Here is a 922746-nt window from a genome sequence, read left to right on the forward strand (position 1 = left end):
GTAAGGCCGCGAATCGCGCAGGATCAGCGGGATGTCGTTGCACAGCACGTCGCGGATGATCCCGCCGACCACGCCGGTGATCACGCCCATCATCACCGCGATGAAGCGCGGCATTTCGGCGTCGAGTGCGATCGACGTGCCCGAGATGCTGAAGATGCCGAGCCCGATCGCGTCGGCGACCAGCAGCAGCCGCTCGGCCGACAGTCGCGACAGCATCCGCAGCACGAACGGCGCGAACAGCGCGAGCACGAAGATCGCGATCACGTAGTCGTCGTGCACGACCCAGTAGAACGGCCGGCGTTCGAGCAGGATGTCGCGCAGCGTGCCGCCGCCGAACGCGGTGGCGAGCGCGACGACGAACGTGCCGACCGAGTCGAGGCGGTTCTTGCGTGCCTCGATGAAACCCGAAATCGCAAACGCCAGCGTGGCGATCGCCTCCAGTACGGCGATCGCGAGCGTCAGCCTAGGATGCGGCACGCGGCCCCCGGTCGGCCGGCGCCGCGAGTGGCTGCAGCAGCACGAGCACCGCGCCCGCGCCGCCGTCGATGCCGCGCGCCTCGCAGAACGCGATCACTTCTTCCTTCTGCACGAGCCACGCGCGCACCTTGCCCTTCAGCACGGGTTCCTTGCCGATCGAGCCGAGCCCCTTGCCGTGGATCACGCGCAGGCAGCGCAGCCCCTTCTTGCCGGCTTCGCGGATGAATTCGGCAAGCGCGTCGCGCGCCTCGTCGCGGCGCATCCCGTGCAGGTCGAGCTGCGCCTGCACGATCCACGCACCGCTCCTCAACTTGCGCACCACGTCGCGGCTGATGCCGGGGCGGTGGTAATACAGCGAGTCGTCGCTGTCGAGCAGCGTTTCGGGATCGAATTCGTCGGACAGCGTCGCGTTCAGCACGGCTTCCTCGTCGCGCTGCGTCTGCTTCGGCACCGGGTCGGGCGGCATGCGGCCGGACGCCGCGCGCGGCGGCGTGTTCAGCGGCCGGATCGCGCCGATTTCGTTGCGGAACAGGTTCGCGTCGGCTTCCGCCTTGCGCTCGGCCTTCGCGGTTTCGACGCGCTCGCGTTCGCGGCGATCGGCTTCGCCTTGCAGCGACTTGCGCAGCGCGCCGAGGCCGGCGAGGCCCTGGCCGCGCAATGCGGCCGGATCGGGCGCGGGCGGCGCGGCGGCCGGCGCGGGGTTCGCGGGACGGGCGGCGATCTGCCGCTTCGCGGGATCGCTCGGATGGGGCTGGTTCTTCGCCATGATTCGATAGCAGGGCAGGCGCGTTCGGGCGCGCGGGCAAAAAAAAGCCGCTGCGCGTCGGCAGCGGCTTTCCGTTCGGGCCCGCTTCGCGGCAGCGGACGCCATTGTAGCGCCCGGCGCGGCAGGGCTCGCGGCTTACTTCTTGTCGTGCAGGCTTTCGAGGTAGCGCTGCGCGTCGAGCGCGGCCATGCAGCCCGTGCCCGCGCTCGTGATCGCCTGGCGGTACACGTTGTCCTGCACGTCGCCCGCGGCGAACACGCCCGGCACGCTCGTCGACGTCGCGTTGCCGTGCAGGCCGCTCTTCGTCAGGATGTAGCCGTCCTTCATCTCGAGCTGGCCCTGGAACAGGTCGGTGTTCGGCTTGTGGCCGATCGCGACGAACACGCCCTGCACGTTCAGGTCTTCCGTCGCGCCGGTCTTCACGTTCTTGATGCGCAGGCCCGTGACGCCCGAATCCTCGCCCGTCACTTCGTCGAGCACGTGATCCCACTTGATCACGACGGCGCCTTCCTTTTCCTTCTCCAGCAGGCGGTCGATCAGGATCGGCTCCGCGCGGAACTTGTCGCGGCGGTGGATCACCGTGACCTTCTTCGCGATGCCCGTCAGGTAGAGCGCTTCCTCGACGGCCGTGTTGCCGCCGCCGATCACCGCGACTTCCTGGCCGCGATAGAAGAAGCCGTCGCAGGTCGCGCAGGCCGACACGCCCTTGCCCATGAAGTGTTCTTCGGACGGCAGGCCGAGATACTGCGCGGACGCGCCGGTCGCGATGATCAGCGAGTCGCACGTGTATTCGCCCGAGTCGCCGATCAGGCGGATCGGCTGCTCGTGCAGTTTCGCGGTGTGGATGTGGTCGAAGACGATTTCGGTATTGAAGCGCTCGGCGTGCTCGAGGAAGCGCGCCATCAGCTCCGGACCCTGCACGCCTTTCGCATCTGCCGGCCAGTTTTCGACATCGGTCGTGGTCATCAGCTGGCCGCCCTGCGCGATGCCGGTGATCAGCACCGGGGACAGGTTGGCGCGTGCTGCATAGACGGCAGCCGTGTAGCCGGCGGGGCCGGAACCGAGAATCAGGACTTTGGCGTGTTTGGGCGTGGACATGTGCGAATCCGTAAAAGGCGGCCGCGGCGGGCGGGATAGGGCTCGCCGTACGATCCGGGGTTGACCGGGATGCCGTCATAGATGGGTATCAGTCGCGCATTATAAAGGCCCCGTTGCTGCGCTGCCGAACGAGAGTTTCAATCGTGCCGATAGCGTTTGGCGGCGAGCCTCCCGCGCCGGCGCGGCGGGCCGGGCAGGCGGCCGGCTTGCAGCGGTGCGTTGTCGCAGGTCCGGTCAAGGGAGCGGTCGTCCGGCCGGCTTGCGGTCGCCGGCGGCGCCCGGTTCGGCACCCCGTCCCCGTTATGTAACCGTCATTTACACTTGGCGGCCCGGTGCAGCGTTTACAATAAGCGCGATCGAACGACAGGCGGGCGCACGGCCCGTCCTCTTTATACGGATTCATGGCAAAAGCTCCTTATTCCGCCCAGGCACAGGCGTTGCCGCACCGGATGTCGAAGCTCCTCACGGAGATCCGCTGGATTCTCCAGGTCGCGCTCTGCGCATTTCTGGTGATGGCCCTGCTGAGCTACAGCCGGCGCGATCCGAGCTGGACGCACGCCGCGCAGGTGGACCACATCTCGAACTGGGCCGGCCGCGTCGGCGCGTGGACGGCCGACATCATCCTGCTGCTGTTCGGCCTGTCGGCTTACTGGCTGATCGTGCCGCTCGGGCGGCGCATCGCCGTCAACTACCGCCGCATCACGCGCCACGAGGCGATTCCCGACGAACCTGAGCGGCCGATCGGCTGGCTCACGGAGATCTTCGCGTTCGTGCTCGTCGTGCTGGCGTGCGACGGCATCGAGGCGCTGCGCATGTGGTCGCTGAAGGTGCAGTTGCCGCGTGCGCCGGGCGGCGTCGTCGGCGAGGCCGTCGCCGGTGCGATGTCGCATGCGTTCGGCTTCACGGGCGGCACGCTGCTGCTGCTGATCGCGCTCGCGATCGGCCTGTCGCTGTATTTCCGCTTCTCGTGGCTGTCGGTCGCCGAGCGCGTCGGCGGCGCGATCCTGTCCGCCGTCAACGTCGCGAAGCTGCGCCGCGAGGCCGAGCGCGACCGCAAGCTCGGCGAGGCCGCGGCCGTGCGCCGCGAAGGCAAGGTCGAAGAGGAGCGCGTACGCATCGAGGATCACGAGCCCGTGACGATCGTGCCGCCGGTCGTCACGCCGGCGAAGTCCGAACGCGTCGAGCGCGAGCGTCAGGTGCCGCTGTTCACCGACCTGCCGGGCGATTCGACGCTGCCGCCGGTGTCGCTGCTCGATCCCGCGCCGAAGACGCAGGAAGCGATTTCGGCCGATACGCTCGAATTCACGTCGCGCCTGATCGAGAAGAAGCTGAAGGATTTCGGTGTCGAGGCGAGTGTGGTCGCCGCGTATCCGGGCCCGGTCGTCACGCGCTACGAGATCGAGCCGGCCACCGGCGTGAAGGGCAGCCAGATCGTCAACCTCGCGAAGGATCTCGCGCGCTCGCTGTCGCTCGTGTCGATCCGCGTCGTCGAGACGATCCCCGGCAAGAACTACATGGCGCTCGAACTGCCGAACCAGCGCCGCCAGACCGTGCACCTGTCCGAGATCATCGGCTCCGAGGTGTATGCGGCCGCATCGTCGGCGCTGACGCTGAGCCTCGGCAAGGACATCGGCGGCAAGCCCGTGTGCGCGGATCTCGCGAAGATGCCGCACCTGCTCGTCGCCGGCACGACCGGTTCGGGCAAGTCGGTCGGGATCAACGCGATGATCCTGTCGCTGCTGTACAAGGCGACCGCCGAGCAGGTGCGCCTGATCCTGATCGATCCGAAGATGCTCGAAATGAGCGTCTACGAAGGCATCCCGCACCTGCTGTGCCCGGTCGTCACCGACATGCGCCAGGCCGGCCACGCGCTGAACTGGACGGTCGCGGAGATGGAGCGCCGCTACAAGCTGATGAGCAAGCTCGGCGTGCGCAACCTCGCGGGCTACAACAACAAGATCGACGACGCGGCCAAGCGCGAGGAAAAGCTGCCGAACCCGTTCAGCCTGACGCCGGAAGATCCCGAGCCGCTTGGCCGCCTGCCGAACATCGTCGTCGTGATCGACGAGCTGGCCGACCTGATGATGGTCGTCGGCAAGAAGGTCGAGGAACTGATCGCGCGGATCGCGCAGAAGGCGCGCGCGGCCGGCATCCACCTGATCCTCGCGACGCAGCGTCCGTCGGTCGACGTGATCACGGGCCTCATCAAGGCGAACGTGCCGACGCGGATCGCATTCCAGGTGTCGTCCAAGATCGACTCGCGCACGATCCTCGATCAGATGGGCGCCGAATCGCTGCTCGGGATGGGCGACATGCTGTACCTGCCGCCGGGCAGCGGGCTGCCCGTGCGCGTGCACGGCGCGTTCGTCGGCGACGACGAAGTGCATCGCGTCGTCGAGAAGCTCAAGGAGCAGGGTGAGCCGAACTACGTCGAGGGCCTGCTCGAAGGCGGCACCGCCGACGGCGACGAGGGCTCGGCCGGCGCGGGAACCGGCGAAGGCGGCGGCGAGTCTGATCCGCTGTACGACCAGGCGGTCGAGATCGTCATCAAGAACCGCCGCGCGTCGATCTCGCTCGTGCAGCGGCATCTGCGGATCGGCTATAACCGCGCGGCACGGCTGCTCGAGCAGATGGAGCAGTCGGGGCTCGTATCGGCGATGTCGTCGAGCGGCAACCGCGAAATTCTTGTGCCGGCGCGCGACGCGGAATGAGTCCGCGGCGCCCGCAGCGCCGGCCACCCACGGAGAAAACCGCAATATGCAGCAACATTCGTTCGCAATGTCTCTTCGTTCGACGCGGCGCTGGCTCGGTGCGGCGCTCGCCGGCGCATCGCTGATGCTCGCGGCGACGCACGCGTTCGCGGGCGGCACCGAGCAACTGAAGGCCTTCGTGTCGCAGGTGCGTTCGGCGAAGGGCGACTTCACGCAACAGATCGTCAAGGCGCCGGCCAAGGGCGCGAGCGCCGTGCAGGCCGCGCCGAAGCCCACCGACAATTCGAGCGGCACGTTCGTATTCGCGCGGCCGGGCAAGTTCATCTGGACGTACCAGAAGCCGTACCAGCAGGTGCTGCAGGCCGACGGCGACAAGCTCTATGTGTACGACCGCGACCTGAACCAGGTCACCGAGCGCAAGCTGAACGGCGCGCTGGGCGCGAGCCCCGCCGCGATCCTGTTCGGCAGCAACGATCTCGACAAGAACTACACGCTGCGCGATGCCGGCGAGAAGGGCGGCATCGAATGGCTCGAGATGCTGCCGAAGGCGCAGGACACGCAGTTCCAGCGGATCGGCATCGGCTTCCGGAACGGCACGCTCGCCGCGATGGAGCTGCATGACGTGTTCGGCAACGTCACGCTGCTGACGTTTACGAACATTCAGACGAATCCGCCGCTGAAGGGCGATACGTTCAAGTTCGTCGTGCCGAAGGGCGCCGACGTGATCAACGGCTGACCGGCGCCGCGCGCCGCTTTTCCGCAACGGGCCTGCCGGCGACGGCAGGCCCGTGTCGTTTCGGGAGCTGGCCGCAGGCGCGGGCCACCGGGCACCGGGCGCGGCGGCGCCGTTGCGCGGCTGTCATAATGTCGGGTCCGGCGGCCGGTTCGGCCGCCATCGTTTGATGTGGAGCGAGGGTTCATGTCCGACCTGTTTCAAGTCGAGCCGCGCCGGCCGCTCGCCGAGGCGCTGCGGCCGAAGACGCTCGCCGAGGTGATCGGCCAGACGCATTTGCTGGGCGAAGGCAAGCCGCTGCGGCTCGCGTTCGAATCGGGCAAGCCGCATTCGATGATCCTTTGGGGGCCGCCCGGCGTCGGCAAGACGACGCTCGCGCGGCTCACCGCGCTCGCGTTCGACTGCGAGTTCATTGCGCTGTCCGCGGTACTCGGCGGCGTGAAGGACATCCGCGAATCGATGGAGCAGGCGAAGGACACGCTGAACCGCACCGGTCGCCACACCATCCTGTTCGTCGACGAGATCCACCGCTTCAACAAGGGGCAGCAGGATGCATTGCTGCCGTTCGTCGAGTCGGGGCTTGTGACCTTCATTGGAGCTACGACCGAGAACCCGAGCTTCGAGGTCAACTCGGCCTTGCTGTCGCGTGCGCAGGTGTACGTGCTGAAGTCGCTGGACGACGACGAGATGCGCCAGTTGCTGAAGCGCGCGCAGGAAATCGCGCTCGACGGCCTCGCGTTCGACGACAAGGCGATCGATACGCTGGTCGGTTATGCGGACGGCGACGCGCGGCGCTTCCTGAACCTGCTCGAACAGGCGCAGACAGCAGCATCGTCGGCCGGCGTCGCGACGATCGACGCCGATTTCGTCAGCAGCGCGATGACGCTGAACGCGCGTCGCTTCGACAAGGGCGGCGACAACTTCTACGACCAGATCTCGGCGCTGCACAAGTCGGTGCGCGGTTCGAGCCCCGACGGCGCGCTGTACTGGTTCTGCCGGATGATCGACGGCGGCGCGGATCCGAAGTATCTCGCGCGGCGCATCGTGCGGATGGCGTGGGAAGACATCGGCCTCGCCGATCCGCGCGCGCTGCAGATGGCGAACGACGCGGCAGAGACCTACGAGCGGCTCGGCTCGCCGGAAGGCGAACTCGCGCTCGGGCAGGCGGTGATCTATCTCGCGTGCGCGGCGAAGAGCAACGCGGGCTACAACGCGTTCAACCAGGCGATGGCGTTCGTGAAGCAGGACAAGTCGCGCGAGGTGCCCGTGCATCTGCGCAACGCGCCGACCAAGCTGATGAAGGAACTCGGCTACGGCCACGCGTACCGTTACGCGCACGACGAACCGAACGCGTATGCGGCCGGCGAGACGTACCTGCCGGACGGGGTGCGCGAGCCGCACTGGTACAAGCCGGTGCCGCGCGGGCTCGAATCGAAGATCGCCGACAAGCTCGCGTGGCTGCGCGAGCTCGACCGCGAGGCCGGCAAGAAGGGTTGACGGGCGACGCGCGGCCCGGCCGGCGCCGTTCCGGATGCGTCAGCGCTTGCGGCCCGGCTGTTGTTTCTTCCAGTACTCGAACGGCTCTTCGTGGCAGTCGATGTCGAGCTCGGCGACTCGCGCGTGCAGGCGTTCCTGCGCGTCGGCGATCGCGAGGTTGTAGATCGCTGGCGCGATCTCCTCGACGAAGAAGTGCAGCAGCGCGCCAGCCTGGATGTTGCCGATCGGCTCGTCCATGTTTTCTGTGAAATAGCGTTGCAGCGACGCGATTGCGCGGTCGCGTACTTCCTTGTCCAGTTCGATGGCCATCGGGTTCCTTTGAAGGGCGGTGATGCGGAGGCGGGGGCGTCGTACGGCGCGTTGCGTGCGGCCGGTGCAGGCGGTTCGCTGTCCGCAATGGTTTGGCACAATGTGACGCCCCGGCCGCTTAGGCGAGCCGGCATGGCGATACTGCCACGACCGGCCGTTTTCGGGCATCGTCCATCAGGCCGGTGCCGTGGCGGTCGCGCGGTGCGTTAGAATTCCCGTCTCATACAACGATTTTCCAAGTCCTCCCATGCTCGACATCCAGTTGCTGCGCAAAGACCTCGACGGCGTCGCGAAGCGCCTCGCCGATCGCGGCTACACTCTCGACATCGCCGCGTTCTCCGCACTCGAAGCGGAACGCCGCGCGATCCAGACCCGCACCGAAGAGCTCCAGGCGCGCCGCAACAGCCTGTCGAAGCAGATCGGCGCGATGAAGGGGAAGGGCGAGGACACGTCGGCCGTGATGGCCGAGGTCGGCGGGATCGGCGACGAGATGAAGGCGGGAGAAGCCAAGCTCGGCGACATCCAGGCGCGCTTGTCCGACCTGATGCTGGGCATGCCGAACGTCGCGCACGAAAGCGTGCCGGTCGGCAACGACGAAGCCGACAACGTCGAGGCGCGCCGCTGGGGCACGCCGCGCCAGTTCGATTTCGAGGTGAAGGATCACGTCGATGTCGGCACGCCGCTCGGCCTCGATTTCGAGACGGGCGCGAAGCTCGCCGGCGCGCGCTTCACGATGCTGCGCGGCCCGATCGCGCGCCTGCACCGCGCACTCGCGCAGTTCATGATCGACACGCACACGCAGCAGCACGGCTATACCGAGACGTACACGCCGTACATCGTGAACCCGGAGATCCTCTACGGCACGGGCCAGCTGCCGAAGTTCGCGGACGACATGTTCCGGGTCGAAAAGGGTGGCGCGGAGAACACGGTCACGCAATACCTGATCTCCACGTCCGAGATCTCGCTGACGAACACCGTGCGCGAGTCGATCGTCGACGCGTCCGCGTTGCCGATCAAGTTGACCGCGCATTCCCCGTGCTTCCGCTCGGAAGCCGGTTCGTACGGCCGCGACACGCGCGGGATGATCCGCCAGCACCAGTTCGACAAGGTCGAGATGGTGCAGGTCGTCGCACCGGAAACGTCGTACGCGGCGCTCGACGAGATGGTCGGGCATGCGGAAGCGATCCTGCAGAAGCTCGGCCTGCCGTACCGCGTGATCACGCTGTGCACGGGCGATATGGGCTTCTCAGCCGCGAAGACGTTCGACCTCGAGGTGTGGCTGCCCGCGCAGAACACCTATCGCGAGATCTCGAGCTGCTCGAACACCGAGGCGTTCCAGGCGCGCCGGATGCAGGCGCGTTTCCGCAACGCGCAGGGCAAGCCCGAGCTCGTGCATACGCTGAACGGTTCGGGTCTCGCGGTTGGCCGTACGCTCGTCGCGGTGCTGGAGAACTACCAGAATGCGGACGGCTCGGTCACGGTGCCGGAAGTGCTGCGTCCGTACATGGGCGGCATGGAGCGGATCGACGCGCCTGCACAGGCGTCGTGAAATCGGCTGCCTAAGCCCTCGCAAAAAAATTTGCGGAAGGGGCTTGTCAGCTCAGAAAAGATCGTTTTATAATCTTTTCTTTCCCGGATATGACCAACCGGGAAATGCAGTAAAACGGAGAGGTGGCAGAGTGGTCGAATGTACCTGACTCGAAATCAGGCGTACGGTTTCCCCGTACCGTGGGTTCGAATCCCACCCTCTCCGCCAGAACACGAAACCCCTTGATCCGGAAGGATCAAGGGGTTTTTCGTTTTGGGGCTGCGGCGCGATGTGTCGATTGCCGTTGCAGTGGCAACGGTTTTGGCCATCGGCACATCGGACGTGCTGATGCGATGACGACGAACTGCGCGACACGAGCGTGTCGCGTCTTCGATGCAACTGCGCCGCATGGCAAGCACCGCGACCCAATGACGAACCAGCTGTCGAAAGCCCTGAAGGTTTTGCACAGCTGACTGCCATCATCGCAGTCGTGGACATCCGCGGCGCGCATCGTGCCGGCATGGCGCTGACGCTCGGCAATGCGGCGCCGGTCTTCGCCACTTTCCTCAGTTTTAAGCCTTCTCGTCCCGCGCCGTTAACACGGTGCGGCGGCCGGCGCTCGTGCCGAGCCGCGACGTTCCCCGTCGATTCAAGGCCCCATGAAGCTGAGCTACAAGATTCCCCTCGCATTTGCCATCGCGCTGCTGCTGATGTTCGGTGGTGCGCTGTACGGCATCCACATCCTCAACCGGTCGATCGATACGTTCGCCGAAGACGTGCAGACGAACGTCGGCAACGAACGGCTCGTATCGGCCACGCTCGCGCAGTTCAAGCTGCAGGTGCAGGAATGGAAGGACACGCTGCTGCGCGGCAAGCAGCCCGACAAGCTCGACCGCTACTGGCAGGCGTTCCAGACGCGCGAGCGCACGGTCGATTCGCTCGCTGCTCAGCTCGTCCGTCAGTTGCCGCCCGGCGAGAGCCGCTCGCTCGTCGAGCAGTTCATGCGTGCGCACACGGCGATGGGCGACGGCTACCGGCGCGGCTTCGACGCGTTCAAGGCGGCCGGCTTCGAGCCGTCGGCCGGCGATGCCGCCGTCGCGGGCGTCGACCGCGAACCGGCGGCGCTGCTGGAGCGGGCCGCGAAGTCGATCGCCGACGAGAGCGCCGCCGTGTCGGCGCAAGCGAGCCGCGACGCGCAGCGCGCGACCACCGCGAGCCTCGCGCTGATGCTGGTCGTGCTCGGTGTCGCGATGGTCGGCGCGTACCTGTTCAGCCGCGCGATCCTGCGTCCGCTCGACCGTGCGGTTGCGTGTGCGCAGGCCGTCGCCGGCGGCGACCTGACGCGCAACGTCGACACGTCCGGCCGCGACGAGATCGCCGATCTGCTGCGTGCATTGCAGACGATGCAGACGAGCCTGTCGGGCGTCGTGCTCGAAGTGCGGACGCATGCCGAAGCCGTCGCGACGGCGAGCGCGCAGATCGCGTCGGGCAATCACGATCTGTCGTCGCGCACCGAGTCGCAGGCCGCGTCGCTCGCGGAGACGACGGCCAGCATGACCGAACTGACGGGCATCGTGCGCCAGTCGGCCGAGCACGCGCAGCACGCGGCGCAGCTTGCGCGCGACGCGTCGAATATCGCGTCCGCGGGCGGCGGCGTGATGACGGACGCCGTCCACACGATGAACGGCATCGCCGACAGTGCGGCAAAGGTCGGCGAAATCATTGCGGTGATCGACGGCATTGCATTCCAGACCAACATCCTCGCGCTGAACGCGGCCGTCGAAGCGGCCCGTGCGGGCGAGCAGGGGCGCGGCTTCGCGGTCGTCGCGGCCGAGGTGCGCACGCTCGCGCAGCGCAGCGCGTCGGCTGCGAAGGAGATCAAGGGGCTCATCGAGCAATCGACGCAGCGGGTCGACGAGGGTGCCGTGCTGATCGGCCGCGCGGGCGAATCGATTCACGAGATCGTCGGCGCGGTGCAGCGCGTCACGACGATCGTCGGCGAGATCTCGTCGGCGTCGCAGGAGCAGAGCGGCGGCATCCAGCAGGTGAACGTCGCGGTCACGCAGATGGACGAAGCGACGCAGCGCAACGCGGCACTCGTCGAGCAGGCCACGGCCGCGACGCAGGCGCTGGCCGAGCAGGCGAGCGCGCTGCGGCACGCGGTGGCCGTGTTCAGGCTGCCGGAAATGGCGTGACGGCGTGGCCGTTGCGCCGGGTTCCGAAGGAACCGGATGCCTGCGCGGCGGCAGCGTTCAGCGGTGCGCGCCATGGCGAGCGCGTGCCGACTCCCGCCGGCCCGCCATCCGCAATCACGCCGCGGCCGGATACTGCGCGAGCACCCTGTCGCGAATCGACGGCTTGATGTTCGATTGCGCCATGTCGCCGCCGTAGTGCGCGACGACGCGCGGATTCATCACGCGATACCAGAGCGGCGGCACGTACGCGAACAGGATCATCGTCGCGTAGCCGGCCGGCAGTTGCGGCGAATCGTCGAAGTGGCGCAGCGCCTGGTACGAGCGCGTCGGATTCGCGTGATGGTCGGCATGCCGCTGCAACTGGTACAGGAACAGGTTGGTGACGACGTGATTGCTGTTCCACGAATGCTGCGGCGTGCAGCGCTCGTAGCGGCCGCTCGGCAGCTTGCGGCGGCCGAGCCCGTAGTGCTCGACGTAGTTCACGACTTCGAGCAGCGACGCGCCGTAGACAGCCTGGATCACGAGGAACGGGATCACCACTTTGCCGGCCATCGCGATTGCGATGCCCCACACGACGACGGTCATCGCCCATGCGTGCAGCACCTCGTTGCGCCAGGTCCACGGCGAATGGCCAAGCCGCTCGAGGCGTGCTTTTTCGAGCCGCCACGCCGAGCGGATGCTGCCGGTCACGGTGCGTGGCAGGAACGCCCAGAACGACTCGCCGTAGCGCGCGCTCGCCGGGTCCTCGGCCGTCGCGACGCGTACGTGGTGGCCGCGGTTGTGCTCGACGTAGAAGTGACCGTACGCGACCGGCGCGAGCGTGATCTTCGCGAGCCAGCGTTCGAAGCGGTTCGTCTTGTGCCCGAGCTCGTGCGCGGTATTGATCGAGATGCCCGTCGCGGCGCCGAGCGACAGCGCGAAGCCGACGTAGTCGTACCACGCGAGCGTGTGCGTGCCGACGATCCATACGCACATGAAGAACGCGACGTACTCGACGAGCGTCGCGAGATAGACGATGAACCGGTAATAACGCTCCCGTTCGAGGTGCGGCACGACGGCTTCGGGCGGATTGTCGCGATCGTCGCCGATCAGCGTGTCGAGGATCGGGATCACGCCGAACGCGAACAGCGGGCCGAACCACCAGAACACGTGAAAGCCCGTCGAAAGCGCGAGCTGGGCGGAGAGGATCGGCAGCGTGATCGTCAGCGCGCCGAGCAGCCACAGATATCGCTTGCCATCCGACCAGCCCGAAGCCGATCCGTCGGTCATTGCCATTGTCTCCCTCCAGTCGGCCGGCCCGGTAGGCGACCGCATGCACGGTTGTTCGAATCCTCGTTGGCCCGCGACACGCGCGGTGGCACCGGATCGTCGTCCGGTTCTGCCTGTTATACGACCCGTGCGCACGCTTTCCAAACCCCGGCGCTAGGCGCGACGCTCCAAACGAAGGGGCGCGTGCGACGCATGTCGGGAAGGGCCGGCGCGCGCCGATTGAAACATGCCGGGGAGGCCGGATCGGCTCGCGTGATCCGCGTGTTTATCAGATGATTGGCGCGTGTGGCGCGCGCGGGTATCGCCTCGCGGGCTCGCAACGAATGTTGCGGCGCAATAAGCGAAATGGGGCTGGTATCGGCGGGGCACCTGTTTCGGCTACATATGTTACGGAACATTACGGCCTTCGGGACGAGATGCAAAGCGCCCGAAACGCGTCTGCCGCGTATCGCAAGGCGAACGAAGCGAGGCGTCGAACGAAGAGGCCGCGGCTGCCGTCCATCGACACGCGTCGATACGCCGATGCTGCACCTGCACACCGGTTGGTACACGCCGCCGGCGGCGACGCCTGTCGCCTTTCGATTCGCGCCGCCGTTTGAAAATTACGATTTGACTCATGCCCCGCTTTCGGTTGAAGCTACTAGCTTGCTGTCCGAAGGGGGCTGTGCCTGCATGAGTTCGACCTTGACCGTTCGTCGTATCGTTGCCGACCAGGGCGGCGTGTATCGCGAACTCCGCGCCGCGTCGCTGCGTGAGCCCTACGCACCCGGCGAAGCGCCGGAGGCCGAATTGCTGAACGTCGAAACGGACGCCGCGTCGGCAATTGCCGCGCAACGTGCCGTGTCCGACGAGTCGACGACTTTCCTGCTGTACACCGAAGGCCATCCGGCCGGCATGATCGGCGCGTATTTCGACAACACGCCCGATCGGCGTGCGTTCGTCAGCGAGCTGTGGGTCGCGCACGCGGTGCGTCACCTGCGCGGCGGCGTGCTGCTGCTGGAAACGGCCACCGCGTGGCTCGCCGAGCGCGGCGCTCAGGAGGTCTATGCATGGATCGCCGATGCGAACCGCAACGCGATCCGTTTCTACGAGCGCGCGGGTTTCGGCAACACCGGCGAACACGCGCCGATCGCGCGGATGCCCGGCGCGATGAAGTCGCTGTTCGTGTCGCAAGTGAAGCACTGAAGTGACGCCCGCGCGGCGCGATGAAGGTCTGGTCGCCCGCTTGCCTGCCCGCCTGCCGGTTGCGCGCCCGCCAGGGCCATCGCAACCCGGTGTCCCAAAAATAATGGCCGCGCGCGTGGACGCCTGTAAAATACGCAAAAAATTTTTGCAGAGTGTCCATGTCGCTTAAAAAATCGCCATTCTTCGAGCTGCGCAGCGGATCGGTCGATACGTTGCTGTTCACCGTGAAGACGACCGATCTCGACGCGTTGCGTGCCGAACTGGTCAAGCGCTTCGAAGCGACTCCCGAGTTTTTTGCCGACGATGTCGTCGCGATCGACGTCCGCCGCCTGGCGGAGGGCGAGCGCGTCGCGCTGGCCGATATCCGCCAGATGCTGAACGATGTGCGGATGCGTCCGGTGGGCGTGGTCGCATCGGCAACGCAGGGCTGGGCGGGGGAAGCCGGCCTGCCGTTGCTCGAGGCGCGCGATCGCCGCGCGCCGAAGCCGGCCGAGGGCTCGGAAGCGTCGCCGGTCGCCGAGGCCGTCGTCGCTGCAGCCGCCGCGGCGGCGCCCGAGCAGGCGTCCGAGCCGGCGCCGGCGTCGAACCAGACGGGCGGCCAGACGCTCGTGATCGACCGGCCGTTGCGTTCGGGGCAGCAGATTTACGCGAAAGGAGACCTCGTGGTGCTCGCGCCGGTCAGTCACGGCGCGGAGATCATCGCGGAAGGCAATATCCACATCTACGCGCCGTTGCGCGGCCGCGCACTCGCGGGCGTGCACGGCAATCACGACGCGCGCATTTTCTGCACGTGTCTCGAACCGGAACTGATTTCGATCGCGGGTATCTATCGAACAACCGAGAACCCGTTGCCCGCCGAAGTACTGGGCAAGGCGGTGCAGATCCGGCTCGAAGAGGAAAAACTGATGATCGAACCGCTGCGCCTGACGTAATTCACGCGGTGCGCGCCGGATCGATCGGCTCTCATTGACGAACACAGGGTATTGGGTAAATGGCAAAAATCATCGTGGTGACCTCGGGCAAGGGCGGCGTGGGCAAGACGACGACGAGCGCGAGCTTTGCGTCCGGTATCGCGCTGCGCGGCCACAAGACGGCCGTGATCGACTTCGACGTCGGCCTGCGCAACCTCGATCTCATCATGGGCTGCGAGCGCCGCGTGGTGTACGACCTCGTGAACGTGATCCAGGGCGAAGCGAACCTGAACCAGGCGCTGATCAAGGACAAGAAGTGCGAGAACCTGTTCATCCTGCCGGCGTCGCAGACGCGCGACAAGGATGCGCTGACGCGCGACGGCGTCGAGAAGGTGCTCAACGACCTGGTCGCGATGGACTTCGAATACATCGTCTGCGATTCGCCGGCCGGCATCGAGGCCGGCGCGCTGCACGCGATGTACTTCGCGGACGAAGCGCTGATCGTCACGAACCCGGAAGTGTCGTCGGTGCGCGACTCGGACCGCATTCTCGGCATCCTGTCGTCGAAGACGAAGCGCGCGACCGAAGGCAAGGATCCGATCAAGGAACACCTGCTGATCACGCGCTACAGCCCGAAGCGCGTGAGCGAAGGCGAGATGCTGTCGCTCGAGGACATCAGCGAGATCCTGCGCATCAAGCTGATCGGCGTGGTGCCAGAGTCGGAAGCCGTGCTGCACGCGTCGAACCAGGGCCTGCCGGCCGTGCACATCGACGGCACCGACGTCGCCGAAGCGTACAAGGACGTCGTCGCGCGCTTCCTCGGCGAGGACAAGCCGCTGCGCTTCACCGATTACCAGAAGCCGGGCCTGCTGCAGCGCCTCTTCGGCAGCAAGTAACGGAGGCCGCCCATGTCCATCCTTTCGTTTCTCCTCGGCGAGAAGAAGAAGTCCGCATCGGTCGCGAAGGAGCGCCTGCAGCTCATCATCGCGCACGAGCGGGTCGGCGGCCGGCCGCCGGCCGATTACCTGCCGGCGCTGCAGAAGGAGCTCGTCGCGGTCATCTCGAAGTACGTCCATATTTCGGACGATGACATCCGCGTGAGCCTCGAGCGCCAGGACGATCTCGAAGTCCTCGAAGTGAAGATCGAGATCCCGCAAGCCTGACCCTTGCCTGTCCCTCCGCACGGCGGCATCCGCCGCCGTGCGCGTCTTACGCCCTGTTGCACTTTCGGGCACGCCGTAACAACGCGTCTGTCGGCCGTTATCGGTCCTCCCGCATTGAACGAATACGCTTTGCGTTACTTGTTCAACCAGGAGGTTGTGATGGCTGTCTCTACCGTTCACCGTCGTATCGTTTCGCTCGCGCTGTTTGCCGCGGGCCTGTCAGCCGTCGTCGCGCCGTTTGCCGCGCATGCGGACGAGATTCTCGTCGGCGCACCCGTGATCGCGCCGCAGGGCCGCGTGGTCGTCGCCGAGCCGGTCGCCGTGCGTACCGAGGAAATCGTCGTCGTCGCGCCGAATGCGCCGCCGCCCGTGCGCTACGAGGTCCTGCCGACGGTGCGGGTGGGCTATGTGTGGGAGCGCGGTCACTGGCACTGGGACCATGGGCGCTACGTGTGGATCGGTGGTCACTGGGAAGCCGAGCGCGTCGGCATGCAATGGGTGCCGGGCCACTGGGATCAGCGCGGTCCGAACTGGTTCTGGACCCGCGGCCACTGGGCGTGACGGAGGCGCGTGATGAAAAGAACCGCAATCGCCATCGCGCTCGTCGCGATCACGCTGGCCGGGTGCATCGTCGTGCCGGCGCGGCCCGTCTACTACCGGCCGGCACCCGTCGTGATTTACTGAGCGTCGCGCGGGCCGGGCTGCGCCGGGGCGTGCGTGCCGGGCGCCGCCGGCCCAGCGTCGTGCGTCGCCGCCGCGTGCGTAGCGTGTTCGCCCGGCGCAGCGGCGGTCGGCGCGTCGGTGCCTTCGTCGCGCAGCGTGTCGAGCGGATCGGCGGGCGCGGCGGTCGCATCCTGCGGCTCGGTGACGCCGGCCGCACCCGCCGCACCCATCGAGGCGGCCGCGGCCGGTTCCGCGGCCGCAGCGGGCGGCGCGAGATAGCGCTGCGCGAGCGTTTCGTAGAGCGGCGGCGCGAAAAAGCGCGACACGCGGCTCGACACCAGCGCGGTGGCCATCAGCGAAATCACGAGCGCGTGGCCGTTGATCATCTCCATCACGATCACGAACGACGTGATCGGCGACTGCGTGACGGCCGCAAGATAGCCGACCATCGCGAGCGCGATCAGCATCGGCAGGCTCATGTTGCCGAACACGATGTGCAGCAGGTTGCCGAACCCGGCGCCGATCGACAGCGACGGCGCGAAGATCCCGCCCGGGATGCCCGGCAGGTACGACGCGACCATCGACACCATTTTCAGGAACGGGTAGAACACCGACAACTGCTCGCGGCCGTCGAGCAGGCCGCGCGCCTCGGCATAGCCGCTGCCGAACGTCGTGCCGCCCGACACGAGGCCGACGACGGCGATCACGAAGCCGCATAGCGCGGCGAACGCGATCGGCCGCTCGCGATACAGGCCGAGCAGTTGCGCGGGCAGCCAGCGCCCCGTGTTGAGCAGCAGCCAGCAGAACAGGCCGCCCGCGATGCCCGTCACGATCGCGGTGACCAGCACCGCGAGCGCCAGCAGCTTCGGAAAATGGAGGCCGGCATCGATCGTGCCGAAATACGTGTAGTTGCCGTTCAGGCCGAGCGCGACGACGCCGGCGAGGATGATCGCGGTGATCAGCACGCCGCTCGCGCGCGCGGAGAAGCTGCGCGTCAGCTCCTCGATCGCGAACACGATCCCGGCGAGCGGCGTATTGAATGCGGCCGACAGCCCGGCCGCCGCGCCGGCCAGCACCAGCTGGCGTTCGATCTGCGCGTTCGAGCGCGGGTAGAAGCGCCGCAGGTTGAACATCAGCGCTGCGCCGACCTGCACGGTCGGCCCTTCGCGGCCGATCGTGAAGCCGCCCAGAATGCCCAGGAACGAGACCAGCACCTTGCCGAACAGGATGCGCAGCGTCAGCAGCCGGGCGCCGAACGCACTCGGGCGCGCATGCAGCGTCGCGATTACCTGCGGGATGCCGCTGCCCTCGGCGCCGCGGAAGAAGCGGCGTGTGATCCATACCGACAGGGCGGCGATCGCCGGCGTCAGCAGCAGCGGCAGCCACGTGGCATGATCGCGCATCGTGCGGAACGTCTCGTAGCCCCAGTCGATCAGCCGCGCATAGAGCACGGCCGCGAGGCCGACGACGATCGCGCCGAGCCAGAAAACGCCGTACTGGCGCCAGATTCGCAGCGAGCGGCGGGTGAGAGCAGGAAACAGCGCGGGAAGGGCGGGGCGTGGCATCGGCGCGGGCCGGAAGGCAAAGACCGCATTATAAGAACGAACCGCAGCCACGCCGTGTGCGACAGCGTTTCGCAAGCTTGATGCATTTTGTTACAAACGTAATGTCGAAGTAATGTTCGCGCACGGCAACCGTCGCTAGCATGCCGAAATGGTCGTCAATCCCCACATATCGTGAAACGCATCCTCATCGTAAAAGTGACGTCGCTCGGCGACGTCGTCCAGACGCTACCCGTCGTCGCGGACCTGCATCGCGCCTTTCCCGGCGTGACGGTCGACTGGGCCGTCGACGAATCGTGCGCCGAGGTCGTGCGCTGGCACCCGGGCGTGAGCGCCGTCCTGTGCGCACCGCTGCGACGCTTCAAGAAGCTCCGGAATGTCGGCGACCTGAAGGCGATCTCGGCGTCGATCGGCGCGTTGCGCGCGCACCGCTACGATGCCGTCATCGACCTGCACGGCGTCTACAAGAGCGCGATCATTTCCGCGCTGGCGCGCGCCGCGCGCCGCTTCGGCTACCAGACGCAGGATCTCGGCGAAACGGGCGCACGCTTCGCGTATTCGCATCGCTTCGGCCCGCGGCCGGACTGCGACGCATGGCACGGGATGCGCGTGAGCGCCGGCGAGGCGTTCGGCTACGTGCCCGAAGGCGTCGCCACGTACGGCATCGTCGCGCCGCAGGACGCGAGCCTGCCGGCCGCCGTGACCGACGGCGCGCCGTTCATGCTGCTGTTCCATGCGACGTCCAATCCCGACAAGAAATGGCCGGCTGACCACTGGGCCGCGCTCGCCACGCAGATGATGGCGCGTGGCGTGCGCGTGCTGGTGCCGTGGGGATCGGCTGCCGAGCATGACGATGCGCAGGACATCGCCGCGCGCGCGCCGGGCGCGATCGTGCTGCCCGCGATGACCGTGCGCGAACTCGGTGCGGCGCTCGGCCGGGCCGCGCTCGTGGTGGGGGTCGATACGGGGTTCGTGCATATGGCGCACGCGCTGCAGCGGCCGACCGTGATGATTTTCGTCGCGACGTCGCGTCACCATTGCGGCATCGGCGGCGCACCGAATGCACTGTCGATCGGCGAGCCGGGCACGATCCCGTCCGTCGAGCAGGCGCTCGACGCGATCGATACGGTCGACCCTGCGTATGGCGCGCTGCGCGCGCGGCTGACCGCCTGACGCAGCGGGCCGGGCCGGTTCAGGCCAGCAGCGCCTCGACCGTGATGACGGCGGCGATGGCCGCCAGATTCGCCAGCAGCGCCTCGAACACGAGGCCGCGCCATGTCTTCGGCCGGAAGCGCAGCGCGAGCAGCAGCGCGCCACCCAGCGCGAGCGCGAGGATCAGGACGAGATCGGCATTGCCGAGGCGGATGTTCATGGCGGCGGCTCCTTCGGGGTGGGATCCGGGGGGCGCGCAGCGGCGCGCCCAGGATCGAGTATAGGTAGCGCCGGTCGCCACACAACCCGGGCCGCCCCGGAGTCTCAGACGAGCGACGCGTCGCGCGTTTCGCGCATCAGCAGCACGCCGACCAGGCTGATCGCCGCCGCGACCGAGACGTAGCCGCCAACCCACGACAGCCCGCCGCGCGCAGCCAGCAGTTGCGCGATATACGGCGCGATCGATGCGCCGAGAATCCCGCCGAGGTTGTACGCGACGCCCGCGCCCGTGTAGCGGACGTTGGTCGGGAACAGTTCCGGCAGCAACGCGCCCATCGGCGCGAACGTCACGCCCATCAGGAACAGTTCGATCGTCAGGAACAGCGCGACGAGCGGCATCGAGCCGCTGCCGAGCAGCGGTTCCATTGCAAAACCCGACAGCAGCGCGGCGATTGCGCCGACCACGAGCACCGGCTTGCGGCCGAAACGGTCCGATGCCCACGCGGAAAGCGGCGTCGCGAGCCCCATGAACACGACCGCGAAACACAGCAGGCCGAGGAAGCTCTGGCGCGGAATATGCAGCGCCGACACGCCGTACGACAGCGAGAACACCGTCGAGATATAGAACAGCGTGTAGCAGACGACCATCGCGAGCGCGCCGAGCAGCGTCGGCTGCCAGTGTTGCGTGACGAGCGTCGCGACCGGCACGCGCACGCGCTCGTTGCGGTCGAGCGCCGCCTGGAACGCGGGCGTTTCGGTGATCTTGAGCCGCACGTACAGGCCGACCGCGACGAGCACTGCGCTGACCAGGAACGGGATGCGCCAGCCCCAGCTGCGGAACTGCTCGTCGGACAGCGATAGCGCGAGCGCGAAGAACAGCCCGTTCGACATCAGGAAGCCGACCGAGGGCCCGAGCTGCGGGAACATCCCGAACCAGCCGCGCTTGCCCTGCGGCGCGTGCTCGGTCGCGAGCAGCGCTGCGCCGCCCCATTCGCCGCCGAGGCCGATCCCCTGGCCGAAGCGCAGCACGCACAGCAGCACCGGCGCGAGCGTGCCGATCGCGTCGTAGCCGGGCACGAAGCCGATCGCGGTGGTGGACACGCCCATCACGAGCAGCGACGCGACGAGCGTCGATTTGCGGCCGATGCGGTCGCCGAAATGCCCGAACAGGAACGAGCCGATCGGGCGCGCAATGAACGCGATGCCGAACGTGACGAATGCGGACAGCGCCTGCGCGGTCGCGGAGCCGTGCGGGAAGAAGACGGGGCCGATGACGAGCGCGGCGGCCGTCGCGTACACATAGAAATCGTAGAACTCGATCGCGGTGCCGATGAAGCTCGCGAACACGATGCGCCGGTGGCTGACGGCGCCGGCCGAGCCGGTTGCGTGTGCAACGGCCGGGGGAGATGCGGACATGGATGTCTCCGTTTTGTCGTTGGGGCGGTCGGCTGTGCGTGCGCTCGGGCAGGCGGACGCCTGCCGGGGGCAGCCGAGCGGATGATGCGGTGGCGCCGTGGACGCGCGCCGTGGCGCGAACGTCACCCGCCGGTCGACGATGGAGACGGGTACGTCGCCGCCGCCCGGTGCCGGCGTGGTCGGCTCGCATGCCGGATGGGGCGCGCGAACGCGCGCGCGGCGTGATGGCCGCGCGATTGCGGAAAATTATAGCCAGCGCCGCCGCACACCGGCAATCGCGGCGCGGCGGGCGGTCAGTCGAGCGATTGCGCCTGCGCGGACGCAGTGCTTTGCAACTGGAAGTGACCGTCGTCGTTGAAGAGCCAGCCTTCCATCATTTCGATCTGACCGTTGCCGTCGAGCAGTCGCGACGGCGGCGCCGGCAGCGGCGCCGAGCGGCGCAGCGACGCGAGCGCGAGCGCTTCCGCTTCGCTGTCGCCGTTGCTGCGATAGACGGAGGCGTTGACGAGGCGGCCGTTGCGATCGACGGTGAATGCGACGACGACGAGCGAGCGGAGCATCGCCTGCGGTGTGCCGTGCAGTACGCCGGACGGATTGCGTTCGGCAACGCGTTGCGCGATCTCGACGCGATACTGGGCGCGGCTCGCGCTGCGCGTGATCGACGGAATCGTCAGGACCGGGTGCAGCGACGGCGGCGGCGTGATCGTGCATGCGGCAAGCATGGTGGCGACGGCCAGCGCAGCAACACGCAGCCGGTCGACGCGCGGATGGAGAACGGGGCGCATGGGAGATAGCCAGAAGTGACTATAAAAAAATGATAGGCGTGCGCACGCAAGCCGATATCGGGAGAAACGCATAACGCGCGATGCGAGACGTTGCGATCGCTGATGATGACGGTCGGGCGCCGCATCGCACGTCGCGATGTGACGTGACATGTGACAGCGCGCTCGACTCGCTCGCGTTACGGCAGCGCACGCGCATGCCGGCGCGCCATGTTGCAAGTTTGAAAGCTTGAATGGCGCGGCGCGCGAGTCTCGCGCAGGCTCGCGTCGATCGTCCGGCTGCGCGTAGCGGTCGCCGAATGCGGCACTGCGACCGACGTCCGCACAATCACATGCGATGTCCTTCGTCCGGTTCAGAAGCCGTGCGTGACGAGCGACAGCACCGACAGGTCCGGATGCGTGCCGTCGATGATGCTCTTGCCGATGTGCACGGCTTCGTGGACTGCTTCATCGATGCTCGCGAAGCTTTCCTCGCCGTCCGCGTGGAACGGCACTGCGTGGCCGGGCAGTGCGGGATTCGCGCCCGGATGGCACACGTAGCCGGTGTACGTGTAGCGCGTGTCGCTGCCGGGCGCGGTGGCCGGCACGACATGGATCTCGAAGCCTTCGTAATCGACGTGATCCGTCGGTGTCGACAGTTCGGTCATGGCGATCTCCGTGTGCCGCGCGCAGGGGTGGCGTGTGCGGCATCGAGTACGCGGCGGCGGTCGTGTCGCCGTGTTGAACGAATTCTAGGTGATCGCGGGGCGGGCCGGGAGGCTTCCGGCGGGGCGCGACAGCGGCCGTTGCGCGGATTCGGTTGTGCGCTGCCGCGAGCGCGAGTTCCGCCTCGACGGACGCGCTCGCGCGCATGGCTGCGTCACTGTTTGCAGCGCGCGTCCTTTCGCTGCACGACCACGATCACCGGGTACTTCTGGCCGTGGTCGAGCTCCACGCGCGCCACGACGGTCAGCGTTGCCGGATCGGAATCGTCGTATACGCTGACCTGTTCGTTCCGGAGGTAGGTCACGCCGGTGCAGTTCGACGTGCGCCCGTCGTCCGACACCTTGCACTGGAGATCGTTGTCCTTCAGGTAGTTGTAGGGCGACGGGCTCGCGAGGTATTCGCTCAGGCCGCGCGGCGAGCCGCCGACGCCGGTCACGTAAGCGATCGCGCACGACGCCTGCGCGCCGCTGCCGGAGGCGGTGTCGGCCGCCGCGTGCGTGCTGACGGCAGCCAGCATGGCGACGAGCGACGAGACGATGAAGGGTTTCATGACGTGGGTTTCCCGTTTTCGCGAATCGGAGCGCGGGATTGTAACGGCAACCGGTGCGATGCGTCGGAACGTTGGGGCAGGGGCGTGCGGACAAACAAAAACCCCGTCATTCAGCGAATGGACGGGGTTTGGCGAATTTCCTGGCGGAAGCGGTGAGATTCGAACTCACGGACAGTTTCCCGTCGCTGGTTTTCAAGACCAGTGCCTTAAACCGCTCGGCCACGCTTCCACGCGAGGCGGCATTGTAACCGAAATGCCGCCGCTGTCGACCGGAGTCGGCATCGCTTCAATCGTCGCGCAGGAACAATTCCTGCAGGTCGTTGAGGAAACGCTGGCCGAGCGGCGTCGGCGCGATCTGCGTGAAATCGCGCGTGATCAGCCCGCGCCGTTCCGCTTCCTTCAGCGCCGGCTCGATCGTGCTCATCGGCAGGCCCGTGCGTTCGGCGAAGCTGTGCACGGGGAAGCCCTCGACGAGCCGCAGCGTGTTCAGCATGAACTCGAACGGCAGGTCGCGCGCGCCGACTTCACGCTCTTCCTGCACGGCCGCGCCGGCCATCGCCTGCTCGATGAAGGTCGCCGGATGCTTGTAGCGTGCCTGCCGCAGGATCCGGTTCGGGAACGACAGCTTCGTGTGCGCGCCCGCGCCGATCCCGAGATAGTCGCCGAAGCGCCAGTAGTTCAGGTTGTGCTTGCACTGATGATTCGGCTTCGCGTAAGCGGAAACTTCGTAGCGCCCGTAGCCGGCCTCGGCCGTGCGCGCGTGGATCCATTCCTGCATGTCGGCCGACGCGTCGTCGTCGGGGACGACCGGCGGGAACTTCGCGAACAGCGTATTCGGCTCGAGCGTCAGGTGATACAGCGACAGATGCGGCGGCGCGAACGACAGCGCGGTCTCGATGTCCGTGCGGCATTCGTCGAGCGTCTGGTTCGGCAGCGCGAACATCAGGTCGAGGTTGAAGTTGTCGAAGTTCTTCGCGGCGATCTCGACGGCCGCGCGCGCCTGCGCGGTGTCGTGAATCCGGCCGAGCGCCTTCAGGTGCGCCTCGTTGAAGCTCTGGATGCCGACCGACAGCCGGTTCACGCCGCTTGCGCGGAACTGCGCGAACTTCGCGGCCTCGAACGTGCCCGGATTCGCCTCGAGCGTGATCTCGGCATCGGCGTCGAGCGGCAGCAGCGCGCGCACGTCGGACAGCATCCGGTCGAGACCGGCCGCCGACAGCAGGCTCGGCGTGCCGCCGCCGATGAACACGGTATGCACCTGCCGTCCCCACACGAGCGGCAGCGCCTGTTCGAGATCGGCGCGCAGCGCGTCGAGATACTCGGTTTCAGGGAATCGTTCGCCTTTCCACTCGTGCGAGTTGAAATCGCAGTACGGGCACTTGCGCACGCACCACGGAAAATGCACGTACAGCGCGAGCGGCGGCAGCGACGTGAGCCGCACCTGTCCGGGCGACGTGAACGTCGCCACGACGCGCGCGCCGGTTTCCGCAGCCTGGCTCATGCGACCTCCCGCAGCGGATAGGTATCGGGCACGGTCATGCTTCCTCCGCGAGCCGCGCAAGCAGCGCCTTCAGCGCAAGCGCGCGATGGCTGTGCGTGTTCTTCACGGCCGGCTCGAGTTCGGCTGCCGTCGCGCCGAGCGACGGCAGGTAGAAATACGGGTCGTAGCCGAATCCGTGCTCGCCGCGCGGCGCGTCGACGATCTCGCCGGCCCAGCGCCCTTCGGCGAACAGCGGCTCTGGATCGTCCGCATGGCGCACGAGCGCGAGCACGCAGCAATAGTATGCGCGCCGGTCGTCGACGCCGCGCAACTGCTCGACGAGATACGCGTTGTTCGCCGCGTCGCCGTTGTCGCGGCCCGCGCGCTGCGCGTAGCGCGCCGAATAGACGCCCGGCGCGCCGCGCAGCACGCGCACGCACAGGCCCGAATCGTCAGCGATCGCCGGCAGCCCGGTGAGCCGCGACGCGTGCCGCGCCTTCGTCAGCGCGTTCTCGATGAACGTGCCGAAAGGTTCGTCCGCCTCGGGCACCGCAAGGTCGCCCTGCGGGACGATCTCGATGCCGACCGTCGAGAACAGCGCGGTGAATTCGCGCAGCTTGCCGGGGTTGTTCGACGCGAGAACGATGCGCGACAGCGGCGCGATGGTGCGATCGTCAGGCATGGCCGGCGCCCAGGACGTCTTTCTGCAGTTGCACGAGCTCGGCGATCCCGCCCTGCGCGAGGTCGAGCAGCGCGTTCATCTCGGCGCGCGAGAACGGCACGCCTTCGGCCGTGCCCTGGACTTCGACGAAACCGCCGGCGCCCGTCATCACGACGTTCATGTCGGTGTCGCAGCGCGAATCTTCCGCGTAGTCGAGGTCGAGCACCGGTGCGCCTTCGTACACGCCGACCGAGATCGCGGCGACGTGGTCGGTGAGCGGCGAGCGCGTGAGCTTGCCGGCCGCCATCAGCTTCGACACGGCGTCGTGCGCGGCGACGAATGCGCCGGTGATGCTCGCCGTGCGCGTGCCGCCGTCAGCCTGGATCACGTCGCAGTCGATGTGGATCGTGCGCGGGCCGAGTGCCTCGAGATCGAACACCGCGCGCAGCGCGCGGCCGATCAGGCGCTGAATTTCCTGCGTGCGGCCCGTCTGCTTGCCGCGCGCGGCTTCGCGGTCGCTGCGCGTGTGCGTCGCGCGCGGCAGCATCCCGTATTCGGCGGTCAGCCAGCCTTGCCCGCGATCACGCAGGAATTCGGGCACGCGCTCGGCGACGCTCGCGGTGCAGAGCACCTTGGTGTCGCCGAATTCGACCAGCACGGAGCCTTCCGCATGTTTCGTGTAGTGGCGCGTGAGGGCGACCTTGCGCAGTTCGTCGGCGCGGCGGCCGCTCGGGCGGGAAAGGGAGGACGTCATGTGGGAATCGCGGAAGGAGAGGAAACCCCGATTTTAGCGCCGAACGGCGGGCTTGCCCGGCGGGGTGGTCCGCAAAAATGGGATAATGCGCGCTTCCCGCCCCGCGCTGGTCCGATGCGCCGGGCGCCTCGACATATCCCCGCCCGCGAGGGCAACCAGACGGCGAGACGAACCATGATCTACAGCATGACGGGCTACGCGAGCGCGACGCGCGAACTCGCAACGGCCACCGGCAACGGCGGCACCAGCGTGTCGGTCGAACTGCGCACCGTGAACTCGCGCTTCCTCGACCTGAATTTCCGGATGCCGGACGACGTGCGCGCGTGCGAACCCGCGCTGCGCGAAATGCTGATGAACAAGCTGTCGCGCGGCAAGGTCGACGTGCGCATCAACCTGCAGCGCGGCGAACAGAGCATCGGCGCGGGCGCGCTGAACCAGTCGGCGCTCGGCCAGCTTGCCGATCTCGAGCGCGCGGTGCTCGACTCGTTCCCGGGCGTCGGCCGCCTGCGCGCGGGCGAGATCCTGCGCTGGCCCGGCGTGATCGCCGAAAGCGGCGTGTCGGCCGACGCGATCCGCGACGCGGTGCTCGCATGCGGCAAGGAAGCGATCGGCGAACTCGTCGTCGTGCGTTCGCGCGAAGGCGCGCAACTGGCGACGATGCTGCTGTCGAACGTCGCCGAGATGGAAGCGATCGTCGCGCGCATCACGCCGCTCGTGCCGGAGCTGATCGCGAAGCATCAGCAGAAGATCGTCGAGCGGCTGCAGGAAGCGCTCGGCATCGCGGCGCCCGAAGGCAGCGCGCCGATCGTGACGCGCGAGGAAGCCGCGGAACGCATTCGTCAGGAAGTGACGATGTACGGGATCCGGATCGACATCGCGGAAGAGCTGTCGCGGCTCACCGCGCACCTGAACGAAACGCGTCATGTGATCGAGAAGGGCGGCCGCGTCGGCAAGCGTCTCGACTTCATGATGCAGGAGCTGAATCGCGAAGCGAACACGCTCGGCTCGAAGGCGGCGGCGAAGGAACTGGCCGACGCGTCGATGGCGCTCAAGCTGTTGATCGAGCAGATGCGCGAGCAAGTGCAAAACCTGGAGTAACGCAACATGATCGAATCCACTCACGACGGCCACGCCGCGCATTCGCTGCACGGCGGCGTCTATCCCGGCAACCTGTTCATGGTCGTCGCACCGTCGGGCGCCGGCAAGTCGACGCTCGTGAATGCGCTGCTGTCGAAGGACAGCGACATCTGCCTGTCGATCTCGTACACGACGCGCAAGCCGCGCCCGGGCGAACAGGACGGCCAGCATTACCACTTCACGACCGTCGACGATTTCCGCACGCGTCACGCGGCGCACGAATTCCTCGAGAGCGCGGAAGTGCACGGCAACTATTACGGCACGTCGCGCGTCTGGATCGAAGAACAGATGAAGAACGGCCACGACGTGCTGCTCGAGATCGACTGGCAGGGCGCGCTGCAGGTGAAGAAGCAGTTTCGCAACGCGGTCGGCATCTTCATCCTGCCGCCGTCGCTCGACGCGCTCGAGGAGCGTTTGAAGAAGCGCGGCCAGGACGAGCCGAACGTGATCACGCGGCGTCTGCTTGCCGCCGGCAGCGAGATCGCGCACGCGTCGGAAGCGGAATACGTGGTGATCAACGAGAATTTCGAGCGTGCGCTCGCGGAGCTCGAATGCATCGTCGCGGCGACGCGCCTGCGCTTTGCTTCGCAGTACGCGCGACACGCCGAGCTGTTCATCGAGCTCGGCATCCATCTGCCCCACGCGGAATGACGCGGGGCACGAGGGACATAAGGTAGAATAAGCACTATATTCAGAAGGAATTACCAACATGGCTCGCATTACCGTCGAAGACTGCCTGAAGCAAATCCCGAATCGCTTCGAACTGGCGCTCGCCGCCACCTATCGCGCGCGGCAGCTCGCGCAAGGCCATACGCCGAAGATCGAAAGCCGCGACAAGCCGACCGTCGTCGCGCTGCGCGAGATCGCCGCCGGCCAGGTCGGTGTCGAGATGCTGAAGAAGGTGCCGGTGTAACGCGCATCCGGCCCGTTCCAGCCATGTAGTCCACGCGCGCAACGACTCGACCTGGAGGCGAATATGAGCACCACCCCATCGTCCGCCTCCGCGGATTCGACCACCGAAGCCACGGCCCAGTCGCCTGCGCGCCAGTACATCGACGCGGTCCTCGAACAGTCCTTCCGGCATCTGTTCGGGCCGACCGCCACTCCGGAGCAGCCGCGCAAGCACGGCGTCGTTTCGATCGCGAAACTGACGGCCGCGCTTGCCGAGTATCTCGCCCCGGACGAAATCAAAGAGGTCAAGGCGGCGTTCCACTTCAGCGACGAAGCCCACCTCGGTCAATATCGCCAGAGCGGCGAACCCTACATCACCCATCCCGTCGCCGTCGCGGAAATCTGCGCCGGCTGGAAGCTCGACGCGCAGGCCGTGATGGCCGCGCTGCTGCACGACGTGATGGAAGACCAGGGCGTGACCAAGAACGAGCTGGCCGAACGGTTCGGCCCGAAGGTCGCCGAACTGGTCGATGGCTTGTCGAAGCTCGACAAGATGGAATTCCGCAGCCGCGAGGAAGCGCAGGCGGAAAACTTCCGCAAGATGCTGCTGGCGATGGCGCGCGACGTGCGGGTCATCCTCGTCAAGCTCGCCGACCGCCTGCACAACATGCGCACGCTCGGCGCGGTGCCGATGGAAAAGCGCCGCCGCGTCGCGCGGGAAACGCTCGACATCTATGCGCCGATCGCGCACCGGCTCGGGTTGAACAACACGTATCGCGAGCTGCAGGACATGAGCTTCGCGAACTTCAACCCGCATCGCTACGCGACGCTCGAGAAGGCCGTGAAGGCCGCGCGCGGCAACCGCCGCGAAGTGATCAGCAAGATCCTCGAGGCCGCGCAGCGCGCGATGGCCGACGCGAAGATCGACGCCGAGATCACCGGCCGCGAAAAAACCATCTACAGCGTCTACCGCAAGATGCGCGACAAGCAGCTGTCGTTCTCGCAGGTACTCGACGTGTACGGCTTTCGCGTCGTCGTAGACAGCCCGCTCGACTGCTACACGTGCATCGGCGCGCTGCACTCGCTGTACAAGCCGGTGCCCGGCAAGTTCAAGGACTACATCGCGATCCCGAAGATCAACGGCTATCAGTCGCTGCACACGACGCTCGTCGGCCCGTTCGGCGCGCCGATCGAGTTCCAGGTGCGTACGCGCAAGATGCACGAGATTGCCGAGGCGGGGGTCGCCGCGCACTGGCTGTACAAGAACGGCAGTGCGGATCTCAGCGACGTGCAGAAGCGCGCGCACCAGTGGCTGAAGTCGTTGCTCGACATCCAGAGCGAAGCCGGCGATTCGAGCGAATTCCTCGAGCACGTGAAGATCGACCTGTTCCCCGACGCGGTCTACGTGTTCACGCCGAAGTCGAAGATCATGGCGCTGCCGCGCGGCGCGACGGCGCTCGATTTCGCCTATTCGATCCACAGCGATCTCGGCAACCAGTGCGTGGCCGTGAAGATCAACAACGAACTGCTGCCGCTGCGCACCGAGCTGAAGAGCGGCGACATCGTCGAGGTGATCACCGCGCCGTACTCGAAGCCGAACCCCGCGTGGCTCGGCTTCGTGCGTACCGGCAAGGCGCGCTCGGCGATTCGTCACTACCTGAAGACGATGCGCCTGAACGAATCCGTGCAGCTTGGCGAGCGGCTCGTCGACCAGAGCCTGAAGGGCTATGGTCTCGCGCTGGCCGACGTTGCGCCGGAGGTGTGGGAAAAGCTCGTGCAGTGGACGGGCAACAAGAGCCGTCAGGAAATTTTCGCGGATATCGGCCTCGGCCGCCGCGTCGCCGCGGTGATGGCCAAGCGCATCGAGGTGCTGATGAGCGGCCGCGACGCGGACGACGACCTGCCGAAGTCCGAGCGGCATCCGGCGCATCATGCGCCGCCGGTCGTGATTACCGGTACCGAAGGGATGTCCGTGCAGTTGTCGGCATGCTGCCGGCCGATTCCGGGCGATGCGATCATGGGCTACATCGGCATCGGCCTGGGGATGGCGATTCATACGACCGATTGCCGCGTCGCGCAGCGCATCCATCGCCGCGATCCGGGCCGCTGGATCGACGTCGAATGGGCGCCGCAGCCGGGCCGACTGTTCGATGTCGCGGTGAAGGCGCTCGTGAAGAACACGAAGGGCATCTTTGCGCGCGTCGCGGCGGACATCACGTCGGCCGACGCGAACATCGTCCATATCGCGATGGACGAGGATCTGACGCACGAATCGACGGTGCTGCGTTTCGTGATCCAGGTCAGCGATCGCGTGCATCTCGCGAACGTGATGCGGCGCGTGCGAACCAATCCGGACGTGATGCGGATCATGCGCGAGCGCTCGACCGACGACGGCGCGCATGCGCGCCACGACGGCGGCATGCGCATCGAGCGCGAACGGCAGGATTATTGACGCGTAACCTTCTTGAGTGCGATCGTTCAACGGCGGCCGATGGCCGCCGTTTTCATGTGTGTTGTGGAGCGAAGGTGCGGCCTTGCCGGCGCTCTTCCGAAGCGCATCGGGCGCTCGCAAATCGGGGCGTGAATGACGGGGGAGGGGCAGAAAAGAAAAAGGGCCTTCCCGGAGGAAAGCCCTTTTAAGGTGGCGCGGCTGGCAGGATTCGAACCCACGACCCCTTGGTTCGTAGCCAAGTACTCTATCCAACTGAGCTACAGCCGCACGCAAAACGGTACTGCTTCAACTGTCGGAACCTTCTGCGATGGGAAGGCCCCCAAAAAGGTGGCGCGGCTGGCAGGATTCGAACCCACGACCCCTTGGTTCGTAGCCAAGTACTCTATCCAACTGAGCTACAGCCGCACGCAAAACAAAACACTACTACTTCGAACTGAAAGGGCCTTCGGTTTGGAAGGCCCTCGAAAAGGTGGCGCGGCTGGCAGGATTCGAACCCACGACCCCTTGGTTCGTAGCCAAGTACTCTATCCAACTGAGCTACAGCCGCACGCAGAAGCGAAATTATAGCAGGGTTGTATAAAAAGGGAAGCCTTATTCGCGAATTACGCGGCGCGACCTTGGCGGGGCGCCCTTCGTGTACCCTTGGAGCATCAGTCATCCACGTGTTGAATCTGCATCATGAACAAGGCGTTTGTCAAAGAGTCGGACGGTGACGACGACGATCTCGACCAGGCTCAACCCGCGATTCCCGCGGGCGCGAAGAACTACATCACGCCGGCCGGCCACAAGCGGCTGCGGGACGAGCTGCTGAACCTGATCGACGTCGAGCGCCCCGAGGTCGTGCGGCTCGTGTCGTGGGCCGCGTCGAACGGCGACCGGTCGGAGAACGGCGACTACATCTACGGCAAGCGGCGGCTTCGCGAGATCGATCGCCGCATCCGCTTCCTGACGAAGCGGCTCGATCTCGCCGAAGTCGTCGACGCGAGTCGTCAGGAGAATGTCGACCAGGTGTTCTTCGGCGCAACGGTCGATTACGAGACGCCGGACGGCGAGGACCACACGGTCACGATCGTCGGGATCGACGAGGTCGATCTCGACCACGGCTGCGTCAGCTGGATTTCGCCGGTCGCGCGTGCGCTGATCAAGGCGAAGATCGGCGATACCGTTACGCTGATGACGCCGGCCGGCCCGCAGCCGATCGACATACTCGACGTCCGCTATCCGGCACCGGGCGCCTGAGCGGCGGCCCACGTATTCCGGCAAAGAAAAAGCGCCCCGGCGGGGCGCTTCGTCATCCGGCGTGAAGCGGATGCGCCGGTCGCTCAGAAGCGATGGCGCAGGCCGGTCGTGACCGCGATCTGCTTGTTGGTCGACGATGCGGCGCCCAGCCCGTTGATGTTGGCGCCGATCGGCAGGCCGTCCGCCAGCACCCGCTGATATTCGCCCTGCAGGTATACGTCGGTGCGCTTCGACAGCGCATAGTCGGCCTGCAGGTTGAACTGGTGCCAGCTCGGCTTCTGGCCGTCGAGACGGCCGTCGGTGTACGTGTACGAGCCCGCGAGCGACAGCGCCGGCGTGAGCGCATAGCGGCCGTTCAGTTCGTAGTTGTTGAAGCGGGTGCCGCCCGCCAGCGGAATGCCGCCCGACACGCCGGATTGGCCCGCGCTGATGCCGGCCGAATTGGTCAGGCGCGTCTGCGTGAACACGAAGCCCGCGGTCGCTGGCCCGAACGTGTAGTTGAGGCCCCCGCCCCAGGTGCGCTGACGGCTGGCCGCGAAGGTCCAGTCGCCGGCGACCGCGCCAGGATCGGTTGCCGCGAGCGCCAGCGAATTGATGTTGTTGTTCAGCTGCATGTACGCGGCCGCGACGTTGAAGCCCATGAAGCTGTACGACGCGCCGACGCTGTACGCGCGGTTGTTCGAGAAGCTGGACGAATTCGAGAAGCCGTACAACGCGCCGAACTTCAGCCCGTTGTAGTTCGCGCTCTGGTACTTGACCGAGTTGTTGATCCGGAACGAGTTGTTCAGGTTGTCGTTGTCGAACGGGTGCGCGAACTGGGTGCCGCCGTACTGCGTACCGGTCAGCGACAGCGGGCCGAGATAGTCGACGACGCTGTCGTATTGCCGGCCCAAGGTCAGCGAACCGTAGCTGTCGTGCGCGAGGCCGACGAACGCTTGCCGGCCGAATTCGCGGCCGTTCTGCTTCAGCGTGCCGTTGTTGATGCCGAAGCCGTTTTCCAACGTGAAGATCGCTTTCAGGCCGCCGCCGAGATCCTCGGTGCCGCGCAGGCCCCAGCGACTGCCGTTGATCGAGCCGCTCGTTTCCTGCCACGCGCTGTGGCCGTGCTGGTTGTTCGTGTAGGTAATGCCGGCGTCGATCAGTCCGTATAGCGTGACGCTGCTTTGCGCATGGGCGACGGTCGCGAACGCGCCCGACAAGGCGGCGACAATCAGGGTCTTTTTCATGGATCTGTCTCCAAACAGGATGATATCGATCGAACCTGCTGCCGAACCGGCATGTTTGGGTGACGCTGTGACCGGCCGGCAGAGCGGCGGTGCGCGTATCAGAAAGCCATTTGCAGTGTACGGAGTGCTCGGAGCGGACGAGGGTCACGCTTTAAGCAATAGTGTATTTTGGAATCCGCAAAGATAGACAAACACGTGGAAACCGTTATCCATCAAGGGTTTGCGGCAGTGCAGCGAATGGAAATTGTGATCAGGACTGCGTAACGGGCGTTGCGTGATCGCGACAGGCGATCAGAAGGAGGGGGCGGCAGCCCTAGCGCGATTATTGACGCATCGGCAATAGAGGTTTGTGTGGAGCATGGCTAATGAAAGGTTGTTCTCTCGCTATACTGCGATCTCTGCTTTCCGAAGCAGACTTTTTCGTTGACGGAAAAGATCTCCAAACCTTTGTCGGCGCGACTTCCCAGTCGCGCTTTTTTTTTGCCCGCTTTCCGTGTGCTATTGCGCGTACGAGCGCCGCTTCTTGCGCTTGCCCGCCGGCGCAGCTTCCTCGGTCTCGGTGTGCGGCGGCGTATAGGTCCAGTCTTCCATCACGTAGTGGCGTGCGTCCAGCGGCGATGCGAGCAGGTTCTGCCAGTGATCGCCGTGCCACGTCGTATCGAACTCGGTGTCGCACGGCGCTTCGCGAGCGGACTCGGCCAAGGCGCGGGACTTGCGACGTACGCGTCCGAGCCGGCTCGCGAAGCGCTTGATTCCGTCCAGCCACATGACCTTCTCCTTCCTTTCGGCGTTACACCAGCATCGCAACGTCTCCGGATTTCCGCAACCCGGAAAAAACCCGAGGATTTTACCGAGTCGATTTGTCCCCGGTAGGATTTTCATGGCCGAGATTATTGTTGATCCGATCCCGGTAATATTGACAGGTTTTTGATGGGAATCAATTAATCAAAGGCGATGGGGTACCGATTCCAATGGCATTAGCGCTTTTTTGATAAAGAGGTCGTCAAAAATTTTCTTGACGCACCCGGATTGTCCAATTTATAAAGTCAGCACTCCGTCCTCGGGCGGCGTGCTGGTGCGGGTGCTGGCGCAATGTTTCGGGATTTCGGGAAACGGCTATAAAAATAGCTTTTTTGATCTAAACGAGTGGGGAACGAAGACATGGATACCGGTATCGTGAAATGGTTTAACGATGCTAAAGGTTTTGGCTTTATTACGTCGGACAATGGTGGCGAAGATTTGTTTGCGCACTTTTCCGAAATCCGGATGGACGGCTTCAAGACGTTGAAGGAAAACCAGCGTGTTTCATTCGACGTGAAAGTCGGGCCGAAAGGCAAGCAGGCAGCGAATATCCAGGCGGTCTGACGCGCCACGCATTGCCGATCACGTCCGGCCCCCGCATGGCGGGGGCTTTTTGTTTTCCGGGGGCGGATCGTTCCCGTCCGTGCTGGCGGCGAACACGCGTGCCGGTGCATACTCACGGAAGCATCGTTTCCGTGTCTTTTCATGTCCGATTCCCGCCTGTCCGATCCCGCCAGCGAACAACCGCTCGTCTTCGTCGACCTTGAAACCACCGGTGGCTCGTCCGCCGAGCATCGCATCACCGAAATCGGCGTGGTCGAAATCGGCCCGCTCGGCGTGTCGACGTGGACGACGCTCGTCAATCCGGGCCAGTCGATTCCGCCGTTCATCCAGCAACTGACGGGCATTTCGGACGAGATGGTGCGCGACGCGCCGTCGTTCGCGTCGCTTGCGCCGGCGCTGTTCGAGCGGCTCGACGGCAAGCTGTTCGTTGCGCACAACGCGAGTTTCGACCGCGGTTTCCTGCGCGCCGAGTTCGAGCGTGCCGGCTTCGCGTTCAATCCCGATGTGCTGTGTACGGTGCGGCTGTCACGCGCGCTGTTCCCGCGCGAATCGCGGCACGGGCTCGACGCGTTGATCGAACGGCATGGTCTCGTTCCGGCTGCGCGCCACCGGGCGCTCGCGGATGCCGACCTGCTCTGGCAGTTCTGGCGTCAGCTGCACGACATCGTGCCGCTCGAGCGGCTGCGCGACCAGATCGCGCGTACGACGCGCCATTTCCGTCTGGCCGGCGATCTGACCGAAGCCTGGCTCGACACCGCGCCGGCCGGGTGTGGCGCATACGCTTTGTTCGGGGAGGGTGACGCAGCGCTGTATGTCGGTCGCAGCGTGCGCGTGCGGCAGCGGCTGCGTGCGCTGCTGACGGGCGAGCGGCGCTCGTCGAAGGAAATGCGGCTCGCGCAGCAGGTGCGGCGTGTCGAATGGCACGAGACCGGTAATGAACTGGGCGCGATGCTGGCCGAAGCGCAATGGATCGCCCGGCTGCGTCCGTCGTACAACCGGCGCCCGGCGGCCGATACGGCTCGTGCGGGCGATGCGCCCTGGCCGTTCGACGGGGCCGTTGCGTTCGAGGCGAACGGCGAGCGCCGCCTGTTCCATGTGATCGACGGCTGGCGCTACCTCGGTTCGGCCGAATCGCTCGATGCGGCCGCGCGGCTCGTGGCCGACGCGGCGGACGGCACGTTCGAACCCTTTACTCATCGCCTGCTGCAGACGCATCTCGCGCGCGGGCTTCAACTGATCCCGCTTGCTGCGCTGACGCCCGCAGGTTGAGCGCAGCGGCGCAATCCGCGCCTGCGGTGCCTGCCTGCCGCGTCAGCCGATCGCGCTTGCGCCGCCGGCCGAACAGACATGCGACAGCGCAGTGTCGAGCGCCCGCGTCTGCGTCGAGTCGTAGCGTGTGAGCGTCTTCCAGTTCGCGATGCTGCGAGCAAGCCGCGCCTGGCAATCGGGCGCATCGCGCAGCGGCGCGACTTGCGCGAGGCCCGCGAGCATTTTCTGCGTCAGCCGGTCGAGCGCCGGGCGCGTGCTGGTCGCGAGATCGGGCGGTGTGCCCTCGGGCGGCCGCGTCGCGCGCCAGGTCGCGAACAGTGCGTTCTGTATGTCCTTGCTCGCAGCGATCTGATCCTCGAAGAACGTCCGTGCGAACGCAGGATCGACGCCGGCCTCCACCGCGCGCTTCTCGACCGACGTGAGCAGTGCCGCTTCGCGCGGCTGGTCCTCGATCGCCTTGTGATTCGCCCATTTCCATCGCGCGACCGGTTCGGCGAGCGCGAGGCGCTGTGACGCGAGCGCGACGACGTTGGTGAGGGCGGTGTCATCGCCGTCTGCGCTGGCGATGCGCGGCGACGAAAAGAGGGCGACGCCGAGCGCGGCGACAGCGACGCTGGCACGAATGGCTTGCTTCATCGGAATGATCGGGAGAGCCGGGCGGGCCGGACGTGGAAAACCAGAAGAATAGACGAAGACAGTCGCGCGGCGTAGCGACGCGACAGGAGAATCAGCAGGCGAACTGATCCGGCACCGTCAGGCTGTTGCAGCCCGGGCGCGACGCGAATTGCGCGCGATGCGCAGCGATGAACCGCACGATAGCGATGATCGACACGCGGCGGTTACAGAACCGAACAGGCGTTCACTTCGGCGAATACAGCTTGTGCTGCTCGTCGAAGAATGCCCGGACGTGCTCGGGCAATTCGGCGAGGAATTCCACGCCGACGGGTTCCGGATCCGGGCTCATCACTTGCTCGGGCGGTGGCATGCGAGTTGGTCTTTCGTCCATGGTTGTTTCTCCAGCAGGTTCGATGATTATCAACCTCGTGCTTGGATTTGTGCCAGAGACGAATCGTTAGATTTTGTCTCTGTTGTATTAACGGCACATGCGCTGCGATGCCGACTATTGCGTCCTGAGCGATCGGTAACGATCGGGCCGCTTGTTATACTTGCGCGCACTTTTTCCTGGACCGCGATGAAACGAACGACGCGATGGATCGGCCTTGTATGGCTGGCGCTGGTACTGAACGTACTGTCGCCCGTCATCGGCTATGCGCGTCTTGCGTCGAGCGGCTCCGGCGAGCTCACGCTCGAGTTGTGCAGTGCAGCGGGCGCCCGCCAGGTCGTGCTCGCGCAGTCGGGCGACGACCGCGACACATCGTCGTTCGATCATGCCGGCGTGCCGCACTGCGTGTACTGCCCGGGCTTCGCGGCGAACGTCGCACTCGGCGCGAGCCTGCCCGCTATGCCGGGCTTCGTACGGACGTTCGCCTACCGCGCGGCCACCCCGGCCGTTCCCGATTTCCCCCGCAAGGGCATTCGTCTCGCGCAGCCGCGCGCCCCGCCTGAAAACGCCCCGATCTGATTGATGTCGTTCGCGCGCCCCGGTGGCGCGCGTGCTGCCCGCGGCCGGGCCCGCGCGCCGCGCCGTTCGTGCGCGGCGTGTCCGCTCGTGTCCGGCGGCGTCCGATCACGTTTTCAGGAATTCACTCATGTCGTCTACCTTCGCCGCGCGGTCGTCGCGCGGTCGGCTCGCGCTCGCGTGCGCGGCCGCTTTCGCGTGGCCAGCCGCCCACGCGGCCTCGCCCGATGATGCACGCAACGATCCGGCCCGCAGCGGTATCGATCGTTCTGCCGGTGCCGCGCCGGCCTCTGCAGTCGCAGCCGCGTCGGCTGCACCGGCCGGCGATACGCTGTCCGCCGTTAGCGTGACCGCGCAGCGGCAACCCGTCGATCCGGATACGCCGGCCGTCGTCGAGTCGATCACGCGCGAGCAGATCGATACGCATACCAACGTCACCACCGAGGACGCGCTGAAATACGCACCGAACCTGATGGTTCGCAAGCGCTATATCGGCGACCGCAACAGCGTGTTCGCGGGCCGCGACTTCAACGAACTGCAGAGCGCACGCGGGCTCGTCTATGCCGACGGCGTGCTGCTGTCGAACCTGCTCGGCTCGAGCTACGCGTACCCGCCGCGCTGGTCGCTGATTCCGCCTGACGACATCGCGCGCGTCGACGTGCTTTATGGCCCCTTTTCCGCGCTGTATCCCGGCAACTCGATCGGCTCGACCGTGCTGCTCACGACGCGCCGCCCGGAAAAACTAGAGGCGTCGCTGTCGACGCAGTTCTTTACGCAGCGCTACCACGACGGCTACGGGTTCGCGGACAGCTTCGGCGGCAATCACCAGACCGCGCGGGTCGCGAACCGCATCGGCCGGTTCTGGTTCGCGCTGTCGCTCGACCGGCTGGAGAACAACGGGCAGCCGATGCAGTACGCGAGCCCCAATCCGGCCTACAACCCGAAGCTGGGCGCTGCCGTGCCCGTGACCGGCGCCGCGACCGACATCGGGCCCAACGGCAAGCCGCGGACGATCGTCGGCGCGCAGACGATCGAGCGGACCGAGCAGCTCAACGAGACGGTCCGGATGGGCTATGCGTTCACCGACCACGTCGACGCGACGCTCACGCTCGGCCATTGGGAGAACCATTACCGGCAGCACGGCGAGACCTTCCTGCGCGATGCGGCCGGCAATCCGGTCTACGGCGGCAACGTGTCGATCGGCGGCCGGAACATGACCATCGCGCCGAATGCGTTCGCGCCGCAGCGCGGCGACCAGGAGAACTGGCTGTATGCGCTCGGCCTGAACGGCCGGCTCGATTCCGGCTGGCGGCTGTCGGGCGTCGTGTCCGCGTACGACGTGTCGCGCGACGTGCTGCGCGCGGCGTCGACCGTGCAGGGCGGCGCGGGCACGCTGTTCCAGGGCGACGGCACGGGCTGGCGCACGCTCGACCTGAAGGCCGAGGCGCCGGAAGTGAAGGGCCACGCGTTCACGTTCGGCTACCACTACGACAATTACTTCCTGCGCAACGTCACGTACAACACGGCCGATTGGCTGGCCGGGCCGACCACGTCGCTGTCGAGCGTCTATCGCGGCGATACGCGCACGCAGGCGCTGTTCGGGCAGGATGCGTGGCGCTTCGCGCCGGGCTGGCTCGCGACGCTTGGGCTGCGCTACGAGCGCTGGGATGCGTACGGCGGCGCGCTCGGCAACGCGACCGGCACGCTCGGCTATGCGGACCGCGGCGCGAACGCGCTGTCGCCGAAAGTCGCGCTGCAATGGGACGCGACGGACGTCTGGCGTTTCCGGCTGTCGTTCGCGACCGGCACGCGATTCCCGACGGTCGGCGAGCTGTTCCAGGGCACGATCTCGAACAACGCGATCGTCAACAACAACCCGAACCTGCGGCTGGAAAAGGCGATCGACTGGGATTTCACGGCCGAACGCGACGTGGGCGTCGGCGTCGTGCGCGCCAGCGTGTTCCAGAGCGACCTGCGCGATTCGATCTACAGCCAGACCACCGTGTCGGGTGCGTCGACCGTCACCAACATCTCGAACGTCGACCGCGTGCGCGTGCGCGGCGTCGAGCTCGCGTTCGGCGGCGAGAACGTCGGGCTGAAGGGGCTCGCGATCGACGCGAACGTATCGGCGAGCAATGCGCAGATCCTCGCCGATGCCGCGAATCCCGCGTATGTCGGCTCGCGCTTTCCACGTATTCCGCGCATGCGCGCGAACCTGCTCGCGTCGTATCGCTTCGACGAGCACTGGCTTGCGAGCGTCGGCGTGCGCTATTCGGGCCGCCAGTTCAACACGCTCGACAACAGCGACGTGAATCCGGACGTCTACGGCGGCACGAGCTCGTTCACGGTCGTCGACCTGAAGGCGCGCTACCGTTTCGACCGTCACTGGACCGCGTCGGTCGGCATCGACAACCTGACGGACCGCCGCTACTACGTGTTCCATCCGTATCCGGGCCGAACGTTCTATGGAGAACTGAAGTGGTCGCTGTGAAATCGTTCGCGGCCGGCGGTGCGCAGTGGTTCGCGGCGCTCGATGCGGGATGGAGAGGGGAAATGCCGCGCACCGTGTGGGTCGAGCGCGATGGCGCACGCGCAGCGCGCAGCGGATTGCTGGCGGCCGACGTGCCCGGCGGCTGGTCGCGGCGCGTGAAGCGCTGAACGAGCCGGTGGCGCGCGGCGAACGGACCGCGCGCCGGCCTGATGCGAAAACGCGCCCGAAGGCGCGTGGAGAGAAGCGTCAGGCCGCTCGCTTGAATAGCCGGATCACGAACAGCAGGATCACCGCGCCGATGACCGCGACGATCACCGAGCCGATGAAGCCGCTGCCGATGCTGATGCCGAGGAGCCCGGCGAGCCAGCCGCCGATCACCGCGCCGACGATCCCGACGATGATGTCGACGATCAGCCCGAAGCCGCCGCCCTTGACGAGCACGCCGGCAAGCCAGCCGGCGATCGCGCCGATGATGAGCCACATAATCAAGCCATGAGTCATGGTGGTCCTCTCCTTGTGTTGAGTCGAAATGACCGGACTTCGGCTGTCGCGCCGCAAGCTGGGTGAAGGCGGCATTGCGACCCGCCGCGCCGCCCACGCAATGTAACGCGATAGACGGGTCAGAATCGTTAAGTAATGTTATGCACCCTTATGCGGATTTTCCAGGGAATTCGTCTGCGTACGGTGCGGCTCGTGCGCGGACGATGCGTGGCGCAATGAATCCGTAAGAAATGGTCGTCGATAAAGTCCGTCAGTCAGGAACCATGCCCTTCGCGCGTCGACGCTTGCATGCCCGCATCGGGCAGTCCGTTGCCTGCGTCGACGATCAGCCGCGCGACGGTCGCGGTATCGCCGATCGCCTCGATCGACAGCAGTGCGAAACGGGCGAGAAAGAGCGATGCGTCGGCTTCGCCGAGATGGGGCATCATGCGGAACAGGTCGGTATAGGGCGTGTCGCGTTCGGCGTCGGGCATCATGCGGTCTCCTAAGGATCGGTCGATGCGTGCGGACGGAGCGCGCGTTCGAGCGCGGCGGCCGTGTCGTCGGTGCGAGCGTCTTGCCAGCGGTCGAGTACTTGTTCGTCAGTGCGCCCCAGGTTGACGGTGCCGTCGCGCGCACCGTACATGTCGAACAGCCGGCTGTCGTCGTCATGGCCGACACAGGCCGGTTGCCGCAGCGCCGCGTGCCGTGCGAGCGTGACGAGTGCGAACGGTATCCGCGCATTGTGCAGGCGTCGGTCGAGATCGGCCAGCGCCCGGATCGGACACGCCATCGAGCGTGAGCAGAACGCGGTGAAGCGCGGTGCGACGAGATCGGTCAGGTTGGTGCGCGGAGTGTGGTTGCCGTGTTGCGGGAGAGGGCAGAGCGGTCCGGCGATTTCAATCGCCGGAGCGCGACGCGGGAGATGCCGCGCAAGCGGACGTGGCGCGGGAGAGGGCGGGCGTACGATTTCGGCGCCGGAAAAGAGAAAAGGTCTGACAAGCGATGCTTGTCAGACCTTTATGTCTTGGTGCCGGAGATAGGAGTCGAACCTACGACCTTCGCATTACGAATGCGCTGCTCTACCAACTGAGCTACACCGGCAGCAGAGAAATGAAATTATATGGTCAAATCCGAGATCTTGGCAATAGGTTTTGCGAACTTTTTTTCAGCTTGCTACTGCTGTTGCTTCGCGAAACCATCGATCCGGCGGACTTCCCGCTTTCACTTCACTGCGATGCGGCCGGTCAGGGCCACATCGCGAGGCGCGATTGTACTTGCGTCGCGCATCTCCGTCCAGTGCTGCAGTGCAAATTATTCGGCTTCGTCGTGATAGCCGGTGACGCGCTCGACTTCGTTCTTCGAACCGAGGAACACGGGCACGCGCTGGTGCAGGCCCGTCGGCTGCACTTCCATGATGCGCTGCGTGCCGGTCGTCGCGGCGCCGCCCGCCTGTTCGACGATGAACGACATCGGATTCGCTTCGTACATCAGGCGCAGCTTGCCCGGGCGATCGGGCGTGCGCTTGTCGGCCGGGTACATGAAGATGCCGCCGCGGTTCAGGATCCGGTGCACGTCGGCGACCATCGATGCGATCCAGCGCATGTTGAAGTTGTCGCCGCGCGGGCCGTCCTTGCCGGCGTTCAGCTCGTCGACATAGCGCTTGACCGGGTCGTACCAGTGGCGCGCGTTCGATGCGTTGATCGCGTATTCGCGCGTGTCGGCCGGGATCTGCATGTTGCTCTGCGTGAGCACCCACGAGCCGACTTCGCGGTCGAGCGTGAAGCAGTTCACGCCGTTGCCGGTCGTCAGCACGAATACCGTTTGCGGGCCGTAGACCGCGTAGCCGGCCGCGACCTGCTCGGTGCCGGGCTGCAGGAACGATTCCTCGGTGGCCTGCTTGCCGTCCGGGCAGCGCAGCACCGAGAAGATCGTGCCGATCGACACGTTCACGTCGATGTTCGACGAGCCGTCGAGCGGATCGAACACGAGCAGGTATTCGCCGCGCGGGTAGTTCGCGGGGATCGGGAAGAACGTTTCCATTTCTTCCGACGCCATCGCGGCGAGGTTGCCGCCCCATTCGTTCGCGTCGAGCAGGATCTCGTTCGACAGGATGTCGAGCTTCTTCTGCACTTCGCCCTGGACGTTCTCGCTGCCGGCGGTACCGAGCGCTTCGCCGAGCGCGCCCTTCGACACGTTGTAGCTGATCGCCTTGCACGCGCGGGCGACGACTTCGATCAGCAGGCGCAGGTCGGCGGGGAGGTTGTTGGTCTCACGTTGCTGTTCGATCAGGAACTTCGACAGCGTGGTGCGGCGGGCAATGGACATGACAGACTCCGAAAGGCCAAAGAATCCTTGAATTGCCGCAATTTTACCCGTCGCGCCTCGCGTGCCGCCGGCTTTTTTCGTCCGGTTACAAGGCCGGGCGGCCGGATCGGCCCGGTTTCCGGCGTTGGCGACGGGCGAGGTGCGCATCGCAGCGGCGGCAAATTGCGCGATCGGACCCCGCGATTCCGCCCGGTTCCAATCGCACTCGCGCAAAATAAAAAAGCCGGCGCCGCGTCACGCGGCACCGGCTTTATCGCGCAGGCGCGATGCGGTCGCTTGCGTCAGGCGAGTGCCTTCTCGACGATCTCGCGCACGTCGCGCGATTTCGCGCCGGCGGCAACCTGCTCGAGCGCTGCGCGCATCCGGTCGCGCAGTGCGGGCGTGAAGCGACGCCACAGTTCGAGCGAGCGTGCGAGGCGCGCCGCGACCTGCGGGTTGATCGCGTCGAGCGCGAGCACCTGTTCGGCCCAGAACGCGTAACCCGAGCCGTCCGCCGCATGGAACTGCGCGGGGTTGGCCGCGCAGAAGCTGAAGATCAGCGAGCGCGCGCGGTTCGGATTCTTCAGGTTGAACGCGGGGTGCGCGAGCAGCTTGCGAACCTTCGCGAGCGTCGGCTGCGCGGGCGTGCCGCGTTGCGCCGCCTGCATCGCGAACCACTTGTCGATCACGAGCGCTTCCTTCTCGAAGCGACGGTAGAAATCGTCGAGCGCATGCTCGGCCGGTTTGTCCGCACCCGCGGCCGCGGCGGACAGCAGCGCGCCGAGCGCGGCCGCGCGATCGGTCATGTTGTTCGCCGCGTCGTACTGTGCGGTTGCAAGGCGCACGGCGTCGGCCGGGTCGTCGAGTTCGGCCAGATACGCGAGCGCGAGGTTCTTCAGCGAGCGGCGGCCGGAGGCCTCCGGCGTCGGCTCGTATGCGCCGGGCGTCTGGTGCTGCTGGTACGCGGCGAGCCAGTCGGCGCGCAGCGCGGTCGCGAGCTGGCGGCGCACGAACAGGCGCGCGCGATGCACGGCGGCCGGGTCGGCCTCGGCCATCTGGTCGGCGAGATAGGTTTCCGACGGCAGCGTCAGCGCGAGTTCGCGGAACGCCGGCGACAGCGTCGCATCGGTCAGCACGCGGCGGAACGCGGCGACGAAGTTCTCGCCGAGCGTGAGCGGCTCGTTTGCGGCGGCACGTGCGGCAAGCGTCAGCAGCGCGCGCGTCGCGAAGCGCTGGCCGGCTTCCCAGCGGTTGAACGGATCGCTGTCGTGCGCGAGCAGGAAGGCAAGGTCGTCGTCGCTGTAGTCGTACTCGACGATCACCGGCGACGAGAAATTGCGCAGCAGCGACGGCAGCGGTGCTTCGGGCACGTCGACGAACGTGAAGGTCTGCTCGGTGCCGGTGAAGTCGAGCACGCGCGTCGTGCCCGATGCGGCGGCTTCGCCGTCGAGGCGCAGCGGCAGGTCGCGCCCGTCGCGGCCGATCAGGCCGATCGCGAACGGAATCAGCAGCGGCCCCTGCTGCGTTTCGCGCGCGGCCGGCGACGCGTCGCCGTAGCCCTGCGCGAGTGTGACCGTATAGCGGCGCGCGGCTGCATCGTACGCGGTGCGCACCGACACGCGCGGCGTGCCGGCCTGGCTGTACCAGCGCTCGAACTGCGCGAGGTCGCGCCCGTTCGCGTCGGCCATCGCGTGACGGAAGTCGTCGCAGGTCACCGCATGGCCGTCGTGGCGCTTGAAGTACAGGTCCATCCCCTTGCGGAAGCCGTCGCGGCCGAACAGCGTCTGGTACATCCGCACGACTTCCGAGCCTTTCTCGTAGACGGTCATCGTGTAGAAGTTGTTGATCTCGACGTAGCTCTCCGGGCGCACCGGGTGCGCCATCGGGCCCGCATCCTCGGCGAACTGCAGCTGGCGCAGCACGCGCACGTCCTCGATGCGCTTGACCGCGCGGGCCGCCGATTCGACTTCGTCGCCCGCGGCCATGTCGGCCGAGAATTCCTGGTCACGGAACACCGTCAGGCCTTCCTTCAGGCTCAGCTGGAACCAGTCGCGGCAGGTCACGCGGTTGCCCGTCCAGTTGTGGAAGTACTCGTGGCCGACCACCGATTCGATGTTCGCGAAGTCGGTGTCGGTCGCGGTCTCGGGGTTCGCCAGCACGTACTTCGTGTTGAAGATGTTGAGCCCCTTGTTTTCCATCGCGCCCATGTTGAAGTCGCCGACCGCGACGATCATGAAGCGGTCGAGATCGAGCTCGAGGCCGAAGCGCTTTTCGTCCCAGCGGATCGAGTGGATCAGCGAATCCATCGCGTGACGCGTCTTGTCGAGATCGGCCGGCTCGACCCACACCTGCAGCAGTTTCTCCTTGCCCGAGCCGGTCGTGATCTTTTCCTCGATCGCGACGAGCTTGCCCGCGACGAGCGCGAACAGGTAGCTGGGCTTGCGGAACGGGTCTTCCCATTGCGCGAAGTGGCGGCCGTCGGGCAGGTCGCCCGAATCGACGAGGTTGCCGTTCGACAGCAGCACCGGGTACGCGGCCTTGTCGGCGCGCAGCGTGACCGTGTACGAGGCCATCACATCGGGGCGGTCGAGGAAGTAGGTGATGCGGCGGAAGCCTTCGGCTTCGCATTGCGTGAAGAAGTTGCCGCTCGACACGTACAGGCCCGACAACGTCGTATTCTGGTCGGGCGCGCATGCGCTTTCGAGCGTCAGCTCGAATGCGTCGGGGACGTTCTCGACGGTCAGCCCGTGCTCGTGCGCACGAACGGCGCCAAACGGCGCACCATCCAGCCGTGCGTCGAGGAATTCGAGCGCTTCGCCCATCAACTCCAGGTGCGGCGCGGGCGCGGCGTCCGGATTGCGGCGCACGCGCATCGTATTCCTGACGATCGTGCGGGCCGGCGCGAGATCGAATTCGAGCGCGACGGAATCGATGAGGAAGGCCGGCGGCGTGTAGTCGGCGCGGCGGATCACGGTGGAGGAGGCGTTGTCGGACATGGTCGTCGAGATCGGTGGAGTGGGGGACGGGCCCGCGGCACGGGCCGGGCGAACCGGGCCATTGTACAAAGGCTTGCGGCTGCGTGCCGCGCGAACTTTTTACCGCTTTCGGCAGTCCGCGTATTATCGGCATCCCGTCCGGTTCGCGCGGTGCGACGAACGGGTGACGGATCGACGAGGATCAACATGAAACGCGAATGGATTTTTCGCGGTGCGGGCTGGGCGGCGGCGCTGTGCGTGGCGCTGCTGACAGGCTGTACCAGCTATGTGACGACCCAGGTCACGGCCTTCTCCGACTGGAGCGGCAGCGACGCGACACGCACCTATGCGTTTACGCGCACCGAGGCGCAGAAGAACAGCATCGAGCAGTCGACCTACGAGCCGATCGTCGCGAGCGAGCTGTCCGCGTATGCGTTCCGGCAGGTGCCGCAGGGGCAGGCGCGGTATCTCGTCGGGCTGACCTATGCGGTCGGCAGCGATCTCGTGACGGTGCCGCAACCCGTCTACTACGACCCCTGGTTCGTCGGGCCGGGGCCGTACTGGCGGCACGGGCCGTGGGGCCCGTGGGGGCCCTGGGGGCCGATGCCGGCCGGCTATGTCGCGCAGACGTACCAGGTGTTCGACTACACGCTCGGCATCCGCATTACCGAGCGCGCGACGGGCAAGGAGGTCTACAACGTGTCCGCGCGCACGACCGGCGACAACGGCACGCTGCTGTACGCGATGCCGTTCCTTGCGCGCAGCGCGCTCGCCGATTTCCCGCTGTCGAACGGCGCGGTCCGCTCGGTCCGGCTGCCGGTCGACAAGCGCGGCGGCCCGGCGGCGCCGGCCGCCAACGAACGTGCGGTGCCGGCTGCGCCGGCTTCGGGCGCGGCGCTCGCGAAGTAACGCTGCGTCAGCAACGGCGCGGCCGCCCGGCCGCGCCGGCCACCTTCTGCCGTCAGGCCCCGACGCCCAGCAGCGCCAGCGCGCCGAGCACGACGAACAGCACGGCCGCGATGCCGTGCACGAGCTTCGTCGGCAAACGGTGCGCGAAGCGGTCTCCTAGCAGGATCGCCGGCACGTTCGCGAGCATCATCCCGAACGTCGTGCCGGCCACGACACCGATGTAGTCCTGGAAGCGCGCGGCCAGCGCGACGGTCGCGATCTGCGTCTTGTCGCCCATTTCCGCGAGGAAGAACGCGACGAGGGTCGCGCCGAACACGCCGAGCCGCGAACGGTTGGCATTGGCTTCGTCGGCATCGAGCTTGTCCGGCACGAGGATCCACAACCCCATCGCGATGAACGAGAACGCAAGCGCCCAGCGCATGATCGACGGTGTGACGAGCGCGCCGAGCCATTCGCCGAGCGCGCCGGCGAAACCGTGGTTCACGAGCGTCGCGACGAGCACGCCGAGGATGATCGGCACCGGCTTGCGATAGCGCGCGGCCAGTACGAGGGAAAGCAGCTGGGTTTTGTCGCCGATTTCAGCGAGGGCGACGGCGCCGGTGGAAATCAGGAAGGCTTGAGACACGTATGGGGTTCCGCGGGCCGATGTTGTGCGTGCGAGCGACGATCCACAGCGCGCCGGGCCCTGATGCGGCGCACTGTGAACCATCGGTCTCGCCAGGCCTAGGTGGCTGCGCCCGCCATGGCCGAACGGCCAAGTCTGTTGACGGACGCCTCCGTCACGATGCGCGCCGGGGGCGCGGGACATCGAGCGGAGCGGCTACTCCCCAATGAGCGGCGAATTCTAGCACGGTGTGTCGCGCGGGGGAATGCGGCCGGGTAGGGTTGCGAGGCGCACGGGACACGATCGGCGCGTGGCGCCTTCGGCTACCCGGCATGCGCGGTGGTGGATGCGTCGCCGCGCATGCCGGGACGGAAGCCCGGTAAGCCGTTACGCTGCGGCCGCGCGGCGGGCCGCGCCGCGTTCGTGGACGAGCTTGCCGGCCGCATAGGTGCGGTACACCGCGCGGTCGTCGCCGAGCAGCGCGAACGCGAACAGCAGCTCCTCGAGCGAATCCGCGCGCTTCGTGCGGCGCGCGAGCAGCGGCGTGGCCTGCGGATCGAGCACGACGAAATCGGCCTCGGTGCGCGGCGCGAGCGTGCCGACCGTGTCGGCGAGGTCGAGCGCCTGCGCGGCGCCGGCCGTCGCGAGCCAGAACATCCGCGTCGCGGTCAGGTGGTGGCCCGACAGCCGCGCGACCTTGTGCGCCTCGTTCATCGTCTGCAGCATCGAGAACGACGTGCCGCCGCCGACGTCGGTGGCGAGCGTGACGGGCACGTCGTATTCGCCGGCCTTGTCGAAATCGAACAGCCCGCTGCCGAGGAAGAAGTTCGACGTCGGGCAGTGCGCGACGACGGTGCGTGTCTCGGCCATCCGGCGGCGGTCCTCGTCGTCGAGGTGGATGCAGTGGCCGTACACCGCGCGCGGTCGCAGCAGCCCGTAGCGGTCGTAGATGTCGAGATAGCTGCGATGGCCGGGGAACAGCTCGGCCACCCATTTCACTTCATCGACGTTTTCCGCGACGTGGCTCTGCACGAACACGTCCGGATGGCGGCGCGCGAGTTCGCCGCACGCTTCGAGCTGCGCCTCGGTCGACGTCGGCGCGAAGCGCGGCGTGAGCGCATACATCTGGCGGCCCTTGCCGTGCCAGCGGCCGATCAGCTCGGCGCTGTCGTCATAACCCGATTGCGCGGTGTCGCGCAGGAATTCGGGGCAGTTGCGGTCCATCAGCACCTTGCCCGCGATCATCCGCAGGTCGCGCGCATCGCTCGCCGCGAACAGCGCGTCGGCCGACTGCTTGTGCACCGTGCAGTAGACGAGCGCGCTCGTCGTGCCGCAGGCGAGCAGTTCGTCGACGAAGAAGTCGGCGACTTCGCGCGCATGCTCGGGATCGCCGAACTGGCGCTCGGTCGGGAACGTGTACTTGTCGAGCCACGGCAGCAGGCCCGGCGCCGGCGACGCGATCATGTCCGTCTGCGGATAGTGGATGTGCGTGTCGATGAAGCCGGGCACGATCAGCTTGTCGCGCAGGTCATGGACGATCGCGTCGCGCGCGAGCGTCGCGGCGAGCTGCGCATACGGACCGGCCGCGACGACCTTGCCGTCGTCGACGATCAGGAGGCCGTCGGTCTCGTAGTTCGCGGCCTGGCTCGATTTGGCCGGGTCGCCGTTGAAGGTCAGCAGTTGGGAACGAAAAGCGGTTTGCGTCATGACGAATGGTCCTGCATCAAGGTAAGGCGAACAGAAGAAAGCGATCGACGCCGCGCGGGCGACGGCATGGACGGCACCGCCCGCGCGACTGCTGGGCGGCGCTTCGCGAGTCGCCGCGACACACTGCGTGCGGCGTGTCCGGATGCGATTGCGCAGGCGTTCGTGGCGGCCGCGGCCGCCAGCGCGTGATTGCCCGCGAATCTCGCAGCGTTGGCGATCGCGACCGATGCGGCGGCGAACGGGACGGCAAGCCGCGACCGCACGCGCCGGCGGGCGGCGACGGACTGCGTCGCCGCCACGCGGGCAGCGAACGCGTTGAACGCGTTCGCGCCGGGCGCATGCATGCGTTCGGCTCGACGCAGGGCCGGACCGGGAGTCGCGAAGCGGATGCCGTTACCGTTACCGTGTTTCATCTGTCTGGCGCACCTCGATGCGGGCCGTCACGCGGCCTGCCAGTACGCGTCGAGGCGCGCGATCAGTGCGTCGCGCTGCGCCGGGTCGATGAACGACGCCTCGAAGCCGTTGCGGATCACCGCATGGACTTCGGCATCGGTGAGGCGCAGCCCTTCGGCCGTCGCGAAGTAGTTTTCATTGACGTAGCCGCCGAAATAGGCCGGATCGTCGGAGTTGATCGTCACCGCGACGCCGCGGTCGAGCAGTGCTTTCAGCGTGTGCTTCGCCATGTCGTCGAACACGCACAGTTTCAGGTTCGACAGCGGGCAGACGGTGAGCGCCGTGCGCGTGCGCGCGAGGCGTTCGACGAGCGCCGCGTCCTCGATGCTGCGCACGCCGTGGTCGATCCGGTCGACCTTCAGCACGTCGAGCGCTTCGTAGATATAGGCCGGCGGGCCTTCCTCGCCCGCGTGCGCGACGAGCTTCAGCCCGAGCGCGCGTGCCTTGTCGAACACGCGTGCAAACTTCGTCGGCGGATGGCCGAGCTCGGACGAGTCGAGGCCCACGCCGATCAGGCGATGGCGATAGCGCTCGAACAGCGGCAATGCGGATTCGAACGTCGCGAGCGCGTCCTCTTCGGACAGGTGGCGCAGGAAGCACAGAATCAGCTTGCTCGACAGCCCGCGCTGTTCGGCATCGGCGAGTGCGCGCTCGATGCCCGCGACGACCGTCTCGATCGGCACGCCGCGTTCGGTGTGCGTCTGCGGGTCGAAGAACAGTTCGGTATGGACGACGTTGTCGGCGAGCGCGCGTTCGCAATACGCGGCCGTCATGTCGTAGAAATCCTGCTCGGTCAGCAGCACGCTCGCGCCTGCGTAATAGATATCGAGGAACGACTGCAGGTCGGTGAACGCGTACGCGGCGCGCAGCGCGTCGATCGAGTCGTACGCGAGCTTCACGCCGTTGCGCTGCGCGAGCGCGAAAATCAGTTCGGGCTCGAGCGAGCCTTCGATATGGATGTGCAGCTCCGCTTTCGGCGCACGGGCAATCTTGTCCTTGAATGTCGGGGTCATGGCGTCGTTCTTGGTCGGTCAGTAGGTAGGGGAAGCCTGCGCGTTCGCGTTCGCCTCGACGGCCTGCAGCAACTGCGCGGCCACCGAGATCGCGATCACTTCGGGGGCCTTGTCGATGATGCCTTCGACACCGATCGGGCAGCGCATCCGTGCGACCTGGGACGGGTCGATGCCGATGGCCGCAAGGCGATGATCGAACTGCACGCGTTTCGCGTGCGAGCCGGTCATCCCGAAGTACGCATAGTCGCCGCGTCGCAGGATGCGCTCGGCCAGCACGAAATCGAGTGCGTGGTCGTGCGTCATCACGACGAAGTAGGACTGCGGCGGTGCCGTGTCGACGGCGTCCGCCGGCGCGGCGGCCGCCTCGATCGCGAGATTGCCGATGCCGGCGAGCACGTCGGCCGGCGGGAACATCGCATCGGGCCCGTCGATCCAGCGCACCTGGCACGGCAGCGTCGCCAGCACCTTCACGAGCGCGGTGCCGATGTGCCCGGCGCCGAACAGCATGACGGGGAACGCATACGGCGCGATCGTTTCGGTCATCAGCGACACACCGCCGGTTTCCCACAGCAGGCAGTTGGCCCGCGCGGCTTCCGATTCGGGCTCGCTCAACAGCGGCGCGCCCGGCGAGGGGCCGAATGATACGCTACGCACGGTCGCGGCGCCGGCCGCGACGCGCTTCGATAGCGACATGATCCAGCCGAGATCGCCGACGTCGAGCCGCTCGAACGCGAGCACGACCGCACCGCCGCAGCACTGGCCGAGGCTCGGGCCGAGCGCGAGCCGTTCGAGCCTGCGCGCGTGGGGCACGTGCGCGCCATCCTTCAGCAGATGCCGCGCGATCTCGATCGCTTTCCATTCCAGATGACCGCCGCCGATCGTATGGCGGGCCGTGTCGCGCGTGACGAGCATCTTGGTGCCGGCTTCGCGCGGCGCAGAGCCGTCGGTGTGCGCAACCGTCACGAGTACGGCCGCTTCGCCGTGCGCGAGCAGTTGCTGCAGATCGCCGAGCCAGGCTTCCATCAGCACGCTCCGTTCGGGACGACGCGGCACGACACGCCGCGCGGGCTGGCGGACGCGGCGGCAGCGAGGACGGACGGGAGCGGAGCAGGCCGGCCGCACCGCCGATGCAGTGCGGCGGCAGCGCGCTGAATGCGCGTGCGAACGGCGGCGCCGCCGGACACGCGGACGCCATGAGGGTGACGGATGCGGATGGTTTGCGTTGTCATGATGAATCCAGTCGACATTGCGGATCGGGCGCGCGTTACGCAGGGGGCGGTGAGACCGCCTGGCCTCGCGCACGTAGATCGCCATCCAGTCAGGAAGATAGCACCGCAAGGCGACGGGAACATTGCCGGGCGGTGATCCGGGCTATCAGGCGGCGATCATGTCGATCATAGGCCCGCCGCGCGGTATCGGGGCACCGGTGCGTGCACATCGGGCCGAAACGCAGGCGTGACGGGGCGCGGATGCGGCAGTCGCGCGACGCGCGTTCGCCCGGAAATCCGGGCAGCGGCGGGGTAGGGGTTTACGTGTGGCTGGCCGGATGCGGCTTGCGAAGGCGTCCGGCACGGCCGGGCGACGACGGGCCGGCGGCGGCGCGGCCCGACTGAGCGGGCCGCGCGCGCAGGGAGTCGCTAAAGCGGCCGGCCGGTCAGGCCGCGAGCTTGCGGCGATGGCGCCAGAGGCTCGCGACGACCGCAATCAGGATCGCGGCGAAGCCGATCAGCGCCCAGCCGGGCAGCAGGATGCCGAGGATCGGCGGGTAGACGGTCTCGCACAGCCCGGCGACCTTGAACATGCCGGGGAACCACTGCGCGGGCGGCAGGCTGTCGACGATCGGCTGCAGCGTGTCGAAGCCGCAGCTGAAGCCCGGATTCATCTGGATCGACAGGTGCCGCGCGGCGGTGCCGACGCCGCCGGCCGCGGCGATCGCGATCAGCAGCTCGAGCACCCAGACGCCGCGCCAGTTGCGGATCCCGGCGGCCAGGAACGCGAAGATCCCGATCGCGGCGAAGAAGTAGCGCTGGATGATGCACAGCGGGCACGGATCTTCGTTCTTCACGTACTGCAGGTACAGCGCACCGGCCAGCAGGGCGATGCACACCCATCCGAGCAGCATCAGCAGGCGGCGTTCGCGGCGTAGCGCAAGCGTGTAGTCGTTCATGTCGGCGGGGTTCCTCGTGGGTCGGTCCGGAAAAACAATCGCGCGATTTTAGCGCGAACGGTCTGGCACGAAACTGACAGCGCGCGTGCGGCACCCTGCCGCACCGCGCACATCGCCGCCGTCGATCGGCTGGCGCGGTCAGCGGATCGTGTTCAGCACGGCTTCGACCGACTGGCCGATCGCGAGCAGCGCGTCGTCGCGATGCGGTGCCGCCGCGAGCATCAGGCCGACCGGCGCCGCGTCGCGCGGATGGCACGGCAGCGACAACGCGCACGCGTCGAGGAAGTTGAACGCGCTCGGGTTGCGCAGGATCAGCGCATTGGTGCGCGTGAACGCGGCGTCGTCCGCTTCGAGTTCGGCGATGCGAGGCGGCACGACCGGCACCGTCGGCGCGACGAGCGCGTCGAAGCGCGACCAGACCGTGTGCGCGGCTTCGTCGAGCATCGCGGCGCGCGCGGCGAGCAGGTCGAGATAGTCGGCCGCGCTCGCGGGTTCGCCCTTCAGGATCCGCGTCAGCACGCGCGGGTCGTACCGGTCGCGGTGCTGAGCGAGCAGCGGGCGATGCCACGCGTACGCCTCGATCGGAGAGAAGCCGAAGCGGTTGATGTCCGGCAGCCGGTCGAGTGCGGAGAAGCGCACTTCCGTGACGATCGCGCCAGCGGCTTCGAGATGCTTGAGCGCGGCGTCGAGCGCGGCCGCGACGTCGGCATCGACGCCGTCCGTTACATAGTTCGTCAGCACGCCGAGCCGCACGCCTTCGAGCGGCCGCGCGGCCGGCACGTGCGGTTCGAGGCCCGCGAGCATCCGGTCGACGAGCGCGCAGCAGGCGACCGTCAGGCCGATCGGGCCGAACGAGTCGAGCGTCGTCGACAGCGGCACGCCGCCTTGCGTCGGGATCCGGCTCGCGGTCGGCTTGAAGCCCGTCAGCCCGCACAGGGCGGCCGGAATGCGGATCGAGCCGCCCGTGTCGGTGCCGAGCGCGACGGCGGCCATCCCGTCGGCGACGGACGCGGCCGCGCCCGACGATGAGCCGCCGGAAATCCGCGCATCGCCCGGCACGTCGCGATGGTACGGCGAGCGCGGATTGCCGAAGTGCGGATTCAGCCCGAGCCCGGAGAACGCGAATTCGCTCATGTTGGTGCGGCCGACCAGCACGGCGCCCGCGCGCTTGAGCCGCGCGACGGCGACCGCATCGGTGCGCGCGGCCGGCGCGCCATCGAGCACGCGCGAGCCCGCGCGCGTCACCTGGCCCGCGACGTCGAACAGGTCCTTCACCGACACGGGAATGCCCGCGAGCGGCGACAGCACGGTGCCCGCGGCGCGCAGCCGGTCGTGCGCGTCGGCAGCCGCGCGCGCGTTGTCGGCATCGACTTCGGTGAAGACGACGGCGCCCTGGCCCGACGGATCGGCGATCCGGTCGAGCGCGGCGTCGACGAGCGCGCGGCTCGTGGTCCGGCCGGCGGCGAGGTCGGCGGCGAGCTGGGCGAGCGGGGGGAAGGGCGTGAACGTGGTCATGGGCGGCTCAGGGGCGAAGATGTTGAAGAAGCGTGGAGCGGAACGAATCGATATGGCGTTCGACGGCCGCGCGCGCTCCGGCGGCGTCGCGCGCGGACAGCCGTTCGAACAGTTCGCGATGCTCGTGCTGGACGTCGGCGAGATGGTGAGGTTCGGACAGCGTGACGAACCAGAAGCGCAGCGAGCGCTCGTGCAGCGCGCGCAGGATCTCGGCGAGGACCGCATTGCGCGCGGCCGCCGCGATCGCCTGATGAAACGCGCGGTCGAGTTCCATCATGCCCTCGACGTCGTGCGTGCCGACGCAGGCCTGCCCGTCGTCGAGCAGCGCGGCCATGCGCGCGAGATCGTCGGGCGTCGCATGGCGCGCGGCGAGTTCGGCGCAGTGCGCTTCGTTGATGCGCCGCACGTCGATTACCGCGACGATGTCGTCGAGCGACAGCGGCTGCACCATCAGCCCCTTGCGCGGCATCACGGACAGCAGCCCTTCGAGCACGAGCCGGTGCACGGCCTGGTGCACGGGCGTGCGGCCGATCCCCGTGCGCGCGACGAGGTCGGCCTCGTTGAGCGCGGCGCCCGGCTTAAGGCGCATCGTGATGATGTCGCGCTGGATCAGCGCGTAGGCGCGGTCGGCGAGACTGATCGCCGACGCGGCGGGTCGGTCGCGGATGACGTCGGTCAGGGCATTCATGCGGGTTGCGGCGCGGCGGCCGGACGGGGCGCGATCATGGCGCGGGCGATCGGGAAGCATGGACAATCCGTGGATATTATTGTGATATATCACTGGTGTCCAGTGCCCGCGGCGACGGGGTGGCGTCGCCGGCACGCGAACGCGGGCGCTCCCCGGCGCGGCGTGCCACCGACTTGCAACAATGTCGACAGGATGTTGCAGGTTTACCGCGCGATCGTGCACTGAAGCATAATGAATCCTCGTTTATCCATACGCGTGAGCGACGTACCAGACCATCGTCATGAGCGAAAACACGCTTTCCCCGGCCGGTCTGCCCGGCACGTCTTCCGCTTCTTCCGATTCTCCCCGTCCCGATCCGGCGAAAACGCCCGATGCGCCGGCAGCGCAGGCTGCCGCGCAAAACGTCGCCGTGGACGGCGCGTCGCCGGTCACGGCCGCATCCGAGCCGGGTGCGGCGGGCGCGACGGGTGCCACGGGCGATGGTGCTGCCGCGCCGCCGAAACCCGGCTCGCCGCCGCCCGGGTTCGGCGCGCCGCCCGATTTCGATACGCCGCGGCCGCCGCCCGCGAGCGCGCAGAATGCGCCGCCGGCCTACCTGAAGCAGAGCGACACGCCGTGGTCGGTGTTCGGCCGGATCATCGCGGCGCGCGCGCGCCGGCTGTTCGACCGCGCCGGCCAGCGCATCACGCAGCGCACGCTGCGCATCGGCGTGTCGGCGCGGATCTTCCATCCGGAACCGGGCGCGAAGGGGCTGCGGGGCAAGACGCTGCAGTATCTCGAGGAATCGATCGCACACTGGGTGATGTCGCGCGACGTGCTCGTGTTCATGATTCCGACCGTCGGCCACCAGGGCATGATTCACCCGAGCAATATCCGCCTGCGCGACTACGCGAAGCATCTCGACGGCCTGCTGCTGCAAGGCGGCGCCGACGTGTCGCCGCAAACCTATGCGGCGTCGGACGCCCGCCCCGAATGGCCGGGCGACCGCGTGCGCGACATGTACGAACTCGAGCTGCTGCACGAGTTCGTCGAATCCGGCAAACCCGTGCTCGGCGTCTGTCGCGGCTGCCAGTTGATCAACGTCGCGTTCGGAGGCTCGCTGTACCAGGACATCGCCACCGATGTACCGACCGCGAATGCGCACGTGAGCGAGCATTACGACCAGCATCGCCACGCCATCCGCTTCCCCGACTCGTCGACGCTCGCGAGCATGTTCCCCGGGCGCAGCGAAGCGATCGTCAACTCGATCCACCACCAGGCGATCCGCGATCTCGGCCGCGATTTGAACATCGAGGCGGTGTCGGCCGGCGACGGGATCATCGAGGGCATTCGCCATCGCCGTTCGCCGTTCGTCGTCGGCGTGCAATGGCATCCCGAGTTCCATCGCGCGGGCGGCTCGGAGCTGCTCGACTGCACGCCGCTGCTCGATGCGTTCCTGCGCGCGGCGCGCGAAACCCGTCTGTAGCAAGCCGCATTCTTCGTGTCGCACGCAGGCCGGCCGCATTCCGATAAATTCGAGATGCGGCCGTTTCGTTTTGAACGATAATCGCGAGTTCCGATTCGTTCGCCGGAGTCTGACGTTGGCTTTCCGAAACTTTTCCCCTGCACGATGCGCAACGTGGATCGTTGCACTGGCCGCCTGCGCGCAAGCGGGCGCGGCCTGGTCCGCCGACGCGACCGCGCCGGTCGCCGGTACGCGTCCGGCGGTCACGAGCCTGAGCGGCGATGCGGTGCCGGCGGCATCCGCGTCGGACGCAAGCGCGCAAGGCAACGTCGCCGAATTGACGCAGATGCTGCACGACGGCCGGATCGTCGAGATGCGCACGACGTACAACGGCAGCTACGGCGCGAGCCTGATGTTCGATCCGCGCGAGATGACGTACTACGTCGCGCTGTTCCAGGACAAGCATCTGTGGCGCGTGATCCGGTCGCAGGAGAAAAGTCGCGCGGAGATGGTGTATGCGAACTTCGTCCAGCAGACCGTGCAGCTCGCGGATATCGAGATCCGCCGTACCGAGCTGCAGGCGCAGAAGACGTTTCTCGAACGCGTGATCGCGCTGCAGGCGAATCGTGCGCAGCAGTTGCAGGCCGATCTGAGCGTCGCGCGCAGCCAGCAGGCCGAAGTCGCGCAGCGGCAGAAGTCGGCCCAGGAGCAGACGCACGCACTGCAGGTCGAGAAGCGGGCCGCGCAGATGCAGTTGCGTGATCTGCAGGAGCAGGTGCGGCAACTCGAGAAGCAGACCGAGACGGGGCTGCCCTCGCACAAGTAACGAGTCGTCCGACGGACGGAGAGAGACAAGCAAAACCCGGCGAAGCGATCTTCGCCGGGTTTTTTATTGCAGGGTGTCAGTGTGCGAACGCGTCCGGTGCGTCGGTCACTCGGCGGTGGGACAGTTGCGACGTCCAGTCGAAGCCGGCGGCCGGCACAGGCGCCGGACGGGCAGGCTGCGCGCCGCGCAGCGCGTTTGCCATCGCGATCAGCGTGAGCGGATCGTCGAGCGTGTCGCGCGCATCGCGTGCGTCCGGTGCGTGCGGCGGCGAGGCGAGCCGATCGCGTGTGCGGGCGTCGGCTGTATCGCTCAGGGCTGGCGGCCGTGCAGCCAGATGCGGCACGGTCGGTGACCGGGTCGGTGCTGCCGTCGTGCGCATGATGCTTGTTCGACGTGGCGATGCAGTGGCGGTGCGCTGCACGTCGGACGTTGCCTTCGGGCGAAGCGACGCCGGACGAGGCGCGGCGTGGTACGTGGCCGGTGGAGATTCTGCAGTTTTCGCGACAGGTGTCGCCACCGTGCGCTGCGATGCAGGGTATGTCGGCGTATCGGGCTGAACCGCGGCAACCCGTATGGTAGCGGTCGATGACGTGGCGTGATCCGGCGCAATGCCGCCCATCTGGATCGTGTGCGCAGGCTCGAAGCCCGTGAACGGTTCGTGCGCGGCGATCAGCCAGCCGATGATGCCGAACGCGCCGACGCTCCAGCAGATTGCGTACATCGCGCGTCGGTCGCGAGCGCCTCGGACGGTACGTCGGGAGCGCGTGTCGGCAACGGCAGCCGGCGTGACCGGCAGCCCTGCCGATTGCGGCGCTGACGCCGCCGTGGGCCACGGCTGCCAGCGGCACGCGCGGTGCGGCCGGTCGACGTCGATGCAGGATGTCGTCAGTGTGGCGAGGCAATGCTTGCCGGGCCGTGCACCGGGCGCGCCGCGAAAGGTCCATTCGCGGCCGAACGGCGGTACGTGATCGAGCGGAGCGATGCGAGGGCGGGCGAGCGCGCCTTCGACGGGGACGAGGGGCGATGGAGTCATGAGGGCGGTGCGCCGTGCGACACAGGCAACCGTGCCGGCCGCGGCGCGGAAATCTCGTCGCAAATCGTGACATTGTGGTCGGCCGGCGAGAGCCGGTCGATCAGATCAATCTGATTTTCGCGCCCGTTTCGGGGCGACTCGTACGAGTCGAATGCCGCGACGGCGGCAGCAGGGGCGACACAAGGCAAATGTCGGCTTGGCGTGGCATCATTCGCGGACCATGCCGGTGCGCGCGTCGTCGTGCGGCGCGCCGCCGGCGGGCAGCGATGCCCGTGCGCGCCGGACGGCGCCGCGGGCGTCGTCTGATCCATGCGGCGCGGATTCGCGCCATCCGAGCTGAGCGAGAAAAACATGTCCACAGCGTCACACGCCATCGTGCAGGAATCGAAATTCCGCACCGTATTCCGGGTCGTCAGCGGCAACTTCCTGGAAATGTACGACTTCATGGTCTACGGGTATTACGCATCGGCCATCGCGAAAACCTACTTCCCGAGCGGCAACGCATTCGCGTCGCTGATGCTGGCGCTGTCGGTATTCGGCGCGGGCTTCCTGATGCGGCCGGTCGGCGCGATCGTGCTCGGCGCGTACATCGACCACCACGGCCGCCGCAAGGGGCTGATCCTGACGCTCGGGCTGATGGCGCTCGGCACGCTCACGGTGGCCTCGATACCCGGCTACGCGACGATCGGCGTGCTCGCGCCGGTGCTCGTGCTGCTCGGCCGGCTGCTGCAGGGTTTCTCGGCGGGCGTCGAACTCGGCGGCGTGTCGGTCTACCTGTCGGAGATCGCGACGAAGGGCCACAAGGGGTTCTATACGTCATGGCAGTCGGGCAGCCAGCAGGTGGCCGTCGTGTTCGCCGCGTTCGTCGGCGTGCTGCTGAACCGCGCGCTGCCGGTCGAGGAAATGACCGCATGGGGCTGGCGCATTCCGTTCCTGATCGGCTGCCTGATCGTGCCGTTCCTGTTCCTGATCCGTCGTTCGCTGAAGGAAACGGACGAGTTTCTCGCGAAGCGCCACCGCCCGTCGATGGGCGAGATCATGCGCTCGATGCTCGACAACTGGGGCATCGTGGTTGCCGGCATGGGGATGGTGATCATGACGACGGTGTCGTTCTACATGATCACCGCGTACACGCCGACCTTCGGCAAGGAAGTGCTGCACCTGTCGTCGCTCGACGCGCTCGTCGTAACCGTCTGCGTCGGCATTTCCAACCTCGTGTGGCTGCCGCTGTCCGGCGCGCTGTCCGATCGCATCGGCCGCCGCCCGGTGCTGATCGCGTTCACGGTGCTGACGCTGCTGTCGGCTTACCCGGCCGTGCTGTGGCTCGTCGGCGATCCGTCGTTCCTGCGGCTGCTCGCGGTCGAGTTGTGGCTGTCGTTCCTGTACGCGTCGTACAACGGCGCGATGGTCGTCGCGCTGACCGAAGTGATGCCGGCCGACGTGCGCACGGCCGGCTTCTCGCTTGCGTACAGCCTGGCGACGACGATCGGCGGCTTCACGCCGGCGATCTCGACGCTGCTGATCCACCAGACGGGCAACAAGGCGGCGCCGGGGCTGTGGCTGAGCGTGGCGGCAATTTGCGGGCTGATTGCGACGCTCGTGCTGTACCGCACGCCCGACGCGCGGAATCAGTACAAGGCGGCCTGACAGGCGCCCGCACATCGTGCGGCGCCGGCCGCATGCATCGCATTGAAAAAGGGAGCGCGCTGCGCTCCCTTTTTCGTCTGCGTTCAGGCTTCACGCAGCTTGTCGGCGACCATGGCCGCCACGTCGAGCCACGCGCCCGGCGCGGGCTGGCGGGCGATCCTGGCCTGCGGATACCACGGGCAGTCGTCGCCGGTGAACCAGCGCCAGTCGGGTGCGAACGGCAGCATGACCCACAGCGGCTTGCCGAGCGCGCCCGCGAGGTGCGCGACAGCCGTATCGATCGTGACGACGCCGTCGAGCCGCTCGATCAGCGCGGCCGTATCGGCGAAGTCGTTCAGCCGACCGTCGAGGCGATGCACGCGCGGATGCGCGTCGACGCGCGCACGTTCGTCGTCGTCGAGTGCGGGCTGCAGCACGATCCAGTCGATGTCCGGCAGCGCGAGCAGCGGCGCGAGCGCGTCGAACGGCATCGAACGGTTTTCCTGCGCCTGGCGGCGCCCCGACCACGCGAGGCCGAACTTGCGTTTCGACTGCCCGCCGAGCGAGCCGCGAAAGCGCCGGCGAGCGCCTTCGGGCGCGTCGAGGTAGCGCGAGCCGCCGACGATGTCCGCCGGCTGAAGCCCGAGCAGGAACGGCAGGCTCATCAGCGTGCAGGCGACGTCCGCCGCAGGCGGTTTTCCGGCGCCTTGCGCAACGAGCGTCACGCGCCAGCGCGATGCGGCGGGCGCCAGCAGCGACACGAGTTCCGGCTGGACTTCGAGCACGACGCGCGCGCAGCGTGCGCGGGCAAGCGGCACGAAGCGGACGAACTGCAGCGTGTCGCCGAACCCCTGTTCCGCGCGGATCAGCAGCGTGCGCGACGCAATCGGCTCACCCTGCCAGCGCGGCAGCGTGCCGAGCGGTATCGCGCCCGGCGTCTCGTGGCGCGCTTCGTACGCGGGCAGGCCGCGCGTGAAGTCGCCGAGCGTCAGCAGCGTGACCGCGCGGTGCAGCCGCGCGAGCGTGAGATCGGGTTCGACGCGCAATGCCTGGTCGAATGCGCGCAGCGCCATCTCGTGCGCGCAGAGCGCGTGATGTGCGTTGCCGAGGTTCAGCCACGCCAGGCTGAACGACGGATCGAGACCGACGGCGCGCTCGTAGTAGGGCAGCGCGTCGCGGTGACGCGCCTGCGCGCACAGTGCGTTCGCGAGCCCGAACAGCGCAAGCGGGAACGGCGGATGCAGCGCGAGCGCGGCTTCGAACGAGGCGGCCGCCTCGGCATGCCGGCCGACCGCATCGAACGTATTGCCGAGATTGAAATGCGCGGCGACGAAGCGCGGCTGCGCGGCGATCGCGGCCTGGAAGTGTGCGATCGCGTCGTCGGCGCGGCCCATCGCGTTCAGCGCCATCGCGAGGTTGTTGTGCGCGCCCGCATGCCCGGGCCGCAGTTCGAGCGCGCGTCGGAACGCTGCGAGCGCGTCGTCGTGGCGGCCGAGCGCGTTCAGCGCGTTGCCGAGATTGTTGTGGATCGATGCGTCGTCGGGCGTGAGCCGAAGCGCGCGGCCGAACGCGTCGATCGCATCCTCATGGCGCTGCAGCGCCGCATACGCGTTGCCGAGGTTGTAGTGCGCGAGCGGAAATTCGGGCGCGAGCGTCAGCGCGTTGCGAAAGCGGTCGATCGCGTCGTCGAGCCGGCCGAGCGCTTTCAGCGCGTTGCCGAGATTGAGCTGCAGCGCGGCATCGTCCGGACGCAGCGCGACGGCGCGGCCGACGAGATCGGCCGCCTCGGCATGCTGGCCCTGCTGGTGCCGCAGCACGCCGAACAGATGCAGCGCATCTGCGTCGGCGGGGTTGGTGGCGAGCGCGGCGCGATAGCCGTGCTCAGCCTCGGCGAGGCGGCCCGCGCGGTGTGCTGCATACGCTCGGTCGAATGCGGAATCCATGACGCGAAAACTGGCGGAAAGCGCGTATTTTCCCACACCGCGCATGGGTGCCGCGCATCGGCCGGTCGGCATATGGCCCCGTCACGCGGAGCGGCGTAGACTTGCAGGGTCGCGTGTCATCGAGGTTCTCATGGCTGACACACTGCCCGATATCCCGCCCGTGCTGATCGTCGGCGCGGGGCCGACCGGCCTTGCCGCGGCGATGAGCCTCGCGCGGGCCCGCGTGCCGGTGCGCATCATCGACCGCCTCGCCGCGCCCGCGCCGTATTCGCGCGCGATCGGCATCCAGGCGCGCACGCTCGAACTGCTGGAGCAGCATCGCGCGGTCGAGCCGTTTCTCGCGCTCGGCCATCGCGCGCATGCGGCCGCGCTGCATGCCGACGGCCGCGTGATCGCGCGGCTCGATTTCGATCCACTGCAAACGCGCTACCCGTATCTGCTGTTTCTCGACCAGAGCATTACCGAGCGGCTGCTCGCCGAGCACCTGGCCGGGTTCGGCGTGACGGTCGAGCGCGGCGCGACGCTGACCGCGTGCGATGCAGGCGGCACGTCGCTCGACGTGACGATCCGCTGCGCCGACGGCCGCGACGAATCGTTCGCGCCGTCGTACCTGATCGCTGCCGACGGTGCGCACAGCACGGTCAGGCATCTGCTCGGCCTGGGTTTCGCCGGGCAGGCGTTCGAACAGACTTTCCTGCTCGCCGATTTCGCGGCGATACCCGACTGGCCGGACGAAGAGATCCACCTGTTCACGACGCCCGAAGGCATGGCGGGCCTGTTTCCGATGGGCGGTGGCCGTTACCGGCTCGTTGCCGACCGGCCGCCCGGCAGCGATGCGTCGCCCGATGCGCCGCCCCCGTCGCTCGCGGAATGCGAGGCGATTCTGCGCGCACGCGTTGGCGCGTCGATCTCGCCGAGCGATCTCGCGTGGTCGTCCTATTTCCACCTGCATAGCCGGATGATCGACCGACTGCGTCACGGCCGCGTATTCTTCGCGGGCGACGCCGCGCACGTCCACAGCCCGGCCGGTGCGCAGGGCATGAACACCGGCATCCAGGAAGCGTTCAATCTGGGCTGGAAGCTTGCGCGCGTGCTCGGTGCGGGCACGCCAGAACGGCTGCTCGACACGTATCACGCCGAGCGTCATCCGATCGAGCGCGACGTGTTGCGGCAGACCGGTTTCATTACGCAGATCGTCGAGGCGGATCGCGGCGCGATGAAGCTGCTGCGCGATCATGTCGTGCCGCTGCTGGTGTCGTTCGGGCCGATGCGCGACGCGGTGCGGCGCACGGTCAGCGAGCTCGGCGTGCAGTACCGGAAGAGTCCGCTCACGCTGGAGCGTGTGCTCGACGGCGGCCCGCGTGCGGGCGAGCGGGCGCCCGACGCATTCGTGCACGTGCTCGACGGCCCGCTCGGTCAGGCGCCCGGAACGGCGCGGCTATACGATCTGCACGATCCGGCGAGCTTCACGCTGCTGCTGCTCGAAGAGCCGGTGAATGCAGACACCGGCGCTGCGCCGCCGATGGCGGCCGATGCGCAGGCGCTCGTGCAGGGGCTCGAACGGATCATGCCGGGCGCCGTGCGCGTGTGGCGGGTCACCGATATCGAAGGCGACGGTGCCGCCGGGCTGGCACAGGAGTACGGCCGCTCGCGGCCGTCGTTCTACCTGCTGCGGCCCGACGGGTATGTCGCCGCGCGCGGGCGCACGGCGACCGATGCGAACGGGTTGCTGCGCCATTGCGAAAACTGGTTCGCGGGCATGTCGGTGCCCGGGTAGCGGTGCGTTCAGGCGGTCGCGGGAGCAGGAACGAGCGACGCGCGGTGCGTGGCGATCGCATCGCGCACGATCGGTGCCGCGCGTTGCGCGCCTTCGCCCGACGGATCGTCGAGCGCGGCGAGCAATGCGCGGCGCATCCGCGGCTCCCAGAAGCGCCGGATATGCTCGGCGATACCGGTCAGCGCTTCGTCGCGATCGGGCATCGATTCGAAGAATGCGCCGATCTGGTTGGCCATGTCGATCAGGTGGTCGTTGTCCATCGCAGCCTCACTTGCCTGTCGTCACGGTGTCGGGCGTGCTCGCGCGGCGCTCGAGCAGGTCGATCTGCTCCGCGTTGAAGCGCGCGTATGCGCGCTGCCATTCGGACGGCTGCGCAACCGGCAGCACCTGCACGGCCGTCACCTTGTATTCAGGGCAGTTCGTCGCCCAGTCGGAGCTTTCCGTCGTGATCACGTTCGCGCCCGATTCGGGGAAGTGGAACGTCGTGTACACGACGCCCGGCTGCATGCGCTCCGTCACGAGCGCGCGCAGCACCGTCTGCCCGGCACGCGATTCGATGCCGACCCAGTCGCCGGTCCGGATGCCGCGATCCTGCGCGTCGTGCGGATGGATCTCGAGGCGATCCTCTTCATGCCACCGGACGTTTTCGGTGCGGCGCGTCTGCGCGCCGACGTTGTATTGCGACAGGATGCGGCCCGTCGTCAGGATCAGCGGATAGCGCTGCGTGACCTTTTCCGGCGTCGGAATGAACTTGGTGATCACGAACCGGCCCTTGCCGCGCACGAACTCGTCTATGTGCATCGTCGGCGTGCCTTCCGGTGCGTGCTCGTTGCACGGCCACTGGATGCTGCCGAGCGCGTCGAGCTTCTCGTACGACACGCCGGAGAAGGTCGGCGTGAGCCGCGCGATCTCGTCCATGATTTCCGACGGATGCGTGTAGTGCATGTCGTAGCCGAGCGCCTGCGACAGCAGCAGCGTCACTTCCCAGTCAGCGTAGCCCGCGAGCGGCGGCATCACCTTGCGCACGCGCGAGATGCGGCGCTCCGCGTTCGTGAACGTGCCGTCCTTCTCGAGGAACGTCGAGCCCGGCAGCAGCACGTGCGCATATTTCGCGGTCTCGTTCAGGAAGATGTCCTGTACGACGATGCACTCCATCGCCGACAGCGCGGCCGACACGTGCTGCGTGTTCGGGTCCGACTGGACGATGTCCTCGCCCTGGCAGTAGAGCCCCTTGAAACTGCCGTCGAGCGCCGCGTCGAACATGTTCGGGATGCGCAGCCCCGGTTCCGGCTGCAGCTTGGCCGACCACGCCTGTTCGAACTGCGCGCGCACGATCTCGTCACTGATGTGCCGGTAGCCGGGCAGTTCGTGCGGGAACGAGCCCATGTCGCACGAACCCTGCACGTTGTTCTGGCCGCGCAGCGGATTGACGCCGACGCCTTCGCGGCCGATGTTGCCGGTCGCCATCGCGAGATTCGCGATGCCCATCACCGTCGTCGAGCCCTGCGCGTGTTCGGTCACGCCCAGCCCGTAATAGATCGCGGCATTGCCGCCCGTTGCGTACAGGCGCGCGGCGGCGCGTACCAGCTCGGCCGGCACGCCCGTCACGTCGGCGGTGGCCTCGGGCGAATTGTCGGCGCGCGACACGAAGTCGCGCCATTGCTCGAACGCGCGCGTCTCGCAGCGCTCGGCGACGAACGCGTCGGCAACGAGCCCTTCGGTGACGATCACGTGCGCGAGCGCGTTGACGATCGCGACGTTGGTGCCGGGGCGCAGTTGCAGATGATGCGTGGCCTTCACGTGCGGGCCGTCGACGACATCGATGCGGCGCGGGTCGATCACGATCAGCTTCGCGCCTTCGCGAACGCGCCGCTTCAGCCGCGAGCCGAACACCGGGTGCCCGTCGGTCGGGTTCGCACCCATCACGACGATCACGTCGGCCTGGTCGACCGATGCGAACGTCTGCGTGCCGGCCGATTCGCCGAGCGTCGTCTTGAGGCCATAACCGGTCGGCGAATGGCACACGCGCGCGCAGGTGTCGACGTTGTTGTTGCCGAACGCGGCACGCACGAGCTTCTGCACGAGGTAGGTTTCCTCGTTCGTGCAGCGCGACGACGTGATGCCGCCGATCGAATCGCGGCCGTACTTCTGCTGCAGCTTGCGGAATTGCGTCGCCGCGTAGGTGAGTGCTTCGTCCCAGCTCACTTCGCGCCACGGGTCGGTGATCTTCTCGCGGATCATCGGCTTCGTGATGCGGTCCTTGTGCGTCGCGTAGCCCCACGCGAAGCGTCCCTTCACGCACGCGTGCCCCTCGTTCGCGAGGCCGTTCTTGTTCGGCGTCATGCGCACGACCTGCGTGCCCTTCATCTCGGCCTTGAACGAGCAGCCGACGCCGCAGTACGCGCAGGTCGTGACGACCGAGTGTTCGGCCTGCCCGAGCTGCACGACGGATTTTTCCTGCAGCGTGGCCGTCGGGCATGCGGCGACGCAGGCGCCGCACGACACGCATTCCGACGCCATGAACGATTCGCTTTCGCCTGCGGCGACGCGCGATTCGAAGCCGCGCGCGGCGATCGTCAGCGCGAACGTGCCCTGGGTTTCCTCGCACGCGCGCACGCAGCGGTTGCAGACGATGCACTTCGACGGGTCGTACGTGAAGTACGGGTTCGATTCGTCCTTGCGGTCGTTGAGGTGATTCGCGCCATCGAAGCCGTAGCGCACTTCGCGCAGCCCGACGACACCCGCCATGTCCTGCAGCTCGCAGTTGCCGTTGGCGGGGCAGGTGAGGCAGTCGAGCGGATGGTCGGAGATGTACAGCTCCATCACGTTGCGGCGCAGCGACTGCAGCCGGTCCGACTGCGTGCGCACCTTCATGCCCGCTTCGGCCGGCGTCGTGCACGACGCCGGATAACCGCGCCGGCCTTCGATCTCGACGAGGCACAGCCGGCACGAGCCGAACGGCTCGAGCGAGTCGGTCGCGCAGAGCTTCGGGACGTTGACGCCGGCTTCGATCGCCGCGCGCATCACCGACGTGCCGGCAGGTACCGTCACCGGCTGGCCGTCGATTTCGAGCGTGACGTCGGTATCGGCATGCCGTTGCGGCGTGCCGTAGTCGGTATCGTCGAACGGGTCGCGGGCGCGTGCCTGTGCGGCGCTCTTGCACGCGCATTGGCCCGAGCCGCAGCCGCCTTGGCGGACGTTGTTCGTGTCGAGGGACATGCAGGGCTCCTTCTGGGTCAGGCCGCAGCCTTGACCGGGCCCGACGCGGCATCCTTGCCGCCAGCGAGCCCGAAATCTTCGGGGAAATGGTCGAGCGCGGACAGCACCGGGTAGGGCGTCATCCCGCCCATCGCGCACAGCGAACCGGCCAGCATCGTGTCGCACAGGTCGCGCAGCAGCGTGACCTGCCGCTCCGACGTGTCGCCGTGGCGGATGTGCGCGATCGTCTCGACGCCGCGCGTCGAACCGATCCGGCACGGCGTGCACTTGCCGCACGATTCGATCGCACAGAACTTCATCGCATATTCGGCAAGCTCGGCGAGGTTCGACGTGTCGTCGTGCAGCACGATGCCGCCGTGGCCGACCACCGCACCGATCGCCGTGTACGCCTCGTAGTCGAGCGGCACATCCCACTGATGGTCGGGCAGGTAGGTGCCGAGCGGGCCGCCGACCTGTGCGGCGCGTGCGGGCCGGCCGCTTGCCGTGCCATCGCCGAAGTCGAACAGCAGCTCGCGCAGCGTGACCCCGAACGCGAGTTCGACGAGGCCGCCGTGACGGATGTTGCCGGCCAGCTGGAACGGCAGCGTGCCGCGCGAGCGGCCCATCCCGTAGTCGCGATAGAACGCGGCGCCGCGCGCGAAGATCACGGGTGCCGTCGCGAGCGTGATCACGTTGTTGATCACGGTCGGCTGGCCGAACAGGCCGGCGAGCGCGGGCAGCGGCGGCTTCGCGCGCACGACGCCGCGCTTGCCCTCGAGCGATTCGAGCAGCGCCGTTTCCTCGCCGCACACGTACGAGCCCGCGCCTTTCGCGACGTGCAGCTCGAATGCATGCGCGGAGCCGAGCACGTGTTCGCCGAGCCAGCCGGCCTCGCGCGCGCGGACGATCGCGGCTTCGAGCGTCGCGATCGCGTGCGGGTATTCGCTGCGCACGTAGATGTAGCCGACCGTCGCGCCCGTTGCGATGCCCGCGATGATCATCCCTTCGATCAGGCAGTACGGATCGCATTCCATCATCAGGCGGTCGGAGAACGTGCCCGAATCGCCTTCGTCCGCATTGCAGACGATGTACTTCTGCGTGGCGCTCGCGTGCCGGACCGTGCGCCACTTGATGCCGGCCGGGAACGCCGCGCCGCCGCGGCCGCGCAGCCCCGATTCGATCAGCATTTCGCACGCGGCATCGCCGTCGAGCGCGAGTGCGTTCTTCAGGCCGGCGAGGCCTTCATGCTGCAGGTAGTCGTCGATCGACAGCGGATCGGTCAGGCCGATGCGCGCGAACGTGAGGCGCTGCTGGCGCGCGAGATAGGGGTGCGCGTCGACGACGCCGACGCCGCTCGGATGCGCACCGCCTTCGAGCCAGTTGGCATCGAACAGGGCCGGCACGTCGGCGGCCGACAGGTTCGCATAACCGACGCGCCCTGCGGCCGTACCGACTTCGACGAGCGGCTCGAGCCACAGCAGCCCGCGCGAGCCGTTGCGGACCAGTTCGATCGCGACGCCGCGCCGTTCGGCTTCCGCGACGATCGCGGCGGCGAGCGCGTCGGCGCCGAGGGCCAGCGCGGACGAATCGCGGGGGACGTAGATGCGGGTCGTCATGCGGCCTCCGGCGTGTGGGCGAGAGCATCGGCCAGCAGCGCGTCGAATTTCTCCGGCGTGACCTTCGCATGCAGCACGCCGTTGACCGTCAGCGACGGCGACTGCGCGCACAGTCCGAGACAGTAGACCGATTCGAGCGCGACGGCGTCCGGCGCGTGCGCATTCGCGGCATCGCCGTGCGCTGCGTCGAACCGGCAGCCCGTGCGGGCTTCAGCGTGCGCGGCGAGCGTTTCGCAGCCCATGCTGCGGCACGCTTCGGCGCGGCACATCTGGATCGTCACGCGCGCGGGCGGCGCGGTGCGGAAGTGGTGATAGTAGGTCAGTACGCCGTGCACTTCCGCGCGCGACAGATTCAGCGCCCTGGCGAGCGGCGCGACGCAGCCCGGCGGCACGTAGCCCGCGTCGTCCTGGATCGCATGAAGGATCGCGACCAGCGACCGGCCGGCGCGCGCATGGCGCTCGACGAGCGCGTCGGGCGCATGGGAATTCGGGGACATCGGTTATGCTCCTCCAAAGTCTCATATGCGCTCACTATTCATATAGTGTGCATCGCGACTTCGTTCAGATTGATTTTCATCAACGATAAGCGGAAGATTTCGCAGTCGCAATAGGAAATCGGAGTACATAATTGGTTCGAATCGAATGCGACGCGTATCTGACCGTACGCGACACGGAAGGTCGCACGGCCAGCCTGTCGGACGTCGCGCCGTTGCTGGAACTCGTGGCCGACACGGGTAGCATCGCGCAGGCTGCCCAGGCAAAAGGGCTGTCGTACCGGCACGCGTGGGGCATGCTGCGCGCGCTGGAAGCGTGCATCGGCGCAGAGTTGATCGAAACCGCGCGGGGCAAGGGATCGACGCTGTCGGAGCTCGGGCAGGCGGTCGTCGACGCGCAGCGCCTCGCGCGCAGCCGGCTCGACGGGAACCTGCGCACGCTGGCGGCCGAGGTGGCCAGCGACCTGAACCGGCGGCTTGCGCAGCGCGACGGCGCCGTGCGTATCCACGCGTCGCACGGTTACGCGGTCGCGACGCTCGTGTCCGCGCTCGTCGATGCGCAGGCAGCCGTCGACATCAAGTATCGCGAGAGCGTCGAGGCCGTGCAGGCGCTCGCGCGCGGCGAATGCGACCTGGCCGGCTTCCATCTGCCGCGCGGCGCGTTTCGCGCTCAGTGCGCGCAGATCTACCGGCCGTGGCTCGACGACGCGCGCCACGTCCTGATTCACCTGACGCGCCGCCAGCAGGGGCTGTTCGTGCCGCGCGGCAACCCGAAGCAGGTCTGCGGGCTCGCGGACCTCGCGCGCAACGACATCCGCTTCGTCAACCGGCAGCCGGGGTCGGGTACGCGCATGCTGCTGGATCTCGCGCTGCGCGCGATCGGCATCGATCCCGAGCGCATCGACGGTTATGCGTCGGCCGAACTCACGCATTCTGCGATCGCCGCGTTCGTCGCGAGCGGGATGGCCGATCTCGGCTTCGGGGTCGAGCCGGCCGCCCGTCATTTCGGGCTCGATTTCATCCCGGTCGTCGACGAGGACTATTACTTCGCGTGCGAACGCGCGCGGCTCGACGCGCGGCCGCTCGACGGCGTGCTGGCGCTGCTGCGCGACGCGCGCTTCGTCGAGCGCGTCGCCCATCTCGACGGCTACGATCCGGCCGCATGCGGGACGCTGACGAGCATTGCGACGGGGCTGGCCGGCAGTGACGGTACGAGCGCGCCGGACGGCCATTCCCGGTGACGGGCACGCGGTCGGACTGCGCTGCAGGAGCGGGAGATTTGCGCTACGCTTGGCGCTTGATCAACGTTCCAACAAGCACGCCGTTCAGGCGTCATCCCGCCATGAAATTTTCCGTTTCCCTCGCCGCGGCAGCGTTGACCGCGGGGCTTCTGGTCGCTGCTTCGCCGTTCGCGCTTGCGCAGAATTCCCCGGGCGTGCCCGGCGGCATCCTGAGCGAACAGTTTCGCTTGAACGAGCATCCGCAGATGCCGTTCGCGGCGTCGGCGCCGTCGCAGAAATACCAGGGCAGCAAGAAATCGGCCTTGCGTCGCAAGGGCGACCTGGGCGACCCGAACGGCTGCAATCTGAAGTGCCCGATGGATACTCAGTAACACCTGGACAGGCGTGTTTGCACCGTCGTCGTGCGGTGTCGAATCGGCAGACGGGTGATGGGCACACGCATATCGGCTTGACCGTCTGACCGGCGCGACTGCACGAATCCCGTGCAATACCATTCGAGCCCCGCGAAGCGTTGTCGCTTCGCGGGGCTCGTGCTTTCAGGCGAGTCGTCATGCGACGCGATGTCGGGCGAAGCAGCGTTCGCGAATCGCCGGCCCGGCGAGTGATCTAGGGTTAACCCGTAAATCAGGAAGGATGTCTTCCTGAAACCTGCCTTATTCTTAAGCATCCGCCTACATAAACTTCAGTTTGTCGGCGCTGAACAAGGTGTTCACCGCGAAAACAGACAAATCTGGAGGTAGGTCATCATGAAGTCGCTCGTTCAAGCTGTTGTCGTTGCTGCCGCTCTCGTTGCCCCGGTCGTGTCGTTTGCCCAGTCGGGTTCGACGATCACCCGCGCGCAGGTCCGTGCCGAGCTGGTCCAGCTCCAGCAAGCCGGTTACAACTCCGCCCGCGGCGAAGATCCGCACTATCCGGAAGCGGTCCAGGCCGCAACGGCCCGTGTTGCGGAACAGCAGCGCAGCGCACTGGCGCAAGCGCAAGGCGCTGACGCCAGCGGGTACGGCGCGCAGGCACAGGGCGCATCGGCATCGGGTTCGCATGCCATGGGCGTGCGCCCGGCCAGCGCTGAAGAAATGAAGTCGCTGTATCGCGGCAGCTGAGTCTTGTATTGCCTGGTGTGCTCGAGCGCAGGGTGCGGCGGACACGTCGCGCCCTGCGCAGCGGCAACCGGGCTGGCCGCAGCCCGTTGCGACCGACGCTTGCGCGGGCGCGGCGGAATATCCGTCACCTCCTGTCGCCGGAATACCGGCGGCATTCCGCCCGGCCCGTCCGTGGCTGGGCGCTTTTTCGAAGGAGAGGGGACGCATGCGTTTCGCCGGCAACAAAAAACCCCGCAGACTTGCGTCATGCGGGGTTCGTGCGGCGAGCGCGGAATTTGGTGGAGGCGGCGGGAATCGAACCCGCGTCCAGAAGCGCTCCACGACTAGTTCTACATGTTTAGTTCAGTCATTTGATTTAACCGCAGCGACGCGGACGAACACGCTGCACTACGGCGATTCGCTAGGTTTTCGACCCTGGCGTCGCGACGCCGACAGGGCTTAACTGACGTAAATGACCTCTGGCGGTATTGCTACCGGTCTTGCGACACTAGCCCGTCAGTGAACTAGGCAGAGGACGGCGGCCGTTAGGCTGCCAGTGCGAACGTATCGTCGTTTGCAGTTACGATTTTCCCATTGATTAACGAGGTGACGGGTCCTCGACATGCCCTAGCCGCTTCACAACCCCTGTCGAAACCAGGTCGCCCCCGCGGATCAGATCGATCATTATAGCCCAACATCGCGCAGCAGTTCGCGCAGTTCCTGCGTCGTGTCGACGAGATGCTGGGCCTGCCAGTCGGCCGGCGCGGCGCCGTCGCCGCAGTAACCGTACGCGGCCGCGACCGTCGCCATGCCGGCCGCGCTGCCGGCCTGAATGTCGCGCAGATCGTCGCCGACATAGACGATGCGCGCCGGCGCGAGCGTCAGCTGGTCGGCCGCGTGCAGCAGCGGAGCAGGGTGCGGCTTCGAGTGCGGCGTTGTGTCGCCCCCGACGACGCAGGCCGCGCGCGGTGCAAGACCGAGCAGGTCGACGAGCGGCGCCGTGAGCCGCATCGCCTTGTTCGTGACGATGCCCCAGCGCACGCTGCGCGCATCGAGTTCGTCGAGCACGTCGCCGATGCCGGGGAACAGCGTCGTTTGCACGCAGATATCCGTCGCGTAGTTGGCCAGGAACTCGTCGCGCATCGCTTCGTAGCCGGGCGTGTGCGGATCGATGCCGAACGCGCCGCCGAGCAGGCCGCGCGCGCCGGCCGAGGCCAGCGGCCGCAGCACGTCGAGCGGCGTTTCGGCCAGGCCGCGCGCGCGCTGCATCTTGTTGACGGCGGCGGCGAGATCGGGCGCCGTGTCGGCAAGCGTGCCGTCGAGGTCGAACAGCACGGCAGCGCAGTGCAGCAGGCGCGGTTCGTCGAGTGCGGCCCGCGCGGTCGAAAGGGGAGTCGTCATGCCGGTCGGAGGGTCACGCGCCGCGGCGGCACGCGACGAGGTAGTTGATGTCGGTGTCGTTCGACAGCGCGAAGCGCTTGCCGATCGGGTGATACGTGATGCCCTTGATCTCCACGATGTGCAGATCCGTCGCGCGCACGAAGCCGGCCAGTTCCGACGGGCGGATGAAGCGCGCGTAGTCGTGCGTGCCCTTCGGCAGCATTTGCGCGATGTACTCTGCGCCGATCACCGCGAACAGGTAGGACTTCAGATTCCGGTTCAGCGTCGAGAAGAACACCCAGCCGCCCGGCTTCACGAGCGTCGCGCACGCGGCGACGATATCGCCGGGCGACGGCACGTGCTCGAGCATCTCCATGCACGTGACGACGTCGTAGGTGCCCGGCTCGCGCGCGGCGATCGCTTCGGCGGCGATCGCCTCGTAGTCGACCGCGATGCCGCTTTCGAGGCTGTGCAGGTCGGCGACGCCAAGCGCTTCGGTCGACAGGTCGATGCCTTTCACCTGGGCGCCAAGCCCGGCCATCGATTCGGACAGGATGCCGCCGCCGCAGCCGATGTCGAGTGCGCGCTTGCCGGCCAGGTGCGCATGTGCGTCGATCCAGCCGAGCCGGACCGGGTTCAGGTCGTGCAGCGGCTTGAATTCGGCATTCGGATCCCACCACCGATGGGCGAGGTCGCTGAATTTCTGGAGTTCGTGCGGATCGGCGTTGGTCATGGCGGCAAACGGGCTACGGAAGGAGGGCGGTGCTGCGGTTCGTCAGCCCCGAGTATATAAGCGGGCGGACGACGAGGCCAGCGAGCGCCCGGACGGGCGTCAATGAAAAAGCCCCGCCGGAGCGGGGCTTTGAAGCAGTCGAAAACCGCGGCTTACTGCGCCGGAACGGTCGTCTTCTGGACTTCTTGCGTACCAACCACTTCGACTTCCACGCGGCGGTCCGGTGCGAGGCAGGCGATCAGCTGCTTGCGGTTCTTCTGGTTGCAGCCAGTCGTAACCGGGTTGCGCTTGCCCTTGCCTTCCGTGTAGATCTTGTTGGCCGGCACACCCTTGCTGACCAGGTACGACTTCACGGCCTGCGCACGGCGCAGCGACAGACGGTCGTTGTACTTGTCCGAACCGATGCGGTCCGTGTAGCCCGTTGCGACGACCACTTCCGTGTTCATGCCCTGGATCTTCGAAGCCAGTTCGTCCAGCTTCTGCTTGCCCAGCGGCTTGAGCGTTGCCTTGTCGAAGTCGAACAGGGCGTCAGCTTGATACGTGATCTTCTGGCTCGTGATGGCCGGAGCGACCGGAGCGACCGGCGGCTGCGGTGCCTGGGCGACCAGTGCGCCATCGCACTTCGCGTTGGCGGTGGCCGGCGTCCAGAACGCATCGCGCCAGCAGAGCTCGTTCGTGCCGTTCATCCACACCCATTCGCCCGTGCCGTTCACCCAGTTGTCATTGACGGCTTGACGCGACGCCGGCACCGACTGTGCCGAAGCGGATGCAGCCATAACTGCGGTAGCTGCAATGAACGCGAGCTTTGAAAGTTTATTCATATTTCTCCTCTCGAAATTGAGATTACCGCAGGTTTACTGCGAGCCTGTTGACGGTGACAAGTCATACATTGCTCGAAGTATAACATTGGTGCGGCACAAAAAACGCGGCACCGCTCTGTGTAGACTTCGAGCAGCGTCTAACTTTCAGTGCGTTGGCATTTTGCCATATCGTTCCCTTCCTACGAAAAAAAATCCTCCCCACCCTAAGATCCCCTCAACTTTGTGGTGCATGCGCAACACCGGCCTGCCGCAACTTTTAGAGATTGTCAAGAGTGCGCCGGCGAAATTGCGCGGGTGCGGGCAACTGTTTACTCGTGCGCGTGAAACAAACCGGGTGGGATCGCCGGTAAACCGGGCGCGATCAACGGTGGCGTCGAGTCGCGTGCGGTTCCGGCCGGTCCGCCGCCGCCGCGATTTTCGCTATTTATATATAGAGGGGGAGGCGAATTTGCGGCTGATGGGCGCATGTTAGAATCTCGCGTTGCGTTGCGCATGCAGCGCCCACGCGAAAGGCGTTCGCCGTCTTCGCTCCGAAACGATACGGATACATGGATCAATTCGCCAAAGAGACCCTGCCCACCTCCCTAGAGGAGGAAATGCGCCGTTCGTATCTCGATTACGCGATGAGCGTGATCGTCGGACGTGCCCTCCCGGATGTCCGCGATGGCCTGAAGCCCGTGCACCGGCGCGTGTTGTTCGCGATGCACGAACTGAACAACGACTGGAACCGCGCGTACAAGAAGTCGGCGCGTATCGTCGGTGACGTGATCGGTAAGTACCACCCTCACGGCGACACCGCGGTCTACGACACGATCGTGCGGATGGCGCAGGACTTCTCGCTGCGCTACATGCTGATCGACGGGCAGGGCAACTTCGGCTCGATCGACGGCGACAATGCCGCGGCGATGCGTTACACCGAAATTCGCATGGCGAAGATCGGTCACGAGCTGCTCGCCGACATCGACAAGGAAACGGTCGATTTCGAGCCGAACTACGACGGCAACGAAATGCAGCCGTCGGTCCTGCCGTCGCGCATCCCGAACCTGCTGATCAATGGCTCGTCGGGCATCGCGGTCGGCATGGCGACCAACATCCCGCCGCACAACCTGAACGAAGTCGTCGACGCGTGCCAGCACCTGCTGAACACCCCGGAAGCGACGATCGACGAGCTGATCGAGATCATCCCGGCGCCGGACTTCCCGACCGCCGGCATCATCTACGGCGTCGCCGGCGTGCGCGACGGCTACCGCACGGGGCGCGGCCGCGTCGTGATGCGCGCGGCCACGCACTTCGAGGAGATCGACCGCGGCCAGCGGATGGCGATCATCGTCGACGAGCTGCCGTACCAGGTGAACAAGCGCTCGCTGCTCGAGCGGATCGCCGAGCTCGTCAACGAGAAGAAGCTCGAAGGCATCTCCGATATCCGCGACGAGTCCGACAAGAGCGGCATGCGTGTCGTGATCGAGCTCAAGCGCGGCGAAGTGCCCGAAGTGGTGCTGAACAACCTGTATAAGGCGACGCAGCTCCAGGACACGTTCGGCATGAACATGGTCGCGCTCGTCGACGGCCAGCCGAAGCTGCTGAACCTGAAGGAAATCCTGCAGTGCTTCCTGTCGCATCGACGCGAAGTGCTGACGCGCCGCACGATCTACGAACTGCGCAAGGCCCGTGAACGCGGCCACGTGCTCGAAGGTCTCGCGGTCGCGCTCGCGAACATCGACGAGTTCATCGCGATCATCAAGGCCGCGCCGACGCCGCCGATCGCGAAGCAGGAACTGATGGCGAAGCCGTGGGATTCGTCGCTCGTGCGCGAGATGCTGACGCGCGCCGAGAGCGAGAACGCGGCGGCCGGCGGCCGCTCCGCGTACCGCCCGGAAGGCCTGAACCCGGCGTTCGGCATGCAGGTCGACGGGCTGTACCGTCTGTCCGACACGCAGGCCCAGGAAATCCTGCAGATGCGCCTGCAGCGCCTGACCGGCCTCGAGCAGGACAAGATCATCGGCGAGTACCGCGAAGTGATGGCGCAGATCGCCGACCTGCTGGACATCCTCGCGCGCCCCGAGCGGATCACGACGATGATCGGCGAGGAACTCACGTCGGTGAAGGCCGAATTCGGCGATGCGCGCCGCTCGAAGATCGAGCTGAACGCGACCGAGCTGAACACCGAGGATCTGATCACGCCGCAGGACATGGTCGTCACGATGTCGCACGCGGGCTACGTGAAGTCGCAGCCGCTGTCCGAGTACCGCGCGCAGAAGCGCGGCGGTCGCGGCAAGCAGGCGACGCAGATGAAGGAAGACGACTGGATCGAGACGCTGTTCATCGCGAACACGCACGATTACATCCTGTGCTTCTCGAACCGCGGCCGCGTGTACTGGGTCAAGGTCTATGAGGTGCCGCAGGGCTCGCGCAACTCGCGCGGCCGCCCGATCGTCAACATGTTCCCGCTGCAGGAAGGCGAGAAGATCAACGTCGTGCTGCCGGTGAAGGAATTCTCGGCCGACAAGTTCATCTTCATGGCGACGTCGCTCGGCACCGTGAAGAAGACGCCGCTCGAAGCGTTCAGCCGCCCGATGAAGAAGGGCATCATCGCGGTCGGCCTCGACGACGGCGACTTCCTGATCGGTGCGTCGATCACCGACGGCGCGCACGACGTGATGCTGTTCTCCGACGCCGGCAAGGCCGTGCGCTTCGACGAGAACGACGTGCGTCCGATGGGGCGCGAGGCGCGCGGCGTGCGCGGCATGCAGCTCGAGGACGGGCAGCAGGTCATCGCGATGCTGGTTGCGGGCAGCGAGGAGCAGACCGTGCTCACCGCGACCGAGAACGGCTACGGCAAGCGCACGCCGATCACCGAGTACACGCGTCACGGTCGCGGTACGAAGGGTATGATCGCGATCCAGACGTCCGAGCGCAACGGCAAGGTCGTGGCCGCGACGCTCGTCGACGCCGAGGATCAGATCATGCTGATCACGACGGCCGGCGTGTTGATTCGCACCCGTGTTTCCGAGATTCGCGAGATGGGGCGCGCCACGCAAGGTGTTACACTCATCAGTCTCGATGAGGGTACCAAGCTCTCCGGCCTGCAGCAGATTGCGGAGGCCGAGGAGGGCGATGGCGAGGCCGACGAGGCGTCGGACGGCGAAGCCTGAAGAACGGATGAGACTCTGGCCGCCGCGGGCGTGAAGCGCCGCGGCCGGCGAGCAACCATTCATATTTCCAAAAGGGAGTGATGATGCAAAAGCAATTCAAGCAACTGGTCCTGCTGGCTGCACTGGTGCCGACGTTCGCGATGGCGCAAGCGCTGTCGAATTCCGCACCGGCGCCCGCCGCGGCAGCTGCGCCGATCGACGCCGACAAGAAGGCAGCGATCAAGGATCTGCTCGACGCGATCGACGCGCCGAAGCTCGTGTCGGCAATCGGCAACAGCGCCGAAATGCAGGCCAAGCAGCTCGTGCCGGCGATCCTGTCGGACGCGCTGTCGGAAAACAAGACGCTGAACGACAAGCAGAAGCAGGCTGCCGTTCCGACGCTGCAGAAGAACGCGGTGCCGAAGCTGGTCGACGGCGCGGGCAAGGTGTTCGGCACGCAGCAGTTCCAGAACGACGCAATGTCGGCTCAGTACGACGCATACGCGAAGTACTACAGCACGTCGGAGATCAAGGATCTGACGACGTTCTACAAGAGCCCGACGGGCCGCAAGTTCATCCAGGTTCAGGATCAGGTCGGTCGCGACGTGGTCAACGGTCTGATGCAGAAGTACATGCCGCAAGCGATCCAGGCAACGCGCACGCAGGCTGACAAGGAAGTCGCAGCAGTCAAGCCGGGCAAGTAAGCCGTCCGGGCACGCCCCCCCGGCCGTTCGGCCGGGTTTGGCGGGAGCCTGACGACAGTGCGATAATGGCCGTTTGCGCGCGAGCGCAAGCGGCCATTCTTTTTCTGGCGCGGCTCATTTGCAACTGACATGCGGCGGCAAGCCGCCGGTCGCGTCCCTCCCGAGGTTTTCACGATGCGCGTCTTTAATTTCTCCGCCGGTCCTGCGGCGATGCCCGAGGAAGTGCTGCGGCAGGCCGCCGACGAAATGCTCGACTGGCACGGCAGCGGCATGAGCGTGATGGAGATGAGCCATCGCGGCAAGGAATTCATGTCGATTCACGAGGCCGCGCTGACCGACCTGCGCGACCTGCTCGGCGTGCCGGCAAGCCACCGGATCCTGTTCCTGCAGGGCGGCGGCATCGCGGAAAACGCGATCGTGCCGATGAACCTGCTCGGGTCGCGCAACACCGCCGACTTCGTCGTGACGGGCTCGTGGTCGCAGAAATCGTTCGGCGAGGCGAAGAAGTTCTGCACGCCGCATCTCGCCGCAACCGGCAAGACGGAAGACGGCTTCACGCGCGCGCCGGCGCGCGCCGAATGGCAACTGTCGGACGATCCGGCCTACGTGCATCTGTGCACCAACGAGACGATCGACGGCGTCGAGACGTTCGAGATTCCCGATCTCGGCGACGTGCCGCTGGTCGCGGATGTCTCGTCGCACATCCTGTCGCGCCCGATGGACGTCGCGAAATACGGCGTGCTGTTCGGCGGTGCGCAGAAGAATATCGGGATGGCCGGCGTGACGGTCGTGATCGTGCGCGAGGATCTGCTCGATCGCGCGCTGTCGATCTGCCCGTCCGCGTTCGAATGGAAGACTGTCGCCGAGAACAACTCGCTGTACAACACGCCGCCCACCTATGCGATCTACATCGCGGGTCTCGTGTTCCAGTGGCTGAAGCGGCAGGGTGGCCTCGAAGCGATCGAGGCCCGCAATATCGAAAAATCGAAGCTGCTCTACGACACGATCGATGCGAGCGGCTTCTATCTGAACAAGGTCGAGCCGGCAGCGCGTTCGCGGATGAACGTGCCGTTTTTCCTGGCCGACGAAACGCGCAACGAAGACTTCCTTGCCGGCGCAAAGGCGCGCGGGCTGCTGCAGCTGAAGGGCCACAAGTCCGTCGGCGGCATGCGGGCGTCGATCTACAACGCGGTGCCGCTCGAGGGCGTGAAGGCGCTCGTCGAGTACATGAAGGACTTCGAGCAGCGCGGCGCCTGACGGCGGCGCTGCTCAAACAGCACGGCAAAACGCATGGACGACGAACTGAATTCCCGCCTGAAACCGCTGCGTGATCGCATCGACGCGATCGACGCGCAGCTGATTGCGCTCCTGAACCAGCGCGCCGCGGTGGCGCTGGAGGTGGGCGAGGTCAAGAAGCATTTCAACGCGCCGGTGTTCCGGCCGGAGCGCGAGCTGCAGGTGATCGCGCGGCTGCAGGACATGAGCGCGGGGCCGCTCGAGAGCGAGCACATCAGCGCAATCTGGCGCGAGATCATGGCGGCGAGCCGCGCGCTCGAGCAGACGATCCACGTCGCGTTCCTCGGGCCGGTCGGCACGTATAGCGAACAGGCGATGTTCGAGTATTTCGGCCAGTCGATCGAAGGGCTGCCGTGCCCGTCGATCGACGAGGTGTTCCGTTCGGTCGAGGCTGGTGCGTCCGCGTTCGGCGTCGCGCCGGTCGAGAATTCGACCGAAGGGGCCGTGTCGCGCACGCTCGACCTGCTGCTGCAGACGCAACTGCTGATCAGCGGCGAGCTCGCGCTGCCCATCCACCACAACCTGCTCACGCAGAGCGGCACGCTCGACGGCGTGAAGCGCGTCTGCGCGCATGCGCAGGCGCTCGCGCAATGCCAGCAGTGGCTCGCCGCGAATGCGCCGCAGCTCGAGCGGCAGGCCGTGGCGAGCAACGCGGAGGCCGCGCGCCTCGCGGCAGCCGATCCGACCGTCGCGGCGATCGCGGGCGACCGCGCGGCCGCGCATTACGGCTTGCAGATCGCGTTCTCGCAGATCCAGGACGACCCGCACAACCGTACGCGCTTCGTGATCGTCGGCAAGCAGCCGGCCGGGCAAAGCGGTCATGACCAGACGTCGCTGATCGTGTCGGTGAAGAACGAGCCGGGCGCCGTGTTCAAGCTGCTCGAACCGCTCGCGCGGCACGGTGTGTCGATGACGCGCTTCGAGTCGCGTCCGGCACGCGTCGGCACGTGGGAGTACTACTTCTACATCGACATCGAAGGGCACCGCGACGATGCGTCGGTCGCGGCCGCGCTTGCGGAACTTGGCCAGAAGGCTGCGTTCCTGAAGATACTCGGTTCGTATCCGCGCGCACGCTGACGCGCGGCGGTCCGGCGCCTGCTCGCGCAGGCGCGGCGGCCAGGCGGGCAGGGCAGGCCGATCGGCGCTGCCGAAGGCGGGTTCGGGCGGCATCCGGTGCAGGTCGCGCCGGGTGCGGGCCCGTTGCCCGGAATCTGGAATTCCGTGTGCGGGGCGTCGTTCCGCACGCGTAACTTGGCTCTTGTCGTGTCAGGCTTTGCATTCAACAAACTGGTCATTTTCGGTGTCGGCCTGATCGGCGGATCGCTGGCCCGCGCGCTGCGCGAGCGCGCGCCGGGCGGCGCGGGCGAGATCGTCGGCGTGGGCCGTTCGCGCGCATCGGTCGAGCGTGCGCTGTCGCTCGGCGTGATCGACCGCGCGGCGGCGCTCGACGACGACGCGCAGTTGCGCGACGCACTGGCGGGCGCCGATCTCGTGCTGCTGGCCGCACCCGTCGCGCAGACGGGCCCGTTGCTCGCGCGCATCGCGCCGTGGCTCGCCGATGCGACGATCGTCACCGATGCGGGCAGCACCAAATCCGACGTCGTCGCCGCCGCGCGCGAAGCGCTCGGCGCGCGGATCGCGCAGTTCGTGCCGGGGCATCCGATTGCCGGCCGCGAGTCGAGCGGCGTCGAGGCCGCGTTGCCGGACCTGTACGTCGGCCGCAACGTCGTGCTGTGCCCGCTGCCGGAGAACGCGCCCGAATCGGTCGCGCGGATCGACGCGATGTGGCGCGCGACCGGCGCCGACGTGCGCACGATGAGCACCGGGCAGCACGACCGCGTGTTTGCGTCGATCAGCCATCTGCCGCACGTGCTGTCGTTTGCGCTCGTCGAACAGATCCTCGGCGAGACGGACGCGGAACTCAAATTCTCGTACGCGGCGGGCGGCTTCCGCGATTTCACGCGCATCGCGGCGTCGAGCCCGGAGATGTGGCGCGACGTGTGCGTCGCGAACCGCGCGGCGCTGCTCGACGAACTCGACGGCTACACGCGCGTGCTCGCGCGGCTGCGCGAGGCAATCGACGCCGGCGACGGCGCGGCGCTCGAAGCCGTGTTCACGCGCTCGCGCGCCGCACGCAAGGCATGGCAGGAGCGTGGCGGCACGCCCGCTGCCGAACCGGTCAAGAAATAACAGGACGATTCCCATGGACTATCTCGATCTCGGCCCGTACTCCAGCGCATCGGGCACCGTGCGCCTGCCCGGCTCGAAGAGCATCTCGAACCGCGTGCTGCTGCTCGCGGCGCTTGCCGAAGGCGAAACGACGATCACCAACCTGCTCGACTCCGACGATACGCGCGTGATGCTCGATGCACTCGGCAAGCTCGGCGTGAAGCTCACGCGCGACGGCGACACCTGCGTCGTCACGGGCACGCGCGGCGCGTTCACCGCGAAGACGGCCGACCTGTTCCTCGGCAACGCGGGCACGGCCGTGCGGCCGCTGACCGCGGCGCTCGCGGTGAACGGCGGCGACTATCGCGTGCACGGCGTGCCGCGCATGCACGAGCGGCCGATCGGCGATCTCGTCGACGGCCTGCGGCAGATCGGCGCGCGGATCGATTACGAACTGAACGAAGGCTACCCGCCGCTGCGGATCAGGCCCGCGACGATCTCGGTCGATGCGCCGATCCGCGTGCGCGGCGACGTGTCGAGCCAGTTCCTCACGGCGCTGCTGATGACGCTGCCGCTCGTGAAGGCGAAGGACGGCAAGATCGTCGTCGAGGTCGACGGCGAACTGATCTCGAAGCCGTACATCGACATCACGATCCGGCTGATGGAGCGTTTCGGCGTGGTCGTCGAGCGTGACGGCTGGCAGCGCTTCGTCGTGCCGGCCGGCGTCCGCTACCGCTCGCCGGGGCGGATCATGGTCGAGGGCGATGCGTCGTCCGCATCGTACTTCCTCGCGGCCGGCGCGCTTGGCGGCGGCCCGCTGCGCGTCGAGGGCGTGGGGCGGGCGAGCATCCAGGGCGACGTCGGCTTCGCGAACGCGCTGATGCAGATGGGCGCGAACGTGACGATGGGCGACGACTGGATCGATGTGCGAGGCATCGGTCACGACCACGGCAAGCTCGAGCCGATCGACATGGATTTCAACCTGATCCCCGATGCGGCGATGACCATCGCGGTTGCGGCGCTGTTCGCGAGCGGCACGAGCACGCTGCGCAACATCGCGAGCTGGCGCGTGAAGGAGACCGACCGCATCGCCGCGATGGCGACCGAACTGCGCAAGGTCGGCGCGATCGTCGAGGAAGGTCCCGACTATCTCGTTGTCACGCCGCCGGAAAAGCTCACGCCGAACGCGGCGATCGACACGTACGACGATCACCGGATGGCGATGTGCTTCTCGCTCGTCAGCCTGGGCGGCGTGCCCGTGCGGATCAACGATCCGAAGTGCGTCGGCAAGACGTTCCCCGACTATTTCGACCGCTTCGCTGCGCTCGCCAAAGCCTGACCCGACTGTTCCGATGAAATCGACCCGACCCTTTCACCCGACTCCCGTCATCACGATCGACGGCCCGACCGCTTCCGGCAAGGGCACCGTCGCGGCGCTCGTCGCCGCGCACCTTGGCTTCCACCTGCTCGACAGCGGTGCGCTGTACCGTCTCGCGGCGCTCGCAAGCGTACGCTACGGCATTGAGGCGGAGGACATCGACGCGCTGGTGAAACTGATCGACGATCTCCACATCACGTTCCGCGAAGGCTGCGCGCAGCTCGACGGCGTCGACGTGTCGAACGACATCCGCGCCGAAGCGGTCGGCAACCGCGCGTCGGCCATTGCCGTGCACGGGCCCGTGCGCACCGCGCTGGTCGCGCGCCAGCGCGCGTTCCGCAAGACGCCGGGCCTGGTTGCCGACGGCCGCGACATGGGTACGGTGATCTTCCCGGACGCCGTGCTGAAGGTGTTCCTGACGGCCAGCGCCGAGGCGCGCGCGGCCAGACGGCATAAGCAATTGATGCAAAAAGGTTTTTCTGCTAATATAGATGACTTGCTCCGGGATCTTCGTGAACGTGACGCGCGCGACAGCAATCGCGCGGCCGCACCGCTGAAGCCCGCGGCAGATGCCGAGCTGCTGGATACGTCGGCACTTTCGGTCGATGAAGCAGTCGACCAGGTGCTGCAGTGGTACCGGGCGCTCGGCCAGCCCGCCTGAGAAGGCGGGCAGCGGTAGGTGCTCCGCGTCGCAAGCGCGGAGCGTGTTTCGAACCCTTAACCCCGTGTGGTCTTCGATCTGGCCCTTTCAGCCTGCCATTCCGGCCGGCGTGGCACAGCGAGCCATGCACAATCAGATTTTTATGTCCGACCTGCAAACCTCCACCCCGAATACCGAATCCTTTGCGGCTCTGTTCGAAGAGTCGCTGACCCGCCAAGACATGCGCGCCGGCGAAGTGATTTCCGCCGAAGTCGTGCGCGTCGACCACAACTTCGTGGTCGTCAATGCAGGCCTGAAGTCCGAGGCTTACATTCCGATCGAGGAATTCCTGAACGATCAGGGCGAGGTTGAGGTGCAGTCGGGCGATTTCGTGTCCGTCGCGATCGACGCACTCGAAAACGGCTACGGCGACACGATCCTGTCGCGCGACAAGGCGAAGCGCCTTGCATCGTGGCTGTCGCTGGAAAAGGCCCTCGACAACAACGAACTCGTCACCGGCACGATCACCGGCAAGGTGAAGGGCGGCATGACCGTGATGGTCAACGGCATCCGCGCGTTCCTGCCGGGTTCGCTGGTCGACACGCGTCCGGTCAAGGACACGACCCCGTACGAAGGCAAGACGCTCGAGTTCCGCGTGATCAAGCTCGATCGCAAGCGTAACAACGTCGTGCTGTCGCGTCGTGCAGTGATCGAAGCGACGCAAGGCGAAGAGCGCGCGAAGCTGCTCGAGACGCTGAAGGAAGGCGCGATCGTCAACGGCGTGGTCAAGAACATCACCGACTACGGTGCGTTCGTCGACCTCGGCGGCATCGACGGCCTGCTGCACATCACCGACATCGCATGGCGTCGTGTGCGTCACCCGAGCGAAGTCCTGTCGGTTGGCCAGGAAGTCACCGCGAAGATCCTCAAGTTCGACCAGGAGAAGAACCGCGTCTCGCTGGGCATCAAGCAACTGGGCGACGATCCGTGGGAAGGCATCTCGCGCCGTTACCCGTCGGGCACGCGCCTGTTCGGCAAGGTCACGAACATCACCGACTACGGCGCATTCGTCGAAGTGGAATCGGGCATCGAAGGCCTCGTCCACGTGTCGGAAATGGACTGGACCAACAAGAACGTTGCTCCGTCGAAGGTTGTCCAGCTCGGCGACGAAGTCGAAGTCATGGTTCTCGAGATCGACGAAGACCGTCGTCGTATCAGCCTCGGCATGAAGCAGTGCAAGCCGAATCCGTGGGATGACTTCAGCCGCAACTTCAAGAAGGGCGACAAGATCACGGGCGCAATCAAGTCGATCACCGACTTCGGCGTGTTCATCGGTCTGCCGGGCGGCATCGACGGCCTGGTCCACCTGTCGGACCTGTCGTGGAGCGAAGCTGGCGAAGAAGCCGTTCGCAAGTACAAGAAGGGCGACGAAGTCGAAGCAATCGTGCTCGGTATCGACGTCGAGAAGGAGCGTATTTCGCTCGGCATCAAGCAACTCGAAGGCGACCCGTTCAGCAACTACGTTGCAATGAACGACAAGGGCTCGATCGTCGACGGCGTCGTGAAGACGGTCGATGCGAAGGGTGCGGTCATCACGCTGACGGGCGACATCGAAGGCTACCTGCGCGCATCGGAAATCTCGCAGGATCGCGTCGAAGATGCACGCAACGTGCTGAAGGAAGGCGACAAGGTCAACGCGATGGTGATCAACATCGATCGCAAGTCGCGTGGCATCAACCTGTCGATCAAGGCGAAGGATTCGGCCGAGCAACAGGAAGCGATCCGCGGCCTGCAATCGGACTCGAGCGCTGCTGCGACCGGTACGACCAACCTCGGCGCGCTGCTGAAGGCGAAGCTCGACGGCCAGAACCAGTAAGCCTCACGAGGTCTGCTGAAGTATGACCAAATCCGAGTTGGTCGCGCAGCTGGCATCGCGATTTCCGCAACTTGTCCTCAAGGATGCGGATTTCGCGGTGAAAACGATGCTCGATGCGATGTCCGATGCCCTGGCGAAAGGGCATCGCATCGAAATTCGGGGTTTCGGCAGCTTCGGCCTCAACCGTCGCCCGGCGCGCGTCGGACGCAACCCGAAGTCGGGGGAGAAAGTGCAGGTGCCCGAGAAGTTCGTGCCGCACTTCAAGCCTGGCAAGGAATTGCGTGAACGCGTCGACGGCCGCGCCGGTGAGCCGCTGAAGGCTGATGATCCGGACGACGAGCGTTGAGCGTCGTTCGGTTTGCCCGGAACCTGTCCGGCGAAGGCTGAAGAAAAAAGCGCCCCTTGCGGGCGCTTTTTTCGTTTCCGGCAACCGCAGCGCAATGGGGCGAGCAGGATCTGCGCAGCCGCGGAAACGCTTCCTTTACAATACGGGTCGATTCGGTGCGACGAAGGGGAGTCGCGCGCCGCGGCAAACCTCAACAAAGAGAGGGCTTCATGAAGTTTATCGTCTGGCTGATCCGGGTATTGGTGTTCGTGCTGCTGCTGGTGCTCGCGCTGGCCAATACGCAAACCGCGACGCTGAATTTTGTTGCCGGCTATGCATGGCAAGCGCCGCTGATCCTGATCGGCCTCGCGTTCTTCGTCGTGGGGCTGCTGGCCGGCCTGCTGTCCGCGCTGCCTTCGATCTTCCGTCTGCGTCTCGAGAACGGGCGCCTGAAGCGCGATCTGCGCGCGGCGCGCGAAACGCCTGCCGTCATCGACCAGCCGCCGATGCCGCCCGTCATTTAACACGGACGCCGCGCGATAATCGCGCGGTTTTCGTCTCTGCTTCGATATTTCGCATGGATCTGGATTTCTGGTGGTTGCTCGCGATTCCGGTTGCGTTCGCGCTCGGTTGGGCGGCGTCACGCTATGACCTGAAGAATCTCCTGTCGGAGAGTGCCAACCTGCCGCGATCGTATTTTCGCGGCCTGAATTTTCTGTTGAACGAACAACCGGACAAGGCGATCGACGCGTTCATCGAGGTCGCCAAGCTCGACCCCGAGACGGTCGAGCTGCACTTCGCGCTCGGCAACCTGTTCCGCCGTCGCGGTGAAACCGACCGTGCAATCCGCGTGCACCAGAACCTGCTGAGCCGTACGGACCTGCCGGTCAACGAGCGCGACCATGCGCTGTACGAGCTCGGCCAGGATTTCCTCAAGGCCGGCCTGCTCGATCGCGCCGAGGAGGCGTTCCACAAGCTCGCCGACGGCGACTACGCGCTTGGCGCACAGCGGGCGCTGCTGACGATCTACGAGATCGAGAAGGACTGGAACAAGTCGATCGATACCGCGAAGCGCATCGAGTCGATGAGCGACAAACCGCTCGGCACCGAAATCGCGCAGTTTCACTGCGAACTCGCGCAGGACGCGTTGCAGCGCAAGAACGCGGCTGCGGCCGCAGAGCAACTGCGGCTCGCGCTGACCGTGAACCCGCAGAACGTTCGCGCGACGATCCTGTCCGGCGATGCCGCGGAGGCGGAGGGCAATCACGCGGCTGCGATCGAGCACTGGAAGCGTGTCGAAGCGCAGAACCCGGCGTATCTGCCGCTCGTCGCCGACAAGCTGATGAAGGCCTATGTCGCGCTCGGCAAGAACGTCGACGGCGCGGAGCTGCTGATGGGGTATGTCGACCGCTATCCGTCGAACGACCTGCTCGACATCGCCTATCAGCATATCGCGGGGTTGCGCGGCCAGGATGCAGCGCACACGCTCGCGCGCGCGCAGATGGAGAAGTCGCCGAACCTGTCGGGGATGCTGCACCTGCTCGATGCGCAGATCGCGGCGGCCGACGAACCGCGTCGTAAGGAACTTGAAATGATGCGTGCGCTGATCAAGCAGCGCACGAAAAATCTGCCACGGTATACGTGCCAGAATTGCGGTTTCCGGGCGCGGCTCTTCTACTGGCAGTGCCCCGGATGCAGCGGCTGGGAAACCTATGCGCCGCGCCGCGTCGAACCTGCGATGTCGAGCTGATCCCGGCACGCGGAACCAACGCGCAGCGGTTGTCGCCGGGCTCGGCCCGGCGGCCAAGTTAGTCAATTACCGGGAAGTACCGGAACATCTATGAAAATCACCATCATCGGCACCGGCTATGTCGGCCTCGTCACGGGCTCATGCCTCGCGGAGATCGGTCACGACGTCTTCTGTCTCGACGTCGATCCGCGCAAGATCGACATCCTGAATAACGGCGGGATGCCGATTCACGAACCGGGGCTGCTGGACATCATCGCGCGCAACCGCGCGGCGGGGCGCCTGCGCTTTTCGACCGACCTCGAGGCGAGCGTCGCGCACGGCGAGATCCAGTTCATTGCGGTCGGCACGCCGCCCGACGAGGACGGCTCGGCCGACCTGCAATACGTGCTCGAGGCCGCGCGCAACATCGGCCGCCACATGACGGGCTTCAAGGTGATCGTCGACAAGTCGACGGTGCCGGTCGGTACCGCGCAGCGCGTGCGCGGCGTGGTCGACGAGGCGCTTGCCGCACGCGGGCTCGGCGGCAGCGTCGCGCATCGCTTCTCGGTCGTGTCGAACCCGGAATTCCTGAAGGAAGGCGCCGCGGTCGAGGACTTCATGCGCCCTGACCGGATCATCATCGGTGTCGACGGCGACGAGACGGGCACGATCGCGCGCGAGAAGATGAAGAAGCTTTACGCGCCGTTCAACCGCAACCACGAGCGGACGATCTACATGGACGTGCGTTCGGCCGAATTCGCGAAATATGCGGCGAATGCGATGCTCGCGACGCGTATCTCGTTCATGAACGAGATGTCGAATCTCGCCGACAAGGTCGGTGCCGACATCGAGGCCGTGCGCCGCGGGATCGGCTCCGATCCGCGCATCGGCTACCACTTCCTGTACGCGGGCGTCGGCTACGGCGGCTCGTGCTTCCCGAAGGACGTCCAGGCGCTGATTCGCACCGCGGGCGAGAACGGCCAGCCGCTGCGCATCCTGGAAGCCGTCGAGGCGGCCAACCATGCGCAGAAGGACGTGCTGATCGGCAAGATCGAGCAGCGCTTCGGCGCCGACTTGACCGGCCGCGAGTTCGCGGTCTGGGGCCTGGCGTTCAAGCCGAACACCGACGACATGCGCGAGGCGCCGAGCCGCCGCTTGATCGCCGCGCTGCTCGAGCGCGGCGCGATCGTGCGCGCGTACGATCCGGTCGCGGTCGACGAGGCGCGGCGCGTGTTCGCGCTGGATTTCGGCGACGATGCGGATGCGCTTGCACGGCTGCAGCTCGTCGATACGCAGGACGTCGCCGTGACGGGTGCGGACGCGCTCGTGATCGTGACCGAATGGAAGGAATTCCGGAGCCCCGATTTCACGCGCCTGAAGGCCGAACTGAAGGCGCCGGTGATTTTCGACGGGCGCAACCTGTACGAGCCGGACGCGATGGCCGAACTGGGCATCGACTACTATGCGATCGGCCGGCCGTATGTCGATCCCCAGTCGTTCTCCCGTGGCTGATCACACGATGAATACTCTCCGCGAAGTCGTTCCGGTGCCGCGCGCGCAGCTCGCGCGCTCGCGTGTGCTTGTCGTCGGCGACGTGATGCTCGACCGTTACTGGTTCGGCAACGTCGATCGAATTTCGCCGGAAGCGCCGGTGCCGGTCGTGCACGTGCAGCGTCAGGAAGAGCGGCTCGGGGGTGCGGCCAACGTCGCGCGCAATGCCGTGACGCTCGGCGGCCAGGCCGGATTGCTGTGCGTCGTCGGTTGCGACGAACCCGGCGAGCGGATCGTCGAGATGCTCGGCAGCAGCGGCGTGACGCCGTATCTCGAGCGCGACCCGACGCTGCCGACCACGATCAAGCTGCGCGTGCTCGCACGCCAGCAGCAACTGCTGCGCGTCGACTTCGAGGCGATGCCTACGCACGAGGTGCTGCTCGCGGGGCTCGCGCGCTTCGACGCGCTGCTGCCGCAGCACGACGTCGTGCTGATGTCGGATTACGCGAAGGGCGGCCTGACGCACGTCACGACGATGATCGAGAAAGCGCGGGCGGCCGGCAAGGCCGTCCTCGTCGACCCGAAGGGCGACGACTGGGCGCGCTACCGCGGCGCCTCGCTGATCACGCCGAATCGCGCGGAGTTGCGCGAAGTGGTCGGGCAGTGGAAATCGGAAGATGATCTGCGCGCGCGCGTTGCGAATCTGCGTGCGGAACTCGGCATCGACGCGCTGCTGCTCACGCGTTCCGAAGAGGGCATGACGCTCTTTTCCGCCACCGGCGAACTGCACGCACCGGCGCTTGCGCGCGAGGTGTACGACGTGTCGGGCGCGGGCGATACCGTGATCGCGACGGTCGCGACGATGCTCGGCGCAGGCGTGCCGCTCGTCGACGCGGTCGTGCTCGCGAATCGCGCGGCAGGCATCGTGGTCGGCAAGCTCGGCACGGCCACGGTGGACTACGACGAACTGTTTCACTGAGCGCATTCGGCGGCGCGACGAGCGCGTCGCACGAGTGGCTCGCACTTTTCAGGCAGGACGATCATGACCCTCATCGTCACCGGCGCAGCCGGTTTTATCGGCGCGAACATCGTCAAGGCGCTCAACGAGCGCGGCGAGACGCGCATCATCGCGGTCGACAACCTGACGCGCGCGGACAAGTTCCGCAATCTCGTCGATTGCGAGATCGACGACTATCTCGACAAGACGGAATTCGTCGAACGCTTCGCGCGCGGCGACTTCGGCAAGGTGCGCGCGGTGTTCCACGAAGGCGCCTGTTCGGACACGATGGAAACCGACGGCCGCTACATGATGGACAACAACTTCCGCTACAGCCGCGCGGTGCTCGACGCGTGCCTCGCGCAAGGCGCGCAGTTCCTGTACGCGTCGTCGGCCGCGATCTACGGCGGCTCGACGCGTTTCGTCGAGGAGCGCGACGTCGAGGCGCCGCTGAACGTGTACGGCTATTCGAAGTTCCTGTTCGACCAGGTGATCCGTCGCGTGCTGCCGACCGCGAAGAGCCAGATCGCCGGCTTCCGCTATTTCAACGTGTACGGCGCGCGCGAAACGCACAAGGGCCGCATGGCGTCGGTTGCGTTCCACAACTTCAACCAGTTCCGCGCGGAAGGCAAGGTGAAGCTGTTCGGCGAGTACAACGGCTATGCACCGGGCGAGCAGACGCGCGATTTCGTGTCGGTCGAGGACGTCGCGAAGGTGAACCTGTTCTTCTTCGATCATCCGGAGAAGTCGGGCATCTTCAACCTCGGCACGGGCCGTGCGCAGCCGTTCAACGATATCGCGTCGACGGTCGTGAACACGCTGCGTGCGCTCGACAACCTGCCGCCGCTGACACTCGCGCAGCAGGTCGAGCAGGGGCTGATCGAATACGTGCCGTTCCCCGATGCGTTGCGCGGCAAGTACCAGTGCTTCACGCAGGCCGACCAGACGAAACTGCGCGCCGCCGGCTACGATGCACCGTTCCTGACCGTGCAGGAAGGCGTCGACCGCTACGTTCGTTGGCTGTCCGGCCAGGTTTAAGCGGAAGCGTTGTATCGATAGACTGGGTCTCACGGTCGGCAGCCGCCGGCCGTTTTCAACGGAGATCCAGCACATGATCAGAAAATGGTTTGCCGCAGCGGTCATGCTCGGCGCAGTCGCGTCGGCCTGGGCGGCCGTCGACGTCAACACCGCGAACGAGGATGCGCTCGTCGGCATCAAGGGCATCGGCCCGGCGCGGGCGAAGGCGATTCTGGACGAACGCGGCGCGCGCGGTCCGTTCAGGAGTGCGGAAGATCTCGCGTCACGCGTGAAAGGCATGGGCGGCCATACCGTCGAGCGACTTCAGCAGGAAGGGCTGACGGTAGGCGCGGCCGGCGCGGGCGCGACCGGCTCGGGCACTGCAGCCGCGCCGGTCGCGGGCAAGGCGGCAGCAGCAAAGCCCGCCGCGGCACCTGCCCGCACCGCGCAGAAGTAACGCGTCGCGCGCGACCGACAAAGAGCTCCTTCAGTCGCCGTCATTGCGACGGCTTCCCGCGGCATGCCGCGGGTTTTTTGCGTGCGCACTGCGTGCGCAGCGATCGCGAATCGCGCGGCATGCGTATTCCATCGTCGCAAAGGGGTTGCCGGCGCGAGCGGCGGCGCTGGTTTACAATCGACCGATTGATCGGCCTCGTACTCACGGCATACCCATGGCTTACAAAACTATCGAAGACACGATCGGCAATACGCCGCTCGTGCAACTGGTCCGCTTGCCGGACGACGAGATTCGCGCGCGCAACAACGTGGTGCTCGCGAAGCTCGAAGGCAACAATCCGGCCGGTTCCGTGAAGGATCGCCCGGCGCTGTCGATGATCAGCAAGGCCGAGGCGCGCGGGCGCATCAAGCCGGGCGATACGCTGATCGAGGCGACGAGCGGCAACACGGGCATCGCGCTCGCGATGGCAGCGGCGATCCGCGGCTACAAGATGGTGCTGATCATGCCGGAGGACCTGTCGGTCGAGCGCCGCCAGAGCATGGCGGCCTATGGCGCCGAGATCATCCTCACGCCGGTGAAGGGCGGGATGGAGCTGGCGCGTGACCTGGCGGACCAGATGCAGCGCGAAGGCAAGGGCGTGATCCTCGATCAGTTCGCCAACCCCGACAACCCGGTCGCGCACTACGAAGCGACCGGCCCGGAGATCTGGCGCGACACCGACGGGCGCGTGACGCACTTCGTGTCGGCGATGGGCACGACCGGCACGATCATGGGCGTGTCGCAGTATCTGAAGGAACGGAATCCCGCGATCGAGATCGTCGGTGCGCAGCCGGAAGAAGGTTCGCGCATTCCCGGCATCCGCAAATGGCCGGAAGCCTATTTGCCGACGATCTTCGATCGCAGCCGCGTCGACCGCGTCGAGAACGTGAGCCAGGCCGCCTCCGAAACGATGGCGCGCCGGCTGGCGGCTGTCGAAGGCATCTTCGCGGGCATTTCGTCGGGCGGCGCGTGCGAAGTCGCGATGCGCATCGCGCGTCAGGTCGAGAACGCGACGATCGTGTTCATCGTTTGCGATCGCGGCGACCGCTATTTGTCCACGGGCGTGTTCCCGGCCTGAGCCCGTCCCGCACGCGATAAAAAAAACGCCGCAGTTGCGGCGTTTTTTTGTTTGGGCGGGTGCGTTGCCTACTGCGCTTGCTCGTCCGCGTTGCCCGGCGTCAGCGCGCCGCTCGCTTCCATCTGCGCCTTCACGGCCTCGCCGAGCTGATACACGGTGAGTGCGTAGAAGAAGCTGCGGTTGTAGCGCGTCAGCACGTAGAAATTCTTCAGCCCGAGCATGTATTCGGTCGCGCGCCCCGGCGACGGCAGATCGACCACGGTCACCGGCGTGGCGGCTTCGGTGGTGATGTTGACCGCCGGTTCGTTCAGCGTCATGCCCGCGCGCATCAGTTGCGACAGCGCCCAGTGCGGTTCGGGCTGGCCGTCGGCGGCGGCCTGTGCGATCCCCAGGCTGCCCGTATCGGGCGTGATCTGCCAGACCACCGGGCGGTCGGTTTCCCAGCCGTGCTGCTTCAGGTAGTTAGCGACGCTGCCGATCGCGTCGACAGGACTGCTGCGCAGATCGACATGGCCCGTGCCGTCGAAGTCGACTGCATATTCGCGGATGCTGCTCGGCAGAAACTGCGGAATCCCGATCGCACCCGTATACGAGCCGAGCACGGTGGTCGGGTCGAGCTGGTTGTCACGGGTCCAGACCAGGAAATCCTCGAGGTTCTTGCGGAACGTTGCCTGGCGGCTGTCGCGATTCGGCGTGTCCGGATAGTCGAACGTGAGCGTCGTCAGCGCGTCGAGCACGCGGAAACTGCCCATGTAGCGGCCATAGATCGTCTCGACGCCGATGATGCCGACGATCACCTCGGGCGGCACGCCGAACTCCCGGGATGCGCGCTGCAGCGTTGCCTGGTTGGCCTTCCAGAACTTCACGCCCGCGTTGATGCGGATCGGCTCGATGAAGCGCGAGCGATAGACGCGCCAGTTCTTGACCGTCGGCGACGCGGCGGGCTTCACGAGCTTGACTGCCGTCGCCGAATAGCTGATGCGCGAGAACAGCGCATGCAGGCTCGCGGAGTCGAAGCCGTTGCGGCTCACCATCTCGTCGATGAACGCGTCGACCTTCGCGTTGCTCGCGTAACGCTGCGGAACGATTTCCTCTTCGAAGGTCTGGCCTTGCGGCGCCGGCTGCTGGGGCTGGGCCTGTGCGACGCGCGTACCGGCAGGCTTCGCAGGCTGCGTCTGCGCGCCGGCAGGCGCGGCGCCGAGGGCTGCGGCGACGGCGGCAACGACGAGCGGAGCGCGAACACGGCGCAGCGCGGAGAGAAGGGCGGCAGGCTTGCTGGAATTCATGTCGAAGCGGGCGGACGGGGGCGATTGGGTTCGGCGCAGTATACCCGACGCATCCGGCGCGCCGGGGCGAAACCGGGCCCCGTTGTGGTAAGTTAGCGGCGAATTCGCGGCAGACGATGGACATCATTGATGGAGACCTGCGGCGCACCGCGCGCTGCGGATGACAGCTTATGGCAACCGCTTTCTATACGCACCCCGACTGCATGTTGCACGAGATGGGGGAATGGCATCCGGAATGCCCGGCCCGATTGTCGGCGATCCAGGATCAACTGATCGCGAGCCGCATCGACGACCTGATCGTGCACGAAACCGCGCCGTTCGCGAGCGAGGTGGCGTTGGGCCGTGTGCATACGCAGGCGCACATCGACTACATCCGGAGCATGACGCCGGTCGACGGCTACGTCGAGATCGATCCCGATACGCTGATGAACCGCGACACGTGGCGCGCGGCGCTGCGTGCAGCCGGTGCCGCGATCGCGGCGACCGACGCGGTGATCGAAGGCCGCTACGCGAATGCGTTCTGCGGCGTCCGGCCGCCCGGCCACCACGCGGAGCCGGCGCGCGCGATGGGTTTCTGCTTCTTCAACAACGTCGCGATCGCCGCGCGGCATGCGCTCGACGTGCACGGTCTCGAACGTGTCGCGATCATCGATTTCGACGTGCACCACGGCAACGGCACCGAGGCTGCATTCGCCAACGACGAGCGCGTGCTGATGTGCAGTTTCTTCCAGCATCCGCTGTACCCGTTCTCGGGCGTCGATCACCAGGCGCCGAACATGGTCAACCTGCCGATGCCCGCGCGCAGCAACGGGATGGCGATCCGCGAAGCCGTCGACATGTTCTGGCTGCCGCGTCTCGACGCGTTCAAGCCGCAGATGCTGTTCGTGTCGGCGGGCTTCGATGCGCATCGCGAGGACGACATCGGCAACCTCGGCCTCGTCGAGACCGACTTCGAATGGCTGACCGCGCAGATCGTCGACGTCGCGCGTCGTCATGCGCAGGGCCGCATCGTGAGCTGTCTCGAAGGCGGCTACAACCTGTCCGCACTCGGGCGCAGCGTCGTCGCGCACCTGCGCGTGCTGGCCGGTATCTGACCGTCCGTCCGCCGCCAGCATGTGCGCTTGATCAGCGCGCCGGCACGCGCGCGTGAATCCACGCGATCAGCGCATCGATCACGCGGTCGCGTTCGAGATCGTTCATCGTTTCGTGGAAACCACCTTCGTATAGCGTCAGCGTGCGATCGGGCGAGCCGACGCGCGCGCCGAACGCACGGCTGCCGTCGGGTTCGGTCAGCTTGTCGTCGGTGCCGTGATAGACGAGCACCGGGACGCGCAGCGCGCCGCGGCCGCGTTCGATGCGCGCCATCGCGTCGAGAATCTCCGCGCCGGTGCGCGCGGGCACCGCGCCGTGATGCACGAGCGGGTCGGCGCGATTGGCCGCGACGATGGCCGGATCGCGCGACAGCAGCGCCGCGTCGATCCGGATCGCGGGAAAGGTCGGCCACGCGCGGCTGATGACGCGGCTTACCGCGAGCATCCAGCGCGGCACGTCGCGCCCCGGTGCGAGCGCCGGGCTCGACAGCACGAGGCCCGTGAGCGCATGGCCGCTGGCCGGCGCGCGTTCTATCGCGTACAGCGCGGCGACCGCGCCGCCCATGCTGTGTCCCATCAGGAACAGCGGCGTATTGCCGCGCGCGGCTTCGGCGACCAGCGCATCCGCATCGTTCAGGTAATCGTCGAAACGCTCGACCCAGGCTCGCTTGCCGGGCGACTGGCCGTGCCCGCGCAGATCGATCGCGAGCACGTCGATGCCGGCCGCGTTCAGCCGGCCGGCGAGCGCGGCATAACGGCCCGCGTGTTCGGCGAGGCCATGCACGAGCGCGATCGTCGCGCGCGGCGGCGCGGTGCCGCTGCCGGCCGGCCAGCGGTACGATGCCAGTTCGAGCCCGTCCGCAGCGCGTAGCCGGCCCATTTTCGGCGCGGGCGGCGACGAAGGCGCCGATCCGGCAGTGGCGGGCGCGGCGGCCGGCGTGGTGGTGGCGGTCATCTGGCGTGTCCCTGTTCGTTGGTCGGTGTTCCGGATCATAGTCGCGGCATTGTCGCGACGGGCCAGCGGCGCTCCTCTAATTTCGTGAGGTTATGAAAAGATCGAAATCGATTATTAAGGGGAATGAGGGGTTTGCGGTAAAATCGCCGACTATTCCAGATGCATCGGTGGCCGACTGGCGGGCCTGCGCGCCGGCCGGCCACCGTTTTGTTTACATGATCGAATTACGCAATCTTTCGCAGCGTTTCCCCGGGCCGAGCGGCTGGGTCGAGGCGCTGCACAACGTCAACCTGACGATTCCGCAGGGCGAGGTGTTCGGCATCATCGGCCGAAGCGGCGCCGGCAAGAGCACGCTCGTGCGCACCATCAACCTGCTCACGCGGCCGACCGAAGGCAATGTCGTCGTCGGCGGGCGCGATCTCACGCTGCTGCCGGCCGGCGCGCTGCGCGAGGCGCGCCGCGAGATCGGCATGATCTTCCAGCACTTCAACCTGCTGTCGTCGCGCACGGTGTTCGACAACGTCGCACTGCCGCTGGAGCTGGCCGGCGCAAGCCGTGCCGACATCGAGGCCGCCGTGCTGCCGCTGCTCGACCTCGTCGGGCTGTCCGCGCAGAAGGATCGTTACCCGGCGCAGATCAGCGGCGGACAGAAGCAGCGCGTCGGCATCGCACGCGCGCTCGCGAGCCAGCCGAAGGTGCTGTTGTCGGACGAAGCGACGTCCGCGCTCGATCCCGAGACCACACGTTCGATCCTCGACCTGCTGAAGCGCATCAACCGCGAACTCGGCCTGACGATCGTGCTGATCACGCACCAGATGGAAGTGATCAAGCAGGTGTGCGATCGCGTCGCGGTGCTCGATGCGGGGCGGGTGGTCGAGGAGGGCCGCGTGATCGACGTGTTCCTGCAGCCGCATCACGAAGTGACGCGCGCGCTGATCGGCGACGTGATCGCGCAGGAACTGCCGCCCGCGCTGAAGGTGCGCGTGGCCGAGCGGCTGAAGACAGGTAGCGGGCATCTGCTGCGGCTCGCGTTCACGGGCTCGGGTGTCGACCAGCCGATCCTGTCGGAGACGATCCGCCGATACGAACTCGATTTCAACATCCTGCACGGCCAGATCGACGAGATTCAGGGGCAGGCATTCGGTTCGCTCGCGGTGCTCGCGGGCGGCGAGCCGGGCAAGGTCGGGCAGGCGCTCGCGTTCCTGCGCGAGCAAGGTGTGGTGGTAGAGGAGCTTTCGTATGTTGAGTGAGATGTTCGATATGTTCGTGCAGTCGTTCTGGGAGACGCTGATCATGGTCGGCATCTCCGGGGCGGTCGGCGCGCTCGTCGGTCTGCCGCTCGGCGTGCTGCTCTACTTGACCGATCGCCAGGGCGTGCTGCAGAACCTCGCGGTGAATCGCGTGCTCGGCGGCATCGTGAACGCCGTCCGCTCGACGCCGTTCATCATCCTGCTGGTCGCGGTGATTCCGTTTACGCGGCTCGTCACGGGGTCGTCGATCGGCACGGCCGCGGCGGTCGTGCCGCTGACGCTGGCGGCCGCGCCGTTCATCGCGCGTCTCGTCGAGACGGCGCTGCGCGAAGTCGACCGCGGGCTGATCGAAGCCGCGCAATCGATGGGCGCGACCACGTCGCAGATCGTATTCAAGGTGTTGCTGCCCGAATCGCTGCCGGGCGTGGTGGCGGGCCTGACGATCACGTTCGTGTCGTTGGTCGGCTATTCGGCGATGGCCGGTGCGATCGGCGGCGGCGGGCTCGGCGATCTCGGGATTCGCTACGGCTACCAGCGCTATCTGCCGGAAGTGATGTGGACGGTCGTCGCGATCCTGATCGTGTTCGTGCAGATCGTGCAGTCGTTCGGCGACTGGCTCGTCCGCCGGCTGAGCCACAAATAAGACGAAATTGATCCGTTAGTTAGGGGGAAGAGACGATGCAACGACGCTTCATGCTGAAGTTCGCGGCGGCACTCGGCGCAGCCGCGCTGTTCGCGGGTGCGCACGCACAGGCCGAAACCATCAAGGTGGGCGTGACGGGCGGGCCGCACGCGCAGATCATGGAAGCGGTGAAGAAGGTCGCGGCGAAGAGCGGCCTCGAGATCCGCATCGTCGAATTCTCCGATTACGTGCAGCCGAACGCGGCGCTCGCGTCGGGCGACCTCGACGCGAACAGCTACCAGCACGATCCGTATCTGCAGGCGCAGGTGAAGGATCGCGGCTACAAGCTGATCAAGGTCGCGGAGACCGTCACGTTCCCGATGGGCATCTATTCGAAGCGCGTGAAGTCGCTGGCCGAACTGAAGCCCGGCGCGCGCATCGCGGTCCCGAACGACCCGACCAACGGCGGCCGTGCGCTGCTGCTGCTGCAAAAGCAGGGCCTCCTGAAATTGCGCGCGGATGCGGGGCTGAAGGCGACGCCGCTCGATATCGTCGACAATCCGCGCAAGCTGAAGATCGTCGAACTCGATGCGGCGCAGATTCCGCGCTCGCTCGGCGACGTCGACGCGGCCGCGATCAATACCAACTACGCGATGGAAGCAGGGTTGAAACCGAAACAGGACGCGATCGCGATCGAGGGTCCGAACGGCCCGTACGCGAACATCCTCGCGATTCGCGACGCGGACCGGAACAAGCCGTGGGTCGCGAAACTGATCGCGGCCTATCATTCGGCCGACGTGAAGCAGTTCATCGAAGGCAAGTTCGGCGGCGCGGTCATCGCCGCCTGGTAACGGGCAGAGCACGGGACGCCCGGCGGGATTAGAGTCGATGATCGAAAACCCGGGCTTTGCGTCCGGGTTTTTTCTCTTTTAAAATAGAACGACCGTTCGCTATCATTGGCGCGTCGCCAAGAAGCGGTATCCTCGACAGCCACGATGGATGGGTCCGCTTGGCCGCGCAGTCATGAGGCCTCGCTATAGAATGGCCTCTGGTCGTATTCGTAACTTTGGAGCGTGTGCATGAAAATCCTGGTGCCAGTGAAAAGAGTGGTCGATTACAACGTGAAGGTCCGCGTGAAGTCGGACAACACGGGCGTCGACATCGCGAACGTGAAGATGTCGATGAACCCGTTCGACGAGATCGCCGTTGAAGAGGCCGTGCGCCTGAAGGAAGCGGGCGTCGCGACCGAAGTGATCGCGGTGTCGGTGGGCGTCACGCAGGCGCAGGAAACGCTGCGCACGGCGCTGGCGATCGGTGCGGATCGCGCGATCCTGGTCGAGTCGACCGACAGCGTCGAGCCGCTGGCCGTCGCGAAGATCCTGAAGGCGCTGGTCGACAAGGAACAGCCGCAACTGGTGATCCTCGGCAAGCAGGCGATCGACGACGATTCGAACCAGACGGGCCAGATGCTGGCCGCGCTGGCCGGCCTGCCGCAAGCGACGTTCGCGTCGAAGGTGACGGTTGCCGACGGCAAGGCGACGGTTGCGCGTGAAGTCGACGGCGGCGCGGAAACGCTGTCGCTGACGCTGCCGGCGGTGATCACGACCGACCTGCGCCTGAACGAGCCGCGCTACGTGACGCTGCCGAACATCATGAAGGCGAAGAAGAAGCCGCTGGAAACCGTGAAGCCGGAAGACCTGGGCGTGGACGTCGCGCCGCGTCTGAAGACGCTGAAGGTGGTCGAGCCGCCGAAGCGTGCGGCCGGCGTGAAGGTGCCGGACGTGAAGACGCTGGTCGAGAAGCTGAAGACCGAAGCCAAGGTGCTGTAAGAGGGAGCGGAAAGAAATGACGATTCTGGTGATTGCAGAACACGACAACGCGTCGATCAAGGCCGCGACGCTGAACACGGTGGCAGCGGCGGCGAAGATCGGCGGTGACATTCACGTGCTGGTCGCGGGCCACAACGCGCAAGCGGCTGCAGACGCAGCAGCGAAGATTGCAGGTGTGTCGAAGGTGCTGCTGGCCGACGCGCCGCAGCTCGAAGCGGGCCTCGCGGAAAACGTCGAAGCGACCGCGCTGAACATCGCGAAGGACTACTCGCACATCCTCGCGCCGGCGACGGCGTACGGCAAGAACATCGCGCCGCGTATCGCGGCGAAGCTGGACGTCGCGCAGATTTCGGACATCACGGCGGTCGATTCGGCCGATACGTTCGAGCGTCCGATCTACGCAGGCAACGCAATCGCGACGGTGCAGTCGAGCGACCCGATCAAGGTCATCACGGTGCGCGCGACGGGTTTCGATCCGGTTGCAGCGGAAGGCGGCAGCGCTTCGGTCGAGAAGATCGAAGCGGCAGCCGACGCAGGCAAGTCGCAGTTCGTGAGCCGTGAAGTGACGAAGCTGGACCGTCCGGAACTGACGTCGGCAAGCATCATCGTGTCGGGTGGCCGCGGTCTGGGCAGCGGCGAGAACTACACGAAGGTGCTCGAGCCGCTGGCGGACAAGCTGTCGGCCGCACTCGGCGCATCGCGCGCGGCAGTCGACGCGGGCTACGTACCGAACGACTACCAGGTCGGCCAGACCGGCAAGATCGTCGCACCGCAGCTGTACATCGCGGTCGGCATCTCGGGTGCGATCCAGCATCTGGCCGGCATGAAGGATTCGAAGGTGATCGTCGCGATCAACAAGGATCCGGAAGCGCCGATCTTCAGCGTGGCCGACTACGGCCTCGTCGGCGATCTGTTCACGCTCGTGCCGGAACTCGTGGCCGAGCTCGGCTGACGCGGCGTGCCGCTTCAGCGGTAAGCACACGGAAAAAGGGGGCGCTACGAGCGCCCCTTTTTTTTCGATGCCGGCCGACCCGCATTGCTGCGGGCCGCCGCGGCTTATGCGTATGCCGGGCGCGTCTGGCCGGTCACTTCCTTCAGGTAGCGATGCACCGACAGGTCGTCGGCCTGGATCGCCGGCTTCTTGCCCGAGATCAGGTCTGCGAGCAGTTGGCCCGAACCGCACGACATCGTCCAGCCGAGCGTGCCGTGGCCGGTGTTCAGGAACAGGTTCGACACCGGCGTGCGGCCGACGATCGGTGTGCCGTCCGGCGTCATCGGGCGCAGGCCCGTCCAGAACGTCGCCTTCGACGTATCGCCGCCGCCCGGGAACAGGTCGTTCACGCACATCTCGAGCGTTTCGCGGCGCGCGGCGCGCAGGTTCTTGTCGAAGCCGACGATTTCCGCCATGCCGCCGACGCGGATGCGCTGGTCGAAGCGCGTGATCGCGATCTTGTAGGTCTCGTCGAGCACGGTCGACACGGGCGCGGCCGCTTCGTTGACGATCGGCGCGGTGATCGAATAGCCCTTCAGCGGATAGACCGGGATCTTCATCAGGTTCGAGATGAAGCTGGTCGAGTACGAACCGAGCGCGACGACGTACGCGTCCGCGCGCACCATCTCGCTGCCGCATTGCACGCCGGCGATCTTGCCGCCGGCAATCGCGAGCGCGTCGATCGGCGTGTTGTAGCGGAACTTGACGCCGAGCGATTCGGCGAGCGCCGCGAGGCGCGTCGTGAACAGCTGGCAATCGCCCGTTTCGTCGCCCGGCAGGCGCAGGCCGCCCGTCAGCTTGTGCGATACCGCGGCGAGTGCCGGTTCGGCATTCTTCAGGTCGTCCGGCGACAGCAGTTCGAACGGCACGTTCGCTTCCTGCAGCACGGCGATGTCCTTCGCCGCGCCGTCGAGTTGCTGCTGCGTGCGGAACAGCTGCAGCGTGCCGCCCGTGCGCCCTTCGTACTGGATGCCGGTGTCGGCGCGTAGCGCCTGCAGGCAGTCGCGGCTGTATTCGGCGAGGCGGACCATGCGGCCCTTGTTGACTGCATAGCGCTCGGTCGTGCAGTTGCGCAGCATCTGCCACATCCACTGGAGCTGGAAGCGCGTGCCGTCGAGACGGATCGCGAGCGGCGCATGCTTTTCGAACATCCACTTGACGGCCTTCAGCGGCACGCCGGGCGCGGCCCAGGGCGCCGCATAGCCGGGGGAGATCTGGCCTGCGTTCGCGAAGCTCGTCTCGAGCGCCGGGCCGGCTTCCCGGTCGATCACCGTGACTTCATGACCGGCGCGCGCGAGGTAATACGCGCTTGCCACGCCCACCACACCGCTGCCCAGAATGACGACTCGCATAGCTGCTCCAGATCGAAGGGATCAGATCGAGGCCGGACGCACCCGCGGCTCCGTGTAACCTCTAGCTGATCTAGTTTTTTGAGCTATGGTATTGTCGAATGTGCAGGTTTTGTTATCGTATTTTTCAGGTTTTCAGCATAAACAAATGAGAACGCAACGTCAGCCCGTACGCTCGCTCGACAAGCTCGACCGGCGCATCCTCAAACTGCTCCAGGACGACGGCCGGATGGCGATGAAGGACCTCGCGGAACAGGTCGGATTGACCGTCACGCCGTGCATCGAGCGCGTGCGGCGCATGGAGCGGGACGGCGTGATCACCGGCTATCACGCACGGGTCGACCCGGGCCAGCTGGGTGCCGCGCTGCTGGTGTTCGTCGAGATCACGCTCGGCCACAAGGGCGGCAACATGTTCGAGCAATTTCGTCGGGAAGTGATGAAGATCGACGAGGTACTCGAATGCCACCTCGTATCCGGCGATTTCGACTATCTGATCAAGGCGCGGATCGGCGAGATGGCCGACTACCGTAAGCTGCTCGGCGACATCCTGCTGCAGTTGCCCGGCGCCGTGCAGTCGAAGAGCTATGTCGTGATGGAGGAAATCAAGGAGACGCTGACGATCGCGGTCGGCGAGTGACGACGCGCCGGCGGCCCGTTAACGGGCCCCTTATCCCGCCCTTGGCATGCTGCGCCCAATACTGTATAAATGTACAGTATTGGGCGCAGGCGAATGGGTGGGCACATGGACGATCGGTCCGACAACGAATTTCCGGTAGCGCCGCCCGTGCCCCGCAAGGGGCGCGGTGCGGTCGACAACTTGCAGGGGCGGTACGAGCTCGCGCAGCGCGAAGCGGTCGACGACGGCTGGACGCACGAGTCGGACGACGCCGACTTCCCCGCGCCGCTGCGCACGCAGGTGTTCGAGGAGCGTGCGAAGAGCATCCTGACGCATAACCAGTCGCCAGATATTCCGTTCAGCGTATCGCTCAATCCGTATCGCGGTTGCGAGCACGGCTGCATCTACTGCTTCGCGCGGCCGACGCACAGCTATCTCGGCCTGTCGCCGGGGCTCGATTTCGAAAGCCGCATCTACGCGAAGGTCAATGCGGCCGAACTGCTCGAGCGCGAGATTTCGCGCAAGCGCTACGTGCCTGAGCCGATCGCGCTCGGCGTCAACACCGACGCCTACCAGCCGGTCGAGCGCGACCTGCGCATCACGCGCAGCGTGATCCAGGTGATGCACGATCGCGGGTTGCCGTTCGCCGCGATCACGAAATCGTCGCTGATCGAGCGCGATCTCGACCTGCTTGCACCGATGGCGGAGCGTAGGCAGGTGATGGCGGCAGTCACGATCACGACGCTCGATGCCGATCTCTCGCGCACGCTCGAGCCGCGGGCGGCGACGCCGGCGCGCCGGTTGCGCACGATCCGCGCGCTGCGCGATGCGGGCGTGCCGGTCGGCGTGAGCATTGCACCGGTGATTCCGTTCGTCACCGAGCCCGACATGGAGCGCGTGCTCGAAGCGTGCGCGGAAGCGGGCGCGACGCACGCGAGCTACATCATCCTGCGGTTGCCGTGGGAGGTCGCGCCGCTGTTCAAGAACTGGCTCGCCGCGCATTTTCCCGATCGCGCGGAACGCGTGATGAACCGCGTGCGCGACATGCGCGGCGGGAAAGACTACGACTCGGATTTCTCGAAACGGATGAAGGGCGAGGGGATCTGGGCCGACCTGTTGCGGCAGCGTTTCCGCCAGGCCGTCAAGCGGCTCGGGCTGAACGAGCGCACGAACGGCATCCTCGATCTGTCGCAGTTTCGCGGCGCGCCGGCCGCCGCAGTGCCGGCGCCGCGCGTAGCAGTGCGCACCGCCGGCGCGAAGTTGCGCGACGACATGCAGTTGAACCTGTTCTGACTGGCGCGCAATACCGGTGCTCGTCGGCGCCGGTGCGTCGCGCTCGTTGCGCTTACTGCGAAATCTGCTTCGCTGCTTCGACCTGCGATTCGAAATACGTCTGGAACGACAGCGCGAGCGCGGTCATCAGCAGGAACGCACCGATCAGCAGCGAGAAGATCACGACAAAGATCACGGTCCAGCCCGACCGGCTGTGCTTGCCTGTCTCCGCATTGAATTGCGCGTCCCACTTTTCGTCGGGGCGCAGCCCGTAGACGAGTGCGGCGAGGAACGCCGCCAGCAGCGAGATTGCGCCGGGTACCGCGAGCCACCAGCCGAGGCCGGCGCTGCGCTGGGTCGCCGCGAGCAGCAGGAAGCCAGGGATGCCGACGATCGTCGCGAGCAGGTGTGCCCAGCCGTACACGTCGCGAAAGCCGTACAGATAGAAGCGGTGCGCGCCGAGCGATCCGAACAGGAATGCGAGGGCGGCGGTGAGCGTCTTGGAACGGAAGCGGCGGGACGGTGCGGTGCTGCTGGACATGGATGGCGGCGTATTGTCGTTGGCATGGGCGGCCGGCGGGCCGGCGCGGGCGCGCGGCCCGGCACGCATTCTACGATGCCCGGTCGGGCCCGGTCACCCCCGGCCTGCGTCAAGGTGCCGCATAGGTCACGCGATAGATTGCACCTGCGTAGTCGTCGCTGACGAGCAGCGAACCGTCCGGCAGCGGCAGCACGTCGGCCGGGCGTCCCCACACTGTGCCGTCGGGCCGCAGCCAGCCCGTGACGAACGGGGTCTGGCGCGCCTGGCTGCCGTTTGCCGATACGACGACGCGCATTACGCGGTAGCCGACCTTCGTGCTGCGGTTCCACGAACCGTGTTCGGCAATGAACATGTTATTGCGATACGACGCGGGAAACATCGGCCCGGTATAGAAGCGCATGCCGAGCGCCGCGACGTGTGCGCCGAGTTTCAATACGGGCGGCACATAACGGCGGCATACGTCGGCGCTGCCGAATTCGGGGTCGGGCGTATCGCCGCCATGGCAGTACGGAAAACCGAAGTCGAGGCCGGCGCGCGGCGCGCGGTTCAGCTTGTCATCGGGCACGTCGTCGCCCATCATGTCGCGCCCGTTGTCGGTAAACCAGAGCTCGCCCGAATCGGGGTGCCATGCGAAGCCGGCCGTATTGCGCACGCCGCGGGCGACGACCTCGCTTCCGCTGCCGTCGGCCTTCATGCGTGCGATGATCGCGTAGCGGCTGCGATCGGCGAGGCAGACGTTGCACGGTGCGCCGGTCGGCACGTAAAGCTTGCCGTCGGGGCCGAACGCGATGAATTTCCAGCCGTGATGGTGGTCGGTCGGCAGCGCGTCGGTCACGACGACAGGGGGCGGTGGCTTGGCGAGCCGGTCGTCGATGCGATCGAGGCGCAGGATGCGCGACACGGCTGATATATAGAGCGCACCGTCGCGGTAGGCTACGCCGACGGGCATGTCGAGTCCGGACGCGATCACGTGGCGCGCGCTGATCCGGCCCTCGTGCATCTCGAACGCATGCACGCGGCCTTCCCGCGTGCCGACATACAGGATGCCGCGCGGCGACCACGCCATTTCGCGTGCGGTCGGTACTGCGTCGGTCAGCACTTGCACGTGGAAGCCGGGCGGCACGACCAGTTCATCGACCGGCAACGTTGCGGCGAACGCCGTAGCGGACGCGAGGCAGGCAAGGCCGGCGAGCAGCGTGATGAAACGGTGCTGAGCGCGGCGCGTCGGGGCGGCGCGAAGGAGCGGCATGACGGTCGGGAGCGTCCTGGACACGACGATTGTATGCCCGGCTGGCAGGCCGTCCGCGGATTTTTTGCGCGTAAGTGTTTGTTGTGCCTCTGGTTTCCGGCTATAATCGCGTGTTTCAGTAGTTTCGAACCCGGTTTTCCGAAGGACATCATATGGTTATCATCCGTCTGGCTCGTGGCGGCTCGAAGAAGCGCCCGTTCTACAACATCGTTGCTACCGATTCGCGTAACCGTCGTGACGGCCGCTTCATCGAGCGCGTCGGCTTCTACAACCCGGTCGCTACGAAGGGCGAATCGCTGCGTATCGCTCAGGACCGCCTGACGTACTGGCAAGGTGTTGGCGCGCAACTGTCGCCGACCGTCCAGCGTCTCGTGAAGGAAGCGCAAAAGGCGCAACCGGCTGCCTAACATGGCACGGTGTGCCGGTCGTGCCGGCTGTGAGGTGCATTGATGGCGGGTCACGATTCCGGTAATGCAAGGCGCGGGCGTGCGTCATTCGGCGCATTCGTCCGCAAGCCGGTCGAGCGCGACGTTGTCGCGAACGCCGGTCAGGCTGCCGAACAGGGTAGCCTCGAAGCGACGCAGGCCTGGCCCGACGATGCCGTCGAGGTCGGGGCGGTGGTCGACGCCTACGGCCTGAAGGGCTGGATCAAGGTGGCGACGCATGCCGATGCCGGTCGCGGCGGCGACGCGTTGCTCAACGCGCGCCGCTGGTGGCTGGAACGCGGTGCGGAGCGGCTTTCCGTCCGCATCATGCAGTCGAAGACGCACAGCGACACGGTCGTTGCGCAACCCGCGGGCGTCAGCGACCGCGATGCCGCGCTGGCCATGCGCGGCTTTCGCGTGTTCGTGCGCCGGGAAGATTTCCCGGCATTGGCCGCGGACGAATTCTATTGGGTCGACCTGATCGGTCTCGAAGTCGTCAACGAGCAATCGGTGGCGCTCGGGAAGGTGAGCGGGATGATCGACAACGGCGTGCATTCGATCATGCGTGTCGAGTATCCGGCGACCGGCAAAGACGGTCAGCCGACCACCGATGAACGGTTGATTCCGTTTGTCGGCGTATACGTCAAAACGGTGGACCAGGCGGCGCGTCGCATCGTCGTCGACTGGGAAGCCGATTACTGAAATGAACCAGGTTACCGAGAGCGCGGTGCAGTTCGACGTCGTCACGCTCTTTCCCGAGATGTTCCGCGCACTGACCGACTGGGGAATCACCAGCCGGGCCGTCAAGCAAGGGCGCTTCGGGCTGCGCACCTGGAACCCGCGTGATTTCACGACGGACAACTACCGCACGGTCGACGATCGTCCGTACGGCGGCGGTCCGGGCATGGTAATGCTGGCCAGGCCGCTCGAAGCTGCGATCGGCGCCGCGAAAGCAGCGCAGGCGGAGCAGGGCATCGCGAGCACGCGCGTCGTGATGATGTCGCCGCAGGGCGCGCCGCTCACGCACGAGCGAGCGGTGCGGATGGCACAGGAGCCGGGTGTCGTCGTGCTGTGCGGCCGCTATGAAGCGATCGACCAGCGCCTGCTCGACCGTTGCGTCGACGAGGAAATCAGCCTCGGCGATTTCGTGCTGTCCGGCGGGGAACTGCCGGCGATGGCGATGATGGATGCGGTCGTGCGGTTGCTGCCTGGTGTGCTGAACGATTCGCAGTCGGCCGTGCAGGACAGTTTCGTCGACGGCCTGCTCGATTGTCCGCACTACACGCGCCCCGAGGAATACGACGGCGTGCGCGTGCCGGACGTGCTGCTCGGCGGGCATCATGCCGAGATCGAGCGGTGGCGTCGCCAGGAAGCATTGCGGAATACGTTGCGGAAGCGGCCGGACCTGATCGTCCGGGCGCGTCGCGAAAAGTTGTTGAGCCGTGCTGACGAGGCATGGCTCGCGAACCTCGCACGCGAAGCGAAGGACGCCTCCTGAGGCGGCGTCGCGGGCGGGAATTGGCGGTGCCGTGCATGCGTGCGCGGTGCCTGATGTGAATCCATCCTCTATCGGGGCCGGCCTGGGAGCAGGCAGGTGCAAACGCCGACACGATGGCAATAGGAGTCAGTGATGAACCTCATCGCAAAACTTGAGCAGGAAGAAATCGAGCGCGCGCTCGCCGGCAAGACGATCCCCGAATTCGCCCCGGGCGACACGGTGATCGTGAACGTGAACGTGGTTGAAGGTAACCGCAAGCGCGTTCAGGCTTACGAAGGCGTCGTGATCGCAATTCGCAACCGTGGCCTGAACTCGAACTTCATCGTCCGCAAGATCTCGTCGGGCGAAGGCGTCGAGCGTACGTTCCAGACGTACTCGCCGCTGCTGGCAAGCATCGTCGTGAAGCGCCGCGGTGATGTGCGTCGCGCGAAGCTGTACTACCTGCGCGAGCGTTCGGGCAAGTCGGCTCGTATCAAGGAAAAGCTGGTGTCGAAGGATCGCACCGCAGCAGCTTCCCAAGAGTAAGAGCTGTAAGGAAAAAGCACCCGACCGGGTGCTTTTTTCATTCTGGCGCGACAATATGCTCGATACGACACGAACCAGAGAGCCCCATTGAACCGCCGCCCCATCATCGATCCCGAAGTATTGCCGGTCGAAGGCACCGGCGCCGGCCTGCCCGCCATCGATCCCCGCCTGATGACGCCGTCCGGCTTGCGCGATCGTTTCGCGCGCACGCTCGACTGGAACGTCGAGCCCGGAGAGGCGAGGCTGCAGGAAGGCGTCGATCCGCGCAGCGCGGCCGTTCTCGTGCCGCTCGTCACCCGCGAGTCGGGCCTCACCGTGCTGCTGACCCAGCGCGCCGATCACCTGAACGACCACGCCGGGCAGATCAGCTTTCCCGGCGGCCGTCGCGAACCGTTCGATCGCGACGCGACCGCCACCGCGTTGCGCGAAGCGAAGGAAGAGATCGGGCTGGCCGCCGAACGCGTCGAGATCCTCGGCGCGTTGCCCGACTACCTGACCGGCACCGGCTTCTGCGTGGCGCCGGTGGTTGGCCTCGTGCATCCGCCGTTCACCGTGCAGGCCGACACGTTCGAAGTCGCCGAGATCTTCGAGGTGCCGCTCGCGTTCCTGATGAATCCCGCGAACCATCAGGTCCGCGTGTTTCGCTGGGAAGGCGGCGAGCGTCGTTTTTTTGCGATGCCCTATCCGAACGGCGAACCGGGCGGGCATTACTTCATCTGGGGCGCAACTGCCGCCATGTTTCGCAATCTGTACCGCTTCTTGGCCGCTGCATAGACGCGCATACCGGCACATGCGCGCGGCCGGCCGCCGGGCGGCTGCGTCGGCAGCCATGCTCGGCTTACGCTGTGCTATCGTTATGCAAAAAATGACATAACTCCGAAGACGGCGCCACGCATGACTTTCTTTTCGGTTCTCCTTGCCCTCATCATCGAACAGGTCCGCGCGTTGTCGCCGAACAATCCGGTGTTCGCGCTGTTCCAGTTTCATGCGGAAACCGTCGCGCATGGCCTCGACGCCGGCAAGCAGAAGCACGGCATCCTCGCGTGGCTCGCGGTCGTGCTGCCCTGGGTGCTGGTCGTCGCACTGATCTATTTCCTGCTGTACAAGGTGAGCTTCGTGCTCGCGTTCCTGTGGAACGTGGTCGTCGTGTATTTCACGCTTGGCTTCCGACAGTTCAGCCATTACTTCACCGACATCCATCTCGCGCTCAACAACGACGACGTGCCGCGCGCGCGCGAAATCCTGCGCGAGTGGACGGGCATCGACACGGTCGACATGCCGGTCGGCGAAATCGTCCGCCATACGCTGATTCACGCGGTTGTCGCATCGCATCGCCACGTGTTCGGCGTGTTCTTCTGGTATGTGCTGCCGATCGGGCCGGCCGGCGCCGTGCTGTACCGGATTTCCGAATACCTCGCGCGCAGCTGGTCGACGCCGGGCGACGAGCGCACGGCCGCTTTCTCGACGTTCGCGCAACGCGCGTTCTTCGTGATCGACTGGATTCCCGCGCGACTGACCGCACTCGGCTTCGCGATCGTCGGCAATTTCGAGGATGCGATCTACGCGTGGCGCAACCACACGCGCCAGTGGCCCGACCCGAACGACGGCGTGCTGCTGGCAGCCGGCAGCGGGGCGCTCGGTGCGCGTCTCGCGGGGCCGCTCGCGGAACCGTCGAGCCTCGACGCGCTGGCGGTCGGCGACAGCGGTCCGTTGACGGTCGGTGACGATTGCACGCCGCGTACGCTGCAGTCGGCGGTCGGTCTCGTCTGGCGTGCGGTGATCCTGTGGATGATCCTGCTGCTGATGCTGACGCTTGCCGTCTGGGTGTCGTGACGGGGCCGCGCAGCGCCCGATGAAAGGCAAAGGCCGGCTTGATGCCGGCCTTTTTGCTGTGGGTCAGTCGTCGAGCGGATCGCGCACGGCACCGCATTGCCAGCACGCCGTGAACTGGGCCTCGAGCGCTTCGCCGCACTGTCGGCAGCGCCACGGCGCGGCGCCGGCCGACGGGCCGTGCGACGCGGCATCGAGCAGCCGGCGAGCGAGCGCGTCGTCGCGTTCGTCGTCGAGCCACAGCTCGGGCGTGCACGCGTCGGCGGGCAGGCCGCCGAGTGCGCCGGTCGCGTAGCAGTTATGCAGCTCGCAACCGACGCCGGCCACCTGGAGCACGTTGGCCCAATGCTGCGCCGTCGCAAGATCGGGTGCCTTGAAACGCATGGCGGCTCCTGTCGATGAAGGCCGGCCCGAACGGCATTGGCCGCCGCGCGCCTGTCGCGCGATCAGCGGACGATCTGGCTCGCCTCGTGCACGAGCTGCGCATACAGCGCGTGCCGCGACGGCGCGATGCGGCCGTCGTCGACCGCTTCGAGAATCGCGCAGCCGGGCTCGTGCAGATGATGACAATTATAGAAACGGCAGTCCGCGAGCAGAGGCCGGAACTCCGGAAATGCGCGCTCGAGACGGCCTTCCGTCAGATGGTAGAGGCCGAACTCCTGGAAGCCCGGCGAATCGATCAGCGCGCCGCCGCCCTCCAGCGGGTAGAGGCGCGTGAACGTCGTCGTGTGGCGGCCGCTGTTGAGCGCGGCCGAGATCTCGCGCGTCGCGGCTTCGGCGTCGGGAACCAGCAGGTTCACGAGCGTCGACTTGCCCATCCCGGACTGGCCGAGCAGGATCGTCGAATGGCCGGCGAGGTGCGGCATCAGTTGCGCGCGCGCGTCGTCGGGCGAGCCCTTTACCGACAGTTCGAGCACGTCGTAGCCGAGTGCGCGGTACGGCGCGAGGCGCTCGCGCGCGACCGGCAGCGCAGCTTCGACGTCGATCTTGTTCAGCACGACGAGCGGTTTCAGCTCGTTCGCCTCGGCGGCGATCAGCGCGCGGCCGAGCAGGTCTTCGCTGAAATAGGGTTCGGTCGCGAGCACGATCAGCAACTGGTCGAGGTTGGCCGCGAAGAGCTTCGACTTGAACTGGTCGGAACGGTACAGCAGGTTGCGCCGCTCGCCGATCTCGACGATCACGCCCTGGTCGGCCGACGCGTGTTCGTACACGACGCGGTCGCCGACCGCGATGTCGCTCTTCTTGCCGCGCGGGAAGCACTGCAGCATCGGGCCGCCGTCGTCGGGCGCGACGATGTAGTGGCGGCCGTGCGCCGCGATCACGCGGCCTTCGACACGTTGCGCGCCCGACGCGCGCGGGGCCGGCTTGCGGGAAGGCGGCCGGCTCATGCGAGCTGCAGCAGGCGGTCGATCCGCTGCGATGCGGGCGGATGCGAGTAGTAGAAGGCCGTGTAGACGGGGTCGGGCGTCAGCGTCGACGCGTTGTCCTCGTAGAGTTTCACGAGCGCGCTGACGAGATCCTGCGCGTCGGTCTGGCTGGCCGCGAACGCGTCGGCCTCGAATTCGTGCTTGCGCGACGTGAGGCTGCTGAACGGCGTCGCGAAGAACAGGAACACCGGAATGGCGAGGAAGAACAGCACGAGCGCGGCGCCTGCATTGCTCGTGTCGAGCGACGGCGTGACGCCGAGCCCCGTATAGAACCAGGTGCGCTGCGCCAGCCAGCCGAGCAGTGCGAGCAGCACGAGGCTCAGCACGAACGACACGAGCATCCGCTTCATCACGTGGCGGCGCTTGAAATGGCCGAGTTCGTGCGCGAGCACGGCTTCGATTTCCTGGCCGGACAGGCGCGCGAGCAGCGTGTCGAAGAACACGATCCGCTTCGATGCGCCAAAGCCCGTGAAGTACGCGTTGCCGTGCGCGGAGCGGCGGCTGCCGTCCATCACGAACAGCCCCTTCGCCGCGAAGCCGCAGCGCTTCATCAGCGACTCGATGCGCAAGCGCAGCGCGTCGTCCTTCAGCGGCTCGAACTTGTTGAAGAGCGGTGCGATGAAGGTCGGGTAGATCAGCAGCACGAGCATCTGGAACGCGACCCAGACGATCCAGGTCCACAGCCACCACAGGCTGCCGGCCTGGTTCATCAGCCACAGCACGGCGAACAGCAGCGGCAGGCCGAGCGCGGCGCCGAGCAGCGTGTTCTTCAGCATGTCGGTGAAGAACAGCCGCTTCGTCATCCGGTTGAAGCCGAAACGCTGCTCGATCCCGAACTGGCGGTAATACTCGAACGGGACGTCGATCACGCTCGTGATCACGAGCACCGCGGCGACGAGCGCGACCTGCTGCCCGTAACCGCGGCCGAGCCAGCCGGTCAGCAGCGTGTCGAGCGCGCCGACGCCGCCGAGCAGCGTGAGGCCGACCAGCACGGCCGCGCTGACGACGATCTCGAGCATCGTCAGCCGGGTGCGCTCGACCGTATAGTCGGCCGCGCGCTGGTGGGCGGTCAGCGGGATGGTTGCGCTGAACTGCGCCGGCACGCCGTTGCGGTGCGCGGCGACGAAGCGAATCTGCCGCGACGCGAGCCACAGCTTGGTGACGACCATCGCGAGCACGGCGAGCGCGAACAACAGGGTGAACGAAAAGGGTGACATCGAAGGCGCCAAAGGGGTTCTATGCGAGAATTATATGTTCTTGCGGACCGGGCCCGCTGATGCGTTGCCGGCCGCCCGGGCGGCGCCGCGCGCCGTCCGCCATTTTCCAGGATGACTCATGACCGATACCGCCGCTTCCGCCAGCCAGCCCGCGCTCGTGCGCAACGAGTTGAACCTCGTCTGGCTCGACATGGAGATGACGGGCCTCGACCCGGATAACGACCGCATCATCGAGATCGCGGTCGTCGTGACCAATTCCACGCTCGACGTTGCCGTCGAAGGCCCCGTGTTCGCGATCCACCAGAGCGACGAAACGCTCGCGAAGATGGACGACTGGAACAAGTCGACGCACGGCCGCTCGGGCCTGATCGACCGCGTGCGCGCATCGACCGTGACCGAGGCGGAAGCCGCCGCGCAGCTGCAGGCGTTCCTCGCGCAGTACGTGTCGCCCGGCAAGTCGCCGATGTGCGGCAACTCGATCTGCCAGGACCGCCGTTTCATGGCGCGCTGGATGCCCGAATTCGAGAAATTCTTCCACTACCGCAATCTCGACGTCAGCACGCTCAAGGAGCTGTGCCGCCGCTGGCAGCCCGCGATCTACAAGGGCTTCCAGAAGCGCGCGATGCACACGGCGCTCGCGGACATCCACGAGTCGATCGACGAGCTGAAGTACTACCGCGAGCATTTCCTGATTCCGGCCGCGCCGGCGTCGGCAGGCGAGTCCGCGCCGGCCGCCTGAGCGGGCCGGCACGCGCTCAGCGCTCGGTACACGCTCAGCGCTGCGCGCTTTTCGGCCGGAACGCCGCGACCACCGCGGCGTCGGTCTCGATGTACGGGCCGCCGATCAGGTCGATGCAGTAGGGCACCGCGGCGAAGATGCCGGGCACGGTCGACTTGCCGTCGGCGTCGCGCAGCCCTTCGAGCGTTTCCCGGATCGACTTCGGCTGGCCGGGCAGGTTGATGATCAGCGCCGCATGGTCGGCCGTCTCGCGAATCACCGCGACCTGCCGCGACAGGATCGCGGTCGGCACGAAATTCAGGCTGATCTGCCGCATCTGTTCGCCGAATCCCGGCATTTCCTTCGTCGCCACGGCCAGCGTGGCCTCGGGCGTCACGTCGCGGCGCGCGGGGCCCGTGCCGCCCGTCGTCAGCACGAGGTCGCAGCCTGCGACGTCGACGAGCTCGGCGAGCGTGGCGGAGATCGTCGGCGCGTCGTCCTGGATCAGCCGGGTTTCGGCGCGCCACGGCGAGACCAGCGCGCCGGCGAGCCACTCCTGCAGCGCCGGAATACCCTTGTCTTCATAGACACCCGTGCTGGCACGGTCGCTGATCGATACGAGACCGACGACGAGCTCGTCCGGGTGGTTACGCTTCGTCGTCATGGTCGTCTCCGGCGTCGTCGGCCGCTTCGTCATCCCCGCCGGGCGTGCCGCTCGCGGTCTTGACCCACTGGAACAGCTCGCGGAAATAGCGCGGCGGCTTGCCTTGCTGCGCTTCCTTGCGCGCGTTGCGGATCAGCGTGCGGCCTTCCTGGATGTCGGCGTCGGGGTGCTGGCGCAGGAATTCGGTCAACGCGTCGTCGCTGGCGAGCAACTGTTCGCGGGTGCGTTCGATCCAGTGCAGGCGGGCCGTCGCGGCCTTGTTCACGCCGCGCTGCGCGTCGAGCGCGGTGCGCAGCGCGGCCGTCTCGTCGTCGGCCAGCGAGCGCATCACGCGGCCGACGTACTGGAGCTGGCGGCGCTTGCCTTCGTGATCGGTGATCCGGCGCGCCTCGCGAACGGCGTCCGCGAGGGCTTCCGGCATCGGCATGCGCTTGAGCGCGTCCTTCGGCAGGTCGACGAGCGCCTGGCCGAGCTCCTGCAGCGCGTGCATCTCGCGCTTCAACTGGGATTTGCTGGGGCGATCGTAGCCGTTGTCGTCGTCTTCGACGGCATGCTCGATCGGCTGAATTCGGGTTTTGCGTGTCATGGGCGGCATTGTATCGCGGCGCGGACACCCCAAGCTTGTCTGTGTCCGTCCCCGGACCTTGCTATGATCGCGGGATACGCAACATTTTGAACATGCGGGCGCCCGCCCGCCACCGGATACCAAGACGATGGCAGCCAATCTCGACGTACAAGCGCGCTATTTCCCGCACACGCAGGACCAGCTCAAAGAAATCGCATCGGACATCCTTCGCCATGCGAAGGCACTCGGCGCGACGGACGCCGCGACCGAAATCTCCGAGGGCGACGGCCTGTCGGTGTCGGTGCGCCGCGGCGAAGTCGAAACGATCGAGCACAACCGCGACAAGATGGTCGGCGTGACCGTGTTCATCGGCAAGAAGCGCGGCAACGCGAGCACGTCCGATTTTTCGCCGGCCGCGATCAAGGATACCGTCGCTGCCGCCTACAACATCGCACGTTTCACGGCCGAGGACGAAGCGGCCGGCCTGGCCGAGGCCGAGCTGCTCGAAACCGACCCGCGCGACCTCGATCTCTATCATCCGTGGGCGCTGACGGCCGACGAGGCCGTCGAGCTCGCCCGCCGCGCGGAAGATGCCGCATTCGCGGTCAGCGCGCAGATCCGCAATTCGGAAGGCGCGAGCGTGTCGGCGCAGCATTCGCAGTTCGTGCTCGCGACGTCGCGCGGCTTCCTGTCCGGCTATCCGTACTCGCGCCACTACATCGCATGCGCGCCGATCGCGGGCAGCGGCCGTCAAATGCAGCGCGACGACTGGTATTCGTCGAAGCGCAGCGCGATCGATCTCGCGGCACCCGAAGCGGTGGGCCGTTACGCGGCCGAGCGTGCGCTCGCGCGGATGGGCGCGCGCCGTCTCGACACCCGCAAGGTGCCCGTGCTGTTCGAGGCGCCGCTCGCGGCCGGCCTGCTCGGCGCATTCGTGCAGGCCGTGAGCGGCGGCGCGCTGTACCGCAAGACGTCGTTCCTCGTCGACAGCCTCGGCAAGCCGGTGTTTGCGCCGCATATCCAGGTCGTCGAGGATCCGCACGTGCCGCGCGCGATGGGCAGCGCGCCGTTCGACGAGGAAGGCGTGCGTACGCGCGCGCGCAGCGTCGTCAAGGACGGCGTCGTCGAAGGCTACTTCCTGTCGACCTATTCGGCACGCAAGCTCGGCACGCAGACCACCGGCAACGCGGGCGGCTCGCACAACCTCGCGCTACGCAGCTCGAACACGCAGCCGGGCGACGATTTCGACGCGATGCTGAAGAAGCTCGGTACGGGCCTGCTGCTGACCGAGCTGATGGGGCAGGGCGTGAACTACGTGACGGGCGACTATTCGCGCGGCGCGGCGGGTTTCTGGGTCGAGAACGGCGTGATCCAGTACCCGGTCGAGGAAATCACCGTCGCGAGCACGCTGCAGGAGATGTTCCGCCATATCGTCGCGATCGGCGCCGATTCGATCGTCCGCGGCACGAAGGAAACGGGCTCGGTGCTGATCGAGCAGATGACGATCGCAGGGCAGTAAGCCGCGCGCGGCGCAGGCCGCCACGAAACGAAAAAGCCCGACCGGCGCGAGCCGGTCGGGCTTTGCTCATTGTGCGCGACGCGTCAGATGCGCTTGCGCTCGTAGACGACGAACGCATAACCGAACGTGTTCGGCGCGGCAGCCTGGTGTGCATCGCGCGAGACTTCCTGCCAGTGCGCGGCGTCGGGCGCAGGGAACGATGCATCGCCGTCGAAGTCGGCATCGATCTCGGTGACGACCAGTTTATCCGCGAGCACGAGGCCTTCCGCGTAGAGTTGCGCACCGCCGATCAGGAATGCTTCGGGCACGCCGTCACGTGCGGCGAGCGCCAGCGCGTCGGCGAGCGACGTGACCGTATCGCAGCCATCGAAGCGGCGCGTTGCGTCGCGCGTGACGACGATGTTGCGGCGGCCCGGCAGCGGCCGGCCGATCGACTCGTGGGTCTTGCGGCCCATCACGATCGGCGCGCCCATCGTCGTGCGCTTGAAGAACGCGAGATCCTCGGGAAGTTTCCAGGGCAACTGGTTGTCGCGGCCAATGATGCCGTTGCGGGCACGCGCGACGATCAGGGTCAACGTCGTCATGAAGGTCGGAGAAGAGGAAAGCCGGAATGGCGCCGATTCTACCGGAACGGCGGTGCATGCCGGATTCCTCGCACCTGCATCGGCTTTCCGGTGTTGCGCGCCGCGATGCGCGATGCAGTGGCGGCGCGGCGACGGACTGAGTAAAAAGAGTGCCCGCCGGGGGACGGAGCACAAAAAAACGTTTCGTGTCGCGGGGGCGGTGAGGGTGGTCGCGATCGATGCTGTCGGCCGATTCGGATAACTACGGAATCCTCATCGAATGGATTGGTGCATGCTCACTGGTGCGTGGTGCCTTGGGTGTTTTTTTCCATCGCATGCTGCACGTCGCGTGGCTGCGGTACCGGGAGCGGTGTCGGCAACTGGGGCGGAGGCGGGATCTCGTCCCACAGCGTCACCGAAGCCTTGCCGGCCGGCAGTGGTTGCGGTGCCGACACGGTCACGATGCCGAACCCGTTGCCGGGCTGCATGCCTGGCGCGTTTTCCGCAAGCAGCATCGCGCGATCCAGCTTCACGTTTTCATCCGCGTGCGCCGGCGCGGGCGGGCCGGCGGCCGAGAGCGAAATCGCCATCGGCACGAAAGAAAGTAACAGATGTTTTCGCATGGTCGCTGTCTCCGATATATTCTTATTCAGCGAAATACATGCCATCGCGCCGGAACCCTTGCCACGACTGCGATTCACGCACACGCGTCGACACTTGCGGCGAAAAACGCCTGAAAATGTTTCAGGCCTGAAACGAGGGGGCTTGGGAATACTGCGGATTCAATCAATACGCGTCAAGGATGAAAATCGACGCGTGTGTCGATGAAAGCACACTTCGCTGCGCAAGTGTTATGTGCAGATGATTGACATACGTCGACCTCCCGAGCGATTCGACCGCATCGCTTGAGGCGCTGAAATCGATTTGTCGCATTCAGTGCCTATAACTAAGCTGTCTTGATCAAAAAACGGACGCGAGATAAGCGCCATCATGCGAGGCATTGTCGTTGCCGCGCATCGGCATGGCGAATCGAGCCACCTTGGGCTGACCCGATTCGATCCTTTCGCACGCGACCTGGCGTGCGCGGCAATCGTTAGATGGTTGATGAACGGGGTGGGCATATGGGAGCCGATCAGCGGCACGTGATCTATTACTCGCGCGAACCGAACGATGCGTTGCGCGGCCATTTCGACGAATGCGGTTGGCGCGTCGATCTCGCGGAGACCGTACGCGACGTACGACGCGTCGTGCAGCACGGTGTTGCAACGGCCGGCCTGCTCGATTTCTCGCCGGGCTTCAAGCCCTCGGACCTGCGCGAACTCGAATCCTGCCTGAGCATCCAGCACATCGGCTGGATCGCGGCGACGCGGCGCGGCCAGTTGCAGGACGCCACGCTGCGCCATCTCATTCGCGACTATTGCTTCGACTACGTGACGATGCCGTACGAGATGTCGCGGATCGTCGAGACCGTCGGTCATGCACATGGCATGGTCGCGCTGACCGAGCCCGTTGTGCCGCTCGCCGGTGCGGGTCGCAGCGAAGGCGAGATGGTCGGCACCTGCGATGCGATGCTCGGACTCTTCAGGACAATCCGTCGCGTCGCATCGACCGACGCGCCGGTGTTCATCTCCGGCGAATCGGGCACGGGCAAGGAACTGACGGCGGTCGCGATTCACGAGCGTTCGTCGCGTGCGCAGGCGCCGTTCATCGCGATCAATTGCGGTGCGATCCCGTCGACGCTGCTGCAGGCCGAGTTGTTCGGTTATGAGCGCGGCGCGTTCACCGGTGCGAACCAGCGCAAGATCGGCCGCGTCGAGGCCGCCAACAGCGGCACGCTGTTTCTCGACGAGATCGGCGACCTGCCGCTCGAAAGCCAGGCAAGCCTGTTGCGTTTCCTGCAGGAAGGCAAGATCGAGCGGCTCGGTGCGCACGTATCGGTGCCGGTCGATGTGCGCGTGATCTGCGCGACGCACGTGGACATGGAAACGGCGTTGCGCGAAGGGCGGTTCCGCGAGGACCTGTTCCATCGCCTGTGCGTGCTGAAGATCGAGGAGCCGCCGCTGCGCGCGCGGGGCAAGGACATCGAGGTGCTCGCGCGCCACATGCTCGAGCGTTTCAAGGGCGACGCGCATCGGCGCCTGCGCGGCTTTTCCCCCGATGCGGTGGCCTCGCTGTACGGCTATTCGTGGCCGGGCAACGTGCGTGAGCTGATCAATCGCGTGCGCCGAGCGATCGTGATGTCGGAGGGCCGGATGATCACCGCGGCCGATCTCGAGCTGAACGACTACGCGACGCTTGCGCCCGTGTCGCTGCTGGAGGCGCGCGAGGCGGCCGAACGGCAGGCGATCGAGCAGGCGCTGCTGCGCCATCGCGGCCGTTTCGCGGACGCCGCGCGCGAACTCGGCGTGTCGCGCGTCACGCTCTACCGGCTGATGTGCGCGCACGGAATGCGCGATCGCGGCGACGCGCTGGCAGGGTTTCCGGCGTCGTTGCCGGAGCTTCCGCATCACGCTTGCTAAAATTGGCGGGTACGGCCGCCCTCGCGGCCGAAGGAACCCGCATGAAACAGTATCTCGACCTCGTTCGTACCATTCTCGATACCGGCACCTGGCAGGAGAACCGCACGGGGATCCGCACCATCAGCATGCCGGGCGCGATGCTGCGCTTCGACCTGCAGCAAGGCTTCCCGGCGGTCACGACCAAGAAGCTCGCGTTCAAATCCGCGGTCGGAGAACTGGTCGGCTTCCTGCGCGCGTCGCGCAGCGCGGCCGATTTCCGCGCGCTAGGCTGCAAGGTGTGGGACGCGAACGCGAACGAGAACGCGCAGTGGCTCGCGAACCCGTATCGCCAGGGCGTCGACGATCTCGGCGACGTGTACGGCGTGCAATGGCGCCAGTGGCCGGGCTACAAGGTGCTCGATGCGGGCGCCGATGCGCAGATCGGCGACGCGACGCGCCGCGGCTTCCGGGTCGTCACGCGTTTCGACGAAGACGGCGCACCGAAGGTGCTGCTGTACAAGGCGATCGACCAGCTACGCCAGTGCCTGGACACGATCATGGAGAATCCGGCCGACCGTCGTATCCTGTTTCACGCGTGGAATCCGGCCGTGCTCGACCAGATCGCGCTGCCCGCATGCCATCTGCTGTACCAGTTCCTGCCGAATGCGACGAAGCGCGAGATCTCGCTGTGCCTGTACATCCGCAGCAACGACGTCGGGCTCGGCACGCCGTTCAACCTGACGGAAGGGGCCGCACTGCTGTCGCTCGTCGGCCGGCTGACGGGCTATACGCCGCGCTGGTTCACGTATTTCATCGGCGACGCGCACATCTACGAGAATCAGCTCGACATGCTGCAGCAGCAGCTCACACGTGAGCCGTACGAAAGCCCGCGGCTCGAGATCGCCGAGCGCGTGCCCGAATACGCGAAGACGGGTGTCTATGCGCCCGAGTGGCTCGAGCAGATCGAGCCGTCCGATTTCTCGCTCGTCGGCTATCGCCACCACGAGCCGCTGACCGCGCCGATGGCGGTCTGATCGCGCAGCCCCCTCAGAATGAAGGCCTGACCGCCATCAGCCGGTCGGGCCTTTTTGCTGCACGTTTGCGGCACTTACTGGCGGTGCCGCTCTTCGTGACCGCCTTGCGGCGGCGGGTTGCTCGGGCGCGGCGCCTCGACGTGCGGCGCCGGTTGCGGCCGCGGTTCCATCCGGGGCGCGGGCATCGACGGGCGCGGCTCCGCGTGCGGCGCGGGCATCGACGGCCGTGGCTCCATGCGCGGCGCCTGCGGCTGTGGGCGCGGCATTTCATGTGCGGCGGGGGCCGGCGGACGGTACTCGTTCACGCGCGGCGGTGCGACTTCGCGGTGTGGCGCCGGTTGCGCGAATTCGGGGCGCGGTTGCGGCGCGGGGGCGGCCCGTTCCGGTTGCGGCTGCGGCTGCCCATGCTGGGCCGGCGTCGGGAATTCGGGGCGCGGACGCGGCTGCGGGATTTGCGCCGTACTGTCGAACCTCGGTTGCGGCAGCGCGCGCGGCGCTTCGTTCCGGCCGCCGGGCTGCGCGCCCTGCGGAGCCGGCGCGCCGTCCGGATGCGGCGCCGGCACCGCGCTGCGCACGGGCGGCAGCGCATTCTGTCCTGCCGCGTGCAGCGCGGCCGGCGGGGTGGGGCGTTGACGCTCCATCGGCGTGTGCGGCTGCATCCACGCAGGTGACGGCGCCTCGGCTGCGTGCGCGTTGCCGTTGCCCGACGGGAAATTGCCGGCCACCGGCGGATGCGGGACGCCGTTTCCGGGCACGAACGCCTGGCGCGGCGCCGGGTTGCCCGGTGCCTGCGGCATGCCGCCGTTGGCGAAGCGCGGCGCATTGGGGTTCTCGCCGTTCGCCGGCCGCGCGATAGTCGGCGCGCCCGGCACCGGTGCGCCCGGACGTCCGGCCTGCGCGGCTGGCGGCTGGCCTTCGCGCGGCGCGCGTGACGGCTGCACGACGGGGCCGTGCGGATTCACGAGCTGCACGTTGTGCATCGCCCATGCGCCGCCGTTCGGGTTGCCCGGAACGCGAACCGGGCGAGCCGTGTAGTCGGCCGGCACGTTCGTCTTCACGACGGGGGCGCCGGCGCCCGGTACGCGTCCGCCTTGCTGCGCAAGGTGGGCGGCGGCCTGGTCGCGATACGCGGCCGGCACGGCAGGATTGCGCGTCGCGACGTACGGGTGCTGCGCGATCGCCACCGGCGGACGGTAGCCGGCATTGCGCAGCCCGCCGGTAAAGCTCTGGCGCACGGGCGCGATACCGGGCGTACCCGGTGTCACGTGCGCATTGCGCCATTGCTGCGGATCGACATGCTGCGAGAAGTGCGCAACAGGCTGACCGTGCACGAACGCGGAGGCCGGCACGGCCGTGATCGCGTGCGGCGCGTGGAAGTTCACGTACGTCTTGTTGATGTTGGTGATATTGGTGATGTTCGTCACGTTCACCGTCTTGTTCACGTTCACGTTGTTCACCACGATGTTGCGGTTCACGCGATCGTAGTAGTGCGGGCTCCAGCCGCCCCAGCCGGGGTGCCACGGCTCACCAGGGCCGAGCGCGAACCATGCGCAGCCGGCCGCGGCGACGCCGCCGACGGTGAGCGCGACGCTCCAGTCGGGACCGCCGCCGCCGCCGCCACCGACGAACGCGACCAGCGCCGGCGCATAGACGGGCGGCTGGCTGACGACCATCGGGCCGGGCACCCATGCCCAGCTATCGTCCACGTACGCCCAGCGGCCGTAGTGATACGGCGCGAAGCCCCACGGTGCATCGTCGACCCACGTCCAGCCCCATGGTGCCTGCCAGATCCAGTGGCCGTCGTGATACGGCGCCCAGTCGGCAGGCGTGTCGTTCGGCACCCATACCGAGCCGTAATTCGGGGTTTCGCGCCACGTGCCGTTCGCGTCGAGATCCTGGTAGCCGGGAACGTCGCGGGACACATAGCGGGCCGACACCGAGCGCTCCTCGGCCGCGTCGCGGCTGGCGGCCCACTGGTCGAGCGCATCGGGGCCCGGCGCGGGCGATTGCTGCGCAACCTGCAGGTCGGTGCCCGTGAACACGACCTGCTGTCCGGGCGACAGCGGGTATTGTCCGTTGCTGCCGTACACGGTCGCGCTGCCGCTGCGCACCGTGACCGTCGTGCTTGCGCCGTCCGGCGCGACATCGACGCGATAGTCGCCGGGGCCCGTGATGCCGAGCGCGAGGTTCGGCGTGTCGATTTCGTACGATCCGCCGGCCGGCAGCTGGCGCACGTGCGTCGATACGGTGCCGAGGCCGACCTTCAGTTGCGTCGTCGTGTCGTCGAGGTTCAGCACCGACAGGCTCGTCGAATTGCCGAGCCGCACCGCGGTCGAGCCGATGTGCAGTTCCGAGCGCGCGCCGGCATCGTTCCAGAGCTGGTCGCCGGTCGTCAGCGGCCGGTTCACGGCGGCGTACGACCACGTATCGGTGCCGGCCGGTTCGGTCGTCACGGCGCCCGACAGGTAATTGAGCCGCGCGACGCGCCCCGGCGGATCGCCGCCCGGTTGCCGGGCCGCGGCCGTATACGGCGGGGCATCGGCCGATTGTGCGAATGCGGGGGGCAGCGTCGCAAGCGCGACGAACGCGAGCAGCGTATAGCGGGCGGATCGCTTGAGCGTGAACAGGGGGGCCATGGTGAGCGTCTTCGTCGTTATCGCGGCGCGTCGATTCGTGCCGTTGAGTTCACGATATCCGCTCGGTCTGTTTCAGTGCTCGGTGTTTTGTAAGCCGGATGGCACGCGATGTAACAAAACCTGTCCATCGCGCGCCGTTGTCGTGCAGCTGCAATGCAGGCGTCAAGCGGACGTAAGCCACCCGTCGAAAACCTGCTGCCCGGGCACGGTGACGCGCAGCACGCGCGGTCGCGCGGAGCGCTCGATCCAGCCGTGCGCACAGAAGCTCTCGAGCAGTGCGGCGCCGAGCGCGCCGCCGAGATGCGAGCGCCGCTCGCTCCAGTCGAGACAGCCGCACGCGAAGCGGCGCCGGCGCGCGTGCTGCTGGGCGACGTCGATGCCCCATCGCGCGAGCGCCCGGGTGCCGAGTTCGGTGGTCTCGATCTCATCACCGTTGGCAAGCAGCCAGCCGCGCGCGGTGAGCCCGTCGAAGATGCGCACTGCGAGTTCGCCGGCCATGTGGTCGTAGCAGGTGCGTGCGTAGCGCAGTTCGGCCGGCACCGTGCGCGACGGCGGTGGAACCGGGCGGTGCGGCGCGGCCGCGCGGGCGACGTTCGCGAGCGCCTCGAGCGATGCCGCGATGTCGGACGATGCGATCCGGTAATAGCGGTGCCGGCCGCGCACGTCGAGCGCGAGCAGGCCGCCTTCGGTCAGCCGCGCGAGATGCGCGCTTGCCGCGGACGGCGACAGCCCCGCGATCATCGTCAGTTCGCCGGCCGGTCGCGCGCTGCCGTCCATCAGCACCCACAGCATCGCGGCGCGTCCCGGGTCGGCGATCAGCGCGCCGATGCGGCTCAGGCCCGGAAAGTGGTGGTCGTCTTGATCGGTCATCGTCGTGTCTCGTCAGGCGGGATGACTTGCAGTGTAGTGGGTGCGAGCATTCGATGTTTCGGATCCGGCTGAAATGTCGAATGCAGCGATGCCGGCGCGGGCACCGACCCTGCGGAAGACCGGACTGCGGCCCCCGTGCGGGGCACGCGTAGAATGGCCGGACGCGGCGGCAGCGGGCCGCCGCACGTGACACGATGCAACGATGAAGACGATTTTCTGCCTGTTGGCGGCCGTGCTCGTCTGCGCGGCCTGTGCGCAGGGCGGCGCGGGCGCTGCCGGCGAGCGGGGCGGCAGCCTCGAGATGTACGGGACGATCGACCAGGGCATCACGATACGCCGCTGACGGGCGCCGATCCGCGTACGTTTCAGGCGCGTCGGCGCCGCCGCGCGACATGGGGCGCCCCGCGGCGCGTTGCCGCAGTGCAACGTATAATGGCCCGATTACAGCGCCCCTGCCGCCTGGAGCCAACAAGATGCCCCAACCGTCCCCCGTACCGGCCGCCCTCGACCGCACCGAAACCGTATTCCGCTTCCTCGCCGAGCCGTCGTCCGTGAACTTCGGCGGCAAGGTGCATGGCGGTGCGCTGATGAAGTGGATCGACGAGGTCGCGTATGCGTGCGCGGCCGTCTGGTCGAGCCGCTATTGCGTGACGGTCAGCGTCGGCAACATCCGTTTCCAGCGTCCGATCCTGGTCGGCAATCTCGTCGAGCTGAAGGCGCGCGTCGTCGCGACGGGGCGCACCAGCATGCACATCCATGTATCCGTGCACGCCGGCGATCCGAAGGGCGGCGTGTTGCGCCAGACCACCGATTGCCTGGTCGTGTTCGTCGCGGTCGACGAGAACGGCAACCCGGTGCCGGTGCCGCCGTTCGTGCCCGAGACCGACGAGCAGAAGGTGCTCGCGAAATATGCGGCCGACGTGCGGGCCGCGCTCGACAAGATCGTCGAGATGAAGCCGGAAGAGGTCGCGAAGGGCACGGTCTGACCGGCGCGGGCGCCGCGCCGTTTGCGCAGCGCCCGTCGTTCCGCCGTTACCGCGACCCGATCATCTGCTCGGGACGCACCCACGCATCGAATTCCGCCTCGGTCAGATAGCCGAGCGCGAGCGCGGCGGCCTTCAGCGTCGTGCCTTCCTTGTGCGCCTTCTTCGCGATCTGCGCGGACTTGTCGTAGCCGATATGCGGATTGAGCGCCGTCACGAGCATCAGCGATTCGTTCAGCAGCAGGTCGATGCGCGCGCGATTCGGCTCGATGCCCACCGCGCAGTGGTCGTTGAAGCTCCGCGCGCCGTCGGCGAGCAGCCGCACCGATTGCAGCACGTTGTGCGCGATCATCGGCCGGAACACGTTCAGCTCGAAATTGCCGCTCGCGCCGCCGACGTTGACCGCGACGTCGTTGCCGAACACCTGGCAGCACAGCATCGTCACGGCCTCCGACTGCGTCGGGTTCACCTTGCCCGGCATGATCGAGCTGCCCGGTTCGTTCTCCGGAATCGACAGCTCGCCGAGCCCGCAGCGCGGCCCGCTCGCGAGCCAGCGGACGTCGTTCGCGATCTTCATCAGGCCGGCCGCGACGGTCTTCAGCGCGCCGTGCGCGAACACCAGCGCGTCGGCCGCCGCCATCACCTCGAACTTGCTCGGCGCCGTCACGAACGGCAGCTTCGCCAGCCGGCCGATTTCGTCGGCGACGCGCACCGCGAACTCCGGATGCGCGTTCAGCCCGGTGCCGACCGCGGTGCCGCCGAGCGCGAGTTCGTACAGGTGCGGCAGCGCCGATTCGACGTGACGGATGCCCTGGTCGAGCTGCGCGACATAGCCGGAAAACTCCTGGCCGAGCGTGAGCGGTGTCGCGTCCTGCAGGTGCGTGCGGCCGATCTTCACGATGTCGGCAAACGCCTTCGATTTTGCGTCGAGCGTCGTGCGCAGCGTGCGCAGCGCCGGCAGCAGGTGATTGACGATCGCGTACGCGGCCGCGACGTGCATCGCGGTCGGGAACACGTCGTTCGACGACTGGCCGCGGTTCACGTCGTCGTTCGGATGAACCTTGCGCGCTTCGCCGCGCTCGCCGCCCATCAGCTCGCTCGCGCGATTCGCGATCACCTCGTTGAGGTTCATGTTGGTCTGCGTGCCGGAGCCCGTCTGCCAGACCGCGAGCGGGAATTCGCGCGGATGCTTGCCGGCGATGATCTCGTCGGCCGCGTCGATGATCGCGCGCGCCTTGTCGTCGGCCAGCACGCCGAGCGACTGGTTCACGGCCGCCGCGGCGCGCTTGACGATCGCCAGCGCGTGGATCAGCTCGGGCGACTGCTTCTCGGTCGAGATCCGGAAATTCTGCAGCGAGCGCTCGGTCTGTGCGCCCCAGAGCCGGTCGGCCGGCACGGCGATCTCGCCGAACGTGTCGCGTTCCATCCGAACTGCTTCGTTCATGATGCACTCCTCTTGGAAAGGGGAAAGGCCGCGCAATGCGCGGCGTCGGGCGTATCGTGAGGCAGTCGCGCCGCTCGCGCGGCGTCTTCGGGACTTCGGGCCTTCAGCCGACAAGCATAGCGTCGGCCGCGATTTCGTGTCGTGTCGCGCTCAATGCCGCGCCGCGATGAGCGACGCGGTCTTCAGATGAAAGCGCCATGCCATCAGCGCCGCGACGCTCGCGAGGCCGGCCGCGAGCCCCCACCACAGGCCGCGCGCGCCGAGGCCCGCATGGAACGCGAACCAGTAGCCGGTCGGGAAGCCGATGCCCCAGTAGCCGAAGGTCGCGGCGAGCATCGGGATGCGCGTGTCCTTCAGGCCGCGCAGCGCGCCCGACGCGACGGTCTGCATCCCGTCGACGATCTGGAACACCGCGGCGATGCCGAGCAGCGACGCCGCGAGCGACACCGTGGCCGCATTGGCCGGGTCGTCGAGATGAAGATACAGGCCGACGATCGTGTGCGGCGCGACGATCATCACGATGCCCGACAGTGACATGAACGCGACGCCGAGCGCGAGCGCGACGAAGCCCGCATGCCGCGCGGCGACGGGCGAACCCGCGCCGACCCAGTAGCCGACCCGGACGTTGGCGGCCTGGCCGATCGCGAGCGGCACCATGAACGACACCGACGCGACGTTCAGCGCGATCTGGTGCGCGGCCAGCGACGTCGCGCCGAGCACGCCGACCGTGAGGCCGGTGCCGAGGAACAGCGTCGATTCGACGCCGTACGTGATCGCGACGGGCCAGCCGATGCCGATCAGCTCGCCCATCACGGGCAGCTTCGGGCGTGCCGCGGTCACGAAATGGCGGAAGCGCTGCCGGCCGTGCAGCAGCCAGATCAGCGCGAGCGCGGTGAGCCAGATCGTGATCGTCGTCGCGACCGCCGATCCGAGAAAGCCGAGGCGCGGCAGCCCGAATGCGCCGTGGATCAGCCCGTAGTTCAGCACGCCGTTGACGCCGACACCGCCGATCGACACCCACAGCAGCCGCCGTGCGGCGCCGATCGCCGGCAGGAACGCGCGCATCAGCCCGACGCCGATCAGGCTGCCGAGCGCCGCGAAGCGCAGGATGCCCGTGTATTCGCCGACGTGATGCGCGAGCAGCGGTGGCTCGTGGAACATCAGCAGGATCGGTTCGGCCAGCGACAGCGCGACGATCGCCGGAATCGCGAGCAGCACGGACAGCGCGAACCCGGTCCAGTAGATGTGCGGCACGCGGTCCTCGGCCTGGGCGCCGCGCGCATGCGCGACGCTCACGCTGACCGACGACAGCACGCCTTGCAGAATGGTGACGATGACGAAGAAGAAGTTCGCGCCGAGACCGCCGGCCGCGAGCGAATCGGGGCCGAGCGAACCGAGCAGCACCGTGTCGGTGACGCTCATCGCCATCTGTGAAAGTTGCGCGATCGCGAGCGGTGCGGCGAGGCGCGCGGTATCGGCGGCGTGACTGGACAGGGACGGCGGCGCGGCGGCCGTCCGCGTGAGACCGGAATGCGACATGGAATGGGCGCTCGCGCGGGTGCGGGCCCGCGCTGTCTGTATTTATTTTGAGAGACGGCTAGCTTACGGCTTTATTCGTACGGTGTCGAACGCGCGCGCCGATGGCCATGTCGCGGACAGGGGGAACAGGCGCTAGGCTTCGCGCACCGCGATGCGCGTGTCGCCGAGCAGCACGACCTGGCCCGCGCGGATCTTGCAGGTCTTGCGAAGCTCGACCGCGCCGTCGACTTTCACCGCGCCGGACGCGACGATCAGCTTCGCGGTGCCGCCGCTGTCCGCGAGGCCGGTGATCTTCAGAAGGTTGTGCAGCTCGACGTATTCGCCGGTCAGCGTGAAATCCAGGTTGGGCATGACGAAGAAGGTGCGCAATGCGCGGAAGGAATCGCCTCGCATCATACGGCACCGCGGGCCGGCGTGCGAGCGCGGGCGGTCGCGGCACGCAGTTGTTAAGGACTGTGAGCGATTCGTCAGCAAATGAAACGGTGGGTAACAGTCTGAGAGATTCGAGAACCTGCCGTGCGGGCCGCGGGTCTTTTGTCGTACCTGCTGCGTGTTGCGGCGGGGGACGCGACGGACCGCATCGCTGCGGTTCGCGCCCACAACTTCTTGAGGAGGATTGTCATGTCCAAGATTCGTACGATGCTGATCGGTGCCGCGCTGACGGCGTTCGCCACTTCGGCCGCGTTTGCCCAGACGGGCACGGCGGCGCAGGGCGCGGCAGGTGCCGGCGTGCAGGCGCAGACCCCGGCAGCGGGTGTCGGCGCGGGCGTGCAGGGCAGCGCCGGCGCGAACGCGTCGGGCAACGCGGTCGGCGGCGCAACCGATGCGGTCGGCGCGGCAGCCGACGGCGCGAAGGATACGGCGTCGTCGGCCGTCCACTCGGCCAAGAAGCACACGAAGCACGCCGCGAAGTCGGCCAAGAGCCATGTCGGCTCGGCCAAGGCGAAGGCTGGCGAAGCGACCGAAGGCGGTGCATCGGTCGGCGCGGAGGGTGGTGCATCGGCTCAGGGCGCCACGCAGTAAGCGATGCCTGGCGCCGCGCGACGCTCGCCCCGGACGGCGCGTCGCGACGGCGGCCGTCCGGCGGCCCGGTTCGCTTTGCGCGAACCGGGCCGTTTTCATGTGTTCATGCTTTCGGCAGCGCGGGCGCGCGGTTACGGCCGACGCTGTCCTTGGCCTTGTCCCTGCGCGGGGCGCGCGGCAGCCGGCGTGAATACGCTGCGCAGCCACGCGGCGAGCCGCGCGAAGACGTCGTACGGCTCTTCGACGAAGATCTCCGGTTTCAGCAGCCGCAGGTATTCCATGATCTGCTGCGCTTCCTGTTTCTGGAACGAGCCATGTGCGAGCCCGAGCCGCAGCAACCCGCGCAGTTCGCCGAGCTTGTCGCGCGCGGTGCTGCCGACGCTCATCTCGCATGCGAGCTTGGCTTCGTAAACCCGTTGCCGCAGCGATTCCGCAAGCCGCCACGCGGGCGTCTGCATCAGTTCCTCGAGCGCCTGGATGTCCTGAGCCGCGCCCTTGATCTGCGACGCGAGCGGGTCGATTTGCGCCGGGTCGCCCTGCGCCTCGGCGACGATCGCCTTCGCCCAGTCGCGGCACGCCTTCGCGAGCTCGTCGGGCGTCCATTCGGAGCGCGACGCGAAGCCGAAGCCGAATTCGGCGGCCTGCCGCATCAGGATCGCGACGACGTCCGGAAATTCCTTGTCGAGCGTGCGCTTGGCCCACGCGTACTGGCCGCCCTGCAGCATCCGCTGCACCGCGTGCTCGGTCAGCGGAACCATGTTGTCGAGCAGCTTCGCGCGCAGGAAATCCTCGAACGACGGCGTCGCGAACTGCGGGTCGAGTTTCAGCGACACGCGGACGAACGCGTCGTAGTCCTTGCGCAGGGACTCGAGCGTGTCGTCCTTGAGGGAAAGGGTGATCTGGCCCATGAATCGTCTCGATGGCGGCCCGCGCAGGCCGGCGGTCGGCACGGCGCACCGGTGCGGGCGCAGCGTCGACTGACCGGTGCGCGCCGAGGCCGGTGGCGGGTTTTCACTTCCTATATCGGCGCGCCGCGCGGAAACTTGAGCGCGCGTGGTGGAGTGTCCGCTCAGGCGGGCAGCCAGTGCGGCAGCACGATCCCTTGCCAGAAAAAGAACACCGCGAGGCCCGCCGCGATCGTCACGAGCGGGCGACGGGTCGCCGCCGACACGAGCACGGCGGCGAGCGCGCCGACGAGCTGCGGATTGCGCCAGGTCAGTTCGGCCGTGCCGCCATGGGGCGAGACGGTCATCGGCACGATGATCGCGGTCAGCACGGTGACGGGCACGAAGCCGAGCGCGGTCCGCACGAGCGGCGGAAAGGTCAGCCGCTCGCCGAACAGGAACAGCGTCGTGCGGATTGCGTAGGTGATGACGGCCATCCCGAGGATCAGCAGCGCGTAGCTCACGATGCGGCCTCCGTGCGTGATCGTGCGCGCGAGCGCTCGTGCCGCAGTGTCAGCGCGACGCCGATCGCGACGCCGGCGGCAACCGCGCCGAGCAGCCCGAGCTTGTACGGCCAGCCCTGCCAGAAGTACGCGAGCGTGCCGGCCGTCGCGGCCGCCGCGAAATAGCGCAGCGTGCCGAGCTGCGGGACGACGATCGCGATGAAGGTCGCCGCCATCGCGAAATCGAGGCCGAGCGACTGCAGGCCCGGGAATGCCGCGCCGAAGCCGATGCCCGCGAGCGTCCAGACCTGCCAGTTCAGGTACATCGCGAGCCCGGAGCCGAAAAAGTAGTGGGGGCCGATCGTGCCGGGCGGGAAGTGCCGGTAGTGCCCATAGGCGACCGCGAACACTTCGTCGGTCATCAGCGCGCCGAGCGTGGCGCGCCAGCGCAGCGGCAGGTGCGCGACATAGGGCGCGAGCGTCGCGCTGTACAGCAGGTGGCGCAGGTTCACGATCAGCGTCGTCGCGAGTACGACGACGAAGCTCGCGCTGCCCGCGATCAGGCCGAGCGCGATGAACTGCGCGGAGCCTGCGAACACGGCGAGCGACATCAGCACGCCGTGCCACGCGGCGAGCGGGCCGCCGCCGACGAGCGTGCCGAAAATCACGCCGAACGGCGCCGCGCCGATCATCATCGGGATCGTGTCGCGCGCGCCGTCGAGCCATTCGTTGAGCGGCCGGCGAGGGGGTGATGCGGGTGTCGGGTTCAAAGCGCGCTCCTCCATGCGTTGGAGGATAGCGGGCCGGTGGTTTGCCGGCTTGTATGTTCTTGCGGTCGCGGGCGGGTTGGCTGCCCGGGCGTTTGCCGGCGCGGCGGCAAGCGAGCGGCCGGATGCGGGAAGCCGCGCGTCAGCTCGCCTGCCAGCGCCCGGGCGGCACGCCGAACATCCGTTTGAAATGCCGCGTGAAGTGACTCTGGTCGACGAAGCCGCTGGCCGCCGCGACGTCGGCGACGGGCACGCCTGCCCGCAGCGGTGCCAGCGCGCGCTGCAATCGCAGCTGGTTGCGCCAGGCATGCGGCGGCATGCCGGTCGTACGCGTGAACAGGCGCGCCGCGTGGAACGGCGACAGGCCGGCCGCCTGCGCGACTTCGTCCAGCGTCACCGTGCACGTGAGATCGGCGGCGAGCCGCTCGCGCATCGCGTCGACGCGCGGTTCGTCCGCTGCGAGCGGCGCCGGTCGCGGCTGCGCGTCGGCGTGGCGCACGATCAGCGTCGACAGCGCGTCGAGCATCGCCGTTTCGGCGGCGAGCGGATCATAGATGCGCGGTGCGCCGGAGGCCGGATCGCCGGCCGCCGCATCGTCGGCCGGCTGCCCGTGCGCATGGGACGACAGCGCGCGCTCGCTGCCGGCTTCCATCATCCGGTGCGCCAGCGCGAGCCGGGCCGCGAGGTCGGTGTCGCGAATCACGTCGGGGGCAAACCACGGTGCGTCCTGCGGGCGGCCGGCGATCGCGCTCGTGAGTTCGCGGATGAATTCGATCGGCATGTAGCTGACGCGATAGCACCAGCCTTCGTCCGCCGCGCGCGAGCCCGTATGCACCTCGCCGGGATTGATCACGGGCACGGTACCCGTTTCGGCGACATGGCCGCTGCCGCGATAGGTGAAGCGTTCCGCGCCTTCGAGAATCACGGGGATCGTGTACGCGTCGTGCCAGTGGGGCGCGAACGTGTGGTCGCGATAGGTGGCCGTGACCAGATCCGTGTCCGGCAGCAGCGGCGTGCGCCAGTAGCGTGCGGAGTCTGGAAGGCGGGTGGCGGACATGATCGGGCGCGGGAGCGGTCGAACCGACAGTGTATCGCTCGCGCGCCCGCCAGGTGCGGGCCTTACTTGACCGGAATCGTCGTGCCGGCCGGCATCGGCACCGCGGTGACGGCGTTCTTCGGGCTGCCGCTGACGATGCGGTCACTGTAGGTCAGGTAGACGATCGTGTTGCGCTTCCTGTCGACCACGCGCACGACGTGCAGCGTCTTGAAAATGAACGACATGCGTTCGCTGAACACGTCGGTCTGCTGCTTGAGCGGTTCCTTGAAGCTGATCGGGCCGACCTGCCGGCACGCGATCGATGCCTCGCTCGGATCCTCGGCGACGCCGAGCGTGCCCTTGATGCCGCCCGTGCGGGCGCGCGACACGTAGCAGGTCACGCCGTTCACGACCGGATCGTCGTACGCCTCGACGACGACGCGGTCGGAGCCCGTTACGCGGAAATGGGTGTTGACGCTGCCGACCTCCTCCGCGTGCGCGAGCGGCGCAGCGGCGAATGCGGAGAGCAGGAGGGCGAAGGGTGCGGCGCGCAGGAGGCGGTGCTTCATCGACGGAACCGGATGCGAATGCGGGACATAGACTCTAGCATGCGCGGGACCGGGCCACGAAAACGCGAAAGGGCGGCCGGAAAAACAAAAGGCCCGTCGAATGACGGGCCTTTCGCTGTCTGGCTCCCCGACCTGGGCTCGAACCAGGGACCTACGGATTAACAGTCCGGCGCTCTACCGACTGAGCTATCGGGGAATAAATCGGTACATCTGCGTTTGCGTCACCAACAAAAAACCCGTTCACCTTCAACGGGCCTTTGCGTTTTTGGCTCCCCGACCTGGGCTCGAACCAGGGACCTACGGATTAACAGTCCGGCGCTCTACCGACTGAGCTATCGGGGAACAAACAGCAGAGAAACGAGATTGTATGGAGTGTCGGCTAACCTGTCAATACTTTTGGGCCGCAGCGCACAAAAAATTTCTGCGGCCGCCGCGCGATCAGCGCTCGAGCAGGTGCAGCTTGTCCTGCACGTCCTTCCACTCGTCCGCGTCGGCCGGTGCCGGCTTGGTCTTCGTGATCGACGGCCAGCCCTTTGCCAGCTCGGCATTCAGCTCGGTGAACTGCTGCTGGTCGCCCGGAACGTCTTCTTCGGCATAGATCGCATTGGTCGGGCACTCGGCAACGCACACGGCGCAGTCGATGCACTCGTCCGGATCGATGGCGAGAAAGTTGGGACCTTCACGGAAGCAATCCACCGGGCACACATCCACGCAATCCGTGTATTTGCACTTGATGCAGCCTTCGGTCACAACGTGAGTCATTAAAACGCTCCTGCTTGGCGGTATATATGGGGTGGCGTTGGCGCCAAAAGCGGCATTGTAACTGAAGCGCAAAACCCGCATGGCGTGGTCGGCTTTCCGGCTTATATCGTTTCGTGATTAGTTTATGGGGCCCGCCGAGGGGCGCGCAAAGAGGAACCCGGATACGGGCGTCGGCGCGACGGAGCGGGGCGGCAGGCGGTTTCGCGATGGTCGGGCCCGCATTCGGGTAACATGGCCGACAGACCGGGCGGCGCGCTGTGCGCCGGGGCCCTGTCACGATATTGGCGGTGCCGCAAATCATGATCATCACTTCGCTGCTCGACACGGATCTCTACAAGTTCACGATGATGCAGGTCGTCCTGCATCACTTCCCGGCGGCAAACGTCGAATACCGTTTCAAGTGCCGCACGCAAGGCGTCGATCTCGTGCCGTACATCGACGAGATCCGCGACGAGGTGCGCGGCTTGTGCTCGCTGCGTTTTTCCGACGTCGAACTCGACTACCTGCGGCGGATGCGCTTCATCAAGAGCGATTTCGTCGACTTCCTCGCGCTGTTCCACCTGAACGAGAAGTACATCTCGATCACGCCTTCGCCGAAGGGCAACGGCGAGATCGACATCGAGATCAAGGGGCCGTGGCTGCATACGATCCTGTTCGAGATCCCGGTGCTCGCGATCGTCAACGAAGTCTATTTCCGCAACACGCAGCGCGAGCCCGACTATCGCGAAGGCCGCGAGCGGCTGCGCGAGAAGATCAAGCTGCTCGGCGCGAAGCCCGAGTTCGCCGACTGCAAGATCGCCGACTACGGCACGCGCCGGCGCTTCTCGAAGGTCTGGCACGAGGAAGTCGCGCTCACGCTGCGCGACGGCCTCGGCCCGCAGTTCGCGGGCACGAGCAACGTGCTGTACGCGATGAAGCACGACATCACGCCGCTCGGCACGATGGCTCACGAGTACCTGCAGGCGTGCCAGGCGCTCGGCCCGCGGCTGCGCGACTCGCAGATCTACGGCTTCGAGATGTGGGCGAAGGAATATCGAGGCGACCTCGGGATCGCGCTGTCTGACGTCTACGGGATGGATGCGTTCCTGAACGACTTCGACATGTACTTCTGCAAGCTGTTCGACGGCGCGCGCCACGATTCGGGCGATCCGTTCGACTGGGGCGAGCGGATGCTGCGCCATTACGAGGCGAACCGGTGCGACCCCCGCACGAAGGTGCTCGTGTTCTCGGACGCGCTCGACATCCCGAAGGTCATGCAGTTGTACGAACGGTTCCGCGGCCGCTGCAAGCTCGCGTTCGGCGTCGGCACGAACCTCACCAACGACCTCGGCTACGTGCCGCTGCAGATCGTGATCAAGATGGTGCGCTGCAATGGCCAGCCGGTCGCGAAGCTGTCGGATTCGCCGGGCAAGAGCATGTGCGACGACAAGGCCTATCTCGCGTACCTGCGCCAGGTGTTCGGCATCGCGCAGCCGGTCGATGAAGACGCGTCGAAGTGAGCGTCGGCCGTTCGGTCGAAGGTGCGTGGCGGCAGGGGCGGCCGGTATAATCCGACGTATTGCACGCCAACGTCACGAGGACCGTTCATGGACACTTCTGCTGCCCGTCGCCAGATCCTCGCGCGCATTCGCGCGGCGCAGGGGCGCGCGGCCGAGCCCGATGCAGCGGAGCGCGACGGCGTCGCCGATTATCTCGCCCGCCATCCGCAGGGCCCGCGCCCGCCGATGCCGGCCGATCTCGTCGCCGCATTCGTCGACGAAGCGGCACGCCTGTCGACGACGGTCGACGAAGTCGCGACGCTCGCCGACGCACCGGCCGCCGCTGCCCGCTATCTTTCCGCTCACGGCCTGCCGACGCAGGCCGTCGCATGGCGCACGCTGGCCGATCTCGACTGGGCCGGCGCAGGCCTGTCGGTCGAGTGCCGCAAGCCGCGCGACGGCGATCTCGTCGGCCTTACGGGCTGCTTTTGCGCGACCGCCGAAACGGGTTCGCTGGTGCTGCTGTCCGGTCCCGATACCTATGCATCGGCCGGCCTGCTGCCGGAGACGCACATCGCGATCGTGCCCGCGTCGCGGATCGTCGCCGGTCATGAAGACGCGTTCGCGCTGATCCGTGCGGAGCGCGGCGAGTTGCCGCGCGCGGTCAATTTCGTATCGGGCCCGTCGCGCACGGGCGACATCGAGCAGACCATCGTACTGGGCGCGCACGGCCCGTATCGCGTGCATGCGATCGTCGTCCGGGGCGCATGACGCGCCCGCCGCATCCACTACCACTCGAACAAGGAAGTTCTGCATGAAACGACATGCCGCCTGGGCGGGCATGGCGTCGGGAGTCGCGCTTGGCGCCGTTCCCGCGCTTGCATCGGCCGCAACGCTCGACGGTGCCACGCTGTCCGCACTCTGGGGCATCCCGTTTGCCGGGATCCTGCTGTCCATCGCACTGTTCCCGCTCGTTGCCCCGGTGTTCTGGCATCACCACTTCGGCAAGATTGCGGCCGGGTGGGCGGTCGTATTCCTGATCCCGTTCGCGTTCGCGTTCGGCGCGGGCACCGCGTTCGGCACGCTCGTGCATGCGCTGCTCGAGGAATACATTCCGTTCATCGTGCTGCTCACCGCACTCTATACGGTGGCAGGCGGCATCTACGTGAACGGCAACCTGCACGGATCGCCGAAGCTGAACACCGCGATCCTCGCGCTCGGCACGCTGCTCGCGAGCGTGATGGGCACGACCGGCGCCGCGATGCTGCTGATCCGGCCGCTGCTGCGCGCGAACGACAACCGCAAGCATGTCGTGCACGTCGTGATTTTCTTCATCTTCCTCGTCGCGAACGCGGGCGGCTCGCTGTCGCCGCTCGGCGATCCGCCGCTGTTCCTCGGTTTCCTGAACGGCGTGAGCTTCTTCTGGACGACGACCCATCTCGCGCTGCCGATGCTGTTCATCTGCGTCGTGCTGCTGGCGCTGTTCTTCGTGCTCGACACGTATTTCTACCGGAAGGGCGGCGAGGAGCGGCCGGCCGCGCTCGACCCGACGCCCGACGGCGCGGCGCTGTCGATCGACGGCAAGATCAACTTCGTGCTGCTCGCGGCCGTGGTCGCGCTCGTGCTGATGAGCGGCATCTGGAAGCCGGACATCGCGTTCGACGTGTGGGGCACGCACGTCGCGCTGCAGAACCTCGCGCGCGACGTCGCGCTGGTGGTCGTGACGCTCGCGTCGCTCGCGCTGACGCCGCGTTCCGCGCGTGAAGGCAACGCGTTCAACTGGGCGCCGATCGAGGAGGTCGCGAAGCTGTTCGCGGGAATCTTCGTGACGATCGCGCCGGTGATCGTGATCCTGCGCGCGGGCGCGGACGGCGCGTTCGCGCAGATCGTCCATCTCGTCACGGGGCCGGACGGCAAGCCGATCGACGCGATGTATTTCTGGGCGACGGGCCTGCTTTCGTCGTTCCTCGACAATGCGCCGACCTATCTGGTGTTCTTCAATCTCGCGGGCGGCGATGCGCAGACGTTGATGACGACGGGCGCGTCGACGCTCGCCGCGATCTCCGCAGGCGCGGTGTTCATGGGCGCGAACAGCTATATCGGCAACGCGCCGAACTTCATGGTGAAGGCGATCGCGGAGTCGCGCGGCGTGAAGATGCCGAGCTTCTTCGCGTACCTCGGCTGGGCGCTCGTGATCCTGGTGCCCGTGTTCCTGCTGACGTCGCTGATTTTCTTCCCGGCGTAACCTGACAACTTTCAACCAAGCGCGGGCAGTCCCGGCGGCGCGATGCGCGCCCTGATCGGCCCGCGGCATACGGAGATGGCGATGCAGAAGATTCTGGTCGCGCGTCCGATCTTTCCGGACGTGATCGAACGCCTCAAGCAGTATTTCGAAGTCGACTGGAACGACGGCGACGCGCTCGCACCCGATGCGCTCGCCGCGCGTCTGGCCGACAAGGACGGCGCGCTGACGGCCGGCGATCCGGTCGGCGCGGCGGCGCTCGCGGCGGCGCCGCGCCTGCGTGTCGTGTCGAACATGGCGGTCGGCTACAACAACTTCGACATGGCCGCGTTCAACGCGGCGAACGTGCTCGGCACCAACACGCCGGACGTGCTGAACGAGTCGACCGCCGATTTCGGCTGGGCGCTGATGATGGCCGCCGCGCGCCGGATCGCCGAATCCGAACACTGGCTGCGCGCCGGTCACTGGCAGAAGTGGGCGTACGACGGGTTCCTCGGCACCGACATTTACGGCTCGACGCTCGGCGTCATCGGGATGGGCCGCATCGGCCAGGCGCTCGCGCGCCGCGCGCGCGGTTTCGGGATGCAGGTGATCTATCACAACCGGTCGCGGGTCGCGCCCGAGATCGAGGCCGAGCTGAACGCCGAATACGTGTCGAAGGATGCGCTGCTCGCGCGCGCCGATCACGTCGTGCTCGTGCTGCCGTACACGAAGGAAAACCATCACACGATCGGCGCGGCCGAACTCGCGAAGATGAAGCCCACCGCGACGCTGACCAACATCGCGCGCGGCGGGATCGTCGACGACGCGGCGTTGGCCGCCGCGCTGCGCGACGGGACGATCGCCGCGGCCGGCCTCGACGTATACGAAGGCGAACCGGCCGTGCATCCGGCGCTGCTCGAGGTGCCGAACGTCGTGTTGACGCCGCATATCGCGAGCGCGACCGAAAAGACGCGCCGTGCGATGGCGAACCTCGCCGCCGACAACCTGATCGCCGCACTGGGCGAGGGGCCGCGCGCGGGACAGCCGCCGAATCCGATCAACCCTGACGTGATCGGGAAGCCGCGCGCATGACGATGACGTTGTTGCTTGCGGCGGTCGTCGTGCTGGCCGTCGCGCTTGCGGTGGCGATCGTCGCGATCGTGCGCGGCGGCGGCCGTCACGACGATGCGGCGGTGCTCGGCGACCAGATCGAGGATGCCGCGCATGCGCAGGCGCGCGCGGTCGAGCGGCTCGAACGCGAATTGCGCGGCGAGATCGTCGAGAACGCGCGCGGTTCGCGCACCGAGCTGGCCGGCAGTTTCTCGCAGCTTCAGCAGACGCTCGCCGCGCAATTGACGAGCGTGGCGACCGTGCAGAACAACCAGATCGAGGGTTTCGCTCAGCAGCTCGGCAAGCTCGTCGCCGGCAATGCTCAGCAGTTCGACGCGATGCGCGAGAGCGTGCAGCGTCAGGCGCAGCAGGCGCGCGAGGAGCAGACGGCCGCGCTCAGGCTGTTCGGCGATACGTTGAACCGGCAGCTCACGCAACTGACCGAAGCGAACGATCGTCGGATCGGCGAAGTGCGCGCGACGCTCGAACAGCGGCTGAAGGAAATCGAGACGAACAACGCGGCGAAGCTCGAGGAGATGCGCCGCACCGTCGACGAGAAACTGCACGCGACGCTCGAACAGCGGCTCGGCGAATCGTTCAAGCTCGTGTCGGACCGGCTCGAGCAGGTCCATCGCGGGCTCGGCGAGATGCAGACGCTCGCGGCGGGCGTCGGCGATCTGAAAAAGGTGCTGACCAACGTGAAGACGCGCGGCACCTGGGGCGAGGTGCAGCTCGAGGCGCTGCTCGAACAGATGCTGACGCCCGACCAGTACGCGAAGAACGTCGCGACGGTGCCGAAAAGTACCGAGCGCGTCGAATTTGCGATCCGGCTGCCGGGCCGCGATGCGGGCACGCGCGACGCACCGCCGGTGTGGCTGCCGATCGACGCGAAATTCCCGCGCGAAGACTACGAGCGGCTGATCGACGCGCAGGAGCGCGCCGATGCGGCGGCGGTCGAGGAAGCGGCACGTGCGCTCGAAGCGCGCGTGCGGCTGGAGGCGCGCACGATCGCCGAGAAGTACGTCGCGCCGCCGCACACGACCGATTTCGCGCTGCTGTTCCTGCCGACCGAAGGGCTTTATGCGGAAATTCTGCGCCGCCCGGGGCTGACCGACCTGCTGCAGCGTGACTACCGCGTGACGGTCGCGGGGCCGACGACGCTCACCGCGTTGCTGAACAGCCTGCAGATGGGGTTCCGTACGCTCGCGATCGAGCAGCGCTCGAGCGAAGTATGGCAAGTGCTCGGCGCGGTGAAGACGGAGTTCGGCAAGTTCGGCGACGTGCTCGCGCGCACGAAGGCGCAGCTCGAAACGGTCACGCGCTCGATCGAGTCCGCCGAGCAGCGTACGCGTGTGATGAGCCGCAAGCTGAAGCAGGTCGAGGCGTTGCCGGGCGATACGGCGGCCGGCTTGCTCGGTTCGGACGGCGCGGACGGCGCCGATGCCGACGACGCTTGATCGAGTGCGGATCGCAATGAAAACGGGCGCCGTCGGCGCCCGTTTCCTTTTGCAGCAGGGTAGTTCGGCCGCGGCTCGCGCGGGCCGACGCTCAGCGGCCTGCGAGCGTATCCAGCGCGTCGCCCGTTACGCGAACGATGCGCCATTCGGGCAGCACGGTCGCGCCCATCTTTTCGTAGAAATCGATCGCGGGCTGGTTCCAGTCGAGGACCGACCATTCGAAACGCCCGCAACGACGCTCGACGGCCAGTGCCGCGAGGTGGCGCAGCATCGCGGTGCCGAGGCCGGTGCCGCGCTGCGACGGCTGCACGTACAGATCCTCGAGATAGAGGCCGCGACGGCCGAGGAACGTCGAATAGTTGTGGAAGAACAGCGCATACGCGACGATCGCGCCGTTGCGCTCGGCCACGAGCGCTTCGGCGGCAGGCCGCTCGCCGAACAGCGCGTCGGCGAGATCCGCTTCGGTCGCGACGAACAGATGCGTGAGCTTCTCGAATTCGGCCAGCTCGCGCATCAGCGCGAGGATCGCGCCGACGTCGCGCGCTTCGGCCGCGCGGATCAGCGGCGCGTCGCTCACGCTTCCTCCGGCGGATCGGACAGCACGATCTCGATGCCGCCGAAGCGCGATGCGACCCAGTTGTATGCGTGACATGCGATCCACAGCAGCACGAAGCCGAGGATGGCGTTCAGCAGCAGCGCGCTCAGGATCGTGCTCAACTCGACCATCCCGTAACGGATGTACGCGACGAGAATGCCGAGCAGCACGATCGGCACGCTGAACGTCAGGTAGACGAGGATCAGCGCCTTCGCGGTCTGCCCCGCGGCGATCGACGAAATTTGTTTCTTCATGTGCGGATTGCCCCCGTAGAGATATATCGATAGTGGAATTCAGATCAGGCCGTCGAGCGGCAGGATGTCGACCGGGGTGCCCGCGTCGATTGCCGCGGTATCGTGACCCAGGACGATGAAACAGTTGGCGGCCGCGAGGCCGCTCAGCGACGCAGAACTCTGCGAACCGGCCGGCGCGACGTGCCAGCGGCCGTCGACGGCGCGCGTCGCGATGCCGCGCAGGTATTCGGTGCGGCCCGGACGCGTCTTCAGCGCATGCGTGCTGAGCGCCGTGTACATCGCCGGCGGCGGCGTCTGCGCGCCGGCCAGCGTCAGCAGTGCGGGGCGCACGATCGCGTAGAACGTCACGGCGGACGCGACCGGATTGCCGGGCAGCCCGAAGAACAGCGCGTGACCGGCGCCGCCGGGCGCACGTGCGAGCGTGCCGCACGCGAGCGGCCGGCCGGGCCGCAGCGCGAGGCTGGCGAACGTGACGTCGCCGAGCCGCGCCATCACGTCGTGCGTGAAGTCGGCTTCGCCGACGGATACGCCGCCCGACGTGATCACCGCGTCGGCCTGCGCGGCGACGGCGTCGCGCAGTGCGGCTTCGAGCGCGGCCGGGTCGTCGCGGACAATCCCGAGATCGATCGCGTCGACGTGCAGCCTTTCGAGCATCGCGATCAGCATCCCGCGATTGCTGTCATACAGTGCGCCGCGACCGAGCGGTTCGCCGGGCTCGCGCAGTTCGTCGCCGGTCGAGAACACGGCGACGCGCACGCGCCGGCGCACCGTGACGTCGATGAAGCCGAATGACGCGAGCAGGCCGAGATCGGACGGCCGCAGGATGCGGCCCGCGGCGAGCGCGCAGGCGCCGCGCGCGAGATCCTCGCCGGCCTTGCGGCAGTTCGCGCCGCGCGCGATGTCGTGCGCGGCGAAGCGGATCGTGTCGCCGTCGACGTGCACGCGTTCCTGCGGAATCACCGTATCGCATCCGGCCGGCATCGGCGCGCCCGTCATGATGCGCACGCATGAACCGGCCGCCACGGCGCCGTCGAACGGATGGCCCGCGAACGCGGTGCCGGCGACCGTCAGCGCGACGTCCCCCTGCGGCGACGGGGGCGCGCCGGTGCTGCCGTCGAACGCATAACCGTCCATCGCCGAGTTGTCGTACGCGGGAATGTCGAACGGTGCGTTCACGTCGGCCGCAAGCACGCGGTCGAGCGCGTCGCGCAGCGTCACCGTGTCGCACGCGTCGACGGGCACCGCGAAGCGGCACGCGAGCGCCTGCGCGTCGGCAAGCGACAGCGGGGCATCGGAATCGGGTGCGGTTCGGGAGGCGGGCGAGGATTGCGTGATCATCAGTCGGACTGCGCCGCGAGGCGTATCGGGTTCGTGGCCGGTGGCGCGAGGAGGGTGCCTGGGCGCGGGTTTCGCGTGCGGCGGGCGCCGGGCGGGAACGGCGCGGGCGCCGTCAGCGACGGGCCAGCGCGGCGAGTTCCTGCCAGGAGTTGGCATTGTAAAACGCACGCTCGTCGCGAAACTCGACTTCGACCGTCTTGTGGCGTGCGTACCACGCACGCACCTTGCGGTCGCCGGCTGCAAGCCGCGCGGCGAGATCGTCGGCCAGCGCCGTGCGCAGCAGCGCGAACGTCGGCTGCGGCGAGCGCGCCTGCTGCGCGTCGACGGTTACCGCCATCGCGATGTCGGCCTGCTGCGCGTCGAGCGCCGCATGCAGCCGCGCGACCAGGTCGGCGGGCAGAAACGGCGTATCGCACGGCGAGCACGCGACGAGCGGTGCGCGCGCCGCCCGCATGCCGGCGAGCAGGCCCGCTAGCGGGCCGGGGAAATCGGGCGTTTCGTCCGCGACGATGCGCGCGTCGAACGGCGCACCGAGCTCCGCATAACGATCGGCATGGCGATTCGCACTGATCAGCGTCTCGCCGACCTGTGGCGACAGCCGGCGCAGCACGTGCAGCGCGAGCGGCGTTCCGTCGAGCAGTTGCAGGCCCTTGTCGACGCCGTCCATGCGCGTGGCGCGCCCGCCTGCGAGCAGCAGGCCGGCGATCGAGGGAGAGGCGGAAACGGGCATCGTGCGAGGGTGGAAAGGGCGGCGTGCGTCAGCCGCCGATATACGACATTTCGACGCGCTTGCCGGCGCCGTCGGGCGAGGCTTCGGCCGACGCGCTGCCGCGCAGTTGCGAATAGCGGTCGGTGCGCGCCTGCCAGATGCGGGCGATCGCGGTCCCGATCTCGGCGTCGCTTGCGCCGCCGCGCACGAGCGCGCGCAGGTCGTGGCCCGTCGACGCGAACAGGCACAGGTACAGCTTGCCTTCGGTCGACAGCCGCGCGCGCGTACAGTCGCCGCAGAAGGCTTGCGTGACGCTCGAGATCACGCCGATCTCGCCGCTGCCGTCCGCATAGCCCCAGCGCTGCGCGGTTTCGGCCGCCGTGTGCGCGTCGAGCGGCACGAGCGGGAAATGTTCGGCGATCCGTGCAACGACGTCTGCCGACGGCAGTACCTCGGTCATGTTCCAGCCGTTCGACGTGCCGACGTCCATGTATTCGATGAAGCGCAGGATCACGCCGGTGCCGCGGAAACGCTCGGCCATCGGCAGGATCTCGCCGTCGTTGGTACCGCGCTTCACGACCATGTTGACCTTGACCGGCGCGAGGCCGGCGGCCTGGGCCGCGAAGATGCCGTCGAGCACGTCGGCGCTCGCGAACTCGGCGTCGTTCATGCGCTTGAACAGCGTATCGTCGAGCGCGTCGAGGCTGACCGTCACGCGCGTGAGCCCGGCGTCCTTCAGCGCGCGCGCCTTGCGTGCGAGCAGCGAGCCGTTGGTCGTCAGCGTCAGGTCGAGCGGGCGGCCGTCAGGCGTCGTCAGGCGCGCGAGGCGCTCGATCAGGAATTCGAGGTTCTTGCGCAGCAGCGGCTCGCCGCCCGTGATGCGGATCTTCTCGACGCCGTGTGCGACAAAGAGTCGCGCCACGCGTTCGATTTCCTCGTGTGTGAGCAGCGCGCTGTGCGGCAGGAACGGGTAGTCCTTGTCGAAGACCGCGCGCGGCATGCAGTACACGCAGCGGAAATTGCAGCGGTCCGTCACCGAAATGCGCAGGTCGCGCAGCGGCCTGGCGAACGTGTCGGCCAGCGTGCCGTCGGGGGCATGCGCGACGCCGGAGACGTCCGGCACCCCGCTGACGTCGGCGAGAGGAATGATGCGTCGGGACATGTTGAAAGAAGTGCGAGCCAGACTTGTATTTTAGCCGCAAGCGGCCGACCGGGCCGGTGGGCGGAAACCCGCGGTGCGGACGTGAAAAAGCCCGCCGGAGGCGGGCTTTTCCTGGTCGGGCGATGCGCCGATTAGTGGTGCGTCGTTTCGACCTGCTGCATCGGGGCCGTATCGACCGGCGGCAGCACCTTGCGTTCGCGCGGCACGCGCGCCGGACGCGGGAGGCGCGACGCGGCTTCCTGTGCAGCGGCGAACTTGTCTGCGTCCGTGTTCACCCAGACGAGACCGGCCTGCTCCAGCACGACATCCAGGCTCGCCGAAGCGGGCGCGGCTGCCGGTTGGACGGGCGCAGGAGCCGGTGCCGGTGCTGCAACGGCCTCGACCGGTGCCGCTTCGACACGTGCCGGCTCGATAGCCACCGGAGCGGCTTCGGTCGTCACGGCCGGTGCGGCCTGCTCGACGGGCGCGGACTGCGGCGCCTCGACAGCGGCCGGGGCCGCTGCCGGTACTGCCGGCACTTCGAACGCGTCGGTCGGCGAAACCGCGACCGGAGCCGGACCGGCTTCCGTGTCGACGGCCGGTGCGACCGGTGCCGGTTCTGCTGCTGCCGCGACGGCGACCGCGGGCTCGACCGGAGCGGCCGGAGCCGCTTCGGCGTGTGCCGGTGCCGATTGAGCTTCGACAGCGGCCGGCGCAGCATGCTGCTCGACGGATGCCTCGACGGCGACGGCGCTTGCCGCGGCGACGGCCGCGACGACTGCCGGTGCGGCCGTGTGGGCCGGTTCGACAGCGGCCGGTGCTTCCGGCGTCACGGTTTGCGCTGCGGCTTCGCCATTCGGGCCTTGCTCGGCCTGGTCGACGACTGCGCCGTCTTCGTCGCGCTCGCGACGACCGCCGCGGCGGCCGCGACGGCGGCGGCGACGTTCCTCGCCGTCACGCGCGCCGGCTTCCGCATCGGCTGCCAGCTCGGCGCCCGGCAGGGCTTCTGCAACGGCCTTGTCGGTTTCCGGTTCCGGATGGTTTTCGCCACGGGTGACGGTCTCGAGCGTGGCCGCATGCTGGGTCGGCTTGCGGCGTTCGCCGCGCTCGCGACGCTCGCCGCGTTCCTGGCGTTCGCCACGACTTGCTGCGTCGACGCCTTCCGGCTGCTCGGCACGCTCGCGCGGTTCGCGGTTCTCGCGCGGTTCGCGCGGCTCACGGCTTTCACGCGGCTCGCGCGGTTCGCGACCTTCGCGCTGGCCACGGCCCTCGCGACCTTCGCGGCCCTCACGACCTTCGCGGATTTCGCGACCTTCACGCGGCTCGCGACCCTCGCGCGGCTCACGGCCTTCACGCGGTTCGCGCGCTTCCTTGCCTTCGCGCTCCAGGCGTTGCGGCTGACCACGGCCTGCTGCTGCCTGGTCGCGGCCGCCTTGCGCCTGCTGGGCGCCGCCGCGACGGTTGCGGTTGCGATCGCCGCCGCGCTGCTCGGTCTTCTCGGTACGCTCGCGAGCCGGGCGGGCCGCCTGTTCCTTCGCCGGTGCCGGAGCAACCGGTGCGGGCGCCGGAGCCGGCGACATGCCGAACAGGCCCTTCAGCCAGCCGATGAAGCCGCCGCTTGCCGCGGCGACCGGTGCGGGGGCCGGAACGGGCTCGACCGGGCGCTGCGGCGCCGGGCTCGGGGCCGGGCGCTCGGGCGTGATGCCCTTGACCGCGGCTTCCTGCTTCGGCTTCACTTCTGCGGTGCGCTTGCTGTAGCCGGTTTCCGACTCGAGTTCGCGGGCAGCTTCCTCGGCCATCTTCCAGGACGCGCGCGGATCGTCGAGGCGCGCGTCGTCGTGGCGCAGGCGCTCGAGCTTGTAGTGCGGCGTATCGAGGTGCTTGTTCGGGATCAGCACGATGCCGACCTTGAAGCGCGACTCGATCTTGTTGATTTCCTGACGCTTTTCGTTGAGCAGGAAGGCGGTCACCTCGACCGGCACCTGGCAGTGGATCGCCGCGGTGTTTTCCTTCATCGCTTCTTCCTGAATGATCCGCAGGACCTGCAGCGCGGACGATTCGGTGTCGCGGATGTGGCCGGTGCCGTTACAGCGCGGGCAGGTCACGTGGCTGCCTTCCGACAGGGCCGGGCGCAGGCGCTGGCGCGACAGTTCCATCAGGCCGAAGCGGGAGATCTTGCCCATCTGCACGCGTGCACGGTCGTGCTTGAGCGCGTCTTTCAGGCGCTGCTCGACTTCGCGCTGGCTCTTCGCCGATTCCATGTCGATGAAATCGATCACGATCAGGCCGCCGAGGTCGCGCAGGCGGAGCTGACGGGCGACTTCGTCGGCCGCTTCGAGGTTCGTGCGGGTCGCCGTTTCCTCGATGTCCGCGCCCTTGGTTGCGCGCGCCGAGTTCACGTCGATCGCGACGAGCGCTTCGGTGTGGTCGATCACGATCGCGCCGCCGGACGGCAGCGGCACCGTGCGCGAGTAGGCCGTTTCGATCTGGTGCTCGATCTGGAAGCGGGAGAACAGCGGCACGTCGTCGTGGTAGCGCTTCACCTTCGACACGTTGTCCGGCATCACGATGTCCATGAACGCACGGGCCTGATCGTGGATCTCGGTCGTGTCGATCAGGATTTCGCCGATATCGGGCTGGAAATAGTCCCGGATCGCGCGGATCACGAGGCTCGATTCCAGGTAGATCAGCATCGGCTGGCCGGAGTTGCCGCTTTGCGACGCCGCTTCGATCGCGCGCCACAGCTGCAGCAGGTAGTTCAGGTCCCATTGCAGTTCCTCGGCGCTGCGGCCGATGCCCGCGGTACGGGCGATCATGCTCATGCCGTCCGGAATCTGCAGCTGCGACATCGTTTCGCGCAGTTCCTGGCGCTCGTCGCCCTCGATCCGACGCGACACACCGCCGCCGCGCGGATTGTTCGGCATCAGCACCAGGTAGCGGCCGGCGAGCGAGATGAAGGTCGTGAGGGCGGCACCCTTGTTGCCACGCTCTTCCTTCTCGACCTGGACGATCAGCTCCTGGCCTTCGCGCAGGGCATCCTGGATGCGCGCGGAGCGCATGTCGATGCCTTCCTTGAAGTACTGGCGGGCGACTTCCTTGAACGGCAGGAAGCCGTGGCGGTCTTCGCCGTAGTTGACGAAGCACGCTTCGAGCGACGGCTCGATGCGGGTGATGACACCCTTGTAGATATTGCCTTTGCGCTGTTCGCGCCCGGCTGTCTCGATGTCGATGTCGATGAGCTTTTGCCCATCGACGATGGCGACGCGCAGCTCCTCCTGCTGCGTCGCATTGAACAGCATGCGTTTCATGAACGACTCCAGGCGGCTCCGCGCCGGCGCTTCGCGGTTGTCAGTCGCGAGAGCGGGAACGACGGCAGGCCGCGCCTTGTTGTGTTGTCACGAGCACGCTGGAGCGGGAACGATGGCGGGGAGAATTGCCTGAAGAGGCGCTTGGGCCCGATAGACGGGGCCGGCGGCCGTAGGGCACCTGCGAATACGGCTTCAAAGCACGGCGTTCACACACCGCACGCTGCACAAAAGCGCGCTAAGCCTGAGTCCGGGCATTGCCACGGGCGCGCGCAATGCGTCGCGCGCGCCGACGGGCGGCAGATGCTGCGGCTTGGGCCGCAGCGGGGAGTATCGAATCCAGCCCGACTTTCCCGCTTGGGGTGTACTTCCCTGGTTTGACGTCGCCAAGCCCCGCACGCTTCGCGGGGCCAAATCGGGCGCAACGCCGTAATTTTCGCAACCGGCAGCCTGCGGACGCACTTCGCGCCGTCGGGCTGCCGATCAAATTCTTTTCAACCAACTTTCCGTTACCGCGGCGCCTTGCCGACCGAATCCGCCTGTGGGCGCGATCCTTGCCGACGGGCGGCGCCGTGCGTGCAACTTGCTGCATCTCTTTGATTAGGGGCGAGCAGCGGACCCCCGGCGCAAGTAAAATAATGGTTTCCGCTTGCACCTTGCCCGACTCGGTCGGGGCCGGCCGGTCAGGCCACCCTCAACGTCAGGCTGGGCAAAATTATATTCAGTATGAATGAGTTAGGCAAAATATCCCAGAATTCGGTCGCAAGCGGCCAGGTATCGATGATCGAGATCGACGAAAACTCGGCCGGTCAGCGGATCGACAACTTCCTGTTGCGCGTCTGTAAAGGCGTGCCGAAAAGCCATATTTACCGGATCCTCCGCAGCGGCGAAGTGCGCGTGAACAAGGGCCGGATCGATGCGCAGTACCGTCTCGCCCTCGGCGACGTCGTCCGCGTGCCGCCCGTGCGCGTGGCGGCGGCGGACCTCGCGCGCGCCGACACGCCCATCGTGCCGTCCGCGAAGTTCGACGTGCTGTACGAGGATGACGCGATGCTCGTCATCGACAAGCCGGCCGGGGTCGCCGTGCACGGCGGCAGCGGCGTCGCGTTCGGCGTGATCGAGCAGATGCGCCAGGCGCACCCGCGCGCGAAATTCCTCGAACTCGTGCACCGGCTCGACCGCGAGACGTCCGGGATCCTGATGCTCGCGAAGAAACGCACGGCGCTCGTGGGCCTGCACGAACAGATCCGCGAGAACCGGATGGACAAACGTTACTTCGCATGCGTCCACGGCGAATGGCAGCCCGACTGGGGGCGCCGCCGCGCGGTGAAGGCACCGCTGTTCAAGTATTCGACCCCGGAAGGGGAGCGCCGCGTGCGCGTACAGGACGACGGGCTGCCGTCGCATACGGTGTTCAACCTCGTCGACCGCTGGCCCGACTACGCGCTCGTCGAAGCGGAACTCAAAACGGGTCGGACCCATCAGATCCGCGTGCACCTCGCGCATCTCGGCCTGCCGATCGCCGGCGACGCCAAGTATGGCGATTTCGCACTGAACAAGGCGCTGGCGCGCGCGAATGCGCAGCCGTCGTTGAAACGGATGTTCCTGCATGCGCACCGGCTGCGGCTCAACCATCCGCTGACCGGCGAGGCGCTGCAGTTCGATGCGCCGCTGCCGGACGAATGCCGGCGCTTCCTCGACCAACTCAGCGCACTGCGCGATACCGCCTGAACCGCATGGCTCGACAGCAATTTGACCTGATCGTCTTCGACTGGGACGGCACGCTGATGGATTCGACTGCGCACATCGCGCACAGCATCCAGGCCGCATGCCGCGATCTCGGCCTGCCCACGCCATCCGACGAGGCGTCGCGCTACGTGATCGGCCTCGGCCTGCGCGATGCGCTGCAGGTTACCGCTCCGACCCTCGATCCGTCCGACTATCCGCGGCTGGCCGAGCGCTACCGTTATCACTATCTGCTCGACGACCAGCGCATCGAACTGTTCGCCGGCGTGCGCGAGCTGCTCGCCGAGTTGCGCGATACGGGCTACCTGCTCGCCGTTGCAACCGGCAAGGGGCGGGTCGGGCTGAATCGCGTGCTTGACCAGTCGAAGCTGACGAGTGTGTTCGACGCGACGCGCTGCGCGGACGAGACGTTCTCGAAGCCGCATCCGGCGATGCTGCACGAGCTGTCCCGGGAATTGGGGCAGGACCTCGCGCGCACCGTGATGATCGGCGACACGACGCATGACCTGCAGATGGCCGCGAGCGCCGGAGCGGCCGGCGTCGGTGTCGCATACGGCGCGCACACGGCCGACGCGCTGGCTGCGCTCGCGCCGCGCTTCGTCGCGCCGGACGTCGACGCGCTGGCCGCGTGGCTGCGGGAGCACGCATGAGCGCGGCGCCGGACGCCGTGCGCGTGTGCGCATCGGACGCGCTGGCCGACGGCGGCGCCGGCGTGCGCGTCGACGCGACGCTGCGCGGCGAGCAGGCCGTCGTGTTCTTCGTGCGCTACGACGGTCGCGCATACGGTTACCTGAATCGCTGCGCACACGTGCCGATGGAGCTCGACTGGTCCGAAGGGCAGTTCTTCGAGTCGTCGGGCCTGTACCTGATGTGCGCGACGCACGGCGCGATCTACGCGCCGGATACCGGCAAGTGCGTCGGCGGCCCGTGCCGCGGCGGCCGCCTGCGGCCGGTCGAGGTCGACGAACGCGACACGCCCGACGGGCGTGCGGTATTCTGGGTGCCCGACGCCGACCTGCGTCCTGCCGCTCCCGCCACGACCGACTGACGACAACACTGCATGGCCGACCAACCGAATTCCCCCGATTCCTCCCCCCGTCCCGACAGCCGTGAACCGAACTGGGAGCGCGCGGCGCTCGAGCGGATCGCGCTCGCGGCCGTGAAGGAACAGCGCGCGGCGCGGCGCTGGAAGATTTTCTTCCGCTTCGCGTTCCTGGGCGTGTTCGTGCTGCTCGCGTTCGCGCTGATCGATTTCTCGAGCGATTCGAAATTATCGTCGAGCGGGCGGCATACGGCGCTCGTGACGATCGACGGCGAGATCGCGGCCGGCGTCAATGCGAATGCCGAGGACATCAACACGGCGCTCGGCTCCGCGTTCGACGACGACGGTACGGTCGGCGTCGTGCTGCGGATCAACAGCCCGGGCGGCAGCCCCGTGCAGGCCGGCATGGTCTACGACGAGATCCGGCGGCTGCGCGCGAAGCATCCGGACAAGCCGCTGTACGTCGTCGTGACCGACATGTGCGCATCGGGCGGCTATTACATCGCGGCCGCGGCCGACAAGATCTTCGTCGACAAGGCAAGCATTGTCGGGTCGATCGGCGTGCTGATGGACGGTTTCGGCTTCACCGGGCTGATGGGCAAGCTCGGTGTCGATCGGCGCCTGCACACGTCAGGCGAAAACAAGGGCTTCTACGATCCGTTCTCGCCGGAGACGCCGAAGATGGACGCGCATGCGCAGGCGCTGCTCGACCAGGTGCACGCGCAGTTCATCAAGGCCGTGAAGGAGGGCCGCGGCAAGCGTCTGCATGAGACGCCCGACATGTTCTCCGGCCTGTTCTGGACCGGCGAGAAGAGCGTCGAACTCGGGCTTGCCGACGGCTACGGCACGACCGACACGGTCGCGCGCGACGTGCTGAAGGCGCCCGATCTCGTCGACTATACGGTGAAGGAAAGCCTGACGAACCGCGTCGCACGCAAGTTCGGCGCGGCCGTCGGCGGCGCCGCGATGAAGGCGCTGACGGCCGGCGGCGCGTCGTTCAGCCTGCGCTGACCGGCGACGGGCAAGGGGCGTCCGGCGGGCCATGATGGCCCGCTGGCCGGCCGCGGCTTCAGTTCGCGAGCAGCAGGAAGATCGCAGGACGCTTGTGCAGATTCGGCGCAGGCGCCTTTTTCCAGTCCGCCACGGTGCGGCTCGCGATCGTCTCGGTCGCGAGGGTCAGGTCGGCCGCGACGCAGATCTGCGTCGACGGCGCGCAGGTCGCAATCAGCGTATCGAGCATCGCGTGATTCCGGTACGGCGTCTCGATGAAGATCTGTGTCTGGCGCGCCTTGCGCGACAGCTGCTCAAGTTCGCGCAGGCGTTTCGCGCGCGCGGCCGCATCGACCGGCAGGTAGCCGTTGAACGCGAAGCTCTGGCCGTTCAGGCCCGACGCCATCAGTGCGAGCAGGATCGAACTCGGTCCGACGAGCGGCACGACCTTCACGCCGCGCTCGTGCGCGCGGCGTACCAGCAATGCGCCGGGATCGGCGACGGCCGGGCAGCCGGCCTCGGACACGAGGCCGGCGTCCGCGCCGGCCAGCACGGGCGCGAGCAGCCGGTCGATTTCGCCGGCCGGCGTATTGACGTTCAGCTCGCGGATCTCGATTTCCTGGATCGGACGCGTCGTGCCGATCTTCTTCAGAAAGACGCGCGTCGTTTTCGCGTTCTCGCCGATGTAATAGCCGAGCGTGCCGGCGCGTGCCTGCACGGCCGCGGGCAGCACGGCGGCGAGCATCGATTCGTCGCCGTCGCCAAGCGTGTTCGGGACGAGATAAAGCGTGCCGGCCGTCATGTGCGGTCTCCACAGGTGGTTGCAAACAGCGGATATTCGGCGGCGCGCAGCATCCGCGTGAGCGCGATCAGCGGCAGGCCGACGAGCGCGGTCGGGTCGTCCGAGTCGATCGCGTCGAGCAGCGCGATGCCGAGCCCTTCGGATTTAGCGCTGCCGGCGACGTCGTACGGCGTTTCCGCGCGCAGGTACGCGTCGAGTTCGGCCTCGGGCAGCGAGCGGAAGCGCACGCGCGTGACGATGTCCTCGACCTGCGCCTCGCCCGTGCGGCTGTCGTACAGGCAGAGTGCGCTGTGGAATTCGACTTCGCGGCCCTGCATCGACACGAGCTGCGCGAGCGCGCGCTCGTGCGTGCCGGGCTTGCCGATCTGGAGCCCGTCGAAGGTCGCGACCTGGTCCGACCCGATCACGAGCACGCCGTCCGGCGCGTCGATCGTCGCGGCGACGGCGCGCGCTTTCGCGCCGGCGAGGCGCAGGGCGGTCGCGGCCGGAGTTTCGCCGTCGAGCGGGGTTTCGTCGAGGTCGGGCGACACGACGTCGAACGGCACGCCGAGGCGCTCGAGGAGCGTGCGGCGGTAGCGGGAACTGGAGGCAAGAATCAGCCGCGGCGGGCGGCAAACGGTATCCGGCATGGTCGGTTGGATCGGTGAGTCGTCGGGTGTTGTGCGGACGCAAGCTTAAGTGATTGACCGCAAAAGGTAAAACAGGTATGCTTTCCCGCTTTTCGTCGGCAGGCTTACGTGGTGGCGCCTGCCGGGTCTTCGGAAGTAAAGTACGTACCCGTACGTGAGTGAGCGGCGCCAAGCCGGATCCCGCAAGTCAGCCTGTAGGCAGGAGCGCACATGAACACTTCTTCTGGCAAACCTGCGGCGCCGCTTGATCCGCACGCGGTCGATCTGTTCGAGTTCGCCCGCAGCGGGCGACAGGCAGCAGGGGCGGTGCGCCTCTCGCAACTGCCGCGCATGTTAAACGAAGTGCCGGCGGACGCGCCAGATCGCGACACGGTCTTCACGTGGCAGGCGGAAGGGTTCACGCAGAAGGAATTGCAGGACGACGGCGCCGATGGGCAGCAGCCGTATCTGCGCCTCGCGGTGCATGGCCAGGCATGGCTCACGTGCCAGCGCTGCATGACCCCGTACGACCAGGCGTTCGGCGTCGACATGGTGTACCGCGTCGTCGCGACCGAAGAAGAAGCTGAAGAATTTCCGCTCGACGACGATGAAGCCGATGTGATCGTGGGCTCACGCCAGTTCGATCTCGTCGACTTGATCGAAGAGGAGTTGCTGCTTTCGTTGCCGCTCGTGCCCAAGCACGAGGTTTGCCCGGCAGTTCACGAAAGCCTCGTGTCGGGTGCGAGCGGTCCTGAGGAAGAGGCGGGCGAAGAGTCCGACGAAGCCGCGGACGAAGGCAAACGGCCGAATCCGTTCGCAGCGCTGCAAGCGCTGAAGAAGGACGGTGACGGCGCCAAGAAACACTAAGCAGTTGTGGCGCGGGAAGGCGTAAGGGCTTTGGGCCAGGGTAGTTAAGCGCCGGATCGGGCTGTGTTAGAATCCGGAAAATTATTTAGGAGTTAGTCATGGCAGTCCAGCAAAACAAGAAGTCGCCGTCGAAGCGCGGCATGCATCGTTCGCACGATTTCCTGACGGCAACGCCGCTGGCAGTCGAGCCGAGCACGGGTGAAGTGCACCTGCGTCACCACGTCAGCCCGAACGGCTACTATCGCGGCAAGAAAGTCGTCAAGACGAAGAACGACTAAGCGTCAAGTCACGCGTTGCGCGCTACGTTCGCCGTTCGCGTGACAACTGGTTCGCTTGACACTTTCCTGGCGCAACAAAAAGGCGGCATTCAACTGCCGCTTTTTTGTGCCTGAAATTCGTCGCATTCCATGACCGTAAAGCTCACAATCGATTGCATGGGAGGCGACCACGGCCCGTCCGTGACCGTTCCCGCGGCAGTCAAGTTCGTCCGCGCGCATCCCGATGCGCACCTGATGCTCGTCGGCATCGAAAGCGCGATCCGCGCTCAGCTCAAGAAGCTGAAAGCCCTCGACGATCCCGCGCTGACCATCGTGCCCGCCACCGAAGTCGTGGCGATGGACGACCCTGTCGAGGTGGCGCTGCGCAAGAAGAAAGATTCTTCGATGCGCGTCGCGCTCAACCACGTCAAGGAAGGCGCCGCGCAGGCCTGCATCTCCGCCGGCAATACCGGCGCGCTGATGGCCGTCTCCCGTTACGTACTCAAGACGCTGCCCGGCATCGAGCGGCCCGCGATCGCGTCGGCGCTGCCGAACCCGACCGGCTACACGATGATGCTGGACCTCGGCGCGAACGTCGACTGCGAGCCGCAGCACCTGCTGCAGTTCGCGGAGATGGGGCACGCGCTGGTGGCCGCGCTCGAAGGCAAGGAGCGGCCGACGATCGGCCTGCTGAACATCGGCGAAGAAGTCATCAAGGGCAACGACACGATCAAGCGCGCAGGCGAGTTGCTGCGCGCCAGCACGCTGAATTTCCGCGGCAACGTGGAAGGCAACGACATCTACAAGGGCACCGTCGACGTGATCGTGTGCGACGGCTTCGTCGGCAACGTCGCGCTGAAGACGTCCGAGGGGCTCGCGCAGATGCTGTCCAACATCATCCGCGAGGAGTTCGGCCGTTCGCTGATGTCGAGGTTGATGGCGCTGCTCGCGCTGCCTGTCCTGATGCGTTTCAAGAAGCGCGTCGACCACCGCCAGTACAACGGCGCGGCGCTGCTGGGGCTGAAGAGCCTCGTGATCAAGAGCCACGGTTCGGCCGATGCCTACGCGTTTGAGTGGGCGATCAAACGCGGGTATGATGCGGTCAAAAACGGCGTGCTGGAGCGCCTCGCGCGCGCGATGGCGGACAATTCGGCGTCGCTCGGCGACGGCGAGCACGACGCGGGCGGCGCGGGCCATGCAAGCCCGGCCGCAGGCCCTCACGCCGAACCCTCCGCTGCGCAATCCTCTAAAGCATAAATGGCCCAATCGACTCTCTATTCCCGCGTGCTCGGCACGGGCAGCTATCTGCCGCCCGACCGCGTCACGAACCAGCAGTTGACCGATCGTCTCGCGAAGGAAGGTATCGAGACGAGCGATGAATGGATCGTTGCGCGCACGGGTATCCATGCGCGCCATTTCGCCGCACCGGACGTCACGACGAGCGATCTCGCGCTCGAGGCGTCGCGTCGTGCGATCGAAATGGCCGGTATCGATCCGCAGTCGATCGACCTGATCATCGTCGCGACTTCGACCCCCGATTTCGTGTTCCCGAGCACCGCGTGCCTGCTGCAGAACAAGCTCGGCATCAAGAACGGCGGCGCGGCATTCGACGTGCAGGCCGTGTGTTCGGGCTTTGCGTACGCGATGGCGACGGCCGACAGCTTCATCCGCAGCGGCCAGCACCGCACGGCGTTGATCGTCGGCGCGGAGACGTTCTCGCGCATCCTCGACTTCAAGGACCGTACGACCTGCGTGCTGTTCGGCGACGGCGCGGGCGCGGTGATCCTGTCCGCGTCGGAAGAGCCGGGCGTGCTCGGCAGCGCGCTGCACGCGGACGGCAGCTATTCGCATATCCTCTGCACGCCGGGCAACGTGAATCGCGGCGTGATCGAGGGCAGCGCGTTCCTGTACATGGACGGGCAGGCCGTGTTCAAGCTCGCGGTCAACGTGCTCGAGAAGGTTGCGATCGAGGCGCTTGCAAAGGCGAATCTCGCGCCCGAACAAATCGACTGGCTGATTCCGCACCAGGCCAACATCCGCATCATGACCAGCACCTGCCGCAAGCTCGGCCTGCCGCAGGAACGCATGGTCGTGACGGTCGACCAGCACGGCAACACGTCGGCCGCGTCGATCCCGCTGGCGTTCGACACCGCGGTACGCGACGGCCGCATCCAGCGTGGCCAGCACGTGCTGATCGAAGGTGTCGGCGGCGGCTTCACTTGGGGCGCGTCGGTCTTCCGCTTCTGATCCGCGGCGCGCGATTGCTGCGCGCGGATCCCATCGGTGCGCCGTTCGTGCGCGCCGTCCGAATCGATTCAATTGGGGACGATATGAAATTTGCATTCGTTTTTCCGGGGCAGGGCTCGCAGGCAGTCGGCATGCTCAACGCATTCGCCGATCTGGCCGTCGTGCGCGAGACGCTCCAGGAGGCGTCTGACGCACTCAATCAGGACCTCGGCAAGCTGATCGCCGAAGGCCCGGCCGAAGAGCTAAATCTGACCACCAACACGCAGCCCGTGATGCTGACCGCCGCTTACGCCTGCTACCGCGCGTGGCAGCAGGCAGGCGGCCCGGCGCCGTCGATCGTCGCCGGCCACAGCCTCGGTGAATACACGGCGCTCGTCGCGGCGGGCGCGCTCGCGTTCAAGGACGCGGTGCCGCTCGTGCGCTTTCGCGCGCAGGCGATGCAGACGGCCGTGCCGGTCGGTCAGGGCGGCATGGCCGCGATCCTGGGCCTCGACGACGACACGGTGCGCGCGGTGTGCGCCGAAGCCGCGGAAGCGGGCGTCGTCGAAGCGGTGAACTTCAATGCGCCCGCGCAGGTCGTGATTGCAGGCAACAAGGCCGCCGTCGAGAAGGCGTGCGAGATCGCGAAGGCGAAGGGCGCGAAGCGCGCGCTGCCGCTGCCGGTGTCGGCGCCGTTCCATTCGTCGCTGCTCAAGCCGGCATCGGACCAGTTGCGCGACTTTCTCGCGAACGTCGACGTGAAGGCGCCGCAGATTCCGGTCGTCAACAATATCGACGTCGCCGTGGTCAGCGATCCGGCCGCGATCAAGGACGCGCTGGTGCGCCAGGCGGCAGGCCCGGTGCGCTGGGTCGAGTGCGTGCAGCACATTGCCGGCACGGGCGTCACGCACGTGATCGAATGCGGTCCGGGCAAGGTGCTCGCCGGCCTGACGAAGCGCATCGACGGCAACCTGACGGGTGCGTCGGTGTTCGATCCGGCGTCGCTCGACGAAGCGCTCAAGCTGGTGACCGCCTGACGCGGCGCCTTTTCTCAAGAGACGGATATTCGATTCATGGAAAAGACTCTCGATAAACAGGTTGCGATCGTGACCGGTGCGTCGCGCGGCATCGGCCGGTCGATCGCGCTCGAACTCGCGCGCCTGGGCGCGACGGTGATCGGCACCGCAACGAGCGAATCGGGCGCTGCCGCGATCACCGCGGCGTTCGCGGAAGCGGGCGTCACGGGCCGCGGCGCGGTGCTGAACGTCAACGACGCGGCGGCCGCCGAGGCGCTGATCGACGCGACCGTGAAGGAATTCGGCGCGCTGAACGTGCTCGTCAACAATGCGGGCATCACGCAGGACCAGCTCGCGATGCGGATGAAGGACGAGGACTGGGACGCGGTGATCGACACCAACCTGAAGTCGGTGTTCCGCCTGTCGCGCGCGGTGCTGCGCCCGATGATGAAGGCGCGCGGCGGCCGTATCATCAACATCACGTCGGTGGTCGGCTCGGCCGGCAACCCGGGTCAGGTCAACTATGCTGCCGCGAAGGCCGGCGTCGCGGGCATGACGCGTGCGCTTGCGCGCGAGATCGGCAGCCGCGGCATCACCGTGAACTGCGTCGCGCCGGGCTTCATCGACACCGACATGACGAAGACGCTGCCGGAAGAACAGCAGGCGGCGCTCAAGACCCAGATTCCGCTCGGCCGCCTCGGCAGCCCGGAGGACATCGCCCATGCCGTCGCGTTCCTCGCATCGCCGCAGGCCGGTTACATCACCGGCACGACGCTGCACGTGAACGGCGGCATGTACATGTCGTAACGATTTTCGTTTACTATCCGCGCCGTATCCCGTTTTTCAGGCGGATCGGCGCTTGATCGGCCATCAAGCCAACGCGCGTTTTGGCGTCAGCAAACCTGATAAAATGCGCGCACTTGTAAATCTGAACTTTCCCTCGGAGGGGTAATGGACAACATCGAACAACGTGTCAAGAAGATCGTCGCTGAACAACTGGGCGTCGCGGAAGCCGAGATCAAGAACGAAGCTTCGTTCGTGAACGATCTGGGCGCCGACTCGCTCGACACGGTCGAGCTGGTGATGGCTCTCGAAGACGAGTTCGGCATGGAAATCCCGGACGAAGAAGCAGAGAAGATCACGACCGTTCAGCAAGCGATCGACTACGCTCGCGCAAACGTCAAGGCGTAAGCGCCTTTCGCGCTTGTTCGCCACGTCGCCGCGATCTTCGCGATTGACGCGCCATCCTGCCGGCTTCGCGCCGGACGGACTAACAGCCACAGGGCTCGCAGGGCTGGTTCCTGTGGCCACTGTGGCTTTTGTTTTTGTCATCCAATAATGGAAAAGAGGTTACCGTGAGCCGCCGTCGTGTTGTTGTTACAGGCCTGGGGCTGATTTCGCCTGTTGGCAATAATGTTGCCGACGGTTGGGCCAATCTCGTCGCCGGCAAGTCCGGTATCGCCACCGTCACGAAGTTCGATCCGTCGAACCTCGCCGTGCATTTCGCGGGAGAGGTGAAGGGTTTCAGCGCCGAGGAGTACATCCCGGCGAAGGAAGCCCGCAGCATGGATACCTTCATCCATTACGGCATCGCCGCCGGCGTGCAGGCCGTCAAGGACAGCGGGCTGGAAGTGACCGAAGCCAATGCGGAACGCATCGGCGTGCTGGTCGGTTCCGGCATCGGCGGCCTGCCGATGATCGAAGATACGCACCAGACCTACGTCGATCGCGGCGCGCGCCGGATTTCGCCGTTCTTCGTGCCTGGTTCGATCATCAACATGATCTCGGGTCACCTGAGCATCATGTTCGGCCTGAAGGGCCCGAACCTCGCGGCCGTGACGGCCTGCACGACCGGCCTGCACAGCATCGGCCTCGCGGCACGCCTGATCCAGGCCGGCGACGCGGACGTGATGGTCGCGGGCGGTGCCGAGTCGACGGTGTCGCCGCTCGGTATCGGCGGTTTCGCGGCCGCGCGTGCGCTGTCGACCCGCAACGATGATCCGGCCACCGCGTCCCGTCCGTGGGACAAGGATCGCGACGGCTTCGTGCTGGGCGAGGGCGCAGGCGTGATGGTGCTGGAAGAGTACGAGTCGGCGAAGGCGCGTGGCGCGAAGATCTACGCGGAAGTCTCGGGCTTCGGCATGACCGGCGACGCGTACCACATGACCGCGCCGAACATGGACGGCCCGCGCCGCTGCATGGTCGCGGCGCTGCGCGACGCCGGCGTGAACGCGGACGAGGTCCAGTACCTGAACGCGCACGGCACGTCGACGCCGCTGGGCGACAAGAACGAGTCCGACGCGGTGAAGGCTGCCTTCGGCGAGCATGCGTACAAGCTCGTCGTGAACTCGACGAAGTCGATGACGGGCCACCTGCTGGGCGGCGCGGGCGGCCTCGAGTCGGTGTTCACGGTGCTGGCGCTGCACAACAACGTGTCGCCGCCGACCATCAACATCTTCAACCAGGACCCCGAGTGCGATCTCGATTACTGCGCGAACACCGCGCGTGACATGAAGATCGACGTGGCCGTGAAGAACAACTTCGGCTTCGGCGGTACCAACGGCACGCTGGTGTTCAAGCGCGTCTGACGCTGAAATCGCTTGACGAGTCCATTCGATGCTCCGGCCGGGCGTCCGCAGCGCTTTGCGTTGCGGGCCTCGGCCGTGTCGTATGTCGTGCTGGCCGCGTTCGTCGCGTCGGCTGCCGCGTCGGCGTACCTGTTCTGGACGCCGCGCGCGGGCGCTGCGGCCGGCGCATGCGTGTCGGCCGCGACGGCCGCGCTGCTGGCCGTGTGCGCCGCGCGGGCCTGCGCCCGCCGGCTGCCGGCCGAGTTGCAGATCGACGCATTCGGGGAGGTTGCGGCGTTTGGCCGCACCGGGCGGCTGCTGGCCCGCGGCCGTGTGACGGGCCATGCGCACTGGAGCAGCCTGCTGCTCGTGCTGTCGGTCGGGCAGGGCGCCCGGCGGGCCCGGCCGCTGCTGATTCCGGCCGATGCGCTCGACGCCGCGTCGTTCAGCGCGCTGTCCGTGCTGGCGAGAACCGCGGGCGCGGCGGGGCGGGCATGACGGCGGCGCGGTTACCGACCGTAACCAGCGGCCGGTGCGGGAACGCTACAATAGCGCTCCACGTTGCATCCCTAGTTAATGGATTTGTCAGGTGAGTGAAAAAGAAATTGATCAGGTTCTGGTCGAGCGCGTACAGAAGGGCGACAAGGCAGCGTTCGAACTCCTGGTCTCCAAATACCACCGCAAGATCATTCGGCTGATCTCGCGCCTCGTGCGGGATCCCGCCGAGGTCGAGGATGTAGCCCAGGACGCGTTCATCAAGGCGTACCGTGCGTTGCCGCAATTTCGCGGCGAATCGGCGTTCTACACGTGGTTGTACCGGATTGCCGTCAATACGGCGAAGAACTACCTTGCGACGCAAGGCCGCCGCGCACCGACCTCGACCGAGGCCGATGCGGAGGAAGCGGAAACTTTCTCCGACGCAGACCAACTAAGGGATATCAACACGCCTGAGTCGATGTTGATGAGCAAGCAGATTGCCGAGACGGTCAACGCTGCAATGGCCGCCTTGCCCGAAGAATTGCGCCAGGCGATTACGCTGCGCGAGATCGAGGGCCTGAGCTACGAAGAGATCGCGGAAATGATGGGCTGTCCGATCGGAACGGTCCGGTCGCGGATTTTCCGTGCTCGCGAGGCAATCGCTGCCAAATTGCGTCCGCTGCTCGATACGCCCGAAGGCAAGCGCTGGTAAGCGCGATGGGCGGAACGACGCGGGTCGGGGTCTAGTAACGGATAGAGTCGTGAAGTCACGACGGGGTGTGCAAGATGGGGAGCATCATGGGGTCGGTCAATACGCAGTCGCAGGCGTGCTCGCGCGGCGAGCGCCTTTCCGCGCTGGTCGACGGCGAAATGTTCGATGGCCCGGATCACGGGCAGTTTCTGGCTGAGCTCGACCGCGCGGATCGCGCTGCGTGGGCCCATTACCACCTGATCGGCGATGCGCTGCGCTCGGACGAGCTCGCGTTGTCGCCCGCGCTGAGCGTCGCGTTCACTGCGCGCATGTCGGCCGCGCTCGAGAGCGAGCCGCACCTGCTCGCGCCGGCGGCTGCGCCGGTCGCGCGCAAGCTGCTGTCGCTGCGCCGGCGCGTCGTGCCCGCGTTCGCGGTGGCCGCCGCGGCGGCCACGCTGACGTGGATCGTCGTTCCGCAGCTGCAGACGGCCGGCACGCCGGGCGCCGTCCAGGTCGCGTCGGTCGGTGCGCCGCAAGGCGGCAACCTGCAGCGCGTGACGGTCGCGCAGGCGTCGGCCCAACCGGGGCTGCAGGACGTCAACATCATTCGCGACGCCAGTCTCGACCAGTACCTTGAAGCGCACCAGCAATTCGCGCAGCAGCCCGTCGTCACGGGTTCGATGCCGCTGATCCGCGCTGCCGTGACCACCACGCCAGGCCAATAAACCCGATGCGGACATTGCAGTTGAATCACGCCATCTCCGGATGGAAGCGGCTGCCGGCCCTCCTGCTTTGCGCAGCCGCCCTGTTGTCCGTTCAATCCCTTCCTGCCAGCGCCCAGCAACCGGACGATCCCGTCGCGACCCGCAAGGGCGCCGCGGACTGGCTCGACCGTGTCCAGCAGGCGGCGCAGCAGCAGAGCTACGAGGGCACGTTCGTCTACCAGCGCGGCGGGTATGTCCAGTCGTCGCGCATTGCGCACGTCGCGTCCCGCGACGGCGAGTTCGAGCGGATCGAGACGCTCGACGGCAAGCCGCGCAAGCTGCTGCGGCATAACGACGAGCTGTACACGTTCGTACCCGAACGCAAGCTGTGCGTGGTCGAGCGCCGTCAGACGCGCGATTCGTTCCCCGCGCTGCTCGGCGCGAGCGGCGAACACGTGATGTCCGTCTACGACGCGAAGTTGCTCGGCAAGGACCGCGTGGCCGGGATCGACGCGCAGGTCGTCGAGCTGGTGCCGAAGGATGCCTACCGCTTCACGTACAAGCTTTGGGCCGACACGCGCACGGGGCTGCTGCTGCGTTCGCAGACGCTGGATGCGAACGATCACGTGCTCGAACAGATTGCGTTCTCGCAATTGCAGACGGGCGGTGCGAGCGGCGACAAGGCCGCGATCGCGGCCGGCATGCGCAACCTGAGCGGCTGGACCGTCGTGCGCCCGCCGGTCGCGACGGTCGACATGGAGGCGCAGGGCTGGCAGCTCGCGCCGAGCGTCGCCGGTTTCAAGAAGATCCGCGAAGTGCGCCGGCCGATGGCTGCGCGCGATGCGGGCGATCCGCCGATTCCGGTCGATCAGGCCGTCTTCACCGACGGTCTCGCGACGATCTCGGTTTTCATCGAGCCGGCCGAAAAGAATACGCGCAAGGAAGGCGCGGGCAGCACCGGTGCGACGCACGTCCTCGTGAAGCGTCGCGGCGACTACTGGATCACCGTGCTCGGCGAAGTGCCGCCGGCTACGTTGCAGCAGTTCGCGTCTGCCATAGAATACAAGGCTTCCAAGTAACGCTACGGCTTCCGACATGATGAAACACACGCTGCGCAAATGGTTCGCGGCGGCGGCGCTGTCTGCCTGCCTGCCGCTCGTGCCGCATACCGCGATCGCGGTGCCGGCTCCCGCTGCCAGCCTGCCCGACTTCGCCGATCTGGTAGAAAGGGTCGGGCCGGCCGTCGTGAACATCAGGACCACCGCCAACGTGCCGACGAGCAGCGGCCCGCGCGGGGTGCTCCCGCCGGGCTTCGACAACGGCGACATGTCGGAATTCTTCCGGCGCTTCTTCGGCATTCCGCTGCCGCAGGCGCCCGGCAACGGTGGCGGCAGCGGCAACCCGAAGAATGCGCCGGCACCGGACAATCCGCCCGACACCGAGCAGAATCGCGGCGTCGGCTCGGGCTTCATCGTGTCGGCCGACGGTTACGTGATGACCAATGCGCACGTCGTCGACGATGCGGACACCATCTACGTGACGCTGACCGACAAGCGCGAATTCAAGGCGAAGCTGATCGGCGTCGACGATCGCACGGACGTCGCGGTCGTCAAGATCCAGGCGTCGAACCTGCCTGTCGTCGCGATCGGCGACTCGAACAAGGTGCGCGTCGGCGAGTGGGTCGTCGCGATCGGTTCGCCGTTCGGTCTCGACAACACGGTGACGGCCGGCATCGTCAGCTCGAAGAGCCGCAACACGGGCGACTATCTGCCGTTCATCCAGACCGACGTCGCCGTGAACCCCGGCAACTCGGGCGGGCCGCTGATCAACATGCAGGGCGAGGTGATCGGCATCAACTCGCAGATCTACAGCCGTACCGGCGGCTTCATGGGCATCTCGTTCGCGATTCCGATCGACGAGGCGATGCGCGTGGCCGATCAGCTGAAGGCGACGGGCAAGGTCACGCGTGGCCGGATCGCGGTGGCGATCGGCGAGGTGACGAAGGACGTGGCCGACTCGATCGGGTTGCCGAAGGCCGAAGGCGCGCTCGTCAGCAGCGTCGAGCCGGGCGGCCCGGCCGACAAGGCAGGCATCCAGCCGGGCGACATTATCCTGAAGTTCAACGGCCGTCCGGTCGACGCGGCGTCGGACCTGCCGCGCATGGTCGGCGACACGAAGCCCGGCACGAAGGCGACCGTCAGCGTGTGGCGCAAGGGTCAGGCGCGCGATTTGCCGATCACGATCGCGGAGACGCCGGTCGAGTCGACGGCCAAGGCCGAACAGCGCAAGAACGCGCCGCAGAAGCCGCGCCAGACCAATTCGCTCGGTCTGACGGTCAGCGACCTGACGGCGGAGCAGTTGAAGACGCTGAAGCTGAAGAACGGCGTGCAGATCGACGGCGTCGACGGCCCGGCCGCCCGTGCGGGCCTGCAGCGCGGCGACATCGTGCTGCGCGTCGGCGATACCGACGTCACGAGCGCGAAGCAGTTCGCCGAAGTGACCGCGCAGCTCGATCCGCAAAAGGCGGTCGCGGTGCTGGTGCGGCGCGGCGACAATACGCAGTTCGTGCCGGTGCGGCCGCGCCAGAAGTAACGCGCCGATGTTCACGCTCTACGGCCGCGGCTGGTGCCACCTGTGCGACGACATGCGCGACGCACTGGCGCCGGTGGCGGCCGAATTCGGCGTCGCGGTCGACTATGTCGACATCGACACCGATGCGGCGCTCGTCGCCCGCTACGACGAGGACGTGCCGGTGCTGCTGCTGGACGGCGCGGAAGTGTGCCGCCACCGGTTCGACGACGCGAGGGTGCGCGACGCGCTCATGGCCCGGCGCTGAGCCTGGCCGGTCGCCGGCCGGCGTCGCTTCGCACGGGACTTGGCCCGGCAGGCGCTTCCGGCCGGGCGCCGCGCGGCCCGGCGTCCGAAATACCGCCCGGCGAAGGCCTTTTCGGCTAAAATAAGCCGTTTTTTCACCGACTTACACAAGGCGTGCTCCGCAGTCGTCGAGCGCGCCTTTTTCGCTTGATCGGCACTGAATGGATCATATTCGCAATTTCTCGATCATCGCGCACATCGACCATGGCAAGTCGACGCTCGCGGATCGCATCATCCAGGTCTGCGGCGGCCTCGCCGACCGTGAAATGGAAGCGCAGGTGCTCGACTCGATGGATATCGAGCGCGAGCGCGGCATCACGATCAAGGCGCAGACGGCCGCGCTGTCCTATCGCGCGCGCGACGGCAAGGTCTACAACCTGAACCTGATCGACACGCCGGGGCACGTCGACTTCTCGTACGAAGTCAGCCGTTCGCTGTCCGCGTGCGAAGGCGCGCTGCTGGTCGTCGACGCGAGCCAGGGCGTCGAGGCGCAGACGGTCGCGAACTGCTACACGGCGATCGAGCTCGGCGTCGAGGTCGTGCCGGTGCTGAACAAGATCGACCTGCCGGCCGCGAACCCCGAGAACGCGATCGAGGAGATCGAGGACGTGATCGGCATCGACGCGACCGATGCGACGCGCTGCAGCGCGAAGACGGGCCTCGGCGTCGAGGACGTGCTCGAAGCGCTGATCGCGAAGGTGCCGCCGCCGAAGGGCGATCCGGACGCGCCGCTGCAGGCGCTCATCATCGATTCGTGGTTCGACAACTACGTCGGCGTCGTGATGCTGGTGCGCATCGTCAACGGCACGCTGCGCCCGAAGGACAAGATCAAGATGATGGCGACCGGCGCGCAGTATCCGGTCGAGCACATCGGCGTGTTCACGCCGAAGTCGCGCAATCTCGATTCGCTGTCGGCGGGGCAGGTGGGCTTCATCATCGCCGGCATCAAGGAACTGACGGCCGCGAAGGTCGGCGATACCGTCACGCATGCGGCCAAGCAGGCGGCGGAAGCGCTGCCGGGCTTCAAGGAAGTGAAGCCGCAGGTGTTCGCCGGCCTCTATCCGGTGGAAGCGAACCAGTACGACGCGCTGCGCGAATCGCTCGAGAAGCTGAAGCTCAACGACGCGTCGCTGCAGTACGAGCCGGAAGTGTCGCAGGCGCTCGGCTTCGGGTTCCGGTGCGGCTTCCTGGGTCTCCTGCATATGGAGATCGTGCAGGAGCGGCTGGAGCGCGAATTCGACATGGACCTCATCACCACGGCACCGACCGTGGTCTACGAGGTCCTGATGAGCGACGGCTCGATCGTGATGGTCGAGAATCCCGCGAAGATGCCGGAGCCGCCGAAGATCGAGGAGATCCGCGAGCCGATCGTCACGGTGAATCTCTACATGCCGCAGGACTACGTCGGCTCGGTGATCACGCTGTGCACGCAGAAGCGCGGCTCGCAGATCAACATGCAGTATCACGGCCGCCAGGTGCAGCTCACCTACGAAATCCCGATGGCCGAGATCGTGCTCGATTTCTTCGACCGCCTGAAGTCGGTGTCGCGCGGCTACGCGTCGATGGACTACGAGTTCAAGGAATACCGGTCGGCGGACGTCGTGAAGGTCGACATGCTGATCAACGGCGACAAGGTCGACGCGCTGTCGGTGATCGTCCACCGGTCGCAATCGCAGTATCGCGGCCGCGAAGTGGCGGCGAAGATGCGTGAGATCATTCCGCGCCAGATGTACGACGTGGCGATCCAGGCCACGATCGGTGCGCACATCATCGCCCGCGAGAACATCAAGGCGCTGCGCAAGAACGTGCTGGCGAAGTGTTATGGCGGCGACATCACGCGCAAGAAAAAACTGCTCGAAAAGCAGAAAGCAGGCAAGAAACGCATGAAGCAGGTGGGTTCGGTCGAGATCCCGCAGGAAGCGTTCCTTGCGATCTTGCGCGTCGAAGACAAATAACAGGACTGTTCCTTTTATGAATTTTGCGCTGATTCTTTTTGTGCTCGTCGCCGTGACGGGCGTAGCGTGGGTGCTGGACAAACTGGTGTTCCTGCCGCGGCGACGCATGGCGGCCGACTCGGCGATCGAGGAGTTCGATCGCCAGCAGTCGCGCATCGACAAGCGTTTCGCGGACGAAAACGCCGTGCAGACGCGTTCGAAGCTGCGCGACGAGAAGCTGCGCCAGCCGTGGTGGCTCGAGTACACCGCGAGCTTCTTCCCGGTGATCCTGGCGGTGTTCGTCGTGCGTTCGTTCATCGTCGAGCCGTTCAAGATTCCGTCGGGCTCGATGGTGCCGACGCTGCTCGTCGGCGACTTCATCCTCGTCAACAAGTTCGAGTACGGGCTGCGCCTGCCGGTCACGAACACGAAGATCACGCAGGGCAGCCCGCTGTCGCGCGGCGACGTCGTCGTGTTCCGTTATCCGAAGGACGAGTCGGTCGACTACATCAAGCGCGTGATCGGCCTGCCGGGCGACACGGTCGCGTACCAGGACAAGCAGCTCACGATCAACGGCCAGCCGGTGCCCGAAACGCCGCTGCCCGATTTCTTCGACGACGAGCGCCAGAATTACGCAAAGCAGTTCGAGGAGACGATCGGCAACAAGAAGAACGCGATCCTCAACAACCCGGCGGTGCCGCCGTTCGTGATGGGCGCATACGACTATCCGTATCGCGACAACTGTACGTACAACAGCCGCGGCGTGATCTGCAAGGTGCCGCCCGGTCACTACTTCATGATGGGCGACAACCGCGACAACAGCGCGGACAGCCGCTACTGGGGTTTCGTGCCGGACCGGAACATCGTCGGTCGCGCGTTCTTCATCTGGATGAACTTCAGCGACCTGAAGCGCATCGGTTCCTTCAACTGATCGCATTCGACTCACGCGCAATACGCGATGCACGGGCCGCGTCGCGTATTGCCGAACTACTTTAAGAACCGGCGGTAACACCGCCTCGTCACGCCTTTTCGTGTCCGGCCGTGCCGTTTCGGCCCGACCGGCGCCCGCGTTATACTCCTGCACATGCCCTTATCCCAGTTGGAAAGCCGGCTGCGCTACGAATTTCGCAATGCGGAATTGTTGCGCCAGGCTTTGACCCATCGCAGTCACAGTGCCACGCACAACGAACGGCTCGAGTTTCTCGGCGACTCCGTTCTGAATTGCGCGGTGGCCGCCCTTTTGTTCCAGCGTTTCAGCAAGCTGGACGAAGGTGACCTGTCGCGCGTACGCGCCAACCTCGTCAAACAGCAGTCGCTGTACGAAATTGCTCAGGCCCTGAATATTTCGGACGGGTTGCGGCTGGGCGAGGGCGAACTGCGCAGCGGCGGTTTCCGCCGCCCGTCGATCCTCGCGGACGCGTTCGAAGCCATCATCGGGGCCGTGTTCCTCGATGGCGGCTTCGAAGCCGCCCAAGGGGTCATCAAGCGCCTCTACATCCCGATTCTCGACCACATCGATCCGCGCACGCTCGGCAAGGACGCGAAGACGCTGCTGCAGGAATACCTGCAGGGGCACAAGATCGCGCTGCCGACCTACACGGTCGTCGCGACGCATGGTGCGGCGCACAATCAGCAATTCGAAGTCGAATGCACGGTGCCGAAGCTGGACGTGAAGGTGTCGGGCTCCGGTGCGAGCCGGCGCGCGGCCGAGCAGGCAGCGGCGAAGAAGGCGCTCGACGAGGTGATCGCGGCCGCGCCGATGCTGGCCTCGAAGCCGAAGCGCTCGAAAAACGCGCGCGGGTCGAAGCATGTCGAACCCGAAATCGTGCCGGGCGTGAAGGGCGTGCAGGAAGCGCTCGACCTGCGCTCGCCGGAGCGGAAGGAACGTGCGGCGGCGCGCGAGGCCAAGGCGGCCGGTGCGGTGCCTGCGGCAACCGCTGCGACCGGCGCCGGCGTAGAGCCGGCTGCGGCGCCGATGGCCGCGATTCGAGCGGCGCATGTCGAGTCGGCTGCCGACAAGGGCGAACGGGCGACGAAGCCGGCGACCGACAAGGTTGCCGAAAAGCCGGCCGAGCGCACCGACAAGGTTGCGGAAAAACCCGCGGAAGCCGCGCCGCGCACAGCCGACAAACCGGCCGGCCACGCAGCCGATCCGGCATCGTCGTCCGCCGACAAGCCTTCCGCCGGCTCCGACCCCGCTTCGCGCGCGACCGTGCGCGCACGCGATGCCGCGACGCCCGATTCCGATACGCCGCCGGGCGGTGCGAGCCTTGCTGCCACGCAGGCGCGCGTCGCCGATGCCGACCACTGAATTGCCCATCGATCGCGCCGCGCGCCGCGCGGCCGTTTCCGAACCTGTCTCCCAAACGATATGAACACTCCCGCTCCTACCGGTTTCCGTTGCGGCATGATCGCGATCGTGGGCCGCCCGAACGTCGGCAAGTCGACGTTGATGAACGCACTCGTCGGCCAGAAGATCAGCATCACGTCGCGCAAGGCGCAGACGACCCGCCATCGCATCACCGGCATCAACACGTTCGACGACGCGCAGTTCGTGTTCGTCGACACGCCGGGCTTCCAGACCCGTCACAGCACCGCGCTGAACCGTTCGCTGAACCGCGCGGTCACGTCGACGCTGACGTCGGTCGACGTGATCCTGTTCGTGATCGAAGCGGGCCGCTTCGGGCCCGACGACCAGAAGGTGCTCGACCTGATCCCGCCCGGCATGCCGACGCTGCTGATCGCGAACAAGATCGACCGCGTGACCGACAAGGCGACGCTGTTCCCGTTCATGCAGCAGATGAGCGCGCTGCGCGAATTCACCGAACTCGTGCCGCTGTCGGCGCAGCGGCCGGAAGACATCAAGCGCCTGCTGGAGACGATCAAGCCGTACCTGCCGGAAGGCGAGCCGATCTACGGCGAGGATGAACTCACCGATCGCAGCTCGCGCTTCCTCGCGGCCGAGATCCTGCGCGAAAAGGTGTTCCGCTGGACCGGCGACGAACTGCCGTACACGAGCACCGTCATCATCGACAAGTTCGAGGAGGAAGGGCGCCTGAAGCGCATCTTCGCGACGATCCTCGTCGAGCGCGATTCGCACAAGGCGATGGTGATCGGCAAGAAGGGCGAGAAGCTCAAGCAGATCAGCACCGAGGCGCGGATGGACATGGAGAAGCTGTTCGACGGCCCCGTGTACCTCGAGACCTTCGTGAAGGTGAGGAGCGGCTGGGCCGACAACGAGGCGGGGCTGCGCGCCTATGGGTACGAATGACGCGCTGACGTCGACTGAAGACGCGGTGACGGCCGGCGCGAACGACGCGCCGCTGCCGGCACCGCCCGAACCGCCGCGCAAGGCGCGGCGCGCGACGTCTCGCACGTCCGATTTCCGCGTCGCCGAGCAGCCGGCGTTCGTGCTGCACAGCTATCCGTACCGGGAAACGAGCCTGATCGTCGACGTGCTGACGCGCGATCATGGCCGGCTCGCGCTCGTCGCGAAGGGCGCGAAGCGCCCGCACTCCGCACTGCGCGGCGTGCTGCAGACATTCCAGCCGCTGCTGCTGTCCTGGTCGGGCAAATCCGAGGTGCGCACGCTGACGGGCGCCGAGTGGGTCGGCGGGATGCTGCCGCTCGCCGGCGACGGGCTGCTGTGCGGCTTCTATGCGAACGAGCTGCTCGTGAAATTCTGCGCGCGCGAAGATCCGCAGCCGCCGTTGTTCAATCATTACGTGCTGACCCTCACGCGCCTCGCGCACGGCGAACCCGCGGTGCAGGTGCTGCGCTCGTTCGAGCGTGTGCTGCTGCGCGAGACCGGCTACGCGATGGCGCTGAACCGCACGGTCGCGCGTCGTGCGGTCGAACCCGAGCGCCGGTACGTGTTCGATCCCGAGCGCGGCGTGCGCAATGCGGACGACGATGTGCCGTCGCACTGGCCGGTCATCGCCGGACAGACGTTGCTCGACATGGAGCAGGACGATTACCATCGAGCCCAGACGGTTGCGCAAAGCAAGACGCTGATGCGCTTCCTGCTGAACACCTATCTCGGCGGTACGCCGCTTGCCACGCGCCAGATCCTGATCGACCTGCAAAACCTATGAGCTTCTTCCTGACAACGCCCACCGCCATCGACCTCGGCGTGAACATCGACCACGTCGCGACGCTGCGCAATGCACGTGGCACGGCCTATCCCGATCCGATCCGCGCGGCGCTCGCTGCCGAAGAGGCCGGCGCGGACGCGATCACGCTGCACCTGCGCGAGGATCGCCGTCACATCGTCGACGCGGACGTGCGCAAGCTGCGTCCGCTGCTGAAGACGCGCATGAACCTCGAGTGCGCGGTGACGGCCGAGATGCTCGATATCGCGTGCGAAGTGCGTCCGCACGACGCGTGCCTCGTGCCCGAGAAGCGGGAGGAACTGACGACCGAAGGCGGCCTCGACGTCGCCGGCCACTTCGAGGCCGTGCGCGCGGCGTGCAAGCAGCTTGCCGACGTGGGCGTGCGCGTGTCGCTGTTCATCGACCCGGACGAAACGCAGATCCGCGCCGCGCACGAAGCGGGTGCGCCGGTGATCGAACTGCATACGGGCCGCTACGCCGAGGCGCACGACGAAGCCGAGCAGCAGCGCGAATACGAGCGCATCGTCGCGGGCGTGCAGGCCGGCGCGAAGCTCGGCCTGAAGGTCAACGCGGGTCACGGCCTGCATTACACGAACGTGCAGCAGATCGCCGCGATCGACGGCATCGTCGAACTGAACATTGGCCACGCAATCGTCGCGCACGCGATCTTCGCGGGCTGGGACAACGCGGTGCGCGAGATGAAGGCAATCATGGTTGCCGCACGCGTCGCCGCGCTGCATGGCGGCGCGCGTTGAAGATGACATTCCATCGCGCCGCGGGCGTCGTTTGCAACCCGGCCCCGCCGGGACGCTCCGGCGCGTACTGACATGGCGATCTACGGTATCGGTACCGACATTGCCCAGGTGAGCCGCGTCGCGGCCGTGCTCGAGCGCACGGGCGGCCGGTTTGCCGAGAAGGTGCTTGGCCCCGACGAGCTGCGCGTGTTCCATGCGCGTCGCGCACGTTCCGAGGCGCGCGGCATCGCATTTCTCGCGACGCGCTTTTCCGCGAAGGAAGCGTTCTCGAAGGCGATCGGGCTCGGCATGCATTGGCCGATGACGTGGCGTGCATTGCAGACCCTCAACCACCCGAGCGGCGAGCCGTACGTGGTCGCGTCGGGCGAACTGGCCGACTGGCTTGCCGCACGCGGCATCACGGCGCGCGTGACGGTCAGCGACGAACGCGACTATGCGGTGTCGTTCGTGATCGCCGAGACGGACGCCGCGCCTGCACCTGTTTCCCGAACCTCCTCCTGACGGAATTCCCGATTCGATGAAAACGACTCCCGGCCCGGTCATGCTCGACGTCGTCGGCACGGCCCTGTCGCGCGACGATGCGCGGCGCCTCGCGCATCCGAACACCGGCGGCGTGATCCTGTTCGCGCGGCACTTCCAGAATCGTGCGCAACTGACCGCGCTGACCGACTCGATCCGCGCGGTGCGCGAAGACATCCTGATCGCCGTCGATCACGAAGGCGGGCGCGTGCAGCGTTTCCGCACCGACGGCTTCACGGTGCTGCCCGCGATGCGCCGCCTCGGCGAGCTGTGGGATCGCGACGTGCTGCTCGCGACGAAGGTCGCGACCGCCGTCGGCTACATCCTGGCCGCCGAGCTGCGCGCGTGCGGGATCGACATGAGCTTCACGCCCGTGCTCGATCTCGACTACGGGCACTCGAAAGTGATCGGCGATCGCGCGTTCCATCGCGACCCGCGCGTCGTCACGCTGCTCGCGAAGAGCCTGAACCACGGGTTGTCGCTTGCCGGCATGGCGAACTGCGGCAAGCATTTTCCGGGGCACGGCTTCGCGGAGGCCGATTCGCACGTCGCGCTGCCGACCGACGATCGCACGCTCGACGCGATCCTCAAGCAGGACGTCGCGCCGTACGACTGGCTCGGCTTGTCGCTGTCCGCGGTGATTCCCGCGCACGTGATCTACACGCAGGTCGACCAACGGCCGGCCGGTTTCTCGCGCGTGTGGCTGCAGGACATCCTGCGCGGCCGGCTCGGCTTCACGGGCGCGATCTTCAGCGACGACCTGTCGATGGAGGCCGCCCGCGAAGGCGGCACGCTCACGCAGGCGGCCGAAGCCGCGCTCGCCGCCGGTTGCGACATGGTGCTCGTCTGCAACCAGCCGGACGCAGCCGAGGTCGTGCTGAACGGGCTGAAGGCGCACGCATCGGCCGAGTCGGTGCGACGTCTCAAGCGGATGCGCGCGCGCGGCAAGGCGCTCAAGTGGGACAAGCTGATCGTGCAGCCCGAGTATCTGCAGGCGCAGGCGCTGTTGAGCAGCGCACTGGCGTAAGCGGGGAGGGGCTGGCGCGGTACCGCGCCATTCCGGTCGCTGAAACAAAAAGCCGCGCAACAGCGCGGCTTTTTACATGGGGTGCGGCAGGCGTGAACAGGACTGCGGCGGAAATCGGGCATGCCCGCGCGGCGACCTCGTGACGCAACTAACGGTCAGATCCTGCCAGCGCCCGCATGCATCGCCGCGCGCTCAGTTCACCTTCATCCGCTGCAGCTTGTTGTACAGCGTCTTGGGGCTGATGCCGAGCAGCGTCGCCGCGCGGTGGCGCGTGCCGCCGACCGCGTCGAGCGTCGCGCGGATCAGCAGATCCTCGACGTCGGCCAGCGGCGTACCGACCTTGATCTGCACGCTGCTGCCGTTCAGCGCGGCGCCGGCGGCGAAGCTGGTCTCGCCGGCGCGCAGCGTCTCGATGAAGTCGCCCGATGCGTCGTACGCGAAGCGCACGCGCTCCTGCAACTCACGCACGTTGCCAGGCCATTCGTAGGACACGCATTCGCGCACGAAGCCCGGCGCCGCGCGCTTGTCGGTCGTGCTGCGGCCGGTCGCGCGCGCTTCGCGGTTCAGTTCGTCGATCAGCGCGTCCGCGATCGCGAGTGCGTCGCCGTCGCGCTCGCGCAGCGGCGGCATCGTGACCGATGCCGCATCGAGGCGCAGCCACAGATCCTCGCGCAGCGTGCCGTTCGCGACCGCTTCGCGCGCCGGGCGGCGCGTGGTCGCGATCAACCGGAAATCGCTCGTGATCGCGCTCGTGCCGCCGATCCGCATGAAGTTCTGCGAATCGAGCGCTTGCAGCAGCGCTTCCTGCAGCACGAGCGGCAGCGCGGTGATCTCGTCGAGGAACAGCGTGCCGCCGCCGGCCTGTTCGAACAGGCCCGATTCGCGGCGCTCGGCGCCGTCGAACGCGCCGCGCTCATGGCCGAACAGCACGCTGTCGAGCGATGCGCCGTGCCGGCCGGCCTGCGTGATCGTCCGGCAGTCGAACGACACGAACGGCCCTTTGCGGCGGCGGCTCAGTTCATGCAGCGTGCGTGCGGCCAGCTTCTTGCCGGTGCCGGCTTCGCCCGCGAACAGCACGGCCGTTTCGGTGCGCGCGTTGTGCTCGATCATGTCGTACACGTGCTGCATCGCGTCGCTGCGGCCGACCAGTGCGCCGAAGCGGCCGAGATGGCGCAGCGATGCGCGCAGCGACTGCACTTCGTCGATCAGTTCGTACGGGCGGGGGATTCGCGCGAGCAGGCTGCGCAGGCGAGGAATGTTGATCGGCTTCAGCAGGTAGTCCCAAATACCGTGACGCAGGCCCTCGATTGCGCTTTCGACCGTCGCGTTGCCCGTCAGCACGATGACGGGCAGCGAACCGTTCGGTTGTTGCTGCGGCAGGTGCTGGAGCAGGTCGAAGCCGCTGCCGTCCGGCAGGTTCAGGTCGACGAGGACGACATCGGGAATCGAGCGACCGAGCGCCGTGCGCGCTTCGGCGAGCGACGTGGCCGTGTCGACCGAGAAGCCGTCTGCGGCGAGCAGCGCGGTGAGGCCGGAGAGACTGTTGGGATCGTCTTCGACAATCAGGGCGTGTGGCATGGTGGACGCGGGTCGAGTCAAGAGAGGCGGGCTGTCGGCCATCGGAGCCGCAGCCGCATGTCAGATTAAAAACTGATTTTATGCCCCGCCGAACGCGTAACGCGCATTATTTCTCCGGCGCTATAAAACAGTTACCGATGATACAAATTGAATATCTTTACCGGTGGATTTTGTGCTTGATATGGCACTGGTTTGCGGTCGCTGTTGGCGACAGGCAAACAAAAAGCGCCCCGAAGGGCGCTTTGTTCGACGCGGGAATCGCTGGCGATTACGCGCGGCTGCGGTATTCGTTCGTGCGCGTATCGATTTCGATCTTGTCGCCGGTGTTGCAGAAGAGCGGAACCTGCAGTTCGAAGCCGGTTGCGAGCTTGGCGTTCTTCAGCACCTTGCCCGACGACGTGTCGCCCTTGACGGCCGGCTCGGTGTAGGTGATCTCGCGAACGAGGATCGTCGGCAGTTCGACCGAGATCGCCTTCTCGTTGTAGAACACGACTTCGCACGCCATGCCGTCTTCGAGGTAGTTCAGCGCTTCGCCCATCATTTCGGCTTCGACTTCGTACTGGTTGTAGTCGGCGTCCATGAACACGTACATCGGATCGGCGAAGTACGAGTACGTCACTTCCTTGCGGTCGAGCATGACGACTTCGAACTTGTCGTCGGCCTTGTAGACCGATTCCTGGCCTGCGTTCGACAGCAGGTTCTTCATCTTCATCTTGACGACGGCGGCGTTACGGCCCGACTTGTTGTATTCCGTCTTTGCGATGACCCATGCGTCGCTGCCGATCTGCACGACGTTGCCTACGCGGAGTTCCTGAGCGGTTTTCATAAAAAACTGTCCTGATCAAATCAAATAAATAGGTGCCTGAGCGTTGCACAACGGCTGACGGCGCAAGCAGACGCGTTCCGGTGGGCGCCAAAAGCGAGCGCTTGCGTGGTCGGCCGTCGGATAACCGCTTATTTTAACTGAGATTTTGCGTATTCCGCCAGCTTTCCGGCGAGATCGCCGACCGCCGCGAGCGCGTCGGCCCAGCGGGCCGCGTTGGCGTCCAGTGCCGCACGGTGTTGCCAGAAATCGGCCCAGTCGGGCGTGCCGACGCCGTTCCACGCATGCCAGAACCGCTCGAGCGCCGTGCGCGGCGCGGCGGCGAGGCCGGCCGACAAGTGCGCGAGCGCGGCGTCGAGCTTCGGCAGGTGTACATCGTCGGCCTGCGGGTAGATATGCCACACGAACGGCTTGCGTGCCCACTGCGCACGGACGAACGAATCCTCGCCGCGCACGAAATTGATGTCGGCCACCCACAACAGCGGGTCGTAGTCGGCCTGCGGAACGAACGCGAGCCCGTGAGCGACCAGGTTGCCGCTGCTCGCATGCGCGCCCGCGCCGAACGACTCGACCCCGAAAAAGCGCGCGACGGCAGGCGATACGCGGCCGGCCGGCACGAGCGCGACGACCGGCGACGGGCCGTCGCGCCACTGCGCGAGCAGCGCGTCGACGGCCGGATTCTCGTATGCGAACAGGCTGACGACCGTCGTGCCGGGCGCCGGCGGTGCGCCGCCGGTCGCGCGCTGCCACCACGCGGCGCGCGCGGCCGCGTCGGTTTCGAACGCGGTGCGGCGCGCATCGAGGTCGTGTTCCTTCAGGACGCCGCCCGTGCCGGCCGACAGGCCCGGGAAGAAGAACGTCTTCAGCAGCGGGTAGCGCGGATGCGGCGACGGCCGCAAATGGAAATCGGCGACCCACTCCTCGGCGCTCAGGTATTCGAGGTTGATCCACACCGGGCGACGTGCACGGCGCGCCATCGCGGCGAGATACGCGCCGGGCAGCTCGCATGCGAATGCCTCGATCACGACATCGGCGATCTCGAGCGCGTCGCCGGCTTCCGCATGCCAGTGCTCGATCGCGATGCCGTCGACCGTCTGCCGTCCCGCGTCGGGATCGACCCCCGGCAGCAGGCGCGCGAACGTGCGCAGGTCGTCGACGAACAGGCGAACCTGCCAGCCGTGCTCGTGTGCGAGCTGGCGCGCGACGCGCCAGCACACGCCGATGTCGCCGAAATTGTCGATTACCGTGCAGAAGAGGTCGCAGGCGATCGGTTCGCCCGGCGCGAGCAGCGCGGCGGATTGGGGGGCAGCGGTGGTGCGTGGCATCGAAGCGGGCCGGTGAATGCTCTAAACTGGCGATTCTAATAGACCCGTCCCGCGTTACAAGGCGCCCGGATCACGCATGACAGCCCCAGAAGCCTCCGATACTCCGTTCGAACCGAAGAAGATCCTTGCGCAGTTGCCGCACATGCCGGGTGTCTATCGCTATTACGACACGGCGGGCGCCGTCCTCTACGTCGGCAAGGCGCGCGACCTGAAGAAGCGCGTGTCGAGCTATTTCACGAAGACGCAGCTGTCGCCGCGCATCGCGATGATGGTCACGCGCATCGCGCGCATCGAGACGACCGTCACGCGCTCGGAAGCCGAGGCGCTGCTGCTCGAGAACAACCTGATCAAGGCGCTCGCGCCGCGCTACAACATCCTGTTTCGCGACGACAAGTCGTATCCGTACCTGAAGCTCACCGCGCACCGTTTTCCGCGGATGGCCTACTACCGCGGCTCGGTCGACAAGCAGAACCAGTATTTCGGGCCGTTCCCGAGTGCGTGGGCCGTGCGCGAGAGCATCCAGATCCTGCAGCGCGTGTTCCAGTTGCGGACCTGCGAGGATTCGGTCTTCAACAACCGCACGCGGCCGTGCCTGCTGCACCAGATCGGACGCTGCACGGCGCCGTGCGTCGGTGCGATTTCCGACGAGGATTACGCGGTCGACGTGTCGAACGCCGCGCGTTTCCTGCTCGGCCGGCAGTCCGAGGTGATGAACGAGCTCGAGCAGAAGATGCACGCGTTCGCGGCCGAGCTGAAATTCGAGCAGGCGGCTGCGGTGCGCAACCAGATGAGCTCGCTCGCGACGGTGCTGCACCAGCAGGCGATCGAGGTCGGCGGCGACAGCGACGTCGACATCCTGGCGGTCGTCGCGCTGGGCGGGCGCGTGTGCGTGAACCTTGCGATGGTGCGCGGCGGCCGCCATCTCGGCGACAAGGCGTATTTCCCGACGCACGTCGAAAGCGCGCTGACGCTCGCCGAGGGCGGTCTCGGCGACGAGGCCGAGGTGGCCGAGGTTGCCGGCGCGGCCGACGCGGCCGACGCGACCAACGGCGTACTGCCCGATCAGCCCGCGGAAGACGGCGGCAGCGCGCGCGGCGACGCGGTGGCGTCGGTCGAGGCCGAAGTGCTCGACGCGTTCATCTCTCAGCACTATCTCGGCAACCGCGTACCGCCGGTGCTCGTCGTGAGTCATGCGCCCGCGAGCCGCGACCTGCTCGAGCTGCTGTCCGAGCAGGCCGGCCACAAGGTGTCGCTGGTGCGGCAGCCGCAGGGGCAGCGGCGCGCGTGGCTGTCGATGGCCGAGCAGAACGCGCGGCTCGCGCTCGCGCGGCTGCTGTCCGAGCAGGGCTCGCAGCAGGCGCGTACGCGCGCGCTCGCGGAGACGCTCGGCTACGAATGCGACGATCTCGCGACGCTGCGGATCGAATGCTTCGACATCAGCCATACGATGGGCGAGGCGACGCAGGCGTCGTGCGTCGTCTATCACCATCACAAGATGCAGTCGGGCGAGTATCGTCGCTACAACATCACGGGCATCACGCCGGGCGACGATTATGCGGCGATGCGGCAGGTGCTCACGCGCCGCTACGAGAAGATGGTCGAGCAGGCCGCGCAGGCGGCCGCCGCGGATGATGCGGCCGGCATCGACGGCGAGTCGACGCGCCAGGCCGAGGCGTCGAGCCTGCTGCCGAACATCGTGCTGATCGACGGCGGCAAGGGTCAGGTCGAAATCGCACGCCAGGTGTTCACCGAGCTCGGGCTCGACACGTCGATGCTGGTCGGCGTCGCGAAAGGCGAGGGGCGCAAGGTGGGCCTCGAGACGCTCGTGTTCGCGGACGGCCGCACGCCGCTCGAACTCGGCAAGGAAAGCGCGGCACTGATGCTCGTCGCGCAGATTCGCGACGAGGCGCACCGCTTCGCGATCACGGGCATGCGTGCGAAGCGGGCGAAGGCGCGCCAGACGTCGCGGCTCGAGGAACTCGAGGGCGTCGGCGCGAAGCGCCGGCAGCGGCTGCTCGCGCGCTTCGGAGGGTTGCGCGGCGTCGTTGCCGCGAGTGTCGAGGAACTCGCGAGCGTCGAGGGCATCTCGCACGCGCTTGCCGAGCAGATCTACAAGCAGCTTCACTGACGCGGCCCGTGCGGCCGGCTGCCTTGCCCGCGATTTCGCGTTCTTGTGGCAGGCCGGTCGACACGGCACAATTGCGAATCCTTTACTGTCCCGGATGCCATGCCGTTCAATTTCCCGATTTTCCTGACGTGGGTACGGATCGTGCTGATTCCGCTCGTCGTCGGCGTGTTCTATCTGCCGGACACGGTGATGGGCGGCGCGCACCGCAATCTCGCGGCGGCGGCGATCTTCATCCTCGCCGCGCTGACCGACTGGTTCGACGGGTTTCTCGCGCGCAAGTGGAACCAGACGTCGTCGTTCGGCGCGTTTCTCGATCCGGTGGCGGACAAGCTGATGGTGACGGCCGCGCTGCTGATCCTCGTGCAGATTTCGCGGGTCGACGCGGCGATCGCGCTCGTGATCGTCGGCCGCGAGATCGCGATCTCGGCGCTGCGCGAGTGGATGGCGCAGATCGGCGCGTCGAAGAGCGTCGCGGTGAACCAGCTCGGCAAGTTCAAGACCGCGTGCCAGATGGTCGCGATCCCGATGCTGCTGTTCTACGGGCCGCTGCCGCTCGGCGTCGCGACGATCGACACGCGCGTGTGGGGCGAGTGGCTGATGTATCTCGCGGCGGTGCTGACGATCTGGTCGATGCTGTACTACATGAAGCTCGCGTGGCCGCAGATTCGCGAGCGCGGCGGCGCGTGACCCGCGCCACGTACTCGTCGGCGCAGGTTTTTGGAAAAAGGGCAGGAAAAGCCCTTGACACACGAATGTGCCTTCGACATAATCTCGCTTCTCCGCTGCACGGCGAAGTAAGTGCGACGGGGAAGCAGTAGCGCAGCAATACGCGGGAGTAGCTCAGTTGGTAGAGCGCAACCTTGCCAAGGTTGAGGTCGCGAGTTCGAGACTCGTCTCCCGCTCCAGATTTTTCTGGCAGCGTGTTGGTCGGCAAAGCGCTGCAGATGCAGGACAAATGCGGGAGTAGCTCAGTTGGTAGAGCGCAACCTTGCCAAGGTTGAGGTCGCGAGTTCGAGACTCGTCTCCCGCTCCAGGATTTTTCGGCAGCGTGTTGGTCGGCAAAGCGCTGCACATGCAGGACAATGCGGGAGTAGCTCAGTTGGTAGAGCGCAACCTTGCCAAGGTTGAGGTCGCGAGTTCGAGACTCGTCTCCCGCTCCAAGTAATGGGGAAGCCACGCTTCCCTTTTTATTTGATGGACTTACGGTCCTCGAATAAAAATCTGTCGCCTGCCTTCACGGCATCCGGACAGTCCGCTTTTGGCGCGATAGCAAAGCGGTTATGCAGCGGCCTGCAAAGCCGTTTAGGCCGGTTCGACTCCGGCTCGCGCCTCCAAGTAAGAAGAGAAAAAGCCCTGAGAAATCAGGGCTTTTTCTTTTTCCGGCCCCGCTTTCATCCTTGTAAGAAAGTCGCCGAGAGTGGTACAAAGTCGCCTCTAACCACTCAAGAAACACGCGTAACCACGCCTAAGTCGGCTCTTTGGCCGTATAGGCTAGTTCGCATCAGCGTATGGCGACCAAGCGACTACGACCCTCCGGAACGTGGGAATACATCATCCGACGTTCGAAGCTTCTCCCAAAGCCACTTTCCCTTACGTTCCAGTCCGAAGAAGAGGGCGATGCGTACGTCGCCCGCCTGGAGCAACTGCTGGATGCCGGCATCGTGCCGGCGGACGTCGTCGAGCAACGTGAAGCGATCGCGACGACGCTGGACGCTGTTCGAGAGTATCTGCGTCGCGTGTCGGTGCCTGATTCCGACGTCCAGGTACTAAATACATTGCTCGGCGGCCGGCTTCCATCTAAGGCTCTATCTACCGTGGACTACGATTGGGCAGAACGGTGGGTGGCAGCTATGAAGCGCGAGCACTATTTGTCGCCGTCGACGATTCGCCACAATGTCGGGGCACTCGCTCGCTGCTTCGACTGGGTTGTGAAGTCCGGCAGTCCAATGCTTGCCGTCAATCCGCTGCGCCTTCTACCTAAGCGCTACGCGACATACACCGATGATGATCGATTGGCTGTCGAGGCGCAGGACCGCGTGCCGAAGGACGACGTGCATCGTGATCGGCGGCTGAGCGCCGAAGAGGAGGCCGAGATCCGCCGGATCATGGCGGGTGGAAAGCCCGAAGGTAAGGAGCGTGCTTTTGCGCTTCCGTACCGGCCGGCGCTGGTGTTTCTGTTCGAGTTGGCGATCGAGTCTGCGATGCGGATGCGCGAGATGTACACGCTGGACGTTGTACAGTTTGATGTAGGTCGGCGAACGGCCGCGTTGGAAAGGACAAAGAACGGCAGCAAGCGCTCGGTGCCGCTTACAACGGTAGCGATTGCTGCGTTTCAGCAATACGTCGCGGCAGTTACCGGTCAAGACTCGGAAATGTGCGGGTTCTCGTTTGAGCACGGCAGGCTCTTCCCGTGGGTCGGTGAGATCGAGGCCAGTATGCGGGCTACCAATCTGCCTGCCCTCCGGCGGAAGGTCCTTGAACGCGTTACGGTGCGACTGTCGGGCCAGTTCGGTCGTATCTTCGATGCGGCCGGGTGCCCGGATCTCGTTTTCCATGATCTCCGGCATGAGGCTACATCGCGACTGTACGAGAGAACTACATTGAGCGACATTCAGATCGCAAAGATCACGGGTCACAGCGATCCGAAGGTATTGATGCGCTACGCAAATCTGCGCGGGAGCGACCTAGCCACACGCCTTTGGTAATTGGTAATGGTCAAGTGCACCCATTAACTTGTCGAAGTATTGATGGTACGGAGCATAAATTGATGAAGCAAGAGGCCGCTGCTTGCCCGGTTTGTGGCGATATTACCGATTTAGTGCGTGTGCATTTGTCGCCAGCACGCAGACTCCGGGTTGGTGTAGATCGGATTGATCGCTCGAACGATTTCGGATTTGTGTGCAAAAACTGTCAAATGACATTGGGGTTGCCTCCCACTGAAGCAGAATTCGTTGCGTTTTTGGCTTACCTGCTTCGTGAGGCCCCAAGATATTCTGACGTGGTGCAAGAGTCGGTGATTGGGACGGGAGTGCGCTATCGTGCGGATATACTAGCAACTCGCAGAGACGGTGCAGTGACGGAAAGATTGCTGATCGAATGCAAATCATCTAGATATTTTGCTGTCGGAGTAATCGAGGATGCTATCGCTCAGTTGAGGCGGTATAAAGAAATCTACGGAGAGTGCCGCCTTGTTTTGGCAATTCCTGTAACTCTCAATGATGGGGAAAAAGCGAAGTTACTGGATGCGGATGTGGAGCTGTGGGATCTTGAATATCTCTCGTCGACATTTTTTGATCAAATTAACTCGTCCTTTCACGGATATTATAGAACGCTCCTGCTTTCAAAAGCATGGCGAGGATCTGTCAAGACGCGTGAAAGTGCTTTGCGGGATGAGCTTAAAGCATGTCCCCCCGGCATAAAGGACTGGAACGTATATCAAAGTCTCGTCGGAGATATTCTTGAGCATCTTTTTTGCCCGGCGTTGGGTAAGCCAATATCTGAGCATTCCGATTGGACAAAAACAAATAGGCGAGATTTTATTTTGCCGAATTATTCGGAGGCTGGATTTTGGTCATTTATGCGGGATAAATATATGGCCGATTATCTAGTCGTAGATGCAAAAAATTCCGGAAAGAAAATTAAAAAGGAAGCGGTTTTGCAGGTGGCAAATTACCTTAAGCCACATGGAGCCGGGCTATTTGGGGTAATTGTGTCGAGAACGGGTGAGGATGCCTCTGGTTGCAAGCATACATTGCGGGAGCAGTGGCTTGTGCATAAGAAGCTGATACTGGTGTTTGATGACATCGAGATTGACGCCATGTTGAGTGCTAAAGAGGATCGCCGTGCACCGGAAGAAGTGATCGGAAAAAAGATTGAACAGTTCCGGTTGTCGATGTGAGGGGCTGATAATCGAGATTCGGATCGCGGGGCGCCGCCGCATTTCATCGCGGCTGTTCCGTTTTGATGCCGTTTCCCGCCGCGTGACGGCCACGTAGCTAGGCTCATGCAGCAGGTCGCACGCAAGCCACTATGGGTAAATCGCGTGCTTATCCACGGATGCCCGCCGGCTCGGCGGGCATCCGTTGGGTCACGCGGCGTGCTTAACCGCTGTATCGAGCGGTGGATCTGGGAGGCGCGGCAATGCACGGGCAGTGCGGCCAGGCTTGCGGGCGGCCACTTGCTGCAATTGACGCTGGATCGCGGCGTGCGTGCGGCGATCCGTTTCTGTGTGATTCGGCTTTATGCGACCTTCGAGCCGTTCCTGCGTCTGCTGTTGCGCCTGCTCGCGGAGGAACGCGACGACATCGTCTTCGAGAAACACCCATGCGCGCCCAATCCGAGCGCCGACGATGTCACCTTGCTGCGCGAGCTTCATCGCCGTGGTGCGGTCGACCTTGAGGAAGTCGGCGCATTCTTGTAGATCGAACGTCCTCACGCAATACCTCGCACGGTTCGGTCTCCATTCATTGATTCCGGCAACGCGCGGCAGAGTTGCATCAAGCCGGTTTCAAGTGTGATGCCGGCAGTCGCGGCCCAAGTGCGCGCATCTTGCGCCGCTTTGTGGCGGGCGTACGATCCGACTTCATCCGCCATGAGGTCTAGCAACTCGACGTCGGCCGCCTGCGAGATCTTAACGACCAGAGTTCGGATTTCGAGATGGAGGGCGTCGAGCCGCGCGAGCGTGCCTTGGCGGGTATCCGCCAAGTCATCGTTCGTCTGGATAGGTTTGCGCCGCGCGAGCGGCGCTTCGTCTTTCTTCTTCGTTGTTGCGGGCGTCAGCCCGTCGTTGTCCGACTGCATCGAAGTGCCGTTGACGCTTGCCAGCGCGATAGCCGGGCGCTTCTTCGCGTGTTCCCGCTTTCGCGGCAGCGGACGTGGGGTAGAAAGGGCCGGGCGAGGCATCACAAATCCTCCTTCGCGGCCGCATACTTGGCTGCCAGCTCGGGTGTCCATTCGGGATCAGGCATTCCATACAATTTGTCGAGCCACGCATGGACAATCGGTGCCTCCTTCGATTTCGCGTAACTGGACGACTGCATGACGCGCGTCATGTCTGACACTGCGCCACGGATCGCTTGCCCACGTGTCGGATACGTTTCCGTGAAGCTGCGCAGTGAGGGCAAGCCGGTCATGCCGCTCGAGCCCACCTCCAAGGTGAAGGAGGAGATCCATACTCCCGGTTCAACATGAGCGAGATGGATTGCGGCCGGAGTTTTACGAGTGCGCTTGCTTGCCGGGGACTTTATCGTCTCGCAGGAATCGAAAACGCCGTGTTTGTTCGGGACGTGGATCGGATGTTCAGTTGGTGTCGGCCCAACGCCGCCGACGAACAGGTGGGCGATACCGTGCAGGCCCGCGTGTACGGCATGCATCGTTCCCGGCGAGAGCTGGTCGAAGGCGGGGTCGTGCAGGACCGATTGCAGCGCCTGCAAAAGTTGCTTTGCGCGCGCGTCGCTAATCTTCGCTGGAGCGCTTTGAGGCGGCATTGTCGGTGCCGGTCCCTGCGCCTCGACAGTGTCGTCCGCGGCCGGCGATGCGGAGTGAGGTTCGGCGTCTGCGGTAGCCGCTTCGGTCGTTGTGTGCTTGCCCGACGATGCCAGGGCCAGTAGCGCATCGAGCGGGGGCGTGGGTTCGAGATACTTCTTCGTCACCTTCGACTTGCCGGCTTCTGCCGCTTTGGACAACCCGACGACGATGCGTTCGAGTGCCTTGTCGCCGCCGTGCTGGCGGATCTGTTCGATCGCCAGTGTGCCGGTACATTGGCCCGTCCGGACGAGCTGGTGCAGTTCAGCCGGTGCGCGTTCAAGCAGGCCGACGTCGCGGATCGTTTGATCGGTGACATTCAGGCGCTTGCAGATGGCCGCAAGCGTCATGCCGTGAACGTCGCGCAGCTCTGCGACTGCAGCGGCCAGATCAAGCGGCGACGACGGTTTGCCATTGTTGCTGAGGTAGCCGTCGATCACCATTTCGGCACGGTTGACCGTCTTGGCGTCACGGACGACGACTGGGATCTTGCCGATGTCCTTGCCTGCTTCGATTGCCTTGCCGGCCGCGAGGTAGCGGTGCTGCCCCTTGTACACGTACAGCAGGTCCTTGCCCTCGACCTTTCGCGCGTAGCAATGGAGCGGTGAGCCCTTGTCGTACCCGTTCTCCATCATGAGTGCAGTGAGGTGCGTCACCCATGCGGAATCGACCGGTCGGATGTTGTCGGACGGGTCGTAGTGAAGCTGTTCGTACGGGACCATCCACAAGTCCGCTGACGTTGCGCCGGCCGCTGCGGCTGCTGCCTTGATGTTGCCGGTCGGGATCGGGGTGGTCAGGTCGAGCTGTTGCGTGCGGTCGTCCATTACACAACCTCCTGCGGGGTCGCCGTCCGCGTCTTGCCACGCTTCTTCGCTTTATCGATCGCGTTCGACGCCTCGACACCTGCTGCGCGCTTGGCGTCGCGCAGGCGTTTGATTGCGTCGGCGCAGTTGCCTTCGTCCGGAATTGAGATCTGTCTGCGGGCAATCTCAGTGCCGTCGAGGATCAAATACTCTGTATGCACGCTGTCCGGCAGTGGGCGGCGTCCGACTACGTACTTGCCGATCAGAATCGGGGTCGACGGACGACGTGCGTTCCGGTCGTATCGCGTGATGGTGTGAAGTGAGAGGGTGTCTCGACGTTCAACATCGAAGAGAGGTTCGGCTTTGACTTTAATGCGCGGCATGACGGTCTCCATGACGCCGGGGCCGCTCGCCCCGGCAATGTCGGGGCGATTTAGACGGTGACATGGTAGGCAGTCGTCGGAGCGACGACGGGATCGTCCTGAAACACGTTCACGACGACAAACAGCAGGGCGGCGACGATCGTCCAGCGGAAGATCTTCGATTTTTCAAAGTTGCTTTGGCGGGCGGGTTCGGACGGCGTGATGCGGGGCGTGCTTTCCTCACGAAGCCATTCGTGGCGGTCGGTGGACTGATGGTCGAGCATTTTCATGAGCTTCTCCGAAGGCTGCACAAGCGGCAGCGATGAAGCCGAATGTTAGGCATTCCTTTATCGTCATGCAATAGGAGTGCCTAACTATTTTTTCGTAGCGTTGCCCTTTGTTCGCGAGTGGTCCCGGGAGAATGCGGTGAACCTTGGTGAAAGGTGTTGTATTCTTCCGACCAAATACTGTATGTTTATACAGTGTTTAGGGGAAAATATTGCCGAGGGGAGGTTGTTGCGGGGATATGTCAACAGGGGAATTGCGCTGCAAACCGGGCGATGTGGCGATCGTCAGTCGATGCCGAAACCGGTCGCGTATCGGCATGCTGGTACGGATCATCGGCCCGCATGGCAGCGATGACTTCGACTGGGATGTTGAGATTCTGGGTGGCCCCATCAGAGGGCGCGGGATACGTTCGGGGTGCGTCGGAACGCACCGCAGAGCTGCTGTATTCGACTGGAACCTTACCCCTCTTGGGGGTCAGGTGCATTCAGATCGAGAAGGTCACCGGACTGCTGTCCGCGTAGATCTTCAAATACCTTGAGGGTTTCGAGCAGCGCGATAAATGCGGTCGACGGCAATCCAAGCTTGTCTGCTTTGGCGAGTGCATCAACTAGCGCTTGAGCATGCGTGCCGAGCATCTCCTGTCTCTGTGGGGCGGGCGCATTGGCTCGGCGCACCATCTGACCTTCGCCAGTGGCGAGCCACCACGGATCGACGTTCAGGAATTCGGCCGCGAGCAGCAAGTTCGCGCCCTCCATCTTTTTTGTTTTCCCGCTTAACCAGTCGCTGACCGAGGGCGCTCGCACTCGGCACGCTCGCGCCAGATCTGCAGCCTTTTTCTCAGGCGGCAACTTCATTGCCTGTTCCAGGCGTTCGGCTAGTGTCGTCATTAGGAAAGCCTAACTGAATGAGCGTAAGGAATGCCTTGCTTTTAGTGTAAGGAGCGCCTAACATGGCGGCATGAATACGCTCCTGAATCGAGACCCGTACGCGTGTGCCGTGATCGATGCATTCGGCGGAACGGCCGCCACTGCCCAACTGTGCGAAGTCCGGATGCCGTCCGTGTCCGAATGGCGTCGAAACGGCATTCCGCGAGCGCGTCTGTTGTTCTTGAAGCTCGCGCGTCCTGACCTGTTTGCTTCTCTGGACGAGCACGACAAGTCGTTGTCAACCCCCATCGACGCGCGACAGCCGTAGTTGCGCACCTCGTGAGCTGAATCTTAGTTGCGACCCCGTGCGCGCGACAGGATGAAAGTCACTCTCTACCAATCTCCCGCTATGACCTGCCGATACGACAGTACCGAATGGCTGGACGTCCTCTATACGTCCGTTCGCAACACGCCCGGCGGCGTCGCCGACGCGGCGAACCACCTCACGATCCGGCGCGGTAAGAACATCACGCCGGAATCGCTTCGCCTTCGCTTGCGTGGTGTTGGCGACAGTCGCTTGTCGATGGAAATGTTCGAGTTGCTGATCGAGTGGATGCAGGAAAAGGCAGAGGGCGAGGCGTACGCGCTCGACGCGCTGCATGCACTGAATTCGCGATTCGGTTTGGTGGCCGAGCACGTCGACGACCACGCCGCTGACGACGTCAGCGAACCCGGCACGCTGCGTCTCGTTTCGACGGCCCTGCACCTGCAGGCGCATGTCGGTCTTGTGGCTGACGACGTGACACGCGCGCTGGCGGATCAGCGGATCGACGACCACGATGCGGAGAAGATCATCGCGACTGGCCGCAAGGGCCAGCGTCTGTTCCAGCGCTTGATCCATGCTGCTCGCAACCTTGCCGCACGTCGCCGTCGTCGTCATGGAGCGGTTTAAGCCCGGCATGGGGTGCTGCCGGCCCGAGCGTGAACAGATCGGCCTCTGTTGCTCAACCGAGCAGCAATTGGCGTGCGCTGTCACGACGCTCGCATCCCGATTCGAGTATGCCCCCGCCGAAGCGGGGCGCTTGCTGTCCGAACTGCTCGCCACGTTCCCCGATCGCCTTGCTCCGATTCTTGCGGAGGCGAACGCAAATGGGCGCGTGCGCTTGTTCATCGAGCGAGCTGCGCGCGCATGCGCCGCGCTCGCAACCAAGGCGGAACGTCACGCGTTCCGCGACCAGCTTACCGATCGCCTCTGCGCGCTGGACGTTGCCGCGTTCGACGATCTCATGTCGGCGGAATGGCGTCGACTGCGCGGCAAATAACCGGAGACCCCTGTGAACGTGAACGGAATCAGTAGCGCATTGCGACGCGGCGCATCGCAGTACAGCCGCTCGTCGAGCGGACGTCAGTGTTATGCGGCAGGACGTGCAGCGTGGCGAAGCTTTGCTCACAAGGTTGAGCGCGACCGCCGTCTCGTCGAGCTGGAGGCGGCTCGGCGTGCGAGCTAACAGCGCGCAACTCAACGAATTGTGATCTGGCCGCGACATGCGGCCAAAGTAACTTTGATCGAGGGAATTTTTGTATGGCGACACTGGACCAGATTATTCAGCAATTGCGTGGTGCGGGTCATCCCGACCTGCCCGCCGGGCATCCGATCGCGGACGGCAAACATCACCGGTACGGGCCGCGCAAGAAATACTGGTATCAGCTTCGCGAAGTCATCAGCAAGGGCGCGGTAATCGGCTATGGCGGCACGTTCGGCCATTTCTCGGGCGACGATCCGGGCACCGAGCGATTCGAGTGGAGCGGCGCACCGATGAGCGAGGAAGTGCTCGCGGAGACGCGTCGTCGGCAGGAAGCCGCCGACCGTGAGCAGGCCGAGCGCGATGCGCGTCAGGCGAAGCTCGCCGCGAACCGCGCGCGAGATCAGTGGAACCGCGCGGCAGAGCATGGCGAGTCCACCTATCTTGAACGCAAGCGCATCACGGCCGAAGGCGTACGTTTCGACGCGGACGGCACGATATTCGTGCCGATGTATCAGTACGGCGACGACGCTCGCCTCGTCGGCCTGCAGAAGATCACACCGGACGGCGCGAAGCGCTTCAATAAGGGCATGGAAAAGAAGGGCGCGTCGTATCTGCTCGGCGTGGTCGGCGCAGACGATCAGATCGTGCTGGTCGCCGAAGGCTACGCGACCGCGCGTTCGATCCGCATGGCGATCGACGAGGCGTTCGCAGTCAATGTCTGCTTCGACGCGGGCGGCATCCTCCCGGCCGTGCGCTACCTGCGTGCGACGTATCCGGATGTGCACGTGTTGGTCTGCGCCGACGACGACTGGAAGATCGAGCAGCGCATGCGCGACTGGCTCGCCGACGAATTCGCTTTCCGGGGTGAACTGCTGTTTGGTGCCGACCCGGTACGGATCGAGGCGAAGAACACGTGGTACATGGTCGCCGCGTCACGCCGTCGTGACGACAATGGCGTGCCGTATGTCGAGGTCAGCTACGGAAACGACGTGATGCCGTTGCGCCGTAAGCGGTTCGAGAACACGGGCCTGAAGCGTGCGTACGAGGCGGCAGCGACGGTCGCCGACGTCAGCGTCGCCTATCCGGCATTCGCCAAGCGCGGCGAGCGCAAGCTGACCGATTTCAACGACCTGCACGTCGAAGAGGGCGTCGAGGCAGTCGAAGCGCAAGTGCTGGCGGCAATTCTGCGCGTCATCGCGCCAGCGAACGAAGAGATCCGGCGGGCGACGGTTGCAGTGTCGACCGCGGACGACACGCCGACGAAATCCGCCGCGACATCCGCTGCCGCGAAACAGCCGGAATGGGATGGCCGCGAGGCAGAGAACGGCGCGCACACATGGGAGCAGGATCTCGCGCGTTCGGACAAGGGCCGGCTGCTGCCGACGCTTGGTAACGTGCACCTGATCCTGTCGAACCACAAGGCATGGCAGGGCGTCATCGAGCAGGACGACTTCGGTGGTCGCGTGATGAAGCGCAAAGCACCGCCGTTCCCGCAAGGTGTGACGGGCGAATGGACCGACATGGACGACCAGCGGACCGTTCTCTGGTTGTCCCAACGGTACGGCCTTGATACGCGCACTGATGTCGTGATGAACGCGGTCCTGCTGGTGGCGGACGCAACGCACTTCCATGACGTGCGCGAATACCTCGAAGGGCTGACATGGGACGGCGTGCCGCGTGTGCGCGCGATGCCGTCGACATACCTACGTGTGGCCGACAGCGAGTATGTGCGGCTCGCGTTCATGAAGTGGATGATCGCGGCCGTCGCACGCGTGATGGAGCCGGGCTGCAAGGTCGACAACGTCCTGATCCTCGAAGGCAAGCAGGGGCACCGTAAATCGACGGCGCTGAAGGTGCTGGCCGGCGCACCTTGGTTCACCGATACGCCGATCCAGATCGGCAACAAAGACACGTACGCGGTGCTGGCCGGCAAGTGGGTGATCGAGCTGGCCGAGCTGGACTCGTTGAACAAGGCCGACTCGTCGGCGGTGAAGAGCTTCTTCGCGACGGCCGTCGACCGGTTCCGCAACTTCTACGGCAAGCGGGCGACCGACGTCCCGCGTCAGTGCGTGTTCGCTGGCTCGGTCAACTTCGACACGTACCTGAAAGACGAGTCGGGCAACCGGCGTTACTGGCCGCTGCGTGTCGGCGGGTTGGTCGATATCGACGGCATTGTGGCCGTTCGCGATCAGCTCTGGGCGGAAGCCGTGCACCTGTATCGCTCGGGCGTCGTGTGGCACGTAGAAGAACATGAGCGCCCGCTGTTCGAGATCGAGCAGGCGGAACGCTACGAAGGCGACGTGTACGAGGACAAGATCGCCAAGGCCCTGGAATTCGTGTCACGCACGACGATGGAAGAGATCCTCGCGGACATCCTGAAGCTCGATACATCGAAATGGACGCTGGCAGAGCAGCGCCGCATCGGCAAGGCGTTGAAGTCGCTCGGGTGGGTGCGCAAGCGCGAGTCGACCGGGTCGCGCGGTTGGTACTACGTCAAGGAAGAGCAAGAGCCAGAAGCGGAGCGCGAACTGGTCGCAGCCGGTGATGACGACAGTCCGCTGTAATCGAGTGGCGCGCTGTGCCTGCACGGTAAGCGCGCCACTCGGCCCATCTTGGCGCGCTGAGGACGTCCCATGTCCCAACGTCCCAAGGCGCGGTCTCGGGCGCGGGTGCAGGGGCGCGACATGCGCGACGTGAGCGGCGCATGTCGCATGTCGCGGGCGCGCACCCCTGCAAGCCTTTTCCCTTGGGACATTGAGACATTAGGACGATTAGGAGAGAGTGATGATCGATTTGAAAGAGCGGGTGGGCGTTGCGATGAGCGTTCGTGGTCAGTTCACCGACCCGATTGCCGATCCTAAAGTTACTTTGGGCGCGCTCGCCTTTGCGAACGATCTCGGGAGCTTGCTGGCCCGAATCAAGGCCGGGCCGTTGCCGACGCCTGCGATGGTGCGACGTGCAACGCTGCTGTTGGCGCAGATGATCCGGACGTCGGGCCGATTCAAGCGTGCGCGGTTCACGGGTCTGTCGCGCGACGAGCGCCGCGATCAACGTGCCGGGCACGCTGTCGAGCGTTCGAAGGTCGACATCATCGAGCGCTTCGCGCTGCGATTGCTGGACGAGTGGGTGAACGATCGATGTGTCGAGTGCGAAGGGCGTGGCGTCGTGCGTCGCGCGCGTGCCGTCACGACGTCAACGCACGCGTGTGATGTATGCGGGGGCAGCGGCAAGGTGTGTGTATCGGAGGAACGTATCCCGTTCTTCGAAGGGCGTAACGGGCCGCTGGTCTTTCGGGAATACGAACCATGCGACGACTGCGGCGGGATGGGGCGGATCGCTGCGTCGCCGGTTTCGGATGCGAAGGGCCGGCACATTTGCCCCGACTGTTCTGGTTCCGGCAAGCGGCAGGTCGACGATGCTGGCCGGGCGCACGCGCTCGGCGTATCGCTCGACGAGTATCGGAAGAACTGGTCGTGGCGCTTTCACGACATGCTCGCGCTGTTGGATACGGTAGATGGATCGGTGTACGACACATTGCGTCGACAATTGCGAGGATGAAACGTATTCCATTTCAAGAGCGGATCGCTTAAACTCTGCACATCCTTTACCGCGTCACTGGATAAATGAGCGACCGCATACTCGTGTCGCAACCTTCGCCCGACAGGCGTACTGAATCGCGGGAGCGCCGTGACCAACAACGATAACTGTCTGCCGGGACCTGTTGGGAGGGCGTTCGCCCTTACGAAATGAATATCGAAGCCCTGAGTGCGAAAGCCCTCGGGGCTTTTTGCTTGACGCGCTCTACGAACAGCAGGTGAATTTGCGTAGTATCTGATCTCCACACGTTCTTGACGAGATCAATATGACGGGAAGCACTGATGCAAGCGGACGTATCAAGTGGTGGGAGAAGCACGTCGAATGGGAGTTTGTGAGGAAGTATGTCGACTTTGCACGCGCCGTTTTTCCTATAGATGGAACATTTGAGTACGGCGATGCATTTTTTGCGACCGACGCATCGTGGTGGATCTTGGAGCTGAAAGGGAGGAAAGAGTATCGCGCCTCCGAGTTCGGCAAGTATCCAAGTCTCAGCAAATCTAGGGCGTTGTCTGTCGCGAGGCGAGTCTATGGTCGGAACCACCCCAGATTGGCCGACCTGACATCAAAGCTAGACGCGTGCAAAACTATCCCGGCTCACTCGACGGCGTTGCTCCGTTGGGAAAAAGAAGTGCTGGAGGATGCGTCTGAAAGCGTGAAGGACGGCGTTTTCTGGCGTGCGGAAAGTGCGCTTCGTGCGCTGCTTCGGGGGTACCAATATGGATTGGATGGCATGACGGAGGTCGCTCCGCACCTGTTCGTCTATCCGGCTGATCACAAATTCACTCGGTTAAATGGCTGTCGATACTGGGGGGGATGGGTCTCCATGTCGAAGATCAAATCTGAACCGCTGGGCACTGTCCATAAAGACCTCGCATTGCATCTGGCTGATGATGTGGTGCTCTCAAACTTCGGCCAGTACGTGAGGCTACTCGGAACTGCTAGGGGTTATCCTGATTTTCAGCGAGAGCCCCTGGATACGGAAGAGCCAGATGAAGAGGAAGTTTTGTTTGGCAATGTGCTGGCGTACGGTCGGACGAAAGACGGAACGGTGTATCTGATGCCGTTGCAGGAGCTTGTTGAAGCGTTGCCTGAGTTGGTGAATGATGACCGCTATGTCATCGGAAAGGCATTTGATATCTGACTTTCTGGCATCCGACGTTAGATATACAAGCCTTTCGCGAAAGACCAGTGTGAGGCACTCGTATAGTCTCGCGGCGAGTTATCCAAACGAAGTGAATTTGAAGCCCTGAGTGCGTAAGCCCTCGGGGCTTTTTGCATTGGGACGCTGAAATGCGAATCGAGTCGACGAGCGCCGGGCCGAGCGAGGTCTGGTCGACGTGGGATGAAGATCGAAGCATGGGGCGCGTTACCGCGCGGTGCTTCGTGTTTGACGACGCGATGGACCGCGTCGTGTGGGCGATGGACCGCGCAGGCGACGGCGTGACCGCCGATGTCGCGATCGGTGCGGGCCTGCCTATTTTTTGAGCAGGCGGGGACCCTCAGGGCATCGCCACACGCGGGGGCTCGCACCCGCGTTTTTTCTCTACTGGCGAGTCTCCATAGGGGGTCATATTCATGCCGACTCAGCAGCAGATCGCTGACCATCTCGACCTCGACCAGTCGGCCGTTTCGCGGTTCGTCGACAAGGTCCAGCTCGATTACCGCGTGGCGTCGATCGACGAGATCCGCGTCGCGTACATCCGGCATTTGCGCGAGGTCGCGGCCGGCCGCTCCAGCGAGACCGGAATCGATCTCGTCGCCGAGCGTGCGATGACGGAGCGCGTCGATCGCGAGATCAAGCTGTTGACGCTGGCCGAGAAGAAGGGGCAGCTCGTCAACGCGGCGCAGCTCGAACAGGCGTACGGCCTGATGGTCGGCGCATTTCAAACGGAGTTGCTGTCGCTGTCCGACAAGCTGGTGCAGGAGCTGCGCACGCTATACGGCGTCGAGGTCGACGTCGAATGGTTGAATGAGCACATATATGGATGCCTTGAGCAGCTTTCTGAATACGACCCAGACAGTCCACGCGGTGATTCGCCGGATCGCGAAGATGCTGCGTCCGCCGGAGCGGATTGGGACGACGGATTGGGCACGCAAACATCGTAGGTTGAGCGCGAAAGGATCGGCCAGCCCCGGCCGGTATAACCCGAACATCACGCCGTGGGTGTTCGGCATGCACGAAGCGCTGGACGATCCGACCGTGCAGAAGATCGTGTGCATGAAGTCGGCGCAGGTCGCGTGGACAGACGGCGTGCTGCTGAACTACATCGGCAAGCGGATCGACGTTGACCCGTGCCCGATGATCGTCATGTTCCCGAAAGAGAAGACGGCGAAGAAATTCAACCTGGAGAAGTTCGAGCCGATGGTCGAGGTGACGCCTCGCCTGTCGGCGAAATTGCCGGTTCACGCGGCCCGCGACAAAAACAACTTGTGGGACCACAAAACGTTCGCGCGCGGTTTCCTGAAGTTCATCACGTCGAACGCACCGGACGAAGTGAAGTCGACGCCGGCTCCGGTCGTTGCGGTCGAGGAGCCGGACGACGCGAACACGAACGTGCGCGAGCAGGGCGATTCGATCACGCTGCTGGAGGAACGGAACAAGAGCTATTCGGCCCGGCGACGCAAGATGATTTTGGGCGGCACGCCGACCATCGACGGCCTGTCCCGCATCCAGCAGGCTTACGCGGCATCGGACCAGCGCGTGTATCTGGTGCCGTGTCCTGATTGTGACGAGGAACATGAGCTGGCGTGGGAAAACGTCACGTGGAGCGAGGGCGCCGAAGTCGTACATGAGGTCTACGGCCGCGCACAACCGGAGACGGCCCGCTACACCTGCCCGCATTGCGGCTCGTTGTGGGACGACGCGACGCGTATTCGCGCTGTCCGTCGCGGGCGATGGGTTGCGACGGCACCGTTTCACGGCGTTGCCGGCTTCCGTATCAACGAGCTGGTGTCGCCGTTCCCCGGCTCGAACATGGCCGAGCTGGTCAAGAAGTGGCTGACGGCCGACAAGGCGCTGCGCGAGGGCGACGATACGAAGATGCGTTCGTTCGTGAACAACTCGCAGGGCCGGGCGTACAAGTACAAGACCGATCTGCCCGAGCTGGACGTGCTCGCGCAACGTGCGCTGCCGTACGCGGAGCTGACCGTGCCACTCGGAGGTCTCGTGTTGACGCTTGGCGTCGACGTGCAGCACGACCGGCTCGCGATCGTCGTGCGTGCATGGGGGCGCGGCGAGGAAAGCTGGCTCGTCGCATGGGGCGAGATCTACGGCAATGTGACGGAGCAACAGCAAAACCCGATGACAGGCGGTGTATGGGGCGCGTTGACGATGCTGTTGTCGCACGCATACCGGCATGAGAACGGCTGGCTGCTGCGTGTACGCGCAACGTCGATCGACTCGTCAGACGGCGCTACGTCGGACGCGGTCTACAAGTATGTGCGCGCTGCGCAGCACGCCGGTTACAACGTCATGGCCGTCAAGGGCAGCAGCAACGTTGATGCGGAGATCTTCAGCGTACCGAAGGCGTCGATCGACTCGACGCGCAACAACAGCAAGGCGGCGAAGTACGGGCTGCGGCCGTATATGGTCGGCGTCAGCCGCGCGAAGGATCTGATCCTCGAAAACCGGCTGAAGCTCGAAGGCGACGGGCCGGGCCGGATGCACTGGTATAGCGGCGTGCGCAGCGACTACCTGTCGCAGCTCACGGCAGAGGTCAAGGTGCCGGGGCCACGTGGCGGTAAGCGCGTGTGGAAGAAGATCAGCCCACGCAACGAGGCGCTGGACTGCGAAGGCTACGCGCTGCACGCGGCCCGCAGCGTGAAAGTGCACCTGATGACCGAGGCGCACTGGCAGGTGGAACAGCATCGCGCGTCGCAGGTGTCGCTGTTCGATGCGGTTCCGGTGCTGGAGGCATTGCCGTCGGCGCTGCCGGGCGAGGTGCTGCCCGGTCCGCCGGACGTGCCCGAGATTATCGAGACGCCGCGGCCGTCGCCGCAAGTAGCAAAACCCACCGAAACCCCGCCCCCGAGCGGGGTTTCGCGCATTCAGGGGCGTCGTGTTGGTCGCTCGACGTACCTGAAGCGGCGCTAAACGAGGGAATGGCATGGCATACACAAAACAGGATCTGCAGAACGTCCAGTCTGCAATCGCGAAGGGCGAGCTGGAAGTCCAGTATGCCGACCGGCGCGTGAAATATCGCTCGATCGGCGAACTGCGCGAGGCACGCACTGAGATCATTCGCGACCTGAACGGCGCGGCCGGGCGTTCGTCGATCGTCCGGATCCGCCACGCCGGTAAGGGGGTGCGATGAAGGGGGGCTTTCCGTCACTCGCGCGGCGCGGATTCGTGGTGCCGACGCGGCTTAAGGCGGCGGCATATGAGTCGGCGAGCACGACCGGCGCACGGGCGAAGTCGTGGCGTGCGTCGAGCTCGGGGCCGAACGCGGCGGCGGCGCAAAACCTGCCGCTGCTGCGCTCGCGCGCTCGCGACGCGATCCGCAACGATCCGTGGGCGAAAACGGCGATTGCGAGACTCGTATCGAACACGATCGGGAACGGTATTCAAGCGCACCCGAAGCATCCGAACGCTGCGGTGCGAAAGATGCAAAAGCAACTTTGGGAGGATAGCTGCGAGGAGATCGACGCGGACGAGCTGTTCGACATGGCGGGCGTGCAGACGCTTGCCGCACGGGCGTTTTTCAGTGACGGCGAGGTACTGGTGCGTCGCCAGTTCCGCAGTCCGAGCGAAGGTTTGGCGGTCCCGATGCAGATCCGGCTTCTCGAAGGCGATCTGCTGCCGATGGAGAAGAACGAGATCGTTCCCGGCGGAGGCGAAATCGTCAACGGAGTCGAGTTCAATGCGGACGGTCGACGCGTTGCGTATCACCTGCTGCAGCGTCATCCCGGCGAGTACGGGCGTGCATCGACGTCCAACATGCAGACGGTTCGCGTGCCGGCCGACGAGATCGCGCACGTGTTTCTCGCGCTGCGGCCCGGCCAGGTGCGCGGCGTTCCCGAACTGTCGACCGTGCTGCTGCGGCTCAAGTCGCTGGACAACTTCGACGACGCCGTGCTGTTCCGACAGGAGGTCAGCAACCTCTTTGCCGGATTCATCACGAAGCCGCCTGCCGAGCCGGGCCTGATGGGCGATCCAGTCACGGGCGCGGCGATGGAGTACGACGTCGACGGCTTTTCGCCGGTCGTTTCGCTCGAACCGGGAAGCATGCAGGAGCTGGCGCCGGGCGAGGACGTCAAGTTCGCCGAGCCGCCGGGCGCGGGGACCGACTATGGGCCGTTCATGCGTCAGCAACTGATGGCTGCTGCGGCTTCGGTCGGCATGCCGTACGAAGTCATGACCGGCGATCTGCGCGACGTGAGCGATCGCGTGCTGCGGGTGATCTTGAACGAGTTCCGGCGGTCGATCGAGCAGTTCCAGTGGAACGTGTTCATTCATCAGTTTTGTCGGAAGGTCTGGCGCTGGTGGGTCGATGCCTGTGCACTATCAGGCGCGATGCCGATGGCGGATTACTACCGACGCCGTCGCGACTATCTGCGCGTCCGATGGGTGCCGCAAGGTTGGCCGTATATCCACCCCGTGCAGGACGTCACGGCAAAGCGGATGGAGATTCGCTCCGGGCTGGCGAGCCGGACAGGTGCAGTGCTCTCGCGTGGTGATGATCCGGAGCAGGTCGATCAGGAGAACGCCGACGATCTCGCGCGCGAGCGCCGGCTCGGGATTCGATATGACACGCTCGATCCGGTCGACGGGGCGGGCGATCTTTCTAATGGGGATGGCGAATGAAAGGGAAGAAGCGGTGGTGGGACATCCGCGCGCAAGCGAACGCGGACGGTAGGAATGTGGTCGAGATCCGGATCTATGGCGAGATCGGATTCTGGGGCACCGACGCGGAGCTGTTTGCGTCGAAGCTCGATGAGGCAGCAACAACGGCGACATCGATCGTCGTCGCGATCAACTCGCTGGGTGGCGACGTGTTCGACGCATTCGCGATTTACAACGCGGTGCGGCGGTACGCCGGCAAGGTGACGGGGCGCGTCGACGGCGTGGCTGCGTCGGCAGCGTCGCTGATCCTGATGGCATGCGACACGATCGAGATGCCGTCGAACGCTAGGTTGATGATCCACAACCCGCATACGTTCGCGGCCGGCGAGGCCGGAGATCTACGTAGGCTTGCGGATCTGCTGGACAGTACGTCTGACAGCATGTTGGCGGCCTACGTCGAGCGCAGTGGCCGGAGCGAAGACGAGGTCCGCGCGATCATGGATGCCGAGACTTGGCTCACGGCCGCGCAAGCGAAGGAGCAAGGGTTCTGCGACGCGATTGTCGATCCAGTCCGCATTGCCGCATACGCGGGCGCAGCCCGGCACGCGGCACGCTTCACGTCGGTACCGGCCGAGATCATGGCCGCTCTGGAGGGCGACGGCGAGACGCCGCCGGTTAATCCGCCGGCCGATCCGTTGCCGCAGTCGCAGCCGCAGCCGGTAGTGCCGGACGTTACGGCGCTGGCGTCGCATGTGTACGCGGCATGCCGCGACGCACGGATCGAGCACTGCGCCGAAGGCATCGTGCTGGCGACCGGCCTGCGGGATCGCGCGACCGTCGACGCGGCGATCCGCAACGCGCAGGACATCGCCGGTATCTGTCTGGCCGCGAGCCTGACCGAGCTGACGGCCGGTTTTGTCTCGGACGGCCTGTCGCCGGATCAGGTGCGTGCGCGGCTGTTCGAGCGCATGACCGCCTCGCAGAAGCCGATCAACCATCGTGCTGCCCCGGTTGCGTCGCAAGACGCGCCCGTGGTCCCGAATGCGCCGCGTGCGGCGTCCATCTACGCGGCTCGCAAGAGCGGCAAGTAACTTTGACGCAACCCGAGGAGGGGAAAACTCATGTCGAACTGGAAGGTACAGGCAAATCTCCCGGCCGAATTTCTCGTGTCGGAGGGTAACGGGCAGATCTCGCGCGAGCGGATTATCGTGAAGGCAGGCGCTGCCCTGCCAGCCGGGCAGGTTCTCGGCGTGACGAGTACCGGCGAATACGCGCCGTACGACAACGCCGCAAACGACGGTTCCGAAGTCGCAGCAGCCGTGCTCTACGCGCCGCTGGCGGCGTCCGAAGCGCCGCGACCGGCGACGGGTGTCGTCCGGCTCGCCGAAGTCGCTGGCGGGCTGCTCACGGGACTCGATGCAGCGGGTCGCGGGGATCTCGCCGAGCGACACGTGATCGTCCGCTGATCACAACACACCCCATTCAAGGCCACGCAGACCGCGTGGCCTTTTTTGTACCCATTTTCATGTCGGAGGTTGTATGGCGGATATCGCCCTGTTTCAAGACGATGCGTTCTCGCTCGCATCCCTGAGTGCTGCAATCAACGATCAGCCGTATGTTCCCGGCCGGATTGGCACACTCGGCCTGTTCGAAGAGGACGGCATCACGACGACGACGATCCAGATCGAGCGCGACGGCGACACGCTCGCCCTCGTCGCGGCTGGCGAGCGCGGGTCGCCGGCTGCCGTCGTCGCCGGTAGCAAGCGCAAGATGATCCCGTTCAATACGGTGCACCTGCCGCAGCGTGCGGTGATCAAGGCGGACGAGATCCAGAATCTGCGCGCGTTCGGTTCCGAGACCGAGCTGGAGGCGCTGCAGACCGTCGTGAATCGCCGGCTCGCGAAGATGCGCCGCCAGCTCGACGCGACGCACGAATTCCATCGTATCGGCGCGATCAAGGGCGCGGTGCTCGACGCGGACGGCAAGACGGTGCTGATCGACCTGCTGCAGTACTTCGGCATCGAGCAGACGGTGATCCCGTTCGAGCTGGGCAAGGCCGACACCGAGATCCGCGTGAAGTGCGTTGAGGTGCAAGACGCGATCGAAGATGCGCTGGGCGCGACGACGTACACGGGCGTGCGTGTGCTCTGCGGCCGGGCGTTCTGGAACAAACTGATCGTCGCGAAGACCGTGAAGGAGACGTACCTTGCGACCGCGATGGCGGCGTCGCTGCGCGGCGATGCGCGCGACGCGTTCGACTTCGGCGGTTGCACGTTCGAGCGCTATCGCGGTCGCGTCGGCGATGTCGGTTACGTGGCGGACGACGAGGCGCACGCGATTCCCGAAGGTGTGCCGGACCTGTTCATCACGCGTTTCGCACCGGCCGACTACGTCGAGGCGGTGAATACGACCGGGATTCCGTACTACGCGAAGCAGGAGCTGATGGAGTTCGGCAAGGGCGTCGAGATCGAGGCGCAGTCGAACCCGATCCACCTGTGCACGCGCCCGAAAGCGCTGATCAAGCTGAAGGCTTGACATGGCGTTCCGGGATCTGATCTCGGACGTCGACGCTGCGGTGCTGCGCGACCTGGGCGACGCGGACATCACGATCGACGGCCGGCCCGTCGAGGGTATGTTTGCGTCGCCTTGGCTCGGCCCTGATCTCGGTAGCCAGCGTACGCAACTGGTTGCGCCGGTGTTCCATGTGCGTGATCGCGATGCTGTCGGGGTACGGCAGGGCAGCATCCTGATCGCGAGCGGGGAGCGTTACCGCGTGCACGAAGCGCATCCGGACGGCACCGGCTGGACAGTCCTCATTCTCCAGTAGGCGATATGGACGATCTCAAGATCGAAATCGACATCAAAGAGGCGACGGCGGTGCTGCAAGGGTTATCGCCGTCCGCGATGCAGGCAGCGTGGCGACGGACGTTGCGCAAGACGGCGGGGTGGATCAAGAGCCAGACGGCGAAAGAGGTCGGGGCCGCGACGAAGATGCCGCAGAAAGTGATCCGTCGCCGCCTCTACTTCTTTCTTCGCTCGGCTGATACCGGGAAGGTGTGGCTCGGTCTGAACCCGATCGAGGCGCATCGCCTTGGCAATGCGACGAAGACGCGCAAGGGGATGCGAGTCGGCCGCCAGTCGTTCGAGGGCGCGTGGCGACAGACGAATCGCAAGCCGGACGGGCCGATTTACGAGCGCGTCGGCAAGGAGCGGATGCCATACCGGATGGTGACGGTGGCGTGGCAGCAATCGGGCGACCCGGCGTTTCGGCGGGCCGCGAAAGCATGCGAGGCTCGGCTGATGGTGATTCTCCGTCAGGAAGTGAACTACGAACTGCAGAAGGTGATGCGCCGTGCTTGAGAACCTGAAAGCGCTACATGAGGCAATCGAGCGCGGCATGCGCGCGAAGCTGCCCACGATGAAGCGAATCGAGGCATATCCGCGGCTCGGCCAGAAGATCGATACGCCGTTGATCGCGATCGAGCTGAACGAGTTCGAACCCGGTCACGACGATGGGACCGGCGACGTGGCACTGATTGCACGCATGCAGGCCCGCGTTGTGTTCGATCCGATCGACGACGGCGCGGAGCTGGCCGTGCGCGAGGTTGCGGCACGCGTCGCAATGGTCGTGCACGGGAACACGTGGGAGTTGCCGATCACGCCGGGTAAGGTCGTGCAGGTTGCGGAGGATCCGTTCCGTCCGCAGCTCGACACCTACAGTGTGTGGCTCGTCGAATGGACCCATGAATTCGGCCTCGGGATCGAACTGGACGAGATCCCGGACGGGCGGGCGATCGTATGGGGCGTTGACCCAGACATTGGACCGGGCAACGAGGGGCAGTACTGGAATCCTGCGGCGGCCGGAGGCGGCGAACTATGAGCGACTACGAGCTGGGCGAGATCGATCGCCGCATGGCCTGCATGGTGCAACACGGGACTGTCGAGAACGTCTCGTATCAGCCACCACAGTGCCGTGTGCGGATCGGCGATTGGGTCAGCGACTGGATGCCGTGGAAGACGGCGGCAGCGGGCGTGGTTCGCTTTTGGCGTCCGCCGTCTGTCGGCGAACAGGCGTCGATGTTCGCGCCGTCCGGTGATCTGGCCGGCGCGTACGCGGCTCCGGGATATTACTCCGATCAGCATGGCGGCTCAGCGCGGTCCAATCCGAACGAGACGGCGTGGGACTACCCGGACGGTGCGTCGGAGGTTTATGACCACGAGAAGCACGAATACCGCGTCGATGTCCCGGCAGGCGGGCGCATCGTGTTTCGCATCGGCACAACGGAGCTGGAGCTACGTGCTGACGGCGTGACGTTGCGCACGGAGAAATTGCTCGGCGACGTTCCTGATTCGACGTTCACGGGTAACACGACGACGGAGAAGCTGTTGACGTTCAACGGCGGGATGCAGGGCAAGGGTGGCGGTGACGGTGGCCCTGCCGTCCAGGTCGAGGGCGGGGCGCGTTACACGGACGACGTCGAAATCGGCGGCAAGTCATTCCTCAAACATTCCCATATGGAGCAGGGGGACGGGGCGGCTGTTTCGTCGCCGATCTAGGCAGCATGCTTGGACCATACGTCGCGCTTGACACACTTATGGCTTCACGAAAGTTCCGGCCGGGGTCGCGTTACGCAAAGGCATATCAAGCCCGGCAAGCTGTTTCGGCGAGCAGGCGTTGTCCATTCGCCGAAGAAATTGGTCTGTTTGCAAACTGCGGGCGGGAAGTGGATCGAAATCGTGGGCGGGCAGCGGCCGAATGCTCATCGCTAGCATCCTCATGCACAAGCGAAGCGATAGGAGTCGCGAGGAGACGTTGTATGCGGACACCGGGAACATTGCTTCGCATTCGAGCGACTGATCAGATTTGAGCTTTTGCCCATCGGGTCGCGTAAGGTGCCTTTGAATGCAGTTGTCAAGTTGCTCGGTGCCTATTTCTAGAAGGTTGCCGACGCTGACGACGATGTCTCCGCCATCTGCGTCAGCAAAGCGTTGTTCGATCAAGGTGTAGTCGGTCACTCGGTGCTGCACCCACTGCGCGTACGCCGCGGAGTAGTCCTTTAGAGCCTGCTGGCGGTTCTCGCCGGTTTCGCCGACTTGCAGCGTCATCATCAGGTGTTTGACTCCCGATGCATATAACTCAAAGGACGATCGTAAATCGTCGATCGATGACCGCAGGGAATCGAAGTCTTTCGTAACTGCCGTTCGGTGCCTGTTGTCTTCGTCGACTTTCTGTGTAAGGCGGTTGCCCACAATGCCGGTAAGAAAGAAACCGAGAACCACCAGCATCGCTGGGTGACGCGTCAGTGCATCGAGAAAGCGCCACAGAGAGAAAGTTTTGGGAGTCGACGTTGTCGTTTGGTTGCCGGTATCTGCGGTGCTCATTGCGTCCGTCCGTGGTCGTGATTTTCGAGTGATTTTAGAGAAAGTAACTTTGCCCCGCCTCTGCGGGGTTTTGTTTTTGAGGGAGTCATCATGGCAAAAGACATTCTGCAGCCGGTTGCTCGCGCGGTTTCGTCGACCGTTACGTTTCTCGATACGCGGTTCCGTAGCCGCGTGATCGTGTTTCCGAGCGGCGATGTTTTGCACGTCCTTTCCGGCGAAGCGATCGCAAAAACTGCTGCGCATATCGAATACCTCGACGCGCACCCTGACTTCAAGCGGCTTGAGGAGCGCGGATGAGCCGGACCGGTGCGCTCGTCGGCATGGACCGATGGACGGGTGCGCCGATCAGTGGCATCGCGCACTTGAAGCAGAGTCTCGGCGACATCCTCAGCACGCGCAAGGGCACTCGCCGGGAATTGCCCGAATACGGTTCGGACCTTCCGTTGATGGTCGACCTTCCGATAACGCGCGGATGGATATCGGCGGCACAGGCCGAGGCCGCGCGGGCGATTGGCCGATGGGAGCCGCGAATCAAGCTCGCTCAGGTCAAGGTGCTGTCGGTCATCGACGGCAAGGCAACGTTCGCGATCCGTGGCGAATACGACGGCTCGGCCGTTGAAATCGAGGTTTCAACATGACGATCATTGATCTCGCTTCGCTCGATCCGCCCGATCTCGTCGAGGTGCTCGACTTCGAGGCGGCGTTCCAGATGAAGCTGGAGTATTTCAAATCGATCTATCCCGACTGGACGGCGGCGCTGAAGTCGGATCCTGTCGTCAAGCTGATCGAGCTGGCAGCGTATGACGAGATCCGCGCGGCAGTGCGCGTCAACGACGCGGCGCGTGCGGGGATGCTCGCGTTCTCTACAGGGGCGGACCTGGAGCATCTGGCTGCATTGCAGGACACAGAGCGGGCAGTTGTCGACCCCGGCGACCCGGAGGCTAATCCGCCAATCGAGCGGCGGATGGAATCGGACGACCGGCTGAAGCTGCGCACGCAGATGTCGATGGAGCGCGCGACGGTTGCGGGGCCATTCGCGGCATATCGCGCACTTGCGATGGATGCGTCGGCTGACGTCCTCGATGTTGCTGTCGACCGGCCTGAACCGGGCACGGTGCGGCTCACGATCATGTCCGCGCGCGGTGACGGTGTACCGGAGCAGGCATTGCTCGATCTGGTCCGCGCCAAGGTTTCGCCCGAGACGGTTCGCCCGCTCAACGACACGGTTCTGGTCGAGCCGGCGATCAAGATCGAATACGCGATCGATGCGCTGATCTATGTCGGCAGCGGCCCGGATCCGAACATTGTCCTCGACGCACGGCGAAAAGTACTCGACAACGTGGTAGCGAAGTCGCGACGGCTTCGTGCCGGAATGCCGCGATCCGCCATCGAGGGAGCGCTGCACGCGCCGGACAGCGGCGTCACGCGCATCGAATTGCGCTCGCCAGTCGTCGGCGTCGTGTGTGGCCCGCGCGAATTTGCGCATTGCACGAGCATCAATCTGGAGGTGAAGGCCGATGACGCGTGAGCCTCTTCTACCGTCAAACCAGACACCGCTCGAAGCGGCGCTCGCGCGCGTGATGCGACCGAGCGTTGATCCCGAGATACTGCGCACGTTGTGGGACGCGGATCGTTGCCCGACCGCATGGTTGCCATGGCTCGCATGGGCGCTCGCCGTCGACGGCTGGGAGCTAGCGGAATCCGAAGATGCTCGGCGAGCGCTGGTGAAGGGCTCGATGGCGCTGCACCGGAAGAAAGGAACGCCGTGGGCGGTGCGTGAGGTGATTCGGCGGCTCGGTTTTGGCGAGGTAACGATCATCGAGGGACGCAGCGGTCGTCGGCGCGATGGCTCGATCCTTCGTAACGGCGAGCAACTGCACGGCAAGGCGAGTGCGTGGGCAGAGTACATCGTGAAGCTCGGAGTGCCGATTACTCGCGATCAGGCGGACAAGCTCTGGCAGGCAATCGAGCGCTACGCACCAGCGCGCAGCAAGCTAGCCGTACTCGACTATTCAGCCGTTGCGATTCGACACAACGGTGTTGCACGTCGAAACGGGCAATACACGAGAGGGAGTATCACTACATGACGAATCTGATTGAGATCGAGCGATGGGAGGACGGCATCTATCAGCTCGAAACGTCGGACCCCGTTGTCGGCGGACCGGACGGAATCGACAACCTGCAGGCGAAGCAGCTCGCGAACCGCTCGCGCTATCTGAAGAGGGCGATCGAGTCGGGACAAAGTAACTTGGACGCTCACACTGCGGCAGTTGATCCGCATCCGCAGTATGCGACGCATGCTGATCTCGCGGAGAAGGTCGCCGCGCTGGTCGCCCAGTCACCCGAAACACTCGACACATTGAGTGAGCTGGCGAAGGCGCTTGGCAACGACCCGAACTTCGCGACGACGATAACTTCCGCGCTCGCACTGAAGGCACCGATCGATTCGCCGGTTCTGACTGGAGCGCCGAAGGGACCGACGCCGCCGCAGTTCGACAGCAGCACGCGACTGGCAACGATGGCTGCGTTACAGCGGGCGCTTGGTAGCGCTTCGAGCATGAAGACGGCCGGCGCTCCGGTAATTATGGACGTGACATATGCCGGGGCCGACGTTGTTCTGTACGGCAATTCCGGACCATTCACCCAGGTGCTTCCGGCTGTCAGCACGTATCCGTCCGGAGTCGGCATGCGGTTCTATAACGCATCCGCCTATCCAGTCACGATTCAGACGGCTGGAAACGACAAGTTTTCAGCTTTGGGGGGCTCGATAACGTCGATCGTGGTGGGAGCGGGGGACAACCTTTCCATCTCGGCCTACGGACCGGGTAATTGGGAAGTGATGGGCGGTTCGACCGGGTTGCAGTGGAGTTCGCTGTTCGGGGCGTCGCTTGCCCCAAACGGCTATCAGAAGCTGCCGAGCGGATTGATTATCCAGTGGGGAGGGATTGTCACCTCGTCCGCTGGGTATACGACGTGGACGTTTCCAATCGCATTTCCGTCGAGGCCATTTCACATTTGCGCGCAGGCACAGCTATCCAATAACACGCAGGTGGTAACCGGCGTCAATCTCGGTAGTTACACCCGATCCGGCGTTCCAGTGGCGTCGTTCGCCAACGGCACGTCTTACTCCGAGATTGCCCTGTCGATGCTCGCAATCGGCATATGAAGGAGCTTGACCTATGGGACAAAAATTCGCAGCCTTTGACGTTCAAGGCAACATCACAGCGTTTTACGACTTCATCGACAGCCCGCCCCCGGCGGATGCAAAAGTTGTCGAGATATCTGACGACGAATGGCGTGCTGCGGTTGAAGCGCCATCACATGGGAAACGCGCGACGCTCGACGAAATAATGCGGGTCGTTTTGGTCGATCCGCCCGCACCAACCCGAGCTGCAGTTGCGCTTGCCAAACGCATGGAGCGCGACGTGGCGCTGCACGCGACAGACTGGCTCGTCTCTCGACATCAAGACGAACAACTGCTTGGCGACGGAACGTCCCTCACGGCGGATCAATTTGCGGCGCTGCTGCGTTATCGGCAGTCGCTCCGGGAAGCCAGCGATCTTCCGGGCTGGCCGCACACTGATCTGCCACCTCCACCGCTGTTCGCGGCTGCCCAGCCCAAGGCGACGGCGTAACGCGACTTTCGATTCATCCCTATGTGAGGCCGCTCAAATTGAGCGGCCTTTCTATTTGTAGCTTTCTCGGAGATCTGAATGGCTGCTACTTCTTTCTATCACGGCGTGACGACCGTGTTGGTCGACACGGGGCCGCGCACGATCGCGGTGCCGTCGACGTCGGTTGTCGGAATCGCCGACACCTACACGCCGGGCGCGGACCTCGTCGCACCGAACGTGCCCGTGCGGATCACCAGCGAATACGATGCGGTTGCGGCATTCGGCGAGACCAGCGCGATCACGCGCGCGATTCAGGGCATCTACAAGCAGAGCAAGACGGTCATGGTAGCGGTCGGCGTCCCGGCCGATCAGACCGACGCCGAGCTGACGTCCGCGATCATCGGTGGCGTGTCGACCGGCGGTGCACGCACCGGCATGCAGGCGCTGCTCGACGGCAAATCGCTATTCGACCTGAAGCCGCGGTTGCTGATCGCGCCGGGACACACGTCGAAGCAGCCGGTCGCCACGGCGGCCGACTCGCTCGCCGCGAAGTTGCGCGCGATCGCGATCATCGACGGTCCGAACAAGACCGACGAGGACGCGATTGCATATGCGAAAAACTTCGGCAGCAAGCGTCTGTACATGGTCGACCCCGGTGTGCGGTATTGGGACACGGCGAAAAACGCCGACGTCGACGCACCGGCATCGTCGTACGCTGCGGGTCTCTTCTGCCAGACTGATGCGGCGATCGGCTTCTGGGCGTCGCCGTCGAACAAGGAGATCGTCGGGATCAGCGGCACGAAGCGGCCGATCGAATTCCTCGACGGCGACGAGACCTGCCGCGCGAACTTGCTGAACAACTCATTCATCACGACGATCATCCGCGACGGCGGTTATCGCCTGTGGGGGAACCGGACGCTGTCGGCTGATCAGAAGTGGTCGTTCGTGACACGCGTACGCACGCTCGACATCGTGATGGATGCGGTGCAGGCAGGCCACAAGTGGGCAGTCGATCGAGGCATTACCGCGACGTACGTCAAGGACGTCACCGAGGGGCTGCAGGCTTTCATGCGCGATCTGCGTGCGCAGGGGGCGATTATCAACTTCGAGGTGTATCCGGATCCGAAGCTCAATTCGGCGTCGCAGCTCGAACAGGGCAAGGTGTACTGGAACATCCGCTTCACGGACGTTCCGCCCGCAGAAAACCCGATCTTCCGCTTTGAAGTCACGAACGAGTGGTTGACGGAAGTTCTCGACACGCAATCGTAAGAGGTGACTCATGGTCCCGGAAACTCTCAACAACATGGCGCTGTACGTCGACGGGCGCGGCTTTGCCGGCCGGGCGCCGGAACTCAGTCCGCCGAAGCTGAAGATCAAGACGGAAGACTATCGCGCGGGTGGTATGGACGCACCGGTCAAGATCGATCAGGGCATGGAGGGGTTGCAGGCGGCGTTCTCGATGGGGAGTGTCGAGCGCGACGTGCTGAAATTCTTCGGCCTCGCTGATAACAACGCGTTCAATGCGACGTTTCGCGGCGCGTTCCGCGACACGCGCGGCAAGGTGAAGTCGGTCGCGCTCATCATGCGCGGGATGTTGTCCGAATACGATCCCGGTAGCTGGAAGCCGGGTTCGACGTCGGAGCTGAAGTACACAGCCGAGCTGACGTACTACAAGGCCGAAATCGACGGCTCGGTGATCTGTGAAATCGATGTGCTCAACATGATCCGGATCATCGACGGCGTTGACCAGCTCGCCGACGTGCGCAAGGCGCTCGGCATGTAAGCGCTGCGGCCGGCGGTAACGCCGGCAAAGTAACTTTCTCGATAGTTCGAGGGGCGGTCAGTGGACCGCCCTTTGTCAATTGTGAGGTGTTGAATGGAAACGATGAAGGTCAAGCTGAAGTACCCCGTGGCGTTCGACGGCGTTGTGCGCGACGAGCTGGTGATGCGGCGCCCGAAGGTGCGCGATATGCGCAGCGCGAGCAAGCAGGCGCAGGGCGACGACGAACTGCGCGAGATCGTGCTGTTTGCGGCGCTTGCCGGCGTGGCCCCCGATGACATCGAAGCAATGGACATGGTGGATTACGACACCATGCAGCGTGCGTACGAATCCTTTCGATCCGTTCGTCCGGCTTCCAATCGAGACGGTGAAGGCGCTGGCTCGGCGACTGATGAAGGAGTACGGAACGCAGCCGCAGTCGGTTGACGACATGACGATCGACGATTTGTTGTGGTGGCTGACTGATTGAGCGGAGACTGATATGGCACGCGATATTGCACTTGGCATCGTCATCGGCGGTGCGGTGTCGGCGACGCTTGGTAAGGCGTTTGCCGATACGAATTCGAAGATCACGGGATTGCGCAAAGCGGCGAGTGAACGCGGGATGTGGCAGCGGCAGATCGGCGAAACGATAAAACTGCAAGAGGAGTTTCGCCGGCTGCATCTTGCGGGTGACAGCGCGGCGGACGGGATCCGGCGCAAGCTGGACAACAACGTGCGTGCGCTGCGTGATGCCGGTTTCGAGGTGGATCGGCTCGACCGCGCGTATGCGCGGCTCGGCCGCACCGTGCGGGGGCTTGAGCTGAAGGCCGCCGGCCATGAGCGTCTGGCCGCCGGCCGCGAGGGTATGCGCAGTGCTGCCGGTGACGCAGTGAAGCTTGGCGCGGCCGTTGCGGTGCCGACCGCAGTGTCTGCGCAGTATCAGGCAATCATCCGGGATATCGCGATCAAGGCCGGTATCGCGCGCACCGAGCAGGAGCGCGCGATGTCCGAGCGCATCCGCCGCGACGCGCTGTCAAACGGCATGGGGCGTAACGAGCTGGCCGATGCCGTCAACCAGATGGTCGCGGCCGGGATGGACGTCGATCGTGCGATGAACTTCGGCCCGGCCGTCGCGAAATTCTCGGTGGGTCAGGGTGCGTCGAGCGTTGAGACCGCGCAGATGATTCAGGCGCTGCAGCAGAACGCGAACATCGCGGATCCCAAGGCGATGATGAAGGCGCTCGAGGCGATCGCGTATCTCGGCAAGGAGGGCTCGTTCGAGTCTGTCGACATGGCACGTTGGTTCCCGGTGCTGTTGGCGGAGATGAAGAAGATCGGCATCACGGGGCAGGACTCGGTGACGCAGCTCGGCGCGATGCTCCAGGTCCAGATGAAGACAGCCGGCAATGCCGACGAGGCGGCGAACAACCTGAAGAACTGGTTTTCGAAGATTGGTTCGGGCGAAACGGAGCGCAACTACAAGAAAGCCGGCGTCGACTACGAAGGCAAGATGAAGGAGGCGATCGGCAAGGGCTGGTCGACGCTTGAGGCGTCGTTTGTTCTCGCGCGGGCCTACATCGAACGTGTCGATCCGAAGAAGGCTGCGCAGCTTGCAGCAGTGGCGAAGCAGCTCAACAGCGAGCTGGATCCCGCCAAGCGTCAGGCGCAGATGCGGGCCTTCGAGGACACGATGAAGACCGGCGACCTGTTCAACGACATGCAGGTCAAAGCCGCGTTGACGGCCTACATGCAGAACGCCGATCTGTACCAGAAGCTGAAGCGCAACGCGGCGGGTGCGAATGGGGAGATCGACAAGGATCTCGCCGATCGGCGTGCAACGTCGAAGCAGATCTGGAGCGAAGTCGTCCAGCAGTGGGACGACGCGATGCGCAGCATCGGCGACGCGCTGCGGCCCGTGACGGATCTTGCCGGCAAGGTCGCGAAGCGGGCGGGCGAAACGGTGCAGCGCGCGTCGGACGCTGCACCCGGAGCGACGGCGGCGGTCGTCGGTGTCATTGGCACGGCCATTGCCGTTCGCGGCGCACGCGCTGCTTGGAACATTGGGCGCGGGGTGTTCGACATCTTGCGCGGTGGCTGGATGGCACGACGCGGGGGCGGGGCCGCAGCGGGTGGTGGCGCAGGTGGCGGGCGGCTCGGCAAGGCCCTCGACGCATTGAGCGGTGCGGCCGGGGGCGTGCAGCGCGTGTTCGTCGTGAACCTTCCGGGCGGGGGGCTCGGTGGCGGCATCGGTGGGGCAGCAGGTGACCTGCTTGGTGACCTGGCCGGCGGTGGCTCGGGCGGTGGTCGCGTGCCGCGCGGACGTCTCGGGCGTGTCATCGGCGCGTTCCGTGCAGTCGCCGGTCGTATCGCACCGTACGCGGGGAAATTAGCCGTTGCCGGTAGTGTCCTGAAGATCGCATTCGCGGCCAAGGATGCGTATGCGGTAGCACGCAGCGATCAGCCGTCCGCGCGCAAGGCGGAAGGGTACGCAAGCATCGGTGGCTCGCTCGCAGGGGGGATCGTCGGGGCGAAGCTCGGGGCAGGTATCGGGGCGCTCGGCGGGCCGATTGGCGTGGCGGTTGGTGGTGTTCTCGGCGGTGCGATCGGTACGTTCGCCGGTGGAAAGTTACTTGGGGCGATGGCACGGTGGGCGACGGGTTCGAAGGACGGCGACAGCGACGCGGCGAAGGCGGCCGCGAAGGTGGCGGCCGGCCCGGACTCGCCGCAGTCGCGACCGTTCAAGGTCGAGCAGCAAAACTCGTTTGCCCCGGTGTTCCACATCAAGGTCGAGGGCGGCACGGACGCGGAGATCGCGGACAAGCTGCTCGCGCGCATCAATCCGCTGATTCAGCGAACGATGACCGAGTCGATGGACAAGAGCAACCGGTCGGCGATGTTCGACGCACCGCATCTGTAAGGGGTAGTGGATGGACTTCATTTCGAGTGTGACGCAGGCGGCAATGCACGCGAGCATCGCGTCCGAACGCGTTCGGCACGTGGTGCGCGTGTTCGATCGGAACCGGAGCGCGAGTCAGAACACGGTCGACACGTTGACGAAGCTGGCGACGGGGAATCTCACGTCGGCCGCCGACATACTGCGCGGGGCGACGAGCCTGCTGTCGGTGGCGGGCGATCTGAGTCCGCAGATTGGCACGGTGATGCGCAGCTTCTCGGCAACCGGTGCGGCCGTGAGCGGTGTGCTGAAGATGGTCGGTGGCGTCAATCATCCGGTGATCCAGTCCGCCGCGCAGTCGGTCATGGGCGCGTTGGGAGACGCGAAAACGCAGTTCACGGCGCTGGTCGGCGAACAGACGATGGGTGCGTTGCAGTCGTTCGCGCAGACGACGGGCCTCAGTTCGGTTTTCTCCGGCCTGTTCGATAGCGCGACGTCGTCTACCCCTCATCTGCTGACGCTGTCGACGGATGACGGGGACGCGTTCCACTTCGGACTGTCGACGGCGGCCTACGACAAGCTGCGGCGTTCGACGCGCTTCAAGATTGCGTCGCAGGAGCGCTTGAATCGCGAAGAGGCGCAGCAGCCGGTGAGTCAAGGCGGCGACACGATCACGCTGTCGGGCGTCGTGTTCCCGTCGCTCGGTGCCGGGTTCCGCCAGTTGGAGACGCTGCGCGCGATCGGCGCGAAGTTGAAGCCGGTCCAGCTGACGGCCGGCACGGGCGATGTGCTCGGGCGCTGGTATCTGCACAGCGTCGACGAAGAGCAGGAGGCGCTGATGTCGGACGGTGCGCCCCGTAAGCAAACCTACAGCCTGGAGTTTGGCCGCTATGGCGAAGATTTTGCGAACCTCTGACGGGGACATCCTCGACACGCTCTGCTACGCCCATTACGGGATGTTGAAGGGCACCGTCGAGGCCGTGTACGAAGCGAATCCCGGCCTCGCGCGCGAGCCGCAGCCGTTCAGGTCGGGCGTCTTGATCACGATGCCGGATCTCGACATGCCGCGCGACGAACCGATTCAACTCTGGTCGTGACGGAGGGACGATGCGGGCAATTTTCCAAGTTGTCGCGAACGGCGACGACATCACGCGTGTGATTCAGGACCGCGTGCTGCGGATCCAGACAACCGACAAACCGGGCCTTGAGGCCGACGAATGCGAGATCGAGCTGGACGACCGGGATGGCAAGGTCCGATTTCCGCCGAAGGGCGCGACGTTGAAGATCTCGCTCGGATGGGAAGGGCAGGGGCTGTCGATGCTCGGCGAGTATGCCGTCGACGAGATCGTGCTGCGCGGTCCGCCGGCGACGATCATCATCCGCGGCCGGCCGGCCAACATGCGGGCGACATCGAAGACGCAGCGCAACGGTAGTTGGACGAACGTGAAGCTGGCCGACATCGTCGGCGACGTCGCGCGGCGCAACAAATGGGTTGCCGCGTGCTCGGTCGACGCGGCGATTCCGCGCGCGGATCAGTTCGGCGAGAGTGACCTGCACTTCATCACGCGAATCGCGCGGCAGTACGGCGCAACTGCGACGGTGAAGGCGGGCAAGCTGATCGTCGGGCCGATAGGCGGCGGCAGGAGCGCAAGCGGCAAGCCGCTGCCGGCCATCACGTTGACGCCCAACGATCTGACGGACTACGAGATCTCGTTTCCTGATCGTGCCAGCTTCGTTGCCGTACGGACGAAGGTGCACGACAAGAAAACGGGGAAGAAGATCGACCTGACGATCCCGAACCCGGACGCACCGCCGGGCGCCGCCGCTGTACATACCGAGCGCCATGCGTTCGCCAGTCCGGAGGCCGCGAAGGCTGGTGCGAAGTCGCGTCTCGAGAAGCTGAACCGGCACACCGCGCGCAGCGTGCTGCGCATGAAGGGGCGCACGGACATATCGGCCGAGAAGACCGTGAAGCTATCTGGATTCAAGCAGGAGGCGGACGGCGATTTTCTGGTCGATTCTGTACGACACACATATGCCGGTAATGGATGGGACACGTCGGTCGAGCTGAACGCCGGCAACAAGGGCAAGGCGAAGGTCGGCCATCGCAAGAAGCCGACGAAGAAAGTCGACCTGATCGTACCGTCGCCGCCAAAGTAACACGCGTACATCAATTTCTGGCAGCCGCCTCGAGGCAACTCGGGCGGCTTTTTATTTTTGTATGGGGGTGGAATGCAGGACCACGAGAAAACCATTTTGGAGCTGATCGTCATGGGCGGATTGATCGGCATCGCGAAGGTGTTGGTCGGCGGGGAGCAATTGACGCTTCGGCTCGTCGCCGGCCGTGCCGTGTTGGGGTCGGCTACGTCGATGGTGGCCGGGCTCGCGCTGCTGCAGATTCCGGATCTGCCGCCGCTCGCGCTGCTCGGCCTTGGGAGCGCGCTCGGCATTGTGGGGTCGCAGTACCTCGAAGTGCTGCTGCGCCGGAATGCAAAGCGCTTGTTCGGGGAGAAGTGAAGATGGCGCGTATCAGTGTTGCCGCCGCAGGCGGAAAGAACCGGGTCGCGTTTCTCGACACCATCGCGGTAAGTGAGATCGGCTCGGCGCTGCTGGCTAAGTCGGACGACGGTTACAACGTGCTGGTCGGGGCGACGGCATTGCGGCCGCTGCTGTTCGCAAGCTATGCCGCGCATCCGAACGTGCTCAACCGACAGATCCGCGTTCCGTCGACGGCAGCCGGCCGCTACCAGATCCTCACGCGCTGGTGGCGGATCTATCAGGCGCAGATGAAGCTGCCGGATTTCGGGCCGGTGTCGCAGGATCGGTACGCGTTGCAGCAGCTGCGCGAGCACGGCGCATTGCTGTTGATCGATGCCGGGCGGTTTCGCGAAGCCATCGCGAAGGTGTCGAACGTGTGGGCCAGTCTGCCGGGGGCCGGGTATGGCCAGCATGAGAACGACATCGAGCATTTGCTGGCCGCGTATCGTGCGGCCGGCGGGGAGACGGTCGCATGACATGGATCGATCCGCGTATCTGGCTGCTCGTCGTTGCCGGGGTTATTGCCGGCTCGGCCTGCGGGTATTTCAAGGGGCACCATGACGCTGACCAGTCCGCGAAAGTCGCGGATCAGGCACGGCAGATCGATGACCTGAAGACCGAGCGTAACGAAATTCGCCGCCGGTTGGCGGCACAACTGGAGATCGCAACCGATGCTGCGAAAGAACGTGATCAGGCACGCGCTGATGCTGCTGTTGCCGATGGTGCTGCTGATGGGCTGCGCAAGCAGGTCGTCGCGCTTGTTGCCGACGTCCGGCGTGCCGGCACTTCGGCCGGAAGCTCGGCAACCGGCGACGCCCTCGATCTGCTCGCCGACCTGCTCGGCCGGACTGACGAAGCTGCGGGAGAGTTGGCGCGAATCGCTGACGAACGCGGCATCGCCGGCCGACAGTGCGAGCGCAGTTACGACGCGTTGATCGGCGACGTGCAATTCAATCGGCCGCATTAATGCGGCATCGAAGCCGAGCGGCTTCGAGAGAAACAGGGCGACCGAGGGGCGTGCGGGAACACGCTCCCCGGTCGCCTTTCCACTGTGCGTGCCAGTGAATCGGCCAAGGCCCTGCTACCTACCGGTAGGCGGGCCGGATTCTACACCAAGTTTAAAAACGGCTTTCACAATGGCAAATCCCATCATTCCTTGGATCGGCGGCAAGCGCCGTCTTGCAGATCACATCATCCCGCGCTTTCCGGCACACGACTGCTATGTCGAGGTGTTCGCTGGCGGGGCAGCGCTGTATTTCCTTCGTCCGCCGGCAAAGGTCGAGGTGGTCAACGACGTCAACGGCGAGTTGATCAACCTATACCGCGTCGTGCAGCATCACCTGGAGGAGTTCGTGCGTCAGTTCAAATGGGCACTGACGAGCCGGCAGGTGTTCGAATGGCTGAAGCAGACGCTCCCGGAAACCCTCACCGATATCCAGCGGGCGGCCCGTTTCTACTACCTGCAGAAAAGTTGCTTTGGGGCGAAGCTCGAAGGACAGACGTTCGGAACGGCGACGACGACGCCACCGGGCCTGAACCTGCTGCGGATCGAGGAGGAACTGTCAGCGGCGCACCTGCGGCTTGCGAATACATTCGTAGAGCGGCTGGATTGGGCTGCGTGCATTGATCGATACGATCGGGCGCACACGCTGTTTTATCTGGACCCGCCGTACTACGAGACGGAGGGCTATGGCGTGGCATTTCCGTTTGGGGAATACGAAAAGATGGCGCAGCGCCTTCGATCGTTGAAGGGCCGGGCGATCGTCAGCCTGAATGATCATCCGGATATTCGGCGTGCATTCGACGGGTTCCACATCGAGACCGTGCCGATTCAATATACGGTAGGTGGGGGGAAAGGTGTCGAGCGCAACGAACTGATCATCTTCAGTTGGGATGACGCTGCGCAGCCGGCAGGGTTGTTCTAACAGGATGTCGCCGGCGCGGTCGACCGCGCCGGCTTTATCAGATATCTGCGTATTGCGGCAGCAGATCTTGGTCGACGAGACGGATCTCGATCCTATTCGCCGCCTCGACATGCTCGGGATTGTCGACTGAGAACGTCGCGTCTGTAACGCTGACGATGATCGTGCCGGTTTGCTTTCCGGAAGTCGGGACCGGGATAAGGGCGCGTGCCTCCGGTACCTGCTGTTGCGTGATGACCTTCGGTAGATACACCATCCAACCGACGCCGGGCTTGTCGTCGAAGACCTGCTTCTCAAAGTAGCCTTTTGGCGATACTTCTACGATAAGCGGGCGAAAGGCGTCGACAATGGCACGGACAATGTCTGCCATGTCGCTGAAGGATGCGCAGCAGCGGGGAGAGTCAATATCGAGTGAGACGCGATCCGGGAGTATCTTTGCATCCGAAACGAAACAGGAAATAGCCGCTCCGTCGTCTGCGCTAGCTTCGACGTTCCATATAGCGGCGTGAGATACGTTGCGTTTCTTGCGACCGCCGCGCTCGTTAAGAACGGCGAGCGCTGCAGTAGACGGAGCGCCATCATCATCGAACGCAGGATACAGGCTTGCTTCTTCGAGAGAATCGCCCGTCAGACGCCAGTTTGTGTGCGCCATCACGCCCTCTTTCGCAGCCAGCGCAGTGACGAGACGTGATTGTCGGGAAAGCATTTCCGAGTAATCGCTGGACGCCATCGAAGCGTCGCGGAACATTGCATTGATTTCCATAATCGATCACGGTTGGTAGACGGACAAGGCGCCTACGCGAGAGAGTAGTGGGGCCATTTTCCGATACGTCAATGGCGTCTGGAAATACCAAGTGAGACGTGCTGGAGGATTGGCGCGTGTAAGACCACCTTGCTCGATGATCTGCTCTTCCATCGTGCGAAACCCATCGAACCACTTTTCAGCTTTGGGAATCGATCCGTCGAGGAACTGATCGTAGTTCCCCTTTGCCTCTTGCAGCATGCATTCACCCGGCTGGAACCCGTCGAAGTGTGTGCCGAGCCAGTCCCATTCATCGCTCCACCGGCACTCTTCGGTGTCGAACGCGAAGCCAGTGATTCGCGCCTGATAGCGGTACGCGTTCCAATTTACCCCGTGATTGCGACGGATCTTCGCGCCAAGTTCAGGAGGGCACTTCTTGCAGCTCTCGCCTGTGCGTGGAATCGCTCGGACGTCCGGTTTTGCCTTGCTCTGGTCTTTTGGAGTATCACCCGACAGACTCCCCGTTCCCGCCACTGCCGCCCCGCCCAACAAGGCTACGCCAGCGCGCGCCAATAGCGGCCCAAGCTCCACTGCCGCCGCTTCGATTATCGGTACCACCAATCCCGCCATCTCGAGATCCCCCGTTGTATTGCGGATGTTCGATGCGCCATTTGATGACGCGTACGTAATCGTGAAAACGTTCGTCGGCCGAGCGGCCGGGCCGAGTAAGCCACGTGCGTGTTGCGGGCTTCTCGTAGAAGTTCGGAGCGTATGCCTCGATTCGAAGAAACGCAGCGACATTTTCGTCGGACTGGATGCCGAGTCGCCGGGCCGCGACGTATGCGTTCCAGAGGCGCGTCGGCAGGGTGTCGTCGTCGGCCAGCTTTGGGTCCGCTTTGATGAGATCTAGTCGGGTGCGTTCGACATATCCGCGTGCATCGATCTCGGCAAGGCCGGCAACCTGTTCGCTTGTCAGCTCAAGCATGCGGGTGCACTCCCTTCAGTTTTCCATTCACTTCGATGAGCCAGTTAAATGTCGGAACAAAGAACTGCATGCGCTGAGTGAATTCCATCAGCGATGCCACGTCGGCCATGACACGGGCATCGTAGAACCGGAGGAGGGCTGTTCGGCCATCAGGCAAGCGCGCGTCGAGCCGGCCACGCAGCTCGTCGGCGAGCGATTCAATTGGATATGCGCTGATCAGCCAGGACACACCCGCCGAGCCGCCCGCCATCACGGATAGCGAGCGTCGCACGTTGCCGGTCGCACGCTCATAGTCGAGCAGCCACGGACCCGCATCGGCCAGTGATGCGTCCGGTGTGCCGTCGAATAGCGGTACGGCTGCCTGCGATCGCTGCGGGGGCGATCCGCCGGCAGCGTCCTCGAACAGGAGGCCGTCGACGAGGGCGTACAAGTGCGCCTGCATGGTCAACTGTTGTTGCCGCATTAAGTAGAACGCTTCGATCGAATTGCCGGTCATGGTTCTACCCGCGAGCGATCATCGTTGCGGCATTCTCGGCTGCCGACTTCAGGCATTCGAGGCAGAGCGTCGGCGAAGGGGCCAACGCGGCAGCGGTAGCTGCGACTGCGCCGCCGGTCGATGCCTCGCCGACTCCGACGTCGTCTAGCGTCGCAGACGACTGCGAGGCAATCAGCGTTGCGCCGCATGCGGTTTTCATGCCCTCGATGGCCGTTTCCCGGCCTGCGATTTGGTGCGGGTAGCGTCGCCCGGTGGCGGGCAGGATCGGAAAGACCCCCTTGCACTGCGGGCAAAGTACCTTGTGCCCGACGCCGGCAATGGGTTTTCCGTCAATCGTTGCGGCCGCGCTGCCCTCCAGCACGCGGCCGCCGTGCGTCGTCGTGTCGCCGACGCAGATCATGGCTCGGGCCATATGTTCTCTCGTAGGTGTGGTTTTCGTATGAATTTACCATTTCCCGGAGACCGGCCGGCCGTTGGCCATGTCGTAGTCAGTCAACTATTGTCAATCGAAGCGAGCGCTGTCGATCATGCGACGGAGCTGGTCGAGCGCGAACAAGTCAGGGGAGCCGTTCTTCTTCAGTTCCAATTCGGCGGCGCAGACCATTTTTTCCATAAGTCGCAGTGTTCGGCGCACATGCACGATTTCCAACACGAAGCGCTGCTCTAGCGTCAGCGATCGATTTTTCTTGAAATTGGCCGCGCTCCACGCGTCGCGCAATTCCGCCCAAGTCAGGCGCTGGAATTCAGGCAACTTGGTCGCCTTGTCGGAGCCGGGATCTGGTTCTCCGGGGACGTCGTGGAGCCTGCATTTCATGGCTTCACGTGCGCGCCACTCGTCGGAGAAAGGTGCGATGGGCGCACGTGGGTTGCCCATTCGGCCGGCACGCGTGATCTCCCTGTCGATCTTGTTCGACAGGCGGCGCAGCGGCGCTGCGTACTTCAACTCGTCGGCCCGGTCGAGGTACGCGATCATGCGAGTAGCGTCGCCGGTAAGGGAGCTCATCTCGGTCAACGTAATCCGCAGGTGCAGCACCTCTAGAATCAGCCGATGAACCTCGGCGTATGTGCACGTGTTCCACCATTCCGACATAGCGTCGAACCGGGGCGGGTCAAATGGGGGCAATATCATGATGCGCGCGAGGCACTGTATGGATATACAGTTTATCGCGCGGTAAGATGGAGCCGTCAAGTCTCAAAAATGGGGGCGGGCAGTGTGCACAAACTACAAAGCGCCAGACGAAGATCCGGGCATCAACGAGCTGAGAATCGGGATCGGCGATCTGTATCGACGCGATCCGTGGGAGCCGGATGTGTATCCGGACTATGCAGCGCCGATCGCATGGTCGGACGGTGATGGCCTTGGCGTCGTCAAGGCCGTGTTTGGCTTCTGGCCGAAGTTTATGCAGCCTGAGCGCGTCGACGACAACGGGAAGAAGCGGAGAAAGCTCGACACGGTCAATGCCCGTTCAGAAACGGTCGGTGAGTCCCGGCTTTACGGTAAGGCGTGGCGAGCTGGTCAGCGCTGCTTGATTCCGGTCCGATGGATATACGAGCCGTGTTACGAAACGGGCCGGAACGTCTGGCAGCGGATCGGGCTAACGGATTGGCAGCCGTATTGTGTCGCCGGCATCTGGCGGCGTTACGAAGATGCAGACGGCCGCTCGCTGGTCGGCATGACCATGATGACCGTCAACGCTGACGGCCATGCCGTGATGGGGCGAATGCACAAGCCCGGCGACGAGAAACGATCGGTGGTCATATTGCGCCCGGCCGACTATGACGAATGGCTGAACACGAAGAATGTCGAAGCTGCACGCACGCTGCTGCAGCTCTATCCGGCTGACGACATGGTCGCCGGACCAAAGTAGCTTGGCTGCGCTCAGATACACGAAAGTCCGCTGCCGGCCAGGAACGGTCACTGGTACTCGGTGCCAGAATCGTCGACAATCCGACGATGGAGCATCTATCGGAACCGGTTATATTGGGGATCGTACTGGATGAAAAACACACTGGGTTACCTGCATGAGGTCTGGCTCTGCCCGGACGGATTCGGCAACGCTCTACCCGCATGCATCGCCCACGGACCAGCCGGAGATGCCGCCCGTGCCCTCAATGAGCCGGGCAGTGAGTGGATATGGACGTTTTGGGCATCGTCACATGCGGAGGCGATGGGTATTTATTACGAATTCGTCGGCTATGGAAAGTACGCATCTCAATTCGACGACGATATCCTTCCTTATCCGCAAGATTGGTATGAGCGCCAGGTCGCCCATCTGAACTGCAAGTGATCGATGCATACGCGTCGGCCCAGCGTCCTTGTAAGTCGGTCGCGGTAGGCAACTTCAGGCAACAGCCGACCAGATTCGGTCGTGCGACGTCACCATTCCGATCGTCGACAATGTCGTTCCAGCCGATGAAGGCTCAAGTGATGAACGAAGAGATGCAGATTCCCGCTGGAATCACGAATGAAGCGCTTTGGCTCAAGAATTGTCGAAAGATTCGCGCGAGAGCGCTGGACTTGCTTAAGGGTCGTCTTGGCGTCATTGAAACGGCGCGGGCCATGCTTCCATTGGCCTATTGGACAAAGGTCGAAGGCGAACCGGAGTTTCTGTTGTTTCGTGCAATCGCATCGGAAACCGACGATCTTCCCGTCGGCGACGTCAGAGAGCACTGGGCGACTGATGCGCTCGAACGCGAAGATCTTCGCATCGAAGCAGCCGAAGAATTTTGGCGCGAAAAGGCGCTTTCTGCTGCCGAGGGACTAGTCGAAAGATACCAATGGACAGCGCGTCGGACGGATACTTGATCGGCCGGTTCGGGTAAAACCGAGTGACTGAAGTGGATCGGCTACAGCCGAACGCGTCGGGCTACAACCGGCCACGAAGAGTCATTTGGCAAGACCTCCGCATGGACATTTGTGCGACTGCTCACACTTTGTGAGCAGCCGTTCCAGCGACAGGGACGTCTGTCGCGTCATCGACCGAAACGGTCGTCGAGGCATCGTGAATATTATGGAATTGGAAGTTAATTTTTCGGCAGATTCGGTTAGAGAAGCATTCGAACGGACCATACTAGCTGCGCTGTCTGTGCCAGCAGTAGAATTAGAGCGGCTTGCGGGCCGAAGCTTGAAAGAGGCTGCGAATGAAACCCGGCTAGCTTTGGGTGGTTTCATCTTGGATGAGCATCCGTTGCGGGACATCGTGCTGAATGCTTTGCGAGATGTTGAGACGCACGCAAATGCGGTCGACACCTTGTTTGAAAGTAAAGCTTTCCTGCCTCACGTGCGGCACATTGATGAAGTGGCAACTGCTGTCCAGTTCGTATGCCTAGATCCGGCACGCTATAACGAATTCAACTGGCGCTGGAAAAACTTTGAGGCGATCCACGCAATCCGAAATCGTTTGATCAACTTGGATCTGCCTCTGGATGCCCCGCACGAAGCTTGGCTGGATGCGAATTTCGAAACGCTGAAGTTGTATGCGACCTCAACGAAAAAGCTTGTGCGCGATCCTACGCTTTGTAAAGACATATGGCGAAAGCTTTTTGGAAATTGGATGTTCTCCGTGTTCTTAAAAGACATGTACGCGGCAGTCGGTAGAATCGATTATTATGAAATGACCGAGTACGATTGGAACAGTCAAGCCGTCCATTTTTCACCGATCTCTGATCAGTTTTTTACGATGACGACGGAGCACAACACTTACGTTGAAGCTGCGAAGAGTAGCGTGCTGAGGTCAATTCACTCGTTCTATCGAGAGGGTTCCGGGATGGTGGCTGACCGAGAACGGTTGCGTAAAAGGCATGCAGTCGACATCGCGTCAGATCTTCACAGCATGCTCAGAAATAAGCCTAACTGGTATATGGACCTAGCTAACAAAGGAGGTCGCTTTGACGAAATTACAAGCTATGTGTTGTCGGGCGGTGTGGACACGGCAGAAGTGATCCAGCTACTCCTCGGCGCAGAGCCGCCGGATCCGTTGGCAATCGTTTTCGCGTCGTCTACTGAGAGTGCGTCTGATGCGACTGAACCGACCGCAACCGTAACGCCTGTTTCGGAACCGGCAATGCCCAGGTGACGATCGAAGGGAAAGAAGCCGAAAGTGCGGGCTGCAGCGGTAGTGAGACGCCGTGCGTATTGCTCGGGAACCGGACGGCGGAGCCGCGAACACGATTCGGCCATAGCTGATTGTCAAGGACCCGTAGCCGTGGGGAGGCTGCAGTTTTTTGCAGACATCTGCAAACCCGTGTTGGCGGATGGCCGTCCTCACCGATGTCGAATGAGTCTTCCCGCAACTTCCGCCGCAGCCCGTGGAACGCGACGCGATTACAGGAAGGACCGTTGTACCTCTGAACGCGACGCTCGGGCTGCGATGGGCTGACCGGCGGGTACGGGTCGGTAGCGGCCCGTCGCCAAAACTATCGGCGTAGGTCTCGGCGCGGCTTTGTGCGTCAGGCCTTGTCAGATAAAGCGCAGGTACTGCTACATCACCGGGTACTGCAAGTGGCTTTGCAACCCGGTGGCTAGATCTGAATCCAGAAGCACAAAAGCCCGCTGCGAGCGGGCTTTTTCACGTGCTACAAATTTGCTACAGCAAGGGGTGTGAGCCTTGCTGGATAAGCCTTGTGCTTATCATTCCATCCCCTGAACTACGGCGTGGCTCTCTTGGGGTACCTGTCGCAGTCTATCTGCGAAGCGCTCAAAGGTATAAGTCGACCGAGAAAGAATGAGAGACTAGTGAAATTGCGATAGGCGAGAAATTCATGACATCTTCACAGCCACCCTTCTCGGCTCGACTCAGAGGCCAGCATAGGCAGGTCGACGCCGACTTTCCTGCTTCGGCGCGGAGCGGGTTACTGCATTTACTGTTTGATCTTGTTGAGCGTGGATACTTGACCGACTGGACGATAGTTGCGCGCGAGTTACATCGAATCGGCCGGCTGTCAGTGGTTGAGTATATCCCTTCTAATGTGGCTAGTCTGAAGCAAGCTAGGATCGATGCGGAAGCAGCCCTTGGGGTCCTTGGCTGGGAGAAGGTGTATGACTTCTGCGAGCGATTGCACGGCTACTTGCCTCAAGAAATCGGACATGAAGACAGTTACGGGAACTACATCGTCGCAATGTCTCGGGGCGATATACAAACGTACATCGCGACCGAGCTTCAACGACTTTTCCTCGAAGAGGACCTCGCGTATGAGTTTACTGAAGGAACCGTTCGCAGACGCGGGCGCAAGCATACAGTGGAATTGGCAACTAAGTCGCAAGTGGTGCTTGGCGATCCTCGGCTATTAGGTGCGCGAAAGCACTTTGATAAATCTCTGCAGTTCTTTCGTCACCCGACACGCCCTGATTACGAGAACGCAGTGAAGGAAGCTGTATGTGCCGTCGAAGCTGCGGGCAAAGCCCTCTTCCCGATGGCGAAAGCCTCAACATTAGGCGATCTAGTGAAATGGCTCGGATCAACAGCTGACGTCTCGGTTCCGAAGGCTATCTGCCAGACGATTACCGGTGTTTATGCGTTTAGGAGCGGTGGAGACGGGGTGGGACATGGCGGGGCGAACGGCGGCAAGGCGACGTTAGAAGTCACCGAGTACCTGTTGGCGCTGTGCGCTTCGCAGATCATTTATTTAGTTGATTTGGAGAATTCTATGGAAGTCGACATTCCTTTCTAAAACGGGATCTGCGGCTCTGCCTTGGTAAGGTGGCTCATGTTGGTGGTTAATATATATAAGTGATTGATTTTGTGTAAGTCGTGACGGCCTGCAAAGCCGTTTAGGCCGGTTCGACTCCGGCTCGCGCCTCCAGGTAGGAAGAGAAAAGCCCCGCTTCGGCGGGGCTTTTCTTTTTCCGTCTCGCTTTCGACGGGTTTTGCACCGAGATGGTGTCCGTCGGCGGGGCGTGGTCCGTCGAATCGCGTCAATCGATTCGCGTGACGCCTTGTCATGGATCGGACAGAAAGTTACTTTGCTGCCCGGGTTTGCCGGCGGCTCCGACACCGTCGCGCGAGGTTCGCCTTTCGATCAGTTTCGCTCTGCGCTTGCAAATGTGGCTATCCGATTTAGTATGCGGAAAACCATGCGCCGGCGCGGGCGCACACTTATGCAGTGAGGAGACCCATGCACCCCCGGACGGCAGCCCCTTACTCCATTGTGGCAGTCGGCATCGTGATCGCCTGCGCGCTGATGGGCCTGTGCGTGCTGCAACTGTTCCAGAGCCGCCACGACGCACTGGAGCGTGCCAGCGAGACCTCGCGCAATCTCGGCCTGATGGCCGAGCGTGACATCGAGCGCAACTTCGAGCTCTACGACCTGTCCTTGCAGGCGTTGATTCATGGTCTGCAGCGGCCCGACGTGATGGCTGCTTCGCCGGCCCTGCGGCACGGCGTGCTGTTCGACAACTCGATGACCGCGCAATTTCTCGGTTCGCAACTGGTGCTCGATGCCGACGGCAACATCATTCTGGATTCGGCCAATCATGTTCCGCGCAAGGGCAATTTCGCCGATCGCAAGTACTTCACCATTCACCGCGACAATCCGAACGTGGGGCTCTATGTCAGCGATCCGTTCGCGTCGCGCCTGCGCAGGGGCATGCTCAGCATTGCGCTGTCGCGGCGAATCTCGAATCCGGACGGCTCGTTTGCCGGCGTTGCGCTGATTGCGGTCAACCTCGAATATTTCCACCAGCTGTTCGCGGGGCTGTCGCTGGGGCAGCATGGGTCGATGTCGCTGATCGGCAAGGATGGCGTCATGGTCATGCGCCAGCCATATGATGTCCGTACCATCGGCCGCGACATCAGCAAGGCGGTAACCTTTCGACGGTTCGGAGCCGCCCCGGAGGGCTCTTTCTCGGAAACGTCGTCGATCGACGGCGTGCGCCGTCTTTACTACTTCAAGCATCTACCGACGCTGCCGCTGATCATCATGGTTGCGGAAGCCGAGCAGGACATCTATGCGGCGTGGCGGCACCGCGCCGTGACGATCGGCGCGCTGGTGGTGACGTTCGGCGCCGCGTTTATTGCGCTGTCCGTCATGCTCGGCGCGCAACTGCGGCGCCGGATGCGCGCGGAGTCCGAGCTTGTGCTGCTGGCGCGCACCGACGGTCTCACCGGCCTGAACAATCGCCGCAGCTTTGGCGAAGTGCTGGACCGGGAGTGGCGTCGCGCACGGCGGGCCAGTTCCATTTTCTCGCTGCTGTTCGTCGACGTTGACCGCTTCAAGGCCTACAACGACATCTATGGCCACCAGGCGGGCGATGACGCGTTGACTGCGGTCGCACGCTGCATCGGCGAAAACATCCGCCGGCCGGTGGATACGGCGGCCCGCTACGGCGGGGAGGAATTCGTGGTGTTGCTCCCCGATACCCCGCAGACGGGGGCCGCCCAGATTGCCGAGCGGATTCGCGCGGCAATCGACAAACTGGCACTCGAGCATGCCGGAAGCGAATACGGGCGCGTCACCGCCAGTATCGGACTGGCGAGTTGGGAGCCGGATCAGGAGGGGGAGCCGAGTGCCGTGATCAAGGCGGCCGACGAGGCGCTCTACTATGCAAAGGCAACCGGTCGGAACAAGGTCGCTACCTTCCAGCCCGCGGCTTGACGGAAACCGGACTCCTCGGTGACCTATGGTCTGGCGGCTTCGATAACACAAACGCGCCGCTTGGCCGTTGCGGATGCAACGGCCAAGCGGGCGATCAGCCATCCACCGGCTGCGCAGGCGTTTCGAGCTTCAACTGATAGAACGCCGCATCGAGCCAGCGGCCGAACTTGAATCCCGCCTCCGTGATCGTGCCCGAGTGCACGAATCCCAGTTTCGTATGCAGTGCGATGCTCCCGGCATTGGTCGCATCGATACAGCCGACCAGCACGTGCACCTGCGCTTCGCGCGCACGCCGGACCACTTCGCGCAGCAGCAGTTCGCCGAGCCCGCGGCCGCGCTGGTCGCGGTGCACGTAGACGCTGTGTTCCACCGTGTACTTGTACGCGGGGAACGCGCGGAACGTACCCCAGCTCGCGAAGCCGAGCAGCGTGCCCGACGCGTCCACCGCGCCGACGACCGGAAAACCGCCCGCGCGCTTCGTTGCAAACCACGTGACCATCGCTTCCGGCGGGCGCGGCCGGTAGTCGTACAGCGCGGTCGAATTCACGATCGCGTCGTTCAGGATCTCGAGGATGGCCGCTGCGTGCTCGGCCTCGCTGCAATCGATCAGGCGCACGTCGTCGCGCTGTTTCGGGGAATTCATAACGGCTCCGGTTGGTTTTGAACGGGTTGCGCACACGGTGCGCGCATCACGCGCTCCGCGCGCCGGCCGCGGACGTGGATGCGTCGCAGATCACGACGACATAGCGCGCGGCATGCGACGACGGGTTGCTGAAGATCAGCGGCCGATCGAGCCGCATGGCCAGACAGTCGCCTTCGTGAAGTTCGTGAAGCTCGCCGCCGAACGTGACGTCGACGCGGCCGCTGATGATCCATATCTGCTGATGCAGCGCGCTTTCGCGTCCGCCGCTGTCGTACGCGACGCGCGCGCCGGGCGGGAAATCGACCTCGACGAGCTGGATCGGCGACGGCCAGCCGGGCGGGGACAGGTTGCGCCGCACATAGCCGGACGCCGGGTCGCGCCATTCGGCCTGCTGCGCGCGCCGTGCCAGCGGCTGCGCGGGCGTGTCGTCCCGGTCGCCGCCGAACAGCCCTGCCAGCGACACGCCTAGACCTGCCGCGAGCTTGTCGAGCACGACGGCCGTCGGGCTGGCCGACGCGCGTTCGATGAGCGAGATCATCGAACGGCTGACGCCGGAGCGCGCGGCCAGCGCATCGAGCGTGTAGCCTCGAGCAGTACGCAGGTCGCGCACGCGCCGGGCGATGCGCTCGTTGATGCCGGTATCGTCGGCAGCGGTCGTTACGGATTCTTGCATGATGGATTTATTCTCCAGCAAACTGGAATTCAGTGTCAACGGCGCATTGGCAGCGGCCGACCGATGGCGCGACGGCCTTCGAACGCCTTGCCCGGCAGTCACGCGCAGCGTAATATACGAATCGACTACGTTTCGTTTAATTGGGGATATATGGGCATCATCAAGATTTCCGAGCACATGCACGAACGGCTGCGCTCGACGAGTACGGCGTTGAGTCGGTCGATCAACGCACAGGCCGAACACTGGCTGCGTGTCGGGATGCTGGCGGAACTCAATCCGGCGCTGTCGTACGGCGACATCTGCCGGATGCTGATCGAGGCCGAAGCACGGGGCGGCGATGTGGCGCCGGCAGAGCCGGTCGCGCACGGCATCGAGCAGGTGGCGTAATGGCGAAGCGCGAAATCCCGATCCGCGGCACCGCAGAAATCGCCAAGTCGCGCGAGGCCGCGAAGCTCGCGTCGCAGGTGCTGGCGATGATCGCCGAGCATGTGAAGCCTGGCGTCTCCACCGATGAACTGGACGCGCGCTGCCGCGAATACATCGTCGACATGCTCGGCGCGATACCGGCGAACATCGGCTACCACGGCTATCCGAAGACCCTGTGCGCGTCGGTCAACCATGTGGTCTGTCACGGCATTCCATCGTCACGCCCGATGCGCGACGGCGACATCGTGAACCTCGACATCGCGGTGATCAAGGACGGCTGGTACGGTGATACGAGCCGCATGTATTTCGTCGGCGAGCCGGGCGAACTCGCGCGGCGTCTCGTCGCGGCAACCTACGAAGCGATGCACGCGGGCATCCGCGCGGTGCGTCCGGGCGCGACGCTGGGCGATGTCGGTTATGCGATCCAGCAGGTCGCGCATCGCGAAGGGTTCAGCGTGGTCCGCGAGTACTGCGGGCACGGCATCGGCGACGTCTATCACGACGAGCCGCAGGTGCTTCACTACGGCCGTCCGGGCACCGGCGTGCCGCTGCGGCCGGGGATGATCTTCACGATCGAGCCGATGCTCAACGCGGGCAAGCGCGACACGCGCGTGCTGCCGGACGGCTGGACGGTCGTCACGAAGGACCATTCGCTGTCCGCGCAGTGGGAGCACATGGTCGTGGTGACGGAAACGGGCTTCGAGGTGCTGACCGACGATGTGAAGCCGCAGGCATTGGCGGCGCTTTCCGGCACGCACGCTGCCTGACGCGTGCCGTGCGCCGCGTCCGGCGGCGCGGTGGCGCAAATGAACGGGTCCCGTTGCGGGGCCCGTTTCGTTCGAGGTCACGCGGCGCGATTCACGCGCGACTGCGGTTATCCGCTGCGTGACGCGAGACCGCTGCTTAACCGCGCGCCTTCTGCCACGCGTGTTCGACGAACACGCGGCACAGCGCTTCCATCCCTTTGCGGTCCTCGTCATCGAAGCGCGCGGCGACCGGACTATCGACGTCCCACACGCCGATCAGCGTGCCGTCGTCGGCCACCAGCGGCACGACGATTTCCGATTCCGATGCCGCATCGCACGCGATATGGCCGGGGAAGTCATGCACGTCGCGCACGACCTGCGTCTCGCGCGTCTGCGCGGCCGTGCCGCACACGCCCTTGCCGAGCGCGATCCGCACGCACGCCGGCTTGCCCTGGAACGGCCCGACCACGAGTTCGGTCCCGTCGAAGAAGTAGAAGCCGGCCCAGTTGAGGCGGTCGAGCGAGTGGTAGACGAGCGCGGAGAAATTCGCCGCGTTCGCGGTCAGGTCGCGTTCGGACTCGACGAGCGCGCGCGCCTGCTCGACGAGCGTCGCGTATTGATCGGCCTTGGAGGCGGTGGGGTCGTTGGACAGCGTGAACATGGCGGGAAGGCGATAGGGGTTGTGAAAATGCGCGATGCGCGTCCCGCAGTCTACGGCACGCGCGTACGGTCTGCAGCGCGCGGTTGCGTGTGATACGGCGCGCTCAATCGGGCTCGAGCCCGGCAAACCGCTCCGCCAGAAAATCGAGCAGCGCCCGCACCGCGGGCAGCAGCCCGCGGCGCGACGCGAACACCGCGTGCACGATCTCGCGGCGCGGCGCCCAGTCCGGCAGCACGGTCGCCAGTTCGCCGCGCGCGATCTCGTCGCGCACCATCATCGTCGGCAATTGCACGACGCCGACGCCCGCGACCGCCGCCGCGCGCAGCGCGAGCATGCCGCCCGTCACGAAGCGCGGCTGGTGATGGATTTCGGCCTGAGCGCCGTCGGGCCCGCGCAGCCGCCACACGTGCGCGGACTGCGGCACACCGTGATCGAGGCTCGGCAGGCGCGCGAGATCGGCGGGAACCGCCGGCACGCCATGTTCGCGCAGCAGCGCGGGGCTCGCGACGAGGCACTGGCCGCGCTCGGTCAGCACGCGCAGCGCGAGATCGCTGTCCTCGAGCGGCGGCGGGCGCACGCGGATCGCGACGTCGATCCCTTCACCGACCACGTCGACGCGCCGGTTGGTCGCTTCCAGGTGGATCTCGACGCGCGGGCACGCGGCCATGAACGCGGCGATCATCGCGCCGACCAGCGAATCGAGCAGCACGATCGGGCAACTGACGCGCACGATGCCGCGCGGCTCCTCGTGCAGCAGCGCGATCGCCTCGTCGGCCGCATCGGCCTCGACGAGCATCGCGCGGCAATGCGCGTAATAGGTCTGGCCGACGTCGGTGACCGTGAAGCGGCGCGTCGAGCGCTGGATCAGCCGCATCCCGAGCCGCGCCTCGAGCAGCGCGACGCGACGGCTCAGCTTCGATTTCGGCATGTCCAGCGCGCGCCCGGCCGACGCGAAGCCGCCATGCTCGACGACCTGCACGAAGTAGTAGAGATCGTTCAGATCCCGTTCTTTATCGTTCATGAAATGGAACGCTGAGTGCGATTTTGGCAGTCTACCGGATCGATCGTTCCGCCTCTATATTCATGCTCAGGATGCGAAACACGTGTTTCGCCGCAATTTGGAGAGGGTAATGAAGAAGATCCAGGGTGTGTACAGTGCGCCGCGCGGCCATTGGGTCGGCGACGGTTTCCCGGTGCGTTCGATGTTCAGCTACCAGTCTCACGGCGCGCACCTGAGCCCGTTCCTGCTGCTCGATCACGCGGGCCCCGCGACGTTCGAGCCGGCTTCGGCGCCGCGCGGTGTCGGCGAGCATCCGCATCGCGGGTTCGAAACGGTGACGATCGTCTATGACGGTGAAGTCGCGCACCGCGACTCGACCGGCGCGGGCGGCGTGATCGGCCCGGGCGACGTGCAGTGGATGACGGCCGCGAGCGGGATCCTGCACGAGGAATTCCACTCGGAGGCGTTCACGAAGCGTGGCGGCCCGCTCGAGATGGTGCAGCTGTGGGTGAACCTGCCCGCCGCGGACAAGATGGGCGCGCCCGGCTATCAGACGCTGCTGAACGCGGACATTCCCGTGGTCGAATTGCCGGACGGCGCGGGGCGGGCGCGGATCATCGCGGGCGAACTCGACGGGCGGCGCGGCCCGGCCCGTACGCACACGCCGATCGACGTATGGGACGTGCGGCTCGTGGCAGGCGGCCATGCGCGGTTCCCGGTCGCTGAAGGGCGCACGCTCGCGGTGGTCGTGCTGAGCGGTACGGTGCAGGTGAACGGCGAGACGGTCGCCCGCGAAGCGCAGTTCGTGCAACTGGGCCGCGAAGGCCGCGACGTCGAGATCGAAGCGAACGGCGACGCGAAGCTGCTGATCCTGAGCGGCGAGCCGATCGACGAGCCCGTCGTCGGTTACGGGCCGTTCGTGATGAACTCGCAAGCGGAGATCCGTACCGCGATCGAGGATTTCAACAGCGGCCGCTTCGGCAAGATGCCGGCATGACGGACAGGCCCCGCGCGATGCGGGGCTTTTTTTTCGCGCGGGCGGACGGTCGCGCGTCGCGCGTGCTTCGAGGCATAATCAGCGGTTGCCGCGCGCCGGCCGGCGCGCCCGAATCAGGACCGCACATGAACGCATCCGCACCCGCCGCATCCCCGAGCACCGCCGATCTCGACTGGCGCTGGAAATCCTTCGACGCGCTGACGGCGCGCGAAATCTATTCGATCCTCGAAGCGCGCAGCGCGGTGTTCGTCGTCGAGCAGAACTGCGTGTATCGCGACATCGACGACGCGGACCAGGCCGCGTGGCACCTCGCTGCGTACGATTCGGCCGGCCGCCTGGCCGGCTATCTGCGCGTGCTGCTGCCCGATGCGCAGAACACCGACGTGCGCATCGGCCGCGTGCTGACGACCGCCGCGTTTCGCGGCGCGGGCCTCGGCAACGGGCTGCTGTCGCGCGCGCTCGAGCATATCCGCGCGCAGTGGCCGGATACGCCCGTGAGCCTGCATGCGCAGGCCCACTTGCAGCGCTTTTACGGCGCATTCGGCTTCACGCCGAGTTCGGACGTGCACGACGAGGACGGCATCCCGCACGTGTGGATGAGCAGCACGCGCGCGTGATGCGCGACGCGCCGCGCGGCAGTCAGTGCGCGGTGCGTGCCACCGACGGCTGGTCCGTGCGCTGCACGGCCCGTTCCCCGATCAGGCGCCCGCGCGCGGACAGCCGCAGCCAGTGCCGCAGCGCGATCAGCGCGCCGATCACGCTCATCATCGAGCCGGGAATCCACAGCAGCAGGCCGCCGATCTGCTGGTCGCGCAGCGGGCTCAGCCACGTGAACGCGCGGCCGCAGATCGAGTAGATCGGATACAGCTCGTGCGGCGTGAAGAAGATCAGCGCGCCGAGCGCGATCTGCGGCGGGATCGCCGCGACGACGATCAGGATCCGGCGGCCGGGCGACAGCCGCGCGGGCGGCGCGGGGCGCGGATCGACGACGAGCCACCAGAACAGCAGCCCGTCGATCACCATGCTCCAGTTCATCACGCGATAGAGACGCCAGTCGAGCATCGCGATGAAGTGGATCGGCGACAGCAGCCAGAAATAGATCAGCCCGACGAACAGCACGACCGCGACGACGGGATGGAACACCACGTCGAGCGTCGCGCGCACGGGCGCCCACGCGAGCGCGGGGCGCACGAAGCGCTGCCGCCAGCGAAACGGGATGCCCGCGCGAATCGCCGCGCCCGGATAGGACAGCGCGATGAAGAACGGCCCGAGGTGGTGCAGCACGAGGTGCTGCGCGCGGTGCAGGAAGAACTCGTGCTCGAAGAAATAGTCGAGCCGCGTATGCAGCGCGATGTAGAGTGCCGTCAGCCCGAACCAGAACGAGAACTGCCGCAGCGGCGACACCTTCGCCTTCTTCACGCCGCGCGCGAACAGCACGGCGGCCGTCAGCACCGCGATGACGACGGTCGGCGACGGTTCCCACGGATCGAGCCAGTACAGGAGGTTCATCGCGCGCGCATCACTTCGCCTGGGCCGGCGACTTCACGGCGAACGGCGTGTCGACCGTTTCGCCGTCGGAGAATTTCAGGCGCAGGTGCACGGTGTCGCCCGGCTTGATCGCGTGCTTCGGCTCCTCGAGCATGAAGTGATAGCCGCCCGGCGCGATGTCGACCTTGCCGCGCGCGGGGATCGTCAGCTTGTCGACCATTTCCATCTTCTGCGTCGAGCCGTTCGAGACGGTCTGGTGCAGCATCGTCATCCCGTAGTCGGGGCTGTCGACATCGACGAGATCGACCGGCTTGTCGCCCGTGTTCACGAGCGTCACGTAGCCGCCGGCCGGCAGCTTGTTCGGCAGCCACCGCACCCACGCGTTCTGCGCGGTGATCGTGCCGGCGGCATAGGCCTGGGCGCCGGCGCACAGCGCGGCGAGGAGGGCGAACGTCTTGAGGGTCGTCTTCGTCTTCATGTCGGAATGCATTCAGGTAGTGGAGGCGGTGTCGATGATCCGGCGCACATCGGCGGCGATGGCGTCGGGCGAGTCGCGGTCGGTCGCGAGCAGGCGCGCGCGGCCGCTCGCGTCGAAGATGTAGACAGCCGAGCTGTGCGTGACTTCGTAGCCGCCGGACGGATCGCGTTTTTCCATCTGGTACGCAACGCGATAGCGTTTCGCGAGCGATTCGATCTGGCGGTCGGTGCCGGTCAGGCCGCGCGCATGCGCGGGGTCGAACGCGGCGACATACGACTGCATCGCCTGCGGCGTGTCGCGCGCGGGATCGACCGAGACGAACAGGATGCGCGCGTCGTTCGCCTGCGGGCCGAGCTTCGCGAGCACTTCCATCAGCCGCGCCATCGTTTCGGGGCAGACATCGGGGCAGTGCGTGTAGCCGAAGTAGACGAGCGCGACGCGGCCGCGGAATGCATCGGCGTCGACGGGACGGCCGTCGCCGCCCGTCAGCGTGAACGACAGGTCGGGCAGGTGGCCGGTGACGTTGGTCAGGTTCCAGCGCGGCTCGTCGTGCGTGCACGCGGCGAGCGCGACGGCGGCGGCGAGGGTCGCGGCCGTGCGGATGATGCGGGAGAAGCGCTGGCGCGGGACGGGACGGGCAGACGGCATCCTAGAACTCGATCGGACGGAATGGTGGCCGGCCGGCGCGGCGCCATGCGTCGCGCGGCAGGCGGTTGCGACTGTAGCGCAATTTGCGCGCCCGCGTCCTTTCGAAACCCGTACGGCGCGGGCGAGCGGGGCAATATGCCGCAGTTGACGCGGCTGGCGGCGCGCTGCCAGTGATGCGCCGGTTTCGCCCAACTCGATGCGCAGGCGCGGTAAGATGCGCACAATTCCATTCGCGCAGCGGCAGCCCGGCGTTTGCCGGCCGCCCCTCACATTATCGAATCGATGCAATCCGTTCCGGCTTCCCTGTCCCTGACCGATACCGCGTTCTTCTTCGACTTCGACGGCACGCTCGTTGAACTGGCGCCGACGCCCGACAGTATTCACGTTCCGCCGTCGCTGCTGACGCTGCTCGACGAGCTGCGCCGCCGCTCGCACGGCGCGGTCGCGGTCGTGTCCGGGCGCGGCATCGACAACCTCGACACGTTCCTGAAGATGCCCGGCCTGCCGATCGCCGGCCTGCACGGCGCGGAGCGCCGCGATGCGAACGGCGACACGCAGCGCATCGGCTTCAACGACGAACGTCTGCTGCGCATCGAGCGCGAGCTCGCGGCCGTCGTCGACCGTCATTCGGGCATGCTGCTCGAAATCAAGGGCGCGGCCGTCGCGCTGCACTATCGCAATGCGCCCGAGCGCGAGGCGGTTGCGCGCGAAGCGGCCGAGCGCCTCGTCGCCGAATATGCGGATGCGTACGTGCTGCAGCCCGGCAAGATGGTGTTCGAGATCAAGCCGAAGGGTGTCGACAAGGGGCGCGCGCTGGCCGCGTTCCTCGACGAGCCGCCGTTCGCGGGCCGCATGCCGCTGTTCGCGGGCGACGACCTGACCGACGAGAAGGGCTTCGCGGTGGTCAACGCGCGCGGCGGCCTGTCGATCAAGGTCGGCGCGGGCGAGACGTCCGCCCGCATGCGGCTCGATTCGGTCGACGCGCTGCACGAGCAGATCGCGTGCTGGCTTGGCGCGGGGCAGCCGCACGCATGAGCCGGCTCATCATCGTTTCAAACCGCGTCGCCCCGATTTCGGAAGGCGAACCGGCGGCGGGCGGCCTCGCGATCGGCGTCTACGATGCGCTGAAGGAGACGGGCGGCATGTGGTTCGGCTGGAGCGGCGAGGTCGTCGCCTCCGGCGCGCCGCAGATCCGCATCGAGGAGCGCGGGCCCGTGACGTTCGCGACCGTCGGCCTGTCGCGCCGCGATTACGACCAGTATTACCGCGGCTTCTCGAATGCGACGCTGTGGCCCGCGTTCCATTACCGCGCGGACCTGATCCAGTACGACCGCCACGAATTCGACGGCTATCGCCGCGTCAACGTGTGGCTTGCGCAGCAGCTCGTGCCGCTGCTGCAGGACGACGACGTGATCTGGGTGCACGACTATCACCTGATCCCGTTCGCACGCGCGCTGCGCGAGGCCGGCGTGAAGAACCGCATCGGCTTCTTCCTGCACATCCCGTTTCCGGCCGCGCAGGTGCTCGTCAACGTGCCGCCGCACCGCGAGCTCGTCGAGTCGCTGTGCGCGTTCGACCTGCTCGGTTTCCAGACCGAGCCCGATCTGCGCGCGTTCTGCGACTACATCGAATTCGAGGCGGGCGGCGAGGTCGAGCGCGACGGCCGCACGGTGCGCGTGCGCGCGTTCGGCCAGACGCTGCGCGCGGCCGCCTATCCGATCGGCGTATATCCGGACGAGATCGCGACGCTCGCGCAGGCGGGCGAACACGGCAAGGCCGTACGCACGCTCGCGACGTCGCTGCGCGGGCGGCAACTGATCATGAGCGTCGACCGGCTCGATTATTCGAAGGGGCTCGTCGAGCGGTTCCGCGCGTTCGAGAAACTGCTCGAACACCAGGCGTCGATCCGCAACCGCGTGTCGTTCCTGCAGATCGCACCGTCGACGCGTGCGGACCTGCGCGCGTACCAGGACATCCGCCTGCAGCTCGAAGCGGAGTCGGGGCGCATCAACGGGCGTTACGCGGAGCTCGACTGGGCGCCGATCCTCTACATCCACCGCCAGTACGACCGCCAGGTGCTGGCCGCGCTGTACCGGCTCGCACGCGTGGGTTTCGTGACGCCGCTGCGCGACGGGATGAACCTCGTCGCGAAGGAGTATGTGTCCGCGCAGAATCCGGACGATCCGGGCGTGCTCGTGCTGTCGCGCTTCGCGGGCGCCGCGCGCGAGCTGACGGGCGCGCTGATCGTCAATCCGATCGATATCGACGGGATGGCCGATGCGCTGTCGCAGGCGCTGACGATGCCGCTCGCCGAGCGGCGCGCGCGTTACGCGGACATGATCGCGCAGCTTCGCGAGAACAACGTGTCGGTGTGGCGCGACAACTTCCTGCGCGATCTGCAGCATGGCTAGCCGGTAGGTCCGGCGCATCGCGCGGCACATTCCGCGCCATCTCGGCCGGCCGTTCCCGGTGCAATTAAAAAAGCCGCAGTGCGTGAAGCACTGCGGCTTTTTTATCGGCTGCGCGCGGACGCGTCAGGCCACACGTTCGCCGGTCGGCGTGCTGCCGTCGGGTGCTGCGTGGTGGCGGCCGTGCTGCTTCGTGAGCAGGTCGCGATACAGGCCGGGGCGGTTGCGCAGTACTTCGGGGCTGCCGTCGTCGATCACCTTGCCGTTGCTCATCACGATGATCCGGTCGAAGTTGCGCAGCGTCGACAGGCGGTGGGCGATCGCGATCACCGTGCGGCCGACCATCAGGCGGTCGAGCGCGCTCTGGATCGCTTCCTCGGATGCGCTGTCGAGTGCCGACGTCGCTTCGTCGAGCAGCAGGATCGGCGCATCCTTCAGGATCGCGCGCGCGATCGCGATGCGCTGGCGCTGGCCGCCCGACAGCTTGACGCCGCGGTCGCCGACGATCGTGTCATAACCTTCCGGCATCGCCTCGATGAACTCCGCGCAGCGCGCGTCGCGCGCGGCGGCGAGCACTTGCTCGCGGGTCGCGTCGGGGCGGCCGTACGCGATGTTGTCGTAGATCGTCCGGTGCAGCAGCGAGATGTCCTGCGGCACGAGCGCGATCGCGTGGCGCAGGCTGTCCTGCGTGATCGCCTTCACGTCCTGGCCGTCGACCTTCACGACGCCGTCCTGCGTGTCGTAGAAGCGCTGCAGCAGCGCGAGCACGGTCGACTTGCCGGCGCCCGACTTGCCGATCAGGCCGACGCGCTGGCCCGGTTCGATATGGAGATCGAAGTGGTCGAGGATCGCACGGCGGTGCGGATACGCGAACGTCACGCGCTCGAAGGCGACGCGGCCGCCCTTGGCCGACAGCGGCTGCGCATCGGAGCGGTCCTGCATCCCGTGCGGCTCGAGCAGTGTCTTCACGGCTTCGGACAGCCGTGCGACGTGCTGCGTGACGTCGACGAGCGCCACCGCGAGATCGCGCGTGCCGTGCAGGATCGTGAAGCCGAGCGAGCTGACGAGCACGATGTCGCCCGACGTCGCGCGGCCCTGGTCCCACAGCCACAGTGCCCAGCCGAGCAGGCCGGCGGACAGCATCGCGGTGATCACCGCGTGCAGCAGGCGCAGCTTCTCAAGATAGAGCAGGCTCTGCTGGCGCGCGTCCATCTCGGCCTTGACCGTCGCGCCGAAGCGCTTCTGCTCGCGCAGGGTCATCCCGAACGCACGCACGAGGCCCATGTTGCCGATCACGTCGACGAGTTCGCCGTCGACCGCCGCTGCCTTTGCCGCGAACGCATGGTGGCGGGCCGAGCCGCGTCCGGCGAGCTTGAACAGGATGACGGACAGCACGGCCGAGCAGCCGAGCAGGCCGGCGGCCATCATCGGATTGACGACGATGATCATCAGGATTGCGCCCATCACCGCGATGCACGGCGGCAGCACGTTCCACGCCATCGTGTTCTCCGACGTGTAGACCGCGTTCGACGTGGCCGTGATGCGGCTCGCGAGCGTGCCCGGCTGCTTTTCCGAGTAATAGGTCGGCGAATGGCCGATCAGGTACTGGAACAGGTCGCGCCGCAGGTCGCCGGTGACCGCGACGAACGTGTGCGCGGCGACCCAGCCGCCGACGCGCCACAGCAGGTTGTCGGCCGCGATCAGCCCGACGAGCAGCGCGAACGCGCTCCACAGCGGGCCCGGATGATGGCGCCCGGTCGCCAGCACGTCGATCAGGTGCTTGATCGCGTATTGCGAGCCGAGCGCGCAGCCGACGGCGGCCACCACGCTGCACAGCACGATGAGGTGGGCGACGGGATGCAGGCGAATGTAGCGGAACAGGAACGCGATCGGCCGGTGCGCGTAGCTCGACAGCTTCGCGTTGTGGGCGTTGCGCTGGGCAGGGGTGAGAGATTCCAAAATATGCGTGCGGTGATTCGGTGGTTGAGCGTTGCGGCTGGATCGCATGCCGGCGTTCGCCCGGACTGAATAATCCGGCATTGTAAACAACGCATGCGTCGCGCTGCGCGAATCTTGCCTTGGCCAGGGGCTCACGATCGATTTTGAGATAAAATCCGGCATCCCGTCCTGCCACATGTGCCGGAATCACGCTGCCGGCAGTCACGGGTGACCAGGATCGCCAAAAGGGCCTTCCACTCTAGAACGGACGCCCAAGTCCGCGGGTTGCAAAGTGTTGCGCCTTTGTAACAAAGTAAAGTGTTTGAAATGTTGTGCGCCGTATCGGGATTAACCCTAGATAATCGGCTCCGGGTTCGGTTCCAGGTTTTTTTACGAACCCCTGTCAACGGGTCTTCGTTTCAAACGTTCTATGCCTGTCGCGTCGCCGACGCTCCTTGAGCAGCGCGGGTTCGACGCCCCCGGCAGGCTGATTCGTCCGATTTTTCGGACGAAATGCATCCAGCCCGGACCGCCGGCAGGTTGCCGACCCAACCTGGTTTTTAGCCGATTTTTTAGGAGTTACGCATGCGAATCGCCCAAATCGCTCCGTTGCACGAAGCAGTTCCCCCGAAGCTGTACGGCGGTACCGAGCGAGTGGTGTCCTACCTCACCGAAGCACTTGTCGAGATGGGGCATGACGTCACGCTCTTCGCGAGCGGCGATTCGCAAACCTCCGCGAAGCTCGAAGCGTGCTGGCCGCAGGCGCTGCGCCTCGACCCGACGATCCGCGACGTGATGGCACCGCACATGCTGCTCCTCGAGCAGGTGCGCCGCCGCGCGGAAGAGTTCGATGTCCTGCACTGCCACATCGACTACTACCCGTTCTCGCTGTTCTCGCGCCAGCCGGTCCCGCATCTGACGACGATGCACGGCCGTCTCGACCTGCCGGAACTGCAGCCGATCTTCAACGCATTCAGCGACGTGCCGGTTGTGTCGATCTCCGACAACCAGCGCATCCCGCTGCCGCAGGCGAACTGGCTGTCGACCGTTTATCACGGCCTGCCGGAAAACCTGCTGACGCCGATCCCGAACGTGAAGCCGAGCTATCTGGCGTTCCTCGGCCGCATCTCGCCGGAGAAGCGCGTCGACACGGCGATCCGCATCGCCGAGCAGGCCGGCCTGCCGATCAAGATCGCCGCGAAGCTCGACAAGGCCGACCGCGCGTACTACGAAGAGAAGATCAAGCCGCTGTTCGCGCTGCCGCACGTCGAGTACATCGGCGAAATCAGCGAGTCCGAAAAGACCGAATTCCTCGGCAACGCGCACGCGCTGCTGTTCCCGATCGACTGGCCGGAGCCCTTCGGCCTGGTGATGATCGAGGCGATGGCCTGCGGCACGCCGGTGATCGCGTTCAAGCGCGGCTCGGTGCCGGAAGTGATCGACAACGGCGTGTCGGGCTTCGTCGTCGAAGACGAACTGTCGGCCGTCGCGGCGCTCAAGCGCCTCGATACGCTGCCGCGCGAGAAGGTCCGCGCCGCGTTCGAAGCACGTTTCTCGTCGAAAGTGATGGCGCAGAACTACGTGAAGGGCTACGAGGAACTGCTGCGCCAGAAGCGCCGCACCGTGCTCCGCGAAGTCAACGCAAGCTGATTCGCCGGCCGCCGCCGCGCTGCGGTGCGCGGCCGTCATCGACGCCCCGTCCGGGTTCCCGGCGGGGCGTTGTCACATCCGCGGCGCGGATCTGTTGTATTCTCGCCGCGCCCGACGCCGCGAACGGCCCATGAAGCGGCCGGGCACGCCATCCGGCAGTCTGTCCAGACGGTAATGTCCCTATAATGGCCGTGCCGTGAAATCCGGCCCCGCACGATCATCCAGAGGAGAGCAGTCTTGGCGAGAACGAAAACCACGCGCGCAGCGCCGGCCCCCGGCGCCGGCGTGATCTTCGCGTTGCGCGCGATCGGTCTCGTACTGCTCGCGCGCTGGCTGTTCTCGATGTCCCAGATGGGCTATCGCGCGTCGCTGTCGGCGATGGTGTCGTCGCCCTGGGCGTTCGTCTACCTCGTGCTGATCTTCCTGCTGCTCGCGTTGCCGGGCGCCGTCGCGCGCGCCGAGCGGCCGTTCCATCCGCTGCCGCAATGGCTGCGCCAGGCGCTGCGCGTCTTCGCGCTGATCGGCTTCCTGTTCGCCGTCTGGTCGATCGGCGCATTCGCATGGGCGGCCGGCTGGCGCCGTGCGCTGCATGCGGTGACGGCGACCAACGGCTGGCTCGTCGCCGCGCCGGCGCTCTATGCGGCGATCGTCTGGATCTGCCGTCCGCGGCCGCTGTGGCGAACCAACGTGGCGGCACGCCGCTTCGCGGTCGGCCGCTACGCGATTTCGCTCGACGTGCTGACGCGCACCGCGATCGTCTGGATGGAAAGCCGCAAGGTCGGCCAGTACGACGCGCGCGAGCTGTCGGTGCGCTGGCCCGGCCGGGTGGCGCCCGTCGCGGGCGATCAGGGCGCGCCGGACGTACAGCCGGCGGCCGTGCCGCCGCGCCGCGGCAGCCTGTTCCGGCGGCCGAAGGTGGAGCTGCTGTGGGATTCGCCGGCGGCCGTCGGCCATAACCGGCAGATCGTGATGCGCGCGCCGCTTGCGACCGAGGGCGACCGCGTCGCGGTGCTCGCGCTCGACGCGGCGCTCAAGCAGATCGTCTGACACGGCTCGCGCACCGGGCGCGGGCGACAAGGAGGCGCAATGATCGTCCGTTGGTTGCTGGCTGCCGTTCACCTGAGCGCGTTCGCCGTCGCGTTTGCCGCGATCGCGGGACGCAACCGCGCGTTGCGCCGGCTCATCGCGTCGGCGCAGGCGGCCGACCTGCCCGGCGTATTCAAGGCTGACGCCGCCTGGGGGCTGTCGGCGCTGGTGTTGATCGTGACGGGGCTGATGCGCGCGTTCGGCGGTTTCGAGAAAGGCACCGCGTACTACCTGCATGAACCGCTCTTTCATCTGAAGATGACCGCGCTCGTGCTGATCCTGCTGCTCGAGGTCGTGCCGATGCTCGGGCTGATCCGCTGGCGTGTCGCCGCGCGGCAGCAGCAGATGCCGGATATCGGCCGCGCGCGCACCTATGTGCGGATCGGTCATTGGCAGGCCGTGCTGCTGGTCGTCATCGTGTTCGCCGCATCGGGGATGGCGCGGGGGATTGGGCTGGCCGGGTAGGTGCGGCCGGCTAGGTCTGGCCGGGTAGCGGTAGCCGGATAGGTGCCGCCGGCCAGATCTGGCTCGGCAGGTCCGGCATAGCCGCAAGCAACCGTCCGGATCTCCGTTCCACCTGCACCGCCTCTCCAGCCCGACATCAGCCGGGCCAGCCTCGAACTGCATCATTCCTTCGGATTTCGTCCCGGCCGGGCGAGGCCGCCGCCCGGTCCGTCCATGCTCAGCGCACGAGGCAGGGGCGCTTGTTGTTGAACGTCCACCCCGGAATCAGATACTGCATGGCCGCCGCGTCGTCGCGGGCGCCGAGCCCGTGCTGCTTGTACAGCTCGTGCGCGACCGCGACCGCATCCATGTCGACGTCGATGCCGAGCCCCGGCCGCTTCGGCACTTCCACCAGCCCGTTCTCGATCTTCAGCGGTTCGCGCGTCAGCCGTTCGCCGTCCTGCCAGATCCAGTGCGTGTCGATCGCGGTGACCTGGCCCGGCGCGGCGGCCGCGACATGCGTGAACATCGCGAGCGACACGTCGAAGTGGTTATTCGAATGCGAGCCCCACGTGAGACCCCAGTCGCGGCACATCTGCGCGACGCGCACCGAACCCTGCATCGTCCAGAAGTGCGGATCGGCGAGCGGGATGTCCACAGCCTGAAGCTGCACCGCGTGGCCCATTTGCCGCCAGTCGGTCGCAATCATGTTGGTCGCCGTCGGCAATCCCGTCGCGCGACGGAATTCGGCCATCACTTCGCGGCCCGAGTAACCGTTCTCCGCACCGCACGGATCTTCCGCATAGGCGAGCACGTGATGCTGGTCGCGGCACAGCCGCACGGCCTCGTCGAGCGACCACGCGCCGTTCGGATCGAGCGTCACGCGCGCGTCGGGGAAGCGTTCGGCGAGCGCCGTCACGGCCTCGATCTCGCTCGCGCCTTCGAACACGCCGCCTTTCAGCTTGAAGTCGTTGAAGCCGTAGCGCGCATGCGCGGCCTCGGCGAGCCGCACGACCGCGTCGGGCGTCAGCGCCGGCTCGTCGCGTACGCGGGTCCAGTCGTCGGTTGCGCCGCTGCCGTCGCGATAGGGCAGCGCGGTCTTGGTGCGGTCGCCGACGTAGAACAGGTAGCCGAGCATTTCGACGCGCTCGCGCTGCTGGCCTTCGCCGAGCAGTGCGGCGACCGGCACGCCGAGATGCTGGCCGAGCAGGTCGAGCAGCGCGGCTTCGAGCGCGGTGACCGCGTGGATCGTCGTGCGCAGGTCGAAGGTCTGCAGCCCGCGGCCGCTCGCGTCGCGGTCGGCGAAGGTGCGCCGCACGTCGTTGAGCACCGCGTGGTAATTGCCGACCGGCTGGCCGACGACGAGCGCGCGCGCATCGTCGAGCGTGCGGCGGATGCTTTCGCCGCCCGGCACCTCGCCGACGCCGGTCCGGCCCGCGCTGTCCTTCAGGATCACGAGGTTGCGGGTGAAGAACGGACCGTGCGCGCCGCTCAGGTTGAGTAGCATGCTGTCGTGGCCGGCGACCGGAATCGCTTGCAGGTCGACGATGCGCGGCGTGTCGTGGGAAGGCGAGGCAGTGGCGGCGTTCATGGGCGGCGATGGCGAAAGGGTGGGCAATGCCGTGCGGCAAAAGCTTTGCCGCGCGCGGCGGGAGGTGCGATCATTCGACAACCGACGTGCGCGGCGCGCAAGGCCTGCATGTCGACAGCAAACCCGGAACGGGGTGGGAGCGACAACCGGACCAGCGAAGCGCAGAACGCGAACGCTGGCCGATCGTAACGCATGGGACCGCGAAGGCGCCGGAGCGCCGGCTCGAGTCGACAGGAGATCCGTGCGTCGATCATCAGTCGTCGGATGACTTGTGACGCAGTATAATGAATCATCGGCTTTCGCTCAAACCCCGCGTAAACCCTCGGCTCACATTACGATCATTCTAAAAGGAACCGGCCTCATGTCCGTGCCTACGTTTCCCGCAGCGCCGCGCCGTCGCGCACGCAGCCTCGCACAAGATGTCGTCGACGCGCTGACCGCGCAGATCGAAAACGGCACGCTGCGCCCCGGTGACAAGCTGCCGACCGAAACCGAAGTCATGGCGGCGCAGGGCGTGAGTCGCACGGTCGTGCGCGAGGCGATCTCCCGGATGCAGGCGAGCGGCCTCGTCGAAACGCGCCACGGCATCGGCAGCTTCGTGCTGGAGCCGTCGCGCCGCCAGGCGCTCGGCATCGATCCCGCGACGATCACGACGCTGCGCGACGTGCTCGCGGTGCTCGAGTTGCGCATCAGCCTCGAGAGCGAGTGCGCGAGCCTCGCCGCGCAGCGCGCGAACGATACCGACCTCGCCGCGCTGCGGCGTGCGCTCGACGCGATCGCGACGGGGGCGGGCGGCGGCCGCGACACGGCGCAGCTCGACTACCAGTTCCACCTGCAGATCGCGCAGTCCACCGGCAACCGCTATTTCGTCGACATCATGACGCAGCTCGGCACGTCGATCATCCCGCGCACGCGCGTGAATTCGGCGCGCTTCGCCGGCGACGACCTCGAGCGCTACGTCGGCCGGCTCAATCACGAGCACGAGGATATCTACGAGGCGATCGCGCGCCACGACCCGGAGGCCGCCCGCGCCGCGATGCGCACGCACCTCACCAACAGCCGCGAGCGGCTGCGCCGCGCGCACGAGGCGGCCGAGGCCGAGCGCGATACGCAGGCCAACTGATGCGCCGGGCAGTGCGGCCCGCGTTGCCGCGGGCCCGATTGCATTGCGCCAACATCAGTCGTCATACGAGATCGGCGTGACTTCGTCGATCTGCGCGGCCGGACGGCATTTCCGCCGCCGGCCGCCGACACCGCCGATCAGCCTCCCTTCGTCACGATCGTCTTCCACGTGCCGCTCTTCACCTGGTACAGCGTCGACATCCCGCTCTTCAGCGAGCCGTCGTTCGCGAACGAGATGCGGCCGGTGACCCCTTCGAAATCGACCTTCTTGAGCACCGGGCGATAAACCTTCGGGTCGGTCGAGCCGGCTGCCTGCATTGCCTTGATCGCCGCCCAGGCCGCGTCGTAGCCGAACTGCGCGTACGACAGCACGTCGACGCCGAAGCGCTTCTTGAAGCGCTGTTCGAAATCCTTGCCTTGCGGCAGCTCGTCGAGCGGCCGGCCGTATTCCCACGCCATCGCGCCTTCGGCGGCCGGGCCCGCGATCTTGATGAACTCGTTGTCCTTCACGCCGCCGCCGCCGACGAACTGCGCGTTCAGCCCGAGCTGGCGCATCTGCTTGACGAAGTTCGCGGCGAGCGAATCGAGGCCGCCGAAGAAGATCAGGTCGGGGTTCTTGCCCTTCAGGCTCGTGATCTGCGCACGAAAGTCGACCGCCTGGTTGTTGGTGAACTCGCGGCCGATGATCGTGCCGCCGGCGGCCTTCACGGCCTTCTCGAACTCGTCGGCCTCGCCCTGGCCGAACGCGGTGCGGTCGTCGATGATCGCGATGCGCTTCGCCTTCGTCACGTCGACCGCGTACTTGCCCGCGTTGCCGGCGTTCTGGCCGTCGGTCGCGATCACCATGAACATGTTCGCGAGCCCGCGCGACGTGAGCGTCGGGTTGGTCGCGGCGGGATCGATCACCGGGATGCCGGCCTTGTCGTAGACGACCGACGCCGGAATCGTCGTCCCCGAGTTGAAGTGGCCGACCACGACCGACACGTTCTGGTCGACGAGCGCCTGCGCGGCCTGCACGCCGATGCGCGGGTCGGCCTGGTCGTCCTGCACGACGAGATTGAAGTGCACGGGCTTGCCGGCGATCTGCACCTTCTGCGCGGCGGCGTCGTCGAGCGCGAGCTGCACGCCGTTCTGCAGATCCTTGCCGTAGCCGGCGTTCACGCCCGTGAGCGGCGCGGCGAAGCCGACCTTCACGTCGGTTGCGTCGGCGGCCCGGGCGGCCTGTTGCGAGAGGAGGGCCAGCGCGGATGCAATCGACACCGACAGCAGGGAATGACGGAATTTCATGTGGTTCCTCTTGTTCGATACCTGCGAGTGGGTACCGCACGCGCCCGGGCGGGCCAGGCGCGTGCGACGGGCGGGCGGTTCGACCGCTTCTCGGAATCGGGCGGGGAGGTCGGCATCGTGATCCTCGGAAGAATCTCCCGTCAGGCTCCGCGAAGAGCCCCGATCGCCTCGATTTATAGGTCGCCGATATGCACGGGTCTTGGCAATTTGCCGCGCATTCGATGAGGATTTGCGCACAGCTTCCACGCGTGCGGTGGCGGCCGGTATCGGGAGTTTCCCGTCGCGAACGGAACGGGCGGGGAGGAGGGGGAGCGGTGCGGGGCCAGGACGCGGCCCGGCCCGCCGGGGCCGCGCCGCGTGTGGGACACCGTCAGTCGGACAGCGCGTCCGATGCGGCTTCCGCGTCGCTGTGCGACGAGGTCGTGCGGATCGCCGGGTCGCTCGTGCTCGGGCGGCCCGTCTCGACGTGGCCTGCGAAGCGGCGCTGGAAGCCGAGCGGCTTGCCGTCGCTGACGGTCAGGTCGTACCAGCCGTGGCTGCCGCGCAGGTCCCAGTAGTCGTCGACCCGCGCGCCCGGTGCGAGGTCGAACGTGCGCGCGTGGCCGTGGCCGTAAGCGTTCGTGACCTTGAGCCGCACGGCCTTGTGGCCGCGGTTCATCAGGCGCAGCGTGATGTTGCCGTTCGCGACGTCGTAGCCGTAGATCACCTCGGGGTTGACGCTCGCGGGGCCGACCGCCGACGCGGCGGGGCTGCGGAAGTGGCAGTAGAAGCCGTTCGGGCCGTACACGTCGAGGTCGTACAGGCCAAGCGACGGCGCGGGGCTCCACGTGTCGGAGATCCGCTTGCCGGCGTCGACCGTGTAGGCCCACGGGCCGTCGACGCGGTTGCGCGCCTGGACCTGGAACGCCGCGCCGGCGGCGCCGGTGTTCGCGAAGGTCAGCCGGAACTGGCCGCTCGCGTTGTCGATCCGCCCGTGCACGAACAGTTCGTACGGCAGCGCGCGCGCCGGACGCAGGCCATGCTCCTGCTTCGGCAGATGCTGGACGACCGGCGGCACCGGGATGTAGTCGGGGTGACGGTTGCGGTCGGGCGGCGCGTAGCCGGTCGTGTCCGGGAGCTGCGGCCAGCTTGCGTCGGGCGTCGAGAAGTCGAACGCGGATGTCAGGTTGCCGCACACCGTGCGGCGCCACGGCGACACGTTGGCTGCAGTGACCGCATACTGCGCGCCGAACCGCGCCTCGATGAATTGCAGCAGCGACGTGTGATCGAAGGTCTGCGAACAGACCCAGCCGCCCTTGGTCCACGGCGACACGACGAGCATCGGCACGCGCGGCCCGAGCCCGTACGGGCCGGCCATGTGCGATGCGTCGCCGGCGAACACCTCGTTGGTCGTCTCGACGGTCGACAGCCCGTTGTCGCGCGATTGCGGCGCGAACGGCGGCGGCACGTGGTCGAAGAAGCCGTCGTTTTCGTCGTACGTGATGAACAGCGCGGTCTTGCTCCACACGTCGGGATTCGACACGAGCGCCTTCAGCACCTGCTCGATGTACCACGCGCCGTAGTTCGCGGGCCAGTTCGGGTGCTCGGAATACGCTTCCGGCGCGCAGATCCACGACACCTGCGGCAGCGTGCCGTTCTTCACGTCCTGCTGCAGCACGTCGAACAGCGTGCCGCCCGCGCTGATGTTGGTGCCGGTGCGCGCCTTCTCATACAGCGGCGTGCCGGGCAGCGCGGTGCGGTACTGGTTGAAGTAGAGCAGCGCGTTGTCGCCGTAGTTGCCGATGTACGGGTTTTGCGTCCAGCCCCACGAGCCGTTCGCGTCGAGCCCCGTGCCGACGTCCTGGTAGATCTTCCACGACACGCCGGCCTGTTCGAGCACTTCCGGATAGGTCTTCCAGCCGTAGCCCTTTTCCTCGTTGCCGAGCACCGGGCCGCTGCCCGTGCCGTCGTTGCCGACGTAGCCCGTCCACATGTAATAGCGGTTCGGGTCGGTCGAGCTCGGGATCGCGCAGTGATACGCATCGCAGATCGTGAACGCGTCGGCGAGCTGGTAGTGGAAGGGGATGTCGTCGCGCTTCAGGTACGCCATCGTCGTGGTGCCCTTGTTCGGCACCCACTGGTCGTAGCGGCCCTTGTTCCACGCGGCGTGCATGTCCTGCCAGCCGTGCGGCAGGTCCTGCAGGAACTGCAGGCCGAGCTTGTCCGCGCCGGGGTGGAACGGCAGCAGTTCGGCCGGGCCGACCGGCTGGTGGAACACCGACTTGCCGTTCGCGAGACGCAGCGCGCGCGGGTCGCCGAAGCCGCGGACACCGCGCATCGTGCCGAAGTAATGGTCGAACGAGCGATTCTCCTGCATCAGGATCACGATGTGTTCGATGTCGCGGATCGTGCCGGTGCGGCGGTTCGCGGGAATCGCAAGCGCATCGCGGATCACGGGCGGAAACAGGTTCAGCGCGGCGGCGCCGGCGGTGCCGGCGGCGACGCGCAGGAAGTCACGACGGTTCGATCGGGTCATGGTCGTTATCGTGCGGTAAAGGGGGAAGCCGATTGGCGGGACCTACGGGAAGGGCGCGTCCGGGTCGCAGGATGCGGCTGCGCCGGTTCGTGCCGTCGCGAGCATAGCGGGAAATCGGTGTCATTCATGTGAAGTCCGGAAACGTTTGCACGTGTATCGGACCGGCATCGGGACGCGTATCGCCGGCGGTTATGGCGCAGCAGGGAAAGCAGGGAAAGCAGGGAAAGCAGGGAAAGCAGGGAAAGCAGGGAAAGCAGGGAAAGCAGGGAAAGCAGGGAAAGCAGGGAAAGCAGGACAGCAGGACAGCAGGACAGCAGGACAGCAGGACGGCGCGCATGCGCGCCGGCGAAGCGGAGGTCGGTGCGGGCGCGTCAGGCGTCCGTCACCCACGCGCCGAACCATTCGCTCGGGCGTGCAATCTCGTCCTGCGCGGCGACGAGTTCGAGTTCGTAGCGGCGCGCATCGTAGGTGGCCTTCACGACCGCGTGCACGGCCGCGAGCGTATGCTCGAACGCGGCGCGCACGGAGTCGCCGCGCAGCCGGCGCGCGACGAACACCGCGCTGGTGAGGTCGCCGACGCCGACCGGATGGCGCGGAAATGCGTACAGCGGACGCTGGCCGATCCACGCTTCGGTTTCGGTGACCGCGAGCATGTTGAAGCGGTCGGCCGGGCTGTTGCGGTCGTGCAGGTGCTTGACGAGGATGATCTGCGGGCCGCGGCGGATCAGCGCGCGGCACGCGTCGACGGCTTCGGCGACGGTTTCGATACGCCGCCCGACGAGCTTCTGCAGTTCGGTGTGGTTTGGCGACATGCCGTCCGCGAGCGCGGGCACCTCCTGGACCATGAATTCCTCGACGCCGGGCTCGGGCCGGATGCCGCCCGTCTGGCCCATCGCCGGATCGCAGAAGTACCACGCGTCCGGATTCATCGCCTTCACCGTGCGAACGATCTCGACTGCCGCGCGCGCCTGCGGCGGCGAGCCGAGGAAGCCGGACAGCACGGCGTCGCAGCGCTTGAGCGCGCCGATCGCGGCGATCCCGTCGACGAGCTGCTCCATCTTCGCGGCATCGATCGCGCTGCCGGCCCAGTGGCCGTACTGCATGTGATTCGACAACTGGACGGTATTGAGCGGCCAGACGTTGACGCCGAGGCGCTGCATCGGGAACACGGCCGCACTGTTGCCGGCATGGCCGTAGATGACGTGCGACTGAATGCTGAGGACGTTTTTCATGGGAACCCGCCTGCAGGCGTTTCAGGGTCACGTCACACGATACCCGAGTTCGTCGCGCGCGCGGAAGTCGCGCGGCCACCGAGTGTTGCGCGCCGTCGTCAGCCGACCGCGTAGAATCGCGGGGCGCGGCGCCGTCCGGCTGCCCGCGTGCGTTTCCAATCACCGTGACCGCCATGCCTTCGATTTGCAAGATGTTGTCCGTCGCGCGCGCCGCCCTGTTCGGTGCGGGCGTTGCCTTCGCATGCGCGAGCGCCGCCGCCGAGGCCGCCCCGGTGCCCGCCGGCAACGACGGGCCGGCGTACGGCCCGCGCCTGGAAGGCTTTACCTACCCGGAACCCCTGCACCGCTACGCGTTCGTGTCGCAGCGTGAAACCCTCGAGATGATTTACATGGACGTGCAGCCGGCGCACCCGAACGGCCGCACCGTCGTGCTGCTGCATGGCAAGAACTTCTGCGCGGGGACCTGGGAAGACACGATCGGCGTGCTGAGCCGCGCCGGCTATCGCGTGATAGCGCCGGACCAGATCGGCTTCTGCAAGTCGTCGAAACCCGATCGCTACCAGTACAGCTTCCAGCAGCTCGCGCGCAACACGCACGCGCTGCTGGAATCGATCGGCGTGAAATCGGCGACGATCGTCGGCCACTCGACGGGCGGGATGCTCGCGATGCGCTACGCGCTGATGTACCCGAAGGCGACCGACCAGCTCGTGCTCGTGAATCCGATCGGCCTGGAGGACTGGAAGGCGCTCGGCGTGCCGCCGCTGTCGGTCGACTACTGGTATGCGCGCGAGCTGAAGACGACGGCCGACGGCATCCGCCGCTACGAGCAGAGCACGTACTACGCGGGCAAGTGGTCGCCGTCGTACGAGCGCTGGGTGCAGATGCTCGCCGGGATGTATCGCGGCGCAGGCCGCGACGCGGTCGCCTGGAACTCCGCGCTGATCTACGACATGATCCTCACGCAGCCGGTGGTCTACGAACTCGGTGCGATCCGCGTGCCGACGCTGCTCATGATCGGCGACAAGGACACGACCGCGATCGGCAAGGATGTCGCGCCGCCCGACGTGCACGCGAAGCTCGGCCGCTATCCGGAACTCGCGAAGCGCACGCAGGCGGCGATCCCCGGCGCGCAGCTCGTCGAATTCCCGGCGCTCGGTCACGCACCGCAGATCCAGGATCCGGACGCCTTCCACAAGGCGCTGCTCGACGCTCTGGAGGCCGCGCACCCGCAGTGATGCGGGGCAGGCCGCCGGCGGCGCGCGCTCGCGCCGTCAGCGCGTTTCGTTCGCGAGTTCGTCGCGGATCTGCGCGGCCAGTTCGAACGAGCGCAGCCGCGCGGCGTGATCGTAGATCTGCGCGGTGACGATCAATTCGTCCGCCCCCGTCTGCGCGATGCGATCGCGCAGCTTGTCGCGCACCGTGTCGCGCGAGCCGACCGCCGCGAACGACAGCGCATGCGCGACGTTCGCGAGTTCGAGCTCGTTCGCCTCGAGCACGTCGACGGGCGGCGGCAGCTTGCCCGGCGTGCCGCGCCGCAGGTTGATGAACTGCTGCTGCAGCGACGTGAACAGGTGCCGCGCCTCATCGTCGGTATCGGCCGCGAACACGTTGACGCCGACCATCGCGTGCGGCTTCGGCCATGCGGCCGACGGCCGGTACTGCGCGCGGTAGATCTCGAGCGCGCGCATCAGGTAGTCCGGCGCGAAGTGCGACGCGAACGCGAACGGCAGCCCGAGCATCGCGGCGAGCTGTGCGCTGAACAGGCTCGAACCGAGGAGCCACACGGGCACGTCGAGCCCCGCGCCGGGCACCGCACGCACGCGCTGGCCGGGCACCGGCTCCGCGAAGTAGCGCAGCAGCTCGGCGACGTCGTCCGGAAACGAGTCGGCGCTGCCGATCAGGTCGCGGCGCAGCGCGCGCGACGTGGTCTGGTCGGTGCCGGGCGCGCGGCCGAGGCCGAGATCGATGCGCCCCGGATACAGCGACGCGAGCGTGCCGAACTGCTCGGCGATCACGAGCGGCGCGTGGTTCGGCAGCATGATGCCGCCCGATCCGACGCGGATCGTCTTCGTGGCGCCCGCGACATGGCCGATCACGACGGCGGTCGCCGCGCTCGCGATGCCGGGCATGTTGTGATGCTCGGCGAGCCAGTAGCGCTGGTAGCCCCAGCGTTCCGCGTGCTGCGCGAGATCGACGGTGTTGCGGAAAGCCTGCGAGGCGTCGGCGCCGGCCGGAATGGGGGCGAGATCGAGTACGGAAAACGGAGTCATCGGATGGCCTTCGAAAGGGGCGCGCAGTGATGCGCTTACGCAACAAATGCCAAGGATTTTGCCAAAGGGTTCCGGAACGTGCTGGGCGCGTACCGATACCCATGCGCGTCGCAGGGATGCAGGGTCGCATTCGATGATTGTTGCAAAAATCAATCCAATCGTTGGTTAATTACCAATCTTTACGGCGATTGGACGTGAATCCGCATCGACCTACAAATTTGCACGAAACGTTTGATTTTCAAGACTGCAATACGCCTGCAAAGTGCTTACGCTAACGTAAACGCGGTTGCGCCTGAATGGTTCGCCGGCCGCACAGCTTTGCTGAAATTGCACAAGTCCGTTTCTCGTAGTGCCGAGCGCGGGGTGCCGCAGGCTGATAAAATCCGGCGCCTGCCCATGTTGTGCCGATGGTAGCCATTCGAGTCTTCCCGCATGCCCGTCCGGGTGTCGCGCGGAGATGCGCCATACGAAGCCGGGCATGGCAACACCCGAAAGCGGGTCGTGCCTCCCCCATACACAGACGCTGCTGGAACAAGGAGTCGGGTCGTGCCCGCGTTCGTCGCTGTCCGAATACCGCATCACGCTCAATCACGCTCAAGCGTTCGCCGTGGCGTTCAGGTCGCCGGGAGGCGTCGCGCATGACGCCGACCGCAACGCTGCTCGACTGGCTCCTGATCGCGTTCACGCTGGCCGCGGCCGGTTATGCGCTCGTCGCCGCGTTCGCGCCGCAGCCGCGCACGCCGCGCACGGCCGCGCGCGACGGCTACGAGCCGGTCAGCGTGCTCAAGCCGCTGTGCGGCGCGGAGCCGCACCTGTACGAAAACCTCGCGACCTTCTGCGAGCAGCGCCATCCGCGCCATGAAGTGCTGTTCGGCGTCGCGTCGGCGGCCGATCCGGCCATTGCCGTCGTCGAGCGGCTGCGCGCCGACTATCCCGAGTGCGACATCACGCTGGTGGTCGACTCGCGCGTGCACGGCAAGAACCTGAAGGTCAGCAACCTGATCAATCTCGCCGAGCGCGCGAAGTACGGCCGCATCGTGATCGCGGACAGCGACATCGCGGTGAAGCCCGACTATCTGGAGCGCGTGACGGCGCCGCTCGCCGACGTGTCGGTCGGCGTCGTCACGTGCTTGTATCATGCGCGCAGCGTCGGCGGGTTCTGGACGCGGATCGGCGCGCAGTTCGTCGACGCCTGGTTCGCGCCGTCGGTGCGGATCACGCATCTCGGCCGCTCGAGCCGCTTCGGCTTCGGCGCGACGCTCGCGCTGACGCGCGACACGCTCGACCGGATCGGCGGCTTTCTCGCGCTGAAGGACGAGCTGGCCGACGATTTCTGGCTCGCCGAGCTGCCGCGCCGCCTCGGGCGGCGCACCGTGCTGTCGGAGGTCGACGTCGCGACCGACGTGATCGAGCCGTCGTTCGGGCCGCTTTGGCACCGCGAGACGCGCTGGCTGCGTACGATCCGGTCGCTGAACCCGGCCGGCTTCGCGTTCCTGTTCATCACGTTTACCGCGCCGTGGCTCGCGATTGGCGCGGCGCTCGCGCTGCGTCTCAACGGAACCTTCGCCGGCACGCTGGCGGGCGGGGCGGCCGCCGTCGGCGCATTCGGGCGGCTCGTGCTGCACGCGCGCGGCGAGGACGGCTGGCGCGCGTTCTGGCGCGACCTGCCGCTCGTCGCGGTGCGCGACACGCTGCTCGCGCTCGAGTGGCTCGCGGCGGTGTTCGGCACGCACGTCGTGTGGCGCGGCGCAAGGATGACGGTCGTCGGCGGCGAACGCGCGACGGCGGCCGTGGAAGCGGTGGACGGCCGCTAGGGCCGCTCCCGGACGAACCCGGCCCGAGGGCCGACACGCGCTGTGCGGCGAAGCTGCGCGACGCGACATGACAGAGAGGCGGGCGCCGGCAGGGCGGCCCGCGGTTTTTTGACTGAATCGTTGAATCGAAACGAACTATGCAGGCTACCGGAGCATTCATGAAAACGCTGTTCTTGCAGGCCCCTTCGTATGACGGCTTCGACGGCGGAGCCGGCTCGCGCTATCAGGCGAAGCGCGAAATCCGTTCCTTCTGGTATCCGACGTGGCTCGCGCAGCCGGCCGCGCTCGTGCCGGGCAGCCGCGTCGTCGACGCACCGGCCGACGGCCTGTCGGTCGAGGAGACGCTGAAGATCGCGAACGACTACGACCTCGTGATCATCCACACGAGCACGCCGTCGTTCCCGACCGACGCGATGTTCGCGCAGGATCTGAAGAAGATGAAGCCGTCGATGCTGGTCGGCATGGTGGGCGCGAAGGTGATGGTCGATCCGCACAACTCGCTCACGGCGAGCGAGGCAATCGACTTCGTGTGCCGCGAGGAATTCGACTACACCTGCAAGGAAATCGCCGAAGGCAAGCCGTTCCCCGAGATCAAGGGCTTGAGCTGGCGCGCGAAGGACGGCTCGATCGAGCACAACGAAGCGCGTCCGATCCTCGAGAACATGGACGAGCTGCCGTTCGTCGCGCCCGTCTACAAGCGCGACCTGAAGATCGACAACTACTTCATCGGCTACCTGAACTACCCGTACGTGTCGATCTACACGGGCCGCGGCTGCAAGTCGCGCTGCACGTTCTGCCTGTGGCCGCAGACGGTCAGCGGCCATCGCTACCGCACGCGCTCGGTCGAGAACGTACTCGCGGAAGCGAAGTGGATCCGCGACAACATGCCGGAAGTGAAGGAACTGATGTTCGACGACGACACCTTCACCGACGACCTGCCGCGCGCCGAAGCGATCGCAATCGGTCTGGGCAAGCTCGGCATGACGTGGTCGTGCAACGCGAAGGCGAACGTGCCGTACAAGACGCTCAAGGTCATGAAGGAAAACGGCCTGCGCCTGCTGCTGGTCGGCTTCGAATCCGGCGACGACCAGATCCTCGTGAACATCAAGAAGGGCGTGCGCACCGATTTCGCGCGCCGCTTCAGCGCGGACTGCAAGAAGCTCGGCATCAAGATCCACGGCACCTTCATTCTCGGCCTGCCGGGCGAGACGCAGGAAACCATCAAGAAGACGATCGAGTACGCGAAGGAAATCAATCCGCACACGATCCAGGTCTCGCTCGCCGCGCCGTACCCGGGCACGACGCTCTACAAGCAGGCCGTGGAAAACGGCTGGATGGAAGAGAACAAGACCATCAACCTGGTGAGCAAGGAAGGCGTGCAGCTCGCGGCGATCGGCTATGCGCACCTGTCGCGCGACGAGATCTATCACCACCTCGAGCAGTTCTATCGCCAGTTCTACTTCCGTCCGTCGAAGATCTGGGAGATCGTCCGCGAGATGCTGACGAGCTGGGACATGATGAAGCGCCGCCTGCGCGAAGGCGTCGAGTTCTTCCGCTTCCTGCGCGCGCACGAGGCCTGATTCGTGGCGACTCAGCGGGCGGCGCGGGCGCTGATCTTCACCGCGGACGACTTCGGGCTGCACCCGCGCGTCAACGCGGCGGTCGAGCGTGCGCACCGCGACGGCGTGCTGAACGCCGCGAGCCTGATGGTCGGTGCGCCCGCCGCGCAGGATGCGATCGAACGCGCGCGGCGGCTGCCGTCGCTCGCGGTCGGCCTGCACCTCGTCCTCGCGGACGGGCCGGCCACGCTGCCCGCGCATGACATTCCCGCGCTCGTCGGCCCCGACGGGCGGTTCGGCGACGCGATGGCGAAGGACGGCTGTCGCTTCTTTTTCCTGCCGCACGTGCGTGCGCAACTGCGCAGCGAGATCCGCGCGCAGTTCGACGCGTTCGCGGCGAGCGGCCTGCCGCTCGACCACGTGAACGCGCACAAGCATTTCCACCTGCATCCGACCGTGCTGTCGATGATCATCGAGATCGGCCGCGACTACGGGCTGCGCGCGGTGCGGCTGCCTTACGAGACGAGTGCGCCCGCGCTGCTCAAGCCGTGGATCGCGCTCGTGCGCGCACGGCTCGACCGCGCGGGGCTCGCGCACAACGACTACGTGGTCGGGATCGAACACACGGGCGCGATGGACGAGGCCGTGCTGCTCGATGCGCTCGCCACGCTGCCGCCGGGCGTCGGCGAGATCTACTGCCATCCGGCCGAGGCCGGCGACGGCCCGATCACGCCGACGATGGCCGGCTACCGTCCGGTGGACGAACTCGATGCGCTGCTGTCGCCGCGTGTCGCCGCCGCGCTGAAGGCGGCGGGCGTCGCGACCGGCGGCTTTGCCGACGTGTTCGGCCAGCGTGCGGCGCAGCGCGGCGCGCACACGCCGCGCGCACCGGGAGCGCAGCCGTCATGACCAGGTGGATCAAGTGGCTCGGCTGGCCGATCGGCATCGGCATCCTGCTCGCGCTGGGGCTGCACGAAGGTATCGGCGACGTGTCGCAGATGCTCGCGCGCGCCGGTTACGCGCTGCTGTGGCTCGTGCCGTTCCACGCGCTGCCGCTGCTGCTCGATGCGTATGCATGGCACCAGCTGCTCGACCGGCGCAGCTCGCTGCCGTTCCTGTGGTGGATCGCGACCGTGCGCGAGGCCGTGAACCGGCTGCTGCCGGTGGTCGGGATCGGCGGCGAACTCGTCGGCATCCGGCTCGCGCGCTGGCAGGTACCCGACGCGAGCCGCGTGACGGCGTCGGTGATCGTCGAGGTGCTCGTGACGATCGTCGTCCAGTATGCGTTCGCGGCGCTCGGCCTCGTGCTGCTGCTGTCGACGACGGACAACATGGGCGGCGGCACGATCGGCCTCGCGCTGCTGCTGACGCTGCCGTTGCCCGTGCTCGGCGTCGTGCTGATGCGGCGCGGCGGCATCTTCCATGCGATCGAGCGTTTCGCGGGCCGCCTGCTCGGCGATTCACACCGGCTGCTGCAGGGCGTCGACGGCCGCCGGCTCGACGCCGACATCGACGGGCTGATGTCGCGCACGGGCCTGCTGTTCAGCGCATTCTTCTGGCAGCTGGCCGGCTACGTGCTCGGCGCGCTCGAGATCTACTGGGCGCTCGCGCTGCTCGGCCATCCGGTGTCGATCGGCGGTGCGATCGCGATCGAGGCGATGACGCAGGCCGTGCGGCATGCGGCGTTCATGGTGCCGGGCGGCCTCGGCGTGCAGGAGGCGACCGTCGTGCTGCTCGCGCAGATGTTCGGCGTCGATCGCGAGACGGCGCTGTCGCTCGCGCTGGTCAAGCGCGGCCGCGAGGTGCTGTTCGGCTGCGTGGCGCTCGGTTCGTGGCAGCTCGCCGAGCTCGTGCGCACGCGCCGCCGCATCGACGACGCGCCGCCGGCCGGGCCGCGCGCGCCGCATCCGGCGAGCCGCACGCCCGAAACCGAAGCCGAAACCGAAACGACGCATTGAACACGAGACGGGCCGCGCGCCCGTCTCGCGCTTTTGGCGTCGTGCGGGTATGCTTGCCGCGTGTTTTCTCGACGCGCATTTCTTCCGATGATTTTCCGTTTCCGGCTGCTTCCCGTGACGATGCTGGCCGCTGCGCTGGCGCTGACCGGCTGCGACGACAAGCAAGGTAACCTCGACGTGCAACGCATCAGGGACTTCTTCAACGCGATCAAGCCCGCACCGCTGCTGCTGAAGGGGCTGAAGGTCGGCGAATCGACCGAGGCCGACGTGCGCGGCACGATGGGCAAGCCCGAGACCGAGCGCGTGTTCACCGACGGCTCGAAGCGTCTCGAATATCCGCGCGGCCCGATGGGCAACCAGACCTGGTTCGTCGATCTCGATGCGAGCGGCCGTTACACGGGCGCGACGCAGGTGCTGACCGCCGAGAATTTCGCGAAGGTGCGCCCCGGGATGAACGAGGACGAGGTGCGGCGCCTGCTCGGCAAGCCCGGCGACATCGCGCAGTATCCGCTGAAGCCCGAGACGGTCTGGAGCTGGCGCTGGCTCGAGGACGGCGTCAACACCGACGCATTCTTCAACGTCCATTTCGGCCCGGACGGGCTCGTCTATACGACTTCGCGCTCCGACATCCTGAAGGGGCGGTGAGCCGGCCCGCGTTCGGCGCTATATCGAAAAAGCGACCGGAAAATTGCAAAAAGTCCGCTTCCCTGCGTGTCATCCGACTGTCAGGAAGCGGCTTTTTTCCTTTTGAAACAGCGGCGTAGGCCGGGCTCGCAATGACCGGACGGGTTGCTGCGGCGCAGCAAACGTGTGCCAGGTGATTTGAGACAAACAATTTCGCTTGCGACTATCCGCGTCACCCCGGCGCGGGACAGGCATTCGCGTCGGCATCCATTCCAACTCTGGAGGCGCGCGTGTTCCTTTACGGCTTTGGTCCTGTCCTCTGGGCCGGCACCGTGCAGACCATCGAGCTGTCGGTGCTGTCGCTCGCCACTGCGGTGGCGCTGGGACTGATCGGCGCGGTGGCGAAGCTGTCGCACAACCGGGTGCTGCGAGCGATCGCGACCGGTTATACGACGTTGATCCGCTCGGTGCCGGATCTTGTGCTGATGCTGCTGCTGTTCTACAGCATCCAGATCTGGCTGAACCAGTTCACCGACCTCGTCGGCTGGAGCCAGATCGACATCGATCCGTTCGTGGCCGGCGTGCTGACGCTCGGCTTCATCTACGGCGCGTACTTCACCGAGACGTTTCGCGGCGCGTTCCTGTCGGTGCCGCGCGGCCAGCTCGAAGCCGGTGCCGCGTACGGGATGAGCGGCGCGCGCGTATTCGCGCGGATCATGTTTCCTCAGATGATGCGCTTTGCGCTGCCCGGGATCGGGAACAACTGGCAAGTGCTCGTGAAGGCGACCGCACTGGTGTCGATCATCGGCCTCGCGGACGTCGTGAAGGCCGCGCAGGACGCCGGCAAGAGCACGTTCAACATGTTCTTCTTCATCCTCGTCGCGGCGCTGATCTACCTCGCGATCACGACCGTTTCCAACCTCGTGCTGATCCAGCTCGAGAAGCGTTATTCCATGGGCGTGCGGCACGCAGAACTATGATCGAGATCCTCCAGGAATTCGGCAAGGCGTTCCTTTACTGGGACGGCCAGCGCCTCTCCGGCCTTGCGGTGACGTTGTGGCTGCTCGTCGCGTCGATTTCGCTCGGCTTCGTGTGCGCGGTGCCGCTCGCGGTCGCGCGCGTGTCGAAGAAGAAGTGGGTGTCGATGCCCGTGCGGTTCTACACGTACGTGTTCCGCGGCACGCCGCTCTACGTGCAGCTGCTGCTGATGTACACGGGCATGTACAGCCTCGAGTTCGTGCGTTCGCATTCGCTGCTCGACGCGTTCTTCCGCAGCGGCTTCAACTGCGCGATTCTCGCGTTCGCGCTGAACACCTGCGCGTACACGACCGAGATCTTCGCGGGTGCGATCCGCGCAATTCCGCACGGCGAGGTCGAGGCTGCGCGGGCATACGGGATGACGCCGTTCACGATGTACCGCCGCGTGATCCTGCCGTCGGCGCTGCGTCGCGCGCTGCCGCTGTACAGCAACGAGGTGATCCTGATGCTGCACGCGACGACCGTCGCGTTCACTGCGACCGTACCCGACATCCTGAAGGTCGCGCGCGATGCGAATTCCGCGACCTACATGGCGTTCCAGTCGTTCGGAATCGCCGCGCTGATCTATCTTGCGGTATCTTTCGCACTCGTCGCGGCGTTTCGCCGTGCGGAGCGCCACTGGCTCGCGTATCTCGCGGCCGGCCGTCATTGATTTCACTTCGAGGAGAGCCAGATGGCCGAGATCACTCAAACGAGCGCTTCCGCTTCCACCAAGCTTGCGGCGGTCGACATCCACAAGCGCTATGGCGACAACGAGGTGCTCAAGGGCGTATCGCTGAACGCGAAGGCCGGTGACGTCATCAGCATCATCGGCGCGAGCGGCTCGGGCAAGAGCACGTTCCTGCGCTGCATCAATTTTCTCGAGCGGCCGAATGCGGGGCAGATCGTCGTCGACGGCGAGACCGTCCGCACGAAGACCGACCGCACCGGTGCGCTGGAAGTCGCCGATCACAAGCAGCTGCAGCGTATCCGCACGAAGCTCGCGATGGTGTTCCAGCACTTCAATCTGTGGGCGCACATGAACGTGCTCGAGAACGTGATGGAAGCGCCCGTGCACGTGCTTGGCATTCCGAAGAAGGAAGCCGAGGATCGCGCCCGCGCGTATCTCGAGAAGGTCGGCCTCGCGCCGCGCGTCGAGAAACAGTATCCGTCGCATCTGTCGGGCGGCCAGCAGCAGCGCGTCGCGATTGCGCGTGCGCTCGCGATGCATCCGGACGTGATGCTGTTCGACGAGCCGACGTCGGCGCTCGACCCGGAGCTGGTGGGCGAAGTGCTGAAGGTGATGCAGAAGCTCGCCGAGGAAGGCCGCACGATGATCGTCGTCACGCACGAGATGGGGTTCGCGCGCAACGTGTCGAATCATGTGATGTTCCTGCATCAGGGGCGGACCGAGGAAGAGGGCGATCCGAAGGAAGTGCTGGTGCGCCCGCAGAGCGAGCGGCTCAAGCAGTTCCTGTCGGGCAGCCTCAAGTAACGCGACAAGGCAGGTTTCATACGTGGTACCGGTGTCCCGTCCCGCAGGCGCCACCCGCACGACGCAGGTGGCGATCGTTGCATTGCCGCCCGTGTCGATGTCGGGCGTGGGCCCGATCGTCGACGCGCTGAATCTTGCGAACGAGATCGACGGCCGGCTGCTGTATCGCTGGCAGGTGTGTTCGTGGGACGGGCGGCCCGTGCCGCTCGCGGGCGGTGCGCAGTGGCATGCCGATGCCGCGTTCAACGATGCGATCGCGTGCGACTGGCTGATCGTCGTGACCGAGCGGTTTCAGCAGTTTGCCGACTATCGGCTGTTTCTCGCGAGTCTCGCGCGGGTCGGGCAGCGTACGCCGCTCGTGACCGGCATTCACCACGGCGTATGGTGGCTCGCGATGGCCGGGCAGCTTTCCGGTTATCGCGTGAGCGTGAACTGGGAGACGTATCAGCAGTTCGCCGAGCAGTTCGAGCGGTCGATCGTCACGCAGCAGATCTTCGAGATCGATCGGGACCGCGCGACCTGTGCCGGTGGGCAGACTACCGTTGATTTCATGCTGGCCATGATTGGCCGGGAACATGGTGCCGATCTCGCCGAGAGGATCGCCGATGCGCTCGGTGCGGGGACCTTGCGGAGTGGCGAGGAACGCCAGCGGATTCCTTTCGTTACTGCGCCTGGCGAGCGGCATCCGCGGCTGAACGATGCGTTGCTGTTGATGGAAGCCAATGTCGAGGATCCTTTGACTACCGATGAGATCGCCGAGCTCGTCGGCGTGTCGAGGCGGCAGCTCGAGCGGCTCTTTCGGCAGTATCTCGGGGCGATGCCGTCCAAGTATTACCTCAATTTGCGGTTGCTCAAGGCAAGGACGCAGTTGCAGCGCACGAGCAAATCGGTCGTGCAGGTTAGTCTCGCCTGTGGGTTTTCTTCTGCTGCGCATTTTTCCAATGCCTATCGCGAGAGGTTCGGGGTTACGCCTCGGGAGGATCGGCGAGCGTGGCTCGAAAAGCAGACCGGGAGTGAGCCTCGTGGGGGCGCTCTGGTCGAGCGGGGTGGGAAGGATTGATTTGTGGTTCGCTCGCGGTTTTCGTGAAGCACCTGTGATCGTGTCGGTCTATTTGCGTCGCCCCTGCGCGGGGCGGCGGTTACTTTTCTTTGTCTTGCCAAAGAAAAGTAACCAAAAGAAAGGCGCTGTGAGAACGCATGACTTCCCGGTGCCGTGGTCGCCGGAGTGGATCGCACCTAAGTGTCCGCGCCAGTCAGGAAACCAGAGTGGTTCGAGCAATGGTTCCGACACCACTCACCACCCAACAGAGCGGTATACCGCCCGCTAGCTCCATCCTCGCTTCGCTCGGCTGCAAGGTGCTTCAAGTCGCGGTGATGGTGTTTGCGGTGACCTTGCCAGGAGGCGTGCGACACATGGACCGCGACGGCGCACGTCCGATCCCCAAGAGCAGCGATAGGGGTTAGCCGGCAAGACCTAAGTAGGGTGCGACGTATGGCTTGCAATAGAACAGCGTGGCGAGCAACGTTACAACGAAAAACGCTCCGCCCCAGCGACGTCCCGACCATCGTTTATACGCTACCGCATTTAATATCGCGCATGAGACAGCGGGCCATAACAGCATGGCGAACATGCCCCACAGGAACTTCGCATGCGATGCGCAGTGTTCCATGTCGTTGCAACCTGTCGCATGTGATTTCACCTCGGGCCAATGGATGTGATTGAGGGCATAGATGGTCACCCATGTGACGAGCAAGCCCCATACGAACCCCAGTACAGCAAGCGCCATACGTTTCATTTCACTTCCCAGAAAAGGATTTCTTTCGAATTGGCAAGGTCGGAGAACCAGTTGTTGTTTGTCAGTGGGTTTCGGAATCGCGACATGCCAATGCGGAAGCGTAAGAAACTCACGACGGATGGCGTAAGCGTGTCCTTGTTCCACAGGTCGATATGACCGCCGCTTAGTACGTCGGCTGAGTCGCCGTCCTGTCGCCAGTAGCCGAAAAAGTAGATGATACCGGTTCGGTTTTTTACCTTGTCTTGCCAGTCCGGGCCGGTGATGTTTTCAGGTTTGCCAAGCCCCAGGAATGGACGCAGCTTTAACCATTCAGCCAGCTCGTACGCGCGCGTCGCAGTCGATTTGCCACCAAGTATCAGACGGCCTAGCGTTTTCTTCCCCGGCATCGGCTTCAACACATTTTGCGAAAACGACTTCATGGCGCTTCCGATGCCGTGAAACGTGACGCTCAAGCGAATGGCGCATTGATTCTCATATTCGCCAGTGGGGTCGTCGTAGGGGTCTTTCTTCGGGTACGCGTTCCAAAGCTCTTGAAAGGACAGCGCTTGAAGCTGTACAGATTTCTTTGATTTTGGTGTGTCGTTCGTGCGGACCTTCGTGGGAGGATTAGGCATGGCTTACCCCGGTGAGCTTTTTTGCAATTGCTTCGTCTCCCCAATAGACGGTGTAGTCTCCGGATCCGTCACCGGTGTGGACGCGCGGTAGCGCGCCGCTCGCATCGAGCACGCCGGAATGGACGCGGCCGTCTGCCGTCTCGATGTAATAGGGGTAACCTTCCGGCCCGTGGGCAATACTGCCGCTAGTCTTCGCTTCGACCTGTTCATCAAATGCACCTTTCTTGATCGACACGACGCGACCCGTTATCGTTCGGCTCGAAATGACCTCCCCGAGGCCTTTTAGCCCATCATCACACCATGCTTCACCGGCAAGCAGAGCAACGATGTTCGGCGGAGTCGGGCACCCGCACAGGACAGTATCGCGGTCTAGTGCGACTTCTCCCTGAAACTTGAGCCGATATGGCCCGCCAGCCTTTGCGATGATGCCGGTGCTTTGACATGCAGTGCAGAACGCACTGCCGCCAATCAAGGCTGCTTGATGCCCGTGGACCAGGAACGGTGGCCCGCTGTATGAGTTGATTGTTCCGCCGCTTGAAAGACTATCGCCAACAACCGCAATTCTTCTATTCATCGTTTGGCCCTCGCGGAAATTCACAATCGTATCGGCACGACGTAAGGGTGCATCTCGATATTGTTCGAGGCGCTTGAGACAGAGTGATCGCGCTGGGTGTGCAATTTGCCGACCGGTGCTCATTTGTTCCGTGTCATCAAGCAATGTGCCGACTGCGTTATTCCTCGTTCGCCGGCTGCGTCATTCTTGTGGGCTGTGAGAATGACAGGCTGCCTGTGCATAGGATTCGTGGCGTCGCGTGCGCGCCGTGATTCCCGGAACTGATCGACCAACAGCTCCGCTTGAGAGATGTGTACCTTGCAGCCGAGCGCAGCGAGGATGGAGCTGGCGGGTGGTATACCGCTCTGTTGGGTGGTGAGTGGTGTCGGAACCATTGCTCGAACCACTCCGGTCTCCTGACTGGCGCGGACACTTAGGTGCGATCCACTCTGATGACCACGGCACCGGGAAGTCATGCGTTTTCCGAGCGCCTTTCTTTTGGTTACTTTTCTTTGGCAAGACAAAGAAAAGTAACCGCCGCCCCGCGCAGGGGCGACACTAATAGACCGACACGATCACAGGTGCTTCACGCCCAACGCGAGCGAACCACCCAAAAAACCACCCTGACACCAAAACCCACAGCCCCCCGCCCGGAAGGGCAAAATAGCAGCAGAAAAAGGGGCTTCCGATAGAACCCGTCGCAATTCCGCAAGACGCTTGCGTCACCCTTACCTAAACTTGATCCTGTTGAACCCTCTTACGAAACCGAAAGGAACGACCATGACGACCTCGACCGTGACCCGCCAGACATTCGACGAAGTGATGGTGCCGGTATTTTCCCCCGCCCCGTTCGTGCCGGATCGCGCAGAGGGCTCCCGAGTGTGGGACACGGCCGGCCGCGAGTACGTGGATTTCGCGTGCGGCATCGCGGTGACGTCGCTCGGCCACGGCCACCCGGAACTGCTGAAGGTCCTGGACGAACAAGGCCGCAAGCTCTGGCACATCGGCAACGGCTACACGAACGAACCGGTGCTGCGCCTCGCGAAGCGCCTCGAATCGCTGACCTTCGCCGATCGCGCATTCTTCGCGAACTCGGGCGCGGAAGCGAACGAAGCCGCACTGAAGCTCGCACGCCGCGTCGCATTCGATCGCCACGGCGCCGACAAATTCGAAATCATCTCGTTCGTGCAGTCGTTCCACGGCCGCACGTTCTTCACGGTCAGCGTCGGCGGCCAGCCGAAGTACTCGGAAGGCTTCGGCCCCGTGCCGGCCGGCATCAAGCACCTGCCATACAACGACATCGAAGCCGCGAAGGCAGCGATCGGCCCGCAAACCTGCGCGGTGATCGTCGAGCCCGTGCAGGGCGAAGGCGGCGTGATCCCGGCCGATCCGGCCTTCCTGAAAGCACTGCGCGAAGCGTGCGATGCCAACAACGCACTGCTGATTTTCGACGAAGTGCAAACGGGCGTCGGCCGCACGGGCCAGTTCTACGCGTACATGGACACGGGCGTCACGCCGGACATCCTGACGACCGCCAAGGCGCTCGGCAACGGCTTCCCGATCGGCGCGATGCTGACGACGAACGAACTGGCCGCTCACTTCAAGGTCGGCGTGCACGGCACGACGTACGGGGGCAACCCGCTCGCATCGGCGATTGCCGACAAGGTCGTCGAACTGATCGGCGACCCGGCACTGCTCGAAGGCGTGCGCGAACGCAGCGTGCGCCTGAAGGGCGCGCTCGAACGCATCAACGCACGCTTCGGCATCTTCAACGACATCCGCGGCAAGGGCCTGCTCGTCGGCGTGGAACTCACCGCCGCGTTCGACGGCCGCGCGAAGGACTTCGTCAACGCAGCCGCCGAGAACGGCCTGATCATGCTGATCGCCGGCCCGAACGTGCTGCGCTTCGTCCCGTCGCTGGTGATCCCGTTCGACCTGCTCGACGAAGGCGTCAAGCGCTTCGAGAAGGCAGTCGAACAAGTGCTCGCCGCGCAGGAAGCCACCGCGCGCTGATCGGCGCACCCATCGCAGACAGGAACGACGATGCTATTTGTTCGCCCCGGCAAACTCACGGATCTCGATGCGCTCGCGCACATGGCGCGCACCGCGCAGCCGGTCCTGCACTCGCTGCCGCACGACCGTGCGGCGCTCGAAGCGCGCGTGGCGCTTTCCGAGGATTCGTTTCGCGCGGACGTCGACTTCGCCGGCGAGGAGTTCTACCTCTTCGTGCTCGAGGATTCGTCGACGGGCAAGCTGCTCGGCACGGCGAGCATCGTGGCAGCGGCCGGCTACTCGGAACCGTTCTACGCGTTTCGCAACGACGCACTGATCCACGCGTCGCGCGAGCTGCACGTGAACCGCAAGATCCACGCGCTCACGATGTCGCACGAGCTGACCGGCAAGAGCCGGCTCGCCGGCTTCTACGTCGATCCGTCGCTGCGCGGCGACGCGGCCGCGCACCTGATCTCGCGCGCCCGGATGATGTACATCGCCGCGAACCGCCGCCGCTTCACGCCCGAAGTGTTCACGCTGCTGCTCGGCGTCAGCGACGGCAACGGCGCATCGCCGTTCTGGGAAGCGGTGGGCCGCGACTTCACCGACGTCGACATCGCGTCGGGCGGCCGCAGCCGCACGTTCATCGCGGAAGTGATGCCGGCCTATCCGATCTACGTGCCGCTGCTGCCGGAAGCCGCGCAGCGCGTGCTCGGCGAGCCGAACGAGACGGCGCTGCTCGCGTACGACATCCATCTCGAGGAAGGCTTCGAACCCGACCGCTTCGTCGACATCTTCGACGCAGGCCCGGTGCTGACCGCGCAGGTTGACCGCACCGCGTGCGTGAAGCACGGCACGGAGTGCGTCGTGCGCGAAGCCGCGCACCAGCAGGGCGATGTCGCGTACATGGTGTCGACGGGCAGCGGCGAATCGTTCCGCTGCGTGCTGACCGACCTGCCGGGCGATGTGGGCGACGCGCCGCTGGCCGGCGACGTGCGCGCGGCGCTCGGTGTGAAGGATGGCGATGTCGTGCGCTGCGTGCCGCTGCACCGCCGCGACGATGAAGATTTGAAGGGAGACGCAGCATGATCGTCGTTCGGGTCGTACAAACGGGCGACGTCGACGCGCTCGTGTCGCTCGCGAAGGAAACCGGGCCGGGCCTGACCACGTTCAAGCCCGACCGCGACGCGCTCGCCGCGCGCATCGAGCGCACGCGCCGCACGCTGGCGGGCGAGGCCGCGCCCGGCGAGGCCGGCTACTTCTTCGTGATGGAAGACTCGAAGACGGGAGACATCGCGGGCGTATGCGGAATCGAATCGCAGGTCGGTCTCGAGCAGCCGTTCTACAACTACCGCGTGAGCACGGTCGTGCACGCGAGCCAGGAGCTCGGCGTGTGGACGCGGATGTCCGCGCTGAACATCTCGCACGACCTGACGGGCTACGCGGAAGTGTGCTCGCTGTTCCTGAGCCCGCGCTATCGCACGGGCGGCGTCGGCGGCCTGCTGTCGCGCTCGCGCTTCATGTTCATCGCGCAGTTCCGCGAGCGCTTTCCGGAACGCATCTGCGCGGAACTGCGCGGCCACTTCGACGAAGACGGCACGTCGCCGTTCTGGCGCGCAGTCGGTTCGCACTTCTACCAGATCGATTTCAACGCAGCCGACTACCTGAGCTCGCACGGCCGCAAGTCGTTCCTCGCGGAACTGATGCCGCGCTACCCGGTATATGTCGACCTGCTGCCGCAGGACGCGCAGGATGCGGTCGGCCTCACGCACCGCGACACGCTGCCGGCCCGCAAGATGCTCGAGGCGGAAGGGCTGCGCTACCAGAACCACGTCGACATCTTCGACGCGGGCCCCGTGCTCGAATGCCACGTGAACGACTTGCGCACAGTGCGTGAAAGCGTCGTCGTACCGGTCGCGATCGGCGTGCCCGACGCGCAGGGCGACCGTCCGCCGACGTCGCTCGTGTCGAACACGTCGCTCACCGATTTCCGCGTCGGCGTCGCGCCGGGCGTGGTCGCGAACGGTTCGTTCGTGCTGTCGGCCGACGATGCCGTCGCGCTCGACGTGAAGGCCGGCGATCCGGTCCGCGTGCTGCCGCTCAAAGTCAAACAGGGATAAACGAATCATGACGGAACTCTTCATCGACGGCGCCTGGGTCGCAGGCTCGGGCCCCGTCTTCGCTTCGCGTAACCCGGGCACCGACGAGATCGCATGGCAGGGCGACAGCGCATCGGCGGCCGACGTCGACCGCGCGGTCGCGAGCGCGCGCCGCGCGTTCGCCGGCTGGTCGGCGCTCGACTTCGAATCGCGCTGCGCGATCGTGAAGCGCTTCGCGGCATTGCTCAACGAACGCAAGGAAGCGATCGCAACCGCGATCGGCCGCGAGACGGGCAAGCCACTGTGGGAAGCACGCACCGAAGTCGCGTCGATGGCCGCGAAGGTCGGCATCTCGATCCAGGCCTACCAGGAACGCACGGGCGAGAAGCGCCAGGACATGGCCGACGGCGTCGCGGTGCTGCGCCACCGCCCGCACGGCGTCGTCGCTGTGTTCGGCCCGTACAACTTCCCCGGCCACTTGCCGAACGGCCATATCGTGCCCGCGCTGATCGCCGGCAACACGGTCGTGTTCAAGCCGTCGGAGCTCGCACCGGGCGTCGCGCGCGCGACGGTCGAAGTATGGAAGGAAGCCGGGCTGCCGGCCGGCGTGCTGAACCTCGTGCAGGGCGAGAAGGACACGGGCATCGCGCTCGCGAATCATCGGCAGATCGACGGGCTGTTCTTCACGGGCAGCTCGGACACCGGCACGCTGCTGCACAAGCAGTTCGGCGGCCGTCCGGAAATCGTGCTCGCGCTCGAGATGGGCGGCAACAACCCGCTCGTGATCGGCGAAGTCGAGGACATCGACGCGGCCGTGCATCACACGATCCAGTCGGCGTTCCTGTCGGCCGGCCAGCGCTGCACGTGCGCGCGCCGCATCTTCGTGCCGCAGGGCGCGTTCGGCGACCGCTTCCTCGCGCGCTTCGCCGACGTCACGTCGAAGATCACGGCCGACGTGTTCGATGCCGATCCGCAGCCGTTCATGGGCGCGGTGATCTCGGCGCGCGCGGCCGCGAAGCTGGTCGACGCGCAGTCGCGCCTGGTCGAGCAGGGCGCGAAGCCGATCGTCGCGATGACGCAGCGCGATCCGCGCCTCGGTTTCGTGAACGCGGCGATCGTCGACGTGACGGGCGTGGCGAACCTGCCCGATGAAGAACATTTCGGCCCGCTCGCGCAGATCGTTCGCTACGCGACGTTCGACGAAGCGATCGAGCGCGCGAACGACACGGCGTTCGGCCTGTCCGCCGGCCTGCTGGCCGACGACGCGCGCGTTTGGGAGCACTTCCGCCGCACGATCCGCGCCGGGATCGTCAACTGGAACCGGCCGACCAATGGCGCCTCGTCCGCCGCGCCGTTCGGCGGCACGGGCCGCTCGGGCAACCATCGCCCGAGCGCGTACTACGCGGCCGACTATTGCGCGTATCCGATGGCGTCGGTGGAAAGCACGCAACTGACTTTGCCCGCGAGCCTGTCGCCGGGCCTGCATTTCTGATCGAGGGAACGACGATGAACGCACAAGAAGCCAATTTCGACGGGCTCGTCGGCCCGACCCACAACTACGCCGGGCTGTCGTTCGGCAATGTGGCGTCGCTCAACAACGAGAAGTCGGCCGCGAACCCGAAGGCCGCCGCGAAGCAGGGGCTGCGCAAGATGAAGCAGCTCGCGGATCTCGGTTTCGCGCAGGGCGTGCTGCCGCCGCAGGAGCGGCCGTCGCTGCGCCTGCTGCGCGAGCTCGGCTTCTCGGGCAAGGACGCGGACGTGATCGCGAAGGCCGCGAAGCAGGCGCCCGAACTGCTCGCCGCGGCGAGCTCGGCGTCGGCGATGTGGACCGCGAACGCGGCCACCGTCAGCCCGTCGGCCGACACGAGCGACGGCCGCGTGCACTTCACGCCGGCGAACCTGTGCAGCAAGCTGCATCGCGCAATCGAGCACGATGCGACGCGCCGCACGCTGTCGACGCTGTTCGCCGATCCCGCACACTTCGCGGTGCACGAGGCGCTGACGGGCACGCCGGCGCTCGGCGACGAAGGCGCGGCGAACCACACGCGCTTCTGCGCCGAATACGGCAAGCCGGGCATCGAGTTCTTCGTGTACGGCCGTGCCGAGTATCGCCGCGGCCCCGAGCCGAAGCGCTTCCCGGCACGCCAGACCTTCGAGGCGAGCCGCGCGGTCGCGCATCGCCACGGGCTCGCCGAAGAAGCGACGGTCTACGCGCAGCAGGATCCGGACGTGATCGACGCCGGCGTGTTCCACAACGACGTGATCTCGGTCGGCAACCGCGACACGCTGTTTACGCACGAACGCGCATTCGTCAACAAGCAGGCGATCTACGACACGCTGACCGCCGCACTCGACGCACGCGGCGCGCGCCTGAACGTGATCGAGGTGCCCGACGCGGCCGTGAGCGTGAACGACGCGGTGACGTCGTATCTGTTCAACAGCCAGCTGCTGTCGCGCGCGGACGGCTCGCAAGTGCTCGTCGTGCCGCAGGAATGCCGCGAGAACGCGAACGTCGCGGCGTATCTCGACCGTCTCGCGGCCGGCAACGGCCCGATTCACGACGTGCTCGTGTTCGACCTGCGCGAAAGCATGAAGAACGGCGGCGGCCCCGCGTGCCTGCGCCTGCGCGTCGTGCTGAACGAAGCGGAGCGCGCGGCCGTCACGTCGAACGTGTGGATCAACGACACGCTGTTCGCGTCGCTCGATGCGTGGATCGACAAGCACTATCGCGATCGCCTCGCACCGGAAGACCTCGCCGATCCGGCGCTGCTCGACGAATCGCGCACGGCGCTCGACGAGCTCACGCAGATCCTGCGCGTCGGGTCGCTGTATGACTTCCAGCGCTGAGGTACCGATGCCCGCCGCCGCGCCGCTCGACGACTTTCTCGCGTTCACGCTGGCCGGCACCGTGCCGGCCGTGACCGACGGCGCCTGCGCGGGCGGGGCGGTGCGCTGGTTATGGCTCGGCGACGGGCTGCTCGCGCTCGAACCGGCCGCAACTGACGGTGCGGCGCGCGCGAGCGTGCTCGTATCGGCGGGCGTGCACGGCGACGAGACGGCGCCGATCGAGCTGCTGTCGATGCTGGTGCGCGATCTCGCCTCGGGCGCGCTGCCGCTCGCGTGCCGGCTGCTGGTCGTGCTCGGCAACGTGCCGGCGATGCGTGCCGGCGAGCGTTATCTCGACGACGACCTGAACCGCCTGTTCAGCGGCCGTCACGCGCAGGTGCCCGCGAGCCGCGAGGCGCCGCGCGCCGCGCAGCTCGAATCGGCCGCTGCCGCGTTCTTCGCGGCGGCGCCGGCGGGCAGCACGCGCTGGCACATCGACATGCATACGGCGATCCGCGCGTCGGTGTTCGAGCAGTTCGCGCTGCTGCCGCATACGGGCACGCCGCCGACGCGCACGATGGTCGAATGGCTCGGCGACGCGCGCATCGCGGCCGTGCTGCTGCATACGGCGAAGGGCAATACGTATTCGCATTTCACGGCCGAGCACTGCGGCGCGCTCGCATGCACGCTGGAACTCGGCAAGGTGCGGCCGTTCGGCCAGAACGACCTGACGCGCTTCGCGCCGGCCGACCTGGCCGTGCGTCGACTCGTATCGGGTGCGCGGGGCGGCCATCCGCGGAGCGACGCCGGGGCCGCGTTGCCGCGCGTATTCACCGTGATCGACCAGATCACGAAGCAGAGCGACGCGCTCGAGCTGTTCGTCGCGGCCGACGTCGCGAACTTCACCGCGTTCGCGCGCGGCACGGTGCTCGCGCAGGACGGCGACTACCGCTACACGGTGACGCACGACGAGGAACGGATCGTGTTTCCGAACCCGACCGTGAAGCCGGGCCTGCGCGCGGGCCTGCTTGTCGTCGACACGACGCGCGAGACGCTCGCGGCGCTAGTCTGAGCGCGTGTCCCGACCGATTGCGCGGCCGCACCGGCATGCGGCCCGCGCCTGACAAGCAAGCTGTCGGTATCCCGTCGTCGCCTGCATGCCGCGGCTGACGGTCCGCCGCCCCCGGCCTTGCGTATTTGCGACATCGTCTTGCAAGTTCGGCGGCCGGCACGGCCGGCGCCGCGCACGCACCGCAGCATCGCGCGCCGACGGCCGCTTTGCCATATCGGGCCGCGCGGATTGGTACAATCGCGGCCTTGCGGCTGTTGCGCCGCATCACGGCGCGGCATCGACATTGTCGCGGCCATCTGGCCCTGCAATGATGCAAGCGCCCGTAGTTCCGGAACATTCGAGTATCGAGGAGAGCACCAGATGAAGTTGGATTGGCGTAAAGTGGCCGCGCACGCGGTGGTGGCGGCATCGGTCGTGGCGGCAGGCAGCGCGTTTGCCGCGGATCTGAAGGAGATCCGGTTCGGCGTCGAGGCCTCGTACGCACCGTTCGAATACAAGACGCCCGACGGCAAGCTGACCGGCTTCGACATCGACATCGGCAACGCGGTGTGCGCGAAGCTGAAGACGAAGTGCGTGTGGGTCGAGAACGACTTCGACGGCCTGATCCCCGCGCTGCAGGCGCGCAAGTTCGACGCGATCAACTCGGACATGACGATCACCGACCAGCGCAAGCACGCGATCGCGTTCACCGATCCGATCTACACGATTCCGAACCAGCTGATCGCGAAGCAGGGCAGCGGCCTGCTGCCGACCCCGCAATCGCTGAAGGGCAAGCGCGTCGGCGTGCTGCAGGGCACGATCCAGGAAGCGTACGCGAAGAAGAAGTGGGCGCCGGCCGGCGTCGAAGTCGTGCCGTACCAGACGCAGGACCTGGCCTATGCCGACCTGAAGTCGGGCCGTCTCGACGCGACGTTCCAGGATTCGGAAGCCGGTTCGAAGGGCTTCCTGACCAAGCCGCAAGGCCAGGGCTTCGGGTTCGCGGGCGGCACGGTCAGCGACACCGAGATCCTCGGCTCGGGCGTCGGCTTCGGCCTGCGCAAGAACGACGCGGCGCTGAAGACCGCGCTCGATCAGGCGCTGAAGGACCTGAAGGCCGACGGCACGATCGACAACCTCGCGAAGAAGTACTTCAGCGTGCCCGTGACGCTCAAGTAAGCGTTTCGTTCGATCGCACGATGCAAGCAAGCCGGCCGCTCATGCGGCCGGTTTGCTTTTGGAGGCAGGAAACGACGCGGGCAGGCCGCCGCTGGCCGCGCTACGCGGGAAAGAACCGGCCCAGTTCGCGCGCGAGCTCGTTGAGCACGCTCATCTCCTGCTGCGCGATCTTGCGCGCGGGCTGCGCACCGGCCCAGTCGCCATACAGCAGCGCGACGGTCGTCGTGCCGACCCGCACGGGCAGCAGCACGAACGCGCGCGTGTCGTCGAACGCGTCCAGATACCACGCGGGCAGGCGCTTGAGCATCTTCGGATCCTGCGCCTGCTCGATGAAGATGCCGACCGAATTCGTGATCGCGAGATGAAACACGTCCGGCTCGAAGCGTTCGTCGAAGCGCAGCCGGTCGAGCGCCGTATCGACGCCGGGGCCGAAGCCGAGGCGCGCGGCGAACGTGCCGTCGTCGTGACGCACGAACATCACGGTGCGCGTGAACGCGAGGCCGGCCAGCAGGCTTTCCGACGCGAGTGCGAGCACCGGCGTCAGCACATGCTCGGACGGCAGCGCGCGCAGGTCCGCGAGGCCGGCTTCGAGGCATGCCTCGGGCTCGGCCTGCGCGCGCGCGATCGCATCGGCGTTCGCGCGCAGCTCGACGATCTCGCGCATCACGGTGTCGCTCGCTTCCTCGCGCGCGAGCAGGTCGGCGATCTCGACGAGCGCGTCGGACTCCATGTCGAGCTCCGTGCCGTAGTGCTGCGCGAGCGTCGCAATGCGCGCGTCGCGCTGCGGGCTCGCGGGCATCGCGAGCGCGCTCGCGACGTCGGTCGAGCAGCGGCTCACCGCGCGCAGCCAGCGTACGCGGTCGGCCGGGCCGTCGTCGGCTGCATGGCCCGCGTTGCGGTCGTCGTCGTATTCGTCGTCGAACGCGTCGGCGTGGGCCGCGTGATCGTCGTTGGCCATCCCCGCCCGAATCACGTCGGGCAGCCGCCAGCGCGCGGCCGCTTCGAGCCCGATCTCGTCGAAGCCGACGCCGAGCACGTCGATGCACGCGGCCGCGTCGTCGCCGTTCAGCTCGGCCGTGCGCCGGCGGATCCGGTCCCATTCGCTGTCGAGATAGCAGACCACCAGCAGCTTGCCGACCTGGCGCATCAGCGTGCAGACGACGGCTTCCTCGCCGCCGCGCAGCTCGGCGTGCTCGGTCAGCTTGCGCGCGACGCAGCCGGACAGCAGCGCGCGGTTCAGTTCGAGCTTCGCGTCGATGCGTCGCGGCGTGCTGTGGTGGAAATGGTCGACGAGCTTCAGTCCGACGACGAGATGGCCGACCGCGTCGAGGCCGAGCACCATCAGCGCGCGGGTGACGGTCGTGATGTTGCCGCCGAACGCCATGTACATCGCGGAGTTCGCGAGCCGCAGCACTTTCTGCGTGAGCGCGAAATCCGACAGCACGACGCGTACGAGCGCTGTGAAGTCGAGGTCGTCGTTCTTCATCGCGGCCATCGTCGCGCGCAGCGATTCCGACAGCAGCGGGAAGTCGCCCCGTTCGTTCATCCGGGCCCACAGCTTGTCGAGCAACGCGGTGCGGGGCAGGTATTCGGTGGTTGACATACGGATCTGTCCGGTTCGCCGCGCGCGTCAGGCGGCGGCGTGCAGGTGCAGTTGCTGCGCCTCGAAGCGCCGTGCGAGTTCCTCGGACGGCAGCGCCTGGCAGACGAGCCAGCCCTGGATGTGATTGCAGCCCATCTCCGTCAGCAGTTCGCGCTGCGCCTCGGTCTCGACGCCTTCGGCGACGAGCTCGAGATCGAGCGTCTGCGCGAGGCCGACCACCGCCGACACGATCGCGCGGTCGTTGCGCGACGTCAGCAGGTTCTCGACGAAGCTGCGGTCGATCTTCAGCTTCGCGAGCGGGAAGCGCTGCAGGTACGCGAGGCTCGAATAGCCGGTGCCGAAATCGTCGATCGCGAAGCGGATGCCGAGATCGGTCAGCTCCTCGAGCAGCCCCTTCGCGTGCGCGGGGTCGTGCATCAGCAGGCTTTCGGTGATTTCGAGCACGATGCGGCGCGGGTCGATGCCCGTCAGCGCGATCGCCTCGCGCACGCTCTGCGTGAAGCGCGGGTCGCGGAACTGCTGCGGCGACACGTTGACCGCCACGTACTGCAGCGCGAGCCCCTGGCGGTCCCATGCGACGAGCTGCATGCACGCGGCCTTGAGCACCCAGTTGCCGAGATAGTTGATCAGGCCGATCGATTCGGCGAGCGGAATGAAGGTCGCCGGCGGCACGAGGCCGTGCACCGGATGGCGCCAGCGGATCAGCGCCTCGACGCCGACCACCGCGCACGACTGGCTGTGCGTGATCGGCTGGAAATGGAGCGAAAACTCGCCGTTGCGCACGCCGTCGTACAGGTCGGCTTCGAGCTTCAGCCGTTCGGCGTCGGCCGGATCGTCGACGGGCGCATGGAACGCGAGCGCGTTGCCGCCCGATGCCTTCGCCTGCGCGAGCGCGTGGTCGGCGCGGCGCAGCAGCGGGCTGTGGTGCTGCGCGCGATGCGGCGCGGCACGCTCGTCCGGATAGAGCGCGATGCCGATGCTGGCGGACAAGTGCACCGTCTGCCCCTGGTACACGTAGGGTTCGCGCACCGCGGCCTGCAGCCGGCGCGCGAGCGCGTCGGCTGCATTGCTCGCCTGCACGCGGTCCGGCGCGCCGAGCACGACCGCGAACTTGTCGCTTGCGACGCGCGCGAGCCGTTCGTTCGGCGTGGCGAGCGCCTTCAGCCGCTGCGCGGTTTCGCGCAGCAGCGTGTCGCCCGCGTCGTAGCCGAGCGCGCGGTTGATCCGCTGGTAGTCGTCGAGATCGAGCAGCAGCAGCGCCGCGCAGGTGCCGTCCTCGTCGGCGGTCTGCTGCGCGCGCATCAGCGCGGGCACGAGCGCGGACAGGTTGTCGAGCCCCGTCATCGGATCGTGGTGCATCTCGTACGTGAGGCGCGCCTCGAGCGCGCGCCACGACGATACGTCGAACGCCGCGATCGCGAAGCCGTCGACCCCGTGGTGGCGGCTCTTGAACGCACGGATCTCGACGTCGAGCGGGTAGGTCAGCGACTTGACGATGCACATCGTCGCCTTCTCGACCTGGCCCGAATGCGCGGCGCGTGCAAGCAGGCCTTCGAGCGCCGCGGTATCCTGTTCGGCGATCAGGTCGCGCAGCGTCAGCGTGTGCAGGTAGTCGCGGTGGTAGCCGATGAAGCGCAGGCTCGCGTCGGACACGTACAGAAAGCGCAGCTCGCGGTCGACATGGGCGAGGAAATCCACCGTGCCGACCGTCTGTTCCAGCCAGTTGCGCACGGAGTCGTCGCGCCGCGGCGCGCCGGCGCGCGCGGGCATCAGCGCGCCGCCCGACCAGGCGAAGCGGCGCAGCGTATGCAAGGCGCTGCGCCAGGAGCCCTTGCGTGACGTCTGTTTCCTGTTGGCTTCCATGTTTCTCGCTGACGTGAAGGGCTGGAACCGGTTGTCCGGAAGGAATAACGGCAGACTGTGGGAAATCTTTAACGGGCCGGGCGCGGATGGCGCTGCCGCGCAATCCGATCATGCACGCGCGTTCGACAGGCGAACGCCGACGTAGCCTACATCGAGGCTGACTTTATAAGAAATGAGGACGCAGATGAAGCGAAAACTGTTGCTGGGCGCCGCGGCGGCGCTGGTGGCCGGCCATGCGCTGATGGCGCAGGCGCAACTGAAGCCGGGCGCCGCGGCGCCGGACTTCACGACGCAGGCGTCGCTGGGCGGCAAGACTTACACGTACTCGCTCGCCGATGCACTGAAGCATGGACCGGTCGTGCTGTATTTCTACCCGGCCGCGTTCACGAAAGGCTGCACGATCGAGGCGCATGCGTTCGCGGATGCGGTCGACCGTTACAAGGCTTACGGCGCGACGGTGATCGGCGTATCGGCTGACAATATCGACACGCTGACGAAGTTCTCGGTGAGCGAGTGCCGTAGCAAGTTCCCGGTCGCGGCCGACCCGGACGCGAAGATCATCCGCGAATACGACGCGAAGCTGCCGGCGCTCGACCGCGCGAACCGCGTGTCCTACGTGATTTCGCCGGAAGGGAAGATTCTGTACGAATACACGAGCCTGTCGCCCGACAAGCACGTCGAGAACACGCTGGCCGCCGTGAAGGCGTGGGCCGACGCGCATCCGAAGCAGTAAGCGGCAGGCCCACGCGCAAGCGGCCCGTCGTGCGGGCCGCGGGCACGGGAAAACGCGCCGCCCGCGAGGCGGCGCGCATGGCGCCGCGCTACGCGCGCAATGCCTGCTCGATCGGCACGCCGCCGCCGACGAAGCCGACGATCTTGCGCGAGATGCCGAGCTTGATCGCCTCGATCGCGGCCCACGCGACATCCTGGCGCGATACCGGCGGCGCGGGCTCGACGCGCTCCTCGGTCAGCGCGATCTTGCCGACGCCCGGCGTGTCCGTGAGCGGGCCGGGGCGCAGGATCACGTAGTCGACGCCGGACGCGATCACGCGCTCGTCGCCTTCGCGCTTCATCTGCGAATAGTGGCGCAGCGCGTCGGGGCTCTGCTCGGGCCAGTACGCGGACAGCGAGCTGATCACGACCAGCTTCTGCACGTTGTACGCCAGCGCATACTCGGCCGCGCGGGCGACCGCGTCGCGGTCGATCTGCTCCTCTTCGGCCGCGCCTTCCGATTCGGCCGAGCCGGCCGCATAGATCACGTGCGTGATGCCCTGGAATGCGTGCGAGAAATCGTCCGTCAGATCTGCCTCGACGACCTTCGCGCCCGGCAGCGCATAGCCGTGCCGGCGCACCAGCGCCGTGACCTCGAACTCCGGCTGCTTGAGCAGCAGATCCGCGCAGGCCTGGCCGGTGCGGCCGGTCGCGCCAATCAGCAGTACCTTCGTCGTCATGAAACCGCTCCTTGCTCGATGCGTCATCCTCCCAGATAGGGACGGACGACCGATAACTCAAGTGTAATGTCGAATCGCGGCGGCGGCGCACAGGTAATAAGGGGCGTACCGGCGCGGGCTGTCGGCGAAGGCTTCCCGGTGCAGGCACGCGGCCCCCGCCGACACGGCGCACGTTCGGGCGGTCATTCATTCACACGGATTCGGGAATGACGCGCCGACCGGCTATCATGTGCGCGATGCATTTTTCGACGCTATGTCCTATAACGCGTCGGCCAACCGGTTGGAGTACACATGGCATTACCCCTGGACAACGTCAGCATGGCCGTGTTCTGCGACTTCGAGAACGTCGCGCTCGGCGTGCGCGACGCGAAGTACGAGAAATTCGACATCCAGCCCGTGCTGGAGCGCTTGCTGCTGAAGGGCAGCATCGTCGTGAAGAAGGCCTATTGCGACTGGGATCGCTACAAGGGCTTCAAGGCGTCGATGCACGAGGCGAGCTTCGAGCTGATCGAGATTCCGCACGTGCGCCAGTCGGGCAAGAATTCGGCCGACATCCGGCTCGTCGTGGACGCGCTCGATCTCTGCTACACGAAGTCGCACGTCGATACGTTCGTGATCATCAGCGGCGACTCGGATTTTTCGCCGCTCGTGTCGAAGCTGCGCGAGAACGCGAAGAAGGTGATCGGCGTCGGCGTGAAGAAATCGACGTCGGACCTGCTGGTCGCGAACTGCGACGAATTCATCTTCTACGACGACCTGGTGCGCGAGCAGCAGCGCACGCTCGCGAAGCGCGAACAACAGCAGCGCGCCGGCAACGGCGGCGCGAAGCGGCCCGACGAGCCGTCGCGCAAGCACGACATGGATGCGCGCAAGGCCGAGGCGATCGCGCTGGCGGTCGAGACGTTCGACGCGCTCGCGTCGGAGCGCGACGACGTCGGCAAGATCTGGGCGTCGGTGCTCAAGAGCGCGATCAAGCGCCGCAAGCCGGATTTCAACGAGTCGTACTACGGGTTCCGCGCGTTCGGCAACCTGCTCGACGAGGCGCAGGCGCGCGGTCTGCTCGAAGTGGGGCGCGACGACAAGTCGGGCGCGTTCGTGTCGCGGGCACGTCAGCCGGCGGCTGCGGAGCACGTTGCGGCCGGTGGTGAAGGCGCCGCTGCGCACCACGGCACGCGCGCGGCGGAGCCGGCGCGGGCCGGGCGCGAATCGCGGCGTCGCGGGCAGCGGCCGGAAGCGGCCGTGCACGAAAGCGTGCAGGTCGAAGCGCAGGCGGCGGTCGTTGCCGAAGTCGCCGACGCAGCGGCGGTCGCGCCTGCCGTCACGGCTGATGTGGCCGAACCGCACGGCGACGCGAGCGACGGCCGCAAGCGTGCGCGCAAGAGTGCGGCGAAGAAGACCGGCGCGAAGAAGGGCACCGCCGCGAAGAACGCCGGCCGTCACGAGGCCGGGAAGCCGGACGACACCGCGCATGGCGCGGCGCAGCACGGTGGCGACAAGCACGCGCACGACAAGCATGCCGACGACGCACATCGCGATGCGGGGCATGGCGACGACCGGCACGCCGCGGTGACGCACGCCGAGCCGGCGGCCGGCGATTTCGGCGGCGAGGTTGCCGCGGCGCAGCCGTCGCATGACGCCGCGCCGGTCGAATCGGCTGCCGAAGCACCGGCCGCTGCCAAGCCGAAGAAGCCGGCCCGCAAGGCGGCGCCGCGCGCGCGTCGTCCGCGCAAGACGGCGGCTACCGAGTAAATAAACCGCAGCCGGGCCCGGATCGTCCGAAACAGGACGGCACCCGGCCCGCGCAATACCGGCCGGCGCAACGCCGGCCTGCCGAGCTAACCGTTCAGCACATACGGCCGCGTCATCACTTCGAGGAAATGGCCGTCCGGATCGTCGAAATAGACGCCGCGGCCGCCGTTGTGGCGGTAGATGTCGCCGGGTTGCCGCTTGGCCGGATCGGCCCAGTGCGGCAGCCCGCGCTCGCGAATGCGGGCGAACACGCGGTCGAAACCGGCTTCGTCGATCAGGAACGCGTAATGCTGCGCCGTGATCTCCCCCGTCTTTTCGTAAAAATCGAGCGATACGCCGTTGTCGAGCGCGACGACCAGCATCGCGCCGAACGGCGTCGGCGGCGGCAGTTCCAGAAGCTCGGTGAGGAAGCGGCTCGACGCGTGCTTGTCGCGGCACCAGACGATCGTGTGGTTCAACTGGACGTTCATGGCGTGTTCCGGGGAAGGGCACCGGCGGTGGGCATGGAAACACGATAGCCGATCGCCGCCGGTGTTCAAGCGCGGAAAGCGGCCGCCTGACGGGCGGCCGCTGCCATCATTCCCCGGCGACCGCCGGCCCGCCCGGATTCCGGCGGTTGCGCCGCTTCTCGGCCCACACGCGCAGCCGGTCCATGTACAGATAGACGACGGGCGTCGTATAGAGCGTCAGCACTTGCGACACGACCAGGCCGCCGGCGATCGCGATCCCGAGCGGCGCGCGCAGCTCGGCGCCGTCGCCGCTGCCGAACGCGAGCGGCAGCGCGCCGAGCAGCGCCGCCATCGTCGTCATCATGATCGGACGGAAGCGCAGCAGGCACGCCTCGTGGATCGCGTCGAACGACGACTTGCGGTTGTTGCGCGTCTGGTCGATCGCGAAATCGACCATCATGATCGCGTTCTTCTTCACGATGCCGATCAGCAGGATCACGCCGATCAGCGCGATGATGCTGAACTCGGTCTTGAACAGCAGCAGCGCGAGCAGCGCGCCGACGCCGGCCGACGGCAGCGTCGACAGGATCGTGATCGGGTGGATGTAGCTCTCGTACAGGATCCCGAGCACGATATAGACGGCCAGCAGCGCGGCGAGGATCAGGATCGGCTGGTCGTTCAGCGACTGCTGGAACGCCTGTGCGGTGCCCTGGAAGCTGCCGACGATCGTCGGCGGGACGCCGATCTGCGCCATCGTCTGGTAGATCACCTGCGTCGCCTGCGACAGCGACACGCCGGGCGGCAGGTTGAACGAGATCGTCGTCGCGACGAACAGCCCCTGGTGGTTGACCGACAGCGGCGTCGTGCTCGGCCCGAACGTCGCGATCGACGACAGCGGGATCATCGTCGACTTCGACGTCGATACCGACGCGCCCGACGACGCGCTCGACTTGCCGCTGGCCGCGATCGAGTTGAGCGCCTGGTTGCGCGCGGAATCGGACGCGATCGCCGCGGCGCTCTGCGCGGCCGTGCCGGCGCTCGACGTGCCGGCCGACGTCGCGACGTAGGTGCCGGCTGCCGCATTGGTGGTCTGCGAGCCGTTCGCGCTGCCGCCCGACGTGCTGATCCATACCTGGTTCAGCATCTCGGGGCTCTGCCAGTATTTCGGCGCGACTTCCATCACGACGTGGTACTGGTTCAGCGGGTTGTAGATCGTCGAGACCTGGCGCTGGCCGAACGCGTCGTACAGCGTGTTGTCGATCTGCGCGGGCTTGATGCCGAACCGCGCGGCCGTCGCGCGGTCGATCGTCACCATCGCTTCGAGGCCGCCTTGCTGCTGGTCGGAGTTCACGTCGGTCAGCTCGGGGCGCTTTTGCAGCGCCTCGGTCAGGATCGGCGCCCACTTGTACAGGTCGGCGCTCGAATCGCCGAGCAGCGTGAACTGGTACTGCGCGTTGCTCTGCCGGCCGCCGACGCGGATGTCCTGCGCGGCCTGCAGGAATGTGCGCGCGCCCGCGACGTCCGCCAGCGGCGGGCGCAGTTGCTGGATCACCTGGTCGGCCGACAGCTTGCGCTCGGTGCGGTCCTTCAGCGTGACGAACATGAAGCCCGAGTTGGTCTGCGTGCCGCCGGTGAAGCCCGCGACGCTCTTCACGTTCGGATTGCTCTGCACGATCCGCATCATTTCGGAGAACTTCAGCTTCATCGCCTGGAACGACGTCGACTGGTCGGCCTGGATGCCGCCGATCATCAGCCCGGTGTCCTGCTGCGGGAAGAAGCCCTTGGGCACGACGATGTACAGGTAGACGTTCAGCCCGATCGTGGCGAACAGGGTCATCAGGATCAGCAGCGGCCGGCGCAGCGCCCACGACAGCGAGCGCTCGTAGCCGCGCTGCATGCGTGCGAAGCCGCGCTCGAGGAAGCGCCCGAAGCGGCCTTCGTTTCGCGGGTCGTGCGACTCGGGCAAGAGGCGCGCGCACATCATCGGCGTGACGGTGAGCGACACCGCGAGCGATACGGCGATCGCGAGCGACAGCGTCAGCGCGAACTCGCGGAACAGGCGCCCGACGATGCCGCCCATCAGCAGGATCGGCAGGAACACGGCGACGAGCGAGATGCTCATCGACAGCACCGTGAAGCCGACCTCGCGCGCGCCGTCGAATGCGGCCTGCATCCGCGACTTGCCGTTCTCGATGTGCCGCGAGATGTTCTCGAGCACGACGATCGCGTCGTCGACGACGAAGCCGGTCGCGACGATCAGCGCCATCAGCGACAGGTTGTCGATCGAGAAGCCGAGCAGGTACATCGCGCCGAACGTGCCGATGATCGAGATCGGCACCGCGACGCTCGGGATCAGCGTCGCGCGCCAGTTGCGCAGGAACAGGAACACGACCATCACGACGAGGCTGACCGCAATCAGCAGCGTGTGCTGGGTGTCCTTCAGCGATGCGCGGATCGTCGTCGACCGGTCGAGCACGGGCGTGACCGTGATGTCGGCCGGCAGCGACGCGGTGAGCTGCGGCAGCGCCGCGTGCACGCGGTCGATCGTCTCGATGATGTTCGCGCCGGGCGAGCGGTACAGGATCACGAGCACCGCGCGCTTGCCGTTCGCGAGGCCCAGGTTGCGCAGATCCTCGACCGAATCGACGACGTCGGACAGGTCGGACAGCCGCACGGCCGAGCCGTTGCGGTATGCGACGACGAGGTCGCGGTATTGCGACGCGTCGGAGGCCTGGTCGTTCGTATAGAGCTGGTAGCGCTGCGGGCCGAATTCGATCGCGCCCTTCGGTGCGTTCGCGTTTGCGGACGCGAGCGCCGCGCGCACGTCCTCGAGGCCGATCCCGTAGTGGAACAGCGCCTGCGGTTCGAGTTCGACGCGCACGGCCGGGTTGGCGGAGCCGCTGACCGACACCTGGCCGATCCCGTCGATCTGCGACAGCGATTGCTGCAGCACCGTCGACGCCGCGTCGTACAGCTTCGCCGGCGACGAGGTTTCCGACGTGAGCGACACGACCATGATCGGCGAATCGGCCGGGTTGACCTTGCGGTAGGTCGGGTTGCTCTTCAGCGCGGCGGGCAGGTCGGCGCGCGCCGCGTTGATCGCGGCCTGCACGTCGCGCGCGGCGCCGTCGATGTCGCGGTTCAGGCCGAACTGCAGGATGATCCGCGCGTTGCCGACCGTGCTCGTCGACGTCATCTCGGAGACGTCGGCGATCGAGCCGAGATGCCGCTCGAGCGGGCTCGTCACGCTGGTCGCGACGGTCTCGGGGCTCGCGCCGGGCAGCGACGCCTGCACCGAGATGGTCGGGAAGTCGACCTGCGGCAGCGGCGACACCGGCAGCTTGATGAACGCGAACAGGCCCGCGAGTGCGACGCCGAGCGCGAGCAGCGTGGTCGCGACAGGGCGGGTGATGAAGGGGCGCGACAGGTTCATGTCGGCACTCGCTGGGCCGCCGCGTATTCCGACGGATGCGTTTTCGGCAGATGGGGGGGCTGCGCCCCCCCACGCGAACGAAGTGAGCGTGGGGGTCGTTTCATTTACGCATCCGTGCGCGTGCCGGCACCGGGGCCGTGGCGTTCGAACCAGCCGCGCACGCGGCGCGCGAGCGAGTCGAAGCCGAGGTAGATCACGGGCGTCGTGAACAGCGTCAGCACTTGCGACACGATCAGGCCGCCGGCGATCGCGATCCCGAGCGGCTGGCGCAGCTCGGAGCCCGCGCCGGAGCCGACGATCAGCGGCACCGCGCCGAGCAGCGCGGCGAGCGTCGTCATCAGGATCGGCCGGAAGCGCAGCAGGCACGCCTGGAAGATCGCCTCGCGCGCCGGCTTGCCTTCGACGCGCTCGGCCTCGAGCGCGAAGTCGATCATCATGATCGCGTTCTTCTTCACGATGCCGATCAGCAGCACGATGCCGATGATCCCGATGATGTCGAGGTCGTGCCCGGTGATCATCAGCGCGAGCAGCGCGCCGACGCCGGCCGACGGCAGCGTCGACAGGATCGTGATCGGGTGGATGTAGCTTTCGTACAGCACGCCGAGCACGATGTACATCGTGATGATCGCCGCGAGGATCAGGAAGATCTGGTTCGACAGCGATGCCTGGAATGCGAGTGCCGCGCCCTGGAAGCGCGTCTGGAACGACGCAGGCAGCGCGATGTCCTTCTCGGCGGCCTCGATCGCCTTGACGGCCTCGCCGAGCGACGCGCCGGGTGCGAGGTTGAACGAGATGGTCGTCGACGGGAACTGCGACAGGTGCGCGACCAGCAGCGGCGACGGCCGCTCGTGGAACGACGCGATCGACGACAGCGGCACCTGGCCGCCGCCGGCCGACGGCAGGTAGATGTCGTTCAGCGATTGCGCGTAGTGCTGCTCCTTCGGTTCGGACTCGAGAATCACGCGGTACTGGTTCGACTGCGTGAAGATGGTCGACACGATGCGCTGGCCGAACGCGTCGTACAGCGCGTTGTCGACGGTTGCCGGCGTGATGCCGAAGCGCGCGGCGCTCGCGCGGTCGATCTCGATGTAGACGGACTGGCCGTTGCTCTGCAGGTCGGTCGCGACGTCGGCGAGCGACGGTTCCTGCTGCAGCCGCGCGACGAGCTTCGGCACCCAGGTCGCGAACTCGTCCGAGTTCGGGCTCGTCAGCATGAACTGGTACTGCGTCGGGCTGACGGTCGAGTCGATCGTCAGATCCTGCACCGACTGCATGAACAGCGAAATGCCCGTGATGTTCGCGACGCGGTGCTGCAGGTCGCGGATGATCTGCGCCGCCGTCTCGGAGCGCTCGTCGCGCGCCTTCAGGTTGATCAGCATCCGGCCGCTGTTCAGCGTGATGTTGCTGCCGTCGACGCCGATGAACGACGTGAGGCTGACGACGTTCGGATCCTTCAGGATCTCGGTCGCGAGCGCCTGCTGGCGTTCGGCCATCGCACCGTACGAGATCGACTGCGGCGCCTGCGTGATCGCCTGGATCACGCCGGTGTCCTGCGCGGGGAAGAAGCCCTTCGGTATGTAGACGTAAAGCAGGCCGGTCAGCACGAGCGTCAGCAGCGCGACGACGAGCGTCGAGCGCTGGCGGTTCAGCACCCATTCGAGCGCGACCGCGTAGCGCGCGATCACCCAGTCGATCGTCTGGTGCACGCGCGCCTCGAAGCGGTGGCTCTCCGGCGGCGGCGAATGGCGCAGCAGCTTCGCGCACATCATCGGCACGAGCGTGAGCGACACGATCGCCGAGATCACGATCGTCACCGCGAGCGTGATCGCGAATTCATGGAACAGGCGCCCGACCACGTCGCCCATGAACAGCAGCGGGATCAGCACCGCGATCAGCGACACCGTCAGCGAGATGATCGTGAAGCCGATCTGCCGCGAGCCCTTCAGCGCGGCCTCGAGCCCCGATTCGCCTTCCTCGACGTAGCGCGCGATGTTCTCGATCATCACGATCGCGTCGTCGACGACGAAGCCGGTCGCGATGGTGAGCGCCATCAGCGACAGGTTGTTCAGCGAGAAGCCGGCCAGGTACATCACCGCGAGCGTGCCGATCAGCGACAGCGGCACCGACAGGCTCGGGATGATCGTCGCGTAGACGTTCGCGAGGAACAGGTACATCACCAGCACGACCAGCCCGACCGCGAGCAGCAGCTCGAACTGCACGTCGCGCACGGCCGCGCGGATCATCGTCGTGCGGTCGGTGACGATCTGCACGTCGAGCGCGGCCGGCAGCGTTTCCTGCAGCTTCGGCAACTGCGCCTTGATCGCGTCCACCGTCTGGATCACGTTCGCGCCGGGCTGGCGCTGCACGTTCAGGATGATCGCGGGCTCCGAATTCACCCACGCGCCGAGCTTGGTGTTCTCCGAGCCGGCGACGACCGTCGCGACGTCGGTGAGCATCACCGGGCGGCCGTTCTTGTACGCGACGACGGCGCTGTTGTACTGGTCGGCGCTCGTGAGCTGGTCGTTCGCGTTGATCGTGTAGGCGCGCGTCGGGCCGTCGAAGTTGCCCTTCGGCGTGTTCACGTTCAGGTTCGAGATCGTCGTGCGCAGGTCGTCGAGGTTCATCCCGTACTGCGCGAGCGCGGTCGGGTTCGCCTGGATCCGCACGGCCGGGCGGTTGCCGCCCGACAGGCTGACGAGGCCGACGCCCGCGATCTGCGAGATCTTCATCGCGAGCCGCGTGTCGGCCAGATCCTGCACCTGCGTGAGCGGCAGCGTCTTCGACTTGACGGCGAGCGTGATCACCGGCGCGTCGGCCGGATTGACCTTCGCGTAGATCGGCGGGGCAGGGAGGTCGGACGGCAGCAGGTTGCCGGCCGCGTTGATCGCGGCCTGCACTTCCTGCTCGGCGATGTCGAGCGGCAGGTCGAGCGAGAACTGCAGCGTGATCACCGACGCGCCGGCCGAGCTTTGCGACGACATCTGGTTCAGCGACGGCATCTGCCCGAACTGCCGTTCGAGCGGCGCGGTGACCGACGAGGTCATCACCTCCGGGCTCGCGCCCGGGTAGAAGGTCTGGACCTGGATCGTCGGATAGTCGACCTCGGGCAGCGCGGCGAGCGGCAGGAAGCGCAGCGCGACGAGGCCGGCCAGCATGATCGCCGCCATCAGGAGGGCGGTGCCGACCGGCCGGAGAATGAAGAGGCGGGATGGATTCATCGAGCGGCCCGCGCGTTATCGGGCCGCTGCTTGCGACGCGCCGTGCGGGTGTCCGCCGCGATGGCCGCCGGCGCCCGATGCACCCGACGCCGCGCCGGCGCCGCGCGCGCCCGACGCGCCTTTCGGCTTGTCGGCCGGGATCGAGATCTTCGCGCCTTCGCGCAGGCGGTCGGAGCCGTCGGTCACCACGCGCTCGCCGAGCGCGATGCCGCTGACGATGCTCGTGCGTTCGCCGTCGACCGGGCCGGGCTTGACCTTGCGCACCGTCACCGTGTTGTCGGGTTTCACGACGTAGACGAACTGGCCGATCGAACCCGTCAGCACCGCGGACGTCGGCACGATCGTCGCATCGCGCATCACGTCGACGAGCAGCCGCGTGTTCACGAACTGATTCGGGAACAGCATGCCTTCCTTGTTATCGAAGTTCGCGCGCAGCTTGACCGTGCCCGTGCTCGTGTCGATCTGGTTGTCGAGCGTCGCGAGCGAGCCCGTCTCGAGCGGCACCGTGTTGTCGCGGTTGTATGCGGTGACCGACAGCTTCTGGCCCGCGTTCACCTGCTTGAGGATCTGCGGCAGGTTGTCTTCCGATGTCGTGAAGATCACGCTCATCGGCTGCAGCTGCGTGATCACGACGATGCCGGTGCTGTCGCCCGGCGTCACGTAGTTGCCGGGGTCGACCTGGCGCAGGCCGACGCGGCCCGACACGGGCGCCGTGATGCGTGCATACGTGAGGTTCAGCTTCGCGGAATCGATCGCGGCCTGGTCGGTCTTCACCGCGCCTTCGTATTGCTTGACGAGCGATTTCTGCGTATCGACGGTTTGCGAAGCGATCGAGTCCTGCGACAGCAGCGTCTGGTAGCGCTTCAGGTCGAGGCGCGCTGTCGCGAGCAGTGCCGAGTCGCGCGCGAATGTGCCTTCGGCGTTCTCGAGCGACACCTGGTACGGGCGCGGGTCGATCTGCGCGAGCACGTCGCCTTTCTTGACGATCTGGCCTTCCTGGAACGACACCGACTGCAGATAGCCCGACAACTGCGTCTTCACCGTCACGTTCGCGAGCGGCGTCACGGTGCCGAGCGCGGACAGCACGATCGGCATCTCGCCCTGCGTCGCGGTCGCCACCTGCACCGGCTGCGGAACGTTCGCCATCGCGGCGGGGCCGCCGCGGCCGCGATGGCCGCCGGCGCCGCTCGCGCCCTGGGCCGCGCTGCCGGCACCCGGCTGGGCCGCCGACGTGCGGTTCCACGGGTGCCACCACAGCAGGCCGCCGATGACGACGACCGCGAGCGTCCCGATCATCAGCGTGCGGCGCGGGCGCCGTGCGGCGGGAGATGCGGGATCTTTCGAAGGGGGCGTGGGATTTTGTTCGTTATCCATCGTGTTCTGTCAGGAAGACGGCGCGGCGTGCCGGGAATCGGACTGCTCTTGGCTGCGCGTGGGCGAGCGGTGCCGGGAGGGGCAACCCGGCTCGGTCCGGTGCCCTCCCGACCCGCGCGGGAAAAGAGCTGTGCGCACCGCGAATGCGGCGCGACGATGGGCATGATCCTACGTGCCGTCCCCGTTACAGTCCAGCGGTCTATCTTTCAACGGGTTACGGTCGTTACAGAACGCGTCGGCACGATGACGGAACGATTACACGCTGATGCGCCGGGCCGGCGCGCCGCCGATCTCGCGGGTGATTTTCGCGATGCATTCGTGCAGTGCGGGTACGACATGTTCCTGTAGCCATTCGGGCGGACACTGGTGCGACGCACCGCCGCAATTCACCGAATAGCGCTGGCCCGACGGGCCGACGAAACCGGCCGCGACCGCATTCAGGCCCTCGCGCCATTCGCCGATCGCGATCGCGTGGCCTTCGCGCATCGCTTCGTCGAGCGCGGGATTGAGTCTTGCGGACACATGCGGCCAGTCGTCGCCCGCCGTCGTGCGCAGCGAGTCGAGCAATTGGCGCCGCTCGTCGTCCTCGAGTGCCGCGAGATACGCGCGGCCGACGGCCGTGCGCGCGATGTCCATCCGCGAGCCGATTTCGAGGCGCGTGACGAGCACGGCCGAGCGCGGCCGGATCACGTCGATCGCGACCATGTCGAGCCGGTCGCGCACCGCAAGGTGCACGGACAGCGACGTGCGTTCGGCCAGCTCGATCATGAACGGCCGCGAACGCGCGCGGATGTCGAAGTTGCGCAGGAAGCCGTGGCTCAGCTCGAGCACCGACGCGGTGAGCACGAAGCGCTCGCTGTCGGGCAACTGGAACAGGAAGCCGGCGCTGACCAGCGTCGCGGTGATGCGCGACACGGTCGGCTTCGGGATGCCGGTCAGTTCGGTCAGCTCGCGGTTGCTGACGGGCGCGTCGGCAGCCGCGATGCGGCGCAGCACGGCAAGGCCGCGGGCGAGCGCGGTGATCTCGTCGGGCGACGATTCACGGTCCCGGGACGCGGAAGGGGTTACAGTTGTCGACACGAGGGGTTCTCTCTATTTCCGAAACTCGATTTCAATTTTGTTGGTATTGTAGGACGATTGTCAAAAGATGCATGTTCCATGGGTGAACCGGTCATTGGATGAGATTTTGCGGGTTCACCCTTGGTTTATTAGGAAAACGCTCAAAGGAGCATTGCCGGAAAGTGCATGAGCCGGTGCAAATACCGCTTGACTTGTCGGGCGGAAACGGAAAGAATGTCTCACGTTTTCGAAACATCGTTTCAGGAGTTTAACCGGCAACGGTGTTTCGCGCAGTCTCTCAGGTTCTAGCACGGCCCTCGGAATGGCTAGAACTTTTTTAGCGCCACGGTCTCCGTGGCGCTTTTTTTTGCCCGTCCGCCCGGACGCGTCAGGCCCGTATTATCCCCCGATCGCAGAAAACGCCCGTCCGAACGTCCGGCGGAGCATGCTTGCGCGCGATGCATTCGCGGCAGGTTCGATTCGCGCGCGCAAAAAAAAAGCGCGATGCCCGCACTGGGCATCGCGCACAAACCGGCGTGGAGCGCCGACGAATGAACGGTGATGAAGAAAGGGACGCCCGGTTAGGGGCGCCCGGCTAGGGACGCCCGGTTAGGGGCGCCCGGCCAGGGACGCAAGGCCCCCTCGAGCGAAGCGGTCAGGCCTTCGCGAGCTTGATGCTGGTCTGCTCGGCCGTCAGGTAGCCGACGCTGGCGCCGAAGCGGTCCTTGAAGTTCGCGCGCACGAGCGGGTCGAGCGTCGGCTTGACCTTGTCGTGCAGCGGCGTTTCCCAGTCGCCCGCGTGCTGGAAGTTGCTCATGACGTAGGTCCAGCCGTTGATCTCGTCGACCGCGTGCAGGCCCGTCGATTCGGCGCCGGCCGGGCACGACAGCACGCGCACGAGCGATTTCGTGTCGACGTTGTAGGCCCACAGGAAGTTGTTCACGTGCATGCCCGAGTCTTCGCCGATGAAGAGCGTGCGCAGCTTCTCGGAGAACTTCAGGTTGTCCGGGTTCGCGATCTTGTCCGGGTTCGCGAGGTTGCCGAGCCCGTCGGCCGCGGCGAGATCCTCGCCGACGAGCGCGGCCGGCGCGCCCATGTCGACCGGCACCCATTCGCTGTCGATCGCGCCGCCCGTCGTGTCGCGCTGGCTACCCTTCAGGTTCAGCGCATAGACGGCGCCCGCGGCGATTTTCTTGTCGACCGCGACGTCGCGCGACACCGCGTTGCCCTTGACCATCGACGTCTCGATCCGCGACATCGCCGTATAGACGATCTTGTCCTTCGCGTTCACGGTCGTGCCTTCGAGCTTCGTGAACGCCATGCTGCCGCCGAGCAGCGCCGCGTAGCGGTGCGTCTCCAGGAACGCGGCCGCCTTCTCCATCCCCGGCTTCACGCGCATCCAGTTGAACTTGCCGCCGAAGTGGATCTTCGTGTAGCTCGCATCGTTCGGGTCGGTGGTCGTCAGGTCCATGATGTCCGACGCCTTCAGCGTGTTCGCGAGCGCTTCGATCTCGCTGCTCGTCGCGTGGCCGATCCTGATCCACGTCAGCGTCGCCGTGCCCGCGCCGGCGGACGACGTCTGCGCCCACTTTGCGACGTACAGCGTGCCGGCCGACAGGTCGGCCGCCTTGTCGGCGACGAACATGAACAGGCCGCCGTTGGTTGCGTCGTCGCCCATCATCACGGTGCGCTGGTCCGGCATCACCTGGATCAGCTCGTGCGAGATGCGGCCGAGGCAGTAGTGCTTCTTCACGGTGCCCGTGCCGTCCGCGTTCACGGTGATCTCGGGCAGGTGGCCGTAGTGGTAGGGGTTCGCCTTCGTCTCGTCGCCGAACGTGTTCTTGCTGAACGCCTTGAACTGCGCGTCGGTCGCGGCCTTCGTCGCGTCCGGCTCGTACTCCTCGCTCGACAGGTGCGTGCCCCACGGCGACAGGCTCGCACCGCAGGTGATCCACAGGCCGTGCGCGTTCGACGTGTCGACGTTGTGGTACTTGACGACCTTCAGCGCGCCGGTGGCCGGATCCTGGTCGAGCGTGAGCACCGCGATCGGCGACGGCAGCTGGCCGTACTGCGATGCGCTGGCACGGTCGCGCGTCGTGTATTCGAACTGCACGACCGCGAACACCGTGTTGCCCTTCACGCCGGGCACGTTCGCATTCTTCAGCGTGAGCAGCGAGCTGCCGTCCGGGCAGTCGGAATAGAACTGGCGCTCCTTGCCGGCTACCGAGCGATCGATGATCGGCTGGTTGTTGATGTCGTAATAGCCGCCCGCGAGCGTCGTGCCGCCCTTGCCGTCCGGCACCATGTCGCCCGTCACGAAGAACGGCCGGTACGCGAGCTTGAAGTTGCGCGACGAACCGTCCGAGAACGACACCGACAGCGTCGAGCCGACCGTCGTCGTGGCCATTGCGGCCGCGTTGTCGAGCGTGGGTGCGGCCATCGCCGAGAACGTCGCCGACGTATAGGCGGCGGCGACCGGGGCCGGCGTCGACGTCGGATTGTCGTCGCCGCCGCAACCCGTCAGCAGGGCCGGCAGCGCGAGGCCGGAAAGGGGAAGCATCGGCGCGCCGGCGAGGATCTTCAGGGCCTGACGACGGGCAGCATTGGGCAACGCGGGCATGTGGAGTCCAGTTTCAGTTGTTGGAAGAATGGCCTTCGCGAAGCGCAAGCAGGCGATCGGCAAGCTCCGCGAAGGCAAAGTGAAAACTGGACGGAAGTGTAAGGACGCTCGATGAAAGTTTTTTGAATCGAAAACGTAATGCTGCGTCGGGCGTTCGTCAGGCGCTCAGTCGCGTTCGGGCGTCGCCGAGATCCGGTGGATCGACAGGTCCGCGCCGTCGAATTCGGCTTCGCGGTCGAGGCGCAGCCCGACGGTCGCCTTCAGCGCGCCGTAGACGAGCGTGCCGCCGGCGGTTGCGATCGCGATGCCGCCGAGTGTGCCGACGAGCTGCGACAGGAACGACACGCCGCCGAGACCGCCGAGCGCGGGCAGGCCGAACACGCCGGCCGCGATGCCGCCGAGCGCGCCGCACATCCCGTGCAGCGGCCACACGCCGAGCACATCGTCGATGCGCCACTTGTTCTGCACGCAGGTGAACATCGCGACGAACAGCGCGCCGGCCGCCGCGCCCGTGACGAGCGCGCCGATCGGGTGCATCACGTCGGAGCCCGCGCACACCGCGACGAGGCCCGCGAGCGGCCCGTTGTACGTGAAGCCCGGATCGTTGCGGCCCGCCATCCACGCGGCGAGCGTGCCGCCGACCATCGCCATCAGCGAGTTCACGGCGACGAGGCCGCTGATCTTGTCGAGCGTCTGCGCGCTCATCACGTTGAAGCCGAACCAGCCGACCGCGAGCACCCATGCGCCGAGCGCGAGGAACGGGATGTTCGACGGCGGGTGCGCGGCGATCCGGCCGTCCTTCGCATAACGACCGTGGCGCGCGCCGAGCAGCAGCACGGCCGGCAGCGCGACCCAGCCGCCGAACGCATGCACGACGACCGAGCCCGCGAAATCGTGGAACGGCGCACCGAACGCGTGCGTGAGCCAGGCCTGCACGCCGTAGCGTTCGTTCCATGCAATCCCTTCGAAGAACGGATAGATGAAGCCGACGATGATCAGTGTCGCGACGAGCTGCGGATTGAACTTCGCGCGCTCGGCGATGCCGCCGGACACGATCGCGGGAATGGCCGCAGCGAAGGTCAGCAGGAAGAAGAAGCGCACGAGCGCGTAGCCGTTGTGCTGCGACAGCGTGCCGATGTCGTCGAAGAACTCGACGCCGTACGCGATCGTGTAACCGATGAGGAAGTACGCGAGTGTCGACACCGAGAAGTCGACCAGGATCTTCACGAGCGCGTTGACCTGGTTCTTCTTGCGGACCGTGCCGAGTTCGAGAAATGCGAAGCCCGCGTGCATCGCGAGCACCATGACGGCGCCGATCAACAGGAACAGTGTGTCGACGCCGGATTTCAGACCATCCATGCCGTGGTTTCCTTGCGCAAAAAACGGGCGAGGAACGCAAGTATCGAGCCAACTTGGTGAACGGTTGCGTGGAATTGGTGCTCAGGCACCACGTGGCGGGGCATTTCGGTGAATCGCGCCCGGTATTGACGCACGTATGGTGCGGGCCGGGGCCGCACCGTACGCACGCACGTGGTGCGGCGCGTGTGGAACTGGTGCGAATGGGTGCGGCGTGGTGCGGCGGCGCATGCCGTTACGCACCGATCTGGCGCGTCAGTGGCGCACGAACAGTTCTCGCGGCCGGCGCAGCCGCAGTGCGCACGCCGACCAGTACGCGGCGACGGTCGTCAGCCCGAGCGCGGCGAACGAGAGCGCCGCGAAACCCGTGAGCGACTGGCCGTCGCCGTCGGGGCCGAGGATGCCTTGCGCGACGATCAGCGCGGCTGTCCAGAAGCCGATCACGGCCTGCGTGAGCAGGCGCGCGGACGTGACGCGGCGCGAGCGCCCGGCTTCGGCCAGGCGGCGCGCCGACGGAGGGCGCAGGCACAGGAACAGGGTGGCGGCGAGCAGCGCGGCCAGGGCGATGAACCAGTCGACGAGGAAAGCCATGACGGAAAAGGGGACACGTACGAAGCGGATTGAAGCGTGTCCACTTTAGTGGCGTCGTGCCTGCGATTGAATCAGACGAATCCGAAATTGAAAGGCATTTTTAATCACGGGTCGTCATTTGGCCTGTTCAACAGGCGGTATCATCGACGTCGGTCCAACCACGAGGCCGTGCGACGCGCGGCCGGAGATTGCTGATGAACATGAAGACATCGCGGGCGCGTCGCGTGCCCGGGTTCGCGCTGGCGGCCGTGGCTGCCGGTGCGCTGCTGTTGCTCGCGGGCTGCGAGAAGTCCGGCACGCCGGTCGCCCAACCCGATACGGCCGCGAGCGCGGCGGCCGATGCCGCGAACAGCGCGGCCAAGGCGCTCGACCAGGTCGCGAGCACCGTCAACCAGCAGCTCAACGCCGCGAAAGCCGGCATCGCGTCCGCGGCGTCGGCCGTGCCGCCGCTGTCCGCGAGCGGCCTCGCGTCCGCCGCGCAGGCGCAGATCGACGCGGCGGCTTCCGCGGTCGTCGCGCATGCGGCTTCCGAAGCCGGAGCGAAGATGGCGGAAGCCGGCAAGAAGCTCCAGCAGTGGAGCCAGCAGAACGCGTCGGGCGCGAAGCCCGCAAGCGGAGAATGACGTAGGCTTGCATGATCCGCAAAATGTAATTATTATGGTTACATATTGTCGCCGGCCGCGGTACGGGCCGGCGTCGCCGAGTGGGTGAGGAATGAATACCAGCAGCCGGTTCGCGTTTGCCGTCCACGTGCTTGCCTTGCTGTCGATGCAGGAAGGCGCGCCGTTGTCGTCCGACATCATCGCGGGCAGCGTGAACACGAATCCGGCGCTGATCCGCCGGTTGCTGTCGATGCTGGCGGGCGCGGGGCTGACCACGTCGCAGCTCGGCGCGGGCGGCGGCGCGCTGCTGGCGCGCGAGCCCGGCGAGATCACGCTGCTCGACGTGTACCGCGCGGTCGACGATGCCCAATTGTTCGCGCTGCACCGCGAGGCGCCGAATCCCGCGTGTCTCGTCGGGCGGCACATCCAGGGCGTGCTGATCGACTACATCGGCGACGCGCAGCGCGCGATGGAGGCATCGCTCGCCACGCGCACGCTTGCCGACGTAACGGCCGACGTGCTGGATTCGGAGCAGCGCAAGCAACACGCGGGGCGCGCCGGCGGGTGAGCGGCGGCAGGCAGAGCGCAGGAGGCCGGGCGGCGCGTGGGTGCGGCGATCGGCGCAACGGGGGATTCGCCCCGTTTTTTTCGGTCTTATATGTAATCAATTTAGTAACATTTTTTCGGAGAATCGATATGACGCAACGTACCTTGAATATCGCGCTGTTCGGCGCCACCGGCATGATCGGCTCGCGCATCGCAGCGGAAGCCGCACGGCGCGGCCATCGCGTGACCGCACTGTCGCGCAACCCCGGTGCGGCCGGCGACGGCATCACGGCGAAGGCGGCCGACCTGTTCGACGCGGCCAGCATCGCGGCCGCGCTGCCGGGCCATGACGTCGTCGCGAGCGCGTACGGCCCGAAGCAGGACGACGCGGCGAAGGTCGTCGCGGCCGCGAAGGCGCTGGTCGCCGGCACGCGTCAGGCGGGCCTGAAGCGGCTCGTGGTGGTGGGCGGCGCGGGTTCGCTCGAAGTCGCGCCCGGCAAGCAGCTCGTCGACAGCGAAGGCTTCCCGGAAGCGTACAAGGCGGTCGCGCTCGCGCACCGCGATGCGCTCGACTACCTGAAGACGGTCGGCGATCTCGACTGGACGTTCTTCGCGCCGGCCGCGCTGATCGCACCGGGCGAGCGGACGGGCACGTTCCGCACCGGCGTCGGCAAGCTGATCGTGGACGCGCAGGGCAACAGCAAGATCTCGGCGGAAGACTACGCGGTCGCGTTCGTCGACGCGCTCGAGCAACGCAGCTTCGTGCGCGAGATCGCGACGGTCGCGTATTGAGCGGTTTGGCGGCCGGTGCCGCGTGAGCGCCGGCCTGGCCCGGGCGCGGCACGCGAGCCGCAACGGACGGTACATGAGGCGATTCCACCTGGACGGGTGGAGTCGCCTTTTTCGTTTGGAGGGACGCGTGCCGGCTCGATCGCCTGCGCGGCGGATTCACGCGTACCGGATTGGTATTTATACCGGTCGACGCGGAGAGGCGGTTTCCATATTGTTCCCCGTTATGCAGAATGCATAGAATAAATTTCTATCTACGAGGGACTGGAGAAATGGACGCCATCGATCGCAAGCTGCTGGAGCTGTTGCAGGCGGATGCCACGCTGCCGATCGCGGAACTGGCGCAGCGCGTGAACCTGTCGCAGACGCCGTGCTGGAAGCGCGTGCAGCGGCTGAAGGAAACCGGCGCGATTCGCGCGCAGGTTGCGCTGTGCGATCCGCGCAAGCTCGGGGTCGGCACGACCGTGTTCGTCGCGATCCGCACGAACCAGCACACCGAGGAATGGGCGCAGCGTTTCACGCAGGCCGTGCGCGACATGCCGGAAGTCGTCGAGGTCTACCGGATGAGCGGCGAGACCGATTACCTGCTGCGCGTCGTCGTCGCCGGCATCGACGATTACGACCGCGTCTACAAGCAGCTGATTCGCGCGGTGCCGCTGTTCGACGTCAGCTCGTCGTTCGCGATGGAGCAGATCAAGTATTCGACCGCGCTGCCCGTGCGCGATCATGCCGAGCCTGCCTGACGTGCTGCAGACGCTGCGCCGTTGCCGATCGCGCCGGCGCCGCGGGTTCAGCGGCCGCGCGCCAGTGCGCGCGCACGTTCGTCGGCCAGCGCGTCGCGGCGCACGAAATCCGCGACGAACGGGCTGGCCGGATGGTGATGCAGCGCGTACGGCGTGTCCCATTGCGCGAGCCGGCCATCCTTCATCACGCCGATCCGGTCGGCGATCGCGAACGCTTCGGCCTGGTTGTGCGTGACCAGGATCGCGGTGTGGCCGGTGCGCTTCAGGATGTCGCGCAGTTCGAACGCGAGCCGTTCGCGCGTATCGACGTCGAGATTCGAGAACGGCTCGTCGAGCAGCAGCAGCTCCGGCGACGGCGCGAGCGCGCGCGCGAGTGCGATGCGCTGCTGCTGGCCGCCCGACAGTTCGTGCGGATAGGCGCCGCCGGATCCGGCGAGGCCGACGAGTTCGAGCAGCTCCGCGACGCGCGCACGGCGTTCGGCCTTCGGCATGCGCCGCAAGCCGAACGCGACGTTGTCGGCCGCGCTCAGGTGCGGGAACAGCGCATAGTCCTGGAACATCATGCCGACGCGCCGCCGCTCGGGCGGCACGTCGAGCGACGGCGCCGCGACGGGCGTGCCGTCCAGCACGATGCGCCCCATGCGCACGGGTTCGAAGCCGGCGATCGCGCGCAGCACGGTGGTTTTTCCGCAGCCCGACGCGCCGAGCAGGCAGCCGATGTCGCCGTGCGGCAGCGCGAGGCTCAGCCCGTCGACCACCGTGCGGCGGCCTTGCGGCGTGTCGTAGCCGAGGTGGAGGTCATCGAGTTCGAGCAGGTTCACGGGTTCAGGCTCCGATCTTGTGGCGGGTGCGGGCGAGCAGGATCACGGGCACGAGCCCGGCCAGCACGATCGCGAGCGCGGCGACCGCGCCTTCCTCATAGGTGCCGCGCGCGGCTTCCGCATACAGCCAGGTCGCGAGCGTGTCGAAATTCAGCGGACGCAGCAGCAGCGTCGCCGGTAGTTCCTTCATCGCGTCGACGAACACCAGCAGCGCGCTCGTCGTCAGCGCGGGCCGCAGCAGCGGCAGGTGCACGCGGCGCAGCGTGCCGCCGGCCGTCTCGCCGAGCGAGCGCGATGCCTGTTCGAGCGACGGCGGGATACGCGCAAGGCCGGCCTCGATGCTGCCGGCCGGAATCGCGAGAAAGCGCACGGTGTATGCGATGACGAGCGCGGTCGCCGAGCCCATCAGCAGCAGTCCGTCGCGGCCGAGCACCGCGCCTAACAGCCGGTCGGCCGCCGCGAACGGGATCAGCAGGCCGATCGCGAGCACGGTGCCCGGCACCGCGTAGCCGAGGCTCGCGATCCGTGCACACACGCGGGCAGGGCCCGCGCGGGCGCTGTCGCGTTGCGCGCGCGCGGCCCATGCGACGACGAGCCCGCACGCGAGCGTCGCGGCGGTCGCGGCGGTGGCGATCGTCAGCGTGTTCGCGAGCCCCGTCATCAACTGCGCGGACACGCCGCCGACGAGATGCAGCCGCTTGCCGGTCTCGACCGCGAGATATGCGGCCGGTGCACCGAAGCCCAGCAGCACGGGCAGCCAGCCGAGCACGGCGGCGCCCAACGCGGCCGCGCCCGTCAGGCGGCGCGGCGCGATCGGCCGCATGCGCCGGCCATGCGCGTAGCGCTGGCGGCGGCGTCCGTAGCGTTCGAGCACGATCATGCCGACGACGATTGCAAGCATCGCGAGCGCGATCTGCGCGGCGCCGGAGAGATCGGAACGCGTGATCCACGTCGTGTAGACGGACACGGTCAGCGTTTGCACGCCGAGGAATTCCGATGCGCCGATGTCGTTCAGCGTTTCGAGCAGCGCGAGGCTCACGCCGACCGCGATCGCCGGCCGCGCGAGCGGCACGACGACGCGCCAGAACGTCGCGACGCGCCCCGCGCCGAGCGTGCGCGCGGCTTCGAGCAGGCTCGCGGACTGCGTGACGAACATCGCGCGCGTGCTCAGGTACACATACGGATACAGCACGAAGCCGAGCACGAAGATCGCGCCGGGCAGCGAACGCAGGTCGGGCAGGCGGAACTGGCGCGGGCTGTCGAAGCCGAGCAGCCAGCGGATCGCGCCCTGGACGGGGCCGATCGGGTGCAGCAGGTCGAGATACGCGAACGCGACGATGTAGGTGGGGACCGCGAGCGGCAGCAGCAGCGCCCACGTCAGCATCCGGCGGCCGGGAAAGTCGTATGCGGTAACGAGCCATGCGCAGCCCGTGCCGACGATCGACACGATCGCGCCGACGCCCGCGAGCAGCAGCAGCGTATTGACGAGCGCCTGCGGCAGCACGAATTCGGCGAGATGCCGCCAATGCGCGAGATCGGCGTCGAACGCGGCGGCCACGAGCACCGCGAGCGGCGCCGCGACCGCTGCGGCGATCGCCAGCGCCGCGAGCAGCCACAGGCTGCCCGCGCGCGGCCGCAGGCGCGGCCGATACGGCTGGCGGCGCGCGCCGGCGGACGATGCGTCAGTTGTCAAAGCCGACCTTGTCGACGAGCTGGCTCGCCTGCTTGCGATGCTTCGCGATGTCAGCCAGCGACAGCGGATCGACCTTCAGCGTGCCGAAGCTCGCGATCACCGGGTCGAGCTTCACGTTCGCGCGCACCGGGTATTCGTAGTTCGCCTGCGCATACAGCGCCTGCGCTTCCGGCGACACGAGGTATTCGAGCAGCTTCACCGCGTTGGCCTTGTGCGGCGCGTGCTTCGCGACCGACGCGCCGCTGATGTTCACGTGCGTGCCGCCGCTCTTCGCGTTCGCGAACGTCGGCCGCACGACCTTGATCGCGTCGCCCCACTTGCGTGCATCGGTGCCCGGCTCGGCGTTCTTCATGTGACCGACGTAGTACGCGTTCGCAAGACCGACGTCGCAGATGCCGCCGAGGATGTCGCGCGCGACGTCGCGGTCGCCGCCCGTCGCCTTGCGCGCGAGGTTCGCCTTCACGCCGCGCAGCCACTTCTCGGTCGCGGCTTCGCCGTCGTGCGCGATCATCGCGGCGACGAGCGCCGTGTTGTACGGATGCTGGCCCGAGCGGATGCAGACCTTGCCCTTCCATTTCGGGTCGGCGAGATCTTCGTAGCGGAACGCATCGACCTTCAGGTCCTTTTCGACGTACAGCACGCGGTCGCGCAGCGACAGTGCATACCAGTCGCCGTTCGCGCCGCGCAGGTTCGCGGGAATTGCGTCGTCGAGCGCCTTCGAGCGCACCGGCTGCGTGAGCCCGCCGTCGACGAGATCGAGCAGGTTGCCGACGTCGACCGTCATCAGCACGTCGGCCGGCGACTGCGCGCCTTCGGCCTTCACGCGCTCGAGCAGGCCGTCCTTCACGAACACCGTGTTGACCTTGACGCCGCTCTGTTTCGTGAACGCGTCGATGAGCGGCTGGATCAGCTTCGGCTCGCGGGTGGTGTACAGGCTCACTTCCTCGGCCGCATGGGCCAGCGGCGCGAATGCGGCCGCGGCAAGGGCGAGGGCGCCGGCGAGCGGCAGCAGGCGGGTGCGCGGATTCGACATGAAGACTCCGGTGGGGCAGGTGGACGAGGGGAGCGTTCCGGGGCGCGCCTGCCGTCCGAGCGATCCGGAACATTACGAAATGAAAGACTCCGGATTCTAGATCGAAATGGGAATGATTATCAAATGAAAGCTTGCGGTGGGCGGTAGGGAAGGCAGGGACGGGGATCGGAAACGGGGCGTCGCGGCGGGGGCGCAAGCGCGTAGAATGCCCGCTTCGACGAATTTGACGGAATCGCCCCGACCATGAACGATCAGCGCAAGAAGAACCCTGTCCGCAACGTGAGCATCCTGATCGTCGTGGCCGTGCTGCTCGTGATCGGGACGATCCTGTACAACGCGATTTCGCAGAAGCACGCGTACGACGAGGCCCATCCGGCCGAGGCCACGAGCGCGGCATCGCATTGACGTGCCGGTGCGCGGCCCGGTCGGGCCGCGTACGGCGTGCATGCGAAAGGGGGCAGCCCGCGGCTTCCGGCGCGGCAGGCGCCGCGCGGAGCAGGGAAAGGAAGCGGGCGCCGAAACCGGCGCGCCGCGCGGGCAGGTCAGCCGTGCGTCAACGTGACGCAGGCGCTAAGTTCGGGCGGATCCGGGCGTAGAACAGGGCCGCGAGCAGTGCGAGCCACGCTGCGCCGACATACAGCGCGACGCGCGTATCCTCGAACCAGCCGAGCATCACGATCACGAAACCCATGAACGCGATCGTCAGTGCCGGCGCGACCGGCCACAACGGCACCTTGAACTTCAGCGCCGCAACTTCGGTGCTCGACAGGCGGCGGCGCATCGCAACCTGCGACAGCAGGATCATCAGCCACACCCACACCGTTGCGAACGTCGCGATCGCCGCGACCATCAGGAACACGTCCTTCGGCATCAGGTAGTTGAGCAGCACGCCGACGAGCAGTGCACCGGCCATCACGAGCACCGTGACCCACGGCACGCCGTGCCGCGACGTCGTCGTCAGCACGCGAGGCGCCTGGCCCTGCCGCGCCATCCCGAACATCATCCGGCCCGCGCCGAAGATATCGCTGTTGATCGCAGAGATCGCCGCGCTGATCACGACCAGGTTGAGGATCGTCGCGGCCGACTTCACGCCGAGCGCCGAGAAGATCTGCACGAACGGGCTGCCGTCGCCGCCGACGCCCGTCCACGGGCTGATCGACATCAGCACGACCATCGTCAGCACGTAGAACAGCAGGATGCGCGCGGGCACCGCGTTGATCGCGCGCGGAATCACGCGCTCCGGGTCCTTCGCCTCGCCGGCGCTCATCCCGATCACCTCGATCCCGCCGTACGCGAAGATCACGACCGACAGCGACGCGATCAGCCCGCCGATACCGTTCGGCAGGAAGCCGCCATGGTTCCACAGGTTCGCGAACGTCGGCACGTCGGCCGAATGGCCGAAGTGCATGCCGGTCAGCAGGATCGCGACGCCGCCGCCGATCATCGCGACGATCGCGCCGACCTTGATGATCGACAGCCAGAACTCGAGTTCGCCGAACACCTTCACGTGGCACAGGTTCAGCCCGCAGATGATCGCGACGACCGCGAGCACCCAGATCCATTGCGGGACATCCGGAAACCAGAAGCCCATGTAGATGCCGAACGCGGTGATGTCGGCGATCGCGACGATCACCATTTCGAGCGTGTAGGTCCAGCCCGTGACGAATCCCGCGAACGGGCCGAGGTTCTCGGTCGCGTAGTGGCCGAACGAGCCGGCGACGGGTTCGCGCACGGCCATCTCGCCGAGCGCGCGCATCACCATATAGACGGCCGCGCCGCCGAGGATGTACGCCAGGATCACGGCCGGGCCCGCGAGCTGGATCGCGGACGCCGAACCGTAGAACAGGCCCGTGCCGATCGCCGAGCCCAGCGCGAGAAAGCGGATGTGCCGCGCGCTCAGGTGGCGCTGCAAGTTTTTCATCGAGTCTCCGATATCGTTATGCGACGGACCGGGCGAGCGGGACCGGTCCGACTGCGTCAAGTTGTATATACAACTTGAATGTGAACGAATGATAACAATTCGGGCCCGGTAACCGGAATCGGGTATTCCCTGACTGGTGAGACGAGCGGAATAGGGCGTGGGGCGGTCGCGCGACGGATGCGCGGGCCGCGTGGAGCGGGCGGATCATGCTTCGAGGGTTCGTTGAATCGGGGAACGCCGGTGGCCGGGCCGCGGCGTGCGCGGGCCGGCCACCGGCGGGAACGGTCGGGCAGGCTCAGGCAGGCAGGCGGATCACGCTCGCGTCCTTGCGGATCAGCAGCGACGACGCGAGCATCTGCTTGCACTGGTGCGCAAGCACCTTCAGGTCATGCGTGAGCTCGGCGCCGACCGCGTCGGATTTTTCCGCCGACACGACCATCGCGTCGAGATCGCGCGTGATCTGTTTCGACGCTTCGAGCTGATGGGCAGGCGGCGGCTCGCCGGCTTCGGCCTTCTCGAGATTGTCGAGCACGGCAGCAAGGCCGCGCTGCAGCGCGTCGTCGTGGACGAGGCTGCCGTCGGCCGAGCACGCGTTGCGGATCAGCGGCGCGGCGGCCGTGATCTGCGCGCCGAGCACGTGCGTCTGCACGAGCAGGTCGTTCAGCTCGGGCACGAAACGCTGGTGCGCCTTCGGCTCGATCATCATCCGCTGGAACGCCTGCCCGAGGTTCGCGAACGCGATGTGCACATCCTTGCGCGCGAGGCGGTAGCGGTAGTCGTCGTCGAGGCTCGCGGCCGGCGTCTCGACCGCCGCGGCGATGACCGGCACCACGGCCGCGCCGTCGGCGGCGGGCACGGGCGGCGACGACGCACCGCGCCCGACGCGCCACACGGCCTCGAAATACTTGCGGGTCGCCGTGAGCATGTCGGCGACCTGCTTGCCCATCAGCCGGTATTCCCAGTACGGGAACAGCCGGCTCGCCGCGATCGCGATCATGCAGCCGACCACGGTGTCGATCGCGCGCTCGCCGATGATCCGCATGCTGCCCGGCGCGAGCAGGTGGAACATCAGCAGCACGTACGACGACGTGAATACGACGCTCGCCGCGTAATTGAACAGCAGCAGGCTGTAGCTCATCACCATCGACCCGAACATGATCGCGATCAGCAGGTGCGGCTCCTTCACCGTGTAGATCAGCGCGATGCTCGCCGCGCAGCCGATCAGCGTGCCGACGATACGCTGTGCGTTGCGCTGCTTGGTCAGCGAATAGCCGGGCTTCAGGATGATGATGGTCGTCATCACGATCCAGTACGCGTTCGTGAGCGGCAGCAGCCGGCCGAGCCAGAAGCCGACCGCCACCGCGATCGTCACGCGCAGCGCGTGGCGCAAGCTCGGCGAGCTCATGTTCAGGTTCGAGAAGATCAGCAGCGGCGACATCCGGCGGCGCTGCAGGAAGCGCGTGAGCGCCTTGTCGATCTTCAGTTCGGTTTGCTGCGGATCGGCGTGGCCCGACAGGTTGCGGCGCATCCGTTCGATCAGGCGCGTCGCGCTCCAGATGCGCCGGAACGTCGCGAGCACGGCCGCATACGCTTCCGCGTTGGTGGCTGCGAAGTTCTTCTTGCGCATCAGCTCGATCTCGTACTCGATCGCGCGCAGTTCGGCCTTCACGCTGATCCGCGAATGCGGCGCGCGGTTCTCGAGCACCGCGAGGCCGATCTCCTCGAGATCGGCGGCCGCCTTGCGGATCAGGTCGCGGTAGAAAATGATCAGATCCGAGCCGCCGAACGTGTTGCGCACGAGCGGGTAGTCGGTATGCGCGCCGACGAACAGCTCGTGCAGGTCGACGCTGTTGATGAACAGGTTGTACATCGTCGTGCGGCCGGGATCGAGCTTGCCGCGCCGCAGCTTCGGCAGGTTGCGCAGCACGATGTCGCGCGCGGTTTCCTGCGTTTCGACCGCGGTGATCTGCCGCGCGACGAGATTGCGGTAGCACTCGTCGAGATCGGCATCGAGATCGTAGAACTGCGCGCGCGCGAGCAGGTAGTCCGCGCATGCGAACAGGCTTTCGGCCAGCGCCTGCTGCTCGATCCGGCGCGCCTGCCAGCGCGACACGAGCGTGGCCCAGTACGTATACCAGAGGCCGCCCGCGAGAATCCAGCCGGCGTTGACGAGCGCCTGCAGCGGCGTGAATTGCTCCTCGAGCGTCATCACCATCATGAACAGCGTCGCGAAGCTGATCTGCGGCCAGCGGTTGCCGTAGACGACGATCAGCGACAGCACGAACGTGAGCGGCACGATCGTGAGCCACAGCGCGAAGATGTTCGGTGTCGCGAGGCCGGTGGCGAGCGCGGCCAGGAAGCCGATCACGCTGCACGCGAGCATTTCGTTGTGCTTGTACTTCAGCGGGCCCGGCATGTCGACGACGCACGCGCCGAGCGCGCCCGTCGAGATCGTGAAGCCGAGCTCGCGGTTGTGAAACACGATCAGGCACAGCACGGCCGGCAGTGAAACGCCGACCGCGATCCGCAGGCCGCCGAAAAAGTACTGGCTGTAGAGAAACTTTCTGATTTCGACCGAATAGCGCATCGATGGGCTGAATGGCAGACGAAGAGGCCCGGGGGCGGCGTATTTGACTGGCGACGAGTCTATCGTATTTCGCGGTCCGTAAAACCTGGCTTTCCGGCCGAGGCTCGCGGCGGCGGCCCATTTGCTATCCTTGGGGACCCTGTTCGCCCGGCCCGGCCGGCGCGAGGTTCCGACGCCCGCCTCATGCTCCATCTTTTCTATTCGAATCGTCACGAAACGCTGGCCGATGCGCTGCTCGAGGATCTGGCCGCGTTCCCGGCCCGCAACGGCCCGTGGGCGCCGCAGCAGGTCATCGTGCCGAGCGCGGCGCTGCGCCGCCGTCTCGAGCTCGACATCGCCGCGCGCAACGGCGTGTGCGCGAACGTCGAGTTCACGTATCTCGCGCAATGGCTGTGGGCGCAGATCGGCCGCGTGCTGACGGTGCCCGCGCGTTCGCCGTTCGCGCCCGACCGCCTCGTGTGGCGCTGCTACCGGCTGTTCGCGCAGGCGGCCGACGGCGCGCCGTGGCTCGCGTCGCCGCGGCTCGCCGCGTATCTGTCCGCTTCCGACGACGCGATGCGCTACGAGCTCGCGCATCGCGTCGCGGCCGTGCTCGATCATTACCTGACCTATCGCCCCGAATGGCTGGCCGCGTGGCAGGCCGGCGAGTCGGTGCTCGCGGGCGACGGCGCGCCGCGCGGGATCGGCGACGCCGCACGCGACGACGAGCGCTGGCAGGCCGCGCTGTGGCGCGCGCTGCTCGCGGAACTGAGCGACAGCGGCACGCCGCCCGCGCACCGCTTCCTCGTCGAAGCGCGCCATCTCGATGCCGACGCGGTCGCGCGCGCCGACTGGCCGGAATCGGTCAGCGTGTTCGCACTGCCGACGATGCCGCCGCTGCACGTCGCGCTGCTGCGCGAGCTGTCGCGCTGGATCGACGTGCGCGTCTACGCGCTGAACCCGTGCCGCGAATTCTGGTTCGACATCGTGACCGCCGCGCATGCCGAGGCGCTCGATGCGGCCGGCCGGCTCGACTACCAGGAAGTCGGTCATCCGCTGCTCGCCGAGTGGGGCCGGCAGACGCAGGCGCAACTGCACATGCTGCATGAGCTGACCGAAAGCGCCGCGGTGGGCGATGCGTCGCGTTTCGTCGAGAATCCCGCGCCGACGTGGCTCGCGCGCGTGCAGAACGCGATCCTCGAACTGCAGCCGGAGGCCGAAGCCGGCGATGCGCCGGCCGAACGCGGGATCGAGGTGCACGTGTGCCACAGCCTCGCGCGCCAGCTCGAGGTGCTGCACGACCGGCTGCTCGCGTGGTTCGATGCCGACGCGAGCCTGCAGCCGTCCGACGTGCTCGTCGCGGTGGCCGACCTCGCGGCGGCCGGGCCGCTGATCGATGCGGTATTCGGCACGGCCGGCGCCGGCGGCGCGTGCGTGCCTTACCGGATCACCGGCCTGCCGCCGTCGCAGGCGAACCCGGTCGCGCGCGTGCTGCTCGACTGGCTCGCGCTGCCGGAGCGGCAGGTCGGCGCGCCGGAGCTGGTCGAATGGCTGCGCGTCGATGCGGTGGCTGCGCGCTACGGCATCGATGCGGCCGCGCTCGAGACGGTGCAGACCTGGCTCGCGGCCGCCGGCGCGCGGCGCGGGCTGTCGCCGCGCGCCAGCGACGACGCGGCCGTGCCTGCGCCGCGCCATACGTTCTCCGATGCACTCGCGCGGCTCTTTCTCGGCTATGCGATGCCCGAAGGCGCGGCGCCGGTCGGCGCGTGGCTGCCGATCGAGGCGGCCACGGGCAGCGAGGCCGAACTGCTCGGCCGGCTCGCGCGTTTCACCGACGATCTCGACGGCTTCGCGAGGCGGCTCGCCGAGTCGCACACGCCGCGCGGCTGGAGCGAGCTGTTCGCCGACACGCTCGCGCGCTTCTTCGATTCGGGCGCCGCGTATGCGGATGCGCTTGCGGGCGTACGCGACGCGCTCGACGCGATGCTGGCCGCGATGACGGAGGGCGCGCCCGACGAAGCGCTGCCGGCGGCCGTCGTCCGCGCGGGGCTTGCCGCGGCGCTCGACGATCCGGCGCGCGGCGGGGTGCCGTGGGGCGGCGTCACGTTCTCGTCGCTGACGAGCCTGCGCGGCCTGCCGTACCGCGTCGTCTGCCTGCTCGGGATGGACGACGGCGTGCTGCCGAGCCTCTCGCGCGCGGACGAATTCGACCTGATGGCCGTGTTGCCGAAGCTCGGCGACCGACAGCGCCGCGACGACGAGCGCAACCTGTTTCTCGACCTGCTGCTCGCCGCACGCGATCGGCTGCTGATCGCGTATACGGGCCGCAGCATTCGCGACAACGCGCCGTTGCCGCCCGCGGCACTCGTCGACGAACTGCTCGACCATCTCGCGCTCGTCACGGCCGGGCCCGACGCGGCGCCGGATGCGGTCGATGCCGCGCGGCGCGCGTTCATCGTCGAGCATCCGCTGCAACCGTTCGCGGCTGCGTATTTCCAGCCCGGCAGCGGGCTCGTTTCCTATGACGCCGAGCGCGCGACGCTCGCGTCGCTGCTGGCCGCCGACGCGTCGCGCGACGGCTCGCGAGAACCGCCGTTCTTCGCGCAGCCGCTGCCGGCCGAACCGGTCGAGCCCGTCGCGTTCAGCGAATTCGAGCGCTTCTGGCGGCATCCCGCGCGGGCGCTGCTGCGCGCACGGCTCGGCATCGTGCTCGCCGATGCGCAGGCCGAACTGCTCGACACGGAGCCGTTCGCGCTCGACTTCGCCGGCAGCGATGCGCTCGCCGAGCGCGTGCTGCCGCTCCTGATCGAATCGGATGATGGGGCCGCGCACGATCATGCGCTGCGCATTGCGGACGCGAGCCCCGAGTTGCCGGGCGGCGCGACGGGCGCCGTGTGGCGCGACCAGGCGCTCGGCTCGATGACTCGGCTTGCGTCGAACGTGCGCCGTGCGCTGGCCGACGGCATCGAGCGGCGGCCGTTTTCGCTCGTCATCGTGCCCGCCTGGCCCGATACGGAGCAGGCGCTGTTCGGCGCCGACGACGCGATGCTGTCTGGCGACGCGGTCAGCGCACCGCTCGAACTGCACGGCACGCTGAACCGGCTGACGCCGGCCGGGCAGATCATCTACCGCTATGCACGGTCGAGCGCGCGCGACTACCTGTCCGCGTGGCTCGCGCATCTCGTCTACTGTGCGGTCGAACCGGGCGGCCCGCGCCGCACGCTGTGGTTCGGCAGCGGCGGTGCGTTCGAGCTGACGCCCGTCGCGGCGCCGCTCGAACGGCTCGCGCCGCTTGCCGCGCTGTTTCGCGCAGGGCGGCGCATGCCGCTGCGGTTTTTCCCGCGCAGTGCGTGGGCGAGGGTGTCCGATGGCGAAGCCAAGGCCGCGAGCGTCTGGATCAACGAGCGCGTCGTGAGCGAAGCCGACGATCCGGCCATCGCGATCGCATGGCGCGGCGCGCACGCGTCGCTCGACGAGCCGTTCGGCACGCTCGCGCGGCTCGTGTTCGAGCCGCTCGTCGAACATCTGAAGGAGGTCGCATGAGCGCCGTGTCGCAGCCGCAGCCGGCGCTCGAACTCGACGTGTTCGCGTGCGCGCTCGACGGCGTCAACCAGATCGAGGCGTCGGCCGGCACCGGCAAGACCTGGAACATCTGCGCGCTATACGTGCGCCTGCTGCTCGAAAAGGATCTCGGCGCGGACGAAATCCTCGTCGTGACCTTCACGAAGGCGGCGACGGCCGAGCTGCACGAGCGGATTCGCGGCCGGCTCGCGCAGCTCGCGCACGCGCTCGATACGGGCGACGACGGCGGCGATCCGTTCATCGTGCGCCTGCTCGAAACCACGCTCGGCGAAGACGGCGCGCTCGATCCCGAGACAGCCGCGAAGCGGATCCGGCGCGCGCTGCGCGCGTTCGACCAGGCCGCGATCCATACGATTCATGCGTTCTGCCAGCGCGCGCTGCAGGAAGCGCCGTTCGCGGCCGCGATGCCGTTCGCGTTCGACATGGAGGCCGACGACGCGTCGCTGCGCTTCGAGCTCGCAGCGGACTTCTGGCGCACGCGCGTCGAACCGGCGGCCGCGCGCTGGCCGGGCTTCGCGACCTGGCTCGTCGAATCGGGCGCCGGCCCGGCCGCGCTCGATGCGCAGCTCGCGCGCCGGCTGAAGAAGCCGCTCGCCGCGCTGCGCTGGGACGGCGTGACCGAGCCGGACGAATCGGCCGAGGCCGCCGCGGCCGAATGCTTCGCCGAGGCGGCGCGGATGTGGGCGGCCGAACGCGACGCGATCGATGCGTTGCTGCGCACCGCGCAGCCCGCGCTCAACCAGCGCTCGCACAAGCCCGACGCGGTTGCCGATGCGCTCGACGCATGGGCCGCGCATTTCGCGCAGGGCGACGCGACGGCCGCGCTGCCGAAGGCCGCACTGAAGCTCACGCGCACCGCGCTCGTGAAAGCGACGAAAAAAGGCGGCGCGACGCCCGAACACGCGTTCTTCGACGTGGCCGACGCGCTCGAAGCGGCCGTGGCGGCAGCCGAGGCAACGCAGCGCGCGCGCTGGCTCGCGCTGATCGCCGAATGGCTCGACATGGCGCCCGGCGAGCTGGCCGAGCGCAAGCGTACGCGGCGCGTCGTGTCGTTCGACGATCTGCTCGCGAACCTGTATCACGCGCTGCATGCGCATCCGTGGCTCGCCGACACGCTGCGTGCGCGCTATCCGGCCGCGCTGATCGACGAGTTCCAGGATACCGACCCGCTGCAGTTCGCGATCTTCAACCGGATCTTCGCGCCGGGCGGGCCGCTGTTCCTCGTCGGCGATCCGAAGCAGGCGATCTACAGCTTCCGCGCGGCCGATCTGCATACCTATCTTGCGGCGCGCGCGAGCGCGAGCGCGTGCTACACGCTCGCGGTCAACCAGCGCTCGACGCCCGCGATCGTCGATGCGTGCAACCGCTTCTTCATGGCGAATCCGCGCGCGTTCGTGCTCGACGGGCTCGACTATTACGCGGTGCGTGCCGGCACGCGTGTGCGTGCGCCGTTCGTCGACGAAACCGATCCGGGCCCGGCCGGCGATTTCCGGGTCTGGGCGTTGCCGGGCGGCGAAGGCACGCTGCTCAAGCGCGATGCGCAGGCGCAGGCCGCCCAGGCTTGCGCGGCCGAGATCGCGCGGCTGATGCGCGGTGCGCGCGAAGGGCACGTGCGGCTGGGCGACACGCCGCTGTCGCCGGGCAACATCGCGGTGCTCGTGCAGACGCACCGGCAGGGCAGCCTCGTGAAACGTGTGCTTGCCACATGGGGCATCGGCAGCGTCGAACTGGCGCAGGCATCGGTGTTCTCGACCGGCGACGCCGAGCAGCTCGAACGCGTGCTGGCGGCGATCGATGCACCGGGCGACCTGCGGCGTCTGCGTTCGGCGCTCGCGGCCGACTGGTTCGGCCTCGATGCCGGTGCGCTGTGGCGGATGGAACAGGGCGACGGCGATGCGTCGCACGAAGCGTCCGCGGCCGACAGTGCCGACGCGATGAGCTGGGTCGAACGTTTCTCTCGATATCGGCTGCTATGGCGCGAGCGCGGTTTCGCGGTGATGTGGCGCACGTTCGCGCGCGAGCTGCGGATTGCCGAGCGGCTGATGGCCGGCGCGGACGGCGAACGCCGCGTGACCGACATCAACCACCTGGCCGAACTGACGCAGGCACGCGCGTCCGCGCAGCCGGGCATCGCACCGACGCTGCGCTGGCTCGCCGCGCAACGGCTCGACGGCGGCGGCGAGGAAGCGCAGTTGCGTCTCGAATCCGATCGCAACCTCGTGCAGATCGTGACCGTGCACAAGTCGAAGGGCCTTGAATACGCGATCGTGTTCTGTCCGTTCCTGAACGACGGCGGGCTGCGCGAGCCGCCTCCGTCCGCGCTGCCCGATGCGCGCGAGTATCACGACGACGCGGGCGACGCGGTGCTGCATTACGGCTGCGACGACGAAGCGGCCGCGCACGCGGCGCGGCAGGCGACGCGCGAGCAGGCCGCGGAACGCGCGCGGCTGGTCTACGTGGCGCTCACGCGTGCGGTCTATCGCTGCTATGTCGTCGCCGGGCCGTACCAGTCGTCGCGCTCGACGCGCGAAGCGCGGCGCAGCGTGCTCAACTGGCTCGTCGCGGGTGCCGGCCAGTCGTTCGACGCGTGGCTCGACGAGCCGCCCGACGAAGCGGCACTCGATGCCGCGTGGCTTGCGCTCGCGGGCGGCCCCGTGAGCGTCGCGCCGCTGCCGGTGCCCGCGCGCCGCGAGCGCCTCGCGGCCGGGCACGACGCGTCGCAGACGCTCGCGGCGCGCCATGCGACGCGCGTGCTGCGCGATGCGTGGCGGATGGCGAGCTTCAGTTCGCTGACCGCGTCGATGGCGCGCGAGGAGGCCGGCGTCGCGGCCGTGCCCGACGACGAGCTGCGGCCCGATCATGATGCGCTTGCCGCGGTGGCGCCGGACGGCGAGTTCATCTTGGCCGATCCGGTTGCGCCCGAACCGCCGGAAGACGACATCCTCGTGTTCCCGCGCGGCGCGGCGGCGGGCGAGTGCCTGCACCGTCTGTTCGAGCTCAGCCGTTTCACGGAGCCCGAGTCGTGGCACCAGGCCGCGCTCGGCGCGCTGCACGACCGGCCGGTCGAGGCCGAGCCCGAACTCGCGACGCGCCTGCCGGCGATGATGGCGCGGCTCGTCGACGATGTCGTGCGCACCGAGCTCGTGCCGGGCATGCGGCTCGCCGATCTCGATCCCGCGAAGCGGCTCGACGAAATGGGTTTCCTGTTTCCGGCACCGTCGCTCGACCTGACGGCGCTGCGCCGGCTGCTGGTTGCGCACGGCTACCCGGACGTTGCACTGGAGGCGGGCATGCTCGCCGGATTCATCAAGGGTTTCATCGACATGATCGTCGAACACGACGGCCGCTTCTGGATCGTCGACTGGAAGTCGAACCATCTCGGCACGACGCCGGACGCCTATGGCCCGCGCGCGCTCGACGTTGCGATGGCCGATCACGCTTATCACCTGCAGGCGCTGCTCTACACGGTCGCGCTGCATCGCTACCTGCGCGGGCGACTGCCCGATTACGACTACGACACACATATCGCGGGCTACCTGTACCTGTTCGTGCGCGGCGTGCGGCCCGGCTGGCGCAGCGGCGGCGAGCCGGCCGGCGTGCATGCGCGGCGGCCCGAACGCGCGCTCGTCGACGCACTCGACCGGATGATGGAAGGGGGCCGCGCATGAATGCATCCGACGACACGCTCGAATTCACCGGCGGCCTCGTCGCGCGGCTGCCCGAGCCCGCCGATTTCGGCATCGCGCTCGCGGAAGGCTTCGCGCGCCGTATCGGCGACCTCGCGCGGCGCGCCGGCGCGCCGGCCGCGGCCGCGCGCTGGGCGGCGCGCGCCGCGTTCGCGACGAGCCGCGCGACCGCGGGCGGCCACGTATGCGTCGCGCTTGGCGCGCTCGCGCAGCGCTACGAAGAGCCGCTCGACGACATCCGCGCGGCGCTCGCCGCGAGCGGCGTGGTCGCGTTCGGCACGCTCGCGCGTGGCGACGAACGGCCGCTGATCGTCGATCGGCACGACCACCTGTACCTGTCGCGCTATTTCGATTACGAACGGCGGCTGGCCGATGCGCTCGTTGCGCAGGCCGGCGTCGCGGTGCCGGACGACGGGCTGTCGCCCGAGCGGTTGCGCGACAACCTCGCGCGTTACTTCGGGCCCGCGACCGGCGAAGTCGACTGGCAGCGCGTCGCGGCGATCGTCGCGTTGACGGGCCGCGTGACGATCGTCAGCGGCGGCCCCGGCACCGGCAAGACGACGACCGTCGTCGGCGTGCTGGCCTGTCTGCTCGATGCGCATCCGGGGCTGCGCATCGCGCTGGCCGCACCGACCGGCAAGGCCGCGCAGCGGATGCAGGAAGCGCTGCATGCACGGGCCGGGGACCTGCCGCCCGAGCTCGCGGCGCGCCTGCCCGACACGTCGTACACGCTGCATCGCCTGCTGGGCGGCGGCGGGGCGGCCGGCTTCCGGCATCATCGCGACAATCCGCTGCCGTACGACCTGATCGTCGTCGACGAGGCGTCGATGATCGACGTCGCGCTTGCCGCGCACCTGCTCGACGCGCTCGCGCCGGGTGCGCGGCTCGTGCTGCTCGGCGACAAGGATCAACTGGCCGCGGTCGAGGCGGGCGCCGTGTTCGCGGAGCTGAGCGCGCGGCCGGCGTTTACCGCCGCGGCGCGCATGCGCATCGCGCAGGCGCTCGGTATCGACGAGGCGGCGTTCGTCGCGGCATTGCCGGTGCCGGACAAAGCGGCGGCGACTGTGCCTGCTGCGAATCCGGTTTCCACTGCGGCCCAGGCCCAGGCTTCCGCTTCGGTATCCGCCGCTGCTTCACGAAAACGCGCGTCGCGTCCGCGCGCCGATGCGCGACAGGCGTCGCTGTTCGACGACGAACCGCAGGACGACGCGGCTGCCGCGGCCGACGTCGCGCCATCTCCGTCCGCCGGTCCGGCGTTGACCGATGCCGGCGATATCGGCGATGCGGGCAACGCCCCCGCATGGATCGAGGTCGACGAACTCGCGTGGCTCGACGCCGTCGAGCTGCCGCCGTTCGATGCAGGCGACGCGGCGCTTGCGTCGATCACGTCGACATCGCCTGGCGAAACCGCTGCATCGCCCGCCACGTCCGCACCGGCGCCGCTCGCCGACTGCGTCGTGTGGCTCGAACGCAATTACCGCTTCGGCCTCGATTCGCCCATCGGGCGGTTGTCGCTCGCGATCCGCCGCGGCGACGTGCAGGCCGCGCTCGATGCGCTGCCCGCGGACGACGCGGCTGCCGCGTCGTTCCACGACGATGCGGGCGAGTCGCTCGCGTCGTCGACGGTCGAGCGGCTCGCGCGGCGGTTCGGCGCCTACCTCGATGCGTTGCGCGACGTGCTGGCCGCGCCGGTGCCCGATCCGCTGCCGCTGTTCGACGCGCTCAACCGGTTCCGGATCCTGTGCGCGACCCGCAGCGGCTTGCGCGGCGCGGAGCACGTCAACGCGCTCGTGGCCGCGCACGTGCGGCATGCGGCGCGCGTGCCGCTCGCGGTCGGTGCGCACTGGTTCACCGGGCGGCCGATCATGGTGACGCGCAACGACTATGCGCTCGGGCTGTTCAACGGCGACATCGGCATCGCGCTGCCCGATGCGCACGGCGTGCTGCGCGTGTGGTTCAGGCGCGCGGACGGCACCGCGCGCGCGGTGTCGCCGGCCGCGCTGCCGCCGCACGAAACCGCGTTCGCGCTGACGGTCCACAAATCGCAGGGCTCGGAATTCGACGAGGCCGCGCTCGTGCTGCCGGCGTCGTTCGGCCGCGTGCTCACGCGCGAACTCGTCTACACGGCCGTGACACGGGCACGCACGCGCGTGCAGGTGATCGGGCCGCGGCGCGTGCTGGCGCAGGCGGTCGCGACGCGTACGCAGCGCGACTCGGGCCTCGCGGCCCGCGTCGACGAGGCACTCGCACGGCGCCGCATGGAGGCTTCGCGATGATGATCCGCTATACGCTCGATCCGGCCGAAGTCGAATGGACGGCCGTGCGCGCACAGGGCGCGGGCGGGCAGAACGTGAACAAGGTGTCGAGCGCGATCCACCTGCGCTTCGACATCCGCGCTTCGTCGCTGCCGCCCGTCATCAAGGAGCGGCTCCTCGCGCTGTCCGACCAGCGCATCACGCGCGACGGCATCGTCGTGATCAAGTCGCAGGAATACCGCACGCAGGAGAAGAACCGCGAAGCCGCGCTCGCGCGGCTCGATACGCTGATCGCCGGCGTCGCGTTCACGCCGCGCGCACGGGTCGCGACGCGGCCGACGCGCGCGTCGAAGGAGCGGCGGCTCGAGCACAAGTCGCGCCGCAGCGCGGTGAAGTCGGGCAGAGGGAAGGTGGTCGACTGACGCATGGATGGCCGGAGGGCCGCATGCTCGACGGGGCATCGCGGGCGAACGCCCGCCGCCGCGCCGGCCGGCTAGCGCATCACGGTTCCCGCGCTGTCGAGCACGAAGTCGACGCAGAACACGACGAGCCGGCTCTGCGCGCGGATCGCGACGGCGGCCGTGTAGCAGTCGCGGCCTTCCGTCAGCGAGAAGTGCGGGCCCATCAGCGCGACGCGCCCGGGCGCGGCGATCGCGCGCTGGAAGTACGGGCGGCGCGACCAGTTGCTGTGGGTTTCCGGGAACAGCGGCGACAGGCGGGTGGCGCTCGCCTGGCCGTCGTCGGGGGGCGCGCCGATCGACGGCAGGAACTGCTCGCCGATCTCGTCGGTGACGAACACGCGGCGCGCGGCCGGCACCGCGAACACGCGTTGCGCGGCATCCTGCAGGTTGCCGCTCGCGGAAAACGCGGCTGCGCCCGTGAGCACGAGCCGCTCGATCGCGTCGAAGCCCGGCTGCTCGGCGATGGCCGGCGTGTGCCGGCGCGCGATGAAGCGCTTCCACGCGGCGTCGAGCATCGCGGGCGCGGCCGCGCTCGCGTGCGCGATCGATGTGTCGGGCTGGCCGAACTGGAAGCCCTGCACGAAATCGATGTCGGCTTCCATCAGCGCCTGCAGCGCGTCGTCGCTTTCGACGCCCTCGGCAAGCACCATCGCGCCGGCCTGGTGCAGCATCGACACGAGGTGATGCATGATGCGGCGGTCGTCGGCCGACCCGGTCGAGCGCTCGACGAGCGAGCGATCGAGCTTGACGATGTCGGGCCGCGCGCGCCACACGCGGTCGAAATTCGAGAATCCCGTGCCGAAATCGTCGATCGCGATCAGGAAGTCGCGATGCTGGATCATGTCGATCGTGCGGGCGAGCGCGGCTTCGTCGCGCGACGGCTGTTCGACGACTTCCAGCACGATGCGGTTCGGCGGCAACCCGAAATGCCGGCACAGCGCCTCGACGAACTCGCGCTGCACGAGGCCCGAGTCGAGCACGCGCGGCGTCACGTTCAGGAACAGCCAGCCGTCGCCGATGCCCTGCGCGACGAAATTGGCCGTGTGCAGGCAGCGCGCGAGCCGGTCGAGCAGCAGCGCATCGGCGTCGGCGCGCGTCTTGTCGAAGAGGGCGGTGGGCGAGACCAGCGCGCCGTTCGCGTCGACGACGCGCAGCAGCGCCTCGTAGCCGACCACGCGCTTGTGCGTGATCGACAGCACGGGCTGGAATACGCTGCGCAGCGTCGTGGTGCGATAGGTGGCGAGCCAGCCGCCGGGCGTCAGCGTGAGGCGTTCGAGCAGGGAATCGAGCGACAGGTCGTGGGCGGGCTTCATGTCAACGGTGCCCGGGGGCGAGCGGCGGGGCGGCAGTGCGCTGCCACACTGAAGCAGTCGCATGCGCAGGCGGACGCGAAAGAACGTGGGGCATCGTGACCGCCTTCTGCGGATGAGTGTTCCGAGTGTAACGGGAATGCGGCGCCGCGCGTATCAGGGAAACTCCACACGCACGCGGTACGCGGCCGCGGCCATGGCGGCGCGCAGCGATGACCGGCGCCGCCCGAGTGCGCGCGGTGCATCACCGCCACGAAGCGAAGGGCGCCGCGCAAGCACATGACAATCCGGTGGCATGGTGCGATGGCATGACCCGTGCGTCGCGGCCGCATGGTGTGCGTGGCGGCGCGGGAAAACCCGCGACGGGCAGCCCCGCGCGCGGGCGGGCGCGCCGTCGGATGAATGCCGGCGCGCCGGGGGAACCGGTTGCGCTCGGCCGCCGGCAGTCACCGCACGACGGCCGGCAGCGCGCGCGCCCTGATTCTCAGGTCGCTTCGCCGCTACGCGGCCCCAGACCGGGAATCCGCTTGATCACGCCGGTCGCGAGCGCGGTGCCGACGAGCACGATCGCGCAGCCTTCGATCATCACGGCCGACACGTGTTCGTCGAGGAACAGCGCGCCCCACAGCAGGCCGAACACCGGGATCACGAACGTCACGGTAATCGCGCGGGCGGGGCCGACATGCGCGATCAGGTAGAAGAAGATGAAATACGCGATGCCCGTGCATGCGATGCCGAGGCCGAGCACGGCGCCCCATGCGTGCGCGCCGACCGACGCGGCCGGCCAGGTGGCGATCGCGAACGGCAGCAGCAGGACGGTCGAGCCGATCATGCTGCCGGTCGCGTTGACGAGCGGGTCGACGCCGCCGAGCTTGCGCTTCGTGTAATTGGCCGCGATGCCGTACAGCAGCGTCGCGCCGAGCGCCGCGGCGGCGGCAAGCGCCGTCGTGCCGGCGCCCGTGTCGCCGTGCGCATTCGCGATCTGGTTCCATACGAGCGTGATCACGCCGGCAAAACCGATCACGAGGCCGAGCGCGCGCGGCAGCGACAGTTTGTCCTTCAGCCACAGGTAGGCCACGAGCGCGCCCCACAGCGGCGTCGTCGCGTTGATCACCGACGTCAGGCCGGCCGACAGCGTCAGTTCGGCGAACGCGAACAGGCAGAACGGTATGCCCGAGTTCAGCGCGCCGACGACGAACAATGGCCATGCATGACGGCGCAGCCGCGCGCCGAGATCGGCGGGTTTGAAGCGCGTCAGCGCAAAGCCGGTGAGAAACAGCGCACCGATGCCCACGCGCAGTGCCATCAGCGGCGCGACGCCGAAATCGATCACGCCGATCCGGATGAACAGGAACGAAGCGCCCCACAGGGCAGCGAGCACGGTCAGCAGAATGGCGTTCTTGGGTGACATCGAGCGTGAGGGCGAGGGACGGGATGCGGTGAATCTTACACTGCGTTACCACGCCGTCGTTTCACGATTCGATGAAATGGCAAGAAACGGGAAATGCCGCCGGAAGCAGCCGCGGGACTGCCGGCTGCCGGCGGCGTTGCCCGATCAGTGATGGCGCCAGCCGCCGCGTCCGCCGAAGCCGAAATTGAGCGACACCGCCGGTCCCCAATAGCCGCCCCACGCCGGCGCATACGCAGGCGCCGGATAGTAGTAGGCGGGGCCCGGATCGACGTACACGGGCGCCGGCTGCACCGGTGCCGCCGTGTAATAGCCGCCAGGATAATAGCCGTACGGGTAGTAGCAGCCGGCGAGCGTCGTGCAGGCGAGCGCCGCGGCGACGAGGGTCCTGTTCATGATGTTTCTCCGGCGAAGCCGGCAATCGGCAGATGCTTAAGCTTAGGCCGCGCGCCGATGACACGGTGTGCAAAACGGTAACGGATCATTTCCGGCCCGCTGCTGCCCGTGTTGCGGCGCCGCATGCGAAAACGGCGCTTCCGCACCGCGGAAACGCCGCTTGATTGAAATGTTGCGCCGCGTCTGGCAGACCGCGTCCAGCCGTTTTACTTGCCGATCTGGTTGCCGATGATGCCGCCAGCCGCCGCGCCGCCCAGCGTCGACAGCGCGTTGCCGCCGATCGCCGCGCCGGCGACGCCGCCGACACCCGCACCGATTGCCGTGTCGCGCTGGCGTCTCGTCATCGAATCGCAGGCCGACAGGCTTGTCACCGTCGCGACGAGGAGCGCACATACCCCAATACGCCGAATCGATTTCATGATCGTTGTCCTGTGGTTGTGAACGGAAGGCGCGCGACCGGCGGGCGGCCACGCATGTTTCCAATCTACGCGCCGTCCCGCGCCGCTGCTGTAAGGACTTGTTAAGCCTCGCGCGGTTTCGTAATCATTTGTTTCCCCGTGCGCCGGCAGGCATGCGACATGCGCAGGCCACGCGACATGCGTAAAAAAGCCCGCTCGAAAGCGGGCTTCGTGCATCGCGATGCATGTCAGGTGCGGATCGCCGCGTTCGCTCGTTCGCTTATTGACGGTGATAGATCTCGGCGCCGGTCTTGACGAACTCGACCGCCTTCACTTCCATCCCCTTCTTCAGCGCTTCGGTTTCCGACACGCCCTGCTGCGCCGCAAATTCGCGCACGTCCTGCGTGATCTTCATCGAGCAGAAGTGCGGGCCGCACATCGAGCAGAAGTGCGCGACCTTCGCCGAATCCTTCGGCAGCGTTTCGTCGTGGAATTCGCGCGCCTTGTCCGGATCGAGACCGATGTTGAACTGGTCTTCCCAGCGGAACTCGAAGCGCGCCTTCGACAGCGCGTTGTCGCGCACCTGCGCGCCCGGGTGGCCCTTCGCGAGGTCGGCGGCGTGCGCGGCGAGCTTGTACGTGATGATGCCTTCCTTCACGTCGTCCTTGTTCGGCAGGCCGAGGTGCTCCTTCGGCGTCACGTAGCACAGCATCGCGGTGCCGAACCAGCCGATCATCGCGGCGCCGATGCCCGACGTGATGTGGTCGTAGCCCGGTGCGATGTCGGTGGTGAGCGGCCCGAGCGTGTAGAACGGCGCTTCCTTGCACCAGTCGAGCTGGAGATCCATGTTCTCCTTGATCAGTTGCATCGGCACGTGGCCGGGGCCTTCGATCATCACCTGCACGTCGTGCTTCCACGCGATCTGCGTGAGTTCGCCGAGCGTCTTCAGCTCGCCGAGCTGAGCCTCGTCGTTCGCGTCGTAGATCGAGCCGGGACGCAGGCCGTCGCCGAGCGAGAAGCTCACGTCGTACGCCTTCATGATCTCGCAGATCTCTTCGAAGTGTTCGTACAGGAAGCTTTCCTTGTGATGCGCGAGGCACCACTTCGCCATGATCGAGCCGCCGCGCGACACGATGCCGGTCATCCGGTTCGCGGTGAGCGGCACGTACTGCAGGCGCACGCCCGCGTGGATCGTGAAGTAGTCGACGCCTTGCTCGGCCTGTTCGATCAGCGTGTCGCGGAAGATTTCCCAGGTCAGGTCCTCGGCCTTGCCGTTGACCTTTTCGAGTGCCTGGTAGATCGGCACCGTGCCGATCGGCACCGGGCTGTTGCGGATGATCCACTCGCGCGTTTCATGGATGTGCTTGCCGGTCGACAGGTCCATCACCGTGTCGCCGCCCCAGCGGATCGCCCACGTCATCTTGTCGACTTCCTCGCCGATCGACGACGTGACGGCCGAGTTGCCGATGTTCGCGTTGATCTTCACGAGGAAGTTGCGGCCGATGATCATCGGCTCCGATTCCGGGTGGTTGATGTTCGCGGGGATGATCGCGCGGCCGCGCGCGATTTCGTCGCGCACGAACTCGGGCGTGATCTCGGCGAGCGCATTCGCGCCGAACGCGGCAGCGCCGAACGCCTGGCCCGGATGCTGGCGGCCCATCATCGCGGCGAGCTTCGCGCCGTTCGGGCCGCTCGACTTCAGGCTCTCGATGTATTCGGCGCGACGCTGGTTCTCGCGGATCGCGATGTATTCCATTTCCGGCGTGATGATGCCCTGACGCGCGTAGTGCATCTGCGTGACGTTCCTGCCGGCCTGCGCGCGGCGCGGGTTGCGGTGCAGGCCCGGGAAACGCAGGTCGGCGGTGGCCGGATCGGCCGCGCGCTCGAGGCCGTATCGGCTCGACAGGCCGGGGAGCACTTCGGTGTCGCCGCGCGCTTCGATCCAGCGCTGGCGCAGCGCGGGCAGGCCCGCGCGGATGTCGATCTTGGCTTCCGGATCGGTGTAGGGGCCCGACGTGTCGTACACGTAGATCGGCGGATTCTTTTCGCCGCCGAAGCCGGTCGGTGTGTCGGCCTGCGTGATTTCGCGCATCGGCACGCGGATGTCGGGCTGCGAGCCGGTCACATAGACTTTCCGCGAATTCGGCAGCGGCGCGACGGCAGCGGCATCGACGTGGGCGTCGGCGGACAGAAACTTCGGATTGGCGTTCATGCAATCTCCTGTGTGAGCGCCGGGCAGGCGCTGCGGCGCTTGCCCGGAGCCCTTGACGAATGTGGGGCTCGAGCTAAGCAGGAGACGAGGCTTGGTGAGGCGGCGGATTCGTCAGAAGGATGGCGGCGGAATCCGTACGCTTCCCTGCGCTGGCATTATCCAGATCAGGTTCAAAGGGTATTTCTCACCCGCAATGCCGGTTGTTTGACCGAACGCATTGCAGGACCCCCGCGTTAGCAAGGGCACACGATACACCGGCTTTGCGGCGGTTTCAACCGGGCGTACAGTGATTATCCCGGTGCAGTCGCGCTGTGGCGGGCTGCATGGCAGGCGGGTGCGCCGCAACACGCTCGGTTGTCGTTCGGTCCGGCAGCTCGGTCGGCGGCGGATGAGCGATGCAGCATGGCGGGCTGTCCGGCCGGCACAAAAAAATATTTTCAGATCGGCTGTCATTTCCCGTGACGTCGTCCGTCTATTCGGCTCCTCAAACCCATGTTTCGGAGAGATGTCATGAAAAAAGTACTGATCGCAGCCTGTGTCGCCGGTTTCGCCATGGTCGCAACGGGTGCGTATGCGCAGAACGACGCGATGTCGAAGGAGGGTTCGTCGATGTCGAAGGACGCGATGGGCCACGACGCGATGGCCAAGGACGGCGCGATGAAGAAGGACGCCATGAAGAAGCACGCGATGAAGAAGGACGCGATGAAGAAGGACGCGATGTCGCACGACTCGATGAGCAAGCCGAAGTCGGACGACAAGATGGCCCCGTCGAACTGACGGAAACGGACGGAGCGCGGGCGACGCGCGTGTCGTTGCTGCGTGCCGGGACGGCCGCGGTGCCGGCCGACGCGCGGCACGCGCCACGCCGCACGTCAGCGCATGCGTTGCGTGGCCGGTCTTCGGCCCCGTCTCGCGCTCTGTCGCCTCATTCCGGGAGTTTTCATCATGCAAACCGTTCCCGCCACAGGGCGCGCGGCCGCCACGCCGCCCGCGCGCCCGATCCATCCGCTGTGGGTGCGCGCGAGCCACTGGCTCAACGCGCTCGCGGCCGTGCTGATGGTGCTGTCCGGCTGGCGCATCTACGACGCGTCGCCGATCTATCCGCCGTTCACGTTTCCTCACGGCATCACGATCGGCGGCTGGCTCGGCGGCGCGCTGCAATGGCATTTCGCGGCGATGTGGCTGCTCGTCGGCAACGGGCTGTTCTACCTCGCGATGTCGCTTGCGACCGGACGCCTGGTGCGCAAGATGCTGCCCGTCACGCCGGCGTCCGTGTGGCGCGACGTACGCGCCGCGCTCGGCGGGCGGCTGTCGCACGCCGACCTGAGCGTCTACAACGCGGTACAGCGCGCGGCGTACCTGACCGCGATCGTCGATCTCGTCGTGCTGGTGCTGTCGGGGCTCGCGATCTGGAAATCCGTGCAGTTTCCGCTGCTGCGCGAGTTGTTCGGCGGTTACGACAACGCGCGCGTCGTGCATTTCTGGGCGATGTCGCTGCTCGTCGCATTTTTTGTCGTACACGTCGCAATGGCGCTGCTGGTGCCGCGCTCGCTGCTCGCGATGCTGCGCGGCCGCTGACCCGCGAGCCGCGGGCGAAGGAAATCATCATGTCGGAATCCGAAAACAGGCGCGGCCAGCCGCGCTGGACCCTCGACCGGAATTCGCTCGAACTCGACGTGCGCCGCGAGCTCGAGATGCCGTCGCGGCGGCTTTTCAACCGGCGCGTGCTGACGCTCGGCGGGCTGACGATGCTGACCGGCTGCACGCTGCAGGACGATGCGTCGGTCAACACGTTCCTCGAGAAAGTGTCGCGCATGAACGATCGCGTGCAGGCCTGGCTGTTCAGCGGCGACCGGCTCGCGCCGACCTACACCGAAGCCGACATCACGCGGCCGTTCCCGTTCAACGCGTACTACGGGATCGACGACGTGCCGCACGTCGATGCGTCGACGTATCGGCTCGTGCTGTCCGGCCGCGTGACGGGCAAGCGCGTGTGGACGCTCGACGAGCTGTATGCGCTGCCGCACGCGGAGCAGATCACGCGGCATATCTGCGTGGAAGGGTGGAGTGCGATCGGCCGCTGGGGCGGCACGCCGTTCGGCGCGTTCCTCGCGCGTGCCGGCGCCGACACGCGCGCGAAATACGTCGGCTTCAAGTGCGCGGACGACTACTACGAGAGCATCGACATGCCGACCGCGCTGCATCCGCAGACGCTGCTCGCGTTCGACTACGACGGCCGCCGGCTGCCGCCGGAATTCGGTTTTCCGATGAAGCTGCGGATGCCGACCAAGCTCGGCTACAAGAACCCGAAGCACATCATGGAAATCTTCGTGACCGATACGTTTCCGGGCGGCTACTGGGTCGATCAGGGATACAACTGGTTCGGCGGATCGTGAGCGGCGCATCGCTCGGAAGCGCATGCGCGTGCCGCGACGCATCGCGCGTCATGCGTCATGCGGATGCGCGCACCTGGAGATCGACGCGCAGGCCGACTGCCGCGGCCATGTTCACGAGCGCGTCGAGCCCGAACAGGTTGATCTTGCCGCGCAGCAGATCGGAGACGCGCGGCTGCGTGACGCCCAGCCGTTGCGCAGCCTGGGCCTGATTGAGTTCGAGCTGTGCGATGCGCTGCTTGAGCGCGATCATCAGTTCGGAGCGCAGCTTCATGTTCTCGGCCTCGGCCGGCTGGCCCTCGATTGCGTCCCAGACGTTCGTGTAACGTTCATTGGTCATCGTTTCAACTCCATCATCAGCGTGCGATAACGCCGGGCGGCCAGGTCGATATCGGTTTTGTTCGTACGTGCCGATTGCTTCCGGAAGCAGTGAAGCACGTAGACGGCATCGGCGAAGGTCGCGACATAGACGATCCGGAACGCGCCGCTCGCATCGCGCAGGCGAATTTCCCGCACGCCGACGCCGACGGTGCGCATCGGCTTCCGGTCGTCGGGCGCCAGGCCGCGCTGCACCTGGTCGATCTGGTGGCCGGCGTCACGCCGCGCGGGCAGCGGAAAGTCGCGAAGATCGTCGAGCGCGCGGCCGACGAACACGACCGGCTTCGGCGGAAGAATGGTTGAATTATACAAAATTTTGTATCGATGGTGCGGGTTTCGAACGGAGGCTGCGGACGGCGCGAGGAGGGTATGCCGACCGTCACGATAAGCGTGAATCGAAGGCCGGCACGCATGATTGGCTGTTCGGCCGATGTCTGGTTCGACCGTTACGGATTGCTACGAATTGCGTGTGGTACCGGCACCGACGCCGGCAATGTGCGCGCATCGCGCATCCGGCCCCGGATTTCAACCGCCCACCTGCCGGCCGAGAATTGTCGCGCCGAAACGTCAGTCCTTATCCTTTCAGACAGGTCTGACGATGCTTTCGAATCCTTGATGCCATAATCCCGAGCGTGCGCAGCCGAAACGGTTGCGCGCGTTTTTTTTTGCCCCTTTGCCGCCGCTTGCCGGTTCTCTTTCGTCGCCGTTCGCACTGCCATGTCGTTCCGCATGTTTGCTCTGCCTTCCCGGTCCCGCCAGGACCGTTTGCCGGCATTGCCGGCGTCTTTCAGCGGAGCACGCAACGCGACGTGCGGGCGGGCTGCACGATGACCCCGCTCGATCGCCTCCTCGATTTCTTCTCCCGCCTTTCGTTCCGGATCCGCCTGCCGCAAAGCCGCGGCGGCCGCGTCGCGCTGGCGCTCGTGTTCATCTATTTCGTCTGGGGTTCGACCTACAGCGGCCTGCATTTCGCGCTGCAGTCGTTCCCGCCGCTGCTGCTGTCGGGGTTGCGCAACCTGCTCGGCGGGATCGGCCTGTTCATCTTCGCGCTGCGGCGCAAGCCCGAATGGCCGACTCTGCTGGAGATCCGCAACTCGGCGATCGTCGGCACGATGCTCGTCGCGCTGTCGTCGGGCACGATCGCGCTCGGGATGCGCACGGTCAGCAGCGGCTCGGCCGCGGTGATGGTGGCCACGGTGCCGCTGTTCGCGACCGTGATCGCGGCGGTGGCCGGGCGGCCGGTGACGAAGGGCGAGTGGGCGGCCGTCGCGCTCGGGATGGTCGGCATCGTCGTGCTGAATTCGGGCGGCGCGGCAGCCGCGAACTCGGCGCTCGGCACGATCTGCGTGCTGGCCGGCGCGCTGTTCTGGGCGGGCGGCGCGCATCTCGCGACGCGGCTCAAGCTGCCGTCCGACCTGTTTTTGTCCACGTCGCTGCAGATCGGCCTCGGCGGGCTGATGTCGACGCTCGTCGCCTGGCTGCTCGGCGAACGCGTCGAGCAGCTGGCCGTCGGGCCCGTGTTCGCGTTTCTGTACCTGATGGTGTTCTGCACGATGGCCGCGTATGTCGCGTACGGCTATCTGATCCGCCACACGAGCCCGATCATCGCGAGCAGCTGCATGTACGTGAACCCGATCGTCGCGGTCGCGCTCGGTGCGCTGCTGCTTGGCGAACCGGTGACGATGGCGACCGTGGTCGCGACCGTCGCGATCCTCGGCAGCGTCGGGCTGTCGTTCGTGTTCGATCCGGCGCGCCGGCCCGCGGCACGCGCGGCGGCTGCCGGTTCGCCGGTCGCGGCGGCCGCGTCGACGGCGGACGTTGCGTCCGCACCCGATCAGATCGCGCTGCCGGAAGCGGCGCCCATCCTGGCACCTTCCGCTGTCCCGCTGGCGGTACCGACGCCGGCTGCCGTGATGGATCCGACGGTGGTCATGGATCCGGCGCAGGCGTTCGCACCGCCGGCCGCGGGCGAACCGGCGGCACCGCGCGCCGACGCGTGATGCCGGCGCCGCCGGTCGTGCTCAGCCGCGCCGGCCGCCGCGATGGTGGGACCAGCCCGCGAGCGCGGTGAACAGCAGCCCGGCTGCACACATGCCGGTCCAGCCGAACGCGTGCCATGCGGCGACGCCGGCCGACGAGCCGAGCGCGCCGCCGATGAAATAGCACACCATGAACACCGTGTTGACGCGGCTGCGCGCCTCGGGCTTCAGCGCATAGATGCGCGACTGGTTCGAGATCTGCGCGGCCTGCACGCCGACGTCCAGCACGATCACGCCGATCACGAGCCCGACGAGGCTCGAGCCCGACAGCGCGAAGATCACGAACGACAGCGCGAGCAGCGCGATCGCGAGCGAGATGATCGTGCGCGGGCCGCGCGTGTCCGCGAAGCGGCCCGCGTAGGGCGCCGCAAGCGCGCCTGCCGCGCCGACGATCCCGAACAGGCCGGCCGCCTGCGGGCCGAGATGGAACGGCGCGCCGGCGAGCAAGAGCGTGAGCACGGGCCAGAACGCGCTGAACGCCGCGAACAGCGCGGCGCCCGTCAGCGACGCCTCGCGCAGCCCGCGCAGTTCGACCGCCAGATGCCACATCGAGCCGAGCAGCTTGCCGTACGGCAGCGTCGACGTCGGCGAGCTGCGCGGCAGCCGCAGCACGATCACGGCGGCCAGCGCGATGAGCGCCGCAACCGACGCGCCGAACACCGCGCGCCAGCCGAAATACTCGGCGACGAAGCCGGCGGCCGTGCGCGCGAGCAGGATGCCGAGCAGCAGGCCGCTCATCACGGTGCCGACCGCGTGCCCGCGTTCGGCGGGCGGCGCGATCTCGGCCGCGAACGGCACGGCCTGTTGCGCGATGGTCGCGAGCACGCCGATCGCGAGGCTCGCGACGGCGAGCACGGCCAGCGACGGCGCGGCGGCCGCCACGATCAGCGCGACCGACAGGCCGACGATCTGCATCAGGATCAGCCGGCGGCGATCGAAACGGTCGCCGAGCGGCGCGAGCAGGAACATCCCGGCCGCATAGCCGAGCTGGGTCGCGGTCGGCACCGCGCCGATCCACGACGCGCCGTCGGGAAAGGCCGAGCGGAAGCTGTCGAGCAGCGGCTGGTTGTAGTAGATGTTCGCGACGGACACGCCCGCGATCGTCGCGAGCAGCAACAGCAGGCTGCGCGAGTAGTGGGGCGAGGCGGCGTCGGTCGGACGGTCGGTGGAGGCGGTGGACATGGCTGCGCGGGCGAAGTTGGGCGGCGCGGCGCGCGGCGCACGCGTCGGGTGCGCAGGCGGGCCGGGCGCCAGCCGAGGCTGCCGATCATACCGGAGCACCGTGAATCCTGCCGGGCGCGGCGAACCGGCGAACCGGCGAACCGGCGAACCGGCACAACCGGCACAACCGGCACAACCGGCACAACCGGCACAACCGGCACAACCGGCACAACCGGACGCCCGTTATCGCACGTCCTTCACGCGGTCAGTCGACCAGTTCCCCCGTCGGCTCATAGAACGGATAAGGCCCGGCGCCTTCGTCCACATACACGTGGTGCGACGTCATCCCCGTATCCGGCGCATAACGATGCACCGCGAACGCCGACGGTTCGAGCCGGAACGCGGATGGCGCATCGGCCCGCAGGTCGAACGCGACCTGGTGCGCGGGCGCCGGCACGGCCGACGCGAGCGTGCCGCCGAAACGCGTAAACATCGTGCGGTGCACGTGGCCGCACAGCACGCGTTCGACGTTCGGATAAGCACGCAGCAGTGCGTCGAGTTGCGCGGCGGCGGCGGGCGCGAGGCGCAGTGCGTCCATATGGCCGATCCCCGACACGAACGGCGGGTGATGCAGCGCGACGATCACCGGGCGATCGCGTGCGGCGTCGAGCTGCGCGGCGAGCCATTTGAGCCGTGCGTCGCACAGGTCGCCGTGGCTCGCGCCGGGCACCTGCGAATCGAGCGCGAGCACGCGCACCGCGCCGACGTCGAGTGCGTACTGTACGAATTCGCCGTCCTGCAGTTCGGCGCGATCGGCGAACGCGCGGCGCAGCCCGGCGCGGTCGTCGTGATTGCCGATCATCAGGTAGTACGGAATCTCGAGCGGCGCGAGCAGGGCGCGCAGGTTGGCGTATTCGTCGTCGTGGCCGAAGTCGGTCAGGTCGCCGGTGACGAGCACGGCGTCGGGGCGCGGCACGAGCGCGTTCAGCTTCGCGATGCAGCGCGCGAGCGCGGCCGCCGTGTCGACGCGCCGGTACGCGAGCTGGCCCGGCCGCTTGATGTGGAGATCGCTGATTTGAGCTAGCAGCATCGTCGGTTCTCGGAATCGTCTGGTTATTGTGGGTGCGGCGTCATGCGCCGCGGTGGGGCGTGCATCCGTGGTGCATTCGAAGCGCATTACGCGCCGAGCGCGATCAGTCCTTCCGGTGCAATCGTAATGCCGACCGCGGTGCCGTGCGCGAGCGCGATGCGGCCCGGCACGTCGATCACGAGCGCGTCGGGCGCCGCGTGCTCGATCGTGAGCCGCGTGCGCTCGCCGAGGAACGCGCATGCACCGACCGTGCCGCGCAGCGGCGCATGCGCGGGATCGGCGAGCTGTGCATCCTCGGGGCGGAAGAACCACTCGTCGGCGGCATGCGGCGTGACGATCGCGCCGCCCGTCGTCACGAGCGCGCCATCGCGCCATTGTCCGCCAAGCCGGTTCAGCGTGCCGATGAACTGCGCAACCGTACGATTGGCCGGCCGGTAGTAGATGTCGCGCGGCGTGCCGATCTGTTCGATGCGGCCCGCGCCCATCACGACGATCCGGTCGCCGAGCTCCATCGCTTCGGCCTGGTCGTGCGTCACGTAGACCGTCGTCACGCCGAGCTCGCGCAGCAGCGCATTCATCTCGCGACGCAGCACGTCGCGCAGTTTCGCGTCGAGTGCCGTCAGCGGTTCGTCGAGCAGCAGCACGCGCGGCCGCACCGCGAGCGCGCGCGCCAGCGCGACGCGCTGGCGCTGGCCGCCCGACAGCTGATCGATCGGCTTGTCCGCGTGCGCGTCGAGCCGCATCATCGCGAGCAGTTCGTCGACGCGTTCGCGCAGCGCGCGCGGCTCGGTCTTGCGGATCTTGAGCCCGTAGCCGACGTTGCCGCGCACCGTCAGGTTCGGAAACAGCGCGTAGTTCTGGAACACCATGCCGACCTGCCGGCGCTCGATCGGCAGTGCGGTCACGTCGTCGTTGCCGAACGCGATCGTGCCGCCGGCGTCCGGCGTGTCGAGGCCCGCGATCAGGCGCAGCGTCGTCGTCTTGCCGCAGCCCGACGGCCCGAGCAGCACGAGCGTTTCGCCCGCGCCGATCGACAGGTCGAGCGGTTCGAGCACGCGCGTGCCGCGGAACGTCTTCGCGCAGCCGGTCAGGGTGATGGGAGTGGAATCGAGTTTCATAGTTGGTTCAACGAGGGCGGCGCTTGAGTGCACGCGTGCCGGACGGATCGACACCGAGCCATTGCATCGCGACGAGGAGCGGCAGCGTCATCAGCAGGAACAGGATCGTGTATGCGCTGCCGACTTCGAGGCGCAGCGATGCATAGGTATCGGCGAGCCCGACGGGCAGCGTCTTGGTGTCGGGCGTATGCAGCATCCACGTGAGGTTGAATTCGCCGATCGACAGCGTGAGCACCGCGAGCGCGCCCGCGACGATGCCGGGGCGCAGGTTCGGCAGCACGATCGTGACGAAGCGCGTGACGAACGACGCACCGAGGCTGGCCGCGCCTTCCTCGAGCGTGCGCAGGTCGGCGCCGGCCGCGACGGCCGCGACCGCGCGCACCATGAACGGCAGCGTGAACACGACGTGGCCGACGACGATGAACCACAGGCTCATCCGGAACGCGGTGAAGCCGCCGTACACGACCAGCAGCGCGAGCGCCGACGCGAGGCCGGGCAGCGCGACCGGCAGCACGAGCGCTTCCTCGATCGCGCGCGAGATGCGGCTCTTGCTGCGCGCGAGCGCATAGCCGGCTGGCACGCCGACCGCGAGCACGATCGCGAGCGTCGCGAACGCGACATAGAGCGACAGCGCGACCGAGCCGTGATACTGCTGCCACACCTGTTCGAGCCAGCGCAGCGTGAGGCCGCTCGACAGTCCGCGGAAATAGTTGACGGTCAGGCCAGCGAGCACCGACATCACGACGGGCACGATCAGGAACGCGCACAACAGCAGCGTGACGCCCCATTGCAGCGCGGCGATCGCACGCGCGCCCGTGACGCGCGGCGCGCGGCGCGCGACGCCGTTCGCCTGCGCGGGAACGGAAGCGGGAGCGGGCGCCGGAGACGGCGCGGAAGAGCCGGAAAGCGATTGCATGCAGGAATCCTCAGGCCGCGGCGGCGGCGGTGTGGCCGGTGAAGCGGCGCGCGAGCGCGAGCACGGCCCAGGTGACGATGCCGAGCACGATCGACAGGCCGGCCGCCGTCGCGATGTTCGCGTTCAGCGTGAACTCGGTATAGATCGTCATCGGCAGCACGTTCAGGTCGGTGGCCAACGTGAACGCGGTACCGAACGCACCCATCGCGGTCGCGAAGCAGATCGCGCCGGCCGCGATCAGGCCGGGCGCAAGCGCGGGCAGCACGATGTCGACGAAGATGCGCCACGGCGACGCGCCGAGCGAGCGCGCGGCTTCCTCGAGCGACGCGTCGAGCTTCGACGCGGCCGCGATCACGGTGACGATCACGCGCGGAATCGAGAAGTACAGGTAGCCGACGAACAGGCCCGCGACCGAATACGCAAACACCCATTTGTCGCCGGTGAGCTTCGCGGACAGCATGCCGATCAGCCCCTGGCGCCCGGCGAGCATGATCACCATGAAGCCGACGACGACGCCCGGAAACGCGAGCGGGAACGTGAGCAGCGCGAGCAGCACGCGCTTGCCGGCGAATTCGCGGCGCGCGAGCAGCAGGCCGGAGATCGTCGACAGCGCGAGCGTCGCGAGCGTGACGCCCGCGGACAGCGCGACGGTCTCGCCGAGGCTCTTCATGTAGCGTGCATTGCCGAGCAGCGCCGCATACTGCGAGAAGAACGCGCCGTCGGCGGACACCTGCACGAGCGCCGCCATCGGCAGCAGCCAGAACGCGGCGAACATCGCGAGCGCCGGCGCGACGAGCGCGACGCGCCAGCGCAGCGGGAAAGTCAGGTCGAGCATCGGTTGTGTCCGGCGGCTTACTGCATCACCTGCAGATACTGCTGGCCGAACGCCTGCTGGCCGGCCGCCATCTTGCCGAAGTCGACCGGCTTCGCACGCGCATACTCGCTCGCCGGCAGGAACTTCGACGCGACATCGGCGCCGAGCGCCTGTGCGCGCACCGGGCGCAGGTACGCGTTGGCCCACAGCTTCTGGCCTTCGTCCGACAGCACGAAGTCGAGCACCTTCCTGCCGTTCGCGTCATGCGGCGCGCCCTTCACGAGGCTCATCACGTACGGCACCGCGATCGTGCCTTCCTTCGGAATCACGAACTCGACGTTCGCGTTGTCCTTGTATTTCGCGCGATACGCGTCGAAGTCGTAATCGAGCAGGATCGGAATCTCGCCGGACAGCACGCGCGCATACGCGGTCTGCTTCGGCACGATCGGCGCGTTCGCCTTCAGCTTGCGGAACCAGTCGAGCGCCGGCTTGAAGTTGTCGAGGCTGCCGCCGAGCGCCTGGTTGACGGCCACCGCGCCCGCGTAGCCGACGAATGCGCTGGACGGATCGAGATAACCGACCATGCCCTTGTATTCGGGTTTCAGCAGATCGGCCCACGAGCGCGGCACCGGCTTGCCGTCGAGCGCGTCCTTGTTCACGAAGAAGCCGAGCGTGCCCGAGTGGATCGCGAACCAGTAGCCTTGCGGGTCCTTCAGGTTCGCGGGAATGTCGTTCCAGTGCGCCGGCTTGTACGGCGCGATCACGCCCTTGTCCTTCGCCTGGAATGCAGACGACACGCCGAGGTAGACGACGTCGGCGACCGGGCTCTTCTGCTCGGCGATCAGCTGCGCGATCGACTGGCCCGAGTTCTTGTTGTCGAACGGCACGCGGATGCCGGTCTTCTGCTTGATCGCCGCGATCTGCGCGGCCCAGTCGGCCCATTCGGGCGGGCAGTTGTAGCAGATCGCCGTTTCGTCGGCTTGGGCGGCGGGTGCGCCGGCGAAAAGTGCGGCGCAGGCGAGCGGCGCGGCGAGTGCGCGCAGCAGCGAGGTCAGGCGAAAGGACACGGTGGGTCTCCGGGCGAGTGTGTGGCGCTGGGGTGGGGTGGTGGTCGGCGTGCGTGGTCGCACGCCGGTGCGTTCAGGCCTTGCGCAATTGCAGGTCGGTGGCCGGCGGCGCGACCGTCGCGCCGTCGCGCACCGCGTGCGGCAGGATCAGCGACGTGCGTTCGATCGTTGCGCCGCCGATGCATTCGACGAGACGCTGCCATGCGTGGCGGCCGATGTCGCGGTTCGGCGTCGCGACGCTCGCGAGCGGCGGTGCGAGCAGTTCGCCGATCGCGATCCCGTCGAAGCCGAGCACCGACAGGTCGTCCGGGATCGAGAAGCCCGCGCGGCGCAGGCCGCGCATCACGACCATCGCGAGCAGGTCGTTGCTGCAGAAGAGCGCGGTCGGGCGCGTGGCGCGCGAGGTCAGATGCGCGAGCACCGCGTCGGGCAGTTCGGGCGCGTTGAAGTCGACTTCGACCGGCGGCAGCGTGGCGACGCCGCTTTCCTCGAGCGCCTGCGCATAACCGAGATGGCGCTGGCGCGCACGATCCGATGCGGCGAGCGAACCGGCCAGCATCAGCACGCGGCGGTGGCCGCGCGCGGTCAGCAGCCGCACGCCGTCATAGGCGGCGCGGCGGTTGTCGACCGACACCGACGGGCGGCGCTGCGTGTCGTTGTGCATCAGCACGTAATGCGGGCCGTCGCGGTCGAGCATGTCGAGCAGCGGGTGCGTGTCCGCGTCGGCGACGGTCAGGATCAGCCCTTCGACGCGCTGCTCGCGCAGCGTCTCGATTGCGTGACGCTCGCGCGCCGCGTCGTACTCGGTCGTCATCAGGATCAGCTTGAAGCCGGCCGCCGTCGCGAGTTCGTCGATGCCTTGCAGGCAATCGGCGAACACCGGGTTCGACAGCGTCGGCACGACGACGCCGACGAGCCGCGTGCGTTCGCCGCGCAGTTGCCGGCCGAGCGGGCTCGGGCGGAACTGCAGCGTGTCGATCGCGGTGCGGATCGTCTGCAGCGTGGCGGGGCTGACGGTATGCGGTGCGTTGATCGCACGCGAAACGGTGGCGATCGAGAAGCCCGCGAGGGCAGCAACGTCCTTGATGGTCGAGGTCATGAAGTAGCGCGATGTAAACGTTTTCGGCAGGGGGGATTATCGAAAACGTTTGTGACTTCGCGATGACTTGCGCGACGCTTGTTTCGCAACAGGCGCGATACAAACGTCAGACGGTTTGGGGCCGTCGGACAAGGCGGACTCGATTGTATCGGCGGATGTTGCGGCGCGGGACGAAATCGCGGGCGGTGTCGTATCGGCGCCGATTACACTGGATGAAGGCGTGCGATGCGATGGTGCGTCGAGTGGCGATGGAGTGCGCACGTACGACGCGTCCCAACGCATGTCGCCCGAATAAGGGAACGCATGCGCAAGCAATGGTAGAATCGCGTCCGCCCTCTTGCCGGGGTGATGAAATTGGTAAACATAGCGGACTTAAACGATTGAGTGCCCGGCCGGAAACGGTCGGTGCAGAACCCTTCAAATTCGGCGAAACCCCTGATGCGCGCATCGAGGCAACGCCGAGCCAAGCCTCGCGGCTCCCGCGAGGAAGGTGTAGAGACTAGACGGGGGGCGCCTAAGGCGCACGGGCAGCGGTCACGCCCGCGCGCGACGGCGAAGGCATAGTCCAGCGCACGAACGGCATCGCGCTCGCGACGCCGGCTTCGAAAGAAGCAGTGTGACGAAAATCCGCCGCCTTGATTGGCTTGCCGGTTCAAGTCCGGTCCCCGGCACCACGATCGCTTCCACGCGATTCCATGAAGGCCCGAAAACCCGCGAGAGATCGAACGCTCGCGGGTTTTTTGTTTCTGCGGCGTTGCATCGGATGCGATGACCATGCAACCGACACAAGCGCGCGCGACCGCCACCTGCGACAGGCATACCATCCCGCCATCCCGCGCCTATCATGGCAAATATGCTCACCGCGATCGAGCGGGTTGGTCATCGACGGCCGGCGCGGCATTGCATAGATTTCCAAGGTTGGCGCGCTTATCCGCGCGCCAGCCCGCGCGCAGGCCGGCAACCGGCCGCGCGCGCCTATCAGCGTGAGACACAATCGAGCGTGGAGACGACACGATGAGCCTGTCAGAGCCATTGCGTCTGCATGTGCCGGAGCCCACCGGGCGCCCGGGCTGCAAGACGGACTTTTCCTATCTGCATCTATCGCCGGCCGGCGCGGTCCGCCGGCCGCCGATCGACGTTGCCCCGGCGGACACCGCCAATCTCGCCCGCAGCCTCGTGCGCGTGCTCGACGACAGCGGCAAGGCCCTCGGCCCGTGGGCGCCGGACCTCGACGATGCGCGCCTGATCGCCGGGCTGCGCGCGATGCTCAAGACCCGCATTTTCGACGCGCGCATGATGATCGCGCAGCGCCAGAAGAAAATCTCGTTCTACATGCTGAGTCTCGGCGAAGAGGCGATCGGCACCGCGCACGCGATGGCGCTGCGCGACGGCGACATGTGCTTCCCCACCTACCGGCAGCAGAGCATCCTGATCGCGCGCGACGTGCCGCTCGAGCGAATGATCTGCCAGCTCATGTCGAACGAAGGCGACCCGCTCAAAGGGCGCCAGCTCCCCGTGATGTACTCGGACCGCGACGCGGGCTTTTTCTCGATCTCCGGCAATCTCGCGACGCAGTTCATCCAGGCGGTCGGCTGGGGGATGGCGTCGGCGATCAAGGGCGACACGAAGATCGCGTCCGCATGGATTGGCGACGGCGCGACGGCCGAAGCCGACTTCCACACCGCGCTCACGTTCGCGCACGTGTACCGCGCGCCGGTCGTGCTGAACGTCGTCAACAACCAGTGGGCGATCTCGACGTTCCAGGCGATCGCGGGCGGCGAAGGCACGACGTTCGCGGGGCGCGGCGTCGGCTGCGGGATCGCGTCGCTGCGCGTCGACGGCAACGACTTCCTCGCGATCTACGCGGCGTCGAGCTGGGCTGCCGAACGCGCGCGCCGCAATCTCGGCCCGACGCTGATCGAGTGGGTGACCTACCGCGCGGGCGCGCATTCGACGTCGGACGACCCGACCAAGTACCGGCCGAGCGACGACTGGTCGCATTTCCCGCTCGGCGATCCGATCGCCCGCTTCAAGCGCCACCTGATCGTCAAGGGCATCTGGTCGGACAGCGCGCACGACGCGCTGACGGCCGAGCTCGAGGCCGAGGTGATCGCCGCGCAGAAGGAAGCGGAGAAATACGGGTCGCTGGCCGACGACCGGATTCCGTCGCCGGCCTCGATGTTCGACGACGTGTACAAGGAGCTGCCCGCGCATCTGCGCCGTCAGCGCCAGGAACTGGGAGCATGACCATGGCGCAACTCGAGACAGGCACGGCGACGCAGCCGATGACGATGATCCAGGCGCTGCGCTCGGCGATGGACGTGATGCTCGGGCGCGACGGCGACGTGGTCGTGTTCGGGCAGGACGTCGGTTATTTCGGCGGCGTGTTCCGCTGCACCGAAGGACTGCAGAACAAATACGGCAAGTCGCGCGTGTTCGATGCGCCGATCTCGGAAGGCGGGATCGTCGGCGTGGCGGTGGGGATGGGCGCATACGGGCTGCGCCCGGTGTGCGAGATCCAGTTCGCCGACTATTTCTACCCGGCATCCGACCAGATCGTGTCGGAAGGCGCTCGGCTGCGCTATCGCTCGGCCGGCCAGTTCACCGCGCCGATGACGATCCGGATGCCGTGCGGCGGCGGTATCTACGGCGGCCAGACGCACAGCCAGAGCCCGGAGGCGATGTTCACGCAGGTGTGCGGGCTGCGCACGGTGATGCCGTCGAATCCGTACGACGCGAAAGGGCTGCTGATCGCGTCGATCGAGAACGACGATCCGGTGATCTTCCTCGAGCCGAAACGGCTGTACAACGGGCCGTTCGACGGCCATCACGAACGGCCCGTCACGTCGTGGCTCAAGCACCCGGCGAGCGCGGTGCCCGAGGGCTACTACACGGTGCCGCTCGATACGGCCGCCGTGGTGCGGCCCGGCAACGACGTGACGGTGCTGACGTACGGCACGACGGTGCACGTGTCGCTCGCCGCGGCCGAGGAAACGGGCATCGACGCGGAGGTGATCGACCTGCGCACGCTGTGGCCGCTCGACCTCGACACGGTCGTCGCGTCGGTGCGCAAGACCGGGCGCTGCGTCGTGGTGCACGAGGCGACGCGCACCTGCGGCTACGGCGCGGAACTGGTGTCGCTGGTCCAGGAACATTGCTTCTACCACCTCGAGGCGCCGGTCGAGCGCACGACGGGCTGGGACACGCCGTATCCGCATGCGCAGGAATGGGCGTACTTTCCGGGCCCGGCCCGGGTCGGCGAAGCGTTGCGACGCGTGATGGAGGCGTGAAATGGGGATTCATGTCATCAAGATGCCGGATATCGGCGAAGGGATCGCCGAGGTCGAGCTGGTGGCCTGGCATGTGGAAGTCGGACAGACGATCACGGAAGACCAGCCGCTCGCCGACGTGATGACCGACAAGGCGGCGGTCGAGATTCCGTCGCCGGTGTCGGGCAAGGTGCTGGAACTTGGCGGCCGGATCGGCGAGATGATGGCGGTCGGCAGCGAGTTGATTCGGCTCGAAGTTGAAGGCGATGGCAACCTGAAGGCGGGTGCGCCGGCGCGCGAAGCGCAGGCGAATGCGGAAGCGGCGCCGGTTCAGACGGTAGCGGCGGCAAAGCCGGTGCCGGTGGCCGACGCGCCGGCGGCAGCGCCTGCGGCCGCTGCGGCGCCGGATCGTGCGGCGAACCGCGCCCCCGCGGAGCCGCGTCGTGCGGAACGTGCCGAGCATGCGGCGCAGCCGCGCGCGGCGCTCGCGCCGGGCGAACGGCCGCTCGCGTCGCCGGCCGTGCGTCAGCGCGCATGGGACATGGGCATCGAGCTGCGCTATGTGCGCGGCACGGGTGAAGCCGGGCGGATCCTGCACGCGGACCTCGATGCGTATGCGAAGACGAGCGGCGGTGCGGCGCGTGCGTCGCAAGCGCACGGCTACGAAGAACGCAACGACGAAACCGAAGTGCCGGTGATCGGCCTGCGGCGCGCGATCGCGCGCAAGATGCAGGAAGCGAAGCGCCGCATTCCGCACTTCAGCTATGTCGAGGAAATCGACGTCACCGAGCTCGAATCGTTGCGCGCGGACCTGAACCGCCGCTACGGCGATACGCGCGGCCGGCTCACGCCGCTGCCGCTGCTGATCCGCGCGATGGTGATCGCGCTGCGCGACTTCCCGCAGATCAACGCGCGCTTCGACGACGAAGCGGGCGTCGTCACGCGCTACGGCGCGGTGCACATGGGTGTTGCGACGCAGACGGATGCGGGCCTCACGGTGCCCGTACTGCGTCATGCGGAAGCGCGCGACGTATGGTCGATCTCCGCCGAAATCGCGCGGCTCGCCGATGCGGTGCGCGCGAACCGCGCGCAGCGCGACGAGTTGAGCGGCTCGACGATCACGATCTCGAGCCTCGGCGCGCTCGGCGGCATCGTGTCGACACCGGTCATCAATCATCCCGAAGTCGGCATCGTCGGCGTGAACCGGATCGTCGAGCGACCGATGATTCGCGACGGCGCGGTCGTCGCGCGCAAGATGATGAACCTGTCGTCGTCGTTCGACCATCGCGTCGTCGACGGCGCGGACGCGGCCGAGTTCATCCAGGCCGTGCGCGGGGTGCTCGAACGCCCGGCACTGCTGTTCGTGGAGTGACGCCGATGAAAAACGAACACACCACGCTGCTCGTGATCGGCGGCGGCCCGGGCGGCTATGTCGCCGCGATCCGCGCCGGCCAGCTCGGCATTCCGACCGTGCTGGTCGAGCGCGACCGGCTCGGCGGCACGTGCCTGAACATCGGCTGCATTCCATCGAAGGCGCTGATCCACGTGGCCGATGCGTTCGAACAGGCGTGCGGTCAGGCCGGCGAAGGGGCGCTCGGAATCCGCGTGCGCACGCCCGAGATCGACATCGCGCAAAGCGTCGCGTGGAAGGACGGCATCGTCGACCGGCTGACGCGCGGCGTCGGCGCGCTGCTCAAGAAGAACGGCGTGCGCGTGCTGCACGGCGAAGCGCGCGTGGTCGACGGCAAGACTGTCGACGTCGTCGCCGGCGGCCACACGGCGCGGATCGGTTGCGAGCACCTGTTGCTCGCGACCGGTTCCGAACCGGTCGAACTGCCGTCGATGCCGTTCGGCGGGCGCGTCGTGTCGTCCACCGAGGCGCTGTCGCCCACGACGTTGCCGAAGCGGCTGGTCATCGTCGGGGCCGGGTATATCGGGCTCGAACTCGGGATCGTCTATCGCAAGCTTGGTGTCGACGTCAGCGTCGTCGAAGCGGCGGAGCGCGTGTTGCCTGCGTACGATGCCGAGCTCGCGAGGCCGGTTGCCGATTCGCTCGCGCGGCTCGGCGTCGGGCTGTGCCTCGGCCACAAGGTGCTCGGGCTCGCGCAGGACGGCGCGGTGCGTGTGCAGGCGGCCGATGGCGCGGAACGGACGCTGCCGGCCGATCGCGTGCTGGTCGCGGTCGGCCGCCGGCCGCGCGTCGACGGCTTCGGGCTCGAAGCGCTGCCGCTCGATCGCAACGGCCGGGCGCTGTGGATCGACGACGAATGCCGGACGTCGATGCGCAACGTGTGGGCGATCGGCGACGTCGCCGGCGAGCCGATGCTCGCGCATCGCGCGATGGCGCAGGGTGAGGTGGTCGCCGAGCTGATTGCCGGCCGGCGCCGCAAGTTCATGCCGGCATCGATCCCGGCCGTGTGCTTCACGGATCCCGAGATCGTGACGGCCGGCTGGTCGCCGGACGACGCCCGCGCGGCCGGCGTCGATTGTCTGAGCGCGTCGTTTCCGTTCGCGGCGAACGGGCGCGCGATGACGCTGCAGGCAACCGAAGGTTTCGTTCGCGTCGTCGCGCGGCGCGACAACCACCTGATCGTCGGCTGGCAGGCCGTCGGGCGCGGCGTGTCGGAGCTGGCTGCGGCGTTCTCGCAGTCGCTGGAGATGGGCGCGCGGCTGGAAGACATCGGCGGCACGATCCATGCGCATCCGACGCTGGGCGAAGCGCTGCAGGAAGCGGCATTGCGTGCGCTGGGGCACGCGTTGCATGTTTGACGCGTCGTTCTGAAACGGAGGCGCCGGTGCGCAATGTGCGCATCGGCGGCTTTCAGGTTGTCGTGCCGTTTGCTGCGAGCTGCGCCGGTTTCTGAGCCGAAGCAAATCCGAATCGGTCGCGCACGGCTTTGGCGACGCAAAAAAGCCCGCGAATGGGCTTTATATCGTTCGTCGCACAAATATCTGATAACCATAATCTTTAATGGTCTGAGATGCGATGGCCCGGAGCCGGCGGCGCGACGCGGCCAGTTCGAGATAGGGCATGAGTGCAGCCTGTAATTTTTAGAGATGGGGGCCGGTTGCCGGCGCCACGTCGGCCGACCATCATGTCGGTAGCCGGAAACCGGGCCGCTCCCGGCCCGCCAACGCAGGCTCCACACGGAAGAACCGGACATGAAACTGCTGCTCGTCGGCGCGACCGGACTCGTCGGGCGCCACGTCCTCGAAGTCGCGCTTGCCGATGCGCGGGTCGATCACGTGGTCGTCCTCGCGCGTAGGCCGTTGTCGCCGCATCCGAAGATGCGCGCACTGGAGGTCGACTTCGATCATCTGCCCGACACGGCCGACTGGTGGCAGGCCGATGCGGTGATCTGCACGCTCGGCACCACGATGCGCGCCGCCGGCTCGCAGGCGGCATTCCGGCGCGTCGATCACGACTATCCGCTCGCGGTCGCGCGGCTCGCGCACCGGCACGGCACGCCGGCCTACGTGCTGAACTCGGCGCTCGGCGCGGATCCGGCGTCGCGCATCTTCTACAACCGCGTCAAGGGCGAGGTCGAACAGGCGCTGGCCGGCGTCGGGTTCGCGTCGCTCACTTATGTGCGGCCGGGCCTGATCGGCGGCAGCCGCGACGAATTCAGGCTCGGCGAGCGGCTGCTGGTGTTCGCGTTGAACATCGCCCGACCCGTGTTGCCGGCGAAGTGGCGCGTGAATCCCGCGTCACGGATTGCGCGCGCACTGGTCGACGCCGCGATCGACGCGCGGCCGGGTGTGCAGGTCGTCGCATCGGATCGGCTCGTCTGAAGCGGCGCGCGCGCATGACGGGATGCGCCGGCCGAATCCCGGCGCATGGTCGATTCGTAAAACCGTTTCGTCATACAAAGCGATAGCGCGCTCGCGGCACGCGCGCTGACCTACGATGGAGACATTGCTTCCATCGTCCTTCGAACCGTGTGCACCCACTACCGCGCCCCCGGTGAAGACCCGGGCATCAGCGAGCTGAAGATCGGCATCGGCGATCTGTACCGCCGCGACCCGTGGGCACCCGACGTGTATCCCGACTACGCGGCGCCGATCGCGCGCGCCGACGGCGACGGCCTCGCGGTCGTGGCGGCCGTGTTCGGCTTCTGGCCGAAATTCATGCAGCCCGAGCGGCTCGACGAGAACGGCCGGAAAAGAAAGAAGCTCGATACGATGAACGCTCGCGCGGAAACGGTCGGTTCGTCGCGGCTCTACGGTAGTGCGTGGCGCAACGGCCAGCGCTGCCTGATTCCGGCGCGGTGGATCTGCGAGCCATGTTACGAAACCGGCCGCAACGTGTGGCAGCGGATCGGCGTCGACGGCTGGCAACCGTACTGTGTCGCCGGCATCTGGCGGCGCTACGAAACCGACGACGGCCGCGAATGCATCGGCATGGCGATGCTCACGGTGAATGCCGACGATCATCCGGTGTTCGCGCGGATGCATCGGCCCGGCGACGAGAAGCGGGGCGTCGTGATCCTGCGGCGCGACGACTACGACGAATGGCTGCATGCGCGCGGCAGCGAAGCCGCGCGGCGCATGCTGAACCTGCTCCCCGCCGGCGACATGGCGGCCGCGCCCGATCAGGCACCGCCCGCGAGCGCCTGACCTTTCATTTTTCCGACGTCCGACTTGCAATCAAATCCGCCGGACGCGTCGCGATCATTCGGACAATTTCCAAAATTTGCCGATTCCGGGTAATCACCGATATCTCGCAAGTTGTATATACAAGATCATCCGCTGGCAATGTCGGCACACGTCGTGCCGCTTGCGCGCCAGCGTGCAAACCGTGCGTGCGTGGCGCATGCCGGCGATCCACGGCGCCCCGCACCCGAAGAGCCGAAAGGGCGGCTCGCAGATTCCTGTCTTGTTCAAACCATTTGCGATCCTGAGTATTTTGGAGATTTCCCCCGTGTCAACGAATTCCAGTGGAAAAGCCGGCGGCCTGATCGAGGTTCGCTCGATCGACTTCATTCCCGATGCCGAACGCCACGGCGGACTGCTGAGCCAGTTCACGCTGTGGCTGTCGGCGAACATGCAGATCACCGCCATCGTCACCGGTGCGCTCGCCGTCGTGCTCGGCGGCGACGTGTTCTGGTCGCTGGTCGCGCTGCTGCTGGGCCAGCTCGTCGGCGGCGCAGTGATGGCGCTGCACGGCGCGCAAGGGCCGCAGCTCGGGCTGCCGCAGATGATCTCGAGCCGCGTGCAGTTCGGCGTGTACGGCGCGATGATCCCGATCGTGCTCGTGTGCCTGATGTATATCGGCTTTTCCGCCAGCGGCTCGGTGCTGGCCGGGCAGGCCGTCGCGCAGCTGCTGCACGTCGACGACGCTGCAGGCATCCTGCTGTTCGCGGCCGTGATCGTCGTGCTGACCGTGTTCGGCTATCGCGCGATCCACTTCGTCGGCCGGATCGCGAGCGTGGTCGGCATCGTCGCGTTCGTCTACATGTTCTCGCAGCTGTTCGCGAACCACGACGTCGGCGCGCTGCTCGCGAACAGGCATTTCTCGCTCGCGAGCTTCCTGCTGTCGATGTCGCTGTCGGCGTCGTGGCAGATCGCGTTCGGCCCGTACGTCGCCGACTATTCGCGCTACCTGCCGCGCTCGACGTCGTCGGTCGCGACGTTTCTTGCGGTCGGCCTGGGCTCGGTGATCGGCGCGCAGGCGGCGATGGTGTTCGGCGTGTTCGCGGCCGCACTGGCCGGCAGCCAGTTCGCGCACCATGAGGTCGCGTATATCGTCGGTCTCGGCTCGACGGGCGCCGTGGCCGCGCTGCTGTACTTCAGCATCGCGTTCGGCAAGGTGACGGTGACGGCGCTCAACGCGTACGGCAGCTTCATGTCGATGGCGACGATCGTCAGCGGCTTTCGCGGCAAGGGCGCGGTATCGTCGAAGAGCCGCCTCGTGTACATCTTCGGGATGATCTGCGTGTCGACGCTGATCGCGCTCGCGGGCCGCCATTCGTTCCTGAAGGAATTCACCGCGTTCATCCTGTTCCTGCTCGCGTTCTTCACGCCGTGGAGCGCGATCAACCTGGTCGACTACTACTGCTTCACGCGCTCGCGCTACGACGTGCCGGCGCTGTCCGATCCGGATGGCCGCTACGGCCGCTGGAACGCGATGGCGATCACGATCTACGTGGTCGGCATCCTCGTGCAGCTGCCGTTCATGTCGACGCATATCTACACCGGTCCGCTCGTCGACGCGCTCGGCGGCACCGACATCTCGTGGATCCTCGGCCTGATCGTGCCAGCCGTGCTGTATTACGTCGGTGCGCGCGCGTCGCGTCGCGTTATCCCCGAACGCCTGATCCTGCCGCTCGAACGCGGCGAAGTTCACCACTGACGACACGTCTCGCGCATCGGGCCGGCCGTCTGCCGGCCTGAGCGGTATGTCGTGCCGGGCGCGGCCTGCGCCGGGCTCCCCTGCACATTCGCTTTCCCGCGATGCCGGTGCGGCGCTACCGCCGCACCCGGCGTCGTTTCATTCTCGTTCAATAAAATAGTATGACTAAGCAAATGAAATGCCGCGGGAGCGCTTCCCCGGTGCGGCCGCCGCATGCCGTTCTTCGCATGACGGTCGCGGCCGCGTGCCTTTGCGGCTCGGGCGCCGCGCTCGCGCAGGACGGCGTCACGCTGTACGGCGTGATCGACGAATTCGCGCAATACGTGAATACGGGCAACGGCTATACGGCGGCGATCGGCTCGGGCGGCCAGTGGGGCAGCCGGTTCGGGCTGAAGGGCGGCGAGGATATCGGCGGCGGGCAGAAAATCGAGTTCGCGCTGGAAAACGGCTTCAACCCGAACGACGGCTCGCTGGCGAGTTCGGGCAGCATGTTCAACCGGCAGGCGTGGGTCGGCGTCGCGGGGCAGTGGGGCAAGGTGCGCGCGGGCCGGCAGAATTCGCCGCTGTTCAACGACCAGGGCGGGCAGGATGCGTTCGGCGGCGTCACGCAGGCGTCCGGCATGGACAACCTGACCGTGTTCGCGTTCCGCACCAGCAATACGCTGTCGTACCAGAGCCCGGAGATCGCCGGCTTCCAGGGTGGGCTGTATTTCGGGTTCGGCGATGCGGGCGGCGCGCGCTCGGCTGGCTCCAGCCAGCAGTTCGACCTGACCTACGAGCACGGGCCGTTCGCTGCGTTCGTCGCGGGCCAGTGGCTGAAGAACGCGACGGCGACCACGACCGATCGCACGCTCATGGCCGGCGCGTCGTACGCGTTCGGCAACGCAACCGTGTACGGCGGCTTCTCCGCCGTGAAGTGGGCCGACCTCGGGATCGATTCGCGCGTGTACGGGCTGTCGGTCAAATACCAGTTCAACCCGGCGAACTATGTCGCGCTTGGTTACGCGTATCTGCACGACCAGTCGTCGCAGGGCAACAACGCGGACCAGCTCGGGCTGATGTACGAGTACGACCTGTCGAAGCGCACGAGCTTCTATGGCGCGCTGTCGTACCTGCGCAACCGCAACCAGGCCGGCTACACGCTCGCGGGCGCGGCGAACCCCGGCCTGCCGCTCGCGTATCCGGGCGCGAATGCGCGCGGCGTGCAGCTCGGCATCGTGCATCGCTTCTGATGCCGTCGACGCGCCGGGCCGTGTGCGCCCGGCGCTTTCTCCGCGCGCGCTCGCGCCGCTATTTCCCCAGCCGCTCCGCGAGCGAATAGCGCTGCATGCAGCGCTCCATCGCGTCGAGAAACGCGTGCTCGGCCGCGTTCATCTTGCGGTCGCGATGCCACAGCAGGAACACGTCGACATCGACGAGCCCGTCGTCGGGCGGCAGCCGCCACAGCCGCTGCTGCGCGATGTCGTCGCGCACGATGTGCTCGGGCAGGCAGCCGATCCCGTAGCCCGCGAAGATCAGCCGCCGCACTTCCTCGAGGCTCGGCGACGACGCGACGATGCGCCCCGTGAAGCCCTTCTGGTCGCGGAACACGGTGAGCGGCGACAGGCTGTCGCCGATCTGGTCGCTCGTGAACGACACGAAATTTTCCGCGAGCAGATCGTCCATCCGCAGTTGCGTCTGCCCGAACAGCCGGTGATGGCGGCCGCAGTAGATCGCATAACGCTGGCGCAGGAAGCAGCGCATCTCGAGCTTGTCGTGCGGCGTGCGGCACAGGCCGAGCCCGGCCGTGGCCGTCTTCTGCAGTAGCGACGAAAGAATGTCCGACGAGCGCATCACTTCGATCTGCAGGTCGATGCGCGGATACGCGCGATGGAAGTCCGCGAGGAACTCGTCGTAGACGGGCGATTCGATGCGGCTCACGGTCAGCAGCCGGATCGAACCGGTCAGGTCGGCCGTGCTGTCGTCGATTTCCGTTTCGAGGCGCGAGATGCCGCCGTAGATGTCGCTCGCGATCCGGTATACGGCTTCGCCGGCCGGCGTCGGCGCGAAGTGCGCGCCGCGCCGCTCGATCAGCCGGCGCTCGAGCGCGTCCTCGAGCCGCCGCAATGCCTGGCTCACGGCCGGCTGCGTCACATGCAGGCGCGCGGCCGCGCGGCTCACGCTGCGCTCCTGGATGATCACCAGGTAGGTACGCAGCAGGTTCCAGTCGAGACGGTCGTTCAGGAACGGGGCGAGGTCGGGGCGCATCGGGTCTCCGGGCGAGGCGTCGGGTCGGACATTAGTTGAATTTATACGGCGAATAATAACTTGAAATTTGACTAATGATTTGCGGTCGCCGATAAAGGAGGGGAGCCGCAGCGTGCGGCGCGAGGCCGCCACAGACGGCCGTCACCACGATATTGCGTGTCGCCCGCAACGCGGCGCGCATCAGGAGCCCGCATGACCCAGTCCCTTCCTTCCGCCCGCCAGCCGGGACGCGCCGCGACGGCCGCGTTCATCGGCACGATGATCGAGTGGTACGACTTCTACATCTACGCGACCGCCGCCGCGCTCGTGTTCGGCGAACTCTATTTCCCGTCGCACGACCCGTTCGTCAGCACGATGGCGTCGTTCGCGACGTTCGCGGTCGGCTTCTTCGCGCGGCCGCTCGGCGGCGTCATCTTCGGCCATCTCGGCGATCGTATCGGCCGCAAGAAGGCGCTGATGACGACGCTGATGATGATGGGCGTCGCGACCGTCTGCGTCGGGCTGCTGCCCGACTATTCGAAGGTCGGCGTGCTCGCGCCGGTGCTGCTCGTCGTGCTGCGCGTCGTGCAGGGGATCGCGGTCGGCGGCGAATGGGGCGGCGCGGTGCTGATGGCGGGCGAGCATGCACCGCAGGGGCGCCGCACGTTCTTCGCGTCGTTCGCGCAACTCGGCAGCCCGGCCGGGCTGATCCTGTCGCTGATCGCGTTCCGCGCGGTCACGTCGATGGACAAGGCCGACTTCCTCGCATGGGGCTGGCGCCTGCCGTTTCTCGCGAGTTCGGTGCTGCTCGTGGTCGGCCTCCTGATCCGGCTCGGCGTGAACGAGTCGCCGGAATTCGCTCGCATGAAGGAAGCGAACCGCACGGTGAAGCTGCCGGTCGCCGAAGTGTTCCGTTCCGCGTCGGGGCTCGTGCTGCTTTGCATCGGCGCGAACACGATCGGGATCGCGGGCGTCTATTTCACGAACACGTTCATGATCGCGTACACCACGCAGTACGTCGGCGTATCGCGCTCGCTGATCCTCGACAGCCTGTTCGCGGTTGCGATCATCCAGTTCGTCGCGCAGCCGATCGCCGCATGGATCGCCGAGCGGATCGGCGGCGCGCGCTTCCTGAAGCTCGCGGCGCTGCTCGCGATGCTGTCGCCGTATCCGATGTTCATGCTCGTGCAGGGCGGCACGTCCGCGTCGCTCGTCGCGGGCATCGCGCTCGCGGTCGTGTGCATGGCCGGTTTCTATTCGGTGATCGCGGGCTTCGTCAGCGACGTGTTTCCCGCGCATGTGCGCTATTCGGCGATCTCGCTTGCGTACCAGATCTGCGGCGCGATCGCGGGCGGCCTGACGCCGCTCGTCGGCACGTGGCTCGCGCATCGCTTCACGGGTCAGTGGTGGCCGCTCGCGGTGTTCTACACGTGTCTCGCGGGCATCTCGCTGCTCTGCATCGTCGCGCTCGATGCGCGCCGGGCGGCGCAGCCGGCCGCTGCCGAAGCGCTCGGTTCGCATTGAACCATTAAGAACGAATTCATCCGGAGTGCAAATGAAAGACCTGTTGGAAATCGACGGCGCGCGTCTGTGGCAGAGCCTGGCCGACATGGCACGTGTCGGCGCGACGCCGCGCGGCGGCGTGCGGCGCCTCGCGCTCACCGACGACGACCGCCGCGGCCGCGACCTGTTCGCGCAATGGTGCCGCGACGCTGGGATGACGGTGAGCGTCGATGCAGCCGGCAACCTGTTTGCGCGGCGCGACGGCACCGATGCGCAGGCCGCGCCGGTGCTGATCGGCAGCCATCTCGATACGCAGCCCGAAGGCGGCCGCTTCGACGGCGTGTACGGCGTGCTCGCCGCGCTCGAACTCGTGCGCACGCTGAACGACGCAGGCGTCGCGACCGACAAGCCGCTGGAAATCGTGTCGTGGACCAACGAGGAAGGCGCGCGCTTCGCGCCGGCGATGCTCGGCTCGGCCGTGTTCACGGGTGCGTTGCCGCTCGACGAGGCGCTCGCGAAGCAGGACGCCGACGGCGTCACGCTCGGCGCGGCACTCGACGCATGCGGCTATCGCGGCACGCGCGCGACGGGCGGCGCGGTCGATGCGTATTTCGAAGCGCATATCGAGCAGGGGCCCGTGCTCGAGGCGAACGGCACGACGATCGGCATCGTCACGGGCGGGCAGGCGATCCGCTGGCTCGACGTGACGGTAACGGGCGTCGCCGCGCACGCGGGCACGACGCCGATGCCGTATCGCAAGGACGCGTATTTCGCGAGCGCGCAGATCGCGCTCGAACTCGAACGGATCGTCGCCGGCTACGCGCCGCGCGGGCTCGCGACGATCGGGCAGGTCGGCATCCGCAACGCGTCGCGCAACACCATCGCCGGCGACGTGACGTTCACGGTCGACCTGCGCCATCACGACGACGCCGAAGTCGATGCGATGGAGCGCGACCTGCGCGATGCGTGCGCGCGCATCGCCGCCGCGCGCGGCGTGCAGGTCGCGATCGACACCTGCTGGCGCAGCCCGGCGACGCCGTTCGATCGCGATTGCGTCGAGCTGGTCGCGCAGGCGGCCGCCGCGTTCGGCTACACGAACGAGCGGATCGTCAGCGGCGCCGGCCACGATGCGATCCTGCTCGCGCGCCGCTTCCCGACCGCGATGGTGTTCATCCCGTGCGTCGACGGCCTGTCGCACAACGAAGCCGAGGATGCGTTGCCCGACGACGTGACGCGCGGCACGAACGTGCTGCTCCATGCGGTGCTGGCGCGCGCCGGCGTCGCCGCGCGCGCCGAAGCGGCGACCACCGCGCACGATGCATGACGCGGCGAACCGACGAGGACGAACGATGAAAACCTATTTCCATCCCGAACAACTGCTGCACCATCCGCGCAGCTACCTGTCGCGCGGGCAGATGCGCGAACCGCAGGAAGTGCCCGAGCGCGCGGCGCGGCTCGTCGCGGCGGTGCGCTCGCTCGACTTCGACGTGTGCGAGCCGGCCGACCGCGGCACCGCGCCGATCGCGGCCGTGCATGACATGAACTACCTGCGCTTTCTCGAGGACGCGCACCGCGACTGGAAGCAGATGCCCGACGACTGGGGCGACGAAGTGATGTCGAACGTGTTCGTGCGCGATCCGAACCCGCTGCGCGGCATACTCGCGAAAGCCGCGCGCTACCTCGCCGACGGCAGCTGCCCGGTCGGCGCGAACACGTGGCGTGCCGCGTACTGGTCCGCGCAGGGCGCACTCGCGGCCGCGGCCGACGTCAACGACGGCGCGCGCGAGGCCTACGCGCTGTGCCGGCCGCCCGGCCATCATGCGCGTCGCGACGCGGCCGGCGGCTTCTGCTACCTGAACAATGCGGCGATTGCCGCACAATCGCTGCTCGGCCGCCATCGGCGCGTCGCGATCCTCGACACCGACATGCATCACGGGCAGGGCGTGCAGGAGATCTTCTACGGTCGCGACGACGTGTTGTACGTATCGATTCATGGCGATCCGACCAACTTCTATCCGGTCGTCGCCGGCTACGAGGAAGAGACGGGCGCGGGGGCGGGCGACGGCTTCAACCTCAACCTGCCGATGCCGCACGGCGCGCCGGAGTCAGCGTTCTTCGAGCGGCTCGATGACGCGCTGCGCGCGCTCGCGCGGTTCGAGCCCGACGCGCTCGTGCTCGCGCTCGGCTTCGACATCTACAAGGACGATCCGCAATCGCAGGTCGCCGTCACGACCGACGGTTTCGGGCGGCTCGGCGGCGCGATCGGCGCGCTCGGGTTGCCGACGGTGATCGTGCAGGAGGGCGGTTATCACCTCGACAGCCTCGACGCGAACGCGCGTGCGTTCTTCGGCGGGTTTGCCGGCGCGCGCTGACGCAGCAGCGCCGGATCGCGTGCGCCGCCGGCGCGGGACGGGTCGCGATTACGAATTCGCGGTGGCCGGTGCGCGGCGACGCTGCGTCATCTGCAGCACGACGAGCGCGAGTCCGGCCGCGGCGATCAGCCCGCCGACGAGCGGCACGGCCGAGTAGCCGAAGCCGGCCGAAATCGCCGCGCCGCCGGCTGCCGCGCCGACCGCGTTGCCGAGGTTGAACGCGCCGATGTTGACGGCCGACGCGAGGCCCGGCGCTTCGTGCGCCGCACGCATCACGCGCATCTGCAGCGGCGGCACGACCGCGAACGTCGCGATACCCCACACGAGCAGCGTGACCGCGGCGCCGGCATGCGTGCTCGCGAGCAGCGGGAACGCGGCCATCGTCGCGATCAGCAGCAGCAGGAAACCGACCAGCGTACCGTCGAGCGATCGATCGGCCAGGCGGCCGCCCGCGATGTTGCCGATCGAGAAGCCGACGCCGATCAGCACGAGCATCGCGGTCACGAAGCCGGGCGTCGCGCCGGTCAGGTGTTCGAGCGTCGGCGCGACATACGTGTAGAGCGTGAACATCGCACCGGCGCCGAGCACCGTCGTCCCGAGCGCGCCGAGCACGACCGGGCGCGTCAGCACCGACAGCTCGGCGCGCAGGTCGGGCATCCTGCCGGCTTCCCCCTTCGGCAACGCGGCGAACAGGCCGGCGATCGCGATCAGGCCGAGGCCCGCGGTCGCCGCGAACGACATGCGCCAGCCGATGATCTGGCCGAGCCAGGTCGCGGCCGGCACGCCGCCGACGTTCGCGATCGTGAGGCCCATGAACATCGTCGCGACCGCGCTGGCCTGCTTGTCGCGCGGCACGAGGCTGGCCGCGACCACCGAGCCGAGCCCGAAGAACGCGCCGTGGTTGAGGCTCGTCACGAGGCGGGCGAGCAGCAGCGTCGTGTAGCCCGGCGCGACGGCCGACAGCAGGTTGCCGATCGTGAAGATCGACATCAGCGCGATCAGTGCCGAGCGGCGCGACCAGCGCGCGAGCAGCAGCGTCATCAGCGGTGCGCCGACCATCACGCCGATCGCATACGCGCTGATCAGCATGCCGGCCTGCGGGATCGACACGTGCACGCCGTCGGCGATCACGGGCAGCAGGCCCATCGGCGAGAACTCGGTCGTGCCGATGCCGAACGCGCCGGCGGCGAGCGCCAGCAGCGGCAGCGCGGCGCTGCCGCCGGGGCGGGAAGGAGAGGAAGTCGTGGCGTTCACGCGATGGGCTCCTGTAATCGAGGGACAACAGCACGGGGGCCGTCGAGGATAGCGCGAAGTGTGCCTGCATTACTTTTGCGGAAAAAGCTGCATGCGGACGAAATTATCTTGATTCGATGTCAACAATTGGGAGCGCACGAGGCCCGCGGGCGGCGCGCCGGCAGGGCGGGCGAACGAAGATGCGTGTTGCGAAAGGCTTTTCGTCATGCGAAGGGCGTGGCCCCCGGCCGGGGGATCGCGATCCGGTGGTGGCTTGCGGCGGATCGACGCTCGTCGCGCGCGGCGATCCGGGAGCCGGCCGGCGACTGCGCAGCGGCGTGTGACCGGAGGATCGAACGGGGCCTTCATGCGCGGGCGACAACCCGGCGCGGACATCGCGTCGCGGCCGAAAACCCTTTGCCGGCGCGGTGCATGGGCAAAAAAGCCCCGGCCACAGGGGGACCGTGACCGGGGCGGAAACGCATCCTCTCATTGGCACGAGGACTGGATGCGCGCGAAGTATATTTCGGCACATGACAATTCGAAATGTCGTTAAACGGCCGTTTTTGGTGTCAATTTAAAAATGCGGGCGCCGGGACGTCCGTCGTCACCGTTTTAAAGGATCGTTCGCGGGCGCGATGACGCTGCCTGGCGCGTTGCAACGGCTAAAAGGACGATTTGACGGAGGGCGGAATCCGTTCGCCGGCCGGCGGCGCGAATCGCGTCGCTCGATCGCTTGCCGCGCGCGCCCGGTATCCGACGCGCGGCGCCCGGTCAATCCGGTTCGCCGGCCGCCTCGCGCACGGCCGCGAGGAACCGTGCGACGACGGGCGACGGTACCGCTGCCGCGCCGTCGAACACGAACTCGATGTCGAAGCGGCTCGCGAGTTCGTCGAGCGCGACGAGCCGGACCGTGCGCGGGCAGGTCGGCGATGCGCTTTCCGGCACGAACGCACAGCCCATCCCGGCCGCGACGAGGCCGATCAGCGTCGGGATGTCGCTGCCGACCTGCGCGATGCGCGGTGTGAAGCCGGCCTGCCGGCACTGTGCCATCAGGAACCGGTGGTGCGCGGCGGAGCGCTGCGCGTCGAACCAGACGAACGGCTCGTTCGCGACGTCGGCCAGCGTGCGCGGTGCGTTGAAGCGGCCGCCGGGCGGCGCGGGCATCGCGAGCACGAAGCGGTCGCTCAGCAGCCGCACGCCCGACAGGTGCGGCGCCTCGTCACGACGCCACGCCATGATCCCGCCATCGAGCTGGCCCCGCACCAGCGCGCTCGCCTGTTCGGCCGACAGCATCGGCGCGATCGACAGCTTCACGTCCGGGCACGCGTCGCGAAACGCCTTGAGCACGTTCGCGACGACGGGCAGCGGCAGGCAGTTCGGCAGTGCACCGAGCCGCAGTTCGCCGAGTTGGCCGGCCGCGCTGCGCAGCGCGCGTTCGCGGCTGTCCTGCAGCGTTGCGAGCAGGCCGGTCGCATCCCGCAGGAAGCTCGTGCCGGCCGCGGTGAGCGTGACGCCGGTGGTGCGGCGGATCAGCAGCGGCGTGCCGATCGCGTCCTCGAGTTCGCGGATCTGCCGCGACAGCGCGGGCTGGACGATGCCGGCCGCGCGGGCGCCGGCCATCACGCTGCCGGCTTGCGCGACGGCCACGAAGTAACGCAGGTGACGCAGTTCGATCTGGCGCATGCGGAGCCCGTTCCGGTTCGTTGATATGCCTGACAAGCATAGCAAACGCCATTCGATGGTATTGGAAAGCATGGCGAGCGTGTCGTACGATGACCGTCGTTGCCGCACTCGTTCGCGAGTCGCGTGCGTTCCCCCCCCCGTTCCGATCGTGTCCCGCCCCATGCCGCTTCATATCCCGACCCCTTATATCCGCTCGCAAATCGCATCCCGCCGGCTCGGCAGGACCATCCGGCTGAAGCTCGATGCGCTGCAGCCGTCGGGCTCGTTCAAGCTGCGCGGCATCGGCGCCGTCTGCGAAGCGCGGCATGCGGCCGGCGCGAGGCGGTTCGTGTCGTCGTCGGGCGGCAACGCGGGCATTGCGGTCGCGTATTGCGGCCGCGAACTCGGCGTGCCGGTGCTGGTCGTGGTGCCGGAAAGCGCGTCGGCCCGCGCGCGCGAGCTGATCCGCGTCGAGGGCGCGGAGCTGGTCGTGCACGGTGCGAGCTGGGCCGAGGCGAACGCGTTCGCGCAATCGGCCCTCGGCGAGCACGACGCATTCGTGCATCCGTTCGACGACAGCGTGCTGTGGCAGGGCCACGCGACGATGATCGACGAGATGGCGGCCGTCGGCCCGAAGCCCGATGCGGTCGTGCTCGCGGTCGGCGGCGGCGGGCTGCTGTGCGGCGTGCTCGAAGGGCTGGCGCGCAACGGCTGGCACGACGTGCCGGTCGTCGCGGCCGAAACGGAAGGCGCCGACTGCTATGCGCGCTCGGTCGCGCAGGGGCGCCCGGTCGAATTGCCGGCGATCGCGAGCATCGCGACGTCGCTCGGCGCGAAGCGGCCGTGCGACGCGGCGGTCGAATGGGCGACGCGGCACGAGATCCATCCCGTCGTCGTGTCCGATGCGGAAGCGGTGGCCGCGTCGCTGCGGTTCCTGGACGAACACCGGATCGTCGTCGAGCCTGCGTGCGGCGCCGCGCTGGCCGCGCTCGAGCGGCCGGTGCCGGTGCTCGCGTCGGCGTCGGACATCGCCGTGATCGTCTGCGGCGGCGTGACGGCGACCGTCGAGCATCTGCAGACGCTGCGCGCGACGTTGCGATAAGCGGGGAAGCCGGCACGCGGGTTGGTCGGGCGACGGAAGGACGGTCGTCGATTTCGGTGACCGTCGGGCGTCTGCAGACGCTGCGCGCGACGTTGCGGTAAGCGGGGAAGCCGGCACGCGGGTTGGTCGGGTGACGGAAGGGTGGTCGTCAATTTCGGCGACGACGGGCATCGGCTATGCCGCGCTTGCCGCGACGCGTCGACGTCACGTTCCTGTTATCGCAATGGCGAAAACGCAGCCGGCAGGCAGCCGGACGCGCGGAAATTCCTGCGGGGATGAAGGGGATGCGTATCGTCGCGCTGCGCCGGATGCGGCCGGGCGCGACGATACGGACGGCCAGTTGGACGGCCGGTCGGACAGCCGGTCAGTTCGCGGCCGGTGCGCTCGCGCCGGACGGCGCGGATGACGCGACGGGGTCCGCTGCGGCGGGGCGGGCGTTTTGTCCGCCGGCGTATGCGACGCGCTCGACGGCGCGGATGTCGATGTCGATGCGGATGTTGCGGCCCGAGGCGCCGGCACGGTCGATGCCGGCTTGGCGGCGGCCGGTGCCAAGCCGGCGGGCGTCGATGCTGCGCTGGCAGGCGGCGACGCCGTGCCGGAAGCGGGTGCAGGCGCGGCAGCCGGTGCGGGAACCGAAGCCGGTGCGGGAGCCGAAACCGGTACGGGAGCCGAAGCCGACGCATGCGCCGAACCGGAAGCTGACGCAGGTGCGGAAGCCGACGCCGTCACCGAACCAGACGCCGCCACCGGCGCGGCCGCGCGCATCGCAGCCGGCGCGACAACGGCCGACGCCGCGGCCGGCACGGCGTTCGCGCCCGACCCGGGCGCGACACCCGGCACCGAAAGCGGCACCGGCGCCGCGGGCGGCGTCGGCACGACCGGCGTCGTCATCTTCAGCGGTTCGCCCTGCGGCGTCGGCGCGGGTTCGGGCAGCGGCGTGACGGCTTCCTTCTCGGCGGCCTTCACGGTGGCGCGGTCGCGGCGGGCCGGGTCGATCTTCAGGAAATGGTCGACGAGATTGAAGAAGCGCTCGTAGAACACGCCGGCCGGAATCGTCTCGCTCGCGGTCTTGACGAGCGCATCGTCGCTCGACCCGATCGGCAGCGACAGCGAGCCGAACACGCTGAGGCCGACGCTGGCCGACGTATTCGACTTCTTCAGCGTGTAGCGGTCCTGCACCGCGTTCACGTACGCGATGCTCGACGAGCCGTCCGCGGTCGCGTCCGCGCACACCACGTGAAACTCGATCACGACGTGCATGTCGTTGTTCGGCTGGAAATTCTTGCTGCCGTCGACCGCATCGTTGCGCGACGACGACACCACATAACCCTGGCTCAACAGCGCGCGCCGCGCGGCCTCGCAGGCCGCGTCGGATTTCGAGTGGAACGTATGCGCATACGGGCTGGTCGTCGCGTCGAACTGTTCCTGCTGGTAGATCGGCTTGGGCGGCGACGAGCACGCCGCCAGCACGGCTGCGGCCGCGAGCGCGCACGAAACGGAAAACAGGCGAAATCGGTTGTGCATGGCGTCTTTCAGAAGGCTCGGCGAGATGCCGCGAGGGGTTTGCGCGCGACGCGCGGCAACCGGATGGCGGCCGTCGCGCAGGGGCGGGGCCGGCAATGGGCGCGTGGCAATCTCGGATGGCCGGGGCGTCATTATAGTTTCGTTTGATGTCACGTTCGCTTCGGCGGCTGTTCCCGCCCATGACGGTGACGGCTAGCCGTTACCGGCGAGAACGATCGCGAACAGGCGCTAGCCGGCCGGCGATGGCCGCGTGGAAGCCAGCAATTGCGACGTCAGCGGATGATGTTCGCCGCGCCGCGAGCGGATCGCGTGGATTTCCTCGGTCACGTCGCCCGCGCGCCCGAGCCGCCTGAGGCCGCGCAGCAGCGACGCGTCGTTCGCGCCGAGCTCGCTCAGCGGGAACACGCCGAGGCCGCGCGCCGCGAACACGGCCATCAGCGCGCTGTCCTCGAATTCCCCGGCCACGCGCGGCACGATCCGTTCGCCTTCCAGCCACAGGTCGAGGCGCGCGCGCAGCGCCGAATGCGCGGTCGGCAGCAGCACGGGCAGGTCGGCCAGGCATTGCGGAAAGCGTTGCCGCGCGGCCGGCGTGACGAGCGCCGCGGGGCCATACCAGTCGACCGGCGACGCGACGAGCCGTTCGCTCGTCACGCGCAGGTTCGACCCCGACGGCGCGCCCTGGCCGGCCAGCACGAGGTCGAGATGATGCAGCGCGAGTTCCGCGAGCAGCGCATCGTGCTCGCCCTCGTGGCACAGCAGCCGCAGCGTGGGCGTGTCGAGCACGGGCGCGAGGATCGCATGCGCGGCGAGCTTGGAGATGCCGTCCGCGAGGCCGACCGCGAGCCGCACGGTCGGCTGGCTGGCCGCCGCGCGCACTTCGTCCGGAATCAGGCGCCCCATCTCGAAGATAGCCTCCGCGCGTGCATACGCGGCCTGGCCCGCGTCGGTCATCGCGACGCCGCGCCCGGCCGGGCGCAACAACTGGTGCCCGAGCGCTTTCTCGAGCTCGCGCACCTGCGCGCTGATCGTCTGCACGGCCATGTCGAGCCGCCCGGCCGCGCGCGCGAAGCCGCCTTCCTTCACGACGACCCAGAAATAGTACAGATGTCGGAAATTGAGCATCGGATCGAAACTTCGGAAAAACCGAACCTAAAATCAGATTCTCTCTGATTTTTTCGAAGTCCGGGTCGGCATATCATCGGGCTTTCCACTTTCGTATCGGCCCATTTCATGGACTACCTGCTGACGCTTGCCGCCGACCCCGCCGTCTGGGCCGCGCTCCTGACGCTCGTCGTGATGGAAGTCGTGCTCGGCATCGACAACCTGATCTTCATCTCGATCCTCAGCAACAAGCTGCCCGAAGCGCAGCGTGCCCGCACGCAGCGCCTCGGCATCGCGCTCGCGCTGGTGATGCGCCTCGCGCTGCTCGGCAGCGTCGCGTGGATCGCGAGCCTCACCGAACCCGTGTTCACGCTCTTCGACCACGCGTTCTCGTGGCGCGACATGATCCTGCTGTCCGGCGGCCTGTTCCTCGTGTGGAAGGCGACCACCGAGATCCATCACCACGTGTCGCACGACGGTGACGGCGAGGGCGGTTCCGGCGGCGCGGCCGGCCTGACGATGTGGGCCGCGATCGGCCAGATCGTGATGCTCGACATCGTGTTCTCGATCGACAGCATCGTGACCGCGATCGGCATGACCGAGCACGTCCCGATCATGTTCGTCGCGGTGATCGTCGCCGTGTCCGTGATGCTGTTCGCTGCGCAGCCGCTCGCGCGCTTCATCGACCGCAACCCGACCATCGTGATGCTTGCGCTGTCGTTCCTGGTCGTGATCGGCATGACGCTGATCGCCGAAGGCTTCGGTTCGCACGTGCCGAAGGGTTACATCTACGCGGCGATGGCGTTCTCGGCTTTCGTCGAAGGCATGAACATGCTGGCGCGGCGCGCGAAGGCGAAGCGCGCGGCACGGGTGGAAGGCCGCTGAGCCGGCGCGCGGGATGCCGGCCGCCGCAACGGCCGGCTCGCGCGCCTTGATACGGAATTCGTCTGGAATTCGCACCGAAAGGAGAAACGCGATGAAATGTCCTGTCTGCAAGACGCCCGACCTGCTGATGGCCGAGCGCCAGTCGATCGAGATCGACTATTGTCCGACGTGCCGCGGCGTGTGGCTCGATCGCGGCGAACTCGACAAGCTGATCGCACGCGAGGGCGGCGATGCGCCGGCGCGGCGCGACGAGGCTCCCGCTTCGCGCGACGCGCACGGCCCCACCCACGCGCCGCGCGATCGCGATGGCTGGGGGCGCGACGGCCGCTCGCACGACGGCCAGCGCCGCCGCAAGTCGATGTTCGACCTGTTCGATTTCGATTGAATCCGCATACGGCGCGCGCGCACGCGCGTCGCCCGATGCAAAAAATGCCCCGCCGGGTATCGCGCCCGGCGGGGCATTTTTATGCGTATCGCAACATGCCGTGCTGCGGCGCGTCAACGCTTACGCGTTGCCTGCCGTCACGTCGATGCGGCGCGGGCGCGTTTCTTCGCGGCGCTGAATCGTCAGCGTCAGCACGCCGTCACGCAGGTTCGCGTCGATCCTCGACGTGTCGAGGTCGGGGCTCAGCACGAACGTACGCGCATAGCGCAGCGCGCGGACTTCGGCATGCCGTACGCGCAGGTCGGCCGGCGTGTCGATGTGCGTGTCGGCTTCGATCGTCAGCGTGTTGTCGTGCACCTTCACGTCGAGGTTCTCGCGCGGCACGCCGGGCAGGTCGGCCCGCAGCGTGACGCCGAGATTGTTCTCGACGATGTCGACGGCCGGCGTGATCGCGGGCCGTCGCGCGGCTTCCGCGGCAGCCGGGCGGGTAGTGGCGGTGTGGCGTTCGGCCAGGGTCGGGTTCGTGTTCATGTCGGTATCCTGAAGATTACTGAACGGTGATCGCACGCGGCTTCGATGCTTCGCGCCGGCCGACGCGAATCAGCAGGCAGCCGTTTTCGTAACGCGCGCTGACGTTGTCGGCGTCCGCATTCTGCGGCAGCTCGACGACGCGGCGGAACGTGCCGTGAAAGCGCTCCTGCGCATACGTGCGCACGTCGTCGCCTTCGCCGCGCGGCGCCGGTTTGCGCTCGCCGCTGATCGTCAGCAGATCCTTGTCGATCGACACGTCGAAATCGGCCGCGGCCATGCCGGGCGCGAACGCGACGATCTCGATCGCATCGTCGGTGGCGCCGACGTTGAGCGCGGGAAATGCGCCCGGCCGCAACGCACGGATGCCGGACGGGAGCTCGCCGAACAGGTTCGCCACCTGCCGCTGCACGCGGGCGAATTCGTCGAACAGGTCGTGGCCGTTATGGATACCGCTCATGATGGTCCTCCGGAACAGTGAACGCGGGAGACGCGACGGCGCGACGCCTGCGGCGGGCGCGACGGGTGGCTCCACTGGGTCGAAACGGGGGCAGTGCGTTGCATGGAGCACTGCCCGGCAACGCGTAATTAGTGGCCGCCGCAGCGCATTTCAAGAGGGAATCTGCAACTTGCGTCAACGCGTGCCCGTGCGATTCGATGCGACAATCGCCGCGATCTATTTGCAGACCAACGAGACGGGACAACCATGGACATTCGACGCATCGCGATCGTCGGCGCCGGCGTGATCGGCGCGAGCTGGGCCGCTTTCTATCTGACGCAGGGCTTCGACGTCGTCGCGACCGATCCTGCGCCACAGGCCGACGCGCGGCTGCGCGACGCGCTGGCCGCGTTTCTCGGCGAACGGGCCGCCGAATTTTCCGCGCGGCTATCGTTCGACGCCGATCTCTCGCGTGCGCTCGACGGCGTCGACTTCGTGCAGGAGAACGGCCCGGAACGGCTCGACCTGAAGCGCGCGCTGTACCGGCAGATGGACGACGTGCTGCCCGCACACGTGCCGATCGCGTCGAGTTCGTCGGGCCTGAAGATGTCCGACATCCAGACCGCGTGCGCAAAGCATCCGGAACGCTGCCTGATCGCGCATCCGTTCAACCCGCCGCACCTGATTCCGCTCGTCGAGCTGGTCGGCGGCGACGCGACCGGCCAGGACGTGATCGCGCGCGTGAAGGATTTCTACGATGCGCTCGGCAAACAGACGATCGTCCTCAACAAGGAGATGACCGGCCACGTCGCGAACCGGCTCGCGGCTGCGCTGTTCCGCGAGGTGTATCACCTCGTCGGCGAAGGCGTCGTGAGCGTGGCCGATGCGGACAAGGCGGTCGCATGGGGCCCCGGCTTGCGCTGGGGGCTGATGGGGCAGTGCCTGACCTATCACCTCGGCGGCGGCGCGGGCGGGATCGCGCACTTCCTCGAACACCTGTCGGGGCCGATCACGAGCTGGTGGGGCGACCTCGGCACGCCTTCGTTCGATCCGGACGTCGACCGCAAGCTGACCGACGAATTGCGCGCGATCCAGGGCGAGCATTCGATGCAGGAGCTGGCGGCCGAGCGCGACCGGCTGCTCGTCGAGTTGATCGACGCGCGGCGCCGCAGCTTCCTGCCCTGACCGCGTCGCAGCGCCGGGTATCGGCCGGGCCGCGATCGGCCGGGCCGCGCTCGGCTACTGCTGCGCTGCCGTTTGCGGTGCCTGCGGCGTCTGGGCGAGCCACGCGGGGCTGGCGGCCTGCACGAGTTCGCGGTTGCGCGCGCGCGTCGCGGCGCTCGGCGGATAGTTGCCGTCGTTCGTCGGCAGTTCGCCGTCGAGATAGGCCTGCTTCAACTGGGCGATGACTTCCGCGCGTGTCAGGCCCTGTTCGGGCGCGGCGGCATCGGTCTGGGCAAAGGCGGGGGACAGCAGCGCGGCTGCGGCGGTCGCGACGGCGAATCGCAAGACGTTCATGGTGTGCTCCGATCAAGGGGACGGGACACCGGATGCGCACGGCGGCTTGCCGTGCGTTCCGATGGGTCCCATTGTCGCGAGCGGGTGCTGCGCGGACGATGACGCGTTCCGGGCAAAGCTGTCAGTTGCGGGCACGGCCGCGCATGCGCGTCGTCCGCCGTCGCTGCTGTTGCCGCTACAACTCCGCCGCTGCCGTGATCAGCGTGGCTTCCAGCGCGAGCGTCGAGCGCGACGCGGCCGCCGGCCGGTCGATCACGTATTCGAGTTCGCCGAGTTCGGGCAGCCCCGCGTCGAGCCGCGCGAGCCCGGCCGGGATCACGTAGCCGGCGAACGCGCTGACGCCGAGCCCCGCGCTCGCGGCCGCGCGCAGCACCGCGATGCTGCTGCTCACCACCGCGATCCGGTAGGGCCGGCCGATCGCGTCGAGCGTTTCGAGCACGCGGCGCCGCGACACGCTCGGCTCCGGATGCAATGCGAGCGGCAGCACGGCCTCGTGGCCGGTGATCCGCGAATCGGGGCCGGTGCACCAGTACAGCGGCTCGCTGCGGATCACGCGGCCGCGCCGGCTGCCCGCGATGCGCTTTGCGAACACGAGATCGTGCCGGCCTTCGTCGAGCGCGTCGAACAGGTCGCCCGACAGCCCGGTCGAGATCGCCAGTTCGACTTCCGGGTTGCGCTGCACGAAGCTCGCGAGCGCGGACGTCAGGTGCGTCGACGCGAAATCCTCCGACATCGCGAGCCGCACCTTGCCCGACAGCGGCGGCCCGCACACCGACGTGACGGCTTCGTCCATCAGTTCGAGGATGCGCACCGCGTAGCGGAACAGCGCGTCGCCGTGCTGCGACAGGTGCACGTTACGCGTGTCGCGCTCGAACAGCGGCCGGTCGAGCAGCTCCTCGAGGCGGCGGATGTGCTGGCTGACGGTCGACTGCGACAGGTTCACGCGTTCGGACGCGGCGGTGAAGCTGCCGGACTGGGCGACGGCGACGAAGCTGCGCAGCAGCTCGGGCGGTAACGGGCGCATTGCTAAATCCACTGAATCGGTTTCGACAACTTCATAAATGGCCGGATATTGCGGCGCTAGTATCGGATCACGCCCCGGTGCGGCCCGTATAACGGGACGAACTGGACGCGTGGCCCGCGTCGTGCCGGCGGCTGCTTCGGTCAGTCTACGGCATCCGGCGTCCGGCCCGAAACCGCATCATCCCATCGACCGCCCGAGAACGCGCCCGCACGACGAGCCGCCGGGCCGCGGCGCACCGCCGCAGGAGACAAGTCCGCGCACGGTATCGGCGTGCGGGCCCGCCTCCCGCACGCGTCAGGCGCCCGTCACGAAGAGACTGGAGACGACACATGATCATCTACGGAACCGCGCTGCTGGCGTTCTGCCACCTGGCCGGACTGTTCCTCGGCGACCTGCTGGGCACGGCCATCGGCGTGAAGACCAACGTCGGCGGGGTCGGCATCGCGATGCTGCTGCTGATCTGCCTGCGCCTGTGGCTGCACCGGCGCGGCTGGCTGCCGAAGGAGACCGAGGCCGGCGTCGGCTTCTGGGGCGCGATGTACATCCCGGTCGTCGTCGCGATGGCCGCGAACCAGAACGTCGTCGCCGCGCTGAAGGGCGGCCCGGTCGCGCTGCTGGCCGCCGTCGGCGCGGTCGCGATCTGCGCATGCTGCATCGCGGTACTCGTGCGCATGGGGCGCGACGACACGGCCTTCGCGGGCGTGCCGCAATTCGAAGAACAGTAACGGAGGCCGCCATGCTGCAGATGCTCGAAAAAGTCGTCGCCCACAACGGGCTCGTCGCGTCGTTCGCGCTGGTCGGCCTGATCATGTGGCTGTCGTCGATTGCGTCGCGCAAGCTCACGTTCGGCCGCGTGCACGGCTCCGCGATCGCGATCGTGATCGGTCTGGCGCTCGCGTATGTCGGCGGCGCGTTCACCGGCGGCGAGAAGGGACTCGCCGACGTGCCGTTGTTCGCGGGCGTCGGCCTGATGGGCGGCGCGATGCTGCGCGATTTCGCGATCGTCGCGACCGCGTTCGAAGTGCAGCCGACCGAGGCGCGCAAGGCCGGGCTCGTCGGCGTCGTATCGCTGCTGCTCGGCACCGTGCTGCCGTTCATCGTCGGCGCGTGCATCGCACGCGCGTTCGGCTACACCGACGCGGTCAGCATGACGACCATCGGCGCGGGTGCCGTCACGTACATCGTCGGGCCCGTCACGGGCGCGGCGATCGGTGCGAGCTCCGACGTGATCGCGCTCAGCATCGCGACGGGGCTCGTGAAGGCGATCATCGTGATGGTCGGCACGCCGGTCGCTGCCAACTTCATGGGCCTGAAGACGCCGCGTTCCGCGATGATCTTCGGCGGCCTCGCGGGCACCGTCAGCGGCGTGAGCGCGGGGCTCGCCGCGACCGACCGCCGGCTCGTCCCGTACGGCGCGCTGGTCGCGACGTTCCATACCGGCGTCGGCTGCCTGCTCGGCCCGTCGGTGCTGTTCTTCACGACGCGCGCGCTGGTCGGCGGCTAGGCCCATGCGATGCGGCCCGCACGCGGGCCGCATCCATCGCGGCGACCTCTGAGTCGCATTCGTCAACATCATCAATCGGCGGCGGCGCCAGGCTTAGAATGCCGCTGAACCATCGAAGCGGGAGAACTGTTCATGACGGGATGGAATCACGCGCGGCAGGCGCGCGATGCACGCCTTGCGGCCGGCGCGGCTTACGCGCAAGGCAAGCGGGTCGATGCGCGCGACACCGTGGCGTTGCTCGAAGCGGTGCTGCGGCCCGGCGACCGCGTGTGCCTCGAAGGCGACAACCAGAAGCAGGCCGACCTGCTCGCGACGGCGCTCGCCGACGTCGACAGCGCGAAGGTGCACGACCTGCACATGGTGCAGTCGGGCGTCGTGCTGCCCGAGCATCTCGACGTGTTCGAGCGCGGCATCGCGAAGCGTCTCGACTTCGCGTATTCGGGCCCGCAGTCGCAGCGGATCGCGAAGCTGCTGTTCGGCGGCAAGATCGCGCTCGGCGCGGTGCACACCTATCTCGAGCTGTTCGCGCGCTACTTCATCGACCTCACGCCGCACGTCGCGCTGATCGCCGCGGTCAGCGCCGACCGCGACGGCAACCTGTACACGGGCCCGAACACCGAGGACACGCCGACCGTCGTCGAGGCCACCGCGTTCAAGGACGGCATCGTGATCGCGCAGGTCGACCGCATCGTCGACAAGGTGCCGCGCGTCGACATTCCCGGCGACCGCGTGCATTTCGTCGTCGAGGCCGGCCGGCCGTTCTACGTCGAGCCGCTGTTCACGCGCGATCCGGCCGCGATCACCGAAACGCAGATCCTCACCGCGATGCTCGCGATCAAGGGCATCTACGAGCCGTACGGCATCAAGCGCCTGAACCACGGGATCGGCTTCAACACCGCCGCGATCGAGCTGCTGCTGCCGACCTACGGCGAGAAGCTCGGGCTGAAGGGCAAGGTCTGCACGCACTGGGCGCTCAATCCGCACCCGACGCTGATTCCGGCGATCGAATCGGGCTGGGTCGAGCAGGTCCACTGCTTCGGCTCCGAGGTCGGGATGGACGACTATATCCGCGCGCGCTCCGACGTGTGGTTCACGGGCCCCGACGGGTCGCTGCGCTCGAACCGCGCGTTCTGCCAGACGGCCGGCCTCTATGCGTGCGACATGTTCATCGGCTCGACGCTGCAGATCGATTTGTCCGGCCATTCGTCGACGGTCACGGCCGAGCGGATCGCCGGCTTCGGCGGCGCGCCGAACATGGGCAGCGACGCGCGCGGGCGGCGTCATCCGAGCGAGCCGTGGCTGAAGGCCGGCGCGGAAGCCGACCCCGACACGCCGGCGGCGCTGCGGCGCGGCCGCAAGCTTGTCGTGCAGATCGGCGAGACGTTCGGCGACAAGAACGTGCCGATGTTCGTCGAGAAGCTCGATGCGCTGAAGCTCGCTGACAAGCTGCAGCTCGACCTCGCGCCGATCATGGTCTACGGCGACGACGTCACGCACATCGTCACGGAGGAAGGGATCGCGAACCTGCTGATGTGCCGCGACAAGGACGAGCGCGAGCACGCGATCCGCGGCGTCGCCGGTTATACGGAGGTCGGCCGCGGCCGCGACCGGAAAATGGTCGAGCGGCTGCGCGAGCGCGGCGTGATTCGCCGCCCGGAGGATCTCGGCATCGATCCGCTCGACGCCGATCGCCGCTGGCTCGCAGCGCGCTCGATCAAGGATCTCGTGCACTGGTCGGGCGGGCTCTATGCGCCGCCGGCCCGGTTCCGCAACTGGTGAGGAAGAGGGCATGGAACAGTTGAACTATCGCTTCACCGCGCGCGAGCGCGCGAAGGGCGAACGGGCCGCGGCGCTCGTCGGCGTGGTCGCGTCCGGCAATCTCGAAGTGCTCGTCGAGCGCGTGCTGCCGGGCAACGAATGCGAGATCGATATCCGCACCGCGGCCGTCGGCTTCGGCGCGGTGTGGCAGGCCGTCGTATCGGATTTCGTCGAGCGGCGCACGCCGGGCGGCCTGAAGCTGTCGATCAACGACGGCGGCGCGCGGCCCGACATGGTGTCGCTGCGGCTCGCGCAGGCCGTGCGCGCGATCGAGGGAGACGCATGATGACCGACGTGATCCACGACGCGCCGGCGTTCGTCGCGAACGGCGCGAGCTGGTACGAAGCGTCGGCGCGGCAGCGCATCGACGGGTTGCTCGACGCGGGCAGTTTCAGCGAATTCCTCGGGCCGGCCGAACGTGTGACGAGCCCGCACCTGCCGCTGTTCGACCTGCCGCAGCAGTTCGACGACGGGATGGTAGTCGGCCACGGCCGGCTCGACGGCCAGCCGGTGTTCGTCGCCGCGCAGGAAGGCCGCTTCATGGGCGGCGCGTTCGGCGAAGTGCACGGTGCGAAGCTCACCGGCTTGCTGCGCGCCGCGCGCGAAGTCGGCAAGCCGGTGCTGATCCTGTTCGATACGGGCGGCGTGCGGCTGCAGGAAGCGAACGCGGGCGAGCTGGCGATCGCCGAGATCATGCGTGCGCTCGTCGATGCGCGCGCGGCCGGCGTGCCGGTGATCGGGCTGATCGGCGGGCGCGCGGGCTGCTACGGCGGCGGCGGGTTGCTCGCCGCGTGCTGTTCGGCGCTCGCGGTGTCGGAGCAGGGGCGCATCAGCGTGTCGGGCCCCGAAGTGATCGAGACGAATCGCGGCGTCGAGGAATTCGACGCGAAGGACCGCGCGCTGATCTGGCGCACGATGGGCGGCAAGCACCGGCGGCTGATCGGCGGTGCGGACCGCTATGTCGCCGATACGCCCGATGCGTTCCGCGCGGCCGCGCTCGACCTGATCGGCCGTGCGCCGACGTTCGATGCGGCGATGCTGCGTGCCGAACAGGCGCGCCTCGAGGCGCGTGTCGAACGGTTCGGCGCATGCAAGGATGCGCTCGACGTATGGCGTGCGCTCGGTGCGGACACGCCCGATGCGATTCCGGGAATGCCGGACGACACATTCGCGACGCTCGCGGATCAATTGCAGGAGAGCCCGCATGACGCTCGATGAAGTCCTGAACTCGCTGTTTCCGAAAGGCCATTCGATCGCGCGCACCGGCGGCCTGCTGACGGGCCACGCGGAACTGGCCGGCACGCGCGTCGACGTGATCGGCGTCGCCGACCGTTTGCCGTTCGGCATCGACGAGGCGCTGACGCTCGCGTCGTGCGTGCTCGACACAATCGCGCGCGGCGGCGGCACGCCGATCCTCGTGCTCGTCGACAGCGACAGCCAGCGGATGAGCAAGCGCGACGAACTGCTCGGCTTGAACGAAGGGCTGTCGCATCTCGCGAAGTGCCTGATGCACGCGGATCTCGCCGGGCACCGGACGATCGGCGTGCTGTACGGCCACACGGCCGCGGGCGCATTCATCGCGACCGCGCTCGCGACGCGCACGCTGCTCGCGGTGCCGGGCGCCGAGCCGGAAGTGATGGACCTGCCGTCGATGTCGCGCGTGACCAAGCTGCCGATCGACGTGCTGAAGGAGATGGCGCGCTCGACGCCCGTGTTCGCGCCCGGGCTCGACAATCTCGTGAAGATGGGCGCCGTCGATGCGGTGCTCGATCCGGCCCGTGCGCTCGACGTGCAGGTCGTCGAATGGCTCGGCAAACCGGCCGACCGCATCGACCGGCGCGCGGCGCGCGGCCGGCCGGTTGCGGCCGACGTCGCGCGGCGCGTCGAGGAACTCGCGCGTGCCGCACGCTGAGATGCCGCTGCGCCGCCACACGCTCGTCACGCTGACGGCGGCGGGGTGGGGCGCGGCATTCGCGCGCGATCCCGCGCTCGCGGCCGATCCGCTCGTGCGCGCGTGGGCCGAACGCGGCTGGCCGCTGATCGTGCGCCGCGCGTCGCCGGACGAGGCCGATGCCGGCCGCGTGCCGCTCGGCCTGCCGCTGCCGCCTGCCGCGGGCAAGCGGCGCATCGCGCTGAACGTTGCCACCGACGCGCTCGCGACGGTCGGCCCGCTGCCCGCGCTGGCCGACGTGCTTTCCGCCGCGCCCGATGCGTGGCACGCATCGTTGCGCGAGCTCGATGCGCTCGGCGCGCGCTGCGGCGTCCAGGGCCGCGTGTTCGGCAGTCTCGCGTGGCAGGCGCTGACGGGCGAGCGATACCTGGGCGCGTCGTCCGATCTCGACATCGTGTTTCCGCTGCCGGATGCCGCGTCGCTCGCACCGCTGCTCGACGGCCTCGCGGCGATCGACGCGCGTGCGCCGATGCGCATCGACGGCGAACTGCTGCGCGCCGACGGCGCAGGCGTCAACTGGCGCGAAATGCACGCGCGGCTGCCCGAAGTCGCGGTCAAGACCGCGATCGCCGTCGAATTGATGCCTGCCGGCGCGTTCACCGGAGATGCGCGATGAGCGCATGGGCCGCCTGCCGCGTACCGGCGCCGTCCGCTGCCGAGCGCATCGCCGAGCTGGCCGAGCGCAGCCTCGTGCTCGAGATCGACACCTATCCGAAGCCGGGGCTCGTCAGCCACGTCGACACCGGCAGTCATTCGGACATGGATGCCGCAACGTTCGCGCGCAGCGCCGCCGTGCTGCGGCCGTACTTCGCGGAACTCGCCGACGCGGGCGCGCGCGATGCGGACATGGCCGTGCTGCGCAAGATCGGCCTGCGTGCCGAGCACGCGATGCTTGCGGCGACCGGCGGCGTCAATACGCATCGCGGCGCGATCTTCGGGCTCGGGCTGCTGTGTGCTGCCGCGGGCCGGCGCGCAATGCCGGGGGCCGTGCCGGGCGGAACGACGCTCGGTGCGTTCGTGTCCCGCCGCTGGGGCACCGATATTCTCGGCGGCCCGCGCTTGCCGGACAGCCATGGCGAGCGCGCGAGCCGACGCTACGGCGTCGGCGGCGCGCGTCGCGAAGCGGCGGAAGGTTTCAGGACCGTGTACGCGATCGGGCTGCCCGCGCTGCGCCGTGCGAAGCGCGACCTGCCCGACGATCCGGAAGCCGCGCGCGTCGCCGCGTGCTTTGCGCTGATCGCCGCGCTCGACGATACGAACCTGCTGCACCGGGGCGGGCAGACCGGCCTCGATTTCGCTCGGGCGACCGCGCGTGCGTTCGTCGCACGCGGCGGTGTGCGCGCCCACGACTGGCGGCTGCGCGCGGTGGCCGCGCATCGTGCGTTCGTTGCGCGCCGGCTGAGTCCGGGCGGCGCGGCCGACCTGCTCGCGATGAGTGTATTCGTCGATGCGCTCGAAGCCGACGGGGACGCGCGATGACGCTGGCGATCCTCTGTTCGGGACAAGGCGCGCAGCGCGCCGACATGTTCGACCTGACGGGCGCGGCGCCGCAGGCCGATGCGTTGTTCGCGCATGCCGGCCGGCTCCTCGGCGACGATCCGCGCGCGTGGGTCCGGCAGGCCGGACCGGACGCGCTGCGCGAGAACCGCGCCGCGCAGATTCTCTGCACCGTCCAGGCGCTTGCGGCGGCCGCGCTGCTCGACGCGGCGTGGCCGCGCCGGCGCTGCGTCGCGGGCTACAGCGTCGGCGAGGTCGCGTCTTGGAGCGTCGCGGGGATGATCGATCCGCATGACGCGCTCGATCTGGCCGACGCACGCGCGCGCGCGATGGATGCGGCGAGCGGCGGCGACGAGCGGATGGCATTCGTGCGTGGCCTGACGCGCGAGGAGCTTGCGCAGCTGTGCACCGGCCGCGACGCGGCGATCGCGATCGCGAACCCCGGCGACGCATTCGTGGTCGCGGGGCGGCAGGCCGATGTCGATGCGGTGGCCGACGGCGCCGCGCGCGCCGGTGCGCTGCGCGTCGCGCCCGTGTGCGTGCGGATCGCGTCGCACACGCGCCGGCTCGTAGCGGCCGTACCGGTATTTCGCGCGTCGCTTGCCGACGTGCGGGTGCGCAGGCTGCTGCCCGGCACGCGATTGTTTTCGGGCATCGACGGCGCGTCGGTGCTCGATATCGACGCGGGCCTCGACAAGCTCGCGCGGCAGATCGCGGAGCCGGTCGAGTGGGCGGCCTGTCTCGCCGCCTGCGTGGAGGCAGGTGCGACCGCGTTTCTCGAACTCGGCCCCGGGCGCGCGCTGGCCGAGATGGCAGGCGGCGCGTATCCCGCGCTGCCGGCGCGCAGCCTCGCGGATTTCCGTTCCGTCGACGGCGTGACGAACTGGCTCGCGCGCGTCGCGGCCGGCTGACCGGCGGCCCGAAAACCGGCCTGAAACACCCCCGCCGGGCATCCGTTCCGTACTGTGTGTTGCGCCGGCGCAGCAGCGTCGCAGGCGGCGCTTGCCACGCGAATTGGCGTCGCTACAATGGCGCCCGCCATGAGACCAGCCGCCTTCTTTTTCGCCGCGCTTTGCTGCGCGGCGAGCGCCCACGCCAGCCGGATTCCGTCCGATGCCGCATCGGTCGGCACGTATTTTTCGTATGACAACGCGGCGGCCGACGCGACCGTCGACCTGATCGAACAGGCGCAGCGCCGCGTACTGCTGGCCGGCTATACCCAGATGCCGCCCGCCGTCGCGAGCGCGCTGCGCGCGGCCCGTGCGCGCGGGATCGAGGTGCGCGTCGTGCTCGTGCGCTCACCGCGCGCGGGCAGGTACAGCGGCGCAGGCTATCTGAAATCCGCGGGCATCGACGTGGCGATCGATTCGCGGCACGGCGATCCCGCGCCGCGCTTCGTGATCGTCGACGACAGCGTCGCGCTGACGACGCTGTCCGACGGTGCGGCCGCGCACGCCGAGACGGTCAACGTGTTCCAGCGCGCGCCCGAGCTCGCGCAATCCTACGCGCAGTCGTTCTGGCGGCTGTACCGGCAGGCCGGCGGCCTCTGACCCTTTCCTCGGCGTCGTGCACGCCGGTGTGACCCCGCTTGCATCGGCGCTGCCGATGAACCATGCTCGTTGACAGGCGCCGGCGCGCGTTTCGCGCATCCGGCGCAACGGCAGGGAGCCGATCTTGACCGAGTGTTTTGCCAATCGCGCCGATGCGGGCCGCCAACTGGCCGACGCGCTGAGCGACGACTACGCGGGGCGTAGCGACGTCGTCGTGCTCGCGTTGCCGCGCGGCGGCGTGCCCGTCGCGTATCCGGTCGCCTGTGCGCTGCGCGCGCCGCTTGACGTGCTGGTCGTGCGCAAGCTCGGCGTGCCGTGCGAGCCCGAGCTCGCGATGGGCGCGATCGCAACGGGGGGCGCGATGCATCTGCAGCGTTCCGTGATCCGCTCGATGGGCGTGACCGACGCGCAGCTCGCCGACGTGATCGTGCGCGAGACGGCCGAGCTGCAGCGCCGCGAAGCGCTGTATCGCGGCGCTGCGCCGCCGCTGCCGGTCGACGGGCGCATCGTGATCGTCGTCGACGACGGCGTCGCGACCGGCGCGTCGATGCGTGCCGCGCTGCAGGCGCTGCGCGAGCGCCACCCGGCGCGGATCGTGGCGGCTGCGCCGGTCGCGCCGGCGGGCGCGGAGCACGCGTTCGACGGCCTGGCCGACGCGTTCGTCGCGGTATCGCAGCCGCGCCCGTTCTTCGGGATCAGCCAGTTCTACGCGCGCTTCGGGCAAACGAGCGACGACGAGGTGCGTACGTTGCTCGACGCGGCCCGCACGCAACGCGGCATCACACCCGCCTGATCCGGCGCGAGCGCGGCCGAGGGCGGCCGGCCTCGGCCAGCGCGAACACGCGCTGCAGCATCGGATGGACATTGCCGAGCCAGCGCGCGCCGGTAAACAACCCGTAGTGATCGCAATCGTCGACATCGACGCGATAGCGCTCGTCGGCCGCGAGGCCGCTGCACATGTCGAGTGCCGCATGCGTCTGGCCGGCGCCCGTGACCGCGTCGCATCGGCCTTCGACGGTCAGCAGCGCGACGCCGCGCAGCGCGCCCGGCTCGACGCGCCGGCCGCCGACGTCCCACGTGCCGTTCGCGAGGCACATGCGCTGGAACACGATGTCGACCGTGTCGAGGAAATATTCGGCCGGCATGTCGAGCAGCGCCGTGTATTCGAGCAGCGCGCGCCGTGCGCCGGCGAGCGCGGCCATGTCGAAGCGCGACGCGGCCAGCGCGTACGCCTCGACCAGCGACATGAAACGCTGCGGGTACATCAGCGCGATCTCGCCTTGCTGGAGATAGGTCGGGAACACTTGGCGGCCGTGCCCCGCGAAGCCGGGCGGCACGATGTCGATCAGGTGGCGGCGGCACCAGCCGAGCGAGCGGGTGGCTGCCGCGGTGCCGAGCGCGCTCGGATTCAGGCGGGGGTCGAGCGGGCCGCCGATCAGCGTGATGCTCGCGGGCGGCGCCAGGCCGCGCGCGGCGCGCAGCGCGAGCGCGCCGAGCGCCGGCACGGTCGCCTGGCACACGGCGACGACGTGCAGCGGCCGATCGTCGAGCGCGAGCCCGTCGATGAAGCCGTCGAGCGTCGCGACATACTCGTCGAGCCCGAAGCGGCCCGACGCGAGCGGCACGTCGCGCGCATTGCGCCAGTCGGTCACGCAGACGTCGCCGTCGGCGAGCAGCGTCTCGACGGTTTCCCGCATCATCACGGCCGCGTGCCCGGCGAGCGGCGCGCACAGCAGCACCGTGCGCCGCGCATCGGCGCGCGTGAAGCGCCGCAGGTCGCAGAACGGCGTGTGCGCGGCGACCCGTTCGCCGATGGCGGATCGCCCGAGGTCGAAGCGCGGCGGCCCGGCCGGCTGCCCGAGCAGCGGCTCGAACAGGTCGTCGTAACACGACGACGCGGCTTGCGGCAGCGTCGCCGCGGGCCACGCATCGAACGCGTGCCGCGTCGCCGCGCGCCAGGCGCGCATCCATTCCCGCTGCTGCTCGACGAGGGCATACCACATGGCGAACCTTGGGACGGAAGGGGCGTGAATCTGCATTATGGTCACTGTGGCCGGGTAGCGGGGCGCTGATACGTATCAAGCGGACGCGCATACGAGCACGCTAGGCGACGGCTCGCGACGCTGCTACAGTCGTCGGTCCCATTCCCCTCAAGCGGAGCGTTTGCGATGAAGCTGATCGGCATGCTGGATTCCCCGTTCGTGCGCCGTGTCGCCATTTCGGCGAAGCTGCTCGACCTGCCGTTCGAACACGAATCGATCTCGGTGTTTCGTCATTTCGAACAGTTCAGGGCGGTCAACCCGGTCGTCAAGGCGCCGACGCTCGTGACCGACGACGGCGCGACGCTGATCGATTCGTCGCTGATCGTCGACTATCTCGATCACCTGGTCGCGCCGGAGCGGCGCCTGCTGCCCGACGCCGCCGACGCGCGGCTGCGCGCGCTCGTGCCGGTCGGTTTCGCGCTGGCGGCGGCCGAGAAGACCGTGCAGGTCGTCTACGAGCAGGCGCTGCGCCCGTCCGACAAGCAGCACGCGCCGTGGATCGAGCGCGTGCTGAGCCAGCTCGAGGGCGCGTACGGCGAGCTGGAGCCGCTCGTCGCGGCCGCGAACGGCTGGTTCGGCGGCGCACGCCTGCTGCAGTCCGACGTGACGGTCGCGGTCGCGTGGCGCTTCACGCAGTTCATGGCGGCCGATTACCCGGCGCTCGCGCGAATCGATCCGGCCCGCTATCCGGCGCTCGCCGCGCATTCGGCGCGCGCGGAAGCGCTGCCGGCGTTCGTCGAAACGCCGCTCGTCTAGGCCTGGCGGCCCTTGGCGGCGGGGCGCAAGGCCGCCCCGCGCCGCTGCCTGCCGGCCGCTCGGCCGCACCCGGCAAGCCGCCGCCGATTGTTCTCGGTGGCCGACAAGTGACTTCGCATTCGCGCCGTTTATCCGGAAGCGGCCGGTCCCTAGAATCCACTCCATCGAATCACGCATTGCCAGATGGAGCCGATGATGAAAGCCCTGCTCGAATCAAGCCTGTACCACCCGTCCGTCGTGTTGCCGCTTGCCGCGCTGACGCAGTTGATGGTCGAGCGCGATTTCAATCTCGGCCAGGTCGGGCTGATCGTCGCGGCACGCGGCGCGCAGGCGGCGGTGTCGCGCTCGCGTGCGCTGATCTTCTGCCGTCACGGCGAAGCGCACGCATGAGGGCGCTCGCGGCCAAAGGATGAAAAAAAGCCCGGCCGGCGCAAGCCGGTCGGGCGGATCGGATTCGATCGGGCCCCGGCTTCGGCCGGGGCTTTTTCATGGGCGACGCTCAGGCGCGTGCGGGCGACACGACGCTGTACATCTCCGAGTCGTCGTCCTCGCGCAGCTGGCGTGCGAGCTGGTGCGCCTCGCGGCGCGTCGCGACGGCCGGCGGCGAGCCCTTCAGCGGCTGGCGCGCGGTTTCCGCGAGCGCGACGACCGACACGATGCCGATCACGGCGGCGCCCATCATGTAGTACGCGGGCATCATCAGGTTGTGCGTCACGTCGACGAGCCATGCGGTAACGAGAGGCGTCGTGCCGCCGAACAGCGATACCGACACATTGAAGCCGATCGCGAGCGCGCCGTAGCGGATCTCGGTCGGGAACAGCGCCGGCAGCGCCGACGGCATCACGCCGGTGAAGCAGGACAGCAGCACGCCGAGGACCAGCAGGCCGCCGAACACCGACGCCGTGGTGCCCGCATGGATCAGCATCATCGACGGGATCGACAGCACGAGCAGCCCGACACAGCCGGCGAGCATCACCGGCTTGCGGCCGATCCGGTCGGACAGGCGGCCGGCGAAGAGCGTCATCGGCATCATCAGCACCATCACGAGCAGCACCAGCACGAGGCTGTGCGATTCGTCGAAGTGCAGCGTCGACGACATGAAGCTCGGCAGATACGACAGCACCATGTAGTCGGTCACGTTGAAGATCAGCACGAGGCCGACGCACAGCAGCAGCGCACGCCAGTTGCGCATCAGCGTTTCGCGGAAGCGCGCCTTCGGCACGGCCTTGTCCTGCGCTTCGCGCTCTTCGGCCTGGCGCTTGAACGCGGGCGTTTCCTCGAGCTTCATCCGGATGTAGAGGCCGATCAGGCCGAGCGGGCCGGCGATCAGGAACGGCACGCGCCAGCCCCACGACAGCAGCGCTTCCTGCGACAGCGACGTGGTCAGCAGCGCGACGACGCCCGCACCCATCACATAGCCGATCAGCGTGCCGAACTCGAGGAAGCTGCCCATGAAGCCGCGGCGCTTGTCGGTCGAGAATTCGGCGATGAAGGTGGCCGCGCCGCCGTATTCGCCGCCGGTCGAGAAGCCCTGCACGAGACGCGCGACGAGCAGCAGCACGGGCGCCATGATGCCGATCGATGTGTAGCTCGGGATCAGGCCGATCGCGAAGGTGCCGGCGGCCATCATGATCATCGTCGCGGCGAGCACGCGCTGGCGGCCGATGCGGTCGCCGAGCGGGCCGAACACCATGCCGCCGAGCGGGCGCACGAGGAACGCGGCTGCGAACGTGCCGAAGGTCGCGAGCAGCTGCGCGGACGGGCTGCTGGACGGGAAGAACACCTTGCCGAGCGTGACGGCGATATAGCTGTACACACCGAAGTCGAACCATTCCATCGCATTGCCGATGGCCATCGCGCTGACGGCGCGCTTGAGCAGGCTCTGGTCGACGACGGTTATGTCGTCCGCGGCGAGCGGAGCGTCGCCGGACGAAGTGGAGGAAGAAGCAGCGGTCGGGCTGACGTGTGTTGCGGTCAAGGTCATGCACTCCTTTGACTGCGCCGGAACGGGCGGGCCGTCCGACACGGTTTGCCTGCAAGCGCGGTGTCGTGCGCGGCGCGTCGGGGCAGGCCATTAAGCACTTACTGCGCAACGGGCAGCAAAGGGCCGTAAGGGGCTGCTTCGACGCGGGCCCGATGGGCCGTCGCGACAGTGCGCTCATGAAGAATGGGCCGCGTGATGCTGGCGGCAGATGCCGGCGCGGACGGAGGTCCGGCGTTCCGGCAAGCGCCCCGAAAGGGGCAACGAAACGAGAAAAGCGGGCCTGTCGGGCGGGCTTTCCTGTGGGTGCAATTTCGGTCGAAGCGCCGGCCCGCAATGCGCGGACGGACTTCTCTCGAAATCGAATAGACAGAGATTGAATGTTGAAACAGGCGACATGTTAGCACGATGACGGATGATCGTGCAAATTGCCGGGAGACGCCCGTCTAGCGGGGCGTCCGGGGCGGCCTGCTCGGGTATGATCGGCGGCGCGCGGCGGGGCCGTGCAGCGCCCCGGCGACGGGGCCGAATTCACGAGGAACCGAATGACCGAACTGATGAGGATCGCGGCGCTGTTCGCCGCCACCGCACTGGCCGAAATCGTCGGCTGTTACCTGCCGTGGCTCGTGCTGAAGGGCAGCCGGCCGGCCTGGCTGCTGGTGCCGGCCGCGCTGTCGCTCGCGCTGTTCGCGTGGCTGCTGACGCTGCACCCGAGCGCGGCCGGACGTACTTATGCCGCGTACGGCGGCGTGTATATCGCGGTAGCGCTGGTCTGGCTGCGGGTGGTCGACGGCATCGCGCTGACCCGCTGGGATGTGGCCGGCGCGGTGCTCGCGCTCGGCGGGATGGCGGTCATCGCACTGCAGCCGCGCGCGTAAGCGCGGCCGCAGTGCGTGCCGCGCGTCAGGCCGTTTCGGCGGCGCCCGCGTCGGCGGACTTGCGCCACACGCACGTGCCCTTGACCGACTTGTCGAGTTCGTCGAGCTGCGCCTGGTGCGCGGCGAGCTCGTCGTCGCTGGCGGCCACCACCTGCAGGTCGAGCGCGGCGAGCGACACGCGCTGGCCGTTCGCCGCGCCGCCGTCGGCGCCCGCGTCGTCGAGCATGTCGATCACGAGGCTGTCCTGGCCGCGCGTCATCGCGAGATACACCTCGGCGAGCAGCTCCGAGTCGAGCAGTGCGCCGTGCAGCGTCCGGTGCGCGTTGCTGATGCCGAAGCGGTCGCACAGCGCGTCGAGCGAGTTGCGCTTGCCGGGGAACATCTGCTTGGCCTGCACGAGCGTGTCGATCACGCCGCCGCAATGTTCGGTGAACGGCGGGAGGTCGAGCCGCGCGAATTCGGCGTCGAGGAAGCCCAGGTCGAACGGCGCGTTGTGGATGATCAGCTCGGCGTCCTTCACGAAGTCGAGGATCTGGCTGGCGACTTCCGCGAACTTCGGCTTGTCGCTGAGGAATTCGGTCGTGAGGCCGTGCACGGCCAGTGCGCCCGGATCGCTGTCGCGCTCGGGGTTCACGTAGAAGTGCAGGTTGTTGCCGGTGAGCCGCCGGTTCAGCAGCTCGACGCAGCCGATTTCGATGAGGCGGTCGCCCGTGCGGGCGTTCAGGCCGGTGGTTTCGGTATCGAGAATGATCTGGCGCATGTCGGGGAAAACGAAGGAAACAGGGGAGTGGCCGGCGTTCAGGCCGTGAGCGATTCGACGCCGCGATTCGCGAGCGCGTCCGCGCGCTCGTTTTCGGGATGGCCCGCATGACCCTTGACCCAGCGCCACTCGATTTCGTGCTGCGCGACGAGCGCGTCGAGCCGCTTCCACAGGTCGGCGTTCTTCACGGGTGTCTTTGCCGCGGTGACCCAGCCTTTCTTCTTCCAGCCGTGGATCCACTCGCTGATGCCTTTCTGCACGTATTGCGAATCGGTGTGCACGATCACCTGGCACGGCCGCTTCAGCGCCTCGAGCGCGGCGATCACGCCCATCAGCTCCATGCGGTTGTTGGTCGTGTTGGGCTCGCCGCCGAACAGCTCCTTTTCACGGTCGCCGTAGCGCATCAGTGCGCCCCAGCCGCCGGGGCCGGGGTTGCCCTTGCAGGCGCCGTCGGTATAGATGTCGATCGTATCGATTGTCATGAATGTTCTTGATGGGTGGTCGGGGAGGCCGCGGGCGTCAGGCCTGGCGCGAGCACGGGTTTTTTCATCTTGATCTGGCCGACGAGGCGCATGCCGCGCACGCGCTTGACGGCCGTCACCATGTAGACGGCGCCGAAGATCGGCCACCAGCGGTCGCCCGCGGCTTCCATGAAGCCGTAGCGGGCCAGCCACTTGTCGGTGACGAGCGGCGGCCGGTAGCAGCCGAAGCGGCCGCGTTCGAGGTCGAAGCCGAGCAGCTTGATCCAGTCCTTGAGCCGGATGAACGCGATCTGGTCGCGCGTGGCCGGCACGAACGGGCGGTTCGCCATGCGCCCGAACGATTGCCGCATGCCCCACAGGCTGAGCGAATTGAAGCCGGTGATCACGAGCTGGCCTTCCGGCATCAGCACGCGCTCGGCCTCGCGCAGCAGGCGGTGCGGGTCGGACGTGAATTCGAGCGTGTGCGGCATCACGATCAGGTCGACGCTTTGCGACTCGAACGGCAGGTCGAGCAGGTCGCACCACGTCGTGCTGCGATCGGCGGGCGCGTGCTCCGGCGCGTGCGCTTCGCGCGCCCACGGATACTGGTACGGCGCGCTCGCGCCGCTCGCCGGATCGAGCACGAGGCCGCGATACGGCATGCGGTTCTCGCGCAGCGCGTCGAGCTGCGGCAGGCCGAGCTGCAGCGCGTGGAACCCGAAGACGTCGGACACGATCCGGTCGAGCTGCGCCTGCTCCCAGTCCAGCACGTAGCGGCCGGGAGGCGAGTCGGTCCAGGCGGGCCAGTCTATAATTTGACGATCAGGCATAACGATGGTTGCGCGCCCATGAACGAGCTGGAATACGTGCCGGTGCCGGCATTCGAAGACAACTATATCTGGCTCGTCTCGGACGGCCGCGATGCGATCGCCGTCGATCCGGGTGAAGCCGCGCCGGTGCGCCGGGTTCTTGCCGAACGAGGCTGGCGGTTGACCGCTATTTTACTCACGCACCATCACGCCGACCATGTCGGCGGTGTCGAGGCGCTGCGCAATAGCCAACCGGCCGATGTGCCGCTCACCGTTTACGGCCCTGCGGCCGAGGCGATCGGCGTGGTCACGCGGCCGCTTTCGGGCGGCGATCGCGTGACGCTCGACGCGCCGGCCGTCGCGTTCGACGTGCTCGACGTGCCCGGTCATACGCGCGGCCACATTGCCTATTTCCAGGCGGCCGGGCAGGGCGCTGCGGTGCCGCACGTGTTCTGCGGCGACACGCTGTTCTCGTGCGGCTGCGGCCGCCTGTTCGAAGGCACGCCCGCGCAGATGCTCGCATCGCTCGACGCGCTCGCGGCGCTGCCGGACGACACGCGCGTGCATTGCGCACACGAATACACGCTGTCGAACATCCGCTTCGCGCTCGCGTGCGAGCCCGGCAATGCGGCGCTCGCCGCGTGGCGCGACGACGCGCAGGCGCTGCGCGCGCGCGGCGTGCCGACGCTGCCGACGACGATCGCGCACGAGCGCGCGGTGAACCCGTTCATGCGCGCGGACAGCGCCGCCATCCATGCGACGCTCGAGGCCGAGCTTCACGAAACGGTGCCGGATCGTCTGGCGGCGTTTACGCTGATGCGGGAGTGGAAAAACCGGTTCAGATGATGATTTCCGGAGGACTCCAAAGCTCAAGCGGAGTCTGTAAAAATTGCTCCAAATGTAGGATTTCGCTGAGTTTTCGGTGTTTTTATTGACGTGAAGCACGCACTTCCGTAGTATCGCCAGCAATTTCCAGCCGTCGGAAGCCGAGATTTTCATGCGACTTATATTGAGTGCGATGGTGGTCCTGCTACTCGCCGCTTGTGCGAGCCAGGCTCCTGTCGCCAACAACGCCGCCGATCCGCAGGCGGCGTCCAACTACCTCCGTAAATCAGCCACCGCCAAAGAAACTGTCGACGTCGACAAGCAATCCGTCGGCGACCTGACCAGTGCGGACTCCGATCTCTGGGGCCGCATCCGTCGCGGCTTCCAGATGCCCGACCTGCAGAGCGACCTCGTCGACATGCAGACGACCTGGTACACGCAGCGTCCGGATTACGTGCAGCGCATGACCGAGCGCTCGCAGAAGTACCTGTATCACATCGTCGAGGAGCTCGAGGCGCGTCACATGCCGACCGAGCTCGCGCTGCTGCCGTTCATCGAGTCCGCGTTCAACCCGCAGGCGCTGTCGGTCGCGAAGGCGGCCGGCATGTGGCAGTTCATGCCCGGCACGGGCCGCACGTACAACCTGAAGCGCAATATGTGGCAGGACGAACGGCGCGACGTGCTCGCGTCGACGAGCGCCGCGCTCGACTACCTGTCGCGCCTGCATGACATGTTCGGCGACTGGTATCTGGCGCTGGCCGCGTACAACTGGGGCGAGGGCAACGTGCAGCGCGCGATCGCGCGCAACCAGGCGGCCGGCCTGCCGACCGACTACCAGAGCCTGCGGATGCCGAACGAGACGCGCAACTACGTGCCGAAGCTGCAGGCGGTGAAGAACATCATCGCGAGCCCGAAGCAGTACGGCCTGACGCTGCCGGACATCCCGAACCACCCGTATTTCGTGACGGTCACGACGTCGCGCGACATCGACGTCGCGGTCGCCGCGAAGCTCGCGAACCTGTCGCTCGACGAATTCCGCTCGCTGAACCCGTCGTTCTCGAAGCCGGTGATCCTCGGCGCGACCGAGCCGCAGATCCTGCTGCCGTTCGACAACGCGTCCGCGTTCGAGAAGAACCTGAAGGCATACAACGGCCAGCTTTCGACGTGGACCACCTACACGGTCAGCGAACGTGCGCGGCCGGCCGCGATCGCCGAGAAGATCGGCGTGGACGCCGATACGCTGATGTCGGTCAACAAGATTCCGGCCGGCATGCGCCTGAAGCCGGGCTCGACGATCGTCGTGCCGCGCGGCGATGACGACGACGAGGACATCAGCGCCGACGTCGCCGAAAACGGCGCGCTCGCGATGGAGCCGGACGTACCCGACACGCGCAAGATGCTGATCCGCGTGCGCCGCAAGCAGTCGATGGCGGCGATCGCCGGCCGCTACGGCGTGTCGGTCGGCCAGCTCAAGGCGTGGAACCGCACGCACCGCGATCTCGCGATGCCGGGCCAGGCGCTCGTGCTGCACGTGCCGGTCGGCCGCTCGGTGCCGGCGGAACCCGGTCCGGAGCGGATCGCAACGTCGGTCGGCAGTGCGCGCATCGAGCGCGCGAGCCTGGCGGTGGGCGGCAAGTCGCACGGCGCGAAGCGCGGCGCGGCAAAGCCGGTGGCCAAATCGACCAAAGCGGCGAAAGCTGCGCCTGCGAAGGCCGCGCCGGCCAAGGGCAAGAAGAAGTAACGCGGCTGCGAAGCGCGGCGGCCGGCCGGTCCGGGCCGCGCGATTGCGCTATCATCCGACGAATTGCAACGAAAACGCCGTCACCGAGGTGACGGCGTTTTCGTTTGTGCGCGGTGCGAGGGTGCCGCGCCGCTTCGGCAGTCTTCATATCACGAGGGGGAGCGATGTCGTCGGTGCAGCTGAGGGTGCTCGCGCTGTTTTCGGTCGGGTATTTCGTGTCGTATGTGTTTCGCGGCGTCAATCTGGGCTTCGCGCCGTTCGTCACGCATGAGCTCGGGTTGTCGGCCGCCGATCTCGGCCTGCTCACCAGTCTCTATTTCCTCGGCTTCGCGGGCGCGCAGATTCCGGCCGGCGTGATGCTCGACCACTTCGGCTCGCGCCGTGTGACGGCCGGCATGCTGCTGTTCGCGGCGGCCGGCGCCGCCGTGTTCGGCGCCGCGCACGGCATCGGCACGATGATGGTCGGCCGGCTGCTGATCGGCGTCGGCGTGTCGGTGTGTCTCGGCGCGGCGTTCAAGGCACTCGCGCAGCATTTCCCGGTCGGCCGGCTGCCGCTCGTCAACGGCCTCGTGATGGCGGTTGGCGGCCTCGGCGGCGTCGTGGTCGGTTCGCCGCTGACCTGGCTGCTCGGCTGGACGAACTGGCGCGCGATCTGTTTCGGCCTCGCGGTGCTGACGGTGGTCGTCGCGGCCTCGATCGGTTTCGGCGCGCCCGAAGCGAAGCAGGTGCGCCACCAGGGCGGGCTCGTCAGCCAGTTCAAGGGCACGTGGCACATCCTGAGCAGCCGCGCGTTCTGGAAGATCTCGTCATTCTCGGTCGTCACGCAGGGCGTGTTCTACGCGATGCAGTCGCTGTGGGTCGGGCCGTACCTGCGCGACGTCGCGGGGTTCGATGCGCCGCATGCCGCGCGCCTCGTGTCGGTGCTCGGCTTCGCGATGATGGCCGGCTGCGTCGGCTTCGGCGCCGCGGCGCGCGTGCTCGAGCGGCGCGGCGTGTCCGTCTACGCATTCTGCGGTGTCGGCATGGCGCTGTTCGTCGCGACGCAGGTCGCGATCGTCGCGCGCATGCCGTTGCCGCCGGCCATGCTGTGGGCCGGATACGGGATGTTCGGCGGCGTCGGCATCCTGACCTACGCGGTGATGGCCGGGCACTTTCCCGCCCACCTGATCGGCCGCGCGAACACGACCCTCACGCTGGTGATTTTCCTGCTGATCTTTGCGTTCCAGATCGGTGTCGGCGCGGTGCTGTCGCACTGGCCCGCGCTCGACGGCCGTTATCCGGCGGCCGCGCACCTCACCGCATGGGGCGTGCTGCTTGCGCTGCAACTCGCGAGCGCGGTCTGGTACGTGTGGCCCGCGCGCGGCGCTGGCCAAGCGCACTGATCCGGCGGTACGCTGGTAGGTGGGGCGGCTGCGGAAACGGGGCCGCAGCACGTCGAGCGTGCGCCGTTGCGCGTACGCCGTACCGCGCTGCCGGTGGCGGCGCGTGCATGATCGGACGGCCATATCGATTGAAGATAGGGCCATTTTCGGGCTATAATTTGAAAGTTTGTGCTGATCAACCTCGCACCCTAGCGCCTACCTCATTCATCCCGTTCATCCGCCGCACGCCGCCTGCCGGGCGATGCCGCGAAGCCTCGTGCGCCACGCGCCGGGTTCGCGTCTCGACAACGCAGGCCGCGTCCAGCTAGCGACTACGCGCGCCCACGCAGCGCGGCGCTCGCGCGGCAGGGTAAACAGGTCGGCAGCAGGGTGTTCCCCAAGGAGCCTCCCGTGTTGCCGTCTTTTTCTCCCGCCTTGCTTGCACTCGCCGACGGCACGGTCTTTCGTGGTTATTCGATCGGGGCCGAAGGCCATACGATCGGCGAAGTCGTGTTCAATACCGCGATCACCGGCTATCAGGAAATCCTGACTGATCCGAGCTACGCGCGCCAGATCGTCACGCTCACCTACCCGCATATCGGCAACGTCGGCGTCAACGCCGAAGACGTCGAAGCCACGAAAGTCCATGCCGCCGGCCTGATCATCCGTGATCTGCCCACGCTCGCATCGAACTTCCGCATGGACCGCACGCTCGGCGAGTACCTGCGCGACGAAGGCGTCGTCGCGATCGCCGGCATCGACACCCGCAAGCTGACCCGCATCCTGCGCGACAAGGGCGCGCAGAACGGCTGCATCCTGGCCGGTTCGGACGACGAGGCGAAGGCGATCGAGCTCGCGCGCTCGTTCCCGGGCCTCGCGGGCATGGATCTCGCGAAGGTCGTGTCGACCACGAAGCCGTTCGAGTGGAAGCAGACCGAATGGCGCCTCGGCAGCGGCTACGGCATGCAGGAAGCGCCGAAGTACCGCGTCGTCGCGTACGATTTCGGCGTCAAGTACAACATCCTGCGCATGCTCGCGGAGCGCGGCTGCCAGGTGACGGTGCTGCCGGCGCAGGCGAGCGCGGCCGATGCGCTCGCGCTGAATCCGGACGGCATCTTCCTGTCGAACGGCCCCGGCGATCCGGAGCCGTGCGATTACGCGATCGCGGCCACGAAGGAATTCATCGAGCGCGGCGTGCCGACCTTCGGCATCTGCCTCGGCCACCAGATCATGGGCCTCGCGGTCGGCGCGAAGACGCTGAAGATGAAGACGGGCCACCACGGCGCGAACCATCCGGTGAAGGATCTCGGCGACGGTCGAGTCGTGATCACGTCGCAGAACCACGGCTTCGCGGTCGATGCGGATTCGCTGCCGGCCAACGCGCGCGTGACGCACGTGTCGCTGTTCGACGGCACGCTGCAGGGCTTCGAGCTGACCGACAAGCCGGCGTTCTGCTTCCAGGGCCACCCGGAAGCGTCGCCGGGCCCGCACGACATCGGCTATCTGTTCGACCGTTTCACCGCGCTGATGGACGCGGCGAAGCAGCGCAACGCCTAACGCAACCGAAGCAACCGAAGGACGGGAGATTCGCATCATGTTCGGCCACGCACTCGGCATCACGGATATCTGGACCTACGTGTTCGGCGTGATCTTCATCATCCTGCTGCCGGGGCCGAACTCGATGTACGTGCTGTCGCTCGCGGCGCAGCGCGGCGTGAAGGCCGGCTATCGCGCGGCCTGCGGCGTGTTCGTCGGCGACACGGTGCTGATGGTGCTGTCCGCCGCGGGCGTCGCGTCGCTGCTGAAGACGAATCCGCTGCTGTTCTCCGTCGTCAAGTACGGCGGCGCCGCGTACCTGCTCTACATCGGCACCGGCATGCTGCGCAGCGCGTGGCAGAAGCTGCGCACGTCGGCGGGCGGGCCCGCCGAGGCGCCGCAGGCGGTCGACGGCGAGCGACCGTTTCGCAAGGCGCTGATCGTGAGCCTGCTGAATCCGAAGGCGATCCTGTTCTTCATCTCGTTCTTCATCCAGTTCGTCGACCCGGCATTCCCGCATCCCGCGCTGTCGTTCGTCGTGCTCGGGGCGATCGCGCAAAGCGCGAGCTTCCTGTACCTGAGCACGCTGATCTTCGCGGGGGCGCGGCTCGCCGAGCACTTCCGCCGCCGCCGCAAGCTCGCGGCAGGCGCGGCGAGCAGCGTGGGCGGCCTGTTCATCGGTTTCTCGGTGAAGCTCGCGCTCGCGACCATGAGCTGAGCGCTGCCGGCCGACCCACGACAACGATTACTTATTGAATTCACAAGCCATGCCAAAACGCACAGACATCAAGAGCATCCTCATCATCGGCGCCGGCCCGATCATCATCGGCCAGGCGTGCGAGTTCGACTATTCGGGCGCGCAGGCTTGCAAGGCGTTGCGTGAGGAGGGCTACAAGGTCGTTCTCGTCAACAGCAACCCGGCGACGATCATGACCGACCCGAACACGGCCGACGTGACCTACATCGAGCCGATCACGTGGGAAGTCGTCGCGCGCATCATCGAGAAGGAGCGCCCGGACGCGATCCTGCCGACGATGGGCGGCCAGACCGCGCTGAACTGCGCGCTCGACCTGCATCACCACGGCGTGCTCGAGAAGTTCGGCGTCGAGCTGATCGGCGCGTCGCCGGAAGCGATCGACAAGGCGGAAGACCGCCAGAAGTTCAAGGAAGCGATGACCAAGATCGGTCTCGGCTCCGCGAAGTCGGGCATCGCGCACTCGATGGAAGAGGCGACCAAGGTGCACGCCGAGATCATGGCGGGCACCGGCGGCAGCGGCTACCCGGTCGTGATCCGTCCGTCGTTCACGCTCGGCGGCTCGGGCGGCGGCATCGCGTACAACCGCGAAGAGTTCGAGGAAATCTGCAAGCGCGGTCTCGACCTGTCGCCCACGCGCGAGCTGCTGATCGAGGAATCGCTGCTCGGCTGGAAGGAATACGAGATGGAAGTCGTGCGCGACCGCGCCGACAACTGCATCATCGTCTGCTCGATCGAAAACCTCGACCCGATGGGCGTGCACACCGGCGACTCGATCACGGTCGCACCGGCGCAGACGCTCACCGACAAGGAATACCAGATCCTGCGTAACGCATCGCTCGCGGTGCTGCGCGAGATCGGCGTCGACACGGGCGGTTCGAACGTGCAGTTCTCGATCAACCCGAAGGACGGCCGCATGGTCGTCATCGAAATGAACCCGCGCGTGTCGCGTTCGTCGGCGCTCGCATCGAAGGCGACCGGCTTCCCGATCGCGAAGGTCGCCGCGAAGCTGGCGGTCGGCTACACGCTCGACGAGCTGAAGAACGAAATCACCGGCGGCCAGACGCCGGCGTCGTTCGAGCCGACGATCGACTACGTCGTCACGAAGATCCCGCGCTTCGCGTTCGAGAAGTTCCGTGAAGCCGATTCGCGCCTGACGACGCAGATGAAGTCGGTCGGCGAAGTGATGGCGATCGGCCGCACGTTCCAGGAATCGTTCCAGAAGGCGCTGCGCGGCCTCGAAGTCGGCGTCGACGGTCTCGACGAGAAGTCGACCAACCGCGACGAGATCGCGATCGAGATCCACGAGCCGGGCCCGGACCGCATCTGGTATGTCGGCGATGCATTCCGCATCGGCATGACGGCCCAGGAAATCTTCGCGGAAACCGCGATCGACCCGTGGTTCCTCGAGCAGATCGAGCAGATCATCCTGAAGGAAAAGGCGCTCGCGGGCCGCACGCTCGCGTCGCTGACGTTCGACGAGCTGCGCTACCTGAAGCAGAGCGGCTTCTCCGACCGCCGCCTCGCGAAGCTGCTCGGCGCGACGCCGGAAGACGTCCGCAAGCGTCGCGTCGAGCTGAACGTGCGCCCGGTCTACAAGCGCGTCGACACCTGCGCGGCCGAATTCGCGACGAAAACCGCGTACATGTACTCGACCTACGAGGAAGAGTGCGAGGCGCAGCCGACCACGAACAAGAAGATCATGGTGCTGGGCGGCGGCCCGAACCGGATCGGCCAGGGCATCGAGTTCGACTACTGCTGCGTGCACGCGGCGCTCGCTATGCGCGAGGACGGCTACGAAACGATCATGGTCAACTGCAACCCGGAAACGGTGTCGACCGACTACGACACGTCCGACCGCCTGTACTTCGAGCCGCTGACGCTCGAAGACGTGCTCGAGATCGTCGACAAGGAAAAGCCGGTCGGCGTGATCGTCCAGTACGGCGGCCAGACGCCGCTGAAGCTCGCGCTCGACCTCGAGGCGCACGGCGTGCCGATCGTCGGCACGTCGCCGGACATGATCGACGCGGCCGAAGACCGCGAACGCTTCCAGAAGCTGCTGCAGGACCTCGGCCTGCGCCAGCCGCCGAACCGCACCGCACGCGCCGAAGACGAAGCGCTCAAGCTCGCCGAGGAAATCGGCTATCCGCTGGTCGTGCGCCCGTCGTACGTGCTGGGCGGCCGCGCGATGGAAATCGTCCACGAGCCGCGCGACCTCGAGCGCTACATGCGCGAGGCCGTGAAGGTGTCGAACGATTCGCCGGTGCTGCTCGACCGCTTCCTGAACGACGCGATCGAGTGCGACGTCGACTGCATCTGCGACGGCGAGGCCGTGTTCATCGGCGGCGTGATGGAGCACATCGAGCAGGCGGGCGTCCACTCGGGCGACTCGGCATGCTCGCTGCCGCCGTACTCGCTGTCGAAGGAAACCGTGGCCGAGCTGAAGCGCCAGACGGGCGCGATGGCGAAGGCGCTGAACGTGGTCGGCCTGATGAACGTGCAGTTCGCGATCCAGCAGGTGCCGCAGGCGGACGGCTCGAAGCAGGACATCATCTACGTGCTCGAAGTGAACCCGCGCGCGTCGCGCACGGTGCCGTACGTGTCGAAGGCGACCAGCCTGCCGCTCGCGAAGATCGCGGCGCGCGCGATGGTCGGCCAGAAGCTCGCGCAGCAGGGCGTGACGAAGGAAGTCGAGCCGCCGTACTTCAGCGTGAAGGAAGCCGTGTTCCCGTTCGTCAAGTTCCCGACCGTCGATCCGGTCCTCGGGCCTGAAATGCGTTCGACCGGCGAAGTGATGGGCGTCGGCCAGACGTTCGGCGAAGCGCTGTTCAAGTCGCAGCTCGCGGCCGGTTCGCGCCTGCCGGAGTCGGGCACGGTGCTGCTGACCGTGATGGACGCCGACAAGCCGAAGGCCGTCGAAGTCGCACGCATGCTGCACGACCTCGGCTACCCGATCGTCGCGACCAAGGGCACGGCTGCCGCGATCGAAGCGGCCGGCGTGCCGGTGAAGGTCGTGAACAAGGTGAAGGACGGTCGTCCGCACATCGTCGACATGATCAAGAACGGCGAGATCGCACTCGTGTTCACGACGGTTGACGAGACGCGCCAGGCGATCGCCGATTCGCGTTCGATCCGCATGAGCGCGCAGGCGCACAAGGTCACGTACTACACGACGATGTCGGGCGCGCGCGCGGCCGTCGAAGGCTTGCGCTACCTGAAGGATCTGGAAGTCTATGATTTACAAGGTCTTCACGCTCGCCTAAACTAAGCAGTCAGTTACCTGTCGAAGCAATACGTGCCGCGGTTAAGCGGTGTTTCCGGTTCGCCGGAAACGCGCTTAATCGCGGTGATTTTTTTTAAAGCCGTTTTTAGCGATTGAGCCGTTTATGAGCACCATTCCGTTGACAAAGCGTGGCGCAGAGCAACTGCGCGATGAATTGCAGCGCCTCAAATCCGTCGAGCGGCCGGCCGTGATCAACGCGATCGCGGAGGCCCGCGCACAGGGCGATCTGTCCGAAAACGCCGAATACGATGCCGCGAAGGAAAAGCAGGGCTTCATCGAGGGTCGTATCGCGGAAATCGAATCGAAGCTGTCGGCCGCGCAGGTCATCGATCCCACCGTGCTCGATGCCGAAGGCCGCGTGGTCTTCGCGTCGACGGTCGAACTCGAGGATCTCGAGTCGGGCGACACCGTCAAATACCAGATCGTCGGCGACGACGAAGCCGATATCGATCACGGCCTGATCTCGGTCAGCTCGCCGATCGCGCGCGCACTGATCGGCAAGTCCGAAGGCGACGTCGCGGCCGTGCAGGCGCCGAGCGGCGTGCGCGAATACGAAATCATCTCGGTCAGCTACATCTGAAACGGGGCGACGTGATGCCGCATCGCGTGTTCCGTCTGCTGTCGGCCGTGTGGGTCGGCAGCCTGCTGACGATCGGGTATGCGGTCGCGCCCGTGCTGTTCAAGACGCTGGAGCGGATGACGGCCGGTTCGGTCGCCGCCCAGCTGTTCCGTATCGAGGCGATCCTCGGTGTCGTGTGCGGCGTGCTGCTGCTCGCGTTGTCGAACCAGCAGGTGCGGCGCGGCAGCAGCGAATATCGTCGCGTGCGCTGGATCGTCGCCGCGATGGTCGTGTGCGTGCTGGTCGGGTATTTCGCGCTGCAGCCGTTCATGAACGCGCTGCGGGTGGCCGCGATGGACGCGGGCACCGATATCGCGAATTCGCCGTACGCGAGTCGCTTCGGGATGCTGCACGGTGTCTCGAGCGTGTTCTATCTCGTCGAGAGCGTGCTGGGGCTGATGCTGATCTGGCGTCTGCCGGCGCGCGACGCCTGAGCGCAGCGCGGGCAGCGCGGCACGGTGCGACCGTGCCGCGGACGCGTTTTACTTGTCCTGGAACGGTCGCTTGGTGCTTGCCTGGCGCTTTTTCGCGCGCTTCACGGTGCCGCCCGCCGTCACGCGTTCGTTGCCGCGCACGACGACCTTCGTCGGCTTCGGACGACGCACGGGGCTCGCGTTCGGCGATACCTTGACGACCTTGACCGTGCGCGGTGCGCGGCCTTTCCTGTCGTCGGCGGCTTCGGCCGCGCTCGGCAGCGTGCCGGCGCGACGGCCGCGGGCCGGGGCCGCTGCAGGGGCCTCGGGCTTCCAGATCACCAGCAGCTTGCCGATGTGCTGGATCGGCGCCGCGCTCAGGCGGTCGCAGATCTCGTCGTAGATCGCGATGCGTTCGTCGCGCTCGTCGCCGAACACGCGGATCTTGATCAGCTGGTGCGCGGCGAGGTGCACCTTGATTTCCTTCAGCACGGCGTCGGTCAGCCCTTCGGCGCCGATCAGCACGACGGGCTTGAGCGCATGGGCCTGGGAGCGCAGCGCGGAGCGCTCGGCGGGAGAAAGCGAAAGGGCGGGCATGGAAATGTCGAAATCTAAATAAGGGCACGCGGCCTGAAAAGCGATCGCGGGAAGTTACCGCGTCAGCCGTGCGCCGAAACCACGTAAAATCGCGGCTTGGGCCTGAAAAGGGGCCGCAGCCGCGCGAAGAAGACGCGTATTATCCGCTAAAAGCGCGGCTTCACGAAGCAAATGGCAGCAATCTCTCTCTCGAATGGCAAAAAACCGCTTTAACCAGCACTGGCTGCACGACCACATCAACGACCCGTACGTCAAAATGGCGCAGCGGGAGGGCTATCGCGCGCGTGCCGCGTACAAGCTGAAGGAAATCGACGAGCAGGACAAGCTGGTCCGTCCGGGCCAGGTGATCGTCGATCTCGGCGCGACGCCGGGCAGCTGGAGCCAGTATGCCCGCAACAAGCTCGCGCAGGGCAAGAAGCGCGACACCGAGCGCGAAGGCGGCATCGACGGCACGATCATCGCGCTCGACCTGCTGCCGATGGAGCCGATCGCCGACGTCCACTTCATCCAGGGCGACTTCCGCGAGGACGAAGTGCTCCACCAGCTCGAGGAAGTGCTCGAAGGCCGCGCGGTGGACCTTGTTATTTCGGACATGGCCCCCAACCTCTCCGGTGTGGCCTCGGCGGACGCGGCGCGCATCGAGCATCTCTGCGATCTGGCGCTCGAATTCGCGCAGAACCATCTGAAGCCGGACGGTGCGCTGCTCGTGAAATGCTTTCACGGCAGCGGCTACAGCCAGATCGTCGAGAAATTCAAACAGCAGTTTAAGACCGTCGCGCCGCGCAAGCCCAAGGCGTCCCGCGACAAATCGTCCGAAACGTTCATTTTGGGTCGGCATCTGAAGCATCCGCGCTGATGCGCGGCGGGGTGCCGCAAACGGGCTCCGGCCCTTGCCGGACAAGCGAAGCGCTATCGCGGCGGTTGTCAATGCTTATGGCGAGGGTGGTCGGACTGGATTAGAATGACCGAGGGGCGCCGCAAGGAAAATGTAGGCGCTCGTCTACGAGTGAAGGAGTGGTGCTTTGAACAACAATATGTTTTCGAAGGCAGCGGTGTGGTTAGTGATCGCACTGGTGCTGTTTACGGTGTTCAAGCAGTTCGACAAGCCCCGCGTCCAGGAAGGCGTGTCCTATTCGCAGTTCATGGACGACGCCAAGAACGGCAAGGTCAAGAACGTCATCGTTCAGGGGCGCAACCTCACCGTCACTCCGGCTGATGGCCAGAAATACCAGATCGTGTCGCCCGGCGACATCTGGATGGTCGGCGATCTGATGAAGTACGGCGTGCAGGTCAGCGGCAAGGCCGATGACGAGCCGAACGCGCTGATGTCCGCGCTGTACTACCTCGGGCCGACGATCCTGATCATCGTGTTCTGGTTCTACATGATGAGGCAGATGCAGGGCGGCGGCAAAGGCGGCGCCTTCTCGTTCGGCAAGTCGCGAGCGCGGCTGATCGACGAGAACAACAACGCGGTGAACTTCTCCGACGTCGCGGGCTGCGACGAAGCGAAGGAAGAAGTGTCCGAGCTCGTCGACTTCCTGCGCGATCCGCAGAAATTCCAGAAGCTGGGCGGTCGCATTCCGCGCGGCGTGCTGCTCGTCGGCCCGCCGGGTACCGGCAAGACGCTGCTCGCCCGCGCGATCGCGGGTGAAGCGAAGGTGCCGTTCTTCAGCATCTCGGGTTCGGACTTCGTCGAAATGTTCGTCGGCGTCGGCGCAGCCCGTGTGCGCGACATGTTCGAGCAGGCGAAGAAGCATGCACCGTGCATCGTGTTCATCGACGAAATCGACGCGGTCGGCCGTCATCGCGGCGCCGGCATGGGCGGCGGCAACGACGAACGCGAACAGACGCTGAACCAGATGCTGGTCGAGATGGACGGCTTCGAAGCGAACTCGGGCGTGATCGTGATCGCCGCGACCAACCGTTCCGACGTGCTCGACAAGGCGCTGTTGCGTCCGGGCCGTTTCGACCGCCAGGTCTACGTCGGTCTGCCGGACATCCGCGGCCGCGAGCAGATCATGCGCGTGCACCTGCGCAAGGTGCCGATCGCGAACGACGTCGATGCGGCCGTCATCGCACGCGGCACGCCGGGCTTCTCGGGCGCCGATCTCGCGAACCTCGTGAACGAGGCTGCGCTGTTCGCGGCACGCCGCGGCAAGCGCATCGTCGAGATGCAGGATTTCGAGGACGCGAAGGACAAGATCTTCATGGGTCCGGAGCGCAAGTCGGCCGTGATCCGCGAGGAAGCGAAGCGCGCGACCGCTTACCACGAGTCGGGCCACGCGGTGGTTGCGAAGCTGCTGCCGAAGGCCGACCCGGTGCACAAGGTCACGATCATTCCGCGCGGCCGTGCGCTGGGCGTCACGTGGCAGTTGCCGGAGCATGACAACGAGACGTATTCGAAGGACTACCTGCTGGATCGCCTCGCGATCCTGTTCGGTGGCCGGGTGGCGGAAGAGCTGTTCATGAATCTCGTCAGCACCGGCGCATCGGACGACTTCAACAAGGCAACGCAGACGGCGCGCGCGATGGTGGCACGCTTCGGCATGACCGATGCGCTCGGGCCGATGGTCTACGTCGACGACGAGAACGATGCGTCGCCGTTCGGCCGCGGCTTCACGCGCACGATCTCGGAAGCGACGCAGCAGAAGGTCGATTCGGAAATCCGCCGCGTGCTCGACGATCAGTACAACCTTGCGCGCCGCCTGCTCGAAGAGAACCGCGACAAGGTCGAAGCGATGACGGCCGCGCTGATGGAGTGGGAGACGATCGACGCCGATCAGATCAACGACATCATGGAAGGCCGTCCGCCGCGCTCGCCGAAGAGCTCGCCGGCCGTCGGCGGCGATTCGTCGGGCGGTGGCAGCAGCGCCGAGGTCAAGCCCGGCAACGCGCCGGCGCCTGCTTCGCCGGCGGCATAACCTCCGCTTTAGCACCGTTCACGGGCTGGTGTGGCTTCACACCGGCCCGTTTTGCATTCAACCACGCCAGTCGCTTGTGTCCGATTCCGCTGTTACTCCATCCATTCCCGCGCCGCTCCAGTGCGGCCGCTTCGCACTGACGTTCGAGCGCCCGCTCGTGATGGGCATTCTCAACGCCACGCCCGATTCGTTCTCCGACGGCGGCCGCTTCCTCGCGCGCGACGATGCGCTGCGCCAGGCCGAGCGCATGATCGCCGAAGGCGCGGACCTTCTCGATATCGGCGGCGAATCGACGCGCCCCGGCGCGCCGCCCGTACCGCTCGACGAGGAACTCGCGCGCGTGATCCCGCTCGTCGAGGCGCTGCGGCCGCTGAACGTGCCGCTGTCGATCGACACCTACAAGCCGGCCGTGATGCGTGCGGCGCTGGCCGCCGGCGCGGACCTGATCAACGACATCTGGGGGTTCCGCCAGCCGGACGCGATCGACGCGGTGCGCGACGGCAACTGCGGGCTGTGCGCGATGCACATGCTCGGCGAGCCGCAGACGATGCAGGTCGGCGAGCCCGACTACGGCGACGTCGTGACCGACGTGCGCGAGTTTCTCGCCGCGCGCGCGCAGGCACTGTGCGACGCGGGCATTGCGCCGGAGCGGATCTGCGTGGATCCCGGCTTCGGGTTCGGCAAGGCGGTCGTCGACGACAACTATGCGCTGCTGGCCGCGTTGCCGGACACGGCGCCTGCGCGGCCCGACGGGCGCGCTTATCCGATTCTCGCGGGCATGTCGCGCAAGTCGATGCTCGGCGCGGTGATCGGCGGCAAACCGCCGATGGAGCGCGTCGCGGCGAGCGTGGCGGCAGCGTTCTGCGCGGTCGAGCGCGGTGCGGCGATCGTGCGCGTCCACGACGTCGCGGCGACGGTCGATGCGCTGAAAGTCTGGAATGCCGTGCGCGTAGCCGCGCGGCAACGATAAGTCAGAAGACGAAGGAGGAAGATTCGCTATGGGACGTCGATATTTCGGCACGGACGGCATTCGCGGCACGGTGGGCGAGGCGCCCATCACGCCGGATTTCGTATTGCGCCTCGGCTACGCGGCCGGCAAGGTGCTGGCCAGTTCGGCCGACGTCGCGGCAGGCTCGCGTCCGACGGTACTGATCGGCAAGGACACGCGCGTGTCGGGCTACATGCTCGAAGCTGCGCTCGAGGCCGGCTTCTCGGCGGCCGGGGTCGACGTGATGCTGGCCGGCCCGATGCCGACGCCGGGCGTCGCATATCTGACGCGTGCGCTGCGCCTGTCGGCCGGCGTCGTGATCAGCGCGTCGCACAACCCGTATCACGACAACGGGATCAAGTTTTTCTCCGCTGACGGCAACAAGCTGCCCGATGACACTGAAGCCGCGATCGAAGCGTGGCTCGACAAGCCGCTCGAGTGCGCGTCGTCCGACGGCCTCGGCAAGGCGCGCCGCCTCGACGACGCGGCCGGCCGCTACATCGAGTTCTGCAAGAGCACGTTCCCGGCCGCGTTCGACCTGCGCGGGCTGAAGCTCGTGGTCGATTGCGCGCACGGTGCCGCGTACCAGGTCGCGCCGCACGTGTTCCACGAGCTCGGCGCGGACGTGATCCCGATCGGCGTCGCGCCGAACGGCTTCAACATCAACGACGGCGTCGGCGCGACCGCGCCCGACGCGCTGGTGCGCGCGGTGCGGGCGAACCACGCCGATCTCGGCATTGCGCTCGACGGCGATGCGGACCGCCTGCAGGTCGTCGATTCGACCGGGCGCCTGTACAACGGCGACGAGCTCCTCTACGTGCTCGTGAAGGACCGGATCGCGACCGACGGCAAGGTCGAAGGTGCGGTCGGCACGCTGATGACGAACCTCGCCGTCGAAGTCGCGCTGCAGCGCGAGGGCGTGAAGTTCGTCCGCGCGGCGGTCGGCGACCGCTATGTGCTCGAGCAGTTGCGCGAGCACGGCTGGCAGCTCGGCGCGGAAGGCTCGGGCCATATCCTGTCGCTCGACCGGCATTCGACCGGCGACGGCATCGTGTCGGCGCTGCTCGTGCTGGCCGCGCTGAAGCGCAGCGGTCGAACGCTCGCACAGATGCTCGATGGCGTCACGCTGTTTCCGCAGAAGCTCATCAATGTGCGGATGAAGCCGGGCGCCGACTGGAAGGGCAGCACGTCGATCCGCGCCGCGATCGACGCGGCCGAGGCCGCACTCGCCGGCAGCGGCCGCGTGCTGATCCGCGCATCCGGCACCGAGCCCGTGCTGCGCGTGATGGTCGAAGCGCAGCAGGCAGCCGATGCAGTCCGCCATGCGGAGACGATCGCCGACGCAGTGCGCGCGGCGACGACCTGACGCACGATATCGGCGCGGGGCGGCCTGCCGCCCGCGCGCCGGTTCTCCGGTGAATCGGTATGCGGCGCCTTCGGGCGCCGCAATTTCGTCAGACGCAAAGGTTTGCGCTACCTATAGTGTGTCGCGTCGATCAACGCATCGCCTGACTGAAGATATCTTCCGCCCCCTGATATCGCGCCCACTGCGGGCAGGGGCTTCCCGTCCCGCCGACGCCGCGCTACGATCGCGCCGGCGAACCCGAAAAAAACGGGTGTCCGCCCCGTCCTCGCCAGGCAGGCAATTCTTGCCGCCTGTGCCGTTCCGGTGCCCGCAGGCGCCGCCCGCGCCGCACCCGATACTCCCTTTCAACCAGTCATGTTACTGTCACGCCAGTTTCATCGATTGTCACATTACCGTCATGAGGAGCCCCTAACCTTCGCGGTGCCGTAGTCATCCGCTCACACACTGGAGGTCTCATGAAATTGATGCAAACCGCGATTGCCGGCCTGGCTGGCGCGCTTTTCGCCGTTGCCGCGCAAGCTGCCGACATCACGGGCGCAGGCAGCACGTTCGCGATGCCGATCTATACGAAATGGGCTGCCGACTACCAGCAGTCCGGCGGTGCGAAGGTCAACTACCAGGGTATCGGTTCGTCGGGCGGCCTGAAGCAGATCAACGCGAAGACGGTCGATTTTGCCGGTTCGGACGCTCCGCTGAAGGATGAAGAGCTCGCGAAGGAAGGCCTGTTCCAGTTCCCGACGGTGGTCGGCGGCGTGGTGCCGGTCGTCAACGTGCCGGGCGTGAAGGCCGGTGAACTGACGCTGTCGGGCCCGGTGCTCGGCGACATCTACCTCGGCAAGATCAAGAAGTGGAACGACCCGGCGATCGCCGCGCTGAACCCGAAGGTCAAGCTGCCGGATACGGACATCGCGGTCGTTCGCCGTGCTGACGGCTCGGGCACCAGCTTCATCTGGACGAACTACCTGTCGAAGGTCAGCGACGAGTGGAAGTCGAAGATCGGCGAAGGCACGACGGTCAACTGGCCGACGGGCACGGGCGGCAAGGGCAACGACGGCGTTGCGGCCTTCGTGCAGCGCCTGCCGGGCGCGATCGGCTACGTCGAGTGGGCGTACGCGAAGAAGAACAACATGACCTACACCGCGCTGAAGAACTCGACGGGTACGGTGGTCGAGCCGAAGACGGAAACGTTCAAGGCTGCTGCCGCCGGCGCGAACTGGTCGAAGTCGTTCTACCAGATCCTGACGAACCAGCCGGGCAAGGAAGCATGGCCGGTCGTCGGCGCGACGTTCGTGCTGCTGCACGCGAAGCAGGACAAGCCGGAGCAGGGCGCGGAAACGCTGAAGTTCTTCAGCTGGGCGTTCAAGAACGGCGAGAAGGCTGCGGACAGCCTCGACTACATCTCGCTGCCGGCGACGGTCGAGACGGAAATCCGCAAGCAGTGGAAGACGAAGGTGACGGACGCATCGGGCAAGCCGGTCGCCGCCGAGTAAGCATTGCAGCGGTTCACTGCCCGGCCGCGCCGGTCGGGCAGTGTGTGCGGTAAAGCCGGGCGTTACGGCGCCCGGCGATCAAAAGCAGGCACCCATGTCTGATATTTCATACACGTCCTCCCGATCGCCCGGCAGTGCACAGCAGCGCGCGCCGAGCCGCCTCGGCGACGTTCTGTTCGGCGGCCTCGCACGGATCGCCGCGATCGTGACCCTGCTGCTGCTGGGCGGGATCATCGTTTCCCTGATCATTGCGTCGATGCCGACCATCCAGAAGTTCGGCCTCGGCTTCCTGTGGCAATCCGAGTGGGATCCCAACTCGGACATCTACGGCGCACTCGTGCCGATCTACGGCACGATCGTGACGTCGGTCATTGCGCTCGTCATCGCGGTGCCCGTCAGCTTCGGCATCGCACTGTTCCTCACCGAGCTGTCGCCCGTGTGGCTGCGCCGCCCGCTCGGCATCGCGATCGAGCTGCTCGCCGCGATTCCGTCGATCGTGTACGGCATGTGGGGGCTGCTCGTGTTCGCGCCGATCTTCGCCGAATACTTCCAGAAGCCGCTCGGCCATCTGCTCAAGGACGTGTGGGTGCTCGGGCCGCTGACGTCCGGCCCGCCGATCGGCATCGGCATCCTCGCGGCCGGCGTGATTCTCGCGATCATGGTCATCCCGTACATCGCGTCGGTGATGCGCGACGTGTTCGAGGTCACGCCCGTGCTGCTGAAGGAATCGGCATACGGGATCGGCTGCACGACCTGGGAAGTGATGTGGAAGGTCGTGCTGCCCTATACGAAGACCGGCGTGATCGGCGGCGTGATGCTCGGCCTCGGTCGCGCACTCGGCGAAACGATGGCCGTGACGTTCGTGATCGGCAACACGAACCTGCTCGACAGCGTGTCGCTGTTCGCGCCGGGCAACAGCATCACGTCGGCGCTCGCGAACGAATTCGCGGAAGCGCAGCCGGGGCTGCATACGTCCGCGCTGATGGAACTGGGCCTGATCCTGTTCGTGATCACGTTCATCGTGCTGTCCATCTCCAAACTGCTGCTGCTTCGTCTCGAGAAGGGAGAGGGCAAGAAATGAGCGAGCCCATCATGAATTTCCCGGGGCCGGACGGCGCCGTGCTCGAAGCGATGCGCGAGCGCCTGCAGCGCAAGCGCAAGGCCATCAACGCGATCGCGCTCGCCGCATCGCTCGGCGCCATGGCGTTCGGCCTGCTGTGGCTCGTGTGGATCCTGTACACGACGCTGCACCTCGGTATCGGCGGCCTGTCGCTGCAGCTGTTCACCGAATCGACGCCGGCACCGAACACCGAAGGCGGCGGTCTCGCGAACGCGATCGTCGGCAGCCTGCTCCTGTGTGGTTTCGGCACGCTGGTCGGCACGCCGATCGGCATCCTCGCGGGCGTCTATCTCGCCGAATACGGCCAGAAGAACCTGCTGGCGAGCACGATCCGCTTCATCAACGACATCCTGCTGTCCGCGCCGTCGATCGTCATCGGCCTGTTCGTGTACGCGCTCGTCGTCGCGAAGTCGGGGCGCTTCTCGGGCTGGGCCGGCGTGATCGCGCTCGCGCTGCTGCAGATCCCGATCGTGATCCGCACGACCGAGAACATGCTGAAGCTCGTGCCGAACGCGCTGCGCGAAGCAGCCTTCGCGCTCGGCACGCCGAAGTGGCGAATGGTGCTGAAGATCACGCTGCGCGCGTCGGTGGGCGGCATCATCACGGGCGTGCTGCTCGCGGTCGCGCGGATCGCCGGCGAAACCGCGCCGCTGCTGTTCACCGCGCTGTCGAACCAGTTCTTCTCGTGGGACATGAGCCAGCCGATGGCGAACCTGCCCGTGACGATCTACAAGTTCGCGATGAGCCCGTTCGCGGAATGGCAGTCGCTCGCATGGGCGGGCGTGTTCCTGATTACGCTCGGGGTGCTCGGACTCAACATCCTGGCGCGCTCGGTCTTCTCGAAAAAGTAACGGCGGAGCAATCCGATGAATATGGCAGAGAGCCACCTGAATCCCGTCGAGCGCACCGCAGCGCCCGTCGGCACGCACGACGCGGCGAACGATCGCCCGCTCGCGCCGCTGAACGCGAAGATCGAGGTCAACAACCTCAACTTCTTCTACAGCAAGTTCCATGCGCTGAAGAACATCAACCTGCGCATTCCCGAAGGGAAGGTGACGGCGTTCATCGGCCCGTCGGGCTGCGGCAAGTCGACGCTGCTGCGCACGTTCAACAAGATGTTCGCGCTCTATCCGGAGCAGCGCGCCGAAGGCGAAATCCTGATGGACGGCGAGAACCTGCTGACGACGAAGCGCGACATCTCGCTGCTGCGCGCGCGCATCGGCATGGTGTTCCAGAAGCCGACCCCGTTCCCGATGTCGATCTACGACAACATCGCGTTCGGCGTGAAGATGTTCGAAAAGCTCACGCGCTCGGAAATGGACGACCGCGTCGAGTGGGCGCTCACGAAGGCCGCGCTGTGGAACGAAGTGAAGGACAAGCTGGGCCAGAGCGGCTACGGCCTGTCGGGCGGCCAGCAGCAGCGTCTTTGCATCGCGCGCGGCATCGCGATCCGTCCGGAAGTGCTGCTGCTCGACGAACCGTGCTCGGCGCTCGACCCGATCTCGACGGGCCGCATCGAGGAACTGATCGCGGAGCTGAAGAGCGACTACACGGTCGTGATCGTCACGCACAACATGCAGCAGGCCGCACGCTGCTCGGATTACACGGCCTACATGTACCTGGGCGAGCTGATCGAGTTCGGTGAAACCGAAAAGATCTTCATCAAGCCGGTGCGCAAGGAAACGGAAGACTACATCACCGGCCGCTTCGGCTGATGACGGAGAACAACAGCCATGTCGGATAAACATCTGTCGAGCCAGTTCGACGCGGACCTGAATGCCGTGTCGTCGAAAGTGCTGGAAATGGGCGGGCTCGTCGAGTCGCAGATCGTCGGCGCGATGCACGCACTCAACGAATTCGATCGCGATGCGGCCGAGAAGGTGATCGCGGCCGAGGAAACGCTGAACGCGATGGAAGTCGACATCGACCAGGAATGCGGCAACATCATCGCGCGGAGGCAGCCTGCCGCGCGCGACCTGCGTCTTTTGATGTCGATTTCGAAAACGATTACGAACCTCGAGCGCGCCGGCGACGAGGCAGAGAAGATCGCGAAGCGCGTGCGCCGCCTGGTCGACGAGCCGGCCGCGCGCGCGGTCAACATCGCCGAGATCAAGGTGTCGGGCGAGATGGCCGTGACGATCCTGCGCCGCGCGCTCGACGCGTTTGCGCGCCTCGATACGGTGGCCGCTGCGCAGATCGTCAAGGACGACAAGGAAATCGACATGGAATTCCGCGCGTTCGTGCGCAAGCTCGTGTCGTACATGCAGGAAGATCCGCGCACGATCTCGGTCGGCCTCGATTACCTGTTCATCGCGAAGGCGATCGAACGGATCGGCGACCACGCGAAGAACATCGCCGAATTCATCATCTACATCGTGAAGGGCACGGACGTGCGGCACCAGCCGCGCGACACGCTCGACCGCGAAGCCAACAGTTAACGCGACAACGTACAGGAAGAAAAGAGGTGCCGATGCCCAGCAACATTCTCGTCGTTGAAGATGAGCCCGCGATTTCCGAACTGATCTCGGTGAATCTCCAGCACGCCGGTCATTGCCCGATCCGCGCGTACAACGCCGAACAGGCGCAGAACCTGATCAGCGACGTGCTGCCCGATCTCGTGCTGCTCGACTGGATGCTGCCGGGCAAGTCCGGTATCGCGTTCGCGCGCGACCTGCGCAACAACGAACGGACCAAACACATCCCGATCATCATGCTGACCGCGCGCGGCGACGAGCAGGACAAGGTGCTCGGCCTCGAGATCGGTGCGGACGACTACGTAACGAAGCCGTTCTCGCCGAAGGAACTGATGGCGCGCATCAAGGCCGTGCTGCGCCGTCGTGCGCCGCAGCTGACCGAGGACGTCGTGTCGATCAACGGGCTGCGTCTCGATCCGGCCACGCATCGCGTCGCCGCGCATGCGGAAGGCAGCGAGATCAAGCTCGATCTCGGCCCGACCGAATTCCGCCTGCTGCATTTCTTCATGACGCATCCGGAGCGCGTGCACAGCCGCACGCAACTGCTCGACCAGGTGTGGGGCGACCACGTGTTCGTCGAAGAGCGAACCGTCGACGTGCACATCAAACGATTGCGCGCGGCCTTGAAACCGGCCGGCTGCGATGCGATGATCGAGACCGTGCGCGGCAGCGGCTACCGGCTCGCGAAGCACGCGTAACGTATCCGGACATGCCGTGTGCCACGGCATGCCGTTCATTCTTTCGGACGCTGAATCATGAACATCATCTGGGCGCGCTTTCTGGTGTCGCTCGTGTTGCTCGTGCTGATCGGCGTATTGGTCGGCGTCTTTGCCGGCCCGACCGCGGGCCTCGTGTTCGTGGCCGTGATGCTGATCGCGCAGGGCTTTTTCAGCACTTTCCATACGCAGCGTCTGTGGCGGTTGCTCGATGCGCCCGTCTACGGCGAAGTGCCGAGCGCGCCGGGCATCTGGGGCGAGATCTACTACCGTCTGCACAAGCTCGCGAAGCAGTGGCATGCGCAGGTGCGGCAGGTCGAACAGCAGCATTCGCGCTTCATCCAGGCGATCCAGGCCTCGCCGAACGGCGTCGCGATGCTCGACGACCACGACCAGATCGAGTGGTGCAACGCGATCGCCGAGGTTCATTTCGGTCTCGATGCGAAGCGCGACCTGCGCCAGCACATCACGAACCTGGTGCGTCATCCCGAGTTCGTCCGCTACCTGAACGCGCAGCATTATGACGAGACGCTCGTGATGCGCGGCATGGGCGGCGCGCGGCAGAACGTGCTGGCCGTGCAGGTGTTTCCGTACGGCGAGAACCGCAAGCTGCTGCTGACGCAGGACATCACCGAGCTCGAGCGTACCGACGCGATGCGGCGCGACTTCGTCGCGAACGTGTCGCACGAATTGAAGACGCCGCTCACCGTGCTGTCCGGCTTCCTCGAGACGATGCGCGAGCTGCCGCTGAACGAGGAAGACCGCGCGCGTTATCTCGAGATGATGGAGCAGCAGGCGTCGCGGATGCGGCACATCGTCACCGACCTGCTGGTGCTCGCGAAGCTGGAGGGCGAGAGCAAGCCGCCGGTCGATCGCGCGATCGACATGCGTGCCGTGTTCGATCATCTGAAGGAGGATGCGCAGACGCTGTCGAACGGGCATCACGACATCGCGTTCTCGATCGACGAGACGCTCGGCGTCACGGGCGCGCAGACGGAGTTGTTCAGCGCGTTCGCGAATCTCGTCACGAATGCGATCCGCTATACGCCGGACGGCGGCAAGATCGTCGTGTCGTGGCGGCGCGAGGGTGCGCAGGGCGTGTTTTCCGTCACGGACAGCGGCTTCGGCATTCCGGCCGCCGACCTGCCGCGGCTGACCGAGCGCTTCTATCGCGTCGACCGCAGCCGCTCGCGCGATACGGGCGGTACGGGGCTCGGGCTCGCGATCGTCAAGCACGTGCTGCAGCGGCACGATGCGCACCTGTACGTGCAAAGCGAGGAAGGGCGCGGCAGCACGTTCACCGCGCGGTTCCCGGGCTCGCGCATCATCGCGATCCGGCCGGCCACGTACGAGGCATGACCGCGTAACGGCATCCGTCGCTCGTTCGGCGAGCGGCGGCACGCCAGACAAGAAAAAAGCGCAGCCCGCGTACGTGAGCTGCGCTTTTTCATTGGCCGTGCGGCGCGCGATTCGCGCCGCACGGCAGGATCACGAGCAGAACTTCGCGAGCAACCCGAGCTGCGCGTTGCGGATCGTCTTGCCTGCGCGACGCCGGCGGTAGTGACCGTCGCTGAGCATCTGCCAGGCCGACTGGTTGTCGCCGAGGCACACCGACAGGCCTTCGGCGATCACGCGCCGCTTGAGCCTGCGCTCGCGGATCGGGAACGCGACTTCGACGCGGCGGAACAGGTTGCGGTCCATCCAGTCGGCGCTCGACAGATAGACGTCCTCGGCACCGCCCGCGTGGAAATAGTAGATCCGGTGGTGCTCGAGGAAGCGGCCGACGATCGAGCGCACCGTGATGTTTTCCGACAGCCCCGGCACGCCGGGCTGCAGCGCGCAGACGCCGCGCACGATCAGGTCGACCTTCACGCCGGCCTGCGACGCTTCGTACAGCGCGGCGATCACCGTCGGCTCCAGCAGCGCGTTCATTTTCGCGACGACGCGCGCGCGCTTGCCGGCACGCGCATTGTCGATCTCCGCGCGGATCGATTCGATGATGCGCGGATGCAGCGTGAACGGCGACTGCCACAGCTCGTGCAGTGTGAGTTCGCCGCCGATCCCGGTCAGTTGCTGGAATACGTGATGGACGTCCTCGCAGATCTTCTGGTCGGCCGTCATCAGCCCGAAGTCGGTGTAGAGGCGCGCCGTGCGCGGGTGGTAGTTGCCGGTGCCGAGGTGCACGTAGCGGCGCAGCGTCGCCTTGCCGGCCTGCACGACACGCCGCACGATCAGCATCATCTTCGCGTGGCACTTGTGACCGACCACGCCGTATACGACGTGCGCGCCGACGGCTTCGAGCTGCGACGCCCAGTTGATGTTGGTTTCCTCGTCGAAGCGCGCGAGCAGCTCGACGACGACGGTCACTTCCTTGCCGTTGCGCGCGGCTTCCATCAGCGCGTCCATCAGCGGCGAATCGGTGCCGGTGCGGTAGATCGTCTGCTTGATCGCGACGACGCTCGGATCCTTCGCGGCCTGCTGCAGCAGTTCGAGCACGGGCTGGAAGCTCTCGTACGGATGATGCAGCAGGATGTCGCCGTCGTCGATCGCATCGAACATCGTCGGCGCGTTTGCGATCGCGGGCGGGGTCGATGCGGTGAACGGCGCGAACTTCAGGTCGGGGCGGTCGACGAGATCGGGAATCTGCATCAGGCGCACGAGGTTCACGGAACCGGCCACGCGATAGCAGTCCTTGTCGCGGAGTTCGCTTTCCTCGAGTAGCCGCCGCACGATGTGCTGCGGCGTGTCGGCCGACACCTCGAGGCGCACCGCGTTGCCGAGGTGGCGCGCGGGCAGTTCGCCCTGCAGCGCGACGCGCAGGTTCGTGATTTCGTCCTCGTCGACGAACAGCTCGCTGTTGCGCGTGATGCGGAACTGGTTGCAGCTCTTCACGACGAGTTGCGGGAAGAGTTCGCCGACGAAGCGCTGCATGAACGAGCTCAACAGCACGAAGCCGTGCTCGAAGCCCGACAGCGCGTGCGGCATGCGCACGACGCGCGGCAGCGCGCGCGGCGCCTGCACGATGCCCATCACGGCCTGGCGGCCGAACGCGTCGCGGCCTTCGAGCTCGACGACGAAGTTCAGGCTCTTGTTCAGCACGCGCGGGAACGGGTGGGCCGGATCGAGGCCGATCGGCGTCAGCACGGGCAGCAGTTCGTCGAGGAAGTAGTGTCGCGCCCATTCGAGCTGCGCGTCGTTCCACGAGTCGGTCGCATGGAAGTAGATGCCTTCCTGTTCGAGCGCGGGCAGCACGGTTTCGTGCAGCATCGTGTACTGTCGATGGACGAGCCGTTGCGCGCGTTCGACGACGAGATCGTAAGCGTGCTGTAACGACATGCCGTCGGGCGTCAGCGCGCCGGGGTTGTCGCGGATCTGCTCCTGAAGGCCGGCCATCCGGACTTCGAAGAATTCGTCGAGGTTGCTGCTGGTGATGCAGATGAAGCGGAGGCGCTCGAGCAACGGAACTTGCGGATCGGCTGCCTGGGCCAGCACGCGCTCGTTGAAACCGAGGATGCCGAGTTCACGATTGAGAAGCGGGTAGCGGACGGACATCGGCAGAGTAGGGGGTGATTCAGGCGATGATTCGAAAGGACGCTCGGAAACTCTCACGGTACGATGACGTGCTGATGACAATAATGGTCTTATATCGGCAAATTCTACGCCCTAACCGATTCGTCGCATAAATGTTTCGGGCATATACACTTGAGCAGTGTGCATGCCCGTGAAGCGTGGCAATGGCAAGCGTTCCACGCTTAAAATGTCGCCTTTGATTGATCGCCCTGGGTTGCCGGACCGGCTGCCGTGGGCGAACGCGCACGGAGCCCCAATCTGATGGTTACAACCCCCCACTTGCTGGCTGCCGTGGATCTCGGCTCGAACAGCTTCCGGCTGATCGTCGGTCGCGTCGAGGAAACGTCGGCGGGCAGCCAGATCTATCCCGTCGATGCGCTGCGCGAGCCGGTTCGGCTGGCTGCGGGCCTGTCGAGCGACAAGATGCTCGATCGCGCGTCGCAGGAGCGTGGCTGGGAGGCGCTCAAGCGGTTCGGCGAGCGCCTGCGCGATTTCCATCCGGATCGTGTGCGCGCGGTGGCGACCAACACGCTGCGCGTCGCGAAGAATTCGGCCGAATTTCTCGGCGAGGCCGAAGCGGCGCTCGGTTTCCCGATCGAAGTGATCGCGGGCCGCGAGGAAGCGCGGCTGATCTATGCGGGCGCCGCGCACTCGGTGCCGGCGAGCGCCGGCAAGCGGCTCGTCGTCGACATCGGCGGCGGCTCGACCGAATTCATCATCGGCTCGCACTACACGCCGATCGTGATGGAGAGTCTCTATATCGGCTGCGTGAGCCACAGCCGCACCTTCTTTCCGGCCGGCAACGTCGACGAATACACGATGCGGCAGGCCGAACTCGCGGCCAAGCGCGAGATCCAGATCATTTCGAGCGAGTACAAGAAGGCCGGGTGGGACCAGGCGATCGGTTCGTCCGGCACCGCGCGTGCACTCGCGGAGCTCGTCGAGGCGAACGGCTTCAACGATCCGGGAATCACGCACGGCATTTCGCGCGGCGGCCTCGAGCGGCTGAAGCGCGCGCTGATCAAGTCGGAGAACGTCAACCGGCTGAAGCTGGTCGCGCTGAAGCCCGACCGCGTGCCGGTGCTCGCGGGCGGCCTCGCGATCATGCTCGCGGTGTTCGAGGAGCTCGGCGTCGATTATGTCGATACGACCGACGGTGCGCTGCGTCTCGGTGTGCTGTACGACCTGCTCGGCCGGACGCAACACGAAGACATGCGTGCGGTGACCGTCGAGGGCTTCACGCGCCGCTACGGCGTCGATCGTGCGCAGGCCGAGCGGATCGGCGCGCTCGCGGCGCGTTTCTACGACGAACTCGACGAAGCCGACGACGAAGCGCGCGAGGAAGGCCGGATGTTCCTCGGCTGGGCGGCCGCATTGCACGAGATCGGCCTGTCGATCTCGCACAGCTCATATCACAAGCATTCGGCCTATATCGCGAGCAACGCGGATATGCCGGGCTTTTCGCGCACCGACCAGGCGCGGCTCGCCGCGCTCGTGCTCGGTCACGCGGGCAAGCTCGGCAAACTGTCGCAGGCGCGCGACGTCGAGTGGCCGCTGCTGTTCTGCTTGCGGCTCGCGGCGCTGCTGTGCCGGCGCCGGACCGATGCGGGGCTGCCGGACATTTCCGTTTCGCAGATGAAGAAGGGCGGGTATGAAGTGCGCCTGCCGAGCGCGTGGGTCGAGCAGAACCCGTTGACCGACTACAGCCTCAGCCAGGAGGCTGCCGAGTGGGAGAAGGTCGGTATTCCGTATCGCGTGGTGTATACCGGCGCGTAACAGGCCGATAGCGGGGCCCGGACGGGCTCTCGGGCGGGGGCGTGCGGTTGCGGCCCTCAGACGTGCCGCATGATCGTTCTGACGCCCGCTCAATCCGACGAGCAGACGATCGCGGTCAGGAACGGGAACGCCTGTTTGACGGTCGCGTCGCTGCCGGCCTTGCGCACGGCTTCCTCCACTGCGCCCTTCGTGCCGCGCACCACGACGCCGTAGGCCCAGTCGCCGATCGGTGTGCCGTCGCCCGGACGGAAGATCGGGTCGTTCGCCTGGTAACCGAGCACGACATAGACGCCGAAGCCGTACGCCGTCAGCGAGCGGTTCGTGCGGAACGCGTTGACCGAGTTCGATTCGACGTGCATCGGCTCCGACTGGATGTCGCCGGCGGCAAGCAGCGGCGCGACGAACTTGTGGCCGGTCGAATGACAGTCGAGCGCGTCGTCGAGCGCCTTGGCGGACGCGGTGCCGGAGGTCGCGAGCGCGAGCAGCGATGCGCAGAGGGCGATCTTGAGAATGTTGTTTTTCATGCGCAGATGCGGGTTGTTCATGCGCATTATCGCGTGTTCCCGGAAGTGCCGTGCGCGGGCTGCTTGTGCGCGTCGGCAGCCTGCTGACTTGCGGTCGCGATCTGCTGCCTGCGGGTGAAGCGATGCGCCGTGAGCGCCGGGATACGGCAGGGGCCAATGCGTTGCGCCCGGACGCCCCCATTGATCCCTACAATGAACCGGATTACCGCGAGCCGGGAAGCTCGGCGACTGGTTCGAGGACCCAGAAACGGAAAAGGGGCTACGGTATTAACCGTAACCCCTTGATTCCTTTGGTCGGAGCGATAGGATTCGAACCTACGACCCTCTGATCCCAAATCAGATGCGCTACCAGGCTGCGCTACGCTCCGACGAGCCAAAGATTGTATCGTCTAATTACTGATTCGGTCAATCGCGATATGCGGGTAAATGCCGCGGCGGTGAACCGGCCACGATTTGCGACAATTCGCACGATGATCGGCCGGCCCGCACGCGTGCGGGGCCGCTTGCCGACGCAAGGAAAACATCATGATGAACCTGATCCTGTGGCGCCACGCCGAAGCCGAAGACTACGCGGCGAGCGATCTCGCGCGCCAGTTGACCGTTCGTGGCCGCAAGGACGCGCAGGCGATGGCCAAATGGCTGCGTGGCCGGCTCGAGTCGAACGCCGTGATCCTCGCGAGCCCGGCGGCCCGCACCGTGCAGACCGTCGAGGCGCTGACCGACCAGTACCGGACCGTCGACGCGCTCGCGCCGGGCGGCGGTGTCGACGACGTGCTGGCGGCGGCCGGCTGGCCGGAAGGCATCGCGCCGACGGTCGTGATCGTCGGGCACCAGCCGACGCTCGGCAGCGTCGCCGCGCAACTGATCGCCGGTAGCGACGACAGCTGGAGCGTCAAGAAGGGCGGAATCGTGTGGCTCGCGAGCCGCACGCGTGACGGCGGCCGGCAGGCCGTGCTGCGGGCAGTATTGACGCCGGAACTGGTGTAAAGCAGGCCTGACGGGGATCAACGGGATTCATCATACGGCTTCGCAAGCTTTCTGCTAAAGTCAATTCGGCGACACGTCATTGAAAGGACACGGTCGTGCCACATAACGGTCACGGCCGATTACTACATTGGCGGGCATGTCGCCTTATTCCTTACGACCAGGAAAGCCTAATGCGAGAACTGCCGACGCCTACGCTCCCCTTTGCCTCGCTGCCCCTCGACACGTCGCGGCGGCACCTGCCGCGCGCTGCTGAAACCGTTACATCGGAGTACCGCCTGCGTGCCGCGTGGGCCCGCACGGAAGACGAACTGCGCGAAGCGCAGCGTCTGCGTTACAGCGTGTTCGCCGAAGAGATGGGCGCGCAGGTCAGCGGCCCCTCCGGTCTCGACGTCGATCCGTTCGATGCGTACTGCGACCACCTGCTGGTTCGCGATCTCGATACGCTGAAGGTGGTCGGCACGTATCGCGTGCTGCCGCCGCACGAGGCGGCGCGTGTCGGCCGCCTGTACGCCGAAGGCGAATTCGACCTGTCGCGCCTCACGCACCTGCGCGGCAAGATGGTCGAGGTCGGCCGCTCGTGCGTGCACAGCGACTACCGCAGCGGCGCCGTCATCATGGCGCTGTGGGGTGGCCTCGGCGCGTACATGATGCAGAACGGCTACGAGACGATGCTCGGCTGCGCGAGCGTGTCGATGGCCGACGGCGGCCACTATGCTGCGAACCTGTACCAGTCGCTGCCGGCGAACTCGCTGACGGCACCCGAGTACCGCGCGTTCCCGCACACGGCATTGCCGGTCGACGAACTGCAGACGGGCGTCGCCGTGGCGCCGCCGCCGCTGATCAAGGGCTACCTGCGTCTCGGCGCGAAGATCTGCGGCGCGCCGGCCTGGGATCCCGATTTCAACTGCGCGGATTTCCTGACGCTGTTCCGCCTGTCCGACATCAACGCGCGCTACGCCCGCCACTTCCTGGGCTGAGCCATCCGAATCGCGGCGCGCCCGTCCCGGGCGTGCACGAGCAAACGCCGTCGTGCGGCAGCCTGCCGCGCGACGGCGTTCGTGTATTCGGTCAACGTGTGTGTATCCGGCCCTGTTAATTTCGACGATGCGCGGTTCCTGCCGTGCCACGGGATGGCACGTTCGCGAGCGGCCCGGGTTCGACACGGGCCGGACGGCGGGGCGGCTCGCTTAGTGCTTGCGCCGCCAGTCGAGCAGGTGGTGTTCCGCCATCCAGTGGTGGATCATCCCTTCGCCGTCATGGCTGCGCTTGTATTCGCGCGCCTCGAAGTACGACAGCGCGGCCAGCACCATCAGGCCGATGAATAGGCCGATCAGGCCCGCAATTTCCTCAGACGACATGGCAGCCTCCTTTCCACGGCACAGCGCCATGCGTACATAGTAGGACATGCGCGGCGCGACCCCGAAACCGGATTTCCGCTAGACTCGGCGCGGTCCTGGCGCGCGATGGGCGCGCCGATTTCCGGAGCCATACCCGATGACCCGTTTCATGCTGGCCGTGCTGGCCGCAGCACTTCTCGCCGGCTGCACCAGCGACCCTCGTCAGGCCCGCCGCGGCCACCCGCCGGAAGATCCGGCCGACTATCACGGCGTGCCGACCGACATGACGCCGCCTTCGATGCTCGACGCGCCGCCGCCGAAGCCCGTGCAGTAACGGTCGGCCTGGACGGCTGTCAGGCGCGTGCGGCGTGCGCGTCGGCGCCGATGCGCCGCAACAGCCCCGGCAGATAGCGCGCGAGCGTCGCGCCGCGCGCGGCCATGAACAGCAGCAGCGCGAACCAGAGGCCGTGATTGCCGAATGTGCCGACGGCGGCGAGCGTGGCCGCGATGAAGATCGAGAACGACACGACCATCGCGCGCATCAGCGATTGCGTCTGCGTGGCGCCGATGAACACGCCGTCGAGCAGAAAGCCCCAGACGGACACGATCGGCGAGATCGCGGCCCACGGCAGGTAGCGCAGCGCGACCGCGCGGATCTCGGCCTGATCGGTCAGCCGCGCGACGATCCAGCCGCCGCCGGCCCAGTAAACGAACGCGAACAGCAGCGCGCCGAGTGCCGACCAGAACAGCGTGACGCGCACGGCTTGCCGGAATGCGCGGCGGTCGCGCGCGCCGGCTGCCGCGCCGACGAGCGCCTCGGCCGCATGCGCGAAGCCGTCGAGGCCGTACGCCATGAAGGTCTGGAAATTCAGCAGCAGCGCGTTCGCCGCGAGCGTCGCGTCGCCCTGTTTCGCGCCGAGGTGCGCGAACCAGCCGAATGCGCCGAGCAGGCACAGCGTGCGCAGGAAGATGTCGCGATTGAGCGCGATCAGCCGCTTGAGCGCCGCGCGGTCGGCGAGCGCACGCGCGGCGATTGGCCCGAGGCCGCGCGGCCGTAGCCGCCACAGCATCCACGCGCCGAGCGCGAAGCCGCACGCGTCCGCGGTGGCAGTTGCGGCGCCGATGCCGGCGATGCCCCAGCCGAAGCCATACACGTAGAGCAGCACGGCGCCGATGTTCACCGCATTGATGAACACCTGCGCGACCAGCGCGAGCCGGACGCGCTGCACGCCGAGCAGGTAGCCGAGCACGACGTAGTTCGCGAGCGCGAACGGTGCGCTCCAGATCCGCGCATGGCTGTACGAGAGCGCCGTCGCGCGGACGGCATCGCTGCCGCCGAGCGCGGTCAGCGCGAACGACAGCAGCGGCACTTGCAGCGCGAGCACCGCGGCACCGAGCGCGAATGCGACGATCAACGCGCGCAGCAGGTTCAGGCGGATACTGGCATCATCGCCGGCGCCGTGCGCCTGTGCGACGAGGCCGGTCGTCCCCATCCGCAGGAAGCCGAAGCCCCAGAACACGAAATTGAAGAACAGCCCGCCGAGCGCGACGCCGCCGAGATACTGCGCGCCGTCGAGGTGGCCGGCGACGGCCGTGTCGACGGCGCCGAGGATCGGCTGGGTCAGGTTCGCCAGGACGATCGGGAAGGCGAGCGCGAGGACGCGCCGGTGCGTGACGGTGGCCGAACCCGTGCCGGCCCCGTGCGGTAACGCGGATTCGGACATGGCGGACGCGTCAGGCGCGTTCCTGCACGCAGACCCATGGCGACACGACGACCGCCCACAGCTCCGGGTTGCGCGCCGCGTAGTCGGCCGCGGTTTCGGCCGGCATGCGCGCGACGAGGCCGGCAGACAGCCAGCGCGTGACCTGTTCGGCTTCGTCGCCGGCGATCGCTTCCGCGACGCTGACGAGATCGAGGTCGCGCGCGACGGACAGCAGCTTGCCCTGCGCGAAGAAGCGCTCGAGATCGCACCAGTCGATCTTGGCGGTCTCGCCGAGGAGTTTGGCGTAGAGCGGGCTGTGCGACGCGCCCGCGGCGGATTGGCGTTCAGAGGACATCGGTTTTTTGGAAAGACTGCGTGGCGCCACTATAAACCATCCGGCCGGCGGCCCGAGCGAGGGCGGGCGGCTACGCGTCGCGCAGCGCGCGGCGCACGATCTTGCCGGTCGCGGTCATCGGCAGGCTGTCGACGAACGCGATCGCGCGCGGATACTCGTGCGCGGCGAGGCGTGTGCGTACATGTGCCTGCAATGCGCTGACGAGCGCATCGTCGCCGACGTGGCCGGGGTTCAGCACGACGAACGCCTTGACGATCTCGGTGCGCGTCGCGTCGGGTACGCCCACGACGGCCGCCATTCGCACCGCCGGATGCGTGAGCAGGCAGTCCTCGATCGGGCCCGGGCCGATCCGGTAGCCGGCGCTCGTGATCACGTCGTCGTCGCGGCCGACGAAGCGCACGAAGCCGTCGGTGTCGATTACGCCCGTATCGCCGGTGAGCAGGTAGTCGCCCGCGAACTTGTCGCGGGTCGCGCCGGGATTGCGCCAGTATTCGACGAACATCACCGGGTCGGGGCGGCGCACCGCGATGCGGCCTTCGACGCCGGGCGGCAGCGGCGTGCCGTCCGCGCCGACGATCGCGACCACGTGACCGGGCACCGCCTTGCCGATCGCGCCCGGTTGCGCATCGAACAGCGCCGCGCACGACGACAGCACCATGTTGCATTCGGTCTGCCCGTAGAACTCGTTGATCGTCACGCCGAGCGCGTCGCGTCCCCAGGCCGTCAGCTCGGTGCCGAGCGATTCCCCGCCGCTCGCGACCGATTTCAGCGACAGCGCGTAGCGTTCGCGTGGTGCCGCGACGGTACGCATCAGCTTCAGCGCGGTGGGCGGCAGGAACGCGTGGGTCACGCCGTGCCGTGCCATCAGCGCGAACGCCGCGTCGCCGTCGAATTTCTCGAAGCGGCGGGCGAGCACGGGCACGCCGTGATGCCAGGACGGCAGCAGCACGTCGAGCAGACCGCCGATCCACGCCCAGTCGGCGGGCGTCCAGAACAGGCGCGCATCGCGCGGGAAGCATTGCTGCGACATCTCGACGCCCGGCAGGTGGCCCAGCAGCACGCGATGCGCGTGCAGTGCGCCTTTCGGTTTGCCGGTCGTGCCGGACGTATAGATGATCACCGCCGGATCGTCGGCGGCCGTATCGGCCGGTTCGAAGTCGGGCGTTTCGGCGGCCAGCGCCGCGTCGTAGTGCAGCACGCCCGGCGCGTCGGGCGCATCGTCGCCGACGCAGTAGACGGTATGCAGTGCCGGCAGTTGCGCACGCAGCGGCGCGATTTTCGCGTAGCCGGCCGCGTCGGTGACGAGCGCGGATGCTTCGCTGTTCGCGAGCCGGTATTCGAGCGCATCGACGCCGAACAGCGTGAAGAGCGGCACCGCGATCGCGCCGAGCTTGTATGCGGCGAGATGCGCGATGGCCGTTTCGGGGTCCTGCGCGAGAAAGATGCCGATCCGGTCGCCGCGTCGCAGGCCGGCGCGCGCAAAGCTGTTCGCGAGCCGGTTAGAAGCATTCCTCAGGTCGTCGAACGTGAGTCGAATCACGTCGCCTTGCGCGGTTTCGTGGATCAGCGCGAGGCGCCCGCTGCCGTCGGCCCATTTGTCGCAGACGTCCACGCCGATGTTGTAGCGGGCCGGAACGGCCCAGCCGAAGCGGGAGAGCAGGTCGTCGTAGCGGTCGGCGGCGGGCAGCATCGCTTAGTCTCCTGGGTGTCGAACGTGGCGTCGGGCGAACGGATTACATCAGGGTTTCATGTAGACGAATCGACAATGGTGACTGCTGATAGGGAATGTTCGGGCTCGTCCGACAGCCACGGCTCAGTGCACGATTCCACAATGACGCATAAGATCACGACACAACAGTGATAGGACCATGGATTTGCTTCTGATTGCTGCGGGGTTCAGCCTGATCGGAATCGGCGCGTTGGTGGCGTTTGCCCGTCACGTCGATCCGCTGTCCGGCCGGTTTACCGGCCGTCTGCGCAAGCGCTGATTCGACCTTCCCGATTTTGCCCGAGACGGCACGCGATGCGCATCGGCATCGCGCGCCGGCTGTCGCGCGCTCAGCGCGCGGGCAGGTAGCGTGACGGATCGATCGAGCGACCGCCGTAGCGCAACTCGAAATGCAGCGCGACGCGATCGCTGTCGCTGTTGCCCATCTCCGCGATCGACTGCCCCTGCGTGACCGACTGGCCTTCCTTCACCAGCAGCGCGCGGTTGTGCGCGTATGCGGTCAGGTAGTCGGCGTTGTGCTTCAGGATGATCAGGTTGCCGTAACCGCGCAGCCCGTTACCCGCATAGACCACGACGCCCGGCGCAGCCGCGATCACCGGCGTGCCCGGCGAGTTCGCGATGTCGATACCCTTGGATTTCGAGCCGTCGAACGTGCGGACCACATTGCCGGCCGCCGGCCAGACCAGCGAAATGCTCGTGGCCGGCTTGACGGCCGATTCGACCGGCGCGGAAGGCGCGGGGCGGGCGCGACCCGCGCTGCCGGTGCCGGTGGTCGACGGCGTCGATGCGGTGGTCGTGCCGGGCGGCGGCGCGACGCGCAGCACCTGGCCGACTTCGATCGCATCGGGGTTCGTCATCTGGTTCCAGCGCACGATGTTCTGCACCGACGTGCGGTTGTCGCGCGCGATCTTGTAGAGCGTATCGCCGCGCTCGACGCGATAGAACCCGGGGCCGACAGGCGCGGAGCCGCACGCGACGAGCAGGGCGGCGCAGGCGGCTGCAAAGAGTCGCTTCGTTGTTGTTCCGAACATTGAACCTCGCAAGACCCTGCCGCGCACGACGCGGCAGGCAACACAAAACGTCCGATTTTAACGGGTTCGACCCGCGCACCGCAGTTTGGGGCCTCGGTCGAGGTCATCGCGCGCCGTTTCGGCGCGCCCGTTGTCAGCCTGCGAGCGGGATCACGCGAATCCGCAGCGTGGCCGATTCGGTCGCGCCGGGCGCGAGCATGCGCAGCCCGAGGCCGTTGTGGATCGCATCCGGCAGGCCGAGCCACGGCTCGACGCAGTAGAAGTCCGAATCCGGCTTTTCGGTCCAGGTCGTGACCGCGTACCACGGGATCGAGCCCGGCACGTCGAGCGCGATCTCGATCGTACGGCCGCGGCCCGGCATCACGATGCGAACCGGCGCGGACGGCTTACCGTCGAGGCAGTGGAAGCGATCGAGGATGTCCGGATCGTCGAGGCGGTAACGCGTTTCACCGGGTTCGAGCCGGCTGATCGAGCCGTCTGCGCGTTGCTGGCAGATGCGAGTCGGCGGCAGCTCGAGTGTCGTGTCGGCACGTTCGCCGTGCGGCAACGCGAAATAGAAGTGGTGGCCCGCGTAGTAGGGCAGCGGTGTATCGCCGCGATTGGTCGTCGTGAGCGCGACTTCGAGCGTATGCGCGTCGGCCAGCCGGTAGGTCGTTTCGAACCGGAAATCGAACGGGTAGCTCGCGCGCAGCGCATCGTTCGCGTCGAGCGTCATCGACAAGGCGGCGCCGTCGGCCGACGGATGCGCGGCGAACGGCAGGTCGCGCGCGAAGCCGTGCATCGGCAGGTCGCGGACCACGCCGGCGGCGTCGCGCCAGCGGCCGAGTTCGCCGTCGACGCGGTGGCGGCCGAGGAACGGGAACAGCAGCGGATTGCCGCCTCGCACGCGCGCGAGGTTGCTCCAGTCGGCCGTTTCCGGCCAGAAGATGACTGGTTCGCCGTCGACGTGCCATGACAGCAGGCGGCCGCCGAATTGCGGGGCGACCCGGACGAGCGACGGGCCGGCGTGAAGTTCGTGAATGTCGTGTTGCTGGAAGATCGGCATGGCGAATCGGGTTGGGCGGGTGGACGGGACACGGCGCGCTCCATTATCGGGCCGCGGCGGGTCGGGGAAAACCCTTCTCGGGAAATTGCGAGTTTTTAACACTGCCAACGGTCTGGATAATGCGTCTAAACCGGTGATGTTGCCGGGTCATGACACTTCGTGGAGGGGGCCATGGATCTGGCAATGGCAATGGGACTCGCACTGTTCGGCATGTTCACCGGCAGCACGGTATTATTTTTCTATCAGCTCGGCCGCTGACGGCAATTCCTGCCGAAGTCGAAAGGCCCGCCATGCAAATGGCGGGCTTTTTGCTTTCTGTGCGCTTACAAATTGCAAGCGTTTGTGTGCATTGCCGCAATATCCGGCCAAATGCCTTGGCGCAGTAATCCTGGCTCGGCATAATCGGGGCGCGTTTTTTCGGACGCGCATTGCGTCGTCCGTCTTTCTTTCCGCTTAATCTCCACTAAAAGGACCGACGCGTGAGTCTCTGGTTTCTGGTATTCCTGAGCGTCCTGCAGGGCGTCACCGAACTCTTCCCCGTCAGCAGCCTTGGCCATACGCTGCTCGTGCCGGCGCTGTTCGGCATGCATATCGACAAGCACGCGCCGCAACTGCTGCCGTTCCTCGTCGCGCTCCATCTCGGCACCGCACTGGCGCTGCTGTGGTACTTCCGCGCGCGCTGGGTCGCGCTGATCGGCGGTTTCTTCGCGCAGCTCGGCGGCCGCAAGAACGACGACGGGCACCTGATGTGGGCACTGATCATCGGCACGATCCCGACCGGCATCGTCGGGCTGCTCCTCGAGAAGCGCATCGAACGCGTGTTTCACGACCTGCGGATCGTCGCGATCGCGCTGATCGTGAACGGCGTGCTGCTGTGGCTCGGCGATCGCATCCAGCGCAGTCGCGCGCATCAGGCGCCCGAGAAGATGACGTTCAAGCAGGCGTTCTTCGTGGGTCTCGCGCAGATCGGCGCGCTGATTCCGGGCTTCTCGCGTAGCGGGCTGACGATGATCGCCGGCAATGCCGCCGGGTTGACGGCCGAGAAGGCGGCGGAGTTCTCGTTCCTGCTCGGCACGCCGATCATCTTCGCGGCGGGCGTGCTCGAACTGCCGAAGCTGTTCCATGCGCGCGACCAGCTCGCCGATGCGCTGCTCGGCGGCGTGCTGACGGCGATCGCCGCGTACCTGAGCGTGCGGTTCCTGATGCGCTATTTCGAAGGGCGCGGCCGGCTCGCGTCGTTCGGCGTGTATTGCGTGATCGCCGGCGTGTTCTGTCTCGGCTGGTTCATGCTGCATCCGCAGCCGGTTTGATGCCGCGATGGCCGGTCTCGCGTGATGTGACGCGATGATCGGGTATAATTTCGGGCTCGGTTCATGCCGGGCCCGTTTTGTTTCGGGGCGTTGAGTTGGGTGGTGCTGTTGCCGCTGTCGTTGCCGTTACTCAAAACCCCGCGCCAAATGCGGTCCGCGTCAGGCCGTGTCTTTTCTCCTCGACCGCCCTTAGCTCAGTTGGATAGAGCAACGGCCTTCTAAGCCGTAGGTCACACGTTCGAATCGTGTAGGGCGGGCCAGTCAGATCCCTTGAAGACCTTCGCAGGCCCACCCCGGTTTACACACCCCATCACTCCACCGTCACCGATTTCGCCAGGTTCCTCGGCTTGTCGATATCCGCACCGCGCAAGCACGCCGCGTGATACGCAAGCAACTGCAACGGCACCACATGCAGGATCGGCGACAACAGCCCGTAATAATCCGGCATCCTCAACACTGACACCCCCTCGCTATTATCGATCCGCGTATCGGCATCGGCGAACACATAAAGCTGCCCGCCGCGCGCTCTCACTTCCTGCATGTTCGACTTCAGCTTCTCGAGCAGCGCATCGTTCGGCGCGATCGTCGCGACGGGCATGGTATGGGTCACGAGTGCCAGCGGCCCGTGCTTCAGCTCGCCCGCTGGATATGCTTCCGCGTGGATATAAGAAATCTCCTTCAGCTTCAGCGCGCCTTCGAGCGCGATCGGGTAATGCAGCCCGCGCCCGAGAAACAGCGCATTCTCGTGCTGCGCAAATTCCGCCGCCCAGCGCTCGATCTGCGGCTCCAGCCCGAGTACGTCGTCGAGCGCGTCGGGCAGCCGCCGCAGCTGCATCGTATAGCGCGCGAGCTGCGCGTCGTCGACATAACCTCGCAGCCGCCCGAGCGTCACGGCGAGGATGAACAGCGCGACGAGCTGCGTCGTGAACGCCTTGGTCGACGCGACGCCGATTTCCGGGCCGGCCCGCGTCAGGAACCGCAGGCCGGTCTGACGCATCATCGCGCTGGTCGGCACGTTGCAGATCGCCAGCGTGTCGATATGGCCGAGCGCCTGCGCGTACTTGAGCGCGGCGAGCGTATCGGCGGTCTCGCCGGATTGCGACACGCTCACAACCAACGTGTTCGGCGTGGCGAGCGCGTCGCTGTAACGGTATTCGCTTGCGATTTCGACCTGCGCGGGCACGCGCGCGATCGTTTCGAGCCAGCGGCGCGCGGTCAGGCCGGAATAGTGACTCGTGCCGCACGCGAGAATCAGCACGTTGTCGATCTGCCCGAACGCCCGCGCGGCGTCAGGGCCGAATACGGCCGGATCGAACAGGCCCGCATCCGGGATGGTCGCGGCCACCGCCTGCGGCTGTTCGAAAATCTCCTTCTGCATGAAATGCCGGTATGACCCGAGTTCGACCACGCCTTGCACGGAGGAGACGGTCTGTATCGCGCGCTCGACCGGCGCGCCGCTGCGATCGAGCACGCGCACGCCGCCTGCCGTCAACTCGACGACGTCGCCTTCCTCGAGAAAGATAAAGCGGTCGGTGATGCCGGCGAGCGCGAGCGCGTCGGATGCGAGAAAGCATTCGCCGTCCTTCACGCCGACGACGAGCGGGGAGCCGGCCCGCGCGCCGATCAGCCGCTGCGGCTCGTGTTTGCTGAACACGGCAATCGCATAGGCGCCGTGAAGCTGCGACGTCGCATCGCGCACGGCGGCGAGCAGGTCGCCGCGATATTTACTGTGGATCAGGTGAGCGACGACCTCGGTGTCGGTCTGGCCGTCGAACTCGTAGTGCTCGTCTGAAAGTTGCTTGCGCAACGTTTCGTGGTTCTCGATGATGCCGTTGTGCACGAGCGCGATTTCGTCACGCGAGAAGATCGGATGCGCGTTGCAGGTTGCCGGTGCGCCATGCGTTGCCCAGCGGGTGTGCGCGATACCGGTGCTGCCGGTCAGGCCGGTGCTGCGCACGTGTGCGTCGAGATCGGCGACGCGCGACACGCTGCGTTCGCGGCGCGCCTGGCCGTCGACGACCGTTGCGACGCCGCATGAATCGTAGCCGCGATATTCGAGGCGACGCAAACCTTCAATCAGAATCGGGACGATGTCCCGTTGCGCGACCGCGCCGACGATGCCACACATCACACGTCTCCTTCCATTTTGATCATCATGGACCGTGCGCACCCTTGCATCAGCGCGACGCGGTTGCCGTTGGCGTTGCCGTCGCCGTCGTGAATCCGCATTGAGCGGGTGTGACGGGCTCGGCCGTCCTGCTTTCGAATGCCAGATATAGCGACTCCTCCAGTACGTTCCAGTGTGCGCCGTGGCGGTACGGGCCGGATCGCGTATGCCAGCAGGCGACCGTGCTCCGGTCGTTCATCTTGTACGCGACCAGCGCGATCAAGCCCCATGGATAATCGGTGCCGGCGAGTTGCTGCCACGTCCTGCCGTACTTCTTCATCCATTGCGCGTAGATCATCTCGCTAGATTGTTCGGGAACCTGAATATCTGAAAGGAGCGGGAAGATCTGTGCGACTTTCGCCGGATAAAAGCTCGTACCGCCGATTCGCTGCGTGCTTGCGCGAAAACCGGATTGAGTGCCGAGCCAGAACACCTTCAGGATCGCCGACGCGAGCTGGTCGGCGCGCTGGCTCCACGGGCCCGCGTGCATGTAGTCGGCGCGCCGGACGTAGTACGCCGCGAGCGCCCGGAACGCGCTGTGTACCTCGACGTTGTCCATCAGCAGCGCGACGTGCAGCGACGACGAGATCTGATAGACGCCGGCAGGCTTGTCGAGCAGGGTGTCCAGATGCGCGCCTGCGCGGCTCAGGCTGAGTGCCCATGCGGCAGGCATGCCGTCGGGCGGTGCGAAACGGGCGAGCAGTTCGATCCAGGTCGCCATCATCGCGTCGTCGGCATCCGCTTCGGCGCATGGGCTGTACTGGCCGTTCTTCACACAGTAGCGATCGAAGCCGCCGTCCAGACGCTGGCGCGGCAACAGCCAGGCGATCCATGCGAGTGCGGCCTGATGCGCGTCGAGTCGCGCATCGGAGGCGGCGAGCAGCGCCTTCGCCGCGAAATAAGGATCGATGCCGGCACCGTTCAGGCGCACGGTGATCGCTCCGTCGGGGCGCTGGTACAGCCCGTTGAGCAGGAGTTCGGCGGCGTTCGCGTGCAGCGCGAAGCCGCACGCGGCGACACAGCAGGCGACGCGCCACAGGCGGCGCAGCCGGGCGGCAGCTGCCACGCATGCGCGTACAGCCGGGAAAAGCGCGGGCCGGTTCATGATCGGGGGCTCCTGCGCGGTGGTCCTTCGCAATCGTCGCCGGGTGCGGCGTTGGCCGCGTCGCGCCTGGCGAGCGTGTCGACGTTGTGGCTCAGTACACCCTGGTGCTGGTGAACGTGAGGCTGGTGCCGCTATTCGCGGTCGGGAGCCGGTTCGTCGCATGAGCGCTTGAGGCGGCCCGCGGATCGCGCGGATGTCGACGGGAAACGACGGCACGTTCGTCGCGCAGGGGCGGCTGTCGTTCGCCCCGGGCGGACGCGTCGCGTCGCCTCCCGGCTTCGGTGCTTCGGCGCCTCCGTCTGTCCGCTGTCGTGCGAGTACTTCGGGACACACCTGTCCGGTATTAAGCAAGGCGTGAGCCATCGGCCGCGATGCACCGCGCAGCAAGGGGCGGGAGGGCAAGCTGCGAATGCGGACCGGGCGTCGGCGGCGGGTTTTGATTCACCGACGAATCAGCTTGTGCGCAAGCGGTGCGACCGCTCGCGGTCGACGTTGCGGCCTGCGCGCGTCATGCGGCGTGCGATTCGTCTGCCGAACCGGTGCCGCCTTGCCGGATGCGGCTTTGCGCGGTCGGCGCATCATGCGCCATTCGCTGCGTATGCATGGGCCGGGAAGCAGGGGCACTGCCCGCTGCCGCGAGCGCCGGATGGACCGGATTCAGATGCACCCGCCGGTTCCGGATTTGCGTTACACATTCGCAACATTTCCCTCCCGCCGACTCAGGCGGCGCGAACGACGCTGCATGTCGGGAAATCCTCCGTTCATGACCGTGGCCGAGCGGTGGATTGCTCGCCGCGCACTGCACAGACAAAGGTTGCGAATCGAGGCAACGCAAAGCGTTTCGAAGGATGCGTGAGGCCCCGGGGCGCAATGGGCGCTCGACATGAATTCGTTATTTAGCGGACGACGTCGCCGGATGGATCGTGCGACCGACCGGGTGTTTACCCATGCCGCGCTCGCCGGGCGATGCGACGCTCGTAGCAATTGTGAAACATTCCGCACGTGCGGCATGTGCGCCGCGTGCGCCGAGCGAACCGGACCAGGCCGCAGGGCGGTTGGTTTGAATATTGCTGTAGTGGTAGTGACGTGACGCACGGCCCAGCGAGGAACGACTCATGACGTGACCGATCAAGTGCAACGGGACGCCGGTAGTACGACGATTCGCGTGGCGGAGACCGCGCGGACAGGACGGCGCGCTCGCCCCGCGACATCGCTACGCGTTGATCGCGTGCGAGTCCGGGAGGCGCCGCCTGAATACATGCTTCGCGCCACGAGCAGGGTCATTCGGCGCGAAGCGGCTAAACGAGGATAACGATGAAAAAGATCTTGCTTGTGTTCGGGACTCGGCCGGAGGCCATCAAGATGGCGCCGCTGGTGCGCGCGCTGAAGGCGCAAACGGATGTCGACGTCAAGGTATGCGTGACCGCGCAGCATCGGGAAATGCTCGATCAGGTGCTGACGTTGTTCGACATCAAGCCCGACTACGATCTCGACCTGATGCGTCAAAGTCAGACGCTGACCGACGTGACGACCGGTATTCTTCAGGCGATCGGCGTGGTCTTCGACGAATTGCGCCCGGATGTCGTGCTGGTGCACGGCGATACGACGACCACACTCGCGGTCAGTCTCGCGGCGTTCTACCGCTACCTGCCGGTCGGGCACGTGGAGGCCGGTTTGCGCAGCGGGGACATCTGGTCGCCGTGGCCGGAGGAACTGAATCGCCGTGTGACCGACGCGGTATCGTCGTGGCATTTCGCGCCGACCGGGAAGGCACGCGACAACCTGCTCAGCGAGGGCGTGCCGGGGGGCGCGGTCGTGCTGACCGGCAACACCGTGATCGATGCGCTGCACGAGGTCAAGCGCATGCTGGACCACAACGCGGAGCTGACGGAAAAGGTTGCCGCGAGTTTTCCGTTCCTCGAACCGTCGCGTCGTGTCGTGCTGATCACCGGCCATCGCCGCGAGAGCTTCGGCGAGCCGTTCCGGCATTTCTGCGAGGCGTTGTGCACGCTCGCGAACCGCTATCGCGATGCGCAGTTCGTCTATCCGCTGCATATGAACCCGAACGTGCGGGAGCCGGCGCGCGCGCTGCTCGGCGGCGTGCCGAACATTTACCTGATCGAGCCGCAGGAATATCTGTCGTTCGTATTCCTGATGTCACGCGCGCATTTCATCATCACCGATTCGGGCGGGATTCAGGAGGAAGGGCCGGCGCTGGGCAAGCCGGTGCTTGTCACGCGCGACACGACCGAGCGGCCCGAAGCGATCCAGGCCGGCACCGCGCGGCTCGTCGGCACCAATCAGGAGCGGATCGTCTGGGAGGCGTCGCGGTTGTTCGACAACGAGAGAGCATACGAGGAAATGTCGCGTGCGAGCAATCCGTATGGCGACGGGCATGCGAGCGAGCGGATCGTTCACGCGCTGATGCGTACGCCGGGGGCGACCGCGAAGACGACGAGTTTTTCGATGGGTGCCGCGGAAATGCCGTATAACGCGCTTACGCTGGGGTTACAGGCGTTGAGGTCGCGATGAACGTGATCGGGCGGTAGAGTCCGAACCGTTCGATGCGGTCGTGCGAAGGTCCGGTCCGGCCGGGAGGCCGGCCGGACCTTTGCATTTGCGCGATTTCGCGATCGACAATTTCCTGTTTCTCGGCCTGTTGATCGCGCTGGGCGGCGTGCGAGAACGAGAAAGAAACGCCTTCCGCCGCGCATCGCGACGCTGATACACAAGTAACCTGCGACGTCACCGACAGGCATGACCCGTCGCAACATTCCTTTCCCGTCTGAACTTCCTTTCCCGATTGCCTAAAACTCTCGAATCGCCTCGATCCGACGGCAAATTCGAAATGGTTCGATAATGCGATCGGCGATCCATGCGGACGAGCGGTTGACCGGGATGTCATCGAAAGGTTGCGAAGGCAACCGGACGACAGCCTCGTTTGCGGCATCGGCCCGATCGTGTCTGCAGGCGACACGATCCACGAAACGGCGCCACGCCTGCCTGGTTGTTCGGAATGTGCGCCGCGCCGTTCGAATCCCCACTCGATGCCTGTCCGACGCGGGCGTCGCAACCAGGAGGTGAACGATGATCACGCTGACCGTCAACGGTAGCGAACAGCATTTCGACGGCAATCCCGACATGCCGTTGCTCTGGTACCTGCGCGATGTCCTCGGCGAAACCGGCACCAAGTTCGGCTGCGGCATGGCGCTGTGCGGCGCGTGCACCGTGCATCTCGACGGCGTCGCGATCCGTTCGTGCATCACGCCCGTCGCGGCCGCTTCCGGCAAGCGCGTGACGACGATCGAGGGACTGTCGACGGACCTGACGCATCCGCTGCAGCAGGCATGGCAGGAACTGAACGTCGCGCAATGCGGCTACTGCCAGTCCGGGCAGATCATGCAGGCCGCGTCGCTGCTGAAGACGAATCCGCACCCGAGCGACGCCGACATCGACGATGCGATGTCCGGCAACATCTGCCGCTGCGGCACCTATACGCGCATCCGCGCGGCAATCCGGCTGGCCGTGCGCCGCGGAGGTGCCGCATGAGCGCACCCGAACTCTCCGTCCACAACGAAAGCCGCCGCGCGCTGCTGCTCGGCTTCGCATCCGGCGGGCTGCTGCTCGCGTTCGGCGTGCCGTCGCTCGCGCGCGCGGCCGTGCCGGTGCAGCCGCCCGTCAGCGCGAATCCGCAATACGGCGGCGCCGGGATGCCGCACGGGCTGCGCGACGATCCGCACCTGTTCGTTGCGATCGCAACGGACGGCACCGTCACCGTGACCTGCATCCGCTCCGAGATGGGGCAGGGCGTGCGCACGAGCGTCGCGCTCGTGGTGGCCGATGAACTCGGTGCGGACTGGGCGCGCGTGAAGGTCGCGCAGGCAGTCGGCGACGAGCCGCGCTACGGCAACCAGAACACCGATGGCTCGCGCAGCCTGCGGCAGAGCTTCGCCGCGCTGCGCCGCGCGGGTGCGGCCGCGCGCACGATGCTCGAGCAGGCTGCCGCGACGGCGTGGGGCGTCGATGCACGCCAGGTCAAGGTGACGGTGCACGAAGTCGTCGACACGAAGAGCGGGCGCAAGCTCGGCTTCGGCGAGCTCGCGGCGAAAGCGGCCGCGCTGCCGGTACCGGATCCCGCCACCGTGACGCTGAGGGCGCCGGCCGAATTCCGCTATATCGGCAAGGGCAAAACCGCATTGATCGACGGCCGCGACATCGTCGGCGGCCGTGCGCACTACGGGATCGACACGCGGCTCGATGGCATGCTGTATGCGGTCGTTGCGCGACCGCCGGCCTATGGCGATACGGTGGCGTCGTTCGACGCATCGGCCGCCGAGAAGCTGCCGGGCGTCGTCAAGGTCGTGCAGCTCGCGTCGACGGCGCTGCCGTCCGGCTTCCAGCCCCTCGGCGGCGTAGCCGTCGTCGCGCGCGACACGTGGACGGCCATCCAGGCGCGTGCGCAATTGAAGATCGACTGGAAGCACGGGCCCAACGCGAACTACGATTCGGCCGCGTATCGCAAGACGCTCGAAGCGGCCGCCGCGCAGCCGGGCGACGTGATCCGCAGCGACGGCGACGCGGCCACGGCGCTCGCCGGCGCCGCGAAACGCGTGCGCGCGACGTACTACATCCCGCATCTCGCGCACGCGACGATGGAGCCGCCCGCGGCCGTCGCACGCGTGGCGGACGGCCGCTGCGAAGTATGGGCCTGCACGCAGGCGCCGCAGACCACGCGCGACGAGATCGCGAAGGCGCTCGGGCTGCCGACGGAGCACGTGACGGTCAACGTGACGCTGCTCGGCGGCGGTTTCGGCCGCAAGTCGAAACCGGACTACGTGGTGGAGGCGGCGCTGCTGTCGAAGGCGGTCGGCGCGCCGGTCAAGCTGACGTTCACGCGCGAGGACGACATCGCGCACGACTATTTCCACGCGGTGTCGCTCGAAGCGTTCGACGGCGGGATCGATGCGTCGGGGAAAGTGGTCGCGTGGCAGCATCGCACGGTCGCGCCGTCGATCCAGTCGACCTTCAGGGCCGGCGTCGTGCACGAGCAGCCTGGCGAACTCGCGCAAGGGATCGCGGATCTGCCGTTCGCGATTCCGAACGTGCGGATCGAGAATCCGGCCGCGCAAGCGCACACGCGGATCGGCTGGTTCCGCTCGGTCTACAACATCCCGCATGCGTTCGGAGTCCAGAGCTTCGTGTCGGAGCTTGCACACGCGGCCGGCCGCGACCCGAAGGATTTCCTGCTCGAGCTGATCGGGCCCGCACGGCGTTTCGAGCCGCACATCACGGTGAAGAACGTGAACTACGGCGAGGATCCCGCGCTGTATCCGATCGACACCGGGCGGCTGCGGCGCGTGGTCGAGACGGTCGCGCGCGAAGCCGGCTGGGGACGCAAGCTGCCGAAGGGGCACGGGCTCGGGATCGCCGCGCATCGCAGCTTCGTGTCGTACACGGCCGCGGTGTGCGAGGTGCAGGTCGGTGCGGACGGCAAGATCTCGGTGCCGCGCGTCGACATCGCGATCGACTGCGGGCCGCAGGTCAATCCGGAACGCGTGCGCTCGCAGCTCGAGGGGGCGGTGGTGATGGGGCTCGGCATTGCGCTGCACGGCGAGATCACGTTCAAGGACGGCCATCCTGAACAGAGCAACTTCAACGGCTTCCAGGTGCTGAGAATGAACGAGGCGCCGCGCGAAATCCGCGTGCATCTCGTCGCGCCGGACGACTTTGCGACGCCGCTCGGCGGCGTCGGCGAGCCGGGCCTGCCGCCCGTCGCGCCGGCGCTGACCAACGCGATCTTCGCGGCGACGGGCACGCGCATCCGCAGCCTGCCCGTCGCCGATCAGCTCGCGAAACCGCAGGCGGGTTGACGCAATACCCTCGAGCCGGGCCGCATCGTGCGGCCCGGCTCGCATCAATCCCTGAAATCCCTGAACGAGGCGTGTCGACGTGGCCTCATCCGATGTCGGCCTGAAGCAGGCGGTGTCTCCCGCCGAATGGGATGCACGGGCCAACCCGGCGGCGGCCTGTCGCGTTACCGCGATGTTCGGCTGGGACGATCTGATGTTCACCCACATTTCCGCACACGTGCCCGTCGTTGTTGTTTGCGAACGACCGTGCTAAATTCCTGCCAGCACTTGCAATTACGGATCCATTCATTCGGCTGACAAGGCCGGCACCCTGGGAGACGGCACGATGAGCCTGTTGATGTCGCGACGCGATCTCGCGTTCCTGTTGTACGACTGGCTCGATGCCGAATCGCTCGTCGCGCTGCCGCGTTATGCGGAGCACAGCCGCGAGACCTTCGATGCGGTGCTCGATACCAGCGAGCGGATCGCCGCGGATCTGTTCGCGCCGCACGCAGCGCGCGGCGACCGCGAGGAGCCGCAGTTCGACGGCGAACGCGTGACGCTGATCCCGGAAGTCGAACCGGCCGTGCGAGCGTTCGCGGACGCCGGGCTGATCGCCGCGGGTCACGATGAAGCGCTCGGCGGCATGCGGTTGCCGAAGCTGGTCGAAGCCGCATCGTTCCTGTTCTTCCAGGCCGCGAACATCGCGACAGCCGCCTATCCGTTCCTGACCGTCGCCAACGCGAATCTGCTCGTCGCGCACGGCAGTGCCGCGCAGATCGACGCGTTCGCGCGCCCGGAACTGGAAGGGCGTTTCCTCGGCACGATGTGCCTGTCCGAACCGCAAGCCGGTTCGTCACTGTCCGACATCGCGACGCGCGCGGATTTCGAACGCGATTCGCCGCTGGGCCCGCGCTACCGGCTGACCGGCAACAAGATGTGGATCTCCGGCGGCGAACACGAGCTGGCGGAGAACATCGTCCACCTCGTGCTCGCGAAGATTCCCGACGAACACGGCCGCATGCAGCCCGGCACGCGCGGCATCTCGCTGTTCATCGTGCCGAAGTATCTGTCGGGAACCGACGGCGGCGCACCGGGCGAACGCAACGACGTCGTGCTCGCCGGCCTGAACCACAAGATGGGCTATCGCGGCACGACCAACTGCCTGCTGAACTTCGGCGAAGGCACGCGCTATCGTCCGCTAGGGCGTGCGGGCGCGATCGGCTATCTGGTCGGCAAGCCGAACCATGGCCTCGCATACATGTTCCACATGATGAACGAGGCGCGCATCGGTGTCGGCGCGGGTGCGGTGGCGCTCGGCTACACGGGTTATCTGCACGCGCTCGACTACGCGCGCAACCGGCCGCAGGGGCGTCCGCTCGGGCCGGCCGGCAAGGATGCGGCCGCGCCGCAGGCGCCGATCGTCGAGCATCCGGACGTGCGGCGCATGCTGCTCGCGCAGAAGGTCTATGTCGAAGGCGGCCTCGCGCTGATCCTTTACTGCGCGAAGCTGGTCGACGAAGGGCGCGCGCATGAAGATGCGGCGGTGCGCGCGAATGCCACGCGCCTGCTCGACATCCTGACGCCGATCGCGAAAAGCTGGCCGTCGCAGTGGTGCCTTGCCGCGAACGATCTCGCGATCCAGGTGCACGGCGGCTACGGCTACACGCGCGACTATGCGGTCGAGCGGCTCTATCGCGACAATCGCCTCAATCCGATTCACGAAGGCACGCACGGGATCCAGGCACTCGACCTGCTGGGCCGCAAGGTCGCGCAGGACGACGGTGCATTGCTGCGCGCGCTCGACGCGCGCATCCGCGCAACCGTCGAACGCGCGCGGGCACTGGATGCCGGCACACGCGAGCAGGCCGATGCGCTGGCGCAGCGCTGGGCGCGGCTGTGCGAGCTCACGCAGCAGTTGGGCGCGATCGGCGATCCGCAGAAGCGGCTCGCGAATGCGAGCGTCTATCTCGAAGCGTTCGGCCATCTCGTCGTCGCATGGCTGTGGCTCGACGTGACGCTCGCCGCGCACGGGCATGACGGCGATTTCCACGACGGCAAGCGTGCGGCGGCCCGTTATTTTTTCCGCTGGGAATTGCCGAAGGTGGATGCGCAGCTCGATCTGCTGTCGAGCGTCGACACGACGACGCTCGACATGCACGACGCGTGGTTCTGAATAGTGCCGCGCCGACATTCCGGAATGCTGACGATGTGGCGGATGCCGGTTCAGCCGGCCGCCGCGTATTCGTCGTGAGCCGGCCGTGCGGGCGTATCCCGCAAACCGTACCGATGCCCGGCCACGCCGCGCAAGGAGAGAGAAGAGCATGAAAGCCCTGTTGTGTACCGCATTCGGCCCGATCGACCGCTTGCGCATCGAGGACGTCGCGATTCCCGAACCGGCCGCGGGCCAGGTCCGGATTCAGGTGAAGGCGGCGTCGCTCAATTTCCCCGACGCGCTGATCGTCCAGGGCTTGTATCAGGTGAAGCCGGCGCTGCCGTTCTCGCCGGGCGCCGAGTTCGCCGGCGTGATCGATGCGGTCGGCGAAGGCGTGACCGGGTGGCGGCCCGGCGATTCCGTGGTCGCGTTCACCGGGCACGGCGGGTTCGCGGAACAGTGCGTGGCCGACGTGCGCCAGATCGCCGCGCTGCCGCCGGGCATGTCGTTCGAGCAGGGCGCGGCGCTCGTGCTCGCGTACGGCACGTCGCTGCACGCATTGCAGCAGCGCGCGCGCCTGCAACAGGGCGAGACACTGCTGGTGCTGGGCGCGGCGGGTGGCGTCGGGCTCGCCGCGATCGAGATCGCGAAGGCGCTCGGTGCGCGCGTGATCGCGGCGGCGTCGAGTGCGGACAAGCTGGCGCTGTGCCGCGCAGCGGGCGCCGACGAGACGATCGACTATTCGACCGAAGACCTGCGCCGCCGCGTCGACGAGCTGACCGGCGGGCGCGGCGCCGATGTCGTCTACGATCCGGTGGGCGGCGCATACAGCGAGGCGGCGCTGCGCGCGACCGCGTGGCACGGCCGGTTCCTCGTGGTCGGTTTCGCGGCCGGCGAGATCCCGAAGATCGCACTGAATCTGGCGCTGCTCAAGGAGCGCGACATTCTCGGCGTGTTCTGGGGCGATGCGGTGCGCCGCGACCCGGCGCAGCATGTCGCGAACATGCGCCTGCTTGCCGAATGGTTCGCGGCCGGCAAGGTGCGGCCGGCGATCACCGAGCGTGTGTCGCTGGCCGGCGCGGCCGACGCGATCGCGCGGATGGCGAACCGGCAGGTGAAGGGCAAGGTGGTGATCCTGCCGGACGCAGGCCCAGGCTGACAAAACCCTGACGAAGCAAATTGATATATTGTATCATCTGACGTTTTCGTCGTCGGCCGGCCGTGCCGGGCAACCCGGCCGGCGACGACACCACACGAAGATCGATACGACGTGACGAAATCCAGAAACAACCCGGCGCGCGGGGAGCGGCACCATGCCGCGTCGCGCCGGAACACCGGCGCCTGGCGCGCACGCGCGGCGCGCGGCTGCACGACCCTGCTGGGTTGCGCGATGGCGTCGTCCGGCGCATTGGCTGCCGAAGCGGCAGCGCCCGTACCTGACGACCGGCACGCGTTGCCGGCGATCAGTGTCACCGCGCGCCCGGCGCCGGCCGACCCGTTGACGCAGCCGCTCGAAACGGGCTCGCGGCTCGGGCTGGCGAGCCTCGATACGCCCGCGAGCGTCGAGACGGTCACGGCCGACACGATCGAAGCGCGCGGCGATCGCACGGTGCTCGATGCGGTCACGCGCACGGCAGGGTTCGCGAGCGCGATGGCGCCCGGCAATGGCGGCACCGCGTTGAGCGTGCGCGGCTTCAGCGGCCAGGAATCGGTGATGACGCTGCTCGACGGCGTGCGGCTGATGCCGGCCGCCGGCACGATCACGTTTCCGTTCGATACGTGGTCGGTCGAGCGCATCGAAGTGTTGCGCGGCCCGGCGTCGGTGCTGTACGGCGAAGGGGCGATCGGCGGCGTCGTGAACGTCGTGCCGAAGCGGCCGCAGCGCACGCGCGAGACGACGCTGCAGGTCGGCGCCGGCCCCGACGGCGCGAAGCGCATCGCGTTCGATACGACGGGCGCGCTCGGCCCGCGGCTGTCGTACCGCTTCTACGCGAGCGATGCACGCGCCACCGGTCTCGCCGAGCGGGCCGATACGCATACGACGGCGGTCGGCGGCGCACTGAAGTTCGACGTGAGTCCGCAACTCATGCTGACGCTCGACTACGACTACGGCCGCCAGATGCCGGCGACGTACTATGGCGTGCCCGCGCCGAACGGCGTGCTCGATCCGTCGCTGCGCAAGCTCAACTACAACGTCGGCGATGCGACGATCGCGTACTACGACCAGTGGACGCGCCTGTCGGCCCGCTACCGGCCCACGGCCGGCGTGACGATCGACAACCAGCTTTACTACCTGACGTCGAACCGCCACTGGCGCAACGCCGAATCGTACGCGCTCGACCCTGCGACCGGGCTCGTGACGCGCGGCGACTATCTCGACATCGGCCACCATCAGCGGCAGATCGGCGACCGGCTGAGCGCGCGTTTCGACGGCACGCTGTTCGGCCGCGCGAACCGCTTCGTCATCGGCACGGAGTTCAGCCAGATCACGTTCGACGGCACCAACAATTCGCCGTACGGCGGCGAATCGACGGTGGCCGCACACGGCTTCGATCCCGGCGTGTTCGCGAGCCCCGACCCGACGGTGCCGCAGTTCGGCACGCGTGCGCGGCAGGCCGCGGTATTCGCCGAGAACCGGCTCGACGTGCTGCCGCGGCTCGCGTGGGTGAGCGGCCTGCGTTACGACCACATCGCGTTCCGCCGCGAGCAGGCGGTGACCGGCGCGGGCTTCGACAAGCGCTTCGCGAACGTCGGCTGGCGCACGGGTTTCGTGTTCGAAGTCGCGCCGACACTCAGCGCGTATGCGCAGTACACGACCGGCGCGGAGGGCCTCGGCTCGCTCGTGACGCTGTCCGCGTCGCAGGCGAACTACCGGCTTGCGACCGGCGAACAGTGGGAAGCCGGCGTCAAGCAGACGCTGCTCGACGGCCGCGCGTACTGGACGTTTGCCGCGTACGACATCACGAAGCGCAACCTGCTCAGCACCGATCCGGTCGATCCCGCGCTGCGCCGGCAGGTCGGCCGGCAATCGTCGCGCGGCATCGAGCTGACGGGCGGCGCGCGGCTGCCGCACGGCTGGACGATCGATGCGAACGTCGCGCTGCTGCGCGCGCGCTACGACGCGTTCAACCAGGCGGCTGGCGGTACCACGGTGTCGCGCGCCGGCAACGTGCCGTCCAATGTGCCGCAGCAGACGGCGAACCTGTGGCTCGGCTGGGCGTTCGCCGAGCGCTGGCAGGCGAATGCGGGCGTGCGCTACGTCGGTGCGACATACGGCGACGATGCGAACCGCCTGCAGGTGCCGTCGCACACGGTGTTCGATGCGTCGCTGCGCTGGCAGCCGACGTCGCGCACCGAGCTGGCGCTGTATCTGCGCAATCTCGCGAACCGCACATACGCGGTGACGACGTCGAACGGCGGCGAGCAATGGCTGCTCGGTCCGTCGCGCTCGGCGGAGCTCGTCGCGACGATGCGCTTCTAGTGCGGCGCGGCGAGCCTCCGGTGGCACACATGCTCGAAATCGACCGCGTGAGCTGGTCTCCCGGCGGCGCGATTGCCGTGCTCGATTCGGTGACGCTGAGCGTCGCCGCAGGCGAGTTCGTCGGACTGGTCGGCCCGAACGGCAGCGGCAAGACGAGCCTGCTGCGCTGCGTGTTCCGTTACGCGCGGCCGGATGCGGGCGCTGTCGCACTGGATGCGCAGGACGTGTGGCGCATGCGGCCGCGCGCGGTCGCGCAGCGGATCGCCGTGCTGCAGCAGGAGAGCCCGGACGATTTCGGGCTGACGGTCGACGAACTGGTCGGCATGGGCCGCACGCCGCACAAGCGGCCGTTCGATGCGGAGTCGGCCGACGATCGCCGGATCGTCGAATCCGCGCTGCACGACGTCGGCCTCGCCGAGCGCCGTGCGCAACGCTTCGCGTCTCTATCGGGCGGCGAGAAGCAGCGCGCGCTGCTGGCCCGTGCGCTCGCGCAGCAACCGGAACTGCTGCTGCTCGACGAACCGACCAACCATCTCGACCTGCGTCACCAGCTCGAACTGCTCGCGCGCGTGCGGCGCCTCGGTATCGCGACGCTCGCGACGATTCACGATCTCAATCTCGCGGCCGCGTATTGCGACCGGCTCCATGTGCTCGCACACGGCCGGATCGTCGCGTCCGGCGCGCCGGACGACGTGCTGACCGAAGCGCTGCTGCGCGACGTGTTCGGCGTCGCCGCGCTCGTCGATCGGCATCCCGTCACGGGCCGGCCGCGCATCACGCCGCTTCATCCGGAATGACCGTCATGCCATTACCTTCGTTATCCCTCGTATCCCGCCGATTGGTCGCCGCTGCCGTGCTCGGCGCCGCTGCCGTTCACGCGGGCGCTTATCCCGTCACCGTGCGCAGCTGCGATCGCGACGTGACGTTCGAGCGCGCGCCGACGCGCGCGGTGAGCAACGACGTGAACCTGACGGAGATGATGCTCGTACTCGGCCTGAAAGACCGACTCGTCGGTTATACGGGCATCGGCGGCTGGAAGACGGGCACCGCGCGCGTGCGCGACGCATTGCGCGGCGTGCCCGAACTGGCGAGCCAGTATCCGTCGCTCGAGGTGCTGGCCGCCGCGCGCGCCGACTTCTATCTCGCGGGCTGGAACTACGGAATGCATGTCGGCGGCCAGGTGACGCCCGCGACGCTCGCACCGTTCGGCATTCGCACGTATGAACTCACCGAATCGTGCTCGCACGTGATGAAGCAATCAGCCGCGTCGTTCGACGACGTGTTCCGCGACCTGAACAATCTCGGCCGGATCTTCGGCGTCGACGCGCGCGCCGCACAGGTCGTCGCCGCGATGCGCGCACGTCTCGCGGCGGTGTCGCGCGCGATCGGGCGCCCGGCGCCGCTGCGCGCGTTCGTCTACGACAGCGGCACCGACAAGCCGATGACGGCGGGCGGACTCGCGATGCCGACCGCGCTGCTGGCGGCGGCCGGCGCGCGCAACGTGATGGACGACGTGCCGCGCAGCTGGACGCAGGTGAACTGGGAGAGCGTGGTCGCGCGCGATCCGCAGGTCATCGTGATCGTCGACTATTCGGCGGTGACGGCCGCGCAGAAGCAGCAGTTCCTGCTGAGCCAGCCGGCGCTCGCGCGCGTGGCCGCGATCCGTGAGCGGCGCTTCGTCGTGATTCCGTACGATGCGGCGACGCCGGGCCCCGAGAACGTCGCGGCCGTCGAGACGCTCGCGCGCGCGATGTATCCGGCCGCGTTCGCCGGCCCGGCACGATGAGCGCGGGCGAGCGTGTGTCGCGGCCCCGCATGCGGGTGGTGCTGCCGGCGCTGGCCGTGCTGCTGATCGTGTCGATCGTCGTATCGGCCGCGTTCGGTCCCGCGCCGATCGCGATGCCGGTCGCGGTGCGGATCGTCGCCGCGCATCTCGCGTCGGCGTTCGGCGCTGTCGGCGCGCTCGCGGCGGGCGCGGGCGACGACAGCATCGTGTGGCTGATCCGGATGCCGCGTGCGCTGCTGGCCGCGATCGTCGGCGCGACGCTGGCGGCGGTCGGTGTCGCGTTGCAGGCGGCGACCGCGAACCGCCTCGCCGATCCGCACCTGCTCGGCGTCAGCGCGGGCGCGATGTTCGGCGCCGTCGCGGTCACGGTGGTGGCCGGCGCGGCGTTCGGCCCGTTCACGCTGTCGGCCGCCGCCTTCGCGGGCGCGCTTGCGGCGACCGCGTGCGTCGTCGCGCTTGCTTACCGGCACGGCCGGCTCGAATCGGATCGCTTGCTGCTCGCGGGCGTATCGGTGTCGTTCATGATGGCCGCGTTCGGCAATCTGCTGCTGTACCTCGGCGATCAACGCGCCGCGTCGTCGGTGCTGTTCTGGATGCTCGGCGGCGTCGGGCTCGCGCGCTGGGATCTGCTGCCGGTGCCGGGCGTGTGCGCGGCACTCGCCGGCGGCGCGCTGTATGCGCGACGGCGCGAACTGAATGCGCTGATGTCGGGCGACGTCGCGGCGGCCGCGCTCGGCGTGCCGAGCGCGCGGATGCGGCGCGAGGTGTTTGTCGTCGCATCGTTCGCGACGGGCGCGATGGTCGCGGTGAGCGGCGCGATCGGCTTCGTCGGGCTCGTGACGCCGCATCTGTGCCGTCGCGTCGTCGGTGCCGAGCATGGCAGGCTGCTGCCGGTCGCCGCGCTGACGGGCGCGATCCTGCTCGTGTGGGCCGATGTCGCGGCTCGCACGCTCGCGGCGCCGGAGGATTTGCCGATCGGCATCGTGACCGCATTGTTCGGCAGCCTGTTCTTCGTCGCGCTGCTGCGCCGACGCTGAGCGGCAGCGCACGCACCGGCGGCACCCGGTCCGGCGAGGGCGGGGTGGTGCGCCGCCCGTGTGCGTTATCGCAGCGGCGCGGCCGTGTTCGTGCCGTCGCCGGGCGCGCCGGCGTGCGTGAGCTCTGCCGTCACGTCGAAGAGACTGTCCGGCAGCGTTCGCGCGGGCAGCGTGATCACGAAGCGTGCGCCGCCGAGCGGCGAATCCTCGAGCCGCACGTCGCCGCCGTGCACCAGCGCGACGCGCCGCACGATCGCGAGTCCGAGCCCGAAGCCGCCGGTCTGCCGGTCGCGGCTGGAGTCGAGCCGCTGGAACGGTTCGAATACGCGGGCGCGCTCGGCGGCCGGAATGCCGGCGCCGTCGTCGTCGACGCTCAGCACGAGCGCGCCGGACCGGTCGCCGGCAGCGGCCAGCAGCACCTTGCGCGACGCGTAGCGCGCGCCGTTGCGGATCAGGTTCAGCAATGCACGCGCGACGAGCTTCGGATCGCACACGTGGGTCGCGGGCGTGCCGAGCGTCGACACGTCGAGCACGATCCCGCGATCGGCGATGTCGTTCGCGACGTTGCCGGCGACGCTGTCGATCAGCGCATCGACGACCACCTCCATCGGCACGAGCTGGCTCGCACCCTGTTCGAGGCGGCCGATCGTCAGCAACTCGGTGACGAGCTCGTCGAGTTCGCGCACGTCGCGCCGCAGCGCGTCGCGGCGTTCGCGCATCCGGTCGGTTTCGTCGGGTTCGGCGAGCAGCGCGAGCCCGAATTCGAGCCGCGCGAGCGGCGTCTTCAGTTCATGCGAGATGCCGTGCATCATTTCGCGCTGCTGCTTGATCGATGCCTCGATGCGCTCGGCCATGTCGTTGAACTGCTTCGACAGCTCGTCGATGTTCGACTTGCCCGACAGCTTCACGCGCGTCGACAGCGCGCCGGCGCCGAATGCGCGCGCGGCTTCCTGCAATTTGCGCAGGTCGCGCCAGTGATAGTGAATCCAAAGCACCACCGCGAACAGCGTGGCGAGCGCGAGCAGCAGGTACGCATAGATCTTGATGTCGAGATCGGATGCCTCGACAGGGCGCGCGTGCAGCACCGAGCCGTCCGCGAGCGGCATGTAGTAATCCTTGCCGTTGTAGCTGATCGCGATCCTGCCGGCATCGAGATCGCGCAGCGGCGCACCGCTCAGTTGCGCGCGGGCGGCGGCCATCGACAGGAAACCGAACCCTTCGTTGCCGTGTTTCGCGAGCTCGCGCAGCGCGAGCAGGCGCTGCCCGCCCGGATGGCGTTCGAGGTAGTCGTTGAGCACGAACGAGTAGGTCGTCAACGAGTCGCGCTGCGCCTGCGTGACGCGCTCGTAGAAGATCCGGTCGAACGACAGCTGGATGAACACGATCGACGCGGCGACGAACAGGATCACGACGAGGTACAGCCTGATCAACGGACGCAGCATTTATTCGTCCCACGCGGAAGGGCTGAACAGGTAGCCGCGGCCCCAGATCGTCTTGATCTTGTGCGGCTCAGATGAAGCATCCTCGAAGCGGCGGCGCAGCTTCGAGATGCCGGAATCGACCGAGCGGTCGAGTCCGTCGAACTCGATTCCGCGCAATTGCTTCAGGATGTCGTCGCGGCTCAGCACGGTGCCGGCCGCGCGCGCGAGGATCAGCAGCAGGTTGAATTCGGCAGTCTTCAGGTCGACCGGCTCGCCGCGCCACGTGACGGTGCGGTTCGGCGGCGAGATCGACAGTTCGCCGAACACGAGCGCTTCGGGTGCGGCAACCGGCGTTTCCGCTGCGACCGGCTGCGCGCGGCGCAGCAGCGCGCGAGCGCGCGCGACGAGCACGCGCGGCTCGATCGGCTTCGTCACGTAGTCGTCGGCGCCCGTCTCGAGGCCCGCGACCTGGTCGTAGACGTCCGCGCGCGCGGTCAGGATCAGCACGGGAATGTTGGTGAACGCGCGGATGCGCCGGCAGACTTCCATGCCGTCGAGGTTCGGCAGCATCAGATCGAGTATCACGAGGGCCGGCTGGTGCTCGCGTACCGCCGCGACGGCGAGGTCGCCGCGCCGCACGACCGTCACCGCGAATTCATAGCCGTCGAGATATTCGCGGACGAGCTGCGCGAGGCGGTCGTCGTCCTCGATCAGCAGTACACGGTATTTGAGCGGATTGTCGTTCATTTTCTCCTCAGTATGCACGCACGATCTCGTACCCCGGCAGGCCGGTATGCGGCGCGGCACGCGAATTCTATCCGGCGTACCGGCGGCCCGGGCAGCGGTACGACAATCTCGAACAATCGAACACAGTTGAGCACAGATTCGCCGCAGATTCAGGACAGTCTGCGCGCAAGGCGGCACCTAGACTGCGGGCTCCGTCACTCTTATCTCAATATTGTGCGCCCAACTCTCCGCCGCTATCGCTATTGCATGCCGCTCGCCGGCCTGACCCTCGCTGCCGCCGCCCATGCGGAAAACCAGTATTCGATCTCGCTCGGCGGCGGTTTCGCGCCGCGCTACCAGGGCAGCAACCAGTATCGCGGCGTCGTCGCGCCGTCGTTTTCCGCGACGTTCGGCAACGGCTTCTTCATCGACGCTACGCAGGGCGCCGGCTACCGGCTGGACCTGCCGCACGGCGTGTTCGTGTCGGCGGCCGTGAGCTACGATGCGGGCCGCGCGGACGAGAACCGCTTCGACCTGCCGGGCTCCGACTACCTGAAGGGCATGGGCCGGATTCCCGGCTCGGTGCTGGTCGGCGTGCGAGCGGGCGTGACGCTCTTCAATGCGGCCGAACTGAGCGTCACGATCGACACGCCCGTGACGCACACGTCGCGCGGCGTATCGGGACACATGGATCTCGCGGTGCCCGTGCTCAAGACCGCGCAGCACGAGATCGTCGTGACGGGCACCGTGCACGCGGGCTCGGGACGCTATACGCAGACGTTCTACGGCGTGACCGATGCACAGTCGATGACGAGCCGGTTCAGGCCGTATTCGACGAGCGGCGGGATCGACAGCGCATCGATGGCGGTCGCGTGGAACTGGAACCTGTCGCGGCACTGGTCGGTGCTCGCGACCGGCGGCGTGACGCGACTGCTCGGCCGCTACGGCGACAGTCCGATCGTCCAGTCGCGCAGCAACTACTACGGCATTGCGGGCGTGACCTACAAGTTCTGAACCGGTCGCCGATGGCGATCGCGAATGCCAAGTCGCGCTGGCGGGCAGAGGCCCGTGCGATCGAACCGTGCGCACCGCTCGATGCGCCGGCGCCGCGTCGTAGCGGCCGATCGCGTGCGGTAACATTCAGGCGGCTTCGGCGTCAGGCCGAGCCCGTGACTCCGGTACGCCGAATCGGCGCGGCCGGGGTGCGCGAGGCCGCGGTTCGCCGGCCGGCATCCGTCGGGAAACGGCTGGCGACGCGCGGAACCGATCATGCATGTGACGCCCGGCCGGCGAGGAACGCCGCATTTGCCCCGCCGGGTGCGACAGGGAGAAATCGATGAAGAAGACGATCGCGATGATGATGGCGCTGGTTGCGGGCGCAACTTTTTCGGGATGCGCGGACATGAACACGAAAATCACGAGCTCGGGCGGCTCGCCGGCGAGCGGCGGGCAGGCGGGCGCGTCGCAGGCATGCAAGGCGGACGCGGCGCAGGACGATGCGCTGGTCGGCAAGACCGAGGCCGATACGGTCGCGCAACTCGACGGCTGCCTGTGGCGCGTGCTCGAGCGCGACGGCAAGGCGTTGCCGGGCACGATGGATTACCGACCGGAGCGCCGCAATCTCGGCATTCGCGACGGGAAGGTGATCTGGGTGCGGCGCGGGTGATGGGTTGCGCCGGCGGCGGGTTCGCTGCGGTTGCAAGGTCACGCCGGCGCGGACGGTGAAACTGTCATGGGTGTTCGCGCAACCGCTGGCCGACATCCAGCGTGGCATCCGGCGGAGCACAAGACGATCGACGTGACGATTCCGCGGCCGGAATCGTCGGCGTCGCGTTATCTGCGCGTGTATTTCAGGAAGAACGGCATTGGGTGGGCGACATGAACGCGCCCGAACTGCCGCCGACCCGCGAGAAATGATCGCCGCGACACGCGGGCGATCGAGCGCGCGTTACTTCGAGATGTACCACAGCGCATCGGTACTGACGCGCGACGGCTGAGCCGGCGCCTGAGCCGGCACGGCTGGCGGTGTGTTCGACGTCACGGCCGTCGGCAGCGTGGCCGGAATATTCGACGTCGATGGCGATGCGGCCGACGATCCCGACGTCGACGGCGTGTTCAGATACCAGAGCGCATCGGTCGATGCCGTGCGCTTTGCCGCCGAATTGGCCGCTGTAGTCGCTGCCGCATCGGCGGACTTCTTCGAATGCGAAGCGGCAGCCGTCGCCGCACCGGGCCGCTGCGCCGTCGTACCCGTCTGCGCGGTCATGCCTGCGCCCCCGGCCGCGCCACGCTGCGCGCGCGCCTCGAACGGCCCGAGCTGGAAGATCAACGTTTGCGCAGGGCGCGTCAAAACGGCATACGGAAACTGCAGCTCCCACGACATCAGCACGCGGCCCGACGACGTTTCGGTGAAGATCGCCGGCACGTGCTTCATGTCGCTGAACTGCACGTAGATCCGCGCACCGTCGTCGAAGACCTGGGTCGGCTTCGCCTGGTCCGCGCCCGTGACCGACCATCCGAAGTTGTACGTACCGGCCGGGCCGGCGGGGCCGCCTTGCGGTGGCGGCGGCGGGGCCGACGATATCGTGCGCGGACGCGTGACCTGCTGCGGGGCGGACACGCTCAGGCTCGCGAACGGGTTGTACGCCTGGTTCTGCTGCGGCGGCGTAAAGGACGGTGGAAGGATGGGCATGGGAGTATCCGGCGAATCCGGCATGGTCCGGATTGCATCATAGACCTTGCGCGCATACGCGAGGCGCTTGTCGGGCGACGCGGAGTTGTACGCGCCGATCGCGTTCCAGTTGGGGCCGAGCTGGCGGATGTTCTGCGACAGGATCCACGCGCCGACATACGCGTTCGTGCATGCATCGAACAGGCTCTCCCGCGTGATGCCTTCGCGCGCGAGCGTCGGCAGCCATGTGCTGTTGATCTGCATCAGGCCGATGTCGACCGTGCCGTTCGTATTGGTGTTGACGGCGTTCGGATTCATCCCCGATTCGACCTGCGCGATGCCGCGCATCAGGGCGACGCTCACGTGCTGGAACGCGGCCGCGTCGTCGAGGCAATCGGCGCGCGCGACGCCGTGCAGCGCGCACGACATTGCAATCGTCGAGGCGATCTTCAGCGTTTCGCGGCTGATCGAACGGGTTGTCTGACACGGCATGGCAGGATGGGGCGGAATCCGGCCGCCCGATGCAAGGAAATGACGAGAGACGCGAAGTTTGCCATAGCGAGCAGACAAATGGCTCGCGTCAAACTTTCCTTTGCAATTGCCCGGGTGCTCGTCTCGCCTTTTTATCGCGTCGGATCAGCGGTCGCGACGAAGTCGGATCGGTAAAAATAGCCGCCTTTTCGGCGAATGCCGGTGCAGTGGCGACGCGCTGAATACTGACGCATCGCGTCAGTCATGCCGGGAAAACGGCGCTGAATCAAGCGGAATGGAAATCGCCCGGCAATCGGTGTCCGGGCCGGAAAGGGCGATGAAAAGACGACCGAAAGACAACGGCGGCCGAAGCCGCCGTGCGAGTGCATGCGGTTCCGGCCGGCCGCGCGGTGCGCAACCGGCCGCTTCGCATCAGAAGCGGTGACGCAGGCCGAGGTTGACCATCGTCTGCGAGCTCGTGCCCGCATAGCCGTACGAACCGATCGATGCCTGCGCGGCCATCGAGCCGCCGTTGCCGTCGCCGGTCTGGCCGCTCGCGTGCTGGTAGGCGGCGGTCAGGTAGACGTCGGTGCGCTTCGACAGGTTGTAGTCCGCGCCGGCCGATACCTGGTGATAGGTGGCCGACGTGTCGCCGCCCGAGCGCGTGTAGCTGTAGCCGACGCCGACGAGCAGCGCGTTCGTCGCCTGGTAGTTCACGAAGCCTTGCCCCGTGTTGTAGTGCTCGTTCGAGCCGAACACCGAGCTCGCGTCGCGGCGGTACTGCGCGTTGCTGTAGCCGAGGCCGAACGTGAACGGGCCGGCGACGTACTGGCCCGCGATGCGCGCGATGCCGATCGAGTGCGCGCTTGCATAACCGTTGTTGATCGGGCCGTCAAACGTGCCGTCCGACGAGCTGGTCCAGCCGCTGCGCGGGCCGTTCGACGCGGGGCTGTTGGTCGCGTGGAAGTAGCCGCCCGCGACGCTGAACGGGCCGTTGTTGTACGACACGGCGGCCGAATACGACTGCGCGGAGCCCGTGCTGCCGGCAATGCCGCCGAACGAGTACATCGCCGCGAACTGCAGGCCCGAATAGACGGCCGACGTGTACTTCACCGCGTTGTCGACGCGGAAGCTGTTGTCGTAGTTGTCGACGTCGCCCGGCGTCGCGAACGCGCTGCCGAGATAGTTGTCGGCGGTGATGCCCTGCACGAGGTCGACGAGCGGATCGTACTGGCGGCCGAACGTGAGCGTGCCGTAGCGGTCGCTCGCCAGGCCGACGAACGCCTGACGGCCGAACAGGCGGCCGCCCTGACCCTGCCGGCCGTTGCTCGGGTCGAAGCCATTCTCGAGCTGGAACAGCGCCTTCAGCCCGCCGCCGAGATCCTCGGTGCCTTTCACGCCCCAGCGGCTGCCGGCCAGGTTGCCCGCGCTGCTGTTGCCGAGCATCCACGCGTTGTCCTTGCCCTGCGCATGGTTCACGTAGGTGATCGACGTGTCGATCACGCCATACAGCGTGACGCTCGACTGCGCATGCGCGACGGGCATTGCCGCGAATGACGCGACGGAAATCAGCGAGAGGGTCGTGCGTTTCATTTCATCTCCTTGCGCATTGGCTTGTGTTCGCGATCCGGAATGGCAGGAGACTACAGGTCAGGAATAAAACGGCAAAAATGAAATTCTCTTTTGTTGGTTGAGGAAGACAGATACGTACTGCGGAATTCATTATTGAGGGATCTGAATTATTGAAAATCGCGTATCAATTGGTTGTAATTTCGAGATTTCGCTACTTCGTTGTGCGGATTTCGTTAATAATTTGCGGCGATTCTCAGGGGGATCGCGGCGATCGGGATATTGTTATCGATCCGTCAATTAATTATTTAATGAACCGAATTGGTTGGCTGTATTGAATGTGTTAGCGCAGCGCCGTTCGTGTCCGCAACGACCACGCCGTCGCCGGGCAAGACTCAGGCCGCCTGCGACGGCGGGCGCCGCCGCGACGCCTCTTCGATCAACCGGGCCAGCAGTTGCGCGGGCTCCGACATCGTCCGCCGCGCGCGATGCACGAGCCCGATATCGCGGTGAAACGTGTGGTGTCCGAGGTCGATCGCACGCACGCCGGCCGGCCAGCGGCGGTACACGGCGGTCTGCGGCACGATCGCGATGCCGACGCCGTTCTCGACCAGCTTGACGATCGCGTCGAGCTCGTCGAGTTCGCAGGTGTCGCGCACCGCGATGTGCATCTTCCGCAGAAACCGATCGACCTGCCGGCCGCCGAACGACGCGCGGTCGTAGCGCACGAACGGCTCGTTCGCGAGCAGAGCGGCCCAATCCTTGCCCTTCACGCCGCGCGGCACGATCAGCCGGAACGGCTCCTGCGCGAGCGTCGTCCAGTGCAGGTCGCTCTGCAGCGAAAACGGCGGCCGGATGATCGCGGCCATGTCGATCTCGCCCGCATCGACGCGGTTGACCAGCTCGATCGACAGTCCCGGTATCACGCGCGTGCGGCACGCGGGATGCCGGCGATGGAACTCGGCCAGCGCGGCCGGCAGCAGCGCGCTCTGTACCGACGCGATCGCGCCGATCGTCACGCGCACGGCGGCCGGCGAGCCGGGCGCGGTCGAGCTCAGGTTCTCGTACTGGCGGATCAGCGCCTGCGCCTGGCCGAGCACGTGATGGCCCATCTCGTTGAGACGGGCCGAGCGGCCTTGCCGGTCGAACAGCGCGAAGCCGAGTTCGGCTTCGAGGCGCTGCATCTGCGCGCTGACGGCTGCCTGCGTCAGTCCGATACGGTTGCCCGCGGCCGCGAACGTGCCTTCGCGGGCGACGGCGACGAGGGTTTTCAGCTCGCGGATCATTGATCAATTCCGTTTGTGAATCACAAAACTATATATTGATTTAATTTTTGCCTGGCGTTGTCTACCATGGTGCGGTCCTCGCGCCACGCGAGCGTTCCTTCACGAGGCAACCATGAGTCTTTCCCCGTTTCACCTGGCGATTCCGGTCTACGACCTGCCGGCCGCGCGCGATTTCTACGGCCGTGTGTTCGGGCTGGAAGAAGGGCGTTCGAGCACGCAGTGGGTCGACTTCGACTTCTACGGGCACCAGCTCGTGATTCACGAGCATCCGAAGACGGCGTCGCAGGAAGGCGCGCATACGAATGCCGTCGACGGTCACGACGTGCCGGTGCCGCATTTCGGGATCGTGCTCGACTGGGCGAGCTGGGAAGCGCTGGCCGAGCGATTGAAATCGTTCGGCGTCACGTTCGCGATCGAACCGTATGTGCGGTTCAAGGGGCAGGTCGGCGAACAGGCGACGATGTTCCTGTTCGATCCGTGCGGCAATGCGCTCGAGTTCAAGGCGTTCCGCGATATCGGGCAACTGTTCGCGAAGTGATGCACGGGGCCGTCGGCGCCGATTGAAATTGGGTGCGAGAATGCGGCCTTCGCCGGGCCGCGCGCAAGAGCTCCGGCAGGCGCCGCGCCGCACGGCATCCGTCCGTGCGTGCCGTTCTCCAAGGAACCCGTATGGACAGTCACATCGCTCCGGTGGAGCTGAAGAAAGCCTACCGCCTCCTCAATCACGGCCCGACCGTGCTCGTGTCGGCCCGCCACGACGGCGTCGACAACGTGATGGCCGCCGCGTGGGCGTGCGCGCTGGACTTCCTGCCGCCGAAGCTGACGGTCGTGCTCGACAAGTCCGCGAAGACGCGCGAGCTCGTCGAGCGCAGCGGCACGTTCGTGATCCAGGTGCCGACGGCCGCGCAGTTGCAGCTTACGCACGCGGTCGGCAGCCACAGTCTCGCCGAGCGGCCGGACAAGCTGCGCGAAGCGGGCGTCACGCTGTTCGACGTCGACGGCCATGACCTGCCGTTCGTCGCCGGCTGCTCGGGCTGGCTCGCGTGCAGGCTGATTCCCGAGCCGCACAACCAGCAGACCTACGACCTGTTCATCGGCGAGGTGGTCGCTGCGTGGTCGGACACGCGCGTGTTCCGCGACGGCCACTGGTATTTCGAATCGGCCGATCCGGCGCTGCGCAGCCTGCACTACATCGCGGGCGGCAATTTCTATGCGATCGGCGAATCGCTGCACGTCGATCCGGACGCGCAATAAGCGTTACGCAGGCTTCCTTTCCCGGTCCGGGCGCGCGGTTCACGCGCGCTTTTTCAATTCCGCCAGCATCGCTTCGGCGAATGCCTGCGCGACGCGCGGCAGCGTGCGGCCGCGCTTCGTGACGAGCGCGATCGGCCGCACGAACGCGGGATCGTCGATCGGCTTCGCGACCAGCTCGGGTTCGGCGCGCACCTCGCGCGCGGTCGCGGGCAGGATCGTCACGCCGAGGCCGCCGCGCACCATCGCGACGGCCGTCATCATGTAGGTCGGCTCGCACGCGATGTCGGGCGTGCAGCCGGCCGACTCCAGCGCGGTGTCGACGACGCTGCGCACGCTCGTGCCCTGCGCGGTCAGCACGAGCGGCACGCTCGCGACGTCGGCGGTGCTCACGCGGCGCTTGCGCGCGAGCGGATGATCTTTCGGGCACACGACGACGAGCCGGTCGGCGCCCGTGTACAGCACTTCCAGCGACGCATCGAACGCATCGCCGCCCGTCAATCCAAGATCGGCTTCCTCGTTGCGCACGAGCGAGGTGACGAGGCTCGCGACGCCGTCGCGAATCTCGAAGCCCGCGCGCGGCACGTCGCGCCGGAACGACTGGATCAGCTCCGGCAGCACGCTGGACGCGAAGGTCGGCAGGCATGCGAGCCGCACCGTGCCGCTCGCGCCTTCGCCGAGCGCGCGCGCATCGCGCAGCACGCGCTCCATGTCGTCGAGCGAGCGCTGCAGCAGCGGCAGCAGCTCGCGCCCGGTCTGCGTGAGCGCGACGCTGCGGCTGTTACGGTCGAACAGCCGCGCGCCGACGATTTCCTCGAGCCGGCGAATCTGCACGGTCAGCGCCGGCTGCGACAGGTGCAGCCGCGCGGCCGCGCGCGTGAAGTTGCCGGCGTGCGCGACCGTGACGAACGCGCGGATGTCGCGAAGGTTCAGATCCATAACGATTCGTGATTGCTGCGATCAAATCATTTCAATTGTGCTATTGCTGCGCCGACCTTACGCTCGTCTCCAACAAAAGACAAGGTAGGAGACACGGATGCTGCCGTTACTCGGGCTTGGCACGATCGTCGTGCTGCTGGCCGCGATTCTGTCGAAGCGGATGTCGCCGCTCGTCGCGCTGATCATCGTGCCGATCGCGGCGTCGCTGCTCGGCGGCTTCGGGCTGCACACCAGCAAGTTCGTGATCGACGGGCTGAAGGGCCTCGCGCCCGTGGTCGGGATGTTCGTGTTTGCGATCCTGTATTTCGGGACGATCACCGACGCCGGCACGCTCGACCCGATCATCGATCGCATCCTGCGCGCGGTCGGCACGCGGCCGACGCGCATCGTGATGGGCACGACGCTGCTCGCGCTGCTGATCCATCTCGACGGCTCGGGCGCCGTCTGCTTTCTCGTGACGATTCCGGCCGTGCTGCCGCTGTACGACCGGCTGAAGATGGACCGGCGCGTGCTGGCCGCGGCCGTGTCGATGGCCGCGGGCATCAACTTCCTGCCGTGGACGGGGCCGATGATCCGCGCGTCGGCGTCGCTGCACCTGCCGGTGTCGGCGCTGTTCAATCCGCTGATCCCGGTTCAGGCGATCGGGCTCGTGTTCGTGTTCGGCGTCGCGTACTGGCTCGGGCGGCGCGAGGAGAAGCGGCTCGGCCTCACGAGCGACGATGCATCGATCCCGCTGCCGAAGCGCGAACTGACGCCCGACGAGCAGGCGCTGCGCCGGCCGCACCTGTTCTGGTTCAACCTCGTGCTGACGCTCGTCGTGCTCGGCACGATGGTCGTGATGGGCGAGAAGATCCCGCCGGCGATCATGTTCATGGTCGGACTGTGCATCGCGCTGATGGTGAATTACCCGGACGTCGACATGCAGAGGAAACGGGTCGATGCGCATGCGCGCGCGGCGCTGATGATGGCCGGCATCCTGCTCGCGGCCGGCGTGTTCACGGGGATCATGCAGGGCAGCGGGATGCTGAAGGCGATGGCGCAGGCGGCGGTCGGTTTCGTGCCGCCGTCGATGGCCGGCCATATTCCGGTGGTGCTCGGCCTCGCGTCGATGCCGCTCAGCATGCTGTTCGATCCCGATTCGTTTTACTTCGGCGTGCTGCCGGTGATCGCGGAGGTGGCCGGCCAGCTCGGCGTGCCGGCCGTACAGGTCGGACAGGCCGCGTTGCTCGGCCAGATGACGACCGGGTTTCCGGTCAGCCCGCTGACGCCCGCGACGTTCCTGGTGGTCGGCTTGTGCGGCATCGAACTGGCCGAGCATCAGAAATTCACGTTCCCGCTGCTGTTCGGCGCCTCGATCGTGATGACGATCGCGTGCGTCGTGCTGGGCATCTTTTGATTTTTCCCGGCGGCGCGCCCGCCGGACGATGGTACGGACATGACAGCAAAGCAACCTGAACGGCGCGTGCGCATCGGCGCGGGCGCCGGCTACTCGGGCGACCGGATCGAGCCCGCGGTCGAACTGGCCGAGCACGGGCAGCTCGACTATCTCGTCTTCGAATGCCTGGCCGAGCGCACGATCGCGATCGCGCAGCAGGCGCGCCGCAAGGATCCGGCGCTCGGCTACGATCCGCTGCTCGACGCGCGCATGCGTGCGGTGCTGCCGATCGCCGTGCCGAAGGGCGTGCGCATCGTGTCGAACATGGGTGCGGCGAACCCGCTCGCGGCGGCAAGACGTACCGCGCAGATCGCGCAATCGCTCGGTATCGCTCAATTGAAAGTCGCGGCGGTCGAAGGCGACGACGTGCTCGACGTCGTGCTGCGCGGTGCGTTCCGTTTCGAGGAATCGGGCGACGAAGTCGCCGCGTATCGCGACCGCATCGTGTCCGCGAACGCGTATCTCGGCGCCGCGCCGATCGTCGACGCGCTCGCGGCCGGCGCGGACGTCGTGCTGACCGGGCGCGTCGCCGATCCTTCGCTGTTCGCCGCGCCGCTGATCCACGCGTTCGGCTGGCGGATGGACGACTGGGACACGCTCGGGCAGGCGACGGTCGTCGGCCATCTGCTCGAATGCGCGGGGCAGGTGACGGGCGGTTATTTCGCCGATCCCGGCTACAAGGACGTGCCGGATCTCGCGCGGCTCGGGTTCCCGATCGGCGAAGTCGCGGCCGACGGCTCGGTCGTGATCACGAAGGTGGCGCACGCGGGCGGCCGCGTGAGCGCGGCGACCTGCAAGGAACAACTGCTCTACGAGATTCACGATCCGGTGCGGTATCTGCAGCCCGACGTCGTCGCGGATTTCACGCGCGTCGCGGTTGCCGAGGAAGCGACCGATCGTGTACGCGTGACGGGCGGGCGCGGCACCGCGCGGCCCGATACGCTGAAGGTGTCGGTGGCTTACGTCGACGGCTACATCGGCGAAGGCCAGATCTCGTACGGCGGCCCCGGCGCGCTCGAACGCGCGCGGCTCGCGCTCGACATCGTCCGCGAGCGGCTGGTGCTGACCGGCGTCGCGGCGACCGAGTTGCGCTTCGACCTGATCGGCGTCGATTCGCTGTATGGCGACGCGACGCCGGCCGTGCACGGCGAGCCGGCCGAAGTGCGCGTGCGGGTGGCCGGCCGCGCGGCGAGCGCCGATGAAGCGGCGCGGATCGGCAACGAAGTCGAGACGCTCTATACGAACGGGCCGGCCGGCGGCGGCGGCGCGTTCAAGTCGACGCGCGAGGTGATCGCGGTGCAGTCGGTGCTGCTGCCGCGCGCGGCCGTGACGCCGTCGTTTTCATTCGTGGAGGCATGATGCAACTGCGTGAACTCGCGCATGCGCGCACCGGCGACAAGGGCAATACGCTGAACGTGTCGGTCATCTGCCGCGATCCGCGTCATTACGATCATCTACGCACCCATCTGGATGCCGGCAAGGTGAAGGCGTGGCTCGCGGGCATCGTGCACGGCGATGTCGTGCGCTACGAATTGCCGGCGCTGGGTGCGTTCAACTTCGTGCTGCGCGATGCGCTCGGCGGCGGCGTGACGCGCTCGCTCGCGCTCGATGCGCACGGCAAGTCGGTCAGTTCGGCGTTGCTGGCGATCGAGGTGCCCGACCCGGCGTGACGGACGACATTGGCACCGGGGTGCGGGCACAAGGTCACGGAATCAGCATCTCGCGGCGCCCGTCCGCGTATTCGATGCGCTCGCCGGCGATGTGCAGCCGCTGACCCTTTCGATAGTCGTAGACCGCGCGCGATTCGGTGTTGCCGGCTTCGGAAATCCCGTTGCCGAACGGATCGGCCGCGAGGCTGCCGCCCGCGAACACGACGTCGTGCATGCTTTTGCCGCCCGGTTTCGCTACTTTTTTCTCCGGTCTGACCAGTCGAACCTCAAGTTGCGTCTCGCGTGGTCGTTAAGGACGATTGTGTGCCCATTTGACCAATCGACAACAACGCGGCAACCGGAGATCACCGTCATCATGCTGTCATCGATTCGCGCCCGAATTCTGGCGACCTGCGTCGCCATCGTGGTCACGGCCCTGGCCGTGACAGGCGGCCTTGTTTACTACGTCGTCAAGCAACACAACGACGCAACCATCGACCAGAACCTGCAGTCCGTCCTGACCGGCCACGCGCTCGCGCTCGACGAGTGGGTCGCGAGCCGCGCGCAGCAGACCCAGGCGCTCGCGGACACGCTGGCGCCGGGCGAAGGCGACCCGCTGCCGGCGCTGACGCTGCTTGGCAAATCGGGCGGCTTCCAGGTGCTCACGCTCGGCCTGCCGGACCGCACGGCGTTCTCGAACGTCCCGCTCGCGGCCGGCTACGATCCGACCGCGCGCCCGTGGTTCAAGCAGGCGGTCGAGGCCGGCCGGCTCGTCGTCACGGCGTTGTACCGCGACGCGTCGACCGGCAAGCCCGCCTTCGCGTTCGCCGCACCGATCGTTCGCGGCGGCGCGCTGAAGGGTGTGCTCGCGGCGAGCCTCTATATGGAGCGCGCGAGCGCGATCGTGGCATCGATGCACCCGACGCCGGCGAGCTTCGCGTTCCTGGTCGACAAGAGCGGGCGCCTGATCGCGGGCGCGAAGACCGACCTGATCATGAAGCCGGCCGTCGAGCTGTCGCCCGAACTGACGCCGGAGCGCCTCGCCGGCCTGCAGGCGGCGACCGAACCGGTGGCGATCGATGTGGACGGCGTGACCAAGCTGCTCCGCGCGCGCCCGATCGCCGGGACGGACTGGTCGCTCGTGATGGCGCTCGACCGGTCGGACGTGACGGCCGGCATGCGGGCCGTCGCGACGACGACGCTCGTTGCGATCCTCGTCGTCGCCTGCGTCGCGGCAGCGCTCGTCGGCGCACTGACGAACGCGGCGTTCAAGCGCGTGCTGCTCGTGCGCGACGCGCTGACCGACGTCGCGAGCGGGAGCGGCGACCTGACGAAGCGGCTGCCGGCCGACGGCCGCGACGAGGCCGCGCAGATCGCGCACGCCTTCAATATGTTTGCCGAAAAGATCAGTGCGATCCTGCTGCAGATTCGCGGCTTCAGCGAATCCGTGAACGTGGCGAGCGCGGAGATCGCGCAGGGCAACCAGGATCTGTCGAGCCGCACCGAACTTGCGGCATCGAGCCTGCAGGAGACGGCGGCGGCGCTCGAGGAGATCGCCGGCACGGCGCGCAACTCGGCCGATGCGGCCACGCAGGTGAGCCGGCTGGCGGAATCGGCGTCGGGTGTCGCCGTGCGCGGCGGCGAGGTGGTGAGCGAGGTGGTCGCGACGATGGGCGAGATTACGAAGGCGTCGGCCGAGATATCGAACATCATCGGCGTGATCGACGGCATCGCGTTCCAGACCAACATCCTCGCGCTGAATGCGGCCGTCGAGGCGGCGCGCGCGCACGAGCATGGGCGGGGCTTCGCGGTGGTCGCGGGCGAGGTGCGCACGCTCGCGCAACGCAGCGCGGTGGCGGCCAGGGAAATCAAGCAGTTGATCCAGTCGTCCGTCGAGAAGATCGAGGGCGGTTCGGGGCTCGTGCAGACGGCCGGTGCGACGATGGACGAGATCGTCGAGGGCGTGCGCGGCATCACGAGCGTGATCGCGGAAATGACGGTCGCGGCGAACGAGCAGAGCACCGGGCTCGCGCAGGTGAACCAGGCCGTGTCGCAGCTCGATCACTCGACGCAGCAGAATGCGGCGCTCGTCGAGGAATCGGCTGCCGCCGCGGCGCTGTTGCGCGAGCAGGCGGCGCAGCTCGCGCAGACGGTCGGCGAATTCAAGCTCGCGAGTTCGCACCGGGCTGAAACGGCATCGGCGTGATCCGGCTGCGGTTGCCGAAGCCTACAAGAGGGATGCACGAAGGGGGCGGGAACGGGCCGGCGGGACGGGCGCCGTGCGTGTACGCTACGGGCTCGCGGGTGCATGCCCGCGCGCGCGGCGCGGGCCGCGCGCATCGACCGGGTCCTGCAATGAAGAACGAAATCGTAACGCCGGCCGGCGCGAATGGCGAGGCCGGGCGTCGCCGCCGGTTGGCGGCCGTCGCTGTGCGCGCCGCGCTGGCGTGCGTAGGCGTGACGGCCGCACAGGCTGTTGCTGCCGCGCAGCCGGCATCGTGCGACGAGCAGTTGACGCAACTGATCGTGCCGGCGCTGCGGCAGACCGCGATGGACCGGCGCGCGATCCACGCCAATGTGGATGAGCGCGACGGCAACATCTTGCGCATTCGCTTGTTCGTCACGCTCGACCACCCGGGCACGCCGAACCGCGATGCGACGATCGGCTGGGTGACGCTCGATACGCAAGCGATGCGTGCGCTCGACGTTACGCGCGACCCCGACCGGCCGGACGTGCTGGCGATCGACCGGCATGCGCTGTCGCGCTTCGTGTCAGCGTGTGCTGCACCGGCCGCACCGCTGCACGGCACCGTCGATTGCGACGCATTGAACCGCCGTGCGCAAGCGCAGGGCGATTACGTGACGGGCAGCGATACGGGCCGCGTCGTGACGGGCAAGGGGCGCCTGCCGTTCTTTTCCGCACCTGATGACGCATGCCGGATCGACGGGTTGTTCATCGTAGAGCATGACCACGTCGATGCGCGAATCGACTACGGCCGTTTCACGTCGGTCGTCTATTTGAATCCGCGCACGAACGGCATTGCCGAAGGGTGGGTGCAAACTGCGCGGCTGAAGCCGGACGGCAACGGCAGCGCGCCGCGGCGACCCTGATCGTGTGCGCCCGCAACCATCCGTTACACGCTTTTCCAATCCGACCGGACCTCGTCATGACTGTCCAGCACCGAAAAAAACGCGGCGAGCCGTTCGCGGCTTCGCTAGCCGCACTCGCGGTGCTCGCCGCGCTCTCCGCGTCGTCGCCCGTCCACGCGGCCGATCCGATTCATCCGGACCGTCAGTTGCAGAAGTTCATTAGCGACAGCTACGGCACGTGGCGCGCGGACCGCAAGGGCTGGCAGTCGGACGCAGGCGATTCCATCTATTCGCCGTGCGGCTCGCTGCGCGTTGCGACTGCCGACGGCCCGCGGTATCTGCTCGCGATGTGCGGCGAGACCGAAGCGGCCGTGCAGAACGGAATGCCGGGCATGGACAGCGACGCCACGCCGGGCACGGTCGATCTGTACGTGCTGCAGCCTTCGCCGGACGGCAAGCGGCTCGAAGCGATGTTGAAGAAGACGGACATCGCGTCCGGCACGCGCGGCGAGCCGGGCACGCCGAGCATCGAGCGGCTCGGGCCGCACCTGTTCGGTTTCGTCATCGGCGACGGCGACTCGCGACAAGGCTATACGCAACGTATCCGCTCGATCTGGCTGCCGTACGGCGATGCGCTGGTGCTTGCGGCGGCGCGCATCAATGAGGCGCTCGACAATGCAGAGTCGAGCGAATGCGCGAATGCACCGGTGCGCTGCGAGGCGCTGCGCTTCGAGATCACGCCGGACCTGACCGGCACCGGCGCCGTCTATCCGTTGATTGTGACCGAAACCGGCACGCGCGGCGATCGCGCGGTCCGGGCGCGCTATGTGGTGAAATTCGACGCGGCGCGTGGCCGCTATGTCGTGCCGAAGGCGGTGCGGGAAGGGTATTGAGTGGTTGCAGCGCGACGCGAAGGCCGCGTCGCACCCTCCGCGCATCACACGTACAGGTAACGCACGAGGTGGAAGAACACCGGCGCGGCAAAACAGATCGAGTCGACGCGATCGAGCATCCCGCCGTGGCCCGCGATCATCGAGCCCCAGTCCTTCGTGCCGAGCGAGCGCTTGACGGCCGACAGCACGAGCCCGCCGACGAAACCCGCGATCACGATCGCGAGCGAGATCCCGAACGCCGCGCCGAAGCTGAACGGCGTCACGCGATACAGCGACGCGCCGCACAGCGTCGCGAGCAGACCGCCGCCGACGAAGCCTTCGACCGTCTTCGACGGCGACAGCTGCGGCGCGATCTTGCGGCGCCCGAACAGCTTGCCGACGACATACTGCAGCACGTCGCTGATCTGCACCACGACCAGGAAGAAGAACAGCAGCAGCGCGTTCTGCCCCGCGTAGCGCGGAATGTCGAGGATCAGCACGGCCGGCGCGTGGCTCAGCCCGTACACGCACACCATCAACGCCCAGTTGATCTTCGCGTTGCGGCTCAGGAATTCGCGCGTGTCCTGCGTGAGCGCCGACACGAGCGACATCGCGAAGAACAGGTGCACGGGCACGAAGATCGAATACATCCCGTACCAGTTGATCCCGAGCAGCAGGTACTGCACGGGGATCGCGACGAAGAACGCGATGAACAGCGTCGTGTGGTCGCTCGCGGTGGTCGGCGTGAGCGTGATGAATTCGCGCAGCGTCAGGTACGACAGCAGCGCGAACACGAGATACGTGACGTTGTTGCCGAGGCCGATCGCGATGGCCATGATCGCGATCATCGCCCACCACGCGCGGATGCGCTGGTTCAGGTTGACGATGGTCGAGCTCGTGCCGCCGCTGCGCGCGCCGAGGATCGCACCGATCACGGTGGCGACGACGAGCACGCCCGTGACGCCCGCGACCAGTTCCCAGAAAAGAGTTCGCATGGGGATATCCGGAAAAAGGGAGAGGAGGGCGCCGCGTTCAGCCCGCGGGCCGCTGCGGCGCGAGCGCGACGATCGCGTCGCGCATGCGGGCGAGGAACGTCGGCTTGTCTTCCTGGTCGCCGAGCGCATCGTTCGCGCCGAAATGCACCTTGCAGATCAGAGGCACAGGCCAGATCGCGCCCTTCGGCATGATGCGCTGCAGGTTCTCGAGGTAGACGGGCGCGAGTGCGACGTTCGGGAACTCGGTCGCGAGATGGAACAGCCCGCTCTTGAACGGCTGCGGCAGCACGTCGGCGCCGCGCGTGCCTTCCGGGAAGATGATGATCGAGTGCCCTTGCCGCAGCGCGTCGCGCACCGGTTCGAGCGGGTCGCCGCCGGATTCGCGGTGACGGTCGATCAGCACCACGTTCAGCAGCTTCTGCGCGATGTGGCGCTTCATGTCGCTGCTGTCCCAGTAGTCGCGCGCGGCGACCGGCCGCACGACCGCGCGCACGTCGCGCGGCAGCGCGGCGAGGATCGCGAGCGTGTCGATGTGGCTCGTGTGGTTCGAGAAATAGATCTTCTGCGTCGGGGACGGCGGCGCCTGATGCCAGACCGGATACGCGCCGGCGACGAGCCGCACGATGGACAGCAGGAAATCGCGCTGCCAGACGTTGACGATGTTCATCGGCGCGGTGCCTCCTGCCTGCATGCCCGGCCGCAGATGCGGCGGACGGGATCCCGGAATGCCGGCGCGGCAGGATGCGCGCCGGACGGCCTTTGTTTAAATTTTTTCAAGTTCGTGGCTGCCTGTCGCAGGTCCGCGATAATCGGACGGTTCGCCGTCACACCACGTTGCGTAGCGGCGAATGTGCCGGTCGGCGGCGTGATGATCGGCTGTTGCACGAGCGCCCGTTTGCAGTTCGAATGGATCTTCGCTGCGATCGGGCCAGCGGATTATCGCGAGTTTCCGTCAAAAACGCCAGATTGGCGCCGCGCGGGCGGGCCGGGCGCATGCTTGACGCAGCGGTGCTGCTCGGCGACGATGGGGGCCGTCCATTGAAGGCCGACGAAGGCCGTTTCGCCGCCCGGGGTATGGCGGCGGGAAGCGTGTCCGACTGTGCCGCGCGAAAAATACGAATACGAAACGATGAGCCTCTACGCACTCAAACCCAAATTCCAGGACCGTCTGCGCCCGTTCGCGAATTCGCTCGCCGAACGTGGCGTCACCGCCAACCAGGTCACGCTGTTCGCGGCCGGCGGCTCGATCGTCGTCGGTGCGCTCGCCGGGCTCGGCGTATTCGCCCGCGTGCTGTTCCTGCTGATTCCGCTGTGGTTGTTCGCACGGATGGCGCTCAACGCGATCGACGGCATGCTCGCACGCGAACACGGGCAGAAGAGCACGCTCGGCGCATACCTGAACGAGCTGGGCGACGTCGTGTCCGACGTCGCGCTCGTGCTGCCGTTCCTCGCCATTTCCGCGTTCGCTCCGGCGGACGTCTGGCTGTTCGCGCTGACGGCGGTGATCGTCGAATGCGCGGGGCTGATCGGGCCGCTCGTCGGCGCCACGCGCCGCTACGACGGCCCGTTCGGCAAGAGCGACCGCGCGCTGGCCCTCGGCGCATTCGCGCTGTGGATCGGCTTCGGCCTGCCGGTCGGCAGCATCGCCGCGTGGCTGTGGCGCCTGCTGATCGTGCTGTCGATCGTGACGGTGGTGCGGCGCGTGCAGGCCGGCATCGCCGAAAAGGGCGGTTGACCTACGAGGCGCCGGAGGGCGGCGCCACATGATTCGAATAACGAAACGAGAGAGATCACATGAGCGCACGCACGGCCCGCGAGGCCGACTTCATCACGCACGACGGCGAAACGCTGTTCTATCGTCACTGGCCCGCGACGGGCCCGCGCTGCCGCGGCGCAATCGTGCTGCTGCATCGCGGCCACGAGCATTCGGCGCGCGTCGCGCATCTCGTCGACGAGCTCGACCTGCCGGATTTCGCGTTTTTCGCATGGGACGCGCGCGGCCACGGCCGCTCGCCCGGCGCGCGCGGCTACAGCCCGAGCGCGGCCGCATCGGTGCGCGACCTGCAGACCTTCGTCGAGCATATCCGCGACACGCACGGCATCGCGATCGAGGACATGGCCGTGGTCGGGCAGAGCGTCGGCGCCGTGCTCGCAGCCACCTGGGCGCACGACTACGCGCCGCCGATCCGCTGCCTCGTCGTCGCGTCGCCGGCGTTCCACATCAAGCTCTACGTGCCGTTCGCGCGGCCGGGCCTGCGGCTGATGCACAAGCTGCGCGGGTTGTTCTACGTGAACAGCTACGTGAAGCCGAAATTCCTCACGCACGATCCCGAGCGGATCGCGAGCTACGCGTCCGATCCGCTGATCACGCGGCCGATCGCGGTCAACATGCTGCTCGACCTGCACGACACCGCGCAGCGGATCGTCGCCGACGCGGCCGCGATCACCGTGCCGACGCAACTGCTGATCTCGGGCGCCGACTGGGTCGTGCATCGCGGCCCGCAGGATCGCTTCTTCGAACGGCTCGGCTCGGCGCGCAAGGAGCGCATCGTGCTGCCGGGCTTCTATCACGACACGCTCGGCGAGCGCGACCGCGCCCAGGCGCTCGCGCCGCTGCGCGCGTTCGTGCTGCGCGAGTTCGATGCACCGAGCCCGCGCGTGTCGCTCGCCGACGCCGACCGGCGCGGCGCGTTCCACGACGAATACGCGGCGCTCGGCCGGCCGCCCGCGAACGTGTTCGCGCGTGCGTACTGGGCGCTCACGCGCGCCAGCCTGAAAGCGGGCGGCGCGCTGTCGGACGGCATCGCGCTCGGGCTGCGGCTCGGTTTCGATTCGGGCTCGACGCTCGATTACGTGTACCGCAACCGCGCGCAAGGGCGGCTCGGCGTCGGCGCGCTGGTCGATCGCACGTATCTCGATTCGCCGGGCTGGGTCGGCATCCGCCAGCGCAAGGTGCATCTGCAGGAGCTGATCGGCGCGGCGATCGGCCGCTTGCGCGGCCACGGCACGCCGGTGCGGATCGTCGACATCGCGGCCGGGCACGGGCGCTACGTGCTCGACGCGATCGCGACGGCCGCCGAGCGCGACGGCGCGGCGCCCGACGACATCACGCTGCGCGACTACAGCCCGCCGAACGTCGAGGCCGGGCGCGTGCTGATCGCGCAGCGCGGGCTCGAGCCGATCGCGCGCTTCGAGCGCGGCGACGCGTTCGACGAGACGTCGCTCGCGACGCTCGAGCCGCGTCCGACGCTCGCGATCGTGTCGGGTCTCTATGAACTGTTCGGCGAAAACGCGCTGATCGAACGTTCGCTGCGCGGGCTCGCGCAGGCCGTGCCGCCGGGCGGCTATCTCGTCTATACGGGGCAGCCGTGGCATCCGCAGCTCGAATTCATTGCACGTGCGCTGAACAATCACCGCGGCGAGGCGACTTGGGTGATGCGCCGCCGCTCGCAGGCGGAGATGGACGAACTCGTCGCGCGCGCGGGCTTCCGCAAGCTCGACCAGCGGATCGACGAGATGGGCATCTTCACGGTCAGCCTCGCGCAGCGGGTCGACGCGTCATGAGCGCGCTCGGCGGCGGTGCGAGCGGCGTCGCCGAGCCGGCGGCCGGCGCGCGCGACGCATCGTTCGCGCTGCGCTTCGGCTGGCTCGCGGCGATGGGCGCCGTGTTCTTCTCGACGTACGGCTTCGCGAACTGGCTCGCCGCGCACCGCGCGGCGGTGCCGACGTTCGCGTTCGGCTGGGAGCACGCGATCCCGTTCGTGCCGTGGACGATCGTGCCGTACTGGTCGATCGATCTTCTGTATGCGCTGTCGTTCTTCTTCTGGACGCGCCGCGACGATCTGCTCGATCACGTGAAGCGCTTGCTCACCGTGCAACTGGTGTCGGTCGCGTGCTTCATCGCGTGGCCGCTGCGCTTCGGTTTCGAGCGGCCCGAGCCGGGCGGCGCGGCCGGCGCGCTGTTCACGCTGCTGATGGGGTTCGACAAGCCGTTCAACCAGGCGCCGTCGCTGCACATCGGGTTGCTCGTCGTGCTGTGGGCCGTCTATGCGAAGCATCTGCACGGCACGGTCGCGCGCGTCGTGCTGCATCTGTGGTTCGCGGCGATCGGCGTGTCGGTGCTGACGACCTACCAGCATCACGCGATCGACGTGCCGACCGGCGCGGCCGTCGGCTGTCTCGCGCTGTTCCTGTTTCCGCTGCGCGATGCCGCGGGCCGGCTGCCGGGCGCCGATGCGTCGCCGGGCGCGGTGGGCCGCGCGCTCGCGCGTCGTTATGCGCTCGGCGCGGCGCTGGTCGCGCTCGTGGCGCTGTGGTGCGTGCCGCGTGCGCCGGGCTGGGCGCTGGCGGCGGGGTGGGTCGCGCTGGCGCTCGCGTGCGTCGCGTGGCTCTACCGGCGCGGCGCGCCCGGCGCCTTTCAGAAGGATGCGCACGGGCGTTTCCCGGTCTTCATCCGCTGGCTGCTCGCGCCGACGATCGCCGGCGCGTTCGTCAATTCGCGGCTGTGGACGTTCCGGCAGCCGGCGCCGGTGCGGATCGACGAACGCGTGTCGATCGGCCGCACGCCGACGACGCGCGACGTGCGACGCCACGGCTTCACGGCGCTGGTCGACCTGACCGCCGAGATGCCGCGCTGGGCGGCGGCCGATGCGTCGCTCGCATATGCGGCCGTGCCGCAGCTCGATCTTGTCGCGCCGACGGCCACGCAGCTCGCGCAGGCAGTCGCGGCGCTCGAGCGCCTGCACGGCGAAGGTCGTGACGTGCTGGTCTGCTGCGCGCTCGGCTATGGGCGCAGCGTGCTGTGTGCGGCTGCGTGGCTCGCCGCGCGGCGCGGGCTCGGCGATGCGCGCGACGCGCTTGCCGCGGTGCGCGCGGTGCGGCCGCACGCGGTGTGGTCGGACGACGGCGTGGCCGTACTGCAGCACTGGATCGATCGCCGTCGCAGCGCGGGAGGCGTGTGATGCGCGATCCGTCCGCTCCATTTCGGATTGCCGCCGCGCGCGGCGCGCTCGATGCGGGCGCGTGGGCGATCGCGGCTGCGCTGGCCGCGGCCGGCGCGGGCTGGTGGATTGCATCGGGCTGGGCGCCGGCGACGATCGCGCGCGTGCTGCTGGCCGTCGTCAGTACGGGGTCGGGGATCGCGGCGCTGTGGTACGCGGTGCGCATCGAGATCGACCGCCGGCTGTTCGCCGCGTTGGCGCGCGCGGCGGCGGGCGATGCGTTGGTCGACGACGGGCTCGCGGCGCTCGACCGCGCGCTCGCCGATCTCGGCTGGATCGACGCAGCGAAGGCCGGGCGCGCGCTCGACGCACGCGTGCGCGGCGCGATCGGGCTGTGCCGGGCCGGTGTGCTCGTCGCGGTCGTGCAGTGGGTTGTGGTCGGGCTCGCGATCGCGATGCCGCAGGTCGGCTAGCGGTTTGCTGGTACGGTTTTTTCGAGAAAATATAGCCGTGCGGGAACATTTTTCTTAATACACGGCTGTAAATAGGCAATATTTGCCACTGGTGCATCAGAGACTCCTTCGTCCGCCGAAGGGGGCGCGTAGTAATTTCCGATTCAACGAACCATACTTTTGCCTTTCTATGGAATTCATATGAAAGGCATTTATAATCTTCGCTCGGCAGAAATCCCGCCTTAATAACAACCGAGGGCATGCTGCATGAGCAACACCGCACTTTATGAGGCGTTGCGTCTCGGCGACGCGCAATACAATCGACTGATCAAACTCGATACGCCGCTTGGCGTCGATTGGTTGCTGCCTCTCTACGTCAAGGGCACCGCCAGACTGGGGCGCGATTATGAGTTCGTGATCGATGTCGTTTCTGCGCGCGGCGGGCAGATCGAACTCAAAGCACTGCTCGCCAAACCAGTCACACTGTGGATTCAGCAGGTCGACGGTTCATACATGCCGATCCATGGCTATGTGCACCGATTTAGCCGTTTGGGGGCGGACGGCCCGCTTACCTATTACAAGCTCGCATTTTCATCGTGGCTTTATTTTCTGTGCCTGCGTCGCGACATGCGGGACTGGCAGGAGCAGAACGGTGAACAGATCCTGACCGACGTCTTCAACGAACACCCGCAGGCGCGTGGCGCATTCCGCTTCGACGTTCATAAGCCGCTGCCGTCGTATTCGAATCGCGTGCAATGGGAATACGACCTCAATTTTGTTCATCGCAGCATGGAAGAAGCAGGCGTGTTTCCCTACTTCGAGCAGGCGGACAATGGCCGTTCTCACATGATGGTTGTCACGGACGACGCCTACTTCGTCCCGACGCTGAGGCAATCCGTTGTCCAGTTCGGTCGTATGGAAATTGGCGGCGAATTGGACGGATTCGCGCAATGGAAGGAGCAACTTCAGATCGAGAGCGCACAGCTGACGTCACGCTCGTTCGACTACAAGCGGCCCGATCTTCCCCGGCAGGTCCAGGGGGTGACCGATGTGCATGGCAATCTGCCGACGGATGGCGAAATCTACGACTACCCCGGTGCGTACATGTGGTCGGATCGGGCTCAGGGCGAGCGTCTCGTACGGATTCGCCTCGAGGAGAGGATGTCGCGGATGAAGCGCTTTCATGGCGTTGGCGCTTTACGCTGCGCGATGCCGGGAAGGCGCTTCGAGCTTCGCGGCCATCCGGTACATGACGCGATGAGCCAACCGGATCGCGAATTCGTGTTGCTCGGTGTCGACTGGTTGATCAGCAACAATCTGCCCGGTCTGGACCGGATCGAGGCATTTCCCGACGGGCTGGCCGCGGAAATCGCAAAGGCGAAGACTGGTGCAACGGTGCATCACGCCGACGGCAGCGAGGGCTTCTTTCAGGTGCAGGTCGAAGCGCAACCGCGCAATGTGCCGTTTCGCAGTTCGTTCGATCACAAGAAGCCGGTCATGCAGCTACAGAACGCGATCGTTGCCGGGCCGGACGGCGAAGAGGTCTACACCGACTCGCTGAACCGGGTGAAGGTGTGGTTTCACTGGAATCGCCGCAACGGTCAGGACGAGCGTGCGTCATGCTGGGTACGTCCGACATTTCTCGACGCGGGTGCCAACCGCGGCGGCATTCAGCCGTTGCGCAAGGGGGATGAAGTCGTCGTCGGTTTCATGGAGGGCGACTGCGACAGGCCGGTCATTATCGCGAGGATGTACGGCGGCGCAACGCAACCGGTGTGGCACACGAACGGTCTGCTGTCGGGCTATCGGTCGCGCGAGTATGGCGGTCGCGGCTATAACCAGCTCGTGATGGACGATTCGACGCAGCAGAATCGCGTTCACCTTTATTCGAGCAGCTATCAGTCGCATCTGCATCTCGGCTACCTGATCCAGCATGCGGACAATACGCGCGGTACATTTCTCGGCAGCGGCTTCGACCTCAAGTCGGACGCTTATGGTGCCATTCGCGCGGGGCAAGGGCTGTTCGTCTCGACACATTCTGCAACGGTAAACCAGCCGCTGAACGTGACCGCGGCGTCCGAGCAACTGGCAAGCGCGGAAAGCGTGGTGGAGCTGACGTCTCAGGCGAGCGCCGCGAATCAGGCCGAAAGTCTGGAGGAAGGGCACGACGCACTGAAGCGATTTACCGATGCCACGCAATACAACGTGGCGGGAGGCGCGGGCAGCGGCGGGCGGACGGGAGGTGGCGGCACGGGCAGCGCAAACGGGTTCTCGACGCCGATCATGCTGATCGCAAGTCCCGCTGGCGTGGGCGTGTCGACGCAGGATTCGGCGCAGCTCACGGCAAACCAGCAAGTCAATATCGTGAGCGGCAGGAGTACGCACGTTGCCGCCGGCAAATCGCTGATCGCGAGTGTGATGGAAAAGATCAGCCTGTTCGCGCAGAACTCGGGGATCAAGCTGTTCGCGTCCAAGGGCAAGGTCGAGATTCAGGCGCAGAGCGACGAGATGAAACTCGCCGCGCTCAACGACGTGACGGTCACCAGTTCGAGTGGACGTGTCGTCATCTCTGCCGAAAAGGAGATCTGGATCGGCGCCGGGGGCTCGTATATCAAGATCACGCCTGACTTGATCGAGAACGGAACGAGTGGCCAGATTCTCGAAAAATGCGCATCGTGGGACAAGCCGGGTGCGTCATCGATGCGTCTGCCTTCACCGATTGCGAGCGTGCCGAAGGGGTGTGCGTGGAAGACGGCGTCGGCGTCGGCCGACAGCGCGTCGAGCGTGGTGTTGGAGTAGTCGTCATGAGTCGTCCGAACAACCGCGACGCAGAGCGTCAGGAAGGCATGGATGTGTCGAGCGAGGCAGCGGCAATCGATACGACGATGAGTGTGCTGCATGCTCATTTTGACAAGCAACCGGAGATGCGCTGTCTGCTGGTCGTCGACCCGGCCCAGCGCGATTTGCCGAACGAAGAAGGCTCTGTGTTCAGCGAGTTGACGCGCGCGGTCGTGACGATCGCGCACGACGCATATCCGGATGAACACCAACCCTACCTCGTCGAACTGGATCTGTCTTCGTCAGCGGGCGTCGCGCTTCTGAGAGAAAGTGTGCGCCTCGCATTCGAAGACAGGCGTCCTGCGTCGATGGCAAAGGGCCTCGGGCAGCGGGTCGGCGGATGGTTGGCGAGTTCTGCGTCGCCTGACAAAGTCGCCGAGCACTGGTCGAGGCAGGTGCTGCAGTATGACGAGCGAGGGCGTTTATGTGCGCTGCGTTTCTACGACACGCGTGCACTGGGCCTGATCTGGCCAGTACTGACCGAGCGACAGCAGCAGGCCTTGCTTGGGCCAGTCAAGGTCTGGCATGCGCTCGATGCCTGTGCGAAGCCGCGTGCGTATGGCAGGGATGCTGAATCGAGTCAGGCATTTTCGCTCGCGAAGGCGCAATGGCCGGGCGTGCATCGTCATGGCCTCGTCAACCGCGCAATCGCGTTGCATGCATTGGCGGCAGGCCGTCAGCCCATACCTGCGGAAGTGGCAGCGGCCGTTGCTGCCGCCGCGCGTGCGGAGCAATACGGGCTGCATGACCGTGACGATCTGGTTGCGTTCATCGGACATGCGCTTGACTGGCATCCCTGGTTCGACCGGCATCCCGAGGTTGCGAAGGCGTTGCAGCAGTGTTCGCCCGACGATTTTTATACCGCAGCGATCGGCCACCTCCAGCCTGGCGAAATCGACGAAATCCGACGCGGTGGGTGGTATGACGAGAGGGCGTCGTCTTCGATCGAGTCACGCCGGCCGATGACAGACACGAGACACGAATAACAGAAATGGCGACTACTGAACAAGAATGCGCGAATTGCCAGAAGACGGGGCTGGCGATCCTTCCCGTCCGCTATACGGTTTTGCCGAATACCGTTCCTGCAAGATTGCCGGACGGCATTGGCGGGAAGGGCGTCACTGACGTTCCGTTGACGACGCATCGTTACGGGTTGCGCACGCTCCGGGACGGGTGGCTGTACCTCTACTATGTCCAGAGTGCGAGAGGTCCCAAACGATGGGAAGTATACAAGGTGACGGAAGACGGGCGCTTGTGGAAGCAGTCGCGCCCGCTGCCTGACCAACCTTCCACGCATCCTGCGTGCGCTAAACGAGCGATTGCGGTACCGATGGATGTGATCGCAATCGAGCGTCCGGAGAAATGCACGAACCGTGTCTATATCGCGTTCTCGGAACACGCGTGGATCGAGGATACGTTCAAGCGGTACGAGGCAAATCCTGCCTTGCTCGAACAGCGCATGCAGTGGATCGAGCCGTCGAAATGGATCAACGGCGGCAACGATCCGCAAAAGCATGCCGTCGTCGCAACCCGAAAAAGTATCGATGACGTCGTCGAGTACATGCCGGGTCTGGATCCCAAGCTGCTCGATCCGAAGGATCAGCCGTTGACCGACAAGGCGGGTGTGTACGATCCGAAACTGATGGGGAGGGAGTCGACCCGGTATCCGTTGCATATCCGTCAGGCCTCTCCGCAGTCCACGAGCGAAGCGTTGGTCAAGTTGATGAACATGATCGGCTCGACCGGCAAGGGGCAATCTCATCCGCCGATGATGCTGGCGTTGTGGGATGGTATCGGCAACGCGCACGAACTGAACGATTTTCGCAACGACGCAGGCAGCATGTTGTCCTTGTATGTCAAGGAGCAGGGCACGCAGATCGACGCGATGCTGTCGATCGATGCGGCGGAAGTGGCCGTGCGAAACGGTGCGGTTGCGTTCAAGAGCCGCATGCGGTCCGCGTTGCGGGCCGGCTGGGAAGGCATGTTGAACAATCCCGGCGCGATGGACGGGATTCCGAGTTATGCCGTCATCACGCCGGAGCAGCAGGCGGCGTCGGACAGGCGGATTCAGGAAGCGGGCGTGATCAGCCCCGAAGAAGCGAAGACGATCGGCGACGCCGAGTGGCCGAAGTACCAGGACAAACTGAATCTTCGGAAGCTCGGGGATTTCCGGCCGTGGTTCAAGTCCGTTCAGGACGCGGTCAAGGCGATTCAGGCCCGGCGTACGCCCGATGTGAAGGCGTGGCTGAAGGCGCCCACGTTCATCGCGGCGTTGCATGATTATCACGAAGAGAACGCGGACGACGGTCGGGCATTCGAGAAGGTCATCGTTCAGGCGATCAACGGGTTGCCGTCGGAAGATCGCGGCGCGGCCGTCGTCTACGATCTGGTCAACAACATGGATCCGACATTGCCGACCAGCCTCGTGTGGCGAGCGTTCGCCTACAACCAGAAGCATCCGAAGGCCGAGATCAAGGAACTGCTGGCACAGGCGATCGCGAACAAGACGACCAAGGCGGATCCGGTCAGCGACATCGCCGACAAGATCGGCAAGGTGCTGGAGCAACTGAAGAACTTCGTCGATTTTCGGGAGAAGATGACTGAGGTTCATGAGCATCAGAACCCGATATCGGTATCTGAAAAGTACTTGAAGAGTATTCAAGGCGACGGTCTCGTCATCACGATGGGCAACGCGCTGTTCAAATGGACTGGGCTGGGCGTGCTGGGGGACTGCGCGGGCACTTTCATGATTCGCGGCGCGCTGATGTTGCGCGTCGGTATCAGCAAGGCGGACACGATCGATCTCGTCAGGCAGGCGGTCAAGGTCGAGCCTGATTTGCGCCTGAAGTTGCAGCAGGGATATCGGACATTGCGCAGCCAGGGGATTGCGGCGAAGGATGCATTCGTGAGGACGATACAGTCGCTAGCGGAACACGAGGGCGGCCAGCTCTATCGCGCGAAGTGGAATGCGGTCAAGCTGACGCAGGAAGGCAAGGCCGTCAATCTTGGCGTGCGGATCGGTGGTACCTTGGCCGTGATCGAATTGCTGAGCTTCGGTTGTGCGCTTGCGAAGGCGGACAAGAAGGGCGAGGACTACGCAATGCTGGTGGCGGGCGGGTTCTCGTCGATGTCCGCGTGTCTGCAGGCGTCGACGAAGCTGATGACAGGGCTGGCGAAGGATGCGGCGCGGACGTTGACCAATCTGAAGGCGATTACGGGGTATTTTGGTGGGGCGTCGTCGATGATTGGGATGGTGCTGGATTTTGGAAAGGTGTATGACAATGCAGTGCAGAGAAAATACTCTGCGATGTTCGCGTATTTTGTTAAAGGAACGCTTGGATTTGGTGTGACTACTGCAAATTTCCTCACTGCATTAACCTCGTCGGCTCCGTTGGTTGCTCGGATTACTGGGGGGCGTGGCGTGGTATTTATCGGAAAAATAGGGGCTGGCATTGCAGGTGCCACCGCTCGGTCGGGAGCAATAGCTGCAGGTTCGGCTATAGGACGGGAAGCCGCTAACAAAGCTGGTATGAAGGCAGTCGGGGTTGCAGCCGGAGAAGCCGGGATTGTGCTTACTGAGCGCGCCGGCCTTCTGGCGATTGGTCGTGTGGTTTTGTTCCTCGCAGGTTGGGAGGTTGCCGTGGCGCTGGTGGTGCTGCAGCTTCTGATCGCATATTTCTCCGATAATGAACTGCAGACATGGTTCGATAAATGCGTGTTCGGTAAGAGCCCGGATAGCCCGCCATGGACGATCGATAAGCAACGTGAAGAATTTGAGAAGGCCCTTGCTAGTGTCGGTTTGAAATCCGATAACGGTGTCTGATGAATATGGATAAATATAGAGTATCTTCTACAGCCTTGCTTCGAGGATGTATTAAAAATCTTCGAAAAACGCGCAGCAGTCGTGACTTTCTCTTTAGCGACACTGATCGTGCCAAGATGGGGGCGACGGCAGTTGCGGCAGGTTTGGTTGGATTGGGTGGAATTGCCGTCGGGTTGAGTGGAATGGCAATGGATACCACTGAAGAGGCTGATTTGCTTGAGTTTGAGATTGGGGGGGAATCGGTGAAGGCTTGGGTATGGTGGTCGGTGTTTACGGAAGATGATGAGGTAGAGATTGTTGCTGAACGATGGGGTGACGTGTGGCACGCCTTTGGTATTCGTCGAATTTCAGACAAAATTGTCGCACTTCATCCGCATTGCAGTCGGGGGCGTTATGCCCACTATCGAGCATCGTTTAGGTGGGGCGGGATGTTTCTCGCGTTGGCACTGGCGGTGGCGTATTTCATCATTGCTTGCTTTGCAATCTTCAAAGGTGGAGCCCCGATTGATAGTTTGCTTATAGGGTGTGCGCTGGGAAGCTTGGGTTCGGCTGCAATTTTTTCTCTTATTACCTACCGAATCTCACGAAAAATGATGGGTTTCGTTCGTCTTGCTGAAGGGATTTTTGAAGGATTCGGCTGGAAGGACGTGAAAAATATTGATCTTCCCGCCCTTACGAAGAAGGGGAAGAAGCCAGACGAACCGGGTGCATTAGGTGTTCTGTATTTCCGCTACTGACCCACTATCGATGAGTATGTCGTCACATCAGATGCAGTTGCTTCATGGGCACATTGGTAACCTACGGAAGTCGCGTTGCAACTGGGATTTCCTTTTTGGGGATGCTGATCGCGCCAAGATGGGCGCGACGGCGATTGCGGCAGGCTTGGTCGGTTTGGGCGGTGTTGCAGTCGGGTTGAGTGGTATGGCAATGGACACCACCGAAGAGGCCGACTTGCTTGAGTTTGAGCTCGAGGGGAAATCGGTGAGGGCTTGGGTTTGGTGGTCGGTATTTGCGGAAGGCGATGAGGTAGAGGTTGTTGCTGAGCGTTGGGGCAACACGTGGCAGGCATTCGGTGTTCGGCGACTTTCTGACAAGATCGTTGCACTCCATCCGCATTGCAGTCGTGGTCGGAACGCACACTACCGTTCGGCGTTGAAATTATGGTGCAAAATTTCAATGACGTTGATCGCTGTGTTGTTTATATTTGGTTTTTCGTATGGTTTCTTTAAATACGGATCGGAGACGGATTGGGTGGGTCTCTCGATCGGGCTTGCAATGGGCGGATTCGCGGCGGCGGTGGTATACGGAATTATCGCCTTCCGCATCGCGAGAAAATTCATGGGATTCGTCGGACTCGCGGAGAATATTTTTACGGGGTTTGGTTGGAAGGATGTGAGAGATATCGATCTTCCTGAAATTACAAAAAATGAAAAGAAGCCTGGCGAGCCGGGTGCATTAGGTGTTTTGTATTTCCGCTACTAACCATCTATCAATGAGTATGCCGTCGCATCAGGTGCAGTTGTTTCATGGGCACATTGGTAACCTTCGGAAGTCGCGTTGCGACCGGGATTTCCTTTTTGGAGACGCTGATCGAGCCAAGATGGGCGTAACGGCTATTGCGGCTGGTTTGGCTGGTTTGGGTGGAGTTGCAGTTGGGCTGAGCGGTACGGCAATGGATACCACTGAGGAAGCCGACTTGCTTGAGTTTGAGCTCGAGGGAAAATCGGTGACGGCTTGGGTATGGTGGTCGGTGTTTACGGAAGGCGATGAGGTGGAGATTGTTGCTGAAGGATGGGGTGACGTGTGGTACACCTTTGGTATTCGTCGAATTTCCGACAAAATTGTCGCGCTTCATCCGCATTGCAGCCGGGGGCGTTGTGCACACTATCGAGCATCGTTTAGGTGGGGCGGGATGTTTCTCGCGTTGGCACTGGTGGTGGCGTATTTCACAATTGCTTGTTTTGCCATCTTCAAAGGTGGAGCCCCGATTGATAGTTTACTTATAGGGTGTGCGCTGGGCAGTTTGGGTTCGGCTGCAATTTTTTCTCTTATTACCTACCGAATCTCACGAAAAATGATGGGCTTCGTCCATCTTGCTGAAGGGATTTTTGAAGGATTCGGTTGGAAGGACGTAAAGAACATCGATCTTCCCGCCATCACGAAGAAAGGAAAGAAACCGGGGGAGCCTGGCGAGCTGGGCATCCTGTATTTCCGTTACTGAGCGCACTCGGCTCGGGTTACCAACAAGGCATCTCATTCATGATGAACCTCATCCGTGTCGGCGACGACACCGACCATGGCGGCAAAGTCATCACCGGTTCGTCGAAGATGCGTTTCGACGGCCGTTTCGTGGCGCGCAAAGGCGACGAAGTGTCGTGTCCTCAGCATCCGGAAGTGAAGCCGAACCTGATCGTGGAGGGCGACGAATCGATGACCGACGACGGCGTCCCGATCGCGCGGCACGGTCATCGTGCGACTTGCGGATGTTGCTTGATTTCAAGCCTCGTCTGAGTGGTACGGAGCATGAAGCAGCCGTTCTCCGAAGTTGGTCGCACAAGATAGTCAGACAAGAGCGATCGTTCCCGGTCGCGGTGTGCAGCGCTGAATTTCCCGACCGGTGTTGGCCGACATGACGACGAGCTGGACGAAGTTCGTTGCCGACATATGCGTTGTGAAAAAGTGTTGCATTACGCCGACGAACACATTCAGACTGGTTGCGGCGAACGCCTGTTCGTCAACGGTCAAGGTTACCTCCAGACCCCTTACGAAGCTCGGCATGGGTTCTCCCGACAGCCAGAGCTGCTTGACGCGATGGCCCAGATTCGTCAATCCGTCGATCAGGTTCGTATGTCTCCCGGACCGCGGGGTGAATTGACGGAGTAGGCGTTTCAATTCCACAAGCCCGGTGCGGGTCAGCTCGATCGAGTGTGGCGCGAGTTGCGCGATGAGCCGCCATACGGCGTCGCCTTGTTGCGGCAAATGTGCGACCTCGGTGGGCGTATCGAGCATCATGATGCTCGACACCATTGGGCCTTGTTCATTCACGAGATCGCCATTCTCCGCACTTGCCCGTATCCTGCGCGGGAGATCGCCGTTCGAGCAGGTCATGTTCGCCGTGATCTGCTCGATCCCGGTGTCGAGGGCAGGGCGGCCATCGAGTCCGATCAGGCCGAGCGCGGCGTTCACCTTTCCTGACGGCGTTGCTGCCGTGTCTTGGACGAGAACCCAGTAAGGGCCGGCCAGACCGCCGGCGCCGCCGTGCATGAGCGACGTGAACGGCCGAATGATATTCGTTCTGGATGCGCCGGTCGTGGCGCGGACCGTATCGACCGACCACACTGCAACCTGGGCTGCGTCGGTGTTCTGAGATTGAACCGGATACGTGTCGGTCAGCGGGTCTCGCTTGAGCGGCACGGACGTAAGCCGGAACAGATTGACGATCGGCGTGCAGAAGAGTTTCAGGTGCTCTGCAGACAGGTTTGCCAGCCGCTGCGCTTCTCGCGAATCCGGATGTACGCCGCAGATGGCGAGGTGCAGCGTCAACTGCGGACTGGGCCCTGCTGCACGCACGAGCGCGGCGAGATCGACGTCGACGAAATCGAATTTCTTCGAATACGCAAAGTATTCGCCGACCAGCCTCAAAGCCGGTGATCCGTCGTCTTCTTCGATCAGTTTCTCGGTATCGTCGTAGCCCACTGACGCAAGCGGCGGAGCGGGCAGTGCGGTCCAGCGCCGTTCGGTATCTTCGACGAAAGCCGCTGCCGTGCGCATCGTTATGGCATCCATTGCCGCGGCGACAACTTCATCGGCGCCATCGATATGGATGCGCAAGGGACTTGGGATGGACTTGATACGAAAGTCAGGCCGCGTAACGGCGAAGGTGACGGAGAGGAGGCCGGTTGTGCGCGGTGGCAATACGACGTCAGAGGGAACGGCTGTCGCCGATACGTAGCGCGCAGCCGCAACGCATATGGGTGCAAGCGTGACGTCGTACACGGTCCGGAACCTGCAGTCCTCTGCCTTGCTCGAGAGTTCGGTACCGCGGGGAATCAACGACGGCTCGGTGAGCTTGTCGAACATGTCGGAAACGTCGAACCGGGTAATGGCACATGCCGGCAGCGGTCGGACATACTGGGGATGCAGCATGCCGAGGAGGGCGTCGGCAAACTCCGTGTAGTTGTCGTCGAGCCGAACGTCGATATTCGCGGCAAGAAGAGCGAATGATTGCAGCATTCGCTCGATATGCGGATCTTCGGAGCGGTCTCCGTTGATTCCGAGGCGGACTGCAATTTTGGGATAGCGCGCCGAGAAGGAGGCAATCGATCGGCGCAGTAGGGCAAGTTCTCTTTCGTAGTGCGGAAGCAGATGATCCATTGCGTGAAGTGGCGAACCGATCAAGCGTTAAAAACACGAATTCGCTGTCTGTCCGGTCGCGCTGAATGATGTCGGGCGCGTTAGCGCTGGCATCGCAATGATAACTGCAAAATTACAAAATGCTGTCGGTGTGTGTCGATCCGCTTTCCGATCAGCCGGTTTCAGAATCGGATTGGCGGCGCTGGATGCCCATGTCACGCGTCGCGCGTTCGCTGCCCCCGCGTGCGCTTCACCTCATACATCGCCTGATCCGCATGCTCGATCAGCGCGTTCATGTCGGTGCCGTCGTCGGGCAGCATCGCGATCCCGACGCTGACGCCCAGCCGCAGCGCGTGTCCCTCGAATTCGAACGGTTCGCCGACCTGCCGCGCGAGCCGCGTGCTTTGCGTGTGCGCATCGTCGCGGTTGCCGACGTTCGGCAGGATCACCGCGAATTCGTCGCCGCCGACGCGCGCGACCGTATCCGAACGCCGCACCGCACCGATCATCCGCGTGGCGATCTCGCGCAGCGCGGCGTCGCCCGCGCGATGGCCGAAACCGTCGTTGATCGGCTTCAGCCCGTCCATGTCGATGTTGAGGATGCCGAGCCGGCCGTTCGCGCGCAGCGCCGTATGCATCGACTGCCGCAGGCGGTCGTAGAACAGCGCGCGGTTCGGCAGGCCCGTGAGCGCGTCGTGCGTCGCCCGCAGGTACAGCTCGTTCGCCTCGTTGCGCGCGGCGTGGAACATCGCGGCGGCGATCAGCCCGGCCGTCAGCCGCAGCGTGCCGGCGTCGGCCGGGGAGAAGCCGTCGACGTCCGGCGACATCACCTTCAGCACGCCGACCGTCGTGTCGGCATGCGTGAGCGGCATCACGAGCATCGAGCGCAGGCCGACCCGGCGGCACGCGTCGCGATCGACGCGCGGATCGGTTTCCGAATCGACGCAGTGCAGCAACTCGCCGCGCTGCACGCACAGGCCCGACAGGCTGCCCGAGCGTCGCAGCCGCAGGCCGAGCATCCCGGCGGCCGCGCCCGACGCGGCGCGGTACACCATGTCGTCGCCTTCGGCGAATTCGACCGCCGCGGCGCTCGCGCCGGTGAGCAGCGGCACCTGCTCGGCCACATAGGCCATCACGCTGCCGAGGTCGAGACCGAGTTTCGCGATCTCGGTTTGCGCCGCGATGATGCGCAGCAGCGTGTCGGGGGACGGGGTGGCTGTGTCGACGATTTGATCCAAGTCGTTTTTCCGCGAAGAAAGATCATCGGGTAGTACGGGAGTGCGGTAGCATACGCGCCGCCCCGCGGCAGCGTCTTGCGGGCGGTCTGCAACGGACCGCCGCCAGCATGCCGGCCCGGCCGGCCGCGTCGGCAGTATGCCGTTCGGTCCCGCCGGCAGCAATGGCGAAAATTTTGCCATTCACTCCTTTTGCACAGCATTTCCGACCGGATTGAGGTTTTTTTCGCTTCACTGTCGCGAATCGGGGTAAGTTTTGTCCTATTTTTGAGATAGTGTGACGAATGAGCGCGTGCCGGTGCCAGGCGCGCGCGCAAACACGACGACAGCCGATTAAAGAATGTACCGCTTCGTTTCGATAAATGAATCGGGCCAGTTAATTGATATGAGGGGAAGCAGTGGGGATGTTCACTCACGGGCATAGCTGCTTTGCGCGCATCGGTTTCGGTGCGACGGACGACCGGATGACCCTGACGAAACGGAGCGGCGCATGAAGCCGGCCGCGTCGCTGCTGCTCCTGTCGATCGCCATGGCCGGCGCTTTTCACGCGGCCGTGCTGTCGGCCGCTCCGATGCCGGCGGCCGTTGCGGCGTCCGCCGCCGGTGCGGGTAATGCGCCGGCGCCGGTGCTCGCGGCCGCGCCGGCGGCGGCCAGCGCGCCGTCCGTCGGGCTGCCGGCGACGACCGTGCGCCTGCCGTTCGCGTCGCTCGGCGCGTTCGAACCGCTGCGCCTGCGCGGCGCCGACGACGCGCGCACCATCCACGCGGGCGTGCGGCTCGACCGCGTGGTCACGGGCGCGCGGCTGCGCCTGACCTACGCGTATTCGCCGTCGCTCGTGTTCCCGATGTCGCACCTGAAGGTGTCGGTGAACGGCGAGGTCATCGCGACCGTCCCGTTCGACGCCGCGCGCGCGGGCCGCGCGGTCACGCAGGAGATCCCGATCGATCCGCGCTATTTCTCGGATTTCAACCAGATCGGCCTGCGCCTGATCGCGCACTACACGCTCGACCATTGCGAGGATCCGTCGAACTCGGCGCTGTGGGCCGACGTGAGCCCGACGAGCGAACTGATCCTCGACGAATCGCCGGTTCGCTTGCCGAACGATCTCGCGCTGCTGCCCGCGCCGTTCTTCGACCGGCGCGACAACGGCCGCGTGCGGCTGCCATTCGTGCTGCCGGGGGCGCCCGATTCGGCGACGCTGCGTAGCGCGGGCGTGCTCGCGTCGTGGTTCGGCGCGCTGGCCGACTACCGGCATGCGCGCTTCCCGGTGTCGTCCGCGCTGCCGGCCGACGACCAGGCGGTGGTGGTCGGCACGGCTGCGACGCTGCCGGCCGGCCTCGCGCTGCCGTCGGTCAACGGTCCGCTGCTCGCGGTTGCCGACAACCCGGCCGCGCCGGGGCGCAAGCTGCTCGTCGTCACGGGCCGCACGTCGGCCGAGGTCGACGACGCGGTCGCGACGCTCGTGCTCGGCCGCGCGGCGCTGTCAGGGCCGGCGGCGACGGTCGCGCACGTCGATCTCGGCGCGCCGCGCAAGCCGTACGACGCGCCGCGCTGGCTGCCGGTGAACCGGCCGATCGCGTTCCGCGAACTCGTGTCCGATCTGCGCGAACTGGAAGCGCGCGGCACGACGCCCGACGCGATTCGCCTGAACCTGCGCGTGCCGGCCGATCTCCATTCATGGAACGGCTCGGGCGTGCCGATCACGCTGCGCTACCGCTACACGGCGCCGACCGTGCAGGACAACTCGACGCTCGCCGTCGAGATCAACGACCAGCTCGTGAAGTCGTACCGGCTCGGGCCCGCCCACGCCGAGGACGCGCGCGGCCGCATGCAGCTGCCGCTGCTGTCGGTGCCGGAAGGGCGCGTGACGAGCGATGTCGACATCCCGGCGTTCCGCGTCGGCAGCGGCAACCAGCTGCAGTTCCGCTTCACGCTCGATTCGCAGAAGACGGGCCTGTGCTCGAGCACGGCCACCGAGCCGCAGCGCGCGGCGATCGATCCCGATTCGACGATCGACTTCTCGCACTTCGTCCATTACGCGCAATTGCCGAACCTCGCGTATTTCGCGAACAGCGGTTTTCCGTTCACGCGCTTCGCCGACCTGTCGCAGACGGCCGTCGTTATGCCCGACCGGCCGTCGCCGCAGGAGCTCGAGGCCTACCTGACGATGCTCGGCCACATGGGCGAGTGGACGGGTTTCCCGGCACTGCGCGTGCAGGTCGCGCGGCCCGGCGACGTCGCGGCGCTGTCGGGCAGCAAGGATCTGCTCGTGATCGACGGCTCGCCCACGTCGCCGCTGCTCGCGCACTGGCGCTCGGCGCTGCCGCTCGCGATCGGCGAGCAGGGCGGTGCGGGCGGCGGCGGCGCGACGCGCGTCGCGTTCACGGTCAAGGAGCGCTGGCGCAACGGCGTCGGCCTTCCCGACGGCGGCGCGCATATCGAGCAGACGGGCCCGCTCGCGGCGCTCGCCGGTTTCGAGCTGCCGGGTAGCCATGGCCGCAGCGTCGTCGCGCTGACGGCGACCGACCAGCCGCGCCTCGGCGATCTGCTGAACGTGTTCGAGAACTCGGGCCTCGTGTCGCAGTTGCAGGGCGACCTCGCGCTGGTGCGGCCGGGGCAGGTCGACAGCCTGCGCGTCGGCGAGCCTTACGTGGTCGGCTTCGTGCCGTGGTATGCGCGCGTCTGGACGCAGGCGGCGCGGCATCCGGTCGTGCTCGGCGCGGTCGGCGTCGTCGCGGGGCTGCTGCTCGCGCTCGGCGTGTTCAGCGTGCTGCAGAAAATCGCCGCGCGTCGACGGGGGATGTAACGGATGGCGGGGGTTATGGCGAAGCGACGGGTAACGCGGCCGGCGCGGCGCGTCGGCGCGGCACTCGCGCTGGCGGTTGCGATGGCGTGTGCGGCGGGCGGCATGGCCGCTCGCGCGCAGGCCGCGGGCGCCGGCGCGACCGATGCGGCCGCCGCCGGATGCGGCGCGCCGTGGCCGCGCTGGGACGCGTTCAAGCGCGATTTCATCTCGGCCGACGGCCGCGTGATCGACGTCGGCTCGGCCGATTCACGCACGGTGTCGGAGGGGCAGGCGTATGGACTTTTCTTCGCGCTGGTCGCGAACGACCGGCGCATGTTCGACACGATCCTCGCATGGACCGAGAACAACCTCGCGCAGGGCGACCTGAGCGCGCACCTGCCGGCGTGGCTGTGGGGCCGCGCGCCGGACGGCGCGTGGCGCGTGCTCGACGCGAACGCGGCGTCGGACGCCGACCTGTGGATCGCGTACGCGCTCGTCGAGGCCGGGCGGCTGTGGCACGAGCGCAGCTACACCGCGCGCGGCGCGCTGCTCGCGAAGCGCGTGCTCGACGAGGAAACCGCGACCGTGCCGGGCCTCGGCGTCACGCTGCTGCCCGGGCCGACCGGCTTCAAGCTGCCCAACGGCCAGTGGCGCGTGAACCCGAGCTATTCGCCGCCGCAGGTGATCCGCGCGCTCGGCGCGCGCCTGCCCGACGACCGGCGCTGGGCCGCGCTGGCATCCAGCACCGGGCGCGTGCTGCTCGACACGGCGCCGAAGGGTTTTTCGCCCGACTGGGCGCTGTATCGCGCGGGCACGGGCTTCGGGCCCGATCCGCAGACGCATGCGGAGAGCGCGTACAACGCGATCCGCGTGTACCTGTGGGCCGGCATGCTCGACCGCGCCGATCCGCTCGCCGCGCCGTTGCTCGCGCGTTTCGCGCCGTTCGCCGACCATATCGCCGCGCATGGCGCGCCGCCGGAGAAGGTCGATACGACGACGGGCGTCGCGGGGCCGAACGACGGCAACGGCGGATTTTCCGCGGCGGCCGTGCCGTTTCTCGACGCGCGCGGCCAGCGCGCGCTCGCCGATGCGCAGGCGGCCCGCGTCGAGTCGCTCGCGCGCCAGTCGGCGCCCGGCTATTACACGAGCGTGCTGACGCTGTTCGGCCTCGGCTGGCGCGACGGACGCTACAGGTTCGGCGCGGACGGCACGCTCGACGCCCGCTGGGGAGGCCCTTCGTGCGCCGCCCGCTGAAGTGCGCCGCGCCGCATGTCGCGGGGTTCGCATGGCTCGCGTCGTCGGTGTGCGCGGCCGCGCCGGGCACCGCAGCCGACGCGGCGATGCCGAAAACCGCCATGCCGGCGGCTACCGCTTCCGCCGATGCGCAGCGCCAGCTCGATACCGCGCGGATGTGGGGCGTCAAGCATCGCGACGACCTCGCGAACGATGCGCTGCGCAAGGGGTTGCTGATCGCGCCGGGCAATCCCGAACTGCTTGCCGAACAGGTCCGTGTGCTGCTGCGGCTCGGCGATGCGAAGGGCGCGCAGGCCGCGCTCGCGCGCCTGCAGGCGCAGTCGCCGAATGCGCCCGCGACGCGGCGGGTGGCCGACGAATATCGCGTCGCGACGAGCGGGCGCGGCGAGATGGCGCAGATCCGCCTGCTCGCCCGCAGCGGCCGCGCCGACGAGGCAGCCCGGCGGATCGTCGCGCTGTTTCCGAACGGCGCGCCGTCGGGTGCGCTCGGCGCCGAGTATTACCAGATCGTGTCGAATGCGCCGGGCGGTCGCGAGCCGGCGATCGCCGCGCTGCGCCGCGCGGCCGCGGCCGATCCGCAGGACACGAGCGCGTCGATGGCGCTCGCGCGGCTGCTGAACCAGCGTGCCGACACGCGCGCGGAGGCGAACCGGATCGCATGGTCGCTCGCGAGGCGGGACGACGCCGACCATACGGAGGCGATGGCGCTGTGGCGGCGCGTGCTGCAATCGGCCGGCAGCGATCCGGCGTATCTCGACGCGCTGCATGCGTATCTCGCACTCGTGCCGGACGACACCGAATTCCGCGACCGCGCTGCCGAACTGGACAGCCGGCGCGATGCGCAGCGCCGGCTCGAACGCGATCCCGGCTATATCGCGCAGCAGCGCGGCCTGCAGGCGCTCGCGCGCGGCGACCTTGCGGCGGCCGATCCGCTGCTCGCCCGCGCCGCACGTGCGCGCGCGGACGACGCCGATGCGGTCGGCGGGCTCGGCCTGCTGCGCCTGCGCGAAGGGCGGCACGACGACGCGCGCGCGCTGTTCGCGCGGGCCGCGACGCTCGCGACCGACCAGCGCGGCAAATGGCAGAGCCTGGCGCGCACCGCGCAGTTCTGGGGCCTGCTCGCGCAAGGCCGTGCGGCCGCCGCCGCGGGACGGCCGCAGGATGCCGAGCGCGCGGCGCGTGCCGCGCTCGCGATGCAGCCGGACAGTCCGGACGCGAAGCTGCAGCTCGCCGATGCGCTGCTCGCGCAGCGCGACTGGGCGCGCGCGGAGCCGTTGCTGCGCGAATTGCTGGCCGCGCGTTCGCCGAATCCGTCGGCCGTGCGCGGTGCGGCGATGCTGTATGAAAACACCGGCCGCGCGGACCGGATCGGCCCGCTGCTCGACGCGCTGCAAGGGCGCGTGACGGGCCGCGACGATCGCCGTGCGCTCGACGGCCTGCGCGCCGACCTGCTCGCGAACCAGGCGCGCGCGCTTGCTGACAAGGGCGAACGCGGGCCCGCCGCGCAACGCTACGAGGCGGCCGTGCGTGCGGCGCCCGACGCGCCGTGGACGCGTTTCGCGCTCGCGCGCCTGTATCGCGACATGGGGCTGCCGCAGCTCGGCCGCACGGTGATGGACGAGGGGCTCGCGCAAAGCGATACGCCCGAGATGCGCTACGCGACCGCGCTGTACCGCAATTCGCTCGACGACATCGCGGGCGCGCAGGCCGCGCTCGCGCCCGTCGACGATGCGCACCGTTCGGACGGGATGCGCGCGCTCGCGCGCAAGCTCGACGCGGAAAGCACGCTGGCCGACGCGCGCGGCGCGCTCGGGCGCGGCGATCGTGCGGCATTCGCGGCATCGCTCGCGCATGCGCAGGCAAGCGCGCCGGACGATCCCGACATGCTCGCCGCGATCGGCGCGCAGTGGATCGGCGCGGGCGAACCCGAGCGCGGCCTCGCACCGTTGCGCGACTGGATCGCCGCGCACCCGCGCGAAGTCGATGCGGACGTGCGGCTGCGCTACGGCGACCTGCTCGGCAGCGCGGGGCGCGACGACGCACTCGCCGCGTGGCTCGATGCGCTGCGCCGCGAACCGTCGCTGACGCCCGCGCAGACGGCGAGGCTCGAGGACCAGTCGCTGCGGCTCGTGCTGCGGCAGACGGACGATGCGATCGCGCGGCAGGACTACGCGCAGGCGCGTGCGCTGCTCGATCGCGCGAGCCCGGCCGGCCGCGCGGACAAGCGCCATGCGCTCGAACTGGCCGATCTCGAACGCGCGCAGGGCCATTACGGCGCGGCGCGCGACGCGCTCGCGGCGGTCGTCGCGCGCACGCCGAACGATGCCGATACGCAGCTCGCGCTCGCGCGCATCGACGAGGACAGCGGCAACCGCGCGGCCGCGCTCGCGCGGGTGCAGGCCGTGCTCGCACGCACGCCGGACGACGACGTCGACACGCAACTGTCGGCCGTGCGCCGCCTGAACGCGCTGCGCCGTCCGGACGAAGCCGCGCAGGTGACCGGCCGGCTGCAGGCCGCGTATCCGGCGCGTGCGGACGTGACGGTCGCGGCCGGGCGCGTGGCCGAGGCACTGGGCCGCTACGACGACGCGGCGTCGCTGTACCGGCTGTCGCGGTCGCAGGAACGCACGGCGGGTGTGAGCCCGGGCCGCGACGGCCTGACGCCCGCGCAGGCCGCGTTCGCGGATCTCGAACAGCGGCGGAACCCCGAGATCGAGACCGGCTGGATGCCCGCGTACAAGTCGGGCGACGAAGGCATCTCGTCGTATCGCGCGCAGCAGGTGCCGATCTACCTGCAGATGCCGATCCGCTACGACGGGCATGTGTTCGCGCAGATCGACACCGTGCATCTGGATCCGGGCACGCTCGATACGAGCGACCCGAACGCGTATTCGCTGAAGACGTTCGGGACCTACGCGGCGCTCAGGGCATCGAGCGGGCTGCCGCCCCCGTTCCAGTCGAATCAGCAGGCCGCCGCGCTGATCGCGAATCCGCCGGGCTCGCTGCACCAGTCGACGACGGGTGTCGCGCTCGGCGCCGGCTATCGCACCGATGCATGGCGCTTCGATCTCGGCACGTCGCCGCTCGGTTTCCCCGTGCATTACCTCGTCGGCGGGGTGCGCTACCGCTTCGACGCGGGCCCGGCGAGCTTCAGCGTGAATGCGTCGCGGCGGCCGGAAACGAGCAGCGTGCTGTCGTACGCGGGGATGCGCGACCCGTGGACGGGCGCGGTCTGGGGCGGCGTGCGCCGCGACGGCGTGAACCTGCGCGCATCGGTCGACGTCGGCCGCACGAACCTGTTCGCGGAACTCGGCGCGGGCGTGCTGTCCGGCCGCAACGTCGAACGCAACGCGGAAGTCACGCTGCGCACCGGGTTCACGGTGCCCGTGTACGAGCGCGCGACGATGAAGGTCAGCACCGGGCTCGTCGGCAATGCGTGGCACTACGCGCAGAACCTGCGCTACTACACGTACGGGCAGGGCGGTTACTACAGCCCGCAGCGCTACCTGTCGCTCGGCGTGCCGATCGAATGGGCGGGGCGGCGCGACGCGCTGTCGTGGGACCTGACCGTCACGGGCGGGATCTCGAACAGCTACGAGAAGGATTCGCTGTTTTACCCGACGTTCTCGGACCAGCGGGCCGCGCAGGTCGCGGCCGGGTTCGTATACGCGGGCAGCTCGACACGCGGCGTGTCGTTCTCGTACGGTGTGAACGGCATCGTCGAGTACCGCGTGAACCCGCACCTGAGCGTCGGCGCGCAACTGCATGTCGACCGGTCGCACGACTACGCGCCGAGTTCGGCGCTCGTGTACCTGCGTTATGCATTCGATGCGCGCGCGCAGCCCAGCTGGCTCGTCACGCCGACGCCGGTGCGGCTTTATTCGGATTACTAGGGGAACGTCGTGAATACGGAAATCGATGCCACCCGTCCCGCGCTCGGTGCCGCCGGCCTGCTGGGCCGCCTGCGTGCGCTGCTGCGCATGGGGCCGGCCGGCGGCCGCGTCGGCACGCTGAGCCGGCTCGCGATCGACGGCTTGCCCGACGCATGGACGCAACTGGAAGCGGGCGGCCTGTACGCGATCTACGCGGCCGGCGGCACGCCGGCGTGCGACGCACTCGTGTGGGAGAGCGCGCGGCAGGCGCGCACGCGCGACGTCACGGTCGTGCTCGCACGCGACGCGGCGCGCGTCGTCGAGCAAATGGAGGCGCGCGGCTTTGCGGGCGGCGCGCAGCCGGCCGGCTGGCCGCGCAACCTGAGCGTGCTGGCGATGCCGGCGGCGGCCGAGCCGGCCGATGGAGAAGGCGCCGGCGCCGCACCGCGCCGCGCGGCGCCGGGCCCGTTCGCGCGGTTGACCGGCGGCTTGCGCGCGATGAAGCGCTACGGTTTTCGCGCGCGTTCGCTGTATTTCGTCGAAGGCGCGCAGCGCTGGTTCAGCTGGGACGATCCGGTCGCGCTCGCCGACGAAGCGCACGCGCTCGCCGACTGGTGCCGCACCCACCGCATCGCGCTCGTGCTGCTGCTCGATCCCGAAGCGGCGCGTTCTGGCACCGACGTGAGCACCGACGATCCGCCGCTCGTGCGCGGTGCGGATCGCGCGCCGCGCAGCGGTTTCCACGGCGTCTTCTCGGGCGTCGCGCAGATGCAGCGCACGCACGGCGAACTGCTGTGGATCGTCGATTTCTGGCGCGCGGGCGACACGCTCGCGGCCGGCGAGGTGCGGCCGCTGCGCTTTGCGCCGAGCGGCCGGCTGTCGGCGAGCATCGATGCCGGCGCGACCGAGCCGGCGCGCCGGATGAAGCTCGCGATCGACGAAGATCGCGTCGTCGTCAGCCGCGCGGTGCTCGACGGCGTGAACCGCGCGCCCGGCGACTGGGAAATCGTCGACGACAACGCGGCCGTCGTCGCGGCCTGCGCGAAGGCCCAGGCCGCGACCGCGGTGCTCGCGTTCCGCTCGCATGCGCAGCTCGAAGCGTTGTGCGCGGACGTGCACGCGCTGCGTCGGCAGTGCGGCGGCGCGCTGAAGATCGCGGTCGTCGAGCGTGGCGGCGAGGTGCTGCGCCAGCAGTTCGAGATGCTGCTGCTGAGCGTCGGCGCGAACCGCGTCGTCGCGCGCGACCTGCCGGTGTCGCGGATGCAGGCCGCCGTGCACGCGCTGCGCGGCCAGCTCTATGCGCGGCCCGTCGCGGCGGACTATCGCGCGGCGCTCGCGGCCGCGCTCGGCGATTCGGTGCTCGGCTATCTGCCGGTCGGCGCGTTCTGCCTGCGGATTCGCGCGGTGCTCGATCGCGGCGCCGTGCTCGCGCTGCCGCACACGCTCGCGAAGATCGCGCTGCTGCCGGGCGTGTCGCACGTCGACGCGCTGCGGCACTGCCGGCCGCGCCGCGCGGGCGACGTCGTGACGGCCGATCCCGGGCACCTGTACATGTTCCTGTTCGCGTGCGAGCCGGTCGATGCCGACGACGCGCTCGCGCGGATCTTCGACGTGCCGGTCGACACGCTGTCCGATCGCGTCGTGTGCCTCGGGCGGGGCAGCATCGACACGGAGCTCGACGCGCTGAAAGCCGAGAACCGGCGCGCACCGATCGCCGACTACAGCGACTTGTTCGCGGCCACGCAGCCGGCCGGTGCTGCGCGCACATCGGCTGCGCGCGCCGATTTCGGCGCGGCGTCGCCTGACGCGACCGAGGTGAGCGATGCGATCGATGCAATCGATGCAATCGTCTCGCTCGAGGCGATCGATGCGATGCCTGCGCTCGCGCACCTTGCCGCCGACGCACCGGCCCCGCTTCCCGCCATTCCCGCCGCGCCTGCGCGCAGTGCCATTCGCAGCGCGATGCCGCTGCGCAAGCCGGAGGGCGCATGATCGCCGAACTCGTCATCGGATTCATCGTCGGCATCGTGATCGCGGTGCCCGTCTGGATCGTTGCGCAGCACCTCGGCATCGGCCGCGGTTTTCAGGCGCCGCGCGGGATCGACCGGCGCGACGCGGTGCCGTGCGAACTCGTGCCGGTCGCGCTGCGCGGCCGGTTGCTGCCCGATGCCGAACCCGGCGCCGATCACGATGACGAGGCGACGCGATGAAGACGATCGCCATTACATCGACGACGGGCGGCGCGGGCCGCACGACGCTCGCGGCCGCGCTCGCGGTGCTGCTCGCGCGCCGCGGCCGGCAGGTCGTCGCCGTCGAGCTCGATGCGCAGAACCTGATGGGCGCGACGCTCGGCCTCGACTCGCTGGCCGAGCACGGCCTCGCGCAGAGCGTGCTCGGCGGCGCCGAGCCGTGGCACGCGCATACGTGGCGCAATGCCGACGGCGTGCTGTTCGTGCCGTACGGGCAGGTCGACGCGGCCGGCGCGGCCGCGTGCGATGCGCGGCTCGCGGCCGACCCGGCATGGCTGTCGCGCGCGCTCGACGAGATCGCGCTGCCGGCCGACGGCGTCGTGCTGGTCGACACCGCGCGTTATCCGTCGCCGCAGGCCGAGCAGGCGATTCGCCGCGCGGACCTGACGCTCGTCGTCGTGCCGCCCGAACCGACCGCCTGCGCGACGGCAGCCGCGCGGCTCGGTGCGCTGCGTGCCGGCGGCGGCGAACTGCAGATCGTCGTGAACCGGCTGAATCCGGCACGCGACATGCAGCGCGACGCAATCGCGATGCTGCGCGCGGTCGCCGGGCCGGCATCGATGCTCGAACAGCGGATCCACGTCGACGCGGCCGTGCCCGAAGCGCTCGCGCGCGGCAGCTGGATCTTCGACGACGCGCCGTATTCGCAGGCGGCGCACGACCTGAACGGCATCGCGAACTGGGTCGATGCGTGGCTGGCGGCGGCAGGCGCCGGTCGCACCGGAGCGGCGCGATGAAGGCCGCCTTCGCGCCGCGGCTGCGCGCGTTCGGCCGCCGCGCGGCCGACTGGTTCGCGCGCGGCATCGGATTGCCGGCGGAGCGCACGCTGCTCGACTGGGTCGTGCGGCTGTTCTTCCACGCGCCGCCGCCGGGCCGGCCCGATCCCGTGCGCCGTCGGGCGCGCGCCGCGTTCCTGCGGCTCGCGCACGAGTGGGGCGTGCTGCAGCCGCTCAGTCCGCGCGAATGGCTGTGGCGCTCGATCGTGCGCGCGCCGCGCGCGGCCGACGGCCGGCCCGCGCGCGATCCGCTCGCGTGGTTCGACACCTTCGTCGTGCCGGTCTATGTGGCCGGGCGCGCGGTCGGCCTTCGCATCGACGCGATGCTCGAACGCCTGCCGTGGGCGCGCTGGGGCGGCTGGCTCGATGCGCGCGCAAACGGCGTCGGCCGGCGCCGCTGGCTCGCGCCGCTGCTGCTCGTGTCCGGCGCGCTGCTGTGGGCCGCGGCCGGGATGTCACCGCTGATGCCCGGCGCGCAGTTCGCGTTCTTCGCGATCGTCGCGGTGCTGGCGCTCGCGCTGCGCCGCCTGCCGGGCCACCTGCCGACGCTCGCGCTCGCGTCGCTCGCGCTGCTCGCGGCGGTGCGCTACGTGTGGTGGCGCACGACGCAGACGCTCGACTTCCGCAGCCCGGTCGAAGCGGTCGCCGGCTACCTGCTGTACGGCGCCGAAGCCTATACGTGGATGATCCTGCTGCTCGGTTTCGTGCAGACCGCGTGGCCGCTCGACCGGCCGATCGTGCCGCTGCCCGACGACCCCGACACCTGGCCGACCGTCGACATCTACATCCCGACCTACAACGAGCCGCTGTCGGTCGTGAAACCGACGGTATTCGCCGCGCAGAGCATCGACTGGCCGACGGCGAAGCTGCGCGTCTACCTGCTCGACGACGGCCGGCGCCCCGAGTTCGCGGCGTTCGCGGCCGAGGCCGGCATCGACTACCTGACGCGCGACGACAACCTCCACGCGAAGGCCGGCAACATCAACCGCGCGCTGCCGAAGACGCACGGCGAATACATCGCGATCTTCGACTGCGATCACGTGCCGACGCGCTCGTTCCTGCAGACGACGATGGGCGTGTTCCTGCGCGACCCGAAGTGCGCGCTCGTGCAGACGCCGCACCATTTCTTCTCGCCCGATCCGTTCGAGCGCAACCTCGGCACGTTCCGCGAGATCCCGAACGAGGGCAACCTGTTCTACGGCCTCGTGCAGTCGGGCAACGACCTGTGGAACGCGACGTTCTTCTGCGGATCGTGCGCGGTGCTCAAGCGCAGCGCGCTGGAAGAGGTCGGCGGCGTCGCGGTGGAAACCGTGACCGAGGATGCGCATACGGCGCTCAAGCTGCACCGGCGCGGCTATACGTCGGCGTACCTGCCGACCGTGCAGGCGGCCGGCCTCGCGACCGAAAGCCTCGCGGGCCACGTGAAGCAGCGCACGCGCTGGGCGCGCGGGATGGCGCAGATCTTCCGCATCGACAATCCGTTCCTCGGGCGCGGGCTCGGCTTCATCCAGCGGATCTGCTACGGCAACGCGATGCTGCACTTCTTCTACGGGATTCCGCGGCTGGTGTTCCTGACGATCCCGCTCGCGTACCTGTTCTTCCACCTGTACTTCATCAACGCGTCGTCGCTCGCGCTCGCGAGCTACGTGATCCCGTATCTCGTGCTCGCGAACGTCGCGAACTCGCGGATGCAGGGGCGCTACCGCCATTCGTTCTGGGCCGAGGTCTACGAATCGGTGCTCGCGTGGTACATCGCGCTGCCGACCACCGTCGCGTTCTTCAGCCCGAAGCACGGCAAGTTCAACGTGACCGACAAGGGCGGCAAGATCGACGAAGGTTATGTCGACTGGTCGACGTCGAAACCGTATCTCGTGCTGTTCGCGCTGAACGTGCTCGCGATCGTCGCCGGCCTGTGGCGGCTGGTCGCCGACCAGGGCGACGAGGCGTCGACGATCCTGATCACGCTCGGCTGGACCGTGTACAACCTCGCGATGCTCGGCGCGGCGCTGGCCGTCGCGCGCGAGACCAAGCAGGTGCGCGTCACGCACCGGATCGCGATGCGCGTGCCGGCCATGCTGCTGCTCGCCGACGGAACGACCGCCGCATGCTTCACGAGCGACTACTCGACCGGCGGCCTCGGCCTCGAAGCGGTGCCGGGGCTGCCGCTCGCTGTCGGCGACACGCTGACGGTGTGCGTGACGCGCGGCGACCGGCCGTTCCCGTTCCCGGTGCGCGTGAGCCGCGTGACGCCGACCCACGTCGGCGTGAGCTTCGAGGAACTGACGCTCGAACAGGAGCGCCAGCTCGTGCAATGCACGTTCGGCCGCGCGGATGCGTGGCTCGACTGGCACGAAGGCACGCGCGTCGACACGCCGCTCGGCGGGCTGAAGGAAGTGCTGCGCATCGGCGTGGACGGTTATGTACGGATGTGGAAGGGTGCGGCGCGCGGCCTGCAGGCCATGCTGGCGCCGAAACTCGACCGGGCGCGCGACTGACGCGCGCTCATCATGGAGTGGGTTAGATGACGTTCTGGAATCTGTATTTCATCCTGAAGTTCGCGCTGTTCGCGACCGGGCACCTGCAGCCGCTGTGGCTCGCGAACCTCGCGTTCGCGGTGGCGCTCGCGGCGAGCGCGCCGGTGCGGCGGCGTGCATGGCGCATCGTCCGGCAGCTCGTGGCGATCGCGATCGCGGTGCCGCTGCTCGCGCGCGAGATGCATGCGCCGCCGCTCGCACGTCTTGCCGAAGCCGCACGCGAAGTGAGCACGTTCCGCGTCGACTACTGGATGGAACTGCTGCCGCGCCTGCTGCCGCCCGCGCTCGTGCTGACGGTGGTCGGCGCGCTGATCGTCTATTTCATCGTCAACCGCTGGCTGCGCGTCGCGACGTTCGTGCTGGCCGTGCTGATCGTGATGCCGCTGTGGCAAGCGGGCAGCGGCCTGATGGCGCGCGTGGTCGCGCCGGCCGCGCAGCAGGCGAACGCGCAGGGCACGACGACGATGGGGAGCGCCGACCAGCCCGAGGACCACAACGCCGCGCTCGCGACGTTCCGTGCACAGGAGTCGCAGCGGCAGGTCGCGTTCGGTCATCTCGGCAACGATCCGGCCGCGCAGTTCGACGTGATCGTGCTGCACGTCTGCTCGCTGTCGTGGGACGATCTCGATGCGGCGAAGGTGCGCAATCACCCGATGCTGAGCCACTTCGACTACCTGTTCTCGAACTTCAGCACCGCTGCGAGCTACAGCGGCCCGGCGGCGATCCGCGTGCTGCGTGCGAGCTGCGGGCAGGAGGCGCACGCGGACCTGTACAAGCCCGCGCCGCAGCAGTGCCAGCTGTTCGCGCAACTCGCGGGCGCCGGTTACACGGTGCAGTCGCTGCTGAACCACGACGGCCACTTCGACAACTTCCTGCAGGTGATCCACGACAACATCGGCGCGGCCGACGCGCCGATGGTCTCGAACGCGGCCGCGCCCGTCGCGATGCACGCGTTCGACGGCTCGGCGATCAAGGACGACTATGGAACGCTCGCGAACTGGTACGCGCAGCGCGGGTCGGTGCAGGGGCCCGTCGCGCTGTACTACAACACGATCAGCCTGCACGACGGCAACCGCGTGGTCGGCAGTTCGCTGACGAGCATCGACTCGTATCCGCAGCGCGCGACGAAGCTGATGAGCGATTTCGACCGTCTCGCCGACCTGATCGCGCAATCGGGCCGCCGCGCGGTGATCGTGTTCGTGCCCGAGCACGGCGCTGCGTTGCGCGGCGACAAGAACCAGGTCGCGGGCCTGCGCGAGATCCCGACGCCGCGCATCGTGCACGGGCCGGTCGGCGTGCGGCTCGTCGGCTTTGCCGGCAACCACGGCGCGACGACCGTGATCGAGCAGCCGACCAGCTTCCTCGCGCTCGCGCAGCTGCTGTCGAACCTCGTGTCGAACAGCCCGTTCAAGCCGGGCGCGACGCTCGCGCAATATGCGGCGGACCTGCCGCGCACGCGGATGGTCGGCGAGAACGAGGGCACGGTGACGATGCAGACGGCCGCGGGTTACGCGGTGAAAACTCCGGACGGCGTATGGATCGACGAACAGTAATCCTTCCCGGCGACGGCGACGACGATCGCCTGTCGCAGCCGAACGACGTGCTCGGCCTCGCGCGGCATCTGCCCGCGCTCGATCCTGAACGTTACGTCGACGAGCAGGCGCGCCGCGCGTTCGTCGAGTCGCTCGAGCGCTGGCCGACGCTCGCGAAACTGATGGGATTGAAGCAGTAAACAAACGACGGCCGGCATGCGTGCCGGCCGTCGCCTGCTTGCGAGCGAACCTGCCTATTCTGCCGGTCGCGCCCTGCGTTCCGGCTGGCGCGTCCATTCGTCTTCCTCGCCCGGCACCTTGCCGAAGGTCTGCGCGGCCCACGCTGCGCGCGCCGCGTCGATCTTCGCGCGCTCGCTCGATACAAAATTCCATTCGATGAAACGCTCGCCCGGCAGGTGTGCGCCGCCGAGCAGCATCACGCGCGCGCCGTTCGCGCTGGCGAGCGCCACGGTCGCGCCCGGTTCGAGCACGGCCATCGTCTCGGGGGCGAGCGGCGTGCCGTCGATGGTGAGGTCGCCGTCGACGAGATACACGCCGCGCTCGTCGTGCTCCGCATCGAGCGCGAGCCGGCCGCCCGCCGCGAATTCCGCATACGCATAGAGCGTCGGCGAGAACACGGCGACCGGCGACGTAAGCCCGAACGCGGTGCCCGCGATCACGCGCACGCTCGCGCCGTCGCGCGCGAACGACGGCAGCGTGTCGGCCGGATGATGGACGAATGCGGGCGCGGTGTCCTCGTGCTCGACCGGCAGCGCGACCCAGGTCTGGATCCCGTGGACCGGCTGCTCGCGCGGGCGGTCCTCGTCGGGCGAGCGCTCCGAATGCACGATGCCGCGGCCGGCCGTCATCCAGTTCACGTCGCCCGGCACGATCTTTTGCCGGAAGCCGAGGCTGTCGTGATGCATCAGCGAGCCGTCGAACAGGTAGGTGACGGTCGCGAGCCCGATGTGCGGATGCGGCAGCACGTCGATGCCGCGGCCGGCCGGCAGCACGGCCGGGCCCATCTCGTCGAAGAAGATGAACGGGCCGACGAGGCGCGCGGCGCGCGCGGGCAGCACGCGGCGCACGACGAGGTTGCCGATGTCGCTTTCGCGCGGCGTGAGCAGGGTCTTGATCGATGCGGACATGGTGGGGAGTTCGTGTTCGGTGCGGTAGGCGGTCAGGCGATCGCCGTGTCGATCGTGATCGGATGCGTGAGGATCTTGTGCACCGGGCACGCGTTCGCGATCTGCAGCAGGCGCTCGCGCTGCTCGCCGGACAGGTCGCCTTCGAGCGTGATGCGGCGCACGATCGTGCTGCCCGCGCTGCCCGATTCGTGCGCGAGCTTCACGTGTACTTCGGCGAGCGGCCAGCCCTTGCGTTGCGCATACATCTTCAGCGTGATCGCGGTGCAGGCGCCGAGGCTCGACAGCAGCAGCGCGACGGGCGTCGGCGCCGCATCGCCGCCGCCGAGCGGCGCCGGTTCGTCGGCACGCCACTGGTGGACGCCATCGCTGAAGTGGACGAGATAATCGACCGAGCCGATGCTCGCTTCGACGGACAGTTCGCTCATTGCAGTTCCATGGGGGAGAAGGGGAGGGCCGGCGGCCTGGCCGGACGTTACGGTTCGAGCAGCCGCTGCAGCCGCAGTTCCTCGAAATCGAGCTCCGATTCGATCCGGTGCAGCACCGTGTCGTCGACCTTGCCGTCGCGATGCAGGTCGAGCAGCGCCTGGCGCGACACGCCGACGAGTTCGAGCTCGACGCGCAGCATCCGCGCGCGCATGTCGGCCGGCTCGGCGCCATGCCGATGCGCGCGTTCGTTGAACATGACGCGGTTGCGGTATTCGGCGAGCAGGCGGTCGAGCGACGGGCGCTCGAGGTTCGACCCGCGCTGCTCCAGCGCGTCGAGTTCGGCGAGCGCCGCGCCGAACGTATGCGCGCGCACCGCGTGCTCGGACATCGTGTGCCGCGCGACCGGGCGCAGCTTCAGCACGCGGATCAGCGGCGCGAGCGTGCCGCCTTGCACGACGAGCGTCGCGATGATCAGCAGGAACGTGCTGAACAGGATCAGGTCGCGGCCGGGAAAGTTGCTCGGCAGCGCGATCGCGGCGGCGAGGCTCACGACGCCGCGCATGCCCGACCAGCCGAGCACGACGGCCTCGCGCCACGACCACCGCGCATGGCCCGCGCGCGGTGCGCGCAGGCGGTCCGGCAGCCACATCGCGACGAACACCCACACGACGCGCGCACCGATCGCGGCGGCGGTGGCGGGCAGCGCGACGCGCAGGCCGGCCATCAGCACCGCGCCTTCGTGGTTCACGCGCGCGAGGATCGCGTGCAGCGCGAGACCGATCAGGATGAACACGAGCGCATCGAGCACGAACACGATCGCTTCCCACGTTGCCTTCGCCTTGATCCGCAGGTCGGCGTCGAACACGCGATGCTGGCGCACGCCGAGCACGAGGCCGCAAGTCACCACCGACAGCACGCCCGAGCCGTCGACCGCTTCCGCGATGCCGTAGCTGCCCCACGCCATCGCGAAGGTCACGACGATGCCGAGCATCGGGTCGCGCAGGCGCGGCAGCACCCAGCACATCGCGTGGCCGCACGCGAGGCCGACCGCGATGCCGATCAGCGTGAGCGAGAAGAACAGGCCGGTGGCGCTCGCGGCCGTGATCGACACGGCGAGCGCGGCCGACACGGCCATCTGGTACAGCAGCAGGCCCGATGCATCGTTGACGAGGCTTTCGCCTTCGAGCACCGCGACGAGCCGCGCGGGCAGCGGGTAGCGCTGCAGGATCGCCTTCGCGGCCACCGCGTCGGGCGGCGACACGATCGCGCCGAGCGTGAAGCACGCGGCCCACGGCAGCGCCGGGTTCGCGGCACGCACGGCCACGGCCACCGCGACGGTCGTGAACGCTACCGCACCGAGCGCGAGCGACGCGATCGATGCGAGCTCCTGCCTGAATTCCTTCCACGCGGTGTAGAACCCGCTCGACATCAGCAGCGGCGGCAGTACGGCCGCGAGCAGCAGCGCCGGGTCCATGTCGGGCACGCGCTTGCCGGCGATCGCCACCGCGCAGCCGCCGAGCAGCAGCACGACGGCCGGCGGAATCGAGATGCGTTCGGCGAGCCACGTGAGCGCGCCCGCGCCGCAGATCAACAGCAGCAGGTAGTGGAACAGCTCGACGTTGGTCATGCGCGGCCTGCGGCGACGGCGTGCATCACGACGGCTTGCGGTCGTTCGCGGTGCCGCCCGGCAGCGCGCCGAACATGTGCTGGCTGCATTGCGCGTCGCGCCACGCGGTATTCAGCCGGTGTCCGGAAAGCATCCGGCGCGCGACGGGCAGGATCTGTTCGCCGGCCAGCATGCCGAGCAGGCCGGTGAGCGCGATGATCGGCGGCGCCGGCGAATTCACGCCGAGCGCGCCGTAGATGGCACCGGCGAGGATGCCGGCGAGCAGCGACAGGAAATACGGTTTCATGATGAGCATCTCGTGATGGCCGACGGGCGGCGCAGGGCACGCCGTCAAGATTTCGAAAGGGTATCGGGTTTGCGTGAAGAAAAAAAGGGCGAGCCGCCCCGAACGGGCATCGATTCCGGAATCGGATCGATTCCGTTTCATGGGTGTTCGCGCCGTGCGTTTGCAGATTAAATACTGCGAGCCGGATGACGATCCCGATCCGGCGCAATTCACACGCGGCGCCTCCCGTTCCGACGGTCGAGGCAGGCCCTCCTTTTTCCGTTTACAGGACGACACACGTCATGAGCAACCCGAAGCTTGAAGTACTGACTCCGCAGAACAGCCAGCTGATCTTCATCGACCAGCAGCCGCAGATGGCGTTCGGCGTGCAGTCGATCGATCGTCAGGCGCTGAAGAACAACGTCGTCGGGCTCGCGAAGGCCGCGAAGGTGTTCAACATCCCGACCACGATCACGACGGTGGAATCCGACAGCTTCTCGGGCCACACCTATCCCGAGCTGCTCGACGTGTTCCCGAACCAGAAGACGCTCGAACGCACGTCGATGAACTCGTGGGACGACCAGAAGGTGCGCGACGCGCTGGCCGCGAACGGCCGCAAGAAGGTGGTCGTGTCGGGCCTGTGGACGGAGGTCTGCAACACGACGTTCGCGCTGTGCGCGATGCTCGAAGGCGACTACGAAATCTACATGGTCGCCGACGCATCGGGCGGCACGTCGCAGGCTGCGCACGACTTCGCGATGCAGCGGATGGTGCAGGCGGGCGTGGTGCCGGTCACGTGGCAGCAGGTGCTGCTCGAGTGGCAGCGCGACTGGGCGCGCCGCGAGAGCTACGACGCGGTGATGGCGATCGCGAAGGAGCATTCGGGCGCGTACGGGATGGGCGTCGATTACGCGTACACGATGGTCCACAAGGCGGCAGAGCGTACGCTGACGCCGCACGAGTCGATCCCGCCCGTGCCGGCGAAGTAACGGGCCGCCTGCCGCGATCGTCGCGATGGGCGCGGCGATTGCCTGCCGTCGGCCGCCGCGCGTTCAGGCCACGGGCAGCGCCCACGGCGCGTGCGAGAAGTGTTCGGCGAGGAACTCGAGCAGCACCGTCACGCGCGCGGCGCGCAGCATGCCGGGCGGCGTGACGAGGTTGACGTTGATGTCGGCGATCTTCCAGTCGCCCATTACTTCCTCGAGCTCGCCGCGCTGCATCTCTTCCCATACCAGGAACTCGGGCTGCAGCGCGAGGCCGTGGCCGGCGACGAGCGCGGGGACGATCACGTCCGCGTTGTTGGTGCGGATGCGGCCGTGCACGGACATGCCGACCTCCTCGCCCGATGCCGGGTGACGAAAGCGCCAGTGCTCGGGCGTCGGCAGGTTCGTATAGGTGAGGCACACGTGCTGTTCGAGGTCGCGCGGGTGCGTGGGGCGGCCGCGCCGGTCGAGATACGCGGGCGCCGCGACGAGCGGCCGGCGCACCGCGCAGAGCCGGCGCGAGCGCAGCGACGAATCGCTGAGCTCCGCGATGCGGACCGCGACGTCGAAGCCGCCGGACACGATGTCGACGATGTGATCGGTGAGCACGAGGTCGATGTCGACGCGCGGATAGCGCTCGAGAAACGCGGGCAGCACCGGCGACAGATGGCGCACCCCGAACGACATCGGCGCATTCACGCGCACGAGACCGTGCGGTTCGAGTGCGTGCGCGGACGCTTCGCTTTCGATCAGCTCCGCATCGGCGAGCAGGCGGATCGCGCGGTCGCGCAGCAGCTCGCCGGTCGGCGTGAGCGACAGCTTGCGCGACGTGCGGTACAGCAGCATCGCGCCGAGACGCTTTTCGAGGCGCGCGATCGCCTTCGACACGGTCGGTTGCGACACGCCGAGCAGGTCGGCAGCCTTCGCGAACGAGCCGGTTTCCGCGACACGGGCAAAGATGGCCCAGGCTTCGAGATCAGGAAGGTGTTGCATGGTCGGAACGGGTGGCAGGGAAGCGAAACCGATTCGGCGGCAGCGGATCGTGCCGCCGATGCGATGCACCGCGAAGGCGGGCGCGCCATGCAGGTGATTCTAATCCGGCCAGGGAGAAAAATCGTTATGGAATCTTATCTACTTTCGTTGGGCGCCGGCGTGCTGATCGGCGTCGTGTACAGCGTGATCAAGGTGCGCTCGCCGGCACCGCCGCTGATCGCGCTGGTCGGCCTCGCCGGCATGCTGATCGGCGCAGGCAGCATCGCGCCGGTCCGTCACTGGCTCGGCTTCTGACCGCATCGAGGACACACCATGAGCGCAATCGATACTCAACCCGATCTCATCCTGCACAACGGGCGCATCACGACGCTCGATCGTGCGAACCCCGTCGCCACCGCCGTCGCGATCAAGGACGGCCGCTTCGTCGCGGTCGGCGGCAATGCGGAGATCGTGCCGCTCGCGGGCCGCGCGACGAAGGTCGTCGATCTCGACGGCCGCGCCGTGCTGCCGGGCCTGATCGACAACCATACGCACGTGATTCGCGGCGGCCTGAACTACAACATGGAGCTGCGCTGGGACGGCGTGCGTTCGCTCGCGGTCGCGATGGACATGCTCAGGCGGCAGGTCGCGATCACGCCCGCGCCGCAATGGGTGCGCGTGGTCGGCGGCTTCACCGAGCACCAGTTCGCCGAGAAGCGCCTGCCGACGATCGAGGAGCTCAACGCCGCCGCGCCCGATACGCCGGTGTTCATCCTGCACCTGTACGACCGTGCGTTGCTGAACGCGGCTGCGCTGCGCGTGGTCGGCTACACGAAGGACACGCCCGAGCCGCCGGGCGGCACGATCCTGCGCGACGCCGCGGGCAACCCGACCGGGCTGCTGCTCGCGAACCCGAACGCGACGATCCTCTACGCGACGCTCGCGAAGGGGCCGAAGCTGCCGTTCGAATACCAGTACAACTCGACGCGCCACTTCATGCGCGAACTGAACCGTCTCGGCGTGACGGGCGTGATCGATGCGGGCGGCGGTTCGCAGAATTATCCCGACGATTACGAAGTGATCCGCAAGCTGCACGACGCGGGCGAGATGACGATCCGGATCGCGTACAACCTGTTCACGCAGAAGCCGAACGCCGAGAAGGAAGACTTCGTGAACTGGACCAGGAGCGTCAAGTATCACGACGGCACCGACTATTTCCGCAACAACGGTGCCGGCGAGATGCTGGTGTTCTCGGCAGCGGATTTCGAGGACTTCCGCGTTGCACGCCCGGACCTGCCGGCGCAGATGGAAGACGATCTCGAAGGCGTCGTGCGCGTGCTCGCACAGAACCGCTGGCCGTGGCGCATGCATGCCACGTACGACGAAACGATCAGCCGCGCGCTCGACGTGTTCGAGAAGGTGAACCGCGAAATTCCGCTCGACGGGTTGAACTGGTTCTTCGATCATGCGGAGACGATCTCCGAAAAATCGATGGATCGTATTGCGGCGCTGGGCGGCGGTGTTGCGGTGCAGCACCGGATGGCGTACCAGGGGGAATATTTCGTCGAGCGCTACGGTGCACAGGCGGCCGAGGCGACGCCGCCCATCGCGAAGATGCTCGACAAGGGGCTCAAGGTGTCGGCCGGCACCGACGCAACGCGTGTCGCGTCGTACAACCCGTGGGTGTCGCTCGCATGGCTCGTGACGGGCAAGACGGTCGGCGGGCTGCGCATGTATCCGCAGCGCAACCTGCTCGATCGCGAGACCGCGCTGCGCATGTGGACCGAATACGTGACGTGGTTCTCGAACGAAGAGGGGAAGAAAGGGCGCATCGCGGTCGGGCAGCTTGCCGACCTGATAGTCCCGGATCGCGATTTCTTCACATGTGCGGAGGACGATATCGTGGATACGACCGCATTGCTGACGGTGGTCGGCGGCAAGATCGTGTGGGGCGCGGGGCCGTTCGCGTCGCACGACGCGCCGATTCCGCCCGCGATGCCGGACTGGTCGCCGGTGCGCGAGTACGGCGGCTACGGCGGCTGGGGCGCGACGCAGCGCAACGGCGCACCGCTGCAGCGTGCGGCGGCCGCGATGTGCGGCTGCTCGAGCGCGTGCAACGTGCACGCCCATGCACATGCGAGCGCGTGGGGCAGCGCATTGCCGACGTCGGATGCGAAGGGCTTCTGGGGCGCGTTCGGTTGTTCGTGCTGGGCGGTCTGACATGGCGGCCCCGACCAATTCAGGCGGTTTCGGCAACCCGGCGTGGGTTCGCGCGCTGCTGGCGCAGCCGTGGGTCCTGCCGCTCGTGCGCCTCGCGCTGGTGTCTGCGTACCTGATCGGCGGCGTCGCGAAGGCGCTGGATTTCGGCGGCGCGGTCGCCGAGCAGGCGCATTTCGGCCTGCATCCGGCCGCGCTCTGGGCGGCGCTCGCGATCGCGGTCGAGATTGCCGGCTCGCTGTGCGTGGTGTTGAACCGCTTCACGTGGCTCGGCGCCGGCGCCCTCGGCATGCTGACGCTTGTCGCGATGGCGGTGGCGAACGATTTCTGGAACCGCACGGGCGCCGATCATTTCATGGCGCTCAACAGCTTTTTCGAGCATCTCGGGCTGATCGCCGCACTCGTGCTCGCGACGCTGCTCGCCGATGCGAAGCACACGGCCGGCGACGGCCGTACCACTCGATGACGATGAAACAACAAGGAAATCCTGTGATGAAAACGATTCGTTCCGCCTTGCTCGCGCTTGCGATCGCTGCCGGCCTCGTCGCGGCGCCGGCGGCGTACGCGAAGCCGCCCGTTCCGCCGGCGGCCACGCCGACGCTTGCCGTCGGGCCGCAATACGACACGACGCACGTATACGTCGCCCCCGAGGATTTCGATCGCTTCACCGACAGCTTCGTCGCGACGTTCGGCGGCAGCAAGTCGAAGCAGGGCGTGTTCCAGGTCACGCCGACCCCGAGCCAGACGATGTCGCAACTCGTTTTCACGCCGGCGGGCACGATCTCCGTGTTCGGCTTCAAGACGCCCGTGCCCTGGCCGTTCGGCGCGGAGCGCACGGGTTATCTCGTCACCGACATGGACGCGGCGATGAAGGTGGCGCGCGAGCATGGCGCTGAAGTGATCGTCGACACGTTCCCCGATCCGATCGGCCGCGATGCGGTGATCGCGTGGACGGGCGGCGTGAAGATGCAGCTGTACTGGCACACGCAGGCGCCGAACTACGCGGCGCTGCAGACGATCCCCGAGAACCGCGTGTATGTGTCGCCGCAGAGCGTGCGCAAGTTCGTCCATGATTTCGTCAAGTTCTCGAACGGCAAGGTGGTGTCCGACAACCTCAAGGCGCCCGGCATCGAGATCGGCCGGCCGAACGACACCTATCGCCGCATTCGCATCACGTCGGGCTTCGGCAAGATGACCGTACTCGTGACGGACGGCCAACTGCCTTACCCGTACGGGCACGAGACGACCGGCTACGAAGTGCCGGATCTGGCAGCGACGCTGAAGCAGGCGCAGGCCGCGGGCGTGAACGTGCTCGTGCCGTCGTATACGGCGGACGGGCGCGATGCGGCGCTCGTGCAGTTCCCGGGCGGCTACGTCGCCGAGATCCACGCGAGCGCGGCGCGATGAAGCACGAAGACACGATCCTTTCCGCGGTGGCCGGCTTCGTCGATACGCTGAGCTTCGTCGCGCTGTTCGGACTGTTCACCGCGCACGTGACGGGCAACTTCGTGCTGATCGGCGCGGGCGTCGCGGGGTTCGGGCAGGGCATCCTGCTGAAGCTCAGCGTGTTTCCTGCGTTCGTGTGCGGCGTCGTCGCGAGCAGCCTGATTGCGCGTGCGCTTTCCGCGCGGCCCGCATGGCAGGGCGCGCGAGCCCTGCATACGGTGCAGGCCGTACTGCTGCTCGGCTTCTGCGCGGCCGGCGTGTGGGCGACGCCCGTGACGCAATCCGACAGCCTGCCGGTGCTGGTGGCCGGTTTCGTCGGCACGTTCGCGATGGGCGTGCAGAACGCGCATCCGCGCGTGATCGCGCGCGCCGGTGTGCCGAACACGGTGATGACCGGCAACGTCACGCAGGCGATCCTCGATGTCGTCGACCTGCTGTCCGCCGGCACGGCCGACAGCGTGCGCACGACGGCACGCGCGCGCTTCGCGAAGATGCTGCCGGCGATCGTCGCGTTCGCGCTCGGCGCGATATGCGGCGCGCTGGGTTTTCGCCATATCGGGTTCTGGGCGCTGCTTGTGCCCGCCGGCACGCTCGCGGTGCTGGCGGTATGCGCGGGGGTGTCCGCCCGTACCGGCACGCAGGAGCATGCATGATCGTGCAGCGTGGAGGGACGCGTCGCGGCCGCGGCGGGCGAGCGGCCCGGATTGACGCTGGCGGTCGCGAACGGATGGCCGCGACAAGCGGGCAGCGTGCCGCGACGACCCGAGGCAGCCGCTTCGACCGGGTTGCCCGCGCGTCGGTTGTCGCGGGGCTGCTGCTCGCGGGGGCCGATGCGACGTTCGCGGACACGGCGACGGCACCGGCGGCGGCCGACAGCGCACCCGCATCGACGTGCACGGCCAAGCGGCCGACCGTGCTGTTCAACCGCTGGCAGGAAGACTGGTCGGTGCTCGCGAATCCATGCGTGCCGCGCGTGCCGCTCGACGGGTTGAAATACATCCCGCTCGGCAACGATCCGTCATCCTATCTTTCGCTCGGCGTGAACCTGCGCGAGCGTCTGGAAACCAACGATGCGCCGTTGTTCGGAATCGGCTCCGCGCAATCGGACACGTACCTGATCCAGCGCGTCGAAGTGCATGCCGATGCGCATCTCGGCCAGCACTGGCAGTTCTTCGTGCAGTTGCAGGACGACCGTGCGTTCGGCAAGAACACGATCTCGCCGGTCGACAGGAACCCGCTCGATCTCGAACAGGCATTCGCGACCTACACGGGCGCGCTCGGCGGCGGCACGTTCAAGTTCCGCGTCGGCCGCCAGGAGATGGCGTTCGACTTGCAGCGTTTCATCGCCGCGCGCGACGGCCCGAACGTGCGGCAGGCGTTCGATGCGGTGTGGGCCGACTACGAATATCAAAAGTGGCGCTTCATCGCGTATGCGACGCAGCCCGTGCAGAACCGCACCGTGTCCGCGTTCGACGACGTGTCGAACCGCAACCTCACGTTCAGCGGCTTGCGCTTCGAACGGCAGTCGGTCGGGCCCGGCGACCTGTCGGGCTACTGGTCGCGCTACAACCGCAGCAATGCGCGCTTTCTCGATGCGAGCGGCGCCGAGCGCCGTGACGTGTGGGACCTGCGCTACACGGGCACGCAGGGGCGCTTCGACTGGGATCTCGAAACGATGCTGCAGACGGGGACGGTCGGCAGCAGCTCGATCCGCGCGTGGGCGCTCGGCTCGATCGCCGGCTACCGGCTCGACGCGCCGTGGTCGCCGCGCGTCGCGCTGCAGGTCGACGCGGCGTCGGGCGACCGGCATCCGCACGACGGCCGCATCGGCACCTTCAATCCGCTGTTTCCGAACGGCTATTACTTCACGCTCGCGGGCTTCACCGGCTACTCGAACCTGATCCACGTGAAGCCGTCGGTGACGCTGAAGCCGTCGCCGAACCTGGCGCTGCTCGGCGCGCTCGGTTTCCAGTGGCGCGAAACGACCGGCGACGCCGTCTACCAGCAGGGCAATGCCGTGGTGCCGGGCACGGCCGGCAAGGGCGGGTTGTGGACGGGGATGTACGTGCAGCTGCGGGCGGACTGGACGATCGCCGCGAACCTGATCGGCGCGGTCGAGGCCGTGCATTTCCAGGTCGGCGATGCGATCCGGCAGGCGGGCGGGCACAACGCCGACTATGTCGGCGTCGAGCTCAAGTACGGGTGGTGACGAAGGGGCGCGACAACAACGCGCATTCGTGAAAAAGGGCGGCCGCGAGGCCGCCCTTCGTTCGTCCGGACCGGCAGCGCCGCCGGCCCGTTCGTCGCGATGCCGTTACAGGTTCGGCGACAGCGTGAGCGCGTTCGTCAGGTCGCCCATCGGCTGCGCGCCGTTGGCCTTCAGCGCGTCGTCGCGCTGTTGCAGGCCCGCGAGGCGCGGCAGCGAGTAGCGGCGCGTGATGAAGCGCAGGATCGAGCCCGTGTCGTACTGCGTGTGGTCGACGAAGCCCTTCTTCGCATACGGCGACACAATCAGCGCCGGAATGCGCGTGCCCGGACCCCAGCGGTCGGCGTTCGGCGGCGCGGCGTGATCCCAGAAGCCGCCGTTTTCGTCGTACGTGACGACCACGACCATGTTCTTCCACTGCGGGCTCGCCTGCAGGTGCGCGATCACGTCGGCGATGTGCTGGTCGCCCGACGTGACGTCCGTGTAGCCCGGATGCTCGTTCAGGTTGCCCTGCGGCTTGTAGAACGTCACCGCCGGCAGCGTGCCCGCGTCGATCGCCTTGATGAACTCGGCGCCGTTCGCGCCGCCGTCGAGCAGGTGCTGCGCGCGGTTCGCGGTGCCCGGCGCCTGGTTCGCGAAGTAGTTGAACGGCTGGTGGTGCGGCTGGAAGTTCGGCGTCGACAGGTCGGCACCGTAGATCACGTTCGACGTGCCGTTCTGGCTCGCCTGCAGCGCCTGGCCCCACGCGCCGCTATACCATGCCCACGACACGTTCGCATTGGTCAGCAGGTCGCCGATGTTGGTGGCCGTTTGCGGCGGCATCGTCGACGCGTTGGCCGGGTCGGCGAGCAGCGGGTCGCCGCCCGTGGCCGCCTTGTTGCCGCTCGGCTGATACGGCGGCTGCATCGTGTTGACCGCGAAGAAGTCGGGCGTGATCGCACCGTCGTTGACGAACTTCGGCGGGCCGCTCAGCGCGGACGCGGGCGAATTCGCGGCGACCTTCAGCGACTTGCCGTCCGCGTTCAGGACGGCGATCTTGCCGGCCGCGGGGCTCGTGTTCGCGTTCGCGTAGAACGGCGCGCACGCGCAGATCAGGTACTGGTGGTTCAGGAACGAGCCGCCGAACGCGCCCATGAAGAAGTTGTCGGCGAGCACGTACTGCTGCGCGATCTTCCACAGCGGCAGCTTCGACGGGTCCGGCGTGTAGTGGCCCATCGTCAGGCCGCCGGCATCGGTCCACGCGGCGTACATGTCGTTCTTGCCGCCGTTGATCTGCATCTGGTCCTGGTAGAAGCGGTGCACGATGTCGCGCGTCGCGATGCTCATCGGCTGGTTGAAGCCGTTCGGATCGTCGATCGCGAACGGCGCGTTCGGCAGGTTCGCCGTCATCGCCTCGGTGACTGCCGGCGTGATGCCGGTCGCGGTCAGGCCGCCCCAGACCTTCGGCAGCGTCGCCATCGTCGAGCCGTCGCGATCCTTCTGCACCGAATTAGCGGCCGTCGCGTTCTGCAGGCCGTTCGCGCCCGGGAAGTTGCCGTACAGGTTGTCGAAGCTGCGGTTTTCCGCGTAGATCACGACAACGTTCTTGACGGCCGACAGGCCCTGTTGCGTGACGTCGTCGCCGCCGCAGGCGGTCAGGCTGAGCGCGGCCGCGAGGGCGATCGGCGTATAGCGAATCCAGGCGTGCTTCTTCATGCGATGTTCTCTCTTTCGTCGTTGGTCGCGTGTGGGAACCGGGTTGGCGCAGGGCCGGCGCGACAGGCGCTGGGCGCCGACCGGCTGCGCGCATTATCTGGAACCCGTTTGACAGGCGGGTGTAGGGGCGCTTTCAATTGACTGTCGGCGGAACGTCACGCGATGGTCACGGAACTGACATAAGCTCCGGCCGATTGCCCACCGCTACCCATAGAACGACGATGCCCACCACCCCGAAATCCCTTGCGTCCGCGCGATCGTTGATCCATGCCGCGGCGGCCCTGGCGTTGGCTGCCGGGCTCGCGGCACTGGCCGGTTGCGATGCGCGGCCCGGCGCGAATTCGCCGGCCGCGGCCGTCGTGCCGGCCGCCCAGGCCGCGCCGACCGCGCCGGCCGCGCCCGCGGTCGCACCGGCCAGCCAGCCGCAGACGCGTGCGCAGGTGTTCGAGGGCGTGAAGCAGATGACGGCGCTCGGCAAGCAACTGTTCTCCGATCCGTCGCTGTCGGGCTCCGGCAAGCTCGCGTGCGCGTCGTGCCACAGCGCCGAACATGCGTTCGGGCCGCCGAACGCGCTGTCGGTGCAGCTCGGCGGCGACGACATGCATCGCATCGGGTTCCGTGCGGCGCCGTCGCTGAAGTACTTGCGCGGCATCCCGCCGTTCAGCGAGCACTTCCACGATTCGCCCGACGAGGGCGACGAAAGCATCGACGCGGGCCCGACCGGCGGGCTGACCTGGGACGGCCGCGTCGACACGCGCGACGCGCAGGCGCGCATTCCGCTGCTGTCGCCGTTCGAGATGAGCAGCTCGCCGGCGCGGGTCGCGCAGGCGGTGCGCGCGGCGCCGTATGCGGACGCGTTCCGCAACGCATTCGGCGAGCGGGTGCTCGGCGACGATCAGGCCGTCTTCGACGCGGTGTTGCGTGCGCTCGATGCGTTCCAGCAGCAGCCGGCGCTGTTCGATCCGTACACGAGCAAGTACGACGCGTACCTGGCCGGCCGCGCGCAGCTCACGCCCGCCGAGCTGCACGGTCTGCAACTGTTCAACGACGAGAAGAAGGGCAATTGCGCGAGCTGCCACATCAGCCAGCGCACGCTCGAAGGCGGCCCGCCGCAATTCAGCGATTTCGGGCTGATCGCGATCGCGGTGCCGCGCAACCGCGCGCTGCCCGTCAACCGCGACCCGCGCTTTCACGATCTCGGCGCGTGCGGCCCCGAGCGCACCGACCTGAAGGGCCGCGACGAATTCTGCGGGCTGTTCCGCACGCCGTCGCTGCGCAACGTCGCGCTGCGCAAGACGTTCTTCCACAACGGCGTGTATCACTCGCTCGAGGACGTGATGCGCTTCTACGTCGAGCGCGACATTCATCCGGAGAAGTTCTACCCGGTCGTGCACGGCAAGGTGCAGATCTACGACGACCTGCCGAAGCGCTACTGGCCGAACATCAACCGCGAACCGCCGTTCGACCGCAAGCGCGGCGAGCAGCCGGCGCTGAACGCGGCCGAGATCAAGGACGTGATCGCGTTCCTGGGCACGCTGACTGACGGATATCAACCCGGGTCGACGCAGGCGGCCCGCTAAAAGTGCTGCACGCGGCACGCATGCTATGCTCGCTCGCTGACGGGCGTGGCGCGTGCCGGTTCGCCGGCATGCACCGCGCCGTTCGATCGAACATCCAAGGAGAACAACATGTCGATGCGTGCATCCCTTTCCGTCGTCACGCGTGTGCTGGCCGGCGCCGCGTGCGTTGCCGCGATGCTGCCCGCCCACGCGCAGAACAACCTGAACTTTCTGACCAACACGCCGCTCAGCTATTTCAGCAAGGCCGACACGGCGTCGCTGTCGAAGGCCGCCGAGAAGGTGCGCGACGAAGGCAAGGACGGCGAGACCACGACCTGGCAGAACAGCGGCAACCGTACGCAGATCGAGGCGAAGCTCACGCCGACCACGACCGAGACGGACGGCAAGACCTGCCGCGAAATCACCACCGACATCACCGCGAAGGGCCAGGCGATGACGCTCAAGCCCGTCTACTGCAAGACGGCCGCGGGCAAGTGGCAGTTGCAGAAGCACTGAGCGCGCGTGTGATGAAGCGGGGCGGCGCGCCGCGCGCGGTGTCGTGCGGCGTCGTGATCCTCGATGCGGCCGGCCGCGTGTTCCTCGCGCACGCGACGGATACCACGCACTGGGACATCCCGAAGGGGCAGGGCGAACCCGGCGAGACGCCGGCCGACGCGGCGCTGCGCGAACTGCTCGAGGAAACCGGCATCGAGTTCGCGCCGGCCCGGCTGCTCGATCTCGGCCGCTTCGCGTACCGGCACGACAAGGACCTGCACCTGTTCGCGGTGCAGGTGGCGGACGGCGAGATCGATCCCGCGCTGTGCACGTGCACGTCGCTGTTCCCGAGCCGTCGCGACGGCTCGATGATTCCCGAGATGGATGCGTATCGCTGGACCGCGCCGGGCGATATCGACGCGTATGCGAGCCGCAGCCTCGCGCGGCTGTTCCGCACGAAGCTGTCGCTCGCGGAACTGCATCGGCGGCTGTCGGAGGTGTGAATGAACGCGGAGGCTTTCGTCGCCGCGTCGCTGGCTTCGCTTCGTTGCATGCAATAAAAAACCGGCCCTCGAGCCGGTTTTTTCATGGTCGCGCGACGTCGGCCCGAGGCCGCGCGCCGCACGCGGAGCAGGCCGTCAGGCCGGCTTGCCCCAGCTGTCGCGCAGCCCGACGATCCGGTTGAACACGGGCTTGCCCGGCTTCGAATCGACGCGGTCGGCAACGAAGTAGCCGTGCCGCTCGAACTGCAGGCGCGTTTCCGGCGCGATGTCGCTGTTGCCCGGCTCGACGTACGCCTGCACGATCTTCTTCGAATCGGGGTTCAGCGCTTCGAGGAAGTTCGCGCCGCCCGCGTCCGGATGCGGCTCCTTGAACAGGCGGTCGTAGATCCGCACTTCGGCCGGCTGCGCATGCTTCGCGCTGACCCAGTGGATGTTGCCCTTGACCTTGTACGTGTTCGCGCCTTCGGTGCCCGACTTGCTGCCCGGGAAGTAGTTGCAGTGCACGGCCGTCACGTTGCCGTCGGCATCCTTGTCGAAGCCCGTGCACTCGATCACGTAGCCGTAGCGCAGGCGCACCTTGTTGCCCGGGAACAGGCGGAAATAGCCCTTCGGCGGGTTCTCGACGAAATCCTCGCGCTCGATCCACAGCTCGCGCGAGATCGGGAACGTGCGCACGCCGCGCTCCGGATGGTGCGGATGCACGGGCGCCGTGCACGCTTCTTCCTGGCCTTCCGGATAGTTGTCGATCACGAGCTTCAGCGGATCGAGCACCGCGACCGTGCGCGCGGCCTTGTCGTCGAGGTCGTCGCGCAGCGCGCCTTCGAAGATGCTCATGTCGATCCACGAATCGATCTTCGTCACGCCGATCCGCTCGCAGAACAGGTGGATGCTTTCCGGCGTGAAGCCGCGGCGGCGCACGCCGACGATCGTCGGCATCCGCGGGTCGTCCCAGCCGTCGACGTGGCCTTCGGTGACGAGCTGCAGCAGCTTGCGCTTGCTGGTGATCGCGTACGTGAGGTTCAGCCGCGAGAACTCGATCTGTTGCGGCAGCGGGCGCGTGAACACGCCGGCTTCCGCGAGTTCGTTCAGCACCCAGTCGTACAGCGGGCGGTGATCCTCGAACTCGAGCGTGCACAGCGAATGCGTGATGCCTTCGAGCGCATCCGAGATGCAGTGCGTGTAGTCGTACATCGGATACACGCACCATGCGTCGCCGGTGCGGTAGTGGTGCGCGTAGCGGATCCGGTAGATCACCGGGTCGCGCATGTTCATGTTCGGCGAAGCCATGTCGATCTTCGCGCGCAGCACGTGCTCGCCTTCCTTGAACTCGCCGGCCTTCATGCGGCGGAACAGGTCGAGGTTCTCGTCGGGCGTGCGGTCGCGGAACGGCGACGGCTTGCCGCCTTCCGTCAGCGAGCCGCGGTTCGCGCGCATTTCGTCGGCGCTCTGGCTGTCGACGTAGGCCTTGCCGCGCTTGATCAGCAGCTCGGCGAATTCGTACAGCTTGTCGTAGTAGTCGCTCGCGAAATACTGGTGATCGACCGCGTCCTTGCGCCAGTCGAAACCGAGCCAGCGCACCGCGTCGACGATCGAGTCGACGTACTCGACGCTTTCCTTTTCCGGGTTCGTGTCGTCGAAGCGCAGGTGGCACACGCCGCCGTAGTCGCGTGCGACGCTGAAGTTCAGGCAGATGCTCTTCGCGTGGCCGATGTGAAGATAACCGTTCGGCTCGGGCGGGAAGCGCGTTTCGACGCGGCCGCCCCATTTGCCGGTGCGGTTGTCGTCGTCGATGATGTTGCGGATGAAGTTGGAAGCCGCGGGGGCGTCGTTGCGTTCGGTGCTCATGCGGTTGGCGTCAGGTTGTGTCGGCGCGTCGCGCCGGTTTAATCCTGTAATTCTACCTGACCGGGGTCCGTCCCGCGCGGCTTGCGGGTGAGGGCCGTTGCGTTCGCGACGCGTGCCGCAATATCTCGATAGTGTGTCGGCTGTAACACGACGTAAATCGGATTGCTCGCGCCGTTCGGGTTTTCCTATGATGGCTTCACCGATTCAATGCCGCCATTCGCGTAATTGCGTGGCGGGAGGAAGCCAATAATCATGATGAAGAAGACCACTTTTCTGGTTCGTACCGCGGTGATCGTCACGGCACTGTCGCAACTCGGCGCATGCGCGATGACGCATACGCAACGCAATGCCGGTATCGGCGCGGCCGCGGGCGGCGCGCTCGGCTACCTGATCACGGGCGGCCCGGTCGGCACGGTTGCCGGCGCGGCGGCAGGCGGCCTGGTTGGCGCCGGCGTACGCTGATCGAAGCCGGCGCGCCTGAGCGCCGGCCGGTCGTGATGCCGTCCCGAGCGCGTCACGACCCGCTGCACATCCTTCCGGTTTTTTTGACAGGCAGCATCAGGGAGAGGAGGGTGTGCGACACTTCGTCGACTTCACAAAACCACACCATTCGTCGACGAATCCTTTCATGAGCGACCCCCTCGTTTTCGTCCTGCCGGGCTACGCCAATTCGGGCCCGCTTCACTGGCAAAGCCGCTGGGAGCGCGCCGATGCGCGCTGCTCGCGCGTCGCGATGCCCGACTGGGACCGCGCGTTCCGCAACGGCTGGTGTCTCGCGCTCGATCGCGCGGTCGAAGCCGCGCGCGGGCCGGTGCTGATCGCCGGCCACAGCCTCGGCACGCTGACCGCCGCGTGGTGGGCGACGCGTTATGCGCGCCCGGCCGCGCTCGCGAAAGTGCGCGGCGCGCTGCTCGTGGCGCTGCCCGATCCCGCCGGGCCGGCGTTTCCGGCGGACGCGCACGGCTTCGGGCCCGTGCCGCACGAGCGGCTGCCGTTTCCGACCTGCGTGGTCGCGAGCAGCGACGATCCGTACGGCTCGCTCGCGTTCGCGCGCGGCTGCGCGCATGCGTGGGGCAGTGAATTTCGCGACATCGGCCCGCGCGGCCACATCAACGCGGACAGCGGGCTCGGCGACTGGCCGGCCGCGCGCGGCTGGCTGGACGCGCTCGCGCGGTAGTCGCCGCCGCGCGAGCCGTTGAAGCGGCCGCTCGTCAGATCGCCTGCTTCGCCTTCAACGCCGCGATCCGTTCGTCGTCGTAGCCGAGCATGTCGCGCAGCACGTCGTCGGTCTGCGCGCCGAGCAGCGGCGGGGCCGTGCGCGCGTCGGGCGGCGTCGCGCTCATCCGGATCGGGTTGCGCACGAGCTGCACGTCCGCGCCGCACGGGTGCGGCAGCGACACCTGCATCCCGCGCGCGACGACCTGCTCGTTGTCGAACACTTCCTCCAGATCGTTGATCGGCCCGCACGGCACGCCAGCCGCTTCGAGCACGCCGATCCAGTCGGCCTTGCCGCGCGCCTTCACCATCTCCGCGAGGATCGGCACCAGCGTGTCGCGGTGGCGCACGCGCGACGGGTTCGTCGCGAAGCGCTCGTCGTCGGCCAGTTCGGGCCGGCCGCCGGCCTCGACGAACTTGCGGAACTGCCCGTCGTTGCCGACCGCGACGATGATCCACCCGTCGCTCGTCTGGAACGTCTGGTACGGCACGATGTTCGGATGCGCATTACCCCAGCGCATCGGCGGCTTGCCGCTCGCGAGGAAGTTGGTGTTCATGTTCGCGAGCAGCGCGACCTGCACGTCGAGCAGCGCCATGTCGATGTACTGGCCTTCGCCGGTACGGTCGCGGTGCGCGAGCGCGGCGAGCACGGCGATCGTCGAGTAGAGGCCGGTCGCGAGATCGGCGATCGCGACGCCGGCCTTCTGCGGGCCGCCGCCCGGCTCGCCGTCGCGCTCGCCGGTGATGCTCATGAAGCCGCCGATTCCCTGCACGATGAAGTCGTAGCCCGCGCGGTGCGCGTACGGGCCGGTCTGGCCGAAGCCGGTGACCGAGCAGTAGACGAGATCGGGCTTCACCGCGCGCAGCGATTCGTAATCGAGCCCGTATTTCTTCAACTGGCCGACCTTGTAGTTCTCGAGCACGACGTCGCTTTGCGCGGCGAGTTCGCGCACGATCTGCTGGCCTTCGGGCGTCGCGATGTCGATCGTCACCGAGCGCTTGTTGCGGTTCGCCGCGAGATAGTACGCGGCCTCGGCGGTATCCGCGCCGTCCGCGTCCTTCAGGTACGGCGGCCCCCAGTGGCGCGTGTCGTCGCCGGCGCCGGGGCGCTCGACCTTGATCACGTCCGCGCCGAAATCGGCGAGGGTCTGCGCGCACCACGGGCCCGCGAGCACGCGGGTGAGGTCCAGCACGCGGATATGGCTCAGGGCACCCATCGTCGAATCGTCTCCTTTCATGGCTGGCCTTCCTTGTCGGGCAAGGCCGATTGGCATGAAGCGCATCTTAAGGCGAATCGGCCATCCGGGTGGCCCAGCCGGGCCGGCCGGATGGCCGAGCCGCTTTGCCGGCGCTTTGCCCGGAAGCCGGCTCCGATCCCGTATAATCGATCGTTTCAGAATCCATGCCGCCGCGCGCCCCGCCTGGGGCGCCGGCGTTTGAAGCCGTCTTTGCCAGACTGTCCCCGCACGCCATGAAAGCTGCCGAAATCCGCGAGAAATTCCTCAAATTCTTCGAATCGAAGGGCCACACGATCGTCCGCTCGTCGAGCCTCGTGCCCGGTAACGACCCCACGCTGATGTTCACGAACTCGGGCATGGTCCAGTTCAAGGACGTCTTCCTCGGCACGGACCAGCGCCCGTATTCGCGCGCCACGACGGCGCAGCGCAGCGTGCGCGCGGGCGGCAAGCACAACGACCTCGAGAACGTCGGCTACACGGCGCGCCACCACACCTTCTTCGAGATGCTCGGCAACTTCTCGTTCGGCGACTACTTCAAGCACGACGCGATCAAGTTCGCGTGGGAGCTGCTGACCACGGTCTACCAGCTGCCGAAGGAAAAGCTGTGGGTCACCGTCTACCAGGAAGACGACGAGGCGTACGACATCTGGGCGAAGGAAGTCGGCGTGCCGGCCGAGCGCATCATCCGGATCGGCGACAACAAGGGCGCGCGCTACGCGTCGGACAACTTCTGGACGATGGGCGATACGGGCCCGTGCGGCCCGTGCACCGAGATCTTCTACGACCACGGCCCGGACGTGTGGGGCGGCCCGCCGGGGTCGGCCGAGGAAGACGGCGACCGCTACATCGAGATCTGGAACCTCGTGTTCATGCAGTTCAACCGCGACGCGCAGGGCAGCATGACGCGCCTGCCGAAGCAGTCCGTCGACACCGGCATGGGCCTCGAGCGCCTCGCCGCGGTGCTGCAGCACGTGCACAGCAACTACGAGATCGACCTGTTCCAGAACCTGATCAAGGCCGCCGCGCGCGTGACCGAGATCAGCGACCTCACCAACAACTCGCTGAAGGTGATCGCCGATCACATCCGCGCGTGCTCGTTCCTGATCGTCGACGGCGTGATCCCCGGCAACGAAGGCCGCGGCTACGTGCTGCGCCGGATCGTGCGCCGCGCGATTCGCCACGGCTACAAGCTCGGCCGCAAGGGTTCGTTCTTCCACAAGCTGGTGGCCGACCTCGTCGCCGAGATGGGCGTCGCGTATCCGGAGCTGAAGGAAGCCGAACAGCGCGTGACCGACGTGCTGCGCCAGGAAGAAGAGCGCTTCTTCGAAACGATCGAGCACGGGATGTCGATCCTCGAGGGCGCGCTGGCCGACGTCGAAGCGAAGGGCGGCAAGGTGCTCGACGGCGAACTCGCGTTCAAGCTGCACGATACCTACGGCTTCCCGCTCGACCTCACGGCCGACGTGTGCCGCGAGCGCGGCATGACGGTCGACGAGCCGGCATTCGACGACGCGATGGCGCGTCAGCGCGAGCAGGCACGCGCGGCCGGCAAGTTCAAGGCCACGCAGGGCCTCGAATACACGGGCGCGAAGACCACCTTCCACGGCTACGAGGAAATCGCGTTCGACGACGCGAAGGTCGTCGCGCTGTACGTCGACGGGTCGTCGGTCAACGAAGTGAAGGCCGGCCAGGATGCGGTCGTCGTGCTCGACCACACGCCGTTCTACGCGGAATCGGGCGGCCAGGTCGGCGACCAGGGCGTGCTCGCGAATGCGTCGACGCGCTTCGCGGTGGCCGATACGCTGAAGGTGCAGGCCGACGTGATCGGCCACCACGGCTCGCTCGAGCAGGGCACGCTGAAGGTCGGCGACGTGCTGCGCGCGGAAATCGACGCGCACCGTCGTGCGCGCACGCAGCGCAACCACTCGGCCACCCACCTGATGCACAAGGCGCTGCGTGAAGTGCTCGGCGCGCACGTGCAGCAGAAGGGCTCGCTCGTCGATGCCGACAAGACCCGCTTCGACTTCGCGCACAACGCGCCGATGACCGACGACGAAATCCGTCGCGTCGAGCAGATCGTCAACAACGAAATCCTCGCGAACGCGCCGGGCATCGTGCGCGTGATGCCGTACGACGAAGCGGTGAAGGGCGGCGCGATGGCGCTGTTCGGCGAGAAGTACGGCGATGAAGTGCGCGTGCTCGACCTCGGCTTCTCGCGCGAACTGTGCGGCGGCACGCACGTGCACCGCACCGGCGACATCGGCTTCTTCAAGATCGTCGTCGAAGGCGGCGTCGCGGCCGGCATCCGCCGCGTCGAGGCGATCACCGGCGACAACGCGGTGCGCTTCGTGCAGGATCTCGACGCCCGCATGAACGAAGCGGCGGCCGCGCTGAAGGCGCAGCCGTCGGAGCTCACGCAGCGCATCGCACAGGTGCAGGACCAGGTGAAGTCGCTCGAGAAGGAACTGGGCGCGCTGAAGTCGAAGCTCGCATCGAGCCAGGGCGACGAACTCGCGCAGCAGGCCGTCGAAATCGGCGGCGTGTACGTGCTGGCCGCGACGCTCGACGGCGCCGACGCGAAGACGCTGCGCGAAACGGTCGACAAGCTGAAGGACAAGCTGAAGAGCGCGGCGATCGTGCTGGCGGCCGTCGAAGGCGGCAAGGTCAGCCTGATCGCAGGCGTCACGCCTGACGCGAGCAAGAAGGTCAAGGCCGGCGAGCTCGTGAACTTCGTCGCGCAGCAGGTCGGCGGCAAGGGCGGCGGCCGTCCGGACATGGCGCAGGCTGGCGGCACCGAGCCGGCGAACCTGCCGGGCGCGCTGGCCGGCGTCAAGGGCTGGGTCGAAGAGCGTCTTTGATCGGCACGGCCGGCGCGGCGCCCGCGAGGGCGGAGCGCCGGCCGGCACCGCGCGATTCTTTTGAACGGAATCGCATGAAACGAAACGACCCGATTCGGTCATTGGCCGGTCGGGTCGTTTCGCGTTTACACGGGGTGCGGGTGGCTGATCCGCCGCCATGCCTGACGTACGAGCGGTAGCCGGCCATGCAGACGGGCGGCGGGCGCGCGGGTGCGTCGTCGTGTGTCCGTCGGCGGATCGCGTCAGGCCGGCTGCGCCACGCGCGGCTTCTGCGCCGGGTCCGGCTGCCGCGCGGCCTCCTCAAGCGCGTCGCGCAGCGCGGCGAGCGCCGCCGACGCGTAACCCTGCCGCCACGCGAGCAGCGTATCGATCCCTTCGAGTTCGGGAATCGTGTGCGCGGCGATGTTGCCGGTCTCGGGCTGCAGGTCGAGCACCGAACGCGGCGCGACCGCGATGCCCGCGCCGGCCGCGACGCACGCGACGATCGCGTGATACGAGCCGAGTTCGAGCACGCGCGCCGGCTTCATCCCATGCGCGGCATACCACTGCTCGGCGTACTTGCGATACGCGCAGCCGCGCTCGAACGCGATCAGCGTCGGCAGGATCACGTCGCGCGGCGTGCGCACCGGCGGATGGCCGCGCGGCGTGAGCAGCACCAGATCCTCGCGGAAGACCGGCACCGTCTCGAACGTGTCGGGCAGCGTGTCCGGCGTGGGTGGGCGCGCGAACAGCGCGGCGTCGATCTCGAAGTCGCGCACCTTGCCGATCAGCCAGCCCGTCGTACCCGTCACCAGTTCGAGCGACACGTCGGGCCACGCATGGTGATAGCGCGCGAGCACGGTCGGCAGCCGGCTCGCGGCGGTGCTCTCCATCGTGCCGAGCCGCAGCCGCCCGCGCGGCGTGTCCTCGCGCACCGCGTCGCGCGCCTCGTCGGCGAGCGCCAGCAGGCGCTCCGCATACGGCAGCAGCGTGTGCCCGGCCGGCGTCAGCACGAGCCGGCGGCCGTCGCGCACGAACAGCGCCGCGCCGAGTTCCTCCTCGAGCTGCTTGATGCGCGTCGTGACGTTCGACTGCACGCGATTGAGTTTCGCCGCCGCGCGCGTCACGCCGTTCTCGCGCACGACCGCCCGGAAAATCGCCAGCGCCGCCAGGTCCATGATTCTCTCCAAGCGATGAATGGATTCTTAATTATTCATTTTTCGAGAACGTCTGGTCAAGCTACGATGGACGCATTCCGGTTTCCGATCCGGCCGGCGCGTCGCGCGCCGGCCCATGCCGCCATGTCCCGCTCCGATGCCCCGACCGCCGCCGCCGGCGCGCTTCCGTCCGATCAGGCCGACCGCCGCGCCCGCGCGGCCGCGCTGGCCTGCATGGTCGGCCTCGCCGTCGTGCTCGGCGTCGGCCGTTTCGCGTTCACGCCGCTGCTGCCGTTGATGCTCGCGGACGGTTCGATCGGCCTGAAGGCCGGCGGCTGGCTCGCATCGGCGAACTACGCGGGTTACTTCGCCGGCGCGGTCAGTTGCGCGGCGCTGCGCGTCGCGCCTGCGCGGATGGTCCGCTTCGGGCTCGCGGCCACCGTGCTGCTCACCGCCGCGATGGGCATCGGCCACCCGCTGCCCGTGTGGCTCGCGGTGCGCTTCGTCGCGGGCGTCGTCAGCGCGTGGACGTTCGTGTTCATGTCGCAATGGGGGCTGCGGCGCCTGGCCGAGCTGCACGCGCCCGAGTGGAGCGGGGTGATCTACGCGGGGCCCGGCGTTGGCATCGTGCTGACGGGGCTGATCGGCAGCGCGCTGGCCGGCCGGCCGGCGGCGTCGGGCTGGCTCGGCTTCGCGGCGCTGTCGGCCGTGCTGTCGGTCGCGATCTGGCGCACCTTTGCTGTCACGCCGGCGCAAGCCGTGCCGCCGGCCGGCACCACGCCGCACGCGGCCTCCGCGGCTTCGGCGGCCTCCGCGGCGCCGGCCGACGCGCGCCGCCATCGAGCCGATGCCGCGTGGCTCGTCGTGCTGTACGGAACGCCGGGCTTCGGCTACATCATCACCGCGACGTTCCTGCCCGTGATCGCACGCACCGCGCTGCCCGCCGGTTCGCCGTGGCCCGACCTGTTCTGGCCGATGTTCGGCGCGGCGCTGATCGTCGGCGCGATCGCCGCCGCGCGGCTGCCCGGGCACTGGGACAACCGGCTGCTGCTGGCGGCCGGCTGCGCGACGCAGGCGCTCGGCATCGCGGCGGGGATCGTGTGGCCGAACGCGCTCGGCTTCTCGGTCGGCAGCGCGCTGCTCGGGCTGCCGTTCACCGCGATCACGCTGTTCGCGATGCGCGAGGCGCGGCGCCTGCACGGCGAGCGCGCGGCCGGGCTGATGGGCTATGCGACCGCGTCGTACGGGGTCGGGCAGATTATCGGGCCGCTCGTCGCGGCGCCGCTTGCGGCGCGCTTCGGGTCGTTTTCCCCCGCGCTGTGGGTCGCGGTGGCCGCGCTGCTCGCGGGTGCCGCCGGCTTCGCGGCGATCGCCGCAAAGGGCCGCCTGCGACGCTGACGCCCGCGGGGCCGGATCGTCTGCGGGGCGGGCAAACTCGCTAGAATGGAAGCCTTTCCCGCGCCGAGCGGGTGCGCGGGCGGCCGGCAGGCGGCCGCCGGGCGTCCGCCAGATCCCCATCGATGACCACTGCCGACTACCGCTTTTGCCCGCGCTGCGCGAGCCCGCTGACCGAGCGCGCCGATCCCGAACATGAGGGCGGCCGCGTCCGCCAGGCGTGCCCCGACGACACCTGCGGCTATGTTCACTGGAACAACCCGCTGCCCGTCGTCGCCGCGATCGTCGAGCTCGACGGCAAGATCCTGCTCGCGCGCAACGCGGCCTGGCCCGAAGGGATGTTCGCGCTGATCACCGGTTTCCTCGAGAACGGCGAGACGCCCGAGGACGGCATCGCGCGCGAGGTGTTCGAGGAAACGGCGCTGAAGGCCGAGCACGTGTCGCTCGTCGGCGTGTACGAATTCATCCGCAAGAACGAACTGATCATCGCGTACCACGTGCGCGCGTCGGGCACGGTCGCGCTGTCGCCGGAACTGCTCGAATACCGGCTCGTCGATCCGCCGCTGCTGCGCCCGTGGCGCGCCGGCACGGGCGTCGCGCTCGCCGACTGGATGCACGCGCGCGGCCTCGACTTCGAATTCGTCGACCGGCCGGGGCAGTGACGGGCCGGCCCGTCCGCAGGGTTTCATCCGCCGTGCCGCGCGCGACCGCGACGCGGCGCTTCGCTTGTTGCCGGCGCGCCGTGCCGTACGGCCGCCGCGCTTCGTCTTCATCGTTCCCATCGTCCTGACCGCCATCGCCATGTCCGACAAGCCGCAGCCGCGTTCCCGCGACGCCTACCGCCACTTCCTGCCGATCACGACCCGCTGGATGGACAACGACGTCTACGGGCACGTGAACAACGTCGTCTACTACAGCTACTTCGACACCGTCGTGAACGAGTACCTGATCCGCGCGGGCGTGCTCGACGTCGAGCACGGGCAGACGATCGGGCTGGTCGTCGAGACGCAGTGCAACTACTTCGCGCCGCTGGTGTTTCCGCAGTCGGTCGACGCGGGGCTGCGCGTCGCGAAGCTCGGCACGTCGAGCGTGCGCTACGAGGTCGGGCTGTTCGCGCAAGGCGATGCATCGCCCGCCGCGCAGGGGCATTTCGTGCACGTGTACGTCGATCGCGGCACGCGTCGCCCGGTGCCGCTGCCCGACGCGCTGCGCGTCGCGCTCGACCCGCTCGCGGCCTGACGGTTCGCGGTGCACGCGGTCGCGCTCCAGGCCTTCAACGGCCTCAGCTACGGTTTGCTGCTGTTCATGCTGTCGGCGGGTCTCACGCTGATCTTCAGCGTGCAGGGCGTGCTGAACTTCGCGCATGCGAGCTTCTACATGCTCGGCGCGTATGTCGGCTACAGCATCGCGGCGCGCGCGGGCTTCTGGCCCGCGCTCGTGCTCGCGCCGCTCGCAGTCGGGCTGCTCGGCGCCGGCTGCGAACGCGCTCTGCTGCGCCGCGTGCAGGCGCGCGGCCACACGAGCGAGCTGCTGCTGACCTTCGGCCTCGCGTACCTGATCGGCGAGGGCGCGAAACTGCTGTGGGGGCTCGCGCCGCTGCCGGCGCCCGTGCCGACGCTGTTCGACGGTGCGCCCGTGACCGTATTCGGCCTCGCGCTGCCGCGCTACCGGCTGTTCATGATGGGGATGTCCGCGGCGATGCTGGTCGCGCTCGGCGCGCTGCTGCGCGTGTCGCGCATCGGGCTCGTCGTGCGCGCGGCGCTCACGCATCGCGCGGCCGTCGAGGCGCTCGGCTACGACGTGCCGCGCGTGATGACCTTGTTGTTCGGCACGGGCACCGCGCTCGCGGCGCTGGCCGGCGTGATCGGCGCGCCGCTCGCGGTGATCGAACCCGCGTTGGCCGAGACCGTCGGGTCGGTCGTGTTCGCGGTCGTCGTGATCGGCGGGCTCGGCTCGCTCGGCGGCGCGTTCGCCGCGTCGCTCGCGGTCGGTTTCGCGCAGACCTTCGCGGCCGCGAGCGACACGTCGCTGCGCGACCTCGCGTTATGGGCCGGCATCGCGCTGCCGGACAGCGTGGCCGCGGTGTCGATCGCGCAGCTTGCGCCGCTGGTGCCGTACCTGTTGCTCGTCGCGGTGCTGGTCGCACGGCCGCGCGGGCTGTTCGGCGAGCGTGCCGATGCGTAGCCGCGCGCTCGCCGGCCTTGCGCGCTGGGCGCTGTTCGCCGCGTGCGTCGTGCTGCCCGCGTGGCTGTGGCCGCACGGCGCGGTGCTCGGTTATCTCGCGCAGACGGCCGCGCTCGTCGTGCTCGCGCTGTCGTACAACCTGCAGCTCGGCACGACCGGGCTGCTGTCGTTCGGGCATGCGGCGTTCGCGGGCCTCGGCGCCTTCGCGGCCGCGCACTGGTTCAACCGCTTCGGCGGGCCGCTGCCGCTGCTGCCGCTCGTCGGCGGCATGGCCGGCGCGGGCTTCGGCTTCGTCGCGGGGCTGCTCGCGACGCGCCGTTCAGGCACCGCGTTCGCGATGATCACGCTCGGGCTCGGCGAATGCGTCGCGGCCGCCGCATGGAGCGTGCCCGCGTGGTTCGGCGGCATCGGCGGCGTGCCGATCGATCGCGCGAGCGGCACGCCGTGGGGCGGCTGGCATTTCGGCGCGCCGGTGCAGGCGTACGCGGTGATCGCCGCATGGTGTGTCGTGTCGGCGTGGGCCATGCACGCGCTGACGCGCACGCCGCTCGCGCGGCTCGCGAACGCGGTGCGCGACAACCCGGAACGCGTTGCCGCGCTCGGCACCGATCCGCGCCGCGTGCGGCTCGCGATGGTCACTTGCGCGTCGTTCTTCGCGGGCATCGCCGGCACGCTGACGCTGATCGACGTCGAAATAGCGACACCCGACAGCGTGTCGATGGCGCGCTCGGCGACCGTGCTGATCGCCGCGGTGATCGGCGGCACCGGCGCGTTCTTCGGGCCGGCGGCCGGCGCGGCGATGCTGACCGCGCTGAGCATCGTCGTCGCGGGCGTGTCGCGCGCGTGGGCGCTGTATCTCGGCGTGTTGTTCGTCGTGATCGTCGTGGCCGCGCCGCGCGGGATCGCGGGCATCGCGCAAGCGCTCGCGCATGCGTTGCGCCGCGGCGCGCCGGCGGCCGAGCGGTGGCGCATGCTGTGCGGCGTCGGCGCGTGCGTGTTCTGGGGCGTCGCGATCGTCTGCGCGGCCGAACTCGGTTATGCATGGCGCTTCGCGCAGGACGACGGCACGGGCTTCGCGTTCGGCGCCTGGGGCATCGATGCCGATATGCCGGCCGGCTGGGCCGTCGCGTGCTCGGCGGCCGGCATCGGCACGCTGCTGTGGGGCTGGCGCGCGCGGCTCGTGCAGGGCAGGCAGTCCGGCAAGCGGGAGGACGGGCGATGAACGGCAACGCGATCGCGCTGCATGGCGTCGTGCAGCGCTTCGGCGCGCAAACGGTGCTCGACGGCGTCGAGCTGAGCATCGCGGCCGGCGAGCGCCATGCGCTGATCGGGCCGAACGGCGCGGGCAAGTCGACGCTGTTCGGCGTGATCGCGGGCGCAACGCGGCCGACGCGCGGGCGCGTCGTATTGCACGGCGTCGAGCTGCGCGGACGCGGGCCGGTCGTCGCGAGCCGCCTCGGCATCGGCCGCAGTTTCCAGCAGACGAGCGCGTTCGCGCGGCTGACCGTATTCGACAACCTGCGCTGCGCGGCGCTGCATGCGCCGGCCGAGCGGCGGCGCTGGTGGAACCGGCTGCGCGAATCGGCGTCGGTCGATCTCGCGGCCGCGCGCGTGCTGCACGACATCGGTCTCGACGCGCGGCGCGACACGCCGGCCGCCGAGCTGGGCTATGCGGAGCAGCGTGCGCTCGATCTCGGGATCGCGCTCGCGAGCGGTGCGCGCACGCTGCTGCTCGACGAGCCGACGGCCGGCATGAGCCGCGCGCAGGCGGCGCGGATGATCGCGCTGATCCGGGCGACGACGCAGGGCCGCACGGTATTGATGATCGAGCACGACATGGATGCGGTGTTCGGCTTCGCCGAACGCATCACGGTGCTCGTGCGCGGCACGGTGGTCGCGACCGGCGAACCCGATGCGATCCGCGCCGATCCGGCCGTGCGCGCCGCGTATCTCGGGGAGGGCAGCATATGACGAACGCACTGCTCGACATTCGCGACCTGCGCGCGTGGTACGGATTGCAGCCCGTGCTCGACGGCGTCGATCTCGCGCTCGCGCCGGGCGAGACGCTCGCGCTGCTCGGCCGCAACGGCTCGGGGCGCTCGACGCTCGCGAAGGCCGTGATGGGGCTCGTGCGCACCGCCGGCTCGGTGCGCATCGCCGGCGCCGAATGCGCGGGCGCGCGCACGTTCGAGATCGCGCGGCGCGGCGTCGCTTACGTTGCCGAAAGCCGCGACGTGTTTCCGCTGCTGACCGTGCGCGACAACCTGAAGCTCGGGCTGCGCGGCATGCGTGGCGTGGCCGAACGCGCGGCGGTCGACCGCCTGTTCGACCGTTTTCCGCTGCTGGCCGCGCGCGCGGACGTGGAGGCCGGGCGGCTGTCGGGCGGCGAGCAGCAGGTGCTCGCGCTGGTGCGTGCGCTCGCCGGCAGCCCGCGCGTGCTGATCGTCGACGAACCGGCCGAAGGGCTCGCGCCGCTCGCGGTCGACGAAGTCGGTGCGTGCCTCGCCGCGCTGCAGGACGACGGCGTCGCGATCGTGCTGATCGAGCAGCGACTGCAGCTTGCGCCGAGGTTGACGACGCGCGTCGCGGTAATGGGGCGCGGACGGATCGTCTACGACGGCGCGCTCGACGGCCTGGGCGGGGACATCGCCAACGCGTGGCTGAGCGCCGGTTGACGGCGCCGGACCGATTGTTCGGCTGGCCCCGCCAGACAATTCGCGTCGAGCCGCTTTATCGCCGCCGCGCGGCACCTTAAATTGCCACTCATGCCGGGCCGCAACATCGATGCGGCGACCGGCGCCATCCATCGATAGTCATCTGACTGAGGAATGAAATCATGAGCAAGCTGGCAAACAAGGTAGCGATCGTCACGGGCGGATCGAAGGGCATCGGTGCCGCGATCGCGAAGGCGCTGGCCGCGGAAGGCGCGTCGGTCGTCGTCAATTACGCGAGCAGCAAGGCGGGTGCCGACGCGGTGGTGAGCGCGATCGTCGAAGCCGGCGGCCGTGCGGTGGCGGTCGGCGGCGACGTGTCGAAGGCAGCCGACGCGCAGCGCATCGTCGATACGGCGATCGACACGTACGGCCGTCTCGACGTGCTCGTCAACAATTCCGGCGTGTACGAATTCGCGCCGATCGAAGCGATCACCGAAGAGCACTACCGCCGGCAGTTCGATACGAACGTGTTCGGCGTGCTGCTCACGACGCAGGCGGCCATCAAGCATCTCGGCGAAGGCGCGAGCATCATCAACATCAGCTCGGTGGTGACCAGCATCACGCCGCCCGCCAGCGCCGTCTACAGCGGCACCAAGGGCGCGGTCGACGCGATCACCGGCGTGCTCGCGCTCGAGCTCGGCCCGCGCAAGATTCGCGTGAACGCGATCAACCCGGGCATGGTCGTGACCGAAGGCACGCACAGCGCGGGCATCATCGGTTCCGATCTCGAAGCGCAGGTGCTGGGCCAGACGCCGCTCGGCCGCCTCGGCGAGCCGAACGACATCGCGTCGGTCGCCGTGTTCCTCGCGTCGGACGATGCACGCTGGATGACCGGCGAACACCTCGTCGTGAGCGGCGGGTTGAACTGATTGCGCGATACGGCAAATCGGCACCATCGGCGCGCGTGCGCCGATGGTGCCGATTGCGTCGTCAAGCGATCATCGCCAGCGCGTTCGCGCCGACGTGCCAGCGCAGGCTCTCGACGACGAGCGCGTGATTGCGTTCGGAATCGAGCCCCGCGATCGTCATCGCACCGATGAGGCCCGCACCGGCGACACGCAACGGTACGCCACCACCGTCGAGCGCATAGTCGTCGTCCGACAGGCCCTGCGACCGTAGCGACCAGCCGGCGCGGCGAAACTGCGTGCCGACCTCGAGTGAACTCAAGCCGAAACGGAGCACCGTGTTCTGCCGGCGGCGGATCGCGTCGCTGTCTTCCGCACGGCTGCCGTCGAGCGCGCAGTAGAACAGCGGTGCCGCTTCGCCGACGATGCCGACCGCGATCGGCAGCCCGCGGCGCGATGCGATATTGATCGCGATTTCCCCGAGCCGGCGCGCAACGTCGGCGTTGAAGTGGGGTAGCGCCATGTTCGGCGCGTCGTCGTCGAAGGGCGCGTGATCGATGCGCAGGAAGGTCGTCACCATGGCGGCTCCGTATCGTCGCAAGTCGTGTTCGCGCGCCGGCGTCGCCTCGTCACGGGCCGCGCGCTCGCCCGTCGTTCGTTCAGCGCTTCGGCGCCGCGTCGAGCATCCACTCGTGCGCGGGATCGTTCTTGAATGCCCACGCGCGGCTCGGCCCGGCCATCACGTTCAGGTAGTACAGGTTGTAGCCGTGCGGCGCGACGACCGGGTGGTAGCCGCGCGGCACCATCACGACGTCGTGGTTCTCCACCGCGCACGCTTCGTCGAGGCTGCGGTCGTCCGTGTACACGCGCTGGAACGCAAAGCCTTGCGGCGGATCGATCCGGTGGTAATAGGTTTCCTCGAGCGAGGTCTCGTCGGGTGCCGCGTCGCGGTCGTGCTTGTGCGGCGGATAGCTGCTCGAATGGCTGGCCGGCGTGACGACTTCGACGACCAGCAGCCGGTCGGCCGCCGGGTTGTCGCCCATCAGGATGTCGCATACGTAGCGCGTGTTGGTGCCTTGCCCGCGCACCGAACGGCGCATCCGTTCGCCGTCGAGGCGCCGCACCGGCTTGTCGCCGCTCGCGTACGGCGCGGTGCACAGCGCGACTTCCGCATCGCGCGTCGCGACCAGCGTGACGGTCTTGCCGCCCGGCACGTACAACGCGTCCGGCGACACGTCTTCGAATACGCTGTCGCGTTTGCCGAGCGCATCGTGGGTTTCGCCGTCGACGTCCGCGCGCACCGTGCCCGTCAGCACGACGACGCACAGCTCGCGCGCGCCGGTGTCGAGCGCTTCGGTGTCGCCGGCCTTCAGGCGCAGCGCGCGAAAACCGACATGCTTCCAGCCGGCCGACTCGGGCGTGACGTTGCAGATTTCGCGGTCGGCAGATGCCTTGACCAGCAGGGGAGAAATCGTCATGGGGTGGGGCTCCGCAATAGGGTAGGGCTCACGCGTTCCAGCACTTGCGTGCTCACGCGCTCAACCGGTCGACGATCGCGCGCAGCGATTCATAGCCCTTTTTCGCATACGCGTAGCTCGGCGCGACGGCCGGATCCTGCTCGGCCTCGACGACGAGCCAGCCTTCGTAGCCGGCGTCCTTCAGCGTGCGCAGCGTCGCGTCGTAGTCGAGCGCACCGTCGCCGGGCACCGTGAAGGTGCCGTTGATCACGCCGTTCAGGAAGCTCCAGCCGTCGTTGCGCGCCTGCGTGACGACCTGCGCCCGCACGTCCTTGCAATGCACGTGGACTACGCGCGACACATGCTTCTTCAGCAGCGTCACCGGGTCGGCCGCGCCGCCGAAATACGCGTGGCCGGTGTCGAACAGCAGGAACACCTTCGCCGGATCGGTCAGCGCCATCAGCCGGTCGACGTCGTCGGGCGACTCGACGTACGCGCCCATGTGGTGGTGGTAGGCGAGCTTGATCCCGTACGTGTCGAGCAGGTGCGCGCCGAACGCATCGAGGCGCGCCGCGTAGCGCCGCCATGCTGCGTCGTCGACGAAGCGCGGCCGCTTCGCGACCGGCGTGTCGATGCTGCCCTGGATCGTGCCCGCGCATTCGCCGTACACGACCACCTTCACGTCGTTGTATTGAAGCTTCGTCATGTGCGCGCGGCAGCGTTCGATTTCCGCGGCGACCGCATCGGCGTCGGTCATGCCCGGTTCGACTTCCGCGAGGAAGCCCGAATACCAGCCCGATACGCACACGAGCCCGAACTCGGCGAGCTTCGCCTTCAGCTCGGGGCCCGTCTTCGGAAACTTGTTGCCGAGCTCGAAGCCCGCGTAGCCGATTTCGGCGCCTTCCTTCAGCGCCGTTTCGAGCGGCGTCTCGCCGCCGAGCGACGGCAGGTCGTCGTTCATCCACGACAGGGGATTGATACCGATGCGGACGTTCCAGCTCATGACGTGCTTCCTTGGTTCGAATGTGTTTTTCGCGGGGCGGATGGGCAGGCAGTGCGCGGCATCAGCGCCGCTGCCGGGTCTTTGCGTCGAGATACGCGCGGTGCGCCGCTTCGACGCCGGCGCGCTCGGATACCTGCGGCACCGCGACTTCCCACCATGCGCCGCCGTCGTCGGTCGTGCGCTTGTGCGTGGTGTCGATCACGAGTACCTGGCTCGTCTTCGCCGCGCGGGCGCGCTTCATTTCGCTGCGCAGCTCGCCGACGTCGCGCACATGCACGGCGTCGGCGCCCATCGCGCGCGCATGCATCGCGAAGTCGATCGTCGAGCGCGCGCCGCCTTCCGGCACGCAGTCGTCGAGCATGTTGTTGAAGCTCGCGCCGCCGCAATTCAGCTGCAGCCGCTCGATGCAGCCGTAGCCGCGGTTGTCGAGGATCACGACGATCAGCTTGCGGCCGAGCATCACGGAAGTGGCGAGCTCGGCGTTGAGCATCATGTACGAGCCGTCGCCGACGATCACGATCACTTCGCGTTCGGGCCGCGCGAGCTTCGCGCCGAGGCCGCCCGCGACTTCGTAGCCCATGCACGAATACGCATAGTCCATGTGGTAGTTGCCCGGCACGCCGCTGCGCCACAGCTTGTGCAGCTCGGCCGGCAATGTGCCGGCCGCGCACACGACGAGGTCGTCGCGCGCGCTGTCGCGCCCCGCGTCGGCCGCGGAGTCGCGCACCGCGCCGATCACGTCCGCGTCGTACGGCAGCGTGTCCTTCGGCACGCGCGTCGTCAGCTCGGTCACGCGCGCGTTCCACGCGGCGGCCTGGTCGCGGTTGGCGGCCGTCCATGCCGCGTCGGCGCGCCAGCCGGCCAGCGCGGCGGACAATTGGCCGAGGCCCGTGCGCGCATCGGCGACGAGTTGCCGGCCGCGTTTCTTGCCCGCGTCGAACGGCTGCACGTTCAGGCTCAGTAGCGTCGCGTCGCCGTACAGCGCGTGCGAGCCGGTCGTGAAGTCCTGCAGCCGCGTGCCGACCGCGAGCACGACGTCGGCCTGCGCGGCGGCGCGGTTCGCGGCGGGCGAACCCGTCACGCCGATCGACCCGAGGTTCAGCGGGTGATCCCACGCGAGGCTGCCCTTGCCGGCCTGCGATTCGGCAACCGGCACGCCGTGCGTGTCGGCGAACGCGCGCAGCGCGTCCCACGCCTGGCTGTACAGCACGCCGCCGCCGGCGACGATCAGCGGCTTCTTCGCGGCCTTCAGCACGTCGAGCGCGTCGGCGAGTTCGAGCGGGTCCGCCGGTGGGCGGCGCATCCGGATCACCGGCGGCGCGAAGAACGCCTCGGGCCAGTCGTAAGCGAAGGTCTGCACGTCCTGCGGCAGCGCGAGACACACGGGGCCGCACTGCGCGGGGTCGGTCATCACCTGGATCGCGCGCGGCAGCGCGACGAGCAGTTGCTCGGGCGACGTGATGCGGTCGAAGTAGCGCGTGACGGGGCGGAAGCAGTCGTTCGCGCTGACGTCGCCCTGTTCGAAATCCTCGACCTGCTGCAGCACGGGGTCGGGCAGCCGCGACACGAACACGTCGCCGGGCAGCAGCAGCAGCGGCAGCCGGCCGACGTGCGCGAGCGCGGCCGACGTCAGCATGTTGGTCGCGCCGGGGCCGATGCTCGACGTCGCAGCCATCATCCGCTGGCGGAAATTCGCTTTCGCGAACGCGACGGCCGCGTTGGCCATCCCTTGCTCGTTATGCGCGCGGAACGTCGGCAGCCGGTCTTTCTCGGCGTGCAATGCTTCGCCGAGCCCGGCCACGTTGCCGTGGCCGAAGATGGCGAACACGCCGCCGCAGTACGGCAGGATCTCGGTGCGGCCGTCGGGCTGGACGACTTCGGCGCGCAGGGCGGCCAGGTAGCGCACGAGCGCCTGGCTGACGGTCAGTCTCACGGTAGGGGTCATCGTCGGTCGGTGAAGAAGAATCGGATCGGTCATGACGGGCACGCGCATCAGGCCGCGGCGGCGCGCGCGGCGCCCCGGCGGCCGAGCCACGCGTCCACGAGCTGCGCGAAGTTGCCGGCGACTTCGTCGATCAGCGCCTGGTCGTCGATCCGGCCGGCGAGCCAGTTCAGCGACGCATCGGCCCACAGCGTGCGCCCGACCATGAAGCCCTTGACGATCGGGTTGGTCGCCGAGCGGAAGCTGTCGACCAGATACTGCAGCGGCTGGTTCAGCCCGAGGATCACCGCGCCGCGGCAATGCGGGTCGCGCTCGGCGATCAGCGCAGCGAGCCGCGCCCAGCCGTCGGCGCTCAGCGGCGTGAGCTTCCACCATTCGGGCATCACGCCGAGGTTGTAGAAGCGCGCGACCGCGCGCAGCACCGCATCGTCCTCGGTGCCGGCCGGCGTGACCGCGCGCGGCGGAATGACTTCCAGCAGCAGCTCGTTGCCGCTGGCGCGCGTGGCTTCCCACAGCTCCAGCACGCGCTGCTCCTGCTCGACGCGCAGGTCGACGTCGTCGTCGGGGTGGTAGTGGACCAGGCATTTCACGACCTGCTCGGTCGGCCAGTGCGTGAGCGACGAGCCGACCGAGCGCGTCTCGTCGAAGCGCAGCGGCCGCGAGCCCGGCAGCTCGACCGGGCGGCCGACCCACCAGCCGCGCCCGGTGGCCGACGCGAGCGCGTCGCTGCCGTAGCCGCCGCCGTCGATCAGCACGCCGACGTGGCCTTCGATATGGCGATCGCGCTCGACCTGTTCGGCAGCGCGCACGAGCAGGCGCTTCAGCGTCTTGATCCGCGCTTCGTCCGCGCCGGCCTGCACCGCGAGTTCGTAGAACTGGCTGCGATGGTCGAACGCCATTACGCACAGGTCGTTCCATTCGCGGCGCGGCACCGTGACGCGATGCAGGTGCGCGAGCGTGCGGTCCGCGTCGACCACGGGATTGCGGCTGCCGTCGAACCAGTGCGCGAGTTCGGCCGGCGTCGGCATCGCGGCCGAGCACGCATGGCGCGACACGACGATCGCGCCGCATGCGTTCGCGATGCGCGTCGATTCGGCCCAGTCGCGGCCGCGCAGCAGCCCCGACAGCAGGCCCGACAGGAACGCGTCGCCCGCGCCGAGCACGTTGAGCACCTCGACGCGTTCGCCGAGGAAGGTCGGCGCAGCGTCGATCCGCGCGGGGATGTCGCCTTCGATCACGCAACAGCCGAGCGCGCCGCGCTTGACGACCAGCGTGGCGTTCGTGATCCCGCGCACCGCCTGCAACGAACCGATCAGGTCGTGCGGCACGCCGCCCGCGATCAGGAATTCCTCTTCGGTGCCGACCAGCAGGTCGAATTCGCCGAGCACCTGCTGCAACTGCCGCGTCACCTGCGCGTCCGGCACGTAGCGGTTCTCGCCCGCGCCGCGCGCGGTCAGCCCCCACAGCACGGGCCGGTAGTCGATATCGAGGATTCGCACGACGCCGTGGCGGCGCGCGTAGCCGAGCGCGGTCAGCGACGCTTCGCGCGTGGCCGGCGTCGAAAGATGCGTGCCGGTGATCGCGAGCGCACGGCAGCCGGCGATGAAGTCCTCGCGGATCTCGTCGGCGCGCACGGCCATGTCCGCGCAGTTCTCGCGCACGAACAGCAGCGGGAACGTGTCGCGATCCTTCAGCCCGAGCAGCACCAGCGCGGTGAGGCGTTCGCGGTCGGTCTGCAGCTGGCTCGTGTCGCAGCCTTCGCGCTCGAGCGTCTCGCGCAGGAAGCGGCCCATCTGCTCGTCGCCGACGCGCGAGATCATCGCGGTCTTCAGCCCGAGCCGGGCGACGCCGAACGCGACGTTGCCCGACGAGCCGCCGAGATACATCTGGAAGCTGCGCGCATCTTCCAGGCGGCTGCCGTACTGCTGCGCATAGAGATCCACGGCCACGCGGCCGAGGCAGGCGAGATCGATGGGGCGGTCACTCGGAAAGTTCAGCAGGCTCATATCACGTATCACGCTCGCGGCCGGCGTTCGGCGCTGCCGGCAGTTTAGGGGACCGATCCTCCGGCGGCGGTCCGCAACGTGCGCTGCACGACGCGAGGCTGCCTGCCGCAAGGAATCGGGCTACGGACGCAGTCTAGACTTTTTGGAAATTCAGTTCCCTAGGTGAAATCACGTAGAAATAAATTTCCAAATTTTCGAGGAAGTGATCTACAGTTTCATCCGGATGCTTCAGTCCGTATCGGACTCGGCCCGGCGGCGCGCAACGCGCCGTCTTCCGCCCCCCGGAGATGAGGAGACAGAGTGATCATGAAGACCAAGCTGATGGCCGTCGCGGCCGCCGCGATCCTGGCTGCGCCGCTCGCGCACGCCGAGAAGATCGGCGTGACGATGGCGTCGTTCGACGACACGTTCCTGACGATCCTGCGCAACAGCATCAACGACGCAGCGAAGAAGGACGGTGCGACGGTGCAGATCGAGGACGGCGGCAACGACGTCGGCAAGCAGTTGAGCCAGGTTCAGAACATGATCGCGCAGAAGGTCGACGCGATCATCGTGAACGCGGTCGACACCGATGCGACGCCGAAGATCACGAAGATGGCGACGGCGGCGAAGATCCCGCTCGTCTACGTGAACCGCAAGCCGGTCGATTTCGACAAGCTGCCGGCCGGCGTCGCGGTCGTCGCGTCCGACGAGAAGCAGTCGGGCACGCTGCAGGCGCGCCAGGTGTGCAAGCTGCTCGGCGGCAAGGGCGACCTCCTCGTGCTGATGGGCGAGCTGTCCAACGAATCGGCGCGTGCCCGCACCAAGGACATCGAGGACGTGATCGCGACGAAGGATTGCGCGGGCATGAAGATCGTCGACAAGCGCGAAGGCAAGTGGAGCCGCACGCAGGGCCAGGACATCACGATGAACTGGCTGAGCTCCGGGACCAAGTTCGACGCGATCGTGTCGAACAACGACGAAATGGCGATCGGCGCGATCAACGCGCTGAAGGCCGCGCGCAAGTGGACGCCGAAGACCGTCGTCGCCGGCATCGACGCGACGCCGGACGGCCTCGCATCGATGAAGAGCGGCGAGCTGAAGGTGTCCGTGTACCAGAACGCGATCGGGCAGGGCGCGCAGTCGGTTGCCGCCGCGCTGAAGCTTGCGAAGAAGCAGCCCGTCGACCGCTTCGTGAACGTGCCGTTCGAGCTCGTGACGCCCGAGAACATGAACCAGTACGCCAAGCACTGACCGGCTTTTCCGTTGAACTGCGCGGGCCCGGCCTGGCCGGGCTCGCGCGCGACTCGTCGAGGAACGTCCATGTTTACAGCCAGGATCGCGCGCCCGATGGCCGGCGTCGACGCGCCGGCCGCTTCATCCGGAGGATCGCCCGGCGCATCCGGGTCGTCCGGCTCGCCGGCTCCTTCCGCGGCCGACTGCGTGCTCGAGGTGCGCGGCGTCGGCAAGTCCTTTCCCGGCGTCGTCGCGCTCGACGGCGTGCAGTTCCGCGTGCGCCGCGGCACCGTCCATGCGCTGATGGGCGAGAACGGCGCGGGCAAATCGACGCTGATGAAGATCATCGCGGGCGTCTACACGCCCGATCAGGGCGAGATCCTGATCAACGGCGAACCCGTCGTGCTGAACGGCCCGCTCGATGCGCTCGACCGCGGGATCGCGATGATCCACCAGGAACTCAACCTGATGCCGTACATGACGGTCGCGGAGAACATCTGGATCCGCCGCGAACCGAAGAACCGTTTCGGCCTGATCGATCACGCGGAGCTGCGCCGCCGCACGGCCGCGCTGTTCGAGCGGCTGTCGATCGACATCGATCCGGAAACCGACGTGCGCACGCTGACGGTCGCGAGCCGGCAGATGGTCGAGATCGCGAAGGCCGTGTCGTTCGACTCGGACGTGCTGATCATGGACGAGCCGACGTCGGCGCTGACCGACAAGGAAGTCACGCACCTGTTCCGGATCATTCGCCAGCTGCGCGAGCAGGGCAAGGGCATCGTCTACATCACGCACAAGATGAACGAGCTGTTCGAGATCGCCGACGAGTTCTCGGTGTTCCGCGACGGCAAGTACATCGGCACGCATGCGTCGAGCGACGTCACGCGCGACGACATCATCCGCATGATGGTCGGGCGCGAGATCACGCAGATGTTCCCGAAGGAAGAGGTGCCGATCGGCGACGTCGTGCTGTCGGTGAAGAATCTCGCCGTCGACGGCGTGTTCCGCGACGTGAGCTTCGAGCTGCGTGCAGGAGAAATTCTCGGCGTCGCGGGCCTGGTCGGCTCGGGGCGCTCGAACGTCGCTGAGGCGCTGTTCGGCGTCGTGCCGGCCACGTCGGGCGAGATCCGGATCGACGGCAAGCCGGTGCGGATCGCGACGCCCGCGCAGGCGATGAAGCACGGGATGGCGTTCCTGACCGAGGACCGCAAGGACAGCGGCTGCTTCCTGAATCTCGACCTGCTCGCGAACATGGAAGCGGCGGTGCTCAGCAACCGCTACGTGAAGTTCAATTTCGTGCAGCAGGCGCAATTGAAGCGCGACTGCGAGGAAATGAGCCGGATGCTGCGCGTGAAATCGCCCGGCCTGCACGAGGAAATCCAGAACCTGTCGGGCGGCAACCAGCAGAAGGTGCTGATCGGGCGCTGGCTGCTCACGCAGCCGCGCATCCTGATCCTCGACGAACCGACGCGCGGCATCGACGTCGGCGCGAAGGCCGAGATCCACCGGCTCGTCAGCGCGCTCGCCGGCAAGGGCGTCGCGGTGCTGATGATCTCGTCGGAGATGCCGGAGGTGCTGGGGATGAGCGACCGCGTGATGGTGATGCACGAAGGGCGCATGACCGGCATCGTCGAACGCAAGGACGCCGACCAGGTCCGCATCATGGATCTCGCGTCGCGTTGAGCCGAAACAAGATTGGAGACAAAGCAATGGGCAACCTGAACCCGGTCGCGGACGCGCAGACCATGACAATCAAGACGCGGCACACGAAGTGGCCGCCGGAGCTGAGCATCTTTCTCGTGCTGGTCGGCATCAGCCTGTTCTTCGAGATCGTCGGCTGGATCGTCGTCGGCCAGAGCTTCCTGCTCAACGCCGAGCGGCTCGAGATCATCGTGCTGCAGATGGCCGTGATCGGCATCATCGCGGTCGGCGTGAACCTCGTGATCATCACCAGCGGGATCGACCTGTCGTCGGGGTCGGTCGTGGCCGCTGCGGCGGTCGTGTCGGCGAGCCTCGCGCAGGTGTCCGACTTCCCGCGCGCGGTGTTCCCGCACCTGACCGACCTGCCGATCATCTGGCCGGTGCTGGCCGGCGTGTGCGTCGGGTTGCTGGTCGGCCTGCTCAACGGCTCGCTGATCGCGATGACGGGCATTCCGCCGTTCATCGCGACGCTCGGCACGATGGTCGCCGCACGCGGGTTCGCGAAATGGTTCACCAACGGGATGCCGGTGTCGATGCTGACCGACCAGTTCGCGGCCATCGGCGCGGGCGCCAATCCGGTGATCATCTTTCTCGTGATCGCCGCGATCTTCCACGTCGTGCTGCGCTACACGCGCTTCGGCAAGTACACCTATGCGATCGGTGCGAACCGCCACGCGGCCGTCGTGTCGGGCATCAACGTCACGCGTCACCTGGTGTTCGTCTATGCGATCGCGGGCCTGTTGAGCGGGATCGCCGGCACCGTGACGGCCGCGCGCGCGATCTCGGGCCAGTCGGGCATGGGCGTGATGTACGAGCTCGATGCGATCGCCGCGGTCGTGATCGGCGGCACGTCGCTGTCGGGCGGCCTCGGCCGCGTGACGGGCACCGTGATCGGCGTGCTGATCCTCGGCGTGATGACGTCGGGCTTCACGTTCATCCGCATCGACGCGTATTACCAGGAGATGGTCAAGGGCGCAATCATTGTCGCGGCCGTGATCGCCGACCAGTATCGCAACAAGAAGAAGCGTCGCTGACCCTGCCTGTCCGACCGGAATCCGATATCGACAAGGATGCCTTATGAAGATCGCGCTGGACCCCTACATGATTCGCCACCTGCCGCTCGACCGGCTGCCGCACGCGGTGGCCGAGCTCGGCTACGACCAGATCGAGCTGTCGCCGCGCAGCGATTTCCTCGACTGGTGGGTGATGCCGCGCGCGACGCGCGAACGCATGGCCGCGTTTCGCCAGGCGATGCGTGCGAGCGGTGTCGGCCTCGCGTCGCTGCAGCCGATGTACCGCTGGGCGAGCCCGTTCGAGGACGAGCGTCAATGGGCCGTGCGCTGCTGGAAGAAGGCGATCGAGGTCGCGGTCGAAATGGAGTGCGCGCTGATGGTGTCCGAGTTCGGGCGCGGCGCGTCGCCGGAGCGCTCGGTCGGCGAGCGGCCGGGCGCGAATCCGAAGGAGCTGTGCGAAGCCGCGTGGTTCCGGTCGATGGACGAGCTGCTGCCGATTCTCGAACGCGAGGGCATCGTGCTGTCGGTCGAGCCGCATCCGGAGGACTGGATCGAGCAGCTGCAGCCGGCGATCGACATCGTGACGAACCTCGGCTCGCCGTCGCTGAAGCTGTCGTATATCGCGCCGCACACGTTCTACTACGGCGACGACATGGCCGCGATGATCGCGCAGGCCGCACCGATCCTCGCGCACGTGCGCGTGGCCGACACCTTCGACCACCGCAAGAGCAGCCAGCTGCGCTACATCGTGAATCCGCCGGGTTCGAACCAGATCCGCGTGCACCAGCATCTCGACATCGGACAGGGCGAGATCGACTGGGACGTGTTTTTCCGCGCGCTCGGCGCCGCGGGCTTCGACGGCGTGATGTCGTCGTGCGTGTTCGCGTGGGAGGACCGTGCCGAAGCATCGTCGCGCTACATGCGCGACACGATGCAGCGCTACGTCGATCGTCATTTCGATCGCACGGTGCGCTGAACGATTACCGACCGGCGCGGCACGGGCCGCGCCGCTGATGAACGACTGGAGACCCCTAGATGACCTTGCAAATCGGCGTGATCGGCTGTGGCGCGATCGGCCAGGACCATATCCGCAGATTGACTCGCACGCTGTCCGGCGCGCGAGTCGTGGCCGTCAACGACATCGATCCGCAGCAGGCGCGCGATGCGGTGACGAAGTACGGGCTCGATGCCGAGATCTACGGCGACGGCCATGAAGTGGTCGCGGCCGCCGACGTGCAGGCCGTGCTCGTCACGTCGTGGGGGCCGACCCACGAAGCGTTCGTGCTCGACGCGATCGCGCACGGCAAGCCCGTGTTCTGCGAGAAGCCGCTCGCCGTGACGGCCGACGGCTGCATGCGGATCGTCGAAGCGGAAGTCGCGCACGGCAAACGGCTCGTGCAGGTCGGCTTCATGCGGCCGTACGACGAAGGTTATCGCGCGCTGAAGCGTGTGATCGACAGCGGCGAGATCGGCGCGCCGCTGATGCTGCATTGCGCGCACCGCAACCAGTCGGTCGGCGAGCGCTACACGACCGACATGGCGATCACCGACACGCTGATCCATGAGCTCGACGTGCTGCGCTGGCTGCTCGGCGAGGATTACGCGAGCGCGCAGGTCGTCTATCCGAAGAAGACGCGCCATGCGTCCGCGCATCTCGCCGATCCGCAGATCGTGCTGCTGGAAACCGCGAGCGGCGTGCGCATCGACGTCGAGATCTTCGTGAACTGCCAGTACGGCTATGACATCCAGTGCGAGGTGGTCGGCGAGCAGGGCATCGCGAAGCTGCCGGATCCGCCGGCCGTGGGGCTCAAGCGCGCCGCGCAGCAATCGGTCGACATCATGACCGACTGGAAGGAGCGCTTCATCGCGTCGTACGACGTCGAGCTGCAGGCGTTCATCGACGGCGTGCGGCAGGGTGCGCTGACCGGCCCGTCGGCCTGGGACGGCTACGCGGCGGCGGTCGCGGCCGACGCATGCGTGCGGGCGCAAAAGAGCGGCGCGGTCGAACCGATCGCGATGGCCGAGCGCCCCGCGTTCTATCGCGGCTGAACCGCAGCCGCGTCGCGACAACTCGTGCGGCCGCGCGCCGCTTTCCTGCCGGACTGACCGACATGACGATGAAGATTGGTTGTGCCCCGTGCTGCTGGGGCGTTGACGACGTGAAGAACCCGAACCTGCCGCCGTGGCGGCACGTGCTGGCCGAGGCCGCGCAGGCCGGCTACTCGGGCATCGAGCTCGGGCCGTACGGCTATATCCCGCTCGAGCTCGACGTGGTGAGCGCCGAGCTCGAGCGGCAGCGCCTGAGCATCACCGCCGGCACGATCTTCGACGATCTCGTATCGCCGGAGAACCTGCCGAACCTGCTGCGCCAGACGCGCGAGATCTGCGCGCTGATCACGCGGCTGCCGAAGCTGCCGACGCAGGACGGCCAGCGCTACGCGGCGCCGTACCTGGTCGTGATGGACTGGGGGCACGAGGAACGCGATTATGCGGCCGGCCACGCCGATCGCGCGCCGCGGCTGTCCGGCGAACGCTGGGCGCGGATGGTCGAGCACATCCGGCAGATCGCGACGATCGCGCGCGACGAGTTCGGCGTGCGCGCGGTGATCCATCCGCATGCGGGCGGCTACATCGAGTTCGCGGACGAGATCGACCGGATCGTCGCCGACCTGCCGGCCGACACGGTCGGCCTCTGTCTCGACACGGGCCACATGTACTACTCGGGCATGGACCCGGAAGCCTGGCTGCGCCGCCATGCGGCGCGCGTCGACTACGTGCATTTCAAGGACATCGACAAGGCCGTGTACGACGCGGTGATGGGCGAGCACATCGCATTCTTCGCCGCATGCGCGCGCGGCGTGATGTGCCCGATCGGCACCGGCGTGCTCGACTACCGGTCGATCCGGCGCGCGCTCGACGACATCGGCTACGCGGGCTACATCACGATCGAGCAGGAACGCGACCCGCGCAATGCGGGCACGAGCCTGCGCGACGTCGCCGCGAGCCGCGCGTTTCTCGCGTCGGCCGGCTTCGCATGAACATCCGCTGAACACCTGAACCACCGAAACCCTGAACACGGACCAGGAACACCACCATCATGATTGACGGACAGATTCTGCTTGGACACTCGATTCGCTGGGGCATGGTCGGCGGCGGGCTCGGCAGCCAGATCGGCTACAGCCACCGGTCGGCCGCGTTGCGCGACGGCAGCTTCGAGCTGGTCGCCGGCGCGTTCGACATCGATCCCGAACGCGGCCGCCAGTTCGGCGTGAAGCTCGGCGTCGCGGCCGAGCGTTGTTATCCCGACTACGCGACGATGTTCGACGCCGAGGCGCGCCGCCCGGACGGCATTCGCGCGGTGTCGATCGCGACGCCCAACAACACGCACTTCGAGATCTGCCGCGCCGCGCTGAACGCGGGGCTGCACGTGGTCTGCGAGAAGCCGCTGTGCTTCACGACCGACGAGGCCGAGACGCTGCAGCGCCTGTCGGTCGAGAAGAACCGGATCGTCGGCGTCGCATACGGCTATTCGGGCCACCAGATGATCGAACAGGCGCGCGAGATGATCGCGCGCGGCGATCTCGGCGAGATCCGCATCGTGCAGATGCAGTTCGCGCACGGTTTCCACAGCGAAGGCGTCGAGGCCGCGAGCGCGGCCGCGCGCTGGCGCGTCGACCCGAAGTTCGCGGGCCCGAGCTACGTGCTCGGCGATATCGGCACGCATCCGCTGTACATCTCCGAGGTGATGGCGCCCGAGCTGAAGATCCGGCGGATGATGTGTTCGCGGCAGAGCTTCGTGAAGAGCCGCGCGCCGCTCGAGGACAACGCGTTCACGATCATGGAATACGACACGGGCGCGATCGGCTACGTGTGGTCGAGCGCGGTGAACGCAGGTTCGATGCACGGCCAGAAGGTGCGCGTGATCGGTTCGAAGGCGAGCGTCGAATGGTGGGACGAGCATCCGAACCAGTTGCGCTACGAAGTGCAGGGGCAGCCCGCGCAGGTGCTCGATCGCGGGATGGGGTATCTGCATCCGAATGCGTTGCGCGAGGATCGCATCGGGGCCGGGCATCCGGAAGGGTTGTTCGAGGCGTGGTCCAATCTCTATCAGCGCTTCGCACTCGCGATGGACGCGGCCGATCGCGGCGACGCCGCGGCGCTGAAGAGCATCCGCTTTCCGGACGTCCACGCGGGCGTCGAGGGCGTCCGATGGGTCGAGAACTGCGTGCGTTCCGCCGACGCGGGCGGCGTATGGGTCGACTATCGTTGAGCAGGGCAGGCCGGATGCGGCGCACGGCGCACGGCGCGCCGCTTCGCGGAGGCCGTCGGCCTCGGTAGACACCCTAATCTTTACGACGCCGCGAGAGCGTTGGACAATCGTTTCCAGTCTTGCCGTGGAGCGTGTGCAGGTGATGATCGAGCGCGTGGGAGCGAAACGCGCGGCGCGGGCCGTGCCGCAAACGTGATTAAATTCGCCCTTCATGCATGTATCCAGGTGAGCCTCGGGCCGCGTCCGTCAGCATCGCGCGCGCACCGGGGCCGTCAACTTCGCGCCATCCGATGAGTTCATCCGAGAAACCTCCTGCCACCGTCGAGCAGTTCCTGCAGCACCTGACGCGGGAATACGACGGCCTCAGCAATCGCCTGAAGGTCATTGCGCGCCACGTGGAAACGCATCGGGACCAGCTGGGCCTGGAAGGCATCCAGTCGCTCGCGGAGGCGTGCGGCGTGCAGCCGTCGGCGGTCGTGCGCTTTGCGAAGCATTTCGGCTTCTCCGGCTTCTCCGAGATGCAGCGGCTGTTCCGCGAAGGGCTCGCGCAGCAGATCGCGCCGGGGCGCGCATACAACCTGCGGCTGCGCGACGTGATCGAATCGGGCTCGTCGAGCCTGCAGCCCGAGCAGATCGCCGACGAATTCATCAAGGGCAGCATTGCCGGGATGCAGCAGTTGCGGCAGACGCTCGACCCGCAGGCGCTCGCGCAGGCCGTCGAGCTGCTCGCCGACACGCAGGCGATCTGGATCGCCGGCTCGCGGCGCGCGTTTCCGATCGCCGTGTATCTCGACTACGCGCTGCAGCACACCGACAAGCGCATCGGGCTGTTCAGCGCGCTCGGCAGCATGCATCTCGGGCAGATCCGGTCGGTGCGCAACGGCGACGTGATGATCGTCATCTCGTTCATGCCGTATGCGGACGAGACCGTGCAGGTCGCGCAGCAGGCCGCACAGCGCGGCGCGCGCCTGATCGCGATCACCGACAGCCGGATGAGCCCGCTCGCGCGGGAGGCCGAGGTGACGCTGATGGTGCAGGACAGCGAGACGTTCGGGTTCCGTGCGCTGACGGCCACGATGGGCCTCGCGCAGAGCCTGTTCGTCGCGCTCGCGTACCGGCTCGAGCTGTCGTACCTGCCGACCGCCGACGGTGCGCACGGCAAGAAGGCCGGCTGACGCATTCTGCCGGCGCACCGCCCGCCGATCGATCAGGCGGGCGGCGCACCGGCCGGCTTACTTCGCGGTCGGCATCGCGAATTCGGCGCCCTTGCCGATGCTCGACGACCAGCGCTGCATCACCGACTTCTGGCGCGTGTAGAAGCGCACGCCTTCCTCGCCGTACGCATGCATGTCGCCGAACAGGCTCTTCTTCCAGCCGCCGAAGCCGTGCCATGCCATCGGCACCGGAATCGGCACGTTGATGCCGACCATGCCGACCTGGATGCGCCGTGCGAATTCGCGCGCGATGCCGCCGTCGCTCGTGAAGCACGACACACCGTTGCCGAATTCGTGCGCGTTGATCAGGTCGACCGCTGCGCCGAAATCCTTCACGCGCACGCAGCCGAGCACGGGCCCGAAGATTTCTTCCTTGTAGATCCGCATGTCGGGCGTCACGTGATCGAACAGCGTGCCGCCGGTGAAGAAGCCTGCCTCGCGGCCCGGCACGCGCAGCCCGCGCCCGTCGACCACCAGTTGCGCGCCTTCGCTCACGCCTTGCTCGATATAGCCTTCGATGCGCTTCAGCGCTTCGCCGGTGACGATCGGGCCCATCTCGACTTCCGGCTGCATGCCGTCGCCGATCACCAGCTTGCGTGCGCGCTCGGCGACCGCCGGCACGATCCGGTCGGCCACGTCGCCGACCAGCACCGCGATGCTGATCGCCATGCAGCGTTCGCCGGCCGAGCCGTACGCGGCGCCGATCAGCGCGTCGACCGCCTGCTCGATGTTCGCATCGGGCATCACGACGAGATGGTTCTTCGCGCCGCCGAGCGCCTGCACGCGCTTGCCCGACTGCACCGCGCGCTGCTGCACGTAGGCCGCGATCGGCGTCGAGCCGACGAAGCTGACGGCTTGCACGTCCGGGTGGTCGAGCAATGCGTCGACCGCGCCCTTGTCGCCCTGCACCACGTTGAACACGCCGGCCGGCAGCCCGGCCTGCGTGAGCAGGTCGGCGATGAACAGCGCCGCCGACGGGTCGCGCTCGCTCGGCTTCAGCACGAACGTGTTGCCCGTCGCGAGCGCGACCGGGAACATCCAGCACGGCACCATGCACGGGAAGTTGAACGGCGTGATGCCCGCGACCACGCCGAGCGGCTGGCGCATCGTCCAGTTGTCGATGCCGGTGCTGACCTGGTCGGTGAAGTCGCCCTTCAGCAGCTGCGGCACGCCGCATGCGAATTCGACGATGTCGATGCCGCGCGCGACTTCGCCCTGCGCGTCGGAGAACACCTTGCCGTGCTCGGCCGTGATGATCGCCGCGAGCGTGTCGCGGTGCTCGTTCATCAACTGCAGGAAGCGGTGCAGCACGCGCGCGCGGCGGATCGGCGGCGTCTCGGCCCAGGCCGGGAACGCGGCGTGGGCCGATGCGACGGCCCGCTGCACTTCGCTGTTGTCCGCGAGCGCCACGCGGCGCACCGCGCGGCCGAGCGCCGGGTTGAGGACGTCCTGGAAGCGGCCGCTGCGGCCGGCGACGGGCGCGCCGTCGACATAGTGGCCGACGTCGGCGTCGGACGTGTACGCGGGAACCGGATTCATCGTGTCTCCTGGGGATGAGGGGGAACGGAACCTAGTCTAGGGAAACCTGCGGCGCGGGAGAAGGCCGCGAAACTTGATTCACTGTTCAGAATTCTGAATAATCGACGGATGAATCAGCAAAATGTCCAGGCGCTCTGGCCGCATATCCATTCGCTGACGGTACTGGCCGCGGCCGGCAGTTTCACGGCCGCCGCGCAGCGGCTCGGCATCAGCAAGGCCGCGATGAGCCAGCGCATCGCCGATCTCGAAAAGGCGGCCGGCGTGCCGCTCGTGCGCCGCACGACGCGCAGCGTGCGGCTTACCGACGCGGGCCAGACGCTCGTCGACAGCACGCGCGACGCGTTCGAGTCGATCGGGCAGCATTTCGCACGCGTGAAGGACCTGGCCGGCGAGCCGCGCGGCCTGTTGCGCGTGACGGCGCCGGTCGCGCTCGGGCGCCAGCAGGTCGTGCCGCACCTGCCCGATTTCCTGCGGCAGCATCCGGGCGTGCACATCGAGCTCGACCTGTCGGACCGGCTGCATTCGCTGACGCAGGAAGGCTTCGACCTCGCGATCCGCCATACGACCACCGCGCCGCAGACCCACGTCGCGTGGAAGCTGTGCGACACGCGCTCGCTGCTCGTCGCGAGCCGCGACTACCTCGACGCGCGCGGCGCGCCGCGGCACCCGAGCGAACTCGTCGACCACAGCTGCCTGTGCTACCTGCGCGACAACGAACCGGCCGCATGGAGCTTCGAGCCGGACGGCCGGCGGCGCCAGCGCGTGAGCGTGCCGGTGCGCGGCAGCTTCGCGGCGAACAACAGCGAGGCGATGCGCGAGGCCGCGCTCGGCGGGCTCGGCATCGCGCTGCTGCCCGATTTCAGCGCGCGGCGCGATCTCGACGCCGGCCGGCTCGTCGCGCTGCTCGACGGCTGGCGGCCGTCGGGCGCGTTCGGCGACCACATCTTCGCGATCCGCCCGTACAGCCCGGTCGTGCCGAGCGCGGTGCGCGCGCTCGTGCGGCACCTGCGCGACCGGCTCGCGGGCGGCTTCTCAGGCACGTGACGCCGGTGCCCGCGGCGCCGGGCCGCGGGCTACCCGGGCGGGCAGGGCGGCGCTGCGGTAAAATCGCGGCTTCCTCCCGCGCCTCGTGTGGCGTGACATTCGAAGGTCGACAGCCGATGCAGATTCACAAGGAAGTGGACGCGCGCGGGCTCAATTGCCCGTTGCCGATCCTGCGTGCCAAGAAAGCGCTTGCCGATATGGAAAGCGGGCAGATCCTCAAGGTGCTCGCGACCGATCCCGGCTCGCAGCGCGATTTCGCCGCGTTCGCGAAGCAGACGGGCAACGAGATCGTCGAATCGACGACGCAGGACAAGACCTTCGTGTTCCTGATGCGCCGCCGCTGACGGCCCGCATCGCGCGCCCGGCCGCGGCGTCCGCTCGCGGTGCGCGGGCCGGCAACGCCCGGCGCCGGCCGGTCGAGCCTCTGACAATTCTTAAACCTCGCTTCGTGACTGGCTGCGTATACTGACCCGGCCGGTCGTCCGCTCCCAGCGGAGGTGTCGGCCGCGGTACGTCGTATGGCGGGCACGGGGGCCATGCCTGACGCTGCCGTCGTACAACGGGGAGAGGACATGTCCTTCAGACCAGGGACCCTTCGAAGTCCGTCCGGAGCGGAATGCATTGCGCCCGAGCGTGCGTCGGAATTGAGCCGTATCGAGCTCGATCCGCAGCAGGATCGCCACGCGCGTGCCGCGCTGGAGGCCTACGCGGATTCGGCCGCGGCCGAGATGCCGTGGCTGGCCGAGTGGCTCGACGAACGGCTGCGCGATGCCGCACAGGACGACGGTTCGGGCCTGACCTACTGCGGTGCGACGATCGAACGCGTGTTCGATCTGGCGCAGGCATGGGCGGCGGGCCAGCCGGACTACGCGGCCAGCGCGTGGGAGCGCGTGCGCGGGCAGTTGCAGCGGATGCTTGCGCAACCGGCGCTGTCGCAACCGCTGGTGCAACGCTTGTCGACCGACGATTTCACCGAAACGGTGGCGGGCGCCGATTAGGCGTCAGATTGCGCGACAGGAAGGATTATTCGAAGAAAGAACGGTAGTCCGCGCAATTTCTTGGCGAATTTCATACTACTATGATGAAATCGCCGGTTCGTCCGCGCCCCGTTTTTGAGATATTTAGCCGGGGTCGCCGGTTTGCGCAGGTGGCGCGAGCGGCGAACGACGGCTCGCCGGCCCGTATCCGGAAGGAAGCCGCGCGCGTTGCGCTGCGAGGTGGGTGCGGGGAGCTGAACTGGACGAATCGATTTCGATTTGCGGGGTGCTATGAGAATTGCTGTACTGGATGACGATCCGGCCCAGACGGATTTCGTCAGTCAAACGCTGACGGCCGTTGGCCATACGTGCTACGCGTTCAAGGAAGGCAAGGCCCTGAAGAAGCGTCTGCAGCGCGAAACGTTCGATCTGCTGGTGCTCGACTGGAACGTGCCCGACATGTCCGGCGAGGAAGTGCTCAAGTGGGTGCGCGCCAACCAGACCGAGCACAGCCTGCCGATCATCTTCATGACGAGCCGCGACGACGAGGCGGGGATCACGCAGATCCTCAACGCCGGCGCCGACGACTACGTGGTCAAGCCCGTGTCGGGCCCGATCCTGCGCGCGCGCATCGGCTCGCTGCTGCGCCGCGCGTATCCGGTCAATGCCGAGGCGACCGTTCGCGAATTCGATCAATTCCGTTTCGACGTGAACCTGAAGCAGGCCTACGTCGGCGACAAGCCCGTGAGCCTGACGCAGAAGGAATTCGAACTCGCGCTGCTGCTGTTCCAGCATCTCGACCGGCCGCTGTCGCGCGCACACATTCTCGATCTCGTGTGGAAGCAGGCAACCGACATCCCGTCGCGCACGATGGATACGCATATCTCGATGCTGCGCACCAAGCTCGGCCTGCGGCCCGAAAACGGCTATCGCCTCGCGCCGATCTACGGCTACGGCTACCGGCTCGAGCGGGTCGGCCAGGGAGAACCGGAGTGACCGCGGGAATCTCGCAGCGTACGGCAAACCTGCGCACGATGGCGCTGCGCACGGCCTGCGCGGTCACGTTTGCAGTCGCCGCGCAGCATGCGGCCGCGCAGCCGCCCGCTGCGGCGGGCAAGATGGTCGTCTACCGCACGCAGGCGGGCGACACGCTGTACGACGTCGCCGCGCGCTACCTGCAGGGCGCGGACGACTGGCAACTGCTCCAGCAGATCAACGGCGTGCCCGCGCCGAAGCACCTGCAGCCCGGCATCGCGCTGAAGCTGCCGGTCGCGCGCCTGCGCAAGGAAAAGCTGACCGCGCGCGTCGTCGCGGTGCAGGGCACGGCAGAGCGCGCGTCCGGCGACGCGTACGCGCCGCTGGCGAACGATGCGACGCTCGTCGAGGGCGACCGCGTGCGCACGGGTGCGAATGGCTTCGTAACGCTCGAACTCGCCGACGGCACGCACATGAGCCTGCCGCCCGACAGCCAGCTCGACTTGAAGGCGCTGCGCCGCACCGTGCTGACCGGCGCGCTCGATCGCCAGTTCGAACTCACGCGCGGCTCGGTCGACAGCGAAGTCACTCATCTGAAGAAACGCGACGACCGCTTCCAGATCCGCTCGCCGTCGGTCGTGGCCGGCGTGCGCGGCACGCGCTTTCGCGTGAACTACGACGCGGCCGGCAATGCGTCGACGCGTGTCGAAGTGCTCGACGGCACCGTCGGCGTCGCGGGCGGCCGGCAATCGGCCAAGCCGACGCTCGTGCATGCGAACTTCGGCAGCGTCGCGACGTCGTCCGGTGCGGTCGGCGCGCCCGTCGCGCTGCCGGCCGCGCCGGCGCTCGCGCATCCCGACAAGGTGCAGGACGAACCCGACGTCGCGTTCGACGTCGTGCCGCAGGCGAACGCGCATGCGTACCGCGTGCAGCTCGCGCACGATGCGGGGCTGCTGGACCTGTTCCGCGAAACGCGCACCGATTCGCCGCGCGCGGTCTTCCGCGACGTACCGAACGGGAACTACTTCGTGCGGATCGCCGCGATCGATGCCAACGGCCTCGAGGGGCTGCCGCGCACCTATGCGTTCGAGCGTCGCGTGATGGGGCTCGACGCGAGCGCGTCGCCCGGTGCGGATGGCTACGAGTTCCGCTGGTCGCCGAACGGTTCGGGCAAGGACGCGCGCTACCGGTTCGTGCTGTCGCGCTCGAAGGACCTGAGCGCGCCGGTCGTCGACCAGGTCGGCCTGCATGCGCGCCAGATCACCGTCGCGCACCTGCCGCCGGGCGATTATTTCTGGGCGGTGACCGTCGAGGAGTTCGAAGGCGGCAAGTTCTACGAGAAGACCAGTCCGGTCAGCGCGTTCACGCTGTCGCGCTGACCCGCGGCGCATGAAACCCGGCTCCGTTTCCCCACGGCGGCACCTCGGCCGCCGCTTCCTGATCGAATGGATCGCGATCGGCTGCCTCGGGATCGCGGTGATCCTCGCGTGTGCGCTCGGCCGCCTGTCGTCGAGCGTCGACGGGCTGATCTACGACCGGCTGCTGATGCTGCGCAGCCTGCCGCTGTCGCCCGACGTGGTCGTCGTCGACATCGACAACCAGAGCGTATCGGCGCTCGGCCGCTGGCCGTGGCCGCGCGACGTGCATGCGCGGCTGCTCGACACGCTGGCGCGCGCGCAGCCGGCCGCCGTCGTCTACGACGTGCTGTTTACCGAACCGGCGCCGGAGGATCGCGCGTTCGCGGACGCGATGAGCCACGTGCCGACCTTCCTGCCGGTGCTGCTGAGCCCCGAGCAGGCGGACGGCACGCGTACCGTCGATCCGCCGGTGGCTGCGCTCGCGGCGCGCGCGACGGGGCTCGGTCACATCAATCTCGAAGTCGATCGCGACGGCATCGTGCGCAGCGTCGCGCTGTTCGAAAGCGACGGCCGCGTGCGCTGGCCGCAACTGATGGTGCCCGTGTACCGCGCGATCCAGGCCGGCCGGCTGCATCCGGCCGGCGGCGCGCCGGGCGCGAACGCGCACGACCTGTCGCGCGACGCGGCCGGCGAGGGCCGCTACCTGATTCCGTTCAGCCGCAACACGCCCGAGTATCCGACGCTGTCGTTCGACGACGTGCTCGAAGGGCGCGTGAAACCCGACGCGCTGCGCGGCAAGATCGTCGTCGTCGGCGTGACCGCTTCCGGGCTGTACGACCGCTTCGCGACACCCGTATCCGGCGATTTCGGCCCGCTCGCCGGCGTGTATATCCACGCCAACGTGCTCGACATGCTGGCGACCGGCAGCGCGATCTCGCCGGCATCGCGCGCGGGGCTGTTCGCCGCGTCGCTGCTGCCGCTCGCCGCGCTGCTGGGCGGCTTCCTGATGCTGTCGCCGTGGCGCGCGCTGCTGCTGACGCTGAGCCTCGCCGCGCTCGCCGTCGTCGCGAGCATGGCGCTGCTGTTCGAGGCGCGCATCTGGCTGTCGCCGGCGCCGGCGATCTTCGGGCTGATCGCCGTCTACCCGATCTGGAACTGGCGGCGCCTCGAAATGACGATGTCGTACCTGCGCCGCGAACTGCAGCGGCTCCCCGACGAGCCGCACCTGCTGCCCGAGGCGCCGCGCACGCGCAGTGTCGGCGGCGACGTGCTCGAGCGCCAGATGGCGCTGATGGCGCAAGCCGCGCAGCGCGTGCAGGACATGAAGCGCTTCGTGTGGGACAGCCTCGACAGCATGCCCGAGCCGATCTTCGTGACCGACCTGGCCGGCACCGTGCTGATCGCGAACCATGCGGCGAAGCGCTACGGGTCGCGGCTCGCGCTGCCGCTGCCGGAAGGGCGGCCGCTGCGCACCGCGCTCGGCGAGCTGACGTTCATGAAGACCGTCGACGGCAACGCCGAACACGATGCGGCGATCCGCGAGCACTGGCCGGCCGCGCTCGACCCGACGCTCGAGGCCGAGCACGACGCGATGGCGCGCGGCATCGAGGTGCGCGACCGCGACGGGCTCGACCATCTGTTACGCTACGCCGCCTGCACGAATGCGCAGGGCCGCGTGACGGGCTGGATTGCCGGCCTCGTCGACGTGACCGAACTGCACGCGGCCGAGCGGCATCGCGAGGAAGCGCTGCACCTGCTGTCGCACGACATGCGCTCGCCGCAGGCTTCGATCCTCGCGCTCGTCGAGATCGAGCGCGACCGCGTCGAGACCGATGCGATGCGCGGGCTGCTCGCGCGGGTCGAGCGCTACGCGCACCGCGCGCTGTCGCTTGCCGACGAGTTCGTGCAGCTGGCGCGCGCGGAGTCGCAGGCGTACCAGCTCGAAGTGACGAGCCTCGTCGACGTGCTGATCGATGCGAGCGACGAGGTATGGCCGCAGGCGCAGACGAAGCACATCCGCATCGACACCGAGGTCGGCACCGACATGTGCTGGGTGCGCGCGGACCGCTCGCTGATCACGCGCGCGTTCGTGAACCTGCTGAACAACGCAGTCAAATACAGTCCGTCCGACACCGTGATCACGTGTACGCTGACGGTCGAGCACGCGTCGAAGCGGATGTTCTGTACGATTCGCGATCAGGGGTACGGCATTGCGCCGGAAGATCAGCGGCATCTGTTCGAGCGTTTCAAGCGATTCCATGCCGGCGAGCGGCCCGAGATCCCGGGTTCCGGGCTCGGCATGGCATTCGTGAAGACGGTCGTCACGCGCCATGGGGGCAGCGTGTCGGTCGACAGCGAAGTGGGTGTCGGCACCGCGGTGACGGTGTCGCTGCCCGCGATCGACGAGCCGTCCGCCTGACAGGGCCGGGCACGACGGCAGGACTGGGGAAAGCCATGAGAAAGGAATGGGCAGCGACCGCGCTGGCGGCGTCGTTGTTGACGGGTTGCGCCGGCGTGACGAGCGGCGTGAGTGCGGTCGGGCAGCCGAATGCATTTGCAGCCGGCGCGCACGGCTACGATTTCGTCCGGACGGCCGCGCAGGCCGACGATGCCGAATACCGGCAGGTCGAGGCGCTCGTGCGCGACGAACTCGCGCGCCGCGGCTTCGACGCGCAGCCGCTCAAGGACGCGCGCTACCGGCTGTCGATTGCCTATGCGACGCAGCCGGCGGCGGTCGCGGCCATCGCCGACCAGTGCGGCGCCGCGAGCAGCGCGTGCGTGACGGTGGACGGGCCGTCGCCGTTCGCGCTGCCGTTCGCGGGTGGCGTGTATCGCCACGTGCTGACGCTGCGTTTCGTCGATGCGAAATCGGGCGCCGACGTCTATCGCGTGACGGCCGCGCTGCGCGATCGCGAACCGGGCACGCAGCAGGCCGCGCCGGCGCTCGTGAAGAGCGCGCTCGCGAAGGTGCCGTTCGGCGATGGCGGCGGCTGGCTCGTGAAGACGAAAAAAGACGACGCGGGCGGGATGCCGGGCGTCGTCTCGGTGAAGCCGGCCGAAGCGCGCTGAGCGCCGGCCGATGAGGTGAGGGCGGGCCCGCCGCGGCGAGCCCTTGCCGCGCTCAGGCGGCCGGTTGCGCGCCGCCGCGCGTGCGCAGGTATTCGTCGAATTCCGCGCCGACTTCCGGATGGCGCAGTGCGAATTCGACCGTCGCCTTCAGGTAGCCGAGCTTGCTGCCGCAGTCGTAGCGCGTGCCCTGGTACTTGTAGGCCAGCACCTGTTCGTCGGCGAGCAGCGCCTGGATCGCGTCGGTGAGCTGCAGTTCGCCGCCCGCGCCCGGCTTCAGCGCGCGCAGGTGTTCGAAGATCCGCGGCTTCAGGATGTAGCGGCCGACCACGCCGAGGTTCGACGGCGCGACTTCCGGCGCGGGCTTCTCGACGATCGCCGACATCTTGACGATCGACTCTTCCCATTCCTTGCCGTCGACGATCCCGTACGACTTCGTTTCCGACGGCGGGATTTCTTCGACGCCGATCACCGAGCTGTGATAGTGGTCGAACACGTCGACCATCTGCTTCATCACGGGCGGGTTGCCGTCGAGCAGGTCGTCCGCGAGGATCACCGCGAACGGGTTGTCGGCCACCAGCTTCTCCGCGCACAGCACCGCATGGCCGAGGCCGAGCGCTTCCGGCTGACGCACGTAGAAACAGTCGACATGGCTCGGCTTGATGCTGCGCACGAGCTCGAGCAGCTTTTCCTTGCCGCGTGCCTCGAGTTCGGCTTCGACCTCGTACGACTTGTCGAAATGATCCTCGATCGCGCGCTTGCTGCGCCCGGTGACGAAAATCATCTCGGTGATGCCCGCGGCGATCGCCTCCTCGACTGCGTACTGGATCAGCGGCTTGTCGACGACCGGCAGCATTTCCTTCGGGCTCGCCTTCGTTGCCGGCAGGAACCGCGTGCCGAGGCCGGCAACGGGGAATACCGCCTTGGTGACTTTCAACATGATCGAACCTTTATTCCTGTAATCGACTTGTCAGACGATGTATGTTCACGTCCGCATTATAGTGAACGCAAACGGCCTTACGGTTTGTTACGCAGGCAACCGATCGAGCTGCGCACGCAGTTTCTCGAGCGTGCTCTGGAATTCGGCGACGCGCTTCTGCTCCTGTTCGACCACGGCCGGCGGCGCTTTCGCGACGAATGCCTCGTTGCCGAGCTTCGCGTTGCACTTCGCGATCTCGCCCGTCAGGCGCGCGATTTCCTTCGACAGGCGCTCGCGTTCGGCCGCGACGTCGATTTCCACCTTCAGCACCAGCTTGTTCGGGCCGACGATCGCGATCGGCGCGCCGTGCGCTTCCTTGTCGAGCGTCGCTTCGTCCGTGAGGATCTGCACTTCCGACAGGCGCGCGAGCGCCTGGACGTACGGCGCGAACGAGCGCAGGCGCTCGGCATCGCCGGCCGCGAGCAGCGGCACCTTCGTCGCCGGCGACAGGTTCATCTCGCCGCGCAGGTTGCGGCATGCGTCGACGATCGCCTTCAGGTCCGCCGCCCACTGCTCGGACGCCTCGTCGATCTTCTGCAGGTTGGCAACCGGATACGCCTGCGTCATCAGCGACGCTTCGCCCTCGGCCTTGCCTTGCGGATAGCGGCCCGCGAGCGGCGCGACCTTCTGCCAGAGCGCTTCGGTGATGAACGGGATGACCGGGTGCGCGAGACGCAGCACCGTCTCGAGCACGCGCAGCAGCGTGCGGCGCGTGGCGCGCTGCTGTTCCGGCGTGCCGTTCTGGATCTGCACCTTCGCGAGTTCGAGATACCAGTCGCAGTACTCGTCCCACACGAACTTGTAGATGCTGGTCGCGACGTTGTCGAAGCGGTAGTCGGCAAAGCCCTTCGCGATATCGGCCTCGGTACGCTGCAGCAGCGACACGATCCAGCGGTCGGCCGCCGAGAAGTCGAGGTAGCCGCCGGGGCCGCAGTCGCCCGCGCCGCAGACTTCCGGCTTGTCGGCGCCGCAGTCGTGGCCTTCGCAGTTCATCAGCACGAAGCGCGTCGCGTTCCACAGCTTGTTGCAGAAGTTGCGATAGCCTTCGCAGCGCGCGAGGTCGAAGTTCACGTTGCGGCCGAGCGTCGCCATCGACGCCATCGTGAAGCGCAGCGCGTCGGTGCCGAACGCGGGAATGCCGTCCGGGAATTCCTTGCGCGTCTTCTTCTCGATCGTCGCGGCCTGCTTCGGATTCATCAGGCCCGTCGTGCGCTTCGCGACCAGCGTCTCGAGATCGATGCCGTCGACGATGTCGATCGGGTCGAGCGTATTGCCCTTGCTCTTCGACATCTTCTGGCCTTCCGCGTCGCGCACGAGGCCGTGCACGTAGACGGTGTGGAACGGCACCTTGCCGGTGAAGTGCGTGGTCATCATCACCATCCGGGCGACCCAGAAGAAGATGATGTCGAAGCCCGTGACGAGCACCGACGACGGCAGGAAGTGCTTCAGTTCAGGCGTCTCGTTCGGCCAGCCGAGCGACGAGAACGGCACCAGCGCCGACGAGAACCACGTGTCGAGCACGTCTTCGTCGCGCTTCAGTGCACCCGTGTAGCCCTGCGCGGCGGCCTTCGCGCGCGCGTCTTCCTCGCTGCGCGCGACGAACACCTCGCCGTTCTCGCCGTACCACGCGGGAATCTGGTGGCCCCACCACAGCTGGCGCGAGATGCACCAGTCCTGGATGTTCTCGAGCCACTGGTAGTAGGTGGTCGTCCAGTTTTCCGGGACGAACTTGATCTGGCCGTTGCGCACGACGTCGAGCGACGTTTCGGTGATCGACTTGCCGGGATTGAACGTGCCTTCCGGTGCCGGCTTCGTCATCGCGACGAACCATTGGTCGGTCAGCATCGGCTCGATCACGACGCCCGTGCGGTCGCCGCGCGGCACCATCAGCTTGTGCGGCTTCACGGAATCGAGGAAACCCAGCGCGTCGAGATCGGCGACGATCGCCTTGCGCGCGTCGAAGCGGTCGAGGCCGCGATACTGCTCGGGGCCGTTGTCGTTGATCTTCGCGTCGAGCGTCAGGATCTCGATCGGCGCGAGGTTGTGGCGCAGGCCGACCTGGTAATCGTTGAAGTCGTGCGCGGGCGTGACCTTCACGACGCCCGTGCCGAACTCGCGGTCGACGTAGTCGTCGGCGATCACCGGGATCTCGCGGCCGGTCAGCGGCAGCGTGACGAGCTTGCCGATCAGGTGTGCGTAGCGCTCGTCTTCCGGATGGACCATCAGCGCGACGTCGCCGAGCATCGTCTCGGGGCGGGTGGTCGCGACGGTCAGCGAGCCCGAGCCGTCGACGAGCGGGTAGCGGATGTGCCACAGGTGGCCGTTTTCCTCTTCGCTCGCGACTTCGAGATCCGACACCGCGGTGAGCAGCACCGGATCCCAGTTGACGAGGCGCTTGCCGCGGTAGATCAGGCCCTGTTCATGGAGCGTGACGAACACGTCGCGCACGGCGGCCGACATCTTGTCGTCCATCGTGAAGTATTCGCGCGACCAGTCGGTCGATGCGCCGAGGCGGCGCACCTGGCCCGTGATCGTCGAACCGGACTGCTGCTTCCATTCCCACACGCGCTCGACGAACTTCTCGCGGCCGAGGTCGTGGCGCGACACGCCCTGCGCGTCGAGCTGGCGCTCGACGACGATCTGGGTGGCGATCCCCGCGTGGTCGGTGCCGGGCACCCACAGCGTGTTCTCGCCGAGCATCCGGTGATAGCGGGCGAGGCCGTCCATGATCGTCTGGTTGAACGCATGGCCCATGTGCAGCGTGCCCGTCACGTTCGGCGGCGGCAACTGGATCGCGAAATCGGGGCGGGACGGATCGAACGCCGGGGCGGCATAGCCGCGTTTTTCCCACTCCGGCCCCCATTGGGACTCGATGGTATGGGGCTCGAAGCTCTTCGCAAGCGTGTTGTCGCTCATGTTGGAAATCTGCCGAAAAATGCGTGAATTGGATGCCGAATCCGACAATTATAAATGGATGCACATCGACCAGCCATCGCATTGCCGGCGCAGGCTTGTCGCGAAGCGGCCGCAACGCGCTTGCGGCGCTCGACCGAACGGATCGGGAACGGCATCGCGCCGCCGACTTATAATGTCGGGTCCGCATTTTTCTCGCCCGTCCGCCGCCGCTCCATGCCCGATCTGCTCGCCAATCTGAACCCCGAACAACACGCCGCCGTCACGTTGCCGAACGAACCGGCGCTGATCCTCGCAGGGGCGGGCAGCGGCAAGACCCGCGTGCTGATCACGCGCATCGCATGGCTGATCCAGCAGGGCTACGCGTCGCCGCCCACCGTGCTCGCCGTCACCTTCACGAACAAGGCCGCGCGCGAGATGATGGCGCGCCTGTCGGCGATGATGCCGATCGACACGCGCGGGATGTGGATCGGCACGTTCCACGGCCTGTGCAACCGGATGCTGCGCACGCACTGGCGCGATGCCGGCCTGCCGCAGACCTTCCAGATCCTCGATACGGCCGACCAGCTGTCCGCGATCAAGCGGCTGATGAAGGCGGCGAACGTCGACGACGAGAAGTACCCGCCGAAGAACGTCCAGTACTTCATCAACAACGCGAAGGAGCAGGGGCTGCGTCCCGACAAGGTCGACGCGACCGACAGCTTCAACCGCAAGTTCGTCGAGCTGTACCAGGCGTACGACCAGCAGTGCCAGCGCGAGGGCGTCGTCGATTTCCCCGAGCTGCTGCTGCGCTGCTACGAGCTGCTGGCGTACAACGCGCCGCTGCGCGCGCACTACCAGGCGCGCTTCAAGCACATCCTCGTCGACGAGTTCCAGGACACCAACAAGCTGCAATACGCGTGGCTCAAGATGCTCGCGGGCGGCCAGAACGCGATCTTCGCGGTCGGCGACGACGACCAGTCGATCTACGCGTTCCGCGGCGCGAACGTCGGCAACATGCGCGATTTCGAAGACGAATTCCGCGTGCGCAACCTGATCAAGCTCGAGCAGAACTACCGGTCGCACGGCAACATCCTCGATGCGGCGAACCAGCTGATCTCGAACAACGCGCACCGCCTCGGCAAGAACCTGCGCACCGACGCGGGCCACGGCGAGCCCGTGCGCGTGTACGAGGCCAGCACCGATTCGCAGGAAGCCGGCTGGATCGTCGAAGAGATTCGCTCGCTGATCAACACCGGGATGGCGCGCAGCGAAGTGGCCGTCCTGTACCGCAGCAACGCGCAGTCGCGCTCGATCGAGCACACGCTGATGTCGTCGGGCATCCCGTACCGCGTGTACGGCGGCCTGCGCTTCTTCGAGCGTCAGGAAGTGAAGCATGCGCTCGCGTACCTGCGCCTGATCGACAACCCGAACGACGACACGGCGTTCGTGCGCGTGGTGAACTTCCCGACCCGCGGGATCGGCGCGCGCTCGATCGAGCAACTCGCCGACGCCGCGCGCCTGTACGGCTGCTCGATGGCCGCTGCGATTCCGTACGTGACGGGCAAGGCCGGCACGAGTCTCGGCGGGTTCGCGAACCTGGTCGCGAAGATGCGCGCCGACACGCAGCAAATGAATTTGCCGGACACGGTCGAGTACGTCGTGCGCGCGAGCGGCCTCGCCGATTTCTACCAGGGCGAGCGTGAAGGGCAGGACCGTCTCGAAAACTTGCAGGAACTCGTGAACGCGGCGACCGCATTCGTCGCGGAGGAAGGCTACGGGCTCGACACGCCGGCCCGCTCGATCCCGCTGCGCGCGGGCGCGATCGCGGCGCCCGAACTCGGCGCGGCGACGGACGATCCGGCGGTCGACGTACTCGATCCCGCGTCGCCCGGCGATCCGGCGCAGAACCCCGATACGATGACGCCGCTCGCCGGCTTCCTGTCGCATGCGTCGCTGGAGGCCGGCGACAACCAGGCGCAGGCCGGGCAGGACGCCGTGCAGCTGATGACGGTGCACGCGGCGAAGGGGCTCGAATTCTCGGCTGTGTTCATCACGGGCCTCGAGGAAGGGCTGTTCCCGCACGAGAACAGCGTGCTCGAATCGGACGGCCTCGAGGAGGAGCGCCGGCTGATGTACGTCGCGATCACGCGCGCGAAGGAGCGGCTCTACCTGTCGTTCGCGCAGAGCCGGATGCTGCACGGCCAGACGCGCTACAACGTGCGCTCGCGCTTCTTCGACGAGTTGCCGGAGCACGTGCTGAAGTGGCTGACGCCGAAGGTCGAGGCCGGTTCGCGCTGGGGCGGGCGTTCGGACAACGCGGGATACGGGCGCGACTGGTTCGCGCGGCCGGGCGGCGGCAGCCGCGAGCAGATCGTCGATGCGGCGGTGTCCGCGCCGCTGCCCGCGTTCGCGGACAAGCAGCGCGCGGCCGGCGCCGGCTTTCGGGTCGGCCAGCAGGTGTTCCATACCAAGTTCGGCGAAGGCACGGTCACCGCGCTCGAAGGCAGCGGCACCGATGCGAAGGCGCAGGTGAAGTTCAAGCGGCACGGCGAGAAGTGGCTCGCGCTCGCGGTCGCGAAACTGCAGGCGGTGGAATGATGAGCATCGACATGGTTGATATGCCTGCGACGCGCCCGCTCGGCATTCTGGCCGCGCTGCCCGAGGAACTCGGCGACCTGATCACCGCGATGCGCGCCGACGGCGCGATGAAGACGATCACGTTCGGCCGCCGCGATTACCACGTCGGCACCGTGCACGGCGCGGCCTGCGTCGTCACGCTCGCGCGGGTCGGCAAGGTCGCGGCCGCCGCGACGGTCAGCGCGCTGATCCATGTGTTCGGCGTGGCGGGCGTCGTGTTTACCGGCGTCGCGGGCGGCGTGTCGCGCACGGTGCGCGTCGGCGACGTCGTCGTGGCCGACATGCTGCTGCAGCACGATCTCGACGCATCGCCGCTCTTTCCGCGCTACGAGGTGCCGCTGCTCGGCATCACGCGCTTCGCGACCGACGCGGCACTGACGGCCCGTCTCAGGGCCGCGTGCATGCTGTTCGTCGCGGAAGAGGGCGCGTTGTTCGCCGAGCGCTTCGGGCTCGCCGGCGCGACGCTGCACGCAGGGCTCGTCATCAGCGGCGACCGCTTCGTGTCGAGCGAGCGCGAGGTCGTCACGCTGCGCGATGCGCTGCCGGACGCGCTCGCGGTCGAAATGGAAGGCGCGGCGATCGCGCAGGTGTGCGCGGAGCACGACGTGCCGTTCGCGCTGGTGCGCACGATCTCCGATACGGCCGACGATCATGCGACGCAGTCGTTCTCGCACTTCCTGTCGGCGATCGCGAGCAGCTATTCGTCCGGCATCCTCAAGCGTTTCCTGACGCTGCATGCGGCGACGGCGGCCTGAAGCCGCCGTCGTTTTCTCCGTACAAGCCTTTGGGCCGGCCGCGGCGAGCACGCCGCGGCCGGCTTGTCACGCCTTCTTGCGCCGGCTGCTTTCGAGGTTCGGCAGGAACACCGTCAGCACGCCGATCAGCGGCAGGAACGAACACACCTTGTAGACGAACGTGATGCTCGTCGCGTCGGCGAGCTGGCCGAGCACGGCCGCGCCGACGCCGCCGAGGCCGAACGCGAAGCCGAAGAACAGGCCCGCGACCATCCCGACCTTGCCGGGCATCAGTTCCGTCGCATAGACGAGGATCGCGGCGAACGCCGACGCCAGCACGATGCCGATGATCACGGTCAGCACGCTCGTCCAGAACAGGTTCGCGTACGGCAGCAGCAGCGTGAACGGCGCGACGCCGAGGATCGACACCCAGATCACGTACTTGCGGCCGATCCGGTCGCCGACCGGCCCGCCGATCAGCGTGCCGGCCGCCACGGCCGCGAGGAACACGAACAGGTGGATCTGCGCGGCCTGCACCGACAGGTGGAACTTGTCGATCAGGTAGAACGTGAAATAGCTGTTGATGCTCGCGAGGTAGAAGTACTTCGAGAACACGAGCAGCACCAGCACGCCGATCGCGCCGATCACGCGGCCGCGCGACAGCGTCGGGTGGCCGGCCGCCGCGGCATTCTTCTTCATCGACGGATGCTTCTTGTACCAGTGGCCGATCTGTGTGAGCACGACCATCGCGACGAGCGCGGCCGCGGAGAACCACGCGATGCTGTGCTGGCCGTGCGGAATGATCACGAGCGCGGCGAGCAGCGGCCCGAGCGCGGAGCCCGCGTTGCCGCCGACCTGGAACACCGACTGCGCGAGCCCGTGCTGGCCGCCCGACGCCATCCGCGCGACGCGCGACGACTCGGGATGGAATACCGACGAACCGCAGCCGACCAGCGCCGCGGCCGCCAGCAGCATCGGAAAGCTCGTCGCGACCGACATCAGCAGCAGCCCCGCGAGCGTGAAGCCCATGCCGACCGGCAGCGAATACGGCTTCGGACGCTTGTCGGTATAGAGGCCGATGAGCGGCTGCAGCAGCGACGCGGTGATCTGGTAGGTGAGCGTGATCAGGCCGATCTGCGCGAACGACAGCGCGAACTGGCTCTTGAGCATCGGATAGATCGCGAGGATCAACGACTGGATCATGTCGTTGAGCATGTGCGAGAAGCTGATCGCGCCGAGCACCGGATAGACGGTGCGCGATGCGGGGGGCGCGGACGGCTGCGCGGCGGCTGCGCCGGCGGCTCCGGTGTCGAGGCTGGTTTCCATGTGAGCTGAACGAGTTGAGGTAACGGGCGCGCTCTGATGGGGATCGGCGCGTTTGGAATCGTTGATGCGTCAAAGAAGTGTAATGTGGCGCATCAGGAATGTCAGGCCAAGTTTTATCGCGAATCGGACATTCATCCGACAGATCGGCCGCTGCCCGTTTTTTTGACCGGGTATAACGCTGGCGGCGCGTCTGCCTGATTGCGAGGCCGCGCCGGAGCCCGGTTGCGTGTTTTACCGGACTCAAGAAACGGCGGTGGCGGCCGTAGAACGACCCAATGACCACAGGTGCGCCGCGCCCGGCACCGGCTATCCGCCGTGCAGGCGCAGGACGCGCGGCATGGCCTGCCATCGCGGAACGCCGGAACCGACCTTTCCGGCAGCGTGATCCATACGGGGATATATCGATGAAAGCAGCATCATTGCATCCGCGGCCGGGTGCGGCCGCCGCCGCACCCGACGTTGCCGCCGGTCGCGCCGCACGGCGCCCGCGCGCGGCGCGTCGTGAGCGTCGTGAGCGCCGGCCGTGGACCGTCAAGGCGACCTTGCGCGCCGCGTTCGCGATCCTGCTGGCCGGCACGCTCGCGATCGGCGTGTTTTCGCTGTGGCAGATCAGCCGGCTGAACGCGTCGATCTCGTCGGTCTACGAGCAGGGCCACGTCGCGAGCCGCGCGGCGCAGGAAGTCCGTGCCGAGGTGCTGCGGGCGAGCCGTGCGCAGAAGATGCTGCTGACCGCGACCACCGCGAAGGAGCGCGACGAGCTGGGCGCGGAGGTCGGCGCGGGGCTCGCGTCGATCGGCCAGGCGCTCGGCACGCTGCAGCGCTACGCGGATCCGGCCGACGCCGGCGATTCGGCGCGGCTGCGTGCGTTCTCGACGGCCGTCGGCACGTGGAGCGCGCATCTGCGCGATTTCGTCGCGCTCGTGCGCGCGCAGCCGCTCGACCTGTCGCAGATGAACTGGCAGGTTGGCACGCAGGACGTGTCGCTGCTGGTCGAAACCGGCAAGCTCGAAAAGCTCGTCGCCGAACTCGTGAAGACGCGCGGCGAGAAATCGAAGGCGACGCTCGATGCGTCCGCCACCATCTTCTCGTCGTCGTTCGCGATGATCGCGATCATGACGGCCGCGCTGATCGTGCTCGCGATCGCGATCGCCGAACGCGTCGTGCGGCGCCTCGCGTCGCAGCTCGGCGGCGAGCCCGCGCACGCGAAGGCGATTGCCGCCGACATCGCGCGCGGCGACCTGACGCGGCCGATCGCGCTCGGCCGGCACGACCGCGACAGCATGGTGCGCGCGCTGGCCGAGATGCAGACGGGGCTCGCGGCGACCGTCGGCGAGATCGCCGTCAGCGCAGAGGCCATCGCGGCCGCGTCCGGCGAGATCTCGACCGGCAATCTCGACCTGTCGCGGCGCACCGAGCAGCAGGCCGTCGCGCTCGAACGCACCGCGGCCAGCATGGAGCAGCTCACGTCGACCGTGCGGCAGAACGCCGAGAACGCGCGGCAGGCGAGCACGCTCGCGGCCAATGCGTCGGCCGTTGCGGAAACGGGCGGTGAAGTCGTCGGGCGCGTGGTCGCGACGATGAGCGAGATCGACGACAGCGCGAAGAACATTCGCGAGATCATCGGCACGATCGAGGGGATCGCGTTCCAGACCAACATTCTCGCGTTGAATGCGGCGGTCGAGGCCGCGCGCGCCGGCGAACAGGGGCGCGGCTTCTCGGTGGTCGCGGGCGAGGTGCGCCTGCTCGCGCAGCGCGCGGCGACCGCGGCGAAGGAGATCCGCGCGCTGATCGGCGCATCGGTGGAGCGCGTCGCGAACGGCGCGGCGCTCGCGCACGACGCGGGCCGCACGATGGACGACGTCGTGCGCGCGGTCAAGCGCGTGACGGACATCATCGGCGAGATTTCCGCGGCATCGGACGAGCAGAGCGCCGGGATCGAAGAGATCGGCCGCGCGGTCACGCAGATGGACGCCGGCACGCAGCAGAATGCGGCGCTCGTCGAACAGGCGGCGGCGGCCGCGAACGCGCTCGACGAACAGGCGCAGGCGCTGAAGTCGCTGGTCGGGCGTTTTCGCATCGCGGCCTGAGCGCGCCCGGCCGCTCCGCGCTTACGATTTCTTCTGCTTGATCGGATCGATGATGACCGTGCAGGTCGTGCCCGCCGACAGCACCACGTCGGCCGGCACTTCGTCGATCCGGATGCGCACCGGCACGCGCTGCGCGAGGCGCACCCAGTTGAAGGTCGGGTTCACGTCCGCGACGAGGTCGCGGCTTTGCGGGTTGTCGCGATCGTAGATGCCGCGCGAGATGCTTTCGACGTGGCCCTTCATCACGCCGCCGCTCATCAGCCGCATCTCGGCCGGCGCGCCGATCTTCACGCGCGGCAGCTTGGTTTCCTCGAAATAGCCGTAGACCCAGAACGAGTGGCTGTCGACGATCGCGAGCTTCGCCTGGCCGGCCACCGCGTAGTTGCCCTTGAACGTCTGCAGGTTCGTGATGTAGCCGTCGACCGGCGCGACGACGCGCGTGCGTTCGAGATTGAGCTTCGCGGCGTCGAGCGCGGCGATTGCCTGCTGGTACTGCGCATCGGCGCTCGACGCGCTGTGCGCCGCGTTCTCGCGGTTTTCCTTCGATACGACGAGCGCATCGAGATCGGCGCGGCGGGCCGCGTCGTCGCGGCGCATCTGCAGTTCCGCGCGGCGGGCGGCGACGGCCGCCTGCGCCTGCTCGACCGCGATCTGGTAGTGCGACGGGTCGATCTGCATGATCAGGTCGCCTTTTTTCACGAGCTGGTTGTCATGCACGGGCAGCTCGACGATCGCGCCCGACACGTCCGGCGCGACGTTGACGATCTCGGCGCGCACGCGCCCGTCGCGCGTCCACGGATCGTCCATGTAGTGCACCCACAGCGAGCGCCCGATCAGGATCGCGACGAGAAGGATGACGGCGGTCGCGACGAAGCCGAAGAGTTTTCTGAGAATCATGATGGTTCGGAATCAACGGTAAACGGCAAGACTCAGTCCGCCGCAAATGCAGACGAGAAGGCAGGCCCGGAACAGCGACGGGTGCCAGACCAGACGGTAGAGGCCTGTATAGGCGAGCAGGCGGTCGACGGCCCAGGTCGCGAGCGCGCCGAGGACGAACATCAGCACCACCGTGGGCATGTAGGCATCGAGAATGGCGATTTCACGCGGCATCATGACGAGGCTCCTGGTTGGGGACGCACGGGGCGGTTGCGGTTGAGCGGCTCGAGCGGCGATTCCGGATCGAGCAGCGCGGTGCGCACGAAATGCAGATGGCTCAGGATGCGCTGCAGCCGGTGGCGCTCGTCGCGCGTCGGCTCGAACGCGTCGAGCGTCTGCCGGGTCGCATCGATTGCGGCATTGGTCGCGGCGAGCGTCGCATCGAAGCGCGCGGCGCTCGGTTTCGCGAACAGCGTCGACAGCGAGCCGCGCATCGTCTCGATCGCGCGACGCCACGGCATCGCCGGCGCATAGCGCGGGTCGGACGGCAGCGTCGCCAGCTCGTGGCGCAGATCGATCGCCGCGTTGCCGGTTTCGAGCACCGCGAACATCCAGCGCAGCGCATCGCGCTGCACGTCGGGCTGGTCGGCCGACAGCGTGTGGGCCTGGTACATCAGGTCGCGCGCGCCGCTCTCGAAGCGCGTGCGCAAGCCGGCGAGCCGCGCGTGGCAGGCCGCGACGGCCTGGTGGCGCAGGTCGGCGAACAGCCGCTTCTTGAGCCACGGCGCGGTCGGCGGGAACAGCACCGCGAACGCGATCGCCGACGCCAGCATCGACAGCACGAGCGCGAGCGCGTCGTTCATGAAGCTGGTCGGATCGTAGTGCGTGATGTTGTCCGGGCCGGCGAGGAAGCTGAAGAAGATCAGGTAGCCCATCCCGTAGCCCGCGAGCTTCGGCTTCAGCGTCATGAAGATGCCGATCGCGAGCAGCGGCGCGAGCGCGACGCACAGCAGCGGGAAGCCGTCGATGTGCGGATAGATGCCGAACGTCAGCAGGAAACCCGTGCAGACGGCGAGTGCCGTTCCCATCCCCATCTGCGCGGACATCGCGGTCGGGCGCGGCGTCGACGACGCGAGCGCGCAGGTGGCCGCCGCCGTCAGCGTGAGCGTCACGCCGCTCGGCCATGCGCTCTCGATCCAGAACCAGCCGAGCACCAGGATCACGGTCGCGGTGCGAATCGCCGCGATCACCATCGCCGTCATGTTGGTGCGCGGCTCGTAGCGTTCGATCCAGCGCTCGCGTTCGTGCGTCGCGGTCGACAGCGACGCATAGGTCGCCGCGTACTCGTGCAGGTCGGTGATGAAGCGGTACAGCAGTTCGGCGGCTGTATCGAAGTCGAGCAGCGGAAAGTCCGGCTGCGTTTCGAGCGCCGCACGGGTCGCGCGGATGCGGCGCGGCAGCGCGTCGCGCCATGCGAGCAGTTGCTCGGCCGCGTGCCCCGCGTCGGTCGACGAGCGCACGGGTTCGCCCGTGGGCGTCAGCAGCAGCGGCGCGATCTCGCGGAAGTACGGCTCGATCGCGTCGATCGCGGCCTGCGCGCCGGCCGCATGCAGCCGGTTCATCAACTGGTGCAGCGCATGGAAACGGCTCGATGCGCTCATGAACTCGCTGTTCAGCCGCGCGAGGCGGCCGCTGCGCATCCGCGTATCCGGATCCTCGAATACGGCCATGCTGCGCGCGGCCTCGAACCCGACCACGTCGGCGACGAAGCGCGTATGGATGGTTTCGATATGCGCGCGGTCGAGCTTGCCCGACAGCGCCGAAGCAACATAGTCGACGAAGCTGCCGAAGCGCTTGCGCACCGTCGTGCGCATCTGCTCGCCCGTGTACTGCGGAAACACGAGCGCGCTGACCACGCCGGCCGACACGATCCCGACCATGATTTCGGCAACGCGCGTCAGCGCGCTCATGAACGCGCCGTCCGGGTGCTGCGAAGCGGGCAGCCCGATCAGCGCGGTCGTGTAGCCGGCCAGCAGGAAGCCGTAGCTGCGGAAGTTGCGGTTGCGTGCGGCGCCGGCCGTGCACAGCGCGACCCACAGTGCGACCGCCAGCAGGAACAGCTGCGGCTGCTGCGGAAACAAGCCGACGAACGTGAGCGTCGCGATGAGCCCGAAGATCGTGCCGGCGACGCGGTAGAAGCTCTTCGCGAGCACCGCGCCGCTTTGCGGCTGCATCACGATGAACACCGTGGTCATCGCCGTTTTCGGCGCGGGCAGGTCGAGCCGCATCGATACGCCGGTCGCGATGAACGCGGCGAGCAGCGCCTTGAACAGGTAGAGCCACGCGGCGCCGTCGCTGCGGGCCCAGTCGCCGAACGCGGCGGACCAGGCCGCGAGCGGACCGCCGGCGTGCGTGGAAGCGGGGGAGGAGGCTGACATGGCGGTCGCTCCGCGTTACCGTGCGGCCGGCGTGCCGGTCGCGGCGACCTGCGCGGGCCGGGCAACGGCCGCCGCGGGCTTCGCGTCCGACGGGTTGGCACCGTCGGCGGGTTGGTCGTCCGCCGGAACGTCTTTGCCCGTCTCGACGCCGCCGCCGAGCGCGGCCATCAGCTGCGCGTGCGCGGCGAGGCGTTCCGCATCGATGCGGGCCGCCGTCTCCTGCGCGCGCAGCAACTGCTGTTGCGCGATCAGCACGTTCACGTAATCGGTCAGCCCGCGGCGGAAGCCCTCGCGCGACAACTGGTAGCTGCGGTCGTTGGCGGCCACCGAGCGCGCGGCGTCCTTCTTCTGCGTATCGAGCGAGCGGATTCGCACGACCTGGTCGGCGATGTCCTTGAGCGCGCCGACGATCGTCTGGTTGTAGCGCTCGACCGCCTGGTCGTAGCCGGCATTCGCCGCGCCGAGCTGCGCGCGCAGCCGGCCGCCTTCGAAGATCGGCAGCGTCAGCGCGGGGCCGGCCGTCCAGCCGCCGTTCATCGCGCGCAGGAAGTCGGTGAACGGCGCGGTCACGCCGAAGCCGCCGACCGTCGCGAGCAGGTCGATGTTCGGGTAGAACGAGGCCTTCGCGACATCGATGCCGCGCGCCTGCGCGTCGACCGTCCAGCGCGCCGCGACCACATCGGGGCGGCGGCCGAGCAGGTCGGCCGGCAGCGCCGACGGCAGGCCGGACGGCGCGTCGAGCGCAAGCTGCGGCCGCTTGATCGCGTCGCCGGCGCCCGGGCCCTTGCCGGCCAGTGCGGCGAGCTGGTGGCGCGCGAGCTGGATCGCTTCTTCATAGCTGTCGATCTGGCGCTCGTAGTCGGGCAGCGTCGATTCCGCCTGGCTCACTTCGAGCTGCGTGCCGAGGCCGGCCTGCAGCCGCTTGCGCGCGAGATCGGCGAGCGAGCGCTGGCGTTCGAACGTTTCGTGCGCGAGGTCGAGCAGCGCATAGTTCATCGACATGCCGACATACGCGCGCACGACGTTGACTTCGAGTTCGAGCTTCGCCGCGCGCGCGTCGGCGGCGGTCGCATGCGCGGTGTCGAGCGCGCGTTCGGTCGTGTTCTTGTCCTTGCCCCACAGGTCGAGGTGGTACGACAGGCTGAGCGTGCCGGTGTTGTTCCAGGTATCGGCGTTCGCGAGCGGGCCCGGGCCGTAGAACACGTTGTCGGGCCAGTGCTCGCGCATCAGCGAAAGATTGCCGTTGATCTGCGGCAGTTCGGCCGAGCGGGCGACGCGCGCCATCGCCTGCGCTTCGCGCACGCGTGCCTCGGCGGCCGCGAGTGTCGGGTTGCCGGCCTGGGCGGCGGCGATCCAGGAATCGAGTTGCGGATCGCGGTAGGCGCGCCACCAGTCGGCCGCGGGCCAGCCCGCGTCGCGGTCGGCTGCGCGGATCGCGGCGCCGGCGTCGAGCGCGTTCGCTTCGATGCGGGCCGACTGCGGCTTGTTGTCGCCCATGCTCGCGCATCCGGCCATTATTAATGAGACTGCAAGAACCGCCAGTGCGAGCGTCCCTTTTGTCGCCGGAGACTGCACGATTTTCTCCCTTTCGGATATAGATGAGTCGGATGCGATTATATTTTTCAGTGATTCCTGAATAAATGGACAACGGTGCAAGTCATTTTTACGAATCCTGAGACAATACTTGTTCGCCTCTGTGCAACAATCCGTCCGGATTCAAACGGGTAATCGGATGGATACGTTACAAAACATGCGGGTATTCGTCCGCGTGGTCGACGCGGGGAGCTTTACCGCGGCCGCCCAGCAGATGAATTCGACCACCGCCTATGCGTCGCGCGCGGTCTCGGATCTCGAGGCGCACCTGCGCACGCGTCTCCTAAACCGCACGACGCGCCGGATCGCGCTGACCGAAGCCGGCGAGCGCTACCTGCAGCGCTGCGAGCAGATCCTCGCGTACGTCGACCAGGCCGAAGCCGAGGCCGGCGACGCGCACGCGCGCCCGTCCGGCAAGCTGAAGGTCCATTGCTTCACGAGCCTCGGCCAGCACTACCTGGTGCCGGCCATTGCGCGCTATCGCGAGCGCTATCCGGACGTGCACGTCGAGCTGACGCTCGCGCAGCGGATGCCCGACCTGCTCGACGAGGGGTACGACGTTGCAATCGTCGTCGGCCGCGACCTGCCCGATTCGGGGCTCGTGTCGCAGCGGCTCGGCGAGAGCTACAGCGTCGTGTGTGCGTCGCCCGGCTACGTCGAGGCGCACGGCGTGCCGCAGCGGCCGGCGGATCTCGCGCAGCACGTGTGCCTCGGGATGGTCGCGCCGGGCTTTCACTACGACGAATGGGCGCTGGCGGGGCCGAACGGCGAAGAAGTCGTTCCGATCACGGCGCCGCCGTTTCGCGTGAACGTCGCCGAGGCGCTCGCGGTGGCCGTGCGGGAGGGGATGGGGATCGGCGGGCTGCCGCTTTATTCGGCGATCGGCTGGCTGCGCAGCGGGCATATCGTGCGCGTGATGCCCGAATACCGGTCGCACGTGATGAACATCTACGCGCTCTATCCGTCGCGTCAGTACCTCGACGCGAAAATCCGTACCTGGGTCGATTTCCTGCGTGACGAACTGCCGTCCACGCTCGCCGCCGACGAAGCCGCGCTCGAGCAGTACACGCGTGCGACATGAGCGCGCGGTTGACTGCAATCTGACGAGATTTGTCCTTCACGCAACATTTTTTTACGAACGCGTGTCTGACAGTTTGATACTGTTAAAGTAATCGATATACGTCACCCCGGAGTAGCAATGGATACGCACCTGATGATCGGCCTTGGAGTCCTGCTTGGCGCAGCCGCTGCCGCCGCGGCGACCCGCGACCTGCTGCGTGCGATGAAGGCGAAGGCACGGATGAAGCCGGTGCCGGTGCGCGTGCGCGCGGCACAGCACGGATCGCGCCGCAGCGACCGCTGATCGGGCCATATCAGCCCGTACGACCCGTATCAGCCCCGGTCGGAGAAGGCCGCGCAACGCGGCCGGGCGGGCTTGGCGTTCAGCCGAGCTCGACGACCTTGTCCCACGCGAACGCGGTATTTTCCAGTTCGCCGGTGCGCCGGCGGATGTAGCCGCGCGGATTGCACACCACGCGCGTGCCGCCGTCCGCAACATAGTCGAATGACGTATGCGTGTGGCCGTGGATCCACAAATCCACCGGCGGCCGCACGAGTTCAGCCATATCCGTGACGAACCCCGCCGACGCAAGGTCTTCCGCATAGCGTTCCGCCAGCGAGCGCCGGTGCGGCGCATGATGGGTGACGACGATCGTCCGCCCCGCGAACGGCACCGCGAGCTGGGCTTCCAGCCACGCGCGGCCTTGCCGATGCAGCGCGATCGCGTCGGCCGGCGAGAAATCCCGTTCCGCCGCGCCCGGTGCCGCATGCAGCGCCGCGTCGTGCGGCCAGGTCACCTGGATCAATCCCTTGAAATCGAGCATCACGCGCAGCGCGGCTTCGATTGAGGTGGCGATGCTGGCTTCGTCGCTGCCGAACAGCGAGAAATCGGCCCACAGCGTCGTGCCGAGCACGCGGAAGCGCTGTTCGGGATCGACGTAGACGCCGTTGTTCAGGTAATGCACGTTGTCGAGCGCATGCGCCGCGTCGCGCATCGCCGCCTCCAGCGCGCCGAATTCCCCATCGTAGTACTCGTGGTTGCCCGGCACGTAGATCACCGGCACGGCCGGGTCGAACGTCTCGGCGGCCCAGCGCAGGCCTTCCGCGTGATTGTGGATGTCGCCGGCGAGCACGACGAGATCCGCGTCGGCATGCGCGATCACGTCGGGCTGGTTGCTTTCGAGATGCAGGTCGGACAGGATGCGGACTTTCACGGGCTTCGCTCCGGAGTGGGCGGCTTCAGCGCAGGACCTTGCCGGGATTCATCAGGCCGCGCGGGTCGAGCGCGGTCTTCAGCGTGCGCATCAGCGTCGTTTCGACCGGCGACTTGTAGCGCTGCGCGTCGTCGATCTTCAACTGGCCGATCCCGTGTTCCGCGCTGATCGTGCCGTGGTGGCGGTGCACGTTGTCGTAGACGATCCGGTTGATCGGCGCCTGGAACGCGGCGAGGAATGCCTTCGGATCGCCGCCTTCGGGCATCTGCACGTTGTAGTGAAGGTTGCCGTCGCCGAGGTGGCCGAACGTGACCATCCGCGCGCCCGGCGCGGCCTGCTGGATCGCCGCGTCGGTCTCGTCGATGAACCGCGCGACCGACGAGATCGGCACCGCGATGTCGTGCTTGATGTTGAGACCCTCGTCGGCCTGCGCGAGCGGGATGTGCTCGCGCAGGTCCCAGAACGCGCGCGACTGCGCGAGATTCTCCGCGACCACCGCGTCGACCACGAGCCCGGCCTCGAACGCTTCTTCCATCAGTTTCTCGAACAGCGCGCGCGCATGCGCTTCGCTTTCGTTGTCGGACAGTTCGAGCAGCACCGTCTGCGAATGCGTCTGCGCGAACGGGTAGCGCAGTTGCGGGTAGTGCTTGCCGACCAGTTGCATGCAGAAATCCGACATCAGCTCGAAGCCGGTCAGCAGCGGCCCGGCCGCACGCTGCGCGAGCGAGAGGAAGTCGAGCGCCGCGTGCGGCGATTCGAGCGCGGCGAGCGCCGTGACCTGCGCGGCCGGCAGCGGATGCAGCTTCATCACGGCAGCGGTAATGATCCCGAGCGTGCCTTCCGCGCCGATGAACAGGTCGCGCAGGTCGTAGCCGGTGTTGTCCTTGCGCAGCCCGCGCAGGCCGTCCCAGATCTCGCCCTGCGGCGTCACGACCTCGAGCCCGAGGCACAGCTCGCGCGCGTTGCCGTAGCGCAGCACCGCGGTGCCGCCAGCATTGGTCGACAGGTTGCCGCCGATCGTGCAGCTGCCTTCCGCCGCGAGGCTCAGCGCGAACAGCCGGCCGCCTTCGCGGGCGCGTGCCTGCACGTCGGCGAGGATCACGCCGGCTTCGACGGTGATCGTGTTGTTGTGCGGATCGAGCGCACGCACGCGGTTCAGGCGCGCGACGCTCAGCACGGCCTGGCTGCCGCTCGCGTCGGGCGTCGCGCCGCCGGCGAGGCCCGTGTTGCCGCCTTGCGGCACGAGCGCGATGCCGTGCGCGTTGGCCAGCTTGACGAGCGCGGCGACTTCGGCCGTGTTCGCGGGTTTCAGCACCGCGCACGCGACACCCTTGTAGCGGCGGCGCCAGTCGGTCAGGAACGGTTCGGTATCGTGCGGATCGGTCAGCACATGGTCGGCGCCGATCGCGTCGCGGCACGCGGAAACGAAAGCTTCGGAGGACATCATTACCTTGTCGCGTAAGGGTCAGGACGCGGCGCGCGACTTTTTCGCCGCGCGCTTGAACGGCGCGACGTACGCCAGCGCCGCCACGAAGAAGCCGACGGCAAGTGCGGTCTCGCACCAGCCGAGCGTTGCGGACAACCCGCCATCGGACATGCCGCGCACGATGCCTTCGGCGAAATAGACGAGAATCAGCATGCTCGCCCACTGCATCGTATAGATGTTACGCCGCCAGACGCCGGGCAGTGCGAGCGCGAGCGGCACGGCCTTCAGCATCAGCGCGGAGCCGCCCGGGCGCAGCGGCGCGAGCCACAGCTCCCACGCGAGCGACAGTGCGATCAGTGCGACGAGGCACGCGACGGCGGCCAGCGCGCAGCGCGGCCGGGCAGCGACGGCGGGGCGGGCGGGCGCGTTCATGCGGCGTCGGCGGCCTGGGCGTTGGAGAGGGCGGCCGCCGCGCGTGCGAGCCGCACGCCGAGCGCGGCCGCGAGCGCCTTTTCGTCCGCCGACAGCCTTTCGGGGTCGGCGCGGCCGTGCTGCGCGACATGCGACGCGCCGTACGGCGTGCCGCCGGTGCGGGTCGTGCTGAGCGCGGATTCGGTGTACGGGATCCCGACGATCATCATCCCGTGATGCAGCAGCGGCAGCATCATCGACAGCAGCGTCGATTCCTGGCCGCCGTGCAGGCTGCCGGTCGACGTGAACACGCTCGCCGGCTTGCCGGTCAGCGCGCCCGACAGCCATTGCGGCGTCGTGCCGTCGAGGAAATACTTGAGCGCGGCGGCCATGTTGCCGAAGCGGGTCGGCGAGCCGAGCGCGAGGCCCGCGCATTCCTCGAGGTCGCGCAGTTCCGCATAGGGCGGACCGTCGGCGGGAATGTCGGGGCGCTGGCTTCGCAGACCGTCGACACGGGCGGCACGGTGCGGATGCGTGCCTGCATGCCAGGCACGCTGTCGATGCCGTTGGCGATCGCGAGCGCGAGATCGCGCGTGGCGCCGTGACGGCTGTAATAGAGGACGAGGATGTCTTTCATGGGCTACGGAACCGCGTGCGGCCGCGCGCGTGCCCGGTGCAGTCGGCCCCTGCTGGATCGAGCGGCTATTATAGGGGCTGAAGCCGTCGCGCAGCGCGGCGGCGGCGCGCCTGCGGGCGCGCGGCATCAAGAAGGAGAAGCCGTTTGCCGAAGTTGAACGTCGATCTCGACACCATCAAGCGCCTCGCGCAGTTCGCGGCCCGGCGCAGCGCCGAGGATCGCATTCCGCAAGTGGCGGGCAGCCTCACGTTCACGACGATGCTGGCGCTCGTGCCGCTCGTGACGGTCGCGTTCGCGCTGTTCACCGCGTTCCCGATGTTCGCGTCGTTCCAGCTGTCGCTGCAGGGGTTCCTCGCGGATCACCTGATGCCCGCGCAGTTCAACATCCAGATCTTCAAGTACCTGAACCAGTTCGCGTCGAAGGCCAAGGGGCTGACGACGGCCGGCCTGATCGTGCTCGTCGTCACGTCGGTGATGACGATGATGACCATCGAATCGGCGTTCAACCTGATCTGGCGGGTGCGCAAGCCGCGGCCGTTCGCGCAGCGCGTGCTCGCGTACTGGGCGCTGATCACGCTTGGGCCCTTGCTGTTCGGCGTGAGCCTGTCGATCTCGTCGTACCTGTTCACGCAGTCGCTGGCGTTCACCGGCGCCGCGCCGTCGACGTCGATCGTCGAGTGGCTGCTCGCGCTCGCGTCGCTGCCGCTGACGGTGCTCGCGTTCACGCTGCTGTACGTGTACCTGCCGAACTGCACGGTCGCGTGGCGCGACGCGGTGATCGGCGGGCTGTTCGCGGCCGTCGCGTTCGAACTCGCGAAGCGCGGCTTCGGCTACTACGTGCGGCGCATTCCGACCTATACGGCCGTGTACGGCGCATTCGCGGCGCTGCCGGTGTTCCTGCTATGGGTGTATCTCAGCTGGTTCGTCGCGCTGCTCGGCGCGATGGTGACCTCCGCGCTGCCGGCGATCCGCGTCGGCCAGTTCCATCGCATCCACTATCCGGGCAGCGACCTGCTCGATGCGCTCGAACTGCTCGCGCGGCTTGCCGAGGCGCGCGCGGCCGGCAAGCCAGGGTACGCGGCGCTGCGGCTCGCGGCCATGCTGCGCTGCGACATGGAAACCGCGCAACGGCTGCTGACGACCATGGAGGAACGCGAATGGGTCGCGCGGCTGGACGGCGGCGATGCCGCGCCGCGCTATGTCCTGCTGGCGAACCCGGAGCAGCTGACCCTGGCGCAACTGTTCGACGTGCTGGTGATCGACCGCACGGAGCTGACCTACCAGTTGCAGCGGCGGCGCAGCCATGTCGACGGCGCGGCGCTGCTCGAGGTGCTGTCGAACGAGCGGTTCGACGTGTCGCTCGCGTCGCTGATCGCCGCGCACCGGCTCGCGGGCGCACAGCCGACGGGTATCCCGGGGCAGGCGCCGGACGGCGTGCCCGACCCGCACGCGCGGCCGCCGCGGCCCGCGTGAGTGCGGGGCTGGCGGCTACAGTGAAATCTTGCCGATGCAGATGTCCTTGAACATCACCCAGTCGCCCATCAGGCTGTAGATCGGGTGCCGGAACGTGGCCGGGCGATTCTTCTCGAAGAAGAAGTGTCCGACCCACGCGAACCCGTAGCCGCAGACGACAGCTGCCGGCAGCCACAACCAGTGGCCTGTCGCGATCGCCATCGCGACGCAGCCGATCACGCCGAGCGAGCCGATGAAGTGCAGCCGCCGCGACGTCAGGTTCTGGTGTTCGTTCAGGTAATACGGGTAGAAATCAGCGAAGCTGGCGAATTGCTCCGAATGCGTATGCGCCATGGCCGTCTCCTCGGGCCGCTGTTCATGCGGCCATTGTGCGGCCGGCGGCCGGTGTCCGCAAGCGGGGCGGCCCGCCGCGCCGGCCCGTGCTTTCCTTTTGACAGGCTTTCCGATAGGATCGAAAGAGGTTTTGCATTCAAGCATGAGGGGACTACGATGCGCGTCAGCGATATTCTGAAAGTGAAGGGCAACACGCTGTTTACGGTGACGCCCGATAAGCCGCTGCGCGAAGCGGTCGATACGATGGCCGAGCACGACATCGGTTCGCTCGTCGTGATGGAGTACGGCGATCTCGTCGGGATGCTGACGTTCCGCGAGATCATCCTGCGCCTGCACGTCAACGGAGGTGCGATCGGCGACGTGCAGGTGCGCAAGGTGATGGACGAGCCGCTCACGTGCACGCCGGAAACGGACGTCAACGAAGTGCGCCGGATGATGCTCGAGCGCCACGCGCGCTACATGCCCGTGCTCGACAAGAAGGTGCTGATGGGCGTCATTTCGTTCTACGACGTCGCGAAGACGGTCGTCGAGGCGCAGAGCTTCGAGAACCGGATGCTGAAGGCGTACATCCGCGACTGGCCGGAATCGGAAGCCGAAGCGCACAAGCCGTGAACCACGCCGCGCCCGGCGCCCTGACGCGCGGGCGTCGCCATCCGGCACGCGGCGGCGCAGGTTTGTCCTGCGCCGCCGTTTTTTCAACGACAACACAACAAGGCCCGCGCAGCTTCGCCAAGACGACGCGCGCGTATTCCGCATGAGCGATCAAACGCAAGCCACTTCGGGGCGGCGCGACGAACGGCGCGCCCACGCATCGCAGTTCGACCTGCTGCGCGAGCGCCGTTTCGCACCGTTCTTCACGACCCAGTTCCTCGGCGCGCTGAACGACAACGTCTTCAAGATCGGCTTCACGTCGCTCGTCACCTATCACACAGCACGGTTCTCCGGTGTCGACGCGAAGACCGCCGCATTCCTGATTTCCGCGATCTTCATCCTGCCGTTCGTGCTGTTCTCGGCGACGTCCGGCCAGATCGCCGACAAGTACGACAAGGCGACCCTCACGCGCTTCGTGAAGACCTTCGAGATCGTGCTGATGCTGGTCGGCGCGGCCGGCTTCGTCACGCACAGCGCGGCCCTGCTGTATCTGTGCACGTTCATGATGGGGATGCACTCGACGCTGTTCGGGCCCGTCAAGTATTCGTACCTGCCGCAACATCTCGGCGAGCACGAACTGGTCGGCGGCAACGGTCTCGTCGAGATGGGCACGTTCATCGCGATCCTGATCGGCACGATCATCGGCGGCGCGGCCGCTGGCATCGAAGGCAGCGGCGAGCGCGTGCTCGCGGTGAGCGTCGTCGTCATCGCGATCGCGGGGCGGCTCGTCTCGCAGCGCGTGCCGTCCACGCCGGCGCCGCAGCCCGATCTCGCGATCAACTGGAATCCGTTCAGCGAGACCTGGCGCAACCTCGGGCTCGCGCGGCAGAACCGCACCGTGTTCCTGAGCCTGCTCGGCATCTCGTGGCTGTGGTTCGTCGGCGCGACGTTCCTCACGTCGTTCTTCAATTTCGCGAAGGACGTGCTGTCCGCGAGCCCCGACGTCGTCACGATCCTGCTCGCGACGTTCTCGGTCGGCATCGGCCTCGGTTCGCTGCTGTGCGAGCGCCTGTCGCAGCGGCGCGTCGAGATCGGCCTCGTGCCGCTCGGCTCGATCGGCATCAGCGTGTTCGCGATCGAACTGTATTTCGCGAGCCACGCGCTGCCGTCGCCCGGCCACCTGCTGTCGGTCGGTGAATTCCTGGCCGGCGCGCGCCACTGGCGCATCCTCGCCGACCTGTTCCTGCTCGCGATGTTCGGCGGCTTCTACAGCGTGCCGCTGTACGCGCTGATCCAGAGCCGCAGCGCACCGACGCACCGTGCGCGGATCATCGCCGCGAACAACATCCTGAACGCGCTGTTCATGATCCTGTCGGCCGTGATGGCGATGGGGCTGACCAAGGCCGGCGTCGGCATCCCGGGCCTGTTCCTCGTCACCGCGCTGCTGAACGTCATCGTCGCGGCGTATATCTACCTGCTCGTGCCCGAGTTCCTGCTGCGCTTCGTCGCGTGGGTGCTCGTGCACACCTTCTACCGGATTCGCCTCGTGCACGCGGAGCGGATTCCGGCGGAGGGTGCGGCCGTGCTCGTCTGCAACCATGTCAGCTATGTCGATGCGCTCGTGCTGGCCGCCGCGAGCCCGCGCCCGATCCGTTTCGTGATGGATCACCGGATCTTCAAGACGCGCTTCGCGAGCTGGGTGTTCCGGCATGCGAAGGCGATCCCGATCGCGCCGCGTCACGAGGACCCCGGGATGCTCGCGCGCGCGTACGACGCGTGCGAGGCCGCGCTGAAGGACGGCGAACTCGTGTGTATCTTCCCCGAGGGCAAGCTGACGAAGACGGGCGACATCAACACGTTCCACCACGGCATCACCGAGATCCTGAGCCGCACGCCGGCGCCGGTGATTCCGATGGCATTGCGCGGATTGTGGGGCAGCTATTTTTCGCGGCATTCCGATGCGCGGATGCCGCGGCCCATCAAGCGCGGCGTGATGAGCCGGCTGACGCTGGCGGTCGGCGAGCCGATTCCGGCGTCGGTCGCGACGCCCGAATCGCTGCAGGCCGCGGTGACCGAGCTGCGCGGCGCTCGGAAGTAGGCGGGCGGGGTGCCCGCCGGTATCGCGTCGGGCGAGTATTTTGCCTGGAAGCGGGCCGGAACGGGCTTCCGGCAGCACCGACCGGGCTGCGCGTGCACGTACCGTGCGCCCGGCCTGCGTCTCGTGCGGCACGCTCTGTCGGGACGGCTGGCATAATAGCGGCTTACCTCTTTTTCTCGACCGGCAAACGATCGACCTGCCTGCGGCCCGGGCGGCGCATCGGTTTGCTCATTTCTCTTTGGGCGGTTCCATCATGTCCGGCAATACCCTCGGCACGCTTTTCACTGTCACGACCTTCGGCGAATCGCACGGTCCCGCGATCGGCTGCGTGATCGACGGCTGCCCGCCGGGGATGGGGCTGACCGAAGCCGACATCCAGGTCGAGCTCGATCGCCGCAAGCCCGGCACGTCGCGGCACGTGACGCAACGGCAGGAGGCCGACGAGGTCGAGATCCTGTCGGGCGTGTTCGAAGGCGTGACGACCGGCACGCCGATCGCGCTGCTGATCCGTAACACCGACCAGCGCAGCAAGGACTACGGCAACATCGTCGAGACGTTCCGTCCCGGCCATGCCGATTACACGTACTGGCAGAAGTACGGCATCCGCGACTACCGCGGCGGCGGCCGCTCGTCTGCACGCCTGACCGCGCCGATCGTCGGCGCGGGCGCGGTCGCGAAGAAGTGGCTGCGCGAGCGCTTCGGTGTCGAGGTGCGCGGCTACATGAGCGGCCTCGGCGAGATCGACGTGCCGTTCGTCGACTGGTCGCACGTGCGCGAGAATCCGTTCTTCTCGCCGAACGCGGCGGTCGTTCCCGAGCTCGAGGCCTACATGGATGCGCTGCGCAAGGATGGCGATTCGATCGGCGCGCGCATCGACGTCGTCGCGTCGGGCGTGCCGGTCGGCTGGGGCGAACCCGTGTTCGACCGTCTCGATGCGGACATCGCGAAGGCGATGATGAGCATCAACGCGGTGAAGGGCGTCGAGATCGGCGCGGGCTTCGACAGCGTCGCGCAACGCGGCTCCGTGCACGGCGACGAGCTGACGCCGGGCGGCTTCGTCGGCAACCATGCGGGCGGCGTGCTCGGCGGGATCTCGACGGGACAGGACATCACCGTGTCGATCGCGATCAAGCCGACGTCGAGCATTCGCACGCCGCGCCGCTCGATCACGAAGGCCGGCGAGGAGGCTACGGTGGAAACCTTCGGTCGCCACGATCCGTGCGTCGGCATCCGCGCGACGCCGATCGCCGAGTCGATGCTCGCACTGGTGCTGATCGACCATGCATTGCGCCATCGTGCGCAGTGCGGCGACGTCGAGACGACGACGCCGAAGATCGCGGGCAGCGCGACCTGACGCAAGCGGGCGGGGCGCGGTGCGCCTCGTCTCGACCGTCGAGCGACGAATGCAAACGGGGCGCTGCGTGATGCAGCGCCCCGTTTCGTTTGCAGCAGTGTGCAGCGGCCCAAAAAAACGCGCCGCTCGTGGCGGCGCGTTCCGGCAGGTTACATGTTCGGATAATTCGGCCCGCCGCCGCCTTCGGGCGTGACCCACACGATGTTCTGCGTCGGGTCCTTGATGTCGCAGGTCTTGCAGTGCACGCAGTTCTGCGCGTTGATCACCAGCCGATCGCTGCCGTCGTCGTTCTTCACGAACTCATAGACCGCCGCCGGGCAGAAGCGCCCCTCCGGCCCCGCGTACGTGCGCAGGTTCACGTTCACCGGCACGCTCGCATCCTTCAGCGTCAGGTGCGCCGGCTGGTTCTCCTCGTGGTTCGTGTTCGAGATGAACACCGACGACAGCCGGTCGAACGTCAGCTTGCCGTCCGGCTTCGGATACTCGATCGGCTCGCACTGCGACGCCGGCTTCAGCGTCTCGTGGTCTGCGTGCTGGTGATGCAGCGTCCACGGCACGTTGCCGCCCATCACCTTCTGCTCGAGCCCGACCATCAGCGTGCCGAGATACAGCCCCTTGGCCATCCACTGCTTGAAGTTGCGCGCACGGTACAGCTCCGTGTACAGCCACGACTGCTTGAACGCGTCCGGGTACGCGTTGAGTTCATCGCTCTGGCGGCCGGCCTGCACCGCGTCGAACGCGGCGTCGGCCGCCAGCATGCCGGTCTTGATCGCCGCGTGGCTGCCCTTGATCCGCGATGCGTTCAGGAAGCCCGCGTCGTCGCCGATCAGCGCGCCGCCCGGGAACACCGTCTTCGGCAGCGACAGCAGGCCGCCCGCGGTGATCGCGCGCGCACCGTACGACACGCGCTTGCCGCCTTCCAGGAACGCGCGGATCGACGGGTGCGTCTTGTAGCGCTGGAATTCCTCGAACGGCGACAGGTACGGGTTCGTGTAGCCGAGGCCCACCACGAAGCCGACCACGACCTGGTTGTTGTCCATGTGATACAGGAACGAGCCGCCGTACGTATCCGACTTCAGCGGCCAGCCGGCCGTGTGGATCACGAGGCCCGGCTTGTGCTTCGCGGGATCGATTTCCCACAGCTCCTTGATGCCGATCCCGTACGCCTGCGGATCGGCGTTCGCGTCGAGCTTGAACTTCGAGATCAGCTGGCGGCCCAGATGGCCGCGGCAGCCTTCGGCGAACAGCGTGTACTTCGCGTGCAGCTCCATGCCGAGCTGGAAGTTCTCGGTCGGCTCGCCGTTCTTGCCCACGCCCATGTTGCCGGTGGCGACGCCCTTCACCGAGCCGTCGTCGTTGTAGAGAATCTCCGCGGCCGGGAAGCCCGGGAAGATCTCGACGCCCAGCGCCTCAGCCTGCGTGCCGAGCCAGCGCGTGACGTTGCCCAGCGAGATCACGTAGTTGCCGTGGTTCTTGAAGTTCTCGGGCAGCGCCCAGTTCGGCGTGGTCACCGCGCTCTTCTCGGACAGGAACAGGAAGCGGTCTTCCGTCACCTCGACGGTGAGCGGCGCGCCCCGTTCCTTCCAGTCGGGGAACAGTTCGGTGATCGCGCGCGGGTCCATCACCGCGCCCGACAGGATGTGCGCGCCGATCTCGGAACCCTTCTCGAGCACGCACACGCCGATCTCGGTGCCTTTCTCGGCGGCCAGCTGCTTGAGCCGGATCGCCGCCGACAGCCCGGCGGGGCCGCCGCCGACGATCACGACGTCGTATTCCATCGATTCGCGCGGGCCGTATTGCTCGATGAGGCTTGCGGGGGTCATTGGCGTTCCTCTAACCGTTAGAATGCTTTTATTCGGGAGCGTATTGTCTGCGAAACGAAACGCTTGCCGCAACAGCATGCGTCTAGATTAGCACGATCGTTCTATTTTTTGTGCTAGGGTTATGCCGGCCGAGCCGTGTTGCCCGGGCTGGCGAAATGACATCGAAAGGGGATGTGCAAATGGGTCGATCGATCAATCTGGAAGGCAAGGTTGCGCTGGTCACGGGCGCGTCGAGCGGCCTCGGGCAGCGTTTTGCGCAGGTGCTGTCGCAGGCCGGCGCGAAGGTCGTGCTCGCGAGCCGACGCGTGGAGCGCCTGAAGGAACTGCGCGCGGAGATCGAGGCGGCAGGCGGTGCCGCGCACGTCGTGTCGCTCGACGTCACCGACGTCCAGAGCATCAAGGCGGCGGTCGCGCACGCGGAGACGGAAGCCGGCACGATCGACATCCTCGTGAACAATTCCGGCGTGTCGACGATGCAGAAGCTCGTCGACGTGACGCCGGCCGATTTCGAGTTCGTGTTCGATACCAACACGCGCGGCGCGTTTTTCGTCGCGCAGGAAGTCGCGAAGCGGATGATCATGCGCGCGAACGGCAACGGTAACGGCAAGCCGCCGTGCCGGATCATCAACATCGCGTCGGTGGCCGGCCTGCGCGTGTTTCCGCAGATCGGGCTGTACGCGATGAGCAAGGCCGCGGTCGTGCAGATGACGCGCGCGATGGCACTCGAATGGGGGCGCCACGGGATCAACGTCAACGCGATCTGTCCGGGCTATATCGATACCGAAATCAATCATTACCTGTGGGAAACCGAGCAGGGCCAGAAGCTGCAGTCGATGCTGCCGCGCCGGCGCGTAGGCAAGCCGCAGGATCTCGACGGGCTGTTGTTGCTGCTCGCGGCCGACGAGTCGCAGTTCATCAATGGTTCGATCATCTCCGCCGACGACGGCTTCGGCCTCGCCTGAGCGGATGACATTCAGCAACAAAGAAGACTGCAATGAGCGCAACAAGCGATTACTCACCCGTTTTTGAGATGTCGATGCCGATCCGCTGGGGCGACATGGACGCGTTCGGCCACGTGAACAACACGGTCTATTTCCGCTACATGGAGCAGGCGCGGATCTCGTGGTTCGAGGAACTCGGCATCGCCGGCGGCAACGGCGAGGGGCAGGGGCCCGTCATCGTCACGGCGTCGATGGAATTCCTCAAGCAACTGCATTATCCGGGCGACGTGATCGCGAAGATGTCGGCCGCGAAACCCGGCCGAAGCAGCTTCGACACCGGTTTCGAGCTCACGCGTGCGGACGATCCGCAGCACGTCTATGCGCGCGGCAACGCGCGCTGCGTGTGGGTCGACTACGCGCTCGGCAAGTCGGTGCCGCTGCCGCAACTGTTGCGCGACACGATCGAGCGCGCGCTCGCGACGAAAATCGTCTGAGCGCCGATACGGCGAGACCGGCGCCGTCGCGCCGGTGAGTCGCGATGCCCGTTTGTTACCCGAATCGGCCGCCATGCGCGGCCGATTGTCATCCGGGCGCCGCCATTCACTGCCCGTTCATTGCCCCAGCAGGCGCTGCACCAGCTCCGGCGTGTTGTTCGTCCCGTACTTGCGCATCAGCCGTGCGCGGTAGATGTCGACCGTGCGCGAACTGATGTCGAGCACGCGCCCGATCTGCTTGCTGGTCTTGCCGGTCGCGAGTTGCGCGGCGATCTCGCGCTCGCGCGGAGTCAGTTCGACCGCGACGCGGCGCGTCGCGCTCAAGTCCTCGAAGGTCCAGACGCCGTCCGCGAGCGGCGCGGTGCGGTCGAGCGCACGGCCCGTCACGTGGCACCAGAACAGCTCGCCGTCGGCCCGTTTCATGATTCTGTCGTCCGAATAGATGCCGTTTGCGGCCATCACGCGCGAGATGCGCTCGCCGATTCGCTGGAATTCGTCCGTCGACGGGTAGAGCACCTCGTACGATTTTCCGATCAGGTCGGCCCGCGCGCAGCGGAAGATCGACGCGAGCGCGTCGTTGCAGTCCTCGATTACGCGGTCGCGCGACATCACGAGGCCGAGCGGCGCGAGGTGGAAGGCAGTCTGGTAATCGAGAGCGGGCATGGCGCAGGCAACCGGAGGCAAACGCTTATGTATTTTTGCGTATTGTGCCGCATCCGCGCCGCATCGTACCCTTTCAGGCATCTCGCGGCAGTTCGCCGCGACATAAAAACAGCGCGCCTCGACGCACGCATCGCCGCGCATGCATAGAATGATGCGGCGGGCTTGCGGCCCACGTGGGCGCGTGAACCGGTTTTGCTGGTTTCCATAAAGGAAGGGACAACAGATGAACAAAGTCTATCCAAGCGCGGCTGCCGCGCTGGAAGGGATCGTCCGCGACGGACAGACCTTCGCGGTGGGCGGCTTCGGCCTGTGCGGGATTCCGGAGGCGCTGATCGCGGCGTTGCGCGATTCGGGCGTCAAGGGCATCACCTGCATCAGCAACAACGCGGGCGTCGACGGTTTCGGTCTCGGCCTGCTGCTGGAAACGCGCCAGATCAAGAAGATGATCTCGTCGTACGTCGGCGAGAACAAGGAGTTCGAGCGCCAGTACCTGGCCGGCGAACTCGAGCTCGAATTCACGCCGCAGGGCACGCTCGCCGAAAAGCTGCGCGCGGGCGGCGCGGGCATCCCCGCGTTCTTCACGAATACCGGCTACGGCACCGTGATCGCGGAAGGCAAGGAAACGCGCCAGTTCGGCGATCGTCACTACGTGCTCGAGCCGTCGCTGACGGCCGACGTCGCGCTCGTGAAGGCGTGGAAGGCCGACAAGTCCGGCAACCTGATCTATCGCCGCACCGCGCGCAACTTCAACCCGATGTGCGCGATGGCCGGCAAGATCACCGTGGTGGAGGTCGAGGAGATCGTCGAGAACGGCACACTCGATCCGGACCAGGTTCATACGCCGGGGATTTTCGTGCAGCGCATCGTGCTGAACGCGACGCCGGAAAAACGCATCGAACAACGCGTCGTACGCGCGAAAGGAGACTGACATGGCCTGGAATCGTGACCAGATGGCCGCGCGCGCGGCGCAGGAACTGCAGGACGGCTTCTACGTGAACCTCGGCATCGGCCTGCCGACGCTCGTCGCGAACCACGTGCCGGAAGGCGTCGAGGTGTGGCTGCAGTCGGAGAACGGGCTGCTCGGCATCGGCCCGTCGCCGACCGAAGATGAAGTCGATGCCGATCTCATCAACGCCGGCAAGCAGACCGTCACGACGCTGCCGGGTTCGTCGATCTTCTCGTCGGCCGACTCGTTCGCAATGATCCGCGGCGGCCACATCAACCTCGCGATCCTCGGTGCGATGCAGGTCAGCAAGCAGGGCGACCTCGCGAACTGGATGATCCCGGGCAAGATGATCAAGGGGATGGGCGGCGCGATGGACCTCGTCGCGGGCGTGAAGCGCGTCGTCGTGCTGATGGAGCACGTCGCGAAGGGCGATCAGCACAAGATTCTCGACGAATGCAACCTGCCGCTGACGGGTGTCGGCGTGGTCGACCTGATCATCACCGATCTCGGCGTGATCGAAGTGACGCCGGCCGGCCTGAAGGTCCTCGAGCTCGCCGACGGCGTGAGCGCCGACGAGATCCAGGCGAAGACGGGCGCACCGCTCGACGTGAGCGCGGTCGCGTAAGCCGACGGAGCTTGGCGCCGCGCGCTGTTGCGCGGCTGCGGCGCCCCGCATGCTTCGATGCATGCGGGGCGCTGTCTTTTGGCGCGCGGGAATGCGCGTTTTCATGGCGGTCGCGCCCGTGTCACGGACCTTTCTCGATGTATTACGCGATTGCGCCGCCGCCGTCGACGAGTACGGTCGAACCGGTCGAGTACGGCGTCGCCGCCAGATAGACGATCGCGTTCGCGACATCCTCGGGCCGGCCCACGCGGCGCGCCGGCAACCGCTGCGCGGCGCCGGCGAACATGGCGTCGCGCGCGTCGGTCGCGAGCTTGTCCCACAGCGGCGTGGCGATCAAGCCGGGCGACACCGTGTTGACGCGTACCGGGGCCAGTTCGAGTGCCAGGCCGCGGGCCAGTGCATCGAGTGCCGCATTGATGGCGCCCTGCAGCACCGACGATGCACTCGGTCGCACGCCGAGAAACCCCGACACGAACGTCAGCGAGCCGCCCGGGACGATGTCGATTGCACGCGCGATGCGATACGCGCCCCAGAACTTGCTGTCCATCGCGGCCTGTGCGGCGTCGAGTGCGAGCGAGCGGACCGGGCCCGTTGCGGTTTGGGCGGCGGAAATCACGACGTGGTCGAACCGGCCGGCGCGTGCGCAGAATGCGTCGACTTCGTCGGTTCGCGTGATGTCGAGCGGTGCGAAGCGCGTGCCGCGGCCGATTGCGGCCGCGATCGCCTCGCCCTTGCGTGCGTCGCGCGAAGCGATCGTCACGCGTGCGCCGCGTTGCGCGAATGCCTGCGCGGCCGCCGCGCCGATCCCGGAGCTCCCGCCGACCACGAGCACCGCGTTGCCATTGAATGAATCGTTCATGATGGTTCGTTTCCGTTGAGAAGAAAGAAATCCGGTCAGATCGTCTCGGTTTCGCGCAGTGTCGCCGCGCTGCCGAGCGCGTAACGCGCGATCTCGTCCTTGCGCATGAACGCGACACCCGGATGCGATCGCGCGTAGCGCAGGAATTCGTCCCACGCACGGACCATCTGCGGCGTGCCGCTGATCCGGTCGTGTGCGCTGATCGACATCAGCCTGCGTCGCTGCCCGGCCTCCGCGTAGAGCTGGTCGAAATCGAGCTTGATCTGCTCCAGGAACATCGTCGGCGAGTAATTGCGGCCTTCGATCAGCAGGATGTCGTTGTTGCGCAGCGTGTACGGGACGACCACGAAATCGTGCCCGTTCACGGTCTCGATGAACGGCTCGTCGCGGCTGACGTCGTCGATGTGATAGACGTAGCCGAGTTCCTGCAGCAACGACAGCGTGTTTGGCCCGCGCCGCAACCAGTTGCAGTTGTAGCCGATCGGCCTCGTGCCGGTCACCGCCTCGACCATGTCGCGCGCTTCGGTCAGGAAGCGTCGCTCGTCGTCGCGGCTCATTGCGAACTGCGAGCGCCAGGTCGGGCCGTGCGCGGCCGCTTCGTGGCCGCGCGCGACGATCTCGCGGGCCAGTTCGGGATGGCGGCGCGCGGCTTCCCCGATCATGTGCGACGTGACTTTCACGTCGTGGCGGTCCCACAGGTCGAGAAGGCGCGGAATCCCTTCCCGGTAGCCGTATGCGAACCAGGTGGCTGACGCGAGATCGACCGGCACGGACGGTGGAAACGCGACTGGCGGGAAGGGGCTGTCCGCGCCCTTGGGCGGTTGCCCGCCGGCTTCGAATTGCATCGAGATCGAGATCGCCAGGCGGATGTCGTCCGGCCAGAACTTGCCGTCCGCGGCGGTCGGCGCGGCGAGCGGCCGGGCCGTTGCGGCGCTTGCGCCCCGCGCTGCGCTGCCGAGTACCGCGCCGGCGGCGGCCAGCCCGGCGCCGGCACCGGCCTGTGCGAGGAACGCGCGGCGGGCCGTGCGCATCGAAGGATCGAAGTTCGTCATCGGCCGGGCCCTCAGTTTGCGACGCCGAGTTGGCGCATCAGTGTCAGGTTGTCTTCGATGTGCCAGTTCTCGGCGATCCGGCCGGCCGCGATCCGGTAGATGTCGGTCGCGATGAAATCGACTGCCTGTCCATGACCGGTCGTGTTACCGAAGACCGCGGTGAAATGCCCGCGAAACCGCAGGTGGACGACGACGCGATCGCCGGCGACGATCATCTGCTCGATCTCGCAATGCAGGTCGGGAATCGCCGCGCGCATCGTTCGTGATGCCGCGAGCGGCCCCGGCAGGCCCTGGGCGCGTCCGGCCGGCAGCGTGCGATCCGTGAAGTCGGCAGCGAGTGCCGCGCGCGCAAGCGTCTCGTCTCCGGTGTCCCAGAACGTGGCGTAGCGGCGCGCCGCAAGGATCTGGTCGTTCGCCTGCGCGGCAGGCAGTCCGGCCGCGACCGTCAGGTGCAACGGAGCCGCGAGGTCGGCCGCATTGGCGGTGACAGGCGGTAGCGCGACTGCGGCAAACATCGTCGCGAGCGTGCCGGCAATCGAGCGGCGCAGGAATCGTTGCAACGCAGACATCGGATTCTCCTTTTTCATGATGGTGCGCCTGGATGGCGCAGTGACGTCATGGTAGGTTTCCGAATTCGATATAAATACCAAGGGGAATCGAATGGATTATTCGAAAAAAAGAAAGGGTGGCGGCTCGAGGATGCTCGAATGCTGATCGACGACCTGCCCGCGCTGGAAACCTTCTCGATCGTCGTCGCGGCGGGCAGCCTGTCGGCGGCGGCGCGGGAGCAGGACTTGTCGCTGTCGGTAATCAGCAAACGGCTTGCGCACCTGGAGGCACGGCTCGGCGTGCGCCTGCTGCACCGGACGACTCGCCGGCAGACGCTGACCGACGAGGGCGCGCTGTTCCATGCACAGGTCCTGCGCATCCTCGCCGAAGTCGACCTGGCGGAAACGCTGATGCAGGATCGCCGCGGCACGGTGAGCGGCCTGCTGCGCGTGACCGCGCCGGGCGACATCGGGCGCCTGCGGATCGCGCCGCTCGTCGCCGAGTTCCGGCGCCGGCATCCGCAGGTGTGCGTGCAACTGATTCTGACCGACACGGTCGTCGATCTGCTCGCGCACGAGATCGACGTCGCGGTGCGGATCGGCAGTCTCGCCGATTCGTCGATGATCGCGCGGGAACTGGCGCCGAACCGCCGCGTGCTGTGCGCGTCGCCGGCATACGTGGCCGAATGCGGCTTACCGGTGCATCCCGGCGAGCTGCGTGCGCACCGTTGCATCGTGATGGGCGAGCAACTGCAGGCGGAATGGCGGTTCGATGGCTTGGACGGCCCGATCGCGGTCGAGGTCGCGGCGGCGGTGCTGACCAACGACGGGGGCGCGGCGCGCATGCTTGCGCTCGACGGCGCGGGCATTGCGTTGAAGTCGATCTGGGACGTCGCGTCCGATCTCGAGGCGGGCCGGCTCGTGCGGGTGCTGCCTGCGTATGCGGCGCCGGCGGCGCCGCTGCATGCGGTCTATCCGGGCGGGCGGCATCTCGCGTTGCGCGTGCGGACGTTCGTCGACTTCATGCGCGAGCACTTGCAGGCGGCGTGGCACTGGGACGAGAGCTGACGATGCGCGCGATTGTGCGGATCGTTTCGTCGAAAGAGGGCGCCCGGCGAACATCACGCGCGCAGCATTCCGCGGCACGGATGGCCGGCGGCGGACCGTGTCGGGCCGCGCCGCGCGACCGAAGCGGTTTACAATCGTCTGCATTGGGCCGCACCAGCGTTGCCTTGCTGCGTGCCCCCCGTTCGACAGGATGCCAACGATGCCAACGACCCCAGCGAATCCCCCGGTTCCTCGCCAGCGGCGCGTGCAGTGTGCGAGCGCTGCCGGCCTTCATCACGTCGCCTATACCGAATGGGGCGACCCCGCCAATCCGCGCGTGCTGGTCTGCGTGCATGGCCTGACCCGTTCCGGGCGCGATTTCGACAGGCTCGCCGCCGCGCTGTCCGATACCTATCGCGTCGTTTGCCCCGATGTCGTCGGGCGCGGCCGGTCCGACTGGCTCGCCGATCCGCGGCTCTATGCGATCCCGCAATACGTGGCCGACATGGTGACGCTGATCGCGCGGCTCGACGTCGAATCGGTCGACTGGTTCGGCACGTCGATGGGCGGCCTGATCGGCATCGCGTTCGCGGGGCTGCCCGGTTCGCCGCTGCGGCGGATGATCGTCAACGACGTCGGCCCGCGCATCGAACCCGATTCGCTGACGCGCATCGGCGAGTATCTCGGCGTGCAGCCGCGCTTTGCGACCGAACAGGAGGGTGTCGACTATCTGACGTCGTTGTCGCTGCCGTTCGGCGCGCTGACTGCCGACGAGTGGCGCGAGATCAACGGGCCGCTGCTGCGCGAGCTGCCCGAAGGCGGCTGGACGATGCGCTACGATCCGCGCATCGCCGAGCCGTTCAAGGCGACGACGCCCGAACTGGCCGCGCTCGGCGAGGCCGCGCTGTGGCACGCCATCGAGACGACGGACGCGTCGCTGCTCGTCGTGCGCGGCGAGACGTCCGACCTGCTGTCGCGCGAGACGGTGGCCGACATGGTGCGTCGCGGCCGGCATGTGACGCAGGTCGAGATTCCGGGTGCGGGTCACGCGCCGGCGTTCATCGGCGCCGACCAGATTGCGCTCGCGCGGCGGTTTTTCGTCGAAGGCGACGCATAAACGCGTCATAATATGCGGTTCGGCGGCACGCGGGCCGTGCCGTCGTCCGATTCTTCACCCACTCAAGACCGGAACATTCCATGGCAGTCATTCGTCATCACGTCGGGGCCCGTCTCTCCGAAACCGCGATCCACAACGGTACCGTGTATCTGGCCGGCCAGATCGCCGAAGACACCACGCAGGACATCAGGGGCCAGACGCGCGAAGTGCTCGGCCACATCGACCGCCTGCTCGCCGAAGCGAACAGCGACAAGGCGCATCTGCTGTCGGTGCAGATCTACATCTCGGATCTGGCGAACTTCGAAGGCATGAATGCGGAGTGGGACGCATGGGTCGCGCAGGGCAACACGCCGCCGCGCGCCACCGTCGAGGCGAAGCTCGCGGATCCGGCGCTGCTCGTCGAGATCGTGGTCGTCGCCGCGCAGCGGAGCTGAGCCGCGCTGAGTTGAGTTGAGCATTAACCGACGATGACCGCATTCCGTCAGGCCGTGCAATGACCGAGTCCGTATCCACTTCTCCCGTCGCGGCACCGTCGTTCGACGACGTGCTCGCGTTCGTGCGCGAGCGGGCCGGCGACGCACGGCTGTCGTCCGGCGAACTGCTCGCCGATCACTCGGCGGGCACGGCGTCGATCATGCGCACGCTGAACGTCGATCCGTCCGCGATGCAGGCCGCCGCACTGTTCGTACTGACGCCGCACCTGAACGACCCGGAGCGTGAGCTCACCGAACGTTTCGGCGACGAAGTGGCGCGGCTCGTGTCGGACGTGCGCAAGCTGTTGCGGCTCGGCACCGTCAGCCTGCGCGCCGCGCAGAACGCGGTGCCCGACGCCGGGCGCGACGCGGCGGAAGAGCGGCGCACGCAGATCGAGGCGCTGCGCAAGATGCTGCTCGCGTTTGCGCAGGACATCCGCGTGGTGCTGATCCGGCTCGCGTCGCGGTTGCAGTCGCTGCGCTACTACGCGGCCGCGAAGATCGACCCGCCGCCCGACGTCGCGCGCGAGACGCTCGAGATCTATGCGCCGCTCGCGAACCGCCTCGGGATCTGGCAACTGAAGTGGGAGCTCGAGGATCTCGCGTTCCGCTTCGAGGATCCCGTCACCTACAAGCGGATCGCGAAGCTGCTCGACGAGAAGCGCATCGAACGCGAGGCGTACGTCACGCAGGCGATCGGTCGGCTGCAGCACGAGCTGGCGGACGCGCACATCCAGGCCGACGTGAGCGGCCGGCCGAAGCATATCTACAGCATCTGGCGCAAGATGCGCGGCAAGGAGCTCGATTTCGCCGAGCTGTACGACGTGCGCGCGTTTCGCGTGATCGTGCCCGACATCAAGGATTGCTACGCGGTGCTCGGCATCGTGCATCACCTGTGGCAGCCGGTACCGAAGGAGTTCGACGACTACATCTCGCGGCCGAAGCCGAACGGCTACAAGTCGCTGCATACGGTCGTGATCGGCGACGACGGCCGTGCGTTCGAAGTGCAGATCCGCACGCAGGAGATGCACCGCTTCGCGGAGTACGGCGTTGCCGCGCACTGGCGCTACAAGGAGGCCGGCGCGCGCGGCTACGGCGGCCAGTTCTCGGCGAGCGACAAGTACGACGAGAAGATCGCGTGGCTGCGTCAGTTGCTCGCATGGAAGGACGATGTCGAGGACGGCCCGGGGGTATCGGGCGACCAGGCGTGGGCGCAATTGCGCGAGACGTCGCTCGACGACGACCACATCTACGTGCTGACGCCGCAGGCGCGCGTGATCGCGCTGCCGCAGGGCGCGACGCCGGTCGATTTCGCGTACCACCTGCACAGCGAGCTCGGTCATCGTTGCCGCGGCGCGCGCGTCGACGGCGTGATGGTGCCGCTGAACACGCCGCTCGCGAACGGCCAGACGGTCGAGATCGTCGCGGTGAAGGAGGGCGGGCCGTCGCGCGACTGGCTGAACCTGCAGCTCGGTTACCTGAAGAGCTCGCGCGCGCGCCAGAAGGTGCGGGCGTGGTTCAACTCGATCGAGCAGGAAGAAAATGTTGCGCATGGCCGGGCGCTCGTCGAAAAGACGCTGCAGCGCGAGGGCAAGACGTCGGTCAACCTGGACAACCTCGCCGCGAAGCTCGGCTTCAAGTCGCCCGAGGAGTTGTTCTCGGTCGTCGGCAAGGAAGAATTCAGCTTGCGCAACGTCGAACATGCGCTGTCCGATGCGCCGCCGCCCGAGCCGGCGCCCGAGGCGCCTGCCGATTTCGAGAAGCGCAGCAGCGGCGCGAGCGTTGCGCACGGTGCGTCGACCGGCGTGCTGGTGGTGGGCGTCGACGCGCTGCTGACCCAGCTCGCGCGTTGCTGCCGGCCGGCACCGCCCGATCCGATCAGCGGCTTCGTCACGCGCGGCAAGGGGATGTCGATCCATCGGAGCGACTGCCCGACGTTTCGCCGGATGGTCGAACGCGCACCGGAACGCGTGCTGCAGACGACCTGGTCGGCCGACGTGCTGGGCGGGCGCGGCGCATCCGTCTATCCGGTCGACCTGATGATCGAGGCGAGCGACCGGCAAGGATTGTTGCGCGACATCTCCGAAGTGTTCGCACGCGAAAAGATCAACGTGGTGGGCGTGAAGACGCAGAGTCGCCGCAATGCGGCATTCATGCAGTTCACGGTCGAGGTGTCGAACTCGGCGCAAGTCCAGCGCGCCTGTACGCTGCTCGGTGAGGTGCAGGGCGTGGTGCGGGCCGGTCGCAAGGCATGATGGGGTTGGAACACCGTTATTTTGCTGCGACCGCATAAAAACGCTTGCCAAACCGATAGCAGCTCCATATAATTTCAGCTTCTCTAGGCTCGTAGCTCAGCTGGTTAGAGCACCACCTTGACATGGTGGGGGTCGTTGGTTCGAGTCCAATCGAGCCTACCAACGAATTGAGAATGCCCGGTCTCCGGGTGTTCGATGCAGTAAATAGCTCAACGCGAACAAGGCGAATACGGTTATGACACCGCGAACGTTGACCGAAACCACTTCGGAGCGACGCTAGTCGAGGAACGTTTTCGCCCTTTCAGTTTGAGTGAAGTATCGAATGCGGCCCCTCGAAAGCGGGGCCGCATTTTTTTTGTCGCGAAAATTCCGCGCGTGACTTTTACATCGCGTGCCTGGTCTGCCGCCCACTGTCGGCATCACGGAGATTGGTATGGTTTCGATACGCTTGCCTGACGGCTCAGTTCGACAATACGAGCATCCGGTGACAGTTGCCGAGGTTGCAGCCTCGATCGGTCCCGGCCTTGCGAAGGCTGCGCTTGGTGGCAAGCTCGACGGCGAACTCGTCGATACGTCCACGGTGATCGACCGCGACGCGTCGCTCGCCATCGTCACGGACAAGGATGCCGACGGCCTCGACATCATCCGTCACTCGACGGCGCACTTGCTCGCATACGCGGTGAAGGACCTGTATCCGGATGCGCAGGTGACGATCGGCCCCGTGATCGACAACGGCTTCTATTACGACTTCTCGTATAACCGTCCGTTTACGCCGGAAGATCTGGAAAAGATCGAAAAGCGCATGCAGGAACTCGTGAAGAAGGACGAGCCCGTGACGCGCCGTGTCGTGTCGCGCGACGAGGCCGCGGGTTATTTCCGCAGTCTCGGCGAGAAGTACAAGGCCGAGATCATCGAGTCGATTCCGCAGAGCGACGAAATCAAGCTGTATTCGCACGGCGGCTTCACCGATCTGTGCCGCGGCCCGCACGTGCCGTCGACCGGCAAGCTGAAGGTCTTCAAGCTGATGAAGGTCGCGGGCGCGTACTGGCGCGGCGATTCGAAGAACGAGCAGCTGCAGCGCATCTACGGCACGGCCTGGACCAAGAAGGAAGACCAGGATCAGTATCTGCACATGCTCGAGGAAGCGGAAAAGCGCGACCACCGCAAGCTCGGCAAGCAGCTCGATCTGTTCCACATGCAGGAAGAGTCGCCGGGCATGGTGTTCTGGCATCCGAAGGGCTGGGCGCTGTGGCAGCAGGTCGAGCAGTACATGCGCCGCCGCGTGAACGAAGCCGGCTACCTCGAGATCAAGACGCCGATGATCATGGACCGCTCGCTGTGGGAAGCGTCGGGCCACTGGCAGAACTATCGCGAGAACATGTTCACGACGGAGTCGGAGAAGCGCGACTACGCGATCAAGCCGATGAACTGCCCGGGGCATGTCCAGGTGTTCAAGCACGGCCTGCGTTCGTACCGCGATCTGCCGCTGCGTTACGCGGAATTCGGCTCGTGCCACCGCAACGAGGCGTCGGGCGCGCTGCACGGCCTGATGCGCGTGCGCGGCTTCGTGCAGGACGATGCGCACATCTTCTGTACGGAAGATCAGATCATTGCCGAGTCGATCGCGTTCAACAAGCTCGCGATGAGCGTGTACGGCGATTTCGGCTTCGATCACATCGACATCAAGCTGTCGCTGCGTCCGGAGCAGCGCATGGGTTCCGACGAAACGTGGGATCGTGCCGAGCAGGGCCTGCGTGAAGCGCTGACGGCGTGCGGTCTTCAGTGGGAAGAGCTGCCGGGCGAAGGTGCGTTCTACGGTCCGAAGATCGAGTACCACATCAAGGACGCGCTCGGCCGTTCGTGGCAGTGCGGCACGCTGCAGCTCGACATGATGCTGCCGGAACGCCTCGGCGCCGAGTACGTGGCGGAAGACAACAGCCGCCGCCGGCCCGTGATGCTGCACCGTGCGATCGTCGGTTCGATGGAGCGATTCCTCGGCATTTTGATCGAGCACCACGCTGGTGCGATGCCGGTCTGGCTCGCGCCGATGCAGGCTGTTGTGCTCAATATCGCCGAAAGTCAGGTCGAATATGCGCAATCTCTGGCCCAATCGTTGCAAAAACAAGGGGTTAGAGTGACGGCGGATTTGCGCAACGAGAAGATTAGCTATAAAATACGCGAGCACACGCTGGAAAAGGTGCCTTATCTCCTCGTCGTGGGCGATAAGGAGCGTGATGCGCAAACGGTAGCCGTGCGTGCCCGTGGCGGCGTCGATCTTGGCGTGATGCCGGTCGATGCCTTCGTTGAGCGTCTGCAGGAAGACCTGCGCTCGTTCAAGTAACCACCCTGGCAGCGCGGCTCGTTTTTTTAATTTTTAGAGGAAACGTAACATCGCTACTGATAAGTCGTCGCATCGCATCAACGGTGAAATCACTGCGCCGGAAGTGCGTCTGGTCGGGATCGAGAACGAACCGCTCGGTATCGTAAAACTCGCTGATGCTTTCCGTAAATCGGAAGAACTGGATGTTGACCTGGTGGAAATCGCGCCGCAAGCGGTTCCCCCGGTTTGCCGTCTGATGGATTACGGCAAGTTCAAGTACCAGGAATCGAAGAAGCAGCACGAAGCGAAGCTGAAGCAGAAGGTCATCCAGGTCAAGGAAGTCAAGTTCCGCCCGGGTACCGATGACGGGGATTACAACGTCAAGCTCCGCAATCTCGTGCGCTTCCTCGAAGAGGGCGACAAGACGAAGATCACGTTGCGTTTCCGCGGTCGCGAAATGGCTCACCAGGAAATCGGTATGCGGATGCTTGAGCGTCTGCGCACGGATCTCGAGGAAGTCGGCCAGGTCGAGCAGATGCCGAAGATGGAAGGGCGCCAGATGATCATGGTGCTCTCGCCGAAGAAAAAGAAGTAACGGGCTCGCGCGCTTCGCGCGCAGGTTCGGAAGTGGTTCGGCGCGTTGCCCGGTCAGGGCGGCGCGCCAACAATGACGGCGGCTGCGCAAGCGGTACGCCGTACACAAGTGGACTGGGTTTCGAAGGGCGGGTCAAGGGCGCAAGCCAACCGCACACCCATCGCCATCTAATAAACTGGAGTTGTTCGTCATGCCTAAGATGAAGACCAAGAAGAGCGCTGCAAAGCGCTTCGTGGTGCGTCCGGGCGGTACCGTCAAGCGCGGTCAAGCCTTCAAGCGCCACATCCTGACCAAGAAAACCACGAAGAACAAGCGCCATCTGCGCGGCGCAACGGCAGTTCATGATTCCGATCTGAACTCCGTCCGCGCGATGCTCCCGTTCGCGTAACCCCTCAATCGATACTCTAAGGAGAGAAACATGCCTCGAGTCAAACGTGGGGTAACCGCACGGGCCCGCCACAAGAAGATCATCAACCTGGCCAAGGGTTATCGCGGCCGCCGCAATAACGTCTACCGCATCGCCAAGCAGGCGGTGATGCGCGCTGGTCAGTACGCGTACCGCGATCGCCGCAACAAGAAGCGTGTGTTCCGCGCACTGTGGATCACGCGTATCAACGCGGCAGTTCGCCAGCACGACATGACCTACAGCGTGTTCATCAACGGCCTGAAGAAGGCGTCGATCGAACTCGACCGTAAGGTGCTGGCCGACATGGCGGTGTTCGACAAGGCTGCTTTTGCTGCGATCGTCAAGCAGGTGAAAGCCGCCGTTGCAGCCTAATTGCGAAATTAGCACTGCGTGGTTAGTTGCAGCGATGATCCGGTAGTCTCGGCCGCTGCAGCGAAAACGGGGCTCTTCCGAGCCCCTTTTTTTATCGGCCCTCGCTGGGCCGCCCCAAGAGGGCCGATCGCCCCCTCGGGGGGCAGCGAAAGAAGAGAGCGTGGGGGCCGTTTTTTGTTGGTGGGCGATTTCGCTCGCCAAGACCGAATGACGTTGGAAATGATGGGATCTATGGATCTGGACCAGATTGTCGCCGACGCGCAGCAGTCCTTCGAACAGGCTGCCGACATCACCACGCTCGAAAACGAGAAAGCACGATTTCTCGGCAAGTCGGGTGCGCTGACCGAGTTGCTGAAGGGCCTCGGCAAGCTCGATCCCGAAGCACGCAAGACCGAAGGCGCACGCATCAACGTCGTGAAGCAGCAGGTCGAAGCCGCGCTGACCGCACGTCGCCAGGCGCTGGCCGACGCGCTGTTGAACCAGCGCCTCGCCGCCGAGGCGATCGACGTGACGTTGCCGGGCCGCGGCGCCGGTGCAGGCAGCCTGCACCCCGTGATGCGCACGTGGGAGCGCGTCGAACAGATTTTCCGCTCGATCGGTTTCGACGTGGCCGACGGTCCCGAAATCGAGACCGACTGGTACAACTTCACGTCGCTGAACAGCCCGGAGAACCATCCGGCGCGTTCGATGCAGGACACCTTCTACGTCGAAGGCAAGGACGCCGACGGCCGCCAGCTGCTGCTGCGCACGCACACGAGCCCGATGCAGGTGCGTTACGCGCGCATGAACCGTCCGCCGATCAAGGTGATCGCGCCGGGCCGCACGTATCGCGTCGACAGCGATGCGACCCACTCGCCGATGTTCAATCAGGTCGAGGGGCTGTGGATCGACGAGAACATCAGTTTCGCCGACCTCAAGGGCGTCTATACCGACTTCCTGAAAAAATTCTTCGAGCGCGACGACATCCTCGTGCGCTTCCGTCCGTCGTATTTCCCGTTCACGGAACCGTCGGCCGAAATCGACATGATGTTCGAGCAAGGCAAGAACGCCGGCAAATGGCTCGAGATCTCCGGCTCGGGGCAGGTGCATCCGACCGTGATTCGCAACATGGGCCTCGATCCCGAGCGTTACATCGGCTTCGCGTTCGGCAGCGGCCTCGAGCGCCTGACGATGCTGCGCTACGGCGTCCAGGATCTCCGGCTGTTCTTCGAGAACGACCTGCGTTTCCTGCGCCAGTTCGCATAACGCCGCTCGCCGCGCCGACCTGTGCCCGCGCACGCCCCGACGGACGATCCGATGGGGCCCCGGGCGTCGATCTAACCTGTTTCGAACGTAGACATCCATGCAATTCCCTGAATCCTGGTTGAGAACCTTTGTCGACCCGCAGCTCACGACCGACGAACTGTCGCACGCGCTGACGATGGCGGGGCTCGAAGTCGAATCGCTGAGCAAGGCTGCGCCGCCGACGTCGAAGATCGTCGTCGGCCGCGTGCTCGAAGTCGTCAAGCATCCGGATGCGGACAAGCTCAATGTCTGCCAGGTCGACGCCGGCACCGGCGCGACGCTGAACATCGTCTGCGGCGCGCCGAACGTGGCGCCCGGCATCAAGGTGCCGGTCGCGCTGGTCGGCGCGGAACTGCCGCCGGCGGAAGAGGGCGGCAAGCCGTTCGCGATCAAGCTGTCGAAGCTGCGCGGCGTGGAGAGCCAGGGGATGCTGTGCTCGGCGCGCGAGCTGAAGTTGTCCGAGGATCACAGCGGCCTGCTGATCCTGCCGGAAGACACGCCGGTCGGTCAGGACATCCGCGAGACGCTCAATCTCGACGATACGATCTTCGAAATCAAGCTGACGCCGAACAAGGCCGACTGCCTGTCCGTGTTCGGCATCGCGCGCGAGACGGCTGCGATCACCGGCGCGCCGCTGACGCCGGTCGACATCCGCCCGGTGCGCGTCGAGCTCGACGAAACGCTGCCGGTGCGCATTGCCGCCCCGGATCTGTGCGGCCGCTTCTCGGGTCGCGTGATCCGCGGCGTGAACGCGCATGCGAAGACGCCGCAGTGGATGGTCGAGCGCCTCGAGCGTTCGGGCCAGCGCAGCGTGTCCGCGCTCGTCGACATCTCGAACTACGTGATGTTCGAGCTCGGCCGCCCGTCGCACGTGTTCGATCTCGACAAGATCCACGGCGGCATCGAGGTGCGTTGGGGCAAGCGCGGCGAATCGCTGAAGCTGCTCAATGGCAATACGGTCGAACTCGACGAAACGGTCGGCGTGATTTCGGACGCCGCCCAAGTCGAAAGCCTGGCCGGCATCATGGGCGGCGACAGCACGGCCGTCACGCTCGACACGACCAACATCTACCTGGAAGCCGCGTTCTGGTGGCCGGACAGCATCCGCGGCCGTGCGCGCAAGTACAACTTCTCGACCGATGCGGCGCATCGCTTCGAGCGCGGTGTCGATTACGCGACGACCGTCGAGCACGTCGAGCGCATCACGCAGCTGATTCTCGAGATCTGCGGCGGCAAGGCCGGCCCGGTCGACGATCAGTCCGTGAACCTGCCGCAGCGCGCGCCGGTGAAGATGCGCGTGTCGCGTGCGAACCGCATCATCGGCGTGAAGATCGGCGCCGACGAGATCGCCAGCATCTTCACGCGCCTCGGCCTGCCGTTCGAGCGTGAAGACGACGCGTTCCTCGTGACGCCGCCGTCGCACCGCTTCGACATCGAGATCGAGGAAGACCTGATCGAGGAAGTGGCGCGTATCTACGGCTTCGAGAAGATTCCCGCGCGTCCCCCGGTCGCGACGAGCGAAATGCGTGCGACCAACGAGACGCGGCGCTCGATCCACGACATCCGTCATGCGCTCGCTGCGCGCGACTATGCGGAAACCGTCAACTTCAGCTTCGTCGATGCGGAGTGGGAGCACGATTTCGCCGGCAACGACAACCCGATCCGGCTGTTGAACCCGATCGCGAGCCAGCTTTCGGTGATGCGCACGACGCTGTTCGGCAGCCTGATCGCCGTGCTGCGCCACAACCTGAACCGGCGCGCCGATCGCGTGCGCGTGTTCGAGTCGGGCCGCGTGTTCCTCGCCGATCCGTCGGTGAAGGCCGGCGAGCTGGCCGTCGAGGGTCATTCGCAGCCGAAGCGTGTCGGCGCGCTTGCGTACGGTCCGGCACTCGACGAGCAGTGGGGCGCCGCGACCCGCCCGGTCGATTTCTTCGACGTGAAGGGCGATCTGGAGGCGCTGCTCGCGCCCGCGGCCGCACGTTTCGTGAAGGCAGAGCATCCGGCCCTCCATCCGGGCCGCAGCGCGCGCATCGAGGTCGATGGCCGCGCGGTCGGCTGGATCGGCGAGCTGCACCCGCGCCTGATGCAGAAGTACGAGCTGCCGCACGCGCCGGTGATGTTCGAGATCGATGCGGACGCGCTGATTGCGCGTGCGCTGCCCGCGCCGACCGACGTGTCGAAATTCCCGCCGGTACGTCGCGATATCGCCGTTGTCGTCGATCAGGCGGTCGAGGTTCAGGCACTTTTCGACGAAATGAAGAAGGCGCTTGCCGAAGAAGCCTGCCGATTCGTTCAGAAGGTTGTACTCTTCGACGAATTTCGTGCAAAATCAAATACTTCCGGTGGTCTTGCCGCGCACGAGAAGAGCCTTGCCTTCCGCGTGACGCTGCAGGACGCGGCTGGCACGCTACAGGACGAGGTCGTCGATCAGGCGATCCAGACGCTGGTCGAGCGGATGGCTCGTGCCGGTGCGCGCCTGCGCGGCTAAGGAGAGGGCCCGCCCGCTTGCGGGCGGCTTTTTCCCATCGTAAGTTTTGATTCAACGCGCTGTATGGCAGATATGAACGACATGACCTCGAGTGAATTCGAAGCCCTCCTGACGGCGCAACGCAGCGCCATGAACCGCGACGCTTCGGCGCCGGCGTCCGCCGAGACGCCCACGCTGACGAAGGCGGAACTGGCGGAGCTGCTGTTCGACAGCGTCGGGCTGAACAAGCGTGAAGCGAAGGACATGGTCGAGGCGTTTTTCGAGGTGATCCGCGACGCGCTTGAAAACGGCGAAAGCGTCAAGCTGTCGGGGTTCGGCAATTTCCAGCTGCGCGACAAGCCGCAGCGTCCGGGCCGCAATCCGAAGACGGGCGAGGCGATTCCGATCGCGGCCCGCCGGGTGGTAACCTTCCACGCGAGCCAGAAGCTGAAGGCGCTGGTCGAAAACGGCGCGGAGTAAGCCCCGCTGACGTCTCCGCGCGGCCGCCGCGCACCCTTTACCGACGGTTAACCGACGATGACCACCACGGTTGAGAAAGTCGTTTTGCCTCCGATTCCCGCGAAGCGCTACTTCACGATCGGCGAAGTCAGCGAACTGTGCGGGGTCAAGCCGCATGTGCTGCGTTATTGGGAACAGGAATTCACTCAGCTGCGGCCGGTGAAGCGGCGCGGCAATCGTCGGTATTACCAGCATCACGAAGTGCTGCTGATCCGGCGGATTCGCGAATTGCTGTACGAGCAGGGATTCACGATCAACGGTGCACGCAATCGGCTCGATTCGCCGAGCGGCGGGCGGGCTGCGGCGGAACCGGTCGAATCCGCCGAGGAGCAGGCCACCGACGCGCGTGTGCCCGGCAAGCCGGGCGCAACCGTCGACGTCGTCGCGTTGCGGCAGGCGCTGCTCGACGTGATCGACGGACTGAAGCACGACTGAAGCGCGAAGTACGAGGACGAAATGAAAAGCCCGGTTGGCGAAGCGCCACCGGGCTTTTTTCATGCGTGTCGCGCGCGCGGATCAGCGCGACGCGAGTGGGTTCTTCTGTCCCATGTCGACGACCAGCGTGCCGTCCGGCAGCATTCTCACCGAGCCCTGCGCGACCTGGCTGCGGTAGCCGTACAGGTCGAAACGCATCGGGCCGGCCTCGGCCGAATTCCGGATCAGCGCGCGCACGTTCAGTTCGAGCACGTTGAACATCTTCATGTCGCCGCCTTCCATCCACATGTAGCTCGGCGCATCGATCTGCGGCCGCTTCGGCGCGGGCGCGCCCGCCGCCCGCCGGAACGTGAGGCGCAGCCCGTCGCGCTCGACCGTTGCCTGCCCGAGCTTGCCGTTCAGCACCGGCGGCGGGAACACGGTGTACTGGTCGAGCACGAGCGTGTCGCCGCGCAGTTCCGCGCCGCGACGCTGCAGCGGCGTCAGCGAAGCGAGCTCGATGCCGAGCGAGCGCAGCAGCTTCGCCTGCGGAATGCCGAGCACCGACACCTCGGATGGCTTGAACGCGAGGTGCCGGTCGTCGAGTACCGTCAGCGAGCCCTTCATGTCGGTCGGCAGCCAGACGCCCGGCACGTGATTCCACAGCTTGATGCCGCCCTGGACGCGCAGGTTCTGGCCGTCCGCACTGAGCTGCAGGTCGTTCAGCGAACGTGGCGAGTAGTCGAGCAGGTAGTTGTTGAAGAGCGCGGACATCGCCTTCCACGACTCGACGACCGTGCCGCCGAGAATGCGGATGTCGTACTGGTTCGGATCGTCGAGGTCGACGGGCTCGACGGGCCGCTTCGACACGAGTTCGACGTCGAGATCTTCGACATGAAAGCCGATATCGCCAGATAGGTTGAAGTCGACGTTGCGCAGATGGATCGTCGGGTTGCGGTTCGACACGTGCCGCTCGTTGAACGGCGTGGTCGACGTGCGCCGCATCGCGACCTTCTGCATGCCCGGTCGTGCGGTGTCCGCCGCGAGCGCGTAGGCTTCCCAGTGCTGGCGCACATCGCGCAGCGCATTCTGCTGCGCGGCGAGGAAGCTGTCGTTCAGGCGTGCGGCCGCATTGCCGAGCAGCGCGCCGCTGGCGGGGCCCGTGTACGAAGGCATGCGGATGGCCATCGCACCGCTTTCGTCGAAATTGAAGTAGCCGGCCGACACCTGGTCGCGATAGTGATACAGGTCGAACACGAAATTCTGGTCGCGCTTCGTCGAATCGACCGGACCGATCAAAATGTCGGCGTTCATCGGCATCGAGCGCATGAACTTCACGTCGCCGCCGCGGATGACCATCGCCTGCTGCGGCGCGTTCGCAGGCATCGCGAAGCCCGCATGCGTGCCGTCGTCGAGCGTAAGGTCGAGGCCGGCCGGCGTCACGCGCAGCGCGGTGATCGTGATTTTCAGGCGCGGCGGCGGCATCAGCTTGTCGACCGACATCACGAGGTCGTCGCCGGCGAGCTGCGCGATCGGCGTCTGGACTTTCAGCAGGTCGGCCATCTTCACGTTGGCTGCGCGCATCACCGGCTGCGCGTTGATGCCCGACACGCGCACGCCGGTCGGGTGGAACACGAGCTGACTGCCGTCGCGGATCGCGAGGGTGCCGGTCAGCGAGAACGGCACCCAGCCGTCGCGCTGCATTTCGCCCTGCAGGTGGATCACGCCGTCGCCGGCCGACACGGCGAGCTTGCGCAGCGGTGCGTTGCGGTAACCGAAGATATAGGTATTGAAGAGGGCGGTCAGCTTCGCGTTGTCGAGCGTGACCGTGCCTTCGTGCACGTCGATCTCGAAGCTCGTCGGATCGTCGAACACGATCGGCGCGCCGGCCTGCGTCGGCACGAGCGTGGCCGACAACTGATGGATGAAGAAGCCGAGGTTGTTGACGATGCGGAAATCGACGTCGCGCAGGAACGTCATCGCGCCGTTCTGGCCCGAGTCGCGCAGCGTGAACGGGCGCGGTTGCGTGAGGCTGATCGACGCGAGCGACGGCACGGTGCGCGCGATCTGCTGCTCGCGGGCGAGGCGTTCGGCTTTGGTGCGCTCGATCTTCGTCGACGCGACCGACGCGTTGCCGGCGCGCTGCGCGGACGATTCCGCACAGCCGGTGCAGAGCAGCGCGAGCGCCAGCGCGCCGCAGCCGAACACGCGGGCTGTATTGTGCGAGACCGGGGCGGCCGCGCGTCGCGGGCCGGAAATCCAGTCGAAAATTGCCAAAGGCGAGCGATGGCCGCGCCGGACCGCATTCCGCATCGTCTGTCTCCATGTCTTGTCGTGATCGACGGCGGCGTGCGCCACGGCACTGCACGGCGCGAGCGTCGATGCCGTGCAGTGTGTCATAGCGCGCTAGAGCGGCGTTACCAAACAACGGGCGCCCGGGCACGGCGAGCCGACGGGCTGCGGGGCAATGGATTCGGGGTGGCGGGGCGGCCGGATCAAACGGTCGTTTGGTTTGTGCGGGCCCTCGGCCGACGTGTTTCTGGACGAACGGGCGAATCCGCTGCCAGCCTTGGCCGGCGCGGGTTTTCACCGGATTCGCGACGCGTCGGTCGAGGCGGTCGAAGCAAGCGGGCGATCCGGCCCCGTCGTGCTCGCCTGCGGGGCCGATCAGACCAGCATGCGCCGCCGGATTGCGTTCAGCGTCGCCTGGTCGAGTTGTAGTCCGTTCACGATGTACGACGTGATCGAGCCGTACGACGCGGTGACCTGATCGAATGCCGCCCGCAGATAATCGGCGTGCGCGCGTTGCAGCGCGGTCATCATGCCCGCCGGTTTTTTGAGCCTGGGCGGCAGACGCGGCAATTCCGGATGCGCTATATACGTTGGTCAGCAGGTAGTCCGCGAAAATCGTTTACCGACAGAGGCCGAGGATCGTATGCAGAATCGCGGTCACCCCCAGCCGGTGCGATCCTTCCCGGCCGTGCGGCGTCGACAGGTACGATCGGCGGCAACGGCGAGGTAAGATCAGCTTTATGGCTGTACGGATCAAAACACTTGGCCATCACGGGGAAGCGTCATGGATCTGAAGGAAGTCGACGTATTGGGTGCGGGTGTGGGCGATCACTGGTACTACGCGTCGAAGGCGAGCGCGATCCGTCGATTCCTGGGCGGGGCGGGCGCGAACCGGATACTCGACGTCGGTGCAGGCTCCGGCTTCTTCTCGAAACACTTGCTCGAACGCACGCAGGCGACTGAAGCGTGGTGTGTCGATACGAGCTACGCCGACGATACCGACGAAGAGACGGCCGGCAAACCCATCCACTTTCGACGGTCCGTCGAGCGATTCGATGCCGATCTCGTTCTGCTGATGGACGTGCTCGAGCATGTCGACGACGACGTCGGGCTGCTGGCGCAGTATGTGAAGGGGGCGCCTCCGGGCAGCCGGTTCCTGATCACGGTTCCCGCGTTCCAGTTCCTCTGGAGCGGCCATGACGATTTTCTCGAGCACAAGCGCAGGTATACGCTCGGCGGTCTCGAGGATGTGGTTCGTCGTGCGGGGCTCGACGTCGAGCGCGGCGCCTATTACTTCGGCCTCACGTTTCCGCTTGCTGCAGCGCTGCGGCTGGGCGAGCGGGCGCGTCGGCATCCGCGCGAGCCGGCGTCGCAATTGCGCCGGCACCATCCGCTCGTCAACGGCTTGCTCAAGACGATCTGTCGCGTCGAGTTGCCGATGTTCCGGTTCAATCGCGTTGCGGGCCTGACGGTCATCTGCGTTGCGCGCAAGCGGTGAATGCGATGCGGGCGCCGTGCAGTGGGAGCGCAGATCGCGCCAGCATGCGCGGCTTCACTCGTATCGGCACCGTCACGCCAAAAAATTTCACAAGAACATTCACAAAATGCATGCGACCCGATTCTAAATCTGAAAAGTGTCTGTTATACTTTTCTTCTTTCGGGGCGTAGCGCAGCCTGGTAGCGTACCTGCATGGGGTGCAGGTGGTCGGAGGTTCAAATCCTCTCGCCCCGACCAGACAAGAACCCGCGTCAGTTCATGCTGACGCGGGTTTTTTCTTGCCGGTCGCTTTTTTGCACATCGCGGCGCGGCCCCGGTAAAATGCAAGGTTGATCCACGGAAAGCGCCGTGATTTAGCGGAAGAGGATTCCCCGAACATGACTGATCTTCGTCTTACCATGCGGTTCGCTGCAGTGCTCGCCACTGGCGCGCTCGTCGCCGGTTGCGGTACGTCGTCGCCCACGAAAGTGGACTACAAGAGCGATTCGAAATCGAAGGAAGCGTCGCTCGCAGTGCCGCCCAACATGCTCGACGAGACGGCCGATCAGCGTTCGCTGCCGCCCCAGGGCGGCGCGACTTCCCTGTCTGCGCTTCAGCAGGTCCAGCAGGCGGCGCCTGCGCTGGACACCGTCGCGCCAGCCGTGGCCGGCATGCATATCCAGCGCGACGGCACCGAGAGCTGGCTCGTGATCGACGGCAAGCAGCCGGCCGCCATCTGGCCGCAGGTGCGTCGTTTCTGGCAGGAGCAGGGCTTCCTGCTCGTCGTCGACCAGCGCGACAAGGGCGTGATGGAAACCGACTGGAACGAAACCCATCCGCAGATCAACGACGGCCTGATCCGCAGCGTGATCTCGAAGGCAATGGGCAACTCGTACGTGACGGCCGAGCGCAACAAGTACCGCACGCGTCTCGATTCGGCACCGAACGGCGGCACCTACGTGTTCATCAGCCAGAAGGGGATGCGCGAGGCGATTACCGGCGCGAACAACGACTCGAGCAAGTGGGAACCGAAGCCGAACGATCCGGCGCTCGAGACCGAATACCTGAAGCGGCTGATGGCCGTGCTCGCGCAGAACGAGCAGCGCGCGAAGAACGGCGAGCCGCCGATCGCGAACATCAAGGACAACGCGGTGCCGAAGGACAAGAAGGCCGACGCCGACGCATCGTCGAAGGCTGCCGCCGCGATCGCCGCGCAGAATGTCTCGCGCACGTCGGCGCAGGGTAACGATGCGGCCGACGCGGCCGTGCCGTCCGAAGTCACGCTCGGCGAGCCGTACGACCGATCGTGGCTGCACGTCGGTCTCGCGCTCGATCGCGCGAACTTCACGGTCGACGATCGCGATCGCTCGAAGGGGTTGTATTTCGTGCGCTATGTCGATCCGAAGGACCTGAGTTCGGCCGAGCAGGGCTTCTGGAGCCAGCTGTTCCACGGCAAGAAGGAAAAGCAGGCGAAGCAGTACCGCGTCAACGTGAAGGCACTCACGGCCGACCAGACGCGCGTCGCGGTCGTCGACGATTCGGGTTCGATCGACACGTCGTCGCCGGCTCGTCAGATCATGGGGCTGCTCGTGAATCAGCTCCGCTGATCCCGACGCTTCTCCGCATCCGTGCAAAGCCCGCCGAATGGCGGGCTTTTTTTATGGCCGCTCGCCGGCGTGCGGCTTGCGTGCGCATGTGCGAAAGGTTCGGTCCCTCATCGTGACGTTACGTAACATCCGTGCGTTACGGCGGCAGAACACGTGTCACATTGTTGTCGACCGAAAAATTGTCCTTATGAATCAATGGTATGACCGGTGTTCGACGCTTGGCACGCAAACTGCTTTATATGTTGGAATCGTTAGAGCAGGGAGGATGGCGTCAGATGCCGGGCGTGCGTCGCGAGCGCTCGATCAACGGTCTCGACGTTTTCAAATGCCGGCACGACAAGTGCCGGCGCAACTGATGACGATCCGTGCGCCAGCGCGCGGATCTCGATGGCCCCGTCGCCTATCCTCGTAGGGCGACGGTTTCGCCCGCGCTTCTCCGAAGCGCGGGCTATTTTTTTGGCCGTCGTGCAGTGCTGCATCGGCGTGGCCGATGCGCGATGCGTGATTCGCGTATTCTCGGAATTTTCTGGATGAAGGAGTCGGGAATGGCGGAAATAGCAGTCGTGGCGCTGATCGTCGCGAAGCCGGGCGCCGAGGACAAGCTGCGCACCGCGCTCGAAGGGATCGTCGAGCCGACCCGCAACGAAGCCGGTGCATTGCAGTACGACCTGCACCGGGATCTGAAGGAGCCCGTTCGGTTCGTGTTCGTCGAGCGCTGGGAGAGCGAGGAGGCGCTGGCCGCCCATGCGCGTTCCGCGCACATTCTCGCTTATCGCGAAGCGGCCGCGGACTGGATCGAAAGTGCCGAAATCCGCGTGCTGTCGAAGCTCGTCTGAGCAGGGGGGGGCGACCGGACGTGTCCGGTCGCAGTAGCGCGTCAGTGCGACGTGCCGGGTACGTCGAGGATCAGGATGATCGTCCAGTCGGCGTCGCCGTCGTGATGATACTGGCGCTCGGCGACGATGAACGGTTGCTGCTTGCCTTGCGGGCCGAGGAAGAGCACGTCGCCTTCCATCGGCAGGCACTCGATCGGCGGCAGCGCGAGGAATGCGTCGGCCGAGCCGCGGGGCATCAGTTGCTTGATCTGGCGAGTGGCGGCTTCGGTCCACTCGATGTCGAGTTGAATGTTGCTCATGCTGTCCTCCGCACCGGGGTGCGCACGGGTGGAAAATTTCGGTGCGCGACTTTAGCACAGCGCGCGGGCACCGCAACCAAAAAAGCCGAACCCGGTTGCCCGGATTCGGCTTTTCGCTTGTGCGGTACCGCCGAACTTACTGGCTGGCAGCTTCTGCCGGAGCGGCCTTGGCAGCCTTCTTGCCGGCCTTCTTCGCAGCAGCCTTGTGGTGAGCAGCCTTCTTGCCGTGGTGATGCTCTTCCTGCATCGCCGGCTGAGCGGCTTCGGCCGCTTGTTGCTGCTGCAGCGCCTGTGCGCGCTGCTCGATCTCGGAGATCTTGGCCGGATCGGTAATGGTCTTGATTTCCGTGCTCTCTTGCGCATACGCTGCGCCAGTCAGCGCCGACATCGCTACCAGGATAGCCAGGGACGTCTTCTTCATTGCTTTACCTCCGCTAAGTGGTGATGAACCCGAATGTTGCCGTTTTGTCTGGCGACTGCAAACGAGTGCGTGTCGAGTGTAACAAAAGTGACGGATCAATGTGCGCCGGATCGTGGCGCGACGCAAGGCCGCGTTGAAGTCGCGCAACACTTCGCGCACTTCGTCACGCGCCTGCCATCCTGGGCAGTACTGCCATTCCGCTCCCGTTTTCGCGCAGTCGTCAGAACCATCCGAGCCATCGGTAGACGTGGAATTGCGCGATGCCGACCAGCTCGTGCAGCGCCTGCTCGGCGTTGGCCACGTTGCGCCAGCGTGGCAGCCAGCCTGTTTGCGCACGCCGGCGATTCGCATAAACGGGCTGCGGATCGATGCCGAATCGGCGGAAATCGAGCAGGGCACGGCGCATCTGATACGACGAGGTGACGAGAATGCGTGCGTCGTCATACTGTGGGCGTAGTATAGACGCAGTGAATTTCGCGTTTTCGTAGGTTGTGCGGCTGTTCGGTTCGAGAACGAGGTCGCCGGGGGCGACGCCTTCCTCGATGAGCTGGCGGCCGTATACGGCTGCCTCGGTTTCGCCGTGATGCTGCGGGTCGCCGCCCGACATCAATACGGTGCAGCGCTCGGCCTGCTGCCGGCACACGCGATAAAGCGCCGCCACCTTGTGGATGCGCGCGATGCCATCGGGCGGCGGCTGCAGCCCGGAGTCGGTGCGGCGCGTGCCGGTGCCGAGCAGAATCAGCGTGGTTCGCCCATGCATGTCCGGGTGCTCGACCGGCACGACGCCCGCCTCGCTCCACGCGATCAGCGGCGCGGTGAGCCAGCCTGTCGCGAGCAGCCAGAACAGCGCAACGGCGGCGATCGAGATGACTCGTCGCCGCTTGCGGCAGAGCATGAAACAGATGAAGAGAAGTACAAATGAATCGAACAGAATCAATTTGATTGGGGTATGGTGTCTTTTTATGGACGGCTGACGATCCGGCCCTGAAGCGACGCCGAACGTCGGCCTCCAGAATCGGTGGCGGTATCGGCGGGCGGAGACCCTGCCCGGCGCACCGCTTCGCATTGTCGCTGCACTTTAAGAAAGAATCGAGATGGCCACGTATTCCAACGAAGCGGTGCTCGACGCATTGAGACGAGTGCAGTACCGCCAGGTACCGTGGGCACGCCGCCCGGGCGTGTTCGAGTATCTCCGTTCGCTCGGGCTGATGGACACGGTCAGGCAGAAGACCGTTGCCCCCGCGCCGGGTTTTCACGCACCGGTGGACATCGCCGTGCTGACCGACAGTGGTCGAGCCGAATTTTCGCGCCTCGAGCGCGACGAGAAATTACTTTCCTGGACCGATCGCCGCATGGACGACTACGCATTGAGCGAAGCCAGCGCCGTGGCGATTCTCGAAAGCCGCCTGTAGCGGCGGACCATCCGCCTCGGGCGTCGCCGCGCAAGCCGGCGACGTCAAAAAAAAGCCCGTATCGCGAGGATACGGGCGTACCGGATACTTTTGCTGTTGCCACGCTGTGCTCATGGCAACGATGTGACTCGTCGCATGCGGCGCAGTTCCCGAAAGCGGGCATTTTCTTCGACGATATCCTGAAATTGGCAGGACTACGGATGACGCGGCATGTCGGACGGCTGCGAGCCGATGCGCGCACGCGCATTGCTGGCGATGTCGCCGCGCAGGTCGCCGCGCGGCACGGTTTGCCGGCCGGACGGGGCTGCAGACGGCGGCTGGCGGAGAGTATTGCGGTGATCCTGCTGGCGATGAGGCGGTTTTGCGCGATCGTCGGCGTGAGCTGGAGCGGTCAGCGCCAGGGAAATGACAATGCCGCATGCGACGAGCAGTGACATTGGTCTCATGGCGGGGCTCCCTTCAAGCCGTCGGTGCGGCCTGTTGATATTTCGCTAAGGTAAGCGTGGGAGTGCAGGCTTGCTGTAAATATTGGTAAATAGTTGTATCGCGGCACGACAACGGTATTCGACAGCAACGCAGGCGTCGCGAAAAGATCGCGTCGCGGAAAGAAACCGGGCGGCCGAAGCCGCCCGATCGAGCATTCGTTACGCCATCTTGACGGGGGCGCGCCAGGATTCCGGATTGGTCCAGAAGGCGCCGCGCAGCCGGTCGCGGCTCGGCGGTGCGGGCGGCTTCGCGGCGCTTGCGCCGATGCGCCCGCGCAGCGAGATCTGCCGGCCGCTCGTGCCGAGTCGCTTCACGATTTCGGCGAGCGTGCCATCCGCCTGCCATTCGTCGAAGCGACGGCGGCAGGTCGGCGGCGACGGATAGCGGCCCGGCAGCTTCGACCAGCCTTCACCCGTCGACAGCACCCACAACACGGCGTTTACCACCGAGCGTGCTTCCACTCGGGGGCGGCCGCGCCGCTCACTCCGTGCGGGTTCCGAGCAAAACAGACCTTCGACCAGCGCCCACTCGTTATCTCTCAAATCGTCGAACAGCATCATGTCCTCACCTCAGCGAAGCTAACTCCGGTGCGCTGCCCTGCGCCGCGCACTCTTCAAGCACTCGATCGTCGAGTGCCGGGTGGGGGCGTCCGGTTGGCCGGCAGCGGCGTTTCTGCCTTTCCATCCGACGAAACCTACGCCCTGTGCGCCAGGTAATGCACGAAGCGTGCCACGTCGGAGGCGAATCCCTCGAGAGCCGCTTGGCAGCGAGCTAACGGCTAAGTCAGCTAGGGGCGTATAAGACGCCAAAATAACCCGCCAGCAAATCGGGACAATCACCAATCTTGTGCAGTTCGCCCGTGCTGCGTGCGTTTGCTTGTGTATTGCACCGCAGCGAAACATGTGCGACCGGTGCCGGATTCGCGCATCGAAGCCGGATTCACGCATTAAAATCGTGCATCGATATCGACGATTGATGAGGTCAGGAGATGAACGTCACGCTGCGCCAGCTTCGCGTATTCATCGAGGTAGCGCGGCTCAAGAGCTTCAGTCGCGCGGGCGACGAGATCGGGCTCACGCAGTCCGCGGTCAGCCGCTGCGTGCGGGAGCTCGAGGCCGAGCTTGGGCTGAAGTTGATCGACCGCACGACGCGCGACGTGCAACTCACCGACGTCGGCGCGAACCTGATCGCGAGCGTGTCGCGTCTGATCGACGATCTCGACGACACGCTGCGCGAGATTCGCGAGATCGGCGAGCAGCGCCGCGGGCGCGTGATCGTCGCGGCGAGCCCGACGATCGCCTGCAGGCTGATGCCGCGCGTGGTTGCATCGTGCGAGCGCCAGTTTCCGTTCGTGACGCTTGGCCTGCGAGACGACGTGCAGAGCGACGTGCTGCGCAAGGTGAAGTCGAGCGAAGTCGATTTCGGCGTCGTGATCGGGCCGCTTACGGTCGCCGATCTCGTCTGCGAACCGCTGATGACCGATTCGTTTTGCCTCGTCGCGCGTGCCGATCATCCGCTCGCGGCGCGTTCCGAGGTGCCGTGGACGGCGCTGGACGGCGAGCGCCTCGTGCTCCTCGATCACGCGTCGGGAAGCCGGCCGCTGATCGATGCCGCGCTGGCCGCCCATCATGTCAATGCGACGGTGATGCAGGAACTCGGGCATTCGGCGACCGTGTTCGGGCTCGTCGAGGCCGGCGTCGGCGTGAGCGTGCAGCCGTGGCTGTCGCTGCCGCTGCCGACCGGCTCGACACTCGTCGCGCGGCCGCTCACGCCGCGCACCGAGCGCACGGTCGAACTGGTGCGCCGCCGCGACCGGTCGTTGTCGCCCGCGGCGCAGGCGATCTGGGAACTCGTGCGGCAGATGCCGGCGAGGGCGGAAGACCTCGACTGACGTGCGCGGAAGCGACGCGGCCCGGCTTGCGGGCCGGTACACTACGTGGATCGTGTTCCTGGGCGGTGGTTCTCGATGACGCATTCCGCAGGTTTTTCCCCGACGACCGACGAGCCGGCGGCGCGCGCCGCGGTGCACGCGCTGCGTCCGTCGCTGATCCGTGAGGTGGCGAACGCCGGCTTCGGCGTGCCGGACATGCTGCCGTTCTGGTTCGGCGAGTCCGACCGCGTGACGCCGGATTTCATCCGCGACGCCGCGGCCGCGGCGCTGCGCGACGGCGCGACCTTCTACACGCACAACCTCGGCACTGCGCCGCTGCGCGACGCGATTGCGGCCTACGTGAGCGCGCGTCATGGTGCGACGGCGGCCGACACGGTCGCCGTGACGAGTTCGGGCGTGAACGCGCTGATGCTGGCCGCGCAGATGCTGGTCGGCCCGGGCGAGCGTGTCGTCGAGGTCACGCCGCTGTGGCCGAATCTCGTCGAGATTCCGAAGATCCTCGGCGCGCAGGTCGAATGCGTGCCGCTCGGCTATGGCGACGCGGGCTGGCAGCTCGATGTCGACCGGCTGCTCGACGCGCTGACGCCCGATACGCGGATGCTGCTGGTCAACTCGCCGAACAATCCGACCGGCTGGACGATGTCGCGCGACGATCAGCGGGCCGTGCTTGCCCATTGTCGGCGTCACGGCATCTGGCTGGTCGCCGACGAGGTGTACGAACGGCTTGCGTTCGGCGACGGCGGCGCGCCGTCGTTCCTCGATATCGCATCGCGCGATGAGCGGGTCGTTGTCGTGAATTCGTTCTCGAAGGCATGGGCGATGACGGGCTGGCGGCTGGGATGGCTCATTGCGCCGGCATCGGTGATGGGCGATCTGTCGAAGCTCGTCGAATACAACACGTCGTGCGCGCCGGGCTTCGTGCAGGCCGCGGGCGAGGTCGCGCTGCGCGACGGCGAGCCGTTCGTGCGGTCGTTCGTCGCGGCGCTGCGCGAAGCGCGCGATCACCTGGTCGCCGCGCTGCGGACGCTGCCGGGCGTCGAGGTGCCGCCTCCACCGGGCGCGATGTACCTGTTCCTGCGCCTGCCGGGCGCGGCCGACAGTCTCGCGTTCTGCAAGACGCTGGTGCGCGATGCGGGGCTCGGCCTCGCGCCCGGGCGGGCATTCGGCCCGGAGGGGGAAGGATTCGTGCGCTGGTGCTACGCATGCGATCCGGCACGACTCGACGCGGGCGTCGAGCGGCTGCGCCGGTTCCTCGCGCACGGCGCGGTTGCCCGCTGAAGCAGGGCCGGAGCGGGCGCGGCGCACTGGCGGCGGGCCGATCTGCTCATCTTTACGCACCGGGCAATTTTGCGTAATATGGCGCTCAGTCACGCGGTTCCGTCGTTGAGCCGTGCTGTTCCGTCCGGTTTGGGCCTGGCCTGAAGTTGGTTCGCCGCCCCCGGTTCGTGCTCCCATCAATATGACCGATCAGAATCGGGCGAGCGCGTCTTCCGTTCCTTTCGTCTGTTTGTTGATCCGGTTCGTTTGACCACAGGGTCTGGCCTAGCTGCATGAATACCCAAGAGGCGAAGATCGTCCTCGAGACTGCTTTGATCTGCGCGCAGGAACCGCTGAAACTCGGCGATTTGCGCAAGCTCTTTGCCGACGGCGTGTCGGCTGACACGGTCCGCACGTTGCTCGAAGATCTGAAACAGGATTGGTCCGGCCGCGGCGTCGAACTGGTGGCGCTGGCGACCGGATGGCGCTTCCAGAGCAAGCCGGCGATGCGTCACTATCTGGATCGCCTGCATCCCGAGAAGCCGCCGAAATATTCGCGCGCGGTGCTCGAAACGCTCGCGATCATCGCGTACCGGCAACCCGTCACGCGCGGCGACATCGAAGAGATTCGCGGCGTCACGGTCAATACGCAGGTGGTCAAGCAACTCGAGGATCGCGGCTGGATCGAGGTGATCGGTCATCGTGACGTGCCGGGGCGTCCGGCGCTGTATGCGACGACCAAGCAGTTCCTCGACGATCTCGGCCTGAAGGCGCTCGACGAGCTGCCGGCGCTCGAGGAGCCGGCAGCGAACATCGAGGCCGCGCTGCTTGCGCAGCACGCAATGGACTTCGACGGCGCCGTACCGGTTGCCGACGACACGCCGCAAGCCGGTGACGCAGCAGACGACGTGCCGCAGGCGCAGGCGGATGAAGCGTCCGCCGGCCAATTGGCCGAATTGCCGGGGGATGCCGCGACCGATGTCGCGTCGACGCAGGAAATGCCGAACCGCGATACGCTCGATGCTGATCGCCGGCAAACGGAACAAACGGAACAGGTTGGCGCCGAAGCAGTGCCGACCGATGTGCAGCCCGAGCCGCTGCGCGCGGATCGGAGCGAGGAAGATCGCAAGCCGGCCGCCGAAGCGGCTGCCGGAGACGGAGCGGAAGCGGCCGGCGACATGCCCGGCGAGGTTGGCCAGGCCGACGCCTCCCGTTCCCGTCCCGCGGACGGCGAGATGCTGGACGACACGTCCGACAGTCTCGCCGATGCCGTACGAAGCGCCAGTGCGCCCATCGGCGCCGACGCGCTGCCGGACGACGAAGCAGAACCCGAACAGCGTCGCGCCTGAACGCGGCCAACTTCTTGCCGCGCCCGCGCCGGGCGCGAGACCTGACATTTTGAGGTTGTTTTGACAGATATCCACGATATTGAATCGTCCGCGCCTGCCGTGCAGGCAGCGCGTGCCGACGATGCACCGGAGCAGGACGCTTCGGCCGCGGGTGGCGACGAGCGTCCCCGCCGCGGTCTGCGGCGAGGCCCGCGCAGCCTGATCGCGCGGCGTCGCGCGGCGGCCAAGTCGAAGGGCGCCGAAGGCGAGCCGCAGGGCGGCGAAGGCGCGGACGCGCAGCCGGCCGAGGCCGTCGAAGCGCAGCCCGCGCGCGCACCGCGCAAGGAAGGCGCCGCCAAGGGCGGCCGCAAGCCGGCCGGCAAGCGCGAAGGCGCTGCCAAGGGCGGCCAGGGTGCACAAGGCGGCCAGGGCGGCCAAGGCCGCCGTGGCGGCGCACCGAAGGCTGAAGGCAGCCCGGCCAAGGCGGAGGGCGATGCGTCCCAGGACGAACTGTTCGCATACGTGACGTCGCCCGCATTCGACGCGGACAACTCCGCGGGCGGCAGCGGCGTGCGTGCGCCGATGCTGCGTCGCGGCCGCAGCCAGCCGGCGAACAAGCGCGTGCTGTCGCCGGACGACGACGCGCCGAAGCTGCACAAGGTGCTGGCGGAAGCGGGGATGGGCTCGCGTCGCGAAATGGAAGAGCTGATCGTCGCCGGCCGCGTGTCGGTGAACGGCGAGCCCGCGCACATCGGCCAGCGCATCATGCCGACCGACCAGGTGCGGATCAACGGCAAGCCGGTCAAGCGCAAGCTGCCGAACAAGCCGCCGCGCGTGCTGCTGTACCACAAGCCGACGGGCGAAATCGTCAGCCATGCGGATCCGGAAGGCCGTCCGTCGGTGTTTGACCGCCTGCCGCCGATGAAGACGGCGAAATGGCTTGCGGTGGGCCGCCTCGACTTCAATACCGAAGGTCTGCTGATGCTGACGACGTCGGGCGACCTCGCGAACCGCTTCATGCATCCGCGCTACAGCGTCGAGCGTGAGTACGCGGTGCGGGTGGTCGGCGAGCTCACCGAAGGCAACCGGCAAAAGCTGCTGCACGGCGTCGAGCTGGACGACGGCCCCGCCAATTTCCTGCGCATCCGCGATGGCGGCGGCGAAGGCACGAACCACTGGTATCACGTCGCGCTGGCCGAAGGCCGCAACCGCGAAGTGCGCCGGATGTTCGAGGCGGCCGGCCTGATGGTGAGCCGCCTGATCCGTACGCGTCACGGCCCGATCCCGCTGCCGCGCGGTCTGAAGCGCGGTCGCTGGGAGGAGCTCGACGACGCGCAGGTGCGCAAGCTGATGGCGACCGTCGGCCTGAAGGCACCGTCCGAGGAGAAAGGCAAGCGTGGCGGTGCCGGCCAGGCAGAGCGCCGCCAGCCCGATCCGATGCTGACGTCGATGGGCTTCATCAGTCGCGAGCCGGTGCTGACGACGCACGGGCAGCTCGACCAGCCGCGCCGTGGCGGTGGCCGTCGCGGCGGGCCGGGTCTGCCGGGCCTGAGCGGCTACGGCAGCCTGCCGGTTGCGCCGTCGGGCTACGGCAACCGTGCTGGCGGCGGCCGCGACGGCAACCGCTCGGGCGGCGGCGGCCGAGATGGCAACCGCGCTGGCGGCGGCCGTGATGTCGACGGCAACCGCGCGTCGTACGGCGCGGGCCCCAAGCGTGAGGGCCCGGCGGGCGGCAAGCGAGGCGGCGGCAAGGGCGGCAATCGCAATCCGAACGGTAATCGTCCCGAAGGCGCCGGCAACGGCGGCGGCCCGCGCGGCGGCAGCCCGCGTCCGCAGCGCAGCCGCACGCGCAGCCGCTAAGCGTATCGCGGCATGCGGCGGCGCAAAGCCGCCGGCGTGCCGGCAGGATCGGCATCCGTCCGGTTTTGTCGGCGCGACGCGTTGCGTTTCTTGATTTCGACTGTATATATATGCCGCGTGCCGCTGGATGGCAGCCGGCATGCCCGATCTCCGGTGCGGCCGGATTGCGCCGGTTGATCGGGTAGCCCGATTTCGCATTTTCGGTCCGTAAAGGCAGTCGAAACGCTGCTTTCACCGGCTGGCTTGGCGTTTGCGCCAAAAATCGCTATAATCGCGGAGTCGCTGGGCGTACGGATTCAATGTGCGGCTCAGGTGCGACCACCAGTAAGAAAGATGGGCGTTCCGCCCATTTTTTTTTGCTGAAACGGTTAGGCATCTCGGGTAGCGCTTCCTGCGCCGGCTAAGGCGCGCGCCCGCGGGTGAATCGCGAGCGGCGGGCGCGAACACCTGAGAGGACACTGTGCAACTGACGGAACTGATAGAAACCACGGTCACCGGGCTCGGCTACGAGCTGGTGGATCTCGAGCGCACCGGGCGCGGCATGCTTTGCATCTATATCGATCAGCCTGCCGGCATCTCGCTCGAAGATTGCGAAAAGGTCACGCGTCAGCTCCAGCACGTCTTGACGGTCGAAAACATCGATTACGAACGGCTCGAAGTCTCGTCCCCGGGGCTCGACCGCCCGTTGAAGAAGCTGGCCGACTTCGAGCGCTTCGCCGGCAGCGAAGTTTCCGTGACCTTGAAAAAGCCGCTGGACGGGCGCAAGACGTACCGGGGCATTCTGCACGCGCCGAATGGCGAAACGATCGGTTTGGAATTTGAAGGGAAGAAGGGCGAGGCGGCCATGCTGGATTTCACGCTGGCCGATATCGACAAAGCCCGCCTGATTCCGCAAGTTGACTTTAGGAGCCGCAAATAATGAGTCGCGAAGTGTTGATGCTGGTGGATGCGCTGGCGCGCGAGAAAAACGTCGACAAGGATGTGGTGCTGGGCGCCCTCGAGGCTGCGCTCGCGTCCGCTTCCAAGAAGCTGTTCGACGAAGGCGCCGAAATCCGCGTCCATATCGATCGCGAAAGCGGCGAGCACGAAACCTTCCGTCGCTGGCTCGTCGTGCCCGACGAGGCAGGCTTGCAGGAGCCGGATCGCGAGATCCTGCTGTTCGAAGCACGTGAGCAGAAGCCCGACGTCGAAGTCGGCGAATATGTCGAGGAACCCGTACCGTCGATCGAGTTCGGTCGCATCGGCGCGCAGGCCGCGAAGCAGGTGATCCTGCAGAAGGTGCGCGACGCGGAGCGCGAGCAGATCCTGAACGATTACCTCGAGCGCGGCGAAAAGATCATGACGGGCACGGTGAAGCGCCTCGACAAGGGCAACTTCATCGTCGAATCGGGCCGTGTCGAAGCGCTGCTGCGCCGCGACCAGCTGATCCCGAAGGAAAACCTGCGCGTGGGCGACCGCGTGCGCGCGTACATCGCGAAGGTCGACCGCACCGCGCGCGGCCCGCAGATCGAGCTGTCGCGCACGGCGCCCGAGTTCCTGATGAAGCTGTTCGAGATGGAAGTGCCGGAAATCGAGCAGGGCCTGCTCGAGATCAAGGCGGCGGCCCGCGACCCGGGCGTGCGCGCGAAGATCGGCGTCATCGCGTACGACAAGCGGATCGATCCGATCGGCACCTGCGTCGGCATTCGCGGCTCGCGCGTGCAGGCCGTGCGCAACGAGCTCGGTGGCGAAAACATCGACATCGTGCTATGGTCGGAGGATCCCGCCCAGTTCGTGATCGGCGCGCTCGCGCCGGCAGCTGTCCAGTCGATCGTCGTCGATGAAGAAAAGCATTCGATGGACGTCGTCGTCGACGAGAACGAGCTGGCTGTCGCGATCGGCCGCAGCGGTCAGAACGTTCGCCTTGCCGGCGAGTTGACCGGCTGGCAGATCAACATCATGACGCCGGACGAATCCGCCCTGAAGCAGGGTGAAGAGCGCGACCGGCTGCGTGCGCTGTTCATGGCGCGTCTCGACGTCGACGAAGAAGTTGCCGACATCCTGATCGACGAAGGCTTCACGAGCCTCGAAGAGATCGCTTACGTGCCGCTCAACGAAATGCTCGAAATCGAGGCGTTCGACGAGGACACCGTGCACGAACTGCGCAACCGCGCACGCGATGCGCTGTTGACGATGGCGATCGCGAACGAAGAAAAGGTCGAGAACGCAGCGCTGGATCTGAAGAGCCTCGACGGCGTCACGCCGGAGCTGCTCGCGAAGCTGGCCGAACATGGTGTGCAGACGCGAGACGATCTCGCCGAGCTTGCAGTGGATGAACTGGTCGACCTGACCGGGATGGAAGAGGATGCCGCTAAGGCGTTGATCATGAAAGCACGTGAACACTGGTTCCAGTGAGAAATGACCATGGCGCACTGATTTGATGGCGGCCGTATGGCCTGACCCGATGCTAACAGCAAGGAATCGGTCCTTGCACTAAGAGGAATGAATGGCGAGTAACAACGTAGCCCAATTTGCCGCGGAACTGAAAATGCCTGCTGGTGTGCTGCTCGAACAGCTGCAGGCAGCGGGCGTCCAGAAAGCGAGTGAAGACGATGCGCTGTCCGAAGCGGACAAGGCGCGTCTGCTCGATCATTTGCGCAAGTCGCACGGCGCAACCGACGGCGACAAGCGCAAGATCACGCTGACCCGCAAGCATACGTCGGAGATCAAGCAATCTGACGCGACGGGCAAGGCTCGCACCATTCAGGTCGAGGTCCGCAAGAAGCGCACGTTCGTCAAGCGCGACGACGTGAGCGATGGCGCGGAACAGGGTCAGGCGCAGGCCGCAGAAGCGGACGACGATGCAGAACTGAAGCGTCGCGAGGAAGAAGCGCGCCGCGAGGCCGAGCTGCTCGAAAAGCAGGCTCAGGAACTGCGCGAGCGCCAGGAGCGCCTCGAGCGCGAGGAAGCCGAGCGCCGCGCTCGCGAGGAAGCGGCTGAAGCCGAGCGCCGTCGCGCCGAGGAAGAAGCTGCGGCGAAGCGTGCTGCGGCCGAAGCCGCTGCGGCACAGCAGCAGGCGGCAGCGCAGCAGGCCGCCGCGGCCGAGCCGGAAGCACCGAGTGCGCAGTCCGCGCAGGACGAAGCGCGCGCGGCCGCCGAAGCCCGTGCGGCTGCCGAACGTGCGGCGCAGCGCGAAGCGGCGAAGAAGGCCGAGGATGCTGCCCGCGAGGCGGCGGACAAGGCGCGCGCCGAGCAGGAAGAGATCAGCAAGCGCCGTGCGGCCGCCGAGGCCGAAGCGCGCGCGATCCGCGAAATGATGAACACGCCGCGCAAGGCCGTGGTCAAGGCAGTCGAGCCGCCGAAGCCGGTCGAGCCGCCGAAGCCGGCCGAAGCGAAGGGCACGCTGCACAAGCCGGCGAAGCCTGAAGGCGCGCAGGCGCGTCCGGCAGTGAAGAAGCCGGCCGGCGCAGCACCGGCCACGACGCAAGCACCGGCAGGCGCGGGCGACCGCAACAAGAAGCCGGGCGCAGGCAAGGGCGGCTGGCAGGACGACGCAGCGAAGCGCCGCGGCATCAAGACGCGCGGCGATTCGAGCGGCGGCGTCGACCGCGGCTGGCGCGGCGGCCCGAAGGGCCGTGGCCGCCACCAGGACAGCGCATCGTCGTTCCAGGCGCCGACCGAGCCGATCGTGCGTGAAGTGCACGTGCCGGAAACCGTGTCGGTTGCCGATCTCGCGCACAAGATGTCGATCAAGGCCTCGGAAGTCATCAAGGTGATGATGAAGATGGGCCAGATGGTCACGATCAACCAGGTGCTGGACCAGGAAACGGCGATGATCGTCGTCGAGGAACTGGGCCACCGCGCGGTCGCCGCGAAGCTGGACGATCCGGAAGCGCTGCTCGTCGAAGGTGAAACGACCACCGACGCGGAGCAACTGCCGCGTCCGCCGGTCGTCACGGTGATGGGTCACGTCGACCACGGCAAGACCTCGCTGCTCGACCACATCCGCCGCGCGAAGGTTGCCGCGGGCGAAGCGGGCGGCATTACGCAGCACATCGGCGCATATCACGTCGATACGCCGCGCGGCGTCATCACGTTCCTCGATACGCCGGGTCACGAGGCGTTCACGGCAATGCGTGCACGCGGCGCGAAGGCGACCGACATCGTGGTGCTGGTGGTGGCGGCCGACGACGGCGTGATGCCGCAGACGAAGGAAGCAATCGCCCACGCGAAGGCGGGTGGCGTGCCGATCGTCGTCGCGATCAACAAGATCGACAAGCCGGATGCGAACCCCGAGCGCGTCAAGCAGGAGCTGGTCGCGGAAGGCGTCGTGCCGGAAGAGTACGGCGGCGATTCGCCGTTCGTGCCGGTGTCGGCGAAGACGGGTGCCGGCATCGACGATCTGCTCGAGAACGTGCTGCTGCAGGCCGAAGTGCTGGAACTGAAGGCACCGGTCGAAGCGCCGGCCAAGGGCATCGTAATCGAAGCGAAGCTCGACAAGGGCAAGGGCCCGGTCGCGACGATCCTCGTGCAGTCCGGTACGCTGAACCGCGGCGACATCGTGCTGGCGGGTACGGCCTATGGCCGCGTGCGCGCGATGCTCGACGAGAACGGCAAGCCGACGAAGGAAGCCGGCCCGTCGATCCCGGTCGAAATCCAGGGTCTGTCGGAAGTGCCGGGTGCGGGCGAGGAAGTGATCGTGCTGCCGGACGAGCGCAAGGCACGTGAAATCGCGCTGTTCCGTCAGGGCAAGTTCCGTGACGTGAAGCTCGCGAAGCAGCAGGCCGCGAAGCTGGAAAGCATGCTCGAGCAGATGGGCGAAGGCGAAGTACAGAACCTGCCGCTCATCATCAAGGCAGACGTGCAGGGTTCGCAGGAAGCGCTCGTGCAGTCGCTGCTCAAGCTGTCGACCGACGAAGTGCGCGTGCAGATCGTGCACAGCGCGGTGGGCGGCATCAGCGAAAACGACGTCAACCTCGCGACGGCATCGAAGGCGGTCATCATCGGCTTCAACACGCGTGCGGATGCACAGGCGCGCAAGCTGGCCGAGTCGAACGGCATCGACATCCGCTACTACAACATCATCTACGACGCAGTGGATGAGGTGAAGGCGGCAATGTCGGGCATGCTGGCGCCGGAGAAGCGCGAAGTCATCACCGGCATGGTCGAGGTGCGCCAGGTCTTCAAGGTACCGAAGGTCGGCACGGTCGCCGGCTGTATGGTGACGGACGGTATCGTCAAGCGCTCGTCGTCGGTTCGCGTGCTGCGCAACAACGTCGTGATCTTCACGGGCGAACTCGAATCGCTGAAGCGCTTCAAGGACGACGTGAAGGAAGTGAAGCAAGGCTTCGAGTGCGGTATGTCGGTGAAGAACTTCAACGACGTCATCGAAGGCGACCAGTTCGAAGTCTTCGAAGTGACCGAAGTCGCGCGTACGCTGTAACCGTCGCGCATCGGCTCATGGGCGGGGCAGGCTTGGGCCTGTCCCGCCCATTTTCATAGTGGCGCGCCAACAATGGCCCGCCGCTTCATCCTGATAAACGGATCACGGATCGATCATGTCCAGGAAACGGACTTCTCCCAATCGCAACGTTCAGATCGCCGACCAGATTCAGCGCGATCTGTCCGAACTCATCATGCGCGAGGTCAAAGACCCGCGCATCGGCATCGTGACCATCCAGAGCGTGGAGCTCACGCCGGACTACGCGCACGCGAAGGTCTACTTCACGGCGCTCACCGGCGATCCGGAAAAGACGCAGGAGGCGCTGAACCATGCGTCGGGGCACCTGCACAACCTGCTGTTCAAGCGTCTGCACATTCATACGGTGCCGACGCTGCACTTCCATTACGACCAGACGATCGAGAAGGCCGTGGAAATGTCGCGCCTGATCAAGGAAGCGAATTCGACGCGTGCGAAGGACGACGAAGCCGACGCGCCGACCAAGGACGACTGAACTCGACCGGCCTATGACGAATGCAGCATCCCAACGCCCGCGCGTGCCCCGGCGCGCGCTGGACGGTGTCCTCCTGCTCGACAAGCCGGTCGGCCTGTCGAGCAACGATGCGCTGATTCGCGCGAAGCGGCTGCTTCTCGCGAAGAAAGCCGGCCACACCGGCACGCTCGATCCGCTGGCTTCGGGCCTGCTGCCGCTGTGTTTCGGCGAGGCGACGAAGTTCTCGCAGGATCTGCTCGAGGCCGACAAGACCTACGAGGCGACGATGCGCCTCGGCCTGCGCACGGCCACCGGCGACGCGGAGGGCGAAGTGATCGACACGCGGCCGGTCGAATGCGACCGCGCAGCGGTGGAGGCCGCGCTCGCGTGCTTCACCGGCGAGATCGTGCAGGTGCCGCCGATGTATTCGGCACTCAAGCGCGATGGCAAGCCGCTGTACGAATATGCACGCGCGGGCCAGATCGTCGAGCGCGAAGGCCGCAACGTGACGATCCATGCGCTCGACCTGCTTGCCTGCGAGATGCCCGACGTGACGTTTCGCGTGACCTGCAGCAAGGGCACTTACGTGCGCACGCTGGCGGAGGATATCGGCGAGGCGCTCGGTTGCGGTGCGCATCTGACGATGCTGCGTCGCACGGGCGTCGGCGCGCTGACGCTCGAGCATGCGGTGACGCTCGATGCGCTGTCGGACGCCGATGAATCGGCGCGCGATGCGTGGCTCCAGCCGGTCGATGCATTGTTGTCGACGTTTCCGTCCGTTCGTCTCGACGATGCGTGCGCGAAGCGGTTCCTGCATGGTCAGCGCCTGCCGCTGTCGGAGCTCGGGCCGATCGATGCGGCCGACGGCGAGCGCGTGCGCGTCTACGACGCAACGCGGCTGCTCGGCGTGGCGCGCAAGGCGAATGGCGTGCTCGCACCGGAACGGCTCGTCGTGACGGCCGCCTGACGCAGCGGCGCGAGCGCGCCGTCGGAGCAACAAAAAGCCCGGTCGATTTCGACCGGGCTTTTTGTTTGGCGCGCGGTGGCGCGGTGTCGGTCGGCGCTCAGTGTGCCGCCGACGCTGCCGCACCGGCATCGCCGCCGCCCGCGCGTTCGGGCTTCGTGATCCAGATCAGCGCAATCAGCAGCACGAAGATCACGGCCGAGATGTAGAACAGGTCGTTCACGCCGAGCTGCGCGGCCTGTTGCGTGGCCTGGTTGTTGATGAGGCCATGCGCCTGGTTCTGCGTCAGCCCGAGATTGCCCATCTGCGTAACGGCCTGATTGAACGTCGGGTTGTACACGTTCGCCTGTTCGACCAGTTGCGCGTGATGGAAGTTGTTGCGGTGATCCCACGCGGTCTGGAAGATCGACGTGCCGATACCGCCGCACATGATCCGCACGAAGTTCGACAGGCCGGAAGCCGCGGGAATGCGGTGGCCGGGCAGGCCGGACAACGTGATCGACACGAGTGGAATGAAGAAGCCGGCCATTGCGATGCCCTGCACGAGCGTCGGCAGCGTCAGCGACCATTCGTCGACGCCCGTCGTGTAGCGCGAGCGCATCCAGAAGCACAGTGCGAACGTGAGGAACGCGGCGGTCGCGATGTAGCGCGGATCGGTGCGCGGCAGGAACTTGCCGGTCAGCGGCGACAGCAGGATCGCGAACAGCCCGACCGGCGCCATCACGAGGCCGGCGTCGGTCGCCGTGTAGCCGATCTGGGTCTGCAGCCACAGCGGCAGCAGCACGAGGTTGCCGAAGTAGAGCCCGTAACCGACCGCAAGCGCGACCGTACCGCCCGTGAAGTTGCGAATCCGGAACAGCGAAAGATCGACGACGGGGTGCTCGGCGGTCAGTTCCCAGATCACGAAGAACGCGAACGAGATGATCGCGATCAGCGCGAGCGCGACGATCGTCGTCGATGCGAACCAGTCGAGATCCTTGCCCTTGTCGAGCATGATCTGCAGCGAGCCGACCCACAGCACCAGCAGCGCGAGACCGACGCCGTCGATCGGGGCGCGGCGCACCGTCGATTCGCGCGAGCGGTAGATCGACCACGTGGCGAGCGCCGCGGCGATGCCGACCGGGATGTTCACGTAGAAGATCCACGGCCACGAGTAGTTGTCCGAGATCCAGCCGCCGAGGATCGGGCCCGCGACCGGTGCAATCAGCGTCGTCATCGACCACAACGCGAGCGCCATCGGCGCCTTCGCGCGCGGATAGCTCGACAGCAGCAGCGATTGCGACAGCGGAATCATCGGGCCCGCGACCGCACCCTGCAGCACGCGCGACGCGAGCAGGAACGGCAGCGTCGGCGCGAGGCCGCACATCCAGGACGAGATGACGAACAGGATGATCGACGCGAGGAACAGGCGGACCTGCCCGAAACGGTCGGTCAGCCAGCCCGTCAGCGGCACCGAGATCGCGTTCGCGACCGCGAACGACGTGATGACCCACGTGCCCTGGTCGGACGACACGCCGAGGTCGCCCGAGATGGTCGGGATCGCGACGTTCGCGATGGACGTGTCGAGCACGTTCATGAACACCGCGAGCGACACCGCGATCGTCCCGAGCACGAGTTGCCCGCCCTGCAAGGGCGGGTAGGAGACAGGAGCCTGTGCCATTTCGGTTGTTTTTCCGGAGTCGGAACGGTTACATCATCTTCGCGGCGCTGCCTTGCTTCGCCGCGGCCGGCACTGCCGACGCGTTGCTGCCCGCGTTCTCGGCGATGACGCGCGCGATTTCGGCATCGGCTTCGTCGCCGTACTTCGCGAACACGTTGGTCTCGTAGACGGTGTTCGGCGCGTTGACGAGCTGGTTGCCGCGTTCGTCCTTGATGTCCACGTCGACCTGCATCGACAGGCCGATGCGCAGTGGATGCTTGTCGAGATCCTTCGGATCGAGCTCGATACGCACCGGCAGGCGCTGCACGACCTTGATCCAGTTGCCGGTCGCGTTCTGCGCCGGCAGCAGCGAAAACGCCGAGCCCGTGCCGGCCGAGAAGCCGACGACCTTGCCGTGGTAGACGGCCGACGAGCCGTAGATGTCGGCCGTCAGCTCGACCGGCTGGCCGATGCGCATGTGCTTGAGCTGGACTTCCTTGAAGTTCGCGTCGACCCACACGGCATTCAGCGGCACCACCGACATTAGCGGCGTGCCCGGCGACACGCGCTGGCCGACCTGCACCGAGCGCTTCGCGACGTAGCCCGTCACAGGCGCCGGCAGCACGTTGCGCGCGTTCGCGAGATACGCGTCGCGAACCTTCGCTGCCGCGGCCATCACGTTCGGGTGCGACGCGATCGTCGTGTTCGCAGTCAGCGCGCGGTTCGATGCGAGCTGCTGCTGCGCGCCATCGAGCGACGCTTGCGCGGCCTTCACGGCGTCACGTGCGTGCGAGATCTCTTCCTGCGACACGGCGCCCGTCTGCGCGACGGCCACGCGGCGGCGCAGGTCGTCCTCGGCCTTCGACAGGTCGGACTGGCGCAGCGCGACCTGCGCGCGGTACTGGTCGTCGTTGACGAACAGGCCGCGCACCTGGCGCACCGTCTGCGCGAGGTTGGCTTCCGCCTGCTGCAGCGCGACCTGCGAATCGGCCGGGTCGAGCACGACCAGCGGATCGCCGGCCTTGACCGTCTGCGTATCGTCGGCCTTCACGGCGATCACGGTGCCGGTGACCTGCGGCGTGATCTGCACGACGTTGCCGTTCACGTACGCATCGTCGGTCCCTTCATGGAAGCGGGCGACGAGGAAGTAGTACAGGCCGTACGCGATGGCCGCGATCACGATGACCGCGACGAGCAGCGTCATCATCCGCTTGCGCTTCCCGTTGTTTTGCGACTGTGCGCCGGCGGCGTTTTGTTGAGGGTCGCTCATGGCGATTTTCTCCGTCCGTTATTTCGAGTGTCTGCGTAGTGGTGGCGCCGGATCAGTTGGCGGCCTGTTTGGTCGGCTTGTCGGCGTCGGGCGCGGCGAGCGGCGTGCCGGTCGCATCGAACCCGCCGCCCAGCGCCTTGATCAGCGCGAGCTGCATGTCGCGCCGGCGCATCTTCAGGTTGGTCACCGTCTGCTCCGAGGCGAGGCGGTTGCTGTCCGCGGTCAGCACCTGCAGTTGCGGCGACAGGCCGGCCTTGTAGCGGATCACGGCGAGATCGTAGGCGCGCGTCGACGCGTCGAGCGCACGTTGCGCGTCGCCCATCTGGCGATCGACCGCGCGGATCGACGCGACTTGCGTCGCGACGTCGTTCAGCGCGCCGATCAGCGTCTGGTTGTAGTTCGCCACCGACAGGTCGAAGTCCGCGTAGCGGCCCTTGAGCTGGGCACGCAGTGCGCCGGCGTCGAAGATCGGCAGATGGATCGCCGGTCCGAACTGCGCCTGGCGGCTCGCGAAGTTCAGGAATTTGCCCCAGCCGAACGCATCGAAGCCGAAGCCGGCCGCGAGGTTCACGTCGGGATAGAACTCGGCCTTCGCTTCCTTCACGTCGTGCATCGCGGCTTCGACCTGCCAGCGTGCGGCGACGATGTCGGGGCGGCGCGAGACGAGATCGGCCGGCAGGTTGCCGGGCAGTGCGACTTCGCCGCTCGGGTTCATCACGGGCGCCGCAATTTGCAGCCCGCGATCAGGCCCCTTGCCGAGCAGCGCGGCGAGCTGGTAGCGCACCGTCGTGATCTGGCCGTCGAGATCCGACAGCGAAGCCTGGGTCGTCGCGATATTGCCGCGGGCCGTCTGGCGTTCGACGTTGGTGTCGAGGCCGGCCGATACGCGGCCGTCGGTGATCTTGCCGACTGTCTCGCGGTTGGTGATCTCGCGTTGCGCGATATCGCGCAGCGCGTAGAGCTGCGCGAGCGAGTTATAGGTGCGCGCGACCGACGAAGCGAGCGTGATGCGTGCCTGCTGCATGTCGGCTTCGGCCGCTTTTTCCTGCGACACGGCGGTGTGCAGGCGTTCGCGGTTCTTGCCCCACAGGTCGAGTTCCCACGACGCACTCGCGAGCGCGTTGTTCTCGCTGTACCACTGGCCGCCGTACGGGGGCGGGAACAGTGCGTTCGACGAATACAGCTCGCGCGTCCACGAGTAGCTGGCTTCGGCTTTCGGCAGCAGGTTCGAGCGCGACGATTCGATGTACGACGATGCCTTCGCGATGCGCGCCTGAGCCTGCGCGATCGACGGATTGCCCTGAAGGGCCTCGTCGATCAGCTTCGGCAACTGCGGATCGCCGAACTGGCTGGCCCAGTCGAGCGCCGGCCATTGGCCGCCCTGGGCCGGCAGGCTTTGCGCGGATTCGAATTGCGACGCGGGGGCGATCTGCTTGTCGCTCTTGATGCCGATGTAATTCGCGCAGCCCGCCAGCGCCAGTGCGGCGACCGCGGCAGCGACGGCGGCGCGGCACGACCCGGCGCGCATGGACAACGGGGAGGATTTCATCGCGCTGACCCCTGACTCGGAATGAATGATGGACACTGCAAGGATTTCCTTACATTAATCTGTCAAAAGTAATTGTTATGGCAACTATTACGTGATGCTGCCGCCGGCCGTCTCGCAATAGTTGCTGAGAATGCGGCGCAGCATGCTCTTCAGGAACCCGACTTCTTCCGGCGTAAATCCGTCCAGAACCTGGTCGAGCACGCTGCGGAAAATGGGCGGCAGGCGTTCGGCAAGCGCGCGGCCTTCGTCGGTCAGTTCGAGGCGCACGACGCGCCGATCCTCGATGCTGCGCACGCGGGACAGCAGGCCGCGTTTCTCGACCCGGTCGAGCAGGCGCGTGACTGCGCTCGCGTCGATCCCGTATTCGCGAGCGAGTTCGGCGGCCGTCGAGCATTTGCCGACCGCGATCATGAACAGCATGCTCGCCTGCGTGCCCGTGATGCCGAGCTCTTCCTGCGTGCGTTGCGTGACGAGGTTGGTCATCACGGACTTCACGCGCGACATCAGATAACCGACGCTGTCGTTCATCTGATACGAAGACAGCGGTGAAACGGGCGGTTGGGTAGGAGAATCCGACATAAAACCCTGAAGCTGCAATAGTTGACTAGGCAGCAGTATAGGTACAATTGCTTGCCGCGGCAAATGTTAATCGAACGGCAGGGGGCGTGCTTCGCGTTGCAAGAATCCCTTATCACGACAAGGGTTTTCGGTCTGCCGGCGGCGGCGCCTTCGGCAGGTCCGCGTGTTCGTGGAGAGGCCGGGCCGGCCCGGCTTGCTGCGTTGCAACGTGCCAGCCAGCTTTCGACACTCGCACGTGCTATAATTTGAGGCTTTCCCAGCTGCAACGCGCGCGCCCGTGAAAAACGAGCGGGCGCGCTTGCGCGTTCAAACGATTTCCAGGTTTCTATGACCCGCGCCCTTCGCAACATCGCCATCATCGCCCACGTCGACCACGGCAAGACTACGCTCGTCGACCAACTGCTCCGCCAGTCCGGCACCTTCCGCGAGAACCAGCAGATTGCGGAGCGGGTGATGGACTCGAACGACATCGAAAAGGAGCGCGGGATCACGATTCTCGCGAAGAACTGCGCGGTCGAGTACGAAGGCACGCACATCAACATCGTCGACACGCCGGGGCACGCGGACTTCGGTGGCGAGGTGGAGCGCGTGCTGTCGATGGTCGACTCGGTGCTGCTGCTCGTCGACGCGGTCGAGGGCCCGATGCCGCAGACGCGCTTCGTCACGAAGAAGGCGCTGGCGCTCGGCCTGAAGCCGATCGTCGTCGTCAACAAGATCGACCGCCCGGGCGCGCGGATCGACTGGGTCATCAACCAGACGTTCGACCTGTTCGACAAGCTCGGCGCGACGGAAGAGCAGCTCGACTTCCCGATCGTCTATGCATCGGGCCTGAATGGCTATGCGTCGCTCGACCCGGCCACGCGCGAAGGCGACATGCGCCCGCTGTTCGAGGCGATCCTCGCGCACGTGCCGGTCCGCCCGGCCGACCCGGAAGCGCCGCTGCAGCTTCAGATCACGTCGCTCGACTATTCGACGTACGTCGGCCGGATCGGCGTCGGCCGCATCACGCGCGGCCGCATCAAGCCGGGCCAGCCGGTCGTGATGCGCTTCGGCCCGGAAGGCGACGTGCTGAGCCGCAAGATCAACCAGGTGCTGTCGTTCAAGGGTCTCGAGCGCGTGCAGGTCGACTCGGCCGAAGCCGGCGACATCGTGCTGATCAACGGTATTGAAGATGTCGGTATCGGCGCGACGATCTGCGCGGTGGATACGCCGGAAGCGCTGCCGATGATCACCGTCGACGAGCCGACGCTGACGATGAACTTCCTCGTCAACTCGTCGCCGCTCGCAGGCCGCGAAGGCAAGTTCGTGACGAGCCGCCAGATCCGCGACCGCCTGATGAAGGAACTGAACCACAACGTCGCGCTGCGCGTGAAGGACACCGGCGACGAAACGGTGTTCGAAGTGTCGGGCCGCGGCGAACTGCACCTGACGATTCTCGTCGAGAACATGCGTCGCGAAGGCTACGAGCTGGCCGTGTCGCGTCCGCGCGTCGTGATGCAGGAAATCGACGGCGCGAAGCACGAGCCGTACGAACTGCTGACGGTCGACGTCGAGGACGAACACCAGGGCGGCGTGATGGAAGAGCTCGGTCGCCGCAAGGGCGAGATGCTCGACATGGCGTCGGACGGTCGCGGCCGCACGCGTCTGGAATACAAGATCTCGGCGCGCGGCCTGATCGGCTTCCAGAGCGAATTCCTGACGCTCACGCGCGGCACGGGCCTGATGAGCCACATCTTCGACTCGTACGCACCGGTCAAGGACGGCTCGGTCGGCGAGCGCCGCAACGGCGTGCTGATCTCGCAGGACGACGGCGCGGCCGTGGCGTATGCGCTGTGGAAGCTGCAGGATCGCGGCCGCATGTTCGTGAAGCCGGGCGACGCGCTGTATGAGGGCATGATCATCGGCATCCACAGCCGCGACAACGACCTCGTCGTGAACCCGATCAAGGGCAAGCAGCTGACCAACGTGCGCGCGTCGGGCACCGACGAAGCCGTGCGTCTCGTTCCGCCGGTCCAGATGTCGCTGGAATACGCGGTCGAGTTCATCGATGACGACGAGCTCGTCGAGGTGACGCCGCAGTCGATCCGCCTGCGCAAGCGCTTCCTGAAGGAGCACGAGCGTCGCCGCGCGAGCCGCGAAGGCGCGGTCGACTGAGCGTTTCGACCGTTCCCGTGCATGACAAAGAAGGCTGCCTCCGGGCGGCCTTTTTTGCGTCTGCGCGGCGCGCAACCGGGTTGTCGGCAAAACACTGTTCCCGCGGGGCGTGGCAATCCGGCAAAACCCCGTCGCGCGGTGCTTTCGGGCACATTTCGCCGTGAACTCCGGTATCGGTTCTGTGATATGCTGCGCGCACGCAAGTTTTAGGTCCTTCCAAGCAAGACTTGATTCGCAATCCGCTAAACGGTCAGGCCGTGTCGCGGAAGGTTGAGTAACCCGCTATTTCTCGAGAAGCTCGAAGAAAGGTGAGCGTAAAATGTCAGATGTAATGAAGCAGTTTCAGCTGAACTCTTATCTGTTCGGCGGCAATGCTTCGTACGTTGAAGAACTGTACGATGCATACCTCAACAATCCGGCGTCGGTGCCGGAGAATTGGCGAGAGTATTTCGACGCGCTGCAGAATGTGCCTGCAACGGACGGTTCGAATGCCAATGACGTCGCACATTTCCCGATCGTCGAATCGTTTGCCGAGCGTGCGAAGGCCAATGCCTTCATCCCGCGCGAAAGCGGCACCAATCTGGCTGCGGCGCGCAAGCAGGTTCACGTCCAGTCCCTCATCAGCGCCTATCGCTTCCTTGGCTCGCAATGGGCCAATCTGGATCCCCTGAAGCGTCGCGAACGTCCCGCCATTCCCGAACTCGAACCCGCGTTCTACGACTTCTCCGAAGGCGACCTCGACCAGACCTACAGCGCGAGCAACCTGTATTTCGGTTTCGACCAGGCTTCGCTGCGCGATATCGTCAAGGGCCTGCGCGACACGTACTGCGGCACGATCGGCGCCGAGTACATGTACATCAGCGACCCGGAACAGAAGCGCTGGTGGCAGGAGCGCCTGGAGTCGACCCGCGCGACGCCGAACTTCTCGGCAGACGAGAAGAAGCACATCCTGAATCGCCTGACGGCCGCTGAAGGCCTCGAGCGCTACCTGCACACCAAGTACGTCGGCCAGAAGCGCTTCTCGCTCGAAGGCGGCGAAAGCTTCATCGCGGCGATGGACGAAGTCGTCCAGCACGCGGGCAAGCGCGGCGTGCAGGAAATCATCATCGGCATGGCCCACCGTGGCCGCCTGAACGTGCTCGTCAACACGCTCGGCAAGATGCCGGCCGACCTGTTCGCCGAATTCGAAGGCAAGCACGTCGACGACCTGCCGGCAGGCGACGTGAAGTACCACAAGGGCTTCTCGTCGGACGTGTCGACGGAAGGCGGCCCGGTCCACCTGTCGCTGGCATTCAACCCGTCGCACCTCGAAATCGTGAACCCGGTGGTCGAAGGTTCCGCGAAGGCGCGGATGGACCGCCGCGGCGACGAAGACGGCCTGCAGGTGCTGCCGGTGCAGATCCACGGCGACGCGGCCTTCGCGGGCCAGGGCGTCGTGATGGAAACGCTGAACCTCGCGCAGACGCGCGGTTACGGCACGCACGGCACGCTGCACATCGTCATCAACAACCAGATCGGCTTCACGACGTCCGACCCGCGCGACGCGCGCTCGACGCTGTACTGTACCGACGTCGTCAAGATGATCGAGGCGCCGGTGCTGCACGTGAACGGCGACGATCCGGAAGCGGTGATCCTCGCGACGCAGATCGCGATCGACTACCGGATGCAGTTCCACAAGGATGTCGTGATCGACATCGTCTGCTTCCGCAAGCTGGGTCACAACGAGCAGGACACGCCGGCCGTCACGCAGCCGCTGATGTACAAGAAGATCGCGCAGCACCCGGGCACCCGTGCGCTGTACGCCGAGAAGCTCGTGCAGCAGGGCGTGATCACCGCGGAAGACGCCGACAACTACGTGAAGGCGTACCGCAAGGCGATGGACGACGGTCACCACACGGTCGACCCGGTCCTGTCGAACTACAAGAGCAAGTACGCGGTCGACTGGGTTCCGTTCCTGAACCGCAAGTGGACGGATGCGGCCGACACGGCCGTGCCGCTCGCCGAACTGAAGCGCCTCGGCGAACGCATCACGACGGTCCCGGAAAACTTCAAGGTCCACCCGCTCGTCGAGCGCGTGATCAACGATCGCCGCAACATGGCGCGCGGCGACCAGCCGCTCGACTGGGGCATGGGCGAGCACCTCGCGTTCGCGTCGCTCGTCGCATCGGGCTACTCGGTGCGCCTGACGGGCCAGGACTCGGGCCGCGGCACGTTCACGCACCGTCACGCGGTGCTGCACGACCAGAACCGCGAGCGCTGGAACGACGGCACGTACGTGCCGCTGCAGAACATCGCCGAAGGCCAGGCGAAGTTCACGGTGATCGACTCGGTGCTGTCGGAAGAAGCGGTGCTGGGCTTCGAATACGGTTACTCGACCGCCGAGCCGAACACGCTCGTGCTGTGGGAAGCGCAGTTCGGCGACTTCGTCAACGGCGCGCAGGTCGTGATCGACCAGTTCATCTCGTCGGGCGAAGTGAAGTGGGGTCGCGTGTCGGGCCTGACGATGCTGCTGCCGCACGGCTATGAAGGCCAGGGTCCGGAACACTCGTCGACCCGTATCGAGCGTTTCCTGCAGCTGTGCGCGGATCACAACATGCAGGTCGTCCAGCCGACGACGCCGGCGCAGATCTTCCACCTGCTGCGTCGCCAGATGATCCGCCTGTTCCGCAAGCCGCTGATCGTCGCTACGCCGAAGTCGCTGCTGCGTCACAAGGAAGCGGTGTCGGACCTGTCGGAACTGGCGAAGGGTTCGTTCCAGCCGGTGATCGGCGAAACCGACGGCGGCATCGACGCGAAGAAGGTCAAGCGCGTGCTGGCATGCTCGGGTCGCGTGTATTACGACCTCGTCGCACACCGCCGCGAAGCGAAGGCGAACGACGTCGCGATCATCCGTATCGAGCAGCTGTATCCGTTCGCGCACAAGCAGTTCGAAGCCGAAATGAAGAAGTACGAGAACGCGACTGAAGTGGTCTGGGTGCAGGACGAGCCGCAGAACCAGGGCCCCTGGTTCTACGTCGAGCACCATCTGAAGGAAGGCATGAAGGAAGGGCAGAAGCTGGCATACAGCGGCCGTCCGGCTTCGGCCTCGCCGGCGGTTGGCTACTACGCGAAGCACTACGAGCAGCAGAAGGCCCTGATCGAAGGTGCTTTCGGCCGCCTGAAGAGCGCATCGATCGCGAAATAACCGACGGAAGCGAAACGGGAAGGCGCGCGGCGCTTTCCCGTCTCTTTTGGCCTGCCGGGCGCGTCGCGCGCCGCATCGGCCGAAGGAATCGCACGAACCTCGTCACACCCCAGATTAAGCATCCAGGAAAATCACATGGCTATCGTAGAAGTCAAAGTCCCCCAGCTTTCGGAGTCGGTTTCGGAAGCCACCATGCTGCAGTGGAAGAAGAAGCCGGGCGAAGCAGTCGCGCAAGACGAAATCCTGATCGAACTCGAGACCGACAAGGTCGTGCTCGAAGTGCCGGCACCGGCCGCGGGCGTGCTCGCGCAAGTGCTGCAGAACGACGGTGACACGGTGGTTGCCGATCAGCTGATCGCGACGATCGACACCGAAGCGAAGGCAGGTGCGGCCGAAGCAGCGGCGGGCGCCGCCGAAGTCAAGCCGGCAGCAGCGCCTGCTGCAGCCGCACCGGCAGCACAGCCGGTTGCCGCAACGGCATCGAGCTCGGCCACCGCATCGCCGGCCGCATCGAAGCTGCTGGCCGAGAAGGGCCTGTCGGCAGGCGACGTCGCAGGTTCGGGCCGCGACGGCCGCGTCACGAAGGGCGACGCGCTGGCAGCAGGCAGCGCACCGAAGGCCGCTCCGGCCGCCGCACCGGCCAAGGCCGCTGCGAAGCCGTCGCTGCCGGAAGTGAAGGTGCCGGCGTCGGCGACGACCTGGCTGAACGACCGTCCGGAACAGCGCGTGCCGATGTCGCGCCTGCGTGCGCGTATCGCCGAGCGTCTGCTCGAATCGCAGCAGACCAACGCGATCCTGACGACGTTCAACGAAGTCAACATGGCTCCGGTCATGGAGCTGCGCAACAAGTACAAGGACAAGTTCGAGAAGGAACATGGCGTGAAGCTCGGCTTCATGTCGTTCTTCGTGAAGGCGGCCGTGCATGCGCTGAAGAAGTTCCCGCTCGTGAACGCGTCGATCGACGGTAACGACATCGTCTACCACGGCTACTTCGACATCGGTATCGCCGTCGGCTCGCCGCGCGGCCTCGTGGTGCCGATCCTGCGCAACGCGGATCAACTGAGCCTCGCCGACATCGAGAAGAAGATCGCCGAATTCGGCCAGAAGGCTAAGGACGGCAAGCTGTCGATCGAGGAAATGACGGGCGGTACGTTCTCGATCTCGAACGGCGGCGTGTTCGGCTCGATGCTGTCGACCCCGATCATCAACCCGCCGCAGTCGGCAATCCTCGGCGTGCACGCGACGAAGGAGCGTCCGGTCGTCGAAAACGGCCAGATCGTGATCCGTCCGATCAACTATCTCGCGCTGTCGTACGACCACCGGATCATCGACGGCCGCGAAGCCGTGCTGTCGCTCGTCGCGATGAAGGATGCGCTCGAGGATCCGGCACGCCTGCTGCTCGACCTGTAAGCCGAGTTTCACCGCATTGACCCGCTCCCGCACGGGCGCGCGAAACGCGCGACCGTGCGGATGCACAAGAAGAAAGGATTGTCATGTCCAAGGAATTTGACGTCGTCGTGATCGGCGCCGGCCCCGGCGGCTACATCGCAGCGATCCGCGCCGCGCAGCTCGGCAAGACCGTTGCCTGTATCGAGAAGTGGAAGAACCCGGCCGGCGCGCTGAAGCTCGGCGGCACCTGCCTGAACGTGGGCTGCATCCCGTCGAAGGCGCTGCTCGCGTCGTCGGAAGAGTTCGAGAACACGTCGCATCACCTGGCCGACCACGGCATCACCGTCGACGGCGTGAAGATCGACATCGCGAAGATGATCGGCCGCAAGGACGCGATCGTCGAGAAGATGACGAGCGGGATCGAGTTCCTGTTCAAGAAGAACAAGATCACCTGGCTGAAGGGCCATGGCAAGTTCGCCGGCAAGACCGACGCCGGCGTGCAGATCGAAGTGAGCGGCGAAGGCGAAACCGAAGTCGTCACCGCGAAGAACGTGATCATCGCGACGGGCTCGAAGGCGCGTCACCTGCCGGGCATCCCGGTCGACAACAAGATCGTGTCGGATAACGAAGGTGCGCTGACGTTCGACTCGGTGCCGAAGAAGCTCGCCGTGATCGGCGCAGGCGTGATCGGCCTCGAACTCGGCTCGGTGTGGCGTCGCCTGGGTGCCGAAGTGACGGTGCTCGAAGCGCTGCCGGCGTTTCTCGGCGCAGCCGACGAAGCGCTCGCGAAGGAAGCGGCCAAGCTGTTCAAGAAGCAGGGCCTCGACATCCATCTCGGCGTGAAGATCGGCGAAGTGAAGACGACCGCGGACGGCGTGTCGATTGCCTACACGGACAAGGACGGCAACGCGCAGACGCTCGACGCCGACCGCCTGATCGTGTCGGTCGGCCGCGTGCCGAACACCGACAACCTCGGCCTCGAGGCAATCGGCCTGAAGGCGAACGAGCGCGGCTTCATCGACGTCGACGACCACTGCCGCACGGCGGTGCCGAACGTGTACGCGATCGGCGACGTGGTGCGCGGCCCGATGCTTGCGCACAAGGCGGAAGATGAAGGCGTGCTGGTCGCGGAAGTGATCGACGGCCAGAAGCCGCACATCGACTACAACTGCATTCCGTGGGTGATCTACACGTACCCGGAAATTGCGTGGGTCGGCAAGACGGAGCAGCAACTGAAGGCGGAAGGCCGCGAGATCAAGTCGGGCAAGTTCCCGTTCTCGATCAACGGCCGCGCGCTCGGCATGAACGCACCGGACGGTTTCGTGAAGATGATCGCGGACGCGAAGACCGACGAACTGCTCGGCGTGCACGTGATCGGCGCGAACGCGTCGGACCTGATCGCGGAAGCCGTGGTGGCGATGGAATTCAAGGCGGCGTCGGAAGACATCGCCCGCATCTGCCATCCGCACCCGTCGATGTCGGAAGTGATGCGCGAAGCGGCGCTCGCCGTCGACAAGCGCTCGCTGAATAGCTGAGCGCGGTAAGCGCCAGCCGGCCCTTGGCCGGCGCAGCCGTCTCATGACGAAGGCGGGCGGGGTTTCCCGCTCGCCTTCGTTCTTTCCGGTTTGCCCGATGAACGTCACCGAATACTACACGCGCGAACTGACCACGCGCGGCTATCAGTCCGACCCCGCGCAGCGCGCCGCGGTCGATCGCCTGCAGCGCTGTTTTGACGAGTGGGTCGAATACAAGGCGCGCCGCTCGAACGCGTTCAAGAAGCTCATCATTCATCCGGACCTGCCGCGCGGCGTCTACATGTGGGGCGGTGTCGGTCGCGGCAAGAGCTTCCTGATGGACAGCTTCTACGCGGTCGTACCCGTGCAGCGCAAGACGCGCCTGCATTTCCACGAATTCATGCGCGAAGTGCACCGCGAGCTCGAGGAACTGAAAGGGCAGGCCGATCCGCTCGACGAACTCGCGCGACGCATCGCGAAGCGCTACCGGCTGATCTGCTTCGACGAGTTCCACGTGTCGGACATTGCCGACGCGATGATCCTGTACCGTCTGCTCGACCGCCTGTTCAACAACGGCGTGCAGTTCGTGATGACGTCCAACTACGATCCCGACGACCTGTATCCGGACGGACTGCACCGCGACCGCATGCTGCCGGCGATCGCGCTGATCAAGGAAAAGCTCGACGTGCTCAACGTCGACGCGGGCGTCGACTATCGCCAGCGCACGCTCGCGCAGGTGCAGATGTATCACACGCCGCTTGGCGCCGACGCCGATCGCGAACTGCGCCATGCGTTCGCGAAGCTCGCCGCGGTACCCGACGAAAGCCCGATCCTGCATATCGAGAAGCGCGAGCTGAAGGCGCTGCGCAAGGCGGACGGCGTCGTATGGTTCGACTTCGCGACGCTGTGCGGCGGCCCGCGATCGCAGAACGACTATCTCGAACTCGCGAGCCGCTTCCATGCGATCGTGTTGTCCGAGGTACCGCAGATGTCGCCGCGGATGGCGTCCGAGGCGCGCCGCTTTACCTGGCTGATCGACGTGCTGTACGACCACAAGGTCAAGCTGCTGATGTCCGCGGCGGTGCCGGCGGAGCAGTTGTACGTCGAAGGCCCGATGGCGAACGAATTCGCGCGCACGGTCTCGCGTATCGTCGAGATGCAGTCGAAGGAGTATCTTGAAACGCCGCGCCGTATCGTCGATACTTCGCTGACCTGATTGCGATGCTCGGTAATTGGCGCGATTCAAACGTCAATTCCGGTCAAATCCATGCAATCTCGGGGTATTTTCGGATTTGTCTTATATTCATTGTTGAGGTGAGCCGATATCGTTGTGTCATGGTTACCAAGGCTGGAGATGTCCATGACACCGTATCGCGATCTGACCGACCACGAGTGGCGCTGCGTCGCGCCGCTTCTGCCCGAAATGCAGCCGCGCACCGAGTTGCGCGGCCGACCGTTAGCCAATACGCGTGCCGTGCTGAACGGCGTGCTCTGGGTGATCTACAGCGGCGCAACATGGTCCGCCATGCCGCGCCGTTACCCTTCGTATCAGACATGCCATCGCCGCTTCAAGGTATGGCACGAGACGGGCACGTTGTTGAGCGTGATGCGTGAGCTCTATGGCGATTCGGGCGTGAGTCTGTGCAACGAATTGTCCACACGGATGCGCAAGCATACGCAATCGAAGGCAGCGGAGGCGCGTAGCAGTATCGCGCCCGCGTGTCGCGCGCCGAGCGGCTATGTATCGGACACGTTGAAGCACGCGGCGTGATGTCCGTTATTTGCTTCTGCGCCCGCACCAAAAGAAAATCGGCCTGACGACTTTGTCGCAGGCCGATTTTTTTATCGAGCCGCGCGTTTCAGCGCGTGCTGCGTTATTGCTGGCGTACCCAGGTCTGCGAACGGCCGAGCAGCGACACGCCGATGTAACCGCGCACGACGAGCTTCTGGCCGCCGTCTTCAAGCGTCATCTTGCACTTGTAGACCTTGCCGTTTTCCGGGTCGAGAATGTTGCCGCCGTCCCAGTGGTCGCCTTCCTTCTTCATCGCCTTGATGATCGTCATGCCCTTGATGAGCTGATCCTTGCGCTCGTCCGTGCAGGCGGTGCAGCGGCGATCGGGCGTATCGTTCGCGCCGAGGCCCTTGACGACCTTGCCCGACAGCGAACCGTCGCCGTCCTCGGCGATCTGCACGAGTGCCTTCGGCTGATGGGTGTTGTCGTCGATCGTCTGCCACATGCCGATGGGGTTGTCGGCTTGAGCGAACGTGGGTGCTGCGCAGGCGAGCAGTGCGCCGGCGACGGCGATTGCACGCAACGGACGGGTCAGTTGAATCATTGTCATCCTCCTTGTTTTGCATGTCGTGTTCGATTCGCCCGCACGACCGCCTGCATGGGGCGGGCATGTTGCGAGCTTCGCCAGAATACGTGAAACCGCGCGCCACGTTTGATAGAGGGGACTCTATTCGAAACAGCCCGCGTGACGCGAGCTGTTTGCTGACCGATCAGTTGAGCTGATACGAGAATGCGGCGTTAATGCGCGGGCTGCGCGACGCGCTTTCGACCGGCGCGTCGCCAACCGGTTTTGCGACGTTCAGGTCGAGACTGTAATAACGGCTGTCCGTGAACCGCACGCCGATGCCGACCGACGACATGCGGTTCGGCGACGGCGTGCCTGCGTGCAGGTACACGCGCGCCATGTCATACGCGATGTACGGCGTGACGGATTTCAGATACGTCCAGCCCGGCGAGAAGCCGCGGTTGACCTCGAGCGACATCCCCCAGCCCGAGTCGCCCGACGTTTCGCCTGGCTGGTAGCCGAGCGCGTAGCGGGTCGATCCGAACGAGATCTGTTCGGACGTCGGCAGCGAGTCGGGGCTGTATTGCCCGGTCAGCGAAACCGACGTGCCGATCCGGAACGGCCATTCGTTCGTTTGCGTGAAGGTCGCGCCGGTGCGGACGAAGGTCAGCGAAATCGGGCTGTCCACCGAGGTCGTCGTCGTGCCGACGGTCACGTCCTGCGCTTTCGACGCGCCGAGGATGTTGAACCCCTTCGCGACGTTGACGCTCAGCTTCTGTACCTGTTTCGGCGAAACGCTCGTGTAGTCGAGCTGCATCTGCAGCACGCGGACCTGCGAGCGCGTGTCGAGCGTCGCGCCGTTGATCTGGTTCTGATAACGGTCTTCGTTATGCGATGCGTAGCCTGAAACAGTGCCGAGCAGGCTGCGCTGGTTGTTCAGCAGCAACGGATAGGATGCCGAAAGACCGAGCTTCTCGTTTTTGACGGTGCGTTCGACATATGACGGTAGCCCCGGGTTGTCGGTCGGCTTGCCGCGATAGGTGCTTGCGTCGAGGCGTGTGATCAGACCGCTGCTGCCGACGGGTACCGCGCCGCTGAACGCGAAGTAGGTCTGCTTGTCACGCCCCGGCGGCGCCAGCGCGGAGATGCTCAGTTGTTCGCCGAACGACGTCAGGCCGTTCTCGGTCGCGGTGATGAGGCCCTGGACGCCCGGGTGGTTGAAGTCGATACCGGTGCTGACGTTGAACGGCTTGCGGTCGACCGCAAGTTCGAGCGTCGTTGCGCCGTCGGTGGTTTGCGGCGGCGGCACGTTCGCCTTCACCGTGAGGCCGGGCAGCAGGCCGAACGTGTTCACGTAGCGCTCGAACGTCGCGCGGCGCAGCGGGCGATCGGCCGTGATATGCGCAGCGATCGCGCGAATCTTCGGTTCCATTGCGCCGGGCTTGCCGGTGACCTTGACGTCCGACACATAGCCTTCGACGACCGTGATTCGCACGACGCCGTTCTCGAACGTCTGCGCGGGAACGAACGCGAACGACAGCGCGTAGCCGCGATCCTGGTACAGCTTCGTCACGCCGTTGGCGGTTTCGATCAACTCGCCGATCGTGATGTCCTTGCCGACGAGGGGCGTGAAGCGACGCGAGATTTCCTCGAACGGCACCGACTTCACGCCTTCGACCTGGAACGTCGTCGGCGTCAGATGTCGCGACAGCAGCTCCTGTAGTTGCGGTGCCTGGGGTGCGACCTGCACGGTGACGTTCGGGCCGGTCTTCGGTGCGTTGATCTGGGGAAGGGAGTCGAGCGGGTTACCCGCGACGCGCGTTTGTGCATGTGCCGTGCTTGCTGCCGCGATGGCGAGCAGCATCATCCATCTGTCGAGTCTGGATTTCATTGTTCTTCCTCGTAGGCCTTTCTTTTCGTCTTCTTTCTAATGCTGTCGCGCGACACCTGGGTGTCGCGCGACGCGTGCCGCTATGCCGGGTGTATTTGTACGGCCGCGCCGTTCGCACCGGCTGCGAAGGTGCGACCGTCCTCCTTACTTGCCAACGCTACCCAGCGTGCCCAGCAACCCCGTTACCGGTGCGAGCAGCCCCGTCGAACCGCCACCCGACGATGCCGTCCCCGACACGCCGCCGACCAGCGACGTGACCGGTGCGAGCGGGCTCGAGCCCCCGGACCCCGCTGCACCGCCGACTGCCCCGGTGACAGTATTCAGCAAACCGGTGACAGGCGCGAGAGGGTTTGCACTGCCTGCGCCACCCGTTGCGCCGCCGAGCGTGCCCGTGACCGTCGATACGAGATTCGTGACCGGAGCGAGCGGGCCGCTGCTCGTGCCGCCCGTTGCGCCGCCGAGTCCGCCCGTGAGCGAGCCGAGCGGCGTCGAGCCGAGACCCGACAGCAGGCCGCCGAGCGGGTTCGTCGAACCGGAGCCTGATGACGTGCCGTTCTGGACGCCAGCTGTCGAGCCGCCGACGAGGCTCGTGATCAGGCCGGGGATCGGTGCTGCACCGTTCGGGCCGTTCGGGTTGACGAGACCACCCGCGTTGGTCACGGTGTTGCCGACCGCGGTCACGAGTTGACCGACATCGCCGACGAGCGGTTGGTTCGACGTGCTACCGACCTGCTTGCCGGCCGAGCTGATCGCGCCACCGACCTGGCCGAGCAGGCCCGAGACGGGTTGGCCGAGGCCGGTCGTCGTGCCGACCTGTTGCGTGACCTGGCCGGCGGTGATCACGAGCGGCGTGATCGCCGAGCTGAGCGGCTGCGTGACCTGCTGCACGGCACCCGACGACAGCGTCGAACCGATCGTCGTGCCGGCGGCCGTCAGGCCGTTGGCGACCGTGTCGAGCACGGTGCCGACCGGTGTCGTGACGGGAGCGAGCGGCGCGAGCGGGCCCGTGCCGAGCGCCTTGACCGTCGAACTCAGGCCGGACACCGTGTTGCTCGTCGCGCCGACGACATTACCGAGACCGGCAACCGTCGTGCCGACCGGATCCTTCGTCGAGCCGATCTGTCCCAGCCCGTTGCTCACCGCATCGGCGGCTGCGCCGACGATCGTGCCGGTGCTGGCGACCGTGCTGCCGATACCCTTCGTTACGCCGTCGCCGAGGCCCGGCAGGCTGATGTTGCCGACCGTGCTGCCGAGGTCGGTGGCCGTCTGGCCGACCGTGCTGACGACACCTTTGGTGCCGGTGGTCGTGCCGCTGGTGCCGCTCGTGCCGGACGTACCGCTCGTGCCGCTGGACGAGCCGCCATTGTTGCTGGTCGGCGGCGAGCTGACGCCGCCGCCGCCGCAGGCGGCCAGCAGGCAGGCTGCAGCGAAAGCGGTGAGGGGCATGCGCCACTGGCGCAGGGTGGCCGTCGTGAGAGAACGTTGCTGGGACATGGTGAACTCCTCGCTGTCTTGTCGATGAATGGATATCGGTTTATTTGCCGTGCGTGCCGCCGAGCAGGCCGCCGATCAGCGACGTGACAGGCGCGAGCAGATTCGACGACGAGCCCGAACTCGTGACTGCGCCCGTGCCGCCGGTCAGTGCCGGTGCACCGACCGTGCTGGTGACCGTGGACACCGCGTTCGTCACCGGTGCGAGCGGGCTGCCGCCGCCTGCGCCGCCCGTCGCGCCGCCGAGTGCGCCCGTGACTGTGCCGAGGAGACCCGTGACCGGCGCGAGCGGGCTTCCGCTCGTACCGCCCGTTGCACCGCCGAGCGCGCCCGTGATCGTCGAAACGAGGCCCGTGACCGGCGCGAGCGGGCTGCCGCTGCCGCCCGTTGCGCCACCGAGTGCGCCGGTGACCGTCGAGACGAGGCCGGTGACCGGTGCGAGCGGGCCGCCGCTGCCGCCCGTTGCGCCGCCGAGTGTGCCGGTGACCGTCGAGACGAGGCCGGTGACCGGTGCAAGCGGGCCGCTGCCACCGCCCGTTGCGCCACCGAGAGCGCCGGTAACCGTGGAGACGAGGCCAGTGAGCGGTGCGAGCGGGTTGGTCACGCCTCCGGTGCCGCCCGTGAGCAGGCCTCCGACGGCCTTCACGGTATTGCCCGTCGCCGAGACGGTGTTGCCGAGGCCCGTCGTGACAGGGTTGCCGCCTGCCGACGCGAGCAGCGCGCCGGCCTGGTTCAGGCCGTTGCCGACCGTGCCGAGCAGCGTGTTGACGGGTGCGCCGAGGCCGGTTGCCGTGCCGATCGTCTGGGTCGTTTGGCCGACCATCGTCGTGATCGGTGTGATGGCCGAGCTGACCGTCTGCGTGACCTGCTGGATCGGGCCGGTCGACAGCGCGTTGGTGAGGGTGGTGCCGCCGTTCGACACGGCGCCGCCGAGTGTCGACACGAGGCCACCGACGGCACCCGTGACCGGTGCGAGCGGCGACAGCGGGCCGCTGCCGAGACTCGTGACCAGGTTGCCGGTCTGCGTGACTGCGCCGCCGAGCTGGTTGACCACGCCACCCGTGCTGGCAACCGTGGTGCCGATCGGATCCTTTGTCGCGCCGAGCTGGCCGAGACCATTGCCGAGGCCGTTGCCGAGCGCGGTGATTGCGCCGCCGACGCTCTGCACGATGCCGCCCGCGGCTTGCGTGGTGGCCGGGTTGACACCCGGCAGCGACTGGTTGGCGATGACGGTGCCGAGGCCCGAGACGGTTCCGCCGACACCCGTGACGAGATTGCTGCCGTTTGCGAGGACACTTCCCACCGCGTTCGACGACACACCCGAGGTGCCGCTCGTGCCGCTGGTCGTTCCGCTCGTCGAGCCGCTGGTGCTGCCGCTCGTCGAACCGCTCGTGCTGCCGCTGGTCGAGCCACTGGTGCTGCCCGACGTGCTGCCGCTCGTCGAACCCGACGTGCCGCCGGAGGTGCCGCCACCCGACGTTGAGATCGAATCGCCGCCGCCCGAGCTCGAGCCGCCACCGCCAAGGCCCTGGCTGATGGAACCGGAGCCGCCGCACGCGGAGAGGGAAAGCATGGCTGCAACGGTGGCCGCGATCAGAGTCGTCCGGAACACGCCATGAGGGATAACCTTAATGTCCATGTTGTCCTCGCATTAAAAATGTGTTGTGAACTGCCGTTGTGTTGAGTGATGCGAGGACTACTCTGCAACTGTCGTGCCATTTCGATGGCCGACGGTTCGACAACAGGTTTTAAACGAGGCAATTCCTTGTCGGAAAAGGAAGTTCTGGAAATTGAAAGATTGTTGAATCTGTTTAAGCGCAGATGAATGAGAACGGTTTCGGCCGTTTCGTAACGTAACGTCACAACATTGGCGTTACGCGTGCGACGTAACGTGGGGCCCACGCAGGCTTGGTGGACGAGGCAATTGTTTTACTGGTGGATTAGGTGTGCACATCTAACCTATCGTAAATCCTATGTGTAAGACGTACCGAAACACCGTACAAATACGTCGTGCTCACGGTCATTTTTTCGATCCGAGCCGCTAAAAGAGGTTGGAAGTTAAATAGGATCGGATATAGAATCCGGAGCAGATGTAAGCAAATGTACGGTTCGGTACACAACGTTCGAGGAGGGTTGCTATCGCGAATGTTAACTTGCATCAAATCATGAGACATGCCCTTTTGGGCGATATATAAAGAAAGCGCACCCGGTTGTCGTTACAGCAGATGTGGCGAATGGCGCGGGGCAACGGCCAGATATGCGGGGATGTATACGTATAAAAGGCCAAAGAACGTAAATACAGGCACGAGGAATAAAATGAAAGCAATGATGATTCGCTTCCTTCGGGAAGAAGACGGGGTTACCGCAGTCGAGTACGGCCTTATCGCCGGCCTTATCGCCGTCGCTCTTGTTACCGCGCTGGGCACATTGACCGGTGGTATCTCGGGGGCGTTCGACTACATTGCGGGCAAGCTGCCGAAGGCGACTTAACGAAGCGGGCATTAGCCCATCTCCCTGCATTTGTTGAGGGGCGCGGATTGCTGCGGCAATCCGCGTGCGTAATTTTTGCCGCTCGGGGCGTCAATGATCCTGCTTTCCGGCGTCGGGGTTTTCCTCGCGTGGGCGGTGCTTGTCGCGCTCGAGGATATTCGCCACAGACGCATCCCCAATTCGTTGGTGATCGGTGGATTTGCATCAGCATTTTTGTTCTCCGGACATAATCCATTCGGCATTGGCGTGAGTCAGGCGTTCATTGGCGCGCTGATCGGGTGCGTTTGCCTGTTTCCATTTTTCGTGTTGCGTGTGATGGGAGCTGCGGACGTCAAGGTCTTCGCGACGCTTGGCGCGTGGTGCGGCGCGCATGGGCTGTTATGGCTCTGGATCGTTGCGAGTCTGCTTGCATTTGCGCATGCTTGTGCGCTGATTGTCGCGACACGGACGCCAGTGTCCGCGCTTTGGCAGTCTCGTTCGCCGACGATGACAATCGCCGGTTTTCGGTCGTCTCCGTATGCCGCATTTCTCGTCATTCCGGCCGCGCTGTGGCTCTTGTACCGGATCGCGACCGGGGGGATTCAATAATGGCGCTTCGTTCTGCTTACGGGGGGCGGTCTCGCGAACGTGGTGCGACGGCTGTCGAGTTCGCGCTGATGTTGCCGATGTTCTTCCTGATTCTGTACGCGATCATCACGTATGGAATGATCTTTGCCGCACAGCAGAACCTCACGCTTGCGGCCACGGAAGGTGCACGAGCCGCGCTGAACTATCGGCAAGTGGGGGCGGCCGCGACGCAGCAGGCGACCCAACAGGCTGCGCTCGCGGCGCGGGCGACCGCTGCCTGTACGGCCGCGACGAATTTGACCACTTGGCTGCAGGGCGCAACATGCACGCCGACGCAGCAAGGCAATTGCACATACGACGCGTCAATGTACTGCGTGCAGATCACACTGACCTATCCGTATGCAACGCGTCCGCTGATTCCGTCGTTTCCTTTGCTCGGCTCGCTGCTGCCGGTGCCGTCTACGCTTACGGGAACGGCGATGGTGCAAATCAGCCCTGTCAACATCATTTAGAAACGGCGATGGCGACTCGCCAGGTTTCAGGGCATCCGGTCGCCAGCGTAACGCGGAGATTTCAATCGTGAGTAGCGGAAACATATAACAACATCATGGCCAACAATCTGACGAAGATCATTGCGGGCTTGCTGATCGCGATCGCGGTTCTATTAGGTATCTATGCCTGGATGCTCGGACGCAAGCCTGCTGCCATCACACCCGTAACATCGACGGTTGCGATGCAAAGCGTGCCCGTTGTCGTGGCGACGCGGCCTTTGCCTGCCGGCCAGCCGATTCCGGCTGATGCGCTGAAGGTCCAGCAGTCGACCGCCGCGCCACAGGGCGCGTTCGCGGATCCGCTGCCGCTCGTCGGTCGTGTGCCGGCCGCCGATATTCCCGCACAGGCTCCCGTCGTGGCGAGTGCGCTGTCTGCCGGTCTCGCGGAGCAGATCGAGCCCGGCGAACGAGCGGTCGCGATCAAGGTCGATGAGACCAATGCCGTCGGCAATCGCGTGCGACCTGGCAACTACGTCGACGTGTTCGTTAACCTGAAGCGCGACGGGGTAGGCGCCGCCATGGGCGGCATGTCGGCGGCGGAGATTGCAAATACGCAGGCGCGGCTATTGATGTCGAAGATTCGTGTGCTGTCATTCGGCGACGCGACGACGGAACGGGACAGCTCGAACGGTTCCGTCGTTGGCATGCGGACGGCTGTGCTCGCGGTGCCGACGGCGCAGGTTGATGCGTTGACGCTGGCCGAACAAAGCGGCCGGCTCGTGCTCGCTCTCCGGAATCCGCGTGATGACGACGTTGCGACGCAGACTGTGGCGGTTCGCGGGGGCGATGGCAGGAGCCCGTCGACGCTCGCGGCGGCGGGCGTGATGCTCGGAGAGTTGTCGAAGAGCACGACGGCGCCTGCTCCGCGTGCTGTTGCGCGCGTCGCAACGCGGTCCGCGAGCGGCGGCAGTATCGAAGTGATTCGGGGGGGGCGGACCGAAACGGTCGCCTATTGAGCCGGACCAAGATGGAGAAGGGGCGGTTCGATGCCTCCAACACAATGAAAAAGAAACTGATTGCATTGGTTATTGCACTGGGCGCGCTGACTATGCAGCCGCAGTCGTACGCGGCTGAAACAAGCGGGACGATCAGTCTGGCGATCGGTGCCCAACGGCAACTCGCGACCGGGCGCACGCTGCAGCGGGTTGCTGTCGGTGATCCGTCGGTCGCGGACGTGCTGATCGTGAAGGGCGGTCGCGGCGGCGTGCTGCTCGTTGCAAAGAGTGCCGGGTCGACGAACGTGATGATATGGGAGCGAGGTCGTGACGAGCCGACAATCTACAGCGTGAACGTGACGAGCGGCGCGGCGCGTGCATTGCTCGATGGCGCGTCGCCGAATGTGAATACGTATGGAGGCACAACTGTAATCGGCGGCTCGTCGGCGACGCTCGACGGACATCAGCGGGCCGTCCACGCGGCGAAGAGTCTCGGTGGCAAGGATGGGACGACGCTCGACGCGTCGACAATCGCCGGCAAGAACGTCGTCCAGGTCGATGTGCGTGTCGTCGAATTCAGCCGTTCGGTGCTGAAGCAGGCGGGCCTCAATTTCTTCAAGCAAAGCAACGGTTTTTCGTTCGGAGCATTTGCGCCGAGCGGACTGACGTCGATTACCGGTTCGCCGGGCAGTTCACTCACGTACAACACAAATGTACCGATCTCCTCGGCATTCAACCTCGTGGTGAATTCAGTATCGCACGGGCTGTTCGCCGATCTGTCGATTCTCGAAGCGAACAATCTCGCGCGCGTACTCGCGCAACCGACCCTTGTCGCACTGTCCGGCCAGAGTGCAAACTTTCTTGCAGGCGGCGAGATCCCAGTACCCGTCCCGCAGTCGCTCGGTACGATCTCGATCGAATGGAAGCCGTACGGTGTGGGACTGACTGTCGCGCCGACCGTGCTGAGTCCGCGCCGCATCGCCCTCAAGGTCGCACCGGAATCGAGTCAGCTCGACTTCGTGCATTCGATCACGATCAACGGAATCCAGGTGCCAGCATTGACGACGCGACGTGCGGACACGACGGTCGAGCTTGGCGATGGCGAGAGCTTCGTGATTGGCGGATTGATCGACCGCGAGACAACCTCCAATGTGAACAAGGTGCCATTCCTTGGCGATTTGCCGATCATCGGTGCGTTCTTCAAGAACCTGAGTTATCAGCAGAACGATAAGGAGCTCGTGATCATCGTTACGCCGCATCTCGTCGCCCCGATTGCGCAGGGCGCGCAACTGCCCGCGACGCCGGGTGAACTGTCCGAGCAACGTGATGGTCCCGTGTGGCGCTCCTATCTCGGCGGTTTGGCATCGCCGGATGCCGGCCCGGGGTTCTCGAAATGAGTGCGCCGAACTTCGAGGCAGCGCAGGCGATCATGCGCAGCGCCATACCTCGCCTCATAGGGAGTGTTCAACATGAACGCGAGAACCTTTTCGTTGGCTGAGCCTGATGTGACCGACCACTTCGTGTGCGCCTCCGCGCGCGTCGAGCATGTGCAATGGCTTGCCCAGTCATTGGTCTCGACCGGCGCGGTCGAGGCGTCACCGCTCGATGGCGCATCGCTGTCGCAGCGTATCGGCGTATTGAATCCTGCGCTGGTATTTATCGATTTCTCCGGAGATTGTGCGGCGGCGAGCGCGGCCGTCGCAGCAGTGCGCGCGGCGCATCCGGGCATACCCGTCGTTGCGCTCGGTTCGGTCTCGCAGCCGGAAAGCGCGCTTGCCGCATTGCGTGCCGGCGTGCGTGATTTCGTCGATTTTTCTGCACCGGCCGACGAGGCACTGCGAATTACCCGCGTGTTGCTCGACAATGTCGGCGAGCCGGCGAGTCGTCACGGGAAGGTGACGGCGTTGCTCGGCGCACGTGCCGGGATGGGGGTGAGCACGCTCGCCGCGAATCTTTCGGTGCTGACGCAGCGACGGCCCGCGGAACCTGCACGGGCAACGGCACTCCTTGACCTGGGGTTGCCGGCAGGCGATGGCGCGCTGTTCCTGAATACACGCTGCGAATTTCATTTCGTCGAGGCGGTACGCAACCTGCGCCGTATCGATCGCACATTCGTGACGACAGCGCTTGCGCGTCACCCGAGCGGAGTGGCGCTGACGACACTGCCGCAGAACCTTGCCGATTTGCGCGACGTGGCGACTGCGTCGTGCTCAGGGCTGCTGAATCGGCTGCGTGCGTTTTTCGACAATCAGATTGTCGATCTCGGTGGTTTCTCGAATCGCGATTTCATCGGGCAGGTGGTGAATCTCGCGGATGAAGCGTGGCTCGTCTGCGACCAGGGCGTCGCATCGGTCGTGTCGGCAGTCGAACTGCTGGACGGGCTGCGTGATGCGGGTGCAGCGACCGACCGGATCCGGCTCGTCGTCAACCAGTTCGACCCGGATCTCGGGATGCTGCCCGCGCAGATCGCCGAGCGACTGAATTTGCCGCTCATCGCGACGCTGCCGTCACGACGCGTGCCGATCGGTCATGCGGCGAATCAGGGCAAGCTGATAGCAGAAATCGCGGAACGCGATCCGTACGTACGCGCGCTCGGTCCCCTTGTCGATCGCCTGGCTGGAGAAGCGGCATCGGGTGGGGCGCCGCGTGCGGCAAGCGGCCTCGCAGCACTGAAACGAATCATTCAATCCTCTACGAAGCGGTCGTAAGCGATGGCACACGACATTCAATTTGCCGACGGCGCGGCGCCGTTCTCGCAAACACAGCAGTTCCACGATATCAAGAATGCCGCGCACGAGCATCTGCTTACGCGGATCGAGGAACTGGGCGCCGAATTCGGCCGGTGGTCGCGACAGGCGATCAATCAGTTCGTCGATCTCGAGATCGACAGTTTCGTGCGGCTGCGACGCATTCCGCTGAACGAGAGCGAGGTACGTGCGGTTGCCGAGGCGCTGACAAAAGAACTCGCCGGCTTCGGGCCGATCGAGGACCTGCTTGCGGATCCGTATGTCGAAGACATCCTGATCAACGGTTACAACGACATCTACGTGTCGCGGCACGGGATTCTGGCGAAGCTGCCGATCCGCTTTACCGACAATGCCCACCTGCTGCGGATCGTGAGGCGGATTCTCGCCCCGATCGGCCGGCGGCTAGACGAATCGAATCCGATGGTCGATGCACGGCTGCCGGACGGAGGGCGCGTCAACGTCGTCATCGAACCGCTGTCGATCGACGGCCCGGTCGTGTCGATCCGCAAGTTCCGCAAGGATCCGCTGCGGCCGGCCGATCTGCTCGGTAACGGGACGTACAACGAAGAAATCGGGCGACTGCTCGAGGCCGCAGTCGAGGCGCGCTGCAACGTTCTCGTGTCGGGCGGTACCAGTTCGGGCAAGACGTCGCTGCTGAACGCACTGGCTTTTCACATTCCCGAAGCGGAGCGGGTCGTGACGATTGAAGACACGGCCGAATTGTCGCTGAATCATCCGCACGTCGTGCGTCTCGAGAGTCGTCCAGGCGGTTTCGACGGCAGCGGCATCGTGACGATTCGCGACCTGTTGCGCAACACGCTCCGGATGCGTCCGGATCGGATCATCGTCGGCGAAGTGCGTGGCGGCGAAGTACTCGAAATGCTGCAGGCGATGAACACGGGTCACGACGGGTCGATGGGTACCGTGCACGCGAGTTCACCGCGTGAATGCCTATACCGGCTCGAGATGCTTGCCGGTTTTGCGGGTTTTCAGGGTACCGAGGCAAGTTTGCGCAGGCAGATCGCAAACGCGATCGACTTCATCGTGCAGATCGGCCGGTTGTCGAACGGTCGCCGGCGTATCCTCTCGATCACCGAGGTCACCGGGATGTCAGACAATATCGTATCGACGCAGGAACTGTATCGCTACGAGGCGCGTGTCACCCCGGAGGGCGACGAGATCGATCATTGGGAATCGCTCGGCATTCATCCGCATTCGCCGAAGCTCGCGCGTTTCCGCAGCGCGCTCGTGTCGAGCGGCGGCTTCGGGCGTAACGGGGGCTTCAATGTCTAGCGCGGCATTGCTCGCGCTGATGTTCGCGCTGATTTGCGCGGCGGCGGGGCTGCTGCTTTGGCGCGGAAGCCATGTGCGGGAAGGGCGTGTGCATACACAGCGATTCTTCGACAGCCGGATCGGGCCGGGAGGGCGCGCTGCGCAGCCGGCCGACGATGCGCGTCGCGGGCGGGGCGCGGCGGTCGCCACAACGAACGCACAGGAACCCGAAAGCGGGTTCGCTCGCTGGCGAGCGTCAATGCTCGACGCATGGGTGGCGCTGTCCGACCGGGCGGGTCTCGACGAGGTGCGCGTCGGCCTGGTACTTGTACTCGCGGTCATCGCGTTGCTTGCGCTGTGGGCATGGGTGGTTGGCAGTCTGATCGCGGCAGTGGCCGCACTCGTCGCGGGCGCGGCGCTCGTCGCACTGTGGCTCGCGTCCCGCATTGGTCGACGTCGCCTGAAGATCGTTCGGCAATTGCCATCGTTTCTCGACGGGATCGTGCGTCTTGTTACGCTCGGCAACAGCGTGCCAGCCGCGTTCCAGGCCGCTCTGCTGACGACCGAGATGCCGCTTCGTCGCTGTCTTGACGATGTTTCGCGGATGTTGCGCACGGGCGCCGAGATCGATCGTGCGATGCTGCACATCGCGCGCATATATCGTATCCGCGAATTTGAACTGGTCGGCGCGGTGCTGCGTCTGTCGGTCCGATACGGCGGGCGCGCGGACGTGATGCTCGACCGGATGTCGATCTTCATGCGCGATCTCGAGCAGGCGGAGCGCGAACTGTCGGCAATGTCGGCGGAAACACGGTTATCCGCGTGGATACTCGCGCTGCTGCCGATCGCCATCGGCAGCTTCGTCGTCGCAACGAGCCCGCGATACTTTACCGCGATGTGGAGCGACGACGCAGGGCGTCGGCTGATCTACCTTGCATTCGTACTGCAGGCGGCTGGTGGCTTCTGGCTGTACCGGCTTGCGCGGTTGAGGTGACGGGATGGAGGCAAATCGTGTGGGCGCGCTTGCGCTCGTGCTTGGAGCGATCGGCATGCTGCTGCTCGCTGCGCTTGCGATCGTTCGCGTGACGCTGCAGCAGCGTGCCGAGCGCACGCTGCTGAAGGCGCTCGATCGCCGCACGGCTGCGGTTGAAGCGGCCGCGGCGCGCGGGGGGGCGGCCGAACCCAGGCGTGAAGTCGCCGTGCCGCCTGCGACGCGTACGCGTTTTGCGAGGTTGCGAGAGTGTCTCGAGGACGCCGGGATGCGATGGCTCGACACTGGCGTCGGCCGCTATCTGTTTGCCGACGAGGATCGCCAAATGCTGGAACAGTGCGGCTTCGTCGAAGCTCGGGCGCGTGGCCTGTTTCTCAGTGCGCGAATCGCATTCGCGGTCGGGCTGCCGGTGTTCGTCGGGGGACTTCTCGTCGGTCGGGCCTCGGGATCACGCTGGCTGCTGTCGACCTGCGTCGCGTTTGTAATCGGATTTATGTTGCCGAAGATCTACGTGCGCCGACGAGCAGCGGAGCGCCGGCAAGGTGTTTCGGCCGAATTGCCGCTCCTTGTCGACATGCTGAGATTGCTGCAGGGCGTCGGCCTGTCGTTGGATCAGAGCATCCAGGTCATCACGCACGATTTTCAGACGATGCTGCCGGTACTGTCGTGGGAGCTTGGCGTCGCACAGCGGCAGTTTGCGGCCGGGCGTACCCGTGAACAGTCGTTGCAGCGGCTCACGAACAGTTTCGACAACGAGGATCTGCGCGCGGTCGTGCGCTTGCTGATTCAGGTCGACAAGCACGGTGGCGCGGTACAGGAGCCGCTGAAGCAGTTCGGCGACCGGCTACGCGAAGGGCGGCGAGCATTGTTGCGTGAGCGGATCGGTCGCCTGACGGTAAAGATGACTGGCGTGATGATCGTCACATTGCTGCCCGCGTTGCTGATCGTCACCGCGGGGCCGGGGATCATGACCGTGCTGTCCGCGCTTGCCGCGTTCCAGCGTTGACGCGGTATGAAGGGAAGGAGCAACACGAGATGAATCGATTTGGAAGGATCCGCGCGATCGCAGGTTGGGCGGCGCTTGCGCTGCTTGCCAGCGGGTGTTCGCTGTTCAAGGAGTCTGGTTACGGAATCGGGGCGCAGGCCGAACGTGGCGCGCTGATGCAGGCAGCCGCCGACAAGAATGCCCCGCCGGATACGCCGGGCATGTATCTCGGGCTGATCGAGCGGATGCAAGGTCAGGGGCTCTATTTCGCATCACTTGCGCATATCGATCAGTACGAGAAGCAATATGGCATCTCGCCGGACACGATCCTGCTTCGTGCGGATGCATTGCGAGCGACTGGTCAGTACGACGCCGGAATAGCCGCATACACGAAGCTGTTGACGACGCCGCTTGCCGCGCGCGGATATCGCGGGCTCGGCCTGATCGCAGGCGTGCAAGGAGACTTCGCGCTTGCCGCGCAGCAACTCGATCAGGCATGCGCACTTGCACCGACCGATGCGGCGACGCTGTCCGATCTCGCGTATGCGCGGATGCGCGACGGTGACCTGCAGGCCGGGCGCGTGCCGCTGCTGAAGGCGGCCGAACTCGATCAGAAGAGCCCAAAAATCCTCAGCAATCTGGCGCTGTACCTGCTTGCAAGCGGCCGTGCGAAGGACGCGCGTCGGCTGATGGATCAGCAAAAACTATCGCCCGCGGTGCGAAACGAGATTCGCGACGATGCGGCGAAAATTGCCGCTGCGGCGCGCGCGAAGCAACTTGCAGCCATGCGAGCGCCGCACGGCACATCAGCACAGCCGGTCGCAAGCAGCGACGGATTGGATCTTTCCGTGCCGCTGCTACAGCGTTTTGCGCGATAACGAAGATATTCATGGAGGCCATCATGTTTCACCTTTCATCGATTCGCATGAGCGCGGCGTGCGTAGCGCTCGCGAGTTCGCTTTGTGCGGGGGGCGTTTATGCGCAAAGCGGTGCACCGGCGTCCGAGATCGACCATTCGACGAATGCATGGTTCGATCTGCAGCGCTCGAATCGCGCGGCCGGCGCACCTCAGCCGATTGATGGTGCTGCTGGAACGTATGCGTACCAGCGCTATCTCGACACGTTCAAGACGCCGATTCCGACGTGGTTCGGTACGATGTCGACGACGAGCGGCGGCAGCGGCAGCGGTAGTGGCGGTCCGGCCGGCGGCGAACTCGCACACTGACGGAGCGGGATAGTGAATACCCGGTACCGTGGGCGTACGCGTCGCCTCGCATCAGGACAGCGCGGCGCATTCTCGGTGATGGCGATCATCGGGTTGCTCGTCGCCGTCACGACGCTCGGTGTCATCGGTGTTGGCAACTTGTTCTATCAGCGTCGCGACGTGCAGCGGATCGCCGACATGGCTGCGCTTGCAGCCGTGCAGCGGATGGACGATGCATGCTCGCAGCCGGGAGCGACTGCGAACAGCAATGCGCAGTCGAACGGGCTGAGCCCGTCGAACGGCGACACGCTCGCGATCGTCTGCGGTCGTTGGGACACGGCGCTCAACCCGGCGCCGAGCTATTTTGCGTCCGCGGGCGCCGGAACGACGCAATTGAATGCGGTCAAGGTGACGATCACACGACAGGTGCCATTCTTCTTTGTAGGACCCGATCGAACGGTGTCAGCGGTGTCGACCGCGCGCTCGACGAACATCGATACGTTCTCGGTCGGCGCAACCATTGCTGCGCTCGGTGGCGTCGGTTGCACCGGCGGCTCGGTACCGACGTCCGGCAATCCAGGCCTCGTGAACGGGCTGATCGCGGCGCTGCTCGGCGCGAGCCTGAACCTCAATATCGGCTCGTATCAGGCACTTGCGTGCACGAACGTGAAGGTAGGCGACCTTGTCGTCGCGGCGGGTGTCGGCACGGTCGATCAGTTACTTGCACTGAAGCTCACGTTGCCTCAGTTGCTCCAGTTGATGGTGGACGCGGGGACGCGGACGACCGTCGCGAACGCAAACCTGCAGGCGAGCCTTGGTGCATTGCAGGCGATCTTGGCCGCCAAGGTTCCCGGCACGTCGATCAGCCTGGGCGGGACAGGTGGTCTGCTCAACGTCGCGCTCGCGAATACGCAGGCTGCACTCGACGCACAGGTGGATCTGCTCGATCTGTTGCTCGTCGGTGCGGAGATCGCGGCGGCCGGCAAGCCGGCAGTGACAGTCAATGTGCCGTCGCTGAATCTCGGCGGACTGACGGGCACGCAACTGCAGGTTCAGATCATTAGTCCCCCGTCGATCGGCATCGGGGAAGGCGGCATCGATCCCACGACCGGCACTTGGCGGACGCAGGCATCCACCGCCGCGGTGGGGGTGTATCTCAACGTCGATCTCGGCACGACGCAGTTGCCCATCGTCGGGGCGTTGCTGGGAGCGATCAATGTGGGCGTTGACGTCAATCTTCCGATCTACCTGCAAGTCGGCACCGGCACCGCGTGGCTGAACTCGACACGATGTGGACCCACACAGGCAACGAGCGCTGTCATCATTACCGCGCAACCGGGCGTTGCCAATCTGTGTATTGGCCAGCCACCGCTCGATGCGTCCGGCAAGATCAGCTTGTCGTCAAGCTACAGTTGTTCGTCGCCTGGGCAGATCATCAACGCGAATGTGCTCGGCCTTGCACAGTTGACGGCTTCGATGTCCAACGTATCGGTCCCGGTGCAAGGCGCGTCTCAATCGCATACGTTCAATGGCGTATCCGGAACCGATGCAAACTATTGGACGGTGAATTCAAATGCACTCGGTTCGGCCCTCAGTTCCGCTCTGAGTCAACTTGCGGTCGCGAAGATCACCGCCAACATCGGCTTGGGTGGAGTGAATCTTCTGTCGCTTCCGTCAACCTTCTTGTCTACGTTGCTGACATTTCTGACAAACCTGCTCGGCCCGCTCCTTTCGAGTCTGGACGCTGTCCTCGTTCCACTGTTGAATCTGCTCGGCGTTCAGGTCGGCGCAGCGACGGTCCATCAGATCTCGCTTAGTTGCGGGGTCGCCCAAACGGTTTACTGATGAAGATGAGAAACGCCCCCGCAATCGCAGAACTCGACCTCTACGTCTGGGAAGGCAAAGCGGACATCGTCGACCGCGTCGCCCGCTGCATGGCGAGCTTCGACGTCGAAGTGATCCGTGCCGACAACGCGGAGATCTCGCCCGAACGCGCCGCGTTGCGGCCATCGCTGGCGATCATCAGCGTGTCGATGATCGAAACCGGCGCGGCGTTCCTGCGCGACTGGCAGGCCAACATCGGCATGCCGGTCGTCTGGGTCGGCGCGGCGCGCGACCACGACGCGTCGCAGTATCCGCCCGAGTATTCGCACATCCTGCCGCTCGACTTCACGTGCGCCGAACTGCGCGGCATGATCGGCAAGCTCGTCACGCAACTGCGTGCGCATGCGGCCGAAACGTTACAGCCGTCCGAACTCGTCGCGCACTCGGAATCGATGCAGGCGCTGCTGCACGAAGTCGATACGTTCGCCGACTGCGACACCAACGTGTTGCTGCACGGCGAAACCGGCGTCGGCAAGGAGCGCATCGCGCAACTGCTGCACGAAAAACATTCGCGCTACCGGCACGGCGAATTCGTACCGGTGAACTGCGGCGCGATTCCGGACGGCCTGTTCGAATCGCTGTTCTTCGGCCATGCGAAAGGCTCGTTCACAGGTGCGGTTGTTGCGCATAAAGGCTATTTCGAGCAGGCGGCGGGCGGCACGCTGTTCCTCGACGAAGTCGGCGATCTGCCGCTGTACCAGCAGGTCAAGCTGCTGCGCGTGCTCGAGGACGGCGCGGTGCTGCGCGTCGGCGCGGCGACGTCGGTCAAGGTCGATTTCCGCCTGGTCGCGGCGAGCAACAAGAAGCTGCCGCAGCTCGTGAAGGAAGGCCTGTTCCGCGCGGATCTCTACTACCGGCTCGCGGTGATCGAGCTGAGCATTCCGTCGCTGGAAGAGCGCGGCGCGGTCGACAAGATCGCGCTGTTCAAGTCGTTCGTCGCGCAGGTCGTCGGCGAGGACCGGCTCGCCGAGTTGTCGGATCTGCCGTACTGGCTGACGGATTCGGTCGCGGACAGCTATTTCCCCGGCAACGTGCGCGAATTGCGCAATCTCGCGGAGCGTGTCGGCGTGACGGTGCGGCAGACGGGCGGGTGGGATGCCGCGCGGCTGCAGCGGCTGATTGCGCACGCGCGCAGCTCGGCGCAGCCGGTGCCGGCGGAAAGTGCGGCCGAGGTCTTCGTCGATCGCAGCAAGTGGGACATGAACGAGCGCAATCGCGTCATCGCGGCGCTCGACGCAAACGGTTGGCGGCGTCAGGACACGGCGCAGCAGCTCGGCATCAGCCGCAAGGTGTTGTGGGAAAAAATGCGCAAATATCAGATCTTCGACGAAGAGCCCGAGACACGCGAAAGCGAATAATTAATGAGATAAAATCGCGCTGGATTACAACGACTCGGGCGGGGAATAAAAACTTCATGAGCCATATGACGGGGTTGGGGCGGGCGTGTGTGTTGTTCGCCATGGTGGGGGGCATGCAGGGCGCTTACGCGCAGGGGCTGGCAGGCAGCGATTCGCCGGCGGTGCAGCAGGCGTCGGCGCCGGTGGCAGCGATTCCGGTGATCGATTCGCAGGTCCAGACGTCGGTGCAGCCGCAGGCGGGCGAGACGACGGGGCCGAGCACGGTCGACGACCTGCAGCGCCAGATTCAGGCGCACACGCTGACGGAAATGCGCACGAGCTACAACGGCAGCTACGGTGCGAGCCTGCTGTTCAACGTGAAGGACGGAGCGTACTTCGTCGCGCTGTTCCAGCAGAAGGCGTTCTGGCGCGTGATCAAGACTCACGACGAAACGCGCGCGGAAGCGATCTATCGCGATTTCTCGCATCAGGCGGAGCGGCTGGCCGTCAACGAACTGCGAGCGACGAAGCTGGAGTCGCAGAAGGCGCAAATGGACAAGCAGATCGAAGTCACGCAGGACCGTGCGCGGCGTCTGCAGGCCGATATCTCGATTGCACGCCAGCAGCAGGCAGCGGTCGCGGATCGCCAGAAGAGCGTACGCAGCGAGACGGTCGCGTTGCAGGCGCAGCAGGCCGAACTCCAGTCGCAACTGCGCGCGTTGCAGCAGCAGGTGCGTTCGCTGCAGCGCGAGGCCGACGCGGGCCTGCCGAGGACGGCACGCTGAACCGAGAGTGGCGGTGCGGCGACTTGCCGCGCCGGCCGCACAAGAGAAAAGGGCAAGCCCGTTGGCTTGCCCTTTTGTTTTACTGGCCGTCCGGCACGATTCGCCGGCGGCGGGTGACGATCACCGGCCCGTTGCCGCCGCGTGCATCCGACGGCGACGTGTTGCCGGATGCGTCACCGGTGTCGCGCGGCGCGCCGTAGCTTTCGCGCGGTTCGCGGGGTTCGCGCGGTGCGCCATAGCCTTCGCGCGGTTCACGCGAGCCGTAGCCTTCGCGAGGCTCGCGGGAGCCATAGCCTTCACGCGGTTCGCGGGAACCGTAGCCGCCGCCGTCGCCACGCGATTCGCGCGGGCCGCCGTGCGAGCCGTACGGGCTGTGACCGCCGCCTTCACGGCCGCCGGGGCGCCCACCGGTGCGCGGGCCGCGGGGGCCGCCGCCGCCCGGGCGCGAGCCGCCCGTGTCGAGCTGGATCGTGGAAATCGCGCGCTTGTAGATGCCTTGCAGACCCACGGGGGTGCGCAGCATCACCAGGTACTGGTCGAACGACTCGATACATCCCGTCAGACGAATGCCGTTGACGAGATAGATTTCAACGCGCTTACGTTCCTTGCGCGCCGAATTGATGAAGTCGTTTTGCGGATGGGATTCTGCGGGATTGGCCATTGAGGTGCGGCAGGAGCCTGCGTCAGAGAATATGTTGTGCGTGTGTGGCGTGTTGGTCCACAAGGCGTTTGGCGGAATTCTACCCTGTTCGATAGGGAAGCGCGCAGTCGTGATTGTGTCGAACCGTAACCCACTATAGACGTTCCGACGCATTTTCGCGATTCGGCCGAACGGCCAAAGCCGTTTCGTTACGTCGCGTTACGACTCTCGCAGCGCCGTATCACCTCGGTGCGCGCGCTGTGCCTACATTACTCGCGCGAGCCGGATGGGCCGGCATATCAGGGATCCAGAACATGAACAAGAGGCGATGGGCAGGGTGGGTCGGCGGCGTGGCGTTGCTGGCTTCCGGCAGTGCAATGGCGGGGCATGTCGACCTGTCGGTCGGCATCGGCGTACCGGTCGCGCCGGTCTATGTCGAGCCGGCACCGGTCTATGTGGCGCCGCAGCCCGCGGTGGTCGCCTATCCGGGCTACGGATACGGCTATTACGGCGATGACGACGACGATCGCTACCGCAAGTGGCGCAAGCACTATTACAAGCATTGGCGCAAGCACCACGGCGACGACGATGACGATTGAACCCGAGGTCGGCCCCGCCGGCGCGCATCAGAACGCGTAGTCGGGGTTTTTCGGGTCGAATGCGGTGTCGTCGAGCGTCGCCGGCGCGATTTTCTCGATGATGATCCGCTCGAAGATCTTGCCGTCGTTGTCGTAGGACTCGACGGTCCGGAAATAGGGCGCGTGCAGGTCGAGCCCGAGGACTTCCTTCTTCGCGTAGAACTGCGGTCGGCCGGTCGGCGTTTCGTAGGTGAGCGCGACGACGCGCACGCCGCCGATCGTTTTGGCCTCCACCCGGGTCGGCCGCTGCACGCCGGCTTCCTGGTATTTCTTCCCTTCGGTCAGGTACAGGTTCGTGATGAACTCGGTGCCGAGATCCTTCACCTGGTGATTCGACTGGGCGCGCGCGAGCGCGCCGTCGAGCGCCGTCCACAACGGAATCTTGCCGAGCAGGCCGCCGAGATGGCCGTACATCTCGTCCTTGCGCTGCGTCGTGTCGTAGATCGTTTCCTGTCCGGCATGCGCGCCGCCCGGCAGCCATTTCGCATACACCCGCAGCGGCTCGCGGGTGGTTTTCACGAGCATGCGGTCGGGCGTGTCGGACCATTTCCCGCTGATGCGCTCCTGACGCACCATCGTGAACTGGTACGACGGATAGCCGTTGGGGCCATTACGGATATAGAGCGGCACGGCGAGCGGGTCGAGCGCCTTGAAGAGCGTCGTGAGCGTCGCGTCGTCCAGCTGCGCGAGCGTGCCGCGCTGCGCGGCCGTGCGCAGCCAGCGCGCCTGTTGCGCGACCGGGTCGCGCGTGATTTTCGCCAGGTCCGCCGGCAGCGCGACCTCCTGTGCCGCGCTCGCGGCGTCGGCCGCTTCCTGCGCATGCAGTCCCGGCCGAGCGAGCGACAGCATGCACGCGACCGCCGCGGCGGCAGCGTGCCACGCGCTGCGCTTCTTTCCTGCGTTCATCGACAGCATCTCCCGGAGCGATGGATCGTTCAGTCTTGCTTCGCGGTCTTGATCCTGGCGAGTTCCTCGTCGCGCAGCGCGCGGCGCAGGATCTTGCCGACGTTCGTCTGCGGCAGTGCGTCGCGGAACTCGACGAATTTCGGCATCTTGTAGCCGGTCAGGTTCTTGCGGCAGTGCGCGAGCACGTCGTCGACGGTGAGCGACGGGTCGCGGCGCACGACGAACACCTTGATCCGTTCGCCCTGCACCTCGTCGGGAATGCCGATCGCGGCGGCCTCGCTGATGCCCGGATGCATCACGAGCACTTCCTCGATCTCGTTCGGATACACGTTGAAGCCCGACACGAGGATCATGTCCTTCTTGCGGTCGATGAGGCGGATGAAGCCGCGTTCGTCCATCACGCCGATGTCGCCGGTGCCGAGCCAGCCGTCGGCGTCGATCGCCTTGGCCGTCTCGTCTGGGCGCTGCCAGTAGCCGCGCATCACCTGCGGACCGTGCACGCACAGCTCGCCCGGCTCGCCGATCGCGGCCCAGGTACCGTCCTCGCGGCGAAAGCGCACGACGGTGGACGGCGCGGGCAGGCCGATCGAACCGCTGAACGAGGCCATGTCGTTCAGGTCGACGGGATTCATCGTGACGATCGGCGAGCATTCGGTAAGCCCGTAGCCTTCGACCACCGGTCGGCCCGTCACCTGCTGGAAGCGCTCCGCGACCGCACGCTGCATCGCCATCCCGCCCGCCATCGCGAGCTTGAGCTTCGAGAAGTCGCGCTTGCGGAATTCCTCGTTGTCGAGGAACGCGTTGTACAGCGTGTTGATGCCGGTGATCCCCGTGAACGTTTCGTTGCGGATGATCTTCATCACCATCTTCATGTCGCGCGGGTTCGCGATCAGGATGTTGCGCCCGCCGAGCCCCATGAAGATGAACGCATTCACCGTCAGCGAATAGATGTGATAGAGCGGCAGCGGCGTGAGCACGGTTTCGACGTCGCCCGAGACCTGGTCGGCGATCCATGCCTTCGCCTGCAGCAGGTTCGCGATCAGGTTGCCGTGCGTGAGCATCGCGCCTTTCGCGACGCCGGTCGTGCCGCCCGTGTATTGCAGGAACGCGAGGTCGTCGCGCGTGATCTGCACCGGCTGCGGTTTGCCGCGCGCGCCGAGCGCAAGTGCGGAGCGCAGCCGGATCGCCTGCGGCAGGTGGTAGGCCGGCACGAGCTTCTTCACGTGCTTCAGCACGAAATTGATCAGGCGTCCTTTCGCATTGAAGCCGTCGGCGAGCAGGTCGCCGAGCGCGGTGACGACGATGTTCTTCACCTGCGTTTCCGGCAGCGCCTCCTGCAGCGTGCTCGCGAAGTTCTCGAACACGACGATCGTCTGCGCACCGCTGTCCTTCAACTGGTGCGCGAGTTCGCGCGCGGTGTAGAGCGGGTTCACGTTGACGACGATCGCGCCGGCCTTCAGCGTGCCGAACAGCGCGACCGGATACTGGAACGTATTCGGCAGCATGATCGCGACGCGGTCGCCGGGCTTCACGCCGAGGCTTTGCAGATACGACGCGAACGCGTCGACTTTCTGCGCGAGCGTGCGATAGGTCATCGATGCGCCTGCGCTCACGTAGGCGACGCGCTCGGCGAAGCGTGTCGTGCATTCGTCGAAGAACTGCACGAGCGATGCGTATTGAGTGACGTCGATTTCGTGCGGTACGCCGGGCGGGTACGACGCGTACCAGATACCGTCGGTGTTCGGCGGAACCTGGGCCGCTGCGGTTGCTGCGGAAGATGACATGACGTGTCTCCGGTCTTTGCTTTCGGCGCGGGCAGGCGCTTCGATGCCTGCCCGTGCCCCATGCTTCACGGGCGATCAACACGGGCGCCTCGATGCGCCGCATGACCCCGCGTATCAATCAAATCGTGAACAGGAAGTCGCGTGTGGCCCCGCGCGCTCAGTTCGCGGAATGCAGCGTCGCCGTATCGGCGGCTGCCGCACTCGACGGCAGCCCGAACGCTTCGCTCGCTCCCGCGTCGTCGAGTACCGCCGCGAAGATCGACAGTTGGGCACTGTCGGGCATCGGTGCCTTCAGCGCGGCGACGATCAGCGACGACAGCCGCGCGATCATCTGCACGTCGTTCATCGTGCGGCCTTGCGAGAACTCGTCGATCAGGCTTTCCGTCTCGGCACCCGCGAGCGCGCCGGACAGCGCGCCGATCGCGAAGTGCAACCGCCAGCCGAGCTCCGTGCGCGGCAGGTGCGGCAACGCGCGCTGGAAGGCGTCGAAGAAGCGGCCCGCGACGCTCGCGTAGTGCGCGGTCAGGAAGTTGCGCACGAACGGCGACGGATCGGTGTACGCGCGGCCGATCAGCCGGAGGAACCCGGGCCCGCCGCGTTCCGGGTTGCGCGACGCCTTCAGCGCGGGAATGAACATCGCGCCGAGCACGTGCTCGCAGGTGATGTGCGAGCCGAGCTGCGCATCGAAGCGGTCGAGGATGCCGAGGCGTTCCTGGTTGAGCTGATCGAGCCGGCGCGACAGCATCGCGTGGATCAACGCTTCCTTGCTGCCGAAGTGGTAGTTGACCGCCGCGAGGTTGACCGCCGCGCGCGACGTGATCTGCCGCATCGACATCGCCTCGAAGCCATGCTCGATGAACAGGTCCTCGGCCGCATCGAGGATGCGCGCCTTCGTCCCGCCGGTCTGCCGAGGGCCGGATGATCGCGCCCCGGACGGCCGTCCCGCGGATGGCCGCCCCTCCTGACTTACTGCCATGTTCCGCCTCCCATGCCGGTCGCCCGGCCGCGAACAGGTGATTTGATTGTCTGATTCAAACAGTCGTTTTTATTAAGATAAAAAAACGCGGGCGGAGCGGGCAAGCGGGGAATCTGGACAAATTCCTCTAGTTCGATGTGCAACTGCGGCAAGCGTGGCGCGCGCCCCCGAGGGGCGGGGCGCGCGCGATGGTGCGCTGCGTCAATGTGCGGGTTCAGCCGACCGTGCTACGCGTATTGACCGATTGCGTCATGTCGATGCCGCGCCGCTCGCGGCTGAACAGGATCAGCACGGCGATCGCGACGGCGACGATGCTGGCCACGAGCGCGAGCGCGAAGCTGTAATTGTTGTCGTGCGACACGGCGAGCGATGCCTGCATCGTCGCGTTGCCGGACGCGAGCAGGTTGCCGAGCTGGTAGACGACGCCGGGGAAGGTCGCGCGGATTTCGTCGGGCGAAATCTCGTTCAGGTGGACCGGAATCACGCCCCACGCGCCCTGTACCGAGATCTGCATCAGGAACGCGCCCGCGGCGAGCGCAACCGGGCCGCTCGAGAACGCCCACAGCGGCAGCACGGGCAGTGCGATCAGCGCGGCGATGAAGATCGTGCGGCGCCGGCCGATCCGTTCCGAGATCGCACCGAACGACAGTCCGCCGACGATTGCGCCGATGTTCAGCACGATCGTGATCCACGACACGGTATGCGGATCGAAGTGATGCTGTTCGCGCAGGAACGTCGGATAGAGATCCTGCGTGCCGTGCGAGAAGAAGTTGAACGCGGTCATCAGCACGATCGCGTAGATCGTGAGCTTCCAGTTCTGCTTCAGCGTGGTCCCGAGGCTCGGGCGCGGGCGTTTCTCCATCAGTTTCCACGCCGGCGATTCGGGCACGTGCGTGCGCACGTACAGCACGAGCAGCGCGGGCAGCACGCCGACCATGAACATGCCGCGCCAGCCGATGTACTGGTAGAAGAGGCCGAACACGACGGACGCGAGCAGATAGCCGCTCGGATAGCCGGCCTGCAGCAGCCCCGATACGAAGCCGCGCGCATGGGTCGGCACGGTTTCCATCGTCAGCGCGGAGCCGACGCCCCATTCGCCGCCCATCGCGATGCCGAACAGCGCGCGCAGCACCAGCAGCGCGGTCAGGCTCGGCGCGAAACCCGACGCGAGTTCGAGCAGCGAATAACACGCGATGTTGACCATCAGCGTCGGGCGGCGGCCGAAGCGGTCGGCGAGCCGGCCGAAGATCAGTGCGCCGAGCGGGCGCATCGCGAGCGTCAGCGTGAGCGCGAACGCAACGGCGGTGATCGTCGACGCGAATTCGGCGGCGATGTCCTTCAGCACGAAAACCATCAGGAAAAAATCGAACGCATCGAGCGTCCAGCCCAGGTAGGCGGCGATCGTGACGTTGCGTTGTTCGCGGGTCCAGCTCATGTCCGAGGTCTCCTCGTTGGCTTGCGCGCTCACGATGTGCATGCGGATGCCGGCCCGCTTGCGCACGGTGCGCGGGCACTGATCGAGTGTAGGCCGCGGCGCCGCGCGATGTGGGGCGCGATAACGCCGAATCGGGAATAATCCCTACGAAATGATCTGTTTCGGAAACGGAAACGAAGCCGCGCCGGACCGGCGACAGGCATCTGTATCATTCCGGAAGGCGTTTTGTATTTGTTCTGTAATGCGCTCGATGCGCATCGTCACCGAATCAGGAGTCCCGATGAACGAACGTTCCGATGCTGCGCTGCCCGTGCTCGAAACCGCCAGGCTGTGGCTGCGTCCGCGCGTGCTGGCCGATCTCGACGCGTGCATCGCGATGGATCGCGATCCCGAGGTCACACGGCATATCGCGGGCCCGTGGCACGATCCCGTCGAGCATCGCCGCTTCGTCACGCACCGGATCACGCGCGACTATCCGCCGGGACTCGGCTACTGGTCGATCTTCGAGAAGGCCGCACCCGATACGTTCATCGGCTGGGTCCTGCTGATTCCCGACTATGCGGACGGTGCACGCGACGTCGAGATCGGCTGGCGGCTCGTGCGCACGACCTGGGGCCGCGGCATCGCGAGCGAGGCCGCGGCGGCGGTCGTGCGGCATGCATTCGATACCGTGCGCCTGCCGCGCGTGATCGCCGATATCGCCGAGGCCAACAGCGGTTCGCTGAACGTCGCGCGCAAGCTCGGGATGCGTCGCGTGAGCGTCGTGCACGACGGCATTCCTTATATCCGCCATCGTCTCGAGCGCAACGATCTGCGCGCGTAGCACGGCATCGTGCGCACGCGTGCGCGGTTGTCGGAGATCGTCAATCGCCGGCGTATCGAGGTCATGACGTATTAACGGCTCGCGCGATCAGGAGTATCGTTGCCGGAAATTCGCAACATGGGGTACGACCATGACACTCGGCCGCGACGTTCATCTCATTCCCGTCAGGCTCGACGCGCTGCGTCCGACGCAGATGACGGTGGGTTATCGCGAAGTCAAGGCGAAGCGCAAGCACTGGAAGGCACTCGACAAGCGCGCGCGCAAGGCCGCGATCGAATCGCACTGGTTCCCGGCCGTCCTCGGCCCGGACGGGCTGCACTACATCACCGATCACCATCATCTCGGCCTCGCGCTGATCGAGGAGGGCGAGTCGCGCGTGAACGCGATGCTGCTGAAGGATCTGTCGTGGCTCGACGACACGATTTTCTGGCGGATGATGGAGCACAACCAGTGGGTGCATCCGTTCGGCGCGGACGGGTCGCGCCGCGACTACGCGAATTTGCCGAAGGCGCTGACGGGGCTCGTGGACGATCCGTACCGCAGCCTTGCAGGCGAACTGCGCACGGCGGGCGGCTATGCGAAGGACGCGACGCCGTTCAGCGAATTCCTGTGGGCCGATTACCTGCGCCAGCACGTGTCGCTCGACCAGATTCGCAAGAACTTCGCGAAAGCGCTCGACGTCGCGCTGCACCGCGCGCACGACCAGGATGCGCGCTATCTGCCCGGCTGGTCGGGCGTCATCGCCGTCAAACCCTGACCGGCGCACAGCGCCGACCGCCTCATGACGATCGCCCCGATCCGCCCCGATGCCGGCCCGCAGCATGCCGACCATTTTTCAGCGCTCGACGCGGCCTCGCCGCCGCCCGCGCGGCGCATCGGCCTCGATGCACTGGCCGGCCTGTCGATCGCGGGCCTGCTGATTCCCGAGGCGGTCGCGTATGCCGGGCTGGCCAACCTGCCGCCGCAGGCCGGTCTCATCGCGCTGCTGGCGGGGCTCGTCATCTATGCGCTCACGGGCAGCAGCCGCTTCGCGATCGTGTCGTCGACGTCGTCTTCGGCTGCCGTGCTCGCGGCGACCGTGCTCGCGGAATCGGGGATGGCGCTTGCCGAACAGCTCGCGCTGGCGGCGGCGCTGGTCGCGATGACGGGCGTGCTGTTCATCCTGGCGGGCGCCGCGCGGCTCGGCGGCATGTCGGACTTCGTCGCGCGGCCCGTGCTGCGCGGCTTCACGTTCGGGCTCGCACTGACGATCGTCATCAAGCAGTTGCCGAAGATTCTCGCGATTTCCGTGCAGCACAGCGATGCGCCGCATGTCACGCTCGACCTGATCACCGGCGCGCCGCATGCGAACCTCGCGAGTGCCGTGCTCGGCGCAACCGCGCTGGCGCTGCTGTTCGTGCTCGGGCGCCGCTCGCGCGTGCCCGCGACGCTCGTCGTGATCGTGCTGTCAATCGCGGTCGGCTATGCGATCGACTGGCAGCGATACGGGATCGCGATCGTCGGCCACATCGATTTCCGGCACATCGAATTCGGCCTGCCACAGCTCGACCGCAACGCGTGGATGCAGACGGTCGAGCTCGCGTTCGCGCTGATGCTGATCCTGTACGCGGAGTCGTACGGATCGATCCGAAACTTCGCGCTGAAGCATGGCGACAGCGTGTCGCCGAACCGCGACCTCGTCGCGCTCGGCTGCGCGAACCTCGTGTCGGGCCTGCTGCACGGGATGCCGGTCGGCGCCGGCTATTCGGCGACGTCGGCGAACGAAGCGGCCGGCGCGCAGTCGCGCTTCGCCGGCCTGTGGGCAGCCGGCGTGGTCGCGCTGATCGTCTGGCTGCTGCTGCCGCAACTCGCGCGCACGCCGGAGCCCGTGCTTGCGGCGATCGTGATCTTCGCGGTCAGCCACTCGCTGCATCCGACCGTATTCCGGCCATACTGGGACTGGCATCGCGACCGGCTCGTCGTGATCGCGGCGTTGCTTGCGGTGCTCGTGCTCGGCGTGCTGCACGGGCTGCTGGCGGCCATCGGCGTGAGCCTGCTGCTGACGCTGCGCAAGCTGTCCGAGCCGAACGTCAGCGTGCTCGGCCGGCTGCGCGACAGCCATGACTTCGTCGACGTCGCGAGCCATGCCGACGCGAAGCCGGTGCCGGGCGTGCTGATCGTGCGGCCCGAGGCGCAGCTGTTCTTCGCGAACGCGGACCGGATGCTGAATCGCGTGCGCGCGCTGATGAAGGCCGCGCCGGACACGCATGCCGTGATGCTGAGCCTCGAGGAAACGCCGGATGTCGACGGCACGACGATCGAATCGTTGCGCACGTTCGCGGCCGAATGCACGGCACGCGGGCTGCGGCTCGCGATCGTGAGGCTCAAGATGCATGCGCTGCATGCATTGCGCCGCGCGGCCGACGATACGCTGCATGAGGATGCGATGTCCGAACTGAGCGTCGACGAAAGTCTTCAACTGCTGCAGGCCGGTATGCCGCCGGACGACGGCGACGGAACGACCGCCGCGTGACGAGGCGGTGCGGCGGCGCGGTCTATTGCGAAAGCACGGCGTCGGCAGCGCGATCGATCATATCGGCCACTTCCGCGGCCGTCGGCGCATAGGCGCCTGCGTGAGCGCAGGCGACCGCCGCGCACGCGGCCGCGTAACGCAGATGCTCGGCGGGCGATGCATCGGGCCGTGCAAGCTGGCTCGCGAGCCAGCCGCCGATGCTGGCGTCGCCGCAGCCGACCGTGTCGGCGACGTCGGTCGGGAACGCGGGCTGGAACAGCACGGTGTCGCGATGCAGGAGCTGCATGCCGGATGCGCCGCGCGTGACGAGCGTCGTCGCGTCGGGCGACCACGCGCGCAGTTGCGCGAGTGCGGCCGTTTCGTCGAGTTCGGGAAACAGCCCGTGAAGATCCTCGTCGGACACCTTGATCCAGTCGGCGAGCGCGACCAGCCGGCGCAGCGTGTCGCGATACGACGGCGCGGCCATCGGCGCACGGTAGTTCGGATCGAACGAGATTCGCTTGCCGGCCGCGCGCGCGGCCTGCGCCACCTCGATCAGGCGTGACGCGAGCGGCTCGCGCACGACGCCGAGCGAGCCGATGTGCACGATCTCGGCCGTGTCGAGTGCGCCGGCGGGCAGGTCCGCCGGATCGAATGCGAGATCGGCGCTGTTCTCGCCGATGAAGAAATAGTGGGGCGGCTGCTTCGATACGACCATCGCGAGCAGCGGCGCGCGGTCGACCTGCCGGATGAAACGCATGTCGAGCCCCGCGTCGGCGCTCTTGCGCATCAGTTCGTCGCCGAAGATGTCGCGGCTGACCGTGCCGGCAAAGGCCGTCGGCGCGCCGAGTCGCGCGCCGACGCGCGCAACGTTCCAGCATGAGCCGCCGGCGACGCTGTGCCAGCGCTGTGCGTCGTCGCGGATGAAATCGGTCAGCGCTTCGCCGAATACGATCAGGCGGGGGAACGTCGTCGTCATGTTGATGCCCGGTGGCCGGGCCGTGCAGCGGTTGATGCGAGCGGGCGGCGCCGGCCGTCGCGCGCGGCGACGTGGCCCGGCTCCGCCCGGTTCAGTGGACGGGAGGCGCGATCAGCGCGGGGAGCTCCAGCCCTTGTAGGTCTTCACGTTGTCGCGCGTGATGAGCGTCGGCTCGATCAGGATCATCGGATTGGCCGGCTTCTGGCCGTTCATGATCCCGTAGCCGACGTTGACGGCCTGCTGCGCCATCGCCCACGGGTCCTGGCTCGACGACGCCTGCACGAGCGTGTTGGACTTGAGCGCCACCTCGATATCGGGTGCGCCGTCGACCGACGTGATCACGATGCCCGGACGGTTCAGCTGCTTCGCGGCGAGATCGCTGCCGATCGCCTGCGGGTCGTTGATCGTGAACACCGCATCGAGCTTCGGAAAGCGCGTCAGGTAGCCCTGCATCGCGTTCATCCCGCCTTCGCGCGAGCCCTTGCCGTCCTGGTCGCTCGACAGCAACTTGATGCCCGCGTTTTTCGCGAGCACGGTCTTGCAGCCGTTGACGCGATCGATCACGGCCGACACCTGCGGGCCGTTCTCGATGATCACGTTGCCCTTGCCGTTGAGTTTCTTCGCGATGTAGTCGCACGCGAGCTCGCCGGCCTTCACGTTGTTGGTCTGCACGGTCGCATTCGCGCCGGCCGCCGCGACGTCGACCGCGACGACGGTGATACCGGCCGCCTGCGCCTTCTTCACCGCCGGCTCGATCGCCTTCGGATCGGTCGCGTTGAGCAGGATCATGTCGACGTGCGCGGAGATGAAGTTGTCGATCTGCGTGAACTGCTTGTTCAGGTCGTAGTCGGCCGACACGGCCGTGACTTTCGCGTTCGGGTTGAGCTGCTTGGCGCGCGCTTCGGCGCCCTTGACGATCGTGACGAAGTACGGGTTGCCGAGCGACCCGACCGTGATGCCGATCGATTTGAGCGGCTTGTCGGCCGCGTGCGCGACGGAAGCGCCGAATGCGAGTGCGCAGGCGACGGCGGTCAGGGCGGCTTTGTGCTTGAACATGTCGTTGTGTCTCCGTGAGGTTGGTTGGTAGACGGGCGCAGGCGTGCCTGCCTGCGCCGCAAGGTTGAATGGACGGGAACGGTGTCAGGTGCGCGCCGAATCGCGCTGGCGGTAGCGATCGAGCGCGACGGCGCCGATGATCACGAGCCCCTTGATGATGTACTGCCAGATGTCGGACACGCCGAGCAGCACGAGTCCGTTCGTCAGTACCGCGATGATCAGTGCGCCGATCAGCGTGCCGACGATCGAGCCGACGCCGCCGACGAAGCTCGTGCCGCCGAGGATCACCGCGGCGATCGCGTCGAGTTCGTAGGACTGGCCGAGCTGCAGGCCGTTGGCCGCATAGAGCCGCGCGGCCGACATCACCGCGCCGAGGCCCGCGAGCAGCCCCGACGCCGCATACACGAACATCTGGATCGCCCGCACGTTGATGCCCGACAGGCGTGCGGCTTCCGGATTGCCGCCGACCGAATAGATCCGCATCCCGAGCACCGTGCGGCGCAGGATGAACCACGAGATCGCGATCACCGCGCACGCGATCACGACGAGCCACGGCACACCGAGGATCGTGCCGTTGCCGATGAACGCGAACGGCAGCTGCGGATTGAACACGGTGGTGTCGTTGCCGATCAGGCGCGCGACGCCGCGCACGGCCGTCATCGCACCGAGCGTGACGATGAACGGCGGCAGGCGCAGGAACGAGATCAGCCCGCCGTTGATCGCGCCGAACACGAGGCCGACGACGAGCGCGAAGGGCACGCCGAGCCAGCCCCAGCCGGGAATGGTCGACGCGATCAGCGCGGCGACGGCCGCGGCGGCGAGCACCGAGCCGACCGACAGGTCGATGCCGCCCGTCAGGATCACGAAGGTCATGCCGGCGGCGAGCACGATGTTGATCGACGCCTGCTGCGTGACGATCGACAGGTTCTGCAGCGTGAAGAAGCCGTCGGTCAGGAAGCCGAAGCCGACGCACAGGACCAGCAGCACCGGCAGCATGCCGGCGGTGCGTATCAGCGACTGCATGCGTGCGCGATGATCGGCGGTGCGCAACTGGGGAGTACGATCGCCCACCGGATGGGCCGTCGCGGAAGCGAGGTTCCGCTGCTTGGTCGGGTTGATCATTTCGGTAACCTGAATTGTAAGAGTCGAATGAAAGAGCGCGGCTCAGTGCGCGTCGGCGAGTTCGGCCTGGGAGCCGGTCGCGAGCGCGATGATGGCTTCCTGCGTGATGGGCGTGTGCGTGTGGCCGCCGAGTTCGCCCGCGATCTCGCCTTCGCGCATCACGAGCACGCGGTCGGCGACGCCGATGATTTCCGGCAGCTCGCTCGAGATCACGATCACGCCCACGCCGGCACGGGCCAGTTCGTTGATGATCCGGTAGATCTCGGATTTCGCGCCGATGTCGACGCCGCGCGTCGGTTCGTCGAGGATCAGTACGCGCGGTTTCGTCTCCAGCAGGCGCGACAGCAGCACCTTCTGCTGGTTGCCGCCCGACAGCGCGCCGACGTTGACGTTCGCGTGGGGTACGCGGATCGACAGCGAGGAAATCGCGTCGCGCGCGCGTTCGGCGCCGCGTGCGAGGTCGAGCGCGCCGAGCCGTGCATCGCGGTTGCAGACGGAAATGTTGATGTTGTCGCGCACGCTCATGTCGAGGAACAGGCCCTGGCGCTTGCGGTCTTCGGTCAGGTAGACGAGGCCCGCGTCGATCGCGTCGCGCGGCGAGTGCGCGCCGAACGTGCGATCGCCCAGTTTCACGTCGCCGCGCACGCGCGGTTCGGCGCCGAAGATCAGCCGCGCGAGTTCGGTGCGGCCCGCGCCGACGAGCCCGGCGATGCCGAGCACCTCGCCGGCATGCAGGTCGAGGCTGCAGCCGCGCACGCGTGCGCCGTCGGCGATGTCGCGTACCGACAGCAGCAGGTGGCCGGGGTCGTACGGCGCGTGTTCCTTCTTGTAGAAGCCGGAGATGTCGCGGCCGACCATCATCGCGACGAGACGCTCGGCCGACAGCGATTCGCGTTCGAGCGTGCCGACGTATGCGCCGTCGCGCAGCACCGACACGCGGTCGGACAGTTCGTAGATCTCCGCCATCCGGTGGCTGATGTAGATGATCGCGAGACCTTCCTCGCGCAACTGGCGGATCAGGCGGAACAGGTGCTCGGTTTCGCGCGACGACAGCGGCGTCGTCGGCTCGTCCATCACCAGGATGCGTGCGCGGGTGTGCACGGCGCGCGCGATCTCGACGAGCTGCTGTTCGGCGATCGACAGCGTGTCGACGAGCGTTTCGGGGCCGAACGATGCGCCGAGGCGCGCGAGCACGTCCTGGCAGCCGCGCGCCATCGCCGCGCGGTCGATCGTGCCCCAGCGCCGGTTGCCTCGCCGCAGTTCGCGGCCGACGTAGATGTTTTCCGCGACGGTCAGGTTCGGCGACAGGCACAGCTCCTGGTAGATCACCGCGACGCCCGCATCGCGCGCGGCGAGCGGCCCGTCGATGTCGATGCGTTCGCCGTCGATCAGGATCTCGCCGCCGGCGTCGGCGCGGTATGCGCCCGACAGGATCTTCATCAGCGTCGATTTACCGGCGCCGTTCTCGCCCATCAGCGAGTGGATCTCGCCCGGATAGACGGTCAGGCTGACATTGTCCAGCGCGCGCACGGCCGGGAACGTCTTGCTGATCCGGCGCATTTCGAGCAGCGGGCGGGGCGACTCAGACCGCGACATGGTTGACCTCCTGCGAGTCGGTGCGGGCGCCCTTGAGGATGCCGGCCCGCGGGGAAAAGTTGAAGAACATCGGTAGCGTGGCCGCGCCGATCGCGCCGGCGTCGGCGCCGAACGTGCCGCGCACGAGCGTCGGCGTGCCGCGCGCTTCGGGCGCGGTGGCAACCAGTGCCGAGCGCAGGCGCGTCGTGACCGCGTCGAGCAGGCCCGCGTCGGTATCGGCGTCGATCACGACTACCGGCGCATCGATCACGCACAGCACCGCGCGCAATGCCGGCGCGAGCGCGTCGACGCAGTCGTCGATCCATTCGTCGACGGCCGCCAGGCCGCGGGCAATGCAGGCTTCGAGGTCGGCGCGGTTCTCGACCGTCTCGCCGTGATGGCGCAGATGTCGTACAAGCGCGTGCAGCGAGGCGCGCGCGAGAAGGATGTCCCACGGGCCGCGCGGCGGTGGCGCGGATACCAGCCGGCTCGGCGGCACGGGAATTACGGCGATGTCGCCTGCATTGCCGGTCACACCGCGCAGGCAATCGCCGTCGATCGCGATGCCGCCGCCGATCGCCGGCCCGATGAACAGGTAGACGAAGTCGTCGCACTGCCGGCCGTATCCGTAGAACAGCTCGGCGATCGCGGCCGCGTTGCCGTCGTTTTCGCCGAACACGGGCAGCGACAGCGCGCGACCGAGGTCGCTCGCGAAATCGACGTCTTCCCATGCGCGGAACGTATCGGGCGCGAGGCCGAGTTCGCGCATCCAAGCGCCGAGGTTGTAAGGCTGTGCGACGCCGACGCCGGTCAGGCGGGCGCGTTCGTGGTCGGGGAGCAGGGCCTGCATCGCGTCGATGTCGTGACGCACGATCTCGAGCACGTCGGCGGGAGGAGGCAGCAGCGTGTCGTGCGAGCGGCGGCCGAGCACGTCGCCTGCGAAGTTGACGAGCGCGGTTTCGATGCGCATCCGGTCGAGATGGACGCCGATGCCGAATGCACCGCGCGGGTCGAGGCGGATCAACGACGCCGGCTGGCCGCGCTGGCCTTCGGTACGGCCCGCGAATTCGATCAGCTTCGCATCGGCGAGCGATGCGATGATGCTGCCGACCGCCGTGCCCGTCATGCTCGCGAGACGCGCAAGGTCGGCCTTCGACGCGCTGCCTGCGCGGCGCAGCGTCTTCAGCAGCAGGCGCTCGTTGTAACGGCGCACGTTGGCCGAATTACTTCCCTGGCCGATGTGCGGGCTTCTCATGGCGTCTCCTTCCATGTTGCGCCATGCGGCAGCGCATTAAATAAATCACGTTGATTTATTTAACCGCGTGAGCGCCGTCATGTCAGCCTAGGGAAATCCCGGTTTTTGCCGTGGATGAGGGGTGGCGGGGTGGGTCTCGGGTAATGGGGATGGAGCGCGGAGCCGGGGGCGAAAACTTTGGAATTCGCGTGGCAGGCGCGTGTTCACTGCGGACGCGACGACGATTTGTCCGTCCGGAGGATGGTGAGACGGGGTTTGTCACACCATGCGGATCAACGTGGCGGTGTGAATGATGCGGGTCCGGAAATGAAAAAAGGCCGGCTAGAAGCCGACCTTTTCAAAAACAGATGGTGCCCAGGAGAGGACTCGAACCTCCACGATGTTGCCACCGCTAGGACCTGAACCTAGTGCGTCTACCAATTCCGCCACCTGGGCACGTTTCGCTTGCTGCGATGCGAAAGACCGCAATTATAGCGTGCCCGAACGGCTTGTCAACAGATTTTGAGCGGCTTTTGTGCGGGACGAGAAAGAGGGGCGTGCCGGATTCGCCGTGTCCGAGTGTCGCTGCCGGATCGATCCCGGTGCGAAGATTGCCGCCGGAGAGGAACGAGCGAATTTCCTGAACGCAGGTGCCAGTTTGTCGCCGGAGAAATTATCGTTGGTGCGTGCCTGTCGTGCCGCGCTGACTCGCGAAGACAGGCAGCCGACGCCGCTCTATGCCGCTTTGTCGGCTCGCTTGGCGGCACCGCGCGCATTGTGTAGTCGGCTGCCGCAATGGGGTGCGCGACACATGCAGGTGAAGATATTTGCATTACGATCATTTCTGTTACTATCGCAGTAACGTTTTTTGCGGAATTGTCCGCGACAAGGAGCTCCTCATGCCTGAAATCGCAGTGGTTTTTCATAGCGGCTACGGCCATGCGGCCGTCATTGCGGACGCAGTCGCTCGTGGTGTCGAGAAAGTCGACGGTGCGTCGGTCAAGCTGATCCCTGTCGACGCGATCGACGAACACTGGGAGTACCTGGAGCGCGATGCCAAGGCGATCGTCTTTGGTTCGCCGACCTACATGGGCAGTGCGTCCGCGCAGTTCAAGGGCTTCATGGACGCATCGTCGAAGCATTGGGGCAAGTGGCGAGACAAGCTGGCGGCCGGCTTTACGGTGTCGGCTTCGCAAAGCGGCGACAAACTGGCGACGCTGCAGCAGCTGGCTGTCTTCGCTGCCCAGCATCAGATGCTGTGGGTCAGCCTCGGGCTGATGCCCGGCAACAACAACAGCAAGGGTTCGGTCAACGATCTGAATCGGCTCGGGTCGTTCCTCGGTGCGATGGCGCAGGCGAATGCGGACGAGGGTGGTGATGCGATTCTCGAGAGCGATCGAAAGACGGCCGAAGTGCTGGGCGAGCGCGTCGCGATTGCCGCGAAACGCTGGAACGGTGCCTGAAATCGATGGCCGGGCGGCGCTGTCTCGATGGTCGTCCGGCTGATGGATGAGTGGCGCCGATGCGGGACCTGAAATGAAAAAAGGCCGGCTGGAAGCCGACCTTTTCAAAAACAGATGGTGCCCAGGAGAGGACTCGAACCTCCACGGTGTTGCCACCGCTAGGACCTGAACCTAGTGCGTCTACCAATTCCGCCACCTGGGCACGTTTCGCTTGCTGCGATGCGAAGACCGCTATTCTAGCGTGTCTTCGAAGACTGTCAACACAATTTCATCCGAAGCGATAAAAATATTGCATCCTTGTGCGACGGCGTCTCACGCGCCGACCGGATCCGCGCGTTTCGCCGCGAAATTCCAGCGCAGCGCCTGGCCCGTATCGACGCGTGCCGGCAGCAGTCCGGCCGCGAGGAACGTGTCGGCGATCTTCTGCTGTTCGCCGAAATTTTGCGCGACCACTGCGCGAACGAGGTAGCTGCGGCGCGCGTTCGCGCGTGCGATCGTCGCCGCGTCGAGCCCCCAGATCGGCGCAAGCGTATTCGCGGCCTCCTGCGGATGGTCGCGCAACCACGTGCCGGCCTGCGACAACTGGTCGAACAGGATCTGGACGACGTCGGGCCGCGCGGCGGCGAAACTGCTCGATGCGAGGTAGTAGCGCTGGTACGACGCGAGTCCGTTGCCGTCGGCCAGAATCCGCACGTCGGGATTCCGGTCGACCGACGCGACATACGGATCCCACGTGATCCATGCGTCCACGCTGCCGCGCTCGAACGCCGCGCGGCCGTCCGCGGGCGTCAGGTAGTGGATCGCGGCGTCGGCGGGCGTGAGCTTTGCGCGTGCGAGTGCGGCGAGCAGCAGGTAGTGGCTGCCGGCCGCCTTCGTGACCGCGATGCGCTTGCCCTTGAGATCGGCGAGCGTTCGAAGTGCGCTGTCCTGCTTGACGACGATCGCCTGTGCCTTCGGCGACGGCGCTTCCTGCGCGACGTACACGAAACGCGCATGCGCGGCCTGCGCGAAGACCGGGACCGTGTCGGCGACGTCGGCGCTGAAATCGACGGCGCCGACGTTGAGCGCTTCGGTCAGCGGCAGCCCGCTCGCGAATTCATGCCACGACACGCGCAGGCCGAGCGGCGCCAGCGCCTGCTCGAGGGTGCCGCGTGTCTTGAGCAGTGTGATGAGTGTCGACGACTTCTGGAAGCCGATGCGCAATGCGGCAGGCGTGGTCTCGGCGTGCGTTCGGACGCCCGCCGCAGTGAGGCCTGCGGCCAGCATCGCGCGCGCGAACGCGCGGCGGTTCATCGACGTCATGAATCGTGCTCCTCGTTGGGTTCGTTGCAATGAAGCGGGCCGGCTAACGTACCAACGGGGAGGGCGGGCGATAACCGATAAATTCTGCTATCGATCCGACTGGCGGGCATAAGGAGGTGGGGCAGGCGGTCGCGGCGCAGATTTCGGGGATCGCGCCGAAGGCGCTCAATGAGTGCGCCTGCGGAAATTCATGAGGGCCGAGTTCGACGAGCCGTGCCGGTTGCTGCGCAGATTCATCGGCGGGCAAGTTACTCTTTTTCCCGGTCCGGAAATGAAAAAAGGCCGGCTGGAAGCCGACCTTTTTAGAAAACAAGTGGTGCCCAGGAGAGGACTCGAAACAAATTTTTAAGCTATTGAATTGTATGAGTATTATTTCGATGTCTGATGGAATATGTACTCTTTTGTGTACTCATTTCCTCCTGGCTGAAGAAGGCTTGTACTGGCGTCTAAACGTTCGATAAACGGGTCAAGAATTTCGTGTTTCTGTTGTGTGGGTACAACAGACTTGGTCGCGGTCCGCGTCGTTGGCGTCGCCCCCTTCGCTTGGAGCGGCACTGCGTGCGGCACGGGTGCCCGAACGAGTGTGAAAATATACCTCAATGACCAGGTGCTAACCGCGTCATCGGTCAATGAAGCGGAATCTGTAGAACAGCTCACCGAGCGAATAGCCAATACTGCATCCCGTTTTGCCATTTTTCACTTAGCCCGAACCGGTGCTCCGCACGTGTGTCTGAATGCACAATGTAATAAAGGTCAGACAATACAGAGCGGCGATCGCCGACATATGAATGGCCTGTGAAATCAGTGTCGACGTTGGTTACGTCGATCGTTTCGATTCCTTTGAGCAAGACCATATTCCTACCCGAGTCACCAGCACGTGGCCCGGCATGAATAATTTCCGATAGTGCAAGAGCGCGGTCACGCGATGATGCATACAAAGTGACCGGCGCCCCCAGTGCTACCAATCCTGGTGCAATTTGCCGGACGAAAACTTCACTATCGATGTCTGGTGCTGCAAGAACAATTTCCTTGATTCTTGAGGCATATGTGGGATCTTGCCGAGCGATATTCAAAAGAGCTCTCGTTAATCCGCGCGTCCCCATGCTATGAGCTACAACATATAAGCTAGCATCAGGCGTCGCTTTCAGAATGCTGCTAACGAATTGCTCAATATCAGGTTGTGCTCTTTCAATCGATTGCTCATCAGACGTATACCCGGCAAGCGTGGCGCGTGATGGCCATGAGAAGAAAATTGCCGCTCCACTAAAGTCGAGGTCATAAGCTATTTGCGCGGTTCTGCGAGCGGCATCGTCAAAACTGACGTTGTATCCATGGATGAAGAGTAAAGCACTTGGCGTTTTTGAATTAAGTGCTTTTGATCTCATCTCCGAGAAAAATTGATCGGATGATTCGATATTTACATGTAACACCGTCACATGTTTGTTGGGCTCTTGGTTGATTTCAAGTCGAAGGATGGATGGTGACTCTAATCCGCCGACCATGTGGTTGCGCGGAATGCTCACGTCCACGTTGCCGAAGGTGACTTGCTGAGCAAGTTCGTTACCGAAAAAATTGTGCTTTTGTGGTGAGTTTAACGCTTGACTTCGATCGGTTCCGAAGAATACACGGACGATGTCGTACTCTCCATTATTGCCCGCTCGAGTGGGCGCTGCCGTAGTCGGCAAAATCGATGCCGATGCAGGTTCGGATATTTCATAATCTGCAGTATTTGATGTCCATTCACTTGGTGCATTAGCACCCAATTTTTTGGCGTGATGGTATTTTTTCGAAGTATGGGGTCGAGGCGCCATCGCTGGAACTCGAGCTGCATATTCATCATACGCGGCGGTATTGTCCACGTCTCTGCCGGTGACGACTGGTTTTGTCGCAGGCGCGGGCGGCGTGTTCACGTAGCTTCCTGATCCTTGTCCTGGGAGTTCAAGTGGTATAGGAATATGGGTTATCGTTTCGGAATCGTTTCCACCAAGTATGCTGCCGGGGAGCGATGATTGAGGTGTCGCCGTACTGTTCTGCGTTGGAGGTAACTCACCAGAGGAGCTTGTCGCTCCGGCGGGCACGTCGTTATGAGCCGACACTTGGGCTGGCGGCGGAGGGGCTGCGACTTCTGCGAAATGACAGGCGCTAAGCTGGATACTTGTCCATATGGCAACCGCAACAATCCCCGAAACCGAGCTCTTATTCATGATTATTCCCATTGCTACGGTTTGTAATGTGTTTTTGTTCGCCTCAAAGATTGTGAACACTCGTGACAAATATTGAAGGCGCTCGATTCAGAATAGATTTTGCGATCGAAAAGTCAATGGGACATATCAAGAAAGCGGGTGCCGTTCTATGGCGAGACCTGTCCGATGGTTGAGTAAGTTATAAGTACGACGAATGCCAATGAAAATTGGCATTCATCGGATGATAGAGGGGCGCGCGTGAATAGGCTGCGCTGTTTCATTTCAAGTGATTTTGGGTTTCGCAAGTACGCGTAGATGGCCGTTACCAATCAGAAAATTTCGATACGACCTGATCGCTACCTCTCACACGGCGCGCATCACGCTCGGGCTTGAGTCGATGATCCGGCCTTGCATGTCGATCAGCGCGAGCGTCGCCGGCTGTCCGTCGGGTGTCGTGATGCTCAACCCCTGAAAGCTGACCGCGCTGATCGTGCTGGTGAGCGGCGCGACGACCTGGGCGTCGTCCGTACGTGCGATCTCGGTCGGCGGCTTCTTCTTCATCGCGACCTCGCTGCTATGCAAAGCTCCGCGCGGGTCCGCATCTCGCGGTCGTACCCGGTCAGCGTGGTTCTCCAGTCGTGCGCGTACTGCGGCCCTGCGATCGACGTGCCGGCGCGCTGCGCATCGAGCTGCGCGCCGCTCGGCAGTGCGTAGCGAGGGCTGATCCGCTCACCGTGCTTCCGTTACCGGCGGCCCTAACTTGCAAACACGAAGTTCGCCTTTCGGCCAGTTGCTGGAGGTTACAACCGGCGGCCCCGGCCAATTGCAGGCATTGAGATTGGGGCGGTGAACGAACTCTCGTCACGCCGACCCCGTGAAGCCTGTTCTTGACCGCTATCGCAACTGCTTAATGCGCTCTTGGAGAGCCAGGGCGGCAGGGATGTTCATGGCTGCAAGTGCGGCAGTGATCTCGATAAGCGCCTGTCGAGCCTGAGGGTGCTGCGACAGGGCATGCGCGTCGGAACTCAATGCCGCCACCACCAGCGCAACCAATGCGTCGCCCGTACCCTCGCGGTACCAGCGACTGGAATGCTCGCGTTCCTTCAGCATGGCGGTGAGCCAGCAAAGCCCATCAAGCCGAAGTGGGGCTCCGAACTTAGTCGTCAGGAAGTGGCAGAAACGGGTGACGCATTCTTCGTCGCGAGCTAGGTGCGCGGCGGCCCAGCGTTTGTAGAGATCCTTCAACTTCCAGAAAGTACGCGGACAACACATTTCTGTCGGCCTCCTCGTTGACGCCGACATCAAGAAAGTACTGGTTCGCTGCCGCAAGGACAGATTCGTTTCTCTGCTTTTTCAGCCCCATATGGACGTTCCCCCTTGAAATAACGAGTGTTTCGAGGAGGCCATAGGAAGCCCATGGTGTCCTCAGTGATGTGTTTGCTGATACGTAATCAAACGCGCTACGAAGCAGCACTGCGCGCGGGCGGTCACATTGGCATCGCCGCAACCGTAACGACTATGCGCCGCCACTCATGCTATTAGACGCAAGACTGACGCCCGGTGCGCGCCGTAAAACTCCATGTTGATGATGATGGACTCCGGTGTCTCAATGACCTGGTACGCGAAGATCTCTTGGTGCGATCCAAGCTTGGGTAGCTGCTCGAAATTCAGGGCGGTCGATGTGCGGACTTTGCTTACTGACGACGCAAGGTCGGGGGCGACTGCAGGATCGATGGGGATGAATAGCGGACACGCATACAGGTCGCCCAGGAGCTTGTGCCGACCACCGTGGTGATGGAAATAGAGCGCGCGCGCGATTTTTTGCAAGCATGCACTCAGTAACTCGAAGTTGATTTTGAATGGGTCGTCTATCACCAGCGCATTGCGATCCCACCGAAACCCATAGCGGTCCAGGACGCCGCTGCGCCGCAGCGCCAGCCGGACGACACTCCTTGCGGCACTGCTCCTGATCGCATTGGGGATGTCCGTGGCGATCGCGCCCAATAGAAACTTCAGGTATTCGTCCGCCCTGGAGTTGGCGTTGTTGTGCGTCACGCAGGAAGGCACCGTTATCAATCTCGACCAATCGGCTCCCTTTGGGAACAGGCATTTGGGCGGCACATGTTCCCGCCCGGTCCCTTCGGCGTCACAGTGGTAGCAGGTCGTCGTTTCAAAATATGCCATGGCATGCTGGTGGTCGAGTCAACTGAGCGAATGCTGACGCGTTGCGGACACGGACTCCCTGCGCAAGGAAGAGATCCGTGAAACATGGCATCGTGCTCAAGCCTCCGTGGCTAATTCCAGGTAGGGATTGTTGAGCGGCTGTTCGCTGAATAACGTCGCCCACTCGTTGAGCAGATACCCATGGAGCTTTCGCGATTTGCGTGGCCCCGTGACCGTGCACATCCAGATGTTCAACCCGCTGGGTTGCTTGCGATGCAGTTGCAGCTTCTCGAACTTCTTCTGCACCCACTGCCAATCGTGGAGTTGCTGCTCCTTGGCTAGCGCCACCACGCGCGGGTGCTCCTGGGCATAGCGCTGGAAAATGCCTGGGCTCACCAGATACACGGTATCGGCCACGGTATGCACCAGCGCCTTCGCGTCGTTGATCACCAGCTTGTGGCTCTGCACCGCATGACTCAGCCACGCGACGAAGTGTTCGCCCGAGGGCGGCGCGCTCGTAGCCGCGACGTGCAGCGGCTGCGGTTCTGCAGCAGACGGTGGAGGTGTGGGCAGTGCGGGCGGAACGGCTGGCGCAGGCAGTGGCATCGCCGTTGGCATGGTCGGCTTCGTCGCTGGGGCCTGTGTGGCCCTCGGCGGAGCTTTCGGTATCACGCACCGGGGCTGTTCCTGCTCCGGCGCAGGCGCATCCGTGTTGGCGGGCTCAGGCGCCGCGCCGAACAGGTTCAGCAAGTCGGTGATGGCGTCTGCCGGGACGGGCGCGGGCACCACGGTCGGCGTCGTAGGCGGCAGGCTCGCATCGGTGGTGCCGGCCATCGCCGTGTCCTCTTCGGTGGCCATGGCCTCCACGACCACATTTCCCGCGAACGGCGGCGGGCGCTGCGTGGCGTCGTCCCAGATCAGTGCCGGTGCCAACTGGAGGAAGGTGAAGGTGTGTGACCAACCGTTGTCCCCGGTCACCGTCGCCTTCCAGATCGCTTTGCCATCCATAGTCGGCTGCGCCATGCCGTGGTCTTGCAGGATCGTGAACAGTGCCGTGTTGTTGCTGGGAATGCCCTCGATGCCCTGCGACAGCAGGTGAGCACGGAGCTTGTCCGACACGGTCTTGCTCACGAGCCACAGCGCGTCCTGCGTGAGCCAGCCGTCCGATGCCTGCGGCTGATTCAGCTTGAACTCGTGCTTGAGCAGGTAGCGCAAACCATCCAGCAGCTTGCGCTGCAGCGCATGCTTCGGCGCGGCCAGCGCCTTGCTCGGGTCGCCGCCCAGTTCCTGCGCCACCGAGGCCTGATCGGCCTGCACGACCAGTTCGCCCAGCACGCCGGCATGCTCGTATTGGCCGGCCAACACGTAAAGCAGTGACGACCACGCCTCGTGATGGTTGCTGAGCCAGTCGAGGATGGGGTTGTCCAGAACCTGCGTATAGAGCAGTCCCGTGGCGGCGCTGTGCAGGCGATACGCACGCCCCTCGCGATAGCGAAACCGATAGGGCTGGGTCAGTGGGCCATGCCATGGATGCCAGGTAAGCCCATCGGCGAGTTCGACGTCGAGGTCCACCGCAATCTTTCCCAGGTCGTGCAGCAGCGCGGCGTAGGCCGTCGCGGCGGTCCAGACTTCGGCCTGCGCCGCTTGATCTTCAGGTGAAGTACCAACCGGCAGCAAGCGCGACTGCCGCAGCTTCAGCGCGTAGGCGACGATCTCTAGGCCGTGGTCCAACATGCCGCCGGGATACGCGTGGTGGTGGCTCTCCGACGCGGGGAGTTCTTGCACCAGCGCTGCGTAGCGCTCCAGTGGCTGCCGATACAGCAGGGCGAACTGCGTGCGGGACAACGACGTGCGTTGCCAGATGTGCTCCAGCAGCATCTGCCGACGCTGGGTACTCAGCAGCGCTGGTGCCGACGCCGGTTGCGTGAATCCGCGTGGCGCGGTATCGAGCGGCGCGGACGTGGGCGCCACCGACTTCTTCGAGAACAGTCTGAACATGCATGCTCCGGCAGCAGCAGGCCGCGGGAGGGCCTTTTCCATTTCGAAGCAGCAGATATAGATCGGCGGATACCGTGCGGCGACGGACAATCCGATGTGCTTGTTGTCCGTGTTTCGCGCAGAGCTGGGTGGTGTGCCTTGACCCGCCAGCCGGACGCGCGCGTGTATCGGCCAGACGTACTGTACGGCTGCCTGCGCGCCATGCAGTCGGTTGCCGGCGGTCGGGGGACCTTTGCAGAAGCCACGGTTCGAGAGCGGGAACGTAATCGCCACGAGAGTCGACCGTTGGCACGTCGAGCGATCGGCAGCACCTTGTTGTTGAAGGGGCTCGAAGCCGAGGTCGCAGTGATACCAAGCCCGGAAGATATGGACGCGCGACATCTCTATGTCGCCATGACGCGTGGCTCAGCGCGGTTGGTCATCTGCTCGGCTACGCCAGTCCTGGTTCCTCAGCAGTAGGGCGCGCGTCGCATGCGACGAGGCAGCAAATCAACTGGTTGATTCTCCAAACAGGTCGCGCGCCGCAGCCATGTGTGCCGCCATCGTTTCCGGGAGGCGGTCGCGGCAATCGGGGGGCCTCTTCGATATTCGGCGCTTGATCTTGCATACAGACAACCATTGTTCGTACCGCGCTTGCATTCTCCACACACACACGAATGAGGAAAGCTTGCCGTCACTGGTCAGGGCGGGATCTGTCCGGTCTGCGTGGGCACTCACCAAGCTATTTGCGGGGATTCTGGCGCAACTACGCTCGACGTAGCCGGCATCCATTGCACGCGGGAACACGATGAAGTCCTGTCGTGATCGAAACTGCAGGCTGTTCAACAGTTCAACGTCTCGCCTGTCGCTTAACACGGTGTGGCTGCTTCCCTTCTCGCCAAACTTATAGACAGACTTGTCGATCAGCGCGAGGGTGATCGATGGGGACAGCGGAAGGAATAGCTGGACACCATTCTTTGTCATCCCGGTATAACCGGGGTCGTCAGCATTCCGGAGGTACCAGTTGTACAGTACCGCAGGGTGATCGGAGATCACGAAGGGAAGGTTGGTACCGTTGCTCAGGACATGCCAGGAGAGATCCTCTAGCAGCCAGCGATTCAGGACTGAGCGCAGCAGCAATCGATTACGCACGGCCCGCTCGTCCGTTGGTCTCCACTTAAGGTTCCGAACCGATTCGATAGGATGGCCGTTGAGTTCTGCGAACTGTTCAAAGACCATGCTGCTGAAGCCGTCGACGCAATCTAGGGCTTGGCTTTGGGTGCCGGGTGTGCGGGCCATTTGAACCGCGATGAAAGTCAGAAGTGCCGGAAGACCTGGCTCAATCACTCGGCTCGGGTCGGCTACGATGGAATCGACCGCCGGCGCCGCAGGACCCTCGACTTTCGAGGCCAAGAACTTCTCCACTGCATTGTCGTCGTCGTAGAAGTTGTTCTGCGCGAGCACTTTACGGATGGAACTAGCCCGAACCTTGTTTCGAGTCGAGTCAAAAATCTGCACGTCTTCGTCGCTACTGGTGGCGAAGTGCCGAAGCAGCAACCGTGGCACAAAATGTTGATTCTTGGTGAGTCCAGCCAATTCGGGTCCTTAAAAGTCTCTCAAGCGCCAAGTTACCATTCCTCTGAAATCCACGAAGAGTTTTTCTTGTGTTTGCCGGCAATAGGCGGCTGCTTTGTGGTGACCGGGCCATTCGTGGCCCAGTCGAGCCAAAAATGGCCCGATTATTTTTCTTTCTTTTCAATGAGTTGATTTTGAGCGGGCCACGAATGACCCGATTTTCCCTCGAAAAAATCAATTTCCGCGGCTTCGCTTTCCCCGTCGCTTGCCAGAAATACCGGGCATCGCTTCTAATATGCTGATATTAAAGGATTAATTGACGGTTCATGGAAATTGGCATGGCAATTGCGTTAGCAATGCAGTCATCGCCGATGGCAACACGGTCAGAGGGCCGTGTCGGTTCCAACAACAAGGACTGCATCCATGCCGACTCCCGCTTATATCAGCATCCAGGGCAAGACCCAGGGCAACATCACGCAAGGCGCCTTCACCGCCGACTCCGTAGGTAACGTCTACCAGGAAGGTCACGAAGACCAGATTCTGGTTCAGGAAGTCGAGCACCTGATCGCCACCCCGACCGACCCGCAGAGCGGCCAGCCGTCGGGCCAGCGTGTGCACAAGCCGTTCACCTTCACCTCGCCGCTCAACAAGGCCACGCCGCTGCTGTACCAGGCCCTGGCCTCCGGTGAAATGCTGCCGGAAGTGGAAGTGAAGTGGTACCGCACTTCGACCGAGGGGAAGCAGGAGCACTTCTTCACCACCAAGCTCGAAGACGCCACCATCGTCAACATCAACACCGTGCTGCCGCATGCGCAGGACGCGACCAAGGCCGAGTACACCCAATTGGTCAAGGTCGCCATGGCCTACCGCAAGATCACCTGGACCCACGCCATCGCCGGCACCGAAGCCTCGGACGACTGGCGCAAGCCCCAGGAAGCCTGAGCCTGGGCCACCCGTGCGACCGGCGCTTAGGCCGGTCGCTCAACTCAGCATGTAGATCACCGGCCCGGTAACGGGCTGGTAAGGAATGCTCATGGTTGATCGAACCGACCTGCGCTTTACCTTCACCGCTGGCGACGAATCGTTCGAGGTGGTGGAGTTCACCCTGCACGAAGGCTTGTCCGAGACCTTCCTGTTGCAGGTGGAGCTGGCCAGTACCAACGCCGCCATCGACTTTGGTCAGGTGCTCGATCACAACGGCTTGCTCACGATCTGGCAGGGCGGCTTGCCCGTGCGCTACGTGCACGGCGCGATGTCGAGCTTCGTGCAAGGCGACACGGGCTTTCGACGCACCCGCTATTCCGCCGTGATCGAACCTCGCCTGGCGCGCCTGAAGCTCTCGTCAGACTGGCGCATCTTCCAGACGCTGAGCGTGCCCGAGATTGCAACGGCCGTGCTCAAGGCACACCATCAAACGCTGGACTACGAGCAGCGCGTGACCGCCGAGCATCTGGCCCGTGAGTACTGCGTGCAGGCGGGCGACACCGACTACGATTTCATCGAGCGCATCTTGCGTGAAGAGGGCTTCTTCTACGCCTTCCAGCACAAGGCCGATGGTCACCGGCTGATTCACTGCGACCGCCTCTTTATCTACGGCCGCCAGCAGGGCGAGCCGGTGCTGTACAACCCCACGCCCGGCGGCGACCGGCCGCAGCCCAGCCTGCGCACGTTTGCCTATACCGAGAACGTACGCACCGCGCGCCAGGTGCAGCGCGATTACACGTTCAAGAGTCCGCGTTACCCGCACGAGTACCCGCGCGAGGGCACCGATCTCGATCACCAGGGCCGCGGCTACACGCGCTACGACTACCCGGGCCGCTACAAGCATGAAGAGAGCGGCAAGGCCTTCACGCAGGATCGCTTGCGCGGTCACCGCCGCGATGCGCGCATCGCGACGGTCGGCGGCGACGATGCGCGCCTGCAACCGGGCATCGCGTTCGACCTCACCGGCCACCCGCGCGACGACATGAATCGCGGCTGGCGTCCGATCAGCCTCGTGCATCACGGCAAGCAGTACACCAGCCAAGCAGAGGAGGGCGCCGACGCGCAGCAGGGCACGCACTACCGCTACGAGGCGGTGCTGGTGCCCGACGATGCGGAATGGCGCGCCGAGCCGCTGCCGTGCCCGCGCATCGATGGCCCGCAGCCGGCGACCGTGGTGGGCCCGGAAGGCGAAGAGATCTACACCGACGAGTACGGCCGGGTGAAGGTGCAGTTCCCGTGGGATCGCGAGGGCAAGCACGACGAGCACAGCTCGTGCTGGATCCAGGTCGCGCAGAACTGGGCCGGGGCGACCTGGGGCCATATGGCGATCCCGCGTATCGGGCAGGAAGTGATCGTGGTCAACATCGATGGCGATCCGGACCAGCCGCTCATCATCGGGAGGGCGTACAACCGCCTACAGTTGCCGCCGTACGAACTGCCGCGGCACAAGACGCGGATGACGATCAAGAGCCAGACGCACAAGGGCGAGGGCTCCAACGAACTGCGCTTCGAGGACGAAGCCGGGCAGGAAGAAATCTACGTCCACGCGCAGCGCGATCAGAACATCCACGTCAACCACGACGAAACCACCTTCGTGGGCAACGACCGCAGCGAGCAGGTCGAGCACGACGAAACGATTGCTATCGGCAACGATCGTACCGAAACCGTGGGCCATGACGAGCAGGTCACCATTGGTCAGGACCGACGCCACGACATCGGGCAGGACGACTTCCTGACCATTGGTCGCAATCACACCATCCGTACGGCGAAGGATCGCACCGAGGAAGTCGGTAACCATCGTCGCGACAAGACGGCGGCCGATCACACGGTGGATATTGGCGGGCATCTGACGCAGCGGGTGGCAGGCCGTTCCGAGCTGGAGGCCGGGCAGAACATCCGTCGGCGCAGTCGCGTGATCGAACTGGCGGCCGGCGATGTGTTCCGCCTGCGCGGCCCCGGCGGCACCATCACCCTGGATGGCAGTGGCATCGCGCTGGAGGGCGTCCGCGTACACTTAAAGGGACCGCTCAAGGCCGACAAAAAGGGCTCAGGAAACGCCATCGACATGGCGGGCATACCGATCTTTGCCGGCCTGCCGCTGACCCTTCCCGAAGAGAACGGGCAAATCGAGAGCACCTTTGCCCTCGACCAGCTCACGGGCATCGCGCAGCGCTGCACCAAGGGCGAATTCACGTTGATGCTCGCTCCCATCTTCGGCTTCGACATTCCCGCGCACACCTACATCAAGTTGTACGACGGCCTGCGCCAAGGCACCATCGCCAACCCTGAGCATCGGTTGATGAAGCAGGGCAAGTCGCCTGCCGACTACGATAGCCGCGAGCGCGTGGTTCGGGTGCACGCCCTGGCCGTGGAACGCGCACGCACCGACAACGAGGCCGCCAGCCTGCTTCTGGCAGTGCTGCTGCATGAATTTGGTCACCACATCGACAACCTGCTGCGGCATGATCTGGCTGACCGCCATCCGGATGGCACCTCCACGCTGGCGGATGACAGCCCCCTCGATGAAGGCGCGCGCTACGCCTACCGCATGGCACTGTTCGATTTCGAATCGACCACCCAGGTCACCTATGCTCACTACACCGGCCCCGCCGGCAGCGGCCCGCTGACGCTCGACTACGCCGAGGCATCCCAGGCCATTCGCGCCCTGCAAGGCGGTGACGCCCACGAACACGAGGAAAAGAGCGGCACCCGCGAAGCTTTCGGCGCAGGCCGCGGCGAGCACCACGACAAGCAACCCGACAGTTCGTTCGGCCACGAATCGATCGAGGATGCCTTGAACGATGCCGGCTTCAACACGCGGGAGCGCAAGCAGATCTATTTCGGCAACTGGCTGCGTGACTACTCGCAGTTGCTCGACCCGAAAATCGTCCGTCCGCCGAGTGCAGAAAAGGACCTCTCCCGATATCTGTCGCGCGGAGTCTTGACCCGCGTGGTCGATCTGCTCGCCTTGCGCGAGTTCCACTCCATCCAGAACCTGAAGGATTCGAGTGAAGACCTCAAGGACGGCAAGAATAAGACCTACATGCTCAATCAGAAGATGCTGGGCGTCTATCGCCCCAGCGAGCATATCGACAACCCGAGCAACTTCAAGCCCAGTCCCGCCGACCCGCGCACGGTGGACCCGGCGTTCGAACCCTGGGCATTGAAGGACGACCAGCGCTTAGCTGTCGACAAAGCCAGTTCGATGAAGCGGTATATCTTCGATTCAAGGGACTACATGAGCGCCCAGTTGAACATCGCCCTTGGCGCTGGCCCAACTTCAAAAGGCTTCAGGCACTTTGGCGCGGCTCTGCATGTACTCGAAGACTATTTCGCCCATTCCAATTTCGTGGAGCTGAGCCTGCGCAAGTTCCACCCCAACGTGCTGGCTTGGACGGCGCCGCGCAGCAGCACGCAAAGCCGGCATGCCTTGCCGGTGGTCACCGGTATGTTCGGTTCGTTGGACATCATCGCCAGCCTCGCCGAACCCATGGCGCAGATGATGTTCCCCGTGGATGACGGTGAGTTCAAGCCCACCAAGCCCGGGCAGCGCTCGGATGGCGAGCGCATGATGCTCATCTTGCTGGAAGATCACAGGGACGAGACTTATTTGGCGGCCTTTGACCAGTTCTTGAAATTTCGCGACAGCCTGGCAAGTGTCCCGGGCTATGAATTAGCAGCGCGCATCGCTTGGGTTGCGAAGACACCCCTGCGCGCCGTGACCAACGCCTACAACCTGGTTTTCCAGGCCATGATTCAACTGATCGGCAACAGCGTGGACGACGTACAAACCTACTCCGGCAGCGACCCGAATGCTGACGAGAGCATGGACCCCTCGCATTCGCAGTTGGCCAAGGACCATGACGTACACCCCTTCCATGCCTTGGCTGCGACACTGGCCAAGCATGCGGTGCGCGACGTCGGCCAGGCGATGAAGGCCCGATGGGAACGTCGCTCTGGCCGGGATCCAGCGACGCTGGCCGCCAGCTACCTGGTCCATCCCAACGACTGCCAATGGCAGGACTCTATCGTCAAGGCGTGGGCACAGGCCAATCCCGACGCCATCCGCCGCGGTGCCTCCCGTACCGAGTTGGAGCATCTGAACGAGGTGCACGGCAAGCGGGCACTGGAACGCTTGCGGGAAATTGGGCGCTACGGAGTGGCGGGCCGTGACTATATCCAGAAGCACTACGAAACACTGTTCGGCGAAAAGAACCAGATATCGCGATGAAAACCGAGAAATCTCACGTCCCCGTATGGCTTCTGACCGCGATCTTGCTACTCAGCGGTTGCGGTCAAGCCCAGTCGGAGCCCGAGCCGCCTAGAGAAGAGGGTGAGATGGCGTCGCAGGTGCGGTGGCTAAAACGCGCGACGGACGCTGCCAATCAAGTAGATGACTGGCTTCATGGCTCGCCGAGACAAGCTTCTCGCGGATCCAAGCCCGAACTGATTGTGGAGAACAACCGCATCACCCTGGATGGCAAGCTGCTGGTGCTGGAAGCGCCTGTCGCTGAATGGTGGGCGGTGCTTGGTCCTCCCAGTCGGCAAGATCGTCTCGGCAGTATTCAAGTTTGGGACAACCTGGGCATCGGCCTCACAACGAATGCCGAGAGCTACGAAGAGCAACTGATTACGGACATGACCCGACAGTTCAACGCATCTGGTCCCAAGTCAGACGATGCTTATGAAAGGGAACGATACAAGTGGAAACAAACGCTAGACCAAGCCAAGAAGAGCGGCGTTTTTCAGGTCTCATCTCTCTTTGTGAACATCCGCGCTGTCCCAGGCCCGGATACCAATGAAGATGGAGAGCCCGTACTTCGCAATGCATTCAAGGGCTATCTGCAAGTCAACGACGTCGGCGTGGACGCCGATAGTACCTTGCGAGACGTGTTCCGTTGGAGTGACAAATCCAAGCATCCGCTCTCTTACCACTGCCTTCGCCTGAGCGAACTCCGTCGCTGCACGGCTAACACGGAAGTGGCTGAAAATGGACCGAGCATGGACTTTGGTTTCAGGGTGGATGAAACCGAGCAGCGCCGCATCATGTCTTTCTCGTTCTCATGTGAAGACTGTCCACGTCCCACGCCATGAGCATGCAGCAGCCTTGCCCGTCCAGCATCGGCACACCAATGGCAGCAGAAGCGATGAAGGCTCGTTGGAAGAACGGAGTCAGGTTCACTGTCTACAGGCGGCCGATCAGGAAGTGAACCTGCCACCGCTTTTACATCGTTTTGTCTCCGTTTAGGCGAACTCCGTCGCTGCAGCCTTTCGCGGCCATCGACTTCGCGAGCTCGATGGCTCGCTCGATGGCCGCTCGCGCCTGCGGACTGTTCTTCCAGCAGGTCGAGCCGACCAGTCCGGCAAGCGGTAGCGACGATGTCGCCCGCATCCGCCTCGGCCAGTTGTTCCAGCCGGGCAAAGCCCATTTGCTCCAGGCGGGCAACCACGGTTGGACCTACGCCCTTGACCGCCAGCAAGGCGGCACGCTCTTTTTCCGTAAATGACATATTGTCTATTCGTCGTCGTATTCGACAGCTGTTTTGTCGACACGAAGAACGGTGTCAGGTTCACTTCCGATATGGCGACCGAGCATGATGTGAATCTGACCTCATTCGGCATGTGCGACATGGACCGTTTCTTATGACTTCACTGACACGTAGATGTCCGCCCCCTCGGCGCCGATGATCTCGAAGTCGCACGCATAGAGCCGGTCGAGGTCTTGCCGACTCCAGATGTGCTGCCATGCGGCGCGGATGCCGTTGGAGTCTTCTACGTGAAACTTGGCGTAGCGGGCGGCGGGAAAGCTGTGTGTCTGCACGCCGTCGACGTGCGACGGCATTGCGCCCGACAGGCGGCTGCCGAGCAGCAGCGTATACGAGCCGCTGGCATCGCTTTCATAGTCGAAGTAGGCCTCGCAGATCGGTGTGCTTTCGCCGGCGCCAATCTGTTGCAGGATGCCCTGCTGAAAGAATTGCGCCCAATGCTGCTGAATCTTGGCCAGCCCAGCCTCGCTGTTGTCGGTGCGCAAGGCGATGCCGGTGATCGTCAGGGGGCCCAGGTCGACGAGTTCATAGTTCATGCGTGTTGTCTCTTACGTAGAGCGCGGGCCGCAGCGCGGCCCGCGTGTGGTCAGGCGCCGTTCTGACGCGTGTTTTGTTTCATCTGTACTTCGCTCTGTCCGCCCGTTGAGGTATCCGCTCGCCGCTCGTCCTGCAGTAGCGTGCGCGGCAGCGCGAAGCCTTTGAACAGCGGCTGGGTGAAGGGGTTGTTGGCCTTCTCGGTGCTTATGCGGTAGCGCATGCCGCCGTCCGGTGCGGCGAAACTGAGGTCGACGCTGGTGGCCGTGGCGCCGTTCAGGCGGGCCTGGCTGAGCAGGCGATAGAGCGACCACGGGCCGCGGTAGATCAATCCGCTACTGCTGCCACCGGCATGGACCAGGGTCATGCGGCTTTCGTTGCTGGGCGCCAGGGTGTTGGGCCAGATGACGGCCGTGCTGGTGGTGGGGCCGTGGTTGTAGGTGATCAGCTGGCCTTCGACGCTGAGGGAGCTGCTGCGCTTGTTGGCGGCCAAGCCGAGGGGTTCGACGAAGAACTGCACGCCGAGTTGTCCGCGGCTGTTGAAGAAGGCGTCGCGAATCCGCTCGGCGGCTTCGAGCTGGGTGAGTACGTCGTTGCGTACGAGATAGCCGCCGAGGCGTTCGGAGTACAGGGCTTCCAGGTTGTCCTGGATGAACAGGTTGAGGTACTTGTCGCGGAACTGTTGCAGGTGCCCCTGCGGCCCGAAGAAGGCGGTGAAGTCGTCTAGCGAGACTTCTTCGCGGCTGCTCGGATTGAACGGGTAGCGGTTAGCCAGGCGCTCGCGATAGAAGCGATAGACGTCGGCATCCCAGCGCTTTTCCAGCTCGCGCAGGGCTTCGACGAGGACGATGCGTGAGGACTCGTCGGCCAGCTTGCCGACCTGATGATTCAACGGCTTGGGCAGGCCACCGGCGATGCGCTGCAGGTTGGCGATGGGATCAGGGCCTTTCTGACCGAATCGTTCGAGCACCACGTTGAGCGCGGCCTTGCCGCGGTCCGGGCTGTCGTGCACGGTGCGCACTTTGTCTTGCACGGCGCCGATGGCCTGCATGGTTTCGTCGAGATACGGGGGCCGCTCGCCCTTGGCGTCGAGCAACTGGCTGATCGGTGCGAAGGCGCGGGCGATGGTGATGACCGGCAGCGGCGGTGCTTCGGACTCGGTGAGCTTGTCCACCTTGTCGGCCAGCGCGGCGGCCTTGGGTTGTGAGGCTTCGGTGCCGGCGCTGGCCGTGGCGGCGGGCAGGTTGCCGAGTTCGCTGTTGTCGCGCACGGTTTCGACCAGGCGCCGCAGCGGCGCGGCTGGGCTGGTGACGCTGCCCAGGATGGTGACGGCCTGACCGATATCCTGGAAGTCGCGCACGGCGATCTGGTTGAGGTTGCGTTGCCAGGTGTCGACGTAGTCGCGGCTGTAGAGCGAGCGGATGCGATCGGCCAGGGCGTGCTTGTCGGCGTCGGAGTAGTCGATGTTGCGCCGCTCGCCGAGAGCCCACTGGTCGATCATGGCCAGTTCGGTAACGTCCTGGCTGTGCGGTGCGAAGTAGCCGCGGTAGCCCTTGGCGGTGAGCAGGGCGTCGATGCGGCCGCTGGCGGGCGGGTTGCCGTCCTTGCCTTCTGCAGTGCGTTCGGGTTCGTACACGATGTCGTAGGCCGGGCCGATTTCGTTGCGCAGGTCCAGCGGCGCGCGCAGCGCGGCGCCGGCCTGGCGGCGCAGGGTCATGTAGACGCGCTGAGGCAGCGGGATGGTGCGCAGCTCGCGCTGCGCGGCAGCCACGCGCTCCTGGTATTGCGGGAGGCGCGTGTCGGCGTACTTCATGGCGTAGTCCAGATGGCGCATCAGCGCGCGCTGCACGCCGTCTTCACCCGGGAAGGCGGTTTGCCAGTGCGCGGCCATCCAGTTTTCGACCACGGGCGCGCGGCGGTTGGGGCGGTCTTCGATCATGCGGTAGACGCGCAGCGCGGCCAGTTGTGTATCGCTGTCGGTGCCGGCGCCATCCAGCTCGGTCATCACGCCGCTGGCCAGCGCGGGCAGGAAGCGCTGCGACAAGAGGGCGAGGTAGGCCTGGTCGACCTTCGGGCCGATAGTGCGGCCCTGATACAGGCCAAGGTCGGCCACGACTGGCCAGGCGTCGCGGTAGTTGCCGTAGACGGCGACCACGCTGCCGATCTGGTCCAGCGGTTGCAGCAGATTGCGGCCGGTGGGGTCGAGCGTACCGTCAATGGCGTGGGTGCTGAACGCGCGGCTGCGCTCGAGCACGTTCAGGGCCTTGTCGCGATTCAGCGCGTAATAGTGGTACCACGCGCCGATTACCAGCACGCTGCCCAGCGACGCTACGCCGAAGCGCAGCGCCAGCGCGTGCTTTTTCTCGGCGATGACCTTCGGGTTGTCGCCGGCAAGACCGGACTCCGGGTAGATGACGCGCTGAAACAGGTGCTGGGCGAAGTAGACCAGGGATCGCCCGCTGGGCTGCATGTAGTTGACTGGCCCACGCAACGCGTAGGTCTGCGACGCCGTGGTGAGGAAGGCGTTGTTGAGCACGCCTTGCTGGTAGACCGAGGAGAAGAACACGCCGCGCGGCAGCGCCGGGGTGACGTAGCGATCGCTGCCCAGCACGTCGGCGAGGAAGCCCAGCAGCAGGGGCCGCAGGCCGCTGAGCTGTCGGGTGAGCGAGTACAGCGCTTCACGCTGCGCCACGTCGGGCACATCGGCCAGGCTGTCGAAGACCTGTTCGTTCAGGCGGTTGAGGAAGGCGTCGTAGAGCGTGCCCAACTCGTCCAGCCAGGCGTCGTAGCGCTGAATCGCATCCAGGGTGAAGCTGAAGCCGAAGAGGTCTTCGCGCACGGACTTGGGCAGCCGCGCAAACAGTGTTTCGAAGCCTTCCAGCAGGTCGAACTTGCTGAGCACCACGTACAGCGGCGGCCGCGTGCCGAGTTGCCGGCTCAATTCGGCCAGCCGCGCGCGCAGCACCGCCGCGAGCGCCTTGCGGTCGCTCGGTGTCTGGTGTGCCAGGGTTTCCAGGCTGACCATCAGCACCACGCCGTTGAGCGGTCGGCGGCTGCGGTTGCGGCCGAGCCAGCCGACGAAGCTGTCCCACAGCCGCGCGTGGATATCTTCCGGCAGCACGCCGTGGCGGGCCAGTTGCGTGCGCAGCGCGGGTGCACTCGCGACGGGCATGTCGTCGGCTTCAGCGTCATCGGATGCACCGTACTGGGCGATTCGCGGCTGGCTGATCAACTCGCCCGGCGGGTCGATGAGAATGGCCTGGTCGCCCATCCACCAGTCAATGGCGTAGAGCTTGTCCGGATCCTCTTGCAGCCGCCGGCTGCCGGCCTTCATTTCGCCGGTGAGCGAGAAGCTTTGGCCGGAGCGGTTGATGAAGCTGGTCTTGCCGGAGTTCTCCTGGCCCAGCACTAAGTACCAGGGCAACTGGTACAGCGCATGCCGGCCCTTGAGATTGGCCTGCAGTGTTGCAAGGCTCTGATCGAGGTCGCGCTCCTGCGCCTCGACGTAACGCAGGCACGGGTCGGTCTGCTGCTCTTCCCCATGCTGCTGCTCGGCCTCCAGGTGCATGGCGCGTTTGCGCAGGCGCAGTGCCCAGACCAGCAGCGGCAGTATCAGCAGGACGACCGTCGCCAGTACCCGGGCAGTCACGCTGGCCAGGGGGCGGTGTTCGCCCCAGCTCCACTTGGGTCCCAGCCACCAGATGGCGGCCAGCGCGAGCGCCAGTAGCAGCAGTTGCAGCAGGGGCGCGCCTTGCCGCCCCCAGCGCATGATGAGTTGGCCGTAACGTTGCAGTTTTGACCAGATGTTCCACATGACGATGCTCCCTGTTTAATCCTTGTGCCCGGAGGCGTCCGGCTGATGCCGCTGGAGGAGGCTGAAGAGGTCGGGCTCCCACTCGGGCGCCGAGGCGTTTTGCATAGCCTGGTACGCGCGGACGAACAGGCCGTCGGCTAGCCAGGTGAGCCCGCGCGGCCGCAGCAGTTCGGCGGCGATGGCCATGACATGGCAGTTGTGCCGAGGATCGGTCGCTTCCCGCTGGATCGCTTCCAGTCGACGCAGCGTCGGTTCGACACCTTGCGTTTCGAGCAGGCTGTGCAGTTCGTCGCGTACGGCGGCGTAGTCATGGCCGGCGGCGCTTGTGGTGCCGCTCGCTTGCGCGCCGCTAATCCAAGCCTGGGTTTGGCCATCGACGAATGGACGTCCATCGGCGAATTCCAGCTTGCCCAGCGCCGGCAGCCGGGTGACGAAGCGTTCGGCCGCCTGACGGATGGCCTCGGCCACCAGCGGCATCTCCAGGCGTCGGGCGATGCTGGCGGCCAGGTAGCTGCCGTGCATCCAGTACGGCGAGGTGGTGACGCTGCGTTCGACACGTTGCAACAGCGTTGGGTCGACAGCGTTGGAACCGAGCGCTTCCGCATACCCTTCGGCGACGTCGGCGGGTACGGCCATCAGTTCGGTCTGGTGGTGTTTGCGTGCCGACGGTGCGTTGGTCAGATGGGCCCACAAGGCAAACCGCCGCAGCAAGTAGCCGGTGGGGTCGTAGGGGTCTTGCTGGTTGATGATCTCCGCCGCGGCCAGCAGTGATTTGCGGCCCTCGCGCTCGTTGCCGGGCGTGGGCAATACTGGCGTGAAGAAGGCATCCGATAGCACCTCGCCGCGCGCGGGCGTGTCGAGCTTGGCGTCGGCTAGTTCCGGCGCGCGCAACGCTTCGGCTTTTTGCCGCAGCAAGGCCTCCAGCCGCGAGAGGGTGGGCACGTCGAGCTGGGTGCTTTCGGCGCAGCGTTGCAGGCTATCGAGTGCGGCCTGACCGGCCTTGTAGAACTCTTCGCCGTAGCCGGTGTTTTCCAACGCGGTCAGGCTGTCGGACAGCCGCTCCAGCAGTTGCCCCACCAACCGTCGCTTGGCCAGGTAGCCGGTGGCGCCCGGTTTCGGATAGCTGGTTTCCCAGTAGCGTTCGACCATGCCGGCCAGCACGCCGGTGGCCTCCGCCCAGCCGCGCCAACTGTGCGTGCGAGCACGAGCGGTCAGCAGATGCCCGGCAATGCGCAGGTGTTTGCACTGGCTGCGCAGGTAGTGCTGTGCGGCTTCGTCGACGTAGGGCCAGTCGATGGTCGCCTCCTGCAAGCTGCCGAGTTTGATCATTTCGTGGTCGATGCCTTGGTAAGCGTCGTCTTCCTCATCGAAAACGCCAACTGGCTGGCGCGGGTCGAGCGGCGCCAGCAAGGTATCGAGGTCCAAGGGGGCGGGCAGTTTCACCAGTGGCATGCCTCGCGCTGCTGGACCAGTTGCTCATGAAGCCGGGAGACGTCGAAGACCAGTCCGTCGAAGGGGGGCTGGTCGCTCTCGATCTGCAGGCGCTGCGCCGGCTGGGCCAGGTGACGAAGCTGCTCGATCGCCACCAGGCCGCGTCCCGCGTCAGTGACTGTGCCGTCATCGAGCACCTGCCACGGCTGGCTGGCCGACACGGGCCGGCCGTCCAGCAGCAGCCGTAGATTGGCGCGGTTGAAGGGCAGTGCCTCGGCGGTCAGCAATTGCAGGCGCGAGATGTTCTGCAGGCAACTGATCGCGAGCGTGGGGCCGGGTGTCGAGCCTCCCAGCGCCGGCGCCGAGATGACCACCTTATCTTGGCCGGGAAGCTTTTCCGGCGTGCGCATCAGCAGCAAGCCGGTGTCGTCAGCGCGGCGCTTGGCCTCGTTGGCCTGGACCAGGGCGGCGATGTCCGGCCGCTTCGCGCTGGCCGGCGTGGTGGCGGGCGTTGGCGGCGGCGCGGGTGCCTTGGCTTGGAGCGCGGCCGGTGACGACGGGGCCGGTGGCGGGGTGCCCGCCTTGGCGTCGAAGCAGGCCAGCCGTTCCTGCGGCGACACGATGGTGGCGCAATCGTTGCTGGCGGCGACGGCGGGTTGCTTCCCGTCGCAACCGGCCAGTGCCACTGCAGACAGCAATGCCAGGCTGAACGATTTCATGATGGGTGATCCTCTCCATTCAAATTCCACTCCAGGCATTTGCGTGCCAGCGTGCGTTTGGGTATGCCGAGGCTGAGTGCAGCCTCGCGCCGCGACCCCTCGACCCGGCGCAGCCGTTCGCCGACCACGATGCGCTCGAAGTGCAGCAAGGCTTCCGGCAGGTTGTCGGTGTGCAAGAGCTGTTGCAGTGCCGATGCTGTTGGCGACGGCGGCTCACTCGGCGCCAGCATTTCTTCTTCCAGGTCGGCCAGCAGATCACCGCGGATGTGCTGGCCGGGCGCGGTGCGCTCGGCTGCGGCCAGCACGAGGCTGCGCAGCTCGCGCACGTTGCCGGGAAAGCTGTGTGCTTGCAGGCGTGCCAGTGCCCTCGCGGAAATGCCGGCGATGTTGCCCTGGCATTCGCGGTTGTGTTGCAGCAGCACGTGCGCGACCAGCGCAGGGATGTCTTCCGGGCGCTCGCGCAGGGGCGGGATGCGTAGCACGCGCTGGCGGATGCGGAAATACAGGTCCTCGCGGAACGCGCCGTCGCGCACGAGTTCGGGCAGAGGACGGTGGGTGGCGCAGATCAGGCGGAAGTCGGACGCCTGCTCGCGCGTTGCGCCTATCGGTCGATAGGTTTTCTCGTTCAGCAGGCGCAGCAGCGTGCCTTGCAGTTCCAGCGGCATGTCGCCGATTTCGTCGAGGAACAAGGTGCCGCCATCGGCCTCGGCGACCAGGCCGGTGCGCGCCTGCGTGGCGCCGGTGTAAGCGCCGCGTACCGCGCCGAACAACTCGGCTTCGATCAGGTCTTTCGGGATCGCCGCGCAGTTCACGGGTACGAACTTGCCCCGGCGGGACGAGGCTTGGTGAATCAGCCAGGCCGCATGATCCTTGCCCGAACCGGTTTCCCCGGTGATCAGCAAGGACAGTGACGAGTCGGCCAGCCGCAGCATGTCTTCGCGCAGTTGTCGGGCCGTCGCCCCGATACCGACAAAGTCTGCGGCTAGCAGGCGGGCGGCGCGTGTCCGATCCTGGTCGATCTCGCTTCGTCGCTGCTCCTCGATGCGGTGGGTGCCGGACGATGCCAGCAGGCGCACCATCAGCACGTGATGCAGGGTGGTCAGCTCTTGCCAGATCGGATCTGCCTGCCAGTCGCGCAGGGCCGTTTCGGTGCCAATCAACGCGAAGATACCCACCACTTCGTGCTGTGGGCCATGGATCGGCAGCACCAGGAGGGCGGCGCGGGCGGTGAGATGTTCGCGCAGGGCGTCGAAGCCGGCGCCGACCTTGACCAACGCGTCCAGCCGCGCGACATGGCAAGGCTTGGCGCTGGTCAGGCAATACACCAGCGGATTGTCCAGCTCTTCCAACGATATCGAGGTGAGCCCCGCGGCGTCAGCCACATGGGCATGGGCGATCGGCAGTAGCCTGTCGCCGGGATGCTCACGCCAGTAGCAGAGCGCCTGTTCGATACCGCTGCCATCGCAGGCGGCGCGCAGCCAGGCCCCCGCCAGCGAGGCCATGGTGCTCGCTTGCGCCAGTTCGCGTGCCAACAGGACGACGCTCACGGTCTCCATGCCGTGCTCCACTCAGTGCAGCGTGGCCAGAAAGGCGCCGTCCTGCCAGCGCAGGTCCGCGCGCTGGAAAGGCGCCCCCTTGGCCTGCTGCTGCAGGACAGCGAGCGACAGCGGCGGCAGCAGTTCGCCGTCGATGCTCGCATCGAGCATGCGCGCCCCGTTGGCGTGCCGTATGCAGCGCGAGCGCAACTCGTCGCGTGCGCTCTCGGCCACTTCCAGAGGGGCGTTGTAGCGCTGGGCGAATTGCTGCTGCAGGCGCTGCAAGCGGCTGTCCACGATATCGCCCAACACGGCCTCGTCGAGGTAGCGGTACGGTACGAGTTGCATGCGCGCCAGCAGGGCCGGCTTGAAGAAACGCATCAACTGCTGCCGCAGGCTGTCGACGTCGAGGTCGGACAACGACGGATCGTCCTGGTCGAAGCCGAGGTTCGAGGTCAGGAAGAACAGGATGTTCTGGCAGTCGATACTGCGACCCTCGCCATCGGCCAGTTCGCCCTTGTCGAAGGCCTGGTAGAACACATTCAGCACTTCCGGATGGGCTTTTTCCACCTCGTCCAGCAATACCACCGCATAGGGCTGCTTACGAATGGCCTCGGTCAGTACGCCGCCTTCGCCATAGCCCACGTAGCCGGGAGGAGCGCCCAGCAGGCGCGACACGGTGTGTTTCTCCTGGTACTCGGACATGTTGATCGTGGTCAGGAAGCGCTCGCCGCCGAACAGCGCATCGGCCACCGCCAACGCCGTCTCGGTCTTGCCGACGCCGCTGGGGCCGACCAGCAGGAACGCACCCATCGGCGTGCCCGGCCGGCGCAGGTCGGCCATCGCCGTGAGCAGGCGTCGGTGCAACGCCTCTAGTGCCGCGTCCTGTCCTTTGACGCGCACTCGCAGGGTGGTTGGCAATTGTTCGAGACGCGTCAGCTGATCGCTGTTGATGGTGGTGGCCGGTATGCCGGTCCAGTCGGCGATGACCTGGGCAATCTGCTCGGCGCCCACGTCGGCATGCAGCAGCGCGCCATCGCGTTGCAGTTCGGCCAGATGGGTCACCCAACCCGAAAGCAGCCGGACGGAGTCGTCGTCAGCCTCCTGACCGCGCAGGCTGACAATCGTATCGATGACCGATTTCTGCTGTTCCCAGGCTTGGCGCAACTCGGCGATGCGCGTTTCCACCTGTAGCCGCGCATCGCGCAGGTCGTCGAGTCGTTTCGTCGATGGCCTGCGGCCGGACCGGGCGTCACGCGTCAGGTGTTCGGTCTCGGTGTCGATCTGCCGAAGCTCGTTCTCGAGCGCGCTCAAGCGACGCGGCGGCTCGGCCAATGCGGTGGCGACGCGTGCGCAAGCGGTATCGAGCACGTCGATGGCCTTGTCCGGCAACTGCCGGCCAGACAGGTAGCGCGCTGACAACATCGCGGCGGCTTGCAGGGCATCGTCCCCGATGTAGACCTTGTGCGCTTGCTCGTAGAGGGGGCGCAGGCCGCGCAGGATATGCACGGCATCCTCCGGACTGGGCTCGTCCAGCTTTACCAGCTGGAAGCGCCGCGTCAGCGCAGGGTCCTTCTCGAAATACTTCTTGTACTCGGACCACGTGGTGGCGGCGATGGTCCGTAGCTCGCCGCGCGCCAACGCGGGTTTGAGCAGGTTGGCCGCGTCGCTGCCGCCCGCGGCGTTGCCTGCGCCGATCAGCGTATGCGCCTCATCGATGAACAGAATGATCGGATGCGGCGAAGCTTTCACTTCATCGATCACCGCCTTCAGGCGTTTCTCGAACTCGCCCTTGACCGACGCGCCGGCCTGAAGGGCGCCCAGATCCAGCCCCCAGAGTTGAACGTCGCGCAACGGCTCGGGCACACGCGCCTGCACGATGCGTTGGGCGAGTCCTTCAACGACCGCGCTCTTACCGACACCGGCGTCGCCGACTACGATGGGGTTGTTCTTGCGGCGACGCGACAGGATGTCGACCATCAGGTCGATCTCGGCATCGCGGCATAGCACCGGGTCGATCCGCCCTTCGCGAGCCTGTGTGCTGAAGTCGTGGCCGAATCGAGCCAGCGCGCTGTCGTCGCCGCCGACAGCCGCAGGGCGGTGGTCGGCGGACGCCACGCTGGCGACTTCCGTCGATCCGGCCAACAGCTCAGCAAAGCGCTTGCGAAGCGGTTCCCGACTCACGCCATCCAGCAGGCGTATCGCCGCCATCGGAAGGTAGCGTCCCGGATTGAGTAGCGCGGCGAGCAGCACGGCGCCGCTGCGGATTTCAGTTTGTCCCAGCTCCACCGAGCTGAGCAGCCATGCCTCCTGCAACAGCTCCACCAGCAACGGGGAGAAGGAAGGATATTGATTGTGCCCGCTATCCCCCTCGGGAAATGCAGTGGACAGCGCGTGTCGCACGGTGTCGACCTCAATCCCCGCGACGCGCAGCACGATACGCACATCGCACTGAGGCTGATCGAGCAGCTTGAACAGCAGGTGGGGCACTGTGACTTCGGCGCCACGCTGGCCGATGCAGAGGCTCCCCGCTTCTTCCAAGGCATGCCGACACAACACATTGAGGCGCTCGAAGAGTGCCGGGAGATCCACCGTAATCATGTAATCGAATTCCCGTTTAAAGGAAAGATTTTTATAAGAAAAATCGTCCTTGCGTTGCTAATGCAAATGAACGTTTTAGATTGACGAATTAAATAATGTGGGCGAGGACGCCTCCGACTCGCCCACAATCAGCACACGGTCAAGCCTTCGAGGGAAACACGCCGGCAACTCGCCTGTCTATGGGATTCGTCTGAAATTTAATGAGGGGAATTTTCTTAAATCGATATTCGAACGAATACGAGGTATTTGGGCGAAAAAATAAGATTGGTCTCATTCCATGGGCGGCCATTAACGTCTAGCCTCTTCGTCTGCGGGCGGAAAGCGATTCTGCGGTATGTCATGGATGGTGTTAGGTCGGAGGGGCTTGGCCCGACCGGCATACCTTCGCTTGCACTGCATACACTTTGGCGCGCAATGCGTTGGGGTTTATCGAAGCTCGCGCTGCTAAAGACTTCAATTCGAATGGGAGTGGCTCATGGCAAAGCAAGGATCGGTCGCACCGAAGGAACGCATCAACATTCGCTATGTTCCGGCAACGGGCGGTGAGCAGGAGGAAGTCGAACTGCCGTTGAAATTGTTGGTGACGGGCGACTTCAAAGGGCGCGAGGACGAGGTCGCACTCGAAGACCGTACCGCCGTCAGCATCAACAAGGACAACTTCAACAGCGTGATGTCCGAGTTCGGCCTGGGGCTGACGATGGATGCACCGGCCGTACTGGAAGAGGGGGGCGGGAACGACACCTTGCCGGTCCATCTGAAGTTCGGCGCCATCGATGACTTCAGTCCCGATGCCATCGCCCGCCAGGTGCCGGAACTGCGCAAGTTGCTCGAGCTGCGCGAGGCGCTGGTGGCGCTCAAGGGGCCGATGGGCAATATCCCGGCCTTCCGCAAGCAGTTGCAGGCTCTGCTCGGTGATGAAGCCTCCCGCGGCAAGCTGGCCAAGGAGCTGGAGCAGTTGCTGGAACCCGGCAAGGCCTGATGCCGCGCTGTTCCTCTTCCCGTTTGCAAAGGACATAACAATGACACAAGCACAAACCGCCGCTGCCCAAAAGCAGGACGCGCTGCCGCAGGAGGGCCTGCTGGCCCAGATCATGGCGCAGACCCGCCTGCAGCCTGCCCAGGAAGGTTATGCCGTCGCCGAGCGCGGCGTGGCTGCCTTCATTGCCGAGATGCTCAAGACCGATGCACGCGAACAGCCGGTCAACAAGCAACTGGTCGACCAGATGATTTCCCGGATCGACGCCAAGCTCGGCAGGCAGATGGACGTGATTCTCCATCAGCCAGCCCTGCAGGAGCTGGAGTCGGCCTGGCGCGGACTCCATCGACTGGTGGCCGGCACCGACTTCCGCGAAAACATCTTCATCGATGTGCTTCACGTCACTAAGGATGAACTGCTGGAAGACTTCGAGAGCGCCGTGGATATCACGCGCAGCAATGTCTACAAGCTCATCTACACCGCGGGTTACGGCCAGTTCGGCGGGAAGCCCATTGGCTGCATCGTCGGCAACTATACCTTCGGCCCCTCGGCGCCCGACATCAAGCTGCTCAACTACGTCGCTGCGATTGGCGCCATGGCGCACGCACCGTTCCTCGCCGCGGCCGGTCCCGAGATGCTTAATCTGGACTCCTTCCAGGACATCCCCAACCTCAAAGAGGTCAAGGACATCTTCGAAGGCCCGCGTCACGCCAAATGGCGCGGCCTGCGCGAGTCGGAAGACGCGCGCTACCTTGGCCTGACCATGCCGCGGTTCCTGCTGCGCCAGCCGTACGATCCGCTGGAGAATCCGGTTCGCAGCTTTGGCTATCGCGAAACCATCGACGGTCAGCACGACAACTACCTGTGGGGTAACACGGCCTTTCTGATGGCCAACCGCATCACGGACAGCTTTGCGAAGTACCGCTGGTGCCCGAACATCATCGGTCCGCAATCGGGCGGCACCGTGGATGACCTTCCGGTGCACCTGTACGAGTCGCTTGGCCAGCTTCAGGCGAAGATTCCGACCGAAGTGCTGATTTCCGATCGGAAGGAGTTCGAGCTGTCTGCAGAGGGCTTCATTCCGCTCGCCATGCGCAAGGACAGCGACAACGCCTCCTTCTTCTCCGCCAACTCGGTGCAGAAGCCCAAAGTCTTCCAGAACACGCCCGAAGGCCAGGCCGCGCAGACCAACTACATGCTCGGCACGCAACTGCCGTACATGTTCATCGTCAACCGTCTGGCGCACTACATCAAGGTGCTGCAGCGCGAACAAATCGGCAGTTGGAAAGAGCGCCAGGACCTGGAGCGCGAACTCAACAACTGGCTGCGCCAGTACATTGCGGATCAGGAAAGCCCCTCCGCCGACGTGCGCAGCCGCCGGCCGTTGCGTGCCGCCAAGGTCGTCGTGCAGGACGCGACGGGCAATCCCGGCTGGTACCAGATTTCCCTGTCCTTGCGCCCGCACTTCAAGTACATGGGCGCGAGCTTCGACCTGTCGCTGGTCGGTCGGCTCGACAAGGAATGACGGAGGGCATGACGCATGCCGCGCTCCCTCGGCCAGGGCAGTCTGTTCGAACGGCTTGATCCAGACCTGCCGCCGCGCCGCATGCGCTCGCGGCAGGCGCTGGCGTCCGAGCGCATAGGTGCCATCAAGGACCACCTCGAGCGCATTCTCAATAGCCGCCAGGGCAGCTCGCAAAGCTGCCCTGGCTTCGGCCTTGGGGATCTGAACGACGCCGCGGCCAGCCAGATGGACCTGCGCCATCAGGTATGCCAGGACGTGCGTACTGCGGTAGTGGCCTACGAACCTCGCGTACAGGTGCTGAACGTTCATCCCATCACCGCGCACGGCCAGACGGGCCCGCTGCATTTCCGTTTGCACTGCCTGGTGCCAGTCAACGACAGCACGGAGGACGTGGAGATCGATCTGCTCGTCCAGCACCGGGAGCGCTGGATCCACGTGATCTAGCACCCAGCCAGGAGGGCTGATGCCACTGAAGCGAAAGTTCCGCGAAGAGCTGGACTATATGCGCCGCCTCGGCCAGGTGTTCGCGCGCAACAATCCGCAGCTCGCGCGATACCTGGGGGAGGAGGCTACCGATCCCGATGTGGAACGGCTGATGGAAGGCTTTGCCTTCCTCACGGCCAAGCTGCGCCTGAAGATCGATGACGACTTCCCGGAGCTGACCCACCCGTTGCTGCAGCTATTGTGGCCGAACTACCTGCGCCCGTTGCCCAGCGCCACCATCATGCAGTTTCTGCCGATGGACCGTACCATCACGGAGCGACATGTGATCCCCAAGGGGACACGCATGCGTGCGCGCGAGGTAGACGGCATCCCCTGCGAGTTCCGCACCTGTGCGGACCTGCCCATCTATCCGTTGCGGATCGATCAGGTCAGCGATGCACACTCGCTGGAGAAATCGACTGTGCGCGTGGATCTGTCCACGCTCAGCCAAAGCCCGCCTAGTACCTACGATTGCGATCAGCTCGATTTCTACCTCAGCGGCAGCGACTACACCGCTATGACGCTTTATCTGTGGCTCGCCGAATACCTCGGCGAAATCCGCATGGAATGCGCGGGGCAGGTGCGCCACATCCCCGCCAGCCAGGTGCTGTTCCACGGCTTCGCGCCTGATCAGGCGCTGCTGCCGTACCCGAAGAACGCACTGGACGGTTACCGTATTTTGCAGGAGTACTTCCTGTTCCCGCGCCGGTTCTTCTTTTTCGGCATCCGCGGGCTGCGTTCACTCTGGCCCACTGAGCAGACCGGGCAGATCCGCCTGGAATTCGTTTTCACCCGGCCCATGCCCGAGGACGTGCGCATCCGCACGGGCGACCTGGCGCTGTACTGCACGCCGGCCGTGAATCTGTTCGAGCACGAGGCCGAGCCCGTCCGGCTGACCGGCAAAGCGGTGGATTATCGTCTGAGCCCGGCAGGGCAGCGGACCGACGCCTACGAGATCTTCAGCATCGACAGTGTCGACGGCTGGAAGGGCGAGGGCAGCGGCAAGGCTGGTGAATGGCTGCGCACCTACCAACCCTTCGAATCGCTGCGCCACCAGATCGACTACGAGCGCGGCTACACCACCCTGTACTACCGCACCCGCATCGAACCGTCGCTCACCGTCACCGGTGTCGAGCACCGCGTGTCGTTCGTGCGTGGCGACGAGCACCACTACATCGGCCGCGACGAGACGGTCTCGGTGTCGCTGACCTGCACCAACCGCGATCTGCCGCTGGCACTAGGAGCGGGGGACGTGTGCATCCCCACACCCGACGTCCCCACCTTCGTCAGCGGCCGCAACCTGACGGCGCCCACCCCGTCGTATCGGCCCGTTCTGGATGGCAACCTACAGTGGCGGCTTATCTCCAATCTGTCGCCGACCTACCTGTCGCTGCTGTCCGTCGAGCCGTTGAAGGCCGTCATCAGCGCGTACGACTTCGCCGCTCATCACGACATCCAGCGGCGCCGAGCCACGCAGAAGCGCCTGGATGCGCTGCTGGAAGTCGTTACCACGCCGGTCGACCGCATGTTTCAGGCGCTACCGATTCGCGGCATCCGCAGCGTGGTCAAGCTCGACCAGACAGGGTTTGCCTGCGAAGGCGACCTCTACCTGTTCGGCACGGTGCTGAGCCACTTTCTTGCGCTGTACAGCAGCATTTCCTCCTTCCATGTGCTGGAGGCGATTAACACCACCAATCAGGAGCACTACGCATGGCCGATGCGCAGCGGAACCCAAGCCCTGATTTGACTGAAAAGCTGCTGGAGAGCGCCAAGAACCATGACTTCTTCTTGCTGCTGGAACGGCTGCATGCGCTGCATGGCGACGACCTCGAATCGCCCGACAGCGACGATCCGGAGCGTCAGCGCATCAAGCTGAGCAACTATGCCGGCATGGGTTTCCCGGCCTCGGACGTGTCGCTGGCGCGGCGCGTGACGCACGGTGAGCCGCATCAGTACGAAGTGCAGGCTACGTTCTTTGGTATGCATGGCCCTGACTCGCCGCTGCCGTCCTACTACGTGGAGCGACTGGCCTACGAAGCCGGGCAGGGTATCGGTATTCGTCCGGCGTTCTTCGACGTCTTCCATCACCGCCTGCTGACGCTGTTGCATCAGGCTTGGCGCAAGTACCGGCACTACATCCGTTTCCGTCCCGGCGCCAGTGACCCGCTCTCGCAACGCCTGTTCGCGCTGATCGGTCTGGAGAACACCGCCATCCGCGGCGATACGCCCATCGCCTGGAGCCGTCTGCTCAGTTTCGCCGGCGCCGTGGTGCATCGCAGCCGCTCGCCCGCGATGGTCGCCGGGCTGGTCGCGCACTGCTTCGACCTCAAGGATGTCGACATCCGCGATTTCGAGTTGCGTCACGCCGACATCGACCCCGGCGATCGCGTCCAGCTCGGTTGCCTCAATGGCCAGCTTGGCGAGAGCTTCCGCGTGGGCGACAGCGTGCGCACGCGCCACGCCAAATTCACCATCGTCATCGCCAACCTCAGCCAGCAACGGTTCCGCGAGTTCCTCCCGCATGGCGAGAACTTCGAGCGTCTGCGCTTGCTGATCGCTTTTCTGCTGCGCGACCAGACCCCATGCGACCTCGAACTGGCGCTGCGCGAGAACGAGATCCCTTCCTTCAACCTTGCGGGCGATGTCGGCACCGAGCTGGGCTGGACCAGTTTTATGGAACAGCCTGCGTTGCGCCGGCCGCCTCGCGTTCAACTGACGGTACGCGCATGAATACGGTATCCACGGAGCCTCGCCTGGCCTTGGTCGTCGGCAACCCGGAGGCCCTGCAGCAAGGCACGGCACCGCGCTACAGCTTCGACGTCGCCGGCGGCACCATCGGCTCGCAGGATGCCAGTTGGCTGCTGCACGACCGCGCCGGCCGGGTGCAGCCGCAGCACTGCGAAATCCGCTTTGAAGATGGCGGCTATCTCGTCGTCGATCGCAGCGGCCATACCCGGCTGAACGAGCAGACCCGTCCCCTCGGACTGCACGCAAGCGCACGCTTGCGCGACGCGGACACCCTGCACGTCGGGCCTTACAGCCTCACCGTGCACCTGGACGAGGAGCAGCACGCGTTGCCCGATCCGTCCCGCGTGCTGGCCCAGCACGACGTCGAGGAATTGATGCAGTTGCCCGACGACTACCTGGACAGCTTGCCCGCCGCGGCGCTCGAGGGGCAGCCCTCCGTCGCGCCGAATCCCGACTGGGCCGCTTTCCAGGCCTTGAGCGAGCCGCTACGCCCGCAGGGTCAGCTCGACCCGTTGCACGCGCTGGACCTCGCTGCCAAGCGGAGCGCGGGTGCCGCCGGGCGTGCCTCGCTTGATCTGCTCGACCCCCATCACTACGGACTGTCGCCGCTGGCGGCCCAGGCCGACCTTGCCGCCACAGCTCAGGAAGCCGTTTACGGCAGGCCCATCCATGCATCAGGAGACACCATCATGTCGGAGTCCGACAGCCACAACCCCGCCGCTCGCGACTGGCTGCACGCTCAGCAAGCGAACGGCCATGACCCGGCCGGCCTGGTCAATCCGCTGATCGAAGGGCTCGGCGCATCGGTGGGGGCGCTGGACGCCCAAACAGCCTACGCGCTGCTTTTCGAGGCAGGCCGCAGCCTCAGTGCGGCCATCAGCGGCCTGAGCGCTTTGCATGGCGACGCGCCCGGACAGCGACAGCGCACCTTGCAGCCCATCGAAGACAACCCGCTGCGTCTGGGTCAAAGCTACCCGGACACCGTACGCGCCATGTTCGCCGCCGACCGCAGCCTCGTGCACTTGTCGCCCGCGGCAGCCATCGAGGAATCGCTGGCGCAGATCCAGCGTCAGCAGCGGGCCACCCACCAAGCCATCACCGCCGGTCTCAGCGCGCTGCTGCAGGCCTTCTCCCCGGAGCAGTTGCAGCGGCGCTTCAACCGCTACCGACCGCCGCAGGGCGGCCAGGCGAACAGCGATGGCTGGGCCTGGCAGATGTACGGGCATTACTACGACGAGCTGATCTCCGGCCGCCAGCAGGGTTTCGACAAGTTGTTCTGGGAGGTCTTCGAACAGGCCTACGACCAGGCCTTGCGCGCGGAGGCGCCGTGAAGCGAAGCCTCGCGCTCCTGCTCGCTGGCATGCTGCTTGCCGGCTGCAGCACCGTGGGCAACGTGTTCAAGAAGACGGGCCGGGTCTTGATGGACCCGTCCATCCCGGTGGGCGCACCGGACGACCAACCTACGCAGATCGCCCTCAGCCTATATGCCAGCGCGGACGTCAATCCCAACCCGGTCAGCGCGTCGGCTGCCGGCAGAGCCGACGCGGCCGATGAACCGGTTGAGGAGAAGCTGATGGGGGAGGGCCCGTTTGCCATCCAGTTCAACGGTGCCACCAAGGGCGAACTCATCAACGGCCTGCGCGCGTTGTTGGAACATTTGCAGGACGAGGAGGGCATCCCGCCGCTGCCGTCGCATAGCACCGGACGGCCACTGCCGAATTCCCTCACCGTCACGCCCACCAGCAAGCCGCCGTTGCCGCCAGACGGGCAGCTTCGCCGCCGCCCGCCGCTGGCGGACGCGCCCGGCGTCGAGCCAAACCTGGGCCAGTACCGCAAGGGTGGCAGTTTGGCCGCAGCGAGCGCGCTGGCGAGCGCGCCGGCGCCGGCGCCGGCGTCCAGCACCGCGGCCACGCCGGTCGCCTTCCAGGTGCTCCAGCTCAAGGACGACAGCATGCTGGAAAACGCCGACCTCGACCTCGTCAGCCAGAATCCGAAGAAGGCTTTGGGCAGCACTTTCCTTGCCGCAGACGACTATGTCCTTGCGCCCGGCCAATTCAAGTTCATCGAATTCAGCCCCATCGAGAACAAAGCCCGCTATGTCGCCGTGGTGGCTGCTTTCAACGATGTCAATGCGGCCCGCCGGTACGACGTTTTCCGGCTCGAGCCGCGCGGGCGCAAGTATGCCTTGCTGGTCACCCTGCAAGACACCCGCGTCACCATCACCAACGAGGCCTACCGCGCACCGGACCCGTTGCGCGAACCCGCCCGCGTCGCACGGGAGCCGCAGCGCGAACCGGTCCGCGGCGCGCCTGACCTGTTGCGCGAGCCGACCGATAGCGCGCCGGACTTGTTGCGCGAACCGACCGAGCGCGCGCGGGATCTGTTGCGCAAGCCGACCGACAGCGCGCCGGACCTGTTGCGCAAACCGGCTTCCCGTCCGCAGCAGTTGTTTCGCGGATTGTCCCGCGAGGCAGCCACCCAAACGAGCAAGCAACCATGACCACCCGCAATCCCGTCGCTTGGAACGAAGGGCTCTTCGTCAAGCCCCAGCATTTCCAACAAACCAGTCGCTACCTCGAGCACTACGTCAACGTCCGCCTGGGCCGTAAGTACGGCTACGGCTTCGCCGAGCTGGTGTTGAACCAGGACTTCCTCGCCATTGGCAAGATCGCCATCGTGCGAGCTCGCGGCATCATGCCCGATGGCACCGCCTTCGACGTCCCGCACGACCAGCCGCCGCCGGAGCCGCTGGACATCACCGATGCCACCGCCGCCAACCAGACCGTCTATCTCACGCTGCCGCTGCGCTCCGACGGCATGGCCGAAATCCGCTGGCCGGACACCTACGCCAATGCCCGCTACGTAGCGCGCACCGAAGACGTGCGCGACACCCACAGCCACCAAGGCAACCATGTCGCCGTGACCATGGCCGTACCCAACCTGCAATTGGCGCTGGAGCGGGACGACCGCAGCGCGTTTACCGGCCTGGCCATCGGCCGCATTCTCGACCGGCGTCCCGATGGCAGCCTGCTGATGGATAGCGGCTTCCACATCACCGGCCTGCATCTGCGAGCCATCAGCCAGCTCGCGCATTTCATGGAAGAAATCGCCGCGCTAGCGCACGAGCGCGCCAAGAGCATCGCCGAGCGCATCGGCTCACCCGGCCAGGCAGGCGTCGCCGACGTCACCGACTTCAACCTGCTGCAAGCGCTCAACCGCTGGCAGCACTTGTTTCGGCATCTGGCGCGCGACGGCGACGTACATCCACTTGATGCCTACCTCGCGTGCGGCCAGGCCTGCGGCGAACTCGTCACGTTCACCGACGAGGCGCGCGTGCCACCGGAGTTTCCGGCCTACCAGCACGACAACCCGCAGGCCACTTTCCATCTGCTGCAAGAAACCCTGCGCCGCGTGCTCAGCACCGTGCTGCAACCGCGAGCCGTGTCCCTGCCGCTGGTCAAAGAACGCCATGGCGTGCTCACCGCTCAAGTCAACGACCCCAGCCTCATGCAGAGCGCCGAATTCATTCTCGCCGTGCGCGCACGCATGCCGCTGGACCAACTGCGTCAGCTCTTTTTGCAACAGGCCAAGGTCGCCTCCCAGCAGACGCTGCTCGATCTCATCCGTCTGCAACTGCCCGGCATTCCGCTCAGCCCGCTGCCGGTGGCGCCGCGCCACCTGCCGTTCCATGCCGGTTTCACCTACTTCCAGCTCGATCGCACGCACCCGAACTGGCAGAAGTTGATGCAGAAGGGCGCCAACGGTTTCGGCTTCCACATCACCGGCGACTTCCCGGAACTGGAACTCCAGTTCTGGGCCATTCGGAGTCAATGACATGAACACCACCGTCGACATCGGCAACGACAGGATCGATCGCGAGCCGCGGCTGCGGGCACGCCAACCGGCGCCGTATCCGCCGGAGGCCACATCGAGCGACTTCCTGCGCACACCGCCTGTCTCCCCGATGGGTGACAAGGACCGCATGCTCTTTGACTCGGTGCACCACATCGACCACGACGATGACCTGCAATTCCAGCTACGCGGTCACAGCTTCAACCCGTTGGTGGATGCTGCCCAGCCGCTGCTTGGCCTGGTCATCCGCTTGCGCCGCCTCGACCGCTGCGACGACATCCCCAGGCTCTACGCCAGCGTGCGCGACCAGATCACCGCGGTGTCCGAGGAAGTGCGCCAGCTCGGCTACGACGGCGCCACCCAACTGGCCTACCGCTACGCGCTCTGCACCTTCATCGACGAAGCTGTCATGGCCACTCCCTGGGGCCACGGCTCGCTCTGGCGTGAACGCTCGCTGCTCAGCTACCACCACAACGAAACCTGGGGCGGCGAAAAATTCTTCACCGTGCTCGCGCGCATGCAGATGGAGCCGGAGCGATACCGCGACGTCCTGGAATTCAAATACCTCTGCCTCTGCCTGGGCTTCCAGGGCAAGTACGGCCAGCAGCACAACCAGCAGGACACGCTCAACGCCATCATCGTCAAGCTCCACCGCCTCCTGCGGCCGCTGCGCGGTGATGCACCCGAGCGCCTCACCGACGCGCCCACCGTCGCCACGCGTCGCTACCGCCTCAAGCGCCAGATGCCGCTCTGGACGCCCTGGGCCATCGCGTTGGTGGTGCTGGTCGGTGCCTACCTGTTCTTCGCGATCAGGCTAGGCACCACCACCGACCAGGTCCTGCAGTCGCTGGATCACATCCTCAAACCCTAACCCAGGCCACGGGAGCGACCATGCCCAGGCAATCCGACCTGCGCTTTACCTTCACCGCCGGCGACGAATCGTTCGAAGTGGTGGAGTTCACTTTGCACGAAGGCCTGTCAGAGACCTTCCTGTTGCAGGTGGAACTGGCCAGTGCCAACGCCGCCATCGACTTTGGTCAGGTGCTCGATCACAACGGCTTGCTCACGATCTGGCAGGGCGACGCGCCCGTGCGTTACGTGCACGGCGCAGTGTCGAGCTTCGTGCAAAGCGACACGGGGTTTCGACGCACCCGCTATTCGGCCGTGGTCGAGCCGCGCCTGGCGCGCCTGAAGCTGTCGTCGGATTGGCGCATCTTCCAGACGTTGAGCGTGCCTGACATAGCGACGGCCGTGCTCAAGGCGCACAACCAGACGCTGGACTACGAGCAGCGCATCACCGCCGAGCACCTTGCGCGCGAGTACTGCGTGCAGGCGGGCGACACCGATTACGACTTCATCGAGCGCATCCTGCGTGAGGAAGGTTTTTTCTACGCCTTCCAGCACAAGGCCGACGGTCACCGGCTGATCCACTGCGACCGCCTGTTTATCTACGGCCGGCAGCAGGGCGAGCCGGTGCGGTACAACCCGACGCCCGGCGGCGACCAGCCGCAGCCCAGCCTGCGCACCTTCGCCTATACCGAGAATGTACGCACCGCGCGTCAGGTGCAGCGCGACTACACGTTCAAGAGCCCACGCTTTCCGCACGAATACCCGCGTGAGGGCACGGATCTCGATCACCAAGGCCGCAGCTACGCGCGCTACGACTACCCGGGCCGCTACAAGCATGAAGCCAGCGGCAAGGCGTTCACGCAGGACCGCTTGCGCGGTCACCGCCGCGATGCGCGCATCGCGACGGTCGGCGGCGACGATGCGCGCCTGCAACCGGGCATCGCGTTCGACCTCACCGGCCACCCGCGCGACGACATGAATCGCGGCTGGCGCCCGGTCAGTCTCGTCCATCACGGCAAGCAGTACACGAGCCAGGCGGAGGAGGGGGCTGACGCTCAGCAAGGCACGCACTACCGCTACGAGGCGGTGCTGGTGCCCGACGACGCCGAATGGCGCGCCGAGCCGCTGCCGCGCCCGCGCATCGACGGCCCGCAGCCGGCGACGGTGGTAGGCCCGGAAGGCGAAGAGATCTACACCGACGAGTATGGCCGAGTAAAGGTGCAGTTCCCGTGGGATCGCGAGGGCAAGCACGACGAGCACAGCTCGTGCTGGATCCAGGTCGCGCAGAACTGGGCCGGCGCCACGTGGGGACATATGGCGATCCCGCGCATCGGCCAAGAAGTGATCGTGAGCAACCTCGATGGCGATCCGGACCAGCCGATCATCATCGGGCGGGCGTACAACCGCTTGCAATTGCCGCCGTACGAACTGCCGCGGCACAAGACGCGGATGACGATCAAGAGCCAGACCCACAAGGGCGAGGGCTACAACGAACTGCGCTTCGAGGACGAGAAGGATCAGGAGGAAATCTACGTCCACGCGCAGAAAGATCAGAACATCCACGTCAACCACGACGAAACCACCTTCGTGGGCAACGACCGCGGCGAGCAGGTGGAGCACGACGAAACGATTGCCATCGGTAACGATCGCAAAGAAACCGTGGGTCACGACGAGCAGGTCACCATTGGCCAGGACCGTCGCCACGACATCGGGCAGGACGATTTCCTGACCATTGGTCGCAATCACACCATCCGTACGGCGAAAGACCGCACGGAGGAAGTCGGCAACCATCGTCGTGACAAGACCGCCGCCAATCACACGGTCGATATTGGTGGGCATCTGGAACAGCGCGTGCAGGGGCATGCGGAGCTGGAGGCCGGTCAAGCCATCCGGCATCGCACCAAGGTCTATGAAATCCATGCTGCTGAAGTACTGGAAGTCAAAGGCCCCGGTGGCACCGTGCGCATCGATGGCGGCGGCATCACGCTGGATGCGGTGGCGATTCGCGTGAAGGGACCGATGACCCAGCAGAGCGGGGGAGCGAGCAATCCCTTTGGCATCACGGGCGCCCCGGCCTCCGGCAAGCCGCTCGATCGTCTGTGCGGCCGCCGCCCGGATGGCACTTGCCCGCTGGCAGATTGCACCTGCTTGGGGGGGCGAGCGAAATGATCGATACACCGGTGTCGCCGCTGCTCACATGGCAGCGCCAGAACCTTCCCGCGGACGCGCTACCCGACAGCCCCTTCCGCCATCTTCTGCTGATGACCGTGCCCTTGCAGAACTCGGTCTACCGCCCGCCCCCGCAGGAAGGGGAGTGGCAGCCTGCCTATGCGCCCGGTGTACTGGATCTGGTCCAGGCGTGGGACCCGTTTCCGCATCGCGCCTGGCTCTGGCAGCGCGGTCCGCTCGACGACATCTACGACCAAGGCCCCCTGTTGGTGGACGCCACCGCCCAGCCCGCGCTGATGCAGCACGCGCTTGTGGAATGGGTGCCCATTGGCTGTGCCGTCGTGATCGGCGCCGAGGTCGACCTGGACACGCTTGCCGCCCATCTCAGCAGCCTCGTGCAAATCGCCTTGCCGGACGAGAGCCGGGCCCATCTCGACATCCAGCCTCACCACCTCGTCGAGTGGCTCGATGCCCTCGACGAGGATCAGCGCAACGTATGGCTCGGTCCCATGAACAGCCTGCTATGGCGTACCCACTGGGGACCGGTCCAGGCGTGGATGCGTCTGGACCGCGCGGCCACGCCCAGCCGTGACGGCACCGTCGCGTCGTTCACTCTGCGGCCGCACGAATGGACCCGCTTCGACGCCAACACGCGCGAGCACTTCCTGCTCAGCCGTAGCTACGACGTCCAGGCGCTGCCGCAACACACGCGTCGTTCCCTCGACGACATCCGGCAGTGGGTGGCCCAACTGCTGCAGGTCGCTGCCCAGCTCTACATCAGCGACGACGACGTGGCGACACGCTACGTCGACCTGGTGGCCCGTCATCCTTGGTTGCTCCAAGACGGGCAAGCCGTCGCCATCCTCAACGACCTCACCGAATCCCCGCAGGCGCGGATGCGCCAGCTCGCCGCCTTGGCGGACACCAAGGAGTCTTCCCATGACTAAGCCCACCGCCGGCGGCTCGTCCTCGGCCCCTTCGTGCAGCTCGCGCGTGCCCATCCTGCCGATCCGCTACGCCATCGTGCCGCGCGACGACAAGGCATCGCTCTACCGCTATGCCGACGCTGGCTTCAAACTGGAAAAGAGCTTCAAGGCGCTCAAGCGCTCGGCCTACACCTTGCGTGCCCTGCGGCCGGGCTACGTCTACGTGTTCATGAAAGGGGCGAAGGGCGAACAACTGGTCATCCACGAATACGATGGCGAAGGGCGCTACAAGGAACTCAAGTACGGCAGCCTCGAGCAATACCACCGCAAGGACCGCTACAAAACCGGAAACAGCATGGGCTGGGTCTGGGCCGACACCTGCCCGGACACCGCCAAGGAAGTCTGGATCGGCTATAGCCCGCACCTGTGGACCAACGCCATGACCACCCGGATCACGTCCGACCCGGCCGTGCGCCAGCGCCACATGCGCCGGCTCGACATGGCCGAGCTGACCTCCGGTGAAAAGGCACCGTCCAGCCAGCCGCACGTGCTGCCCGCCAGCGCCCTGAGCAAGTGGGTCGAAGACTGCAAGCCCAAGGGTCAGCGCATCGCCCTGAGCTGGAGCAGCTACGCCAGCAAGGACGACCTGCCCATCAGCACCTTCCTGGCTCAAGGTCAGCACTATCGCTTCACGCAGCCGCGCGTGCCCGTGGTGGTCGTTCTCAACGACGCCGAAGGCATCAGCCTGGACCTCGGCCTGTCGGTCGCTGCCTATCAGCATCAACTGCGCGACATCCTGCCGACGCAGCAGGGCCAGGCCGCCGCGGGCGAAGGCAAGGACCAGCCCCAAGCGCCCAGTGTGCCCGCTTGCTTCCGCCTGGATGTGGAAAAACTCAGCACCCAAAGCAAGGACTACCACCACAAGAACCTGGTCGCCGCGGTGCTGGAGCAAACGCTGCGAAGCATGTACCCCGCCAACCAGCCCAAGCCGGACGACTTGGTCAAGCTGCGCAATGAGCATCAAAGCAAGCAGGTGGGGGGCAAACGCCGGGCGACGCCCTCCGAGCTGCGTTACCAAGTGCTCACTGATAAGGGGGTGTCGCCCATTGGTAACCGCCTGGGCGATCGCATCGATACCACCAAATACCACCAGTTCCTGGCCGAACGCGATCAACGCGAAGCGCTACTGCGCACCCACCTGCGCACCGCGCTCCAGGCCTGCACCGACCACGACCAATGGCTGGCCACCGCCGAATCCCGCCATCGCGACGAGCCCGCAAGTCTGGCGGCTGCCCTGGCCGCCTATGACCGCGACGAGCAGTCGTCTGCCCGGGGCCTGGAAATGACCCTGGCCCTGATGATCCATCCCATGAGCCAGGCCCTGCCAGGCACGGACGACGAGGACGCGCGCTTCCAACGGCTGAGCGCCTGGCTGGACCAGCCCGACAGTCCGCTCTATCTCGCGCTCGCCCCGTACAACCCGTTCAAGCAGAAAGCCGATGCGGTCGGCGTGCTACTGGGCGCCGCCGACGGCGTCATCGAGGGTCTGGCCGGGCGCTTCCCGGCCGCCGCCGGCATCACCGATCTCACCGCCGAAGCGGTGTCCACCGTGACGCTCAAGCGCCTGCAGGGCAAGACCCGCTGGGACGCCAGCCGCAACCTGCGTCAGCAGGTGCTCGCCGCCGCTGCCGAAGCCAATGCAGAGAAGGCCTTGGGCCTGCTAGGCGCACGCTACGGCGTTACTAACACCAAGTCGATCACCGACCCCCTCAGCCAAGAGGTGGACAAGTTCCTGAAGTCCGGCATGGCGGACTTCGAGGAGATCAAGCGCGTGCGTGTCAGCGGTAGCCGCACTGTCACCGTCGAAGCGACGTTGATCAAGCGGGTACGCCCAAATATCGCTGCGCTGGCGACCACCACCGGTGGCGGCGGGCTGAACGTCGCCATGCTCTATTTCAATGTCGTCGCCCTCAAGAGCGCTTACGCCAGCCTTTGCAGCGATCGGTCCTTCGAGAACGCGGCGGGCTTCGCCTCTGCCATCTTGGGCGTGACTGGAGCGTTGGTGGCAACGGGCGCCAGCGCGCGCTCCGCCTACAAGATCCTCGTATTGCGCTATACCGCCAACGCGCCTGGTATGGCGTTCGGTAACGGCGTGATGAGTTTTATTACCGGCAATCTGTTCAGTCGGTTGTTGGGGTATCCGACGATGTTGGCGGGGTTTGCATCTGATGTAGCTAAGGTTCAAAGGCAATCCGAGAACGGGGACGACATAGCAGCTGCCTATACTGCAGGAGGTGGATTGCTGGTCATGCTTGGCAGCGCTGCGATTTTGGAAGGCGGCTTGGCCATTGCAGGTCCGACAGCCGTGGTTCCGATAGCCGGCTGGGCTGCCGCCGCGATTGTGCTTGTGGGGGCAGGTGTTCTTGCTGGCGGGGTTTGGCTCCACTCCCAGGCAGCGGCCCGCATCCATAGCCCAATCGAACTCTGGGCGGCACGCGGCATCTTTGGCAAGCGCCAGAACGATGGCGAAAAACGCGATGGCATCAAGCTGGACACCAACGGAAAACTGCCACCGTTTCCCGGCGTCCACGAAGAAATCAAGGCCTGGTACGCCGCCTATTACGCCCCTGTGCTGCTGACCAAGAAAGACGCCGAGACCATCGGGCTCAAAGGCATCGACAGCACCTGGCACCGCAACCTGTTGGCTTGGTCGAACCCGGATTGGGGCAAGATCGTTTCAAACGAGGTATCGATGCCCTCGACCACAGTGGAATTTGCGGTCCTGCTGCGCGGCTATGTCATGGGGCAAAGCCATTGGTCCGATATGTTGGAGCAAGGCACCATCTGCGTTGTTGGTAACCCCACCTGCTATGACACACGCAGCGGCTTGGTCCTCCATTTCAAGAAGGAAGTCACGGAGGTCTACCGGATGGCTTTGCGCATCTACTACAAGCCCAATCAGGGCCTGGATGAAAGCGCGCAGGCCACCGAGTATTTTCAATTGGAGCGTTGAAAAAATGGTAATGGCATGGAGATTTTCCCGACAAACGCGAACCGGTGTGGCACCAGCCATCCGTGATCAGATGGTCAGCATTGATCGGGACGTTCTCTGCCTACGGAATCCGTGGGTGGCGGATTCGGTATTTATGGGAAAAATGTATGCATCCCTTAACATCCCAATGTTTTGGTATTTGTGCTGGGTGCTAATTGGGCGAGAAAGGTATGGAATACTTTTCTGGACACTTCTGGCTTGCGTCATCGTGTTCGGTTTATTTGCGATCGCAATCTCCGGCTATCGCATCTTCTTCATCAAGCGCCTATCCAACTTCTACTTCAACCGCAAGACGGGCAAGGTCTACTACCAGCGCAACAAGACCCTGATCGCGTTCGACTGGGCACAAACCGAAGGCGCCGAATTCGTGCGCAACGAGTTCGGTGGCCGGTCCTTCAGCACGAATTTCGCATTGGCTTTCGGACCACGGCCGACGCCCGGTGATGAGAAGGATCGCACCGTCCTATGGGTCGACAGCAATGCACCCAACGACCCCGACCCGCGCTACATCGCCCAGGTGTGGGAATACATCTGCCAGTTCATGGAGAAGGGCTCTGATCAGCTACCACCGCCGGGCGAGCCCAACTGGTGGTACGTGCCGCTGCACCGCATCTGCCTGACCCCGGCCGAAGCCTGGCGCCACTACGCGCCATGGCGCACCGGTGAACCGGGTGAGCGGCAGGGCAAGAAGAATTGGCTGTTGCCGATGTGGCTGATCCTGTTCCCGTACAACCTGTTCTCCGCCCTGTGCTGGTACGTGGTGTGCCGCGTGTTCAACGTGCGCAGCGCACCGCCGCCCGCGGAAGCCTTGGAGGGCGTGTCTTCCGCGGGCAACGCAGGCTTCAGCACGCGATTCCATTAAGAACGGGGTCAGGTTTACTTCTGACGAGGTGGTCGATGAGAGGGACGAATGCCGGCAAAGCGTTGGGTCTTGGCTTCGACCATGGCCTTGAATGCGTCGTTTCCCAAAGCATGCTGCTGTTGAAGATAGGCGCGGATGGCAAGCACGTCATCATCGGACAGGGCTTCGTGCAGGAGCGCTCGATACGCGGCGCCGCGCTCGGCTGTCGTGAAGCCCAAGGCCGCTTCGGCAGGATGCGGCGTCAGCAACGGATCGTAGTGAAGTCCTACGTGGGCGGCGGCGCTGGACCAGGAGTAAGCCGCCGCGTCGTCGGTCATGCGAGCGCGGACAGGATTGAGGTCGATGTACCGATAGCAGCGCAGGACATAGCTTTCGCTGTCGACCAGGCAGGACTTGTATCGACCTTCCCACAACGTTCCGGAACGTCGGTGCCGAGCGTTAAATTGACCGACGTACTGGCGCCCAAGTTTTTGCATCAGTCGCGCGGTCACCCCGATATCGGGTGGTGTAAGCAAGAGGTGAACGTGATTGTCCATGAGCACGTAGGCATGAAGACGGCAACCCGTGTGCAGCAACGCGTCGCGAAGCAGATGCAGATAACGCTGCCGGTCGGCGTCATCGAGAAAGCAGGGGAGGCGATTGTTACCTCGCTGCACAACGTGCTGAGGAATGCCGGGCAAATCGAGTCGAGGAAGTCGGGCCATGAAGCCAGTGTGGCGACACGGCCGGGCTACCGAGGTCGTCATAGGCGTGCGGATCGTGTCAGCCATCGCCCTGCCGTTACGTCGGAAGTGAACCTGCCCCCGTTCTTGGTGCGTTCTTGTAGTGCTGAGTTGCGTCGGACTCGCCATCACCGTCGTAACCATGAAGCTCGCCATGGCCTCGCTACCGGCCTTGGTGATCGGCATCTTCGGTGGTATTCGCCTGCTCGCTAGTAAGCGCGAGGAGATTCAGAAGTAGTCCACATCATAAGGAGCTTGATATGCGACCTGTCGTACTCGTTGGTCACCGACACAGCTGTCCCATCCACGGTGAGGGTACCGTCGTCAGCGGCGCCGAGTCCGCCACCATCAACGGCCGAGCGGTGGCGCGCGTGGGCGACCGCATCAGTTGCGGCGCGGAGATTCAAACCGGCTCGAGTGGCTCGGAGATCGAAGGCCAGCCAGTGGCGCGCCAGGGCGACACCACCAGCCATGGCGGTACCCTGGTCGAAGGCGAGGCCGGATGGCTGGTGGAGTGACAGCAGCCGGTGAGGGCGGTCGCGGCAGGCGGCTGCCGTCATCGATGTCGACCGAAGATGGCTTTCGCCTCGCGAAGTGCAGGAAGCATGTAGCCAATCTCTTATCGACCGACCAGCCCGAAGGCGAGTTCGCGATCGGCGTCGCGGCCGAGCGGGGTAAAGTCGTGCAGCCCGAACCCGGCATCGACCCGACGCGGGCCGACCTCCTTGCCCATGATCGCCGCGACCTCCGTTAGAGAAGCGCCGCTGCCGCGAAAGAGAAAGGCTCTCCTTTGCCAATCACTAAGTGGTCCACGAGCTGAACATCGACGATGGCAAGCGCGTTTCGCAGCTGGCGCGTTAGCCGCTTGTCCGTAAGGCTTGGCCGCGCATAGCCGGAGGGGTGATTGTGTGCGACGACGACGGCCACCGCGTTGTGTCGCAACGCTTGCTTCACCACCACGCGAAGGAAAACGGCGGTGGCGTTGACGGTGCCGCGAAAGAGCTGTTCGAAGGAGATGAATCGCAGTTGGGCATCGAGATACGCGGCGGCGAAGCACTCCTCTTCCTTGCCGGCGAGTTTGAGGCGAAAGAATTGGCTCTACGCTTTCGGGTGATCGAGCGAGGCGCCTCGCTGGAACAAGCGTTTTTCCAGCCGAGCGAGGGCCAACTCGACGAGCGCATCGTCGGTGAGCTGTTCGACGCGAGCGGCCGATCCATAGATACGCTTGGCGCGGATGGTTGGAACTGACATAGGCATCCTCCTAGGTATAGGAGGATGCCTCAAACCGTGCATTCGTTCCTCCTGGCCGTTTGGCCATCCACATCCGCCGACACCGGTGCCCGTGTGTCGGCCTGCGGCAAACACCCGGGTCTGCGTTGTGCCGCGATCCGGGCGGCTTGCGTGGGGCGGTGTTGTCGGTAGGGGGCGCCGCGCATCTGTACGAAAAATCACGCAACAAAATCAAACTCGTCTCATTGGAGGCGCACGCAACGTTCCCTAGCATGATGCGTTGATCTCGATGACCACGATCGGGGGGCGATCTTTTGCGCTCATGCGCGCAGTCGTTTTGCGGGGGAGTCATGACATGGATAGGTACCGGTACGTACCTGAATTGCCGACGTCTGAAGCGTTTTCGATGCGGGGGGCCCCGAGTGAGGGGCCGCGGATGGATGTCAGCGATGGCGCCAGCAAAGATACCGCCGATTTGGTGCACATAGCGCTGGAGTTGTCCTTTGGATTAGGAGGGAAGTGGATCTGCTGCTCTGGCATCGTACCGGGCGCCACGATGTGGGTGACCGCTGGCGAGCTTTGCCCCGTGGATGACGGCGAAAAATTGCAGCTCGTCGAGGATATCTGGGCGGTGGTCCGACCCAAGCTCGTCGACTGGCTACGATCGCGAGCGGTCGCTGAGCAACTCTCCCTACGTCTTACCCATGGCATGTGGTTCGAATTCTGCTGGGGTCACAAAGGACCGGACTTGCCGTACGCCATGGAGATCTGCGTCCACTACGACGCCGCCTATGTGGCGGACTATGCCGTGCGTCGCCGACGGCAGCCCCTGCGGGTGCTGCCAGCCTCACCGGGACAGGTGCGGCGGCATCAATTCCTGACCATTCGTCGCTTGTTGCTTGCCGTGTTGGATCGCAGTCGTCTTGCACTCGACGTGCGGTATAGCCGTCTACCGATACCAGTCCGCTGGCGCGTGGCGGGCGTGTTGGCAGCGTGGCAGGCACTGTGTGACGTACTGGATGCGCAGGCCACAGGCCGAACGCTCACGACATTGCTGACCAAAGCGCCGATCCTGCAAGTCCTCGATCATGTCAGCGCTTTGACTCAGACCATGTTGCCCACCGGTACCCGGGGCCTGCCTGTCGAGCAGTTGGTCGCCGATGTCCGGCAAAGCGTTCTCTGGTACGCGTTTGAACTGCGCAAGGGCGTGTTCTACGAGCCCAGCGAAGCCCTGCACCCGCTTCTGGACTCCGCCCGTATCGCCGATGATGTACCCATTGGCATGGTGTCATTGCCAGTCGATACCTTCTGTATCCTCCCCAAGGCTGGTACCGTCGGCGCGAGCACTGATCATGCGATCGCGTTTTTCCGGAACCCAACGGGCATCGGTTTCGCGACGTGGTCCGACCGGAATGCAGCAGACGGAGGCAAGGTGCTCGAGTTCCGTGTGCTCGAGTTTCCCATGGACGAACCCGAGGTGACGATACGTGAAGCGCTGCGCCGCGTCTTTGCGCAGAACGACGCCGTGACGCAAGAGCACCAGGACCTGCAGGAGCAGCAGGAACAATGGCGGGATGCCCTCGACTATGCGATCAAGATGCTGCTGTACTTGAAGGCTCGTCCTGCCCACGTGATTCCTGATCGTGCTTATACGGATGCGCCGAAGGATTTCACTGGCCTCGGCAAGCGCAGGCGGGCTGAACGACTCGAAGAGATCGCGCAGCTCTACGACCGGTTTGTCGTCGGACCGGCGCTGCTCGATGAGGAGTTGGTCAGCCGCGCCTCATCCCCCAGTGGCAACGAACTGAGCACCCATTGGCGCGGTCCCTTTTTCAAGATGCAGCATTACGGTTCGCAGAATACCCTGCGCAAATTGGTGTTCATCGGCCCGACGATCGTCAGGGCGGACCGCTTGGAAGAGTGATGCATCGACCGCTTGTGGCGATCACCATGCCGGTTGAACGGCTGGTCGACGCGGCGCGCGAGATGGTCACAGGAACGGGGTCGGGTTTGCTTCCGACGCGATGGTCGGTGAGGGGAAGCGAATGCCGGCGAAGCCGTAACGCTTCGTGTCGTAACCACAGACATCTTTTGCCAGTGTTCCTCTACGAAAAGAAGGGCGATTCGCCGCCATTATCAGACGTGTCTCATAGACATGCTGCTCGCTGGGCGCGAGCCTCTCGGGTAACGACATCACGCACGTTATCGCGCGCGCTGGCTATGGCACCGGGAAGCGATGGCGATAAAACCGGAGTCCTATATGTTCAACAGAGCGAGGCTCAGGAACGCGCTGGCAGCGCCTTTATGTGGCTGTGCAGGAACTCGCGCGAGGGCGCGTCGTCACCGCCTGCGGCACGCACGTTGATGCGTTGGACCATGCCATGGCGGTGTTCCGAAGCGTACGCGACGACGTGGCGTTACAAGCATGGTGATCCCCACGAGCGACCGCGGAAGGCGGCGCGAACGGCAGAGCCTCGAGCGCTTCGCTTCACATGCTGCGTTGAGGCCGGCGGCAAGGGGCATGGCGCTTTCGTGATGGCTTGTTGGCTGTCGTGAGTCAGCGCTGAAGATCGAGCACGTGAAAACGGCAGGATGGGAGGAGCGACAATGAACCACGACGAGCAGTCGTCGACAGGGAAACCGCAACGCCCGGCGACGGGTTCGCACGGTACCAAGGTCGATATCCCCGGCGGTAAGCGAATGGACTTTCCGGATGGCAGCTACGTGTGCGTAGGACCGAACGGCGAACGCTTCCTGGTATCGGAAGCCGGCAATATCAGTGCGAACTTGCCGTTCATCCGCCATCTGCAGATTCACGATGTGAGTCAGGTCGTGCGACACGAGATCGTACAGATCCACGAAACGATTTCGCATACCGTGCATTTCTCCGGGGGTGGGGTCTTGGGATACCTGCATTGGCGCGACGGCCGCGGTATCTCGCTCGAAGGCTACAACATCGATTGCCGGCTCTTGCCGGAGGGCATCGTTCTTGTGCTCGGCGCGGTCTCGGATCGGTCCGCACGCGGCGGGCAGGCACCATTTTCAAGCTGAGCGGATAGGCCCGTGCTGCTGGGAGAAACGCCAGAAGTCAACCCAACCTCGTTCTTGAGCGTGACCGGCTGGATCGTCAATGGCCGGTGTGTAACCTTATGCGATAGAGTTAGTAGTGCTGATTGGTGTGTACGTTCTCTTCGCCGTCAAGCTCGATCACGCTACCGATTTCGTACTGAATCGCTGAACAGCGTGCTTGCGCCGTAGCTCCTCACAGCATGGCCAGTACGGGTCGATCAGCCATACAATTTATGTGGTTCGTTTCTTCCGTTGGCATGCAATCGCCTTCGGTCATTGGATGCTGAAAGTAAGGAGCAATGTCATGAGCGGAAGTGGAAATCCCGATTCTCGAACCAGCCAAGCGGTGGCAATGCCGCCGCAGGACGAGAACGCCGGCGCTCCTTCCATCTTCGACGAGCAACTGTGGTTGCTAGGCAGCAGAAGTGGAGAGCCCGCGGCAAACGTGCCTTACAGTATTCTGCTTGGCGATGGCAGCAAGCGAATGGGTGTCACCGACGAAGAAGGGTGTACCGAGCGCATCGTGACGCAGCGTCCCACCTCTCTCTTGTCTCTCACACTCACGCCGCCACACATGGCTGGTGAGGTAGCGTGTTGTGAGTCGGCGTTCAGCGGTGACCAGGGTACGGACACGTTTTACATCAACGGTCAGGGCAACGGTATCGCGGCGACCAACGACAACCAAGTGGGGACATCCAGAGTCAAAGTTGCCGTTCCGGAAGGCAGTGAACGCCACCTTGCCGCAGAAGAAATTGCGATGGCACGCGCGGTGTTCGGCGACGGAGTGGACTACGCCAAGGTCAAGGTACACCACGGGGGCTGGTGGTTGTTCATGGGTAAGCAAGACCCCACCACGGCAGTTACGCCCAATGGAGAAATGTACTTTTCCACCGGCTTCTATCGAGAGAACTTTGCGGCGTCTGATGACCAGGGGCGTGAACTATTCATGCACGCGATGGTGCATGTCTGGCAACACCAGATGGGCTATGCCGTTAAACGCAATGCGCTGACTGTTACCAGCCGTGGAAAATCGGCCTACAGGTACAGCCTGACACCGACGAGTCGCCTGAGTGACTTCAATATGGAGCAGCAGGGCGACATCATGTCGGACTACTACATGACTTGCCTATTGAAGCGTTCGGCGCGCGGATACAGTCTGCCGCCGAGCTCGGAACTCCTACACAACGTAATGGCCCCCTTCGTGAATCCACGCGACAAGAGCCATCTTCCAAAGTAGTCCAAGGCATACCGCCAGTCGTGCGGATTGAGCTGTCGAGGAGACGTGACCAGCGCTTGGGAGCAGGAGGTTCCAGCCATGCAAGAGACGAAGACGATGACTATCGCCGAGCGCGCCGGCCGAACGGTGGGCCGGTGGCTGAAGCCTATCGCGCGCCTGGAATCCGTGATCTGGTGCAGGTTTGCTACGGCGGGTGCGCCCCAATGGTTGGTGCTCACGCTGAAGTGGGGCGTGCGTCTCGCATTGCTGTTGGGTTTGCTGTACCTCTCGGTCGTCCCCGCGCTTATCGTCCTGTTCCTCGTCCTACTGGGGAGCCTTGGCAACGGAAGGAATGACGAAGCGGTATGGAACCCGTCGTTTGAAGTTCACGACTACATGCGGAAGGAGGAGGAGGCGTTGAAGCCCCAGTGGCGCGAGGGACATTCCGGATGGGGGATGTACTCCCACGACGATCACGCGCTGGATGTCGACGATCTGGATGACGGCAGGCATTGATTTTGTCTAGCTGTCCTTTCCTTTCTGCTTGGGATTGAGCTTGGCGTTGAGACGACCGCTAAGCTGCTGCGCTCCAAACCCTCCCACGAATTGTCCTGCTTTGCCGCCCGCGGATTTGGCATCGCTGGTGGCGGCGGCGAGACCTTGCACGAAGTTCCCCGCACGCACACCCGCCCACGCGAGCGCCATCACCCAGAAACTCGGCAGCACGAGGAACATCGTGGCCGTCACGAAGTTCATGAGCAGGTCGCCGAATCCGTTGTCCAGTCCCAGGAGCGGATTGAAGTTGGTGTGTGGTCGGTCGGCGCCGAACCCCCAGCCGTACAGGGCATCCAGAATGGTGCTATCGACCCAGCGCGCCAGTTGATACCAGAAGTCGACGAAGTAGAGCGAAAACTGCACCACACTGACGGTGACCGTGGTCTTGAGATCCAGCGCGCTGAACAACAACACGAACGGAATGCAAATGACCAGCGCGGCCTTCAGGAACGACAGCGCCATCGGTAAGGCCTGGCGCATCACATCCATCGCCGGGAAGAAGCCCAGCGAGCCGACCGCCAGACCGACATCGCCAGCGATGCGTCCCGCTGCGTTTGGCAAGGTCGCGTCGATCTGACCGCCGTAATCGGTGTACGCGTGGCCGCTATTGACGTTCTGCTTCCGCGGCGCAGCGATGGCACGAATGATGGCATCGTCCGCTTGTTCCCGGGGAATGAAGCTGGCCCATTTGCCGACGCGGGTCAGCAAGTCGGAGTCGACCTGCGCCAACAGGCGTGCGCGCAATCCCTTGCCGCCATCGTTCCACCACTGCTGGCAGGTCGGGTAGCCACCACCACTGGGCACTTGGGCGAGCCCGGCGTCGCGGGTGGCGTTGTAGGGCCATGCGGTACGCGGTGTGCGCGAGTGATAGGTGTCGTAGTAGCCGGGGTTGTTCAGGAATTGGCGCGAGCCGATCCAGGTGACGTCGTACATCTGCGCGTCGTTGAGCGTCGGACGGCTCATGAATAGCTTGGCCCTCGCCGGGCCATAGCAGTCGTTGGAGAAGTCGGCGACTTCCTGCGACAGTACCGGATCGGCGATGCGCGCGCTGTCGATGTCCATGCGCATCTGCCGCAGATCGGTGCCGCAGGGAATCGCCGCGACCGCGGCGCCGGTCACGGCCTTGGACACGGTGTGCATGAAGAACCACCAGAGTGGCACCCGCGCGCTCTGTTGGTTCACGGTGGTAAACGACTGACTCCACCCCGTATCCCCTGGCTCGGCGAGCATCACCTGGCATTGCTTGGAGCGTGTCATGTCGAACTTGATGGTGTCCATGCTGACGTCGATGACCGGGAGACCGGCGAACATCAGCACCATGACGGCGACCCAGATGCGGTTCTCGACGCGGGCGGTGGAGAGCATGCCTTTGTTGCCCTCGTCGGCGCCTTCCCCCCGAGCCCGCAGCCACTCTTGGATCACGACGGCGAGGAAGGGGACGGCGATCAGGCTGGTGGCCACCAGGGTGTTCCAGATGCCGTTGTGCACCACCCAGCCAATCAGCGTCAGGTAGTACTCGAGGTAGTCGTTGGTGTAGAGGGTGGCTCCTCGCATGGCCGTCTCCGTGACTACTGGCCCAGCCATTGGCTAAGTTCGATCAGCGCGGCCAGCGGCAAGGCAAAGCGTTCCATGAACTGCACGCGCTGCCGACTCTCCGGATCGCGTTGCAACAACCGACGACGCGCCCAGACCCAGCCGGCAGCGGTGGCGGCGTACAGGCACAGCCGCCATACGAGGAAAAACAGCTTGTGCTCCTCCAGCCACCGGCTCCAGGCGATGACCCCGCCGGCCAGGTAGATACCGATCATGTTCGCGGCGAATGCCCCCAGGAGCAGCAGCGCCGTCCACAACACGACGAGGCGCAGCAGGCGGCGATGCGGGATAGCAGACCGCCTTGGCGGAATGGACATGTTGAACTCCCGGGCTTGCACGATGGGTCGTCGAACCGATTGCGCGAACGGCGCAAGGAACGACTGGAGGGAGTTCACTGCATCTGGAAAACGCTGGCGAGCGACTATGCGACGCGCTCGATACCGCATTGTTGCGAGAGGAATCGAAGTACCCGGCGTCGGTGATGGGGGGAGAAAGAGGTTCTTCTCGGCTTTTCATGGATGCCGCTGTCCGCTCCCCCCGATAGGACATTCAAGACAGCGGGATGCGGACTTCCGCGAAGTACAACGCAATGACGAGCTTGTAGCTTCGCCTATACAAAGTGCAATGCCTACGACCTCGCCTTCTCCCTCTGTCGCGGAGCACAATGTTCAAAGCCTCGATTCGGTGCATATTGAGCAATGGAATTGGATCATATGTCAATGATTTTCGAAGTGCGCTTAGTGGGTGACCTCAATAGGAATTTTGTGCGATCTTCAGCTTATTATTCAGTTGCGATATATTGGTGATGTCATTGAATCTGTCGTCGTTGATTAGTTCATTGATGGCGGCGCGCGCAAGCATGTTTATTGAGAGGTTTTCATTCGATAATTTTTTATCTCCGCCGTGAACAATGGCAGACCTCATGCTGTAAACATTTTTAAGTAACTTGCTTACAAGCAATCGAGAGTCTATATCCTTTGCGACGATGAAGGAGAATAAATCGGAGAGCTTTTCGCCGATGCTTTTCTGAAAAAGACTGCCTTCATCAAAAGATAGCAGTGTTTCGAGGGAAATGCATGTGTAGATGATTGAGTTTCTCGTATCGGTCGTCATTGATGATTCGCCGAGTGCGAGGGCGCAGTTTAAAATTCTTGATTCGATGTCCGTTAGCTTGCTTCCTTCATGCCTCCTCTCATACAGACTCCAGAGTTTTCCAAATTGCTCGTTCTTACAAAAAAAATCATTGTTTACAGGAATTTTTTCAAGGTGCTTGTTGGTAACGCTGGAAGATTCCAGGTTTCCAGCTTCGTCTAAGATCTGATACGAACTAGTATTAACGTACATTCGCTCGTGCGATAGGTCGGCGTATAAAGGTAGGCCGGTTTTTATCCGGACGCTTCGGTCGAGCTTGCCCGAGAGAAAGACAACTAAGCGAGCGAAATCTAAGAACGCGACCTCAGCCTTTGTGATCGCAATGGTGTTGTCGTAGATATCGGTGATGCCGACAGAAACGTACATTCCATCTTGATTGGCGATTGGCATGAGGAGATCGGAGATGTAGCCAAATCGAAAAATTGAGAGATCAAATTTCCGTATTTCGCCGTCTAGACGGATCCCTGAGATTGGAGCGATGACGGATACAGTTTTAGGTTATATGCAGTGGAAGGATTCAAAAAATTCTTTCGATTCTTGTTTGAATTCTTCGCCTGATAGTTTAATTTCAGCAACGCGTTTATTTACAAAAGTGTAAATCGTATCTCGGCTGAATCTCTTGGCGATCGTCTTGTCTGCGTCGTAAATCTCCTCTAGATATCGAATGTAATTTTCACCGTCAGTCACATACAGAGTGTGCTTCTCTCCAAACCACGCTTTCACGGATGTTAGTGCTTGCTCCCTGGTGCCGAAATCGACGCAACTTATTGTCGCTTTGATTAGTTCCTTGAAGTTCATTGTGTTGTATAGCAAACGTATGGTTGACGACCCGCTCGGGTAGTACCTCTACCTTCTGGGGGAGGGTGGGGCTTTTCGGTTGCTTGAGGTAGTAGTCAAGCTTCCCATCAAAGCTGTAACCATGATTGTCGACGATTCCGGGCAGGTGGTCGAGCGGCTTGATGTGGCCAGAATATCGACTGGCCGTCTTGGGTTCCCGGAAATCCGCGAGGAACCAAAAGAAAGTCCTGGTGTGTGGCACACCAGGATTAACTGTCGGTACGGTGCCTTCAGAAAGCGAGCGCGGTGATCCTTCAGTTGTGTTCGCTATTTGCTGCTGGCGGGTTTCTGAATCTCCTGCACGCGGTCACGCACGGGATCGCCTTCGTACACGCCGCGCGAGCCCGCGGCACGTGCGCCGTGGCGCTGGATGATCATCATCGGCGAATTGCCCGCCAGTTCCCGGCGTAGTTCGAGCTCGGTCTTCAGATTGACGATCTCCTGGTTCAGCGCGGTGCTTTCCTGATCGACGGCCTGCGTCGCCAGCTCGTTGGCGGCCACGTTGGGTTCTTTCTTGCCGGCGAACAGCGTGCGCTGCAGCAGCAGGGCCTTCTCGAGCACGCTGGTGAGCGCGACTTCGGAGGCGAGACGCTGGCCCAGCAGATCCTGGTCCGGCTCGTCGCGCAGCGCTTCGATGACGCCGCGGGTGACCGGAAGGGAGGCGCTGCCCGCTGTCGCCAGGTTGGCGACGGTCATCGGCTTGCCACCGGCTACCAGCTCACGCAGCGCCTTGAGCTTGGTGTCGTACTCTTCCTGGATCAGCGGCGTGAGCCCGACACCTGGTGTCGTTTGTACCTTCGAGCACGTCTCGCAGGTGCGCTGCTCGCGCTCGCCCAGCACGCGGGTGGCCCACGTGGCGGCCGCCTGTGGCGAGGACCAGGTTTGGCAGGTCAGCCGGCTACCGCAACTGTTGCTGTCGATGTTGCTGCTGGCCGTGGCGTTGCGGCCGTTGAGCAGGTTGTAGCCGGCGCGGGTGACGTCGCCGACCACGCGGATCGGCGCCTGCCCGCTGCCGCCGGCGTTGCTGCCCCCGATCCAGGGGACGCCGCTATTGCCCCGGCTTTTCTCCGCTTTCTCGACGGCGCTGACGGCGTCGTTGTTGCCCGAGCGCACCACGTCCTTGAGCGCCATCCCCTCGGCCATGCGACTCCATCCGAGCTGATTGCCAGCCATGTCGGCCATGCGGTCGGCGATGGCGCGGCACGTCGTCTTGGAGCGATCGAAGTCGAGGCGGGCCTGGAGGATGCCATTGGTCAGCAGGTTGTACAGCCCCGGATCGGCGCGCTGGATGATCAGCGCCGGCAGCGATGCCACGGCGCTGGTGGCGCTCTGGATCACGCTCGACATGATGCTCTGGAAGCCGTTGGTGAGGCCGTTGAGCTGGTTCTGCAGCGTGGTGGTGATGCTCATGTCGCCGCAAATGAGGTTGCTGTTCCAGCCGATGCCGACGCCGAGGCTCTGCATGTTGCCGGCCGGTGTCATCGAGACCGCGCGGCCACTGCCGATGCTGTACAGCACATCGTCGCCGATCACGTTGCCGGTAGCATTGACGCTACCGTTTCCGAGCGTCACCTGGGCGGAGGCGGTCATGGCCAGCAGCGTGCCGCTGAGAAGCAGGGCGGACAGGAGGGTACGGCGTGGAAGTGTGAGGATGATCGTCATGCGCGTGGCCTCCTAGAAGTCGGTACTGCCCAGAAACTTCTGCCCGCGCCGCTTGCAGCAGCTGTATGGACGCCACAGGGCCCAGGCGTAATCGCCACGTTGAGCCTGCGCGTGGAATCCGTGGCTGGGAAACACGGCGCATGAGGTCGAGAGCTTGGGTGTCAGCTCCTGCCACTTGCCGGTGGAGGCATCGCTCTCGCGCAATGCACCCGCGGGCCAGTAGCCTTCGCTGGGCGTGGCGAGCAGCGGCTGGTAGACGTGCGGCTGGCCATAGCGCGTAACGACGTCCCCGGCACGCTGCGCGATGACCGCGGCGGTCAGGTGGTCATCGACCTGATGCAGATGTCCACCGCGTGGATAGACGTTGCCCCACAAGTTGGTCGTGAGCCGGCCACCTACTTCGCGCATGCCCGGAATCAACGACTCCGGGTAGACGAGCTCGGGCACGTTGTAACGCCAAGCGAGGGTATCGAGCGTGCTCAGCAGATAGGGCATCAGTGGTTTGCCGGCCCCTGGGCAGGTGTAGCCGGATTGGCCGGCGAATTTACTGAACAGCACGCCGGCGGGATGCCCGATCACATCCGCATTCTTGAACTTGGCGAGGTTGTTCTCGCTGCGCTCGCTGGTCGTGCCGTCGCCGCCGCTAACGGCCGTGGGATTGGGCAGGCTCATCGGTCGCACTTCTACCCACGGGTTCTGACCGGTGTTGCTGTAGCTGGAGACGACCGTGTCCGGCACGTAATGGCGGACCTTGACCGAGGTGCGTACGGTGCAAGCGTTGAAGCCGCAGGACAGCCAGTAGCAGATGCCGACCACGCGCCAGGCCAGGCAATCTGGCGATAACGCCGAGGCCGCGATGGTGGCCGTGTTCAGGGCATAGGCAGTGCCCGAGGCAGCGAGAAGGACGGCGGCGAGGCCACGCCGCCAGCGGCGAGAGCGAATCATGGCCGGCGCTCCCGGTGTTGGGCAATGCGCGCTACCGCACGCGCGACGTCTGTCTCGCCGTAGACGACATAGCGCTTGTCGACCACCACGGCTGGAATCTTCTGTACGCCGAGACTCCAGGCATCCGCGACGCCCTGGTAGGCGTTGCCGAGACGTTGCTGGAGTGCGTTACCCCCTTGATTGAGTCGGCGTTGTACGAGCGCCGCCGCTTGGCTGGAATCACGGGGCAGCCCGGCGGTCAGTTCCTGTTCGATGCGGGGCGGGGCGTCGAGCTCGATCAGGCGATCGGGCTTTCCCTGTACGGGGTGCTGGCGATCGGTGATCACCCAGACCTGGGCGGACGCGAATGCCGGCGACAGCAAGAGAGCAACCGCCACCGGCGCGGCGATAGGTAAGTAGCGGGAAGTACGTCGTAGCATGACGCGGCACACCGGAGGATCGTGGTTCCTCTAGTGCAGCGCGCGGGACCTTCGTTGACGACAAGGAATAGGAAATGGCCACTGACCGGATTTTTGCTGTCGAGACTTATTCAATGCAGAACACGGGGTCGCCCTTGTCGCGGGTTCGTGTGCAAACGAGCCATGCAACTAAGGCATAGGTGAGGGCGATCAATCATCCCGGTCGGCTTGCCACGCGTGGTAGCTGCACAGTCCATTGTTGTCTTGGTCATCCGGACCGAGCGCCTCCCCGCACAATATGCAGCGGGTGAATTCCAGCTTCCCACCGCATGCGATACAACGCCCTTCCTCCACGATGAACGTTTCCTTGGTGCAATCGGGGCAGGTGCCCACCGGCTGATCACCGCCATCGGTCATGGCGATATAGCTGTCCGCGAAATAGCAGTCGTCGACCGCCGCCTCGATGACGTCGTCGAAGTCAGAGTCCTGCCCGCAGGATGCGCATCGGAAGACGAGCTGTTCGAGATATTTGACGTCAGGCTCATCCGGCTTCACGAGCTCGGACCCGCAATGGCGGCAGCGAATGTGGCCGGCAACGCGCTCACCCTCCGGCGATTGCCAGTCGACTTGATCCATCGCTGCGCGACATGCAGCGAGTTCGCGTTCGTAGACATCGTTTTCTTCGAGGAGCGTGGTCCAGGTTTGGCCGCCAAGTAGTTCGGCTGGATCTTCGTCAAGTTCGGTAGCTATGAAGTCGCGGATGACAATGAACGACTTCGCCAATACCTCGCGAATGCCTTGGGAGGTGGTGCTCGTCCGGTAGTGCTCGATGTCGTTGCGAAGGCTTATCACTTCGTCGACTCGAACAAAGTCCGCGGCCACGCCGAGTGATTTGAATCGCTCCTTGATGTCCCAAACATCAACGGTCTTCTTGCCTTTTCCCTGGAAGCCGAGGCTGCCGTCCGGTCTGTGCACGGGTCGAATAGTTTGTTTAATCAGCACTTCGTCCGAGTCCGGGGGGGAGAGACGGCGCAGTCTTTCTTTGAACAACAGCAACATGCCAGCCGTCAGATTGCGTACGGCTGAAAGGCCTCGACGCTCGTCGCCGGACAGGTAGTCCTCGACCCCAATCTGTATCGAAACAATGGCGTTCTTGAGTATCGTATCCACGGGCGTTGGCCCTCGCGGCATGGAGGCGACCCCGTACTCGGAGCCTGGTTTCCAGGGTGAACGACGCTCGATAGTGCCTGCACTGCGCGGCGTGCGGAATCGGAGCAAGTGCACAGACTACATCAGCTTGGGATGCTGGAAGCGGGCGATATTCAATAAGAATTTGTGCATCCTGGCAACCGCATCGCGTACGAAGTCCGCGGAGAGTTCGCATTGCACGCTATCGTCGTCGTGCGTCAGGGTGATTCCCGCTACCTTCGCTAGCTGAGCAATCTCGCTACTGCCTTTCTCGAAGGTGCCGTCGGCATGCGTGATCTTGTTGCGAAGCATGTTCAGCAATTTGATGCGTTGCCAGTCCGAGCCACCGGTCTCAATCGCGATGTCAGCAACCTTACGCAGATACTTCACTGCCCGTTCCACTCCTGCTCCGTGCTTATCAAAATCGCGAACGGAAATGGGTAGCGATAGCCGTTTCTGAGCGATGTCGCAGATATGATTCATGGCGTGCTCGAACGTCGCATAGACGAACAGGAACTGACTGTGCCACTGCAGTCTCGGAAGGCGGGCGATGAACTCGGATTCTTCCAGCTTGTAGTCCGCGTAGAGGGCCTTGTCTTCCTCGTCGAGATCTTTGATGGCGTCTTGGAAAGACTCATCGTAACGGCGTTGCTGATCCCGAATGTGCTCGTCCATCATGCTTGCGTGGTTGCTGAGCATCTTGAACTCTTCCAGGAACCACCGTTGGAACTCCGGAACGAGCGCTGCGCCAAGCTTGCGCAAGATGTGCCGAAGATGAGTGGGAAGGGGAGGTGCGTGATCGTCGCTCATAGAGAATCCGGTGTAATCACCACGTGTACTGGCGCGGTGGCTGGACCCGCTCAATCTTGTGATGGGCGTGCAGAAGCCTTGCCCTCGCGTACCAGGTGGCCCAGCAAAAGGCGCGCAAGGTTCTGTTCGTTCATGCCGTTGACGCCGGTCGACTTGGCGCCGCCGGCGTCGGTGTACACCGTCATCAGGCCATCGACGACGTGGTATTCGGCTGCGTAGGTTTGGTCGTCCACGACCAGTTCAACGTATCCGATCATCTGCGGTGCTCCTATGCGTAGGTAGATGTTCCGATATTGTCGACGATATCGGCTAGCAATCACGATCAGTTGCGCAGCTATCGTCTTTCGATCCTTGAATGCAGTTGCAGAAACTGCATTCAAGCTTTCCTTGTCGCTTCCACCGTCCGTCGAGCGTGGGTACATTGCGGAATCTGGCGTCGAAGATGACGTTGTGGCGAACTACCTGATTTCTTCCGGCCACTGCAAGCGGATACCAATGGCGCCGCTATTGGACGTGTCTGGTGGAAGACGCGTCGCGGTTTGAAGTGCAGGCAGGTCGCGGGCAAGGTGATGGTAGAGCGGGCAGTGCATGTGCGATCGTCGCATCAATCAGATCGACGCTCTGCGCTCCACGAGTTGCGCCGACAGCTCTTCGATGGTCTGCGGGCCGAGTACGAAGCCGTTAAACAGTGCATATAGCGGCGACAACATCGAAGTCAACAGTCCACCGATTGCTGACGGCGGTGTGCTGAGGGGAACAGACTGGTACAGCGTTATCTCGTCTTGGTACGCCTTCCTCCCCGGCGAGATATAGCGTCCAGGATAGGTCCATGAATTTAGCTCGCGATCTCGCAGCCCGGACCATCTAAAGGCGAACTCAAGCGTGCAGTTGTCCTCCGCACATCCCATCGCTTTGGCAAACGCAAGTCCGACGGCGATGGCTTCTGCGCTGTCCAGAACAGGAAGGGCGAAGTCCAATCCGGTTCCCGGCGTTGGACTCCGATCGGTCAGCGACAAGTCGTCAAATAGGGCGCGCAGGTGGTAGAAATTGCCCTTCGGATCAAATTGCACGAAGTCGGTATGCCTACCGCTGGGAAGGGCGATGAGCGCCTCCCATCCCTCATTGAATACATGTGGACGATCCGCTTCGTTCGCAAAGTTGCTGCTGACGAGCCATACGGGCCAGCCACTGTATTCTGGGTTACACGAACTCAACAGGTTAATGAATTTGCCGAAATCTTGCGGAGGAATCGGACCTTCGAGGAACATCGCCACCTCCCAATACCCGGTCTGCGGCAGGGTCAATGATCGGTTGGCAACGACTTCCGAGAATCGATGCCTGCCCTGGTCCAAAAGCTTCTGCAACCGATGAGGCTCCGGTGGGTGTTCGGGGTTGTCTTCGTCTATCGCGCCGAGGATGCGCTTCAAATTCTCCGTGGACAGGCCGGACAAGTGGCGTCGTACAAAGCGTCCGATGTCAGCTTCGCGATTGTTGAAGCAGATGTCGACGAGCGAAGGCCAGTCTTTCCAGTGCGCCTTGGCACTGCTGGGCCGTCGGTTGGCATTCAGCGTCCGAATGTACACGTCTCCCGCCGTCACGATTTTCGTATCGTCTATTAGCAGGTCGGACTTGGCGGCAACCGGCGTCCGGATCCCGGGTGGAATCACGATGACAGGGAACAGTACGTTGTCTCTCTCCACGAATTCGACCGCGACTTCGAACGGCTCCGAGGCAAATCGGGCAACGAGCGCGCAGATCTTGTCGGGGTGGAACTCCTTCTTTACGTCTAACGGGACGTTCTGCATATCCGGGAGCAATGACTTGTCGTCGAAGCCGATCAAGAAGAAGCCACCGTCAAAATTGCGCAACGCAAGCGTGGTTCGGACGAGTTTCGCCTGACCTTGCACGGAGTTCAGGTCGATCCACGTCTTGATTTCAACGGCAAGGCTTTCGCCCGGCCGCTCGACGAGTGCCTTGACCCGAGAATATTCCATATCCGACATCGCCACCCCCTCATTCGTTATGGTTGAATGCGACTGCGCTAGATTAGCCGCTGTCTTGATCGGCGCGGAACGCAGGCGTGTCATCGCGACTCCCGCACCGTGCATGCTCACTTCATAGCGGCATCGATGTGTTCTTTGAGGCGCTCAAGAAGCCAGGGCGCGGTCACCTTAGAGTCGTCACAACGGAGTTCCTCCACGCATTCCGGTTCCAATGCGACGGTGACTGCTATCGCGTTACGCACCAGTCGGTGGAAGGTTGACGCGTCGGCTGGAGTGATGGCTTTTTCGGAGTGAAAGTAATCGAGATCGATGTCGAGGATGTACGGTTCCGCTTCCACACTCGCGAGACCCATGCAGGTTGCCATCCTGTTGGCCGTGGCAAGCTCGTGATCCAAGTAGAGCGACTCGAGCACCTGGCCGGCGCGAACAACCACACATTCATCGTCGTGAGGGACATTGTCGCAACCAATGGCGCAATCGGCACTGATGGTAAACATGCCATCATCTCTACGAGCGTAATTGAACGGAGGTGTCGGGCGATCCGGCATCGGCTCAGGCGCCATTCTGGCAAGCAACTGATTGAATCGACGCGAAGTGGCTTCGCTGAAAGCGTCCTCCTCGACCGAAGGCAGCTGATCGGATAGATTGATTGCGAACGCGCAGGAGATGATGCCTGCCAAGAAAGCGGTGTGAATGTGCTCGTCATGTCGAAGCATACTCACCGCTTTGAGCAATGATTTATCGTCCTTCCAGTCAATGCTTGCAATCAATTCCGGCAGCATTGCGTTCGATCGATCACTGTCGCCCTTCGTCGCTCGATATCGATGCCCGCGGAATGCATCCACCGTGTCGGTGTGATGATCCAGGGTGATCAGGGTGGGAGCAGTTTCAAGACCGCGACGAATGTGTGCCCATGGCATCAAGACAAAGTGGTGCGCTTCGACGATGTAAACGTCCTTGCCGCCGATGGCGAGCTTTTCATAAAGCTGGTCCATGATGTCGCTGGGGTTGGTGGATGTAGAGGCCCGGCGCACAGCGAGACGTGGCCGCCAGGGGCGCGTCGAAAGTGTAGAGAATTGTACGCTCAAGCGGCTCAATAGACTTGAGCCCGAGGGCCCCTGATGATCGCGATGCAATGGCGTTGACGAAAAGTGCGCCAATATGGATCGACCAACCGACCTGCGAGCTCGCGCGCTTGCAAGCGCAGTCCCTCGGCCGTGCTGTAGTTGTCCGCGCTGGTGTGCCCGCGCGGCGTGGGGTGGAAGAAAGACAGGCGCTCGCGAGGAGCGCCCGAAGAGTTACAGCAGGCCGGCCTGGGCAAAGGAATACGGCTCGCCTTGGCCGACGATGAAGTGATCGAGCACGGGGATGCCGATCGAGCTTAGGGCACTCGTGATCTGCGCGGTGATGGTGCGATCGGCCGCACTGGGGTCGGTTCGTCCGGACGGATGGTTGTGCACCAGGATGACGGCCGCGGCGTTGTTCGCCAGCGCGCGCTGGAGGATGACGCGAGGGTAGACGGCTGCTTGGTCGATGGTGCCCTTGAACAGCGTTTCGAAGCAGATCACCCGGTGGGCGTTATCGAGACAGAGGATGGCGAAGGCTTCGTTGACGTTGGTTCCCAGCTTCAAGCGCACGTACTGTCGCACGTCGTCGACGCCGTTGAGAACGGCATCTCGTTGAAACAACCGGCTCTCCAGTACCTTGATGGCTCGTTGGATGAGGTTCTGCTCTTTCACGGTGAAGCGTGATGCGATGGGGATTGCCGGCAAGTCGGCATAGGTCTGATCCATGACTTCCTCCTGGGTGCGGAGGGCTCGCCCGTAAGGGACGAGGCCCTTTGGGCGGGGACGATCGGCATCCACCGGTTCTGTTGATCCGGCTGTTCGCCGTGGGGATGCGAAGCGAACGGGTGGGTCAGCGAGACGGAGTCGCGCCGTAGCCTTGAAGACCGTGGCTACCTAGGCATGCCGACATCGTCAGCAGGCATCTCGGTGTGTGGCGTGTCCAATGGATGTGGCGACGCGCCGGCAAGCCAGTCCAAGGCGGAGAGCAGCACGTCGCCCTCGACGGCGCCTTGCAGGAGGGTCGAGCCGCCGGTTTCGCGATCGGTCAAGTGCAGTGTTGGCGTGGCGTTGATGCCGGCGTGTACCGCGTCCTCTGCCTGGCTGCGCACCGCGGCGGCGGACGCTTCGTCGTTGACGCAGTGGCGCACGGCCGGGGTCATCCCTGGCGGTGGCGTATTGTCCGGCAGGCCCTGGCCATTGCCGCGCGTGTGCAGGTAGATCCAGGCGATGGCATTCCAGAAGGCCGCCGCACCGTTGACCTTGCCGAGGCATTCGGCGAGTCGAGCCTCCTTCGTCGCGGCCGGTTCGTGGAGTGGCAAGGGGCGGTGATGCCACTGCAACATGACGTCGGGATGCGCATCAACCCACTGCATGAGCCGGGGAAAGTAGGTGCGGCAGTGATCGCACTCCAGGTCGGCGAACAGCACCAGTGTGAAGCGCGCCTCGGCGTTTCCGTAGCGCCAGGGCGGACCGGAGGTCGTCTCCGCTGCGGGGGGCGAGGGGGGCGCGCCCGGCGGCGCGGGCGCGCGTGACGGGCGCAGCCACCAGAGAGCGAGCACCATCAGGGCGACGAGCGTCCACACGATCAGCAGCCGGAGGGGGCGGGAAAGCGGCGGGTTGCGCTTCATGGTGTCCTCGATCAGCTGGCCAGGTCGAGCGCCAGTGGCTCGATGCCGCGCGCGCGGTCGATTCGCTCGGCCACCATGAACGCCGCGTCGAGCTCACTGATGCCGTGCTGCTGCATCAGGCGGAAGCGTTCGGCTTTTTCTTCCGGTTCCGTCATCGCCATGGCCAGGTACAAGCTCGGCGGTACGGCGCGAAACAACACCTCCATGGATTTCGACAGGATGACGCCCTCGGTGAACTTGCCGGCTTCCTTGCGCGCCGATAACATCAGGGCTTTCTGCGACGCATTCAACTCACGGAACCGGGCGATCTTCTCGACTTCGTCCGGCGGCATGCTCAGGCAGATCCACCACTCGATCATGTTGAGCATGGGCTCGGCGGCCTTCGGCAGGTCGTCCAGGTTTTGCGTCGCCAGCCAGAACCACGCGCCGAGCTTGCGCCACATCTTGGTGATTTTCACGATGTAGGGCGACAGCAGCGGGTTCTTGGTGATGATGTGCCCTTCATCGGTGACGTTGATGATCGGCCGGCCGAGGAACTGGTCGCGCTCGGCAATGTTGTTCACGGTGTTGATAAGGCTGATGTAGGCGATCGAGAGCTGGGCGCCGTAGCCTTCACGCGCGAAGGTGGCGAGGTCGACAATGGTGATGTCGACCTCGGGCCACGGGGTGCCGGGCCGGTCAAACATCTCGCCGTCCACGCCCTGGGTGAACATGTCCATCGCGTCGGCCATTTCCAGCAGCCGCGTGCGCCGCGATTCGGGTAGCGAAGCGTCGTGGCCTCGCTCGCGCAGCGCATCACGCACGTCGCGCGTCAGTACGGTGCGCTTGTCGGCCACGCAGCGCTTGGCTGCGTCGAGAATGCACTGGCGAATCAGGCTGCGGTCGGCGCGTGTCATGCGCGCTTCTTCACGCTCTTCACCACCGGTGATCATCAGGCGCGCGGTGATCTCCAGTTCGCCCAGCACATCGCGTTGTTCGTCGCCTTCAGCGTCCGCAGCCGTTGCGTCGACTGCTTCGTCCAGAGCATCGGCATCCAGCGTCTGTACCTTGCCGGGCGTGTCGACGAGGCGCCTGGCGTCGGCAAATGGTGCGAGGCTGACGCCGGAGCCCGGCGACAGCTTGACCCGGTGTACGGTCAGCTTCAGGCGTGCCGCGAAATCGCCGTACAGGCCGAACGAGTTGCCGGCCTCGACGATGAATAATCGCGGCCGGTACACGGCAGTGACCTGGTTGAGAATGTTGTTGAGTGTGGCGCTCTTGCCTGAGCCGGTTGGGCCGAACAGGAACAGGTGCGCGTTCATTTGCCGGTCGAGCCGGTTCAACGGGTCGAACGTGATGACGCCACCACCGCGGTTGAACATCGTGATGCCGGGATGCCCGGTGCCCTGGCTGCGTCCCCAGACCGGAGCGAGGTTCGCTGCGTGTTGGGCGAACATCAACTGCGTGTACCACAGGCGTTTGTCTTTCGCCGGGTCGAACATGCACGGCAGCCAGCGCAGGTAGCTATTCAGCGGCGCCACCTCGTCTTCTTCGCGCACCGGTTGTAGCCCGGCATTGAGCATCACGTTTGCCAGTTGCAGGCCGCGCGCGTCGAGCTCGCTCAGGTCACGCCCGCGCAGGTAGAACGCCAGCGCGCCGCGGTAAAGCTTGTGCGAACTGCCGATGATGCTGCGTGCCTCTTGCACATCCTCGCGCGCCTGCTCCGAGGCCAGGGTGTCGCCGACGGCCTTCTTGCTCAGATGGTTCAAATGGGCTTCGAGCACGTCCTGCGGCGTGGCGACCAGGGTCAGGCACATCACCGTGTCTTCTGGCATCTGGTCGAACAGGGCATTGACGGCATCACCGCCTTTGCGTGTCTCGCCGGTCAGGTGTCCGATGCCAGGCGGCATGCGCAGCCGGTCCACGGTCATGACCCGGTGCGGCATGCCGTCGAAGCGCCACACGCCGTTCTCGACGTCGGAGTGCGGCTGGCCGAAGAACAGGCGCTGCGCGAACTCCGTGCCGCTGGCCAGTTCGATCTCACCGGGTTCGGCTTCCTCCGGGTAGGCTGCCAACGCATAGAAGCGCTCGCGGGCGGCCGCCGAGGGGCCGAGCGCCGTGGGGTGGGGGTTGAACCAGCGCAGCAACCAGTCGTGCACGTCTGCCGCTGCCAGACGCCGGCAGCGGACACCGGCATTGGACAGGCCACCCAACAGCCGTTCGCAGATGACGGTCAGGGCGTGTTCGGGTGACTGCCCACGCCGCGACGTGACAGCCGGCGCGCGGCGATAGACCACCATGCGCACGCGGCGTTGCTGGCCGCGCCAGGGCAGGCGAGTGACGGTGCTGTCTTCGAACAACCCGCCTGGCGTGGAGATAGCGTGCAGATGATGGGCGAAGAAGCGTTCGTAGAAGTCGCTGAAGGCGGTGCCCTGCGCGCGCGGTTGGATGTAGCCGTGCAGCGTGGCGAGATAACTGTCCCAGTCGGTTTCATCCTGGGCATACAGTTGGACGACCCACGGGTTCTCATCCAGTTCGTCGAAGCTGTCCTGCAAGGCGTTTTCCAAGCTGTCGCGCACCCGGGCTAGCCAGTGCAGTTCACGACCCTCGGTGCCCACGGGGGTGAGTTCGAAGAACGCGGCGACTGATACGCCATCCTCGAGCAGCAGACTGTTCGAGTCCGGCAGATACTCGACCCACGGCAACATGTCGACGAACGATGGGGCGACATCGTAGAGCGCTTGTTCGTCGGCCAGGGTGGCGCGCTTGCGCTTGTTTGTGGCCGTCGAGCCCGGCGCGGCGACGCCGCTCTCGGCCAACGTGGTTGTGTGACGCGACCAGGCGTCAGGGGCAGCCGGGGCGGGGGAGGCAGAGATCGAGTGCTTGCGAGCCAGGGGCCAGGCCATCAGTAGTCCTCCACCCGCTCTCCGGGCAAGGCGTATTGCACGCGCTGGTACAGCGGGAACACCGTGGTGTAGCCGGGCACCGGTACTGGATCGGTGCCGGCCAGATGCGGGAAGACGTACATGACCAAGTCCGGGTTCGGCAGCCGGTGGAACTGCCGGTAGATCTCGTTCTGCGCGGTGCGGGTGTAAGCGCTGCCGTCGATGGCCGCGCCCGATTCGGAAAGCGGGCGACGCAACTGTTGCCGGGCGTCAAACAACTGGCGCGCTGCCTGGCCGCCGGCGCCGCTGCCACCGCTTTCCTGGTTCCACACGTCGAGCATGCTGTTGCCGTTGTGCGGCAACAGCTTCTCCTTGGTGGTGGCGCAGCCGGCAAGCAACGCAACTGACACCAGCAGGCCAAGGCGGTTAGTCCAGATCGGGCGCATGCGTGCCTCCGGTGCGGTAGTCGACGCGCCGTCCCTTCGGGTCGTAGTCGATGTTGATGGAACGTTCGAGGTGCACGGCGACCTTCGCGCCGGGCTGGACATAGACGGCGGCGAACGCCTGCCCGTAGAGCTTGTTCACCCACTGCGACATGTCTTGCACGCCACCGGCGAGAATGCGGCCCATGGCTTCGTTGCCGGAGATGCCCACGGTGCCGAGCTGCCCGTTGTTACCGGAGACCACGGCGACGCTGCCGTTATCCGATTTGATCAGCGATGCGGCGGCCGCACCCGCCGCGGTGATCAGTGCTTGGGTGCCGAGGTATTGCTGGGCGTTGCTGCGCCGTTCTCCACTGACGCAGGGAATGCCATGCGGATCGCTGATCCAGCCCAGACTGCTGTCGGTGGCGACGCCGCTGGCGCTCTGCGTGTTTCCGCTGTCGTCTTCGTCACGGTCGTTCCTGTTGGTGCCAGGGACGGTGCGTACCGTCCCGTCCTTGAAGACGAAGGTCATCGAACGGACGTTTCCCCGCACGCACGACAGCGTCCAGTCGCCCGAGGCCGTGCCGCTGAGAACGGCGCCTGCCACATCGGGCAGGTCGATGCCATTCGCGGTGAGGTTGTCCGGGCCGATCAACACTTTGAACGGGAACGGGTCGTTGACCGTTCCGTCCACGGGGACCCGGCCAATCAATGCGGTCATGGCGATCGAACCCATGAGTGTCGAGTTCGACGGCACGGTATAGATCGGCTTGAGCCGGCGCTCCTTGTCCAGATCGCGGTCGCGGTGCCGAATGCTTTCGCCGGGTTGCTCCAGCGCCGTTTGCGCCGGTGCGAAACGGGTTGGGAAGGTCGACGCCTTGCTGCTCGAACTTTGTCCGGCCGAGCCTTCAGCGGGACGCGCATCGTTGGGTTCGACCCAGCGCATGCCGCTGCTGAAGGTTTTGCCGTCGCCGCTTTCCAGGCCCAGGCCAACCGGCAGATCCGCCTGCCCACCGCCATGCCTGGAGAGGTTTTCGAGCCGTTGTTGCATCTCCTGCAGCGCGCCTGCCGTCTGGTTCTTGTCGCTGTCGAGCGCCGAGCGCTCATCCTGTAGGCGCTGGCGTTCGTCACTGAGCGCACCCTGGATGCGTTGGTCGATCGACGCCTCGCGTTGCCGCAGGCGCTCGTTTTCTTCTTGCTGCTGCTTGGTGTCGCCCACGGCGCTCTGCAGTTCCGTGCGTAGTTGCTTGACTTGGCCCACTAGGGTGGCGACGGTGTCGCGTGGGGTGTCGCCCTCAATACCCAGGGCCTTCATTTCGTCGGGGGTCAGGCGCGGGCCGTTGTCGATCACGTTGCCGCCGCGATCGCGCCCGCCGAACAGCTTGACGCCGACGATCAGCACCAGCAGCACCACGGGCACGACCAGCCACTTCAAGAGGCGGTTACTTTTCATCGTGGCCTCCCGCCGTAGGCGTCGGCAGGTTGAGTGCCGTATCGAATGGGCTGATCGCAGGCAGTAGCGACTCGGCCAGGCCGTGGCCGCGGGTCACTAGGTACACCACTGTGGTGTCGCTGGCGTGCCCGGCGGGGCCTAGGTCGGGGTGCTGGAAAGTCGCTGCGACGAAGTCGCCTTGCAGTGCACGCGGGTCCAGCGGCAGCGTGGTTCGCGAGGCATTGCGCAGACGCACGGCGGTGACCCAGAAACCGTCCAGTTGCCAGGCCGCGAGTGCGTGCGGCTGCACGGGCAATGACGGCAGCAGCGAACCCAACGGCAAGTCACGCCGTACATGGGCGCGACCGATGCCTTCCACCGATTCGATGGTACGCAGCGGGGCAAACAGGTTTTGCGCGGCATAGCGAGTCAGCACCACCGGCACGGGAGATTCTCGCGTGCGGCGCTCGGTCGCTTCTGCGGTGTCCGCCTCTTCGCCGCCCGGCGATTTACCGGTAGCGCCATAGCGCTTGGGCGTGCTGTCGCCTTCGACAATTCGCACCGGCTCCAGCGCCGGCTGATCCTTGCGCGCTGGTGTGGCGGCAATGTCGAGCAGGATCAGCGCGCCGGTGTCGGCGTCTTGCAACTGCAGCCGCGACGGTTCGATGACGTCGTTGGCGCGCAGATAAATGGCGCCGCCTGCGCTCTGCACACGCAGCTTGCCGTCCAGTTCGGCCGGTACGCCGACGCGCACGTTGCGATCGATAAACACGACGCGCTCCTGGTTCACCCGCAGCGGCACCGCCAGTGGCATGCGCTCCCAGCGCAAGATCTCGACGGCCTGCGCGGTCAGCGGCAGGCCGATCGCGAGGAGGACGAGCAGGCGCTTCATGGCGTGGCTCCTTCAAGGGGCGTCGTCTTGGCGGAGGTCTCGTCGGTGACCGGCATCGAAATGCGCTGCGGCGGCTGGCTGTAGCAGTCGAGCGCCAGGCCGAATGGGTTGCGCTCCGGGTCCTGGTCGTAGCGCACGACTTTCAGCGAGTAGCGCACCTGCGCGCGCTTGACCGGCTCCGCGCCGTAGTACTCGTCGGCGTTGAGGTCCAGCGTGACGATCCAGTCACGGTCCGACATCACCTTGACGCGCTCGCTCGGGTCGTCGCCGTAGCCGCGGCCAGGGATTTCATAGACGCCGCGTACCCGCTGGCGCAGCTCGCCTGCCGTGCGGCGCGATTCGAAGTCCTGCTGCAGGTAGGCGCGACACGCGGGTGTCAGGTAGGCTGAAAGCGCATGGAGATTGCGGGCGTAGTCTTGTTCGCCGTCGGTCGGCCAGCGGTGCATCTGCTGGAAGATGTAGTAGGTGAAGGCGTAGACGCTCTCCGGCGGCACTTCCCACCATTTTCGCGTGCTGCCGGAGCGCAGGTCAGGCGGTACGTGGATGGTCAGGTCGCGCGGGGCGCGCCACCAGCCTGCGCTCAGCACAAGCAGCAGGACGAACAGTGCGCAGGCACCGATGCGCAGTGTCTTCACGTGGGCGCTTAGATGCGCGACTTCATTCTTGAAGCGGCTCATCGCTGACCTCGATGCGTAGTCCAGTAGCCCGAGCGGGTGATCAGGAGTCGTCCTCCCAGCCGTGCCGCCACGGCTGGGAAACGCAAGGCAAGGCGCCACTGCAACTGTCGATGCAGCCAGGTCTCGGGGCGGCCGCGCTTGAGCCGCCGCAGAAGGCCGCCGCCGATGAACACACCGGCGGCGATTCCTGCGACGATCAGTGTCGGCACCAGGGCGATGCTGGAAGCCAGCCAGGCCAGCGGTATCCCGAGCAGGAAACCTGCGCCAGCGGACAGGCCGGCGCAGATCCACAACTCGTCCGCCGTGAGGCCGCGCACGACCACCGGCTGGCGATTCAGACGGTGCGGGAGAAACACCACCGTGCCGTCCTGATCGTTAGCCATACTCATCAGAGCACGCCCGTGGCCTTGGTCAGCAGCCAGATACCGATCACCAGCAGCATGGCGCCCACCGCCACCGACAGGCCGAATTGCCCCCAGGTGGCGCGGCCGGTATGGATTTCCGAGTACCGGGTGTAGGCGTGGTAGCAGACACCGAGAAACATCGCCGCGATCACGATCAGGGCGACCAGCATCACGATGTCATAGCCATAGTTCTGCAGGGTCTGCAGGATGCCGTTGCCTTGGCCGCGCGTCGGGTCTTCCATCTTCGGCAAGCCCGGTCCAGAAAATGCGGGAAGCGGCATGCCCACCAGGGCGAGTGCGATCGCTGCCTGAGAGATGAAGATTGAGTGTTTGAACTTCATAACCACGCCCTTGTTGAACTACGACAGAAGGAAATACGTCAGCACGAGGTAGATCACGACAAAGCGCACGACCACCGCGAGGAATTGACGCTGATTGAGCTGCTGCTCGCTCCAGCCGACGTAGGCGGTACGCATCGCCCACACGCCCCAGAGCAGAAGCACGGCGAACAGAAGGCCGAGCAGCAGGGTGGAGAGATCGCCTGGATTGATCCCGCCATTGGCCTTGAACGCAGCGATTTGGTCGGCCGTCATGGCGCCACCTTGCTGGCGGTGTCCTGGCGGTAATCTCCGTGCAGCTCGATCGGGTCGCGCGGCTGGGCGCGCACCGGGGTCAGGTAGTCCTCAACCCCGCCGCGAATGCGCCGCACGTCTTCGCGCAGGCGTATGAAATCGAAGTGGTAGCGGCTGTGGTTCGAGGCGAAACTGGCCGTGGCAAGCGCAGCGCCGCGCTCGGCCTGGCGCTCCAGGCCCTCAAGCTGGCGCGTCATCACCGCCAGCTCGGCGCGCAGCTCGGCCTCGCCGGCATTCGCCAGCGGCGAGATGCAGGCCAGCACCAGTGCAGGTAGCCAAAGGTGGTGGCGGGAAAGCGGCATGTTCGCGATTCCGGGTCGATGGGAATGGCGAAAGGTTCAGGCGCAACGGCGCGCGGCGCCGCAAACAATGGGCACGCCGAGCTACCCGGTTTATGCCATCGGCGCGCTGCGCGAAGGCGAAGTGTGTCGTGGCGGAAGGGACGTGCCATACCGTCAGCGAAGGTAAGAACTCTCTGAAAATGCAGTGACGCTATGTCGCCTGCGTTCGATTCCGTGCATGGTGCAAGGGCACCTTGCCGTCGCAACGGATCAACGTGGATCGGGAAGATGCGGGCTACGGTAGATGGATGTCACGGTTCGCACATCAGCATGGAGATGACGCAATGATGGGTCGCTTGCTATTGACGCGTACGGCAGGAGAGAAGATCCGGCTATGGGCTCGATCGGAGGTCGATGCCGACGAGTTGAAGCACCAGTTGCGAACGCACGGTATCCTGCTCGAAGTGGTCGCCGTGAAGGGCGGGCAGGTGAAGCTCGGCATTCGGGCGCCGCGGTGCGTGACCATCCTGCGAACCGAACTGGACGACGACGGCGACTGACAGCGGTTCTCGACAGGGCGCTTGCAGCGCTCGAAGGGTCACAGGTATTTCTTGAAGCTCCCCGCCGCAATGTCGACCGCGAGACCGAGTACGACCGCGCAAGGTAGCAGCACGAGCAAGGGGTGCGCGCTGACCGGAAGCGCCAGGTAGACGACCCAGGGCAACACCGCGAGCGGCATCAGGCTGGCGCGGGCGCGGTGGTAGATAAAGCCCGATTCCCTCCCGGCGCTGAAACGCCGCAGGTCGCGCCTGACGAGGCCATCGACCAGGCCAACGAAGGCGGCCAGGAGGAACAGTGGCAGGCTCAGGCAAAGCACCAGCAGGCGAACGAGGAACACCAGGACGGTGTAGGCCGACGCGATCAGGTAGCTTTCCAGGTGCACGTAGACGCGGCCCATGTAGTAGCGAAAGTCATGGGTCGATCGAGTGCCGCCTGCGCGCGCTTGGGCGGAGGCGTCGCGGATACTGTCGGCCAGCCCGGTTTCGACGAACACCCACCGATATGCGAGAGAGACCAGTTTGTGGGCGGTGCGTCCCGGTTGTTCGACGAGGGCGCTGCGGACGAAGTGGTCCGATAGCTGCGCCAGCTCGTGGTTCAGCATGTCTCGCGCGTGATGCCAGCCCAGCTCCGGCCAGAACAGGGCCATGCACACGCACTCGATCACGATGCTCAGGAGCAGTGAGCCGATCAAGACACCGACGAATCGAAACGGCAGCGTGACCACGCTCGCCAGCAGACTCTGCTGCTGGGCCTGCTGTTTTTGGGCGGTTGCCGCGGGATCGCTCATGGCCGCGCTTCGTCGTCATCGGCGGCGCTTGCCGGGCGTGCGAGATCCTCAAGCAGGTCGGCGGGCAGCCGGTCGTCATGCGGCTCGGCAGGTGCGTTGTTGGACCACCAATCACCGGCTTCGGTGTAGCGCCGGCGCATGTCCGCCGCCATGGCCTGCAGGTCCTTCGGCATGACCTCATCGAGATCCGGGGTTGGCAATGGCATGCGGATCTTCCACAGATTGCCGCCTTCAATCAGCGCAAAGCACTGGCCCTTGGGCAGCGCCACGATATGGGCGGGCTCGATCAGCGGTACGCTGGCGCTGGTGATCCGGTCTTGGGTATTGCTGGTGAAAGCGGTGTGGCCGCGCGGGTCCGAACTGTCGGTGGTGCCGCTCATGATCGAGGTGGCGTGCACTTCCACTTTCGGCAGTTGTTTGGTCAACAGTTCGGCGGTGGAGGTCTCTCTAACGCGCAACATCAGCAGGTTGTTGAAGTTGCCGACGACCTGACCGGCCTTGGCGCGGTTGCCGATGCGCGCCTCGATGTCGCTCAAGGTCTGTGTATAGGCCGTGACCTGCACGCCGGCACCGCCGCCCTTGTTGACCAGTGGGATGAACTCGTCACCCATCAGCTCGTTGAATTCGTCCGCGTGCAGGTTGATCGGCACCTTGATGCCTTCGGCGATGCCGGGCAGGCCGTCGTCCACGCCGAATTTGTAGAGGTGGCCGGCCACGGACACCAGGTCGGAGAACATCGAATTGCCCACGGCCGCGGCGACCTCGGCGTCGGACAGGGCATCCAGCCCGACGTAGACGATGGCGCGCTTACGGATGATCTGCATCCAGTCGAAGATCGGCCGGGGATCGTCGAGGTCGGCGTAGTTGGGTGCCAGGAGCTGCGCCGTTTTCCCCGTGGTGAGCTTTTCCAGGAGCGGCAGGAGACTGGCGACGATCTTGTCGAAGTAGGTCCGGTCATAGCGCACCGCGCTACGCAGACCGTCGAGCACCGGGTCATACACCCGCACTTGCGTCAAATACTGCTCGAGCGCCACCACGCGCTTTTCTCGTCCCACCATGTGGCGCGGGATGTTCTTGTCGTTGAGCCGGCCTTCGAGCTGGACGATGATCTCCCACGCCTTCGGCTCATGCGCTGCAAAGAAATGCTGGGCGTACTCGATGAAGAGGGCATCGATGTTGACGACGTGGCGCTGGATCAGCAGGTAGTCGGGGCGCTGCCCCAAGGCGACCAGGGCGCGCGCGATGATGTTGACGAAGCGCCAGGCGAACTCCTTGAACGCCGCGCTGTTTCCTTCGCTGGAGAGCTGGCCGGCGATGCGCGTGGCGACCTCGGAAATGCGGCCGAAGCGACCCACCGCGTTGTAGCGCGCAGAAATGTCGGGCCAGCCGAGATGGAATACATAGAACTCGCCTTCGCGTCCCGCGCGCTTGGCTTCGACGTACATGCGCTTGAGCAGATCGGCATCGCCCTTCGGATCGAAGACGATGACCACCTCATACTGGCCGTCGACCTTGCGCCGGATATCCTGGGTGATCAGCAGCTCAGCGAGGCGCGTTTTGCCGACGCGTGTGGTTCCGAGCACGAGGGTATGGCCGACCCGCTCGCCCAGCGGCAAGGTCACGTCGGCCTCGTTGGGCTCGATGCCGTGCAGCCGCGGCAAGCCGCCGACCGGTGGCAGGGGGCGTAAGGGGTTGAGCACGCTGTCCCACGCCGTGACGCGAGCCAACTGCGATAGCGGAAACGGAGCGAACTCCAGCCGCTGTTCCAGCCGGCGGGCCAGGCGGTAGGTCGTCGTGGGCTCGACGTAGCGGCGGAACTCCGGCCGATAGGTCTGCATCAGCCGGTGCGTGTGCCGTTGCTCCCAGCGAAACCCCTTGCCCAGGAAGAGGCGCTGCTGGCTGACGGGCACCTGCCGGCTGCTCATGGTGTAGCGAGGCAGCCGGCGAATGTGGCGGCGGTAGCGCAGGATGCTCCACGCCTGATGCATGCGGACGGCACCGAAGGTGGCAAAAGCCACGGCGCTGCCGATGCCGAGCGTTGGGCTCAGCGCGAACGACCAGGGCGCAAACAGGCAAAGAGATGCCGCGACCGTACAGACCGTGACGGTGTAGAACTCGACCGCGGGGCGCAGCAGCACCTCGACTGCATACGCCTGTGCCATCTCACGGCTCGACGCCGGTCGAGGTAATCAGCACCGGGTAGTGGCGCAGGCCGAGTCGCTGGGCTAGGTCGTCACCCGATACCGGCGACAGTTGGAGGTCCGGTGCGAGGCCACGCAACACCTGCAAGGCTGCCGCGTGCTCGACATTGACGATCAGGCCCACGGCGTTGAGCTTCCGCAGTGCGGGCAATCTTTGCTTGAGCCAAGCGCGCGAACGCGCGTCGTCGCCGATCAGGAATAGTGGCTGCAGCCCGGGTGCCTCGATCGTTCGATGGGGTTCGACGCCCGGTGTCAGTCGCGTCGAGCGCACCGGCAGCATGTCCGCGTCGCTGGCACGCTGCGGCATCGTCACGTTGCCCGATGGCGTGGGCGTTGCCTCGGGTTGAGGGGCCAAGGCTTCGTAGTAGGGCAAGGCCGAGGTGCTGCCACGGTCCTCGACGACGATCAGTGGCGTTGCGGTTTGCGCGGTGACAGGGGGCAGCCCTGCGGCCAGGCCGATGGCGACGAAAGCATGGATGGGTTTCACGGGCGGTGTCCCTTCATGGAGGCGAGTGCCGGCTCAGGTGCCAGCATGCGGTTCAGGTGCCGCTGTACCTGGCGTCGGTAGCGTGCGGCGGGCGTGCCGCCCGCCGGTCGGTGATAGCGCCCAATGGCATGAATCCAGTCTTCGCCGGGTGTGTGCTGTTCGCGCAGGATGGCGGCGGCGATCGTCAGGTTGCGGTAGGGGTCCAGCAGGTCGCAGGGTGGGACGCTGCGGTGCGCCTGGTGACCGACGTTGATCTGGCCAAGGCCGACATCCACGCGCGTTGCGGATGTCTGGCGCAAGGCCTGCATCAGCCCCGTGCACGCGGCCTGACGGGTGTTGAATCGCTTCGGCTCGCCGGCAACGTTCAGCGTCCAGGGCCAGGGCCGCACGCGCCCGCGAAGGAGCGTGCCGCTTTCCTGCAGAGCGACGGCGTAAAGCACGGGTGACGGCACGCCGGCCTGATGTGCCGCGATTTGATAGGCCGGGGGCGGAAGGTCCCACGCATGGGCGCAGCCAGGCAGGACACTGGCCAGCAACAGCGGCAGCGTGGCGCGGCGCATCGCTACGGTTGCCGCTGCCATTGACCGTTCACTTTGTGCACGACCGCGGGAAGTTCGCCCGGCAATCCGATGGATAGCCAGCGTCCGCCATCGTGGTTGAGTGTGATCGTGCGTGCGCGCACCTTGGCCGGATCGAGGTTGGCGTGTCTGGCCCATGCTCGAATGTGCGCGTCGTCGGCGCGGCTGCCGACGACATAGATATCGAACCCGGCACCAGCGGACTGCAACTGCAGCACGCGTTGGTCGCAGGCGGCGCAATCGCTCTTGACGAATACCGCCATGCGATCGCTGCCCACGCCCGATGCTGCCGCTTGCGGCTGATCGCCGCCAGACAGGGAGACACGCGGCATGCCGGGGTAGAGGCGCTGCCATGCGTCGTCGTAGGCGCGCTGGTAGGTCAGCAGCCGTTCGACACGCCGCGCCTCGGCCTTGGCCTGCAGCTCGGCGTAACGGCGGCGTTCTTCGTCGCTGCGCGCTTCGATGCCCAGCGCGGTGAGCGGGTCGAGGTGAGGCGAATAGATGCCTAGGGGGCCTTGCATCAGTTCCCGGTAGCGCATCCATTCGTCGCCGCGCAGGCCCCAGTCGCGGGCCTTCTGCTCGTCCGTGCGCGCCACCGCCATCGGCTGCTCGCGGCTGGCGGCGGACGGCGTGTTGGTTGTCTCGGCCCGCTGCGGCGAGGCTGCGAGAGCGATCTCTGTCGTCAGGAGCGTGGCAAGGAGTGCGGACGCCAAGGCGCGGTAGTGCATGGACGTCTCCTACCGCGTCGGCCAGGTCAGCCGTCGAACGTCGCTGCCGAGGTGCACGACGGCGGTGTTGGCGTCGATGGCATCGAGCTGCCAGCCGTACGCGTGTTCACCGAGACCCAGCAGACGAGTCTCCGCCAGCGTCGGGCGATCGTTGGGCCGAACGGACAAGAATGGCTCGCCCGCGCGCCACTCGACGCCCGATACCTGGAACGGGAGCGGTGGTGGCGTCGGCGGGGTGGGCGAAGCTGGAACCCGTTGCCGCGGTGCGACGGCGGGTACCGGCTTGGCCGCGAGTCGTGTTTCCAACCGCTCGAGGCGTTCTTGGATGGGCGCTAGGCTGTCGGTGCCGAGGCGTTCCTCAAGCGCGTGTTCGACCGTGGTCAGGCGCTGGAGCAGTGCCTGCTGCTCGGTCTCGTAGCGTGCCCGCGGCAGGGCGGTGGGCGATTGGCGTTCCTGATCGATCTGACGGGTAAGCTCGGCCAGGCGGGATTCCAATGCGGCGATGCGTGTCGTCGGTTGGGTGGATGAGGCCTGCTGCCGTAGATGCGTCAGGGCGATGTGCCCGAGTACGACGCCGGTGCTGACCAGTACAGCCCATGCCACGACGGCGGCGCGCCGCCACGTGGTGCGCCTGGGGCGCCCGGTATCCTGGACTATGGTCATGGCGTTACCTCCTGAGCCAGTACATCGGAAACGTCGTCCATACCGTCGATACGGTCGACGGGGGCGGAGGGCGTAGCCACTGCTTCAGGGAGTGCGCCGGTGGTCGGACGGAAGCAGGCTTGGCGGGTGCTGGCATCGACAACCAGTGCCCACGCGGGGCCGGCCAAGGTTTGCAGTGCGTCTCGCAGGAGCAGCGGTCCGATGCGGTGATGCGCGGCCGGCAGCGGCAGGTCTTGCAACAACGCCGTTGTGCTGTTGTCGCAGAGGCGATAGCCCGAGCGGAGCAACACGTAGCGCAGGGCGTCGGCGACGCTGGCTTGGTCGGTTTCCGGAATGCGCACGTCGACCGTCTGCTGCATCAGGTCGCGCTGTGCGGTGGTCGGGACGAGTTCGGCGAGGGTATAGCGGCCGTAGCGAACAACGGGAATGACGTCCGATGGCTGCGCGGTCGTTGAAGCAAGCGTCGGCGTCTCGCTCGACGTGGCCGGTACCGAATACGGGGCAGTGGCGCAGCCTGTTCCCAGCAGGCTGAGAACCAGCAGGCTGCATAGCGTGGAGGGATACCAGAAGGGTCGAAGTGCGCGCATGGGACGGGTCGCTGACGTGTCGAACCGTCACCTTCGCCGCGGCGCGCCGCAGCGGCTGCAAACAAAGCGCAAGGGGAGATGCCCCGATTTGTGCCGGATGCTGGGGCGGACCGATGCCGGAATGATATTTCTTTGCTATATGGGACAAAAAATGGTACGTTACGCAAAGAATATGCAAAACTTCCTGAAAGCCTATTGGCCGGGTTATGGCTCATCACCTCTCTGATGCTCTGGATGCCTGTGAACGCTCAGGCAAGCTCAATGTGCTGGCGGCGGAGCTGCAGGCAGCACTGCCGGGCGTGAGTCCCGAGGGATTGCGCAAGGCGCTGTACCGCCAGCAGCAACGCGGCCGCCTGGTGCGGCTGTCCCGTGGCTCCGATCACTGGCTGATCGTGCCGCTGCACTATGCGCAGGCCGGTGCGCCACCGTTGGAAATGTGGCTGGATTTCTACTTCCGGAAGACCTTGAGGCTGCCTTACTACGTCGGTTTGCTCAGCGCGGCGGAGAACTATGGCGCCTCACCCTACGCCGTCATGGTGACTCAGGTGATGGTGGAAAAGCCGCGGCGCCCGATTGTCGTCGGACGGCACGAAGTGGTGTTCCATACACGGACGCGCCTCGAGGAGATGCCCGTCCGATGGCAGGAAACACTGACAGGTCGGTTTCGGGTCAGCACGCCCGAGTTGACGGTGCTGGACCTCATCCAACGCGAGACCATGTTGGGCGGCATCGCACGGGTTCGCGAGGTGCTGGCGGGGCTATGGCCGCGCTGTACGCCCGAAGGCTTCACCGAGGCACTCGATGCGGTGAATAGCCTTCCCGTGGCCCAACGCCTGGGTGCGCTCCTCGTGCTTGATCAGCAGGCCGGCTTGGTCAAACCGGTATCCTCGTGGCTGCGGGGCAAGGCACTTCGTCTTGTGCCCCTCGAGGGTGAGTTGCCGAGGGACGGGACGTCTCCCGACGACATCAATAAGGACTTCAAGGTCTGGCTACCTGCCAAGATCCAAGGAGCAAACGCATGATGCAGCAGCACCATTTGACAGCCTGGCAGATGGACGCGCCGTGGCCGCGGCGCAGCCAGATCGAGCAGGATCTACGCTTGTCTCGTGGCGTCGCTGCCATCTTCAACGACGATCTGTTGCGCGAGCATCTGGCCATGCGCGGTGGCACGGTATTACACAAAGCCCACCTGGCCCCCGCCGCGCGTTACTCCGAAGACATCGACCTAGTGCTGGTCAAACCCATGGACGGGAACCAGCTTGAGCAGCATTTGCGCCGTATCCTGTCGCCCATTCTTGGGCGCCCGACGGAGCCGCTGTTCGCCAACGCCTGGCTGGCATTGCGCAATGTGGTCCGGCCGTCGCGGATTCTGCGCGTCTCCTACAAGTTCGTCCCGCTGGGTCTGCAGCGCGAGGAGACCATCAAGGTAGAGGTCAATCTCAACGAGAACGCTTCGCTGTATCCGCTGGTCGACGTCACCATGGCGACGCTGGACGATGGGCACCGCAAACAACGCGGCACGCCACTTCACCCGTTTGCGGCAGGCGAGAGTTCAACGGCCATCGGCTTGGGGATGCTGAGGAGCCAATGGCCGTGGCAGCGGCAAGGACACCCGCAGATCCGGATGTGCAGCGGGCCAGTGGAACGCGATGGAACTCGTTGGAGTCTTGGCGCGTCGCAGATCCGCTGCGGAGGGAAGGATCGAAAGCAGCGAAGCGATCCCACCCAACGCCATCGTGGGCTATATCCAGGTATAGCTATAGTGGTGTGTGGTAGCGGCTGCACCAATGCAGCGGCTACCGCGCATGCAGGTTACTCGCCCGCCTTAGTCGGCCGGCGCGGAGTCCGATTTGGGCTTCATCGTGACCGCGTCGAGCCGATACGGCAGGATGCCGATGCTGCGAGCATTGATCTTGTACGTGTGGCGCGGCTTGTCGTCGCTGTCTTGCCAGTCATCGCGCTCTTCGCGTCCGTACACGAAAACGCGCATCCTCTGCTGATAGAGCGTGCTCCAATGTTCGGCGTCCGCGTGCCAGACCTCGACCGGAGCCCAGAAGCCGCCACGGTCTTCAAAGGTGCCATCCTTGTTCGGCACTGGATTGTCGAAGTAGACGTTCAGGCGCAGCAAGCGGCGCGGCTCTTCATTGCCGTTGGGAAACTCCCGATACTCGGGAGGCGAACCAATATTGCCTTCACCAAAAAAATGCGTGCTCATTGTGGACTCCTTGGTGGATGGAAAATCCCGCCGCTGCGAATCAGCGATGCAGGAGGTACAGGCCGAGATGCGCCCGATTCAGTGCATAGGACGTCGAGACTGGTGCGGTCATGGCGACGACCTGGCTGGCGCATGGCGTTGGGCGTCTTGCTCGATCCGACGCAGGTACACCGACTCGGCATGTGCGAATTTGCTGGCGCATTCCTGTGCTTGCCGGGCCAGGCTGTGAATCAGGCTGATCTGCATGTTTAGCAGGACGCGCTGCTGCTCCAACGTGTACAAGTCGGCGACCAGCGACGCGGGGGTGGCCGGATTGACGATCAAGGTCTCCCATAACGCCACGCCCATCTTCGATCGATCGAGATTGCGCCAGCGCAAGAAGACTGTCCCTGCGCCAGTCGTCTGCTGGGCCAGTTGAACAGGCAGCAGGTTGAAGGGGTGCGCCCGCGCCCGCGCCAGCACCCGACGCTGCGCCAGGCCGATCAAGTCGCTTCTGAGCGCCTCGCACTGGCTGGCCCAGGTCGCTAGCGCTCCCTTACCTTTAAAAGGTTGTAAAAGGCCTTTTAGGTAGGTGGCCTGTTCCAGGCGCTGGAAGTCCGCTTGTTCCAGTGCAGTGACGCGGAGCGGGGAAGCGGAAGGCCGGTTCATGCTGGCTCATCCTCGTCGTCGCCGGCTGAGGGCGCGGCATCCTCAGCGCCAGCCGTCGCGTTGGCTGCGTCGTTGCTGCTGCTATCCGGTTCGGTGTCGCGGCTACCCTCGAAGCGAAACCGGAAGTGCCAGTACTTGCGGGCATCCGTCGTAACCCACAAGAATAGGCCGTTGCCGTCAGAGAGTCCGTAGGGCTTTGTTCGCGGCTTGGCTGCCTGGACCTGTAATGCTGTCAGTGCCATCTGAGTACATCTCCTTACATCGAACTTTCAATGTACTCAAAAATGTACTCGTTTGCAGGTGGCTTTGGGCGGAACTCGGAAGGCGTCAGAAAACAAAAAAGCCCGCAGTGGCGGGCTTTTCTGAGGGTCAGAGGACTTCGTTGGAAGTCTCTGGAAGTATAAGTGGTGCCCAGGAGAGGACTCGAACCTCCACGATGTTGCCACCGCTAGGACCTGAACCTAGTGCGTCTACCAATTCCGCCACCTGGGCACGTTTTGCAGTAGCTGCTTGCTGCAAAGAAGCGAAATTATAGCGCCCCAATTATTCGTGTCAACACTTTTTTGCGATGCATCGCAAACCGGCCGCCGTCGCGCTCGCCCGCGGCATTCCCGTCATTTGGCGACACAGGCGGGTGATAGAATGACCCGCCGCCGTCAATATAGAACTGTCTGACGGACACCTCTATGTTGATGCCGTGCACCATCAGTCAACGCAACGAGAACAATCATCGACAAACCCTTGAGCAAATATCCGTACCCCATTCCGAGCCGTGAAGAAATTCTCGGCGTGCTGCGTACGAGCGATGCGCCGCTGGCTGCCAACGACATCGCCGAAGCACTGTCGATCAAGCGTCAGGAGCGCGAAGGGTTCTTCCGGCGTGTCGCCGCGATGGAGCGCGACGGCCAGATCCGCCTCGACAAGCGCGGCCACTACCAGTTGACCCATCCGTCGAACTTCGTCGCCGGGCGCGTGCAGGGGCATCGCGACGGCTACGGGTTCGTGATCCGCGACGACGGCCAGGACGACCTGTTCTTGCCGAACGGCGAAATGCAGAAGGTGATGCACAACGATCGCGTGCTCGCGCGAATCGTCGGCTACGATCGCCGCGGCCGGCCGGAAGGGCATGTCGTCGAAGTCACCGAGCGCGCGAACAAGCGCGTGATCGGCCGCCTGCTCAACGAGAACGGTGCGCTGATCGTCGCGCCGGAAGACAAGCGCATCGGCCACGACATCCTGATCACGCAGAACGTGAAGAAGGCGAAGGTCGGGCAGGTCGTCGTCGTCGAGCTGACCGATTTCCCGAGCCGTCATTCGCAGCCGCTCGGCCGTGTCGTCGAAGTGCTCGGCGACATCGACGATCCGGGCATGGAAATCGAAATCGCGGTGCGCAAGTACGGCGTGCCGCATGAATTCAGCCAGCCGGCGCTCGACGAAGCCGCCGCGCTGCCCGACAAGGTACGGCCGGCCGACCTGCGTTTCCGTGTCGACCTGCGCGACGTGCCGCTCGTGACGATCGACGGCGAGGACGCCCGCGACTTCGACGACGCCGTCTACTGCGAGCCGGTCAAGGTCGGTCGCGGCGACGGCTTCCGGCTGATCGTCGCGATCGCCGACGTGTCGTACTACGTACAGCCGGGCAATGGGCTCGACGCCGACGCGCTCGAGCGCAGCACGTCGGTCTATTTCCCGCGCCGCGTGATCCCGATGCTGCCGGAGAAGCTGTCGAACGGCCTGTGCTCGCTGAACCCGCAGGTCGACCGCTGCGTGCTCGCGTGCGACATGGTGATCACTGCGCGCGGCGAGATCAAGGCGTACCAGTTCTATCCGGCCGTGATCCATTCGGCTGCGCGCCTTACGTATACCGAAGTGGCGGCCGTGCTGTCGAACACGAAGGGGCCGGAGGCCGCACGCCGCGCGGAGCTGCTGCCGCACCTGCAGAACCTGTACGGCGTCTACAAGTCGCTGTTCGCCGCACGGCAGAAGCGCGGCGCGATCGACTTCGATACGACCGAGACCTACATCGTCTGCAACTCGCAGGGCAAGATCGAGCAAATCGTGCCGCGCCAGCGCAACGATGCGCACAAGCTGATCGAGGAATGCATGCTGGCCGCGAACGTCTGCGCGGCCGACTTCCTGAAGCGCAACAAGCATCCGGGCCTGTACCGCGTGCACGCGGGGCCGACACCCGAGAAGCTCGAGAACCTGCGCGCGTTCCTGCGCGGCATGGGCCTGTCGCTCGGCGGCGGCGACAAGCCGCATGCAAGCGACTACGCGGCGCTGATGGCGCAGATCCGCGACCGGCCCGACGCGCAGATGCTGCAGCCGATGCTGCTGCGTTCGATGCAGCAGGCCGTCTACAGCCCGGACAACATCGGCCACTTCGGTCTTGCGTACGAGGCGTATGCGCACTTCACGAGCCCGATCCGTCGTTATCCCGACCTGCTCACGCACCGTGCGATCTATTCGATCCTGTCCGGCAAGAAGTACGTGCCGAAGGCGCCGGAGGGCTTCGAGCTGAACACCGCGCTGTCGCCGCGCGCCCGCGCGATGCAGCAGGCCGACGACGAAGCGCGCAACCGCTCGCGCTCGAACACGGCGATCTGGGAAGAGCTCGGCCTGCATTGCTCGGCGAACGAGCGGCGTGCGGACGAAGCGTCGCGCGACGTCGAGGCATGGCTCAAGTGCTACTTCATGCGCGACAAGCTCGGCGAGGAGTACGGCGGGATGGTGAACGGCGTCACGTCGTTCGGCATCTTCGTGCAGCTCGACACGCTGTTCATCGAAGGGCTCGTGCACGTCACGGAACTCGGCTCGGACTACTTCCAGTACGACGAGATCAAGAACGAGCTGCGCGGCGAACGGACGGGCATCCGCTATCGCCTGTCGGACCGCGTGCGCGTGCAGGTGAGCCGCGTCGATCTCGACGCGCGCAAGATCGATTTCCGCCTCGTCCGCGATACGCCGGTGAAGGCACCGCGCCCGTCGCCCGCGCCGGCTGCCGCGGGTGCCGGTGTCGATCGCAACGGCCCGCGCGTACGCGCGCTGCCGCCGGCGGAGGAGTTCGCGCCGCGTCGCAAGAAGGCCGCGAGCGCGCCGAGCGTCGCGGTGAAGGAGGCGCAGGCCGCACGTGCCGCCGCGAAGAAGAAGGGCAGCGGCGGTGGCACTGGCGGTGCGGCGGCGAAACCGACTGCGAAGAAGCCGCGCGCCCGCAAGAAGTATTGAGCGTTCGGGGCGGCGCATGCGCACGCCCTGCAGTATCGAGAGACGCCGCGTCACCGGTCATCGGCCGGCAACGCGGCGCTTTCCTTTTCCATGGATCGCGGCTGCGCGCGTCGCGCGGCCGCACGTTTGATCGAAGGTTGTTCCAGTCATGTCACGTCTGAAGGTTCTTTACGGTTTTCATGCGGTGACCGCACGTTTGCGGCACGATGCATCGACGGTTGCGGAGGTGCTGTACGACCAGACGCGCCGCGACCGCCGCATGCAGGACTTCCTGCACACCGCGAAGGAAGCGGGCGTGCGGCTGATCGCGGCCGACGAAACGCGCCTGTGGGGCCTCGCCCATACCGAGCGTCACCAGGGCGTCGTCGCGCGTGTCGAGGACGTGCCGCTCGCGCAGAACCTGTCCGAGCTGCTCGACGGCATCCAGGGCCCCGCGCTGCTGCTCGTGCTCGACGGCGTCACCGATCCGCACAACCTCGGCGCGTGCCTGCGCGTTGCCGATTCGGCCGGCGCGCACGCGGTGATCGCGCCGCGCGACCGTGCGGTCGGCCTGAACGCGACCGCGGCCAAGGTGGCGAGCGGCGCGGCCGATACGGTGCCGTACATCACGGTGACGAACCTCGCACGCGCGCTGCGCGAGCTGAAGGAAGCCGGCGTGTGGATCATCGGCACGTCGGACGAGGCGTCGGCGACGCTCTACGATACGAAGCTCGACGGCCCCGTCGCGCTCGTGATGGGCGCGGAAGGCGAAGGCATGCGCCGGCTCACGCGCGACACCTGCGACGAGGTGATGAGCATCCCGATGGCCGGCAGCGTGGAAAGCCTGAACGTGTCGGTCGCAAGCGGCGTGTGCCTGTACGAAGCCGTGCGCCAGCGGCGCGTGAAGGGCTGACACATCCTGTCTCGCGCAATATGCGCGTGCCTGGCATGACCCGAACGACGCGTGCCGCGATGCGATGCGGCACGCGGTTCTCCGGAACTCGCGACCGATGACCCTGTTTCGCCTCGGCGCATCATGCGCCGTGCTATGCCTGCTGGCTGCCTGCACGTCGCCGTCGCTCGTCGAACGCGGCACCTACTACGCCGACACGAGCCTGGATGCGCGCGGCGCCGATTCGCGGATCCGCTTTCTCGTGATGCATTACACCGAAAGCGACGAAGCGAAGTCGCTGCGCACGCTGACGGGCGATTCGGTCAGCGTGCATTACGTCGTGCCGCCGCAGCCGCGCATCGAACACGGGATGCCCGTCGTCTACCAGCTCGTTCCGGAATCGATGCGCGCATGGCACGCGGGCGTCAGCGAGTGGCAGGGCGCGACCGAATTGAACGCGGCGTCGATCGGCATCGAAAACGTGAACCGCGGGCCGCTCGATCCGCAGAATCGCACCTGGCAGCCGTATTCGCCCGAACAGATCGATGCGTTGATCCGCCTGTCGAAGGACATCGTCGTACGCTACGCGATCCCGCCGACACGCGTGGTCGGGCACAGCGACATCGCGCCGCAACGCAAGATCGATCCGGGTCCGCTGTTCCCGTGGCATGCGCTCGCACTGGCCGGCGTCGGCGCATGGCCGGACGATGCGACCGTGGCTGCCCGGCTCGGCGGCCGCGATCCGCACGCGTTGGTCGACGTGCGCGAACTGCAGCTCAAGCTCGCGCGCTACGGCTACGACGTGCCGACCGACGGCGTGCTCGACGCGCGCACGCGGCGCGTATTCGCGGCGTTCCAGATGCATTTCCGTCCGTCCGACTATGCGGGCAATCCGGACGCCGAAAGCGACGCGATCGCCCAGGCGTTGCTCGACAAATACTTCCCCGGCACGCCGCCGGCGGACAGCGCGCCCGCGGCGGTCGCACCCTGAACGCACGGCGCATCGCGCGCCGAAAAACGCGGGCCGTCATCCGAGTCCGGTAAACTGGCGGTTTTCCGCAATCCCACAGCATTACCACGCCATGACTCAAGACGAACTCAAACGCCTCGTCGGCCAGGCCGCCGCCGATTACGTGATCCAGAACGTGCCGGAAGGCGCCGTGATCGGCGTCGGCACCGGCTCGACCGCCAACTGCTTCATCGACGCACTCGCCGTCGTCAAGTCGCGCTATCGCGGCGCCGTGTCGAGTTCCGTCGCCACGACCGAACGCCTGAAATCGCACGGCATCAAGGTGTTCGACCTGAACGAGGTCGACTCGCTGCAGGTGTACGTCGACGGCGCCGACGAGATCGACGCGAGCGGCGCGATGATCAAGGGCGGCGGCGGCGCGCTCACGCGCGAGAAGATCGTCGCGTCGGTGGCCGACACGTTCGTCTGCATCGCCGACGCCAGCAAGCGCGTGCCGGTGCTCGGTGCGTTCCCGCTGCCGATCGAGGTCGTGCCGATGGCGCGCACGGCGATCGGCCGGCGCGTGACCGCGCTCGGCGGCGTGCCCGTGCTGCGCGTGACGAAGGACGGCGCACCGTACATCACGGACAACGGCAACGAGATCATCGACGTGAAGGGGCTGCAGATCGCCGATCCGCGCGGCTTCGAAGCGCAGGTGAACGGATGGCCGGGCGTCGTGACCGTCGGGTTGTTTGCCGAGCGCGGCGCGAATCTGTGCTTGCTCGGCACGGAAAACGGCGTTGAAACGATCGTTTATTCGGCCGAATCGAGTTGAATGAGAAGCAGTCCGTAACGGTGTCAGGGACCCGTAATGGATTGCATGTTTAAATCTTGTGGAAATCGTGGCCCGGCAGGCGCAGCGCGCTTCCCGGGCCTTTTTTGTAGCCTTATAAATCACCCCGTCAAAAAGAGGGATAACCCTGTCAGGTGTTTACCAGATAGCGAAATATCCTCGAACTCATCAACTTATAGATCATAAGAACAGTAGTAACCAGGGCCGGCGGAACTGCGGAGCAGGTGTTCGCAAATCGACGCACGGGGAGGTGTCATGGAGCAGGGCAAAGACCGGTCACTGGTCGCCAAAGTGATGGATGGGCTTGTCTCGGGTATCGTCGAAGACAAGTACGGCGGCATCTTGCCGCCACAGGACGTGCTGTCGAAAGAATTCGACGTGAGTCGCACGGTGATGCGGGAAGCGTTGTCGATGTTGCTAGCGCGCGACATGCTGGACGTGCGGCCGAAAGTCGGCACGCGCGTGCGGCCGATGCGCGACTGGCGAATGATCGATGAAGACGTCGTGAGCTGGCGATTTCGGGCAAAACCCGATCCGCAGTTCATGCGCGACGTCATCGAATTTCGAATGCTGATCGAACCGCGCGCGACCGCGCAGGCGGCGGTGCGTGCGACCGCGGCCGACATCGCGGGGATCCGTGAAGCGTTCGATGCGTTCAAGGTGCTGCAGCCCGGCGATCCCGGCTACGACACGGCGGACGAGTTGCTGCACACGCGGATCGTGCAGGCGAGCGGCAACCAGTTCTTCCAGCAGATGGCGGCGATCGTGCGTGGGGCGGTGCGTCTCGTGAATCCGCGCGTCGTGCAGAAGGAAGGCGCGCACGAGATCGCGGTGAAGGCGCATGCGCGTGTCGTCGATGCGATCGAACGGCGCGATCCGCGCGAAGCCGAAGCGGCCTCGCTCGCGCTGATCGATTTCAGCGCCGACGAGATCTCGCGCGATTTCTCCGTCGACGTGCCCATGCGCGCCTGAACCTGCTCGCGTCGCTCATCCGTGTGCCGGCGAGCCGTTTATCATGACGGCCGGTCGGCAGCGTGCCGGCCACCGTCATACGACCGACACGGAAGATCAGGATGAACGACAACGACCACCGCCCGGTGCGCTTCGGCATCGTCGGCGCAGGCAGCATCGCGCGCCGCTTCGCGCAAAGCCTCGCGCACGTTCCAGGCGCTACGCTCGCCGGTGCCTGGGCCCGCCGCGCCGACGCAGCGGCAGCCTTTTGCGAGACATGCGGCGGCACGCCTGCCGCGAGCCTCGAAGCACTCCTCGCGAGCGACATCGACGCGGTCTACATCGCGACGCTCCATGACAGTCACGCACAGTACACGCTGGCCGCACTTGCCGCCGGCAAGGCCGTGCTGTGCGAAAAGCCCGCAACGCTGAATGCGACGCAACTCGATACCGTGCTGCGTGCGGCACGCGACGCCGGACGGCTCTTCATGGAAGCGATGAAACCGCCGTTCTTTCCGCTGTACCGCCAGTTGCGCGCGCACCTGCATGACGATCCGATCGGCGAGATCCGGCTCGTGCGCGCAGGGTGCGCATCGTCGTCGGTACCCGGCGACCATTCCGTCTATCGCCTCGATCGCGCGGGCGGCGCGCTGCTCGACATCGGGATCTACGAGGCGTTTCTCGCGGTCGACTGGCTCGGCGCGGCGCTCGACGTGCAGACGCTCGGCCGCGTCGGCGCGACGGGCGTCGACATGTTCGCGAGCCTGAACAGCCTGCATGCGAACGGCGGGATCGCGCAGCTCTTTTGCGGGCTCGACGTGATGGGGCGCGGCGATGCGCTGATCGCCGCGGCCGGCGGGCACGTGACGATTCACGAGAAATGGTGGAACCCTGCGCGCGCGACGATCCGTTATGCGGACGGGCGCACCGTCGAACTCGACGCACCGGCCGAAGGCGGCGGGCTGAACTACGAGACCGCGCATTTCTGCGACCTGCTGCGCACGGGCGAAACCGAAAGCCCGATCATGACGCACGACCATTCGCGACAGATGATCGCGATGACCGATGCCGCGCGTGCCGCGCTCGGCGTGCGCTATTCGGGCGAGTAGGCGGGAACGAAGGTGCCGGGCCTGCGTGCGCGGCCCGGCGGATGGCGTGCGCTCAGTGCCGCGACGGCAGCGACAGGCGCTTTTCGTACCAGCGCTGCACCCATTCGAGGATCTGGCACAGGATCCAGTACACGGCCGCGGCGGCGAGATAGAGCGGTAGCGGCTGGTAGGTCGCCGCGATCACTTCCTGCGCGCTGCGCAGCAGTTCGGTCACGGTGATCACGGACACGAGCGACGTGTCCTTGATCAGGCTGATCAGGCTGTTCGACAGGCTCGGCACCGCAATGCGCAGCGCCTGCGGGCCGATCACGTAGCGCAGCGTCTGCCCCCACGACAGCCCGAGGCTGTACGACGCGAGCCACTGGCCGCGGTGGATGCCGTTGATCGCGCCGCGCATGCTTTCGGACATGTAAGCCGCGACGTTCGCGGACAGCGCGATGACGCCGGCCGGCGTCGGTTCGAGCGAGATGCCGAGGCTCGGCAGCCCGTAATAGATGACGAAGATCTGCACCAGCAGCGGCGTGCCGCGCATCAGGCTCACGTACGCGCGCGCGAGCCACGCGAGCGCGTTGACCCAGATGCGTTCGAAGCCGTCGAGCGGCTCGCTTTGCCGGATGCCCATCATCGCGAGCACGACGGCGCCGAGCAGGCCGAACACCATCGACAGCACGGCGAACTTGACGGTCAGTACGGCGCCCTGGGCGAGCACCGGCAGCGATTGGACGAGCAGGGACGTTGTCGACATGGAATACGAATTGGATGCGTGCGCGAAAGCGCAATCATAAACCGGACGAATAAAGCAAAGGGCGGCATCGTTGCGGATGCCGCCCTGTCCGGCCCGCCGTCAGGCGGGAAATGCAGGCGTGCTTACTTGATCGGCTTCGTCACGTCGATGCCGAACCACTTGTCCGAGATCTTCGTGAACGTGCCGTCGGCCGCGAGCTGGGCCATCGCGTCGTCGATCGCCTTCTGGAACTTCGGGTTGCCCTTCTTGAACGGGATGCCCGACGGGTTCGCCGAACCGACGTTCGCGCCCGGGCGCAGCGGCAGCTGCGAATTCTTCGTCAGGTACGCGAGCATCAGGCGGTCGTTGAGCGCTGCATCGAGGCGGCCGGCCGCGAGATCGCGCAGGTACTCGGGCGCGCCCGGGTACGTCTTCACGTCGATGCCGGGCACCGACTTCGCCATGTCCATGTAGTTCGTGCCGAGCGCGACGCCGAGCTTCTTGCCCTTCAGGTCTTCCAGCGACTTGAAGTCACGCGAGTCGTCCTTGCGCTGGATCAGTTGCGCGGACGAGTACGTGTACGCCGGCGAGAAGTCGAGCGTCTCCTTGCGCTTGTCGGTGATGCCGACCTGGTTGGCGATCACGTCGAACTTGCCGGCCTGCAGGCCCGCGATGATGCCGCTCCATTCGGTCGTCACGAACTCGGCCTTCACGCCGAGCTTCGCGGCGACGGCCTTCGCGACGTCGACGTCGAAGCCGACGAGCTCACCTTGCGGGTTCTTCGAGTTGAACGGCGGGAACGTGCCCTCGAGGCCGATCCGCAGCGTGCCGCGTTGTTTCACCTGGTCGAGGAGGTCGGCCGCATGCGCGGTGGCGGCGGCGAACGACGTGCCGATCAGGCCGGCAACCAGCAGCTTCTTCAGCAGCGAAAATTTCATCGTGTGAGCTTCCTTGCCCCGGCGGGGGCTCCTGTTCTGATAGTGCGACCGATGATAGCAAAAATGCAATCGATCGATAAATATCGTTTGTTTATGCCTATATAACTTACGCGGTGCGCTCGCGGGCGATCGCCTTCACGCATTCGGCGACGAGCGCGGGGCCGCGGTAGATGAAGCCCGTATAAAGCTGGACCAGCGATGCGCCTGCCGCGAGCTTCGCCCGGGCGTCCTCGCCCGAGAAAATGCCGCCGACGCCGATGATCGGCACTGCGCTGCCGACTTCGGCGTGCAGCTTGCGGATCACTTCGTTCGACGCATCGAACACCGGGCGGCCCGACAGGCCGCCGGCTTCGTCCGCATGCGGCAGGCCCTGGACGGCCGCACGCGACAGCGTCGTGTTGGTGGCGATCACCGCTTCGATCTTGTGGCGCAGCAGCGTGTCGCCGATTTCCTTGACCTGTTCGTCGTCGAGATCGGGCGCGATCTTCAGCGCGAGCGGCACGAGCTTGCCGTGCAGGTCGGCGAGGCGCTGCTGCTTGTCCTTGAGCGCCGCGAGCAGCGCGTCGAGCTCGCCCGCGCCCTGCAGCTGGCGCAGGTTCTTCGTGTTAGGCGACGAGATGTTGATCGTCACGTAGCTCGCGAACGGGTACACGCGTTCGAGGCAGTACAGGTAGTCCTCGGCCGCGCGTTCGATCGGCGTGTCGGCGTTCTTGCCGATGTTCAGGCCGAGGATGCCGCGATAGCGGGCGGCCTGGACGTTCTTCACGAACTGGTCGACGCCGTGGTTGTTGAAGCCCATCCGGTTGATCAGCGCTTCGGCCTGCGGCAGGCGGAACATCCGCGGGCGCGGGTTGCCGGGCTGCGCGCGCGGCGTGACCGTGCCGACCTCGATGAAGCCGAAGCCGAGCGCCGCGAGGCCGTCGATGGCCGCGCCGTCCTTGTCGAGGCCGGCCGCGAGGCCGACCGGGTTGCGGAACGTGAGCCCCATCACGGTGCGCGGCGCGTCGGGCACGCGGGAGGACAGCGCGTAGGCGAGGCCGGTGCGGCCGGCCGCGCCGAGCGCGCGCAGCGTGAGGTGGTGAGCGTCTTCCGCATCCATCTTGAACAGGGATGCGCGGGCCAGCGGATAAAGGGAACTGAACACGGGAATTGGGCGGGCAGCCGGAATGAATGACAACCCGCTATTTTACCGGGAGTTGCGCGGCAGGGGCGTGCTTCGCTTCGCAGCCCCGCGGCGCGCGTCAGCCCGAGCCGGAATGCCCGCCGGGCAACGGCGCGCGGGCCAGTGCCGCATCGACGGGCGGCAGGTCGACCCGTTCCGGATCGAGTATCTTCCAGCGGCCGTCGATCAGCCCCTCGAGCGGGTGGAAGTTCGCCTTGTACGCCATCTTCGGGCTCTCGCGGATCCAGTAGCCGAGGTACACGTACGGCAGCCCGAGGCTCTTCGCCTGCTCGATCTGCCACAGGATGTTGTAGGTGCCGTAGCTCGTGTGCCGGTCGTCGGGCTCGAAGAACGTGTAGACGGACGACAGCCCGTCGCCGAGGATGTCGATCATGCTGACCATGCGCAGCTTGCCGGGCTCGCCGCCCGGCGCGTCGAGGTCGCGGAATTCGACGAGGCGCGAGTTGATCCGGCTCTGCAGCAGGAACTGCTCGTACTGGTCGCGGCTGTCTCGATCCATTCCGCCGCCCGCGTGGCGCGCGGACTGGTAGCGCATGTAGAGCGCGTAGTGTTCTTCGTCGTAGTGCAGCGGCGAAACCGTCGCGATGAGCGCGCGGTGCCGTTTCCACATCCTGCGCTGCGTGCGCGACGGCACGAACGCGTCGATGGGCACGCGCACCGGTACGCAGGCGCGGCAGCCGTCGCAGTACGGGCGATACGTGAAGACGCCCGAGCGCCGGAAGCCGGCCTTCACGAGTTCGGTGTAGATGTCCGAGTTGATCAGGTGGCTCGGCGTCGCGACTTGCGAGCGCGCGATACGGCCGTCCAGATAGCTGCACGGATAGGGCGCCGTTGCATAGAATTGCAGCGCCGAAAGCGGTGAAAGCGGCAGCTCAGTCGGGTGAGTCATGGGCAGCTCTCGATGCAGGGAAGGAGTGCCGCGCTAGCGCTCGATCCCGGAGGGCGCCGCCGTTTCGGCGGGGCCCGTCAGCGCGGCGAGCACGCGCTTGTCGAACTGCCACGGAATCGGCGGTTCGGCTACCGCGCGGCGCACGTGAGCAACAAAGGCCTTGCGTGCGATCTCGCGGCCGCCGAGCGACGCTAGATGCGACGTATTCTGCTGGCAGTCTATCATCTCCAGCCCCTGGTCGCGAAGGTGGGCGACGAGCGCGGCCAGCGCGATTTTCGATGCGTCGGTGGCATCCGCATACATCGATTCGCCGAAAAACATCCGCCCGAACGACACGCCGTACAGGCCGCCGACGCGGCGCCCGTCGTGCCATGTCTCGATGCTGTGCGCGTTGCCGGAGCGGTAGAGCGACGTATAGGCGTCGATGATCTCCGCCGTGATCCACGTGCCGCGCTGCCCGCGGCGCGGCGCCTGCGCGCAGGCGCGCATCACGCCCGGAAAATCGTGATCGACGCGCACTTCCCATGCGGGCTCGCGCAGCACGCGCTTCAGCGTCTTGCGCAGCGACGGCGACACCTTGAATTCGGCCGGCACGAGGATCATGCGCGGGTCGGGGCTCCACCACAGCACCGGCTGGCCGTCCGAGTACCACGGGAAGATGCCGCGCAGGTACGCGTCGATGAGGCGCGACGGCAGCAGGTCGGCGCTCGCGGCGAGCAGCCCGGGCGCGCCGGTCGCGGGGCCGAGCGCGCGTTCGATGGGCGGAAACGGATCGTCCGGGCCGAGCCAGGGGACCATGGGGGCGGGCTCAGCCGTTGCGCAGCGAGCGGAAGATATCGCCGGTGTGCACGCCGTAGTCGCCGGCGGCGCGATCGGCGAAGAAGAATCGCAGGGTCTGGCTGACGGTCGGGAACGCGATTTCGTCCCACGGGATGTCGGCTTCGTCGAACAGCTTCACTTCGAGGCTTTCCTCGCCGGCTTCGAAACCCGGATCGGTGAGCCGCGCGAGGTAGAACAGATGGACCTGGTGCACGTGCGGCACGTTGAGCAGCGTGAACAGGTTCTGTACCTCGACGCGCGCGCCGGCTTCCTCGAGCGTTTCGCGCGCGGCGGCTTCGGCCGTCGTTTCGCCCATTTCCATGAAGCCCGCGGGCAGCGTCCAGAATCCGTAGCGCGGTTCGATCGCGCGGCGGCACAGCAGGATCTGATCGCCCCAGACCGGGACCGTGCCGACGACGTTGCGCGGATTCTGGTAATGGATCGTGCCGCAGTGATCGCAGACGAAGCGCTCGCGGTTGTCGCCGGGAGGAATACGCGCGATGACTTCGTGGCCGCAGACGGAGCAGAATTTCATGTCGAGTGGAAGGGACGAGGTGATGCGAGTGTATCACCGGGGCGCGGCATTCTTGAACGCCTGCGCATGCCGGCGGCGTGCTGCCGCGAAGCGGCGGGCGCGCGCGAAGAGGGGGCGGGGATCGGGTGCGGAAAAACAAAAAGCCCGGTACGAGACCGGGCTTTTTGCATGAATCTGGACGGGTTGGTTGCGGGGGTAGGATTTGAACCTACGACCTTCGGGTTATGAGCCCGACGAGCTGCCAGACTGCTCCACCCCGCGTCCGTCGAAGAAATGAATTATAAGGAGTTCCCCTGACGCGTGCAAGCACTTTCTGACAATCGCGTGTCGCGTCTCGTGGGGACGGCACGGTGGGCGCGTGCGCTAGAATCGAGCGGTTTGTTTCGTCTCTTCGGCAGCGGCGCCGTGCGCAATCGCATCGGCACCGCTGCGACTCACCTTATTGCATCGACGGATTCATGGACATCGCTCACGATCTTCAATCGATCGGCGCGCAGGAACAGGCGCTCGTGTTTCCCCATTTCGACCCGGCCCGCGCGTGGGCGCTCGGCAACCGGATGCATGCGCTCGCGACGTCGCGCGGCCATGCCATCGCGATCGACATCGTCACGTTCGGCCAGCCGCTGTTCTACGCGGCGCTTGCCGGTGCGACCCCCGACAACGCCGACTGGGTCCGCCGCAAGCGCAACGTCGTCGCGCATTTCCGGCGCAGCTCGTATGCGATCGGCCTGCGCATGCAGCAGGCGGGCGCCACGCTGGCGGACAAGCACGGGCTGCCGATCGCCGAATATTCGCCGCACGGCGGTTCGTTTCCGCTGACCGTCGCGGGCGCCGGCGTGATCGGCTCGATCACCGCGTCGGGGCTGCCGCAGCGCGCGGACCACGAATTCGTCGTCGAGGCGCTGTGTGCCGAGCTCGGCCAGGACTACGCCGTGCTGGCCCTCGCAAGGAGCTGAGCGATGCAGCTTCCCGGATACGCATGGCTCGCGATCGCGATCGTCGCGGAAGTGGTCGGCACGTCCGCGCTGCGCGCGGCGGACGGCTTCACGCGCTTCTGGCCGTCGGCGCTCGTCGTCGCCGGTTACGGCATCGCGTTCTACTGCCTGTCGCTGACGCTGCGCACGATGCCCGTCGGCATCATCTATGCAGTCTGGTCGGGCGCCGGCATCGTGCTGATCACGCTCGTCGCGATGCTGCTCTATCGTCAGGTGCCGGACGTGCCGGCGGTGATCGGTCTCGGGCTGATCATCTCGGGCGTCGTGGTGCTGAACCTGTTCTCGAAGATGCAGGCGCACTGAACGTGCGACTGCCATTTGCCGGATGGCCCTCATGACCGATTCCACTTCCGTTGCCGTTTCCGCCGAATCCGCCCAGCCTGACGTGCGCGCCTATATCGCGAACCGCATCGGTTTTCTCGAACTGAACCGGCCGAAGGCATTGAACGCGCTGTCGGGCGGCATGATCCGGCTGATGCAGCAGGCGCTCGACGCGTGGCGCGACGATCCGGAGGTGGTTGCGGTCGTCGTGCACAGTCCGCATCCGCGCGCGTTCTGCGCGGGCGGCGACGTGCGCTTTTTCCACGACGCATGGCAGCGCGGCGACCGCGATGCGATCGACGCGTTCTTCATCGACGAATACACGCTGAACCATACGATTTTCACCTATCCGAAGCCCTATATCGCGCTGATGCACGGCGTCGTGATGGGCGGCGGCATGGGTATTTCGCAGGCGGCGCGGCATACGGGCGGCCTGCGCGTCGTGACTGATTCGACGAAGATGGCGATGCCCGAAACGCGCATCGGCCTGTTCCCGGATGTCGGGATGAGCTGGTTTCTCGCGCGCACGCCCGGCGCGATCGGTCGTTATCTCGCCGTGACGGGCGCGACGCTCGACGCGGCCGGTGCGCTGTACGCGCAGCTCGCCGACGTCTATCTGCCCGATGCCGCGCTGCCGGCGCTGCTCGATACGCTACGCAGCGTGCGCATCGACAGCGGTGCGCAGGCCGTCGCCTGCGTGGCGGACGCGGCTGCCGCGCACAAGGTCGTGCCGACGCCGGACACGTCGGCACTGGCCGATGCGCGTGCCGGGATCGACCGCCATTTCGCGCAGCCCGACGTCAATGCGATCCTCGCGTCGCTCGATGCCGAGCCGGATTGCGCGGCCGTCGACGGGTGGGTCGAGAAGGCGACCCATGCGATGCGCGGCCAGCTGTCGCCGCTGTCGATGGCCGTGTCGCTCGAAGTCGTCGAGCGCGCACGCGGCGCGACGATGGCCGATTGCCTGCGGCGCGATCTCGATCTCACGCGCTCGACGTTCGCGCGCGGCGACGTGATCGAAGGCGTGCGCGCACTGATCGTCGACAAGGATCACCAGCCGGCCTGGCGCTTCAAGTCGGCCGCCGACATCGATCGGGCTGAGGTGCTCGCGATGTTCGACAGCCCGTGGACGCCCGACACGCATCCGCTGCGGAACCTGAAGGATTGACCCGCGCGCGAGACAGAAACGAAAAGGCCGCCTGCATGTGCAGGCGGCCTTTTCGTTTATTGACCGTCGATCGCTTTGCGGTCGACGGGCGCGGAGACCGGGCCCGCGTTACTCGTTGCCCGCGTCGTCCGACATGAACGCGCGCATGAACACGAGCGCGCCGAAGCCCCACACCGCGTTCGCCGCGAAGCCGGCCGCAAGCACGGGCATCATGTTGCCCGACGGCCAGATGCCGCGCAGCGGATCGATCGCGAACACGCGGGCTGCAGTCAGCACGATGCCGCCGAACATCAGTGAGCCGATCCACGACGCCTCGCGTTCCGGCGACACGCGCAACAGCCATGCCATCGGGATCGCGCAGCACGCGCTGATCAGCGCGTTCGCGACAAATTCAGGAATGCCGAGCGGCGCGAACGGCTGCGTGGAGAAGCCGGCCGCGGCGATCAGGTCCGCTGTGTGAAGGAGTGCGAGCGTAGCCTCGCGGAAGAACAGGGCGGCAAGGAAGCCGGACAGGAACGGCAGGATGACTTTCTGCATCGATGAGTGCACCGCAGGCGCGCCCGGCCGGGGCCGTTCGCGCGGAGTTATTCGGATAGGTACGCCATTATAGGGCCCGGTCGCCGCGATATTCGCTCCAGCGTCGTGCTAATCACGAAAGCGGAAAACCTAAGCTCAAAAAAATCGTTCCAAAGCCCTGCACCGATCCCTAGACTGATTTCCCAGAAACAGCCGTGCAATCGCGTATTTGCCCGCTGCACGGCCTGACCCGCGAACCATCCCGATTCGAACGCACACCATGCATGCGTCGCTCGACCGCGACGCGAGCAGGGCGACGTTTTTTTCAAATTTCGGCAAGAACAGTCAAGCAGGAGCAGCAGATGAATGTGTTCTGGTTTATCCCCACTCATGGCGACAGCCGCTACCTCGGCACGGCCGAAGGCGCGCGCGCCGCGGATTACGATTATTTCAAGCAGGTCGCCGTCGCGGCGGACACGCTTGGGTACGAAGGCGTGCTGCTGCCGACCGGTCGTTCCTGCGAGGATGCGTGGGTCGTTGCGTCGAGCCTCATTCCGGCGACGCAGCGCCTGAAGTTCCTGGTTGCAATTCGTCCCGGCATCGCGTCGCCGGGGCTGTCGGCGCGCATGGCCGCGACGTTCGACCGCCTGTCGGGCGGCCGCCTGCTGATCAACGTCGTGACGGGCGGCGATGCGGCCGAACTCGAAGGCGACGGCCTGTTCGCCGATCACGATACGCGTTACGAGATCACCGACGACTTCCTGAACATCTGGCGCGGGCTGCTTGCCGCGTCGCACGACAACGGCGGCTTCGACTACATCGGCAAGCACCTGCAGTCGAAGGGCGGCAAGGCGCTTTATCCGCCCGTGCAGCGTCCGCATCCGCCGCTGTGGTTCGGTGGCTCGTCGCCGGCCGCGCACGCGATTGCCGCCGATCATATCGATACCTATCTGACCTGGGGCGAGCCGCCCGAGGCGGTCGCGAAGAAGATCGCCGACATCCGTGCCCGCGCGGAGGCGCGCGGCCGCAAGATCAAGTTCGGCATTCGCCTGCACGTGATCGTGCGCGAGACCGAGGACGAAGCATGGCGCGATGCCGAGCGCCTGATCAGCCGCCTCGACGACGACACGATCGCTCGTGCGCAGAAGGCGTTCGCGAACATGGACTCGGAAGGTCAGCGCCGGATGGCCGCGCTGCACGGCGGCAAGCGCGGCGGCCGCGAGGCGCTCGAGGTGTATCCGAACCTGTGGGCCGGCGTCGGTCTCGTGCGCGGCGGCGCGGGCACCGCGCTCGTCGGCAATCCCGAGCAGGTTGCCGAGCGCATGCGCGAATACGCGGACCTCGGCATCGAGACGTTCATCCTGTCCGGCTACCCGCACCTCGAGGAGTCGTATCGCTTTGCCGAACTCGTGTTCCCGCTGATCAAGGGCAAGGGCGCGCAGCGGCCGGCCGGCCCGCTGTCGGGGCCGTTCGGCGAGATCGTCGGCAACAACTATCTGCCGAAGGCAAGCCAGAGCTGAGCGAGGAGAGGCCTGCGATGACAACGAAAACGTCGACGACGGGTGCCGCCGTGGCCGCCCGCGCATGGCGCGGCGTCGCGCCGTGGCTCGTGCCCCTCGCGCTGCTGGTTGTGTGGGAAGTCGGCGCGCGCACCGGCTGGCTGTCGACCCGCGTGCTGCCCGAGCCGGTGGCGGTCGTGCGGGCGGCGTGGTCGCTCGTGACGTCGGGCGAAATGTGGGCGAACGTGAAAGTGAGCACGTGGCGCGCGCTGTTCGGTTTTGCGATCGGTGGCGGCGTCGGTCTCGCGCTGGGGCTTGCAACCGGCCTGTCGAAGGCCGCCGAGGTCGCGCTCGATTCGACGATCCAGATGATCCGCAACATCCCGGCGCTCGCGATGATTCCGCTCGTGATCCTGTGGTTCGGCATCGACGAGAAGGCGAAGCTGTTCCTCGTCGCGCTCGGCGTGTTCTTCCCGGTCTACATCAACACGTATCACGGGATCCGCTCGGTCGACGCGAACCTGATCGAAATGGCGAAGAGTTACGGCGTGCGCGGCTTCGCGCTGTACCGCGACGTGATCCTGCCCGGTGCGTTGCCGTCGATTCTCGTCGGCGTGCGCTTCGCGCTCGGGCTGATGTGGGTGATGCTGATCGTCGCGGAAACCATCTCCGCGCAGTCGGGCATCGGCTACATGACGATGAACGCGCGTGAATTCCTGCAAACCGATGTGGTGGTGGTCGGCATCTTGCTGTACGCGGTGCTCGGCAAGCTGGCCGATGTGCTGGCGAAATGGCTCGAACGCGTGACGCTGCGCTGGCACCCCGCTTACCAATCAGGAGCAAAGGCATGAATGCGACGACTTCGGCGGCCGCCTACGGCCCGCTCGCCGGCGCAGACCTCGAGGCCGAGCTCGCGCAGGCACGCGTCGCGGACGGCGATGCGCGCGACGCGGCAATCCTCGATCGTGACGGCAGCGCATCCGTCGTTCCGCTCGCGCGGCGGCGCGCGGGAAGCCCGGCGCCCGACGACGCGGTGACGCTGTCGGGCGTCAGCAAGCGCTTCGGCGCGCGCACCGTGCTCGACAACGTCGAACTCGGCATTGCGCGCGGCAGCTTCGTCGCGATCGTCGGTCGCAGCGGTTGCGGCAAGTCGACGCTGTTGCGTCTCGTCGCGGGACTCGAGCAGCCGAGCAGCGGCGCGCTCGTGACGCGCGGCGACGGCGGCGGTGCGCTCGATACGCGGATCATGTTCCAGGATGCGCGCCTGCTGCCGTGGAAAACCGTGCTGCAGAACGTGATGCTCGGCCTCGGGCGCGGCGCGCGCGACGACGCGCGCGCGGTGCTCGATGAAGTCGGCCTGCTGGAGCGGGCGAACGACTGGCCCGCGCAACTGTCGGGCGGTCAGCGGCAGCGTGTGTCACTGGCGCGGGCGCTCGTGCACCGGCCGCAACTGCTGCTGCTCGACGAGCCGCTCGGCGCGCTCGACGCGTTGACCCGCATCGAGATGCATGCGCTGATCGAGCGCTTGTGGCGCGAGCATCGGTTCACCGCGCTGCTCGTCACGCACGACGTGCAGGAGGCTGTCGCGCTCGGCGACCGCATCCTGCTCATCGAGCAGGGGCGCGTGGCGCTCGACCAGCCCGTCCCGCTCGACCGGCCGCGTGCTCGCGCATCGGCGGCGTTTGCGGCGCTGGAAGACCGCGTGCTGAAGCGCGTGCTTGCCGGCGGGCCTGGCACGGCCGAACCGGGCGCGGTGCATGAAGCAGACAACGTTCGACCGGTCGGGCAGATCCGCTGGGCCGTTTAAATCCGGGCGGCTCCGGCCGCCCGTTCTGAGACTTTTTCTTCGGAGCGATCAACCCGATGAGCATCACTGCAATCAACGTGCGTAACCAGTTCAAAGGCAAGGTGAAGGAGATCATTCGCGGGCCGGTGGTGTCCGAGGTCGATGTCGAGACGCCGTTCGGCATCGTCACGTCGGTGATCACGACCCGCTCGGTCGACGAGCTCGAACTGAAAGTCGGCGCGGAAGTCGTCGCGCTCGTGAAGTCGACCGAAGTATCGATCGCGCGTCTCTGAGCGCGTGCTTCCTGCGCTGGTGCGGCGCCGGCGGGCAAGCCTGCCCGTTGGCGTCGTCCGGCGTTCCCGCAGCGCGTTTGCCTCGGTATTCGGCGTCCGGACGAAGTGTTAGGATGGAACGACACCGATGCCGGAGGGCAACGCATGACCCCCATCCTTTCCCCCGAAGCCATCGAGGCGCTGAAGTGGATCGACCAGTTCGGCGAAAGCCGGCCGGTTCCTGCCGCGTTCGGCGACGTCGTCTATGCGTTGCTGAACGAGGGGCTGATCTATCAGGCGGCGGCCGACCGCGTCGACCTGACGGCCGACGGCAAATCCTTTTTGTCCGACGAATACGACTGAGCGCACGGCGCCGGCTGCACGGGCGGCCTGGCGCTGTATCGCCACGGAGCGTGCGATGGAACCGAGAGGCAGCGACCTCGGCGATTTCAGCGAGCCGTACCGCGGCTTCGAGATCGAGGTGAAGACCGAGCAGGTCTGGGACGGCGAGCATGCGCACTACCGCGTGCTGCAGGGCGACGCCGTGCGGATCGACTGGCGGCTCGTCAAGGTCGACGGGTTGCTGCTGACCGAACGGCGCGTGATCGAGCGCGTGCTCGACGAGGCGCGAAGGGCAGTCGATGCGGAGCTGGGCGAGGGCGACTAGCGCAGGCGCCGGGCAGGTACGGCCCATGTTGCGGTAAAATACTCGGTTGTTTCCGCGCCGCCTGGCTTGTTGCCCGAATTTCATGTCCGTACCGTCCTCGCTTCCTCCCCGCCGCGTATCCGTCGCGCCGATGCTCGACTGGACCGATCGCCATTGCCGGTCGTTCCACCGTACGCTGACGCGCGATACGTGGCTGTATACGGAGATGATCACGACGGGCGCGCTGCTGTTCGGCGATGCCCAGCGGCATCTCGCGTTCACGCCGAACGAATCGCCGGTCGCGCTGCAGCTTGGCGGCAGCGAACGCGACGATCTCGCGCGCGCCGCGAAGCTCGGCGAGCAGTGGGGCTACGACGAAATCAACCTGAATTGCGGATGTCCGTCCGAGCGCGTGCAGCGCGGCGCGTTCGGCGCGTGCCTGATGAACGAGCCGCAGCTCGTCGCCGACTGTGTGAAGGCGATGCGCGATGCGGTGTCGGTGCCGGTTACGGTCAAGCACCGGATCGGTGTCGACGCGGTCGAGGACTACGCGTTCGTGCGCGACTTCGTCGGCACGGTGGCCGAGGCCGGCTGCGAAACGTTCGTCGTGCATGCGCGCAACGCGATCCTGAAGGGGCTGTCGCCGAAGGAGAATCGCGAGATCCCGCCGCTGAAGTACGACTATGCGTATCAGTTGAAGCGCGATTTTCCGTCGCTGGAGATCGTCATCAACGGTGGCATCAAGACGTTGGACGAGGTTGCTCAGCATCTCGAGCATGTCGACGGCGTGATGCTCGGCCGCGAGGCGTATCACAACCCGTATGTGCTCGCGGAGGTCGATGCGCGCTTCTACGGATCGACGGGTGCGGTGCCGACGCGCGAAGAATCTGAAGCGCAACTGATCGAGTACTGCGCGGCCGAACTGAAGCGTGGGACCTATCTCGGCGCGATCGTGCGGCATGCGCTCGGGCTGTATCGCGGCGTGCCCGGCGCGCGCGGCTGGCGTCGCGTGCTGTCCGACAACAAGAAGCTCGCGCGCGGCGATCTGGCCGTGTTCGACGAGGCGCGCGCGCATCTGAACGAAGCCGAAGAATTTTTTGAAAAAAAGGCTTTGCAAGATTCAAAAGACTTCGTATAATCTTGCTTCTTCGCTGCTGAAACAAAAACAGCGAAGAGCAGAAAGCAGTATCAGTGGTGGCTGTAGCTCAGTTGGTAGAGTCCAGGATTGTGATTCCTGTCGTCGTGGGTTCGAGTCCCATCAGCCACCCCAACAAATTCAAGCAAAAAGCCCAGTTCATCGAACTGGGCTTTTTGCTTTCTAGCGTCTGTATAACCACCGTGTAACCGGTTTTCGTCAAAGCCTTTTCGACGAGGGGCTGTATAGCGTGTAAAGCACCGCTTCTTTTCGTGTCTGCGACGTCGCCGGCGCGTATCGCAAAACCGTCAACGGGCCGGGACCATATGTGCCTCGTCTTTCTTCGACGTTTCGTTGACAACACACTCACCCAATCTGCGAGCGACGCGTCGTTCTCGACTAAGGTTTGCACGCGCCGTGCCGTTATCTTTCGAGGACAGCCCTCGTGCCTCGAATGCTGATCCGTTTGCTTGCCTGCTCGCGCTGCGCGTGAGCAGGCTTTTTTCGTTTACGGCGACGGAAACCGGAAATTTGGCGGAATAGCGCAGGGATTTGGCACGAACCGACAAAGCGCAACAGTCTTGCATGCGTGTAATGTGTCGTCTTCCTCGTGCCCTCATGCCTTGCAGGGCCGTTCGATCCCGGCGACCAGTGAAGGTGTCGGGATTTTTTTTGCCTGCACGCAAATGTCCCGGCGGCGAACCGTCACGGCATGCATGTTTCAAGGAACGGTATATTTTGCGACGAGACATTCCGATCAAGAGAACAAGCAGAAGGAGTTGCCAACCGATGCCGGAAACCCGGACCACGCTTCGCGTCGCGACAGCGCACGACGCGCCCCTCATCGCTCGCCTGCACACCCTGAGTTGGCAAACCGCATACAGCCATATCCTTCCGGCGGCCTATCTGTCCGACGAGGTGCCGGCGGAACACGCGGTCCGGTGGCGGAAATATCTCGATCGCAATGAAAATGAGTGGGGCCTCGTGTTGATCGCCGAATCTGATGGCGAGCCCGTCGGCTTCGTCAGTGCCGAACGCCCGGTCGATCCGGCGCGCGGCGTGCTGCTCGACTGCCTGCACGTCCATCCTTCGCATCACGGCAGCGGTACGGGCAAACGCATGATCGAAGCCGTTCGCGCGTGGGCCCGGACGATCGGCGTGGACAAGGTCCATCTGTCGGTGCTGGAGGGCAACGTGCGCGCGATCGGCTTTTATGAGCACAACGGCTGGCAATTGGCGGGTATCGAAACGAGCCGGATCGGCCAGACGGAGGTCACCGATCGGATCTACACGATACAGGCCTAGCGGCTTGCCGCGATCCGAACGAACGGCCGCACGATATGCAGCCATTCCCGGGCGAAAACCGAACTTGCTCGTCTGTTACTCGCCGCAATATCGCACGAGCAAATCGGCCTCCGTCTCGTGCACCTCGACGGGCAGGGTCGTCGCACCTGCATAGGCAAGATAGCGTGCGCGATGCTGGCCGTTGCGGAATGACGCGACGCCGACTTTCGACAGGCCGGGGATGCCGAGCAGCGTTCGCGTTCTCGTCTCGCGAAACGTGATGAACGGCATGTCCGGAATCTTGTCCTGGTCCGGATCGAGGAATTCGCGAATACCCGCGGCTTTTCCGGGAGCCCAGTACTGGACCGACGGCAGCACATAGTCGGTGGTGTCGCGGTCGGCGCACGTCAGCAGTTTCGTCAGGTCGATCGTCACGACCTGATGTCGCGAGTCGTCGGACGGGAATACCCGCTTGAGGTGCGTATAGGCATAGGGGGCGTGCCCGGGAAGCTGGATGATCCAGACATCTACGCCATTCAGTTGTGCGCGGGCGAGCGTCATTATTTCCTCTGGTGGCGCAAGCGGTCTTCGTGGCCGGAGTTTAGCAGCGCGATTACGACAGCGGTGCAGGTCGATACCAGGAATAGGAAAACGGAACGATTCGCGGCGGAACCGGATGTACAGAAGGCGCGATTGGCAAAGCGGATGCGGTCATGTGTCGGCGGTGATATCCACAGGTCGTGGGAATATCGCGATACTTCCAGTAGAAAGCACGCGCTGCGCGCAATTCACGCATGCTTCATACGGCGTCGCGAAGCCGGACAGGCGCGGATCGTCAAAAGAACAGAGAGGACAGATTGACCGGAGAAAACCATGTCGTCGAAACTTGAAATCGAATATCTCGATTACTGTTTCACGGCGACGCTCGAAAGCAGGGAGTCCGGTCGGACGGGCGTTGTCGACCGAAAACTGGAATCCGATTCGCGAAGCAAGACACTTGCGTGGATCGTGTTCGACCGCTTTCTCGAGCGGAATGACTTCGCCGATGAAGAGGATGCGCGTGCAAATATCGTCGACTGGCTGGAGCGGCTTGCCGACCCGAGGTCCGGCGCGTCGGCCGAAATTGCGAAGGCAAACGCGGTTGCCGCCGGGGCGGCGTCAACAAGTTCATCGACTGCCGAAATCGTCGGCGAAACGGTCATTGAAATCGTCAGCGATGTCGATTGGATCGATATGGTCGCCGACTGGTTTTCCAGCAGCTCGCCGTAATGACGAAACCGGGTTTTTTCTGATGCTGGGTATTGCGTTCGTGAAACATGGTTTCACGAAAAACGGTGCGAGAAAATGAAGCCGAAATCACGGCTCTCGAAAAAATAGAATAATCCTGCTTTGACATCACTCGCGACTTACCGGAAACTGGGCCGCTTCTGAAAAACGTCCGCTTGAACTAAAACAAAATAGAACTCCAAACATGAAAAGAAGAACGCTGCCGACGGCCGGCGCGATCGTTGCCGCTGCCGGTCGCAGGTCTTGCGCTCGGACCGCGACGCCACGCGGCATGCGGACCTGCCTGACGCCGCCACCTTGTCGACAAAGGGTGAGTTGCCGCACAGACCGTCGCGCGGCCCGCGATCACAATTTGGCCGGTTGACCGTTCTTCCCCGGCCCGGTCAACTGTTTCCCCGCTCGCTCGCGCAGGAGCGGGGGCTTTTTGCCCGCCCGACGCCGGAGAGCTGCGTCGGCGGAACCGGACAGGCGTTCGGCAGGCTGCGCAATCGAACCAGGCGCCCCCCGACATCCGTTCGCCTGATCCGCACGAATCGCTTTCCTCGTGCCTGAGCGAACCCTCAGGCCCATCGCCGGTTTCGGCCAGCGATGCCTTGATCCCGGCAGCGCGCAGCAACGCTGCCGGGATGTTTTTTGCACATGACACGTAGCGTCACGTCGTACGCAGCGGGCATGTCGACCCGCTCAATCAGCCTGTTCGACGCTGGTTTCCCATCCGTCGTACTCCCCTCCGAGCGAACGCACCTCGCGATTGATCGCGATCGTGTGGCGCGTGATGTCGGCCAGCGCCATCGTGCCTTCGTGCGAAAACCGCACGGCCGACTTGCCGTCTTCCGTCGGCGCGACCGATTCGACCGGATAACCTTTCGCTTCGGCCCAGTCCGCGAACTGGTGCGCGTCGCTCGGGTCCGGGAAGTACGCCCAGTGCATCACGCGCCGGTTCACGTCGCTGGCGTCGCCTTTCTGCCGCAGCGCATCCAGCACGCGCATGTCGCGCATGATCTGCCAGTCGTCGTCGGTCGGGTAAAGGGTCTGCCAGTATGCTTCCTTGTCCGGATCGTCCTGGTGTGCGTACTGCAGCGCGTAGGTTGTCTGTTCGGCCAGCGAGTCGACGAGCTCCGCCGCCGCCTCTTCGTCGAACGGCACGTAGAAAAGGAAATCCCGGTTGCCGTCGACGGTGATGCGGCCGACCTGCACGCCGCCTTTCGCGGTGATCGTGGTGTCCAGCAGATCCTCGATCTTCGTGAGGTCGGCGAACTCGTCGCCGGTCGGCAGGCCTTCGGGCGTCGGGTGCGCGAAGGGGACGCGCACGCTGAGCAGCGACGTGCGCGGATCGCCTTCCGCGATTTCCGCAAAGCTGTGGTTGAAGCTGATGAAAGCCTGATGGTCGCCCATTCTGGCAGGGAAGGTTCCCCAGGCGTCGGTCATGTGTTTCTCCCGTACACGATTGTCTGTTGACGGTTTCAAAGCGTCCCAATGTATCATCGAAAATCGCGTTCGCCGGAGAGGCGCGCGTGATGGCAGCCTCGCGGGTAACGTATGCGAGATCCGGGGCTGCCCGTGATCCTGCGCATTTGCGTGACGGGCCGCAAAAGCGGACCGCAAAAAATTCGAAGGAGATTCCGATGTCGATGTTTGCGGTGAATGGTGTTCGAATCGATCCGCTCAGCGCGCGCGTGACGCACGTGCGCTGGGCGGCCGTGAATCCGGCCGACCGGTCGTGGGCGGCGGCACCGAGCGAGGCGCCGGTGGCGGAAGTGGCGCGCGCACTCGCGTCCGGCAACGATGTCCGCGCGATCTTCTCGGCATCGGATGCCACCGCGATCGGGCCCAGGCTGAAACGCGTGCTGTATCGCGATGCGTCTGAAGGCATCGAACTCGACATCGATGCGACGAGCGAGTCGCGCACGTTGCGGGATCTTCCGCAGATCTGACCGGAACGACGCGTGCCGGCGGTAGCGGGCGCCGTCGCATTGATTGCGGCACCCGGCCGAAAGGCCGCCCACACAACGTCGAACGCGAGGAGTAGTATCGAATAACCGTCGTACTGCATTGCCGATCGCGCCGATCGCGCCGAACGGTTTGACGAGCCGTGCGATGTGCGGCGGGCCGGTACCAAAAGCGAATGGCGCAAACGCGCACGAGACCATGTCCAGACCTGTCATCGCCCCGTTGGCATCCGCGCTTTGTCTGGCGCTCGCCGCCTGCCAGACCGCGTCCAGGCCGACGCCTGTGCAGCCGTCGCCCGAGACCGCGTCGGCGGCCGTTCCGGCGTCGTCGCCGGCAGTGCCGATCCGCGGCATCGGCCAGGCGCCTCAGCTGGCAGGGCAAAGTCACTGGGCCGTCGGTCAATGCACGACCAACGGCACCGTCAAGGTGTGCAATTGACCGGTGCCGACTGAACGGTGCCCGTTCCCTGCGAACGAAAGATTGTTGGTGCGCGGAAACGCACGACGTTCTCGACCGCAACGATTTCCCGTCGCCAATCCCTGTTTTCCGGTTCGTTCGCAGAGCCTTGATATGGCGCCCGATCTCGATGGGCCAATTGCCGTCGAAGCGAGTAAGCGAACGATGAACGACGAACGCGAAACGAACGATTCCGACCTGCACGTCGATCCCGTCGCGGGAACGGTCATCGGCCCATTGCCGGTAACGCTGGCGGTCGACAGCCGGAGCCTGAAAAGAAGGGCAATCGCGTGCGCGGTGCTGGCCGCGGCGAGCCTGTGCGGTTATGCGGCCGCCCCGACGCTCTGGCCGGTCGCGGCGCTGGCCGTGCTGCTGGCGCTGGCGGGTGTCGCCTTCTTCGTCTCGTCGCGACGCGAGATGGCGCTGCATGTCGACGAAACGGGTTTCAGGCTGATCGGCTCCGCACGCGAAAAACCCGTCACGCAATGGCGCGACGTCACCGAGTTCCGGATCATCCGCGTCGCCGGAAATCGTTACATCGGCTACCAGTTCTCGGCGCATTCGTCGCGCACCAAGATGCCGGGCGGCGTGATGCTGCCGATCGCCCGGTTTGCCGATCTTCCGCTCGACGCGGTGGCCGGGTTGCTGGAAGCATGCCGCCGGCAGTTCGGCGGGCAGGACGACCGGGCCGACCGAACGGGCTGATTGCGCCCGATGAGCGTGACCTGAGCGACCCGGCACTCAAGAAAACAAAAAAATGTCGGGCGCCGTGTCGATTTCCGCCGGGTTCGTCCGTCGTGGTATCGGAGGCGTGCGCATCGCGCGTCCGTCCCGTTTCCCGATACGACAACCGACTGAAGGAGCGACACCTATGGCCACGTCCGTCAAACCGATCCCGGAAGGGATGCGCACGCTGACGCCGCACCTGATCTGCGCCGGCGCGGTAGCAGCCATCGACTTCTACAAGCGCGCATTCGATGCGAGCGAGCAGTTTCGCCTGCCGATGCCTGACGGCAGGCTCGCGCACGCGTGCCTCGCGATTGGGGATTCGACACTGATGCTGGTGGATGAAATGCCCGAGCACGGCGCGCTCGGGCCGAAGGCGCTGAAAGGCACTGCCGTCTGCCTGCACCTGTACGTGCCGGATACCGATGCGGCGATCGCGAAGGCTGTCGCGGCCGGCGCGACGGTGACGATTCCGGCCGCCGACATGTTCTGGGGCGATCGCTATGGACAGGTCGAGGATCCGTTCGGGCATCGCTGGTCGCTCGCGACGCATCAGCGCGACCTGACGCCCGAGCAGATCGCGGAGGCGATGGCCAGCGCACCGCCGTGCGGAAGCTGACGCGGCCAGGCAACCGCGGTTGAACGACGGGGCGGCGGCAGGCGCCGCCCCGGTTCGCGCGCGGTCAGGCGCCGGCCGTCGTGCCGCGCTGCTTGTGCTCGTACATCCGGTGGTCGGCCGATGCGTGCAGGTCGGCCACCGTGCGATGGTGCGCGGGATCGCAGGCGACGTTCCCGACGCTGAACCGGATCGCGTAGCCGCGCGCGTCGGCCATATTGCGCAACGCAAGCGCTTCCGCCACGCGTTCGACCGGCTCGGCGACGTCGGCCGGTTGCATGGGTTGTCTCTTGTCCCGGCTGCAAGGCCGGTCATCGGATCGTATGCGCATGATTCGACGCGTCGCCAGGCCGCAGGTCCCGCGACGGGCGTTTTCGGCTCCGCCCGGATCGATGAAGATGCGGCGAGAAGCGTGCGCCATGGGCCAGCGTCGTATCCCGATGCGGAATCGTTTGCGCGATGCCTCAAGGTGCTCGCCGCGGTGCCGTAAACAGGACGAGTCCAATCGTTCATCGCATCCCATCGCACCATGGTTCGAATCCTGTACGCGGGGTATCTCGCGTTTGCGCTGTATCTCCTTTACCCGATGGTTCAGAACACGCTGACATTCAGCACGGATTGCGTGCGCAACGCGCTGCCCGGCGGCGCCCACGGTTTGTCGACGTCGGCGGCAAGCGGCGTGGACGGGCACGCGAACCGCTGTGTGCCGACCACGCAGGTTGGTGCCGCGACCGCGCGCTTGCCTGAAATCCATTGAGCGGGGAGGACCGTCGCGCGTATCGTTCGATGCGCGACGCGGCGTGCTGGCCATTTGGCCGAATTGATACCCGCGCCACGCTCGACGATCATCGGTAACACGGCGGATCGAATGCGACGTGTCGAGGGCCGTGCGAAAGCGCGGCGTGGTCAGTAGCTGGAGCGGTACGGCGTGCCCTGGTCGAAGCGGCTTTGCCAGTGCGTGAGGTAGCGTGACGCGAGTTGTGGATTGTTCCACACCACGACGACGTTCTCGGAATTGCGGCTGGCCGCCGACGCAGAGTAGTTGAACGAACCGGTCTCGACGTGCTCGGCGTCGATCACGAGGTACTTGTCGTGATGGATCGCATAGGCGTCGATCGTGCGCGTCGGGATGCCTGCGTTGATGAGCAGGTTCAGTGCCTGCTTGCTGCTCTTCGCGCGATTGCCCTTGTCGTCGACGACCACGGCGACATTGACGCCGCGTCGCTTGGCAGCGAGCAGCGCGCGCGTGACGGGCGGCGACGTGAACGAATACGCGGCGACGCGAATCGAGCTGCGCGCGGCGCCGATCGCTTTCAGCACGAGTGCCTCGGCGCCGCCGTCGGGCGAGAACGCCGATTCGACAACCTGTGTCGCGGGTGCTTCGTGGGTAGGCGCCGGCAGCCATCGCGACACAAGGTCGATCGCCTGCTGAAGCAGCGATTCACTTTGCGTCTTGCCGAAGGCGGCGAACGGTGTAGCGAGCAGGGAGGCGGCGAGGCAGGCAGCGGCGAGGCGATTGCGCGACAACATCTTGGACAGCGAACAATTTCGAGACAGCGGGCCGTGAGTGTAACGCAGACGCGGCGGCGCGGTCACGCGCGGATGCGGATGGATTGTCCGCGCGACGATCGCTGGCGGTGGAGGCGATGACGCAAAGTTGCGTTGCGAGGCATCTGCGTGTGCGATCAGGTCGATCGATGGATGTCGCTGACGACGGCGTGCGATTGCGCGTGCCGTTGCGGGACATCGGCGTGCAGGCAAGGCTCGCGTGCAGGTGAACGGGCTCGGTGCGGCCCGTGACGGAAGCTCGCATGCAAAGCGCGGTTCGTGCGCGTCAGGCAGTTGTGCGCATGCCGCGCGTCAATCCTCGACCGCCGGCGTCCCGGTTTCGTCGGGCGCGATCCATCCGGGCCCGGGCTCCGGCTGCACGTCGCGTGCGTCGAGCGGTTCGCCGCAGGCCGAGCACACGGTAACCGCATGTATCAACTGGCCGCAGGCACGGTGACGCAATTGCACCGGCGGCCCCTGGCCGTCGTCCTTCCAGCGGTCGCCCCACGCCATCAGCGCGAGCAGGGCCGGGTACAGGTCGAGGCCTTTTTCCGTCAGCCGGTATTCGAAGCGCGGCGGGCGCTCCTGATACGCGCGCTTGACCAGCACGCCTTCGTCGACGAGCCGCGCGAGGCGTTCGGCCAGTACATGGCGCGTGAGGCCAAGCTGTGCCTGGAATGCGTCGAAGCGGCGGCAGCCGAGGAATGCGTTGCGGAGGATCAGCATGGTCCAGCGGTCGCCGAGTACGGCGAGCGTGCGTGCGACCGAGCAGTTCAGCGTGCCGATGTCATCCCATTTCATCGTCGAGTCTCTTGCGTCTTGCGGCGGTTCAGCGAAATAGCGGGTTCGATTATAGAACCCGCCTTCGGTTGCAACGGGCGCGGCTGCGTTGACAACGGGCGGCATCGTTGTCGATAATGAGTTCCAATTTAGAACTTACTCGCGCGGCGACGCGCTTTCAACCCGGAGACAACCCGATGAATCCGCTTTCCCTGTCTGGTCTCGATCTGCTGCGTGCCGCGGTGGTGGGCGATGTGCCGCTTGCGTCGATCTCGGAGACGATCCCGATGCGTCCGCTGGACGTCGAACTCGGCTATGTGAAATTTTCGGCGCGAGCGGATGGTCGGCACCTGAATCCGCTCGGCGGCGTGCACGGCGGGTTCGCCGCGACGGTGCTCGATTCGGTCACGGGTTGCGCGGTGCATTCGATGCTCGACGCGGGTGTCGGCTACGGCACGGTCGATCTGCATGTGAAGATGCTGCGGCCCGTGCCGCGCGACGTCGACCTGATCGCGGAAGGGCGCGTGATTCACCTGTCGCGTTCGCTGGGCGTCGCGGAGGGCACGCTGAAGACGCCGGACGACAAGATCGTCGCGCATGCGTCGGCGACCTGCTTCATTCAGCGGCCTCAGTAACGAACGGCGGCAGGCGGGGCCGGCTGCGGGAGGGTGCTGCGGACGTGCGACGCAGGTTGCAAGGCCGTTGCCCGCTCATTCATGGCAGAGCCGAAGGCCGCCTGTAAGCGCACGCGGCGCACGTCTGAAGCGATCGCTTCAATGTGATAGCGTTCCTGCTTTCCACCGACGCGACAGGAACAGCATGGAATACCGCACACTCGGCGATTCGGGCATCGAGGTCAGCCTGGTCGGTCTCGGCACGATGACGTGGGGCGAACAGAATTCGGAACGCGACGCGCACGAGCAGATCGACTACGCGATCGGGCAGGGCGTGACGCTGATCGATGCCGCGGAGATGTATCCGGTGCCGCCGAAGCCCGACACGCAAGGGCGCACCGAGCAGTACATCGGCACCTGGCTCGCGCAGCATCGCGCGCAGCGCGACCGGATCGTGCTTGCCACGAAGATCGCGGGTCCGGCACGGCAGCCGCACAACCCGCGCCATATTCGTGGCGAAGGCAACCAGTTCGACCGCAAGAACCTGACCGAGGCGCTCGACGGCAGCCTCAAGCGGCTGCAGACCGACTACGTCGATCTCTACCAGCTGCACTGGCCCGATCGCAGCACGACGACGTTCGGCCGTCCCGCGTATCCGTGGGTCGACGACGCGTACACGGTGCCGATCGAGGAAACCCTCGGCGTGCTCGCGGAATTCGTGAAAGCCGGCAAGGTGCGCGCCATCGGCGTGTCGAATGAAACGCCGTGGGGTGTCGCGCAGTTCCTGCGTGCGGCCGAGAAGCTCGGGCTGCCGCGCATCGCGAGTATCCAGAATCCGTACAGCCTGCTGAACCGCACGTTCGAGAACGGGTTGTCGGAATTCACGCATCGCGACGGCGTCGGCCTGCTCGCGTATTCGCCGCTCGCATTCGGCTGGCTGTCCGGCAAGTACGAGAACGGTGCACGCCCGGCCGGCGCGCGCATCACGCTGTTCGAGCGCTTCCAGCGCTACAGCAAGCCGCAGGCCGTCGAGGCGACGTCGCGCTACGTCGCGCTCGCGAAGCGTCACGGGCTGTCGCCCGCGCAGCTCGCGCTCGCGTTCGTCAACAGCCGGCCGTTCGTGCGCAGCAACCTGGTCGGTGCGACGTCGCTCGAGCAGTTGAAGGAGAACATCGGCAGTATCGACGTGAAGCTGTCCGACGAGATCCTCGCCGAGATCGACGCACTGCACGAACAGCAGCCGAACCCGGCGCCGTAAACGGCGTGCGGCCCGCGCGGCAGCGATGCCGCGCGGGCCGCATCGGCGCGCCGTCGTCGGTTGCGTTACCGCATCTTGAGCCGCGTGCGCGCGACGAACAGCGCGGCAAGGCTCAGCAGTGCGCAGCCCATCAGGTAGAACGCCGGCGACAGCCGGTTGCCGGTCGTGCTGATCAGCCAGGTGATGACGAACGGCGCGAAGCCGCCGAACAGCGTGACGCCCGTGTTGTAGCTGACCGCGAGGCCCGTCGCGCGCGTCTGCGACGGAAACAGCTCGGCCATCAGCGCCGGCAGCGCGCCGCAGTACATCGCTTTCATCGCACCGATCCAGACCAGTGCGGCGAGCATCGTCGCGAACGACGCGTGGCGCGTGAGCCATGCGAATGTCGGCCACACGGTGACCAGCATCAGGACGGCCGCGACCGCCATCATGCGGATCCGCCCGGTGCGATCGGACAGATGGCCGACGACCGGCGTGACGAGCGTCAGCACGAAGCCGGTCGCGAGCGTCGCCGCGAAGCCCGTCGATGCGGGCAGCCCGAGCTGCTTGATCGCATAGGTCGGCATGTACAGCACCATGTAGTTGATCGCGGTCGAGATCACCAGCGCGCCGATCGACAACAGCAGCCGCAACTTCTGGTCCGCGAACAGTTCGCGCACCGGCGCTTCGGAGCGTGCCTGCGTCTTGAATTCGACGCCTTCGTCGACATAGCGGCGGATGTACAGCCCGACCGGGCCGATCGCGAGACCGAACAGGAACGGCACGCGCCAGCCCCAGCTTTCGAGTTGCGCGGTTGTCAGCGTGGACGTCAGCAGTGCGCCGAAGCCCGATGCGAGCAGCGTCGCGAGGCCCTGGCTCGCGAACTGCCAGCTCGACATGAAACCGCGCCGCTGCGGTGAGTGCTCGACGAGGAACGCGGTCGAACTCGCGAATTCGCCGCCCGCGGAAAAGCCCTGCATCAGCCGCGACAGCATGATCCCGAGCGGCGCGAGAATGCCGATCGATGCGTAGGTCGGCATCAGCGCGATCAGCAGCGTACCGGCCATCATCATCGCGATCGACAGCAGCAGCGACGCCTTGCGGCCCGCGCGGTCCGCGTACGCGCCGAGCACGAAGCCGCCGATCGGCCGGATCAGGTAGGACAGCCCGAACGTGCCGAGCGTCAGCATCAGCGACGTCGCTTCGCTCGTCGCGGGGAAGAACAGCTTGGCGATCGTCACCGCGAAGAAGCCGTAGACGATCAGGTCGAACCATTCGAGTGCGTTGCCGATCGACGCCGCGAAGATGATGCGCCGGATCTTCGCGGCGCTGGGGCGGGCGGCTTCCTGCGAGGTCAGGGTGGTCGTATTCATCGTGTGTGCAGGTCCCGAGAAAGGGGCGAAGCGCGTTACAGGGTGGCGCCGGCCGCGGCGGGCGCCGCGCGGCGAACGGGCGGCGCGTCGTCGCCGAGATCCCAGAAGAGGCCGGCCATCATCTGCAGCCCCTCGCTGACGACGCTCGCGAGCAGGTGCTCGTCGGGCGCATGCTGCGAGCACGCCGGGTACGAGTGCGGCACCCACAGCGTCGGCAGCCCGAGCGTGTCGGCGAACACTTCGTTCGGCAGCGTGCCGCCGAGATTCGGCAGGATCGCGGGCTTCTTGCCGGTGGTCCGCGCCAGCGACGCGACGGCCCAGCGGACCCACGGATCGTCCGGCGGCACGCGCGTCGCCGGTGCGCCGCGCTCGATGTCGATCTCGATGTCGCCGAAACCGTGCGCATCGAGGTGCGCGCGCAGGTGCGCATGCAGCGCTTGCCAGTCGGTGCCGACGACGAAGCGCAGCTGGCAGTGCGCATACGCGGCGGGCGGGATCGCATTGACGGGGTGCTCGGGGTTGCCGGCCTTGAACGCGAGAATCTCGAACGTGTTCCAGCCGAACACGCGCTCGGCCGCGGACAGGCCGGGCTCGCCCCAGTTGGCGTCGAGCGCCGGATCGCCGGGGCCGCCGCCGACGGAAAGGTCGGCGAGCGCGTCGCGCACGACGGCCGGGATCGGCGGCGGGCGCAGCCCCGCGACGCGAATCGCGCCGCGCGCGTCGACGAGGCTCGCGAGCGCATGCGCGAGCACGATCGCCGGATTGCGCAGCAGCCCGCCCCAGTTGCCGGAGTGGTGCGCGCCGTCGCGCGCGCGCAGGCTCAGCCTGAAGTTGACCGAGCCGCGCGAGCCGAGGAACACGGTCGGGCGCGCGGCGGCGATACGCGGGCCGTCGGACGCGATCAACACGTCGGCCGCGAGCGCGTCGTGCTCCTGGCGGCACAGCGCGTCGAGGCCCGGCGACCCCGTTTCCTCGCCCATCTCGATCAGCAGCTTCGCATTGAAGCCGAGCCGGCCGCCGCGCGCGTCGAGCACGCTCGCCAGCGCGGCCAGGTTGATCGTGTGCTGGCCCTTGTTGTCGGCGCTGCCGCGGCCGTACCAGCGGTCGCCGTCGGCCGTCAGCGTCCACGGCGACAGCGGCGCGCGCCACTGCGCGTCATAGCCGCGCACGACGTCGCCGTGACCGTAGATCAGCACGGTCGGCAGCGCGTCGTCCTCGTGGCGCGATGCGAGCAGGAACGGGCCGCCGCCGTCGACGGGATTGTCGACGATCCGCGACGTGAAGCCGAGGCGGGCGGCCTCGGGCGCGATCTCGTCGGTCAGGTACGCGCGCAGCGCGGCACCGGTGCCGCTTTCCTGGCTTTCGGTGCGCAGGCCGACGCGGCGGCTCAGGGTCGTGAAGAACGCACCGGATTCGAACTGGTTCAGCGCGTGCTGGATGGCGGCGGTACGGCTCAAGTCGGGCTCCTCTGTCGGGCTGGCGGCGTGCGCGGATCGCGCGTGCAGCGTGAAGTGCGATCGATTCTAGGAAGCCGTTTTTTTTGTCACAATGATCGAATTTCGAACCTTCATTTGCCGAAAAGGCAAAGCAGCGCGGCCGGGAACGGCGCGGAGACAGAACGATGGCGGCTTTCCTGCATGGCCTGGCGCTGCGGTATTTCGTCGAGGTGGCGCGCACCGGCTCGATCAGCGACGCATCCGCGCGGCTGCACGTGGCCGTGTCGGCGATCAGCCGCCAGATCGCGAAGCTCGAAAGCGAGCTCGGCGCGCCGCTGTTCGAGCGCCGGCCGCGCGGGATGGCGTTGTCGGAGGCCGGCGAGCGGCTGCTGGCCTTCGCGCAGCGCAGCCTGCTGGAGGCCGAGCATGTGATGAAGGACATTGGCGGGCTCGATGCGCTGCACGGCAGCCTGCTGAAGATCGCGTGTTCGGAGGGGTTCGCGATCGATTTCCTGCCCGGCGCGCTCGCGAGCTTCAAGGCGCGCCACCCGGGCGTCGATTTCTCCGTGTGGGTCGTGTCGCCGGCGGACGCGACGCGGCGTGTGCGCGACGGCGACGTGGACGTCGCGCTGACCTTCAGCCTCGCGCCGGAGAAAGGCGTGCGCGTCGAGCATACCGAGCGCGCGCCGATCTTCGCGCTGGTGCGGCATGACCATCCGCTCGCGGCGCGCGCCGCGGTGTCGCTCGCCGATGTCGCGCGGCATCCGCACGTGCTGCCCGAGGCCGGCACGACGGTGCGCCAGTTGATCGACATCGCGTGTGCGCTCGACGGGCTGCTGCTCGAGCCCGAACTGACGAGCAACAACACCGCGGCGATGTACGGCTATGCGCGGCGCACGGGTGCGGTGATGTTCACGGGGCTGCTGTCGGTGCGCGACCGCTTCGATGCGGACGGGTTCGTCGTCGTGCCCGTGACGAACCCGCAGCTTCGCGAGCGCAGCATCCAGGTGCAGACGATGGCGGGGCGCGATCTGCCCGCGTCGGTCCGGGCGTTCCGCGACCATCTGATCGACGCGATGCAGGTCGCATCGTCGCCGCCGGCCGCCGCGCGCGGCCCGAGACGCCGGCCCGTGAGATAATCGTCAATCCGCCTTCCGCGCCCATGCGGCTCACCGAGCCGCATCGCCCCTGTTCGACGCCAAATTGAAGAACCTGATTGTCACCCTCGATCGCGCCGGCGAGTTCGACGAGATCATCGACGTGCGCACACCGCTCGAGTTCGCCGAGGACCATATTCCCGGCGCGCTGAACGCGCCCGTGCTCAGCAACGAAGAGCGCGTGCTCGTCGGCACGATGTACCGTCAGGTGTCGCCGTACGAGGCGACCCGCGTCGGCGCGGCGATGGTCGCGCGCAACATTGCGCGCCATCTCGACACGACGTTCGCCGACCGTCCGCGCAACTGGCGGCCGCTGATCTATTGCTGGCGCGGCGGCAAGCGCTCCGGCTCGATGACGGCCTGGTTCAACCTGATCGGCTGGCAGGCGCGCCAGCTCGACGGCGGCTACAAGGCGTATCGCCGCTCGGTATGCGCGACGCTCGACACGCTGCCGACGCGCTTTCGCTATATCGCGCTCGTCGGCCACACGGGCTGCGGCAAGACGCGCCTTTTGAACGCGCTGCGCGACGCGGGGGCGCAGACGCTCGATCTCGAGGCGCTCGCGTGCCATCGCGGCTCGCTGCTCGGTGCACTGCCGGGCACGCCTCAGCCGGCGCAGAAGGGGTTCGATTCGGGGCTCGTCGAAACGCTCGGACGTTTCGACCCCGAATGGCCGGTGTTCGTCGAATCGGAAAGCCGCAAGATCGGGCTCGTGCAGTTGCCGATCGCGCTGATCGACGCGTTTCACGCGGGGCCGTGGGTGCAGGTCGAAGCGGCGCACGACGAGCGCATCGCGTTCCTGCTCGACGATTACGGCCACCTGTTCGACGAACCGGCCGCGTTCAAGGCGCAGCTCCATCGGCTGATCGGCCTGCACAGCCGCGAAGAGGTCGCGCACTGGAACGCGCTGATCGATGCGAACGCGCGGGCCGAACTGTTCACCTTGCTGATCGACAAGCATTACGATCCCGCTTATGCGCGCACCTACCGCACGGCATACGGCAAGCCGAACCGGGCGCTGACCTTCACTTTCCGGCCCAACGCGGCCGACGCGCGCGATCAGGCAAGCGCGCTGCTGGCCCAACTCGCGCAGGCCGGGCTGCCCGCGTCGGCCGCGCTTGCGGCAGGTGCGAAATCCGAAACCGATAAAAACCAATCGACGACTACACGATGACGACCACACGCACCCAACCCAATCCGGCCCTCGGCTGGATGACCTTCCTGCTGATCGCGGTCGCGGGACTGTTCTATGTGAAATGGTTCCCGTACTACAACAAGGCGTTCGTTGCCGCCGAGCACCATTCGATCGGCCAGTCGATCCTGATGGGCACGTCGGCGGCCGCACCCGAGCCGTCGCTGAAGGCCGCGCTCGACTACGCGTGGGCGTACGGCAAGGCAATCTGGCAGGCGATGGTACTGGGCCTGCTGCTCGGTTCGGCCGTGCAGGCGCTGCTGCCCGCGCACTGGGTCGCGCGCGTGCTCGGCCGCACGGGCTTCGGCAGCGTCGCCGCGGGCGGCCTGCTGTCGCTGCCCGGGATGATGTGCACGTGCTGTGCGGCGCCGGTCGTCGCGGGGCTGCGTGCGCGCCATGCGTCGCCGGGCGGCGCGGTCGCGTTCTGGCTCGGCAACACGGTGCTGAACCCGGCGGCGCTGGTCTTCATGGGCTTCGTGCTCGGCTGGCACTGGAGCGCGCTGCGCCTCGTGCTCGGCATTGCGATGGTGTTCGGGATCGGCTATCTGCTGAACCGCATTGCTCGCCCTGAAGACCGCAGCATCGACGATGCGCAGCTCGCCGCGCTGGCGGCCGAACAGGCGGCGGCCGGCAATCCGTTCGTCCGCTGGATGAAGCTGCTTGCCCGCATGGCCGTGCGACTCGTGCCCGAATACATCGTGCTCGTGCTGCTGCTCGGCGCCGCGCGCGCGTGGCTGTTCCCGCATATCGGCCCGGACATCGGCAATCATCTCGGCTGGATCGTCGCGTTCGCGGTCGCGGGCATGCTGTTCGTGATCCCGACGGCGGGCGAGGTGCCGATCATCCAGGCGATGCTGTCGCTCGGCATGGGCGTCGGCCCGGCCGCCGCGCTGCTGATGACGCTGCCGCCGATCAGCGTGCCGTCGCTCGCGATGCTCGCGCGTTCGTTCAAGCCCTACATGCTGGCGATCGTCGCGACTCTCGTCGTCGTGTTCGGGATCGTGAGCGGCTTGCTCGCGATCGCGTTCGGGTTCTGACGCGCGAGAGCGGCGCGCCGGGCGGGCGCGATCGTCGTATTCATCCGGCGCCGCGGCTTCACGCGTGCGGCGCCCTTTACAAGAAGCAAACAGGAAAACGCATGACCCAACCGAAGATTCATCCTCGACTCGAAAAGGCGCTGACGCGCGGCGATCTCGCGATCCGCCAGGCCAATTCCGCGCGGGCAACTGCCGTGCTGAACGCACTCGGCACGATGATCATCGAGGCCTCAGCAACGATCGGCGTCGATGCCAGCATCGACATTCCGCAGGGCGACCGCATTTACGATCCCGTCAACGGCCTGTGGCCGCAGAAGATGCTGGTGTCGTTCGACGGTCCGGTGGACGAAGCCGACAAGGAAGAACTGCGCTCGGTCTACCTGGTCGCCGACGATCCGGGCACGCAGTTCCGCGTCGAATGGCATCGCGCGGACGGCAAGCTCGGCCGCCAGGAAGGCGGCCCGCTCGCGACCGTCGCGTTCCTGACCGACGTCGAGATTCCGTGGAGTGACGACGACGAGTAACGTCGTCGCATGAAGCCGGCGCCGCGCGCGCCGGCCGTCAGCGCATCATCCGCCGCCGGAACAGCCACGCGGACAGCAGGAATCCGCCGACCGCATAGCCGGCGAGCACCGCAACGTGCAACGCGACGTCCGTCGCGGGCCGGCCGAGCATCGCGGGCCGGATCAGCTCGACCGCGTTCGCGAGCGGCAGCGCATGCGCGGCGTGCTGCGCGACCGGCGGCAGCTGCGTGATCGGGAAGAACACGCCCGACAGCAGCAGCATCGGCGTCAGCACGAGCGTCTGATAGAACATGAAGAAATCGTAGGACGGCGCGAGCGCCGTGACGATCATCGCGACGCTGGCAAACGCGAGGCCCGCGAGCGCGATCACGGGCAGCGCCGCGAGCATCGACGGAAACTGCGCATAGCCGAGCGCACCCGCGACGAGCATGATCGCGGCCCCCGACAGCATGGCCTTGCTGGCTCCCCAGACGATCTCGCCCAGCACGATGTCGCCGAGCGCGAGCGGCGTATGCATGATCGCTTCCCAGGTGCGCTGCACGTGCATTCGCGAGAAGCCCGAATACATCGATTCGAAGCTCGCGGACATCATCACGCTCGACCCGGCCGTGCCGGCCGCGAGGAACGCGATATACGACACACCGTCGACATGGCCGAGCATCAGGCCGAGCCCGAAACCGAGCCCGAACAGATAGATCATCGGATCGGCAAGATTGCCGAACATCGACGCGAGCGCGAGCTTGCGCCAGACGAGATAGTTGCGCCGCCATACGGCGACCCAGTTGGTTGCGTTCGCCGGCATCGCGATCGCGAAGCGTGACTCGCGCGGCGGCGCCGAAGGTGCGGTGGTGGAATAGTTGCGGACGTCCATGGTCGATCAGTCCTGCATTTCGCGGCCCGTGAGCCGCAGGAACACATCCTCCAGATTGGCCGGGCGATGCAGATAGCGCAACCCCGTACGACCCTTGATCCGTGCACGAAGCGGCTCCGGGTCGCTCACGTAGCAGAACAGCGTTTCGCCGCTGATCTCGGTACGCTTCGCGAACGCCGACAACTCGTCGCGCAGCGCGGCCGGGTCGGGCCCGTAGATTTCGATCACGTCGCAGCCGATCTCCGATTCGATCAGCGCGTGCGGCGCGCCTTCGGCGATCTTCCGGCCTTCCTCGATCACGCACAGGCGGTCGCACAGACGTTCGGCTTCTTCCATGAAATGCGTGGTGATCAGAATCGTCTTGCCGCGCGCGAGCAGCGAACGCAGCCGCTCCCACATCAGGTGCCGCGCCTGCGGATCGAGGCCCGTCGTCGGCTCGTCGAGCACCAGCACGTCGGGATCGTTGACGAGCGCGCGGGCGAGCGTGAGGCGGCGCTTCATGCCGCCCGACAGCTCGCCGACCTTCGCGTCGGCCTTGTTCTCGAGCTTCGCGAATTCGAGCAGCGGCTGCACGAGCGCGCGCGCAGCGTGAGCCGACATCCCGAAATAGCGGCTGAACACGAGCAGGTTCTCGCGCACGGTGAAGTCGGGGTCGAGATTGTCGAACTGCGGGACGACGCCGACGCGCCGGCGCGCATGCCGTGCTCGCGATGGAACCGGTTCGCCGCACAGCGAAATGGTGCCCGCATCGGGATACGCGAGGCCGAGCAGCATCTTCAGCGTGGTGGTCTTGCCGGCGCCGTTCGGCCCGAGCAGGCCGTAGCATTCGCCGGCCTGTACGTTGAAGGACAGGCCGTTGACGACGAGTTTGTCGCCATAGCGCTTTTCGACGTTGCGGAGATCGATCGGTGCGACGGACATGGGCATGTTGTCGTTGTAAGCGGGTGCGTTCCGCCGCCCGATGCGTGGCCGGTTGGCGAACGGATCGGACGAATGCGGGTCACAGGGGGCATGACCGAAGCGCGCGACGCCGGCACGTTATGGCCTGCTGGAATGCGAACGAGCCATTCTAGTGCATCGGCTGCGTCTCTTCAGGGCAGGCCTGCACGGCGCGATGCATGTGCGCACCGATCGTGCACTGCATCATCGCGCACGCGCCGAGCGGGGCGAATCAGCGTTTTCCATCCCTTGCGTCCTGAATTGCGGCGCACCATGATGAATGCGTAGGCTCGTTGTCGCGATAGGGAGGTTTCATGGCTAGCTACAACAAGATTTTGCTGTGTTACGACGGCTCGCTCGAAGGGCGCAAGGCACTGCGTTGCGGCGCCAATCTCGCAATGGACCTGAAGGCTGAAACGCACTTGCTGTCGGTCGTCGACATGCGTTCGAGCATTGCGCAAAGCGCGGGTCTGCTGACCGACGTCGCGTGCGGCCGCTTCGAGGAAACCGCGCGCGAAATCCTGCAGGAAGGCGTGAACTGGCTGCGCGAGCGCGGCGTGCAGGCCGAAGGCCATTTCGCGTTCGGCTATCCGATCGACGAAATCGCGAATCTCGCGTCGGAGCTGAAGGTCGACCTCGTCGTCGTCGGCCACCGGTGCCGCAGCGGGCTATCGAGATGGTGGATGGGGTCGGGCAATACGCAACTGCTCGATCGCGTGAACTGCAGCATTCTGGTTGCGTGCTCGTCGGCGGAGGAGCAGAAGGCCGAAATCGCGCGCGAGCGTGAAGCGGCCACGGCGAGCGGCAAATGATCCGATGACGCAATGACGGCCTGATCGGCGATTCGCGCCGGTCAGGCGCCGCACCGCATCCGCGGCGCGGGCGTCGCGCGCGACCGGTTACGCATGCAGGTCGATCGCGGACAACTTCCACGAAAACAGCCCGAAGCGGTGGAATACCGCCGCATAGCGCGTGCCATCGGCGCTGCGCTGGTAGGTCACGACGAATTCATCGACATTCCGGTAGCCGGCGCTGGTTTGCTGCTGATGCGGCGTGTGTGTTACATCGTTCGCGCTGGCCGGTGCGGCAGCAACTGGTGCCGGCGATGATGCTGCCGCGGCTGCGTTGCTGGCCGGAACGGCTGCGCTCGCCGGAGCCGGATTGGCCGGCGGTGCGGCCGACGTGTCGGCCGATGCATTGCCTTGCGGCAGATTCGACCATTCGGGCGGACGCTCGCCCGGATTGCCGCGTGGCGGCAATCCGCTCATCAGCGCGGCCACGCCTTCCGGGGTCGCGTACGCATCGACCAGCGGGCCGATCAGTGCGGACCCGATCAGCGCACCGATCACCGCGAACGGATTCTCCTTCTTCACCGCGTCGATCCGGCGCATCAACTCTTCCGTGACCTGCTGCTTCAGGCTGATGCGCAGCGACGGAAAATCGACATATTCACTGATGGCCTGCGCATCGCGCGAATCGATCGCCGATTTCAGGCGACCGAGCGCGACGTATGGCGATGCGTATGCATAACCGATCGCCGCAATGACGGCGACGGCCAGCACGACGATCAGCAGGGGCTTGAGCCGCCATGTGCGGCCCGAAGATCCAGTCACGTTGCCTCCGGTGCGGGAATGTTCCGCAATCAGAGACCGCCTTGCGCGGCCGATCGTTCCTCCGCGATGCAGCGATCGATCATCCGGCACACGGCATCGATCGTACCGACCATGATCAGCCGCGACCGGCCGTGATAGACGCGCACCGGCGCGCGGCGCGCGGGTTCCGCATGATTCAGGCCGGCGTTCAGCGATACCCGCGCGAAAGCGGGGAGCGCCGACGGCAGCAGGGACGCCTGCCGTTCGACTGCGACTTCTTCTTTCACAGGCGCTGCCGCGGACAGCGGTGCGCAAGGCGTGCGGCCGCGCAGATGACGCAGGCGACCGAATTGACGGAAAGGCAGCAGACGGGCAAGGCGTTCCATGATGTTCTCCTCAGCGAGACGGAATGTCAGAGTTCGCCTGATCGGATCAACCCGACGGCGATGCCTTCCAGCGCGAATTCCGCGCTGCCGGCCTTGACGAAGATGTTTTCGTAATCCGGGTTCTCCGCGATCAGCTCGAGGCCGCCCGGCCGGCGCATCAGGCGCTTGACCGTGACGTCGTCGCCGAGACGCGCGACGATGATCTGGCCGTCCTTTGCTTCCGTGCGCTTCTGCACGGCGAGGAGGTCGCCGTCGAGAATGCCGGCGTCGCGCATCGACAGGCCGCGCACCTTCAGCAGGTAGTCGGGCTTGCTGGAGAACAGTGCGGGATCGCACGCGTAATGCTGCGAGATGTGCTCCTGCGCGAGGATCGGGCTACCGGCCGCGACGCGGCCGACGAGCGGCAGCGACAATTGCATCAGGCCGGCATGCGGCAGCGTGAACTGGTGCGGCGCGTCGTCGATGCCGAGCAGGCGGATGCCGCGCGATGCGCCGGCGGCCAGCTCGATCACGCCCTTGCGCGCCAGTGCGCGCAGGTGCTCCTCGGCCGCATTCGGCGAACTGAAGCCCAGTTCGGCCGCGATCTCGGCACGGGTGGGCGGGAATCCGGAGCGCTCGATCGCGCGACGGATCAAGTCGAACACTTGCTGCTGACGGGCGGTGAGTTTGGTCATGGCTCAACTGTATGGATAGACAGTGAGCTGTATTTTTATACAGTACTTCGCGAATTTCAAGCGTTACTTGAAGTTCGACGCGATCGCGCCGGTTCCGGCGCGATTTCGCGACGTCCGGACGCCGGTTCATCTGCCGCAACCGTCCATCCCGTATGCGTTAGCACTTTTGAGTATTAAAAAATGAGGAACGATTATTTTTAATCATGTAAGCCGTTCGCTAGACTGGCCCGACATCGCAATACCGACAACACTGGAGAACCAAGGATGGCGAAGCGCAATACGGGGCTGGTGGGCGGAGCGGGCCGCCTGATCGCAACACTCGCGCTGGGCGCGGCGGCGGCGCTGGGCGTCGCGACGCACGCCCAGGCCGATACGACCTTCCTGAACGTGTCGTACGACCCGACGCGCGAGCTGTATCAGGACTTCAACCAGGCGTTCGGCAAGGAGTGGAAGGCGAAGACGGGCGAGACGGTCAACTTCAAGCAGTCGCACGGCGGCTCGGGCGCGCAGGCGCGCTCGGTGCTCGACGGCCTGCAGGCCGACGTCGTCACGCTGGCGCTCGCGTACGACATCGACGCGCTCGCGAACAAGGGGCTCGTCAACAAGGACTGGCAGAAACGCCTGCCCGACAACGCGTCGCCGTACACGTCGACGATCGTGTTCCTCGTGCGCAAGGGCAATCCGAAGGGGATCAAGGACTGGGACGACCTGACCAAGCCGGGCATCTCGATCGTCACGCCGAACCCGAAGACGTCGGGCGGCGCGCGCTGGAACTACCTGGCCGCGTGGGCGTATGCGGTGCACAAGCCGGGCGGCAACGAGCAGACGGCGAAGGAGTTCGTCACGAAGCTCTACAAGAACGCGGGCGTGCTCGATTCGGGCGCGCGCGGCGCGACCACGAGCTTCGTGCAGCGCGGAATCGGCGACGTGCTGATCGCATGGGAAAACGAGGCATTCCTGTCGGTCAAGGAATTCGGTACCGACAAGTTCGAGATCGTCGTGCCGTCGGTGAGCATCCTGGCCGAGCCGCCCGTCGCGGTGGTCGACAAGGTGGTCGACAAGAAGGGCACGCGCAAGCTGGCCGACGCGTACCTGAACTTCCTGTACAGCCCGCAGGGCCAGGAGATCGCGGCGCGCAACTATTACCGGCCGCGTTCGAAGAGCGTGCCGGCGGAACTGACGAAGCAGTTCCCGAAGCTGAAGCTGTACACGGTCGACGACACGTTCGGCGGCTGGACGAATGCGCAGAAGACGCATTTCGCGGATGGCGGCGTGTTCGACTCGATCTACAAGCCGCAGTAACGCCATAACGACAGCGGCGCGCCACGACAGCGCGCCGCATCCCCGACGGGCCGCCGGCGCAATTCATCGCGCCGGCGTTTGCGTCGGGCCCATGAGCAGCATCGACCCAGCAAGAGCATCCGATGACGACGTACACCTTTCGCAAGCCGAGCGCGCTGCCCGGTTTCGGCGTGACGCTAGGCATCACGGTGGCCTATTTGAGCCTCGTGGTGCTGATTCCGCTCGCCGCCACGTTCCTGAAGACCGCGACGCTGTCGTGGGACCAGTTCGTCACCGCCGTCACGTCGCCGCGCGTGCTCGCGTCGTACCGGCTGACGTTCTCGGCCGCGCTCGGCGGCGCGCTGATCAACGCCGTGTTCGGCTTCCTCGTCGCGTGGGTGCTCGTGCGCTACACGTTCCCGTTCAAGCGCCTCGTCGATGCGATCGTCGACCTGCCGTTCGCGCTGCCGACGTCGGTCGCCGGCATCTCGCTTGCGGCCGTTTACGCGACCAACGGCTGGGTCGGCCAGTATCTCGCGCCGCTCGGCATCAAGATCGCGTTCACGCCGGCCGGCGTGCTGGTCGCGCTGACCTTCATCGGGCTGCCGTTCGTCGTGCGCACCGTGCAGCCGGTGCTCGAGGATTTCGAGCGCGAGCAGGAAGAGGCCGCCGCGTGCCTCGGCGCGTCGCGCTGGCTGACGTTCCGCCGCGTCGTGCTGCCGGCCGTGCTGCCGGCGCTCCTGACCGGTTTCGCGCTGTCGTTCGCGCGCGCGCTCGGCGAATACGGGTCGGTGATCTTCATCGCCGGCAACGTGCCGATGAAATCCGAGATCACGTCGCTGCTCATCATCACGAAGCTCGAGCAATACGACTACGCGGGCGCGACCGCGCTCGCGGTCGTGATGCTGGTCGTGTCGTTCCTGATGCTGCTGCTGATCAACACGCTGCAATGGTATCTGCAGCGCCGCACGAGCAAGGGCGCAAGCGGCCCCGCGCCCGCGATTGTCACCGCAACCGCAGCAGGAGGCCAGCAATGAGCCAGGAGGCCACCGTCGTGCTGAAAACCTCGCCGTCGGCCGCGCAAGGGCGCGCCGCGAAACGGCTCGACCCCGTCAGCGAGTCGCGCGTCGTGCGCTGGCTGCTCACGGGCATCGCGCTGGTGTTCCTCGCGTTCTTCCTCGTCGTGCCGCTCGCCGCGGTGTTCGTCGAGGCGCTGCGAAAGGGCGTCGGCTTCTACCTCGAATCGCTGGCCGATCCCGACGCATGGGCGGCGATCAAGCTGACGCTGATCGTCGCCGCGATCGCGGTGCCGCTGAACCTCGTGTTCGGCGTGTGCGCATCGTGGGCGATCGCGAAGTTCGAATTCCGCGGCAAGGCGCTGCTGACGACGCTGATCGACCTGCCGTTCTCCGTGTCGCCGGTGATCTCGGGCCTCGTGTACGTGCTGCTGTTCGGCGCGCAGGGCTGGCTCGGGCCGTGGCTGCAGGATCACGACGTGCAGATCATCTTTGCGGTGCCGGGCATCGTGCTCGCGACGATCTTCGTCACGTTCCCGTTCGTCGCGCGCGAGCTGATTCCGCTGATGCAGGCGCAGGGCACCGACGAGGAAGAAGCCGCGCGCGTGCTCGGCGCGTCGGGCTGGCAGATCTTTCGCCGCGTGACGCTGCCGAACGTGCGGTGGGGCCTGCTGTACGGCGTGATCCTGTGCAACGCGCGCGCGATGGGCGAATTCGGCGCGGTGTCGGTCGTGTCGGGCCACATCCGCGGCGTGACCGACACGATGCCGCTGCACGTCGAGATTCTGTACAACGAATACAACTTCGCGGCGGCGTTCGCGGTGGCGTCGGTGCTGGCGCTGCTCGCGCTCGTCACGCTCGCGCTGAAGCTGCTCGCCGAGCGTCATCTCGCCGCCGAACTGGCCGGCGCGCGCGACGCCGTTCCCGCACATGCCGGCCCTGTCGCCGCCGTTTCGTCGAAATCGTAAAGAGGCAACCAGAATGGGTATCACCGTCAGTAACCTTCAGAAGCGCTTCGGCGATTTCACGGCGCTCGACAACGTATCGCTCGACTTCCCGCCCGGCGAGCTGGTCGCGCTGCTCGGGCCGTCCGGCTGCGGCAAGACCACGCTGCTGCGCGTGATCGCGGGCCTCGAGCACGCGGACGCCGGCCAGGTCGTGCTGCAGGGGCTCGACGTCGCGTCGGTGGGCGCGCGCGACCGTCAGGTCGGTTTCGTGTTCCAGCATTACGCGCTGTTCCGCCACATGACGGTGTTCGAGAACGTCGCGTTCGGGCTGCGCGTGAAGCCGCGCCGCGAGCGGCCGTCGGAAGCCGCGATTCGCGACAAGGTGCACGAGCTGCTGAAGCTCGTGCAGCTCGACTGGCTCGCGCAGCGCTATCCGTCCGAGCTGTCGGGCGGCCAGCGCCAGCGCATCGCGCTGGCCCGTGCGCTCGCGGTCGAGCCGAAGGTGCTGCTGCTCGACGAACCGTTCGGCGCGCTCGACGCGAAGGTCCGCAAGGAGCTGCGCGGCTGGCTGCGCCGTCTGCACGACGACCTGCACATCTCGACGATCTTCGTCACGCACGACCAGGAGGAGGCGCTGGAGGTGGCCGATCGAATCGTCGTGCTGAACCGCGGCCACGTCGAGCAGGTCGGCAGCCCGCAAGACGTCTACGACCATCCGCGGAGCGCGTTCGTGTACGAGTTCCTCGGCGCGGCGAACCGGCTGCCGGGCACGGTCGCCGGGCGCGGCTTCGTCGCCGAGGGCGCCGCTGCACCGATCGAGGTGGACGCCGATTTCGCGGGCCCCGCGAACGCATACGTGCGGCCGCACGACCTGCAGCTTTGGCCGGCAGGAGAAGGGCACCGGGACGGCATCGCCGTGGACGTGCGCCGCGTGATCCCGCTGGGCGGCTCGGTGCGCGTCGAGCTCGAGGCGCGCGCGGGCGGCGCACTCGAGGCGGAACTCGATCGCGATGCATGGCGTGCGCTCTCGCTGCAGGTCGGCGACGGTGCGACGGCCGTGCCGCGCGCGGTGCGCGTGTTTCCCGCGCGTTGAGGCGAGAATGCAGGGCAGGGGGCGGAATTCGCTCCGATTCGACAATCAAACAACGACAGCCTAAGAGGCATACCCATGAATTTTCAGCAATTGCGGTTCGTGCGCGAAGCGGTGCGCCAGAACATGAACCTGACGGAAGTCGCGAACGTGCTGTACACGTCGCAGTCGGGCGTGTCGAAACAGATCAAGGATCTCGAGGATGAGCTGGGCGTCGACATCTTCATTCGGCGCGGCAAGCGGCTGACGGGCCTCACGGAGCCGGGCAAGGCCGTGCACCAGTTGATCGAGCGGATGCTGCTCGACGCCGAGAACCTGCGCCGCGTCGCACGCCAGTTCGCGGACCAGGACAGCGGCCACCTCGTCGTCGCGACCACGCACACGCAGGCGCGCTACGCGCTGCCGAAGGTGATCCGGCAGTTCACCGACGTGTTCCCGAAGGTGCATCTCGCGCTGCGTCAGGGCAGCCCGCAGCAGATCGCGCAGATGATCCTGAACGGCGAGGCCGATCTCGGCATCTCGACCGAGGCGCTCGACCGCTATCCGGACATCGTCACGTTCCCGTGCTATTCGTGGCACCACACGGTCGTCGTGCCGAAGGGCCATCCGCTCGTCGGCCGCGAGAACCTGACGCTCGACGAAATCGCCGAGTACCCGATCATCACGTACGACCAGGATTTCACGGGCCGCTCGCACATCGACCAGGCGTTCGCGCAGGCAGGCGCCGTGCCCGACGTCGTGCTGACCGCGATCGACGCGGACGTGATCAAGACCTATGTCGAGCTCGGGATGGGGATCGGCGTCGTCGCGGCGATGGCTTACGATCCGCAGCGCGACACGGGCCTCGTCGCGCTCGATACGCAGCACCTGTTCGAGGCGAGCACGACGCGGGTCGGGCTGCGCAAGGGCGCGTTCCTGCGCGCGTATGCGTACCGGCTGATCGAGATGTTCGCGCCGCACCTGAACGAAGCGGAAATCGCGGGGATGTTGCGCGAAGCCGTCTGACGGCAGCGCTTCGCGCGCCGTCCGGGCGGTTGCCCCGGGCGGCGCGGCATGCGCTCGCCGGAGGCGATGCGCAGCGGCGAACGTGCCGTCACCGTGAAGCGGCTGCACGACATCGACAAGTCGTGGTGGTGGATGCTGCTCTTCGTGCCGATCGTCGGCGCGATCGCGTAGTTCGCGATGAACGGCTTCATCGCCGGCACGCCGCATGCGAACCGCTTCGGCGAGCCGCGATCGGCCGATGAAGACGAGCCGGTGCCGCAGGACCCTGCGTGACGCGCGGCGGCCTGCGCAAGTGTGGTTTTTGCGCGTCGCGACGCACGATCGCGCACTCCGAAAAAACCCTTAAATATTGATCAGACAGGTTGCGCGCCGAAGCGAATCGGTACAGCATAGCCTTCACTCCGCCGGCTTCCAGCCGGCGGCGGCGCGTAAACAACAGCACGCGCCAGGCAGTCGGCCGTCTGCCTCGCTTCCATTCCGTGGTACCGACAGCAGCATCGATGGCCATTGTCCGGGTAGTGTGGCGCAAACGTTTGCTTACATTAAAACAACAGTCCGGCCCTTCGGGCCAGTCGCCAGGAGATGTGTATGAATGTCCGCTTTCGCCGTCGCTTCCTGACCGCCGCGCTCGCCGCCGTCGCGGTCGCCGCCGCCCCGGCCGTCCACGCGCAATCTGCGGCCAAGCCGAAGGTCGCGCTCGTGATGAAGTCGCTCGCCAACGAGTTCTTCCTGACCATGGAAACCGGCGCGAAGGAATACCAGAAACACAACGCGAATCAGTTCGACCTGATCACCAATGGCATCAAGGACGAGACCGACACCGCGAACCAGATCCGCATCGTCGAGCAGATGATCGTGTCGAAGGTCGACGCGATCGTGCTCGCGCCGGCCGATTCGAAGGCGCTCGTGCCGGTCGTGAAGAAGGCCGTCGACGCGGGTGTCATCGTCGTGAACATCGACAACCGGCTCGATCCCGACGTACTGAAGTCGAAGAACCTGAACGTGCCGTTCGTCGGCCCCGACAACCGCAAGGGCGCGCGCAAGATCGGCGACTACCTCGCGAAGAAGCTGAAGGCGGGCGACCAGGTCGGCATCGTCGAAGGCGTGTCGACGACGACCAATGCGCAGCAGCGCACGGCCGGCTTCGAGGACGCGATGAAGGCGGGCGGGATGAAGGTCGTGTCGGTGCAGTCCGGCGAATGGGAGATCGACAAGGGCAATGCGGTGGCCGCCGCGATGCTCAACGAATACCCGAACCTGAAGGCGCTGCTGTGCGGCAACGACAACATGGCGATCGGCGCCGTGTCGGCCGTGCGCGCGGCCGGCAAGCAGGGCAAGGTGGCCGTAGTCGGCTACGACAACATCAACGCGATCAAGCCGATGCTGAAGGACGGCCGCGTGCTCGCGACCGCCGATCAGTACGCGGCGAAGCAGGCCGTGTTCGGCATCGACACGGCACTCAAGGCGATCGCCGAGCATCGCAAGCAGGCCGACATGTCCGGCGTGGTCGAGACGCCGGTGGATCTCGTGACGAAGTGACGCCGCGCCGGTGCGGCCGCCGCCCTCAAGAATCGGGCGCGGCGGCCGTTATCCGGTGTGAGCGCGATCACGGCCACTGCATGCCCATGCACTAGTGAGCGTCACACCCGCGCGCCGCGTGCGCGCGGCCGCAACCAGGATCGCGATGGAACCGACCTTCCAACCCTCCCGTTCAGCCGCTCCGGTGCTGTCCGTCTCCGGCATCGGCAAGACCTATGCCGAACCCGTGCTCGCCGACGTCACGCTGACGCTCGCGGCGGGCCAGGCGCTCGCGTTGACGGGCGAGAACGGCGCCGGCAAGAGCACGCTGTCGAAGATCATCGGCGGGCTCGTCGAACCGACCACCGGCACGATGCAGCTCGGCGGCCAGGCGTATGCGCCGGCGAGCCGCACGCAGGCCGAGGCGCTCGGCGTGCGCATGGTGATGCAGGAGCTGAACCTGCTGCCTACGCTGACGGTTGCCGAAAACCTGTTCCTGAACCGCCTGCCGCGGCGCTTCGGGATCATCGACCGCGCGCGGCTGCGCGACGACGCGCGCGCCGCGATGGCGCAGGTCGGGCTCGACATGGTCGATCCCGATACGCCCGTCGGCGCGCTCGGCATCGGCCATCAACAGATGGTCGAAATCGCGCGCAACCTGATCGGCGACTGCCGCGTGCTGATCCTCGACGAGCCCACCGCGATGCTGACCGCACGTGAAGTCGCGCTGCTGTTCGAGCAGATCGACCGGCTGAAGGCGCGCGGCGTCGCGATCGTCTACATCTCGCATCGGCTCGAGGAACTCGCGCGCGTCGCCGAGCGTGTCGCGGTGCTGCGCGACGGCCGGCTCGTGCATGCGGGCGACATGGCGGCGACGACGTCCGACCGGCTCGTCACGCTGATGGTCGGGCGCGAGGTCGGCGAGCACATCGATCTCGGCGAACGCCATATCGGCGCACCGCGGCTTGTCGTGTCGGGCCTCACGCGCGGGTCGGCCGTGCGGGACGTGTCGCTCGAGGTGCGCGCGGGCGAGATCTTCGGCATTTCGGGGCTGATCGGCGCGGGGCGCACCGAATTGTTGCGGCTGATCTACGGCGCCGATACGCCCGATGCCGGGATGATCGCGGTCGGCCAGCCGCTGAAACCGGCGCGGATCGGTTCGCCGGTCGACGCGGTGAAGCATGGCATCGCACTGATTACCGAGGATCGCAAGGGTGAAGGGCTGCTGCTGTCGCAGTCGGTCACCGCGAACGTGTCGCTCGGCCAGCTCGACCGGCTCGCGCGCGGCGGCATCGTCGACACCGCGCGCGAAACGGCGCTCGCCGAGCGGCAGATCGACGCGCTGCGGATCCGCACGCACGGTGCGGCGCAGGCGGTCGGCGAGCTCTCGGGCGGCAACCAGCAGAAGGTCGTGATCGGCCGCTGGCTCGCGCGCGACATGGGCGTGCTGCTGTTCGACGAGCCGACGCGCGGGATCGACGTCGGTGCCAAATTCGAGATCTACACTTTGATGGGCGCGCTCGCGCGCGAAGGCCGCGCGCTCGTCGTCGTGTCGAGCGACCTGCGCGAGCTGATGCTGATCTGCGACCGGATCGGCGTGATGTCGGCCGGGCGCATGACCGCCGTGTTCGAGCGCGGCAACTGGACCCAGGATGCGCTGCTGGCCGCGGCGTTCGCCGGCTTCGGCCGCGAAGCGCCGCCGGGCGGCGCGCAGCATCCGGACGCGGGGCCGGCGCAGGGCGCCGCTCCCGGCACTTCGACGACAGGACGACAGCAATGACCCAGCCTCCCGTATCCCCGACCGACGCAGGCGCGCAGCAGGACGTGACGGGGCGCCGCGCGCGCACGCTGTCCGGCACGCGGCTCGGCCTGTCGAACTATCTCGGGCTCGCCGGCGCGCTGGCCGCGATGATCGCGCTGTTTTCGGCGCTGAGTTCGCATTTCCTGACCTACGACACGTTCAGCACGATCGCGAACCAGATTCCCGATCTCGTCGTGATGTCGGTCGGGATGACCTTCGTGCTGATCATCGCCGGGATCGACCTGTCGGTCGGCTCGGTGCTTGCGCTCGCCGCGTCGATGGTCAGCGTCGCCGCGCTGAAATGGCAGTGGGGGCCGCTGCCGGCCGCGTTGATCGGGATCGCGGTCGCAACCGTCACGGGCGCGCTGACGGGCGCGGTCACGGTCGGCTGGCGGATCCCGTCGTTCATCGTGTCGCTCGGCGTGCTGGAGGCCGCGCGCGGCCTCGCCTATCAGCTGACGAATTCGCGCACGGCCTATATCGGCGACGCGTTCGATTTCCTGTCGAACCCGATCGCGCTCGGCATCTCGCCGGCATTCCTGATCGCGGTCGCGGTGATGATCGCAGCCCAGTTCGTGCTCACGCGCACCGTGTTCGGACGCTATCTCGTCGGGATCGGCACGAACGAGGAAGCCGTCCGACTTGCCGGGGTTAACCCGAGGCCGTATAAAATCCTCGTATTCGCATTGATGGGCGCGCTCGCGGGGCTCGCATCGCTGTTCCAGATTTCGCGGCTCGAGGCGGCCGATCCGAACGCGGGCGTGGGCCTCGAACTGCAGGTGATCGCGGCTGTCGTGATCGGCGGCACGAGCCTGATGGGCGGGCGCGGCTCGGTGATCAGCACGTTTTTCGGCGTGTTGATCATCTCCGTGCTGGCCGCGGGGCTGGCGCAGATCGGCGCGAACGAGCCGACGAAACGGATCATCACTGGCGCGGTGATCGTGGTGGCGGTCGTGCTCGATACCTATCGCAGCCGGCGTGCACGCGCGCGATAGAAAGACAGACAGAACAGACCAGAGAGAAACGGGAAATGGCGACGATCAAGGATGTGGCGGCCATGGCGGGCGTGTCGTTTACGACCGTCTCGCACGTGGTGAACAATTCGCGGCCGGTGTCCGCGGATGTGCGTGCGAAGGTCGAGGGCGCAATCCGCGAGCTGAACTACGTGCCATCGGCCGTGGCGCGCTCGCTGAAGGCGCGGGCGACGGCGACCATCGGCCTCGTCGTGCCGAACAGCACGAATCCGTACTTCGCGGAGCTTGCGCGCGGCATCGAGGATCAGTGCGCGGCCAACGGCTATTGCGTGTTCTTCTGCAACTCGGACGACGATCCCGTGAAGCAGCGCAACTACCTGCGCGTGCTGCAGGAAAAGCGCATCGACGGGCTGATCGTCGCATCGGCGGGCGAGGATGCGGTGCTGGCGCAGACGCTCGCGGACACGCATGCGCCGCTCGTCGTCGTCGACCGCAACATCGAGGGGCTCGCGGCCGATCTCGTGCAGATCGACCACGAACGCGGCGCGTACCTGGCGACGCGCCACCTGCTCGAACTCGGGCACGCGAAGATCGGCTGCATCACCGGGCCGACCGACACGGCCGTCAGCGCGATGCGCGTGCACGGCTTCATCCGCGCGATGGCCGAGCGCGGGGTCGACATCGTGCCGGGCGCGATCGCGGAAAGCGATTTCTCGTGCCTCGGCGGTTATCACGCGGCGTCGCGGCTGTTCGAATCGGTGCGGCCGAGCGCGATCTTCGCGGGCAACGACCTGATGGGCGTCGGCGCGCTGCGCGCGGCGGCCGAGCGCGGGCTGCGCGTGCCCGACGACTGCTCGATCATCGGTTTCGACGACATCGAATTTTCCCGCTACACGTATCCGGCGTTGTCGACGGTCGGCCAGTCGGTGCGCGCGCTCGGCGAAATGGCCGCACAGACGCTGATCGAGCGGATCGGCGGCGGCTCGACGGCCGTGCCGAGCCGCCGTCGCGTCGTGTCGCCGCGCCTCGTGCTGCGCGAATCGACGGCGATCTACCGCGAACCGGCCGCATCGGGCGGTCGCGCATGACGACGCACGCCGCGGGTGCCGGCCGCGTGACGGTGGTCGGCAGCCTGAACATGGATCTCGTCGTGCGTGCGCCGCGGCTGCCGCTGCCGGGCGAAACGCTCGCCGGGCACGCGTTCGCGCAGGCGGCGGGTGGCAAGGGCGGCAACCAGGCCGTTGCCGCCGCCCGGCTCGGCGCGCAGGTCGCGATGATCGGCTGCGTCGGCGCGGATGCGCACGGCGCGGCACTGCGCGCCGGCCTTGAAGCCGAGGGCATCGACTGCACGGGGCTCGCGACGAGCGCGTCGGCGTCGACCGGCGTCGCGCTGATCGTCGTCGACGATGCGAGCCAGAACGCGATCGTGATCGTCGCGGGCGGCAACGGCGAGGTCACGACCGATACGATCGCACGGCACGAAGCCGCGCTGGCGTCGGCCGACGTACTGATTTGCCAGCTCGAGACGCCGCCCGACGCGGTGTTCGCGGCGCTGTCGGCCGGGCGGCGGCTCGGCCGCACGGTGGTGCTCAATCCGGCCCCGGCCGTCGCGCCGCTGCCGGACGGCTGGCTGCCGCTGGTCGATTTCCTGATCCCGAACGAGGTCGAGGCCGCCGCGCTGACCGCGCTGCCGGTACGCGATCCGGCCGGTGCCGAAGCCGCCGCGCGTGCGCTGCAGGCCGGCGGCGCGCGCAACGTGCTGGTCACGCTCGGTGCGCGCGGCGTGCTCGCGCTGACGGCCGACGGCGTCGCGCGGCACTATCCGGCGCCGGCCGTGCAGGCCGTCGACACGACGGCGGCCGGCGATACCTTCATCGGTGGTTTTTCCGCGCGGATCGCAGCCGGCGCGGACGTCGACACGGCCGTCCGCTTCGCGCAACGCGCGGCGGCGCTGTCGGTCACGCGAGCGGGCGCGCAGCCGTCGATTCCGACGCTCGCGGAACTGGCCGAATAGGGCTGGATCACGGATTCCGCATCACGGCCGGCCCGTCGCACGAGACGGCCGGCCGTACCTCCTGCCTGCTGCCCCGGCCGGCATCGCGCAAAGCCTTCTCCGATCCAGTTTGTCGTCGCCCGGATCTCGCGCTGATTATTCGGTCGCCCGCAATAAACAGACAAATAATTCGAAAAAATACCGTCAAAACCATCAAGTTGTGCGCCATGCGGTCGTAAATGCACCGAGGGAGTGAAGCAATGCTTCGAGCCAACGGGCCCGGCCCGTTCATGACGACGCAACACAGGAAGGAAGATGGTCTTCAGGAACCTGACGATTCGTGCGCGCATCGGTTTGACGATGGCGTTTCTGGCGGTGCTGCTGGGCGTAACCGGCGTGCTCGGGCTGTACGGGATGACGCGTGCGAACGACTCGACGCGCGAGATTTTCACGAACCAGATGCCGAGTGCGGTCGACGTGGCGGTCGCGGAAATGTTCGCCGCACGCGAGCGCCTCGCACTCGACCGCGCGGCGCTGCTGTCCGGCACGCCCGACTCGGCGGCGGCCATCGAGCGCAGCCGCGCGATGCGCGCGCAGTCCGACGCGTGGTGGCAGAAATACCTCGCGCTGCCGCGCGACGCGGAGGAGGATCGCCTGGCGCAGGATGTCGCCGCGAAGCGGCAGGCGCTGCAACGCAGTTGCGACGTGTTCGCGAGCATCGTCGGGTCCGACCAGCGCGATCGCATCGGCGACGGCGCGAAGCAGCTCCAGGCGAACTACACCGAGCTCTCGGTGGCGGGCGAGGCGCTGCGCAACTTCCAGTTCACCGCCGCGAAGGCGGGCTTCGATCATGCGCAATCGGTATACGACACGATGCGGGTGCTGTCGATCGTCGCGCTCGCGGCCGGCATCGGCGCCGCGCTGCTGTCGTGGCTGACGCTGAGCCGCGCGATCGGCCGTCCGATCGCGGACGCGCTCGCGCATTTCGACGCGATTTCTGCAGGCGACCTGCGCCGGCCGATCGTCGTGCACCGGCGCGACGAGATGGGGCAGCTTCTCGAAGGCCTCGCGAAGATGCAGCGCGGGCTCGTCGACACGGTGCGCACCGTGCGCGGCGGCAGCGAGTCGATCGCGACCGCGGCCCGCCAGATCGCGGCCGGCAACATCGACCTGTCGTCGCGCACCGAGGAACAGGCCGCTGCGCTGCAGGAAACCGCATCGAGCATGGAACAGTTGACCGGCACCGTGAAACAGAACGCGGACAATGCACGCCAGGCAAGCGCGCTGGCCGCGAATGCGTCGGAGATTGCAAACAAGGGCAATACGGTGGTCGGCCAGGTGGTCGGCACGATGGGCGAGATCAACGACAGCTCGGCCAAGATCGCGGACATCATCGCGATCATCGAGGGAATCGCGTTCCAGACCAACATTCTTGCGCTGAATGCGGCCGTCGAAGCCGCACGTGCGGGCGAGGAAGGGCGCGGCTTCGCGGTCGTCGCGGGCGAGGTGCGCAGCCTCGCCCAGCGTTCGTCGACCGCGGCCAAGGAGATCAAGGCGCTGATCGACGCGTCGGTGGAGCGCATCCGGTCGGGTTCCACGCTGGTCGACGAAGCGGGGCGCACGATGAGCGACGTGATCGGTGCGGTGCAGCGCGTGACGGACATCATGGGTGAAATCGCCGCGGCGTCCGAGGAGCAGAGCGGCGGGATCGACCAGGTGGCGCGCGCCGTTGCGCAGATGGACGAGGTCACGCAGCAGAATGCGGCGCTCGTCGAGGAAGCCGCGGCCGCCGCGCAGTCGCTCGATGAACAGGCCGCGCGCCTGCGTGAAACGGCGGCGGTGTTCCAGCTCGACGACGAAGCGGCACGCACGGGCGCCGTCGCGCCGGTCGCAGCGCGTCACGCGTCGCGTGCACCCGCGGCGGCGGTTGCCGTACCGGCACCGGCGCCGGCACAACAGGCTGCTGCGCGCGACGATCGCGATGCACCGCCGAAGCGCATGGCTGCGACGCCGCCGGCGCGCAAGCCCGTGGCTGCATCCGCAGCGCCCGCAGCGGCGCCGGTCGCTGCTGGCGCCGGCGCCGACGACTGGGAGACCTTCTGATTCGCGCGTGCCGCGCATCTATCCCCATTTGGTGACGAACGACGCCCGCGACATGCGGGCGTCGTCGTTTCGGCGGCGGACAAAATATGACAGCGCGCGTGAACGGTCACGCATCGTCGCATGCATCGCGCGGCCCGCGCCGCCGGATGCGCGCAATACGCGCAACGGTGCGCGTCGTGTTCCCGCATCCGTCGTACGGGTATCTCCGTAAGGGGCACGGCAAAAAAATTGTAACGGTGCGCGCGGCGTGTCGTCGTAAACGACGGCTCGAACGTATAGGGATGAAGGGGGGCGTGACGACGTCGGAAGTGTCCAACGCACAAGACGATTCGTTGTTCGACGAGACGCGACGGATGCAGTTTCTGCGGCTCGGGAGGTCGATTGTAAAACGACGAAATACGTTGTCCAAGCGGTGTTGTCGAGAATGACGAACTTCATACGAAGAGTTCGTGAAAAAAAATTAGAAAGGGTTTAGGATGAATTCGAACGCGCTTGCTTCTGCGCAGTCGTACGAAGGCAGGCACGTCTTCAGACTCAGGCGAGGGAGGTAGCATGGATATTTACAGCAGCTTCGCGAACCGCTTCGAAAAAATGCGAGAGGAAGAGCTCTCGCTGGAGGAGTATCTCGCGCTCTGCAAGAACGATCCATCCGCGTACGCGACGGCTGGTGAACGCATGCTGGCAGCAATCGGGGAACCTGAACACATCGATACCCGCAACGAGCCGCGCCTGTCGCGGATCTTCGCGAACAAGGTCATCAAGGTCTATCCCGCATTCCGTGAGTTCTACGGAATGGAGGAAGTGATCGAGCAGGTGGTCGCGTATTTCCGCCACGCCGCGCAAGGGCTCGAAGAGAAGAAGCAGATCCTTTACCTGCTCGGTCCGGTGGGCGGCGGCAAGTCGTCGATCGCCGAGCGTCTGAAGCAACTGATGGAGCGCGTGCCGTTCTATGCGCTGAAGGGCTCGCCCGTCAACGAATCGCCGCTCGGGCTGTTCGACTACGACGAAGACGGCCCGATCCTCGAGGAACAGTACGGCATTCCGCGCCGCTACCTGAAGAGCATCCTGAGCCCGTGGGCCGTCAAGCGCCTGCACGAATACAACGGCGACATCCGCCAGTTCCGCGTCGTGCGCCGCTATCCGTCGATCCTGCGGCAGATCGGCATTGCGAAGACGGAGCCGGGTGACGAGAACAACCAGGACATCTCGTCGCTGGTCGGCAAGGTCGACATCCGCAAGCTCGAGCAGTATGCGCAGGACGACGCCGACGCATACAGCTACTCGGGCGGCCTGTGCCTCGCGAACCAGGGCCTGCTCGAATTCGTCGAAATGTTCAAGGCGCCGATCAAGGTGCTGCACCCGCTGCTGACCGCCACGCAGGAGGGCAACTTCAAGGGCACCGAGGGCTTCGGCGCGATTCCGTTCGACGGGATCATCCTCGCGCACTCGAACGAGTCGGAGTGGAAGGCGTTCCGCAACAACCGCAACAACGAGGCACTGCTCGACCGGATCTTCGTCGTGAAGGTGCCGTACTGCCTGCGCGTGTCGGAAGAGACCAAGATCTACGAGAAGCTGATCCGCAACTCGTCGCTCGCCGAGGCCGTATGCGCGCCGGGCACGCTGAAGATGATGTCGCAGTTCTCGGTGCTGTCGCGCCTGCACGAGCCGGAGAATTCGAGCCTGTTCTCGAAGATGCAGGTGTACGACGGCGAAAACCTGAAGGACACCGATCCGAAGGCGAAGTCGTACCAGGAATATCGCGACTACGCGGGCGTGGACGAAGGGATGACGGGCGTGTCGACACGCTTCGCGTTCAAGATCCTGTCGCGCGTGTTCAACTTCGATTCGAGCGAGGTCGCGGCCAACCCCGTGCACCTGATGTACGTGCTCGAACAGCAGATCGAACGCGAGCAGTTCCCGCCGGAAACCGAGCAGAAGTACCTGTCCTTCGTGAAGGACGTGCTCGCGTCGCGCTACGCGGATTTCATCGGCAAGGAGATCCAGACGGCCTACCTCGAGTCGTATTCGGAGTACGGCCAGAACATCTTCGACCGCTACGTCACGTATGCCGACTTCTGGATCCAGGATCAGGAATTCCGCGATCACGATACCGGCGAGAGCTTCGATCGCGCCGCGCTGAACGCGGAGCTGGAGAAGATCGAGAAGCCGGCCGGCATCAGCAATCCGAAGGATTACCGCAACGAGATCGTGAACTTCGTGTTGCGTGCGCGGGCGGCGAATGCCGGCAAGAACCCCGTGTGGACGAGCTACGAGAAGTTGCGCGTCGTGATCGAGAAGAAGATGTTCTCGAACACCGAGGAACTGTTGCCGGTGATTTCGTTCAACGCAAAGGGTTCGGCGGAAGAGCAGCGCAAGCATGAGGACTTTGTAAACCGGATGGTCGCGAAGGGCTATACGCCGAAGCAGGTGAGGCTGCTTTGCGACTGGTACCTGCGCGTGCGCAAGTCGTCATGACGCGCGCGGTACCGAGCCCGTGCGACGAGTCCGCACGGGCGCTTTCAGGGACGCCGCCCGCATGACGGGAGACGGCATGTGCGGCGAGCGTTCCGGCATATCGACTTTCGAGCGGGAGACCGGCAGTGCTTCATCAAATCATCGACCGCAGGCTGGCCGGCAAGAACAAGAGCATCGCCAACCGCGAACGCTTCCTGCGTCGCGTCAAGAACTACATTCGTCGTGCCGTGTCCGACGCGGTGCGCGACCGTAGCATCAAGGATATCCAGAGCACGCAGAGCATCACGATCCCGCGCAAGGACATCGCGGAGCCGAATTTCCGGCACGGGCCGGGCGGGCGGCGTGAATACGTGCATCCCGGCAACGAGGACTACGTGCGCGGCGACAAGATCCCGCGCCCGCAGGGCGGCTCGGGCGGCGGCGGCAGTCAGGCCAGCAACGAGGGCGAAGGGCAGGACGACTTCGTGTTCGAGCTGTCGCGCGACGAGTTCATGCAGTACTTCTTCGACGATCTCGAACTGCCGCGCCTCGTGAAGACGCACCTGCTGACGGTGCCGAGCTGGAAGAACGTGCGCGCGGGCTGGTCGGCGGAAGGCACGCCGAACAACATCGACGTCGTGCGCTCGCTGCGCAGCGCGCTCGGCCGGCGCATCGCGCTCGGCTCGCCGCTCGTCAACGAGCTGCGCGAACTCGAGGCCCAGCTCGAAGCGATGAAGAGCGATCCGGAAGACCGCCGCGCGGAAATCGCGACGCTCGAGGCCGAGATCCATCACCTGAAGGGGCGCATCTGGCGGATTCCGTTCATCGATCCGTTCGACCTGCGCTACATCAACCGCGTGAAGCAGCCGCAGCCGTCGAGCCAGGCCGTGATGTTCTGCCTGATGGACGTGTCGGGCTCGATGGACGAGCAGCGCAAGGATCTCGCGAAGCGCTTCTTCATCCTGCTTTACCTGTTCCTCAAGCGCAACTACGAGCGCATCGAGGTCGTGTTCATCCGTCACCATACGCGCGCCGAGGAGGTCGACGAGGACACCTTCTTCCATTCGACCGAGAGCGGCGGCACGGTCGTGTCGAGCGCGCTCGAACTGATGCGCAAGGTGCAGAACGAGCGCTACTCGCCGACCGAATGGAACATCTACGGCGCGCAGGCGTCCGACGGCGACAACTGGACCGACGATTCGCCGAAGTGTCGCAAAATCCTGGAAGAGGATATCCTCACGAAGACGCGTTACTTCGCGTATATCCAGGTCGCGCCGGAAGAGCAGAATTTGTGGCTGGAATACGCGCAACTGGCACTGTCGCAACCGCATCTCGCGATGAAAAAAGTGGAATCGGCTGCCGACATTTACCCGGTATTTCGCGAATTGTTCGAAAAGCAGGTGGAAACGTCATGACGACCCGCCATCTGCACAACGAGTCGCGCGGCTACGAGCCGCGCCCCTCCGGCGACGACACGGCCGGCCCTGCCGCATCGCAGCAACGCGCGCAGGCCGAACCTTCGCCGCCGGCCGCCGACTTGCCCGGTTCCGGGCAAAAGGAAGCGCGTATGAACGTTGCCGAACGCAAGCCGCTGCCGTGCCCGTCCGACTGGACGTTCGAACTGCTCGAGGAATACGACACGCACATCTCGCAGGTCGCCGAACAATACGAGCTCGACATCTATCCGATCCAGCTCGAACTGATCAGCGCCGAACAGATGATGGACGCGTATGCGTCGGTCGGGATGCCAGTCAACTACCGCCACTGGTCGTTCGGCAAGCACTTCCTGTCGACCGAGAAGAGCTACCGCCGCGGCCAGATGGGCCTCGCGTACGAAATCGTCATCAATTCGAACCCGTGCATCGCGTATCTGATGGAAGAGAACACGATGACGATGCAGGCGCTCGTGATCGCGCACGCGGCGTACGGGCACAACTCGTTTTTCAAGGGCAACTACCTGTTCCGGCTGTGGACCGACGCGCACGCGATCATCGACTATCTCGTGTATGCGAAGAACTACGTCGCGGAATGCGAGGAGCGCTACGGGCTCGATCGCGTCGAGGAGCTGCTCGATTCGTGCCATGCGCTGATGAACTACGGCGTCGACCGCTACAAGCGGCCGCAGAAGCCGTCGCTGTCGAAGGAAGCCGCGCTGCGGCGCGAGCGCGAGGCGTACCTGCAGTCGCAGGTGAACGAACTGTGGCGCACGCTGCCGGGCAAGAAACCCGAGCTGATGGAGGAGCAGGAAGACCGCTATCCGCCCGAGCCGCAGGAGAACCTGCTGTATTTCGCGGAGAAGAACGCGCCGCTGCTCGAGCCGTGGGAGCGGGAAGTGATCCGCATCGTGCGCAAGATCGGCCAGTATTTCTACCCGCAGCGGCAGACGCAGGTGATGAACGAAGGCTGGGCGACGTTCTGGCACTACACGCTGCTGAACACGCTGTACAACCAGGGCAAGCTGGAAGACAGCTTCATGATGGAGTTCCTGCATTCGCACAGCAACGTGGTCTACCAGCCGCCCGTCACGAAGCCGTACTACAGCGGGATCAACCCGTATGCGCTCGGTTTCTCGATGATGAGCGACATCCGGCGGATCTGCGAAGCGCCGACGGAAGAGGACTACAAGTGGTTTCCGGAGATCGCGGGCACGCCGTGGCTGCCGGCGATGCACTACGCGATGCGCAACTTCAAGGACGAAAGCTTCATCGCACAGTACCTGTCGCCGAACCTGATCCGCGAGATGCGGCTCTTCTCGGTGCTCGACGACGACATGCGCGATTCGCTCGAGGTGTCGGCGATCCACGACGATTCCGGCTACCAGTACGTGCGGCAGGCGTTGTCGCGGCAGTACGACATCCATCACCGCGAGCCGAACATCCAGGTGTGGGCCGTGAACACGCGCGGCGACCGCAGCCTCACGCTGCGTCACTTCATGACCGACAACCGCCACCTGTCGAACGACAGCGACGAAGTGCTCAAGCACATGGCGCGGCTGTGGCAGTTCGACGTGTACCTGGAAAGCGTCGACGAGGCCGGCACCGTGCGCAAGCGCTACGAGTGCCGCTACGTGCCGCCGGAGGTGCGTGTCTGAGCGCCGCTTTCGAATAGTTTGCATCGGACGCCAGCCCGCGGGCTGGCGTTTTCATATGACGAACGCGCGGCGGGAGAAAAATTTTCTACATCCGGACGAACCCGGAAAGCCTGTTACTTTACATTTCGCTAAAATCCCGTAGCGCCGTGCCGCCGGAACCGGTGCCACGTGCGACCGCACGCGGCGGCCCCCAAGCCGTCTCGCCCAGAAAGCATTAAAAGGAACAGACCAATCCATGGACGTCCAGACCGACCAAGCTGCGCTGTCCGCGCATGACACCCGGCGGCGCGTGTTCGCCATCGTCGGCGCCTCATCGGGCAACCTCGTCGAGTGGTTCGACTTCTACATCTACTCGTTCTGCGCGCTGTATTTCGCGCCGGCGTTCTTCCCGAGCGGCAACACCACGACGCAGCTGCTGAATACGGCGGGCGTGTTCGCGGCCGGCTTCCTGATGCGCCCGATCGGCGGCTGGCTGTTCGGCCGCATCGCCGACCGTCACGGCCGCCGCGCGGCGATGATGATCTCGGTGCTGATGATGTGCGGCGGTTCGCTCGTGATCGCGGTGCTGCCGACCTATGCGCAGATCGGCGCGCTCGCGCCGGCGCTGCTGCTGGTCGCGCGCCTGTTCCAGGGCCTGTCGGTGGGCGGCGAATACGGCACGAGCGCGACCTACATGAGCGAGGTCGCGCTGAAGGGCCGGCGCGGCTTCTTCGCGTCGTTCCAGTACGTGACGCTGATCGGCGGCCAGCTGTGCGCGCTGCTCGTGCTCGTGATCCTGCAGCAGACGCTGTCGACCGACGAACTGAAGGCGTGGGGCTGGCGCATCCCGTTCGTCGTCGGCGCGGCGGCCGCGCTGATCTCGCTGTACCTGCGGAAATCGCTCGACGAGACGTCGACCAGCGCGTCGCGCGACAAGAAGGACGCCGGCACGATCCGCGGCGTGTGGCGGCACAAGGGCGCGTTCCTGACGGTGGTCGGCTTCACGGCCGGCGGCTCGCTGATCTTCTACACGTTCACGACGTACATGCAGAAGTACCTCGTGAACACGGCCGGCATGCACGCGAAGACGGCCAGCAACGTGATGACCGTCGCGCTGCTCGTCTACATGCTGATTCAGCCGGTGTTCGGCGCGCTGTCCGACAAGATCGGCCGCCGCACGTCGATGATCCTGTTCGGCTCGTTCGCGGTGATCGGCACGGTGCCGCTGATGCATGCGCTGAAGGACGTGACGAGCCCGGTGGCCGCGTTCGTGCTGATCACGGTCGCGCTGGCGATCGTCAGCTTCTACACGTCGATCAGCGGCCTCATCAAGGCCGAGATGTTCCCGCCGGAAGTGCGTGCGATGGGCGTCGGCCTGTCGTACGCGGTCGCGAACGCGATCTTCGGCGGCTCGGCCGAGTATGTCGCGCTGTGGTTCAAGTCGATCGGCAGCGAGGAAACCTTTTACTGGTACGTGACGGTGCTGTGCGCGATCTCGCTGATCGTGTCGTGGCGGATGCGCGATCCGAGCAAGGAAGGGTATCTGCGCAACGAACCGTGATCGATTGCGCATCGCGCGCAGTCGCATCGTGACGAACGTCCCGCCAGCTGGCGGGACGTTTTTTTGCGGCGTGCGATTACGCGTGCGGCGGCGCGTGATCGAACACGCTCGACCAGCCATGCGAACATCTGCTCGACGCTCGGCGAGCGCGACGGGCCGTATACGGGGAGCCGGACGATCGCGCAGGTAGACATCCTCGGCATCGCGTCGGTGGGGCGCGTCATATCGATATCGAAATCGATTCGTTGTCCGTTACGCTCAATTTCCTTAATCTGAGCCCGTAGTTCGTGTGACACCTCCTTGACTGGGATTCGCGCCCGCTGTCCGCAGCGGGCGTCTTTTTTTGTGCGCGGCGTGCCGCCGCACGGCTCGCTTGCCTCATCACGAAACCCGCTGAGCAAAGCACCATTTGTTGGTTCGGATTCGCCGCATGCGCTGATACGTTAGCGGCTTCGCGACACCACACTTCGTCGCGATGTTCCTCGAACCGGCCGCCGCGCGATCCGCGGCGGCCTTCATAACAAATCAGGTCGTGCTCATGAAAATCCACACTCTCGCTACGTGGCTCGTCGGGGCTGCGCTCGTCACCGCAGGCACGGTCGCGCATGCGGACCGTCTCGACGACATCAAGAAGGCCGGCGTGCTGCGCGTTGCGACGTTCGACAGCAACCCGCCGTTCGGTTATGTCGATGCAAAGAACAACCACATCGTCGGTCTCGACGTCGACTATGCGAAGGCGCTTGCCGACAAGCTCGGCGTGAAGCTGCAACTCCAGCCGACCAACCCCGCGAACCGCATTCCGTTCCTGACATCCGGCAAGGTCGATCTCGTGCTCGCGAACTTCACGATCACCGACGAGCGCGCGAAGCAGGTCGACTTCAGCATTCCGTATTTCTCGTCGGGCCAGCAGTTTCTCGCGAAGAAGGGCGTGCTGAAATCGGCCGAACAGTTGAACGGCCTGCGCGTCGGCGCGGACAAGGGCACGACGAACGAGATCACGCTGCGCGAGAAATTCCCGAAGGCGACGATCGTCGCGTACGACGACACGCCGTTCGCGTTCGCCGCGCTGCGCGCCGGCAACGTGCAGGCGATCACGCAGGACGGCCCGAAGCTGATCGGCCTGCTCGCGAACGTACCCGACAAGCAGAACTACGAGATTCCCGCGTTCACGATCTCGAACGACTACATGGGCGTCGGCGTGCCGAAGGGCGAGACGCGCCTGCTCGGCTTCGTCAACGACACGCTGAAGGGGCTCGAGGCGAACGGCCGCGCCGTGCAGATCTACGATGCATGGTTCGGGCCGACGACGAAGACGCCGCTCACGCGCATCTTCCGCATCGGCGACAAGACCTGAGCCACGCCGCACGCGCGCCGCGATTTGCCGGAACGTCGGCAGCGCGGCGCTTTCCGATTTGTTCCGATCGCGTGCTTCGCGCACGTCCCTCAGCATGCTCGGGTTGGCTCCCAAATATCTGTCCTGGCTCTGGCAGGGTTTCCTGCTGACACTCGGCCTCGCGGCCGCGTCGGCCGTCGCCGCGACCGCCGGCGGGCTGCTGCTCGCGGTCATGCGGCATGCGCGCGGCACGGCGCTGCGCACGGCGGCCGCCGCATATATCGTCGCGTTCCGCAACACGCCGCTGCTCGTGCAGTTGCTGTTCTGGTATTTCGGCGTCGCGTCGTTGCTGCCCGACACGTGGATCGCGTGGCTGAACGCGCGTCATCAAGTGAGCGCGGGCCCGCTCACGCTCGCATGGCCGTCGTTCGAATTCGTCGCGGGCTGGGTCGGGCTGAGCGCGTATACGGCAGCGTTCGTCGCCGAGGAATGCGAAGCCGGCCTGCGCGGCGTGCGCCGCGCGCAGCATGACGCGGCGGCGGCGCTCGGCCTCACGCCGATGCAGTCGCTGCGCTACGTGGTATTGCCGCAGGCCGTGCGCATCGCGCTGCCGCCGCTGTTCGGCCAATACATGAATCTCGTGAAGAACTCGTCGCTCGCGATGGCGATCGGCGTGGCCGAGCTGTCGTATGCGTCGCGGCAGGTCGAAACGGAAACGTTCAAGACCTTCGCCGCGTTCGGCGTCGCGACCTTGCTGTACGTCGCGGCGGTGGCCGCGATCGAGGCCGGTGCGTATGCGGCCACGCAATGGCGCGACCGGCTTGGCGCGGGGCGTTGACGATGGATTTTTCGCTGCTGCTCTCCAACCTGCCGTACCTGCTCGTCGGCGCGTTCCCGGAAGGTCCGCTCGGCGGCGCCGCGCTGTCGCTGGTGCTTGCGATCGCGTCGGCCGCTGCCTCGGCCGTGCTCGGCATCGCGCTCGGCGTCGCGATGGCGCTCGCGCGCGGCCCCGTACGCGTGCTGCTGCTCACGTTCATCGGGTTCTTCCGCGCGATTCCCGTGCTGATGCTGATCTTCTGGACGTACTTCCTGATGCCCGTGCTGCTGCACATGGATGTGCCGGGGCTCGCGACGGTCGTGTGCGCGCTCGCGCTCGTCGGCGGCGCGTATCTCGCGCATGCGGTGCATGCGGGCATCGTCGCCGCGGGCGACGGCCAATGGCAGGCCGGGCTGTCGCTCGGGCTCACGCGCTGGCAGACGGTGCGCCACGTGCTGCTGCCGCAGGCGATCCGGATCATGACGCCGTCGTTCGTCAACCAGTGGGTCGCGCTCGTGAAGGACACGTCGCTCGCGTATATCGTCGGCGTGCCGGAGCTGTCGTTCGTCGCGACGCAGGTGAACAACCGGCTGATGGTGTATCCGGCGCCGATCTTCCTGTTCGTCGCGGCGATCTATCTGGTGCTGTGCACGTCGCTCGACGGCGCGGCGCGCTGGCTGTTGTCGCGCGGCACGCGTGCGCAACACGTCGAGCAGGCGACGGCCGAGCGCACGGAGCCCGCGCGGTGACGGTGTGCCACGGCCGTGGCGAACGGCCGGTGAGGACGCGCTAGTGAATATCCGCAGTTGACGGCACACCGGGCAGGTCGTGCCCGGCGTGCAGTACGGACAGCAACGGTGGATGGCCGGCCGCCTGCGCCGCCGCTTCCGGAGCGACGGCGGGCGGCACGTGCGTCACGACGCCGAGTAGTGCGTGTTGAAGACCGCGCGCAGCGTCGATTTGTCGGTTGCGAAATCGCCCCACAGCGGCCCGTCGTTCTGCGCGAACGCGAACGGCGCCGTATTGATAGACGCGAGGCGGAAGCGCCATTGCGCGGCTTCCTGGCGGAACGCGGTGAGCTGCATGTCGGACAGCGCCGTCTGCGCGCTGGCGAGCGTGACGAGCGGGTCGACCGGATCGTTCGCGACGCGCACTTCGAAATGCAGGTGCGGGCCCGTTGCGGCGCCCGTCATCCCGACCGAGCCGAGCCGCTGGCCCTGCTTCACGGTTTCGCCGGTCTTGAGCCCGTGCGCGAACGCGGACAGGTGCGCGTAGTAGGTCGAGTAGCCGTCCGCGTGATCGACGATCACGTAGCGGCCGTAGCCGCCCGGATCGGTGCCGACGAACGACACCACGCCGTCGGCCGCCGCGTCGACGGGCGTGCCGCTCGGTGCGGCGAGATCGACGCCCGTGTGGAACGCCATCGCCTGCGACAGCGGATGGACGCGCTCGCCGAAGAACGAGCTGATGCGCGTCCACTTGACCGGCATCGTGAACGCGGCGGCTTCGAGCGGCGAACCGTCGAGCGTGTAGTACGCGCCGTGCTCGGCACCCGGCGCGCGGAACCAGATCGCGCCGAACGTGCGGCCGGCGACGCGCAGTTCGAGCGCGGTGAGGCGCGGCGTGCCGTCGGTCGTGTCGAACGCGACGCGGTAATAGTCGCCGCGCTGCGCACTCGCGCGCATCGCGACCTTGCCGGTGACGAGATCGCCGAGCTGGATGCGCACCTCGGGCGGCACGTCGAGCCGGTTCAGCGTATCGGACAGCGTGAGCTCGATGTCGCCCGCGCGCATCCCGTGCTGGTTTTCGGGCGGCGCAAGCTGGAACAGGCTCGCATAGCCGAGCATGTCGTTGCGGTGTGCGCTGAGCGGCGCGAACAGGCCAGGCTGCAGGCTGCGGTCGTTGCGTTCGCCGTGTTCGTTGCGCTCGCCGAGCGTGCGGGCGAGCTCGCTCGTCACGAAATGCTGCGCGGTGGGAAACGGCGTGTCGGACAGCACGCGCTGCGGCAGCACGGCCGTGCCCGAGTCGACGGCGCCCGGCAGTTGCGACACGGCCGGCAGCGCGGCGGCAAGGCCGAGGGCGGCGAGGGCGCCGAGCACGGCGGCCGGCACGAGCGCGCGCACGACGCGCTGCGCGCGGCCGGGCGCGAAAGCATCAGGAGTTGCGGCAGGCTTGACCAAGGTGTCCACATCCAGGAAAGCGGTTCAAAGGGGTGTGGGCAGGGGCCGCCGGCGGCTCAACCGTCGAATGGCGACGGGGCGGGCGGCGGGCGTGCAACAAAACAGGCCCCGCCAGGGGCCTGTGTCGTTTCCGTTCGACCCAACGCGCGGGGCGGGCCCGCTTCGAACGGCGGCGTGTTTACCGGGTCGAACCCGGTTATCACGAAGACGCTAAAGAATGATGACAGCGTCAGTCTACCGATGTTCCGCGAAACGTTAAAAATTTTAAAGGGGGTCAGCTCATTCGTTTCGCAGTGCGGTAAATCGGGTTAAATCAGAATTTGTTACGATAATTTTCGTCAGCCCGGCAATTTTTGCGCGCGGCCGCGCAACGCGGCGGACATGCGGACGGCGTCGAAGCCGGCGTCGAGCATCGCTTCGGCGTCGTTCCACAGATTGCCGCGCAGCCGGTTGGTCCAGATCATCGACGCGAACACGCCTTCGAGCAGCGACACGAGATAGACGGCGGCCAGGTGCACGTCGAGATCGGCGGCGAGTTCGCCGGCCGCGATCGCGCGACGCAGCAGCGCCTTCGTGATTCGCAGCATCTGCAGCTCGAGCAGCATGCGGCGCCGCTGCAGCGCGCCGTTTTCCTCGCTCTGCTCGCACTTCGTATAGAGGATCACGAGCACGCGCTGCATCGGGCCCGGCTCGCCGCATTCCTGCAGATAGTGGGACGCGGCACGCCGCAGCGTGGCGAGCGGCGGCAGGCCGTCGCCTGCGTCGAAACCTTCCGACGTGCGCGCGAACGCGCGGTCGCACATCGCGAGACACACTTCCATCTTGTTGCGGTAGTGGCCGTAGACGGCGCCCCGCGACATCCCGGCGGCCTCGGCGAGGTCCGCCATCGCGGTTTGCGCGACGCCTTTCTCGAGCAGCACGAGCTCGGCGGCGTCGAGGATCCGGTGCTTGATGGCGAGCGATTCTTCCCGGGTCTTGCGGGCCATGTCGTGAGTTTCCTTACAATTCGCTGTCGTTTTATTGAGACAGTGTGGCGGTCAGGTTGAAACAGCGTTTATTTAATCAGTCGTGACTGATTATAATCGACCACCCTGAGCCGCCGCATTTTATCGGCGGCGAACGATCCGAGGTCACCATGAATAACAACAATTGCTTCCTGTCGCGCTGCCGCCGGCTGGCGCCGTTCACGCTGGCGGCCGCGCTCGTCGTGGCCGGATGCGGCAAGGGCGAGCAGGACGCGGAGAAAGAGACCGCGAAGCAGGCGACCGTCGTCACGGTGCGCCCGACGGCCGTGCCGATGACCGTCGAATTGCCGGGCCGGCTCGACGCGTACCGGCAGGCGGAAGTACGCGCGCGGGTCGCGGGCATCGTCACCGCGCGAACCTACGAGGAAGGCCAGGAAGTGAAGCAGGGCGCGGTGCTGTTCCGCATCGATCCCGCGCCGCTGAAGGCCGCGCGCGACGCCGCGCAGGGTGCGCTCGCGAAGGCGCAGGCCGCCGCGCTCGCGGCGAGCGACAAGCGCCGCCGTTACGACGACCTGGTGCGCGACCGCGCGGTCAGCGAGCGCGACCATACCGAGGCCGTCGCCGACGACACGCAGGCGAAAGCCGGGGTTGTATCCGCGAAGGCCGAGCTCGCGCGTGCGCAGTTGCAGCTCGACTATGCGACCGTCACCGCGCCGATCGCGGGCCGCGCACGGCGCGCGCTCGTGACCGAAGGCGCGCTCGTCGGCCAGGACCAGGCGACGCCGCTCACGACCGTCGAGCAGCTCGATCCGATCTACGTGAACTTCTCGCAGCCGGCCGCCGACGTCGACGCGCTGCGCCGCGCGGTGAAGAGCGGCCGCGCGACCGGCATTGCGCAGCACGACATCGAGGTGACGCTGTTGCGCGCCGACGGCAGCGCGTATCCGCTGAAGGGCAAGCTGCTGTTCAGCGATCTCGCGGTCGACCCGACCACCGACACCGTCGCGATGCGCGCGCTGTTTCCGAATCCGGAGCGCGAGCTGCTGCCGGGCGCGTATGTGCGGATCGCGCTCGACACGGCGGTCGACCAGCGGGCGATCCTCGTGCCGCGCGACGCGCTGCTGCGCACGACCGATCGCACGTCGGTGCGCGTCGTCGGCGCGAACGGCAAGGTCAAGGACGTCGAGGTCGCGGCCGACCAGATGAGCGGCCACGACTGGCGCATCACGCGCGGCCTGACGGGCGGCGAACGCGTGATCGTCGACAACGCCGCGCAGTTCGCGCCCGAGACGGCCGTCAAGCCCGTCGAGAAGGCGCCGCCGTCGAAGGCGGCGCCGGCAGCGGCCGCTTCGCACGCGGCCGCCCGTCAAACCTGACCGGTTCAAACCACCATGGCACGTTTCTTCATCGATCGCCCCGTCTTCGCGTGGGTGATCGCAATCTTCATCATGCTGGGCGGCATGTTCGCGATCCGCGCGCTGCCCGTTGCGCAATACCCGGACATCGCGCCGCCCGTCGTCAGCATCTATGCGACCTACCCGGGTGCGTCGGCGCAGGTCGTCGAGGAATCGGTGACCGCGCTGATCGAGCGCGAAATGAACGGCGCGCCGGGGCTGATGTATACGTCCGCGACGAGCAGCGCCGGGATGGCGTCGTTGTACCTGACGTTCAAGCAGGGCGTGAATGCCGATCTCGCGGCCGTCGAAGTGCAGAACCGGCTAAAGACGGTCGAGGCGCGCCTGCCCGAGCCCGTGCGCCGAGACGGCATCCAGGTCGAGAAGGCCGCCGACAACATCCAGCTCGTCGTGTCGCTCACTTCCGACGACGGCCGGATGACCGACGTGCAGCTCGGCGAATATGCGTCGGCGAACGTCGTGCAGGCGCTGCGCCGCGTCGACGGCGTCGGCAAGGTGCAGTTCTGGGGCGCCGAATATGCGATGCGGATCTGGCCCGACCCGGTGAAGATGGCCGGGCACGGCCTCACCGCGTCGGACATCGCGTCGGCGGTGCGCGCGCACAACGCGCGCGTGACGATCGGCGACATCGGCCGCAGCGCGGTGCCGGCCAGCGCGCCGATCGCGGCGACCGTGTTCGCCGACGCGCCGCTGAAGACGCCGGCCGATTTCGGCGCGATCGCGCTGCGCACGCAGGCCGACGGCTCCGCGCTGACCCTGCGTGACGTCGCACGCGTCGAGTTCGGCGGCAACGACTACAACTATCCGTCCTACGTGAACGGCAAGGTCGCGACCGGGATGGGCATCAAGCTCGCGCCGGGCTCGAATGCGGTGTCGACCGAGAAGCGCGTGCGCGCGACGATGGACGAGCTGTCCGCGTTTTTCCCGCCGGGCGTGAAGTACCAGATTCCGTACGAGACGTCGTCGTTCGTGCGCGTGTCGATGAACAAGGTCGTCACGACGCTGATCGAGGCCGGCGTGCTGGTGTTCCTCGTGATGTTCCTGTTCATGCAGAACCTGCGCGCGACGCTGATCCCGACGCTCGTCGTGCCGGTCGCGCTCGCCGGCACGTTCGGCGTGATGTATGCGGCCGGCTTCTCGATCAACGTGCTGACGATGTTCGGGATGGTGCTCGCGATCGGCATCCTCGTCGACGATGCGATCGTGGTGGTCGAGAACGTCGAGCGGCTGATGGTCGAGGAAGGGCTCGGCCCGTACGACGCGACCGTCAAGGCGATGAAGCAGATCAGCGGCGCGATCGTCGGGATCACCGTGGTGCTGACGTCGGTGTTCGTGCCGATGGCGTTCTTCGGCGGCGCGGTGGGTAACATCTACCGGCAGTTCGCGCTGTCGCTCGCGGTGTCGATCGGTTTCTCGGCATTCCTCGCGCTGTCGCTGACGCCCGCGCTGTGCGCGACGCTGCTCAAGCCGGTGTCCGGCGACCATCACGAGAAGCGCGGTTTCTTCGGCTGGTTCAACCGCTTCGTCGCGCGTGCGACGCAGCGCTATGCGACACGTGTCGGCGCGATGCTGAAGAAGCCGTTGCGCTGGCTCGTCGTGTACGGCGCACTGACCGCGGCCGCGGCACTGATGCTCACGCAGCTGCCGACCGCGTTCCTGCCCGACGAGGACCAGGGCAACTTCATGGTGATGGTGATCCGGCCGCAGGGCACGCCGCTCGCGGAAACGATGCAGAGCGTGCGCGAGGTCGAGTCGTATATCCGCACCGACGAGCCGGCCGCGTATACGTTCGCGCTCGGCGGTTTCAACCTGTACGGCGAAGGGCCGAACGGCGGGATGATCTTCGTCACGCTGAAGAACTGGAAGGAGCGCAAGGCCGCGCGCGATCATGTGCAGGCGATCGTCGCGCGCATCAACGAGCGCTTCGCGGGCACGCCGAACACGACGGTGTTCGCGATGAATTCGCCGGCGCTGCCCGATCTCGGCTCGTCGAGCGGCTTCGACTTCCGGCTGCAGAACCGCGGCGGGCTCGACTACGCGACGTTCAGCGCCGCGCGCGAGCAGCTGCTCGCGGCGGGCGGCAAGGACCGCGCGCTCACCGACCTGATGTTCGCGGGCACGCAGGACGCGCCGCAACTGAAGCTCGACATCGATCGCGCGAAGGCGTCGGCGCTCGGCGTGTCGATGGACGAGATCAACACGACGCTCGCGGTGATGTTCGGCTCGGACTATATCGGCGACTTCATGCACGGCACGCAGGTGCGGCGCGTGGTCGTGCAGGCCGACGGGCTGCACCGGCTCGATCCGGACGACGTGAAGAAGCTGCGCGTGCGCAACGCGCGCGGCGAGATGGTGCCGCTCGCGGCGTTCACGACGCTGCACTGGACGATGGGGCCGCCGCAGCTCACGCGCTACAACGGCTATCCGTCGTTCACGATCAACGGCTCGGCCGCGGCAGGCCACAGCAGCGGCGAGGCGATGACCGCGATCGAGCGGATCGCCGCGAAGCTGCCGGCCGGCATCGGCTACGCGTGGTCGGGGCAGTCGTTCGAGGAGCGGCTGTCGGGCGCGCAGGCGCCGATGCTGTTCGCGCTGTCGGTGCTGGTCGTATTCCTCGCGCTCGCGGCGCTCTACGAGAGCTGGTCGATCCCGTTCGCGGTGATGCTGGTCGTCCCGCTCGGCGTGATCGGCGCGGTGCTCGGCGTCACGCTGCGGATGATGCCGAACGACATTTATTTCAAGGTGGGGCTGATCGCGACGATCGGGCTGTCCGCAAAGAACGCGATCCTGATCGTCGAAGTCGCGAAGGATCTGGTCGCGCAGCGCATGTCGCTCGTCGACGCCGCGCTCGAGGCCGCGCGGCTGCGGCTGCGGCCGATCGTGATGACGTCGCTCGCGTTCGGCGTCGGCGTGCTGCCGCTCGCGTTCGCGTCGGGCGCGGCATCCGGCGCGCAGATGGCGATCGGCACCGGTGTGCTCGGCGGCGTGATCACGGCGACCGTGCTCGCGGTGTTCCTCGTGCCGCTGTTTTTCGTGATCGTCGGCCGCCTGTTCGACGTCGGCCCGCGCCGGCGCGGCGGCATGCAGCCGGCGACGATGGAGGGATCGCAATGATGTTTGCGCTGAATGCACGCGCCGCACTGCGGGCGCCGCTCGCGCTCGCCGCCACGCTCGCGCTCGCCGGCTGCTCGCTCGCGCCGCGCTACGAGCGGCCGGCGGCGCCGGTGCCGGCTACCTATGCGCCGGCAGACGGAAGCCGGGAGCCGGCTGCGGCGCCTGATGCGACACCTGCCGACGCCGCGCTGCTCGACGACTGGCATGCGTATTTCACCGATCCGGCGCTGCAGGCGTGGATCGACGCGGCGCTCGCGAACAACCGCGACCTGCGGATCGCAGCCGGCCGGCTCGAGGAGGCGCGTGCGCTGTACGGCGTGCAGCGCGCGGACCTGATGCCGTCGGTCGATGCGAATCTCGGCTATGAACGCACGCGCCAGTACGACCCGGTCGTGCGCGAAAGCGCGATCAGCGGGCTGTATCGCGCGGGCGTCGGCGTCAGCGCGTACGAACTCGACCTGTTCGGCCGCGTGCGCAGCCTGTCCGACGCGGCGCTCGCCGAATATTTCGCGACGGCGGACGCGCAGCGCACGGTCCGCATCGGCGTGATCGCCGAAGTGGCGGGGGCGTATGTATCGGAGCGCTCGCTGTACGAGCAGCTCGCGCTGGCGCAGCGCACGCTCGACGCGCGCGTGCACATGGCCGCGCTCACGCAGCGCCGCTACGCGGCCGGCACGAGCGACGCGATCGAGCTGCGCTCGGCCGAGATGCTGGTGGCGTCCGCGCGTGCGTCGCAGGCCGCGCTGCAGCGCGAGCATGCGCAGGCCATGCGGGCGCTGCAATTGCTCGCGGGCGATTTCGCGCGCAACGTGCCCGGCGACGCGACCGCGCTCGACACGTTGTCGATCGCGCCCGTGGCGCCCGGCGCACCGAGCGCGCTGCTCGAACGGCGGCCGGACATCCGGCAGGCCGAGGCGCGGCTCAAGGCCGCGAACGCGCAGATCGGCGCCGCACGCGCGGCGTTCTTCCCGCGCATCGCGCTGACGACCGACTACGGCTCGGTCAGCGACGCGTTCTCGAGCCTGTTCGCGGCCGGCACGAGCGTGTGGACGTTCGCGCCGCGCATCACGCTGCCGATCTTCGCGGGCGGACGCAATCGCGCGAACCTCGACGTCGCGAACGCGCGCAAGCACATCGCGGTCGCCGAATACGAGAAGACCGTGCAGACCGCGTTCCGCGAAGTGGCCGACGCGTTCGCCGCGCGCGACTGGATCGATCGCCAGCTTGCCGCGCAGCAGGACGTCTACACGGCGGACGGTGCGCGACTGAAGCTCGCGGAGCGCCGTTATGCGGGCGGCGTCGCGACGTATCTCGAACTGCTCGACGCGCAGCGCAGCACGTACGAATCGGGGCAGGAGCTGATCCGGCTCAAGCAGCTCAGGCTCGCGAACGCGATCGCGCTGTATCGCGCGCTTGGCGGCGGCTGGGCGCTGGCATCGGCGTCGGCGTCGGCGTCGGCGGAGGTCGCGGCTTCCGCATGATGCGCGTCGCCTGACGCCGCAGCGCGCCGGGCAACGAGACGGCGGCCGCACGATTCGACGTGCGGCCGCCGTTTCCCGTTTCGATCGACATCGTTGCCCGCTGCATCGCCGATCGCTATCGGCGTTAGCTTCCGCTGTCGGGCAAGTCGTCCAGACCGTTTTCATACCGCGGCAGTGCGGAAGGGCATCTTCCGGAACGGCCCGCATCCGGCGATCGATCGTGTCGCCTCCCGGCGCAAACATGTGCCGCGCATCTTCCTTTTTCATCTCGTCCATTCAGACACGCGCATCGCGTGCCGACGGCCGCGCAAATATCTGATTCTCGATCGGTAATTGACGGTCGAATTAATTCATGTATTGGAATTAATGCCGGCGGCAAAGTGTCGCGGTAAAACGTTTGCATTCGTTTCGCATTCATTTCGCAATCGTTTGCGCAATAAATCGAAGTTGCTGAAAGCCGACGTTAATTTCCTGTCAGTTGAAAATGATTTGATATTGATGTTGCCGTCCGACAACGATGGCGGCATTGGACAACGTTTTGTCTTTTTCGGATCGGGGTCGATGTGAACCAATACCAGTATGGGTGAGGGGGATTATGAGGAATGCAGGAGAAAAATATCGTTAATCTTCAATCGGTTCCGTGGAGCAAAAGAGAACTTCAGGTGAAATCGGTGAGATTAAAAATTGTCGAGAATGAATGTGATTTGTAAGATGCAAATGGAACATTGTCAGGGATATTTAACAATGATTTACAAAAAACTTTCACGACTATCTCGATAATGCCGCCTCGTGACGGACGGGAGCCACCACACGCTGCCTTTTGTATCCGCCACGTCGTCCATTCCCTTTGCAATTCTCACGGAAAACGTCATGAAAAAATCCCTCCTGACCGCTGTCGCACTCGCGGCCCTGTCGACCTCGGCCTTCGCAGCGGGCACCGGCACGATCAACTTCACGGGCGAGATCGTCGCGGGCGCGTGCGGCATCGATTCGGGCTCGGTCAACCAGACCGTGAACCTCGGCAAGGTGCCGACCAACGTGTTCAAGCAGGCTGGCGACAAGTCCACGCCGACCAATTTCGACATCAAGCTGACCGACTGCGACACGAGCATCGCGCAGAACGCGTACTTCACGTTCACGGGCACGTCGAGCGCTGGCCAGCCGAAGCTGCTCGCCACGATCGGTTCGGCAACCAACGTCGGCATCCGCCTGCAGGCCGCGTCGGGCGAATACCTCGACAACGGCGCCGAGCAGAAGGCTCCGACCGTGCTGCAAAACGGCACGAACATCGCACGCTTCGCAGCGATGTACGAAGCGACGGCAGCCGGCGTGACGCCGGGTACCGCCGACGGCGTCGCGAACTTCACGGTCCGCTACCAGTAAGCGTCCGTATCGGAGGAGGGGTGCGTGCATCCCTTCCTCCTTCTTCTTTCCTTCCTGTTTCCTTCTCCTCGGATTTCCGGTAGCACCGCGTGCGAATCAGACATTCCTTCCTTTGCGTCTCCGTGCTGGTCGTCGGCAGCCAGAGCCATGCGACGGAATTCAATGCGTCGTTTCTCGATATCGACGGAACGAGCAATGTCGACCTGTCGCAGTTCTCGCAGGCCGACTTCACGCTGCCGGGCGAGTACATGCTCGATGTGCAGGTCAACGACCTGTTCTACGGGCTGCAGTCCATCGAATTCATTGCCGTCGATGCGTCCGGCGCGGGCAAGCCGTGCCTGCGACCGGAGCTCGTCGCGCAGTTCGGGCTGAAGCCGTCGCTCGCGAAGGACCTGCCGCGCTTCCAGGGCGGACGCTGCGTCGACCTCGGTGCGATCGAGGGGGCGACCGTGCGTTACCTGAAGAGCGACGGGCGGCTCAAGATCACGATTCCGCAGGCCGCGCTCGAATTCACCGATTCGACCTACCTGCCGCCGGAGCGCTGGTCCGAAGGGATTCCCGGCGCGATGCTCGACTATCGCGTGATCGCGAACACGAACCGCAACTTCGGTGCGGGCGGCGGGCAGACGAATTCGATCCAGGCCTACGGGACGATCGGCGCGAACTGGGATGCATGGCGCTTTCGCGGCGACTACCAGGCGCAGTCGAACGTGGGCAACACGGCGTACGCGGACCGCACGTTCCGCTTCAGCCGGCTTTACGCATTTCGCGCGCTGCCGTCGATCCAGTCGACGGTGACGTTCGGCGACGACTACCTGAGCTCCGACATTTTCGACACGTTCGCGCTGACGGGCGCGTCGATCCGCAGCGACGACCGCATGCTGCCGCCTTCGCTGCGCGGTTATGCGCCGCTGATAGCGGGCGTCGCACGCACCAACGCGACAGTGACCGTGTCGCAGGCAGGCCGCGTGCTGTACGTGACGCGCGTGTCGCCGGGCGCGTTCGCACTGCAGAACATCAACACGAGCGTGCAGGGCACGCTCGACGTGGCCGTCGAGGAAGAAGACGGCAGCGTGCAGCGCTTCCAGGTGACGACGGCCGCCGTGCCGTTTCTCGCGCGTACCGGGCAGTTGCGCTACAAGGCTGCCGTCGGCAAGCCGCGCCTGTTCGGCGGCGCCGGCATCACGCCGTTCTTCGGCTTCGGCGAAATCGCATACGGCCTGCCGCTCGACGTCACGGTGTACGGCGGCTTCATCGCCGCATCGGGCTATACGTCGATCGCGCTCGGCGTCGGCCGCGATTTCGGCACGTTCGGCGCGGTGTCGGCTGATGTCACGCATGCGCGGGCGCGCTTGTGGTGGAACGGCGCGACGCGCAACGGCAACTCGTACCGCGTCAACTATTCGAAGCACTTCGACGGGCTCGATGCCGACGTGCGCTTCTTCGGCTACCGGTTTTCGGAGCGCGACTACACGAACTTCGCGCAGTTCACGGGCGACCCGACCGCGTACGGCCTCGCGAACAGCAAGCAGCGCTACTCGGCCACGATGTCGAAGCGCTTCGGCGACACGTCGACCTATTTCTCGTACGACCAGACGACCTACTGGGCGCGCTCGTCCGAGCAGCGCGTCGGCCTCACGCTGACGCGTGCGTTCTCGGTCGGCGCGCTGCGCAACCTGAACGTCAGTGTGTCGGCATTTCGCACGCAGAGCGCGGGCGCGAGCGGCAACCAGTTCTCGATCACCGCGACGCTGCCGATCGGCGGCCGCCACACCGTCACGTCGAACCTGACGACGGGCAGCGGCAGCACGAGCGTGAACGCGGGCTATATCTACGACGATCCTGATGGCCGCACCTACCAGGTCAACGCGGGCGCGACCGACGGCCGCGCATCGGCGAATGCGAGCTTCCGCCAGCGCTCGTCGGCGTACCAGCTCACGGCACAGGCGTCGACGCTCGCCAATGCGTATGCGGCCGCGTCGCTCGAAGTCGACGGTTCGTTCGTCGCGACGCAGTACGGCGTGTCCGCGCACGCGAACGGCAACGCGGGCGACACGCGGCTGCTGGTGTCGACCGACGGCGTGCCCGACGTGCCGCTGTCCGGCACGCTCACGCATACCGATTCGCGCGGCTATGCGGTGCTCGACGGCATCTCGCCGTACAACGTGTACGACGCGACCGTCAACGTCGAGAAGCTGCCGCTCGAAGTGCAGGTGACGAACCCGATCCAGCGCATGGTGCTGACCGACGGCGCGATCGGCTTCGTGAAGTTCGCCGCCGCGCGCGGCAGCAACCTGTACCTGACGCTGACCGACCCGGCCGGCAAGCCGCTGCCGTTCGGCGCGTCGGTGCAGGACGCGGCGAACGGCAAGGAGCTCGGCATCGTCGGCGAGGGCGGTGCGGCGTTCCTGACGCAGGTTCAGCCGAAGTCGTCGCTCGCGGTGCGCGCGGGCGAACGCACGCTCTGCACGGTCGACGCGCTGCCGAACCAGCTCCAACTCGAAGGCACGCCGATCCCGGTGACGTGCCAGACGCCCGGCGAGTCGCACGCAGCGGCCGCACGGGTCGAACGATGAATCCACGGATCCTGCGATGAAAAACTCTCTTTCCCTTTCCTTTCCGCGCCGCGCGTCGTGCGTGCTCGCGACCGCCGGCGCGCTGCTCGTGGGCGCCGCGCATGCGGCGATCGTGCCGGACCGCACGCGCGTGATCTTCAACGAAGGCGAGCAGGCCGCGATCGTCACGATCACCAACAAGAGCACGACGTATCCGTATCTCGTGCAGTCGTGGCTCGAGGACGCGAAGGGCAACAAGATCACGTCGCCGCTGATGGTCGTGCCGCCGCTGCAGCGCGTCGAGGCGAACGAGCGCAACGTGCTGCGGATCGCGAAGCTGCCGGGCACCGAGTTGCCGGCCGATCGCGAATCAGTGTTCTACCTGAACATCCGCGAAGTGCCGCCGAAGACCGATACGCCGAACACGCTGCAGATCGCGCTGCATACGCAGATGAAGCTGTTCTACCGGCCGAAGGCCGTGCAGCCCGCGCGCGACGAGGACTGGACGCTGCCGATGACGCTGCGCGTCGACGCGGCCGCGCACAAGCTGGTGTTCGACAACCCGACGCCGTACCACGTGACGGTGGTCGACGTGAGCTCGGGCGCGCAGAAGACGCCGGTGCCGATCGAGCCGGTGATGGTGAGCCCGATGAGCACGGCCGACGTGCCGTTCAAGGCTGCGACGCCGTCGACGCTGTTCGTCACGCATATCGACGATTACGGCGGCCAGGTGGCGGTCGAGTATGCGTGCGACGCGGGGGCTTGCAAGAGCGTGAAGAAATGAGCGGGGGAATGCGTCATCGGGAATCGCCGGCGGCATGGTTGCGCTGGGTCGTGCTCGTGCTGCTGGTCGCGGCCGTGCAGCCCGCGTGGGCACTGCGCTGCCTGACCAACAGCGGCGCGACTTCGTTGACCGAGCCGATCGGCGGTGTTGCGTCGTATCCGACCGACGCGCCGGACGGCTACGTGATCTGGGTGTCGCCGGTGCGCACGACGTCGGGGTACTGCTACAAGGACCTGGGTGACGACGGCAGCCTGAAGGTCGTCGACAACATTTACTTCTACGCGAATCCGAATCGCACGAACCCTGCGGCATGGGGGCTCGAGATCGGCATCCGCTACAAGGGCGTCGACTATTTCGACAAGACCAGCAATCGCGGCGGCGGGGTGTTTACCGGGTATTCGGTGCCGCCGTGCAGCCGGTACGACTTCGACCGCGGGCGCTGCCAGCAGACGCGCATCAGCATCGACTATCAGGTCGTCGTGCGCAAGAAGGGCAACTGGGTCCAGCCGCCGAGCGATATCTATACGGTGTTCCAGTTCGACGGCGAGTTCGGGCTGAATGCATTCGGCACGAGTTTCCAGTACCGCCTGAGCGGCCTGCGCAACCTCAAGCCGACGCCGTGCTTCGTCGACGTACTCGTGACGCCCGAACCGGGCATCGTCAATTTCGGACAGGTGCAGGCGGTCGGCAACGGCTTCCTGCCGGCGGTGCCGCGCAAGCGATTCTCGTTGTCGCTGACCAAGAAATGCAACGTCGCGGTGCGCGTCGACGGGTACTTCGAAACGAGCTATCCGGTTCGGAACGGTTTGCTGGTACCCGCGAAGGACAGCAATTTCGGCATCGGCATCGAAGACAGCCAGGGCAAGGCGATTCCGTTCAACGAACAGTTCACGCTGACGCAGTTTCCGTCCAATGTGATGAATCAGAGCGTGCTGATGGACGCGGTGCTGAAGTCGTTCGGGCCGCCGAAGATCGGGCGATTCGATGCGACGGCGACGATCCGGTTGTTCATCTATTGACGCATGCGTGCGCGGCCGGCGCCCGACAGTCGGCCGCAAGCCGTCAACCCGGCGCCGGCATTGCCCGGCGCCTTTCACGTCGAAAGCTTATGCGATGTCGCGGCCGGCATCGCACGATCGCGTTCGCTCGAACAACGATCCCGTCAATTGTTCAGACAAATCCTGACAGCCGGAAGGGGTATCTCGTAATCGGATTGAGAATGATTTGCGTTTACGTTAAATTGCGCTATCTCAGAATTTGACGGAGCAGATCGATGGCGATGGCGGAAGTGCTCGACCGACCCGCGGCAGCAACGGCAAACCCGTTCCTCGGCAGTTATCCGGACCTGCCGTTGCGCGCCGCGCCACGCGCGCGCCGTGCCGCGGAGCCCCGCGCGCAGGGCGCATTGCTCGACGTGCTGATCTCGCATCGCGCGATGCTCGTCAATGTCGCGCGCGGCTTCGTCGGCTGTGCGAGCCGTGCCGAGGACGTCGTGCACGACGTATTCGTGAAGCTCGTCGAATTCCCGAACCAGGACGCGGTGCGCCAGCCGGTCGCTTACGTGACGCGGATGGTGCGCAATGCGTCGATCGACGCGTGCCGCCGGCAGAGCCTCGAAAACGTCTATCACACGGAAGAGGACGACGGCTTCGACGTGCCGTCGCCGGAGCCGTCGCCGGAAGCCGCGCTGATGACGCGCGATACGCTGCGGCGCGTGTGGGCCGCGCTCGACGACCTGCCCGCGCGCAGCCGCGCGGCCTTCGAGATGGTGCGGCTGCGCGAGGAGACGCTGCAGACCGCGGCGCGCGCGCTGAACGTATCGCAGACGCTCGTGCATTTCATGGTGCGCGACGCGGAGCGCCACTGCGCGGAATGCCTCGACGCGTGCCATCGCGGCGTCGCGTGCCCGGTGTTCCTGGGCGGCCGTGCGCGGCGGCGGTAAAAAAACGCGCCGGCCAATCGTCTATCAGACAGGAACGGCGCAATCCGCCGCTTCGCATCCTTCAACCGCCTCCTGCTTTTTTCCGATCATGACGCAAGCCACGACGCCTTCCGCCGACACCGACGATCTCGTCTACACGGTCGTCATCAACGACGAAGAACAGTATTCGATCTGGCCGACGTTCCGGCCCGTGCCGGCCGGCTGGCGCGAGGTCGGCGTGAGCGGCCCGAAGGCCGACTGTCTCGCGCACATCGAGACCGTCTGGACCGACATGCGCCCCGCGAGCCTGCGCCGCGCAATGGACGGCGAGCGCGCGACGCGCGCCTCGTGACCCTCAGCGCCGCACCCGGCGCGCCACCTGAAGAGGACGTTGCATGACCCTGCTTTCGTTGCCGACGCTCGACGACCTGCGTATCGAGCCGGGGCTGCCCACCGTCGTGTCGCCGCGCGGCAGCGACGGGATGTCGATCGACGACGTCGCGCCGCTGGCGCGCGAGATCGCGGCCGACACGCTCGAACGGGCGGGCGGTGTGCTGTTCACGGGCTTTCACGTGCCGTCGATCGACGCGTTCCAGCAGTTCGCGGCATCGTTCGGCGATCCGCTGATCGGCTATGAATACGCGTCGACGCCGCGCAGCCAGGTCGAAGGCGCGGTCTACACGTCGACCGAATACCCGCCGCACCGCGCGATTCCGCTGCACAACGAGCAGTCGTATACGCGCGAATGGCCGCTGCGGATCTGGTTCCACTGCGCGCTCGCGGCGCCGAAGGGCGGTGCGACGCCGATCGCGGACAGCCGCGCCGTGTACCGCGCGCTCGATCCGGCGCTGATCGCGCGTTTCGAGCGGCGCGAGCTGCTGTACGTGCGCAATTTCGGGCAGGGGCTCGACCTGCCGTGGCAGCAGTCGTTCGGCACCGACGAGCCGGCCGAGGTCGAGCGGATGTGCGCGGCGCGCGGCATCGAATGCGCATGGCGCACCGACGACGACGGCGAACTGCTGCTGCGCACGCGTGAACGCTGCCAGGCCGTCGCGCGCCATCCGCGCACCGGCGACCGCGTGTGGTTCAACCAGGCGAACCTGTTCCACCTGTCCGCGCTCGACGACGACATGCAGGAAGCGCTCGTCGATGCGGTCGGGCTCGAGAACGTGCCGCGCAACGTGTACTACGGCGACGGCGAGCCGCTCGAAGCCGATGCACTTGCCGAGATCCGCGGCGTGCTCGACCAGCAGCGCATCGTATTCCCGTGGCGCACGGGCGACGTGCTGATGCTCGACAACATGCTGACCGCGCATGCGCGCGACCCGTTCGAGGGGCCGCGCAAGGTCGTCGTCGCGATGGCGCAGAGTTACACGGTCCCGCGCGCGACCGAACGGAGGACCGATGACGCGTAGTACCGCCGCGCTTGCCGCGCGCGGATTGACGGTAGGTTATCGCGACCATGTCGTGATCGACGGGCTGGACCTGTCGATCGCGGCCGGCCGCGTGACCGCGCTGTGCGGGCCGAACGGCTGCGGCAAGAGCACGCTGCTGCGCACGCTCGCGGGCCTGCAGCCCGCGCGTGCCGGCCATGTCGAAGTGAACGGCAAGCCGCTCGCGTCGTTTCGCCGTCGCGCGCTCGCGCGCGAGCTGACGATGCTCGCGCAGTTCAACCAGATTCCGTCGGGCCTCACGGTGCGCGAGCTCGTCGCGTACGGGCGCTATGCGTACGGCGGCTTCCTGCGCGGCCTGTCGCGCGCCGACCATGCGGCGATCGACGAGGCGCTCGAGACCAGCGGCCTTGCGGACGATGAGGGCCGCGACGTCGGCGCGCTGTCGGGCGGCGAACGCCAGCGTGCGTGGATCGCGATGGCGCTCGCGCAGCAGGCGCCGATCGTGCTGCTCGACGAGCCGACCACCTATCTCGACATCCATCACCAGCTCGACATCCTCGATGCGCTGCGCGCGCTGAACCGCGCGCGCGGGTTGACGATCGTGTGGGTGCTGCACGACCTGAACCAGGCGGCCGCGTACAGCGACGAGATCGTGCTGATGCGCGCGGGCCGCCTCGTCGCACAGGGCTCGCCCGACGCGATGCTCGATCCGGCGCGGCTGCGCGCGGCGTTCGGCGTCGAGATGCTGAAGCTCGCGCATCCGCAGACGGGCGCGCCGATGTGCGTGCCGGCCTACGGGCCGTCCACATCCGACACACCGCAGGCGGCAGGCGTCTTCGACCGGGATCTCGCCGTATGACGACGTTCGCGATGCGCAAGCGCCTCGCGGCGACGGGGAAGGGCGCGGCCACCGGCCGGGCCGGCACGATCGCGATCGGCCTCGTCGCGCTGATCGCGATACTCGCGGCGCTGCGCGTTGCACCCGATTTGCGCGTGTGGTGGGCGGCGGCGCCCGGCAGCGACGGTGCCGCGCTCGCGCATGTGTTCCTGTTCGACCTCAGCCTGCCGCGTGTCGCGGCCGCGCTCGTCGCGGGCGGCTGCCTCGGCATCGCGGGCGCGCTGTTCCAGTCGCTCACGCGCAATCCGCTCGCGTCGCCCGACCTGCTCGGCGTGACGGGCGGCGCGCAACTCGGCCTGCTCGCGGCGATGCTCGTGCCGGCACTGGCGGGCGTCGCATCGGTGCCGCTGCTGTTCGTGTGCGGGCTGGCCGCCGCTGCAGTCGCGATCGTCGCGGCCGGCGGCTGGCGCGCGACGCCGTTGCGGCTCGTGCTCGCGGGCAGCGTGTGCATGCTGCTGTTCGCGGCGCTGTCGACGCTCGTGCTCGCGTTCTTCGAGCAGAACATCGCGGGCGCCGCGCTGTGGACCAACGGCAGCCTGTACCAGCCGGGCGCGACGGGCCTCGCGCTCGCCGCGCGCTGGCTCGTCGTGCCGCTGATCGCGCTGCCGTTCGTGATCCGGCCGCTGAACCCGCTCACGCTCGGTGACGATGCCGCGGCCGCGGCCGGCGTGCGCGTCGATGCGACGCGGCTCGCCGCGACGCTCGTCGCGGTCGCGTTCACGAGCGTGGCCGTCAGTATCGCGGGCCCGCTGTCGTATGTCGGCCTCGTCGCGCCGAACCTGCTGCGCCAGGTGCGCGGTGCGCGCACGGCGCGGCTCGGCGTGCTGGTGCCGCTGTCGGCGCTCGCCGGCGGCGCGCTCGTGCTCGTCACCGACAGCGCGGTGCTCGCGTCGGGACTCGACGCGACACTGTCGACCGGCGTCGCGATCGCGCTGGTCGGCACGCCGCTGATGCTCGCGATGATCCGGAGCGGCGCCGCATGGTCGGGCGTGCTGCACGCGGATGCCGAACGCACGGCGGGCGGCGGCTCGACGCGGCTCGTCGGCTGGCTCGAACGGCTCGGCTGGCCGCTGCGCACCGCGCTGTTCGTCGTGGTCGGCGCGCTGGTGGTGTTGATCGGCGTGTCGGCCGGCCCCGAGTGGCTGTCGCCCGCGCGCTGGTCCGCCGCGCTGCACGGCCAGGATGCGCTCGCGCGGATGCTGATCGACCTGCGCATGCCGCGCCTGCTGTGTGCGCTGTTCGCGGGCGCGCTGCTGGCCGTGAGCGGCGTCGCGATGCAGAGCGTCGTGCGCAATCCGCTCGCGGGCCCCGAAGTGCTCGGCGTCACGCAGGGCGCGGGGCTCGTCACGCTGTTCGCATTGTCGACGTGGCCGCTGATGGGCCATGTGACGCTCGCGGCGGCCGCGCTGATCGGCGGCGGGCTGTCGCTCGCGATCACGCTCGCGCTGAATCACCGGCATCGTTATGCGCCGCTCGCGGTGGCGTTGACCGGTATCGTGATCGGCGCGCTGTGGACGACGCTCGCGCAATGGCTGATCACGCAGCAAAGCGTGCAGCCCGCGCGCTTCGTCGTGTGGCTCGTCGGCGGCACCTATGGCCGCAGCTGGGGCGAGGTGTCGATGCTGCTGCCGTGGTGCGTGCTCGCGGTACCCGTGTTCGCGTGGCTCGCGCGACCGCTCGACATGCTCGCACTCGGCGACGACCAGGCGGCCGCGCTCGGCCTGCCGGTGGCCGCGCTGCGGCCGCTCGCGCTGACGATCGCGACGCTCGCCGCGTGCGCGGCCGTCGCGGCGGTCGGGCCGGTCGGCTTCATCGGGCTGATGGCGCCGCACGTCGCGACGATGCTCGGCGCACGCCGGCATCGCACGCGGCTGTGGCTCGCGGCCGCATGCGGCGCGCTGATCCTCGGCGCCGCGGATCTCGCGGCGCGCACGGTCGTCGCGCCGCGCGAAGTGCCGGCCGGCGTGCTGACCGCGCTGATCGGCGCGCCGTACCTGCTCGGGCTGCTGATCCTCGAGGGGCGCCGCGCCCGGCGCGCGGGGCGATGACGCCGTCGCTCGACGGCGTGCGCGCCACGCGCTTCTCGGCGTTCGCGCCCGAACCGTTCGCCGACCATCTCGACGTCGTCTGGCTCGGCATGCCCGACGACACGCACGCGCCGGGCCGCATCGTCGTGCCCGTCAGCGCGTTGCCCGAGCATCGCGAGGCCGTGCTCGACGCGATGGTCCGTCATTACGGCGGCGATCCGGCGCAGCATGCGCGCGCGCTGATCTCGCAATGGAGCAAATACTATTTCGGTCGTGCGGCGCCGGCCGGTGTCGTCGCCGCGCTGACGCTCGGCCGGCCGCTCGACATGGCGCCCGAACGCACGTTCGTCGCGCTCGACGACGGGATGCCCGCCGCGCTGTATTTCGCGGCGGACGCGCTCGGCGCGCCGTGCGACGATCCCGCGCCGCGCTATGCGGGGCTCGTCGCGCATCTCGGCGCGGTGATCGATCTGCTCGCGGCGATGGGCCGCGTCACGCCGCGCGTGCTGTGGAGCAACGCGGGCAATCTGCTCGACTATCTGCTCGACACCTGTCGTTCGCTGCGTTGCGCGGCCGATCCTGTGCGCGACGCGGGCTGGCTGTTCGGCTCGTCGTGCTTCGCGTGCGAACCGAATCCGCTGCGCATGCCGGTGCGCGACGCCGTGCCGCGCTCGCCGCTGCTGCCGACACCGTTTCGCGCGCGCCGCGTGTGCTGCCTGCGCTACGAAATTCCTGGAGAAACGCAACTGTGTGGAAGCTGCCCCCTGCTATTGACGATGGACGACGCGGCGCTGGCCGGGCAGGACGCGATCCGGTGACGGATGCCGGCCGCCGGCACGCGTTGGGTGCGCTCGCCGCGCTCGGTGCCGCGTGCTGCGGCGTGTTTTCCGCGTCGGCCGGTGCGGTTGCCGTTGCCGGTGGCGGGCCCGGTACGCCGGGCGCCGTGTCGCTGGCCGGCAACCCCGTCGTGTCGCAGGCGAGCGCGAAGATGCCCGTGCGGCCGCAGCGCGTGGTCGCGCTCGACTTCATGTTCGCGGAAAGCGTGGTCGCGCTCGACCTCGTGCCGGTCGGGATGGCCGATACCGCGTTCTATCCGGGCTGGCTCGGCTACCAGAGCGACCGGCTCGCGCACGTGACCGACATCGGCTCGCGGCAGGAGCCGGGGCTCGAGGCGATCGCGGCGGTCAAGCCCGACCTGATCATCGGCGTCGGCTTCCGGCATGCACCGATCTTCGACGCGCTCGACCGGATCGCGCCGACAATCCTGTTCCAGTTCAGCCCGAATGTTTCCGACGGCGGCGTACCCGTTACGCAGCTCGACTGGATGCGGCAGATCTTCCGGACGATCGGCGCGGTGACGGGGCGCGACGCGCGCGCGCAGGCGGTCGATGCGCAGCTCGACGCGGGAATCGCGCGCAATGCGGCGCGGCTCGCGGCAGCGGGAAGAAAGGGCGAGCGCATCGCGCTGCTGCAGGATCTCGGCTTGCCCGACCGTTACTGGGCCTATACGGGCAACAGCACGTCGGCCGGCCTCGCGCGTACGCTCGGGCTCGATCCGTGGCCGAAGAAGCCGACGCGGGAAGGCACGCTGTACGTGACGTCGGCCGACCTGCTCACGCAGCGCGACCTGGCCGTACTGTTCGTGACCGCGTCGGGGATGGACGTGCCGCTGTCGGCGAAACTCGATTCGCCGGTGTGGCGCTTCGTGCCCGCGCTGCGCGACCGCCGGATCGCGCTCATTGAGCGCAACATCTGGGGGTTCGGTGGGCCGATGTCGGCGCTGAAGCTGGCCGACGTGATGACCGATACGATGCTGAAGCTGCCGGCCGTGCGTTGAGCGAGCGGCGCAGATACCGCCGTTTCGACGGGCATGACGTCGTGATCGGCTTGACGACCGATGGCCCCGGCCTTTCCTTGTCGCCAATCTCCGGCAACATTCCCTTCCGAATCGAACATCGCCGACGCGCTGCCATTGCGGCGCATCGGCGATCCATCGATGAATGGCTTACACGCTTAGCGCGTCGACACCATCCTGAGCACGCAAACGCGCGGGCATCGTGTCGCTGATGATGCGCCCGTTGTCGAGCTTCAGCAGCCGGTCGGCGAGATCGAAATAGCGGTCGTCGTGCGTAATCACGATCACGGCCTTGCCGCGTGCGCGCAGCTCGGGCAGCAGCTGCTCGTAGAACACGGCCTTGAACGACGGATCCTGGTCGGCCGCCCATTCGTCGAACAGGTAGAACGGCCGGTCTTCCAGATACGCGACGACGAGCGCGAGCCGCTTGCGCTGCCCGGTCGACAGCGCACGGGTCGAGAACGCGCCGTCGACCACTTTCACCTTGTGATCGAGCGCCAGCTTCGCAACGAGCGCGTTCGCCCGCGCATCGGCCTGCGCGCGGGCCGGATCGTCGGGATCGACGATGCCGAGCAGCGCATCGAACAGGTGGAAATCGTTGAACACCGCGCTGAAGCGCTGCCGGTACGCGGCCCGCTCGCGCCAGCCGATCGTGCGGCCGTCGGCCTCGATCGTGCCTTCCTCGGGCTCGTAGAGCCCCGTCAGCACCTTCGCGAGCGTCGTCTTGCCGCTGCCGTTGCCGCCGACGATGAACACGAGCTCGCCCGGCTTGATCGTCAGGTCGATCGGCCCGATGCTGAACATCCGTTCGTCGCGTTCGTGGAAATACGCGTGCGTGACGCCGCGCAACGTGACGGCGCCGGCCGGCGGCACGTCGGGCGCGTCGGCCGCGGGCGGCACCGTGCGCAGCGCGCCGAACTCGGCCATCACGCCTTCGATCCGCGTGAGCGACACGCGTGCCGCGTTGACGGTCGGCAGATTGTTCAGGAGGCCGTCGAGCGGCACGAGCATGAACAGAAACACGACGACATAACCGGCCGCCGTGCCCGGATCGGCATGCACGCCGAGCTGCGGCCAGAACGACGCCACGCCGAGGAATACGTAGAACAGGAAGATGATCCAGCCGACGCCGACCGCGTACGCGCTGAACGCGCGGCGGCGGTGGTCGCGCACTTCGCCGATCGCGGCGCCGAGCTGGCCGTCGACGAACTGGCGCGCGCGCGCATCGTGCAGCTTCAGTTCCTTTGCGCCGGAAAACAGCGAGCCGAGATAGCCGAACAGGCGGTCCTGCGCCTGGCCGGCCGCTTCGAGCGACGCGATCGCGCGGCGGTCGCCGGTGTGATAACCGAGCGAGCCAGCGATGATCGCGGCGAGCGCCAGCACGCACACGGGCCACGACAGCCACGCGAGGTAGCCGAGGCAGCCGAACACGATCGAGCCGTGCATGACCAGGTTCGGCAGCGCGAAGAACAGCATCGACACGTTGGTCGCGTCGTCGGTCAGTACCGACTGCACGGGCGCCGCGCCGATCCGCTCGATGTCGCGCAGTTCGGCCGCGCCGACGCGCCGCGCGAGATGCACGCGCAGCCGCGCCATCGTGTCCTGCGACAGGCGCGCGAACAGCGTGCCCGACACGATCCGCGTGACGAGCGCGATCACCGCGCACAGCGCGAAGCGCCACGCGAGCGACGCATCGGCCGCACCGGGTTGCGAGAGCGCGCGGTTCAGCGTCGCGACGAGCAGCACGCTCGCGACGCCGTTCAGCACGCACGCGGTAAGCGCCAGCGCGAGCGACGCGCGGCTTTCGCGCAGCAGCGCGAGGATCAGGCGCGCCGCGGGGCGGGCGGGCGAGGCGTCGAGGGACGGCGGGGAAGAAGGCTCGTGGGCAGCAGTCATCGGCAACGTCGGTAAAGGGAAGGCGAGCGAATACGCGGAAGCGGAAAAGTCGATGCGAAAGCGGCGGGCGGGGTGCGCCCGTTCCGGCTTTCCTTCCTGATAGACGAACGAGCCGCGCAAATATTTAGCAGCGCATGAAAAAAAATCGGCTGCACGCACTTTGAGCGCAAAACGGTAAAAAATCGGCTGCGCCGTTCGTCACACCAGTGAAGCCGCCCCAAGCGGCCCCGAGACTTGGCCTAAGCGGCCGGACCGAAGGACTTCACGCACATGACGAGTTTCCCGACTGCGCTGCATCACCGAATCCGCGAACTGGCGCGCATCGCGCCCGACGCACCTGCAATCGCGGTACCTTTCCGGAACGACTTGCGCCTGTCGCGCGGTGCGCTCGACGCGCGTGCGTCGCGGCTGGCCCGGCAACTGCGCGCGGCCGGCGTCGGCGCGGAAGTGCGGGTCGGCGTCTGCGTCGAGCGCTCGTGCGAGCTGTTCGTCGCGCTGCTGGCCGTGCTGAAGGCGGGCGGCGTGTTCGTGCCGCTCGATCCGCGTCATCCGGCCGCGCGCCTCGACTGGATCATCCAGGATGCGCAACTGCGGCACGGCATCGTCGACGAAGCCGGCCGCACGGCGCTGGGCATGCCGTTCGAATACGCGTTCGATGCGGCAGCGGAAGCGGTGGGCGAGCAGGACTTCGCTGCCGATGACGAAGACGTGCCCGTGCACCCGCGTGCGGCCGCCTACATGATCTATACGTCGGGCTCGACCGGCACGCCGAAGGCGGTCGTCGTCGAACACGGGCCGCTCGCCGCGCATTGCGACGCGCTCGCGGCCGCGCTGCCGATCGTCGCAGGCGACCGCCTGCTGCATTTCGCGTCGGTCAATTTCGACGCCGCTCATGAGTGCTGGCTCGCGCCGCTCGCGATCGGCGCCAGTATCGTCGTGGCGCCGCCGCAGCCGTTCGCGCCCGACGCAGCGCATGCGCTGATGGTGCGCGAATCGGTCAACGTCGCCGCGTTCCCGCCCGCGTACCTGCGCGAATTCGCGGCTGTCGCCGCGCGCGACGGCGTGCCGCCGGCATTGCGCGTGCTCGCGTTCGGCGGCGAAGCGCTGCCGCAGCAGGCATTCGAGTTCGTGCGCCGCACGTTCCCGTCGGTACGCCTGATCAACGGCTACGGGCCGACCGAGGCCGTGATCTCGCCGATGCTGTGGCCGGTCGAACCGGGCGAAGCGCCCGTGCTGGCCGCCGACGACGCGTATGCGTCGCTGCCGATCGGCCGCGTGATCGGCCCGCGCGTCGCGCGCATTGACGGCAATGAGGCCGCTGGCGTGGGCGAGCTGCTGCTCGGCGGCGTCTGCATCGCGCGCGGCTATCACGGCCGCCCGGCGCTGACGGCCGAACGCTTCATTCCCGATCCGGACGGCGAGCCGGGTGCGCGCGTCTACCGCACGGGCGATCTCGCCCGCCTGCGCGACGACGGCGCATTCGACTATCTCGGCCGCCTCGACGACCAGGTCCAGGTGCGCGGCGTGCGCGTGGAGCCCGCGGAAATCGCCGCGTGCCTGCGCTCGCATCCGGCCGTGGCCGACGCGGCGGTGGTCGCCGAAGCCGGCAACGGACCGACGCGGCTGATCGCATGCGTCGCGCTGCGCGCGGCGGCCGACGATGCGGCACTGAAGGCGCACGTTGCCACGCAGCTGCCGGCCGCATGGCAACCGCACCGGTTCGTACGTTGCGATGCGCTGCCGTATACGTTGAACGGCAAGATCGACCGTGCCGCGCTGCGCGAGCGGATTGCCGCCGCGCGCGACACGACGCAAGGTGCCGGCGCCGCGCCGCGCACGCCGACCGAGCAGCAGCTCGCCGGCCTCTGGCAGACGCTGCTCGGCCTCGACGCCGCGCCGTCGCGCGACGACCGTTTCTTCGCGCTGGGTGCCGATTCGCTCGCCGCGATGCAGTTGCAGGCCGCGATTCGCGCCGCATCGCGCGTGAACCTGCGGCTCGATACGCTGTTCGCCGATCCGGCGCTCGCCGAACTGGCCGAAACGGTCGATCGCGCGGAACGCGAGACAGGCGAGCCGCTGGCCGCCATTTCCGCGCGTCGCGCGCCGGCCGATACGGTCGCATCGGGCGCGCCGCACGTCGACCGTGCGGCGTCGCTCGCGCAGCAACGCTTCTGGGTGCTCGCGCAAACGCGCGATGCGAGCGCCGCGTATCACATCGCCGCGCACTGGACGCTCGACGGCACGCTCGATCGCGACGCGCTGCAGCGCGCGCTCGATCACGTGATCGGGCGTCATGAGGCGTGGCGCACGACGCTCGTCGACAACGACGACGGCATCGTGATGCAGCGGATTCATGCGCATCTGCCGGTGTCGATCGCCGACATCGACCTGCGCGACCAGCCGCCGGCCGCGCGCGACGCACAAGCCGCGCGGCTCGCCGAGCGCGATGCGGCCGAACCGTTCGATCTCGCACGCGGCCCGCTGCTGCGCGCGACGCTCGTCGCACTCGCCGACGACCGTCACCGCCTGCTGCTGACCGCGCATCACGCGATCACCGACGGCTGGAGCTCGCGCTGCGCGTTCGACGAACTGTCGGCTGCATACAGCGCGTATGCGGAAGGCCGAGAACCGTCGCTGCCTGATCTGCCGATCCAGTACGCCGACTACGCGGACTGGCAGCGCGACATGCTGGCCGGCGGCGAGGGCGAACGCCAGCTCGATTACTGGCGCGGCGCATTGCGCGACGTGCCGGGCCCGATCGCGCTGCCGGTCGACCGTCAGCCGGGCGCTGTGCGTACGCTGCAGGGTGCACGCGTGTCGGTGCGCCTGCCCGACGCGGTTGCGGCCGACGTGCGGCAACTCGCGCGCGACGCGCAGGCCACCGTCTTCACGGTGCTGCTGGCCGCGCTCGACGCATGGTTGTCGCGTCTGACCGGCGAAACGGACGTCGTCGTCGCGGTGCCGGTCGCGCATCGCCAGCGCGCTGAAACGCGCGCGTTGCTCGGGCTGTTCCTGAATACGGTCGCGCTGCGCGTGCGCGTGGCGCCGACGCTGCCGTTCCGCGCGCTCGTCGACGCGGCGCGCACGGCGGCGCTCGACGCGGTCGCGCACCAGGACGTGCCGTTCGAGCGTGTCGTCGATGCGGCGAAGCCGCCGGTCAAGCGCGGCGACGAATGGCTGCGCGTGAAATTCGCGCAGCAGTTCGACGCGCGGCACGACAGCGTGCTGCCGGGTGCGATCGCTGTTGCTACGCCGGGGCCCGATCTGGCCGCGCGTTTCGACTTCGCGCTGGATTTCACCGACGACGCGAACGGGATCGAACTGGTCGCGGCCTATGCGACCGACTGCATCGACGCCGACACCGCACGCGCGTGGCTCGACAGCTATGCGGCGCTCGTCGGCGCGGCCGCGCACGATCCGCAACGCGCGACGGCCGCGCTGCCGTGCGACGCATCGGCCGCATTGCGCCAGCCGCGCGACGGCCGCGCGCTGAGCGTCGAACATGCCGATATCGTCGCCGCGTTCGCGCGACAGGCGGCCGCGTATCCGCATCGCGTCGCGCTCGCCGATGCGTCGGCGTCGCTGACGTTCGCCGAACTCGACGATGCGTCGAACCGAATCGCGCGTGCGCTGACGCAGCGCGGTGTCGCCGCCGAAGCGTCCGTCATCGTCTGCATCGAACGTTCGGCGCGCTTCGTCGTCGGCCTGCTCGGCGCGCTGAAGGCCGGTGCGCTCGTCGTGCTGCTCGATCCCGCACAGCCGGCCGCACGACTCGCCGCGGCGGCAGCCGACTGCGGCGCGCGCTGGGCGCTCGTCGCGGATACGGCCGCGTGGCCGGCCGGCATCGACGCTCAGCCGCTCGACGTCGATACGCTCGCACAGGACGCGACGCTCGCGCATGCAACCGGCGTGCGCGTCGCACCGCATCCGGAACAGGGCGCGTACCTGATCTATACATCGGGCTCGACCGGCACGCCGAAGGGCGTCGTCGTGTCGCACGGCGCACTGGCCGACTACGTGCAGGGGATGCTCGACGAACTCGCGTTCGCGCCGGACGCATCGTTCGCGATGGTGTCGACCGTCGCGGCCGACCTCGGCCACACGACGCTGTTCGGCGCGCTGTGCGCGGGCCGCACGCTGCACCTGCTGCCGGCCGCGTGTGCGTTCGATCCCGACCTGTTCGCGGACGAGATGCGCCGCCGCGACGTCGGCGTGCTGAAGATCGTGCCGAGCCACCTGCAGGCGCTGCTCGACGCGCGCGTGCCGGCCGACGTGCTGCCGCGCCACGCGCTCGTGACGGGCGGCGAAACGCTCACGTGGGCGCTCGTTGCGCGCCTGGCCGCGCTCGCGCCGGCCTGCCGCGTGATCAACCATTACGGGCCGACCGAAGCGACGGTCGGCGCAATTGCGTGCGACACGGCGTCGATTGCCGCCGATGCGCGCGATCCCGCGAGCGGCGTGCCGCTCGGCCTGCCGCTGCCGAATGCGCGCGCGCTGGTGCTCGATGCGTTCGGCGCATGCGTGCCGGCCGGCGCGACGGGCGAGCTGTATCTGGGCGGGCCGGGCGTCGCGCGCGGCTACCTCGGGCGTCCGGCGCAGACCGCCGAACGCTTCGTACCCGATCCGTTCACGCCCGGCGCGCGGCTGTATCGCACCGGCGACCGCGTGCGATTGCGCGCGGACGGCCGTCTCGCGTTCCTCGGCCGCATCGACGACCAGGTGAAGATCCGTGGCTACCGCGTCGAACCGGGCGAGGTGAGTGCAGCCGTGCGCGCGGCCGGCCCGGTCGCGCAAGCCGAAACGCTTGCGATCGAGTACGACGGCCGCCTGCGGCTCGCGACCTTCGTCGTGATGCGCGACGGCGCGGCATTCGACGAGGCCGCGATGCGCGCGGCGCTTGCCGCGAAGCTGCCCGACTACATGGTGCCCGCGCAGCTCGTCGTGCTCGCGCGCCTGCCGGTGACCGCGAACGGCAAGATCGATCGCGCGGCGCTGCGCGAACTGGCGGCCGCGCCGGTCGCGATCGCGTCCGGCGATGCGCCGCAGGGCGCGGTCGAAACGGTGCTCGCCGAAGTCTGGCAGGCCGTGCTGAAGGCGCCGCAGGTGGGCCGCGACGACAACTTCTTCGAACTCGGCGGCGATTCGATCCTCGTGCTGCAGGTGATCGCTCGTGCGCGCAAGCGCGGCGTGCGCTTCACGCCGAAGCAACTGTTCGACAACCCGACGGTGGCCGAACTCGCACGCATCGCGAAGACCGAGGACGTGACTCCTACCGCGCAGCCTGCAATCGCAACCGCAGTGGCGACGCCGGCTGCCGCGCCAATCCTGACGCCCGCGCAGCAACGCTTCTTCGCGCTCGACGTCCCGCAGCGCGGCCACTGGAACCAGTCGGTCGCGTTCGACGTGCGCGGGCCGTTCGACGCGGACGCGTTCGCGCGCGCATTCGATGCGTTGCTGACGCATCACGACGCGTTCCGCCAGCGCTTCGCGCTTGGTGCGGACGGCACGTGGCACGCGAGCGATGCCGCTAAGCCATACGATGCGCTGCCGTTCGTCGAAGTCGCCGCACGCGACGAAGCCGACGCGCTCGCGCGCTTCGACGCATTGCAGCGCCGTCTCGACCTCGGCCGCGGGCCGCTCGCGTGCGCGTGCGCGGCACGGCTGCCGGACGGCTCGACGCAGCTTTATCTCGCGATTCACCACGCGATCGTCGACGGCGTGTCGTGGCGCATCCTGCTCGACGACCTCGACACGGCCTACCGCGCCGCATGCAACCGCACGCCGGTCCGGCTGTCGCAGCCGGGCCTGCGCGCGGATGCATGGGCCGCACGACTCGCGCGCGCCGCGACGGAACCGGCATCGCCGTTTGTAGCCGAAGCCGCGTACTGGGCCGGGATGGCGCAGGGCGGCGACCTCGTGCCCGATCATCCGGACGCAGCGGCGACGAATGCCGATGCAGCCGTCGTCGTGCAGACGATCGACGCGGCATTGACCCGCGCGGCGCTGACCGATGCGCATGCGGCCTATCGCACGCAGACGATCGAACTGCTGGGCGCGGCGCTCGCGCTGGCGCTATCCGGCGCACGCGGCGGTGGCGCATCGTGCCGCGTCGAACTGGAAGGGCACGGCCGCGAGGCGCTGTTCGACGATGCGGACGCGAGCCGCACGATCGGCTGGCTGACGAGCCACTACCCGGTGACGCTGCCGGTCGAAGCGACTGCGAGCGACACGCTGTGCGCGGTCAAGGACACGCTGCGCGCGGTGCCGCACAAGGGGCTCGGCTTCGGCGTGCTCGCGCACTACGGCGATGCGGCGACGCGCGCGGCGCTGGCCGCCGTGCCGCGCCCGCGCGTCACGTTCAACTATCTCGGCCAGTTCGACGCGCCGCGCGACGCGACGCTCGTGCCGCGTTTCGGCGGCACCGGCGTCGAGCGCGATCCGCGGGGGCCGCTGGGCAATACGCTCGCGATCCACGCGTACCTCGATACGGACCGCGACGGCGCACGCACGCTGAAAGTGCACTGGGTCTATGGCGTGCCGCAGTTCGAGCGCGCGACGATCGACGCGTTCGCCGAACGCTTCGCGGCCGCGCTGCGGGAACTCGTTGAAGCCTGCGCGTCGCGCGTCGCGCATCGCGGCGGCGGCGCGACGCCGGGCGATTTCCCGCTCGCGCAGGCCGCCGGCCTCACGCAGGCGGCGATCGAACGCACGCCGCTCGATTGGCGCACGATCGACGACGTGTATCCGCTGTCGCCGATGCAGCAGGGCATCCTGTTCCATGCGCTGTTCGCGCCCGGCCACGCGAGCTACGTGAACCAGCTCGTCGCGAACGCGACCGCGCTCGATGCCGACCGCCTCGCGGCCGCGTTCGACGCGTCCGTCGCTCGCCACGACATCCTGCGCACGAGCGTGATGCCCGACGAAGCCGCGCCGCTGCAGTGCGTGCATCGCCACGCGCAGATGCTGGTCGAGCAGCTCGACTGGCGCACGCGCGGCGACACGCTCGACGCCGATTTCGACGCATGGCTCGCGGCCGACCGCGCACGCGGTTTCGACTGGCGCGAGCCGCCGCTGATGCGGCTTGCGCTGATCCGCGTGACGGACGACGCATGGCGCGTCGTGTGGACGCGTCACCACGTGCTGCTCGACGGCTGGAGCACCGCGCGCCTGCTCTCCGACGTGCTGCGCGACTATCGCGACCCGGATGCGGTGTCGCCGTTCGCGAGCCGTCCGGCGCTGCGCTATCGCGACTTCATCGCGTGGCTCGGCACGCGCGACCGCGATGCCGACGAGCGCTTCTGGACCGAGCGCCTCGCGCGGCTCGACGCGCCGACGCTGATCGCGGAACGCGCGGCCGACCGCGCGGACGCCGAGATGGTCACGTGGCGCGCGACGATCGATGCGGACGCGATGACGCGCGTCGCGCAGACGGCGCGCGCACTGAAGCTGACGGTCAACACGCTGGTGCAGGGCGCATGGGCACTCGCGCTGCAGCGGATGACGCACCAGCCGGCCGTCGCGTTCGGCGCGACCGTCGCGGGCCGCCCCGATGCGCTCACGGACGTCGACACGGTGCTGGGTCTTTTCATCAACACGCTGCCGGTGATCACCGCACCCGCGCCGCAGCAACGCGCGGCCGACTGGCTGCAAACGCTGCAGCGCGACAACGCGGCGGCCGCCGAGCATGCACATACGCCGCTCGCCGACATCCAGCGTTGGGCGCGCGGCGCGGGTGGTGCACTGTTCGACACGCTGGTCGTGTTCGAGAATTACCCGGTGGACGACACGGCGCGCGACGCCGATCCGCGCGCGCTTGCGCTGAGCGGCGTACGCAGCATCGAAGCGACCGATTTTGCGCTGACGCTCGTGATCGAGAGCGGTGTCGAGTTGACGATCGACTACGGCTACGACACCGCGCGCGTCGATGCGCGGCAGGTCGAGACCTGGCACCGTGCGTTCGCGTGCGCGCTCGATGCGCTGGCCCGCACGCCGGACGCGCTGCTCGGCACGCTGTCGATCGCCGACGACGCAACCCGCGACGCGCTGGCGCTTGCGCGGGACACCGCGCATGCGTGGCCGGCTTCGCAACGGCAGCCGCTGCACCTGCAATTCGCCGATGCGGCACAAGCGACGCCCGACGCGATCGCGCTTGAATACGCGGACGTTCATGGCGGCGTGCATCGTGCGACCTATCGGGAACTCGATATCAGCACGTCGCGTATCGCGGCCGCGCTGCGCCGGCGAGGTGTGCAGCCCGACACGCCGGTCGCGCTGTGCGTCGAGCGTTCGTTCGACATGGTGATGGCGCTCGTCGGCGTGCTGAAGGCCGGCGCCGCCTACTTGCCGGTCGATCCCGACTATCCGGCCGAGCGCATCGCGTACCTGCTGCGCGACGCGCGGCCGGCCGTCACGATTACGCAGGCGCACCTGCGCGAGCAGGTCGAAGCCGCGCTTGGCGACGGTGCCGCGACGCAGTTGCTGACGGTTGCGGACCTGCTCGCCGATGAAGCGGACGAAGATGAAGAAGCGCCTGCGGGCATCGCCATCGACGACGCCCGACTCGCGTACCTGATCTACACATCGGGCTCGACCGGCAAGCCGAAGGGCGCCGGCAACACGCACGGCGCACTCGCGAACCGGATCGCGTGGATGCAGTACGCATACCGTCTGACGCGCGACGACGTCGTGCTGCACAAGACGCCGTTCGGTTTCGACGTGTCGGTCTGGGAATTCGTGTGGCCGCTGGCGATCGGCGCGAAGCTCGCGATCGCCGCGCCCGGCGACCATCGCGATCCGGCGCGTCTCGCGGCCGCGATTCATGCGCATGGCGTGACGGTGCTGCATTTCGTGCCGTCGATGCTCGCCGCGTTCGCCGCGTATCTCGACGATTTCTCGGCCGCCGCGCAATGCGACAGCGTGCGCCTGATCGTCGCGAGCGGCGAGGCGCTTGCGCCCGAACTCGTCGCGAAGATCGCACGGCTGCTGCCGAGCGCGACGCTCGTGAACCTGTACGGGCCGACCGAAGCCGCGATCGACGTGTCGCACTGGACCTGCAGCCCCGACGACGCGAACGCGGCCGCGGTGCCGATCGGCCATCCGATCGCGAACCTGCAACTGCACGTGCTCGATGCCGCATGGCAGCCGGTGCCGGCCGGCGCGACCGGCGAACTGTATCTCGCGGGCGCGGGGCTGGCGCGCGGTTATCTCGGCCGCCCGGCGCTGACTGCCGAGCGTTTCGTGCCCGATCCGTTCGTGCCGGGCGCACGCATGTACCGCACGGGCGACCTCGCACGCCGGCGCGCCGACGGCGCGCTCGACTATCTCGGCCGCGTCGATACGCAGGTGAAGCTGCGCGGCCAGCGGATCGAGCCGGGCGAGATCGAGGCGCTGCTGCGCGCGGCGCCCGGCGTGAACGATGCAGTCGTGATCGTGCGCGACGAGCAATTGATCGGCTATGTCGCGCGCGGCGACGCCGGCTCGCTCGACCGTGCGGCGCTGCTCGACACGTTGCGTGCGCAACTGCCGGCCTACATGGTGCCGTCGCAACTGATCGAGCTCGACGCATTGCCCGTCACGCCGAACGGCAAGTGCGACCGTCATGCGTTGCCCGCGCCGGTGCGCGAAGCGGCCGAAGCCGTCGAACTCGCGACCGATACCGAACGTGCGCTCGCGGATATCTGGCAACGCGTGCTGCATGTCGATGCGATCGGCCGCGACGGCGATTTCTTCCTGCTCGGCGGCCACTCGCTGCTCGCGACGCAGGCCCACGCGCAGGCGAACCTGCACTGGGGGCTCGCGCTGCCGCTGCGCACGCTGTTCGACACACGCACGCTCGCGCGCTGCGCGGAAGCGATCGACGCGGCCTGCGCGGCCCGCGGCGCGACCGATGCGGCGAGCGCGATCGATGCGCTGCTCGGCGAACTGGAAACCCAATAAGGACGACGGATGACGAAGGTTCAACCCGACTGGCTCGCGCTCGCGACGCGTTTCGCGCAACTGCCCGACGCGCAGCGCGCGGTGTTCATCGACAAGCTCGGCGCGGCCGGCATCGACTTCCGCGTGCTGCCGATCCCGCCGCGCACGCCGCGCAGCGACCGCGTGCCGGCGTCGTTCGCACAGACGCGGCTGTGGCTGCATGCACGGCTGATCGATGCGCCCGATGCGTATCACATCACCGAGCGCCTGGCGCTGACGGGCCCGCTCGACGCGCATGCGCTGCGTCTTGCCTGCGATGCACTGATCGCCCGCCATGAAGCGTTGCGTACGACCTTCGACGAGGCGCAGGACGGTGTTGCGCAAACGATCCACGCGCCGCTGCGCTGCCCGTGGCGCGAAACCGATCTCGAAGCGTTGCCGGATGCGCAGCGCACCGCGCGCGCGGAGGCCGTCGCGACGGCCGACGAAGCCGAACCGTTCGATCTCGGCACGCCGCCGCTCGTGCGTGCGCATCTGGTCCGCTTCGACGCGACGCATCACTGGCTCGCGCTGACGGTGCATCACATCGTGTCGGACGGCTGGTCTTCGGGCGTGATGCTGGAAGAACTCGCGGCGTTCTACCGCGCGTATGCATCCGACCAGCCGGTGCCGCTCGCGCCGCTGCCGATCCAGTACGCCGACTACGCGCTGTGGCAGCGCCGCTGGCTCGACGCCGGGGAACGCGATCGCCAGCTTGCGTTCTGGCGCGAACGGCTCGATCCGCAGCGCGGCGTGCTGACGCTGCCGGGTGCAGCCGCACGACCGGCGCGCCGCAGTGCGCGCGGCGCTCGCCATGTGTTTTCGCTCGATGCGCGCATCGGCGCGCAACTGCGTGCGTTCGCGGCCGCGTCGGGTGCGACGCCGTTCGCGGTGCTGCTCGCCGCGCTCGATGCGCTGCTCGCGCGCGCGACCGGCGATGCGCGGATCTGCGTCGGCGTGCCGGCCGCGAACCGCGAACGTGCGGAAGTCGCCGGCCTGATCGGCTTCTTCGTCAACACGCTGGCGATCGACGTGGACGTGCCCGCGCGCGGCGATTTCTCGTCGCTGGTTGCGCGCACGCAGCGCGCGCTCGTCGACGCACAGATGCACCAGGACGTGCCGTTCGAGCAGGTGGTCGATGCGCTCGGCGTGCCGCGCAGCGCGAGCCACCATCCGCTGTTCCAGGTGATGGCAGCGTACGGCGAGCGCCGCGCGCTGCCGGCGCTCGGCGCGGCAGCCGCCGCGTTGCTGCCGTCCGGCACGCCGTCCGCGAAATTCGATCTCACGCTCTCCGTCGAGGCAACGCCCGACGGTACGTTCGACGCCGCGTTCATCTACGCGCTCGACCTGTTCGACGCCGACGCGATCGCGCGGCTGGCCGCGCGCTTCGTCACGCTGCTCGCCGATGCGCTCGCGCGGCCTGACCTGCCGACCGGCGATCTCGACTGGCTGCCCGCCGACGAGCGCGCGCAGCTCTTTGCGTGGAACGCGCCGGCGGGCGCGACCGAAGCCGAACCGTTCGTGCCCGTGCATGCGCGCATTGCCGCACATGCGCACGCGCGGCCCGACGCACGCGGCGTCGCCGATATCGATCGTGCACTGACGCGCGGCGAGGTCGATGCACGCGCGGCACGCCTCGCGCGTCATCTGGTGGCGGCAGGCGTGCGGCCCGAGATGCGCGTCGGCGTCGCGCTGCAGCGCTCGGTCGACCTGCTCGTCGCGCTGATCGCGGTGCTGAAGTCCGGCGCCGCGTTCGTGCCGCTCGATCCGGCCCATCCGCGCGAACGGCTCGCGCAGATCGTCGGCGACGCGAGCATCGCGCACGTGCTGACCGATGGCTCAAGCGCCGCATCGTTGCCCGAGCTGCCGGAACTGCGCGTGTGGCGCGCCGACGAAATCGATGCGCTCGACGAAGCCGCCGGCGTCGCGCTGCCCGACGTGCTGCCGGGCCATGCCGCCTACGCGATCTACACGTCGGGCTCGACCGGCAAGCCGAAGGGCGTGATCGTCGACCACGCGTCGTTCGCGCTGCACTGCGCGGCGATTGCCGAGCGCTACGGCGCGGGCGAGAACGACGTGTTCCTGCTGTTCCAGTCGGTCAACTTCGACGGCGCGCACGAAGGCTGGTTTTCGCAATACATGTCGGGCGCCGCCGTGTCGGTGACGGCCGACGTGCTGTGGCCGCCCGCACAGACCTGCGCGATGATGGTCCGCGACGGCGTCACGATGACCTACGTGCCGCCCGGCTGCGCCGCGCAGCTCGCCGAATGGGCGCTCGCGCACGGCGCACCGCCGACGCTGCGTTCGCTGACCGTCGGCGGCGAGGCGACGTCGCGCGAGGCGTTCGCGATGCTGCGCCGTGCGCTGCCGAACGTGCGTGTGGTCAACGGCTACGGCCCGACCGAGACGGTCATCACGCCGACGCTGTGGATGTTCCGGCCCGGCGACGATCTCGCGACGCTCAGCGACGCCGCGTATCTGCCGATCGGCACGCTGGTCGGCGCGCGCACCGCACACGTGCTCGACGAGCGGCTGCATCCGCTGCCGGTCGGCGTGATCGGCGAACTGTATCTGGGCGGCGAGGGGATCGGCGTCGCACGCGGCTATCTCGACCGCCCGGCGCTGACGGCCGAGCGCTTCGTGCCCGATCCGTACGGTGCGCCGGGCGCGCGCCTGTACCGCACCGGCGACCTCGTGCGGCGCCGCGCGGACGGCGTGTTCGACTTCATCGGCCGCGTCGATCACCAGGTGAAGCTGCGCGGATTGCGCATCGAGCTCGGCGAAATCGAGGCGCAACTGGCCGCGCACGATGCGGTGCGCGAAGCGTGCGCAGTCGTGCACGGGCAGGGCGCGCTTGCGCAGCTCGTCGCATATGTGGAACTGACCGCCGATGCACGGGCGGCCGCGCAGCCCGTCGAAGCCGCGACGCTCGATGCGCACCTGCGCCGCACGCTGCCCGACTACATGGTGCCCGCGCAACTGATCGTGCTCGATGCGCTGCCGCGCAACGCGAACAGCAAGGTCGACCGCGCGCGGCTGCCGGCACCGGTGCGCGTCGAACGTGCGTACGAGGCGCCGCGCGACGGCGACGAAACCGCGCTCGTGGCGATCTGGTGCGACGTGCTGAATCTCGAGCGCGTCGGCCGTGGCGATCACTTCTTCGATCTCGGCGGCCATTCGCTCGCCGCCGTGCGCGTCGCGACGCGCGTGGCCGAACGGCTCGGCCGCGACGTGCCGGTGCGCGCGCTGTTCGAGGCGCCCGTGCTCGCGCAGTACGCGCTGCAGGTGGCCGACGCGCCGCGCGCCGCGCATGCCGGCGCTGCAGCGCCGGGCGTCGCGGTGGCCAAACCCGATGCGAACGGCGTGTGGCCGCTGTCGCCCGCGCAGCTCGGCCTGTGGTTCCTGTGGCGCGCGCAGCCGGACAGCGCCGCGTACAACATCCCGGTCGCGCTGCGCATGCGCGGCCCGCTCGACATCGATGCGCTGCGCGCCGCGTTCTCGGATGCGGCGGCCGTGCATCCGGCGCTGCGCGCGCGGCTCGTCGCTCGCGACGGCGCGCTGCCGGGCCAGTGGATCGACGTGGCGGCGCCGGTCGAATTGCCGGTCGTCGACCTGTCGGCGCAACCCGATGCGCTTGCCCGCGCGGCGGCGTTGACCGCTGACGATGCACTCACGCCGTTCGATCTCGCAGCCGATGCGCCGCTATGGCGCGCATGCGTGCTGCGGCTCGGCGCGGATGACCACGTGTTGTCGGTGACGATCCATCACATCGTGTCGGACGGCGAATCGATCGAGCTGTGGCTCGATGCCGTTCGTGCGCGCTATGTCGCTCGCGTAGGCGGCGACGCCGTGCCGGCAGAAGAGGCCGTCCAACCGGCCCCGCTCGTGCTGCCCGCACCGTGCCATCCGGCTCGCGTCGCGTACTGGCGTGACGCGCTGGCCGATTTGCCGTCGCGCGTGCTGCCGCAGCGCGCGGACGCGCCGGCCGTGCCGCAATGGCGCGCGGCACGCATCGCGTTCGAATTCGACGCGTCGCTGATTCGCGCCGCACGCGACGCCGCATCGGCCGCGCACGCGACGCTGCCGATGCTGCTGCACGCGGCACTCAACACCGCGTTGTTCCGCGCGACGGGCGCGGCCGACCAGCCGGTCGGCGTGCTCGCGTCGACCCGCGAACTGACCGGCGATGCGGCACGCGCTGCGCTCGGCCTGTTCATCAATTCGGTCGTCGTGCGTACGCGGATCGACCCGGCTGCGCGCCGTGCGGACGTGCTCGCCCACGTGCGCGATACGGCGCTGGCCGCGTATGCGCATGCCGACGTGCCGTTCGCCGACGTCGTCGCGGCGCTGCGCGCGCCGCGTGCCGCGCAGGCCAATCCGCTGTTCCAGGTGATGTTCAACTACCTGCGCCCGACGGGTGCGGCCGCGCGCGACTGGGCCGGCCTGTTGCTTGCCGAATTCGACGACGTGCGCCATCGCGTCGTGTTCACGCTGGAGCTGGACGTCGTCGAGCATCCGGACGGCCGCGTGAGCGCCGCGTTCTCGTATGCGGACGAACTGCTCGACGGCGGTTTCGTCGATGCGCTGGTCGATGTCTATCACGACGAAGTCGCGCGCTTTGCCGGTGCATCGGAGGCGGCGCTTGGTGCACCCGATACGCGTGCCGTCGCGCACGCGAACTTCATTGCACAGACGAACGCAGAAGCACCGCCCAACGCGCCGTCGCACACGGCCGCCGTGCTCGCGGCGCTGTGGTCGGACACATTCTCGACGGCCGCGCCCGAACCTGGCGCCGACCTGTTCGAAGCCGGCGCGACGTCGTTCGACGTCGTGCGCTTCATCGACGCGGCAGGCCGTGCCGGTCACGCGCTGACGGTCGCCGACGTGTTCGCGTCGCCGACGCTCGCGGCACTCGGCACACGGCTCGATGCACGCGCGGAAACAGGACAGGAGGAGCGCCATGCTGGCTGAAGTGCGTCCCGACGGATTCACGATGCCCGATACGTGCCGCCTCGCATTCGCGGACGGCCTGTTCGCCGCGCGCGACGGCACGGAGATCCGCGTCGCGCAGGGCCACGGCATCGGCGCGCAGTTGCTGCGCGCACAACTCGCCGACGACGGCACGCTGCGCCTCGTCGCATACAACCATCGTGCGGCGCCTGCCGACCAGCGGCGCGCGCTGCTGGCCGCGTTGTCCGCGGCGTTTTCGGACGGTGCGCATCACGCGGCGATCCGGCTCGACCCGGCCGCGTGGCCGGCGGTCGCGCTCGATGCGCTGCGCGCGAGCGGCGTGCTCGCCGACGGCGGCCGCTGCATGCGCGACGGCTGGGCGCAGCAGGCCGATCTGTGGCTCGTCGGCACGCACCTGCCGTGCGCGACGCTGCCGATGCTTACCGACGGCCGGCGTCATCCGCGCCGGCCGCCGGCGCCGCGCGGCGACGTCTACGCGCGCGACCTGCCGGCGCTCGGCGTGCGCTTCACGCTGCGCGGCTGGCAGCCGGCGGAGGACACCGTGCGGCTCGCGCGCTGGTTCGACGAGCCGCGCGTGCGCGACGGCTGGCCGGGCGCGCAGCCCGGCGCGGACGGCCCGCAAGGGGCCGCACCCGACGCCGATCCGCACGTGACGCCGCTCGTCGGCTGTTTCGACGGCGAGCCGTTCGCGTACTTCGAGGCGGTCTGGCTGAAGGAAGACGCGCTTGCGCCGCACGTCGCGGCGCGCGACTACGACCGCGGGCTGCGGATGCTGGTCGGCGAATCGCGCTGGCGCGGCCCGCATTGCGTGGCGGGCTGGCTGCCGTCCGTCGTTCATTACCTGTTTCTCGACGACCCGCGTACCGAAGCGGTCGGCTGTGCCGTTCCGGCCGGCCACGCGCGGGTTGCCGACCATCTCGCGCGGCATGGCTTCGCGCGGCAGCGCCGTCTCGCGCTGGCCGACGCGCAGCCGCTGTGGATGCGCACGCTGCGCGAGACGTTCTTCTCCGGTCGTCACGTCTGACGGGCCGGAATCACCGACAAGGGAGCTGAGACATGCAGAGAGAAACCGTATTCGACCTGATCGGCGTCGGCTTCGGGCCGTCGAATCTGGCGCTGGCCATTCGCCTCGCGGAGCGCGCCGGCGCACGCACGTTCGCCCATTGCTTCGTCGAGCGCCAGCCGGAATTCGGCTGGCATCGCGGGATGCTGCTCGACGACTGCCGGATGCAGATCTCGTTTCTGAAGGATCTCGTGACGATGCGCGATCCGAAAAGCCGCTACACGTTCATCAACTACCTGTTCGAACGCGGCCGCCTGAACGAATTCGTCAACCTGAAGAACTTCTATCCGACCCGCGTCGAATTCCACGACTACCTGAGCTGGGTCGCCGATGCGTTCGACGATCGCGTCCATTACAGCGAGACCGTGCTGGCGATCGAACCGGTGCGCGGCGACGGTGCGCGGATCGACGCGCTGCGCGTGCTGTCGCGCGATGCCGCGGGCCACGAGCGCCAGCGCGTCACGCGCGCGCTGTCGGTCGGCGTCGGCGGCACGCCGGCGATTCCGGATGCGTTCGCCGCGCTCGGCCGCGACCGCGTGATCCATTCGTCATCCTATCTGACCGACATCGACCGGCTCGTCGCGTCGCCGGACGGCGAACGCCGTCGCGTCGCGGTGATCGGCGCGGGGCAGAGCGCGGCCGAGGTGTTCATCGACCTCGCGCGCCGCTTCCCGCATGTCGACGCGAACCTCGTGATGCGCGCAGGTGCGCTGAAGCCGGCCGACGACAGCCCGTTCGTCAACGAGATCTTCAGTCCCGAGTTCACCGATGTCGTCTATGCGCAGCCGCACGACGCGCGCCGCGCGTTGCTCGAACGCTATCGCGACACCAACTACGCAGTAGTCGACCGGCCGCTGATCGAGCAGATCTACGAAATGCTGTACCTGCAGCGCATCGACGGCACGCTGCGTCATGCGCTGCTCGCGAACAGCGCGATCGAGGCCGCGGTGCGCACCGGCGACGGCCGCATCGAGCTGACGCTGCGCGACCGGATGAGCGGCGCCACGCGGGTCGAGCGCTTCGACGCGCTCGTGCTTGCGACCGGCTATCGCCGCGACACGCATTCCGCACTGCTCGAAGGGCTCGCGCCGCACCTGGGCGATGCGCTCACGCGCGGCGACGTGACGCGCGACTACCTGCTCGCGACGCCCGAGCACTTCGCGCCGCGCATCTACCTGCAAGGCTGCTGCGAAGACAGCCACGGCTTGTCCGACACGCTGCTGTCGGTACTGGCACGCCGCGCGGACGAGATCTGCGCGTCGCTCGAAGACGGGCTCGCGCCCGCCCATGACGATGGCGCGGCTCGGGAGTCGCACGAAAAACGACAGGAAAACGGGGTGAGCGCGGGCCGGATGGCTTTCGCTCTTTGACAAAGGCGCGGTCGGAGACCGCATGAAAAAAGTGGAGCAGAGAAAGATGGAGTGGGCAACAGGCACGCGTTTGCGTGCGATCGCAGCCGCGGCGAGCGTGGCGTTCGGTGCGGCTGCGGCGGGGCAGGCTTACGCCCAGACGGCGCCGGCCGTGAACGCAGGCGCCGCGGCGTCGGCCAGCAGTGCGCAGAACGGCACGACGAACGGCGCGCCGAACGGCACGCTGCCGGCGATCACCGTCAACGCGGCCTCGGAAGGCGACGGCACCGTCGGGCTCGTCGCGAAGCGCAGCAGGACCGGCACGAAGACCGACACGCCGATCAACGAGATTCCGCAGACGATCAACGTCGTCACCGCGCAGCAGATCGAGATGACCGGCGCGACCGACGTGAACGCGGCGCTGCGCTACGTGCCGGGCTTCTCGTCGTACGGTTCGGACAACCGTTCGGACTGGTACGCGGCGCTGCGCGGCTTCACGCCGACCGCCTACGTGAACGGGCTGCAGGTGCCGAACACGATCAACCTCGCGAGCTGGCGCGTCGATCCGTACATGATCGACAGCATCACCGTGCTGCGCGGACCGACTTCGGTGCTGTACGGCGCGGGCGATCCCGGCGCGATCATCGACGTGCAGACCAAGCTCGCCGACGGCGAGCGCGTGCGCGAAGCCGGGGTGCAGATCGGCAACTATGCGCGCAAGCAGTTCATGATCGACGTCGGCGACAAGCTCGACGCGGACGGCAAGTACGCGTACCGGTTCGTCGGCGTCGCGCGCGACGGCAATGCGCTGACCGGCCCGAACAACGACCAGCGCGTCGCGCTCGCGCCGTCGTTCCGCTGGCGCCCGAACGCGGATACGTCGCTGACGCTGTCCGCGACGTACCTGCAGGACTGGGGCGACATCTCGTCGAACTTCCTGCCGGCGCAGGGCACGGTGCTGCCGAACCCGAACGGCCAGATCAACAAGGATGTGTACGAAGGCGACCCGAACTTCAACTACTACCGCAAGAAGCAGTGGTCGGTCGGTTACCAGTTCGAGCAGAACCTGACTTCGGCGTGGAAGTTCCGGCAGAACGTGCGCCTGATGCACCTGTCGCTCGACAACGGCTCGGTGTTCGGCAACGGCTTCGTCGACGGCAGCACGACCGACGTGTCGCGCTGGGCCGGCGTGTTCCAGATGAACTACAGCCGCTTCGACATCGACAACAACGTGGAAGGCCGTTTCGCGACGGGCCCGCTCCAGCACACGCTGCTGCTCGGCTTCCAGTACAACCGCCAGACCGCGACCGACAGCGAATGGCTGGCCGCGGCGCCGCCGCTGAACATCTACAACCCGGTGTACACGCCGGTGACGACGGCGGTGTTCGATCCGGCGTCGACGTTCCGCACCAACACGTACACGACGATGAACACGTTCGGCCTGTACGCGCAGGACCAGATCAAGTGGAACCGCTGGACGCTGACGCTCGGCGGCCGCGAGGACTGGGTCAACATGCGGATGGACGACCGCGCGGGCGGTACGCAGACGAAGGCGGACGTCACGGCGTTCACCGGCCGCGTCGGCCTCACGTACCAGGGCGACTACGGGCTGTCGCCGTACGTCAGCTACGCGACGTCGTTCAACCCGCTGATCGGCGTGAACCTGCTCGGCGGCGGGCTGCCGCAGCCGACCCGCGGCAAGCAGATCGAGGCCGGCCTGCGCTGGCAGCCGCCCGGCAAGAACCTGATGCTGAATGCTGCGATCTACCAGATCAACCAGACCAACGGGATCACGCCGGCGCTGCCGAGTCAGGACGATACCGGCACGAAGTCGGTGCAGACCGGTGAAGTGCGTTCGCGCGGGATCGAGCTGAGCGCGACCGGCAAGGTCACGCGGAACCTGTCGCTGATCGCGTCGTACGTGTACCAGGACGTGAAGAACGTGAAGGCGAACGACGTGTCGCTGAACAACTGGCCGGTCGACATTCCGCGTCCGCGCCAGATGGCGTCGATGTGGGCCGACTGGACGTGGCACACGGGGCCGCTCGCGGGCTTCGGCCTCGGCGGCGGCGTTCGCTACCAGAGCGCGTCGGCCGGTGCGGCCGACAACTCGCTGACGGTGTCGAGCGTCACGCTGTTCGACGCGGGCGTGCATTACGACACGCGTAACTGGCGCTTCGCCGTGAACGGGACCAACCTGGCCAACCGCCACTACATCAGCGGTTGCCAGTCGGCCAACGTCTGCGTTTTCGGCACCGACCGCACGGTGATCGCGACCGCGAAATACAACTGGTGACGTTGCGCGCCGCGGCCCGCCGGCCGGCCTTCGTGGCCGGCGCGGGACGGCCGCGGCGCCTTCGTCCGCTTTTCCACGACGCATCCATGCCGAAGAAAAATCTCGTCTACATCCAGTCGCTGCGCAACGGCGCGGCCGATCGCGCCGGCCAGCCGGTCGCTTATCAGGGCGGCACGCGCTACATGAAGGCGCCGCTCGAATTCCTCGTCGAGCGCCTGAACGACTCGTCGCTCGGCGAGCGCTACACGCTCAAGGGCGTGATCGTCGACGACGACGACGGTTCGCCGGCCGATCGCGCGAAGGTGGCCGACTACGGCTTCGCACGCACGCCGGGCCGGCCGTGGATCCTGCCGGACGGGTTGACGGTGCAGGGCCGGCCGGTCGACGAACTGTTCTGCACGATTGCGTCGACGTACCGGCGGCTGCCGCGCGACGCGCGCGAACGGGTGGCAGGCAAACAGGCGTTCGAGCGTCGCCTGCTCGAGCGCCTGCTCGAACTCGACGCCGACGTCGTCGTGCTCGACGGGCTGCTCGTGATCCTCGACGAACTCGTGCGGCCCGGTGCGCGCTTTCACCGGCGCATCGCGAACATCCACCCGGGCATCACGGCCGACGGTTCGCCGTACCAGCGGCGCGGCGCGTGGGCGACGCTCGACGCGCTGCACGGCGCACGCGGCGAACGGGTCGACTGGGCGAGCGGCGCGACGTCGTCGGTCGAGCCCGTGACGATGACGGGGGCGTCGTTCCACTACGTCGACAACGGCATCGATTCCGGCGAGGTGATCTGCGACGTGCTCGACACGCCGATCGCGCCGGACGACACGATTCTCGAACTGCGCTGGAACAACTTCCAGCGCAGCCTGTTTCCGGCGCTCGAGCGGGGGCTTCACGTGCTCGCCGACCGCCACGACGCGGGAGCACTGTGATGGAAGACACGCTGACGAAACCGGCCGGCGCCGCGGATGCCGTCGAAGGCGAGGTGGCCGCCGCGCTCGACGGTGCCGCGCATGGCCAGGCGACGCAGGTCGCCGAGCACACGCTCGACGCCTGGCATCCCGACGACTCGCCGGACTGGCTGCTTGCGGCGTTCGTCCCGTTGTTCAACACCGACACGCGGTACGACTCGGCAACGATCTCGGTGCCGCTCGGCGGCGCCAGTGCGGCGGCCGTCGCGTCGTACGTGGCGCGCGCGGTGCGCGAGGGCGTGATCGACGGCGCGCAGGTCGCCGGCGACACGCTGCGCCTGAACGTGTCGCGCACGACGTTCTGGCAGAACCCGCGGCCGTGGCTGAGGGCGCCCGCGTCGAGCGGGATGCCGCTGCGCTACGCGATCACGAACGGCCACCGGCACCCGGTGCGGCCGCCGTCGCCGGCCGGCGAGATCTATGCGCGCACCATGCCGCAGGTCGGGATGACGTTCAGCCTGCGCACCGTCGACATCGACGCGCACGCGGACCTGTTCAGCGGCTGGATGAACCTCGATCGCGTCGCGCAGTTCTGGGACCAGCGCGGCACGCGCGACGAGCATGCGGCGTATCTCGCCGAGCGGCTCGCCGATCCGCACATGCACCCGATGATCGGCTATTTCGACGACACGCCGTTCGGCTATTTCGAGTTCTACTGGGCGAAGGAGGACCGCCTCGCGCCGTTCTACGACGCGCACGACTACGATCGCGGGCTGCACCTGCTGATCGGCGACTCGCGCTTCCAGAGCGCGGGCAAGCTGCATGCGTGGTGGAGCGGGGTGCTGCACTACATGTTCGTCGACGAACCGCGCACGCAGCGGCTCGTCGGCGAGCCGCGCGTCGATCACGTGCGGCACATCGCGTACATGCACCGGCTCGGGTTCTATACGCTGAAGGAATTCGACTTCCCGCACAAGCGCGCGGCGCTCACCGTGATCGAGCGCGATACATTCTTCGACACTTTCCGGTTGCCGTGACGGGGCGGGCGTGCAGCGTCGGCGCGACGCTGCGCGCGGCCGTGCATCGCGCCAGCATCGGCCGTCCGGAATATGGACCGCACGGCCTGCGTCGTGAAGAATGAATCACTCTTCTCATCGACGACAGGCTGGCAGCATGGCAAAAACACCCGTGACAACGTGGGGCGCGACGTCCGATTCGCGCTACCTCAAATTGACATATGCCGACATATGTCTAAAATGGGCGCATCGTACTCCCATGGAGTGGCTCATGCGCACCGTTTCCATTTTCAAGAACGCCCGTAATCAGGCAATTCGCATCCCGAAGGACATGGAGTTCGAGGGGGTGACGGAACTCGAGATCCGCCGCGAGGGCGACACGCTGCTGCTGCGCCCCGTGCGCCCCACGTGGCTGTCGTTCGCGAACGAACCGCTGGCCGACGCCGATTTCCTCGCCGACCGCCCGGCCGTCATCGAATCCGGCCGCTTCGACCTGTCCGGTGACGCCGGCGCGCCGACGGAGTCCGGCCGGTGACCACGCTCTACATGCTCGATACGAACATCTGTTCGTTCATCATGCGCGAGCGGCCGCCCGTGGTGCTGTCGCGGTTGCAGTCGTGCGTCAACGCTCAGCACCGGATCGTCGTGTCGGCAATCACCTATGCCGAAATGCGGTTCGGCGCGGTCGGCAGGAAAGCGTCGCCGAAGCATGCGGAACTCGTGACGGCGTTTGTTTCGCGGCTGGATGGCGTGCTGTCGTGGGATACGGCGGCCGTCGACGCAACGGCCGCGATTCGCGCGGATCTCGCCGTGCGCGGCACGCCGATCGGCGCGAACGATGCGTCGATCGCCGGGCACGCGATCGCGGCCGGCGCGGTGCTCGTCACGAACAACGGCCGCGAATTCGGCCGTGTTGCCGGGTTGTCGCTCGAAGACTGGGCGGCCTGAGCGCAGTGCGGCGAAAGCGCGATGACGTTGCTGTTTCGCAGCGGCGCGTCACGCGTGCGGTGCGGGAGGATCGACGAGGAACGCGTTGCGGAACGCGTCGAGATACCGGTCGGCATCATCGATGAATTCGCCCGACAACTGCGCGAACGCGCGTGCCAGCAGATCCTGGCCGAGCGCCGCGTAAGTCGCTGCGTCGGACAACAGCGCGCGAATGGCGTCGCGCGTGTGCGGCGAAGCAATCCGCTTCGCATCCCGCGCGAGCAGCGCGGCGGCGGCGAGGCCCGGCTGGAACGCATGCGCCTCGAGCAGGTCCGGCGCGGCCTCCCAGATGCGCTCGCGATTGCCGGCGTCGTGATAATTGCGCAGCAGGAACAGCAGGTCGTACGCGTCGCTGTTCTGGCGCGCGCGCCGGTCCTTCCATGCGAGCAACTTCAACAGCGCGAGCGCCGGCAGGCTGGCCACCGGCACTACGGTGCGTGCGTCGATCGACACCGGCTGCGCCGTGTCGACCGCTTCCTGGAACCCGAGCACGGTCAGCACGAATTCGCCGCCCGGCGGCCACGCGATCTCTCCCGGCGGCGTTTCGAGCGGCCCGAACGGCACGAGATCGAGTTCGGTGCGAAAACCGTGCGTTCCGCTTTCGAACAGCAGTTTCTGCTGCTGCTTCGGCGCGCGCGTGAATTGCCCGGTCGCGACGAGCGTATCGACGAGCCGCTCGTGGAACGGCCAGCTCACCGCGCACACCGCGACGTCGACGTCCCGCGTCGCACGCACCGGCCGGATGCCATGTACATGCCACATCAGGATGTCGCGCGCGGTTGCGCCGGCGACGACGAACGCCGCGTCGAGACGCGCGCAGGCGCTGCCGACCGCTTGCAGCAGCGCGACCGCCGCCGGCTCGAGCGGCCGGCGCGCATCGACTTCAAGCGGGCGGATGGGCGAGGTATCGGTCATGGATCCGTTCGGCGGCGGCAAGATTGCGGCTGTCCCCGGACGAGACGAGATCCGCGTAGACCAGGAGCGGCGGCACGAGCGGCACATCCTGCTTGCGCCAGTCGAGCGCAGGCGTGCGCGGCCAGAACGCTTCGAGGATTTCGACGTCGCCGCGCTCGTCCGGACGCAGGCGGGCCTGGAGCAGCAGGCGGTTCGACACCGCGCCGTGCGTATAGACGGTGATCGCGGCCGGTTTCAGGTCGTGCGTCAGCAGGTCGGCCGCCGGCTCGCCGCCGAGCTGCGCATCGAACGACGCGAAATCGAAGCCGCGCCACCAGTCGGGGGCGAGGCCGGCAAACCGTCGGCTCGACAGTTTCGCGCGCAAGCGGCTCGGGTACAGCGCGACCCATTCCTGCACGAAGCGCGGCCAGTCGGGAATCAGGCGCTCGCCGTTGCGGCGCTGCCCGACGAGGCTGCGCGCGATCAGATCGTCCATCGCGAGATTGACCGTGCCGAGCGCGACGCCCGACGCGGCGGCAATCCCCCGATACGGCTGCGCGACGAGGCCCGGCTGCGTCGCGAGTGCGAACATCACGGCCAGTCCCTTCGGCGTCGTCGCGCGCGACGCCTGCCGGCGCGGGGTGCGTGCGGGCTTCGGCCGGCCCGCGATCATCACGGTCGCCTCCGGTTGAATCAGGCATGCGTTGCCGGCGGTGTCGAGAAACGGGGTGCCCTGGTCGGTCAGGCCGGCGGCCAGTTCGGCCGAAAGATACGGCGCGACCAGCATCAGCGGCCGTTCGCCGGGCATCGCGGTAGCACCGCCGCGGCGGCGCAATTCCGCGAGCGCGCCCGGCAGCGATTCGACGCGCAGGCTCACGGCGACCGGCATCTCGAATGCCTGCCCGGCAATGTCGAAGCGGATCATCGCGTCGGCATGCGCGTTGTATGCGGCCGGCACGCGCACGGGCCGCGCGCTGAAGCGCCGGGTCGCGCGTTCGAACGCGGCGCAGGCTTCGTCGAGCACATGCTGTTCCGACAGCGGGAGGAGAGCGTTCTCGGGCATCAGAGGCGATCGCTTGTTCACTTCTTTGTCAGCGTACACAAAAAATGTACAAACGTCAAAAAGTGAACAAATATCCGCAAGTCTTTGATGTGTAGGTTGTATTTCAGATGTCTGAGTAGCCATCGCCGGATCCTCATGCACGGAAAATCGATGCGGAATGCACAGTTTCACGTGTCCGGATCGTGTGCGGCAGTCGTCCGCATGGCCAGCTCGCACTTATCGCGCACCGTGCCCTGGTATGGCAACCATCGGTTGCTGCCGTGACGACTTTCCGTCTGCACGGTTGCCGGTGAACCGTCTATCCTTGCCTGCACATTCCCCACGGCACACAGGAGACGACACCGTGACGCACAGCGTGATTCCCGCAGGCCTCGCCGACGAAATGATCGAGATCCGGCACCGCATCCATGCTCACCCCGAACTGGGCTTCGAGGAATTCGCGACGAGCGACCTCGTCGCGGAGCAACTGCAGTCGTGGGGCTACACGGTGCATCGCGGGCTCGGCGGCACGGGCGTCGTCGCGCAGTTGAAGCTGGGCAACGGCATGCAGCGCCTCGGCCTGCGCGCCGACATGGATGCGCTGCCGATCCACGAGGCGACGGGCCTGCCGTACCAGAGCACGATCGCCGGCAAGATGCACGCATGCGGCCACGACGGCCACACGGCGATGCTGCTCGCGGCCGCGAAGCATCTCGCACGCGAGCGCCGCTTCTCGGGCACGCTGAACCTGATTTTCCAGCCGGCCGAGGAAGGGCTCGGCGGCGCGAAGAAGATGCTAGACGAAGGGCTGTTCGAGCAGTTCCCGTGCGACGCGATCTTCGCGATGCACAACATGCCGGGCTTCCCGACGGGCAAGTTCGGTTTCCTGCCGGGGCCGTTCATGGCGTCGTCGGATACCGTGGTCATCGACGTGCAGGGCCGCGGCGGCCACGGCGCGGTGCCGCACAAGGCGATCGATCCCGTCGTCGTGTGCGCGCAGATCGTGCTGGCGTTGCAGACGATCGTGTCGCGCAACGTGTCGCCGCTCGACATGGCGATCGTCACGGTCGGCGCGATCCACGCGGGCGACGCGCCGAACGTGATTCCCGATCGCGCGCAGATGCGCCTGTCCGTGCGCGCGCTGAAACCGGAGGTGCGCGACCTGCTCGAGACGCGCATCAAGGAGGTCGTGCATGCGCAGGCGGCCGTGTTCGGCGCGACCGCGACGATCGACTACCAGCGCCGCTACCCGGTGCTCGTCAACGATGCGGAAATGACCGCGTTTGCGCGCAACGTCGCGCGCGAGTGGGTGGGCGATGCAAACCTGATCGACGGGATGGTGCCGCTTACCGGCAGCGAGGATTTCGCGTTCCTGCTCGAGAAGCGGCCTGGCTGCTACCTGATCATCGGCAACGGTGACGGTGAGGGCGGCTGCATGGTGCACAACCCCGGTTACGACTTCAACGATGCGGCGTTGCCGACGGGCGCGTCGTACTGGGTCAAGCTGGCCGAGGCGTTCCTGGTTTGACGGGCGACGCGGCGGTCGCCGCACGGTGTGCGCATGCGCGTCCGTGTCCACGAAACCGGACGCGCGCAGGCTGCACTTCGATTTGACGCTCCTTGACATCGGCGGGACAGGCCGCGTGCTACGCTGCGCGCGACGCCGAATCGGCTCGATGAATACAGGTGTGGACGAAATGCGAAAACAGCTTCTGACCGTGCTGACGGCCTGTGCGGTCGGCGTTCTGGCGGCCGGGTGCGACGACCAGAAGGTGGCCGACGCGGTGAACGCGATCAAGCCCGATCCGATGGCGTTCGGCAAGCTGCAGCCGGGCGTCTCGACGACCGAGGACGTGCTCCGTCAGGCTGGCAAGCCCGAGATGGTCAGGCAGGGTGACGACGGCTCGCAGCGGTTCGAGTATCCGCGCGGCCCGTACGGCACGAGCACCTACATGCTCGATTTCGGGCCCGACGGCCGGCTCGTGTCGATCACGCAGGCGCTGACGGCGGCGAACATCGCGAAGGTCGTGCCCGGGATGTCGAAGGACGACGTGCGGCAACTGCTCGGCAAGCCGACCGAGGTCGCGCAATACGCGTTGAGCCATGAAGAGGTGTGGAGCTGGCACTGGGCCGAGGGCGGCGTATCGGGCGACGCGATGTTCAATGCGCATTTCTCGCCCGAGGGGTCCGTGATCCGGACTTCGCGTTCGGAAGCGCCGGGCCGCGAAAAAAACTGACCTGACGAAGGACGCAACGCATGTGACGCAGGCCGGACATCGGCAAGGCTGCCACTGCAGCTGAATGCCAAATGCTAAATGTACCGAACGTTGGTATATGGTGCTCGCATTCAAGAGGAGGTGACTCATGTCGCGAAACATATCCGTTTCCCTGGGCGACCACTTTGCCGAATTCGTCGACGCTCAAGTGCAATCGGGGCGATACAGTTCCGCAAGCGACGTCGTCCGAGCCGGTTTGCGGCTCCTCGAGTCACACGAAACGCAAATCCGTGCGTTGCAGGAAGCGCTGAAGGCCGGCGAGGCATCGGGGGAGCCCCATGCCTTTGCCAGCGAGGCCTTCCTGGTCCGCATGCGGACAACGCATGGCGGTTAAAGGCAGACAGCTTCGGCTGACTCCGCTGGCCGAGCTGGATCTCGAATCAGCTGTGCCGTCTCGATCCGGGCGCGGCATCGAGCAATCTAGAACGCTTCTCCGCTGAACAACGCCACGACCGCATCCGGATTCGACGGCCAGTACATATGCATGTACGTCGCGACGATCGCGCCGCGGCGATAGACGGCTTCGCCGCTGCCCGGCGCGCCGTCGGGGCGCACCGCGTTCGCGACCGGTTCCAGCGGCGTCGCGAGCCGCGAATAATGAAACGTATGGCCGCGCATCGGCCCGATGCGCGTATCGAGCTGCTGCATGCCGAGCGCCGCGAACCGGCGCTGCATCGTCGCGTGGCCCGGCAGCAGGCCCAGCATCGGCGTCGTTGCGCCGTCCACGTCGGTCAGAGATTCACACAGATACACCATCCCGCCGCATTCCGCGACGATCGGCTTGCCCGTAGCCGCATGCGCACGAATCGTCCGCGCGGTTTCGGCATTCGCCGCGAGCGTCGCCGCATGCAGTTCCGGATAGCCGCCCGGCAGGAACAGAGCATCGCAATCGTCCGGCACCGGCTCGTCGGCGAGCGGCGAGAAGAACCGCAGCTGCGCACCGAGCGCATCGAGCAGCGCGAGATTCGCCGGATAGATGAACGAGAACGCCGCATCGCGCGCGACCGTGATCCGCTTGCCGGCGAGCGCGCGCGGCAGCGGCGCTGCCACGTCCGGTTCCGCGAACGCGATGGCAGGCGGCAATTCGGCGAGCGCCGTCTGCGCGAGCACGTCGGCCGCGCGTTCGAGCCGCGCGTCGAGATCGTCGATGTCGGCCGGCTGGTGCAGGCCGAGATGCCGCTCCGGCAGCGCGATGCCCGCATCGGCCGGCACGTGGCCGAGCCAGCGCAGGTCGACGGGTAGCGCCTGTTGCAGCAATTCCGCGTGCCGGGCCGAGCCGACGCGGTTCGCCAGCACGCCGTGAAACGGCAGCCCCGGCCGGAACCGCGCGAGCCCGAATGCGATTGCCGCGAAGGTCTGCGCCATCGACTTCGCGGAAATCACCGCGACGACCGGCACGCCGAACGCGGCCGCGAGGTCGGCACTGCTCGGCGTGCCGTCGAACAGCCCCATCACGCCCTCGATCAGGATCAGGTCCGCATCGCGCGCGGCCTCGGCCAGTAGCGCCCGGCAGCCGGCCTCGCCGACCATCCCGAGGTCGAGCGCATGCACGCTCGCGCCGCTCGCGCGTTCGAGCAGCATCGGATCGAGAAAATCGGGCCCGGTCTTGAACACGCGCACGCGGCGGCCGAGCCGGCGGTGCAGCCGCGCGAGGCCGGCCGTCACCGACGTCTTGCCCTGGCCGGACGCGGGCGCGCTGACGAACAGCGCGGGGCAGGCCGGCACGCTCAGAACTCCACGCCGCGCTGCGCCTTCACGCCTTGCTCCTTGTACGGATGCTTGACGAGCCGCATTTCGGTGACGAGATCGGCCGCGTCGATCAGCGCATCGGGCGCATGCCGCCCGGTAACGACGACATGCACCGACTCCGGACGCGCGACGAGCGTCGCGAGCACTTCGTCGAGCGGCAGGTATTCGTACTTCAGCACGGTGTTCAATTCGTCGAGGATCACCATCCGGTAGTCGCCGCTTTCGATCATCCGGCGCGCCTCGTCCCAGCCCTTGCGCGCGGTCGCGATGTCGGCGTCGCGGTTCTGCGTGTTCCACGTATAGCCGTCGCCCATCGTCACGAAGTCGCATTCCGCGACCGCGCCAAGGAAGTCGCGTTCCGACGTGTGCAGCGCGCCCTTGATGAACTGCACGACGCCGAGCCGCATGCCGTGGCCGAGCACGCGCACGGCCATGCCGAACGCGGCCGTGCTCTTGCCCTTGCCGTTGCCGGTGTGGACGATCAGCAGGCCTTTTTCATGAGTGGCGGCGGCCTGCTTCTTCTCGTGGCCGGCACGGCGGCGCTCGGCCATCCGCTGATGGGATTCGGAATCGGTCTTCATCGGGAATCGTCCTGTCGAAAGCGAAACAAAGGGTTCAGAGCGGGCCGGCGAGTGCGACCGTCACGCCGTCCCGGATGGATTTGGGGCCGAGCAGCCGGCCGTGCGGCGCCGCGAGCTGCGCGCACGGCTCGGCCACGCCCGCGACGCCGAAGCGTGCAAGCGCGGCGTCCGACGGGCCGCTCGCGGCCAGTTCGGGACGGCTCGCGAGTTGCGCCGCGTCGAACGCGACGAGCGGCCAGCCGCGTCGCGCGCACAGCGTGCGCAGCGCGCGGGCACGCGCCTTGTCGGCGAGCGTCGCGACGAGCACCGGTTCGGCAGCAGGGTAGAGCACCAGCGCTGCGCGAATCGCGGCATCGAGTTGCGCGGCCGTCACGCCCGCGCGGAAACCGACGCCGAGCGCGACGCGCATCATGCGCCGCCGCCGAGCGCCGCACGCACCGACGGATCGTCGGCAAGCGCCGCGACGCGGCCGATCACGACGATCGCCGGCGAACCGATGCCGGTCGCGCCGACGCGTTCGACGACGGTGTCGAGCGTCGCGAGCACGTGCCGCTGTTCGGGGCGCGTCGCGTTCTCGATCGCCGCGCACGGCGTATCGCCCGGCAGGCCGCCGTCGCGCAGCGCCGCCGCGATCGCGTCGAGCCGGCGGATGCCCATGTAGATCACGATCGTCATGCGCGTGGCCGCCAGCGCGCGCCAGTCGGGCTCGTCGGCGCCTGCACTGTGGCCCGTGACGAAGATCACGCCCTGCGCGTCGCCGCGCTGCGTGACCGGAATGCCGAGCGCGGCCGGCGCGGCGATGCCCGCGGTGATGCCGTTCACGACCTCGACCGGAAAACCCGCCGCACCGAGCGCGGCCAGTTCCTCGCCGCCGCGGCCGAACACGAACGGATCGCCGCCCTTGAGCCGCGCGACGCTGCGGCCGGCGCGCAGGTGCGCGAGCATCGCGGCGACGATCGCTTCCTGCGGCGTCGACGCATGGCCGCCGCGCTTGCCGACATGCTCGATGTGCGCGTCGGCGCGCGCATGGCGCAGCACGTCGGGGTTCACGAGATCGTCGACGAGCAGCACGTCCGCCGCGCCGATCGCGCGCACGGCCTTGAGCGTCAGCAGGTCGGCGTCGCCGGGGCCGGCGCCGATGAGCCAGGCGCGGCTCATCGCGCGCGGCACGGCGCGCACCGTGTCGAAACAGTGGAAAGGGGCAGGCGGGCGGCACATCGGCGGCCGGCGGACAGGCAATGCATGACGGATCGGGCGAAGCCCGCGCGAACGCGGGTGGAATGCGCACCCCATCCGTCCCCCGCGGATCGGGCGTTCGGCGAGCGTCGGGCTCGCCCCTTGCGTCGGCCGGTATCCGGGCTGGCCGCTTGCCAGGCCGCGGCCTTCCCGCCCGGCTGAAGGGCAGTGGCATCGTGGGCGGCATGGGCGCGTGCGCGGGGAAGCGCGTCGCGCGGGCGGCGTACCGTTGCGGGGACAGCACAGGCCGGGCGGTGGTCCGCCTCCTGTTTCCCGTTTAACTGCATGCGCGGAATGCGCGTGCGAGCACCGAACGCGGCGCTACGATAGCACAGCGCGCCGCCCGCGCTAACCCGCTTCGCCGATGCCGGAAGCCGCCTCCGGCATGGCGCGGCGGCCATGCAAGGCGCCGTTCGGCGGCCCGTGCCGCCTTGACGCTCCCGCCCGCTCCACCTACACTCGCACGCGTTTTGGTGCTCGCGCGCGCCCTCCGGCGCGTGCAGTTAAACGGGAAACAGGGAGCCTGCCTGCGTCGCAGTCGAGCCAACCTGTGCTGCCCCCGCAACGGTAAGCGAACGCATCGTGCCCGCCTCGATGCAGCGCCGCTTCGCCGCATGCCGCGCGCATGCGGACGACCGCCACTGGATGCCCTGCGCATCCGGGAAGGCGAAGCGGCGTGTTCGTCAGCCCGGATACCGGCCTAAACGTTGGGGTTCAGCGCCGCGGGGAGGCGGCGCATCGTCCACGGCCGCAGCGTGCCCGACACCCGAGCGTTTCCCGATTCCCGTCGTCCGACCGCCTGCGCGAGTGCGCATGATCCGGCGCGATGAAGGGCCGGACCGCACGGGGCGAGCAGCGACGGCCGTGTTGGCATTCTTCATGTCGACCGTTCGCAAAGGAGCGTCATGCTCGATTCGCTGTTTCGCCTGTTCAACGACAGTCCGTCCGGGCTGCGCGGCAAGATCGTCGCGATCTATGCGCTGCTGATCGCGTTCAACGCAGGCGCGTGGATCTGGGCGTTCGCCGCCTTCCACGGCCAGCCCGTGCTGCTCGGCACCGCGCTGCTCGCGTACGTGTTCGGGCTGCGCCATGCGGTCGACGCCGACCACATCGCGGCCATCGACAACGTCACGCGCAAGCTGATGCAGGAGGGCCGCAGCCCGCTCGGCGCGGGCCTGTTCTTCTCGCTCGGCCACTCGACGGTCGTGATCGTGATGTCGGTCGTGGTCGCGCTCACGGCCGCGTCGCTCGCGCGCTTCGAGAGCATGAAAGCGTGGGGCGGCGTGATCAGCACGAGCGTGTCGGCGTTCTTCCTGCTGGTGCTCGCGATCGCGAACCTGCTGATCCTGATTTCCGTCTACCGGACGTTTCGCGCCGCGCGGCGCGGCGAGCCGATCGTCGACGCCGATCTCGACCTGCTGCTGAACCAGCGCGGCGTGCTCGCGCGCCTGTTCCGTCCGCTGTTCCGGCTCGTGTCGCGCAGCTGGCACCTGTATCCGGTCGGGTTCCTGTTCGGCTTCGGCTTCGATACGGCGACCGAGATCGCGCTGTTCGGCATCTCGGCGGCGCAGGTGCAGGGCGGCCTGTCGTTCTGGTCGGTGATGGCGCTGCCGATGCTGTTCACCGCCGGCATGACGCTGGTCGACACGACCGACGGCATCCTGATGATGGGCGCGTATCGCTGGGCGTACGTGCGGCCGATCCGCAAGATCTACTACAACATGACGATCACCTTCGTGTCGGTGCTGGTCGCCGCGCTGATCGGCGGCATCGAGGTGCTTGCGCTGCTCGCGGACAAGCTGTCGCTGCAGGGCCCGGTATGGGGCTTCGCGTCGATGGTGGCGTCGCACTTCGGCATGCTCGGCTACGTCGTGATCGGCCTGTTCCTCGCATGCTGGCTCGTGTCGGCCCTGATCTACCGGTTAAAGCGCTACGACGAGATCGACGTGACGATCTCGGCCTGACTCCCCCTTACGACCCTGGATATTCCATGACCCTACGCAAGCTGCCCGTCACGATCGTCACGGGCTTTCTCGGCAGCGGCAAGACCACGCTGATGCGCCACATCCTGCAGCACGCCGAAGGCCGCCGCATCGCGGTGATCGTCAACGAATTCGGCGAGCTCGGCATCGACGGCGAAATCCTCAAGGGCTGCGGCATCGGCTGCGAGGAGACAGAAGGCGCGCAGGACGAAGCGTCGGGCCAGCTCTACGAGCTCGCGAACGGCTGCCTGTGCTGCACCGTGCAGGAAGAGTTCTATCCGGTGATGGAAGCGCTCGTCGAGCGCCGCGCGGACATCGACCATGTGCTGATCGAGACGTCGGGGCTCGCGCTGCCGAAGCCGCTCGTGCAGGCGTTCAACTGGCCGACGATCCGCAACAGCTTCACGGTCGACGCGGTCGTGACCGTCGTCGACGGGCCGGCCGCCGCGAGCGGCCAGTTCGCGGAAAACCCGCAGGCCGTCGACGCGCAGCGCCGTGCGGACCCGAACCTCGACCACGAATCGCCGCTGCACGAGCTGTTCGCCGACCAGCTGTCGTCCGCCGATCTCGTGATCGTGAACAAGGCCGATCTCGTCGGCGACGCGCAGTTCGCGCAGATCGAAACCGCGATCCGCGAAGAGATCCCGCCGCAGGTGAAGATCGTGCGCGCGACGCGCGGCGAACTCGATCTTGCAATGCTGCTCGGGCTCGAATCGGCGTCGGAGGAAACGATTCACCTGCGCCACGACCATCACGGCTCGGCCGGCGACGGCGATCACGATCACCATCACGACGATTTCGACTCGGTGGTCGTGTCGGGCGACGCGGGCTCGCGCGAAGCGACGATCGCCGCGCTGCAGCGCGTCGTCGAAGCGCACACGATCTACCGCGCGAAGGGCTTCGCCGCGCTGCCCGGCGCGCCGATGCGGCTCGTGATCCAGGGCGTCGGCCGCCGCTTCGACAGCTATTTCGACCGCCGCTGGCAGGACGGCGAAACGCGCGCGAGCCGTTTCGTGCTGATCGGCGAGGATCTCGACGCGGCCGCGCTGCAACGCGCGTTCGACGCCGCGTGCGCGGCCGAGCCGCAACAGGCGTAACGCACGATGCATCTGCTGCGCACCACGCCGGGCGGCTTCGTCGACGATACGCAGGGCGTCGTCCGGATCGACCAGCAACCGGCCGACATCGTGATCCTGAGTTCGGCCGACACGACGCTGTCGCTGCTCGCGAGCGTCGTGCCGCAATTGCCGGCCGGCTTCCCGAGCGTGCGGCTCGCGAACGTGACGTTCCTGCGGCAGCCGGCGTCCGTCGACTTCTATGTCGACGACGTGCTGCGCCACGCGAAGACGGTCGTGATCGATCATCTCGGCGGCGAAGCGTACTGGCCGTACGGGATCGAGCAGGCCGTGTCGCTCGCGTCGAAGCGTGCCCAGCAGCTCGCGATGTTCTCGGGCGACCTGCAGGAAGACCCGAACCTCGTCGCGAAAAGCACGGTCGCGCCCGACCTGTGCCGGCTGTGGTGGCGCTACCTGCGCGAAGGCGGCGTGCACAACGCCGAAGCGCTGCTGCGCAGCATCGCGTTCCATACGCTCGGCTTCGGCGACGAACCCGAGCCGCCGCGCCCGTTGCCGGCGGCCGCGCTGTATCACCCGGCGCGCGACCGCGCGAGCGTCGACGACTGGCGGCCGCGCTGGACGCCGGGTGCGCCGGTCGTCGCGATCCTGTTCTATCGCGCGCACTGGCAGGCCGCGAACACGGCCGTGTTCGATGCGCTGGCCGATGCGCTCGTTCAGGAAGGGCTGAATCCGCTGCCGATCGCGGTGACGTCGCTGAAGGACGCGGTGAGCCGCGAGGTCATCACGCAGCTCTGCGACACGCACGGCGTCGCGCTCGTGCTGAACACGACCGCGTTCGCGGCCGGCGCGATCGATGCCGCCGAACCGGACGTGCTCGCCGGCGACGCGCCGGTGCTGCAGGTGATCCTGTCCGGCGGCAATCGTGACGCGTGGGTGGCCGACAACCAGGGCCTGCATGCGCGCGATATCGCGATGCATATCGCGCTACCCGAGGTCGACGGGCGCATCGTCACGCGCGCGGTGAGCTTCAAGGGGCTCGCGTATCGCTGCCCGCACACCGAGGTCGACGTCGTGCGCTACCAGCCGGATGCGGAGCGGATCGCGTTCGTCGCGGCGCTTGCGCGCGGCTGGTGCCGGCTGCGCACGCTCGACAACGCGAGCAAGCGCGTCGCGCTGATCCTCGCGAACTATCCGCAAAGCGAAGGGCGGATCGGCAACGGCGTCGGGCTCGACACGCCGGCGTCCGCGCTGCGCGTGCTCGCGGCGCTGCGCGATGCGGGCTACGCGGTGGCCGACCTGCCGCCCGACGGCGACGCGCTGATCGCGCGGCTCACCGAAGGCGTGACCAACGACGCGGCCGTGCATGCGCTGCGTCCGGCGTTCCAGAGTTTCGCGCTGGCCGACTACGTCGCGCATTTCGCGCGGCTGCCGGTAGCCGTGCGCGATGCGCTGAATGAGCGCTGGGGCCCGCCCGAAGCCGACCCGACGCTGCGCCACGGGCGTTTCACGATCGCGGGCTGGCGCGCGGGCAACGTGTTCGTCGGCATCCAGCCGTCGCGCTCGCGCGGCGACAACGACTACGCGAGCTACCACGACGCGGATCTGGTGCCGCCGCACGCGTATCTCGCGTTTTATTTCTGGCTGCGCGATGCGTATCGCATCGACGCGGTCATCCATCTCGGCAAGCACGGCAACCTCGAATGGCTGCCGGGCAAGAGCGTCGCGCTGTCCGACGCATGCTGGCCCGACCTGACGCTCGGGCCGCTGCCGCACCTGTATCCGTTCATCGTCAACGATCCGGGCGAGGGCAGCCAGGCGAAGCGCCGCGCGCAGGCGGTGATCGTCGATCACCTGATGCCGCCGCTCACGCGCGCGGAAAACTACGGCCCGCTGCAGGATCTCGAGCGGCAGGTCGACGAATACTACGAAGCGCTGATGGTCGATGCGCGGCGCGCGAAGCTGCTGAGGAAGACGATCCTCGCGACGATCGCCGAACACCGGCTGCACGACGAACTGAGCGTATCGCCGCCGCGCGACGCGGGCGACGAGGATGCGCTGCTGACGCGCGTCGACGCGTGGCTGTGCGAATTGAAGGAAGCGCAGATTCGCGACGGGCTGCATGTGTTCGGCGCGTCGCCGGCCGATCGCCAGCGGCGCGACACGCTGCTCGCGCTCGCACGCTTTCCGGTCGGCGACGGCAAGGAAGAGCGCGCGGGGCTGATCGGCGCGCTCGCGCGCGACCTGATGCTCGGCGACGATTTCGATCCGCTGTCAGCCGACTGGGCCGCACCGTGGGCGGGCCCGCGACCGGCGATCCTGCAGGCGCTCGATGCATCGCCGTGGCGCCATGCGGGCGATACGCGCGAGCGGCTCGAACGGCTCGCGCAGCAATGGCTGGACGGGCTGTGCGCGGCCGTGTCGGGCGACACTCGTACCGATGCGACGCCGCCCGGCGAATGGCCGCATACGCTCGCGGTGATCGAACGCGTCCGCTCGACGCTGATGCCTGCGCTCGACGCATGCGGCGGCGAGGAAATGCGCCAGTTGCTGCGCGGGCTCGACGGCCGTTTCGTGCCGCCGGGGCCGAGCGGCTCGCCGTCGCGCGGCCGCCCCGACGTGCTGCCGACCGGCCGCAACTTCTACTCGGTCGACACGCGCGCGGTGCCGACGCAGGCGGCGTGGTCGCTCGGCCTGAAATCCGCGCAGCAGCTGATCGAGCGCCATCTGCAGGATCACGGCGATTATCCGCGCGCGATCGGCCTGTCCGTATGGGGCACGGCGACGATGCGCACGGGCGGCGACGACATCGCGCAGGCGTTCGCGCTGCTCGGCGTGCGGCCGAAATGGGCGCATGGCAGCCATCGCGTGACCGATTTCGAGATCCTGCCGATCGAGATCTTCGACCGGCCGCGCATCGACGTGACGCTGCGCGTCTCGGGCTTCTTCCGCGACGCGTTCCCGAACCTGATGCACCTGTTCGACGCGGCCGTGCAGGCCGTCGCCGAACTCGACGAGCCCGAGGAACTGAACCCGGTCCGCGCGCGCATCGAGCGCGAACGCGCGAAATGGATCGCGCAGGGCGTGGCGCCCGACGAAGCGCGGCGCCGCGCCGGCTGGCGCGTGTTCGGCGCGCGGCCGGGCAGCTACGGCGCGGGCCTGCAGGACCTGATCGACCAGCGCCGCTGGCAGACCGACGCCGATCTCGCCGATGCGTATCGCCAGTGGGGCGGGCATGCGTACGCGCAGAACAGCGCGGGCGACGCCGCACCCGACGTGTTCGGCGAGCGGCTGGCGACGATCGACGTCGTCGTGCAGAACCAGGACAGCCGCGAGCACGACATCCTCGATTCGAACGACTACTACCAGTTCCAGGGCGGGATGACGGCGGCCGTGCGGCACCTGTCCGGGCAGCAGCCGAGCATCTACCACGGCGACCACGCGAACCCGGTCGCGCCGAAGATGCGCACGCTGCGCGAGGAGATCGCGCGCGTGATCCGCTCGCGCGTCGTCAACCCGAAATGGCTCGACGGTGTGAAGCGCCACGGCTACAAGGGCGCGGCGGAAATGGCCGCGACCGTCGACTACCTGTACGGCTATGACGCGACCGCGCGCGTGCTGTCCGACCACCAGTACGCACTCGTCGCCGACGCATACTTGTTCGACGACGACACGCGCGCGTTCCTCGAACGGCACAACCCGAAGGCGCTGCACGGCATCTGCGAACGCTTCGTCGAGGCGATGCAGCGCGGCCTGTGGCAGCAGCCGGACGATTATCGCGAGCGGATCGAAGCGGTCTGGCTCGAAAGCGAACAACTCCAGGAAGGAGGACGGCGATGACCGATCCGACGCTGCACCGCGCGCGCGCGGTCTTTCCGTTTGCGGCGCTCGTCGCGCAGGATGCATTGCAGCAGGCGCTGCTGCTCGCCGCGATCGATCCGTCGCTCGGCGGCGTGCTGGTGAGCGGGCCGCGCGGCACCGCGAAATCGACCGCCGCGCGCGGCCTCGCGGAGCTGCTGCCCGAAGGGCAGTTCGTCACGCTGCCGCTGTCGGCGAGCGACGAACAGGTGACCGGCACGCTCGATCTCGCACATGCGCTGGCCGAAAACGGCGTGCGCTTCAGGCCGGGCCTGCTGGCGCGCGCGCATCTCGGCGTGCTGTATGTCGACGAAGTGAACCTGCTCGCCGACGGGCTCGTCGATACGCTGCTCGACGTCGCCGCGAGCGGCGTGAACATCGTCGAGCGCGATGGCGTATCGCACGCGCATGACGCGCGCTTCGTGCTGGTCGGCACGATGAATCCCGAGGAAGGCGAACTGCGTCCGCAGTTGCTCGACCGCTTCGGGCTGATGGTCGAGATCGAGAACTGCTTCGATGCCGCGCAGCGCGAGCGGATCGTGAAGGCGCGGCTTGCATTCGATCTCGATCCGGATGCGTTCCGTGCTCGTCATGCAGCCGCGCAGCGCGAACTCGGCGACCGGATTCATGCGGCGCGAGCGCGGCTGGCGAGGCTCGATTTCGACGATGCGGTACATGCGCGCGTCAGTGCGCTGTGCATCGACGCGGCCGTCGACGGGCTGCGCGCCGATCTCGTGATGCTGCGCGCCGCGCGCGCACTCGCCGCGCTGGAACGGGCCGATGCGGTGACGGTGTCGCATGTGGAGCGTGTGGCCGAAGCGGTGCTGCGGCACCGGCGCCACGCGGGTGCGCCGTCATCTTCCGGCGCGTCGCAGCCGGACCGCGAACGTGACGAACGTGACGATCGCTCGCCGCCGGATGCGCGCCAGCGGCCGGAGAACCAATCGGGAGCGACGAAGAACGACACCGCAGCATCGCAGGGCGACTGGGGCTATCTGCCGCCCGAACCCGCCGGGCTGCGCGACGTGAAAAGCGTCGTGCCGCTGCCGCTAAAAAAACGCTGAGCCATCGAGTCGGCGCCGCCGCGAACGCCGTTCGCGGTCCTCGATGGCAATCAGGCGCAGCCGCGCGCGTGCCGGGCACGGCGCGCGCCGGCACGGCCGTTGCGTGGCCGGCGACGCTCGCCGCGAAACGCGGCGATGCGCTGCACCTCGGCCATCTGCGCTTCCGGAAACGGGCCGGCACGCCGCACGCGCTGCATTGCTTCGTGCTCGACTGTTCGGCGTCGATGCTGTCGCACGACCGGCTCGCGCTGGCGAAGGGGCTGATCGTCGCGTATTTCGATCGCGCGGCGCGCGACCGTGTCGAGACCGCGCTGATTTGCTTCGGCGGCAACGGCGCCGCGCGGCGCTTCGGCCCGGCCGTGCCGCGCTGGTGGAACGCGCGCTGGCTCGAACCGGTCGACGGCGGCGGCGGCACGCCGCTCGCGGACGGCATCGCGGCCGCCGCGCAGTTGCTCGCGCGCGATGCGCGGCGCGAGCCCGGCAAGCAGCGCTGGCTGTGGGTGCTGTCCGACGGCCGCACGCGCGAAGCGCCGGCGAAACCCGCGGCGGCCGATCATGTCGTGTTCGTCGACTTCGACGACGCGGCCGTGCGGATCGGGCAGGGCGTGCGGCTCGCTGCTGCGTGGGGCGCGCAGTGGGTGACGGTCGATGCGCTTTGTACGGACCTTGCGGGTTGAGCGGGCCTCGCGGACCTTGCAGCTCTCACGGACCTAGCTGATCTAGCGGGCCGAGTGACGGCCGCAAGGCCACGGCCGACGGTGCGATATGATCGCCGCTTCTGCTTCTCCCCATTGGAAAACCCGCCATGCAAGTACTGGTCGATGCCGACGCGTGTCCCGCCGTCATCAAGGACATGCTGTTTCGCGCCGCGCGTCGTGCCGAAATCCGCGTGACGCTGGTCGCGAACCAGTTTCTGCGCACGCCGCCGTCGCCGTTCATCAAGGCGGTGCAGGTGCCGGCCGGCTTCGACGTGGCTGACGCGCGCATCGTCGAGCTGGCCGAGGCCGGCGACCTCGTGATCACCGCCGACATCCCGCTGGCCGCCGCCGTGCTCGACAAGGGCGCGCATGCGCTCGACCCGCGCGGCAACTGGTTCAGCCGCGAGAACATCGAGGAACGCCTGTCGACGCGCGCGATGATGGAGCAGTTGCGCAGCACGGGCATCGACACGGGCGGGCCCGCGCCGTTCAGCGCGCGTGACGGCAAGACGTTCGCATCGCAGCTCGACCGGTTCCTGGCGCGATACGGCAAGCCGTAAGGCCGCGTTTCGGCGGCCACGCGCGATCGATCGTTCCGCATACGGAAACGCTCGTACGCGCCATGCGGCAATGCGTCGAATCCGCATCGGCTCGTGTGCGCCGCCCAGGCCGGAATGCAGGTTTGCGCTGACGCTGCTATCGTGGCGCGAACCACTACACAGGAGCTCGCACGTGTCGCCGACCCAACTTCTCGTTCCGACGTTTACCCAGATGCTGCGCGCGCAGTCCGCGTGGCTCGACAAGGCTGTCGCACACCGGCAGGCCGCGGGCGACGAGCCCGACGCGGCGATGACGCTGAAGCTGGCAGCCGACATGTATCCGCTCGCCGCACAGGTGCGCTTCTCATGCTTCCAGGCGATGGAGCCGGTCTACCGGCTGCGCGGCGAGCCGCTGCCGGCCGCGCTGCTGGCATTGCGCGAAGCCGGATGGAATGCGGATGCGCAGCCCGGCTCGCTGAGCGACGCGCAGGCGATCATCGCGGGCACGCTCGCGTTTCTCGGCGAACTCGCGCCGGATGCGCTCGATGGCGGCGCCGCGCTGCCGATCGCGCTCGAGCTGCCCAACGGCGTCGCGTTCGACATGACGGGCGAACAATACGCGCGCGACTGGGCGCTGCCGCAGTTCTACTTCCATGCGATCGCCGCGTACGCGATCCTGCGCCGTCACGGCGTCGAACTCGGCAAGGCCGACTACGTGCCGCACATGCTCGCGTACGTGCGGCCCGGCACGATTCCGCAAGGGTGAGTGGTGAGCGGGCAAGCAGGCTCGTCGCGCTGCTCGAACGCAAGGCCGGCCCGTTCCTGCGCGCGTGACCGGCGCAGGCGGCATCGATATCAGCGCAGCGGGCCGTTCGCGATTGCCGAGAAGCAGTCGAGGCGCAGCAGTTCGACGATCTTGCGCGTCGGCACGCTCGCATGGAGCGTGTCGAGCCGGTCGACGGTGAACCACTTGCAGCGGGCGATCTCGTTGCTCGCGCGCGGCGTCAGGTGCGCGGGCACGTCGGCCACGAACACGTGATGCAGCTTCGTCAGCCCGCCGAACTGCACCGCGTAGTCGAGCGCAAGCCCCTCCAGCCGCGTTTCCTCGGCGAGCTCCCGCTGCGCAGCTTCGAGCGGCGTCTCGCCGCGCCGGATCGTGCCGCCCGGCAGCGACCAGCGCGACGCGGTGCGGGCGACCAGCAGCACGCTGCTGCGCTGGCGGCACACGATCGTGGCTCTTTCCTTGATGACGGCGAGAATGTCCGGCCCGGTACTCATGTTCGGCAAAACAGGTGCTGAATCGTGGAGAAAATGCGCGTCGGCGGTTCGTTGTCCGGCCGCGGGCCGCGACGGCATGCAGGCAGCCGCAGCGATCTTACCGGCCGTTCGTGACAGTTCCGTGCATGGCGTCGCGCCGCTGAGCCGTGTCATGCGTGCGTGTAGATCCCGCTGCGCGTCGGCTTCACGTGGCGCGAACGGCGGCGCTGGTGAACGGCGCGCCGGTGATGGGGCGGCACCGTCACGTGCCGGCGCGCGGGCGCGGGCCGTGCGGTCGGCGCGGCGGCCTGCGGTGCCGCGGCCGGCATCTGCGTCTGTCCTTCGCCGAAATTGAATGTCCGGGTTTGCGCGTGTCCGACGCCCAGCGTCGACGCCAGCATGAAGGCCGCCAGCAGGATCCGTTTCATGAATATTCCGCCTTGCTTTTTGAGATGAAGGTTGCCCGCCAGCTTAACGAAGGGCGGGGTGGTGCCGCAACCGGCGCGGCTTCGGTGTCGTCTCCAGTTGCGCCCGGCGGCGTTGTCCGCGCTTCCGCCGAGTGCATCCGGGCTTGACAACATAATTCCTGAGTGTGAATATAAATTCACATACAAGAATTATTTGCCGAATCCGGAAAGTCGCGCCGCAGGCGCCGGCCGCCGGAACCGGCAGTCCGATCAACCGGAACCAGGAGCGAGACGCATGGCGGAACGGGAGCAGCAGGGCGCGCTGGCGGGATTGCGCATCGTCGATCTGTCGCGGGTGCTGGGCGGCCCTTACGCGACGCAGATCCTCGCCGACCACGGCGCGGAGGTGATCAAGGTCGAACCGCCGTCCGGCGACGAGACGCGCACGTGGGGCCCGCCGTTCGACGGCGACACCGCGTCGTATTTCCTCGGCGTGAACCGCAACAAGCTCGGCGTCGCGCTCGACCTGACGCAACCGGACGACCGCGAGCGCCTGCTCGGCCTGCTCGAACATGCCGATGCAGTCATCGAGAACTTCAAGATCGGCACGATGGAGCGCTGGGGGCTCGGTTTCGATACGCTGCATGCGCGGTTTCCGCGGCTCGTTTATTGCCGCGTATCGGGCTTCGGCGCGCACGGCCCGCTCGGCGGGCTGCCTGGCTACGACGCAGCCGTGCAGGCGCTCGCGGGGCTGATGAGCGTGAACGGAGAAGCCGGCGGCGCGCCGTTGCGCGTCGGCGTGCCGATCGTCGATCTCGTGACCGGGCTGAACGCGGCGCTCGGCGTGCTGATGGCGCTGCGCGAGCGCGACGCGAGCGGCCGCGGCCAGTTCGTCGAATCGACGCTGTTCGACTGCGCGCTGTCGATCCTGCATCCGCATACGCCGAACTTCTTCCATTCGGGCAACGCGCCCGTGCGCACCGGCAACGCGCATCCGAACATCACGCCGTACGACAGCTTCCCGACGGCCTCCGTCGACATCTTTCTCGCGGTCGGCAACAACGGGCAGTTCGCGGCGCTGTGCGACGTGCTCGGCACGCGCGACTGGCCCGACGATCCGCGTTTCGCGGACAACCGCGCGCGCAGCGCGAACCGCGCCGCGCTGCGCGCGCTGCTCGAAACGGCATTGGCCGGACACGACGGCGCGGCGCTCGCCGAGCAACTGATGCGCCGCGGCGTGCCATGCGCACCCGTGCTCGGGCTCGATGCGGCGCTCGACCATCCGCATGTCGCGCATCGGCAGATGAAGGTCGAGCTGGGCCGGCATCGCGGCATCGCGTCGCCGATCAAGCTCGGCCGCACGCCGGCCACGTACCGGCGGCCGCCGCCAGCGCTGAATGAGCATGCGGCGCAGGTTTTTGCCGACGTCGACACCGAGAACGATCGCGACAACCGCCGGGACTGACCGGCATCCCGGCCGCCGGCCATGCCGCGCGCCCGACGGCGGCGCACGGACGCGCGGGCCGTACACCCCGTTCGGACACCACGCCGGCCCGCGCACGGACGCACCGGCTGAAGAGGAGACGCATCATGCTTGCATGGATCGGCGCGATCACCATCGTCGCGCTGTTCGGCCTGATCATCACGAAGCGGCTGTCGCCGCTCGTCGCGCTGATCGTCGTGCCGGTGGCCGCATCGCTCGCGGCCGGTTTCGGGCTGACGACCGGCAAGTTCATCGTGCACGGCGTACAGAACATCGGCCCGATCGCCGGGATGTTCGTTTTTGCGATTCTATTTTTCGGAATCCTCACCGACGCGGGGATGCTCGACCCGATCATCGCGGGCGTGCTGCGCGTGATCGGCTGCCATCCGCCGCGCATCGTGATGGGCTCGGCGCTGCTCGCGCTGCTGATCCATCTCGACGGCTCGGGCGCCGTCACGTTTCTCGTCACGCTGCCCGCGATGATGCCGCTCTATACGCGGCTCGGGATGGATCGCCGCATCCTCGCGTGCGTCGCGTCGATGGCGGCCGGCGTCAATTTCCTGCCGTGGGTCGGGCCGATGCTGCGCGCGTCGGCGGCGCTGCACATTCCCGGCTCGGCGATCTTCATGCCGATGATCCCGGTGCAGATCGTCGGGCTCGCGTTCGTGTTCGGCACCGCGTACGTGCTCGGCGTGCGCGAGGCGAAACGGCTCGGGCTCGATCGCGCCGGTGCGGCGTCGCTCGCGATCGCGCCGCGCGAGCTGACCGACGCCGAGCGCGCGCTGCGCCGGCCCGGCCGCTTCCGGATCAACCTCGCGCTGACGCTCGTCGTGCTCGTCACGCTGGTGTCGGGCATCGTCGACCCGATGGTGATGTTCATGCTCGGCACGGTCGCCGCGCTCGTGATCAACTACCCGGACGTGCAAGCCCAGCGCGAGCGGATCGACGCGCATGCGAAGGCCGCGCTGATGATGGCGAGCGTGCTGCTCGCGGCCGGCGCGTTCACCGGCATCATGTCCGGCACCGGGATGCTGAAGGCGATGGCGGAAGTCGTCGTCGCGCACGTGCCGGTCGAGCATGCGCGCCACATGCCGTTCGTGCTCGGGCTGCTGTCGATGCCGCTCAGCCTGCTGTTCGATCCCGATTCGTTTTATTTCGGCGTGCTGCCGGTGCTCGCGGAAAGCGGCAAGCTGCTCGGCGTGCCGCCGATCCAGATGGCGCAGGCCGCGCTGCTCGGCCAGATGACGACGGGCTTTCCGGTGAGCCCGCTCACGCCCGCGACGTTCCTGATCGTCGGGCTGACCGGCGTCGAGCTCGCCGAGCACCAGAAATTCACGATTCCGTTCCTGTTCGCCGCCACCGTGCTGATGGTCTTCGCCGCGGTCGCGACGGGCGTGTTTCCACTATGAGCGCCCGCAGACCTGTTGCTTCGCGCCAGGCTCCCGAGGGAACTTCCTTCGAGGCGGCTCGGCGTTTTCTTGCGTACGGCGCGGCCGTTCACGTTTTCCGGGAGAGCAATCCATGCAGTTCGACCTGACCGACGACCAGCGCGCGATCGACAGCGCGATCGAGAAAATCTGCGCGCGCTTCGGCGACGACTACTGGCTCGAACGCGACCGCGCGGGCGGGTTTCCGGCCGATTTCCATGCGGCGCTCGCCGAGGCCGGCTGGCTCGGCATCGCGATGGACCCGGCTTACGGCGGCGCCGGGCTCGGGATGACCGAGGCCGCGCTGATGATGCGCACGATCAGTGCATCGGGCGCCGGCCTGTCCGGCGCATCGGCCGTCCACATGAACATCTTCGGGCTGAATCCGGTGCAGGTATTCGGCAACGACGCGCAGAAGGCGCGCTTCCTGCCGCCGCTGATCGCCGGGCGCGACAAGGCGTGCTTCGCGGTGACGGAACCCGACGCGGGCCTCGACACCACGCACCTGGCCACGCAGGCGCGTCGCGACGGCGATCACTACGTGCTGAGCGGGCGCAAGATCTGGATCTCGACCGCGCAGGTCGCGAACAAGATGCTGATCATCGCGCGCACGACGCCGCTCGACCAGGTCGCGAAGCCGACCGACGGGCTGAGCCTGTTCTACACCGACCTCGATCGCTCGCGCGTCGAGGTGCGCGAGATCGAGAAGATGGGTCGCAAGGCCGTCGATTCGAACATGCTGTTCATCGACAACCTGCGCGTGTCGCGCGACGACCTGATCGGCAACGAAGGCGACGGCTTCCGCTATCTGCTGCACGGGCTGAATCCCGAGCGGATCCTGATCGCCGCGGAGGCGATCGGGCTCGGGCAGGCCGCGCTGCGCCGCGCGACGCATTATGCATGCGAGCGCGTCGTGTTCGGCCGGCCGATCGGGCAGAACCAGTCGATCCAGCATCCGCTTGCGCTGGCGTGGATGCAGCTCGAGGCCGCGTGGCTGATGGTGATGAAGGCCGCGACGCGCTACGACGCGGGGCAGTCGTGCGGCGCGGAGGCGAACGCGGCGAAATACCTCGGCGCGGAAGCCGCGTTCCAGGCATGCCAGACGGCGATCGCGACGCATGGCGGGATGGGGTACGCGAAGGAATACCATGTCGAGCGCTACCTGCGCGAGTGTATGATTCCGAGGCTCGCGCCCGTGAGTCCGCAACTGATCCTGTGCTACATCGCGGAGAAGGTGCTCGGGCTGCCGAAGTCTTACTGACGCGCGGCGGCCCGCCCGGCGCGCGGTTTCCCGTTCCGAATCAAGCGCTCGTCATGGACGTCAAACTCGTTGCCCGCACGCTCGACCTGTTCGAGCTGTTCGCCGCCGAACGGCGGCCGCTGCCGCTGACCGAACTCGCGCGCCTGCTCAATGTGCCGGCGTCGAGCTGCCTCGCGATGGCGCGCACGCTCGTGAGCCGCGGCTACCTGTACGAAGTGCGCAAGCGCGGCGGCTACTACCCGACGCGGCGCTTGCAGACGATCGCCGCCGCGATCGACGCGACCGATCCCGTCGTCGACATCGTGCATCCGCATCTCGTCGCGCTGCGCGACGCGAGCCGCGAGACCGCCGTGCTCGGCAAGATCCAGGGCCTGTCGGTCACGTACCTCGACGTCGTCGAATCGGAGCAGGCGATCCGCTATACGCGCCAGCCGGGCGAGCTGCGCCCGCTGCACGCGAACTCGATCGGCAAGGCGATCTTCGCGGAACTCGCCGGCGATGCGCAGCAGGCGCTCGGCGCGCAGTTGCCGTTCGAGCGCTTCACCGACGCGACGATCGCGGACCTGCCGGCGCTCGTCGCGCAAACCGCGCGGTTTCGCGAACTCGGCTGGGCCGAGAACTTCGGCGAAAGCGCGCCCGAGCTGTCGGCGATCGCGGTCGCGCTGACGCTCGACGGCGACTGGTACGGGCTGTCGGTCGTCGGGCCGACCGAGCGGATCCGCCAGCATCGCGACACGCATGCGGCGCTGCTCGTCGACGCGAAGGCGCGGCTGCTGGCCGAACACGCGCGCGGGTAGGGTAGCGGCACGCGAGGGCCAGTAGCGGGCCGTCGTCTGGACTACACCGCAAAAGTCGGGCACCGATCCAAGCGTTTGGGGGTTTTTCATGAACCGCCTGGATTTCTTGGACAGTGCCGAGTGTTAGTGCTCGGCCTTTCACGAGCCTTTGGCCGTAGGCCGTAGGCGAAGCATGACGAGCCGTTCCGGCATTTGATCCTGCCGCGCAGGAAACGGCTCGCCGCGCATCATGCGCCGGCGCGTTGCGCCATCACGACTTCACCCATACGCCGCCGGCACTCGGGTTGTCGCCCTGGGTCCACCATTTCGCGCAGTATTTCGCGCCCTGGTACATCACGCACGTGCCGCCCTGGTAGGCGGTCGTGGCCGACCATACCGGCGAGCCGCCGCCGACCGGCTTCCACACGGCCGCCTGGCCGGGCACGTCACCCTGCGTCCACCATTGCGCCTGATACGTGGTGCCCTGGTAGGTGACCGTCGCGCCTGCCGTATAGACCTGGCCGGCCGCCCAGGGCGCGCCCGGCTGCGGCGTGCCGCCGCCCGAGCCGCCGCCGTAGTTCGGGTCCTGTGTGACGCCCGCGCCCCACTTGCCGTCGAGCTTGCGGAAAATCGCCGCGAACGCGTACGGCTGCTGCGCGACGCCCGAGCAGGTCGGCGACGCATACGCGCCGTTGTTCGGGCACGGCTGGTCGCGGCCGACCGACCAGTTGCCGAAGAACCCGTAGCTGTTGTTGACCGCCGCGTTCAGCACGCTTTGCGCGTTCGCGAGCGTGAAGGTCTCGCCCTGCACGTCGTTCACGCCGATCATCGGCGTGACACCCACCATCTGCCACAGTTGCGCGCCGGTCTTCGGCTGGCCGGCGGACTTGAACGCCGTGTCGAGCTGCGAATACAGCGCCTGCGCGGCGCTGATCGCGGCCGCGCCCATGTCGATGTTCGCGGGGCCGTAGTCCATCGTCATCAGGTTCACGGCATCGAACGTCGTCTTGTTCGCGATCGCCGCGTTGACGACGTTCACGCCGTCCTGCGTGAGCCCGGTCGGCATCGTCGGCAGCGTCAGCGTGACGTGCAGCGGCTTGCCCTTCGCCGCATAGTCGGCTTGCAGTTGCGCGACGGCCTGGAAGTTGCGCGCGACCGCAGCCGTGTCCTGCTGCGATGCGCCTTCGATATCGAAGTCGATATGCGTGAGGCCGTATGTGTCGATCACCGTCTGGTAGGCGGTCTTCAGCGCGGGAACCGTCGAGCAGGCCTGCATCAGCGGCGTGCCGTTCGCGCCGCCGAACGACACGGCGACCTCGCCGCCTTTCGCGCGGTAGCTCGCGATCGACGTCGACAGCGCGGTGAGCAGGCCGCCGCTCGCGCCGTTGCCGATCGGCTGCACGCCGCCCCACGACGGCGCGCAGCCGCTGCCCGCGACCACGAACGCGAGCGTGAATTGCTGGATGCCTTGCCGGACGCCGATCTGGTCGACGAGCGGCGTCGGATAGAGCGTCACGTCGACAAACGGCGCGTAGACGCCGGCGCCGTGGGACACGCTCGCGGCGGCGAGCAGACAACCCGCGGCAATCGCACGCGGGATGAAACGCTGCAACACGTTGTTGTTCATTCTGTTCTCCAAGTGGAAGAGGGATACGCTGGCCCGCGTATCGCCGCCGGACGGACGACCGGGCATGCCCGGCCGGCGGCGTGCCCATCTTGGAGGATTCGCGCCGAATAGTGAATGGTCAGGAGTTCTTTTTGTTATTTGATTTCCGATACATAACGATCTTGCCGATTCGACACCGTTCCGTAATGCATCGGGCGGGCGATTTTCCCGATCGTTCGTGCTGATTGCATGAAGCCCGATGCGCGTCGCTAACGTCGCTTATATCGCTCACGTTGCGTTACGCCGATACAGGCTGCACCAGTGAGCGGGCCTGCGCGACGAAGCGTTCGACGCACGCCGACGCAAACAGCTCGCTCCGCGACACGATTTGCTCGGCCGAACGCGCACCGGCGAGCGGTACATTGACGACGCCCGCGCATGCCGACGTGCGCGGCGCCCGGTTCACACGTTGACCGCGTTCAGCGATACCAGCGCGGCGTATAGACCCACTCGCGTCCGCCGTCGATCGCGAAACGCCGTGTGGTCGACGAGCCGACGATCACCATCGTGCGCATGTCGACCTGGTCGCTGCGCAGCGCGCCGAGCGTCGTCGTCGCGAGCGTCGCGCCCGGCCGGCCGATGTCGCGCCCGAGCACGACCACCGTATCGGCCGCACGATGCGCGCGCACGACATCGAGCGCGCGGTCGAGCTGCCACGGCCGCGCACGCGAGATCGGGTTGTAGAACGCCATCACGAGATCGGCTTGCGCTGCGTGCCGCAGGCGCGTCTCGATCACGCCCCACGGTTTCAGGTTGTCCGACAGCGAGATCGCGCAGAAGTCGTGGCCGAGCGGCGCGCCGGCCTGTGCGGCGGTCGCGAGCGACGCCGATACGCCGGGTTCCACGCGCAGGTCGACCGCGGCCCATTGCGGGTCACGAGATTCGTCGAGCGCTTCGAGCACGGCCGCGGCCATCGCGAACACGCCGGGGTCGCCCGACGACACGACCGCGACGCGCCGGCCTTCGGCCGCAAGTTCGAACGCGTGGCGCGCGCGCTGCATTTCCTCGCGATTGTCGGTGCCGTGCACGCGCTGGTCCGCACGGAACGGGCCGGCCATGTTCACGTAGGTCGTGTAGCCGAGGATATCGGTCGCGTCCGCGAGCGCGGCGCGCGCGGCCGGCGTGAGCCACGCGGCGCCGCCCGGGCCGAGGCCGAGCACCGTCAGGCGGCCGCGCGCACGGCCGAGCGTGGCGGGATCGACCGGATGCGACGCGACCGCGCAAGCGAGCCCGTTCGACGCTGCGCGCAGCGTATGCGCGACACGCAATGCGCGGCCGAGCAGCGTGGACGCATCGGTTTGCGCTTCGTTGTCGACATCAACAAAGCGCAGCGGCACGCCGAGCGTTTGCGCTGCTTCCTCCAGCACGGTGCCGCCGATCGCCGACGCCGGTGCGACGATGGCCGCGAGCGCCAGCCGCGCGAGGCCTTGTGCGTCGAGCGCGGCTTCGATGCGCGCGGCGAGCGCTTCGTCCGCGTGTACGGTTTGCGCATCGACGCCGACCACCACGCTGCGCGGATGGATCACGAGTTCGTCTTGCGTGCCGCGCCATGCATCGGGCGTCACGCGGATCGCATGCGCGGCCGTGTCGTCGCGCGGCAGCGCGACATCGTCGAGCCACGGCGCCGCGCCGTCGATGCGCGTCGACGCGCCCGCGAGCAGGTCGGACACGAAGCGCTTGCCCTGCGCGAGATCGGCGAGCGCATAACCTTCGGGCGGATTGAGCACGCATGCGCCGAAGCGCAGTTCGCCGCTCGTCGTGATCGCCGGCGCGACGCCGAGCCATTCGGCGATTTCGCGCGCGATCACATTCACTCCTGTCAGCCCGCCGAGCAGCGGCACGACGGCCGAGCCGTCCTCCGCGACCGCGAGCACCGGCGGCTCGACGCCCTTGTCGGCCAGCGCGGGCGCGAGGCAGCGAATCACAATGCCGGCCGCGCACAGCGCGACGATCGGCAGGCCGCGTGCATAGAGTTCGCGCAGGTGCGCGCCGAGTTCGTCGAATGGCTCGTCGGCATCGACGCGCGATGCGAGCCCATGCACGCGGGCGCCCGGGTAGCGTGCCTGGATGCGTCGCGCAGTGTCGAGCGCGCCGGCGCCGAGTATCACGATCGCGGGCGGAGTCGTCATCCTTGCCATTTTTCCCCCGGCACGACGAGCAGCGAGAAATACGGCGACGCCATCGGATCGACTTCGTCGAGCGGCACGATGCGCTGGCTCGCCATCGTCGCGCGTTCGACATATAGCGCGCGCTTCGCGAGACCGAGTTCGTCGAGCACGCGCCGCACCTTGTCGAAATTGCGGCCGAGCTTCATCACGACGGCCGCGTCGGCCTGCGCGAGCCGCGCGCGCAGTTCGTGCTCGGGCAGCACGCCCGACAGCACCGACAGGCTCTGGTTGCGATAGACGAGCGGCTGGCCGAGCACGGCCGTGCCGCCGAGCATCGCGCATACGCCCGGGATGACCTCGGTGTCGTAACGCGGTGCGAGGCGGTCGTGCAGGTACATGTACGAGCCGTAGAAGAACGGATCGCCTTCGCAGATCACCGCGACGTCGCGGCCCGCGTCGAGGTGCGCCGCGACGATTTCGGCGGCCGTATCGTAGAAGTCGGCGATCACCGTCTCGTAGCAGAGCGGCGGCGGCAGCGCTTCGGTCGTCACCGGATAGACGAGCGGCAGCTGCGTCTGCGTGTCGAGCAAGTGCGCTTCGACGATGCCGTAGGCATTGCCTTTCTTGCCCTTCGCGACGAAATACGCGACCACGGGCGCGGCCTGCAGCACGCGCAGCGCCTTGATCGTCATCAGTTCGGGGTCGCCGGGGCCGACGCCGACCCCGAACAGGCGTCCGCGCGCGGTCGTCATTCGACCTCCGTCGCGAGCGCGTTGACCGCGGCGGCCGCCATCGCGCTGCCGCCGCGCCGGCCGAGCAGCGCGACGTACGGCACGCCGCGGCTGTCGGCGTCGAGCATCGCCTTCGATTCGGCCGCACCGATGAAGCCGACCGGGAACCCGAGGATCAGCGCGGGGCGCGGCGCGCCGGCGTCGATCATGTCGAGCAGGTGGAACAGCGCGGTCGGTGCATTGCCGATCACGACGACGCTGCCCGCCAGATGCGGGCGCCACAGTTCGAGCGCGGCGGCCGAGCGTGTGTTGCCGAGATGGCGCGCGAGATCGGGCACCTCCGGCTCGCCGAGCGTGCAGATCACGGGATTGCCGGCCGGCAGCCGTGCGCGCGTGATGCCTTCGGCAACCATTTTCGCGTCGCACAGGATCGGCGCGCCGGCCGCGAGCGCCGTGCGGCCCGCGGTGCCGGCGCCGGCCGAGAAGCGCAGGTCGTAGACGACGTCGACCATCCCGCACGCGTGAATCACGCGCACCGCGAGTTTCTCGAGGTCGGGCGGAACGTGCGACAGGTCGGCCTCGGCGCGGATCGTCGCGAACGACTGGCGGTAGATTTCCTGCCCGTCGCGAATGTAGTCAAGCATCGGTGGTGGTGTCCTGGCTATGCCGTGCGCCCGTCAGTCGGGCCGCGGCCTGGTCAATCGTCAGATGGCGCGCGAGCGGGGCGCCGAGGCCCGCGGCGGCGTCGCGCCGGTAAAGGTCGTAGTGCGCGGGCGCGACCGCGACCAGCGTGTGCGCAGCGGGATGCGGCAGCGCGCAGTGGCGCTCGCAGCCGGTCAGGTGCACGTCGACTGGACGGCCGATGCGTGCGGCGAGCGCGAGCGCATCGCGTTTCGTGTCGGCGTGCGCTTTCGCGCAGCCCGCGCTGCCGGTGCACGCGACGAGCGTCGCGAGCGGGTCGGTCGACGCGCAGACGAGGCCGAGCGACGCGAGCGCATCGAGCGTGGCCGGTGCGCGTGCGTGCGACACGCCGTGGATGAACACGCCTTGCCACGGCGTCATCGACAGCGTGCCGTCGCCTTCGGCTTCGGCCAATGCGGCGAGCCGTTCCAGCTGCGTCGCGTCGAGCCGCCCGAGCACGAATTGCGCGCCGACGCTGCAGCGCGCTGCGTCGAGCGACGGACGCGCGCCGAAACGCAGTGCGGAATCGGAACGCATGCGCCGCCAGCCGGCGAGCGCGGGATCGGCCGCGAGCGGGAAGGGCAGGTAGTGCCGCGCGCGGTCGAGCAACGCGCGGTCGCTGCGCGTCGCGAGCAGTGCACGCATCCGCGTGACGTCGGCCGGCGCGAGATCGAGGAACGCGAGCAGCAGGGCGCGCACGAGCGCGACGCTCTGGTCGGGCGACACATCGACCGACGCAGGCGTGTCATCGAATGTGATCGGCGGGCAGCCGGCCAGCCCGGCCGCGATGCGCACCGCGCCATCGGCGCGGCGCCATGCGGCGAGCCAGATGTCGTGCGGATGATCGAGCGCCGCGACCGATTCGCCGCCGTCGAGCTGGATCGAGAATTTCGGCGACAGCTCGCCGCGGCGCGGCTCGCTTGCCAGCATGTCGAGCAGCGGAACGACGAGCGCGCGGCTGTCGACGAGTGCGGCGGGGTCATGCCCGGCGAGCGGGCTGAGCATCACGTTGCGGACGTCGTCGCTCGCGGCGAGCGCGGCCGCATCGGCGGTTGCGTCTGCGATCGATTTTGCGGTGGCATCGGCGTGAGGGCCGAGCCCCGCGTCGAGCAATGCGCGCGTCAGCGCGTCGGCCGCGCCGTCGCGAATGCCGCGTAGCTGGAGATTCGCGCGATTGGTCGCGTCGATCGCGCCGGAGCCGTATGCGCGCGCGGCGGCGGCGATCGCGCGCGCCTGGCGCGCATCGAGCCGGCCGCCCGGCAGCTTGATCCGGCACAGCCCGCCATCGGCGGCCGCAACGACGCGCACGAGCCCCGGGCAGGCCGACGGGCGCACGACGGGCGACGCAGGAATCGAATCGGGGGCGGAACTCAACGGGGTATCGGGGCAGTGTCGCGCCGCGGGCCAACGCATCGGTACACCCCGCCCGACGCCGACTGGCACGCACGCACTTTCTGGCCGGCAGGTCTCCTGGCTGACAGGTCGGCGCCGGCTCCCGGCCTTCCCGGTCGAACCAGTGGCGTGAGGGGGGAGATCGGCTCGCTGTCTACAGTTGCGGGGCAGCCACAGCGGCGCGCGGCGCGCCCTGTGTTCCCTCTTCGGCCCCGAAGGGCACCGGCGAACGAACGGCCGTAGGATACCCGATTTCGACCGCGGTTCGCGACCGGAAAGCCGTTCACGCCAGGCGAAGCGGGTGGCGATCCGGCACCGGTGGGCCGGCAGGTGAAACGCGGGATGGAACACGGTACCATGCCGTCTTTCGCAATGCGGACGGCTGCGCCGGCCCTTTTACGGCCGAGCGGCGACACGATGGAATCGAACGATGGGGAAGGGTGCATGACGGCGTGGCTGACGGTAGTGGGCATCGGCGACGACGGTTACGCGGGGCTCGGCCGCAGCGCGCGGCGCGCGCTGCTCGACGCGACGCTCGTCGTCGGCGCGCAGCGGCATCTCGACATGCTGCCCGCGCGGCTGCCGGCCGCGCGCGAAACGTGGCCGTCGCCGTTCGACGTCGCGGGCGTGCTCGCGCGCCGCCCGTCGCCCGTCTGTGTGCTCGCGAGCGGCGACCCGATGCTGTTCGGCGTCGGCGCCACGCTCGCGCGCCGGTTTTCCCCCGACGAATGGCGCGTGCTGCCCGCGCCGTCGTCGCTGTCGCTCGCGGCCGCGCGCCTCGGCTGGGCGCTGCAGGATATCGGCGCGGTATCGCTCGTCGGGCGTCCGCTCGCGACGCTCGCGCGCCATCTGCTGCCGGGCCGGCGCTTGTTCGTGCTGAGCGCCGACGGCCGCACGCCGGCCGCCGTCGCGGCCGAACTCACCGCACGCGGCTTCGGGCCGACGCGCATCAGCGTGTTCGAACATCTGGGCGGCCCGCTCGAGCGGCGTGTCGACGGCCTCGCGCAGGACTGGAACGTCGACGAAACGGCCGCGCTCAATCTCGTCGCGCTCGACTGCCAGGCCGGCCCCGACGCGCCGCGCCGCGCGCTCACGCCCGGCCTGCCCGACGATGCGTACCGCCACGACGGCCAGCTCACCAAGCGTGACCTGCGCGCGATGACGCTCGCGCGCCTCGCGCCCGCGCCCGGCGAGCTGCTGTGGGACGTCGGCGCCGGCAGCGGCTCGATCGGCATCGAATGGATGCGCGCGCATCCGTCGTGCCAGGCGATCGCGATCGAAGCGCATGCGGAGCGGCAGCGCTTCATCGAACACAACCGCGACGCGCTCGGCGTGCCGGGCCTGCAACTCGTCGCGGGGCGCGCGCCCGACGCGCTCGCCGGGCTCGCCGCGCCCGACGCGATCTTCATCGGTGGCGGTGCGACGGCGCCCGGCGTGCTCGACGCGTGCTGGTCGTCGCTGAAGCCCGGCGGCCGGCTGGTCGCGAACGCGGTCACGCTGCAGGGCGAGATGGCGCTCGCCGCATGGCGCGATGCGCACGGCGGCACGCTCACGCGCGTGTCGCTCGCGCATGCGGAGTCGCTCGGCCGCTTCGACACATGGCGGCAGCCGTTGCCGGTCACGCTGTACGACGTGCGCAAGCCCGACGCGGCCACCACGGCCGGGCCGACGAACTCGTCGAACCCGGTGGACGCGTGATGCGCGACGAAACCCCCGAACGGCACGCGCCGCTGCGCTTCGGTTATACGACCGGCAGCTGCGCGACCGCGACGTCGCTCGCCGCCGCGCGCCTGCTGCTCGCGGGCCAGGTGGACGATGCGGTCGCGATCGTGCTGCCGAAGGGGCAGCGCGTGATGATGCGGCTCGAGTTCTGCCGGATCACGGCCGACGGCGCCGAAGCCGGCACGATCAAGGATGCCGGCGACGATCCGGACGTCACGCACGGCGCGCTGATCTTCGCGCGCGTCGCACTCGCGACGGCGCCCGGCGTACGGTTTCACGCGGGGCCGGGCGTCGGCACGGTCACGCGTGCGGGGCTGACGCTGCCGGTCGGCGAACCGGCGATCAACCCGGTGCCGCGCCAGATGATGACGACGCACCTCGACGCGCTGGCAGCCGAATATGGCTACGCGGGCGGCTTCGACGTGACGATCGGCGTGGAAGGCGGCGAAGCGCTCGCGCTGAAGACGATGAACCCGCGCCTCGGTATCGTCGGCGGGCTGTCGATCCTCGGCACGACCGGCATCGTGCGGCCGTTCTCGTGCTCGGCCTATATCGCGTCGATCCACCAGGGCATCGACGTCGCGCGCGCAAACGGCATCCAGCATATCGCCGCGTGCACGGGCAATACGAGCGAGGACGCGATGCGCGCGCACTACCACCTGCCCGACATGGCGCTGGTCGAGATGGGCGATTTCGCGGGCGCGGTGCTCAAGCATCTGCGGCGCGCGCCGGTCGCGCGGCTGTCGATGTGCGGCGGCTTCGGCAAGCTCAGCAAGCTCGCGGCCGGCCACCTCGACCTGCACAGCCGCCATTCGAGTATCGACCTGCCGCTACTCGCGCAGTGGGCGGCCGAGGCCGGCGCGAGCGATGCGCTGCAGGCCGCGATGCGTGCCGCGAACACGAGCCAGGAAGCGTTGAAGCTCGCGCTGGCCGCGGGCGTGCCGCTCGGCGATCTCGTCTGCGCGCAGGCGCTGCGCGTCGCGCGCGATATCGTGCCGCCATCGGTCGCCGTCGAGATGTTCGCGATCGACCGGCAGGGCCGCTTCGTCGGGCAGGCGCGATGAGCGCGCGCATCCTGCTGCTCGGCGGCACCGGCGATGCGCTGAAAATCGCGCGCGCACTCGGCCCGCACCACGTGTATAGCCTGGCCGGTCTCGGCAAGGTACCCGACGACCTGCGCTGCGACGTGCGCGTCGGCGGTTTCGGCGGCGCCGCCGGCTTGGCCGCGTATCTGCGCAGTGCCGGTATCGGCCTCGTGATCGACGCGACGCATCCGTATGCCGCGCAAATCAGCGCGAATGCCGCTGCCGCGACGCGCGACGCGGGCGTGCCGCTGTGGGCGCTGCGCCGCGCGCCATGGACGCCGCAACCGGGCGACGACTGGCGGATGGTCGACGACTGGGCCGGCATCGAGGCCGCGCTCGCGCCGTTCAAGCGGCCGCTGTTCACGCTCGGCCGCGAGCCTCTCGCGCATCTCGACGCGATCCCGCCACACCAGTTCTGGCTCGTGCGTTGCCTCGACGCGCATCCCGGCAACGCGCGCGCGCAGATCGTCGCCGCGCGCGGGCCGTTCACGCTCGACGGCGAGCGCGCGCTGTTCGCGCTGATGGGGATCGACGTCGTCGTCAGCAAGAACAGCGGTGGTGCGGCCACCGAGGCCAAGCTCGACGTCGCGCGCGAACGCAGGCTGCCGGTCGTGATGCTGCGCCGGCCGCCGCTGCCCGACGCCGACCGCACGTTCGACTCGGCCGCCGCGCTGCTCGACGCACTCGATCCGGCCGCGCGCGCGTGACGCCGCGCGGCCGATCATCCAACGAATTGACGGAGATTTTTCGATGACGGTGTATTTCATCGGCGCGGGCCCCGGCGACCCGGAGCTGATCACGGTGAAGGGCCAGCGCCTCGTGCGCACCTGCCCGGTGATCCTGTATGCAGGCTCGCTGGTGCCGCCGGCCGTGCTCGACGGCCATCGCGCGGAGCAGGTCGTCAATACGGCCGAGCTCGACCTCGACGCGATCGTCGCGCTGCTCGCCGCCGCGCATGCGAAGGGGCAGGACGTCGCGCGCGTGCATTCGGGCGATCCGTCGCTGTACGGCGCGATCGGCGAGCAGATCCGCCGGCTGAAGACGCTCGGGATTCCGTACGAAATCGTGCCGGGCGTGACGGCCACGGCCGCGTGCGCGGCGACGCTCGGCGTCGAGCTGACGCTGCCCGGCGTTGCGCAGACGGTGATCCTCACGCGCTTCGCGGGCAAGACGACGATGCCGGAAGGCGAGGCGCTCGGCGCGCTCGCCGCGCATCGCGCGACGCTCGCGATCCATCTCGGCGTGCGCCATCTCGCGCGCATCGTCGACGAAGTGCTGCCGCATTACGGCGCCGATTGCCCGGTCGCGGTGATCTATCGCGCGAGCTGGCCCGACGAGGAACGCGTGACCGGCACGCTCGCCGACATCGTCGGCAAGGTGCAGGGCACGCAGATCGAGCGCACCGCGCTGATCCTGATCGGGCGCGTGCTCGATGCCGAAGGGTTCGCGGATTCGACGTTGTACGCGAGCGCGGGCTGATCACGCGTGCGCCGGCCGGCGTTCGGCACGACGTTCGCGCAGGTGCGCGTCGCACGCGGATCGGCGATCGCGGACATCACGCGCATGGTGATGGCCGAACCGTGTTCGCAACCCATCCCTCATGCCGATCTGCGAGCAATTGATCGGCGCACTGGCCGACGACGTGCAGCCCGCGATCCGGGTGTGCCGGCTGTGCGACGAAGACGCGTGCGATTTGCGGCGATGCGTGCCTATCGACAGTTGCCGTCGGAGCGGGAAACGAGCGGCTGACGCGCGGCCGACCGCCTAGGCACTCGCAACACGCCGCGCGAGCCGCGGCGCAAAACCCGCCGCCAGCGCGAACAGCACGACGCACAGGCACGCCATCGCCACCCACGCGGGCGTCAGGTCCGCGAGATGCTGGCGCACGACGCCGGCCGCGAACGGGAACAACCCGGCGATCAGGTAGCCGACACCCTGCACGAACCCCGTCAGCGATGCGGCGTCCGCCGGCGTCGCCGCATGGTCGACCGTGACGATCAGCGACAGCGGAAACAGCGCGCCGATCCCCGCGCCGAGCAGCAGCGCGGCCGGCAAGGCGAGCGCTTCGGGCGCGGCCAGCATCGCCAGCAACCCGACGAACAGCGACGCGATCGCCGCATGCAGCGCGGGACGGCGATCGGGCAGGCGGTCGATCGTCGCCGAGATCGTCAGCCCCGCGACGACTTCCGCGAGCGTCACGCCGCCGAGCAGGCTGCCGGCCGCCGTCGGCGACCAGCCGAGCCGCATGTAGTACGGAGGCAGCCACGCGAGCACCAGCGTGTACGCGCCCGTCGCGATCCCGAAGAACAGCGCGAGCCGCCACGCGCGCGGCGAACGCGACGGCTGCGCAGCCGATGCCGCAGCCGGCCCGGCCGCGAGCGCATCGCCGCCGCGACCGGCCAGCGGCCACGCGAGCGCGGCCACCGCGGCCGGCAGCGCCCAGCCCGCGAGCGCGGCGAGCCAGCCCCAGCGCGCCGCGGCAAACGGCGCGACGACGCTCGCGAGCACCGCACCGCCCATGATCGACGTCGAATAGACGCCCATCGCGCCGCCGACGCGCGTCGCGAAATGCGCCTTCACGAAACCGGGCAGCAGCGCCTGCACCATCGCGATCCCGACGCCCGCGCAGCAGGCGCTCGCGAGCAGCAGCCATGCGTGCTGCGCGCCGATGCGCGACACGCAGGCGAGCCCGATCAGCGCGACGCCGAGCCATACGCCGCCCGCGATGCCCGTCACGCGCTGCAGGCGCCGCGCACTCAGCGCGCCGAGCCCCATCAGCAGGATCGGGATCGTCGTCAGCAGGCTGGCCGCGCCGTCGCCGATGCCGGTCGCGCGCTGGATCATGTCGAGCAGCGGGCCGACGGCGGCTAGCGCCGGCCGCAGGTTCAGCCCGACGAGCACGATGGCGGCGAGCCGCCATCCGGGGGAAATGAAGCGATTCATCGACAGGCCCTCGGTATCGGTGCACGACGTCCGTCCGGGCGCTGTGCGTTTTTCATGTAAAGTATCTCGACATCAAGATAAACGCCGATTTATCTCGACGTCAAGATAACTGGTGAACCGAGGAGGGTTAATGGATCGAGCCGCGCATGCGCTCGCGCAATGGCGCGTCGAGCGCCCGGATCTCGACGCGTCGTCGATGGTCGTGATGGGGCGGCTGCAGGAAGCCGCGCTGGTGATCGCGCGCGACCGTCTCAATCCGCTGTTTGCGCGCTACGGGATGCAGCCGGGCGAATTCGACGTGCTCGCGACGCTGCGGCGCTGCGGCGCGCCGTTCGCGCTGACGCCGACGGCGCTGTACGACGCGCTGATGATGTCGTCGGGCGGGATGACCGCGCGCATCGACCGGCTGCAGAAGGCCGGCTGGGTCGAGCGCCGGCCGAACCCGGCCGACGGGCGCGGCACGCTCGTCGCGCTGACGGAAACCGGCCGCGCGCTGATCGACGAAGCGGTCGTCGCGCATATCGACAACCAGTGCGAGTTGCTGGCCGTGCTGTCGGACGACGAGCAGGCGCAGTTGTCGCGACTGCTGGAGAAGCTGCTGGCAGGGCTGGGAGACGGGGCGGCGAAGGGGCCGGACGGCAAGTAGCGCTACCGAATGCGTCACGCAAACGCACGCCGCGGGCAAAAACAAAGTTCTTCGTGAATTTTCGTGGACGTCGCTTGCCGACCCCAAGCGGTAGTTGGCAGCTCGGGAAAGCGGACGTTCAACGTAAAAATACCGGACGGAAAAACGCAGATTTTTTCGGCCCCGTTAATTGCAGAGCTAGATATTTTTCAGAACCTGTAAATATCGATGTTCAGTTTTCCTGCGTGATACTTCTTGTGGCATTCATCGCACAGAGTGACAAAATTTATGATGTTATCGCCCCCATCCTCCGAGAACGGAATCAAATGATGGCCTCGGGCTTCTTTCTTCTCGTCCTTCCAACAAACAATACATAGGTCATCCTGTATTTCTTTGATTTTATTTTGCTGTTTATAGTGAGAGTACGGTCGCCTATTCATTTTCACTATTCCCAATGAGAGCGCGAATTTTGCTGGGCAATTCTCTGCTATTTCCCTCAATCAATGTAGCTTTTGCTTCGTCGGCTGTGATGCGCTTCTTTAACTTCACAATCTCGATATGCATTTTATCCTGCTCGCTTCGTGTCATTCCGTCGATGCGAAGAATTAAAGCCCTGTCCCTGATTCCTGGGCTCGTGTTATTTGCACTCGGGCATGTCCTGCGGTTGTGACCTTCAAGTCCGCATGCTCCACACTTCATTTTGTGGGCCTCTAGAATGTAGAAACTTGCATATCACCGTCTCGAATTTCGATTTCATTGTCGCCCTCGCCAATAGACCACGTTGACGATATTTCCGGTAAGCCATCAGAATTCTTTGAAATCAATACAATTTCTACATGCCCTAGTTTTCTCTTGACTGCAATGGCAACATTTCCTTCATAGGGCAACACGCTAATCACGGCGTCCCCCTTTTTTAAAATCTTGATGTTGAGGTTCATAAATGCTCCGTCATAAAAAAGTGAGTGTCTACGTTTGACGTGCGGGACCGCCGTAGCGGCGAAGCCGAGAAGGGAAGCCACAAGCGCAGCTTATGGGCCGCTCCTCTCGGCGGAATTCTTAGAGCGAAATAGTTTCTCCTGGCAGTGCGGCGGCCTTTGTCTTGAGAGTGTCGAGATTTTCACGTTTAGCAGAAAACAGTTGCTCCACTACTGCCGCCCCTTGACCCATGTCGCGAAAATAGTGCGCAAGAGGCATCTCGAAAATCGTGGTGAGCTGCGTGAGAACTTGATTAAGTCTTTTCTTCTTCATCATCGTGTCGTCCCACGCGTACATCATGTAGTAGAACGCTGACCAAAAGGAAACAGACTGATGAAAATAAACTTTCTTTGTCGGGGCTGTAATCGAGTACATGCCGCCGTTGGTTTCGAATACCTCGTTCGCAAAATTCGTGTTGCCAAGATTGCAGCCTGAAACAAAGAGCCGGCGGTTATGTAGTTTTTTTTCAAATATTTTCGCAAAGTCTTTGTAGTTAGAGTTTCCGAAGGTGTACTGAACGATGTCATCGCCTCCATGACAGGACAAATGAAGGTATCGATAACCGGACTCTCTAAAAATCCTGGCAAACTCAATTAACTCTCGTTGGGTGCGAAAGTAGTAGTAGAGCGGCTTTTTTCCATGAAGTTTCAAAACCTCGTAGAGAATCTTTCCATCAAGGCGTGCTTCTTTTTCGTCCTCGTGCTCAAGGGACTCAAGGATGAAAGTCTCTGGCTTTGTGACGTTTGCCGGGGGTATTTTCGCTACAGACATGAAGAATTTTCCTGTGTGCTCTAACGTGAGGCGGACGTCAATTTTTCAGGGTTTCTCGGATTCGTGACGTATACCTTGGTGACGTTCATCAGCTCACCCCATTGTTTTTAAATTACGTCCGTGGACGCTCTTTGCCGGCACGTACTACTCAACATTCCGCCAAACCCTGCAAACGATTAAAAACTTTCAATGGCATTGTACGGCAGGTTCGGGCGATTCAGCCACAGTCCGCTCCTGGCCGAACGCCGCCGGCCGCCGCCCTGTGACGCGCGACCGGCGCAGATCGACCCACAAGCGACGGTCAATCCGCTCCGATGCGGTCGTACAGATGGCTGACGTCGCGGCGCGGAAGGAATCATGAGAATCGTAAATCTCGCCGTGTCCGGATTCTTCTGTATGGCATTGAACTCACCGTGTGAGCACACACGTGCTCGCGCGTTACGGCTTGGAGAGCAGTCGGCCGACCATGGCGTTAACCGCAGTAAGCTGGGAACCCGATTTCACCGCGTAATCGGGACCCGTATAACCGAACCAGTCCCAGCAACCTTGCGGATTGAACGGGATCGTGGACGCATTCACCTGCGGATACAGAACGAGGATGTTGTTCGTGTCGGCCCAGTAGTTGTAGTTGGTCTTTTCATAGAAATCGTCGCCAACCACCGCTGCCGACTGCTTGCATCCATGGAATGCGACGTGAACCTTGCACGCCGCTCCCTGATCGCACGACTTAGGCACGTAGACGAATCCCGTGTCCGCCATGCCGGTCGCAGATGCTGCGAATTCGCGCTGACTGAACGGCACGATTCTCCCGGTCAGGCTCTTCGCTGGCGGCTTTAAAGGGCCGTAGATGTACTGCAGCAACGCGCCGGCCTGGTCGTACCTCTGCTTGCCGACCTCGCAGTGGCTGATGTATGGAGGCGCATTGTCAGCACACATGTTGCCGAACGACGGTGTAATGAATGCGTGACCAGCCGGCACGTTATTCACGTACTTCAGGTTCGACGCAGGGACGCCGGCCTCCTTGAAGAACGACACTGTCGAGTCGACTGCCTGTTGGTAGACAACTGTGTCTTTCGTTCCGCTGAACACGTAGATCCGCGCCTTCTGAAGGTTCGATAGTGGGTCAATCTGATTCAGCGAAGCAAAGCCTGCGGCGGCGGTTACCATCAGCGTCGAGTTCGGCGGAACGAACGGTACCTGTCCCATGCAGATCGAGGCGTTAAACAAGTTCCCTGCCGCGCAGTAGTACGGACCGCCGGCGACCACGCCAGCCCCGACTACGGAACCGGAGTACGCGACCTGGTACTGGACCGCCATGAAGGCACCCGACGACAGGCCGGACACCGACGTCTGCGACGGGTCACCGTGGTACGACGGCAGCGCATCAGCGGCCAGCGCGGCATGGGTTAGGGCAGCAGCGAGCGCAAGAGCGGTAATGGCGAGGCGAGGATGCAATTTCATCGTGATACCTCCTGTGGCATAGCGAATGAAACGGACGTCGAGCGAAAGGACGACTTGCTGAGAAACCTTGCCGTTCGTCGCGGCTGTGCAATGCGCTCGGCCCAGTACGTTGCGTACGCGGTCACGCATCCCGCACGAAGGACCGCAACCTCGATCGGACCGACAACAGCCGCCGCGGCGACCACGATATAGGCGACACATCGATGGCCGATTTCCGCGGCTCCGTCACCGTCATGCCGCCACTGTGCCGATCTGGCGCGTTTGAGGGCTTGAGTGGGGTGCGAAATTCGTATGATGAAGCATCATCGACGTAAAAAAACCGTCAACCCCGTATTCTTTTTTGTGTGTGAGATTTGCAACCTCGTCGTATTACTGTCATCCGGGGCATCTTGGCGTCTTCGATTGCGGCGCAACGCAATCGACAGTTTTGTACCGTTTTGTATGCAAACTCGACCGGCTCTTGTTGGCCAAACACCGACGGTCTTCCCAGCGTTCCCTGGAAATTCGCAATGCCCCCCAAAGCCCGCCGCACAATGCGGCGGGCGGTTCAAGTCCGCAGACTGCGGGCGGCACACGGTGCGCCCGCGCCGCCGGTCAGCCTCGTGCCGGGATATTGAGCCCGCGCGCGACGGCCGGACGCGCGACGAACGCGTCGAGCGCCCGCGCGACGTGCCGGAATTCGCTGAAGCCGACCAGATCGCCCGCTTCGTAGAAGCCGACGAGGTTGCGCACCCACGGGAAGATCGCGATGTCGGCGATCGTGTACGTGTCGCCCATCATCCATTTGCGGTTCGCGAGATGCGCGTCGAGCACGGCGAGCAGGCGCTTCGACTCGTCGACGTAGCGGTCGCGCGGGCGCTTGTCCTCGTAGTCGCGGCCGGCGAACTTGTGGAAGAAGCCGACCTGGCCGAACATCGGGCCGATGCCGCCCATCTGGAACATCACCCACTGGATCGTCTCGTAGCGGCCGGCGAGATCCTTCGGGATCAACTGGCCGGTCTTGTCCGCGAGATAGATCAGGATCGCGCCCGATTCGAACAGCGGCAGCGGCTTGCCGTCGGGGCCGTTCGGATCGATGATCGCCGGGATCTTGTTGTTCGGGTTCAGCGACAGGAACGCGGGCGACAACTGGTCGTTCGTGTCGAAGCGCACGAGGTGCGGCTCGTACGGCAGGCCGGTTTCCTCGAGCATGATCGACACCTTGACGCCGTTCGGCGTCGGCAGCGAGTAGAGCTGGAGACGGTCGGGATGCTGGGCCGGCCACTTTTGCGTGATCGGGAAGGCGGACAGGTCGGGCATGGAAGTTCGCTCGTCGACGAGGTGGGTGATCCGCGCTCCGCCTTGCCGCCGCGCTCGCGCGCGATCCGCGGCGCGGCGACGGCGCCGGAGCGCGCCGAAAAACGCCCACTGTAGCCGATCCCCGGAATCGATGCAGGCGGTGGCCGGGATTCGCACCCGGGCGCCGCCTGGCCCATTCCGCGCCAGGTCGTCAGGTCGTCACGTCGTCAGAAGTTGTGCCGCAGCCCGATCATCGCGGCTGTCGTGCCGACACCCGGCGCGACCGGCTGCCCGTACACGAGCATCTGGCCCATCGTGCCGCGGTTGTTCACGCGGCCGACCTGCGCATACACCATCGACCGCTTCGACAGGCTGTAGTCGGCCGCGAGCACGACCGCCGTCGAGCGGTTCTCGGAACGGTTGCGGTCCTTCAGGTAGTACACGGCGGAAGTCACCTGCAGCGCCGGCGTGAAGCGATAGCCGACGCCCGCCGACAGCATGTCGAGGTTCACCTTGTCGGCATGCGCAGGATTCCTGCCGTTGCCGTACGACGCCGACACCGAGAAATCGCGGATCGTGTATTTCGCGCCGAAGTACATGAAGCGGTTGTTGTCGACGCCGGTCGGCGCGATGCCCGGCGCCGGGTTCGTGTCGTGGCCGTTGTAATAGAGCGCGGACGCGTTCAGCCCGTAGTTCGAGTACTTGAGCACGACGGATTCGCGCGTGCCGCCCTGGAACTGCCCGGCGACGCCGCCCGGCGCGTATTCGAGCGCGATCGACGCGCCCGCGAACGTCGGCGACTGGTAGACGAGCGCATTGCTGTCGTACAGCGCGCCGATCGCGCCGTTGGTGCTGGTCCCCGGCCAGCCGGCCGCGGTGTTCAGGCCGAGCCACGCGGTCAGCACGCTGCCGAAGAACTGCGCGTTGCGCACGTCGGTGTCGGCCATCGCGTAGATCATCGGCACGATCTGGCGGCCGGCCGTGAACGTGCCGAACGGGCCCGACACGCCGAGCGACGCGACCTGGTTGAAGATCGCGACAGCCCCCGGCGTGTCGCTCAGTTGCAGCTTGCCGGTGCCGCTGTCGAACGAACCCTGCAGCTTGAAGTTGATCTTGTAGCCGCCGCCGATGTCCTCGCTGCCCTTGATGCCCCAGAAGCTCGAATAGATGCCGCCGTCCTTCATCCGGAACACCTTGCCGGTATTCGGCGCGGTCGGGCTGAACGACGCGGCCGACGTGCTCTGGTACAGCAGGCCCGTGTCGACCACGCCGTACAGCGTGACGGAGGATTGCGCGTGAGCGAGCGCCGAACAGCCGGCAAGCGCCGCGAGCGCGGCCAGTTTCGTCTTCATGAAGTCTCCAGGGTCGTATTGGACCGGACGGGATCGAGCCCGGCCGGGTGAAGCGGGGAAGCATCGGGGCAGGCGGGAAGGCGACACATGCGACGCCGGCGCGAGCCGTGCGGAAAGACTACGCAACGGCGGGCGGCCGCTCCCCCCCATGCACGGGGGGCAGGGTTGCGGAGAATCGAACGGGGTTAGGGCCCGTTCACGCCAATAACGGGCTTGCGAACGTGCGTTTCAGCCCGTCCCCGAAGGGGACTTCCTTTGGGCGCGAGCAAGGAGAGAGGAAGCGCAATGGCCGCAGCTATTGCAGCGACGAACGACGCCGCAATGCGGGCGGAGCAGGCCGTTTCAGGCCCGCGTCATGGCGCGTTTTCGAGCAGCCCGAGCACCAGTGCGCGGCGCACCGCATGCTTGCGCGAGCTGGCGTCGAGCTTGCCGAACAGGTTCTTCAGGTGCCACTTCACGGTTTCCTCGCCGACGGCGAGCGCGACCGCGATTTCCTTGTTCGACAGGTTGCGCGCGAGCAGTTCGAGAATCGCACGCTCCTTCGGCGTCAGCACGACGCTCGGCACCGCGCGCGGGCTGGCCGCGCCGCGCGGCGCGGGCGGCACGATGCGCGGCTGCGGCAGCGCGTGCCGCGCGGGGCCGTCGCCGGCGGTCGCCTCGTCGCCGACGCGGCGCGCCCAGTCGGCGACGGCCGGATGCGCGTCGGCGAGCGTGCGCGTGAGCCCGAACATGTCCGCGAGGTTCATCGCCTCGTCGAGCAGCGCGCGGCCGCCGCCACCCGACTGCTCGAGCGCGAACGCGCTGAGTGCCATGATCTCGATGCGCTCGCGCCCCATGCTCATTTCGCGGGCCAGCACGGCCGCTTCGTCGAGCGCCGCGCACGCGTCGTCCCAGCGGCGCGCGGCGAGCGCCGCGCCCGCATGTGCGGTCGCCTGCAGCAGCACGACGGGGCGCCGCCACAGCGCCCCGTGCGACGGAAACTCGGCCGCGGCGATCGCGTCGATCCGCTCGACGAGCGCATGGCAGGTCGCCTCGCGATAGCGCGCCGCATGAATCCGCACCTGCTCGGCGAGACTGGCGACCGACAGGCGCGGCAGCCGGCGCGCGACGCCCATCGCGTCGAGCGCCTCGAGCAGGTCGATCGCGCGGTGCTCGACGCCGCGCAGCAGCGCGATGCGCGCGGCGGTGCGATAGCCGAGCAGCACGGTGTCGGGCGTGCCCGCGTGTTCGAGCACGTCGAGCCGGTTCGCGAGCAGCGCGGCGGCCTGGTCGACGCGGTCGGCCTCGTAGGCGATCGCCGCGCACATCGCCGCGAGCATGCAGGTCAGCGGATGGCGGCGGCCGAGATCGGCTTCCGCGCGTGCCAGCGCCGGCGACAGCGCGTCGTCGGCGAGCCGGATCTGGCCTTCTCGCAGGTAGCTCAGGCCCGTGATCAGCTCGCCCCAGCGCGCGACGTAGCCGAACCCGGCCGCCGTCTCGCCGCGCGGCGCGGCCTGCTGGAAGCGGCGCGCCTGCGCCGGTTCGCCGACGATGATCGCGCGTGCCGCCAGCCGGTTCGCGTGCATCTGCGCGAGCCACGTCGCCGCCGGCGGCGTGAAGTCGGCCCAAGGTTCGAACAGTTCGACGAAGCGATCGATTTCATCGGCGTAATACGCGGCCGCGCTGAGGATCAGCGCGCATTCGTAGCGCATCGCGGCCGGCGTGCCGGAGTCGGCCAGGATGCCCGCGATCTGCCGCTGCGCCTCGACATGGCGCTCGCCGAGCGCCAGCGCCCATGCGACCGCGATCCGCAGCGTCGGGCGCTTGTCGAGCTCCGCGTCGGGCAGCAGCGCGAGCCAGTCGAGCACGTCGTTGATGCGGCCCTGCTTGATCGCATCCTCGAGGCAGCGCTGCGCGAGCGCATACGCGGTCTCGACCTGGCCGGCCGCATACGCGTGGCGCGCGGCTTCCTCGGTCATCCCGTGCGCGTCGAGCCACGCGGCCGCGCGCGCATGCAGCACGCTGCGCTCTGCTTCCGGGCCCGCGGCCAGGCGGTCGCGCAGCGTGTCGCGCACGAGCGGATGCAGCCGGCACCAGTCCGAATCGTCCGATGCAATGAACAGCGGCGTGTCGCGCGTGAGCCGCGCGAGCCGGTCGGGCGCGCCCGCGTCGTCGAGCAGCGCGGCGCACAGCGACGGATGCAGGCGATCGGCGACGCTCGTGCGCGTCAGGAACGCGGTGTCGTCGGCCGACAGGTTCGCGAGCAGCAGCTCGACGAGCCGGTCGCGCGTGCCGTCCACGCGCGCGGCGAGCGCGTCGACGGCCTGGCGCGGATCGGCCGAGCGCGCCATCGCGGCCATCGCGAGCTGCAGCCCGAGCGGCCAGCCGTCGACGCGTTCGAACAGCCGCGCGCACGCGTCGGCGTCGACGCGCTGCGCGAAGCGCGCACCGACCAGCTCGATCGTCTCGTCGAGCGTGAAGCGCAGCCAGTCGGCGCCCGCGAGCGTGCATTGCCCGCCGGCGAGCAGGTCGCCGGCCGCGTGATCGAGCCCGCGCCGCGCCGCGACGACCACATGCAGGTTTTGCGGCGCGTTGTGCAGCACGTAGGTCAGCGCGTCGAGGCCGGCGGCCGGCAGCCGCTCCGCGTCGTCGACGATCAGCAGCGCGTCGATCGACAGTTGCGCGACTTCGGCCAGCCACGCGGTCAGGCCGTCCAGCGCGCGTGCCGCGCCGCCCGGGATCAGGCGTCCGAAGCCGGGCCGCGCGCAGCCGGTGCGCACCGCCTGCACGAGCCCCTGCAGCAGCCGCGGCGCGTCGTCGCGCTCGTCGGCCGACAGCCACACGACCGCGCGGCCGAGCGCGAGGGTTTCGCGGCGCCATTGCGCGAGCAGCGACGTCTTGCCGTAGCCGGCCGGCGCCTGCACGAGCGTGACCGGACGGCCGTCGAAAGCCGGCGCGGCGAGGCTCAGCCGCGCACGCGCGAGCAACTGCGCCGGCACGCGCGGCGCGGTCGTCTTCAGGACCAGTTCGGTGGGGGGCGCGTCGGCGCGATCGGGTGGGTGGGCCATCGGGGCAGCAGTCGGAATCCGGCGGTGCCGTGCGGGCCAGCGTCCGGGGTGGGCGTGGGGGCAAGGATCGTTCGAACCGCGTTCGCGCGTCAATCCCCCCCGCGACGAGTGGGGCCGCACCGGCGCCGCGCCGATAGCATGGGTTCCAATGCATGACGAATGACGAACGCCACGAGGAGGGCACCCATGAAGATCGTATCGACCGGCGCGCGGCGCAGCGCGCCGACCGCCGGATAAGCGGAGCGGCGCGATGTACCGCCATCTGCTCGTGACGGTCGACGGCGCGCCCGGCGGCATCGACGCGATCGGCCATGCGCTCGAACTGGCCCGTGCGGTCGGCGCGCGGGTCACGTTCGTGCTGCCCGGCACCGCGCCGGACTCGCGTTTATCCGGAGCGCGGCTGCCGGAACACGGTGCGAAAGTGGAAGCCGCCGCACGGGCGCAGGGTCTGTCCCATGCGATCGCGGGGGCCGGCCATCCGGGGGCCGGCCACCCGGCGGCCGGCGACGCATCGCCCGGCTCGCTTGCCGTCGAGCTCGGCTGCGACCTGATCTGCGTCGCGGCGCTGCCGCACGATGCCGATGCGGCAACCTGCGCGCGGCGCCAGCACCTGCTGGCGACGAGCGGCGTGCCGGTACTCGTATGCACGTCGCAGCGTTCGCCGGCCGAGGCGCGCGTGATGGCGCGCTGCCTCGATGCGCATCGCGCGGTCGGCGTGCTGCTGCAAGCGCTGATGGCGTGCGGCGAAGCCGCGAACGAGCCGCGGCGGCAAGCAGTCGACGCGCAGGGTGTGCTGGCGTCGCTCGCCGCGCTGCAGAACGCACGTTTCGGCACGGCTGCCGAAGCGCGCCTCTTCGCGGTATTGCGTGCCCGTGCGGAGTGCGTCGCGGCCGAACTGGACGAACTCGACCGCCAGCGGCAGCGCGACGCGCAAGCGCTCGACGCACTGGCGCGGACCGCCGAGGACGGGCTGCCGTCGGCCGCATTCGACACGGCGCTCGCGCGCTATGCACACGGCGCGTTCGAGCAGATGGGGCGGATGGAAGGCGTGATTTTCCCGGCTGCGCGGCGCTACCTGGGCGACGCCGACTGGGCCGAACTGGATGAACCGCCGGCGGCCGGCGCAGCCGCGACGCCGCCGGGCGCGAACGAACCCGACGATGCGCGACGCGCATCCGACTGACACCATACGGAGAACAAGATGGCACATGCAGTGCGATTCCACGAAACCGGCGGCCCCGACGTGCTGCGCTGGGAAGCAGTCGACGTCGGCGACCCGGGCCCCGGCCAGGTGCGCCTGCGGCACGAGGCGGTCGGCCTGAACTTCGCCGATACCTATTTCCGCAGCGGCCTGTATCCGGTGCCGCTGCCGTCCGGCATCGGCGTCGAGGCGGCCGGCGTGGTCGAGGCCGTCGGCCCCGGCGTGACGAACGTCGCCGCCGGCGATCGCGTGACCTACACGGGCTTCATCAACACGCTCGGCGCGTACAGCACCGAACGGCTGATCCCGGCCGCGCCGCTGATCCGGCTGCCGGACGGCATCGCGTGCGACACCGCCGCGGCGATGACGATGCGCGGGCTGACCTCCGCCTACCTGCTGCGCCGCATCCATGCGTTCGCGCCGGGCGACACGCTGCTGCTGCACGCGGCCGCCGGCGGTGTCGGGCTGATCGTGTCGCAATGGGCGAAGCTGCTCGGGCTCAAGGTGATCGGCACCGTGTCCAGCGAACACAAGGCCGACATCGCCCGCGCGCACGGCTGCGACCATACGATCGACTACAGCCGCGAGGATGTCGCGAAACGCGTGCGTGAACTGACGGACGGCGCCGGTGTCGACGTCGTGTTCGACAGCGTCGGCCGGGACACCTTCGAAGGCTCGCTCGATTCGCTGAAGCGGCGCGGACTGATGGTATGCGTCGGCACCGCGTCGGGCCCGATCCCGCCGTTCGATCCGCAACGCCTCGCGATGAAGGGCTCGCTGTACCTGACGCGCCCGGCGCTGGCCGACTATATCGCAGACCCGGCCGAGAAGAACGACCTGGCCGGCGAACTGTTCGCGCATGTCGCGGCCGGCCGCATCCGCATCGAGATCAACCAGCGTTATGCGTTGCAGGACGCCGCGCAAGCCCACCGCGATCTCGAATCTCGCAAGACGACCGGTTCGTCTGTGCTCATCGTCTGAGGAGACGCGCATGCGAGTCGAACCCCTGACCTGCGCGATCGGCGCGGAACTGCTGGATGTGAGCCTCGCCGACGCCGTGCATGACGACGGCCTGTTCGCCGAGATCCGCGCGCAGCTGCTCCGGCATCGCGTGCTGTTCCTGCGCGACCAGGACATCACGCGCGCCGAGCACGTCGCGTTCGCGCGGCGCTTCGGCGAACTCGAGGATCACCCGGTCGCCGGCAGCGATCCCGAGCATCCGGGGCTCGTGCGGATCTACAAGTCGCCCGACCAGCCGAACGACCGCTACGAGAATGCGTGGCACAGCGATGCGAGCTGGCGCGTGGCGCCGCCGTTCGGCTGCGTGCTGCGCTGCATCGAGGGTCCGCCGGTCGGCGGCGACACGATGTGGGCGAACATGGTGCTCGCGTACGAGCGCCTGCCGGAACACGTGAAGCAGCAGATCGGCGACTTGCGCGCGCGCCACAGCATCGAGGCCAGCTTCGGCGCGGCGATGCCGATCGACAAGCGCCTCGCGCTGAAGGCGCAGTATCCGGACGCCGAGCATCCGGTCGTGCGCACGCATCCCGAAACCGGCGAGAAGGTGCTGTACGTGAATGCGTTCGCGACGCATTTCACGAACTTCCACACGCCGCAGCGCGTGCGCTTCGGACAGGACGCGAACCCCGGCGCCGGCCAGTTGCTGCAATACCTGATCAGCCAGGCTTACATCCCCGAATACCAGGTGCGCTGGCGCTGGAAGAAAAACAGCGTCGCGATCTGGGACAACCGCAGCACCCAGCATTACGCGGTGATGGACTACCCGCCGTGCGTGCGCAAGATGGAGCGCGCGGGCATCGTCGGCGACGTGCCGTTCTGAGCGCGCCCGCACCGTAATCGATTCGCAACCCCACACAACGCGCCGGGCCCGCCGCCCGGCGCGGCGGGATACGCACGCCCGTACGCCCGAATACAACGATTTCCACTGGAGGACGACATGCAATTTCTCGACGATTCGCTGCACCCGGAAAACCAGGACAGGGTAGTCATCACGGTCGCGCCGTACGGCCCCGAATGGATGCCCGCCGATTTTCCGGAAGACATTCCGGTGACGATGGACGAGCACGTGCAGAAGGCCGTCGACTGCTACAACGCGGGCGCGACGGTGCTGCACCTGCACGTGCGCGAGCTCGACGGCAAGGGCAGCAAGCGGCTGTCGAAGTTCAACGAGCTGCTCGGCCGGCTGCGCGACGCGGTGCCCGACATGATCCTGCAGGTGGGCGGCTCGATCTCGTTCGCGCCGGAAGGCGACGGCGCGGAAGCGAAATGGCTGTCCGACGACACGCGCCACATGCTCGCCGAGCTGAGCCCGAAGCCCGACCAGGTGACGGTCGCGATCAACACCGTGCAGATGAACATCACCGAGCTGATGAACCGCAAGGACATCGCCGGCACGTCGCTGAACGAAGCCGCGTTGTGGGACGCGTACCGCGAGATGACCGTGCCGGCCGGCCCCGGCTGGGTCGACGAACACCTGCGCCGGCTGCAGGCGGCCGGCATCCAGCCGCATTTCCAGCTCACCGGCATGCACGCGCTCGAAACGCTCGAACGGATCATCCGCCGCGGCGTCTATCGCGGCCCGCTGAACGTCACGTGGGTCGGCATCGGCGGCGGCTTCGACGGCCCGAATCCGTACAACTTCATGGAATTCGTGCGGCGCTGCCCGGACGGCGCGTGCATCACGCTCGAATCGCTGATGAAGAACGTGCTGCCGATCAACACGGTCGCGATGGCGCTGGGCCTGCATCCGCGCTGCGGGATCGAGGACACGATCATCGACCAGAAGGGCAACCGGATGACGTCGGTGCAGCAGGTCGAGCAGTGTGCGCGCATCGCACGCGAACTCGGCCGCGACATCGCGACCGGCAAGGAGGCGAAGGCGATCTACCGGATCGGCGTGCAGTACGACGGTATCGACGAAACGCTCGCGCAGCTCGGGATGGCGCCGAACCGCCGGCCGGGCCAGGTGAGCGTGCCGCTGCGCGCGGCCTGACGCGCCGCGCACCCGGGCGGCCCGCGAGCGCCGCCCGCCGATCGATGTGGTGCGGCACCCACCCTCGCGCAGCGCGCGAGGCAAGCTCCGACGAACGGAGCGGGGCCGCGCAAGCCGCGCCGGCGCGTTGCCGCACCGGTGCCGGAGGAGACACGCATGTTGATTCATCATGTCGAGCCGTCGCTGCAGGATCTGGCGGCCACCGAGCGGCGCGCGCCTGCGTACGCGTGGCTCGTGTTCGGGCTGACCGTCGGCCTGCTGCTGTCGGATTACATGTCGCGGCAGGTGCTCAACGCGGTGTTTCCGCTGCTCAAGCACGCGTGGAACCTGTCGGACACGCAGCTCGGTTCGTTGAGCGGCGTCGTCGCGCTGCTGGTCGGCCTGCTGACGTTTCCGCTGTCGGTGCTCGCCGACCGCTTCGGGCGCGTGCGCAGCATCGTGCTGATGGCCGCGCTGTGGAGCGTCGCGACGCTCGGCTGCGCGCTGTCGACCAACTACGCCGAAATGCTGGTGGCGCGCGGCCTCGTCGGGCTCGGCGAAGCAGCGTACGGCAGCGTCGGCGTCGCGCTGATCCTCAGCATCTTTCCGGCCCGCCTGCGCGCGACGCTGACCGGCGCGTTCATGGCCGGCGGCGCGTTCGGCTCCGTGTTCGGGATGGCGCTCGGCGGGCTGGTCGGCGCGCATCTCGGCTGGCGCTGGTCGTTCGGCGTGATGGCCGCGCTCGGCATCGTTTTGCTCGTCGCGTATCGCTGCGTGGTGACCGAACGGCGGCTCGCCGCGTGCCGCGTCGAGCCGTGCCGGCGCGATGCCGGGCCGCGCGACCTGCGCGGCAGCGTGCGTGCGCTGATGTCCGGGCTGTTCGCGTCGCGCTCGGTGATCTGCGCGTATCTCGGCAGCGGGCTGCACCTGTTCGTGCCGGGCGCGCTGTTCGCATGGCTGCCGAGCTACCTGAACCGCTACTACGCGATGGCACCCGACCGTGCCGCCGTGCTCGCGGCCGGCTTCGTGCTGCTCGCGGGCGTCGGGATGGTCGGCTGCGGCATCGTCACCGATCGCGTCGGCCGCACCGACGGTTCGCGCAAATGGCTGACCGCGATCGCGTACTGCGTGCTGACGGGCGCCTGCCTCGCAGTCGCGTTCCGGCTGCCGCCCGGGCCGCTGCAACTCGCGCTGATCTGCGCGGGCATGCTGGTCGGCGCGGGCGCGTCCGGCGCATCGGGCGCGATGGTCGCGAACCTGACGCCGGCCGCGATCCACGCATCGGCATTCGCGACGCTCACGCTCGCCAACAACCTGCTCGGCATGGCCCCGGGCCCGCTGCTGACGGGGTGGGTGGCCGATCGCGCCGGGCTCGTCGGCGCACTGCAATGGATTCCCGTCGTGCCGCTCGCGGCCGCCGTGCTGTTCGCGATCGGACGCGCGAGCTACGCGGCCGATCTCGTGCGCGTCGAACGCGAACGGCGCGCGACACACCTTTCCTGAACCCTCCCGGAGGCTGCATGACCCTGGCGACCACGCCCACCATCCTGATCGTGCCCGGCTTGCGCGATCACGTCGAAGACCACTGGCAGACGCACCTCGAACGGCGCATGCCGAACGCACGCTCGGTCGCGCCGCTGGAAGCCGACAAGCTGAGCCGCGCCGCGCGCGTCGCGGCGCTCGACGCAGCGCTGGCCGAGATCGACGGCCCGGTGATTCTCGTCGCGCACAGCGCGGGCGTGATGATCACCGTGCACTGGGCACGGCAGGCCACGCGTGCGATCCACGGCGCGCTGCTCGCGGCGCCGGCCGATCTCGATACGCCGATGCCGGCCGGCTATCCGGCGCCCGATGCGATCGATGCGCACGGCTGGACGCCCGTGCCGACCGCACGGCTGCCGTTCCCGAGCCTCGTCGCCGCAAGCCGCAACGATCCGCTCGCGCGCTTCGAACGCGTCGAGGCGCTGGCGGCCGGGTGGGGCAGCAGGCTCGTCGATCTTGGCGAGGTCGGGCACCTGAACCCGGCGTCGGGGTATGGGGAGTGGCGTGACGCGGAACGGCTGATCGGAGAAGTCGTGGCGCTTGGCGAAAGCGCTCTGAAGTGACGGATTGACACGTCGGCATCGTTTGCCGGTGCAGACATCCTGAGGCGGCTCGTTGGATGTTATGATTATTAATAGTGTGGCCGCAGATAAGTGGCTGATTACTATTACTTTTTATCGGAAATCTGTCATGGCTCCCAAAAGGAAAACGCTGTACGGAGTCGAGCTGAAACCTCGCACGATCATTCGCCCGACGGCGGAGGTCAAGGTCTCGACCGAAACCGAGAAAGGCGACGTGCTGCGTGCAGCGCGAAAAGTCATTACCGAACACCGGGACGTGCTGATCGCGCTGAAGGATCGCTGATTTGCTGGATCTCGATTACGTCATCACCATTCATGACGAGATCATCCGGGATCTCGGCGGCCTCAGCGGTTTCGCTCATGCCGGCCGAGGCGGCGTCGAGGCCGCCTTGCATCGCGTTGAAAATCATGTTCATTACGCGGGCCTTGATGACGTGTTCGGTATTGCCTCGACCTATGCAGTCGCAATCGCGCGCGGCCATGTGTTCAACGATGCAAACAAGCGGACCGGCCTCACTTGCGCGTTGACGTATATGGAGCGGCAAGGTGTCTCGATTCCTCGCCTTGCCGATCTCGAAGACCTCATGGTCGATGTCGCCGACGGCAGCGTAACGAGCGAGGAACTGGCCGAGTATTTCAGTGCGGTCTGGGAATTGTCCCTGTCTCGTTGAAACCACGCCTCGCGCAGCCATGCTCTGCGGCATCGTCCTGGTGACCGCGCGCCGATAACCTGACGGACGAACGGGCTCGATACGTCTTCCGGGTATCCAGTCGACCTTTCATCCTTCCCGCGAAACACGCCGGCCGGGCGTTCCCGGCACACCAGCCCGATTCAGCTCTCGCGCCGACATACGATGTCTTAACACACTTCACACAACCCGCCGCAGCGCACCCTATATCCGTTCGGCCTGTCGAATCACGTCATCGCAGAAGGGTTTTTGTCAGGGAAAGTCCCGCCCCGCGCGTCATGGTTTTTTGTTGACCGACATCGTATAACGCCGTCATGATTTCCCGAAAGAAAGGTCCCATCCACCGACCGAAGCGAGGAGACATGAACACAACCACGATCGCGCGCCGTGCCCGCCGGATTGCCGTCGCGCTGGGCTTCACGCTGACGGCGGCAGGGGCCGCGACGGCCGTTGCCGCGCCCGTGTCGCTGAACATCGTCGACGTCGCGGGCAACCTGCAGCTCACGCAGAAGGCCATCGAAGCGTTCAGGGAAAAGAACCCGAACCTCGTATCGAACGTCACGTTCACGAATGCGCCGGCGCCGCAGTTGCCGGGCAAGATCAAGGCGATGCAGGCGGCCGGGCGCTCCGACATCGACCTCGTGCTGACGGGCACCGACGCGCTGGCCGCCGGCATCGAGCAGAACCTGTGGCAGAAACTCCTGCCCGACAACGCGGCCGCGTTCCCCGGCGTGCTCGACCGATACGCGCCCGGCCCGCGCAAGATGCAGGATCTCGCGCAGGGCTTCGGCCTCGCCGTCACCTACATGCCGGCCGGCCCGCTGCTCGAATACAACCCGGCGAAGGTGAGCGACCCGCCGAAGACGCCCGACCAGCTGCTCGCATGGTGCAAGGCGCACCCGAACAAGCTGATCTACGCGCGCCCGGCGAATTCGGGCCCCGGCCGCACGTTCCTGATGGGGCTGCCGTACGTGCTCGGCGACAAGAACCCGCAGGACCCGATCAACGGCTGGGACAAGACCTGGGCGTTCCTGAAGGCGCTGAACGACTGCGTCCCGTACTACCCGGGCGGCACGTCGGCCGTGATGAAGGAGCTCGGCGAGGGCACCCGCGACATGACCGTGACCGTCACCGGCTGGGACCTCAATCCGCGCGCGCTCGGCATCGTGCCGGCCGAGTTCCGGGTCCAGGCGTTCGACAACATGACGTGGGTCAACGACGCGCACTACATGGTGATCCCGAAGGGCGTGCCGAAGGAAAAGCTCGACGTGCTGTTCAAGCTGATGAACTTCCTGCTCGAACCGGCGCAGCAGGCGATGACCTACGACGACGGCTATTTCTATCCGGGCCCGGCGGTGAAGGGCGTGACGCTCGAGATGGCGCCCGCGCACAGCCAGGAGGTGATCCGCAAGTTCGGCCGCCCCGAATACGTGAAGCTGCTCGCCGATCGCCCGCACGTGCAGCCGCTCAGCGCGCAGGCGATGGTCGCCGCGTTCCAGAAGTGGGATCGCGAGATCGGTTCGCAGAAGTCGAAGTGACGCTTGAACCGGCGGGCGCCGCGGCGCCCGCGTGCATGGAGTTCGCGTAATGAAGCACAGTTTCGAACGCTTGCGGCTCGACGGCGTGTGCCGCAGCTTCACCAATGCGGAGGGCGCGCAGGTCGCCGCGCTGAACGGGCTCGACCTCGAGATCCGGCGCGGCGAGTTCATCGCGCTGCTCGGCCCGTCGGGCTGCGGCAAGTCGACCGCGCTGAACTGCATCGCGGGGCTGCAGCCGCTCACGAGCGGCGGCATCTGGCTCGACGACACGCGCATCGACGTGCTGCCGCCCGAACGCCGAGGCTTCGGCATGGTGTTCCAGAACTACGCGCTGTTTCCGCACATGTCGGTGCTCGACAACGTCGGCTTCGGCCTCAAGATGCGCGGCATGGCGAAGCAGGAAACGCGGCGGCGCGCGCAGCAGGCGCTCGAACTCGTGCAGCTCGTCGGCCATGAGGGCAAGCTGCCCGGGCAGCTGTCGGGCGGGCAGCAGCAGCGCGTCGCGATCGCGCGCGCGATCGTCATCGAGCCGCCGCTCGTGCTGATGGACGAGCCGCTGTCGAACCTCGACACGAAGCTGCGCATCGAGATGCGCGCGGAGATCCGCCGTATCCACACGCAGCTCGAACGCGCGACGATCTACGTGACGCACGACCAGGACGAGGCGCTGTCGATGGCCGACCGCATCGTCGTGATGAAGGAGGGCGTCGTGCAACAGGTCGCGTCGCCGAAGGATGTCTACACGCGCCCGCACAACCTGCATGTCGCGCGCTTCATGGGCTATCGCAACGTGCTGCCGTTCACGCTCGAAGGGATGGCCGGCGACTGCGTGAACGTCACGGCCGGCGGCGTGCGCCTGACGGGCGTGCCGATGGCCGGCTTCGACGCGAAGGACGTCGTGGTCGCGCTGCGCCCCGACGACATCGAGCGCGCGGACGACGCCGGCGACAACGCATTCGATGCGACGGTCGAAACGGTCGAGTACGGCGGCCGCGATTCGCTGATCCGCGCGGTCGCGCCGTTCGGTTCGATCTGGGCGCGCGTCGCCGGCGAATTCGCGGAAGGCGAACGGTTGCGGCTGCGCGTCGCGCCGTCGCGCACGCTCGTCTATGCGGGAGACGCGACATGAGCGGCCCGACCGCAGCGCTGTCCCGCCGGGAGGCCGCATGAGCACGCTAGCGGTCGGCACGCGGCGCGACGCGAAGGCCTGGCTCGTCACGCCCGCGCTCGGATTCATCGTCGCGCTGTTCATCTATCCGTTCGCGTACGGCCTCGTGCTGTCGTTCCAGCCGACGAACGGCGGCGGCGCGCTCGCGAACTACGTGCAGTTCTTCACCGATACCGCGATGTGGCCGACCGTGCTCGTCACGCTGAAGCTCGCGGTGCCGGCCACGCTGCTCAACGTCGGCGTGTCGGTGCCCGTCGCGTTCGCGCTGCGTCGTCATTCGCCGTACCAGAAGTTCGTCACGACGCTGCTCGTGATTCCCGTCACGCTCGGCACGGTGCTCGTCGCCGACGGGATGCTCACGTACTTCGGACCGAACGGCTGGTTCCCGCAGGCGCTCCAGGGGCTGCACCTGTACACGGACGAAGTGCGCCTCACGCACAACTACTGGGGCGTGCTGCTGTCGCTGATCGTGTCGGGCTTTCCGTTCGCATTCCTGCTGATGCTGTCGTACATCAGCGGCATCGATCCGACGCTCGCGCGCGCGGCGGCGACGCTCGGCGCGAACCCGTGGCAGCAGTTCCGGCAGATCTACCTGCCGCTGCTCGTGCCGGGGCTCACGATGGCCGCGTGCCTGTCGTTCGTGCAGGCGTTCTCGGTGTTCCCGTCGGCCGTGCTGCTCGGCGCGCCGGCCGGGCCGACGCGCGTGATCTCGATCGCGGCGGCCGAGGCCGCGTTCGAGAGCTACGACTATTCGCTCGCGTCGGCGATCGCGATCGTGATGGGCTTCGTGCAGTTGCTGGTGGTCGCATCGATGCTCGGCGCGCGCCGTTTCTTCTATACGGGGCCGGTGACGGGGGGCAAGGGCTGATGGCGACCGACAATCGTGCCGCGCCGGCCTGGCCGCCGAAGCAGGGTTCGCCCGACGCACGGCCCGTCAATGCGAGGCAACCGCAAAAGATGAGAAGCAACCTCGCCGGCCGTGCGTGGAAGGCGCTCGTCTGGGGGCTGATGGCGTTCTTCCTGCTGAACGTGATGCTGCTGATCGCGACCGTCGCGGTGAACTCGGTCGCGACCCGCTGGTTCGGCACGCCGCTGCCGCAGGGCTTCACGCTGCGCTGGTATGCGAAGGCGTGGCAGGACTTCCAGCTCGCGAGCGTGCTGTGGGTGACCGTCGAGGTCGTCGGCGCGGTCGTGCTGTTGTCGATCGCGCTCGGCGTGCCGGCCGCCTATGCGCTTGCGCGCGTGCAGTTTCGCGGCAAGCGCTTCGCACTGCTGGTGTTCCTGCTGCCGCTGATGGTGCCGCCCGTCACGTACGGGATCCCGATGGCGACCGTGATGTACAAGGTCGGGCTCGCGGGCACGCTGCCGGGCGTGATCCTCGCGAACCTCGTGCCGGCGCTGCCGTTCGTGATCCTCGTGATGACGCCTTTCATCGAACAGATCGACCCGAATCTCGAAGCCGCCGCACGCATCTTCGGCGCGAATACGTGGCGCTATTTCCGCTACGTGCTGCTGCCGCTGCTCGTGCCGGGCATGCTCGCGGCGGCGCTGCTCGTGCTGGTGCGCACGATCGGGATGTTCGAGCTGACGTTCTTCACCGCGGGCCCGAGCACGCAGACGCTCGTCGTCGCGCTGTATTACGCGGTGTTCTCGACCGGCGTGCGTGCGCCGCAGTCGATCGACGCGATGGCGATGATCTACATGGCCATCACGCTCGTGTGGGTCGTGATCGCGCTGCAGCTCGTGAGCCCGACGCAACTCGTCAGCCGCGTGAAGCAGGAGCGGCAGTAGGCACGGGCGCAGCAGCGGGGCGATCGCGTCCGTGCAATTGGTTACAAATGGATACCGCGAACGACACGCGGACGTTGCAGACTACGCGGCATACCGGCCCGGCGAACGTGTTCCCGCTCGCCCCCCGACATTTGCTCGACGACGGATCTCCATGAAGTTTCAAACGCTGCTGACTCTCGGCTGTGCCTCGACGCTGCTGGCCGCCTGCAACCTGCTCCACGACGGTCCCGGATCGAACGACGTCGACGCCGCGGTGCGCCGCGCACTCGAAGCGGAAAACCACGGCGGCCTGAACGCGCTGTTCGGCCAGCCGCTGCCGGTGTCGGCCGATGTCGTGTCGGCGAAGCCGGACGGCGACTGCAAGAAGCTCGGCGATCGCACGTATTCGTGCGACGTCGTCGTCACGTGGCGCAATGCCGATTACTCGCCGTCGCGCGCGAACCTGACCTTCGTGAAGGCCGCCGACGGCTCGTGGCAGACGTCGGGCGTCGACGCGGCGCTCGCGACCGGCACCGCGAAGTCGCTGATCGACCAGATCGGCAAGGCCTGGCATGGCGACGCGGCCAGCGGCGCGTCTGCGCCGAAGTGACGCCGCCGCGGCGTCGTTCACCGTCTGTTCCGGCGCGCCGCGGATTCCGGTTTTACCATCCGACGATCAGGACATCCGCGCCGTGCAGGCGAGCTTCTTCGACGTATTGCTGGTCGGGGAGGCCGGTTCCGTTTTCGAATCGGGACCGGATCGCGCCACCGCCGCGCACATTCATCGCGATTCGAATAATCGAATTCAAGAAAAAGAATGGCGAATTAAAAATCGAATCGAAATTCTGAAAGCAAAACACAATGCAGCCTCCGTGCGATAGCGTTCCCGCGCGTGAAGCGCAATGCCGTCGATAATCCGCGTTTAATCGCCCTCCGGCTTGCAGTCGCATTTGATGCAACCTATATATATGACTAATCGCCTCGTGCCGCGTCGGTAATCCGGCATGCGGCGGGCATGACCAGATCAAGAAACCGGGGGCGGAGGGGAACCAAGCATGGGCAATAGCGTGTCTGTCGCACGAATGTGTTCGGCTACCCGGTTTCCGCATGTATTGCGCGCGCTTGCTTGTGCCGATTGCCGGCCGTTTGCGCCGATCGTTCGATCCCCGAGCCGGTGCGGCCCGGGATGGATCGCGCCTGCCGTCGGTCTTGAGCACAACTGCGCGGCCCGTCCCCACGTGCGACGCGCGACGTTGCGCCGGACCCTGACGCTGATGGCTTGCGTTGCCGCGATGATCGACGCCGGCGCCTGCTTCGCGGCGGAGCCCGGCGTGACCGACGGCGCGATCCGTCTCGGCATGGTCAACGCGCAATCGGGCAATTCGGCAGGCCTCGGGCGCGGGCTGCTGACGGGCGCGCAGGCGGTGTTCGACGACGTGAACGCGCGCGGCGGCGTGCATGGCAGGAAGATCGATCTCGTGGTCGGCGACGATCGCTACGAACCCGACAGGACCGTCGACAGCACGCTGGAGATGATCGAACGGGGCAACGTGTTCGCGCTGTTCGGCTATGTCGGCACGCCGACCACCACCGCGGTGCTGCCGATCATCCGGGAAGCCGGCATTCCGCTCGTCGGCCCGTTCACCGGTGCGATGGCGCTGCGCAAGCCGGTCGTGCCGGAGGTATTCAACATCCGCGCCAGCTATGAAGACGAGACCCGCGCGCTGGTCGACCATTTCATCACGCACGACGGCGCGAAACGGTTCGCGGTGTTCTATCAGGACGACGGCTTCGGGCTCGCGGTGCTGGCGGGCACGCGGCTGGCGCTGCAGCGCCATGGCCTGGACGTCGTCGCGACCGGCACGTTCCGCCGCGGGACCACGGCGGTCGACACGGGCCTCGCATCGCTGCTGGACGGCCAGCCGGACGTCGTCGTCATGGCCGGCCCCTATACGCCGATTGCCGCGTTCATTCGCGCGGCACGTCGCGAAGGCCTGAAGGCCCGGCTCGCATCGGTATCGTTCGTCGGCACCGACGACCTGCTGCGCCTGGTCGGCGACGAAGGGGACGGCACGCTGATCTCGCAGGTCGTGCCGCTTCCCCAGAACGACCGGGACGTGATCCGCGACTGCGCACGGCTGATCGAGCGGCGCTTTCCGGGAGAACACGCGGGCGTGGTGCACATCGAGGGCTGCATCGACGCGAAGATCATGCTGATCGGCCTCGAGCGCGCCGGCCCGTCGCCGACCCGGGCGGCGCTGAAGCAGGCGCTCGAGTCGATCCGGCATCTCGACCTGGGCGGCTTGGTCGCCGATCTGGGCGCGGACAATCACCAGGCGCTGAATGCGGTGTTCCTGTCGAAAATCGCGCACGGCCGCATCACGCCCGTGGACGCACCGGCCAGATAACCCGCCGGATGGCCGCGCGCGGGCCGTCCCGATCCCGGAGGCTGCATGGACATCAAGGCCAAGCTTGTCACCGGCACCAGCCTGATGCTGCTGGGTGCGCTGGCGATTTCCGCGACCAGCCTGATCGCGGTGCACGGCATTGCGTCCGGCGTGAGCACGCTGACGACGGAATCGCTGCCGCTGCAGGTGCGCAGCAACGAACTCCAGCGCGCGTATGCGGAGCTTGCGGTGGATTTCGGCCGGCTCGAACAGGCGCTGGACGCGTCCGAGCAGGAGCGCTCGACGGCGGAGATCGAAACGCAATTGCAGCGGATTGCCGCCATCACGGCCGCCGTGCGCGCGATCGACGGGCACGGCGTCGACGCGCCGTCCGCCGACCTGCGCACGATGCTGCGCTCGATGAGCGAAGGCGTCGGCCAGCGTCTGCGCGACGATGCACGGCTGGGTGACGAAAGCCGTCTGATCGAGCGCGTCCAGGCACGGGGCGACGCATTTCTGAGTACGATCCGTGCCGAAACCGAACGGCTGGACAGCCAGGCCAGCGCGGCGGTGAGCGACGCGCTGGCGGCCAACACCGCCTACAACCGGACGATTCATGCGCTCGACCAGGTTCGCATGAACGTCAAGGACATCGTCAGCGTTGCCGATCACGTCGACGCCGCGCCGAGCCGATACCGGCTCGCTCCGCTGCGGGAGCGCATGCAGGCGGCCATCGGCGGGGCGCGCAATGCGCTGGCGATCGCGGCGCCGAACCTCGAGGCCGCCACGACGCAGGACGTCGCGAATGCGCTCGGGCGCGTCGCGGCCGACATCCTCGACGGCAACGACAGCCTGATCGCGCTGCGCGGCAGGATGTTCACGGAGCCGTCCGTCGCGACGCGCTACCACGCGAGGGAGGACAAGGTCCTGCAGTCCCTCGATGCGCTCGACACGAAGCTGGCGGAAATCGCCGACCCGTTTGCGCTGCGGATCGTCAAGGCGCGACAGCGTCTCGACGAAACGATCGCGTTCCAGCGGCAAGCGACCCGGATCAGGTACCTGTCGACCGTCGTCAACGGCGGCATCAAGGAACTGGCGGCCGACCTTCGCATGGTCGCGCAAAGCAAAAGCACGGAACATCTGAAGCGTGCCGACGCCGACGCACGGGAGAATATCGGCAAGCTCGCCGCCGCCGCGGGCGCGCTGCGCGATGCGCTCGTCGCGAGCGGGCAGCGCGAGTCGAGCCGCGCGCAGGATGCGGTTCCGCTGGCCGCGGAACTGGCCGGATCCGCACGCCGCATCTTCGCGGTGCGGTCGAACATGTTGTCCAACGACGCGAGCATGCAGCGCATCATCGCGGACGTGGAGACGACCGCGAATCGCCTCGCGGCCTATACGGAACAGGAGGCCGTGCGCGTCGATCTGCAGCAGCGCAGCATCGTGTCGCAGGTCAACCGCGCGGTGACGAGCGCCATCGCGATGATCGTCGCCGTGTCGTATTTGCTCGCGATCGGCAGCCTCGTGATCAGTCATCGCCTGGGCACGTCGATCTCCCGCCCGCTGGGGAATCTGACGCGCACCATGGCCCGCATCCGCAGCGGCAGCGACCTGTCGCTGCGCATGTCCCACAAGGGCCGCGACGAAGTCGCGACGCTGATCGCCGGCTTCAATACGATGCTCGACGAAATCGAACGTCGCGACATCGACCTGCAGGCGGCAATCGCCGCGGCCGAAACCGCGAATTCGGCGAAATCGGAATTTCTCGCGAGGATGAGTCACGAGATCCGCACGCCGATGAACGGCGTGCTGGGCATGACCGAACTGCTGCAACGCACGCGCCTGACGTCGAAGCAGCGCAAGTTCGTCGACACCGTGTATCGATCCGGTCAGACGCTGCTGATCATCATCGACGACATACTCGATTTTTCGAAGATCGAGGCCGGCAAGCTGACGCTGGAGCGCATCGATTTCAACCTGCATCAATTGCTCGACGACGTCGTCGCGCTGCTGGAACCCAATGCGCGGCGCAAGGAGCTTGCGCTGGTGTTCCGCAAGGCGGATACCGTGCCGCAATGGATGCGCGGCGACCCGGTCCGGCTGCGCCAGATCCTGACGAACCTGATCGGCAATGCGATCAAGTTCACCGAGCACGGGCAGGTCGAGCTGGCCGTGTCGTATACGGACGACGGCCACGTCGTGTTCGCGATCGCCGACAGCGGCATCGGCATCGCGCCTGACGTGGCCGAACAGTTGTTCCGACCGTTCCAGCAGGCCGACAGCTCGACCGCGCGCAAATACGGCGGAACCGGGCTGGGGCTCGTGATTTCCCGCCAGCTGGCCGAGATGATGGGCGGCACGCTCACGCTCGAATCGACGCCCGGCAAGGGCTCGGTGTTCACCGTGACCGCGCGGCTCGAGCCGGTGTCGGGCGTGGTCGACGTCGCGGCGGGCGCAAGGTCGTCGCTGGCCGGATTGAAGGTGCTGATCGTGGACGACAGCGAGACCGATCGCAGCGTGCTCGTCGAACATGCGATCGAATGGCAGCTGTGCGTCGCAACGGCCATCGGCGGCGACGATGCGCTGTCGCAGTTGCGGGCGGCCGTCGCCGACGGGGCGCCGTTCGATCTGGCCATCGTCGACGTGCGGATGCCGGGCATGGACGGCATCTCGCTCGTGCAGCACATCCGCCACGACGCGTCGCTGCGTGCGCTCAGGATCGTCACGCTGACCGCGTTCGAGATGATGGACAGCATCCAGGTCGCGCGCGAACTCGACATCGACGCCCGGCTGACGAAGCCGCTCCATGGCGCGGAGCTTTATACGGCCATCGCGTCGGCGATGCGTATGAGGCCACCGCCGCTGCCGTTGGCCGCGCCGGTGGCCGACGAAGCCGGGCCGGACGCGGCGCCGCCGCCCGACGCCGGATCGGCGCGCGTGCTGCTGGTCGAGGACAACGTGGTCAACCAGCAGATCGCGCTGGCGATGCTGGAGGACACCGGCTATCGGGTGGCCGTGGCCGAAGACGGCCGGCGGGCGCTGAAGATGCTGGCCGACGACGCGTTCGACGTGGTCCTGATGGATTGCCAGATGCCGGTGCTGGACGGCTTCGAAGCGACGCGGCTGCTGCGCCGGCACGAAGCGGAAGCCGGCGCACCGCGTCTGCCGGTCATTGCGTTGACGGCCAATGCGCTCAGCGGCGACCGCGAGCGCTGCCTGGCCGCCGGCATGGACGACTACCTGGGAAAACCGTTCCGTCGCGATGCGCTGCTGCAGATGCTCGCGCGCCATGCCCGCGGCGCGGCGTCCGGGCCGGCCATCGCGAGCGGCGACGCGGGAACCCGGGCGGGTGTCGAAGCGGGCACCGAAGCGGGCGCGGCAGCCATCGCCGATCCGGACGGCGACGCGAACGTGATCGACCGCAAGGCGCTCGACGCATTGCGCGCGCTCCAGCGGCCGGGCCGCCCCGATATCCTGACCCGCATCATCGATCAGTTCACGCTGGATGCGCCGCGGCTGATCCGCGACATGCGCGCGGCCGTCGAAACGGGCGATGCCGATGCGCTGAGGCTGGCCGCCCATACGCTGAAATCGAGCAGTGCGAACGTCGGCGCGCACGTGCTGTCGGCCCGCTGCAAGGCGATCGAGCAGCTGGCGCGCGCCGCCGACGTCGCCGCGGCAGCCGGCCTCGTCGCCGGCACGGACGCCGAATTCGGGCACGCGCAGGCCGCATTGACGGCGGAACGCATGGTGGAGGATTGAGCGGCCGCCGGACGATCGCGGTGGCGATCGCGGCCGGCCGAAAAACAGGAGAACGGACGTGAACGAGGAAAATGCCGATGCGCCGGTGATTCTGATCGTCGATGACGATGCGATGACGCGCCTGCTGGTCGTGGAGACCCTCGAACCGGAGGGTTTTCGCGTCGAGGAAGCGACCGGGCCGCAGGAGGGCATCGACGCGTTCCTGCGTCATCGTCCCGCCGTGGTGCTGCTCGACGTCGAGATGCCCGGCGGCGACGGCTTCGCGTGCTGCCGCCGGCTGCGCGCGCTGCCGGAAGGCCGCCGCGTGCCGATCGTGATGCTCACGGGCAACGACGACGATGCATCGATCGCCAGTGCCTTCGACGCCGGCGCGACCGATTTCGTCTCCAAGCCGATGCGCTGGAAACTGCTCGGCTACCGGATCCGCTACCTGCTGCGCGCCGCCGCGACGCTCGAAAAGCTCGCGACCACCGAGATCAGCCTGACGCATGCACAGGCGCTCGCGCATCTGGGCAACTGGGAGTATCAGGCCGGCCGGACCGACGGCAGCTGGTCGCCGGAGCTGTTCCGGATCCTCGGGCTCGACCCCGAACGCACGCCGCCGACCTTCGATCGGCTGCTGCAAGCCGTTCCGGTCGACGAGCAGCCGCTTTTGATCCAGTCGTTCACGAGCCTGCGCACCGAGGGCGCCCCGTTCTCGCTCGAGCACCGGCTGATTCACCCGGACGGCAGCGAGCGCCACGTGCTGCACCAGGCGGAGGCGGGGCGCGACCTGAACCACGCGATCATCCTGCGCGGCATCGTGCAGGACATCACCGAGCGCAAGATGCAGCAGGGGCGCATCGAATACCTCGCCAACCACGATGCGCTGACCGGCCTGCCCAATCGCAACCTGCTGAGCGACCGCATGGAGCAGGCGATGTCGCATGCGCGGCGCACCGGACACCTGATCGCGGTGATGGTGCTCGACCTGGACCGCTTCAAGCACATCAACGACACCTTCGGCCATTCGGTCGGCGACGGCCTGCTGCGAGCCGTCTCGGCCCGGCTCAAGGCGTCCGTGCGCGACGGCGACACGGTCGCGCGGCTCGGCGGCGACGAGTTCGTCGTGATGCTGGTCAACCTGTCGAGCGCAACGGATGCGGACGCGGTCGCACGCAAGGTCCTGAACACCTTCGGCGCGCCGTTCATGCTCGACGGACACGACCTGCACGTGACGACGAGCATCGGCGTCAGCGTCTGCCCGACCGACGGCGCCGACGCGGAGACGCTGCTGAAGACGGCCGACGCCGCGCTGTATTGCGCGAAGGAGCGCGGGCGAAACGGCTACAGCTTCTACACGCATGAGCTGGGCGCCCGCGTGGAAGAACAGGCCGAACTCGAAAACGCGCTGCACGAGGCCGTCGCGAACGGCGAACTGGAGCTGTACTACCAGCCGAAGGTCGATCTGAAGACCGGCCAGATCAGCGGCGTCGAGGCGCTGATTCGCTGGCGCCGCCCCGGCATCGGCGTGATTCCGCCCGACCGCTTCATCCCGATCGCCGAGGAAACCGGGCTGATTCTGCCGATCGGCGAATGGGTGTTGCGCACGGCCTGCGCGCAGGCCGTTGCGTGGTGTCAGGACGGGCATCCGCCGCTACGGATCGCCGTCAACCTGTCGGCGCGCCAGTTCCGGCAGCAGAACATGGCCGACGTGGTGCACAGGGCGCTGCGGGATACCGGCCTGGAACCGGCCTGGCTCGAACTCGAACTGACCGAAAGCGTGCTGATGCAGGACCGCAATGCGATCGCGCACACGCTGCGCGAACTGAAGGCGCTCGGCGTCGTGCTGTCGCTGGACGACTTCGGCACCGGCTATTCCAGCCTGTCCTACCTGAAGGACCTGCCCATCGATGTCGTGAAGATCGACAAGTCGTTCCTGAGCGACGTCACCACGAGCGCGGAAGGCGCGTCGCTGACGCGCTCGATCATCGCGATGGCGGAGTCGCTGCACATGGAGACGGTGGCCGAGGGCGTGGAGACGGAAGCGCAGCTTTCGTTCCTGAACCGGCACCGCTGCCATGCGATGCAGGGCTATTACTTCAGCCATCCGGTCACCGGTGCGGAAATCGCCGACATGCTCTCCGCCGGCTCGGAGCTTCCCGAGCATTGCCGGCAGCGCGAGCTGCTGCACCGGACGCTGCTGCTGGTCGACCACGACCCGGCCGTCCTGCAGACGCTCAGGCAGGCGCTGGGCCGCGACGGCTACGAGGTGCTCGGCACGACCGATCCCGCCGAAGCGCTCGACCTGCTCGCGCAACATCGCGTCGGCGTGATCGTGTCGGACTTCCGCATGCCGAGCCTGTCCGGGATCGACCTGTTGCAGCGCGTCAAGGCGCTTTATCCGGACATCGTGCGGATCCTGCTGTCAGGCTATGGCGAAGGGCAGTCGATCGCCGCCACGCCCGGCGACGGATCGGTCCAGAAGCTGCTGATCAAACCGTGGGACGTCGCGCTGCTGCGCCAGCACATCGCCGAGTCGTTCAAGCGATTCGAGCGCAGCACGTTGCACAACCGGATCGGCGTCGACGCCGCCCGCATCGGCATGCGTCCGTCCTCCGTCAGGCCCGTCGAAGCGGCCGACCCTCGCGATCGCGCGTGAGCGACGCTGCGACGGTCGCGCGTCCGGCCGGGTGCCCGGGCGCGAACGGGCGGGCGAAACGACGACAAAAAGGGGAAGGATTGCGGCGATCCCCGGCATGCGGCTGGCGATATAGGGAAAACCCTTATCTCAAGGTATAATCGCTGGCTGAGAGAAAGGTCGAACCATGCCAGAACGTTTCCAAACCCTTGAAAAGTTTGTGTTTTCCCTCGTCGTAATGTCCGCGGTCGTGTGCTCGGCATTCCTCGCGTACGAGCGTCACCCCGAGATCAAGATCGCGCTGCACGAAGGCGAAGCGCTGATGCGCGAGAGCGCCAAGTATTCGGTCATCTGCTCGCCGTCCAAGGTCGACCCTTGCGTCGAGATGTCCGCTTACTGAAATTTGCGTCGGGCGGTGCGCGGCAGCCGGACCGGACGTTTTTCATGACTCGCCCCGTTCAGTTTCAGACTGGCCCTACAGCGTTGGCGGTCTGGATTCCTTGAAGTAGCACCCGTCAGGAATTCAGAAACCGGCCGCAAGACAGGGCGGATGCACGACCCGTCACGTGCCGAGTCGCTGGCGTAAGCAGCCCCTCATTCAGTCGGCCCCGCTTCGAGCAATCGAGCGGGGCCGTTCTGTTTGCGCGCGTGAATCGATGTGCCGCTGCGGCACGAATCACACGACATGCCGCGGCTCGCCGCCCGCAAACGCGGCGACGTTGTCGACGAGCTGATCGGCGAGCGCCTGCATCGCCTCGTCGCTCGCCCATGCGACGTGCGGTGTCAGGATGAACGCCGGATGCGACAGGATCGCGTGGAACGGATGCACGGCCGGCAGCGGCTCCTGCGTGACTACATCGAACCCTGCGCCCGCGATCTGCCCCGACTGCAATGCATCGACGAGCGCGTTTTCGTCCACGAGGCCGCCGCGTGCGGTATTGATCAGCAGCGGCCGGCGCGCCATCCGCGCGAACGCGGCCGCATCGATCAGGTGCCGCGTCGCGGGCGTGAGCGGGCAGTGCAGCGTGATCACGTCGCTGTCGCGCAGCAGCGTGTCGAGCGGCGCGTAGCCGTCGCCGGCAGCATCGCCGTGCGCCGCGAACAGCACGCGCATGTCGAGCGCACGCGCGATACCGGCCACCGCGCGCCCGAGCACGCCGTCGCCGACGATCCCGAGCGTCGAGCCGGCCAGGTCGCGGATCGGATGATCGAAGAAGCAGAACTGCCCGCTGTCGAGCCAACGCCCGGCGCGCACCGCGTCGCGGTAAGCCACGAGGCTGCGGCGCAGCGCGAAGATCAGCGCGAACGTATGCTCGGGCACCGTACGGACCGCATACCCGCGTATGTTGCTCACGACGATCCCGCGTGACGCGCACGCGTCGAGATCGACGATGTCGGTACCGGTCGCGGCGATCGCGATCATTCGCACGCGCCGCGCACCGGCGAGTGTCGCCGCGTCGAGCCGCACCTTGTTGGTCACGACGATGTCCGCGTCGGCAATGCGCGGCGCGATTTCGTGCGCGCTCGTCTGGTCGAACGCATGCAACACGTGCGGAAACGGGAACGGCTTCAGCACGGTTTGCGGCGACAGCGTCGCGCGGTCGAGAAACACGATCTTCGCGGGTGAGGAAACGGAAAACATGGCGGGTCTCGCTGACGGTGACGGGGTGACAGGCGCCCGGCGGGCGCGCAACGGCTTCGATTCTGCCGGCGGCGCGCGCGGCGTCGTTTGACCGTTGTGCGAGCGTGCTTTCCTGCACGGAAAGGCCGGCGCACCGCGCATGAGGTCGGACCCGGCCATCGCCCCGGCGAGCGCCTTTCCGTTTCGGAAAGGCTGGTTGAGCATCGATCGATTTTCGCGGTGCGCGAACGCCGTCATGATCGCCGTCATCGACAACACGATTTCATCGGAGACAGCCATGACGCGCCCCCTGGACGGCATCCGCGTGCTGGAACTCGGCCAACTGATCGCCGGGCCGTTCGCGGGCCGGATGCTCGCCGAATTCGGCGCGGACGTGATCAAGATCGAGCCGCCCGGCCTCGGCGACCCGCTGCGCAAATGGCGGCTGCTGCACGACGGCACGTCGGTCTGGTGGGCCGCGCAGTCGCGCAACAAGACCTCGCTCACGCTCGACCTGCGCACGCCCGAAGGGCAGGACGTCGTGCGCAGGCTCGTCGCCGAGACCGACGTGCTGATCGAGAACTTCCGGCCCGGCACGCTCGAAGGCTGGGGGCTCGGCTGGGACGCGCTGTCCGCGATCAATCCGGGGCTCGTGATGCTGCGCGTGTCGGGCTTCGGGCAAACGGGCCCGTACCGCGACCGCCCCGGCTTCGGCGTGATCGCCGAAGCGATGGGCGGCCTGCGGCACCTGACCGGCGAGCCCGGCCGCACGCCGGTGCGCGTCGGCATCTCGCTCGGCGATTCGCTGTCGGCGCTGCATGGCGTGATCGGCGTGCTGCTCGCGCTGCGGCATCGCGAACAGCAGGGCGGCAACGGGCAGGTCGTCGACGTCGCGCTGTACGAATCGGTGTTCAACATGATGGAAAGCCTGCTGCCCGAATACTCGGCGTTCGGCGCGGTGCGCGAGGCGGCCGGCAGCAGCCTGCCCGGCATCGCGCCGACCAACGCATACCGCTGCCGCGACGGCCGGTACGCGCTGATCGCCGGCAACGGCGACAGCATCTTCCGTCGGCTGATGGAGCTGATCGGGCGGCCCGATCTCGGCAACGATCCCGCGCTCGCGCACAACGACGGCCGCGTCGTGCAGGTCGAACGCATCGACGCGGCGATCGGCGCGTGGAGCGCGCGCCACGACCTCGACGACGTGCTGGCCGCGCTGAACGACGCGCGTATCCCGTCCGGGCGCATCTACGACGTCGCCGACATCGCGGCCGATCCGCATTACCGCGCGCGCGACATGATCGTCGACGCCGCGCTGCCCGACGGCACGCCCGTGCAGGTGCCGGGCATCGTGCCGAAACTCGGCGCGACGCCCGGGCGCATCGAACGCGCGGCGCCCGCGCTCGGCGCGGATACCGATGCGGTACTCGAATCGATCGGCATCGATGCCGCGACGCGCGGCGACTGGCGCACGCGCGGCGTGATCTGAACCGTCAACGGGAGACAAGAGGCGACATCATGAGCACTCGACACAAACGGCTCTACATCCACGAAGTCGCGACGCGCGACGGTTTCCAGAACGAAGCGGCATTCGTCGATACCGACGACAAGATCGCGCTCGTCGATGCATTGAGCGCATGCGGCTACGCGAAGATCGAAGTCACGTCGTTCACGTCGCCGAAGGCGATCCCCGCATTGCGCGACGCGGAGGCCGTGATGCACGGCATCGCGCGCGCGCCGGGCGTCGTCTATACGGTGCTCGTGCCGAACGTGCGCGGCGCCGAGCGCGCGCTGTCGTGCGGCGTCGACGAAGTGAACCTCGTGATGTCGATCAGCGAGAGCCACAACCGCGCGAACCTGCGGATGACGCGCGAGCAGTCGTTCGCGCAGCTGCGCGACGTGATCGACGCGGTGCGCGGCTCGGGTGTCGCGATCAACGTGTCGCTGTCGACCGCGATGGGCTGCCCGATGGAAGGCGACGTGCCGGCCGAAGTCGTGCTCGCATGGATGCAGCGCTTCGCGGATCTCGGCACGCACGGCTTCACGCTGTGCGACACGACGGGCATGGCGTTTCCGTCGCAGGTGCGCGATTTGTCCGGGCGCGCACGCGAGCGCTTCGGCGCGCTGCAGCTCACGCTGCATTTCCACAACACGCGCGGGATGGCGCTCGCGAATACGCTCGCGGCGCTCGACGCGGGCATCGACCGCTTCGACGCGTCGCTCGGCGGGCTCGGCGGCTGCCCGTACGCGCCGGGCGCGACCGGCAACGCGTGCACCGAGGAACTCGTGCACATGCTCGAACTGGACGGCTACGATACGGGCATCGACCTCGCGGCCGTCCTCGCTGCGTCGGCACGGCTGCCCGCGTTGATCGGGCATGACGTGCCGAGCCAGATCCTGAAGGCCGGGCGCCGCTCGGATCTTCATCCGCCACCGCACGCCGACGCCGGCGACATGCCTGCGCAGCGCGCATTCTCATGAACAGGAAAAACAGGAGCGAATCCCATGGCGCTGATCGATCACCTCGACCATCTCGTGCTGACCTGCGTCGATCCCGACAGGACGAAGCATTTCTACACGGAGGTACTGCAGATGCAGCTCGAAACCTTCGGTGCCGGCCGGCTCGCGTTCCGCTTCGGCAACCAGAAGATCAACCTGCACGTGCGCGGCGCGGAGTTCGAACCGAAAGCGCATGTGCCGGTGCCCGGCGCGCTCGACCTGTGCTTCATCGCGGCGGTGCCGCTCGACGACGTGATCGCGCACCTGAAGCGCGTCGAATGGCCGATCGTCGAAGGGCCCGTCGAACGCACGGGTGCGACGCAGAAGATTCGTTCGGTCTACGTGCGCGACCCCGACCTGAACCTGATCGAGATATCCGAGTTGATCTGACCGGCAGCGGCCGGCCTGACGCGCCGCTTCGGCGCATCGATCAGTCCGGTCGCGAAAGCACCGGCACGATGCGCGCGGCGTCGCAGTCTTTCGCCGAAAGCGGACAGGCCCGCGCCGCACCCGCCGATTCCGGATAGCCGCACCCGGCCGCGCTGCGGATAATGGTAAGAACGCGTCGGTCCGGCCGACGCCTTCGCAGCGGGCATGACGAACCTGCCCCGCACCTCCGCAACCTGCCCCGGACACTCCCCGAATGACGATTCTCTATCGCGGCATGGACCGCGCGGCGCTCGACGCCGCCTACCTGAACACGAAGGCTGTTCCCGATTTCCCGGCATTGCTCGCGTCGTGCCAGGCGCGTAGCGCGGCGCTGTACGACGCGACACCCGGCCGCCGCGACCTGCGTTACGGCGCGCAACCGGCGCAGCGCTTCGACTGGCTGCCGTGCGGGCAGCCCGACGCGCCGCTGTTCGTGTTCATTCATGGCGGCTACTGGCAACACTGCACGAAAGAGGATTTCGCATACGCGGCGAGCGGCCCGCTCGCACGCGGCTTCGACGTCGTGCTCGCCGAATACACGCTCGCGCCGGTCGCGACGATGACCGACATCGTCGGCGAGATCGGCGCGCTGCTCGATCATCTTGCGAACGATCCCGACGGCCTCGGCACCGCGCGGCGGCCGATCCACCTGAGCGGCCATTCTGCGGGCGGCCACCTGACTGCCGTGCATCGCGCGCATCGGGCCGTTGTTTCAGCGCTCGCGATCAGCCCGCTCGTCGATCTCGAACCGATCTCGCTGTGCTGCCTGAACGACAAGCTGCAGCTCACCGCGCAAGAGGTCGACGCGTACAGCCCGCTGCGTCACATCGGGCCCGGCGCGCCGACGGTCGTCGCGGTCGGCGACGCCGAACTGCCCGAACTCATCCGGCAAGCGCATGAATACGCGTCGGCGTGCGAAGCGGCCGGCGAACGGATCGCGCGCACCTGGTTGCCCGGCATGCAGCACTTCGCGGTGCTCGACGATCTCGCGAAGCCGAACGGTGCAATGCTCGCCGCGTTGCAGGCGCTCGCGCCGCGCTAGCCGAGCGATATCGCGCGCGCACGGCCGGGCGTATGATCGGCGTCAGGCCGCCGCGACGATGGCGCGCGCCGTACGGCCTTCCCAGGATCCACGACATGGTGAACCCGCTTCATTTCGATCTGCAGTCGCTGCGCGTGTTCGCGCTCGTCGCCGAACACGGCAGCCTGACGAAGGCGGCCGAACACGGCCAGCTCACGCTGTCCGCGGTCAGCAAGCGCATCGCCGAACTCGAAAGCGTGACCGGCAGCGCACTGTTCGTCCGGCATGCGCGCGGCGTCGAGTTGACGCCCGCGGGCCGTGCGCTGCTCGACCATGCGGCGAAGGTGATCGAGCAGGTCAACCGGATGGCGCACGAGATGAGCGACTACGTTGCCGGCGTGCGCGGCCATATCCACGTGTGGACCAATACGTCCGCGATCGTCCAGTTCCTGCCCGCGGATCTTGCCGCGTTCCTCACCGACAACCCGGGCATCAAGGTGAGTCTCGAGGAGCGGCTGAGCCACGAGATCGTCGATGCGCTCGGGTCCGGCAAGGCCGATCTCGGCGTGTTCGCCGACAACGTGCCGGCGCCCGGCATCGAACGGCGGCTGTACCGGCGCGACGAGCTCGTGCTGCTCGTGCCGCGCGCGCATCGCTTCGCCGCACGCGACAGCATCCGCTTCGCGGATACGCTCGACGAGGATTACGTCGGCCTGAGCGACGGCAGTTCGCTGCTCGCGCGCATGACCGATGCCGCGTTCGCGGCCGAGCGCTCGCTGAAAGTGCGGATCCAGGTATCGAATTTCGACGGCGTGAGCCGGATGATCGAGGCCGGGCTCGGCATCGGCGTGCTGCCGCGCGATGCGGTGACCGGCGAGCGCGCCGCGCGGCTCGGGGTCGTGAAGCTCGACGACGCGTGGGCGACGCGCACGCTGTGGGTCGGCGTGAAGGCCGGCACCGTGCTGACCACCGACATCGCGAAGCTGTTCGATTTCATGTCGGCGCGCTGACTGCGTCGAAACGGCGACGCACGGGGCACGCGTGCGTGCGCCCCGTGCCGGTCGCCGCATTACACCACTCGATTACACCGGATTGATTTCGTCCTGGCTGCGCCGCGTGGTCAGCGGCCCGAGCACGCGCAGCGTGATGGCGACGATGCCGAGCGCGACCGAGATCACGCCGAACATCGCGCCCGCGCCGTAGCTGCCGAGCACCGGCAGCAGCACGAACGGCAGCGCGCCGCTGACGATGCGCGACAGCGAGTATGTGCTGCCGATTGCCGTCGAGCGCACGCGTGCCGGGAAAATCTCGGCCTGGTACACGTGATACGCGTTGCTGAACACGTTCGACGCGCAGGTCGTCAGCAATCCGAAGCCGACGATCAGCGCGGTATTGCCCGAGTACGCGAAGCACAGCCCGAATACGGCGATCGACAGGATCGACGCGATCACGAGCGTGCGGCGTTCGATCCAGTTGAGCAGCGGGATCGACAGCAGCGAGCCGATCGGATAACCGACGAACGACAGCGCGATGAACAGCGTGCTGTCCGTCACGTCGAAGCCGCGGCTTTTCACGACCGTGCCGGCCAGCGTGCCGAAGCCGTAATAGCCGAAGCCCTGGAACAGGTGAAAGATCGCGAGCATCAGGTAGCGCGCGCCGTAGGGCTCGCGACGCAGCAGCGCGATGCGCTCGCCGAGCCCGAGCGGCCGTTGCGGCTCGGCCGATTCCGCGAAGTGCTCGGGCACGCGCACGCCGGTGCCTTCCGCAAAGCGCCGCAGCGCCGCGTGCGCGTCGGCGGTGCGGCCTTGCGCGAGCAGCCAGCGCGGGCTCTCCGGCAGACGGTGCTGGACGAGCAGCACGTACACGGCGCCGAGGCTGCCGATCGCGAGGATGATGCGCCAGCCGGCGACGCCGGCCACATGCAGCGGGTTCAGCCACAGCGCGAGGAAGCCGACGAGCGGCACCGCGACATAGGAAGTCGTATAGGCCCACGCGGCGAGCCGCCCGCGCTTTTCCTTCGGCAGGATTTCGGACAGGAAGCTGTCGGCGACCGGATAGATCGCGCCGACGCCGATGCCGGTCAGGAAGCGGCACGCGACGAGCATGTCGGCATTCACCGAGAACGCGCCGACCAGCGAGAACGCGCTGTACCACACGAGCGTCAGCAGGAACGCCTTGCGCCGGCCGATGCGGTCGGCGAGGCTGCCGAGGCACATCGCGCCGACGAACATCCCGATGAATGCCGATGCCAGCAGCAGCTTGAAATCGGTGCTCTGCCGGCTCAACCCGTATTCGTTCTGCAACGCCGAGCCGATCGTGCTGACGAGGAAGATCTCGTACATGTCGAAGAACAGTCCGATGCCGATCACCCACACGACGAACCGGTGCAATGCACCGACCGGCAGGTCGTCCATGAAATCGCCGAGCGTGACGCGGCGCGCGGGGAGGGCCGCCGCATCGGCGCCGACGCCGGCGGAAGCGGCCGGCGGCCGTGCGGACGCGGGGCCGCCCGCGTTGCCGCCCAGATCGAGGGATTGGCTGTTCATCGTGTCTCCTGATTATCGATATGCCGTGGCGCGCGGCCCGGCCGTTCGCGGCCGGCATGATGCGTCCGGCCGCACGATAGGGCGGCACGCACCGCAACGCCCATGAAAGGGCCGGCTGCGCGGGCCGCACCGATCGTCCGACACATGGTGGGCGAATCGGCGGCACGCGATAATTGCGGATGTTTCAAGCGTCCTTTCCCGCTCAGAAAGGGTACGTACGCGCGGCGGGCGTCATTCGCGAGGGAAGGCCGGTGCGGCCTGCGCGGCGCGCGGTTGCGCACCGGATCCGGGCCGCTCCCTTGCAACCGGGCGGGCCGGGAAAACCATGAGGCGCGTTACGTGTTGCTAACGGACGATTCCGGCCGCTGCGGCGGTTCAAGGCGGAGACGCCGCAAAAACGCGTATGACGCCACTTCGTCAAGAACAT

At 66.6% G+C, this 922746-nt stretch carries 829 protein-coding genes, 21 tRNA genes, 1 other RNA gene, 7 pseudogenes and 5 riboswitches (2 of these 863 running past the window's edge); of the genes and pseudogenes, 525 read left to right on the forward strand and 333 right to left on the reverse strand.

Annotated features, from left to right (window positions below):
- The 3 genes from MRS60_RS04495 to trxB all read right to left on the reverse strand — a co-directional run.
- Positions 1–477, reverse strand: the 5' portion of a protein-coding gene (locus MRS60_RS04495) for a trimeric intracellular cation channel family protein (protein ID WP_034182961.1). Its footprint begins 147 nt before the window's first position; the window shows 477 of its 624 coding nt (coding positions 1–477); the start codon lies at positions 475–477; its stop codon lies beyond the left edge, outside the window.
- On the reverse strand, positions 464–1243 hold the full coding sequence (locus MRS60_RS04500; RefSeq protein ID WP_243565289.1) for a Smr/MutS family protein: 780 nt from the start codon (positions 1241–1243) through the stop codon (positions 464–466). The genes MRS60_RS04495 and MRS60_RS04500 overlap by 14 nt, the downstream gene beginning before the upstream one ends.
- Positions 1244–1378: 135 nt before the next feature.
- Positions 1379–2341, reverse strand: a complete 963-nt coding sequence (gene trxB, locus MRS60_RS04505; protein ID WP_105393439.1) for a thioredoxin-disulfide reductase — start codon at positions 2339–2341, stop codon at positions 1379–1381.
- Between the two features lie 401 nt (positions 2342–2742).
- Here trxB and MRS60_RS04510 point away from each other — a divergent pair, with 401 nt between their 5' ends.
- The 3 genes from MRS60_RS04510 to MRS60_RS04520 all read left to right on the forward strand — a co-directional run bounded on the left by MRS60_RS04510 (position 2743) and on the right by MRS60_RS04520 (position 7282).
- Entirely contained in the window at positions 2743–5052 is a 2310-nt protein-coding gene (locus MRS60_RS04510; RefSeq protein WP_034182964.1) for a DNA translocase FtsK, read from the forward strand.
- A gap of 46 nt (positions 5053–5098) precedes the next feature.
- On the forward strand, positions 5099–5788 hold the full coding sequence (lolA, locus tag MRS60_RS04515) for an outer membrane lipoprotein chaperone LolA (RefSeq protein WP_034182965.1): 690 nt from the start codon (positions 5099–5101) through the stop codon (positions 5786–5788).
- A 183-nt stretch (positions 5789–5971) separates the two neighbouring features.
- The gene (locus MRS60_RS04520) at positions 5972–7282 is read left to right on the forward strand and encodes a replication-associated recombination protein A (protein WP_034182966.1); all 1311 of its coding nucleotides are present in this window, start codon (positions 5972–5974) and stop codon (positions 7280–7282) included.
- 39 nt (positions 7283–7321) lie between these two features.
- On the opposite strand, the gene MRS60_RS04525 is transcribed toward MRS60_RS04520, so the two are convergent.
- Complete coding sequence (locus MRS60_RS04525; RefSeq protein WP_034182967.1) at positions 7322–7591, reverse strand: DUF2164 domain-containing protein; 270 nt, start codon at positions 7589–7591, stop codon at positions 7322–7324.
- Between the two features lie 247 nt (positions 7592–7838).
- On the opposite strand from MRS60_RS04525, the gene serS reads away from it, so the two are divergent.
- From serS to MRS60_RS04540, 3 genes are all read left to right on the forward strand, one after another.
- A complete protein-coding gene (gene serS / locus MRS60_RS04530) occupies positions 7839–9140 on the forward strand; it encodes a serine--tRNA ligase (RefSeq protein WP_034182968.1) in 1302 nt (433 codons plus the stop codon).
- A 116-nt stretch (positions 9141–9256) separates the two neighbouring features.
- Positions 9257–9347 (forward strand) — tRNA-Ser (locus tag MRS60_RS04535).
- 431 nt (positions 9348–9778) lie between these two features.
- Positions 9779–11314, forward strand: coding sequence for a methyl-accepting chemotaxis protein (locus tag MRS60_RS04540; RefSeq protein WP_034182969.1), 1536 nt, complete (start codon positions 9779–9781; stop codon positions 11312–11314).
- A 114-nt stretch (positions 11315–11428) separates the two neighbouring features.
- On the opposite strand, the gene MRS60_RS04545 is transcribed toward MRS60_RS04540, so the two are convergent.
- Positions 11429–12589, reverse strand: a complete 1161-nt coding sequence (locus MRS60_RS04545; RefSeq protein ID WP_034182970.1) for an alkane 1-monooxygenase — start codon at positions 12587–12589, stop codon at positions 11429–11431.
- A gap of 516 nt (positions 12590–13105) precedes the next feature.
- On the opposite strand from MRS60_RS04545, the gene MRS60_RS04550 reads away from it, so the two are divergent.
- From MRS60_RS04550 to MRS60_RS04570, 5 genes are all read left to right on the forward strand, one after another.
- Positions 13106–13768, forward strand: a complete 663-nt coding sequence (locus MRS60_RS04550; protein ID WP_243565290.1) for a GNAT family N-acetyltransferase — start codon at positions 13106–13108, stop codon at positions 13766–13768.
- 158 nt (positions 13769–13926) lie between these two features.
- On the forward strand, positions 13927–14700 hold the full coding sequence (minC, locus tag MRS60_RS04555; protein ID WP_105391859.1) for a septum site-determining protein MinC: 774 nt from the start codon (positions 13927–13929) through the stop codon (positions 14698–14700).
- A gap of 59 nt (positions 14701–14759) precedes the next feature.
- Positions 14760–15575 (forward strand): septum site-determining protein MinD, encoded by an 816-nt coding sequence (minD, locus tag MRS60_RS04560; protein ID WP_034182973.1) that lies wholly within the window; start codon positions 14760–14762, stop codon positions 15573–15575.
- 12 nt (positions 15576–15587) lie between these two features.
- On the forward strand, positions 15588–15842 hold the full coding sequence (gene minE / locus MRS60_RS04565; RefSeq protein WP_006476634.1) for a cell division topological specificity factor MinE: 255 nt from the start codon (positions 15588–15590) through the stop codon (positions 15840–15842).
- Between the two features lie 159 nt (positions 15843–16001).
- A complete protein-coding gene (locus MRS60_RS04570; protein WP_243565291.1) occupies positions 16002–16403 on the forward strand; it encodes a YXWGXW repeat-containing protein in 402 nt (133 codons plus the stop codon).
- A gap of 116 nt (positions 16404–16519) precedes the next feature.
- On the opposite strand, the gene MRS60_RS04575 is transcribed toward MRS60_RS04570, so the two are convergent.
- Entirely contained in the window at positions 16520–18070 is a 1551-nt protein-coding gene (locus MRS60_RS04575; protein ID WP_175748793.1) for a chloride channel protein, read from the reverse strand.
- A 171-nt stretch (positions 18071–18241) separates the two neighbouring features.
- Here MRS60_RS04575 and waaC point away from each other — a divergent pair, with 171 nt between their 5' ends.
- Positions 18242–19240: a lipopolysaccharide heptosyltransferase I gene (gene waaC / locus MRS60_RS04580; protein WP_243565292.1), complete on the forward strand. Its 999-nt coding sequence runs from the start codon at positions 18242–18244 to the stop codon at positions 19238–19240.
- 19 nt (positions 19241–19259) lie between these two features.
- Here waaC and MRS60_RS04585 read toward each other — a convergent pair whose 3' ends face one another.
- The 9 genes from MRS60_RS04585 to rph all read right to left on the reverse strand — a co-directional run bounded on the left by MRS60_RS04585 (position 19260) and on the right by rph (position 25786).
- Positions 19260–19439, reverse strand: coding sequence for a hypothetical protein (locus MRS60_RS04585; RefSeq protein WP_034182977.1), 180 nt, complete (start codon positions 19437–19439; stop codon positions 19260–19262).
- Positions 19440–19543: 104 nt separating this feature from the next.
- Positions 19544–20854, reverse strand: a complete 1311-nt coding sequence (locus MRS60_RS04590; protein WP_034182978.1) for an MFS transporter — start codon at positions 20852–20854, stop codon at positions 19544–19546.
- Between the two features lie 293 nt (positions 20855–21147).
- Positions 21148–21639, reverse strand: a complete 492-nt coding sequence (locus MRS60_RS04595) for a TonB family protein (protein WP_181152260.1) — start codon at positions 21637–21639, stop codon at positions 21148–21150.
- A gap of 350 nt (positions 21640–21989) precedes the next feature.
- Complete coding sequence (locus MRS60_RS04600; RefSeq protein ID WP_131946368.1) at positions 21990–22283, reverse strand: hypothetical protein; 294 nt, start codon at positions 22281–22283, stop codon at positions 21990–21992.
- 212 nt (positions 22284–22495) lie between these two features.
- The gene (locus tag MRS60_RS04605; RefSeq protein ID WP_034182980.1) at positions 22496–22891 is read right to left on the reverse strand and encodes a hypothetical protein; all 396 of its coding nucleotides are present in this window, start codon (positions 22889–22891) and stop codon (positions 22496–22498) included.
- A gap of 141 nt (positions 22892–23032) precedes the next feature.
- Positions 23033–23120, reverse strand: a tRNA-Ser gene (locus MRS60_RS04610).
- A gap of 57 nt (positions 23121–23177) precedes the next feature.
- Positions 23178–24392, reverse strand: a complete 1215-nt coding sequence (gene hemW / locus MRS60_RS04615) for a radical SAM family heme chaperone HemW (RefSeq protein WP_034182981.1) — start codon at positions 24390–24392, stop codon at positions 23178–23180.
- A gap of 34 nt (positions 24393–24426) precedes the next feature.
- Positions 24427–25053, reverse strand: coding sequence for an RdgB/HAM1 family non-canonical purine NTP pyrophosphatase (gene rdgB, locus MRS60_RS04620; RefSeq protein WP_111017612.1), 627 nt, complete (start codon positions 25051–25053; stop codon positions 24427–24429).
- Positions 25046–25786 carry a ribonuclease PH gene (gene rph / locus MRS60_RS04625; protein WP_105391851.1) on the reverse strand — a complete coding sequence of 247 codons (741 nt, stop codon included), beginning with the start codon at positions 25784–25786 and terminating at the stop codon, positions 25046–25048. Before rph ends, rdgB begins: the two co-directional genes overlap by 8 nt.
- Positions 25787–25960: 174 nt before the next feature.
- Here rph and MRS60_RS04630 point away from each other — a divergent pair, with 174 nt between their 5' ends.
- The 4 genes from MRS60_RS04630 to MRS60_RS04645 all read left to right on the forward strand — a co-directional run bounded on the left by MRS60_RS04630 (position 25961) and on the right by MRS60_RS04645 (position 30266).
- A complete protein-coding gene (locus MRS60_RS04630) occupies positions 25961–26884 on the forward strand; it encodes a YicC/YloC family endoribonuclease (protein WP_034182984.1) in 924 nt (307 codons plus the stop codon).
- A 6-nt stretch (positions 26885–26890) separates the two neighbouring features.
- Positions 26891–27574: a guanylate kinase gene (gmk, locus tag MRS60_RS04635; RefSeq protein WP_034182985.1), complete on the forward strand. Its 684-nt coding sequence runs from the start codon at positions 26891–26893 to the stop codon at positions 27572–27574.
- A 58-nt stretch (positions 27575–27632) separates the two neighbouring features.
- Complete coding sequence (gene rpoZ, locus MRS60_RS04640) at positions 27633–27836, forward strand: DNA-directed RNA polymerase subunit omega (protein WP_006025620.1); 204 nt, start codon at positions 27633–27635, stop codon at positions 27834–27836.
- A gap of 63 nt (positions 27837–27899) precedes the next feature.
- Positions 27900–30266: a RelA/SpoT family protein gene (locus MRS60_RS04645; protein ID WP_034182986.1), complete on the forward strand. Its 2367-nt coding sequence runs from the start codon at positions 27900–27902 to the stop codon at positions 30264–30266.
- Positions 30267–30456: 190 nt separating this feature from the next.
- Here MRS60_RS04645 and MRS60_RS04650 read toward each other — a convergent pair.
- The 3 genes from MRS60_RS04650 to MRS60_RS04660 all read right to left on the reverse strand — a co-directional run bounded on the left by MRS60_RS04650 (position 30457) and on the right by MRS60_RS04660 (position 30813).
- Positions 30457–30533: transfer RNA gene (locus tag MRS60_RS04650), tRNA-Arg, on the reverse strand.
- A 61-nt stretch (positions 30534–30594) separates the two neighbouring features.
- Positions 30595–30671, reverse strand: a tRNA-Arg gene (locus tag MRS60_RS04655).
- Between the two features lie 65 nt (positions 30672–30736).
- Positions 30737–30813 (reverse strand) — tRNA-Arg (locus tag MRS60_RS04660).
- Between the two features lie 131 nt (positions 30814–30944).
- Here MRS60_RS04660 and greB point away from each other — a divergent pair.
- On the forward strand, positions 30945–31505 hold the full coding sequence (gene greB / locus MRS60_RS04665; RefSeq protein ID WP_034182987.1) for a transcription elongation factor GreB: 561 nt from the start codon (positions 30945–30947) through the stop codon (positions 31503–31505).
- 83 nt (positions 31506–31588) lie between these two features.
- Here the strand turns inward: greB and MRS60_RS04670 are convergent, their stop codons facing one another.
- Together MRS60_RS04670 and MRS60_RS04675 are read right to left on the reverse strand one after the other, a co-directional pair.
- Positions 31589–32731, reverse strand: a complete 1143-nt coding sequence (locus MRS60_RS04670; RefSeq protein WP_034182988.1) for a porin — start codon at positions 32729–32731, stop codon at positions 31589–31591.
- Positions 32732–33229: 498 nt separating this feature from the next.
- Positions 33230–33499, reverse strand: coding sequence for a hypothetical protein (locus MRS60_RS04675; protein ID WP_034182989.1), 270 nt, complete (start codon positions 33497–33499; stop codon positions 33230–33232).
- A gap of 393 nt (positions 33500–33892) precedes the next feature.
- Here MRS60_RS04675 and MRS60_RS04680 point away from each other — a divergent pair, with 393 nt between their 5' ends.
- Positions 33893–34096, forward strand: a complete 204-nt coding sequence (locus MRS60_RS04680; protein WP_006476615.1) for a cold-shock protein — start codon at positions 33893–33895, stop codon at positions 34094–34096.
- A 141-nt stretch (positions 34097–34237) separates the two neighbouring features.
- Positions 34238–35365, forward strand: coding sequence for an exonuclease domain-containing protein (locus MRS60_RS04685; RefSeq protein WP_243565293.1), 1128 nt, complete (start codon positions 34238–34240; stop codon positions 35363–35365).
- Positions 35366–35407: 42 nt separating this feature from the next.
- Here the strand turns inward: MRS60_RS04685 and MRS60_RS04690 are convergent, their stop codons facing one another.
- Both MRS60_RS04690 and MRS60_RS04695 read right to left on the reverse strand, forming a co-directional pair.
- The gene (locus tag MRS60_RS04690; protein WP_175748799.1) at positions 35408–36001 is read right to left on the reverse strand and encodes a chorismate mutase; all 594 of its coding nucleotides are present in this window, start codon (positions 35999–36001) and stop codon (positions 35408–35410) included.
- Positions 36002–36224: 223 nt separating this feature from the next.
- A complete protein-coding gene (locus tag MRS60_RS04695; RefSeq protein WP_162484450.1) occupies positions 36225–36329 on the reverse strand; it encodes a chorismate mutase in 105 nt (34 codons plus the stop codon).
- A 228-nt stretch (positions 36330–36557) separates the two neighbouring features.
- Here MRS60_RS04695 and MRS60_RS04700 point away from each other — a divergent pair, with 228 nt between their 5' ends.
- From MRS60_RS04700 to MRS60_RS04710, 3 genes and pseudogenes are all read left to right on the forward strand, one after another.
- Positions 36558–36947 carry a DUF2946 domain-containing protein gene (locus MRS60_RS04700; RefSeq protein WP_034182992.1) on the forward strand — a complete coding sequence of 130 codons (390 nt, stop codon included), beginning with the start codon at positions 36558–36560 and terminating at the stop codon, positions 36945–36947.
- A gap of 127 nt (positions 36948–37074) precedes the next feature.
- Entirely contained in the window at positions 37075–39435 is a 2361-nt protein-coding gene (locus MRS60_RS04705) for a TonB-dependent receptor (RefSeq protein WP_243565294.1), read from the forward strand.
- A gap of 32 nt (positions 39436–39467) precedes the next feature.
- Positions 39468–39602: pseudogene (locus tag MRS60_RS04710) on the forward strand (TlpA family protein disulfide reductase); the annotation flags it as partial.
- A gap of 79 nt (positions 39603–39681) precedes the next feature.
- On the opposite strand, the gene MRS60_RS04715 reads toward MRS60_RS04710, so the two are convergent.
- The 6 genes from MRS60_RS04715 to pepN form a co-directional block, all read right to left on the reverse strand.
- Positions 39682–39936 (reverse strand): GlsB/YeaQ/YmgE family stress response membrane protein, encoded by a 255-nt coding sequence (locus MRS60_RS04715; RefSeq protein WP_034182994.1) that lies wholly within the window; start codon positions 39934–39936, stop codon positions 39682–39684.
- A 254-nt stretch (positions 39937–40190) separates the two neighbouring features.
- Complete coding sequence (locus tag MRS60_RS04720; protein WP_131948111.1) at positions 40191–40412, reverse strand: hypothetical protein; 222 nt, start codon at positions 40410–40412, stop codon at positions 40191–40193.
- An 8-nt stretch (positions 40413–40420) separates the two neighbouring features.
- Positions 40421–40708, reverse strand: coding sequence for a hypothetical protein (locus MRS60_RS04725; RefSeq protein ID WP_217588127.1), 288 nt, complete (start codon positions 40706–40708; stop codon positions 40421–40423).
- 235 nt (positions 40709–40943) lie between these two features.
- A tRNA-Thr gene (locus tag MRS60_RS04730) sits at positions 40944–41019 on the reverse strand.
- A 210-nt stretch (positions 41020–41229) separates the two neighbouring features.
- Complete coding sequence (locus tag MRS60_RS04735) at positions 41230–42243, reverse strand: class 1 fructose-bisphosphatase (protein WP_034182997.1); 1014 nt, start codon at positions 42241–42243, stop codon at positions 41230–41232.
- Positions 42244–42524: 281 nt separating this feature from the next.
- A complete protein-coding gene (pepN, locus tag MRS60_RS04740; RefSeq protein ID WP_243565295.1) occupies positions 42525–45218 on the reverse strand; it encodes an aminopeptidase N in 2694 nt (897 codons plus the stop codon).
- A gap of 186 nt (positions 45219–45404) precedes the next feature.
- On the opposite strand from pepN, the gene MRS60_RS04745 reads away from it, so the two are divergent.
- Positions 45405–46106 (forward strand): DUF4136 domain-containing protein, encoded by a 702-nt coding sequence (locus MRS60_RS04745; RefSeq protein WP_034182999.1) that lies wholly within the window; start codon positions 45405–45407, stop codon positions 46104–46106.
- Positions 46107–46158: 52 nt separating this feature from the next.
- On the opposite strand, the gene MRS60_RS04750 is transcribed toward MRS60_RS04745, so the two are convergent.
- The 8 genes from MRS60_RS04750 to MRS60_RS04785 all read right to left on the reverse strand — a co-directional run bounded on the left by MRS60_RS04750 (position 46159) and on the right by MRS60_RS04785 (position 54253).
- Complete coding sequence (locus MRS60_RS04750) at positions 46159–46731, reverse strand: TMEM165/GDT1 family protein (protein ID WP_059448199.1); 573 nt, start codon at positions 46729–46731, stop codon at positions 46159–46161.
- Positions 46732–46809: 78 nt separating this feature from the next.
- Positions 46810–46947: riboswitch (yybP-ykoY riboswitch) on the reverse strand.
- Between the two features lie 150 nt (positions 46948–47097).
- Positions 47098–48417 carry a guanine deaminase gene (guaD, locus tag MRS60_RS04755; RefSeq protein WP_034183001.1) on the reverse strand — a complete coding sequence of 440 codons (1320 nt, stop codon included), beginning with the start codon at positions 48415–48417 and terminating at the stop codon, positions 47098–47100.
- On the reverse strand, positions 48414–48830 hold the full coding sequence (locus MRS60_RS04760) for a hypothetical protein (protein WP_243565296.1): 417 nt from the start codon (positions 48828–48830) through the stop codon (positions 48414–48416). Before MRS60_RS04760 ends, guaD begins: the two co-directional genes overlap by 4 nt.
- A 27-nt stretch (positions 48831–48857) precedes the next feature.
- Entirely contained in the window at positions 48858–49883 is a 1026-nt protein-coding gene (locus tag MRS60_RS04765; RefSeq protein ID WP_034183002.1) for an adenosine deaminase, read from the reverse strand.
- 18 nt (positions 49884–49901) lie between these two features.
- Positions 49902–50906: a xanthine dehydrogenase accessory protein XdhC gene (gene xdhC / locus MRS60_RS04770; protein WP_243565297.1), complete on the reverse strand. Its 1005-nt coding sequence runs from the start codon at positions 50904–50906 to the stop codon at positions 49902–49904.
- A gap of 631 nt (positions 50907–51537) precedes the next feature.
- Entirely contained in the window at positions 51538–52050 is a 513-nt protein-coding gene (locus tag MRS60_RS04775; RefSeq protein WP_034183004.1) for a disulfide bond formation protein B, read from the reverse strand.
- A 138-nt stretch (positions 52051–52188) separates the two neighbouring features.
- The gene (locus MRS60_RS04780; protein WP_034183005.1) at positions 52189–53565 is read right to left on the reverse strand and encodes an amidase; all 1377 of its coding nucleotides are present in this window, start codon (positions 53563–53565) and stop codon (positions 52189–52191) included.
- A 7-nt stretch (positions 53566–53572) separates the two neighbouring features.
- Positions 53573–54253, reverse strand: a complete 681-nt coding sequence (locus MRS60_RS04785) for a GntR family transcriptional regulator (protein ID WP_105391839.1) — start codon at positions 54251–54253, stop codon at positions 53573–53575.
- Positions 54254–54533: 280 nt separating this feature from the next.
- On the opposite strand from MRS60_RS04785, the gene MRS60_RS04790 reads away from it, so the two are divergent.
- Together MRS60_RS04790 and MRS60_RS04795 are read left to right on the forward strand one after the other, a co-directional pair.
- Positions 54534–55718 carry a gamma-glutamyl-gamma-aminobutyrate hydrolase family protein gene (locus MRS60_RS04790; RefSeq protein WP_243565298.1) on the forward strand — a complete coding sequence of 395 codons (1185 nt, stop codon included), beginning with the start codon at positions 54534–54536 and terminating at the stop codon, positions 55716–55718.
- Between the two features lie 115 nt (positions 55719–55833).
- Entirely contained in the window at positions 55834–56523 is a 690-nt protein-coding gene (locus MRS60_RS04795) for a DUF2968 domain-containing protein (RefSeq protein ID WP_034183008.1), read from the forward strand.
- A 76-nt stretch (positions 56524–56599) separates the two neighbouring features.
- Here MRS60_RS04795 and MRS60_RS35025 read toward each other — a convergent pair whose 3' ends face one another.
- Positions 56600–56902, reverse strand: coding sequence for a hypothetical protein (locus MRS60_RS35025; RefSeq protein WP_347814838.1), 303 nt, complete (start codon positions 56900–56902; stop codon positions 56600–56602).
- A gap of 650 nt (positions 56903–57552) precedes the next feature.
- The gene (locus tag MRS60_RS04805) at positions 57553–57909 is read right to left on the reverse strand and encodes a hypothetical protein (protein ID WP_131948101.1); all 357 of its coding nucleotides are present in this window, start codon (positions 57907–57909) and stop codon (positions 57553–57555) included.
- On the opposite strand from MRS60_RS04805, the gene MRS60_RS04810 reads away from it, so the two are divergent.
- The gene (locus tag MRS60_RS04810) at positions 57908–59203 is read left to right on the forward strand and encodes an MFS transporter (RefSeq protein WP_105391863.1); all 1296 of its coding nucleotides are present in this window, start codon (positions 57908–57910) and stop codon (positions 59201–59203) included. The genes MRS60_RS04805 and MRS60_RS04810 overlap by 2 nt on opposite strands.
- An 83-nt stretch (positions 59204–59286) precedes the next feature.
- Here the strand turns inward: MRS60_RS04810 and MRS60_RS04815 are convergent, their stop codons facing one another.
- Complete coding sequence (locus MRS60_RS04815) at positions 59287–61125, reverse strand: tetratricopeptide repeat protein (protein ID WP_432207830.1); 1839 nt, start codon at positions 61123–61125, stop codon at positions 59287–59289.
- 130 nt (positions 61126–61255) lie between these two features.
- Between MRS60_RS04815 and MRS60_RS04820 the strand changes: the two genes are divergently transcribed.
- Positions 61256–62902 (forward strand): FAD-dependent monooxygenase, encoded by a 1647-nt coding sequence (locus MRS60_RS04820; RefSeq protein WP_243565301.1) that lies wholly within the window; start codon positions 61256–61258, stop codon positions 62900–62902.
- Between the two features lie 8 nt (positions 62903–62910).
- On the opposite strand, the gene MRS60_RS04825 is transcribed toward MRS60_RS04820, so the two are convergent.
- The 4 genes from MRS60_RS04825 to MRS60_RS04840 are packed head-to-tail and all read right to left on the reverse strand — an operon-like array spanning position 62911 to position 68213.
- Positions 62911–63162 carry a formate dehydrogenase subunit delta gene (locus MRS60_RS04825; RefSeq protein WP_175748810.1) on the reverse strand — a complete coding sequence of 84 codons (252 nt, stop codon included), beginning with the start codon at positions 63160–63162 and terminating at the stop codon, positions 62911–62913.
- A gap of 7 nt (positions 63163–63169) precedes the next feature.
- Entirely contained in the window at positions 63170–66121 is a 2952-nt protein-coding gene (gene fdhF, locus MRS60_RS04830) for a formate dehydrogenase subunit alpha (RefSeq protein WP_243565302.1), read from the reverse strand.
- Between the two features lie 17 nt (positions 66122–66138).
- The gene (locus tag MRS60_RS04835; protein ID WP_243565303.1) at positions 66139–67716 is read right to left on the reverse strand and encodes a formate dehydrogenase beta subunit; all 1578 of its coding nucleotides are present in this window, start codon (positions 67714–67716) and stop codon (positions 66139–66141) included.
- Entirely contained in the window at positions 67713–68213 is a 501-nt protein-coding gene (locus MRS60_RS04840; protein WP_175748813.1) for an NAD(P)H-dependent oxidoreductase subunit E, read from the reverse strand. Before MRS60_RS04840 ends, MRS60_RS04835 begins: the two co-directional genes overlap by 4 nt.
- A 131-nt stretch (positions 68214–68344) precedes the next feature.
- Between MRS60_RS04840 and MRS60_RS04845 the strand changes: the two genes are divergently transcribed.
- From MRS60_RS04845 to MRS60_RS04855, 3 genes are all read left to right on the forward strand, one after another.
- Entirely contained in the window at positions 68345–69451 is a 1107-nt protein-coding gene (locus tag MRS60_RS04845; protein ID WP_243565304.1) for a substrate-binding domain-containing protein, read from the forward strand.
- Between the two features lie 101 nt (positions 69452–69552).
- Complete coding sequence (locus MRS60_RS04850; protein WP_034183019.1) at positions 69553–69822, forward strand: hypothetical protein; 270 nt, start codon at positions 69553–69555, stop codon at positions 69820–69822.
- A gap of 375 nt (positions 69823–70197) precedes the next feature.
- Positions 70198–70551, forward strand: a complete 354-nt coding sequence (locus tag MRS60_RS04855) for a DUF4148 domain-containing protein (protein ID WP_034183020.1) — start codon at positions 70198–70200, stop codon at positions 70549–70551.
- Positions 70552–70827: 276 nt separating this feature from the next.
- On the opposite strand, the gene ssrA is transcribed toward MRS60_RS04855, so the two are convergent.
- The 4 genes from ssrA to ompA all read right to left on the reverse strand — a co-directional run bounded on the left by ssrA (position 70828) and on the right by ompA (position 73464).
- Positions 70828–71197: a transfer-messenger RNA gene (ssrA, locus tag MRS60_RS04860) on the reverse strand.
- A 17-nt stretch (positions 71198–71214) separates the two neighbouring features.
- The gene (gene gph / locus MRS60_RS04865; RefSeq protein WP_034183030.1) at positions 71215–71931 is read right to left on the reverse strand and encodes a phosphoglycolate phosphatase; all 717 of its coding nucleotides are present in this window, start codon (positions 71929–71931) and stop codon (positions 71215–71217) included.
- A 13-nt stretch (positions 71932–71944) separates the two neighbouring features.
- A complete protein-coding gene (gene ubiG / locus MRS60_RS04870; protein ID WP_243565305.1) occupies positions 71945–72643 on the reverse strand; it encodes a bifunctional 2-polyprenyl-6-hydroxyphenol methylase/3-demethylubiquinol 3-O-methyltransferase UbiG in 699 nt (232 codons plus the stop codon).
- A gap of 152 nt (positions 72644–72795) precedes the next feature.
- A complete protein-coding gene (gene ompA / locus MRS60_RS04875; protein ID WP_006400736.1) occupies positions 72796–73464 on the reverse strand; it encodes an outer membrane protein OmpA in 669 nt (222 codons plus the stop codon).
- Positions 73465–74012: 548 nt separating this feature from the next.
- Here ompA and gyrA point away from each other — a divergent pair.
- The 16 genes from gyrA to cysM all read left to right on the forward strand — a co-directional run bounded on the left by gyrA (position 74013) and on the right by cysM (position 91791).
- Positions 74013–76616 (forward strand): DNA gyrase subunit A, encoded by a 2604-nt coding sequence (gene gyrA, locus MRS60_RS04880; RefSeq protein ID WP_034183032.1) that lies wholly within the window; start codon positions 74013–74015, stop codon positions 76614–76616.
- A gap of 83 nt (positions 76617–76699) precedes the next feature.
- The gene (locus tag MRS60_RS04885) at positions 76700–77299 is read left to right on the forward strand and encodes a DUF2059 domain-containing protein (protein WP_021157463.1); all 600 of its coding nucleotides are present in this window, start codon (positions 76700–76702) and stop codon (positions 77297–77299) included.
- A gap of 174 nt (positions 77300–77473) precedes the next feature.
- A complete protein-coding gene (gene serC, locus MRS60_RS04890) occupies positions 77474–78556 on the forward strand; it encodes a 3-phosphoserine/phosphohydroxythreonine transaminase (protein ID WP_034183033.1) in 1083 nt (360 codons plus the stop codon).
- A 33-nt stretch (positions 78557–78589) separates the two neighbouring features.
- On the forward strand, positions 78590–79672 hold the full coding sequence (gene pheA / locus MRS60_RS04895; RefSeq protein WP_034183034.1) for a prephenate dehydratase: 1083 nt from the start codon (positions 78590–78592) through the stop codon (positions 79670–79672).
- A 186-nt stretch (positions 79673–79858) separates the two neighbouring features.
- A complete protein-coding gene (locus MRS60_RS04900; RefSeq protein WP_111017576.1) occupies positions 79859–80785 on the forward strand; it encodes a prephenate dehydrogenase in 927 nt (308 codons plus the stop codon).
- A gap of 13 nt (positions 80786–80798) precedes the next feature.
- A complete protein-coding gene (gene aroA / locus MRS60_RS04905) occupies positions 80799–82103 on the forward strand; it encodes a 3-phosphoshikimate 1-carboxyvinyltransferase (protein ID WP_243565306.1) in 1305 nt (434 codons plus the stop codon).
- Positions 82104–82116: 13 nt separating this feature from the next.
- A complete protein-coding gene (gene cmk / locus MRS60_RS04910; protein WP_034183037.1) occupies positions 82117–82803 on the forward strand; it encodes a (d)CMP kinase in 687 nt (228 codons plus the stop codon).
- Between the two features lie 142 nt (positions 82804–82945).
- Positions 82946–84658: a 30S ribosomal protein S1 gene (gene rpsA / locus MRS60_RS04915; protein ID WP_034183438.1), complete on the forward strand. Its 1713-nt coding sequence runs from the start codon at positions 82946–82948 to the stop codon at positions 84656–84658.
- A 22-nt stretch (positions 84659–84680) separates the two neighbouring features.
- On the forward strand, positions 84681–85004 hold the full coding sequence (locus MRS60_RS04920) for an integration host factor subunit beta (protein WP_006486894.1): 324 nt from the start codon (positions 84681–84683) through the stop codon (positions 85002–85004).
- Positions 85005–85213: 209 nt separating this feature from the next.
- Positions 85214–85507, forward strand: coding sequence for a lipopolysaccharide assembly protein LapA domain-containing protein (locus tag MRS60_RS04925; protein ID WP_034183038.1), 294 nt, complete (start codon positions 85214–85216; stop codon positions 85505–85507).
- 53 nt (positions 85508–85560) lie between these two features.
- Positions 85561–86733, forward strand: coding sequence for a lipopolysaccharide assembly protein LapB (gene lapB / locus MRS60_RS04930; RefSeq protein ID WP_034183039.1), 1173 nt, complete (start codon positions 85561–85563; stop codon positions 86731–86733).
- Positions 86734–86823: 90 nt separating this feature from the next.
- Positions 86824–88224, forward strand: coding sequence for a UDP-glucose dehydrogenase family protein (locus MRS60_RS04935; protein WP_034183040.1), 1401 nt, complete (start codon positions 86824–86826; stop codon positions 88222–88224).
- Positions 88225–88231: 7 nt separating this feature from the next.
- Positions 88232–89182 (forward strand): D-glycero-beta-D-manno-heptose-7-phosphate kinase, encoded by a 951-nt coding sequence (gene rfaE1 / locus MRS60_RS04940; protein WP_243565307.1) that lies wholly within the window; start codon positions 88232–88234, stop codon positions 89180–89182.
- Between the two features lie 63 nt (positions 89183–89245).
- Positions 89246–90238, forward strand: coding sequence for an ADP-glyceromanno-heptose 6-epimerase (rfaD, locus tag MRS60_RS04945; RefSeq protein WP_034183439.1), 993 nt, complete (start codon positions 89246–89248; stop codon positions 90236–90238).
- Between the two features lie 73 nt (positions 90239–90311).
- A complete protein-coding gene (locus MRS60_RS04950; protein WP_034183041.1) occupies positions 90312–90674 on the forward strand; it encodes a ComEA family DNA-binding protein in 363 nt (120 codons plus the stop codon).
- 214 nt (positions 90675–90888) lie between these two features.
- A complete protein-coding gene (gene cysM, locus MRS60_RS04955) occupies positions 90889–91791 on the forward strand; it encodes a cysteine synthase CysM (protein WP_034183042.1) in 903 nt (300 codons plus the stop codon).
- 68 nt (positions 91792–91859) lie between these two features.
- On the opposite strand, the gene mltB is transcribed toward cysM, so the two are convergent.
- A complete protein-coding gene (gene mltB / locus MRS60_RS04960; protein WP_034183043.1) occupies positions 91860–93077 on the reverse strand; it encodes a lytic murein transglycosylase B in 1218 nt (405 codons plus the stop codon).
- 170 nt (positions 93078–93247) lie between these two features.
- On the opposite strand from mltB, the gene MRS60_RS04965 reads away from it, so the two are divergent.
- Positions 93248–94171, forward strand: coding sequence for a histone deacetylase family protein (locus MRS60_RS04965; RefSeq protein ID WP_034183044.1), 924 nt, complete (start codon positions 93248–93250; stop codon positions 94169–94171).
- A gap of 31 nt (positions 94172–94202) precedes the next feature.
- Here the strand turns inward: MRS60_RS04965 and MRS60_RS04970 are convergent, their stop codons facing one another.
- Complete coding sequence (locus MRS60_RS04970) at positions 94203–95123, reverse strand: alpha/beta hydrolase (protein ID WP_034183045.1); 921 nt, start codon at positions 95121–95123, stop codon at positions 94203–94205.
- 215 nt (positions 95124–95338) lie between these two features.
- Here MRS60_RS04970 and MRS60_RS04975 point away from each other — a divergent pair, with 215 nt between their 5' ends.
- From MRS60_RS04975 to MRS60_RS04995, 5 genes are all read left to right on the forward strand, one after another.
- A complete protein-coding gene (locus MRS60_RS04975) occupies positions 95339–96373 on the forward strand; it encodes a methionine ABC transporter ATP-binding protein (protein ID WP_034183046.1) in 1035 nt (344 codons plus the stop codon).
- On the forward strand, positions 96363–97016 hold the full coding sequence (locus MRS60_RS04980; RefSeq protein ID WP_006486982.1) for a methionine ABC transporter permease: 654 nt from the start codon (positions 96363–96365) through the stop codon (positions 97014–97016). The genes MRS60_RS04975 and MRS60_RS04980 overlap by 11 nt, the downstream gene beginning before the upstream one ends.
- A 35-nt stretch (positions 97017–97051) precedes the next feature.
- Positions 97052–97846 (forward strand): MetQ/NlpA family ABC transporter substrate-binding protein, encoded by a 795-nt coding sequence (locus MRS60_RS04985; RefSeq protein WP_034183047.1) that lies wholly within the window; start codon positions 97052–97054, stop codon positions 97844–97846.
- 228 nt (positions 97847–98074) lie between these two features.
- The gene (locus tag MRS60_RS04990; protein WP_047900131.1) at positions 98075–98824 is read left to right on the forward strand and encodes an electron transfer flavoprotein subunit beta/FixA family protein; all 750 of its coding nucleotides are present in this window, start codon (positions 98075–98077) and stop codon (positions 98822–98824) included.
- A gap of 16 nt (positions 98825–98840) precedes the next feature.
- The gene (locus tag MRS60_RS04995; protein WP_034183049.1) at positions 98841–99776 is read left to right on the forward strand and encodes an electron transfer flavoprotein subunit alpha/FixB family protein; all 936 of its coding nucleotides are present in this window, start codon (positions 98841–98843) and stop codon (positions 99774–99776) included.
- Positions 99777–99880: 104 nt separating this feature from the next.
- Here the strand turns inward: MRS60_RS04995 and MRS60_RS05000 are convergent, their stop codons facing one another.
- Complete coding sequence (locus MRS60_RS05000) at positions 99881–101167, reverse strand: D-amino acid dehydrogenase (RefSeq protein ID WP_217588093.1); 1287 nt, start codon at positions 101165–101167, stop codon at positions 99881–99883.
- A 145-nt stretch (positions 101168–101312) separates the two neighbouring features.
- Here MRS60_RS05000 and MRS60_RS05005 point away from each other — a divergent pair, with 145 nt between their 5' ends.
- Together MRS60_RS05005 and MRS60_RS05010 are read left to right on the forward strand one after the other, a co-directional pair.
- Positions 101313–101801: an Lrp/AsnC ligand binding domain-containing protein gene (locus MRS60_RS05005; RefSeq protein WP_012492860.1), complete on the forward strand. Its 489-nt coding sequence runs from the start codon at positions 101313–101315 to the stop codon at positions 101799–101801.
- Between the two features lie 93 nt (positions 101802–101894).
- Entirely contained in the window at positions 101895–103073 is a 1179-nt protein-coding gene (locus MRS60_RS05010) for a PA0069 family radical SAM protein (RefSeq protein WP_034183051.1), read from the forward strand.
- Positions 103074–103125: 52 nt separating this feature from the next.
- On the opposite strand, the gene MRS60_RS05015 is transcribed toward MRS60_RS05010, so the two are convergent.
- Together MRS60_RS05015 and MRS60_RS05020 are read right to left on the reverse strand one after the other, a co-directional pair.
- Complete coding sequence (locus tag MRS60_RS05015) at positions 103126–103593, reverse strand: NINE protein (RefSeq protein WP_034183440.1); 468 nt, start codon at positions 103591–103593, stop codon at positions 103126–103128.
- Between the two features lie 109 nt (positions 103594–103702).
- Positions 103703–104842, reverse strand: coding sequence for a PQQ-dependent sugar dehydrogenase (locus MRS60_RS05020; protein WP_243565308.1), 1140 nt, complete (start codon positions 104840–104842; stop codon positions 103703–103705).
- Positions 104843–104994: 152 nt separating this feature from the next.
- On the opposite strand from MRS60_RS05020, the gene rpsP reads away from it, so the two are divergent.
- From rpsP to MRS60_RS05050, 6 genes are all read left to right on the forward strand, one after another.
- Positions 104995–105249 (forward strand): 30S ribosomal protein S16, encoded by a 255-nt coding sequence (rpsP, locus tag MRS60_RS05025; protein WP_006476550.1) that lies wholly within the window; start codon positions 104995–104997, stop codon positions 105247–105249.
- 42 nt (positions 105250–105291) lie between these two features.
- Positions 105292–105969, forward strand: a complete 678-nt coding sequence (rimM, locus tag MRS60_RS05030) for a ribosome maturation factor RimM (protein WP_034183053.1) — start codon at positions 105292–105294, stop codon at positions 105967–105969.
- Position 105970: 1 nt separating this feature from the next.
- Positions 105971–106765 (forward strand): tRNA (guanosine(37)-N1)-methyltransferase TrmD, encoded by a 795-nt coding sequence (gene trmD / locus MRS60_RS05035; RefSeq protein ID WP_034183054.1) that lies wholly within the window; start codon positions 105971–105973, stop codon positions 106763–106765.
- 132 nt (positions 106766–106897) lie between these two features.
- Positions 106898–107290 (forward strand): 50S ribosomal protein L19, encoded by a 393-nt coding sequence (gene rplS / locus MRS60_RS05040; RefSeq protein ID WP_011883860.1) that lies wholly within the window; start codon positions 106898–106900, stop codon positions 107288–107290.
- An 87-nt stretch (positions 107291–107377) separates the two neighbouring features.
- Entirely contained in the window at positions 107378–108064 is a 687-nt protein-coding gene (locus MRS60_RS05045) for a CoA pyrophosphatase (RefSeq protein WP_034183055.1), read from the forward strand.
- Between the two features lie 120 nt (positions 108065–108184).
- Positions 108185–109123: a CobD/CbiB family protein gene (locus tag MRS60_RS05050; protein WP_034183056.1), complete on the forward strand. Its 939-nt coding sequence runs from the start codon at positions 108185–108187 to the stop codon at positions 109121–109123.
- Between the two features lie 63 nt (positions 109124–109186).
- On the opposite strand, the gene MRS60_RS05055 is transcribed toward MRS60_RS05050, so the two are convergent.
- The 3 genes from MRS60_RS05055 to MRS60_RS05065 all read right to left on the reverse strand — a co-directional run bounded on the left by MRS60_RS05055 (position 109187) and on the right by MRS60_RS05065 (position 111764).
- Entirely contained in the window at positions 109187–109504 is a 318-nt protein-coding gene (locus MRS60_RS05055) for a hypothetical protein (protein WP_034183057.1), read from the reverse strand.
- A 62-nt stretch (positions 109505–109566) separates the two neighbouring features.
- A complete protein-coding gene (gene rsgA / locus MRS60_RS05060) occupies positions 109567–110508 on the reverse strand; it encodes a ribosome small subunit-dependent GTPase A (RefSeq protein WP_034183058.1) in 942 nt (313 codons plus the stop codon).
- Positions 110505–111764, reverse strand: a complete 1260-nt coding sequence (locus tag MRS60_RS05065) for a M48 family metallopeptidase (protein WP_034183059.1) — start codon at positions 111762–111764, stop codon at positions 110505–110507. Before MRS60_RS05065 ends, rsgA begins: the two co-directional genes overlap by 4 nt.
- A gap of 118 nt (positions 111765–111882) precedes the next feature.
- Between MRS60_RS05065 and orn the strand changes: the two genes are divergently transcribed.
- Positions 111883–112503: an oligoribonuclease gene (gene orn / locus MRS60_RS05070; protein WP_034183060.1), complete on the forward strand. Its 621-nt coding sequence runs from the start codon at positions 111883–111885 to the stop codon at positions 112501–112503.
- A gap of 34 nt (positions 112504–112537) precedes the next feature.
- Here orn and mog read toward each other — a convergent pair whose 3' ends face one another.
- Together mog and yjgA are read right to left on the reverse strand one after the other, a co-directional pair.
- Positions 112538–113146, reverse strand: a complete 609-nt coding sequence (mog, locus tag MRS60_RS05075) for a molybdopterin adenylyltransferase (RefSeq protein WP_243565309.1) — start codon at positions 113144–113146, stop codon at positions 112538–112540.
- Positions 113130–113732 (reverse strand): ribosome biogenesis factor YjgA, encoded by a 603-nt coding sequence (gene yjgA, locus MRS60_RS05080; protein ID WP_279388921.1) that lies wholly within the window; start codon positions 113730–113732, stop codon positions 113130–113132. Before yjgA ends, mog begins: the two co-directional genes overlap by 17 nt.
- 127 nt (positions 113733–113859) lie before the next feature.
- Between yjgA and pmbA the strand changes: the two genes are divergently transcribed.
- Positions 113860–115230 carry a metalloprotease PmbA gene (gene pmbA, locus MRS60_RS05085; protein ID WP_131948080.1) on the forward strand — a complete coding sequence of 457 codons (1371 nt, stop codon included), beginning with the start codon at positions 113860–113862 and terminating at the stop codon, positions 115228–115230.
- An 83-nt stretch (positions 115231–115313) separates the two neighbouring features.
- Here pmbA and MRS60_RS05090 read toward each other — a convergent pair whose 3' ends face one another.
- Positions 115314–115814, reverse strand: coding sequence for a dihydrofolate reductase (locus MRS60_RS05090; RefSeq protein WP_243565310.1), 501 nt, complete (start codon positions 115812–115814; stop codon positions 115314–115316).
- Between the two features lie 275 nt (positions 115815–116089).
- On the reverse strand, positions 116090–116416 hold the full coding sequence (locus MRS60_RS05095) for a hypothetical protein (RefSeq protein ID WP_034183064.1): 327 nt from the start codon (positions 116414–116416) through the stop codon (positions 116090–116092).
- 498 nt (positions 116417–116914) lie between these two features.
- On the opposite strand from MRS60_RS05095, the gene MRS60_RS05100 reads away from it, so the two are divergent.
- Together MRS60_RS05100 and MRS60_RS05105 are read left to right on the forward strand one after the other, a co-directional pair.
- The gene (locus MRS60_RS05100) at positions 116915–118312 is read left to right on the forward strand and encodes a sigma-54 dependent transcriptional regulator (protein ID WP_034183065.1); all 1398 of its coding nucleotides are present in this window, start codon (positions 116915–116917) and stop codon (positions 118310–118312) included.
- A gap of 41 nt (positions 118313–118353) precedes the next feature.
- Complete coding sequence (locus MRS60_RS05105) at positions 118354–119325, forward strand: thymidylate synthase (RefSeq protein ID WP_243565311.1); 972 nt, start codon at positions 118354–118356, stop codon at positions 119323–119325.
- 74 nt (positions 119326–119399) lie between these two features.
- Here the strand turns inward: MRS60_RS05105 and MRS60_RS05110 are convergent, their stop codons facing one another.
- Positions 119400–121961 (reverse strand): DUF6600 domain-containing protein, encoded by a 2562-nt coding sequence (locus MRS60_RS05110; RefSeq protein WP_243565312.1) that lies wholly within the window; start codon positions 121959–121961, stop codon positions 119400–119402.
- Between the two features lie 162 nt (positions 121962–122123).
- Positions 122124–122831: an ArsR/SmtB family transcription factor gene (locus MRS60_RS05115; RefSeq protein ID WP_243565313.1), complete on the reverse strand. Its 708-nt coding sequence runs from the start codon at positions 122829–122831 to the stop codon at positions 122124–122126.
- Positions 122832–123033: 202 nt separating this feature from the next.
- On the opposite strand from MRS60_RS05115, the gene MRS60_RS05120 reads away from it, so the two are divergent.
- Positions 123034–123174, forward strand: coding sequence for a hypothetical protein (locus MRS60_RS05120; protein ID WP_165948127.1), 141 nt, complete (start codon positions 123034–123036; stop codon positions 123172–123174).
- 130 nt (positions 123175–123304) lie between these two features.
- Positions 123305–123817, forward strand: coding sequence for an acyl-CoA thioesterase (locus MRS60_RS05125; protein ID WP_027811985.1), 513 nt, complete (start codon positions 123305–123307; stop codon positions 123815–123817).
- A gap of 46 nt (positions 123818–123863) precedes the next feature.
- Here MRS60_RS05125 and fumC read toward each other — a convergent pair whose 3' ends face one another.
- The 3 genes from fumC to MRS60_RS05140 form a co-directional block, all read right to left on the reverse strand.
- The gene (gene fumC, locus MRS60_RS05130) at positions 123864–125258 is read right to left on the reverse strand and encodes a class II fumarate hydratase (RefSeq protein ID WP_131948078.1); all 1395 of its coding nucleotides are present in this window, start codon (positions 125256–125258) and stop codon (positions 123864–123866) included.
- 150 nt (positions 125259–125408) lie between these two features.
- A complete protein-coding gene (norM, locus tag MRS60_RS05135) occupies positions 125409–126797 on the reverse strand; it encodes a multidrug efflux MATE transporter NorM (RefSeq protein ID WP_034183069.1) in 1389 nt (462 codons plus the stop codon).
- Positions 126798–126929: 132 nt separating this feature from the next.
- Positions 126930–127148 carry an RNA-binding S4 domain-containing protein gene (locus tag MRS60_RS05140; RefSeq protein WP_006486208.1) on the reverse strand — a complete coding sequence of 73 codons (219 nt, stop codon included), beginning with the start codon at positions 127146–127148 and terminating at the stop codon, positions 126930–126932.
- 270 nt (positions 127149–127418) lie between these two features.
- Between MRS60_RS05140 and MRS60_RS05145 the strand changes: the two genes are divergently transcribed.
- Positions 127419–127820: a hypothetical protein gene (locus MRS60_RS05145; RefSeq protein ID WP_152855379.1), complete on the forward strand. Its 402-nt coding sequence runs from the start codon at positions 127419–127421 to the stop codon at positions 127818–127820.
- A gap of 131 nt (positions 127821–127951) precedes the next feature.
- On the opposite strand, the gene MRS60_RS05150 is transcribed toward MRS60_RS05145, so the two are convergent.
- The 8 genes from MRS60_RS05150 to fdxA all read right to left on the reverse strand — a co-directional run bounded on the left by MRS60_RS05150 (position 127952) and on the right by fdxA (position 132341).
- Entirely contained in the window at positions 127952–128728 is a 777-nt protein-coding gene (locus MRS60_RS05150; RefSeq protein WP_105393603.1) for a DUF4088 family protein, read from the reverse strand.
- Between the two features lie 161 nt (positions 128729–128889).
- Complete coding sequence (locus MRS60_RS05155; protein ID WP_034183072.1) at positions 128890–129228, reverse strand: AzlD domain-containing protein; 339 nt, start codon at positions 129226–129228, stop codon at positions 128890–128892.
- Positions 129225–129992, reverse strand: coding sequence for an AzlC family ABC transporter permease (locus MRS60_RS05160; protein WP_243565314.1), 768 nt, complete (start codon positions 129990–129992; stop codon positions 129225–129227). Before MRS60_RS05160 ends, MRS60_RS05155 begins: the two co-directional genes overlap by 4 nt.
- A gap of 124 nt (positions 129993–130116) precedes the next feature.
- Entirely contained in the window at positions 130117–131031 is a 915-nt protein-coding gene (locus MRS60_RS05165; protein WP_243565315.1) for an AraC family transcriptional regulator, read from the reverse strand.
- Between the two features lie 62 nt (positions 131032–131093).
- Complete coding sequence (locus tag MRS60_RS05170; RefSeq protein WP_105393601.1) at positions 131094–131579, reverse strand: CreA family protein; 486 nt, start codon at positions 131577–131579, stop codon at positions 131094–131096.
- A gap of 120 nt (positions 131580–131699) precedes the next feature.
- Positions 131700–131775, reverse strand: a tRNA-Asn gene (locus tag MRS60_RS05175).
- Positions 131776–131845: 70 nt separating this feature from the next.
- Positions 131846–131921, reverse strand: a tRNA-Asn gene (locus tag MRS60_RS05180).
- Positions 131922–132017: 96 nt separating this feature from the next.
- Positions 132018–132341 carry a ferredoxin FdxA gene (gene fdxA, locus MRS60_RS05185; RefSeq protein ID WP_034183076.1) on the reverse strand — a complete coding sequence of 108 codons (324 nt, stop codon included), beginning with the start codon at positions 132339–132341 and terminating at the stop codon, positions 132018–132020.
- Between the two features lie 299 nt (positions 132342–132640).
- On the opposite strand from fdxA, the gene pncB reads away from it, so the two are divergent.
- The 5 genes from pncB (at position 132641) to rmuC (ending at position 138610) form a co-directional block, all read left to right on the forward strand.
- The gene (pncB, locus tag MRS60_RS05190) at positions 132641–133840 is read left to right on the forward strand and encodes a nicotinate phosphoribosyltransferase (protein WP_243565316.1); all 1200 of its coding nucleotides are present in this window, start codon (positions 132641–132643) and stop codon (positions 133838–133840) included.
- 87 nt (positions 133841–133927) lie between these two features.
- Positions 133928–134590, forward strand: a complete 663-nt coding sequence (locus tag MRS60_RS05195) for a LutC/YkgG family protein (protein ID WP_105393600.1) — start codon at positions 133928–133930, stop codon at positions 134588–134590.
- Between the two features lie 43 nt (positions 134591–134633).
- Positions 134634–136064 (forward strand): sodium:proton antiporter, encoded by a 1431-nt coding sequence (locus MRS60_RS05200; RefSeq protein WP_034183079.1) that lies wholly within the window; start codon positions 134634–134636, stop codon positions 136062–136064.
- An 81-nt stretch (positions 136065–136145) separates the two neighbouring features.
- A complete protein-coding gene (locus MRS60_RS05205) occupies positions 136146–137135 on the forward strand; it encodes a 2-hydroxyacid dehydrogenase (RefSeq protein WP_105393607.1) in 990 nt (329 codons plus the stop codon).
- Positions 137132–138610 (forward strand): DNA recombination protein RmuC, encoded by a 1479-nt coding sequence (rmuC, locus tag MRS60_RS05210; RefSeq protein WP_034183080.1) that lies wholly within the window; start codon positions 137132–137134, stop codon positions 138608–138610. The genes MRS60_RS05205 and rmuC overlap by 4 nt, the downstream gene beginning before the upstream one ends.
- 91 nt (positions 138611–138701) lie before the next feature.
- Here the strand turns inward: rmuC and MRS60_RS05215 are convergent, their stop codons facing one another.
- The 6 genes from MRS60_RS05215 to MRS60_RS05240 form a co-directional block, all read right to left on the reverse strand.
- Positions 138702–139187, reverse strand: coding sequence for a GNAT family N-acetyltransferase (locus tag MRS60_RS05215; RefSeq protein WP_105390714.1), 486 nt, complete (start codon positions 139185–139187; stop codon positions 138702–138704).
- Positions 139184–139459, reverse strand: coding sequence for a hypothetical protein (locus MRS60_RS05220; RefSeq protein WP_006476519.1), 276 nt, complete (start codon positions 139457–139459; stop codon positions 139184–139186). The genes MRS60_RS05215 and MRS60_RS05220 overlap by 4 nt, the downstream gene beginning before the upstream one ends.
- A gap of 39 nt (positions 139460–139498) precedes the next feature.
- Positions 139499–140797: a molybdopterin molybdotransferase MoeA gene (gene moeA, locus MRS60_RS05225; protein WP_034183082.1), complete on the reverse strand. Its 1299-nt coding sequence runs from the start codon at positions 140795–140797 to the stop codon at positions 139499–139501.
- Between the two features lie 112 nt (positions 140798–140909).
- Entirely contained in the window at positions 140910–141527 is a 618-nt protein-coding gene (mobA, locus tag MRS60_RS05230) for a molybdenum cofactor guanylyltransferase MobA (protein WP_034183083.1), read from the reverse strand.
- A 28-nt stretch (positions 141528–141555) separates the two neighbouring features.
- Complete coding sequence (gene moaA / locus MRS60_RS05235) at positions 141556–142668, reverse strand: GTP 3',8-cyclase MoaA (protein ID WP_034183084.1); 1113 nt, start codon at positions 142666–142668, stop codon at positions 141556–141558.
- Between the two features lie 131 nt (positions 142669–142799).
- On the reverse strand, positions 142800–145955 hold the full coding sequence (locus MRS60_RS05240; protein WP_243565317.1) for an Rne/Rng family ribonuclease: 3156 nt from the start codon (positions 145953–145955) through the stop codon (positions 142800–142802).
- A gap of 723 nt (positions 145956–146678) precedes the next feature.
- Between MRS60_RS05240 and MRS60_RS05245 the strand changes: the two genes are divergently transcribed.
- Genes MRS60_RS05245 through MRS60_RS05260 form a run of 4 tightly spaced genes read left to right on the forward strand, consistent with a single transcriptional unit; the run spans position 146679 to position 149751 of the window.
- Entirely contained in the window at positions 146679–147683 is a 1005-nt protein-coding gene (locus tag MRS60_RS05245; RefSeq protein ID WP_175748832.1) for an RluA family pseudouridine synthase, read from the forward strand.
- Positions 147684–147688: 5 nt separating this feature from the next.
- On the forward strand, positions 147689–148348 hold the full coding sequence (locus tag MRS60_RS05250; RefSeq protein ID WP_034183086.1) for an HAD-IA family hydrolase: 660 nt from the start codon (positions 147689–147691) through the stop codon (positions 148346–148348).
- Positions 148345–148746: a Rieske (2Fe-2S) protein gene (locus MRS60_RS05255; RefSeq protein ID WP_034183087.1), complete on the forward strand. Its 402-nt coding sequence runs from the start codon at positions 148345–148347 to the stop codon at positions 148744–148746. The genes MRS60_RS05250 and MRS60_RS05255 overlap by 4 nt, the downstream gene beginning before the upstream one ends.
- 12 nt (positions 148747–148758) lie before the next feature.
- Positions 148759–149751 carry a S49 family peptidase gene (locus MRS60_RS05260; RefSeq protein ID WP_034183088.1) on the forward strand — a complete coding sequence of 331 codons (993 nt, stop codon included), beginning with the start codon at positions 148759–148761 and terminating at the stop codon, positions 149749–149751.
- A 58-nt stretch (positions 149752–149809) separates the two neighbouring features.
- Here the strand turns inward: MRS60_RS05260 and MRS60_RS05265 are convergent, their stop codons facing one another.
- Together MRS60_RS05265 and MRS60_RS05270 are read right to left on the reverse strand one after the other, a co-directional pair.
- Complete coding sequence (locus MRS60_RS05265) at positions 149810–150532, reverse strand: SAM-dependent methyltransferase (RefSeq protein ID WP_243565318.1); 723 nt, start codon at positions 150530–150532, stop codon at positions 149810–149812.
- Positions 150529–151161: a Maf-like protein gene (locus MRS60_RS05270; protein WP_243565319.1), complete on the reverse strand. Its 633-nt coding sequence runs from the start codon at positions 151159–151161 to the stop codon at positions 150529–150531. The genes MRS60_RS05265 and MRS60_RS05270 overlap by 4 nt, the downstream gene beginning before the upstream one ends.
- 210 nt (positions 151162–151371) lie before the next feature.
- Here MRS60_RS05270 and MRS60_RS05275 point away from each other — a divergent pair, with 210 nt between their 5' ends.
- The 22 genes from MRS60_RS05275 to nagZ all read left to right on the forward strand — a co-directional run bounded on the left by MRS60_RS05275 (position 151372) and on the right by nagZ (position 171166).
- Positions 151372–152007, forward strand: a complete 636-nt coding sequence (locus MRS60_RS05275; protein WP_243565320.1) for a DUF177 domain-containing protein — start codon at positions 151372–151374, stop codon at positions 152005–152007.
- 98 nt (positions 152008–152105) lie between these two features.
- A complete protein-coding gene (gene rpmF / locus MRS60_RS05280; RefSeq protein ID WP_006759765.1) occupies positions 152106–152285 on the forward strand; it encodes a 50S ribosomal protein L32 in 180 nt (59 codons plus the stop codon).
- A 129-nt stretch (positions 152286–152414) separates the two neighbouring features.
- Positions 152415–153521: a phosphate acyltransferase PlsX gene (plsX, locus tag MRS60_RS05285; protein ID WP_034183092.1), complete on the forward strand. Its 1107-nt coding sequence runs from the start codon at positions 152415–152417 to the stop codon at positions 153519–153521.
- The gene (locus MRS60_RS05290; protein ID WP_034183093.1) at positions 153522–154511 is read left to right on the forward strand and encodes a beta-ketoacyl-ACP synthase III; all 990 of its coding nucleotides are present in this window, start codon (positions 153522–153524) and stop codon (positions 154509–154511) included.
- Between the two features lie 83 nt (positions 154512–154594).
- Positions 154595–155527 carry an ACP S-malonyltransferase gene (fabD, locus tag MRS60_RS05295; RefSeq protein WP_175748836.1) on the forward strand — a complete coding sequence of 311 codons (933 nt, stop codon included), beginning with the start codon at positions 154595–154597 and terminating at the stop codon, positions 155525–155527.
- Positions 155528–155563: 36 nt separating this feature from the next.
- Positions 155564–156313, forward strand: coding sequence for a 3-oxoacyl-ACP reductase FabG (gene fabG / locus MRS60_RS05300; RefSeq protein ID WP_034183095.1), 750 nt, complete (start codon positions 155564–155566; stop codon positions 156311–156313).
- A 144-nt stretch (positions 156314–156457) separates the two neighbouring features.
- Positions 156458–156697, forward strand: a complete 240-nt coding sequence (gene acpP, locus MRS60_RS05305; protein ID WP_004197638.1) for an acyl carrier protein — start codon at positions 156458–156460, stop codon at positions 156695–156697.
- 164 nt (positions 156698–156861) lie between these two features.
- Positions 156862–158094, forward strand: coding sequence for a beta-ketoacyl-ACP synthase II (gene fabF / locus MRS60_RS05310; protein ID WP_175748837.1), 1233 nt, complete (start codon positions 156862–156864; stop codon positions 158092–158094).
- Positions 158095–158106: 12 nt separating this feature from the next.
- Positions 158107–158571, forward strand: coding sequence for a hypothetical protein (locus MRS60_RS05315; RefSeq protein WP_105390719.1), 465 nt, complete (start codon positions 158107–158109; stop codon positions 158569–158571).
- Positions 158572–158662: 91 nt separating this feature from the next.
- Complete coding sequence (gene rpoE, locus MRS60_RS05320) at positions 158663–159262, forward strand: RNA polymerase sigma factor RpoE (RefSeq protein ID WP_034183098.1); 600 nt, start codon at positions 158663–158665, stop codon at positions 159260–159262.
- An 86-nt stretch (positions 159263–159348) separates the two neighbouring features.
- Positions 159349–159966 carry a sigma-E factor negative regulatory protein gene (locus MRS60_RS05325; protein WP_034183099.1) on the forward strand — a complete coding sequence of 206 codons (618 nt, stop codon included), beginning with the start codon at positions 159349–159351 and terminating at the stop codon, positions 159964–159966.
- 5 nt (positions 159967–159971) lie between these two features.
- A complete protein-coding gene (locus tag MRS60_RS05330) occupies positions 159972–161024 on the forward strand; it encodes a MucB/RseB C-terminal domain-containing protein (protein ID WP_131947317.1) in 1053 nt (350 codons plus the stop codon).
- Between the two features lie 16 nt (positions 161025–161040).
- A complete protein-coding gene (locus tag MRS60_RS05335; RefSeq protein ID WP_034183101.1) occupies positions 161041–162537 on the forward strand; it encodes a DegQ family serine endoprotease in 1497 nt (498 codons plus the stop codon).
- A gap of 7 nt (positions 162538–162544) precedes the next feature.
- Positions 162545–162781, forward strand: a complete 237-nt coding sequence (locus tag MRS60_RS05340; RefSeq protein WP_034183102.1) for a glutaredoxin family protein — start codon at positions 162545–162547, stop codon at positions 162779–162781.
- Between the two features lie 199 nt (positions 162782–162980).
- A complete protein-coding gene (gene lepA, locus MRS60_RS05345; RefSeq protein WP_034183103.1) occupies positions 162981–164774 on the forward strand; it encodes a translation elongation factor 4 in 1794 nt (597 codons plus the stop codon).
- Positions 164775–164790: 16 nt separating this feature from the next.
- A complete protein-coding gene (lepB, locus tag MRS60_RS05350) occupies positions 164791–165684 on the forward strand; it encodes a signal peptidase I (RefSeq protein ID WP_034183104.1) in 894 nt (297 codons plus the stop codon).
- Between the two features lie 153 nt (positions 165685–165837).
- Entirely contained in the window at positions 165838–167064 is a 1227-nt protein-coding gene (gene rnc / locus MRS60_RS05355) for a ribonuclease III (protein WP_105390723.1), read from the forward strand.
- A 60-nt stretch (positions 167065–167124) separates the two neighbouring features.
- Positions 167125–168024, forward strand: a complete 900-nt coding sequence (gene era / locus MRS60_RS05360; RefSeq protein ID WP_034183106.1) for a GTPase Era — start codon at positions 167125–167127, stop codon at positions 168022–168024.
- Positions 168011–168847, forward strand: coding sequence for a DNA repair protein RecO (gene recO / locus MRS60_RS05365; RefSeq protein WP_034183107.1), 837 nt, complete (start codon positions 168011–168013; stop codon positions 168845–168847). Before era ends, recO begins: the two co-directional genes overlap by 14 nt.
- Positions 168844–169620 (forward strand): pyridoxine 5'-phosphate synthase, encoded by a 777-nt coding sequence (pdxJ, locus tag MRS60_RS05370; RefSeq protein WP_105390725.1) that lies wholly within the window; start codon positions 168844–168846, stop codon positions 169618–169620. The genes recO and pdxJ overlap by 4 nt, the downstream gene beginning before the upstream one ends.
- Positions 169621–169692: 72 nt before the next feature.
- Positions 169693–170121 (forward strand): holo-ACP synthase, encoded by a 429-nt coding sequence (gene acpS, locus MRS60_RS05375; RefSeq protein WP_021159685.1) that lies wholly within the window; start codon positions 169693–169695, stop codon positions 170119–170121.
- A gap of 16 nt (positions 170122–170137) precedes the next feature.
- Positions 170138–171166, forward strand: a complete 1029-nt coding sequence (nagZ, locus tag MRS60_RS05380) for a beta-N-acetylhexosaminidase (protein ID WP_105390726.1) — start codon at positions 170138–170140, stop codon at positions 171164–171166.
- Positions 171167–171358: 192 nt separating this feature from the next.
- Here the strand turns inward: nagZ and MRS60_RS05385 are convergent, their stop codons facing one another.
- The 3 genes from MRS60_RS05385 to earP all read right to left on the reverse strand — a co-directional run bounded on the left by MRS60_RS05385 (position 171359) and on the right by earP (position 174892).
- A complete protein-coding gene (locus MRS60_RS05385; protein ID WP_034183110.1) occupies positions 171359–172744 on the reverse strand; it encodes a sigma-54-dependent transcriptional regulator in 1386 nt (461 codons plus the stop codon).
- A gap of 268 nt (positions 172745–173012) precedes the next feature.
- Positions 173013–173570 (reverse strand): elongation factor P, encoded by a 558-nt coding sequence (gene efp, locus MRS60_RS05390; protein WP_034183111.1) that lies wholly within the window; start codon positions 173568–173570, stop codon positions 173013–173015.
- A gap of 128 nt (positions 173571–173698) precedes the next feature.
- Entirely contained in the window at positions 173699–174892 is a 1194-nt protein-coding gene (gene earP, locus MRS60_RS05395; RefSeq protein ID WP_243565321.1) for an elongation factor P maturation arginine rhamnosyltransferase EarP, read from the reverse strand.
- 76 nt (positions 174893–174968) lie between these two features.
- Between earP and uvrC the strand changes: the two genes are divergently transcribed.
- From uvrC to MRS60_RS05435, 8 genes are all read left to right on the forward strand, one after another.
- Entirely contained in the window at positions 174969–177020 is a 2052-nt protein-coding gene (uvrC, locus tag MRS60_RS05400) for an excinuclease ABC subunit UvrC (protein WP_243565322.1), read from the forward strand.
- Positions 177021–177119: 99 nt separating this feature from the next.
- Positions 177120–177707: a CDP-diacylglycerol--glycerol-3-phosphate 3-phosphatidyltransferase gene (gene pgsA, locus MRS60_RS05405; RefSeq protein WP_034183114.1), complete on the forward strand. Its 588-nt coding sequence runs from the start codon at positions 177120–177122 to the stop codon at positions 177705–177707.
- 142 nt (positions 177708–177849) lie between these two features.
- Positions 177850–177925, forward strand: a tRNA-Gly gene (locus MRS60_RS05410).
- 52 nt (positions 177926–177977) lie between these two features.
- Positions 177978–178053 (forward strand) — tRNA-Gly (locus MRS60_RS05415).
- Between the two features lie 51 nt (positions 178054–178104).
- Positions 178105–178180, forward strand: a tRNA-Gly gene (locus tag MRS60_RS05420).
- 100 nt (positions 178181–178280) lie between these two features.
- Positions 178281–178354 (forward strand) — tRNA-Cys (locus tag MRS60_RS05425).
- Between the two features lie 174 nt (positions 178355–178528).
- The gene (locus MRS60_RS05430; RefSeq protein ID WP_243565323.1) at positions 178529–179725 is read left to right on the forward strand and encodes a site-specific integrase; all 1197 of its coding nucleotides are present in this window, start codon (positions 178529–178531) and stop codon (positions 179723–179725) included.
- Positions 179726–179787: 62 nt separating this feature from the next.
- Positions 179788–180918: a hypothetical protein gene (locus MRS60_RS05435; RefSeq protein WP_243565324.1), complete on the forward strand. Its 1131-nt coding sequence runs from the start codon at positions 179788–179790 to the stop codon at positions 180916–180918.
- Positions 180919–181107: 189 nt separating this feature from the next.
- On the opposite strand, the gene MRS60_RS05440 is transcribed toward MRS60_RS05435, so the two are convergent.
- From MRS60_RS05440 to MRS60_RS05465, 6 genes are all read right to left on the reverse strand, one after another.
- Positions 181108–181455 carry a helix-turn-helix domain-containing protein gene (locus MRS60_RS05440; protein ID WP_243565325.1) on the reverse strand — a complete coding sequence of 116 codons (348 nt, stop codon included), beginning with the start codon at positions 181453–181455 and terminating at the stop codon, positions 181108–181110.
- Positions 181452–181925, reverse strand: coding sequence for a hypothetical protein (locus MRS60_RS05445; RefSeq protein WP_243565326.1), 474 nt, complete (start codon positions 181923–181925; stop codon positions 181452–181454). The genes MRS60_RS05440 and MRS60_RS05445 overlap by 4 nt, the downstream gene beginning before the upstream one ends.
- On the reverse strand, positions 181922–183367 hold the full coding sequence (locus tag MRS60_RS05450) for a ParB/RepB/Spo0J family partition protein (RefSeq protein ID WP_243565327.1): 1446 nt from the start codon (positions 183365–183367) through the stop codon (positions 181922–181924). The genes MRS60_RS05445 and MRS60_RS05450 overlap by 4 nt, the downstream gene beginning before the upstream one ends.
- A complete protein-coding gene (locus tag MRS60_RS05455; RefSeq protein WP_243565328.1) occupies positions 183367–183729 on the reverse strand; it encodes a beta-hexosaminidase in 363 nt (120 codons plus the stop codon). The genes MRS60_RS05450 and MRS60_RS05455 overlap by 1 nt, the downstream gene beginning before the upstream one ends.
- A 50-nt stretch (positions 183730–183779) precedes the next feature.
- On the reverse strand, positions 183780–183998 hold the full coding sequence (locus MRS60_RS05460) for a hypothetical protein (RefSeq protein WP_243565329.1): 219 nt from the start codon (positions 183996–183998) through the stop codon (positions 183780–183782).
- A 456-nt stretch (positions 183999–184454) separates the two neighbouring features.
- Positions 184455–184883, reverse strand: coding sequence for an XRE family transcriptional regulator (locus MRS60_RS05465; RefSeq protein ID WP_059511133.1), 429 nt, complete (start codon positions 184881–184883; stop codon positions 184455–184457).
- Between the two features lie 388 nt (positions 184884–185271).
- On the opposite strand from MRS60_RS05465, the gene MRS60_RS05470 reads away from it, so the two are divergent.
- The 17 genes from MRS60_RS05470 (at position 185272) to MRS60_RS05550 (ending at position 200324) form a co-directional block, all read left to right on the forward strand.
- Positions 185272–185814 (forward strand): phage regulatory CII family protein, encoded by a 543-nt coding sequence (locus MRS60_RS05470; protein WP_243565600.1) that lies wholly within the window; start codon positions 185272–185274, stop codon positions 185812–185814.
- The gene (locus MRS60_RS05475; protein ID WP_243565601.1) at positions 185801–186184 is read left to right on the forward strand and encodes a hypothetical protein; all 384 of its coding nucleotides are present in this window, start codon (positions 185801–185803) and stop codon (positions 186182–186184) included. The genes MRS60_RS05470 and MRS60_RS05475 overlap by 14 nt, the downstream gene beginning before the upstream one ends.
- 260 nt (positions 186185–186444) lie before the next feature.
- Positions 186445–188952 (forward strand): VapE domain-containing protein, encoded by a 2508-nt coding sequence (locus MRS60_RS05480; protein WP_243565330.1) that lies wholly within the window; start codon positions 186445–186447, stop codon positions 188950–188952.
- Positions 188953–189172: 220 nt separating this feature from the next.
- Entirely contained in the window at positions 189173–189946 is a 774-nt protein-coding gene (locus tag MRS60_RS05485) for a hypothetical protein (RefSeq protein ID WP_243565331.1), read from the forward strand.
- 304 nt (positions 189947–190250) lie between these two features.
- Positions 190251–191126, forward strand: coding sequence for a hypothetical protein (locus MRS60_RS05490; protein ID WP_243565332.1), 876 nt, complete (start codon positions 190251–190253; stop codon positions 191124–191126).
- A 149-nt stretch (positions 191127–191275) separates the two neighbouring features.
- Positions 191276–191470 carry a hypothetical protein gene (locus tag MRS60_RS05495; protein ID WP_059554247.1) on the forward strand — a complete coding sequence of 65 codons (195 nt, stop codon included), beginning with the start codon at positions 191276–191278 and terminating at the stop codon, positions 191468–191470.
- Positions 191471–191560: 90 nt separating this feature from the next.
- Positions 191561–192091: a MarR family transcriptional regulator gene (locus tag MRS60_RS05500; RefSeq protein WP_243565333.1), complete on the forward strand. Its 531-nt coding sequence runs from the start codon at positions 191561–191563 to the stop codon at positions 192089–192091.
- Positions 192036–194078, forward strand: a complete 2043-nt coding sequence (locus MRS60_RS05505; protein WP_347814842.1) for a phage terminase large subunit family protein — start codon at positions 192036–192038, stop codon at positions 194076–194078. The genes MRS60_RS05500 and MRS60_RS05505 overlap by 56 nt, the downstream gene beginning before the upstream one ends.
- A gap of 13 nt (positions 194079–194091) precedes the next feature.
- On the forward strand, positions 194092–194298 hold the full coding sequence (locus MRS60_RS05510) for a phage head-tail joining protein (protein ID WP_243565334.1): 207 nt from the start codon (positions 194092–194094) through the stop codon (positions 194296–194298).
- Positions 194295–195788, forward strand: coding sequence for a phage portal protein (locus tag MRS60_RS05515; RefSeq protein ID WP_243565335.1), 1494 nt, complete (start codon positions 194295–194297; stop codon positions 195786–195788). The genes MRS60_RS05510 and MRS60_RS05515 overlap by 4 nt, the downstream gene beginning before the upstream one ends.
- Positions 195785–196858 carry a head maturation protease, ClpP-related gene (locus MRS60_RS05520; protein WP_243565336.1) on the forward strand — a complete coding sequence of 358 codons (1074 nt, stop codon included), beginning with the start codon at positions 195785–195787 and terminating at the stop codon, positions 196856–196858. Before MRS60_RS05515 ends, MRS60_RS05520 begins: the two co-directional genes overlap by 4 nt.
- A gap of 30 nt (positions 196859–196888) precedes the next feature.
- Positions 196889–197233 (forward strand): head decoration protein, encoded by a 345-nt coding sequence (locus MRS60_RS05525; RefSeq protein ID WP_122474053.1) that lies wholly within the window; start codon positions 196889–196891, stop codon positions 197231–197233.
- Positions 197234–197306: 73 nt separating this feature from the next.
- Positions 197307–198302: a major capsid protein gene (locus MRS60_RS05530; protein WP_243565337.1), complete on the forward strand. Its 996-nt coding sequence runs from the start codon at positions 197307–197309 to the stop codon at positions 198300–198302.
- 1 nt (position 198303) lies between these two features.
- Complete coding sequence (locus MRS60_RS05535; RefSeq protein WP_243565338.1) at positions 198304–198594, forward strand: head-tail joining protein; 291 nt, start codon at positions 198304–198306, stop codon at positions 198592–198594.
- A 5-nt stretch (positions 198595–198599) separates the two neighbouring features.
- Positions 198600–199127, forward strand: coding sequence for a phage tail protein (locus tag MRS60_RS05540; RefSeq protein WP_243565339.1), 528 nt, complete (start codon positions 198600–198602; stop codon positions 199125–199127).
- The gene (locus MRS60_RS05545) at positions 199120–199647 is read left to right on the forward strand and encodes a hypothetical protein (protein WP_243565340.1); all 528 of its coding nucleotides are present in this window, start codon (positions 199120–199122) and stop codon (positions 199645–199647) included. Before MRS60_RS05540 ends, MRS60_RS05545 begins: the two co-directional genes overlap by 8 nt.
- Positions 199644–200324, forward strand: coding sequence for a phage baseplate assembly protein V (locus tag MRS60_RS05550; protein ID WP_243565341.1), 681 nt, complete (start codon positions 199644–199646; stop codon positions 200322–200324). The genes MRS60_RS05545 and MRS60_RS05550 overlap by 4 nt, the downstream gene beginning before the upstream one ends.
- A 36-nt stretch (positions 200325–200360) precedes the next feature.
- On the opposite strand, the gene MRS60_RS05555 is transcribed toward MRS60_RS05550, so the two are convergent.
- On the reverse strand, positions 200361–201149 hold the full coding sequence (locus MRS60_RS05555) for a hypothetical protein (protein ID WP_243565342.1): 789 nt from the start codon (positions 201147–201149) through the stop codon (positions 200361–200363).
- Between the two features lie 90 nt (positions 201150–201239).
- Here MRS60_RS05555 and MRS60_RS05560 point away from each other — a divergent pair, with 90 nt between their 5' ends.
- The 17 genes from MRS60_RS05560 to MRS60_RS05640 all read left to right on the forward strand — a co-directional run bounded on the left by MRS60_RS05560 (position 201240) and on the right by MRS60_RS05640 (position 213881).
- Positions 201240–201446 (forward strand): hypothetical protein, encoded by a 207-nt coding sequence (locus MRS60_RS05560; protein WP_243565343.1) that lies wholly within the window; start codon positions 201240–201242, stop codon positions 201444–201446.
- A complete protein-coding gene (locus MRS60_RS05565) occupies positions 201443–201787 on the forward strand; it encodes a GPW/gp25 family protein (protein WP_243565344.1) in 345 nt (114 codons plus the stop codon). Before MRS60_RS05560 ends, MRS60_RS05565 begins: the two co-directional genes overlap by 4 nt.
- Positions 201784–202677, forward strand: coding sequence for a baseplate assembly protein (locus MRS60_RS05570; RefSeq protein WP_243565345.1), 894 nt, complete (start codon positions 201784–201786; stop codon positions 202675–202677). The genes MRS60_RS05565 and MRS60_RS05570 overlap by 4 nt, the downstream gene beginning before the upstream one ends.
- The gene (locus MRS60_RS05575; protein ID WP_243565346.1) at positions 202667–203236 is read left to right on the forward strand and encodes a phage tail protein I; all 570 of its coding nucleotides are present in this window, start codon (positions 202667–202669) and stop codon (positions 203234–203236) included. The genes MRS60_RS05570 and MRS60_RS05575 overlap by 11 nt, the downstream gene beginning before the upstream one ends.
- The gene (locus MRS60_RS05580; RefSeq protein WP_243565347.1) at positions 203233–204315 is read left to right on the forward strand and encodes a gp53-like domain-containing protein; all 1083 of its coding nucleotides are present in this window, start codon (positions 203233–203235) and stop codon (positions 204313–204315) included. Before MRS60_RS05575 ends, MRS60_RS05580 begins: the two co-directional genes overlap by 4 nt.
- Positions 204316–204328: 13 nt before the next feature.
- Positions 204329–204784, forward strand: coding sequence for a phage tail assembly chaperone (locus MRS60_RS05585; protein WP_243565348.1), 456 nt, complete (start codon positions 204329–204331; stop codon positions 204782–204784).
- Positions 204785–204862: 78 nt separating this feature from the next.
- Positions 204863–206032, forward strand: coding sequence for a phage tail sheath subtilisin-like domain-containing protein (locus tag MRS60_RS05590; protein ID WP_243565349.1), 1170 nt, complete (start codon positions 204863–204865; stop codon positions 206030–206032).
- Positions 206033–206042: 10 nt separating this feature from the next.
- A complete protein-coding gene (locus tag MRS60_RS05595; RefSeq protein WP_198107970.1) occupies positions 206043–206546 on the forward strand; it encodes a phage major tail tube protein in 504 nt (167 codons plus the stop codon).
- A 93-nt stretch (positions 206547–206639) separates the two neighbouring features.
- On the forward strand, positions 206640–206969 hold the full coding sequence (locus tag MRS60_RS05600) for a phage tail assembly protein (protein WP_243565350.1): 330 nt from the start codon (positions 206640–206642) through the stop codon (positions 206967–206969).
- A 55-nt stretch (positions 206970–207024) separates the two neighbouring features.
- Positions 207025–209442 carry a phage tail tape measure protein gene (locus MRS60_RS05605; protein WP_243565351.1) on the forward strand — a complete coding sequence of 806 codons (2418 nt, stop codon included), beginning with the start codon at positions 207025–207027 and terminating at the stop codon, positions 209440–209442.
- Between the two features lie 10 nt (positions 209443–209452).
- Positions 209453–210334, forward strand: coding sequence for a phage tail protein (locus tag MRS60_RS05610; protein WP_243565352.1), 882 nt, complete (start codon positions 209453–209455; stop codon positions 210332–210334).
- The gene (locus MRS60_RS05615) at positions 210309–210515 is read left to right on the forward strand and encodes a tail protein X (protein WP_131945585.1); all 207 of its coding nucleotides are present in this window, start codon (positions 210309–210311) and stop codon (positions 210513–210515) included. The genes MRS60_RS05610 and MRS60_RS05615 overlap by 26 nt, the downstream gene beginning before the upstream one ends.
- 10 nt (positions 210516–210525) lie before the next feature.
- Positions 210526–211578, forward strand: a complete 1053-nt coding sequence (locus tag MRS60_RS05620; protein WP_243565353.1) for a phage late control D family protein — start codon at positions 210526–210528, stop codon at positions 211576–211578.
- 72 nt (positions 211579–211650) lie between these two features.
- Positions 211651–211935: a phage holin family protein gene (locus tag MRS60_RS05625; RefSeq protein ID WP_243565354.1), complete on the forward strand. Its 285-nt coding sequence runs from the start codon at positions 211651–211653 to the stop codon at positions 211933–211935.
- A 2-nt stretch (positions 211936–211937) separates the two neighbouring features.
- Positions 211938–212432, forward strand: coding sequence for a glycoside hydrolase family 24 protein (locus MRS60_RS05630; RefSeq protein ID WP_243565355.1), 495 nt, complete (start codon positions 211938–211940; stop codon positions 212430–212432).
- Positions 212429–212923: a DUF2514 family protein gene (locus MRS60_RS05635; protein ID WP_243565356.1), complete on the forward strand. Its 495-nt coding sequence runs from the start codon at positions 212429–212431 to the stop codon at positions 212921–212923. Before MRS60_RS05630 ends, MRS60_RS05635 begins: the two co-directional genes overlap by 4 nt.
- A 169-nt stretch (positions 212924–213092) precedes the next feature.
- Complete coding sequence (locus MRS60_RS05640; protein WP_131948528.1) at positions 213093–213881, forward strand: DNA adenine methylase; 789 nt, start codon at positions 213093–213095, stop codon at positions 213879–213881.
- Positions 213882–213918: 37 nt separating this feature from the next.
- On the opposite strand, the gene MRS60_RS05645 is transcribed toward MRS60_RS05640, so the two are convergent.
- From MRS60_RS05645 to MRS60_RS05670, 6 genes are all read right to left on the reverse strand, one after another.
- Positions 213919–214641 carry an immunity 52 family protein gene (locus tag MRS60_RS05645; protein WP_131948529.1) on the reverse strand — a complete coding sequence of 241 codons (723 nt, stop codon included), beginning with the start codon at positions 214639–214641 and terminating at the stop codon, positions 213919–213921.
- A 6-nt stretch (positions 214642–214647) separates the two neighbouring features.
- The gene (locus MRS60_RS05650) at positions 214648–215241 is read right to left on the reverse strand and encodes a restriction endonuclease fold toxin 5 domain-containing protein (protein WP_243565357.1); all 594 of its coding nucleotides are present in this window, start codon (positions 215239–215241) and stop codon (positions 214648–214650) included.
- Positions 215126–215605 carry a hypothetical protein gene (locus tag MRS60_RS05655; protein WP_243565358.1) on the reverse strand — a complete coding sequence of 160 codons (480 nt, stop codon included), beginning with the start codon at positions 215603–215605 and terminating at the stop codon, positions 215126–215128. The genes MRS60_RS05650 and MRS60_RS05655 overlap by 116 nt, the downstream gene beginning before the upstream one ends.
- A complete protein-coding gene (locus tag MRS60_RS05660) occupies positions 215598–216101 on the reverse strand; it encodes a DUF4123 domain-containing protein (protein ID WP_131948531.1) in 504 nt (167 codons plus the stop codon). The genes MRS60_RS05655 and MRS60_RS05660 overlap by 8 nt, the downstream gene beginning before the upstream one ends.
- Before the next feature lie 4 nt (positions 216102–216105).
- On the reverse strand, positions 216106–216513 hold the full coding sequence (locus tag MRS60_RS05665) for a PAAR domain-containing protein (RefSeq protein WP_243565359.1): 408 nt from the start codon (positions 216511–216513) through the stop codon (positions 216106–216108).
- A 90-nt stretch (positions 216514–216603) separates the two neighbouring features.
- Positions 216604–217074 (reverse strand): hypothetical protein, encoded by a 471-nt coding sequence (locus MRS60_RS05670; protein WP_243565360.1) that lies wholly within the window; start codon positions 217072–217074, stop codon positions 216604–216606.
- A gap of 238 nt (positions 217075–217312) precedes the next feature.
- On the opposite strand from MRS60_RS05670, the gene MRS60_RS05675 reads away from it, so the two are divergent.
- The 6 genes from MRS60_RS05675 (at position 217313) to MRS60_RS05700 (ending at position 223694) form a co-directional block, all read left to right on the forward strand.
- Entirely contained in the window at positions 217313–217969 is a 657-nt protein-coding gene (locus tag MRS60_RS05675) for an SOS response-associated peptidase (protein ID WP_060223194.1), read from the forward strand.
- Between the two features lie 129 nt (positions 217970–218098).
- Positions 218099–218389, forward strand: a complete 291-nt coding sequence (locus MRS60_RS05680) for a hypothetical protein (protein WP_011882618.1) — start codon at positions 218099–218101, stop codon at positions 218387–218389.
- A 110-nt stretch (positions 218390–218499) separates the two neighbouring features.
- Positions 218500–218907 (forward strand): hypothetical protein, encoded by a 408-nt coding sequence (locus MRS60_RS05685; RefSeq protein ID WP_176025525.1) that lies wholly within the window; start codon positions 218500–218502, stop codon positions 218905–218907.
- A 196-nt stretch (positions 218908–219103) separates the two neighbouring features.
- Positions 219104–220177 (forward strand): hypothetical protein, encoded by a 1074-nt coding sequence (locus MRS60_RS05690; protein WP_243565361.1) that lies wholly within the window; start codon positions 219104–219106, stop codon positions 220175–220177.
- Between the two features lie 685 nt (positions 220178–220862).
- Positions 220863–221771 (forward strand): hypothetical protein, encoded by a 909-nt coding sequence (locus tag MRS60_RS05695; protein ID WP_243565362.1) that lies wholly within the window; start codon positions 220863–220865, stop codon positions 221769–221771.
- Between the two features lie 444 nt (positions 221772–222215).
- Entirely contained in the window at positions 222216–223694 is a 1479-nt protein-coding gene (locus MRS60_RS05700; protein ID WP_243565363.1) for a sensor domain-containing diguanylate cyclase, read from the forward strand.
- Positions 223695–223788: 94 nt separating this feature from the next.
- Here MRS60_RS05700 and MRS60_RS05705 read toward each other — a convergent pair whose 3' ends face one another.
- Positions 223789–224337: a GNAT family N-acetyltransferase gene (locus tag MRS60_RS05705; protein ID WP_034183116.1), complete on the reverse strand. Its 549-nt coding sequence runs from the start codon at positions 224335–224337 to the stop codon at positions 223789–223791.
- Between the two features lie 46 nt (positions 224338–224383).
- Positions 224384–225010 carry a helix-turn-helix domain-containing protein gene (locus MRS60_RS05710; protein ID WP_034183117.1) on the reverse strand — a complete coding sequence of 209 codons (627 nt, stop codon included), beginning with the start codon at positions 225008–225010 and terminating at the stop codon, positions 224384–224386.
- A gap of 150 nt (positions 225011–225160) precedes the next feature.
- On the opposite strand from MRS60_RS05710, the gene MRS60_RS05715 reads away from it, so the two are divergent.
- Together MRS60_RS05715 and map are read left to right on the forward strand one after the other, a co-directional pair.
- A complete protein-coding gene (locus MRS60_RS05715; RefSeq protein WP_034183118.1) occupies positions 225161–225397 on the forward strand; it encodes a ParD-like family protein in 237 nt (78 codons plus the stop codon).
- Positions 225397–226203, forward strand: a complete 807-nt coding sequence (gene map, locus MRS60_RS05720; protein ID WP_243565364.1) for a type I methionyl aminopeptidase — start codon at positions 225397–225399, stop codon at positions 226201–226203. Before MRS60_RS05715 ends, map begins: the two co-directional genes overlap by 1 nt.
- Before the next feature lie 136 nt (positions 226204–226339).
- On the opposite strand, the gene MRS60_RS05725 is transcribed toward map, so the two are convergent.
- A complete protein-coding gene (locus tag MRS60_RS05725; protein ID WP_011544958.1) occupies positions 226340–226843 on the reverse strand; it encodes a GAF domain-containing protein in 504 nt (167 codons plus the stop codon).
- A gap of 103 nt (positions 226844–226946) precedes the next feature.
- Complete coding sequence (locus MRS60_RS05730; RefSeq protein ID WP_175748843.1) at positions 226947–227864, reverse strand: LysR family transcriptional regulator; 918 nt, start codon at positions 227862–227864, stop codon at positions 226947–226949.
- Between the two features lie 109 nt (positions 227865–227973).
- Here MRS60_RS05730 and MRS60_RS05735 point away from each other — a divergent pair, with 109 nt between their 5' ends.
- Together MRS60_RS05735 and MRS60_RS05740 are read left to right on the forward strand one after the other, a co-directional pair.
- Positions 227974–228840 (forward strand): pirin family protein, encoded by an 867-nt coding sequence (locus MRS60_RS05735; RefSeq protein WP_034183121.1) that lies wholly within the window; start codon positions 227974–227976, stop codon positions 228838–228840.
- A gap of 125 nt (positions 228841–228965) precedes the next feature.
- Positions 228966–229457, forward strand: coding sequence for a GNAT family N-acetyltransferase (locus MRS60_RS05740; protein ID WP_243565365.1), 492 nt, complete (start codon positions 228966–228968; stop codon positions 229455–229457).
- Between the two features lie 22 nt (positions 229458–229479).
- Here the strand turns inward: MRS60_RS05740 and MRS60_RS05745 are convergent, their stop codons facing one another.
- The 3 genes from MRS60_RS05745 to MRS60_RS05755 are packed head-to-tail and all read right to left on the reverse strand — an operon-like array spanning position 229480 to position 231454.
- On the reverse strand, positions 229480–230349 hold the full coding sequence (locus MRS60_RS05745; protein WP_034183123.1) for a cytochrome c oxidase assembly protein: 870 nt from the start codon (positions 230347–230349) through the stop codon (positions 229480–229482).
- Between the two features lie 10 nt (positions 230350–230359).
- A complete protein-coding gene (locus MRS60_RS05750) occupies positions 230360–230806 on the reverse strand; it encodes a copper chaperone PCu(A)C (RefSeq protein ID WP_072436416.1) in 447 nt (148 codons plus the stop codon).
- A gap of 12 nt (positions 230807–230818) precedes the next feature.
- Positions 230819–231454, reverse strand: a complete 636-nt coding sequence (locus tag MRS60_RS05755) for an SCO family protein (protein WP_175748845.1) — start codon at positions 231452–231454, stop codon at positions 230819–230821.
- A 282-nt stretch (positions 231455–231736) separates the two neighbouring features.
- Between MRS60_RS05755 and otsB the strand changes: the two genes are divergently transcribed.
- Both otsB and otsA read left to right on the forward strand, forming a co-directional pair.
- Entirely contained in the window at positions 231737–232489 is a 753-nt protein-coding gene (gene otsB, locus MRS60_RS05760) for a trehalose-phosphatase (protein ID WP_034183125.1), read from the forward strand.
- Complete coding sequence (gene otsA / locus MRS60_RS05765) at positions 232486–233865, forward strand: alpha,alpha-trehalose-phosphate synthase (UDP-forming) (RefSeq protein ID WP_034183126.1); 1380 nt, start codon at positions 232486–232488, stop codon at positions 233863–233865. Before otsB ends, otsA begins: the two co-directional genes overlap by 4 nt.
- A gap of 123 nt (positions 233866–233988) precedes the next feature.
- Here otsA and MRS60_RS05770 read toward each other — a convergent pair whose 3' ends face one another.
- Entirely contained in the window at positions 233989–235821 is a 1833-nt protein-coding gene (locus MRS60_RS05770; RefSeq protein WP_034183127.1) for an ABC transporter ATP-binding protein, read from the reverse strand.
- A 564-nt stretch (positions 235822–236385) separates the two neighbouring features.
- Here MRS60_RS05770 and MRS60_RS05775 point away from each other — a divergent pair.
- The 3 genes from MRS60_RS05775 to MRS60_RS05785 all read left to right on the forward strand — a co-directional run bounded on the left by MRS60_RS05775 (position 236386) and on the right by MRS60_RS05785 (position 239001).
- Positions 236386–237450, forward strand: a complete 1065-nt coding sequence (locus MRS60_RS05775) for a glycosyltransferase family 4 protein (protein WP_006476459.1) — start codon at positions 236386–236388, stop codon at positions 237448–237450.
- A gap of 237 nt (positions 237451–237687) precedes the next feature.
- A complete protein-coding gene (locus tag MRS60_RS05780) occupies positions 237688–238497 on the forward strand; it encodes a hypothetical protein (RefSeq protein ID WP_034183128.1) in 810 nt (269 codons plus the stop codon).
- Between the two features lie 39 nt (positions 238498–238536).
- Positions 238537–239001, forward strand: coding sequence for a DUF2214 family protein (locus MRS60_RS05785; protein WP_105390739.1), 465 nt, complete (start codon positions 238537–238539; stop codon positions 238999–239001).
- Between the two features lie 217 nt (positions 239002–239218).
- On the opposite strand, the gene gudD is transcribed toward MRS60_RS05785, so the two are convergent.
- Positions 239219–240571 (reverse strand): glucarate dehydratase, encoded by a 1353-nt coding sequence (gudD, locus tag MRS60_RS05790; protein WP_034183130.1) that lies wholly within the window; start codon positions 240569–240571, stop codon positions 239219–239221.
- Positions 240572–240932: 361 nt separating this feature from the next.
- Here gudD and MRS60_RS05795 point away from each other — a divergent pair, with 361 nt between their 5' ends.
- Complete coding sequence (locus MRS60_RS05795) at positions 240933–241694, forward strand: FadR/GntR family transcriptional regulator (RefSeq protein ID WP_034183131.1); 762 nt, start codon at positions 240933–240935, stop codon at positions 241692–241694.
- A gap of 137 nt (positions 241695–241831) precedes the next feature.
- Here the strand turns inward: MRS60_RS05795 and MRS60_RS05800 are convergent, their stop codons facing one another.
- The 3 genes from MRS60_RS05800 to pdxY all read right to left on the reverse strand — a co-directional run bounded on the left by MRS60_RS05800 (position 241832) and on the right by pdxY (position 246727).
- Positions 241832–242980, reverse strand: coding sequence for a branched-chain amino acid ABC transporter substrate-binding protein (locus tag MRS60_RS05800; RefSeq protein ID WP_034183132.1), 1149 nt, complete (start codon positions 242978–242980; stop codon positions 241832–241834).
- 370 nt (positions 242981–243350) lie between these two features.
- Positions 243351–245495 carry a phosphocholine-specific phospholipase C gene (locus MRS60_RS05805; RefSeq protein ID WP_243565366.1) on the reverse strand — a complete coding sequence of 715 codons (2145 nt, stop codon included), beginning with the start codon at positions 245493–245495 and terminating at the stop codon, positions 243351–243353.
- 371 nt (positions 245496–245866) lie between these two features.
- Complete coding sequence (gene pdxY, locus MRS60_RS05810) at positions 245867–246727, reverse strand: pyridoxal kinase PdxY (RefSeq protein WP_034183134.1); 861 nt, start codon at positions 246725–246727, stop codon at positions 245867–245869.
- Positions 246728–246900: 173 nt separating this feature from the next.
- On the opposite strand from pdxY, the gene MRS60_RS05815 reads away from it, so the two are divergent.
- A complete protein-coding gene (locus tag MRS60_RS05815; RefSeq protein ID WP_105390743.1) occupies positions 246901–247962 on the forward strand; it encodes an alpha/beta fold hydrolase in 1062 nt (353 codons plus the stop codon).
- A gap of 36 nt (positions 247963–247998) precedes the next feature.
- On the opposite strand, the gene MRS60_RS05820 is transcribed toward MRS60_RS05815, so the two are convergent.
- Positions 247999–248997, reverse strand: a complete 999-nt coding sequence (locus tag MRS60_RS05820; protein WP_034183136.1) for an LLM class flavin-dependent oxidoreductase — start codon at positions 248995–248997, stop codon at positions 247999–248001.
- Between the two features lie 638 nt (positions 248998–249635).
- On the opposite strand from MRS60_RS05820, the gene hpnI reads away from it, so the two are divergent.
- From hpnI to MRS60_RS05865, 9 genes are all read left to right on the forward strand, one after another.
- Positions 249636–250811, forward strand: coding sequence for a bacteriohopanetetrol glucosamine biosynthesis glycosyltransferase HpnI (hpnI, locus tag MRS60_RS05825; RefSeq protein WP_243565367.1), 1176 nt, complete (start codon positions 249636–249638; stop codon positions 250809–250811).
- 137 nt (positions 250812–250948) lie between these two features.
- A complete protein-coding gene (hpnJ, locus tag MRS60_RS05830) occupies positions 250949–252391 on the forward strand; it encodes a hopanoid biosynthesis associated radical SAM protein HpnJ (protein ID WP_306426965.1) in 1443 nt (480 codons plus the stop codon).
- Positions 252392–252394: 3 nt separating this feature from the next.
- Positions 252395–253279 (forward strand): hopanoid biosynthesis-associated protein HpnK, encoded by an 885-nt coding sequence (hpnK, locus tag MRS60_RS05835; RefSeq protein WP_243565368.1) that lies wholly within the window; start codon positions 252395–252397, stop codon positions 253277–253279.
- On the forward strand, positions 253276–254328 hold the full coding sequence (locus tag MRS60_RS05840; protein WP_105390746.1) for an HpnL family protein: 1053 nt from the start codon (positions 253276–253278) through the stop codon (positions 254326–254328). Before hpnK ends, MRS60_RS05840 begins: the two co-directional genes overlap by 4 nt.
- Before the next feature lie 87 nt (positions 254329–254415).
- Complete coding sequence (locus tag MRS60_RS05845; protein WP_034183140.1) at positions 254416–254973, forward strand: lipoprotein; 558 nt, start codon at positions 254416–254418, stop codon at positions 254971–254973.
- 269 nt (positions 254974–255242) lie between these two features.
- Positions 255243–255932, forward strand: coding sequence for an ABC transporter permease (locus tag MRS60_RS05850; RefSeq protein WP_034183141.1), 690 nt, complete (start codon positions 255243–255245; stop codon positions 255930–255932).
- Positions 255929–256642: an ABC transporter permease gene (locus MRS60_RS05855; protein ID WP_006401214.1), complete on the forward strand. Its 714-nt coding sequence runs from the start codon at positions 255929–255931 to the stop codon at positions 256640–256642. The genes MRS60_RS05850 and MRS60_RS05855 overlap by 4 nt, the downstream gene beginning before the upstream one ends.
- A gap of 21 nt (positions 256643–256663) precedes the next feature.
- Complete coding sequence (locus tag MRS60_RS05860) at positions 256664–257464, forward strand: ABC transporter ATP-binding protein (protein ID WP_175962334.1); 801 nt, start codon at positions 256664–256666, stop codon at positions 257462–257464.
- Positions 257465–257486: 22 nt separating this feature from the next.
- Complete coding sequence (locus tag MRS60_RS05865) at positions 257487–258524, forward strand: GlxA family transcriptional regulator (RefSeq protein ID WP_105390747.1); 1038 nt, start codon at positions 257487–257489, stop codon at positions 258522–258524.
- Between the two features lie 400 nt (positions 258525–258924).
- Here the strand turns inward: MRS60_RS05865 and MRS60_RS05870 are convergent, their stop codons facing one another.
- From MRS60_RS05870 to MRS60_RS05880, 3 genes are read right to left on the reverse strand one after another with little or no spacing between them, the layout of a single operon-like run.
- Positions 258925–259260, reverse strand: coding sequence for a hypothetical protein (locus MRS60_RS05870; protein WP_243565369.1), 336 nt, complete (start codon positions 259258–259260; stop codon positions 258925–258927).
- Positions 259257–259874, reverse strand: a complete 618-nt coding sequence (locus tag MRS60_RS05875; RefSeq protein ID WP_243565370.1) for a type VI secretion system amidase effector protein Tae4 — start codon at positions 259872–259874, stop codon at positions 259257–259259. The genes MRS60_RS05870 and MRS60_RS05875 overlap by 4 nt, the downstream gene beginning before the upstream one ends.
- On the reverse strand, positions 259867–260448 hold the full coding sequence (locus MRS60_RS05880; protein WP_243565603.1) for a PAAR domain-containing protein: 582 nt from the start codon (positions 260446–260448) through the stop codon (positions 259867–259869). The genes MRS60_RS05875 and MRS60_RS05880 overlap by 8 nt, the downstream gene beginning before the upstream one ends.
- A gap of 759 nt (positions 260449–261207) precedes the next feature.
- Here MRS60_RS05880 and MRS60_RS05885 point away from each other — a divergent pair.
- The 7 genes from MRS60_RS05885 to MRS60_RS05915 all read left to right on the forward strand — a co-directional run bounded on the left by MRS60_RS05885 (position 261208) and on the right by MRS60_RS05915 (position 269571).
- Complete coding sequence (locus MRS60_RS05885) at positions 261208–262440, forward strand: aspartate aminotransferase family protein (protein ID WP_243565371.1); 1233 nt, start codon at positions 261208–261210, stop codon at positions 262438–262440.
- A 30-nt stretch (positions 262441–262470) separates the two neighbouring features.
- On the forward strand, positions 262471–263508 hold the full coding sequence (gene aruF, locus MRS60_RS05890) for an arginine/ornithine succinyltransferase subunit alpha (RefSeq protein WP_243565372.1): 1038 nt from the start codon (positions 262471–262473) through the stop codon (positions 263506–263508).
- Positions 263505–264539 carry an arginine N-succinyltransferase gene (gene astA, locus MRS60_RS05895; protein ID WP_034183146.1) on the forward strand — a complete coding sequence of 345 codons (1035 nt, stop codon included), beginning with the start codon at positions 263505–263507 and terminating at the stop codon, positions 264537–264539. Before aruF ends, astA begins: the two co-directional genes overlap by 4 nt.
- A 7-nt stretch (positions 264540–264546) precedes the next feature.
- A complete protein-coding gene (gene astD / locus MRS60_RS05900) occupies positions 264547–266010 on the forward strand; it encodes a succinylglutamate-semialdehyde dehydrogenase (protein WP_105390748.1) in 1464 nt (487 codons plus the stop codon).
- Between the two features lie 14 nt (positions 266011–266024).
- Positions 266025–267365, forward strand: a complete 1341-nt coding sequence (gene astB / locus MRS60_RS05905; RefSeq protein ID WP_034183148.1) for an N-succinylarginine dihydrolase — start codon at positions 266025–266027, stop codon at positions 267363–267365.
- Between the two features lie 7 nt (positions 267366–267372).
- Complete coding sequence (gene astE, locus MRS60_RS05910) at positions 267373–268416, forward strand: succinylglutamate desuccinylase (RefSeq protein WP_243565604.1); 1044 nt, start codon at positions 267373–267375, stop codon at positions 268414–268416.
- 360 nt (positions 268417–268776) lie between these two features.
- Positions 268777–269571 carry an ABC transporter substrate-binding protein gene (locus MRS60_RS05915; RefSeq protein ID WP_034183150.1) on the forward strand — a complete coding sequence of 265 codons (795 nt, stop codon included), beginning with the start codon at positions 268777–268779 and terminating at the stop codon, positions 269569–269571.
- Positions 269572–269671: 100 nt separating this feature from the next.
- Here the strand turns inward: MRS60_RS05915 and MRS60_RS05920 are convergent, their stop codons facing one another.
- Positions 269672–271174, reverse strand: coding sequence for an HDOD domain-containing protein (locus tag MRS60_RS05920; RefSeq protein ID WP_034183151.1), 1503 nt, complete (start codon positions 271172–271174; stop codon positions 269672–269674).
- Positions 271175–271201: 27 nt separating this feature from the next.
- A complete protein-coding gene (cdpA, locus tag MRS60_RS05925; protein ID WP_200882423.1) occupies positions 271202–272944 on the reverse strand; it encodes a cyclic di-GMP phosphodiesterase CdpA in 1743 nt (580 codons plus the stop codon).
- Positions 272945–273221: 277 nt separating this feature from the next.
- Between cdpA and MRS60_RS05930 the strand changes: the two genes are divergently transcribed.
- The gene (locus tag MRS60_RS05930) at positions 273222–273770 is read left to right on the forward strand and encodes a peroxiredoxin (protein WP_105390752.1); all 549 of its coding nucleotides are present in this window, start codon (positions 273222–273224) and stop codon (positions 273768–273770) included.
- Positions 273771–273858: 88 nt separating this feature from the next.
- On the opposite strand, the gene MRS60_RS05935 is transcribed toward MRS60_RS05930, so the two are convergent.
- Positions 273859–274488, reverse strand: a complete 630-nt coding sequence (locus tag MRS60_RS05935) for an SDR family oxidoreductase (RefSeq protein ID WP_105390753.1) — start codon at positions 274486–274488, stop codon at positions 273859–273861.
- 291 nt (positions 274489–274779) lie between these two features.
- Between MRS60_RS05935 and MRS60_RS05940 the strand changes: the two genes are divergently transcribed.
- Entirely contained in the window at positions 274780–276237 is a 1458-nt protein-coding gene (locus MRS60_RS05940) for an NYN domain-containing protein (protein WP_243565373.1), read from the forward strand.
- Positions 276238–276323: 86 nt separating this feature from the next.
- Here the strand turns inward: MRS60_RS05940 and MRS60_RS05945 are convergent, their stop codons facing one another.
- From MRS60_RS05945 to MRS60_RS05980, 8 genes are all read right to left on the reverse strand, one after another.
- Positions 276324–276707 carry a VOC family protein gene (locus MRS60_RS05945; protein WP_034183155.1) on the reverse strand — a complete coding sequence of 128 codons (384 nt, stop codon included), beginning with the start codon at positions 276705–276707 and terminating at the stop codon, positions 276324–276326.
- 106 nt (positions 276708–276813) lie between these two features.
- On the reverse strand, positions 276814–280119 hold the full coding sequence (locus MRS60_RS05950; RefSeq protein ID WP_243565374.1) for an efflux RND transporter permease subunit: 3306 nt from the start codon (positions 280117–280119) through the stop codon (positions 276814–276816).
- Positions 280120–280223: 104 nt separating this feature from the next.
- Positions 280224–283337, reverse strand: a complete 3114-nt coding sequence (locus MRS60_RS05955) for an MdtB/MuxB family multidrug efflux RND transporter permease subunit (RefSeq protein WP_034183157.1) — start codon at positions 283335–283337, stop codon at positions 280224–280226.
- Positions 283338–283352: 15 nt separating this feature from the next.
- On the reverse strand, positions 283353–284711 hold the full coding sequence (locus tag MRS60_RS05960; protein WP_243565375.1) for an MdtA/MuxA family multidrug efflux RND transporter periplasmic adaptor subunit: 1359 nt from the start codon (positions 284709–284711) through the stop codon (positions 283353–283355).
- A 255-nt stretch (positions 284712–284966) separates the two neighbouring features.
- Positions 284967–285791, reverse strand: a complete 825-nt coding sequence (locus tag MRS60_RS05965) for an IclR family transcriptional regulator (protein ID WP_034183159.1) — start codon at positions 285789–285791, stop codon at positions 284967–284969.
- A gap of 634 nt (positions 285792–286425) precedes the next feature.
- On the reverse strand, positions 286426–288390 hold the full coding sequence (locus tag MRS60_RS05970; RefSeq protein ID WP_243565376.1) for a PhoX family protein: 1965 nt from the start codon (positions 288388–288390) through the stop codon (positions 286426–286428).
- Between the two features lie 165 nt (positions 288391–288555).
- The gene (locus MRS60_RS05975) at positions 288556–289749 is read right to left on the reverse strand and encodes an ammonium transporter (RefSeq protein ID WP_243565377.1); all 1194 of its coding nucleotides are present in this window, start codon (positions 289747–289749) and stop codon (positions 288556–288558) included.
- A 252-nt stretch (positions 289750–290001) separates the two neighbouring features.
- The gene (locus tag MRS60_RS05980) at positions 290002–290337 is read right to left on the reverse strand and encodes a hypothetical protein (RefSeq protein WP_034183162.1); all 336 of its coding nucleotides are present in this window, start codon (positions 290335–290337) and stop codon (positions 290002–290004) included.
- A gap of 194 nt (positions 290338–290531) precedes the next feature.
- Between MRS60_RS05980 and MRS60_RS05985 the strand changes: the two genes are divergently transcribed.
- From MRS60_RS05985 to MRS60_RS06000, 4 genes are all read left to right on the forward strand, one after another.
- Complete coding sequence (locus tag MRS60_RS05985; RefSeq protein ID WP_105390758.1) at positions 290532–290960, forward strand: hypothetical protein; 429 nt, start codon at positions 290532–290534, stop codon at positions 290958–290960.
- A gap of 91 nt (positions 290961–291051) precedes the next feature.
- Positions 291052–291507, forward strand: coding sequence for an Rrf2 family transcriptional regulator (locus MRS60_RS05990; RefSeq protein ID WP_034183164.1), 456 nt, complete (start codon positions 291052–291054; stop codon positions 291505–291507).
- 128 nt (positions 291508–291635) lie between these two features.
- Positions 291636–292277 (forward strand): NAD(P)-dependent oxidoreductase, encoded by a 642-nt coding sequence (locus tag MRS60_RS05995; protein WP_034183165.1) that lies wholly within the window; start codon positions 291636–291638, stop codon positions 292275–292277.
- A gap of 269 nt (positions 292278–292546) precedes the next feature.
- Positions 292547–293017, forward strand: coding sequence for an Lrp/AsnC family transcriptional regulator (locus tag MRS60_RS06000; protein ID WP_034183166.1), 471 nt, complete (start codon positions 292547–292549; stop codon positions 293015–293017).
- Between the two features lie 47 nt (positions 293018–293064).
- Here MRS60_RS06000 and MRS60_RS06005 read toward each other — a convergent pair whose 3' ends face one another.
- From MRS60_RS06005 to MRS60_RS06015, 3 genes are read right to left on the reverse strand one after another with little or no spacing between them, the layout of a single operon-like run.
- On the reverse strand, positions 293065–293838 hold the full coding sequence (locus MRS60_RS06005; protein ID WP_105390761.1) for an ABC transporter ATP-binding protein: 774 nt from the start codon (positions 293836–293838) through the stop codon (positions 293065–293067).
- A gap of 4 nt (positions 293839–293842) precedes the next feature.
- On the reverse strand, positions 293843–295531 hold the full coding sequence (locus MRS60_RS06010) for an ABC transporter permease (protein ID WP_243565378.1): 1689 nt from the start codon (positions 295529–295531) through the stop codon (positions 293843–293845).
- Positions 295521–296564 (reverse strand): Fe(3+) ABC transporter substrate-binding protein, encoded by a 1044-nt coding sequence (locus tag MRS60_RS06015; RefSeq protein ID WP_105390763.1) that lies wholly within the window; start codon positions 296562–296564, stop codon positions 295521–295523. Before MRS60_RS06015 ends, MRS60_RS06010 begins: the two co-directional genes overlap by 11 nt.
- A gap of 243 nt (positions 296565–296807) precedes the next feature.
- Between MRS60_RS06015 and MRS60_RS06020 the strand changes: the two genes are divergently transcribed.
- Positions 296808–296969 carry a hypothetical protein gene (locus tag MRS60_RS06020; protein WP_105390764.1) on the forward strand — a complete coding sequence of 54 codons (162 nt, stop codon included), beginning with the start codon at positions 296808–296810 and terminating at the stop codon, positions 296967–296969.
- Between the two features lie 148 nt (positions 296970–297117).
- Here MRS60_RS06020 and MRS60_RS06025 read toward each other — a convergent pair whose 3' ends face one another.
- Together MRS60_RS06025 and MRS60_RS06030 are read right to left on the reverse strand one after the other, a co-directional pair.
- Positions 297118–298485 carry an amino acid permease gene (locus MRS60_RS06025; RefSeq protein WP_034183170.1) on the reverse strand — a complete coding sequence of 456 codons (1368 nt, stop codon included), beginning with the start codon at positions 298483–298485 and terminating at the stop codon, positions 297118–297120.
- 295 nt (positions 298486–298780) lie between these two features.
- The gene (locus MRS60_RS06030; protein WP_034183171.1) at positions 298781–301072 is read right to left on the reverse strand and encodes an FUSC family protein; all 2292 of its coding nucleotides are present in this window, start codon (positions 301070–301072) and stop codon (positions 298781–298783) included.
- Positions 301073–301255: 183 nt separating this feature from the next.
- On the opposite strand from MRS60_RS06030, the gene recC reads away from it, so the two are divergent.
- The 4 genes from recC to arfB are packed head-to-tail and all read left to right on the forward strand — an operon-like array spanning position 301256 to position 310996.
- On the forward strand, positions 301256–304594 hold the full coding sequence (gene recC, locus MRS60_RS06035; RefSeq protein WP_243565379.1) for an exodeoxyribonuclease V subunit gamma: 3339 nt from the start codon (positions 301256–301258) through the stop codon (positions 304592–304594).
- The gene (recB, locus tag MRS60_RS06040) at positions 304591–308301 is read left to right on the forward strand and encodes an exodeoxyribonuclease V subunit beta (protein ID WP_243565380.1); all 3711 of its coding nucleotides are present in this window, start codon (positions 304591–304593) and stop codon (positions 308299–308301) included. The genes recC and recB overlap by 4 nt, the downstream gene beginning before the upstream one ends.
- Positions 308298–310595: an AAA family ATPase gene (locus MRS60_RS06045; protein ID WP_243565381.1), complete on the forward strand. Its 2298-nt coding sequence runs from the start codon at positions 308298–308300 to the stop codon at positions 310593–310595. Before recB ends, MRS60_RS06045 begins: the two co-directional genes overlap by 4 nt.
- Positions 310592–310996, forward strand: a complete 405-nt coding sequence (gene arfB / locus MRS60_RS06050) for an alternative ribosome rescue aminoacyl-tRNA hydrolase ArfB (protein ID WP_072435927.1) — start codon at positions 310592–310594, stop codon at positions 310994–310996. The genes MRS60_RS06045 and arfB overlap by 4 nt, the downstream gene beginning before the upstream one ends.
- Before the next feature lie 71 nt (positions 310997–311067).
- Here the strand turns inward: arfB and MRS60_RS06055 are convergent, their stop codons facing one another.
- From MRS60_RS06055 to thiC, 5 genes are all read right to left on the reverse strand, one after another.
- A complete protein-coding gene (locus MRS60_RS06055; protein WP_034183176.1) occupies positions 311068–312348 on the reverse strand; it encodes a sensor domain-containing phosphodiesterase in 1281 nt (426 codons plus the stop codon).
- 481 nt (positions 312349–312829) lie between these two features.
- Positions 312830–313756 carry a DMT family transporter gene (locus MRS60_RS06060; protein WP_243565382.1) on the reverse strand — a complete coding sequence of 309 codons (927 nt, stop codon included), beginning with the start codon at positions 313754–313756 and terminating at the stop codon, positions 312830–312832.
- Positions 313757–313900: 144 nt separating this feature from the next.
- Positions 313901–314149 (reverse strand): hypothetical protein, encoded by a 249-nt coding sequence (locus tag MRS60_RS06065; protein WP_034183178.1) that lies wholly within the window; start codon positions 314147–314149, stop codon positions 313901–313903.
- A 206-nt stretch (positions 314150–314355) separates the two neighbouring features.
- Positions 314356–314568, reverse strand: a complete 213-nt coding sequence (locus MRS60_RS06070; protein ID WP_034183179.1) for a glycine zipper 2TM domain-containing protein — start codon at positions 314566–314568, stop codon at positions 314356–314358.
- A 259-nt stretch (positions 314569–314827) separates the two neighbouring features.
- Positions 314828–316759, reverse strand: a complete 1932-nt coding sequence (gene thiC / locus MRS60_RS06075; RefSeq protein ID WP_034183180.1) for a phosphomethylpyrimidine synthase ThiC — start codon at positions 316757–316759, stop codon at positions 314828–314830.
- 123 nt (positions 316760–316882) lie between these two features.
- A riboswitch (TPP riboswitch) is annotated at positions 316883–316999 on the reverse strand.
- Between the two features lie 270 nt (positions 317000–317269).
- Between thiC and MRS60_RS06080 the strand changes: the two genes are divergently transcribed.
- From MRS60_RS06080 to MRS60_RS06090, 3 genes are all read left to right on the forward strand, one after another.
- The gene (locus MRS60_RS06080; protein ID WP_243565383.1) at positions 317270–317536 is read left to right on the forward strand and encodes a pentapeptide MXKDX repeat protein; all 267 of its coding nucleotides are present in this window, start codon (positions 317270–317272) and stop codon (positions 317534–317536) included.
- 168 nt (positions 317537–317704) lie between these two features.
- Entirely contained in the window at positions 317705–318337 is a 633-nt protein-coding gene (locus MRS60_RS06085; RefSeq protein ID WP_243565384.1) for a cytochrome b/b6 domain-containing protein, read from the forward strand.
- 29 nt (positions 318338–318366) lie between these two features.
- Entirely contained in the window at positions 318367–319155 is a 789-nt protein-coding gene (locus tag MRS60_RS06090; protein ID WP_243565385.1) for a molybdopterin-dependent oxidoreductase, read from the forward strand.
- Between the two features lie 55 nt (positions 319156–319210).
- On the opposite strand, the gene MRS60_RS06095 is transcribed toward MRS60_RS06090, so the two are convergent.
- Both MRS60_RS06095 and MRS60_RS06100 read right to left on the reverse strand, forming a co-directional pair.
- Positions 319211–319492 carry a helix-turn-helix domain-containing protein gene (locus MRS60_RS06095; protein WP_034183184.1) on the reverse strand — a complete coding sequence of 94 codons (282 nt, stop codon included), beginning with the start codon at positions 319490–319492 and terminating at the stop codon, positions 319211–319213.
- Positions 319489–319842: a type II toxin-antitoxin system RelE/ParE family toxin gene (locus MRS60_RS06100; RefSeq protein ID WP_243565386.1), complete on the reverse strand. Its 354-nt coding sequence runs from the start codon at positions 319840–319842 to the stop codon at positions 319489–319491. The genes MRS60_RS06095 and MRS60_RS06100 overlap by 4 nt, the downstream gene beginning before the upstream one ends.
- Before the next feature lie 515 nt (positions 319843–320357).
- Between MRS60_RS06100 and MRS60_RS06105 the strand changes: the two genes are divergently transcribed.
- The gene (locus tag MRS60_RS06105) at positions 320358–321530 is read left to right on the forward strand and encodes an EamA family transporter (protein ID WP_175750060.1); all 1173 of its coding nucleotides are present in this window, start codon (positions 320358–320360) and stop codon (positions 321528–321530) included.
- 21 nt (positions 321531–321551) lie between these two features.
- Here the strand turns inward: MRS60_RS06105 and MRS60_RS06110 are convergent, their stop codons facing one another.
- The 7 genes from MRS60_RS06110 to MRS60_RS06140 form a co-directional block, all read right to left on the reverse strand.
- Entirely contained in the window at positions 321552–322751 is a 1200-nt protein-coding gene (locus MRS60_RS06110; RefSeq protein WP_217588011.1) for an MFS transporter, read from the reverse strand.
- 244 nt (positions 322752–322995) lie between these two features.
- Positions 322996–323820, reverse strand: a complete 825-nt coding sequence (locus MRS60_RS06115; RefSeq protein WP_243565387.1) for a phosphodiesterase — start codon at positions 323818–323820, stop codon at positions 322996–322998.
- Positions 323821–323906: 86 nt separating this feature from the next.
- Complete coding sequence (locus MRS60_RS06120; protein WP_152855269.1) at positions 323907–324938, reverse strand: ABC transporter ATP-binding protein; 1032 nt, start codon at positions 324936–324938, stop codon at positions 323907–323909.
- A 7-nt stretch (positions 324939–324945) separates the two neighbouring features.
- Positions 324946–325854 (reverse strand): ABC transporter permease, encoded by a 909-nt coding sequence (locus MRS60_RS06125; RefSeq protein ID WP_034183189.1) that lies wholly within the window; start codon positions 325852–325854, stop codon positions 324946–324948.
- A 10-nt stretch (positions 325855–325864) separates the two neighbouring features.
- Positions 325865–326689: an ABC transporter permease gene (locus MRS60_RS06130; protein ID WP_072435915.1), complete on the reverse strand. Its 825-nt coding sequence runs from the start codon at positions 326687–326689 to the stop codon at positions 325865–325867.
- Between the two features lie 17 nt (positions 326690–326706).
- Entirely contained in the window at positions 326707–327735 is a 1029-nt protein-coding gene (locus tag MRS60_RS06135) for an ABC transporter substrate-binding protein (RefSeq protein ID WP_243565388.1), read from the reverse strand.
- Between the two features lie 73 nt (positions 327736–327808).
- Positions 327809–328834, reverse strand: a complete 1026-nt coding sequence (locus MRS60_RS06140) for a LacI family DNA-binding transcriptional regulator (protein WP_243565389.1) — start codon at positions 328832–328834, stop codon at positions 327809–327811.
- Between the two features lie 1014 nt (positions 328835–329848).
- On the opposite strand from MRS60_RS06140, the gene MRS60_RS06145 reads away from it, so the two are divergent.
- From MRS60_RS06145 to MRS60_RS06180, 8 genes are all read left to right on the forward strand, one after another.
- Complete coding sequence (locus MRS60_RS06145; RefSeq protein WP_131946833.1) at positions 329849–331081, forward strand: 3-methyl-2-oxobutanoate dehydrogenase (2-methylpropanoyl-transferring) subunit alpha; 1233 nt, start codon at positions 329849–329851, stop codon at positions 331079–331081.
- A complete protein-coding gene (locus tag MRS60_RS06150; RefSeq protein ID WP_371286988.1) occupies positions 331078–332124 on the forward strand; it encodes an alpha-ketoacid dehydrogenase subunit beta in 1047 nt (348 codons plus the stop codon). Before MRS60_RS06145 ends, MRS60_RS06150 begins: the two co-directional genes overlap by 4 nt.
- Before the next feature lies 1 nt (position 332125).
- Positions 332126–333475 carry a dihydrolipoamide acetyltransferase family protein gene (locus MRS60_RS06155; RefSeq protein WP_243565390.1) on the forward strand — a complete coding sequence of 450 codons (1350 nt, stop codon included), beginning with the start codon at positions 332126–332128 and terminating at the stop codon, positions 333473–333475.
- Between the two features lie 5 nt (positions 333476–333480).
- A complete protein-coding gene (lpdA, locus tag MRS60_RS06160; RefSeq protein ID WP_243565391.1) occupies positions 333481–334872 on the forward strand; it encodes a dihydrolipoyl dehydrogenase in 1392 nt (463 codons plus the stop codon).
- A gap of 393 nt (positions 334873–335265) precedes the next feature.
- Positions 335266–335895: an NAD(P)H-binding protein gene (locus MRS60_RS06165; RefSeq protein ID WP_217587999.1), complete on the forward strand. Its 630-nt coding sequence runs from the start codon at positions 335266–335268 to the stop codon at positions 335893–335895.
- A gap of 147 nt (positions 335896–336042) precedes the next feature.
- Entirely contained in the window at positions 336043–336720 is a 678-nt protein-coding gene (locus MRS60_RS06170) for an SOS response-associated peptidase family protein (protein WP_131946836.1), read from the forward strand.
- Between the two features lie 304 nt (positions 336721–337024).
- Positions 337025–338455, forward strand: a complete 1431-nt coding sequence (locus MRS60_RS06175; RefSeq protein ID WP_217587998.1) for a purine-cytosine permease family protein — start codon at positions 337025–337027, stop codon at positions 338453–338455.
- 173 nt (positions 338456–338628) lie between these two features.
- Positions 338629–339687, forward strand: a complete 1059-nt coding sequence (locus tag MRS60_RS06180; protein ID WP_432207831.1) for a porin — start codon at positions 338629–338631, stop codon at positions 339685–339687.
- A 58-nt stretch (positions 339688–339745) separates the two neighbouring features.
- Here the strand turns inward: MRS60_RS06180 and MRS60_RS06185 are convergent, their stop codons facing one another.
- Entirely contained in the window at positions 339746–340702 is a 957-nt protein-coding gene (locus MRS60_RS06185; RefSeq protein WP_034183237.1) for a LysR family transcriptional regulator, read from the reverse strand.
- A gap of 192 nt (positions 340703–340894) precedes the next feature.
- On the opposite strand from MRS60_RS06185, the gene MRS60_RS06190 reads away from it, so the two are divergent.
- The 3 genes from MRS60_RS06190 to MRS60_RS06200 are packed head-to-tail and all read left to right on the forward strand — an operon-like array spanning position 340895 to position 344556.
- Positions 340895–342205 carry an MFS transporter gene (locus MRS60_RS06190; protein ID WP_034183238.1) on the forward strand — a complete coding sequence of 437 codons (1311 nt, stop codon included), beginning with the start codon at positions 340895–340897 and terminating at the stop codon, positions 342203–342205.
- A gap of 31 nt (positions 342206–342236) precedes the next feature.
- A complete protein-coding gene (locus MRS60_RS06195) occupies positions 342237–343508 on the forward strand; it encodes a Zn-dependent hydrolase (protein ID WP_243565393.1) in 1272 nt (423 codons plus the stop codon).
- Between the two features lie 25 nt (positions 343509–343533).
- Positions 343534–344556 (forward strand): histone deacetylase family protein, encoded by a 1023-nt coding sequence (locus tag MRS60_RS06200; protein ID WP_034183240.1) that lies wholly within the window; start codon positions 343534–343536, stop codon positions 344554–344556.
- 48 nt (positions 344557–344604) lie between these two features.
- On the opposite strand, the gene MRS60_RS06205 is transcribed toward MRS60_RS06200, so the two are convergent.
- Both MRS60_RS06205 and MRS60_RS06210 read right to left on the reverse strand, forming a co-directional pair.
- Positions 344605–345810: an MFS transporter gene (locus MRS60_RS06205; RefSeq protein WP_034183241.1), complete on the reverse strand. Its 1206-nt coding sequence runs from the start codon at positions 345808–345810 to the stop codon at positions 344605–344607.
- Positions 345811–346563: 753 nt separating this feature from the next.
- A complete protein-coding gene (locus MRS60_RS06210; protein WP_034183242.1) occupies positions 346564–347475 on the reverse strand; it encodes a LysR family transcriptional regulator in 912 nt (303 codons plus the stop codon).
- Positions 347476–347635: 160 nt separating this feature from the next.
- Here MRS60_RS06210 and MRS60_RS06215 point away from each other — a divergent pair, with 160 nt between their 5' ends.
- On the forward strand, positions 347636–348556 hold the full coding sequence (locus MRS60_RS06215) for a pyridoxal-phosphate dependent enzyme (protein ID WP_152855246.1): 921 nt from the start codon (positions 347636–347638) through the stop codon (positions 348554–348556).
- Between the two features lie 364 nt (positions 348557–348920).
- Here MRS60_RS06215 and MRS60_RS06220 read toward each other — a convergent pair.
- Both MRS60_RS06220 and MRS60_RS06225 read right to left on the reverse strand, forming a co-directional pair.
- A pseudogene (locus tag MRS60_RS06220) lies at positions 348921–350080 on the reverse strand (DUF2242 domain-containing protein).
- Positions 350081–350308: 228 nt separating this feature from the next.
- Complete coding sequence (locus tag MRS60_RS06225) at positions 350309–351202, reverse strand: LysR family transcriptional regulator (RefSeq protein WP_243565394.1); 894 nt, start codon at positions 351200–351202, stop codon at positions 350309–350311.
- A 108-nt stretch (positions 351203–351310) separates the two neighbouring features.
- Here MRS60_RS06225 and MRS60_RS06230 point away from each other — a divergent pair, with 108 nt between their 5' ends.
- Complete coding sequence (locus MRS60_RS06230; protein ID WP_034183246.1) at positions 351311–352066, forward strand: TerC family protein; 756 nt, start codon at positions 351311–351313, stop codon at positions 352064–352066.
- 91 nt (positions 352067–352157) lie between these two features.
- Positions 352158–352451 (forward strand): zf-TFIIB domain-containing protein, encoded by a 294-nt coding sequence (locus MRS60_RS06235; RefSeq protein ID WP_243565395.1) that lies wholly within the window; start codon positions 352158–352160, stop codon positions 352449–352451.
- Positions 352452–352571: 120 nt separating this feature from the next.
- Here the strand turns inward: MRS60_RS06235 and MRS60_RS06240 are convergent, their stop codons facing one another.
- Entirely contained in the window at positions 352572–352982 is a 411-nt protein-coding gene (locus MRS60_RS06240; RefSeq protein WP_243565396.1) for an Hsp20/alpha crystallin family protein, read from the reverse strand.
- Between the two features lie 16 nt (positions 352983–352998).
- Positions 352999–353439 carry an Hsp20/alpha crystallin family protein gene (locus MRS60_RS06245; protein WP_243565397.1) on the reverse strand — a complete coding sequence of 147 codons (441 nt, stop codon included), beginning with the start codon at positions 353437–353439 and terminating at the stop codon, positions 352999–353001.
- 246 nt (positions 353440–353685) lie between these two features.
- Here MRS60_RS06245 and MRS60_RS06250 point away from each other — a divergent pair, with 246 nt between their 5' ends.
- A complete protein-coding gene (locus MRS60_RS06250; protein WP_243565398.1) occupies positions 353686–354603 on the forward strand; it encodes a 3-hydroxyacyl-CoA dehydrogenase NAD-binding domain-containing protein in 918 nt (305 codons plus the stop codon).
- A gap of 54 nt (positions 354604–354657) precedes the next feature.
- Here MRS60_RS06250 and MRS60_RS06255 read toward each other — a convergent pair whose 3' ends face one another.
- Together MRS60_RS06255 and MRS60_RS06260 are read right to left on the reverse strand one after the other, a co-directional pair.
- A complete protein-coding gene (locus MRS60_RS06255; RefSeq protein WP_129514200.1) occupies positions 354658–354936 on the reverse strand; it encodes a DUF4148 domain-containing protein in 279 nt (92 codons plus the stop codon).
- 175 nt (positions 354937–355111) lie between these two features.
- Positions 355112–355960, reverse strand: coding sequence for a LysR substrate-binding domain-containing protein (locus tag MRS60_RS06260; RefSeq protein WP_034183252.1), 849 nt, complete (start codon positions 355958–355960; stop codon positions 355112–355114).
- 329 nt (positions 355961–356289) lie between these two features.
- Between MRS60_RS06260 and madL the strand changes: the two genes are divergently transcribed.
- The 11 genes from madL to MRS60_RS06315 all read left to right on the forward strand — a co-directional run bounded on the left by madL (position 356290) and on the right by MRS60_RS06315 (position 365073).
- Positions 356290–356685 (forward strand): malonate transporter subunit MadL, encoded by a 396-nt coding sequence (madL, locus tag MRS60_RS06265; RefSeq protein ID WP_034183253.1) that lies wholly within the window; start codon positions 356290–356292, stop codon positions 356683–356685.
- Positions 356686–356696: 11 nt separating this feature from the next.
- Positions 356697–357464 (forward strand): malonate transporter subunit MadM, encoded by a 768-nt coding sequence (gene madM / locus MRS60_RS06270; RefSeq protein ID WP_034183254.1) that lies wholly within the window; start codon positions 356697–356699, stop codon positions 357462–357464.
- Positions 357465–357596: 132 nt separating this feature from the next.
- Positions 357597–359243, forward strand: coding sequence for a malonate decarboxylase subunit alpha (gene mdcA, locus MRS60_RS06275; RefSeq protein ID WP_034183255.1), 1647 nt, complete (start codon positions 357597–357599; stop codon positions 359241–359243).
- 10 nt (positions 359244–359253) lie between these two features.
- Positions 359254–359568, forward strand: coding sequence for a malonate decarboxylase acyl carrier protein (gene mdcC / locus MRS60_RS06280; protein ID WP_069617090.1), 315 nt, complete (start codon positions 359254–359256; stop codon positions 359566–359568).
- Positions 359565–360500: a biotin-independent malonate decarboxylase subunit beta gene (locus MRS60_RS06285; RefSeq protein WP_105393001.1), complete on the forward strand. Its 936-nt coding sequence runs from the start codon at positions 359565–359567 to the stop codon at positions 360498–360500. The genes mdcC and MRS60_RS06285 overlap by 4 nt, the downstream gene beginning before the upstream one ends.
- Complete coding sequence (gene mdcE, locus MRS60_RS06290; RefSeq protein WP_243565399.1) at positions 360487–361194, forward strand: biotin-independent malonate decarboxylase subunit gamma; 708 nt, start codon at positions 360487–360489, stop codon at positions 361192–361194. Before MRS60_RS06285 ends, mdcE begins: the two co-directional genes overlap by 14 nt.
- Positions 361181–361849: a malonate decarboxylase holo-[acyl-carrier-protein] synthase gene (gene mdcG, locus MRS60_RS06295; protein ID WP_105393005.1), complete on the forward strand. Its 669-nt coding sequence runs from the start codon at positions 361181–361183 to the stop codon at positions 361847–361849. The genes mdcE and mdcG overlap by 14 nt, the downstream gene beginning before the upstream one ends.
- Complete coding sequence (mdcB, locus tag MRS60_RS06300; RefSeq protein ID WP_243565400.1) at positions 361846–362712, forward strand: triphosphoribosyl-dephospho-CoA synthase MdcB; 867 nt, start codon at positions 361846–361848, stop codon at positions 362710–362712. Before mdcG ends, mdcB begins: the two co-directional genes overlap by 4 nt.
- A complete protein-coding gene (gene mdcH / locus MRS60_RS06305) occupies positions 362709–363641 on the forward strand; it encodes a malonate decarboxylase subunit epsilon (RefSeq protein ID WP_243565401.1) in 933 nt (310 codons plus the stop codon). Before mdcB ends, mdcH begins: the two co-directional genes overlap by 4 nt.
- A 117-nt stretch (positions 363642–363758) precedes the next feature.
- On the forward strand, positions 363759–364280 hold the full coding sequence (locus MRS60_RS06310; RefSeq protein ID WP_034183261.1) for a phospholipase D-like domain-containing protein: 522 nt from the start codon (positions 363759–363761) through the stop codon (positions 364278–364280).
- A gap of 124 nt (positions 364281–364404) precedes the next feature.
- Positions 364405–365073 (forward strand): phosphoribosyltransferase, encoded by a 669-nt coding sequence (locus tag MRS60_RS06315; RefSeq protein WP_243565402.1) that lies wholly within the window; start codon positions 364405–364407, stop codon positions 365071–365073.
- On the opposite strand, the gene MRS60_RS06320 is transcribed toward MRS60_RS06315, so the two are convergent.
- Entirely contained in the window at positions 365060–366283 is a 1224-nt protein-coding gene (locus MRS60_RS06320) for a polyhydroxyalkanoate depolymerase (protein WP_105392998.1), read from the reverse strand. The two genes, MRS60_RS06315 and MRS60_RS06320, sit on opposite strands and share 14 nt — an antisense overlap.
- Positions 366284–366448: 165 nt before the next feature.
- On the opposite strand from MRS60_RS06320, the gene MRS60_RS06325 reads away from it, so the two are divergent.
- The gene (locus MRS60_RS06325; RefSeq protein ID WP_034183264.1) at positions 366449–367078 is read left to right on the forward strand and encodes a glutathione S-transferase family protein; all 630 of its coding nucleotides are present in this window, start codon (positions 366449–366451) and stop codon (positions 367076–367078) included.
- A gap of 192 nt (positions 367079–367270) precedes the next feature.
- Positions 367271–367468 carry a hypothetical protein gene (locus MRS60_RS06330; protein ID WP_034183459.1) on the forward strand — a complete coding sequence of 66 codons (198 nt, stop codon included), beginning with the start codon at positions 367271–367273 and terminating at the stop codon, positions 367466–367468.
- Positions 367469–367577: 109 nt separating this feature from the next.
- Here the strand turns inward: MRS60_RS06330 and proP are convergent, their stop codons facing one another.
- Positions 367578–369062, reverse strand: a complete 1485-nt coding sequence (gene proP / locus MRS60_RS06335) for a glycine betaine/L-proline transporter ProP (RefSeq protein ID WP_034183265.1) — start codon at positions 369060–369062, stop codon at positions 367578–367580.
- A 542-nt stretch (positions 369063–369604) separates the two neighbouring features.
- Here proP and MRS60_RS06340 point away from each other — a divergent pair.
- Positions 369605–369937 carry a YnfA family protein gene (locus MRS60_RS06340; protein WP_034183266.1) on the forward strand — a complete coding sequence of 111 codons (333 nt, stop codon included), beginning with the start codon at positions 369605–369607 and terminating at the stop codon, positions 369935–369937.
- Positions 369938–369962: 25 nt separating this feature from the next.
- On the opposite strand, the gene dnaQ is transcribed toward MRS60_RS06340, so the two are convergent.
- The 3 genes from dnaQ to MRS60_RS06355 are packed head-to-tail and all read right to left on the reverse strand — an operon-like array spanning position 369963 to position 371988.
- Positions 369963–370697 (reverse strand): DNA polymerase III subunit epsilon, encoded by a 735-nt coding sequence (gene dnaQ, locus MRS60_RS06345; RefSeq protein WP_243565403.1) that lies wholly within the window; start codon positions 370695–370697, stop codon positions 369963–369965.
- A gap of 38 nt (positions 370698–370735) precedes the next feature.
- Positions 370736–371179, reverse strand: a complete 444-nt coding sequence (gene rnhA, locus MRS60_RS06350; RefSeq protein WP_034183268.1) for a ribonuclease HI — start codon at positions 371177–371179, stop codon at positions 370736–370738.
- A complete protein-coding gene (locus MRS60_RS06355; protein ID WP_034183269.1) occupies positions 371176–371988 on the reverse strand; it encodes a class I SAM-dependent methyltransferase in 813 nt (270 codons plus the stop codon). Before MRS60_RS06355 ends, rnhA begins: the two co-directional genes overlap by 4 nt.
- A gap of 18 nt (positions 371989–372006) precedes the next feature.
- Here MRS60_RS06355 and gloB point away from each other — a divergent pair, with 18 nt between their 5' ends.
- From gloB to MRS60_RS06395, 8 genes are all read left to right on the forward strand, one after another.
- Positions 372007–372813 carry a hydroxyacylglutathione hydrolase gene (gene gloB, locus MRS60_RS06360; RefSeq protein WP_175750038.1) on the forward strand — a complete coding sequence of 269 codons (807 nt, stop codon included), beginning with the start codon at positions 372007–372009 and terminating at the stop codon, positions 372811–372813.
- A gap of 151 nt (positions 372814–372964) precedes the next feature.
- Positions 372965–374533, forward strand: coding sequence for a transglycosylase SLT domain-containing protein (locus tag MRS60_RS06365; protein ID WP_243565404.1), 1569 nt, complete (start codon positions 372965–372967; stop codon positions 374531–374533).
- Positions 374534–374697: 164 nt separating this feature from the next.
- Entirely contained in the window at positions 374698–375915 is a 1218-nt protein-coding gene (locus MRS60_RS06370) for an MFS transporter (RefSeq protein ID WP_243565405.1), read from the forward strand.
- Positions 375916–376305: 390 nt separating this feature from the next.
- Positions 376306–377451 (forward strand): glutamine-hydrolyzing carbamoyl-phosphate synthase small subunit, encoded by a 1146-nt coding sequence (gene carA / locus MRS60_RS06375; RefSeq protein ID WP_243565406.1) that lies wholly within the window; start codon positions 376306–376308, stop codon positions 377449–377451.
- 37 nt (positions 377452–377488) lie between these two features.
- A complete protein-coding gene (gene leuE, locus MRS60_RS06380; RefSeq protein WP_243565407.1) occupies positions 377489–378148 on the forward strand; it encodes a leucine efflux protein LeuE in 660 nt (219 codons plus the stop codon).
- A gap of 49 nt (positions 378149–378197) precedes the next feature.
- Positions 378198–381452: a carbamoyl-phosphate synthase large subunit gene (gene carB, locus MRS60_RS06385; RefSeq protein WP_034183275.1), complete on the forward strand. Its 3255-nt coding sequence runs from the start codon at positions 378198–378200 to the stop codon at positions 381450–381452.
- Positions 381453–381570: 118 nt separating this feature from the next.
- Positions 381571–382047 (forward strand): transcription elongation factor GreA, encoded by a 477-nt coding sequence (gene greA / locus MRS60_RS06390; RefSeq protein WP_021163362.1) that lies wholly within the window; start codon positions 381571–381573, stop codon positions 382045–382047.
- A gap of 14 nt (positions 382048–382061) precedes the next feature.
- Positions 382062–382520 carry a DUF4149 domain-containing protein gene (locus MRS60_RS06395; protein WP_006497614.1) on the forward strand — a complete coding sequence of 153 codons (459 nt, stop codon included), beginning with the start codon at positions 382062–382064 and terminating at the stop codon, positions 382518–382520.
- Between the two features lie 48 nt (positions 382521–382568).
- Here MRS60_RS06395 and MRS60_RS06400 read toward each other — a convergent pair whose 3' ends face one another.
- Positions 382569–383096: a YhbY family RNA-binding protein gene (locus MRS60_RS06400; protein ID WP_034183276.1), complete on the reverse strand. Its 528-nt coding sequence runs from the start codon at positions 383094–383096 to the stop codon at positions 382569–382571.
- 193 nt (positions 383097–383289) lie between these two features.
- Here MRS60_RS06400 and MRS60_RS06405 point away from each other — a divergent pair, with 193 nt between their 5' ends.
- From MRS60_RS06405 to phoR, 11 genes are all read left to right on the forward strand, one after another.
- The gene (locus MRS60_RS06405; RefSeq protein WP_034183277.1) at positions 383290–383952 is read left to right on the forward strand and encodes an RlmE family RNA methyltransferase; all 663 of its coding nucleotides are present in this window, start codon (positions 383290–383292) and stop codon (positions 383950–383952) included.
- A gap of 166 nt (positions 383953–384118) precedes the next feature.
- A complete protein-coding gene (ftsH, locus tag MRS60_RS06410; protein ID WP_034183278.1) occupies positions 384119–386017 on the forward strand; it encodes an ATP-dependent zinc metalloprotease FtsH in 1899 nt (632 codons plus the stop codon).
- A 28-nt stretch (positions 386018–386045) separates the two neighbouring features.
- Positions 386046–386987 (forward strand): dihydropteroate synthase, encoded by a 942-nt coding sequence (gene folP / locus MRS60_RS06415; RefSeq protein WP_243565408.1) that lies wholly within the window; start codon positions 386046–386048, stop codon positions 386985–386987.
- A 28-nt stretch (positions 386988–387015) separates the two neighbouring features.
- Positions 387016–388371, forward strand: coding sequence for a phosphoglucosamine mutase (gene glmM, locus MRS60_RS06420; protein WP_152855217.1), 1356 nt, complete (start codon positions 387016–387018; stop codon positions 388369–388371).
- A gap of 455 nt (positions 388372–388826) precedes the next feature.
- Positions 388827–389861 carry a phosphate ABC transporter substrate-binding protein PstS gene (gene pstS / locus MRS60_RS06425; protein WP_034183281.1) on the forward strand — a complete coding sequence of 345 codons (1035 nt, stop codon included), beginning with the start codon at positions 388827–388829 and terminating at the stop codon, positions 389859–389861.
- Between the two features lie 94 nt (positions 389862–389955).
- Positions 389956–390942, forward strand: a complete 987-nt coding sequence (gene pstC / locus MRS60_RS06430) for a phosphate ABC transporter permease PstC (protein ID WP_034183282.1) — start codon at positions 389956–389958, stop codon at positions 390940–390942.
- Positions 390939–391832: a phosphate ABC transporter permease PstA gene (pstA, locus tag MRS60_RS06435; protein ID WP_034183283.1), complete on the forward strand. Its 894-nt coding sequence runs from the start codon at positions 390939–390941 to the stop codon at positions 391830–391832. Before pstC ends, pstA begins: the two co-directional genes overlap by 4 nt.
- A 15-nt stretch (positions 391833–391847) precedes the next feature.
- The gene (gene pstB / locus MRS60_RS06440) at positions 391848–392696 is read left to right on the forward strand and encodes a phosphate ABC transporter ATP-binding protein PstB (RefSeq protein ID WP_034183284.1); all 849 of its coding nucleotides are present in this window, start codon (positions 391848–391850) and stop codon (positions 392694–392696) included.
- 18 nt (positions 392697–392714) lie between these two features.
- Positions 392715–393419, forward strand: a complete 705-nt coding sequence (gene phoU / locus MRS60_RS06445; protein WP_034183285.1) for a phosphate signaling complex protein PhoU — start codon at positions 392715–392717, stop codon at positions 393417–393419.
- A 32-nt stretch (positions 393420–393451) separates the two neighbouring features.
- Positions 393452–394153: a phosphate regulon transcriptional regulator PhoB gene (gene phoB / locus MRS60_RS06450; RefSeq protein WP_027787869.1), complete on the forward strand. Its 702-nt coding sequence runs from the start codon at positions 393452–393454 to the stop codon at positions 394151–394153.
- 57 nt (positions 394154–394210) lie between these two features.
- A complete protein-coding gene (gene phoR / locus MRS60_RS06455; RefSeq protein WP_034183286.1) occupies positions 394211–395530 on the forward strand; it encodes a phosphate regulon sensor histidine kinase PhoR in 1320 nt (439 codons plus the stop codon).
- A gap of 129 nt (positions 395531–395659) precedes the next feature.
- Here the strand turns inward: phoR and ppk1 are convergent, their stop codons facing one another.
- A complete protein-coding gene (ppk1, locus tag MRS60_RS06460; RefSeq protein WP_034183287.1) occupies positions 395660–397723 on the reverse strand; it encodes a polyphosphate kinase 1 in 2064 nt (687 codons plus the stop codon).
- A gap of 279 nt (positions 397724–398002) precedes the next feature.
- Between ppk1 and ppx the strand changes: the two genes are divergently transcribed.
- Entirely contained in the window at positions 398003–399517 is a 1515-nt protein-coding gene (ppx, locus tag MRS60_RS06465) for an exopolyphosphatase (protein WP_034183460.1), read from the forward strand.
- A gap of 89 nt (positions 399518–399606) precedes the next feature.
- Here the strand turns inward: ppx and MRS60_RS06470 are convergent, their stop codons facing one another.
- Both MRS60_RS06470 and MRS60_RS06475 read right to left on the reverse strand, forming a co-directional pair.
- Complete coding sequence (locus tag MRS60_RS06470) at positions 399607–400041, reverse strand: hypothetical protein (protein WP_105393004.1); 435 nt, start codon at positions 400039–400041, stop codon at positions 399607–399609.
- A gap of 291 nt (positions 400042–400332) precedes the next feature.
- Positions 400333–400409 (reverse strand) — tRNA-Pro (locus MRS60_RS06475).
- 157 nt (positions 400410–400566) lie between these two features.
- On the opposite strand from MRS60_RS06475, the gene sixA reads away from it, so the two are divergent.
- A complete protein-coding gene (gene sixA / locus MRS60_RS06480; RefSeq protein WP_072436410.1) occupies positions 400567–401028 on the forward strand; it encodes a phosphohistidine phosphatase SixA in 462 nt (153 codons plus the stop codon).
- Positions 401029–401198: 170 nt separating this feature from the next.
- Positions 401199–402005, forward strand: coding sequence for a GNAT family N-acetyltransferase (locus MRS60_RS06485; RefSeq protein WP_034183288.1), 807 nt, complete (start codon positions 401199–401201; stop codon positions 402003–402005).
- Positions 402006–402215: 210 nt separating this feature from the next.
- On the opposite strand, the gene MRS60_RS06490 is transcribed toward MRS60_RS06485, so the two are convergent.
- On the reverse strand, positions 402216–402386 hold the full coding sequence (locus tag MRS60_RS06490) for a hypothetical protein (RefSeq protein WP_174419115.1): 171 nt from the start codon (positions 402384–402386) through the stop codon (positions 402216–402218).
- Positions 402387–402522: 136 nt separating this feature from the next.
- Here MRS60_RS06490 and MRS60_RS06495 point away from each other — a divergent pair, with 136 nt between their 5' ends.
- Positions 402523–402699, forward strand: a complete 177-nt coding sequence (locus MRS60_RS06495) for a hypothetical protein (RefSeq protein WP_165948090.1) — start codon at positions 402523–402525, stop codon at positions 402697–402699.
- Positions 402700–402718: 19 nt separating this feature from the next.
- Here MRS60_RS06495 and MRS60_RS06500 read toward each other — a convergent pair whose 3' ends face one another.
- The 5 genes from MRS60_RS06500 to MRS60_RS06520 form a co-directional block, all read right to left on the reverse strand.
- The gene (locus MRS60_RS06500; protein ID WP_243565409.1) at positions 402719–404089 is read right to left on the reverse strand and encodes an MATE family efflux transporter; all 1371 of its coding nucleotides are present in this window, start codon (positions 404087–404089) and stop codon (positions 402719–402721) included.
- Between the two features lie 10 nt (positions 404090–404099).
- Positions 404100–404423 carry a DUF2288 domain-containing protein gene (locus MRS60_RS06505; RefSeq protein ID WP_034183291.1) on the reverse strand — a complete coding sequence of 108 codons (324 nt, stop codon included), beginning with the start codon at positions 404421–404423 and terminating at the stop codon, positions 404100–404102.
- A gap of 70 nt (positions 404424–404493) precedes the next feature.
- Positions 404494–406113 carry an acyl-CoA synthetase gene (locus tag MRS60_RS06510; protein ID WP_243565410.1) on the reverse strand — a complete coding sequence of 540 codons (1620 nt, stop codon included), beginning with the start codon at positions 406111–406113 and terminating at the stop codon, positions 404494–404496.
- A gap of 368 nt (positions 406114–406481) precedes the next feature.
- The gene (locus MRS60_RS06515) at positions 406482–407183 is read right to left on the reverse strand and encodes a peptidoglycan DD-metalloendopeptidase family protein (protein ID WP_034183293.1); all 702 of its coding nucleotides are present in this window, start codon (positions 407181–407183) and stop codon (positions 406482–406484) included.
- A 133-nt stretch (positions 407184–407316) separates the two neighbouring features.
- Positions 407317–408228 (reverse strand): aldose epimerase, encoded by a 912-nt coding sequence (locus tag MRS60_RS06520; protein ID WP_243565411.1) that lies wholly within the window; start codon positions 408226–408228, stop codon positions 407317–407319.
- Positions 408229–408707: 479 nt separating this feature from the next.
- On the opposite strand from MRS60_RS06520, the gene MRS60_RS06525 reads away from it, so the two are divergent.
- A complete protein-coding gene (locus MRS60_RS06525) occupies positions 408708–409538 on the forward strand; it encodes an undecaprenyl-diphosphate phosphatase (RefSeq protein WP_011351628.1) in 831 nt (276 codons plus the stop codon).
- A gap of 183 nt (positions 409539–409721) precedes the next feature.
- A tRNA-Arg gene (locus MRS60_RS06530) sits at positions 409722–409798 on the forward strand.
- A 50-nt stretch (positions 409799–409848) separates the two neighbouring features.
- On the opposite strand, the gene glmS is transcribed toward MRS60_RS06530, so the two are convergent.
- Complete coding sequence (gene glmS / locus MRS60_RS06535) at positions 409849–411666, reverse strand: glutamine--fructose-6-phosphate transaminase (isomerizing) (protein WP_243565412.1); 1818 nt, start codon at positions 411664–411666, stop codon at positions 409849–409851.
- 49 nt (positions 411667–411715) lie between these two features.
- Positions 411716–412810: a hypothetical protein gene (locus tag MRS60_RS06540; protein ID WP_034183304.1), complete on the reverse strand. Its 1095-nt coding sequence runs from the start codon at positions 412808–412810 to the stop codon at positions 411716–411718.
- Between the two features lie 1314 nt (positions 412811–414124).
- On the opposite strand from MRS60_RS06540, the gene wecB reads away from it, so the two are divergent.
- The 10 genes and pseudogenes from wecB (at position 414125) to MRS60_RS06590 (ending at position 427118) form a co-directional block, all read left to right on the forward strand.
- A complete protein-coding gene (wecB, locus tag MRS60_RS06545; protein ID WP_105390643.1) occupies positions 414125–415342 on the forward strand; it encodes a non-hydrolyzing UDP-N-acetylglucosamine 2-epimerase in 1218 nt (405 codons plus the stop codon).
- Between the two features lie 555 nt (positions 415343–415897).
- A complete protein-coding gene (locus tag MRS60_RS06550) occupies positions 415898–416359 on the forward strand; it encodes a (2Fe-2S)-binding protein (protein ID WP_034183306.1) in 462 nt (153 codons plus the stop codon).
- The gene (locus MRS60_RS06555) at positions 416356–418680 is read left to right on the forward strand and encodes a xanthine dehydrogenase family protein molybdopterin-binding subunit (RefSeq protein ID WP_217590378.1); all 2325 of its coding nucleotides are present in this window, start codon (positions 416356–416358) and stop codon (positions 418678–418680) included. The genes MRS60_RS06550 and MRS60_RS06555 overlap by 4 nt, the downstream gene beginning before the upstream one ends.
- Before the next feature lie 79 nt (positions 418681–418759).
- Positions 418760–418903 (forward strand): annotated as a pseudogene (locus MRS60_RS06560) (class II aldolase); the annotation flags it as partial.
- A 102-nt stretch (positions 418904–419005) separates the two neighbouring features.
- Positions 419006–420835: an acyl-CoA dehydrogenase gene (locus tag MRS60_RS06565; protein ID WP_243565414.1), complete on the forward strand. Its 1830-nt coding sequence runs from the start codon at positions 419006–419008 to the stop codon at positions 420833–420835.
- A gap of 148 nt (positions 420836–420983) precedes the next feature.
- Complete coding sequence (locus MRS60_RS06570) at positions 420984–421973, forward strand: NADPH:quinone oxidoreductase family protein (protein WP_243565415.1); 990 nt, start codon at positions 420984–420986, stop codon at positions 421971–421973.
- 231 nt (positions 421974–422204) lie between these two features.
- The gene (locus tag MRS60_RS06575; protein WP_243565605.1) at positions 422205–424295 is read left to right on the forward strand and encodes a TonB-dependent receptor; all 2091 of its coding nucleotides are present in this window, start codon (positions 422205–422207) and stop codon (positions 424293–424295) included.
- 29 nt (positions 424296–424324) lie between these two features.
- Positions 424325–425092 (forward strand): ABC transporter ATP-binding protein, encoded by a 768-nt coding sequence (locus tag MRS60_RS06580; protein WP_081938554.1) that lies wholly within the window; start codon positions 424325–424327, stop codon positions 425090–425092.
- Positions 425089–426081 (forward strand): ABC transporter substrate-binding protein, encoded by a 993-nt coding sequence (locus MRS60_RS06585; protein ID WP_243565416.1) that lies wholly within the window; start codon positions 425089–425091, stop codon positions 426079–426081. The genes MRS60_RS06580 and MRS60_RS06585 overlap by 4 nt, the downstream gene beginning before the upstream one ends.
- Positions 426078–427118 carry a FecCD family ABC transporter permease gene (locus tag MRS60_RS06590; RefSeq protein WP_217590383.1) on the forward strand — a complete coding sequence of 347 codons (1041 nt, stop codon included), beginning with the start codon at positions 426078–426080 and terminating at the stop codon, positions 427116–427118. Before MRS60_RS06585 ends, MRS60_RS06590 begins: the two co-directional genes overlap by 4 nt.
- A gap of 65 nt (positions 427119–427183) precedes the next feature.
- Here MRS60_RS06590 and MRS60_RS06595 read toward each other — a convergent pair whose 3' ends face one another.
- Both MRS60_RS06595 and MRS60_RS06600 read right to left on the reverse strand, forming a co-directional pair.
- On the reverse strand, positions 427184–428560 hold the full coding sequence (locus MRS60_RS06595; protein ID WP_243565417.1) for an ATP-binding protein: 1377 nt from the start codon (positions 428558–428560) through the stop codon (positions 427184–427186).
- Positions 428561–429286 (reverse strand): response regulator, encoded by a 726-nt coding sequence (locus tag MRS60_RS06600; protein ID WP_034183314.1) that lies wholly within the window; start codon positions 429284–429286, stop codon positions 428561–428563. It abuts the gene before it with no gap.
- Between the two features lie 246 nt (positions 429287–429532).
- Between MRS60_RS06600 and MRS60_RS06605 the strand changes: the two genes are divergently transcribed.
- Both MRS60_RS06605 and MRS60_RS06610 read left to right on the forward strand, forming a co-directional pair.
- A complete protein-coding gene (locus tag MRS60_RS06605) occupies positions 429533–430279 on the forward strand; it encodes a MipA/OmpV family protein (protein ID WP_175750015.1) in 747 nt (248 codons plus the stop codon).
- A gap of 322 nt (positions 430280–430601) precedes the next feature.
- Positions 430602–430931: a hypothetical protein gene (locus MRS60_RS06610; RefSeq protein ID WP_243565418.1), complete on the forward strand. Its 330-nt coding sequence runs from the start codon at positions 430602–430604 to the stop codon at positions 430929–430931.
- Positions 430932–431213: 282 nt separating this feature from the next.
- Here the strand turns inward: MRS60_RS06610 and MRS60_RS06615 are convergent, their stop codons facing one another.
- The 3 genes from MRS60_RS06615 to MRS60_RS06625 all read right to left on the reverse strand — a co-directional run bounded on the left by MRS60_RS06615 (position 431214) and on the right by MRS60_RS06625 (position 435262).
- Positions 431214–432428 carry a transglycosylase SLT domain-containing protein gene (locus tag MRS60_RS06615; RefSeq protein ID WP_034183317.1) on the reverse strand — a complete coding sequence of 405 codons (1215 nt, stop codon included), beginning with the start codon at positions 432426–432428 and terminating at the stop codon, positions 431214–431216.
- A gap of 411 nt (positions 432429–432839) precedes the next feature.
- Entirely contained in the window at positions 432840–434000 is a 1161-nt protein-coding gene (locus tag MRS60_RS06620) for a porin (RefSeq protein WP_034183318.1), read from the reverse strand.
- Positions 434001–434371: 371 nt separating this feature from the next.
- The gene (locus MRS60_RS06625) at positions 434372–435262 is read right to left on the reverse strand and encodes a LysR family transcriptional regulator (RefSeq protein WP_105390652.1); all 891 of its coding nucleotides are present in this window, start codon (positions 435260–435262) and stop codon (positions 434372–434374) included.
- A gap of 112 nt (positions 435263–435374) precedes the next feature.
- Between MRS60_RS06625 and MRS60_RS06630 the strand changes: the two genes are divergently transcribed.
- Positions 435375–435800, forward strand: coding sequence for a VOC family protein (locus MRS60_RS06630; protein WP_034183320.1), 426 nt, complete (start codon positions 435375–435377; stop codon positions 435798–435800).
- Between the two features lie 131 nt (positions 435801–435931).
- The gene (locus MRS60_RS06635) at positions 435932–436516 is read left to right on the forward strand and encodes a flavin reductase family protein (protein ID WP_175750011.1); all 585 of its coding nucleotides are present in this window, start codon (positions 435932–435934) and stop codon (positions 436514–436516) included.
- Positions 436517–436555: 39 nt separating this feature from the next.
- Here MRS60_RS06635 and MRS60_RS06640 read toward each other — a convergent pair whose 3' ends face one another.
- A complete protein-coding gene (locus MRS60_RS06640; protein ID WP_217590388.1) occupies positions 436556–437452 on the reverse strand; it encodes a LysR family transcriptional regulator in 897 nt (298 codons plus the stop codon).
- 97 nt (positions 437453–437549) lie between these two features.
- On the opposite strand from MRS60_RS06640, the gene MRS60_RS06645 reads away from it, so the two are divergent.
- Genes MRS60_RS06645 through MRS60_RS06655 form a run of 3 tightly spaced genes read left to right on the forward strand, consistent with a single transcriptional unit; the run spans position 437550 to position 440557 of the window.
- On the forward strand, positions 437550–438848 hold the full coding sequence (locus MRS60_RS06645; RefSeq protein ID WP_243565419.1) for a CitMHS family transporter: 1299 nt from the start codon (positions 437550–437552) through the stop codon (positions 438846–438848).
- 39 nt (positions 438849–438887) lie between these two features.
- Complete coding sequence (locus tag MRS60_RS06650) at positions 438888–440246, forward strand: acyclic terpene utilization AtuA family protein (RefSeq protein WP_243565420.1); 1359 nt, start codon at positions 438888–438890, stop codon at positions 440244–440246.
- Positions 440246–440557, forward strand: coding sequence for an AtuA-related protein (locus MRS60_RS06655; protein ID WP_034183467.1), 312 nt, complete (start codon positions 440246–440248; stop codon positions 440555–440557). Before MRS60_RS06650 ends, MRS60_RS06655 begins: the two co-directional genes overlap by 1 nt.
- 34 nt (positions 440558–440591) lie before the next feature.
- Here the strand turns inward: MRS60_RS06655 and MRS60_RS06660 are convergent, their stop codons facing one another.
- Entirely contained in the window at positions 440592–440771 is a 180-nt protein-coding gene (locus MRS60_RS06660; protein ID WP_243565421.1) for a hypothetical protein, read from the reverse strand.
- A gap of 141 nt (positions 440772–440912) precedes the next feature.
- Between MRS60_RS06660 and MRS60_RS06665 the strand changes: the two genes are divergently transcribed.
- From MRS60_RS06665 to MRS60_RS06675, 3 genes are read left to right on the forward strand one after another with little or no spacing between them, the layout of a single operon-like run.
- Positions 440913–442742 carry a methyl-accepting chemotaxis protein gene (locus MRS60_RS06665; protein ID WP_243565422.1) on the forward strand — a complete coding sequence of 610 codons (1830 nt, stop codon included), beginning with the start codon at positions 440913–440915 and terminating at the stop codon, positions 442740–442742.
- Complete coding sequence (locus MRS60_RS06670; RefSeq protein ID WP_243565423.1) at positions 442739–443647, forward strand: hypothetical protein; 909 nt, start codon at positions 442739–442741, stop codon at positions 443645–443647. The genes MRS60_RS06665 and MRS60_RS06670 overlap by 4 nt, the downstream gene beginning before the upstream one ends.
- A 56-nt stretch (positions 443648–443703) precedes the next feature.
- A complete protein-coding gene (locus tag MRS60_RS06675; protein ID WP_175750007.1) occupies positions 443704–444519 on the forward strand; it encodes a topoisomerase IV in 816 nt (271 codons plus the stop codon).
- Between the two features lie 44 nt (positions 444520–444563).
- On the opposite strand, the gene MRS60_RS06680 is transcribed toward MRS60_RS06675, so the two are convergent.
- Complete coding sequence (locus MRS60_RS06680; protein ID WP_034183328.1) at positions 444564–445493, reverse strand: phosphatidate cytidylyltransferase; 930 nt, start codon at positions 445491–445493, stop codon at positions 444564–444566.
- A gap of 37 nt (positions 445494–445530) precedes the next feature.
- Complete coding sequence (locus MRS60_RS06685; protein ID WP_034183469.1) at positions 445531–446160, reverse strand: lysophospholipid acyltransferase family protein; 630 nt, start codon at positions 446158–446160, stop codon at positions 445531–445533.
- A gap of 462 nt (positions 446161–446622) precedes the next feature.
- Between MRS60_RS06685 and MRS60_RS06690 the strand changes: the two genes are divergently transcribed.
- The 11 genes from MRS60_RS06690 to MRS60_RS06740 all read left to right on the forward strand — a co-directional run bounded on the left by MRS60_RS06690 (position 446623) and on the right by MRS60_RS06740 (position 460057).
- A complete protein-coding gene (locus tag MRS60_RS06690; protein ID WP_034183470.1) occupies positions 446623–447228 on the forward strand; it encodes a CDP-alcohol phosphatidyltransferase family protein in 606 nt (201 codons plus the stop codon).
- 59 nt (positions 447229–447287) lie between these two features.
- A complete protein-coding gene (locus tag MRS60_RS06695) occupies positions 447288–449057 on the forward strand; it encodes a bifunctional alpha/beta hydrolase/class I SAM-dependent methyltransferase (RefSeq protein WP_243565424.1) in 1770 nt (589 codons plus the stop codon).
- Entirely contained in the window at positions 449054–450454 is a 1401-nt protein-coding gene (locus MRS60_RS06700) for a phosphatase PAP2 family protein (RefSeq protein WP_243565425.1), read from the forward strand. The genes MRS60_RS06695 and MRS60_RS06700 overlap by 4 nt, the downstream gene beginning before the upstream one ends.
- Positions 450454–450906: a hypothetical protein gene (locus MRS60_RS06705; RefSeq protein WP_105390662.1), complete on the forward strand. Its 453-nt coding sequence runs from the start codon at positions 450454–450456 to the stop codon at positions 450904–450906. The genes MRS60_RS06700 and MRS60_RS06705 overlap by 1 nt, the downstream gene beginning before the upstream one ends.
- A 246-nt stretch (positions 450907–451152) precedes the next feature.
- On the forward strand, positions 451153–453684 hold the full coding sequence (locus tag MRS60_RS06710; RefSeq protein ID WP_217590393.1) for a type VI secretion system Vgr family protein: 2532 nt from the start codon (positions 451153–451155) through the stop codon (positions 453682–453684).
- A gap of 5 nt (positions 453685–453689) precedes the next feature.
- Positions 453690–454709, forward strand: a complete 1020-nt coding sequence (locus tag MRS60_RS06715) for a DUF4123 domain-containing protein (protein WP_131947653.1) — start codon at positions 453690–453692, stop codon at positions 454707–454709.
- A 5-nt stretch (positions 454710–454714) separates the two neighbouring features.
- Entirely contained in the window at positions 454715–457546 is a 2832-nt protein-coding gene (locus MRS60_RS06720) for a T6SS effector BTH_I2691 family protein (RefSeq protein WP_243565426.1), read from the forward strand.
- Positions 457546–458283 (forward strand): putative type VI secretion system effector, encoded by a 738-nt coding sequence (locus MRS60_RS06725; RefSeq protein WP_243565427.1) that lies wholly within the window; start codon positions 457546–457548, stop codon positions 458281–458283. Before MRS60_RS06720 ends, MRS60_RS06725 begins: the two co-directional genes overlap by 1 nt.
- A gap of 31 nt (positions 458284–458314) precedes the next feature.
- Positions 458315–459028 carry a putative type VI secretion system effector gene (locus MRS60_RS06730; RefSeq protein WP_243565428.1) on the forward strand — a complete coding sequence of 238 codons (714 nt, stop codon included), beginning with the start codon at positions 458315–458317 and terminating at the stop codon, positions 459026–459028.
- A 10-nt stretch (positions 459029–459038) separates the two neighbouring features.
- Positions 459039–459767, forward strand: coding sequence for a putative type VI secretion system effector (locus tag MRS60_RS06735; protein WP_243565429.1), 729 nt, complete (start codon positions 459039–459041; stop codon positions 459765–459767).
- A gap of 38 nt (positions 459768–459805) precedes the next feature.
- Positions 459806–460057, forward strand: a complete 252-nt coding sequence (locus tag MRS60_RS06740; protein WP_131947657.1) for a PAAR domain-containing protein — start codon at positions 459806–459808, stop codon at positions 460055–460057.
- Between the two features lie 51 nt (positions 460058–460108).
- Here the strand turns inward: MRS60_RS06740 and tssF (MRS60_RS06745) are convergent, their stop codons facing one another.
- Both tssF (MRS60_RS06745) and MRS60_RS06750 read right to left on the reverse strand, forming a co-directional pair.
- Positions 460109–461920 (reverse strand): type VI secretion system baseplate subunit TssF, encoded by a 1812-nt coding sequence (gene tssF, locus MRS60_RS06745; RefSeq protein WP_243565430.1) that lies wholly within the window; start codon positions 461918–461920, stop codon positions 460109–460111.
- Between the two features lie 194 nt (positions 461921–462114).
- Positions 462115–463137, reverse strand: coding sequence for a sensor domain-containing diguanylate cyclase (locus tag MRS60_RS06750; RefSeq protein WP_131947659.1), 1023 nt, complete (start codon positions 463135–463137; stop codon positions 462115–462117).
- A gap of 487 nt (positions 463138–463624) precedes the next feature.
- Here MRS60_RS06750 and bcsB point away from each other — a divergent pair, with 487 nt between their 5' ends.
- From bcsB to MRS60_RS06795, 9 genes are read left to right on the forward strand one after another with little or no spacing between them, the layout of a single operon-like run.
- On the forward strand, positions 463625–465940 hold the full coding sequence (gene bcsB, locus MRS60_RS06755) for a cellulose biosynthesis cyclic di-GMP-binding regulatory protein BcsB (protein ID WP_243565431.1): 2316 nt from the start codon (positions 463625–463627) through the stop codon (positions 465938–465940).
- A 3-nt stretch (positions 465941–465943) separates the two neighbouring features.
- Positions 465944–467173 carry a cellulose synthase complex periplasmic endoglucanase BcsZ gene (bcsZ, locus tag MRS60_RS06760; RefSeq protein ID WP_243565432.1) on the forward strand — a complete coding sequence of 410 codons (1230 nt, stop codon included), beginning with the start codon at positions 465944–465946 and terminating at the stop codon, positions 467171–467173.
- On the forward strand, positions 467158–471066 hold the full coding sequence (locus tag MRS60_RS06765; RefSeq protein ID WP_243565433.1) for a cellulose synthase subunit BcsC-related outer membrane protein: 3909 nt from the start codon (positions 467158–467160) through the stop codon (positions 471064–471066). Before bcsZ ends, MRS60_RS06765 begins: the two co-directional genes overlap by 16 nt.
- Before the next feature lie 9 nt (positions 471067–471075).
- Positions 471076–473037 (forward strand): cellulose biosynthesis protein BcsE, encoded by a 1962-nt coding sequence (bcsE, locus tag MRS60_RS06770; RefSeq protein ID WP_034183336.1) that lies wholly within the window; start codon positions 471076–471078, stop codon positions 473035–473037.
- The gene (locus MRS60_RS06775; protein WP_034183337.1) at positions 473034–473255 is read left to right on the forward strand and encodes a hypothetical protein; all 222 of its coding nucleotides are present in this window, start codon (positions 473034–473036) and stop codon (positions 473253–473255) included. The genes bcsE and MRS60_RS06775 overlap by 4 nt, the downstream gene beginning before the upstream one ends.
- Positions 473252–474031 carry a cellulose biosynthesis protein BcsQ gene (gene bcsQ / locus MRS60_RS06780; RefSeq protein ID WP_243565434.1) on the forward strand — a complete coding sequence of 260 codons (780 nt, stop codon included), beginning with the start codon at positions 473252–473254 and terminating at the stop codon, positions 474029–474031. The genes MRS60_RS06775 and bcsQ overlap by 4 nt, the downstream gene beginning before the upstream one ends.
- Positions 474028–476565, forward strand: coding sequence for a UDP-forming cellulose synthase catalytic subunit (gene bcsA, locus MRS60_RS06785; RefSeq protein WP_243565435.1), 2538 nt, complete (start codon positions 474028–474030; stop codon positions 476563–476565). The genes bcsQ and bcsA overlap by 4 nt, the downstream gene beginning before the upstream one ends.
- Positions 476566–476591: 26 nt before the next feature.
- Positions 476592–478157, forward strand: coding sequence for a cellulose biosynthesis protein BcsG (gene bcsG / locus MRS60_RS06790; RefSeq protein WP_243565436.1), 1566 nt, complete (start codon positions 476592–476594; stop codon positions 478155–478157).
- Positions 478139–478336 carry a hypothetical protein gene (locus MRS60_RS06795; protein ID WP_034183340.1) on the forward strand — a complete coding sequence of 66 codons (198 nt, stop codon included), beginning with the start codon at positions 478139–478141 and terminating at the stop codon, positions 478334–478336. The genes bcsG and MRS60_RS06795 overlap by 19 nt, the downstream gene beginning before the upstream one ends.
- Before the next feature lie 54 nt (positions 478337–478390).
- On the opposite strand, the gene MRS60_RS06800 is transcribed toward MRS60_RS06795, so the two are convergent.
- The 4 genes from MRS60_RS06800 to MRS60_RS06815 are packed head-to-tail and all read right to left on the reverse strand — an operon-like array spanning position 478391 to position 481623.
- The gene (locus tag MRS60_RS06800) at positions 478391–479284 is read right to left on the reverse strand and encodes a pirin family protein (protein ID WP_243565437.1); all 894 of its coding nucleotides are present in this window, start codon (positions 479282–479284) and stop codon (positions 478391–478393) included.
- 32 nt (positions 479285–479316) lie between these two features.
- On the reverse strand, positions 479317–479709 hold the full coding sequence (locus MRS60_RS06805; RefSeq protein ID WP_034183342.1) for an OsmC family protein: 393 nt from the start codon (positions 479707–479709) through the stop codon (positions 479317–479319).
- 47 nt (positions 479710–479756) lie between these two features.
- A complete protein-coding gene (locus MRS60_RS06810) occupies positions 479757–481337 on the reverse strand; it encodes a cation:proton antiporter (protein WP_034183343.1) in 1581 nt (526 codons plus the stop codon).
- Between the two features lie 25 nt (positions 481338–481362).
- Positions 481363–481623 carry a XapX domain-containing protein gene (locus MRS60_RS06815; protein ID WP_034183472.1) on the reverse strand — a complete coding sequence of 87 codons (261 nt, stop codon included), beginning with the start codon at positions 481621–481623 and terminating at the stop codon, positions 481363–481365.
- 281 nt (positions 481624–481904) lie between these two features.
- Here MRS60_RS06815 and MRS60_RS06820 point away from each other — a divergent pair, with 281 nt between their 5' ends.
- Complete coding sequence (locus MRS60_RS06820) at positions 481905–482591, forward strand: hydrolase (protein ID WP_034183344.1); 687 nt, start codon at positions 481905–481907, stop codon at positions 482589–482591.
- Between the two features lie 63 nt (positions 482592–482654).
- Here MRS60_RS06820 and MRS60_RS06825 read toward each other — a convergent pair whose 3' ends face one another.
- A complete protein-coding gene (locus tag MRS60_RS06825; RefSeq protein ID WP_034183345.1) occupies positions 482655–483578 on the reverse strand; it encodes a LysR family transcriptional regulator in 924 nt (307 codons plus the stop codon).
- Positions 483579–483704: 126 nt separating this feature from the next.
- On the opposite strand from MRS60_RS06825, the gene MRS60_RS06830 reads away from it, so the two are divergent.
- The 6 genes from MRS60_RS06830 to MRS60_RS06855 all read left to right on the forward strand — a co-directional run bounded on the left by MRS60_RS06830 (position 483705) and on the right by MRS60_RS06855 (position 489429).
- Positions 483705–483872 (forward strand): DUF1427 family protein, encoded by a 168-nt coding sequence (locus MRS60_RS06830; RefSeq protein ID WP_034183346.1) that lies wholly within the window; start codon positions 483705–483707, stop codon positions 483870–483872.
- 18 nt (positions 483873–483890) lie between these two features.
- On the forward strand, positions 483891–485777 hold the full coding sequence (locus MRS60_RS06835; RefSeq protein ID WP_243565438.1) for an amidohydrolase: 1887 nt from the start codon (positions 483891–483893) through the stop codon (positions 485775–485777).
- 1 nt (position 485778) lies between these two features.
- Complete coding sequence (locus MRS60_RS06840; protein ID WP_034183348.1) at positions 485779–486240, forward strand: DoxX family protein; 462 nt, start codon at positions 485779–485781, stop codon at positions 486238–486240.
- Between the two features lie 26 nt (positions 486241–486266).
- Positions 486267–487181 (forward strand): glyoxalase, encoded by a 915-nt coding sequence (locus MRS60_RS06845; RefSeq protein WP_034183349.1) that lies wholly within the window; start codon positions 486267–486269, stop codon positions 487179–487181.
- Entirely contained in the window at positions 487178–487873 is a 696-nt protein-coding gene (locus tag MRS60_RS06850; protein WP_243565439.1) for a YoaK family protein, read from the forward strand. Before MRS60_RS06845 ends, MRS60_RS06850 begins: the two co-directional genes overlap by 4 nt.
- A 74-nt stretch (positions 487874–487947) precedes the next feature.
- On the forward strand, positions 487948–489429 hold the full coding sequence (locus tag MRS60_RS06855) for an alginate export family protein (protein ID WP_243565440.1): 1482 nt from the start codon (positions 487948–487950) through the stop codon (positions 489427–489429).
- A 105-nt stretch (positions 489430–489534) separates the two neighbouring features.
- On the opposite strand, the gene MRS60_RS06860 is transcribed toward MRS60_RS06855, so the two are convergent.
- Positions 489535–491121, reverse strand: a complete 1587-nt coding sequence (locus MRS60_RS06860; RefSeq protein ID WP_034183352.1) for an acid phosphatase — start codon at positions 491119–491121, stop codon at positions 489535–489537.
- A 221-nt stretch (positions 491122–491342) separates the two neighbouring features.
- Here MRS60_RS06860 and MRS60_RS06865 point away from each other — a divergent pair, with 221 nt between their 5' ends.
- From MRS60_RS06865 to MRS60_RS06875, 3 genes are all read left to right on the forward strand, one after another.
- Entirely contained in the window at positions 491343–492701 is a 1359-nt protein-coding gene (locus MRS60_RS06865; protein WP_243565441.1) for a cytochrome-c peroxidase, read from the forward strand.
- A 108-nt stretch (positions 492702–492809) separates the two neighbouring features.
- On the forward strand, positions 492810–493196 hold the full coding sequence (locus tag MRS60_RS06870; RefSeq protein ID WP_034183354.1) for a hypothetical protein: 387 nt from the start codon (positions 492810–492812) through the stop codon (positions 493194–493196).
- 11 nt (positions 493197–493207) lie between these two features.
- Positions 493208–493678, forward strand: a complete 471-nt coding sequence (locus tag MRS60_RS06875; protein ID WP_243565606.1) for an NUDIX hydrolase — start codon at positions 493208–493210, stop codon at positions 493676–493678.
- 135 nt (positions 493679–493813) lie between these two features.
- Here MRS60_RS06875 and MRS60_RS06880 read toward each other — a convergent pair whose 3' ends face one another.
- Positions 493814–495523: a glutamine--tRNA ligase/YqeY domain fusion protein gene (locus MRS60_RS06880; RefSeq protein WP_243565442.1), complete on the reverse strand. Its 1710-nt coding sequence runs from the start codon at positions 495521–495523 to the stop codon at positions 493814–493816.
- Positions 495524–495775: 252 nt separating this feature from the next.
- Here MRS60_RS06880 and MRS60_RS06885 point away from each other — a divergent pair, with 252 nt between their 5' ends.
- Together MRS60_RS06885 and MRS60_RS06890 are read left to right on the forward strand one after the other, a co-directional pair.
- Entirely contained in the window at positions 495776–495985 is a 210-nt protein-coding gene (locus MRS60_RS06885) for an ornithine acetyltransferase (protein ID WP_243565443.1), read from the forward strand.
- Positions 495986–496151: 166 nt separating this feature from the next.
- Entirely contained in the window at positions 496152–496700 is a 549-nt protein-coding gene (locus MRS60_RS06890; RefSeq protein WP_243565444.1) for an RBBP9/YdeN family alpha/beta hydrolase, read from the forward strand.
- 34 nt (positions 496701–496734) lie between these two features.
- Here the strand turns inward: MRS60_RS06890 and MRS60_RS06895 are convergent, their stop codons facing one another.
- Positions 496735–497955, reverse strand: a complete 1221-nt coding sequence (locus MRS60_RS06895) for a CaiB/BaiF CoA transferase family protein (protein ID WP_034183358.1) — start codon at positions 497953–497955, stop codon at positions 496735–496737.
- Positions 497956–498209: 254 nt separating this feature from the next.
- On the opposite strand from MRS60_RS06895, the gene alaS reads away from it, so the two are divergent.
- Positions 498210–500834 carry an alanine--tRNA ligase gene (alaS, locus tag MRS60_RS06900; RefSeq protein ID WP_243565445.1) on the forward strand — a complete coding sequence of 875 codons (2625 nt, stop codon included), beginning with the start codon at positions 498210–498212 and terminating at the stop codon, positions 500832–500834.
- Positions 500835–501076: 242 nt separating this feature from the next.
- Here alaS and MRS60_RS06905 read toward each other — a convergent pair whose 3' ends face one another.
- A complete protein-coding gene (locus MRS60_RS06905; RefSeq protein WP_034183360.1) occupies positions 501077–501991 on the reverse strand; it encodes a LysR substrate-binding domain-containing protein in 915 nt (304 codons plus the stop codon).
- 123 nt (positions 501992–502114) lie between these two features.
- Here MRS60_RS06905 and MRS60_RS06910 point away from each other — a divergent pair, with 123 nt between their 5' ends.
- The 8 genes from MRS60_RS06910 (at position 502115) to MRS60_RS06945 (ending at position 509132) form a co-directional block, all read left to right on the forward strand.
- On the forward strand, positions 502115–503368 hold the full coding sequence (locus MRS60_RS06910) for a YbfB/YjiJ family MFS transporter (RefSeq protein ID WP_243565446.1): 1254 nt from the start codon (positions 502115–502117) through the stop codon (positions 503366–503368).
- Between the two features lie 122 nt (positions 503369–503490).
- A complete protein-coding gene (locus MRS60_RS06915; RefSeq protein WP_243565447.1) occupies positions 503491–504027 on the forward strand; it encodes an NUDIX domain-containing protein in 537 nt (178 codons plus the stop codon).
- Positions 504028–504166: 139 nt separating this feature from the next.
- Positions 504167–504604, forward strand: a complete 438-nt coding sequence (locus MRS60_RS06920) for an acyl-CoA thioesterase (protein WP_243565448.1) — start codon at positions 504167–504169, stop codon at positions 504602–504604.
- Positions 504605–504613: 9 nt separating this feature from the next.
- A complete protein-coding gene (locus tag MRS60_RS06925; protein ID WP_243565449.1) occupies positions 504614–505549 on the forward strand; it encodes a branched-chain amino acid ABC transporter permease in 936 nt (311 codons plus the stop codon).
- Positions 505542–506771 (forward strand): branched-chain amino acid ABC transporter permease, encoded by a 1230-nt coding sequence (locus MRS60_RS06930; RefSeq protein WP_175749986.1) that lies wholly within the window; start codon positions 505542–505544, stop codon positions 506769–506771. The genes MRS60_RS06925 and MRS60_RS06930 overlap by 8 nt, the downstream gene beginning before the upstream one ends.
- Positions 506768–507520 carry an ABC transporter ATP-binding protein gene (locus MRS60_RS06935; RefSeq protein WP_175749985.1) on the forward strand — a complete coding sequence of 251 codons (753 nt, stop codon included), beginning with the start codon at positions 506768–506770 and terminating at the stop codon, positions 507518–507520. Before MRS60_RS06930 ends, MRS60_RS06935 begins: the two co-directional genes overlap by 4 nt.
- Positions 507517–508224, forward strand: coding sequence for an ABC transporter ATP-binding protein (locus MRS60_RS06940; RefSeq protein WP_243565450.1), 708 nt, complete (start codon positions 507517–507519; stop codon positions 508222–508224). Before MRS60_RS06935 ends, MRS60_RS06940 begins: the two co-directional genes overlap by 4 nt.
- A 161-nt stretch (positions 508225–508385) precedes the next feature.
- Positions 508386–509132 (forward strand): SDR family NAD(P)-dependent oxidoreductase, encoded by a 747-nt coding sequence (locus MRS60_RS06945; RefSeq protein WP_243565451.1) that lies wholly within the window; start codon positions 508386–508388, stop codon positions 509130–509132.
- A 61-nt stretch (positions 509133–509193) separates the two neighbouring features.
- Here MRS60_RS06945 and MRS60_RS06950 read toward each other — a convergent pair whose 3' ends face one another.
- The 5 genes from MRS60_RS06950 to MRS60_RS06970 form a co-directional block, all read right to left on the reverse strand.
- Complete coding sequence (locus tag MRS60_RS06950; RefSeq protein WP_243565452.1) at positions 509194–509688, reverse strand: heme-degrading domain-containing protein; 495 nt, start codon at positions 509686–509688, stop codon at positions 509194–509196.
- 79 nt (positions 509689–509767) lie between these two features.
- Positions 509768–510586 (reverse strand): 5-deoxy-glucuronate isomerase, encoded by an 819-nt coding sequence (gene iolB / locus MRS60_RS06955; RefSeq protein WP_243565453.1) that lies wholly within the window; start codon positions 510584–510586, stop codon positions 509768–509770.
- A 52-nt stretch (positions 510587–510638) separates the two neighbouring features.
- Positions 510639–511568, reverse strand: coding sequence for a myo-inosose-2 dehydratase (iolE, locus tag MRS60_RS06960; RefSeq protein WP_243565454.1), 930 nt, complete (start codon positions 511566–511568; stop codon positions 510639–510641).
- A gap of 61 nt (positions 511569–511629) precedes the next feature.
- Positions 511630–513513 (reverse strand): 3D-(3,5/4)-trihydroxycyclohexane-1,2-dione acylhydrolase (decyclizing), encoded by a 1884-nt coding sequence (gene iolD / locus MRS60_RS06965; protein ID WP_105390710.1) that lies wholly within the window; start codon positions 513511–513513, stop codon positions 511630–511632.
- A gap of 47 nt (positions 513514–513560) precedes the next feature.
- The gene (locus tag MRS60_RS06970; RefSeq protein ID WP_243565455.1) at positions 513561–515516 is read right to left on the reverse strand and encodes a bifunctional 5-dehydro-2-deoxygluconokinase/5-dehydro-2-deoxyphosphogluconate aldolase; all 1956 of its coding nucleotides are present in this window, start codon (positions 515514–515516) and stop codon (positions 513561–513563) included.
- Positions 515517–515822: 306 nt separating this feature from the next.
- Here MRS60_RS06970 and MRS60_RS06975 point away from each other — a divergent pair, with 306 nt between their 5' ends.
- The 8 genes from MRS60_RS06975 (at position 515823) to MRS60_RS07010 (ending at position 524890) form a co-directional block, all read left to right on the forward strand.
- Positions 515823–516749 (forward strand): sugar ABC transporter substrate-binding protein, encoded by a 927-nt coding sequence (locus tag MRS60_RS06975; RefSeq protein WP_243565456.1) that lies wholly within the window; start codon positions 515823–515825, stop codon positions 516747–516749.
- A 69-nt stretch (positions 516750–516818) separates the two neighbouring features.
- Entirely contained in the window at positions 516819–518414 is a 1596-nt protein-coding gene (locus tag MRS60_RS06980; RefSeq protein WP_243565457.1) for a sugar ABC transporter ATP-binding protein, read from the forward strand.
- A 26-nt stretch (positions 518415–518440) separates the two neighbouring features.
- Positions 518441–519466 (forward strand): ABC transporter permease, encoded by a 1026-nt coding sequence (locus tag MRS60_RS06985; protein WP_034183374.1) that lies wholly within the window; start codon positions 518441–518443, stop codon positions 519464–519466.
- A 43-nt stretch (positions 519467–519509) separates the two neighbouring features.
- On the forward strand, positions 519510–520421 hold the full coding sequence (locus tag MRS60_RS06990) for a sugar phosphate isomerase/epimerase family protein (RefSeq protein WP_243565458.1): 912 nt from the start codon (positions 519510–519512) through the stop codon (positions 520419–520421).
- A gap of 59 nt (positions 520422–520480) precedes the next feature.
- On the forward strand, positions 520481–521494 hold the full coding sequence (locus MRS60_RS06995) for a Gfo/Idh/MocA family oxidoreductase (protein WP_034183376.1): 1014 nt from the start codon (positions 520481–520483) through the stop codon (positions 521492–521494).
- Between the two features lie 62 nt (positions 521495–521556).
- Positions 521557–522483, forward strand: a complete 927-nt coding sequence (locus MRS60_RS07000) for a TIM barrel protein (RefSeq protein ID WP_243565459.1) — start codon at positions 521557–521559, stop codon at positions 522481–522483.
- A 59-nt stretch (positions 522484–522542) separates the two neighbouring features.
- A complete protein-coding gene (locus MRS60_RS07005) occupies positions 522543–523715 on the forward strand; it encodes a Gfo/Idh/MocA family protein (RefSeq protein WP_243565460.1) in 1173 nt (390 codons plus the stop codon).
- A gap of 290 nt (positions 523716–524005) precedes the next feature.
- On the forward strand, positions 524006–524890 hold the full coding sequence (locus MRS60_RS07010; RefSeq protein WP_034183379.1) for a MurR/RpiR family transcriptional regulator: 885 nt from the start codon (positions 524006–524008) through the stop codon (positions 524888–524890).
- Between the two features lie 57 nt (positions 524891–524947).
- On the opposite strand, the gene MRS60_RS07015 is transcribed toward MRS60_RS07010, so the two are convergent.
- A complete protein-coding gene (locus tag MRS60_RS07015) occupies positions 524948–526468 on the reverse strand; it encodes a CoA-acylating methylmalonate-semialdehyde dehydrogenase (protein WP_105390691.1) in 1521 nt (506 codons plus the stop codon).
- 108 nt (positions 526469–526576) lie between these two features.
- Here MRS60_RS07015 and MRS60_RS07020 point away from each other — a divergent pair, with 108 nt between their 5' ends.
- From MRS60_RS07020 to MRS60_RS07050, 7 genes are all read left to right on the forward strand, one after another.
- A complete protein-coding gene (locus MRS60_RS07020) occupies positions 526577–527512 on the forward strand; it encodes a LysR family transcriptional regulator (RefSeq protein WP_243565461.1) in 936 nt (311 codons plus the stop codon).
- A gap of 116 nt (positions 527513–527628) precedes the next feature.
- Entirely contained in the window at positions 527629–527856 is a 228-nt protein-coding gene (locus MRS60_RS07025; RefSeq protein ID WP_006402122.1) for a sulfurtransferase TusA family protein, read from the forward strand.
- 228 nt (positions 527857–528084) lie between these two features.
- Positions 528085–528510 carry a peptidase gene (locus tag MRS60_RS07030; protein ID WP_105390692.1) on the forward strand — a complete coding sequence of 142 codons (426 nt, stop codon included), beginning with the start codon at positions 528085–528087 and terminating at the stop codon, positions 528508–528510.
- A 270-nt stretch (positions 528511–528780) separates the two neighbouring features.
- Complete coding sequence (locus tag MRS60_RS07035) at positions 528781–529485, forward strand: response regulator transcription factor (RefSeq protein ID WP_034183383.1); 705 nt, start codon at positions 528781–528783, stop codon at positions 529483–529485.
- Positions 529482–530843: a FecR family protein gene (locus MRS60_RS07040; RefSeq protein WP_034183384.1), complete on the forward strand. Its 1362-nt coding sequence runs from the start codon at positions 529482–529484 to the stop codon at positions 530841–530843. The genes MRS60_RS07035 and MRS60_RS07040 overlap by 4 nt, the downstream gene beginning before the upstream one ends.
- A 10-nt stretch (positions 530844–530853) precedes the next feature.
- Positions 530854–533241 carry a CHASE2 domain-containing protein gene (locus MRS60_RS07045; protein WP_243565462.1) on the forward strand — a complete coding sequence of 796 codons (2388 nt, stop codon included), beginning with the start codon at positions 530854–530856 and terminating at the stop codon, positions 533239–533241.
- 35 nt (positions 533242–533276) lie between these two features.
- Complete coding sequence (locus MRS60_RS07050; protein WP_034183386.1) at positions 533277–533891, forward strand: DUF4136 domain-containing protein; 615 nt, start codon at positions 533277–533279, stop codon at positions 533889–533891.
- Positions 533892–533943: 52 nt separating this feature from the next.
- On the opposite strand, the gene galU is transcribed toward MRS60_RS07050, so the two are convergent.
- Together galU and MRS60_RS07060 are read right to left on the reverse strand one after the other, a co-directional pair.
- Positions 533944–534828, reverse strand: a complete 885-nt coding sequence (gene galU, locus MRS60_RS07055; RefSeq protein ID WP_034183387.1) for a UTP--glucose-1-phosphate uridylyltransferase GalU — start codon at positions 534826–534828, stop codon at positions 533944–533946.
- Between the two features lie 87 nt (positions 534829–534915).
- Positions 534916–537783 carry a valine--tRNA ligase gene (locus MRS60_RS07060; protein ID WP_243565463.1) on the reverse strand — a complete coding sequence of 956 codons (2868 nt, stop codon included), beginning with the start codon at positions 537781–537783 and terminating at the stop codon, positions 534916–534918.
- Between the two features lie 213 nt (positions 537784–537996).
- Here MRS60_RS07060 and MRS60_RS07065 point away from each other — a divergent pair, with 213 nt between their 5' ends.
- Positions 537997–540360, forward strand: a complete 2364-nt coding sequence (locus MRS60_RS07065) for a UvrD-helicase domain-containing protein (protein WP_034183475.1) — start codon at positions 537997–537999, stop codon at positions 540358–540360.
- Positions 540357–541154 carry a 5'-methylthioadenosine/adenosylhomocysteine nucleosidase gene (locus MRS60_RS07070; RefSeq protein ID WP_243565464.1) on the forward strand — a complete coding sequence of 266 codons (798 nt, stop codon included), beginning with the start codon at positions 540357–540359 and terminating at the stop codon, positions 541152–541154. Before MRS60_RS07065 ends, MRS60_RS07070 begins: the two co-directional genes overlap by 4 nt.
- A gap of 66 nt (positions 541155–541220) precedes the next feature.
- Here the strand turns inward: MRS60_RS07070 and MRS60_RS07075 are convergent, their stop codons facing one another.
- Entirely contained in the window at positions 541221–542459 is a 1239-nt protein-coding gene (locus MRS60_RS07075) for an MFS transporter (protein WP_243565465.1), read from the reverse strand.
- A gap of 404 nt (positions 542460–542863) precedes the next feature.
- Between MRS60_RS07075 and MRS60_RS07080 the strand changes: the two genes are divergently transcribed.
- The gene (locus tag MRS60_RS07080; RefSeq protein WP_034183391.1) at positions 542864–544546 is read left to right on the forward strand and encodes a methyl-accepting chemotaxis protein; all 1683 of its coding nucleotides are present in this window, start codon (positions 542864–542866) and stop codon (positions 544544–544546) included.
- A 21-nt stretch (positions 544547–544567) separates the two neighbouring features.
- Here MRS60_RS07080 and MRS60_RS07085 read toward each other — a convergent pair whose 3' ends face one another.
- From MRS60_RS07085 to MRS60_RS07100, 4 genes are read right to left on the reverse strand one after another with little or no spacing between them, the layout of a single operon-like run.
- On the reverse strand, positions 544568–545443 hold the full coding sequence (locus MRS60_RS07085; RefSeq protein ID WP_034183392.1) for an efflux RND transporter periplasmic adaptor subunit: 876 nt from the start codon (positions 545441–545443) through the stop codon (positions 544568–544570).
- A gap of 12 nt (positions 545444–545455) precedes the next feature.
- A complete protein-coding gene (locus tag MRS60_RS07090; protein WP_011351756.1) occupies positions 545456–545659 on the reverse strand; it encodes a DUF1656 domain-containing protein in 204 nt (67 codons plus the stop codon).
- Positions 545656–547860: an FUSC family protein gene (locus MRS60_RS07095; RefSeq protein WP_217590431.1), complete on the reverse strand. Its 2205-nt coding sequence runs from the start codon at positions 547858–547860 to the stop codon at positions 545656–545658. The genes MRS60_RS07090 and MRS60_RS07095 overlap by 4 nt, the downstream gene beginning before the upstream one ends.
- Positions 547861–547875: 15 nt before the next feature.
- Positions 547876–549435 (reverse strand): efflux transporter outer membrane subunit, encoded by a 1560-nt coding sequence (locus MRS60_RS07100; protein WP_243565466.1) that lies wholly within the window; start codon positions 549433–549435, stop codon positions 547876–547878.
- Positions 549436–549592: 157 nt separating this feature from the next.
- On the opposite strand from MRS60_RS07100, the gene MRS60_RS07105 reads away from it, so the two are divergent.
- Positions 549593–550534, forward strand: coding sequence for a LysR family transcriptional regulator (locus MRS60_RS07105; RefSeq protein ID WP_105390696.1), 942 nt, complete (start codon positions 549593–549595; stop codon positions 550532–550534).
- A gap of 117 nt (positions 550535–550651) precedes the next feature.
- A complete protein-coding gene (locus MRS60_RS07110) occupies positions 550652–550816 on the forward strand; it encodes a hypothetical protein (RefSeq protein WP_165948056.1) in 165 nt (54 codons plus the stop codon).
- Between the two features lie 79 nt (positions 550817–550895).
- Here the strand turns inward: MRS60_RS07110 and MRS60_RS07115 are convergent, their stop codons facing one another.
- The 4 genes and pseudogenes from MRS60_RS07115 to wrbA form a co-directional block, all read right to left on the reverse strand.
- Positions 550896–551726, reverse strand: coding sequence for a metallophosphoesterase (locus MRS60_RS07115; protein ID WP_217590432.1), 831 nt, complete (start codon positions 551724–551726; stop codon positions 550896–550898).
- Between the two features lie 25 nt (positions 551727–551751).
- Positions 551752–553173: an FAD-binding oxidoreductase gene (locus MRS60_RS07120; RefSeq protein WP_243565467.1), complete on the reverse strand. Its 1422-nt coding sequence runs from the start codon at positions 553171–553173 to the stop codon at positions 551752–551754.
- Between the two features lie 18 nt (positions 553174–553191).
- Entirely contained in the window at positions 553192–553584 is a 393-nt protein-coding gene (locus MRS60_RS07125; protein ID WP_243565468.1) for a DUF2069 domain-containing protein, read from the reverse strand.
- A pseudogene (gene wrbA, locus MRS60_RS07130) lies at positions 553581–554200 on the reverse strand (NAD(P)H:quinone oxidoreductase). The gene MRS60_RS07125 and the pseudogene wrbA overlap by 4 nt, the downstream one beginning before the upstream one ends.
- Positions 554201–554344: 144 nt before the next feature.
- Here wrbA and MRS60_RS07135 point away from each other — a divergent pair.
- Entirely contained in the window at positions 554345–555673 is a 1329-nt protein-coding gene (locus MRS60_RS07135; RefSeq protein WP_131946479.1) for a YihY family inner membrane protein, read from the forward strand.
- A gap of 15 nt (positions 555674–555688) precedes the next feature.
- On the opposite strand, the gene MRS60_RS07140 is transcribed toward MRS60_RS07135, so the two are convergent.
- Entirely contained in the window at positions 555689–556006 is a 318-nt protein-coding gene (locus tag MRS60_RS07140; RefSeq protein WP_034183400.1) for an Mpo1-like protein, read from the reverse strand.
- Between the two features lie 156 nt (positions 556007–556162).
- Between MRS60_RS07140 and MRS60_RS07145 the strand changes: the two genes are divergently transcribed.
- The 3 genes from MRS60_RS07145 to aroC all read left to right on the forward strand — a co-directional run bounded on the left by MRS60_RS07145 (position 556163) and on the right by aroC (position 560049).
- Entirely contained in the window at positions 556163–556618 is a 456-nt protein-coding gene (locus MRS60_RS07145) for a CBS domain-containing protein (RefSeq protein ID WP_006488504.1), read from the forward strand.
- A gap of 142 nt (positions 556619–556760) precedes the next feature.
- On the forward strand, positions 556761–558695 hold the full coding sequence (locus tag MRS60_RS07150) for an MFS transporter (protein ID WP_217590434.1): 1935 nt from the start codon (positions 556761–556763) through the stop codon (positions 558693–558695).
- A gap of 253 nt (positions 558696–558948) precedes the next feature.
- The gene (gene aroC, locus MRS60_RS07155; RefSeq protein WP_034183402.1) at positions 558949–560049 is read left to right on the forward strand and encodes a chorismate synthase; all 1101 of its coding nucleotides are present in this window, start codon (positions 558949–558951) and stop codon (positions 560047–560049) included.
- Between the two features lie 149 nt (positions 560050–560198).
- Here aroC and MRS60_RS07160 read toward each other — a convergent pair whose 3' ends face one another.
- Positions 560199–561872 (reverse strand): electron transfer flavoprotein-ubiquinone oxidoreductase, encoded by a 1674-nt coding sequence (locus MRS60_RS07160; RefSeq protein WP_243565469.1) that lies wholly within the window; start codon positions 561870–561872, stop codon positions 560199–560201.
- 179 nt (positions 561873–562051) lie between these two features.
- Here MRS60_RS07160 and MRS60_RS07165 point away from each other — a divergent pair, with 179 nt between their 5' ends.
- Together MRS60_RS07165 and MRS60_RS07170 are read left to right on the forward strand one after the other, a co-directional pair.
- Positions 562052–562834, forward strand: a complete 783-nt coding sequence (locus MRS60_RS07165) for an SDR family oxidoreductase (RefSeq protein ID WP_034184000.1) — start codon at positions 562052–562054, stop codon at positions 562832–562834.
- A gap of 32 nt (positions 562835–562866) precedes the next feature.
- The gene (locus tag MRS60_RS07170) at positions 562867–563307 is read left to right on the forward strand and encodes an acyl-CoA thioesterase (protein WP_034184001.1); all 441 of its coding nucleotides are present in this window, start codon (positions 562867–562869) and stop codon (positions 563305–563307) included.
- 117 nt (positions 563308–563424) lie between these two features.
- On the opposite strand, the gene MRS60_RS07175 is transcribed toward MRS60_RS07170, so the two are convergent.
- Positions 563425–563970: a PAS and helix-turn-helix domain-containing protein gene (locus MRS60_RS07175; protein WP_034184002.1), complete on the reverse strand. Its 546-nt coding sequence runs from the start codon at positions 563968–563970 to the stop codon at positions 563425–563427.
- 223 nt (positions 563971–564193) lie between these two features.
- Between MRS60_RS07175 and MRS60_RS07180 the strand changes: the two genes are divergently transcribed.
- Positions 564194–564898, forward strand: a complete 705-nt coding sequence (locus MRS60_RS07180; protein WP_034184003.1) for a CoA transferase subunit A — start codon at positions 564194–564196, stop codon at positions 564896–564898.
- A 1-nt stretch (position 564899) separates the two neighbouring features.
- Positions 564900–565541 (forward strand): CoA transferase subunit B, encoded by a 642-nt coding sequence (locus MRS60_RS07185; RefSeq protein ID WP_034184004.1) that lies wholly within the window; start codon positions 564900–564902, stop codon positions 565539–565541.
- A gap of 142 nt (positions 565542–565683) precedes the next feature.
- Here MRS60_RS07185 and MRS60_RS07190 read toward each other — a convergent pair whose 3' ends face one another.
- The 3 genes from MRS60_RS07190 to MRS60_RS07200 are packed head-to-tail and all read right to left on the reverse strand — an operon-like array spanning position 565684 to position 567967.
- The gene (locus tag MRS60_RS07190; protein WP_034184005.1) at positions 565684–566400 is read right to left on the reverse strand and encodes an SDR family oxidoreductase; all 717 of its coding nucleotides are present in this window, start codon (positions 566398–566400) and stop codon (positions 565684–565686) included.
- Positions 566401–566435: 35 nt separating this feature from the next.
- Entirely contained in the window at positions 566436–567452 is a 1017-nt protein-coding gene (locus tag MRS60_RS07195) for a polysaccharide deacetylase family protein (protein WP_034184006.1), read from the reverse strand.
- Positions 567453–567463: 11 nt separating this feature from the next.
- Positions 567464–567967, reverse strand: coding sequence for an ester cyclase (locus MRS60_RS07200; RefSeq protein ID WP_051983828.1), 504 nt, complete (start codon positions 567965–567967; stop codon positions 567464–567466).
- 192 nt (positions 567968–568159) lie between these two features.
- Here MRS60_RS07200 and MRS60_RS07205 point away from each other — a divergent pair, with 192 nt between their 5' ends.
- The 13 genes from MRS60_RS07205 to MRS60_RS07265 all read left to right on the forward strand — a co-directional run bounded on the left by MRS60_RS07205 (position 568160) and on the right by MRS60_RS07265 (position 581290).
- Positions 568160–569068, forward strand: a complete 909-nt coding sequence (locus MRS60_RS07205; RefSeq protein ID WP_175749326.1) for a LysR family transcriptional regulator — start codon at positions 568160–568162, stop codon at positions 569066–569068.
- 199 nt (positions 569069–569267) lie between these two features.
- Positions 569268–570164 (forward strand): alpha/beta fold hydrolase, encoded by an 897-nt coding sequence (locus MRS60_RS07210; protein ID WP_243565470.1) that lies wholly within the window; start codon positions 569268–569270, stop codon positions 570162–570164.
- 80 nt (positions 570165–570244) lie between these two features.
- A complete protein-coding gene (locus MRS60_RS07215) occupies positions 570245–570598 on the forward strand; it encodes a RidA family protein (protein WP_027784253.1) in 354 nt (117 codons plus the stop codon).
- 59 nt (positions 570599–570657) lie between these two features.
- Positions 570658–572892: a RelA/SpoT family protein gene (locus tag MRS60_RS07220; RefSeq protein ID WP_034184010.1), complete on the forward strand. Its 2235-nt coding sequence runs from the start codon at positions 570658–570660 to the stop codon at positions 572890–572892.
- An 85-nt stretch (positions 572893–572977) separates the two neighbouring features.
- Positions 572978–573054, forward strand: a tRNA-Val gene (locus MRS60_RS07225).
- Positions 573055–573325: 271 nt separating this feature from the next.
- Complete coding sequence (thrS, locus tag MRS60_RS07230) at positions 573326–575233, forward strand: threonine--tRNA ligase (protein ID WP_105390704.1); 1908 nt, start codon at positions 573326–573328, stop codon at positions 575231–575233.
- Between the two features lie 49 nt (positions 575234–575282).
- Positions 575283–575807, forward strand: coding sequence for a translation initiation factor IF-3 (gene infC, locus MRS60_RS07235; RefSeq protein WP_071734130.1), 525 nt, complete (start codon positions 575283–575285; stop codon positions 575805–575807).
- A gap of 190 nt (positions 575808–575997) precedes the next feature.
- Positions 575998–576195 carry a 50S ribosomal protein L35 gene (gene rpmI / locus MRS60_RS07240; protein ID WP_004191477.1) on the forward strand — a complete coding sequence of 66 codons (198 nt, stop codon included), beginning with the start codon at positions 575998–576000 and terminating at the stop codon, positions 576193–576195.
- 30 nt (positions 576196–576225) lie between these two features.
- Complete coding sequence (gene rplT, locus MRS60_RS07245; RefSeq protein WP_004192938.1) at positions 576226–576585, forward strand: 50S ribosomal protein L20; 360 nt, start codon at positions 576226–576228, stop codon at positions 576583–576585.
- A gap of 231 nt (positions 576586–576816) precedes the next feature.
- Entirely contained in the window at positions 576817–577830 is a 1014-nt protein-coding gene (gene pheS, locus MRS60_RS07250) for a phenylalanine--tRNA ligase subunit alpha (RefSeq protein ID WP_034184012.1), read from the forward strand.
- A 97-nt stretch (positions 577831–577927) separates the two neighbouring features.
- Positions 577928–580357, forward strand: coding sequence for a phenylalanine--tRNA ligase subunit beta (pheT, locus tag MRS60_RS07255; RefSeq protein ID WP_105390705.1), 2430 nt, complete (start codon positions 577928–577930; stop codon positions 580355–580357).
- A gap of 72 nt (positions 580358–580429) precedes the next feature.
- Positions 580430–580816 carry an integration host factor subunit alpha gene (locus MRS60_RS07260; protein WP_040144036.1) on the forward strand — a complete coding sequence of 129 codons (387 nt, stop codon included), beginning with the start codon at positions 580430–580432 and terminating at the stop codon, positions 580814–580816.
- Positions 580817–580873: 57 nt separating this feature from the next.
- Entirely contained in the window at positions 580874–581290 is a 417-nt protein-coding gene (locus MRS60_RS07265) for a MerR family transcriptional regulator (RefSeq protein ID WP_131948519.1), read from the forward strand.
- A gap of 81 nt (positions 581291–581371) precedes the next feature.
- Here MRS60_RS07265 and MRS60_RS07270 read toward each other — a convergent pair whose 3' ends face one another.
- Both MRS60_RS07270 and MRS60_RS07275 read right to left on the reverse strand, forming a co-directional pair.
- Positions 581372–583582, reverse strand: a complete 2211-nt coding sequence (locus MRS60_RS07270; RefSeq protein WP_243565471.1) for a hypothetical protein — start codon at positions 583580–583582, stop codon at positions 581372–581374.
- 354 nt (positions 583583–583936) lie between these two features.
- Entirely contained in the window at positions 583937–584089 is a 153-nt protein-coding gene (locus tag MRS60_RS07275; protein ID WP_243565472.1) for a tyrosine-protein phosphatase, read from the reverse strand.
- A gap of 256 nt (positions 584090–584345) precedes the next feature.
- On the opposite strand from MRS60_RS07275, the gene MRS60_RS07280 reads away from it, so the two are divergent.
- The 4 genes from MRS60_RS07280 (at position 584346) to MRS60_RS07295 (ending at position 587481) form a co-directional block, all read left to right on the forward strand.
- Positions 584346–585059, forward strand: coding sequence for a class I SAM-dependent methyltransferase (locus tag MRS60_RS07280; protein ID WP_034184016.1), 714 nt, complete (start codon positions 584346–584348; stop codon positions 585057–585059).
- Positions 585060–585219: 160 nt separating this feature from the next.
- Positions 585220–585296 (forward strand) — tRNA-Pro (locus MRS60_RS07285).
- Positions 585297–585436: 140 nt separating this feature from the next.
- The gene (gene bamC, locus MRS60_RS07290) at positions 585437–586645 is read left to right on the forward strand and encodes an outer membrane protein assembly factor BamC (protein ID WP_034184017.1); all 1209 of its coding nucleotides are present in this window, start codon (positions 585437–585439) and stop codon (positions 586643–586645) included.
- A gap of 545 nt (positions 586646–587190) precedes the next feature.
- Positions 587191–587481: a putative quinol monooxygenase gene (locus MRS60_RS07295; protein WP_175749332.1), complete on the forward strand. Its 291-nt coding sequence runs from the start codon at positions 587191–587193 to the stop codon at positions 587479–587481.
- A 41-nt stretch (positions 587482–587522) separates the two neighbouring features.
- Here MRS60_RS07295 and MRS60_RS07300 read toward each other — a convergent pair whose 3' ends face one another.
- The 3 genes from MRS60_RS07300 to MRS60_RS07310 form a co-directional block, all read right to left on the reverse strand.
- Positions 587523–587780 (reverse strand): hypothetical protein, encoded by a 258-nt coding sequence (locus MRS60_RS07300; RefSeq protein ID WP_034184019.1) that lies wholly within the window; start codon positions 587778–587780, stop codon positions 587523–587525.
- A gap of 136 nt (positions 587781–587916) precedes the next feature.
- Positions 587917–588201 (reverse strand): hypothetical protein, encoded by a 285-nt coding sequence (locus tag MRS60_RS07305; RefSeq protein ID WP_034184020.1) that lies wholly within the window; start codon positions 588199–588201, stop codon positions 587917–587919.
- Positions 588202–588421: 220 nt separating this feature from the next.
- Entirely contained in the window at positions 588422–589138 is a 717-nt protein-coding gene (locus MRS60_RS07310) for a YdcF family protein (protein WP_105393022.1), read from the reverse strand.
- A 157-nt stretch (positions 589139–589295) separates the two neighbouring features.
- Between MRS60_RS07310 and MRS60_RS07315 the strand changes: the two genes are divergently transcribed.
- Positions 589296–589613: a hypothetical protein gene (locus MRS60_RS07315; protein WP_006495354.1), complete on the forward strand. Its 318-nt coding sequence runs from the start codon at positions 589296–589298 to the stop codon at positions 589611–589613.
- 194 nt (positions 589614–589807) lie between these two features.
- On the opposite strand, the gene MRS60_RS07320 is transcribed toward MRS60_RS07315, so the two are convergent.
- Both MRS60_RS07320 and MRS60_RS07325 read right to left on the reverse strand, forming a co-directional pair.
- Positions 589808–590059 (reverse strand): hypothetical protein, encoded by a 252-nt coding sequence (locus MRS60_RS07320; RefSeq protein WP_105393023.1) that lies wholly within the window; start codon positions 590057–590059, stop codon positions 589808–589810.
- A 201-nt stretch (positions 590060–590260) separates the two neighbouring features.
- A pseudogene (locus MRS60_RS07325) lies at positions 590261–590656 on the reverse strand (transposase); the annotation flags it as partial.
- 431 nt (positions 590657–591087) lie between these two features.
- Here MRS60_RS07325 and MRS60_RS07330 point away from each other — a divergent pair.
- The 9 genes from MRS60_RS07330 to truB all read left to right on the forward strand — a co-directional run bounded on the left by MRS60_RS07330 (position 591088) and on the right by truB (position 603314).
- The gene (locus MRS60_RS07330) at positions 591088–591990 is read left to right on the forward strand and encodes a LysR family transcriptional regulator (RefSeq protein ID WP_243565473.1); all 903 of its coding nucleotides are present in this window, start codon (positions 591088–591090) and stop codon (positions 591988–591990) included.
- Between the two features lie 75 nt (positions 591991–592065).
- Positions 592066–593268: a pyridoxal phosphate-dependent aminotransferase gene (locus MRS60_RS07335; protein WP_243565474.1), complete on the forward strand. Its 1203-nt coding sequence runs from the start codon at positions 592066–592068 to the stop codon at positions 593266–593268.
- Positions 593269–593540: 272 nt separating this feature from the next.
- Positions 593541–594596, forward strand: a complete 1056-nt coding sequence (scpB, locus tag MRS60_RS07340; protein WP_034184025.1) for an SMC-Scp complex subunit ScpB — start codon at positions 593541–593543, stop codon at positions 594594–594596.
- Between the two features lie 60 nt (positions 594597–594656).
- Complete coding sequence (gene rluB / locus MRS60_RS07345; protein ID WP_243565475.1) at positions 594657–596435, forward strand: 23S rRNA pseudouridine(2605) synthase RluB; 1779 nt, start codon at positions 594657–594659, stop codon at positions 596433–596435.
- Between the two features lie 460 nt (positions 596436–596895).
- Complete coding sequence (gene rimP, locus MRS60_RS07350) at positions 596896–597354, forward strand: ribosome maturation factor RimP (RefSeq protein WP_011351796.1); 459 nt, start codon at positions 596896–596898, stop codon at positions 597352–597354.
- Positions 597354–598829 (forward strand): transcription termination factor NusA, encoded by a 1476-nt coding sequence (nusA, locus tag MRS60_RS07355; RefSeq protein WP_034184027.1) that lies wholly within the window; start codon positions 597354–597356, stop codon positions 598827–598829. Before rimP ends, nusA begins: the two co-directional genes overlap by 1 nt.
- A 91-nt stretch (positions 598830–598920) precedes the next feature.
- Entirely contained in the window at positions 598921–601857 is a 2937-nt protein-coding gene (gene infB / locus MRS60_RS07360; protein ID WP_034184028.1) for a translation initiation factor IF-2, read from the forward strand.
- 115 nt (positions 601858–601972) lie between these two features.
- Complete coding sequence (rbfA, locus tag MRS60_RS07365; protein ID WP_243565476.1) at positions 601973–602368, forward strand: 30S ribosome-binding factor RbfA; 396 nt, start codon at positions 601973–601975, stop codon at positions 602366–602368.
- 13 nt (positions 602369–602381) lie between these two features.
- Positions 602382–603314: a tRNA pseudouridine(55) synthase TruB gene (gene truB / locus MRS60_RS07370; protein ID WP_243565477.1), complete on the forward strand. Its 933-nt coding sequence runs from the start codon at positions 602382–602384 to the stop codon at positions 603312–603314.
- A 97-nt stretch (positions 603315–603411) separates the two neighbouring features.
- Here the strand turns inward: truB and MRS60_RS07375 are convergent, their stop codons facing one another.
- From MRS60_RS07375 to MRS60_RS07390, 4 genes are all read right to left on the reverse strand, one after another.
- Positions 603412–604971 (reverse strand): DHA2 family efflux MFS transporter permease subunit, encoded by a 1560-nt coding sequence (locus MRS60_RS07375; RefSeq protein ID WP_034184031.1) that lies wholly within the window; start codon positions 604969–604971, stop codon positions 603412–603414.
- A 28-nt stretch (positions 604972–604999) separates the two neighbouring features.
- On the reverse strand, positions 605000–606220 hold the full coding sequence (locus tag MRS60_RS07380; protein WP_243565478.1) for an efflux RND transporter periplasmic adaptor subunit: 1221 nt from the start codon (positions 606218–606220) through the stop codon (positions 605000–605002).
- A gap of 52 nt (positions 606221–606272) precedes the next feature.
- The gene (locus MRS60_RS07385; RefSeq protein WP_243565479.1) at positions 606273–607769 is read right to left on the reverse strand and encodes an efflux transporter outer membrane subunit; all 1497 of its coding nucleotides are present in this window, start codon (positions 607767–607769) and stop codon (positions 606273–606275) included.
- An 87-nt stretch (positions 607770–607856) separates the two neighbouring features.
- Entirely contained in the window at positions 607857–608348 is a 492-nt protein-coding gene (locus MRS60_RS07390; RefSeq protein ID WP_034184034.1) for a MarR family winged helix-turn-helix transcriptional regulator, read from the reverse strand.
- 327 nt (positions 608349–608675) lie between these two features.
- Between MRS60_RS07390 and typA the strand changes: the two genes are divergently transcribed.
- The 6 genes from typA (at position 608676) to MRS60_RS07420 (ending at position 618360) form a co-directional block, all read left to right on the forward strand.
- Positions 608676–610502: a translational GTPase TypA gene (gene typA, locus MRS60_RS07395; protein ID WP_034184035.1), complete on the forward strand. Its 1827-nt coding sequence runs from the start codon at positions 608676–608678 to the stop codon at positions 610500–610502.
- A 319-nt stretch (positions 610503–610821) separates the two neighbouring features.
- Positions 610822–613686: a 2-oxoglutarate dehydrogenase E1 component gene (locus MRS60_RS07400; RefSeq protein ID WP_034184036.1), complete on the forward strand. Its 2865-nt coding sequence runs from the start codon at positions 610822–610824 to the stop codon at positions 613684–613686.
- A gap of 135 nt (positions 613687–613821) precedes the next feature.
- Positions 613822–615096 carry a 2-oxoglutarate dehydrogenase complex dihydrolipoyllysine-residue succinyltransferase gene (odhB, locus tag MRS60_RS07405; RefSeq protein ID WP_034184037.1) on the forward strand — a complete coding sequence of 425 codons (1275 nt, stop codon included), beginning with the start codon at positions 613822–613824 and terminating at the stop codon, positions 615094–615096.
- Positions 615097–615179: 83 nt separating this feature from the next.
- Entirely contained in the window at positions 615180–616610 is a 1431-nt protein-coding gene (gene lpdA / locus MRS60_RS07410) for a dihydrolipoyl dehydrogenase (RefSeq protein ID WP_243565480.1), read from the forward strand.
- Positions 616611–616707: 97 nt separating this feature from the next.
- Positions 616708–617805, forward strand: a complete 1098-nt coding sequence (gene zapE, locus MRS60_RS07415) for a cell division protein ZapE (RefSeq protein ID WP_034184039.1) — start codon at positions 616708–616710, stop codon at positions 617803–617805.
- A 144-nt stretch (positions 617806–617949) separates the two neighbouring features.
- Entirely contained in the window at positions 617950–618360 is a 411-nt protein-coding gene (locus MRS60_RS07420) for a transposase (RefSeq protein ID WP_243565481.1), read from the forward strand.
- A gap of 103 nt (positions 618361–618463) precedes the next feature.
- Here the strand turns inward: MRS60_RS07420 and MRS60_RS07425 are convergent, their stop codons facing one another.
- The 4 genes from MRS60_RS07425 to MRS60_RS07440 all read right to left on the reverse strand — a co-directional run bounded on the left by MRS60_RS07425 (position 618464) and on the right by MRS60_RS07440 (position 623907).
- Positions 618464–618925, reverse strand: coding sequence for a DUF2147 domain-containing protein (locus MRS60_RS07425; RefSeq protein WP_034184041.1), 462 nt, complete (start codon positions 618923–618925; stop codon positions 618464–618466).
- Between the two features lie 166 nt (positions 618926–619091).
- Positions 619092–620777 carry a ShlB/FhaC/HecB family hemolysin secretion/activation protein gene (locus MRS60_RS07430; RefSeq protein WP_175749339.1) on the reverse strand — a complete coding sequence of 562 codons (1686 nt, stop codon included), beginning with the start codon at positions 620775–620777 and terminating at the stop codon, positions 619092–619094.
- 144 nt (positions 620778–620921) lie between these two features.
- Positions 620922–622271, reverse strand: coding sequence for a collagen-like triple helix repeat-containing protein (locus MRS60_RS07435; RefSeq protein ID WP_131948509.1), 1350 nt, complete (start codon positions 622269–622271; stop codon positions 620922–620924).
- 40 nt (positions 622272–622311) lie between these two features.
- Positions 622312–623907 carry a collagen-like triple helix repeat-containing protein gene (locus MRS60_RS07440; protein ID WP_243565482.1) on the reverse strand — a complete coding sequence of 532 codons (1596 nt, stop codon included), beginning with the start codon at positions 623905–623907 and terminating at the stop codon, positions 622312–622314.
- 677 nt (positions 623908–624584) lie between these two features.
- Between MRS60_RS07440 and MRS60_RS07445 the strand changes: the two genes are divergently transcribed.
- From MRS60_RS07445 to MRS60_RS07510, 14 genes are all read left to right on the forward strand, one after another.
- Positions 624585–624758 (forward strand): Flp family type IVb pilin, encoded by a 174-nt coding sequence (locus MRS60_RS07445; protein ID WP_034184045.1) that lies wholly within the window; start codon positions 624585–624587, stop codon positions 624756–624758.
- A 93-nt stretch (positions 624759–624851) separates the two neighbouring features.
- A complete protein-coding gene (locus MRS60_RS07450; protein ID WP_034184046.1) occupies positions 624852–625346 on the forward strand; it encodes an A24 family peptidase in 495 nt (164 codons plus the stop codon).
- Entirely contained in the window at positions 625346–625837 is a 492-nt protein-coding gene (locus tag MRS60_RS07455) for a TadE/TadG family type IV pilus assembly protein (RefSeq protein WP_034184047.1), read from the forward strand. Before MRS60_RS07450 ends, MRS60_RS07455 begins: the two co-directional genes overlap by 1 nt.
- 95 nt (positions 625838–625932) lie before the next feature.
- Positions 625933–626832, forward strand: a complete 900-nt coding sequence (gene cpaB, locus MRS60_RS07460) for a Flp pilus assembly protein CpaB (protein ID WP_034184048.1) — start codon at positions 625933–625935, stop codon at positions 626830–626832.
- A gap of 44 nt (positions 626833–626876) precedes the next feature.
- Positions 626877–628208 carry a type II and III secretion system protein family protein gene (locus tag MRS60_RS07465; protein WP_034184049.1) on the forward strand — a complete coding sequence of 444 codons (1332 nt, stop codon included), beginning with the start codon at positions 626877–626879 and terminating at the stop codon, positions 628206–628208.
- A 72-nt stretch (positions 628209–628280) separates the two neighbouring features.
- A complete protein-coding gene (locus MRS60_RS07470) occupies positions 628281–629519 on the forward strand; it encodes a fimbrial protein (RefSeq protein WP_034184262.1) in 1239 nt (412 codons plus the stop codon).
- 3 nt (positions 629520–629522) lie between these two features.
- Complete coding sequence (locus MRS60_RS07475; RefSeq protein WP_034184050.1) at positions 629523–630851, forward strand: CpaF family protein; 1329 nt, start codon at positions 629523–629525, stop codon at positions 630849–630851.
- Complete coding sequence (locus tag MRS60_RS07480; RefSeq protein ID WP_034184051.1) at positions 630844–631824, forward strand: type II secretion system F family protein; 981 nt, start codon at positions 630844–630846, stop codon at positions 631822–631824. Before MRS60_RS07475 ends, MRS60_RS07480 begins: the two co-directional genes overlap by 8 nt.
- 4 nt (positions 631825–631828) lie before the next feature.
- Positions 631829–632827, forward strand: coding sequence for a type II secretion system F family protein (locus MRS60_RS07485; protein ID WP_105393191.1), 999 nt, complete (start codon positions 631829–631831; stop codon positions 632825–632827).
- 29 nt (positions 632828–632856) lie between these two features.
- Positions 632857–633684 (forward strand): pilus assembly protein, encoded by an 828-nt coding sequence (locus MRS60_RS07490; protein ID WP_034184263.1) that lies wholly within the window; start codon positions 632857–632859, stop codon positions 633682–633684.
- Positions 633685–633707: 23 nt separating this feature from the next.
- The gene (locus tag MRS60_RS07495) at positions 633708–634031 is read left to right on the forward strand and encodes a DUF3613 domain-containing protein (RefSeq protein WP_034184264.1); all 324 of its coding nucleotides are present in this window, start codon (positions 633708–633710) and stop codon (positions 634029–634031) included.
- Positions 634032–634043: 12 nt separating this feature from the next.
- Positions 634044–635855: a TadG family pilus assembly protein gene (locus MRS60_RS07500; RefSeq protein WP_175749343.1), complete on the forward strand. Its 1812-nt coding sequence runs from the start codon at positions 634044–634046 to the stop codon at positions 635853–635855.
- A 5-nt stretch (positions 635856–635860) separates the two neighbouring features.
- A complete protein-coding gene (locus MRS60_RS07505) occupies positions 635861–637252 on the forward strand; it encodes a sigma 54-interacting transcriptional regulator (protein WP_111017925.1) in 1392 nt (463 codons plus the stop codon).
- A gap of 56 nt (positions 637253–637308) precedes the next feature.
- The gene (locus MRS60_RS07510) at positions 637309–638016 is read left to right on the forward strand and encodes a DUF2968 domain-containing protein (RefSeq protein ID WP_034184054.1); all 708 of its coding nucleotides are present in this window, start codon (positions 637309–637311) and stop codon (positions 638014–638016) included.
- A 79-nt stretch (positions 638017–638095) separates the two neighbouring features.
- Here MRS60_RS07510 and hfq read toward each other — a convergent pair whose 3' ends face one another.
- Positions 638096–638677: an RNA chaperone Hfq gene (gene hfq / locus MRS60_RS07515; protein WP_034184055.1), complete on the reverse strand. Its 582-nt coding sequence runs from the start codon at positions 638675–638677 to the stop codon at positions 638096–638098.
- A gap of 293 nt (positions 638678–638970) precedes the next feature.
- On the opposite strand from hfq, the gene MRS60_RS07520 reads away from it, so the two are divergent.
- A complete protein-coding gene (locus tag MRS60_RS07520; protein WP_034184056.1) occupies positions 638971–639255 on the forward strand; it encodes a PXPV repeat protein in 285 nt (94 codons plus the stop codon).
- A 27-nt stretch (positions 639256–639282) separates the two neighbouring features.
- Here MRS60_RS07520 and MRS60_RS07525 read toward each other — a convergent pair whose 3' ends face one another.
- From MRS60_RS07525 to MRS60_RS07540, 4 genes are all read right to left on the reverse strand, one after another.
- A complete protein-coding gene (locus MRS60_RS07525; protein WP_243565483.1) occupies positions 639283–640200 on the reverse strand; it encodes a DUF1571 domain-containing protein in 918 nt (305 codons plus the stop codon).
- Between the two features lie 29 nt (positions 640201–640229).
- Positions 640230–641984: an AMP-binding protein gene (locus tag MRS60_RS07530; RefSeq protein WP_131948492.1), complete on the reverse strand. Its 1755-nt coding sequence runs from the start codon at positions 641982–641984 to the stop codon at positions 640230–640232.
- A 157-nt stretch (positions 641985–642141) separates the two neighbouring features.
- On the reverse strand, positions 642142–642960 hold the full coding sequence (locus MRS60_RS07535) for a TetR/AcrR family transcriptional regulator (RefSeq protein ID WP_105393194.1): 819 nt from the start codon (positions 642958–642960) through the stop codon (positions 642142–642144).
- A gap of 214 nt (positions 642961–643174) precedes the next feature.
- Positions 643175–644395: an MFS transporter gene (locus MRS60_RS07540; protein ID WP_243565484.1), complete on the reverse strand. Its 1221-nt coding sequence runs from the start codon at positions 644393–644395 to the stop codon at positions 643175–643177.
- 280 nt (positions 644396–644675) lie between these two features.
- On the opposite strand from MRS60_RS07540, the gene MRS60_RS07545 reads away from it, so the two are divergent.
- The 3 genes from MRS60_RS07545 (at position 644676) to MRS60_RS07555 (ending at position 647730) form a co-directional block, all read left to right on the forward strand.
- Positions 644676–645218, forward strand: coding sequence for a GNAT family N-acetyltransferase (locus MRS60_RS07545; protein ID WP_034184268.1), 543 nt, complete (start codon positions 644676–644678; stop codon positions 645216–645218).
- A gap of 130 nt (positions 645219–645348) precedes the next feature.
- Positions 645349–645975 carry a ParB-like protein gene (locus tag MRS60_RS07550; RefSeq protein ID WP_105393195.1) on the forward strand — a complete coding sequence of 209 codons (627 nt, stop codon included), beginning with the start codon at positions 645349–645351 and terminating at the stop codon, positions 645973–645975.
- A 24-nt stretch (positions 645976–645999) separates the two neighbouring features.
- Positions 646000–647730 (forward strand): SulP family inorganic anion transporter, encoded by a 1731-nt coding sequence (locus MRS60_RS07555; protein WP_175749348.1) that lies wholly within the window; start codon positions 646000–646002, stop codon positions 647728–647730.
- Between the two features lie 22 nt (positions 647731–647752).
- Here MRS60_RS07555 and MRS60_RS07560 read toward each other — a convergent pair whose 3' ends face one another.
- From MRS60_RS07560 to MRS60_RS07585, 6 genes are all read right to left on the reverse strand, one after another.
- Complete coding sequence (locus tag MRS60_RS07560) at positions 647753–648688, reverse strand: carbohydrate kinase family protein (protein WP_243565485.1); 936 nt, start codon at positions 648686–648688, stop codon at positions 647753–647755.
- A 111-nt stretch (positions 648689–648799) separates the two neighbouring features.
- Positions 648800–649744, reverse strand: a complete 945-nt coding sequence (locus tag MRS60_RS07565) for an ABC transporter substrate-binding protein (protein ID WP_034184062.1) — start codon at positions 649742–649744, stop codon at positions 648800–648802.
- Between the two features lie 84 nt (positions 649745–649828).
- A complete protein-coding gene (locus tag MRS60_RS07570) occupies positions 649829–650866 on the reverse strand; it encodes an ABC transporter permease subunit (RefSeq protein ID WP_034184063.1) in 1038 nt (345 codons plus the stop codon).
- Between the two features lie 42 nt (positions 650867–650908).
- A complete protein-coding gene (locus MRS60_RS07575) occupies positions 650909–652462 on the reverse strand; it encodes a sugar ABC transporter ATP-binding protein (RefSeq protein WP_131948488.1) in 1554 nt (517 codons plus the stop codon).
- Positions 652449–653696 (reverse strand): ROK family protein, encoded by a 1248-nt coding sequence (locus tag MRS60_RS07580; RefSeq protein WP_243565486.1) that lies wholly within the window; start codon positions 653694–653696, stop codon positions 652449–652451. Before MRS60_RS07580 ends, MRS60_RS07575 begins: the two co-directional genes overlap by 14 nt.
- A gap of 348 nt (positions 653697–654044) precedes the next feature.
- Positions 654045–654131: transfer RNA gene (locus MRS60_RS07585), tRNA-Leu, on the reverse strand.
- A gap of 443 nt (positions 654132–654574) precedes the next feature.
- On the opposite strand from MRS60_RS07585, the gene MRS60_RS07590 reads away from it, so the two are divergent.
- On the forward strand, positions 654575–655138 hold the full coding sequence (locus tag MRS60_RS07590) for a flavodoxin family protein (RefSeq protein WP_034184065.1): 564 nt from the start codon (positions 654575–654577) through the stop codon (positions 655136–655138).
- Positions 655139–655253: 115 nt separating this feature from the next.
- On the opposite strand, the gene MRS60_RS07595 is transcribed toward MRS60_RS07590, so the two are convergent.
- The 8 genes from MRS60_RS07595 to MRS60_RS07630 form a co-directional block, all read right to left on the reverse strand.
- A tRNA-Leu gene (locus MRS60_RS07595) sits at positions 655254–655340 on the reverse strand.
- A gap of 110 nt (positions 655341–655450) precedes the next feature.
- The gene (locus MRS60_RS07600) at positions 655451–656440 is read right to left on the reverse strand and encodes an aliphatic sulfonate ABC transporter substrate-binding protein (protein ID WP_243565487.1); all 990 of its coding nucleotides are present in this window, start codon (positions 656438–656440) and stop codon (positions 655451–655453) included.
- Positions 656441–657093: 653 nt separating this feature from the next.
- Positions 657094–658644, reverse strand: a complete 1551-nt coding sequence (locus MRS60_RS07605; RefSeq protein ID WP_243565488.1) for an alpha/beta hydrolase — start codon at positions 658642–658644, stop codon at positions 657094–657096.
- Positions 658645–658986: 342 nt separating this feature from the next.
- A complete protein-coding gene (locus MRS60_RS07610; RefSeq protein WP_243565489.1) occupies positions 658987–659184 on the reverse strand; it encodes a hypothetical protein in 198 nt (65 codons plus the stop codon).
- A gap of 333 nt (positions 659185–659517) precedes the next feature.
- Positions 659518–659868: a hypothetical protein gene (locus tag MRS60_RS07615; protein ID WP_243565490.1), complete on the reverse strand. Its 351-nt coding sequence runs from the start codon at positions 659866–659868 to the stop codon at positions 659518–659520.
- A 285-nt stretch (positions 659869–660153) separates the two neighbouring features.
- A complete protein-coding gene (locus MRS60_RS07620; RefSeq protein WP_243565491.1) occupies positions 660154–660807 on the reverse strand; it encodes a hypothetical protein in 654 nt (217 codons plus the stop codon).
- 96 nt (positions 660808–660903) lie between these two features.
- Complete coding sequence (mobH, locus tag MRS60_RS07625; protein ID WP_243565492.1) at positions 660904–662784, reverse strand: MobH family relaxase; 1881 nt, start codon at positions 662782–662784, stop codon at positions 660904–660906.
- 489 nt (positions 662785–663273) lie between these two features.
- Positions 663274–664359 (reverse strand): DUF4238 domain-containing protein, encoded by a 1086-nt coding sequence (locus MRS60_RS07630; RefSeq protein ID WP_243565493.1) that lies wholly within the window; start codon positions 664357–664359, stop codon positions 663274–663276.
- Between the two features lie 402 nt (positions 664360–664761).
- On the opposite strand from MRS60_RS07630, the gene MRS60_RS07635 reads away from it, so the two are divergent.
- From MRS60_RS07635 to MRS60_RS07650, 4 genes are all read left to right on the forward strand, one after another.
- Positions 664762–665280: an Hcp family type VI secretion system effector gene (locus MRS60_RS07635; protein ID WP_048021124.1), complete on the forward strand. Its 519-nt coding sequence runs from the start codon at positions 664762–664764 to the stop codon at positions 665278–665280.
- Positions 665281–665371: 91 nt separating this feature from the next.
- Entirely contained in the window at positions 665372–669553 is a 4182-nt protein-coding gene (tssI, locus tag MRS60_RS07640; RefSeq protein ID WP_243565494.1) for a type VI secretion system tip protein TssI/VgrG, read from the forward strand.
- Positions 669550–670416, forward strand: coding sequence for a hypothetical protein (locus MRS60_RS07645; protein ID WP_243565495.1), 867 nt, complete (start codon positions 669550–669552; stop codon positions 670414–670416). Before tssI ends, MRS60_RS07645 begins: the two co-directional genes overlap by 4 nt.
- 203 nt (positions 670417–670619) lie before the next feature.
- Entirely contained in the window at positions 670620–670829 is a 210-nt protein-coding gene (locus tag MRS60_RS07650) for a hypothetical protein (protein WP_243565496.1), read from the forward strand.
- Between the two features lie 134 nt (positions 670830–670963).
- On the opposite strand, the gene MRS60_RS07655 is transcribed toward MRS60_RS07650, so the two are convergent.
- The 6 genes from MRS60_RS07655 to tssH are packed head-to-tail and all read right to left on the reverse strand — an operon-like array spanning position 670964 to position 681502.
- Complete coding sequence (locus tag MRS60_RS07655) at positions 670964–671404, reverse strand: GyrI-like domain-containing protein (protein WP_243565497.1); 441 nt, start codon at positions 671402–671404, stop codon at positions 670964–670966.
- Between the two features lie 50 nt (positions 671405–671454).
- A complete protein-coding gene (tssM, locus tag MRS60_RS07660; RefSeq protein ID WP_243565498.1) occupies positions 671455–675216 on the reverse strand; it encodes a type VI secretion system membrane subunit TssM in 3762 nt (1253 codons plus the stop codon).
- A gap of 15 nt (positions 675217–675231) precedes the next feature.
- Positions 675232–676668 carry a type VI secretion system protein TssA gene (gene tssA / locus MRS60_RS07665; RefSeq protein WP_243565499.1) on the reverse strand — a complete coding sequence of 479 codons (1437 nt, stop codon included), beginning with the start codon at positions 676666–676668 and terminating at the stop codon, positions 675232–675234.
- A complete protein-coding gene (vasI, locus tag MRS60_RS07670) occupies positions 676656–677366 on the reverse strand; it encodes a type VI secretion system-associated protein VasI (protein WP_243565500.1) in 711 nt (236 codons plus the stop codon). The genes tssA and vasI overlap by 13 nt, the downstream gene beginning before the upstream one ends.
- Positions 677363–678922: a sigma 54-interacting transcriptional regulator gene (locus tag MRS60_RS07675; RefSeq protein WP_243565501.1), complete on the reverse strand. Its 1560-nt coding sequence runs from the start codon at positions 678920–678922 to the stop codon at positions 677363–677365. The genes vasI and MRS60_RS07675 overlap by 4 nt, the downstream gene beginning before the upstream one ends.
- Before the next feature lie 12 nt (positions 678923–678934).
- Complete coding sequence (gene tssH / locus MRS60_RS07680; protein ID WP_243565502.1) at positions 678935–681502, reverse strand: type VI secretion system ATPase TssH; 2568 nt, start codon at positions 681500–681502, stop codon at positions 678935–678937.
- 475 nt (positions 681503–681977) lie between these two features.
- Here tssH and tssB point away from each other — a divergent pair, with 475 nt between their 5' ends.
- The 13 genes from tssB to MRS60_RS07745 all read left to right on the forward strand — a co-directional run bounded on the left by tssB (position 681978) and on the right by MRS60_RS07745 (position 698944).
- The gene (gene tssB / locus MRS60_RS07685; RefSeq protein WP_243565503.1) at positions 681978–682481 is read left to right on the forward strand and encodes a type VI secretion system contractile sheath small subunit; all 504 of its coding nucleotides are present in this window, start codon (positions 681978–681980) and stop codon (positions 682479–682481) included.
- A gap of 40 nt (positions 682482–682521) precedes the next feature.
- Positions 682522–684003: a type VI secretion system contractile sheath large subunit gene (gene tssC / locus MRS60_RS07690; protein WP_243565504.1), complete on the forward strand. Its 1482-nt coding sequence runs from the start codon at positions 682522–682524 to the stop codon at positions 684001–684003.
- Between the two features lie 15 nt (positions 684004–684018).
- Complete coding sequence (tssE, locus tag MRS60_RS07695; protein WP_243565505.1) at positions 684019–684447, forward strand: type VI secretion system baseplate subunit TssE; 429 nt, start codon at positions 684019–684021, stop codon at positions 684445–684447.
- Between the two features lie 19 nt (positions 684448–684466).
- Positions 684467–686233: a type VI secretion system baseplate subunit TssF gene (tssF, locus tag MRS60_RS07700; RefSeq protein WP_243565506.1), complete on the forward strand. Its 1767-nt coding sequence runs from the start codon at positions 684467–684469 to the stop codon at positions 686231–686233.
- The gene (gene tssG / locus MRS60_RS07705; RefSeq protein WP_243565507.1) at positions 686197–687216 is read left to right on the forward strand and encodes a type VI secretion system baseplate subunit TssG; all 1020 of its coding nucleotides are present in this window, start codon (positions 686197–686199) and stop codon (positions 687214–687216) included. The genes tssF (MRS60_RS07700) and tssG overlap by 37 nt, the downstream gene beginning before the upstream one ends.
- The gene (tagH, locus tag MRS60_RS07710; protein ID WP_243565508.1) at positions 687213–688565 is read left to right on the forward strand and encodes a type VI secretion system-associated FHA domain protein TagH; all 1353 of its coding nucleotides are present in this window, start codon (positions 687213–687215) and stop codon (positions 688563–688565) included. Before tssG ends, tagH begins: the two co-directional genes overlap by 4 nt.
- The gene (gene tssJ / locus MRS60_RS07715; protein WP_243565509.1) at positions 688562–689734 is read left to right on the forward strand and encodes a type VI secretion system lipoprotein TssJ; all 1173 of its coding nucleotides are present in this window, start codon (positions 688562–688564) and stop codon (positions 689732–689734) included. The genes tagH and tssJ overlap by 4 nt, the downstream gene beginning before the upstream one ends.
- On the forward strand, positions 689731–691068 hold the full coding sequence (tssK, locus tag MRS60_RS07720; protein WP_243565510.1) for a type VI secretion system baseplate subunit TssK: 1338 nt from the start codon (positions 689731–689733) through the stop codon (positions 691066–691068). The genes tssJ and tssK overlap by 4 nt, the downstream gene beginning before the upstream one ends.
- A gap of 1 nt (position 691069) precedes the next feature.
- Entirely contained in the window at positions 691070–691957 is an 888-nt protein-coding gene (gene icmH, locus MRS60_RS07725; protein WP_243565511.1) for a type IVB secretion system protein IcmH/DotU, read from the forward strand.
- Positions 691958–691977: 20 nt separating this feature from the next.
- Positions 691978–694104 (forward strand): type VI secretion system Vgr family protein, encoded by a 2127-nt coding sequence (locus MRS60_RS07730; RefSeq protein WP_243565512.1) that lies wholly within the window; start codon positions 691978–691980, stop codon positions 694102–694104.
- On the forward strand, positions 694101–695051 hold the full coding sequence (locus tag MRS60_RS07735; RefSeq protein WP_243565513.1) for a DUF4123 domain-containing protein: 951 nt from the start codon (positions 694101–694103) through the stop codon (positions 695049–695051). The genes MRS60_RS07730 and MRS60_RS07735 overlap by 4 nt, the downstream gene beginning before the upstream one ends.
- Positions 695044–698043 (forward strand): T6SS effector BTH_I2691 family protein, encoded by a 3000-nt coding sequence (locus MRS60_RS07740; RefSeq protein WP_243565514.1) that lies wholly within the window; start codon positions 695044–695046, stop codon positions 698041–698043. The genes MRS60_RS07735 and MRS60_RS07740 overlap by 8 nt, the downstream gene beginning before the upstream one ends.
- 247 nt (positions 698044–698290) lie before the next feature.
- Entirely contained in the window at positions 698291–698944 is a 654-nt protein-coding gene (locus tag MRS60_RS07745; RefSeq protein ID WP_243565515.1) for a DUF6708 domain-containing protein, read from the forward strand.
- A gap of 14 nt (positions 698945–698958) precedes the next feature.
- Here the strand turns inward: MRS60_RS07745 and MRS60_RS07750 are convergent, their stop codons facing one another.
- Positions 698959–699852, reverse strand: a complete 894-nt coding sequence (locus MRS60_RS07750; RefSeq protein ID WP_243565516.1) for a transposase — start codon at positions 699850–699852, stop codon at positions 698959–698961.
- Between the two features lie 74 nt (positions 699853–699926).
- On the opposite strand from MRS60_RS07750, the gene MRS60_RS07755 reads away from it, so the two are divergent.
- Positions 699927–700184 carry a PAAR domain-containing protein gene (locus tag MRS60_RS07755; protein ID WP_243565517.1) on the forward strand — a complete coding sequence of 86 codons (258 nt, stop codon included), beginning with the start codon at positions 699927–699929 and terminating at the stop codon, positions 700182–700184.
- Positions 700185–700228: 44 nt separating this feature from the next.
- Positions 700229–700420 (forward strand): hypothetical protein, encoded by a 192-nt coding sequence (locus tag MRS60_RS07760; RefSeq protein ID WP_243565630.1) that lies wholly within the window; start codon positions 700229–700231, stop codon positions 700418–700420.
- Here the strand turns inward: MRS60_RS07760 and MRS60_RS35135 are convergent.
- A pseudogene (locus MRS60_RS35135) lies at positions 700417–700701 on the reverse strand (JAB domain-containing protein); the annotation flags it as partial. The gene MRS60_RS07760 and the pseudogene MRS60_RS35135 overlap by 4 nt on opposite strands.
- 631 nt (positions 700702–701332) lie before the next feature.
- On the opposite strand from MRS60_RS35135, the gene MRS60_RS07770 reads away from it, so the two are divergent.
- The 4 genes from MRS60_RS07770 (at position 701333) to MRS60_RS07785 (ending at position 705697) form a co-directional block, all read left to right on the forward strand.
- The gene (locus MRS60_RS07770; RefSeq protein WP_243565519.1) at positions 701333–702820 is read left to right on the forward strand and encodes a hypothetical protein; all 1488 of its coding nucleotides are present in this window, start codon (positions 701333–701335) and stop codon (positions 702818–702820) included.
- Between the two features lie 683 nt (positions 702821–703503).
- Positions 703504–703947, forward strand: coding sequence for a hypothetical protein (locus MRS60_RS07775; protein ID WP_243565520.1), 444 nt, complete (start codon positions 703504–703506; stop codon positions 703945–703947).
- Positions 703948–704269: 322 nt separating this feature from the next.
- Positions 704270–705202, forward strand: a complete 933-nt coding sequence (locus MRS60_RS07780; protein ID WP_243565521.1) for a hypothetical protein — start codon at positions 704270–704272, stop codon at positions 705200–705202.
- 78 nt (positions 705203–705280) lie between these two features.
- On the forward strand, positions 705281–705697 hold the full coding sequence (locus tag MRS60_RS07785; RefSeq protein WP_243565522.1) for a DUF3742 family protein: 417 nt from the start codon (positions 705281–705283) through the stop codon (positions 705695–705697).
- A gap of 6 nt (positions 705698–705703) precedes the next feature.
- Here MRS60_RS07785 and MRS60_RS07790 read toward each other — a convergent pair whose 3' ends face one another.
- The 22 genes from MRS60_RS07790 to MRS60_RS07895 form a co-directional block, all read right to left on the reverse strand.
- Complete coding sequence (locus MRS60_RS07790; protein ID WP_243565523.1) at positions 705704–707290, reverse strand: conjugal transfer protein TraG N-terminal domain-containing protein; 1587 nt, start codon at positions 707288–707290, stop codon at positions 705704–705706.
- A 14-nt stretch (positions 707291–707304) separates the two neighbouring features.
- On the reverse strand, positions 707305–707724 hold the full coding sequence (locus MRS60_RS07795; RefSeq protein ID WP_243565524.1) for a hypothetical protein: 420 nt from the start codon (positions 707722–707724) through the stop codon (positions 707305–707307).
- Between the two features lie 355 nt (positions 707725–708079).
- Complete coding sequence (locus MRS60_RS07800) at positions 708080–708871, reverse strand: HEPN domain-containing protein (RefSeq protein WP_243565525.1); 792 nt, start codon at positions 708869–708871, stop codon at positions 708080–708082.
- A gap of 714 nt (positions 708872–709585) precedes the next feature.
- Complete coding sequence (locus MRS60_RS07805) at positions 709586–710908, reverse strand: integrating conjugative element protein (RefSeq protein WP_432207834.1); 1323 nt, start codon at positions 710906–710908, stop codon at positions 709586–709588.
- An 84-nt stretch (positions 710909–710992) separates the two neighbouring features.
- Positions 710993–711925, reverse strand: a complete 933-nt coding sequence (locus tag MRS60_RS07810; RefSeq protein WP_243565526.1) for a TIGR03756 family integrating conjugative element protein — start codon at positions 711923–711925, stop codon at positions 710993–710995.
- Complete coding sequence (locus MRS60_RS07815; RefSeq protein ID WP_243565527.1) at positions 711922–712344, reverse strand: TIGR03757 family integrating conjugative element protein; 423 nt, start codon at positions 712342–712344, stop codon at positions 711922–711924. The genes MRS60_RS07810 and MRS60_RS07815 overlap by 4 nt, the downstream gene beginning before the upstream one ends.
- A gap of 189 nt (positions 712345–712533) precedes the next feature.
- Positions 712534–713493, reverse strand: a complete 960-nt coding sequence (locus MRS60_RS07820; protein WP_243565528.1) for a hypothetical protein — start codon at positions 713491–713493, stop codon at positions 712534–712536.
- Positions 713494–713610: 117 nt separating this feature from the next.
- Entirely contained in the window at positions 713611–714321 is a 711-nt protein-coding gene (locus tag MRS60_RS07825; protein ID WP_243565529.1) for a hypothetical protein, read from the reverse strand.
- A gap of 50 nt (positions 714322–714371) precedes the next feature.
- Complete coding sequence (locus tag MRS60_RS07830; RefSeq protein ID WP_243565530.1) at positions 714372–714578, reverse strand: hypothetical protein; 207 nt, start codon at positions 714576–714578, stop codon at positions 714372–714374.
- 351 nt (positions 714579–714929) lie between these two features.
- Entirely contained in the window at positions 714930–716408 is a 1479-nt protein-coding gene (locus tag MRS60_RS07835) for an AlbA family DNA-binding domain-containing protein (RefSeq protein WP_243565531.1), read from the reverse strand.
- A 23-nt stretch (positions 716409–716431) separates the two neighbouring features.
- Entirely contained in the window at positions 716432–717319 is an 888-nt protein-coding gene (locus tag MRS60_RS07840; protein ID WP_243565532.1) for a UPF0489 family protein, read from the reverse strand.
- 303 nt (positions 717320–717622) lie between these two features.
- Entirely contained in the window at positions 717623–718117 is a 495-nt protein-coding gene (locus tag MRS60_RS07845) for a JAB domain-containing protein (protein ID WP_243565533.1), read from the reverse strand.
- 164 nt (positions 718118–718281) lie between these two features.
- Positions 718282–719019 carry a DsbA family protein gene (locus tag MRS60_RS07850; protein ID WP_243565534.1) on the reverse strand — a complete coding sequence of 246 codons (738 nt, stop codon included), beginning with the start codon at positions 719017–719019 and terminating at the stop codon, positions 718282–718284.
- 11 nt (positions 719020–719030) lie between these two features.
- Complete coding sequence (locus tag MRS60_RS07855) at positions 719031–721904, reverse strand: conjugative transfer ATPase (RefSeq protein ID WP_243565535.1); 2874 nt, start codon at positions 721902–721904, stop codon at positions 719031–719033.
- Entirely contained in the window at positions 721904–722329 is a 426-nt protein-coding gene (locus tag MRS60_RS07860) for a TIGR03751 family conjugal transfer lipoprotein (protein WP_243565536.1), read from the reverse strand. The genes MRS60_RS07855 and MRS60_RS07860 overlap by 1 nt, the downstream gene beginning before the upstream one ends.
- Positions 722310–723761 carry a TIGR03752 family integrating conjugative element protein gene (locus tag MRS60_RS07865; protein WP_243565537.1) on the reverse strand — a complete coding sequence of 484 codons (1452 nt, stop codon included), beginning with the start codon at positions 723759–723761 and terminating at the stop codon, positions 722310–722312. Before MRS60_RS07865 ends, MRS60_RS07860 begins: the two co-directional genes overlap by 20 nt.
- Positions 723751–724632, reverse strand: a complete 882-nt coding sequence (locus tag MRS60_RS07870) for a TIGR03749 family integrating conjugative element protein (protein WP_243565538.1) — start codon at positions 724630–724632, stop codon at positions 723751–723753. The genes MRS60_RS07865 and MRS60_RS07870 overlap by 11 nt, the downstream gene beginning before the upstream one ends.
- Positions 724629–725309, reverse strand: a complete 681-nt coding sequence (locus MRS60_RS07875) for a PFL_4703 family integrating conjugative element protein (RefSeq protein ID WP_243565539.1) — start codon at positions 725307–725309, stop codon at positions 724629–724631. Before MRS60_RS07875 ends, MRS60_RS07870 begins: the two co-directional genes overlap by 4 nt.
- Positions 725306–725698, reverse strand: coding sequence for a TIGR03750 family conjugal transfer protein (locus MRS60_RS07880; protein ID WP_243565540.1), 393 nt, complete (start codon positions 725696–725698; stop codon positions 725306–725308). The genes MRS60_RS07875 and MRS60_RS07880 overlap by 4 nt, the downstream gene beginning before the upstream one ends.
- The gene (locus MRS60_RS07885; RefSeq protein ID WP_243565541.1) at positions 725698–726054 is read right to left on the reverse strand and encodes a TIGR03745 family integrating conjugative element membrane protein; all 357 of its coding nucleotides are present in this window, start codon (positions 726052–726054) and stop codon (positions 725698–725700) included. Before MRS60_RS07885 ends, MRS60_RS07880 begins: the two co-directional genes overlap by 1 nt.
- An 18-nt stretch (positions 726055–726072) precedes the next feature.
- Complete coding sequence (locus MRS60_RS07890; RefSeq protein ID WP_243565542.1) at positions 726073–726306, reverse strand: TIGR03758 family integrating conjugative element protein; 234 nt, start codon at positions 726304–726306, stop codon at positions 726073–726075.
- The gene (locus MRS60_RS07895; RefSeq protein ID WP_243565543.1) at positions 726303–726647 is read right to left on the reverse strand and encodes an RAQPRD family integrative conjugative element protein; all 345 of its coding nucleotides are present in this window, start codon (positions 726645–726647) and stop codon (positions 726303–726305) included. The genes MRS60_RS07890 and MRS60_RS07895 overlap by 4 nt, the downstream gene beginning before the upstream one ends.
- 323 nt (positions 726648–726970) lie before the next feature.
- Here MRS60_RS07895 and MRS60_RS07900 point away from each other — a divergent pair, with 323 nt between their 5' ends.
- Positions 726971–727186 carry a carbon storage regulator gene (locus MRS60_RS07900; protein WP_243565544.1) on the forward strand — a complete coding sequence of 72 codons (216 nt, stop codon included), beginning with the start codon at positions 726971–726973 and terminating at the stop codon, positions 727184–727186.
- A 38-nt stretch (positions 727187–727224) separates the two neighbouring features.
- On the opposite strand, the gene MRS60_RS07905 is transcribed toward MRS60_RS07900, so the two are convergent.
- The 7 genes from MRS60_RS07905 to MRS60_RS07935 are packed head-to-tail and all read right to left on the reverse strand — an operon-like array spanning position 727225 to position 733218.
- Complete coding sequence (locus MRS60_RS07905; RefSeq protein ID WP_243565545.1) at positions 727225–727974, reverse strand: TIGR03747 family integrating conjugative element membrane protein; 750 nt, start codon at positions 727972–727974, stop codon at positions 727225–727227.
- A complete protein-coding gene (traD, locus tag MRS60_RS07910) occupies positions 727971–730136 on the reverse strand; it encodes a type IV conjugative transfer system coupling protein TraD (RefSeq protein ID WP_243565546.1) in 2166 nt (721 codons plus the stop codon). The genes MRS60_RS07905 and traD overlap by 4 nt, the downstream gene beginning before the upstream one ends.
- A 1-nt stretch (position 730137) precedes the next feature.
- Entirely contained in the window at positions 730138–730653 is a 516-nt protein-coding gene (locus MRS60_RS07915) for an integrating conjugative element protein (protein ID WP_243565607.1), read from the reverse strand.
- Between the two features lie 5 nt (positions 730654–730658).
- Positions 730659–731243, reverse strand: coding sequence for a transglycosylase SLT domain-containing protein (locus MRS60_RS07920; RefSeq protein WP_243565547.1), 585 nt, complete (start codon positions 731241–731243; stop codon positions 730659–730661).
- Positions 731225–731968: a TIGR03759 family integrating conjugative element protein gene (locus tag MRS60_RS07925; protein ID WP_243565548.1), complete on the reverse strand. Its 744-nt coding sequence runs from the start codon at positions 731966–731968 to the stop codon at positions 731225–731227. Before MRS60_RS07925 ends, MRS60_RS07920 begins: the two co-directional genes overlap by 19 nt.
- Positions 731969–731977: 9 nt before the next feature.
- Positions 731978–732631, reverse strand: a complete 654-nt coding sequence (locus tag MRS60_RS07930) for a hypothetical protein (protein WP_243565549.1) — start codon at positions 732629–732631, stop codon at positions 731978–731980.
- Complete coding sequence (locus MRS60_RS07935; RefSeq protein WP_243565550.1) at positions 732628–733218, reverse strand: PilL N-terminal domain-containing protein; 591 nt, start codon at positions 733216–733218, stop codon at positions 732628–732630. Before MRS60_RS07935 ends, MRS60_RS07930 begins: the two co-directional genes overlap by 4 nt.
- A gap of 206 nt (positions 733219–733424) precedes the next feature.
- On the opposite strand from MRS60_RS07935, the gene MRS60_RS07940 reads away from it, so the two are divergent.
- Both MRS60_RS07940 and MRS60_RS35140 read left to right on the forward strand, forming a co-directional pair.
- Positions 733425–734240, forward strand: coding sequence for a type IV toxin-antitoxin system AbiEi family antitoxin domain-containing protein (locus MRS60_RS07940; RefSeq protein WP_243565551.1), 816 nt, complete (start codon positions 733425–733427; stop codon positions 734238–734240).
- 134 nt (positions 734241–734374) lie between these two features.
- Positions 734375–734662: pseudogene (locus MRS60_RS35140) on the forward strand (nucleotidyl transferase AbiEii/AbiGii toxin family protein); the annotation flags it as partial.
- A 381-nt stretch (positions 734663–735043) separates the two neighbouring features.
- Here the strand turns inward: MRS60_RS35140 and MRS60_RS07945 are convergent.
- The 4 genes from MRS60_RS07945 to MRS60_RS07960 form a co-directional block, all read right to left on the reverse strand.
- Positions 735044–735433 carry a single-stranded DNA-binding protein gene (locus MRS60_RS07945; protein WP_243565552.1) on the reverse strand — a complete coding sequence of 130 codons (390 nt, stop codon included), beginning with the start codon at positions 735431–735433 and terminating at the stop codon, positions 735044–735046.
- Positions 735434–735541: 108 nt separating this feature from the next.
- Entirely contained in the window at positions 735542–736081 is a 540-nt protein-coding gene (locus MRS60_RS07950; protein WP_243565553.1) for a DUF3158 family protein, read from the reverse strand.
- On the reverse strand, positions 736078–736323 hold the full coding sequence (locus tag MRS60_RS07955) for an Arm DNA-binding domain-containing protein (RefSeq protein ID WP_243565554.1): 246 nt from the start codon (positions 736321–736323) through the stop codon (positions 736078–736080). Before MRS60_RS07955 ends, MRS60_RS07950 begins: the two co-directional genes overlap by 4 nt.
- A gap of 163 nt (positions 736324–736486) precedes the next feature.
- Positions 736487–736573: transfer RNA gene (locus tag MRS60_RS07960), tRNA-Leu, on the reverse strand.
- A gap of 249 nt (positions 736574–736822) precedes the next feature.
- Here MRS60_RS07960 and rnr point away from each other — a divergent pair.
- The 6 genes from rnr (at position 736823) to MRS60_RS07990 (ending at position 744039) form a co-directional block, all read left to right on the forward strand.
- Positions 736823–739306, forward strand: a complete 2484-nt coding sequence (gene rnr / locus MRS60_RS07965) for a ribonuclease R (protein WP_034184067.1) — start codon at positions 736823–736825, stop codon at positions 739304–739306.
- A 148-nt stretch (positions 739307–739454) separates the two neighbouring features.
- Positions 739455–740198 (forward strand): 23S rRNA (guanosine(2251)-2'-O)-methyltransferase RlmB, encoded by a 744-nt coding sequence (gene rlmB, locus MRS60_RS07970; RefSeq protein ID WP_034184068.1) that lies wholly within the window; start codon positions 739455–739457, stop codon positions 740196–740198.
- 97 nt (positions 740199–740295) lie between these two features.
- Positions 740296–741168 (forward strand): N-acetylmuramoyl-L-alanine amidase, encoded by an 873-nt coding sequence (locus MRS60_RS07975; protein WP_175749351.1) that lies wholly within the window; start codon positions 740296–740298, stop codon positions 741166–741168.
- A gap of 91 nt (positions 741169–741259) precedes the next feature.
- Entirely contained in the window at positions 741260–741961 is a 702-nt protein-coding gene (gene rpiA, locus MRS60_RS07980; protein WP_034184070.1) for a ribose-5-phosphate isomerase RpiA, read from the forward strand.
- A 273-nt stretch (positions 741962–742234) separates the two neighbouring features.
- Positions 742235–742951 carry a FadR/GntR family transcriptional regulator gene (locus tag MRS60_RS07985; protein ID WP_034184071.1) on the forward strand — a complete coding sequence of 239 codons (717 nt, stop codon included), beginning with the start codon at positions 742235–742237 and terminating at the stop codon, positions 742949–742951.
- A gap of 101 nt (positions 742952–743052) precedes the next feature.
- Positions 743053–744039, forward strand: a complete 987-nt coding sequence (locus tag MRS60_RS07990; RefSeq protein WP_243565555.1) for a Gfo/Idh/MocA family protein — start codon at positions 743053–743055, stop codon at positions 744037–744039.
- Between the two features lie 52 nt (positions 744040–744091).
- On the opposite strand, the gene MRS60_RS07995 is transcribed toward MRS60_RS07990, so the two are convergent.
- From MRS60_RS07995 to MRS60_RS08025, 7 genes are all read right to left on the reverse strand, one after another.
- Complete coding sequence (locus MRS60_RS07995) at positions 744092–744784, reverse strand: amino acid ABC transporter permease (RefSeq protein WP_243565556.1); 693 nt, start codon at positions 744782–744784, stop codon at positions 744092–744094.
- A 122-nt stretch (positions 744785–744906) separates the two neighbouring features.
- Positions 744907–745701, reverse strand: a complete 795-nt coding sequence (locus tag MRS60_RS08000; protein WP_034184074.1) for a cystine ABC transporter substrate-binding protein — start codon at positions 745699–745701, stop codon at positions 744907–744909.
- 106 nt (positions 745702–745807) lie between these two features.
- Entirely contained in the window at positions 745808–746845 is a 1038-nt protein-coding gene (locus tag MRS60_RS08005; protein WP_243565557.1) for a quinone-dependent dihydroorotate dehydrogenase, read from the reverse strand.
- A 97-nt stretch (positions 746846–746942) separates the two neighbouring features.
- Positions 746943–747773 carry an arginyltransferase gene (locus MRS60_RS08010; RefSeq protein ID WP_034184076.1) on the reverse strand — a complete coding sequence of 277 codons (831 nt, stop codon included), beginning with the start codon at positions 747771–747773 and terminating at the stop codon, positions 746943–746945.
- Between the two features lie 33 nt (positions 747774–747806).
- Positions 747807–748571, reverse strand: coding sequence for a leucyl/phenylalanyl-tRNA--protein transferase (aat, locus tag MRS60_RS08015; RefSeq protein WP_034184077.1), 765 nt, complete (start codon positions 748569–748571; stop codon positions 747807–747809).
- Positions 748572–748581: 10 nt separating this feature from the next.
- Positions 748582–749127, reverse strand: a complete 546-nt coding sequence (locus MRS60_RS08020) for an NUDIX hydrolase (RefSeq protein WP_021161562.1) — start codon at positions 749125–749127, stop codon at positions 748582–748584.
- A gap of 184 nt (positions 749128–749311) precedes the next feature.
- Positions 749312–749388, reverse strand: a tRNA-Met gene (locus MRS60_RS08025).
- A gap of 197 nt (positions 749389–749585) precedes the next feature.
- Between MRS60_RS08025 and MRS60_RS08030 the strand changes: the two genes are divergently transcribed.
- Genes MRS60_RS08030 through MRS60_RS08040 form a run of 3 tightly spaced genes read left to right on the forward strand, consistent with a single transcriptional unit; the run spans position 749586 to position 751611 of the window.
- A complete protein-coding gene (locus tag MRS60_RS08030; RefSeq protein ID WP_034184078.1) occupies positions 749586–750083 on the forward strand; it encodes a heme-degrading domain-containing protein in 498 nt (165 codons plus the stop codon).
- A gap of 3 nt (positions 750084–750086) precedes the next feature.
- The gene (locus tag MRS60_RS08035) at positions 750087–750425 is read left to right on the forward strand and encodes a DMT family transporter (protein WP_034184079.1); all 339 of its coding nucleotides are present in this window, start codon (positions 750087–750089) and stop codon (positions 750423–750425) included.
- A 31-nt stretch (positions 750426–750456) separates the two neighbouring features.
- The gene (locus MRS60_RS08040; protein ID WP_243565558.1) at positions 750457–751611 is read left to right on the forward strand and encodes an enoyl-CoA hydratase/isomerase family protein; all 1155 of its coding nucleotides are present in this window, start codon (positions 750457–750459) and stop codon (positions 751609–751611) included.
- Between the two features lie 108 nt (positions 751612–751719).
- Here MRS60_RS08040 and MRS60_RS08045 read toward each other — a convergent pair whose 3' ends face one another.
- Positions 751720–752148 carry a hypothetical protein gene (locus MRS60_RS08045; RefSeq protein WP_034184081.1) on the reverse strand — a complete coding sequence of 143 codons (429 nt, stop codon included), beginning with the start codon at positions 752146–752148 and terminating at the stop codon, positions 751720–751722.
- A gap of 341 nt (positions 752149–752489) precedes the next feature.
- On the opposite strand from MRS60_RS08045, the gene ssuD reads away from it, so the two are divergent.
- From ssuD to MRS60_RS08090, 9 genes are all read left to right on the forward strand, one after another.
- Positions 752490–753647, forward strand: coding sequence for an FMNH2-dependent alkanesulfonate monooxygenase (ssuD, locus tag MRS60_RS08050; RefSeq protein WP_072441762.1), 1158 nt, complete (start codon positions 752490–752492; stop codon positions 753645–753647).
- A gap of 17 nt (positions 753648–753664) precedes the next feature.
- Positions 753665–754477 carry an aliphatic sulfonate ABC transporter permease SsuC gene (ssuC, locus tag MRS60_RS08055; RefSeq protein ID WP_034184083.1) on the forward strand — a complete coding sequence of 271 codons (813 nt, stop codon included), beginning with the start codon at positions 753665–753667 and terminating at the stop codon, positions 754475–754477.
- Entirely contained in the window at positions 754474–755433 is a 960-nt protein-coding gene (locus MRS60_RS08060; protein ID WP_034184084.1) for an ATP-binding cassette domain-containing protein, read from the forward strand. The genes ssuC and MRS60_RS08060 overlap by 4 nt, the downstream gene beginning before the upstream one ends.
- 56 nt (positions 755434–755489) lie before the next feature.
- Positions 755490–755705 carry a TOBE domain-containing protein gene (locus MRS60_RS08065; protein ID WP_006400187.1) on the forward strand — a complete coding sequence of 72 codons (216 nt, stop codon included), beginning with the start codon at positions 755490–755492 and terminating at the stop codon, positions 755703–755705.
- Positions 755706–755849: 144 nt separating this feature from the next.
- On the forward strand, positions 755850–756047 hold the full coding sequence (locus tag MRS60_RS08070) for a hypothetical protein (RefSeq protein WP_011351863.1): 198 nt from the start codon (positions 755850–755852) through the stop codon (positions 756045–756047).
- A 55-nt stretch (positions 756048–756102) separates the two neighbouring features.
- Complete coding sequence (locus tag MRS60_RS08075; RefSeq protein ID WP_072441576.1) at positions 756103–756351, forward strand: hypothetical protein; 249 nt, start codon at positions 756103–756105, stop codon at positions 756349–756351.
- Between the two features lie 130 nt (positions 756352–756481).
- A complete protein-coding gene (gene dusA, locus MRS60_RS08080; protein ID WP_034184087.1) occupies positions 756482–757468 on the forward strand; it encodes a tRNA dihydrouridine(20/20a) synthase DusA in 987 nt (328 codons plus the stop codon).
- A gap of 56 nt (positions 757469–757524) precedes the next feature.
- Positions 757525–757600 (forward strand) — tRNA-His (locus tag MRS60_RS08085).
- 654 nt (positions 757601–758254) lie between these two features.
- Complete coding sequence (locus tag MRS60_RS08090; RefSeq protein WP_105393096.1) at positions 758255–758770, forward strand: GNAT family N-acetyltransferase; 516 nt, start codon at positions 758255–758257, stop codon at positions 758768–758770.
- 75 nt (positions 758771–758845) lie between these two features.
- Here the strand turns inward: MRS60_RS08090 and MRS60_RS08095 are convergent, their stop codons facing one another.
- Positions 758846–759310: a plasmid fertility inhibition factor family protein gene (locus tag MRS60_RS08095; protein ID WP_034184092.1), complete on the reverse strand. Its 465-nt coding sequence runs from the start codon at positions 759308–759310 to the stop codon at positions 758846–758848.
- 312 nt (positions 759311–759622) lie between these two features.
- Here MRS60_RS08095 and MRS60_RS08100 point away from each other — a divergent pair, with 312 nt between their 5' ends.
- Positions 759623–760018 (forward strand): hypothetical protein, encoded by a 396-nt coding sequence (locus tag MRS60_RS08100; RefSeq protein ID WP_243565559.1) that lies wholly within the window; start codon positions 759623–759625, stop codon positions 760016–760018.
- A 702-nt stretch (positions 760019–760720) separates the two neighbouring features.
- Here MRS60_RS08100 and MRS60_RS08105 read toward each other — a convergent pair.
- On the reverse strand, positions 760721–761464 hold the full coding sequence (locus tag MRS60_RS08105) for a DUF695 domain-containing protein (protein ID WP_243565560.1): 744 nt from the start codon (positions 761462–761464) through the stop codon (positions 760721–760723).
- A gap of 197 nt (positions 761465–761661) precedes the next feature.
- Between MRS60_RS08105 and MRS60_RS08110 the strand changes: the two genes are divergently transcribed.
- The 4 genes from MRS60_RS08110 to MRS60_RS08120 all read left to right on the forward strand — a co-directional run bounded on the left by MRS60_RS08110 (position 761662) and on the right by MRS60_RS08120 (position 763787).
- Complete coding sequence (locus MRS60_RS08110) at positions 761662–761970, forward strand: phosphatidylserine/phosphatidylglycerophosphate/cardiolipin synthase (RefSeq protein WP_034184095.1); 309 nt, start codon at positions 761662–761664, stop codon at positions 761968–761970.
- A gap of 214 nt (positions 761971–762184) precedes the next feature.
- Complete coding sequence (locus tag MRS60_RS35030; protein ID WP_131946880.1) at positions 762185–762424, forward strand: hypothetical protein; 240 nt, start codon at positions 762185–762187, stop codon at positions 762422–762424.
- 183 nt (positions 762425–762607) lie between these two features.
- Positions 762608–763147 carry an aspartyl-tRNA synthetase gene (locus MRS60_RS08115; protein ID WP_243565608.1) on the forward strand — a complete coding sequence of 180 codons (540 nt, stop codon included), beginning with the start codon at positions 762608–762610 and terminating at the stop codon, positions 763145–763147.
- 166 nt (positions 763148–763313) lie between these two features.
- Positions 763314–763787 (forward strand): VOC family protein, encoded by a 474-nt coding sequence (locus MRS60_RS08120; protein ID WP_034184096.1) that lies wholly within the window; start codon positions 763314–763316, stop codon positions 763785–763787.
- A 64-nt stretch (positions 763788–763851) separates the two neighbouring features.
- On the opposite strand, the gene MRS60_RS08125 is transcribed toward MRS60_RS08120, so the two are convergent.
- Positions 763852–764064, reverse strand: a complete 213-nt coding sequence (locus tag MRS60_RS08125) for a diguanylate cyclase domain-containing protein (protein ID WP_034184097.1) — start codon at positions 764062–764064, stop codon at positions 763852–763854.
- Between the two features lie 249 nt (positions 764065–764313).
- Here MRS60_RS08125 and MRS60_RS08130 point away from each other — a divergent pair, with 249 nt between their 5' ends.
- Positions 764314–764541, forward strand: a complete 228-nt coding sequence (locus MRS60_RS08130; RefSeq protein WP_034184098.1) for a hypothetical protein — start codon at positions 764314–764316, stop codon at positions 764539–764541.
- A 149-nt stretch (positions 764542–764690) separates the two neighbouring features.
- Here MRS60_RS08130 and MRS60_RS08135 read toward each other — a convergent pair whose 3' ends face one another.
- Both MRS60_RS08135 and MRS60_RS08140 read right to left on the reverse strand, forming a co-directional pair.
- The gene (locus tag MRS60_RS08135) at positions 764691–765314 is read right to left on the reverse strand and encodes a phospholipase D family protein (protein ID WP_105393102.1); all 624 of its coding nucleotides are present in this window, start codon (positions 765312–765314) and stop codon (positions 764691–764693) included.
- Positions 765315–765644: 330 nt separating this feature from the next.
- The gene (locus MRS60_RS08140) at positions 765645–766133 is read right to left on the reverse strand and encodes a winged helix-turn-helix transcriptional regulator (RefSeq protein ID WP_243565562.1); all 489 of its coding nucleotides are present in this window, start codon (positions 766131–766133) and stop codon (positions 765645–765647) included.
- Positions 766134–766309: 176 nt separating this feature from the next.
- Between MRS60_RS08140 and MRS60_RS08145 the strand changes: the two genes are divergently transcribed.
- A complete protein-coding gene (locus MRS60_RS08145) occupies positions 766310–766747 on the forward strand; it encodes a PaaI family thioesterase (protein ID WP_034184101.1) in 438 nt (145 codons plus the stop codon).
- Positions 766748–766931: 184 nt separating this feature from the next.
- Positions 766932–767984 (forward strand): NADP(H)-dependent aldo-keto reductase, encoded by a 1053-nt coding sequence (locus MRS60_RS08150; protein ID WP_034184102.1) that lies wholly within the window; start codon positions 766932–766934, stop codon positions 767982–767984.
- A 65-nt stretch (positions 767985–768049) separates the two neighbouring features.
- On the opposite strand, the gene MRS60_RS08155 is transcribed toward MRS60_RS08150, so the two are convergent.
- Both MRS60_RS08155 and MRS60_RS08160 read right to left on the reverse strand, forming a co-directional pair.
- Complete coding sequence (locus MRS60_RS08155) at positions 768050–769336, reverse strand: MFS transporter (protein ID WP_034184103.1); 1287 nt, start codon at positions 769334–769336, stop codon at positions 768050–768052.
- Between the two features lie 35 nt (positions 769337–769371).
- Positions 769372–770793 carry a M20 family metallopeptidase gene (locus MRS60_RS08160; protein WP_243565563.1) on the reverse strand — a complete coding sequence of 474 codons (1422 nt, stop codon included), beginning with the start codon at positions 770791–770793 and terminating at the stop codon, positions 769372–769374.
- A 164-nt stretch (positions 770794–770957) separates the two neighbouring features.
- Between MRS60_RS08160 and MRS60_RS08165 the strand changes: the two genes are divergently transcribed.
- From MRS60_RS08165 to MRS60_RS08180, 4 genes are all read left to right on the forward strand, one after another.
- Positions 770958–771911 carry a LysR family transcriptional regulator gene (locus MRS60_RS08165; RefSeq protein ID WP_105393104.1) on the forward strand — a complete coding sequence of 318 codons (954 nt, stop codon included), beginning with the start codon at positions 770958–770960 and terminating at the stop codon, positions 771909–771911.
- A gap of 64 nt (positions 771912–771975) precedes the next feature.
- Positions 771976–773103, forward strand: coding sequence for a tRNA 2-selenouridine(34) synthase MnmH (gene mnmH / locus MRS60_RS08170; protein ID WP_034184106.1), 1128 nt, complete (start codon positions 771976–771978; stop codon positions 773101–773103).
- A complete protein-coding gene (locus MRS60_RS08175) occupies positions 773100–774158 on the forward strand; it encodes a permease (RefSeq protein ID WP_027809855.1) in 1059 nt (352 codons plus the stop codon). Before mnmH ends, MRS60_RS08175 begins: the two co-directional genes overlap by 4 nt.
- Before the next feature lie 101 nt (positions 774159–774259).
- Positions 774260–774682: a hypothetical protein gene (locus tag MRS60_RS08180; protein WP_011351887.1), complete on the forward strand. Its 423-nt coding sequence runs from the start codon at positions 774260–774262 to the stop codon at positions 774680–774682.
- Between the two features lie 37 nt (positions 774683–774719).
- On the opposite strand, the gene MRS60_RS08185 is transcribed toward MRS60_RS08180, so the two are convergent.
- Together MRS60_RS08185 and nodI are read right to left on the reverse strand one after the other, a co-directional pair.
- Positions 774720–775553: an ABC transporter permease gene (locus MRS60_RS08185; RefSeq protein WP_105393106.1), complete on the reverse strand. Its 834-nt coding sequence runs from the start codon at positions 775551–775553 to the stop codon at positions 774720–774722.
- Positions 775554–775559: 6 nt separating this feature from the next.
- The gene (gene nodI, locus MRS60_RS08190; protein ID WP_034184273.1) at positions 775560–776474 is read right to left on the reverse strand and encodes a nodulation factor ABC transporter ATP-binding protein NodI; all 915 of its coding nucleotides are present in this window, start codon (positions 776472–776474) and stop codon (positions 775560–775562) included.
- Between the two features lie 332 nt (positions 776475–776806).
- Between nodI and MRS60_RS08195 the strand changes: the two genes are divergently transcribed.
- On the forward strand, positions 776807–777304 hold the full coding sequence (locus MRS60_RS08195; protein WP_034184109.1) for a universal stress protein: 498 nt from the start codon (positions 776807–776809) through the stop codon (positions 777302–777304).
- An 87-nt stretch (positions 777305–777391) separates the two neighbouring features.
- On the opposite strand, the gene MRS60_RS08200 is transcribed toward MRS60_RS08195, so the two are convergent.
- From MRS60_RS08200 to lexA, 3 genes are read right to left on the reverse strand one after another with little or no spacing between them, the layout of a single operon-like run.
- Entirely contained in the window at positions 777392–778105 is a 714-nt protein-coding gene (locus MRS60_RS08200) for a DUF2939 domain-containing protein (RefSeq protein WP_243565564.1), read from the reverse strand.
- Positions 778106–778134: 29 nt separating this feature from the next.
- Complete coding sequence (locus tag MRS60_RS08205) at positions 778135–778470, reverse strand: hypothetical protein (protein WP_034184111.1); 336 nt, start codon at positions 778468–778470, stop codon at positions 778135–778137.
- A 26-nt stretch (positions 778471–778496) separates the two neighbouring features.
- Complete coding sequence (lexA, locus tag MRS60_RS08210; RefSeq protein WP_009689103.1) at positions 778497–779144, reverse strand: transcriptional repressor LexA; 648 nt, start codon at positions 779142–779144, stop codon at positions 778497–778499.
- Positions 779145–779408: 264 nt separating this feature from the next.
- Here lexA and MRS60_RS08215 point away from each other — a divergent pair, with 264 nt between their 5' ends.
- The 19 genes from MRS60_RS08215 (at position 779409) to MRS60_RS08305 (ending at position 802856) form a co-directional block, all read left to right on the forward strand.
- Complete coding sequence (locus MRS60_RS08215) at positions 779409–780446, forward strand: sulfate ABC transporter substrate-binding protein (protein WP_034184112.1); 1038 nt, start codon at positions 779409–779411, stop codon at positions 780444–780446.
- Between the two features lie 122 nt (positions 780447–780568).
- A complete protein-coding gene (gene cysT / locus MRS60_RS08220; RefSeq protein ID WP_105393109.1) occupies positions 780569–781462 on the forward strand; it encodes a sulfate ABC transporter permease subunit CysT in 894 nt (297 codons plus the stop codon).
- Positions 781459–782409: a sulfate ABC transporter permease subunit CysW gene (gene cysW, locus MRS60_RS08225; RefSeq protein ID WP_034184114.1), complete on the forward strand. Its 951-nt coding sequence runs from the start codon at positions 781459–781461 to the stop codon at positions 782407–782409. Before cysT ends, cysW begins: the two co-directional genes overlap by 4 nt.
- A 13-nt stretch (positions 782410–782422) precedes the next feature.
- Positions 782423–783481 (forward strand): sulfate/molybdate ABC transporter ATP-binding protein, encoded by a 1059-nt coding sequence (locus tag MRS60_RS08230; protein WP_034184115.1) that lies wholly within the window; start codon positions 782423–782425, stop codon positions 783479–783481.
- Positions 783482–783556: 75 nt separating this feature from the next.
- Complete coding sequence (locus MRS60_RS08235) at positions 783557–784483, forward strand: CysB family HTH-type transcriptional regulator (protein ID WP_034184116.1); 927 nt, start codon at positions 783557–783559, stop codon at positions 784481–784483.
- Between the two features lie 48 nt (positions 784484–784531).
- On the forward strand, positions 784532–784654 hold the full coding sequence (locus MRS60_RS08240; protein WP_243565565.1) for a DUF805 domain-containing protein: 123 nt from the start codon (positions 784532–784534) through the stop codon (positions 784652–784654).
- 417 nt (positions 784655–785071) lie between these two features.
- Positions 785072–786022: a sugar ABC transporter substrate-binding protein gene (locus MRS60_RS08245; protein ID WP_034184117.1), complete on the forward strand. Its 951-nt coding sequence runs from the start codon at positions 785072–785074 to the stop codon at positions 786020–786022.
- Positions 786023–786167: 145 nt separating this feature from the next.
- On the forward strand, positions 786168–787781 hold the full coding sequence (locus MRS60_RS08250; RefSeq protein WP_175749365.1) for a sugar ABC transporter ATP-binding protein: 1614 nt from the start codon (positions 786168–786170) through the stop codon (positions 787779–787781).
- Positions 787778–788797 carry an ABC transporter permease gene (locus tag MRS60_RS08255; RefSeq protein WP_034184119.1) on the forward strand — a complete coding sequence of 340 codons (1020 nt, stop codon included), beginning with the start codon at positions 787778–787780 and terminating at the stop codon, positions 788795–788797. The genes MRS60_RS08250 and MRS60_RS08255 overlap by 4 nt, the downstream gene beginning before the upstream one ends.
- A gap of 35 nt (positions 788798–788832) precedes the next feature.
- Positions 788833–789864: a LacI family DNA-binding transcriptional regulator gene (locus MRS60_RS08260; protein ID WP_034184120.1), complete on the forward strand. Its 1032-nt coding sequence runs from the start codon at positions 788833–788835 to the stop codon at positions 789862–789864.
- Positions 789861–790790 carry a ribokinase gene (gene rbsK / locus MRS60_RS08265; RefSeq protein WP_243565566.1) on the forward strand — a complete coding sequence of 310 codons (930 nt, stop codon included), beginning with the start codon at positions 789861–789863 and terminating at the stop codon, positions 790788–790790. Before MRS60_RS08260 ends, rbsK begins: the two co-directional genes overlap by 4 nt.
- Positions 790791–791084: 294 nt before the next feature.
- Positions 791085–792872, forward strand: coding sequence for a methyl-accepting chemotaxis protein (locus tag MRS60_RS08270; protein WP_243565567.1), 1788 nt, complete (start codon positions 791085–791087; stop codon positions 792870–792872).
- A 552-nt stretch (positions 792873–793424) separates the two neighbouring features.
- Positions 793425–795347 (forward strand): PrkA family serine protein kinase, encoded by a 1923-nt coding sequence (locus MRS60_RS08275; RefSeq protein WP_034184123.1) that lies wholly within the window; start codon positions 793425–793427, stop codon positions 795345–795347.
- Positions 795348–795472: 125 nt separating this feature from the next.
- Positions 795473–796741: a YeaH/YhbH family protein gene (locus MRS60_RS08280; RefSeq protein WP_034184124.1), complete on the forward strand. Its 1269-nt coding sequence runs from the start codon at positions 795473–795475 to the stop codon at positions 796739–796741.
- Positions 796738–798417, forward strand: a complete 1680-nt coding sequence (locus MRS60_RS08285; RefSeq protein WP_034184125.1) for a SpoVR family protein — start codon at positions 796738–796740, stop codon at positions 798415–798417. Before MRS60_RS08280 ends, MRS60_RS08285 begins: the two co-directional genes overlap by 4 nt.
- Positions 798418–798652: 235 nt before the next feature.
- Positions 798653–799957 carry an MFS family transporter gene (locus MRS60_RS08290; protein WP_034184126.1) on the forward strand — a complete coding sequence of 435 codons (1305 nt, stop codon included), beginning with the start codon at positions 798653–798655 and terminating at the stop codon, positions 799955–799957.
- 538 nt (positions 799958–800495) lie between these two features.
- Entirely contained in the window at positions 800496–801311 is an 816-nt protein-coding gene (locus MRS60_RS08295; protein WP_131947354.1) for an ABC transporter substrate-binding protein, read from the forward strand.
- Between the two features lie 94 nt (positions 801312–801405).
- Positions 801406–802128 carry an amino acid ABC transporter permease gene (locus MRS60_RS08300; protein ID WP_105390213.1) on the forward strand — a complete coding sequence of 241 codons (723 nt, stop codon included), beginning with the start codon at positions 801406–801408 and terminating at the stop codon, positions 802126–802128.
- Positions 802129–802130: 2 nt separating this feature from the next.
- Positions 802131–802856, forward strand: a complete 726-nt coding sequence (locus tag MRS60_RS08305; protein ID WP_217589700.1) for an amino acid ABC transporter permease — start codon at positions 802131–802133, stop codon at positions 802854–802856.
- Positions 802857–803021: 165 nt separating this feature from the next.
- Here MRS60_RS08305 and MRS60_RS08310 read toward each other — a convergent pair whose 3' ends face one another.
- Both MRS60_RS08310 and MRS60_RS08315 read right to left on the reverse strand, forming a co-directional pair.
- Complete coding sequence (locus tag MRS60_RS08310) at positions 803022–804287, reverse strand: M23 family metallopeptidase (RefSeq protein ID WP_034184128.1); 1266 nt, start codon at positions 804285–804287, stop codon at positions 803022–803024.
- 338 nt (positions 804288–804625) lie between these two features.
- A complete protein-coding gene (locus MRS60_RS08315; RefSeq protein WP_243565568.1) occupies positions 804626–805273 on the reverse strand; it encodes a TetR family transcriptional regulator in 648 nt (215 codons plus the stop codon).
- A gap of 149 nt (positions 805274–805422) precedes the next feature.
- Here MRS60_RS08315 and MRS60_RS08320 point away from each other — a divergent pair, with 149 nt between their 5' ends.
- The 15 genes from MRS60_RS08320 (at position 805423) to MRS60_RS08390 (ending at position 824061) form a co-directional block, all read left to right on the forward strand.
- Positions 805423–806628, forward strand: a complete 1206-nt coding sequence (locus MRS60_RS08320; protein WP_243565569.1) for a MexX/AxyX family multidrug efflux RND transporter periplasmic adaptor subunit — start codon at positions 805423–805425, stop codon at positions 806626–806628.
- Positions 806629–806643: 15 nt separating this feature from the next.
- Entirely contained in the window at positions 806644–809781 is a 3138-nt protein-coding gene (locus tag MRS60_RS08325) for a multidrug efflux RND transporter permease subunit (protein WP_243565570.1), read from the forward strand.
- The gene (locus MRS60_RS08330; protein WP_243565609.1) at positions 809781–811262 is read left to right on the forward strand and encodes an efflux transporter outer membrane subunit; all 1482 of its coding nucleotides are present in this window, start codon (positions 809781–809783) and stop codon (positions 811260–811262) included. The genes MRS60_RS08325 and MRS60_RS08330 overlap by 1 nt, the downstream gene beginning before the upstream one ends.
- A 333-nt stretch (positions 811263–811595) precedes the next feature.
- A complete protein-coding gene (locus tag MRS60_RS08335) occupies positions 811596–811829 on the forward strand; it encodes a hypothetical protein (protein ID WP_165948096.1) in 234 nt (77 codons plus the stop codon).
- A 303-nt stretch (positions 811830–812132) separates the two neighbouring features.
- On the forward strand, positions 812133–812645 hold the full coding sequence (locus MRS60_RS08340) for a fimbrial protein (RefSeq protein WP_034184132.1): 513 nt from the start codon (positions 812133–812135) through the stop codon (positions 812643–812645).
- 122 nt (positions 812646–812767) lie between these two features.
- Entirely contained in the window at positions 812768–815221 is a 2454-nt protein-coding gene (locus tag MRS60_RS08345; protein WP_217589848.1) for a fimbria/pilus outer membrane usher protein, read from the forward strand.
- Between the two features lie 16 nt (positions 815222–815237).
- Entirely contained in the window at positions 815238–815984 is a 747-nt protein-coding gene (locus tag MRS60_RS08350; protein WP_243565571.1) for a fimbrial biogenesis chaperone, read from the forward strand.
- Positions 815981–817003 (forward strand): fimbrial protein, encoded by a 1023-nt coding sequence (locus tag MRS60_RS08355; protein WP_034184135.1) that lies wholly within the window; start codon positions 815981–815983, stop codon positions 817001–817003. Before MRS60_RS08350 ends, MRS60_RS08355 begins: the two co-directional genes overlap by 4 nt.
- 254 nt (positions 817004–817257) lie before the next feature.
- Entirely contained in the window at positions 817258–817926 is a 669-nt protein-coding gene (locus MRS60_RS08360) for an RNA polymerase factor sigma-70 (protein ID WP_034184136.1), read from the forward strand.
- A gap of 88 nt (positions 817927–818014) precedes the next feature.
- Positions 818015–818257, forward strand: a complete 243-nt coding sequence (locus MRS60_RS08365; RefSeq protein ID WP_047900635.1) for an MbtH family protein — start codon at positions 818015–818017, stop codon at positions 818255–818257.
- A 43-nt stretch (positions 818258–818300) separates the two neighbouring features.
- On the forward strand, positions 818301–819320 hold the full coding sequence (locus tag MRS60_RS08370; RefSeq protein ID WP_105390206.1) for a TauD/TfdA family dioxygenase: 1020 nt from the start codon (positions 818301–818303) through the stop codon (positions 819318–819320).
- Entirely contained in the window at positions 819310–820158 is an 849-nt protein-coding gene (locus MRS60_RS08375; RefSeq protein ID WP_243565572.1) for an ABC transporter ATP-binding protein, read from the forward strand. The genes MRS60_RS08370 and MRS60_RS08375 overlap by 11 nt, the downstream gene beginning before the upstream one ends.
- The gene (fhuB, locus tag MRS60_RS08380) at positions 820155–822245 is read left to right on the forward strand and encodes a Fe(3+)-hydroxamate ABC transporter permease FhuB (RefSeq protein WP_243565573.1); all 2091 of its coding nucleotides are present in this window, start codon (positions 820155–820157) and stop codon (positions 822243–822245) included. Before MRS60_RS08375 ends, fhuB begins: the two co-directional genes overlap by 4 nt.
- Positions 822242–823042 carry a siderophore-iron reductase FhuF gene (gene fhuF / locus MRS60_RS08385; protein ID WP_175749376.1) on the forward strand — a complete coding sequence of 267 codons (801 nt, stop codon included), beginning with the start codon at positions 822242–822244 and terminating at the stop codon, positions 823040–823042. Before fhuB ends, fhuF begins: the two co-directional genes overlap by 4 nt.
- A complete protein-coding gene (locus tag MRS60_RS08390) occupies positions 823039–824061 on the forward strand; it encodes an ABC transporter substrate-binding protein (protein ID WP_243565574.1) in 1023 nt (340 codons plus the stop codon). Before fhuF ends, MRS60_RS08390 begins: the two co-directional genes overlap by 4 nt.
- A 168-nt stretch (positions 824062–824229) precedes the next feature.
- Here the strand turns inward: MRS60_RS08390 and MRS60_RS08395 are convergent, their stop codons facing one another.
- Positions 824230–825975, reverse strand: coding sequence for a cyclic peptide export ABC transporter (locus MRS60_RS08395; protein WP_243565575.1), 1746 nt, complete (start codon positions 825973–825975; stop codon positions 824230–824232).
- Between the two features lie 270 nt (positions 825976–826245).
- Between MRS60_RS08395 and MRS60_RS08400 the strand changes: the two genes are divergently transcribed.
- The 9 genes from MRS60_RS08400 (at position 826246) to MRS60_RS08440 (ending at position 848477) form a co-directional block, all read left to right on the forward strand.
- Positions 826246–835911, forward strand: a complete 9666-nt coding sequence (locus MRS60_RS08400; RefSeq protein WP_243565576.1) for a non-ribosomal peptide synthetase — start codon at positions 826246–826248, stop codon at positions 835909–835911.
- Positions 835912–835920: 9 nt separating this feature from the next.
- On the forward strand, positions 835921–840900 hold the full coding sequence (locus MRS60_RS08405; protein ID WP_243565577.1) for a non-ribosomal peptide synthetase: 4980 nt from the start codon (positions 835921–835923) through the stop codon (positions 840898–840900).
- Positions 840890–841924: a GNAT family N-acetyltransferase gene (locus tag MRS60_RS08410; protein ID WP_034184146.1), complete on the forward strand. Its 1035-nt coding sequence runs from the start codon at positions 840890–840892 to the stop codon at positions 841922–841924. Before MRS60_RS08405 ends, MRS60_RS08410 begins: the two co-directional genes overlap by 11 nt.
- A gap of 32 nt (positions 841925–841956) precedes the next feature.
- Positions 841957–843333, forward strand: a complete 1377-nt coding sequence (locus MRS60_RS08415; RefSeq protein WP_243565578.1) for a lysine N(6)-hydroxylase/L-ornithine N(5)-oxygenase family protein — start codon at positions 841957–841959, stop codon at positions 843331–843333.
- Between the two features lie 22 nt (positions 843334–843355).
- On the forward strand, positions 843356–845608 hold the full coding sequence (locus tag MRS60_RS08420; RefSeq protein WP_243565579.1) for a TonB-dependent siderophore receptor: 2253 nt from the start codon (positions 843356–843358) through the stop codon (positions 845606–845608).
- Positions 845609–845694: 86 nt separating this feature from the next.
- Positions 845695–846534 carry a formyltransferase family protein gene (locus MRS60_RS08425; RefSeq protein WP_243565580.1) on the forward strand — a complete coding sequence of 280 codons (840 nt, stop codon included), beginning with the start codon at positions 845695–845697 and terminating at the stop codon, positions 846532–846534.
- Complete coding sequence (locus MRS60_RS08430) at positions 846534–847550, forward strand: GNAT family N-acetyltransferase (protein WP_034184277.1); 1017 nt, start codon at positions 846534–846536, stop codon at positions 847548–847550. The genes MRS60_RS08425 and MRS60_RS08430 overlap by 1 nt, the downstream gene beginning before the upstream one ends.
- Before the next feature lie 250 nt (positions 847551–847800).
- Positions 847801–848064, forward strand: a complete 264-nt coding sequence (gene vapB / locus MRS60_RS08435) for a type II toxin-antitoxin system VapB family antitoxin (RefSeq protein ID WP_175749502.1) — start codon at positions 847801–847803, stop codon at positions 848062–848064.
- A complete protein-coding gene (locus MRS60_RS08440; RefSeq protein WP_243565581.1) occupies positions 848061–848477 on the forward strand; it encodes a PIN domain-containing protein in 417 nt (138 codons plus the stop codon). Before vapB ends, MRS60_RS08440 begins: the two co-directional genes overlap by 4 nt.
- Positions 848478–848525: 48 nt before the next feature.
- On the opposite strand, the gene MRS60_RS08445 is transcribed toward MRS60_RS08440, so the two are convergent.
- Together MRS60_RS08445 and MRS60_RS08450 are read right to left on the reverse strand one after the other, a co-directional pair.
- Positions 848526–849431, reverse strand: a complete 906-nt coding sequence (locus tag MRS60_RS08445; RefSeq protein ID WP_243565582.1) for a nucleotidyl transferase AbiEii/AbiGii toxin family protein — start codon at positions 849429–849431, stop codon at positions 848526–848528.
- Positions 849400–850473, reverse strand: a complete 1074-nt coding sequence (locus tag MRS60_RS08450) for a type IV toxin-antitoxin system AbiEi family antitoxin (RefSeq protein WP_243565583.1) — start codon at positions 850471–850473, stop codon at positions 849400–849402. Before MRS60_RS08450 ends, MRS60_RS08445 begins: the two co-directional genes overlap by 32 nt.
- 343 nt (positions 850474–850816) lie before the next feature.
- Between MRS60_RS08450 and MRS60_RS08455 the strand changes: the two genes are divergently transcribed.
- The 3 genes from MRS60_RS08455 to MRS60_RS08465 all read left to right on the forward strand — a co-directional run bounded on the left by MRS60_RS08455 (position 850817) and on the right by MRS60_RS08465 (position 853062).
- Entirely contained in the window at positions 850817–851980 is a 1164-nt protein-coding gene (locus MRS60_RS08455) for a M20 aminoacylase family protein (protein ID WP_243565584.1), read from the forward strand.
- 169 nt (positions 851981–852149) lie between these two features.
- Positions 852150–852689: an outer membrane protein assembly factor BamE domain-containing protein gene (bamE, locus tag MRS60_RS08460; protein WP_034184279.1), complete on the forward strand. Its 540-nt coding sequence runs from the start codon at positions 852150–852152 to the stop codon at positions 852687–852689.
- Between the two features lie 127 nt (positions 852690–852816).
- Positions 852817–853062 (forward strand): type II toxin-antitoxin system ParD family antitoxin, encoded by a 246-nt coding sequence (locus tag MRS60_RS08465; protein ID WP_131947032.1) that lies wholly within the window; start codon positions 852817–852819, stop codon positions 853060–853062.
- An 86-nt stretch (positions 853063–853148) separates the two neighbouring features.
- Here the strand turns inward: MRS60_RS08465 and MRS60_RS08470 are convergent, their stop codons facing one another.
- Genes MRS60_RS08470 through cobA form a run of 4 tightly spaced genes read right to left on the reverse strand, consistent with a single transcriptional unit; the run spans position 853149 to position 856276 of the window.
- Positions 853149–854453, reverse strand: coding sequence for a cobyrinate a,c-diamide synthase (locus MRS60_RS08470; protein WP_243564511.1), 1305 nt, complete (start codon positions 854451–854453; stop codon positions 853149–853151).
- A 2-nt stretch (positions 854454–854455) separates the two neighbouring features.
- Positions 854456–855058, reverse strand: a complete 603-nt coding sequence (cobO, locus tag MRS60_RS08475) for a cob(I)yrinic acid a,c-diamide adenosyltransferase (RefSeq protein ID WP_034184156.1) — start codon at positions 855056–855058, stop codon at positions 854456–854458.
- A gap of 34 nt (positions 855059–855092) precedes the next feature.
- Positions 855093–855470, reverse strand: a complete 378-nt coding sequence (locus tag MRS60_RS08480; protein WP_243564512.1) for a cobalamin biosynthesis protein — start codon at positions 855468–855470, stop codon at positions 855093–855095.
- Positions 855467–856276, reverse strand: a complete 810-nt coding sequence (cobA, locus tag MRS60_RS08485) for a uroporphyrinogen-III C-methyltransferase (RefSeq protein WP_243564513.1) — start codon at positions 856274–856276, stop codon at positions 855467–855469. Before cobA ends, MRS60_RS08480 begins: the two co-directional genes overlap by 4 nt.
- Before the next feature lie 110 nt (positions 856277–856386).
- A riboswitch (cobalamin riboswitch) is annotated at positions 856387–856623 on the reverse strand.
- Between the two features lie 125 nt (positions 856624–856748).
- Positions 856749–857012: riboswitch (cobalamin riboswitch) on the forward strand.
- A gap of 187 nt (positions 857013–857199) precedes the next feature.
- Between cobA and MRS60_RS08490 the strand changes: the two genes are divergently transcribed.
- The 7 genes from MRS60_RS08490 to MRS60_RS08520 all read left to right on the forward strand — a co-directional run bounded on the left by MRS60_RS08490 (position 857200) and on the right by MRS60_RS08520 (position 866274).
- On the forward strand, positions 857200–858258 hold the full coding sequence (locus MRS60_RS08490) for a HoxN/HupN/NixA family nickel/cobalt transporter (protein ID WP_034184158.1): 1059 nt from the start codon (positions 857200–857202) through the stop codon (positions 858256–858258).
- Positions 858259–858284: 26 nt separating this feature from the next.
- Positions 858285–859373, forward strand: coding sequence for a cobalamin biosynthesis protein CobW (gene cobW, locus MRS60_RS08495; RefSeq protein WP_243564514.1), 1089 nt, complete (start codon positions 858285–858287; stop codon positions 859371–859373).
- Between the two features lie 6 nt (positions 859374–859379).
- Positions 859380–863189 carry a cobaltochelatase subunit CobN gene (cobN, locus tag MRS60_RS08500; protein ID WP_243564515.1) on the forward strand — a complete coding sequence of 1270 codons (3810 nt, stop codon included), beginning with the start codon at positions 859380–859382 and terminating at the stop codon, positions 863187–863189.
- Positions 863186–864271 (forward strand): ATP-binding protein, encoded by a 1086-nt coding sequence (locus tag MRS60_RS08505; protein ID WP_243564516.1) that lies wholly within the window; start codon positions 863186–863188, stop codon positions 864269–864271. The genes cobN and MRS60_RS08505 overlap by 4 nt, the downstream gene beginning before the upstream one ends.
- Before the next feature lie 68 nt (positions 864272–864339).
- Complete coding sequence (locus tag MRS60_RS08510) at positions 864340–864948, forward strand: vWA domain-containing protein (RefSeq protein ID WP_243564517.1); 609 nt, start codon at positions 864340–864342, stop codon at positions 864946–864948.
- A 128-nt stretch (positions 864949–865076) separates the two neighbouring features.
- Positions 865077–865529, forward strand: coding sequence for a YaiI/YqxD family protein (locus MRS60_RS08515; protein ID WP_034184162.1), 453 nt, complete (start codon positions 865077–865079; stop codon positions 865527–865529).
- A gap of 172 nt (positions 865530–865701) precedes the next feature.
- Positions 865702–866274 (forward strand): DUF1993 domain-containing protein, encoded by a 573-nt coding sequence (locus tag MRS60_RS08520; RefSeq protein ID WP_034184163.1) that lies wholly within the window; start codon positions 865702–865704, stop codon positions 866272–866274.
- Positions 866275–866363: 89 nt separating this feature from the next.
- Here MRS60_RS08520 and MRS60_RS08525 read toward each other — a convergent pair whose 3' ends face one another.
- Positions 866364–866786, reverse strand: a complete 423-nt coding sequence (locus MRS60_RS08525; protein ID WP_243564518.1) for an NUDIX hydrolase — start codon at positions 866784–866786, stop codon at positions 866364–866366.
- Positions 866787–866935: 149 nt separating this feature from the next.
- A complete protein-coding gene (locus MRS60_RS08530) occupies positions 866936–867193 on the reverse strand; it encodes a hypothetical protein (RefSeq protein WP_175749398.1) in 258 nt (85 codons plus the stop codon).
- A 274-nt stretch (positions 867194–867467) separates the two neighbouring features.
- Between MRS60_RS08530 and MRS60_RS08535 the strand changes: the two genes are divergently transcribed.
- From MRS60_RS08535 to MRS60_RS08550, 4 genes are all read left to right on the forward strand, one after another.
- Positions 867468–868637: a CaiB/BaiF CoA transferase family protein gene (locus MRS60_RS08535; RefSeq protein ID WP_243564519.1), complete on the forward strand. Its 1170-nt coding sequence runs from the start codon at positions 867468–867470 to the stop codon at positions 868635–868637.
- A 125-nt stretch (positions 868638–868762) separates the two neighbouring features.
- Positions 868763–870064, forward strand: a complete 1302-nt coding sequence (locus tag MRS60_RS08540) for a CitMHS family transporter (protein ID WP_105390182.1) — start codon at positions 868763–868765, stop codon at positions 870062–870064.
- Between the two features lie 112 nt (positions 870065–870176).
- Positions 870177–871343, forward strand: a complete 1167-nt coding sequence (locus MRS60_RS08545; protein ID WP_243564520.1) for an acyl-CoA dehydrogenase family protein — start codon at positions 870177–870179, stop codon at positions 871341–871343.
- Between the two features lie 53 nt (positions 871344–871396).
- The gene (locus MRS60_RS08550) at positions 871397–872140 is read left to right on the forward strand and encodes an IclR family transcriptional regulator (protein WP_034184170.1); all 744 of its coding nucleotides are present in this window, start codon (positions 871397–871399) and stop codon (positions 872138–872140) included.
- Between the two features lie 250 nt (positions 872141–872390).
- On the opposite strand, the gene MRS60_RS08555 is transcribed toward MRS60_RS08550, so the two are convergent.
- From MRS60_RS08555 to cobG, 5 genes are all read right to left on the reverse strand, one after another.
- Positions 872391–873746 carry a chitinase gene (locus tag MRS60_RS08555; protein WP_243564521.1) on the reverse strand — a complete coding sequence of 452 codons (1356 nt, stop codon included), beginning with the start codon at positions 873744–873746 and terminating at the stop codon, positions 872391–872393.
- Between the two features lie 458 nt (positions 873747–874204).
- Positions 874205–875914 (reverse strand): precorrin-3B C(17)-methyltransferase, encoded by a 1710-nt coding sequence (gene cobJ / locus MRS60_RS08560; RefSeq protein ID WP_243564522.1) that lies wholly within the window; start codon positions 875912–875914, stop codon positions 874205–874207.
- Positions 875911–876645 (reverse strand): precorrin-2 C(20)-methyltransferase, encoded by a 735-nt coding sequence (locus MRS60_RS08565; RefSeq protein ID WP_034184173.1) that lies wholly within the window; start codon positions 876643–876645, stop codon positions 875911–875913. Before MRS60_RS08565 ends, cobJ begins: the two co-directional genes overlap by 4 nt.
- Complete coding sequence (locus MRS60_RS08570; protein WP_105390176.1) at positions 876642–877268, reverse strand: precorrin-8X methylmutase; 627 nt, start codon at positions 877266–877268, stop codon at positions 876642–876644. The genes MRS60_RS08565 and MRS60_RS08570 overlap by 4 nt, the downstream gene beginning before the upstream one ends.
- On the reverse strand, positions 877261–878640 hold the full coding sequence (cobG, locus tag MRS60_RS08575) for a precorrin-3B synthase (RefSeq protein ID WP_243565610.1): 1380 nt from the start codon (positions 878638–878640) through the stop codon (positions 877261–877263). Before cobG ends, MRS60_RS08570 begins: the two co-directional genes overlap by 8 nt.
- A 108-nt stretch (positions 878641–878748) precedes the next feature.
- A riboswitch (cobalamin riboswitch) is annotated at positions 878749–878939 on the reverse strand.
- Between the two features lie 202 nt (positions 878940–879141).
- On the opposite strand from cobG, the gene cbiE reads away from it, so the two are divergent.
- From cbiE to cobM, 4 genes are read left to right on the forward strand one after another with little or no spacing between them, the layout of a single operon-like run.
- Entirely contained in the window at positions 879142–880395 is a 1254-nt protein-coding gene (gene cbiE, locus MRS60_RS08580) for a precorrin-6y C5,15-methyltransferase (decarboxylating) subunit CbiE (RefSeq protein WP_243565611.1), read from the forward strand.
- Positions 880395–881483 carry a cobalt-precorrin-5B (C(1))-methyltransferase gene (locus tag MRS60_RS08585; protein ID WP_243564523.1) on the forward strand — a complete coding sequence of 363 codons (1089 nt, stop codon included), beginning with the start codon at positions 880395–880397 and terminating at the stop codon, positions 881481–881483. The genes cbiE and MRS60_RS08585 overlap by 1 nt, the downstream gene beginning before the upstream one ends.
- Entirely contained in the window at positions 881480–882211 is a 732-nt protein-coding gene (locus MRS60_RS08590) for a cobalt-precorrin-6A reductase (RefSeq protein ID WP_243564524.1), read from the forward strand. The genes MRS60_RS08585 and MRS60_RS08590 overlap by 4 nt, the downstream gene beginning before the upstream one ends.
- Positions 882212–882254: 43 nt before the next feature.
- Entirely contained in the window at positions 882255–882983 is a 729-nt protein-coding gene (gene cobM / locus MRS60_RS08595; RefSeq protein ID WP_243564525.1) for a precorrin-4 C(11)-methyltransferase, read from the forward strand.
- A gap of 285 nt (positions 882984–883268) precedes the next feature.
- Here the strand turns inward: cobM and MRS60_RS08600 are convergent, their stop codons facing one another.
- Complete coding sequence (locus MRS60_RS08600) at positions 883269–884447, reverse strand: MFS transporter (protein ID WP_131947053.1); 1179 nt, start codon at positions 884445–884447, stop codon at positions 883269–883271.
- 130 nt (positions 884448–884577) lie between these two features.
- On the opposite strand from MRS60_RS08600, the gene MRS60_RS08605 reads away from it, so the two are divergent.
- Positions 884578–885093, forward strand: a complete 516-nt coding sequence (locus MRS60_RS08605; RefSeq protein WP_243564526.1) for a MarR family winged helix-turn-helix transcriptional regulator — start codon at positions 884578–884580, stop codon at positions 885091–885093.
- 188 nt (positions 885094–885281) lie between these two features.
- Here the strand turns inward: MRS60_RS08605 and MRS60_RS35145 are convergent, their stop codons facing one another.
- From MRS60_RS35145 to MRS60_RS08635, 7 genes are all read right to left on the reverse strand, one after another.
- Positions 885282–885512 (reverse strand): HNH endonuclease, encoded by a 231-nt coding sequence (locus MRS60_RS35145; protein WP_432207820.1) that lies wholly within the window; start codon positions 885510–885512, stop codon positions 885282–885284.
- A gap of 270 nt (positions 885513–885782) precedes the next feature.
- Complete coding sequence (locus MRS60_RS08610) at positions 885783–886010, reverse strand: hypothetical protein (RefSeq protein WP_243564527.1); 228 nt, start codon at positions 886008–886010, stop codon at positions 885783–885785.
- A gap of 118 nt (positions 886011–886128) precedes the next feature.
- On the reverse strand, positions 886129–886818 hold the full coding sequence (locus tag MRS60_RS08615; protein ID WP_243564528.1) for a hypothetical protein: 690 nt from the start codon (positions 886816–886818) through the stop codon (positions 886129–886131).
- Positions 886819–887256: 438 nt separating this feature from the next.
- On the reverse strand, positions 887257–888279 hold the full coding sequence (locus tag MRS60_RS08620; protein ID WP_243564529.1) for an extracellular catalytic domain type 2 short-chain-length polyhydroxyalkanoate depolymerase: 1023 nt from the start codon (positions 888277–888279) through the stop codon (positions 887257–887259).
- A 594-nt stretch (positions 888280–888873) separates the two neighbouring features.
- Complete coding sequence (locus MRS60_RS08625; RefSeq protein ID WP_131947055.1) at positions 888874–889578, reverse strand: glutathione S-transferase N-terminal domain-containing protein; 705 nt, start codon at positions 889576–889578, stop codon at positions 888874–888876.
- Positions 889579–889784: 206 nt separating this feature from the next.
- Entirely contained in the window at positions 889785–890909 is a 1125-nt protein-coding gene (locus MRS60_RS08630; RefSeq protein ID WP_243564530.1) for a porin, read from the reverse strand.
- A 353-nt stretch (positions 890910–891262) separates the two neighbouring features.
- The gene (locus MRS60_RS08635) at positions 891263–893956 is read right to left on the reverse strand and encodes a LuxR C-terminal-related transcriptional regulator (protein ID WP_243564531.1); all 2694 of its coding nucleotides are present in this window, start codon (positions 893954–893956) and stop codon (positions 891263–891265) included.
- Positions 893957–894206: 250 nt separating this feature from the next.
- On the opposite strand from MRS60_RS08635, the gene MRS60_RS08640 reads away from it, so the two are divergent.
- The 18 genes from MRS60_RS08640 (at position 894207) to MRS60_RS08725 (ending at position 914603) form a co-directional block, all read left to right on the forward strand.
- Positions 894207–895139, forward strand: coding sequence for a universal stress protein (locus tag MRS60_RS08640; RefSeq protein WP_243564532.1), 933 nt, complete (start codon positions 894207–894209; stop codon positions 895137–895139).
- Between the two features lie 18 nt (positions 895140–895157).
- Complete coding sequence (locus tag MRS60_RS08645; protein ID WP_243564533.1) at positions 895158–896138, forward strand: quinone oxidoreductase family protein; 981 nt, start codon at positions 895158–895160, stop codon at positions 896136–896138.
- Positions 896139–896148: 10 nt separating this feature from the next.
- Entirely contained in the window at positions 896149–896997 is an 849-nt protein-coding gene (locus MRS60_RS08650; protein WP_105390162.1) for a TauD/TfdA dioxygenase family protein, read from the forward strand.
- Between the two features lie 117 nt (positions 896998–897114).
- The gene (locus MRS60_RS08655; protein WP_243564534.1) at positions 897115–898170 is read left to right on the forward strand and encodes a 3-keto-5-aminohexanoate cleavage protein; all 1056 of its coding nucleotides are present in this window, start codon (positions 897115–897117) and stop codon (positions 898168–898170) included.
- 156 nt (positions 898171–898326) lie between these two features.
- The gene (locus MRS60_RS08660; protein WP_243564535.1) at positions 898327–899652 is read left to right on the forward strand and encodes an MFS transporter; all 1326 of its coding nucleotides are present in this window, start codon (positions 898327–898329) and stop codon (positions 899650–899652) included.
- A 17-nt stretch (positions 899653–899669) separates the two neighbouring features.
- Positions 899670–900254 (forward strand): RBBP9/YdeN family alpha/beta hydrolase, encoded by a 585-nt coding sequence (locus tag MRS60_RS08665; protein WP_243564536.1) that lies wholly within the window; start codon positions 899670–899672, stop codon positions 900252–900254.
- A gap of 52 nt (positions 900255–900306) precedes the next feature.
- A complete protein-coding gene (locus MRS60_RS08670) occupies positions 900307–900555 on the forward strand; it encodes a hypothetical protein (protein WP_243564537.1) in 249 nt (82 codons plus the stop codon).
- Position 900556: 1 nt separating this feature from the next.
- A complete protein-coding gene (locus MRS60_RS08675) occupies positions 900557–900943 on the forward strand; it encodes a type II toxin-antitoxin system death-on-curing family toxin (RefSeq protein ID WP_243564538.1) in 387 nt (128 codons plus the stop codon).
- Between the two features lie 380 nt (positions 900944–901323).
- Positions 901324–902499 (forward strand): ABC transporter substrate-binding protein, encoded by a 1176-nt coding sequence (locus tag MRS60_RS08680; RefSeq protein WP_034184193.1) that lies wholly within the window; start codon positions 901324–901326, stop codon positions 902497–902499.
- 49 nt (positions 902500–902548) lie between these two features.
- Entirely contained in the window at positions 902549–903628 is a 1080-nt protein-coding gene (locus MRS60_RS08685; protein WP_217589615.1) for an ABC transporter ATP-binding protein, read from the forward strand.
- Between the two features lie 37 nt (positions 903629–903665).
- Positions 903666–904535, forward strand: a complete 870-nt coding sequence (locus tag MRS60_RS08690) for an ABC transporter permease (protein ID WP_034184195.1) — start codon at positions 903666–903668, stop codon at positions 904533–904535.
- Positions 904535–905458 (forward strand): ABC transporter permease, encoded by a 924-nt coding sequence (locus MRS60_RS08695; RefSeq protein WP_243564539.1) that lies wholly within the window; start codon positions 904535–904537, stop codon positions 905456–905458. The genes MRS60_RS08690 and MRS60_RS08695 overlap by 1 nt, the downstream gene beginning before the upstream one ends.
- Before the next feature lie 151 nt (positions 905459–905609).
- Positions 905610–906047, forward strand: coding sequence for a hypothetical protein (locus MRS60_RS08700; protein WP_034184197.1), 438 nt, complete (start codon positions 905610–905612; stop codon positions 906045–906047).
- Positions 906010–906318: a hypothetical protein gene (locus tag MRS60_RS08705; protein ID WP_152603996.1), complete on the forward strand. Its 309-nt coding sequence runs from the start codon at positions 906010–906012 to the stop codon at positions 906316–906318. The genes MRS60_RS08700 and MRS60_RS08705 overlap by 38 nt, the downstream gene beginning before the upstream one ends.
- Before the next feature lie 393 nt (positions 906319–906711).
- Positions 906712–907845 (forward strand): ABC transporter substrate-binding protein, encoded by a 1134-nt coding sequence (locus tag MRS60_RS08710; RefSeq protein ID WP_063835078.1) that lies wholly within the window; start codon positions 906712–906714, stop codon positions 907843–907845.
- A 45-nt stretch (positions 907846–907890) separates the two neighbouring features.
- Positions 907891–911583: a response regulator gene (locus tag MRS60_RS08715; RefSeq protein ID WP_243564540.1), complete on the forward strand. Its 3693-nt coding sequence runs from the start codon at positions 907891–907893 to the stop codon at positions 911581–911583.
- A 58-nt stretch (positions 911584–911641) separates the two neighbouring features.
- Positions 911642–914224, forward strand: a complete 2583-nt coding sequence (locus MRS60_RS08720) for an EAL domain-containing protein (RefSeq protein ID WP_034184200.1) — start codon at positions 911642–911644, stop codon at positions 914222–914224.
- A gap of 166 nt (positions 914225–914390) precedes the next feature.
- The gene (locus tag MRS60_RS08725) at positions 914391–914603 is read left to right on the forward strand and encodes a hypothetical protein (RefSeq protein WP_006497261.1); all 213 of its coding nucleotides are present in this window, start codon (positions 914391–914393) and stop codon (positions 914601–914603) included.
- A 276-nt stretch (positions 914604–914879) separates the two neighbouring features.
- Here MRS60_RS08725 and MRS60_RS08730 read toward each other — a convergent pair whose 3' ends face one another.
- A complete protein-coding gene (locus tag MRS60_RS08730) occupies positions 914880–915845 on the reverse strand; it encodes a D-2-hydroxyacid dehydrogenase (RefSeq protein ID WP_243564541.1) in 966 nt (321 codons plus the stop codon).
- A gap of 277 nt (positions 915846–916122) precedes the next feature.
- Between MRS60_RS08730 and MRS60_RS08735 the strand changes: the two genes are divergently transcribed.
- From MRS60_RS08735 to MRS60_RS08755, 5 genes are all read left to right on the forward strand, one after another.
- Entirely contained in the window at positions 916123–917313 is a 1191-nt protein-coding gene (locus MRS60_RS08735) for a CaiB/BaiF CoA transferase family protein (protein ID WP_243564542.1), read from the forward strand.
- A 29-nt stretch (positions 917314–917342) separates the two neighbouring features.
- Positions 917343–918305, forward strand: a complete 963-nt coding sequence (locus MRS60_RS08740; protein WP_243564543.1) for a hydroxymethylglutaryl-CoA lyase — start codon at positions 917343–917345, stop codon at positions 918303–918305.
- Positions 918306–918329: 24 nt separating this feature from the next.
- Positions 918330–918713 (forward strand): VOC family protein, encoded by a 384-nt coding sequence (locus tag MRS60_RS08745; protein ID WP_111017055.1) that lies wholly within the window; start codon positions 918330–918332, stop codon positions 918711–918713.
- A gap of 253 nt (positions 918714–918966) precedes the next feature.
- Positions 918967–919794: an alpha/beta hydrolase gene (locus MRS60_RS08750; RefSeq protein WP_243564544.1), complete on the forward strand. Its 828-nt coding sequence runs from the start codon at positions 918967–918969 to the stop codon at positions 919792–919794.
- A gap of 95 nt (positions 919795–919889) precedes the next feature.
- Positions 919890–920783, forward strand: coding sequence for a LysR family transcriptional regulator (locus tag MRS60_RS08755; RefSeq protein WP_096470941.1), 894 nt, complete (start codon positions 919890–919892; stop codon positions 920781–920783).
- A gap of 72 nt (positions 920784–920855) precedes the next feature.
- Here MRS60_RS08755 and MRS60_RS08760 read toward each other — a convergent pair whose 3' ends face one another.
- Both MRS60_RS08760 and MRS60_RS08765 read right to left on the reverse strand, forming a co-directional pair.
- The gene (locus MRS60_RS08760; protein ID WP_034184206.1) at positions 920856–922319 is read right to left on the reverse strand and encodes an MFS transporter; all 1464 of its coding nucleotides are present in this window, start codon (positions 922317–922319) and stop codon (positions 920856–920858) included.
- A 417-nt stretch (positions 922320–922736) separates the two neighbouring features.
- Positions 922737–922746, reverse strand: partial view of an alpha/beta fold hydrolase gene (locus MRS60_RS08765; protein WP_243564545.1) — the final stretch only. 1172 nt of this gene lie beyond the right edge of the window; only the last 10 of its 1182 coding nucleotides appear in the window; its start codon lies beyond the right edge, outside the window; the stop codon is at positions 922737–922739.

This window comes from Burkholderia pyrrocinia (genome assembly GCF_022809715.1).
Taxonomy (GTDB): Bacteria; Pseudomonadota; Gammaproteobacteria; order Burkholderiales; family Burkholderiaceae; genus Burkholderia; species Burkholderia pyrrocinia_C.

Coding starts and splice junctions, on each gene's coding strand:
- MRS60_RS04500 (WP_243565289.1), bottom strand. CDS start 1,243: ATGGCGAAGAACCAGCCCCATCCGAGCGATCCCGCGAAGCGGCAGATC.
- trxB (WP_105393439.1), bottom strand. CDS start 2,341: ATGTCCACGCCCAAACACGCCAAAGTCCTGATTCTCGGTTCCGGCCCC.
- MRS60_RS04510 (WP_034182964.1), top strand. CDS start 2,743: ATGGCAAAAGCTCCTTATTCCGCCCAGGCACAGGCGTTGCCGCACCGG.
- lolA (WP_034182965.1), top strand. CDS start 5,099: ATGCAGCAACATTCGTTCGCAATGTCTCTTCGTTCGACGCGGCGCTGG.
- MRS60_RS04520 (WP_034182966.1), top strand. CDS start 5,972: ATGTCCGACCTGTTTCAAGTCGAGCCGCGCCGGCCGCTCGCCGAGGCG.
- MRS60_RS04525 (WP_034182967.1), bottom strand. CDS start 7,591: ATGGCCATCGAACTGGACAAGGAAGTACGCGACCGCGCAATCGCGTCG.
- serS (WP_034182968.1), top strand. CDS start 7,839: ATGCTCGACATCCAGTTGCTGCGCAAAGACCTCGACGGCGTCGCGAAG.
- MRS60_RS04540 (WP_034182969.1), top strand. CDS start 9,779: ATGAAGCTGAGCTACAAGATTCCCCTCGCATTTGCCATCGCGCTGCTG.
- MRS60_RS04545 (WP_034182970.1), bottom strand. CDS start 12,589: ATGGCAATGACCGACGGATCGGCTTCGGGCTGGTCGGATGGCAAGCGA.
- MRS60_RS04550 (WP_243565290.1), top strand. CDS start 13,106: ATGCTGCACCTGCACACCGGTTGGTACACGCCGCCGGCGGCGACGCCT.
- minC (WP_105391859.1), top strand. CDS start 13,927: ATGTCGCTTAAAAAATCGCCATTCTTCGAGCTGCGCAGCGGATCGGTC.
- minD (WP_034182973.1), top strand. CDS start 14,760: ATGGCAAAAATCATCGTGGTGACCTCGGGCAAGGGCGGCGTGGGCAAG.
- minE (WP_006476634.1), top strand. CDS start 15,588: ATGTCCATCCTTTCGTTTCTCCTCGGCGAGAAGAAGAAGTCCGCATCG.
- MRS60_RS04570 (WP_243565291.1), top strand. CDS start 16,002: ATGGCTGTCTCTACCGTTCACCGTCGTATCGTTTCGCTCGCGCTGTTT.
- MRS60_RS04575 (WP_175748793.1), bottom strand. CDS start 18,070: ATGCCACGCCCCGCCCTTCCCGCGCTGTTTCCTGCTCTCACCCGCCGC.
- MRS60_RS04585 (WP_034182977.1), bottom strand. CDS start 19,439: ATGAACATCCGCCTCGGCAATGCCGATCTCGTCCTGATCCTCGCGCTC.
- MRS60_RS04590 (WP_034182978.1), bottom strand. CDS start 20,854: ATGTCCGCATCTCCCCCGGCCGTTGCACACGCAACCGGCTCGGCCGGC.
- MRS60_RS04595 (WP_181152260.1), bottom strand. CDS start 21,639: ATGCGCCCCGTTCTCCATCCGCGCGTCGACCGGCTGCGTGTTGCTGCG.
- MRS60_RS04600 (WP_131946368.1), bottom strand. CDS start 22,283: ATGACCGAACTGTCGACACCGACGGATCACGTCGATTACGAAGGCTTC.
- MRS60_RS04605 (WP_034182980.1), bottom strand. CDS start 22,891: ATGAAACCCTTCATCGTCTCGTCGCTCGTCGCCATGCTGGCTGCCGTC.
- hemW (WP_034182981.1), bottom strand. CDS start 24,392: ATGAGCCAGGCTGCGGAAACCGGCGCGCGCGTCGTGGCGACGTTCACG.
- rdgB (WP_111017612.1), bottom strand. CDS start 25,053: ATGCCTGACGATCGCACCATCGCGCCGCTGTCGCGCATCGTTCTCGCG.
- rph (WP_105391851.1), bottom strand. CDS start 25,786: ATGACGTCCTCCCTTTCCCGCCCGAGCGGCCGCCGCGCCGACGAACTG.
- MRS60_RS04630 (WP_034182984.1), top strand. CDS start 25,961: ATGATCTACAGCATGACGGGCTACGCGAGCGCGACGCGCGAACTCGCA.
- gmk (WP_034182985.1), top strand. CDS start 26,891: ATGATCGAATCCACTCACGACGGCCACGCCGCGCATTCGCTGCACGGC.
- rpoZ (WP_006025620.1), top strand. CDS start 27,633: ATGGCTCGCATTACCGTCGAAGACTGCCTGAAGCAAATCCCGAATCGC.
- MRS60_RS04645 (WP_034182986.1), top strand. CDS start 27,900: ATGAGCACCACCCCATCGTCCGCCTCCGCGGATTCGACCACCGAAGCC.
- greB (WP_034182987.1), top strand. CDS start 30,945: ATGAACAAGGCGTTTGTCAAAGAGTCGGACGGTGACGACGACGATCTC.
- MRS60_RS04670 (WP_034182988.1), bottom strand. CDS start 32,731: ATGAAAAAGACCCTGATTGTCGCCGCCTTGTCGGGCGCGTTCGCGACC.
- MRS60_RS04675 (WP_034182989.1), bottom strand. CDS start 33,499: ATGTGGCTGGACGGAATCAAGCGCTTCGCGAGCCGGCTCGGACGCGTA.
- MRS60_RS04680 (WP_006476615.1), top strand. CDS start 33,893: ATGGATACCGGTATCGTGAAATGGTTTAACGATGCTAAAGGTTTTGGC.
- MRS60_RS04685 (WP_243565293.1), top strand. CDS start 34,238: ATGTCCGATTCCCGCCTGTCCGATCCCGCCAGCGAACAACCGCTCGTC.
- MRS60_RS04690 (WP_175748799.1), bottom strand. CDS start 36,001: ATGAAGCAAGCCATTCGTGCCAGCGTCGCTGTCGCCGCGCTCGGCGTC.
- MRS60_RS04695 (WP_162484450.1), bottom strand. CDS start 36,329: ATGAGCCCGGATCCGGAACCCGTCGGCGTGGAATTCCTCGCCGAATTG.
- MRS60_RS04700 (WP_034182992.1), top strand. CDS start 36,558: ATGAAACGAACGACGCGATGGATCGGCCTTGTATGGCTGGCGCTGGTA.
- MRS60_RS04705 (WP_243565294.1), top strand. CDS start 37,075: ATGTCGTCTACCTTCGCCGCGCGGTCGTCGCGCGGTCGGCTCGCGCTC.
- MRS60_RS04715 (WP_034182994.1), bottom strand. CDS start 39,936: ATGACTCATGGCTTGATTATGTGGCTCATCATCGGCGCGATCGCCGGC.
- MRS60_RS04720 (WP_131948111.1), bottom strand. CDS start 40,412: ATGATGCCCGACGCCGAACGCGACACGCCCTATACCGACCTGTTCCGC.
- MRS60_RS04725 (WP_217588127.1), bottom strand. CDS start 40,708: ATGGCGTGTCCGATCCGGGCGCTGGCCGATCTCGACCGACGCCTGCAC.
- MRS60_RS04735 (WP_034182997.1), bottom strand. CDS start 42,243: ATGTCCATTGCCCGCCGCACCACGCTGTCGAAGTTCCTGATCGAACAG.
- pepN (WP_243565295.1), bottom strand. CDS start 45,218: ATGTCCGACAACGCCTCCTCCACCGTGATCCGCCGCGCCGACTACACG.
- MRS60_RS04745 (WP_034182999.1), top strand. CDS start 45,405: ATGAAACGCGAATGGATTTTTCGCGGTGCGGGCTGGGCGGCGGCGCTG.
- guaD (WP_034183001.1), bottom strand. CDS start 48,417: ATGACGCAAACCGCTTTTCGTTCCCAACTGCTGACCTTCAACGGCGAC.
- MRS60_RS04760 (WP_243565296.1), bottom strand. CDS start 48,830: ATGAAACACGGTAACGGTAACGGCATCCGCTTCGCGACTCCCGGTCCG.
- MRS60_RS04765 (WP_034183002.1), bottom strand. CDS start 49,883: ATGACCCCGACATTCAAGGACAAGATTGCCCGTGCGCCGAAAGCGGAG.
- xdhC (WP_243565297.1), bottom strand. CDS start 50,906: ATGGAAGCCTGGCTCGGCGATCTGCAGCAACTGCTCGCGCACGGCGAA.
- MRS60_RS04775 (WP_034183004.1), bottom strand. CDS start 52,050: ATGAACGACTACACGCTTGCGCTACGCCGCGAACGCCGCCTGCTGATG.
- MRS60_RS04780 (WP_034183005.1), bottom strand. CDS start 53,565: ATGACCACGTTCACGCCCTTCCCCCCGCTCGCCCAGCTCGCCGCCGAC.
- MRS60_RS04785 (WP_105391839.1), bottom strand. CDS start 54,253: ATGAATGCCCTGACCGACGTCATCCGCGACCGACCCGCCGCGTCGGCG.
- MRS60_RS04790 (WP_243565298.1), top strand. CDS start 54,534: ATGAGCGAAAACACGCTTTCCCCGGCCGGTCTGCCCGGCACGTCTTCC.
- MRS60_RS35025 (WP_347814838.1), bottom strand. CDS start 56,902: ATGCGCACGACGGCAGCACCGACCCGGTCACCGACCGTGCCGCATCTG.
- MRS60_RS04810 (WP_105391863.1), top strand. CDS start 57,908: ATGTCCACAGCGTCACACGCCATCGTGCAGGAATCGAAATTCCGCACC.
- MRS60_RS04805 (WP_131948101.1), bottom strand. CDS start 57,909: ATGTTTTTCTCGCTCAGCTCGGATGGCGCGAATCCGCGCCGCATGGAT.
- MRS60_RS04815 (WP_432207830.1), bottom strand. CDS start 61,125: ATGGATTCCGCATTCGACCGAGCGTATGCAGCACACCGCGCGGGCCGC.
- MRS60_RS04820 (WP_243565301.1), top strand. CDS start 61,256: ATGGCTGACACACTGCCCGATATCCCGCCCGTGCTGATCGTCGGCGCG.
- MRS60_RS04825 (WP_175748810.1), bottom strand. CDS start 63,162: ATGGACAACGACCACCTGATCGACATGGCCAACCAGATCGGCGCATTC.
- fdhF (WP_243565302.1), bottom strand. CDS start 66,121: ATGTCCCTCGACACGAACAACGTCCGCCAAGGCGGCTGCGGCTCGGGC.
- MRS60_RS04835 (WP_243565303.1), bottom strand. CDS start 67,716: ATGACGACCCGCATCTACGTCCCCCGCGATTCGTCCGCGCTGGCCCTC.
- MRS60_RS04840 (WP_175748813.1), bottom strand. CDS start 68,213: ATGTCCCCGAATTCCCATGCGCCCGACGCGCTCGTCGAGCGCCATGCG.
- MRS60_RS04850 (WP_034183019.1), top strand. CDS start 69,553: ATGAAATTTTCCGTTTCCCTCGCCGCGGCAGCGTTGACCGCGGGGCTT.
- MRS60_RS04855 (WP_034183020.1), top strand. CDS start 70,198: ATGAAGTCGCTCGTTCAAGCTGTTGTCGTTGCTGCCGCTCTCGTTGCC.
- gph (WP_034183030.1), bottom strand. CDS start 71,931: ATGACGACTCCCCTTTCGACCGCGCGGGCCGCACTCGACGAACCGCGC.
- ubiG (WP_243565305.1), bottom strand. CDS start 72,643: ATGACCAACGCCGATCCGCACGAACTCCAGAAATTCAGCGACCTCGCC.
- ompA (WP_006400736.1), bottom strand. CDS start 73,464: ATGAATAAACTTTCAAAGCTCGCGTTCATTGCAGCTACCGCAGTTATG.
- gyrA (WP_034183032.1), top strand. CDS start 74,013: ATGGATCAATTCGCCAAAGAGACCCTGCCCACCTCCCTAGAGGAGGAA.
- MRS60_RS04885 (WP_021157463.1), top strand. CDS start 76,700: ATGCAAAAGCAATTCAAGCAACTGGTCCTGCTGGCTGCACTGGTGCCG.
- serC (WP_034183033.1), top strand. CDS start 77,474: ATGCGCGTCTTTAATTTCTCCGCCGGTCCTGCGGCGATGCCCGAGGAA.
- pheA (WP_034183034.1), top strand. CDS start 78,590: ATGGACGACGAACTGAATTCCCGCCTGAAACCGCTGCGTGATCGCATC.
- aroA (WP_243565306.1), top strand. CDS start 80,799: ATGGACTATCTCGATCTCGGCCCGTACTCCAGCGCATCGGGCACCGTG.
- cmk (WP_034183037.1), top strand. CDS start 82,117: ATGAAATCGACCCGACCCTTTCACCCGACTCCCGTCATCACGATCGAC.
- rpsA (WP_034183438.1), top strand. CDS start 82,946: ATGTCCGACCTGCAAACCTCCACCCCGAATACCGAATCCTTTGCGGCT.
- MRS60_RS04920 (WP_006486894.1), top strand. CDS start 84,681: ATGACCAAATCCGAGTTGGTCGCGCAGCTGGCATCGCGATTTCCGCAA.
- MRS60_RS04925 (WP_034183038.1), top strand. CDS start 85,214: ATGAAGTTTATCGTCTGGCTGATCCGGGTATTGGTGTTCGTGCTGCTG.
- lapB (WP_034183039.1), top strand. CDS start 85,561: ATGGATCTGGATTTCTGGTGGTTGCTCGCGATTCCGGTTGCGTTCGCG.
- MRS60_RS04935 (WP_034183040.1), top strand. CDS start 86,824: ATGAAAATCACCATCATCGGCACCGGCTATGTCGGCCTCGTCACGGGC.
- rfaE1 (WP_243565307.1), top strand. CDS start 88,232: ATGAATACTCTCCGCGAAGTCGTTCCGGTGCCGCGCGCGCAGCTCGCG.
- rfaD (WP_034183439.1), top strand. CDS start 89,246: ATGACCCTCATCGTCACCGGCGCAGCCGGTTTTATCGGCGCGAACATC.
- MRS60_RS04950 (WP_034183041.1), top strand. CDS start 90,312: ATGATCAGAAAATGGTTTGCCGCAGCGGTCATGCTCGGCGCAGTCGCG.
- cysM (WP_034183042.1), top strand. CDS start 90,889: ATGGCTTACAAAACTATCGAAGACACGATCGGCAATACGCCGCTCGTG.
- mltB (WP_034183043.1), bottom strand. CDS start 93,077: ATGAATTCCAGCAAGCCTGCCGCCCTTCTCTCCGCGCTGCGCCGTGTT.
- MRS60_RS04965 (WP_034183044.1), top strand. CDS start 93,248: ATGGCAACCGCTTTCTATACGCACCCCGACTGCATGTTGCACGAGATG.
- MRS60_RS04970 (WP_034183045.1), bottom strand. CDS start 95,123: ATGACCGCCACCACCACGCCGGCCGCCGCGCCCGCCACTGCCGGATCG.
- MRS60_RS04975 (WP_034183046.1), top strand. CDS start 95,339: ATGATCGAATTACGCAATCTTTCGCAGCGTTTCCCCGGGCCGAGCGGC.
- MRS60_RS04980 (WP_006486982.1), top strand. CDS start 96,363: ATGTTGAGTGAGATGTTCGATATGTTCGTGCAGTCGTTCTGGGAGACG.
- MRS60_RS04985 (WP_034183047.1), top strand. CDS start 97,052: ATGCAACGACGCTTCATGCTGAAGTTCGCGGCGGCACTCGGCGCAGCC.
- MRS60_RS04990 (WP_047900131.1), top strand. CDS start 98,075: ATGAAAATCCTGGTGCCAGTGAAAAGAGTGGTCGATTACAACGTGAAG.
- MRS60_RS04995 (WP_034183049.1), top strand. CDS start 98,841: ATGACGATTCTGGTGATTGCAGAACACGACAACGCGTCGATCAAGGCC.
- MRS60_RS05000 (WP_217588093.1), bottom strand. CDS start 101,167: ATGCGAGTCGTCATTCTGGGCAGCGGTGTGGTGGGCGTGGCAAGCGCG.
- MRS60_RS05005 (WP_012492860.1), top strand. CDS start 101,313: ATGAGAACGCAACGTCAGCCCGTACGCTCGCTCGACAAGCTCGACCGG.
- MRS60_RS05010 (WP_034183051.1), top strand. CDS start 101,895: ATGGGTGGGCACATGGACGATCGGTCCGACAACGAATTTCCGGTAGCG.
- MRS60_RS05015 (WP_034183440.1), bottom strand. CDS start 103,593: ATGTCCAGCAGCACCGCACCGTCCCGCCGCTTCCGTTCCAAGACGCTC.
- MRS60_RS05020 (WP_243565308.1), bottom strand. CDS start 104,842: ATGCCGCTCCTTCGCGCCGCCCCGACGCGCCGCGCTCAGCACCGTTTC.
- rpsP (WP_006476550.1), top strand. CDS start 104,995: ATGGTTATCATCCGTCTGGCTCGTGGCGGCTCGAAGAAGCGCCCGTTC.
- rimM (WP_034183053.1), top strand. CDS start 105,292: ATGGCGGGTCACGATTCCGGTAATGCAAGGCGCGGGCGTGCGTCATTC.
- trmD (WP_034183054.1), top strand. CDS start 105,971: ATGAACCAGGTTACCGAGAGCGCGGTGCAGTTCGACGTCGTCACGCTC.
- rplS (WP_011883860.1), top strand. CDS start 106,898: ATGAACCTCATCGCAAAACTTGAGCAGGAAGAAATCGAGCGCGCGCTC.
- MRS60_RS05050 (WP_034183056.1), top strand. CDS start 108,185: ATGACTTTCTTTTCGGTTCTCCTTGCCCTCATCATCGAACAGGTCCGC.
- MRS60_RS05055 (WP_034183057.1), bottom strand. CDS start 109,504: ATGCGTTTCAAGGCACCCGATCTTGCGACGGCGCAGCATTGGGCCAAC.
- rsgA (WP_034183058.1), bottom strand. CDS start 110,508: ATGAGCCGGCCGCCTTCCCGCAAGCCGGCCCCGCGCGCGTCGGGCGCG.
- MRS60_RS05065 (WP_034183059.1), bottom strand. CDS start 111,764: ATGTCACCCTTTTCGTTCACCCTGTTGTTCGCGCTCGCCGTGCTCGCG.
- orn (WP_034183060.1), top strand. CDS start 111,883: ATGACCGATACCGCCGCTTCCGCCAGCCAGCCCGCGCTCGTGCGCAAC.
- mog (WP_243565309.1), bottom strand. CDS start 113,146: ATGACGACGAAGCGTAACCACCCGGACGAGCTCGTCGTCGGTCTCGTA.
- yjgA (WP_279388921.1), bottom strand. CDS start 113,732: ATGACACGCAAAACCCGAATTCAGCCGATCGAGCATGCCGTCGAAGAC.
- pmbA (WP_131948080.1), top strand. CDS start 113,860: ATGGCAGCCAATCTCGACGTACAAGCGCGCTATTTCCCGCACACGCAG.
- MRS60_RS05090 (WP_243565310.1), bottom strand. CDS start 115,814: ATGACGACGTTGACCCTGATCGTCGCGCGTGCCCGCAACGGCATCATT.
- MRS60_RS05095 (WP_034183064.1), bottom strand. CDS start 116,416: ATGCGAAAACATCTGTTACTTTCTTTCGTGCCGATGGCGATTTCGCTC.
- MRS60_RS05100 (WP_034183065.1), top strand. CDS start 116,915: ATGGGAGCCGATCAGCGGCACGTGATCTATTACTCGCGCGAACCGAAC.
- MRS60_RS05105 (WP_243565311.1), top strand. CDS start 118,354: ATGAAACAGTATCTCGACCTCGTTCGTACCATTCTCGATACCGGCACC.
- MRS60_RS05110 (WP_243565312.1), bottom strand. CDS start 121,961: ATGGCCCCCCTGTTCACGCTCAAGCGATCCGCCCGCTATACGCTGCTC.
- MRS60_RS05115 (WP_243565313.1), bottom strand. CDS start 122,831: ATGACCGATCAAGACGACCACCACTTTCCGGGCCTGAGCCGCATCGGC.
- MRS60_RS05120 (WP_165948127.1), top strand. CDS start 123,034: ATGAAGACGATTTTCTGCCTGTTGGCGGCCGTGCTCGTCTGCGCGGCC.
- MRS60_RS05125 (WP_027811985.1), top strand. CDS start 123,305: ATGCCCCAACCGTCCCCCGTACCGGCCGCCCTCGACCGCACCGAAACC.
- fumC (WP_131948078.1), bottom strand. CDS start 125,258: ATGAACGAAGCAGTTCGGATGGAACGCGACACGTTCGGCGAGATCGCC.
- norM (WP_034183069.1), bottom strand. CDS start 126,797: ATGTCGCATTCCGGTCTCACGCGGACGGCCGCCGCGCCGCCGTCCCTG.
- MRS60_RS05140 (WP_006486208.1), bottom strand. CDS start 127,148: ATGCCCAACCTGGATTTCACGCTGACCGGCGAATACGTCGAGCTGCAC.
- MRS60_RS05145 (WP_152855379.1), top strand. CDS start 127,419: ATGTCCAAGATTCGTACGATGCTGATCGGTGCCGCGCTGACGGCGTTC.
- MRS60_RS05150 (WP_105393603.1), bottom strand. CDS start 128,728: ATGGGCCAGATCACCCTTTCCCTCAAGGACGACACGCTCGAGTCCCTG.
- MRS60_RS05160 (WP_243565314.1), bottom strand. CDS start 129,992: ATGGAGGAGCGCGCTTTGAACCCGACACCCGCATCACCCCCTCGCCGG.
- MRS60_RS05165 (WP_243565315.1), bottom strand. CDS start 131,031: ATGTCCGCCACCCGCCTTCCAGACTCCGCACGCTACTGGCGCACGCCG.
- MRS60_RS05170 (WP_105393601.1), bottom strand. CDS start 131,579: ATGAAGCACCGCCTCCTGCGCGCCGCACCCTTCGCCCTCCTGCTCTCC.
- fdxA (WP_034183076.1), bottom strand. CDS start 132,341: ATGACTCACGTTGTGACCGAAGGCTGCATCAAGTGCAAATACACGGAT.
- pncB (WP_243565316.1), top strand. CDS start 132,641: ATGATCATCACTTCGCTGCTCGACACGGATCTCTACAAGTTCACGATG.
- MRS60_RS05195 (WP_105393600.1), top strand. CDS start 133,928: ATGGACACTTCTGCTGCCCGTCGCCAGATCCTCGCGCGCATTCGCGCG.
- MRS60_RS05200 (WP_034183079.1), top strand. CDS start 134,634: ATGAAACGACATGCCGCCTGGGCGGGCATGGCGTCGGGAGTCGCGCTT.
- MRS60_RS05205 (WP_105393607.1), top strand. CDS start 136,146: ATGCAGAAGATTCTGGTCGCGCGTCCGATCTTTCCGGACGTGATCGAA.
- rmuC (WP_034183080.1), top strand. CDS start 137,132: ATGACGATGACGTTGTTGCTTGCGGCGGTCGTCGTGCTGGCCGTCGCG.
- MRS60_RS05220 (WP_006476519.1), bottom strand. CDS start 139,459: ATGAAGAAACAAATTTCGTCGATCGCCGCGGGGCAGACCGCGAAGGCG.
- moeA (WP_034183082.1), bottom strand. CDS start 140,797: ATGATCACGCAATCCTCGCCCGCCTCCCGAACCGCACCCGATTCCGAT.
- mobA (WP_034183083.1), bottom strand. CDS start 141,527: ATGCCCGTTTCCGCCTCTCCCTCGATCGCCGGCCTGCTGCTCGCAGGC.
- moaA (WP_034183084.1), bottom strand. CDS start 142,668: ATGTCCCGACGCATCATTCCTCTCGCCGACGTCAGCGGGGTGCCGGAC.
- MRS60_RS05240 (WP_243565317.1), bottom strand. CDS start 145,955: ATGAAACGCATGCTGTTCAATGCGACGCAGCAGGAGGAGCTGCGCGTC.
- MRS60_RS05245 (WP_175748832.1), top strand. CDS start 146,679: ATGAATGAGTTAGGCAAAATATCCCAGAATTCGGTCGCAAGCGGCCAG.
- MRS60_RS05250 (WP_034183086.1), top strand. CDS start 147,689: ATGGCTCGACAGCAATTTGACCTGATCGTCTTCGACTGGGACGGCACG.
- MRS60_RS05255 (WP_034183087.1), top strand. CDS start 148,345: ATGAGCGCGGCGCCGGACGCCGTGCGCGTGTGCGCATCGGACGCGCTG.
- MRS60_RS05260 (WP_034183088.1), top strand. CDS start 148,759: ATGGCCGACCAACCGAATTCCCCCGATTCCTCCCCCCGTCCCGACAGC.
- MRS60_RS05265 (WP_243565318.1), bottom strand. CDS start 150,532: ATGACGGCCGGCACGCTTTATCTCGTCCCGAACACGCTTGGCGACGGC.
- MRS60_RS05270 (WP_243565319.1), bottom strand. CDS start 151,161: ATGCCGGATACCGTTTGCCGCCCGCCGCGGCTGATTCTTGCCTCCAGT.
- MRS60_RS05275 (WP_243565320.1), top strand. CDS start 151,372: ATGAACACTTCTTCTGGCAAACCTGCGGCGCCGCTTGATCCGCACGCG.
- rpmF (WP_006759765.1), top strand. CDS start 152,106: ATGGCAGTCCAGCAAAACAAGAAGTCGCCGTCGAAGCGCGGCATGCAT.
- plsX (WP_034183092.1), top strand. CDS start 152,415: ATGACCGTAAAGCTCACAATCGATTGCATGGGAGGCGACCACGGCCCG.
- MRS60_RS05290 (WP_034183093.1), top strand. CDS start 153,522: ATGGCCCAATCGACTCTCTATTCCCGCGTGCTCGGCACGGGCAGCTAT.
- fabD (WP_175748836.1), top strand. CDS start 154,595: ATGAAATTTGCATTCGTTTTTCCGGGGCAGGGCTCGCAGGCAGTCGGC.
- fabG (WP_034183095.1), top strand. CDS start 155,564: ATGGAAAAGACTCTCGATAAACAGGTTGCGATCGTGACCGGTGCGTCG.
- acpP (WP_004197638.1), top strand. CDS start 156,458: ATGGACAACATCGAACAACGTGTCAAGAAGATCGTCGCTGAACAACTG.
- MRS60_RS05325 (WP_034183099.1), top strand. CDS start 159,349: ATGGGGTCGGTCAATACGCAGTCGCAGGCGTGCTCGCGCGGCGAGCGC.
- MRS60_RS05330 (WP_131947317.1), top strand. CDS start 159,972: ATGCGGACATTGCAGTTGAATCACGCCATCTCCGGATGGAAGCGGCTG.
- MRS60_RS05335 (WP_034183101.1), top strand. CDS start 161,041: ATGATGAAACACACGCTGCGCAAATGGTTCGCGGCGGCGGCGCTGTCT.
- MRS60_RS05340 (WP_034183102.1), top strand. CDS start 162,545: ATGTTCACGCTCTACGGCCGCGGCTGGTGCCACCTGTGCGACGACATG.
- lepA (WP_034183103.1), top strand. CDS start 162,981: ATGGATCATATTCGCAATTTCTCGATCATCGCGCACATCGACCATGGC.
- lepB (WP_034183104.1), top strand. CDS start 164,791: ATGAATTTTGCGCTGATTCTTTTTGTGCTCGTCGCCGTGACGGGCGTA.
- rnc (WP_105390723.1), top strand. CDS start 165,838: ATGCCCTTATCCCAGTTGGAAAGCCGGCTGCGCTACGAATTTCGCAAT.
- era (WP_034183106.1), top strand. CDS start 167,125: ATGAACACTCCCGCTCCTACCGGTTTCCGTTGCGGCATGATCGCGATC.
- recO (WP_034183107.1), top strand. CDS start 168,011: ATGGGTACGAATGACGCGCTGACGTCGACTGAAGACGCGGTGACGGCC.
- pdxJ (WP_105390725.1), top strand. CDS start 168,844: ATGAGCTTCTTCCTGACAACGCCCACCGCCATCGACCTCGGCGTGAAC.
- acpS (WP_021159685.1), top strand. CDS start 169,693: ATGGCGATCTACGGTATCGGTACCGACATTGCCCAGGTGAGCCGCGTC.
- nagZ (WP_105390726.1), top strand. CDS start 170,138: ATGAAAACGACTCCCGGCCCGGTCATGCTCGACGTCGTCGGCACGGCC.
- MRS60_RS05385 (WP_034183110.1), bottom strand. CDS start 172,744: ATGCCACACGCCCTGATTGTCGAAGACGATCCCAACAGTCTCTCCGGC.
- efp (WP_034183111.1), bottom strand. CDS start 173,570: ATGAAAACCGCTCAGGAACTCCGCGTAGGCAACGTCGTGCAGATCGGC.
- earP (WP_243565321.1), bottom strand. CDS start 174,892: ATGCCACGCACCACCGCTGCCCCCCAATCCGCCGCGCTGCTCGCGCCG.
- uvrC (WP_243565322.1), top strand. CDS start 174,969: ATGACAGCCCCAGAAGCCTCCGATACTCCGTTCGAACCGAAGAAGATC.
- pgsA (WP_034183114.1), top strand. CDS start 177,120: ATGCCGTTCAATTTCCCGATTTTCCTGACGTGGGTACGGATCGTGCTG.
- MRS60_RS05430 (WP_243565323.1), top strand. CDS start 178,529: ATGGCGACCAAGCGACTACGACCCTCCGGAACGTGGGAATACATCATC.
- MRS60_RS05435 (WP_243565324.1), top strand. CDS start 179,788: ATGAAGCAAGAGGCCGCTGCTTGCCCGGTTTGTGGCGATATTACCGAT.
- MRS60_RS05450 (WP_243565327.1), bottom strand. CDS start 183,367: ATGGACGACCGCACGCAACAGCTCGACCTGACCACCCCGATCCCGACC.
- MRS60_RS05455 (WP_243565328.1), bottom strand. CDS start 183,729: ATGCCGCGCATTAAAGTCAAAGCCGAACCTCTCTTCGATGTTGAACGT.
- MRS60_RS05460 (WP_243565329.1), bottom strand. CDS start 183,998: ATGAAAATGCTCGACCATCAGTCCACCGACCGCCACGAATGGCTTCGT.
- MRS60_RS05465 (WP_059511133.1), bottom strand. CDS start 184,883: ATGACGACACTAGCCGAACGCCTGGAACAGGCAATGAAGTTGCCGCCT.
- MRS60_RS05470 (WP_243565600.1), top strand. CDS start 185,272: ATGACCTGCCGATACGACAGTACCGAATGGCTGGACGTCCTCTATACG.
- MRS60_RS05475 (WP_243565601.1), top strand. CDS start 185,801: ATGGAGCGGTTTAAGCCCGGCATGGGGTGCTGCCGGCCCGAGCGTGAA.
- MRS60_RS05480 (WP_243565330.1), top strand. CDS start 186,445: ATGGCGACACTGGACCAGATTATTCAGCAATTGCGTGGTGCGGGTCAT.
- MRS60_RS05485 (WP_243565331.1), top strand. CDS start 189,173: ATGATCGATTTGAAAGAGCGGGTGGGCGTTGCGATGAGCGTTCGTGGT.
- MRS60_RS05490 (WP_243565332.1), top strand. CDS start 190,251: ATGACGGGAAGCACTGATGCAAGCGGACGTATCAAGTGGTGGGAGAAG.
- MRS60_RS05495 (WP_059554247.1), top strand. CDS start 191,276: ATGCGAATCGAGTCGACGAGCGCCGGGCCGAGCGAGGTCTGGTCGACG.
- MRS60_RS05500 (WP_243565333.1), top strand. CDS start 191,561: ATGCCGACTCAGCAGCAGATCGCTGACCATCTCGACCTCGACCAGTCG.
- MRS60_RS05505 (WP_347814842.1), top strand. CDS start 192,036: ATGCTGCGTCCGCCGGAGCGGATTGGGACGACGGATTGGGCACGCAAA.
- MRS60_RS05510 (WP_243565334.1), top strand. CDS start 194,092: ATGGCATACACAAAACAGGATCTGCAGAACGTCCAGTCTGCAATCGCG.
- MRS60_RS05515 (WP_243565335.1), top strand. CDS start 194,295: ATGAAGGGGGGCTTTCCGTCACTCGCGCGGCGCGGATTCGTGGTGCCG.
- MRS60_RS05520 (WP_243565336.1), top strand. CDS start 195,785: ATGAAAGGGAAGAAGCGGTGGTGGGACATCCGCGCGCAAGCGAACGCG.
- MRS60_RS05525 (WP_122474053.1), top strand. CDS start 196,889: ATGTCGAACTGGAAGGTACAGGCAAATCTCCCGGCCGAATTTCTCGTG.
- MRS60_RS05530 (WP_243565337.1), top strand. CDS start 197,307: ATGGCGGATATCGCCCTGTTTCAAGACGATGCGTTCTCGCTCGCATCC.
- MRS60_RS05535 (WP_243565338.1), top strand. CDS start 198,304: ATGGCGTTCCGGGATCTGATCTCGGACGTCGACGCTGCGGTGCTGCGC.
- MRS60_RS05540 (WP_243565339.1), top strand. CDS start 198,600: ATGGACGATCTCAAGATCGAAATCGACATCAAAGAGGCGACGGCGGTG.
- MRS60_RS05550 (WP_243565341.1), top strand. CDS start 199,644: ATGAGCGACTACGAGCTGGGCGAGATCGATCGCCGCATGGCCTGCATG.
- MRS60_RS05555 (WP_243565342.1), bottom strand. CDS start 201,149: ATGAGCACCGCAGATACCGGCAACCAAACGACAACGTCGACTCCCAAA.
- MRS60_RS05560 (WP_243565343.1), top strand. CDS start 201,240: ATGGCAAAAGACATTCTGCAGCCGGTTGCTCGCGCGGTTTCGTCGACC.
- MRS60_RS05565 (WP_243565344.1), top strand. CDS start 201,443: ATGAGCCGGACCGGTGCGCTCGTCGGCATGGACCGATGGACGGGTGCG.
- MRS60_RS05570 (WP_243565345.1), top strand. CDS start 201,784: ATGACGATCATTGATCTCGCTTCGCTCGATCCGCCCGATCTCGTCGAG.
- MRS60_RS05575 (WP_243565346.1), top strand. CDS start 202,667: ATGACGCGTGAGCCTCTTCTACCGTCAAACCAGACACCGCTCGAAGCG.
- MRS60_RS05580 (WP_243565347.1), top strand. CDS start 203,233: ATGACGAATCTGATTGAGATCGAGCGATGGGAGGACGGCATCTATCAG.
- MRS60_RS05585 (WP_243565348.1), top strand. CDS start 204,329: ATGGGACAAAAATTCGCAGCCTTTGACGTTCAAGGCAACATCACAGCG.
- MRS60_RS05590 (WP_243565349.1), top strand. CDS start 204,863: ATGGCTGCTACTTCTTTCTATCACGGCGTGACGACCGTGTTGGTCGAC.
- MRS60_RS05595 (WP_198107970.1), top strand. CDS start 206,043: ATGGTCCCGGAAACTCTCAACAACATGGCGCTGTACGTCGACGGGCGC.
- MRS60_RS05600 (WP_243565350.1), top strand. CDS start 206,640: ATGGAAACGATGAAGGTCAAGCTGAAGTACCCCGTGGCGTTCGACGGC.
- MRS60_RS05605 (WP_243565351.1), top strand. CDS start 207,025: ATGGCACGCGATATTGCACTTGGCATCGTCATCGGCGGTGCGGTGTCG.
- MRS60_RS05610 (WP_243565352.1), top strand. CDS start 209,453: ATGGACTTCATTTCGAGTGTGACGCAGGCGGCAATGCACGCGAGCATC.
- MRS60_RS05615 (WP_131945585.1), top strand. CDS start 210,309: ATGGCGAAGATTTTGCGAACCTCTGACGGGGACATCCTCGACACGCTC.
- MRS60_RS05620 (WP_243565353.1), top strand. CDS start 210,526: ATGCGGGCAATTTTCCAAGTTGTCGCGAACGGCGACGACATCACGCGT.
- MRS60_RS05625 (WP_243565354.1), top strand. CDS start 211,651: ATGCAGGACCACGAGAAAACCATTTTGGAGCTGATCGTCATGGGCGGA.
- MRS60_RS05630 (WP_243565355.1), top strand. CDS start 211,938: ATGGCGCGTATCAGTGTTGCCGCCGCAGGCGGAAAGAACCGGGTCGCG.
- MRS60_RS05635 (WP_243565356.1), top strand. CDS start 212,429: ATGACATGGATCGATCCGCGTATCTGGCTGCTCGTCGTTGCCGGGGTT.
- MRS60_RS05640 (WP_131948528.1), top strand. CDS start 213,093: ATGGCAAATCCCATCATTCCTTGGATCGGCGGCAAGCGCCGTCTTGCA.
- MRS60_RS05645 (WP_131948529.1), bottom strand. CDS start 214,641: ATGGAAATCAATGCAATGTTCCGCGACGCTTCGATGGCGTCCAGCGAT.
- MRS60_RS05655 (WP_243565358.1), bottom strand. CDS start 215,605: ATGCTTGAGCTGACAAGCGAACAGGTTGCCGGCCTTGCCGAGATCGAT.
- MRS60_RS05660 (WP_131948531.1), bottom strand. CDS start 216,101: ATGACCGGCAATTCGATCGAAGCGTTCTACTTAATGCGGCAACAACAG.
- MRS60_RS05665 (WP_243565359.1), bottom strand. CDS start 216,513: ATGGCCCGAGCCATGATCTGCGTCGGCGACACGACGACGCACGGCGGC.
- MRS60_RS05670 (WP_243565360.1), bottom strand. CDS start 217,074: ATGATCGCGTACCTCGACCGGGCCGACGAGTTGAAGTACGCAGCGCCG.
- MRS60_RS05680 (WP_011882618.1), top strand. CDS start 218,099: ATGAAAAACACACTGGGTTACCTGCATGAGGTCTGGCTCTGCCCGGAC.
- MRS60_RS05685 (WP_176025525.1), top strand. CDS start 218,500: ATGTCGTTCCAGCCGATGAAGGCTCAAGTGATGAACGAAGAGATGCAG.
- MRS60_RS05695 (WP_243565362.1), top strand. CDS start 220,863: ATGACATCTTCACAGCCACCCTTCTCGGCTCGACTCAGAGGCCAGCAT.
- MRS60_RS05700 (WP_243565363.1), top strand. CDS start 222,216: ATGCACCCCCGGACGGCAGCCCCTTACTCCATTGTGGCAGTCGGCATC.
- MRS60_RS05705 (WP_034183116.1), bottom strand. CDS start 224,337: ATGAATTCCCCGAAACAGCGCGACGACGTGCGCCTGATCGATTGCAGC.
- MRS60_RS05710 (WP_034183117.1), bottom strand. CDS start 225,010: ATGCAAGAATCCGTAACGACCGCTGCCGACGATACCGGCATCAACGAG.
- MRS60_RS05715 (WP_034183118.1), top strand. CDS start 225,161: ATGGGCATCATCAAGATTTCCGAGCACATGCACGAACGGCTGCGCTCG.
- map (WP_243565364.1), top strand. CDS start 225,397: ATGGCGAAGCGCGAAATCCCGATCCGCGGCACCGCAGAAATCGCCAAG.
- MRS60_RS05725 (WP_011544958.1), bottom strand. CDS start 226,843: ATGTTCACGCTGTCCAACGACCCCACCGCCTCCAAGGCCGATCAATAC.
- MRS60_RS05730 (WP_175748843.1), bottom strand. CDS start 227,864: ATGAACGATAAAGAACGGGATCTGAACGATCTCTACTACTTCGTGCAG.
- MRS60_RS05735 (WP_034183121.1), top strand. CDS start 227,974: ATGAAGAAGATCCAGGGTGTGTACAGTGCGCCGCGCGGCCATTGGGTC.
- MRS60_RS05740 (WP_243565365.1), top strand. CDS start 228,966: ATGAACGCATCCGCACCCGCCGCATCCCCGAGCACCGCCGATCTCGAC.
- MRS60_RS05745 (WP_034183123.1), bottom strand. CDS start 230,349: ATGAACCTCCTGTACTGGCTCGATCCGTGGGAACCGTCGCCGACCGTC.
- MRS60_RS05750 (WP_072436416.1), bottom strand. CDS start 230,806: ATGAAGACGAAGACGACCCTCAAGACGTTCGCCCTCCTCGCCGCGCTG.
- MRS60_RS05755 (WP_175748845.1), bottom strand. CDS start 231,454: ATGCCGTCTGCCCGTCCCGTCCCGCGCCAGCGCTTCTCCCGCATCATC.
- otsB (WP_034183125.1), top strand. CDS start 231,737: ATGCAATCCGTTCCGGCTTCCCTGTCCCTGACCGATACCGCGTTCTTC.
- otsA (WP_034183126.1), top strand. CDS start 232,486: ATGAGCCGGCTCATCATCGTTTCAAACCGCGTCGCCCCGATTTCGGAA.
- MRS60_RS05775 (WP_006476459.1), top strand. CDS start 236,386: ATGCGAATCGCCCAAATCGCTCCGTTGCACGAAGCAGTTCCCCCGAAG.
- MRS60_RS05785 (WP_105390739.1), top strand. CDS start 238,537: ATGATCGTCCGTTGGTTGCTGGCTGCCGTTCACCTGAGCGCGTTCGCC.
- gudD (WP_034183130.1), bottom strand. CDS start 240,571: ATGAACGCCGCCACTGCCTCGCCTTCCCACGACACGCCGCGCATCGTC.
- MRS60_RS05795 (WP_034183131.1), top strand. CDS start 240,933: ATGTCCGTGCCTACGTTTCCCGCAGCGCCGCGCCGTCGCGCACGCAGC.
- MRS60_RS05800 (WP_034183132.1), bottom strand. CDS start 242,980: ATGAAATTCCGTCATTCCCTGCTGTCGGTGTCGATTGCATCCGCGCTG.
- MRS60_RS05805 (WP_243565366.1), bottom strand. CDS start 245,495: ATGACCCGATCGAACCGTCGTGACTTCCTGCGCGTCGCCGCCGGCACC.
- pdxY (WP_034183134.1), bottom strand. CDS start 246,727: ATGAAAAACGTCCTCAGCATTCAGTCGCACGTCATCTACGGCCATGCC.
- MRS60_RS05815 (WP_105390743.1), top strand. CDS start 246,901: ATGCCTTCGATTTGCAAGATGTTGTCCGTCGCGCGCGCCGCCCTGTTC.
- MRS60_RS05820 (WP_034183136.1), bottom strand. CDS start 248,997: ATGACTCCGTTTTCCGTACTCGATCTCGCCCCCATTCCGGCCGGCGCC.
- hpnI (WP_243565367.1), top strand. CDS start 249,636: ATGACGCCGACCGCAACGCTGCTCGACTGGCTCCTGATCGCGTTCACG.
- hpnJ (WP_306426965.1), top strand. CDS start 250,949: ATGCAGGCTACCGGAGCATTCATGAAAACGCTGTTCTTGCAGGCCCCT.
- MRS60_RS05840 (WP_105390746.1), top strand. CDS start 253,276: ATGACCAGGTGGATCAAGTGGCTCGGCTGGCCGATCGGCATCGGCATC.
- MRS60_RS05845 (WP_034183140.1), top strand. CDS start 254,416: ATGATTTTCCGTTTCCGGCTGCTTCCCGTGACGATGCTGGCCGCTGCG.
- MRS60_RS05855 (WP_006401214.1), top strand. CDS start 255,929: ATGATCGAGATCCTCCAGGAATTCGGCAAGGCGTTCCTTTACTGGGAC.
- MRS60_RS05860 (WP_175962334.1), top strand. CDS start 256,664: ATGGCCGAGATCACTCAAACGAGCGCTTCCGCTTCCACCAAGCTTGCG.
- MRS60_RS05870 (WP_243565369.1), bottom strand. CDS start 259,260: ATGAAACGTATGGCGCTTGCTGTACTGGGGTTCGTATGGGGCTTGCTC.
- MRS60_RS05875 (WP_243565370.1), bottom strand. CDS start 259,874: ATGCCTAATCCTCCCACGAAGGTCCGCACGAACGACACACCAAAATCA.
- MRS60_RS05880 (WP_243565603.1), bottom strand. CDS start 260,448: ATGAATAGAAGAATTGCGGTTGTTGGCGATAGTCTTTCAAGCGGCGGA.
- MRS60_RS05885 (WP_243565371.1), top strand. CDS start 261,208: ATGACGACCTCGACCGTGACCCGCCAGACATTCGACGAAGTGATGGTG.
- aruF (WP_243565372.1), top strand. CDS start 262,471: ATGCTATTTGTTCGCCCCGGCAAACTCACGGATCTCGATGCGCTCGCG.
- astA (WP_034183146.1), top strand. CDS start 263,505: ATGATCGTCGTTCGGGTCGTACAAACGGGCGACGTCGACGCGCTCGTG.
- astD (WP_105390748.1), top strand. CDS start 264,547: ATGACGGAACTCTTCATCGACGGCGCCTGGGTCGCAGGCTCGGGCCCC.
- astB (WP_034183148.1), top strand. CDS start 266,025: ATGAACGCACAAGAAGCCAATTTCGACGGGCTCGTCGGCCCGACCCAC.
- astE (WP_243565604.1), top strand. CDS start 267,373: ATGCCCGCCGCCGCGCCGCTCGACGACTTTCTCGCGTTCACGCTGGCC.
- MRS60_RS05915 (WP_034183150.1), top strand. CDS start 268,777: ATGAAGTTGGATTGGCGTAAAGTGGCCGCGCACGCGGTGGTGGCGGCA.
- MRS60_RS05920 (WP_034183151.1), bottom strand. CDS start 271,174: ATGTCAACCACCGAATACCTGCCCCGCACCGCGTTGCTCGACAAGCTG.
- cdpA (WP_200882423.1), bottom strand. CDS start 272,944: ATGCCCGCGCGCGCCGGCGCGCCGCGGCGCGACGACTCCGTGCGCAAC.
- MRS60_RS05930 (WP_105390752.1), top strand. CDS start 273,222: ATGAAGCGAAAACTGTTGCTGGGCGCCGCGGCGGCGCTGGTGGCCGGC.
- MRS60_RS05935 (WP_105390753.1), bottom strand. CDS start 274,488: ATGACGACGAAGGTACTGCTGATTGGCGCGACCGGCCGCACCGGCCAG.
- MRS60_RS05940 (WP_243565373.1), top strand. CDS start 274,780: ATGGCATTACCCCTGGACAACGTCAGCATGGCCGTGTTCTGCGACTTC.
- MRS60_RS05945 (WP_034183155.1), bottom strand. CDS start 276,707: ATGAACGTCCAGTTGAACCACACGATCGTCTGGTGCCGCGACAAGCAC.
- MRS60_RS05950 (WP_243565374.1), bottom strand. CDS start 280,119: ATGAACCTGTCGCGCCCCTTCATCACCCGCCCTGTCGCGACCACGCTG.
- MRS60_RS05955 (WP_034183157.1), bottom strand. CDS start 283,337: ATGAATCCATCCCGCCTCTTCATTCTCCGGCCGGTCGGCACCGCCCTC.
- MRS60_RS05960 (WP_243565375.1), bottom strand. CDS start 284,711: ATGGATAACGAACAAAATCCCACGCCCCCTTCGAAAGATCCCGCATCT.
- MRS60_RS05970 (WP_243565376.1), bottom strand. CDS start 288,390: ATGCCCGCGTTGCCCAATGCTGCCCGTCGTCAGGCCCTGAAGATCCTC.
- MRS60_RS05975 (WP_243565377.1), bottom strand. CDS start 289,749: ATGGATGGTCTGAAATCCGGCGTCGACACACTGTTCCTGTTGATCGGC.
- MRS60_RS05980 (WP_034183162.1), bottom strand. CDS start 290,337: ATGGCTTTCCTCGTCGACTGGTTCATCGCCCTGGCCGCGCTGCTCGCC.
- MRS60_RS05985 (WP_105390758.1), top strand. CDS start 290,532: ATGAACATGAAGACATCGCGGGCGCGTCGCGTGCCCGGGTTCGCGCTG.
- MRS60_RS05990 (WP_034183164.1), top strand. CDS start 291,052: ATGAATACCAGCAGCCGGTTCGCGTTTGCCGTCCACGTGCTTGCCTTG.
- MRS60_RS05995 (WP_034183165.1), top strand. CDS start 291,636: ATGACGCAACGTACCTTGAATATCGCGCTGTTCGGCGCCACCGGCATG.
- MRS60_RS06000 (WP_034183166.1), top strand. CDS start 292,547: ATGGACGCCATCGATCGCAAGCTGCTGGAGCTGTTGCAGGCGGATGCC.
- MRS60_RS06015 (WP_105390763.1), bottom strand. CDS start 296,564: ATGTCGAATCCGCGCACCCGCCTGCTGCCGCTCGCCGGCGCCCTCGCC.
- MRS60_RS06020 (WP_105390764.1), top strand. CDS start 296,808: ATGAACGATCAGCGCAAGAAGAACCCTGTCCGCAACGTGAGCATCCTG.
- MRS60_RS06025 (WP_034183170.1), bottom strand. CDS start 298,485: ATGAAAAACTTGCAGCGCCACCTGAGCGCGCGGCACATCCGCTTTCTC.
- MRS60_RS06030 (WP_034183171.1), bottom strand. CDS start 301,072: ATGCGCTATTCGGTCGAAATCAGAAAGTTTCTCTACAGCCAGTACTTT.
- recC (WP_243565379.1), top strand. CDS start 301,256: ATGCTCCATCTTTTCTATTCGAATCGTCACGAAACGCTGGCCGATGCG.
- recB (WP_243565380.1), top strand. CDS start 304,591: ATGAGCGCCGTGTCGCAGCCGCAGCCGGCGCTCGAACTCGACGTGTTC.
- MRS60_RS06045 (WP_243565381.1), top strand. CDS start 308,298: ATGAATGCATCCGACGACACGCTCGAATTCACCGGCGGCCTCGTCGCG.
- arfB (WP_072435927.1), top strand. CDS start 310,592: ATGATGATCCGCTATACGCTCGATCCGGCCGAAGTCGAATGGACGGCC.
- MRS60_RS06055 (WP_034183176.1), bottom strand. CDS start 312,348: ATGAAGCCCGCCCACGACCTGTCGCTCGATTCCCTGCTCGAACGCCTC.
- MRS60_RS06060 (WP_243565382.1), bottom strand. CDS start 313,756: ATGTCACCCAAGAACGCCATTCTGCTGACCGTGCTCGCTGCCCTGTGG.
- MRS60_RS06065 (WP_034183178.1), bottom strand. CDS start 314,149: ATGAACAGGACCCTCGTCGCCGCGGCGCTCGCCTGCACGACGCTCGCC.
- MRS60_RS06070 (WP_034183179.1), bottom strand. CDS start 314,568: ATGAAATCGATTCGGCGTATTGGGGTATGTGCGCTCCTCGTCGCGACG.
- thiC (WP_034183180.1), bottom strand. CDS start 316,759: ATGAACGCCAATCCGAAGTTTCTGTCCGCCGACGCCCACGTCGATGCC.
- MRS60_RS06080 (WP_243565383.1), top strand. CDS start 317,270: ATGAAAAAAGTACTGATCGCAGCCTGTGTCGCCGGTTTCGCCATGGTC.
- MRS60_RS06085 (WP_243565384.1), top strand. CDS start 317,705: ATGCAAACCGTTCCCGCCACAGGGCGCGCGGCCGCCACGCCGCCCGCG.
- MRS60_RS06090 (WP_243565385.1), top strand. CDS start 318,367: ATGTCGGAATCCGAAAACAGGCGCGGCCAGCCGCGCTGGACCCTCGAC.
- MRS60_RS06095 (WP_034183184.1), bottom strand. CDS start 319,492: ATGACCAATGAACGTTACACGAACGTCTGGGACGCAATCGAGGGCCAG.
- MRS60_RS06105 (WP_175750060.1), top strand. CDS start 320,358: ATGACCCCGCTCGATCGCCTCCTCGATTTCTTCTCCCGCCTTTCGTTC.
- MRS60_RS06110 (WP_217588011.1), bottom strand. CDS start 322,751: ATGTCCACCGCCTCCACCGACCGTCCGACCGACGCCGCCTCGCCCCAC.
- MRS60_RS06115 (WP_243565387.1), bottom strand. CDS start 323,820: ATGCTGCTAGCTCAAATCAGCGATCTCCACATCAAGCGGCCGGGCCAG.
- MRS60_RS06120 (WP_152855269.1), bottom strand. CDS start 324,938: ATGAAACTCGATTCCACTCCCATCACCCTGACCGGCTGCGCGAAGACG.
- MRS60_RS06125 (WP_034183189.1), bottom strand. CDS start 325,854: ATGCAATCGCTTTCCGGCTCTTCCGCGCCGTCTCCGGCGCCCGCTCCC.
- MRS60_RS06130 (WP_072435915.1), bottom strand. CDS start 326,689: ATGCTCGACCTGACTTTCCCGCTGCGCTGGCGCGTCGCGCTCGTCGCG.
- MRS60_RS06140 (WP_243565389.1), bottom strand. CDS start 328,834: ATGACCTCGACCATCAAGGACGTTGCTGCCCTCGCGGGCTTCTCGATC.
- MRS60_RS06145 (WP_131946833.1), top strand. CDS start 329,849: ATGAGCCTGTCAGAGCCATTGCGTCTGCATGTGCCGGAGCCCACCGGG.
- MRS60_RS06150 (WP_371286988.1), top strand. CDS start 331,078: ATGACCATGGCGCAACTCGAGACAGGCACGGCGACGCAGCCGATGACG.
- MRS60_RS06155 (WP_243565390.1), top strand. CDS start 332,126: ATGGGGATTCATGTCATCAAGATGCCGGATATCGGCGAAGGGATCGCC.
- lpdA (WP_243565391.1), top strand. CDS start 333,481: ATGAAAAACGAACACACCACGCTGCTCGTGATCGGCGGCGGCCCGGGC.
- MRS60_RS06165 (WP_217587999.1), top strand. CDS start 335,266: ATGAAACTGCTGCTCGTCGGCGCGACCGGACTCGTCGGGCGCCACGTC.
- MRS60_RS06180 (WP_432207831.1), top strand. CDS start 338,629: ATGAAATGCCGCGGGAGCGCTTCCCCGGTGCGGCCGCCGCATGCCGTT.
- MRS60_RS06185 (WP_034183237.1), bottom strand. CDS start 340,702: ATGCGCCCCGACCTCGCCCCGTTCCTGAACGACCGTCTCGACTGGAAC.
- MRS60_RS06190 (WP_034183238.1), top strand. CDS start 340,895: ATGACCCAGTCCCTTCCTTCCGCCCGCCAGCCGGGACGCGCCGCGACG.
- MRS60_RS06195 (WP_243565393.1), top strand. CDS start 342,237: ATGAAAGACCTGTTGGAAATCGACGGCGCGCGTCTGTGGCAGAGCCTG.
- MRS60_RS06200 (WP_034183240.1), top strand. CDS start 343,534: ATGAAAACCTATTTCCATCCCGAACAACTGCTGCACCATCCGCGCAGC.
- MRS60_RS06210 (WP_034183242.1), bottom strand. CDS start 347,475: ATGCGCCAGATCGAACTGCGTCACCTGCGTTACTTCGTGGCCGTCGCG.
- MRS60_RS06215 (WP_152855246.1), top strand. CDS start 347,636: ATGCCGCTTCATATCCCGACCCCTTATATCCGCTCGCAAATCGCATCC.
- MRS60_RS06225 (WP_243565394.1), bottom strand. CDS start 351,202: ATGCTCAATTTCCGACATCTGTACTATTTCTGGGTCGTCGTGAAGGAA.
- MRS60_RS06230 (WP_034183246.1), top strand. CDS start 351,311: ATGGACTACCTGCTGACGCTTGCCGCCGACCCCGCCGTCTGGGCCGCG.
- MRS60_RS06235 (WP_243565395.1), top strand. CDS start 352,158: ATGAAATGTCCTGTCTGCAAGACGCCCGACCTGCTGATGGCCGAGCGC.
- MRS60_RS06240 (WP_243565396.1), bottom strand. CDS start 352,982: ATGAACACGAACCCGACCCTGGCCGAACGCCACACCGCCACTACCCGC.
- MRS60_RS06245 (WP_243565397.1), bottom strand. CDS start 353,439: ATGAGCGGTATCCATAACGGCCACGACCTGTTCGACGAATTCGCCCGC.
- MRS60_RS06250 (WP_243565398.1), top strand. CDS start 353,686: ATGGACATTCGACGCATCGCGATCGTCGGCGCCGGCGTGATCGGCGCG.
- MRS60_RS06255 (WP_129514200.1), bottom strand. CDS start 354,936: ATGAACGTCTTGCGATTCGCCGTCGCGACCGCCGCAGCCGCGCTGCTG.
- MRS60_RS06260 (WP_034183252.1), bottom strand. CDS start 355,960: ATGCGCCCGTTACCGCCCGAGCTGCTGCGCAGCTTCGTCGCCGTCGCC.
- madL (WP_034183253.1), top strand. CDS start 356,290: ATGATCATCTACGGAACCGCGCTGCTGGCGTTCTGCCACCTGGCCGGA.
- madM (WP_034183254.1), top strand. CDS start 356,697: ATGCTGCAGATGCTCGAAAAAGTCGTCGCCCACAACGGGCTCGTCGCG.
- mdcA (WP_034183255.1), top strand. CDS start 357,597: ATGACGGGATGGAATCACGCGCGGCAGGCGCGCGATGCACGCCTTGCG.
- mdcC (WP_069617090.1), top strand. CDS start 359,254: ATGGAACAGTTGAACTATCGCTTCACCGCGCGCGAGCGCGCGAAGGGC.
- MRS60_RS06285 (WP_105393001.1), top strand. CDS start 359,565: ATGATGACCGACGTGATCCACGACGCGCCGGCGTTCGTCGCGAACGGC.
- mdcE (WP_243565399.1), top strand. CDS start 360,487: ATGACGCTCGATGAAGTCCTGAACTCGCTGTTTCCGAAAGGCCATTCG.
- mdcB (WP_243565400.1), top strand. CDS start 361,846: ATGAGCGCATGGGCCGCCTGCCGCGTACCGGCGCCGTCCGCTGCCGAG.
- mdcH (WP_243565401.1), top strand. CDS start 362,709: ATGACGCTGGCGATCCTCTGTTCGGGACAAGGCGCGCAGCGCGCCGAC.
- MRS60_RS06310 (WP_034183261.1), top strand. CDS start 363,759: ATGGCGCCCGCCATGAGACCAGCCGCCTTCTTTTTCGCCGCGCTTTGC.
- MRS60_RS06320 (WP_105392998.1), bottom strand. CDS start 366,283: ATGTGGTATGCCCTCGTCGAGCAGCAGCGGGAATGGATGCGCGCCTGG.
- MRS60_RS06325 (WP_034183264.1), top strand. CDS start 366,449: ATGAAGCTGATCGGCATGCTGGATTCCCCGTTCGTGCGCCGTGTCGCC.
- MRS60_RS06330 (WP_034183459.1), top strand. CDS start 367,271: ATGATGAAAGCCCTGCTCGAATCAAGCCTGTACCACCCGTCCGTCGTG.
- proP (WP_034183265.1), bottom strand. CDS start 369,062: ATGACCTTGACCGCAACACACGTCAGCCCGACCGCTGCTTCTTCCTCC.
- MRS60_RS06340 (WP_034183266.1), top strand. CDS start 369,605: ATGACCGAACTGATGAGGATCGCGGCGCTGTTCGCCGCCACCGCACTG.
- dnaQ (WP_243565403.1), bottom strand. CDS start 370,697: ATGCGCCAGATCATTCTCGATACCGAAACCACCGGCCTGAACGCCCGC.
- rnhA (WP_034183268.1), bottom strand. CDS start 371,179: ATGACAATCGATACGATCGACATCTATACCGACGGCGCCTGCAAGGGC.
- MRS60_RS06355 (WP_034183269.1), bottom strand. CDS start 371,988: ATGCCTGATCGTCAAATTATAGACTGGCCCGCCTGGACCGACTCGCCT.
- gloB (WP_175750038.1), top strand. CDS start 372,007: ATGAACGAGCTGGAATACGTGCCGGTGCCGGCATTCGAAGACAACTAT.
- MRS60_RS06365 (WP_243565404.1), top strand. CDS start 372,965: ATGCGACTTATATTGAGTGCGATGGTGGTCCTGCTACTCGCCGCTTGT.
- MRS60_RS06370 (WP_243565405.1), top strand. CDS start 374,698: ATGTCGTCGGTGCAGCTGAGGGTGCTCGCGCTGTTTTCGGTCGGGTAT.
- leuE (WP_243565407.1), top strand. CDS start 377,489: ATGTTCGGCCACGCACTCGGCATCACGGATATCTGGACCTACGTGTTC.
- carB (WP_034183275.1), top strand. CDS start 378,198: ATGCCAAAACGCACAGACATCAAGAGCATCCTCATCATCGGCGCCGGC.
- greA (WP_021163362.1), top strand. CDS start 381,571: ATGAGCACCATTCCGTTGACAAAGCGTGGCGCAGAGCAACTGCGCGAT.
- MRS60_RS06395 (WP_006497614.1), top strand. CDS start 382,062: ATGCCGCATCGCGTGTTCCGTCTGCTGTCGGCCGTGTGGGTCGGCAGC.
- MRS60_RS06400 (WP_034183276.1), bottom strand. CDS start 383,096: ATGCCCGCCCTTTCGCTTTCTCCCGCCGAGCGCTCCGCGCTGCGCTCC.
- MRS60_RS06405 (WP_034183277.1), top strand. CDS start 383,290: ATGGCAAAAAACCGCTTTAACCAGCACTGGCTGCACGACCACATCAAC.
- glmM (WP_152855217.1), top strand. CDS start 387,016: ATGGGACGTCGATATTTCGGCACGGACGGCATTCGCGGCACGGTGGGC.
- pstS (WP_034183281.1), top strand. CDS start 388,827: ATGAAATTGATGCAAACCGCGATTGCCGGCCTGGCTGGCGCGCTTTTC.
- pstC (WP_034183282.1), top strand. CDS start 389,956: ATGTCTGATATTTCATACACGTCCTCCCGATCGCCCGGCAGTGCACAG.
- pstA (WP_034183283.1), top strand. CDS start 390,939: ATGAGCGAGCCCATCATGAATTTCCCGGGGCCGGACGGCGCCGTGCTC.
- pstB (WP_034183284.1), top strand. CDS start 391,848: ATGAATATGGCAGAGAGCCACCTGAATCCCGTCGAGCGCACCGCAGCG.
- phoU (WP_034183285.1), top strand. CDS start 392,715: ATGTCGGATAAACATCTGTCGAGCCAGTTCGACGCGGACCTGAATGCC.
- phoB (WP_027787869.1), top strand. CDS start 393,452: ATGCCCAGCAACATTCTCGTCGTTGAAGATGAGCCCGCGATTTCCGAA.
- phoR (WP_034183286.1), top strand. CDS start 394,211: ATGAACATCATCTGGGCGCGCTTTCTGGTGTCGCTCGTGTTGCTCGTG.
- ppk1 (WP_034183287.1), bottom strand. CDS start 397,723: ATGTCCGTCCGCTACCCGCTTCTCAATCGTGAACTCGGCATCCTCGGT.
- ppx (WP_034183460.1), top strand. CDS start 398,003: ATGGTTACAACCCCCCACTTGCTGGCTGCCGTGGATCTCGGCTCGAAC.
- MRS60_RS06470 (WP_105393004.1), bottom strand. CDS start 400,041: ATGAAAAACAACATTCTCAAGATCGCCCTCTGCGCATCGCTGCTCGCG.
- sixA (WP_072436410.1), top strand. CDS start 400,567: ATGATGAACCTGATCCTGTGGCGCCACGCCGAAGCCGAAGACTACGCG.
- MRS60_RS06485 (WP_034183288.1), top strand. CDS start 401,199: ATGCGAGAACTGCCGACGCCTACGCTCCCCTTTGCCTCGCTGCCCCTC.
- MRS60_RS06490 (WP_174419115.1), bottom strand. CDS start 402,386: ATGTCGTCTGAGGAAATTGCGGGCCTGATCGGCCTATTCATCGGCCTG.
- MRS60_RS06495 (WP_165948090.1), top strand. CDS start 402,523: ATGACCCGTTTCATGCTGGCCGTGCTGGCCGCAGCACTTCTCGCCGGC.
- MRS60_RS06500 (WP_243565409.1), bottom strand. CDS start 404,089: ATGTCCGAATCCGCGTTACCGCACGGGGCCGGCACGGGTTCGGCCACC.
- MRS60_RS06505 (WP_034183291.1), bottom strand. CDS start 404,423: ATGTCCTCTGAACGCCAATCCGCCGCGGGCGCGTCGCACAGCCCGCTC.
- MRS60_RS06510 (WP_243565410.1), bottom strand. CDS start 406,113: ATGCTGCCCGCCGCCGACCGCTACGACGACCTGCTCTCCCGCTTCGGC.
- MRS60_RS06515 (WP_034183293.1), bottom strand. CDS start 407,183: ATGTTCGGAACAACAACGAAGCGACTCTTTGCAGCCGCCTGCGCCGCC.
- MRS60_RS06520 (WP_243565411.1), bottom strand. CDS start 408,228: ATGCCGATCTTCCAGCAACACGACATTCACGAACTTCACGCCGGCCCG.
- glmS (WP_243565412.1), bottom strand. CDS start 411,666: ATGTGTGGCATCGTCGGCGCGGTCGCGCAACGGGACATCGTCCCGATT.
- MRS60_RS06540 (WP_034183304.1), bottom strand. CDS start 412,810: ATGAACCGGCCCGCGCTTTTCCCGGCTGTACGCGCATGCGTGGCAGCT.
- wecB (WP_105390643.1), top strand. CDS start 414,125: ATGAAAAAGATCTTGCTTGTGTTCGGGACTCGGCCGGAGGCCATCAAG.
- MRS60_RS06550 (WP_034183306.1), top strand. CDS start 415,898: ATGATCACGCTGACCGTCAACGGTAGCGAACAGCATTTCGACGGCAAT.
- MRS60_RS06555 (WP_217590378.1), top strand. CDS start 416,356: ATGAGCGCACCCGAACTCTCCGTCCACAACGAAAGCCGCCGCGCGCTG.
- MRS60_RS06565 (WP_243565414.1), top strand. CDS start 419,006: ATGAGCCTGTTGATGTCGCGACGCGATCTCGCGTTCCTGTTGTACGAC.
- MRS60_RS06570 (WP_243565415.1), top strand. CDS start 420,984: ATGAAAGCCCTGTTGTGTACCGCATTCGGCCCGATCGACCGCTTGCGC.
- MRS60_RS06575 (WP_243565605.1), top strand. CDS start 422,205: ATGGCGTCGTCCGGCGCATTGGCTGCCGAAGCGGCAGCGCCCGTACCT.
- MRS60_RS06580 (WP_081938554.1), top strand. CDS start 424,325: ATGCTCGAAATCGACCGCGTGAGCTGGTCTCCCGGCGGCGCGATTGCC.
- MRS60_RS06585 (WP_243565416.1), top strand. CDS start 425,089: ATGACCGTCATGCCATTACCTTCGTTATCCCTCGTATCCCGCCGATTG.
- MRS60_RS06590 (WP_217590383.1), top strand. CDS start 426,078: ATGAGCGCGGGCGAGCGTGTGTCGCGGCCCCGCATGCGGGTGGTGCTG.
- MRS60_RS06595 (WP_243565417.1), bottom strand. CDS start 428,560: ATGCTGCGTCCGTTGATCAGGCTGTACCTCGTCGTGATCCTGTTCGTC.
- MRS60_RS06600 (WP_034183314.1), bottom strand. CDS start 429,286: ATGAACGACAATCCGCTCAAATACCGTGTACTGCTGATCGAGGACGAC.
- MRS60_RS06605 (WP_175750015.1), top strand. CDS start 429,533: ATGCCGCTCGCCGGCCTGACCCTCGCTGCCGCCGCCCATGCGGAAAAC.
- MRS60_RS06610 (WP_243565418.1), top strand. CDS start 430,602: ATGAAGAAGACGATCGCGATGATGATGGCGCTGGTTGCGGGCGCAACT.
- MRS60_RS06615 (WP_034183317.1), bottom strand. CDS start 432,428: ATGCCGTGTCAGACAACCCGTTCGATCAGCCGCGAAACGCTGAAGATC.
- MRS60_RS06620 (WP_034183318.1), bottom strand. CDS start 434,000: ATGAAACGCACGACCCTCTCGCTGATTTCCGTCGCGTCATTCGCGGCA.
- MRS60_RS06625 (WP_105390652.1), bottom strand. CDS start 435,262: ATGATCCGCGAGCTGAAAACCCTCGTCGCCGTCGCCCGCGAAGGCACG.
- MRS60_RS06630 (WP_034183320.1), top strand. CDS start 435,375: ATGAGTCTTTCCCCGTTTCACCTGGCGATTCCGGTCTACGACCTGCCG.
- MRS60_RS06635 (WP_175750011.1), top strand. CDS start 435,932: ATGGACAGTCACATCGCTCCGGTGGAGCTGAAGAAAGCCTACCGCCTC.
- MRS60_RS06640 (WP_217590388.1), bottom strand. CDS start 437,452: ATGGATCTGAACCTTCGCGACATCCGCGCGTTCGTCACGGTCGCGCAC.
- MRS60_RS06645 (WP_243565419.1), top strand. CDS start 437,550: ATGCTGCCGTTACTCGGGCTTGGCACGATCGTCGTGCTGCTGGCCGCG.
- MRS60_RS06650 (WP_243565420.1), top strand. CDS start 438,888: ATGACAGCAAAGCAACCTGAACGGCGCGTGCGCATCGGCGCGGGCGCC.
- MRS60_RS06655 (WP_034183467.1), top strand. CDS start 440,246: ATGCAACTGCGTGAACTCGCGCATGCGCGCACCGGCGACAAGGGCAAT.
- MRS60_RS06660 (WP_243565421.1), bottom strand. CDS start 440,771: ATGCACGACGTCGTGTTCGCGGGCGGCAGCCTCGCGGCCGATCCGTTC.
- MRS60_RS06665 (WP_243565422.1), top strand. CDS start 440,913: ATGCTGTCATCGATTCGCGCCCGAATTCTGGCGACCTGCGTCGCCATC.
- MRS60_RS06675 (WP_175750007.1), top strand. CDS start 443,704: ATGACTGTCCAGCACCGAAAAAAACGCGGCGAGCCGTTCGCGGCTTCG.
- MRS60_RS06680 (WP_034183328.1), bottom strand. CDS start 445,493: ATGCGAACTCTTTTCTGGGAACTGGTCGCGGGCGTCACGGGCGTGCTC.
- MRS60_RS06685 (WP_034183469.1), bottom strand. CDS start 446,160: ATGAACATCGTCAACGTCTGGCAGCGCGATTTCCTGCTGTCCATCGTG.
- MRS60_RS06690 (WP_034183470.1), top strand. CDS start 446,623: ATGAGCCTCTACGCACTCAAACCCAAATTCCAGGACCGTCTGCGCCCG.
- MRS60_RS06695 (WP_243565424.1), top strand. CDS start 447,288: ATGAGCGCACGCACGGCCCGCGAGGCCGACTTCATCACGCACGACGGC.
- MRS60_RS06700 (WP_243565425.1), top strand. CDS start 449,054: ATGAGCGCGCTCGGCGGCGGTGCGAGCGGCGTCGCCGAGCCGGCGGCC.
- MRS60_RS06705 (WP_105390662.1), top strand. CDS start 450,454: ATGCGCGATCCGTCCGCTCCATTTCGGATTGCCGCCGCGCGCGGCGCG.
- MRS60_RS06710 (WP_217590393.1), top strand. CDS start 451,153: ATGAGCAACACCGCACTTTATGAGGCGTTGCGTCTCGGCGACGCGCAA.
- MRS60_RS06715 (WP_131947653.1), top strand. CDS start 453,690: ATGAGTCGTCCGAACAACCGCGACGCAGAGCGTCAGGAAGGCATGGAT.
- MRS60_RS06720 (WP_243565426.1), top strand. CDS start 454,715: ATGGCGACTACTGAACAAGAATGCGCGAATTGCCAGAAGACGGGGCTG.
- MRS60_RS06725 (WP_243565427.1), top strand. CDS start 457,546: ATGAATATGGATAAATATAGAGTATCTTCTACAGCCTTGCTTCGAGGA.
- MRS60_RS06730 (WP_243565428.1), top strand. CDS start 458,315: ATGCAGTTGCTTCATGGGCACATTGGTAACCTACGGAAGTCGCGTTGC.
- MRS60_RS06735 (WP_243565429.1), top strand. CDS start 459,039: ATGAGTATGCCGTCGCATCAGGTGCAGTTGTTTCATGGGCACATTGGT.
- MRS60_RS06740 (WP_131947657.1), top strand. CDS start 459,806: ATGATGAACCTCATCCGTGTCGGCGACGACACCGACCATGGCGGCAAA.
- tssF (WP_243565430.1), bottom strand. CDS start 461,920: ATGGATCATCTGCTTCCGCACTACGAAAGAGAACTTGCCCTACTGCGC.
- bcsB (WP_243565431.1), top strand. CDS start 463,625: ATGAAGCCGGCCGCGTCGCTGCTGCTCCTGTCGATCGCCATGGCCGGC.
- bcsZ (WP_243565432.1), top strand. CDS start 465,944: ATGGCGGGGGTTATGGCGAAGCGACGGGTAACGCGGCCGGCGCGGCGC.
- MRS60_RS06775 (WP_034183337.1), top strand. CDS start 473,034: ATGATCGCCGAACTCGTCATCGGATTCATCGTCGGCATCGTGATCGCG.
- bcsQ (WP_243565434.1), top strand. CDS start 473,252: ATGAAGACGATCGCCATTACATCGACGACGGGCGGCGCGGGCCGCACG.
- bcsA (WP_243565435.1), top strand. CDS start 474,028: ATGAAGGCCGCCTTCGCGCCGCGGCTGCGCGCGTTCGGCCGCCGCGCG.
- bcsG (WP_243565436.1), top strand. CDS start 476,592: ATGACGTTCTGGAATCTGTATTTCATCCTGAAGTTCGCGCTGTTCGCG.
- MRS60_RS06795 (WP_034183340.1), top strand. CDS start 478,139: ATGGATCGACGAACAGTAATCCTTCCCGGCGACGGCGACGACGATCGC.
- MRS60_RS06800 (WP_243565437.1), bottom strand. CDS start 479,284: ATGTCCGCATCGATCAAGACCCTGCTCACGCCGCGCGAAAGCGACATC.
- MRS60_RS06805 (WP_034183342.1), bottom strand. CDS start 479,709: ATGAGCGAACTGTCCGTCGAAGCGAGCATCGGCTCGGTCGATTATCTC.
- MRS60_RS06810 (WP_034183343.1), bottom strand. CDS start 481,337: ATGACCAACGTCGAGCTGTTCCACTACCTGCTGCTGTTGATCTGCGGC.
- MRS60_RS06815 (WP_034183472.1), bottom strand. CDS start 481,623: ATGAAACCGTATTTCCTGTCGCTGCTCGCCGGCATCCTCGCCGGTGCC.
- MRS60_RS06820 (WP_034183344.1), top strand. CDS start 481,905: ATGAGCAACCCGAAGCTTGAAGTACTGACTCCGCAGAACAGCCAGCTG.
- MRS60_RS06825 (WP_034183345.1), bottom strand. CDS start 483,578: ATGCAACACCTTCCTGATCTCGAAGCCTGGGCCATCTTTGCCCGTGTC.
- MRS60_RS06830 (WP_034183346.1), top strand. CDS start 483,705: ATGGAATCTTATCTACTTTCGTTGGGCGCCGGCGTGCTGATCGGCGTC.
- MRS60_RS06835 (WP_243565438.1), top strand. CDS start 483,891: ATGAGCGCAATCGATACTCAACCCGATCTCATCCTGCACAACGGGCGC.
- MRS60_RS06840 (WP_034183348.1), top strand. CDS start 485,779: ATGGCGGCCCCGACCAATTCAGGCGGTTTCGGCAACCCGGCGTGGGTT.
- MRS60_RS06845 (WP_034183349.1), top strand. CDS start 486,267: ATGAAAACGATTCGTTCCGCCTTGCTCGCGCTTGCGATCGCTGCCGGC.
- MRS60_RS06850 (WP_243565439.1), top strand. CDS start 487,178: ATGAAGCACGAAGACACGATCCTTTCCGCGGTGGCCGGCTTCGTCGAT.
- MRS60_RS06855 (WP_243565440.1), top strand. CDS start 487,948: ATGGCCGCGACAAGCGGGCAGCGTGCCGCGACGACCCGAGGCAGCCGC.
- MRS60_RS06860 (WP_034183352.1), bottom strand. CDS start 491,121: ATGAAGAAGCACGCCTGGATTCGCTATACGCCGATCGCCCTCGCGGCC.
- MRS60_RS06865 (WP_243565441.1), top strand. CDS start 491,343: ATGCCCACCACCCCGAAATCCCTTGCGTCCGCGCGATCGTTGATCCAT.
- MRS60_RS06870 (WP_034183354.1), top strand. CDS start 492,810: ATGTCGATGCGTGCATCCCTTTCCGTCGTCACGCGTGTGCTGGCCGGC.
- MRS60_RS06875 (WP_243565606.1), top strand. CDS start 493,208: ATGAAGCGGGGCGGCGCGCCGCGCGCGGTGTCGTGCGGCGTCGTGATC.
- MRS60_RS06880 (WP_243565442.1), bottom strand. CDS start 495,523: ATGAGCACCGAACGCAACGACGCCCCCGCGGCTTCCAACTTCATCCGC.
- MRS60_RS06885 (WP_243565443.1), top strand. CDS start 495,776: ATGATGAAGAAGACCACTTTTCTGGTTCGTACCGCGGTGATCGTCACG.
- MRS60_RS06890 (WP_243565444.1), top strand. CDS start 496,152: ATGAGCGACCCCCTCGTTTTCGTCCTGCCGGGCTACGCCAATTCGGGC.
- MRS60_RS06895 (WP_034183358.1), bottom strand. CDS start 497,955: ATGGGTGCCCTGAGCCATATCCGCGTGCTGGACCTCACCCGCGTGCTC.
- alaS (WP_243565445.1), top strand. CDS start 498,210: ATGAAAGCTGCCGAAATCCGCGAGAAATTCCTCAAATTCTTCGAATCG.
- MRS60_RS06905 (WP_034183360.1), bottom strand. CDS start 501,991: ATGGACCTGGCGGCGCTGGCGATTTTCCGGGCGGTCGTGCGCGAGAAC.
- MRS60_RS06910 (WP_243565446.1), top strand. CDS start 502,115: ATGTCCCGCTCCGATGCCCCGACCGCCGCCGCCGGCGCGCTTCCGTCC.
- MRS60_RS06915 (WP_243565447.1), top strand. CDS start 503,491: ATGACCACTGCCGACTACCGCTTTTGCCCGCGCTGCGCGAGCCCGCTG.
- MRS60_RS06920 (WP_243565448.1), top strand. CDS start 504,167: ATGTCCGACAAGCCGCAGCCGCGTTCCCGCGACGCCTACCGCCACTTC.
- MRS60_RS06930 (WP_175749986.1), top strand. CDS start 505,542: ATGCGTAGCCGCGCGCTCGCCGGCCTTGCGCGCTGGGCGCTGTTCGCC.
- MRS60_RS06935 (WP_175749985.1), top strand. CDS start 506,768: ATGAACGGCAACGCGATCGCGCTGCATGGCGTCGTGCAGCGCTTCGGC.
- MRS60_RS06940 (WP_243565450.1), top strand. CDS start 507,517: ATGACGAACGCACTGCTCGACATTCGCGACCTGCGCGCGTGGTACGGA.
- MRS60_RS06945 (WP_243565451.1), top strand. CDS start 508,386: ATGAGCAAGCTGGCAAACAAGGTAGCGATCGTCACGGGCGGATCGAAG.
- MRS60_RS06950 (WP_243565452.1), bottom strand. CDS start 509,688: ATGGTGACGACCTTCCTGCGCATCGATCACGCGCCCTTCGACGACGAC.
- iolB (WP_243565453.1), bottom strand. CDS start 510,586: ATGACGATTTCTCCCCTGCTGGTCAAGGCATCTGCCGACCGCGAAATC.
- iolE (WP_243565454.1), bottom strand. CDS start 511,568: ATGAGCTGGAACGTCCGCATCGGTATCAATCCCCTGTCGTGGATGAAC.
- iolD (WP_105390710.1), bottom strand. CDS start 513,513: ATGACCCCTACCGTGAGACTGACCGTCAGCCAGGCGCTCGTGCGCTAC.
- MRS60_RS06970 (WP_243565455.1), bottom strand. CDS start 515,516: ATGAGCCTGCTGAACTTTCCGAGTGACCGCCCCATCGATCTCGCCTGC.
- MRS60_RS06975 (WP_243565456.1), top strand. CDS start 515,823: ATGAAGACCAAGCTGATGGCCGTCGCGGCCGCCGCGATCCTGGCTGCG.
- MRS60_RS06980 (WP_243565457.1), top strand. CDS start 516,819: ATGTTTACAGCCAGGATCGCGCGCCCGATGGCCGGCGTCGACGCGCCG.
- MRS60_RS06985 (WP_034183374.1), top strand. CDS start 518,441: ATGGGCAACCTGAACCCGGTCGCGGACGCGCAGACCATGACAATCAAG.
- MRS60_RS06990 (WP_243565458.1), top strand. CDS start 519,510: ATGAAGATCGCGCTGGACCCCTACATGATTCGCCACCTGCCGCTCGAC.
- MRS60_RS06995 (WP_034183376.1), top strand. CDS start 520,481: ATGACCTTGCAAATCGGCGTGATCGGCTGTGGCGCGATCGGCCAGGAC.
- MRS60_RS07000 (WP_243565459.1), top strand. CDS start 521,557: ATGACGATGAAGATTGGTTGTGCCCCGTGCTGCTGGGGCGTTGACGAC.
- MRS60_RS07005 (WP_243565460.1), top strand. CDS start 522,543: ATGATTGACGGACAGATTCTGCTTGGACACTCGATTCGCTGGGGCATG.
- MRS60_RS07010 (WP_034183379.1), top strand. CDS start 524,006: ATGAGTTCATCCGAGAAACCTCCTGCCACCGTCGAGCAGTTCCTGCAG.
- MRS60_RS07015 (WP_105390691.1), bottom strand. CDS start 526,468: ATGAATCCGGTTCCCGCGTACACGTCCGACGCCGACGTCGGCCACTAT.
- MRS60_RS07020 (WP_243565461.1), top strand. CDS start 526,577: ATGAATCAGCAAAATGTCCAGGCGCTCTGGCCGCATATCCATTCGCTG.
- MRS60_RS07025 (WP_006402122.1), top strand. CDS start 527,629: ATGCAGATTCACAAGGAAGTGGACGCGCGCGGGCTCAATTGCCCGTTG.
- MRS60_RS07030 (WP_105390692.1), top strand. CDS start 528,085: ATGTCCTTCAGACCAGGGACCCTTCGAAGTCCGTCCGGAGCGGAATGC.
- MRS60_RS07035 (WP_034183383.1), top strand. CDS start 528,781: ATGAGAATTGCTGTACTGGATGACGATCCGGCCCAGACGGATTTCGTC.
- MRS60_RS07045 (WP_243565462.1), top strand. CDS start 530,854: ATGAAACCCGGCTCCGTTTCCCCACGGCGGCACCTCGGCCGCCGCTTC.
- MRS60_RS07050 (WP_034183386.1), top strand. CDS start 533,277: ATGAGAAAGGAATGGGCAGCGACCGCGCTGGCGGCGTCGTTGTTGACG.
- galU (WP_034183387.1), bottom strand. CDS start 534,828: ATGTTGAAAGTCACCAAGGCGGTATTCCCCGTTGCCGGCCTCGGCACG.
- MRS60_RS07060 (WP_243565463.1), bottom strand. CDS start 537,783: ATGAGCGACAACACGCTTGCGAAGAGCTTCGAGCCCCATACCATCGAG.
- MRS60_RS07065 (WP_034183475.1), top strand. CDS start 537,997: ATGCCCGATCTGCTCGCCAATCTGAACCCCGAACAACACGCCGCCGTC.
- MRS60_RS07070 (WP_243565464.1), top strand. CDS start 540,357: ATGATGAGCATCGACATGGTTGATATGCCTGCGACGCGCCCGCTCGGC.
- MRS60_RS07075 (WP_243565465.1), bottom strand. CDS start 542,459: ATGGAAACCAGCCTCGACACCGGAGCCGCCGGCGCAGCCGCCGCGCAG.
- MRS60_RS07080 (WP_034183391.1), top strand. CDS start 542,864: ATGAAAGCAGCATCATTGCATCCGCGGCCGGGTGCGGCCGCCGCCGCA.
- MRS60_RS07085 (WP_034183392.1), bottom strand. CDS start 545,443: ATGATTCTCAGAAAACTCTTCGGCTTCGTCGCGACCGCCGTCATCCTT.
- MRS60_RS07090 (WP_011351756.1), bottom strand. CDS start 545,659: ATGATGCCGCGTGAAATCGCCATTCTCGATGCCTACATGCCCACGGTG.
- MRS60_RS07095 (WP_217590431.1), bottom strand. CDS start 547,860: ATGTCAGCCTCCTCCCCCGCTTCCACGCACGCCGGCGGTCCGCTCGCG.
- MRS60_RS07105 (WP_105390696.1), top strand. CDS start 549,593: ATGGATACGTTACAAAACATGCGGGTATTCGTCCGCGTGGTCGACGCG.
- MRS60_RS07110 (WP_165948056.1), top strand. CDS start 550,652: ATGGATACGCACCTGATGATCGGCCTTGGAGTCCTGCTTGGCGCAGCC.
- MRS60_RS07120 (WP_243565467.1), bottom strand. CDS start 553,173: ATGATGTCCTCCGAAGCTTTCGTTTCCGCGTGCCGCGACGCGATCGGC.
- MRS60_RS07125 (WP_243565468.1), bottom strand. CDS start 553,584: ATGAACGCGCCCGCCCGCCCCGCCGTCGCTGCCCGGCCGCGCTGCGCG.
- MRS60_RS07140 (WP_034183400.1), bottom strand. CDS start 556,006: ATGGCGCATACGCATTCGGAGCAATTCGCCAGCTTCGCTGATTTCTAC.
- MRS60_RS07145 (WP_006488504.1), top strand. CDS start 556,163: ATGCGCGTCAGCGATATTCTGAAAGTGAAGGGCAACACGCTGTTTACG.
- MRS60_RS07150 (WP_217590434.1), top strand. CDS start 556,761: ATGAGCGATCAAACGCAAGCCACTTCGGGGCGGCGCGACGAACGGCGC.
- aroC (WP_034183402.1), top strand. CDS start 558,949: ATGTCCGGCAATACCCTCGGCACGCTTTTCACTGTCACGACCTTCGGC.
- MRS60_RS07160 (WP_243565469.1), bottom strand. CDS start 561,872: ATGACCCCCGCAAGCCTCATCGAGCAATACGGCCCGCGCGAATCGATG.
- MRS60_RS07165 (WP_034184000.1), top strand. CDS start 562,052: ATGGGTCGATCGATCAATCTGGAAGGCAAGGTTGCGCTGGTCACGGGC.
- MRS60_RS07170 (WP_034184001.1), top strand. CDS start 562,867: ATGAGCGCAACAAGCGATTACTCACCCGTTTTTGAGATGTCGATGCCG.
- MRS60_RS07175 (WP_034184002.1), bottom strand. CDS start 563,970: ATGCCCGCTCTCGATTACCAGACTGCCTTCCACCTCGCGCCGCTCGGC.
- MRS60_RS07180 (WP_034184003.1), top strand. CDS start 564,194: ATGAACAAAGTCTATCCAAGCGCGGCTGCCGCGCTGGAAGGGATCGTC.
- MRS60_RS07185 (WP_034184004.1), top strand. CDS start 564,900: ATGGCCTGGAATCGTGACCAGATGGCCGCGCGCGCGGCGCAGGAACTG.
- MRS60_RS07190 (WP_034184005.1), bottom strand. CDS start 566,400: ATGAACGATTCATTCAATGGCAACGCGGTGCTCGTGGTCGGCGGGAGC.
- MRS60_RS07195 (WP_034184006.1), bottom strand. CDS start 567,452: ATGACGAACTTCGATCCTTCGATGCGCACGGCCCGCCGCGCGTTCCTC.
- MRS60_RS07200 (WP_051983828.1), bottom strand. CDS start 567,967: ATGTTTGCCGCAGTCGCGCTACCGCCTGTCACCGCCAATGCGGCCGAC.
- MRS60_RS07205 (WP_175749326.1), top strand. CDS start 568,160: ATGCTGATCGACGACCTGCCCGCGCTGGAAACCTTCTCGATCGTCGTC.
- MRS60_RS07210 (WP_243565470.1), top strand. CDS start 569,268: ATGCCAACGACCCCAGCGAATCCCCCGGTTCCTCGCCAGCGGCGCGTG.
- MRS60_RS07215 (WP_027784253.1), top strand. CDS start 570,245: ATGGCAGTCATTCGTCATCACGTCGGGGCCCGTCTCTCCGAAACCGCG.
- MRS60_RS07220 (WP_034184010.1), top strand. CDS start 570,658: ATGACCGAGTCCGTATCCACTTCTCCCGTCGCGGCACCGTCGTTCGAC.
- thrS (WP_105390704.1), top strand. CDS start 573,326: ATGGTTTCGATACGCTTGCCTGACGGCTCAGTTCGACAATACGAGCAT.
- rpmI (WP_004191477.1), top strand. CDS start 575,998: ATGCCTAAGATGAAGACCAAGAAGAGCGCTGCAAAGCGCTTCGTGGTG.
- rplT (WP_004192938.1), top strand. CDS start 576,226: ATGCCTCGAGTCAAACGTGGGGTAACCGCACGGGCCCGCCACAAGAAG.
- pheS (WP_034184012.1), top strand. CDS start 576,817: ATGGATCTGGACCAGATTGTCGCCGACGCGCAGCAGTCCTTCGAACAG.
- pheT (WP_105390705.1), top strand. CDS start 577,928: ATGCAATTCCCTGAATCCTGGTTGAGAACCTTTGTCGACCCGCAGCTC.
- MRS60_RS07260 (WP_040144036.1), top strand. CDS start 580,430: ATGAACGACATGACCTCGAGTGAATTCGAAGCCCTCCTGACGGCGCAA.
- MRS60_RS07265 (WP_131948519.1), top strand. CDS start 580,874: ATGACCACCACGGTTGAGAAAGTCGTTTTGCCTCCGATTCCCGCGAAG.
- MRS60_RS07270 (WP_243565471.1), bottom strand. CDS start 583,582: ATGCGGAATGCGGTCCGGCGCGGCCATCGCTCGCCTTTGGCAATTTTC.
- MRS60_RS07275 (WP_243565472.1), bottom strand. CDS start 584,089: ATGACCGCGCTGCAACGCGCGCACGCCGATTATCTGCGGGCGGCATTC.
- MRS60_RS07280 (WP_034184016.1), top strand. CDS start 584,346: ATGGATCTGAAGGAAGTCGACGTATTGGGTGCGGGTGTGGGCGATCAC.
- bamC (WP_034184017.1), top strand. CDS start 585,437: ATGACTGATCTTCGTCTTACCATGCGGTTCGCTGCAGTGCTCGCCACT.
- MRS60_RS07295 (WP_175749332.1), top strand. CDS start 587,191: ATGGCGGAAATAGCAGTCGTGGCGCTGATCGTCGCGAAGCCGGGCGCC.
- MRS60_RS07300 (WP_034184019.1), bottom strand. CDS start 587,780: ATGAGCAACATTCAACTCGACATCGAGTGGACCGAAGCCGCCACTCGC.
- MRS60_RS07305 (WP_034184020.1), bottom strand. CDS start 588,201: ATGAAGAAGACGTCCCTGGCTATCCTGGTAGCGATGTCGGCGCTGACT.
- MRS60_RS07315 (WP_006495354.1), top strand. CDS start 589,296: ATGGCCACGTATTCCAACGAAGCGGTGCTCGACGCATTGAGACGAGTG.
- MRS60_RS07320 (WP_105393023.1), bottom strand. CDS start 590,059: ATGAGACCAATGTCACTGCTCGTCGCATGCGGCATTGTCATTTCCCTG.
- MRS60_RS07330 (WP_243565473.1), top strand. CDS start 591,088: ATGAACGTCACGCTGCGCCAGCTTCGCGTATTCATCGAGGTAGCGCGG.
- MRS60_RS07335 (WP_243565474.1), top strand. CDS start 592,066: ATGACGCATTCCGCAGGTTTTTCCCCGACGACCGACGAGCCGGCGGCG.
- scpB (WP_034184025.1), top strand. CDS start 593,541: ATGAATACCCAAGAGGCGAAGATCGTCCTCGAGACTGCTTTGATCTGC.
- nusA (WP_034184027.1), top strand. CDS start 597,354: ATGAGTCGCGAAGTGTTGATGCTGGTGGATGCGCTGGCGCGCGAGAAA.
- infB (WP_034184028.1), top strand. CDS start 598,921: ATGGCGAGTAACAACGTAGCCCAATTTGCCGCGGAACTGAAAATGCCT.
- rbfA (WP_243565476.1), top strand. CDS start 601,973: ATGTCCAGGAAACGGACTTCTCCCAATCGCAACGTTCAGATCGCCGAC.
- truB (WP_243565477.1), top strand. CDS start 602,382: ATGACGAATGCAGCATCCCAACGCCCGCGCGTGCCCCGGCGCGCGCTG.
- MRS60_RS07375 (WP_034184031.1), bottom strand. CDS start 604,971: ATGGCACAGGCTCCTGTCTCCTACCCGCCCTTGCAGGGCGGGCAACTC.
- MRS60_RS07380 (WP_243565478.1), bottom strand. CDS start 606,220: ATGAGCGACCCTCAACAAAACGCCGCCGGCGCACAGTCGCAAAACAAC.
- MRS60_RS07385 (WP_243565479.1), bottom strand. CDS start 607,769: ATGAAATCCTCCCCGTTGTCCATGCGCGCCGGGTCGTGCCGCGCCGCC.
- MRS60_RS07390 (WP_034184034.1), bottom strand. CDS start 608,348: ATGTCGGATTCTCCTACCCAACCGCCCGTTTCACCGCTGTCTTCGTAT.
- typA (WP_034184035.1), top strand. CDS start 608,676: ATGACCCGCGCCCTTCGCAACATCGCCATCATCGCCCACGTCGACCAC.
- MRS60_RS07400 (WP_034184036.1), top strand. CDS start 610,822: ATGTCAGATGTAATGAAGCAGTTTCAGCTGAACTCTTATCTGTTCGGC.
- odhB (WP_034184037.1), top strand. CDS start 613,822: ATGGCTATCGTAGAAGTCAAAGTCCCCCAGCTTTCGGAGTCGGTTTCG.
- lpdA (WP_243565480.1), top strand. CDS start 615,180: ATGTCCAAGGAATTTGACGTCGTCGTGATCGGCGCCGGCCCCGGCGGC.
- zapE (WP_034184039.1), top strand. CDS start 616,708: ATGAACGTCACCGAATACTACACGCGCGAACTGACCACGCGCGGCTAT.
- MRS60_RS07420 (WP_243565481.1), top strand. CDS start 617,950: ATGACACCGTATCGCGATCTGACCGACCACGAGTGGCGCTGCGTCGCG.
- MRS60_RS07425 (WP_034184041.1), bottom strand. CDS start 618,925: ATGATTCAACTGACCCGTCCGTTGCGTGCAATCGCCGTCGCCGGCGCA.
- MRS60_RS07430 (WP_175749339.1), bottom strand. CDS start 620,777: ATGAAATCCAGACTCGACAGATGGATGATGCTGCTCGCCATCGCGGCA.
- MRS60_RS07435 (WP_131948509.1), bottom strand. CDS start 622,271: ATGTCCCAGCAACGTTCTCTCACGACGGCCACCCTGCGCCAGTGGCGC.
- MRS60_RS07440 (WP_243565482.1), bottom strand. CDS start 623,907: ATGGACATTAAGGTTATCCCTCATGGCGTGTTCCGGACGACTCTGATC.
- MRS60_RS07445 (WP_034184045.1), top strand. CDS start 624,585: ATGAAAGCAATGATGATTCGCTTCCTTCGGGAAGAAGACGGGGTTACC.
- MRS60_RS07450 (WP_034184046.1), top strand. CDS start 624,852: ATGATCCTGCTTTCCGGCGTCGGGGTTTTCCTCGCGTGGGCGGTGCTT.
- MRS60_RS07455 (WP_034184047.1), top strand. CDS start 625,346: ATGGCGCTTCGTTCTGCTTACGGGGGGCGGTCTCGCGAACGTGGTGCG.
- cpaB (WP_034184048.1), top strand. CDS start 625,933: ATGGCCAACAATCTGACGAAGATCATTGCGGGCTTGCTGATCGCGATC.
- MRS60_RS07465 (WP_034184049.1), top strand. CDS start 626,877: ATGAAAAAGAAACTGATTGCATTGGTTATTGCACTGGGCGCGCTGACT.
- MRS60_RS07470 (WP_034184262.1), top strand. CDS start 628,281: ATGAACGCGAGAACCTTTTCGTTGGCTGAGCCTGATGTGACCGACCAC.
- MRS60_RS07475 (WP_034184050.1), top strand. CDS start 629,523: ATGGCACACGACATTCAATTTGCCGACGGCGCGGCGCCGTTCTCGCAA.
- MRS60_RS07480 (WP_034184051.1), top strand. CDS start 630,844: ATGTCTAGCGCGGCATTGCTCGCGCTGATGTTCGCGCTGATTTGCGCG.
- MRS60_RS07485 (WP_105393191.1), top strand. CDS start 631,829: ATGGAGGCAAATCGTGTGGGCGCGCTTGCGCTCGTGCTTGGAGCGATC.
- MRS60_RS07490 (WP_034184263.1), top strand. CDS start 632,857: ATGAATCGATTTGGAAGGATCCGCGCGATCGCAGGTTGGGCGGCGCTT.
- MRS60_RS07495 (WP_034184264.1), top strand. CDS start 633,708: ATGTTTCACCTTTCATCGATTCGCATGAGCGCGGCGTGCGTAGCGCTC.
- MRS60_RS07505 (WP_111017925.1), top strand. CDS start 635,861: ATGAGAAACGCCCCCGCAATCGCAGAACTCGACCTCTACGTCTGGGAA.
- MRS60_RS07510 (WP_034184054.1), top strand. CDS start 637,309: ATGAGCCATATGACGGGGTTGGGGCGGGCGTGTGTGTTGTTCGCCATG.
- hfq (WP_034184055.1), bottom strand. CDS start 638,677: ATGGCCAATCCCGCAGAATCCCATCCGCAAAACGACTTCATCAATTCG.
- MRS60_RS07520 (WP_034184056.1), top strand. CDS start 638,971: ATGAACAAGAGGCGATGGGCAGGGTGGGTCGGCGGCGTGGCGTTGCTG.
- MRS60_RS07525 (WP_243565483.1), bottom strand. CDS start 640,200: ATGAACGCAGGAAAGAAGCGCAGCGCGTGGCACGCTGCCGCCGCGGCG.
- MRS60_RS07530 (WP_131948492.1), bottom strand. CDS start 641,984: ATGTCATCTTCCGCAGCAACCGCAGCGGCCCAGGTTCCGCCGAACACC.
- MRS60_RS07535 (WP_105393194.1), bottom strand. CDS start 642,960: ATGGCAGTAAGTCAGGAGGGGCGGCCATCCGCGGGACGGCCGTCCGGG.
- MRS60_RS07540 (WP_243565484.1), bottom strand. CDS start 644,395: ATGAGCTGGACCCGCGAACAACGCAACGTCACGATCGCCGCCTACCTG.
- MRS60_RS07545 (WP_034184268.1), top strand. CDS start 644,676: ATGAACGAACGTTCCGATGCTGCGCTGCCCGTGCTCGAAACCGCCAGG.
- MRS60_RS07550 (WP_105393195.1), top strand. CDS start 645,349: ATGACACTCGGCCGCGACGTTCATCTCATTCCCGTCAGGCTCGACGCG.
- MRS60_RS07555 (WP_175749348.1), top strand. CDS start 646,000: ATGACGATCGCCCCGATCCGCCCCGATGCCGGCCCGCAGCATGCCGAC.
- MRS60_RS07560 (WP_243565485.1), bottom strand. CDS start 648,688: ATGACGACGACGTTCCCCCGCCTGATCGTATTCGGCGAAGCGCTGACC.
- MRS60_RS07565 (WP_034184062.1), bottom strand. CDS start 649,744: ATGTTCAAGCACAAAGCCGCCCTGACCGCCGTCGCCTGCGCACTCGCA.
- MRS60_RS07570 (WP_034184063.1), bottom strand. CDS start 650,866: ATGATCAACCCGACCAAGCAGCGGAACCTCGCTTCCGCGACGGCCCAT.
- MRS60_RS07575 (WP_131948488.1), bottom strand. CDS start 652,462: ATGTCGCGGTCTGAGTCGCCCCGCCCGCTGCTCGAAATGCGCCGGATC.
- MRS60_RS07580 (WP_243565486.1), bottom strand. CDS start 653,696: ATGAGAAGCCCGCACATCGGCCAGGGAAGTAATTCGGCCAACGTGCGC.
- MRS60_RS07590 (WP_034184065.1), top strand. CDS start 654,575: ATGCCTGAAATCGCAGTGGTTTTTCATAGCGGCTACGGCCATGCGGCC.
- MRS60_RS07600 (WP_243565487.1), bottom strand. CDS start 656,440: ATGACGTCGATGAACCGCCGCGCGTTCGCGCGCGCGATGCTGGCCGCA.
- MRS60_RS07605 (WP_243565488.1), bottom strand. CDS start 658,644: ATGAATAAGAGCTCGGTTTCGGGGATTGTTGCGGTTGCCATATGGACA.
- MRS60_RS07610 (WP_243565489.1), bottom strand. CDS start 659,184: ATGAAGAAGAAGCCGCCGACCGAGATCGCACGTACGGACGACGCCCAG.
- MRS60_RS07620 (WP_243565491.1), bottom strand. CDS start 660,807: ATGGCATATTTTGAAACGACGACCTGCTACCACTGTGACGCCGAAGGG.
- mobH (WP_243565492.1), bottom strand. CDS start 662,784: ATGTTCAGACTGTTCTCGAAGAAGTCGGTGGCGCCCACGTCCGCGCCG.
- MRS60_RS07635 (WP_048021124.1), top strand. CDS start 664,762: ATGCCGACTCCCGCTTATATCAGCATCCAGGGCAAGACCCAGGGCAAC.
- tssI (WP_243565494.1), top strand. CDS start 665,372: ATGGTTGATCGAACCGACCTGCGCTTTACCTTCACCGCTGGCGACGAA.
- MRS60_RS07645 (WP_243565495.1), top strand. CDS start 669,550: ATGAAAACCGAGAAATCTCACGTCCCCGTATGGCTTCTGACCGCGATC.
- MRS60_RS07650 (WP_243565496.1), top strand. CDS start 670,620: ATGGCTCGCTCGATGGCCGCTCGCGCCTGCGGACTGTTCTTCCAGCAG.
- MRS60_RS07655 (WP_243565497.1), bottom strand. CDS start 671,404: ATGAACTATGAACTCGTCGACCTGGGCCCCCTGACGATCACCGGCATC.
- tssM (WP_243565498.1), bottom strand. CDS start 675,216: ATGTGGAACATCTGGTCAAAACTGCAACGTTACGGCCAACTCATCATG.
- tssA (WP_243565499.1), bottom strand. CDS start 676,668: ATGCCACTGGTGAAACTGCCCGCCCCCTTGGACCTCGATACCTTGCTG.
- vasI (WP_243565500.1), bottom strand. CDS start 677,366: ATGAAATCGTTCAGCCTGGCATTGCTGTCTGCAGTGGCACTGGCCGGT.
- MRS60_RS07675 (WP_243565501.1), bottom strand. CDS start 678,922: ATGGAGACCGTGAGCGTCGTCCTGTTGGCACGCGAACTGGCGCAAGCG.
- tssH (WP_243565502.1), bottom strand. CDS start 681,502: ATGATTACGGTGGATCTCCCGGCACTCTTCGAGCGCCTCAATGTGTTG.
- tssB (WP_243565503.1), top strand. CDS start 681,978: ATGGCAAAGCAAGGATCGGTCGCACCGAAGGAACGCATCAACATTCGC.
- tssC (WP_243565504.1), top strand. CDS start 682,522: ATGACACAAGCACAAACCGCCGCTGCCCAAAAGCAGGACGCGCTGCCG.
- tssE (WP_243565505.1), top strand. CDS start 684,019: ATGCCGCGCTCCCTCGGCCAGGGCAGTCTGTTCGAACGGCTTGATCCA.
- tssF (WP_243565506.1), top strand. CDS start 684,467: ATGCCACTGAAGCGAAAGTTCCGCGAAGAGCTGGACTATATGCGCCGC.
- tssG (WP_243565507.1), top strand. CDS start 686,197: ATGGCCGATGCGCAGCGGAACCCAAGCCCTGATTTGACTGAAAAGCTG.
- tagH (WP_243565508.1), top strand. CDS start 687,213: ATGAATACGGTATCCACGGAGCCTCGCCTGGCCTTGGTCGTCGGCAAC.
- tssK (WP_243565510.1), top strand. CDS start 689,731: ATGACCACCCGCAATCCCGTCGCTTGGAACGAAGGGCTCTTCGTCAAG.
- icmH (WP_243565511.1), top strand. CDS start 691,070: ATGAACACCACCGTCGACATCGGCAACGACAGGATCGATCGCGAGCCG.
- MRS60_RS07730 (WP_243565512.1), top strand. CDS start 691,978: ATGCCCAGGCAATCCGACCTGCGCTTTACCTTCACCGCCGGCGACGAA.
- MRS60_RS07735 (WP_243565513.1), top strand. CDS start 694,101: ATGATCGATACACCGGTGTCGCCGCTGCTCACATGGCAGCGCCAGAAC.
- MRS60_RS07740 (WP_243565514.1), top strand. CDS start 695,044: ATGACTAAGCCCACCGCCGGCGGCTCGTCCTCGGCCCCTTCGTGCAGC.
- MRS60_RS07750 (WP_243565516.1), bottom strand. CDS start 699,852: ATGCCGATCACCAAGGCCGGTAGCGAGGCCATGGCGAGCTTCATGGTT.
- MRS60_RS07755 (WP_243565517.1), top strand. CDS start 699,927: ATGCGACCTGTCGTACTCGTTGGTCACCGACACAGCTGTCCCATCCAC.
- MRS60_RS07760 (WP_243565630.1), top strand. CDS start 700,229: ATGTCGACCGAAGATGGCTTTCGCCTCGCGAAGTGCAGGAAGCATGTA.
- MRS60_RS07770 (WP_243565519.1), top strand. CDS start 701,333: ATGGATGTCAGCGATGGCGCCAGCAAAGATACCGCCGATTTGGTGCAC.
- MRS60_RS07775 (WP_243565520.1), top strand. CDS start 703,504: ATGAACCACGACGAGCAGTCGTCGACAGGGAAACCGCAACGCCCGGCG.
- MRS60_RS07780 (WP_243565521.1), top strand. CDS start 704,270: ATGAGCGGAAGTGGAAATCCCGATTCTCGAACCAGCCAAGCGGTGGCA.
- MRS60_RS07785 (WP_243565522.1), top strand. CDS start 705,281: ATGCAAGAGACGAAGACGATGACTATCGCCGAGCGCGCCGGCCGAACG.
- MRS60_RS07790 (WP_243565523.1), bottom strand. CDS start 707,290: ATGCGAGGAGCCACCCTCTACACCAACGACTACCTCGAGTACTACCTG.
- MRS60_RS07800 (WP_243565525.1), bottom strand. CDS start 708,871: ATGCCAATCGCCAATCAAGATGGAATGTACGTTTCTGTCGGCATCACC.
- MRS60_RS07805 (WP_432207834.1), bottom strand. CDS start 710,908: ATGACCGCCTCCGCCCAGGTGACGCTCGGAAACGGTAGCGTCAATGCT.
- MRS60_RS07810 (WP_243565526.1), bottom strand. CDS start 711,925: ATGATTCGCTCTCGCCGCTGGCGGCGTGGCCTCGCCGCCGTCCTTCTC.
- MRS60_RS07815 (WP_243565527.1), bottom strand. CDS start 712,344: ATGCTACGACGTACTTCCCGCTACTTACCTATCGCCGCGCCGGTGGCG.
- MRS60_RS07825 (WP_243565529.1), bottom strand. CDS start 714,321: ATGAGCGACGATCACGCACCTCCCCTTCCCACTCATCTTCGGCACATC.
- MRS60_RS07830 (WP_243565530.1), bottom strand. CDS start 714,578: ATGATCGGATACGTTGAACTGGTCGTGGACGACCAAACCTACGCAGCC.
- MRS60_RS07835 (WP_243565531.1), bottom strand. CDS start 716,408: ATGACACGCCTGCGTTCCGCGCCGATCAAGACAGCGGCTAATCTAGCG.
- MRS60_RS07840 (WP_243565532.1), bottom strand. CDS start 717,319: ATGGACCAGCTTTATGAAAAGCTCGCCATCGGCGGCAAGGACGTTTAC.
- MRS60_RS07845 (WP_243565533.1), bottom strand. CDS start 718,117: ATGGATCAGACCTATGCCGACTTGCCGGCAATCCCCATCGCATCACGC.
- MRS60_RS07850 (WP_243565534.1), bottom strand. CDS start 719,019: ATGAAGCGCAACCCGCCGCTTTCCCGCCCCCTCCGGCTGCTGATCGTG.
- MRS60_RS07855 (WP_243565535.1), bottom strand. CDS start 721,904: ATGGCCTGGCCCCTGGCTCGCAAGCACTCGATCTCTGCCTCCCCCGCC.
- MRS60_RS07860 (WP_243565536.1), bottom strand. CDS start 722,329: ATGCGCCCGATCTGGACTAACCGCCTTGGCCTGCTGGTGTCAGTTGCG.
- MRS60_RS07865 (WP_243565537.1), bottom strand. CDS start 723,761: ATGAAAAGTAACCGCCTCTTGAAGTGGCTGGTCGTGCCCGTGGTGCTG.
- MRS60_RS07870 (WP_243565538.1), bottom strand. CDS start 724,632: ATGAAGCGCCTGCTCGTCCTCCTCGCGATCGGCCTGCCGCTGACCGCG.
- MRS60_RS07875 (WP_243565539.1), bottom strand. CDS start 725,309: ATGAGCCGCTTCAAGAATGAAGTCGCGCATCTAAGCGCCCACGTGAAG.
- MRS60_RS07880 (WP_243565540.1), bottom strand. CDS start 725,698: ATGAGTATGGCTAACGATCAGGACGGCACGGTGGTGTTTCTCCCGCAC.
- MRS60_RS07885 (WP_243565541.1), bottom strand. CDS start 726,054: ATGAAGTTCAAACACTCAATCTTCATCTCTCAGGCAGCGATCGCACTC.
- MRS60_RS07890 (WP_243565542.1), bottom strand. CDS start 726,306: ATGACGGCCGACCAAATCGCTGCGTTCAAGGCCAATGGCGGGATCAAT.
- MRS60_RS07895 (WP_243565543.1), bottom strand. CDS start 726,647: ATGCCGCTTTCCCGCCACCACCTTTGGCTACCTGCACTGGTGCTGGCC.
- MRS60_RS07900 (WP_243565544.1), top strand. CDS start 726,971: ATGATGGGTCGCTTGCTATTGACGCGTACGGCAGGAGAGAAGATCCGG.
- MRS60_RS07905 (WP_243565545.1), bottom strand. CDS start 727,974: ATGAGCGATCCCGCGGCAACCGCCCAAAAACAGCAGGCCCAGCAGCAG.
- traD (WP_243565546.1), bottom strand. CDS start 730,136: ATGGCACAGGCGTATGCAGTCGAGGTGCTGCTGCGCCCCGCGGTCGAG.
- MRS60_RS07920 (WP_243565547.1), bottom strand. CDS start 731,243: ATGGCAGCGGCAACCGTAGCGATGCGCCGCGCCACGCTGCCGCTGTTG.
- MRS60_RS07925 (WP_243565548.1), bottom strand. CDS start 731,968: ATGCACTACCGCGCCTTGGCGTCCGCACTCCTTGCCACGCTCCTGACG.
- MRS60_RS07930 (WP_243565549.1), bottom strand. CDS start 732,631: ATGACCATAGTCCAGGATACCGGGCGCCCCAGGCGCACCACGTGGCGG.
- MRS60_RS07935 (WP_243565550.1), bottom strand. CDS start 733,218: ATGCGCGCACTTCGACCCTTCTGGTATCCCTCCACGCTATGCAGCCTG.
- MRS60_RS07940 (WP_243565551.1), top strand. CDS start 733,425: ATGGCTCATCACCTCTCTGATGCTCTGGATGCCTGTGAACGCTCAGGC.
- MRS60_RS07945 (WP_243565552.1), bottom strand. CDS start 735,433: ATGAGCACGCATTTTTTTGGTGAAGGCAATATTGGTTCGCCTCCCGAG.
- MRS60_RS07950 (WP_243565553.1), bottom strand. CDS start 736,081: ATGAACCGGCCTTCCGCTTCCCCGCTCCGCGTCACTGCACTGGAACAA.
- MRS60_RS07955 (WP_243565554.1), bottom strand. CDS start 736,323: ATGGCACTGACAGCATTACAGGTCCAGGCAGCCAAGCCGCGAACAAAG.
- rlmB (WP_034184068.1), top strand. CDS start 739,455: ATGTCACGTCTGAAGGTTCTTTACGGTTTTCATGCGGTGACCGCACGT.
- MRS60_RS07975 (WP_175749351.1), top strand. CDS start 740,296: ATGACCCTGTTTCGCCTCGGCGCATCATGCGCCGTGCTATGCCTGCTG.
- rpiA (WP_034184070.1), top strand. CDS start 741,260: ATGACTCAAGACGAACTCAAACGCCTCGTCGGCCAGGCCGCCGCCGAT.
- MRS60_RS07985 (WP_034184071.1), top strand. CDS start 742,235: ATGGAGCAGGGCAAAGACCGGTCACTGGTCGCCAAAGTGATGGATGGG.
- MRS60_RS07990 (WP_243565555.1), top strand. CDS start 743,053: ATGAACGACAACGACCACCGCCCGGTGCGCTTCGGCATCGTCGGCGCA.
- MRS60_RS07995 (WP_243565556.1), bottom strand. CDS start 744,784: ATGTCGACAACGTCCCTGCTCGTCCAATCGCTGCCGGTGCTCGCCCAG.
- MRS60_RS08000 (WP_034184074.1), bottom strand. CDS start 745,701: ATGAAATTTTCGCTGCTGAAGAAGCTGCTGGTTGCCGGCCTGATCGGC.
- MRS60_RS08010 (WP_034184076.1), bottom strand. CDS start 747,773: ATGACTCACCCGACTGAGCTGCCGCTTTCACCGCTTTCGGCGCTGCAA.
- aat (WP_034184077.1), bottom strand. CDS start 748,571: ATGGTCCCCTGGCTCGGCCCGGACGATCCGTTTCCGCCCATCGAACGC.
- MRS60_RS08020 (WP_021161562.1), bottom strand. CDS start 749,127: ATGAAATTCTGCTCCGTCTGCGGCCACGAAGTCATCGCGCGTATTCCT.
- MRS60_RS08030 (WP_034184078.1), top strand. CDS start 749,586: ATGGACATCGCTCACGATCTTCAATCGATCGGCGCGCAGGAACAGGCG.
- MRS60_RS08035 (WP_034184079.1), top strand. CDS start 750,087: ATGCAGCTTCCCGGATACGCATGGCTCGCGATCGCGATCGTCGCGGAA.
- MRS60_RS08040 (WP_243565558.1), top strand. CDS start 750,457: ATGACCGATTCCACTTCCGTTGCCGTTTCCGCCGAATCCGCCCAGCCT.
- MRS60_RS08045 (WP_034184081.1), bottom strand. CDS start 752,148: ATGCAGAAAGTCATCCTGCCGTTCCTGTCCGGCTTCCTTGCCGCCCTG.
- ssuD (WP_072441762.1), top strand. CDS start 752,490: ATGAATGTGTTCTGGTTTATCCCCACTCATGGCGACAGCCGCTACCTC.
- ssuC (WP_034184083.1), top strand. CDS start 753,665: ATGACAACGAAAACGTCGACGACGGGTGCCGCCGTGGCCGCCCGCGCA.
- MRS60_RS08060 (WP_034184084.1), top strand. CDS start 754,474: ATGAATGCGACGACTTCGGCGGCCGCCTACGGCCCGCTCGCCGGCGCA.
- MRS60_RS08065 (WP_006400187.1), top strand. CDS start 755,490: ATGAGCATCACTGCAATCAACGTGCGTAACCAGTTCAAAGGCAAGGTG.
- MRS60_RS08070 (WP_011351863.1), top strand. CDS start 755,850: ATGACCCCCATCCTTTCCCCCGAAGCCATCGAGGCGCTGAAGTGGATC.
- MRS60_RS08075 (WP_072441576.1), top strand. CDS start 756,103: ATGGAACCGAGAGGCAGCGACCTCGGCGATTTCAGCGAGCCGTACCGC.
- dusA (WP_034184087.1), top strand. CDS start 756,482: ATGCTCGACTGGACCGATCGCCATTGCCGGTCGTTCCACCGTACGCTG.
- MRS60_RS08090 (WP_105393096.1), top strand. CDS start 758,255: ATGCCGGAAACCCGGACCACGCTTCGCGTCGCGACAGCGCACGACGCG.
- MRS60_RS08095 (WP_034184092.1), bottom strand. CDS start 759,310: ATGACGCTCGCCCGCGCACAACTGAATGGCGTAGATGTCTGGATCATC.
- MRS60_RS08100 (WP_243565559.1), top strand. CDS start 759,623: ATGTCGTCGAAACTTGAAATCGAATATCTCGATTACTGTTTCACGGCG.
- MRS60_RS08105 (WP_243565560.1), bottom strand. CDS start 761,464: ATGACCGACGCCTGGGGAACCTTCCCTGCCAGAATGGGCGACCATCAG.
- MRS60_RS08110 (WP_034184095.1), top strand. CDS start 761,662: ATGTCGATGTTTGCGGTGAATGGTGTTCGAATCGATCCGCTCAGCGCG.
- MRS60_RS35030 (WP_131946880.1), top strand. CDS start 762,185: ATGTCCAGACCTGTCATCGCCCCGTTGGCATCCGCGCTTTGTCTGGCG.
- MRS60_RS08115 (WP_243565608.1), top strand. CDS start 762,608: ATGAACGACGAACGCGAAACGAACGATTCCGACCTGCACGTCGATCCC.
- MRS60_RS08120 (WP_034184096.1), top strand. CDS start 763,314: ATGGCCACGTCCGTCAAACCGATCCCGGAAGGGATGCGCACGCTGACG.
- MRS60_RS08125 (WP_034184097.1), bottom strand. CDS start 764,064: ATGCAACCGGCCGACGTCGCCGAGCCGGTCGAACGCGTGGCGGAAGCG.
- MRS60_RS08130 (WP_034184098.1), top strand. CDS start 764,314: ATGGTTCGAATCCTGTACGCGGGGTATCTCGCGTTTGCGCTGTATCTC.
- MRS60_RS08135 (WP_105393102.1), bottom strand. CDS start 765,314: ATGTTGTCGCGCAATCGCCTCGCCGCTGCCTGCCTCGCCGCCTCCCTG.
- MRS60_RS08140 (WP_243565562.1), bottom strand. CDS start 766,133: ATGAAATGGGATGACATCGGCACGCTGAACTGCTCGGTCGCACGCACG.
- MRS60_RS08145 (WP_034184101.1), top strand. CDS start 766,310: ATGAATCCGCTTTCCCTGTCTGGTCTCGATCTGCTGCGTGCCGCGGTG.
- MRS60_RS08150 (WP_034184102.1), top strand. CDS start 766,932: ATGGAATACCGCACACTCGGCGATTCGGGCATCGAGGTCAGCCTGGTC.
- MRS60_RS08155 (WP_034184103.1), bottom strand. CDS start 769,336: ATGAATACGACCACCCTGACCTCGCAGGAAGCCGCCCGCCCCAGCGCC.
- MRS60_RS08165 (WP_105393104.1), top strand. CDS start 770,958: ATGGCGGCTTTCCTGCATGGCCTGGCGCTGCGGTATTTCGTCGAGGTG.
- MRS60_RS08175 (WP_027809855.1), top strand. CDS start 773,100: ATGACGACCACACGCACCCAACCCAATCCGGCCCTCGGCTGGATGACC.
- MRS60_RS08180 (WP_011351887.1), top strand. CDS start 774,260: ATGACCCAACCGAAGATTCATCCTCGACTCGAAAAGGCGCTGACGCGC.
- MRS60_RS08185 (WP_105393106.1), bottom strand. CDS start 775,553: ATGGACGTCCGCAACTATTCCACCACCGCACCTTCGGCGCCGCCGCGC.
- nodI (WP_034184273.1), bottom strand. CDS start 776,474: ATGTCCGTCGCACCGATCGATCTCCGCAACGTCGAAAAGCGCTATGGC.
- MRS60_RS08195 (WP_034184109.1), top strand. CDS start 776,807: ATGGCTAGCTACAACAAGATTTTGCTGTGTTACGACGGCTCGCTCGAA.
- MRS60_RS08205 (WP_034184111.1), bottom strand. CDS start 778,470: ATGGAACGCCTTGCCCGTCTGCTGCCTTTCCGTCAATTCGGTCGCCTG.
- lexA (WP_009689103.1), bottom strand. CDS start 779,144: ATGACCAAACTCACCGCCCGTCAGCAGCAAGTGTTCGACTTGATCCGT.
- MRS60_RS08215 (WP_034184112.1), top strand. CDS start 779,409: ATGGCGAAGCGCAATACGGGGCTGGTGGGCGGAGCGGGCCGCCTGATC.
- cysT (WP_105393109.1), top strand. CDS start 780,569: ATGACGACGTACACCTTTCGCAAGCCGAGCGCGCTGCCCGGTTTCGGC.
- cysW (WP_034184114.1), top strand. CDS start 781,459: ATGAGCCAGGAGGCCACCGTCGTGCTGAAAACCTCGCCGTCGGCCGCG.
- MRS60_RS08230 (WP_034184115.1), top strand. CDS start 782,423: ATGGGTATCACCGTCAGTAACCTTCAGAAGCGCTTCGGCGATTTCACG.
- MRS60_RS08235 (WP_034184116.1), top strand. CDS start 783,557: ATGAATTTTCAGCAATTGCGGTTCGTGCGCGAAGCGGTGCGCCAGAAC.
- MRS60_RS08240 (WP_243565565.1), top strand. CDS start 784,532: ATGCGCTCGCCGGAGGCGATGCGCAGCGGCGAACGTGCCGTCACCGTG.
- MRS60_RS08245 (WP_034184117.1), top strand. CDS start 785,072: ATGAATGTCCGCTTTCGCCGTCGCTTCCTGACCGCCGCGCTCGCCGCC.
- MRS60_RS08250 (WP_175749365.1), top strand. CDS start 786,168: ATGGAACCGACCTTCCAACCCTCCCGTTCAGCCGCTCCGGTGCTGTCC.
- MRS60_RS08255 (WP_034184119.1), top strand. CDS start 787,778: ATGACCCAGCCTCCCGTATCCCCGACCGACGCAGGCGCGCAGCAGGAC.
- MRS60_RS08260 (WP_034184120.1), top strand. CDS start 788,833: ATGGCGACGATCAAGGATGTGGCGGCCATGGCGGGCGTGTCGTTTACG.
- rbsK (WP_243565566.1), top strand. CDS start 789,861: ATGACGACGCACGCCGCGGGTGCCGGCCGCGTGACGGTGGTCGGCAGC.
- MRS60_RS08270 (WP_243565567.1), top strand. CDS start 791,085: ATGGTCTTCAGGAACCTGACGATTCGTGCGCGCATCGGTTTGACGATG.
- MRS60_RS08275 (WP_034184123.1), top strand. CDS start 793,425: ATGGATATTTACAGCAGCTTCGCGAACCGCTTCGAAAAAATGCGAGAG.
- MRS60_RS08285 (WP_034184125.1), top strand. CDS start 796,738: ATGACGACCCGCCATCTGCACAACGAGTCGCGCGGCTACGAGCCGCGC.
- MRS60_RS08290 (WP_034184126.1), top strand. CDS start 798,653: ATGGACGTCCAGACCGACCAAGCTGCGCTGTCCGCGCATGACACCCGG.
- MRS60_RS08295 (WP_131947354.1), top strand. CDS start 800,496: ATGAAAATCCACACTCTCGCTACGTGGCTCGTCGGGGCTGCGCTCGTC.
- MRS60_RS08300 (WP_105390213.1), top strand. CDS start 801,406: ATGCTCGGGTTGGCTCCCAAATATCTGTCCTGGCTCTGGCAGGGTTTC.
- MRS60_RS08305 (WP_217589700.1), top strand. CDS start 802,131: ATGGATTTTTCGCTGCTGCTCTCCAACCTGCCGTACCTGCTCGTCGGC.
- MRS60_RS08315 (WP_243565568.1), bottom strand. CDS start 805,273: ATGGCCCGCAAGACCCGGGAAGAATCGCTCGCCATCAAGCACCGGATC.
- MRS60_RS08320 (WP_243565569.1), top strand. CDS start 805,423: ATGAATAACAACAATTGCTTCCTGTCGCGCTGCCGCCGGCTGGCGCCG.
- MRS60_RS08325 (WP_243565570.1), top strand. CDS start 806,644: ATGGCACGTTTCTTCATCGATCGCCCCGTCTTCGCGTGGGTGATCGCA.
- MRS60_RS08330 (WP_243565609.1), top strand. CDS start 809,781: ATGTTTGCGCTGAATGCACGCGCCGCACTGCGGGCGCCGCTCGCGCTC.
- MRS60_RS08340 (WP_034184132.1), top strand. CDS start 812,133: ATGAAAAAATCCCTCCTGACCGCTGTCGCACTCGCGGCCCTGTCGACC.
- MRS60_RS08350 (WP_243565571.1), top strand. CDS start 815,238: ATGAAAAACTCTCTTTCCCTTTCCTTTCCGCGCCGCGCGTCGTGCGTG.
- MRS60_RS08355 (WP_034184135.1), top strand. CDS start 815,981: ATGAGCGGGGGAATGCGTCATCGGGAATCGCCGGCGGCATGGTTGCGC.
- MRS60_RS08360 (WP_034184136.1), top strand. CDS start 817,258: ATGGCGATGGCGGAAGTGCTCGACCGACCCGCGGCAGCAACGGCAAAC.
- MRS60_RS08365 (WP_047900635.1), top strand. CDS start 818,015: ATGACGCAAGCCACGACGCCTTCCGCCGACACCGACGATCTCGTCTAC.
- MRS60_RS08370 (WP_105390206.1), top strand. CDS start 818,301: ATGACCCTGCTTTCGTTGCCGACGCTCGACGACCTGCGTATCGAGCCG.
- MRS60_RS08375 (WP_243565572.1), top strand. CDS start 819,310: ATGACGCGTAGTACCGCCGCGCTTGCCGCGCGCGGATTGACGGTAGGT.
- fhuB (WP_243565573.1), top strand. CDS start 820,155: ATGACGACGTTCGCGATGCGCAAGCGCCTCGCGGCGACGGGGAAGGGC.
- fhuF (WP_175749376.1), top strand. CDS start 822,242: ATGACGCCGTCGCTCGACGGCGTGCGCGCCACGCGCTTCTCGGCGTTC.
- MRS60_RS08395 (WP_243565575.1), bottom strand. CDS start 825,975: ATGACTGCTGCCCACGAGCCTTCTTCCCCGCCGTCCCTCGACGCCTCG.
- MRS60_RS08400 (WP_243565576.1), top strand. CDS start 826,246: ATGACGAGTTTCCCGACTGCGCTGCATCACCGAATCCGCGAACTGGCG.
- MRS60_RS08405 (WP_243565577.1), top strand. CDS start 835,921: ATGACGAAGGTTCAACCCGACTGGCTCGCGCTCGCGACGCGTTTCGCG.
- MRS60_RS08410 (WP_034184146.1), top strand. CDS start 840,890: ATGCTGGCTGAAGTGCGTCCCGACGGATTCACGATGCCCGATACGTGC.
- MRS60_RS08415 (WP_243565578.1), top strand. CDS start 841,957: ATGCAGAGAGAAACCGTATTCGACCTGATCGGCGTCGGCTTCGGGCCG.
- MRS60_RS08420 (WP_243565579.1), top strand. CDS start 843,356: ATGAAAAAAGTGGAGCAGAGAAAGATGGAGTGGGCAACAGGCACGCGT.
- MRS60_RS08425 (WP_243565580.1), top strand. CDS start 845,695: ATGCCGAAGAAAAATCTCGTCTACATCCAGTCGCTGCGCAACGGCGCG.
- MRS60_RS08430 (WP_034184277.1), top strand. CDS start 846,534: ATGGAAGACACGCTGACGAAACCGGCCGGCGCCGCGGATGCCGTCGAA.
- vapB (WP_175749502.1), top strand. CDS start 847,801: ATGCGCACCGTTTCCATTTTCAAGAACGCCCGTAATCAGGCAATTCGC.
- MRS60_RS08445 (WP_243565582.1), bottom strand. CDS start 849,431: ATGACCGATACCTCGCCCATCCGCCCGCTTGAAGTCGATGCGCGCCGG.
- MRS60_RS08450 (WP_243565583.1), bottom strand. CDS start 850,473: ATGCCCGAGAACGCTCTCCTCCCGCTGTCGGAACAGCATGTGCTCGAC.
- bamE (WP_034184279.1), top strand. CDS start 852,150: ATGCGAAAACAGCTTCTGACCGTGCTGACGGCCTGTGCGGTCGGCGTT.
- MRS60_RS08465 (WP_131947032.1), top strand. CDS start 852,817: ATGTCGCGAAACATATCCGTTTCCCTGGGCGACCACTTTGCCGAATTC.
- cobO (WP_034184156.1), bottom strand. CDS start 855,058: ATGAAGACCGATTCCGAATCCCATCAGCGGATGGCCGAGCGCCGCCGT.
- MRS60_RS08480 (WP_243564512.1), bottom strand. CDS start 855,470: ATGATGCGCGTCGCGCTCGGCGTCGGTTTCCGCGCGGGCGTGACGGCC.
- cobA (WP_243564513.1), bottom strand. CDS start 856,276: ATGTGCCGCCCGCCTGCCCCTTTCCACTGTTTCGACACGGTGCGCGCC.
- MRS60_RS08490 (WP_034184158.1), top strand. CDS start 857,200: ATGCTCGATTCGCTGTTTCGCCTGTTCAACGACAGTCCGTCCGGGCTG.
- cobW (WP_243564514.1), top strand. CDS start 858,285: ATGACCCTACGCAAGCTGCCCGTCACGATCGTCACGGGCTTTCTCGGC.
- cobN (WP_243564515.1), top strand. CDS start 859,380: ATGCATCTGCTGCGCACCACGCCGGGCGGCTTCGTCGACGATACGCAG.
- MRS60_RS08505 (WP_243564516.1), top strand. CDS start 863,186: ATGACCGATCCGACGCTGCACCGCGCGCGCGCGGTCTTTCCGTTTGCG.
- MRS60_RS08515 (WP_034184162.1), top strand. CDS start 865,077: ATGCAAGTACTGGTCGATGCCGACGCGTGTCCCGCCGTCATCAAGGAC.
- MRS60_RS08525 (WP_243564518.1), bottom strand. CDS start 866,786: ATGAGTACCGGGCCGGACATTCTCGCCGTCATCAAGGAAAGAGCCACG.
- MRS60_RS08530 (WP_175749398.1), bottom strand. CDS start 867,193: ATGAAACGGATCCTGCTGGCGGCCTTCATGCTGGCGTCGACGCTGGGC.
- MRS60_RS08535 (WP_243564519.1), top strand. CDS start 867,468: ATGGCGGAACGGGAGCAGCAGGGCGCGCTGGCGGGATTGCGCATCGTC.
- MRS60_RS08540 (WP_105390182.1), top strand. CDS start 868,763: ATGCTTGCATGGATCGGCGCGATCACCATCGTCGCGCTGTTCGGCCTG.
- MRS60_RS08545 (WP_243564520.1), top strand. CDS start 870,177: ATGCAGTTCGACCTGACCGACGACCAGCGCGCGATCGACAGCGCGATC.
- MRS60_RS08550 (WP_034184170.1), top strand. CDS start 871,397: ATGGACGTCAAACTCGTTGCCCGCACGCTCGACCTGTTCGAGCTGTTC.
- MRS60_RS08555 (WP_243564521.1), bottom strand. CDS start 873,746: ATGAACAACAACGTGTTGCAGCGTTTCATCCCGCGTGCGATTGCCGCG.
- cobJ (WP_243564522.1), bottom strand. CDS start 875,914: ATGACGACTCCGCCCGCGATCGTGATACTCGGCGCCGGCGCGCTCGAC.
- MRS60_RS08565 (WP_034184173.1), bottom strand. CDS start 876,645: ATGACGACCGCGCGCGGACGCCTGTTCGGGGTCGGCGTCGGCCCCGGC.
- MRS60_RS08570 (WP_105390176.1), bottom strand. CDS start 877,268: ATGCTTGACTACATTCGCGACGGGCAGGAAATCTACCGCCAGTCGTTC.
- cbiE (WP_243565611.1), top strand. CDS start 879,142: ATGACGGCGTGGCTGACGGTAGTGGGCATCGGCGACGACGGTTACGCG.
- MRS60_RS08585 (WP_243564523.1), top strand. CDS start 880,395: ATGCGCGACGAAACCCCCGAACGGCACGCGCCGCTGCGCTTCGGTTAT.
- MRS60_RS08590 (WP_243564524.1), top strand. CDS start 881,480: ATGAGCGCGCGCATCCTGCTGCTCGGCGGCACCGGCGATGCGCTGAAA.
- cobM (WP_243564525.1), top strand. CDS start 882,255: ATGACGGTGTATTTCATCGGCGCGGGCCCCGGCGACCCGGAGCTGATC.
- MRS60_RS08600 (WP_131947053.1), bottom strand. CDS start 884,447: ATGAATCGCTTCATTTCCCCCGGATGGCGGCTCGCCGCCATCGTGCTC.
- MRS60_RS08605 (WP_243564526.1), top strand. CDS start 884,578: ATGGATCGAGCCGCGCATGCGCTCGCGCAATGGCGCGTCGAGCGCCCG.
- MRS60_RS35145 (WP_432207820.1), bottom strand. CDS start 885,512: ATGAATAGGCGACCGTACTCTCACTATAAACAGCAAAATAAAATCAAA.
- MRS60_RS08610 (WP_243564527.1), bottom strand. CDS start 886,010: ATGAACCTCAACATCAAGATTTTAAAAAAGGGGGACGCCGTGATTAGC.
- MRS60_RS08615 (WP_243564528.1), bottom strand. CDS start 886,818: ATGTCTGTAGCGAAAATACCCCCGGCAAACGTCACAAAGCCAGAGACT.
- MRS60_RS08620 (WP_243564529.1), bottom strand. CDS start 888,279: ATGAAATTGCATCCTCGCCTCGCCATTACCGCTCTTGCGCTCGCTGCT.
- MRS60_RS08625 (WP_131947055.1), bottom strand. CDS start 889,578: ATGCCCGACCTGTCCGCCTTCCCGATCACGCAAAAGTGGCCGGCCCAG.
- MRS60_RS08630 (WP_243564530.1), bottom strand. CDS start 890,909: ATGAAGACGAAACTGGCCGCGCTCGCGGCGCTTGCCGGCTGTTCGGCG.
- MRS60_RS08635 (WP_243564531.1), bottom strand. CDS start 893,956: ATGGCCCACCCACCCGATCGCGCCGACGCGCCCCCCACCGAACTGGTC.
- MRS60_RS08640 (WP_243564532.1), top strand. CDS start 894,207: ATGTACCGCCATCTGCTCGTGACGGTCGACGGCGCGCCCGGCGGCATC.
- MRS60_RS08645 (WP_243564533.1), top strand. CDS start 895,158: ATGGCACATGCAGTGCGATTCCACGAAACCGGCGGCCCCGACGTGCTG.
- MRS60_RS08650 (WP_105390162.1), top strand. CDS start 896,149: ATGCGAGTCGAACCCCTGACCTGCGCGATCGGCGCGGAACTGCTGGAT.
- MRS60_RS08655 (WP_243564534.1), top strand. CDS start 897,115: ATGCAATTTCTCGACGATTCGCTGCACCCGGAAAACCAGGACAGGGTA.
- MRS60_RS08660 (WP_243564535.1), top strand. CDS start 898,327: ATGTTGATTCATCATGTCGAGCCGTCGCTGCAGGATCTGGCGGCCACC.
- MRS60_RS08665 (WP_243564536.1), top strand. CDS start 899,670: ATGACCCTGGCGACCACGCCCACCATCCTGATCGTGCCCGGCTTGCGC.
- MRS60_RS08680 (WP_034184193.1), top strand. CDS start 901,324: ATGAACACAACCACGATCGCGCGCCGTGCCCGCCGGATTGCCGTCGCG.
- MRS60_RS08685 (WP_217589615.1), top strand. CDS start 902,549: ATGAAGCACAGTTTCGAACGCTTGCGGCTCGACGGCGTGTGCCGCAGC.
- MRS60_RS08690 (WP_034184195.1), top strand. CDS start 903,666: ATGAGCACGCTAGCGGTCGGCACGCGGCGCGACGCGAAGGCCTGGCTC.
- MRS60_RS08695 (WP_243564539.1), top strand. CDS start 904,535: ATGGCGACCGACAATCGTGCCGCGCCGGCCTGGCCGCCGAAGCAGGGT.
- MRS60_RS08700 (WP_034184197.1), top strand. CDS start 905,610: ATGAAGTTTCAAACGCTGCTGACTCTCGGCTGTGCCTCGACGCTGCTG.
- MRS60_RS08705 (WP_152603996.1), top strand. CDS start 906,010: ATGGCGACGCGGCCAGCGGCGCGTCTGCGCCGAAGTGACGCCGCCGCG.
- MRS60_RS08710 (WP_063835078.1), top strand. CDS start 906,712: ATGGCTTGCGTTGCCGCGATGATCGACGCCGGCGCCTGCTTCGCGGCG.
- MRS60_RS08715 (WP_243564540.1), top strand. CDS start 907,891: ATGGACATCAAGGCCAAGCTTGTCACCGGCACCAGCCTGATGCTGCTG.
- MRS60_RS08725 (WP_006497261.1), top strand. CDS start 914,391: ATGCCAGAACGTTTCCAAACCCTTGAAAAGTTTGTGTTTTCCCTCGTC.
- MRS60_RS08730 (WP_243564541.1), bottom strand. CDS start 915,845: ATGTTTTCCGTTTCCTCACCCGCGAAGATCGTGTTTCTCGACCGCGCG.
- MRS60_RS08735 (WP_243564542.1), top strand. CDS start 916,123: ATGACGCGCCCCCTGGACGGCATCCGCGTGCTGGAACTCGGCCAACTG.
- MRS60_RS08740 (WP_243564543.1), top strand. CDS start 917,343: ATGAGCACTCGACACAAACGGCTCTACATCCACGAAGTCGCGACGCGC.
- MRS60_RS08745 (WP_111017055.1), top strand. CDS start 918,330: ATGGCGCTGATCGATCACCTCGACCATCTCGTGCTGACCTGCGTCGAT.
- MRS60_RS08750 (WP_243564544.1), top strand. CDS start 918,967: ATGACGATTCTCTATCGCGGCATGGACCGCGCGGCGCTCGACGCCGCC.
- MRS60_RS08755 (WP_096470941.1), top strand. CDS start 919,890: ATGGTGAACCCGCTTCATTTCGATCTGCAGTCGCTGCGCGTGTTCGCG.
- MRS60_RS08760 (WP_034184206.1), bottom strand. CDS start 922,319: ATGAACAGCCAATCCCTCGATCTGGGCGGCAACGCGGGCGGCCCCGCG.